Below are 911000 nucleotides of genomic sequence, written 5' to 3' on the forward strand. Positions count from 1 at the left end.
TGCTGGATGATTCGCAGCTGGGGGCGCTGGACGTGCTGGAGGCGCCGCCGGCGGCGCCGCTGCCCGATCTGGCCGACGATCAGGCCGAGCTGCCGCAAGACCTGGCCCTTTATCTGGACGAGGTCGAGCGAAGCATCTTGTTACGCGCGCTGGAGCGCCACCGCTTCAATCGCACGGCCGCCGGTGCGAGCCTGGGCTTGTCGCTGCGTCAGATTCGTTACCGGATGGCACGGCTGGGCATCACCGAGGGCTCGACCTCGGGCGATGGCGAGGGCTCTGACGTCAATTGAGCGCCCACTGAGCGCCGACCGAGGCGCGCTCCGCAAAGCCTTTGTTGGCGCGGCCTGGCGGGCGGTTTTGCGCTGCAGGCCAAGACTGTCGCGGGCCCCGGATTTCAAACCCCGATCAATGCTGGGTGCAGGCGCGATGCGAGCGGCATTGAGGCGGCCCGGCCAGGCTTTTGGCGGCGCGCGGCTAGCGCGTGAAGGGCCGCCGGTCAACCGGGTTCGATATGCGGGTTTGACGCTAGCTGTAGTGCTTGAAGAGCTGGGTAGCCCCAGATATAGTGTTTCTTCATGCTATCCTTCTAGCCTCGGCAAAGCACTGAAATGCCCTATCCCTTCGCAGTCGTCTTGCCCAGCGTGACCGGTACAGCGCCGTGTTCTGCCTGGCTTGCGATGCGGACGATGGCGGGCTCGCCGGCCTGCCCGGTGGGCTCGCGCAGTCGCACAGCCCCAAGCCCCGACGACAGCAGTAACGAACGCAGATCCATGGCCGCCTCTGGCGTGTCGCGGACCTGCCATTTCTGATTCGAACAAGACAGACGAGGAATTATGCAAAGCACAGCAGCCCAGACCCGCTCGGACGCTCCCGCTGCCGCCTCCGCGCCCGCCGCAGCGGCCGGCGCGGCCAAGCAGACCGCTTATCAGGCCTACCAGATCATCCGTCGCAATGGCGCGGTGGTCTCGTTCGAGCCCAGCAAGATCGCGGTGGCCTTGATGAAGGCCTTTCTGGCCGTGCATGGCACCAGCGGCGCGGCCTCGGCCAGCGTGCGCGAGACGGTCGACGGCCTGACCGAGAACGTGGTGCGCGCGCTGCTGCGCTCGCGCCCGAGCGGCGGCACCTTCCACATCGAGGATGTGCAGGACCATGTCGAGCTGGGCCTGATGCGCGGTGGTCACCATGAGGTGGCGCGCGCCTATGTGCTGTATCGCGAGCGCCGCTACCAGGAGCGCGTGGCCAAGGGTGAGGTGGCCCAGGCCGCCGCGCTGGAGTCCGGCCTGACGGTGATCGACAACGGCCAGCGCATTCCGCTGGACCTGGCCCATCTGCAAAGCCTGATCGTCTCGGCCTGCGAAAACCTCGGCGCCGACGTCAAGCCGGAGCCCATCCTGGCCGAGACCAAGCGCAATCTGTATGACGGCGTGCCGATCGACGAGGTCTACAAGGCCTCGATCCTGGCCGCCCGCACCCTGATCGAGAAGGATCCCGGCTACAGCCGCGCTACCGCACGCCTGCTGCTGCACACGATCCGCCGCGAGGTGGTCGGCGGCGAGATCACGCAGGAGCAGATGCAGAGCCGCTATGCCGAGTATTTCCCCGGCTATATCAAGAAGGGCGTCAAGGCCGAGCTGCTGGACGAGAAGCTGGCGCAGTACGACCTGGCCAAGCTGGGCGCGGCGCTGAAGGCCGAGCGCGATCTGCAGTTCGACTACCTGGGCCTGCAGACCCTGTATGACCGCTATTTCCAGCACATCGACGATGTCCGCATCGAGATGCCGCAGGCCTTCTTCATGCGCGTCGCGATGGGCCTGGCCCTCAACGAGATCGACCGCGAGACCCGCGCGATCGAGTTCTACGAAGTGCTGTCGAGCTTTGACTTCATGTCCAGCACGCCGACGTTGTTCAACTCCGGCACGCGTCGCTCGCAGCTGTCGTCCTGCTACCTGACGACGGTGGCCGACGATCTGGACGGCATCTACGAGGCGCTGAAGGAAAACGCGCTGCTGAGCAAGTTTGCCGGCGGCCTGGGCAATGACTGGACCCCGGTGCGCGCTTTGGGCTCGCACATCAAGGGCACGAACGGCAAGTCGCAAGGCGTGGTCCCGTTCCTAAAGGTGGTCAACGACACCGCCGTCGCGGTCAACCAGGGCGGCAAGCGCAAGGGCGCGGTCTGCGCCTATCTGGAGTCCTGGCACCTGGACATCGAGGAGTTCCTGGAGCTGCGCAAGAACACCGGTGACGACCGCCGCCGCACCCACGACATGAACACCGCGAACTGGATCCCCGATCTGTTCATGCGCCGTGTGATGGATGGCGGCGACTGGACCCTGTTCTCGCCGTCGACCTGCCCGGATCTGCACGATCTGTTCGGCACCGCCTTCGAGAAGGCCTATGTCGAGTACGAGGCCAAGGCCGACCGCGGCGAGATCAAGCTGTTCAAGCGCATGCCGGCCAAGGATCTGTGGCGCCGCATGCTGTCGATGCTGTTCGAGACCGGCCATCCCTGGATCACCTTCAAGGACGCCTGCAATGTGCGCTCGCCGCAGCAGCATGTCGGTGTCGTGCACTCGTCGAATCTGTGCACCGAGATCACGCTGAACACGAACGACAGCGAAATCGCCGTCTGCAACCTCGGCTCGGTCAATCTGGTCCAGCACCTGAAGGACGGTGGCATTGATCACGACAAGCTGCGCAAGACGATCTCGACCGCGATGCGCATGCTCGACAACGTGATCGACATCAACTACTACGCGGTCAAGAAGGCGCGCGACTCGAACCTGCGCCACCGTCCGGTGGGCCTAGGCCTGATGGGCTTCCAGGACGCGCTGTACGCGCTGCGCACGCCCTACGCCTCCAACGAGGCGGTCGAGTTTGCCGACCGTTCGATGGAAGCGATCTGCTACTACGCCTACCAGGCCTCCACCGAGCTGGCCGCCGAGCGGGGTCGCTATTCGAGCTATCGCGGCTCGCTGTGGGACCGCGGCATCCTGCCGATCGACTCGCTGGACCTGCTGGCCAAGGAGCGCGGTGGCTATGTCGAGGTGGATCGCAGTTCGACCCTGGACTGGGATGCGCTGCGCGCCAAGATCGCCCAGCACGGCATGCGCAACAGCAACTGCGTGGCGATCGCACCGACCGCGACGATCTCCAACATCATCGGCGTCGACGCCTCGATCGAACCCTGCTTCGGCAATCTGTCGGTCAAGTCCAATCTGTCGGGCGAGTTCACCGTGATCAATGAATCGCTGGTGCGCGACCTGAAGAAGCTGGGCCTGTGGGACGACGTGATGGTGATGGACCTGAAGCACTTCGACGGTTCGCTGCGCCGTATCGACCGCGTGCCGGAAGAGCTGAAGACCTTGTACGCGACCGCCTTCGAGGTCGAGACGCAGTGGCTGGTCGAAGCCGCCGCCCGTCGCCAGAAGTGGATCGACCAGGCCCAGAGCCTGAACATCTATATGGCCGGCGCCTCGGGCAAGAAGCTCGACGAGACCTACAAGCTGGCCTGGCTGCGCGGCCTGAAGACGACCTACTACCTGCGCACGATGAGCGCGTCCTCGGCCGAGAAGAGCACGGTGACCAAGTCGGGCCAGCTCAATTCGGTGTCCTCCGGTGCGACCGCGTCGGTGCTGTCGGCGCCTGTCGCTGCGGCTCCGGCGGCTGTTTCGGTGGAGGCGGAGTTGCCTGCAACCGACATGAAGTTCTGCTCGATCGACAACCCCGATTGCGAGGCCTGCCAGTAAGGTCCTGAAGTGAAACACTGGCATCGCGAAAAGCTCCAACGCCCGCGATGCCAGTGTTCATCGGCTCAAACGCTGATGCATGGGTTTTCCTGCGAAGCAAATCCAGGCCTCAACGACTGACCCCCGAGGGCTTCGATACGCGTCCGATGCGATGCGACACAGCAACGCGCATCGCGTGTTGATGTCAAGAAGTCCTTGGTGTTTGAACACAACACTCTGATAATTCGACACGATAGGAAGTCCACCATGTTGGTTTGGGAAGAAGACCTGAAGCCCTCGAACAGCGTCACCACGAATGCCGCGCCGCGCACTGCGCCGGTCGCGAGCGCAGCAGCCACCGCGTCGCCCGCCACAACGGCCGCCGTGAGCAGCACCCAAACCGTCCCCGCGTCCACCGCAACGGCCCAGGTTCTGGGCAACGGCGCGCGTGTCAAGGCTTCGGACAAGCGCATCATCAATGGTCAGACCGACGTCAACCAGCTGGTTCCCTTCAAGTACAAATGGGCCTGGGAAAAATACCTGGCCACCTGCGCCAATCACTGGATGCCGCAGGAAGTGAATATGTCGCGCGACATCGCCTTGTGGAAGGACCCGAACGGTCTGACCGAGGACGAGCGCCGCATCATCAAGCGCAATCTCGGCTTCTTCGTGACCGCCGATTCGCTGGCCGCCAACAACATCGTGCTGGGCACCTACCGCCACATCACGGCCCCCGAGTGCCGCCAGTTCCTGCTGCGCCAGGCCTTTGAAGAAGCGATCCACACCCACGCCTACCAGTACATCGTCGAGTCGTTGGGCCTGGACGAGAGCGAGATCTTCAACGCCTACAACGAAGTCAAGTCGATCCGCGACAAGGACGAGTTCCTGATCCCCTTCATCGAGGCGATCATGGACCCCAACTTCCACACCGGCACGCCCGAGAACGACCAGACCCTGCTGAAGAGCCTGATCGTCTTCGCCTGCCTGATGGAGGGGCTGTTCTTCTACGTCGGCTTCACCCAGATCCTGGCGATGGGTCGTCAGAACAAGATGACCGGCGCCGCCGAGCAGTACCAGTACATCCTGCGCGACGAGTCCATGCACTGCAACTTCGGCATCGACCTGATCAACCAGCTCAAGGCCGAGAACCCGCATCTGTGGACGGCCGAGTTCAAGGCCGAGATCAAGGCGCTGTTCCTGCATGCCGTCGAGCTCGAGTACCGCTATGCCGAGGACACGATGCCGCGTGGCGTGCTCGGCCTGAATGCCTCGATGTTCAAGGGCTATCTGCGCTATATCGCCAACCGCCGTGCCACCCAGATCGGACTGGAGGAGCTCTTCCCGAACGAAGAGAACCCCTTCCCCTGGATGAGCGAAATGATCGATCTGAAGAAGGAACGCAACTTCTTTGAAACCCGCGTCATCGAATACCAATCCGGTGGCGCATTGTCCTGGGACTGAGCCCGGACACAGGACAAGCCCTGCGGCTTGTCTTGTGCCTGGCGAAGACCCAAGCGCCTGCAAGCGCTTGGGCCGAGCCGGTCAGTGTCTTTTGTAGACGCCGGTCAGTTCCCAGATTGTTGTGAGGTCAAGAGATTCGCGAGACCCAAGACCATGGCCCTAGAAATTTTGGCTGGTGCTCGCAACCCCATTCACCGTACCGGGGCGCTCCTCCTGGGCGACTTCCGGACGATGAATAACTGCGCTGTGGCGGACCGGTCTGCTGCGGGCAGTGCTTTTTCCACTTGATCAAGGAGAACTGAAATGGCAACTGCAAAGAAGGCAACGGCGAAGAAAGCCGCTCCCGCCAAGAAGGCCGCCGCTCCGGCGAAGAAGGCCGCTCCGGCCAAGAAGGCCGCTGCTCCGGCAAAGAAGGCCGCTCCGGCCAAGAAGGCTGCTGCTCCGGCGAAGAAGGCCGCTCCGGCCAAGAAGGCTGCTGCGCCCGCCAAGAAGGCTGCCGCTCCGGCGAAGAAGGCCGCTCCGGCCAAGAAGGCTGCTGCGCCCGCTAAGAAGGCCGCTCCCAAGGCTGCTGCAAAGCCGCCGGCAAAGAAGGCTGCACCGAAGGCCGCTCCTAAGGCTGCTGCCAAGCCGCCTGCCAAGAAGGCCGCACCGAAGGCTGCTCCCAAGGCCGCTGCCAAGCCGCCTGCCAAGAAGGCTGCGCCCAAGGCTGCTCCTAAGGCCGCCGCCAAGCCGCCTGCCAAGAAGGCTGCTGCCGCTGCGCCCAAGGCCGCTGCCAAGCCGCCTGCCAAGAAGGCAGCCAAGAAGCCTGCAGCCAAGAAAGCCGCCACGGCCCCTGCCCCTGCTGCCGCCGCCAAGCCGGCCGCTGCACCCGCCGCCAAGACGGCGCTGAGCCCGCAAGCGGCTTGGCCCTTCCCGACGGGCAGCAAGCCCTAAGAAGCCAGGGCCTTCGGGCCCTCGGCATCAAACCCGGCCTCGGCCGGGTTTTTTTATGCCCGCGTCAGGGCTGCTCAGGGATAGAAGATCTCGACGCTATAGCCGCTGACGCGGTGCCGACCGGTGCTGAAGACGAGTTGCAGCTGCTGCTCGCTGTCGCCTTTCATGCTGAGCTGGCTTAGATTGAAATCTGTGGGCTTGAGCATGCGCCGCGCAACCACGGCGCCGCTGGCATCGGTCAGGCTCAGATCGACCCAGGGCAGGGCCAGCGCATACGCGGCCTTGTTGCGCAGCTGCAGTGCGAGCTTGTAGCTATTGCCCGAGCCGGCCTGTGTCAGCCCGCTGTTCTCGACCGCCAATGCGTCGATGCGCCGCCAGGGCTGCAGCTCGCAGCCGGCCATACCGCACAGCGATTGCAGCAGCGGTGTGCTCGGCGGGTAGAGCGCGGCGATGGCATTGCGGAACTGCAGGCCCAGCTGCAGCAGCAGGACGGCCAGCAGCAGCAGGGCGCTCAGGCCCAGCGCGATGCGCACGCGCGGCTGTTGCCAACGTGCGGTGGACGAGGCCTGGCGCAGAAAGCTGGCCTCGACCGTCTTGTGCTCGGGTGTGTCGTGGGCGGCCACCTCGGCGGCCAGCGCCGCCAGGCGGGCATCGACCAGCACGTCGGGATCCGAGGCCGCCTCGGGGGTGGCCGTCGCGGCCGGCGGCGCCACCTCGGGTTCGGGCAGCGCGGCCGGCTCGGGACTAGACTCGACGCTGCTCGAGTCGTCCCAGAAGGGTTCGCGCCGCTCGGTCTGTTCCGCGGTGCCGACAGCAAAGTGCGGCAGCGGCGCAGCTTCTTCCTCGCGTGCGGTCGGCGCAGGCTCGTCCTCGAACTCGCGCGGCACGACCCAGGTGGTGGCGTCGTGGGGCGGGGCGCTGACGGCCATCGCGTCGACGGCTTCCATCTCGACCACCGGTTCCGGCTCGGGGGCCGGCGCAGGCGAGACAGCAGCGGGCCAGGGTGGCGGCAGCTCGCGGTCGATATCGAACAGCTGCTCGCGGGCATCGAAGACCTCGGCGCAGCGGCCGCAGCGCACCCAGCCTTCGGAGACGCGGAGCTGATCCTGCACCACCCGGAAGATGGTGCCGCAAGCGGTACAACGGGTGGCAAGACTCATGACCGGAATCATGCCATGAGCGCAGGGCTCAAACCCGTTGCGCGCTCATCAGAATCCAGCCTTCTTCACTGTCGCTGACCTCGAGCTTGAGCCAGGGTGCATAGGCCGCCTTCAGCTCATCGGCCTGGCGCTCCAGGATGCCGGCCAGCACCAGATGAGCACCGGGGGCCAGGTGTTGACACAGCAGCGGGGCCAGCAGCTTCAGCGGCGTGGCCAGGATATTGGCCAGCACCAGCGGGTACTCGCCCTGGGCCGCATCGGGCAAGGCCGCGCTGACCGCCACCTGGTTGTCGCGTGCGTTCGAGACGGTGGCCGTCACCGCCGCCGGGTCGATGTCGACCGCGTCGATGTTCGTGGCGCCATAAAGCGCCGCACCGATCGCGAGGATGCCGGAGCCGCAGCCATAGTCCAGCACCCGCGTCCAAGTCGGGGACAGGTCTTGATGCGCGGCGATCCAGCGCAGGCACATGCGGGTGGTCGGATGGGTGCCGGTGCCGAAGGCCAGGCCCGGGTCCAGTCGCATCACCTTGCTGGCCTGGGCGGGTGCCTCATGCCAGGACGGCACGATCCAGAACTCGGGCGTGATCTCCACCGGCGCGAACTGCGACTGCGTCAGCCGCACCCAGTCCTGCTCGACCACCGCCTGGATGGTCTGCACATGGACGTCGCCGGCCCAGTCCTGGCTCAAGAGCAGGGTCGCGGCTTCGGTGGCCTCGGCCTCGCCGGGGAACAAGGCCTTGACCACCGAGCGCTGCCAGCCGCCGCGCGGCGCCGGCATGCCGGGCTCGCCGAACAAGGCCTTCTCGGCATCGGTGTCGGCGTCGGCATCTTCGACCGAGACGGCCAGCGCGTCGAGCTCGACCAGCGCATCGCTGACGGTCTCGACCTCGTCCTCGCCGCAGATCAGCACCAGCTCGTGCAGGTCGGGTGTGCTCATCGCTTGTGCTCGCTCATCCAGCTTTCAAGATAGTGAATGCTGGTGCCGCCTTCCATGAACTTGGCGTCGACCATCAGCTCGCGGTGCAGCGGGATATTGGTCTGGATGCCTTCGACCACGGTCTCCGACAGCGCGATGCGCATACGTGCCAGCGCCTGCTCCCGCGTATCGCCGTGCACGATGATCTTGCCTATCATCGAGTCGTAGTTCGGCGGCACGTAGTAGTTGGTATAGGCATGCGAGTCCACGCGCACGCCGGGACCACCCGGCGGGTGCCACATCGTGATGCGGCCGGGCGAGGGCGTGAACTTGACCGGATCCTCGGCATTGATGCGGCACTCGATCGAGTGGCCGCGCATCGTGATGTTGCGCTGGGTGAAGGGCAGCTTTTCGCCGGCCGCCACCTTGATCTGCATCTGCACGATGTCGACGCCGGTGACCATCTCGGTGACCGGATGCTCGACCTGCACGCGCGTGTTCATCTCGATGAAATAGAACTCGCCGTTCTCGTAGAGGAACTCGAAGGTGCCGGCACCCCGGTAGCCCATCTTGCGGCAGGCGGCCGAGCAGCGGTCGCCGATCTTCTCGATCACGCGGCGCGGGATGCCCGGTGCCGGCGCTTCCTCGATGATCTTCTGATGGCGGCGCTGCATCGAGCAGTCGCGCTCGCCCAGCCAGACCGCGTTCTTGTGGCCGTCGGCCAGCACCTGGATCTCCACATGGCGTGGGTTCTCCAGGAACTTCTCCATATAGACCTGCGGATTGCCGAAGGCCGCACCGGCTTCCGTACGGGTGGTCTGCACCGCATTGACCAGGGCCGCCTCGGTGTGGACCACGCGCATGCCGCGGCCGCCACCACCGCCGGCCGCCTTGATGATGACCGGGTAGCCGATCGCGCGGGCGATCTTGACGATTTCCTTCGGGTCCTCGGGCAAGGCACCCTCGGAGCCGGGCACGCAGGGCACGCCGGCGCGGATCATGGCCTGCTTGGCCGAGACCTTGTCGCCCATCAGGCGGATGTTGTCGGATGTCGGGCCGATGAAGACGAAGCCGCTGCGCTCGACACGCTCGGCAAAGTCGGCGTTTTCGCTGAGGAAGCCGTAGCCGGGGTGGATGGCCTCGGCATCGGTCACCTCGGCGGTGGCGATGATGGCCGGCATGCTCAGATAGCTCTGGGCCGAGGCTGCCGGGCCGATGCAGACGGCCTCATCGGCCAGCTTCACATACTTGGCATCACGGTCGGCCTCGGAATAGACCACCACCGACTTGACACCCAGCTCGCGGCAGGCGCGCTGTATCCGCAGGGCAATCTCCCCGCGGTTGGCGATAAGAATCTTCTTGAACATCGCGAGGCCTTATTCGATGACGAACAAAGGCTGGCCGAATTCCACCGGTTGGCCGTTCTCGACCAGGATCTTGGTGACCGTGCCGCTCTTGTCGGCGTCGATCTCGTTCATGATCTTCATCGCCTCGATGATGCAGATCGGCTCGCCTTCCTTGATCTGCTGGCCGAGTTCGGCAAAGGACTTGGCATTCGGGCTGGAGGCGCGGTAGAAGGTGCCGACCATCGGCGACTTGACGATATGGCCGGTCTCGACCGCCGGTGCCGGTGCGGCGACCGGGGCCGCTGCGACCGCCGGGGCGGCGGGCGCGGCCGCAGCGGGAGCCACGGCGGGGGCGGCCACCAGCGGCGCGGCGACCGAACCGTCGGACTTGACGATGCGCACCTTGCCGTCGGCCTCGGTGATTTCAAGTTCAGAAATATTCGACTCGGACACCAGGTCGATCAGGGTCTTGAGCTTGCGCAGATCCATAAGGCTTCTCCAACAGAGATGATGGTTGTTATGTTTCAGTGTGCGGCCGCCGCTGCGGCACGCCGATGACGGGCCTGATCAGCCCGCCCCCTCCGACTTGCTCTTCAATGCCGTCAGCGCGTACTGCAGGGCCAGGTGATAGCCCTGGGCACCCAGCCCGCAGATCACGCCGTCGGCGAGTGCGGAAAAAAAACTGTGGTGCCGGAAAGGTTCGCGCTTGTGGATGTTCGACAGATGGACTTCAACAAAAGGCAGGCCCACGGCCGCCAGCGCGTCGCGCATGGCCACGCTGGTGTGCGTGTAGGCGGCCGGATTGATGATGATGAAGCGGCAGCCATCGCGGCCCGCTGCCTGGATGCGGTCGACCAAGGCACCCTCGTGGTTGCTTTGGAAGGATTCCAGCTTGGCGCCAGCTTTGGTTGCGATCTCTGCGAGATCGGCATCTATCTGGGCCAAAGTCCGCGAGCCATAAACCCCAGGCTCCCGGCTGCCCAGGAGATTGAGATTGGGTCCGTGAAGTACAAGAATCTGCATCTGCAGCGTGCCTGAGGCATTAGAGCTTGGACACTAGAAGCGATAAAGGCTGGACTTTACGCTTTTTAGGGGCTGTTCAAGACAGCTGCCTAAAAATATATCGCTTGACCTGAGTCCTGGCTTGGGCTTGCCCGCTCAGGGCTGGCTGCGGCCCAGCTCGCGCAATTCTGCCAGATGGGTGGCGCCCAGCTTGCGCCAGTAAGGCTCGCCCTCGGGGCCGAAAGCCACGCTGAAGGGCAGGCCGCCCTGCAGATTGCCCAGTGTGCGGGCCAGCTCGGTGCCGGTCAATCCGGCCAGGCCGATGGTGAAACCGACCGGCAGCTTCTTCAGGAACTCGCGCACCGGCGTCGGGGCATCGACCGCCAGCCCGAGCAGCTGCCAGCCCGGATGCTCGCGGGCGAACTGGTCGAGCTCGGGCATTTCCTTGACGCAGGGCGCGCACCAGGTGGCCCAGAAATTCAGCAGCAGCGGCTTGCCCCGCAGGCTGCTGGCCTGCAGCAGACCCCCCTCGGGGCGCTCGAAGCTCGATGACCAGAAAGTGTTGGCGGCGGCCGAGAGCGGTTCGGGTCGATGGCCGCGCAGCCCATAGCCGACACCCAGCGCCGCGGCGCCCAGGCCGGCGGCGCCGATCAGCAGCCGCCTCTTGTTGATCGAGGTCAAGACGGGTTCTCCTGCAGCAGTTTGCGCAAAGCGCCCAGGTCGCCGCGTTCGCTGCGGCCCTTGGCGTCGGGTTTGAGGGCGCCGCGCACATCATCGAAATCCAGAATGCTCAGCGCTATCGTGACGCTCTCGCCCAGCGCCTGGCAGGGGGCGGCCAGGGTCAGCACATCGATGGGCTGGCCGCGCGGGCCCGTGATCGAGCCGACCTCGTAGTCGACCCGCCAGTTCAGCAGGGCGATCTCGGCCGACTTGCTGTCGTCGCAGAACAGCTGCAGATGGATATTGGAGAGCCGGGTGGCCGTGCCGCGCCAGACCGCACCGCACAGATGGGGCCGGAACTCCGCCAGCCGCTCCATCCACAGCGCCGCCAGCTCGCGCAGCGCGGCCAGCTCGGCCGGTTGCGTGTCGGCGCAGAACAGGGCCAGATAGTCGCGCACCTGCTCCTCGAGCTCGTCATTGCCGGGCAGGGCGGTGCGCTTGGGCAGGCCCAGGGTCTTCAGCGCGCGCTGCTTGGCCGGGCCGTATTCCAGCCCCTCCTCGACCACCAGCCGGGCGGCGGTGGCGGCGATCTCCTGACTCAGACTGCTGTACTCGTCCATGGCTTGCGCCTCAATCGGGCAGTTCGACCGCGCCCATCCGGGCCGCTATCGTCGCAGCTCGCGAAAGCACATAGGGCGAGGCGGGGCGTTTCTCGAAACGCTTGGGCGCCGGCAGCATCACCGCCAGCCGGGCGGCCTGGCCGGCGGACAGCCGGGCCGCATCGACGCGGAAATAGTGGCGCGCGGCGGCCTGGGCGCCGAAAACGCCCTCGCCCCATTCGACATTGTTCAGATAGATGGTCAGGATGCGCTGCTTGCTCAGCAAGCCCTCCAGCATCAGGGTGAGCACCAGCTCCTGGCCTTTGCGCAACAGATCGCGTTCGCCGCTGAGGAACAGATTCTTGGCCAGCTGTTGGGTGATGGTGGAGCCGCCGACGATCTTGAGCTTGGGGGCCGGCCGGCCGCGCTGCTCGGCGCGCTCGACCCGGGCCTCGGCCTTCTGATTGCGCTCCCAGGCCTTTTCCAGCGCATCCCAGTCCACGCCGGCATGCTCGGCAAAGCCGGCATCCTCGCTGGCGATCACCGCGCGGCGCAGGTTCTTGGACAGCTCGGCCTCATCCACCCATTGCTGGCTCCACAGGACCTGCCCCTTCTCGCTGGCCAGGCGCCAGATCTCCGAGCGCTGGAAGCTGGTCGACTGCGGGTCCAGCACATTCATGAGCAGGATGCGGGCGGCGAAGTAGAGCTGCAGGGCCAGCAGGCCCAGCAGCAGCAGGATCAGCAGGCGGCCGAGCTTGCCCATCATGGTGTTGCCGCCAGCTGCGCGCGTAGCGCCGCCAGCACCGGCGCGGTGTCGGGGCGCCGCCCGCGCCAGATCAGAAAGGACTCGCCGGCCTGCTCGACCAGCATACCCAGGCCGTCGCGGCCCTCGAAGCCATGGGCGGCGGCCCAGTCCAGAAAGCCCCGGGCGGCCGGGCCATACATCATGTCCAGCGCCAGCGCGCCGGGCTTGAGCACGGCCGCCGATACCGGCACCGCCGCGCCGCCCAGGCTGGCGCTGGTGCCGTTGATCAACAGGTCGAAGCCCGTACCAAGGTCGTCCAGACCGCTGGCGGCCAGGCGCACGCCGTGCTGCGCAGCCCAGTCGGCATGGCTCTCGATCAGGGCATGGGCCTTGTCGACCGAGCGGTTGGCCAGATGAATCTCGGCTGGGCGCGCCGCGATCAGGCTGCCCAGCACGCCGGCCGAGGCGCCACCGGCGCCCAGCAGCAGCACGCGCTGGCCGGCCAGCGGCCGCGCCGCGTTGTGCTCGATATCGCGCACCAGGCCCAGGCCGTCGCTGTTGTCGCCGAACCAGCCGCCTTGCTCCTCGGTGTCGAAGCGCAGCACATTGACCGCGCCGGCCAGCGCCGCGCGCGGGCTGCGCCGCGCAGCCAGATCATGGGCCTCGAACTTGAAGGGCACGGTCACATTGCAGCCGCGACCGCCGGCCGCAGCAAAGCCGCGCAGGCTGGCTTCGAAGCCGTCCAAGGGGCAGAGCAGGCGTTCATAGACCAGCTGCTCGCCGGTCTGGGCGGCGAACATCGCATGGATGTCCGGCGAGCGGCTGTGGGCCACCGGATTGCCGGCGACCGCATAACGATCAATGGGTGCAGTGCTCATGGTTGGGCAGACAAGGTGGTTTCCAGGCCGTCCTCGCGGGTGAAGCGAAAGCGCGAGGTGATCACCAGCACCTCGGCGCCCTGGCGCATTGCGGCGCTGAAGGGGCCGAAGGGCCCGGCGGCGCGCACGATGGCCACCGCCCGCCGGTCCAGCACCGCGTTGCCGGAGGAGGCGACGATATCCGTCTCGATCACGCGGCCGCGCAAATCGACATGGATGTTCAGCGTCAGCTCGCCATAGAGCTTCTTGCCGCGGTGCTCGGGGAAGTCGCGCGTGCCGCGCGCCTCGATGCGCCGGCGCAGCTGGTCGTAATACTGGGCATAGACGACCTCGCGGGTGGCCGGGCTGATGTAGCGCTTCTTGGGCCGGGCATTCTCGTCATTGACCCGTTTTTCGATCTCGGCGAGCAGCTGGATCAGGCGGCGGCGCTTCTCGGCCTGCTCGATCGCCTCGGGCTTGCTCTGGTCGCGCTGCGGATCGGGCGGCGGCAGCAGGGCCAGCGCGCGCCGCAGCTGGGCCAGCAGCTGTTGCTGCTGCTCCTGCAGCTGGGCGATCTGGGCGCGCTGCAGCTCGGCGCTGTCGCCGCTCTCGGGCTGGCGCGAAGGCGGCAGCGGCGAGGTGGCGCGGCCGAAGTCGGCCTCGCCGCCGCCGGCCAGATTGGCCTGGGCCAGCGCCTGGGCCTTGACCGGGGCCTCGTTGCCGCGGCTGTTGACCAGCACGACCTCCAGCGGCGTGTCGCGGAAGATGCGATCGAAGCCCTCCGGATCGGCGATGCGCAGGGTCAGCAGGCCGGCGTGCAGGCCCACCGACAGCAGCAGCGCCATCTGCAGATTGGAGAGCCGCAGCGCCATCGTCAGGAGCTGCTGGCCTCGGCAGCCTCGCCCTCGGCCGGCGTCAGATCGATGGCCAGGGTCAGCGCGCCGGCGGGTTCTTCGTCCTCGTCCTCGGCTTCGGGCTCGGCTGCGGTCTCGGCCACATCATCGAGGCGGGCCAGCAGATTGGCATGCACGTCCAGCGTCATCTCGTCCAGGCCGGTGATGCGCACCCGCACATGGGCGCCGCGCGGCAGGGCCTCGCAGCCCAGGGTCTTGAAGACCAGGGGCAGATCGTCGGCGCGCACCAGGCCGTCCTTCATCACCGACGCGTTCAGCTCGCTGATGCCTTGCTGCTGCAGATAGCGCAGGGTCCAGAAGCGCTCGATGCCGCTCTGGAAGCCGTTGTAGGCGCTGTAGGCGGCGTCAAAGCCCGAGATGATGGAGAACAGCTGCGCGTCCTTGGGCTTGAACGGGGCCACCAGCGCGGCCGTGCGGCCATGGCGGGCACAGGCAATGATCTGCCACTGATTGACCAGGTCCACATAGCGGCGCAGCGGCGAGGTGGCCCAGGTGTATTGCTTCACGCCCATGCCGGCATGGGGCTGGGCCCGTGTGCCCATGCGTACCTTGACACCCGGGGCCATGCTGGCCTGGCTGCGGTAGATGCCCGGCAAACCCAGCTCGTCGAGCCAGCCACCCCAGGTCGAGTTGGCCAGGATCATCGCCTCGGCGACGATCAGGTCCAGCGCCGAGCCACGCTGCCGGGTCGTGATGCTGACCTGCTCGCTGCCGTCGGGCTCGCGCCCGGTGCTGCTGTCGAGGCGGAAGTTGTAGTCGGGTCGGTTGAAGTTCTCCGGCTTGCCGCGCACCACTTCGCGCTGTGCCTTCAGCACCTTGGCCAGGCGCATGCACAGCGCCAGCTCGGGCGCGAAAGCATAGTCGGCCGGGGCCTCGCCATTCAGCGAGGCCTCGGTGATGATGCCGTCGAGCTTGTCGTGGCGCAGATTGGCCGCGATGGGCACGCGCTCGAGCTTGGTCTCGCTGCGCTTGACCGCCAAGGTCGCCTCGTCGAGCGTGAAGTAGATGGACACCGCCGGGCAGTCGCGCCCTTCGATCAGCGTGTAGGCCTGCACCACCTCGTCGGGCAGCATGGTCAACTTCCAGCCCGGCATATAGACGGTGGACAGGCGCTCGCGCGCGACCTTGTCGACGGCCGAGTCGGGCTGGAAGGCCAGGCCCGGCGCGGCGATATGCACGCCGAAGATCACCTCGCCCGTGCCCAGGCCCTGCACCGACAGCGCATCGTCGATCTCGGTGGTGGCGGAGTCGTCGATCGAGAAGGCTTGCACCGCGGCCAGCGGCAGCTCGTCCTTGATCTCGGGCGCCTGCAGCGCCGGGAAGCCCACGCCCTTGGGGAACTGCTCGAACAGGAAGCGCTTCCAGTGGAACTGGTAGGGGCTGGAGATCGCGCCGGCATCCTTCAGCAGGTCCAGCGGTGCCTTGTGGGCGCGCCGCGTCGCCTCGACCACGGCCTTGTACTCGGGGCCGTTCTTGTCGGGCTTGAACAGGATCTTGTAGATCTGCTCCTTGATCGGCGCCGGGCACTGGCCGGCGGCCAGCTCCTCGGCCCAGGCCTCGATCTGCAGCGCCTGTTGGCGCTTGCGCTCGATGCCCAGCAAGGCGGCCTTGACGATGTCCTCCGGCGCCTTCTTGAACTGGCCCTTGCCGGCGCGGCGGAAATAGTGCGGCGCCTCGAACAGGCGGAACAGCGCCGCCGCCTGGTGGGTGATGCCGGCCTTGGCGTCGAAATAGTCGCGCGCCAGCTCGGCAAAACCGAACTCGGCCTCGGGGGCGAACTCCCAGGCCAGGTCGAGATCGATCTCCTGCGCCAGCCGCTGGCCCTCGGCGATCAGCTCGGCAGGCGCCGGTTTTTCGAACTTCAGCAGCACATTGGCTGACTTCACTTTGACGCGCTTGCCGGACTCCAACTCGATCTGCATCGAGCTATCGGCTTCGGACATCACGCGGCCGGCGAGGAATTTTCCGGCTTCATCGAACAGGGCAAACATGGGGGGATTGTCACCGATGCCGGGGCAGCCACTCGACGCGGGTGCGGCGCACCAGCTCCTGGTAGCTGATCGGCCGGGAGGCCTGCTCGTCGTCGCGGTTGGCCTGCCAATGGGCCCAGGCCTGGCCGGTGTGGCTGTCATACACCAGCTTGAACAGATGGCTGGGCACGCGCACGCCGTTGGGGCCGATGCGCGGGCTGGCGCTGTCGAACACCGGTGCGGTGATCACATAGACATCGCCGGCGGCGCGCTGCACGTACTTGCGCGTGTCCTGCTCGATCTTGGCCCAGGCGCCCGAGTTGTGGCGTATCGCCTGGGGCACCACATTGGCCAGCGAGAAGGACTGCGCCATCGCCGCCTCGGTGGCCATATCGCCGGACGGGGCCAGGTGGCCGCGCGAATAGCCGGAGTGTTTGTAGTCCTCCAGCTCCGCACGCTCGGGCTGCGGCAGCCGGGCATCGGCGAAAAAACGGTCGGACTTCTGGCGCTTGACCCCGCCCAGGGCCTTGCTGTTGAGCCGCTGCGCCACATAGACGGGCGTCTTGCTGTCGCCGCTGTGCAGCACTGCGAAGCCGTCGAAGCAGAGCTCGCGCTGGCGCGGCGTCCGCGGCACCGGGGGCGTCTGCTGCCCGGCAAAAAAGGCCAGGCAGCGGCTGAATGAAGTGGGGAGCTTGGCGAACTCGGCGGCGGGGGAGGCGCTGGCCTGGGCGGCGCAGGCCAGCAGGGCCCAGCACAGGCGGCTGGGCCGATGGAGGAGAAACATCAGGGGGACGGTAGAGAAGAAGCCGCCGAAGGTCGGCGGCGTTGAGGGGAGGGCAGAACGCCGGCCGGGCTTAGACAGTCATCCCGCCCGACACCTCCAGCACCGCGCCATTGACATAGCTGGCCTCGTCACTGGCCAGGAAGGCGTAGACGTTGGCGATTTCCTCGGGCTTGCCCAGGCGCTTGAGCGGCACATGGGCCTGCATCTGCTCGATGACCTTGTCGGGAATGGTCGACAGGATGGGCGTCTCGATGAAGCCCGGCGCCACCGCATTGACCCGCACACCCTTGGGCCCCAGCTCGCGGGCCCAGGTCTTGGTGAAGCCGATCACGCCGAACTTGGCCGCGGCGTAGTTGGTCTGGCCGAAGTTGCCATAGATGCCCACCACCGAGCTGGCGTTCAGGATCACGCCCGAGCCCTGGGCGCACATGGTGTCGGCGACCGCCTGGGCGCAGTGGAAGACGCCGCGCAGATTGACATCGATCACCGCGTCGAACTGGGCCAGCGTCATCTTCTGCAGTCGCGCATCCTTGGTGATGCCGGCGTTGTTGACCAGCACATCGATGCGGCCGAAGGTCTCCAGCACCGAGGCCACCATCAGGTCCACCGAGACACGGTCGGTCACATCGACGATATGGCCCTGGGCCGTGCCGCCGCCGGCCTCGCAGGCCGCGACTGCCGCCGCCACGCCCTCGGGCTTCAGATCGCAGACGATGACGGTGGCCCCCTCGCGGGCGAATTTCAGCGCGGTGGCCAGGCCTATGCCCTGGGCGGCGCCGGTGACGATGGCGATCTTGTTCTGCAGTCTCATAGATGGAGGAAGTGGGTCAGTTCGTGGAGGTAGTCGTCGAAATCGGACAGGCCGTGGTCGCTGCCTTCCAGCAGCTTGATCTGGCAGGCGGCATAGCGCTGATGCATCTCGCGCCAGTCCAGCACCTCGTCGCCCTTGGCGATCACAGCCAGATAGCGCGATGGGTCGGTCAGCGCACCGGGCGCGAGGGCGCGCAGTTCGCCGACGAATTCGGGCTTGAAATAGAAGTGCTGGCTCGGGTCTTGCCAGCAGACCTGGTCGCCCAGGTAGTTCGCCAGATCGCGCGCCGGATCCACAGCCGGATTCAGCAGCACAGCCGGGCAGCCCAGGCGCTGGGCCAGCACCGTGGCATAAAAGCCGCCCAGCGAGCTGCCCATCAAGGCCATGGACTCGCGCGGCCAGCCGGCCACCAGGGCCTCGGCCAGGGCCAGCGCCTCGGCCGGCGAGGGCGGCAGCTGCGGGCAGGCGAACACCAGAATCGGGGCGGTGCTCGGCCACCCAGGCCGCCATGCGCTGGGCCTTGGCCGAGCGCGGCGAGGAGCGAAAGCCATGCAGATAAAGCAGATGGGTGGTGGTCTGGGCTGCGGGCAACATGGCGGCGAAGTCTAGCGATTTGCGCCGCCGCAGCGGTCCGCTGCGCGTCTTTGTGGTCTTTTTGTGCGGTTTTCGCCCGAACTCATGCGATGAAGCACGGTTTCCGACGGCCGGCTGGCGTTCTGCCGCATTGACTGCGGACGGGCGCCAAGAGACAGTTGCCGACTTTCATATTTTTCTCCCTATCAACCCCGCTGGCCGTGGGGGGCCTACCGGCCCCGGCCGGCCGCCAGTGAGTGCCGAATGAGTCTTGCGAAGAAGTCCGTGAATATGCCCGCGCCCATCCGGCGCGAAGGCCTGGGTCTGTCGGCGGTGGCTGCCGCCATCGTCTTGCTGAGCGCTTGTGCCAGCCTTGAGGCTCCGAAGACGGCCGCGCCAGCGCCCGCCGCGAGCAGCCCCGCCCCGGCCGCCGCGCCTAGCTTCCCTGGCGCCGCTGCCAGCGCGCCGGCCAGCGCTGCCGCCGCTGCCAAGCCGCCGGTCGACCCGAGCGCGCCCAAGCCCTTCGCCGAGGTCAGCAAGGGCGCGACCCAGCAGGACGGCCTGTTCCCGATCTGGCGCAAGGACGACAAGGTCTGGATCGAGATCCCGAAGGCGATGCTGAACAAGCCGGTGCTGTTCACCGTCAATATCGCCAACTCGGTCGGCGAGCGCGGCCTCTATGCCAGCCAGATGGGCGCGGACTGGATGGCCGAGTTCCGCCTGGTCGGCAAGCAGGTGCAGCTGATCGCGCTGAACACCAAGTTCCGCGCGGTGGCCGACCAGGGCTCTAAGCGGGCCATCGAGCAGGCCTTCTCGCCCAGCCTGCTGGGCTCGGGCGCGGTGGCCAGCGCCGAGCATCCGGAGCGCAAATCGGTGCTGGTCGATGCCGGCTTCCTGCTCAGCGACATTCCCGGCTATTCGACCCGGCTGGAGATGGCCTACCGCCTGCCCTATGCGATCGACCGCGCGAACTCGTCGATCGAGAGCAGCCGTGCCGAGGCCGCGCTGTCCACCCTGACCGCCCGCATTCACTTCGCGACGCCGCGCATCCCCGCGCCGCCGCTGGTGCCCGCGCCCAGCCCGGTGCCGCCGCCGACGCCGCCCCAGTCCACGCCGGACCCGCGCAGCTTCTTCGTCGACTATGTCTACAGCTTCGCGGCCCTGCCCGAGACGCCGATGGCGCCTCGCCATGCCGACCCGCGCCTGGGTCACTTCATGGAGTCCTTCACCGATCTGGGCGGTGATCTGAAGGCCAACCCGCGCCTGCACTATGTGCAGCGCTGGCGCCTGGAGAAGAAGGATCCGGCCGCCGAGCTGTCCGAGCCGGTCAAGCCGATCACCTTCTGGATGGACAAGAACATCCCGGCCCGATACCGGCCGGCGGTCGAGGCCGGCATTGTTGAATGGAACAAGGCCTTCGAGAAGATCGGCTTCAAGAATGCCGTGCTCGCCAAGCAGCAGCCCGACGATGCCAACTGGGACAATATGGACGCCGGCCATGCGTCGATTCGCTGGTTCGTCGGCGCCGATGTGGGCTTTGCGATCGGCCCCAGCCACACCGACCCGCGCAGCGGCGAGATTCTGGACGCCGACATCGGCATGAGCGATGTGTTCGCGCGCGGCTCGCGCCGCATGATTGTCGAAGACGTCGGCCTGAGCAGCGAACAGCGTCTGGCCCAGCTGAGCCAGGGCTGGCAGGGCCTGCAGGCGGGCGAGGCGCCGGCCCAGTGCCACTATGCGCAGGAGGCCGCCGCCGAGATGAACTTCGCGCTGGACCTGCTCGAAGCGCGCGGCGATATCGCGCCCGACAGCCCCGAGGCCGAGGCCTTTGTGCAGGCGGTGATCAAGGACACCATCATGCATGAGGTGGGTCACACACTGGGCCTGAAGCACAATTTCAAGGCCTCGACGACCATCACCCGCGAGCAGCTCAAGGACAAGGCCCTGACCGAGGCCAAGGGCATCTCCGGCTCGGTGATGGACTACAACGCCTACAACCTCGCGCTCAAGGGCGAGACCCAGGCCGCGTTCAACAACAGCACGCTGGGTGCCTACGACTACTGGGCCATCGAGTACGCCTACAAGCCGATCGCGCCGGAGCAGGAGAAGGCCGAGCTGGCCCGCATCGCGGCGCGCAGCACCGAGCCGGCCCTGGCCTATGCCGACGATGCCGACGCCGGTGGCTTCGGCCCCTATGACGGCCTGGACCCGCTGGCCAACCGCTTCGACCTCGGCGACGACCCGCTGGCCTATTACAAGAAGCGCCTGCAGCTCTCGCAGGAGCTGTGGAGCCGCGTGCAGGACCGCAAGCCCGAGGCCGGTGACGATCCGCTGCGTCAGCGCCGCGCTTTGCTGGCCGGCTTCAACCAGCTCTACCGTGCGGCCGAGCTGGTGGGCAAGTATGTCGGCGGCATGCATGCGCTGCGCGATCTGCCGGGCAGTACCGGCCGCCCGGCTTTCCGGCCGGTCGAGCCGGCCAAGCAGCGCGAGGCCCTGCAGTTCCTGTCCACCGGCCTGTTCAGCGAAAGCAGCTTCCGCTTCCGCCCCGAGCTGCTGGCCAGTTTGACCCTGGACTACAACGAGTGGGAGCGGGGCGTGCCGGTCAACCTGCCGGCCGCGGTCGCCCGCGTGCAGCTGGTGGCGCTGGACCGTCTGCTCAGCGCCAACACCGCGACCCGCCTGCTCGACACCCCGGCCTATCTGGCGCCGGCCCAGCGCAAGAACATGATCTCGCTCAACGAGGTCTATGCCACGGTGCAGGGCTCGGTCTGGAGCGAGCTCAAGAGCGGGGCCGAGATCGACCGGCTGCGCCGCAATCTGCAGCGCGAGCATCTGAAGCGCCTGCAGACCCTGCTGACCCGGGGCTCGGCCAGCCTGCCGCCCGATGCGCTGAGCCTGCTGCGCTACAACGCGACCCGTCTGCAGGCCGAGCTGCGCCAGGCCTCGGGCAATGGCGCGCTGTCGGTCGAGAGCCGTGCGCATCTGGCCGAAAGCCTGGGCAGCCTGACCGAGGCCTTGCGTGCGACGATGACGCGCAGCTGAAGCGCCGCGGCCCGCCCCTCGCAAAAGCCGGCCGCGTGCCGGCTTTTGTTTCTCAGTATTCACGAACGATATTGCTCCAGATGACACGCTGCCCCTATCGACTGTCGGCGCTGCTGCTGGCCCTGCTGCTGAGCAGCGGCGCCAGCCTGGCCCAGACGCCACCGCCCAATGCCGTCCCTGCTGCTGCCGCCAAGCCCTTCGACGAGGTCATCAAGGGCGCCAGCCAGGACGCGGGCCTGTTCCCGCTCTGGCGCAAGGACGACAAGGTCTGGATCGAGGTGCCGAAGGCGGCGCTGAACAAGCCCTTTCTGTTCAGCGTCAATTTTTCCAACTCGGTCGGCGAGCGCGGCCTCTACGCCAGCCAGATGGGCCCGGCCTGGCTGGCCGAGTTCCGCCTGGTCGGCAAGCAGCTGCAGCTGATCGCGCTGAATACCCAGTTCCGTGCGGTCGCCGACCAGGGTTCGCGCCGCGCCATCGAGCAGGCCTTCTCGCCCAGCCTGCTGGGCGCCGGCGCGCTGGCCAGCGCCGAACATCCCGAGCGCAAGTCCCTGCTGATTGACGCGGCCTTCCTGCTGTCCGACATCCCCGGCTACTCGACCAAGCTGGAGGCGGCCTACCGCCTGCCGTTCACGCTGGACCGCGCCAACTCCTTCATCGAGACCGCCCGCGCCGAGGCCACGCTGTCCACGCTGACGGCCCGCATCCATTTCGCGACGCCGCGCATCCCGGCACCGCCGCTGGTGCCCGGCCCGGCCCCGGCCCCGACGCCGCCGCAGGCCACGCCCGATCCGCGCAGCTTCTTCGTCAGCTATGTCTACAGCTTTGCGGCCCTGCCCGAGGAGCCGATGGCGCCGCGCCTGGCCGATCCGCGCCTGGGCCATTTCAGCGACGCCTTCAGCGATCTGGGCGGCGATCTGAAAGCCAACCCTCGGGTCCACTACATCAAGCGCTGGCGGCTGGAGAAGCAGGACGAGGCGGCCGCGCTGTCCGAGCCGGTCAAGCCCATCACCTTCTGGCTGGACAAGAACATCCCGCTGAAATACCGCCCGGTGGTGGCCGAGGCCATCCTGGAGTGGAACAAGGCCTTCGAGAAGATCGGCTTCAAGAACGCGCTGGTGGTCAAGCAGCAGCCCGACGATGCCGACTGGGACAATATGGACGCGGGCCATGCCTCGGTGCGCTGGTTTGTCGGCGCCGACATCGGTTTCAATATCGGCCCCAGCCGCAGTGACCCGCGCAGCGGCGAGATTCTCGACGCCGATATCGGCCTCAGCGATGCGTTCGGTCGCGGCGCGCGGCGCCAGATCGTCGACGACATCGGTCGCCACAGCCACCAGCATGCCGACGGCTCGGTCTGCATGGACGCCGAGTTCAGCGCCGCCGAGGCCGAGTTCGCGCTGGACCTGCTGGAAGCACGCGAGGAGTTCGTGCCCGACAGCCCCGAGGTCGAGGCCTTTGTGCGCAGCACCATCAAGGGCACGATGATGCACGAGGTCGGCCACACCCTCGGGCTCAAGCACAACTTCAAGGCCTCCACCGGCATCAGTGCCGCGCAGCTGCAGGACAAGGCCTTCACCGAGGCCCACAGCATCTCCAACTCGGTGATGGAGTATGTGGCGGTCAATATCGCGCTGAAGGGCGAACCCCAGGCCGGCTTCCACCGCTCGACCCTGGGGCCTTACGATTACTGGGCCATCGAGTACGCCTATAAGCCGCTGCCCAAGGACAGCGAGGCGGCCGAGCTGGCGCGTATCGCCGCGCGCAGCACCGAGCCGGCGCTGGCCTACGGCGACGATGTCGATGCCGGCACCGGCGGTCTCTACGACGGCATGGACCCCAGCGCCAATCGCTTCGACCTCAGCAACGACCCGCTGGCCTATTACAAGAAGCGCCTGAAGCTCTCGCAGGAACTCTGGGCCCGCGTGCAGGACCGCCAGCCCCAGCCCGGCGACGATCCGCTGCGCGCGCGCCGCTCGGTGCTGGCCGGCCTGACCCAGCTGGCCACCGTGGCCGAGCTCAGCGCCAAGTACGTCGGCGGCATGACGGCGCTGCGCGACCTGCCCGGCAGCACCGGTCGGCCCAGCTTCGCGCCGGTCGATCCGGCCAAGCAGCGCGAGGCCTTGCAGTTTCTGGCCAGCGGCATCTTCAGCGCCGACAGCTTCCGCTTCCGGCCCGAGTTCCTGTCCAGCCTGGGCCTGGACTACAACGAACGCGATCTGCGTGGCCTGCCGCTGAGCATCCCGGCCTCGGTCGCGCGGGTGCAGCTGGGGGCGCTGGACCGCCTGCTGGGCGCGCCGACGGCGCAGCGCCTGCTCGATCTGCCGGCCTATGTGGCCGTCGAGCAGCGCCGCGGCCTGATCTCGCTCAGCGAGGTCTATGCGAGCTTGCAGGGCTCGATCTGGAGCGAGCTGAAAAGCGGCGCCGAGATCGACCGGCTGCGCCGCAATCTGCAGCGCGAGCATCTGAAGCGGGTGCAGACCCTGCTGACGCGCGGCTCGGCCAGCCTGCCGCCCGACGCGCTGAGCCTGCTGCGCCATCACGCCACCCGGCTGCAGGCCCAGCTGCGCCAGGCCGCGGGCCGCGGCGGCCTGTCGGTCGAGAGCCGGGCCCATCTGGCCGAGAGCCTGAGCCTGCTGACGCAGGCACTGCGCGCGACGATGACGCGGGCCTGAGCCGGGCCGCGTCTTCAGGCGGTCTTCAGGCGGCCATGCTCCAATCGCGGTGCTCATGAACATCCTGCTGCTCGAAGACGATCTGGACCTGGGGGACGCGGTGCGCCTGGCTTTCGAAGCTGAGGGCTACCGTGTGGTCTGGGTGCGCCGCCTGGCCGACGCGATCGCGGCCCTGGGCGGTGCCCGGCCCGACCTGCTGGTGCTGGATCTGGGTCTGCCCGATGGTGACGGCCATGAGCTGCTGGCCTGGCTGAAGCAGGAGTCGGCGGCCGTGCCCGCCCTGATTCTGAGCGCGCGCGACGGCCTGGATGAGCGTCTGCGCGGCCTGGACGGCGGCGCCGACGACTATCTCGTCAAGCCTTTTGCCTTGCAGGAACTGCTGTCCAGGGTGCGGGCGCTGGCGCGGCGCAGCTATGGCCTGGAGAGCGGGCAGCTGAGCCTGCGCGGCCTGCTGCTGCACGAGGCCTCGATGCGGGCGACGGTCGATGGCCGGCTGCTGGAGCTCTCGCCCAGCGAGTTCCGTCTGCTGGCGGCGCTGCTGAAGCGCGCCGACCGGGTGCTGACCCGGCGCTTCCTGGAAGACCAGGTGCTGGCCGGCAGCGCGGCCGAGAGCAATGTGCTGGATGTGCACATCTCCAGCCTGCGCCGCAAGATCGGCGAGGGCTATATCCGCACGATACGGGGCCTGGGCTATGTGATGGACCGCCAGCCCGTCACCACCCGATGAGGGGCTGGTGGCGCCGGCTGGTCGAGCCCTCGGTGCTGCGTGGCCTGCTGCTGGCGCAGATCGCGCTGGTCAGCCTGGTCTGGCTGGGTCTGGTGCTGCTGGTGGTCAGGGAGAGCCAGCAGGAGACGGCGCTGCGCCAGTCGGTGCCGGCGATGGAGGCCCTGGTGGCCACGGCCGAGGCCTTGGTCGACCAGCCCGAGGCCTTGCACCGGGTGCTGGGCAAGGTCGATGAATGGAACCGCCTGGGCGGCGGCGCGCTGGATGACCCGATGCTGCGCACCGGCATGCTGGTCTGGCGCGGCGCGGCCCGGGTCTTCGCCACCGACGGCCTGCCTGCCTCGCTGTACCAACGCCATCCCGAGGGACTCAAGGAGATCGAGATGGTCGATGGCCGCTGGCAGGTGCTGACCGTGCACTCCGGCAGCGGCAGCGATGTCGCGGTCAGCTTCATCTACCCCCAGGGCATCATGGCCGTGATGGTGGCGCTGAACAGCCGCGGCTATCTGCTGCTGCCGCTGATCGTCAGCCTGCCGCTGCTGGTGTTGCCGGCCTGGCTGTCGGTGCGCTGGGCGCTGCGGCCCTGGCGCCGGCTCAGCGCCGAGGTGGCGCGGCGCGACGAGCAGGAGCTGTCGCCGATCACGCTGCCGGCTCGCGAGCGCGAGCTGCGGCCGCTGCTGGAGGCTATCAACCGGCTGCTCGGACGCCTGCGCGGCGCGCGCACGCGCGAGCGTCAGTTCGTCGCCGATGCCGCCCATGAGCTGCGCACGCCGCTCAGCGCGATGAGTCTGTATGCCGAGTCGATGCAGCGCCTGGCGCTGCCGCCACCGGCCGCGCCGCTGCTGGACGGCATGCTGCGCAGCAGCGCCCGTGCCACGCGCCTGATCAACCAGCTGCTGACCCTGACGCGCAGCGAGGCCGAAGCCCAGGCGCCGGCCCGGCGCCTCGACCTGGCAGTCCTGGTCGGCGAGGTGCTGGCCGAGACGGCCATCCTGGCCGAGGGGCGGCGCGTGCAGCTGGACTGCGAGTTGCCGGAGTCGCTCTGGCTGGACGGCCAGGCCGAGGGCCTGGGCTCGCTGTTCGGCAATCTGATCGAGAACGCGATCAAGTACAGCCCCGAGGGCGGGCGCGTCAGCCTGCGCCTGTGGCGCGAGGCGGGCGAGATCTGCGCGTGCCTCAGCGACCAGGGGCCGGGCATTGCCCCGGCCTGGCGCGAGGCGGTGCTGCACCGCTTCGCGCGCCTGCCCGACCAGAGCCAGGCTGGCAGCGGCCTGGGGCTGGCCATCGTGGCCAGCGTGCTGCAGAGCCATGGCGGCCGGCTGACGCTGGACGATGCGCCGGGCGGCGGGCTGCTGGTGCGGCTGTGGCTGCCGGCGGCGGATTCCGCCCGCGCCTGAGCACCGCGCCGGGTTGCCGGCGCTTAGGCATGAGATCAGCGGCCAGCCCCGGGAGGGGCTGGGCTCAGCATGCCGGCGTCGCCTGTTTCATCTTCATTTCAAGTTCATCCTCCACTTGCAGTGCCCTGTGCAAGTCCTTCTTTTTGAACGAATTTTGCCTGACTGGAAGCTCGAACAACAGAATGTAAGTGCTTGATTTCATTGGGAAAACATCGAGTTTCACCTTGACCGATGGCGACTCGGTGAGTAAAGTGGTGAAAAGTGCAATTTAGTGGGTCGCTGTGGCGAATTTTGTGTTTCAAGGGGCGAGCGCCTTGGCAATGGATGCCAAGGGGCGTTTGGCCGTCCCGACACGCCACCGCGAAGTGCTGCAGGCGCTGTGCGCCGGCCAGCTGACCATCACCAAGCATCCGGAAGGTTGTCTGATGGTGTTCCCACGCCCGGCCTGGGAAAATTTCCGCGACCGCATCGCGGCGCTGCCGATGTCGGCCTCGGGCTGGAAGCGGGTGTTCCTCGGCAATGCCCAGGATGTCGAGATCGATGGCGCGGCCCGCGTGCTGATCTCGCCCGAGCTGCGCGTGGCCGCCGGCCTGCAAAAAGACGTGATGCTGCTGGGCATGGGCAGTCATTTTGAACTCTGGGATGCCCAGGCCTATGCGGCCCATGAGGCGCAGGTGATGCAGTCCGAACTGCCGGACGCCCTCAAGGACTTCAGCTTCTGATGGACACCGCTGCCACCACTCCCGAGTTCTCCCACACCACGGTGCTGCTGCACGAGACCGTCGATGCGGTGCTGACCGCGCCCGACGGCATCTATGTCGATGGCACTTATGGCCGTGGCGGCCACTCGCGCCTGCTGCTGTCCAAGCTCGGGGAGGGCGGGCGGCTGATCGCGATCGATCGCGATCTCGAGGCCATTGCGGCCGCCACCTCGGGCGAGACGCGGGTCGATGACCCGCGTTTTTCCATCTGTCACTCGGCCTTTGCTGAAATGCGGGCGCAGCTCGCGGCGCTGGGCATCGAACAGGTACAGGGCATTCTTTTGGATCTGGGGGTTTCCAGCCCGCAGATCGACAACCCCGAGCGTGGGTTCAGCTTCCGCTTCAGCGGACCGCTGGACATGCGCATGGACACCACCCGCGGCGAAAGTGCCGCGGATTTCCTGGCCCGCGCCGATGAGCGCCAGATTGCGGAGGTCATACGCAACTATGGGGAAGAACGGTTTGCTTCACAGATTGCAAAGGCGCTTGTTGCTCGCCGGGAAAGCGGGAGTGCTGTTCGAAGCACCGACGAGCTTTCCAAGGTCGTGGCTGGCGCGGTCAAAACCCGCGAGCCGGGCCAGGATCCTGCAACGCGCACATTTCAAGCGCTTCGGATTCACGTCAACGCCGAGCTTGAGGAGCTCGAACAAGGGCTGAATGCGGCACTGCGCCTGCTGGCCCCCGGCGGCCGGCTGGCGGTGATCAGCTTCCATTCGCTGGAAGACCGCATCGTCAAGAACTTCATCACCGCGCACAGCAAGGAAGTGTTCGATCGCCGCGCGCCCTTTGCCGAGCCTCAGGCGCTGGCGCTGACGGCGCTGGGCCGCATCAAGCCCAGCGAGACCGAGGTGCGCGCCAACCCGCGTTCGCGCTCGGCCATCCTGCGCGTGGCCGAACGCACCGAGGCGCCGCTGCCCGCCGAGCACCACCGTCACAAGGGTGGCAAGCGATGAGCCGGCTGAACCTGCTGCTGCTCGTGGCCGTGCTGGTCAGCGGCATGCTGCTGGTGCGCAGCGCCTATGACTCGCGCCGCCTGTTCACCGCGCTGGACCGCTCGCAGGCCGAGGCCCGGCGCCTGGAGGCCGACAGCCAGCGCCTGCAGGCCGAGCGCCATGCGCAGGCGACCAATCTGCGTGTCGAGCAGGTGGCCCGCGAGCGCCTGCGCATGCAGACCATCACGCCGGCGCTGACCCAGGTGGTCGAGAGCGGCCGCGCCGCTGCCTCGGGAGTGCAGCGATGAGCTGGTGGCGCCCCGAAGCGGGCCGTGGTGCCGGCGCGCGCGCGCTCAACACCCGCAGCGTCAGCTATTCCAGCAGCCCGCTGCTGGCCTCGAAGACGCCGCCCTGGCGTTCGCGCTTTCTGGTCGCCCTGGTCGGGCTGGGCTTTGTCGGCCTGCTGGGCCGGGCCGTCTATGTGCAGTTCATCGCGGCCGACTTCTATCAGCGCCAGGGCGAGGCCCGCTATGCCCACACGATGGAGCTGCCGGCCAGCCGCGGGCGCATCGTCGACCGCAAGGGCCAGGTGCTGGCCACCAGCGTCGCCGTGCCCTCGGTCTGGGCGATCCCCAAGGAGGTCGACGCCGACCCGGCCAAGCGCCGTGCGCTGGCCAAGATCCTCGGCATCAGTGCCAAGGAGCTGGAGAAGAAGCTTGACCCGACCACCCGCTTCGTCTGGCTCAAGCGCCAGGCCGATGACGACACCGCCGCCCAGATCAAGGCGCTGGCGCTGAAGGGCGTGTTCCAGGACCGCGAGTACAAGCGCAAGTATCCGGAAGGCGAGGCCGCCGCCCATGTGGTGGGATTCACCAATATCGAGGAGCGCGGCCAGGAGGGCATCGAGCTGGCCTTCCAGAAGGACCTGCAGGGTCGTGACGGCTCGCGCTCGGTGGTGCGTGATCGGCTGGGGCGTGTCGTCGAGGACATCGGCGAGAGCCTGCCGGCCGTCAATGGCCGCGACATCGATCTGTCGGTCGACTCCAAGGTGCAGTTCTTCGCCTACCAGCGGGTGCGCGATGCGGTGGCCGAGCACAAGGCCAAGGCCGGCTCGGTGGTGGTGCTGGATGTGCAGACCGGCGAGGTGCTGGCGCTGGCCAACTACCCCAGCTACAACCCCGGCGATCGCAAGAACCTCAGCGGTGCCCAGTTGCGCAACCGCGCGCTGACCGATATCTTCGAGCCCGGCTCGACGATGAAGCCCTTCATCGCCGCGCTGGCGCTGGAGAGTGGCCGGGTACGGCCCGACACCATCATCAATGTCGCACCGCGCAGCGTCAATATCAGCGGCTGGTCGCCGACCGATGCCCATGTCTACGGCGATCTGACGGTGGCCGGCGTGATCCAGAAGTCCAGCAATATCGGCACGGTCAAGATGGCCATGCAGATGCCGGCGCGCGAGATGCACGAGATGTTCACCGCCATCGGCCTGGGCCAGCGTCCGCAGCTGGCCTTCCCCGGCGCGGTGACCGGCAAGCTGCGGCCCTACAAGAGCTGGCGCCCTATTGAACAGGCGACGATGAGCTATGGCTACGGACTGTCGGCCTCGCTGTTCCAGCTCGCGCGCGCCTACACCGTGTTCGCGCGCGATGGCGAGGTGCTGCCGGTCACGATGATCAAGCAGCCCGAGGGCGAGGTGGCCCACGGCATCAAGGTGTTCTCGCCCAAGACTGCGCAGCAGGTGCGCGAGATGCTGCAGCTGGCGGCCGCGCCCGGCGGTACCGCGCCGATGGCCCAGGTCAGCGGCTACAGCGTCGGCGGCAAGTCCGGCACCGCGCACAAGCAGGAAGGCAAGGGCTATACCAACAAGTACCGCTCCTGGTTTGTCGGCATCGCGCCGATCTCCAAGCCCCGTATCGTCGTCGCGGTGATGCTGGACGAGCCCAGCACCGGCGTCTATTTCGGCGGCCGGGTGGCCGGCCCGGTGTTCAGCCAGGTGGTGGCGCAAAGCCTGCGGCTGCTGAATGTGCCGCCTGACCTGGAGGTCAAACCGCAAATCATGGCCAAGCATGAGCTGGCTGTGGACGAGAGTTTTTGATCATGCCCATCACCCGACTCAAATCCCCCGAGGCTGCGGCCCGCTGGCTGCGCGAGTGGACCACCGGCCAGCTGCGCAGCGACAGCCGGCTGGTGGCGCCCGGCGATGCCTTCATCGCCTGGCCCGGATATGCGCAGGACGGCCGCGCCCATGTGCGCGCGGCGCTGGCCGCCGGTGCCGCGACCTGCCTGGTGGAGGCCGAAGGTGTCGAGGCCTTTGATTTCAATGACGCCCGCGTCGCCGCGCTGCCGGGCTTGAAGGCCTGCACCGGCCGCATCGCGGCCGAGTACTTCGAGCATCCCAGCGAGGCCGGCCTGCAGGTGATCGCCAGCACCGGCACCAATGGCAAGACCTCGACCGCCTGGTGGGTGGCCCAGATCCTGGGCGCGCTGGGCCGGCGCTGCGGCGTGGTCGGCACCTTGGGTATCGGCGAGCCGCCGCTGGGCGCAGCGCCGGGCCATATCGTCAACACCGGGCTGACGACGCCCGATCCGGTGCAGCTGCAGGCAGGATTTCGCCGCATGCTGGATGCCGGCTTTGCGGCCTGCGCGATCGAGGCCTCGTCGATCGGGCTCAATGAGCAGCGCCTGGCCGGCACACGCATCGCGGTGGCACTGTTCACCAATTTCACCCAAGACCATCTGGACTACCACGGGTCCATGGCCGCCTATTGGGCCGCCAAGCGCGCGCTGTTCGACTGGCCGGGTCTGCGCGCCGCCGTGCTCAATCTGGACGACCCCAAGGGCGGCGAGCTGGCCGCTGCGCTCACCAACAAGCTCGATGTCTGGACCTATGCGGTCAACGGCCCGGCTCGCTTGTCGGCCCATGGTCTGCATTACCGCGATGGCGGCCTGGCCTTCGAGCTGCATGAAGGCCAGCAGGTGCTGACGGTGCAGACCGGCCTGATCGGCGACTACAACGTCGCCAATCTGCTGGCCGTGATCGCCAGCCTGCGGGCGCTGGGACTGGATCTGGCCGATATCGTCGGCGCCGTACCCCAGATCAGCCCGGTGCCGGGCCGCATGCAGCGGGTCGGCGACGGACTGGGCCGGCCGCAGGCGGTGGTCGACTATGCCCACACGCCCGATGCGCTGGACAAGGCGCTCTCGGCGCTGCGCCCGCTGGCGGCGGCCCGCGGCGGCAAGCTCATCGCGGTGTTCGGCTGCGGCGGCAACCGCGATCCCGGCAAGCGCCCCTTGATGGGGGCGATCGCCGGCCGCCTGGCCGACGCCGTCGTGCTGACCAGCGACAACCCGCGCAAGGAGCCGCCCGCACAGATCCTGGCCCAGATTGCCGAGGGCTTGCGCGGCGTGGCGCACCAGGTCGTCGAGGACCGGCGCGCGGCCATTGCGGCGGCGATTGGCCAAGCCGATGCGCGCGATGTCGTGCTGATCGCCGGCAAGGGCCATGAGGACTACCAGGAGATCGCCGGTGCGCGCCAGCCCTTCTCCGATGTGGCCGAGGCGCAGCAAGCGCAGGCCCGCTGGACCGGAGAACAGCCATGAGCGCAGCCCTGATGACACTGGCCCAGGCCCACCATCTGCTGCAGACGGCGCTGCCGCAGGCTCGGTTGGTCGGTGACGGCCAGATCGAGATCGCCCGTGTGCACAGCGACACCCGCACGCTGCGCGCCGGTGATCTGTTCGTCGCGCTGCGCGGCGAGCGCTTCGATGCGCACGACTTTCTGCCGCAGGCCGCGGCCAGCGGCGCGGTGGCGGTGATCGCCGAGCGCGGCGTGGCCGAGGCCGGCCTGTCCGGCATCGAGGTGCCCGATGCCAAGCAGGCGCTGGGTCTGCTGGCCACGGCCTGGCGCAGCCATTGCCATCTGCCGCTGATCGCGGTGACCGGCAGCAATGGCAAGACCACGGTGACGCAGATGATCGCCAGCATCCTGCGGGCCTGGCTGGGCCCGGCCTCGCTGGCCACCGAAGGCAATTACAACAACGATATCGGCGTGCCGCTGACGCTCTTGCGGCTGCGCCAGGACGATGCCGTCTGGCACCGCGCCGCCGTGGTCGAGCTGGGCATGAACCACCCGGGCGAGATCGCCCCGCTGGCGGCGATGGCCCGACCCACTGTGGCCCTGGTGACCAATGCGCAGCGCGAGCACCAGGAATTTCTGCAGACCGTCGAGGCGGCCGCGCGCGAGAACGGCGCGGCGATCGAGGCCCTGGGTGCGGCCGGTGTCGCGGTGTTTCCGGCCGAAGATGCCTGCGCGCCGATCTGGCACGCGCTGGCCGGCCAGCGCGCCATGCTCAGCTTCGCGCTGCAGGGCCAGGCCGATGTGACCGGCCGTGCAGCCTGGGTGCAGGGTAGCGAGACCCTGGGCGCCGGCCATTGGGCGCTGGAGCTGCACACGCCGGCCGGTGACGCGCCGGTGGCGCTGCGCGTGGCCGGTCTGCACAACGTCCGCAATGCCCTGGCCGCCGCCGCCAGCGCGCTGGCCGCCGGCGCACCGCTGGCCGCCATCGTCCGCGGCCTGGAGAGTTTCGAGCCGGTCAAGGGCCGCTCGCAGCTCAAGAGCCTGAGCCGCCAGCGCGTCACGCTGATCGACGACAGCTACAACGCCAACCCCGACAGCGTGCGCGCCGCCATCGATGTGCTGGCCGATTTGCCGGGCGCCTCCTGGCTGATCCTCGGCGATATGGGCGAGGTCGGCAGCCAGGGGCCGGAGTTTCACCGCGAGGTCGGCGCCTATGCGGCCGAGCGCGGCGTGGCCGCCTTCTGGGCGGCCGGCAGCGCCTGCGCCGACGCGGCCGGCGCCTATGGCGGCGGCGCCCGCCATTTCGACACGACCGAGGCGCTGATCGCGACGCTGGCCGAAGCGCCTCGGGTCAAGAACATTCTCGTCAAGGGTTCACGTTTCATGCAGATGGAAAGAGTCGTCGCCGCCTTGCTGGCACAGGATCAGGAGGGCGCGAACCATGCTGCTTAGCCTGGCCCTATGGCTGCAGGGCCTGTATCCGGACCTGGGCTTTCTGCGCGTGTTCCAGTACCTGACCTTCCGCGCGGTGATGGCGGCGATGACGGCCTTGCTGATCGGCCTGGCCTTCGGCCCCTGGGTGATACGCCGTCTGACCGCAATGAAGATCGGTCAGCCGATCCGCGAGTACGGCGTGCAGCAGCATCTGGTCAAGAGCGGCACGCCGACCATGGGTGGCGTGCTGATACTGATAGGCATCGGGGTCTCGACCCTGTTGTGGTTCGACTGGAGCAACCGTTTCGTCTGGGTTGTGATGCTGGTGACCATGGGCTTTGGTGCGGTGGGCTGGGTCGACGACTGGCGCAAGGTCGTCGACAAGAATCCCGAGGGCATGCGCAGCCGTGAGAAGTTCTTCTGGCAGTCGCTGATCGGTCTGGTGGCCGCCCTTTACCTGGCCTTCAGCGTCTCCGAGACCTCGATCCTGGGTGTGATCGAGCTGTTCGCCCGCTGGGTGCAAAGCGGCTTCTCGACCGAGCTGCCGCCCAAGGCCGATCTGATCGTGCCCTTCTTCAAGACGGTCAGCTACCCGCTGGGCGTGTTCGGCTTCATCGGCCTGTCCTACTTCGTTATCGTCGGCACCAGCAATGCGGTGAACTTCACCGACGGCCTGGACGGCCTGGCCATCATGCCGGTGGTGCTGGTGGGCTCGGCGCTGGGCCTGTTTGCCTACCTGACCGGCTCGAGCATCTACTCGAAGTACCTGCTGCTGCCCTATATCCCCGGCGCTGGCGAGCTCTTGATCTTCTGCGCCGCGATGGCGGGGGCGGGTCTTGCCTTCCTGTGGTTCAACACCCATCCGGCCCAGGTCTTCATGGGCGATGTGGGCGCGCTCTCGCTGGGCGGCGCCCTGGGCACCCTGGCCGTGATCACGCGCCAGGAAATCGTGCTGGGCATCATGGGCGGCGTGTTCGTCGCCGAGGTGCTGTCGGTGATGCTGCAGGTCAGCTGGTTCAAGTACACGAAGAAGAAATTCGGCACCGGCCGGCGCATCTTCAAGATGGCGCCGCTGCACCACCATTTCGAGAAATCGGGCTGGAAGGAGACCCAGGTGGTCGTGCGCTTCTGGATCATCACGATGCTGCTGTGCCTGGTCGGCCTGGCCAGCCTGAAACTGAGGTGATCGCGCGATGAAGCATCTGCAAGGACTCAAGGTACTGGTGCTCGGCCTGGGTGACTCCGGTCTGGCGATGGCTGCCTGGGTCCGGCGCTGCGGCGGCGAAGCGCGAGTCTGGGACTCGCGCGAGGCCCCGCCGCAGCTGGCGGCGCTGCGCGAGCAACTGCCCGAGGTCGAGTTCATCCATGGCGAGCTGCCCGAGTCCGCGCTGAACGGCGTGCAACTGCTGCTGAAGAGCCCGGGCCTGTCGCCGCTGGATGCGCGGCTGCTGCCGCTGCTGACTCTGGCGCAAGGCACCGGTGTGCCGGTGCAGGGCGAGCTGGATCTGTTTGCCCGTGCGCTGGCCGATCTGAAGGCCGAGCGCCGCTACGAGCCGGCCGTGCTGGCCATCACCGGCACCAATGGCAAGACCACGACCACCAGCATGTGCGCCCAGCTGGTCGAGCGCTGCGGCCGTCGTGTCGTGATGGCCGGCAATATCGGCCCCAGCATGCTGACGACTTTGGGCGCGGCGCTGGATCTGGAGCCGGCCGCCGAGCCCGTGCTGCCGCCCGAGCCGACCGAGACGGTTGCTGATGACAGCCCGGATGCGCCGGATGCGCCGGTCGTCGCTGAACAGACGGTGCTGGAGAGCATCGATGCGATGCTCGATGAGGCACCGCTGCCGATCAAGCCGCCGCCGCCCAAGCCGGCCGTCTTTGAACATCTGCCCGAGGTCTGGGTGCTGGAGCTGTCGAGCTTCCAGCTCGACACCGTGCAGGGCTTCGAGCCCACCGCCGCGACGGTGCTGAACCTGACCCAGGACCATCTGGACTGGCATGGCGATATGGCCGCCTACGGCCGCGCCAAGGCCCGCATCTTCGGCACCGAGATCGACAGCCCGACGGTGATGGTGATCAACCGCGACGATGCGCTGGTCGAGGCCATGGTGCCGGCGCCGGTCAAGGTGCAGCAGGGGCGCGGCCGGCCGGCGAGGCTGGTCGCGCGCAAGGTGGTGCGCTTCGGTCTCGATGCGCCGCGCCATCCGGGCGATTTCGGCCTGGTGCAGGAGGCCGGCATGAGCTGGCTGGTGCGCGCCCGCGAGGCCGACGAGACGATCAAGAAGAAAAAGGGCGAGGACGAAGAGGAGCTGTTGATCCAGCGCCTGATGCCGGCCGATGCGCTGCGTGTGCGCGGCCGCCACAACGCCGCCAATGCGCTGGCGGCCCTGGCCCTGGCCAGCGCGGCCGGATGCCCGCTGGCGCCGATGCTGCACGGGCTGCGCGAATATCGCGGCGAGCCGCACCGGGTCGAGCATGTCGGCGCCATCAAGGGCGTGGACTTCTATGACGATTCCAAGGGCACCAATGTCGGCGCCACCGTCGCGGCCATCACCGGCCTGGGTGCGGATCGTGCGCCGGCAAAACTGCTTGTGATCCTCGGCGGCGACGGCAAGGGCCAGGATTTTGGGCCGCTGCGCGAGCCGGTGGCCCGCCATGCGCGCGCCGTGGCCCTGATCGGCCGCGACGGCCCGCAGCTCGCAGCCGCGCTGGAGCACAGCGGCGTGACGATGCAGGCGCATGAGACGCTGGAGGCCGCCACCGCCTGGTGCCTGGCCCAGGCCCTCAGCGGCGACAGCGTGCTCCTGAGCCCGGCCTGTGCCAGCCTCGATATGTTCCGCAACTATGGTCACCGCGCCGAGGTCTTTGTCGCCGCGGTACAGGCCCTGGCCCAGGACGAGGGGCTGTCGCTATGAACGCCGTGCTGCAGAACTGGCGCGAACGCCTGCTGGGCCTGATCCGGCGCGATGCTGGCAAGGGCGGCGAGGTACCGGTGCGCGACTGGGTCAGCGTGTCCTCGGGCCAGCCGACCAAGCTGGCCGGCTTCGACACGACCCTGGCCTGGGTCGTGGTGTGCCTGCTGGCGCTGGGCCTGCTGATGGTGTATTCGGCCTCGATCGCGCTGCCCGACAACCCCAAGTTCAGCCGCTATCTGCCCACCCATTTCCTGGTGCGCCATGTGGTGGCGATCGCGCTGGGCTTGCTGGCGGCGCTCGTGGTGGTGCAGGTGCCGGTGGCCAGCTGGGAGCGCGCCGCGCCCTGGCTGTTTGTCGCGGCCCTGGTGCTGCTGATTGCGGTGCTGATTCCCGGCGTCGGCAAGGGCGTCAACGGCGCGCGCCGCTGGCTGCCACTGGGGCTGATGAACTTCCAGCCTTCCGAGCTGGGCAAGCTGGCGATGGCCATGTATGCGGCCAGCTATATGGTGCGCAAGATGGACGTGAAGGAGAACTTCTTCCGCGCCGTCTGGCCCATGGTGGTGGCGCTGGGCGTGGTCGGCGTGCTGCTGCTGGCCGAGCCGGACATGGGTGCCTTCATGGTGATCGCCGCGATCGCGATGGGCATCCTGTTCCTGGGCGGCGTCAACGGCCGCATGTTCTTCCTGATCGTCGCGGTGCTGGTCGGCGCCTTTGTGCTGATGATCACCTTCAGCGAGTTCCGCCGCGAGCGGATCTTTGCCTATCTCGATCCCTGGAACGAAAAGTACGCCCAGGGCAAGGCCTATCAGCTGACCCATTCGTTGATCGCCTTCGGTCGCGGCGAGCTGTTCGGCCAGGGCCTGGGCTCCAGCGTCGAGAAGCTGCACTACCTGCCCGAGGCCCATACCGACTTCCTGCTGGCTGTGATCGGCGAGGAGCTGGGCCTGGCCGGCGTGATCGTCGTGATCACCGCCTTCTTCTGGATGTCGCGCCGGCTCTTTCACATCGGCCGCCAGGCGATCGCGCTGGATCGCGTGTTCGCCGGCCTCTATGCCCAGGGCATAGGCATCTGGATGGGTGGCCAGGCCTTCATCAATATGGGCGTGAACCTCGGCGCCTTGCCGACCAAGGGCCTGACCCTGCCGCTGATGAGCTTTGGCGGCTCGGCGATCCTGATGAACTGTGTGGCGCTGGCGATTGCGTTGAGAATAGATCTAGAGAACCGGCAGCTGATGCGCGGGGGACGCGCATGAGCACCAAGCACCTGGTCATCATGGCTGCGGGCACCGGTGGTCACATCATCCCGGGCCTGGCCGTCGCCGACGAGATGGCGCGCCGCGGCTGGAGCGTCAGCTGGGTCGGCACCGAGAGCGGCATGGAAAACCAGCTGGTGCCGCCCACCGGTATCCCGCTGGACCGGCTGGCCTTCTCGGGCCTGCGCGGTAAGGGCCTGATGCACACGGTCAAGGGCCTGTTCAAGCTGGTTCAGGCCTTTGTGCAATCGCGCCAGGTCTTCGTCACACGCAGCGCCGATGCGGTGCTGGGCATGGGCGGCTATGTCTGCTTCCCGGGCGGGCTGATGGCCTGGCTGAGCGGCAAGCCGCTGATGCTGATCAATGCCGACGCGGCCATGCTGTTGAGCAACCAGAGCCTGAAGCCATTTGCCCGCCGCATCGGCTTTGGCTTCGACGGCTCGGCCGCCGCATCAACACCCAAGGCCGTGGTCACCGGCAACCCGGTGCGCGCCGAGATCGAGGCGATTGCGCCGCCGGCCGAGCGCTTTGCCGGCCGCAGCGGGCGCTTGCGAGTGCTGGTGGTCGGTGGCTCGCTGGGCGCGCGCGCGATCAATGACTGCATCCCGAAGGCGCTGGCGCTGTGGCCCGAGGACCAGCGCCCCATCGTCACGCACCAGACCGGTCAGGCCAATTTCAGCACCGTGCAGGCGCTCTACCAGGCGGCCGGCGTCGAGGCGAGCCTGCTGCCCTTCATCGACGATATGGCGAGCCAGCTTGCCCAGACCGATCTGATCATCTGCCGCGCTGGCGCGGTGACGGTCAGCGAGCTGTGCGCGGCCGGCGTGCCGGCGCTGCTGGTGCCGCTGGTCGTGGCGACGACCTCGCACCAGCGCGACAACGCTCGCTTCATGGCCCAGCACGGCGCGGCCATCCATCTGCCGCAGGAAGAACTGAACCCGCAGCAGCTGCATGCGCTGCTGCAAGGCATGGAGCGCGAGGCCCTGGTCGCGATGGCCGAGAAGGCCCGCTTGCTGGCGCGCCCCCGTGCGGCCAGCCGCGTGGCCGATGAGATCGAACAGATGGTGGCGGCATGAAGCACGCGTTGAAGCACATTCATTTCGTCGGCATCGGCGGTGCCGGCATGGGCGCGATTGCTGAGCTGCTGCATCAGCTCGGCTACCGGGTCTCGGGCTCGGACCAGAGCGATAGCGCGATGCTGCAGCGCCTCGCCGCCATCGGCGTGCAGGTCCACATCGGCCACGCCGCCGCCCATATCGCCGGCGCCCAAGCCCTGGTGACCTCGACCGCGGTCAAGGCTGACAACCCGGAGGTGATCGCCGCCCGCGCCGCCGGCGTGCCGGTGGTGCACCGAGCGGTGATGCTGGCCGAGCTGATGCGCCGCCAGCAGGGCATCGCGATCGCCGGCACCCATGGCAAGACCACAACCACCTCGCTGCTCACGGCGGTGCTGAGCGCCGCCGGTGTCGATCCCAGCTATGTGATCGGTGGCAAGCTGATGAGCGCCGGCACCAACGCCCAGCTGGGCAGAGGTGACTACATCGTTGTCGAGGCCGATGAGAGCGATGCCTCCTTCCTGCATCTGCTGCCGACCTTGGCCGTCGTCACCAATATCGATGCCGACCATATGGACACCTATGGCCACGACTTCGCGAAGCTGAAGCTGGCCTTTGTCGAGTTCCTGCACCGCATGCCTTTCTATGGCGCGGCCGTGGTCTGCGGCGATGACGAGGGCGTGCGCTCGATACTGCCGATGTTGTCGCGACCGGTGGTCCGCTACGGCTTCGGTGCCGACAATGCGGTGCGGGCGATCGATGTGCAGGCGCTGGACGGCGGCCAGATGCGCTTCACCGTGCAGCGCGAGGGCGCGGCCGATCTGCCGGTGACCCTGAACCTGGCTGGCCGCCACAATGTGCTGAACGCCTTGGCTGCGATTGCGGTGGCCAGCGAGCTGGAGTTGCCCGACGCGCCTGTGCTGGCGGCCCTGGCCGCCTTCGGCGGCGTCGGCCGGCGCTTCGAGCGCTATGGCGAGCTGCGCGCCGCCGATGGTGGCCTGTTCACGCTGATCGACGACTACGGACACCACCCGGTCGAGATGGCGGCCGTGCTGAGCGCGGCACGCGGCGCCTTCCCGGGCCGGCGTCTGGTGCTGGCGTTTCAACCCCATCGCTACACCCGCACGCGCGACTGCTTCGCCGACTTCGTGCGCGTGATCGCGCAGGCCGATGCGGCCCTGCTGACCGAGGTCTATGCGGCCGGCGAGGGCGTGATCGCCGGGGCCGATGGCGCAGCGCTGGCGGCGGCGGCCGGCGCTGACTTTGTGGCCGATGTGCGCGCGCTGCCGCAGGCCATCGCCCAGCAAAGCCGCGACGGCGATGTCGTGATCGTGATGGGCGCCGGCTCGATCGGCGCGGTGCCGGCGCAAACCGTGGAACTGCTGAAATGAATCTGAACATCGATCCCAAGAGCCTGGGCAAGGTCGCCGTGCTGATGGGCGGCACTTCGGCCGAGCGCGAGGTGTCGCTGACCATGTCGGGCCCCGGTGTGCTGGCCGCGCTGCGCTCGCAAGGCGTCGACGCCCACCCCTTCGACCCGGCCGAGCGCGGCTTGCACGAGCTCAAAGCCGAGGGCTTTGCGCGCTGCTTCATCGCGCTGCATGGCCGTGACGGCGAGGACGGCACGGTGCAGGGGGGGCTCGAGATGCTGGCCATCCCCTACACCGGTTCCGGCGTGATGGCCTCGGCCATCGCGATGGACAAGATCACCACCAAGCGGCTGTGGCGCGCCGACGGCCTGCCGACGCCGCGCTGGCTGACGCTGAAAAAGCATGAGCTGACGCGCGAGCGCATCCGCACCGTGCCCGACGAGCTGGGCCTGCCGCTGTTCGTCAAGGCGCCGCACGAGGGTTCCAGCATCGGCCTGAGCAAGGTGATGGGTTATTCGCAGATGCAGGCCGCGGTGGAGCTGTCGGCCCGCTACGACGACGAGCTGCTGTTCGAGGAGTTCATCGACGGCTGGGAGCTGACCTGCCCGGTGCTGGGCGAGGGCGACGCGGCCCAGGCCCTGCCGGTCATACGCATCGAGGCGCCTGAAGGCAATTACGACTACCAGAACAAGTACTTCACCGACGTCACGCAGTACCACATCGGCACGCTGCCCGAGGTCCAGGAGCAGGAGGTCCGCGCGCTGGTGCTGGCGGCCTATCGGTCGCTCGGCTGCCGCGGCTGGGGCCGCGCCGACCTGATGCAGCGCAAGAGCGACGGCAAGGTCTTCCTGCTGGAGATGAACACCTCGCCGGGCATGACCTCGCATTCGCTGGTGCCCAAGTCGGCCCAGGCCGCGGGCATCTCCTACGAACAGCTGTGCCTGTGGCTGCTGGCCCAGGCCCGGCTGGACAGGGCCTGACCCAAGCGCCATGAGCACCGCCGTCCAACCCCTGCTGCCGGCCGACATCCGTCTGATGAATGGCGTGTCGGCTTTGCTGCTGGCCGGTCTGGTGCTGGCGGGTCTGGCCCTGGCCCTGCATCAGCTGGCGCGGCTGCCGATCTTCGGCATCCGGCATATCCAGGTCGAAGGCGATGTGATGCGCAATAGCGTGGCCTCGCTGCGTGCCAATGCGATGCCCCATGTCTCGGGCACCTTCCTGACTCTGAATCTGCAGCAGGCCAGCAGCGCCTTCCAGGCCGTGCCCTGGGTGCGCACGGCGGTGGTGCAGCGCGTCTGGCCGAACCGGCTGCGGGTGCGGCTGGAGGAGCACCGGCCGGCGGCCTACTGGGAAGCCAAGCCCGAGGGTGCCGATGCGCAAAGCGAGGCCAGCGTCGAGCGGGCCCTGGTCAACAGCTTTGGCGAGGTCTTCGAGGCCAATCTGGGCGATGTCGAAGATGAGGACCTGCCGGTGCTGGCGGGTCCGGAGGGCAGTTCGGCGGCGATGCTGGCCATGTGGCAGCAGCTCAATGCGCTGAGCCTGAAGCTGGGCGAGTCGGCCCGGCGCCTGGACCTGTCCGGCCGCGGCTCCTGGCGCCTGACGCTGGAAAAGGGGGCGGTGGTGGAACTGGGCCGCGGCAGCGAGGCCGAGGTGCTGGCCCGCTTCGGCCAGTTTGCCGCCAGCATCACCCAGATCCGCTCACGCTACCAGACCGCCGTGCTGAGCGCCGATCTGCGCCACCACGACGGGTATGCGGTGCGGCTGCAAGGAATATCGACGAGCCCGGGCCCGGCGACGGGCGCGGCCAAGAAACGTTGAGACAAGAAAACATACGCTGAGGGGCATATGGCCAAGGAATACAAGGATTTAGTCGTTGGTTTGGATATCGGCACCGCCAAGATCATGGCGGTGGTGGCCGAGGTGCTGGGCAATGGCGAGCTGCGCATTGCCGGCCTCGGTGTGGCACCCTCGCATGGCCTGAAACGCGGTGTCGTGGTGAATATCGACGCGACCGTGCAATCGATACAGCAGGCCTTGAAAGAGGCCGAGATGATGGCCGACTGCAAGATTTCGCGGGTTTTCACCGGGATTACCGGCAGCCATATCCGCGGCCAGAACTCGACCGGCATGGTGATCGTGCGCGACAAGGAAGTCACGCCGGTCGATGTGGCGCGGGTGGTGGAAACCGCCAAGGCCATCAATATCCCCAACGATCAGCGTCTGTTGCTGGTCGAGCCGCAGGAATTCGTCATCGACGGCCATGAGGTGAAAGAGCCTATTGGTATGAGCGGCGGTCGGCTGGAGGTCAAGGTCCATATCGTGACCGGAGCCCAGAGCGCGGCGGAAAACATCGTCAAATGCGTGCGCCGCTGTGGTTTGGAGGTCGATCAGCTGGTTTTGAATCCGAGCGCCTCCAGTGCGGCCGCGCTGACCTCGGACGAGCGCGATCTGGGCGTGGCCCTGGTCGATATCGGCGCCGGCACCACCGATGTGGCGATCTTCACCGGTGGCTCGATCCGCCATACCGCCGTGATCCCGATTGCCGGCGACCTGATCACCAGCGATATCGCGATGGCGCTGCGCACGCCGACCAAGGATGCCGAGGAGATCAAGGTCGAGCACGGGGTGGCCAAGCAGTTGCTGGCGGACCCGGCGGACCAGGTCGAAGTACCCGGCCTGGGCGACCGCGCGCCCCGCATGCTGTCCAAACAAGCACTTGCCGGGGTTATTGAACCCCGTGTCGAGGAGATTTTCTCGCTGGTCCACCAGGTGATTCGGGAAAGCGGATACGAAGAGTTACTGTCGTCCGGCATTGTTTTGACCGGCGGCTCGGCGGTGATGCCGGGCATGGTCGAGTTGGCCGAGGACATATTCCTGAAACCGGTGCGCCGCGGCAACCCGACCTATAGCGGGGCGCTGTTCGATATGGTTTCGAATCCGCGCTCGGCGACGGTGATGGGCCTGCTCGAAGAGGCGCGGATGTCGCGCACCCGGGGTTTGAAAGCGGCCCAGCAGGCGGGTTCGGTCAAGACCATTATTGGTCGCGCCAAGGATTGGTTTCTGGGTAATTTCTGAACGGGTGGCGCCCCCGGACGGCGTAAGCGGGTCGAAATGTCGGAAAACAACGGCAGCGACTCAAAAAAAGGGGCTTCCCCTGTAGTTTTTAACGATTGGCAACTGCACAATTGCTGAAGGAGGTTTGATATGGCGATCGAGATGATCGAAGAGTTTGACCAAGGCACCCAAATCAAGGTGATTGGCGTGGGTGGTGGCGGCGGCAACGCGGTCGATCACATGATTGCGCAAGGGGTTCAGGGCGTGGAGTTCATCTGCGCCAATACCGATGCGCAGGCCCTCAACCGCTCCAAGGCCGACCAGCTGTTGCAGCTGGGCACCTCCGGTCTGGGCGCCGGCGCCAAGCCCGAGATGGGCCGCGCCGCCGCCGAAGAGGCCGAGGCGCGCATCCGCGACTCGATCCAGGGCGCGAACATGCTCTTCATCACCGCCGGCATGGGCGGTGGCACCGGCACCGGCGCGGCCCCGGTGATTGCCCGCGTCGCCAAGGAAATGGGCATCCTGACCGTCGGCGTCGTGACCAAGCCTTTCGAATTCGAAGGCAACCGCCGCTCCAAGGCGGCCGACTCCGGTCTGGCCGAGCTGGAAGCCAATGTCGATTCGCTGATCGTCGTCTTGAACGACAAGCTGCTCGACGTACTGGGCGACGATGTCACGCAGGACCAGGCGTTCGCGCATGCCAACGATGTACTGAAGAATGCGGTCGGCGGCATCTCGGACATCATCCATATGCCCGGCCTGGTCAACGTCGACTTCGAAGACGTCAAGACCGTGATGAGCGAGCCCGGCAAGGCGATGATGGGCACGGCGGTGGCCAGCGGCCCGGACCGCGCCTCCAAGGCCGCCGAGGCGGCCGTGGCCTGCCCGCTGCTGGAAGGTATCGATCTGTCCGGTGCGCGTGGCGTGCTGGTGCTGATCGCGGCCAACCGCAACACCTTCAAGCTGGCCGAGAGCCGCAATGCGATGAACGCGATCAAGCGTTACGCCGCCGAAGATGCGCACATCATCTACGGCACGGCTTATGACGAAAGCCTGGGCGACCAGCTGCGCGTCACCGTGATCGCCACCGGTCTGACCTCGGCGCGTGCGCGCGTGCAGGCGCCGCTGTCGGTGGTGCAGCCGCAGGTGCAGATGCGCACCGGTACCGACAATCTGCCGGTGCTGAACCAGCAGGTCACGTTGCCCCAGGCCGGTGGCCAGGTCGGCGGCGGCAATGACTTTGCCGGCATGAGCGTGCCCAGCGTCTGGCGCCATGGCCGCACGGCCGCGGCCAAGGTCGAGGCCCTGTCGTCCAACGGCATGGACGAGATCGAGATCCCGGCCTTCCTGCGCAAGCAAGCTGACTGAGCGTCCAGCGGGTCCCTGGTGGCCCGCTTGTCGCAACAGGAAAAAGCCCGTCGGGCGGCGACACCTCCTTCTCGCCGCACGGCGGGCTTTTGTTCGTGCCGGTCTTGATCTTGCTCATGCGGCGGCGGCGCGACAGCGCCGTCCCGTCTGCGGGTGCAAAGCGATAGCCAGCGCTCGGTTCTGCAGGCAGACTCACGGCAGTTGCACGGGGGTGTGACCGCACAGGCTGGATACCCAGATCCAGAAGCAAAAATAATCAGGCGCGTATGGGGCTGTCCTTGATCTCGCATGGGCGCTGGCTGCGCTCTTTGCTGCTGCTGCTGCTGCTGCTGACGCTGTTGAGCGCCGGTGCGCTGCAGGCGCAGCCGCGTGGCGGGCTGCCGGACGCGGGGATGCGCAGCGCCGGCGAGCAGGCCACCGGCGCTCAGCTGGCGGTCTCGCAATGGTCGCGCGCCGATCTCGATGACTGGTGGGCGGCGCTGCGCGCGATGGACGGCAGCACCGGCAATCTGCCGCCGCATCTGCAGCCGCCCAGCGACCCGCGGGCCTGGATGCCGGTGGTGCTGCCCGATGTACGCCAGCGCGAGGCCGGCGGCAGCATGGCCGGGGACCAGCGCTACCAGATGCGCTGGTACCGGCTGCGCTATACCTCGCCGGACGGGCGCTGGCCCACCAGCGTCGCGCTCTACATGCCCAAGCTGGTCAGCCTGGCGGCGGCCGTGCTGGTGCGCACCGAGGACGGCTGGCGGCCGGTGTTCGACAACCAGAGCGGCGCGCGCGAGCAATGGGTGCGGCCGCTGTGGGCGGTGTTTCCGGGTGCCTTCACCGAGCTGCACAAGAACCGGGTGATCGAGGTTGTGGTCGCGACGCCGGTGCTCAAGGACAGTTTCTTCTCGGTCTCCAGCGCCTGGCTGGGCGCACGCGAGGACCTGGAGCCGCTGTACAAGCGCCGCTGGGCGCTGCAGATCGGCGTGCCGCAGGCCACCGGCCTGACCCTGGTGGTGCTGGGCCTGTTTTCGTTCAGCCTGTGGCTGCGCCGCCGCGAGGAGCCGGCCTATCTGCTGTTTGCGATGGCCTCGGTGGCCTGGCTGGTGCGCAATCTGCACTATCACATCGACCTGCCCCGCACCCGTCTGGGCTTCGAATGGTTCTGGTGGTTGACCCATGCCTCGATGTCCTGGGTGATGGCCCTGACCTTTCTGTTTGCGCTGCGCTTCGCGCACCGGCGCTTCCCGCTGTTCGAGCGGCTGCTGGGAGGGTTTGTGCTGCTTAGCAGCGTGCTGACCATGCCTTTGTGGATCGATCTGCTCGACCCGCTGGTGCTGCAGCACATGGTCAATGCGGTGGTCGGCGCGATCGGCACGGCCTTCATTGCGGGCGTGGCCTTGCGCGAGGGCAGCCGCGAGCTGCGCCTGATCGCGCTGTGCCTGGCGGTGGGCCTGGGCCTGGGTGTGCATGATCTGGGTCTGCTGGCCGGCTGGGGCTGGAGCGAACACATCTATCTGATGCCTTTCGCGACGCTGGTGATCGTCGCGAGCTTTCTCTATGCGGTGCAGCGGCGTTACACCGGTGCGCTGGGCCAGGTCGAGCAGGCCAACAGCCTGCTGGCCCAACGTCTGGCCGAGCAGGGCGCGCAGCTGCAGTCGCAGCACGAGCGGCTCAGCGAGTCCGAGCGCCAGCAGGCCTTGCTGCTGGAGCGCCAGCGCCTGATGCAGGACATGCACGACGGTCTGGGCAGCTCCTTGCTGTCGGCCATGGTGGCGGTGGAGCAGGGCAGCATGCAGCAGGACCAGGTGGTCGAGGTGCTGCGCGAATGCGTGGATGATCTGCGCCTGGTGATCGATTCGCTGGAGCCGGTGGGCCACGATCTGGTGTCGCTGCTAGCGACGATGCGCTACCGCCTGGGCAAGCGCTTGCAGGCCGGCGGCCTGATGCTGGACTGGGATGTGCAAGACCTGCCCCCGCTGGACTGGCTGGAGCCGCCCGATGCGCTGCATGTGCTGCGCCTGCTGCAGGAGGCGCTGAACAATGTGCTCAAGCATGCCCGTGCCTCGCGGGTGCGCATCGCGACCCGCGATCTGGGCCACAAGGTCGAAATCCGTGTCGAGGACGACGGCCAGGGCTTCGACCTGGAGACCGCGCAGAAAGGCCGCGGCCTGCGCAGCCAGCAGAAGCGCGCCCACCGGCTGGGCGGCAGCGTCCATGTCGACAGCCGGCCCGGCCACGGCACCCAGCTGAGCCTGCGCCTGCCGGTCAAGCGCAAGCCGGTGCCCGCCCCGTAGCCGGCCCAAAGGCCGGCGGCTGCAGGGCTTCGGGTAATCACCGACAATCGCGCCATGCTCAAGCAACGAACCCTGAAGTCGCTGACCCGCGCCGTCGGCGTCGGCATCCACAGCGGCCAGAAGGTCGAGATGACGCTGCGCCCGGCCGCGCCCGACACCGGCATCGTGTTCCGGCGCGTCGATCTGAACACCCCGGTCGACATCCCGGTTCGCGCCGACACCGTCAGCGATACCCGCATGGCCACCACGGTCAGCCCCGGCGGCGACCCTGGGGCGCCCAAGGTGCAGACCATCGAGCATCTGCTGTCGGCCTGCGCGGGTCTGGGGATCGACAACCTCTATGTCGACATCAGCGCCGACGAGGTGCCCATCCTCGACGGCTCCGCCGCCAGCTATGTCTATCTGCTGCAGAGCGCCGGCATCGAGCTGCAGAACGCGGCGAAGAAGTTTCTGCGCGTCAAGAAGACCGTCGAGGTGCGCCAGGGCGAGGGCAAGCGGCTGATGTGGGCGCGGCTGGAGCCGCACCATGGCTACACGCTGAGCTTCCAGATCGAATTCGACAACCCGGCGGTCGCGGCCACCGGCCAGCACTATGTGTTCGACATGGGCTCGGGCCAGTACAAGCGCGAGATCGCGCGGGCCCGCACCTTCGGCATGACCAGCGATATCGAGACCATGCGCTCGCGCGGCCTGACCCTCGGCGGCTCGATGGACAACGCCATCGTCGTCGACGACTACCGCGTGCTCAATGCCGAGGGTCTGCGCTACGACGACGAGTTCGTCAAGCACAAGATCCTCGACGCGATCGGCGATATGCATGTGGCCGGCTACCCGCTGCTGGCCGCCTACACCTCCTTCAAGGGCGGCCACGCGCTGAACAACAAGCTGCTGCGTGCGCTGCTCGCCGATGCCGAGGCGTTTGATATCGTCAGCTTCGAGGACGAGCGCGAGGCCCCGCAGGGATTCGCGGAGCTGGCGCCGGCCTGGTAGTACAGTCCGCCCCCATGGTGTTCTTCCGCATCCTCGTCGGCCTGCTGCTGCTGGCCGGCATTCTCTGCTTCGCGATGTATGCCGGCACCCGCCAGGTGGTCTGGCGCCAGCGCGGCCTGGTGATCATCAAGTGGACCGTGCTGGCGGCGCTGGGCTTTTTTGCGGTGCTGATACTGCAGCAGGTCTTGCAACTGATTTAGCTAGAGAGCGCGCGCGGTCAGCGCGACCAGGCGCTCGGCCGCCAACTGCACTTTGCGGCGCTGCTGCTCGTCGCGCACCGCCACCCGCTCGGCGATGCGATAGCTCAGCAGCAGCTCCTGGCCGGGCTGCGGACGCAGCTCGATGTCGACGCCGTCCTCGCTGCGCCAGCGCGCGGTGTCGCCGAGCGTCTGGCCATACTTGCTTTGCAGCGCGCCGCGCAGACGCTGCGAGGTCGCGGCGAGCTCCGCCGGCCCCTGGGCCGGAAAGCGGTAGCTCAGCTCGGCCACCTGCAGCAGGCGTGATTGCGCGCCGCGCATATAGCTCACCACCAGCTGTCGTGCGCCGGGCAGCTTGTGACCGACCGCGAAGATATCGCGCTCCCCATCACCGCTGCTGTCCTGCTCGCGCAGGCCCTGGGCGCGCAAGGCCTGGCGCAGCTCGCCGCGCCGCATGCAGAAGACGGCCTGCTCGAACAGCTGCACCCGGGCCTGCTGGCGGCACTGCTGGTCGCCGTCCAGTTGCTCCAGCAGCGCTTTGGCCGCCGCGACACCGCCCTGCTGCGCCCGACCCAGCAGCCGCGCCGCCTCGTCCACGCTCAGCTCGGCCGCACGGCCATCGCCGTTGAGGATATGGATCGCATGGACCAGCTCGCCCAGCGGGTCCTGCAGCCGGGCTGCCTGCTCCGCATGATGGATGCTGGCCGGCGGCGCCGCCGCGCCCTCGCTGCGCATGCCCTCGGCGATGGCCAGGCGCGCATTGGCCCGGCCTGCCAGCTTCGGGCGATCCAGAAAGCTCTTGCAGCCGCGCAGCGCATCGTCGAAACGGCGCTGCCGCATCGGCTGTTCGCAGCCGGCCTCGAACTGTGCTTCCTGGTCGACCTCGGGCTCAACCGAGGCGCCAGCGAGCGGCACATCGACCGGTTTGGGTGCCGAAGCCCTGGCCTGGCTGACCCAGATTGCCGCCGTCGCGCCCGCCGCCAGCAGCGCCAGGCCGATCATCCAGGGCAGCCATCGGCCCTGGGGCCGCAATGCGAGGTCCATCGCTCCTCCGATACATCTGGTTAGGGGGCGAATGGTTGCCGACGCCGGTGACCGGGGCGTGACCGCCATGGGCCGTAAAGCCCATGGGCTGCATGCCGCTGCGGCGTGCGGCGGGTCGGCAGCCCGCCGCCGGCAGTCCGTAGGGCTTGAAGATCTCGGCGATGCGGCCCCGATGGCACAGGGTGCGGATCGCATCGTCAAAGGCCTGTGTCTGCCCGGCGCTGACTCTTGTCGGCACGAAGGCGTAGGCGTAGACCAGGTGCTTGACCACGCTCACCGGCCGCAGCCCAGCCAGGCCGCCGGCGGCGCTCAGCGCTTGTGCCGCCGTCTCGTTGACCAGGGCGAGACCGTCATGGCCATAGCGTCCTGCCGATAGCTTGCGCAGCACGGTGAGCTGGTCGGGTTCGATCTCGACCCGCACATCCGGCTGTCCTGCGCTCAGCTGCCGCAGCGTCGTCATCGCGTCCGAGGGGCCGTAGGCGGCGACGGTGCGTCCGCTCAGTGCCGCCCGCTCGTCCCCGCCGGGCGCTGCACCTCGCCTTGCCACCAGCACATAGCGCGCACGGACCACCTCGGGGCTCAGGTAGAAGGCCGCCCGGCGCGCCGGCGAATCGACCACGGGGAAGAGGCCATCGACCTCGCCTCGCGAGGCCATGCCCAGCGCGCGCCGCCAGGGCAGCACCTCCACTTGGCAGTGCAGGCCGGCTTCGGCGCAGGCCGCATGCAGCAGCTCGACCAGGGGGCCGGCGGGGCGGCCGTCCGGACCGGCGTAGGCGTAAGGCGCAAAGGGTTTGGTGACGAAGTGCAAGGGTGCTGCCAAGCCTGGCGCCGCAAAGGCAAGACCCGCCCCAGCCCAATATGCGAAACGCAGCACCTGATTCATTGCAGCAGCCCCCGGGCAATCAGAAAGTCAGGTCCTTCAGGCAGCGCTGCCTGCGGCTGGCAGCACGGCCGCAGAGGCGACAAGACCCTGGGCGCTGAGCTCGTGCCAGAAGTCGGCCGGCACCGTTTCGTTCAGCGCGGCCCGGTCTTCGGCGATGCGGCCCGGCCGGCTGGCACCGGGAATGACCGCAGCCACGGCCGGATGGGCCAGCGCGAACTGCAGCCCTGCGGCCTTCATGCTGATGCCGTAGCGGTCGGCGATCGCCTTGATGCGGGCGACCTTGGCGAGCAGCTCAGGCTTGGCCGGTGCGTACTCGAAGTTGGGCCCTCCGACCAGCGCACCCGAACTGTAGGGCCCGCCGACGACGATGCTCAGGTCGCGCGCCATGACCTTGGGCATCACGCGCTGCAGCGCGCGCTCATGGTCCAGCAAGGTGTAGCGGCCGGCCAGCAGGAAGCCGTCCGGGCGCGGGCCCTCCAGATCCAGCAGCAGCTCGATCGGCTCCACCCGGTTGACGCCCAGGCCCCAGGCCTTGATCACGCCCTCGTCACGCAGCCGGTCCAGGGTCTTGAAGGCGCCCTGGCGCGCGCTTTCGAACACGCTGAGCCATTCGTCGCCATAGAAGTCCTGCGCGACGTCATGCACCCAGACAATGTCCAGCCGGTCGGTGCGCAGGCGCTGCAAGCTGTCCGCTATCGAGCGCAGCGTGGCGTCGGCCGAATAGTCGTTGACGATCTTGTTCGGGCGGCCATGCTTGAACACATCGCCCTTCTCGCCGAGGTCGCGGGCGCTGACGTCCTCCACCTCGTCCAGGATCAGGCGGCCGACCTTGGTGGCGACGACGTACTCGTCGCGCGGTTTGCCGGCCAGCGCCTCGCCCATGCGCAGCTCGGCCAGGCCGGCGCCGTAGAAGGGCGCGTTGTCGAAGAAGCGGATGCCGTCGTGCCAGGCGGCGTCCACCGTGGCCCGGGCCTCGGCCTCTGGGATGTCGCGGAACATATTGCCCAGCGGCGCGGTGCCGAAACCCAGCTTGCCGGGGAGCAGGTCCTTGATGATGGCCATGGCGATCTCCTGATTCGTTGCGGACGGGGCGGCTCAGGCCGCCTGATGGGTCGTGAACTCGGTATAGCCCTCGGCATCGCCGCCGAAATAGGCCGAGAAGGGGGCATCGAACAGCGGCGCATTCAGGCGCAGGCGGGCCACCAGGTCCGGATTGCCGATGAAGGCGCGACCGAAGGCCACCATATCCGCATGGCCCGAGGCGGTGGCGTCCAGCGCGCGCTGGCGGTCGTAGCCATTGTTGGCGATGTAGGCGCCGCTGCCAAAGGCTGCGCGCAGGGCCGCATTGTCGTAACGAGCGGCGCTGCCGTCCTCGCCATGCATCTGGCCCTCGACCACATGCAGGAAGGCCAGGCCGCGCTCGCCGAGCTGGCGGGCCAGGTAGGCATGGGTCTGCATCGGCGTGCTGTCCAGCGGTGTGTCGCCGATCGCGGTGGACAGCGGCGACAGGCGCAGGCCCACGCGGTCGGGGCCCCAGACGCCGGCCACGGCGTCCACCACCTCGAGAATCAGCCGGGCACGGTTCTCGATCGAGCCGCCGTAGCGGTCGCCGCGCTGGTTGGTGCTGTCGCGCAGGAACTGCTCCAGCAGATAGCCGTTGGCCGCATGCACCTCGACACCGTCGAAGCCGGCGGCCTTGGCGCGGATCGCGGCCTGGCGGTAGTCCTCGACGATGCCGGCGATCTCATCGGTCCGCAGCGCGCGCGGCATCGAGGGCGGCTCGAAGCCCTGCTCCGTGAAGACATTGCCGCCGGCCTGCAGCGCGCTGGGCGCGACCGGGGCGCCGCCGCCTTGCTGCAGGCTCACATGCGACATGCGGCCGACATGCCAGAGCTGCATCACGATCCTGCCGTCGGCGGCGTGGACGGCGTCGGTGACCTGCTTCCAGGCCGCCACCTGCGCGTCGGTGTAGATACCGGGCGTGTAGGCATAGCCGCGGCCCTGGGGCGAGATATTGGTGGCTTCGGTGATCAGCAGGCCGGCCGAGGCGCGCTGGCGGTAGTACTCGACGGCCAGCGGCGAGGGCAGGCCGTCCATGCCGGCGCGTGAACGGGTCAGCGGAGCCATTGCGATGCGGTTCCTGACTTCGATGGCGCCGAGTCGGGCGGGGGAGTAGAGGGCTTCGGAAGACATGGGGATTCCTTTTTGGATGTGCTGCAGATGAAACAGATTTCTTTCGGGTCAGGCAGAGTTTGGGTGTGGCGCCAATATTCATCAAATTTATTGGTTGAATTTCAGATATCACTCTGACAATATGACTGGGTGCGCTACGACCTGAACCTGCTGCCCGTCTTCCTGGCCCTGATGGAGGAGCGCAGCGTGACGCGCGCGGCCGAGCGGTTGGGCATCACGCAGCCGGCGCTGTCGAACGCGCTGACGCGGCTGCGTGCGCTGCTGCTGGACCCGCTGTTCACCCGTGAGCGCTACGGCATGCAGCCGACACCCAAGGCGCTGGAGCTGGCGCCGGTGATCGCGGCCGCGCTGGTGAGCCTGGACGTGGTGATCCTGGGCCAGCAGGAGTTCGACCCGGCGAAGGCGAAGCTGCTGCTGACGATCGCACCCAATAGCTATGTCGAGTTCGTGCTCGTGCCGGCCATCGTGGCGCGCTTGCGCGAGCGGGCACCGGGTGTCAGCCTGCGGCTCACGCCTTACGGCGCGGATCTGGCCGAGACCGGCGTGATCTCCGGTTCAACAGCCCTGGTGCTAGGGCGCATCACCGATCCGCCGGACAACCTGGTCGTGCAGGACCTGATGGACGACGGCCTGTCTTGCATCGTGCGTGCCGATCATCCGCAGGTCGATCAAAAGATCTCGCGCAAGCAGTACGAGCAGCTCAGGCATGTGAACATGTTGCCGCCCGGGCGTTTGCGCGTGGGCCTGTTCCAGGCGCTGGAACGCCAGGGGCTCAGGCGCGAGGTCGCGGTGTCGGTGACGCATTTCCTGGCCATCCCGGAGGTGATCGCCGTGACCGACTATTGCGCGACGCTGCCGAATCTGATCTGCCGCCGCCTGGTCCATGACGCTCGACTGAAGATCCTGCCGACACCGGCCGATCTTGGCCGCTTCCCGGTACAGATGGCCTGGCATGTGCGCTACCGCCAGGACGCGGCGCACCGCTGGTTGCGTGCGCTGATCGCCGAGGTGGCGAGCGAGGTCGGCGCCGCCTGAGTCTGCTCAGCCTTCTGGCAGGCTGCCTGGCGACAGCTTCGTCGCCAGACCATAGAGCGCCAGCAACCCCATCACATGGCCGATCGCGACGCCTGGCTCACCTGCTTCGATGCGCGCGATGGTCTGCACATGCACGCCCAGCCGGGCGGCCGCAGCCGACTGGCCCTCGCCCGCGTTCAGGCGAGCCTGCTTGGCGGCGGCGCCGATGTCCTTGATCGCCTGGAGCGCGTCGCTGTCGATGTCGGCGGAGATTCGTTTGCCTTGGGCCATGGGGGGATTGTCGATCAGCTCTGCCCGGTTCCCGCATCCAGCGCCTGCAGCTGCACCAGCCGCTGATAGATGCCGCCCTCGTGGCGCATCAGCTGCTCGTGCGTGCCGCGCTCGGCCAGGTGGCCGTGGTTCAGCACGATGATCTGGTCGGCCTCGCGGATGGTGGACAGGCGGTGCGCGATCGCCACCACGGTGACCTGGCCGCGCAGCGCTTCCAGGGCCTCGCTGATGACGCGCTCGGTGGCGCTGTCGATGTTCGACGTGGCTTCGTCGAGGAACAGGATGCGCGGTGCGCCGGCCAGCGCGCGGGCCATCGCGATCAGCTGCTTCTGCCCGGTGGAGACGCGGGCGCCGCCCTCGCCCAGCAGGGTGTCATAGCCCTGCGGCAGAGCGGCCAGGAACGCGTCGATGCGGGCGGCCTTGGCGGCGGCGATCAGCTGCTCCTCGCTGATCTTGCGGCCCATCGCGATGTTCTCGCGCGCACTGGCGGCCATCAGATAGGGCTCTTGCGGCACCAGGCCAACGGCGGCGCGGAAGGCATCGTCCGGCAGGCTGGCCAGGCTCAGCCCATCGATCGCGATGCGGCCGCTCTGGGCCGTGTAGAAGCGCAGCAGCAGCGATAGCAGCGTGGACTTGCCGCTGCCGGTGTGGCCGACGACGCCGACAAAGCTGCCGGCCGGGAAGTCCAGGCTCAGGTCGTGCAGCACCGGGTGTGCCGGGTCGTAGCCGAAGCTCAAGTCATCGATGCGGATATGGCCGCGCGCGATCTGCAGGCCAGCCTGAGTCTGCGGCACCGGCTGTGTCTCCTGCAGCAGGGTGCGCACCCGCGCGGCCGCCACCATCGATTGCTGCAGCTGGCCGAACTGCATCGTGATCTGGATCAGCGGCTCGACCACGCGGGCGATATAGGCCAGGAAGGCGTAGAGCAGGCCCACCTCCAGCGCACCCTGGCCCAAGGACACCTGGCGCTGGCCGAAGCCATAGATCAGGGTCACGATCAGCAGCACGTTCAGCAGGTCCAGCGCCGGGCGCAGCAGCCAGGCATTGGCGCGCAACTCGTCCATGCGGGCGCCGAACTGGCGGCTGTTGGTGTCGGCAAAGCGCTCGGCAAAGCGCGGCGCGGCGCCGCTGGCCTGCAGCACCGCCATGCCGGCCATGCTTTCGGCCATATGGGCGTTGATCTCGCTGCGCAGCTGGCGCGAGCGCGCCACCGCGCTGCTGGACAGGCGCTGGTACAGCGTGATGATGATCAGCATGGCCGGCACCAGCATCGCGACGATCAGCATCAGCCGCCAGTCCAGCCAGGCCATCGCGATCATCGAGCCGATCACGACGATGCTGGAGTCCAGCATCACATAGAGCACCTGGCGGTAGAGCTGGTTGACGGCCTCGCTGTCATTGGTGACGCGGCTGACCAACTGGCCGGTGATGGCCTTGTCGAAAAAGGCCATGGGCAGGGCCAGCACATGGGCATAGACCCGCTCGCGCAGCCGCATCACCGAGCGCCGCGCCACACCGGCCATGCGGGTCAGCTGGGCATAGCGTATCCAGCTGGCGGCCCAGCCGCTCAAGAGCAACGCCACCAGCAGGCCGGCCATGGCCATCACATCGAACTGGCGCGGCAGCAGATAGTGGTCGATGAAGTACTTGCCGATGATGGGGCCCAGCGCTTCGAGCCCGGCAGCGATCACCAGCCAGACGAGCCCGCGCAGCAGGGTGGGGCGCTCGCCCTGGGCCGACTCCAGCAACAGGCCCACCGAGGCCCAGGGCTTGGCTTCCTTGCTGTCTTCTTCTTTGACTTCAGGCGGCATCGAGGCTGGCCTCCAGTTGTTGGTAGCGCCATTGCGTCGCGTACCAGCCCTCCAGAGCCAGCAGCTCCGCATGGCTGCCCTGCTCGGTGATGCGTCCCTTACGCAGCACGGCGATCTGATCGGCCTCCATCACCGCGCTGAGCCGGTGGCTGACGATGATCACGCAGCGCTCCGGGCGCTGCTCCCGCAACTCGCGCAAATGATCGAGGATCTGCGTCTCGGTGCCGGTGTCGACCGCCGACAGCGCATCGTCCAGCAGCAGGATGGGCGCGTCGCTGAGCAGGGCGCGGGCGATCGCGACGCGCTGGCGCTGGCCGCCGGACAAGGTCACGCCGCGCTCGCCGACCAGGGTGTCGTAGCCCTGCGGCAGGCGCTGGATATCGCCGTGCACGGCGGCCAGCTCGGCCGCCTGCTCGATCTGTTCGCGGCTCGCGCCGGGCTTGGCTAGCGCGATGTTCTCGGCAATCGAGGCCGAGAACAGGAAAGGCTCCTGCGGCACCCAGGCGATGGACCGGCGCAGCGCGGCCAGCTCGAGCTCGGGCAAGACCCGACCCCCGATCCTGATCTGGCCGCTGCCGGGCTCGAACTGGCGCAGCAGCAGGCGCAGCAGCGTGGACTTGCCGGCCCCGGTCGGGCCGACCAGGCCCAGGGTCTGGCCGGGCTTCAGGCGCAGGCTGACCGCCTCCAGCGCCAGGCGTGGGTTGGCCTCCTCGCTGGGATAGGCGAAGGACAGCTGCTCGAAAGCGATCTCGGCGTTTGTCGGCAGCAGCGCCTGACCCTCGTCGGCCAGGGTCAGCGGCGCCTCCAGCACCGGTGCCAGCCGGTTCCAGGCGGCGCGGCCGCGCTCCAGCAGGGACAGCACCCAGCCGGCCGCGAACATCGGCCAGATCAGCTGGCCCAGATACATCGTGAACGAGGTCAGTTGGCCGATGCTCAGCTCCTGGCGCGCCACCAGAGCGCCGCCCAGGCCCAGCGCGATCACCATCGCGGCGGTCAAGGTCATGCCGACGGCCGGCTCGTAGGCGGCCTCCCAGCGCTGGGCCTGGTAGCTGGCCTCGCCGGCGCTGTCGGCCAGCGCGGCGAACTGGCCCGCATTGCGCCGGGTCAGGCCCAGTGCGCGCAGCGTGCGCACGCTGGCCAGACCCTCCTGGACATGCTGGTTCAGCAGCGAGAAGCGGTCCAGCGAGGATTTCCAGGCATGGTGGACATGGTCGGAGATGCGCCAGAAGGCCAGGGCCATCAGCGGGAAGGGCAAGAGGGCGGCCAGGCCCAGGCGCCAGTCGACGCCCAAGGTCATCATGGCCAGCACCAGGATCAGGGTCAGCGAGCCGTCGAAGGCTGCCAGCAAGGCCTCGCCGGCGGCCATCTCGACCGCGTCAATGTCATTGGTCGCCAGCGCCATCAGATCGCCGCTGCGCTTGGCCTGGAAAAACACCGGGCCTTGCAGGGTCAGTCGCTCGTAGAGCCGGGTGCGCAGCTCGCGGCCGAGCTGGTAGGCGGCGCCGAACAGCGCGATGCGCCAGCCGACCCGGAACAGATAGATCAGCAGGCCGGCCAGCGCCAGCAGGCCCAGCTCGCGCCACAGGCCCTGCTCCAGCAGGCGGCCGGCCACCATGCCGTCAACGACGGCGCCAACCTGGCGCGGGATCCAGACGGTCAGCACCGCGATGGCCGCCAGCATCAGGGCCGAGGCCAGATAGGCGCGCCAGTGCCGGCGCACAAAGCCGGCGATCAGCTGGGTCAGGGTCATGGGAGCCCGGGGTGTCGAGGAGGCTGGATTGTGCCAACAACGGCCGCGGCCCGGATGAGCCGAGTGCCGGCCCCCGGCGTCAGGTCTTGCCTAGGTCGAGGAAGGCCTGGCAAAGCCGGACAGCAGCCACAGCCCGGTAAAGGTCAGCGCACCGTTGATCAGCAACAGTTCCAGCCCCAGCTCGTAGCTGCCGAACAGCGCGCGCTGCTGGCTGTCCAGCAGCCAGCTCAGCAGCGGTGCGGCCACGGCCACCAGCGGCACCCAGCGGTCGCGCACCGAGCGGCGCGTCAGGATGCCGAAGGCGAACAGGCCCAGCAGCGGCCCATAGGTGTAGCCGGCCAGCTTCAGGATCAGGCCGATCATGCTGGGGTTGTTGACCCACTTGAACACCATCACCAGCAGTAGGAACAGCGCGGCAAAGCCCAGATGCACGCGCTTGCGCACGGCCAGGCGCTTGGCCTCGTTCCAGTCCCTGCGGCGCTGCAGGTTCAAGAGGTCGATGCAGAAGCTGGAGGTCAGCGCGGTGATGGCGCCATCGGCGCTGGGGAAGAGCGCCGAGATCAGCGCGATCACGAAGACTAGTTGTACCCAAGCCGGCAGATGGTTCAGCACGACAGATGCGAACAGCGCGTCGCCCCGGGCCGCCAGCCCCGCTTGCGCCGCGAACAGATGCAGCAGGCCGCCGAGGAAGAGGAACAGCAGCACCACGCCCAGCATGATGGTGGCCAGCACCATCACATTCTTCTGCGAGTCGGCCAGGCGCTTGACCGAGATGTTCTTCTGCATCATCTCCTGGTCCATGCCGGTCATCGCGATCGCGATGAAGGCACCGGCCAGTATCTGCTTGCCGAAGAAGAAGCGGCTGTTCGGGTCGGTTTCGAAGACGCGCGACAGTCCGCTCGCGTCCATGCTCACCAGGCTTTGCGCCAGCGACAGGTCCAGGCTTTGCAGCAGATAGGCCACGCAGACGATCAGCCCGCCCAGCATGCACGTGGTCTGTAAGGTGTCGGTCCAGACAATGGTCTTGACCCCGCCCTCGTAGGTGTAGGCCAGGATCATCAACAGGATCACCAGCGCTGTCAGCCAGAACGGCAGGCCGATACGCTCAAGGATGGCGTCCTGCAGGATCTTCACCACCAGGTAGAGGCGGGCGGTGGCACCCAGCGTGCGCGATAGGATGAAGAAGCCGGCGCCGGTGCGGTAGCTTCGCGGCCCCAGGCGCCGGCCCAGATAGTCGTAGATCGAGGTCAGCTGCAGCCGGTAGTACAGCGGCAGCAGCACGAAGGCGATCACCGCATAGCCGATGAACTGGCCCAGCACGATCTGGAAGTAGCTGAAGGCGGTGGCGCCCACGGCGCCGGGCACGCTGATGAAGGTCACACCCGACAGCGAGGTGCCGACCATGCCGAAGGCCACCAGCATCCAGTTGCTGTTACGGTTGCCGATGAAAAAGCTCTGGTTGTCGGCCCGCCGCGAAGTCCACCAGGCCACGCCCAGCAGCAGCGCGAAATAGGCCAGCACAAAGAAAAGCAAAATCAGCGGCGACATCGCAGCGGCAATACCCGGGCACCAAGATGGCGCCGATTATCCGAAGCGTCATGGTTTTGACACATTCCGGTGCGGGACCCACCTATAACCGTGCATCGAATTTGCTGCCGGCCCGCTCGTTTCGTGATCCTGGTGAAAACACCTAGTTTGTTTCATATCGGGACAGAGGGTTTCCGGGCGGCGGTGGAGTTTCGTATAAACCCTAGGAAGCCAAGCCTGGCAGCACGTTTTTCGGGGTTTGCGCAAACGTTTTGGGGCGCATGGCGTGACGCCGCAAATTTTGCCCTTGTTTGCTCCGGGCAGACCCTGTAGGGGCGGCTGTCAAGCCCGCCGCCCTATCGGCTACCCCCGCGTTTACGGTGTCTTCTGCTGTCATATCTTGCCGCTAGCATCACCGCACGCGCTGCTCTCGTCGTCGGCGCGAAAGCGCAGCCAAGCAGCTTGCATCGTCCGCCGGCCGCCTTTGGCGAGGTATTGGCCTTTTCTTCTTGAGTCCTTCCTATTCCCATCATGAAACTCAAACCTCTTATCAGTCTGCTGGCGCTGGCTTTTGCCGCGCCCGGCCTTTACGCCCAGGGCGTCGTGATCAGCCAGGTCTATGGCGGTGGCGGTAATGCCGGCACCACCTTCAAGAATGATTTTGTCGAGTTGTTCAATGCCGGCAAGACCGCGCAGAATCTGTCGACCTGGTCGGTGCAATATGCATCGGCCACCGGCAACTTCAATGCGCCGACCAAGGCCAATATCGGCAATGTGACGCTGGAGCCGGGGCGCTATCTGCTGATCAAGCTGGCGGCAGGCGGAGGCGGCACGCAAGATGTGCCCTTCGATGTCGACGGCGGCAACGTCAATATGAGCGGAACCTCGGGCAAGGTGGCCCTGGTGTCCAGCACCGATGCCCTGGTCTCGAACTTCAGCTCTCCTGCCATCGTTGACCTGGTCGCTTTCGGTTCCGGCGCGCCGGCCGAGGGCTCGCCGATCACCGGCGTGACGGCCACGACGGCGGCCATCCGCAAGGGCAATGGCTGCACCGACACCAATAGCAACAGCGCGGACTTCACCGTGGGCACGCCGCTGCCGCGCACCTTGGCCTCATCGCCAAACGTTTGCGATGGAAGCGGTGGCGGCGAAGACCCCCCGCCGCCGGTCGGCACCCCGGTGGCGATCTACACGATCCAGGGCAGCGGCGTGCAAAGCCCGCTGAAGGACCAGACCGTCAGTACCCGCGGCATCGTGACCCATGTCACCAGCACCGGCTTCTATCTGCAGGACAAGCTCGGCGACGGCAATAACGCGACTTCGGACGGCATCTTTGTCTACACGGCCGCCGCCAACAGCGCACAGATCGGTCAGGAAATCAGCCTGACGGCCAAGGTGTCCGAGTTCATCGCCGGTGCCAGCAGCCCGGCCGCCCAGGCCCGCCCGATCACGCAGCTGATCACGCCGACCGCCATCACGGTGCTCAGCAGCGGCCACGCGATCACGCCGGTCGAGGTCGACCTGACCGCGCTGGGCGACGACGGCCTGGAAGCCTATGAGGGCATGCTGGTGACCTTGGCCGGCCCGGTGATGGTCCAGCAGAACTACTTCCTGGGCCGCTACGGTCAGCTGACCATCGCCGCCGGCGGCCGTCTGCTGAACCCGACCAATGTGCATCGCCCCGGCACGCCTGAGGCACAGGCCCTGTTCACCGCCAACGCGCGCCGCATGCTGCTGCTGGACGACAATCTGTCGCTGCAGAACCCGAACCCGACGCCTTATCTGGCCGCCGACAACACGGTGCGTGCCGGTGACACGGCCGCGTCGCTGACCGGTGTGATCGACTTCGGCCTGGCCACCGCCGCCTCGAACGGCGCGGCGATGTACAAGCTGCAGCCCACCGCGCCGGTGCAGTTCGAACGCAGCAACCCGCGCACCGCCGCGCCCGCTGCCGCGGGCGGCAACTACACGGTGGCCAGCGCCAATGTGCTGAACTACTTCACCACCTTCACCAACGGCCAGACCGCCTCCGGCCAGAGCGGCCAGGGCTGCACGCTGGGCGGTGCCAGCTCGGCCTCCAACTGCCGCGGCGCCAACAACCTGGCCGAGTTCCAGCGTCAGCAGACCAAGCTGGTGGCCTCGCTCAGCGCGATCAATGCCGATGTGGTCGGCCTGATGGAGATCCAGAACAACGGCGACGTCGCGGCCCAGAACCTGGCCGATGCGATCAATGCCAAGCTGGGCTCGGTGGTCTACAAGGTTGTGCCCAAGGGCGCGCTGGACACCGGCACCGACGCGATCCGCGTGGCCATGCTCTACAAGCCGGGCCGCCTGAGCCTGCAGGGCGCGCCGCTGTCCGACACGCATGAGGTCAACAACCGCCCGACCTTTGCCCAGGGCTTCGCGGCACCGAATGGCGAGCGCTTCGCGGTGGCCGTCAACCACCTGAAGTCCAAGGGCAGCTGCCCCTCGGGCGGCATCGATGGCGACCAGGGCGACGGCCAGGGCTGCTGGAATGCCACCCGTGTCGACCAAGCCCAGCGTCTGCGCAGCTTTGTCGGCCAGATCCAGGCGGCAGCCGGCACGCAGGATGTGATCGTGCTGGGCGATATGAATGCCTATGCGCAGGAAGATCCCATCCACGCGCTGACCGGCGATGGCGCTTTCATCGACCAGGTCGGCCGTTTCGACCCGGCTGCCTACAGCTATGTGTTCGACGGCTTTGCCGGCCGCCTGGACCATGGCCTGACGACGGCCTCGATGAACGCCAAGATCGTCTCGGCCAAGCCCTGGGCCATCAACGCCGACGAACCGCTGATCATCGACTACAACCTCGAGTTCAAGCAGCCCGCCTGCGCGACCTGCGGGCCGGACTACTACCAGCCCACAGCCTACAAGTCCTCCGACCATGATCCGGTGGTGCTGGGGCTGAACCTGGTCAAGCAGGTGGCCGGTACGGCCGGGCGCGACACCATTGTCGGCACCGCCGGTGATGACCAGATCGAGGGCGGCGCCGGTGCAGACACGCTGACCGGCGGCGCCGGCCGCGACCAGTTTGTCTACCGCAGCATGCTGGATGCCGGCGACACCGTCACCGACTTCGCCGTCGGTGAGGACGTGCTGGTGCTGAGCCAGCTGCTGCAGGCCAGCGGCATCGTCAGCGCCGATCCGCTGGGTCAGGGCTTTGTGAGCTGCACGATGTCCGGCGCCAATGCCGTCATCGGCATCGACACCGACGGCAGCGCCGGCGCGACCAGGAGCAAGCCGCTGGTTCAGCTCAAGAGCGTGTCCTGCGCCACCCTCAACGCATCCAGCTTCAAGTTCTGAGCCTTCCAAGGAGAATTCCCATGTTCCGCAAAACCCTGACGGCCCTGGCGGCCCTGACACTGGCCTGCGCTGCGCAGGCCGCCACTTACAACTTCAGCGGCGCCTTTGATGCCAACCCCGGCGTCGCGGCGCTGAGCGGCCAGTTCTCGATCGACGATGCCGAGGTCGCCGCCGGCGGCTTCGACGGCAGCTTCGCCCTCACCGCGCTGACGCTGAACTTCATGGGCGACAGCTACACGCTGGGCCAGGCGACCGATCCCTATGTGCAGTTCGAGACGGGCAGCTTGATCGGCCCCAATGCCTTGTTCTCGACGACAGGTGGCGGTGAACTCGCCCTGCAGTCCTTCTTCGGCTTCAGCGGCTTCACCTACTCGATCGGTGGTAGCGACACGCTGGGCAGCCTGAGCATCAGCGCCGTCCCCGAGCCCGGCACCTGGGCGATGAGCCTTGCCGGCCTCGCTGCGCTCGGTGCGATCGCGCGCCGTCGCCGTCAGCAGCAGCAGCAAGCCTGAGGCCACAAGCCTCTTCGCCAGGGGCGGTGCCAAGAGGCACCGCCCTCTTTTTTGATGGCTCAGCGCGACAGCGCCAGCTTCAGCCCGAAGCCGATCAGTACGGTGCCGGCCAGGCGCTCCAGCCATTGGCCGATGCGCGGATTGCTGCGCAGCCGGGCCGCCAGATGCTGGGTCAGCAGCGTGACGACCAGACCATAGGCCAGGGTCAGCAGCGCAATCGTCACGGCCATCGCGCCGAAGGTCACCAGGCCCTGGTGCCGCGCCGGGTCGACGAAGAGCGGGAAGAAGGCCATATAGAACACGATGGCCTTGGGGTTCAGCAGGGTGATCAGCAGGGCCTGCTGGAAGTACTGGCGCGGCCGGATCTGCAGTACCGGCGCGTCGCCCGGCTTGGCGCGCAACATGCGCCAGCCCAGCCAGGCCAGATAGGCCGCGCCCAGCCACTGCACGCCGGCGAACACACGCGGCGAGGCCGCCAGCAAAGCGGCAACGCCGGCCACAGCCAGCCACATCAAGACCTGATCACCGGCGATCACGCCCAGCGTCGCGGCCAGCCCGCCCTTTAAACCGCCCTTGCCGGTGGACGAGATCAGGGCCAGATTGCCCGGGCCTGGAATCATCAGGAAGACGATGATGGCGACGACAAAGGCGCCGTAGTCTGCAATGCCGAACATGGGGACTCCGCGAGAACGAAGCGTGATGCTACGCCACGCCGCCGCTCAATGCCCGTGATCATGGGCATGCGCCGCAGGGCCGCTGCCATGACCGAGTTCGCTGCGGGCCTGGCGCAGCACCTGCCAGCCGCCATGCAGAGCCAGTGTGGCCATCAGGCCGGCAACGGCCAGGTCGGGCCAGGCGCTGCCGGTGCCGAAGACGCCGGCGGCCGCCGCCAGCACGGCCAGATTGCCGATCGCGTCATTGCGCGAGCACAGCCAGACGCTGCGCATATTGGCATCGCCTTCGCGAAAGGCGTAAAGCATCCAGGCCACCGCGACGTTGGCAGCCAGCGCCAGCAGGGCCACCGCCCCCATCGTCGGCGCATCCGGCACCTGGCCATGCCAGACCGCCCAGAGCGCATGGCCCAGCAGATAGAGCCCGAAGCCCATCATGCTGGCGGCCTTCAGCATCGCTGCGCGAGCCCGCCAGGCCAGGGCCGAGGCCAGCACCGCCAGCGACACCGCATAGTTGAGCGCATCGCCGGCGAAGTCGATCGCATCGGCCAGCAGCGACAGCGAGCCGGCGGCAATGCCGGCCGTGATCTCCAGCAGGAACATCGCGGCATTGACCGCCAGTGCGATCCACAGGATCTTGCGGTAGCGGCCCAGATTGAGAATCTGGCTGGCCGGCGGCGTGTCGTGTTCACAGCAATGGGCGGACATCGGGAGGGCTCCAATCAGTCATTTGGTCGATGCCTGCATTGGAAAGCCTGGAGTCGCTACGGTGTCAAGCGAGAGGCGGCAAAGGCCGCTCAATACGTCCGGCTGCCCTTGAACTGCGCGTGCTGGCGGCGCTGCAAGGTGGTGCTGCGGCTCATCGCCTCGAAGGAGACGCGGGCATGGGCATGCATGATGGCTAGGCCCAGCGCGTCGGCGGCGTCCTTGCCGGGTTCGCCGGGCAGGGCCAGCAGGCGCTGCACCATGGCCTGCACCTGTTCCTTCTTCGCATGGCCATGGCCGACGATGGCTTTCTTCATCTGCAGCGCGGTGTACTCGGACACCGGCAGATCGCAGCTGACCAGGGCCGTCAGCGCCGCGCCGCGGGCCTGGCCCAGCAGCAGGGTCGATTGCGGGTTGACGTTGACGAACACGATCTCGACCGCTGCGCACTGCGCCTGGTAGGTGGCCGCAACCTCGCGGATGCCGTCGAACAGGATCTTCAGCCGCGCCGGCAGATCGCCGGTGGCGACCGCGCTGGTCTTGATCGTGCCGCTGGCCACATAGCTCAGGCGCGGGCCGTCGGCGTCGATGACGCCGAAGCCGGTGGTCTGCAGACCTGGGTCGATACCGAGAATGCGCATGTTCAGAGATTGAGCTTGAAGTACCAGCGCACCGAATGGAAGAACACCGGGGCCGCGAAGCACAGCACCGCGATGCGGTCCAGCAGGCCCACCGCGCCGGTGATGGAGCTGCGGTTGCCCCAGTAGACCACGCCGGCGTCGCGCTTGAGCGCCTTCATCACCAGGCCGCCCATGGTGCCGGCGGCCGCCGCGATCACCGCCATCACCAGGGCCTGGCCGGCCTTGAACGGGGTGATCCAGTACAGCAGGGTGCCGGTAACGGCCGCCGCCAGCAGGCCCAGCCACCAGGCCCGCAGCGAGAAGCTGCGGCTGATGCGGCGCGCCAGCGGCCGGCGCCGCAGCGAGCGGCTGGCCACCTCCTGGACGATCTGGCCGACACCGACCACCATCACCAGGAAGAACAGCAGGAAGGCGCCGCGCCCTTCATAGCCCTTGAAGTCCAGCAGCAGCAGGGCAGGCGCATGCGAGAGCCCGTAGACGCAGACCATGATGCCCCACTGGATCTTGGCATTGCGTTCGAGAAAGCGCTGCGGGTCGTCGGCCAGCGCGCTGACCACCGGGATGGCCAGAAAGCCGTAGACCGGGATCAGCACGCTGAACACATCGAAATGCCGGTTGCCGACCAGCGTGTACTGCAGCGGCAGCAGCACGAAGAAGGCCAGGATCAGGCTGCGGTGGTCGGCACGCCGGGTATGCATCAGCGTGATGAACTCGCGCAGCGCCAGAAAGGACAGCACGCCGAACAGCAGGGTGGCGCCGAGCGGCCCCGAGACCCAGGCGGCCCAGAACAGCAGCGAGCCGACCCAGGTGGCGTTCAGGTCGCGGCGGAACTGGCGCCAGTTGTTCTCGGCCGCCTCGCTGCGCGCGGCGCTGCGCAGCGAATAGAGAAACCCCCCGGCGGTGATCAGCACCAGCAAGCCGAACAGAATCAGAAACAGCAGCGCGATCTGGTCCCCGGCGTTCATCAGGCGCAGCGCTTTCATCAAGCACGCTCCTGTGTGGGCCGCTGCGCCAGCACGGCGTCGCGGGCACGGGCCAGGAAGTCGCGCTTGTCCTCTCCGGGCATCAGGTGCAGCGGCTCGCCGAAGGTCACGGTGCACAGAATGGGCACCGGCACGATCTCGCCCTTGGGCATCACGCGCTGGACGTTGTCTATCCAGGTCGGTATCAGCTGCACCTGCGGAAACTGCTGGGCCAGATGGAACAGCCCCGCCTTGAAGGCCTGCGGCTCGCCCTTGCTGGAGCGCGTGCCCTCGGGAAAGATCACCAGCGAGTCGCCGTTGCCCAGCGCCTCGACCAGCGGCTCCAGCGGGTCCTCATCGGGCGTTGTGCGGGTGCGGCTCACATAGATGGCGTTGAACACCGCCGAGGTCAGCCAGGTCTTGAGCTTGCTGGAGGTCCAGTAGTCGCGGGCCGCGATCGGCCGGGTGCCGGCGCGGAGCTCGGCCGGCAGCGCGGCCCAGATCAGCACCCAGTCGAAGTGGCTTTGATGGTTGGCGAAATAGATGCGCTGCTCGGCAGTGGGCGGACAGCCCTTCCAGTGGCCCTGGGCGCCGGTGATCAGGCGCGCCAGGGAGGCCAGCAGCAGGCCCGTCGCTTCGGTCAATGACATGCGGGGATTATCCCCGGCCTCATGTCGACCTCATGCCGGCCTCACGCCGACAGTACTCAGACCGCCGCCAGATCGTGCTGTACCTGAGGCATCGTCGCGCTGCGGCCGCGCATCAGATCGGCCGCCTTCTCGCCGATCACGATGGCCGGTGCATTGGTGTTGCCGCTGATCACCTGGGGCATCACCGAGGCGTCCACCACCCGCAGACCCTCGATGCCGTGCACGCGCAGCTCCGCGTCGACCACCGCCAGCGCATCCTGGCCCATGCGGCAGCTGCCCACCGGGTGGTAGACCGTGTCCACGCGCTGGCGCAGCAAGGCCTCGATCTCGGCATCGCTATCGCCCGTCTGGGCCTCGCGGGTCCAGGCCTCATGGGTCCAGAAGGCCTTCAGGCTGGGTGCGCGCATCAGCGTGCGGGTCAGTCGATAGCCCTCGACCAGCTGCTGCACATCGTCCGGATGCTGCAAAAAAGCCGGGTCGATCAGCGGTGCGGCCAGCGGGTCGGCGCTGGCCAGGCTCAGCGTGCCGCGGCTGTGCGGGCGCAGCAGGCAGACATGGCAGGACAGGCCGTGGCCCAGGCCCAGCTTGCGCGCATGGTCCTGCACCAGGGCGACGACGAAATGCAGCTGCATATTCGGCGCCGGCAGGCCCGGCCGGGTGCTCAGAAAACCGCCGCACTCGGCGAAATTGGTCGTGATCATGCCGCGGCGTTCGCGCCGGTAGCGGGCGATGGATTGGAGCAGGCGCCAGCCGCCCTTGGCCGAGATGCCCACCGTGTCCAGGCTGTCGGAGAGGTAGCCGAACACAAAGTCCGGGTGGTCGTGCAGGTTCCGGCCCACACCCGGCAGATGATGGGCCACCGGCAGGCCCAGGCGCTGCAGCGCCGCGCCATCGCCGATGCCCGAGAGCATCAGCAGCTGGGGTGATTGCAGCGCGCCGGCGCTCAGCACCACTTCGCGTGCAGCGCGCAGCTCGCGCTTGTGGCCGTCCTGCAGGATCTCGACGCCGACCGCGCGCCGGCCCTCCAGCAGCAGGCGCAGCACGCGCACGCCGGTGAGCACCCGCAGATTAGGCCGGCTGCCCAGATGCGGGTGCAGATAGCCGCGCGCGGCGCTCCAGCGCTCGCCTTCGTGCTGGGTCACCTGGTAGACGCCCAGGCCTTCCATCTCGCCGGCATTGAAGTCGTCCAGCACCGGATGGCCGCAGTGGCGGGCGGCTTCCAGCCAGGCCGCATGCAGCGGGCTGTCGCTGCGCAGATCACCGACGCGCAGCGGCCCGGCCTGGCCGTGCCAGGGGGCACCCAGCCGGGTATTGTTCTCGGAGCGGATGAAGTAGGGCAGCAGCTCGTCGAAGCTCCAGCCGGGGTTGCCGGCGGCGGCCCAGGCGTCGTAGTCGCTGCGGTGGCCGCGGATATAGACCATCGCATTGATGGCCGAGGAGCCGCCCAGCACCCGGCCGCGCGGCTGGTAGCCGCGCCGGCCGTTCAGCCCGGCCTGGGGCACGGTCTCGAAAGCCCAGTTGTTGAGCTTGCTGGGGATCTGCAGCACGCCGGCAAACGGCGTCTTGACCACCCAGCTGTCGCCGGCGCCGCCGGCCTCCAGCACGGTGACGCGGCAGGACGGGTCTTCGCTGAGCCGACCGGCCAGCGCGCAGCCGGCCGAGCCGCCGCCGATGATCAGATAGTCGTGTTCGGCTGTCATCGTCGCGCCGCTCATGCGATCTTCTTCAGCAAGCCCAGCAGACGCTCGAACGTCGCGCCATAGGGCGGGTAGAACAGCCGGGTGCCGGCCCAGCGCGGTTGCGTGAACACCGGTTTGAGCGCGCTGAAGGTGTTGAAACCCCAGACGCCGTGATAGGCGCCCTGTCCGCTGGCGCCGACGCCGCCAAAGGGCTGGTCCTCCTGGCCGATATGCCAGATGCAGTCGTTGATGGTGACCCCGCCGGCATGGGTTTCGCGCAGCACCCGCTCACGCGCTGCGGTGTCGCTGCCGAACCAGTACAGCGCCAGCGGTCGCTCGTGGCGCTGCACATGGGTGATCGCGGCGCCGGCATCGTCGCAGCCGACGATGGGCAGCAGCGGGCCGAAGATCTCCTCGCGCATCACCGCCATCTCCTCGTTGACGTCCAGCAGCAGATGCGGCACCAGCTTGCGGCCCTCGGGGGCCTCGTCATGGCTGGGCAGCAGCCGGGCGCCGCGCGCGCGGGCGTCGTCGAGCAGGCCTTGCAGCCGGGCGTGGTGGCGCTCGGTCGCGATGCTGCTGTAGTCGGGGTTGCCGGCAATGCTTGGGTAGAGTCGGCGCATCGCCCGCTGCAGTGCCTGGGCCAGCGGCTCGACCATGGGCTTGGGCGCGAGCACATAGTCCGGCGCGATGCAGGTCTGGCCGGCGTTGAGCAGCTTGCCGAAGGCCAGCCGCTCGGCAACACGCTCCAGATCCGCGCTGGCATCGATGATGACCGGCGACTTGCCGCCCAGCTCCAAGGTCACCGGGGTCAGGTTTTGCGCAGCGGCCTGGGCCACCAGCCGGCCCACGGCGGTGGAGCCGGTGAAGAACAGGTGGTCGAAGGGCAGGGCCGCGAAGACCTTGGCCAGCGCCGCGTCGCCGCAGAGCACCTGCATTTCCTCGGGCGCGAAATGCTCGGCCACGATGCGGGCCATCAGGGCCGAGGTCAGCGGTGTCAGCTCCGACGGCTTGATCAGCACCCGGTTGCCCGCCGCCAGCGCGGCCAGCGCCGGGCTCAACGCCAGCTGATAGGGATAGTTCCAGGGCGCGATCACACCCACCACTCCCAGAGGCTGCGGCATCAGTCGATTGCTGCCAGGCAGGAAATGCAGGGCGGTGGGCATGCGCTTGGACTTCATCCAGCCGCGCAGATGAGCTTTGGCATGCTGGGCCGCCGACTCCACCGTGAACACATCGGCCAGCAGGGTCTCCTGGCGGGCGCGATGGCCGAAATCGCGCGAGATCGCCTCGACCAGCTCGTCCGCATGCCGGCGCGTCATCGCCCGCACGCGCTCGACCCGGTCCAGCCGGGTGGCCAGGCTGGGCATGGGCTCGGCGCGGAAAGCGCTGCGCTGCAACTCCAGGCAGAGCTGCAGGCGCTCGGTGAGGCTGTGGTCCAAAGAGGTCTCCTTGTGTCTTGTGGCACAAGGCTAACCCCCAGGGCCCGCACCGCCAAGCGTGAAGGCCCTGGGATAGAGGCGGGGCTCTACAGAAAAGCCCGTCGCGCTGTCGCCTGCGGGACAGGGGCGGCTAGTTGTGCAGGCCGCGCCGCTCGGTCGCGACGATATCCCAGACGGCCATGAACATGGCCGCGATCAGCGGGCCGATCACGAAGCCGTTCAGCCCGAACACGGCCATGCCGCCCAGCGTGGAGATCAGCACGATGTAGTCGGGCATCTTGGTGTCCTTGCCGACCAGCAGCGGCCGCAGCAGGTTGTCGACCAGGCCGATCACCAGCACGCCATAGGCGATCAGGCCCAGGCCGGCCGCGATATTGCCGGTGGCCAGGAAGTACAGCGCCACCGGCAGCCACACCAGGCCGGCGCCAACGGCCGGCAGCAGCGACAGAAAGGCCATCAGCACGGCCCACAGCACCGGCGCATGCACGTCCAGCACCCAGAAGGCCAGGCCGCCCAAAGCACCCTGCAGCGCGGCCACCGCGATATTGCCCTTGACCGTGGCGCGGATCACGGTGGTGAACTTCTCGCCCAGCATGCGCTTGTAGGTGGCGCGCAGGGGCAGCGCTTCGCGGATGCGGCGCGAGAGCTGCTCGCCGTCGCGCATCACGAAGAACATCAGGTAGAGCATGATGAAGAAGCTGACAACGAAGTCGAAGGTGTCCTGGCCGAAGCCCAGGGCCTTGCTCGCCAGCAGCTGGCTGCCCTGGTTCAGCGCACTGACCAGCTTGTCCTGCAGCAGGTTGAGATTGCCCAGGCCGAAGCGGTCCAGCAGCTGGGTCAGCCAGGCCGGCAGCGCCGCATAGATCTGCTGCACATAGGTCGTGAAGTTGAACTCACCCGACTTGCTCTTCGCATACAGCGCCGTGCCCTCCTGCACCAGCGACAGGGTGATCAGGGCCAGCGGCAGTATCACCAGCAGCAGCACGATGAAGATGGCGCCCAGCGCCGCCAGCGTGCGCCGTCCCTTGGCGGGCTTGAGCAGGCGCCGGTACAGCGGCGCGAACACGATGGCCATCGCCGTGCCCCACAGCACCGCGCCGTAAAAGGGCAGCAGGATCCAGCCAAAGGCCAGGGTCACCAGCACCAGCAGCAGCACAAAGGTCTTGTCGTGCAGGGCGGGGGCGTCATCGGGGGGCAGGGACGGCATCGAAGCTTCCAGGTCGGAAAAGATGGGCGCATGGTAGCGCCGCAGCCGTGAACCGACGGCCGGTTCAGGGCCGCGCCAGCGCCTTCAGCAGCTTGTCATGAATCCCTCCAAAGCCGCCATTGCTCATGCACAGCACATGATCGCCGGGCTTGGCGGCCTGGACCACGGCGGCCACCAGCGCATCGATGTCGGCACAGACCTGGGCCTGCGCGCCCATGGTCGCCAACACTTCCTTGGCGTCCCAGTCGACGCTGCCCTGGTGGCAGAAGCTGATATCGGCCTCTTCCAGCGACCAGGGCAGCTGGGCCTTCATCGTGCCCAGCTTCATCGTGTTGGAGCGCGGCTCGAACACGGCCAGGATGCGCTCGCTGGGCGCGATACGGCGGCGCAGGCCGTTGACCGTGGTGTGGATGGCGGTCGGGTGGTGGGCGAAGTCGTCGTAGACCTTGACGCTGCCTCCTTCAACGAGGGCCTCGCCGCGCAGCTCCAGCCGGCGACGCACGTTCTGGAACGTGGCCAGCGCGGCGGCCGACTGCTCGGGCGGCACCGCCAGATGCTCGGCGGCGGCGATCGCGGCCAGCGCATTGAGCTGGTTGTGCTCGCCGCTCAGCGCCCATTCGACTCTGGCGACCTTCAGGCTGCCGCGCAGCACGTCGAAGGCCTGCGGCTCGCCACGGGCGCGCAGCGCGCCGGGCTCTTCCTTGCGGGCACCGAAGCGCTGCACCTCGCTCCAGCAGCCGCGGCTGAGCACGCGCTTGAGCGCGTCCTCGCGGGCATTGACGACCAGGCGGCCGCTGGCCGGTACGGTGCGCACCAGGTGGTGGAACTGGGTCTCGATCGCGGCCAGGTCGGGGAAGATGTCGGCGTGGTCGTGCTCGAGATTGTTCAGGATCGCGGTGCGCGGCCGGTAGTGGACGAACTTGCTGCGCTTGTCGAAGAAGGCGGTGTCGTACTCGTCGGCTTCGATGACGAAAGGCTTGCCCTTGCCGAGCCGGGCCGAGACGCCGAAATTCAGCGGCACGCCGCCGACCAGGAAGCCCGGCTCCAGCCCGGTCTGCTCAAGAATCCAGGCCAGCATCGCGGTGGTCGTGGTCTTGCCATGGGTGCCGGCCACGGCCAGCACATGGCGGCCCTGCAAGACATGCTCGGCCAGCCATTGCGGGCCCGAGGTGTAGGGCAGTCCGGCGTCGAGGATGGCTTCCATCAGCGGGAAGCGGCCTTCCGACGAGCGCGTCACGACATTGCCGATCACGAAGAGATCGGGTTTGAGCGCCAGCTGATCGGCGCCAAAGCCCTGGATCAGCTCGATGCCCAAGGCCTGCAACTGATCGGACATCGGCGGGTAGACATTGGCATCGCAGCCGGTCACCTTGTGGCCGGCCTCGCGGGCCAGCGCGGCCAGGCCGCCCATGAAGGTGCCGCAGATGCCGAGGATGTGGATATGCATATCAGTTGTCTCTAAACCAGGAGGGCAGGCGGGGCAGGACCTCGTCCAGGGAGCCTAGCACCAGGCACTGCGGGGCGATAGCCGGGTCGGGCTGCTTCAGGTCGGGCACCAGGACCACGCCCATGCCCGCCGTCAGCGCCCCCTGGGCGCCGTAGCTGGAATCCTCGAACACCAGGGTCTTAGCAGGATGGATGCCAAGGCTGCGCGCGGCCAGCTCGAACAGGTCCGGATGCGGCTTGCCGCGCGCCACCTGGTCGCCGCCATGGATGGGGCCGAAGAAGGGGCGGATGCCGGCCGCGTCGAGCCGGTCCAGCACCTTGGCATGGCGGGTCGACGAGGCCACGGCCAGCGGCACGCCCAGACCCTGCAGCCGCTGCAGCAGGGCCAGCGCGCCGGGCTTGAGCTCGAAGCCGCGGTCCTGGAACTGCGCTGCGATCTCGGCATCGACCGCCGCATACACGCGCTCGGCCTCCGCCAGGCTGCCCAGCTTCTCGGTCAGCACGGCCAGGCTGTCCGGCCGGTTGCGGCCGACCGTCAGCAGATAGTCGGCCTCGGTCAGCGAGGACAGGCGCAGCCAGGCATCGCGGATCGGTCGCTCGGAGTCGAGCAGCAGACCGTCCATATCGAAGATCACCGCATCGAAGCGGCGGGCCATGAGCGCCATTTCAGCGCAGGGCGCTGCGGGCGGCGTCCAGCGTGGCCTCGATATCGGCCGCGCTGTGGGCGCCGCTGACGAAGCCGGCTTCATACAGCGCGGGTGCCAGGTAGACGCCGGCATCGAGCATGCCGTGGAAGAAGCGGTTGAAGCGCTCCTTGTCGGTCGTCATCACGGTGGCGTAGTTCTGCGGCAGCTCGGTCATCAGGAAGAAGCCGAACATGCCGCCCTGGCAATCGGCGCTGAAGGGCACACCGTTCTCGCGCGCCACGGCCACCAGGCCATCGACCAGGCTGCGGGTGCGCGCGCTCAGCGCGTCGAAGAAACCGGGCTTCTGGATCTCGCGCAGCGTGGCCAGGCCGCAGGCGGTGGCGACCGGGTTGCCGCTCAAGGTGCCGGCCTGATAGACGCCGCCCAAGGGGGCGAGGTGCTTCATGATGTCGCGGCTGGCACCAAAGGCGGCCAGCGGCATGCCGCCGCCGATGACCTTGCCGAACACGCTGATATCGGGCTTGAAGCCGGGGATCAGACCCGCGTAGTGGCCCTGGGCGCTGGCCAGGCCGACGCGAAAGCCCGTCATCACCTCGTCGAACACCAGCAGCGCGCCATGGGCCGAGCACAGCTCACGCATGCGGGTCATGAACGGGACGCTGGCGCGCACGAAGTTCATATTGCCGGCAATCGGCTCGACGATCACACAGGCCAGCTCGGGCCCGTGCAGCGCGAAGGCCTCTTCGAGCTGGGCGAGGTTGTTGTACTCCAGCACCAGCGTGTGCTGGGCCACCTCGGCCGGCACGCCGGCACTGGTTGGGTGGCCGAAGGTGGCAAGACCCGACCCCGCCTTGACCAGCAGCGCGTCGGTGTGGCCGTGGTAGCAACCCTCGAACTTGATGAACTTGCTGCGGCCGGTGGCGCCGCGCGCCAGCCGGATCGCGCTCATCGTCGCCTCGGTGCCGGAGCTGACCAGGCGCACCTGCTCCATGCTGGGCACCAGCTTCAGGATCTCCTCGGCCAGCTCCAGCTCGCGCTCGGTCGGCGCGCCGAAGGAGAAGCCCTCGCGTGCCGCGCTCAGCACCGCGTCCAGCACGGCCGGGTGGCCGTGGCCCAGGATCATCGGGCCCCAGGAGCCGATGTAGTCGATGTAGCGCTTGCCCTCGGCATCGACGATATAGGCGCCGTCACCGCGCTTGATGAAGCGCGGCGTGCCGCCGACGGCGCGGAAGGCGCGCACCGGCGAGTTGACGCCGCCAGGGATGACGCGCTGCGAGCGCTCGAACAGGTCTTGATTCGTGGTCATGATCGGGAAAGACAGAGTCAATGCAGGCGCTCAGTGCATGCGGCGCGGCGGCCGGCCCGGGGGCTCGTCGGCCACCAGCGGTTCCAGCGGGTCGATCAGGGCTGCCTCGGCGCCGTCCTCGTCCTCGGGCGGCAAGGCCCAGAAGAAGCGGTCCGGCAGCACATTGCCCATGCCGGGTCGGAAGCCGGCATCGAGCGACTGGTCCAGAAAGGACAGGGCCTCGGCCACGGCGCTGTGCACCTCGGCACCGACCGACAGCAGCGCGGCGATGGCGGCCGACAAGGTGTCGCCGGCGCCGATGAAATTGACTTCGAAGCGCTCGAATTTCTCGCCGGTGATCGGGCCCTGGGCATTGGCCAGCACATTGTCGATGAACTGGTTGGGCAGGGTGATGCCGGTCACCAGCACATGCTCGGCGCCATGCTGGCCGGCGGCGACGGCCAGCTCGCGCGGCGAGGCCGGACGGTCGGCATCCCAGTCGGGCAGCAGGAAATCGGTCAGGGTCTTGTGGTTGCCCACCAGCACATGGGTCTGCGGCAGCACCAGCTCGCGGAAGGCATCCAGATAGCTCTGCTGCTGCTCCTCGTCCAGCCAGGAGATCGCGGGCAGATAGGCGACCAGCGGAACATCAGGGTAATCACTGAGGACCTCGGCCACCGCGCTGACACCCTCGGCGCTGCCGAGGAAGCCGACCTTCCAGGCCGTGATCGTGACGTCCTCCAGGATGCTGCGCGCCTGCTCGACCACGGTGTCGCTGTCCAGCACATGCTGGTCGAACACCTCGGCGGTGTCGCGCAGCAGGATGGCGGTAACGACCGGCAGCGCATGCGCGCCCATCGCGGCGATGGTGGCGATGTCGCCGGCCAGGCCGCTGGCCCCGCTGGGCTCGCTGGCGTTAAAGCTCATCACGCAGGCCGGGGCGGGGGATTCTTGCTCTTCGGGGGGCAGGGCGGGGTCGGTGGGGAAGTCTGCTGTGCTCATGGTCAGGAAGGGATGAAAGGTCCTGTTACCAGGGACCCAAACAATGCGTGACTAAGCACCGCTAAGCATCGAAATGGCTGTTGCATCCGTGCCTACTCTGCCCATGGGGGGCAAAGTCGGGCTGGCTACAATCTTCGCATTGTAGTGAGCAAGCGATCCCACCGTGACCGAAGCAAGTACCTGGATGTGCCTGATCTGTGGCTGGATCTATGACGAAGCCACCGGCGATCCGGAGCATGGCATCGCGCCGGGCACCGCGTGGGCCGATGTGGACATGAATTGGACCTGCCCCGAATGCGGCGCTCGCAAAGAAGACTTCGAGATGGTGCGTATCTGATTGATCGACGGCATGGCCTCGCTTTAGGAGAATTCCATTGGACTCGCAGGCACCGGCAGGCATGAGCGCGGGCGTTATCTCCAAGGTGCTGGTCATCGATGACAGCAACACGATACGCCGCAGCGCCGAGATTTTTCTGAAGCAGGCTGGCCACCAGGTGGTGCTGGCGGAAGATGGCTTTGACGCGCTGTCCAAGCTCAGCGACTACCAGCCCGATCTGGTGTTCTGCGACATCCTGATGCCGCGCCTGGATGGCTACCAGACCTGTGCCATTATCAAGCGCAACCCCTTGTTTGCCGGCGTGCCCGTCATCATGCTGTCGAGCAAGGACGGCCTGTTCGACAAGGCGCGGGGCCGCATGGTGGGCTCGCAAGACTATCTGACCAAACCCTTCACCAAGGATCAGCTTTTGCAGGCGGTGCAGCAGCACCGTCGCGCCGGCTGAATCTTCAATCCACAGGGATGCCCTTTAGAGGCAGCGCGAGGAGCACGAGATGCCTATCCAGAAGATATTGCTGGTGGATGATTCCAAGACCGAGTTGCACCATCTCAGCGAGATGCTGCTCAAGCGCGGTTACGAGGTGCGCACCGCCGAGAACGGCGAGGAGGCGATGAAGCGCCTGGCCGAGGAAAAACCCGATCTGATCCTGATGGATGTCGTGATGCCGGGTCAGAACGGCTTCCAGCTGACCCGTGCGATCACCCGCGACGAGCGTTTCGCCGATGTGCCGGTGATCATGTGCACCAGCAAGAATCAGGAGACCGACAAGGTCTGGGGCATGCGCCAGGGCGCGCGTGACTATGTGGTCAAGCCGGTCAAGTCAGAGGAATTGCTGGCCAAGATCAAAGCACTCGGCTGAGCGCGTATGAGCAATAAGCAAGCCCTGCGCGAACTCCAGCAACGCCTCGCGCAGCGCATGCAGGCCGCGCGCGAGCAGCCGCAGCAGGCGAGCTGGCTGGCGGTCGAGTGTGCCGGCACGCCGCTGCTGTTCTCGCTGCTGCAGGCCTCCGAGATCTTCACGCCGGTGCCGCTGCAGACCGTGCCCTATGCCCAGCCCTGGCTGCTGGGCGTGGCCAATCTGCGCGGCGGCCTGCACACGGTGGTCGATCTGGCGGCCTTTCTGGGCCTGCGCGAAGCGGCGGCGGTGACCCGCTCGGAAGGGGCGCGGCTGATCGCGATCAACCCCGATCTGGGCATCAACTGCGCGCTGATGGTCGACCGCCTGCTGGGCCTGCGCGGCGCGATGCAGGCCGAGACGCCCGACGCCGCGACGCCGCGGCCGCGTTTTGCGGGCGCGGTGATGCGCGATCAAGAGGGCCGTCGCTGGCAGGTGATAGACCTGGAAGCGCTGGCCAGACACGAGCAGTTTCTTCGGATTGTGGCCTGAGCGTGTCGCCTGAGCGGCCGCTGTCAACCACCGACTTCACGAGGGTGAGATGAGCTTCCTGGACAAGATCAAGAATCTGGGCAAGACCGAGGACGCCACGTCCGCCGGGTCTTCGCACTCGGCCGCCATGCCTCTGGGCACGCTCAGCGGGCCACTCAGCGAGCCGCCGCGCTCCGAGTCCTCCATCATTTCCGAGGCCGTGCCGACCGAGCTGGCCGGCACCGAGTTCCCCGAGACCAGCAGCGCCTTTGCCAGCACCGTCGCGGCCGAAGGCGGCGCGGCGGCGGCCTTCGCCCCGGCGGCCAAGAGCGGGCGCCAGGCGCTGCTGACGGCCCTGGTGGCTTTCGGCCTGATCGGCACGACGGCCAGCGTCAGCCTGATCCTGGTCAACGCCAACCGCACCTCGGCCCAGGTGCGCGCCACCGGCCAGGCGCTGATGCAGTCGCAGCGCATGGCCAAGTCGGTGTCCTCGGCCCTGGTCGGCAATGCGGCGGCCTTCGGCGAGCTGCGCGAGAGCGTCGGCGTGCTGACTGGCATCGTGCCCCAGCTGCGCGAGGGCGCGCAGGGCCAGGCGGCGGTCCAGCAAGGACTGGACGAGGTTGAGCCGCTGATCACCCGCGCCGACAAGAACGGCAAGGTGGTGCTGGCCCAGGAGAAGGTGCTGACCCAGGTGGGCCAGGCCTTGCGCAGCATCAACCGCCAGAGTTCCGACCTGCTGGAGAGCGCCGAGGCCGTCGCCTCGCTGTCGCTGCAGCAGGGCGCCTCGCTGGGCGAGATCTCGGCCGTGGGCCAGCTGGTGATGCTGACCCAGCGCATCGGCAAGAGCGCCAACGAGTTCCTGACCCAGGAAGGCGTCAGCCCCGAGGCGGTATTCCTGCTCGGCAAGGACTTGAACACCTTCAAGGAAATCACCGAAGGCCTGCTCAAGGGCAACCCCGAGCTGCGCCTGCCCGGCGCGCGCGACCCGGAGCTGCGCGAACGTCTGAACACCCTGCTCAAGCAGTACGAGGACACCCGCACCCAGGCGGCCGCGATTCTGTCGAATCTGCAGGGCCTGGTGTCGGCCCGTGAGGCCCAGTCCAGCATCCTTGCCGACAGCGAGCCGGTGCGCCGCAGCCTGGAGCAGATCGCCGCCGAGCTCGAGGGCGGTGGCGGCATCACCTGGTGGAGCGGCCTGCTGCTGCTGGCCTCGCTGGCCGCGCTGGTGGTCGGTGCGCTCGGTTTCCTGCGGCTTTATGTGTCCGGCCAGGCCCAGCGTGCGGCGATGGCCGAGGCGCAGAAGCGCGAAGCCGAGGCCCAGGAACAGGAAGCCAAGCGCGTCAACGATGCCAACCAGGCGGCGATTTTGCGTTTGATGAACGAGCTGCAGGCGGTGGCCGAGGGCGATCTGACCCAGCAGGCCACTGTGACCGAGGACATCACCGGCGCGATCGCCGACTCGGTGAACTACACGGTGGAAGAGCTGCGCAGCCTGGTCAGCCAGGTGCAGAGCACGGCCGCCCGCGTGACCGACACCACCGGCCAGGTCGACCAGACCTCGACCGAGCTGCTGGCCGCCTCGACCGAACAGCTGCACGAGATCCGCGCCACCGGCGAGGCCGTGCTGCAGATGGCCGGCCGCATCAATGAGGTGAGCGCCCAGGCCCAGCAGACCGCCGAGGTGGCGCGCCAGTCGCGCCAGGCGGCCGAGACCGGCCGCGAGGCGGTGCAGAACAATATCGGCGGCATGAACTCGATCCGCGAGTCCATCCAGGAAACCTCCAAGCGCATCAAGCGCCTGGGCGAAAGCTCGCAGGAGATCGGCGAGATCACCGAGCTGATCTCTGACATTACCGAGCAAACCAATGTGCTGGCGCTGAACGCCGCGATCCAGGCCGCCTCGGCCGGCGAGGCCGGTCGCGGCTTCTCGGTGGTGGCCGAGGAAGTGCAGCGCCTGGCCGAGCGCTCCGGCGACGCGACGCGCCGGATTGCCGCGCTGGTCAAGACGATTCAGACCGACACTCAGGATGCGGTGGCCGCGATGGAGCGTTCCACCGTCGGTGTGGTGCAGGGGACGAAGCTGTCGGATGCGGCCGGCTCGGCACTGGAAGAGATCGACACGGTGTCGCGCCGCCTGGACCAGCTGATCGCGCAGATCTCGACGCAGGCGCTCAGCGAGGCCCGTGCTGCCAACGAGGTGGCCGCCAATATCCAGCACATTTTTGCCGTGACCGAACAGACCGGCGAGGGCACGCGCTCGACCGCCCAGATGGTGCATGAGCTGTCGCGGTCGGCCGAGGCCCTGCGCGCTTCGGTGTCCCGCTTCAAGATTGGTTGAGCGCCTGAGCGCCGCCCCAGCATAGACGACAAGGCAAGCATGGACCTCCCGCGCGATTCCGAGTTTCCGCCCGATCTCAGCCCGCTGGCCTGGGTGCAGGAAGAGCTGCGCCGCTCGCTGGAGTCGGTTCACAAGACGCTGCGCCGTTTCCTGCGCGAGGCCGATGGCCGGGCCTCGGTGCTGGGCATCGACGCGCCGGCCAGCCCGCCGCTGCTGGCGGCCGCCGCCCAGCTGCACCAGGTCGCCGGCGTGCTGGTGCTGGTGGGCCTGCCCGGTGGCGCGACGGTGCTGCGCGCCGCCGAGACGGCGGTGCAGAAGCTGGCCCAGCAGCCGCTGAACATCGATCTGGCGACGGTCGAGATCATCGAGCGCGCCGACTTTGCGCTGCTGTCTTTTGTGGCCCGCCTGCTGGCCGGCAACAAGACCTCCAGCCTGGCGCTGTTCCCGCCTTACCGCGAGCTGCAGACGCTCAACGGCGCCGAGCGCATCCACCCGGCCGATCTGTGGCCGCAGGAGTTCGCCTGGCGCGATCTGCCGGTCGACCCGGTGGCCAAGCCGCTGGCGCCGGAGGCCGTGCGCCGCGCCTTCGAGGCCAGCCTGCTCAAGCAGATGCGCTCACCGCGGCCCGAGCATGCGGGCCTGCTCAGCGATCTGTGCGCCGGATTGGCAGCCGGACTGGCCGGCGCGCAGGCGCGCACCTTGTGGCAGTTGGCGGCGGCCCAGTACCAGGCCCAGGCCCTGGGTCTGCTGAGCCCCGATACCTATGCCAAGCGGCTGGGCTCGCGCCTGTTGTCGCAGCTGCGTGCCGGCGGCGCGGCGGCCTCGCAGCGCCTGGCCCATGACCTGCTGTTCTTCTGCGCCCAGGCGCGCCCCGACCCCGCCGCAGCGCGGCTGATGGCGGTGCGCGAGGTCTATGGCCTGGGCGAGGAGTCCGGCGGCAATTACGAGGACGACTCGCTGGGCCGCATCGACCCGGCCTGGGTCTCGCAGGCGCGCCGGCGTGTCAGCCAGGCCAAGGAAAGCTGGTCCTCGGCGGCCGAGGGTGAGACCCACCGTCTGGCCGGCCTGGACGAACAGTTCGCCGGCCTGAACGAATCGCTGGGCCGACTCTTCCCCAGCGGCGAGGTGCTGGGCGAGACGCTGCAGCGCGCGGTCGTTGCGACGCTGCGCTCGAACCAGCCGCCCAAGCCCGATCTGGCGATGGAAGTGGCCACCGGCCTGCTCTACGTCGAGGCGGCGTTGGACGATGCGGCCTTCGACCAGCCGGAGCAGGCCGAGCGCGTGCGCCGGCTGGCGCAGCGGGTCGAGGCGGTCTCGCATGGCGAACCGCCGGCGCCGCTGGAAGCCTGGATGGAGGATCTGTACCGCCGCGTCTCGGATCGCCAGACCCTGGGCAGCGTCGTGCACGAGTTGCGCGCCAGCCTGTCCGAGGTCGAGCGCCTGGCCGACGAGTACTTCCGCAATCCGAGCCAGCGCCAGGTGCTGATCCCGGTGCCGGGCCAGCTGCAGACCATGCGGGGCGTGCTGACCGTGCTGGGCCTGGACCAGGCGGCCCAGGCCACCGTGCGCATGCGCGACGAGGTCGATGCGCTGGCCAATACCGAGGTCGATCCCGAGCTGGCCGGCCCGCGCGAGCTGTTCGAGCGCCTGGCCAACAATCTGGGCGCGCTGGGATTCATGATCGACATGCTCAGCGTCCAGCCCCAGCTGGCCAAGCGCATGTTCCATTTCGACGAGGCCACCGGCCGGCTCGACGCGGTGATGGGCCGGCGCAGCGATGCGGTGAGCCTGCCGCCGCTGGACAGCGCTGCGGAACCCAGCCTGCTGAGCCAGGTGCAGGCGGCGGCCCAGGCTGCCGCCGATGGCGAGCGTCCGGCCGAGGAGCTGGCGCGCGATCTCGAGCGGCTGTCGCAGCAGGCCCGCGCCGCCGACGAACCGGGCCTGGCCCATGCGGCGCAATCGGCCCAGCGCCTGCTCGACGAGGCCCTGCCGACCCTGCCGCTGCCGCTTGACCCGTCGGCGCAAGACCTGGCCCCGGTGGCGGACGAAGAGCTCGACACCGCGCTGGCCCAGGCCGCGCAATCGCTCAACCAGTTCCTCGAAGCGCATGCGCCGGCCGCCGTGCCGGTCGCCGCGCCGGTCAGCGCGTCACCGCAGCTCGACGAGGACATGCTGCCCATCTTCCTGGAGGAAGCCGAGGAGGTGATCGCCAATGCCCGCGAGGCCTTGGCGCTGCTGGAGCAGGACCACCACGATGTCGAGCAGCTGACCACGGTGCGACGGGCCTTCCACACGCTCAAGGGCAGCTCGCGCATGGTCGGGCTGAACGCCTTCGGCGAAGGTGCCTGGGCCTGCGAACAGCTCTACAACACCCGCATCGGCGAGCAGACCGGCGCCGACCCGGCGCTGCTGGCCTTCACCGCCGAGGCGCTGGACTATCTGGCCGACTGGTGCGAAGCGATCACCAGCCGCCGGCCCGGCCCGCACCAGCCCGACGGGCTGCGCAACAGCGCCGATGCGCTGCGCCTGGAAGGCCGCGTGCTGCCGCTGGATTGGCCGAGCTCGGGGGCGGTGCCGCTGAGCAGCGAGCCCGAGTTGCCGGCCGAGCCGGAGCTGGCTCAGGCTGTCGAGCCGGAACCGGAACCGGGACCGGGACCGGAACCGGAACCGGAACCGGAACCGGAACCGGAACCGGAACCCTTGCCCGAGCAGGAGGCCCTGCCCGTGCCCGAGGTGGTCGCCGACGATGCCGGCTTTGTGCTGGATCTGCTGCCGCCGACCGCGCCGAGCGCCGCGCCGACCATCGAGCTGCCCGAGTTCGAGCTGCGCCTGGATCTGGGCGAGCCCGAGCCCGAGGTCGAGCCGCTGCTGCATTCCGCGGCGGCGCCGCTGCTGGAGCTGGTGCCGCCCCCGGTGCCGCCTGCCCTGCCCGAGCCTATCGAAGAGATCGAGGCGGAGGCAGAAGACAGCGTCAAGGTCATCGGTCCGCTGCGCATCAGCATCACACTGTTCAATATCTTCCTCAACGAGGCCGACGAGCTGTCGCGCCGGCTCTCGACGGTCCTGGCCGAATGGGCGCTGGAGCTGGCCGTGCCGGTGCCGGCCGACGCCGAGGCGCTGGCCCATGCGCTGGCCGGCAATGCGGCCACCGTGGGCTTCGAGGACCTGTCGGCGCTGGCGCGCGCGCTGGAGCATGCGCTGGGCCGCGCCGCCCAGGCGGGCTCCTACGAGGCGCGGGATGCCGAGCTCTTCGTCGGCGCGGCCGACGAGTTGCGGCGCCTGCTGCATCAGTTCGCCGCCGGTTTCCTGAAGACGGTCGAAGGCGATCTGCTGGCGCGTCTGCACGACTATCAGCCGGCACCGGTCGAGCTGGTCGACTCCGGGGTCATGGGCTTGGAGCCGCCGCAGGACTTCGCGGCCCGGGCCGAGCTGGCCGCCAAGGACGCGGCCGGCTTTGTCGGCGGACAGCCCGACGACATCGATGCCGAGCTGTTCCCGATCTTCGAGGAAGAGGCCCAGGATCTGCTGGAGCAGCTGCATGCCAGCCTGCGCGACTGGCTGGCCAGCCCGCAAAGCCGCGCCCGGGCCGATGCCTGCATGCGCTCGCTGCACACCTTCAAGGGCGGCGCGCGCCTGAGCGGCGCGATGGGGCTGGGCGAACAGGCCCACAAGCTGGAGTCCAGCGTCGAGGCCCTGCTGGGCCAGTCCGAATTGGACGGCGGCGATCTGCGTGAGCTGCAGTCGCAGGCCGATGCGCTGGAAGCCAGCTTCGAGCAGCTGCGCCGCCGGCTCAAGCAAGGGCCTGCCGAGGCGCAGGCTCCGGTGCCCGCGCCGGAAGCCGAGCCGGAAGCCGAGCCGGCCGTCGTGGTTCCCGTGGCTGCCGTGGTCGAGGACGATGCCGTGGTGGTGGCCGAGGAGCCGCTGACGCTCGATGCCGGCCCGCAGATCGACTGGTCGCGCTTTGGTCGGGGCCAGCAGGCCGGGGCCGAGGAGGCCGCCGCCGTGTCGGCCCAGCCGCTGGTGCGGGTGCGTGGCGCGCTGCTGGAGCGCATGGCCACCCAGGCCGGCGAGGTCAGCATCCGGCGCGCACGTCTGGAGTCCGAGCTGGCCCAGATGAAGAGCGCGCTGCTCGATCTGGACGACAACCTGGATCGTCTGCGCAGCCAGCTGCGCGAACTGGAGGTGCAGGCCGAGGGCCAGATGGGCTCGCAGCAGGAGGCGGCCAAGCTGGCCGGGCGCGACTTCGATCCGCTCGAGTTCGACCGCTACACCCGCTTCCAGGAATTGACCCGCATGCTGGCGGAGTCGGTCAACGACGTGGCCACCGTGCAGCGCTCCTTGCAGCGCAATGTGCAGCTCGGCGAGGATGAGCTGGCCGGACAGTCGCGGCTGACGCGTGAGCTGCAGGACGATCTGCTGCGCACCCGCATGGTCGAGTTCGATGCCAGCCTGGCCGAACGTCTGCACCGTGTCGTGCGCCAGGCGGCGCGCGATTCGGGCAAACAGGCCACGCTGACCATCGTCGGCGGCCATATCGAACTGGACCGCAGCGTGCTGGAGCGCCTGACCGGTGCCTTCGAGCACCTGCTGCGCAACAGCCTCAGCCACGGCATCGAGACGCCCGAGGCGCGCGTCGCCGCCGGCAAGCCCGAGAGCGGCACGATCACGCTGCGCCTGGCCCAGGAGGGCAACGAGGTGCTGCTGGCCTTCAGCGATGACGGCGCCGGCCTGAACCTCGCGCGCATCCGCGAGCGCGGCGAGATGCTGGGCCTGATCGCCCAAGGGGCCGAGCTGGAAGACAGCGCGCTGATGGAGCTGATCTTCGCGCCGGGCTTCTCGACCGCCAGCGAGGTCACCGAGCTGGCCGGCCGTGGCGTCGGCATGGACGTGGTGCGGGCCGAGGTCAGCACGCTGGGCGGCTATGTCGACATCCATTCGACACCGGGCCAGGGCGCGGGCTTCGATCTGCGCGTGCCGCTGACGACGGCGCTGACCCAGGTGGTGCTGCTGCGCTATGGCGAGCACAAGGTCGCGGTGCCGGCCGCGCTGATGGAATCGGTGCAGCGTCTGCCGCTGGACAAGATCGAGCAGGCCTACGACAGCGCCAGTCTGCAGCACGGCGATACGACGCTGCCCTTCTACTGGCTGGGCGGCCTGATGAAGCACAGCGGCCGCGGCGTGCTGTTGGGCCGAACCCTGCCGGTGATCTTCATCAAGAGCGCGCACCAGCGCCTGGCCCTGCATGTCGACGAGGTGCTGGGCAACCAGGAAGTGGTGATCAAGAACCTCGGCCCGCAGCTCAGCGGCGTGCCGGGCCTGGCCGGCATCAGCCTGCTGGCCTCCGGCGATGTGGCCCTGATCTACAACCCGGTGGCGCTGGCCCATTGGTACGGCCCGGCGGCGCAAAGCCATGCGCAGCAGGCGGCCGTTAGCGCGGCCTCGCCGCTGGACGCTCCCGAGGTGCTGGCGCCGCTGGTGCTGGTGGTGGACGACTCGCTGACCGTGCGTCGCGTCACCCAGCGCCTGCTGGAGCGTGAGGGCTACCGGGTGCAGCTGGCCAAGGACGGCATGGATGCGATGGAAAAACTGTCCGGCGACGAGCTGCCGGCGGTGGTGCTGTCCGACATCGAGATGCCGCGCATGGACGGCTTCGATCTGGTGCGCAATATGCGTGCCGACGCGCGCCTGGCCGGGCTGCCGGTGATCATGATCACCTCGCGCATCGCTCAGAAGCACAAGGATTACGCACAGGAGCTGGGGGTCGACCACTACCTGGGCAAGCCCTATGACGAAGAGCTGCTTTTGGATCTGATAGGCAGATACACTTCGTCGCAAATTGCGGTGACGCAATAGAAGCCGATCCTGGACCAGATCCGGGGCATCATGGAACAAGGCAAGGCGCCCGTCGTGGCGCCTTGTTCGTGTCTAAGTCGGGCGCCATGTCTGAAGTCGTTGAGCATCTTGCCGAGTTGACCGGATTCAGGGATCGTGACGTGATGGACGTGACCCTGGTCTCGGCCCTGCGCGATCTGGTCGAACCGCTGTCGGTGGCGATCTTCCGGCTGGTCGGCGAGGCCGGGCAGGAGCGCTGGCTAACGCGCGCGCGCCTGGTCGGCGACGCGGCGGTGGCCAGCGCCGACTCGGTCTGGGCCGAGCGCCTGCCCAGCGCCCAGTCCCACCCCGACCGGCTGGACTGCATGCACGAGCGCCATGTGCTGCAACGCCGCGAGGGCGAGCACTGGCTGACCCTGTTCCCGATCGCCACCGAGCGCGAGGTGGTCGGGGTGCTGGAGATCGAGTCGCGCGAGAAGCTGAAGAACTCGGATCAGCGCCTGGTCGGCAGCATCCTGCGCATCTATCACAACTTCCAGGGCCTGCTGGACTACAGCGAGCGCGACACGCTGACCGGCCTGCTGAACCGCAAGACTTTTGACGAGAGCTTTCTGAAGGCCGTCGGCAACGGCTCGCCGGCCAGCGCCATCGAGCAGGCCGACGACGGCCGCCGCCACGAGGGCCAGCGCCCCAGCTACTGGCTGGGCGTGATCGACATCGACCATTTCAAGCGCGTCAACGACAACTTCGGCCACCTGATCGGCGACGAGGTGCTGCTGCTGCTGTCGCGCCTGATGCGCAACAGCTTCCGTTTCCACGACCTGCTCTACCGCTTCGGCGGCGAGGAGTTCGTCGTGCTGATGCGCTGCACCGACGAGCTCGACGCGGCCCAGGCCTTCGAGCGCCTGCGCCTGAATACCGAGGCCTACCAGTTTCCGCAGGTCGGCCGCATCACCGTCAGCATCGGCTTCACGCCGGTGCGCCCCGAGGACTCGCCGGCCAGCGCCTTCGAGCGCGCCGACCGCGCCGTCTATCACGCCAAGAGCGCCGGCCGCAACCAGGTGCAAAGCCATGCGGCCCTGCTGGCCATGGGGCTGATGCAGGAGCCGGCCAAGCTCAGCGCGGTCGAGCTGTTCTGAGCCGGCGCCCGAGCAGCGCCGGGTCGCTATGTGCGCCAGCGCACAGTGAGGCGGGCCGCTTGCCCGGATAGTTGCCTTGAGCGCACAGCCAAGGAGCTTCCGATGAGCAAGGCCACCACCCCCGATGCCGGCGCTGTCGTGCGCACGCTGTGCTGCCCCCACTGCCAGGGCTATATCTACCGCGTCCCGCGCCGCCTGCGCGACATCTGGTTCAGCGCCCTGGTCCCGGTGCGGCGCTACGCCTGCCGCTCGATGCACTGCGGCTGGGAGGGCAATCTGCGCCGGCCGTCGGGGCGACAGCGCGGCGGCGAGGCGGACGATCAGCGCAGCTACATCCTCTAGGCGGCGCCGACCGGCGCCAGATAGCGCGCCTCGAACACCTCGCCGGCCAGCGGTCGGCTGAACAGAAAGCCCTGCATCTCGTCGCAGCGCAGCTCGCGCAGCAGCGCCGCCTGGGCCTCGGTCTCGACACCCTCGGCCACCACCTTCAGGCCCAGCGCATGAGCCAGGCCGACGATGGTGGAGACCAGGGCCAGGCCTTGCGACCCGCTGTCGATAGCGGCGACAAAGGACTGGTCGATCTTCAGCGTGTCGACCGGCAGCCGCGCCAGATAGCTCAGCGAGGAGAAGCCGGTGCCGAAGTCGTCGATCGCGATGCTCACGCCCATTGCGCGGATCGCCTGCAGGCAGGCAATGCTGTGCTTGACGTCTTCCATGATCAAGGTCTCGGTGATCTCCAGTTCCAGGCTGGCGGCGGCCTGCGCATCGCCACCGATGGCCTGCCCGATCTCGTCGATGAAGCCGGGGTCGCGCAGCTGCAGCGGCGATACATTGACGGCGACGCGCACCGCCGCCAGCCCCGCCTGGCGCCAGCGCCGGCTGTCCTCCAGGGCCTTGCGCAGGGCCCAGCGTCCCACCTCATGGATCAGCCCGGTCTCCTCCAGCACCGGAATGAAGCGGCCCGGCGGCACCAGGCCCGAGATCGGGTCGTGCCAGCGTATCAAGGCCTCGGCGCCGCTGAGCCGCGCGCCGGCCAGCGCCATCTTGGGCTGGTAGTGCAGCACGAACTGCTGCTGCGTCAGCGCCAGACGCAGCTGGTTCTCCAGGGTCAGTTTGCCGGCGACCGTGGCATTCATGGCCTGCTTGTAGAGCAGGTAGCGGTCGCCGCCGGCCTTGGCCTTCTTCAGCGCGGCCTCGGCATTCTTGAACAGGGTCGCCGCGTCACCACCATCGGCCGGGAACAGCGCCACGCCGACCTTGACCGAGACGCGGAACACCGCGTCATTGAGCCGGAACGGGTGCTCGAGAAAGGCCGCGATGGTCTTCTCCAGCAAGCGAGTCACCTCGCCGTCCGGCTTCACCACCGGCAGCATCGCGGCGAAGTGATCGGCACCGATGCGCGCGAACAGGCCGGCGTCGCCGGCCTTGTGGGTCAGCCAGTCGGCCACCTGGCGCAGCAGCGCATCGCCGGCCGCCCGGCCGAGGCTGTCGTTGATGTTCTTGAATCGTTCCAGATCGACCAGGAACAGCGCCAGCCGGTGGCCGCCGGCGGTGGCGCTGCGCAGATGCTGGGTCACGCGGTCCAGGAACAGGCTGCGGTTGGCCAGGCCGGTCAGCTCGTCGTAGTAGGCCAGATAGTCAAGCCGCTGCTGCTTGCCGATATGGTCGATCGCGAACGCGATGTCGCCGGCCAGCTCGCCCAGCAGGGTCAGCTCCTCGGCATGGAAGAACTCGCTTTCGCTGGCGTATAGCGCCAGCACCCCGACCGGCGCGCCGCGCACGATCAGCGGCAGCACGGCCATCGAGCGCACGCCGGCCTCGATATAGCGCGGGCCCAGCAGCACCTGCGGGTCGTGCTGCGAGTCATTGGCGACGATGGCGCGCTGCTCGCGCAAGCTGCGCGCGATCATGCTGCTGGCCGCGCCCTCGGGCGAGGCCAGCAAGGCCCGTATCGCCGCCAGCAGCGCCGCATCGACGCCGGCCGAGGCCTGCGGCACGATGCTGGCCGAGCCCGGCTCGACGGCGCCGATCAGGGCCATGCGGAAACCGCCTTGCTCGATCGCGATCCGGCAGGCCTGGTCGAACAGCTCCTGGGGCTTGCCGACGCGCACGATCAGCGCATTGATGCCGCTGAGCACCGCATGGACGCGGTTCAGATAGGCAATGCGCTGCTCGGCCAGCTTGCGCGTGCTGATGTCGCGCACCAGGGTCACGATGGTCCAGCCGGCGTCGGTGCGCTGCGCCTCGCGGCGCAGTTCGAGCCAGATCTTGCGGCCGTCGGAGCGGCTGCGCCTGAGCTCGATCGGGGCCTGGCGGCCGCTGCCGCCGATCAACAGGTCATAGCTGTGCTCCAGCGCGGCGCGGCTGATGTCCAGCATCGCCCAGGGCTCGACGGCCAGCAGCTGCTCGCGCGTGAGTTCGCGCAGCCGGCAGGCCGCATCGTTGACATGGACGAAGCGCATGCTGGCACGATCGGTCAGAAAGATCGCGTCCGAGGTGGCATCCATGGCCGCCGCGAAGCGCCGCAGCGTCTCCTCGCTGCGCTTGCGCTCGCTGATGTTCAGATGCATGACCACGGCGCCGCCGGGCTGCACCTCGTCCAGCGGCGTCACCGTCATCAGGAACCAGCGCTGCTCCTGCGGCCCATGGCAGGGGTACTCGATCGCGAAGCGGGCCAGGCCCTGGTGCAGGACCGCGCGGATGCCGGCGGCCACCGGCCGTGCTTCCTCGCAGTGCTGGGCCCGGTCGCAGACCTGCAGATAGTCGGCACCGACACCCCAGCGCGCGCCGTGCGGCGCATTGCCCTCGGCAAAGCGCTGCCAGGCCTTGTTGACCGAGACGATCACGCCGCGGTTGTCCAGCACCGCGATATGGGCGGGCAAGGCATTCAGGATGGCGGCCTGCTTGATGGCCTCGTGCTGGCGCGAATACTCCTGCGAGCTGCGCAGCTGGAAGGGCCGGCCCAGATGATCGGCCACCGCATCGACCTCGCCGGCGGTCAGGTCTTCGAGCCGCTGGCCGACCGCATGCAGGTCTTCGATCAGCTCGCTGATCTCGGCCTGCGGTGCCAGTGCGCGGGGCGGGGTCGGCCTCATGTGGGCTCTTCCGTCAGCCCCAGCGCCAGCAGCACCGGCCGGGTCGGGGTCAGGCTGCCGACGATACGGCGCTGCGGCACCGGCGCCAGCCTGATCAAGGTCGGGGTCAGAAATATGCCGTCCGCCAGCGCCTGCTGCGGCGCGGTGAAGACATCGACCACCTCGATCTCGTGGCGGTCCGGCAGATGCTGGCGGCACAGCGCGGCCAGATTGGCCAGCGCCTGGGCGGAGTTCATCGAATCGCCGGCCACATAGAGTCGGAACTTGAACGGGGTGGGGTGGAGGCTCATGGCGTCGACGGCGTCTGCGCGCTGCTCTCGGCATCGGCGCCGCGCAGGCTGGCCAGGTCGCGGCGCCGCAGCGCCAGCGCCTCGGCCCGGCTGGTGCCGCTGCGGGTCAGCGCCGCGATCTCGTCGCGCTTGGCCTGCAGCTGCAGCTGCAAGGCCTGCAGCCGCTCGGCGAGGACCTGCTCGGCCTGTTCGCCGGCCTTGCGGTCGAGCTGCTCCTTCTCCCAGCGCAGCGTGCCCATCAGCACCTCGCCATGGGCCGTGTAGGCATCGGCCAGGGTCACTCCGGCGCTGCTCAGTATCAGCTCGCGCACCTGGTTGGAATGGGCGCTGCCGCGCGACTTGACGATGGACAGGCTGCGGTTGCGCTCGCCGGCCTGCACCAGGTAGTTCAGGTGGATCCAGGTGTCGGCCAGGGTCGAGATCTGCAGTGGCGAGCCGTCGGCCGGCCGGCTCGAGATCTCGTCGAGCAGGCTGGTGCACAGCAGCGTGATGCCCTCGCCCTTGGCCCAGTCCATCAGCCGGTCGGCGACGCTGTGCGCGGTCAGGTCGGTGCCCGATTTGGCCCAGGTCGAGACCGGATCTATCACCAGGCAGCGGGCACCCTGCGCCTGGGCCAGGGACTTGATGCGCAGCAGATAGGTCTCGGCGCTGCCGCTGATGCTGCGCGACGACACCATCTGCAGGAGTCCGCTTTGCACATGGCGCTCCAGCGCGATGCTCACCGAGGCCAGATTGCGCACCACCTCGGCGCAGTCCGAATCGAAGCTGATGAAGAGGCAGGGTTCGCCGCGCTCGCAGGCCGCCGCCGCGAAGGCGCCGCTCAGCGTCGTCTTGGCGGTACCGGAGAAGCCGGTGATGAGCACGCTGGCGGCGCGGTAGTAGCCGCCGTCCAGCATGGTGTCGAGCCGTGCGAGGCCGCTGGAGACGCGCTCGTGGCTGACCCGCGCATCGGCGCGACGCGGCGTGCGCGCGACGGGCACTTCCAGGCCGGTATGGCCGATCAGGAAGGGCGCCTCGTTTTCATCGAAACCCGAGCCGCGGTACTTCTGCACCCGCAGCGTGCGCTCCGAGACGCCCAGCACGACGCCGTGCCGCAGGATCACGACGCAGTCCAGCATGAACTGCATCAGTACCAGCGGCGCCGAGCCGCGATCCTCGGCCTCGTCGAGCCCGCTCTTCGCCGTGATGATGGCGGTCAGCGCCCGCGCCTGCAGCCATTGCTGCAGACGCTGGACCTCACGCTGGCGTGCCGCCGCATCGGGCAGCAAGGCCAGCAGCACATCGAGCGCGTCGAACACGATGCGCCGCGCCCCCATCGCCTCGGCCCGCTCCTGCAGCACCGCCAGCATGCCGCCGAGGTCGAAGTCGCCCGCGCACTGCTGATCGGGCAGCGGCTGGGCATCGAGGAAGAACAGCCGCTCGGGCGGCAGCGCGTCGAGCCGCCAGGCAAAGCTGCGCGCATTGATCAGCAGGCGTTCGGCCGTCTCCTCGAAGGCGACGAAGATGCCGGGCTCGCCGCAGGCCTGCGCGCCGTGCGACAGGAATTGCAGTCCGAACAGCGTCTTGCCCGAGCCCGGACCACCCAGCAGCAGGGTGGTCCGCCCGGCCGGCAGGCCACCGCCGGTGATGCTGTCGAAGCCGGCGATGCTGGTGGCGACCTTGCCGATCGAAGCCGGGCCGACCGCGGGCGGCGAGCCGCTGCTCAGCTGGGCCACCGCGAGGTCCGCCGGCAGGCCGGGCCCGGCGCGTCGCTGCAGGCCAGTTCCAGGGCCTCGTACCAGGGCCAGTCCAGCACAAAAGGCCAGAGCCGGCGCCGGTCGGGGCCGCCCGCATGCGCGGTGAAGCATTGCGGGTCGTGATGGCGCCGCAGCCTGCGGCCACGAGGGCTCGCTGGCATCAAGTCCGGATTGCTGTTTGTTTTTGCTGACATAAACCACTCCCTGCCGATAGACGGAGCCTGCCTACCGCGCGCTCGCAGCGCGCAGGTAGGCGGGGCGGACCGCATCGTTCGGGGGGCCTGGCAAGCGCTCCCCGATGCCTGCAGCATGGCGCAGCGGCGCCGCGCCGTCCGTGCGCTGGCGAACACGGGACTCGCATCAATGCAGCACCGTGTCGGCATGCGGCGGATACGGGGCGGGCGGCCCCGACTCCCCCGGCATGCCGGCGAGTTGGCTGGCGAAACCGTGGTTGATGTCGCGGTGGTGCGCCTCGTCGGCACGCACCAGCAAGACCACATCGCGCAGCCGCGCATCGGCCGCCATCTGCCAGTAGTGCAGCGCGATCGCCGGTGCCGGCACATTGGGCGTGCGGCCGGCGTCTATCTCTTCCAGGTAGAGCGTGTAGCTGAGCACCGCTTCTTCCTCGAAATACCCGACCACCCGATGCGCGGTGCGCGGCGACAGCAGATAGAGCACAAAGAAGCCAAGATAGAACAGCCATTGCGCCAGCAGGATGGTCCAGCGTTCGAAAGCCGTGGGCTTGGCGATCGCGACGAAGGTCATCAGGTGCATGCGCTCGTTCTCGGCCTCCTCCATCAAGGTGCGTATCCAGCCCTGGTCATCGATCATGCGGCGCAGGCAGCGCAGATGGGTCAGGCTCGCGCCCACCATGCCGGGCACGGCCGCCACCGTCTCGAGCACGATGGCGCGGTGGCCGTAGCGCTTGGCAAAGAAGGTGTCCGCCGCCCAGCGCAAGAGCTTGGTGAAGCCCAGCGCGAGGCGGTCGGAAAAGGCCGTCGGGGCATGGTGGCGGGCGGCCATGGGGCTCAGGCCTGATGGTTGACGAAGAAGGCCCTGACTCAGGCGCGCTGCGCCAGCAGCTCGGTCTTGCGTGCGGCCAGCTGGGCGCCGAGTTCATCCATGTCCAGGTCGGTGGACTTGGCCTTGGGGAACATCTCGCCCTGTTCTTCCTTGACGTGATGCTTGACGAACTCGGACAGCACCTTGATCTTGGCGTCGAACATCTCGCCGTCAGGCTCGATGCCCTCGACCTGGGCGATCAAGGCCTTCAGGCTGGCGTGCTCGACGGTGGCCTCGGGCACCAGCACCTTGTCCTTCAAGGCCTTTTTGACGGCGGGGTAGAAGATTTCCTCCTCGACCTGGGCATGCACGCTGAGCTCGGTGCAGATCTGCGCCACCAGCTGTTTCTTGGTGGCGACCGAACGGCTCTTCTCATAGCTCGCGAACAGCTCGCTGACGCGCTTGTGGTCGGCGCGCAGCAACGCCGTGGCGTCTTGCGCGGTCGGGGCTTCAATGGTTTTCTGGGGGCTGGCAGTTTTCATGGCGATCCTTGCGGGGGGAGGGGACGAACCGGAGGACCCGGTGGGCGAGTCGCCATCTTGTGGCTTGAGGTCGTCGGCGCCCGTCGGGCAAGCGAGCATGCGTTTGTAGGTGCGGGGCTTGTTTGCAGCGTGCGCTGGCCCACATGGCAGGCTTCAGCCCGGCGGGCTGCTGCGGGTAGTGTCGTGCGTGGTGTCGTGCGTGGTGGCGCGCAGGGCGCCGCCCGCTGCGGCCGCCAGTCCGGCAAGCAGCGCACCCGCCAGCAGCAGCGCCAGCAGGCCCAGCGCCGCATAGGCAAAGGTCTGGCGTGTCAGGTCCGAGGCCTGCCGGTTTGCGATCTCGCTGCGCCGCAGCTGCTCGCGGGCCAGGGCATAGGTCTGACCCACCCGCTGCTCGGCCTGCGCACGCGGCAGGCCGGACTGCCGGCTCAGCAACTGGCCGAGGTAGCGCTGGTCGGACGAGGGCAGCACCCCCATTTGCAGCGTGTTGCCAAAGATGCGCCGGATCTCCTCCTGCGTGCTCGCGCTCAAGGCCTGACCGCCGGCCGGCGCGGCGGCGTCGGTGCTGAACAATCGATCAAGCAACTCGCTGCCGTCAGGCTTGAGCGACGCCGGTTCCGGGCGCGCGCCGGTATTCATGGCCGCCAGCAGCGCGAGCGTCAGCAAAAAGGCCATGAGCCAGGCCAGCAGGCCATGGGCCGGGCCGTTGAGAAAGAACTCGTCATGCCGCTGCCGCACCCGTCGGGTCCTCATCCACCCCGCCAGATAGCCGCCGATGCCGGCGGCCAGCAGCGACGTCGTCAGCCCCCAGGCCAGCGTCGTGGCATCGAATTCGGACCGCTTGCCCAGCAGCAGCGGGACCAGGGTCAGCAGCGACAGCGCGGTGGCCGCCGCCGCGCCGGCGATGCTGGCGCTCCAGCACACCGTGCCGGCGCGCGGGCGTGCGGCGGCAGGCGCCGCGAGGTCGACGGGCGATGATGGGCTGGGCATGGGGCATCCGGTGAAGCGATGCAGCGATGCTGGCGCGAGGCCCGCGCGCCGGCCATGAGGCAAACGAGCGAGTCCTTGTAGGAGGCGGCCGCGTCTCGGTGCGCGCCGCTCAGCGGCGGAACTGGCGGGCCACGAAGGCCCAGACCATGCGCGAGGCATCGGGCCCCTGGCCGTCGCCAAAGGGCTGGCTGGCCAGGCCGCCGCTCCAGGCATGGCCGAGCCCGTCCACCTCGACCAGGCTGGCCACGGTCGTCGCGCCGCGCTTGACGTCGGTCACCGTGCTCGGATAGCGCTTGCCGCGTCGCACGCTGCGTGGCTGGGTCACGCGTGCATCCGCGGCCTCGGCCCAGGCCAGCACGGCGGCCCGCCCATTGCTGGGTGCGACCACCGCGTCGCGGCTGCCATGGATGACCAGCAGCGGTGGCCAGGCGCTGGCCGCCGGCGCCGGCAGCGGCTCGGTGGCACGCCGCCCCCGCATCGCGCCCAGCGCCGACAGACCTGAGTGGGCCGTGCCGGGCGGAATGCCCGAGTGCATCACCACGGCCTTGAAGCGCTCCGGATAGCGGCTCGCCAGCAGCGCCGCCATGCTGGCCCCGGCCGACAGTCCGGCCAGCGCGACGCGCTCGCGATCGGCCGGGTAGAGCAGGCAGACCTGGTCGATCGCCTGCAGTATCAGCGCGGCCTCGTTGTAGGCGCGGCCCGAGCGGGTGTCGAACCAGTTCCAGCAGCCCTGGGCATTGGCGAGCCGGTCCTGCTCGGGGTAGATCACCAGAAAGCCCTCGCGCGCGGCGACCCGGTTCATCCGGGTGCTGGCGGCAAAAGCCGGCGCGCTCTGGCCGCAGCCATGCAGCATCACCAGCAGCGGCAGGCGCTCGCCGGGCTTGAGCCGCAAGCCGGGCGGTCGGTAAAGCCAGTAGCGCCGCATGCCGGCCGGGCCCATCACCGCGCCGGCCAGCCAGTCGCCAGCACCGGGCGGGGGCTTGCGGCTGGCCAGCACCGGCTTGATCGCCTTCGCGACGGCCCGGCGGCCGACCCGCAGGTTCGAGCGCGTCAGCGCCGACCAGCTCTGCTGCATCAGCCGGGTCCAGGCGGCGGCGGGCTTGCGTTTGGCCATCGGGGGCGTGTTCCGGAGTGCAGGGCAGGCCACCCTAACAGCTCGGACGGCCGGGCTTTGTGTCATGCCACACACAGGCCCGGGCGAATCTGAAGTCTTCATGAGTTCTTAATCAATCGATTGATTAAACCCCCTTATGATCGCGCCATGTCCAGTTCCGCCCCCTCCCAGCCCGGCACCCGCGAGCGCATGCTTGCCGAGGCCACCCGCATCTTTGCGGACAAGGGCTTCGACAAGGCCAGCACCCGCGAGATCTGCCAGGCCGCCGGTGTCAATATCGGCTCGATCTCCTATTACTTCGGCGACAAGCAGGGCCTGTACCGCGAGGCCCTGGTCCAGCCTATCCTCGATCTGCTGGCCCAGGTGCCGGCCCCTGATGCCGAGGTCCCGCTGCAGGACTGGCTGCGCGGCTTTTACGAGGCCTTGCTGGCGCCGCTGCGCTCCGCTGATGGCAGCGCGGCCCAGCTGATGCGCCTGCTGGGCCGTGAGATGCTCGAGCCCAGCCTGGCTTACGAGCAGCTGTGCGCCCAGCACCTCGGGCCCCAGCATGCGGCGCTGATCGAGATGCTGCGCCAGCGCGTCGGCGCGGCCGAGGCCGATCTGGGCCTGCAGCATCTGGCCCATGCGTTGACGGCCCTGGTGCAGGACTACTGGATGTCGGCCGACTATATGGAGGCGCTGGCTCCCGGCGTCGTCTACGGCCCCGGCGCCTATGAGCGCGTGCTGGCGCGCATGGTGGCCTATGGCTCGGCCCTGGTGGAGCAGGAGCGCCTGCTGCGCCTGAGCCCGCCGCCCCCCTCTACCCACGGAAGAAGCTAGCCCATGAATTCCTCCTTGTTGCACCGGCCCAGGCGGGCCGGTCTGGCGCCGCTGTGCCTGCTCGTTATTGCGCTCGGCGGCTGCGCCGTCGCGGCGGCGCCGCGTGCCGAGCTGCCGGCGCCGCCGGCCTGGCAGGCCGGCTTGCCGGCGCTGTTGCCCCATCAGGGCAGTCCCGAACAGCTGCGCCAGTGGTGGGCGCGCTTCGACGACCCGCTGCTGGCCGAGCTGATCACCCAGGCCCAGGGCGCGAACCCGGGCCTGCAGCAGGCGCTGGCCCGCATCGGCCAGGCGCGCGCCGCCGCCGGCCTCAGCGCCAGCGCGGGGTCGCCGCAGCTGGGCCTGGCCGGCAGCGCCGGCCGGTCCCGCTCGGCCGTGCCCTCGAACGAGCCGGCGCGCGGCCAGGCCAGCCTGGGCCTGGACGCGAGCTGGGAGATCGATCTGTTTGCCCGCGTGCGCCAGCAGGCCCAGGCCGCCGGCGAACGGGCCGCCGCCAGCGAGCTGGACTGGCACCAGGCCCGTGTCAGCCTGGCGGCCGAAGTGGCCCGGCAATACCTGAGCCTGCGCAGCTGCGAGCAGCTGCTGGCCATCGGAGAACGCGAGGCCGAGTCGCTGGGCCAGCTGGCGCTGCTGGCGCGTGACAAGGCCCGAGTCGGCTTCGAGGCGCCGGCCGCCGCCGATCTGCTGGAGGGCGCGGCCGCTGAGGCGCACAGCCGCCGCCTGGCCCAGCGCGCCGACTGTGATCTGGCGGTCAAGGGCCTGGTGGCGCTGACCGCGCTGGACGAGGCGGCGCTGCGCCAGCGCCTGAGCACGGCCACCGCCCGCCTGCCGGCCCCGGCTCTATTTGCGCTGCCGCGCCTGCCGGCCGAGCTGCTGGCCCAGCGCCCCGATCTGGCGGCCTCGGAGCGCCTGGTGCTGGCGGCCTGGGCCGAGCGCGGCGCGGCCGAGGCCGAGCGCTTTCCGCAGCTGCGCCTGAGCGGCTCGCTCAATATCGGCGCGCTGCGCGTGGCCGGCTTGCGCGACGACGGCAGCGGTTGGTCGCTGGGCCCCAGCCTGAGCCTGCCTTTGCTGGACGGCGGCGCGCGCCGCGCCCAGGTCGATGCGGCCCAGGGCCGTTACGAGGAGGCGCTGGCGGCGCATCGCGGAGCGCTGCTGCAGGCGGTGCGCGAGGTCGAGGAGGCGCTGGTGCGGCTGGACTCGGCCCAGGCCCGCGAAAGCCATGTGGCGGCCAGCGTCTCGGCCTACGAGCGCTCGCTGGCCGGCACGCAAGAGCGCTGGCGCCAGGGTCTGGCCAGCGCGGCCGAGCTCGAAGACGCGCGCCGGCTGGCGCTGAATGCCCAGGCCAGCCTGGTGCAGGTGCAGGAACAACGGGTCGCCGCCTGGGTGGCGCTTTACAAGGCCAGCGGTGGTGGCTGGCAGCAAGGGAGTAGCTCATGAACAAGACATTCAACACCGGCCTGCTGGCTGCTGCGCTGCTGATCGCAGCGGGCGCGGCGACAAGCCAGACGGCAGCCAAGGCCAAACCGGCGCTCAGCGTCAATCTGGTCAGCGCCAGCGCGCAGCAATGGGAGCAGGCCGTGCAGGCCGGCGGCACGGTGGCCGCCTGGCAGGAGGCGGTGGTCAGCGCCGAGCTGTCCGGGCTGCGCCTGGCCGAGGTGCGGGCCCAGGTCGGCGACCGGGTGCGGCGCGGCCAGCTGCTGGCCAGCCTGGCCAGCGAGACGGTGCAGGCCGAGCTGGCGCAGAGCCGCGCGGCCGCCGCCGAGGCGCAGGCCCTGCTGGCCGGCGCCCAGGCCGATGCCGAGCGGGTGCGCAGCCTGCAGACCAGCGGCAGCGGCGCGCTGAGCGCTCAGCAGGCCCAGCAATACCTGGTGCAGGAACAGGCGGCCAAGGCCCGCTTCGAGGCCGCCCAGGCCAAGGTGCGCAGCGAGGAACTGCGCCTGGCCCAGACCCGCATCGTCGCGCCCGACGACGGCCTGATCGCTGCCGCGCCGGCCATCGTCGGCGCGGTGGCGCAGCCGGGCCAGGAACTGTTCCGCCTGATCCGCAAGAGCCGGCTCGAGTGGCGTGCCGAGCTGCCCAGCGCCGAGCTGGCCCGGCTCGCGCCGGGCGCCGAGGTCGAGATCGAGCTGCCCGACGGCCAGCGCGCCAGCGGCCGGCTGCGCCTGGTCGGCCCGACCGTCGATGTGCTAAGCCGCAACGGCCTTGCCTATATCGATCTGAGCCCGCACGCCGCTTTGCGCGCCGGCAGCTTTGTACGCGGCCGCATCCTCCTGGGCCGCAGCCCGGCGCTGGCGCTGCCGCAGGCGGCGGTGCAGCTGCGCGACGGCTTTGCCTATGTGTTCAAGGTTGGCGCCGATGGCCGGGTGCAGCAGAGCAAGGTCAGCATCGGGCGCCGCCTGGGCGACAAGATCGAGCTGCTGGCCGGGCTGAAGGCCGGTGAGCGCGTGGTCGCCAGCGGCGTCGGTTTCCTGGCCGACGGCGATCTGGTGCGGGTGGTGGACGGGAGCAAGTCATGATGAATGTCTCGTCCTGGTCGATCCGCAATCCGATTCCGGCCATCCTCCTGTTCATCATGCTGACCCTGCTGGGCTTGGCAGGTTTTCGCTGGATGAAGATCCAGAACTTTCCCGATATCGACCTGCCCACCGTGACGGTCAGCGCGGCGCTGCCCGGGGCCTCGCCGGCCCAGCTGGAATCGCAGGTGGCGCGCAAGATCGAGAACCAGATCGCGACCCTGCAGGGCGTCAAGCACATCTACACCTCGCTGAGCGACGGCATGGCGACGATCACGGCCGAGTTCCGGCTCGAGAAGCCCACGCAGGAGGCACTGGACGATGTGCGCGACGCGGTCTCGCGGGTGCGCTCCGACCTGCCCGGCGAGATGCGCGATCCGGTGGTCTCCAAGCTGGAGCTCTCGGGCACGCCCATCCTGACCTACACGGTGGCATCCAGCCGCATGGACGACGAGGCGCTGTCCTGGTTTGTCGACAACCAGGTGGCCAAGTCCATGCTGGCCGTGCCCGGGGTCGGCGCGGTCGGCCGGGTCGGCGGTGTCAGCCGCGAGGTGAGGGTCGAGCTCGACCCGGCCAAGCTGCAGGCGTTGAACGCCACGGCCGCCGATGTCTCGCGCCAGCTGCGCCAGATCCAGCAGGAGGCCTCGGGCGGGCGTTCCGATATCGGCGGCGCCGAGCAGTCGGTGCGCACCATCGCCACCGTGGCCTCGGCCGAGGAGCTGGCGGCGATGGACATCGCGCTGGCCGATGGCCGGCGCCTGCGCCTGGACCAGCTGGCCAGCGTCAAGGACACGGTGGCCGAGCAGCGCTCGGCGGCCCTGCTGAATGGCAAGCCGGTGGTGGGCTTCGAGATCACCCGCACGCGGGGCGCCGGCGAGGTCGAGGTGGCGCGCGGCGTCGCGACGGCCTTGCAGGCGCTGCGCGCCGAGCACCCGGAGATCGAGATCGTCGAGGCCTTCAACTTCGTCGACCCGGTGCAGGAGAACTATGACGGCTCGATGGTGCTGCTCTACGAGGGCGCCTTCCTGGCCGTGGTCGTCGTGTGGTTCTTTCTGCGCGACTGGCGCGCCACCATCGTCGCCGCGACGGCGCTGCCGCTGTCGGTGGTGCCGACCTTTGCGGCGATGTATTTCCTGGGCTTCACCGTCAACACCGTGACCCTGCTGTCGCTGTCCCTGGTGGTGGGCATCCTGGTCGACGACGCCATCGTCGAGATCGAGAACATCATGCGCCATCTGCGCATGGGCAAGACGCCTTATGAGGCGGCGATGGAGGCGGCTGACGAGATCGGGCTGGCCGTCATCGCGACCACCTTCACGCTGATCGCGGTCTTTCTGCCGACCGCCTTCATGAGCGGCATCGCCGGCAAGTTCTTCGTGCAGTTTGGCTGGACGGCGGCGATCTCGGTGTTCTTCTCGCTGGTGGTGGCGCGCATGCTGACGCCGATGATGGCGGCCTACATCCTGAAGCCGCCCACCGGCGAGCATCACGAGCCGCGCTGGCTGCTGCGCTACACAGGCTGGGCCCGCTGGTGCCTGCAGCACCGCATCAAGACGCTGCTGGCCACACTGGTGTTCACCGCGGGCTCCTTCGGCCTGGCCGGCCTGCTGCCGACCGGCTTTATCCCGCCCGATGACCTGAGCCAGACCCAGGTCACGCTGACCCTGCCGCCGGGCAGCAGCTTTGCGCAGACGGCCGAGCTGGCCGAGCGGGCGCGCCAGATCGTGCAGGCCAACCCCCATGTCAAGCTGATCTACACGGCCATCGGCGGCGGCAGCGCCGGCGCCGATCCCTTCGCGATGGGCTCGGCTTCCAGCATCGGCAAGGCCACGTTGACCCTGAACCTGACCCACCGCGACGAGCGGCCCGGCCTCAGCAAGCAGGCCATCGAGGCCCAGCTGCGCGAGGCGGTCGAGCTGATCCCGGGCGCCCGGGTCAAGGTCGGCTTCGGCGCCTCCAGCGAGAAGTATGTGCTGGTGCTGGCCGGCGAGGATGGCCGCGTGCTGGCCGAGCATGCGCAAACCGTCGAGCGCGAGCTGCGCGGCATTCCCGGCATCGGTGCGGTGACCTCCAGCGCCAGCCTGACCCGGCCCGAGCTGATCGTGCGGCCCGACTTCGCGCGCGCCGCCGACCTGGGCGTCAGCGCCGCCGCCATCGCCGAGACGCTGCGGGTGGCCACGGCCGGCGACTACGAGCAGGAGCTGGCCAAGCTGAACCTGGCGCAGCGCCAGGTGCCGGTGGTGGTCAGGCTGCGCAGCGATGCGCGCGCCGACCTGGGCTATCTGAGCCGCCTGCCGGTGCCGGGCAGCCATGGTCCGGTGCCGCTGGGCAATGTCGCCAGCCTGGCGCTGGACAGCGGCCCCTCGCAGATCGACCGCTATGACCGGCTGCGCAATATCAATATCGAGATCGAGCTGAACGGGCAGGCGCTGGGCGATGTCGAGCGCCAGGCCCTGGCCCTGCCCAGCCTGCAAAGCCTGCCGCCGGGCGTGATCCAGACCACGGTGGGAGACGCCGAGGCGATGGCCGAGCTGTTCGACAGCTTCGGTCTGGCAATGCTGACCGGCGTGCTGTGCATCTACATCGTGCTGGTGCTGCTGTTCAAGGACTTTGTTCAGCCGCTGACCATCCTGGCCGCGCTGGTGCTGTCGATCCCGGGCGCCTTCCTGGCGCTCTACCTGAGCCAGACCGCGCTGTCCATGCCCTCGATGATCGGCCTGATCATGCTGATGGGCATCGCGACGAAGAACTCCATCCTGCTGGTCGACTACGTCATCATCGCGCGCCGCGACCATGGCCTGCCGCGCTTCGAGGCGATTCTCGATGCCTGCCGCAAGCGCGCCCGGCCCATCGTGATGACGACCATCGCGATGGGGGCCGGCATGCTGCCGATCGCGCTGGGCTGGGGGGTGGACCCGAGCTTCCGCGCGCCTATGGCCATCGTCGTGATCGGCGGGCTGATCACCTCAACCTTTCTGAGCCTGCTGGTGATCCCCATCGTCTTTACCTATGTGGACGATGCGGTGCAGCGGCTGCGGCCGCGGCGGGCCAAGGCCTCACAAGCCCTGACTTCCGCCAGGCCCTGAAGCCGGCCCCATACTGGCACGCCAAGGAGAGCTCCCGATGTTGTTTGCTGTCTCACGTCGAATCCTGCTGGCCCTGGCCCTGACAGCGTCTGGCCTGCCGTCGGCCCAGGCCCAGCCACCGGCGCCGGCGCCGGCGATCCCGGGCCAGGACCTGGACTGGCAGGACACCCAGCGCCAGCGCGCCGTGCCGGTGCGGCTGTACTGGCCGGCGCAGGCGGACGGCGCGCCGGTGCCGCTGATCGTGTTCTCGCACGGCATTGGCGGCTCGCGGCGCGGCTACAGCTATCTGGGCCAGTACTGGGCGAGCCAGGGCTATGCCAGCCTGCATGTCCAGCATGTCGGCAGCGACCGCCAGCTCTGGATGGGCAATCCGCTGGGCCTGGTGGGCCGGCTGCAGGACGCGGCCCAGGAGCGCGAGGCGATCCACCGGGCTCGCGATGTCAGCTTCGCGCTGGACCGGCTGCTGCAGGGCGAGTGGGGCGCGCGCATCGATGCGCGGCGCATCGTCGCGGCCGGCCATTCCTACGGCGCCAACACCAGCCTCTTGCTGGCCGGCGCTCGCGTCGAGCGCCAGGGCGCGGTGATGGATCTGCGCGACGAGCGCTTCAAGGCGGCGCTGATCATCTCGGCCCCGCCCTTCTACGGCGAATCCGATCCGTCGGCCATCCTGGCTTCGGTCAACATCCCGACCCTGCACATCACCGCGACCGAGGACGTGATACGCATCCCCGGCTACTACTCCGACGCGCAGGACCGGCTGCGGGTGTTCGACGCCACCGGCAGCGCGACCAAGTCGCTGGTGGTGTTCGAGGGTGGCTCGCACAGCGTCTTCACCGACCGCGACGGCACCGGCGGCCTGACACTGAACCCCAAGCTCAAGACCGCTACCCGCGAGCTGACCCTGGCCTTTCTGAGCCAGGTCTTCGACGGGCAGGGCGAGAGCCTGCTGAGCTGGGGCGAGCGCCACGGCGGCCTGCTGGCGCGCTGGGTACGGCCTGGGGCTAGTAGTACGTCAGTGTCACGCTGAGGGTGTCGGTGTAGGCGCCGGGCGCCGCGCCGAGCTGGCGGCCCGGCAGCCGGCCGTAGACCCAGTGCGTCTGCTGCGGCGCCAGCCCGAGGATGTCCAGCGTGATCGAGCCCGGCATCAGCAGCGTGGCGGCCGTGCCATCGCCCCAGACCGTGCTGCGGGCCGCATCCGTATAGAGGTTGTAACTCAGCTGGTGGGCGCCCAGGCTCATGCGCCGGTTGGCAAAGCTGCCGCCGCCGCCGGCGCTGATCGCGAGGTTGTAGGGAATCAAGAGCCCGGCCACACCGCCGCAGCCGACCTTGATGCTGGCGCTGCTGTCGGTATGGCCATGGGCCAGCGGGTTGTAGCTGCCGAACAGCAGCGGCGTGGTGCTGACGGTGCAGCTGCACAGCACCGGCAGGCACAGGGCCTGGGCCGAGCCGGCGCCGCATGCGGCAGCCAGCAGCAGGACAAGCAGACGCAGCAGTCTCATGGGGTGGCCTTGCATTCAAGAGTGCCCAGCTCGGGCCATTCGATCAGCTCGCGGGGCAGCGTCAGTATCAGGCTGCAGCTGCCGGCGGGCCAGCGCGCGTCGACGCGGCTGCGCTCGGCCAGGCCGCTGACAAAGGCGCGGCCCTCCAGCCCGACCGGGAAGCTGCGTGAGCCGCCCTCGACGCGCAGCTCGCTGCCTGGCGGCAGCGGCCGGCCCTGCGGGTCGATCAAGCGAAAGCTTGCCGCCCGGCTGCGCTGCACCGGGAAGCTGATCAGCGCGGCGCTGCGTGCGGCCGGCGTCAGCCGCACTTCCACCGCGTCGAGCTGGGCATCGAAGGGCAGGTCGGCGGCATCGATGCCGACCCGGTTGCTCTGGTAGCCGCGCAGGCTGCCGATGAAGGCGCGGCCGCTGGCATCGGTGCGGGCCACCGGCTGGTTGTCATGCAGCACGCCGACGCCCGCATAGTCGCCGACCTGCACGATGGCAAAGCCGCCGTCGATGCGGCGGCTGGCGAACAGCTCGCCGTCCATCCAGGCCAGGCCGCCGCTGACGCCGGCGCGCAGCTCCCGGGCCCGGCCCAGCTTGGCCGCGCCGGCGCTGAAGTCGGCCTTGTCGGTCTGCCAAACAGCCTGGGCCAGGCTGCGGCGCTGGTCGCCGGTCTCGGTCAGCAGCTGGTAGCCCAGGCCGCGGCCGAAGGGCGGGTTCTGCTGGACCTGCAGCTGCAGGTTCTGGGTGTCCTGCCTGCCGTTTGGCCCTTCGCTGCGGCTGCGCAGCAGATTGACGCTGGCGCTGCCACGCTCGCCCAGCGCATGGCTCCAGGACAGCGACAGCGCCGTGCTGCCGCCCAGATCGCGCAGTGCCACCAGGCTCAGATAGCCCCAGCCACCGAGGTCGCGGCTGGCGCTCAGAGACAGCAGCCGTGGCCGGGCGGCCTCGCCGCTGCGCCCGCCCTGCTGCAGATAGCTCAGGCCCAGCGAGGTGCCGCCCCAGGCGCTGCCCAGCGCGGCGGCCACGCTCCAGCGGCTGCCCGCTGCGTCGCGGGTATCGCCGGCCTGCGTGAAGCCGGCGCTGGCACGGCGCAGCTGCAGGCTGCCGCTCCAGTCGCGGCCCTGGCGGTCCAGGCCGGCGCCCAGCATCCAGCCGCGATCGGCCTGGCGCTGCCGGCTCAAGCCCAGCGACAGCGTGCCGGTGCCCAGCGCCGGCCACAGCCAGATGCCGGTGGCGCCCAGCGTCTGCTGGGCGCGCATCAGCTCGGCACGCAGCTCGCGGGTGAAGCGCTCGCTGATCCCCTTGCGCTCGGTAAGGCTGGCCAGCACGGCGCCATAGCGGTTGCTGGCCAGGCCATAGTCCTCGCGCAGCCGGCCCAGCTCGATGCTGAAGGCGCGCAGCCCCGGCTTCAGCAGGGCCGGGCTGACGTAGTAGGGCAGGACCACGACCTGCTCGCGCCCCAGCAGATCGCGCACCACGCTGCGGATCTCGCCCTGGCCGGTGACGATGGGCAGCTCGCTGAGGTCGAAGGCGCCGGGCTGCAGCCGGCCCTGCAGGCGCTGGCTGTTGTTGACATAGACATCCAGCGTCGAGGGCAGGGCGGCCTCGCCCTTCAGGCTGGGCAGCGGGAAACTCAGGAAACCGGGCCGCAGCGAGAAGTCCGTGCCCCACTGCAGGCCGCCCAGGCGCAGCGCCCGGCCCCAGGCACCGGGCTGGCTGACCGTGTCGCCAAGGCGCAGCCGCGCCATGCGCTCGGGCTGGTTCAGGGTCCAGCGCGTCTCCAGCCGCAGCAGGTCGCCTTGTTGGCGGTACAGCAGCAGATGGTTCAGGTCGCCCCGCGCGGTCAGCGCGCCGAGCTCGGCCAGGCCATCCAGGCTGCTGCCGCCGCCCTGGCTGCGACGCTGCCAGTACAGATCGTAGTTGGCGAACAGGCCCAGCTGCTGCGGCAGGGTCAGGCGCGGCGCCGCGCTTTCCATGCTGAGCTGCTGGCGCTTGAAGGCCGAGGCCGAGGCCTCGATCACCAGGGTCTGGCTGGCCTCCTCGATATGCCAGCGGGTGTCCGGGCTGGTGTCGGGTCGGCCATCGAGCACCATATGCGGCTCGCCGTCGATCAGGCGCGGCGCCAGCGCCGGCAGCTTCAGATGCAGCGACTCCCAGAGCGGCTGCGGCAGCGCCAGGCCCTCGGCCACGCGCACCGCCCGCAGGGTCTGCGGCTGGGCCACGCCGTTGATGCGCAGGCCCAGCAGCAGGGTCTCGCCGGGGCGCGCGAGCTCGGCCAGGGCCTGGGCCAGCTCGGGGCTGGGCAAGAGACCGCCGGACTGGGCGCCCAGAGGCTCGGTCAGCCCCAGCAGCAGCGGCCACAGCAGGTGGCCGTGCCGGGACTCAGTCCTGCGCCTCATTCAGCGCCACCTGCTGCACGCCCTGCTCGCTGACGACTTCCAGCAGCCGGTGCTTCTGCCCACCCTGCAGACGGAAGCTGCGCTGCTCGCCGGGGAAGATCACGCTGCCGCTGCCCTGCAGCGCCAGCGCCGCGCCGCCCTGCAGGCGCAGCTCGCCGATCTTCAGATGCACATTGCCGGTGTTGCTGACGCTGGCGACCATCTCGCCGGTGGCATCGCGCCGCAGCTGCCACTGCTCCTGGCGCACGATCTTGCTCGGCGCCACATAGACCGGCACCCGCAGCGCCACCAGCACACGCACGCTGCCGCTGACATTGCCGATGTCCGACAGCCGCGGGCTCGGCACCTCGCGCAGCACCATGCGGTAGGTGGCCTCCTGCTGCAGCTCCTGGTTGCGGCGCAGGCCGACGCGCACGATCTGGGTCTGGCCCGGCTGTATCGTGAAGATCGGCGGGTTGACGATGATGTCGCTGGTCGGACCGTCGACATCCTGGCCCTGGACCCGGGTCCAGGCGATCGCATCGGCCTGCATGATGACCGCCTCGCTGCCGTTGTTCTGCACCTGCACGGTGGCGCGGTCATTGAGGCGGTCGAGCTTGACATTGACCGGCATCAGGCTGATGTCGGCGGCATGGGCCAGGCCACTCAGGGCCAGCAGGCAGGCGAGCAGGGCAGTGCGCATGGCGAGGCCTCAGTAAGTGACCGTCACCGTCACGGTGTCGGTGTAGCTGCCGGGCACCACATTGGCCAGCGAGGGCAGGCGGCCGTAGATGGTCAGGCTCTGGGTGCTGCCGGTGCCGGTGCCGCTGTGGGTGCTGCTGGCCGTGCCGTCGCCCCAGACGGTGGAGCGGCCGGCATCCAGATAGAGCTGGTAGCCCAGGCTGTTGGCACCGCTCTTCATCGCGCGGTTCGTGAAATTGGAGGCGCCGCCGGCATTGGCCCCGGCGTTCAGCGACACGGTATAGGGCGTGGTGTTGGTGCACACGACGCTCAGCGTCGAGCTGGCGTCCAGCGGCGTCGCGGTGGCCAGCGGGTCGATGCTGGCGCCGAAGTTCATCGCCGAGCCCGACACCGTGCAGGCGCTGACCACGGTGGCCTGCACCTGGAAGGTGTTGCCGGCGGTGGCGGCGCCGGCCGAACCCGTGCCCAGCAGGGCGGCGGCGAGCAGCAGTGATTTGAGCTTGGCGGAAGACATCATGGCGAACTCCGTAATTGCTGAAGGCGGGGATCAGTGGCAGAAGACCGTCGGGCGCTGCGGCAGCGCCGCGCCATAGGCATGGGCCTCGGCCAGAGTCAGCAGGGCGCGGGCCGAGACCGCGTCGCGCGGGAACAGGGCCATGCCCAGTTCGCTCTGCAGGGCCAGGGCCCCGCCGTCAATCTGAAAAGGCTGGGCCATCAGCGCGCCGATCTGCTGGGCGAAGCTCGCGGCATCGGCGGCCGAGTCGACCCGGGTCAGCAGCAGCGCGAACTGCTCGCTGGCATGGCGGGCCAGCACATCGGCCGGCGTGCAGGACAGGGTCAGCCGCTGTGCGGTCTCGCGCAGCACCGCCTCGACGGCGGCCTCGCCATGGGTCTGGCGCAGCGCGTCCAGGCCCTTGAGCACCAGCACGAAAGCGGCGATCTCGGTGTTCTCGGCGGCCGCCATCTTGATGGCCTGGTCGGCCCGCTCCAGCAGCGCGAGCTGGCTGTACAGGCCGGTCAGTGCATCGCGCAGCAGCAGGGCGGCCGGGGTGCTGGATTCGCCGTCGCGGCGGGCTTCCAGCTGCTCGCCGAGATCGTCGAACAGGGTGTCCAGGCCGCTGGCCTTGTCGTAGAAGCCGTCGGCGCCGGCGGCCGTGCAGGCCTGGCGATAGGCATCGACGGCCTGCGAGGTCAGCACCATCACCTGGCCGCGAAAGCCCTTGCCGCGCAGGGCGGCCAGCACCTGCAGGCCCGAGCCCGAGGCCAGCGACAGGTCCAGCAGCACCATCTCGGGCTGCAGCCACTCGATCAGCGCGATCGCCTCGTCCTGGCGGCTGGCCTCGCCGACGATGCGCGCGCCGGCCATGCTGTCCAGCCGGCGTACCAGCAGGCGGCGGATGGACGGCGAATCTTCAACCAGAAAGATGTTCATGAAAGCCCCTGTTCGATGGCGCTTATCTTCGGTTTTCGCCCGGGCCTTGCGCAGAGGGGCTTGCCGCAAGCCAGGGTGCATGGTTCGCGCAAGCCCGTGTCAGCCGATTGCCTACACGGTCAGGCCGTGCTGCAGGCAGTACTTGGTCAGCTCGGTGTTGTTACGCCAGCCGGCCTTCTCCAGGATGCGGGCGCGGTAAGTGCCGACGGTCTTGACCGACAAGCTCATCGTGTCGGCGATCTCGGCCGGGGTCTTGCCGGCGGCGATCAAGAGCATCACCCGGTGCTCCTGGGTCGAGAGCTGCTCGTGCGGCAGGCTGGCCGGTGCCCGGCCGTCGAGCAAGCCCAGCAGATGGTCGGCCATGGCTGCCGTCACGTAGCGGCCGCCCTGAAGCAGGCGGTGCAGGGCGTTGACCAGGTCGTCGCCGGCGCGGTCCTTGGGCAGGTAGCCGGCCACACCCATCTGCAGCAGCCGCGAGGCATAGGCCGACTCTGCGTTCAGGCTCAGGATCAGCACCGGCACGGCCTTCAGCGCGCGCAGCACGCGGCTGGCGCCCTCGGTGCCGCTGGCGTCGGGCAGCGAGAGGTCGAGCACCACGGCATCGGGCCGTTGAGCCTGGCCCAGGCTCAGGGCCTGCGCCAGGCTGGCCGCCTCGTCTATATGGGCCTGTGGCCACTCGGCCAGGATCAGCTGGCGCACGCCGACCCGCATGATGGGGTGGTCGTCGACGATCAGAAACCTCATGCCTGGGCCTCCGCCGGCAGCGGCAGGTGCACGGCCACCCGGGTGCCGCCGCCGGGCGCCGGGCCGAACTCGAAGCGCCCGCCGGCCAGCGCCGCGCGTTCGCGCATATTGCGCAGGCCCGAGGCATCGGCGCGCACCGAGCCCGGGCCGTTGCCGTTGTCGCGGATCTCCAGCGTGTAGTGCCGGCCCGCCGCCCGGCCGGCGATCTGCAGTCGGCCCGCCTGGGCGTGGCGCAGCACATTGGTGCCGGCCTCCTGCAGGATGCGGAACAGCTGGTTGCGCTGCTCCGGGCCGAGCAGCTGCTCGTCGTCCACCTCGACCTCGACCGCCAGCTCGCCCTGGCGCGCCAGGCCCTTGGCGTAATGGCCGATGGCGGCGGCCAGGCCGAGATCGTCGAGCAGTGGCGGGCGCAGCGCGGCCGAGATCTGGCGCGCGGCGGCGATCGACTCGTCGGTCATCGCCAGCAGCTCGTCGATCAGCTCCTCCTTGGCCGGCGCCAGCTTGCGGCGCAGCGCCAGCACCAGCATCTTGCTGGCGGTGCCGAGCTGGCCGAGCTGGTCGTGCACCTCGCGCGCCAGGCGCGAGCGCTCGGCTTCGATGCTGCGGTCCAGTTCGACGGCAAAGCTCTGGATGCGCGACAGCGCCGCTTGCAGGTCGGCGGTGCGCGCCGCCACCGCGCTCTCCAGATGGGTGTTGGCCTCGCGCAAGGCGGTCTCGGCCCGGTCGCGCTGGCGGCGCTCCAGGACCAAGGCCAGCATCGCGCCGCCTATCAGCAGCACGCCCACCAGCGGAAGCACGGCCGACAGCAGCGCGGTGCGCTGCTGCACCGCCAGATTGCGGCGCTCGGCGTCCTCGATCATGCGGCTCTGGTGCCGCTCCAGCAGGGCCAGCTCAGCGCGGATGTCGTCCATCAGCCGTTTGCCGTTGACATAGGCCGACAGGTCTTTCAGCGCCGCCTCGCCGATCTGCCAGCGCCGCTCCACATTCTTCTCGGCCTGCTCGATGCGCTGGCGGATGAAATCGTCCAGCCGTTCCAGCGTCGGCGCCGTCTCGGCGCTGGGTGGCAGCGCGGCGGTCAGCTGGGTGTAGGCCTGGGCGAGTTCCTGGCGGGCGCTCTCGTAGGGCGCCAGAAACGCCACCTGGCCGGTGATCAGGAAGCCGCGCTGGCCGCTTTCGAGGTCGATCAGCAAGCTGCCGAGCCGGCGCAGCTGCAGCTGGGTCTGCAAGGCCTGCACGCGCTGCGCATTGCCCGCAACCAGCTCGCCGAGGCTGCGATGCTCGCCATAGGCGGTGGCCAGAAAGGCGACACAGCCGGTCAGCAACAGCCCCGCAGCAAGAGGGAACGATGTGAAACGCATGTCCGATCAAGTGGCATTCAACACTTCGGATACACGCGGACGCTGTGTTGACGGTGATGACAGGGACCCGCAGCGCCCACCCTACCCATGACCGGTGCCGGTGGAGCCTCGTTCGGACCCCTGTTGCCGACGCCGTCAGGCGAGGCTATGGGCTGGCATTCAAAAAATCAAGATCAGAAGACCGCCGGTGGCCGGGGCGCCACAGTGCCGGGTCTTGCCTGCCCCGTCCAGTCCGACAGGCTCGCAGCGCAACCGTAGCGCCTTGCCCGGCTGGCCGCGCTGGGTTCGTCAGCGCCCTAGATGCAAGACATTCCGCGACAGCGCGCGGAATTGACAAAGTGAATCTGGCCTTTGCTCAGCAGCAAATCGTTGATCGTTTGCAGACCTGTCCAAAAGCGCTTGCACTCCATTGCTCCTTACTTTAAAGTAAGGAATACCAGGAGATCACGCATGACCACTGCAACCATCACTTCCAAAGGCCAGATCACGATACCCGCTGACGTTCGGCATGCCCTTGCCGTCGATGCTGGGGACCGCGTGGAGTTCGTTCAGATCGAGCCCGGCCAGTACCTGTTCGTGGCTGCGAATCGTTCGGTGACGGAGCTGAAGGGCATGTTCGGCAAGCCATCCAAGGTCGTCTCCATTGAAGACATGAACTTGGCAATCGCTTCCCGCGGAGCATCGGCACGATGATTGGTCTGGATACCAACGTGCTGGTCCGCTACATCATGCAGGACGATGCCAAGCAGGCCGCCAAGGCGACGAAGCTGATTGAAAGCCTCACGGCTCAGGAGCAGGGTTTCATCACCCTGGTGTCGGTGGTGGAGTTGGTGTGGGTGCTGTCGTCGTCCTACGACTTGGCGCGGGGTCAGATCGTCCAAGCGCTCGACGTGATCCTTCGCTCGAAGCAGCTTGTCGTCGACCAGGCCGAGCATGTGGTGCGGGCCCTGCGAGCCTACGGCGCGGGAAGTGCTGACTTCGCAGACTGTCTGATCGAGCGCACGGCGGCGGCCGCCGGCTGCGCAAAGACGATGACCTTTGACGCTGCTGCAGCCAAGACGGCAGGCATGACGTTGGTTCAATAGCAGGGAAAGAGGACGATGCCGACGGAACCTAGATCTGAAACCCGACGCCGGCTACTCGTTCCTGGAGGCCAAGGCGCTGGCGTTTGGTGCACCCTCAGAAACTGGGTGAGAAGGCCGCAGGTGCGACCGGCGCCAGGGTGCCAGGTCTTGCTCAGTCCGGCAGGCTGCGGCTCTTGACCACCGCGTAGCGCGCCAGCGTGCGCTCGCGCGCCTCGTCATGGCGCACCAGCGGCGGCGCATAGTCGGGTGCGGCCAGCGGGCCGGCCAGCCAGGGGGCATGGATCAGCTTGGCCGGCAGCGCGGCGAGCTGGGGCAGGTAGCGCTTGATGAACTTGCCCTCGGCGTCGAACTTCTCGCTTTGCGTGACGGGATTGAAGATGCGGAACCAGGGCTGGGCATCGCAGCCGCTGGAGGCGGCCCATTGCCAACCGCCGTTGTTGGCGGCGAGGTCGAAGTCCAGCAGCTGCTCGGCGAAGTAGCGCTCGCCCCAGCGCCAATCGATGCCGAGGTCTTTGATCAGGAAGCTGGCCGTCACCATGCGCAGGCGGTTGTGCATATAGCCGGTCTGATTGAGCTGCAGCATCGCCGCGTCGACCAGCGGATAGCCGGTCCGCCCCTCGCACCAGGCCCGGAACAGGGCCTCGGCCGCCGGACCCTGCTCCCACTGGATGGCGTCGTACTCGGGCCGGAAGGCGCCGCTCATCGCCTGCGGGTGGTGGTGCATCACCTGGTGATAGAAGTCGCGCCAGATCAGCTCGGACAGCCAGACCTCGGCGCCGCGCTCGCCGGCCTGCGCACGTTGCCAGGCCTCACAGGCCAGGCGCCGGATCGAGACGGTGCCGAAGCGCAGATGCACGCTCAGATAGCTGGGGCCCCTGACGGCGGGGAAGTCGCGGGTCTGGTCGTAGCGAGCGATGCGGTCCAGAAAATCGTCCAGCAAGGCCTCGGCGCGGTCGGCACCGAGATGGGGCGCCAGCCCGGCCGGCTCGAAGCCGATCTCGGCAAGACCTGGCACGCCCTGGGCCAGCGGGCTGGTCGCGAGGGCATCGACGTAGCGCTCGACCGGGTAGGCCCGCAGGTAAAAGGGCGTGAGCTTCCTGAGCCAGGCGTTCTTGTAGGGCGTGAACACGCCATAGGGTTTGCCCTGGGTCGTCAGCAGCTCGCTGCGCTCGAAGACCACATGGTCCTTGAAGCTCTCGAAGCGGCAGCCGAAGCTGGCCAGGCGCTCGGCCACCAGGGCGTCGCGCGCCAGGGCCTGGGGCTCGTCGTCATGGTTGGCGAGCACCGCCTGTACACCCAGCTCGGCGGCCAGCTGCGGCAGCAGCTCGGCAGCGCGGCCATGGCGCACGATCAGCGCGCCGCCGCAGGCGCGCAGCGCCGCATCGAGCTGGCTCAGGGCCTGCAGGATGAACTCGACGCGGCGGTCGGCCCGGGGCAGGGCATCGAGGATCTCGGTATCGAGCACAAAGCAGCAGAACAGCCGACGCGTCGAACGCAGGGCGTGGTAGAGGGCGGCCTGGTCGTCCAGGCGCAAATCGCGCCGGAACCAGAGCAGGGCCTTGTCGTGAAGCTTTTGCATAGAGGAAGTGTCGCCTACGAATAAAATGCCCGGATGTCCAAGCACCAGATGGCCCTCTCCAATCAGTTTCTGATCGCCATGCCTGGCATGGCGGACGACACTTTCGCCGGCGCCGTGGTCTATCTGTGCGAGCACAACGACAAAGGCGCGCTGGGCCTGGTGATCAACAAGCCGATCGCGCTGACCCTGGGCAATCTGTTCGAGAAGGTCGAGCTGAGCCTGGACGACGACGATCTGGCCGCCCGCCCGGTGTTCTTCGGCGGCCCGGTGCAGACCGAGCGCGGCTTTGTGCTGCACGAGCCGCTGGACGCCGCCGGCGGCCACTACAACGCCACGCTGGCCGTGCCCGGTGGGCTGGAAATGACCACCAGCCGCGATGTGCTGGAGGCGCTGTCCAACGGCGCCGGCCCCAAGAAGGTGCTGGTGACCCTGGGCTACAGCGGCTGGGCCGCCGGCCAGCTCGAGGAGGAGATTGGTCGCAACGGCTGGCTGACCGTCAGCGCCACGCCCGAGATCATCTTCGAAACCCCGGTCGAGCTGCGCTACGAGCGGGCGCTGGGCCTGCTAGGGATCGATCCGCGCATGCTCAGCACGGACGCCGGCCACGCATGAGCGGTCCGCTGCAATCGTTATTGGCTTTCGACTACGGCATCAAGCGTCTGGGCGTGGCCACCGGCAGCCGCTTTTCCGGCAATGCCGAGCCGCTCAAGAGCATCCACCTTGAAGGCGATGCCCGCTTCGAGGCGATCGCCAGGCTGATCAAGGAATGGCAGCCCGAGGGCCTGGTGATCGGCGTGCCCTTCCATCCCGATGGCGCCGAGCACGAGATCACGCTGCGGGCGCGCCGCTTCGGCCGCCAGCTGAAGGGGCGCTTTCGCCTGCCGGTCTTCGAGGTCGACGAGCGCTACACCAGCGTCGAGGCCGAAAGCATGGGTGCGCGCGATATCGACTCGGCCGCTGCCGCCCTGATTCTTGAACAGTTCTTTCGTGAGCATCCATGAGCACACTTTTACTTGATGCCGAAGCCCTTTATGCCGACCTGCTGAAAGGCGTGCGGCGCCTGCTGGTGCCCGATGCCGCCCTGGTGGGCATCTGGTCCGGCGGGGCCTGGCTGGCCGAGCGGTTGCAGAAGGATCTGGGCCTGGCAGGCGAGCCCGGCGTGATCTCCAGCTCCTTGCACCGCGACGACTTCGGCTCCAAGGGCATGAGCGCCAGCGCCGACCACACCAAGCTGCCCTTTGATGTCAACGGCCGCCCGGTGCTGCTGATCGACGATGTGCTCTACACCGGCCGCACGACCCGGGCCGTGATCAATGAGCTGTTTGACTTCGGCCGCCCGTCCAGTGTCACGCTGGCGGTGCTGGTGGACCGGGGCGGGCGCGAGCTGCCGATCGAGCCGGCCTTCTCGGCCGCGCGCGTGACGCTGGCGGCCGAGCACAAGCTGCGGCTGGCGCGCGCCGGCGATGGCCGCTTCAGTTTCGATGTGGAATGAGCGAGGGGATGACCAGATGCTGAGTAAACGAAATCCCCAACTGAACAAGCACGGCGAGCTGATCCATCTGCTGTCGATCGAGGGCCTGCCCCAGGCCGTGATCCACCAGATCCTGGACACCGCCGGTACCTTTTTGTCGGTCAACGACCGCGAGGTCAAGAAGGTGCCACTCTTGCGCGGCAAGTCGGTGTTCAATCTGTTCTTCGAGAACAGCACCCGCACCCGCACGACCTTCGAGATCGCGGCCAAGCGATTGTCGGCCGATGTGCTGAACCTGGACATCGCGCGCAGCTCGACGGCCAAGGGCGAGACCCTGCTCGACACGGTCGCCAATCTGTCCGCGATGCATGCCGATATGTTCGTCGTGCGCCACAGCGAGAGCGGCGCACCCTATCTGATCGCCCAGCACTGCGCCCCCCATGTCCATGTGGTCAACGCCGGCGACGGCCGCCACGCCCACCCGACGCAGGGCCTGCTGGACATGTACACGATCCGGCATTTCAAGAAGGACTTCCGCAACCTGACCGTGGCCATCGTCGGCGATATCGTGCATTCGCGCGTGGCCCGCTCCGACATCCATGCGCTGAACATCCTGGGCGTGCCCGAGATCCGCGCGGTCGGCCCCAAGACCCTGGTGCCCGGCGATCTGCGCGAGATGGGCGTGCGGGTCTGCCACGACATGGCCGAGGGCATCAGGGATGCCGACGTCATCATCATGCTGCGCCTGCAGAACGAACGGATGAGCGGCGCGATGCTGCCCAGCGCCGGCGAGTTCTTCAAGAACTTCGGCCTGACGCCGGAGAAGCTGTCGCTGGCCAAGCCCGATGCCATCGTGATGCATCCGGGGCCGATCAACCGCGGCGTCGAGATCGACTCGGCCGTGGCCGACGGCAAGCAGAGCGTGATCCTGCCGCAGGTGACCTTCGGCATCGCGGTGCGCATGGCGGTGATGAGCATTCTGGCTGGGAACGAAGCATGAAGATCCTCATAAGAAACGGTCGATTGATCGACCCGGCCTCGGGCCTGGACCGCATCGGCGATCTGGCGATCGCCTCCGGCCGCATCGTTGCACTGGGCGATGTCAGCGAGTTCGAGGCCCAGCGTGTCATCGACGCGAGCGGCCTGGTGGTGGCCCCCGGCCTGGTGGACCTGGCGGCGCGGCTGCGCGAGCCCGGCCATGAGCATGAGGGCATGCTGGAGAGCGAGCTCAATGCCGCCGCTGCCGGTGGCGTCACCAGCCTGGTCTGCCCGCCCGACACCGATCCGGCGCTGGACGAGCCTGGCTTGGTCGAGATGCTGAAGTTCCGCGCCCGCAAGCTCAGCCTGTGCCGTCTCTTCCCGCTCGGCGCGCTGACCCGCGGCCTGGAGGGCGAGGCGCTGACCGAGATGGCCGAGCTGACCGAGGCCGGCTGCGTCGGCTTCTCGCAAGCTGACCATCCGATACGCAACACGCAGATCCTGCTGCGCGCGCTGCAGTACGCGGCCACCTTCGACTACACGGTCTGGCTGCACCCGCTGGACCCCTGGCTGGCCGGCGGCGTCGCGGCCAGCGGCGCGGTCGCGACCCGGCTGGGCCTGTCCGGCGTGCCGGTGGCGGCCGAGACCGTGGCGCTGCACACCATCTTCGAGCTGGTGCGCGTCACCGGCGCGCGGGTCCATCTGTGCCGCCTCTCCAGCGCCGCCGGCGTCGAGCTGCTGCGCGCGGCCAAGCGCGAAGGGCTGAATGTGACGGCCGATGTGTCGATCAACTCGCTGCATCTGAGCGATGTGGACATCGGCTACTTCAACTCGGCGATGCGGGTCACGCCGCCGCTGCGCCAGGGGCGTGATCGCGACGCGCTGCGCGCCGGCCTGGCCGATGGCACGCTGGACGCGCTGGTGTCCGACCATATGCCGGTCGACGAGGACGAGAAGATGCTGCCCTTCGCCGAGGCCACACCCGGCGCCACCGGGCTGGAGCTGCTTTTGAGCCTGGCGCTGAAATGGGCCGAGGACCTGCAGCTGCCGTTGGCGCGCGCGCTGGCTGTGGTCAGCAACGAGCCGGTGCGGGTGCTGGGCAATGCGCTGGGCTCGCTGTCGGCCAGTGCCGGCCGTCTGGTCGAGGGTGGGGTGGCCGATGTCTGCGTCTTCGATGCGACGGCGCGTTGGGCGGTTGCACCGGATCAGCTGCTGAGCCAGGGCAAGTACACGCCGTTCGCCGCCGACATCACCGGCTTCGAGCTGCCGGGCCGGGTGCGCTATACCCTGGTGGCGGGCCATATCGCCCACGAAGCCAAGACCTCAGCGACCTGAGATGCGAGCCCCCATCGCCGTGTGGCGCTTGTTGCGCCTGAGCCTGCACATCCTGCATGGCCTGGCGCTGATCGCCTTGCGCTTTGATGGTCTGACCAAGCCGCAGCGCCAGCATTACATCCAGTGGTGGTCGCGCAAGACCTTGCGGCTGCTGGGGGTCGAGCTGCAGCTGCGCGGTCAGGGCCGGCCGGGCGCCAAGCTGGTGGTGGCCAACCATGTGTCCTGGCTGGATATCGCCGCCATGCATGCGGTGCTGCCCGAGGCGCGCTTTGTTTCCAAGGCCGAGCTCAAGCACTGGCCCATCGTCGGCATGCTGGTGGTGGGCGTGAACACCCTGTTCATCGAGCGTTCCAGCAAGCGCGATGCCCTGCGCGTCGTGCACCAGACGGCCGAGGCGCTGCAGGCCGGCGACACCGTGGCGGTCTTCCCCGAAGGCACGACCGGCCCCGGCCCCGAGCCCTTGCCATTCCATGCCAATCTGCTGCAGGCGGCCATCGCCACCGAGATGCCGATCCAGCCGGTGGTGCTGCGCTGGCATGAGCCCGGTGAGCGCTTCAGTACGACGGCCCGCTTCGTCGGCGACATGACCCTGGTGCGCAGCCTGTGGAGCGTGGCCAGCGCGCAGGGCCTGGCCATCGAGATCCAGATCCTGAGCGCTCATGGCAGCGCGCATGCCGACCGGCGCGCGCTGGCCGAGCGTCTGCGCGGCGAGATCGCCGACGCCCTGGCTTGATCTGACAGGCCCCCGGCTCGCACGCTGCTGGCCTACAGTCGGGGCATGACGCTTGCATCGCTGCAGATACGCCGGGTCGGCATCGACACCTGGCGCGAGAACGTGGCCTACCTGCACCGCGACTGCCCGGTGGTGCGGGCCGCGGGCTTTCAGGCCTTGTCCAAGGTCGAGGTCCATGCCAACGGACAAGTGATCCTGGCCGTGCTCAATGTGGTCGATGACGAACGCATCGTCAGCAATTGCGAGCTGGGGCTGAGCGAGGACGCCTTCAAGCGCCTGGGCGTGTTTGAAGGCCACAGCGCCAGCATTGCCCATGCCGAGCCGCCGGCCTCGATTGCCGCGCTGCATCGCAAGATCAATGGCGAGCGGCTGGGCCGGCAGGAGCTCGCCGCCATCATCCGCGATGTGGCCTCGGCCCGTTATTCCAAGATCGAGCTGGCGGCCTTCGTGGTGGCGACCAACCAATACGAGCTCGACCGCGAGGAGGTGCTGCATCTGACCGAGGCCATGATCGCGGTGGGCCGCAAGCTCGACTGGCAGCACCAGGTCGGCGCCGGCCTGGTGGTGGACAAGCACTGCATAGGCGGCATTCCCGGCAATCGCACCTCGATGCTGGTCGTGCCCATCGTCGCGGCGCACGGCATGCTGTGCCCCAAGACCAGCTCGCGCGCGATCACCTCGCCGGCCGGCACGGCCGACACCATGGAGGTGCTTGCGACTGTGGAGCTGAGTTTCGAGCGCATGGTCGAGATCGTGCGCCAGACCCGGGCTTGCCTGGCCTGGGGCGGCACGGCCGATCTCTCCCCGGCCGACGACATCCTGATCTCGGTCGAGCGCCCGCTGTCCATCGATTCGCCGGGCCAGATGGTGGCCTCCATCCTCAGCAAGAAAGTCGCGGCCGGTGCCACGCATCTGGTGCTGGACATTCCCGTGGGGCCTAGCGCCAAGGTACGTTCCGCCCCGGAGGCCCAGCGTCTGAAGAAGCTGTTCGAATATGTGGCCGGCCATCTGGGCCTGCAGCTCGATGTGCTGCTGTCCGATGGTCGCCAGCCCATCGGTGCCGGTATCGGCCCGGTGCTGGAGGCGCGCGACGTGATGGCCGTCCTGCAGGGCGAGCCCGGCGCACCGCAGGATCTGCGCCAGAAGGCCTTGCGGCTGGCCGGCCGCATGATCGAGTTCGATCCCGATGTGCGCGGCGGCCAGGGAGAGCGGATCGCCCGGGACATCCTCGATTCAGGCCGCGCGCTGGCCCGCTTCAACGCCCTCATCGATGCCCAGGGTCGGCGTGCCGAGAGGCCCGTCCTGGGCGCACTGACCCATGAGGTGCTGGCCAGTGCGCAGGGTGTCGTGGTCGATTTCGACAATCTGCGCATCGCCCGTATCGCCCGCCTGGCCGGTGCGCCCCAGGCGGCCGGCGCCGGCCTGCTGCTGCTGAAGAAGCTGGGCGATCCGGTGCGCTGCGGCGAGCCGCTCTACCGCATCCATGCCGCGTTCGAGGCCGACCTGGCCTTTGCCCGCGCCCATGCCGACAAGGACCCCGGCTGCCGGGTCGGCGCCCCCGAACAACTGCCGCAGGACTTTGCCGGCGGCTCAATCTTCTCGCTGTGATGACCGATACCCTGCTGCTTGCCTTTGACGATGAACGCGCGCTGGCCGAGGAGCTGGCGCAGGCCCTGGGCATGCCGCTGGACTTTGTGACACGCCATCGTTTTCCGGACGGCGAGTTGCGCCTGGTCCTGCCCAAGCCCTTGCCTGCGCGCGTGATCCTGCTGCGCGGTCTGCAGCAGCCCAATGAAAAACTGGTCGAGCTCCTGATCGCCGCGCCCGCCGCCCGCGAGCTGGGCGCGCAAGCCCTGACCCTGGTCAGCCCCTATCTGGCCTATATGCGCCAGGACATGGAGTTCACGCCCGGCGAGGCGGTCAGCCAGCGCCATATCGCGCGGCTGCTGGCCGCGCAGTTCGACCATGTGCTGACGATAGACCCGCATCTGCACCGCATCGCCAGCCTCGACGAGGTGATGCCGGCGGGGACGGGTCTTGCCCTATCGGCCGCGCCGCTGCTGGGGCGCTGGATCGCCGAGCGGGTGCCCGGTGCGCTGCTGCTCGGCCCCGACGAGGAATCGGGCCAGTGGGTCAGCGAGGCGGCCCGCGCCGGCGGCCTCGATCATGCAGTGGGCCGCAAGGTCCGCCATGGCGACCATGTGGTCAGCCTAGCGCTGCCCCAGGTCGAGGTGCAGGGCCGCGCGGTAGTGCTGCTGGACGATATGGCCTCGACCGGCCGCACCCTGATCGGCGCGGCCCAGGGCCTACTGGCGCGCGGCGCGGCCTCGGTCGATGTGGCGGTGACCCACGCGCTATTCAACGGCGACGCGCTGCCGGCGCTGCAAGCGGTGGGCGTGCGCCATGTCTGGAGCAGCAATAGCGTGCCGCATGCCAGCAATGCCGTCAGCGTGGTGCCGCTGCTGGCTGCGACGCTGCGGCCACTACTGACTCAGGCCTTGCCCTGATTCGCCACCGCCGCAGCGGCCTTGGCGGCCGCCTCGGCGTCGCCCAGGTAGTAGCTCTTGATCGGCTTCAGGTTCGCATCGAGCTCGTAGACCAGCGGGATGCCGTTGGGAATATTCACGCCAACGATCTCGTTGTCGCCGATATTGTCCAAATACTTCACGAGGGCGCGGATGCTGTTGCCATGGGCCGCGATGACTAGGCGTTTACCCGATAGGATCGCCGGCGCAACGCTTTCGTTCCAGAACGGCATCACGCGGGCCACCGTGTCTTTCAGGCATTCGGTCAGCGGCACATCGCCGTCCTTGAGCTTGGCGTAGCGGATATCGCTGCGTTCGCTGCGCGGATCGCTGGCTTCCAGCGCCGGCGGCGGCGTGTCGTAGCTGCGGCGCCAGATCAGCACCTGCTCGTCGCCATACTGCTTGGCCATATCGGCCTTGTTGAGGCCTTGCAGCGCGCCGTAGTGGCGCTCGTTGAGGCGCCACTCGTGCACCACCGGCAGCCAGGTGCGGTCCATCTGGTCCAGGCAGTGCCACAGCGTCCAGACGGCGCGCTTGAGCACCGAGGTGTAGGCGACATCGAAATCCAGCCCGGCCTGCTTGATCAGGCGGCCGGCCTGCTTGGCCTGTTCGACGCCCGTGGGGGTCAGGTCGACATCGGTCCAGCCGGTGAAGCGGTTTTCGAGATTCCAGGTGGATTCGCCATGGCGAATGAGCACGAGCTTGTACATGGACGTGGGTCTTGTTGGATGCAGCCCGTTTTTGGGCTGGCGCGATTCTAAATGCGAGCAAAAGCCGGGCTATTGCCGGCCAGTTGTGATTCAAGACCGGGCGGCGCTGGCCGAAAACCCGGTGATGTGCGGGGCGAACATCGCACGTTTGTGCTGTGTTCGCGCACCGAAAACCAGTTTGTCGTTGAAGGAGATGTTGTGATGATGTTGTCGACCGCTCGATCGAGCCTGTACCGTCTGCTGCCCCTGGTCGCCGCCCTGGCGAGCCTGGGCGCGCAGGCGCAGAGCTCCCAGTCCGCGTTCACGTTCTCGGGCTTTGCCACGCTGGGCGTGGTGGGCACGGACACGAACAAGGCCCACTATGTGCTGCCCGGCCAGGTCCGCGGCGGCGACAAGTCCTTCAGCGGCGAGGTCGACAGCAAGCTGGGCCTGCAGGCCACCGGCCGGCTCAACTCGGTGTTCTCCGGCACCGCCCAGCTGCTGACCAAGCAGAACGGCAAGGGCAGCTTCACGCCCGAGCTGGAGTGGGCTTTCGTCAAGGCCCAGCTGCTGCCGTCGCTGGCGCTGCGCGCCGGCCGCATGGGCGCGCCATTCTTCGCGGTCTCCGATTTCCGCGATGTCGGCTATGCCAATACCTGGCTGCGCCCGCCGCTGGATGTCTACGGCCAGGTGCCGGTCAGCCATTTCGATGGCGTTGACGGGCTGTATCAGACGAATATCGGCTCGGCCACCGTCAGCGCCCAGCTGTTCGCCGGCAGCTCTTCGGCGCATTTCGAGCGCACCAAGCTCAAGTTCAAGGACCTGATGGGCTTCAACACCACGGCCGAGCTGGACGGCGGCATCACGCTGCGCCTGGGCCATGCGGTGGGCAAGATCACGGTCGAAAGCGCCACGCTGGACCAGCTGGTGGCCGGCCTGCGCGGTGTGCCGCTGCCGACGGTCTCCAGCGTTGGTGACCAACTGTCGGCACGCTCCAAGGACGTCAGCTTCACCGGCGTCGGCCTGGCTTTCGACGAGGGCAACTGGCTGTTCAACAGCGAGTACACCTTGCGCCGCACCAAGACCTACATCCCCGACACCACCGGCTGGTACACGACCCTGGGCTACCGGGTCGGCAAGTTCACACCCTATCTGACGCTGTCGCGCCTGAAGGTGGACGACAACAACGTCGACAACACCATTCCGCTGGGCCTGTCGCCCCAGCTCAACGGCTTGAAGGCCCTGGTGGACGCCACGGTCGAAGGCCAGCGCACCGAGCAGAAGACGGTGGCCCTGGGCCTGCGCTGGGACGCGATGCGCAATGTCGCGGTGAAGACCCAGTTCGACCGCATCAGCCCCAAGGGCAGCGGCCTGTTCACCCGTGTCCAGCCCGGCTTCGGCAGCGGCCATGTCAATGTCTACAGCCTGGCTGTGGATGTGGTGTTCTGAGGCGGGGTGCAGTCATGATGAAAAACAAACTTCGTCTCTCCTTGACCGCCTTGGCCCTGAGCGCAGCCGGTCTGGCCCAGGCCCAGGTGGCCGTGATCGTCAACCCGAAGAACGCCACGGCCGCGATGACGGCCGACCAGGTGGCCGGCATCTTTCTCGGCAAGAGCAATACCTTGCCCGGCGGCGCCACCGCTGCGGCGCTGGACCAGCCCGAAAGCGCGGCCGTGCGCGAGCAGTTCTATACCAAGGTGACCGGCAAGCAGGCCGCCCAGGTCAAGGCCGCCTGGTCGCGCCTGGTGTTCTCGGGCAAGGCCACGCCGCCCAAGGAGCTGGCGAGCTCGGCCGAGATCAAGAAGTTCGTCGCCGCCAATGCCGATGCGATCGGCTATATCGAGAAGTCGGCGGTGGACGGCAGCGTCAAGGTCGTGCTGAGCGTTGACTGATTGCTTTGTAGAGGCCGCGGTGCCGAGCCGCTGGAGACAATAACTATGAATGTCCGAACCCGGATCTGGCTGCTGCCAGCGTTTGCCGCCCTGATCTTTGCCGTGGGCATTGCCGTGGTGTGGGCGTTTTCGGCCCGCACCTCGGCGGCCATCGCCGCGGTGGGTCAGACCGACTACCCCTATCTGGACGCCACCACCCAGTTCGCCTCCAATCTGGAGGCACTGGGCGTGACGATACAGAGCGCGGTGGCCGAGGGCGAGAAAAAGCGCCTGGACGAGGCCAACGAACGCGCCGCGACGATGCGCAAGCTGCTCGATGCGATCGCCCGCATCGACGGCAAGGCCGAGATGGGCGCCAAGCTGAAGACCAGCTTCGAGGCCTATTTCGCGGCCTCGGTCGAGACGGCCGAGCTCTTCATGGGCATCAAGCAGGGCGACCAGGCCGGCGCCGTGCCCAAGATGCAGGCGGCCTTGAAGGCCGTCGAGACGGTCGTCGCGCAGGCGCGGGTGGAGGCCAACGAGGGCTTCGAGTCCGGCCTGGCGCGCGCCAATGACGGCGTGTCGGCCAGCCTGATGGCCATCCTGATCAGCGGCTTGGTGGTGGTGCTGGCGCTGGGGGTCGGATCCTGGCTGGTGATAGGCAGCGTGTGGCGCCAGCTCGGCGGCGAACCCGAGTACGCCCGCGATGTGATGCGCATGATGGCCGACGGCGATCTGTCGCAGACCATCGCGGTGGCACCCGGCGCCGAGGCCAGCCTGCTGGCGGCAGTGCGGGCGATGTCGCAGGGCCTCTCGGCCATCGTCGCCAATGTGCGCAGCGGCACCGATTCGATGACGGTGGCCTCGCGCGAGATCGCGGTCGGCAACCATGATCTGTCGCTGCGCACCGAGAAGCAGGCCAGCTCGCTGGAGCAGACCTCCAGCAATATGCAGGACCTGACCGGCACGGTGCGCCAGAGCGCCGAAGCCGCCGCCCAGGCCAATCAGCTGGCCGGCTCGGCCGCAGCGGTGGCGCAAAAGGGCGGCGCGGTGGTGGGCCAGGTGGTCGCGACCATGGACGAGATCAATGCGAGCTCGAAGAAGATCGCCGACATCATCGGCGTGATCGACGGCATCGCCTTCCAGACCAATATCCTGGCGCTGAACGCGGCGGTCGAGGCGGCCCGGGCCGGCGAGCAGGGTCGCGGCTTCGCGGTCGTGGCCGGCGAGGTGCGCTCGCTGGCGCAGCGCAGCGCCGAGGCGGCGCGCGAGATCAAGGGCCTGATCGGCACCTCGGTCGACAAGGTCGAGACCGGTGCTCGCCTGGTGCAGGACGCCGGCAGCACGATGAGCGAGATCGTCGCCAGCGTGCAGCGGGTCTCCGACATCATCGGCGAGATCACCGCCGCCTCCAGCGAGCAGAGCGCCGGCATCGGCCAGGTCAACCAGTCGATCGCCCAGCTCGACCAGATGACCCAGCAAAACGCGGCCCTGGTCGAACAGGCCGCCGCGGCAGCCAGCAGCCTGGAGCAGCAGGCCCAGGCGCTGCAGACGGCGGTATCGACCTTCAAGCTCGGCTGAGGCCTGTGGGGTGGCCGGGTTTTATAATCCGGCCCTTTTCTCCAATCGGACCTGCCCTTGAACTTCCTGCTCGACAACTGGTATTTGGTGCTGGCGGCGCTTGCGTCCGGCGGTTTGCTGCTGTGGCCGAGCCTGGCGCGCAGCGGCGCGGCCATCTCGACGGCCGAGGCCGTGCGCCTGATCAACCGTGAGAAAGCGGTGCTGATCGATGTCAGCGAGCCGGCCGAGTTCGCCGCATCGCATGTCAGCGGTGCCCGCAATATCCCGCTGTCTGCCCTGCAAGAGGGCCACAAGCAACTACCCAGCAACAAGGCCCTGCCTGTGGTGGTGGTGTGCCAGACCGGCGCACGCGCTGCGCGCGCTGCTGGCATGCTGCGCAAGCTGGGCTACGAAAAGGCCCAGCCGCTGGCCGGCGGCGTCAATGCCTGGCGCGAGGCGAATTTGCCTGTCGAGAAGAGTGCCTGAGTCAATCCTATGCAAGCCGTGAAGATGTACACCACCCAGGTCTGCCCCTACTGCGTGCGGGCCAAGAGCCTGCTGAAGCAGCGCGGCGTCGAGCAGATCGAGGAGGTCCGCATCGATACGGACCCGGCGGCGCGCGAGGCGATGATGGCGCTGACCGGCCGGCGCACCGTGCCGCAGATCTTCATCGGCGACACCCATGTCGGCGGATGTGACGATTTGATGGCCCTGGATCAGCGTGGGGGCTTGCAGACGCTCTTGCAAGGCGCCTGAGCGCGGGGGATGGCGGCCGGGTGGCCTGGGCCATAATCCCGCCCTGCTGCCCGTGGCGCTTGGCCGACGGGCTTTTATTTGGAAAGACATCATGGCCGACGAGAGCAACAACACCCCCGTGTTCCAGATCCAGCGCATGTACCTGAAGGACTTGTCGCTGGAGCAGCCGAATTCGCCCCAGATCCTGCTGGACCAGGCCCAACCCCAGGTCGACATCAACCTCGCGCTGTCCGCCGAGCCGGTGGCCGACGGCATCTACGAGGTCTGCGTGACCGCCACCGTGACGACCAAGGTCAATGGCGACAAGACCCTGTTCCTGATCGAGGCCAAGCAGGCCGGCATCTTCGAAATCCGCAATCTGCCGCAAGACCAGGTCGAAGGCATTGTCGGCATCGTCTGCCCGCAGATGATCTATCCCTATCTGCGTGCGGTGGTCTCGGACGTCTGCACCCGCGCCGGCTTCCCGCCGGTGCTGCTGACCGAGGTGAACTTCCAGGCCATGTTCGAAGCCCAACAGGCTCAGCGCGCCGAGCAGGCCGCCACCCCGACGATCAACTGAGACCGTTCTCGGTGATGATGCGCCCCGAGCAGCAGCAGCAGCCGGGGCGTTTTTGCATTTCAGATCCACTGACATGAAGATCACGATATTGGGCGCCGGGGCCTGGGGCACGGCGCTGGCCATCCAGGCTGCCGCGCGCCACGAGGTGCTGCTGTGGGCGCGCGACAGCGCCGCCGTGGCCGAGATGGCCGCGACCCGCCGCAACCAGCGCTACCTGCCCGACACCGTCCTGCCCGACGGCCTGGCGCTGAGCGCCGATCTGGCGGCGGCCATCGCCCATGGTCGCGATGGCCTGCTGATCGTCGCCACACCGATGGCCGGTCTGCGCGAGATGCTGGCCGCGCTGCCCGATGGTGCGGGCGTGCTGTGGCTGTGCAAGGGCTTCGAGGCCGGCACCGGTCTGCTGGGACACCAGATCGCGGCCGCCGTGCAGCCGCGCCTGCGCGTGGGCATCCTGTCGGGTCCCAGCTTTGCGCAGGAGGTCGCGGCCGGCCAGCCCACTGCCCTGGTCGCGGCCAGCGGCGACGCGGCGCTGGCGCAGCTGGCGGTCGATGCCTTTCACAGCGAACGGCTGCGCGTCTACACCTCGGCCGATCCGGTCGGCGTCGAGGTCGGCGGCGCGGTCAAGAACGTGATGGCCATTGCGGTAGGCATTGCCGACGGCCTGGGCCAGCGCGCCGGGGCCGGCAATCTGCTGCCGGGCCTGAACGCCCGCGCCGCGCTGATCACCCGGGGCCTGGCCGAGATGCTGCGCCTGGGGCAGGCGCTGGGCGCACGGACCGAAACCTTTATGGGGCTGTCGGGCATCGGCGATCTGGTGCTGACCGCCACCGGCGATCTGTCGCGCAACCGCCGCGTCGGCCTGCTGCTGGCCGAAGGCCTGGCGCTGCCGCAGATCCTGCAGCAGCTGGGCCATGTGGCCGAGGGCGTCTACAGCGCTCCGACCGTGCTGGCGCGTGCCGCCGCCGCCGGTGTGGACATGCCGATCACCGCTGCGGTCGTGGCCGTGCTGGAGGGGCGTTTGAGCCCGGTCGAGGCGGTCGAGCTGCTGATGGGCCGCGAGGCGCGGCCCGAACACTGAACAGGAATCCACTCATCATGCAACGCCGTCATCTTTTGCAGGCTGCGGCCGCTTCATGGGCCTTGCCGGCGCTGGCCCAGGCCTGGCCCAGCCGCCCGATCAAGCTGGTCGTGCCCTTCCCGGGCGGCAGCTCGCCCGACATCATCGCCCGTGCGATCGCCGAGCCGCTGGCCGCCAGCCTGGGCCAGCCGGTCGTGATTGACAACCGTCCCGGCGCCGGCGGCAATATCGGTACCGGCGCGGTGGCCAAGGCCGAGCCCGATGGCTACACCTTGCTGTTCACGATCCAGGGTCCGCTGGTGACGGCGCCACTGCTGAGCAGCAAGCTGGCCTATGACCCGGTCAAGGAGCTGCAGCCGATAGGCCTGGTTGCGACCAGCCCGAATGTGCTGGTGGTCGACCCCAAGCTGGGCGCCCACACGCTGGCCGATTTCGTGCGTATCGCCAAGGAGCGCAAGGGCCAGCTGAACTACGGCAGCGTCGGCAATGGCAGCGCCGCCCATCTGGCGATGGAGAGCTTCAAGCAGCGCGCCGGCATCGATCTGGTCCATGTGCCGTACCAGGGCTTTCCGCAGGTGGTCAACGCGATCCTGGCTGGCCAGGTGCAGGCCGGCTTCATGGTGCCCGGCATCGCGATGGGCCAGGTGCGGGCCGGCAAGCTGAAGGCGCTGGGAGTCACCAGCCCGGGCCGGGTCGGCTCGCTGCCCGAGCTGCCGACCCTGGCGGAGTCGGGCTATGCCGGCTTCGAGGCGATCTCCTGGCAGGCCATGCTGGCACCGGCCAGGACGCCCGCGGCCATTGTTCAGCGGCTCTCGACCGAGCTGGTGCGCATCATCAGGAGCGACGAGGTGCGCGGCAAGATGCTGAGCCAGTACTTCAGCGCGGCGGCCTCGACGTCGGATGCGCTGGCGGCGCTGATGAGGAGCGAGCGCGGGCGCTGGGGCCAGATGATCAAGGCGGCCGGAGTGGTCGCCGAGTAGTCAGGCCGCGCCTGCGTAGCCGTTCTGCCGCCAGGCCTCGAACACCGCCACCGCGACGCTGTTGCTGAGGTTGAGGCTGCGCTGCTCGGGCCGCATCGGCAGGCGCAGGCGCTGCTCGGGCGCAAAGCTCTCGCGCAGCGCCGGCGCCAGCCCGGCGGTCTCGGAGCCGAACACCAGCCAGTCGCCGGGCTGCCATTGCGCATCGCCGAAATGGCGGCTGCCGCGCGTCGTGAACGCGAACATCCGGGCGGGGTCGGGTCTTGCCTGGTCGAGAAAGGCCTGCCAGTCGGCATGGCGCAGTACCGGCGCGTACTCGTGATAGTCGAGCCCGGCGCGCTGCAGCAGCTTGTCCTCCATCGAGAAGCCCAGCGGCTCGATCAGATGCAGGTGGCAGCCGGTGTTGGCGGCCAGGCGGATGATGTTGCCGGTGTTGGGCGGGATTTCCGGCTGGACCAGGACGATATTGAACATGGGGAGAGCTTGATCAGTTGTCTGCGGTGCGCGCCACCACCCAGGCCTGCACCCGGCTGACCCCGGCCTTGCGCAGCAGCCTGGCCAGCTCGAACAGGGTGGCGCCGGTGGTCATCACATCGTCGACCAGGGCCACATGGCAGCCGCGCAGCTCGCGCATTCGCTTGGGTTCGATCGCGAAGGCATGCTTCACGTTCGCGGCGCGCTGCTCAGGAGGGAGATTGAGCTGATGCGCAGTATCCCTCACGCGCAAGAGCAGATGGGCGTGGCAGACCAGTTTGCGGCGCTTGGCCAGCGCACGGGCCAGCTCGTGGCTCTGGTTGTAGCCGCGCTCGCGCAGGCGTTCGCGCGACAAGGGCACCGGCAGCACACAGTCGGGCTCCTCGGCCTGCGCGCTGGCCAGGGCCTGGTCGAGCCGGTCCAGCAGGGTCTCGCGCAGGTCCAGGGCCTGGTGGAATTTGTAGCGCTGCAGCAGCGCGTCCCAGGGGAAGGCATAGTCCAGCGCCGCGATGCAGCGCGTCAGCGGCGGCGGATGGCGCAGGCAGGCGCCGCATTTGGGTTCGGGGTGGCCGGTCAGCTCGGCCGGCAGCCGCGCCGCGCAGGTCCAGCAGCGTGGCACCGGGCGGGCATAGCGCATCAGGCAGTCGACGCAGACGCGCTGCGCCGACCAGGCCCGGCATACCGCGCATTGGCCGGGGCAGCGCATCAGCACCCGCTCGACCAGCGAGGGTTTGGAAGAGGCCAGGGCGCGGCGGTCCATGGCTCAATATACTGCCGCCCCATGTTCCCGCCCGATGAATCCACCGACGCCCGGCGTCCCGAACGCCAGCAGATCGATGCGCGGGCCCTGGTCCACCACCTGCGCCGCCTGGCGCGTGCCGATGATCCGCCCTGGCTGCACGCCGAGATTTCGCGCCGCATGGCCGAGCGCCTGCCGGTGATCAAGCTGCAGCCCGAGCGCGTCCTGCAGTGGTCGGCTTTTCTCGGGGGCAGTGGTGAGGACCTGCGCCAGGCCTATCCGCAGGCCGCCCAGCTGCTGGTGGAGCCGGTGCCCGCGCTGCGTGAGCGCAGCCTGGCGCAGCACAAGGGCTGGTGGCAGGTCTTGCGCGGCACTGCCAAACCCTCGGTCAGTCTGCCCCAGCAGGCGGGCGAGGGCGTGGCCCAGCTGCTGTGGGCCAATATGTATCTGCATCTGAGCCCGGACCCCGAAGCGCTGCTGAAGCTGTGGCACCGGGCCTTGGCGGTGGACGGCTTTGTGATGTTCTCCTGCCTGGGGCCGGACAGCCTGCGCGAGCTGCGGCCGCTGTACGAGGCCCTGGGCTGGGGTTTGCCGGGGCCGGAATGGATCGATATGCACGATGTCGGCGACATGCTGGTGGGGGCAGGTTTTGCCGATCCGGTGATGGACCAGGAGCGCATCACGCTGACCTGGAGCGAACCTGATCGGCTGCTGGCCGATCTGCGCGCGCTGGGTGGCAATCTGTCGCCGGCGCGCTTTGCCGGGCTGCGCTCGCGGGCCTGGCGCGGCCGGCTGCTGCAAGCCCTGGAGAGTCTGCGCGGGCCGGACGGGCGCCTGCAGCTGAGCCTGGAGCTGGTCTACGGCCATGCGTTCAAACCTGTCCCCAAGCTCAAGATGGCGGCCGAGACCCGGGTTTCCCTGGATCAGATGCGCACGATGGTGCGCGGGGCGGGCAAGGAATCGTGAGTGGGGCTGCGCAGCGACGCGCAAAGACCACAGGGCCGACAGAGGCGTAGGCTAAAATCCGCCGCCGATCAGGTTCCAGCCATATTGGCCCGAGTCCCTTGTTGATTCAGGTCAGTCGTCTTGTGCGACGCGGTGGCGGGCAAGAAGTGATACACCGAAGTTTTGCGCCCGCTGTGCCCCGTATAGGCGTGACCTGGTCTCAGGCGAAGATTGCGAAGGATGTAGCGGCAGCGAACGACAGCGTTCTCTGCCGCTAAGTCCGTGGGTTGAATTTGAACTAGAAGCGACGACCATGACGATGATGAACGCACGAGTGCATCAGCTGGGGCGCCAGATCAGCCAGCTGGCGTTGGCCTCCGGTGCCACGCTGGCCAGCCAGGCGGCCTTGGCGGTGAATGACTTGCCAGGTGGCCCCAAGGTCAACCAGATCAATCTGCACGAGCCGGTCACCAAGATCGCTGCCGAACAGATGTGGTTGCACAACTTCATGCTGGTCATCTGCCTGGTCATCTTCTTCGCCGTGTTCGGCGTGATGTTCTATTCGATCTTCAAGCACCGCAAGTCCAAGGGCGCGGTGTCGGCCAACTTCCACGAGAGCGTCAAGGTCGAGATCGCCTGGACCGTCGTGCCCTTCGTGATCGTAATCCTGATGGCCCTGCCGGCCACCAAGGTGGTCGTCGCGATGAAGGACACCACCAATGCCGACCTGACCATCAAGGCCACCGGCTACCAGTGGAAATGGGGCTATGACTATCTGAAGGGCGAGGGCGAGGGCATCGGCTTCCTGGCCACGCTGGACGCGACGCAGCGCGAGATGTCCGACTCCGGCAAGCCCGAAGCCGTCGACAACTACCTGCTCAAGGTCGACAACCCGCTGGTCGTGCCGGTTAACAAGAAGGTGCGCATCATCACGACGGCCAACGACGTGATCCACGCCTGGATGGTGCCGGCTTTCGGCGTCAAGCAGGATGCGATCCCCGGCTTTGTGCGCGACACCTGGTTCCGCGCCGAGAAGATCGGCGACTACTACGGCCAGTGCGCCGAGCTGTGCGGCAAGGAACACGCCTACATGCCCATCCACGTCAAGGTGGTCTCGGCCGAGGACTACAGCAAGTGGGTGGACGGCGAGAAGAAGAAGCTGGCCGCCAAGGCCGATGATCCGAGCAAGGTCTGGGAGCTGGCGGCCCTGGTGGCGCGCGGCGAGAAGGTCTACAACGCCAACTGCGCGGCCTGCCACAAGGCCGACGGCACCGGCGCCGGCCCGATCAAGCGCCTGGACGCCTCGCCGCTGGTGCTGGATACCGATCATGGCAAGCAGATCGCGGTGCTGCTCAACGGCGCTGCCAACGGCGCGATGCCGGCCTGGAAACAGCTCTCGGACACCGAGATCGCCGCCGTGATCACCTACACCAAGAACAGCTGGACCAACAAGACCGGTCAGATCGTTCAGCCCTCCGAAATCGTGGCGGCTCGCAAGTAAGCCCGGACGTCGAAAAAAGGAAAGCAAGATGAGTGCAGTGCTCGACCATCACGGTCACGACGTTCATGACCATCACGACCACCATGCCCCGACGGGCTGGCGGCGCTGGGTGTTTGCCACCAACCACAAGGACATCGGGACCCTGTACCTGCTGTTCTCGTTCACGATGCTGATGATCGGCGGCCTGCTGGCCCTGGCCATCCGTGCCGAGCTGTTCCAGCCCGGCCTGCAGTTCGTGAACCCCGAGCTGTTCAACCAGTTCACCACGATGCACGGCCTGATCATGGTGTTCGGCGCCATCATGCCGGCCTTCGTCGGCTTCGCGAACTGGATGATCCCGCTGCAGATCGGCGCGTCGGACATGGCCTTCGCGCGCATGAACAACTTCAGCTTCTGGCTGATGATTCCGGCCGCGATCATGCTGGTCGCCAGCTTCTTCATGCCCGGCGGCGCCCCCGCCGCCGGCTGGACGCTGTATGCGCCGCTGACGCTGCAGATGGGCCCGTCTATGGATGCCGGCATCTTCGCGATGCACATCCTCGGCGCCTCGTCCATCATGGGTTCGATCAACATCATCGTCACCATCCTGAACATGCGCGCTCCGGGCATGACCTTGATGAAGATGCCGATGTTCGCCTGGACCTGGCTGATCACCGCCTACCTGCTGATCGCGGTGATGCCCGTGCTGGCCGGCGCGATCACGATGACGCTGACCGACCGTCACTTCGGCACCAGCTTCTTCAATCCGGCCGGCGGCGGCGATCCGATCATGTACCAGCACATCTTCTGGTTCTTCGGTCACCCCGAGGTCTACATCATGATCTTGCCGGCCTTCGGCATCGTCAGCCAGATCGTGCCGGCCTTCGCCCGCAAGCGCCTGTTCGGCTACGCCTCGATGGTGTACGCGACCGCCTCGATCGCGATCCTGTCCTTCATCGTCTGGGCCCACCATATGTTCGCCACCGGCATGCCGGTGACGGGCCAGCTCTTCTTCATGTACGCGACCATGCTGATCGCGGTGCCCACCGGCGTGAAGATCTTCAACTGGCTGGCCACGATGTGGCGCGGTTCGATGACCTTCGAGACCCCGATGCTGTGGGCCGTGGGCTTCATCTTCGTGTTCACGATGGGCGGCTTCACCGGCCTGATCCTGGCGATGGCGCCGATCGACATCCAGGTGCAGGACACCTACTACGTCGTCGCGCACTTCCACTACGTGCTGGTGGCCGGCTCGCTGTTCTCGATGTTCGCCGGCGTCTATTACTGGGGTCCGAAGTGGACCGGTGTGATGTATTCGGAGACCCGCGGCAAGATCCACTTCTGGGGCTCGCTGATCACCTTCAACATCACCTTCTTTCCGATGCACTTCCTGGGTCTGGCCGGCATGCCGCGTCGCTATGCCGACTACTCGATGCAGTACGCCGACTTCAACGCGATTGCCTCGGTCGGTGCCTTCGGCTTCGGCTTCATGCAGGTCTACTTCTTCCTGTTCGTGGTCCTGCCGATGATGCGCGGCAAGGGTGAGAAGGCGCCGCAAAAGCCCTGGGAAGCCGCCGAAGGCCTGGAGTGGGAAGTGCCGTCGCCGGCCCCGTTCCACACCTTCGAGGAGCCGCCCAGGCTCAATGCCAGCGCCACCAAGGTGATTGGCTGAGGACTGAACGATGAACTCGCCTGAGCAACGCAGGAAGAATCTGCGCCTGGCCCTGATCCTGGCCTCGGTGGCGGCGATGTTCGCCATCGGCTTCACGGCCAAGATCCTGATGCTGGGCGCCTGAGATCGCCATGAAAAGCCGCCTCGACATGCTCGCCGCCGCGCTGCGCAGAGACAATCTGCAGTTGGTCGGCAAGCTGAGCCTGGTGGTGGCGCTGATGTTCGGCTTCGGCTACGCGCTGGTGCCGGTCTACAACGCCATCTGCACCGCGCTGGGCATCAATGTGCTGTCGCTCTCGGAGCGTCAGCATGCGCTGCGCGCCGAGGATGTCAAGAACAGCCAGATCGACTACAGCCGCAAGATCACCATCGAGTTCGACGCCAATGCGCGCGGCCCCTGGGACTTCAAGCCGGCCGTCAGGCATCTGGAGGTGCATCCGGGTGAGCTGACCACGGTGATGTACGAGTTCCAGAACATCCAGTCGCGCGCGATGTCGGCGCAGGCGATTCCCAGCTATGCCCCGAAGCAGGCCACGGCCCACTTCAACAAGCTGGAGTGCTTCTGCTTCAACGAGTACACGCTGCAGCCGGGCGAGAAGAAGGCATGGCCGGTGGCCTTCGTGATCGATCCCAAGCTGCCCAAGGACGTCAAGACCATCACCCTGTCCTACACCTTCTTCGAGGTGGCGGGCAAGGGGCAGCAGCAGGCGCTGGTGCAGCCGGAGGCCAAGCTGTGAAAGCCGGTCAGGATCTGAAAGAAGCGGCGGCGCGGCCGGCCTCGTTCCTGCAGACGGTCAAGGCGATTGCCTGGGCCTTCTTCGGTGTGCGGCGCGGCGCCGACTATGAAAAAGATGTGGCCAAGCTCAATCCGGTGCATGTGATCATCGCCGGGGTGATCGGGGCCCTGATGTTTGTGCTGGTGCTGGTGCTGCTGGTCAACTGGGTGATCGGCAGCGGTGTGGCCGGCGCCTGAGAGTCAGCGGAACTGAACAGAGATTAAGTTCGAGGAGAAAAATATGTCGGCAGCGACCACGGCGGGGAAGACCCCCTACTACTTTGTGCCCGGCCCCTCGCGGCATCCGGTCATGGCAGCCATCGGCTTGTTCTTCGTGATCCTGGGCGCGGGCCAGTGGATCAACGGGCATGACTGGGGTGCCTACTCGCTGGGCTTCGGCCTGCTGTGGTGGGCCGTGGTGCTGACGCAGTGGTTCGGCGACGCTATCCGCGAGAGCGAGAGCGGCCTCTACAGCGACCGCATCGATGTCTCCTTCCGCTGGAGCATGGGTTGGTTCATCTTCTCCGAAGTGATGTTCTTCGCCGCCTTCTTCGGCGCGCTGTACTGGGCCCGCATCCAGTCGGTGCCGAGCCTGGGCAGCCTGGAGAATGCGCTGCTGTGGCCTGACTTCAAGGCCCTGTGGCCCAGCGTGGCGGCCGGCATGACGGCATCGCCGGCCGGCATCGTCGAGCCCTTCCAGACCATGGGTCCCTGGCCGCTGCCGACCATCAACACCGCCTTGCTGCTGACCTCGGGCGTGACGCTGACGATCGCTCACCACGCGATGCTGGACGGCAAGCGCGGCAAGACCATCGCCTTCATGTGGGCCACCGTGCTGCTGGGCATCGTCTTCCTGTTCGTGCAGGGCTACGAGTACATGCATGCCTACCGCGACCTGAACCTCAAGCTCAGCTCCGGCGTGTTCGGCTCGACCTTCTTCATGCTGACCGGCTTCCACGGTTTCCATGTGTTCGTCGGCATGCTGATGCTGCTGTTCATCACGCTGCGCCTGCACAAGGGCCACTTCACCAAGGACCGCCACTTCGGTTTCGAGGGCGCGGCCTGGTACTGGCACTTCGTCGACGTCGTGTGGCTGGGCCTGTACGTCGTCGTCTACTGGATGTGATGATGGGCGCGGCCTCGCGCTGAAATGAAAGCGCCGCTAGCAGCGGCGCTTTTTCATTGCTTGCTGGCGTGGCCGTCAGCGTGTCAGCGGCACCCCGGTCGGTTGAATCCAGCCCATGTAGTAGCTCAGCAGAATGAACAGGAACAGCGCCACCGACACGCCCACCCGCACGGCTAGCGCACGTGCCATCCCGCGCGGCTTGCCCCCGCTGTTGCGCAGCATGAAGAGGCCGGCAGCGGCCAGCGCGCCGAGGATGCCGATGAAGGCGAGCAGAAAAACGGTTTTCATGGCTGCTGATTATTCCACCGGGCTGTCCAGCGGGGGGAGGCCATGACGGCGGCCGGCCGTCGCTGGGTCGTGCTGCTGGCCGCCGTGCTGGCGGTGGGCCTGGCCGCGCGCCTGGGTTTCTGGCAGCTGGACCGGGCGGCGCAGAAGCGCGCCTGGCAGGCCGCGCTCGATCAGCGCGGGGCGCTGCCGCCGCTGGCGGCGGCCGAGCTGGCCGTTGCGCCGGCACAGGCCGAGGGCCAGCTGCATCGCCGGGTGTTGCTGCGCGGGCGCTGGCTGGCCGACCGGACGGTATTCCTCGACAACCGGCCCATGAATGGCCGGGTCGGCTTTTATGTGCTGACGCCCTTGCAATTGGAGAACCGGGCCGAGGCCGTGCTGGTGCAGCGCGGCTGGGTGGCGCGCGACGAGCGGCAGCTCGCGCAGGTGCCGGCGTTGCGCAGCAGCGCCGATCCGGTCGAGGTGAGCGGGCGCCTGGCGGCATCGCCATCGAGGGCCTTTGAGCTGCCGGCGCCGGCCAGCGGCGCGATCCGGCAAAATCTGAGCTCCGCTGCCTATGCGCAGGAGATCGGCCGGCCGCTGCTGCCGCTGACGGTCATCCAGCAGGCCGATGCGGCCGATGACGGCCTGCTGCGCGACTGGCCGGTGCCGCAGGCTGGCCTGCAAAAGCACTACGGTTACGCCTTTCAATGGTTTGCGCTCGCTGCGCTGTTCCTGGGTCTTTATGTCTGGTTCCAACTCGTCCGCCCCCGCCTCCGCTCGCCCTGACAGCGAGCCCCTGTCGATGAGCGTGCACAGCCTGCCCGACCCGGGCGCGATGGCCGCCCAGCAGCGCACCCGCGCCGGCCGGCTGAGCATGCTGCTGGTGGTGCTGGCCTGCGCAGCGCCGGTGATCGCGTCCTACTTCAGCTTCTATGTGCTCAAGCTCAGTGGCAAGCCCTACGGCGATCTGATCGAGCCGACGGTCGAGCTGCCGGCCGCGCTGGCGCTGCGCGATCTGGCCGGGCGGCCGGTGGCGGCCGAGTCGCTGAAGGGGCAGTGGCTGCTGACCCTGGTGCAGGACTCGAATTGCGCCAAGGCCTGCGAGGACCGCCTCTATATGCAGCGCCAGCTGCGCGAGATGCTGGGCAAGGAGCGCGACAAGGTCGACAAGCTGCTGCTGATTCCCGATGACGCGCCGCTGCGCCCCGAGCTGCAGCAGGCCTTGGCGGCCGGCGTGCCGGTGACCGTGCTGCGCGCGCCGCGCGAGCAGCTGCAGGCCTGGCTCAAGCCGGCCCAGGGTCAGGTCTTGCAGGATCACTTCTATCTGATCGACCCGATGGGCCGATGGATGCTGCGCTCGCCGGTCGATCCTGTGCCCGGCAAGCTCAAGAACGATCTGAACCGCGTGCTGAAGGCCAACGCAAGCTGGGACAAGCCGGGGCGCTGATGGGGACCGAGCTGATCGATCTGTCGCCTCTGTGGCAGCTGCTGCTGGCCGGTGCCCTGCTGGGCGCAGGCCCGCTGCTGTGGCTGGCGCTGCGCTCCAAGGGCGCGACGCCGCAGCAGCGCCTGCGTGCGCTGACCCTGCTGACCCTGTTCCTGACCTTCGACCTGGTCATCTTCGGCGCCTTCACGCGCCTGAGCGATTCGGGCCTGGGCTGCCCCGATTGGCCGGGCTGCTATGGCAGCGCCAGCCCCCTGGGCGCCAAGGACGAGATCCATGCGGCGCAGACCGCGATGCCGACCGGCCCGGTCACGCATGGCAAGGCCTGGGTCGAGATGATCCACCGCTATCTGGCCAGCGGCGTCGGCTTCCTGATCCTGGTGCTGTGCATCATGAGCTGGCGAGCCAAGAACTTGCAGGTCTCGCCCTGGTGGGCCACGCTGACCCTGGTTTGGGTCTGCATGCAGGGCGCGTTCGGCGCGCTGACCGTGACGATGAAGCTGTTCCCGGCCATCGTGACCCTGCATCTGCTGGGCGGCATGGGCTTGCTGATGCTGCTGGCCTGGCAGGCCCAGGGCTATCAGCACAAGCCGCTGGTGCTGAGCAGCGGCCTGCGGCGCGCGGCCTGGCTGCTGCTGGCACTGTCCATCGCCCAGGTGGCGCTGGGCGGCTGGGTCAGCACCAATTACGCGGTCCTGGCCTGCGACGCCTTCCCGCAATGCCATGCCGGCCAGTGGTGGCCGGCGATGGACTTCGGGCAGGGCTTCACGCTGTGGCGCGAGCTGGGCGTCGGGGCCGACGGCGCCTGGCTGCCCTTTGCCGCCCTGACCGCCATCCATATGGTGCATCGCATCGGCGCGCTGATCGTCTTCGCGGTGCTGGGCCTGCTGGCATGGCGCTTGTGGCGTGGTGGTTCTGCCGATTCACGCCGCTGGTCGCACCGCCTGCTGCTGCTTGCCGTTTGGCAGCTGATCAGCGGGCTGTCGAATGTGGTGCTGGACTGGCCCATCGTCGCGGCCCTGGCCCATACCGGCGGCGCAGCCGCCTTGTTGACACTGCTGAGTTTTATGCTGGCACGCCTGTCTCAGGCGGCCCGACCCTCGCCATGACCCAAGCCTCCTCTTCCGCGCTGCCGGCCTCGCGCTTCCAGCAGTTCTATCAGCTGACCAAGCCCCGCGTCGTGCAGCTGATCGTGTTCTGCGCCGTCATCGGCATGGCGCTGGCCGTGCCCGGCATGCCCAGCAGCGCCCAATGGGGTGTGATGCTGGCGGCCACCGCCGGCATCTGGCTGGTGGCCGGCGCGGCGGCCGCCTTCAACTGCCTGATCGAGGAGCAGATCGACGCCAAGATGAAGCGCACCGCCTGGCGCGCCACTGCCAAGGGACAGCTGAGCCGGGCGCAGACGCTGACGTTCTCGGCCGTGCTGTGTGCGCTGGGCTCGGCCATCCTGTGGTTCTGGGTCAACCCGCTGACGATGTGGCTGACCTTTGCGACCTTTGTTGGCTACGCGGTGATCTACACGGTGATACTGAAGCCGGCGACGCCGCAGAACATCGTGATCGGCGGCGCCTCCGGCGCGATGCCGCCGGTGCTGGGCTGGGCGGCGCTGCGCGGCGAGGTCGGCCCCGAGGCGCTGATGCTGTGCCTGATCATCTTTCTGTGGACCCCGCCGCATTTCTGGGCCTTGGCCCTGTACCGCGCCGAGGACTATGCGAAGGCCGGCCTGCCGATGCTGCCGGTCACCCATGGCGCCGACTACACCAAGCTGCAGGTGGTGCTCTACACCTGGATCCTGCTGGCCGCGACCTTGCTGCCCTTTCTGACCGGCATGAGCGGCTGGATCTATCTGGTGGCGGCCGTCGTGCTGGGCCTGGGCTTCTGTGGCTATGCTTGGAAACTCTGGCGCCACTACTCGGACGAGCTTGCGCGTGCCACCTTCCGCTTCTCGATCTGGCATCTGTCGCTGCTGTTCGCCGCACTGCTGCTGGACCACTACCTGATGCCCCTGCTGTCATGAACAAACGCCATCTCCTGCTCGGTCTCGCCGCCGTCTCTTCGTCCCTGCTGCTGGCCGGCTGCGACCAGCTCGGCTTCGGCAACACCGCCAAGCCGGCCTTCAAGGGCGTGGACCTGACCGGTGCTGAATATGCCCGCCAGCTCAATCTGAGTGATCAGGACGGCCAGCCCCGCACGCTGGGCGACTTCAAGGGCAAGGTGCTGGTGGTGTTCTTCGGCTTCACGCAGTGCCCCGATGTCTGCCCGACCACGATGGCCGAGCTGGCCCAGGTCAAGAAGGCGCTGGGCCCGGACGGCGAGCGGGTGCAGGGCATCTTTGTCACGGTCGATCCGGAGCGCGATACCGCGGCGCTGCTGAAAGCCTATCTGGCCAGCTTCGACCCGAGCTTTGTCGCGCTGCGCGGCAGCGAGGAGCAGACCAAGGCGGTGGCCAAGGAGTTCAAGGTCTATTACGCCAAGGTGCCGGGCAAGACCGAGGGCTCCTACACGATGGACCACACGGCCGCGAGCTTTCTGTTCGATGCGCAAGGCCGGGTGCGGGTGTTCTCGCGCTATGGCTCGGGCGCTCAGGCGCTGACCGATGATCTGAAGCTGCTGCTGGCCGAGAAGGCCTGAATGAAAAAAGCCCCTGCGAGCAGGGGCTTTTTGAAGGGGCGGTGAAGGTGCTCAGGCCGGCTCGGCCAGCGCCTTGCGCATCTTCTTCATCGCCGCGACCTCGATCTGGCGGATGCGCTCGGCCGACACGCCGTACTCGGCCGCCAGCTCGTGCAGGGTCATGCCGCCCGAGCTGTCGTCGTTCACCTTGAGCCAGCGCTCCTCGACGATGCGGCGGCTGCGGTCATCCAGCACCGCCAGCGCGCGGCTGATGCCGTTGCCGGCCAGGTCGTCGCGTGCCTGGGCTTCCAGCACCCGGGTCGGTTCCTGGCTGTCGTCGGCCAGATAGGCGATCGGCGCGAAGCTCTCGCCGTCGTCGTCGGTCTGCGGTTCCAGCGCCACATCGCCGCCCGACAGCCGCGTCTCCATCTCCAGCACTTCCTCGCGCTTGACGTTGAGCTCACGCGCCACATGCTCGAGCTCGGCCTCGGTCAGCGTGTTGCGGTGCGTCTGGCCCTCGGCCGCGTCTTCCTTCAGGCTGTGCTTCATCGAGCGCAGATTGAAGAACAGCTTGCGCTGGGCCTTGGTCGTCGCGACCTTGACCATGCGCCAGTTCTTCAGGATGTACTCGTGGATCTCGGCCTTGATCCAGTGCATGGCATAGCTGACCAGGCGCACGCCCTGCTCGGGGTCGTAGCGCTTGACTGCCTTCATCAGGCCGACATTGCCTTCCTGGATCAGGTCGCCCTGCGGCAAGCCATAGCCGACGTACTGGCGCGAGATCGACACGACCAGACGCAGATGCGACAACACCAGGCGGCCGGCGGACTCCAGGTCGCCGTGCTCGCGCAGGCGGCGCGAGAAGGACAGCTCCTCCTCCGGGGTCAGCATCGGCAGGCGGTTCACGGCCGTGATGTAGGCATCCAGATTGCCCAGCGAGGGCAGCAGAGCCCAGGGGTCACGAACAGCCAGTGCGGTAGGTGTGGTCATTGAATGTCCTCAGCCAAACGGAGCCCATGGCTCCAACGGGGCCAATATTAGCACTCCCCACAAAAGAGTGCTAAACCGCTGGGGTCAATGCTGCAGTTCATATTCATGAACAATCCCCGCGTAAGCGGGTACTAACATGGGGAGCTTGGCCTCAGTCGATCAGGCCGAAATCCGGGCTGCCGACCATGCCTTCGATGTCCAGCAGTATCAGCATGCGTTCGGCCACCTTGCCCAGGCCGGTGACGAAGCGGGTATCGATCGCCGAGCCGACTTCGGGGGCGGCCATGATCTCGTCGGCCTTCAGTTCCAGCACGTCGGAGACCGAGTCGACGACGATGCCGACCACCCGGTTACAGACATTCAGCACGATCACGACCGTGAAGCTGCTGTACTCGGCCGCCTGGCCCAGGCGCAGGCGCAGGTCGACGATGGGCACGATCACGCCGCGCAGATTGACCACGCCCTTGACAAAGGCCGGTGCGTTGGCGACCCGGGTCGGGGCCTCGTAGGAGCGGATTTCCTGGACTTTCAGGATGTCGATGCCGTACTCCTCGGCGCTGATGCGAAAGCTCAGGTACTGGCCGCTGGCGCGTGCGGAGCGGGCGTCGGCGGCGAGCAGGGCGGTGGACGGGGCAGGGGCCAGTGCGTTGGAGCTCATGAGCGGCGGGACCTTGAATACGGTTGGCGGGAAGTTCTTATTTTGCCTGCGGCCCGATGCCGCCCAGCAACTCGTCCAGCAGATCCAGCAACTCGCGCACCTCGACCGGCTTGGTCAGGTAGTGCTGGGCCCCGGCGGCGCGGGTGCGCTCGATATGGTCGGGCAGGGCATTGGCCGACACCGCCACCACCGGCAGCGCCGCGCATTGCGGCGCGGCACGCAAGGCCTGCAGCAGGGCCAGGCCGGTGGTGTCGGGCAGTTGCATGTCCAGCAGCAGCAGATCGGGCGGATCGGCCAGCACGGCGGCCAGGCCGCTGCGGCCATCGGCATGAACCTCCAGCCGGATCTGTCGTCGCTGTGCCAGGATGCCGCGCATCACCTCGACATTGGTGGCGTTGTCCTCGATATAGACCACCCGCCGGGGCTCGGCATACGCGGGTTCGGCGACCGGCGCCGCGCTGGCGCCGATCTCCGGGCCGGCCTCGGTCGCGGCCGGCAGGCGCAGCGCGAAGCGCGAGCCCCGGCCCTCGACGCTGCTGACCGTCAGGGCGCCGCCCATCAGCTCGGCCAGACGTTTGCAGATCACCAGGCCGATGCCCGTGCCCTCGGTGCCGCTGTGCTCGCGGCCCAGGCGATTGAAGGGCTGGAACAGCGCGGCCAGCTGGGCCGGGCTGAGTCCCAGGCCGGTGTCGCTGACGCTGAGCTCGACGCTCAGCGCATCGACCCGCTGCGTGCCGATGGTGATGCTGCCGCCCTCGATGTTGTACTTGACGGCATTGCTGAGCAGATTGGTCAGCACCTGGCGGATTCGGGTCGCGTCACCCAGCGCGTGCAGCGCCTGCGGATCCAGCGCCTTGTGGATGGCAATGCCGCGCTGGCCGGCCGGCTTCTCGATCAGCGCCAGCGCATCGTCGAGCAGCTCGGCCAGGTTCTGGCGCTGCAAATCCAGCTTCATCGAGCCCGACTCGATGCGCGACAGGTCCAGCGTGTCATTGATCATCTCCAGCAGATGCCAGCCGGCCTGCTGGACCTGGGCAGCCCAGCCGCGCTGGCGCTCCGACAGCGGTTGCGTGCGGTCCATCTCCAGCAGCTGGGTGAAGCCCAGCATTGCGTTCAGCGGCGTGCGCAGCTCATGGCTCATGCGTGACAGGAACTCGTTTTTGGCCCGGTTGGCCGCCTCGGCCAACGCGCGGGCATGCTCGAGCTCACGCATCTTCAGCTGGTCGGTAATGTCCTCGACCACGCCGACCAGCCGATAGGGCTCGCCCTTGGCGTCGCGCAGCAGGCTGACCAGCGCGCGGCCATGGACGATGCGGCCGTCCTTGGCCAGATAGCGCTTCTCACGCCGGTACATGCCGATCTTGCCGGCCAGCAGCAGGCGGGCCAGGCGCACGTCTTCGCTGCGGTCGTCCGGATGGGTGATGGCCAGGCTGCGCCGGCTGAGCAGCTCCTCGGCCGTATAGCCCAGCATGCGGCAGATGTGCGGGTTGGCTTCCTGCGGCATGCCGTCGAGGTCGGCAAAGATGATGCCGATCGGCACGTTGTCGAAGATATTGCGGAAGCGTCGTTCGCTCTCGATCAGCGCGCGCGAGGCACGTTCGCGCTCGCCGACCTCGTGTTGCAGCTCGGCCGTGCGCTCCCGTACCAGGTCGGCAATGCGGCGCGCCCGGCCGGTCACGGTCAGCAGCAGCGCCCCCAGCAAGGCGGTGCACAGCAGGCCCACCATCGCGAAGGCCCAGCTGCTGCGGCCCGACTCGCGCGGCCCGCCCTGCGGCGCGTAGATCACGATGTCCCAGTTGCGGCCGGCGAAGCTGACCGGACGCAGCGTGTGCAGCGCCGCGCCGGGCAGGGTTTCGCAGCCGGCCGGGCCGGCCAGGCGCCGGTGCGGGGCGGCCGGATCGGTGTCGACCAGGCAGATCCGCAGATGGGCCGGCATCGTGGTCGAGACGGTCTGCACCAGCAGATCGGGTCGGATGGTGGCGAACACCACGCCGCGGTGTGTCAGCCGGCGCAGCGCCTCGGTGCTGGGCTGGCCCCAGTACAGAGACTGGTAGACCACCACCCCGATCGAGACGCCGCTGTCCTGCGAGAGCTGAAAGCCGGCGGTGGCCGAGGGCAGGGCGGTGCGCTGGGCGCGCTGCAAGGCCAGGCGCGAGGCCGGGATCGAACGGATATTGACACCCAGGGCCGGTGCGTTGCGCGCCAGCGGCTCGATCAGCCGTATCGCCAGCATCGGCTCGTCGGCCGCGGGCTTGAAGTCGCCGGGCCGCTGGCGATCCTTGGCGTGGTAGTCGGGCAGACCGTCGGCCCGGGCCTGCAGGTCGAAGGCCGCGACATCGGCGCGTGCCAGCTCGGCGGCCCAGCCCAGGGCCAGCAGATTGCCGCCGGGCAGCAGGTAGGCGGCGCTGCCGCGCTCGAAATCGGCGCGGCTGATCTGCGGCGCCACCAGCAGCAGCCCATGCATGGCCTCCAGCGCGCCCAGCGGCTCGCGCAGCGCGGTCTCCAGCGCGCTGGCGGCGGCGGCGGCCTCGCGTTCGAAATTGCTGCGCTCGCGGTGGGCGTCCCATTCGCTGACCTTCAGCGTGGCCAGGGCCATCAGCAGGGTCGCGATCAACAGCGGCAGGCCGACGCTGAGCCGGCGCGGCGCCCAGGCGCTGCGCGGCTGCGCCAGCAGGGTCAGGGCCACGGGCGCGCCGATCAGCACACCCACCGTGTCGCCCAGCCACCAGGACGCCCAGTTGGCGCCCAAATCGGCAGGGGCGATGGCGCCGACCAGCAGCAGGGCGGCAGTGCCGCAGCTGGCGCTGACCACGCAGGCCAGGCCGGCGCCGAGCAGATAAAAGCGCGCCAGGTCGCGCGGCTCCGACAGCGTCAGCGGCTGGCTGACCCAGCGCCCGACCAGCCAGGCCCCCGCGAGGGCTTGCAGCGTCGCGCCGGCCCCGGCCACGGCCGGCACCAGCAGGGAGTTCAGGCCGATGTCCTGGCCCAGCCACAGATTGACGCCGAAGGAGCCTAGCCAGATTCCCGGCGCGACCTTGCGGCCCAGGCACAGCACCGCAGCGAGCGCCAGTCCGGCACCGGGGTAGAGCGGCGAAGCGTAGTTCGGAGGGATGGCCAGCTTGACCGTCAGCAGGCCCAGCAGCGCATAGGCCAGGGCCAAAGCCAGGGCCTGCACGGGCCAACTGGTGAGCAGACGATGAGGGCGCGGCATTCGCCCCATCCTAGCCCAGAGCTTGCGGCCGGTGTGGCCGCAATGCCGCTTCTTTGGTTTAGACGTTGAACAGGAAGTTCAGCACATCGCCATCCTTGACGACGTACTCCTTGCCCTCGGCCCGCATCTTGCCGGCGTCCTTTGCGCCCTGCTCGCCCTTGAACTGGATGAAGTCCTCGAAAGCAATCGTCTGGGCGCGGATATAGCCGCGTTCGAAGTCGGTGTGGATCACGCCGGCGGCCTGCGGGCCGGTGTCGCCCTTGTGGATGGTCCAGGCGCGCACTTCCTTGACGCCGGCCGTGAAATAGGTCTGCAGGCCCAGCAGGCTGAAACCGGCGCGTATCAGGCGGTTCAGGCCCGGCTCTTCCTGGCCCATCTCGGCCAGGAACATCGCACGGTCCTCGTCGCTCATCTCCGACAGCTCGGCCTCGGTCTTGGCGCAGATCGCCACCACCGGGCCGTTCTGCGCGGCCGCGTATTCCTTCAGGCGGTCCAGGAAGGGGTTGTTGTCGAAACCGTCCTCGGCCACATTGGCCACAAACATCGCCGGCTTGGCGGTGATCAGGCACAGCGGCTTGAGCAGCACCAGCTCTTCCTTGCTGAAATCGATGGTGCGCACCGGCTTGGCTTCATTGAGCGCGGCCTCGCACTTCTCCAGCACCTTGACCAGCGCGATCGCCTCCTTGTCGCCGGCGCGCGCCACCTTGTTGTAGCGGTGCAGGCTCTTTTCCACCGTGCCCATATCGGCCAGGCAGAGTTCGGTCTGGATCACCTCGATGTCGGAGATCGGGTCGACGCGGCCATTGACGTGGACCACATTGCCGTCCTCGAAGCAGCGCACCACATTGACGATGGCATCGGTCTCGCGGATGTGCGAGAGGAACTTGTTGCCCAGGCCTTCGCCCTTGGAGGCGCCCGCCACCAGGCCGGCGATGTCGACAAACTCGACCACGGCCGGCACCACGCGCTCGGGCTGGACGATCTCGGCCAGCTGCTGCAGGCGCGGGTCGGGCAGCTCCACGATGCCCACATTGGGCTCGATGGTGCAGAAGGGGTAGTTCTCGGCGGCGATGCCGGCCTTGGTCAGGGCGTTGAACAGGGTGGACTTGCCCACATTGGGCAGGCCCACGATGCCGCATTTGAGGCTCATGGGGGAACTTTCGCTGGGGCCGGATGGCAAAACGGGCATTTTAATCGCCCCGGCCGCCGCGCCGGCGCCTCCTACAATGCGCGCCATGGAAAGAGTCGACATCCTGGTGCGTGGTGAGGGCTGTGTAGGCCGGGCTTTGGCGCTGGCGCTGGGCGCCCAGGGGCTGCGCGTGGCCTTGCTCGGGAGTTCCCCGCCGGCCGCGCCGCGTGATGACGATTTGCGCACCTATGCCTTGAATGCCGCCTCGGTGGCCCTGCTGCGCGAGCTCAGGGTCTGGGACGCGCTGCCGCCGGATGCCATCAGCCCGGTCTATGAAATGCAGGTGCAGGGCGATCAGGCGGCCGGCCAGCTGGCGTTCTCGGCCTGGCAGCAGGGCGTGCGCGAGCTGGCCTATATCGTCGATGCCGGTGCGCTGGATCAGCAGCTTGGCGTGGCGGTCGGCTTTGCGCCCCATGTACGGCGCGTGAGCCAGCCGGTGCCGGCCGAGCTGCAGGCCTTGTGCGAGGGGCGCGACTCGGCCGGCCGCGCCGCTTTAGGCGTGCACTTTGACAAGCAGGCCTATGGACACCATGCGATCGCGGCCCGCCTGGTCGCGGACCGGCCGCACCAGGGGGTCGCGCGGCAATGGTTCCGCTCACCCGATGTGCTGGCCCTGCTGCCCTTCGAGCGGCCGGCGCCGGCCCGCTCTTACGGCCTGGTGTGGTCGCTGCCCGAGGCCCATGCGGCCGAATTGCTGGCGGCCAGCGATGCCGAGTTCGAACAAGCCTTGATGGCGGCCACGGCCGGGGAGGCCGGAGCGCTGCGCCTGAGCGGCGCGCGCGCCGCCTGGCCGCTGGCGCTGGCGCGGGCCGAGGCGGTCAGCGGGCCCGGCTGGGTGCTGCTGGGTGACGCCGCCCACCTGGTCCACCCGCTGGCTGGCCAGGGCCTGAATCTGGGCCTGGCCGATGTCACGGCGCTGGCCCGGGTGCTGCGGCAGCGCGAGAGCTGGCGGGCCGTGTCCGACGAGCGCCTGCTGCGCCGCTATGCACGCGAGCGGGCCGCGCCGACCTGGGCCATGGGCGAGCTGACCGATGGCCTGCTGCGCGTTTTTGCCAGCGAGGCCCCGGCCCTGCGCGGACTGCGCAACCAGGGCATGGGCCTGCTGAACCGGCTGCCGCCCGTCAAGCGCTGGCTGACGTCGCGCGCGCTGGGTCTGTGAATCACATTGAATCGAGGATGTCCCGATGCTGAAGATGAAATCGCTGGGCCTGGCCCTGTTGCTGTGTGCGCCGCTGGCCCAGGCCAATGAGGCGGTGATCCGCAAGAACCTGACCGAGCGCCTGCCCAATCTGCCCAAGATCGACGAGGTGCGCGCCGCCGCGTTTCCTGGCCTGTGGGAGATCCGCATCGGCAACGAGATCCGCTACACCGACCCGACCGGCAGCTATCTGATCGAGGGTGAGCTGATCGATGTGAAGTCGCGCCCGGCCCGCAATCTGACCGCCGAACGGGTCGACAAGCTCAACCAGATCGATTTCGCCGCGCTGCCGCTGAAGGACGCGGTGGTCTGGAAGAGCGGCAATGGCAAGCGCCGCATCGCCGTCTTCGCCGATCCGAACTGCGGCTATTGCAAGCGCTTCGAGCGCAGCCTGCAGGACGTCAAGGACATCACCGTCTACACCTTCCTGATTCCCATCCTGGGCGGCGATTCGCCGGACAAGTCGCGCGCGATCTGGTGTGCCAAGGACAGCACCGCGACCTGGATGGCCTGGATGCTGGAGGGCAAGACGCCGCCCAAGCCCGCTGCCAGCTGCGACGACGCCGCCATCGAGCGCAATCTGGCGCTGGCACGCAAGCACCAGGTCAACGGCACGCCGGCCGTGATCTTCGAGGACGGCAGCCGCGCCCCGGGCGCGATCAGCGCCGAGCAGCTGGAGCGCCGCCTGGCGGCCAGCAAGTCCTGACCCTCTTTCCTGACTCTTTCGCCATTTCGGAGCGACGCATGCCTGCTGCCGCGAGCGCCAGCCCCCCCTTGCCCCTGAACCCGCTGGCCCAGCGGCTGGCCTATGCCGGGCTGATCCCCTTTGTGCTGGGCGCCGCCCTGGTCTGGCTGCTGGCCGGCTTCAATGCCGACGCCCATGCTTTCGCGGCGCTGGGGCTGTCGGCCTATGCCGCCGTGATCGTGTCCTTTCTGGGCGGCATTCACTGGGGCCTGGGTTTTAGGCAGCAGATCCCGTCGCCGCAGCCCTTTGTCTGGGGCGTCGTGCCCTCGCTGCTGGCCTGGGTGGCGGTGGTGATGCCGGCCTATGCGGGCCTGGTCGTGCATGGGGTGATGCTGGTGGCCTGCTATCTGGTCGACCGGCGCTGTTACCCGGCCCTGGGCGCCGGTGCCTGGCTGACCTTGCGATTCCGCCTCAGTGCGATCGCCGGCCTGTGCTGCTTCCTGGGTGCTGCGGGCAGCTGAGCGGATGATCAATTACAAGATCGAGATCGCCGATGCCCATGCGCATCTGTTCCAGCTCACGCTGACGATTCCGGCGCCGGCCGAAACGCAGGCGCTGAGCCTGCCGGTCTGGATACCGGGCAGCTATATGGTGCGCGAGTTTTCGCGCCACCTCGGCGGCTTGCAGGCGCGCCAGGGCAGCCGCGCGGTGGCCTTGCGCCAGACCAGCAAATGCAGCTGGGAGGCGCGCTGCAGCGGCCGCGGCGCGCTGGTCGTCAGCTACCAGGTCTATGCCTTCGACAGCTCGGTGCGGGCCGCCTTTCTGGATGCGCAACGGGGCTTCTTCAATGGCGCCAGCCTGTGCCTGCGCGCCCATGGCAAGGAGGCCCAGAGCCACGGCATCGAGCTGGCGGGGCTGCCCGAGGGCTGGCAGGTCGCCACGTCGATGACGGCCACCGGCGCCTCGAGCTATCAGGCGGCCGACTATGACGAGCTGATCGACCATCCCTTCGAGCTGGGGCGCTTCTGGCGCGGCGAGTTCAGCGCTGCCGGCGTGCCGCATCAGCTGGTGGTCAGCGGCGCGCTGCCGGTGTTCGACGGCACACGGCTGCTGGCCGATGCGCAACGCATCTGCGAAGCGCAGATCGCCTTCTGGCACGGTGAGCGGCGCGGCGCCGTGCCGCCGTTCGGGCGCTATGTCTTCCTGCTCAATGCGGTGGACGAGGGCTATGGCGGGCTCGAACATCGCGCCAGCACCGCGCTGGTCGCCGCACGCCGCGATCTGCCGGTGCTGGGGCAGCAGGAAGTCTCGGATGGCTATCTGCGCCTGCTGGGCCTGATCAGCCACGAGTACTTCCACACCTGGAACGTCAAGCGCCTGCGCCCCGACACCTTCGCCAGCTTCGACTACAGCCAGGAGAACTACACCGAGCTGCTGTGGTTCTTCGAGGGCTTCACCTCCTACTACGACGATCTGATGCTGCGCCGCTGCGGCCTGATCGACGAGGCCCGCTATCTGAAGCTGCTCAGCGCCACCATCAGCGCGGTGCTGGCCGTGCCCGGGCGCAAGCAGCAAAGCCTGGCCCAGGCCAGCTTCGATGCCTGGATCCGCTACTACCGCCAGGACGAGAACACGCCCAACTCCACCGTCAGCTATTACGCCAAGGGCGCGCTGCTGGCGCTGGCGCTGGACCTGAGTCTGCGCAGCCAATCCCAGGGGCCGTCCCGCAGCGCCAGTCTCGACGAGGTCTTGCGCCAGCTGTGGCAGCGCAGCGGCGGCGGACCGATCGGCGAGGCCGATATCCTGGCCGTGGTCGCAGAGGCCGGCGGCGCGGCGCTGGCCGAGGAGCTGCGGCAGTGGGTGCATGGCACCGAGGATCTGCCGCTGCCGGCACTGCTGGAGCGCGTCGGGTTGCGCTGGTGCAGCGACAAGGCCAGCCTGGCCCAGCGCCTGGGCCTGCGTGTCAGCGAGACGGACGGCATCCGTGTCAAGCAGGTGCTGCAGGGCTCGGCGGCGCTGGCCGGCGGCCTGGCGGCCGGTGACGAGATCCTGGCCTGCAACAGCTGGCGCTTGCGCAAGCTCGACGAGGCGCTGCAGACCTTGGCGCCCGAGCGCCTGAGCCAGATGGCGCTGCTGGTGGCGCGCGACCAGCGGGTGCTGAGCCTGAACCTGTGTCTGCCGCTGGAGCCTCAGGCCGGGGCGCCGGTGCGGCTGAGCCCGGCCGAGAAGGCCCCGGCGCGCGCTCTCGGCCTGCGCCGGGCATGGCTGGGCGGCTGAAGCGCCGGGGCCTGCTGGCCCTGATCGTGCTGCTGGTGCTGCTGGCGCATGGCTGGCTGGGGCGCACGCTGCAGCTGGGGCCGCCAGGCGAAGCGGCGCCGCCACGGCTGGCGGCGGCTTTTGTCCGCGAACTGGTCGAGCAGGCGCCGCCCAGGCGTCTGGCCGCGCCGGCGCCGATGCCCAGGTTCAGACCCGGGCCGTTGCACACTCGCCCGCTGGCGCCGCTGCCCGAAGTTCCCGTGCTGGAGGAACTGGCAGAGTTGTCGGCGCCGGCCGAGTCGCCTGCAGCAGCAGAGCCCGCGCCGGACGAGCCGGCCGAGCCCGGCCCGGAGTGGCCGCTGTCCACCCAGCTCAGCTACCGCCTGCAAGGCAACTTCCGCGGGCCGCTGGAGGGGGAGGCCCAGGTGCAATGGCTGCGCCAGGGTCGGCGCTACCAAGTGCATCTCGATGTGCTGGTCGGCGCCCGTTTCGCGCCGCTGATCACGCGCCGCATGAGCAGCGACGGCCTGCTGACGCCGCTGGGCATTGCGCCCCAGCGCTATGACGAGGACACGAAGATGCTGCTGCGCGAGGCGCGGCGCAGCGGCATCGCCTTCGAGGGCCAGGTCTTGCGGCTGGCCGATGGCAAGCCGCAGCCGCAGCCGCCTGGCGTCCAGGATGCGGCCAGCCAGTTCGTGCATCTGACCTGGCTGTTCCTGACCGGGCGCGAAACGCTGCGACCGGGCCTGATCGTCGAGATGCCGCTGGCCCTGCCGCGCCGGCTCTACCGCTGGCGCTACGAGGTGATCGGCGAGGAGGAGCTGTACACGCCGATGGGGCCGCTGAGCGCCTGGCATCTGCGGCCGCTGTTCGACCACGGGGAGGGCCGTGTCCAGGACCTGAAGGCCGAGGTCTGGTTGGCGCCGGGCCTGCAGTACCTGCCGGTGCGGCTGCTGATACGCCAGGACGATGGCAGCCATCTCGACCTGATGCTGAAGGCCCCACCGCTGCAGGCCGCACCTGACCCTATAGTTGCGCCCATCGAGCCACAAGACCCACGGAGACCCGAATGACTTATGAATGCATCCTGACCGCAGTGCAGGGCGAGGGCGAACGCAAGACCGGCCTGATCACCCTGAACCGGCCCAAGCAGCTCAATGCGCTGAACGACCAGCTGATGGACGAACTGGGCCAGGCCCTGCTGGCCTTCGATGCCGATGACAGCATCGGCTGCATCGTGCTGACCGGTTCGGAGCGCGCCTTCGCGGCCGGCGCCGACATCCCGACGATGGCCCCGCACAATTTCATGAGCGCCTTCAAGAGCGGCCTGATCTCGAAGAACTGGGAAACCATTCTGCAGGTCAGAAAGCCGGTGATCGCGGCGGTGGCCGGCTTCGCTTTAGGCGGCGGCTGCGAGCTGGCGATGATGTGCGACTTCATCATCGCTGCCGACACGGCCAAGTTCGGTCAGCCCGAGATCAAGCTGGGCATCATTCCCGGCGCTGGCGGCACGCAGCGCCTGCCGCGCGCGGTCGGCAAGAGCAAGGCCATGGACATGCTGCTGACCGCCCGCATGATGGATGCGGCCGAGGCCGAACGCGGCGGCCTGGTGTCGCGCGTCGTCGCGGCGGACAAGCTGCTGGAGGAGGCGCTGGCCGCAGCCGAGCAGATCAACGGCTTCAGCGCGCCCTCGCTGGCCCTGATCAAGGAGCTGGTGAACCTGGCCTACCAGGGCCCGCTGATCGACGGCGTCAACGTGGAGCGCCGCTATTTCCACGCGCTGTTCGGCACCGAGGACCAGCGCGAGGGCATGGACGCCTTCATCAACAAGCGCAAACCGGCGTTCAAGCACCGCTGATCGCACAAACCGACAGCTCAGGGCTAACCCTGTCATGGATTCTTCTTATTTCTTGAACGGTCCATTCATGCTGGCCTAGTTTTTTTACCGAGTGGTGAGTTTTACAGTTGCATCCATGGACACGGCGGATCGACACACAAGGTCGGCGGTGTTCTCCAACAACCGTAAAGGAACTCATCATGAAGAAGCTGACCGCAATTGCCCTGACCCTGTTGACCGCCGGTGCCGCGATGGCCAATGGCCTGAGCCGTGAAGAAGTCGTGGCCGAGCTGGTGCGCGCCCGCAATGCCGGCGAACTGGTCGCCCAGAACAGCGAGAACCCCGATGTCTTCGGCCGCAGCACCATCAACGCGGTTTCGACGACCAGCCGCAGCGCCGTCGTGGCCGAGCTGCAACGCGCTCGCCAGGCTGGTGAGCTCGACGGCCTGAACAGCGAGTCCGGCGTCGCCATCAAGGCCACCGCCTCGACGACGACCCGTGCCCAGGTGCTGGCCGAACTCGAGCGCGCCCGCGCCAGCGGCGAGCTTGACCTGCTGAACAGCAACAACCCCAGCTACGCCCAGCTGATCGCACTGATCCCGGCCAAGTCGGCTGCCCAGCAGCTGGCGGGTCAGCCCAAGAGCGCCCAGTAAGTAAAAAACGGCTTCGGCCAAGACAAAGGCGGCCCGCGCAGTCCGTGTCAAAACGGCTGCGAAGGGCGCCAAGAGCAAAGCGCTCCGAGTTTCTCGGAGCGCTTTTGTTTGGGCGCGCGCGAGGTGTCCATTGGAGCGTATTGCGTGACGGTGGGCTGAACAGCCGAAGCCTTGTGTCGGACCGCAACAAACACTGGCACCGGCATCACATAGCTAGCTTTTGCAACATTTGCTGCCCACCCAGCACCGCCAGTGCCCGTTTGACGTTGTAGGCCAGTGTCGCCAACGCGATCTCCGCGCCGGCCCCCGTCAGGCCTCGCATCAGGAAGCGGGGCTTCTCGAAGATGTGGAACTTCAGGGCCGCAAACGGGTGTTCGACGGTGCAGCGGCGCAGCCTCATCGCCTGGGGTGTAGCGCGCTGGTGGATGCGCTGCAATGCCTCTTCGTAGAGATGGCGACTGAGCGTGCGCCGTGGGGCCTGCGTGCAGCGCGCCTTCATCGCGCAAGCGCCGCAATCGCCGGGCTGCGCTGCATAGATCACGACCTTACCCGCCCGATGCAACTGCTTGCGCTGCAGCAGTTTGTCTGCCGGGCAGACGTAGGCGTCAGCCTGTGCGTCGTAGGTGAAGCGGCCTTGGTCGAACAAGTCCCCCTCGCCCTGGTTGTTGACCGCGCGCTTGACGGGGACATGCACCCGCACGCCTTGATCCTCCAGCGCCTGCGCCTGTTCGCCATTGGCATAGCCCGCATCCGCCACCAGCTTGAGCTCCGTGCCGCCCAGGGTCTGCTGCGCCGATTCGCCCATGCGCTGCAGGCAGCCGTTGTCACCCGCCTGCGCGTTGACCTCGTGGGCCACGATCAGGGCATGCTCGGCGTCGACGGCGGTCTGTACGTTGTAGCCCGGGCCCTTGCCCTTGAGCACTACAGCCTCGGGCTCGGTGCTCACGTAGCGCTGCTTGTCGCTGTCCACCTTCGCCAGCTCGGCCTGCTGTAGCTGCAGCCGCGCCAGCGCCTGGCGCAGCGCCTGAGCGTCCAGCTCCGCCTCGCCTTGCTGCTGGTCGGCCGCCTCCAACTCCTGCAGGTACTGCGCAATGCGCTGCTCCAGCTTGGCCTGCAGTTCGGCCCGCTGGACCTCGTCCAGGATGGCCTTGCCGCTGGCCACGGCCTGGAACTTCGTCCCGTCCACGGCCACCCACTCTCCGCGGATCAGACCGGCTTCGGCGCAAAAGCGCACGAACTCGGCCCCGGCTCGGCGTAGCGGCTGCGCGTTGCAGCGACGGAACTCGGCAATGGTCTTGTGGTCGGGCGTGAGCCGGTGCAGCAGCCACATCAGTTCGATGTTGCGCTGGCACTCCCGCTCCAGACGCCTCGATGAGCGCAACCGATTGAGGTAGCCGTACAGGTACAACATCAGCAGGTCCGCCGGGTCGTACGGCGGGCGGCCTGTGGCCTTGCTGTGGGCTCGAGCAAAACCCAGCGCCTTCAGGTCCAGCCGCGCCACGAACGCCGCGATCACCCGGCACACATGCTCCGGTCCGATCAACTCGTCCAGCGACACCGGAAACAGGCTGCCCTGGTCTCGACTCTGTCCTTGCACGTAGCCCATAAGAACAATGCCCTGCAACTTGCGTTGCAGGGCATTGTCTTCAGGCCTTCAGCTTAGCGTCAGAGTATTGACACGGGCTGCGCGGGCCGCCTTTTGTCGTTCATCTGGCCTGGGTTCAGGCTTCGCGGCGCAGCGCAGGGAAGAGGATGATGTCGCGGATGCTGGGGCTGTCGGTGATCAGCATCATCAGCCGGTCGATGCCAATGCCGCAGCCGCCGGTCGGGGGCATGCCGTACTCGAGCGCTCGGATGAAGTCAGCATCGAAGAACATCGCTTCCTCGTCGCCGGCGTCCTTGTTGGCGACCTGGGCCTGGAAGCGGGCGGCCTGGTCCTCGGCGTCGTTCAGCTCGGAGAAGCCGTTGGCGTATTCGCGGCCGGTGATGAAGAGCTCGAAGCGCTCGGTGATCGCCGGGTTGGTGTCGGAGGCGCGGGCCAGCGGCGAGACCTCGACCGGATAGTCGATGATGAAAGTCGGCTGCCAGAGCTTCTCTTCGACCACGGCTTCGAACATGCCGAACTGCAGTTCGGGCAGCTTCCAGTGCTTGGGGGCTTCCTCGCCGTGTTTCTTCAGCTCGGCGCGCAGCACCTCGGCATCGTCCGCCTGCTCGGCGGTCAAGCCGGCATGGGCGATCAAAGAGTCGCGCACCGAGAGGCGGGCAAAGGGCTCGTCCAGCGCGACCGGCTTGCCGGCATAGCTGATCGCGGCGCTGCCGGTGGCGGCGATGGCGGCATGGCGCAGCACGTTCTCGGTGAAGTCCATCAGATCATGGTGCGTCCAGTAGGCCGCATAGAACTCCATCATCGTGAACTCTGGGTTGTGCCGCACCGAGATGCCTTCGTTGCGGAAATTGCGGTTGATCTCGAACACGCGCTCGAAACCGCCCACCACCAGGCGCTTCAGATACAGCTCGGGCGCGATGCGCAGGAACATCTCCTGGTCCAGCGCGTTGTGATGGGTGATGAAGGGCTTGGCATTGGCGCCGCCGGGGATCGGGTGCAGCATCGGCGTCTCGACCTCCAGGAAGCCGTTGTCCACCATGAAGCTGCGGATCGACGACACCGCCTTGGAGCGGGCGATGAAACGGGTGCGCGCGGCCTCGTCGGTGATCAGGTCGACATAGCGCTGGCGGTACTTCTGTTCCTGGTCGGCCATGCCGTAGAAATCACCAGGAAGCGGTCGCAAGCTCTTGGTCAGCAGGCGCAGCGTCGTGACGCGCACCGACAGCTCGCCGGTCTTGGTCTTGAACAGCGTGCCCTCGGCGCCGATGATGTCGCCCAAATCGAGGTGCTTGAAGTCGGCATAGGCCTCCTCACCGAGTGCGTCCTTGGTGACGAAGAGCTGGATGCGACCGGTGGCGTCCTGCAGCGTGCCGAAGCTGGCCTTGCCCATCACACGCTTGAGCATCAGCCGGCCGGCGACGCTGACGGCCACGGCCTGCGGCTCCAGGGCTTCGTTGTCCAGCTCGCCGTACTGAGCCGAGAGCGGCAGCGCGCGGTGCTGGGGTTTGAAATCGTTGGGAAAGGGGACCGCAGTCTTGGCGCGGATGGCGGCCAGCTTCTCGCGGCGTTCGCTAATCAGCTTGTTTTCGTCGGCAGCGGCGGGCGCGGTATGCGGCGTGGCGGGGGTGTGCTGGGTCATCGTCAACTCGTTGAATTTGCTGCGATTTTAGGGCTTGCGCGGGAGCGCCCCCGTAGAATCCGTGTTTCGCCCGATTCTGGCCTTCCATGCCGCCCAGCCTGCCCATCCTCGACCGCAAGATCCGCTTTGCCCTGGTGGGCTGCGGTCGCATCGCCAAGAACCATATCGAGGCCTTGGCCAAGCATGCGGAGCGCGCCGAGATCGTCGCGGTCTGCGACACCCGGCCCGAGGCGCTACAGGCCGCAGTGGCCGCCACCGGCGCGGCCGGATTCGCGTCGCTGGACGCCTTGCTGGCGAGGTCGGACGCGGACATCGTCGTAGTGGCCACGCCCAGCGGCCTGCATCCGCAGCAGGCCATCGCTGTGGCCCGCGCCGGCCGTCATGTGCTCAGCGAGAAGCCGATGGCCACCAAGTTCGACGAGGGCATGGCGATGGTGCGGGCCTGCCGCGATGCTGGCGTCAAGCTGTTTGTCGTCAAGCAGAACCGGCTCAACGCGACGGTGCAGCTGGTCAAGCAGGCGATCGAGCAAGGCCGCTTTGGCCGCATCTTCCTGAGCACGGTCAATGTGTTCTGGACCCGGCCGCAAAGCTATTACGACGCCGCGCCCTGGCGCGGCCGCTGGGATCTGGACGGCGGCGCGTTCATGAACCAGGCCAGCCACTATGTCGACCTGTTGGACTGGCTGGTCGGCCCGGTCGACAGCGTCCACGCCTACACCGCCACGCTGGACCGCGATATCGAGGCCGAGGACACCGGCGTGATGAGCGTGCGCCTGCGCCATGGCGGCTTGGGCTCGATCAATGTGACGATGCTGACCTACCCGCAGAATCTGGAGGGCTCGATCACCATTCTTGGCGAGAAAGGTTCGGTCAAGATCGGCGGCACGGCGGTCAACAAGATCGAGCATTGGGCCTTCGCCGACCAGCGGCCCGAGGACGAGGCGGTCAAGACCGCGAGCTATGCACTTGGTGACGGGGGCAGCGTCTACGGCCCCGGCCACCCGCTCTACTACGACAACGTCATCAAGACCCTGCGTGGCGAGGCCAGCGCCGAGGTCGACGGTTACGAGGGCTTGCGCTCGCTGGAGATCCTGATCGCGGCCTACCGCTCGGCGCGCGATGGCCAGCGCGTCGGTTTGCCCTTGGTGTTTTGAAGATGGCTTACTGGAAACACGAGTCGGCCATCGTTGACGAGGGCGCACAGCTGGGCGAGGGCAGCAAGGTCTGGCACTTTGCCCATGTGAGCCCCGGCGCACGCATCGGCTCGGGCTGCTCGCTGGGGCAGGGCGTCTATGTCGGCAATGATGTGAGCATCGGCGACAACGTCCGCATCCAGAACAATGTCTCGGTCTATGACGCGGTGACCTTGGAGGACGATGTGTTCTGCGGCCCCAGCATGGTGTTCACCAATGTCTACAACCCGCGTGCCGCAGTCGCGCGCAAGAACGAGTACCGCAAGACGCTGGTCAAGCGCGGCGCAACCTTGGGCGCCAACTGCACCATCGTCTGCGGCGCGACGATAGGCCGCTACGCCTTTGTCGGCGCCGGTGCCGTGGTGCAGAAGGACGTGGCCGATTTCGCGCTGATGGTGGGTGTGCCGGCGCGACGCATCGGTTGGATGAGCCGGCATGGCGAGCGCCTGCGCTTCGACGCGGCCGGTCAGGCTGTCTGCCCCGCAACGGGTGAGCGCTATCGCCTGGCGAGTGATGAACAAACCGTGGAGCTGATCCCTTGAGCCTGCCCTTCATCGACCTGAAAGCCCAGTACGCGGCGCTCAAGACCAGCATCGATGCCCGCATCCAGCGGGTGCTGGACCATGGCCAGTACATCATGGGCCCCGAGGTCAAGGAGCTGGAAGAAAAGCTGGCCGCCTATGTGGGCGTCAAGCACTGCATCACCGTCTCCAGTGGTACCGAGGCCCTCTTGATCGCACTGATGGCGCTGGACCTCAAGCCCGGTGACGAGGTCATCACCACCCCGTTCACCTTTGCCGCGACGGTCGAGGTGATCGCGCTGCTGGGTGCTGTGCCTGTCTATGTGGACATCGAGCCCGACACTTGCAATATCGACGCGCGACTGATCAGGGCGGCGATCACGCCGAGGACGCGGGCCATCATGCCGGTCAGCCTCTATGGCCAGGTTTGCGATATCGACGACATCAAGGCGGCCGCCGCTGGCATCCCGGTGATCGAGGATGCCGCACAGAGCTTTGGCGCGAGCTACAAGGGCCGCAAGAGCTGCGGTCTCAGCACCTTCGGCGCCACCAGCTTCTTCCCCAGCAAGCCGCTGGGTTGCTATGGCGACGGCGGCGCGCTGTTCACTGACGACGACGCCTTGGCGCAGGCCGCGCGGGAGATCCGCGTCCACGGCCAGAGCGCGCGCTACACCCACACCCGGGTGGGGGTCGGCGGCCGCATGGACACCATCCAGTGCGCGGTGGTGCTGGCCAAGCTGGAGCGCTTCGACTGGGAGATCGAACAGCGCCTGAAGATCGGCGCGCGCTACCAGCAGCTGCTGGCCGATCTGCCCGCTGAATTCGGTGTCCAGCGGCTGGCGGTGCGCGATGATCGCGACTGCGTCTGGGCCCAGTTCACGCTGCAGCTCGATAACAGGCCCGAGGTGCAGCGCAAGCTCAGCGAGGCCGGCATTCCGACCGCCATCCATTACCCCAAGCCCCTGCATCGCCAGCCGGCCTATGCCCGGCCCGATCTGCATTTCCCTTGCGCCGAGGCCGCCGCCCAGCGGGTCATCAGTCTGCCGATGAGTGCCGACCTGAGCGAGGCGCAGCAGGATGCGGTGATCGCTGCGCTGCGCCAGGCCTTGACCCACTGACATGCCGCGTGGCTTGCTGAGGTCCACGCTGACTCTGCTTGCGGGCGGCGCCTTGGCGCAGACCCTGCCGCTGCTGCTGGGCCCCTGGCTGACGCGCATCTACTCACCGACCGAGTTTGGCCAGTTTTCCTTGCTGTGGGCCGTGGCCACCAATCTGGCCGTGGTCGGCTGCGCGCGCTATGAGTTCGCGCTGCCACTGGAGCGCGACGAGGGCGGGGCCGCGCGACTGATGGGCTTGTGCGCCCGCGTGCTGCTCGCTGTGACGGCCGTATCGGTGGTGGTCGCCTGGGTGTTGCTGCAATGGCAGGAGCTGGATCTGGCCTGGCTGCTGCCGCTGGCCGTGCTGGCCGGTGGCGCGACGCAATGGCTGACCTTGTGGGCCACGCGGGCGCAGCGCTTCGAGCTGCTGTCGCTGGCGCGCGTGCTGCAGTATGGCGGCGGGGCGCTGTTGCAACTGTTGTTCGGGCTCTTGCAACTCGGCGCCTTAGGGCTGGTGCTGGGGCCTATCGCCGCCGGTCTGGCGACGGCGGTCCTGCTGGCGCGCCCTGCGCCCGCAGGGGGATGGGCGGGGCTCTGGCGCGCAGCGGCGCTGAAGGCCATGGCGGCCAAGCATCGCGCCTTTCCGCTGCTCAACACACCGCATGCCTTTGCCGGCGCCTTGCAGGACAGCCTGGCGCTGCTGATCATTGTCAGCGCCAGCGGCGAGGCGGCGGCCGGCTACTGGGCGCTGGCCTTGCGTTACCTGAAGGCGCCTGCCGGCCTGATCGGCGGGGCCTTGTCTCAGACGCTCTACCCGCGGCTGGTGCAGGCGGGCGACCCGCAGGAGGCGCTGGCCGTGGTCAGGCGCAGCATGGCGGTGCTGATGGCCTTGGCCCTGCCGCTGATGGGTGTGCTGCTGTGGTGGGGGCCTGAGCTGTTCACCTGGTTGTTCGGCGAGCGCTGGGTCGACGCCGGCGCGCTGGCCCAGGCGCTGGCGCCCTATATCGCGCTGCATTTCATTGCCTCGCCGCTGTCGGTGGCCACGATGGCCTGGCGTGCCCAGGCCTGGGCGCTGCGCCTGGCTTTGGTGGGGCAAGTGCTGTTTGTTGTCGGCCTGGCCCTGGGTTTGCATCTGGGCGGCTTGATCGGTGGGGCCTGGGGGGTGTCGGCCGCTATGCTGGCCTACTTCAGCTACTTCTTCTGGGCCCTGGCAAATTGGAAGACCTTCCCCGATGAGAGCCTGGCTTAATCGTTGCCGCCGCGCCCTCTGGCGTGTGCTGTTCTTCCGCATGCTGTTCGGCGAACAGGGCGCGCCGATGAGCCGCATCGCGCCCAGCAGCTGCATCGAGGGCGAGGCAGGCCTGGTGCTGGCCGACCATGTCTTCATCGGCCAGTTCAACTTCATCGACGCGACGGCCGGACTGACGATAGGCGAGGGCGTGCAGATCACGAACTTCGTCAGCATCGTCACGCACAGCTCGCACCGATCGATTCGCTTGCTGGGCCGCAGTTATTCGACGCACCAGGGCCCGATGCCGGGCTATATCAAGGCGCCGATCAGCATCGGCGCCTACAGCTTCATCGGCCCACACAGCCTGATCGAGGCCGGCAGCCGCATCGGGCGCGGCGTGGTGATCTGCGCCTACAGCCAGGTGCGCGGCGAGGTGCCGGACTTTGCCATCATGGCCGGCCAACCGGCGCGCCAGATCGGCGATGTGCGCGAGAGCGACGCCAAGCTGCTGACCTTGCATCCAGAACTCGCCCCGCATTACCAGGCCTGGGCTGGGGAGTTGCCCCAGTGAAGCTGGTGCTGATCGGCGACGGCCAGAGCCCGCATCTGCTCAAGTGGGCGCGGGCGCTGAGCCCCAGCGTGGAGCTGTGGGCTGCGTCTTCGCGCGGCTTCACGCCCGAGTTCGAGGCCTTGCTGCCGGCCGAGCGGCGCCTGGCGCTGCACACCGACCCTGCTCACGGCGGCGGCAATGTCGGGCTGCTGAAGAAACTGCCGATGCTGGGCCAATGGTTGTCCAAGATCGATGCCGACTGGATCAACGCCCACTACCTGACCTCGCACGGCACCCTGGCCTGGGCCGCCAAGCGCGGTTGGCGACTGCGAGCGCACATTGCCGGCTCGGCCTGGGGCAGCGACATCCTGGTCACGCCGCAGCAGAGTTTCGCCTACCGCTGGCTGACGCAGCGGGTGCTGCGCGCCTGCACGGTGTGCAGCTCCGACTCGCAGCACATGACGGCGCGGATGAAGGAGCTCGGGGCACGCGAGGTGATGACTTTTCCCTTCGGCCTGGAGAGCCTGCCCAAGCAGGGCGCGCGCAAGGAGCCCTGGCTGTTTTTTGCCAATCGCGGGCTGGAGCCGATCTACCGACCGGAGCGGGTGATCGCTGCCTTTGCGGCGGTGGCGGCGCAGCGGCCCCAGGCGCGGCTGGTGGTGGCCAATGAGGGCTCGCTGAAGCGTGCGCTTGAGCAGCAGGTGGTCGCGCTTGGGCTGGCTGATCGTGTCGAGTTTGTCGGCCGTCTGGCGGCCAAGGCGCAGGCCGGCTTCTATGCCCGCGCCCGCTGGTATCTGAGTCTGCCGGAGAGTGACTCGGTGGCGGTCTCGGTGCTGGAGGCGATGGCGCATGAATGCGTGCCCATCCTGTCGGATCTGCCGGCCAACCACGAACTGATCGATGCGAGTCGTGGTGTGATCCTGCCGGACGCTGAGATCACGCGGCTGCCCGCCTTGCTGCAAGGCCTGAGGCCCGAGGCCGCCGGCGCAGCCAACCGCGCCTGGGTGGCCCAGCATGGCCTGTTCACGCCCGCCGTCCAGGGTTTTCTGTCCCGTTTAAAAAAAGAAGAGCTCCCCTCTTGAAGCTGCTGCTGATCAATCATTACGCCGGCTCACCGCAACACGGCATGGAATACCGGCCTTTCTACCTGGCGCGCGAATGGGTGCGTGCCGGCCACCAGGTGCTGGTGCTGGCGGCCTCGCACTCCCATGTGCGCAGCACCCAGCCGCAGGCCGGCGGGCAGACGATAGAGGGCGTGCCCTACTGCTGGTACGAGACGCCGGCCTACCAGGGCAATGGCCTGGGGCGGGTGCGCAATATCTTCTCGTTTTGCCGCCAGGTCTGGGCCGATGCCGATGCGCTGGCCGAGGCTTTTCAACCCGACGCAGTGATCGCCTCCAGCACCTACCCAATGGACATCTGGGTGGCGCGCCGCGTGGCCAAGAAGGCGGGTGCCAAGCTCGTGTACGAGGTGCACGATCTGTGGCCGCTGTCGCCGATCGAGCTGTCGGGCATGAGCCCCCGCCACCCCTTCGCGCTGCTGTGCCAGAAGGCCGAGAACGATGCCTACCGTGATGCCGATGTCGTCGTGTCCATGCTGCCCAAGGTGCAGGGCCATATGGCCGATCACGGCCTGGATCTGAAGAAGCTGCACATCGTGCCCAATGGCATCACGCTGGACGAGTGGACCGGTGAGGGCGAAGCGCTCGATCCGCAGTTGGCCGCCCATCTTGCGGTGCAGCGTGCCGCCGGGCGCCTGGTGCTGGGCTATGCCGGCTCGCATGGCCTGCCCAATGCACTGGACGTGCTGCTGGACGCGGCCAAGCTGCTGAAAGGCCAGCCCATCGCCATCGTGATGGTGGGCGGCGGCCATGAAAAGCAGCGCTTGCAGCAGCGCGTGGCCGAGGAGGGCCTGGACAATGTCGCGATGTTCGCGCCCATCCCCAAGCTGCAGATCCCCAGCCTGCTGGCCTTGTTCGACATCGCCTACATCGGCTGGCAGCGCACGCCGATCTATCGCTTCGGCATCGCGCCGAACAAGCTGATGGACTACATGATGGCCCAGCGTCCAGTGCTGCACTCGGTCGAGGCCGGCAACGACCCGGTGGCCGAGGCAGGAGCCGGGCTGACGGTGCCGCCCGAGGACGCGCAGGCGGTGGCCGAGGGCGTGCGGCGCCTGGCTGCGCTACCGGCCGAAGCCCGCGCGGCGATGGGTCGGCGCGGCCGCGAGTTCGTGCTGGCCAACCATACCTACCCGGTCCTGGCGCAACGCTTTGTCGAGGCGCTGGCATGAACAATACAGAGCTGCGACAGCGCGAACTCGACGCCATTGCCGAGCGCTATGCACGGCGCCAGGTGGCGGACCGCTACAGCCTGCTGCGGCCCGAGGTCTGGCAGATGCTGCAGGAGCGCCAGCGCGCGCTGTGGCGCGAGCTGGCGCGGCGCCCCGGCACGCCGGCCGACTGGCGGCTGACCGAGGTGGGCTGCGGTGCCGGCGGCAATCTGCTGGAGATGCTGCGGCTGGGCCTGGCGCCGGAGCATTTGAGCGGGGTGGAGCTGCTGAGCGAGCGCTACGAGGCAGCCCGCCATCTGCTGCCAGCCACCGTGGCCCTGCATCTGGGCGACGCTTCGCAGGCGCCATTGGCGGCCGGCAGCCAGGATCTGGTGCTGCAGTCCACGGTGTTCTCGTCCATCCTGGACGACGGCGTGCAACAGGGCCTGGCGGATGCCATGTGGCGCTGGCTCAAACCGGGCGGTGCGGTGCTCTGGTATGACTTCATCGTCGACAATCCACGCAACCGCGATGTGCGCGGCGTGCCGCTGCGACGCGTGCGCGAGTTGTTCCCGCGAGGGCGTTTGCGTTGGCAGCGGCTCACGCTGGCACCGCCGCTGGCGCGGGCCGTGTGCCGCCTGCACCCCGGCGCTTACCGCGTTTTCAACAGCATTCCTTGGCTGCGCAGCCATGTGCTGGCCGTGATCGAGAAGTCCCATGAGTGAATCCCTGCCTTTTCTGCCTTTTGCCCTGCCCGAGATCGGCGAAGACGAGATCGCCGAAGTGGTCGACACCTTGCGCTCCGGCTGGGTCACGACCGGGCCGAAGGCGCGCCGCTTCGAGCAGGCCTTTGCCGAGTTTCTCGGTGAACCGCAGATCGAGTGCATCGCGGTCAACTCGGCCACCGCCGGCCTGCATCTGGCGTTGGAGGCGCTGGGCATCGGCCCCGGCGACGAGGTCATCACGACCACGCATACCTTCACCGCGACGGCCGAGGTGGTGCGCTATCTGGGCGCCGATGTAGTCTTGGTCGACATCGATCCGAAGACGCTGAACATCGACCCGAAACTGGTCGAGGCCGCGATCACGCCGAAGACCCGCTGCATTATCCCGGTCCACTATGCCGGCCTGGCGGTGGACATGATCGCGATCCTGGACATCGCCCGCAAGCATGGGTTGCGCGTCGTCGAGGATGCGGCGCATGCGCTGCCCACCACCCTGGAGAAGGAGCTGATCGGCACGATGGGCAGCGATGCGACGGTGTTCAGCTTCTATGCCAACAAGACCATGACTACCGGTGAGGGCGGCATGCTGGTGACGCGCAATGCCGAGCTGGCCAAGCGTGCCAGGGTGATGCGCCTGCACGGCATGAACCGCGATGCCTTTGATCGCTTCACCGCCAAGGTGCCGAGCTGGTACTACGAGATCATCGCCCCCGGCTTCAAGTACAACCTGACCGACATCGCCGCAGCGCTGGGTCTGCACCAGCTCAAGCGCATCCCGACCTTCCAGGCGCGGCGCGAGCTGATCGCCCAGGCCTACAACGACGCTTTCGCTGACCTGCCGCTGATCCTGCCGCCCCAGCCCGTCGAGGGCGACACGCACTCCTGGCATCTCTATGTGCTGCGCCTGAGCGAGGAGCTGGAGATGGAGCGCGATGTGTTCATCGAGCGCCTGTATGCCGCCGGCATCGGCTGCAGCGTGCACTACATCCCGCTGCATCTGCACCCCTACTGGCGCGACCGTTACGGCCTGAGGCCCGAGCAGTTCCCGCACTCGCAAAAAGCCTTCGAGCGCATGGTCAGCATTCCGCTCTACACGGCGATGACCGATGCCGACGTGCAGCGGGTGATACGCACCGTGCGCGAAATCGTGCTGGGCTGAGCTGATGGCTGAATCGTGATGCTCAAGCGGCTGGTCGATATCCTGCTGTCCGCGCTGGGCCTGGCCTTGCTGGCGCTGCCGCTGATGGCGATCGCGCTGTGGGTCAAGCTCGACTCTCGTGGGCCGGTGCTGTTCCGCCAGCAACGGGTCGGGCGTTTCGGCCGGCCCTTCATGATCCACAAGTTCCGCACGATGGCTGTGGACGCGCCGGCGCGCGGCCCGCAGATCACCGTCGGCGCCGATCCACGCATCACCCGCGCGGGCCAGGTTCTGCGCCGCACCAAGCTCGACGAACTGCCGCAGCTCTGGGATGTGCTGCGCGGTGCGATGAGCCTGGTCGGGCCGCGGCCCGAGGTGCCCAAGTATGTGGCGCTGTATCCCGACGAGATGCGCGAGCTGCTGCTATCGGTGCGGCCTGGCATCACCGACCTGGCCTCGCTGCAGTACCGTGACGAGAGCGCGGTGCTGGCGGCAGCGGCCGACCCGGAGCGCGCCTATGTCGAGCAGGTGCTGCCGGCCAAGCTTGCGCTCTCCAGCCGCTATGTGCGCGAAGCCACGCTGCTCGGCGATCTGCGCCTGATACTGGCGACCCTGTCTGCGCTGCGGCGCTGAGGTTTGAGAAAGATCCGATGTTCTGGTTGTCACTCGACGGTTTTCTGACCCGCATCCGCCCCTACCGCCAGGGCCTGTCCCTGCTGCTGGATGCGGCCGTGGTCGCGCTGGCCTGGCAGGCCACCTATCTGTTCCGTCTCGGCTTCGAGCGCTGGATCTCGGCGCGGCCGAGCTATGACCATTGGGTACTGCTGGGGCTGGTGATGCTCTATGCAATGGTGCTGTGGGCGTTGCGCGTGCCCAAGGGCATGTGGCGTTTCAGCGGCTTTGGCGAGGTCAAACGCCTGGCCTTGGCCTGCGCGGTGGCTGGCGCGATCGCAGCCGTGATCGTGCTGATGGCCCAGCTGAGCAAGGTGCCGCGCGCGGTGCTGGCCCTGCATCCGGTGTTCTGCCTGATCGGCCTGGCGATGATGCGCCTGGGCTACCGCATGCTCTACGAGCATATGCGCGGCCGCATCAGCGGCAGCTCGGTCGAATCGCACCGAGTGCTGGTGATGGGCGCCGGGCAGGCCGGCCGCATCCTGGTAGCCGGCATCCAGCATCAGGGCTGGGTCGTGGTCGGCTGGCTCGATGACGATGACGCCAAGCGCGACTCGCGCGTGGCCGGCATCCCGGTGCTGGGCAGTCTTGAGGATGTCGGCCGCCTCGCGGCCTTGCACGGCATCACCCACCTGATCGTCGCGATGCCCTCGGCCGCGCCAGACAAGCGCCGCCGTGCGCTGGACTTGGCCGGTGGCACCGGCCTGCATGTGCTGACCGTGCCCAGCAGCGCCGAACTGATGCAGGGCAGCAAGGTCGACCAGCTGCGCGATATCGAGCCCGAGGACTTGCTGGGCCGAGAGCCCGTAGTGCTCGATGAGGGCGGCATCAGCGAGTGCATCAACGGCAAGGTGGTGCTGGTCACCGGTGCCGGCGGCTCGATCGGCTCCGAGCTGTGCCGACAAGTGGCGCGTTACGGCCCCTCGAAGATCGTGCTGTACGAACTCAGCGAGTTCGCGCTGTATACGGTCGAGCAGGAGCTGTCAGAAAAGTTCCCGCACATCCCGCTGGTGCGCCTGGTCGGCGATGTGAAGGATCTGGAGCATCTGCGATACGTCTTCGGCAAGTACAAGCCGCAGATCGTCTTCCATGCGGCGGCGTACAAGCATGTGCCGTTGATGGAGGAAGAGAACGCCTGGGCCTGTCTGCGCAACAACACGCTGGGGACCTATCACGCGACGCTGGCGGCGGCCGAGCATGGCGTCGAGCGCTTTGTGCTGATCAGCACCGACAAGGCTGTCAATCCGACCAATGTGATGGGGGCGACCAAGCGCGCGGCCGAGTTGGTGATCAGCCATATGGCAGGGCAGGGCCATGCCACCAAGTTCATGGCAGTGCGATTTGGCAATGTGCTGGGATCGAGTGGCAGCGTGATCCCGAAGTTCAAAGAGCAGATTGGCAGGGGCGGGCCGGTGACGGTGACGCATCCGGACATCACACGCTACTTCATGACGATTCCGGAGGCGGCGAGGTTGGTGGTGCAGGCGGGGGCGATTGGGGAATCTGGGCAGGTGTTCGTGCTGGACATGGGCGAGCCGGTGAGGATCGTTGATCTGGCACGAGCCATGATCCGCCTTAGCGGCGGGGACGCAAAGGATGTCCGCATCGAGTTCTCCGGACTGCGCCTCGGGGAAAAACTCTACGAGGAACTGCTGCACGGCTCAGACATGGTGCTCCCGACACGCTTCAGCATGATCAGCATCGCCAAACTGGACGATCTAACAAGCACCGAGGGGCTTGATACGTTCTTGCAGCGCGTCGCTAGCCAGAATGAGTCACAGACGGACGATGTTGTCCGAGCTATGCTGGTCGGCTTAGTCCCGGAATTCCAGTCCCGCTAGCCCGTGCGCCATGCGACGTGCGCTGCTCTCTCGGTTCACTTCCTCCAGACCTTGCGGTTCACGAAGTCGGTGTAGCTGATGATGATCCGCAGCACCTTGTCCGAGACATTGGCCGGGGAGTAGTCATTGACCAGCCTCAACAACCGTTCATTACCGCGTGGCTGGCTGTCAAGCACGCGAAGGCCGTCAATTACACGTTCCACATCTAGGCCTACCATCATCACCGCCGCCTCCTCCACACCTTCCGGACGTTCATGAACCTCACGCAGGTTCAATGCCGGGAAGTTCAAAATCGAGGACTCTTCAGTGATCGTTCCGCTATCTGACAGGACGACACGTGCGCGACTCTGCAGATGGATGTAGTCCAGGAAGCCGAAAGGCTTCATGAAATTCACCAAGGGATGGACCACTGCGGCCTCCCCCATCTGTTCAAGACGTTTTCGAGTGCGTGGATGGGTCGAGACAATGACGGGTTCGCCGTAGCGTTCGGCCAGCATATTGAGCACTGTCAGCAATCGAGTCAGGTTCTCGACGGAGTCGACGTTTTCCTCGCGATGCGAGCTGACAACGAAGTACTTGCCGGCGCTCAGCCCCTGGCGTTGCAGGATGTCGGACGCCTCAATGCCATCATGGTAATGCTCGATCACTTCGCGCATGGGACTGCCCGTGCAGATGACCTGATCCGGCGGCAGGTTCTCACGCAGCAGATAGTCCCGTGCGATCTGGCTGTAGGTTAGGTTGATGTCGGACGTATGGTCGACGATCCGGCGATTGATTTCTTCAGGGACGCGGAAGTCAAAGCAGCGATTACCGGCTTCCATGTGGAAGATCGGCACTTTCCGGCGTTTGGCGGCGATCGCAGCCAGGCAGCTGTTGGTATCGCCGAGGATAAGCAAGGCATCCGGACGGGTTTGTTCGATGACCTTGTCAACGTTCATGATGACCTGGGCGATCGTCTCCGCAGCGGACGTGCCGGCCGCTTCAAGAAAGAAGTCGGGCTTGCGGATCCCGAGGTCGCTGAAGAAAACTTCGTTGAGCTCATAGTCGTAGTTCTGGCCCGTGTGCACCAGCAAGTGCTCGCAGAAACGGTCGAGCTTGTCGATCGTGCGGGACAGCCGGATGATCTCCGGCCGTGTGCCGACAACGGTCATCACCTTAAGCACGGACCACCTCCCGCACGATGTCCAGCTGCATCAGCACTTCCTTGACCTGTGCCACATCCAGCCTGCGCGTGTTGTGTGAGGTGTAGTCCTCGATCTTGGAGATTTCTGTTTCGCCCTCGACGAAGTACTTGTCGTAGTTGAGATCGCGAGAGTCCGCAGGAATGCGGTAGTAGCCGCCCAGGTCCTCAGAGCGGGCCATTTCCTCTCGCGAGACGAGTGATTCGTAGAGCTTCTCACCATGGCGGGTGCCGATGACCTTGATCTCCGTATCGGACTTGAGTAGCTCGCGGAGTGCCTGGGCCAGGTCACCCACCGTGGACGCGGGTGCCTTTTGCACGAAGATGTCGCCGGGGCGTGCGTTCTGGAAGGCATAGAGCACCAGGTCAACCGACTCCTCGAGCGACATCAGGAAGCGCGTCATATTGGGGTCGGTCACCGTCAGCGGCTTGCCACTGCGCAACTGCTCAAGGAACAGGGGGATCACAGAGCCGCGCGAAGCCATCACGTTGCCGTACCGCGTGGCGCTGAGGACGGTCTTGCCCGGATCGCACAGGCGAGACTTCGCAATCATGACCTTTTCCATCATTGCCTTGGACATTCCCATCGCATTGATAGGATAAACCGCCTTGTCGGTGCTGAGCACGACACAGCGGCTGACTTCATTGGCGATGGCGGCGCGAATTACGTTCTCCGCACCGATGATGTTGGTGCGCACCGCTTCCATCGGATAGAACTCGCAAGAAGGCACTTGCTTCAGGGCGGCCGCATGGAACACGTAGTCGACCCCACGCAGTGCGTCGTGGATCGAGTCGTAGTCCCGCACATCGCCGATATAGAACTTGACCTTGTCATTCTTCAGCGCGATGCGCATATCTTCCTGCTTCTTTTCGTCGCGACTGAAGATGCGGATCTCCGCGAAATCGGAATCGAGGAAACGCTGCAGCACGGCGTTGCCGAAGCTGCCCGTTCCGCCGGTGATCAGGAGGGTCTTGTCTTTGAACATGGTCTTGGCAGGGTCGGAGAATTGCATCAACCAAACGCACGCATGCGTTGGACGAGTTCGGGCCATTCGGGCGGCTGGTAGCCCGTGGCGGAACGGAAGCGGGAGGAGTCAAGTGAGCGGTCTATCACCAGACGATCATCCGGGGTGATGGGGTTGCTGCGGCCATAGGCCGCTGCGACCAGTGTCAGCAGCGTATGCTTGTCGATCGGTGCTGCGGAGACATGGTAGAGGCCGTGCAGTTCGGGATGAGGCAGCACATGGTCGCGGATGACGCGCGCGAGCTCGACCGTCGGCAGACCAGAGAAGACGGCGCGGGTGAAGCCCTTCACTCCGCCGGTCTGTGACAAAAACCAGCCCACCAGTCCATGGGCGCTGGCGAGTTCGTGGCCGATGATGGAGGTGCGCAGCGTGACGGCGTTAGGGTAGTCCACTTCGCCCATCAGCTTGCTGCGACCATAAAGGTCAGTGGCGTCGGGCGCGTCGGTTTCGAGGTAGCTCCCTCGGGTGCCAGCGAAAACGCAATCGGTGCTCATGTGCACGAGCCGAGCGCCGGCGACCTCGCACAGCCGAGCCAGGCGGTGCGGCAACAGCGCGTTGATGGGGATGGCTGCGAGCGGATCATCCGCTTCAGCGAGCTGTTTGATGAGGCCGACGCAATTGACCACGACTTTGGGACTTGTGACTGCAAATAGACGCGCCAAGCTGTCGGGGTTGTCGACGTCAATGCCCGTGACGATACGGTCGTGCAGCGCGGCCGGCAGGTGCTTGAGCAGTGCGGCGGATCGCGCCGAGCCCCACACGGTGTAGCCCGGGCTCTCGGCGAATACGCGCAGAACCGCATTGCCCAGCATGCCGGACGCACCGATTACGAGGACGGAAGTGTTGTCGTTCATGGTTTGTAGGTCTCTTCTGCGTCGCCTGTCCCGGTGCCGCTTTTGCGACGGAGGACCGCCAGGTCACGGAAGCGACGGACCAGCCGCTCGGCCAGCCGTTCAGGATCGAAGTGTTGTTCGTAGTAGCGGCGGCCCGAATCTCCCATGGCTTGCCTGGCTTCTGGCCCCGCAGCATGCAGGCGCAGTATGCCTTCCGCCAAGGCCTGCGCGTCCTCTGCCGGCGCAGTAACGCCGGCACCCGCCTCCAGGACGACACGCGCCCCCTCGCCGTCGAGCGATGCGACGATGGGACGGCCGGCGGCGAGATACGCCTGGATCTTGCTTGGCACCACCTGCCCGAGGATCTCGCCGCGAGTCAGGCTGACCAACACCGCATCGGCCTGTGACAGGATGCCTGGCATGGCCTGCGGAGGGAAGCGCCCAGCAAGCACTACGTTTTCTATACCGCGGCGTTCAATCTCCTCAGCCAGCCATGGGCCACGGCTGCCGCTGCCCACGAGGACAAAGCGAATGTCCGCATGGGCACGGAGCCGTTCGGCGGCGTCAATGACCGTATCCAGCGCCTGCACCGTACCGAAATTTCCGGCGAAGACCACATTGAATCCGTCCGGCAATACCAGTGCGGGCGCCGTATCCGTGGCGGGCTGAATGAAAGCGAGCTCGCCTGGGTTGGGGTGGTATTCCACCGGGGTGCGGCCGGCCATCGTCTGGATTGCCGGCACAAACGCCTGCGATTGGGCAAGCAGCAGATCGTTGCGACGATAGATCCACCGAACAACAGTCGCCACAACCCCAAGCAGGCGTGGATTTCGGACGAAGCCCGTCACTTCCAGACTCTGTGGCCACAGGTCTTGCACCCAGGTGACCAGCGGCGCGCCCTTGATCCATTTCAAGATGATGCCGGCGATAGCCTGCAAGATGGGGGACGTGCCATAGACGAAGATGACGTCGATGCGCTGCCCACGCAATGACCATGGACCGAGCACCGAGGCCGAAAAAAGGAAGGAAAGGTAGTTGGCCACCAGGCGCTTTGCGCCTCCGCGCCCGCGCGGGCACAACGGCACACGGTGGATTGTGTAGCCCATCGGATGTCGCTCGGTTGTCATGGCGCCGGCGCGATATCCGGGGAAGATGGTTCCTTCCGGATAGTTGGGCTGGCCAGTCAGCACGCGGACCTGGCAACCTGCCCGCTGGAGGGATTCGGCCACCTCGTTGATGCGAAAGGTCTCCGGCCAATAGTGCTGGCTCAGGATCAGAACATTCATGCCAGTCGGACCGTGGTGCCTGCCGTCTTGCGTGGTAACGAGTCACGCAGCAGAGAGTCCTTCTGCTCCGGGTTGGGGTAGCTGATCAACACCGCGCGGTACTGGCCCTTGAAGACGAAGAAGCTGCCCGCGGAGGCCCCTACCACGCCACACGTCTTGATCAGTTCTCCGATGTCCTGGAGCGATCCAGCACCGCCTAGCACCGACATCGGCAACCGTGTGGCCTCGCGTAGCTTGGCGGCCAGCGACAGGTCGTAGCCCTTCATCTGACCATCGCGGTCGATGGAGTTGATGACGATCTCTCCAGCGCCGAGTTTCTCCGCCTGCTGAGCCAACTCAATCGGGGACTTGCCACTGTTCTTGCGGCCATTGTGGGTCCAGACTTCCTGCTTACCGAACAAGCTGGTCTTGACGTCCAGTACCACGACCACGCTCTGGCTGCCTACTTCTTCGGCAATGCGCGAGATCAGAGTAGGGTCCGCAACAGCGGCCGCACTGATCGCGACCTTCTCGACGCCCAGCCCGATGATGCGCTTGGCCTGCTCAACGGTCTGCACACCGCCGCCGTAGCACAGCGGCATGCGGCACTCGGCAGCGAACTGAGCGATCAGCCGGAAATTGGGTTCGCGGCCTTGCACGGTGGCATCGATATCGAGGACGATCAGCTCATCCGCTTCCTTCTCATTGAAGATCTTGACGGCGTTGATGGGGTCGCCAACGTACTTGGGATCCTTGAACTTGACAGTCTTGACCAGGCCATCGTCATGGACCAGCAGGCAGGGAATGATCCGGGGTCGCAACATGTCAGAGCTCCGCGAAATTCTTCAGCAACTGAGCGCCGAAGTGGTGACTCTTCTCGGGGTGGAACTGCACCCCGTGGATGTGTCCGGCGCTGACGGCGCAGCTGAATTCCTTGCCGTAGCTCGAGACCGCAGCCGTGTGATCGGCGTTCGCGCATTCGAAATAGAACGAATGCAGGAAGTAGAAGCGTGCGTCGATGCGCAGTTCGTCGAACAGGGGGTGGTCCGCCTTGGGTTGGACATCGTTCCAACCCATGTGCGGAAGCAAAAGGTCGGGTTGCCCCAGGCTTTTGAAGCCCTTGACCTCTCCGGGGATCCACCCTAGGCCGCTACGATGGCCTTCATCGCTGCGATCAGCAAGCATTTGCATGCCTACGCAGATGCCCAGCACCGGACGCTTCTCGCCGAGCACCATTTCGTCCAGACGGGCGCGCATGCCAGAGCGGTCAAGCTCTTCCATCGCATGGTCGAACGCGCCGACACCGGGCAGTATCAGCTTGGTCGCGTCTTCAAGATCAGCAGCCGTCCTTGCGAGGCCCACCGGCACATTCAGCCGCTTGTACATGTTCTGAAAGGCCAGGATGTTTCCCAGCCCGTAGTCAATGATCTTGATCATCGGATGATGGCCCGCTGGACACCAAGGGCCCGCATGACGCGAGTGCCGAGATCAATGAGCGGCTGGCGCGACTTGTAGTCGCGCCAGCTCTTGTTCGGTCCGTTGTGCAGCGCGCGCAACTCCTCGACGGAAATGTCGAGCTTGGTGGCGATGTACTCGAAGTCCTGGTCGACGGTAGCCGGATCGTAGGCGGGTTTGGCGATCTTCTCCAGCGCCTCGTCGCGTGTCATTTGCTTGGTCAGGATCAGGCTCGAGAAGTGCGCGCGGCGCTTGTCGTAGCCGAACTTGGTAGGCTGCCAATAGCCTTCGTAGAAGCGGGTGAAACGCGATTCATAGTGCTTGTGAGCGTATTTCTGCCAGCCGAACTTGTCGATGAGCAACTGCATCGCATCCTCCTTGATGTACGGCACGGAGTTCAATGGTCGCAGCACTTCCACACCCTTCACGTAGCGGTAGTAGAGCTTGTAGGTGAAGATGTCTGACAGAGGGAAGGTCTTCAGCGGACGGGTGCCGAACTTGGAATGGATGTCCTTGAGTTGGCGCAGGTCGGACGCGTGATAGGCCCACTCCAGCGGTTCGCGGACACATTCCGTCGAGTAGTTGCCGCCGTTCAAGATGTACTTGATCTTGTACTTGGCGGCGAAGTTGTAGAGGGACGCGAAGAACGCGTGATCCTGCGGCGTGTCGAGATGAGGCACCTGCGCCTTGAAATAAGCCAGTTGCAGGTCCTTCATCTCCTGCCAGTTAATCACCTCGGTATGCAGGTGCAGGCCAAGGCCTTCAACGATGCGCTCGATGTTGTGCACCGCCTGCTGTGAGTTCCACCCCGCATCGACATGGAAGATCAGCGGCCTCAGCCCGAATTTTTCCTTGGCAAGGTAGGCGAGGTAGGAGCTGTCTACGCCGCCACTGATGCCCAGCAGGCAGTCGTACTCGCGGCCTTCGCCATCCTTCTTAACCTTGGCGACCATCTGCTCGATCTCGGCTTGGCCGCGTTCGTCCGTGTGCCAGTTGGGCAGGATGTTGTCGTGGTAGTTGTTGCAGTAGTCGCACCAGCCACGGGCATCGAAGGTGATGCCAGCGTCGCTGGTGTCCATGATGCAGTTGGCGCAAATACGATAGTTCTGTTGTGACACGGCGGGCAGTCCCTGGATGAATCAGATGGTCGAGTAGAGGTGGCGGTTGTGTTCGAGCGCGACGGGGTCGGACAGGCGTGCTGCTGCGGCCTGCCGGACCGCCGGCCGCACTGCTGCACGGGCTTCGGGTGGTTGGTCCGCGAGTTCGTCCAGCACAGTCGCGAATGCACCGGTGTCCGCAAGGTCAAGATCCCAGCCGACACCGTCGGCCGCGAGGCCGCGCCACGGCGTGTTCTGGCTGATCAGCACGCGGGTGCCGACGGCGATCGATTCCGCGATGACGTGCCCGTAATTCTCGCCGTGGGACGGGAACAGAAACACGTCGTAGCCGGCCAGGCGCTGGAAGACTTCCTCCGGCGCCACGGGGCCCAGGTATCGGGCCTGGACATGCGGGGGCAGTTGCTTCTGCAGGGTCGCGCACTCGGCCCAGTACAGCGGGTCCTCCTGCGGGCCGATGATGTCGAAGTCCATCGGACGGCGAACGCGCTGCAGGATGCGCAGCGCACCGTCGAGGTTCTTCTCGCGCGTCAGCCGCGACAGGAACACGACGCGCAGTCGTGCCTGCGACGGCGCTTCCGGCGCGAGCGCGGCGGCATCGCGGATCGGCAGGTCGATGGCCGAGCGGACGCGGTCCGCAGGCACTCTCATCGCTTGAACGATGCCCTGCGCCTCGTGCGGACTGGAGGCATGCCACTGCATGCCGCCGCCGTAGAAGCCGGCCCAGCGCGAGAGTTCGATGTAGAGCTTTTTCTTCGGATACTTGATGCGCAGCGGGCCTTCGACGAACTCGCCGCGCGGCGAGATCACGACGCGTTGCGGACGTATGCGATCCAGACGCATCAGCAGCAGTAGCTTGATGGTGAAGACCGGATCGAAGAAGCTGTTCAGGTGCAGGATGTCGTGCGGCGTGCCGTTGACCAGTTCCGCGAGCGCAGATAGGCCGAGTTCTTCAGGCGCGAGGTAACGCACGCGCGACCGACCCATCGGGACCCATTCGCCGCGCGGGACATCTGCATAGGGGACGTCCGAGCCAAGGTCCCGATCGCGGGTGACGATGAGGAACGAGAACTCGTCACCCAGCCATTCGACAGTGTTGAGCACGGTGCGTGCGATGCCGCCCGACATGTATCCGGGGAAGTAGTTGGGGACAAAGATCAGGACGGTTTTCATGAAGTCGGGCGCTCAGGTCGGCGCGAGCGGTTGCTGCTGCGGGGCGGCGGGCACGGCGGGATCGGACGTGAGCGGAGGAGGGAAGGACGGCGCGCGCCGCAGTTCGCAAGCGAAGGCGATCAGCAAGAACAGGTAGATGTGGAACACCGCGCTGTCGGTGGACATTGCCTGGTTGCCGTTCGTGCCCATGTAGAAGAAGAACGAGAAACCCGCCGACATCAGGAACAAGCCCAGCGGGTCTCGGATGCGGCGCGCCTGCAGCACGCCGAACAAGTAGGTGCCGAAATACAGCGCTCCACCAACCAGGCCTAGCTTCATCAGCGTGGCCAGGAAATCGACCTCGTAGCTGAACGGGCGTTCATCGCTGCGGATGTAGGCGGCGACCGTGCCGAACCCGCCTCCGAACACCGGGTTCTCGGCAATCTTGTCCAGCAGCGCCGGGATCTGCGCGTAGCGTTCTGCGGACGAGATGTCGTTGTCGGAGAACTCGAAGCGCTGTTGGATCCAGTCCAGGTTTGCGCTCACGGTCAAGATCAGAACCAACAGCGAGCCCAACACCAGCCGCAGGCGCGGCCTCGGCGGGAGGGTCATCAGTAGCCGGGGCGCGACGAAGATCAGCTGCAACGCGGTGGCAATCACCAGCGCGCGGCGGCCGTCGAGCACCAGCGCCACCACGTACAGCAGCGACAGCAGCAGTTCGCGCCGGCGCTGCGTCTGCGAGAAACGGTACAGCGACAGCGCTAGGCCAAGCATCATAAGGTGGGCGATGTTGGTGTACAGGCCCAGCACGCCGGAGTTGCTGTCGACCTTCCACGACAGGCCTAGACCCTTTAGGAAGGCGTTCACCAGCAGCAGCGAGTCCGTCTCGACCGCGCCGAAGAGCACGAAGAAGCCCACCGCAATCGCGATGCTGAGCACCGCGATCGCGATCGACAGCTGGTCGATCAGCCGGAAGAACGAGCGCTGCAGGTCGTTCTGCTGTATCAGCAGGTAGAGCACCGGCAGCACGCCGATATAGAGCAGGAAGCCGGCGGAGTCGGTGACGATGTACTGGCTCACGTTGCCGTGCACGATCGCGATGCCGGTCCAGCCGACGTAGACAATGAGCAGCGCCGCCCAGATGCCGAGCATGAAGGTGGGCGGCATGCGCAGCCGGCGTTGCACCAGGCCGGCACCGGCCACCAAGGCCGCCAGCACGAATGACACCACCAGCACCGGCGCGATGAACTGCTCCAGCAGCGGGTACAAGCCGAGCGAACCGCAGGCGGCCATGAGCAGCAGTTGTTTCAGCCGCAGCATCGGCCCTGCTGGCGGGCTGGGCAGCTCAGTGAGAGCGGAGGTAGGCATTGATGAGCGGTCCGACGGGCATCTTGCGCCGCAACGTGGCCATCGACGCCGCGACCGCGCGCAGGCGGAACTCGCCCGGGCTCGTGCTCTTGGCGTCGCCGTGATAGATCACCAGGCGCGGGTCGTAAACCACGCGCAGGCCGCGACGGGCGCAGTTGAAAGCGATAAGATCCTCTTCGCCATACATGAACAGGTCTTCGTCGAGTTCGCCGAAAGCGCGCAGGTAGTGCTCGGACAGGAACAGGAAGCAGCCGTGGACCATATAGACATCGGTCAACCCGGCCGCAGTGGTCGCGTCGGCAGTGCTGCGGGTCGGGCGCGGCTTGAACAGCGTGAGCAGAGCCACACTCTTCATCAGCGTCCACAGTTTGCCCAGATGGATCGCAGCGATGTACTGCAGTGTCAGCCGTAGCAGAATCGGATTATCCGAGCCAGGCTCATCGCCGCGCACATATGGACCGACGACGGCGATGCCCGCGTCGCGCGCGGCTAGGCATCGCTCTATCAGGTCTGGCGATTCGACCCGCGTGTCGCTGGTGGCGATGACGACGTTGAGGATGCCCCGCTCGCGCAAAGCGCGGATGCCCACGTTGTTGCCGGCGGAGTACCCGCCGTTGCGACCCGATTGCAGCACGCTCACACGGAGGTGCCCTGCAAAGTGCCGCAGCAGCACATCGAAGGCGCCGTTGGGAGAGGCGTTGTCAACAACGACGACGGGCGCATCACCGGGCAGCGCCAGGATGCTGTCGACGCAGCGCACCGTCTCGTCATGATTGACGTAGTTCAGAACGACAAAGCCAAGGGCGGGGGACATGGATGAAGGCGTCAACGGGAGATGGAGCGGTGGGGGCGCGACTCGGCCGCCACCGTCTCAAGAATCTGCATGTAGCGTTGGCCGAATTCGAGGGTTCGGCGATGAAGCGCGATTCTAGCGGCTGCCTCGGCGGCCTCGTCGATGCCTCCCGGGCGCTCGGCCCAGGCCTGGCGCAGCAACGCGGCCAGTGCTGTCGGGTCTTTCGGATCGAAGTACTTGGCCTGTGGATGCGCTTGCTCGCGATGCACCGCGATGTCTGATGCGATGAGGGCCTTGCCCATCGACTTGGATTCCTCGACGCTGCTGCTCCAGCCCTCAAAGAAGGAGGGGTTGAGCACTGCCACGCTGGCGCGCATCAGTCCCTGTACGTCTGCGTAGTCGATGCTGCCTAGCAGGCGCACGTGGCCGTGCAGATCCTGTTCGTCGAGCAGTCGCAGCGCTTCGGCGGCCAGTGTGTTGCCGTTGGGGTCCTTGATCCAGCCCGTGCAGGCCAGGGTCACGTCCAGGCCTTCACGCTTGAGCTGCGCGACGGCCTCGAAGGCCGTGCGGTGGTTCTTGTGCGCCCAGAACTGGTTGGGCAGCAAGAAGAACCGCTCCGGCAGCCCGTGCTTATCCAGCAATTCCCGGGTGGCTTGCGGGCTGGTCGGCCCCAGATGGAGCTGCGAGACGAAGGGCAGCACATGGGTTCGCGGGGGCTTTGCCTCGCCCATCACTTGGGCAAAGTCCTTGTGGGCGTCCTCACTGCTGACGACGACGGCGTCGCTGTGACGATGCAGTTCGCGCAGTTCGGCGCTGCGGCGATCGACATCAAGGCCGGGGAAAAGGTGCGGCAGGTGCAGGTACTGGAAGTCCGGGATCCACGAAATCAGGCGGAAGCGAGGGCTGAGTCGACCCACCATGGATGGATGTGAGACCACATCTACGCCGTGCTGGCGCAGCACGCGCTCCACAAAGAACTGGGAGCGAAGGCCTCGATAGGCTATTCGATGGAAAAACCAGGGCCAGGTGCCGCGCGTCAAGATGTCGAGCTTGACCACCTCCGCGATGGCGCGGAACTCCGCTTCCAGCTTGGGAGGGAGATCCTTGCCGATGAACAATGTGACGCGAACGTGCTCGGGCTGCACGGCATGCAGGGCATGAAGCAGGTTCCTGAAGTAGTTCAGTCCGCCCGCATAGGCGAGGCCGAAGTCGAACCAGAAACCGACGTGGATCTTGGGCGTGGAGGTAACAGCAACAGGCATCGCGTGCGTCGAGGAGGTCATGGGGCAGTATCTCGGGCCTTGCGCACCCATGCGGCGTAGGTGGCCAGGCCTTCGTCGAGCGCAATGGACGGTTGCCAGCCGGTCGCTCGCATCTGATCGATGGCGGCGAGGTAGAAGCGGGGGTCTCCAGCGCGAATGCTGCCATTGAAGCGGATCTCTGCCGGACTGCCGAGCGCGCGTGCCAGCCGGCCGAGCACGTCGCGAACTGTGACGCGGTCGCCGGTGGCGCCATTGACGATCTCCAGGCGCGCTGCGGCGCCACGCGGTGCGGCCGCTGCGCGCTCTGCGAGGTGGAGTATCAGCGCCGCGGCGTCATCGACATGGATCCAATCTCGCGTCTCGTCACCAGTCCCGAAGAAGGTCTGTGGCGAAGGCCCTGACAGCAGCCGTTCTGACGCATCCCAGAGCAGTTGCCTGCGCAGGCCGGGGCCATAGATGGAGAAGAAGCGCACCGCGACCGCTGGCTGGCCGAAGCAGGTGGCGTGCGCCGCGAGCAGCGTTTCGACCATCTGTTTGTGGAAGCCGTAGGGCGAGACCGGGTTCGGTGTGTCGGTCTCGCACAACGGGCGATCCGGTGCAGCGCCGTATACGGCCGCGCTGGACGGATAGAGCACCACCGCCGACGGCGCGTGCCGGCGCAGATGTTCAAGCAGCACGGCGGTGCTATTGACGGTGCGTTCGTAGGCGTCCAGCGGATGCACCAGCGAGTAAGGTACCGAGCCGTTGCTGGCGCAGTGGACGACGACATCGGGTCGTTCGCCCAGAAGGGTCAACGATTCGGTCGTCAGGCTCGTGGATATCCAACGGTCATATCCGGAGGCTGCCCCATCGGCGACATCCTCCGCACTATGGCCGATCCCCAAGACTCGATAGCCGCCGGCCCTGAAACATTGGGCGACCGCGCGCCCGAGAAAGCCGAGGCCTCCCGTGATCAGGACGCTGCGCGCGGGCGCGGGGGAATGAATGTCGTTCAGCATGGATAGACGCAAGGACGCATGTCCGGACAATGACTAGGTCGAGGCGGACGCGGGGCCAGACCACAGGGCGGAACTTCGGTCCCAGTGGTCGAGGTTGTCGATGCACTTCCGGATTAACCGGTCGCTGTCGCGCATGTAGTCGATCCGCTCGGATTTGATGTAACGCGCCAGCCGGTGCTCGTTGAGCGGCATATCAACCGCCTTGCCGTACAGGTATTTGAGGTTGATAGCGCTCGTCGAGAACATGGGGACCACCTCGCAATGCCGGATCAGGCGGAACCACAGCTCGATGGGCATGCGGGCAAAGCGCTCGTCGTCGATGACGATCATTCGGTGCCGCCCGCGGAGGCGATGCTCAATGGCCTTCAAGGACTGGTAGGTGCTGCGCGGATGCGGCTTGATGTATGTCGTCGAGCCAGAGGGTGAACTCGATTCGATTACCTCGACATAGAAGTCGATTTCCTGCTCCGGCGTCGAAAGGCCTGATGCCGCCAGATTGCTAAGCAAGTACAGGCGGTCGCCGAGCGGCGTGCCTTGGGCGCAAAGTTGAGCGCAGTAGGCGTCCAGGGGCAACAGGCTGGAGGAGAGTGCTTCCACGCAGGCCACCACGTGCTCGCGCGGTGGCACCACCAGGGCCGTGTGATCGAAAAATCGTCCGGAGAGGTCCATCGGCAGCGTCAGCACGGCCTCGTCGAAGCCGACTTTCCGCGGCACGCCGAGTAGCAGCCGCTTGGCGATGGCTCGGCTTCGCTCGACCCATCGCGGGCGTGTCGACGAACGGAACACGTTGCTTTCGGCGCTCTGGCCGACCAGACCGAGCGAGTCCCCGTACGCCCGTTTGATTGCGCCGCTGTACGTGTCCATCAGGAGCGGACTGCCCAGTCCGATCTGGTCTCGCGCCAGATAGATCTCGTTGAAGCGGTCGCTGCCCAGCCGCAGTTGCAGATCTCGCACGTTGCGGCCGTGACGCCGACGCGCAAACGCTTCCATCTCTGCCTGCGTGATGTACACGACACGGGACCAAGCCTTGCCGGCGCTCAATTGCCGCACGGCCGCGGCAATATCGTCCTCGATCTCCGGCGCGGCGAGGAAGTCATAGAGCAGCAGGACGTTCTCGGAATCGTCCCAGCTTTCGCCCGCCGGAATGCCGTGGGTATATGCGATGAGACCTGCCAGATACTGCAGCGGGCCTTGGACGGTTAGCAGTCGCTTCTTCATGCAGATCCGACAGGGGTCAAAGGGGCGGGGGGCATGCGGTCGAGCCTGGCGCACAGCACACGGCTCAAGAGCATGGCGCACACGGACGTGACGAAAGTGGCCAGCAACATCGACTGCGCCGCGGCGACGAGCGGAGAAACCTCGGCCATTGCCGTGAGGCTCTTCCAGACCGCGAAGAACATCGCACCGCCCACGGCGCTGCTCGCCAGATAGACGTCCTGCCGGCCCAGCACGTTCAGCACGTTGCCGAAGGCCGAGAAGGTCATCGCTGCTGCGGCCAGTGAGGTCCAGCGGGCGGCTTCGATGGCTGGCGTATAGGCCGGCAAAAGCGTGTTTACGAAGACCGGGATGGTCAACCAGCAGATCCCGGCGAATACCATGCCAGCCGCGAACATGCCCATGCTCGCGCGCAAGGCTTGCCGCCACAGCGCCATCGCCGAGCGGTGCTCGCCGTAGTTTCTGGACATCTGCGGATAGAGCACCGAGTTGAAAGCGGTGGGCACCATCACTGCCAGCGCCGCGAACTGTGCGGCGATGGCGTAGTAGCCCAGCATTTGCGGCGAATCGGCCAGCACCAGCCGGTCCAGCGTCATGAAGAGCGCCCCCAACTGCCCGAGCAGCCAGATCGGCAGCCCCACGCGTACGAGCTGCCGGAACATCGCGCTGTCCCATTTTGGCCGGACCTTCAGCGGGCGCTGGTAGTACAGCGCCGAACTGCTGATCACCGCGACCAGCGCGACACGCAGGAGCAGGCCCGCGTAACCCAGCACCTGGGCGAGCAGGGCTAGGGGCAGTCCGGCGATGGCGATCAGCGTGGTCCTTCGCGCCAGTGGGCCGAAGGCGCCGGCCGTGCTGTATCCCACGGTCAGGAACTGCAGCGACCAAGAACCCGCCAAGACAACCACAAAGGCCATGGACGTGAGCAACTGGTCCCTCGTCCCTGCGATGGCGAAGTAGCCGATGCCGACGATGCCGAGCGCTATCGTGAGGCCAGTGAGTCCCAGGCACCATGCCAACCCGACCTGTCCCGCGAGCTCCGCCTTCGTGGCGTCGCCGCTGCCGCGGAAGAAAGGGATCTGTCGGTTCATCGCATTGAACACGCCTAGCTGTAGCACCGACGCGTAGCTGATTAACACCGTCATCAGGTTCCACAGGCCGAGCTGGTGCGGCGGCGTCCAGCGCGTGACCATCAGCGTGGCCAGCAGCGTGAGCACGGTCGCGCCCAGGTTGCCGCTGAAGAACGCGATGACCGAGCGCATCTGCAGGCGCGCTGTCTCCTTGTCAGGCATGTCCGTGGTCCGTTTCAGGCGTTGTCGTTGGACCAGGCTCACTCGTGCGCGTTCAGCGCCTTGTAGCCATGACCCTTGACCAGTTCGTCGCGTTGCGCGCTGATCAGGTCTTCGCGGGTCATCTCGCGCACCAGCTCCTCGAAACTGATCTTCGGCGCCCAGTTCAGCTGCTTCTTTGCCTTGCTCGGGTCGCCCAGCAGCGTCTCGACCTCGGCCGGACGGAAATAGCGCGGGTCCACCGCCACCACGACGCGCTCGCCGCCAGGGGCTGCCGCGTCGGCGATGTAAGCCTTCTCGTCGATGCCGCTGCCTTCCCAGCGCAGCGTCATTTCCAACTCCTTGGCGGCCGCATTCACGAAGTCACGCACGCTGTACTGCACACCGGTGGCAATGACGTAATCCTCGGGCTTGTCCTGCTGCAGCATCAGCCACTGCGCCTCGACGTAATCCTTGGCGTGGCCCCAGTCACGCAGTGAATCCATATTGCCCAGGTAAAGGCAATTCTGCAGGCCCAGCTTGATGCGGGCCAAGGCGCGCGTGATCTTGCGCGTCACGAAGGTCTCGCCGCGGATGGGTGACTCGTGGTTGAACAGGATGCCGTTGCACGCGAACATGCCATAGGACTCGCGGTAGTTCACCGTGATCCAGTAGGCATAGAGCTTGGCCACACCGTACGGACTGCGTGGGTAGAAGGGCGTAGTCTCCTTCTGCGGGATCTCTTGCACCAGGCCATACATCTCGGACGTGCTGGCCTGATAGAAGCGGGTCTTCTTCTGCAAGCCCAGCAGTCGAATGGCTTCGAGGATGCGCAGCGGGCCGATGGCATCGGAGTTGGCCGTGTATTCCGGTTCTTCGAAGCTGACATGCACATGCGATTGTGCGGCCAGGTTGTAGATCTCGTCGGGCTGCACCTGCTGGATGATGCGGACCAGGCTGGAGGCGTCGGTCATGTCGCCGTAGTGGAGGAACAGCCGGGTGTTGGGCTCGTGCGGATCCTGGTACAAGTGGTCGATGCGGTCGGTGTTGAACAGCGATGCGCGGCGACGGATGCCGTGGACGATGTAGCCCTTGTCGAGCAGGAATTCCGCCAGGTAGGCACCGTCCTGGCCGGTGATGCCGGTGATGAGAGCGACTTTTTGATTCATGGCTGCGCGTTCGATGTGATGCGTGGAAATGGGACGGGCGGGTTCAGTGGGCGCCGGTGCCGGGCGCGTCGGCCCAGTGCGAAGCCAGCGCCCAGTCGTCGGGGGTATCGATGTCCAGGCTCTCGCGAGCGTCGGCCATCAGGAAAGGAAGGACGCCGGGCCGCATGATCGGGCGGGCGGCGCGTGCGTCCTCGGCGGGGATCACGTAGAGCGCGCCGTTGAGCGCGTAGGCTGGTGTGAGGTCTTGCGAGCGCAGCGCCAGCGGCTCCCAGCCAAGGCTGGGGCGCAACTCGCCGTCTTGCCAGGCGAAGGTCCAGGCCGGGTGCGACGCGGCGGGGCTCACGCTGACGACCGGATGGCGCGTTGGGGTGGCCTGGTCGGCGTAGGTACGCACCGCGCCGCGGATCGACGCGGCACTGCGGAAGGGGCTGGTCGGCTGCAGCAGCAGCACCGCGTCAACCGCGCCGTGCGCTTGTTCGTACCAGGCCAGCGCGTGAGCGATGACGCCGGCGCTGCCGGCGGTGTCGGTCGCCAGTTCGGCCGGGCGCAGCCAGGGCACCATCGCGCCGGCCGTGCGGGCCGTCTGCGCGATCTCCTCGTCATCGGTGCTGACCAGCACGTCGACGCAGACGCTGCTTTCTCGCGCTGCGGCGATCGTCCATTGGATTAGCGGACGGCCGCCAAGGAGCAGCACGTTCTTTCGCGGCAGCCGTTTGCTACCGCCGCGGGCAGGCACGAGGGCGAGCAGGCGCGGCAGACCTGCGGTGAGCTCAGCCATGGAACAGCCCCGCGACGTCGTACTGGGCGCGCTGGAAGTCTTCCATGCGGCCGATGTCCAGCCAGTACTCGTGGACCGGGAACATGTTGACCGGCTGGCCTTGTTCCATTTGCTTCTGCAATAGCGTTGGCATGTCGATTCGCTGGCCGCGCGCGACGCTGTCCAGCACCGACGGCGACAGCACGTAAATGCCGGCGTTGATGAAGTAGCGGTAGGCCGGCTTCTCGACCATCGAAATGATGCGCTGACCGTCGCCCTCAATCACGCCGTAGGGCACGCGGTGCTCGTGCTCGCGCACGCACATCGTGGCAATGCCGTCATGGCTGTCGTGGAAGTCGAGCAGCTTGTTGAAGTCGAGGTTGGTCAGCAGGTCGCCGTTCATCATGAACATCGGCTCGCGGATCGCTTCGCGCGGCAGCAGGCCCAGCGCGCCGCCGGTGCCCAGCGGCTCGTCCTCATGCACATACTGGACCTCGATGTCCCAACGACTGCCGTCGCCGATGTGGTCGCGGATCATCTCGGGCAGGTAATGCGTCGAGATGAAGAAACGGTGGAACCCGGCGCGCACGAAGTTCTCGATGATGATCTCAAGGATGGGCTTGTCGCCCACGTTGAGCAGTGGCTTGGGGCAATTGTCGGTGAGCGGCTGCAGTCGGGTGCCGAAGCCGCCGGCCATCAGGAACACCGCGTTGTCGCGGCGCTTGCCGTGCAGCAGGCCGTGCAGGGTCTCGATGCCGACGACGCGACCCTCGGCATCGACCAGCGGGATCTGCGAGATCTGATGGCGTTCCATCAACTGCAGGACGCGTTCCTTGCTCGAGCCGGCCGGGGCGGTGCGCGGCTGGCGCGCCATCACCTCGGCGATCGGCGCGTCCAAGCCGACCTGACGGATCAGCGCGCGTCGCACGTCGCCGTCGGTGACGGTGCCGAGGATACGGCGCTGTTCGTCGACAACGACGGCGATCTGTAACCCGCCACGGTCGAGTGCGGCGATGGCTTCCTGCAGAGGGACATCGGGGGCGATGAGAACGGATTGCCAGGTGCTCATGACGAAGACAGAATGAAGTTCGGCAGCCGCTTTACGGCCGGGACGGATCGGATGAAGACCGGGCGGAGGTGAGCCGCTTGCCGAGAAGGACCATCGGATGTTCGATCCGGTGATAGACGAGAAGCGAGATGATGACTGTTAGCGCGCTGACCGACGCCAGCACGCCCCAGCCGGCCCACGACCGCGCGAGGTCAGGCGCGAGCAGGTGCAGTGCTTGCCAAACCACCGGATGCAGCAGATAGACCCCGTAGGTCGCGAGGCCTAGGTGCACTAGTGGCGCGCCGACCCACGCCGGCAGTCGCAACGAGGTGCCATACACCGCGAAGACGATGCCGATGCTTGCGGCACTGAAAACCCAGCGATTCAGGCCGGTGACGATGTGAATGGTGTCACCACCCACCGGATAGACGGTGAAGACGGCGAGGCCCACAATCAGCAGCAGCGCGCTGACGAGCAGGCGTCGGGCTTGTCCGGCGTTGAAATACAGGGCGATCCCGGCGGCGTAAAGGAACAGGTTGTTAAACGGATTGATGTAGGTCGCCCATTGGCGGGACAGCGGGATTGCAGGATCCAGCAGCCACTGTGAGAACACCAGCGCTACGCCTGCGGAGGCCAGCACCAGACCATTGCCCCATGCCCGCGACCGCCGGTAGGCAAGCAGCAGCAATGGCGTCAGCGCGTAATAGACCATTTCGTTGCCGATCGACCAGGCGCCGGTGGTCATGTAGGACGACGGGCTGACGAAACCGAACAGCGTAGTGAGATTGAGAGCGATCACCTTGAGGCTGATCGGCTTGCTGCTGGCTAGATTCATGGCCGTCACGGAAAGGACGGTGATCCAGAGCAACGGCCAGATCCGGAAGACCCGGCGGACCATGAAGCGTAGTGTGCTTGACGGGCCCTGGAGGAAGCGGTTGTAGGCGATCGCGATGCTCAGGCCGCTGAGCACAAAGAACATGGATACGCCATAGACGCCGAGCCGCCCCAGCGTCGTCGAGGCGTCCGGCTGAACCAGTTCCCAGAGGGTCAGGTGGTACAGCATGATGGAGAGCGCTAGGAGGCCTCGCAGCCAGTCCAGCGACTCGAAGCGCGTCACGGGGGGCGCGAGCCTTTCTGAGGACGGGGGTGCACCCGCGCCCGACGGGGCCACAGTGATGTCGGTGACGACGGAGCTCATGCCGTTCCTTCTTGACCGGACGACTCGGATGCGCGGGGCGGTAGCCTCCGATGCGGCGCGTGCAGCGAGCCGGCCGCCAGCGCCCGGGCCAGGACCGTGCCGGCGCTGACGATAGCGCTGGCACCGACCGTCACCTGTTGCAGAACCACACAACCGGCGCCGAGGAAGCTACCGGCACCGACGTCGACGCCCCCGCACAGCACCGCGCCTGGCGCGACGTGGACATGGTCGCCGATCCGGCAGTCATGGTCGATGTGGGCACCCGTGTTGACGATGGTGCTCGCGCCGATCGTGACGTCGGCCTGCACGATCACCCCGGCCATGACCTGCGCGCCGTGGCCCAGCCTCGCCGTCGGATCGACCACTGCCCGCGGATGGGCCAGCGCCACGAAGAGGAAGCCCTTCGAGGTCCACTGATCATGAATCGCCTGACGCACCGTGCCATGCGGAACCTGTCCGATGCCATTGAGCAGGCCGACGCGCTTGACGTCGAAGGCGGACAGCGCCTCGTCGTCGCCAAGTACTCGAATGCCGCGCCATGTGGTCGCGCCCTCGCGCGCCAGCGCAGGATCGCAGACACCGACGACGTCACGACCCAGGGCGCGCGCGAGCGACAGCACGACCTTGGCATGGCCACCCGCACCGATCAACACCAGCGGAAGGTTCTTGGCGTGCGTCATGGCTGGTAGAGGTCGCCTTCCGCATAGTCGCGGTTAGCCGCTTGTCCGACCAACTGCCACAGCGTTACCGCCGGAAGACCGAAGCCGCTTCGTGCCGTCGCCAGATCGGCGCGCGTCAAAACCTGGCCGCGTTCCACCGGGCGCGCCAATACCACCTGCTGCCGCGCGGCCTTGCGCGTCTTCCATTCGCTGGGCTGCGGACTCTTGGCCCCTTCGCCCAATGCGACGGCCAGCGTTCGGATGTCGCGCACCATCTGCGCTAGTTCGCCGGGCTCGAGCGAGGCCAGGTGATCCGGCCCGGGCATCGAGCGGTCGAGGGTGAAGTGCTTCTCCACCAGCACTGCACCGCGCGCCACGGCGGCCACCGGGATCAGGATGCCTTCCGTATGGTCCGAATAGCCGACCGGCAGCCCGAATGCATGGGCCAGCGTGTCCATGGCCAGCAGGTTCACCTCGCTCATCGGGGTAGGGTACTGGGAGGTGCAGTGCAGCAGCGTCACACGTCCCTGGAGGGAGCGTCGCCATTCAGCGCGGGTCCAACCCTCCCAAATCTCGTCGAGGTCTGCCGGCTCGCTCTCAGCATTGAAGGCATGGGCGATGACGGCCAGCGCCTGCTCAACCTCCGACAGCGTGGCCATGCCGGTCGACACCACGAGCGGCTTGCGCAGTCGTGCGAAGCGCCAGAGCAGCGGTCCGTTTGTCAGTTCCCCGGAAGGTACCTTGAAGAAAGGCATGTCCAGCCCGGCGAGGAAGTCCAGGCTGTCGAGATCGAAGGCCGTGGACAGGAATTCGATGCCTTCGGCCTTCGCGTGCGCCTTCAGCTCGACGTGCCATTCGCGCGGAAGTTCCAGCTTGCTCAACATGTCCAGCTGGCTCTCGGCCTGGTCCGTCGTCTGCCGTTGATAGTCCGCCTTGGGCGCGCTGGCACGGGCGAGCTTCTTCGCGTCGAAGGTCTGGAACTTCACTGCGTCCGCGCCTGCGGAGGCGGCGGCGCTCACCAGCTGCCGGGCCAGGGCCAGGCTGCCGTTGTGGTTCACGCCCGCTTCCGCGATGACGTAGACTGATTTGTCGTTCATTGGATTTCCTTCAGCAGCATGAAGGCCTCGGCCGCCATGACGCCGCTCTGGCTGCCGCGCAGTTGCGCCAGCGCGCGTAGCGTGACCTCGCTGCGCGGGAATGGGAACGGCCCCAACTCGCTGGCGAAGATGCCCATAATTTCCAGCTTTTTCTCGAGCTGGTCCGTGATGTCGATGAAGAGGTTGGGGCGGAAACCGGGGTCGTCCGGGCGGATCCCGAATTCGGTCTCTGACAGCGTTTCGTAGGCGCGCACTGATCTCACCGACGGATAACGGAAAGTCTTGGCACAGGCTGCTGCAGCGTCGAAAACGGCCGCATGGTCGGTATGAGCGTCGTTGCGGTAGGGCACGTAGAGCATCTGCGCCGCAGTGTCTTTCACGATGCGGCCCAGCGCACCGACTAGGTCGCCTTTGGGCACCGTGTCCAGCGTCATCGTGGGAAAGTTGAGCCGATGGACGCCGACGAAGCCATAGGCCCGCGCCACCGCGTCGATCTCGGCATCGCGCGAGCGCACCCGCTCCTCGCTAAAGCCGTGCGATGTCTTTACCGCCGTGACTATCACCCAATGCACGCGGTCGCCACGCTGGATGTGTCGCAGCACGGTGCCGCCGCAGCCCAGGGTCTCATCATCCGGATGAGGCGCGATGACCAAAACGGCCTGGGGGTCACTGGCAAGCATGAATCGGGTCCTCGGTTTTCTTGATCAGGGCTCGGAAGTCGGTCGACTTGAGCAACTCGGCCGCCTTCGATGCGCTGCGGCCGTCGCCATACGGATTGATCAGACCGGAAAGGATGGCGGTGAACGCCTCGCCACGCACCGTGTCCAGCGCCAATTCGATCGCGGTTCGGTCGCCGTCACAGAAAAGCACGTTCGCGCCGCAGGTGCGTCCGCGCTGGCGTTCGCCGATGTTGATGACGGGAAGCCGCACGCTCGCGGCCTCTAGCAGACCGGCCGACGAGTTGCCGATCATCAGCGACGCATGACGCATGAGATTGACGAAGTTCGCGCGCGAGGTGTTGCCGTAGTAGGTCACCTGATCCAGTTGGCCCAGCTCGCGCAGCGCCTCCACCAGATCGTTGTTGCCGGGGTCCGGGTTCGGCGCGCCCACCATGACGTGATATCCGCGTTCGACCATGGCGTTCACCGCGTCGCGCACGAAGGATGGCGCCCTGGCGCGCTCTTGGTCCACCGGATGGAAGATCAGCACGGCCAGAGGGTGTTCCGCTGCATGCGGCTTGGCCTGCATGTCTTGGAGGACCGCCTCCTTGCTCAGCGGCGGCTCAGATGCAAACTTGTCGAGTGCGACGCTGCCGATGACGACGATCCGCCGGTCGCTTTCACCGAGGCTCAGCAGGCGTCGTCGATGCTCATCGATGCTGACGAAGTGCGCCGTGGACAGCTTCGAGGTGGCATGGCGCACCGGATTGTCTACATGGCCGTCGGCCGCATGATCCCCGCCGAAGAAGTGCACCGTCGGAATATCCAGGAACGCGCCGATCGTGGCGGCGACCAGCACGTCCTCCCGGTCGCCCGCGAAGATCATGAGATCGGGGGCGTAGGCCCTGACCAAGTCGATCGCGCCGTTGAGCAGGTTTGCGGCGGTCTTCAGGCGCGAGGATTTGCTGTCGCCGCTGATGAGGCTTTCCACGTCGCCCAGCAGCGCGAAACCGTCAGCGACGATCAGGTCGACCGTGCGACCGAACTGGGGTGATAGGTGGGCCCCTGACACCAGCAGCCGCAGATCGACTGCTGGATCGTTATGCAGCGCCCGATAGACACCGCTCATCAGGTCGTAGTCCGACCGGATGGAGGTGAGGCCGAGGATGCGCTTCATTGTCCCGCTCAGAACAGATCGGAGATGGCCATCTCGCGATGGATGGCAGCCTGATCGAAGGTGCTGCGCAGGCCGATGCCGCCAAACTGATAGTCGAACTGGCGATTCGGTACGAGGCCCGTGCTGGCTTCGACCAGCATGTTGATCCCGGCGTCTTCAGGCAGGTGGGCGAGCTTGTCCGTGTGTTCCCACCACAGCAGGTCCAGAGCATCGCCGTGGCGCTTGTAGGCCAGCCCGTTCTCGAAGGTGTATGTAGCGCCTGGGCGGGAGAGTCGCCACTCGCGCAGCGCGGGTTGCGTGAGGTCCAGTCCGAGTCGGCCCGCCTTTTCCAACTGGCCGGTTTCCGCCAGCGCCAGCAGCGCTGACTTGTCGACGGTGGCTACATAGTCAGATTCGGGCAATTGCCAGTTCAAGCGCTTGCGGAAGCCCGGCGTCGACTGGGCGTTCGGGAATCCGAATACGAAGTCCACGCCCAGATCCGTGGCAACTGCATAGTTCTCCTGGGCCAGTTGCGTGAAGAGGCCAAACTTGCGGTGGGACTCGGCAACCATCGTGGTCATCGAGATGTAACTGTTCTTGCGTTCGTCGCCGTTGGAAAGCGGCATGGGAACGATCGCGTAGTGGCCCACCAGTTCATCGTTCTCGTAGCAGAGCGTGACGATGGGCTCGCCGTTGGGGTTGCGCTGGTAGGCCCAATCCCAGATCTCCCCCAGCGACCGTTGGCCGAAACTCTTGAAAAAGAGGCGTTCGATCGATTCCCGATGGTGCAAGAGACCGGCCTTGCTGGTGACGCTGGTGATGTTCATGCGCTTACTAGGGTGAAGGAGTGGGTCGGCCTGGGAATGGGGAGTCGCGAAGTCGGCGTCATGCCGGTTCAGGAGTCACGCTGCTGGGCAGGTTGACGACGCGAGCCTCCAGCCATTCGGCATTGTCCAGCGGGCCGCGCAGCGCGTTTGCGTAGAGCGGCAGTCGGGTCATGAGAGCCCAGATCGGACGCGTCATCACGCCGGCCTCGTTCGTCGCCTTCAGCAGCGCTTCGCGCTGCGCGGGGCTCTCGCAGATCACGCCGTTGAGCCAGTAGTTGGAGCGGCAATGTTCCGGCTCGACGATAGGCTGCAGGTCCGTGCTGGCAAAGAACGCGATGTAGCGCTCGGCCAGTGCGCGCTTAGACGCGAGGAATGCCGGCAGTTGCTCCAGCTGCGCGCAGCCCAGCGCCGCGTTCAGATTGGGCAAGCGGTAGTTGTAGCCGACCTCGTCGTGGAAGAACTCGTACGGGTGCGGGATCTTGGCTGTGGTGGTCAGGTGCTTGGCGCGTTTGCCCACGACCTCGTCTGCCAGCACCATGCCGCCGCCGCCGGTGGTCATGATCTTGTTGCCATTGAAGCTCAGCACGCCGATCTCACCGAAGGTACCAGTGTGGCGGCCCTTGTAGTAGCTGCCCAGCGATTCGGCTGCATCCTCGATGAGCACCAGCTTCCATCGCTCGCAGACTGCTATTAGGGCGTCGAGGTCGGCAGGGTGGCCGAAGGTGTGCATCGGTAGACAGGCGCGGATGCGTCGGTGGTCGACGCGCGTGCGGCATACGCCGGCATCGTCGACCAGTGCGTGTTCCTCAAGCCAGGCGTCCAGCGCTGCGGGTGACAGGCCCAGCGTGCGGCGGTCGACATCAACAAACAGTGGTTCAGCGCCGCAGTAGGCAATGGCGTTGCATGTCGCTACGAAGGTCAGCGACTGCGTCACGACCAGGTCGCCCCTTTCGACGCCTGCCAGCACCAACGCGATGTGCAGCGCCGCTGTGCCGTTCATCACCGCGACCGCGCGCGGGCTGCCGGTGAATCCGGCAACGTCCCGCTCGAAGCGGTCGACATACGCACCCACGCTCGAGACGAACGTCGAGTCAATCGTGTCGAGCACCAACTCGCGCTCGCGCCCGCGGAACACCGGGGCGTGCAGCGGTATGAACTCTTTTGTTGCGTACTGCTCTCGGATGAAACCGACCAGGCGATCAAACACGGCAGACCTCAGACGTTGTAGATGTGGGCCTTGTACTTCGCCAGGTTGGCCGGGCGAGTCATCCACTCGATGGTCTGCTGCAGACCGTCGCGGATGTTGAAGCGGGGCTCAAAGCCCGTGAGCTCGCGGATGCGGCTGTTGTCGCACCAGAGACGGAAAACCTCGGATTTCTCTGGCCGGATCCGTTGATCGTCGGTGATGAACTCGACGTCACTGCCCATCAGTTCTTTGATCAGGTTGAGTGTGTCGCCGACAGAGATCTCGAAGTTGGAGCCAATGTTCACGGTCTCGCCGATGGCTTCTTTGCATCGAGCCAGTTCGAGGAAGCCACGGCAGGTATCTGCGACGTAGTTGAAGTCGCGGGTCGGCGTCGTGTCGCCCAGCTTGATCTGCTTCATGCCGGAGGCAATCTGCGTGATGATGGTCGGGATCACGGCGCGGGCCGACTGGCGCGGCCCATAGGTGTTGAACGGTCGCGCAATGGTGAGCGGCAGGTTGAATGCGTTGAAATAGCTCATCGCCATCGCGTCCGCGCCGATCTTTGAGGCGCTGTACGGCGACTGGGGCTGAAGTGGATGCTTCTCGTCAATTGGCACGTAGCGTGCTGTCCCATATACCTCACTGGTGGAGGTATGGATTACGCGCTGCACGCCGTTGTCTAGCGCTGCCTGGCAGATGTTGAGGGTACCCTTGATGTTGGTATCGACGTAGCTGTCGGGCGCCACATAAGAGTAGGGAATTGCAATCAGCGCCGCCAGGTGGAAGATCGTGTCCACGTCTTGCGTGACTTTCCGGCAGAAATGGGGGTCGCGGACATCTCCGCTGATGATCTCGATGTTCTTGGCGCAGTCAACATCGTCCAGCCAGCCCCAGTAGTTAAAGGAGTTGTACTGACTCAAGGCCTTGACCTGTAGGCCTTCACGGACCAGGAGTTCGACCAGATGGGAACCGATGAATCCGTCGGCGCCGGTCACGAGGACACGCTTCATTTTGGAGATGCTTTCAATCAGGACTTCTGGGGCGGGGTGGGGTCTGCCTCGACGGGCTGAGTGCGATTGAGCTCGTCGTGCAATTCGTCGATCGCGCGGCGCAGTACCTCGAATTCAGCTTCCTTGCGCTGCAGAAAGTCTCGGGTTATCCGTGCCTTCTCGACAAGTCCTGCTGGCGTGAGTAGATAGCTATACGCCAGCTTGCGATCGCTGCGCTCGAAATTACGCATCTTCACCAGCCCTTTGCTCAGCAATGCCTGCAGAAGGTAGTGCGTCTTGCCCAAGCTAATGCCCAATCGGCTGGAGAGTGCCCGTTGCGAAATGTGCGGGTCCTGCTCCAAGGCGCGCAACACCATCAAGCGAGCGTCGTCAACATCCGGATCGGGTGGCTCGGTAGGCGCATGGGGGGAGGCGGTTGAGGACATGTGTTCAATGCTTGAACGCTTAGTCTAGCATGCCGATTCCCCCTTGGTAGGCCAGGGCCCCCCTGCCGTCTGTGAAGAATGTGTGGATGGGTTGTTTGCTGCGCAATCAGCGGTTGCTTGATCGCCAAAGATGGCGGCCTGAGATGTGAACGGTCAGCAGCAGTGCAACAATCATCGCTGTCGCCAGCGCGATTGAGGCGCGCTTGGGCTTGCTCTTCCATTCGGGGACAAGCGCCGAATCGACCACCTGAATGTTGTTGTCCTCGAGGCTTTCCTCTAGCCGAGCCGCTTCAAACTGGCGGGCGATCTGCTCGAATAGCGCCTCTTGGTACTTGAACTCGCGGTACTTGCTGACATAGTCCGGACCATGAGTCGGGTTGGACTTCTGTTCCAGCGTTCGCAATTGCGCGCGCAGCGCGCTGGCGGTGGCTGCCAAATGCGTCAGCTCGGGCGATTTGTCGGCGAGAGCGCTCCGCAAGCCGTTCAGCCGCACTTCAGTCGTCGTCAACTCGGCTCTGATGCGAGCGTACTCTTCGGCTGCAGCCTTGGGCTCTGCGTGTAATGCGGCCTGACTGAAGCCGGTGGCTTGCAGCGAGGTTTGTGCCTCGGTCAGGCGGACTTTCGTGCGCTCAAGCTGCTGTTCAAAGAAGGCACGCTTGCGCCGTGCCTCCGTCAGCGACATTGAGGCGGTCATTGTGCGCAACTCGTCAACGTACTGGTTGGCCATCTGGGCGGCGCGCTGCGGATCGAGGTCATCGACCTCAATCGAAATCAGTCCGTCCTTCTTGTTGAAGGCTATCCGGGAGCGGGACTTGAGCACGTCGCGCGCCTCGAAACGGAGTCGCACCTGGTACAGGTCCTGCAGCTTGAATCGGTCGATCAGTTTGTCGGCGACCGTCTGGCTCTGCAACAGCGACACGTACATATCGCCAGAGCCTTTGGCGCCGCCAGCGCCGGCCAGGCTGGCGAGCGATCCCAGCGAGGAATTCAGCGCCGCGGATAGCCCTCCGCCGCCTTGTGGCGGCAGGAAGGTGGTGCGGGCGGTGAACTGTGGCGCCATCAGATAGGTCGCGCCGAGTGCTAGTGCGCCTGCTGCTATCGGTACCAGAATCAGGCGCCGCCAGTGACGGATCAGTTCTCCTAGCAGTTCGGTCAGATCAATGCTGGCAGGGGGCGGGGTTGCGTCCACCAGTGCGCCTTGGGAAGTCGGCTGCGTCATGATTAGTTCTTGATGGTCTTCAGGGCGGCTGCGCCCAGGCCGAATTGATAGAGGATTTGCGTCCACTCCTTGGCCTCTTGTACAAAAGTGGTCTTGTTCAATTCCTCAGGCACAAACACGGTATCGCCGGGTAAGGCGGGTAGGGTGCTCAATGCAGTGTCGAAACTTATCCAGCCTCCGCGAGATTGTCTGGCGCTGACTACGCTGCCATTGGCTCTTAGCACGAAGATGCTGCCGGTGTCAGCGCCGCGTGTTGGGCCTCCAGCCAGCCGAACAATGTCGTCGACGGAGCTTCCATCCTTGAGCAGGTAGCTGCCTCCGTTGAAGACGCTGCCGAACACGCCGACCGTATTGGGGCGTGCGGGAATCAGGAGTCGATCTCCTTCTTCGATAGCTAGATCCGGTAGGGATGTTGCGGCGGCGTCCAGTTGCAACACGATCCGCCCAGTAGGTTTGACAGCGCGCAAGCGTTCGATCAGGCGAATGGACCCGCTGGCTCGCGTGGCTTGTGCTGTTGCCTCGTCGGCCGTCAGGGCTTTTTGGGTCGATCCGCTTCGCGTGAACTCGGTTTCAAGGTCGCGCAGTGCTCGCTCATAGTTCTCTTGTTGTGAAACGCGTACGCTTTCCCGTGTGAATTCGGTGCCGAAGACATAAGCCTGGGGTGTCAGTCCGCCAGCGGCCCTGATTACATCGCTGACACCGCTGCTGGGGGGTAGCACATACTCACCGGGGCGAGCGACTTCTCCCTCGATGCGCACCCGCTTGAATTGCTTGTGCTGCGGCAATGTCGTGTTGACGCTGCTGAAGACGCGCAAGACATCGCCGTTGCTCAGCCGCAGGCTTGATTCGGCAGGCATACCCAGTTCGACGACGCGGCGGTCATTGCGCTCATTCAAGCGCTCTAGCGTGACGCGGGAGCGATCGGCCACCGGGTTGAAGCCACCGGCCATTGCGAGTACATCTGTGATTGTTTCGTTTGGCTTGAGTTCGGCGATCACCGACTTGTTAACACTTCCAAGAATGGCCACTTGGGCGCCGACCGGCCCGATATGCACGACATCCTCGGCTTGCAAGGGGATGTCGGCGGACTTGTTGCCCTTGAGTAGCAGGTCGTACATATCGAACTGCGAGACGGTTTTGTTGGCGCGGCGAAGTTCGATCTGTCGGAAGCTGCCGGCCGCCGAGGGGCCGCCGGCCTTCATCAGCGCGCTGACCAGTGTGGAAAGGCTGCTGACGGTGTAGGCGCCGGGGCGCGGTGTGAAGCCGGTGACGTAGACACGGATGCCGCGCAGGCGGCCCAAGGAGGCGCTGACCTGGAAATTGCGGAAGACCTGGCCGACGCGACTGCTGATCACGCTGTTGAGATCAGCGTAGCGGATGCCGGCGACCAGGATGGGGCCGACGCGTGGGATCACGATGCGCCCACCGCGATCCACCGTAAGGCGCAGGTCGGCGTCCACCGAGCCCCAGATCGACACCTGCAGTTCGTCGCCCACGCCGATCTGGTACTCGGGCGGGATTTGCCGTGAGCTCTCCGAGCCAGGCAAGCTCGATTCGTCTGCGTTGAACTCGTCGCTGGTCTCGTTCATCAACTCGGCACCGAGGCGGTGGATCAGCAGTTCCTTGTCCTCGGGCTCCTGGCTCTGCATCGGCGCAGGGGCGGGCTCCCAGCCAAGCAAACGATTGACGTACAACTCGAACTCGCCTGGCTTATAGCGGCGGGTGCTGCGCTCCTTGAGCGCCGAGTACTGTCGACTCCTGTTGCCTGCATTGCTGTTGTCGCCTTGTGCTCGTGATGTCGTCAGACGTACGGGCCCACCGGCATCGGATGCGTCGTTCCTGTCGTTGAGCACGGCCGTATGGGCTGAGGCCATGGCCAATCCGCCCAGCACAGCGATCAATAGGGCGCGCACTTGCGGCTTGGGGGCGTTCGTTGTGAGCTTCATCGAGTGGGCTGTGGTGGCGCTAGGGGCGCGATCATTCATAAACTGTTTCCGAGGCCAGGGCCAGATGCTGTCAGGCAAGGCCGTCGGCGCGCCATTCTAAGGGTGTCGCATTGGGTGCTCGGGCGGCTTGTGACTGTTGCGCTCTGGTTACACTGCCGCGCATGTCGTATTTATTGATTCCGTTCTTTGTGGCGACCATCGTGACGCTGTTCATCGTCCGGTCGTCGGCCACACATGGGCATATCTCGGCGGACGATGATCTGTCGGGCCCGCAAAAATTTCATGCGCGCCCTGTGCCTCGGATCGGCGGCGTCGGCATCTTTGTCGGCATGGCGGCCTGCGTCGCGGTCATGTGGGCGATGGATCATGCCTATGCCCGTTTGGGTCTGCTGCTGCTGCTGTGCGGCTTGCCTGCCTTTCTTGCCGGCTTGGTCGAGGACCTGACCAAGCGGGTCTCGCCGGCCAAGCGGCTCGCTGCTACCGCCGTGTCGGCGGCCCTGGGGGGCTGGTTGCTGCAGGCTTTGATCACACGCACCGGCCTTCCAGGGCTAGACTGGGTGGTGGCCACGTCTGTCGGCGCAATGATCGTGACGGTTTTCACGGTGGCCGGCGTAGCGAACTCGGTGAACATCATCGATGGCTTCAATGGCCTGTCGTCGATGTGCGTCAGCCTGATGCTTTTGTGCTTTGCCTATGTGGCCTATCAGGTCGGCGATGCCGAGCTGGCGATGTGGGCGCTGGCCGGCGTGGGGGCAGTCCTGGGGTTCTTCGTCTGGAACTACCCGGCCGGGTTGATCTTTCTCGGCGATGGCGGGGCCTATTTCATGGGCTTCTTGCTGGCCGAGTTGGGTATTTTGCTGGTGGCGCGCCATCCCGAGGTGTCGCCGCTGTTTGCCTTGATGGTGTGCATTTATCCGGTATTCGAAACCTTGTTCTCGATCTACCGCCGCCGTGTCCTGCGCGCCACGCCGCCGGGCCTGCCGGACGGCATCCATCTGCACTCCTTGGTCTACCGCCGGCTGATGCGTTGGGCGGTGGGTGTGAAGGATGCCAGTGCGATGACCCGGCGCAACTCGATGACCGCGCCTTATCTGTGGATGCTTTGCGTGGCCTCCCTGGTTCCGGCCCTGTTGTTCTGGGATTCGACGCCGGCGCTCGCGGTGTGCCTGGTGCTTTTCGGCGTGACTTATGTGGGTTTGTACTGGCGCATCGTGCGTTTTCGTACCCCGCGTTGGCTGGTCCTGCGTGGGGAGGGGCGGCGTAAGGCACGGGGGCGTCCTGTGCCCCCTGCCGAGGGCAAACCCGACTGATGATCGCGCATGGCGGATAATCAGGGGATGAATGACACCCAAATCCCCGAAGTTGCTCCCGAACCTATTCCGGCGCGCTTCGACACCCTTCCCCTGGATCCCAAGCTCCTGCGCGCCGTCGCCGACTCCGGCTACACCAGCATGACACCGATCCAGGCCAAGGCGATTCCTATCGTTTTGGAGGGCAGGGACGTGATGGGCGCGGCCCAGACCGGCACCGGCAAGACGGCTGCGTTCTCTATACCTCTGCTGCAGCGCATGCTCAAGCACGAGAACGCCAGCGCTTCGCCAGCCCGCCATCCGGTGCGTGCCCTGGTGCTGGCGCCGACGCGCGAGTTGGCCGACCAGGTGGCCAACAATGTCAAGGCCTACTCCAAGCACACCAATCTGCGTGCGGCGGTGGTGTTCGGCGGCATCGATATGAAGCCGCAAACGCTGCAGCTCAAGGCCGGGGTCGAGGTGTTGATCGCGACGCCTGGGCGTCTGCTGGACCATATCGAGGCCAAGAATTGCGTGCTCAACCAGGTCGAGTATGTGGTGCTGGACGAGGCGGATCGCATGCTGGACATCGGTTTCCTGCCGGATCTGCAGCGCATCCTGAGTTTCCTGCCCAAGACCCGCCAGACCCTGCTGTTCTCAGCCACTTTCTCGCCCGAGATCAAGCGCTTGGCCGAGAGCTATCTGCAGTCGCCGATCCTGGTTGAGGTCGCACGCCCGAATGCGACCGCCACCAATGTCGAGCAGCTGTTTTACAGCGTTGCCGACGAGGACAAGCGCGCGGCGGTGCTGAAGGTGCTGAAGGATCGCGAGATACGCCAGGCCATCGTCTTTGTGAACTCCAAGCTTGGCTGCGCCCGTCTGGCGCGCTCCTTCGAGCGCGACGGGCTGCGCACCAATGCCCTGCATGGTGACAAGTCGCAGGATGAGCGTCTGAAGGCGCTGGACGCGTTCAAGCGTGGCGAGGTCGATGTGCTGGTGTGCACCGATGTCGCGGCGCGTGGTCTGGACATCGCCGACCTGCCGGCGGTGTTCAACTTCGATGTGCCCTTCAATGCCGAGGACTATGTGCACCGCATCGGTCGCACCGGTCGTGCGGGCGCCTCGGGCATTGCGGTGACCCTGGTCAACAAGTCCGATGCCCGCCTGGTGGCCGACATCGAGAAGCTGATCAAGCGCAAGATCGACCTGGACGCGATCGAGCTGGAAGAGGAGCGGCCGCGCCGCCCTGTGCGTACCGAGCGCCCTGAGCGCAGCGAACGCGATGATCGCCCGGCCGCGCCGCGCTCGGACTACGCTGCTGCGCCCCGTCCTGCGCACCGCCCGTCTTCGCGCGATCCCTTCTTCGACAAGCCTTACGAGCCCAGCGCCAGCACCGAATCGCCGTCTTGGGAGAAGACCACGCCCGCTGCGGGCATGGGTAGCGGCAAGGGCTTGTCGCCCTATATCAAGCCGAAGAAGCGGGTCGCCGCGCTGTTTGGCGCCAAGCCGGCACAGTCGGCCACTGCCGACTCCTGAGCCCTCAGCCGGCCAGCAAGGCAAACACGGCCGGTACCTTGTCCGGCAGGCTTTGTGGCTTGGCCCGCCATTGCGCCGCTGTGGCGCTGCGGGTCCAGCCCTGGGCCAGGCTCAAGCCGCAGCTGACTGACAGCCGTGTTTGTGGCTTCAGCTGGGTCAGCAGGGCTTGCAGCAGGGCCTCGTTGCGGTAGGGTGTCTCGATCATCAGCTGTGTTTGCTGCTGACGCAGCGACAGCGCCTCCAGCTCGCGGATCCGCGCGCTGCGCGCTGCCGCGTCGACCGGCAGATAGCCGACGAAGGCGAAACTCTGGCCATTCAGCCCACTGGCCGCCAGCGCCAGCAGCAGCGAACTCGGGCCGCTCAGTGGTACCACCTCAATGCCTTCGGCATGGGCGGCCGCCACCAGATGGGCGCCGGGGTCTGCGATCGCCGGCAGGCCGGCTTCCGAGATCAGGCCGACATCATGGCCGGCGTGTGTTGGCGCCAGCAACTCGCTCCAGGCCTTGCTTTGGTCGCCTGCGGTTTTGCCGGCTGTCTGGCCCTTCGGTGGCCGCGGCAGCTCGGTGATCTGCAGACTCTGCAAGGGCTGAGTCAACGGTGTGACGGCATCCACCCGCTTCAGGAAGGCGCGGGTGGTCTTGGCGTTCTCCGCCGCCCAGTAGCCCAGCCGCGCTGCGATCTGAATGGCATGCAGCGGCAGCACCGCCTGGAGATCGACCTCTGCGTCGGCGACGCCAAAGTCCAGGGTGTTGGGCACCAGATAGAGTTTGCCGCTCATGCCGAGGCTCCGGTCAGCAGCTCGATGCCGGCCTGGCGCAAAAGCCGGCAGGTGCGTATCAAGGGCAGGCCGATCAGGGCTGTCGGGTCGTCGGACTCAATGCTGCTCAGCAGCGCGATGCCCAGGCCCTCGGCCTTGGCGCTGCCGGCGCAGTCATAGGGCTGTTCGGCGCGCAGATAGTTCTCGATCTCCGCTTCGCTGAGTGTGCGAAAGCGCACCCGTACCGGGGCCAGGTCTTGCGCGGCGAAATCCTGCGCGGCGCAGACGACGGCCAGCGCCGTGTGAAAAACCACCTGCTGGCCACTCATGGCCTGCAGCTGATCTCGCGCGCGCTCATGGGTGCCGGGCTTGCCCAGGGCCTGACCGTGCAGATCGGCCACCTGATCGGAGCCGATCACGATGGCCTCAGGGTGCTGTCGGGCCACGGCCTGCGCCTTGGCCAAGGCCAGCCGTGTTGCCAGCGCTGCCGGCGCTTCGCCGGGCAAAGCTGTCTCATCGATGTCGGGGCTGACGACATCAAACGGAATGCGCAGGCGGTGCAGCAATTCCTGGCGATAGGGGGAGCTGGAGCCGAGAATCAGTCGGCGCTCGTGGGTGTCTGGGATGGGCATGCTCGCGATTTTCCCATTGCCGCGCCTCGTACACTTGCGCCATGACTATCCGTTCCAGCTCCAAGCCCGCGCGCGAACTCGATCCGCGCAAACTGGATGTCGCCGCTTTTGCGCGCGACGCCGCCAGCCTGCAGGGGCAATGGCCGGCTGCCGAGCTCATCCGGCTGGCCGATGCCGCCGCGCCCGAGGCGCCGGCCAGCGGCTGGCCGGACGTGCAATGGTCGGCGCGCGGCGAGCAGCGCAAGCCGCGCGGCAGTGAGCCGCAGACCTGGCTGTATCTGGAGGCCTCGGCGAACACGGCGCTGACTTGCCAGCGTTGCTTGCAGCCGGTTCATGAGGCCATCCAGTTCGAGCGTTGGTTCCGCTTCGCGCGTGATGAGAGCGAAGCCGCCAGCCTGGATGCAGAGAGCGAGGAGGATGTGCTGGCATTGCCGCGCAGCCTGGATCTGCGCGAGCTGGTCGAGGATGAGCTCCTGCTGGATTTGCCGCTTGTCCCCCGTCACGAGGTCTGCCCGCAAGCGCTCCCCTTGCCTTCGGATGATGCCGAGCAGGCGGAGCAGGAGGAGCGGCCGAATCCGTTTGCCGTGCTGGCGGCACTGAAGAAGAAGTGATGGCTAAGCAGCGCTTGGGAGAAATCTCTGGTGCGTGCTAGAATCGCGGGCTTTCCCGGTTCAGGGGTCATTTGCGCATGGCAGGGGCCTGTGCTTGGCGCGTGGTGCGCATGACAAGAACGAACCGGGGCATCGGAAGTGAGCGGAAGCTGGGCAGCGGTAAGCAGGCTTGAACAAGTCTGGCCTGCAAGCCTTCCATCACCGCAGCTCTAGGAGAATTTTCATGGCCGTTCAGCAAAACAAGAAGTCGCCTTCCAAGCGTGGCATGCACCGCTCGCACAATGCTCTGGTCAATCCGGGCACCGCGATCGAGCCGACCACCGGCGAAGTGCATCTGCGTCACCACATCAGCCCGACCGGCTTCTATCGTGGCCGCAAGGTCCTGAAGACCAAGGCTGACGCCTAAATCGGCTTGTGCCGCCGGCCCTGAGCCGCGGCGCCCGAACAGGTGATAAGCGCAAAACCCGGCCTGTTTCGTGCAGTGCCGGGTTTTTGTGTTGGTGTGTGGCCTTGTCGTCCCGGGTGCGCCCGCTTGTCCGCAGGCCTGGGCTCGCGTAAGGTCGGCACATTCGCAGCAAGGGCCTGAGGCCTGCTGTCATACCTCCTCCTGCCTCGATGTTCCCAACTGATTCAAGCGCTGGTGCGCCCCTTCGCCTGGCCGTCGACTGCATGGGCGGCGACCATGGCCCTTCGGTGACGCTGCCGGCTTGCCGGGCGTTCCTGGACAAGCATCCCGAGGCCGAGTTGCTGTTGGTCGGGCGCCCCGAGGCGCTGGCCGCTGCCGCGCAATGGCCGCGCTGTCATCTGGTGGCGGCCAGCGAGGTGGTCAGCATGGACGATCCTGTCGAAGTGGCCTTGCGCCGCAAGAAGGATTCGTCGATGCGCGTGGCGATCAACCAGCTCAAGGCCGTTGACGGCGCCGCGCCGCGAGCCCAGGCCTGCGTCTCGGCCGGCAATACCGGCGCCTTGATGGCGGTGGCCCGCTATCTGCTGAAGACGCTGGAGGGCATCGACCGCCCGGCCATCGCCACCGTGATGCCCAACCAGACCGGTCGCTACACAACCGTGCTGGACCTGGGGGCCAATGTCGATTGCACGGCCGATCACCTGCTGCAGTTCGCGGTGATGGGCTCGGCCCTTGTGGCGGCGGTCGAGGGTCGCGAAGAGCCGACCGTGGGCCTGCTCAATATCGGCGAAGAGGTGATCAAGGGCAGCGAGACGATCAAGCGCGCCGGAGAGTTGCTGCGTCAGGCCGATGCCGCTGGCCAGCTGAACTTCTACGGCAATGTCGAAGGCAATGACATCTTCAAGGGCACGACCGATCTGGTGGTCTGCGACGGCTTTGTCGGCAATGTCGCGCTGAAGACGGCCGAGGGTCTGGCGACCATGATCTCGACCATCATCAAGGAAGAGTTTGGCCGCAATTGGCTGACGAAGGCGGCTGCAGTGCTGGCGATGCCGGTGCTCAAGCGCTTCAAGGGCCGCGTCGATCATCGCCGCTTCAACGGCGCGGCGCTGCTGGGCCTGCGCGGCCTGGTGTTCAAGAGCCATGGTTCGGCCGATGCCTACGCCTTCGAGCAGGCCTTGAACCGGGCGTATGATGCCGCCCGCAACCGGTTGTTGGACCGGGTTCATGATCGCATCATCGCCACGCTGCAGGCCATGCCGGCCGCTGCCCAGGGCGATGCAGGAGACAAGGTGGCCGACGCCGCCCAAGCCGCATGACAACTCCCTCATCGAAGCCACGATTTGCCCGCATTCTCGGCACGGGCAGCTATCTGCCCCCGAAGCGTCTGTCCAATGCCGACCTCGCGGCCCAGCTGGCACGCGACGGCATCGAGACCTCCAATGAATGGATTGTCGAGCGCACCGGCATCCATGCGCGGCACTTTGCCGACGACGGTGTGGCGGCCAGCGACCTGGCCCTGCCGGCCGCCCGCGCGGCGCTGGAATCGGCCGGTGTGGCCGCCGACGAGATCGACCTGATCATCGTCGCGACCTCGACGCCGGACATGGTATTCCCGTCCACCGCCGCCCTGTTGCAGCACAAGCTGGGTGTGGCCGGCTGCGCCGCTTTCGATGTGCAGGCCGTCTGCTCGGGCTTTGTCTACGCGCTGACGGTGGCTGATTCGATGATCAAGACTGGCGCTGCCAGCAAGGCCCTGGTCATCGGCGCCGAGGTGTTCTCGCGCATTCTCGATTTCAAGGACCGCACGACCTGTGTGCTGTTTGGTGACGGCGCCGGTGCCGTGGTGCTGGGTGCCAGCGAAGAGCCGGGTATTCTGGCGTCGGAGCTGCACGCCGATGGCCGCCATGCCGGCATCCTGTGCGTGCCGGGCACCGTGGCCGGTGGCCAGGTGCTGGGCGATCCGCTGCTGAAGATGGATGGCCAGGCGGTGTTCAAGCTGGCCGTCGGCGTGCTGGAGAAAGTGGCACGCTCGGTGCTGGAGAAGGCTGGCCGTAGCGAGGCCGATATCGATTGGCTGATCCCGCATCAGGCCAATATCCGCATCATGCAGGGCACGGCCAAGAAGCTGAAGATGCCGCTGGACAAGCTGATCGTCACCGTCGACGAGCACGGCAACACCTCGGCCGCCTCGATTCCGCTGGCGCTCGATGTGGCGGTGCGCAGCGGCAAGGTCAAGCGCGGCGACACCGTGATGCTGGAAGGGGTGGGCGGCGGCTTCACCTGGGGCGCGGTGCTGCTGGATTTCTGACGAGAGAGAAGAAACAAGATTGCTATGAGCGCAAAGTTTGCATTCGTGTTCCCGGGCCAGGGCTCGCAGGCCGTTGGCATGCTGGACGCCTGGGGTGATCATCCTGAGGTGCTGCGCACGCTGGCCGAGGCTTCGGCCGCGCTGGGCGAGGACATCGGCGCCCTGATCAAGGCCGGCCCGAAGGAGCAGTTGGACCTGACGACCAACACCCAGCCGGTGATGCTGACCGCCGGCATCGCCTGCTACCGAGCCTGGATTGCCGAAACCGGCCTGCTGCCCGCTGCGGCCGCCGGGCATTCGCTGGGCGAGTACACCGCCCTGGTGGCCTCCGGTGCTCTGAGTCTGGCCGATGCGCTGCCGCTGGTGCGCTTCCGTGCCCAGGCCATGCAGGAAGCCGTGCCGGTGGGCGTCGGCGCCATGTACGCCATTCTGGGCCTGGACGGCGAGGCCGTGCGCGCCGGCTGCCTGCAGGTGGCGGCCGAGACCGGCGAGGTGATCGAGGCGGTGAACTTCAATGATCCCAAGCAGACGGTGATTGCCGGCAGCAAGGCCGGTGCCGAAAAGGCCGCCGAGGCGCTGAAGGCTCTGGGGGCCAAGCGTGCGCTGCCGCTGCCGGTGTCGGCACCCTTCCACTCCAGCCTGATGAAGCCGGCGGCCGAGCGCCTGCGCGAGCAACTGGCCGCAGTGAATTTCTTGCCCCAAGCCTTCCCGGTGATCAACAACATCGATGTGGCCGTCACCGACAGCGCTGATGCGCTGCGCGATGCGCTGTACCGTCAGGCCTTTGGCCCGGTGCGCTGGGTCGAGGTGGTGCAGGCGCTGAAGGCGCGCGGCCTGAACATCCTCATCGAATGCGGCCCCGGCAAGGTGCTGGCCGGCATGGCCAAGCGCATCGATGCCGACATCACCAGCACCACGGTGCTGGACCCGGCCTCGCTGGCCGAAGCCAAGAACCTGCTGTCCTGAACCCATGAGCGATACCCGACAAACAGCCCTGGTCACCGGCGCCAGCCGCGGCATCGGCCGCGCGATTGCGCTGCATCTGGCGAGCCAAGGCTTCACTGTGATCGGCACGGCCACCAGCGAAGCCGGCGCCGCCGCCATCGGCGAGGCCCTGGCGCCGCTTGGCGGTCGCGGCCTGGTGCTGAACGTCAATGATGCCGCCGCCTGCGAGGCGGCGGTCGATGCCATCGTCAAGACCGATGGTGGCCTGCAGGTGCTGGTCAACAATGCCGGCATCACCCGCGACACCTTGTCCATGCGCATGAAGGACGAGGACTGGGACGCGGTGCTGGACACCAACTTGAAAGCCGTGTTTCGCATGAGCCGCGCGGTGATGCGCACCATGATGAAGCAGCGCTATGGCCGCATCATCAACATCACCTCGGTGGTCGGCGCATCTGGCAATGCCGGCCAGGCCAATTACGCGGCGGCCAAGGCCGGCGTTGCGGGCATGACCCGTTCGCTGGCCCGCGAGCTGGGCAGCCGTGGTATCACCGTCAACTGCGTGGCGCCCGGTTTCATCGCCACCGACATGACCGAAGTCCTGCCCGAGGCCCAGAAAGCCGCGCTGCTGGCGCAGATCCCGGTGGGGCGCCTGGGCGCACCCGAGGAGATCGCCGCCGCCGTCGCATTTCTGGCCTCAGCCCAAGCCGCCTACATTACGGGCAGCGAACTGCATGTCAACGGAGGCATGTTCATGAATTGAGGTGGGTGTTTCAGACACCCACCCACCGGATTTGCCCGGCCGGTGAAGGACCGCTGGACGTGATGTCTTGCCTTGACTTAGGCGCGTCACCCTAGAGGCCTTAGAATCCCGGGCTGTTCCTAGCAAACCCCTCCTGGAGGAGTCATGAGCGATATCGAAGCACGTGTCAAGAAAATCATCGCCGAGCAACTCGGCGTGCCTGAGTCCGATGTGTCCAACGAGAAGGCCTTTGTGGCCGACCTGGGCGCTGACTCGCTCGACACCGTGGAATTGGTGATGGCCCTCGAAGACGAGTTCGGCATCGAAATCCCCGATGAAGAAGCCGAGAAGATCACCACCGTGCAGCTGGCGATCGACTACGCCGTCAAGCACCAGAAGGCCTGAGCCTCGCGCTCCGGCATTTCCTTAACTGATCCCCGTACCGCATGAGCCGTCGTCGTGTCGTTGTTACCGGACTTGGTCTGATCAGCCCCGTGGGCAACACGGTGGCTGAAGGCTGGGCCAATATCCTGGCCGGCCAGTCCGGTGTTGACCGCATCACCCGTTTCGATGCCTCGGCCTTTGCCTGCCAGTTCGCTGGCGAGGTGAAGGGCTTCAATGTCGGAGACTACATCTCCAGCAAGGAAGCGCGGACGATGGACACCTTCATCCATTACGGATTGGCGGCGTCCATCCAGGCGGTGCAGGACGCGGGCCTGCCCACGGGCGATCAGTTGACGGAAGAGCAGGCCGAGCGTATCGGCGTGCTGGTGGGCTCCGGTATCGGTGGCCTGCCGATGATTGAAGAGACCCACGCGGAATTGACGAATCGCGGCCCGCGCCGCATTTCGCCGTTCTTCGTGCCGGCCTCCATCATCAATATGATTTCCGGCCATGTCTCGATCAAGTTCGGCTTCCAAGGCCCGAATCTGGCGATCGTGACGGCCTGCACCACCGGTCTGCACGCCATCGGCGAGGCCGGCCGGCTGATCGAATACGGCGATGCCGATGTGATGATCGCCGGCGGTGCCGAGTCTACCGTGTCGCCACTGGGCGTTGGTGGCTTCGCCGCAGCGCGCGCGCTGTCGACCCGCAACGATGACCCGAAGACCGCGTCCCGCCCCTGGGACAAGGATAGAGACGGCTTTGTGCTGGGCGAGGGCGGCGGTGTGCTGGTGCTCGAAGAGTATGAGCATGCCAAGAAGCGCGGCGCCAAGATCTACTGCGAGCTGGCTGGTTTCGGCATGGGTGCGGATGCGTATCACATGACCGCGCCGAATGTGGATGGCCCCAAGCGCTCGATGCGGGCGGCCCTGCGCAACGCCGGACTCAACCCCGATCAGATCCAGTACATGAATGCTCACGGCACCTCGACGCCGCTGGGTGATGTGAACGAGACGAATGCCATCAAGCTGGCCTTCGGCGATCACGCCAAGCAGATGGTGATCAGCTCGACCAAGTCCATGACCGGCCATCTGCTGGGCGGAGCCGGGGGCATCGAGTCGGTGTTCACCGCGCTGGCCGTGCACAACCAGGTGGCTCCCCCCACCATCAATATCTTCAACCAGGATCCCGAGTGCGACCTGGACTACTGCGCCAATGAGGCGCGGCCGATGAAGATCGACTACGCCGCGAAGAACAACTTCGGCTTCGGCGGCACCAACGGCACGCTGATCTTCAAGCGCGTCTGAGGCCGGGGCCATGCCGGCCCAGCGCCAGGCGAGCGCATTCCAGATCACCATAGGGCCCGATCGGGCCTGGCGAGCGTTGATGGCCGCGCTGGCGGTGCTGGCCGGCGGCGCCTTGCTGGCCGCGCTGATGAGCCAGTCCGGGCTGGGCGTGCCCGTCGTTCCTCGGCTGGGTTGGCTTTTGCTTGGCGCGCTGCTATTGCCCGGCGCCGGCTGGTTGGGCTGGCATTGCAGCCGCACACGGCCCGCGAACTTGCGCTGGGACGCTCAGCAATGGTGGCTTGACGAGACGCCGGTGCGCCCCCGGGTGGTGATCGATCTGGGGGCCTGGCTGCTGCTGCGCCTGACCGTGCGCTCGCGCCTGCCTCGCTACCTGCCGCTGGCGCGCACGAGTTGTGCCGCGCAATGGCCCCAGCTGCGGGCGACCCTCTACTCGGCACGCACCGCCCCGAGTCCCGAGCCATGAGCGAGCCAGATCCCGACCGGCTGCTGGTCGAGCGCGTGCAGCGCGGCGACGTCAAGGCCTTCGAAATGCTGGTGCTCAAGTACCAGCGGCGCATCGAGCGCCTGATCGCGCGCATGGTGCGCGATGTCGATCTGGTGGCCGATATCGCGCAGGAGACTTTCCTGCGCGCCTACCGCGCCCTGCCGGGTTTTCGGGGGGAGAGCGCCTTCTACACCTGGTTGCACCGCATCGCGGTCAATAGTGCGAAGAAGGCCCTGGTCCAGCTCCGGCGTGACCCGCTGCTCAGCGAGGCATCCCTCAAGTCGGGGGATGAGGACGAGGAAACTTTTGCCGTCGACAGCGTACTAAGTGATGGCGCAACGCCCGAGTCGCTGCTGTCCAGCAAGGAGTTGGGCACGGCGGTGAATGCGGCCGTCGATGCGCTGCCGGACGAATTCAGGCAGGCCTTGCTGCTGCGCGAGGTCGAAGGCTTGAGCTATGACGAGATCGCGAGCCTGATGGGCTGCCCGGCGGGCACGGTCAGGTCGCGCATCTACCGGGCCCGCGAGGCGGTCGCTGCGCGCTTGCGGCCGCTGTTGGGCACTCGCGAGGGCGAGCGTTGGTGAAATAAGCTTGAAGATGGAGTGTGCGATGCGAAGTTCCGAACCCCGGCCTGAGAGTCAGCGCCCGCTCGGTCCGGCCCTGTCGGCGCTGGCCGATGGCGAGGCCGATGCCGCCGAGACCAGCGCGCTGCTGCGCGCCTGGCCCGAGCAAGGCCTGCGCGAGCAATGGCAGACCTATCAGTTGATCGGGGACAGCCTGCGCTCGGCCGAGCTGGCGCATGACATCGGCCGTGGCCAGGACCTGCTGGCCCGCTTGCGGCCGCAGCTGCTGGCCGAGCCGCGCATCGTCGCACCGCAGGCCCGGGCGCAGCGCTGGCTGGCGCCCGCCGCCGTGGCCGCCGGCTTCGTTGCATTGGCGGCCGGTCTGACGAACCTGCCGATGTTTCTTCCTGCGCCACCGACCGAGGTGCTGGCGGCCGCGCCGTCCGCCAGGCCAGCGCTGGTGCCGGCACCCGCCCTGTCTTTTGCTCAATCGGCCGGACTTGCCGGCGATGCGCTGCTGATGGAGCCGCTGCCCGAGCCGGCCGTGACTAAAGTCAATGGTCCCGCGCCGCATCCATAGTGGCCTGACCCGAATGGCCTGACAAGAGCTGCCGTCTTGCGGCAAGATCACGAAAACCTCGACCAAGCGACCGAACGGCGCTTGTGTCATCCTCACCCGTCCGAAAGCCCACCCTCCCTCATCATGCAAACAAGCTCTGATCCCCGTCATGCCCTGTCGCGCTGGTCTGCCGCGCTGCTGTCAGCGGTCGTCCTCTCGCTCGGCCTGGGTCTGAGCGTGGCGCCCCGGCAGGCCTCGGCACAGGCGCGTGAGCTGCCCGATTTCGCCGAGCTGGTGGAACGCTCGGCACCTTCGGTGGTCAATATCCGCACCTCGGAGCGCGTGCGCCGGGCGGCCGGCACGCCGGAGATGGATGAGCAGATGCTGGAGTTTCTGCGCCGCTTTGGCATCCCCCTGCCCAATCAGCGTCCCGGCACGCCGCGTGGCGGCGAAGAGGACGAGCAGCCGCAGCGCCGCGGTGTCGGCTCCGGTTTCATTCTCAGCGCCGACGGTCTGGTGATGACCAATGCGCATGTGGTGGATGGTGCCGACGAGGTCTGGGTCACCTTGCCCGACAAACGCGAGTTCAAGGCCAAGCTCATCGGCACCGATGCTCGCACCGATGTCGCGGTGGTCAAGATTGAGGCGGCCGGTCTGCCGGCGGTCAAGATCGGCGATGTGAACCGGCTGCGTGTCGGCGAATGGGTGCTGGCCATAGGCTCGCCCTTTGGCTTTGACAGCACGGTGACGGCCGGCATCGTCAGCGCCAAGGCGCGCGACACCGGCGACTTCCTGCGCTTCATCCAGACCGATGTGGCCATCAATCCGGGCAATTCGGGCGGCCCCTTGCTGAATATGCGCGGCGAGGTGATAGGCATCAACTCGCAGATCTACAGCCGCTCGGGCGGCTTCATGGGCATCTCGTTCGCGATCCCGATCGACGAGGCCATCCGCGTCTCCGATCAGTTGCGCAGCGCGGGCCGGGTGATACGCGGGCGTATCGGCGTGCAGCCCACCGATGTCAGCAAGGAGGTGGCCGAGGCCATCGGCCTGGGCAAGCCGCAGGGTGCGCTGGTGCAGAACATCGTCGAGGACAGCCCGGCCGAGAAGGCTGGGCTGGAGGGCGGCGATGTGATCGTCAAGTTCGACGGCAAGGCGGTCGAGAAGGCCAGCGATCTGCGTCGCGTGGTCGGTGCCACCAAGCCCGGCAGCAAGGTCACGATGCAGGTGTTCCGTCGCGGCGCCTACAAGGATCTCAGCATCACGGTGGCCGAGTTGGAGGATGACAGCCCGCGCCGCGCCGCCGAGCCCAGCGCCAAGCCCACGCCGACCCTGGGGCTGACCGTGGTCGAGCTGACCGAGGCCCAGAAGCGCGAGCTGAAGCTGCGCAACGGCGTGCGCGTCGAGGCGGTCGAGGGAGCGGCGGCGCGTGCCGGTCTGCGTGAGGGCGATCTGATCCTGTCTGTGGACAACACCGAGATCAGCAGCGTCAAGCAGTTCCAGGCGGTGGTCGCCAAGCTGGAGAAGGCCAAGCAGATCACCATGCTGGTGCGTCGGGGCAGCGCGGTCAACTTCGTGCTGGTCAAACCCGGTCGTTAAGCCTGCAGCCGCTGACCCGGCGCCCGACAGCGGCGCCGGGTCTTTCCACTTCGTGGAATTGCAGCAGGGCTTCTTGTGTGGAATTCATGGGTTGGCGCTTGCTAACTTTTCTGGCCTGAGGCTCGATTGCGGGGCTGGTCAGATAGAATCAAGCCTTGTCCGGCGGGCTTTGTGCGCGCCGCACAATGCAAACGGGAGCCGGCTCAAACTATCCCCAGGCCATCCACAGCATCTTGTGGATAAGCTGTTGATAATTTGATGTTGGCGGACCGCAACGGCAGCAAATCCGGGGACGCCGCGGTTTTCAGCCGGGGGCTTTTGGCTACAATGAAAGCCCAACAAGCAGTTGCCATAAGTTTTGTTGGAAGGCGCGTCACCGTTTCGACGTGCCTTTTTTTTATGTCCGGCACGGCCCTCGCGGGCCTTCAAATCGCTTCGCGATATGAGCCTTCCATGCAACGGCTGCGCCGTTGAAGCTTCGGCCGCTCGAGGCCGAGATTGAGTCCATGAACCACATCCGCAATTTCTCCATCATCGCCCACATCGACCACGGCAAGAGCACGCTGGCGGATCGCATCATTCAACGTTGCGGGGGGCTCTCGGACCGGGAGATGGAGGCGCAGGTGCTGGACTCGATGGACATCGAGCGCGAGCGTGGCATCACGATCAAGGCCCAGACCGCGGCGCTGCAGTACACGGCCAAGGACGGCAAGACCTATAACCTGAACCTGATCGACACGCCCGGGCATGTGGACTTCTCCTACGAGGTCAGCCGCTCGCTGTCGGCCTGCGAGGGCGCGCTGCTGGTGGTCGATGCCAGCCAGGGCGTCGAGGCGCAGACGGTGGCCAACTGCTACACCGCGCTGGATCTGGGTGTCGAGGTGGTGCCGGTGCTCAACAAGATGGATCTGCCCAGCGCCGATCCCGACAACGCCAAGGCCGAGATCGAGGATGTGATCGGCATCGACGCGACCGACGCGATTCCCTGCAGCGCCAAGACCGGCATGGGCATCGACGAGATCATCGAGGCGGTGATTGCGCGCATGCCGCCGCCCAAGGGTGTGGTCGAGGCGCCGCTGCGCGCGATGATCATCGACAGCTGGTACGACGCCTATGTGGGCGTCGTGATGCTGGTGCGGGTGGTCGACGGCACGCTCAAGAAGGGCGAGCGCATCCGCATGATGGCGTCGAACGCGGTCTACCCGGCCGAGCACCTGGGCGTGTTCGCGCCCAAGTCGGAGAAGCGCGAGCAGCTCAACGCCGGCGAGGTGGGTTTCGTCATCGCCGGCATCAAGGAGCTGCAGGCGGCCAAGGTGGGCGACACCATCACGCTGGAAAAGAAGCTGCCGAACAATCTCGGCCCGGCCGAGCAGGCCTTGCCCGGCTTCAAGGAGATCCAGCCCCAGGTCTTTGCCGGCCTGTATCCGACCGAGGCCAGCGAGTACGACCAGCTGCGCGACGCGCTGGAGAAGCTCAAGCTCAACGACTCCTCGCTGCGCTACGAGCCCGAGGTCAGCCAGGCGCTGGGCTTTGGTTTCCGCTGCGGCTTCCTGGGCCTGCTGCATATGGAGATCGTGCAGGAGCGGCTGGAGCGCGAGTTCGACCAGGACCTGATCACCACCGCGCCCAGCGTGGTCTACGAGGTGCTGCTCAATGACGGCACGGTGATCGAGGTCGAGAACCCGTCCAAGATGCCTGACCTGGGTCTGCTGCAGGAGATCCGCGAGCCCATCGTCACCGTGCACCTGTACATGCCGCAGGACTATGTCGGCCCGGTGATGACCTTGGCCAACCAGAAGCGCGGCAACCAGATCAATATGGCCTACCACGGCCGCCAGGTCATGCTGACCTACGAGATGCCGCTGGCCGAGATCGTGCTGGACTTCTTCGACAAGCTGAAGTCGGTCTCGCGCGGCTATGCCTCGATGGACTACGAGTTCAAGGAGTACCGCGCCTCCGACGTCGTCAAGGTCGACATCCTGATCAACGGCGACAAGGTCGACGCGCTGTCCATCATCGTGCACCGGGTGCAGAGCCAGTTCCGCGGCCGCGGCGTGGCCGCCAAGATGCGCGAGCACATCCCGCGCCAGATGTATGACGTGGTCATCCAGGCGGCCATAGGCTCCAACATCATCGCCCGCGAGAACATCAAGGCGATGCGCAAGAACGTGCTGGCAAAATGCTACGGCGGCGACATCAGCCGCAAACGCAAGCTGCTCGAAAAGCAGAAGGCCGGCAAGAAGCGCATGAAGCAGATCGGCTCGGTCGAGGTGCCGCAAGAAGCCTTCCTGGCCATTCTCCAAGTTGAAGACTGATTACTTAGAAGCGACCGACGATCAATGAGTGCTCTGACCGGAATTCTCTATGCCGCCCTGATCGCCTATCTGGGCGGCTGGTACACCGGCTACTGGAGTGGCAACTTCGCGCTGCTGCTCTTCATCCTGACCAGCGTGACGATGGCCTATTGGCTGGCCGAGCGCTTTCATTTCCAGCCCGCGCGCGAGCGTGCGGCGGCCCAGTTGCTGGAAGCCGACGCGCAGCGCCGCGAGAAGCTGGCCGGCCAGGGCATCACCCGGGTCGACAGCGATGTGAGCAGCGCACGCGAGGCCGTGCTGCGCCAGCCCTGGTGGCTGGACTGGACCGCCGGCCTGTTCCCGGTGATCCTGATGGTGTTCCTGCTGCGCTCCTTCCTGTTCGAGCCCTTCAAGATCCCGTCCGGCTCGATGGTGCCGACCCTGCTGGTGGGTGACCTGATCCTGGTCAACAAGTTCCATTACGGCGTGCGCCTGCCGGTGCTGAACAAGAAGATCATCGCCAACAACGACGTGAAGCGCGGCGATGTGATGGTGTTCCGCTACCCCGAGGACACCAGCCTGGACTTCATCAAGCGCGTCGCGGCCATCCCCGGCGACGAGGTCAGCTACCTGAACCAGAAGCTCTATATCAACGGCCAGCTGGCCCCGGTTCAGCCCCAGGGCGATTACTACGACGAGGACAGCCTGGCCTATCGCGCGCGCTTCATGGAAAAGCTCGGCGACAAGGAGCACCAGATCCTGGTCGATACCAAGCGCTCGCCGCTGTTCCGGGCCGACCGCCGCGATGGTCCGTTCCCGTTCCAGGACAACTGCAAGTACAGCCCCGAGGGCGTGACTTGCAAGGTGCCGGCCGGCCACTACTACGTGCTGGGCGATAACCGCGACAACTCGCGCGATTCGCGCTTCTGGGGCTTTGTGCCGGACGAAAACATCGTCGGCAAGGCCTTTGTGGTTTGGATGAATTTCGGTAACCTCAAGCGCGTCGGCACCTCGTTCTGAGGCGTCGCGGCCAGAACCACAACGACTAGGGTAGAAGATCGATGCGCCAGCCAGCCACAAGAAATCAGCAACGCGGTATCAGCCTGTTCGGCCTGTTGTTCTGGGGCGTTTTGATCGCTTGCACGGCCGTGGTCGGCATGCGGGTGTTTCCCAGCGTGCTGGAGTACTACACGATACAGGGCGTGATCACCCGCATTGCCAAGGGCAATCCGGCCACCGTGCCGGCGGTGCGCCAGGAGTTCGACCGCATCAAGCAGGTCGAGTACTCGATCGTCAGCATCAGCGGCTCGGACCTGGTGGTCAGCAAGGACAATGACAGGGTGCAGATCAGCTTCTCCTACGAGAAGGAGATCGAGCTGGCCGGCCCCGCCTTCCTGCTGCTGAAGTACCAGGGCCAGTCGAAGTAAGGCAGAGCTCGCGCATGAACCCGACCCACCAGTCATTGCAGCAACGCCTGGGCTACCACTTCGCCGAAGTGGGTCTGCTCGCACGCGCGCTGACGCACCGCAGCTTTGGCGCCGACCATAACGAGCGCCTGGAGTTCCTCGGCGACGCGGTGCTGAGCCTGGCCGTTTCCAGCCTGCTGTACGAGCGTTTTGCCGGTTCAGACGAGGGCGATCTGACCCGCGTGCGCGCGCATCTGGTGCGCGAGGACAGCCTGCACAAGCTGGCCGTCCAGCTGGGCCTGCCGGCGGTGCTCCGCATGTCCGAGGGCGAGGCCAAGGGCGGCGGCGCGCAGCGCCCGTCGATCCTGGCCGATGCGCTGGAAGCGGTGATCGGCGCGGCTTTTGTCGATGGCGGCTACCCGGCCGCGCTGGAGGTGGTGCGTGGCCTGTTTGGCGAGTTGATCGCGAACTCGGGCACCGACAACTGGGGCAAGGACGCGAAGACGGCCTTGCAGGAATGGCTGCAGGCGCGCCGCCTGGCCGTGCCGACCTACCGCATCACCGAAACCCGCGGCCAGGCCCATGCGCAGACCTTCGAGGTCGAGTGCGCCGTGCCCGCGCTGAGCCTGGCCAAGCGTGGCGAAGGGCGTTCGCGCCGCGTCGCCGAACAAGATGCCGCCCGTCGACTGCTCGACGAACTGATTGCCCGCGACAAGCCAGGCTCTGGCTTGCGCGACTAAGGAGCGGCCTCGCGCCGACACCCCATGACCGACAACACCACGCCCCCGGACGATTCCGCGTCCGAGGGCAAGCCGCCTGCCACCGGCTATACGCTCCCGCCGATCCCGGCTGCCGGCTCCGGCGCAACCTCGCTGTCCTCCGATGCCGGCCCCAAGCCCAGCGGCGGCAAGATGCCCGACGGCACGGCTCAGCGCTGCGGCCTGATTGCCATCGTTGGCCGACCCAATGTCGGCAAGTCCACCCTGCTGAATGCGCTGGTGGGACAGAAGGTCAGCATCACCTCCAACAAGGCCCAGACCACGCGCCACCGCATCACCGGCGTGCGCACGGTCGAGGAGGCCCAGTTCGTCTTTGTCGACACGCCCGGTTTCCAGACCAAGCACAATGCCGCGCTGAACCGCAATCTGAACCGCACCGTGCACGGCGTGCTGTCCGATGTGGACCTGGTGCTGTTCGTCGTCGAGGCCGGCCGTTTCGGCCTGGACGATGCCAAGGTGCTGTCCCTGCTGCCCGAGGACAAGCCGGTCGTGCTGATCGCCAACAAGCTTGACGCCGTGCACCGCCGCGCCGAGCTCGCGCCCTGGCTCAAGAGCATGCAGGAGCGCCGCAACTTCAGCGAGTTCATCCCGATCTCGGCCAAGAAGCAAAGCGATGTGCAGCGCCTGTTCAAGATCCTCAAGCCCTATCTGCCCGAGCAGGAGTGGTTCTACGACGAGGATGCGCTGACCGACCGCTCGGAGAAGTTCCTGGCCAGCGAGATCATCCGTGAGAAGCTGTTCCGCCTGACCGGCGACGAGTTGCCTTACACCTCGACCGTGGTGATCGACAAATGGGAAGACGAGGGTGCGCTGCGCCGCATCTCTGCCTCCATCGTCGTCGAGCGCGATGCCCACAAAGGCATGGTGATCGGGCAGGGCGGCGAGCTGCTCAAACGCATCGGCTCCGAATCGCGCCAGGAACTCGAGCACCTGATGGAGGGCCGTGTCTTCCTGGAGCTGTGGGTCAAGGTGCGCTCGGGCTGGGCCGATAGCGAAGAGCATCTGCGCTCCTACGGCTACGAGTAATGCCTCCCCGAGGCCCGCGCGCTCCGGCCGTCCAGCAGGCCTTCGTCCTGCACCACTACGACTGGAGCGAAACCAGCCTGGTGCTGGACCTCTTCACCCGTGAGCAAGGCCGGCTGGCCGTGGTGGCCAAGGGGGCCAAGCGCCCCTATTCGCAGCTGCGCGCCGTGCTGCTGCCCTTTCAGCGCATCCAGGTCAGCCTGTCCAAGCCGGCCAAGGGCACCGAGGGCGCGGCCGAGGTCGTGACCCTGCGCGGCGCGGAATGGGCCGGCGGCGCGACGATGCCGGCCGGCGCGGCATTGTTCTCCGGCTACTACCTCAACGAGCTGCTGCTGAAGCTGCTGGCCCGCCAGGACCCGCATCCGGCGCTGTTCGATGCCTATGCTCAGACCCTGCCGCAACTGCATGCCAGCGAGGATGTGCAGTCGCAGGCCGCTTTGCGGGCCTTCGAGCTGCGCCTGCTGATGGAGCTGGGTCTCTTGCCGGACCTGAGCCTGTCCAGCCTCACGCAGGCGCCATTGGACCTGCAGCGGCACTACATGCTGTCGCCCGAGTCCGGCGTGGTCGCGCCCGCAGCCGATTCGGTGACCTTCACCGGCGCCACCCTGGTCCAGCTGCAGGCAGCGCTGCTGCACGGCAGCATGGCCGCGCTGCAGCAGTCCTGTGCGCCGGTCTTGCCGGCGCTCAAAACCGGGCTGCGCGCCTTGCTTCACTATCATCTGGGCCACAAACCCCTGCGCACGCGACAGGTCATGCTGGACGTGCAGAAACTGCTGGATTGAAGACGATGAACCCTTTGGTTGCTCCCGAATCCTCTTCGCACCACGCTGCGCGCTGCGCGCTGTCGGTCAATGTCAACAAGGTGGCCCTGCTGCGCAACACCCGGCACCTTGGTATTCCAAGCGTCACGCGCGCGGCCGAGCTGTGCCTGCTGGCCGGTGCCCAGGGCATCACGGTGCACCCGCGGCCCGACGGCCGTCATATCCGCACGGCCGATGTGCACGAGCTGGCCGAGCTGCTCAAGACCTGGCCCCAGGCCGAGTACAACATCGAGGGCAATCCGACCCAGAATCTGATGGACTTCGTGCGCGAGCTGCGTCCGCATCAGGTCACCTTCGTGCCCGATAGCGAGGACCAGTTCACCTCTGACCATGGCTGGAACCTGCCGGCCGATATGGCGCGGCTGCGCCCGCTGATCGATGAGTGCAAGAGCCTGGGCGTGCGCGTCAGCCTCTTCATGGATCCGAGTCCCGAGGCCATGCCGTTGGTGGCCGAGCTGGGCGCCGAGCGCATCGAGCTCTATACCGAGACCTATGCCAGCGCCTTTGGCACCGAACGCCAGGCCGCCGTGCTGGCCGGGTTCACGCGCACGGCCGAGGCCGCGCTGGCCGTGGGCCTTGGCATCAACGCGGGCCACGACCTGAGCCGCGACAACCTGACGAGCTTCCTGCGCGCCGTGCCTGGCGTGCAGGAGGTGTCGATCGGCCACGCCCTGATCGCCGATGCGCTGGAATTGGGCTATACCGAAACCGTGCGCGAATACCAACGTGCGATCCAGAAGGCCTACGCCTCCTCATGATTTACGGCATCGGCACCGACATCTGCGACATCCGCCGCATCCGCGACACCCTGGCCCGGCGCGGCGAGCGCTTTGCCGAGAAGGTGCTGGGCCCGCACGAGATGGCAGTGTTCCGTGAGCGCCGCGCCAAGGTCGAGGCGCGCGGGGTGGCCTACCTGGCCACCCGCTTCTCGGCCAAGGAAGCCTTTTCCAAGGCGATCGGCATGGGCATGCGCATGCCGATGACCTGGCGCGCCTGCGAAATCGTCAAGGCGCCAAGCGGCAAGCCCGAGATCCGCCTGCATGGCGAGCTGGCTGCCTGGTTCGAGGCCAAGGGCCTCAAAGCCCATGTGACCGTCACCGACGAGACCGAATACGCGGCCGCCTTTGTGGTTGTCGAAACCAAGGAATGAAGCGCTGAACATGAATGAAATGCATGCTCCCGTGGTGCTGGATGTGGCCGGCCTGGCCCTGGACGCCAACGACCGCCGCCGCCTGGCCCATCCGCTGGTCGGCGGCCTGATCCTGTTTGGCCGCAACTTCGAGAGCCGCGCCCAGCTGACCTCGCTGTGCGCCGAGATCAAGGCCATCCGCCCCGATGTGCTGATCGCGGTCGACCATGAAGGCGGCCGCGTGCAGCGCTTCAAGACCGATGGCTTCACCCAGCTGGCGGCCATGCGCACACTCGGCGAGCTGTGGATGACGGACGCCTTGCGCGCTACCGACGCGGCCACGGCCACCGGCTTTGTGCTGGCCGCCGAGTTGCGCGCCTGTGGCGTCGACTTCAGCTTCACGCCGGTGCTGGACCTCGATTACGGTGAGAGCAGTGTGATCGGCGAGCGCAGCTTCCACCGCGACCCGCGCGTTGTCAGCCTCTTGGCCAAGAGCCTGATGCAAGGCCTGCTGCTGGCCGGCATGAGCAGCTGCGGCAAGCATTTCCCCGGCCATGGTTTCGTGAAGGCCGACAGCCATGTGGCGATTCCCGTGGACAAGCGCAGCCTCAAGGCCATCCTGGCCGAGGACGCGAAGCCCTATGAGTGGTTGGGCCTGAGCCTGTCGGCCGTGATGCCGGCCCATGTGATCTATCCCAAGGTCGATGCGCGTCCGGCCGGCTTCAGCCCGCGCTGGCTGCAAGAGATCCTGCGCGAGCGCCTGGGCTTTGGCGGTGCGATCTTCAGCGACGACCTGGGCATGGCCGGCGCTCGCGTGATCGAAGGCCGCCCGGTCGGCTTCACCGAGGCGGCACTGGCCGCGCTGACGGCCGGCTGCGATCTGGTGCTCTTGTGCAACCAGTCGATTGTGGGCCAGGGTGAGGCCATCGACGAGTTGCTGGACGGGCTGACGGCCGCGCAGGCCCAGGGTCACTGGGCGCCCGAGCCCGATAGCGAATCGCGCCGCCTGGACCTGCTGCCGCAGACCGTGCCGCTGACCTGGGACGAGCTGATGCGCAACCCGCGCTATCTGGCGGCGGTCGAGCGCCTGGCCTGATCCACACCCAGCTCCAATGAAAAACGCCGCCCCGGGGCAACCCGGCGCGGCGTTTCTTTATGTTGGGTGGCCCGCAGGCCACCCTGGCTTTCAGTGCTCGAACGGCAGCTTGGTCTGGCTCAGATCCTTGCGGGTCTCGACCAGCACCAGCGGGCCTTCATCGACCACGACCACCGGCTTGGGTTCGCGCGGCACATGCACCGGCTTGGGCTCGGCGGCGATGGCGGCTTGCACGGCGCGGATCTTGTCGGCGTCGGAGTTCACCCATTGCAGGCCGGCGGTCTCGGCGATGTTCTGCAGATCACCGATGGCCAGCTCGAAAGCGGGCACGACGGGCACTGCCGGAGCAGCGACCGGCGCGGCGACTGCGGCCACAGCGACCGGCGCAGCGACTGGCGCTGCAGCGGGCGCGGCAGCGGTCACGGGCTCGACCGGGGCCGGCGTCGCATCGGCAACAGGCGCGTCGGCCGGCGCTGCGGCCTGCTCATCGGCCGGCAGGTCGTCACGGCGCTCGCGGCGATAACGATCACGGCTGCGACGACGACGGCCTTCGCCACCTTCGACTTCCTCACCGGCGGGCGGCTGGTTGTCAGCCGCCACAGCATCGGCAACGCCTTCGGCCACAGCCTCGGCCACCGGTTCGGCCGGCGTTTCGACGCCCGCGACGTCCTCACCATTGACGCCACGGCTGTCGTCGCGATCGCGACCGCCACGGCGGCGGCGGCGGCGGCCCGGACGCTCGTCATTGCCCGCCTCGTCGCCGGCGGTCTGCTCGGCCACCGGCAGCAGCGCCGCCGCTTGTTCGGGCATGTCCAGGCTGGCTTGCAGCGGCGCCGTGTTCAGCTCCTCGGCCTTCTCGACCACGCGCTCGCCGCGTTCCTGGCGCTCGCCGCGCTCTCCGCGCGGGCGGCGGTTGCCTTCGGCACCCCGTTCGCCACGCTCGCCACGTTCGGCGCGCTCTGGGCGCTCACCACGTTCCGGGCGCTCACCGCGCTCGGGACGCTCTGCACGTTCCGGACGGGTGGCCTCGGCCCCCTCCGCCGGCTTGTCGGCACGCGGCTCGTTGCGGCGGCGGCTGTCGCCACGACTACCTTCACGACCCTCGCGCGGCTCGTTGCGGCCACCGCCTTCGCGCTTGCCCTCACGACCACCTTCGCTCTTGGCGCCACGCTCACCCCGGTCGCCACGATCACCGCCACGGCGACGACCGTCACGGCCCTCGCGGCCACCTTCGCGACCTTCACGCGGCTTGCGCTCGCCGCCCTCGGCGGCGGGCTTGGTCTCGGTCTTGGCCGGCGTCGGTGCCACCGGCTCGGCGCCGCCGAACAGCTTCTTGATCCAGCCGAAGAAACCGCCGCCGGCATCGGCAGCGGCCACCGGGGCCGCTGCCACCGGTGCGGCTGCCTTGACCGGCTCGGGCTTGGGTGCGGCCACCGGGGCGGGCTGCTCGGGCAGGATGCCCTTGATGACCGGCTCCTGCTTGTTCTTCTTGTCGCCAGCGTCGCGGCGGGTGATGCCCACCTCGTCGGTGGCTTCCTCGATCATGGTGTAGCTGGCCTGCAGATTTTCCAGACGGGGGTCGTCGTGGCGCAGGCGCTCCAGCTTGTAGTTGGGTGTGTCGAGGTGCTTGTTGGGCACCAGCAGCACGGTGACGCGCTGCTTCAACTCGATCTTGGTGATCTCGGTACGCTTCTCGTTCAGCAGGAAGGAGGTCACTTCCACCGGCACCTGCACATGCACGGCGGCGGTGTTGTCCTTCATCGACTCTTCCTGGACCATGCGCAGGATCTGCAGCGCACTGGACTCGGTGTCGCGGATGTGGCCGGTGCCATTGCAGCGCGGGCAGGTGATGTGGCTGCCTTCGCTCAGTGCCGGGCGCAGGCGCTGACGCGAGAGTTCCAGCAGGCCGAACTTGCTGATCGAGCTGAACTGCACGCGGGCGCGGTCCTGGCGCAGCGCGTCGCGCAGGCGCTGTTCGACTTCGCGGCGGTTCTTCGACTCTTCCATGTCGATGAAGTCGACCACGATCAGTCCGCCCAGGTCACGCAGGCGCATCTGGCGCGCGATCTCGTCGGCGGCTTCCAGATTGGTGCGGGTGGCGGTTTCCTCGATGTCGCCGCCACGGGTGGCGCGGGCCGAGTTGACGTCCACCGAAACCAGGGCCTCGGTGTGGTCGATCACGATGGCGCCGCCCGAGGGCAGATTGACCGTGCGGCTGAAGGCGGTTTCGATCTGGTGTTCGATCTGGAAACGGCTGAACAGCGGCGCGTCGTCGCGGTAGCGCTTCACGCGATGGCCCTGGTCGGGCATCACGTGGTTCATGAACTGCTGCGCCTGGTCGTACAGGTCGTCGGTGTCGATCAGGATCTCACCGATATCGGCGGTGAAGTAGTCGCGGATCGCGCGGATCACCAGGCTCGATTCCTGGTAGATCAGGAAGGCGCCCTTGCCGCCCTTGGAGGCGTCGTCGATCGCGCTCCACAGCTTGAGCATGTAGTTCAGGTCCCACTGCAGCTCGGCGGCCGAGCGGCCGATGCCGGCGGTGCGGGCGATCAGGCTCATGCCCTTCGGGTACTCGAGCTGGTCGAGGTTTTCCTTCAGCTCTTCGCGGTCTTCGCCCTCGATGCGGCGGCTGACGCCACCGCCGCGCGGGTTGTTGGGCATCAGCACCAGGTAGCGGCCAGCCAGCGAGACAAAGGTGGTCAGCGCCGCGCCCTTGTTGCCGCGCTCTTCCTTCTCGACCTGGACCAACAGCTGGTCGCCTTCGCGGATCGCGTCCTGGATCTTGGCGGCGCGCACATCGGTGCCGTCGCGGAAGTACTGGCGCGAGATTTCCTTGAAGGGCAGGAAACCGTGGCGGTCTTCACCGTAGTCGACGAAGCAGGCTTCGAGCGAAGGCTCGACCCGCGTCACCACGGCCATATAGATATTGCCTTTGCGCTGCTCGCGGCCCTCGATTTCGGTCTCGAAGTCCAGCAGTTTCTGGCCATCAACAATCGCGAGGCGCCGCTCTTCCGGCTGCGTCGCATTGATCAGCATGCGTTTCATGTCGTCACTCCTGGCGCGTTCCTGGTCTTTGGAAGACCTTCAAACGCGCAGCATCATCCACGTCGCCCCTGACCCTGTCAGTGGGCGACTCTTCGATGCACGTACAAACGTGGAGGAACCGAGGAAGGAATCGCCCTGGACTGCTGGTGATCGTGAGCGATCAAACCAGCAGCGTTGGCGCGCGCGTGGCAGCAGGCGGTGCATCACCTCTGGCCCCTGGACGCGCTGATCGCGCGGCCCGGCCACGGCTGCGCAGTCCGGCGGCATGAGGCCGGGGCAGCGCTTGCGAGCGGTGGGGGGTAGGGGAGGTCAGAGGGCTCATCCGCGAGGACTACTGGAACGCTGGCACAAGGTCGTCAGATGCTGGATCGACGGGCCTTGCGCGGTGTAAACCTTGTCTTGTGCCGGCTCTTGCGCCCGAAATCCGGGGGCCTGAGACGGCGTGGTTCTTTCTACGTCTGCGCTTCCACACAGGACTCGAAGCCGCCCCCTCACTTGGGGATGGGGCCCGCTTATTGCCCTGCGCGTTGCATCACCGATTGTTGGCCCGGCTCATCGCCGTGCCACCACGCCCGCGCCATTCGCTGCCGTGCCCGCTAAAATCAGGCAAATCAAACACTTACGGCGCAATTGTGGTTCGGAACATTATAAGGGCTAATAAAGCCAGGCCCGCTGGCAAGCCCGCCACAGCCGCCTCAGCACAAACCAGGAGGCCCGCCCATGGGCCGGCGTCGCGCGGTGAGCGCGTGCCCACTAAGCCGGTCAACACCACGCCGGCCGAGCTGCAGCCGGTCACCGTCGAGCCGGCACCTGCGCCGGCAGTGCGCCGTGTGCTGATCGACGAGAACTCGGCCGGCCAGCGCCTGGACAACTTTCTCTTGCGTGAACTCAAGGGCGTGCCCAAGACCCATGTCTACCGCGTGATCCGCGCCGGCGAGGTGCGGGTCAACAAGGGCCGGGCCCATGCCGACACCCGGCTGGAACTGGGTGACGAAGTACGGGTGCCGCCCGTGCGCCTGCCCGAGCGGGTCACCGCCCCGGTCGACTATGTGCCGGCCAAGGAGTTCCCCGTTGTGTACGAGGACGAGCACCTGATGGCCGTCAACAAGCCGGCCGGTGTCGCGGTGCACGGCGGCTCCGGGGTCAGCTTCGGTGTGATCGAGCAGCTGCGCCGGGCCCGGCCCGAGGCCAAGTTTCTCGAACTGGTGCACCGGCTCGACAAGGAAACCTCGGGCCTGCTGCTGATCGCGAAGAAGCGCAGCGCGCTGACCGCCTTGCAGGACCAGTTCCGCGAACGGGAGACCGGCAAGACCTATGCGGCCCTGGTGATCGGTGAGTGGGCCGACAACAAGAAGGTCATCGATGTGGCGCTGCTGAAGTTCACCGGCAGCGACGGCGAGCGCTGGGTACGGGCGGTCGAGAATTCGCACGACCCGCAGGCCGACCAGGCCAAGCGCTCGATCAGCCTGGTCAAGGTGGCGCGCCGGCTGCCGGGTTACAGCCTGCTTGATGTGACCATCAAGACCGGCCGTACGCACCAGATCCGGGTGCATCTGCAGCATGCTGGCCATCCTATCGTGGGCGACCCGAAATACGGCGACTTCGAGGCCAACCGGCTCATCGCACGCGGCGCGCTGAAGTTCGAGCGCATGTTTTTGCATGCCCAACGGCTGAAGTTCAGCCACCCCGCCAGCGGCGCCGAGATCGAGCTGCTGGCGCCGCTGCCGACCGAGTGTGAGAGGCTGTTGAAAGATCTGAGCCCGCCACGATGAGACCGCAACGTTTTGACCTGATCGCCTTCGACTGGGACGGCACCCTGTTCGACTCCACCGCGTTGATCACCCGCTGCATCCAGGCGGCGGCCGTCGATCTGGGCCTGGAGAGGCCCAGCGATGCCGATGCCAGCTATGTGATCGGCATGGGCTTGCAGGAGGCGCTGGCCCATGCGGTGCCGGGCCTGGCGCCGGCGCGCTACCCGGAGCTGGGCCTGCGCTATCGCCACCATTACTTCGCGGCCCAGCACGAGGTCACGCTGTTCAAGGGCACGCTGGAGATGCTGGCGGCGTTGAAGGCGCGCCATCACTGGCTGACCGTTGCGACCGGCAAAAGCCGCCGTGGCCTGGACGAGGCGCTGAAGGTGGTCGAGCTGCAAGGCCTGTTCGACGGCAGCCGCACCGCCGACGAGACCGCCGGCAAGCCCCATCCGCAGATGCTTCATGAGCTGATGCGCGAGTTCGGCGCTGCGCCAGAGCGCACGCTGATGATCGGTGACACCAGCCATGACCTACAGATGGCGCTGAATGCCGGCACGGCCAGTGTCGGCGTCAGCTACGGCGCCCACGACCACGAGACCTTCGAGGCCTTCAAACCCTTGCACATCGCGCATTCGGTGCCCGATCTGCATGACTGGCTGATCAAGAACGCATGAGCGATAGCCCGACAACCAAGCCCGATCCGCTGCCGCTGTGCAGCTCCGACGAGTTGCAGGAGCGCGGCCGCGCCCACAGCTTCGATGTGCTGCAGTGGCGCGAGCCGGCGCGCGCCTTCGCGCTGCGCTTCGACGGCCAGGTGGTGGCCTATCTGAACCGCTGCGCCCATGTGCCGACCGAGATGGACTGGCAGGAGGGCGAGTTCCTCGATGGCGACAAGCAGTACATCATGTGCTCCATCCATGGCGCGGTCTACGACCCGCTGACCGGCCGCTGCGTGAGCGGCATGTGCGGCCGCATGGGGCTGACCAAGATCGAGGTCGAGGAACGCCAAGGACAGGTCTATTGGTATCCTTCCCGCGACACCAAACCGGCTTTTGACGAGTAAGAGAACGAACACCGCATGAACCCCAACGACGACTTGCCGCAAGCCATCCCCGACCCGATCGGCAGCCCGGCCCGGCCCTCGCAGTCCGGCGCGCCCGCCAGCCAGGAGGCCGTGCTGGCCCAGTTTGCCCGCGACTATCTGCGCGACCGCCGCAGCGAGCGCCGCTGGCGCGTGTTCTTCCGCCTGGCCTGGCTGGCGCTGGTCATCGCAGTGCTGTGGCTGCTGCTGGCGCAGCGCCAGGTCGGCACTGCACCGAACACGCCGCACACCGCCCTGGTAGAGGTGCGCGGCGAGATCGCCGTTGACACCGAGGCCAGTGCCGAGCTGATGCTGTCGGCGCTGAAGAGCGCCTTCGAGGACCAGGGGGCCCAGGCCGTGGTGCTGCGCATCAATTCGCCGGGCGGCAGCCCGGTGCAGGCCGGCATCGTCTATGACGAGATCGTGCGGCTGAAGGCCAAGCATGGCAAGAAGGTCTATGCGGTGGTCGAGGAGATCTGCGCCTCCGGCGCCTACTACATCGCTGCTGCCGCCGACGAGATCTATGTGGACAAGGCCTCGGTGGTCGGCTCCATCGGCGTGCTGATGGACGGCTTCGGCTTCACCGGATTGATGGACAAGCTGGGCGTCGAGCGCCGCCTGATCACGGCCGGCGCCAACAAGGGCATGCTGGACCCGTTCTCGCCCGAGAACGAGGCCCAGCGCGCCTATGCCCAGGCCATGCTGGACCAGATCCATCGCCAGTTCATCAAGATCGTCAAGGACGGCCGCGGCAAGCGTCTGAAGGAAACCCCGGAGACCTTCTCGGGCCTGTTCTGGAACGGCGAGGAGGCCGTCAAGCTGGGCCTCGCCGATCATCTGGGCAGCCTCGACTACGTGGCCCGCGAAGTCATCAAGGCCGAGGAAGTGATCGACTACACGCCGCGCGACAACGTCGCCGAACGCCTGGCCAAGCGCTTCGGCGCCGCGATGGGCGAGGGCGCGGTCAAGGCCTTCCGCTCGCTGGCGCCGATACGCTGAGGATCACCGCCCTCCGCATATTCAACCGTAGCGCTATTCTTGCTGTATCGCATCGGCGATACAATGGCGCATGAAATCAGCGACCATCCCCCCGGTACGCATCGAGCCTCAGTTTCGTGAGGAGATGGAACAGGCGCTCGAAGAGGGCGAAACCATGGCCGCGTTGGTCGAGAAGGCCGTGCGGGGCGAGGTGGCCCGGCGTCGTGAGCACGCGGAGTTTGTTCGCCGCGGTCTGGCTGCGATCAAGCGAACGGTGGACGCTGGCGATGGGATCCCGGCCGACGCCGTCATCGCCAAGCTGCGAGCCAAGGTGGCGCAGGCGCGCAAGAACAGGACGCCGACGACATGACTTATCAGGTCATCTTCAGTCCTGAGGCTGAAGAGGATCTGGAGCGGCTGTTCAGCCACGCTTATGAGCGCGAGCTGAACAGCGCGGCCGGTGATCTGGACATTCCCGAGCGAGCGATTGATGCCATCGAGCAAGCCTGCTCCTTCCTGCAGATCAGTCCCTTCACTTGCAGAAAGGTGGGGGACAGCGCTTTGGTCCGTGAACTGATCATTCCTTTTGGAGCGACCGGGTACGTGGCGATGTTTGAGATCATCGACGCTCGAACCGTTGTCATTGGTGCGGTCCGCCATCAGCGAGAAAGTGACTTCCACTGACTTGGCGCTTCGCGCTCCGGTCTGCGCCGATGCCCGTCTTTATACGATCTTGATACCGCCCACCCCAGCTTCTACGACAAGCTGAGGCCCCAATTCCTAAGCTCTGCACATCTCAACTGAGCGTGTGAGCACAAGATGATGGATTGGGTATTTCTGGGCTTGAGCCTGGCGCTGTTCGGCTTGGCCCTCGGCCTGGCCGCTGCCAGCCACAGGCTGGAGGGCGGCAAGCAATGAGCGGGCTCTATATCGTCAGTGGCCTGGTGGCCGCTGGCTTGTTTGTCTATCTGGTCGTGGCGTTGTTCCGCGCCGAGGAGTTCTGAGATGAATTCCCTGGCATGGATCAATCTGGGCCTGTTCATGGCCTTGCTGCTGCTGGCGGCCTGGCCGCTGGCGCGCTGGCTGCACCGGGTGGCCGAGGGCCGCCTGCCGCGCTGGATGGGCGCGGTCGAGGGGGGGCTGTTCCGCCTGGCCGGCGTCAAGCCGACCGAGGGCATGCACTGGAAGCAGTATGCGATCGCGCTGCTGCTGTTTAACTTCATCGGCGTGCTGGCGGTCTATGCACTGCAGCGCTTTCAGGGGCTGCTGCCGCTGAATCCGCAGGGCATGGCGGCGATCACGCCCGACTCGGCCTTCAACACCGCGATCAGCTTTGTCACCAACACCAACTGGCAGGGCTATGGCGGCGAGTCCGCGATGAGCTATCTGAGCCAGATGCTGGCGCTGACGGTGCAGAACTTCGTCTCGGCCGCCACCGGCATTGCCGTGGTGTTCGCGCTAATCCGCGGCTTCGCCGGCAAGAGCCTGGCCACCATCGGCAACTTCTGGGCCGATCTGAGCCGCATCACGCTGTGGGTGCTGCTGCCGATCAGCTTTGTGCTGGCGATCTTCTTCGTCGGCCAGGGCGTGATCCAGAACTTCGACGCCTACAAGGAGGTGAGCACCGTGGAGGCCACCAGCTACCAGACGCCCAAGCTCGGCGCCGACGGTCAGCCACTGACGGATGCGCAGGGTCAGGTCTTGATGGACGATGTCCAGACCAGCACCCAGACCCTGGCGATGGGCCCGGCCGCCTCGCAGCTGGCGATCAAGATGCTGGGTACCAATGGTGGCGGTTTCTTCAATGCCAATTCGGCTCATCCCTTCGAGAACCCGACCGCGCTGTCCAATCTGGTGCAGATGCTGGCGATCTTCCTGATCCCGGCGGCCTTGTGCTTCATGTTCGGCCGCATTGTGGGCGACACGCGCCAGGGTGTGGCGGTGCTGGCGGCGATGAGCCTGATGTTTGTCGCGGCGGTGTTCGCGGCGACCAGCGCCGAGCAGGGCGGCAACCCGGCGCTGACGGCTCTGGGCGTCGAGGCCGGCGTCGGCAATATGGAGGGCAAGGAGACCCGTTTCGGCATCAATGCCAGCAGCCTGTTTGCGGTAGTCACGACGGCCGCTTCCTGTGGCGCGGTCAATTCGATGCATGACTCGATGACGCCGCTGGGCGGCATGGTGCCGCTGGTGATGATGCAGCTGGGCGAGGTGGTGTTCGGCGGCGTCGGCACTGGACTGTACGGCATGCTGGTGTTCGCGCTGCTGGCCGTCTTCATCGCCGGCCTGATGATTGGCCGCACGCCCGAGTACCTGGGGAAGAAGATCGAGCCGCACGAGATGAAGATGGTGTCCATCGCCATCCTGATCACGCCCATCGTCGTGCTGGTCGGCACCGCCATCGCGGTGCTGGCGACGGCTGGCAGGGCCGGCATCCTGAACCCGGGTGCCCATGGCTTCTCCGAGGTGCTGTATGCACTGACCTCGGCCGCCAACAACAACGGCAGCGCCTTCGCCGGCCTGTCGGCCAACACGCCCTTCTACAACACGCTGCTGGGTGTCGCGATGTGGCTGGGTCGTTTCGGCGTGATTGTGCCGGTGCTGGCGATTGCCGGCAGCCTGGCCGCCAAGAAACGCATCCCGCAGACCAGCGGCTCGATGCCCACGCACGGCCCGCTGTTCATCGTGCTGCTGATCGGCACGGTGCTGCTGGTGGGCTTGCTGAACTATGTCCCTGCACTGGCGCTCGGGCCGATTGCCGAGCATCTGATGCTGTGGGGAGTCTGATCATGACGACACAAGACAACAACAAACTCTCTTTCCTCGACCCCGCCTTGCTGAAGCCGGCCGTCGCGGCCTCCTTTGGCAAGCTGGATCCGCGCACGCAGTGGCGCAACCCGGTGATGTTCGTCGTCTATGTCGGCGCCATCCTGACCAGCGCGCTGTGGCTGGCCAGCCTGAAGGACCCGGCCGTCGCCGGCACCGAGGGATCCGTCTTCATGCTGGCCATCGCGCTGTGGCTGTGGTTCACCGTGCTGTTCGCGAACTTCGCCGAGGCGATGGCCGAGGGCCGCAGCAAGGCGCAGGCCGCGTCGCTGCGCGGCCTGAAGACCAAGACCTGGGCCAAGAAGCTGGAAGAACCCAGGCATGGCGCCAAATGGCATCCGCTGCAGTCCGATGAGTTGCGCAAGGGCGCGGTCGTGCTGGTCGAGGCCGGTGACCTGATCCCGCTGGACGGCGAGGTGATCGAGGGTGTGGCCTCGGTGGACGAGAGTGCGATCACCGGCGAGTCGGCCCCGGTCATCCGCGAGTCGGGCGGCGACTTCTCCTCGGTCACCGGCGGCACCCGCGTGCTGTCCGACTGGCTGGTGGTGCGCATCGCCGTCAATCCCGGTGAGTCCTTCCTCGACCGCATGATCGCGATGGTGGAGGGCGCCAAGCGCCAGAAGACGCCAAACGAGATCGCGCTGACGATTCTGCTGGTGGCGCTGACCCTGGTCTTTCTGGTCGTCAGCGTGACCTTGCTGCCCTACTCGATCTTCAGCGTCGAGGCAGCAGGCGCAGGCACGGTGGTGTCGATCACCGCGCTGATCGCGCTGCTGGTCTGCCTGATCCCGACCACGATCGGTGGCCTGCTGTCGGCCATCGGTGTGGCCGGCATGAGCCGCATGATGCAGGCCAATGTGATCGCGACCTCGGGCCGTGCGGTCGAGGCGGCCGGCGATGTGGATGTGCTGATGCTGGACAAGACCGGCACCATCACCTTGGGCAACCGCCAGGCCAGCCTGTTCGTGCCGGCGCCCGGCGTGACCGAGCAGCAGCTGGCCGACGCGGCCCAGCTGGCCTCGCTGGCCGACGAGACGCCGGAAGGCCGCAGCATCGTGGTGCTGGCCAAGACCCGCTTCAATCTGCGCGAGCGCGAGCTCTCGGGTCTGGATGCGCAGTTCGTGCCCTTCACCGCGCAGACCCGCATGAGCGGCGTCGACCTCGGCTCGCATGCGCAGCAACAGCGCCAGATCCGCAAGGGCGCCGGCGATGCGATCCGCCGCCATGTCGAGGCCCTGGGTGGCAGCTTCCCGAAGGAAGTCAGCCAGGCCATCGATGAGATCGCGCGGCGCGGCAGCACGCCGCTGGTGGTGTCCGACGGTGCCAAGGTGATGGGCGCCGTCGAGCTGAAGGACATCGTCAAGGGCGGCATCAAGGAGCGCTTCGCCGAGCTGCGCCGCATGGGCATCAAGACCGTGATGATCACCGGCGACAACAAGCTGACCGCCGCAGCGATCGCGGCCGAGGCCGGCGTCGACGACTTCCTGGCCGAGGCGACGCCCGAGGCCAAGCTCAAGCTGATCCGCGACTACCAGGGCGAAGGCCGCCTGGTGGCGATGACCGGCGACGGCACCAATGATGCACCCGCGCTGGCCCAGGCCGATGTCGCCGTGGCGATGAACACCGGCACGCAGGCCGCCAAGGAGGCCGGCAATATGGTGGACCTGGACTCCAACCCCACCAAGCTGCTGGAGATCGTCGAGACCGGCAAGCAGCTCTTGATGACGCGCGGCTCGCTGACCACCTTCTCGATTGCCAACGATGTGGCCAAGTACTTCGCCATCATCCCGGCGATGTTTGTCGGCGTCTATCCGCAGCTGGCCGCGCTGAATGTGATGGGCCTGCACAGCCCCAGTTCGGCCATCCTGTCGGCCGTGATCTTCAACGCGCTGATCATCATCGCGCTGATCCCGCTGGCTCTGAAGGGCGTGCCTTACCGCGCCATCGGCGCGGCCGCGCTGCTGCGCCGCAATCTGGCCATCTACGGCCTTGGCGGCCTGATCGTGCCCTTTGTCGGCATCAAGGCCATCGACCTGTTCCTGGTCGCCACCCATCTGATCTAAGGAGCTTGTCATGAAAGCCCATCTTCGCCCCGCCATCGTCAGCTTCGTGCTGCTATCGGCCATCACCGGCCTGCTCTATCCGCTGGCCGTCACCGGCGTCGGCCAATCGCTGTTCCCGAAACAGGCCGCCGGCAGCCTGATCGAGCAAGGGGGCAAGGCCGTCGGCTCCGAGCTGATCGGTCAGAGCTTCACATCGCCCAAGTACTTCTGGGGCCGTCCCTCGGCCACCGGGCCGATGGCCAATAACGCGGCCGGCTCCGGCGGCTCCAACCAGGGCCCGATGAACCCGGCGCTGGCCGATGCCGTCAAGGCCCGCATCGCCGCGCTGCGCGCCGCCGATCCGGGCAACACGGCGGCGGTGCCGGCCGATCTGGTCACGGCCTCGGCCAGCGGCCTGGATCCGCACATCTCGATGGCCGCCGCGCGCTACCAGGCCGCCCGTGTCGCGCGCGAGCGCGGCCTGCCGCTGGCCGAGGTGCAGCGCCTGATCGCGGCCAACACCGAGGGCCGCGACCTGGCCGTGCTGGGCGAGCCGCGCGTCCATGTGCTCAAGCTCAATCTGGCGCTGGACCAGCCGCGCTGATCGCGCCGCAGCCTCTCTGTTTTTGGGCCAGGCTCACCCGGGCCTGGTCGTTTTTTGTTCGAACCATGACCACCATTCTGAAGACGCTCTGCCTAATCCCCACCCTGCTGCTGGCCGTGCAATCCCACGCACAGACCCCGCCGGAGCACACACTGACCGGCAATGTCGGCCTGGTGTCCGACTACCGCTTCCGCGGCATCAGCCAGACCTGGCGCCAGCCCGCCATCCAGGGTGGACTCGACTATGCGCACAGCAGCGGCGCCTATGCCGGGGTTTGGGCCTCCAACGTCTCCGGCAACAGCTATAACAACGGCGCCGGCCTGGAGCTGGACCTGTATGGCGGCTACAAGTTTTCCCTCACACAAGACCTGACCCTGGACCTCGGCGCGCTGGCCTATCTCTACCCCAGCGCCAGGCTGAACAGCGCGCCCGGCGTCGCGACACGCGAGAAGTACGACAACCTCGATGTCTACGTTGGTCTGTCGGCCGGCACCTTCAGCGCCAAGCTCTCGGTGGCCGCCAGCGACTATTTTGGTCTCAACAGCACGACCGCCGGCTATGCCTACTTCAGCAGCCTGCCGGCGCGCGGCGCCTCCAAGGGCAGCAGCTATCTGGATCTGAACTACCGCTTCGATCTGGGCTCGGGTTTCAATCTGGACGCGCATCTGGGTCGCCTGAGCGTTCGCCACTACGGTGAGCTGTCCTATACCGATCTGAAGCTCGGTCTCAGCAAGGAGGTCGGCGGCTTCAATCTGGGCGCGGCCCTGGTGGCGACCGATGCCCAGCGCGACTACTGCCAGGCCGGCAACTCCGCAGGCCAGGATCCGAAGCGTCTGGGCCGGGCCACCCTGGTGCTGAGCGCCGCGCGCACCTTCTGAAGGTGACAATGCCGCGATGCTGATCAACTGCGCCGCCTATCGCGAAGGCCACAAGGTGGCCGACCTGGCCCCCGAGGAGCTGGGGGCCTATCTGGACCAGCCGGACACCTTTGTCTGGGTGGCGCTGCGTGACAGCGATGCCGCCGAGCTGGAGTCCTACCGGCGGCTCTTCAATCTGCACAGCCTGGCGGTCGAGGACGCCAGCCATGGCCACCAGCGCCCCAAGGTCGAGGAGTATGGCGACGACCTGTTTGTCGTCATGCACCTGATCGACTGGGCGCATGCCGGCCCCCGGCTAGGGCGGGCCCTGGCCGCCCCCCGAGGGGTCCAAGCCCTCCTTGGGAGCGGCCCTGCGGACGGCTTGAGCGGCGAGCTGCAGCTCGGCGAGGTGATGGTCTTCGTCGGGCGTAACTATGTGCTGTCGGTGCGCAAGGGCAGCAAGCTGCATTTCCTGGGCGTGCGTGAGCGCTGCGAGCGCGAGCCGGAGCTGCTGCGCCAGGGCCCCAGCTTCGTGCTCTACGCGCTGATGGACGCGGTGGTGGATCGCTATTTCCCCATCGTCGACCTGCTGGAGTCGGAGCTGGAGGAGATCGAGCAGAGCATCTTCACCAGCGGCGCCGCCCGCGACAACATCCAGCGGCTCTATGCCTTGAAGCGCCGCCTGATGCTGCTGCGCCGGGCGGTGGCGCCGATGCTGGAGATGCTGTCCAAGCTGCACGGCGGCCGCACACCGCCGATCTGTGCCAGGTCCGAGGACTACTTCCGTGATGTGGCCGACCATCTGGCGCGCATCCATGGTGCGATCGAGTCGGTGCGCGAGACCATAGGCACGGCCATCCAGGCCAATCTGTCGATGGTGGCCATCGAGGACAGCGATGTGACCAAGCGCCTGGCCGCCTGGGCCGGCATCTTTGCCGCGGCCACCGCCTTTGCCGGCATCTGGGGTATGAACTTCGAGGGGATGCCCGAGCTGAAATGGCAATGGGGCTATCCGGCCGCGCTGGGCCTGATCACCACGGTCTGCGTCGGTCTTTGGTATCGCTTCAAACGGGCAGGGTGGCTATGAGCGACGATCAGCGCCCCGACCCGGACGTGCTGCTGGAGCAGCTGCGCGAAGAGGAAGAGAAAGCCGCGCGCGGCAAGCTGCGCATCTACTTCGGCTCCTCGGCCGGCGTCGGCAAGACCTATGCAATGCTGCAGGCGGCTCGCAAGCTGAGTGCCGAATGGAGGGACGAGGGGCGGGCGCCGCTGATTGGCGTGGTCGAGACCCATGGCCGCAGCGAGACGATGGCGTTGACCGAGGGCCTGGAGATACTGCCGCCGCGCCAGGTCGAGTACCGCGGCAAGACCCTGCCCGAGTTCGATCTCGACGGCGCGCTGGCGAGGCAGCCCGCGCTGATCCTGGTCGACGAGCTGGCCCATAGCAATGTGGCCGGCTCGCGGCATCCGAAGCGCTGGCAGGATGTCGAGGAGCTGCTGGCCCATGGCATCGATGTCTACACGACGCTGAACGTCCAGCATCTGGAGAGCCTCAACGATGTGGTGGGCGGCATCACCGGCGTGCGCGTGCAGGAGACCTTGCCCGATACCTTCTTCGACGCCGCCGACGAGGTCGTGATGGTGGACACGCCGGCCGACGAGCTGTTGGCGCGGCTGAGCGCCGGCAAGGTCTATATGCCGGCCCAGGCTGAGCGCGCGGCCAGGAACTTCTTCCGCAAGGGCAATCTGATGGCCTTGCGCGAGCTGGCGCTGCGCCGCACCGCCGACCGCGTCGAGGATGATGTGCAGGCCTGGCGCAGCAAGCAGTCAATAGCCCAGGTCTGGAAGACCGAGGCCGCCATCCTTTGTGCGATCGGCCCTGAATCCAATGGCTCGGGGGCCGAGCATGTGGTGCGCGGGGCCGCGCGCCTGGCCCAACAGCTCAATGTGTCCTGGCATGCGGTCTACGTCGAGACGCCGGCGCTGCGGCGCCTGCCCGACGCGCAGCGCGAGCGCATTCTGCGGGTGGTGCGCCTGGCCCATGATCTGGGCGCGGTCACTGCCGTCTTGCAGGCGCAAGACCCGGCCCCGGCCCTCGTGAACCATGCCCGCGAGAACAATCTCTCGCAGCTGGTGCTGGGCCGCGCCGCGCCGCGGCCGGCCTGGCGCCGCTTGCTCGGTGGGCCCGGCCTGCACCAGCGCCTCGCGGACAGCGCCAGCGATGTCGACCTGATCGAGGTCGGCCAGCCGGCCACGCCGGCGCCGTTGCCGGCCGCCGTCGACCCCGGCCTGGTCTGGAGCCGGCAATGGCAGCGCTATGCCTTTGCCGCGCTGGCCTGCGTGGGTACCACCGCGCTGGCGCTGCCGCTGCAGCCGGTCTTCGACGAGGCCAATATCGTCATGCTGTTCCTGCTGACGGTGCTGGGGGTCTCGCTGCGCTGGGGGCGCGGCCCCTCAGTGCTGGCCAGCTTTCTGAGCGTCGGCCTGTTCGACTTCTTCTTCATCGCGCCGCATCTGAGCTTCGCGGTCTCGGACGTGCAGTACCTCTTGACGTTTGTCGTGATGCTGGCCGTGGGCCTGATCACCGGCCAGCTGACCGCCCATCTGCGCTACCAGGCCCAGATCGCGGCCGAGCGCGAGGCGCGCTCGCGAGCCCTGTTCGAGCTGACTCGCGAGCTGTCCGGCGCGCTGCAGACCGAGCAGGTGGTGCAGAGTGCGCAGAGCAGCCTGTCGCGCGAGCTGCATGGCCGGGCCTTGGTGCTGGTGCTGGACCTGAAGGATGCCTTGCTGCTGCCCGAGGGCGAGGCCAACCCGCCCGATCTCGGCACCGCGCGCTGGGCCCTGGACCATGGCCAGGCGGCCGGCCTGGCCACTGACACCCTGCCGGGCAGCGCCTGGTTCTATCTGCCGCTGCAGGCGCCGATGCGCGCGCGCGGCGTGCTGGCCTTGCGGCCGCGCGATCTGGCCAGCGTGATGCAGCCGGAGCGCCGCGCCCAGCTCGACACCTATGCCAGCATCATCGGTCAGGCGCTGGAGCGGGTGCATTACGTCGAGGTGGCGCAGGACGCGCTGGTGCATATCGAATCCGAGCGCCTGCGCAACTCGCTGCTGTCGGCGCTGTCGCATGATCTGCGCACGCCGCTGGCCGTGGTCTACGGCCTGGCCGACACGCTGGCGGCCTTGCCCGCCTTGCCCGAGGCCGGCCGCGAGATGGCGCAGGCGCTGCAGCGCGAGTCGCAGCGCATCAACGCGATGGTCAACAACCTGCTGGACATGGCGCGGCTGCAAAGCGGCGCGGTGCAGCTGCGCCTGCAGTGGCAGCCGGTCGAGGAGGTGGTGGGCAGCGCCCTGCAGGCGATGCAGGCCAGCCTGGCCGCGCACCGGGTGCAGACCGAGCTGCCGCCGGGCCTGCCCATGATCAATCTGGATGCGGTGCTGATCGAGCGGGTGCTGTGCAATCTGCTCGAGAATGCGGTCAAGTACACACCCGCCGGCAGCCTGATACGCATCTCGGCCGAGCTGCGCGAGGCCGAATTGTGGCTGCGCGTGGCCGACAACGGCCCCGGTCTGCCGCCCGGCCGCGAGGAGGCGCTGTTCGAGAAATTCGCCCGCGCCAAGAGCGAGAGCAGCACCCCCGGCGTCGGCCTTGGGCTGGCGATCTGCCGTGCCATCATGCAAGCCCATCAAGGCGGCATCCATGCCGAGCCGGTGCCCGGCGGCGGCGCCGCCTTTGTGCTGACCCTGCCGCTGGGCAACCCGCCGCCGCTCCCCGACATCGAAGACCATGAGTGATCCCTCTCCCGTTGCGCTGATCGTCGAGGACGAACCCAGCATCCGCCGTTTCGTGCGCATGGCGCTGGAGGCCGAGGGCTGGCAGGTGCATGAGTGCGAGACCGTGCGCCAGGGCCTCATCGACGCCGGTACGCGCCGGCCCGAGCTGATCGTGCTGGACCTGGGCCTGCCCGATGACGACGGCATCAACTACCTGAAGGATCTGCGGGCCTGGTCCGGTGTGCCGGTGATCGTGCTGAGCGCCCGCGCCAGCGAGGCCGACAAGATCGCCGCGCTCGATGCCGGCGCCGACGACTACCTGACCAAGCCCTTCGGCGTCGGCGAGCTGATGGCGCGGGTGCGGGTGGCGCTGCGGCGCAGCCAGTCGGCCGCAGCGGCGGGCGAGCCGGCGCAGACCGTGTTCCGCTTTGGTGCCGTCGAGGTGGACCTGGCAGCGCGGCGCGTGCTGCGCGGGGGCCAGGCCGTGCACCTGACGCCGATCGAGTACCGGCTGCTGACCCATCTGATCGCCAATGCCGGCAAGGTGCTGACGCACCGCCAGCTGCTGAAAGCGGTCTGGGGTCCCAGCCATGTCGAGGACAACCACTATCTGCGCGTCTATATGGGCCAGCTGCGCCAGAAGCTCGAAGACCAGCCGGCCCAGCCCCGCCATCTGCTGACCGAGACGGCGGTGGGCTATCGGCTGATGCCCTGAATTGACCTGGGCTTGGGATTAGAATGCGAACAATTCGCATTAAACTTCTTTCCCGCCCATGTCCACCCTCCGCCTGCCGGCTGCCCGGCGCAGCCTTGCCCTGTCCACGCTGACGCTTGCCGCCCAGGCCGCGCTGGCCGCTTCGCCCAGCCTGCTCGATACCGTCGTTGTGAGCGGCGAGCGCCAGAAGAGCTTCGCGCCCAGCTCGGTCCAGGTCGGCGCCTTCCGCGACCAGGATCCGCTGGACGTGCCGCTGACGAACAACGTGATGTCGCGCGAGCTGCTCGATGCGCAGGGCGCGCAAGGCCTGTTTGACGCGCTACGCAACACCGCCGGCGTGACCCGCTCCCAGGTCAGCGGCTCGACCTACGACAACCTGTCGATCCGCGGCATCATCGTCGAGAACCGCGGCAACTACCGGCTCAACGGCAGCCTGCCGGTGATCAACCTGATCGACATCCCGCTGGAAAACAAGGAGCAGGTCGAGGTGCTGAAGGGCGCCTCGTCGATGTACTACGGCATGGTGCCGCCCTCGGGCATCGTCAACTTTGTCACCAAGCGCGCCGGCGCCAAGCCCGTTAGCTCGCTGACGACGACGCTCAACGACCATGGTGGCATCAAGGCCCATGTCGATATCGGCCGCCGCTTCGGCGCGGACGACAGCATGGGCATACGCCTGAACGCGGCGGCCGGCAAGGAAGAAAACGGCATTGCCAACTTCAAGGGCGACCGCGGCCTGCTGGCGCTGGCTTATGACTGGCGCGTCTCGCCATCCGCCAACCTGAAGCTGGACCTGGAGCATTACAAGAAGAACGTCAGCGAGCAGGCCGCGATCACCCTGCCTGCTGCTGCGGCCGGCGTCATCAGCCTGCCGCGCGTGCCCGACAACAAGACCAACCTCGCGGCAGACTGGGCCCGCTACGACGCCGAGGCGAGCAACGCCCTGCTGCGCGGCGACATCGCTCTGAACGACAACTGGGTGCTCAGCCTCGAAACCGGCCGAGCCGAAACGAAGCGCGACCGCGTCTACACCACCTTCCAGAACTACAACAATCAGACCGGCGCGGGACGCGCCAATATCTCCGTGCTGAAGGGCCAGGCTTACACCAATACCAATCACCGGCTGGAGGCCATCGGCCGATTCGCCACCGGTGGTCTGCAGCATGAGCTGACCCTGGGCACCAGCTACAACCTGCGCGAGTCCGACGGTTGGCGCAGCGGCGCCGCCCAGGCACCGCAGAACCTGTACGCGCCAATCGCGATCGCGCCGGTCAGCCCGACGCTGACCCAGGCCGGCTATCCCTCGGAGATCCGCGACCAGGGTCTCTACGTCTACGACCGCCTTGCGCTCGGCGAGCAGTGGCAGCTGCTTGCCGGCCTGCGCCGCACCGACTATCGCAGCCAGAGCAATAGCGCCAGCGGCCCCAACAAGCCCTATGCGGTGGACAAGACCACGCCCAATGTCTCGCTGATGTGGAAGCCGACCCCGGCCCTGAGCGTCTACGCCAGCCTGTTGCGCGGCCTGGAGGAGACCGGCACCGCGCCGCTGTCGGCCACCAATGCCGGCGAGATCCTGCCGCCTGCGATCAGCAAGCAAAAGGAGCTGGGCATCAAGGCTCGCGTCGCCAAGAGCCTGCTGTTGCAAGGCGCGCTGTTCGAGATCGAGCGCCCGCAGGCGACGACGATCGCCGGCGTCTACCAGGTCGGGGGTCAGAGTCGCTATCGCGGCCTGGAGTTCTCGGCCAGCGGCGAGATCGGACGCGACTTTGCTGTTGTGGCCTCTGCCGTGCTGCTCGATGCCGAGATTACCCAGGTGCTCAGCAATGCGGCCGAGCTGGGCAAGACGCCGGAGAACACGCCCAAGAACACTTTGAGCCTGTTCGGCGAGTACCGTCTGCCGGCGGTGCCGGGTCTTGCCTTCAATGCCGGCGTCTATCACGTCGGCAAGCGCGCGGTGAACAATCAGAACCAGGCCTGGATCCTGGCCTATGAAGTGTTCTCGCTGGGCGCGCGTTACCAGACCCGCCTGGCCGGCCAGCCCTTCAGCGTTCAGGCCAATCTGGAGAACGCCACCGACAAAGACTACTGGAGCACCGCCGGCAACGGCCTGCTGGGCGTTGGCGCGCCGCGCACGCTGCGCATCACCGCCAAGCTCGACTTCTGATGGCGCTGCTGAAGGCCCGCCGCGTCTGGCTGTGGCTGCACCGCTGGACCGGCCTGACCCTGGGCCTGCTGCTGGCTCTTGCTGCGCTGCTGGGCGCGGCGCTGACGGTGCTGCGCCCGCTGGACCAGGCCCTGCATCCCGAGCTGTTCAGTTCGGCTGCTCAAGGCGACGCCGCGCCGGCCGCGCTGGAGCCGCTGCGCCAGCGCCTGGTGGCCGAGTTCGGTCCCAAGGCGACGATGACACTGCGCCCGCCACGCGAGCCGGGCGAGAGCCTGCGCGTGCTGCTCAAAAGTCCGCAATGGGAGGGCACGCTCTATATCGACCCCAGCACCGGCCGCGAGCAGGGCCGGCGTGGCGAGAACGAGGGTGCGGCCAACTTTGTCTTCGAGCTGCACAGCGCGCTGCTGCTGGGCGACACCGGCAAGGCCATCCTGGCCAGCGTGTCGCTGGCGTATCTGGCCCTCTTGCTGACCGGCCTGCTCCTGTGGTGGCCGATGAACGCCGCGCAGTGGCGTCATGCCTTTGCGCTGAAGCTGGGCAAGGGCGCGACGCGGGCCTTGTTTGATCTGCATCGCCTGGGCGGTGTCGTGCTGGGCCTGCTGATCGTGGTTTCGGTCGCCAGCGGGGCCTGGATGGCCTGGCGACCGCTTGGCGTCTGGGTCAGCAGCCTGGCCGGCGAGGCTCCGGTCAAGCCGCCCAAGGTCGGCAAGGCCGAAGGCTCACCCCTGAGCCTGGATGAGATCGTCGCAGCGGCCCGGGCCTGCTGGCCCGAGGGCATGGTCGGCTATGTGCAGCTGGGGGCGGCGGCAGACCGACCGGTGCGCGTGCGCCTGAAGCTTCCCGATGATCCGCACCCCAACGGCCTGTCCTCGGTCTGGCTGCATCCGGTCGATGGCGCCTTGCTGGCGCAGCAGCGCTGGAACAGTTTGGACCTGGGCGGACGCAGCACCGCCTGGATCTATCCGCTGCACACCGGCACACTGGGCGGCCCGCTGCACGAGGCGGCCACCGGCCTGATAGGCCTGAGCCTGTTCGGCCTGGGTTTCAGCGGCGCCTGGCTGTGGTGGCGCCGGCGCCGCTAGGCAGCCAGGAGAATCCGTGCATGGGATTCAATGAAGTCCATGGCCCTGCCTACGCCGTCTTCCTGTCGGATCTTTGCGCCGATGGCATTTGCGCGCAGGCGCATCTGTGGGTCATCCATCGCGCTCAGTGCTGCGGCCAGTCGCTCGGCGCTCAGCGAGCGCCGGTCTAGCGGCCTTGGACCTGCGCCCAACGCTGCGATGCGGCGGCCCCAGAAGGGCTGGTCGCCGAAGAACGGACAGATCAGGGTCGGCAGACCGGCACGCAAGGCCGCGCCCGTCGTGCCGGCCCCGCCATGATGGAGCGTTGCCGAAACGTGCGCGAACAAGCGGTCATGGGGCGCGCTGGCGATCAGGTGCACATGCGGGGGAATCTCTGTCACTTCGAGGGCGCCGCCGCCGGAGGCCAGCAATCCTCGCTTGCCTGCCAGCGCAAGACCCTCGATGACGGTGCGCGCCAACTTGCCAGCATCGACGCCGGGCATGCTGCCGAAGCCGACGTACACCGGCTTGTCGCCGGCGGCTAGAAACTGTGCCATCGAGGCCGGCATCTGCCAGTCAGCGCCCGAGTCCAAGAACCAATAGCCCGCAACGAGAACCCGCTGTGCATCCCAGTCCTGCGGCACCGGCAGCACATGCCGGCTGTAGGCATAGAGTGTCGCGGCCGCCTCGACCTTGGCCCGTCGCCCGACCAAGCCCAGCGCGGTCTCGCGCCATTGCCCCAGCATTTTGCCGAACAATAGATCGGCACTGCGCATCATCAGCAGATGACTGATGCGGTTCAAGGGGCCCAAGGAGTCGACCGGCAAGAGCGGACTCGCAAACGCGCGAGTGGGCGTGAACCCCGGCAAGGGGGAGGCCAGCAGGGCCGGGATACCCAGCCGCTCAGCGATATGCGGTGCGGCCAAGGACTTGGGGTGGTAGACGATGAGATCCGGGCGGAACGCTCTCGCCACGTCCCATTCCTCGTCTAGCAGGCGTCGCATCAACGGCTTGACCTGTTTGAGCAGCTTGAAGCCCGCACTGAATCCCTGCCCGCCGGCCACCGCTGCCTTGCCCTCCGGTGTGTCGAGCAGCGCCAGGAACTCGCCGGGCAAAGACGCGAAACGAACGCCGTTGGCCTGGACAAGGTCGGCGAACTGCGCCGGTGCCGCCAACTGCAGCTCATGGCCCCGCCGTATCAGACCCTGGGCCAGGGCGAGATAGGGTTGCACATCACCGCGCGTTCCCAGGGTCTGGATGGAGATCCTCAACTGTCAGCCTCCAGGCCTCAGCCTCTTGAACATCCGAACATCATCCATGAACAAGGAATCCGGCGGGAGGGAAGGCGCCAAAACGCTAGCAGGCTCTGGCCAGCGCGTCGGCGCAGGCCTCACCACCCGCCGTGCAGTTGCACCAGGGTCGGGCGGCACAGTCCCGCAGCCCATTCCCGGTAGACGCCGCGCGCCACCCGGTGCAGCTCGGCGGTGCGCTCACGCAGGCCCTGCAGCATCTGCGCCTCGGTCTGCACGGCCGGGCCGTGAGCCAGGGTCAGTTCTTGCCGGGATTCTTCGCACCAGGCGCGCACGCTGGCCTCGGTGACCTCCAGATGGGACTGGAAACCCAGGTGCTTGCCGTGGGCGAAGCCCTTGTTCAGGCAATGCATGCCGAACAGCGTGCGGGCGGCGCCGCGCGGGATCTCGAAGGTGTCGTAGTGCCAGTTGAACAGGCTGGCATGGGTGGCGCCACCAAACATCGCGCGGGCTGCCGGCGTCACGGCCAACCGGGCCCAGCCGATATTGGGCCAGGCATTGCGGTGCACCTGGGCACCCATCGCACGCGCCAGCAGCTGGCCGCCGAAGCAATGGCCCAGCACCGGCACATCGCGGCTCAGAGCCGCCTGCAGCAGCGCCATCTCCTGAGCGATCCAGGGCAGGTCTTCATTGACGCTGTGATTGCTGCCCAGCACCACCAGGCCGCTGTGGTCGCTGGCCCGCAGGGGCAAGTCCTGACCCTGGGCCGGATGGAAGATCTGGAAGGGGATGTCCTGTTGCTGCAGAAAGTCCAGCAGATAACCGGGGCCTTGGCTGGCTTCATGCTGGAGGATGGCGACTGGGCGCATGGGCCGGGCCGGCACCGTGGCCGACCTGTTGTTGCGAGGCCTTCAGTCTCCCGGCCCGCAGCTCAAGAAATCGCCCAGCTTTTGCACTGCAGTGTCAAGACGCCATCAAGACTGCAGCTACCTGATTCAGCGCTTACGGCGCGCTGCGACGAAGCCGATCACGCCCAGGCCGGCCAGCAGCATCGCCATGCTGCCGGGCTCGGGCACGGCCGAGATCGTGCCGGCAAAGGCGGCGTCGTTGATCTGCACCGAGCCGTTCCAGCTCTGCGCGATCACCTGGCCATTGATCACGCCGGAGCCGGCCGTGAACTTGGCCAGCGGCGCGAGGAAGGAGGCGGTGACGCCGCCGCTGAAGCTGACCGTCTGCGCGTCGACCAGATTGAACAGCACGCGGCCACTGTCGAAGCCGGTGTAGCCGTGGTTGCCGAAGTCGACCTTGCTGCCGTGCACATTGATGATCACGGTCGCATTGCTGCCCAGATTGCTGAGCTCCAGGTTCCTGCCGACATCGGCGGCATTCAGGTCGAACACGGCCAGCCCGGCGCCTTGGCCGTTCAGCACCATATTGCCCCAGACATTGGCGACGCTGCCGCTGTTGGCAAAGCCGTCGAGCTGCTGCGAGAAGCTGCTCAGCCGCGCCTGCTCGGCCGCGAAATCGATGCCCAGGTTCACAGTGCTGCCGGCTGCCGCCTTCAGCGGCAGCGGGTTCTGCCACTGCTGCACGCCGGTGGCTGTGCCGCCGTAAGTGATGCTGTCTGCCGTCAGCCAGGCCTTGTTGGCGTTCAGATTGCCGCCCACCCGCACATCGCCGATGAAGCTCGCGCCGCTTTGCGTGCTCAGATTGCCACCGACGACGGTGTCGCCCCAGAGCTGGCCGCCACTGAACTGCAGGTTGCCGCCGACCGCCAGGCCTATGCCTTCGTACAGCGCACCCGAGCCCTTGGTGTTGATCGAGTAGCTGCCCAGCTTGGCATTACCGCCGACCGCGACGCGGCCCTCGACATCGCTGGAGCTGGCGGTGAAGTTGTCGAACACCAGCAGGTTCAGGCCCTTGTCCAGACCCAGCGCATTCGGCGCGGCCTGGGCCAGCGAGGTCGCCAGCAAGGTGGCGGCGAGGGCGGAGAACGGGGTCGAGCGGCGCATGCGTGAGATCCTGTCTTGAAGAGGTGCGCGCATTCTTCTGGCATGAAAGCTCCGCGTAAACCCTGATTCCGGGTGTCGCGGCGCCGTACCGTGCGCTAACTCACGCTTTGCCCGAGAAAGTCCGCCCCCTGGATGCGCGCAGCGCTGCGAGGGGGCGGGCTTGTCTCAGCCGCCGAAGCGGTGCTCGAACTCGATCCAGCCCTGACGGCCGTGCGGGCTGTAGCGGCTCGTCGGGTAGAAGGGCCAGCCGCCGCCCTTGTCCAGCGGCACGCTGCCTGCCACATTGTTGAGGATCAGCGAGAGCTTGCTGTTCTCGTTGAACTCGTAGCCGCCGCTGATATTGAACAAGGCCTTGGGCTTGATCCAGCCTTTGTCGCCATCGGGGATCTTGCCGTTGCGGGTCGCGGTCAGCGTGCTGGACCAGGGGCCGAGGTTCCAACTCAGGCTGGCGACCAGCTTCTCGGGCCAGTCGTCGAAGTCGCGCGTGCCGACCTGGTTGCTGGCGGCGTCGCCGGCGAACTGGCGGTAGACATAGCTTTGCACCTTGGTGTACTTCACGCGGCTCTGGAACTGGCCGAGGCTGACGGTCTGCCAGCTGTAGCGGCCGGCGATGTCGAAGCCGCGGGTGCTTTTCTGCGCTGCATTGATCGGGTTGACCAGGATGTCGCGCACCTCGCCGGGCCGGACCACCGCATTGGCTGGATTGCGGCGCACGCGCCGGATCGCATCCACGCAGGTCGGGCTGCCGATGTCCTTGGCGCCCAGGCGGCAGTCGGCCTCGTCGCGCAGCAAGGTGTCGGAACTCAGATTGGTGACCAGGTCATCGATATGGATCTTCCAGAAGTCCAGCGAGGCATCGAACTGCGTGCTGGGCGACCAGACCAGGCCCAGGCCCTGGCTGCGGCCGTTCTCGGACTTCAAATCCGAGCTGCCATTGCTGATGTAGTTGAAGCCCGGCGAGATATTGCGCAAGCTGCAGGTGGCCAGGGGCTGGCCGCTCAGGCCGCAGGCGTAGTAGTCGGTCGAGGAACTGTAGTAGCCCTTGGACTCGGCGGTGTAGATGTAGTTCATGTCCGGCGCGCGGAAGCTGGTCGCGTGGTTGGCGCGCAGCAGCAGCTCGGCGTTGGGGCGGAACTCCAGCCCGCCCTGGTAGGTGAACTTGTCGTCGCTCTTGCCGGCAAAGCGGTAGTCGTCGTAGCGGCCCGCGACGGTGGCGGTGAGCTGCCGGGTCAGCGGTGCCTGCAGTTCCAGCCCCAGCGCGGTGCGCTGGCGTGTGCCCTTGACCAGGGCCGATGCGGTGGTGTTGTAGAACACGCCCTGACCCAGACGTGGGTCGGCCTCGTTGCTGAAGCCCTGGCTGCCGATCTCCGCCAGCGCGGCCATCTGCACCGGGCCGGCCGGCAGCGTGAACAGCTCGCGATTGACGTTCAGGCTCAGGCCATGGGTCCAGGCCTTGTTATGGCCCTCGCTGCTGCCACTGAGCTTGTTGTACTCGGCCGGCGTCAGCGCGGTGAACAGGCGCTTGGGATCGGGCGCGTAGATCGGCACCCCCTTGGCGTCCACGCCTTGCTGCTTGCCCAGGAAGAACTCGTCGATATTGGCCAGCAGGCGTGGCACCGGCGTCTTGCTGCGGTAGACCGAGGCGTTGTAGCTCAGCTCATAACCCCAGTCGCCGAGCTCGCCGCGCGCGCCGAGGGCCAGATTGCCTGAGCCGTCGCGCCATTCGCGGTTGAAGCGATCAACGCCGCCCAACTCCTCGGGCGCGATGCGCCGGGTCCAGGTCTCCAGATTGCCAGTCACTGCATTGCGGAAGTAGCCGGTGGAGGCGGCCAGCGAGGTCCAGCTGGGGCCGCGCGTGTTGTTCTCGGTGCGGTTCAGGCCCAGCAGCGCTTCGGCGAAGAGCTCGGTCCTGTCATCGAGCTGCCAGCTCAGCAGGCTGGCGGCATTGAGGCTGCGGTTGCCGGTCTGGGTGGTCCAGTAGTTGGCGCCGGCGCGACCGCTGGCGCAGAAGCTGCCGGTCTTGGTGTCCCAGCGCCGGGTGCTGCCGGAGAACAGACCGCCCAGGGCCTCGCAGGTGCCGGCGCTCGGATCGATGTAGTTGCTGCCTGCGTTGCGCCGGCCGAACACGACGGCAGGCGCGGCGCCCTGCAAGGTGCTGTCAGACATGAAGCTGCGCTGGCGCGCCCAGATCGGCTGGCGGCTGCTCAGCTCCAGGCCCCAGATGCCGCTGACCGCGCCGCTGGCCACGTTGCCGGTCAGCTGCAGCCGGGCGTTCTCGCCGCCGCCGTCCTCGGTGCCGCCGGCCTTCAGATTCAGGCGCAGGCCGTCGGTCTGCTTTTTCAGGATGATGTTGACCACACCGGCGATCGCGTCCGAGCCATAGACGGCCGAAGCGCCGCCATGCAGGATCTCGATGCGGTCGATCAGGGCCGAGGGGATGTTGGCCAGGTCGACGAAGTTGACCGAGCCGCTGTAGGCAGTCGGGTAGTCAGCGACGCGGCGACCGTTGATCAGCGTCAGCGTGTGGTTGGGACCCAGGCCGCGCAGGCTGATCGCATTGGCGGCCGGCGTGAAGGTGTTGCCGAAGTCCGCGCCCTGCACGAAGCCGGTGTTCTCGGTCAGCGAGTTGAGGGCGTCGAAGACATTCTTGTAGCCGTGGCGAGACAGGTCCTCGGACTTGATCACGGTGACCGGGTTGGCGCTCTCGGCCTTGGCGCGCAGGATGCGCGAGCCGGTGACCTGAACGGTGGGGGCGGACTGGACGGTGCTGCCGGTGGCGGCGGCGTCCGTGCTGGCTGCCGCAGCCGGCAGGGCATAGGCCAGCGCAATGGCCAGTGCGATCGGCGCGGGCCGGCAAAGTGGAAAGTACGACATGGATTTTTCGGTTGGGGTCAGGTCTTGCCCGCAAGCGTGAGAGCCGGCTTGTGGCCGGTCGGCTTCGGGAGCGAGCTGCGCAGCGTAAGCAAGCCGGCCCGCAGGCCCAAGGAAGAAGCGCGCATATGGTTAAGCGTGTCCGCCGGCCTACAATGCGTTCATGTCTGCACCGGTCTTTGCTACCCGCTTCGCTGCCCAGCGCGCCGCTCTCGCGACGCCGCTGCAGTCGTGCGCCTGCCGAGCACAGGCGGCCGCTGCGCAGCATGCCCAGCCGGCCGCACCCCTCTAAGCCCGGCGATCCGCCACCCCTCATCTTTTCGCGCACCATCGATCGCCGGGCCTCTGCCCAGCGCGTCGGCGCGCGCCGCACTTTCTCAAAGCGGCGTGCTTGCCTTCGATCGGAGTGCCTCATGCACACGCCAAACACCGTCAGGCCCGAGCGCCTGCTCACGGCCCTGGATCACCGCCGCCTCAGCAAGTTGCTCGAGGCTCAGTCCCATGAAACTCTGCAGGCGCTGCTCGATGGCGCCGATCTGGTGGATTCCCGCCAGGTGCCGCCCAATGTGGTCACGATGTACTCGCAGGTGGAGATCGTCGGCGTCCAGACCGGGCGGCGTCACCGCCTGACCCTGTGCTACCCGCATGACGCCGAGCCCAGCGTCGGCTTTGTCTCGGTGCTGTCGCCGGTGGGCACGGGCCTGCTGGGCCTGTCGGTGGGTTCGCTGGCGCGCTGGCAGACACCCAATCGCGACGAGGCTGCGGCCGAGATCGACGCCATCCTGTTCCAGCCCGAAGCCAGCGGCGACTACACGCTCTAGACCGATCCGGCGCCGCACCGCCGTTACCGCCCGCTCGCGCCTTTGGCGAGCGGTTGGCCCCTCGGCATGGCGCCTTCACTCAGGACACCGAGATGCATTGCAAGAGAATTCTGACCCTTTGCGATTTTTCAGCGAGCGGCAACCGTGCGATGGAGCGTGCTGCCTTGCTGGCCGCCGAACAGGCTGCCGAGCTGTGGGTGGTTTGTGCGCCGCTGTCGCGCGAGCACGGCCCGCCCGATGCGCATGATCGCCTGGAGCGCATTGCCCGCCAGTTGGCGCAACGCCATGGCCTGCGGGTGCGCACCGAAATTGACGTACGGCAGCCGGACCCGGTAGCGCTGTCGCACCGTGCCGATCTGCTGGTGCTGGGCTACCGGCGCGAACCCTGGCTGATGTGCTGGCTGTACGGCCACAGTCTGGCACGCATGGCGGACCGCAGCGCTTGTCCGCTGCTGGTGGTCAAGCGCCAGCCGAAGCGCGCGTACCGGCGCCTGATGGTGGCGCTGGACCTGGCTGAGGCCCGGTCCGAACTGCCCGACATCAGCTGCAGCCTGGCACCGCAGGCCCATATCGAGTTGTTCCATGTGCTCGGCAGTTTCAATGAAGTGGCTTTGCGCGGCACCGATTCGCGGCATCCGCTGATCGATGCCTACCGACGCGAGCTGCGCAGCCGTGCTCAGCAGCGCTTGCTGCAGATCAGCGATTCGCTGGATGGCCGTCGCAACCGTGTGCTGGCCACTCTCGGGCGCGGTGATACCGCCAGCCAGCTGCTGGTTCACCAGCAGCGCAGCGGCGCCGAGCTGATGGTGCTGGGCGGGGCCGGGCCGCGCAGCTGGCTGGGCGGGTTGCCCAGCGTGCGCGGGCGTCTGCTGGCCGAAGCCGGCTGCGATCTTTTGCTGATGCCGCCTGGTGGCGGACAAGAAAAAACCGCAGGCCACGCACTAGCGCGGCTGCGGTCTTGGTGTCAGGACCTGGCGAGGTCTTGATCAGGCGTGGCGGCGACGGCGTGCGATGAAGCCCATCGCGGCCAGGCCCGCCAGCATCAGCGCATAGCTCTCGGGCTCGGGTACCGGCGAGGTCGGGATGAAGGGCTCATGGCCGATCTCGAAGGCCTGCGACACCGACTGGCCGATCACCGTGCCTTCGACATGGCCCTGGCCCAAGAAGTTGGCGTTCGGGGCCAGGATGCTGCCCTCGATGAAGGTGTTGACGGCGATATTGCTGGCGTTCTCGAAGTTGAACAGCACACGGCCGCGCAGATCGTCGAACAGGCCCAGGAAGGCGCCGGTGAAACTCACATCGCCGGCATTGCGCACATTGATCACGACCCAGGAATCGGCCGCGACATTGCCGAGTTCCAGCGTGCCTATGCTTTGCTTGCCTTCCCAGTTCAGCTTGGCGTTCAGATCGAAGACCTCGACCACGCCGGAGCGGCCGCTGCCGGTCAGCGTGGTGTCGGACCAAGGGGCGGCGACCGTGCCGGTGGCGGCCTGCTGACCCAGCTGGCCCGCCAGGGCGCCGAGCTGGTTCTTGGCCTGGGCGAAGTCGATCACGCCGGCCTGCTGGCGCAGATCCATGCCCTGGGTCTGGCCGCTGAGCGTGCCGCCATAGACGCCGTAGCCCGGGGCCTTCTCGTACTCGGTGATCGGGCCGACCGTGGCATTGGTGTCTACCGGGGTCTTGGGGCCGTTGAAGATGCCGCCGTTGGCGTTGAAATGGGCGTTGCCACCGACCACCAGGCTGGGGCCGGTCGAGCCGTGGGGCGTGCGATAGCCGATCGAGCCATTGCCGGTGAAGTTGCCGCCGACGGCCAGTCGGCCCTCGACATCGTTCTGGGCCTTCACATCGCCGAAGAAGAAACCGCTGTAGCCCTGGGCCACGCCGAAATCGATGACCGGCAGGGCTTGCGCCGCCTGCACCATCAGACCTGCCATCAGGGTAATAACCAGTTTGATACCAGTCTTGGGGGCTGTTCTCTGCAAGCTCATTCCTCGTCCTCCGCTATGGGTGTTGTGTAGGTTGGCTGCCTTGTGGGCGGGCAACGAGCGGATTCTTCCCTGGGGTTTACCCCAGGTCTACCCCTGACTTAAGTGGTATCTATCTGGTTTGTGATCTATGCACGAGAGATTCAGGCTTCGGTCGGCTTTTCGCTCAGATGGCCCAGCGCTCGCTGCAGGCTGGAGGCGCTGGGTTTGTCGACAAAGACGCAGCGCTTGCCATGGCGCTTGCAATGGTCCTTGACCCGCCAGTAGGCGTCGTGGCTGATGCAGCCGGTTTGGCAGATCACCAGATCGGCGGCGGCCAGGCTGGCGTCCAGCTTGGCGACGGCGTCTTCCTCGCCGCCGTCATGGTGCAGGAAGCGCCCGCCGGTGCGTTCGATCAGCTGGCGGTAGATCGGCACCACGGCCTGGCGGCCGCCGACGCAAAGCACCGCGCGTTCGCTCAGCTCGGGCAGGGCCAGGTCTGACTCGGGGGCTGGCTGCGGGGCGCGCGCCAGATCCAGCATCTGCCGGGTTTCTTCGACGCGGCGGCGCTCGCGCTCGACCTGCTGCTGGGCCGCCAGCAAAGCGCGCTCCAGCTCGTGGATGCGGCCCTGCTGCAGACGGATCTGGTCCGCCTGTTCCTGGCGGTTGCGCAGGCCCGGCACGGCGGCCTCCAGGCGCTGCAAGTCTTCGCGCAGACCGGCCATCGCCGTGTCGCGGCCCAGCAGCTCGCCGCGCAGGCGCAGCTGCTCCGACTGCAGGCGTTCGATCTGGCCTGCGCGCTCGGCCAGCAGCCGGCTGCTGCGCGACTGAGCTTGCGCGAGCTCGCGGCCCAGGATCTGGTTCTCGTCGAGCAGGGCCTCCAGGCGCTGAAGATCGGCGCGGTTGGCGGCGCCGACCTGGTGCTGCAGCATATGGATGTCGCGCAGCACCTGCTCCTGCAGGCCGGCGTCGCAGCGCGCATGGGTCAGCGTCGCCCACAGGCTGCCGGCCACGTCGTTGCTGAGCTGGGCGGCGGCCCACCAGCGCGTCAAGGCCTCGGTGCTCTTGTGCTGGGCGGACTGGCGCAGCGCGATCGCATAGCGCTGGTCCAGCTCGCGCTGCAAGGTCTCGGCCACGGCCGAGCGCGAGCCACATTCATTGATGGCGCCGCAATGTAGGTCGTAGTCGCTGGCGACGGTGCTGCCGCCCAGGCTCTTGTCGATGCGCCGGCGCAGCACCGGCATCGGCAGGCAGACCCCGATCACCGGGCACAGCGCCTGCGACGGCAGCTCCCAGAGGCGGCGCCGGCGTGAGCCGCGGGCCAGCGGCTGGGCGCTGTCATCGACGGGCGCTGGTGTGGGCAGGGCGCCTGCAAGCGTGGGCTCGTCGCCCAGCAGGCGGGAGAAGACATTGGGCTTGTCGCACATCGATGGGTGTCCCGATGACAGTCAGGCGCTTACTTGGTCAGGATCAGCTTGCCCAGCGAGGTCAGGCGCAAACGGTAGAGCTGGCCACCATGCTCGATCTCGACCTCGCGCTCATTGCCCAGCAAGGCCTGGCTGCTGAGCCGTCGCCGGTCCGGCACGCCGGCCGCAGCCGGGGAGGGCAGAACCGGCAGGCCGGGCTCGTGCGCCACAGCGGGGCGCGGCAGGGTTTGGATGGATGGGTTCATACGTTGCATCTTAAATGCGAACTATTCGCAATAGCAATAGGAATGATGGCGTTGGACTGCAAATAGTCAAATTGCGTCTGAGAACGCTTCGTATGCAGAGCGTGAGCTCACGGGTTTGCGCTGCGGGCTTGGCCGTCAGCACGCACAATGCACGCCAGATTCAATAAGAGGAGAGATGCCATGAAAGGCGATGCCAAGGTTCTGGACTATCTGAATGCCCAGCTGAAGAATGAGCTGACCGCGATCAACCAGTATTTCCTGCATGCCCGCATGCTCAAGAGCTGGGGCTACGAGCGCTTGGCCAAGCATGAGTACGAGGAGTCGATCGAGGAGATGAAGCATGCCGATCGCCTGATCGATCGCATCCTGACGATCGAGGGCCTGCCCAATCTGCAGGACCTGGGCAAGCTCTTCATCGGCGAGACCGCCGTCGAGACCCTGCACTGCGATCTGAAGATCGAGGTCGGCTCGCATGGCCTGCTGAAGGAAGCCATCGCCTATTGCGAATCGGTGCGCGACTATGTGTCGCGCGAGCTGCTGGAAGACATCCTCAGCGACACCGAGGAACATATCGACCATCTGGAAACCCAGATCGAACTGGTGGCCCAGGTGGGCGAGCAGAACTGGCTGCAGACCCAGATGACGTCCTGAGCGTTTCTGAGCAATCCCGGCCGCCGGCTGGGGTTATTGATGCGAACATGATTGAGAAGGGTTCGCATTTGCGCTAGAGTTCGGGGCAAGCCGGCGTGGTGCCGGTCCCGACCAGGCCCTAGCGCTCCATGATCGTCTGCCTCTGCCACCGAGTTTCCGACCGCGATATCCGCCGCAGCGTAGACGCAGGCATCCGCAATTTCGATGTCTTGCAGGACGAGACCCGGGTGGCCTCGGCCTGCGGCTGCTGCCATGACTGCGCCCGCGAGGTCTTCGATGCGGCGCTGGCCAAGAGCGGCTGCCCGGGGCTGTGCCATATCGATCAGGCCGAAGCGCAGCCGGTGATGCTGGTTCGCGGCTGAGGCTTGGGCCCGCCGATCAGGATCTACCAGCCGCCGTCCTCGCGGCGGTGGGGCTCGAAACGCAGCAGCAAAAAATCCACCAGCGCCCGCGTCTTGGCCGACAGATGGCTGCGGGTCGGGAATACCGCATAGATATCGGCCGAGGGCAGCGACCAGTCGGCCAGCACCGGCAGCAGCGCGCCCTGGCGCAGCAGCTCGGCCACATCCCATTGCGAGCGCAGCAAGATGCCATGGCCGTCCAGGGCCCAGGCCAGCGTTGATTCGCCGTCATTGCTGCTCAGCGGGCCACGCACCTTGATCGTCTCCTGGCGCGCGCCCTGGCTCATATGCCAGGTGCCGAAGGTCTCGTCGCGCTCGCGCAAAAAGATGCAGGCATGCTGGGCCAGTTCGCGCGGCGTGGCGGGCGTACCCGCACGCTGCAAATAGGCGGGGGCTGCGCACAGCAGACGGCGGTTGTGTGCCAGCAGCCGGGCCGTCAGCCTCGCATCGGGCAGTTCGCCGAAGCGTATCTGCATATCGAAACCCTGCTCGACCAGATTGACCGGCCGATCGCTGAGGTGCAGTTGGGCCTCGACCTCGGGAAACTCGCGCGCAAACACCGATAGTGCCGGCGCGATGTGGCGGCGACCGAAGCCCAGCGTCGCGCTGATGCGCAGCAGGCCCATGGGTGTGGCGCGGCTGCCGGCGACCGTACGCTCCAGCGCATCGAGCTCGGCCAGCACCCGGGCACCGTCAACCAGATAGGTTTCGCCCTCGGGCGTCAGGCTGATGCGTCGCGTGGTCCGATGCAGCAGGCGCACGCCCAAGCGCCGTTCCAGCGCTGCCAGGCGCTTGCTGACGGCCGGCGGCGTGATGCCCAGCTGCTGCGCCGCCGCCGCCAGGCTGCCGTGCCGCATCAGCAGCGAGAAGAAGGCGAGGTCGGAGAAACCGTCCATTGATGAATCTGAAGACTTGAAGAATTGTCGAAACAGACATTATGTGACTTCACTTCATGGATAGCATCAGGGCACAAGATCACATCTGGAGACCGCCGATGAACAAGCGCCATTTCACCCACACCCTGCTTGCCATGATGGGACTGCTGACTCTCAGTGGCGTGCAGGCGCAAAGCTATCCGGAGCGGGCGATCAAGCTGGTGGTGCCCTATGCACCGGGTGGCAGTGCCGACATCGCCGCGCGTCTGATCGCCGATGAGTGGGGCAAGCAGCTGGGCGGCAGCGTCTTCATCGAAAACAAGGGCGGTGCCGGCGGCAATCTGGGCGTCGACCAGGTCGCCAAGTCGGCGGCCGATGGCTACACGGTGGGCCTGCAGACCGTCTCGCTGGCGATCAATCCGGCGCTGACGGCCAAGATGCCTTACGACACCTTGAAGGACCTGGCCCCGATCGGCATGGTGGCGAGCTCCCAGCATGTGCTGGTGGTCAACCCCAAGCTGCCGGCCAAGGACATCAAGGAGTTGCTGGCCGTGCTGAAGGCCCAGCCCGGCAAGCTGACCTACGGCTCGGCCGGCGCGGGCAGCACCTTTCATATGTCGGCCGAGCTGTTCAAGGCGGTATCGGGCCTGCCCATCGTCCACATTCCCTACCGGGGCGGTGGCCCGGCATTGACCGACACGATGGCTGGCAGCGTCGACATGAGCTTTCCGGTGCTCTCGGCCGCGCAGCAGCATGTGCAGGCCGGCAAGCTGCGCGCGCTGGGCGTGACAGGTACCAAGCGCTCGGCCCTGATGCCCTCCGTGCCGACGATTGCCGAGGCCGGGCTGCCGAACTATGCCTTCGAAACCTGGTTCATGGTGTTCGCGCCGGCCGGCACGCCCAAGCCGGTGCTGGACAAGCTCAACAGCACGCTGAACCAAGCGCTCAACAGCCCGGCGGTTCGGGAGCGCATGATCCGCGAAGGCTTCGACCCGCTGCCCGGCACGGCGGCCCAGGCCCGCGCACGGCTGGAGAAGGAAATGCCGCAATGGGCCAAGCTGATCAAGGAGCGCGGCATCACCGCGGATTGAGGTCCTTATGTCCAATGCCCTGTTCCCGGGTTTCGAATCCCGCCTGATCACCGTCGAGGACGGCGTGCAGATCCATGCCCGCCTGGGCGGCGAAGGTCCCCCTTTGCTGCTGTTGCACGGTCACCCGCAGACCCATGCAATCTGGCACAAGGCAGCGCCGGCGCTGGCCCGGCACTTCACCTTGGTGCTGGCCGATCTGCGGGGCTACGGCGATTCGTCCAAGCCGAGCGGGGCGGCTGACCATGCCAACTACAGCAAGCGGGTGATGGCCCGGGATATGGCGACGCTGATGCGCACGCTGGGCCATGAGCGCTTCGCGGTGCTGGCCCACGATCGTGGCGCGCGTGTCGCGCACCGGCTGGCCGCCGACCATGGCGAGCAGGTGCGACGCATGGTGCTGCTGGACATCGCACCGACCCTGGCGATGTACGAGCAGACCGACGAGGCCTTCGCCCGCGCCTACTGGCACTGGTTCTTCCTGATCCAGCCCGCACCGCTGCCCGAACGCCTGATCACGGCCGATCCCGCAGCCTATCTGCGCGATGTGATGGGCGGTCGCAGCGCCGGCATGACGCCGTTCGATCCAGACGCGCTGGCCGAGTACACACGCTGTCTGAGCCTGCCCGGCACCGCGCACGGCCTGTGCGAGGACTACCGCGCCGCTGCCGGCATTGATCTGGCGCATGACCGTGCCGACCGTGACGCTGGCCGCCGATTGGCCATGCCGTTGCTGGCACTCTGGGGTGCGCAGGGCGTGGTGCAGCGCTGCTTCAAGCCGCTCGACGAATGGCGCCGTGTCGCCGACCAGGTCCATGGCGAGGCCTTGCCCTGCGGCCATTACATCCCCGAGGAAGCGCCGGACGCCCTGCTGGCGCGGGCGCTGCCCTTCCTGCTGGAGGCGTGAATCATGGCGAGCACCCTGTATCGCAAGCTGGTCGATTCGCACACGGTGGCGGTGCTCGATGCGCAGAACGTGCTGCTGTTCTGCGACCTGCACCTGATGAACGAATACACCAGCCCCCAGGCCTTTGCCGGCCTGCATGCACAGGGCCGCGAGGTGTTGGTGCCGGGGCAGAACGTCGCGGTGGTCAGCCACATCATCCCTACCCATCCAGACAAGCTGCGCATCATCCGCGACCCGGCATCGGCCTTGCAGGCGGGCAATCTGAAGCGCAACTGCGATCGCCATGCGATCCCGCTGTTCGACACCAATGATGCGCTGCAAGGCATCGAGCATGTGGTCGCGCCCGAGCACGGCATGATCCGCCCCGGCATGGTGGTGATCTGTGGCGACAGCCACACCACCACCTACGGCGCGCTGGGTGCGCTGGGCTTCGGCATCGGCACCTCCGAGGTCGAGCATGTGCTGGCGACCCAGACCCTGGTCTATCGCCTGGCCGAGGACATGCGCATCCGCGTCGACGGCCAATTGCCGACGGGCACGACGGCCAAGGACCTGATCCTCAAGATCATCGGCCGCATCGGTGCCCAGGGCGCGCGCGGCTATGTGGTGGAGTTCTGCGGCACGGCCATCACGGCATTGTCGGTCGAGGCACGCTTCACCTTGTGCAATATGGCCGTGGAAGCCGGTGCGCGCGGCGCGCTGATCGCACCGGACGCGGTGGCGATCGACTATGTGCTGGCCCGGGCTCCGGACATCGTGGGCGTGCAGCGCGACGCCGCGCTGGCGCAGTGGCGCGGCTTGCACAGCGATGCCGAAGCCCTGTTTGCCGTCGAGCACTGTTTCGACGCCAGCGATGTGGTGCCGCATGTCAGCTGGGGCACCAGCCCCGATCAGGTGGTGGCGATCGATGCTCATGTGCCGCATCCCGAGGGCGCGCAGCGGCGCAGCACCGAGCAGGCCTTGCGCTACACGCAGTTGCAGGCCGGCGCGCCGATCGAGGGCACGGCGATCCAGCATGTCTTCATCGGCTCCTGCACCAATGCCCGCATCGAGGACCTGCGGGCCGTCGCCGCGGTCGTGCGCGGCCGCCAGGTGGCGCCGGGCGTACGGGCGATGGTGGTACCGGGCTCGGGCGCGGTGAAGGTCCAGGCCGAGGCCGAGGGCATTGCTGCACTGCTGCAGGCTGCCGGCTTCGAGTGGCGTCAACCCGGTTGCTCGATGTGCCTGGCGATGAACGACGATGTGCTGGCCGAGGGCGTGCGCTGCGCGTCCACCACCAACCGAAATTTCGAGGGCCGCCAGGGGCGCGGCGCCATCACCCATCTGATGAGCCCGGCAATGGCCGCGGCGGCGGCGGTCACTGGTGTCATCACTGATGTGCGCCGACTGGAGAGCCTGCATGTCTGAATCGACAATGATCAGCGGCCGCGCTGCGGCGCTGCGCATCGACAATCTGGACACCGACCAGATCATGCCCAAGCAGTTCCTGCGCGGCATCGACAAAGCGGGCCTGGATCGCGGCCTGCTCTACGACCTGCGCTTCGATGCCCAGGGCCAGCCACGCCAAGACTTTGTGCTGAACCGCCCCGAGCATGCCGGCACCGCCATCCTGCTGGGTGGCGCCAATTTCGGCTGTGGCTCCAGCCGCGAGCATGCGGTCTGGGGGCTGCAGCAGTTCGGCATCCGCGCGGTGATTGCGAGCAGCTTCGGCGAGATCTTCTACTCGAATGCGATGAACAACCGGCTGCTGCTGGTGATGCTGGCCGAGACCGACGTGGCCGCGCTGATGGACGAGGCCGAGGCCGGCCAGGCGCTGAGCATCGACCTCGGCGCGATGCGGGTGCGCGGCTCGGCGGTCGATGCCGGCTTCGAGCTCTCGTCCCGCCACCGCCGCATGTTCGTCGAGGGCCTGGATGTGATCGGGCTGTCGCTGAGCTATCGCGAGCAGATAGACGCCTTTGCGCGCTCACACTGGGCCCGCCAGCCTTGGCTGCAGGATGTGGCGCGCAGGACGCGCGAGCGCCTGGTCTAGCCGCGCGCGTTCTCGGGCCAGAGCCGGTAGAGGGTGCGGCCGCCGGTGGACCTGGCGGCCTGGGCGGGCCGAAAGCCGGCCGGCTCGTACAGCGCCGGCACCCCGGTCCAGATGAAGACCGGCGCGGCGGTGGCTCCCGAGCCGCTGACCGGATAGGCCTCCAGCACCGGCGCGCCCTGACGGAAGGCATGGTCGGCCGCCGCCACGACCATCTGGCGGGCCAGACCCTGGCGGCGCTGGTCGGCCGCGACAAACAAGCAACTGATCGCCCAGGCGGGCAAGGCGTCAATCGGCTTGAGGCTGCGTGTGGTCTCGAAGTAGGCAAAGTCGCTGCGCGGCGCCACCGAGCACCAGGCGACCGGCCGGCCCTGCCAATAGCCCAGCAGGCCCACTGGCAGCCCGCTGCTGCATAGCGTCTTCAGCCGCTCGCGATTGAGCTCGCCCTTGCCGGCCTCGTAGTCGCGGCGCTTGCAGCGCCAGGCCATGCACCAGCAGCCGCCACAGGCGCCGCGCGCGCCGAACAGCGTCTCCAGATCGGCCCAGGGGGCGGCTGCCGCTTCCACGATCTCCAGCCGTGGCAGGGACGGAATCGATGCTGTGCTCATGGGTAGGCTCCAGTCAAGCGAGGCATGCGCTGACCCAAGCGAGAATCGCCGTTCCTGCCATCGGTCAGAACTCGGGAGCGTATCTTGTCCTATTCCAAGTAGGCAGCGGGGCCGGCTCTGACGGCATGTCGAATGGATGCGAGCGGACACTGCGCCGACGGTCTAGAGTGCGGGCATGGATCGACCGGAAGGATGCCGCCATGTTGGAAAGATCGTTGCTGCTGGCCGCCCTGCTTGCATTGCTTGTGCTGCCCACCCAGGCTCAGCCCGAGCATGAGCTGCAAAAGCTGGCCTGGCTGGCCGGCTGCTGGGCGCCCGACGGGGCTGAGCCGGGTTCGGTCGAGCACTGGTTGCCGCTGGCCGGCGATACCTTGCTGGGGCTCAGCCGCACCGTCAAGCGCGGTCGCACCACCGGCCATGAGTTCATGCAGATCCGCCGCAATGCGGCGGGCCGCATCGACTTCATCGCGACCGTGGGCGAGCAAAAGCCGGTGGCCTTCGCGCTGGTCTCGCTCAGCGAGACCGAGGCGCAGTTCGAGAACCCGGCGCATGACTTCCCGCAGCGGGTCGTCTATGCGCTGGAGCAGGGCGTCTTGAAGGCGCGCATCGAGGGGCAGACCCAGGGCCGCAGCAAGCGCATCGACTTCACGATGCGCCGGATCCGCTGCGAGGCCATGCCGGGCTGAGTCCGGTCGCCGCTTCAGGTCTTCAGCAGGCCCTTGGTCTCGATAAAGGCGATCACCTCGTCCAGCCCGGCGCCAGTTTTCAGATTGCTCATCACAAAGGGCCGTGCGCCGCGCATGCGTTCGGTGTCGGCCTTCATCACGTCCAGATTGGCGCCGACATAGGGTGCCAGATCGGTCTTGTTGATGACGAACAGATCGCTCTTGGTGATGCCGGGGCCGCCCTTGCGCGGGATCTTCTCGCCGGCGGCGACGTCGATCACATAGATCGTCAGGTCCGACAGTTCCGGGCTGAAGGTCGCAGCGAGGTTGTCGCCGCCGGACTCGATGAAGACGATGTCGGCATCCGGGTAGAGCTTGAGCATGCGGTCGACCGCCTCGAGATTGATCGAGGCGTCCTCGCGGATCGCGGTATGCGGGCAGCCGCCGGTCTCGACGCCCATGATGCGCTCGGGCTCCAGCGCGCCCGCCACGGTCAGCAGGCGCTGGTCTTCCTTGGTGTAGATGTCGTTGGTGACCACCACCAGGTCGTAGCGCTCGCGCAAACTCTTGCACAGCACCTCGACCAGGGTGGTCTTGCCGGAGCCGACCGGGCCGCCGACGCCGACGCGCAGCGGCGGCAGCTTCTTGCTACGGCCGGGGATGGAATGAAGGGCAGTGCTCATGGTGGGGAGTCGCTGAGTTGGTCAATGGCTGCGGAACATGCAAGCATAGTGCCAGCCGCGCACCTGCGGCGCCGCTCAGACGACAAGGCCGCCCCAAGCGCAGCTCGGGGCGGCCAGCAGGGACTCGCGGGGATCAGGGCTTCTTGGCGGCGGTCGTCGTGTCCGCCTTGGCAGCGGCCTCGGCCTTCACATCGGCCTTCACGTCGGTTTTCACCTCGGCCTTGGTGTCGGCGGCCGCCGGCTTGGCGGCCTTCTTGGCCTTGTGCTTGCCCTCTGCGGCGGGCTTGGCCTCGGCCTTCACCTCGGCCTTCGCGTCCACCTTGGCGGCGACGGCGGGCGCAGTCGTGACCGCCGGTGCCGTGGTTGCAGCAGGTGCCGGTGCGGCGGTCGGAGCGGCCGCGGTTTGAGCCAACGCAACGCCAGCGGCCAAGGACAGCAGCGCGGGGATCAGGGCGGTCTTCAGAGCGTTCATCAGGATGTCTCCAGGGGTGCAAAAGGTAGTGTCTCAACGACGCCTTGGCGTGCATCGTTGACCCTGGAGCGGTGCGTTGCAATGACTTACACCTGTCGCAGCTGCTGGGCGATGGCCTCCGTCAGCGGGCCGCGCGCCTCGCGCCTGTACAGCAGGCCGATGCTGCGGGCCAGCCCGAGCTCGGGCAAGGCGATCACACGCAGGGTCAGGTCTTGCTCCCAGCTGGCGCGGCGCAGCAGCGGCAGCAGGCTGACGCCGACGCGCTGGCGCACCAGCTCGGCCAAGGCTTCGATCGAATTGAGCTCGAGAAACTCCCGCACCGGCACATGCAGGCGGCGCAGCGCGCGCTCCAGCAGAGCGCCGGTGCGCTCGCTGCGGTCAAAGCGCAGAAAGGGCTGCTCGGCCAGCAGCTGGGCGGCGCTGCGGCGCTTGCTGTCGGCATGGGCCAGCAGCACCAGCGGCTCTTCATAGAGTGGGCTCCAGCCCAGCTGCGGCGGCAGCTTGCCGGCGCCGCGCACCAGCACGGCCGCATCGAGCTGGCCGGCCTCCACCATCTCGGCCAGGTCGCCCGATTTGGCCGATACCAGCTTGAGCTCCAGCGCCGCATGCTGCTGTTTCAGCGCTACCACCGCATGGGCCAGCGGCGCCACCGCCGAGACCACCGCGCCGATGCGGTAGGCCCCCGCCATCGGATCGGCGCGCAGGGCCGCGCCGCGCAACTCCTCGTGCAGCTGGGCGTCCAGGGCCAGCATGCGCTCGGCCCAGGGCAGCAAGGCCTGGCCGGCCGCGTTCAGCTGGGCCTTGCGCCCGCTCTGGCCGTCCTGGCCACCCCGGTCGAACAAGACCTGTTTGAACTCCTGCTCCAGATTGCGCATCTGCAGGCTGACGGCCGCCTGGGTCAGCGCGACCTCGGCGGCCGCCGCCGCGAAGGAGCCGCAGCGGGCCACGGCGACAAAGCTCTTCAGGCTGCGCAGGCTGGGCATGGAAAGCACTCCTTGTGATGAAGCCAAGAATTATTAGCTTTTCTTGTCATCTCCGCCGGCACACAATCACTGCGCCCCTAGATGATGGAGTTGCGACGATGAAGTTTCGCCACCTGGCCCTGGCCCTGGGTTTCGGACTGATCAGCCTGAACGCGCTGGCCCAGAGCTATCCCAACCGGTCCATCCGCCTGATCGTGCCCTTTCCGGCCGGCGGTGCCACCGATCTGCTGGCGCGAGCGATCTCGCAAAAGCTCGGCAGCCAGCTGGGCCAGACCGTCTTGGTCGACAACAAGGCCGGTGCTGGCGGCAGCCTGGGCTCGTCCGAAGGCGCCAAGGCCGCGCCCGATGGCTACACCCTGGTGCTGACCACCAGTTCCACCCATGCCATCGGCCCGCATCTGAACCCCAGGCTGCCCTACAAGGTTGACGAGGACTTCACGCCGGTGGCCCATGTGGCCAATGCCGCCAATGTGGTGCTGGTGCCCAACTCGCTGCCGGTCAAGGATGTGCGCGAGCTGATCGCGCTGGTCAAGAGCAAGCCGGGCCAGTACAACTACGCGTCCAGTGGCAACGGCACCATCGTTCACCTGACCAGCGAGGCCTTCAAGACCCAGGCCAATGTCTTCATCACCCATATCCCCTATCGCGGCACCGGGCTGGCGGTGCCGGACCTGGTGGTGGGCAATGTGCATCTGCTGTTCGACTCCATCGTCTCCGGCATGCCGCATGTGAAGGAAGGGCGCTTGAAGGCGCTGGCCGTCACCGGCAAGAGCCGGTCGGCGCTGGCGCCGGAGCTGCCGACGGTGGCCGAGTCGGGCTTGCCCGGTTTCGAGTCCATCACCTGGTTCGGCGTCTACGGCCCCAAGGGCTTGCCGCCGGCCGTGGTGGCCAAACTCAACAGCGAGCTGAACATCGCGATGCAGTCGCCCGAGGTGCGTGAGCGCCTGGCCCGGCTGGGCGCCGAGCCGGTCAGCAATGCCAGCCCGGCCCAGTTCGCCGCGATGGTCAAGGCCGACAGCGAACGCTGGGGCCGACTGATTCGTGAACGCAAGATTTCTGTGGAGTGAATGTGATGACTCATAGCTTTGATTGGAACGGCGGCTATGCCAGCCAGCGCATGCCGGTGTTTGCCCGCAACATCGTCTCGACCTCGCACCCGCTGGCGGCCCAGGCCGGTCTGCGCATCCTGGGGCAGGGGGGCAATGCGGTCGACGCGGCTATTGCGACGGCGGCGGTGATGACCCTGGTCGAGCCCTGCAGCAATGGCCTGGGCTCGGACGCCTTCGCCATCCTCTGGGACGGCAAGAAGCTGCATGGCCTGAATGCCTCGGGCCGCGCGCCGCAGGCCTGGACGCCCGAGTACTTCCGGCGCAAATACGGCGCCGAGGCCAAGAACCTGCCCAAGCGCGGCTGGGACGCCGTGACCGTGCCCGGCGCGGTGGCCGGCTGGGTGGCCTTGAGCGAGCGCTTCGGCAAGCTGCCTTTTGCCGATCTGATGGCGCCTGCGGTCGAGATCGCCGAGCGCGGCTACGCGGTGCCGGTGATCGTGCAGCAGAAGTGGACGCTGGCCGCGGCCGTGCAGGAGCTGACCTCGCAGCCGGGCTTTGCCCAGGCCTTTCTGCCCAAGGGCCGGGCGCCGGCGGTCGGCGAGCTGTTCCAGTTCAAGGACGCGGCGCGCACGCTGCGCCTGATCGGCCAGACCAAGGGCCAGGCCTTCTACCAGGGCGAGGTGGCCGAGGCGATCGCCGCCTTCGCCAAGCAGACCGGCGGCACGATGAGCGTGGCCGATCTGGCCGGCTACAGCCCCGAGTGGGTCGAGCCGATTGCGCAGGACTATGCCGGCCACACCTTGCACGAGATCCCGCCGAACGGCCAGGGCATCGCTGCGCTGATCGCGCTGGGCATCCTGAAGCATCTTGACGTGGCCGCGCACAAGGTCGACAGCGTGGCCTCGCAGCATCTGCAGATCGAGGCGATGAAACTGGCCTTTGCCGATGTCTACAACTATGTGGCCGAGCCCGGCGATATGAAGCTGACGACCGCGCAGATGCTGGACCCGGCCTATCTGGCCGAGCGGGCCAAGCTGATCGATATGGGCCGTGCGCAGGACTTCAAGGCCGGCAACCCGGTCAAGGGCGGCACCATCTACCTGACCACGGCCGACGAGAGCGGCATGATGGTCAGCTTCATCCAGAGCAACTACATGGGTTTCGGCTCGGGCCTGGTCGTGCCGGGCTACGGCGTCTCGCTGCAGAACCGCGGCCATGGTTTCACGCTGGAAGAGGGCCATGCCAACCAGGTGGCGCCGGGCAAGCGCCCCTTCCACACCATCATCCCGGCCTTCCTCACCAAGGACGGCCAGCCGGTGATGAGCTACGGCGTGATGGGCGGAAACATGCAGCCCCAGGGCCATATGCAGACCCTGGTGCGCATGCTGGACTACGGCCAGAACCCGCAGGCCGCCTGCGATGCGCCGCGCTGGCGCTACAACGAGGGCCTGTCGCTGAATGTCGAGTCGGCGATGAATGCCGACACCGTCGACGGCCTGCGCGCGCTGGGCCACCAGATCGCCGACATCAACGACAGCTACCAGGACTTCGGTGCCGGCCAGTTCATCTGGCGCCAGGGCGACCCGGCCGTGGACGGCTATGTGGCGGCCAGCGATCCGCGCCGCGACGGTGCAGCGGTGGGCTTCTGACGGCGCGCAGACCGTTATTTCCGACACTTGGGGTTTGAGGGGAGGGCTGCTACCGTGTGCCGATGAGCACGATGCTGCAGTCTCTCTCCCTCGGTTGGCAGACCGATCTGATCTTCGCGCGCTTCGACGGCCTGGTCATCGAGCGCGCCGATTGCCTGGTGGTGCGCACGCCCACCAACCCGCTGTTCTACTGGGGCAACTGCCTCGTGCTGCCCGAGGCGCCGCGCGACGCCGACCTGGCCCATTGGCTGACTCGCTTTGACGAGGAGGTGGGGCAGCACACACGCGAGTCGGGCCATGTCGCGATCGGTTTCGACACCCGCTCGCCGCAGGCCGCGCTGCCGGGCTGGCTGGCGGCCGGTTTCGAGGTCTTTGGCACCGCGCAACTGAGCCTGAGCGAGCCGCAGCTGCGCGAGCCGGCCAAGACGCTCGCCGGTGCATTCCGCTTTGCCGAGGTCGATCTTGCGGATCCGGCCCAGCGGCGGGCGGCGGTGACCCTGCAATGCGAGTCCAATGACAGCGGTTTCGAGCCGGTCAACTACCGCCAGCACCGTGAGCGCCAGATGGCCCGCTACGCGGCGATGCAGGCGGCCGGCCTGGGTGCCTGGTTCGGCATCTGGCATGGCGGCGAGCTGGTCGCCGACTGCGGTCTGTTCAGGCATGGCGCGCTGGGCCGCTTCCAGCATGTCGGCACGCACCCGGCCTGGCGCCGGCGCGGCCTGTGCAGCGCGCTGATCCAGGGGGTGAGCCGCCACGGCCTGGCCGGCATGGGTTTGCAGCGCCTGGTGATGTGCGCGGATCCGGACGATGTGGCCATCGGCATCTACGAGAATGTCGGCTTCCAGCGCGAGGGCCGCTACTGGGGCGCGCAGCGCCGTCCCGCGAATGATGTGCGATTGGCGTGATTTGTCCCCGGCTTGGGCTTCGTCGGCGCGCCGGCACGGCTTGTCCGCCGTCAAGCCGGCCTGTAGGATGAGAGCCTCAAATAGGCAAGATCCATGACCAAGCTCCTCGACCGCAGCAGACCCCGCACACACCGTGCCGCGGGCGTGCGCGTCCGTGCTGGCGGTCTGCCGTGCGCGTCGGTCTGACCCGCCCCCTCCCTTCCTCTTTTTTTCACTCGTTTTTCTCAGACCTGGCCTCACAAGGGCGAGGTGCTGCCCTCATTGGAGAATCCTATGCAAACCCGGCCCATGTCCTGGTTTGACCAGCTCAGACAAGCCCTGACCCTGCCGCCCGGCGATCTGCTGCGCGACCTGGTCTACCGCCGGCTCTGGACCTCGATCCTGATCAGCTCGCTGGGCGGGCAGATCACGATGCTGGCCCTGCCGCTGACGGCGGCCGTGCTGCTCAACGCCAGCCCCACCCAGATGGGTCTGCTGACGGCGATGGAGATCGCGCCCTTTGTGCTGTTCTCGCTGCCCTCGGGCGTCTGGCTGGACCGGGTGCGCAAGCTGCCGGTCTATGTCTGGGGCGAGACCCTGCTGGCTTTTGTCGTGGCCACCGTGCCGCTGGCGCACTGGATGGGCTGGCTGTCGATGACCTGGCTTTATGTGGTCGGCTTTGTGCTGGGCACGGTTTACACGACGGCCGGCAGCGCCGCGCAAATCGTGCTGACCCAGGTGGTGCCGCGCTCGCGCCTGGTCGAGGCGCATGCGAAGAACGCGCTGGCCTCGTCCGGCGCCGAGGTCGCGGGGCCGGGTTTTGCCGGCGCGCTGATCAAGGTGCTGGGCGCGCCGATGGCGCTGGCGGTGGATGCCGTGCTGGTGCTGATCTCGGCGCTGATACTGCGCGGCATCAAGGTCAACGAGGAACCGGTCAAGGCCAAGAATGCCGACTTCTGGCGCGATCTGAAGGCCGGCGTGCGCTTCGTGCGCAACAAGCGCCTGCTGGTCAGCCTGGCCACCGCCGTGGGCTGCTGGCAGCTGTGCCATAACGCGGCCATCGTCGTGCAGATCCTGTTCGCGACCCGCACCCTGGGCCTGTCGGGCCAGACCGTGGGCCTGTCCTATGTGGCGCTGGGTGCCGGTACCGTGCTGACCAGCGTGATGGGTCACCGCATCAGCCGCCGGCTGGGTCCTGGACCCTGCCTGGTGCTGGGCTTCGCGGTCTGCGGCCTGGGCTGGCTGCTGCTGTCGGTCGCGCCCGCCAATGCCTGGGGCGTGGCGGCCTTTGCCTTCATGCTGTTCACCTTTGGCATCGGCGCGGTGCTGATCTTCATCAACTTCCTGTCCTTGCGCCAGGCGGTGACGCCGGCACCGATGCTGGGCCGCATGACCAGCACGATGCGCTGGCTGATACTGATCCCGGCAGGCCCCGGCGCGCTGCTGGGTGGCTGGCTCGGCGAGCAGTTCGGCCTGCGTTCGGCGCTGGCTTTTGCCGGCTGCGGCGCGCTGCTGCTGGCGCTGCTGGCCTGGCGCCACGCGACCATACGCGAGGTGCGTGAGCTGCCCAAGCCGGACGATGTCGAGGCTGCACTGGGCGCCGAAGCGACACCGGGCGTGGTGCCGGATTTGGTTCCCAACAAGTGAGGGAGTGTGGACATGACAACACCTGACCCGGTGCTGATCCAGGTGCCCGAGCGCCTCCTGACCGAGCGCCTCGTGATTGCAGCGCCGCGTGCCGGCCTGGGCCAGGCGCTGAATGCGGCAGTGTGCGAGTCGCTGGATGACTTGCGCCCCTGGATGCCCTGGGCGCAGACCGCGCCCAGCATCGAGGAGAGCGAGACCGTGCTGCGCCATCAGCTGGCCCGGTTCATCCTGCGCAGCGACCTCGCCTACCAGTTTTATCTGCGCGAGCCCGGCAGCGAGCAGGCCGGCCGCCTGCTGGGCGGTACCGGCCTGCACCGCTTCGACTGGGCGGTGCGGCGCTTCGAGATCGGCTACTGGATACGCACGAGCGCCCAGGGCCGGGGCTATGTCTCGGAAGCGGTGCAGGCGCTGGCCGGCATGGCCTTCGACGAGCTGCGCGCACGCCGGGTCGAGATCCGCATGGACGAGCGCAATCTGCGCAGCCGCGCGGTGGCCGAGCGCTGCGGCTTCGAGTTCGAGGGGGTGCTGCGGCGCGACACCTTGTGCCCGAGCGGGGAGCTGCGCGATACGCGGGTGTATTCGAGGATTGCCTGACGACACCAAGCGCAGTCGTGCGAGCCCTCAGGCGCGCTCGGGATTGAGATTGCGTGCGCCTAGGACCGAGGTCGTTTCGCTCGCCCAGCCGCAGTTGTTGGTGGCCACTTCGTGGATCACGATGTGGGAGATCGGGATGTTGATTGACAGAGCCGGCCTGGTGGGCAGTTTGCGGGTTCGCCACCGAAAGCTTGCAAACTGACTCGAACCATCCGCCTCGGAATCCTGTCCAGGAACAACCCAGCAGGCACTTTTGGTCATCCGTCGTTGCCCACCGGCTGCTCTCGGCGACTTCCGCGACCCAACAGTTTCGGCCATAAGCAGGCACTGCCGAGCGGCCGCTTTGCGACAGTCCAAGGAGTTGGTTTGGTCGGCCGAGCCATGTCGCAGCCAGGCATGCCCACCTCGTAATCAAAGGTGCCCCGCCTCGAATACTGACGACGCAACCGAGGCCGGTGGCCTGCGCCGGCGTGGCGAATTGACCGGTGGCGGAACGGACCCCGTGCTTGGCTCCACTAAGATCAAGAGTCGCCCCCGCCCACCCGCTCGCTTGATGCCCCTCGATTCCTCGGCCCCACCCTCACCCCACCCAGCGCCGCCTGCGGAAACCGTGCTTCGTTTTGGCGATGCGGAACTGCGGCTCGCCTCACGTGAACTGCTGCTGCAAGGCCGCTCCGCACCGCTCGGCGCGCGTGCCTTCGACATCCTGACCGTGCTGGCGCAGCGCCACGGACGCGTGGTGTCGAAGCGGGAACTGATGAGCCTGGTATGGCCGGACACCGTGGTGGAGGAGGCCAATCTGCGGGTCAATATGGTGGCAATCCGCAAGTGCCTAGGCCCGCGGATCATCAGCACGATTCCCGGCCGCGGCTACCAGTTCGCGCAACCGGTACAGCGCGCAGCCGAGCCCCAACCGCAGCGGGGGGCGTCGGCCTCGGGGGAAGCAACGGCGCGACCGGAAAGTCGCCCCCCTGATGTACTGACAAGGCTGATCGGCCGGGACGAACTGCTAAAGCAGGCGCTGTCGCTGATGCAGCGGCAGCGCCTGGTCACGCTGACCGGCATGTCGGGCATTGGCAAGACGCGCCTTGCGCAAGCGCTGCGGCAGGCGCTTTGTGCAGACCCGTCGAGACGCGTGGTCTGGGTCGAGCTCGCGCCCTTGAACAAGGCCGAGTTCGTGGTGAGCAGCATCGCGCGCAGCTGCGGGCTGGAAACCGGTGCCGACGATGAACTGAGGGGGCTGATCGCGGCCCTGAAACCCGAGGCCTTGACGCTGGTGCTCGACAATGCCGAGCACCTGGTGGAAAGCGTTGCCGAGGTGGCGCATGCGCTGCTCGAAGGCTGCAGCGGGCTGCAGTTGCTGGTCACCAGCCAGGCTCGCCTGAAACTGGCGGCTGAAGCGGTACTTCCTCTGGTCCCGTTGCCCGTCGCGCCGGCGGGCACCCCGGCCGAGCAGGCGCAGGCCGCGGCGGCGCAGGCCCTGTTCCTCGCGCGTTGCGAAGCGCTCGGTCGGCGGGTGCCGGCCGACCAGGCCACCTCCGATCAACTGGCCACCCTGTGCCAGCGCCTGGACGGCCTGCCGCTCGCGCTGGAGTATGCGGCCGCCGCGATGCCGGTGCTCGGCTTGCAAGGCATCTTGCAGGCGCTGGACGAGCGCCGCCTGTCGCTGGGCCCGGGCCGCCGCGATGCACCGCAGCGCCATCGCAACCTGCGCGCGCTGCTGCAATGGAGCCATGCACTGCTAGGTCCAAACGAACAGCTGGTGCTTCGCCGGCTCGGCGTGTTCAACGGTGGATTCAGCCTCGAACTCTTTCGCGAAGTCGTCAGCGCCGATTTCGAGGACCCCTGGACGGCGCTGGAGGCCTTGTCGGAACTGATTGACCGTTCGCTGGTTGTGGCCGAAGCGACCGAGCCGCCCCGCTATCGCCTGCTCGAGACAACCCGCGCCTATGCCATGGAGCTGCTTGCGTCGCATGACGAGGCGCACGCGATCAACGCCCGCCGTGCCGAAGCGGTCTGCCGGCGCCAGGAACGGATTCACCATGCGGCGCTCGCGGGTGAGATGCCGACCACCAACGCCGTCGAGCAGTTGCTGGTCGAGATCGACAACACTCAGTCGGCCTGGCAGTGGGCGATGGTCCATGACGCCACGCTGGCCTTGCGGCTGTGTATTCCGCTTTCCTACTTGTTGCGGCAATCGGCCGGTTGGACCGAGAGCAGCCGCTGCTTTGTGCAGACCGCCCGCCATTTCAACGAAAGCCAAGCGCCGGAATTGCGCGCGCATTGGGCCTGCGCGGCCGGCGAACTGATGGCGATGCATGACCGGAGCAGCGCGCGCGAGTGGCTCAGCTTTGCCATCGATCAGTACCGCTCGCTCGACGACCGTCAAGGGCTGTTCCGGGCCATGGCCGCCTGGGCCAACTGGCTGCTGCAAGGACTGCCGGATCCGCCCGTGTGGCAGCAGACCCTCGACGAACTGCGAGCGCTCGATGACGAGGACTGGCCCGATGCCGTGCGCGCTAACGGCGTGGTGCTGGCAGTCAAGCTAGACATGGCGTTGCATGGCAGATCGGCCACGCGCCCGGCACTGGAAAATGCGCTGGCCGTCGCCGCATGCGACCCGCAGACACGCACGCATCTGCTGATTAACGTGATGCAGATGGCGCTGCAGGACGGCTGCGCCGACGAGGTGATCGCGATCGCCGAGCCGCTGTTGCTGGCGCTGCGGCAGGGGCCACGGACTGCCAGCCTGAGCTTTGTGCTGCTTTGCCTGGTGCAAGGCCAGCTGCGCACGGGCCAGGCGGACGAGGCGCGCGGCAGCTTCGGCGAGGGCCTCCCTATTGCTCTTGCGCATGAGCTGCTGTACCTGTGGTGTGATGCATTGGCGGTATGGGCTTGCTCGCTCGGCTCGTTCGAGGACGCGGCCTGGCTCAACGGTTATGCTGACAGCGGCCATCGGGCGCACGGCATCGAACGCAATGAAGCCGAAGCCTGGTTCCGGCGCGAGTCGGAACGCCAGAGCCGCGCGGCGCTGAGCGAGCCGGCTCAGCGCCACGCGTATCGACGCGGCGAGCGCGGCGACGACGCTAGCGCGATGTCGCTGGCCACACGTCTGCTGCAGTGAGCTGAGCAGCCAGGTTCATGGCAAGCGCGGGAAATCCCGATTCCTGCGCTACGGTTGACTCATACCCTGAGAGCAATCAGGCTCAGCCACGCAGCCATGCAGGGCAGAACAAAGATGAACAGCTTGAACTTGGAATCTGGGATCTTGGGGCCGACAACGGCATGGAGCGCAAGCAGCACACCAAGCAGCACGCCCAGGCCGCGTGGCACCACACTCATACCCAGCGAAGCACCCACGATCCAGATCGACGCAGGGATATGAACGCCCATACGAAGCGCCCAGACATTGTCTTCGTTCATGCCGTTGATCGAAGCCACATCGATCAGCGCGTCACCGAAGATCCAGAAGTAGCCGGCCATCTTCACGAACTCAGGAGCCGGAAGGGCTTGCACGACCGGCGCCAAGGCGATGTGATAGACGATGCCGAAGCAATTGCCGAGCCAGAGTCTGCGGCTCTTCTTGGCGGCAAACATGGCAATCCAGCCGAAACAGGACAGTGCTGCAAAGACAGCGGTGAGGTTAGCTTGAGTATTCATGGTAACTAGCCAAAAGTGAATGCGTACGCATGCAGGCCGGCGTCGAGAAACTCGATTTCAAAGAGCCGTTCGCGCGCCGTACCGGACTGGCGCACGAGCTGGTACAGGCGTGGCGCGTCTATGTGACCGACGCCGTCGGCGTCGACGTCACTGCCGTGGCTGAAGCCTGGTGGCTGTCCGTCGATACGAACCCGAAACCGGATCGCCATGCCATCGTGCGAGGTGCCGAGCACAAGGTGCAGATCTCTGGCATGGAAGCGGAAGGCGATGCGGCCTCCGGCCTGAGCGAGTTCGACACGCTCATCGTCAACGCGCCAACTGCCGGCCAGCGTCCACTGGTTGAGGGAAAGCCCGCGCGCCGGGAGGTAAATGTGCGAGCGGCCCCGGCGCAAGGCCCCGTCGGCCGAGACAAAACCTTCCGCCCGTTTAGCGCCGAGATAGGTCTCTGCTGATTCGGGCGGTCGCAATCCAGATGCAGCCTGCGTGCCCTGGCCTTGTGGCGAGACCAGGCCAGTCGGTACATCGCTTCGGCCGGCCTCACGCAGCAACTGCTGAATGATCCGCTCAGCCTCGTCATAGCGACCCTCTCCGACCTTGCGATGGCGGACCTGTCCCTTGGCATCGACAAAAAACAGCGTCGGCCAAGCGTGCGTTCCGAACGCCCGCCAGAGCACCTGGCGACTGTCCACTGCGACTGGGTAAACGATGCCTAGATCCTTTGCCGCACGAGAGACGTTCTGGACATCGCGCTCGAAGTCGAACTCCGGCGTATGCGCACCGATGACGACGAGCCCCAGAGCTTGGTACTTCTGGGCCCAGGCTCGCAGATAAGGCAGCGGGCGCAGGCTGTTGATGCATGAGTAGGTCCAGAAGTCGACCAACACTACCTTGCCCAGCAGGTCGGCCGCTGCGAGCGGCGGTGAGTTGATCCAGGCTATCGCACCCTCCAGGGCCGGCATCCTTGACTTGGGGGCGATAGCAGCAAGCCAGTCGCCGCCGGCGTTGACCCGTTGCGAGTAGGATGACGTGAGCATGCTCCCAAGAGACAGAGCAGCCCAACGTGCAATGCGTCTACGCGGGTATGAGATAGGGAGATTCATATCGCTCAGATTGAATTTCGTGCGGTGCCGGCACGGTCAGGAATTCTCGTCGGGAGTCAGCCCCAGCGCCTTGGCCACACCGGTGCCGTAAGCAGGGTCGGCGCTGGTGCAGTGGTGGATATGACGCAACTGAATCTCCAGCCCCGCGCCGAATATCGAGCGCGCCGTGTTGTCGAACAAGGCTTGCCGCTGGTCGGGCGACATCAATCGAAACAGGGCGCCGGGCTGAGAGAAGTAGTCATCGTCTTCGCGGTGATTCCAGTGATCCGCCGTGCCGCTCAGGCTCAGCGCCGGCTCGCTGAAGTCTGGTTGCTCCGCCCACTCGCCCGCGTCATTGGGTTCGTAGGCAAGCGTGCTGCCGTGGTTGCCGTCGGTGCGCATCGCGCCGTCCCGGTGATAGCTGTGCACCGGGCAACGTGGGGCGTTGATGGGGATGTGCTGGTGATTGACACCCAGCCGATAGCGCTGCGCATCGCCATAGGAGAACAGGCGACCTTGCAGCATCTTGTCGGGTGAGAAGCCGATGCCTGGAACCACGTTGGCGGGGTTGAATGCGGCCTGCTCCACTTCGGCGAAGTAGTTGGCCGGGTTCCGGTTGAGCTCGAGCACGCCGACCTCGATCAAGGGGTAGTCCGCATGGGGCCACACCTTGGTGAGATCGAAGGGGTTGTAGGGCAGTTGGCCGGCGTCAGCCTCGGGCATCACCTGCACGCAGAACTTCCAGCGTGGGAAGTCGCCCCGGTCGATGCTCTCGAGCAGGTCGGCCTGGTGCGTTTCACGGCTGCGACCCGCGGCGGCTTGCGCCTCGGCGTCACTCAGGTTCTTGAGGCCCTGCATCGACAGCCAGTGAAACTTGACCCAGAAGCGCTCATTGTTTGCGTTGATGAGGCTGAAGGTGTGGCTGCCGAACCCATGCATATGGCGGTAGGTGGCCGGTATGCCCCGATCACTCATCACCACCGTGATCTGATGCAGCGCCTCCGGCAGCCGCGTCCAGAAGTCCCAGTTGTTCTTGGCACTGCGAAGGTTGCTGCGCGGGTCACGCTTGACGGCGTGGTTGAGGTCCGGGAACTTGAGCGGGTCGCGCAAGAAGAACACCGGTGTGTTGTTGCCCACCAGGTCCCAGTTGCCCTCCTCGGTGTAGAACTTGATGGCAAAGCCGCGAATGTCGCGCTCGGCGTCTGCCGCGCCGCGCTCACCCGCCACGGTGGAGAAGCGTACAAAGAGGGGGGTCTGCTTGCCGACCTCCGAGAACAACCTGGCCCGCGTGAACCGGGTGATGTCCTGGGTGACGATGAACGTGCCATAGGCGCCTGAGCCCTTGGCATGCATCCGTCGCTCGGGGATCACCTCCCGGTCGAAGTGGGCCAGCTTTTCCAGGAACCAGACGTCCTGAAGCAACTGCGGGCCACGGGGCCCAGCCGTCATGACATTCTGGTTGTGTGCGACCGGGCAGCCGGCGCTGGTCGTCAGCTTCTTGCTCATGTGTACGCTCCTCGTGTCACGCCGATCTCAGCGCGCGGCAGCCGCGACTTCGATCAGTTCGGCAACCGCCTTCGGGTGAGACGTCATCACCACATGCGACGCACCCGGGACGACGACGGTCTTGCGCGAGCCCGCGCGGTCCGCCATGAAGCCGAGCCCTGCGGCGGGAATGTTCAGGTCCGCCGTGCCATAGATGAAGTAGGAGGGGAACTTCTTCCAGGCCGGTTCGCCACTGGCTTCGACAAGGGCGGCTTCGGCGATGGGGCGTTGCCCGGCAGCCATCAGTCGGGCCTCGGGTTCAGCGACGTCGGCCGCGAACTGCTGCCAGAACTTACCTTGGTCGATGTAGAGATCCACGCCACCTGCGGGCAGCGGAACAGGCTTGGCAAGGGCCGCGCCGAGCGTGCCACCGGGGAACTTGCCGGCCAGTTGGCCTGCACTCTCGCCCGTGTCAGGCGCAAAGGCAGCCACGTAGACCAGCGACTTGACCTGCGGCTTGCCAAGCGCAGCGGTAGTGATGACAGCACCGCCGTACGAGTGGCCGACCAGCACCACCGGACCCGGGATGGAGTCGACGACGCTGGCGACGTAGCGCGCATCGCTGGCTACGCTGCGCAGCGGATTGGCGGCCGCAACCACCGGATAGCCGGCCTTCGACAACTGGGTGACGACGCCGTTCCAGCTGGACGAATCAGCGAAAGCGCCGTGCACGAGAACGATGGTGGGTTTGATCGACGGGGTGTTCATGGCTTGAGCCTGTGCGTTGATTTGAATGAGGCCGGCAACGACGCTGGCGGCAACGATGAGGAATTTGAGTTTCATGGGGAGGGTCCGGTAGGGTTTCAGTTCGAGATGAACTCGAACAGGTCGTTGTTCAGACGCTCTTTGTGCGTGTCGGTGATGCCGTGCGGGGCGCCCGAATAGACGATCAGCTTGGCGCCCTTGATCAGCGCAGCCGAGGCCCGTGCGGAAGCATCGATGGGCACGATCTGGTCGTCGTCGCCGTGGATGACGAGGGTGGGCACGTCGAACTTCTTCAGGTCACCGCGGAAGTCGGTCGCCGAGAAAGCGGCAATCGAGTCGTGGGTGTTCTTGTGGCCAGCGACCATGCCCTGGCGCCAGAACGACTGCACGGCACCCGTCGAGAGTTTGGTGCCGGGGCGGTTGTAGCCAAAGAAGGGACCGGAGGCAATGTCGAGGTAGAGCTGCGAGCGGTCGGCCAGGGAAGCCTTGCGCAAACCATCGAACACTTCGATCGGAAGGCCACCCGGGTTGTCCGGCGTCTTGAGCATGAGGGGCGGTACCGCGCTTACCAGCACCGCCTTCTTCACCCGGCTCGTGCCGTGGCGGCCGATGTAACGCGCCACCTCACCGCCGCCCGTCGAGAAGCCGACCAAGGTGGCGTTCTTCAGGTCGAGGGTCTCGATGACAGCCGCCAGGTCGTCGGCATAGTGATCCATGTCATTGCCGTCCCAGGGCTGGCTGGATCGACCGTGCCCGCGGCGGTCATGTGCCACGACGCGAAAGCCCTTGCTGGCCAGGAAGATCATTTGCGATTCCCAGCTGTCCGAGTTCAGCGGCCAGCCGTGGCTGAACACCACCACCGGCCCCGTCTTCGGACCCCAGTCCTTGTAGTAGAGCGCCACTCCATCGCGCGTGGTGATGGTGCTGGCCGTCTTTACGACCTGGCCCTGCGCCGCAGCCGGCCGGGTCTTGGCCGAGGGCGCTGTGCTGCTGGACGATTGAGCTTGGGCACTGCTGTGGATCGTGCCTGCAAGTAGAGCGAGGGCGAGAATCAGTGGCGTGATCTTCATGATGGATTCCTGAGGGTGGAGGTTCAAGAGGCGATGAAGGCCAGCAGGTCGGCGTTCAGCCGGTCCTTGTGGGTGTCGGTCAATCCGTGCGGTGCGCCCTCGTAGACCTTCAGCGTGGCGGAACGCAGGGCCTTGACGGCGAGCCTCGCCGAGGTGGCTATGGGCACGATCTGGTCGTCGTCGCCATGCACCAGCAGCGTCGGCACGGTGACCTGCTGCAGATCGGCGCTGAAGTCGGTCGCCGAGAACGCCGCGATGCACTCATGCGTGCTGCGATGGCTGGCCTGCAGGCCCTGCTCGCAGAAGCGGTCGATCAGGGCCTGGGAAGGGACAGCGCCGGGTCTGTTGAAGCCGAAGAAGGGACCGCTTGCGATGTCCCGATACAGCTGCGCGCGGTTGTCGATCTCGCCCTTGCGCAGGCCGTCGAAGACCTCCAGCGGCACGCCATCCGGGTTGCTCTCGGTACGCAGCATCAGCGGCGGCACCGCGCCCACCAACACCAGCTTGGCGACACGCCGTATGCCGTGGCGGCCGATGTAGCGGACCACCTCGCCGCCACCGGTGGAGAAACCCACCAGCACGACGTTGTGCAGGTCCAGCACCTCCAGCAGGCTCGCCAGGTCATCGGCGTAGGTGTCCATGTCGTTGCCGTCCCAGGTCTGGCTGGATTGGCCGTGGCCACGCCGGTCATGGGCAATCGTGCGGTAGCCCTGGCTCGACAGGAACAGCATCTGCGATTCCCAGCTGTCCGCATTGAGCGGCCAACCGTGGCTGAAGACCACCGGCTGACCGCAGCCCCAGTCCTTGTAGTGAATGCGTGCCCCGTCTCGGGCGGTGAAATGATGATTCATTGGCTTGGCTCCGGCATCATGTTTGCTGTACCGACGAACGCTCGCCGGCTTGGCCATGCCAGTGTCGAAACCTGGCCGCGTTTTCACCAGTTAAGCGATGTAAAACGATGTAGGTCCTGCGTCGTCGCTGGGACGACCAAGGGCGCTTGCAGGAGGTGCCGCAGAGGCTCGTGATCAGGATTCCTAAGAGCAGGGGCGATGTCCCGGCGCGTGGTGTAAGTCCGCAGCCCGGAGAGGCTGAGATGCGCGGGTTACTCAGCGAGCCACTTCGATACGGCGCATCGTTGACGTCCCTCAACTCGATGGGAGACCATCATGGGAACGTCAGCCAACGCCAATCACCGCGAACCCTGAAACAAGGGCAGAATCGTCGGTCAGAAGGCACCGTTCAAGCTCAAGGACATTCGGGCGCTTCGAGTCCGCTTTCAGATGGAGGGCCGGGTGCGCGACTCGCGCTATTCAACCTGGGCATCGACAGCAAACTTCGCGGGTGCGACCTCGTCGCCCTGAAGCTTGGAGATGTCTGTCATGGCGACAAAGTTGCGTCGCGGGCTATCGTGATGCAGCACAAAACCCAGCGCACCGTTTAGTTCGAGATCACCCAGGCCGCACGTGACGCTGTTCAGCAATGGATCAAGACCGCTGGACTGAAGTCCGACGACTTCTTGTTTCCAAGTCGCCTCCACAGATCACCGCATCTCGGCACGCGGCAATACGTCCGGATCCGCGAAAGCTGGGTCGTGGAGCTGGGCCTTGATCCGGCCGACTACGGCACGCATTCGATGCGACGAACCAAGGCGACGCTGATCTATCGGCGGACCAAGAATCTGCGCGCCGTGCAACTGCTACTGGGACATTCCAAGCTGGAGTCAACCGTGAGATACCTCGGCATCGAGGTCGATGATGCCCTTGAGATCTCCGAGCAGACAGAGATCTGATCGATCCAGCTGCCACTCATCCGCCGGGCAATCCCGCTTGGCGGATGAGCCGGCCAGGCGTTGGGTCGCTATCTGAAAGCGAGGCGAACTGAAAAATCCGGCCAAAAAGCAGCCGCACGCTTCGGGCCACCATCGGCAAGTTCAGGCTATAGCGGGCATCGCTGAGCGGTGACTTTGACGACCGCAAGGCATCTGTCCGACCTGGGGCAATCCTGGGACTGTTCAAGGGGCCTACCGATGCTCGGTCGATTCTGCTCAACGGCCCAAGCTACCCGGGAGGATTGCTGATGCGTGGCGCCAGGCACTGCGATGAGAATTGGGCATCTTCCTATACAGGCTCCATGAGCTGGGCATCGGAAGACGGGCTGCAAGACTTACGACGCCGCCAGCCCGGCTCAGGACGCCGGGCTGGAAATCTGAATCTCCTCGTTCTGGACCTGCACCTGCAGACCGAAGCCGGCATGCAGCAGGCGGGCGAAGGCTTCGACATTGGCGGCATCGAACACGCCGCCGATGACGATGCGTGAGGCGGCCTCGTCCTTGATGACCAGCTGCTTGCGGCCGTAGCGGTTGAACTGGCGCGCGGCCTCGGCCAGGCTGACTTCGTTGAAGACCAGCTTGCCCTGCAGCCAACCGAGGCTGGCCGTCAGCTGCTGCGGCGACAGCTTGGTCAGCAGCAGATTGCCGGCGTCGGCCAGCGCGGTGTCCGCGCGGGTCAGCACCGCAGGGCGGTTTTGCTCGGCCTGCACCTGAACCCGGCCTTCGAGCACGGCCACGCGCAGCTTGTCGCCGTCGCGGTAGAGCGAGAACTTGGTGCCCAGCACGGTCACCGTCTGCTTGCCAGCATGGACCACGAAGGGGCGCTTGGCATCGTGGGCGATGTCGAAAAAGGCCTCGCCGCGCTCCAGCCAGACCTGGCGCGCCTGTGGCGTCACCTCGGTGCGCAACTGCGTGGCGGTGTTCAGCGTCAGCTTTGAGCCGTCGGTCAGCGTGACCGACTCACGCTGGCCGCGCTCGGTGGCGTAGTTCTGCGTTTGCGTCGGCTTGCCGAAGTTCAGACCCAGCACCAGGGCCAGCGTCGCCAGGCCCAGACCGGCGGCAGCATGCCGCAGCGGGGGGCGTGCGGCCCAAGCCCAGCCGCGCGGCGCCGGCGGCGGCGTGAAGACCGGTGCGGCGCCCTGCAGCGCGCGCAAGCGGTCGGCGCGCTGCCAGGCCTGGTCCAGGCGCAAAAAGGCGACACGGTGTGCGGTCGCCGCGCTCAACCAGGCCTCCAGCTCGGCCTGGCGCTCGGCAGGCAGGCGGCCACCCTGGCGGTCGCGCTCGGCGATCCAGTCTGCCGCGCTGGCCTCGATGTCATTCAACTCTTTGTTTTTCATTGTGTTTTCCGTCCCTTCCTCAACGGCGCGGCGACGCTGCGCGCAGCGCTGCCCAGCCCCGTTGCCTGCAGCGCCAGCGCCAGGGCGCGCACGCCCTTGGAGACCTGGCGCTCCACCGTGTCCTCTGTGATGCCCATGCGTGAGGCCACCTCGCGCTGCGACAGGCCCTCGATCTTGCGCAGCTCAATCACTTCGCGACAGCGCGCCGGCAGCAGGTTCAGCGCGATCTGCAGCAGCTTGAGCTCGCTGCGCGCGGCCAGGTGGCGCTCCGGGCTCAGCTCGTCCAGCGTCGGCGCCAGCGCATCCATATCGGCATAGGTCTCGATCGAGACGATCTGCGCGCGCCGGGCGCGGTCGATCAGCAGATTGCGCGCCGTGGTCAGCACAAAAGCCTGGGCCGAATCGGGTCGGCCCCGTGCACAGCCGTCATAGACGCGCGCGTAAACCTCCTGACGCAGGTCGGAGATCTCGTCCATATCGCGCCAGTTGCGCCGCAAAAAGCGTTCAAGCATGGCTTCCAGCGGCAGCACTTGGTCCACGAACCAGGCGTTCAACTCTTCAGTGTTCAACACGGCTCCTCATGTCGGCGGAGCTTGCCACGATCCGCAGTGCCCGCCTGCTTCTGATGACGAAGCAGCTGCGGAAATCCGGTACGTGCGGCGCAAAGATTTTTTGCAGGCCGGGTCGGCCTTGGTAGATACCCAGGGTTTTCGCGGATCTCGGTCGCTGCCTCGTCTTGGTTTTGCAGCACAGCCCTTGAGCCGATCCGATATGTCCGCAGCCCTGTCCTCATCGCATAAACCCGATCCCCGCATCGCCGCCCTCGACGCCCTGTTCAATCCCCTGGCCCGCAGCGATGCGCCGGGCCTGGTCGTCGGTGTGGCCCTGCATGGCCGCAGCCTCTACCGGCGCGGCATCGGGCTGGCCAGCGTCGAGCAAGGTGTGGCCAACACGCCCTGGACCCGGATGCGCATCGGGTCGACCAGCAAGCAGTTCACCTGCCTGGCCGCGCTGCTGCTGGCCGAGGAGGGCCGGCTCGACATCGACGCCCCGGTGCGTGCCTACCTGCCCGAGCTGCCGGCATTGCCTGCCCAGGGGCCCGAGCCCAGCCTGCGCCAGCTGATGAACCACAGCAGCGGCTACCGCTGCTACCTCGACCTGGGCTTCATCGCCGAGGGCATGGCCATCAAGCCAGCCGGCGTGGCCTGGCGCGTGCAGCGGCGCCAGCGTGAGGCCAATTTCGCGCCCGGCAGCCAGGTCATTTACTGCAATAGCGGCTACCAGCTGCTCTCAAGAGTGATCGAGGACGTCTCCGGTCTGCCCTTCGAGCAGTTCCTGCAAGAGCGCATCTTCGCGCCGCTGGGTATGGAGGACACGGCCTCGGTGCCCAGCGATTTCGAGCTGCATCCGGGCACGGCCACCCTGCACCTGCCGGCCGCACAAGGCACTGGCTGGCGGCGCGGCATCTTCCCGACCGAGGAGTTGCGCGGCGAGGGCGCGATGGTCTCCAGCATCGACGACATGCTGCGCTGGCTGGCCCATCTGCGCGCGCCGCACAAGCGCGTGGGCAGCGCGGCCAGCTGGCAGCAGATGCTGGCGCCGACGCGGCTGGCCAATGGCCACCACACGCCCTACGGCCTGGGCCTGATGCGGCACGACTACCGCGGCCTGGAAGTGATTCACCATCCGGGTGCCGTGATCGGCGGCGCCAGCCAGATGCTGAGCGTGCCCAGCCAGGCGCTGGACATCATCATCATCGGCAATGGTGCGCCATGCAGCCCGCGCGAGCTGGCGCTGCGCATCGTCGATGCCTTGCTGGCCGATCAAGGGCTGGCCGCCATCGCGCCGCCGGCGGCCGTCGAGCGCTTCGCGCCGATGCTGGGCCGGCGCTATCGCGGCCGCGACACGGGCCTGGTCTTCGGCTTTGCCAGAGCCGGCGACGCGCTCGGCCTGAGCCTGCTGGAGGGTCTGGCCATGCCCTTGCGCGACGAGGGGGTGCAGCTGTGCCAGCCCTTCGAGGAGGGCGGTATCGGCCAATATCTGCTGCCGACCGCGCAACTGGCCGGCGCGGTGCCGCCGCCGCAACTCGATCTGGTCGCGGACGGCCGCAGCGAATGCTGCGAGCTGCTGCCTCAGACGCCTCCGCCGCTGGCCGAGGCCGGCGCGCCGCTGTTGGGCCGCTACCGCTCGGCCGATCTCGATGCCGAGGCCCGCATCGATTTCGACGGCGAGCGGCTGCTGCTGCAGATCCGCGGTGCCTATGGTGGCAACCGCTTCGAGCTGCGGGCCCTCTCGGCCGAGGTGTTCGGCTGCCAGGCGCTCGACGTACCGATGGGCCATGGCGGCAATGCGGTGCTGCGCGTCGCGCCCGCTGGCGGTCCGCCGAGCGGCTCCGTGAGCGGTTTCCGCCTCGACACGCCGCGCACCCGCCAACTGGCGTTTGAACGCTGCGGCGACTGACTGATTCCCCGTTTCTCTTCCTCTTCCCTAGGGATTTCTCCGACATGCTTGTATTGCGCAAACCCTATCTGATCTTCCTCGGTGACGTGAGCTCGGCCGTCGATGCCAAGACCGCCTTCGGCGTGGCCGACTGGTGCCCCGAGGATGTGCTCGGCGAGCTGGCCTATCCCGGGGCCGCCGTCAGCACCGGCAAGCCGGCGATGAGCGTCGCCGAGGCGGCCGCGGCCGGCGCGGGCTCGCTGCTGATCGGCATCGCGCCGGTCGGCGGCAAGCTGCCGGCGCACTGGCTGCCCAGCCTGCTGGAGGCGGTGCGCGCGGGTTTGGACATCGTCAGCGGCCTGCACACGCGGCTGAGCGACATCCCCGAGCTGGCCGCCGCCGCCCAGGCCGCCGGCGTGCAGCTGCAGGATGTGCGCCACGGCGCCTGGCCGCGCGTGACCGGCACCGGACGCAAGCGCAGCGGGCAACGGCTGCTGACCGTCGGCACCGATTGCGCGCTGGGCAAGAAGTACACCGCGCTGGCGCTGGCCCGTGCGCTGCAGGCGCGCGGCGTGCCGGCGAGCTTTCGTGCGACCGGACAGACCGGGGTGATGATCTCGGGCAGCGGCGTGGCCATCGACGCGGTGGTGTCCGACTTCGTCGCCGGCGTGGCCGAGCAGCTCTCGCCCGACAACGAGGCCGAGCACTGGGATGTGATCGAGGGCCAGGGCTCGCTGTTCCACCCGGCCTATGCGGGCGTCACGCTGGGCCTGTTGCATGGCTCGCAGCCCGACGCGCTGGTGCTGTGCCACCACGCCGGTCGGCAGCATATTGCCAGCCTGCCTGACTTCCCGACCCCGCCGCTGGCCGAGGCCATCGAGGCCTATCTGCGCGCCGCACGCCTGACCAATGCGGCGGTGCGCTGCGTCGGCATCAGCATCAATTCGTCCGCGCTCAGCGATGCGGACTGGCTGGCCTACCGCGACCGCGTCGAGGCCGAGCTGGGCCTGCCCGTGGTCGATCCGATGCGCGGCGGTGTCGAGCGCCTGGCCCAAGCCATTCACCCACACAAGGAGTATTCCCATGTCGCTTGATTGCACGCTCACCAGCGAGAGCTGGGCCCTGCAGGAGCCGTTTGAGATTTCGCGCGGCGTGATGACCGAGATTCAGGTGCTGGTCGTGCGCCTGTCCGATCGCGAGGGCCGCAGCGGCTATGGCGAGGCCACCGGCGTGCCCTACAAGGGCGAGACGACGCTGTCTATGGCCGCGCAGATCGAGGCCCTGCGGCCGCGGCTGCATCAGGACCTGTCGACCGAGGCGCTGATGCAGTTGCTGCCGCCCGGTGGCGCGCGCAACGCGCTGGACTGCGCGCTGTGGGATCTGCGCGCCAAGCAGGCCGGCCGTCGCGCCTGGCAACTGGCGGGCCTCACGCACGTGGCGCCGGTGCTGACGGCCTACACCATTGGCCTGGGCAGCGAGGCCGATGTGCGGCGCAAGATCCGCGCGGCGCGGCATCTGCCCCTGCTCAAGCTGAAGGCCGATGCGAGCCGGCATGTCGACATGGTGCGCTTCGCCCGCGAGGAGCATCCGTCCGCCCGCCTGGTCGTCGATGCCAACCAGGCCTGGAGCCGCGAGCTGCTCGAGCGCATCCTGCCCGAGCTGAAGGCCCAGGGTGTCGAGCTGATCGAGCAGCCGGTCGAGCGCGGCACGGATGCCCAGCTCGACGGGCTGGTCTGCGCCATACCGCTGGCCGCCGATGAGTCCTGCGTGGACCGCAGCTCGCTGCCGGCGCTGGTGGGCCGCTACCAATACGTCAACATCAAGCTCGACAAGTCCGGCGGCCTGACCGAAGCGCTGGCCCTGGCCCGCGAGGCCAAGGCGCTGGGTTTCGGGCTGATGGTCGGCAATATGGGCGGCACCTCGCTGGCCATGGCACCGGCCCATCTGATCGCGCAGGACTGCAGCTATGTGGACCTCGACGGCCCGATGCTGATGCAATCCGACCGCGCCCAGGCCATGCACTACGAAGGCGCCCTGCTCGGCGCCGCCGAGCCGGCGCTCTGGGGCTGAGCGGGAGGGGGGCCGAAGCAGGGCCGAGTGGGCGCGCAGGCCGCGCCCACGTCGCAGTGCAAGCCCCGGACAGCGAGGTGGCGCCTGATGACGGCGCCACAGGGCTAGTCTTCAGGACGATAAGCAAGACCTGGCCCCGACTGAGCCGTTTGGTCAAGGCCCCTGCGAAGACGATGTCGGCGCTGTCCGTGTGAGGGGCCGATCCGACGGGCAAGATGCTGTTAGATTTGCTCTCCATGTCCCGACTCCCTGCCGAGTCGCAAGGCCGCGTCAGCCTCACCAACGAGTGTGCTGGTGTAGCGCTGCGGGTCCCATGTCTGCAAACTGCGGCATCGCAGAAGTTGGGCTGGCCGGTGTCACGCAGTCAACTTGATCTTGTCTAGGTGTAACTGGCAATGGACTGGTTCGTAGTCATTCTCATGGCCGGAATGGTTGCTATGTTCTGGAAGTACTTCACCTGGGTGAATCGACGGAACAGGGCGAGACTTCAAATACTGCGCGCAGACGCCGAAGCCCAGTTCAAAGCCCTGGCGGTTGAGTCGACCGATGAGCGCTATCGGTTCTCCGGCGAGACGGCGGTGGTTGTGGATGAGGTCGTGCGAATTGATGGAAGCGACGACCGCATTGACGACGCTTGGCTTATACGGTTCTGCCGAAATCCGAAGGGCGAGTACTTTCAGTTCATCTCCAATTCGTCACGCGGTCCCTACATCAAGCACGTACCGCACAACCTCGCTCGAATCGCGCTGAAGAAGAAGTACGTTCCTCCGAAGCACACCGATGGCTAAACGGTTTCAGGGACTTCTCGCCGCGGTACACCGGCATTGGTTTTCCTTCATCAAGACCTGACCCTCGCCAAAGGCCAAACGAGTGGGGTCACGAGTGGGGTCAAGCCTTGAATCTGAACCTTCAAATTCAAGACCTGACCCCCGCCGTGATGACCCCGCCGCGAGGCCGCTTGTTCTCAGGAGCTGGAAGGAGGGCGCAGCCATGGCTGGTGCGGGAGCACCTAGCCAGCGGCGAAGGCCCATCCGGAAACCAGCAGCGGCTCGAACGACAGCGGCGCGACGTGGGCCCGACATTCGATCGGGTCGGCTCGATCCTGCATGCCCGGTTGAGCACGACACCGACCTGCGCTGGCGTCTCAAAGTGGGACAAGACGTGGTCTGCGAGGGCGGGTCATACCCCAACTACCGCGAGGCAGATGGCCTGCGGACGCGCCCTCCTAGGGTTAGCGATCTCCCTGATCCAGGGGGCGGTGAGCAACATCGAAACCGTTTCTCAGGCAACAGTCGGCTACCACGTCGGGGCGACAGTCTCGACGTAGTTTTAAGCCCGACGGCGCCTGCCGGACGGATTCAATCGCCACATATGGAGAAGAAGCCTGTGACCCGCATCAAAATGAAACGCGCTTTGGCTGCGCTGGCGCTAGGCGCCGGCACGAGCATCTTGGCTCATTCCAGCCCCGTCACTTTCGACGACATCCTGCCTCAGGGTTTTTCCGGCTCGTCGATCGTCAGCGGCGGCGTCACGGTGACATCGTCCGGCGAAGGTTTCTCGAACGTCGATTCGGCCATGGCCTATGGTGCGATCGCGCCCGAGAACAGCACCGGCCAGTTCCTGGCCGCGCTGAACAACGATGCCATCACGCTGGCCCTGGGGGGCGTGCGTTTCCTGGGCCTGGACGCGGCCTTCATCGCACCGGTGCCGATTGCACCGGGTGCTGCCGCCGGCATGCTGCAGATCGCCGCCACGACGACGACCGGGACCATCTTCGAGCAGTTCGATTTCGGCCTGTCCGGCGCCAATGGCGTCTGGAGCTTCTTTTCGATCGACACCGACCTGCTGGGCAGCAGCGCAGTGACCTCGCTGACCCTGACGGCCTGCCTGTATGACGGCCTCGGCGGTTGCATACGCGATGCATCGCTGTCGCAGTTCGGGATCGACAACCTTCGCGTACCCGAGCCCGGCACGATCAGCCTGGTGCTCGCAGCGATCGGCTTGATGACCTTCACCCGCCGTCGTCAATCCGTCTGACCCGTCCACCCATAAGGATCAGTCCATGACCAGATATCACGTCGTGATCGGTTCTGTGCTGGCCGTCGCCGCCTTGTCGGCCGCCGCACAGTCCGCCCCTCGCAAGGGTTACATCGTTGAGCTGGCTGATGCGCCAGCCGCTGCCTATGAAGGCAGCGTCAGCGGCCTGGCGGCCACCCGCCCGGCCGCCGGCGCCAAGCTGAACGTCAATGCCAGCCATGTGGTGGCCTATCTGACCTACCTGAACGGCAAGGCCGGCAACGTGACTGCGGCCGTCCCTGCCGCGACCGTCTATCACCGCTATGGCGTGGCCTTCAACGGCTTCGCGGCCAAGCTCAGCGATGTCGAGCTGCAGAAGCTGCTGGCGACTCCGGGCGTCAAGGCCATCACCGCCGACGAACCGAGCAAGCTCGACACCACCTACACGCCGAGCTATCTGGGCCTGACCGGCCCCAATGGTCTCTGGTCCAAGCTGGACGGCACCGGCCGCGCGCTGAAGGGCGAGGACATCATCATCGGCCATGTCGACACCGGCGTCTGGCCCGAGGATCCGTCGTTCTCGGACAAGGTCGATGCCACCGGCAAGCCGGTGTCTTCGCATCTGCCCGGCACTGTGGTCTATGGCCCGCCGCCGGCCAAGTGGACCGGCACCTGCCAGGCCGGCAGCGGCTTCACCCCCAGCATGTGCAATAACAAGCTGATCGGTGCCCGCTACTTCAACGCCGGCTACAAGAGCTTCAACGGCAACTCGGCGTGGGCCTTCGAGTATCTCGATTCGCCGCGCGATGGCGACGGCCACGGCTCGCACACGCTGGGCACCTCGGGCGGAAATGAGGGCGTCTCGGCCCTGGTCGGCGGCGCCAGCGCCGTCTCTGGCATGTCGGGCATCGCACCGCGTGCCCGCGTCGCTTCGTACAAGGCCTGCTACACCGCCGCTGGTGGCCGGGACGATCCGAACACGGGCTGCTACCCCTCCGACACCCTGGCGGCCGTCAACCAGGCGGTCGCCGACGGGGTCGATGTCATCAACTACTCGATCGGCGGCAGCCGGACGAGCTTTGCCGACGCGCTGCAGACGGCCTTCCGTGCCGCCGCCGCCGCCGGCGTCTATGTGTCGGCGTCGGCAGGCAATTCCAACGTCAATGGCGCCTCGACGGTGGCTCATATCAGCCCCTGGCTGATGACGGTGGGCAATTCGACCCACGACCGCTACACCGAGGCGATCGTGACGCTCGGCGGCGGCGCCACCGCGCAGGGCGCGTCGTTCCAGAGTACCGGCCTGCCGACCCAGTCCCTGGTCTGGTCGCGCAACGCCGGCTTCGGCGCGCCGGCGGCCCAGGGCTCGAACCAGGCGCTGTGCCTCGGCGCTGCCGACGGTGTGGCTGCGCTGCTCGACCCGGCCAAGGTCGGCGGCAAGATCCTGGTCTGCGATCGGGGGGGCAATGTGCTGGTCAACAAGGTGGCCAATGCCAAGGCCGCCGGAGCCGTCGGCGTGATCATCCTGAACACGCCGGCGTCGGCCAACACCACGCCGCTGATCTCGGCCGTGCTGCCCACCGTGCATCTGCCGCTGGCGGCCTTTGCCGCCGTCACCGCCGAGGCCTCGTCGCCCACCGGCACGGCGGCCTTCGGCGCCGGCTTCCAGGTCGCCGGCGTCGTCTCGCCGGTCATGTCGGGGACCTCGTCGCGCGGCCCGAACCTGGCCGACCTGAACATCCTCAAACCCGATATCACCGCCCCGGGAACCGACATCATCGCGGCCTATATGAACCGCGATCTGACGCAGGCCCAGCGCGACGCCGTCGCGGCCGGCACGCTGATTCCTCCGCCCTGGGCCGAGATGATCTCCGGCACCTCGATGGCGAGCCCGCACTCGGCCGGCCTGGGCGCCTTGCTCAAGCAGGCCAATCCGGGCTGGTCGCCGTATGCGATCAAGTCGGCGATCATGACCAGCAGCTTGCAGAACGTGAAGCTGGCCAATGGCGCGATCGACGCCAACCGCTGGGGCTTCGGCGCGGGTCATATCAACCCGAACCAGGCGTTGGCGACCAAGGTCGTGTTCGACCAGACGAACGCCGATCATCTGGCCTATCGCAACGGCGTGTTGAGCGGCACGGCGCTGAACCTGGCCTCGATGACCGCGAGCAACGTCATCGGCATCCAGACCTTCACGCGCCGGCTGACCAACAAGGGCACGTCACCGCGCACCTACACGGCCAGTGCCAACGTGCCGGGCTTCAGCACCGTCGTTACTCCGGCCAACTTCGTGATCGCTCCGGGCGCCACACAGACCTTCACGGTCCAGTTGACGCGCACCACGGCGGCCACGGCCACCTGGGTTTTCGGGGAGGTCATGCTCGCCGGCGACGACGGCATCAACCTGCGCAGCCCGGTGACGGTGCGGCCGCTGACCTTCGTCGGCAGCGCCAGCGTGACCGAGACGCGGCCCGTGGGTACCAAGGTCTTCACGGTGGCAACCGGCTACAACGGAACGTTCAACATCCAGGCCAGCGGCATGGTGGCGGCGACCCGGCTGGCCGGCAATGTGGCGCAGAATCAATCGGTGTGCTTCCCGTTCGCGGTGCCGGCGGGTGCCAAGCAGCTGCGCGCGCAGCTGTTCGACAGCGAGACCGGCGGCGGCGGTGCACGGGATATTGACCTGCGGGTGCTGCGCGCCGGCACGGAGGTCGGTTCCAGCGGGGGCGTCACCTCCGAGGAACTGATCATCCTCAACAACCCGACGGCGGATGCGAACTACCAGGTCTGCGCCGACGGATATAACGCGCCGGTCGCCGGAGCTTCCAACTTCAGGATCAATCTGTGGGTAGTGCCGGCAGTCACGGCGCCGGCCAGCTTGAAGGCCTTCGGCCCGTCCACTGTGACGGCCGGCGGCACCGCTTCGGTGGGTCTGTCGTGGAACGTCGCGGCGGGCAACCGCCACCTCGGCGTGGTCGAGTACCGCGAGACTGCAGCCAGCGCTGTGTTGGGCACGACCACGGTGTTCATCGACGCCAGCGCCGCCGCGCCGGCGCAGGCACCGCTGCTGCGCGCGAAGCCGCTGAACTGACAGCGGCCGGCCCGCTCCGGCGAGCCGGCGTCGCGCAAGGGCCCCACGCGGGGCCCTTTTTCTTTCGTGCTTCCTGCGCAGCGCGGCCGCTCGCTAGGTGCTTCCCGCTTGCACCAAGCGCGCTGGCGACAGCATCTCCGCACTCAGCCCGAAGTCAGCCAGCCGCTGCGGCAGCGCCAATCCCCGCGCCAGGGCCGCGCAGGCTTCGCCCATCGCGGCGCAGGTCTGGATGCCGTAGCCGCCCTGGCCGGCGAGCCAGAAGAAGCCGGGCGCCTGGGTATCGAAACCGCCGACCAGGCCGCCGTCGGCGACGAAGGAGCGCAGCCCGGCCCAGGTGTGGCTGGGCCGGCGGATGGTCAGCGTGGTGGCCTCCTCGATGCGATGGATGGCCAGCGCGATATCGAGCTCCTCGGGCTGTACATCCTGCGGTGCTACCGGGTCGGCATTGGCCGGTGAGCCGAGCAGCAAGCCTGCGTCGGGTTTGAAGTACCAGTCCTCGTCGGCGCCGAACACCAGCGGCCAGGCGTGCGTGTCGATGCCGGCCGGCGGCGCGAACATAAAGGCCGAGCGGCGCCGTGGCTCCAGCCCTATGGGCCGCACGCCGGCCAGGCCGGCGATCACATCGGCCCAGGCACCGGCCGCATTGATCAGCACTGGTGCCTGATAGACGGCCGTGCCGGCCTGCACGCGCCAGTCGGCGCCGTGTCGCTCGATCGCCGAGACCTCGGCATTGCAGACCAGGCTGCCGCCGGCGCGGCGCAGCTCGCGCAGAAAACCCTGGTGCAGCGCATGCACATCCATGTCCACCGCCTCGGGCTCGTGGATCGCACCGAGCAGCCGCTCGCGCCTGAGCACCGGCACCATCGCGCAGGCTTCGTCGGCCGAAAGCCGGTGCGCATTCGGGGTGATTGCGCGCAGCACCTCCCAGTGGCGCTCGTAGGCCTCGCGCTGCGCCTCGGTGGCGACGAAGAGCGCGCCGCGCGGCGTCAGCAGCGGATGCTCGGAATAGCCGGCCGGCGCTTGTTCGAAGAAGCTGCGGCTGGCGCGGGTCAGCGCGCGCACCTGGGTGTTGCCATAGCTCTCCATGAAGAGCGCGGCCGAGCGGCCAGTGGCGTGATAGCCGGGCTGGCTCTCGCGCTCCAGCACGATGGTGCGCGCATGCGGCGCCAGCCAACGTGCTACCGAGGCGCCGGCGATGCCACCGCCGATGACCAGGCAGTCGGCTGAAATGATGTCGGGCTTGTGGCTCATGCGGATATCGGGTCGGTGGCGGCGGTGAAGTCGTGCGGGTCGGCCACGCGGGGCCAGTAATCGAGCTCGCGCACCCGGTAGGGCAGGGCGGCAAAGTCCATGCTGATCGCGCCGGGTGTCGTCACATATAGGATATCCCGGGCCAGCGGCGCGAACTGGGCATGGAAGTGCTGGGTGGACTTGACCACGATCAGGCGCTTGCGCGCCAGATCGATGCCCAGGCCGGTGAAGACCATGGGCGAGAAGGTCTGGCTGCGCACGCTGACCAGCACGATGTCCAGCCCGTTCGCCGCCTGCACCCAGACGCTGGGGCCTAGCGGCGCGATCTCGTCGTTCGAGTTCAGGCCGATCTGCACGTGCTGGTCCAGCACCGCCTTGACGACGACCTCCAGGTCCACCGGCTGACCCGAGGCTGGGCCGCACTTGCCGCCGATGCGCAGCGCGATGCAGGCGCCGACACCGGCATCGCGGCAGAGCTGGATTGCGCCCAGATCCCAGAAGGCGCCGATCGCCACGTCCTGAGCGCCGCGCGCCAGCAAGGCCTGCAGGATGAACGTGCTGTCGCTCATCGCGCCGCCGCCGGCGTTGTCGGCGATGTCGGCAATGACGACCGGGCCGCCCGCTGTCTGCGCGGCGCGGTCCAGCGCCGCGTCAATCTCCAGCATCGGCGTCACGGTCTGCTCGCGCAGCGCCCAGAACTCGCGGCCCAGCTGCTCGGCCATCGCGCTGGCCAGGCGCGCGTCGTCGTCGGTGATGACCCACAGCCGCGCCCCCGACTCGGGCACATCGCCCCAGGGAAAGCCATGGCCGAGCGAGACCGAGAGCACGCCCGGCTGGCGCTCGACCGCCTGCATACGACGCACAAAGCCGGCCATGGGTTCGCGCGTGGTGTGCCACAGGCCTACCATCTTGCAATCGAACATCGCGGTGCTGGGCCGGACCTTGCCGGCCGCCGTGTCCAGCACGATGCGCAGCAGCTCCTCGAGCCGGGGCAGCGCGTCGATATGCGGATATTCCTTGTAGGCGACGATGGCATCGGCCGAGCGCTGCATCAGCACGGTGGTGTGGCAGTGCAGGTCCAGCTCGACTCCGATGGGCACGGCCGGCCCGACGATGGCGCGCACCCGCGCGATCAGATCGCCCTCGCAGTCCTCATAGCCCTCGGCCACCATCGCGCCGTGCAGCACCAGGATCACGCCATCGACCGGCAGGGCCGCCCGCAGATCGCTCAGGATCTCGTCGCGCAGGCCCTCGTAGACCGCGCGCACCGTGCGGCCCAGCGGCTGGGCGAAGGCACTGAGGCTCTCGACCAGCGTATGGCCCTGGTCGGCCAGCAGCCGGCGCAGGTCGGCCATAGGCGCGCCTATGCCTTGCGGATCGCGCCGGCTCCCATCGCCATGGAAGATGCCGTATGCCTCAAAGCCGCCCCAGCCGGTCGGCGCCGCCGCATAGGTATTGGTCTCGGTGGCCAAGAAGGCGCCGAAGATCTTCTTGCTGCTCATGCGGTGTGCTCCTCGCGGATGAAGCGCAGGCGCCGCAGCCGCGGCGCATCCAGGCGCAGGCCGCTGACGCGGCCGGCCGCGCGATCGATATTGATGATGCCGGCGCCGCCCATGCCGGCGAACAACGCATCGGCCGGCATGGCCAGCAGCACGTCCGGCGACAGCGGCTGCAGGCGGTAGGCGCTGTGGCCGTGCCGGCCCTGCAGGCGCACGATGATCTGCAAGGCCTCGCCTTCGCCCTCGATCTCAACGTGAGCGTCGATCTGCAGATCCGGCACGCGGTAGCGGCCGGCCAGGGCCGGCGCCAGTGCAGCGCTGATAGGTGCCACATCGGGCAGGCGCTCGCAGCGCAGCAGATGGCCGCCGTCGTTGAGGGTCAGGATGTCGGGCGCGGTTGTGCCGCCAAGCTCCTCGAGCGCGAAGCCCAGCGGGTTCAGCGCGCTGTCCTCGCAGGGCAGCAGGGCCTCGTTGCCGATCTGGCGCAACGGCATGCCGCGGCTGCCCATCCAATTGAGCGCGAGCTTGCCGCCGGCGTCCTCGAAGCCGAAAACAGCACCGGTCGAGGCCGCGTGATAGCGCTGCCCCAGCAGCGCCGCATGGGCGGCAGCCGGCACAGGGGCGGGCGGCGCGACGAGGGCCTCGCCGAGCAGCGCGTCGATGATCTGAAAGCCCAGCGCCACCGGCGAGATGGGGGCGCCATTGACCATGATCATGATGTCCAGCTGATGGGCCGGCACCGTGATCATCTGCGAGGTGGCACCGAGCACCGCGCCCGCATGATGGATCACCTCGACGCCGCGGTAGTCGTGGCGCATCAGGCCCAGCGCATAGGGCAGACGCATGCCGGTTGACAGCTGCGGCAGCGCAATCATCTGGGCCCAGCTGGCCGCGCTGCCGACCGTCTTCTTCGGGCTGCGCAGATGGGCCAGCCAGCACAGCATGTCGTCAATGGTCGAGACCAGGGAGCCGCTGCCGCGCAGCTCGCCCGGGTAGATGCCGCGCTGCAGCCCGCCGCCAGCGGCCGCCGGCTGGGCCTGGTATTGCATGGCCATGCCGGCTCGGATCTCGAGGTCGCTGGTCAGCGACTCGGTGTCATGCATGCCCAGCGGCGTGAAGATGCGCTCGCGCATGAAGTCCTCGAAGCGCTGGCCGCTCAGGCGCTCGATCACGCGGGCCAGCAGCTGGTAGCCGGTGTTTGAATAGATCATGCGCGTGCCCGGCTCGAAGTTGAGCTCGCGGTTGGGCTCATGCAGCGGCTTGGACCAGTCCGCCTTGGGCAGTATGGCCAGGCCTTGGGCGACGGCGGCCAGGTCCGTGCGCCAACCGCCCGTGTGATGCATCAGCTGGCGCAGGGTCGGTCCGGCCGGGTGCAGCAGCGGCAATTCAGGCAGGTGCCGGTAGACCAGGTCATCGATGTCCAGCAGCCCATCCTCGGCCAGCAGCAGCACGGCCAGGCAGGTGAACTGCTTGCTGGTGGATGCAATGCGCACACGCGTGTGCGGCGACATCGCGACACTTTGCTCGATGCTGGCCAGGCCGACGCCACGGCGGTAGACGGTCCGGCCCGCGCGCGCGATGCCCACAACCAGGCCCGGCGCATCGCTGCGATTGAAGGGCTGCAGCAGGGCGTCGACGGCCGCCAGGCCGGTCGGGGAAGGGGATGAGTCGCTAGAGGTCATGGCGTGATCGCAGTGGAGGGAAGGTGGGTGGGCCTTCTGTAGAGACGAGCGGGCCACTGCTTTCCGGCATGCTGTCTTCTGCGGCCTAGGTGTTTACGCTGGGAACGATGAAATTGCTACCGGAATATGACGAGCGGCCCGTCTTCGTTGGATAGCAGTTCATCGTTTCCAACCAAGGAATTCCAATGAAGAAAAGCGTGCGTGGCCGGACTCTCCGTCATCTGGCCCTGGTGTGTACTCTGGCGATCGCCGCCACGGCCCATGGGCAGAGCCGCGAGTTCGACGTCGCTGCCGGTGATCTGAAGGCCGCCCTCGATGCCTATATCGCGCAGGCCGGCGTGCAACTGCTCTACAAGGTCGACGACATCAAGGGCCTGTCGACCAAGGGTCTGAAGGGCAAGCTCTCGCCCGAGGACGCGCTGGCCCGCCTGCTCGACGGCACGCGGCTGAAGGTGCGGCGCGACGAGAGCGGCGCCATCGTGCTCTACAGCACGCCGCCCGATGAGCCCAAGCCGCGCGCCGATGTGTCGACGCTGGACACGGTCATGGTCAGCGCCTCGCGCCGCCGTGAGCCGGTGCGCGAGGTGCCGCTGAAGGTCGACGTGCTGCAGACCGAGGCGCTGGAGCGCGGCGGTGCGCGCGAGCTGGGCGACTATGTGGCCGGCCAACCCGGCGTCACGCTGACGCATGGCGGCGCTTTTGCTGGCGCCTTGAGCATCCGCGGCCTGGCGACCGCCTCGGTCGGAGCTGCCTCGGTCGGGGTCTATGTTGACGATGTCGCCACCGGCTCCAGCGCGCCCTATGGCCTGGGGGCAGTCACGCCGCTGGACATGGGCCTGCTGGATCTGCACCACATCGAGATCCTGCGCGGACCGCAAGGCACTTTGTACGGCGCCGGCGCGATGGGCGGCCTGATCAAGTACGTGACCAACGAGCCCGATACCGGCGAGTTCTCCGGCAGCGCCAGGCTCGCGCTGAGCTCCACCCAGTACGGCGGCATGGGCCACACGGTCAATGGCGTGGTCAATGTACCGATCAAGCAGGACATGGCGGCCGTGCGCGTCGCGGCCTACAGCACGCGCTTCGGCGGCTATGACGACACCATCGGCGTGGCGGCCGAGAAGAATGTCAACCGCGGCACCACCACCGGCGCGCGCATCTCGGCGCTGCTGACGCCGAGCCGCAACTTGTCGATGCGGCTGACGCTGACCTCGCAGGAGGCCAAGCGCGTCGGCCACGACTACGAGGACCTGAATCTCGTCACCGGGCAGCCGGTGCTGGGCGAGCGCCTGCGCCGGCTCGGCGCCCGTGAGCCCAGCAGCGTGCGCACCGATCTGCTCGGCATGGACATCGAATACAACATGGGCTGGGCCCGGCTCAATGCCATCACCTCGGTGCAGGATGTGAAGCTGCATGGGCAGCAGGATGCCTCCTCGCTGCTGCTGCCCGTGCTGGTCGGCGCCGGCGTCCCGGCCACCTCGGTCTGGGCTGACAGCCGCGGTGAGCAGCACCGGGTCAGCCAGGAGTTCCGGCTGACCTCGAGCGCCTCGCGCGATCTCGAATGGCTGGCCGGTCTCTACATCAACCGCGAGCGCTCCAGCATCGACGGCGGCTTCGGCTATGCGACCGCCAGCGGCCCCGGAACGCTCAATCTCTACCAGACCAGCAAGCCCGCCACCTACCGCGATCTCGCGCTCTACGGCGATGTGACCTGGCATGCCACGCCCGCGCTGGCGCTGACCGGCGGCGTGCGTGTCGGCCGCATGGAGCAGCGCTTTACCAATACTTCCGCAGGCCTGCTGGCCGGCGGTACTTCGACCAATGGCGGCGAGTCCGAGGAGACCGCCACCACCTGGCTGGCCACCGCCGGCTACAAGCTCGACCCGCTGAGCTCGGCCTATCTGCGCGTCGCCAGTGGCTATCGGCCCGGCGGGCCGAACGGCCTGCTGCCGACGACTTCGCCTTCCGTCAAGCCGATGTTCAAGTCCGACTCGCTGTGGAGCTATGAGGCCGGCTACAAGGCCACGTTGCTGGACCGCCGCCTGATGGTCGAGGCCGCCGTCTATGACATCGAGTGGAGCGATATCCAGCAGACGATGAAAGACGGTGTCTTCGGCTTCTTCACCAATGCCGGCAAGGCGCGTATCCGGGGCGCAGAGCTGGGCCTGATCTGGCTGCCCAGCGCGGGCTGGCGGCTCGACGGCTCCCTGTCCCTGATCGATGCCAAGCTGCGCACCGATGCCCAGGGCCTCGGCGGCCGGGCCGGCGATAAGCTGCCCAACACCGCCCGCGTCTCCGCCTCCGTGTCCGCCACGCGCGACTTCGAGCTCGCGGGCCGCCCGGCCTATCTGGGTCTGAATGCCCGCCATGTCGGCGAACGCAATGCCGGATTTCCCGGCAGCACGCTCGCACGCGACTATCTGCTGCCGTCCTACAGCGTGTACGGCCTGCAGGCAGGCATCGACTTCGAGCGCTTCAAGCTCTCCGCCTATGTGCGCAATCTGAGCAACAGCCGCGGCCTGGCGGCGGTCGCCGTCGACTCGGCGATCGCAGGCAAGGCCGTCGTGGTCGAGCCCCGCACCCTCGGCGTTGCCGTCAACGTCCCCTTCTGACCATGGCCCTCTTCACTCAGACCGCCGCAGCCCCGGCGGCTTCCTCCTCGCACGCCCCTGCACCGGCGGCCCGGCGCGCCGGCGCGGCCTCCTGGTACACGCTGGCGGTGCTGCTGATCGCGACCATTCTCGGCTCGATCGACGGCATGCTGGTGACCTTGCTGACCGAGCCGATGCGCGTGAGCCTGTCGCTATCGGACACCCAGATCGGCATGCTCAAGGGCGCCGGTCTGGTGCTGTTCTCCGGGCTGGCGACCTTTCCGCTGGGCTGGCTCGGCGACCGCTTCGACCGCCGCCTCGTGCTGGCCGCCTGCGTGCTGGTCTGGAGCGCGGCGACCGGCCTGCGCGGCACCGCGATGGACTACGGCATGCTGTTCGTCGCGTCGATCGGGCTGGGCGTCGGCGAGGCCGGGCTCGGGCCTCTCACCAACAGCCTGATCCCCGATCTGTTCCCGCGCGCGCAGCGGGTGCTGGCGAACGCGATCTTCGGCATCGCGGCGCTCTTTGGTGGTGCGCTCGGCGCCATCGTGGGTGGCAGCATCGTGCAGGCAATCGAGAAGTCGCACCACCTGCTGCCGGTCGCGCTGCAGGCCTATGAGACCTGGCGCCTGACCTTTTTTGCGATGGCCATCGTCGGTGCGCCGGTGATGCTGCTGGTGCTGACGATACGCAGCGCACGCGGCGCCGCCGCGGTCGGCTATGAGCCGCCTCCGCCGGGCGTCGATGTCACTGCGCAGGCCGGCATCAGCTTTGGCGACTATCTGCGCGCCCATTGGCGCACGCTGGCCTGCCTGGTGACCGCTTCCGGCCTGGCCTCGGTGGGCCTGAGCTCGATCGGCAGCTGGATCCCCATCGTTGCGGCACGCCAGTTCGGCGTTCAGCCGGCGCAGCTGGGGCAGGGCATCGGCGTGGCGGTGATGGTCGGCACGGTGCTGGGCGGCGTGCTGGGCGTCAATGCGATGCGGGTGGCACGGCGCCGCGTGGGCCTGGCCGCACCGGTGCGTGTGATGACGCTGGGCTACGCCGCCGCCGGGCTGATCTCGATTGCGCTGCTGTTTGTGCGCTCGGCCAGTGATGTGTTCGTGCTGCTGGCCATGCTGCTGGTGCCGCTGATCTGCGGCGCGGTGGTGTTGCCCAATGTGCTGCAGGAGGTCGCGCCGGCCCATCTGCGGGCGCGCGTGGTCGGGGTGCTGTCGATAGCCGGCCTGCCCTTTGCGGTGCTGGGGCCGCTGGCCATCGGCATGGTCTCGGATGCCGTCAAGCACATCCCCAATGGCCTGGCCATGGCCATCGTCGCCGCCACGATGACCGGCTGCCTGCTGGGCGCCGCCCTGCTGCGCGCCACCGAACCCGCATTCGTGCGCCTGATCAAGACCGTCAACCCGGGCATCTGAGCCCTCCAGCCATGTCTACTCTCACTAGCGATCCCCTCGCAGCGACCGCCGCGATTGATGCCCTTCTCCAGCCGCTGTGTCGCGGCGACGCGCCCGGCATGGTGGTTGGCATCCACCAGCAAGGCCTGCTGCGCTACCGCCGCGGCTTCGGTCTGGCCAGCCTGGAACAGGGCGTAGCGAACACGCCGCACACCCGCATGCGCCTGGCCTCGACCAGCAAGCATTTCACCGCGCTGGCCATTCTGTTACTGGCCGAGGACGGCCGCCTACAGATCGACGATGCGGTGCAGCAGCATCTGCCCGAGCTGCCCAGGCTCGGCGCCGAAGGCCCGACGCTGCGCCAGCTGATGGCGCATACCGGCGGCTGGCGCGGCCATGATGAGCTCTGGACCTGGGCCAATGGACTGAACCTGCAGCCGACCGGCAGCAGCCTGGCGCTGATGGCGCGGCAAAGCGAGCTCAATTTCGAGCCTGGCACCCGCATGATCTACAGCAATGGCGGCTACCGCCTGCTGGCGCTGACGGTCGAACGTGTCAGCGGGCTGAGCTTTGCCGAGTTCCTGCGCACGCGCATCTTCGAGCCGCTTGGCATGCTGGACAGCGAGTCCATCCCGAGCGTGCTCGATGTGCGAGGCGGCCTGGCGGGGCTGTACATGCCGGTGCCGGGCGCCGCGCCGGATGCGCGCGCGCAATGGACCCGTGCGCTCTACCCGACCGAATTCGAGGGCAGCGGCTCGCTGGTCTCGACGGTGGACGATATGCTGACCTGGCTGGCCCACCTGCGCAGCGAGAAGAAGACGGTCGGCAGCGCGCAGAGCTGGGCGCAGATGCTGGCGCCCAACACCTTGGCTTCGGGCGAGGTCTCGCCCTATGGCTTCGGCCTGGTCTGCCATCCTTACCGGGGCGTCGAGGTCATCCACCACAACGGTGCCATCCTCGGCGGCGGTTCCCAGATGATCACCGTGCCCGCGCATGGCCTGGACATCACGATCATGACCAATGGCCTGGCCGCCGCCCCCGCCGCGATCGCCCTCAAGCTGATCGATCTGCTGCTGGCCGATCAGCTGCTGCAAAGCGCCGAGGCGGCGGTGCCGCGGGTCGCGGCCAGCGCCTTCCCCGGACTGCCCGGCCAGCATTACCACGAGCCCGAGAGCGGCTGCCTGATGCGCTTCGGCGAGGTGGCCGGCATGCTGGGCCTGTCCGTGCATGGCAGCGCGGTGCTGCCGCTGCGCAAACGCGGCGCGAGCAGCGCCTGGCTGGGCGTCATGGACATGGGGACCAGCGCCTTCGAGGTCGAGCTGGCCGGCGCGGATTCCGCGCAGGCCCCCGATACCTTGGAGGTGCGCGACGGCGGCCGGGTGCAGCGCTTCAGGCGTCTGGCCGAGGCCGCGCCCGAGTCGTCCGTGCTGGCGCCGCAGCTGGTGGGCCGCTACCGCAGCGCCGACCTCGATGCCGACGCGCAGATCGCCATCGAGGGCGCGATGCTGACGCTCACCGTGCAAGGCCGGCATGGACAGCTGCGCTTTCGCCTGCAGCCCGTCTCGGAGGATGTGCTGTTCATCGTTCCGACCGACCCGCTGCTGGCCGCGCTCGCCAACAGCAATGTCGTCAACCTCGACCGCGCCGGCGCCCGGGTGGTCGGCCTGCGGATCGACAGCGTCCGCACCCGCCATATGCGCTTCACACGCTTGGACCAGTAAGGAAATCCCGCCACCATGAAGTTCTTCACCGCCTTTCTCGCCACCGAGACCAATACCTTTGCCGCCTCGCCGACCGGCTGGGGCTGCTTCCGGGAGTACGGCATCTTTCGCGGCGATGCCAGCACGCGCGACCCGCAGGGCTTCGGCCTCTACCCGCTGATGCTGCGCCGCTGGCTGGCCGAGCAGGGCCACGAACTGGTCGAAAGCACGACCGCCTTCGCGATGCCGCTGGGCCGCACGGTGCGCGCGGTCTACGAGCGCCTGCGCGACGAGATTCTGGCCGATCTGCAGGCGGCCCATGCGGCGGGGCCGCTGGACGGCGTGATCCTGGTGCTGCACGGCGCGATGGTGGCCGACGGCTATGACGATTGCGAGGGCGATCTGATCGAGCGGGCCCGTGCCATCGTCGGGCCTACCGTGCCCATCGGCGTGGAGCTGGACCTGCACTGCCACTACACCCCGCTGATGCAGCGCTCGGCCGACGTGATCGTGGCCTACAAGGAGTATCCGCACACCGATGCGCTGCCGCGCCTGCGCGAGGTGCTCGACATTGTGCTCAAGGCGGCACAGGGCCTTGTCAAGCCGAGCACGGCCGTGTTCGACTGCAAGATGGTGGGCCTGTGGCACACGACGCGCGAACCCATGGCCGGCTTTGTGCGGCGCATGCAGGCCGTCGAGCAGCAGCCCGGCGTGCTGTCGGTCTCGCTGGGCCATGGCTTCCCCTGGGCCGATGTGGCCGAGGGCGGCGCCAAGCTCTGGGTGACCACCGACAACGATGCGGCGCTGGCGGCCGCACTGGCCGAGGAACTGGGCCGCGAGTTCTGGTCGCTGCGCGAGCAGACCCGCACGCCGAACCTGAGTGTCGGCGACGCGCTGGTGCAGGCGCAGGCAGTGCAGGGCGGTCCCGTGGTGCTGGCCGATGTGGCCGACAACGCCGGCGGCGGCGCGATGAGCGATAGCACATTCATCCTGCGCGAGGTGCTGGCGCAGGGCATAGCCGATGTCGCGATCGGCGGCTTCTGGGATCTGGGCGCGGTGCAGATCTGCAGCGATGCCGGCGTCGGCGCGCACGTGGATCTGCGCCTGGGCGGCAAGGGCGGCCCGGCTTCGGGCGAACCGCTCGATCTGAGCGTGACGGTGATGGCGGTAGTCGAGGACTTCTATCAACCCGGTCTGAATGGCGCCGACGACCGCATGGCGCTCGGGCGCAGCGTCTGGGTCCGGCTCGCTGGGGGCATCGACATCGCGCTGATCAGCAAGCGCAGCCAGGTGCTCGACCCCCAGCTCTTCACCGGCCTGGGCATAGTGCTCGGCAACAAGAAGCTGATCGTCGTCAAATCGGCCCAGCACTTCCATGCGCGCTTCGCGCCGCTGGCCAAGGCGGTCTTCTATGTCAGCACGCCCGGCACGGTGAACACCGACTTCGCCCGCCTGCCCTACCGCGTGCGCAGCCTGGACTACTGGCCGCGGGTGGCCGACCCGCACTGGGTCGCGCCAGCGGCGCAGCCCCCGGGCCGGCTCTACGAGATCGACGGTCTGCGCCTGCATCTGCATCTGAGCGGCCCCGCGCCCACCGACCCGCGCCAGCCCACCATCGTGATCGAATCGGGCGCCGGCACCGTCTCGCCGGTCTACGCGCGCCTGCAGCGCACACTGGCCCGCAAGTACCCGGTCTGCAGCTATGACCGACCGGGCCTGGGCTGGAGCCAACCCGATGCGCAGCCGCTGGACGCCGAGCGCAATGCGCGCCGCCTGAATGCGCTGCTGGCAGCGGCTGGCGTGCGCGGCCCGCTGCTCTTCATCGGCCACTCGCTGGGCGGCCTCTTGATGCGCGTCTACACCGGCCTCTACCCCGAGCAGGTGGCTGGCCTGATGATGCTGGACGCCAGCCACCCGGACCAGTTCGCGCTCTACAACGAGGCGCCCACCGCGCAGATGGCCGCCGAGCGCGCGAAGCGCGTCAAGCTGCGCGCCGGCGGCCCGCCGCCGCCGGAGTTCGCGATGATCGATGCGGTGTGTGCCGATATGCCCGAGGTCGCCGAGCAGGTGAAGTCCACCGTCACGCCCGAGGCGGTGGACGCGATGCTCTACGAGGTGCTGGGCTTGCAGCAGGTCGGGCGCCAGGCGGCGGCCGCACCCGATCTGGGCGATCGCCCGCTGTCAGTGCTGTGGGCGCCCAAGCCGCCGGCGCCGACCGGCATCGAGGGCCTGGACACGGTCTACCAGCGCTGGCCGGGCTATCAGCAGGCGCATGCGGCCTTGTCGACGCGTGGCCGCGTCCGCGAGCTGGCCGGTTCCGAGCACATGAGCATTGCGGTGCTGCCGCCTTTTGTTGCCCAGGTTGCCGAGGAGATCGATGCGCTGATGGCGCAGATCGCGTCGGACCCGGGCCGGCGGATGGAGCGCTGATGGCCGCGCTGCATGAGCTGAGCGCCGAGGCGCAGTGCGCGGCGCTGCAGCGTCGCGAGATCTCTTCCACCGAGCTGGTGGCCCACTACCTGGCGCGCATCGAGCGCCATGGCGCGGCGCTCGGCGCCTTCGTGACTGTGTTCGCCGAGCAGGCGATGGATGCGGCGCGGCGGGCGGACGCGCAAGCACCCTCGGGCCTGCTGCATGGCCTGCCGCTGCCGCTGAAAGATCTGCATCCGACCGCCGGCTTTCCGACCTCGCTGGGCAGCGCGGCAATCGCCGGCTGGGTGCCCGAGCAGGATGGCGGCGTCGTCGGCCGGCTGCGCCAGGCCGGCATCATCCTGATTGGCAAGACCCATGCGCCCGAGTTCGGCCCCTGCTGCTATACCGAGACGCAGCTGGCCTCACCGGCGCTGAGCCCGTATGGCGAAGGACTGTCGGCCAGCGGATCGAGCGGCGGTGCGGCGGCTGCGGTGGCGGCCGGTCTGGCGCCTATGGCCCATGCCAGCGATGGCCTGGGCTCGACGCGCACGCCGGCGTCGAACTGCGGCCTGGTCGGTATCAAGCCCAGCCGCGGTCGCATCCCCTCGGTGCTGCCGGCCTGGTACCAGCTCGGCAGCGAAGGGCCGGTGGCCCGGACGGTCGGCGATGCGGCGCTGTTCCTCGATGCAGTCGGCCCCATCGGCCCCGGCGAGCTGTGGCGCCAGGCGCCCTGGGCAGTCGATGCCCACCGGGTGGCCGCCCGCAACCCGCCGCAAGGCCGCCTGCGCATCGGCTTGCTGACAGACCCCGGCAGCGACGAGGCCACGGTCCATGCCGATTGTTTGCAGGCCTGCGCCGAGGCCGCACAGGCACTGGAGGCGATGGGGCACGAGATCGTGACTGTGCAGCTGCCGCCGGCACTGCGCATCTGGGCCTTGATGGAGCCGCTGTGCGATGTGATCGGCGTGAGCTTGAGCCTGCATGTGCAGGCCCAGGTGAGCGAGGAACGCCGCTCGGCACTGATGCCTTACACGCGCTGGTACATCGAGAACGCCGAGGCGACCACCGGCAAGCGCTATGCCCAGTCGATGATGCGTCTGGCGGCTGCGGCCAGCGCCTGGCTGAAGTGGCAGTCTGGCGCCGATGTGCTGCTCACGCCCACCAGCAGCGCGCCTGCCCTGCCCAGCGGTGCGCTGCGCCTGGATGACGGTCGCGCATCGAGCGAAGCCATGCTGCGCTGGAGCGCCTTCACACCCTGGGCCAATCTCAGCGGCGCGCCCGCCATCAGCCTGCCGGTCCATCAGACGGCATCGGGCCTGCCGGTCGGCGTGCAGCTGATGGCCATGCCCGGCCAGGATGAGCTGTTGCTGGGCCTGGCCGGCGCGCTGGAGCAGGTCTTCGCGTGGCAGCAGCGTCATCCGCAGGTATGGTCGCGCTAGCGAGTGACGGTGATGCAGGCTCGGTTGGGTTTGCTTGCATCGGTACTGAACTCCAGCCTTCGTAGAGCAGAATTTAGTTCAAGTCATGACGCTATCTACGCCAGACGCCTAGCGCGGCGGAAGCAGCGACTTGCTGATTCGGTGAGATGGTGTAGATATGTTGTCAAAAATCGTTGTGATTGCAATGATCTCTGCATAAATTGCTGTCACGAGAAGCAAGCCAGTTTTACCTTGCTCTGCCGGCTCTCAGCCGCCAGTGAACAATAGGGGGGCGGGTGCGCCTCGGTCTGTCAACGCGACGCTCGCAAGTTTTGTAGCCGATCGAAGGTCATAGTTCAGCAGCTTCAAGAATGCACGCTGATTCTTCACCAACCCTTCAACGAGTTGCTGCTCCGCGCTTGTCTCGACCGGCAGCCATTGCGCTGTGACTGTCATCAGACTCAGCTCGACAAGATGAGGCAGGCCCGCGCCACTGATCATCAGCGTCGCGATCATGAGCAGGCGGATGCTGTCTGAACCACTCCACAGCTCAAGTTCTTTTGCGAAGCGCTGCGGCAAATGGCGGTAGAGAGAATCGTCCATGGCGAAGGCGACATCGGGTACATGCTTGATGACGACCTTGTGGCCGAGCCTGGCCGGCGCAATCTCTTTGACCTCGGCGATCAGCAGGAGCAGCCGCTGACGACCGTCTTCACGCCCACCGGCGCAGCCCCACATGTCCCTGCGTCGGGCGATGATCGCGTCCCTGTGCTCGACAGAGAAGGGCTCTGGCACATAGAGCCTGGTCGCCAGAGCTTCGCCGCAGGTGAACATCTGCTCGGCCGCCTGCAGCAACTGGCGACGTACCGCGCCCCAGGAGCGCCGCCCCTCAAAGCCAGGGTGCCAGCGCTTCAGTTCGGCCTGGTCCCACAGGTAATGCAGCAGCCCGCGCAACGAGAGCCGGGTGACCATGCTCGAAGCGGTGCCGGAGGGCGATCTGGACGGGGCAGGCGTGGTTCGTGCTGGGCGCTTGGATAGCGAGAAGCCGACCCTCAAGGTCGTCATGCCGGTGTTGGGGTCCTCCTTGATCGCGCTGCGGAGCAGGTGTTGCAGTCCGGAGATCTCGGCGGGCGCTTCAAAGGAGGTGCAATCCGGCGAATGTCGGCCTCCGGTCTCGGGCATCCGTTTGACGATGTAGCCGTCAGCCAGTCGAGCGACATACATCTCGATGCCTTCGGGACAACAGAGGCATCGGGGCCGTCGCCGCCTGCTGTACGCCTGCGCGATGGCCTCGGCAAAGCCTGGAGAGGAAGGCGTGAGCAGTGTTCCTTCGATGTCCAGGGTGGGCACGCGTTGATCGCTGGCGAAGGCAATCATGGCTGCGCTTACCGGGTACGCGTCGGAGCGACTCGGTCCTGCCCCCGGTTGAAATCGGGTGCCGGAGGAGGGATCTGCATTTTCCGTTCTGCGCTCCTGTCATAGACCTTAATCTTCGGCATGGTGGCGCTGCGAGCCAACTGCTCTGTCGCGGCAGCCAGCACCGCCTGGCGCTTGGCCTGCGGCACCTTCTTTGCGATCAGTACAGCGTCGATGGCGGCGACGACGGCCTTGCGGCCACCGCTCCGAGCCGATGATTTTTCATGGGGGGCCGTGGCGTCGCTGCTGCCGAGATCGCGCGTCGGCTCGATGCGGTTGGTCTGCCTGTCCTCGCGCTCGCGCCTGAGCAACTCCAGATCGGCGGGGTTGGGTTCATAGCCAATGGCTTTCACGCTGCGCATGGTGGCCTCCAGCCAGACCAAGCGCCGGAAGTCCTTGGCGCCTGAGACGCGCAGGCCCTTCCAGTCACGGACCTGTGCCAGGTCCAGCATCGAACGCGCCACAGACGGGCTGTTGCTGTCGGTCGCCAGCAGAAAGGTCGATTCGGTGAATGCGACCCGTGAGCTGTCCCCCCGAAAGCGGTATTCCGTGCTGCCGATCTTCAAGTCGCCGACCATCACCGGCGCATGCTTGACTACGTAGCGCTGCGCCAGCGCACTCTCGATGCGAGCGACCATGGCGGCTGGCTCGGCCTGAGCATCGATCTTCGCAATGGCTTTGGCCGTCGCCTTGTCTGGCGCCTGGGGATTGCTTGCAGCGGGTCCGGCCACTGAGCCTGCGGATCGGTCGGCCAGGTCGGGTATGTCGTCTCGCGTGGTCATCGGATCCGAGGGAAACCTGGGCAAGGCGGGCAGCGGCGCGCCGCGATGCCATTCGCCGTTGATCTTCTGGACCGGCGTGCGCAAGCCGCCTGCGTCGATGGCGGTGAAGCGGCTGGCGCCCAACTGTTCGGCCCTGGCGCTCATCTCGTCGAAGCTTGTCGCACGGTAAGTGACGTCAAAGAAGGGATCGCGAAGCTCGAAGCGCTCGAGGGGTTCGGGATGCGATGCCTGGATTCGCGCCTTGGTAAGCGCCGCACGGTTGGCAGGCTCGACGGTGCCGCCACTATTCGGCTTGGCGCGATGGTTCGAGGAATGGTCTTCGTCCATGATGAACTCTCTCTTATGCTGTTCATCGCGCTGAGAGGGTGGTCGGCGCGGCTGCGGCCAGCGCCACCGGCATGGCGCGGTAGATCTCGATTTCGACGCGACGGTTCAGCGCGCGGCCACTCGCGCTTAGGTTGTCCCCCGCGTGGTCGCCGATGGCTTGATAGGTCGCCCTGATCTGTGTGGGGTTCACGCCCGCCGCCACCAGGTAGTCGCGCACCGCTGCGGCACGAGCCCGCGCAATATTGCTCTCGGCTGGTGTTTCTTTGTGCCCATCGGTGCGACCGCGCAGCAGGATCAGCGGAGCGGATTTCGCCTCTTTGACCAGTTCGCTTGAGATGTTTGGCGGGATGTCGACTCGGGCGCTGCCGTAGTCGAAGCGCACGCTGAAGACGCGGTTGGGCTCGGTCTGCGTCGCCTGCGTCCGCACATCCAGGTCGATCACCGCCTTCTGAAGCGCCGCGATATTGGCCTGAGTGACGGCATGGGCCTCGGCGACGCGCCCGGAGTCTGTGGCCCGCAGGTGCGTGTTCTGGAGATCGTTCTTGCACACTTGCAACTCCACGGCCATGGCCGTGTTCGCGGGTCGCTTGCGTGATTCGTCCACCGAGGGTGGTTTGGGCGGTGCGCTGCAGGATGCCACCAGCACTAGCCAGGGCAGCAAGGGCGTGAGCAGGATCGTTGGTCGCATGGTCGTCTCCCTTCAGAGCTGTGTGAGGTCGGGTGCTCGGTCTGCTTGCGGTTCGGGGCTTGTGATCAGGCCACCGCCCTCTTCGGCCATCGGCTCGATCGTGCCGCCAGTGCTTGACGCCTCGGGCGTTGCCGGGGTGAAGAACTTGATCAGCGCTGCGGCTATTTGCTCAGGCGGCAGATCGAAGTCAGTGGGCAACTGCGAAATGTCGTAAGCCAGTGAATCGATGCCGAGCTTCTCGCCGGGCGCCAGTTCATCGGGCGCATAACGCCAGCGCTGCTGGACCTGGGCGAGGTGGCAGTCCATGTCCATACGAGGCACCTCAGGCGCTGGCCGCAGGCGCTTGCGGAACGCCGCGTCACGGTGGTAGCGGATCTTCTCGCCAAGAATGGGCTTGCAGTCCTCCATGATCACCACCAGGCGCTCGCTTCCCAGCTCCTTGAACTCCTGCGGCAAGAGCAGGGCGCGCCGCTGATCACTGTCGTTGCGGCTGACGGTCGAGCTGCCTTGGCTGTTGAAGGATCTGCTGCGACCCCTGGAGGTTGCCTGTTCGGTGAAGCTGCCCAGCATCTCGCTGTATTCGTTCGCGTCGCGTTGCTCCCGAGGTGCAAACAGGATCTGCAGGCCGTGGTTGGTGGCGAAGGTCCGTGCCTCCTTCTCGCCGTACACCGCGTCGAGCTGGGACATGGCCTGCACCACGCTCAGCAGGCGCAGGTTGTAGCCGGCAAGGAAGGCCGCCGAGTTCGTGATCGCGGACACGCGCCCCATGGCCGTGAACTCGTCGTTGACCAGCAGGCATTGATAGCGAAGCTCTGAGTTGTGCTCCGGCAGTTGCTGGGTGTTGAGGCTGACCAGCTGTGAAAAGAAGAGACACAGCAGGGGTCGCGCGTTGGCCAGGCGATGCGGCGGAATGCGAACATAGACGGACATGCGCTGGCGGCGCACATCCGCCAAGCTGAAGTCGTCGGCACTGGTGGCGGCGTCGACGATGGCGTCCGCGAAGATGGTCAGCGGCGCCACGAAGGTGGCCACGATGCTGGACATGGTGTTGTCGGAGTTGGAGAGCAGGCGCTGCAGGGCATCTCTGCATTCGTCAGACAGGGGCTTCTCCAACTTGCGGCGATGCACCATCAAGGCGGCCAGGTGCTCTCGCAGCGATCGGCCCTTGCCAGAGGATTGCCGCAGCATCTCGCCGATGCTGCGGGGGAGGTCTGGGGTTTCGAGCAGCAGCAGCCCCAGGCCGAGAAACAGATTGCGAGCCTGGTCGTTGAAGAAGGCCTCGGACGAGCTGCCACTGCCGTCGTTCGGAAAAAACACCTGCCCGATGTTCAACAGATCGCCCACCCGGTGCAACTCACTCGTCCGCACCGCCGTCAAGGGGTTCCAGCGGTGGCTGCGCGCGTCGTCATCAAAGGGCGAGAACGCATACACCGGCTGGCTGCAGGCACACCGATAGCCGGCCGTGATCGCGTAGTTCTCGCCCTTGATGTCCAGCACGACGACCGAGTCGGGCCAGTTCAGCAGATTTGGGATGACGACGCCCACGCCCTTGCCACTGCGTGTCGGTGCGGACAGCATCACTGACAGCTGTCCCGGCAAGGAGAGGAACTTGCCATGGTGCCGTCCAACGAGAATGCCCGGCCCCTGCGCGCCGGTCAGACCCGCAAGGCGCACCTCGGCCGCCGTGGCAAACCGGGCACTGCCGTGAAGCGGGCGGCGCTGATGGCTTGCCGCGACCAGTGCCAGCGGCAGAACCACCAACAAGCCGCCTGCGGATACGCCGGCGGCCGCCAGGAGCTTCTTTCGTAGCGGCGGATCGTCGGCGTAGAGCTGCCAGTACTGGACGATGCTGGTGAACCTGGCCTGCGCCGGGTTCGCCTTGGCCAGCAGCAGGAACAGGGCGCCGGACAGGTACAGGGCCGCGCAGCCCAGGACCGCATACGCGGCCAGTGCGAATAGCCCGGCACAGATCTTTCGGCCAGTTGACCAGGCGGAGGAGGGCAGGGCTCCCGGCCTGTTCATGGTGTGGTTCCCGGTCGGTCGCGCTGCCGCGTCAGCCGGCGTGCGCGGGGCTCGTAGTGGATCTCGGAGATGAAGCGTCCCCGCTCGTCCCGGTCGAACTGCACAATGACGTCTATCACCAGGCAGAGCAGCCGTTTGACTTCGTCCATGGTCATGCCACCGCCGGCACCCGACTCGCGGATCATCAGCGCCATCTGTTCGATGGCCAGCGTGCAGCTGCCGGCGTGGACGCTGGTGATGCTGCCGGGGTGGCCCGAGGCGGCCAGACGGACGAACTGGAAGCACTCTTCGCCGCGGACTTCCGCCAGGAAGATGCGGTCCGGTCTCATGCGCAGACAAGCCTCCTCCAGCAGCGATCTGGCCGTCACGCGGGCAGTGCCTTGGTCGCCCTTGCTGTAGAACAGGTGAACGACGTTCGGGTGGTGGGGCAGGGTGAGTTCGGCCGTGTCCTGGATCGTGATCAGGCGCTCCTGCTGGGGGACCTCCTCGATCAGACCTTTCATGAAGGTTGTCTTGCCCGAGCCGGTACGGCCGCTGACGACGATGGTCTGGCGCTTTTGGACGGCGAGCCGCAGGAAGTTGGCGTAGCGATGCGCTTCCTTGAGCTGGATCAGCTCGGCCTCAAAGGGTTGGATCTCGCCGCCGACCGTCTCCGCACAGACCGTGCGTTCGAACAGCCCTTCTTGCTCGAAGGCTTGCAGGCCCTTGATCAGTGATGCCGGCTTGCGCAAGGTGATCGAGACCGTGCCGCGCGGCACGGCCGGCGGGATGACGAACTGCACGCGCTCGCCGGACGGCAGCGTGGCCGACAACAGCGGCCGCTCCTGGTTGATCTGCTGATCGCAGAAGGTGGCCACCGCGGTTGCCAGCGACAGGCAGCGCTCGATCGTCATGTCCGGCGCGGCCACCGACCGCCATCCGTCCGTTCGCTCCACGAGCAGCTCGCCGGGGCGGTTCATACAGATTTCCAGCACGCCCGGCTCGTCCAGCTGTTCGCGTAGCGGGCGCAGAAACTCGACGACCGATGTCGCATCTCCCTGCCATTCGGATGCACCGCCAGCACCCTTGGGCAGAACGTGAGGCTGAAGTTCGGCCATGGCGTCAGGGCCGAGTTGGGCCGGTGGGCTCAAGCGCATAGACGCTGGAGAAGTCGACATCTCGTGCGACATAGATGCCGACGATGCCGCCCTGGTTCTGATAGATCAGCGGCGGGATGTTGATGGTGCTGTCCAGCACCTTCTCGGCCAGCTTGCTGCTGTTGGCCGTGGTGGACGGCAGCACGATGGTGTCGCCCTGGTGGTCCTTGGTCTGCTCTTGAATGATGAGCTTCACCGAGTCGTCAATCAGCGAGAGCAGCATGGCAGCGCCAATCCGTTCGCTCCAGCGCTTGTCGACATGACCGTCGATGCCCGATTCGCCGAGCGGGCCGGTCGCCGGTGAATCGATGTCCACGGTCACGCCGAGCGGCGTGCGCACACGCGTCCACAACACGGGGATGCGCACCATGCCCGGACGCACCGTGGTGACACGGTACTCGCCGTCCAGGTGGGAGCCCCGCTCGATCAGCAGCACGCGGCCGTCGTCGCCGTACACATGGCGCTGAACCATGCACCCGATCATGCCGGAGCTCGCTGTGACCACCCGGCTCTTCAGGGCGCAGGTGAATGAGGTGCCCTTGGGCAAGGTCAAGCTGCGGTGGCCGAGCTGCTTCGCCATCTTCTTCGGCGTCACGGAACCGAGGAGCTGGCCGCCGAACAGACCGGTGGATGGGGGTGATCCGAGTGCTGTTGACGAGGGTGATCCGGACGGTGGCGAGGCCGGCAAGCTGCTTCCGCTCTGGGCCTGGTCGGCTGTTCGGGTCAGGTTGTCCAGGAGGCCTTGAAGCTGCTGCTGATAGCGCTGGAGATTGCGGGATGTGGCCGACAGCGGATCCTGCGGATTGCCCGTGTCGGGGTCTGTCGCATCGCCGTGTCCACGCGCCTCGATCGCAGGCGGCGCGGCGCCCATGGTCGCCACCTTGCTGGGCCGGGTGCTGACGAGGAGTACGGGCGCATCTTCCGGCGAGATCGGCTTGCCGCCGGGCGCAGTCGTTGCGGTCGATCCCGTGCGGCGCACGCCGATCGGCTCGGCCAGTTCATCTTCGGTCGGCACCAGCGCAGGCACTTTCTGCGCTGGCGGGGCTGAGTCCTGCGTCTTCACCGTCCCTGCTGTCGCTGACGCTGCGTTCGCCAAGTCGAGCCTGCGGGGCTCGGTGGTTGCCGCAGCCGGTTTGTCGCGGACCAGTCTGCCGTCGTCCGCGCCGGATTTCGTGGCGCTGGCCGTGCAGCGCTGAATGGCGACGGCCGACGCGATCACTGAGCTGCTGACGAGCAGCACGACCGCCAGGACCCCCTTCCAGGACACCGGCTGCCGCTGCTGGGCCGCGACGTTTGGAAGTCCTGCTTCTCCAGGCAGAGGGGTGAAGGTCCTCCCTTCCGAGCCGGGAGGCTTCGCGGTTCCAGCGTCACCATCGATGCGTGATGATTCTTCGGTCATGGGGCACCTCCGGTGTGATCGGACCGAGGGTCTGCTTGGCCTACCGGCCTCAGCACTCGGCGCAGCCCTGGCACCGTCGTTGCCTGCTCGGGCGGCACGCCATCGAGATCGAAGGCCTCGTTCCAAAGCCCTACGACGGCGGCGCCAGCGCGCAGCATGAGCCGGCGGCTGACCCGGTCGACCACCAGCAGATCGTCCTCCATGCGTGCATTGACGAGCGTCTCGCTGCCGTCGCCCAGCACGTGGAACACCGCCGGAACTTCGCGGTTCCCCGGGAATCTCAGGTAGGTGAAGCGGCCGTCATCGAAAACCAGGATCGGCACGATGTCCTGGGAGTCATCGCCTTCGGCCAGGGCGTATTGGGTGTTCCGCACTGCCGGCTTCGCCTGCAGACGCTCTGACACGAGCTGCTCGGCCGAAGGTCGCTGTGGCAGCGGCAGCAGCGGGACGTTCAGCGTTGGCATGGACCGCTGGCTGGCCGAGGGCGCCACGCGGACAGCAGGGGGCGGCGCCTTGACAACCAGGCGGTAGACCGAAGGCCTCGGGTCCTCGTCAGCAAGTACCAGGAACCGGAAGTTGTGAATGCGCCGGTTGCTGACCACCGCGAGCGTGTTCGCTGCGGCCGCCGTGCTCTTGGGTTTGATGAAGACCGTCCGTCCGCCGGCCTGTGCCGCGATGCACCAGGCCGCTTCCGCCTTGGCGCAGTCACCGCCAAGGCCCGCGCCCACCTCGGAGATGGCCTCATCTGCGTCGAGCACCAGCAGGGTCACGACGCCACGCTTCACCGGTACCGTGACGACGGTATTGGGGTCGTAGACGACCTCGCGAAGGCGGGCATCGGTTCCTTGGGGCGAGGCCCCCTGGGCGGTAGCGGCGCTGCCGAGCAGCAGGCCGCAGAACATCGCCAGGCGCGCAGTCGCCTTCATGGCCGGGCTCCTGCGGTGGCGATCTCGGGATCGGACCGGTAGGCGACGACGACGAAGCCGAAGGGGTTCTCGAGTCGGTCCGCTTCCTTGGCGAGGACGCGAGGCTGGTATTGGAAGACGATGCTGGCGACGTGGCGCGTGCTGACGTCCGGCAGATTGCGGTCCGCGACACGCACCAGCTTGTCATAGGTGACCGTGGCCTCGCCCCTGTTCCCGCTGCGGCCTGCGGCAGACAGTCGGACGCTGACGATATTGATGCGCCAGTCCTCGGCTGCGCCGACCTTCTTCTGCAGGGCAGTCTCACCCTCGAACTGGCGGCTGTAGTCGGCAAACACCGCCGGCACGGCCATGCGGGCGACCTGATCGAAGTCGCGCTGCAGGAACATCCAGTTGTAGCCCTCCCGCGCTCGGACGAAGCGGGCCAGGTTGTGTTTGTCCAGCGCCTCCAGCGCGGGCACGGTTTCGAGGCTCAGCCGCTGCTGGATGGTGGTTTCGCCGGTCAACCGGTCGACCACGATGGGGACCTCGACCACCTGCCGCAGCGGGCCTTGCACAAAGACTGTGGCGATCCCGGTCAGTCCGAGCAGCATCCCGGCGCATGCGACCCACCAGGCGCGTCGCTCAGATGACTCGAGCATCAGCGCGCGGTCAATCTCCCAGGCCGCATTGGCGCTGCTCGATTTCGCTGCTTCATCATCACTGTGTTCAATGAGGTCGGGCAATGCGGCGGCGCGACCTGGCATCAGGAATGCACTCATGACGGGTCCTCTCAAGGCCGCACGGTCGCGCGGCTGGGGCAGGGGTTGAAGTTCAGGGCAGGTAGTCGGCGACCTTCCCTGTGCGGCTCAGCATCTGGTACTGACGCTCTCGCTCGCGCGACCGCGCGATGCGTTCTTCGCCGTCCGACATGCCCTGCAGCATCTGCAGCTGGGACATCTCGTGGGCCAGCAGCGCGTTCTCCGCGCCGATGCGCGCCTGGATCTCCAGCACGGCCTTCTGGTCGTCCGTCGCATTGATCTGGCGCATCAAGGACTGGATCTGGGTGAGCCGACCCGCTGCAGATTTCATCGCGTCTTGCAGCAGGCCCTTCTGTTGGTAGGGCTGGGCCAGCTCGGCCTGGCAGCGTGTTTGCTCGTCACCGCTGCGGTCCAGGCAGTTGTAGGCCATGTGCCGGTCACGCAGCGTCTTGGCCGTGGTGTTGAGGCCGGAGTATCCCGAGGTGCCGACCGCATTGATCAGGGTGTAGGCCTCGGCCGGCACATAGTTGCGCAGCTGCGGGTTGTTGAAGACATCGCCGAGATTGCGGACGCCGCTGATGCTGCTGAGTTGCTCCTGCAACTGAACGATCTGCTGCACCTGGTTGTTGATCGCGGTGATGTCGTTCATCACCTGCTGGATGGTCTGGATCAGATTAGCGGCGTCGATGACCGGGATACCCTGAGCCCGCGCTCGCTGTGAGCTGAGTGCGCTGGCAATGATGCAGACGGCGATGAAAATGCTGTGACGTTTATGCATGGCAATGCTCCTGAACTGGAGGGAGATCACACCTGGCCGCGCATCGCGGCGAGTTTGTAGGCGGCGGTCCGCGCCGTGCCGACTGTTCGGCCTAGGGTGTAGGCAGCGCCGGTGCCGGTGCGGGCAACGCCGCCCTGAGGAATGTTGCCGGCTGGTCCTCTTGTGGACGACCGCGAGCGCAGCCCCGAGACCATCATGATGTTCTGGATCATCTGGACGCCTTGATGCACAGCGGCGCCGCCAGTGAGTGCGGCTGCCAGGCTCGGCGCCTGAAAGCACAGGATGGCCATCAGAATCATCACAATGCAGTACGTCAGGGATTCGGCGACGACGTTGAAGGTCGGGCCGAGGAAGCCGCCTTGATCCTGAATGGTTTCCAGGAGCCTTTCGCCCATGGACGCGCTGAGGCCCAGCGAGAAGAACGCGAACCAGGCGAGCACTACCGCGTTCAGGACCATGGATAGCCAGCTGTCGAAGAAGCGGGCCGTAGGCCGCCAGGCGAGACAGAGGATGAAGAGGGGACCGACCGCCAAGGTGAAGGTGAGGAACACCTTGGCGAGCGTCACGACGAACAGCGCCAGACAGAGAAAGATGACGTTGCCGAAGGCGGTGACGATGGCCGCGAACACCAGGTCGAGGCGCGTGATGCCTGCATCCTTCAGCAGATCGACGACGAGCTGACTGGCGCGCTCGTTGAAGGCGTCAAGAATGGCGTATGGGGTGGAGATCGCGTTTGGATTCGCCGCCCCCGGCAAGAAGGTGGTGGCTACACCGGTCGCGAGCGCATTGGCTGTGTCGACCACATGGCTGATGTAGACGCCGGACTGCAGAGCGAATGCCAGGACCAGGCCGATCTTGAAGACCTTCCAGACGAAGGCCGGGACCGTGTCCGATATCTCGTTGCGCAGCACAGCCCAGCCGAACAGCGCGATCCAGATCGTCATCGCTGACAGTGCGACGGGCGTGATCGCCGACATCAGCGCCGCCGCGACGCTGATGACATATGTGTTCAAGACACTGTCGAATTGCGACCCGACCCAGGCGAACATGATGGTTGCTCACTGAATGACGGTGTTGGGCAACGCGCTGAGGCTGATGCACCTGCTGCCCAGGTCCGGCCGTTCGCATTGCAGCCACAGACCTTTGGACTTCACGATCCAACGCCTGGGCCTCTGCTCGATCCCGTATGTCGAGGCGCGGCAGGTTCCCGGCCGGGCATAGAACTCAGTGCATTCGCGGAGACCATCCTTGGTTTCGAGCATGCGCCAACCACTCGCCGTGCAGGCGGGATTGGTCGCAGGGCAGGGCTTTCCCAGCGTCGCCTTGGGCAGCGGCGGCGTCTCGACCCTGGCCGTGCCATCTGCGTTCAGGCCGACCGCCTCATTGCCCTTGACGAACTGCGCGTAGGCGCAGCTGGCCGCCAGTGCCAGTGCGAGTTCCAGCGCGGTCAGCGCGGCGAGATGCTGAACTGCAGTCATGCTGCTCTCCCGGAATTGCGAAGCCTTCGATCCTGAACTTCCTGCCGGAAAACTGGAAGCCACTGAAACGGATCGTTGCCATGGCGTTCACGCACGGCGTCGAGCAGGGCGACGTTGTCGGTGGTACCCGAGAGCACCGCGATGAAGTCATCCAGGCCGGCAAGGTCCAGCTCGCAGATCGCGCTGGCATGACCTTGCTTCACTAGAAATCGCCGCCCGCCCTGCGCGCTGAGGCCTCGAATGATGTCGAATTCGGCCTCGGTGAGCCCGAAGCCCTCGACATACTCCTCTCGCAAGGCCTCGGGATTGGCCAGAAAGATCTTGGTCACGCTTTGCTCAATCATCGTGCGGCCAATGGGGTGGCGCAGCACATCGGACGGGCTTTGCGTGTCGAAGATGCCTAGGCCGTTCTGCTTGCGGATGGTCTTCTGCTTGTGCTTGGCGAAGTCGCTGAAGATCTCGTGGTCAAGGGCCTTCCAGAACTCGGAGATCACATAGATGAGCCGCTCGCCGCTAACGAGCTCTTCCATCACTTGCAGCAGGTACATCATCACCGGCGTACGGACCTCGGGCAGATCCAGGAACTCGGTGGTGTCGAATCCGATGATCGCCTCCGCCTGCAGGTCGAGAAGCCGGTCGTCGGCTTCGTCGAACACCCAGCCCAGCGCTCCCCCTTCGCACCAGCGGCCCAGCCGCTCGAAGAGACTGTTCTCACCGGACTTGGGCAGGTTCTGTCGAACGGTCGAGAAGCGGCGCAACGGTGCCGGCATCATCGCCACGGCCCGGACCGCAGCGGCAATGGCGTGCTCGTCCGCAGGCAGCAGGGGCAGGGCAGCGCTGGCGATGCAGATGCGCACCAGATGCTCCCAGAACTGAATCCGTGCTGGCGTGGGTTCGCGTTGCAGCGGATTGCAGCCGGTGGGCTTGCCCGCCTCCAGCGTGAAGTAGCGGCCACCCAACGCGCGGATGGCGATCTCGCAGCCCCGGTCCAGATCGAAGAGCACCAGCCGTGGCGCCGGGTCCCATTTGCGCGTGAGCGTCAGCAGAAACATCTCCAGCGTGGTCTTGCCGACACCGGTGGAGCCGATGATCAGCGTGTTGCCTGGCAGCTTCTTGTCCGCCGAGTCTTCGCCCTCCGGGCTGCTGTGCAGGTTCAGATAGAAGGGTTGGCCGGAAGGCGTGCGCAACAGGGCCAGGGCCTCGCCCCAGGGATTGCCGTCGCGCTTGCCGCTGGCGAAGTTGTGCGCGCTGGCCAGCGCTGCGAAGGCGCGTGAGGACAGCTTGGCATCCCGGGGCCGCCATTGCCAGTTGCCGGGCATCTGCGCAAACCAGGCGGCATCGGCCACCAGGTCCACCGCCGACATCTGCAGGCTCGACGCCTCGCCGACGGCGCCGATGGCCTGCGCGGCACGCCGGCCTGCGTCCGCCAGGTCCTCGCCGAACACGACCAGGCTGTAGTGATACTCGCCCATGCAGAACTGGCCATCTCCGAGGTCATTGAGCGCTGTGTCCATCTCGGCGATCTGGCTCGCCACCACATCCTCGCTGGCGATCAGCTGATCCCGCTGCAGCTCCAGGGCCCGCATGGCATCTCGGCGCGGCAGGATCGAGAAGCTCTGCGTCTCGATGAACTCGCTGGTCTCATACAGCAGCGCGTTCAGGATGCCGGGCTCCACCGCATCCGCATACTCCTTGATGTCGATCAGGGCCGCGTAGCGGCGCGTGTCGCCATGCCGGAGTTCGAGCTTGTCGCCGCCAAAGAACAGGCGGACCGTTGGCAAGGTTCGGTAGAGCGGGCCGGCCGCTAAGGGCACCGGGTCCGAGCGCCCGTTGACCAGATAGCCGAGGAACTCGGCCAGCTCGGAGTACGGGCGCCCACCCTGATGCCGGGCGCCAAGCAGCCTGGGGCCGAAGCCTCGCAGCACCCGCGCCACCAGCGCAGACTGCTCTTCCATCACGCGCATGGCCTCGGTCTTGGCCTCGGCAATCGCTATTCGCGAGCGCGGCCTGGCGCGCAGTGCGCGGCCGAGGCGCGAAGAGTTCGGCCGGTAGACCAGCGTCAGGTAGAGCTCATTGCTCATCATCGGCCGCCCGCTCAGCTGCGTCTGAGCGTGCCTGGCCTGGTAGGCCTGGGACAGATCTCGGGCGAAGCCGGGTGCCTGCGGGTCTTGCAGATGATCGGCAACGCGGCGGTGCAGCCGATGGGTCCACACGGCCCATTGGCCGCCGGCGAGGTTGCGCAGCAGGTTGCACAGCGTCTCATGGCGCTCCGCGATCTGGTGTTCGTCCGCGCACTCGAAGGCGATGCCATCGAGGCGCCAGACCCGCAAATAGTCCCCGCCACGTGTGATCACGTCGTGCGGGCTGAGCAGCGAGGAGAAGGGCACGAAGGCGGCGACGGGGTTTTCCGCGCGTGCGCGCGCCCAGTGCCGGGGCTGGGTCTTGCGGCGCCACGGCCAGAGTGGTGCTTCGTTTGTGCTGCTAGACATGCCAAGCATCGCGGGCTCCTCGGTACAGGGTGGGGGTGTAGCTGCGAGCGCGCCAGAAGCCGCGATTGCGGTCGTGCAGGCGCAGCTTCAAGGCGAGGCACGCCTGCCGGAAGCGCTGGTCGTCCTGCGCGGTGACGATGCGCATCCAGAGCCATGCGGGGCCGACGGCCAGCAGGACACCCATCGCGATCCACCAGCTGACCAGGATGCCGCCCCAGACGATCAGCAGCATGCCGGCGCCGAGCAGCAGCACCAGCGGCGTGAGCGGGACGCCCAAGGCCGTGGCCGGCCGCGTGGCGCCCTTGAAGATGGCTTCGCTTTGCATCGCAGTCACCGCCAGGGCTCAGCTGACGATGAAGGCGGCAAACGCGCCGGCGCCACCGATCAGCGTGCCGCCGATCAGGATGTTCGCCACATCCGACAGGCGCGCCGCCTGGAAGATCATCTTGAAGCCGGCCCAGATGATGGCGATGGTGACCACGGCAACGGACACCACCACCAGGATGGCATTGACGTTCATCACGGTGGTGTTTACCTTCTCGAAGCCCTGCGCTGCCGCCAGTTGGCAGCACAGCAGGACGTAGACAGCAAGTGCGGTGCGGGCGCTGGGGCCCATGCTGGTGTGGAAATTCGGGCGCATGAGATCACCTCCCTGCGGTGTTGGGGAACGCGTATCGACGAGTGAGACATCAGCCGGAGGTGATCACGGCGGAGCGCGGGGCATGGCGCGGGCCACACGGCGCACATAGCCGTGGGCGAACCCGGTGACGAAGTTGCCGCTGTAGTAGCAAGACAGCGCCTGTCGCAGTGTGGTCTGCGTTGTTCGCGGCGAGCCATAGGGCTGAGGGACCCGGGCCATGCATTCGGTCAGCACCGTCTGCATAGCGGTCAGGTTGGTGCAGGGCTCGAAGGCCGTGTCGACCGTCAGCTTCAATCGGTCGAAGTTGCCAATGTTGATCTGGCCGAGTCCGACACTGAAGCTCCACCCTTGGGCCCGCAAAGCCCGAGCGGTGGCCAGGGCTTCAGCGCGGCTTCGGGGCTGGCGCACCAGCGCACCGCCGACCACGCCAATGGCCCACGGGTTGAAGGCGCTCTCAACGCTGACCAGCGCGCGTGCCGTGTCGACCTGAAGCTGAGGCGCACAGGCCATGGTCAGCGAGAGGAAGGTGGCGGCATCCATGGTGAACCACGCCTCATCAATTGCTGGGCTCAGCCGGTGGGGCCGGCGGCGGCTGGGTGGCGAGCCAGGCGGCGTAGTCGTCATCGAACTGCGTGTCCCAGCGACCGAGCTGGGCTTTGGCGGCGGGGCTGAACTCGGTCACCGTGTTGCCGTCCATGGCCCACCAGGTGCGGGCGAAGGCCGCGCCATTGATGGTGACGGATACGGCTCCGGTGTAGTTGCAGTAGTAGCGGGGGCCATTCGGGCCATCAACGACCCGTGTGTACTGGGGCGGGCAGTGGCTGGGCGCGCTGGCCCAGGCATGGTCAGCGACGTTGCCGCTGCCGGCCATTGCGCAGGAGGGGAAAGCTCTGCCCCGCGCCAGGTCGCGCAGTAGCTGGGTGATCGTGGGCACGCATTGGGGGATCGCGCGCCAGCTCGGCGCGGCGAGGCAGAGCAAGACTTGGCATCCGTCGACGGATGCGGCAGGGAGACTGGTGCTGAGCAGCGCGGCGGCAGTTGCCAGAGTCGCAGCTGTGCCGTAAGTCCGGGAGGTGAGCGCAGCAACCTCAGGCTTTCTGGCTGGGCTGCGAGGCGCGGAGGTCGGGCAGGCATTCATGGCGGAGCAGGCTGTTGTCGGGACCTTGGGGTTTCGCAGCAGGGCGCGTTGTTGCGTCCTGTGTGGAAACTCTAGGTGCCAAAACGGCCTGCTCACGCGATGAATTTTTACGAAAATTCGTCGCGCTGCTGGATCGCGCCGGAGCGATTCGGTGTGCTCCAGACCCTGAAGGCGACAGGCCTACCGAGCTACACCTAGACAAAATTCTTGATGTGTCGGATGCGTGCAGTTGAGCTTTGCCGGAGTTGGCGGCTTTGCTCTGGGCGCAAGCGTGGCCGGCTTCAAGCCACTCGGGGTCTTGGAAGGGGATAGGTGGGCGTATGACACGCTTCGCGGGAATCAAAAGGACGGATATCCGCTGCAAATGTTGCGTGGGAAAGCTGATCACTTCCTTATCAGCACGCGGCGCCGCTTGCCAGTCGCATTGCATCCCTAGATGTGCCGTCGCGATCAGTCTCGAGCCGACCTGCGTTGCGTTGGTTGACCTTGATTGCGAAGACTCGCCAGAGTTATCGGTGCCGCGAGATGCTGTACTGCAGCCCTTCACGAGCGCCAGCTCCTGGCCGGCTGCGAACATCCGCCTCGGCCGTGGAATCAGATTGGGATCTGACGAGGATCACGAGCCGAACGACCGCTCGCCGTCGTGGCGGCGTACTGGCGCTGCCGGCCAAAACCGGTAACTCGCCAAGGTCGCCTTTTCGGCCGGCGAGACAGCGCAGATGAGTGCCCTTCCACCGATCAGCGCCAATGCTTCCGGCCGATCGCAGGACTCATCTCGCGTTGCATAGCTCGCCAAACCCGCTCAAGGCCCGCACACATCCAGGGCTGCCCGTCTCTAAAAACCCGCCATTGCCTTACATCTCTTGGATTCGGCTCGAAGTGCAAAGACCATGAGACACCGCCACAGGAGAAGCTCCAATCGAACGGCTGCAGTCGATCCTCGCCGGCAACGAGGGGCCGCGCCGGCGCTATGTCCTCTGCGAGGTTCAACCGCTGCTCGGCACGAGCATCGCGTTCTGCCCCGGTGGCTGCTCGATACGGTCGCATGCTCAAATCTTAGGCAAGAATCGTTAACAATAGGTATACAACCAAGTTAGAGCGCAACGAATTCGTCTCTCATGCTATCCAAAGCCATTCTGTTCATCGGCGGAACGATCGCCATGTCGCTTGTCTGGCTCTTTGCAGCAGTATGGCTAGCAGAGGCATGTTGCAACCTAGTAGTGCAGGATGGCCTGCTTGCTTCTGTCTTCTGCGCATTTTTGGTTGGCGCAGCTGCGGTGTCTTGGAAGCTTTTCGTTGCGCCAAACAAGGCGAGGCGAAATGCGCTCTAACCATTCGCTCGAGCCGACTCGCTACGGCAGGCCGCTCCAGGCCCTCATTTCATTCTGGGCCTTACGCAGCCTACCTGCGCTCGCGGTTCAGCTCGGACGTTAGGCCTCACAACCACCCTCTGCGCCAGAGTCCGCGCTGCAACGACTGCCAGTACAAATGGAACAATCAATCACCCTCAACTTGCCCTACGACCTGTCCGAGTCTGAGTGGAGCAAGGTGATGAACGTATACCGACAGATGGACCAATGGATCGAAGGGCAAGAGGTGGCATGCTGGTTCGGACCACTTAACAGTGCTCGGTTCGTTGCGGCCTCAGTTGAGCCAAGCGGTCTGCTCGTATCGGGAAACATTGATCCGTTGCTCTTTCGGGGGTGGATCACAAAGCTTTGCGCAAAGCTGACCGCAGCGCTCGCACGAGAGGTCTACGACGCAGAGGTCTGAGGCTGGCCCAGCCTGAGGACGGACCAAGGGCATGCTAGGTAAACGGCGTTCGCGCCCTTCGATGCGGCGCACAGAGAGGCCGTGACAGTGAGGCCTAACCCCTCGGTCAAGCGGAGCGCCGCCGGCAGGCCACCAAGCCCGCGCGCTGCTGTGGTTTATCCTGCATCGCGCGGGCTTGGCGGCCTGCCGTCGTCGCCCGCTTACCTCGAACGTTGAGCGTCATGAAATCGCTGCTATCGCTCTTTCAGCGCAATGACCAAGCCAGAAGCGATCTGCTTGGATTTGCCTACGTTTCCGCAGAGGAGCCTGCGCAGTTTGCCGGGGTGACTCCTGGGTTAACCGTTGGGACGTTCACAGATAAGCCACCGTGGATCGTTGTCGATCTATCTTTGTCTTCGGTCGTAGTCGCTCGCTGGCCAGGCAAGCTCTGGGAAGTCCAGATTCTTCGTCGAGCCGGCGAACAGCCGAGAGCCGGTGCCACGTATGTTCGAGCTACCGCAGTTCGCATAGAACGTGAACTTCCCTCAGCCACGCTTTTCGGCACAAACGGACACGCCATAGAAGAAGTTCTCTGGAATGCATCTCAACTGACCATTGGACAGCGAGATGTTCTAGCCGAGCGAAGAGATCGGGGCGCCGATGAAGTTTTCTCTGCAGCGTGGAACCGCTGGCTTGCACAAGTCGAACCGAGTAACCCTCATCGCGGTCAAGACCACCGCGATACGCTTGCCGTCTTTGCGGGGAATTCGAGATCCCCAGTTGGCCCGGCTTTCACTGTTCTCCACTCTGTCACTACAAAGCGAGCGAAAGAGCTCGAAGGCGATGCCGCATTTGTAGTTGATGAAGAGGAGCAAATCTTCCAACCCATGTGGGCTTCAGCATTCTCTGCTTTGTTGCACGCATGTATGGGTGTTGGGGCAAGCAACGACATTCTGTCGAATGATGAACGCTCGGTGCTCTTGGCTTGCTATTCAAGCCTCAAACCTGGCAGAGGCCCGCAATGACGCCCAACCCTTCCATCGAGAGGACGTCACAAGGGCTACGCCCTTGCGCCGCCTCTCATGTCAAACGTTGACCACCATGCGCGAGGAAAATGAGATTACCTCCAGGGTCATTGCCTGGTTCGATCAAATCGAATTCACGCCGTACTCAGCGTGGTCCCAGCACTACTTCAACAATCGCGGCGGTGAGACGCATGAAGGACTGGCCTTCTGTGCCCCGCGATCTGAAGTGGCGCATGTCGAACAGTTCATTGCTGCAGCCGTCTTCCGCGTTCTCAACTTCTTCCACTACTCTCGGTCAGAAATTCGCGAAATGCTCGTCGGAGCTGTAGTGCGCTCTGCTGGGGGTGAACTTGAGCACTGCGATGCATGGCGCGGCCTTGCCAACACTCATGTTCAAGGTTCAGTCGACATGTTGGATGCCTTGCGCGCAGCGCATCCGGATCTACAGCCCGAATATGCGATCTTTGACCTGGACGGCTCGATCAACTCGTTTGCGTTCGCCGCCAATCAGAGGAGCTACGTCGCGCTCTACTGGTACACCACTGGTTAAATCTATGCCTGAACAGAATCGGTCTAGCCCTGTGCTGCAGCCGACGCCTAACGGCGTGGCTGAGGTAGTCCGTTGGGCGTCACAGGCATAGGAGAGCCCATGGGCAAAGGTTCGCATTCGGTTGTGATTCCCATAACTGCCGAGCAGGCTCGCAAAGAACACGCTTTAGCCGTGGCGTTGCGCGCAGCCGAAGAAGAAGCTGTGTGTACTCTCCTCGCCAACGAATGCTCACCAGACCAAGTTCAGGCTGTTCTGAGCAACGCGAGCGGCTTTGCTGAAGCAATGACGCAGAAGTATCGCGACCCACATGGACCTCCTGTCGCCTGCAAAGACGGTTGCTCCTGGTGCTGCTATCAGTTCGTTCGCGTGTCGGCCCCGGAAGTCTTTCGAATTGTCCGGTTCATCGAAACAGAACTTTCGCCAGAGGCGCGAACCGAAGTCGTGGATCGCCTGCGCAAACTGGACGGGGCAACGCGTGGGCTTACGCCGAAGGGGCGAGTCAGGATTCCGAAGTCATGTGCGTTCCTGGTGGACGGGCGGTGTTCAATCTATTCCGTTCGTCCACTAGCGTGTGCCGAATTCACGTCCTATGAAGTCAAGGACTGCAAACGAGGCCAACGCCTTGGCTTCAAATCGGGCGGAGTCATACACGAGAAAGCGCGAATGATCGCCTTCAACTCAGTTCAGCAAGGTCTCGCTGACGGATTGCGACGCGCGCTTCCCGAAACAGACACCGCCTGGCTAGAACTCATAGCCGCCGTTGTGCAAGCTATCGATACGCCGCAAGCGGAACAGGTTTGGCTTTCCGGCGGGAAGGTCTTTGCTGGCGCGCACCTGGATACCATGCGCACGTGACGCCCAGCCCTTCCATCTAGGGGACGGCTTACAGCCGGCATCGCCGTCTGTAAGCCGTCCCTCATGTCAAACGTTGAACGGCAGGTTTTGGGCGCCGAATCCAAGCAAGCCTAGGACCGCAACGGGTCGATTCCGTCCGGTCGCGCCGCGTCGGACCGGACATTCGATCTCGGAGTGCCGCACCGGCTGTCAAATGACCGGTCTCGGAGGTGCAGCGGCCATGCGTTCCGATGACCGTCGAACGGCCGCTGATGATTGCAGTGGTCGCTCAGCCTGTTGGTCGCGAGTGACTCTGACCAGCCTGTTCCTGAAGTTCAATGACCTCCGATTCGGGGCGGGGCTGCCGTGCATGATTTATTGCGGCGGGAGGAAACAGCCTACGGCCCAACTGTCTTGCAGCATTCCGCCGGCCGTGCCCGATGCTGACCCGGGCGAGGGCAACGAACTCCTTGGTGGGCAGGACTCAAATGACCTCTCGCGCACGTCCTATTGCGCGTTCGATTGCCTCCACCAGGCTTGCAGCGGATTGGCCGAATGCCGAAGCGCACTTGAGCAGAACGGTTAACGACGGCTGACGCTCTCCTCGTTCGAGCTTGCCGTAGTAGGAGCGATCGACACCCGCAAGAAGTGCCAATGCATCCTGAGCGATGCCTCGCTCGACTCGCCATGCTCGCAACACCGACCCGCAGGCACTGGCTACGACTGGGTCAAATGAGTCGGCGCGTGGAGTCGGGCGGACCGACGGCGTCTTGGGGGAGGAAAAGGCTTTGATCACAAGCCGTAGCTTTTCCGCGAACGTTAGTAGTGGGCCACGGCATATATGCCGTAAACTTACTTGCCGGCATGCCTTTCTTCGCCGGTAGGAGTCAGCGATGCGCAGCTCTCGATCTGAACAAGTCCCGTGGACTGGCAGCCTTCTGCAGATGTGCGCACAGGGCCAAACGACGGGAGTGGACCGGCGGCAAGCAATGCCGCTTTGCAGGCGCTACGTCAGCGCTCATTTCGACGAGCACCCGGTCCAAGTGCTGGCAGCCGATGGAGCCTTGCGCGAGCTGGTGGTGAGCAGGGCAGTGGGAATTCTGACGGATGGTGACTGGGAAGCGCTGGGCGCCTGGCCTGGTGCCGCTGTCGGCCCGGCGTTCTGGCGCGGTGTCTGGGCGGATCTCGATAGCCGGGGTGTCGACAAGATCTCGCTGGTGTGCGCGTCGGATCTTGATGCTCGTGTCCTGTGCCCGGTGGGCAAGGTGCTGACTCCGTTTCGGCGGATTCTGGGTCAGGGGTATGTTTCTGCTGCTTCCGGCGTTGGCGTGCTTCGCGCTGAAGCGCGGCGGGTGGTCCGTGAAGCCTCGGGCGTTCGTGCGGCGCGTCTCGCACTGAAACGCCTGCTGGCTGGTTCCGGGGCGGGCAGGGCTGCCGTGCTGTCACCGGACTGGCCCGAGGTGCTTGATGGGTTCCGGCCGTTCTATGCCCTTCGCCCCCATCGCCGGGCCTTGGTGCGTGCGGGCGACGAGTACCTGGAGCAGTTAGGTTTGCGGTTGAGCCGGGCTGTGGCGCGCCATGGCCCCTTTGTTGATGTCGCGTCTGCGGTGTCGTTCGTGGCCCAGACGCTGGCGTGTGTTGAGCGCCGTCTCAAGGCCTCGGCGCTCGTGCTTCCTGCCTTCCCCGCTCATCCTTCTGGGCCTGTGTCCACCTTTGGGGCCGGCGGCTTCTCGGGCTCTGTTGGAGGGTGCTCGCCATGAGCACGCTCTGGCCGCCGATCTTCGCCAAGATCCGGACCACGCTGATGCGGCGTGGCCGCTCGTCTGACGAGGCTGATGACCTGGTGCAGGAAGCCTGGGTGCGGCTGGCCTGCTACGAGCGAGAGCGGGAGGCGGTGGCCGATCCCGAACCCTTCATGATGCGCATTGCGCTGAACCTGTCGATCGATGCGCACCGCATGCAGGCCCATCACGGCGAGGAGGTGCTGGCGGAGGAAGTCGTGCTGGCCGACACGGCACCGAGCGTGGAAGCGGTGGTGCTGGGCCGTGAGCGGATGGACCGGATGAACGTTTGCCTGGGCCGCATGAACGACAAGACCCGCGACATCTTCCTGGCCCACCGGATTGAAGGGCTGACCTACCAGGAGATCGCCCAGCACCATGGCCTGAGCCTCAGCACCATCGAGAAGTACATCGCCCGGGCCACGCTGCTGGTCGCCACCGGCATGGACGGCTGGTAGGCATGCGCGAGCCGGACGCTCCGGCCGGGCCGGGGCCAGACCCAGCGGGCCGTGGCGCGGTGCCCCCGGCGTTCACGGGCAAAGCCGCCGTGCCCCCGGCGGTCATGGCCGAAGCCGCCGTGTGGATCGCCCGGCTCCATGGCCCCCATCGGTCTTCGGACATGGAACGCGAGTGCCTGGCCTGGCAGGCTCGGTCGGCCGCACACCGCCTGGCCTTCGAGCGCTGCACCGATGCCTGGCAGGAGGTGGCCGGCGTGACACTGAGAGACTATGCGCGCGTCACTGCCACGACTCCAGCAGCGGCCCCTGCAGGCGGGCGCAGGGCAGGGCGGTGGGCGCCGGGACGGTGGACAGTGGCCGCTTCAGCCACCGTGACCGCGTTCGCTCTGACCGGCCTGCTGGTGCTGCAACCCTGGCACGCGGGGGACGTCTATGAGACCGGGGTTGGCGAACAGCGGACGGTGGTGCTTCAGGACGGCAGCCGGCTCACGCTGAACACGGCGACCCGGGTTCGGGTGGCCCTGGGCCAGACCCAGCGCCAGGTGAGCGTGGAGGGCGGCGAGGCGCTGTTCGAGGTGGCCAAGGCTGCGAGCCGGCCCTTTGTCGTGCGTGCGGCCAGCACCGAAGTGGTCGCCACGGGGACTGCCTTCGTGGTCCGCTGGGGTCCTCCAGACAGGGGCAGCAGCCCCGCGCTGGCAGTGACGCTGGTGGAAGGTCAGGTGGTCGTGCGCGGCCCGGTGGGCAGTGCGCTGGCCAGCCCCGTGGTGATGGCGCCCGGGGAGCGCGTGCGGCTGGGCAAGACCAGTGCGGTGTCGTCCGGCGCAGCGCGAGAGGCAAGGCTGCTCAGGCAGCTGGATCGTCCTCGCATGGACCAGCTGCTGGCCTGGAAGCGCGGCGAGGCGATCTTCGACAACGCAACCCTGCTGGAGGCGGTGGCCGAGATGAATCGCTACAGCGCTGTGCCGATCCGGGTGGCCGGGGCGCAGACGCTGGGCCGCCTGCGGGTCAGCGGGGTGTTCAAGACAGGTGACAACGCGAGCTTTGCGCGGGCGCTGGCAAGCTTGCTCGATTTGCATGTCCGGGAGTACCCGGGACGGCTGGAGCTCGCCAGCCGTGTTGCCTTGGCGCTGGAGCCCAAGGACTAGGGCACGACCGCCAGCCAGGCTCGTGGAAACCCCTATCGGAGAACCTCTGAGCTGCTAGACGAGCTCCAGCAAGCCGTAGGCGGCCGCTCGCATTGCGGAGGCCTTGCGGCTCGGACAGTTCAGCCGCCCATTGATGCGCTGAAACCTTGAGTCCACCGATGCCGTGCTCATGCCGGTCAGTCCAGCGATGTCTTTGGATCCTAGGCCTCGCCATGCCATGGCCAGCAGGTCCACGTCGCTCTCTTGGAGTTGGGCAGCCTCGGTGAGACGCTGCCGCAGATGGCTGGTCAACCAGTCATGCAGTTCGGCGGCCAGCGATCTGGCGAGTGTTCGAACCACGCGTGCCTGTGCGCCCTCGAAGGTGCCCGCCTCGCTACTGCCAAGGCAGAGCATTTCGAGTCGATCAACTGCGCGACCGTTTGGAATTGGCACGATGAGGCAGGAGCGGAATCCGTACTGCTGTGCGAGCTTGAGGGCGGCTGCATCTGCCCCGTGTTCGATCCGGATCTGATGGTCGGTGCCGGGCAAGGTGTGCGTGCGCGCGAAGCGGAACCAGGGGTGGTTAAGCAGCGACGGCTGGCTCTCTTGCGCCTGGGCGAAGGCAGGGTGGCAGGCGAAGAGGCTGAAGCAGGAAGGCTCACGCCCGCCTTCGGGGATCGCTGCGGTATAGAGGCTGGCGCTGGCCCCGATCGCGACGGTTGCAAGCATCAGGCGGGCGAGCAACTCCGGCGGGCTCACCGCTGACGGGATCTGGACGATAGCTTCGAGGGCCTGCGCGGCGTAGTGGGGCGTTGCCGCCCGCGCTTGAAGGGTCGTCGGATCTGGATTGATCGAAGACATGGTCGAACTCCCTGTTGATCTGCGCGAAGAAGATCGGGTCCTCGAAGCGGAGCGGATCGGTGGCCGCGCAGGCTTCGAATTGATCGCGGTTCAGGTACAGGACCCAGCACTCCGTCTGCGCGTAGCCTCGGACGTACCGGCTGCGGCATGCAGCGACACCCATCTGCACCTTGACAAACGCGAGGCGCAGGGAGTCGCGGCCGTTGTCGCGCCTGCCTTCGTTCCGCGCTGTGTTGGTGAATTCGGTCGAGTGGATCACGGCATGCTCCTGCGGGCTCATTGGTTGCTGCGCTTGGTCTTGTTGATGCCGAGAGCTCCTGCGCTTGGGCTCAAGGTTCCGAATACCCAACGGCCGACATGGTCGTTGTGTTTCCCGGTCGGATCAATCGGATGCCTGGGATGCGAATGACTGTTCGGTGGGCTCATTCGAGGGCTGCTGCGGTCGGCGCAAGCCCGCGCTTGGGTCGGTCTGGTTGGGCTCTGCGCTCGTAGGTTCGGGAGAGTTTGGTTGCCGTCCTGCGCTTTGGTGCTCGATCCGCACCGGTTCTGCTTCTGAAGCGATCGGGGCCATGACCGGTTCGCGTCGCTGATGAGTAAGGGTGTAAACGTTCGGTCCCATCGTTGCTGATTACATCATTGGGCAGGATGGCTCGCCAGCCGAGGGCAGGCGGCCTAAGATCGGTTGACGGAACCGACATCCGATGCGAGGCCTTTGATGGCATCAGTCAACTGGAAAACCACTTTCTCCCTCGTCAGGGTTGCGCTAATGCGCCGCGGTCGTACGCGCGATGAAGCCGATGATCTGGTGCAAGAGGCCTGGATCAAGCTCGCGTGCTATGAGCAGTCGCACACGGTGGCCAAGCCCGAGGCGTTCCTGATGCGTGCGGCACTGAACCTGTCGATCGATGACTTCCGTGCGCAGCAGCGGCATGGCGAGCATGAGGTGATCGAAGAGACATTGTTGGCGGATACGACGCCGACGGCCGAGGCGAGTTTGCTGGCGCGCGAGCGGATCGCGCGGGTGCATGAGGGCCTGGCCGGACTGGACGCGAGGACCCGGGAGATCTTTCTGGCGCATCGCCTGGACGGTATGAGCTATCTCGAGATCGCGCGCGAGCAGGGGGTCAGTGTCAGCGCGGTGGAGAAGCACATTGCAAAGGCTGCGTTGGCGATTGCAAGATCGATGGTAGGTTGGTACCCATGAAGTCTTCGCCCGTGCCTGAGTCTGGGGAGGGACGCCAGCCGAAAGTGCCACCCCACGTGATGGCCGAGGCCTCAGTTTGGATTGCCCGTCTGCACGGCCCCAGCCGCTCGCCCGAGATGGAGCGCGAGTGCCTGGCGTGGCAGGCGCAGTCAGCCCTTCACCGACAGGCTTTCGAGTGGTGTACCGATGCGTGGGTGGAGGTACGCGGCGTGAGGGTCTCTGACGCTTACCGCAGCGCGGCGGCCATGGGCAAGAGCTCGGGTTTTGAAAGCAGGAAGGGATCCGGAACGAGGCGACCTTGGTGGACGCTGATGTCGGCTGCGGCCGTGCTTATCGTGGGCGCGGCATTCGCATTGCACCATTGGAGGGGTGGCGATGTCTATGAGACCAGGGTCGGGGAACTGCAGTCGGTGATGCTCAACGACGGCACCCGCATGTCCTTGAACACCGAAACAAAATTGCGGGTGGATCTGGGCACCGATCAGCGCACTGTCACCGTGCAAGGTGGAGAGGCCATGTTCGAGGTGGCCAAGGACCCGCATCGGCCCTTCATCGTTCGGGTCGGGGACAGTGAGGTGGTCGCGGTCGGCACGGTGTTCTCCGTGCGGCTGACCGCTGGGGGGGGACATGATGCCCGCGATGCGCTGGCCGTCACACTGATCGAAGGGGAGGTCACGCTCCGTGCGGCTTCGGGCAACGCGCCGAACGGCATCGCGCCGCCGCGGCCCCTGCAGATGCGGCCCGGTGACCGTGTGCGCCTGGTCAAGCCGAGCACCGCATCGGCCGCCGCCGTGCCGCAGGTCGACCGACCCCGTATCGAACAGGTGGTGGCTTGGAAGCGCAGCGAGGTCGTTTTTGAGGATGTTTCGCTTGGCGAGGCCGTGGCAGAGATGAATCGATACAACCGAACGCCGATCGTTTTGCCGGATGACATTGCAATTTCGGGGTTGCGTGTCAGCGGCCTTTATCGCACCGGCGACAGCAGCGGATTCGCCCAAGCCATCGCTGCACTTCACGGCCTCGCCGTGCACGACCGTGGGGGACGGTTGGAACTGGCTGGCCATCACTAGGAAATTCCCCGGCAGAAAAATCTTCGGTAGGTCCGTGTTCTCGTTATTCCAATCGGCAAAACGAGAGAGGCACGCAATGTTCCGAAAACTCTTCAGGCGCACGGGTGATACCAGGGTCAGCCTGTTTGGCGAACGCCAGGACACAAGCCTGTGCAGCCTTCACGACGCCGCGCTCGTCGCGCTGGTGTTCAGCTGCGGGCTGGCCTGTGCCACCGAGCCGGCAGTCGCCACGAAGCACCGCATCGATCAACCGGCGCAGCCACTGGCTGACTCATTGCGGGCCATCGCCCGGCAGACCGGCGTGTCGGTTCTCTTTGATCCGGGCAAAGTCAGCGGACGGATGTCGAAGGCGGTGTCCGGTCAGATGACCGCATCCGAGGCCATCACGCGGGCTCTGGAAGGGTCGGACCTCGTGTTGACGGTCATGGCGGATGGTTCGGTCGTGGTGCGAGCCGCCGTCAGGCCTGTTTCGCCACCCGCATCCAGACCGCTTCCCGCTGCAAGCCTGCAACCAGCTCCCGCTGAGGGCATCGCGCCCACCTTGCTGCTGGCTCAAGCCGGTGGTGTCAGCGGCTCGTCAATGTCGACTGGTGCAACGAACGGCGTCACGACCTCACTGGAGAAGGTCGAGGTCACTGGTTCCAGGCTCAAGCGCATCAGTGCGGATGGGCCGGCGCCTGTGAACGTCTACTCGCGAGAAGATATTGAGCGCAGCGGTCAGCCTTCGCTCGAACGCTTTCTCAGCAGCTTGAATGAGGCCTCGGTCAGTCAGGGGGAGGGGAGTTCGGGGCAGACAACCGGCCAGGGCTCGGTGCAACTGCGCGGGTTGCCGCTTGGATCCACGCTTGTGCTGATCAACGGGCGACGCGTGCAGGCGGTGGGCTCTTCGACCGGCAACTTCTTCAACTTGAACCTGATCCCGATGGCCGCCGTTGAGCGGGTCGAGATCGTGCCGGTCGGCTCATCGGCCGTGTACGGGGGCGATGCGCTGGCGGGCGTCGTGAACATCATCCTTAAAAAGTCGTTGGACGGGATGGTGCTGGATGCGAGCCTAGCGTCGGGCAGGGGCACCGGCGCCGGCAGCCTCTCGTTCGGCACTGGCGGCGGTGATGCGGCAGGCTCATTCCTTCTTCTGGGCTCTGTCAGGAAGACCACGCCATTGACCATGGCCGAACGTGGCTTTTTCAGGGACGCAGACTATCGACGCTTCGGCGGGGTGGATGCGCGTACGCGCTCCTGCACGCCCGGCACGGTCACAAGCACCACGACGGCGAACTTGCCAGGTTTAAGCGCGGCTTTCGCCGGTATCCCTTTATCGACTCCAGGCCAGCCGCTGACAATCTCCAGCTTCGCGGCGACCGCAGGGAAGGCGAATCTGTGCAATTCGCTGGCGAATGGCAATGGATCGGCGCTCGTCCATGGCACCGAGAACGTCGCGCTCCACGCCGCGGCGGATCGTCGCCTTTCCGAGGCGTGGTCGGTGTTCAGTGAGCTCACCTTTGCGAGGGATCAGCTGCGCGCGGAGCAGGCGGGGTTCCTGCTGAGCAATGTGCTCGTGCCGGCGACGAACCCTCACAACCCTTTCGGCGCTCCGGTACGGGTCACCACGCGGCTCGGGCTGGAGAACGGCGCAGAGACTTTCACACGCGACACGGATTTCACGCGGGTGCTCGTAGGTGCCCGAGCTGAAGTGAGCGCAGCTTGGGAGGCCGAGGCGTCTCTGTCGACCACCCGCGACAACGGTGAGAGCTTTTCGAATGCCAGCGCGAATACCGTGGCGCGCGCAGCCGCGCTCGGTGCTTCGACGGCGGCTGCCGCGATCAACCCTTTCACGACGGGTATTGCAGCGTCCGACGCGGTACTGCGGTCGATCTGGCCTGGATCGTTGCGAGAGAACCATGGCCGCAAGGACCAGGTCAACGGCTTCATCCGCGGGTCGCTGCTTGAACTCCCGACTGGCAGCGTCGATCTGATTGCCGGTGCTGAAGCGGCGCGTGATCGCTACCAGACGAAGACGCCTGGCGTCTTCGACATCGCCGCCAGCCGTTCGAACCGCGCCGTGTATGGTGAGTTGCGCGTGCCGCTGTGGCGGTCGGCTGTCGATACTGAGGCACAAGCCGGCGCGGGCCCGGCGTGGGACCGGGCTGCCCTCACCGTCGCGGCGCGTCGTGACCAGTACAGCGACTTCGGTAGCGCAAGCACCTATCAAGCAGGCTTTGAGTTCCGGCCCACGCGAACGACGCTGCTGCGCGCCTCTACGGCCACATCGTTCAAACCGCCGACGCTTCTGCAGACCACAGTCGACGACGTGGGCTACACCAGCGAAGAATTCGCACTGGTCGACCCCAAGCGGGCGAACGCGCCGATTGTCGGCGCCGAGGTTTTGCGTACGACAAATCAGAATTTGAATGCGGAGAAGGGCCGGGCTGTCTCGGTGGGCGCCGTATGGGAGCCCGATTCGGCCGTCGGAACGCGATTCGGGGTGACCGCGTGGCGCGTGAAGATCAATGGGCTGATCTCGCTTCTTTGGCCGCAGACGGCGTTGAACAATGAGGCACTGTTTCCTGGCTTCGTCACCCGAGGTCCTTCGGTCGGAGGTATCCCCGGGCCAATCACTCAGGTCCTCTACTCCGAGGTCAATTACGGCCGGGTCGATACCGCCGGCGCTGATATGGAAGTGGCGCATGCCTGGAAGCAGGCTGGCGGCAAGTGGGTGATGTCGGCCAGTGCGACCCGGACGACCCAGTACGACGTTGTGATCGCGCCAGGTGCACCGGTCGCAGATCGCTTGGGAAGGCGCGCTGTCGACTATTGGGCGCCGAAGTGGAAGGGCCGGGTCTTTGCCGGGCTTGACCGGGGGGCTTGGAGTCTGGGCGTGACCAGCCGCTATCTTGGGGCTTATCGCGACCTGGGGACCAGCGAGCGCCGCCTTGGCAGCTACTGGCTCCATGACCTGTCGGGCTCACTCGATCTGAAGCGTCTGGGGCTGGGCTTGCTCGCATTCAAGGACGCCCGCTTGTCCCTCGCGATTGCGAATGTAGGCGATCGGCTGCCTGAGTTCGTCGAGAGTTCACCGTACTACGACGTGACGCAGGGCGATTGGCGCGGGCGCTATACGAACCTTCGCCTGTCCCTGAGCTGGTAGCGCCTCGGCGGTTCGCCGCTGATTGACCTCTGCTGCTGCTTACCCACTGCGGCTTCGCGCCGAGCCGCCGGTGGACAAACTCCAACCTTTCGAATGACCCCGACCGACCGTCGGGGAACGCTCCATGCTGACTGAACGCCATGTCCACTTGATGTGGGCCGAACTCCGGCTTGCCGCCTTCCAGTTGACCGCGATGGTTGCCTTCTTTTTGACTTGGCCCCTTGCGCCGGCGGTCGCTGCGGTGGGGCCGACGGTCAAGGATGTGATCGAGTTCACCCGGATCATCCAGCCGCTGCGGCACGACGATGACACGCTGCAGACACAGATCTCGCCAGACGGCAGCCGGGCCTTCATCGTGACGCGCCAGGCCGATGTGGTGACCGATATCAACAAGTTCGAGCTGTTGCTGCTCGACATCCGCCCTGAGCGCTTGGCAGCGGGAACGCCTGCTGCACCACGCCGCTTGTTGACGGTGAAGGCGCAGCACGATGAAGACGATGCAAACCCGGCGCTGCGGGAAGCGCGCTGGGTAGACGACAGGACCATCGTGTTGCGTGCCCGGATCGCGGATCAGTTGCCTCAGGCCTACAGGCTCGACGTGCCGACGAAGCGGCTGACGCAGCTCACCTACGCGCCGCTGGGCGTTGCCGCGTTCGATGTGCCCACCGATATGCGTCGCGTGGTCTATGTCTCGCCAGTGCCCAATCCCGCCATCCCGGCCGGCACTCGCAGCATCGTTGCGGGGACCAACTCGTTCTGGAGCGTTCACGGCGATCAGGACAGTTTCAGGACGCAGCAGCGTCGCTACCAGTTCTTTGTCGCTGCCGCCGGATCGCGCGAGCCGGCACGGGCACTGGGCGACGCGTTCGCGGAGAGCAGCAATGGCTTCCCGAACGCGAGCATCTCGCCAGATGGTCGCTGGCTGCTATTGCCAAAGTACGAACCGGATCGACAGATCGCCTGGGGGGCGCAGTATCCGAAGATCGCGGAGGCCACGATCAAGTACGGGCCATCGCTGACCTTGGATCCGTTGGGCTACTACTCGCGCCCCATGAGCTACGTTTCTCGGCGGCATGTGGCGTATCGGCTGTCTGACGGGCGGGAGCGTCCCGTCGTTGACGCACCTGACGATTCGCTGGGTGACAACCAACTGCGCACGGACAGGCTGTGGCAGGACGGCGGGAAGTCGGTCGTCGTCGCGGGGACTTTCTTGCCCGCTCGGGACGGCGATCCCGACAGCAGCGGCTCGTCTCACATCATCGAGTATTGGCCGGACAACGGGCAATGGAAGTCCATCGGTCGGCTCAAGCACCGACTGATGGCGGCACATCCAGTGGCGGGCAAGGCGGGTGCCTTCATCGCGATGGATGGCGAGCAGCGCCGCCGCTTCGAGCGCGGTGCCGACGGAAGCTGGCAGGAGGTGGCGGAAAGCCGGCCGGGCGAGGGGCCGGGAGGGTCTGCCGCAGCGCCATGGCGCTTGCATGTCCAGCAGGCCCTGAATCAGCCGCCTGACATCGTGGCCAAGGGGCCGGGCGGCACATCGGTGCGCCTCACCGAGTTGAACCCGCAGGTCACGCCTTCCTGGGGCACGATGCGCGAGTACGCATGGAAGGATGCCAAAGGGCGGCCCTGGCATGGTGGCTTGATGTTGCCTGCCAACTTCGATCCACGGGCAAGGCATGCCCTCGTGATCCAGACCTATGGTTTTTCTCCGACGCGCTTCTACCGCGACGGGTCCAATCTCTATGACGGATTCACCAGTGGATTTGCAGGCCGTGCCTTCATGCGCGAGAACATTCTGGTGCTTGCGCTGCCTTGGCGCGCGACAAGCGGCGCGCCCACCGACGAGTTTGGCGCCCGCACCGCGTTTGCGGAGGGTGTGCAGGGTGCTATCGACTCGCTCGTCGGTGAGGGGCTGGTGGACCGAGATCGGATCGGCATACTCGGCTGGAGCGCCACGGGCGAGCGGGTACTGAACCTGCTGACTTTCACAGACACGCCGATCCGCGCAGCCACGCTGCTCGATGGCGATGCCAACACGCTCTTCTCGATGTCGATCACCTACTCGGTGATGGATGGCATCCAGGCCAAGAAGGAGCGTGCGAATGAGGGCGGTCCCTATGGAGAAACCCGGGAGCGGTGGATGCGGAACGACCCGTCCCTGCACACGGACTGCATCCGGGCCGCGCTGCGTATCGAGGCCTACGGCCCGGAAGTTCACAACAACTGGGATATCTATGCGCTGTTGCGGCGGCAGTACCGACCGGCCGAGCTGATCATGATTCCTGGTGGTGCGCATGCGCTGTCGCGGCCCAGCGAACGCATGATCTCGTTGCAGGGAAATGTCGACTGGTATCGCTTCTGGTTGAAGGGTGAGAAGCGTGTTGAGGTGCTCATCCCTGGAGAGAGTGCCGCAAGCCTGCAGCGACAGTACGATCGCTGGGACCAGATGGCCACGCTGAAGCGCGCTGCAGATGCCAAGGCGGACAGCATGCAGCCAGCCAGCGGATGTCGATCTGGCATTTCAGGCCGCGGCGCTTGATTGCTGGGCCCGCCACATCGCCGCATAGGCGCCACCGAAGGACAGCAAGCTTGCATGCGTGCCTTGCTCGACGATCTTGCCTCCTGCCAGGACGGCAATAGCGTCAGCTCCCTGAATGACAGACAGTCTGTGGGCAATCGAGATGGTGGTTCGCCCCTCAGAGATCGCGGCGAGATTTCGCATGATCGCCCGTTCCGTGGTGGCGTCCAGCATGGAGGTGGCCTCGTCGAAAACATACACGAGGGGATCTCGCAGAATCGCCCGCGCGATGGCTATGCGTTGGCGCTCGCCACCGGATAGCTTCAGACCACGCTCTCCAATCGCAGTGTCGTAGCCGCGGGGCAGGGTGCAAATGAAGTCATTCAGGCCCGCAAGTCGCGCCGCGTGCTCGATGTCGGGCCTTGTCGCGCCCGAGCGGCCCATGCCGATGTTATCGGCGATGGTGGTGTTGAGCAGCATCACGTCTTGCGGGACGACGGCGATCATTGATCGCAGTGCCGCAAGAGGCAAGGTACCAATGTCGACATCGTCCAGCAGAATGCATCCGGCCTTTGGCTGGCACAGCCGCAGCAGCAGCCGTACCAGCGATGACTTTCCGCAGCCGGTAGCACCCACAATGGCTACCGAGCAGCCTGCTGGCACTTCGAGGTTGAAGTTGTTCAACACTGGCTCTGCGCCGTCAAAGGTCAGCTGCACACTGCGGAAGCTCACGCGAGGGGCTTGGTGCCAGATGGTGTGTGAAGGGGGTGGAGGGTTTTGCGCGTCTGCACCCGAGTCCAGCCCGAGCGGGGCCTTGCCGCTGGCGGCGACGGCAGGCTCTGCCGGCGTTTCAAAGACGTCGATCAGCGGCCGGATGAACGCGAGGCTTTGCGCGACATCGCGCACCGCCGAGCTGAGCATCTCCAGAGGGCGAACCAGTTGAACCATGTAGAGGTTGGCCAGCACAAAGCCGCCAATGCTTAGCGTCCCGTCAAGGACGTGCTTGGTTGTGATCGCAATACAGGCTGCCATCGCCATCGTGAACACGGCCGTGGTCGCCAGCCCCTGGGCAAGGCGCCGGTGTTGCAGGCGACTCCAGCACCGTTCAAGATGTTTCGTGTGCGAACGAAAGCCGTCGAGGGTCCGTTGCTCTGCACCAAAGCATTTGATCGGTTCGTAGTTGATCAGGCCGTCTGCGAGTGTCGAATACGCATTGACGCTCGCCATGGAAACGGCTTGTGCTGCGTTGCTCAGGTCCTTCGTGCGCAGGGTCAGCACCAGAAGGTAGGCGATCGCAGCTGCGGCGAAGATGGCCGTCAAGGCGGGTTGTCCGAGCGAGTGCAGCACGATGAGGACGGTGAGGGTCTCCACCAGCACGGGCGCCACACTGTTGATGAGGCTGAACACCATGACCTGGTAGCCGGAGATCGCCTGCTGAAGACCGTGGACCTGGGCGCCCGTGCGCCTGTTGAGGTGATGTTCGAGCGGCAAGTTCAGGAGATGCTCGAGATAGCGACGGCGTAGTCGCTCGTACAGCCGTTGCTCTGCGGCACTGAGTAGCAAAGGCCGCGCTTCGGAGATGAGCCGACCGATGCACAGGCACAGCAGGTAGGCCAGCGCGAACATCCCGAGTGAAGTCAGGGGCTGGGCAGGCTTGGATGCTGTAGCCGCCGTATCGATCATCCCTTTGAAGGCAAGCGGTGCCACACCAGCTAGGGCACCGCCGCAGACCGCCAGCAAGGTGGTCATTGCCAGTCGCCAGGTCACGGATTGTTCGCGCCCCTCGAAGAGCAGGCGCAGCGCAGCGCAGAGGTCTCGCAAAGGCTGTGTTCTGGGTCTCGGCATGGCATCCGAGTTCTATCCCGGCCAGCGGGCGAGCCACGCTTCTATCGCTGTCAAGGCATGAATCTGGCTGACAGGCCCGGCCAGCGCGGTCGGCCTTCCAGAAAGCAGTTCTTCTGCCTTCCGACGGTCGAGCAAGCCGCGCCGGGCCAGTTGACCGTCCAGCAGCAGACCGCGCACGAGCTCAATATTGGATTGCAGCACCGCCTTGATGTGCTCCTCCATGCCTCCCTTGGACCGGCGATTCGTGATCTGCGGTGGCAGGTCGGACGCGAAGGCACGCCGAGCCAGGGCCCGTCCCTGACCGCCATGAGCCAGCAGGTAGGTCGGCAGGCGCAGGCAGAGTTCGACCAGGGGCTGAGAGAGCAAGGGATTGACCAGCTCCGGTGCCGAATCCTGCTCAAAAGGATCGTAGTACCCGAGCGGGTGCATCAGCGCGAGGGTTTGCATGTACTTGCCTACGGGAAGGCCGTGTGCCTTGCCCACTGCCGGGTGTCCGAAGCGTCGCTTGTCCGCGTCGTCGGCCAGCAGTTCCGCAGTGAGCAGGTCGCCAAAGCCGTTAGATCCGAGTGGCGTCCGATGCAGTCCAAGCCTTTGTCGAAGGGCCTGCGATATGGTGCGCCAGACCGACAGCTTTCCGAGCCGGGCAGCATCCATCGCGGCGGCAGCGAATCCCGTGTCGATCCCCTTGTTGTGCAAGTAGTCTGCCGCCGGCCACCATCGGGGAAACTCGTAGAACACTGCGTCGCCGCCCGCGCCGGTGAACAGGCCCGGGGCGGCGTAGGCTGAAGCCAGTCGAGCATCCATGGCTGCATTCATCCATCCGATGTAGGGAACCGGGTCCGGCATTCGCGCGATGTTGAGGACTCGGTCGATGCGAAAGCCGGGATCGCGCTCACGCTCCACAAGGTCCCGACCGACCCGGGCGGCGGTGAGCCGGGCGTAGTGCCGCTCGTCGCTGTCAGATCCTGGGGAGTGGTAGTTGATGCCGATGACATCCGACGTCGTGCGGCTGGGGGCAAGGCAGCTAAGGACGATCGAGGAGTCGACACCCCCGGACAGTCTCAACAGCAGCGTGTCATAGCAGGAGGCCCATGCGCTGGTACATGATTGAACGGTATCCCGTACGAGCTGCACGGCTTCGGGAACTTTGCAATCGACTGGGGTGCCAGCAATGTGGACGGCACTCCACAGCAGTACTTCCGACCGTCCCTGGATGTCGAGGAGCTGCCCGGGCAGCAATTGCGATACTGCCTTCAGTGTTGTCGCCGTGCCACCCTGAAGTCCGAGCAGAAGCTGTGCCGCCAGCGCATCCCAGTTCACTTGCCAGGGTAGGAGTGGGCCAAGCATCTGCATGGCGTCCTCCAGCCACGAGAAGATGATCGTCACCCCTTGATGCTCAATCAAGAAGCAGGGCAGGGTCCCGCTCGGATCACGGAGTACCGAGGTGTATCCGCATGACGTCTGCAGAAAGGCGACGTAGCGGCCCCAGAAATCCGTCACCAGGCTGCGGCCCCCGCTTTGCCGAATGCTGTTGGATTCGATACTGCTTAGCTTGGCGACCTTGGCGCTGCTCGAAAGGAAGGCGCTACGCCTGAACAGCGCGCCAAGCACAAGGCCGGATTCACCTTCGAGTTGGTAAACGTCGTTTACCCCGGTCTTGGTGCCTGTTGTGTAGATCTCGAGGCCTTTGCGCAGGAGTGCGGCGTCCCAGTGTTCGCGTGTCTGCCAGGCTTTGCCGAGATCTCGGGCCATGGTCGCGCTCGTCGGCTGAGTGTCGTTCCATGCAATGGCGATGTAGCGGAACATGACAGATCTGCCTGGGCTACACGACAAGGATCGGCTGGAACCGGCGGATGTAGTCGTGCTGGTCGTTCAGAACTGTGCAGCCGCATTGCACCCAAGAATGCGCACCGAACGGGCCTGTCTTGACGCCCACCACCCACCGAGGCAACAGCTTGTCGCTGGCGAGGAAGCAGGTGAGTGTCAACGAGTCATGCAGACACTGATCCCTTGCCGAGAAGACGAGCGGTCGCAGCCGGTCGTACACCACGACGCGGCTCTTCATTGCATGCAACGATTCAGATTGGGGAGCCGTCAGTCGGCGCCGTCGCTCGGTGACGGTGTGGACGATCGAATTCAGGGTGCGAAATCTCATCCAACAGGCTGCGATGGCTGCGCTCTTCATGAAGCTGAGGACGGCATGCGCTTCAATGCTCATGCCCACCTCAATATCGCCAAGGTCGATTGACTGTGTGGGGATCTCCACGGTTGCCTCCGAGCGCATGCCCTGTTCTTCCTGCGTCAACAGGCCTTGGGATAAGAGCCGCTGGATTCGTTGGTCGTCGTGGTTGATCGGCGGTTCGGAAGGTGCCGGTTCGACGGGCCAGCCGTTCACCTGAACCGCAAGTGCAGTCGCGGTCTCAGCGCTGACTCCGAGGTAGCGGTTGTGTAAGAGGTCGAGCAGGATGACTTGACCGTCGGACGCGCATGCGCGGACATGCGGGGCAAGGCTGAACTGACGGAAACTGGGAGATGCGGGCATGGACATCTTGCTGGGAAATCTACCGTCGGGTCTTTGAAGGTCTCATCCGAGCTCTTCGTGAATGACGCTGATACGTGCTCGCCAACAGTCGGTCGGTGCCGGCGCATGAACAGGCGAGAGGGCGTTGCCACTAACGGCGGCGGTACGTCGCCTCGCCTGTCTTCCTTAGCGGACCTTGGGCGCGCGCTGATCGATGAACGCGCCGATCGCGCTCAGCTTTCGAACTTGCGCTGGACCAGCGGGTTGTCCTCGGCGTAGACCTCGGCAGGAATGCCCATGGTCAGTTCTTTGGCGTCGCCGAGTTCGACGATTTGCGTTTCCATTGCGGCTTGCGACATCTCATTCATGATGAACTCCTTCAGTTGAGGTTGAGACAGATTCCCTCGGTCAGTTCGACGTCGGGCAGTTGCAAGTTACTGCGCAAGACAGCCTCAGTCGAGAGACCGCCGCGATCTGTTTGCGCGTTCGGTTGGACCTGGACGATGCAGGCAGAGTTGCAAACACTGAGTTCTGCTCGGGCCAATGCGTGACATCAGCGCTCATTTCGTTCGGCGCCATTGGATTGGCGCTCAGCCCGCTGTAGTGCCCGCAGGCGTCGAGCAGCAGACTTTCAGCTTTTTTCAGAATTCGGATGAGTGATTTCGTCGTGGATTCGTCAATGCTCAATGAGCAGTGCGACCACCAGAAGCCAGAGTTCATCCGCTGAAGCACGAACGTGGGCCTTCAGTTGGCAGGCTGCGGTCGGACGGAACTTCTTCTTTCACGCCTGCTTGGCTGCGAAGATCCGTGGTCGCTTGATCAGTGCGCATTTGGACTCGGGCCGGGTCCTTGTGGATTTTGTTCTGTTGCCAACGGAAATCCACGCCATCGCGCGTGTCGATTCAAATGACTCGGTCGAGAGCGTGGCGCGTGCCTTCGGAAACATCACTTCGAGGTGGGTGCGCCGGGCCCACCCGGTTCGCAGCCCGGTCCTCGCGGGCCCTTACCTGGCCGTGTCCATAGACTCAGAAAGCGCGCTTCGCCAGGAGGTACGCATGCTGGCGTGGCGGCCGGTGCTCAAGAGGCTGTGTGCGACTCCGACGCATTACCCGCATGGCGCATTGCGCGTGGCCCTTGGACTTACGGCGGCCGACGGTTTCGACTCACGGCCCATGCTGGGACTGTTCGGGAGCCCAGTATCTGCTGCACGGGCTGCCCTTCGTAAGGACTTGGCAGTCAGTCCCACCGACCAAGACTGGCGTGTCTGGGAACTGACCCGCGGCCTTGCGTTGGCCACTGAGGGCATAGGCACGGAGCCAACGACCGCAAAGTCTGTGGATGGCGCCGCTGCAGCATTGGTCGCAGCCGGCGGAGGGTACGGGATTGAGGGAGCGCTGGACCTGCTTGTGGCCTGGGTGGGGACAAAGATTGAACCCGGGCGGCCGCTTGACCTGTCAGGCAGCTCAACCGCTCAGGCGGCGCGTGGGCGAGCGATTGTCGGATGCCTGGCCGTCTTGCATCGGCTCTGTTCCGCCGCATCGGTTGCCCGGCACTTCGGCCGCTCCAAGGCGACGCTCAGCGAGCAGATGTCTGCTTGTCGATCCCGTCAAACGGACCGGCAGATCCTTGCGACGCCCTTGCATCGAATCTTGGAAGAAGCAGTCGCCCTACTAAGTTCCGCTGACTAGCAAAGCCACATTTCGCTCGAGCCGAACTGAAGGCGTTCTGTTTGACAAGCGACGGCTGGCTGCAACAATTCTTCGGAGATTCGGACGTCGAGTGCTATTGTCCGAACTGAGCAATGTTGGGTTGCTTGTCAATATCACCTGAACAGGAATGCACACGATGGCGAAGCCCTTCTCCCGAATCTTGGACCAAATCGAACGACTGCAAAAGGAAGCTGCAGCGATTCAAACGGGAGTCGTTGACCGGATCCGGAAAGAGATCGCCGAGTACGGTCTGACCCCCGATCAGCTGTTTGGTGCAAGTGGCCAAGGGCGCAAGTCTGCAGCCAAGAAGACTCAGGCCAAAGGCAAGGGCAAGGCGAAGGCACCCAAGTTTGCCGACGGCGCAGGCAATACCTGGGGTGGCATGGGCAAGCGGCCGGACTGGGTCCGTCAAGCCCTGGATGCCGGCAAGGCGCTTGAGGACTTTCTGATCGGCAAACCTGCCAAAGCGGCGCCGGTCAAGAGGGCGGCAAGCAAGAAGCCATCGACCAAGCCTGTACCGGCACGCAAGCCAGTCACCGCCGCTCCGAAGAAAGCTACGCCGGTTGCCACCAAGAAGAAGGTGGCGCCAGCTAAGAAAGTCGCAGCAAAGAAGGTTGCTGCACCGAAGCGCCGTCAAACCAAGGCGGCAAGCTCAGCGACTGAATCCGCAGCGAGCTGAATGCGCTCGGACAGGCCGCTCTGCGGCATGTCCTTCTCATCAAAGCCGAGGCGCAGTCACAGCCATCGCTGTGGCTGCGCCTCGGCTCTGCTCGAACAGCAAGTGCACATATTCCTCAAGCGCGGCGAGTGACTGGCTTGGTCATCGTGTTCAATGCCCTCAGCGTCATGCTGCGGCCTTCGATGACCACGCGCGGCAGCTGAACAAGCTTCTGCCGGGCTGAATCGGATTTGCCGGTGATCACGACGCGCGGCAACTGCTCGATCTTTTGCGGTGCTGCATGGGCCAATAGCGGCGTTGCGATGGTGACGGCGATGGCAGCGACGACTTGGATCAGATTGAAGTTCATGGTGGGTCCTGTTTCCTGAGGCACAGCGGGTTGCCGTGCTGATGGAGTCAGTATCGAAGTCCACCACCCCTCAATCCAGCCTGCTGCGACAGACTGCAGAATCTGCCAGCCGATCCGTCCTGGCAGTCGCCGCGCCGGCCAGGCGACTGGGTTCGGCTCGTTTCTGGCTCGCCTCGACAGTCGCTGTGAGCTGGCTGTCGACGTCACAGACCCCGTACCTGTGCCCCTCACGCTCCTCACCGAGATCGTCGAAACTCTGAAGCAACTTCAAGCAGAGGACGATGATCACTGATCGCTACCGCCGAGCACCGCCCTGGCGCGCTGCCCTTTGGAGCGCCGCCTTGCTTTTGCTCACACTGCCCTGGGTGGCCATGCAGTTCGGCGATGAGGTGAATTGGGACCTTGCCGACTTCGTGTGGTTCGGCGGCATGCTCCTCATTGCCTGTGGCTTATTCGAGTTGGCCGCACGCCTCATCAGCAACCGGCTCTACCTTTGGACGGTCGGCTTGGCCATCGCGCTGTCGTTCTTGCTGGTTTGGGCGGAACTGGCGGTCGGCGTCTTCAGCTGAATGTTGCTCCGTCGTCTGCGCGGCACATCGTTCGCGTCGTCATGGCTGCTGCGCAGCAGCAACCATCGCCACTTTCGCCGCGAGGGCCCCCGCCGGTTGGTCCGGCGTCCGCCCTCATGGCGGTGTTGCGCGCTGTGCTGTGTCGAGCCGTGAATGTGTCAGGCAAACCTCAGCTGCAGCGCCAGCCGCCTCAACTGCCCGGCGAGAACTTGTCCACAGCGTCCGTGATGATGCCGTCCACCCCGTTGCCGATCAGCCACTCGGCCGAGGCGGGATCGTTGACGGTGTAGACCAGGGCCTTCAGCCCGGCCGCATGCAGCTGCTCGACCAGGGCCTGGTTCATCAGCGCATAGTTCGTGATCACGGCGCGGCAATGCAGGCGCAGGGCTTGGTCCAGCCAGCCATCCGACAGCTTGTCCAGCAGCAGGCCGCGCGGCACGTCCGGCGCGGTCTCGAGGGCGCCGGCCAGGGCCTCGGGCTGGAAGGAGCTGAACAGCGGCATCAGGCCTGAGCCGGCCCACAGGCGCAGCACCTCGCGACCGACGACCTGTCCGGTAAGGAGTTCCTGGCCCGGCGTCGGCTTGATCTCGATGTTCAGCGCGAATCGGTTCGCGATGACGTAGCGGGCCAGCGCATCCAGGCTGGGGAGTGGCTCGCCGGCATAGGCTCGGCTGTGCCAGGCACCGGCATCGATGCGGGAGAGCTCGGCCCAGCCGCGTTCACCGGCCACGCCGCGTTCGGGCGTGGTGCGGTTCAGCGTCGCGTCATGGAGCAGGAAGGGGATGCCGTCGGCGCTCAGCTTCACATCGCACTCGAAGGCGCGATAGCCATGCCGTGCACCCTCTCGGAAGGCGGCCAGCGTGTTCTCCGGTGCGAGCTTGCCGGCGCCGCGATGGGCGATCCAGAACGGCATCGGCCAGGAGGCGCTCATGACTCAGCTCCCGACGCGCTTTTGCGTCTGCGCGTCGAACCAGTGCAGCTGCTTGTCGCTGAGCTCCAGCATCAGCATGTCGCCGACCGCCGGCGGCACCAGGGTGCCGTCGATGCGCAGGGTGAACTGCTCGCTGCCCAGCCGTCCATAGACCAGGCGCTCGGCGCCCAGCATCTCGATCATCTCGACCTTCAGGGGCCAGCCGCTGCTGGCATTCCAGTGGTCCAGATGCTCGGGGCGCAGGCCCAGGATCAGCTCGCCATCGCGCGGCGCGGGGGCCGGCAGGGCCAGGGTGATGCCGCCGACCGTGAAGCTGTTGCCCTTGGCCTGGCCCTTCAGCAGATTCATAGGCGGCGAGCCAATGAAGCTGGCGACGAAGGTGGTGGCAGGGCGCTGGTAGACCTCCTCGGGCGTGCCGATCTGCTCCATATGGCCGCCGTTCATCACGATCATGCGCTGGGCCAGGGTCATGGCCTCGACCTGGTCATGGGTCACGAAGAGCGAGGTCACGCCCAGCTCGCGGTGCAGCTTCTGAATCTCCAGACGGGTCTGGGCGCGCAGCTTGGCGTCCAGATTGGATAGCGGCTCGTCGAACAGAAAGACCTGCGGGTTGCGCACGATGGCACGGCCCATCGCGACCCGCTGACGCTGGCCGCCGGACAAGGCGCGAGGCGTGCGGTCCAGCAGATGGCCCAGCTCAAGGATCTTGGCGGCCTTGTCGACGCGGGTCTTGATCTCGGCGATCGGCACCTTCTTGATCTTCAGGCCGTAAGCCATGTTCTCGAACACGCTCATATGAGGGTAGAGCGCGTAGTTCTGGAACACCATCGCGATATCGCGCTCGGCCGGCTCGATGTCGTTGACCACGCGCGGGCCGATGGCGATCTCGCCGCCGGAGATCTCCTCCAGCCCCGCCACCATGCGCAGCAAGGTGCTCTTGCCGCAGCCCGAGGGGCCGACGATGACGATGAACTCGCCGTCCTTGATCTCGGCGTTGACGCCGTGGATGACCTGATTGGCCTTGGGGCCGTGGCCATAACGCTTGACCACATTGCGAAGGGAAATGCTTGCCATCTTGTTTGCTCTATTTTGTTCTCTAGTCAGCTGGGGAGAGCGCTTGCCGCAGCGCGGCGCTACGTCCCGCAAGCGATCATTTTTCGGTGTCCACCAGGCCCTTAACGAACCACTTCTGCATCAGCATCACGACCAGGGCCGGCGGGATCATCGCCAGCAGCGCGGTGGCCATCACGACGTTCCACTCTGTATAGGATTCGCCGGAGACGAGGCGCTTGATGCCCATCACGACCGGGTACATATCCTCCTGCGTGGTGACCAGCAAGGGCCACAGATACTGGTTCCAGCCGTAGATGAACTGGATCACGAAGAGCGCGGCAATGCTGGTGCGTGACAGCGGCAGCAGCACATCCTTGAAGAAGCGCATCGGCCCTGCGCCGTCCATGCGCGCGGCCTCGACCAGCTCATCCGGCACCGTCATGAAGAACTGGCGGAACAAGAAGGTGGCTGTGGCCGACGCGATCAGCGGCACGGTCAGGCCGGCATAGCTGTTGAGCATGCCCAGGTCGGAGACGACTTGGTAGGTTGGACCGATGCGCACCTCGACCGGCAGCATCAACGTCACGAAGATGGCCCAGAAGAAGAACTGCTTGAAGGGGAAGCGGAAGTAGACGATGGCAAAGGCCGACAGCAGCGAAATGGCGATCTTGCCGATGGAGATCACCAAGGCGCTGATCAGGCTGACCTTCAGCATCGGCAAAGCCGCCGGAATCGTGCTGCCGGCGCTGGTCTTGCCGCCGAACAGCGCAAGCTTCCAGGTCTCCAGAGAATGCTCGCCAGGCAGCAGCGAGAGTGGTCGGCTCTGCGCGATCTGCTCGGAGCTTTGTGTTGAAGCTACAAAGGTCAGGTAGACCGGGAAGGCCACGATCAGCACGCCGAGTATCAGCGTCAGATGAGCCAGCAGGGTCAGGGCGGGGCGTTTTTCGACCATCTCAGTACTGCACTTTCTTCTCGACAAAACGGAACTGAAGCACGGTGAGCGCAATCACCACGACCATCAGCACCACCGATTGCGCGGCCGAGCCGCCCAGGTCCATGGCCTTGAAGCCGTCGTAGTAGACCTTGTAGACCAGGATGGACGTGTCTTTGCCGGGGCCACCATGGGTGGTCGCGTCGACGATGGCGAAGGTGTCGAAGAAGGCGTACACAACGTTGATCACCAGCAAGAAGAAGGTGGTCGGCGAGAGCAGCGGGAACACAATGGTCCAGAAGCGCCGGGCCGGGCTGGCGCCGTCAATGGCGGCGGCCTCGATCAGCGATTTCGGGATCGACTGCAGGCCCGCCAGGAAGAACAGGAAGTTATAGGAAATCTGCTTCCAGACCGCAGCGACCACGATCAGCGTCATTGCATGGTTGCCATTGAGCAAGTGGTTCCAGTCCATGCCGGCGGCTTGCAGCATGTAAGAGACCACGCCGATTGACGGCGCGAACATGAACAGCCACAGCACGCCCGCGACCGCCGGCGCCACGGCATAGGGCCAAATCAGCAGCGTCTTGTAGGCCATCGCGCCCTTGATTACGCGATCGGCCATCACGGCCAGCAGGAGCGCGATGGTCAGGCCGCAGACGGCCACCAAGGCGGAGAACAGGGCGGTGATCTTGAACGAGGCCAGATAGCTCTCGTCACTGAAGAGCTGGCGGAAGTTCTGCAGTCCCACCCACTCGGTGGACATGCCGAAGGCATCCTGCTGCTGCAGCGATTGCAGCAGCGCCTGGCCGGCCGGCCAGAAAAAGAACACGGTGATGACGATGACCTGTGGTGCAAGCAGCACCCAGGGCAGCCAACCCGACTTGAAAAGCACGCGTTTTTCTACGGACATGATGTCCCTTCCCAAAAGCATCAACCCGCCGCCCCGGTGTCCCAGGGCGGCGGGTTCTATCGATCATTCAAGCGTGGCGCTCAGCCTTTATTGGCTTTCTGGAAACGCTCCAACTGCTCGTTGCCGCGCTTCACCGCAGCGTCCAGGCCTTCCTTGGCACTCTTCTTACCGCCCCAGACCTGTTCCATTTCCTCGTCGACGATGGTGCGGATCTGCACGAAGTTGCCCAGGCGGATGCCGCGCGACTTGTCGGTGGTCTTGCGGATCATCTGTTCGACCGACACGTCGGTGCCGGGGTTGGCCTTGTAGAAACCGCTCTTCTCGGTCAGGTCGTAGGAGGCCTTGGTCAGCGGCAGGTAGCCGGTGCGCTGATGGCTCTTGGCGGCCTCCTCAGGCCTGGAGAGGAAGGCGAAGAACTGGGCCACGCCCTTGTACTCCTCGGCCTTCTTGCCCGACATCACCCACAGACTGGCGCCACCGATCACGGTGTTCTGCGGTGCTCCGGGCACATCGTGGTAGTAAGGCAGGCTGGAGATGCCGAAGGCGAACTTGGCATTGCGCTTGGTATTGCCGTACAGCGCCGACGAGCCTGTGGTCATCGCGCACTCGCCCGAGACGTAGGTGGCATCGGCCGCATTGCCGCGGCCCTTATAGACGAACAGACCCTGCTTTGCCATATTGGCCAGGTTCTCGATATGGCGTACGTGCAGCGGGGTGTTGAAGGCCAGGCGGGTGTCCAAGCCACCGAAGCCGTTGCCCTTGGTGGCGAACTCGACGTTGTGCCAGGCCGAGAAGCTCTCCAGCTGGGTCCAGCTCTGCCAGCTGGTGGTGAAGGGGCACTTGTGGCCGCTGGCCTTGAGTTTGGCTGCCACCAGTGCCACCTCGGACCATGTCTTGGGCGGGCTGTTGGGGTCGACGCCGGCGGCCTTCAGCGCATCCTTGTTGTAGTGCAGCACGGTGGTCGAGCTGTTGAAGGGGAAGCTCAGCATCTGGCCGTTGGGGGCCGTGTAGTAGCCGGCCACGGCAGGCACATAGGCGCTCGGGTCGAACTTGGCGCCGGCGTTCTTCATCACCTCGCCGACCGGCACGATGGCGCCCTTGCTGGCCATCATCGTGGCCGTGCCGACCTCAAAGACCTGCAGGATGTGCGGTGCATTGCCGGCGCGGAAGGCGGCGATCGCGGCCGTCATCGACTCGTCATAGCTGCCCTTGAAGGTGGGCACGATCTTGTAATCTTTCTGGCTGGCGTTGAAATCCTTGGCCAGGTCATTGACCCAGTCACCCAGGGCGCCGCCCATGGAATGCCACCATTGGACTTCGGTCTGTGCTTGCGCACCGTTGGCAAGGCCGGCGGCCAGCAGCGCGGCGACGAGGTGTTGTGCTTTCATTGTCTTGGATGCTCCGTTATTCGACAGGGCTGGTGTGGATCATCTGGATCACAGCATGAGCCAACAAGCTTATGTGTCAATTGTGACATCCGTGTTGTGACATGGTCGCCGCGTCCGGGCAATAGGGCCCGGCCCGGGTGTGGTGCCCGATGCGCCTGAAGATGGCATCGGCGCCATCATTTGGTGCGCCGCCATTGGCGTGCGCGCCACATCCGCGTCTCCAAGCCGCCCCAAACAGGCCTGTTCGACAAGGGCTCTCGGCCGTGCGCAGGGCGGGCATGTTGCACTGCGGTAGGATCACGGACCCGACGCGAGTGGGGTTGGCTGCCGGTGTCATGCCGGTGTGCGCACCTGATGAGGCTGCCGCCCGCATCCCCGCCAGCAGGTCACAAGCCTGGCGCGTCGATGCAGATCGAACGAGAGATTTCCAGCTTTCGCCGGGTGTTCCGCCTTGACCGGCTGCCCGGCCAACCAAGGGTGCGCAAGCGCCTGGCCGCCATGAATGCACCGCATCCGCTGATGCCTGTCGACCCGACCCACACCGCCGCCGCCGGCCACGAGGACGCCCCGCACGCCGCCCGGCTGCGCGAGATTCCCTACAACTACACCTCCTTCTCCGACCGCGAGATCGTGATCCGTCTGCTGGGCACGCGTGCCTGGGAGCTGCTGAACCGCTTGCGCGAGGAGCGCCGCACCGGCCGCTCGGCCCGCATGCTGTACGAGGTGCTGGGCGATATCTGGGTGGTGCAGCGCAACCCCTATCTGCAGGACGATCTGCTGGACAACCCGAAGCGCCGGGGCCAGTTGATCGAAGCGCTGAACCATCGGCTGCATGAGGTCGAGAAGCGCCGCGATCCGGCCAGCGATCCGCAGCGCGACGCCTCGGTGGGCGAGCTGCTGGCGGCCGCGCGCCGGGCGGTGCAGCATTTTTCCAGCCAGTTCGACGAGGTGGCCGAGCTGCGTCGCCGCGCCACCAAGCTGCTGGGCAAGCGCACCGCCAAGGACAATATCAAGTTCGACGGCTTGTCGCGCGTCTCGCATGTGACCGATGCGACCGACTGGCGGGTCGAGTACCCCTTTGTCGTGCTGACCCCGGATACCGAGGCCGAGATGGCCCATCTGGTCAAGGGCTGCATCGAGCTGGGCCTGACCATCATCCCGCGCGGCGGCGGCACCGGCTATACCGGCGGCGCCGTGCCCCTGGTATGGAACAGCGCGGTCATCAATACCGAGAAGCTTGAAGCGCTGCGCGGCGTCGAGGTGATGGCGCTGCCCGGCGTCGACAAGCCGGTCGCGACGATCTGGAGCGAGGCCGGCGTCGTCACCCAGCGCGTGGCCGACCTGGCCGAGCAGCATGGCTATGTGTTCGCTGTCGATCCCACTTCGGCCGAGGCCAGCTGCGTCGGCGGCAATGTGGCGATGAATGCCGGCGGCAAGAAGGCCGTGCTGTGGGGCACGGCGCTGGACAATCTGGCCAGCTGGCGCATGGTCACGCCCGAGGCGAAGTGGCTGGAGGTCATCCGGCTCAACCACAATCTGGGCAAGATCCATGATGTGGAGACGGCCAGCTTCGAGCTGCGCTATTTCGATGCCAGCGGCAAGAAGCTCGAGCGCACCGAGGTTCTCAACATCCCTGGCCGCACCTTCCGCAAGGAGGGCCTGGGCAAGGACGTTACCGACAAGTTCCTGGCCGGCCTGCCCGGCATCCAGAAAGAGGGCTGCGACGGCCTGATCACCAGCGCCCGCTGGGTCGTGCACAAGATGCCGGCCCATGTGCGCACCGTCTGCCTGGAGTTCTTCGGCAACCCGAAGGACTGCGTGCCCTCCATCGTCGAGATCCGCGACTTCATGTTTGCCGAGGCGCAAAAGCCCGGCGGCGCCATTCTTGCGGGCCTGGAGCATCTGGACGACCGCTATCTGAAGGCGGTGGGTTACGCCACCAAGAGCAAGCGCGGCGGCCTGCCCAAGATGGTGCTGGTCGGCGACATCGTCGGCGAAGACGCCGATGCCGTTGCGCGGGCGACCTCCGAAGTCGTGCGCCTGGCCAATGGCCGCAGCGGCGAGGGCTTTGTCGCGATCAGCGCCGATGCGCGCAAGAAGTTCTGGCTGGACCGCAAGCGCACCGCCGCAATCTCCAAGCACACCAATGCCTTCAAGGTGAACGAGGACGTCGTGATCCCCTTGCCGCGCATGGGCGAGTACACGCTGGGCATCGAGCGCATCAATATCGAGCTCTCGCTGCGCAACAAGCTGGCCCTGGTGGACGAGCTGCAGGCTTTTTTCGAGCGCGGCAATCTGCCGCTGGGCAAGACCGACGATGCCAGCGAGATCCCCAGCGCCGAGCTGCTCGGCGACCGCGTCGCGCAGGCGCTGAGCCTGCTGGCCGAGGTGCGGGCGCAGTGGCAGCAGTGGATGCAGGAGCTGGATATAGCCCGTGGCGAGGAACGCAGCTTCTTCGACCAGCTGCAGGACCACAGCCTGCGGGCCTCGTGGAAGACCCAGATCTTCAAGCCGCTGCAGGACATCTTCAGCGGCGGCGCCTTCGCGCAGATCCTGGACGAATGCAAACGCATCCACAAGGAAGTGCTGCGCGGCCGGGTCTGGGTGGCGCTGCACATGCATGCCGGCGACGGCAATGTGCACACCAATATCCCGGTCAACTCCGACAACTACCAGATGCTGCAGACGGCGCACGAAGCCGTTGCCCGCATCATGAAGCTGGCACGCAGCCTGGACGGCGTGATCTCGGGCGAGCACGGCATCGGCATCACCAAGCTGGAGTTCCTCAGTGACGCGGAGCTGGCGCCCTTTGCCGACTACAAGGCCAGGATCGACCCCGAGGGCCGCTTCAACAAGGGCAAGCTCTTGCGCCTGGGCGGCCCCGAGTCGCTGACCACCTATGCCGATCTGACCAATGCCTACACCCCGAGCTTCGGGCTGATGGGCCATGAGTCGCTGATCATGCAGCAGAGCGATATCGGTGCGATCGCCGACAGCGTCAAGGACTGCCTGCGCTGCGGCAAGTGCAAGCCGGTCTGCGCGACTCATGTGCCGCGCGCCAATCTGCTCTACAGCCCGCGCAACAAGATCCTGGCGACTTCGCTCTTGGTCGAGGCCTTCCTCTACGAGGAGCAGACCCGCCGCGGCGTCTCGATCAAGCACTGGCAGGAGTTCGAGGATGTGGCCGACCATTGCACGGTCTGCCACAAATGCGCGAATCCCTGCCCGGTCAAGATCGACTTCGGCGATGTGACGATGAATATGCGCAATCTCTTGCGCAAGATGGGCCAGAAGAGCTGGCGCCCCGGCAATGCCGCCGCAATGCTGATGCTCAACGCCACCAATCCCGAGACCATCAAGCTGGCCCGCAGCGCGATGGTGGGCGTGGGCTTCAAGGCCCAGCGCCTGGCCCACGACCTGCTGAAGACTTTTGCGAAGAAGCAGACCGCCGCGCCGCGCGCGACCCTGGGTGCCGCGCCGATCAAGGAGCAGGTGATCCACTTCATCAACAAGAAGCTGCCGGGCGGCCTGCCGAAGAAGACCGCGCGGGCGCTGCTGGATATCGAAGACAAGGACTACGTCCCCATCATCCGCAACCCCAAGGCGACGACGGCCGAGACCGAGGCGGTGTTCTATTTCCCGGGCTGCGGCTCGGAGCGCCTGTTCAGCCAGGTGGGCCTGGCGACCCAGGCCATGCTCTGGCATGCCGGGGTGCAGACCGTGCTGCCGCCGGGCTATCTGTGCTGCGGCTACCCGCAGCGCGGCTCGGGCCAGTTCGACAAGGCCGAGAAGATCATCACCGACAACCGGGTGCTGTTCCACCGCGTCGCCAACACGCTGAACTACCTGGACATCAAGACCGTGGTGGTGAGCTGCGGCACCTGCTATGACCAGCTGCAGGGCTACAAGTTCGAGGACATCTTCCCCGGCTGCCGCATCATCGACATCCACGAATACCTGCTGGAGAAGGGCATCACGCTCGACAGCAAGCAGGCCTTCCTGTACCACGACCCCTGCCACAGCCCGATGAAGCTGCAGGACCCGATGAAGACGGTCAAGGCCCTGGTCGGCCCCGAGGTGGTCAAGAGCGAGCGCTGCTGCGGCGAGAGCGGCACGCTGGGCGTGACCCGCCCCGACATCTCGACCCAGATCCGCTTCCGCAAGGAGGATGAGCTGCGCAAGACCGAGACCCAGCTGCGCGAGAGCGGCAAGGTTGCCGCGGCCGAGAACCTGAAGATCCTGACCTCCTGCCCGAGTTGCCTGCAGGGCCTGAGCCGTTATGGCGGCGACCTGCAGAACGGCCTGCTGGAAGCCGACTACATCGTCGTCGAGATGGCCAACCAGATCCTCGGCAAGGACTGGATGCCGGAGTACGTGGCCAAGGCCAACGCCGGCGGCATCGAGCGCGTGTTGGTCTGAACGGGCGGCTGATCAGACGCGAAAACGGCCGACCTGCTGCACCAGCTTGTCGGCCTGCTCCTGCAGGCTCTCGGCGGCGGCCGTGCTCTGCTCCACCAGGGCCGCGTTTTGCTGCGTGCCCTGATCCAGATCGGCCACGGCCGCGTTGATCTGGCCCACGCCGATGGCCTGCTCGCGGGCGGCGGTCGAGATCTCACCGATGATGCCGGCCACGCGCTTGACGCTGCCCAGGATCTCCTGCATCGCCGTGCCGGCCTCGCCGACCAGGCGGGCACCGGACTCGACCTTCTCGCCGCTGCTGCTGATCAGGCTGCGGATCTGCTTGGCCGCCTCGGCGCTGCGCTGCGCCAGCACCCGCACCTCGCTGGCCACCACCGCGAAGCCGCGCCCCTGCTCGCCGGCGCGGGCCGCCTCGACGGCGGCGTTCAGCGCCAGGATATTGGTCTGGAAGGCGATCGAGTCGATGGTGCCGGTGATCTCGGCGATCTGGGCGCTGGCGCCGCGGATCTGCTCCATGGTCTGCACCACCTGCGCCACCACCTGCCCGCCATGCTCGGCCGCCTGGTCGGACGCGCCGACGAACTGATGCGCCTGCTCGGCGGCGGCCGCCGTCTGGCTCATTGAGCCGGACAGCTCTTCCATCGCGCCGGCCGTCTCCTGCAGGCGGCTGGCCGACTGCTCGGTGCGCTGCGACAGATCGCGGCTGCCGGCCGCCACCTCGGCGCTGGCCAGACCGATCTGGTCGCTGGCGCGCGAAACCTCGGCAATCGTGCCCGCGAGCTGCTGGCGCATGGTTTCCACGCCGGTCGCCAGCGCGCCGATATCGTCCCGGCGCGCGACGCCGACCGGCTGGGTCAGATCACCATCGGCAATCGCCTGCACCGCGCCGTTCAGCGCTTCCAGCGGCTGGCCCACCCAGCGGCGCAGCAGCGCGGTGATGCCCAGGCCCAGCACCAGCACGGCCAGCATCATCAGGCCCCACAAGGCCTGCAGCGAGCGGTAGTGCGCGGCCAGCGCGGTCGATTGCGAGGCCTCGGCCACCACCCACCAGCCGGTGCCCTCACTGCGCTGCGCGACCGCGAAAGCGTCGTCGTGCTTGTCGTTGTACAGGGCCGGGGCCTCGCTGAGCAGGCCCTTGGGCGCCTCGGCCAGCGCCTTCAGCAGGCCCTCGGCACCACCCGGTAACAGCTCGGCCAGCTTCTTGCCCTGGGCGCTCGGATGGGCGCGCAGATAGGCGTCGGCGGCCGACTTGGCCGGGTCGATGATGTAGAGGCCGCCGCTCTCGTAGAGCTTCACGGCCTGGGCCATCGCCACCAGTTCCTGCTGCAGGCCGCGCATGTCGAAGCCGACGAAGAGGATGCCGACCACCTGGCCCTGGGCGTCCTTGATGGCCTGGTAGCGCGTCATGAAGGGCACACCGAACAGCGTGGCCGGGCCCACATAGCTGCCGCCGGCCATCATCTTGGCGAAGGCCGGATGCTGGCTGCCCAGCAGGGTGCCCATCGCGCGCGAGCCGTCCTGCTTGGTCAGCGAGGTGGTGACGCGCATGAAGTCCTCGCCCTTGCGCGCGAAGATGGTGGCCACGCCACCGGTCTTGGCGCTGAAGCGATCCACCAGACCCAGCTCGCCAGCCAGGGCCTGGCCCTCGTGCGTCAGCTCGGCCTCGCCCTGCAGCGCGAAGCTGCCGGTCAGCTCGGCGGCCAGCACCGCGTAGAGGCGGTCGGCGGATTGGCGGGCGGTGCGGTCCAGCGCATCGGCCACCCGCGCGACGGCGGCGGCCTCGCTGGCCATGTAGTCGACGCTGCGCTGGCGCGCCTGCTCGGTCAGCAGCCAGGAGATCAGCGTGCAAATGGCGATCAGCAGGGTGGCGATGCCCAGGCAGCTGATCAGCGAGACGCGGCGCGCCACGCTGGCGTAGCCCAGGGTCGATGCACGGGGGTCGGAGTTGTCGATTCTCATGATGCTCTTCGGTGGCGAGCCAGGCATTGCGATGCGCACGCGCGGCTCTCGCTGCAGCCGGGTGGGCTCAGCGGGGTCTATGCATGGGGATCGGTGCTATGCCGCAGAACGAGCCCTGAGGGCGTGCTCGCCTTGTCTATGCGGCTGGCGCTGGTGCTTGGAAGAGAGGCGCGGTCCGCGCCTCGCACTCGCCCGATCGGGCAAGGGCGCAATGTACGGCAATCGCCCCGCCCCGGGGGCGCGGAGCTATCGGAAACCCGGATCTCGTGGCTTGATCTCGATCAATCCGTGAAAAATTTGCAGGCCCGTCGTTCAGTCGGCCGCGAGCTTGCGCTCCCGGATCAGCGCATGCCAGAACTGGGTTTCCTGCTGCACGAAGCGGCCCAGCGCCGGACCGTCGCTGGGGGCCACTTCAAGGCCGAAGTCTTCCAGCCTGGCCTTGACCTCGGGCAGTGCAATGGCCTTCTGCATCTCGGCGGTCAGCCGCTTGACGATAGGCTCGGGCGTGCCCTTGGGTACGAACAATCCCTGCCAGGCCGCCACGTCCACGCCCTTGAGCCCCAGCTCGGCAAAGCTGGGCACCTCGGGCAGTTGCGGCACGCGCTTGGGCGAAAGCACGGCCAGCGCCCTGAGCTTGCCGGCGCGGATATGCGGCAGGCCGGCGGCCGTGTCCAGAATGCCCATGGGCAGCACGCCGGCGATCAGGTCCTGGGTCGAGAAGGCCGTGCCGCGGTAGGGCACATGGACGATGAAGCTGCCGCTGCGCTCCTTCAGCAGCTCCATCGCCAGATGGTGCGGGCTGCCGATGCCCGGCGAGGCATAGCTGTACTTGCCGGGGCTCTTGCGCACCTCGTCCAGCCATTGGCGGGCGCTGCTGAAGCCGGAGTTCGGATTCACCACCAGGATCAGCGGGAAGCGCGCCATGAAGCCCACCGGCGTGAAGTCGCCGGGGGCATAGGGCAGCTTCTTGTACATCGCGCTGTTGAACACCATCGCGCCGTTGTCGCCGGTCAGCAGGGTGTAGCCATCGGCTGGCGCCTTGGCCGCCACATCGGTGCCAATCATGCCGCCGGCGCCGGGCCGGTTCTCGATCACCAGGGTCTGGCCGAGTTGTGCGCCCAGTGCCGGGGCGAGTTGGCGCGCCAAAAAGTCGGAACCGCCGCCGGCCGGGTAGGCCACCACCCAACGTATCGGTTTGCTGGGCCAGGTGTCGGCCTGAGCCGCCGACGGGGCCAGGGCCAAAAAAGCCAGTCCAAACGGGGCAAGGCAGCACAGGCGGCGGGCGATCAGCGAAGCGGGCATCGGCGGTCCTTGGCAGCAGGGGGCAAGTCAGTGCCGCCCATCTTAGAGGGCCACCGTCGGCACTGCGCTGTCAGTTCTCCTGCAGCGCCACGCGATAGCTGCCGTCTTCGTCTTTCGGCGCCACGAAGCTGATCTCGAAACTGTAGAGCTGGCCGTCCGTGGCCTGCTTGGTGCACTGCATGCCGCTGACCGCGCGGCGCACGGCCGTGCGGTAGGCCAGTGGCCCGCCCTGCGACTTGACCTCGGTGGTGTCCTCGCCCTGCAGGCGGAACGAGACGCGCACCGTGGCCTCCTGCTCTTCGAGGTACCAGGACTTTTCCAGTGCGTCTTGCAGCGTGGCGGCGGCGCCCGGGCAGCTGCGGCTGACATCGCGGCGCACCGGTTCGCCTTGCTTGCCGCTGACTTCGACACGCTTGAGCCCCTCGGGTTGAGACTGGGCTTGGGCCAGGCCGGCGAGCAGAACCAGTGCGGTGGCGCTCAGTGTGCGGTACAGGGTCTTGGTCATGGGGATCTCCTTGATCGATGGCTGTCGGTGGGTGCGAAGAACCGGAGCGCTGGCTCCGGAACATGGGCACAGCCTAGGGTTGCCCCTGGGGTCGGACCAAGGTCACCGCGACCAAATGCCAAAGCCGGAGGATGATCGACCGGATTTCGCGACGAACTGATTTCGTCACAAACCCCGCTGCGACGGGCCTTCCGTGCCGGAAGTCATGAAGTCGCGCGGCCGGTTAAAGTGCCCATGCCATGGACATCCACACCGACTGCCCCCTGTGCCGCGACGACGGCGGCTTGCTGATCGCACAAACCCCACTTTGGCGCGTGATCCGCGCCGACGATGCTGCGTTCCCGGCCTTCTATCGCCTGATCTGGCGCGCCCATGTGGCCGAGTTCAGCGATCTCGACGCCGTCGCTCGCTTGGCCTGCATGGAAGCCGTCAACCGCATCGAGAGGCTGCTCAGGCAAGACCTGGCCCCGACCAAGATCAATCTCGCCAGCCTGGGCAATGTCGTGCCCCATCTGCACTGGCATGTGATCGCCCGCTTCGACTGGGACAGCCACTACCCGAACCCGGTCTGGGGCAGCGCTCAGCGCCCCGCCGATGAGGCCCGACTGGCGGTGCTGCGTCAGCGCCTGCCGGCGCTGGACGCGGCCATCGCGGCCGCCGTGACGGCCGCGGACTGAGCCCTCACCAGACCCTGATCGGCTCGGCCGCCACCATCGCGTCACCGGGTTTGCAGGCAAAGGCCTGGGCAAAGGCCGGCAGATTGGACATCGGGCCCAGCACCCGGTACTTGGGCGGCGAGTGCTGGCCGGTGCGCAGCTGGTTGATCAGCAGCTCGTTGCGCATCTTGGTGCGCCAGATCAGCGCGTTGGACAGGAAGAAGCGCTGCTCGGGCGTGTAGCCGTCGACCTTGTCGCGGGCGCCGCTGCGGGCCAGTGCGCGCTGCAGGCCCTCGAAGGCGATCGGCATGCCGGCGATGTCGGAGATGTTCTCGCCCAGCATCTGCTGGCCGTTGATGCGCTGGCCCGGCAGCGGCTCATAGCCGCTGTAGAGCGCGGCCACCTGCGCGGCCCGGGCCTGGTAGGCGGCCGCGTCCTCGGGCGTCCACCAGTCGGCCAGATTGCCGACGCTGTCGTACTGGCGGCCGCGGTCGTCGAAGTGGTGCGTGATCTCGTGGCCGATCACCATGCCGATGCCGCCGTAGTTGACCGCGTCATCGGCCCGGGCGTCGAAGAAGGGCGGCTGCAGGATGCCGGCCGGAAAGATGATCTCGTTGAGCCCGCCGGCAAAGGCGTTGACGATGTGCGGGCTGGTGGTCCAGCGCGAGCGGTCCACCGGCCGGTCCAGATCGGCCAGGCGCTGGGCGCTCTGCCAGGCGCTGGCGCGCAGCGCATTGCCGGCGTAGTCATCGGCCGTCAGTTGCAGACCGGCATAGTCGGGCCAGCGCTCGGGCGCGCCTATCTTCAGGGCCATCGCGTCGAGCTTGGCCAGCGCGCGCTGCTTGGTCGGCGCGCTCATCCAGGCCAGGCCCTCAATGCGGCTGCGCATCGCCGCTTTGATATCGGCCACCAGTTGCAGCGAGCGCGCCTGCGCCTCGGCCGGGAAGGCCTTGGCCACGAACAGCTCGCCCAGGGCCAGTCCCACTGGCGCGCTGCCGGTGCGCCCGCCGATGCTCACGATCACGTCTTCGCTGCGCGGCGCCGGCGCCTTCAGCCCGGCAATGGCGGCGCCGTGATAGGTGAAATGCGCGTCGGCAAAGACCTTGGGCAGTCGCGCCGCGCTGGCGTCCAGCAGGCGCAGGCTCAGATAGCTGCGCCAGACGGCTGGCGCGGCGTCGGTCGCCAGCTCGCCCAGTCGCTGGGCGAACTCGGGCTGGCCCATGATGAAACGCGCCACGCCTTCGGGCCGGCCGGTGTAGGCGGCCAGATAGGCGGCCCAGTCGAAGCCCGGCGCGGCCGCCGCCAGTGCCTTGGCATCGAAGGGGTTGTAGTTGGCGTTCGGTTCGCGCAGCTTGACGCGGGTGCGCGAGGCCTCGGCCAGCCGGGTCTCGAAAGCCATCAGCGCCTCGATATCGGCGGCCTCGGCCGGCAGTCCGGCCGCCGCCAGCAGCGTCTTGGCGTAGCTGCGATAAGCGGTCTGCAGGCGCAGCGAGACCGCATCGCTCTTGAAATAGTCCTCGCGGTCGGGCAGGCCCAGGCCGGCCTGGGCAAAGATCAGCGCATGGCGGCGCGTGTCCTTGGGGTCGTGCCAGACATAGGCGTTCAGCGGTGCCGCCACCTGCACCCGGTTCAGCGCCGCCAGCGCCACCGGCAGATCGGCCGGCCCGCGCAGCGCCGCGATCTGGGCCAGCAGCGGCCGCAAGGCCTTGAGACCGCCGGCCTCGATGGCGGCCAGGTCCATGCCGCTGGCATAGAAGGCCGCCACGACCTTCAGCCCCGGGCTGGTCTGCAGCGCCGGTTTGGCGATCAGCTCGTCCAGGCCTTGCTGCAGGATGGCGTCATTGGCGATGCGCAGATCGATGAAGCTGCCGATGCGCGCGCGGCCGTCGGGCAGCGGCGTGGCGGCGTCCCAGCGGCCGTTCACAAACTCGTAAAAGTCATTGCAGGGGGCAACATCGGGCGACAGATTCTTGAGGTCCAGCGCCTGCGCCGAGGGCAGGGCGAAGGTGCCGGCGATCAGCAGGGCGGCGGCGATTCTTGTCAGGCGTGGCATCGGTTTTGGTGCGATCTTGGATGAGCCGGCCAGCGTAGCGGCAAGCAGCGCGGTCGGCCATCGGGGCCGCCACCGGCGCCCGGGTTTGCCCGCCCTGCAAGGGTTGACAGGTGGGCGATATGCGCCCGTTTGGCGTGCCTACACTGCGCCCACTTTCGCGGGTCGGGTCCGGAACCGGCCTGCGGAAGCCACTGCCGCCGCCGGGCTATCCGCTCGTTCTGGCGGAGATCAGGCTCCCCACCGGGGGCCAGCCAGGGCGTCATGCCGCGCAAGGCCAAGCGCCCGACTTCGGAGAGTTTCATTCATGCACTCACTTCGTCGATTCCGTGCCGGCCGCAAGCCGGTCTTGCTGGCGCTGGCGCTGGCCGCTGCCGGTGCCGCCCAGGCCGGCCAGTCCGCCGCCGAGGCCGATGACCCGGGGCTGCGCGCCGTGCCGAGCAGCGAGACCGACCGCCTGATCATCAAGTACCGCGATGCCAGTGAGGCCGTGCTGGAGCGCGGCCAGTTGGTGGCCCGGGCCCGGGTGCTGGAGGCCGGCACCTTGAGCCAGCGTGTCGAGCGGGCTCGCGGCCTGGTCTCGCAGCGCGGCCTGAAGCTGCAACTGCTGCGCCAGAGCGGCGTCGGCGCCCATGTGATGGGTCTGGACCGCGCCCTGCCGCTGGCCGAGATGCAGGCGCTGGCGGCCCGGCTCAAGGCCGAGGACCCGGACATCGAGTACGCCGAGCCCGACCGCAAGATGTATGCGCTGCTGACGCCCAATGACAGCCAGTACAGCCAGCAATGGGATCTGTTCGAAGCCACCGGCGGCATCCGCGCCCCGGCCGCCTGGGACCTGGCTACCGGCACCGGCGTGGTGGTGGCGGTGATCGACACCGGCATCCGCCCCCATGCCGATCTGTCCGGCCAGACCGTGGCCGGCTACGACATGATCGCCAATGTGCCCACCGCCAATGACGGCGGCGGCCGCGACGCCGACCCCAGCGACCCGGGCGACTGGAGCAGCGCCGGCCAGTGCGGCGCCGGCAGCGGTGCGCGCAACAGCAGCTGGCACGGCACCCATGTGGCCGGCACCATCGCAGCGCGCACCAATAACGCGGCCGGCATTGCCGGCATTGCCTTCAACGCCAAGCTGCAGACGGTGCGGGTGCTGGGCCGCTGCGGCGGCTACACCTCGGACATCGCCGACGGCATCATCTGGGCCTCGGGCGGCAGCGTGCCCGGCGTGCCGGCCAATGCCACGCCGGCCAAGGTGCTGAACCTGTCACTGGGCGGCGGCGGCAGCTGCGACAGCACGACCCAGAGCGCTGTCAACGGGGCCCGCTCGCGCGGCTCGGTGGTGGTGGTGGCGGCCGGCAACTCCAATGCCAATGCCGCCAACTTCAGCCCGGCCAGCTGCTCGGGCGTGGTCACGGTGGCCGCGACCGACCGCTACGGCGCGCGCGCCCCGTACTCCAATTACGGCGCGGTCGTGGCGCTGGCCGCGCCCGGCGGCAACACCGGCGCGGGCACCAGCAACGGCATCCTGTCCACCCTGAACACCGGCACCAGCACGCCGGCCGCCGACAACTACGCCTTCTACCAAGGCACCTCGATGGCCGCCCCCCATGTGGCCGGGGTCGCGGCCCTGATGTTCAGCGCCAAGCCCAGCGCCACGCCCGACCAGATCGCCGCCGCGCTGAAGAGCAGCGCGCGCGCCTTCCCGGGCACTTGCAGCCAGTGCGGCAGCGGCCTGCTCGACGCGCATGCGGCGGTGCTGGCCATCAGCGGCCCCCCGCCGTTGCTGGACGAGGTCGAGCCCAATAACAGCCTGGCCCAGGCCAATGCGGTGGCCGCGCCGCGCAGTCTGCGCGCGGTGCTGTCCAGCAGCACCGACTCGGATTACTTCCGCGTCAGTCTGCCGGCCGGGCGCACACTGTCGGCCAGCCTGCCCATGCCCAATGGCAGCACCGACTACGACCTGCACATCGTCAACAGCGCCGGTACCGTGGTCGCGCGCAGCGAGCGCGATGTCGGCCTGACCGACAGCGCCAGCTACCGCAACGCCGGCAGCACGACGCAGAACTTCTATGTGCGGGTCTACTACTACAGCGGCAGCACCAATGTGAACTACTCGCTGAGCCTGAGCTGGTAAGTCGTCATGGCGCCTTGGTCGGCGCGGTATGTCATGGTTTTGTCATCGTTGGCGGGTCAAGCTCGCGGTTTTGGCATCCACCCAGACGAGGCAGACCGCAATGGCCAAGGATTTCCTGACGATGGAAGACAGCAACCGCAGCGCCAACACCAGCATCCACGAGGTTTCCGACCCGGCCCGCCGCAGCTTGCTGCGCGGCGGCCTGGGTCTGGGCCTCGGCGGCCTGCTGGGCTTGGGCGGCTGCGCCAGCGGCGGGGTCCTGGGAGGCCCGCTGCTGGGTTTCAAGAGCGTGCCGGTGTCGACGGCCGACAGCATCGTCGTGCCCGAGGGCTACAGCGCCCAGGTGATCGCCGCCTGGGGCGAGCCGGTCGGGCTGTCGGGTGAGGACAGCGCTTTTCGCTTCGACGGCAGCAACACGGCGGCCCAGCAGGAAACCCAGCTGGGCATGCACCACGACGGCATCCACTTCTTCGCCCAGGAGGGCTCCAAGTCCGGCCTGCTGGTGATGAACCATGAATACAGCGATGACGGCCTCTTGCACACCGACGGCATGCAGAGCTGGAATGCCCAGAAGGTGCGCAAGGCCCAGGCCGCACACGGCGTCTCGGTGATCGAGGTCCAGCAGCAGCCCAGCGGACGCTGGGAACTGGTGCGGCCTTCGCCCTGGGCGCGCCGCATCACCGCCTACACGCCGATGCAGCTGGCCGGCCCGGCCGCCGGTCATGCGCTGATGAAGACCGCGCAGGACGCCAGCGGCCGCCGCGTGCTGGGCACGCTGAACAACTGCGCCAGCGGCATCACGCCCTGGGGCACCTACCTGACCTGCGAAGAAAACTTCATCAACTACTTCAAGGGTCCGGACGCGCCCGATGCGCACGAGCGCCGCTGGGGCCTGCGCAAGGGCGACCCGGCCGGCTACCGCTGGCACGAGCACGACGAGCGCTTCGACGCGGTCAAGCATCCCAACGAGCCCAACCGTTTCGGCTGGGTGGTCGAGATCGATCCCTTCAACCCCAGCAGCACGCCCATCAAGCGCACCGCGCTGGGCCGCGCGGCGCATGAGGGCGCGACGGTGGCCGTCACCAAGGACGGCCGCGCCGTGGTCTATATGGGCGAGGACGCCCGGTTTGAGTACATCTACAAATTCGTCAGCCGCGACAAGATTCGCCCTGGGGGCTTGGCCGCCAATAGCGAGTTGCTGGACCACGGCACGCTCTACGTTGCTCGCTTCGACGCCGATGGCACGGGCCGCTGGCTGGCGCTGAGCCAGGGCCAGGGCCCGCTGAGTGCCGCTGCCGGCTTCGCCGACCAGGGTGAGGTCGTGATCAAGAGCCGCCAGGCCAGCGATCTGCTGGGCGCCACCAAGATGGACCGGCCCGAGTGGATCGCGGTGGACAAGGAGGGCTATGTCTACTGCACGCTGACCAATAACAGCAACCGTGCCGGCGACAAGCAGCCGGCCGTCGATGCGGCCAATCCGCGCGCCAACAACAGCATGGGCCACATCATCCGCTGGAAGGAGCAGGGCGATTTCGACGCCACGACGCTCGCCTGGAACCATTTCGTGCTGGCCGGCGACCCGGCCAACGAGCGTGCCGAGGCCAAAGGCAATATCAAGGGCGATGCCTTCGGCTGCCCCGACGGCCTGTGGGTCGATGGGCGCGGCGTGCTGTGGATACAGACCGACATGTCCACCTCGGCGATGGGCAAGGGCGATCTTGCCCGGCTGGGCAATAACTGCATGCTGGCCGCCGATCCGCGCAGCGGCGAGGTGCGGCGCTTCCTGACCGGCCCGGCCGGCAGCGAGGTCACTGGCGCGACGATGACGCCCGATGGCCGCACCATGTTCATCAATATCCAGCACCCGGGCGAGAGCCCCAGCGAGCGCAGCGACCCGGCCCAGCCGCGCCGCTTCTCCAACTGGCCCGACCAGCGCCCCGACGGCCGGCCCCGCTCGGCCACCGTGGTGGTGCGCAAGCTCGATGGTGGGGTGATAGGCAGCTGAAGGGCAGGGCTGTTTGGGTTGGGTCCCATTTTGGGACTAAACTCCGGCCATGCGCGTCATCGCTGTCAAGCAGCTGCGGGATTTCTGGCTGCGTCATCCCGATGCCGAGCAGGCGCTGAGGGCTTGGTTCGACGAGGCCAGCAAGGCCCGCTGGCTGACGCCGCAAGATATCAAGCGAGCTTATGCCAGTGCCAGTTTTCTGGCAGGGCGACGCGTCGTGTTCAATATCAGGGGCAATCAGTACCGGCTGGTGGTTGCGGTGGCCTACCGCTATGAGGCGGTCTACATCAAGTTCATCGGCACCCACGCGCAGTACGACGCCATCGATGCCGCCAGCGTCGAGACCGAGTGAAGAGAGAGCGCGCCAGAAAGGCAGACCATGGACATCCGACCCATCCGCACCCCGGCTGACTACGAACAGGCCTTGCGCGCCGTGGCGCCATTCTTCGATGACGAGCCCGACCCGGACAGCGAGGCCGGCGCCTATTTCGAGGTGCTGCTGACCCTGATCCAGGCCTATGAGGCGCGGCATCATGCGATCGAGCCGCCGGACCCGGTCGAGGCCATCAAGTTCCGCATGGAGCAGCAAGGCCTGAGCCCGCGCGACCTGGAGCCGATGATTGGCCGCAGCAACCGGGTCTACGAAGTGCTGAACCGGCGCCGCCCGTTGACCCTGGCGATGATACGGCGCCTGCATGCGGGACTGGGCATCCCGGCCGAAAGCCTGATCCGGGAGTCGGCGCCGGCCTGAGCGACCGAGTTCATGCCGGCTACACTGGCGCCCTCGCTCGCGCAGCAGTCTCACCCATGGCCGGCCTCACCCCCAACTCCCCCACACCCACCGACATCACCGTGCACCAGCAGTCGCGGGTGCTGGAGATCGCTTTCTCCGACGGGGCGCGCTTCTCGATTCCCTTCGAGCTGATGCGCGTCTACAGCCCCTCGGCCGAGGTGATGGGCCATGGCCCGGGCCAGGAAACCCTGCAGACCGGCAAGCGCGAGGTGGGCATCACGGCGCTGGAGCAGGTCGGCCACTACGCGATCCGCCCGCAGTTCAGTGACGGCCATGACAGCGGCCTGTTCTCCTGGGACTATCTCTACCAGCTCGGCGCCGAGCAGGCCCGGCTCTGGGCCGACTACGAGGCCAAGCTGGCCGCTGCCGGCAAGGGTCGCGACGATGCCATGCCGGCCAAGGGCGGCAGCGCCTGTTCGTCGCATTGAGGAATAAGTACCTATGAGCAGCACCCATTTCGGCTTCCAGACCGTCGACGAGCGCGAGAAGGCGAGCCGCGTGCGCGGCGTGTTCGATTCCGTCGCCTCCAAGTACGACGTGATGAACGACCTGATGTCCATGGGCATGCACCGGGCCTGGAAGGCCTACACGGTGGCCGTGGCCAATCTGAAGCCGGGCGAGCGCGTGCTCGACATCGCCGGCGGCACCGGTGATCTGTCGCGCGCCTTCGCCAGGAAGGTCGGCGAGACCGGCATGGTGGTGCACACCGACATCAACGAGGCCATGCTGCGCCAGGGCCGCAACCGCTTGCTCGACGAGGGCTTGGTGCTGCCCACCAATCTCTGCGACGCCGAGAAACTGCCCTACAAGAACGAGAGCTTCGATCTGGTCAGCGTGGCCTTCGGCCTGCGCAATATGACCCACAAGGACCAGGCCCTGGCCGAGATGTGCCGGGTGCTCAAGCCCGGCGGGCGCCTGCTGGTGCTGGAGTTCTCCAAGGTGGCGGCGCCGCTGCAAAAGCCGTATGACTGGTACTCCTTCAAGATCCTGCCCAAGCTGGGCCAGATGATCGCCGGCGACGCCGAGAGCTACCGCTACCTGGCCGAATCGATCCGCATGCACCCGCCCCAGGCCGAACTCAAGGCCATGATGAAGACGGCCGGCTTCGGCCATGTGGACGTGCACAACCTCAGCGCCGGCATCGTCGCGCTGCACGCCGGCATCAAGTGCTGAGCTGGCCCGCTCCGGGCCGCCGACCTTCCTGATATCTGACCCACCCCCCGATCCGCGGGGGTGGCCGGAACTCGGCGTGACTAAATGGATCAGTCATTCAGCCGACCGGTCAACAATATGCCGGAGAGGCCGGAAACACCGGGTTTTCCCGGCGTTTGACAAAACAATGACGAGGGGTTCCCGACGGCTGGACTGCGGTCCGGGAGGGCGCGATCGAACAGGTTTCCTGTAGCAATATGGAACCGGATCACGCCTTAGGGGGGAGTCAATTGTCATTTTGCAAAGTTACACTCGCCGACTGCCACCGGGCGCCATTGTGCGCTGCAACATAGCGCCGTCGGAGAGCCCGGGGTGCACGCTCTCACCCGAGAGCCCAAAAACAGAAAGTCATAGCTATGAATCTGATGAAGCAAGAGCAGCCGCGCGGCCTGAGCGGCATGCGTGCCAGCGCGATTGCCCTGGCAGCGGTGGCGGTCGTGCTGCTGGCCGCCTGCGGCGGCGGTGACAAGAAGGACAAGGCCTCGCAGACGGCGGCCAAGGTCAACAAGGAAGAGATCACCGTTCATCAGATCAACTTCGTGCTGCAGCGCCAGCAAGGCCTGAAGCCCGAGCAGGCTGAGGCCGCCAGCAAGCAGGTGCTGGAGCGCCTGATCGAGCAGGAACTGGCGGTGCAGAAGGCCGAAGACCTGAAGCTCGACCGCGACCCGCGCGTGGTCCAGCAGGTCGAAGCCGCCAAGCGCGAAATCATCGCGCGCGCCTATGTGGAGCGCTTGGGTGAAGGCGCGGCCAAACCCACGGCCGAGGAGGTTTCAAAGTATTACAACGAGAAACCCGCGCTGTTCAAGGAACGCCGTATTTACAGCCTGCAGGAATTGGCCATCGAAGCCAAGCCCGAGCAGATTCCCGAGATTCGCGCCAAATTGCAGGCGGCCAAGAATATGGCCGAGTTTGCCGAGTATCTGAAGGCCAGCGATATTCGATTTGCCGGCAACCAGGCCGTGCGCGCCGCCGAGCAGCTGCCGCTGGCCAGCCTGGACGCCATCGCCCGCATGAAGGACGGCGACTCCGCCGTCACCGCCGCGCCCAACGGCCTGCAGGTGCTGTTCCTGGTCGGCTCGCGCAGCCAGCCGGTCGACGAAGCCCGCGCCCGTCCGGCCATCGAGCAATTCCTCAGCAACCAGCGCAAGTCCGAGCTGGTCGTGAAGGAAATGAAGGCCATGCGCGAAGCGGCCAAGATCGAATATGTCGGCAAGTTCGCCGAAGGCACGCCGCCGGCTGCCGCAGCGCCCGCTGCGGTGACGACGCCCAGCCCCGCCGCGGTCGCCACGCCGGCCGCCCCGGCCGCCAGCGGCCTGGACGCCAACACCATCTCCAAGGGAATGGGTCTCAAATAATGATGCACCGCAGCTCGCCCCAACTTCTCGCCCTCGTCCTGGCCGCCGCCGGCCTGTTCGGCGCCGTCACCCCGGCCTCGGCCCAGACCAGCGCCGCCGCACCCGCTACCGCCACCGCCGAATACCGGCTCGGATCCGGCGATGTGCTGCGCATCAGCGTCTACCAGAACCCCGACCTGACGCTGGAGACCCGCGTCTCCGAGGCCGGTGTGCTGAGCTTCCCGCTGCTGGGCACGATCAAGATCGGTGGCCTCTCGGTCACCCAGGCCGAGAAGCTGATCGCCGACGGCCTGCGCAATGGCAACTTCGTCAAGCAACCTCAGGTCACCATCGTTGTGGTCCAGGTCAAGGGCAACCAGGCCAGCGTGCTGGGCCAGGTCAACCGCCCCGGCCGCTTCCCGATCGAGGTGGCCGATATGCGGCTGACCGATCTGCTGGCCAATGCCGGCGGTGTGGCCGCCAACGGCGCCGAGATCGTGATCCTGAGCGGCACCCGCAACGGCCAGGCCTTCCGTACCGAGATCGATCTACCCGCACTGTTTGCCCCCGGCGGCCGCAGCCAGGACATCCTGGTGCAGAACGGCGATGTGCTGTGGGTCGACCGCGCGCCCATGGTCTACATCTACGGCGAGGTGCAGCGCCCCGGCGCGATGCGCCTGGAACGCGGCATGACGCTGATGCAAAGCCTGGCCACCGGCGGTGGTCTGACCCAGCGCGGCACCGAGAAGGGCATCCGCGTGCACCGCAAGGGCGCCGACGGCAAGGTCCAGATCTTGCAAGCAGCGATGGATGAGGCGCTGAAGGATGGCGACGTCGTGTACGTCAGGGAAAGCCTGTTCTGATCTAGAACCGCGCTGGGCCAGGGGCCGGCGGAATAAGGGAGTTGGGAATGACGTTTGCACAATTTTTGTCGATCTTGCGCGCGCGCAAGTGGGCGGCGCTGTTGGTGTTCAGCTTGGTGGTCGCGACCACGGTGGTGGTGAGCATGCTGCTGCCCAAGCAGTACCTGGGAACCGCCAGCGTGGTGATCGACATCAAGCCCGACCCGGTGTCGGCGACCTTGTTTCCCGGCATGGCCACGCCCGGCTTCATCGCCACGCAGACCGACATCCTGCTGAGCGAGCGCGTCGCGCTGCGTGTCATCCGCGACCTCAAGCTGATGGACAACGCGGCCATCCGCGAGCAATGGCAGACCGAAGCCAAGGGTGAGGGGACCTTCGAGCAGTACCTGATCGAGCTGCTGCAGAAGTACCTGGATGTGAAGCCCAGCCAGCAGAGCAATGTCATCAGCATCGAGTACAGGAGCCCATCTCCGCAGTTCGCCGCCGGCCTGGCCAATGCCTTCGCCCAGGCCTATATCGCCACCACGCTGGAGTTGCGCGCCGACCCGGCCAGGCAGTTCAACAGTTTCTTCCAGGCCCAGACCAAGGACGCCCGCGACTCGCTGGAGCGCGCCCAGCAGCGCCTGTCAGCCTTCCAGCAGGACAAGGGCATCATCGTCTCGCCCGAGCGGCTCGATATCGAGAGCGCTCGCCTCGCGGAGCTGAGCAGCCAGCTGACGCAGTCGCAAAGCATCTCCGCCGAGAGCAGCAGCCGCCAGGCCCAGGCCCGGGGCGACCAGAGCGATCGCCTGCAGGAAGTGCTGAACAACCCGCTGATCAGTGGCCTGAAGGCGGACCTGACGCGCTATGAGGCCAAGCTGCAGGAACTGTCCCAGCGCCTGGGCGACAAGCACCCGCAGGTGCTGGAGGCCCGAGCCAATATTGCCGAGCTGCGCAGCAAGATCGACGTGGAAACGCGCCGTGTGACCAGCGGTGTGTCCGTCAGCAACAGCATCAACAAGTCGCGTGAAGGCCAGCTGAGCGCGGCGCTGAATGCCCAGCGCAGCAAGATGCTGGAGATGAAAGCCGTGCTCGACGAGGGCCAGGTGCTGCAGCGCGAAGTGGAAAACGCGCAGCGCGTGTATGACAACCTGGTCGCGCGCCTGAACCAGTCAGCGCTGGAAGCCCAGAACACCCAGAGCTATGCCAGCGTGCTGACGGTGGCCCAGCCGCCGTCCCAGCACAGCAGCCCCAAGATGCTGCTGAATACGCTGCTGGCGGTCTTCCTCGGGTCGCTGCTGGCCGTTGGCGTCGCGCTGTTGATGGAAATGACCGACCGCCGCGTCCGCAATCCCGAAGATGCGGTTGCCGCGCTGGGCCTGCCGGTGCTGGGTTCCTTGCCGGCCCCCGGTGCCAAGCGCTTCAATCCTGCGCGCCCCGTGGGACTGGGCCTTCCTGGTCAGCAGCGAGCCATCAGCCTGCCGGCTCCTGGCTATCAGACCGGCACCTGACCTGTCGCCCGATCACCGTACCAAGCCGTGCAGAAAGACCGCCCCGTGAACGTCGACACCCAAGATTCCAATATCGCTGACCGCTCGATCGGCAGCATCCTGGCCGATCTGCGCAATCTGTCCGCCGATCAGGTGGAAAAGATCGTGCGCCACCAGCGCGACCACAGCGTGCGCTTTGGCGAGGCCGCCGTGGCGCTGGGCTTTGCCAGCAGCGACGATGTGCTGGTCGCGCTGAGCCAGCAGTTCCACTATCCCTACGCCCCCGAGGAGCGCCGCGAGGCCAGCCCCGAGTTGAAGGCGCTGAACCAGCCCTTCGGCGTGCAGGCCGAAAGCTTCCGGGCCATCCGCAGCCAGCTGATGATGCGGCTGTTCAACGAAGGCCAGGAGCGTCATGCGATCTCGGTGGTGAGCCCCGATTCGGGCGACGGCAAGACCTTCTTCGCCGCCAATCTGGCCGTGGTGCTGGCCCAGCTGGGCGGCCGCACCTTGCTGGTGGATGCCGATATGCGTCATCCGCGCCAGCATGAGGTGTTCGGCCTGGACAACAAGGCCGGTCTGTCCGGCATCCTGAGCGGTCGCGCCGAAGCCAAGGTGATTCAGCAAGTGGCCGGCGTGCCCAGCCTGTTCGTGCTGCCGGTGGGCATCACGCCGCCGAATCCGCTCGAGCTGGTGGAGCGGCCGGCGTTCGGCTTGCTCATCCGCGAACTGTTGAGCAAGTTTGATCATGTGGTGGTCGATACCCCAGCCGCCTGCTACGGCAGCGACGCGGCCGTCATCGCCGCCCGCTGCGGTGCCGCGCTGGTGGTGGCACGCAAGGATCATGGCCGCGTGCCGGCTCTGCAAGACCTGGTGGCCAACCTGGCCGAAACGCCGGCGGTGTTGGCCGGCGTCGTGTTCAACGAGTTCTGAGCCTCACATGACTGCCGCGACCAATCCGCGCGACGCGGCGCCTCCAGCGTCGCGCGGGCGTGAACCTCTTCTGCCCGCCGGGGGCGACCTGGTGGTATTGGGCTTGCTGCTGGCCGGCTTTGCCTTGCTGTATGTGCCGGCCTGGATGGACCTGTCCACCACCGTCTGGGCCACCGACGAGCAGGGCCATGGCCCGATCATCCTGGCGGTGAGTGGCTGGTTGCTGTACCGCCGCCGGCATGATCTGGCCGCCCTGAGCGCGCAACCGGCGGGCTGGCTGGGCTGGCCGCTCTTGCTGTTCAGCTTGCTGCTGTATGCGGTGGGCCGCTCCCAGGATATCGTCACGTTTGCCATCGGTTCGCAGATCGGCATGCTGATGGCCTTGTGTTTGGTGTTCAAAGGTCGCGCGGCACTGCGTTTGCTTTGGTTCCCGCTGTTCTTCATGTTGTTCATGGTGCCGCTGCCCGAGGCCTTGGTGGCGGCAGTGACTGCACCGTTGAAGTCAGCGGTATCGGCAATCGCCAGCTCGATTCTTTACGCCCTTGGCTATCCAGTGGGGCGCTCCGGCGTCATCATGACTGTCGGCCAGTACCAGTTGCTGGTGGCTGATGCCTGCGCCGGTCTGAACAGCATGTTCACGCTGGAAGCCTTGGGGCTGCTGTACATGAACCTCATGGCCTACACCAATCCGGTGCGCAATGTGGCCCTCGCCATCTTGCTGGTGCCTACTGCCTTTGTGGCCAACATCGTGCGCGTGATGATCCTGGTCTTGGTCACCTATCACTTCGGTGATGAGGCCGGCCAGGGCTTTGTACACGGCTTCGCCGGCATGGTGCTGTTCATGGTCGCGCTGGTGCTGATGCTCGGTCTGGACAAAGTTCTCGGACTCTTTCTGCCGGCCCATCGCAAGGAGTCCAAGCGATGACCGCCGCTCGATGGAAGTCCGTGCTGGTTGCTGTTCTGGCGGTGCTGGCGGCGCTGGCCGCCAACGCCTTGCGTCCGACGCAACATTTGGCAGACATGCGGCCGAAGCTGGAACTGGCGCAATTGTTTCCCGGCAGCTTTGCTGGCTGGTCCGAGGACACTCGCGGGCCGGTGCAACTTGTTTCACCCGATCAGCAGGCGGTGCTGAACAAGATCTACAACCAGACTCTGAGCCGGACTTATGTGAACTCGGCCGGTGATCGCGTGATGCTGTCTGTGGCCTATGGCGGTGACCAGTCCGACGGGACACGCGCTCATCGACCGGATGTCTGCTACCCAGCACAGGGTTTTCAAGTGCGCGGTGATCGCACGTCGACGGTGTCTGTGGGCACGCATCAGGTACCCAGCAGGTTGCTCGTGGCCCAGCAGGGTAGTCGTATCGAGCCCATCACCTACTGGATGGTGGTCGGCGAGCGTATCGCGCTCAGTGGTACAGAACAGAAAATGGCTCAGCTGACGTACAGCGCGCGCGGCATCATCCCGGATGGCATGCTGGTGCGGGTGTCGACCATCGACGCAGACACTGAGCGCGCCTATGGTATTCACCGGAAATTCATCGAGGAAATGGCGATGGCTGTTCAGGGCGAGAATCGCGCCCGAGCCTTCGGCAATCCCTCGGGGGCCGGTCGATGACCAAGGATGGGCCGAGCACAACAGCGGTTGCAAAGAAGAGCCTGAGCCACTTCGCGATCGGCAAGGTCTTCTCGGTGCTGATCGGCATTGCGACGCTGCTGCTGTTGGTTCGGTCCCTGAGCCGCGACCACTACGGGGTCTACATCACCTTATTCGCGGCATTCGAGATCCTGCAACTGGCGGCAAGCCCCGGCGCCTATGCGATCGCTTTCCGTTACCTGCCGGAGCTGAGGCCAGCCGGTGGCGGCGTAGGCTTGCAGGCCTTGGTGCATAGGCTCACCGCCTACCGCGTCGCCACCCTTGTGTTGTGCGGCGCGGCGATCTTCATCGCGGCTCCCACGCTGGCCGAACTCGCAGGCCCCGCATACACGACCACGGTCTTGCGCCTGTTTGCCCTGCTTTTGTGCTTTGAAGGCATTGCGCGGTTCATCGATGTGGAGTTCGAGTCGATGCTGCAGCAGGGGCGGGCGCAGGCTTCCGCGCTGCTCAGGAACGGAAGCAAGCTGCTCGGCCTGCTGCTGGTCGGCGGCGCAGGCAGGCATGAGGTGCCGCTGGAACTGTGGCTGAGCATCGAGGTGGCCACCTCTGCCCTCGGCGCTGTAGCGTCCTGCGGGCTGTTGCTGCAGTATGGTGCAAGGCGGGCGCGCGAGTCTGTGGCGCAAACCTTGCATGTGCCGGCCATGGCCCGGCAACTGCGGTTCTCGATTCCCACCTACTTCTCGCAGGTCATCTACCTCCTGACCGGGACGGAGATGGTCAAGCTGCTGGTCAGCCGCCTGCTCGGTACGCAGGCCATCGCCGCCTTCGGCTTCGCCTCGGCACTGTCGGCCACGATCCAGAAGTACCTGCCGAGCTACCTGCTCATTGGCTGGGTCCGCCCGCTGTTCATCTCGGCCAAGACTAGCGGTCGGTCCATGTCGGATTTGGTTCAGCTGGCGGGTACGGTCATCAAGATCAATGTGTTGATGTTGGCGCCGATCACGACCGCGCTGCTGGTTGCCGGCGAACCGTTGATGGCATTGCTGTCGGGCGGACGCATGACCGATGGCATCGCCTACCTGTACTTTTTCGTATTTCTGCTGTTCATCCAATCGATCCGCGCGGTGATTGCGCTGCTAGGTTTCACGATGGAGATCGGTTCCGGTGGGCTTGTTGCGACCCTGGTCTCCGTCGTCGGTATCGGGCTTGGGGTGGCGGGTTATTCGAGCTTTGGCATATGGTCGCTGTGCGGCGGGCTGGTCGTGGCCGAACTGTCATGGGGCGCCGTGATGGTCGGCTATCTGAAAGCCTCTGGCATGGCCTTCCGTTTGCCGCTGCTGAGTCTCTCGAAGTTTGCCCTGGCCATCGTGCTGACGGCTTTAGCGCTACGCGCTGTCGGACTCGCGGATGCGGCCAGTGGCGGCACTCTCGCGCTCTTGGTCGTGCTCGTGGCTTCAGCGGCGGTCTGCCTCGGGGTCTGTGCCGTGTTGCGGCCGTTCGCTGACGGAGAGCGCTCAATGATCAACAAACTCCTGCCGGTGAAGGTGTTCGTGTGGTGAGTTCCAGCTTTAGGTGCAGGTTTGGCGTAGACAGGTCTGCTGGGCAGGTCGGAGGGAATCATGTTGATGAGTAGTGCTGCAGCCTCTGCGGCAACATCGCCCCTCGCTGCCGACAAGGGCATCGTGCCTGTGATCGACGGCGGCTTCTGTGTCGGCTGTGGCGCATGCGCCGTGGCGAGTGAGGGGCGCATCCGCTTTAGCGAGGACGAGACCTACCGGCGCGTGCCCGTGATAGCGCAAGCAAAGCCCGAGGACCTGCAACGCGCCGCCCGAGCATGCCCGTTCTCGCCCACGGCTCTTGATGAGACGGAGATCGCCCGCATCGTGCATGCCGGGGCGACGCATCAGGCTGATGAAGTCGGGCTTTACCTGAGCCTGTCGGCAGGACAGGTGCGCGATGAGGCGACTGTCATGCGCAGCAGTTCGGGCGGTTTGACGACCTGGGTGTTGCAGCGTTTGCTCGAAACTGGCGTCATCGACGGCGTGGTGCATGTCGGCCCGGGCGACGGGGCAGAACTCTTCGAGTACGCCGTGTCTCATACAACGGCGGAGTTGCGCGCCAAGCGCAAGTCGCAGTACTACAACTGCGACTTTTCGGACGTAGTGGCCGGGCTCAAGGGCAACGGCAGGCGCTACGCCTTCGTGGGCGTCCCCTGCTATGTCAAGGCGATGCGCCTGCTGACGCTGAACGATACCCAACTGGCTGCACAGTTCACCTTCTTCGTTGCCCTGATCTGCGGTCACATGAAGACCAAGGCCTTTGCGCAACTGCTGGCCTGGCAATGCGGTATTGCCCCCGAGGAGTTGGCTCGCGTCGATTTCAGAGTCAAGGAGGGCACGTCCCGTTCGGACGACTACCGCTTCGCCGCGTGGCGCAAGGGCAGTACCGAGCCCGTTATCAGGCGCACGCGGGAGCTGTACGGCCACAACTGGGGCCAGGCCATGTTCCAACTGCGGGCCTGCGACCATTGCGACGATATCTTCGGCGAGGCCGCCGATATCTGCCTGGGTGACGCCTGGTTGCCGCGCTACGTGGGTGATCCCAAGGGCACCAACGTGCTGGTCAATCGCCATCCGGTGCTGGAGCAGATCTTGCGTGAAGGTGCGGCCGACGGCGCGATTCAGCTCGACGATTTGTCGCTGGCCGACATCGTGCGCTCGCAGGAGGGGAACTTCAGGCATCGCCGTGACGGCCTGGCCGTCCGCCAGGCGGACGCTGCCAGACGTGGGCAGTGGACGCCACCCAAACGCGGCTTCGTCAGCCTGGCCCAAGTGTCGTTCTATCGGCGCATGATCGTGCGCCTGAGACGCGGGCTCGGCGAGGCCACTCACGGCGCATTCGCTGAGGCGCGCCTCAGCGCCGATCTGTCTATCTTCACTGCCCGCACGCGCCGCTACGTCCGAGCCATGGAATGGATTTACAAGCTGCCCTTGCTGACCCGGCCCGGAGAACTGGCGCGTCGGGTGGCCAGGAAGCTGAGGTTGGTCTGAATGGTTTCGCTTTCTTTCCTCTTTCGTGCTGCGTCGGGGCTGTTTACATCTGCCGGAACGGAGGGCGCTGCGCGGCGCCTCCGCCTCATCAAGCCGCCGATGAACCCTCAGTCAATTGCTTCTAGGAGTCGATAGTTCATGGTTTTCTATCTCGCCGGTCAGACCAGTTTCGGCAATCGCGGCTGCGAGGCCTTGGTGCGCGGCACCATCGACATACTGCGAGCCACAGAGGGCCCGAACGTCAAATTTCTGGTGCCGTCGGTGGATGCTGCGGCTGACATCGCCCAGTGGCCTGACCACGCGGACTATGGTGTGCGCTTCGTTGCTGCCCCGGCGATGCCGTCGAGCCTCAAGTGGTGGTGTTCGTTGATGCAGCGTTTGCCGGGCATGGCCGGCGTGCAACCGCTGCTGCCGCGCTACAGCGCCGCCGTCGAGGCCGATCTGGCGAGTGCCGATGCCGTGCTGATGATTGGTGGTGACATCATTTCGCTGGACTACGGCATTCACTCGCTCTATATGTGGTCCCGCCTGATCGACCGTGCTCGTGCCCTGGGCAAGCCCACTTATCTGTGGGCCGCCTCGGTGGGGCCGTTTGAGGCGAACGGCAACGTCGTCTCCGCCATGCGCTCGCATCTGCGCGGCTACAAGGGCATCACCGTCCGCGAAACCACCTCGGCAGCCTCTTTGGCCAAGGACTATGGTCTGCCCGTCAAGGTGGTTGGCGACCCGGCCTACCGGCTCGCTTCGGTCCAGCCACGCGCAGCGCTGGGCGTTGACATGGAGCGATGCCGCGGTGCCGTGGGCTTCAATGTCAGCCCGCTGATCCGCAAACTCTTCAGCGCACAAGGCGGTGGTCGTTCGCTCGAAGATACGGTGCTCGACTTTCTGCGCTGGCTGATCGATGACCAGGGTCGCAAGATCTGCCTGATCTATCACGTCGACCAGGCGGAAATGCCCGCGAACAGCGACCTGACCTATCTGCGGCAATTGGCCGAACGCTTGAACCGCCCTGATCGCTGCTATGTGCTGCCGCCGGGCCTGAACGCCTGTGAGCTTAAGGGTGTGATCGCCGGGCTGGACTCCCTGGTGGCCGCTCGCACCCATGCCACGGTCGCCGCCTTCTCGCAGGCTGTGCCCACGCTGTCCATCGGCTACAGCCGCAAGGCACGCGGGCTCAACGAAGACCTGTTCGGCTCAATCGACTATCTGGTCGAGACAAAAGATCTCACGCTGGCAAGCATGCAGCAGACCTTCGGTCGAATTCAGCAACAGCGCGCCAGCATCATCGACACGCTGCGCGAAAAGGCCCGTTTGCTGCGTGAAGCGGCGCTCGGCTCGTCAAATATGTTGAGAGGCTGATATGGCAATGGGCATGGTGCGTAGGCGGCCTGCTGGCAACCGGGGGTCGGGTGCAACATTCGGCATCTTGGCCGTCGCCATCGTGCTCGGCATTGCCGGCGGGCTGGCTGCTGCGTTGGGCGCGGTATTGCCCGTCGCCATGCTGTCGGCTTTGCTCATAGGCGTGGCGGTGATTGCCAGCCCCCGCCTTCATATCGTCCTGGCGACTCTTGTTGCTCTGGTGGTCACCGGTGTCTTGGAGTTCTTTGCATCGTTCGGGCAGGCCAACTGGCTCAGTTCCCTCATCGTCGGCAGCATGCTGATCACGGTTGCCGCCCGGATCGCGGGAGGCAAGGCCGCTAAAGAACCCATCAGCTCCCTCGTGCCGCTGGTCGTGCTGTACCTGCTGACACTGCTGTTCTCAAGCGTTGTCAACCAGATTCCCTTTGTCCAAGCGATGGTTGGTGTGCGGAGCTATGTACCGTACATCGGGGTTGCTGCCCTGCTGATTTGGGGTGGATTCAAGCCTGAAAGTGGCCGGCTGCTGTTCAAAATATTTATCGGCATTGCCTTGTTGCAGGTGCCATTTTGTCTTTGGCAGCTCGTGGTGGTCGGTCCTTGGCGGGCGGCGCAAGCAGGGGCTATCGGACGCTCCGATGAGGCCATCGTGGGTACGTTTGGAGGAAATATTCTCACAGGTGGATATACCGGTGAGATGGCGTCGTTTCTGGTGTTGGTGATGGTTTTGATTGCCGCACTGTGTCGAGATCGGCTTATGAGTATGCGGCTCGCGGTGGGTATCGTGGTTTGTCTGCTGATTCCTATTCTTGTGGCGGAAACTAAAGTCACGCTGGTGCTTATACCGGTGCTGTTTGTTGTGGCTTTTCTGACGGACCTGAGACGGAATCCGCGATTTGCGCTTGCTGCTGCAGTGGCGGGATTTTTCGCTTTCTCGATTATTGCTGTCACGTACTACATAAGATACTGGGGTGATGGTGCAGTTGCAGGGCAGCAACTCGGCTACACATTTGATCCTGACTTTATGGTGACGCCGGATCACAGGGGCCGAGTGGGAACGATTATTCATTGGTATCAAATGAATGTTCAGCATGGCAGCTTTGTCGCGGCGCTGATCGGTCATGGCGTTAGTTCATCGATTGAAGGTAGCTTCACTATTGGAATGGGAACGGCGGTTCGGCAATATGGCTTGGGATTGGATGCGCATGCCATGTCGAGATTGCTTTGGGATGGCGGAGTCCTGGCGTTTGCTATTTTCTTGGGTATTTGCTTGCGTACTTTTTGGGTTAGCTGGCGGCTTGCGAATGGCGGTTTGCAGCCTGGGCATGATCGTGCAGCTGCTACATTTTGTGCGGCCGCAGCATTAAGTATGACGCTGATGCTTCCTTATCAAATGTCGGTTCTGGGGGGGAGTGCAATGCAGTTCCTCTTCTGGTTTACGGTTGGCTACACGGAAATGCTTAGGCGGCGCTACCGACAACCCGTGAGTCCGGTCGGGCGACGAGCGGATTTTGCTCGGAAGCGACTCTAATTGGTGATGCTGAACTTTCGGAATAATTCTCGTGCGTCGTGATATTAGTGTTGCTTGCTTTACCGGCGATTCTGGCCTGACGGATTACAGCCTGTCGCTGGCTAGGGAATTGAACAAGACGATCCCGACGGAAGTCGTCACGGGTATTTCCCTGCCGAAGACCTTTGATTCGTTCGGCGTTCCTGTCCGCCGGTTTTTCCGTCGGTCAAGGTGGTATCCGCTGGACATCGTGCGGTTTTTCGCGGCCGTCATCGCCGAGCGGCCTCGGGCGCTGCTGTTTCAGGCCCAGCTGAAGGTGCCCTTGATCGAAGGTCTGATGGTCACGGTATTCCGGTGGCTGGGTATTCGCTGCGTTCTGACGGTTCATGACGTGCTGCCGCACTATCCGCGCCCATGGAGCGCTGCTGAGTTCACCTGGTTCTACCGGCGCTTTGACCGGCTGGTGGTGCACTCCGAGGCGGCGCGCTCGGCGCTGGAGCGCATGGGTGTGCAGCGGCCAATGCTGGTCGTGCCGCATGGGGTCTACGACCTGTTCCGCCTCGCGTCGCCGGACAAGGCCACGGCGCGTCGACGCATTGGCTGGACCGCGCCCGAGGCGGCCTTTGCCGTGCTGTTCTTTGGCCATCTGGAGCCGCGCAAGGGTTTGGTGGAGTTCCTGCAGGCAGCCGAGCAGATGAAGGATCGCGACGATGTGGTGTTCGTCGTCGCGGGGCGCTTTGATGCACGTCACCATCCGGCCGAACTGGCGGCCCTGGTCGAGCGGCTCGGCCGTCTGCCGAACGTGCTGTTGCGCAATGAGCGCATTCCGTTCGAGGAGGTGGAGAACTACTTCTGCGCCTGCGATCTGGTGGCGATGCCTTACCACGAGGGCTCGACCAGCGGCGTGCTGAAACTGGCAATCGCATTCGAGAAGCCGGTGCTGGCTTCGCGGGTGGGCGACTTCCCCGAGCAAGTGCCCGCAGGTGCGGGCGTCTGGGTGGATCCGGGGCCGCAGATGGCCGAGGGCCTGGCGCGCGCCGTGCTTTCTGCCAAGGCAGAGCAGGCCGCGCTGGAGCAGGCGATGCGCGGCGCGGCGGCCGGCTGCGACTGGCGCGACATTGCCGCGAAGTACGCGCACTTCATGCTGGCGCCCAACTGAGATCACGATGCCCCGACTTCTGAACATCAACACCTACCACTACCGTCGCGGCGGCTCCGATGCCGTGTATCTTGAGCACGCGGCGCTGATGGGGGAGCAGGGCTGGGACAACGGCTTCTTCGCGATGCAGCATCCGAAGAACCTGCCCACGCCCTGGTCGCGCTACTTCATCGACGAACTCGAGTTCGGCAATGCCTACTCCACGCTGGACAAGCTGGTGATGGCGTCAAAGGTGATCTATTCGTTCGAGGCTCAGCGCAAGCTGCGCGAGCTGCTGCGAGACTTCCCGGCCGATGTGGCGCACTTGCACTGCATCTACCACCATCACTCGCCCTCCATCCTGCCGGTGCTCAAGCGCGCGGGCGTGCCCGTGGTGATGACGGCGCACGATCTGAAGGTCGCATGCCCGGCCTACAAGATGCTCAACCGCGAAGGGGTGTGCGAGCGCTGCCGCACGGGCTCGGTGCTCAATGTCATCAAGTACCGCTGCATCCGCGACTCGCTGGCGGCCAGCGCCATCGTCGCCGCCGAGAGCGGGCTGCATCGGGCTCTGGGCACCTATCAGAAGCATCTGGATCGGCTGGTCGTGCCGAGCCGCTTCTTCGGGACCAAGATCGTCGAGTGGGGGTTTCCGGCCGACAAGGTGGTCTACATCCCGAACTACGTCGATGCGTCGATGCAGCTGCCGCAGTACGAGCCGGGCGACTACTTTCTGTACTTCGGGCGCCTGGCGCTGGAGAAGGGCGTGGACACGCTGATCCGTGCGGCGGCTGCCGCCGGCGTGACGCTGAAGATTGCAGGCACCGGCCCCGAGGAGGAGTCGCTGCGGGCGCTGGCTGCCAGCGTCGCCGGCGACAGCGGCGCGCGCATCGAGTTCCTGGGCTTCCAGTCGGGCGCAGCGCTGCACGCACTGATCCGGGAGGCGCGCGTGGTCGTGCTGCCCTCGCAGTGGTATGAGAACGCGCCGATGAGCGTGCTGGAGAGCTTTGGCTTTGGCAAGCCGGTGATCGGTGCGGCCATTGGCGGCATTCCGGAGTTGGTGCGCGATGGTGTCACCGGCTGGACTTTCGAGCCCGGCAATGTGCAGGCGCTTGCGGGGCTGCTGTCGCGCGCCGTGGCAATGCCCGCGACAAGGCTGGCCGAGGCGGGCCGGGCCGGCCGGGCGATGGTTGAAACCGAATTCACCAAGGACCGCTATCGGGCGGCCATGCTGGAGTTGTACGCCGACCTCGGCGTGGGGAGTTGATGTTGACGCAACGCAAGACGCTACGGATCCTGGGCACCCGCGGTGTGCCCGCCGCCCATGGGGGTTTTGAGACTTTTGCCGAGTATCTGGCGCTGCATCTGGTGGAGCAAGGCTGGCGTGTGATCGTTTACTGCCAGATTGATGGCAGCGGACCGGTGTATGAGGACCGCTGGGAGGGCGTGGAGCGCGTGAACATCCCGGTCGCGCAGGAAGGGCCCAAGGGCACAATCACCTTCGATTGGCAGGCGACTCAACACGCGTCGCGCTTCAATGACCTGTGCCTGACACTGGGCTACAACACGGCGGTGTTCTGTGCTCTGCTGCGCTTCAAGGGAGTGCCCAACGTCATCAATATGGACGGCATCGAGTGGGCCCGGGCCAAGTGGGGGGGCGTGGCCAAGACCTGGTTCTGGTTGAACGACTGGATGGGCTGCTGGTTGGGCAATCATCTGGTGGCCGATCATCCCGGCATCGCCCGGCACCTGCAGACGCGGGTGAAGGCGGCGAAGATCACGATGATCCCCTATGGCGCGGCCGAGGTGACTTCAGCGCCGCAGGAGCCCGTGCGGGCGCTGGGTCTGGAGCCGGGCCGCTACCTGACCGTGGTCGCGCGCGCCGAGCCGGAGAACTCCATTCTGGAAGTGGTCACCGGGTTCAGTGCAGGCCCGCGTGGCGTGAAACTGGCGGTGCTGGGCAAGTACGACGAAGGCAATGCCTACCACCGGGCGGTCAAGGCGGCCGCCGGACCGGAGGTGGCTTTCCTCGGTGCCATCTACGACAAGACCGTGGTCCAGGCGCTGCGTGCCCACAGCCTGGCCTATGTGCATGGGCATCAGGTGGGCGGCACCAACCCATCGCTGGTGGAGGCGTTGGGCGCGGGCAATGCGGTGATCGCGCACGACAACCAGTTCAATCGCTGGGTGGCGGGGGAAGGCGCGGCATTCTTCAGCGACGCTGGGCAGTTCGGCGATACGTTGGCCGCCCTGCTGGCTGCGCCTGATCGCGTCGCTGCCATGCGCGAAGCCAGCCGAGCGCAGTTCCAGCGGCGGTTCACCTGGCGCCAGGTGCTCAACGAGTACCAGTTGCTGTTGGAGCAATGGCTGCCGAAGCGCTGACCTGCGTCAGTAGGTGAATGCTGGCGGAGGCAGTTGCAGCAGTTCCTCGGCCGTCAGGGCTGGTACGCGCAGCAGCACCGTGGAGTAGTTCCAGTCGGGGGTGGACTGGATGAGCCGTCCCGATCCGGCACCGGGGTTGTATTTGGCCTGCAGATCGGCGAGGCCCGCTCCAACCCAGGGGTAGTAGTCGGCACCTGCGATCACGCCCATGCGAGCCCGGGAACGATCATCGGGAAGCTGGGTGTCGATCGTGACGAGCCGGTGGCGTATCGACACCAGCAGCGCAAGCATGTCTGCGCCATCGTTCGACCACGGCAGTTCGACCTGCTTGGCGCCGCCGTGCACCATGGAGTCCGTCGTCGGAATCGCGACAAATCCGCTGTCATCCTTGGGCATGCGGCCGCCGCTCTTGCGCAAGGAGTCCGTGGCGTTAGGGTGGTAGGCGCCTTGCCAGGCAGGTTGACGCTGAGCCCGTAGCGCTACCCAGCGACGGGTGCTGCGCTGCAGGACCCAGACCTCCAAGCCATCAATCTCGACACCCGTGTTGGTCGCCGGGCTGCCGCGCGCATCGAGATAGACGGTGAACCAGCCCGCCACGGAGCGCCATTCGTCGAAGCGCAGGCCTTGCCGCCACCATTTGGGCAGCGCCCTTCCGTAGGGTTCTGCGCCCATGACGACGAAGGGGCCGACATGCCAGCCGCTCTTGGCTTGCACGCCGTGCAGCGGGAAATCGTGCGGGCGTTGCATGTCCTCGCTGATGCGGCGCATGCGAGCCAGTGGCTCGGATTGCGCCTGCGACAGCAAGGGGCTGCCGAGGCCGGCCAGCAAGGCCCCTGCCGAGCGGGCAAGCCAAGCACGGCGCGATGCGGGGGATGTGAGGGAATCGAACATCGAAAGCAATACCCTGGGTTCAAGTGCGTCCAACTGGGACGTCGCGCGGCAAGCGTCGCGACGGACGGGTCGACCAAGAACGGGTGAGTATGACAGTCCTGTCAGACCTTCATGAAGGCGGGCTGCCCGGAAAAATTGGCGAGCGAGGGCAGCACCTGCATCTGCTCGGAAGCGTTCAGCCCCATCCACGCCGCCATGCTGCCAGCCATCTGGCTGACTGCCATTGTCGGCAGCAGCCTGCCGGAGCCGATGTCATCAGCGGTGCCGAGCGCGGTGCTTGGAAACTGCCCGTACATCGCGCCGCCACGCACGGCGCCGCCCGCCACGAAGTGATGGCTGCCCCAGCCGTGATCGCTGCCGTCGCCGTTGCTCAGCAGGGTGCGACCGAAGTCCGAGGCGGTGAAGAGCGTCACACTGTTCTGCAGGCCCAGGCTGTTCAGCGCAGCCATGAAGTAGTTGATCGATTGCGCGACCTGCGCCATTTGTGTGGGCTGGTCGCGCATCTGGTTGGCGTGAGTGTCGAAACCACCCATCTGCACCATGAACACCTGGCGCTTCATACCCAAAACTTGGTTAGCCGCAATGATCTGCAACACCATGCGCAGCTGGCGAGCCAGGTTCAGCTTGTCCAGCGTGGTGCTGGCCGCATTGACCTGGGCGACGGCGGTGCTGGGGATGGCTGGCACGTTCACACCCGTCAGCGCGCCTTGGAGTGCGGCATTGGCGCTCAAGCCGCGTTGCATCACGCGGGCGTATTCCATCTGTATGCGGTCGCTGCTGGCGGCCGCGTAGGCCCGCTGCAAGGCGCTGCCGGCGCTGGTCGATCCGAACAGGTTGGCGCTGCCGATGGCACTGGCCGACACCGGGCCTTCCACCCCCACCTGGTACTGGCTGACGCTGCTGCCAGACAGGAACACGGCGTTGCCGCTGGCCGACACGGCGGTGAACACCGGATGCGCGTTGGCCGACATCAGGATGTCGCCCATGCGTCCGCCCCAGCCTGAGGGCGCGCCTTCGGGTGCCAGGCTCTGCCAGGTGGAGGCCTGGTCGTTGTGCGAGAACAGCTTGGCAGGCACGCTCACGCCGGCGCTGTACTCGGCCTTGCTGATCGGCCGCACCAACGGTCCTACATTGGCCAGGATGGCGGCCTGACCGGCCTCGTACCAGCTGCGCAGCGGCGTCAGTTCCGTCGGCATTCCGAAACTGCGGCCGCCGGCTTGACCGGTGACCGTGATGCCTTGCAGACGGTCTGCTGCCCAGGCCAACTCGCCGCGAGAACGGACGTACTCAGCGTAGCCTGTGGCGTCGGTGGGGACGACCCAGTTGTGGCTGTCGCTGCCGCCGTTCATATAGAGGCAGACCAAGGCCTTGTAGCCGGATGTGGTGGCCGCATGGCTGCTCTGGCTGGCCAGTGCTGCCATGCCGGCGAGGCCGGTGACCAGGGGCAGGCCATGTTGAGGGATGGCTGCGCTGGCCGCCAAGCCGCCAACAGCGCGAAGAAAGCTGCGGCGCGAGGCGCCCGTATGGATTGATCGTGTCATCGCTGCACCAGGTAGTCGGGTGAGGCCAGCGCCAGGAAGAGGGCGACGCGGGCGCGGTTGAGGTGGCTGGACGCGTCGGCACCGCTCACGCTGATCATGGCGTCCATCAGGTCTTGCTTGAGCGTGCTGCTCATGCTGCCGGCATAAAGCAGCAAGTTCAGGCGGTCGACAACGGTAGCGAGTTTGCCGGCCGCCACCAGGTCGGCCAGCGGTTGCAATTGCGCCACCACATCGCTTTGAGTGCCGACCCAGCCTAAGCCATTGCTGGCCATGCGCTGTGCCAGGTTGACCCATTGCGCGGTGGTGGCTTCATTGACGATCTGCATCGCCGGCGCAGTGACCTTGTCCGTCGCGAGCGCGGTGTTCGGCGGAATATAGCCAGGCCGGAAGTAGCCGAAAACGGAGGAGGCATGAAGGGCGCGCTGGCCCAGTGCGCCGATGTCGCCGTCTATGGCGTACTGGCCGCTTACCGACTGGGCCTGCATGCTGCGCATCCAGTGAGCGACGCGATTCACTGGCTCGCGCAGCTTGCCAACGCTGCCGGCCGGTGGGTTGACTGCCTCGCTGTCCATCAGGATGGCGCGGGCTACGGCACCCAGATCGCCGCGCACGCCTTTGCCGTTGTTGTTGAACACGGCTGCCACGCGTGCCACATACGCAGGGCTTGGATGACTGCTCACCAGGTGCTGGATCAGCTGGCGGCTGATGAAGGGGCCAACGTTCGGATGGTTGAACAGGGCATCCAGCGCCAGCTTCAGGCTGGCTTGGGCGCTGCTGCCGGCGGGGATGACAACGGCCTGCGGCTTGCCGCTGAACAGCCGCTTGTCGCTGCTCGAGTGCTGGCCGGGGTAGGCCTTCATCGGCAGGGTGTCGATGCGCTGGTCGCCGGCGGCGCTGAGCTCGGGGTTGCCGTAGCGGAAAGTGTGCTCGGTGAGTTGACCATCCGGGAAACCCCAGCTCCAACCGGTGAACACCTTCGACATGGCCATCACATCGTCGTTGCTGTAGGTCTCGATGGGCTGGCCGTTAGCGCCTATCCTGGGGCTGCCGTCGGCGTTCAGCTCGTGCAGGCCAATGGTGAACAGCTGCATCACCTCGCGGGCAAAGTTCTCGTCGGGCATGCGGCCCGAAGCGGCACTTTCGGGCCGGTTGCGCATGTGTGACAGGTAGATGCCCATCGCCGGGCTGAGCGCCACCTGCTCCAGGAGGTCGCGGTAATTGCCCAAGGCATGGCGATTGAGTGTGTCGACGTACTGGGCGTAGGCGCGGGCATGGCGTTCAAGATTCGAATCGGCCTGCGAGACCATCAGGATCTGATGCAAGGCGAAGCCCATGCGCCGACGCAGCTGGTCCGGGCTGTTGGCCACAGAGGCCCAGAAACGCTGGCCTACCCAGTTCGACGTGTAGTTGATGCCACCGGGACGGTAGGCGTCTCCCAGGTCGTAACGCGCCTGCACGGCGGCCACCATGTCCGGCACAAAGGGCAGTGCGAGCTGCTCGTTGATCCAGGCGGCTTGGCCGATCTGCACCACGCGTTCCACGTCCGCCAGTGTCGGACCGAAGCTGGCCTGCTGCAGCATGCGCGAGGCGGCATGCTGGGCGGCGCTGCTGGCCGGCGTTGTCGCGGGCATGGTGAAACGCAATGCGCCGTTGGTGTGCATGCCCCCACTGCTGCTGCTGGTGCCCGCACCATCCACCGCAGCTTCGCCGGAACCCGCGTCGAACACCACATTGCTGGCGAAGGGCACCAGCGTCGCGCTGCTTGTCTGCACGTACTGCACGAACAGGTTGCGGTCCATGCCGTTGACCGTGGCGTCGTTGGTGTAGACCACATCGATGCGGCTGCCCGCTGAGAGTCGCGGCACGGCAAAGCGATAGTCGGCCGGGGTGGCGGAACGCACCTCGACGCTGCCGACGATGACGCCGTCCACACGAAGATGCATCATCGCGCCCACGCCGCCTGCCACATTGGCATAGGCGCGCACCGTCACCGTGTCGGTCAGGTTGGCGCTGGGCCAGCTGGCCGACAGATTGCCGGCTGTGTAGCTGACGCCAGCGCTGAGGGGGGTGATGAAGGTGGAGCTGGCGATCAGATAGCTGACGTTGAGCTGGCGCTCGATGCCGCCGACGCTGCCGGGGTTGGCGAAGGTCACGGCGACCTGGCTGCCGGGCTTGAGCACGGTCGTGGGCATGATGAAGTCGGCGGGGGAGGTGCTGGTGACCTCGACGGCGCTGATGGCGACACCGTCGACCCACAGCATCATCAGCGCGCCCACGCCGCCGGCAGGCACGGCGCTGGCGCGCACGGTGACGGTGCTGGTGATGTTGGGCTCGGGCCAGCTGGCGCGCAGAGCGCCGTTGGAGTGCAAGAGGCTGCTGGGTGCGACGATATTGGCACCGTCGAAGGCCGCTGCGCCGCTGCCGAGGTCGTAGCGGTTGCCGGCAGCGCCGGGCAGCCAGACGGTGTTGGCGGTGGTGGCGTAGGCGATGTAGAGGTTGCGATCGACACCGTTGATGATGGTGTCGTTGACGAAGGCAATGTCGAGCTTGCGCCCGGCGCTCATCGGAGGCACGGCGAAGCGGTAGTCGGCATGGGCGGTGGACCTGACCTCGGCAGTGCCCACGAGGATGCCGTCGACCAGCACCTGCATGATGGGGCCGGTGCCACCGGCGAGCGCGCCGCGGGCGCGCACGGTGAGGGTGTCGGTGAGGTTGGGCTCGGGCCAGGCGGCGTTGAGGGTGTTGTTGCTGGCCAGCAGCACGGTCTTGCCGGAGAGGGCATAGGCCAGTTGCAGCTCGCGGCCGTCGGCAGGGTTGGTGTAGATGACCTCGACGCGCTGGCCGGGCTTGATGGGCAGCGTGGGCAGGCTGATGTCGGCCGGGGTGGTGGAGCGCAGCTCCACGGTGCCGATGACGACACCGTCGACCTGCAGCTGCACGATGGGGCCGACGTTGGCGGCCAGGCGGGCACTGGCGCGCAGGGTCAGCGTGTCGCTCATATTGGCCGCAGGCCATCTGCCGCGCAGTGCGCCGTCGGCGGTGAGCAGGTTCTGCGTGGTCTGCTGGACGTTGGCACCGTCGAAGGCGGCCAGGCCGCTGCCGGCATCAAAGGACATGCTGCCGGCGCTGGGCTGCAGCACGGTGGTGCCGGACATCAGGTAGTGCACGCGCAGGCTGCGGGTCTGGCCGTTGACGGTGGCGGCGTTGGCAAAGGCAATATGGACAAGGCTGCCGACGGCCAGCGGCGGGGCGGCGAACACATGGTCGGCGGGCGTGGTGGACGAGACCAGGACCGAGCCGACGACGATGCCGTCGACGCGCGCGACCATCAGCGCGCCGCTGCCGCCGGCACTGGTGGCGCTGGCGCGCACGGTGAGGCGATCCGTGAGGTTGGGCGCGGGCCAGGCCAGGCGCAGCGCGCCGTTGCTGTGGAGGTTGGTGGTGCCGGCGACAACGTTCTGGCCGTCGAAGGCGGCGTTGTCGTTGCCCTTGTCGAGGCTGACGATGGTGGCGGTGGGCAGCACGGCGGTGTCGGCGGTGCTGATCTGCTGCACGTAGAGATTGCGGTCCACGCCGTTGACGGCGGCGTCATTGGTGTAGACCACATCCACCAGGCTGCCGGGCTTGAGCGTGGGCGCGGCCAGGGCGTAGTCGGTGGGCTGGGTGGCGCGTACCTCCACGCTGTCGGTGACCACGCCGTCCACCCGCAGCGACACCATCGCGCCGACGCCGCCGGCCAGGTCCGCATGGGCACGCACCGTCACCGTATCGGTCAGGTTGGCGCTGGGCCAGGCCGCCGACAGCGTGCCGCCGGTGTAGCTGACGCCGGAGGAGGACGGGGTGAGGTAGGTGGAGCCGGCGATGAGGTAGCTGACGTTGAGCTGGCGCTCGATGCCGCCGACGCTGCCGGGGTTGGCGAAGGTCACGGCGACCTGGCTGCCGGGCTTGAGCACGGTCGTGGGCATGATGAAGTCGGCGGGGGAGGTGCTGGTGACCTCGACGGCGCTGATGGCGACACCGTCGACCCACAGCATCATCAGCGCGCCCACGCCGCCGGCAGGCACGGCGCTGGCGCGCACGGTGACGGTGCTGGTGATGTTGGGCTCGGGCCAGCTGGCGCGCAGAGCGCCGTTGGAGTGCAAGAGGCTGCTGGGTGCGACGATATTGGCACCGTCGAAGGCCGCTGCGCCGCTGCCGAGGTCGTAGCGGTTGCCGGCAGCGCCGGGCAGCCAGACGGTGTTGGCGGTGGTGGCGTAGGCGATGTAGAGGTTGCGATCGACACCGTTGATGATGGTGTCGTTGACGAAGGCAATGTCGAGCTTGCGCCCGGCGCTCATCGGAGGCACGGCGAAGCGGTAGTCGGCATGGGCGGTGGACCTGACCTCGGCAGTGCCCACGAGGATGCCGTCGACCAGCACCTGCATGATGGGGCCGGTGCCACCGGCGAGCGCGCCGCGGGCGCGCACGGTGAGGGTGTCGGTGAGGTTGGGCTCGGGCCAGGCGGCGTTGAGGGTGTTGTTGCTGGCCAGCAGCACGGTCTTGCCGGAGAGGGCATAGGCCAGTTGCAGCTCGCGGCCGTCGGCAGGGTTGGTGTAGATGACCTCGACGCGCTGGCCGGGCTTGATGGGCAGCGTGGGCAGGCTGATGTCGGCCGGGGTGGTGGAGCGCAGCTCCACGGTGCCGATGACGACACCGTCGACCTGCAGCTGCACGATGGGGCCGACGTTGGCGGCCAGGCGGGCACTGGCGCGCAGGGTCAGCGTGTCGCTCATATTGGCCGCAGGCCATCTGCCGCGCAGTGCGCCGTCGGCGGTGAGCAGGTTCTGCGTGGTCTGCTGGACGTTGGCACCGTCGAAGGCGGCCAGGCCGCTGCCGGCATCAAAGGACATGCTGCCGGCGCTGGGCTGCAGCACGGTGGTGCCGGACATCAGGTAGTGCACGCGCAGGCTGCGGGTCTGGCCGTTGACGGTGGCGGCGTTGGCAAAGGCAATATGGACAAGGCTGCCGACGGCCAGCGGCGGGGCGGCGAACACATGGTCGGCGGGCGTGGTGGACGAGACCAGGACCGAGCCGACGACGATGCCGTCGACGCGCGCGACCATCAGCGCGCCGCTGCCGCCGGCACTGGTGGCGCTGGCGCGCACGGTGAGGCGATCCGTGAGGTTGGGCGCGGGCCAGGCCAGGCGCAGCGCGCCGTTGCTGTGGAGGTTGGTGGTGCCGGCGACAACGTTCTGGCCGTCGAAGGCGGCGTTGTCGTTGCCCTTGTCGAGGCTGACGATGGTGGCGGTGGGCAGCACGGCGGTGTCGGCGGTGCTGATCTGCTGCACGTAGAGATTGCGGTCCACGCCGTTGACGGCGGCGTCATTGGTGTAGACCACATCCACCAGGCTGCCGGGCTTGAGCGTGGGCGCGGCCAGGGCGTAGTCGGTGGGCTGGGTGGCACGCACCTCCACGCTGTCGGTGACCACGCCGTCCACCCGCAGCGACACCATCGCACCGACGCCTCCGGCCAGGTCCGCATGGGCGCGCACGGTCAGCAGTGTCGGCCCGCTGTCGGACGAGGCGGTCGCAGGCATCGCGAGAACGGGCACGACCGACCTGGCTGCCGCGGCCGTCGTGGCAGCGGGCTTGGCGACCGATGTGGCAGAGGTACTCGTCGGTGTGGATTGCAGCGGCGCTGCGACCGGGCCGGTTCCGGCGTCACCGCCGCCGTTGCTGTAAGCGGCGATCGCCACACAAGCGGCAAAGAGGGCGGCGAGGGAGGCCGTGCGAGTCAGCGAGGTGCTGAGGAGCTGTTGCATCATGGTCGTACTACCCAAGTTGAGACTTGCAGCACCCGTCGTCGTGCGGAAGATCTGTTGAATGCATTTTCGGCAGATGGGGGTTTGCATTCAGTGAGATCAAGCACGCTTAGACGTACCAAGGGGTAAGGCATTGCAACGCCGGTGAATTACTACCGCCGCCGGATGTACCAGGGCAGTGTGACCACACTGCCTCGGCCCTCCAAATAGGGGGCTGCCGTCGGGCATGGGGCCGCTGAGGCGCCGGCTGGGCGAGAATGCCGGGCGCGCTTGGGGCTTTGTCGTGATGGGTCCGCGAGCTGGTCGGTTCGGGTATTGGGAGATTGCGTTGAAAGTTCTTGTCACCGGCGCCGCCGGCTTTATCGGTATGCATGTCAGCCAGCTGCTGCTGGCCCGGGGCGATCAGGTCGTGGGCCTGGACAATCTGAACAACTATTACGACGTGCAACTCAAGCACGATCGGCTGGCGCGGTTGACAGGCAAGCCGGGCTTCGAATTCGTCAAGCTCGATGTGGCCGACCGCGAGGGCATGGCCAAGCTGTTCGCCGAAGGACGCTTCGACCGTGTCGTGCATCTGGCAGCCCAGGCCGGCGTTCGCTACTCGATCGAGAACCCGCACGCCTATATCGACAGCAATATCGTCGGCTTCACCAACATCTTGGAGGGTTGCCGCCACAGCGGTGTGCAGCACCTGGCCTACGCGTCGAGCTCCAGCGTCTATGGCGGCAACACGCTGATGCCGTTTTCGGAGCATCACAGCGTTGACCATCCGGTCAGCTTGTACGCGGCCACCAAGAAGGCCAATGAGCTGATGGCCCACACCTACAGCCACCTGTTCGGCCTGCCGACCACGGGCTTGCGTTTCTTCACGGTCTACGGGCCCTGGGGCCGTCCGGACATGGCGCTGTTCCTGTTCACCAAGGCCATTCTGGAGGGCCGCCCCATCAACGTGTTCAACCACGGCAAGATGGTGCGCGACTTCACCTATATCGACGATATCGCCGAGGGCGTGGTGCGGGTGCTGGACCGGCCGGCGACGGCGGACCCCGAGTACGACGCCGTCAAGAGCGACCCGGCGCGCTCCAATGTGCCGTACCGCGTCTTCAATATCGGCAACCACGCGCCCATCCAGCTGATGGCTTTTGTCGAGGCGATCGAGAAGGCCATCGGCCGCGAGGCGGTGAAGAACTTCATGCCGCTGCAGGACGGCGATGTGCCGGCCACCCATGCCGATGTCGAGGAGCTGGCCGAATGGACCGGTTTCAGGCCGGCGATGCCGGTGCCCGAGGGCGTGGAGCGCTTTGTCGCCTGGTATCGGGACTATTTCAAGGTCTGAGGACCGAAGGGCTGCGGTGCGCAGCCCATCGTTGCTGCTGGGCGGGTCCCCTTCTTGCTTGAGGGGATGTGTGCGCTCGCCGCTTCGGTGAAATGCCGTTACAAACTCGTCGCCGACTCTGGTCGTCGACAGCCGGGAATCGGGGACGATGCGGCTGTCACAGGGATGCGATGGGTTGCATCTAGCATTGATCGATCAGTTTTCAGGGAGTTGATGATGGCAAAAGCAATGATTCTGGCCGCCGGCCAAGGTACGCGGGTGCGGCCGCTGACCAAGCACACACCCAAGCCCATGGTGCCCATCCTGGGCAAGCCGGTGATGGCCTATCTGATCGAGCATCTGGCGCGCTACGACGTCAAGCAGATCATGGTCAACGTGGCCTTCATGCACTGGAAGATCGAGAACTACTTCGGCGACGGTGATCGCTGGGGTGTCGAGCTGGGCTATAGCTACGAAGGCGTTCGCGAGCAGGGCGAGGTGGTGTGCAAGCCGGTCGGCTCGGCCGGCGGCATGCGCAAGATCCAGGACTTCGGTGGTTTCTTCGACGAGACCTTCATCGTGTTGTGCGGCGACGCCATCATCGACCTGGACATTGAGGCCGCGCTGGCCGAGCACAAGGCCAAGGGTGCGATCGCCAGCGTCGTGACCCTGGATGTGCCGCGCTCGGAGACCAAGAACTACGGCATTGTCGTGGCCGACGCCGACGGCCGGGTGACCTCCTTCCAGGAGAAGCCCAAGCCCGAGGAGGCCAAGAGCACCCTGGCCTCCACCGGCATCTACATCTTCGAGCCGGCGGTGCTGGACCTGATACCGCCGGGCCGCGAGTTCGATATCGGCAGCGATCTGTTCCCGCTGCTGGTCGAGAAGGGCCTGCCCTTTTATGCGCAGAACCGGCCCTTCGAGTGGATCGATATCGGCCGGGTGGCGGACTACTGGGCCGTGACGCAGCGGGTGCTGGCCGGCGAGGTGGCGCAGATGCAGGTGCCGGGCCGCGAGGTGCGCCCGCAGGTGTGGGTGGGGCTGAACACCTCGGTGGACTGGGACAAGGTGCAGATCGAGGGGCCGGTGTATATCGGCTCGAACGTGCGCATCGAGGCCGGTGCCAAGGTGGTGGGCCCGACCTGGATAGGTCACGGCTCGCATCTGCGCGGCGGCTGCACGGTGGAGCGCTCGGTGCTGATCGAGCACACCCGCATCGGCGAGGGCATGCTGGTTCAGGAGATGATCATGTCGCCGCAGTACTGCGTGGACCGTAGCGGCCATACCAGCTATGTGGGCGATGAGGTCACACCCTTGCGCTGGGGCGATGCGCGCGCCTGAGCGTTGGTCTGAGTGTTGAAGCGGCGGCCCGCGGGGCCGCTGCCATCGCGCTGACACATGGCCTGGCTACGCTGAGGTGATTCAACACCCCAGCGAGAGCAGGCGCGATGAAGGTCACGACAGTGGGTACCGGCTATGTGGGCCTGGTCACGGGCGCCTGCCTGGCGGAGATGGGCAACCATGTGCTGTGCCTGGATGTGGACGTGGCCAAGATCGCGCGGCTGGAGGCCGGCGAGATTCCCATCCATGAGCCGGGCCTGCTGGAGGTGGTTCGGCGCAATGTGGTGGCTGGGCGGCTGCAGTTCACGACCGATGTGGACCGGGCGGTGCACCACGGCACGATGATGTTTCTGGCGGTCGGCACGCCGCCGGGCGAGGACGGTTCGGCCGATCTGCAGTATGTGCTGGCGGCCGCACGCGCGATCGGCGCGCGCATGACCGATTACAAGGTCATCGTCGACAAGAGCACGGTGCCGGTGGGCACGGCCGACCGGGTCCGCGCGGCGATTGCCGAGGAACTGGCGCGGCGCGGTGTCGAACTGGCGTTCGCGGTGGTATCCAACCCCGAGTTCCTCAAGGAGGGCGCGGCGGTGGAAGACTTCATGCGGCCCGACCGCATCATCATCGGCTCCGACGATGAGCAGGCCACGCTCTTGATGCGCGCCATCTACGCGCCTTTCACCCGCAACCACGACCGCCTGCTGGTGATGGATGTGCGCAGCGCCGAGTTCAGCAAGTACGCGGCCAATGCGATGCTGGCCACCCGCATCAGCTTCATGAACGAGCTGGCCCTGCTGGCCGAGCAGTTGGGCGCGGATATCGAGCTGGTGCGCCGCGGCATCGGCTCCGACCCGCGCATCGGCTACCAGTTTCTCTATGCCGGCGCCGGCTATGGCGGCTCCTGCTTTCCTAAGGATGTGAAGGCCCTGGTGCGCGCGGCCGGCGATGCCGGCATCCCCTTGCGGGTGCTGGCGGCGGTCGAGGCGGCCAATGAGCGGCAGAAGCTGCTGATGGTGGACAAGATCACGGCGCGTTTCGGTGCCGACCTGAGCGGCCGCCATCTGGCGCTGTGGGGCCTGGCCTTCAAGCCCGACACCGACGATATGCGCGAGGCGCCGAGCCTGGTGATCGTGCAGGAGTTGCTGCGGCGCGGTGCCACGGTGGCGGCCTATGACCCGGTGGCCAGGGAAGAGGCCGCCCGGGTCTTGGGCGGGTTGTCGGGCCTGAGTTTCGGCAGCCGGGCCGATGAGGTGCTGGAGGGCGCGGACGCGCTGCTGCTGGTGACCGAGTGGAAGGAGTTCCGCACGCCGGACTTCGAGCGCATCAAGCGCAGCCTGAAGCAGCCAGTGGTGTTCGACGGCCGCAATGTCTGGGAGCCTGCGCTGATGAAGGCGCTGGGCATCGAGCATCACGGCATCGGGCGAGGGACGTTGGCGGCGGCCTGAGGGCCGCGCCACAGCCCTCAGTCGAAATGCTTGGCCTCGGCCAGCAGCGGCGCTTTTGCATCCTTCTCGGCCAGCAGCGGCGCCACGCCGGTGGCGGGCCACTGGATGCCGATGGCCGGATCGTCCCAGCGCACACAACCCTCGGCTTGCGGTGCATAGGTGTCGGTGGTCTTGTAGAGAAAGTCCGCCGTTTCGCTGAGCACCAGAAAGCCATGGGCAAAGCCCGGCGGTATCCACAGCTGCCTGTGGTTCTCGGCCGTCAGCTCCACGCCTTCCCAGCGCCCGAAATTGGGGCTGGACTTGCGCATGTCCACGGCCACATCGAAGACCGCGCCGCTGACCACCCGCACCAGCTTGCCCTGGGCATGGGGCGGCAACTGGTAGTGCAGGCCGCGCAGCACGCCTTGGGCGGAACGTGAGTGGTTGTCCTGCACAAAGCGCACGTCGTAGCCGACCGCCGCGTTGAAGACGGCCTCGTTCCAGCTTTCGGTGAAGAAACCGCGGGCATCGCCGAAGACCTTGGGTTCGATGATCAGGACTTCGGGCAGGGAGGTGGGGGTGATCTTCATCGGGTAGCCGCTCAGAAAGCGCGGTCGTTCAGGAGTTTTTGCAGGTATTGGCCGTAGCCGTTCTTCAAGAGCGGCTTGGCCAGCGCTTCGAGCTGCTCGGCCGTGATCCAGCCGGAGCGGAAGGCGATCTCCTCGGGGCAGGCGACCTTCAGGCCCTGGCGCTTTTCCAGTGTGGCGATGAACTGGCCGGCTTCGAGCAGGCTGTCGTGGGTGCCGGTGTCCAGCCAGGCATAGCCGCGGCCCATGATCTCGACCTGCAACTGGCCCTGTTTCAGGTACTGGGCGTTGACGTCGGTGATCTCGAGCTCGCCGCGCGGGCTGGGCTTGATCGCGGCGGCGATATCGCAGACCTGCTCGTCGTAGAAATACAGGCCGGTGACCGCGTAATTGCTTTTCGGGGCTTTGGGCTTTTCTTCGATGGACAGGGCTTGCTGCTGGGCGTCGAACTCGACCACGCCATAGCGCTCGGGGTCGGTGACATGGTAGGCGAACACGCTGGCGCCGCTGGTCTGCGCGGTGGCGTTGCTCAGCAGGCCCTGAAAGTCATGGCCGTAATAGATGTTGTCGCCCAGCACCAGGGCGCTGGGCGCGCCGTCAATGAAGTCCTTGCCGAGGATGAAGGCCTGGGCCAGGCCATCGGGGCTGGGCTGCACGCAGTAGCTGATGTTCAGTCCCCAGCGGCGGCCGTCGCCCAGCAGGGCCTCGAAGCGCGGTGTGTCCTGTGGCGTGCTGATCAAGAGGATGTCGCGGATGCCGGCCAGCATCAGGGTGGACAGCGGGTAGTAGACCATCGGCTTGTCATAGACCGGCAGCAGCTGCTTGCTCATCGCCAGGGTGGCGGGGTGCAGCCGGGTGCCGGAGCCACCGGCGAGGATGATGCCTTTGCGGTTCTTCATCAGAATTCCCTTCAGAGTATTTCGTGGAGCATGCGCTCGACGCCCTGCTGCCAATGCGGCAAGGCCAGGCCGAAGCGCTGCTGCAGCTTGGCGTTGGCCAGGCGCGAGTTCAACGGGCGCGTGGCCGGGGTCGGGTAGTCGCTCGTGGGAATGGCCAGCACCTGATCGGGCGCCACCTTGATGGGCTTGCCGCGGGCTCGGGCGAACTCGATCACATACTGCGCGTAGGCATGCCAGCTGGTCTCGCCGCTGGCCACCGCGTGATAGGTACCGGCCAGCGCAGGCTGGGCACGGGTTGCGCGAATCATGTGAGCGCTGAGGTCGGCCAGCAGGTCGGCGCCGGTGGGCGCGCCGATCTGGTCGGCAATCACCTTGAGCTGTTCGCGCTCGGCGGCCAGGCGCAGCATGGTCTTGGCGAAGTTGCCGCCACGCGCCGCATAGACCCAGCTGGTGCGCAGGATCAGATGCTGGCAGCCGCTGGCGCGTATGGCCTGTTCGCCATCGAGCTTGGTTCTGCCATAGACGCTCAGCGGCGCGGTCGGGGCGTCTTCGGCGCGGGATTCGCTGCCGCTGCCGTCGAAGACATAGTCGGTGCTGTAATGCAGCAGCAGCGCGCCCAAGGCCTTGGCTTCCAGCGCCAGCCGGGCCGGGGCCAGCATATTGATCTGGCGCGCCAGCTCGGGCTCGCTCTCGGCCTTGTCGACGGCGGTGTAGGCGGCCGCATTGACGATGACCTGCGGCGCCTGGGCGCGCACGGTGGCGGTCAGCGCCTCGATGTCGGCGAGATCGGCACCTTGATGGCGGTCCAGCGCGACCAGCTCACCCAGCGGCGCCAAGGCGCGCTGCAGCTCCCAGCCGACCTGGCCGTTCTTGCCCAGCAGCAGAATCTTCATGCGTGTTATTCCTCAGGCACCGTACTGCTTGGACACCCAGTCGCGGTAGCTGCCGGACTGCACATGCTGGACCCAGTCGGGATGATCCAGATACCACTGGACGGTCTTGCGGATGCCGGTCTCGAAGGTCTCGGCCGGGCGCCAGCCCAGCTCGCGCTCGATCTTGCGGGCGTCGATCGCGTAGCGGCGGTCGTGGCCGGGGCGGTCGGTGACATAAGTGATCAGGCGGGCGTAGGGGCCGGCCGGGTCGGGCCGCAGCTCATCGAGCAGGGCGCAGACCGTCTTGACGATATCGATATTGGCCTTCTCGTTCCAGCCGCCGACGTTGTAGACCTCGCCGGGTTTGCCGCCGGCCAGCACCGCGCGGATCGCGCTGGCATGGTCGGTGACGTAGAGCCAATCGCGGATCTGCTGGCCGTCGCCATAGACAGGCAGCGGCTTGCCGGCCAGCGCATTGACGATCATCAGCGGGATCAGCTTCTCGGGGAAGTGATAGGGGCCGTAGTTATTGCTGCAGTTGGTGGTCAGCACCGGCAGGCCGTAGGTGTGGTGCCAGGCGCGCACCAGATGGTCGCTGGCGGCCTTGCTGGCCGAGTAGGGGCTGTTGGGCTCGTAGGTCTTGGTCTCGGCAAAGGCGGGGTCGTCCTTGGCCAGCGAGCCATAGACCTCGTCGGTCGAGACATGGTGGAAGCGGAAAGCTGCCTTGTCTGCCTCGGGCAGCGGGCTCCAGTAGGCGCGCGCGGCTTCGAGCAAGGTGTAAGTGCCCTCGATATTGGTACGCATGAAAGCGCCAGGGCCGCTGATCGAGCGGTCCACATGGCTCTCGGCGGCGAAATGCACGATGGCGCGCGGGCGGTGCTCGGACAGCAGCTTGTCGATCAGTGCACGGTCGCAGATATCGCCCTGCACAAACACATGGCGGGCGTCGCCCTGCAGGCTGGCCAGGTTCTCCAGATTGCCGGCATAGGTCAGCGCATCGAGGTTGATGATTTTTTCGTCGGACTGGCGCAGCCAGTCCAGCACGAAGTTGCTGCCGATGAAGCCGGCACCGCCGGTGACGAGGAGGGTCATGTCTTGCTCGCTTTGTACTTACTTGCGGCCATAGGTGTCTTCGAAGCGCACGATGTCGTCCTCACCCAGATAGGAGCCGGACTGCACCTCGATGATCTCCAGCGGCAGCTTGCCGGGGTTGGCCAGGCGGTGGGTCTGACCCAGCGGGATATAGGTGCTCTGGTTCTCGGTCAAGAGGATGACCTTGTCGCCGTTGGTGACCTCGGCGGTGCCGGAGACGACGATCCAGTGTTCGGCGCGGTGATGGTGCATCTGCAGGCTCAACGTCGCGCCGGGCTTGACCATGATGCGCTTGACCTGGAAGCGCTCGCCCATATCGATGCTGTCGTACCAGCCCCAGGGGCGGTGGACCTTGCGGTGCAGGGTCTGCTCGCCGCGCTGGCTGGCATCGAGCTGCTGAACGATTTTCTTGACGTCCTGGCTCTTGCTGCGGTCGGCCACCAGCACGGCGTCCGCCGTCTCGACGACGACGATGTCATCAAGTCCGACCACGCTGACCAGCCGGCTGGTGGCGTGCACCAGGGTGTTGCGGCTGTCCTTGACGATGGCGTCGCCGCGGCTGGCATTGCCATCGGCGTCCTTGGCCGTGACCTGCCAGACCGCCTCCCAGGCGCCCAGGTCATTCCAGCCGGCATCGAGCTCGACCATGGCCAGAGGGATATCGCTGCCGGGGCAGCGCTCCATCACCGCATAGTCGACCGATTCGCTGGGCACGGCGGCGAACTCGGCCTTGCCCGGGCGCACGAACTTGTCATCCACCTTGCGGGCCACGAAGGCGGCACGGGTGGCCTCCAGGATGTCGGGGCGGAAACGCTGCAAGGCCTTGAGCCAGGTGCTGGCGCGCAGCACGAACATGCCACTGTTCCAGTAGTAGCCGCCCTCGCGCAGATAGCCCTCGGCGGTGACGAGATCGGGTTTCTCGACGAACTGGGCCACGGTCAGGCCGGCACTCGCCGCCTCGGCGCGGATATAGCCATAGCCGGTCTCGGGCCGGTCCGGTGTGATGCCCAGGATCACGATGGCACCGTCGGCGGCCTGCCGCACGGCCTGCTGCAGCGCGGCGGTAAAGGCCTCGGGCTGAGTGACGGTCTGGTCGGCCGGTGTGACCACCAGCACAGGGTCCGCGCCGCCTTCCATCGCCTGCAAGGCGGCCAAGGTCATGGCTGGCGCGGTATTGCGGCCCATCGGTTCCAGCAGCACGGCGCTGGGCTCGGCCTTGGTCTCGCGCAGCTGATCGAGCACCAGGAAGCGGTGCTCCTCGTTGCCGACGATCAGCGGGCCGGCCAGTGCCAGATCGGGCGCAGCCAGCGCGGCCAGCCGGGTGGCCGCCTGCTGGAACAGGCTGGTATTGCCCTCCAGCACCAGGAATTGCTTGGGGTAACCGGCCCGCGACAGCGGCCACAACCGCGTGCCGCTGCCGCCGGCCATGATGACAGGTTGGACTTGGATCATGCTCATTCTTCGTATCCCTTGGGGTTCATGCTTTGCCAGCGCCAGCTGTCCTCGCACATGCGGTCGAGGTCGTGTTTGGCCTCCCAGCCAAGCAGCTGACGTGCCAGCGTGGGGTCGGCATAGCAGGCGGCCACGTCGCCAGCGCGGCGCGGCACCAGCTTGTAGGGCACGGCTTTCCCGCTGGCCGCCTCGAAGGCGCGCACGACCTCCAGCACGCTGTAGCCGCGGCCGGTGCCCAGATTGGCGGTGATCGAGTCACGGCCGTCGAGCAGGAAGCGCAGCGCCGCAACGTGGCCTTCGGCCAGATCGCTCACATGGATGTAGTCGCGCACGCCGGTGCCGTCGGGCGTGTCGTAGTCGCTGCCAAAGACCTGCAACTCGGCGCGCCGACCCACGGCCACCTGGGTGACATAAGGCATCAGATTGTTCGGGATGCCGCGCGGGTCTTCGCCGATCAGGCCGCTCTCGTGGGCGCCGACCGGGTTGAAGTAGCGCAGCGCGGCGGTCTGCCAGTTTGGCTCGGCCTCACCCAGGTCGCGCAGAATCGTCTCGCCCATCAGCTTGGTGGCGCCGTAGGGGTTGACGGCCGACAGCGGGGCATCCTCGCGCAGCGGCAGCGACTCGGGCGCGCCGTAGACGGTGGCGCTGGAGCTGAAGACGATGCGCTCGCAGCCATGGCGGCGCATGGTCTCGCAGGTATTGACCAGGCCGCCGAGGTTGTTGCGGTAATAGGCCAGCGGCATCGCGGTGGACTCACCGACCGCCTTGAAGGCGGCGAAATGCACGACCGCAGCGGGCTTGTGGCGGGCAAACACCGCCTCCATCGCGGCCGCGTCGCAGACATCGACACGCTCGAATTCGGGCGTGCTGCCGCCAAGCCGGGCCAGCCGCTTCAGCACCTCGGGCGAGCTGTTGGAGAAGTCGTCGACGCCGACCACCTCATGGCCAGCCGCCAGCAGGGCCAGCCAGGTGTGCGAGGCGATATAACCGGTCGCGCCGGTCAGCAGGATTTTTTGGCTCATTGCTGCGATACCTCAGCGCACCATCAGCTGCGCGTAGCAGCCGTAGCTGTTGGCGCTGTACGGGGTGGACAGGGTGGACAGGCCGGTGCGCTTGTCGCGGTTGAGCTGGCAACCCACGGTCGTGCTGCGGTTGACCGCCCAGCGGCCACCCAAGCTCAGCGTGGTGGTCTTGTCGCCGGACTTGACGGTGTTGGTGCCGAATCTGTCGGTCAGGTCACGATCAGAATAGTTGAGCCCCGCGTCGAGAACGATCTTGCCCGTCAGCTCATAGCTGGCGTTGACGCTGGCGGAGGTAGTGATGCGGCTGTAGTCACTGCTGATGCCGCCGATCGAGCCGATGGCGAGGAAGGACGTTTCGTCGCCGCTGTCCCGCATCAGATTGCTGTTGATCAGCAGCTTGGCCGTGGGCTGCCACTTCCAGTTGATGCTGCCGGTACCGCCGGAGAAGTCGCGCGAGGAGGCCTGGCTGGCGTCGCGTTTGCCAAAGCTCAGTCGACCACTCAGGGTGCTGGCCCCGCTGGCCACCCAGGTGCCGGTCAGGTCGATGTCCTTGCGGGTGTAGTCATCGGCCTCAAAACCATTGGCGACCGCCCGGAAGCGCGGGTACTTGCCGTCCGAGTAGCGGCCCGCCACGCCAAGGCTCAGCGCGCCGCTGGGGCGCCAGGTCAGGCCCAGCGAGACGGTGTTCTGGCTGTAGTCATATTGGTTGTACTCGCTGGCCGAGTAGTCGCGCCGGCGGTGCGTCAACGAACCTTCCAGCGACAACAGCGACACCAGACCGTAGCGCACCGAGGCGCGGGCCTGGTCGGTTTGCTCGATGTTCTTCTTGGTGAGGTTCGGCGCCCCGTTGCCGGGGTTGAACTGGGCCAGGCTGCGGTTCGAGTTGACGCTCAGCTGGCCCGACAGCCGCTCTATCGTTTGCCAGTCAACACCTGCATTCAATGCGTAACCGTTGTTACGCAGTGATCTGTTGTTTTCATAGTGATTGGCGCGGATCGAGGCATCGCCGAACAGGCGCTGGCGGCCGATGCGCTGGTCCAGCCCGGCCAGCAAGGTGGCGGTGGTGACGTTGTCGCTATTGCTCGGCTGGCCGGGCGTGCTGCGGTAGATATTCGACACATGGGTCACGCCCAGGGAGGCACCGAGGTAGTAAGGGCTTTGCTGGGCCAGGGCCGGCAGCGCGCACAGCAGGCTGGCCGTCAGCAGGGTATATCGGTGTTGCGCCATATTCATCCAATCCTCTATTTCATTCAGAGCCGCGCGGCGCGCAATCAATAAGCGTGGCGGTCAAAAAGTACCAGGCGCACGGTGCGCACGATGATTTGCAAATCGAGGCCCAGCGACCAATTGCGCAGATATTCGAGGTCATATTCGACCCGGGCTTTCATTTTGTCGATGGTGTCGGTTTCGCCGCGCAGACCATTCACCTGGGCCCAGCCGGTGATACCCGGCTTGACCTTGTGGCGCACCATATAGGCCTTGATCAGCTGGCGGTATTCCTCGTTGTGCGCGACCGCATGCGGGCGCGGCCCGACGATACTCATGCGGCCCTGCAGCACATTGATGAACTGCGGCAACTCGTCCAGCGAGGTGCGCCGGATGAAGGCGCCGAACTTGGTGATGCGCGGGTCGCCCTTGGTGGCCTGCTTGACCACCGCGCCGTTGTCCATGGCCCGCATCGAGCGGAACTTGTAGACGATGATCTCCTCGCCATCGAGGCCGTTGCGGCGCTGTTTGAAGATGATGGGACCGGGGGAGCTCAGCTTCACGCCGATCGCCAGGGCCAGCATGATGGGCGAGATCAGCACCAGGATGAGGCTGGCCAGCACCACATCGCTGATGCGCTTGATCAGCTCATTGGTGCCGGTGAACGGGGTTTCGCAGATACCCACGACCGGCACACCGTTCATATCCTGCAGACGGCCCTGGATGATGGAAATACCGAACACATCGGGCACGAAGAAGAGGGACGCGGTCGTGCCCTGCAACTGCTCCAGCAACTGCACGATGCGCGGCTGCGACCCCAGCGGCAAGGTGATATAGACCTCGCGCACGCCCAGGGCGCGCACCTGCTCGCTGACCTGGGCCAGCGTGCCCAGCAGCCGGTCGCTGGCGTCGGGGTGCAGGCGCTCGTCCTGGCGGTCGTCGAAGTAGCCGAGGAAATCGATGCCGCTGTCGCTGCCGTCACGCAGCGCCCGCGCCACCTTGGCGCCCAGCGGCCCGGCGCCGACGATCACGGCGGAGCGACGTGCCTCGGGGCGTGCGCCCATCCAGCGGCGCAGGCGCCGGCCGATCTCGATGGCCACCATCTGCGCCAGCGGCGTGATGATGGCCCACCACAGCAGCACCTCGTCCTCGAAATAGCCCATCGAGCTGGTGGCATAACCGCACAGCGCCAGAATCGCCAGCAGCATGACCCAGGAGCTCAGCACATCGATGCCGGCGCTGGCCGGATGCTCGGCAAAACGATTGCGGCCCGGAAATGTCAGCGCAAATATCAGCAGGCACAGGGTCAGTGTGGAGCGCAATACCGGTTCGTCGAAGAAGGCGTTGACGAGCAGATAGCTCAGGACAATGATGCCGGGTTCCAGAAAAGCGGCGATCAAGGATTCGACCGATTGCGGCGCGCTATAGAAAGTTCTTTTGTAACTGCGATCCTCGAACATCGTCCTTTTGCTCCTGGGCGTAGGTTTGGGCCTTGCGAAATGCAATACCCGCCAACTCACGCGCCCGCAACCTGCCTCCCATGGTCAGATCACGGACCGCGAATTCTCCCTCAATTCCTGTGACACGCCGCTCGCGCCTCACCCCCCTAACTCGCTGGGTCCGCGCGCCTGCCTACAATCCGAAACATGCTTCAAGACTGGTCCCACCTCTTCGCCCCGGCCGTGCAGGATCGCATCTGCCTGTTGCTCAATCATGTCATCGGGCGCGAGGCGGCCGCGACGGCCCGCCTGGCTCCCCATGCCGGCCGCGCCGTGCTGGTGCATCTGCGGGGCTGGCCGGCGCTGCTGCCGCCGGCTCCCGATCTGGTGCTTAGCATTACTCGTGCCGGCCTGCTGGAGCGGCTTGACGCCGCGCCGGCCGATGCTTTGCGCATCGAGCTCGACGCCTCCAACCCGGCCCTGCTGGCCCTGGGCAGCCTGACCGGCGAGCGGCCCCAGGTCTCGGTGCAGGGCGACGCGGCGCTGGCCGGCGACATCAGCTGGCTGATGGACAACCTGCGCTGGGACATCGAGGACGATCTGGCCCAGCTGGTCGGCGCGATGCCGGCGCATCAGCTGGCTCGCTGGGGCCGCGCGGCGGCTCAGGGGCTGGCGACGCTGGCGCGCGGCGCTGCCGGCCTGATGCCCGGGGGCTCCTCCGGGCGCGGCGGCGCATGAGGTATTTCGCCCGCCTGCTGGTCATCGTCTGGACGGTGCTGCGCTTCGGGCTCGACGAGCTCGCGCTCTCGGGTTTCCGTCAGCGGCGCCTGCGCCTGCTGCGCCGCCTGATCTCGGTGGGCCGCAACTGGGACCAGCCGCGTGGCGTGCGCTTGCGCCTGGCGCTCGAGCATCTGGGGCCCATCTTCGTCAAGTTCGGCCAGGTGCTGTCGACCCGGCGCGATCTGGTGCCGGCCGACATCGTCGCCGAGCTCTCGCGGCTGCAGGACAATGTGCCGCCGTTCCCGGCCGTCGTGTCGCAGGCCCTGGTCGAGAAGGCCTTCGGCAAGCCGGTCGAGCAGCTGTTCAAGAGCTTCGATGCCGAGCCGGTGGCCAGCGCCTCGATCGCGCAGGTGCATTTCGCGGTGCTGCACGACGGCCGCGAGGTCGCGGTCAAGGTCTTGCGGCCCGGCATGCTGGACATCATCGAAGACGATATGGCCCTGCTGCGCACCGTGGCCGGCTGGGTCGAGCGGCTCTCGGCCGACGGCCGGCGCCTGAAGCCGCGCGAGGTGGTGGCCGAGTTCGACACCTATCTGCACGATGAGCTCGATCTGGTGCGCGAGGCCGCCAACGCGGCCCAGCTGCGCCGCAATATGGCCGACCTCAATCTGGTGATGGTGCCGGAGATGCACTGGGAGCTGTGCAGCTCCGAGGTCATCGTGATGGAGCGCATGTCGGGCGTGCCGATCTCGCAGCTCGAGCGCCTGCGCACCGCCGGCATCGACATCAAGAAGCTGGCCCGCGACGGCGTCACGATCTTCTTCACCCAGGTGTTCCGCGACGGCTTCTTCCACGCCGATATGCACCCGGGCAATATCCAGGTCAGCCTCGACGCGGCCACCTTCGGCCGCTATATCGCGCTGGACTTCGGCATCATCGGCACCCTCACCGAGGTCGACAAGGAATACCTGGCGCAGAACTTCATCGCCTTCTTCCGGCGCGACTACAAGCGCGTCGCCGAGCTGCACATCGCCTCGGGCTGGGTGCCGCCCCAGACCCGGGTCGACGAGCTGGAGAGCGCGGTGCGGGCCGTCTGCGAGCCGCATTTCGACCGGCCGCTGAAGGACATCTCGCTGGGCCAGGTGCTGATGCGCCTGTTCCAGACCTCGCGCCGCTTCAATGTCGAGATCCAGCCGCAGTTGGTGCTGCTGCAGAAGACCCTGTTGAACATCGAGGGCCTGGGTCGCCAGCTCGACCCCGATCTGGATCTCTGGGCCACGGCCAAGCCCTTTCTGGAGCGCTGGATGAACGAGCAGGTCGGCTGGCGCGCCTTCGTCAATCAGCTGACCAAGGAGGCGCCGCGCTATGCCCAGCTCTTCCCCGAGCTGCCGCGGCTGTTGCATGACAGCCTGAAGAAGCAGGCCGGCCCGCAGGACAGCCAGCTGCTGCTGGCCCTGCTGCGCGAGCAGCGCCGCACCAACTGGCTGCTGCGTGCGGTGCTCTACACCGGCATCGGCTTCACTTTCGGCCTGGTGCTGGCCCAGATCCTGGTGCGCGGCGGTCTGCTGAGCTGAGTCAGGGCGCCTCAAAAAACGCCGAAAACCGCCGGACAAGCGGGCTTACACCGCTGTTGCCCGGCTCGGCTTTGCGCTTAGGCTGATGCCGTGCTGACGTCTTGCCGCCTTCCCCTCGTCCATGCCTGGCTTGGCGTGGTGCTGTGCTGGCTGTCGCTGGCACCGGCCTGGGCCGGTGCGCTGCAGACCTTGCGTTTCGACCATTGGGGTGCCGAACAGGGCCTGGCCGACGAGGCCGTGGTCAGCGCGCTGCAGGACAGCCGCGGCCTGATGTGGCTGGGCACGACCGACGGCCTGCTGCGCCATGACGGCCGGCGCGCCCGCGTCTTCAGCGCCGACCCGACCGATGCGGCCACGCTGAGCCATGTGCTGGTCTATGCGCTGCTGGAGGCGCCGGCCGGCACCTTGTGGGTGGGCACCGGCGCGGGCCTGGACCAGATCGATCTGGCCACCGACACGCTGCGCCGCCATGCCTTGCCGGCCAGTCTGCCGCCGCAGCAGCGCCGGGTGCAGGCCTTGCTGGCCGGCCGCGAGGGGCGCTTGTGGGTCGCGGCCACCGGCGGTCTGTTCAGTTTCGAGCCGGCCACCGGCCGCTTCACGCCGATGGTGCTGCCACCCGGACCTGGCGGGGCCGCCGAGCCGCTGCGCGCGATGATTGCCGATGGTGAAGAGGGCCTGTGGCTGGCACTGGGCGCGCGGCTGCTGCGGCTCGGGCCGGACGGCCGGCCGCGCCAGCAATGGCCGCTGGTGCCGGCACCCGACGGCACGGCGCCAGCGGTGCGCAGCCTGGCGCTCGACGGCCAGGGTCGGCTCTGGGTCGGCACCCATGCCGGGGTTCAGCTGATCGATGCCCGCAGCGGCGAGGCCAGCGATCTGCCGCGCCGGCTGGGTCTGCCGGGCGACACGATTTACGCGCTGCGGCGTGATGCCGAACAGTCGATCTGGATAGGCTCCGGCAGCCAGGGGCTGTGGCGCTGGCGCGCCGGCGCGCTGGCCGCCGAGCATTTCGGCCATCACGCGGCCATGCCCCGCAGCCTCAGCCACGACGGTGTGGCCTCGATCTACCAGGATCGCAGCGGCGTGCTGTGGGTCGGCACCTGGGGCGGCGGGCTCAATCTGGCCGATCTGGGCAGTGCCGGCTTTCGCAGCTATCTCGCGGTGCCCGGCGAGCCCCGCAGCCTGTCGCACCCGCTGGTGCAGGCGGTGCTGCCCGATGGGGCCTGGCATGCCTGGGTGGGCACCTTCGGTGGCGGCCTGAACCGGCTGCACCTGCCCAGTGGCGCGGTCGAGCGATTGAGCCCCGCGCAGCTGCCGATCACCCATATCAAGGCCTTGCTGCAGCAGCCCGGCAAGGGGCTGTGGGTGGGCGGCGAGGGCGGGCTGTGGTTGCTGGAGCTGCCCGGCCGGCGGGCCCGCCGCATCGAGCTGGGCACCAGCGCGCCGGCCGGCCTGTCGATCAGCGCGATGCTGCTGGATGCCCAGGGCCGGCTCTGGGCCGCCAGCGCGGCCGGTCTGCACCGGCTCTCGCCCGATGGCGGCCTGCGGACTTTCCGCAGCAGCTCGGCGGCCCCGGCGCTCAGCCATGACACGATCGACTGCCTGTTGCAGGACCGCGAGGGCCGGCTGTGGGTAGGCAGCAAGGGCGGGCTGCAGCTCTGGGACGAGCAGCGCGAGGGCTTTGTCCAGCCGCTGCAGGCGGACGCTGAAATGCCGACACCGCAGGAGCTGATGGTGCAAAGCCTGCGCCAGGATGGCGCCGGCCGCCTCTGGCTGGGCACCCAGCTGGGGCTGTATCAGCTGGTCGAGGCCGGTGGCGGGGGCTGGCGCCTGCAGTCCTGGCGCGGCGTGGCCGGCATGCCCAAGGGCTGGGTCAACAATCTGGAGACTGCGGCCGACGGTTCGCTCTGGATGAGCAGCCCGCAGGGCCTGCTGCGGCTCGCGCCCGAGCAGGCCCGGGCGCGGCTCTATCCCTCGCGCAGCGGACGTTTTGACGGCGCCTTCAATTTCGGCGCGTCGGCGCGGGGCGATGACGGCAGCCTGTTCTACGGGGCCCGGGGCCTGCTGCATTTCCATCCCGAGACGTTGCGCGACAACCCGACCGCCCCGGAGGTGCTGCTGTCCGATCTGCGGGTTTTCAATCGCTCGCTGCTGGCCGAGCCGCGACCCGGCGAGGCAGCGCCGCTGCGCCTGCAGACGCCGCTGGCCGAGCTGCGCGAGCTGACGCTGAGCCACCGCGAGGCCATGCTCAGCTTCGAGCTGAGTGCGCTGCATTTCTACCAGCACGGCCTGGCCCGCTATGCCTGGCGGCTCGAAGGCTTCGATCAGGACTGGATCGAGGGCGCGGCGGGCGAGGGTCTGGCCACCTACACGAATCTGGATCCGGGCCGCTACCGCCTGTATGCGAAAGCGGCCAGCCCGGACGGGGTCTGGGGGCCAGAGCGCCTGCTGCTGAGCCTGGAGATGACGCCGCCCTGGTGGCGGCATGCCGGCTTTCGCGTGGGCCTGGTGCTGCTGCTGCTCTCGGTGCTGGCGCTGGCCTGGCGGCTGCGGCTGCGTGCGCTGCGCGCCGCGCAGCTGCGGCTGGAGCGCGAAGTGGCGCAGCGCACCGCCGAGGTGGAGCAGGAAAAGCGCGGCGCCGAGCGAGCCCGCCACAATATCGCGCTGCTCAGCGAGATCGGGCGCCAGATCACCGCTTCGCTGGATGCCGAGGCGATCTCGCAAACGCTGTACCGCCATGTCGAGACGCTGATGGATGCCGGGGCCTTCGGCATCGGCCTGGTGCGTTGGGACGAGCGGCGCATCGACTTCGACTTCGTGATGCAGCGCGGCGAGCGCTTCAAGCCCTATCAGCGCAGCCTCGACGCGGCCGAGCAGCCGGCCACCCAATGCGTGCTGGGTGCACGCGAGCTGCGCATCGGCGATCTCGATCGCGACAACCGCGAACTCGACGCCGTGACGCGCCAGCGTGTCGGCCAGCAGCGGCTGCAGCTGGAAAGCGGGGCCGAGCCGGGGCAGGCGCGTTCGGCCCTGTATGTGCCTATGCTGCTGAAGCAGCAGGTGGTCGGCGTCGTCAGCGTGCTCAGCGAGCGTGCCGATGCCTACACCGAGACCGATCTGGACATGCTGCGCACGCTGGGCGCCTATGCGGCGGTGGCACTGGACAATGCCGAGGCCTACCGGCGCTTGCAGCTGACGCAGACCATGCTGGTGCAGCAGGAGAAGCTGGCGTCGCTGGGCGCGCTGGTGGCCGGCGTGGCCCATGAGCTGAACACGCCCATAGGCAACAGTCTGCTGGTGGCCAGCACGCTGGACGACAACAGCCGCCGCTTTGCCGAGCAGGCCGGCAATGGCACGCTGCGACGCTCCGAGCTGGAGCGCTTTTGCGCCAGCACCCAGGAGTCGGCCGGCCTGCTGGTGCGCAGCCTGGACAGCGCGGCCCGGCTGGTGGCGAGCTTCAAGCAGCTGGCGGTGGACCAGACCTCGGACCAGCGCCGCCGCTTCGAGCTGCGCCGGGTCTGCGAGGAGGTGGCGCTGACCCTGGCCAACCGCCTGCGCCGCGACGAGCACCAACTGCGCCTGGAGGTGCCCGAGGGCCTGGTGATGGACAGCTATCCCGGCCCGCTGGGCCAGGTGCTGAGCAACCTGGTGCTCAATGCGCTGCTGCACGGTTTCGGCGAGCGGCCGGGCGGGCTGATGGTCTTGCAGGCGGAGCTGCAGGCTAGCGCGCAGCTGCGGCTGCGCTTCAGCGACAACGGCGCCGGCATCGCGCCCGAGCATCTGGGCCGGGTTTTCGACCCCTTCTTCACCACCAAGCTGGGCAGCGGCGGCAGCGGCCTGGGCCTGCACATCTGCTACACCATCGTGCACTCGCTGCTGGGCGGGCAGATCAGCGTGCGCAGCGAGGCCGGGCAGGGCTGCTGCTTCGAGCTGCTCTTGCCCCTGGTGGCGCCCAAGTCGGCCGATTGAGGGCTACACTTGCGCGCTTTTTTGTGTTGGTGCTGGCGCGGATCTTGCGCTGGTGTTGGCGGATTGATGTTGTCAACCTGATGGGAGCTCGGCCGTGCTGGTGACCTTTGTCGTTCTCTACATGCTGATCACGATAGGCATCGGCCTGTTTGCCGCGCGCCGCGTGCACAACGCCAAGGACTATCTGGTGGCCGGTCGCAGCCTGCCGCTGTACATGAATGTGGCCACGGTGTTCGCCACCTGGTTCGGCGCCGAGACGGTGCTGGCGGTATCCGCCACCTTTGCGATGGACGGCCTGTCGGGCATCCCCGGCGACCCCTTCGGCGCCTCGGCGGCGCTGTTCCTGGCGGCCCTGCTGTTCGCCCGGCTGTTCTACCGGCTGAACCTGCTGACCATCGGCGACTTCTACAAGAAGCGCTATGGCAAGGGTGTCGAGGTGCTGACCAGCATCGCGATCACGCTGAGCTATCTGGGCTGGACCTCGGCCCAGATGACGGCGCTAGGCCTGGTGATTCATATCCTGTCGGGCGGCGCGATCGAGCTCAACCACGCAATCCTCGGTGGCGCGGCCATCGTGATGGTCTACACGATGTTTGGCGGTATGTGGTCGGTGGCCTTCACCGATCTGTTCCAGACCGTCATCATCATCATCGGCCTGAGCCTGGTGGCCTATATGGTGGGTGATCTGGCCGGCGGCGTCGGCCCGGTGGTCTCGCATGCAATCGAGGCCGGCAAGCTGAACCTGATCCCGCCGGAGGCGGACGGGGCGATGATCTGGGCGATTGCGGCCGGCTTTCTGACCGTGGCCTTCGGCTCGGTGCCCCAGCAGGACGTGTTTCAGCGCATGACCAGCGCCAAGGACGAGAAGACTGCGGTGCGCGGCACCATGATCGGCGCCAGTGTCTACCTGCTGTTTGCCGCCGTACCGATCTACATCGCCTACTCGGCCCTGGTGATGGACCCGAATCTGGCCCAGCTGTTCGGCTCGGAGGACGGCCGCGCGGTGCAGCGCATCCTGCCGGACCTGATCCTCAACAAGATGCCCGTCTGGGTGCAGGTGATGTTCTTCGGCGCCTTGCTGTCGGCCATCTTGTCGACCGCCAGCGGCACCCTGCTGGCACCCACCGCCACCTTCACCGAAAACGTGCTCAAGCCCTTCGCCCCGCATATGAGCGACAGGCAGTTTCTGCTGACCCTGCGCATCGTGCTGGTGACTTTCACGCTGGGCGCGCTGCTGTTCGCGCTGAACTCGCGCTCGACCATGTACGAGATGGTGCAGAACGCCTACAAGGTGACCCTGGTGGCCGCCTTTGTGCCGCTGGTAGCCGGTGCCTTCTGGAAGCGCGCCTCCACCCAGGGCGCGTTCTGTTCCATCCTGCTGGGCCTGTTGTTCTGGATCGGCGCCGAAATGACCGCAGCCGAGGCCATGGTGCCGCCGCAACTGGTGGGTTTTGCCGCCTCGGTGATCGGCATGCTGCTGGGCTCGCTGGCGCCGCAACTGCTCAAGCCCGCCGGCCATTCGATCGAGGCGGCCATCAAGCACGAGCAGGCGCTGGCGCACGGCCACAAGCACTGAGATTTGCCCTGGGATTTCGCGTCTGAATCTCCCGGGGGCCGGCGCCGCTGCGCCGGCCCTTATAATTTCGCGTTTCAAATCAACGGTTTAGACCATGCCTATCTACGCCTACCGCTGCGCCTCCTGCGGTCACGCCAAGGATGTGCTGCAGAAGATGTCTGACGCACCGCTGTCCGTCTGCCCGGCCTGCGGGGCCGAGAGCTTCAGCAAGCAGGTCACGGCGGCCGGATTCCAGCTCAAGGGTTCGGGCTGGTATGCCACCGATTTCAAGGGCGGCGCGGCCGCCCCCGCAGCCGCTGCAGCTGCACCGGCCGCGCCGGCCAGCAGCGAGCCGGCCGCCAGCACGCACACCTGCGGGAGCTCCTGTGCCAGTCACTGAGCCCGGTGCCGGCCCGCGAGGAGTCCTGTGAAGAAGTACATCATCGCCGGCCTGCTGGTCTGGCTGCCGCTGGCCATCACCATCTGGGTGCTGATGTGGGTGCTGGGCATCATCGATGCCGTGTTTGCGGCCTTGCTGAGCGCCTCGCAGGCGCTGCTGCCGCAAAGCCTGCACGCCAGCATCGAGACCCTGCGCCATATCCCGGGCCTGGGTCTGGTGATCCTGGTGACCGCGCTGCTGCTGACCGGCGTGTTCGTGACCAATATCTTCGGCCAGTGGATGTTCCGCCAGTGGCACCGGGTGCTGTCCAACACGCCCATCGTCAAGAGCATCTACAACTCGGTCAAGCAGGTCTCGGACACGCTGTTCTCCAGCAGCGGCAATGCCTTTCGCGAGGCGGTACTGGTGCAGTACCCGCACCAGGGCTCGTGGACGATTGCCTTCGTCACCGGCCGGCCCAGCCATGAGGCGGCCCGGCATTTCGCTGAAGAGCATGTCAGCCTCTATGTGCCGACCACGCCCAACCCGACCTCGGGCTTTTTCCTGATGATGCCGCGCGCCAGCGTGCGGCCGCTGGACATGAGCGTCGACGCCGCCCTCAAGCACATCATCTCGATGGGTGTGGTGCCGCCGTCCGAGCCTGGAGTGGCCCGAAATTGACCGGGCTGAGCACCCCGGCAAGTGCTCAGCCCTGAGGGGCCCGGTCCCTGACCGAGAAACCCCGCCAGCGCCCCCACAAGATATGACCCCCGGCCGCGCCCGACCCAGCGGCCACCCAAGATTTCGGAGAACACCATGCGAACCTGTTATGCCGGCCAAGTCAGCGAGAAGCTGCTCGACCAAACCGTGACCCTGATGGGCTGGGCCCACCGCCGCCGCGACCATGGCGGCGTGATCTTCATCGACCTGCGCGATCGCGAAGGCATCGTGCAGATCGTCTGCGACCCCGATCGCGCCGAGATGTTCAAGATCGCATCCGATGTGCGCAACGAGTTCTGCCTGAAGATCGTCGGCAAGGTGCGCGCGCGCCCGGCCGGCACCGAGAATGCGGCCCTGACCAGCGGCAAGGTCGAGGTGCTGTGCCTGGAGCTGGAAGTGCTGAACCCCTCGGTGACGCCTCCGTTCCAGCTCGACGACGAAAACCTGTCGGAGACGACGCGCCTGACGCATCGCGTGCTGGATCTGCGCCGCCCTTATATGCAGAACAACATGATGCTGCGCTACCGCGTGGCCATGGAGGTGCGCAAGTTCCTCGACGAGCAGGGCTTTGTCGACATCGAGACCCCGATGCTCACCAAGAGCACGCCGGAAGGTGCGCGCGACTATCTGGTGCCTTCGCGCGTGCACGACGGCATGTTCTTCGCGCTGCCGCAGTCGCCCCAGCTGTTCAAGCAGCTGCTGATGGTGGCCGGCTTCGACCGCTACTACCAGATCACCAAGTGCTTCCGCGACGAGGACCTGCGCGCCGATCGCCAGCCCGAGTTCACGCAGATCGATATCGAGACCTCCTTCCTGACCGAAGAAGAGATCCGCGCGATGTTCGAGGGCATGATCCGCCATGTCTTCCGCAAGGCGCTGAACGTCGAGCTGGGCGACTACCCGGTGATGAAGTACTCGGAAGCGATGCACCGCTTCGGCTCGGACAAGCCCGATCTGCGCGTCAAGCTCGAGTTCACCGAGCTGACCGATGTGATGGGCAATGTCGACTTCAAGGTCTTCTCGACCCCGGCCACCACCAAGGGCGGCCGCGTCGTCGCGCTGCGCGTGCCCGGCGGCGCCGCAATGAGCCGCGGCGAGATCGACAGCTACACCGAGTTCGTCAAGATCTACGGTGCCAAGGGCCTTGCCTGGATCAAGGTCAACGAGGTGGCCAAAGGTCGCGAAGGCCTGCAGAGCCCCATCGTCAAGAACCTGCACGACCAGGCGATTGCCGACATCCTGAGCCGCACCGGCGCGCAGGACGGCGACCTGATCTTCTTCGGTGCCGACAAGGCCAAGGTCGTCAATGACGGCATCGGCGCGCTGCGCCTGAAGATCGGCCACAGCGAGTTCGGCAAGAGCACGGGCCTGTTCAACGATGTCTGGGCGCCGCTGTGGGTGGTGGACTTCCCGATGTTCGAGCAGGACGAGGAGGGCGGTCGCTGGAACGCGGTGCACCACCCCTTCACCGCGCCCAAGGACGGCCACGAGGACCTGATGACCACCAGCCCGGGCGAGTGCATCGCCAAGGCCTACGACATGGTGCTCAACGGCTGGGAACTGGGCGGTGGCTCGGTGCGCATCCACAAGGCCGAGGTGCAGAGCAAGGTGTTCAGCGCGCTGAACATCGGCCCCGAGGAAGCGCAGGAGAAGTTCGGCTTCCTGCTGGACGCGCTGCAGTACGGCGCGCCCCCGCACGGCGGCCTGGCCTTCGGTCTGGATCGCATCGTCACGATGATGACCAAGGCCGATTCGATCCGCGACGTGATCGCCTTCCCGAAGACCCAGCGCGCCCAGTGCCTGCTGACCGGCGCACCGAGCCATGTCGACGAGAAGCAGCTGCGCGAGCTGCACATCCGCCTGCGCAATGCCGCTGGCGTGACGCCGGCCTGAAGCCCGAGCCTCGGCGGATGAAGGAGAGAGCGTCCGAGGGCGCTCTTTTTTCGTCCCGGCTATGCTGTGCGCCTCGCATCTGGAAGCAGGCATGAACAAGACCGATCTGGGATCCACACTGGGCTTGGCTGAGAGGGCGCGCTGGGAGCGCATCGTGATGCGCCATCCGGCGCTGGCCCTGCCCAAGCTGCGCGCTGCGATGCGCCAGCGCGACGCCTGCCGCGCCCGCGCCGCCTTGCTGGGCGCGGTCTTCGTGCTCGAACGCTGGGGTCGCGCGGCCGAGTTGCAGGCCGAGCTGCAGCAGGCGCTGCAGCAGGCGCAGGCGCAGCGCGCGCTGGCCGAGGCGGCCGAGCTCAGCGAGGCGCTGGGCCGGCTGCATTACCAGCGTGGTGACTACAGCCAGGCCTGCACCGCCTGGAGCCAGACCCTGGACTGGGCCAGTGATGATGCCCGCAGTGCCTGCCTGGCTCGCATCGGCCTGGCTCATCTTTGCTATGCGCTGGGCGACTGGGCCCGCGGCGGCCGGGTGCTGGATCAGGCCGAACTGCATTACGCGAAACTGCAGCGCGACCCCTATATGCGCGCCAAGATCGCGCTGAACCGCGCCGCGTCGCTACGCGCCACCCAGGGACCGCAGGCGGCGCTGCCCGAGCTCGACGAGGCGCTGACGGCGGCCCGCCGCGCCGGCCATCGGGACTACCGCGCCGAGGCCACCTACCAGCACGCGCGCTGCGCCCGTGACAGCGGCGATCTGGCGCAGGCCCTGAGCCTGGCCCAGCAAGCGCTGAGCCTGGCCCAGGGCTGCGGCTACCGCTGGCTGCAGGCCAATGCGGCGCTGCTGCTGTCCGAGCTGCAGCGCGGTGATGTGGCGCTGGGCTGGGCCGGGCAAGCCCTGACCCTGGCCGAGGCCCTGCAGTCGCGCCCCTTGCAGGCGGCGGCCCACGGGCGGCTGGGCGAGCTGATGCGCGAGCAGGGCGAGCTGGGCCCGAGCTGGCACCATATGCAGCAGCGCCAGCGCCTGGAGTCCAGCCTGCATCAGGGCCAGTTGCCGGCCCAGCTGGAGGCGCTGGCCCGTTTCGATACCGACCCGCTGGGCGCCGATGCCTTGCTGCTGAGCCTGTCCAGCCAGGTCTGGACACTGGTCGGGGCGGCCGATTTCGAGCGCGCCTGGGCGCGGCTGCGGCCGCAGCTGATCGAGGCGCTGGGCCTGCAGCAATTGCAGCTGTGGTGGGAGCGTGATGGCGACGGGCTCTATCACGGCCTGGACGGGGCGCCTGCGAGTCGGCCCCTACAGGCCGGCCTGATGCCCGGCTATCTGGACGCGATGACGCGGGCCGACGAAGCCCTGCAGTGCGGCAGCGCCGAGCAGCATCCTTGGCGTGCCGAGCTGGACGAGGCCCTGGCCGATGCGGCCGGCCGGGCGCGCCTGGAGCTGGGCCTGCGCCTGAACGGCCATGTTGTGGCCTTGCTGTGGCTGCAGCGCGAGGGCGGGGCTGCCTGGTCGCGCGCCGACATCAGCCGCGCCGAGCGTCTGGCCGCGCTGCTGGCACGGCTGCTCGCCTCGCTGGCGCCGGTCGGCAAGGCCCAGCCGCAGCGGCTGGCGCTGGGCGAGCTCGCGACGCTGGCTGGCCATGCCGAGCGCATCAGCGAGCTGCTGGCCGGCGAGGTGATCAACCGCCAGCAACTGCTCGATCTGGCCGGCCAGATCCGCGCCGGCGCGGCACGCATCGAGCGCGCGCTGCGCGAGACCTGAAGAGGCTCAGCGCGAGCGCAGCGGCAGCGGCGCACCGCTCTTGACGCTGCGGATCGCGAAGCTGCTGTTGATGTCCTGCACCACCGGCAGGGCCTGCAGCCGGCGCACGATCAGCTCGTAGTCGCTGAGCTCGCCGACCACGACCTCGAGCAGATAGTCGTGGCTGCCCGAGACCACATGGCAGCTGATCACCTCGGCCATCGCCTGCATCGCAGCCTCGAACTGCTGGACCGCATCCTCGCGGTGGTGCATCAGCCGCACATTGACGAACACCGTGGTCGCCAGCTGCACCGCCTTGCGATCCAGCACCGCGCGGTAGCCTGCGATCAGTCCGCCGTCTTCCAGGCGCTTGAGCCGGCGTGCGCAGGGGCTCTGCGACAGGCCCACCCGCTCGGCCAGCTCGGCAATCGTCAGCCGGCCCTCGCGCTGCAGCAGCTCCAGCAATTGGGTGTCGATACGGTCCATGGCTTGAATCAGTCAATGAATGGCGAATTATTGGCTGAACAAGCCTTCATCGGATCAATACATGGGTGAAATGGGCTGAAGTCGCCAGGGGAGGCGCTCGAAAATTGAGCCTGTTCCCTACCCCTGTTGCTGATGTCTTCTCCTGCGTCCCCGGGCCTGATCGGCTCCCCCTCGACCCCGACCGCCCGCCCCGAGCTGGCCGGCTGGGCCGCGCTGGCCCTGACCCTGCTGATCTGGGCCGGCTTCTTCATCTCGCTGCGTGCCGGCGCGCGGGCTTCGCTGCCGCCGGCCGAGCTGGCCCTGCTGCGTTTCGGTCCGGCCGGCCTGTTGCTGGCGCCGCTACTGTGGCGCCGGCGCGCCCGTTTCGCCGCGCTGCCCGTGCGGCTGTGGCTGCTGATCATTGCCGGCGCCGGCCTACCCTATTTCCTGATCGCCGGCTGGGGCATGCGTCATGCGCCGGTGGCCGACGGCGCCACCTTGATCCCGGGCACCTTGCCGCTGTTCACCGCCTTGCTGGCGGCGGCCCTGCATGGGCGCCAGGCCCTGGCCCGCTGGCCGGCCCTGCTGTGCATCGCGGCCGGCGTCGCGACCATGCTGGCGCTCAAATCCGGCCAGGCCGGCCTGGCCCAGGGCTATGGCCTGTTCCTGCTCGGCAGCCTGATGTGGTCGGCCTACACCCTGGCCCTGCGCGAGGCGCGGCTGGCGCCGCTGGAGGCGGCGGCGCTGATCTCGACGGTGTCGCTGGCCCTGCTGCTGCCCTGGCTGGTCTGGCAGTTGGCACAGGGGCCGCTGCTGCTGCCGACCCTGTCGCACGAACAGCTGCTGCTGCAAGTGCTGCTGCAAAGCGTCGGCGTCGGCCTGGTCTCGACGCTCAGCTATGGCTATGCCGTGGCCCGCCTGGGTGCGCAGCGCAGCGCCAGCATGGGCGCGCTGACGCCGGTGCTGGCCAGCCTGCTGGCCCTGCCGCTGTTTGGTGAGCGGCCCGAGGCGGCCAGCCTGCTGGGCATGGGGCTGATCGTGGCCGGCGTGCTGTGGAGCCAGCGACAGCCGCGCTGAGGAGGGCCCGCCGAGGGGGTCGGCACTCCTCGTACTGCTTCTCCGGCCGGTCCTGAGCGCGGCCCCGCCATTGCTGAACTGGGGGTATGGACGGTCATCGTCGCGCCGATAGGGGCAGCCGATCGTCGACCCAAGCGAGCCGAAGCCTTGACGACCTGCTGCCGCATCGGTGGAAGACACTGCCGCAAGCAACCCGGCATGAAGAACATTGAAGTCTTGATCGACAACGGCGGCGAAATCGCGCTCGGGCAGATCAGCACAGCGTCGTGCGGCGCCTCGACGTCTGACAACCACAGTGCAGTCGCCATGCCGGTCAGACGCGACGGCGAGATGTTGAATGCCTTACTCAAGCGGCTCGACAAGGTCACTGGTCGCCAGTACGAGCACAACGAGACTGTCGAGTAGGTCAGCGGTGACTGATCGATTCCCAGTTACCGTCAAGACGGTTCAATCGGCCGCCTAAGTCCCGGGGATAAAGGTCCGCATAGCGATGTTGTTTGCACTCCAACTCTCAATCGAGCTGCCAGGCTCTTGGCTTTCCTGGTAGCGCTTGCATTGGCTTTCGTAGGGCGTGAGAGAGTAGGGCGCCGCGCCGCCGCTACGCCTGCGGGCCATCGCTGGGACGGTCCAGGCTGATTCACATTGATGCTGCTGCGCCGCCGAGTTTGCGGTGTGCTGGTGCCGCGGCTGCGCTCGGCTTCCATGGCGCCTGTCGGTTGCCGTCTTTCGGCGGGAACGCACAGGATTTCAGCTTCACCGCAGTGTCAATCGAGTGCGAGACATCATCCTTGGCGCAGCGGATTTGAAAGTTTGAGTTTCGTGTGTCTGCCAGCGCACCGACGGCGCGGCTGGGGCTGTGTAGAAAGGGCAGCTAGTGCTGATCGCGCTCTGCGGTCAGGGAATCGAAAGCTCATATGACCCGTCGCCTGCCTGAATTTTCCGTCCGGATCGGATTGTTCGCTGCCCTGCTGTCGGCCTTGCTGGCCGGCTGCGGTGGGAGCGGACTCGATCCGATTTTGGGATCCCCTCAAGCCGGTGTTGCTCCAACGGTCACGGCGACCTCCCCCGCCAACAGCACACCGCCGGTCAGCGGCGTCTTCACCAACACCCTCGTCACCGCCACTTTCAGCAAGACAATGGCGCCCGTCAGCCTGACCAGCAGCAGCTTCAGCGTGTCATGCCCCGGCAGCGCGGCTGCGGTGGCATCCACCGTGAGTTACAACGCCGCCAGCCAGGTCGCCACGCTCACCCCGACCAGCCCACTGCCGGCTAGCACCACCTGCGTGGCAACGATCACAACGGCTGCGATGGACAGCGCGGGCTTCTCCCTGGCCGCCAACTACAGCTGGAGCTTCATCACCGCCGCTGGTGCCGATCTGGTGAGGCCAACGGTGGCGATCACAGTGCCCGCCGCCGGTGCGATCAATGTGGCCAGCAACGCCCGGCTGAGCGCCACCTTCAGCGAGGACATCAATCCGGCCACCATCTCGGCCACCAGCTTCACCCTGGTCAACACCAGCCTGGGCACGACCGTCAGCGGCAGCGTCAGCTACACGGCAGCCAGCCGCACGGCGCTGTTCACGCCGGCAGCAGCCCTGTCCGGCAATACCGTCTACACCGCCACGATTGCCACTGCAGTGACCGACCTGATTGGCAACGCGATGGCGGCCAACTACGTATGGACCTTCACCACCGCTGCGCTGGCCGACACGACGAGGCCGACGGTGTTGCTGACCGTGCCTCTTCCCAACGCGATTGGCGTGCCGAACAACAGCAAGATGACCGCCGTCTTCAGCGAGGACATGAACGCCGAGACGATCAGCGCCACGAGCTTCACCGTCACGAACACCACTTTGTCCACCCCGGTGGCCGGCAGCGTCGTGTATTCGGCTGCGGCTCGCACGGCGACCTTCACCCCGAGCGCCACAACCCTGGCGAGCAGCAGCAGCTTCACCGCAACCATCACCACGGCGGCGATGGATCTGGCGGGCAATGCCTTGGCGGGCAATAGCGCGGTCGTACCGAATGCCGGTAGCCATGTCTGGTCCTTCAGTACCGCCGCAGTCGGGGACAGCATGCCGCCCACGATCACCGCCACAAGCCCGGTGGATGGAAGTACGGGCAACTGCCTGGCCAAGCTCGTCAGCGCCACCTTCAGCGAGGCGATGGACCCGACCACGATCAACGGAACCACAGTCACAGTGACGGATGGCGGCGTCGCCGTGGCTGGCATTGTCAGCTACGACGCAGCGAGCCAAGTGGCCAGCTTCGTGCCGATGGCCGCGGCCGGCTTCGCCGCCAACCGCAGCTTCGTCGTCACTATCGTCGGCGGCAGCACTGGCGTGAAAGACTTGGCCGGTAACGCATTGGCGACCAACCTCATATTCGGTTTCAGCACCGGCAGCCAGCCTTGCAGCGCCAGCGTGAACCTGGGCACTGCAGCCTTGTTTGGCAGCTTCGGCGGCGCGGCGGGCATCACCAACCAGGGTATCAACAGCCTGGTAGGCGGCAATATGGGCACGACAGCGGCCTGCTCGCTGATCACCGGCTTCCACGACGCCAGCAATGTCTATACAGAGACACCACTGAACGTCGGCGCGGTGAACGGTGGCATCTTCTGCGCCCCGCCGGCACCGGGCACGGCCGCGAGCCTGAGTATTGCCCAGCAAGCCCTGGCGGATGCGCAGGCGGCTTACAACACGTTGGCAGCCCTGCCGGCTGGCAGTGATCCGGGCGCTGGCCAGCTCGGCGGGCTCACCTTGGCGTCTGGCGTCTACACCGCCGCCGGGGGCACTTTCGGCATCACCAGCGGCGACCTGACGCTCGATGCACAGGGCGACGCCAATGCGGTCTGGGTCTTCCAGAGCGCTGCGGCCCTGACGGTGGGCTTGCCGGCCACGCCGCGCAGGGTGCTGTTGATCAACGGTGCGCAGGCCAAGAACGTGTTCTGGCAGGTCGGCAGCGCCGCCCGCATTGAGGACCGCAGCACGATGGTCGGCACCATCATCGCGCCGGCCGGCGTGACGATCTCTACCGCCGGCCAGACTGCGCAAACCACGCTCACCGGCCGGGCCATTGGCCTGACGGCCTCGGTCACGATCGTCAACACGACCATCGTCACGCCGTGATCTTGCCCTTGCACCCTACGCAATCGCAGCAACCGATTGGAAATACGCCATGACAAAACACCACTACTTGCGCCTGCTGGGCCTGGCCTGGCTCGGCCCCTTGCTGGTGACGCCGGCTGTCGCTCAGGACGTGCCTGTGTCGCCGTACTTCTATGGCGGGCTGTCGGTCGGCCAGTCACGAGCGAAGATCGATACGGATGGCATCAATGCTTCGCTGCTCGGCGGCGGGCTCACAACCACGGCGATGTCGCGCGATGAGCGCGATTCGGGCTACAAGATTTTCGGGGGCTACCAGTTCAACCGCTACTTCGGGCTCGAGGCGGGCTACTTCAACCTAGGCAAGTTCGGCTTCGTGTCGACCACCGTGCCTGCGGGTAGCCTGAGCGGCCGGATCAAGTTGGATGGACTCAACCTCGATCTTGTGGCGAGCCTGCCGCTTGGCGAGCGCTGGACGGTGCTCGGCCGAGTCGGGGCGCAACATGCCCGTGCCCGCGACACCTTCGTCGGCACCGGTGCCGTGACTGTTTTGAATCCAAGCCCTAGTGAACGCGACACCCAGCTGAAGCTGGGCGCCGGCCTGCAGTACGCGCTGAGCTCGAAAGTGCTGCTACGCGCCGAGGCCGAGCGCTATCGGGTCGGTGACGCAGTCGGTAATCGTGGGGAGATCAACCTCGTGTCATTGAGCCTGGTGTTCCCTCTGGGACGATCGCCGGCACCGGCGCAGCGTACTGCCTACGTGCCACCGCCATATGTCGCGCCCGCGCCCGAACCGATCATGGCGGCAGCACCTGCCGTCGTGCCAGCGCCCTTGCCGCCCCAGCCTCTGCCGCCCGAGCGCCGCCGTGTGAACTTCTCCGCCGACTCCTTGTTCAGCTTCGATAGTGCCGAGATTCTGCCGAAGGGTCGCGCCGCGCTCGATCAACTCGCCAGCGAACTTGTGAGTACGCGCTTCGACTTGGTACTGGTCGAGGGCCACACCGACCGGCTAGGTTCCAACGTCTACAACCAACGCCTTTCCGAGCAAAGGGCGGAAGCTGTGAAGGCTTATCTGATCAGCTCGGGTCGCCTGGACGGTGCAAAGATCTCGGCCAAGGGTCTGGGCGAAACCAGTCCCGCCACGCAGGCCGGCGACTGCAAGGGAACGGCGAGAACCCCGAAGCTGATTGCGTGCCTGCAGCCCGACCGTCGCGTTGTTGTGGAGGTCAGCGGCACGCGGTGACGGGCACACCATGGCTTCACCGCCTGTCGACAAAAGTTGCTCTCGCGTAACGCATATGCTTGTCGGCGAACGACCTGAAGAGGCTGGCCTGCGGTGCGGGCGCCGAGCGTGGCCGGCGTACTGTGGAGCCAGCGCCGGCCGCGCAGGACAGGGCCTCTGATGGGATCAAAGTCCCTCGATCTGCATCGCCGGCCGAGCCTGAACCCGGTCCAGCCATTGCTGCACATGGGCGTGACCGGCGACCGGCGCGCCGATATAGACGCTGTAGCCGATCACCGAGCCGACCAGCAGATCCACCAGCGAATACGCGTCGCCCAGCATCCAGGGCTGGCGCGCCAGCCGCGCGTCCAGCAGGGCCAGCAGCTCATTCAATCCGGCGCGGGCCTCATTGGCATGGGTGCTGCTGCGCAGTGCGTCGTCGCCCATGGTCGCGAGTTGCAGGCGCACCAGCACCGCGCCATAGCTGACATAGGCCCAGGCGCACCAGGACAGGGCCTGCAGCCGCTCGGGCGTGCCGGCTGCCGGCCACAGCCCGCGCTCGACCCCGTAGGTCTCGCCCAGCCATAGCTGGATGGCCAGGGCCTCGAACATCGGTGCGCCGTTCACCGTCAATGTCGGCACCTTGCCATTCGGGTTCAGCGCCAGATAGTCGGGGCGATGCTGCTCGCCGGCCCGGATGTCGATCTTGACCCGCTCATGCGGCAGGCCCAGCTCGGCCAGTGCGCAGGCGACGGGGGTGGCGCTGGACATCGGGTGCCAGTACAAAACGATGGACATGGGGTGCTCTCCTGATCAAGTGGTTTGATGGGCGTCGGCACAGCGCCGACGACTGTGGTCACTGTAGAAGCCATCGCGGACAGATTCGGCCCTCAATCACAGCTACAGTGATCGGATGCTGAGTGCCTCCTCCCGACTGCTACAGCTCCTCTCCCTGTTGCAGGCCCGCCGCCATTGGGCCGGGCCCGAGCTGGCCGAGCGCCTGGCCGTGCATCCACGCACGCTGCGGCGCGACATCGACCGGCTGCGCGAGCTGGGCTATCCGGTGGCGGCCAGCAGCGGTGTGGCCGGCGGCTATGCCTTGCGGCCGGGCCAGGCGATGCCGCCGCTGCTGCTGGACGACGAGGAGGCGCTGGCCGTCGCGATCGCGCTGCGCACGGCCGCCTCGGGCCGGGTCGGCGGCATCGAGGAGCCGGCGCTGCAGGCCATGGTCAAGCTGGAGCAGCTGATGCCGGCACGGCTGCGCCGGCGCGCCGATGCGCTGCGCTCGGCGGTGCAGGCCATGGACTCGGTCGGCCCCAGCGTCGATGCCGGCCTGCTGGCCGATCTGGCCGGCGCCTGCCGCGACCAGCTGGGCCTGGCCTTCGACTATGTCGATGCGAAGGGCGAACCCAGCCGTCGCCAGGTCGAGCCTCAGGGCGTGGTCCACACCGGCAGCCGCTGGTATCTGGTGGCCTGGGACCGGGGGCGCAGCGACTGGCGCACCTTCCGCATCGACCGCATTGCCGGCGCGGCGGCGGTCGGCGCACACTTCGCGCCACGCGCCGGTCCCGAGGGCGGTGATCTGCGCGCCTTTGTCGCGCGCTCCGTGGTGCTCTCGCCCCATGCCGAGCAGGCCCGGGTGATCCTGCATGCACCGCTGGCCCAGATGGCCGCCTGCATTCCTGTCACGGCCGCGCGGCTGGAGGCGATCGACGGCGACGTGCAGCGCTGCCTGCTGCAATGCGGCGCCCATGCGCTCGATTCGTTGGTCTACTGGCTGATCGTGCTGGAGGTCGAGTTCGAGGTGCTGGGGCCTGCGGCGCTGCGCGAGCGGCTGGCGTTGGCGGCCGAACGGATGATGCGCGCCCTGGCCCGAGGGTGATGCCGCTCCGCTATGCTTGCCCCCATGAGCGACAACGCAGCCTTGGCCCGGCCCTACAAGATTCCCGAATCGGTGCTGGTGGTGATTCATACGCCGGACTTGCAGGTACTGATGCTGGAGCGGGCCGACAAGCCCGGCTTCTGGCAGTGCGTGACCGGCTCGCTGGATGCCCCCGACGAGGCGCTGGATGCGACGGCGCGGCGCGAGGTGCGGGAGGAGACCGGGATTGCCGGGGGCGAGCTGCGCGATTGGGGCCTGGTCAATGTCTATGAGATCTACCCGGTCTGGCGGCATCGCTATGCGCCCGGCGTGACCCGCAATACCGAGCATGTGTTCGGCCTGACGGTGCCGGCAGGCACCGCCGTGACGCTGGCGCCGCGCGAGCATCTGCAATACCGCTGGCTGCCCTGGCGCGAAGCGGCGGATCTGTGCTTCTCGCCGTCCAATGCCGAGGCCGTGCTGCAGTTGCCGCGCTTCCTGGCGCAGGGCGGCGCCCGATGATCAAGCCCGCCTTCAAGCACTCGGTCCAGCCGCCGCAGACCAGCATCCTGAGCCCATATCTGCGGGTCGCGACCTACAACATCCACAAGGGCGTGCGCGGCGTCGGGCCGCAAAAGCGGCTGGAGATCCACAACCTGGGCCTGGGGGTCGAGGCGCTGGACGCCGATCTGGTGTTTCTGCAGGAGGTGCGCCACTTCCACCATCGCGAGGCCAAGCAGTTCGAGCGCACCTGGTTCGGCTGGCCCGAGCAGGGCCAGGCCGAGTTCCTGGCGCCCGAGGGCTATGAGGTGGCCTACCGCACCAATGCGGTGACCAGGCATGGCGAGCATGGCAATGCCTTGCTGTCGCGCTGGCCGATCGGCGAGATCGGCCACCACGATGTGTCCGACCACCGCTTCGAGCAGCGCGGCCTCTTGCATGTGCCGGTGCAGTGGCATGGTCTGGAGGTGCATGCGGTGGTCGCGCACCTGGGCCTGATGCATGGCGGGCGGGTGCGCCAGGTGCAGCGCCTGGCCGAGTTCATCGCCAACCATGTGCCGCCCGAGGCGCTGCTGGTGGTGGCCGGCGACTTCAATGACTGGGGCGAGAAGCTCGATGCGCCGATGCGCGAGAGCGGGCTGACGCGCGCGATCTCGCCGGGCCGCAGCCGCCAGGCCACCTTCCCCTCGCGCGTGCCGTTTTTCTCGCTGGACCGCATCTACACCCGCGGCATGCGCTGCGTCTCGACCCAGGTGCCCAAAGGCCCGGCCTGGGCCCGCATGTCCGACCATCTGCCGCTGGTGGCAGAGCTTGAACTGGCGTGAGCAGCTCTGCACCGACCCCGGACACTGCGGAGCCCGATCCGCTGATCAGCTGGCATGCGGTGGCGCTGCCGGAGTTCAGCGGCGGCAATGAGCTGCGCCTGCTGCGCGGCGGCGACGAGCTGTTCCCGGCCCAGATCGCCGCGATCCATGCCGCCACGCACGAGGTCTGGATCGCCACCTACATCTTCCACCACGACAGCGCCGGCGCCGAGCTGGCGGCGGCGCTGCGCGCGGCGGCTGCGCGCAATGTGCGGGTCAGGGTGGTGGTCGACGGCTTCGGTTCCAAGGCCAGCATGCCCTGGCTGCGCGAGCAGCTGGCGGATTCCGGCGTCGCGCTGGCGGTGTTCCGGCCGATCGACCGCTGGTGGCGCTGGCTGCAGCCGGGACAGCTGCGTCGCCTGCATCAAAAGCTCTGCGTGGTCGACGGCGTGCAGGCCTTTGTCGGCGGCATCAACATCATCGATGACCGCATGGACCTCAACCACGGCCCCACCGACGAGCCGCGGCTGGACTATGCGGTCAGCGTCTGCGGCCCGGCGGTGCAGCCGGTGGCGCAGGCGGCGCGGGCGGTCTGGACGCGTGCCTGGCTGGGCCGCGATTTTGGCGAGGAGCTGCGCGCGCTGGTGCGCAGCCCCGAGCCGATCGCGCGGCTGCGCCGCCTGGCCCGGCGCCTGCGCATGCCGCGCAACCGCTACCGCCGCAACAGCCCGCAACAGCAAAAGCGCCGCGAGCAGGAGCTGCCGCCGGTCTGTGCCGCCTTTGTGCTGCGCGACAACCTGCGCCAGCGCCGCACCATCGAGCGCAGCTATATCGATGCGATCCGTGCGGCGCGTGATCAGGTCGATCTGATCACGCCATATTTCTATCCCGGCCACGGCTTCCGGCGCGCGCTGCGCGATGCCGCGCGGCGCGGCGTGCGGGTGCGCCTGCTGCTGCAGGGCAAGCTCGACTACCGCATCGCCGGCATGGCGGCCCAGGCTCTGTATGCCGAGCTACTGGGCCATGGCGTGCAGATCTACGAGTACACGCCGGCCTATCTGCATGCCAAGGTCGGCGTGGTCGACGAGGACTGGGCCACGGTGGGCAGCTCCAATATTGATCCGCTGTCGCTGCTGCTGAATCTGGAGGCCAACGTGGTGGTGCACGACGCGCCGTTCGCACGCAGCGTGGCCGCCGAGTTCGAGGCCGCGCTGGCGGTGTCGCGCCGCGTCGACATGCGCGAGCTCGGTGGCGGGGGGCTGCGCGGCGTGCTGCGCCGCGCCCTGGTGGCCTGGGCCGCCTATGTCTATCTGCGGGTGGCCGGGGCAACAGGACGCTACTAGAGCGCCCTGTTGAGACGCTGCGTCCGATCAGGGCAGCAGCAGCGCCTGCACCGGGAAGCGGTAGTGCGTGAGCTGCGGGTTCAGCACCTTGCTGAAGGGCCGCATGTCCAGGGCCGGCGTGCTGCTGCCGAAACGGGCCAGGAAGCGCCGGGCGCGCTCGGCATCGAAGCCGATGAACATCGAGTGTTCCAGCGTCAGCCCCTCGGCGGCGAAGTCGCGGCCGCGGTGGTGGTCGTACAGCATCACCAGCGCGAAGGCGCCGGCCAGGAAATGACCGCCGGCCAGCGCGCTGAGTTCTCCGTCCACCAGCGCCTGCATGGCCTCGGCCGAGGTGTTGATGCCCGAGACATGCAAGTCCCGGCCGGGACGGCGGCCGGCGGCGCGGGCCGCGTCCAGCGCGCCGAAGGCGATCAGATCGGTGCCGCACCAGATCAGCGCGGTCTCGGGGTGCTTGTGCAGATGGCGCTCGCTGTGCTGGCGGGCCCGCTCGCGCTTCCAGTCGGTCGCCAGCATCGCATCCATCACCACCTCGCTGCGGTGCTCGGCCAGGGCCTTCAGCAGGCCGGCATTGCGGTCGAGCGAGACCGTTGTGATGCGGTCACCGGCCAGGGCCAGCAGGTGCAGGCGGCCGTCGGCGCCGCGTGGCGCGTCGCGCAGTCCCCGCGCGATCAGGGCCTTGGCGGTTAGATAGCCGGCATCCTCGGCGTGGGGTTCCAGACTGCCCAGCAACAGCTCCAGCGGGGCGCGGCGCGGTGCAAAGCGCGCCTGCTCCTGCGGCAGCAGGCCGCTGAAGGCGGCAAAACTCTTGATGCCGGCCGCGCTCAGCACCCGGGCATTGGCCACCAGCGTGGCTTTCTCGTTCACCAACAGCACATAGTCGGGCCGCTGGGCCGCCGGCCGCGCCGTGACCGCGCGCCCCAGGGCCAGCGCACGCTCGGGGTCGCGCTCGGCGAAGTCCTGGCTGAAGCCCATGCCCAGGCTGTCGGCCGCCGCTTGCATGGCCTCGCCGGCTTGGCGCCAGAAGGTTTCGTCGCGGTGGCCGGGGTTGATGAAATAGACCTGCTGGGCCCAGGCAGGCAGGGCCATCGCCAGCAGGCAGGCCAGCAGCGCGGGTCGACGGAGCAGGGCTTTGATCGGCATCAGGCTGGCATTGTGCAACGCCGGCCGATGCCGCCGCCGCGCGGCTACAGCCCCCCGACCTTGACGTCGGCAAAGCCCATCAGCCGCAGCAGCACGTAGCCGATCGCGGCCTCGCCGGCGTCGTCGCCGACGCTGATGATCTGCGCATGGCGCGGCAGGCCAGCCTTGGCCAGCAGGCTCCAGATCTCGTGTGCCGGCTTGGGTTTGCCGCCGGCATCGAGCAGCTGGCCGTAGGGCAGGTGCACGGTCTTGCCCGGCAGCGCCGGGCCGGGCGGCTGTGCGCCCAGGGCCAGATAGACCCGGGGCAGGCCCGGCCCGGCCGCTTCGGCGCCGCGCAGCAGCACCGTACGCGCTGCCGCCTGGTAGGCCACTGGCGCGATGGTCGGGTCCAGCGCCGGTTTCTTCGCACCGACCCGGGTCGGCTCCTTGCTCAGGCTCAGGCCGCGCAGACCCCAGTCATCGACCGAGTCCAGCAGCAGCGAGACCTTGCGCTGGCCCAGCTGCTCCAGCAGCGCGAACACCAGGGCCGAGCGCTTGTTGAGCCCGCCCTCGGAGACGATCACCGCCTCATGCGCCGGGTCGACGCCGGCCGGGCCCAGCAGTGCGGCCAGACGGTCCGGCCGCGCCAGGTCTTGCTGAAAGCGCTCGGCCGGCAGGCTCAGCGCAAAGGGCAGATGGCCCAGCGCATAGGCCTCGGCCGGGCGCACATCGATGATGCTGATCGGGCTGTGGCTGAAGGTGCGCAGCATGGTGTTGCTGAAGCCGTTGAGCCAGTCGGCATCGCGCAGCAGGGCCGGGGCCGCATAGCTCCACAGCGGCAGGCCGCGCGGGTCCTCCAGCCATTCCTTTTGCGAGCCCTGGTAGAGCGCGACGCGCGGATAGCCGAGCAAGAATTTCAGCGCGAAATAGGGCACGCTGGCGGCCACGCCACCACCGCAATAGCTGTACACCTGCTGCTCGCGGCGCACACCCAGATGCGCCATCAAGCCCTCCAGCTCGGCGCGTGGCTTGAAGGTCTTGTCGGGCCGGAAGAAATCGTCGGTCGGTGTCAGCAGCGCATGCGGCACATGGCCGCCGCGGCTGAAGAACTTGGCGCCGCCGTAGTAGTAGGGCGGATCCAGCGCCTCCAGCAGCGCATGGCCGGCCGGGTCGCCGGCGCCAACCAGGAACTCGGGCAGCCGTGCCCGGACGTCCTCGCGCAGCGCGCCCACGCGGACATCGCCGGGCGGCGGCGCGGGCGTGGCCTCGGTGACGACGGCGCCGCCGGCCGCCTTCCAGGCCGCCAGCCCGCCATCCAGCAGGCGCAGCCGTTCGGGCGCGACGCCGTGGCGGTGCAGCTCGTAGAACAGCCAGGTGGCCAGCATCGTGCCGCCCTGGTCATGGATCACGATCAGCTGCTCGCCGGCATGGCGGATGCCCCAGGACCGCATGCGGGCCTGCATCGTCGCGGCGTCCACCTCACGGGCGCCGTAGCTGTAGAAGTCCACGCTGACCGCGCCGGGGATGTGGCCGGCGCCATGCTGGCGGGTCGGCGAGGCGTCGAGCAGCAGCGGCGGCGCGGTGCTGGCCAGCGCCTGGCGCAGCCAGGCGGCATCGACCAGGGGGCCGCTCGCCTGCGCCGCGAGCGAGGTGCAGAGGCTGAAGGCGAGCAGCATCCAGCGTATCAAGAACTTGGCCATGGCAGGGATCCGGTTGCGACGGTCGTGCACTGTGGCCCGCCGCGGTGCGGCCGGCGAGCCGACTGCGACAGGCTGCAGCCGCAGCAGGACAGTCCGCAGCGGCGCCCGACGGACGACGCACCTCGCAGACGCAGCAGACAGGCTCTCAGCCTTGGGCCGCCAGCACCTCGACGCGCAGTTGCTCGGTCAACTCGCGCTTGAGCGCGGCGAACTCGGGTGCGGTCTTGATCGAATAGTGGCGCGGATGCGGAAAGGGCGAGGGCAGGTCGCTCTTGATGCGGCCGGGCCGCGCGCTCATCACGACCACGCGCGAGCCCATGAAGATGGCCTCGTCGATGTCGTGGGTCACGAACAGCACCGTCTTGCGCTCGCGCTCCCAGATGCCCAGCAGCAGCTCCTGCATCAGCTCGCGGGTCTGGTGGTCCAGCGCGCCGAAGGGCTCGTCCATCAGCAGCATGCGCGGCTGGTTGGCCAAGGCCCGGGCCAGCGCGGTGCGCTGCTGCATGCCGCCGGAGAGCTGCTTGGGGTAGTGCTTGTCGAAGCTGGCCAGGCCCACCTGGGCCAGAAAGCCCTGGGCGATCTCGACCGCCTGGGCGCGGGCCATGCCGCGCTCGCGCAGGCCGAAGCAGACATTGTCCAGCACCGTCAGCCAGGGGAATAGCGTGTAGCTCTGGAACACCATGCCGCGGTCGGCGCCGGGGCCGGTGACGGCGTTGCCGTCCAGCAAGACCTGGCCCCCGCTGGGCGCATCCAGCCCGGCGACGATGCGCAGCAAGGTGCTCTTGCCGCAGCCCGAGGGGCCGAGGATGGTGACGAAATCGTTCTCGGCCACGTCCAGATCGGTGGCTTGCAGGGCCACGGTCTGCTGGCCGCCGGCGGTGACGAAGGTGCGCGAGACGCCGCGCACGGACAGGATGGCTGAGTTCATTTGCCGAGCTGTGCCCAGGGGAAGAGCAGCCGGTTCGCGGCCTTGAAGGCGTAGTCGCTGACCAGCCCGATCAGGCCGATCACGATGATGCCGAAGATGATCTGGTCGGTGGCCAGCAGGGCCTGGCTGTCGGTGATCATGTGGCCGATGCCGCTGGAGGCGCCGATCAGCTCGGCCACGATCACATAGGTCCAGGCCCAGCCCAGCACCATGCGCAGGATCTCTGCGATCTCGGGTGCGGCCCCGGGCAGCAGCACGCGCTTGAGCAGGCCGGCGTCCGAGACGCCCAGCGTGTAGGCGGCCTCAACCAGATCGCGCCGGGTATTGCCCACCGTCACCGCAATCATCAGGGTCAGCTGGAAGAAGCTGCCGATGAAGATCACCGCCAGCTTCTGCGCCTCGCCGATGCCCACCCACAGCATCAAGAGCGGGATGAAGGCCGAGGCCGGCAGGTAGCGGGCGAAGGAGACAAAGGGCTCGAAGAAGGCCTCGATGGGCTTGTAGGCCCCCATCAGCACGCCCAGCGGAAGCGCCAGTACGGCCGCGATCACAAAGCCGCCGAGCACCCGCCAGACCGTCATGGCTATGTCGACCGCGAAGCCCATCTCGGTCAGCAGCACATAGCCTGAACGAAGCATGCTCAGCGGGTCGGCCAGAAAGGTCTTCTCGACAAAGCCGCCGAAGGTGGCGAGGGCCCAGACGGCGATGAAGAGCACGAAGAAGGACAGGCCCAGGGCCACGCGGGCTCCGGGCGATACCGCTTGCAATGGACGCATGCTGCGCTTACTGGATGAAGCGCGTGTCGGCCAGCTTGCTCAGGTCCGGGATGGCCTTGATGATGCCCACCTCCAGCAAGAGCTCGGCCGCTTCCTTGCTGAAGGCCGCATGCTCGCCGGCGAAGAACTTCTGGTTGGCCGCCTTGTCCTGCCAGCGCAGATAGGCCTGGCTCTTCTCGAAGGCCTCGCCGGTCTGCTTGACGTCGGCGCCCATGATCTCGAAGCTCTTCTTCGGGTCTTTCTTGATCAGCTCCAGCGCCTCGAAATAGCTGTCCGCCAGGGCCTTGGCCGCCTTGGGGTTTTCGGCCAGGAACTTGGGCGTGCAGCCAAAGGTGTCCATCACCATCGGATAGTCCAAGGTGGTGGCGATGATGGTGCCGGCCTCGGGTTTGGCGCGCACGCCGGAGAGATAGGGCTCGTAAGTCATGCCCGCATCCAGACCGCCGGTGCCGGCGATGAAGGCATTGGCGGCGGCCTGCGGCTCCAGATTGACGACCTTGACGTCCTTGATCGAGACGCCGTTCTTCTTCAGCATCCAGGCCAGGCCGAAATAGGGTGCGGTGCCCGGCGCGCTGGCGGCCACCGTCTTGCCCTTCAGGTCGGCGATCTTGGTGATGCCGGGTTTGACGATCATGCCGTCGGCGCCGTAGCTCTTGTCGAGCTGGAAGATCTGGGTGGTGGCCACGCCATTGGCGTTCCAGACGATCCAGGTCTCGACGGTCGTCGCCGCGCACTGCACATCGCCGGAGGCAATCGCCAGATGGCGGTCCTTCTGCGGGATCTTCTTGATGCTGACGTCCAGGCCGTTCTTCTTGAAGATGCCGGCCTCCTTGGCCAGGGTCAGCGGGGCGAAGCCGGTCCAGCCGGAGATGCCGACGCCCACCTTGGTCTCCTGGGCCTGGGCGGCGGTGGCAAGCGAAGCGGCAAGGGCAAGCAGCGACAGCGTCTTCTTCATGGTCAGCGGTTCTCCGTGGCAGGGGTGTCCATCATGGTGCGTGCCGCTGCGTTTGCGTCCTCGGGATTCACCCGGGGTGGGCGCAAAAAAAGCCGGCACGCGGCCGGCTCTGTCACTCTGCGATTCTGCAGTGTCAGGGCAGCACGACGATGCTGCCTTCCCTTTGCACGAGTCGTGCCAGCTCGCCGGCAAACACCAGCTCGGTCGCACGCTCGATGTCCGGCGCCAGGTAGTGGTCCTCGGGCATCGGCGGGCAGACGCTGCGCACCAGCGCGTGCACCTCTTCCAGCGCGCGCGAGCTCTTCAGCGGGCGCAGGAATTCGATGCCTTGCGAGGCCGCCAGCAGCTCGATGCCGATGATGTGAGCGGTGTTGTCCAGCATGGGGCCTAGGCGGCGGGCGCCAAAGGTGGCCATGGACACATGGTCTTCCTGGTTGGCGCTGGTGGGGATGGAGTCCACGCTGGCCGGGTGGGCCAGGCTCTTGTTCTCGCTGGCCAGCGCGGCGGCGGTCACATGGGCGATCATGAAACCGGAGTTGAGGCCGGCGTTCTCGGTCAGGAAGGGCGGCAGGCGGGAGACGCTGGTGTCGATCAGCATCGCGATGCGGCGCTCGGCGATCGCGCCGACCTCGGCGATCGCGCAGGCCAGCGCATCGGCGGCCAGGGCCACCGGCTCGGCGTGGAAGTTTCCACCCGACACCATGGCGGCGCTGCCGTCCTCATTGGCGAAGACCAGCGGGTTGTCGGTGACCGCGTTCGCTTCGCGCAGCAGCACATCGCGCACATAGCGGGCCTGGTCGAGGCAGGCCCCCATCACCTGGGGCTGGCAGCGCAGGCAGTAGGGGTCCTGCACGCGCTCGTCGCCTTCGCGGTGCGAGGCGCGGATCTCGCTGCCGGCCAGGATCTGGCGGTAGGCCTGGGCGGCCTCGATCTGGCCGGGCTGGCCGCGCACCGCATGGATGCGGGGATCGAAGGGACCATCGCTGCCCCGCGCGGCGTCCAGGCTCAGCGCGCCCGAGACGATGGCCGAGGCATAGACCTTCTCGAAACGCAGCAGCCCTTCCAGCGCCAGCGCGGTCGAGGTCTGGGTGCCGTTGATCAGGGCCAGGCCCTCCTTGGCCTGCAGCACCAGCGGCTTGACGCCGGCCTTCTCGAGTTCGGCCAGCGCCGGGCGGCGCTGGCCATCGACCAGCATCTCACCCTCGCCCATCAGGGCCAGGGTCATGTGCGACAGCGGGGCCAGATCGCCCGAGGCACCGACCGAGCCTTGCGCCGGCACATAGGGCACCAGGCCGGCGTTGAAGGCGTCGAGCAGGCATTGCACGACCTCTTCGCGCACGCCGGAGAAGCCGCGCGCGAGCGACGCTGCCTTGGTGGCCAGCATCAGGCGCACGACCGAGGGTGCCAGCGGCGCGCCGACGCCGACGCAGTGCGAGCGGATCAGATTGCGCTGCAGCGTGGCCAGGTCTTCCTTGCTGATGCGGGTGCTGGCCAGCTTGCCGAAGCCGGTGTTGACGCCGTAGACCGGCGCGTCGCCGGCCGCAGCGGCCTGCACGACAGCAGCGCTGCGGCGGATGATGTCGGCGGCGCTGGCGTGCAGGCTGAGTGTGATGTTGCCGTTGCGGATCGCGCGCAGCTGATCGAGCGTCAGCTCGCCCGGAGTGATTTCCAAGTTCATCTTCTTTTCCTTCTTACTTCGTGAGCATCGGCAGGTTCAGGCCGCGCTCTTGCGCGCATTGCTGGGCGATCTCATAGCCGGCATCGGCATGGCGCATCACGCCGGTGCCGGGGTCGTTGAACAGCACGCGCGCGATGCGCTTGTCGGCCGCCTCGCTGCCGTCGCAGACGATCACGACGCCGCTGTGCTGGCTGTAGCCCATGCCGACCCCGCCGCCATGGTGCAGGCTGACCCAGGTGGCGCCGCCGGCGGTGTTCAGCAGCGCGTTCAGCAGCGGCCAGTCGGAGACGGCGTCCGAGCCGTCCTTCATGCTCTCGGTCTCGCGGTTGGGGCTGGCGACCGAGCCGCTGTCCAGGTGGTCGCGGCCGATCACGATGGGCGCCTTGAGCTCGCCCTTGCGGACCATTTCGTTGAAAGCCAGGCCGGCGATATGGCGCTCGCCCAGGCCCAGCCAGCAGATGCGCGCCGGCAGGCCCTGGAAGGCGATGCGCTCCTTGGCCATGTCCAGCCAGCGGTGCACGCCGGCGTGATGCGGGAACAGTTCCTTGATCTTGGCGTCGGTCTTGTAGATGTCCTCGGGGTCGCCGGACAGCGCCACCCAGCGGAAGGGGCCGCGGCCCTCGCAGAACTGGGGCCGCACATAGGCGGGCACGAAGCCGGGGAAGTCGAAGGCGTTCTTGACGCCCTCATCAAACGCGACCTGGCGGATATTGTTGCCGTAGTCCACGGTCGGGATGCCCATGGCCTGGAACAGCAACATGGCCTTGACATGCTCGGCAGCGCTCTTGGCTGCGGCGGCCTTCAGCTCGGCATGCTGGGCCGGGTCGGCGGCGGCGGCCTTCCACTGCTCGACGCTCCAGCCGGCCGGCAGATAGCCGTTGATCAGGTCATGGGCCGAGGTCTGGTCGGTCACCAGATCGGGCTTGATCGCGGTGCCGGCTTTGCAGCGCTCGGCCAGGGCCGGCAAGATGCGCGCGGCATTGCCCAGCAGCGCAATGGAGACGGCCTTGCCCTCGGCGGTGTACTTGGCGATGCGGGCCAGGGCGTCGTCCAGGTCGCTGGCCTGCTCGTCGACATAGCGGGTCTTCAGGCGGAAGTCGATGCGCGACTGCTGGCACTCGATGGTCAGCGAGCAGGCGCCGGCAAATGTCGCGGCCAAGGGCTGCGCGCCGCCCATGCCGCCCAGGCCGGCGGTCAGGATCCAGCGCCCGACCATGGAGCCGCCGAAATGCTGGCGACCGGCCTCGGCGAAGGTCTCATACGTGCCTTGCACGATGCCCTGGCTGCCGATATAGATCCAGCTGCCGGCCGTCATCTGGCCATACATCATCAGGCCCTTGCGGTCCAGCTCGTTGAAATGCTCCCAGTTGGCCCAGGCCGGCACCAGATTGCTGTTGGCGATCAGCACCCGCGGCGCATCCGGATGGGTCTTGAACACGCCGACCGGCTTGCCCGACTGCACCAGCAGGGTCTCGTCCTCGTCGAGCGCCTTGAGCGACGCCAGGATGGCGTCGAAGCAGTCCCAGTTGCGGGCGGCCTTGCCGATGCCGCCGTAGACCACCAGGGCGTCTGGGTTCTCGGCCACCGCCGGGTCCAGATTGTTCTGCAACATGCGGTAGGCGGCTTCGGTGAGCCAGCTCTTGCAGGCGAGGGTGGTGCCGGTGGGGGCGCGGACGGTGCGGGCTTGCGAGCTCATACGGATCTCCTGGGGCTGGAAGGAATGGCGCGAACTTTAGTTGTCTATACAAGTACAGTCAAGTAGGATGGGCGACATGGCAAGCAGCACAAGCGCACCGGCGCCGCAGTACCTGAAGGTCAAGAATCATTTGCGCGAGCACATCGCGTCCGGCCACTGGGTGGCCGGCGATCTGCTGCCCTCCGAGGCCGAGCTGGTGGCGCAGTTCGGCGTCAGCCGCATGACGGTCAACCGCGCGCTGCGCGAGCTGAGCCAGGAGGGCATGATCGAGCGGGTGCAGGGGGTCGGCACCTTCGTGGCCCAGCTGCACCGCATCTCCAGCACCCTGACGGTGCGCGATGTGCATGACGAGATCGCCGCGCGCGGCCATCGCCACGAGTCGCGCGTGCACCTGCTGGAGCGGCTCAAGGCCACGACCGAACAAGCGGCCGACTTCGGCCTGAAGGCCGGCGCCATGCTGTTCCACAGCGTCATCGTCCATCTGGAGAACGGGGTCGCGATTCAGTGCGAGGACCGGCTGGTGAACCCGGCCTGCGCGCCCGACTATCTGGGCTTGGACTTCGCGACGGTAACGCCGACCCACTATCTGCTGGAAGTGGCGCCGCTGTCCGAGGCTCGGTATACGATTGAATCGACCTTGCCCAGCGAACTGGAAGCCCGGCTGCTGGGCATTGGCAAGCGCGACCCCTGCCTGGTCGTCAAACGCCGCACCTTCAGCCGCGGGCTGACCGTGACGACGGTGCGACTGACCCATCCGGGATCTCGTTACTTGCTCGAGGGGAGTTTTCAGGCATGAGTTGGAGCACGGTTTCCGCACAAGACCTGGCGCCGCAGCGCTGGAAGAACGGGGGCGGCTGGACCCGCGAGCTGCTGGCCTGGCCGCGGCCCGATCAATGGCTGCTGCGCATCAGCGTCGCCGATATAGAGGCCGACGGTCCGTTCTCGGCCTTTCCCGGCGTCGATCGCTGGTTCGGCGTGCTGCAGGGTGGTGGCGTCGAGCTGCTGGGCCGCGCGCTGCGCTGCGGCGATGGGCTGCTGGCCTTCGACGGCGCGCTGGCGCCCGACTGCCGGCTGCTGGACGGCATGACGCGCGATTTCAATCTGATGCACAGGCGCGGCCATGGCCGCGTCGAGGTCGTGCCGGCCGACGGCGCGCTGCTGCCCGAGGGTGTGCATTGGCTGGGCCTGTTCACCGCCTGGGACGGGGTCTTGAGTCACGGGGGCCGTAGCATGAGCTTGGCACCGATGAGCCTGGCCTGGTGCGAGGCGCCGGTCGCGCAGCGCTGCGAGTTCAACAGCCCGACGCCGGGTGCGGCCTGGTGGTTGGTCCTCAGGGCTGAGGGAGAGACAGCATGAGCCGGGTCGTGTGGCGCAATGGCCGGCTGGCCACCATGGCCGGCGATCAGCCCTGGGGCTGGATAGCAGACGGTGCCCTGGTCACCGAGGGTGAGCGGCTGCTGTGGGTCGGCGAGGCCGAGCAGATCCCGGACCTGGACTTCGACGCCGAGCACGATCTCGGCGGTTCGGTCGTGACGCCGGGCCTGATCGATTGCCATACCCATCTGGTTTACGGCGGCCAGCGCGCCCGCGAGTTCGAGCTGCGCCTGCAGGGCGCCAGCTACGAGGAGATCGCGCGGGCCGGCGGCGGCATCCGCTCGACGGTGGCCGCCACCCGCGAGGCTGGCGAGGATGAGCTGCTGGCGCTGGCCCAGCGCCGCCTCGATGCCTTGCTGGCCGAGGGGGTCACGACGATAGAGATCAAGTCCGGCTACGGCCTGAGCCTGGAATCTGAGGCGCGCAGCCTGCGCGTTGCGCGCCGGCTGCGTGGCGCCGATGTGCGCTGCAGCTATCTGGGTGCCCATGCCCTGCCGCCGGAGTTCCAGGGCGGGCAGGACGATTATGTCGAGGCCGTCTGCGACTGGATGGTCAGGCTGCAGCAGGACGGGCTGGTCGATGCGGTCGATGCCTTCTGCGAGGGCATAGGCTTCACCCCCGCACAAACAAGACGTGTCTTCGACACGGCGAGGCGCCTGGGCCTGCCGGTCAAGCTGCATGCCGAGCAGCTCAGCGACCAGGGCGGCACCCAGCTGGCCTGCGAGTACCAGGCTCTGAGCTGCGACCACCTGGAATACCTGAGCCCCGAGGGCGTTGCCGCGCTGGCGGCCAGCGGCACGGTGGCCACGCTGCTGCCTGGCGCCTACTATTTTTTGCGCGAAACCAAGCTGCCGCCGGTGGCGGCGCTGCGCGAGGCCGGCGTGCCTATCGCGATCTCGACCGACCACAACCCCGGCACCTCGCCGACCCTGTCCCTGCTGCTGATGCTGAACATGGCCTGCACCCTGTTCCGCCTGACGCCCGAGGAGGCGCTGCGCGGCGTCACCGTCAACGCCGCCCGAGCCCTGGGTCTGGGCGACCGGGGCCAATTGGTCGCGGGCCAGCGCGCCGATTTCTGTGCCTGGGACATCGCCCATCCCAATGAACTGGCTTACTACTTTGGCCGCAACCCGCTGCGCCGGGCAGTGCGGGCAGGAAAGATACGATGATGAGCAGCAAAGTTTTCACTCTGCAGCGCGGCAGCACACCGCTGCTGATCAGCATGCCCCATGTGGGCACCGCCCTTCCCGAGGACCAGCGCGGACGCTACCAGCCCCGTGCGCTGCAGACCGAGGACACCGACTGGCATCTGGAGCGTCTTTACGGCGGCATTGCCCAGGAGCTGGGCGCTGGTCTGATCGTCCCGCACTACTCGCGCTATCTGATCGATCTGAACCGCCCACCCGAGGACACGCCGATGTATCCGGGGGCATCGAATACCGAGCTGTGCCCGACCCGTTTCTTCAGCGGCGAGCCGCTGTATCTGGACGGCCAGGCCCCCGACGCTGCCGAAAAGCTGCGCCGCCGCGAGACCTACTGGCGGCCTTACCACGAGGCCTTGCAGGCCGAGCTGGACCGGCTCAAGGCGGCCCACGGCTATGCCCTGCTGTTCGATGCGCACAGCATCAAGTCCGAGCTGCCCTGGCTGTTCGAGGGCAGGCTGCCCGATCTGAACCTGGGCACGGCCGAGGGCCGCTCCTGCGACCCTGCCATCACCGCGTCCTTGGGTCAGGTGCTGGCCGGGCAGGGCGACTTCAGCCAGGTGGTCAATGGCCGCTTCAAGGGCGGCTACATCACCCGCCACTACGGCCGACCCGACCTGGCCCAGCATGCGGTGCAGCTGGAGATGTGCTGGCGCTGCTATATGCAGGAACAGCCGCCCTATGTCTATGACGAGGCCGCTGCGGCCGGCGTGCAGCCGCTGCTGCGCCGTCTGCTGCTGCAACTGCTGAGCTGGAAGAAAGCATGAACACCGGTGCCAAGCAGTTCTGGGCACCGCAGGCCTGGCTTGACGGGCGCTGGCAGGGCCAGGTCTTGATGCATGTCAATTCGTCGGGGCACTGGAGTGGTTTCGAAGCCGGTCGTCCGGCGCCGGACGATGCCCTGCGGCTTGACGGCCCGGTGATCCCCAGCCTCGTCGATGCCCACAGCCATGCCTTCCAGCGCGCCTTCGCCGGCCTGGCCGAGCGGCGCGAGGCCGGTGATGATGACTTCTGGAGCTGGCGCGACCGCATGTACGGGCTGGCACTGCGCATCACGCCGGCCCAGCTGCAGGCCATCGCGGCCCAGCTCTATCTGGAACTGCTCAAGGGCGGCTACACCCAGGTCTGCGAGTTCCACTATCTGCAGCACCGCGAGGACGGCAGCGCCTATGGCCCCAACAACGGCGACGAGCTGGCGATGAGCTGGGCGCTGGCCGATGCGGCAGCCCAGGTCGGGCTGGGCCTGACGATGCTGCCGGTGCTGTATGCCCATGCCGGTTTTGCTCAAGCCGAGCTGCGGCCCGACCAGCGCCGCTTCGCCAGCGACGCCGACTGGGTCTGGGCCGCCAGCCGACACCTCAACAGCGCCGGCCGGCCGCTGCTGAATGCCGGCGTGGCCCTGCATTCGCTGCGCGCCGCCCATGCCGAGGACATCCGCCGGCTGCAACAGCTGGTCGGGGATGCGGACCTGCCCATCCATATCCATATCAGCGAGCAGCAGCAGGAGGTGGCCGATTGCCTGGCCGCGACCGGGCAGCGGCCGATGGCCTGGTTGTGCAGCGAGTTCGCGCCCGATGCGCGCTGGCAGCTGGTGCATGCGACCCACAGCCTGCCCGAGGAGATCGATGCGGTGGCGGCCAGCGGCGCCGGTGTCGTGATCTGCCCCGGTACCGAGGGCAATCTGGGCGACGGCCTGTGCGATCTGCCGGGCTGGCTCGCCAGCGGCGCACCGATCAGCCTGGGTTCGGACAGCCACGTGACGCGCGGCTGGGTCGAGGAGCTGCGCTGGCTGGAGTATGGCCAGCGCCTGGGCCTGCGCCAGCGCAATGTGGCCGCGCAGCCGCGCCGCGAGCCCTCGACCGCCGCGCGCCTGTTCGAGGCCTGCCGGCGCGGCAGCGCGGCGCCGGCCGGGCTGGACAGCTGGGGCCTGGTCCCGGGCGCCCGGGCCGACTTCCTGGTGCTGGATGCTCAGGCCTCGGGCCTGCTGGGCCTGCCGGCGGCCAGCCTGCTCGACGGGCTGGTGTTCGCCAGTCAGGAGCGGGCCTGGCAGGACGTCTATGTGGCGGGCCGGCCGCAGCTGCAGCAGGGCCGCCATCCGGCCGAGGAGCGGATCCGGGCCGATTTCGCGGCCTGCATGGCCGAGCTCTGGGGCAAGCCCTGACCCCTCCCCTGAACCCGGGACTTGTTGCGCGGCGGGCCTTTCTTTCCTCAGGGCTCCGCAGTACGCTATTCGCACACCTGTCGTTGGGTGGTCCGGAGGTCCCATGCTGGCTCTGCACCGATTCACGATCCGCGCCCGGCTCTATGCCCTGTCCGCGCTCTCGATGTTGGCGATGCTGGTGATCGGAGGCAGTGGGCTGTGGAGCCTCTCCGAGGCCCGCGATCAGTTCGCCCACTATCAGAACAATGATGTGGCCTCTCTGGTCGTGCTGGCCGAGATCCGCGCCGGGGTCGGCAATCTGCGCCGCTACGAGAAGGACTTGCTGATCAACCTCAGCGACGCTGCGGCGGTGGCTCGCTACAAGAAGGACTGGGACGGCGCCTACGAGCGTGTCACCCAGGGCCTGGCGTCTATCGCCAAGCTCGATATCGCGCCCAAGATCAAGGCCTTGCCACCGCAGATGCTGCAGTCGCTGGAGGGCTATAGAAACGGCTTCCAGGGTATTCATCGCGATGTCGCGGCCGGCGCCTTTGCCGACACCGCGGCGGCCAACAAGGCGACCGAGCCGATCAAGGGGCCGGTGCGCGCGCTCGACAAACAGCTCGGCGAGATGACCGAGCTGATTGAGCAGCATTCGGCCGAGGAGGTGCAGCGCCTGGCGGCGCAGGAGGCGCGTATACGGCTGGCGCTGAACCTGATCATGGCGGTGGCCGTTGCCGTCATCGGCACCTACACCTTCTTCAATATCCGCTCCATCTTGCAGCCGCTGAAGGCGGCCGTATCCAGCGCCGAGCAGATTGCGCGCCATGACCTCAGCGAGCGCATCGATGTAGCCGGCGCCGACGAGACCGCCGCGGTGATGCGCGGCGTGGCGGCGATGCAAGGCTCGCTGAGCTCGGTGGTCAGCGGCGTGCGCAGCGCCACCGACAGCATCGCGACGGCCTCGCGCGAGGTCGCGGTGGGCAGCCAGGACCTGAGCATGCGCACCGAGCAGGCGGCCTCGAATCTGGAGGAGACCGCGTCGGCGATGGAGGAACTGACCGCCAGCGTCACACACAACGCCGACTCGGCCCGCCAGGCCAATCAGCTGGCGTTGAACGCGGCCGAGGTGGCCAAGCGCGGCGGCGCGGTGGTCGGCGAGGTGGTCAGCACCATGGGCCGCATTTCGGCCTCGTCCAGCAAGATCAGCGACATCATCTCGGTGATCGACGGCATCGCCTTCCAGACCAATATCCTGGCCTTGAATGCTGCGGTCGAAGCGGCGCGGGCTGGCGAGCAGGGTCGCGGCTTTGCGGTGGTGGCCGGCGAGGTGCGCACCCTGGCTCAGCGCAGCGCCGAGGCGGCCAAGGAGATCAAGGCCCTGATCACCGCCAGTGGCGAGAACGTCGAGAACGGCGCCCAGCTGGTCGAGCGGGCCGGCCACACGATGCAGGAGATCATGGGAGCGATCGAGCGGGTCAGCGGCATCGTCTCCGAGATCAGCAATGCCACCAGCGAACAAAGTACCGGCATCAACCAGATCGGCCAGGCCATCGCCAATCTCGACCAGATGACGCAGCAGAATGCCGCGCTGGTTGAGGAGTCGGCGGCCGCCGCGCAAAGCCTGCAGATGCAGGCCGACGAGCTGGCACGCTCGGTGTCGGTGTTCAAGCTGGCCTGAGCGGCCACCTCCCGATCAGCCGCTGCAGACCCGGTCGCGGCCGCCGCGCTTGGCGGCATAAAGGGCGCGGTCGGAGCGCTCCTGCAGCAGCCGGGCCTCGGCCGGCGGTTCGCCGGCCGCCAAGCCGATGCTGACGCGCACCCGCAGCCCCGGGACGACCTGCCCCCAGGGGTAGTCGGCGACGGCCTGGCGCAGCCGCTCGCAGATCTCCAGCGCGCGGTCTGGCTGCGTGCCGACCAGGGCGATCACGAACTCCTCGCCCCCGACCCGGGCCAGCAGGTCGGCGCTGCGCACCTTCTGACGCAGCAGCTGAGCCAGTTGCTGCAGCACGCGGTCACCCACGCCGTGGCCGAAGTCGTCATTGACCTGCTTGAAGTGGTCGACATCCAGCATTGCCAGGCTGATGGGTTTGCCGGCCTGGCGAGCCCCTTCAATCAGCAGCGGCAGGGCGAACTCGGCATGGCGCCGGTTGTGCAGACCGGTCAGCACGTCTTCGTGCGCCGCACGATCCAGCGCGGCGGCCTGGTCGCGCAGGCGCAACTGGTCACGCTCGAGCTCGCGGGCACGCTTGCGCTCACGCTGCACGTCCTGCATCGCATGCTCGGCGCGGGCATGGGCCTGCTCGACCTCCTGGCGTATGAGCATCACCTCGGTCTGCAAGGCCATGGTGTCGCGTGCGGTTTGCCGTTCCAGCTCGGTGTGGCGTTCCAGATGGTCTAGCGCAGCGCGGTAGTCGCCGCAGGCCTTGTGGGTTTCATACAGTGAATAGATCAGTCCACGCAGCAGCTTGGGTGGCAGACGGTCGCGCTGGCTATCCATCAAGGTCTGCAACTGCCGCAACGCCGCGTCGATTTGGCCGTTGGCCTTCAGTATCAAGGCTCTCTGCACGGTGGCCTGCAATTTCAGCGCCAGATAGCCATGCTGGCGCGCGAGGGCTTCAAACTCGTCGAGCAGAGGCCGAGCCGCCGAGTACTCTTCGCAGCCCAGCAGTGCTTCGACCAGGTTGGATACCGCCACCGCCACCTGAAAGTGGCTGTCCGAGGCTCGCGCCTGCGCAGTGGCCTGTTCAGAGAGCTTGCGTGCCTGCGTGCGGGCCAGCGCGAGAGCCTCGGCGTCCTGGCGACGATGCGCCTCGGTGCGCCGCGACAGCCAAAAATAGGCCAGGTTGTTGAGGCAGGAGAAGCTCAGTTCGCTATTGCCCTGCGTCAGCGCGATCTCCAGAGCCTGCGCCGTCGTGTCGCAGGCCTGGGCCGGGTTGTCGAGGCTGGAGTAGGCCACACCGATACGGTTCAGCGCCCAGGCCTCGCGCACCGAGTCGGCGCTGCTACGGGCGCAGGCGAGCGCCCGCAGCCCGCATTCCAGTGCGTCGCGGCCCATCAGCAGCTGCGCATAGACAAAGGACAGCGAGGTCAGGGCATCGGCCTGCACGGCCGTGTCACCCAGGTGCTCGGCCAGCGCCACCGCCTCGCTGGCACAGCGGACGCTGGCCTGCAGATTGCCCAGGCGCGGGTAGTCATGGGCCAGTTGGGCCAGCACACGTGCTCTGCCGCGCTGGTGGCTGGCCGGGCACTGCAGCAGCGCTATGCTGAGTCGCTCGGTGGCGGCCTGATAGTCGCCGCGGGCCGATTCGGCCAGGGCGGCGGCCACAGACTCTTCAAATGGCTTGAGACCCATGGTCCGAGCATAGACCAAGCCAGGGCTCAACCGCCGCGCACAAAGTCGCGCAGTTCGGTGGCCATGCGCGCAAGCGAAGGCTGGTGGATGTACATCATGTGACCGGCCTCGAAGTAGCTGACCCGGATCTGGCCCTGCAGCGGCTCGCGCAGGCCCAGATGGGCCAAGGTGTAATCGCCGGCCGCATGCGGGGTGGCCAGGTCGTAATAGCCGCTGGCCACATAGACCCGCATCGCCGGATTGGCATGCAGCGCGCGGCGCAGGCTGTCGCCGACGCTGAGGTATTTGTTCTCGTAGCCCTTCCAGGCCCAGGTCTTCCACAGCGGCGCATGCAGCAGATAGGGCTGGTCGCCGGTCCAGCCCAGGCGCTCGTGCAGCAATCGATTGATGCCGGTGGCATAGGCGCCGATCAGATTGTTCATGCCGGCATCGTCCTCGGGGTGCTCGCCGGCGTCGTCTCGGTCCAGCCCCAGGAAACGGCTGTCCAGCCGGCCCACGGTCTGACCGCGCGCGCGCAGCAGTTCCTTGAAGAAGCGGAACTCGGTGGGGCGCAGGTCGCAGCGCAGCACATACTCGGCGCTCAGGCCGGTGTGCAGCGCCACCTGATCGGCCACATGGGCGCGCTCGGCCGGCGTCAAGCGGCTGCCCTGCATCAGCGCCAGCCAGTAGTCGCCGTTGGCAAAGGCCTCGGCCTCGGCCACGATCTGCTGGAGCGGCTTTTTCTGCTGCGCCGGCCGCAGCGCCTTGTGATACCAGGCGGTGGCGGCATAGGTGGGCAGATACAGCGGGTAGGGCAGCTCGTTGCCGGCGTCGAAACTGAGGGTCTGGAAGTCCAGCGCCAGCGAGACCAGCATCAGTCCGTTCAGATGGACATCATGCTTTTCCTGCAGATGTCGGGCAAGGCCGGCTGCGCGTGTCGTGCCATAGCTTTCGCCGATCAGGTACTTGGGGCTGGCCCAGCGGCCCCAGCGCGTCAGATAGAGGCGGATGAACTCGCCGACCGCATCGAGGTCGCGCTGGTAGTCGTGGAACTCGGCGGCCTTCTGGCCCTCGGCCATGCGCGACAGGCCGGTGCCGACCGGGTCGATGAAGACAAGATCAGACTCCAGCAGGAGGCTGAACTCGTTGTCGACCAGGCCGTAGGGCGGCGCGCCACAGTGGCCCATCTCATCGGTGGGCACGCGCTGCGGGCCGAGGATGCCCAGATGCAGCCAGACGCTGCTGGAGCCCGGCCCGCCATTGAAGCTGAAGCTCAGCGGGCGATGCTCGGGCTTTTCGGGCTTCTTGGGGTTCTTGAGCGTGTAGGCGATGAAGAAGACGCTGGCGCGTGTCTTCTCGCCCTTGTGTTCACCCTCCTTGACCTCGAGCTCGCGCAGCAACAAGGTGCCGCAGGTGGCGCTGTACTCCAGCGTCTTCTTGCCGATGTTGAGCTTGTGCTCGGTCGTCACCAGGCGCTCGACCATCGGAGCGCCTCTGTCCTCGACCTTGATCTCGGCCTTGTCCTCGTTCGTCATCGTGTCGCTCTCCGCGGCTGGTTACAGTGCTGACCATGCACTCTAGCGCCCCTCTTGCCGATCCCTTGTTGCTGGGCGTCGATTTCAGCAGCGCGCCGACCCGGCGCAAACCCATCACCGTCGCACTGGGCCGGCGCCGGGGCCAGGTCTTGCTGCTGGAGCGGCTGGAGGCGCTGGACAGCTTGCCGGCCTTCGGCGAATTCCTGCAGCGGCCCGGCCCCTGGCTGGGGGGCTTCGACTTTCCTTTCGGCCTGCCACGCGAACTGGTGCAGAGCTTGAACTGGCCGCAGCAATGGCCGGCGCTGATCGCGCACTATGCGGCGCTGACGCGCGCCGAGATCCGCGCGCAGTTTGCGGCCTTCTGCGACGCGCGTCCGGCCGGCGCCAAGTTTGCCCACCGCGCCACCGACGGGCCGGCCGGTGCCTCGTCGGCGATGAAGTGGGTCAACCCGCCGGTGGCCTATATGCTTCATGCCGGTGTGCCGCTGCTGCTGGGCGCGGGTGTCCATCTACCGGGCCTTCATCCGGGTGATGCGAAGCGGGTCGCGCTGGAGGCCTATCCGGGCCTGCTGGCGCGCGAGCTGATCGCGCGGCGCTCCTACAAGAGCGATGACAAGGCCAAGCAAAGCGACGAGCGCCTGATCGCGCGCAAGGACCTGCTCGAAGCGCTGGAGCAGGGCCGCAGCCGGCTGGGGCTGCGCCTGAAGCTCAGCCATGCACAGCGTGATGCGCTGGTGGCTGACGCCAGCGGCGACCGGCTCGATGCGGTGCTGTGTCTGATGCAGGCGGCCTGGGCGCAGGACCGTGAGGGCTATGGTCTGCCGACAGCGATCGACCCCTTGGAAGGCTGGATCACCAGCGCCTGAAACAAATTCAAACAAGGCCGGCGCGTGCCGGCGGACAACCGCGCATGCGGCTGCGGCGTTGATGAAGCAACTCACAAAGGGAGCATATTTTGAGTCTTGCAACAATCCTGCGACAGGGCTGGACCGCCTTGGTCCTGATGCTGATGCTGGCCGCCACGGCGAGCGCGCAGCGGGGCCGTGACGACGACGGCGAATACCAGATCCTGCAGGCCCGCTACGGCACGGCGCAGCACCATGTCGACGTCACCCAGCAGCTCAAGCAGCTGGCCCGCCAGGACCGACGCTTCAAGCTGGTCAACGATGTGTTCGGCGTTGATCCCGATCCGGGTCGCCGCAAGACCCTGCGCATCTTTGCACGCGGGCGCGACGGCCAGCAGCGCACCTTCGAGTACGAGGAGTACAGCCATGTGGACGGCTCGCAGTTCACCGGCTGGGGGCGCGGTGACTGGGGCCACGGCGGCTGGTCGGGCGGCTGGGGCGATGGTCCCTCCGGCGGCGGGCGTCCGCATGGGCGTGATGATGACGGCGACTACCAGATCCTGCAGGCCAACTACGGCACCTCGCGCAAGCACATCGATGTCACGCAGCGCTTGAAGGAACTGGCACGCCGCGACCGTAGCTTCCGCATGGGCAACGACACCTTCGGTGCCGACCCCGATCCCGGCCGTATCAAGATGCTGCGCATCTACACCCGGGGCAAGGATGGCCGCAACCGCACCTTCGAATACAAGGAAGGTTCGCTCGTCGACGGCGCGCAATTCACCGGTTGGGGCCGTGGTGACTGGGGCCAGGGCGGTTGGGGTGGCGGCTGGGGCGGTGGCCGGGATGATGGTGATGAGCCACAGGCCGGCGGCGCGCGGCTGCGCATCATCAGTGCCCGCTATGGCTACGGGAGCAATACCGTGGATGTGAGCGACCGCCTGCGCGAGCTGGTCCGGCGCAACCGCCTGGAACTCCGGGTAGACAACAGCCTGGCCGGCAGCGATCCGGTGCCCGGTCGACGCAAGACGTTGACGCTCACCTATGCACCGGAGGGCGGCGATGTTCGGCAGGTGAGGGTGAACGAGCGCGATATGCTCCGCGTGCCTTGAACGCTCCGGGTCCTCTGGGATAATCTCGACATAGAGACAGTTGGAGCCGGCATTGACCCTTGCGAAACCAGCGGATGCGGTGGATCGCATCCTGCAGCAGTGGCGGCGTGAGCGGCCCGATCTGGACGTGGCGCCGATGGGCACGATTGGACGGGTCAAGCGCTGCTCCGCCTTGCTGCAGCAGCGCCTGGATCAGGTGTTCGCCAGCTTTGGCATGAGTGCCTGGGAGTTCGATGTGCTGGCCACGCTCAGGCGGGCCGGCGCGCCCTTCTGTCTGGCGCCGACGGCGCTCTTCCAGCAACTGATGGTCAGCTCGGGCACTATGACCCATCGCATGCAACGGCTCGAAGCGGCGGGCCTGGTGCTGCGCCTGCCCAACCCGGCCGACGCGCGCAGCCTGCTGGTGCAGCTGACGCCCGAAGGCCTGGCCCTGATTGACCGCGCGGTGGCCGCCCATGTGGAAAACGAGCATGCCATCCTGGCGCCGTTGAAGGCCGCCGAGCTGCGCGCGCTGGATGCGGGGCTGGTGGCGCTGCTGGCGGTGCTGGAGCCCTAGCGCGGGCTCATTTCCTCATCAAGGTGCTCTTGCCGTCTGTCCCGCAGGGGCAGGGCAAGCTCACTTTCTCATCAAGGTGCTCTTGCCGTCTGTCCCGCAGGGGCAGGGCAAGCTCACTTTCTCATCAAGGTGCTCTTGCCAAACAGGGACTCGATCAGGTCCACCGCCAACTCGGCGGTCTTGTTGCGCACATCCAGGGCCGGGTTCAACTCCATCACATCGAGCGAGCCCATGCGGCCGGTGTCGGCAATCATCTCCATGCACAGCTGGGCTTCCCGATAGGTCGGGCCGCCGGGCACCGTGGTGCCGACGCCCGGTGCGATCTCGGGGTCCAGGAAGTCCACATCGAAGCTGACATGCAGATGGGTATTGGCATCCAGCGTGGCCAGGGCCAGTTCCATCGTGTGGCGCATGCCCATCTCGTCGATATAGCGCATGTCGAAGACCTCGAGCTCCTGCTCATGGACAAAGCGCTTCTCGCCGGCGTCGACGCTGCGGATGCCGATCTGGCGCACCCACTTCGGGTTGATGGCCGGGACCTGGCCACCGATCTCGATCAGGGCCTGCGGGCCGAAGCCGCACAGGCAGGCCACCGGCATGCCGTGGATATTGCCGCTGGGCGTCAGCGCACTGGTGTTGAAATCGGCATGGGCATCGAGCCACAGCACGCGCAGCTTCTTGCCGGTCTCGCGGCAATGGCGCGCCACCGCGCTGATCGAGCCCAGGCCCAGGCAATGATCACCGCCCAGCAGGATGGGCATGCGGCCCAGCTTCAGCTCGGCATGCACGGCCTCGTGGACCGAGCGGTTCCAGGCGACGACCTCGTTCAGGTGGCGGTAGCCGTCCACCGGCGGCAGCCAGGGATTGGCCGGACCCAGCAGATTGCCGCGGTCCAGCACCTCGACGCCATGACTCTCCAAAGTCGCTCCCAGGCCGGCCACGCGCAAGGCCTCAGGCCCCATGCTGGCGCCGCGCGCGCCGGCGCCGATATCGGTGGGGGCGCCAATCAGGGAGACGGCTCTGAGTGTGGTCATGGTGTGGTTCTTTCAGTGATTTGTGATGTCAGGTGCTGCCGGCCTGGCCCAGTTCGTACTCGCGCGCCAGCAACTCCCAGGCTTCTTCGGCGCTCTCGACAAAGTGGAACAGCTCCTCGTCGCCGGGGCTGATCATGCCGGTCTCGATCAGCAGCTCGAAATTGATCAGCCGGGTCCAGAACTCACGGCCGAACATCAGGATGGGGCGGCGCCGGCACTTGCCGGTCTGGATCAAGGTCATGGTCTCGAACAGCTCGTCGAGCGTGCCGAAACCGCCGGGGAAGCAGACCAGGGCCACCGAGCGCATCAGGAAGTGCATCTTGCGCAGCGCGAAGTAGTGGAACTGGAAGCAGAGCTCGGGCGTGATGTAGGGGTTGGGGCGCTGCTCGTGAGGCAGCACGATGTTCAGGCCTATGCTCTTGCCGCCGGCCTCGTAGGCGCCGCGGTTGCCGGCCTCCATGATGCCGGGGCCGCCGCCGGTCACCACATAGATCGGGTTGGCCCGCTCCATCGAGGCCTTGGTGACGATGTGGGCAAAACGGCGCGCCTCCTCGTAGTAGCGGCTCATGCTGAGCTGCACCTCGGCACGCTTGATCACGGCCTCGTCGCCGCCCAGCTTGGCCTGGGCCAGCGCCGCGCGTGCGGTCTCGTCCGAGGGGATGCGGGCGCTGCCGAACATCACGATGGTGGCCTTGATGCCCAGCTCGTTTTGCACCAGCTCGGGCTTCAGCAGCTCGAGCTGCATGCGGATCGGCCGCATGTCCTCGCGCAACAAGAAGTCGGTGTCGGTGAAGGCCAGGCGGTAGGCGCTCTGCGGGCCGTCATAGTCGCCCAGCGGGGGCGACTGAGCCAGGGCCTTGGCCTCCTCCTTGGCGCTGGGGAAATTGCGGGCGGTGAGCTGATTGCGCTTGTTCATCTGGAAAGCTGCCCGACGGGCAGTCTGGAGAAGGGCGACCAAGCCGCCCGGGGCGCAGCATAGGTCAGGCTGCGAGGAATTTTCTTGCGTACTTTTCTGTCAAAACTGATATTTATTCGGAGATGCTTTGATCTTTTGTGCTGCAGACCGGACAAGCTGGGTCTTTGTGCACAAGTATTTCGCTCCAGTCCATGCTTCGCGCCTCCAGCATCTGCAGGCGCCCGGTCAGGCCGGGCAGCTTCAGCAGCAGCTTCAAGGCTTCGGCCGCCTGCAGGCTGCCGATGATGCCCACCAGCGGCGCGAACACACCCATCGTGGCACAGCGCTGCTCCTCGAAGCTGGCGTCGGGCGGAAAGAGGCAGGCGTAGCAAGGGGCGTCGGCGCTGCGGCTGTCGTAGACGCTGATCTGGGCATCGAAGCCCAGCGCCGCACCCGAGACCAGCGGCCGGTGGTGGGCGACGCAGGCGCGGTTGACGGCCTGGCGGGTAGCGAAGTTGTCGCTGCAGTCCAGCACCACATCGGCGCTCGCGACCAGTTCATCCAGCAGGGCCGCATCGGCGCGCTGCGCCACGGTGCGAACCTGCACCTCGGGATTCAGCGCCGCGATCGCGGCGGCGGCCGATTCGGCCTTGGGTCTGCCGACACGCGCCAGGCTGTGGGCGATCTGGCGCTGCAAATTGGTCAGATCCACCGTATCGTGGTCGACCAGGGTGATCCGGCCAATGCCGGCCGTGCCCAGGTAGAGCGCCGCCGGGGAGCCCAGGCCGCCGGCGCCGATGATCAGCGCATGGCTTTGCAGCAGGGCTTGCTGGCCCTCGATGCCGATCTCGTCCAGCAGGATATGGCGCGAGTAGCGCAACAGCTGTTCGTCGTTCATGCACCAAGCATAGCGCCGACCATGCAAACGGCCCGCTTGTAGCGGGCCGTTTCTTGCAGTGCGGGTCGGGCTCAGTCGATCTTGGCCTCGGCCTTGCGTTCGGTCGCGGTCTTCGAGACGGCCACCGGCTTGCCTTTGAGCTGGTTCAGCGCCTGGAGCAGCGGGAAGTCCTCGGCCGAGCCGAACTCGGGCAGGGGCTTGGGCTGCTCGTTCTTCTTGGCGAACTCGGCCTCGAGCTTCTGGCGCGCTTCCTCGCGGGCCTTCTCGCGCGCCTCATCCTTCTCCTCGGGGCCGTTGTTCAGGTGCTTTTCAAGATCGGCCTCGCGCATGCGCAGCGCGGCGAATACATTGCCTTCGGCGGTTTCGTCCAGCAGCACATCGGGCACGATGCCCTTGGCCTGGATCGAGCGGCCGCTGGGCGTGTAGTAGCGCGCGGTGGTGATCTTCAGCGCGGTTTCCGGGCTCAGCTGGCGCACGGTCTGCACCGAGCCCTTGCCGAAGGTCTGGGCGCCCATCACGACGGCACGCTTGTGGTCCTGCAGTGCGCCGGCGACGATCTCGCTGGCCGAGGCCGAACCTTCGTTGACCAGCACCACCAGGGGCACGGTCTTCAGCGAGGCCGGCAGCTTCTTCAGCGGGTCACTGCCGCCACGGCGCTGGTAGTAATCAGGGTCGGCCTTGAAGTTGGCCTTGGAGTCGGCGATCTGGCCATTGGTGGACACGACATCCACGCCCTTGGGCAGGAAGGCGGCGGAGATGGCCACCGAGGCTTCCAGCAGGCCGCCGGGATCGTTGCGCAGATCGAGCACCAGGCCTTTCAGATTGGGCTCCTGCTTGAGGATCTCATCAAGCTTCTTGACGAAGTCGTCGACCGTGCGATCCTGGAACTGGCTGACGCGCAGCCAGGCATAGCCGGGCTCGATGACCTTGCCGCGCACGCTTTGCACGCGGATTTCCTCGCGGGTGATCGTGACCGGGAAGCTGCGACTCTCCGCCTTGCGGAAGATCATCAGCTGCACCTTGGTATTGGGTTCGCCGCGCATGCGCTTAACGGCCTGGTCGAGCCCGAGGCCCTTGACCGGCGTGTCGTCGATGCGGCTGATCAGGTCGCCGCTCTTCAGACCGGCGCGGAAGGCGGGCGAGCCTTCGATCGGCGAGACGATCTTGACCAGGCCATCTTCCATGCCGATCTCGATGCCGACGCCGACAAAGCGACCGCTGGTGCCTTCGCGGAATTCCTTGAAGCTCTTCTTGTCGAAGAACTGCGAGTGCGGGTCGAGTCCGGAGACCATGCCGGCAATCGCATCGTTGATGAGCTTCTTCTCATCGACCGGCTCGACATAGTCGCTCTTGACCATGCCGAACACCGCTGCGAGCTGCTGCAACTCTTCCAGCGGCAATGGCGACAGGCTGCTGCGGGCGTTGGCCTGCAACTGCATCGTGGTCATTCCGCCCGCCAGGGCGCCCAACGCGACCCAGCCTGCTACTTTAAGTTTGGCACCCATGATGCGGTGTGTCCTATCGGTGAAATACAGCCATTCAGAGCTTGCGCCACAGACTAAGCCAGAAGCGAAGACCTTGCAGCGAGTATAGGGCGCTGCTTGACAGCAAGCCTCGGTAGAGGCCCCCATTTGCTGGGCTATTCGGCGCATTCAAGCGTTCTTTGCGTCGAAATACCGCCGCTTTACACAAGTTTGCGCGGGCCTACTCTGCGGCAACCGGGCTGGGTCTGCCGAAAGTCACAACATGGTCGACATGGGCGCGTATGCCTATCCATTCGCCGACCTGGTGGTCGTGATGCGAGGGCACATGGGCCACCAACTGCTCGCCGCTGGACAGGCGCAGCGTGTAGAGGAACTCGGCGCCGCGAAAGATCTTGCGCTCGATCCGGGCCTTCACCGGCGCATCGTCGTCATGCACGATGTCATCGGCGCGCAGCAGCACCTCGCATTCGCCGCCAGGGTAGGCCGAGGGCAGCGCGCATTCGCCGGCATCGCTGAGATCACCCAGTGCGGTCTGCACCACCGGGTCGGTGCTGCCCTGGACGATGCGGCCGGAAACAAACACGCCATGGCCGATGAAATCGGCGACGAAGCGGGTGGCCGGGCGGTGGTAGACGCTGTAGGACTCGTCCCATTGCTCCAGCCGTCCATGCTGCATCACACCGACGACATCGCCGATGGCGAAGGCCTCGCCTTGGTCATGGGTGACGAACAGCGCCGTGGTGCCGCTGGCGCGCAGGATGCCGCGCAGCTCTTGAGACAGATGTTCACGCAGATCGACGTCGAGGCTGGAGAAGGGTTCGTCGAGCAGCAGCAGACGCGGTGACGGGGCCAGTGCCCGCGCCAGCGCGACACGCTGCTGCTGTCCGCCGGAGAGCTGGTGTGGCGCGCGCTTGGCCGCATGGGCCAGGCCCACCAGGTCCAGCACCTCGGCGATGCGCTGCTGGCGTGGCTCGCGGGCCAGATGGCGCAGGCCGAAGCCGATGTTGTCGGCCACCGAGAGGTGCGGGAACAGCGCGTAGTCCTGGAACACCATGCCGATACGGCGCGCCTCCGGGGCGAGGTGCAGTCCCGTGGCGGCATCGGCCAGCGCCTCGCCGTCGATCAGGATGCGGCCACTGTGCAGACGCTCCAGGCCGGCGATGCTGCGCAGCAGCGAGGTCTTGCCGCATCCCGAGGGGCCTATCAGCACACCGATCTGGCCGCGTGCCAGGCCGAAGGAGACGCCGTCCACCGCCGCCTTGCCGGCGGGCCCGCCGGCGGCGCTGGGATAGCGCAGGCCGACCTGATCAAGTGCGAGAAACATGGACCTATGATACCGGGCTGGAATGCGCATCCGAATGCGCATCGTTCTCGTTTGACCGATATCAAGAGCTGGCCTGCCACGCGTTGGCGTCCGCGCCAACCACCGCATGCTGCGCCTGATCACTGTTGTTTGCCTTTTGTTGGCCGTGCCCGTGCTGGGCATCCTGGGTTCCTGGCTGGCGCTGGATGCGCAGGCCCTGGCCATCCTGCAGCACCAGTTGCAGACCGTGCTGCCCGAGTACGCCTGGGCCTCCTTGCTGCTGTCGGTTTGTGTGGCCATCGGCGTGGCGCTGATCGGTGGCGCCACGGCGGCGGCGGTCAGCCTGTTTGACTTTCCGGGCCGGCGCTTCTTCGAATGGGGTCTGCTGCTGCCGATGGCGATGCCGGCCTATGTGGCCGCCTACGCCTACACCGATGCCTTGCAGTACAGCGGCGCTTTGCAGACCTGGCTGCGCGCGATGACCGGGGCTCAGGGCGCGCTCTGGCCCGATGTGCGCAGCCTGCCCGGTGCCGTGGGCCTGTTCGTGCTGTGTCTCTATCCCTATGTCTACCTGCTGACCCGCACCGCGCTGAGCGAGCGGGGCGTGGCCTTGATGGAGGCGGCGCGCATGCTGGGCGCCGGCACCACGCGCCGGGTGCGCGAGGTCGCGCTGCCGCTGGCCCGACCCGCGCTGGCCGCCGGCATCGCGCTGGCGCTGATGGAGACGCTGGCCGACTATGGCGTCGGCGCCTATTTCGGACTGACCACCCTGACCACCGGTGTCTACAAGGCCTGGCTGGTGATGAATGACAAGACCGCTGCGGCGCAACTGGCCTCAGTGCTGCTGCTGGCGGTGGGCGCCCTGCTGTGGCTGGAGCGGCGCGCTCAGGCCAAGCTGCGTTTTGCCAGCAGCCGCAGCGGCGCGCTGCATGCGGCCGAGGCGCGTCCTTTGCCGCTGCATGGCGGCGCCGCGCTGGCAGCCGTGCTGCTGTGCGCGCTGCCCATCCTGCTGGGCTTTGTCGTGCCGGTGCTGGTGCTTTTGCAACTGCTGTGGCAGGAGGCCCTGCATGCCGAACTGGGGCTGCCGCTGGCGCGCTTTGCGCAGTGGAGTCTGAGCAGCCTGAAGCTGTCGGGTCTGGCCGCCCTGCTGGCGGTACTGCTGGCTCTGGTGCTGGCCTATCTGGGACGGGTGCGCGGCTCGGGCTCGGCCCTGCTGGGCGTGTCGACCCGTATCGTGTCGCTGGGCTATGCTGTGCCCGGCGCAGTGATCGCGATCGGCATCCTGCTGCCGCTGGGCTGGCTGCAGGAGCGCTGGCCGCAGCTGGGCTTGACCAGCCTGATGACCGGCACCATTGCCGGGCTGATGTATGCCTATCTGGTGCGCTTCTCCGGCGTGGCCTTGCAATCGCTGGAGGCCGGCTATGCCCGCATCTCTCCGACCGTGGACGAGACCGCTCGCATGCTGGGCGCCTCGCGCACCCGCATGTTTCTCGAGTTGCATGCCCCCTTGCTGGCGCGCTCGGCCTGGGCCGCAGCACTGCTGGTGTTTGTCGATGTCATGAAGGAGTTGCCGGCCACCCTGGTGCTGCGGCCCTTCAACAGCGACACCTTGGCCGTTGTCGCCTATCAGCTGGCCCGCGATGAGCGCTTGGGCGAGGCCGCGCTGCCTTCGCTGGCCATCGTGCTGGTCGGACTGATCCCGGTGATCATGCTGTCACGGGCGATGCGCAAGCCCTGATTTTTCACGACCTTTCTTTGTCGTTTCTTGCAAGGAATCAGGGTGAGACTGACTTGCATTAGCTTTAACACCGAGAATCGTCATTCAACCTAGGGGGCGCCTGATTTACGCCCCCTGAGTGAGGGGTGTTTGGGCGCTTTTCGCGCGGCGGCTTGCATTGCCATGAAGCGTTTTGTTACCAAGAATGGTGGCAACCCCGGGGGATACAACCCGGTCCGAGACAAGCACCACGGAGACCCGCCATGCCTCAACTGTCGGATTCAGCTTCTCCTGTACTGAGCCGTTTTTGCCGCCCCCTCAACTCGTTACTTGTGTGCGCAGCGCTGTCGGTGTCGGGCGTAGCGTTGGCGGCCCCGAATTTCAGTGGGCCGTCCGTCGGGAAGGTCGCTCAGCCCACCGTCTTCTCCGGCAAGGGTTTTGTCCCCAACGCCCCGTTGACAGTTCTCGTCAAACGGCCGGGCGGCGCAGAGGCCGGCTTCAGCGCGGTGGCGACGCCTGAAGGCGCGCTCAGTTACAGCTTCGTGCCGGCCGCAACAGGCGTGCACGCGCTGACCGTGACGGACAGTGCGGGTCGGTCGCTGGCCAAGGCGGTCCTGAACGCGCTTCCCTGAGCGTCTCGCTGTGGTCCGATCCTTTCGGTAGGCCGCATATCAAGAAGAGCAAGGAGACAGTAATGAAACTGAGGACTTTGCCTCGACTGGCCGCTGCATGCAGCATGGCCATCTTGGTTTGCCTGCCGCTCGCGCTCGCTGCAGCCGAGGCGGGACGCGACGAGATCGTTTTCACCTCCAATCGTTCGGGAGGCTTGTTTCAGCTGTATCGCATGCGGCCAGACGGCACCCAGGCGCATCGGCTGACGCAGGAGCCATTGGAAGCGGGTGAGGTGAGTTGGTCGCCAGACGGCAGCAAAGTGCTGTTCACGGCGAGCCGCGGCCGGGGTGTCGATATTCATGTCGCGGATCTGATCAGCGGGGATGTTCGCAGACTGACCCGAGGTGATGTGCTGAACAGCTCGCCGGTATGGAGTCCCGATGGCCGTTTCATCGCCTTTCGCTCCTTCATGGATAAGAGCGCCAAGCTCTACATCATGAAAGCGGATGGCAGCGATCTCAAGCGTTTGACCGAGTCCGAGGAGGAAGAGGCCGGGCCGGCGTTTTCTCCGGACGGTAAACGGCTGGCCTATGTCGTGTTGAAGCATCCCCGCATGCCGCAGATCAAGGTGCTGGATCTCAGTTCTGGGGTCTCTCGCCTGCTCAGTGCGGAGCCTCCCACCGCCGCCGAGCAAGGCCCGGTCTGGTCTCCGGATGGCAAACGCCTTGCCTATACCGTCAGCAAGAATCGCAGCAACCACATCCATCTGATGCTGCCTGACGGGTCAGACAAGCAAGCGCTGACCAGCGGCAAGGGACGCTACAACGATCCTCAGTGGTCTCCCGATGGTTCGCGGCTCCTGACTTTGGCCCTGCGTGATGGGGCCTCCAGACAGGACATCTACACGATCAAGCTGGACGGCGGCCATGAGCTCCAGCGACTCACCGATGACGGGGCCGAGCATCTGCTGGCGCGTTGGTCCGCAGACGGCCAGCGCATCTTCTTCGTGAAGTTCCTGGCCGGCGGCGGCAAGATTTTCTCGGCCGACAGCGAGGGCCGGCAAGTCCGGCAGTTGTCTCCCGACCAGAGTTACGACACCGGTATCGCCATGTGCTGCAGCCGGCCACGTCTGCAACTGGCAGGCTTGAAGTAAGGACATCAACCCGGCGACAACCAGCCCTACCGGCAAGACATGCCAGATGGAGGTCTTATGACAACCGAGAATCACCTGTCTACACGCCCCGCTTGTGTCTACAAGCTCAGCCTTCTCAGCCTGGCCTTGCTCGGGTTGGATGTGAGCGCCGCCAGCAAGACCTATACCTTGGACGCTGATTTCTCACTCGGCATTCTCGAGAACGTCAACTTTACCGCGCCCAACAGCAACCAACTGCAGCTCAATCTGGTGGGGGTTGGATCCAAGTACATCTTCATTGCCAACCATGATGAGGATTCGGTGTCCAAGTACGACACCGAACTCAACAAGGAGGTTGCGCGCTACAAGACCTATGCGGGACCTTTGGGCAGTGGGGTGGGTGGCAGTCCATCGCGCATTGCCATCGACGTCGATGGCAATGCCTATGTGCTCAATCGCGAACCCGGCTCAGGCCAGCCACCGCTGCTGATCAAGGTTCTTGTCGACACGGCAGTGGACCGCAACAGCAATGGCGTGATCGATACCTCATCGGACCTGAACAACAACGGCGTCATCACGGCGGCCGAGATGAAACCGATGTCGGCCAACACGAATGCGGGTCTGGGCGATGAGCGCGTAGCCTGGGCGCAGCGCATCGGTCCGGCGGGCAATACCTTCGGCCGTGCCTTGTGTATCGCGCCCGATGGCAAGCTGTGGGTCGGTATGTGGGACCAGGCGCGCTACTTCCGGGTCAACCCGGCGGATGGTAGCCAAGCTGCCGTCGTTGGGGGTGTAGGCGGGCAGTACGTCCAACTCAGTGGTTGGAATCCCTATGGCTGCACGGTCGATAAGGCCGGCGTGCTGTGGAGCGCCACACTGGGTTCTGGTGGGCTTGGTCGGGTCGACACCAACACCGGGGCATCCTCGAATTTCCCCAACCCCTTTGGCGCTGACTATGGCATCGCCCAGGGCAATGGCAAGATTTACCAGGCGAATCTGAATGGCAATGCCTGGACTGCCTTCGACCCGACGACCAACACCTTCAGCAAGCCCTCCTCTCTGTTCTATTCGGGTTCCGGTATAGCAGTCGATGGCGCGGGGAATATCTTGTCGACGGATTTCGGGGGCGTCGCCAAGTTCTCGCCTGACGGCAGCCTGCTGTGGCAAAAAGGAGCCCAGCCGGGTGCCTCGACCTCCTACGGCGTGATGGTCGATGGCAATAACGACGTCTGGGTCATGAACATCAGTAGCAACAACGTCTCCAAGTACCGCGGCACGGACGGGGCTTCACTGGGTGTGTTTCCCACCGGCGCATTCCCCTACGTCTACACCGATGGCTCGGGTCTGACCACCAAGAACACCACCAATAACAAGCAGGGCACATGGACCGTGGTCTATGACAGTGGCGCCAGCGCGACGCCCTGGGGCAAGGTGAACTGGACGGACACGGTGCCCAGTGGCGCAGCGGTCGAGGTGGCTACGCGCAGCGCCGATGTGGCCGCATCGCTTGATCTGCAGCCTTATGTGCCGATCAGCAAGAACGCCAATTTCACCGCGAGTGGCCGGTATCTTCAGGTTCGTACCCGGCTGATTGCCAATGACAGCAACGAATCACCGATCCTCTATGACCTGACCATCAATAGCGCCAATCAGAGCTGCGACATCGATCAGAACGGCGCCATCGACATCGCCGATGTCAACGCGATCCGCAGCAGCATCGGGCAGACCCCAGTGGCGGGCGATGCGCGAGACGCCAATGGCGACAACAAGATCACGATCAATGATGTGCGTCTGTGCGTGATGAAGTGCAGCAAGCCGCAGTGCGCGCCCTGATCAGCAGTGTTTCGTTCCACACCGTGAGGTCATTCATGAAAAACAAATTACTCAGTCTGGGGCTTGTCGCTGCCGCCTTGTTCTCGGGCTCGGTGGCGCATGCAGCACCCGTTGTCAGCTTCTCGCCGTCGAGCATGAGCGTGGCCGTTGGCGGACCATATCTCGTGGACGTCAACATCAGTGGCCTGGGCAGCCAGATCGTCTCGGCGTTTGATCTCAATATCAAATACAACCCGGCGATCATCGGCTTCACCGGCTATACGCTGGGCGCCGGACTCGGGGGGCTGTGGGACAGCGTTGACGCGTCGGTGCCGCCGATGGACTTCGGCGTGCAGGCCTTCTCGCTGGAGGGCGACGACGATGTTCTGGCCGGCGACCAGACGGACGACGCCTTCACCTTGATGACGCTGAGTTTCAACGGTCTGAACGACGGTTTCTCGTTCCTGAGCTTTGGTAACAGCCCGGACTTCGAGATCAATCTGGTGGGGCGCCGCGGGGAGAGCCTGACCGATGTCAGCTACGGTCGAGCCTGTATCGCGGTGGGGCAGGGCAGTTGCGCCACGGTACCCGAGCCGCAGTCCTATGCACTGGTGGCACTGGCGCTGGCAGGTGCTTTTGTGCCGGCACTATGGCGCCGGCGCCAGACAGCTGTCTGATCAGGCGCTGTCGCGAGTTGACTCGGGATAGGTTCGGCACCGCGCTGCCGAACCTTCCGAACCCAAGGGGGTTGGTTGATCGGCCGCGTGCATCAACTTGGCGACGATTCCGCCAATCATGCGGCGTAGGCATGCCGCATGAGCGCGGAGGTCGAAACAGATGCGTGCAAGGGCGGCTCATGCATCTTTACTTAAGAAGCGAGACTGGGCGTTCTATGTCTGGTCGGATTGACCTCGGGCATCTCGTTCTCAAGACCCCTGCGATGAGCTCAAACCCTTTTGCATTCGACAAGATTACCCGGCCGGACTGGCCCAAATGCGGTGAACTGATAACGCATTTCATTCATGCCTTTCGACTAGGGGGGTGAGCTCAACTATCCCCCTGAACGCGGGGTGTTTGACGTCGGGTTTCGCCGTTTCGGCAGTTGCCGTCGGAGGCTTCTAGTGAAAGTATTGGCCTCACGCGGCGGGCGCACATCGCCCAGAAAAGCGAAGGAGCCAAACATGTCCCAGTGGATTCCCGGCCTGGTCTCGGGCCTTCTGTGTTTGAGCCTGGGTGCCTCCGCCCAGGCCCAGTCCCCCGCATCAACAACTGCCAGTCTCTCCGGCCCCTCGGTGCTGAAGACCACGGAGCCTGCGGTGCTCAAAGGCCACGGCCTGCCGGCCGGTGCTGCGGTGACGGTTTTCGTTGCGGCGCCAGGTGGACAGACTGCCGGCTACAGCGCTGTTGTGGATGGCAACGGGCAGCTGAGCTATCGCCTCGTCGCTTCCCTGCCCGGCAGCTATCGGGTCACGGTCGCCGACACCGGTGGCCGCGCGCTGGCTCAGGCCACGGTCAACTTTGCTCAGTGAGGCCCGGCCATGAAGCTGCAAGGGTTCATGTCGCTGCTCGCGGTGTTGAGTGCAGGTGTGGCCTCGGCCGCAACAGTGTCGGACGAGTTGCTGGTGATCAGCAGCCGCAATGGGGCGGCCGAGCTCTACCACCTGCGCCAGCAAGGGCAGGATGTGCAGAAGATGCGGGGAGCCCAGCCGTCGGCGGTGTTTGATGCGCGCTGGTCACCCGATGGCCGGCACGTCGCTTATGTCGCAGCTGCCGGGGCTTATGCGCATGTGTTCGTTCACGACATGCTCAGTGGCAGCCATCGACAGCTGACCCAGGGCAATCATCTGAACGACAGCCCGCGCTGGTCGCCCGATGGTCGCCATCTGGTGTTTGTCAGTCACCGGGACGGCAACCAGAACATCTACCGCATGGATGCGGACGGCAAGAACCAGCAGCGCCTGACCGAGTATGCAGAAGACGATGTGGAGCCGGTCTGGTCGCCGGACGGCAAGCGCATCGCCTTCATGCGCAACGAGAACCGACGCGATCTGTGGATCATGAACGCCGACGGCAGTGCTGCACAAAACCTGACGCGTTCGCCAGGCCGGGACGACAGTCAGCCGCAGTTCACGCCCGATGGTCTGCGTGTGCTGTTCACCACCCGACAGAACAGCGTCGCCGAGATCTTCTCGATCGCGCTGGATGGCAGTGACAGGCGTGCACTGACCGACAACAAGGCCTTCAACTCGGCGCCGCGTTTCTCGCCCGACGGCCGTCATCTGGCGTTTCTGAGCAATGCCGGTGGCGAAGGGGTAACTCGCCTATGGGTCATGAATGCCGACGGCACGAAGGCACGCGCGCTGAGCGATTCCCTGCTTGACGATATGTCGCCGGAATGGTCCGTCGACGGGCAGCGCATCTACTTTGCCAGCACGCGTGACGTGCGCACCTCGATCTACAGCGTCTCGCTGCAGGGAGGGGCCGTCGAGCGTCTGACGCACGGCATCGGGCAGGACATGCTGCCCCAGGTGCGCCCGTCAGCTGCTGCGTCCCGCGTCGCCCAGGCTCGTTGAGGTGATGGTGGCAAAGGTCCACTCATTCATTGCGCCATAACAACCATCAGGAGACTGTGATGACACAACAAGTCCGTTTCCCGCAGGCCATGCAAAGCCTGCTTGCGGCCGCCATGCTGCTGCTTCCCCTCGCGCTGTCGGCGGCGACCAAGACTTACACCACCGACACCGACTTTGATCTTGGTGCCCTGGACGGCGTCAACCACGATGCGCCCAACAACAATCAGCTTCAACTCAACCGCATCGGCACCACCTTCCCGGTGCTGTGGATTGCCAATGCCGGCGAGGACACGGTGTCCAAGATCGACACCAACAACAACAAGGAGATCGCACGCTACCGCACAGGTTTCGGCCCTTCGGGCCAGGCCGGCTTCGTCTCGCATCTGGGCAATGCCTACGCCGGACCTGCTCCGTCGCGCACGGCGGTCGACATCCAGGGCAATGCCTATGTGCTGAATCGGCACTTCGACGGCAAGTCGGCCGTGCTGATCAAGATCCTGGCCGAGGGCGGGGTTGATCGCAATGGCAATGGCTCCATCGACACGTCCAGCGACCTGAACAACAACGGCATCATTGCCGGCGCCGAAATCCTGCCGATGGCCGATACCAACGGCAACGGCTATATCGATGCCGCCGAATTGCAGGACGAGCGCATTGCCTGGGCACGCCGCGTACCCGATGGCATTGCTGCCCCCTTCCGCAACGGCGCGCTCGGGCGCTCGCTTTGCATTGCGCCGGACGGCAATCTGTGGGTGGGGCTGTTCAATGACGGCACCTACTACAAGGTGGCATCGTCCGATGGCAGCACCGTCAGCGGCCCGCACAGCATCGGCCTGACGCCTTATGGCTGCCTGGTTGATCGCAACGGCATCCTGTGGAGCGCGGATCTGGGGTCCAGGCTGGGCAAGCTCGATACGAGCAATCCTTCCAGCGTGGCGACCTTCTCATTCGGCATGTCGAACTACGGCATTGCGCTGGGCAATGACCGCGTCTATCTGGCGACCTACAGTGGCGCCAGCGGTCGACCGTTTGCCCGCTTCAACCCCACCACCAACAGCTTCGATGCACCGGCCGCCGCCAGTCACGGGGCCTTGGGCGTGGCCGTGGATGGCAGCGGCAACATCATCGCCGGCAACTACTCCTCGGGCGGCGTGACCAAGTTCGCAGCCGATGGCACCGTGCTATGGCAGCGGCCGGCGCAGGGCGGAACCGGTGAGGTTCGCGGTGTGGCGGTCGACGCGAACAACGATGTCTGGCTGATCCACCGCACCACGGCCAATATCTCCAAGTACCGAGGCAACGACGGCACGCCCTTGGGTGTCTTCCCGATCGGCAACGAGCCCTACACCTACAGCGATGCAGCCGGTTTTGCGGCGCGCAACATCACTAATAACACTGGCACCTGGACGGCGGTGTTCGATGGCGGTGCGGCTGGGACGGCATGGGGCAAGGTCAACTGGGCCGATCTGGTGCCGACCGGTGCATCCATCGGCGTCCAGATCCGCAGCGCGGACTCCGTGGCGGGCTTGTCTTTGCTGGCGTATCAGCCCATCGGGAAGAACGTCCAGTTCGCCGCCATGGGGCGCTACATCCAGATCCAGGCACGGCTCAATGCGAACACCGCTGGCGACTCTCCGGTGCTGTATGACCTGACCGTCAACAGCAATAACTTGAGCTGCGACATCGATCAAAACGGCGCCATCGACATCGTCGATGTCAACGCGATCCGCAGCAGCATCGGGCAGACCCCAGTGGCGGGCGATGCGCGAGACGCCAATGGCGACAACAAGATCACGATCAATGATGTGCGTCTGTGCGTGATGAAGTGCAGCAAGCCGCAGTGCGCGCCCTGATCAGCAGTGTTTCGTTCCACACCGTGAGGTCATTCATGAAAAACAAATTACTCAGTCTGGGGCTTGTCGCTGCCGCCTTGTTCTCGGGCTCGGTGGCGCATGCAGCACCCGTTGTCAGCTTCTCGCCGTCGAGCATGAGCGTGGCCGTTGGCGGACCATATCTCGTGGACGTCAACATCAGTGGCCTGGGCAGCCAGATCGTCTCGGCGTTTGATCTCAATATCAAATACAACCCGGCGATCATCGGCTTCACCGGCTATACGCTGGGCGCCGGACTCGGGGGGCTGTGGGACAGCGTTGACGCGTCGGTGCCGCCGATGGACTTCGGCGTGCAGGCCTTCTCGCTGGAGGGCGACGACGATGTTCTGGCCGGCGACCAGACGGACGACGCCTTCACCTTGATGACGCTGAGTTTCAACGGTCTGAACGACGGTTTCTCGTTCCTGAGCTTTGGTAACAGCCCGGACTTCGAGATCAATCTGGTGGGGCGCCGCGGGGAGAGCCTGACCGATGTCAGCTACGGTCGAGCCTGTATCGCGGTGGGGCAGGGCAGTTGCGCCACGGTGCCCGAGCCGCAGTCCTATGCACTGGTGGCACTGGCGCTGGTGGGTGCTTTTGTGCCGGCACTGTGGCGCCGGCGCCAGACAGCTGTGTCGGTCGCGAGCTGATACAAGCGGATGGAGCTACAGCCTGTGTGACAGGCTGGTTCCGGCGGTAATCGAAAAGTCAACCTAAGCGATTGATTCGCCAGCAGTTTCTATTTCGGTCCGGAAATTGTTCCCCCGCTTGTTCCCCCGGGATTGAGGCGCTGTTTTTGCGTGTCCCGAGGATGTGGGTTCGACTCCGAAAGTTACAAAATAGTCCTGCAAATTCTGCACGGCGAACCTAGGGCATCGTGTGAGCATCGATCTGTGCGGGCGAGGCCCGCTCGGAGTGCCTTTGCGCAGTTCATGCAGATGCCGGTGGCCACCTGGGTGAGCGCTATCCTTGCCGAATGGCTGGGAGCGGGGTGTCGCCGGACAAGCAGATGCCGCCAGCGTTACCCAAACCCGGGTGGACGTTAGCCCGTCTGATATGCAGCCAACCGGCCATGCCTGCTGGTGCTGATTTTTAGCAGAAATCAGCACGCGCCAAGCGCCGAACCCGACGCAAACTTTGCGTCATGGGAACCGCAACTTTCGTCCGCCAGGCACGCGCTAGTGCGCCACGCAGTAGCCGTCACGAGCGGCTGACTATCGACTTCCGTCGGCATGGCCCGGCACTGATTGCCATCGCACGCTCGCGCCGAATGAGTGCGGCTGCGCTCGCCAGAACTGTCCTCGGCGAGTGGCTGGACGCACAGGCTGTTGGCACTTCACCGGTCGGCGTGACGGACACGGCGCAGGCCGCATCGGTAGCGCTGCACAGAGACGCCCCTTTCGCCAAGGTGACCTTGCGCCTGCCCGCCGACCGGGCCGCCAAGCTGGCCCGCGCTGCGCGTGCGGCCGAGTTGTCGCAGGGGATGTATGTCGCGCAGCTCCTGGATACGCGGTCAGGGGAAGATCCTCTGCATGCCAGCCCTAGGGCGCTTGTGTCGTCGCTGGTGCGATCCAACGCCAGGCTGGCGGCCCTGAGCAGCGGGCTGAAGGCCCTGGGGCGTGCGTTGGAACTGTCCTCGTCCCCTGAGGTGGCGGGCCCCAAAGTCCTGGTGGCAAGGCTGACCGCAGAGGTGGGTCAGCACCTGGCCTCGGCCGCGCCCCAGATGGCGGCAATGCCAGCGTCATGGCGTCGGCCAGCTTGCAAGCCAGATGGAGAGTGAACGACATGGCGCCCCCGACCTCATCCTCAGTGATCGATGGTGTGCTGGTGCAATGGGGCGAGCGCTTGTTCTATCCCAGCAATCGCATTGTCAAGGTAGTGCCGCCGCGCTTGAATACCTTGTGGCGTCGCCAGGCTGCCGTGATCCGTCGGCGCATTGAGGCTACCGTGACCCGGCGGGCGCCGCAGGTCATGGTCAAGGTCACCGGTGGTGGGCGTGGCATGGGCGCCATCGCGGCCCACTTCCGCTACATCAGCAAGAACGGACAGCTGGCCTTCGAGGACGAGCGGGGTGTGGTCCGCCGGGACAAGGAAGCGCTGCACGACCTGGCTGAGCAATGGCGATTTGGTGGCTCCCTGATCGAGGAGACCAGCCCGCGCAGAGAAGCCTTCAACCTGATGCTGTCGATGCCACGCGGCACCAATGCACAGATCGTCTTGATGGCCGCACGGGAGTTCGCCCAGATCGAACTAAAGGACCACTTCTATGTAATGGTGCTGCACGAGCACCAGGAGAACCCGCATGTGCATCTGAGCGTGCGGGCCGAGTCCATGAGTGGCAGGCGCCTGAACCCGCGCAAGGCCGATCTGCACCGCTGGCGCGAAACCTTCGCGGAGAGGCTGCGTGGCTATGGCATTGAAGCCGAGGCCACGCGCCAGGCCACGCGAGGGGAGGGGCGCCGCTACGAGCACCTGTGGCAGCGCAAGGCGCGGGAGGAGGGGCGTCTGCGCACTGCCCCGGAGTCGATGAAATCTGGCGAGACCTACCAGAGCAGCCGCATGGGCGCCCTGCGGGCATGGGCTCACATCGTGGGTGCGCTAATGGCCTCAGATCAGCCCAGTGATCGCGAACTAGCGGAGCGCATCACCAGCTTCATTCGGGGCTCGACATTCGCGAGGGCGCACGGCCGAGAAGGGAATCGTGAGGTGCCGGCGCGCGAGCCGGTGCGCGATGTTGAGCCGGTTGTTTCGAGAGATCGCCCAGGCCCCGAGATCGAACGGTAATCGAAGGGCTGGTGTGTCATGGGTATCCAACGGCTTTGGTCGACTACCGCTGTGCAGCGGTTGGGGCCATCGATCGCCGTGGCGGAACACACTTTGCGGGCCAGATGCTGGTCATAGAGCCGCTCATCCCTTGACCGTGGAAGCAGTTGGACTGAACGACGTATCGTCACTACGCTCCTTCGGGATGTACTTTGCTTGATTTAGCAACTCTCGCGCCTAAGAAGGCCTGATGCCATCGGTACAGTTGTGGATGTAAATTCAGACTACGCAGAGGTAGCGTGCATAGCCGTTGGGAGTCGGACATGGATGGCTTCTCTGAGATAGTTGGTTTTCTTGACAAATATTCGCCTGCAAAGCTCGCCAAACTACGCGAGCGCTTTGCGGACCCTGATGTGGATAGGCTACTTAAGGCCGGCGTGGAGTTGGGTCCAGAAATTGAGGGAAAAGGTGTTGATCTGGACATCGTTCGATGTGCAGCAGCTCTTGTCGCAATGGATGTGGTACTTGAGGAGCTTGCACCCATACAAGACAAGGCGATCGCACGCCTCAGGCGAGCCAGGAGAATCGATGCGCTTGGAGCAATTCTCGCGACTGTGGGCTCAGGCACGGCGATTGCAGCGCTTTCTCCGAGTTCAACGTCCACCACCGTTGCATATTGGGCGTCGGTAACGGGACTCATAGGCTCACTGATTGCAGTGGCATCAGAACATCTTCGCGCTCCAATTTTGGGTAGCGCGCGAAGTATCTCTACATTGCTCCTCGAAGTGCAGGATGTGCGGAGTCGATCTACTCAGATTCAGCCACTCCTTCGCTACTTTTCCCAACAGTCACCAGATCTAATTCAACGCCCCACTGCGCAGGAGGCGATCCTAGATGCTCAGAAACTCACTGCGACTACGCGCAGCTTGATAGCGCAGCTCTCATGAGGTCGCGCAAACAGCAGTCGAGCCCTCCATTGATATTGGCTGGGGGGGAGGTAAGGAGATCCTGGCTTGCAGTGGTTGTGGTCCTCGTCACGCTGACGCTGACATCAAGTGCTTTTGCACAAAAGCCGAGGAAACCACTTTTTCCAAAGTACAGCGTAGGCGTGCCACATGAGCAACGCACTCCTGTAACCAGAGAACATGAGAAGAGAACTGAGCTGGAGAAGGCGGAACTCGGTGTCACGCATGTTGAAGGCTTCATCGACGACGTCCGAGCTGACCTAGATCAATTACGTCTTTTTCAGACCGCCCGATTTGAAGGGCCGCTACTGAGTGGAAAACGAGAACTTAGTAGGGAGCCCAATTTCGCGAGGATTGGGGTAACCACGAGCAAGAACCCCGTCAATGGGAAATTGCTAGTGACGTTTTTCCGACTGGGATTCCTCCAGGAGGGGGTGGCCGAGAAGTGGGTTACCCCGCCAATCACGGTTTTTGATGCATACAGATTGGCATTTGAATCACAGGATAGCCATTGGACTCCGCAACAGGTATTGAAGGGGTTCTCCTCGGCCCACCTAGTGCTAGATCAAACACTTCTGGTTAAGACGGCTACCACAGGATGGATCCTGAGTCTTGAGTTGGTGCCACAGGACTTCAGTCGGGTTTCTATCAGATGGCCAAAGTCTTCCGAAGAGAGGGCGTTGCAGCACTGGTATAGCCCGTATAAGTTTGAGTCCGATACCGGCGAGATTTCAATTTTTCTTAGAATTGGGTTTCAAGAATACCCTGGAGTCGGAAAATCTCAACTCTTGGGAGCTCCTCCTCCAACCACTTTCGTCAAAGGCTTTGAGCGACTTCGCGCGTCGGCATTTTCCAAGTCTGACTTGTCCATTGTTCTCTTGGAAGGGGAAGCTCGAACCAAAGAAGAGCTGTTCGCTGCTGCTAAAAATGGAGGCCCAAGTGTTGCGATGGACCTTACGGGGGAGGCAGTCACTAATGAAACTATTGCCGAACTGGAGAGCCGCTTTTCTCTCCGTAAGGGAAAAACGATCGCTGTGATTGGTCATTATGAGCGGGGAGAAGATGCGTTTCATATTCGCTCTCCCTTAGGAGCAACTATAGGAAAAATTCCTAGAACGACGCTGCTTGATTGGGGGAAAAAGTATGACGTGAGCGTACTGCTCATGGGATGTAAGACGACAGATTTTAAAAATCTGACCGGACTGGCTTCAACCGCCACAAACGTCAACTCTCTGAGTGTCGTTAGGGCTCTCGCCACTGCTTCAAATAGCGCGAGAACCTGGTTAGATTTTTTTGCTTCGATGTCGTCGCCAGAAATGCCCATTGTGCTTGGCGTGCAGCCAAGTGAATCTGATTTCGGAACTGCATCTATTGTCAAAAGACTACCCAACGGAAGACTTCGGACCATTGCCGAAGTGAGCTACTACCTCCGCTGCCGTTTGTGGCAGTCATGCTAGGTTTGAAGCCCGCTCGAGCGCTGAGCGACCGCCATTTGGCAATGGCTGCCGCCATTTCTGGTGATTGTGCGGCAGCATAGCTTGGCTACGAACGAATGCCCGTCGAACGCCTGGTAGCGAGTGAAGCGGATGCTTGGACCGTTCGACCCGAGCGACTCAGATCAGCCTATCGCGGTTTGGCCTGATAGCCGACGGCCTCTTGGCCCCAGCCGTTGGTCGATCATCGTGTTTACTTCTGCGGGCTGCCCGTAGCACTACCAGCATGTCGGCAGGTTGTCGAAAGGCATTCGCTTGATGTTGCGATGCTGCGCCCGCAGTCGCCTCCCTTAGAGACGAGGGGGCGAATGCGCTTCTAGCCGTTGCTCCAACTTCTCGATGAAGTCCGGAAGGGCAACACCCATTGCGCTAACCCAGTGGCGTAGCTCAAGCACGTCCAGGCGGCGAACACCGCGTTCGACTCTGCTTATGTGTGTCTGCTCCCACTGAAGTCGGGCAGCCAATGTTGCCTGGGTAATGCCTGCTGCATTGCGATATTCAATCAGCAGCTCGCGAAGCAGTAGTTGGTCTTGGGTGTGAAGGTTCTTTTGCATCGGCCAGCTTGGTGCGGGCTGTACCTTGCTGCCTTTGAAGAAATAGACGAAAATCGTCTAAGTTGCCGCACTCGGTTGCAGAAGCGATCTCGATCGCTCGGTTTCAGGCCCCGCTAAAGGGAGTTCGCCATGAAGAAGCATCTACCTCCGGTCTTCGCACGTATCCGAGATGCCCTGCGGCGGCGAGGCAGCTCGACTCAGGATGCGGAAGACATCGTCCAGGAAGCCTGGGTGCGGCTGGCCCGCTACGAGCGCGAGCAGGTCGTCCAGAACTCGGATGCCTTCCTGATGCAGACCGCGCTGAACCTGGCCATCGATGAGCACCGGGGCCGGGTCACCCACGGCGAGCAGGTGGTGCTCGACGAGGTGATCCTGGTCGACGACTCGCCGCCCGTCGAGGCCGTGGTGCTGGGGCGTGAACGCCTGGCGCGGCTGCACTATTGCTTGGGGCGGTTGACCGAGAAGAGCCGAGACATCTTCCTGGCCCACCGCCTGGACGGTCTGACCTACCGGGAGATCGCCGATCAGCACGGCTTGAGCATCAGCACGGTGGAGAAGCACATCGCCAAGGCTACGATGCAGCTCATCACCGGGATGCAGGACTGGCGAACGTGATTGGCGCAGAGGGGCGGGACGGGCAGCGGGACGGGCAGAAGGAAGGGCAGGGGACCGAGCCCGTCGTGACGCGAGAGATCGCGGCCGAGGCGGCGGTCTGGATCGCCCGGCTGCATGGGCCGGATCGATCGAATCACATGGAACGTGAATGCCGAGCCTGGCAGGCCCGCTCGTCGGCACACCGGCTGGCCTTCGAGCGCGGGACGGATCTGTGGATGGAGGCGGCGGGCGTCGATCGAGCCGCCGTGGCTCGCGCGGCGGCTGCCAGCCGGTCTGAGAGCCAAGGTGGGGAAGGGCAGGGCGCCAGCCCCGCGAATGCCGGCGCAAGGGGATGGGGCTGGCTTCGCCCCTGGTCGCTCACCGCGACGGTCATCGTGGTCGCTGTGCTGATAGGCCAGCCCTGGCGCGACATCGACAGCTATGACACCGGCATCGGCGAGCAACGCTTGATGATCCTAAAGGATGGGACCCGCATGTCGCTGAACACCTCGACCCGGGTGAGCGTAGAACTCGACCGGGCTCAGCGCCGCGTGCGCGTAGAAGGCGGAGAGGCGTTCTTCGAGGTCGCCAAAGATACGAGCCGGCCCTTTGTCGTGCAGGCCGCCGGGACGGAAGTCACGGCCACCGGGACGGCCTTCGTGGTGCGGCTGACACCGTCTGCTGCCGGCGCGAGTGAGGCGCTAGATGTCACGCTGGTCGAGGGTAGGGTGGTGGTGCGCGGCGCGAACGAGGTCGGCGCACCAGCTAAGTCTGCGGACGGCGTCGAGATGACGCCGGGCCAGCGCTTGCGAGTCGCCAGCCGGCCGCGTGGCCAGGCGGCTGGCGCGCTGAAGCCGCAGGTCGACCGACCTCATGTGGACCAGGTGCTGGCCTGGAAACGCGGCGAGGCCGTCTTCGACAATGTGACGCTGCCTCAGGCCGTGGCCGAGATGAATCGCTACAGCGCAATGCCGATCAGTGTGGCTGATGCGGGGGCGCTCGCAAGCCTGCGGGTCAGCGGCGTATTCAAGACGGGTGACAACCTGGGCTTTGCGCGTGCGTTGGCCAAGCTGCACGGCTTGCTGGTCCGAGAACTGCCCAATCGATTGGAACTGGTGCCGGCTTAGCGCCAGCGCAAGAGGCCGGACTGTGTGAAGCGATGGCTTAGCGGTGCTTCTGCTGCGACTTCCTGGTCTTTGCGTAGACCGCCGAGACAAGCATCAGCGGCCAGAAGCCCGCACACATTGCAAACCACAGCAGTGAGTCCGAACCGTCATCATGGGGCCTGGCGGGCAGTCCGCCCAGCACTTCGCGATGGCTGCTGAATGCGAAGGCCAGCACGATCCCGACCGAGAGGTAGATGCTCATGAGTAGGTTGTCCATGCGACCAGTCTAGGATCATGCGCTGCGGTTTGAAATGGCCTGACACCCCCGGATTCGGGGCATCAGGCAGCGCGCAGCGGTAGGACGTCACGCGGCGGGATGTGGATGACCCAACCCCGCTGAATCCAGGAAGGGAAGCGGCCCGTTCCCGTGCCAGCGGATGGGGGCTTTGTGCCTTCATGCTGGCATGAACGCGCCCCCTTGCCGAACAGGCCTGCGGCCAGATCGGCACCGCTGGCACCCGCCACGCCCGAGGCCGGGCCGCCTGGGACCTCAAGCCCTCTTGAACTTCAGCGGGTCCACAGCCAGGCGCTCACCAGGATCAATGTGACCGAGGAGGCCACTGCGGCCGTCATCGCATGCGTCAGCCAGCGCTCCCAGCGTTCCCGGGCACTCTCGCGTTGACTGGCCTGGTATGCCAGGCGGTGCAGCGGTGCGATCAGCTCTTGCAAGGTCGGACGGATCTCGGCACCCATCGCCTTGCGCGCCGCTTCGTGGATCTCCACAACCTGCGTCTGCACCGACTTGCGCGTCATCTCGCGGGTGTGCTGCGCGACGTGGTTCATTGCTACGAGCTTTGCGTGCTCGGTGATTTCATGCATGTGATCTTCGAACTGGCGGAGCTGGTTGGACAACTGGGTGTTCGCATCGATCAGCGACTGCCGGGTGTCTTGCAACTTGGGCACCAGGGCCTCGACCCGTTTCACCACGGCGGCCATCTCGCCGATGGCCTCGATGATCAGCGCCTCGCGGGCGGTGGACGTTCCCATCATGCCCTCCGTCTTGCTGCAGCGGACGTGGCGTCCGAGCGAGGCCGGCGAGAGGCGAACAGGTCCACCTGGTCGCTCGGTGCCTGTTGTCCCAACTCCATGAGTTCCAGCGCAGCGAAGCAGGCGTCAAGCTCCGGGACGACGCCCTGGGCGAGTCGCTGGGTGGCGAGCTTTTGCACGAGCGCCATCTGCTCTGCCGGGCTGCCAGCACTGACGATGGCGGCTTTGTAGTCGGTGGGGTCGGCTGCCAGCTCGATCAAGGAGCAGTCGGTGCCCCGCACCCGCGCATACACCTCGTTATAGGGCAGGCAGGCGGCCAGGCGTGGCTGCACGACACCTGAGGCGGCGCAGTAGGCTAGCAGGGTCTCGAAGACCCGCTCGACCGGCTCGTCTTCCTCCAGCCGGTTGAAGACCAGCCGCAGCCGCTCAGGGGGCACGCCGATGCGGGCCAGCTCCGCCAGCGTCGCAGCGGTGTCCTGCTGCTGCTTGCGGTCGGGCACAGTGGGCACGATGAAGGCGTCGAAGTCGGTGTGGCTGCCGTGGTAGCGGCGCATCACGCCCAACAGTTCCTCGACATTGCTGGCGCCGACATCGACGACCAGGTCGGGCACCGTCAGCAGGGCGTCCTGCAGTTGGGCGAACTCACGGCCCCGGATCGTGATCGAGGGGCTGTCCTGGGCGTTGATGCTCTCGACGGCGATGACCTGGCAGCCAGGGATGCGGGCGGCCAGGAGGTGGCGGGCGACGGTGCTCTTGCCGACGTTGCCCGAGAAGTTGATGACAGCGAGTTTCATGGGATGTCCTTGTGGGGATGCAGCAGGCGGCTGGGGTGGGTGGTGAAGAAGGCTTCGGCGGCGGCGCGGGTGTGCTTGATGAGCGGTGCAGCCGGCTTGCCTTCATCGGGCGGTGGGATCTGAGGAGGTGCGCGTGGGAGCGGGGCGACCTGAGAAGGCCGCAGGGGCGAGGCGGCCGCTGATGGCGAGGGCACCGCGTCGGCGGGCGTCACCGGCGTGCGCTGCTGGGGCACGGGGATCTGGGCAGGGCGTTGGCGCAGCCGGCGCACCTCACGCCGCAGGGCGCTGGTGCTTACCGTGATGCCCACATCGGCCAGCGCTTCCCGGATCGCCTCATAGGTGTAGCCCGCGCTGCGCAGCCGGGCAATGTCGGCGCTGTAGCGGGCGGCTTTGCGGTCGGTGCGACCGGGTGGGCGTTTGGGTTGCAGTTCCACGGCAGGGCCTCGCGGTGGTGGTGCAACAAACTTAGGCGCGGTGGGGGCGCGCTCGCGTGCTGATTTTTGCGATTAATCAGCGGCTTTGCGGCGGCTGTGCGTCCGCTGTGAGGCGGGTCAGCGGCGAAGGCGTCGGCTTTGCGGCGGATGGGCGTCGGGTCCCCGTCGGCTCGGTCGCCTTGCGGGCGCCTAGGGGGCGGCTGTGCGTCGCTTTTGCGGCGGAACATGGGCCTAAATCCGAATCAATGTATTTCGAATGACACCTAGTGCAGGATAGGCGGGGCGCCAGCAACTGGATGCAGAGCGGGGACCGGCCCAGGCACGAAGAGATCTGTTCTGTTAGAGCTACTTGCGTGTCCGCGATGACTTCAATGACGAACTGCGAGGACGAAGGTGTAGCAATGTTGCGGCTGGCGTTGCACCAGCAGCGGCGTGACGATCGAGGCGCGAAGGTCAAGCAATTCTCCGGAATGCTGACCGAGGCGAGCACCTAAGCCGTCACCCCAGTTTGTTCACCTGGCTTGAGCAACCAGGCCGTCCACACGATAGGCCTCGCCCAAGGTGTCTTCCCATTCGGCCCATGTGGACTCGCGCACTTCGAGGCCATCCAGGGAGGCGATTGCATCCTCGTCAGGTGCGGGGTTGAGCTTGGCGCCCAGCTGCAGCAGTAGTGACCCGATCAGACCTCGGATAGGTTGCCCCTCGGTGCCAGCGCCCGGATGGTGCAGATGCATGGCTTCGATCTCGCTGATGTCTTGGATGGCCCAAAGGATCGGCGAAGAGGCTGCCAGTTTTTATCCGACTGGTGGGGGTGTCGGTTCGGGGTGATCCCTCTTTGGGAGGGAGGGGACGGCTTAGACCGCGAACTCTTCCAGCTTCTTCCCGGCGTCAATCTTTGCGGCCAGCCATTTCGGCTTGAGCCCTCGGCCGCTCCATGTGGCGCCTGTCTCGGGATCGCGGTACTTGGCTGCGACCGTAGAGCCGGTCTTCGGACCTTTAACTGTCTTGGCGGTGAGATCCGCGATCGTCAATCCATGTTCAGCCATCACCGAGCGCACCTGCTGGATGGCATTCGCGCGTTCGCTGGATTGGGCAACCGCGATTTGCGCTTCCAGGGCGGCGCGCTGGGCGAGAAGGTCTTGGAGGGAAGAGGTTGGCATATTTTTCAGGTGCCGGAGGCTAGTTTGAATTGCTGCGCACGACGGAACTTGTCATACGATGCTTAGGGGCGGTTACTTCAGAATTTTATTTAAATATACGAGAATCGATTTCAAATTCTCCAAGGTCTCTTTCGAGAGCGCGCTCTTTGCCATTTCATCATTGGCGCACGCTTCGGCTAAATACCAGCCGATCTGTTTCTTGGAGGGGGCGCCTTCTAGACTAAGGTGCGTCTTAATGATGGAGAGCGTTTCGCTGTCCAAGAGTGCCTCCAAGCTTTTGCCTTTGTACTTCGGGTCGATGGTTGCCAATGTGAAGGCTGATTCGGGCTTTAGGTACCAGTCGGAATGATATCTTTCTGCCTCTTTTATTCCTGCTTTATCGTCGTCCAGCAAAATGACGAAACGCTCGCCTCGCCCTAGCATTTGGCTTATCAAGGGGCCAGATGCCCCAGAGCCTACGCCCGGCATAAGTCTGAAGACTGTCTTCAGCTTACTTATTTTCTGAGCCAGCCGGAGCGCGTAGTAGTCGGACACGCCTTCAACAACGGCAAAAGGCTCTTCGCCTATGATCTCCGGTGAAACATACTCGAGCTTCTCTATTACTGGCTGAAAATAGCTCGATCTTGTTGGGTACTTTGAAAGGAAGTCGCGGTACCTAGTTGCCTTTATGTTGGTTGGTTTGGTTGCCAAGCCAAAGCTGTCCGCGGTATCGTAGTCGAGGGCCGCATTTTCAACTATGTATGCTCCACTCAGCCATCGCGGGTCAATCATGTGATGGCTGTGGGTGGAGTATATAACTCGGCTCCCCTCTGAAGCAATTTTGGAAAAGCTTGTTAGTAGTTCCGCCTGTGCTTTTGCATGGAGGTTGGCTGCGGGTTCGTCAAAAATGAAAATGGTAGAGCGCTTCTTGGTTTGTTTAAACGCAGTGAAAAGCAGGAAGGAGAAAAACCAGCGAAAACCGAGGGAGCGTTCGCTTATTGCGTAGCGAGATTCTCCATCAGAGACGTAGAATGAGGCGTAGGGAATGTCGCCTTTCTCGGTGTCAATGTTCCATTCAACGAATATGCTCTTTGCAGAGATCGCTCGCTGAAAAACTCGCTGCCAGCTTCCAAGTACCTCCCTCGTCACCGCATTGGAAATTTTCTGAAAAACCGAGTCAATAGGTGACTTGCTGGGGCTTCCGAAGAAAACTGAGAACCAGTTTGCGGAATTTTGGGACGTTTTGAATTCCGAGATTCTGTTTGAAACATGACGATCAAGATCCAAGCCCTCGTTTAGGCTATCCAGTATGTCCTGGAATACATATCTGTAATGCCTGTTAACCGGCCGCTCGTTTTCATGTTCTTGGAGGTATATCCGACTGGGCATATCAACCAGGAATGTTGGGAAATAGGAGACGTGCGGGAGGCGGTCTTCCAGAAGTTTTACTATCGCTAGCCAGAAGTCTTGATCTTTGTCTTGGTCAGTGGGTCTTTTGTATTCTTTGAACTGGTTGCCCTTTGCTGATTTTGTGAAGAGTTTAAAGCTCCAGTAGTTGGTTGTCTTCTTGAGTGAGCTATCTACAAAGGTGAAATTCTTGGAAACCAAGAACGGTTGCAGAAGTGGTGGCTTATCCACCTGAAGTTTGTTTGATTTTGCGAGTGCCTCAATCTCTTTGATGTCGTTTTCGTCCAGTTGAACCAGTGCGGAAATTTCTATATTGGAAGAAAATGCCGCCTTTTTATGGACTGGTATAAGGCCCGCACCAGATGCCTTTGAGTGCATTCCTTCGAAGAGGCCTGAAACTGATCTGTCCCCACTTACGAAGTGCGAAATTCCCTCAAGAATTGTGGTTTTTCCACTTTCGTTGAGTCCAATCAAGGTTAAGACCGGGCAGTTCGACCTGTCCTCTAGGTCGATATGAACCTCTTCTATCCCCTTGAAGTTCTTTAGGGTGAATTTTTTGAGGGTTGGCATTCGTTTCCCTGGCTTTAATCGTTTGAGTTGGAGTGGCGCTCCCGGTTGGGCGCGCAATCATGCTATCGAGCTTCGGCGTCGGAGGGGTTAACAACTTGCTGTGCGTGTATGCCCTCGGGGCGGCCATTTAGCGCGACGGTCCAGTTGCCCCCATGTTCCTGGCGGAGATGTAGCAGGTCGTAGGTCTTCAACATGCTGATCAAGCCTGAGTGGCCGGACGTTTGAGGGGAGAAGGCCGGGTCAGTGCGACGCAGATACGACCCTAAAGTTCCGACATGAACGCGTCCATCAGGCGTATCTGCCGCCAGCAGCCTCACCGCGCTCACTACTGATTTCGGACGCAGCTTGGGTTTGGGCGTCACTACGGTCTTGGCGGGCGATGGTACGAAATCTGCTGTCTGTGCCGGTTCAGCGGGCGTCCACTCGAAGAACTGATCGCTGGCATTGCGCAGGGCATCAGGCGACTTGGCCTCGCCGACGATGTGCACGGTCGCTCCGCGCTCTCGGAGCTTGCGACAGAGATAAGCGAAGTCAGAGTCGCTTGTGACGAGGCAGAAGGTGTCAGCCCGTTGATCGAAGAGGGCTTCGACGGCGTCAAGCGCTAGGGCAATGTCCGAGGTGTTCTTTCCGGCGGCGTACTGGAACTGAAGGCACGGGGTGAAGGCGAGGCGGACCAGTGCCTCCTGCCACTTGTTCGCCAGCGTGGCGTGATTGCCGTAGCCGCGACGGAGGACTACCCGACCGAACTGAGCCACCATGCGAAGAGCGTATTCAAGAATCTCCGGCGAGGTGTTGTCGCAGTCAACGAGGACCGCGACTCTGGAATCTGTCCCCGAGTCGATTGCCGCCATCTTGTTCTCCCTTATCGGCCCATGATAGGCAGGCCTTGGCAGATGTGGCGGCCCAGAAGGATTAGGAGAAGTACTGACCGGTGATGGTGTCGTGAAAGCCGTCCACCAATCCACCGGAGCCACAGGACAGATCGATCACCAGTACCCCATGAGCTTGGTGGCGGTTAGCAAGGTGGCAGGACCGCTCGCCAACAGGATCGCTGGCAACTTGTTGATGAAGTTGGACGATGAGCCTGGTGATTGGCCCGTCCCGGCTGAAGTGCTTAAGCGGATCAGCGTAATCAGGCGTGGGTGTTTTGCGGCGAGCGGTCTTCATGCGCCTAATTTGCCACCCTTGGAACGTACGTAATGTGGGCGGTGGCTGATCGAAATTTCGACCGTTACCCGAACGCCGCCCAAAGAAAAGGCCCCGACACATCGTTGCATCAGGGTTTCTTGAATGGCTCCTCGACCTGGGCTCGAACCAGGGACCTGCATCTTTGTGCCCCCATTCATTGAGGCCGTTCGGCGAACAGAGAGGCGTAACGAGCTAGGGCTACATCCCTATTCGCATAAATGAAGTCGTAGAACTGTCGGTAGGTCTGGATACTCAGTTCTCCCACTACCTTCAGGTCATCGCTCAAGATCGGAAGCGTCATGGGAAGCAGATGGTCCAGCGAGTATCCGCAATGGGCAACGGTTGGCCCGAGATCAAGAAATGGGGCGTATGCGTCATTGAGCAAGTGCAGTTGCTCGCGCTCTGCATCTCCCCAATGCGACGGTGGGCGCTTGCCACCCATCGGATCCCAGTAGGGGAATAGGCGATCGGCGAAGGGCATGTGCAGCGCGCCGATCGACGCCTTCCATCTGTCAAACAGCAACTGTTGCAGTTGGTCAAACGTAACCAAGTCGACATTGGTCCTTTGAGCGGCTTCGTAAGCGCCGGACTGGAAGCCCGAACTTGAGACGATGTAGCCTCGATGGGCGCCGCAATCGGCGACAACTGTTCGGAATGCGTGGACAGTTTCCTGGCTGACCCGCGACTTCCAAAGCTTGCATTCCACTAGGTAGCGATGCGGTGGCGCTGCGGCGGGGTCTTCGACGAAGACATCAATCTCCTTATTGCCCCGCACTAGCGAGACTTTTACGCCCACTTCGGCTGTGCAACCCATCTCGGCAAACATCTGAGCCACTAGGTTCTGGAGATCTCGCCAATCGGTTGGATCCTGGTCAAAAATTTTCATCGTGTTGGTGCAGGAGGGTGTTCGTAGCTTGGACAGCCTGCCGGAGTATCTGCTACGACCTGCGTCAGTTCACGCCGTCGCTGTCGGAGGCAGAAGCTCTGAGTTGCACGTCATCCGTGCTGAGGCGAGCGGTGGATGCAGCGGAGGGCCGTCCCATAGTCTTCCAGGGGGTCGAGCGAGATCCGCGCTATTGGTTTCACCGTGCGACCTTGTACCAGCGGCTCGCGCCGCTGATTCCGCCCGAGTTGTTGCCAACTCTCCGGGCGGTGATCCCTAGTGATTTGCGTCTGGCTCGTCGGATCGCACGTGATCAGGCGCGTGATCGTGTCGCTGAGGGGCGGTATTCAAGGCATCACTGCGGAGCAACCGCCAGAGACCATGCTTGCCAACTCAGACTTGATGGCGCCAGCGTCGTTGAGATTGCCGGTCGTTTTGGTGTCACTGAGCGCACGGTTCGAAACTGGCTGAACGCCAGCGGAAAAATCGCCCGTCTTAAATAGTGGGCGAAGCCCTCCAGCGGGGCCGCCACGCTGCCAGTGGAGCGGAAGAGTCCAGCCGGTTGATGCCACGAAGTGCTGCATATGGCAGTACATTGGCGGCACACCGTTTACGAGACACCCACCATGTCACGTCTGAAGGACGAAACCCTCTCCATACGCACGTCTTCCGAGATCAAGCAATTGCTGCGCATGGCTGCCGACAGCGAACGGCGGTCCGTTGCGTCCATGATCGAAATTCTTGTACTGGAGTACGCGCGAGCGCATGCGTTGGTGCCAGGCAGGCAGAGTGGACCAACCACAATCAAGTCCACCAAGTCGCTGCATCGCTGAAACCTCGATCCGCGACCAGAAATGAATCTATGACCACTACCGAAAACCAGATTGAGCTGGACTTGATCGCCAAGCTCGGCGACCTCAAGTACAACTACCGTTCCGACATCCGCGACCGCGCTGCGCTAGAGGCCAATTTTCGTGCGAAGTTCGAGGCGCTCAACCGTGTCAACCTGACCGACAGCGAGTTCCAGCGTCTGATCGACAGCGTTATCACTCCCGACGTATACAACGCAGCCCAAACGCTCCGCACCATCAATAGCTTCGAGCGTGACGATGGCACGCCGCTGAACTACACCCTCGTCAATATCCGCGACTGGTGCAAGAACGACTTCGAGGTCGTCAATCAGCTGCGCATGAACACAGACAACAGCCATCACCGCTATGACGTGATGTTGCTCATAAACGGCGTGCCGGTGGTACAGATCGAGCTGAAGGCATTGGCCGTCAGTCCGCGTCGCGCCATGCAGCAGATCGTCGACTACAAGAGCGACCCTGGCAATGGCTACGGTAGGACGCTGCTGTGTTTTGTCCAGCTCTTCATCGTTAGCAATCGCACCGACACCTGGTACTTCGCCAATAACAATGCGCGCCACTTCAGCTTCAACGCCGACGAGCGCTTCCTGCCCGTCTACCAGTTCGCCGGCGAAGACAACAGGAAGATCACGCATTTGGACAGCTTTGCCGAGAAGTTTCTGGCCAAGTGCACCCTGGGTCAGATGGTCAGCCGTTACATGGTTCTGGTCGCCAGCGAGCAAAAACTGCTCATGATGCGGCCCTATCAGATCTACGCCGTCAAAGCCATCGTGGACAGCATCCACCAGAACTGCGGCAACGGCTACATCTGGCACACCACGGGTAGCGGCAAGACGTTAACGTCGTTCAAGGCTTCCACCTTGCTCAAGGACAACCCGGACATCGACAAATGCCTGTTCGTGGTGGACCGCAAAGACCTAGATCGCCAGACCCGCGAGGAGTTCAACCGCTTCCAGGAAGGCTGCGTCGAAGAAAACACCAACACCGAGTCGTTGGTACGTCGCCTGTTGTCGGATGACTATGCCGATAAGGTGATCGTCACCACCATCCAGAAGTTGGGGCTTGCCTTAGATGAAAACAGCAAGCGCAACAAGCAACAGGAAAAGCAGGGGAAAGAGACTTACAAGCAGCGCTTGGAGCCATTGCGCGACCAGCGTGTGGTGTTCATCTTCGACGAGTGCCACCGATCACAGTTTGGCGAGAACCACAAGGCCATCAAGGATTTCTTCCCCAAGGCCCAGTTGTTTGGTTTCACCGGCACGCCGATCTTTGAGAAGAACGCCAGCTCCCAGCAGATTGAGGGCCAGCAGGCCAGCCTCCGCACTACGGATGACCTGTTCCAACGTTGCCTGCATCAGTACACCATCACTCATGCTATTGACGACCGGAACGTTCTCAAGTTCCACATCGACTATTTCAAGCCTGAGGGCAAGAACCCGCCCAAGCCTGGCGAAGGTCTAGCCAAGGCTAAAGTCATCGAAACCATCCTTGCTAAGCACGACTCCGCGACCAATGGGCGCAAGTTCAACGCTGTGATGGCTACCGCCAGCATCAATGACGCCATCGAATACTTCGATGCCTTCAAGACTCTTCAGGCCCAGAAACAGGAAGAAGACGACTCCTACCTTCCATTGAACGTGGCCTGCGTGTTCTCGCCACCGACGTTGGAGTTGGCTAAGGACGGCGACGGCCAAGGCCAGAAGAACGCTGCCGACGTCAAGCAACTGCAGGAAGACCTGCCGCAAGAAAAGCTCGACAACCAGCAAGACCCGGAGGGCAAGAAAGCGGCACTCAAGGCCATCATCGAGGACTACAACGCCCGATACGGTACCAGCCATCGCATCGGTGAGTTCGACCTGTACTACCAAGACGTGCAAAAGCGCATCAAGGACCAGCAATACCCCAACGCCGATCTGCCGCACAACCAGAAGATCGACATCACCCTCGTCGTGGACATGCTGCTCACCGGCTTCGACTCCAAGTACCTGAACACCTTGTACGTGGACAAGAAACTCAAGCACCATGGCTTGATCCAGGCCTTCTCGCGCACCAACCGTGTGCTCAACGATAGCAAGCCGTACGGCAACATTCTCGATTTCCGCCAGCAGCAAGACCCTGTGAACGAGGCCATCACGCTGTTCTCCGGCGAAAAGATCGACAACCCGCGCGAAATCTGGTTGGTGGACCCGGCGCCCAAGGTGATCGACAACCTGCAAACAGCCACTCAGAAGCTGGCCACTTTCATGCATTCTCAGGGCCTAGCTCATGCCCCGGAAGACGTGACCAACCTCAAGGGCGATGCCGCTCGCAGCCAGTTTGTCAACTTGTTCAAGGATGTGCAGCGCCTCAAGACCCAGCTTGATCAGTACACCGACCTAAGCGAAGAACAAAAAACGCAGATCACCCAGATCGTGCCGCCCGACCAGATGCAGGGGTTTAAAGGCGTTTACCTGGAAACGGCAAAGCGGCTGAAGGAGCTGCAGGACAAGCCAGGCGACACGACCCCGTCAGAAGTGCAGCAACTCGATTTCGAGTTTGTACTGTTTGCGTCCGCTGTCATCGACTACGACTACATCATGGGGCTCATTGCCCGTATGACGCAGCAAAAGCCCGGCAAACTCACTATGAACCGCGAGCAACTTATTGGCCTGATCCAGTCCGACGCAAAGTTCATCGACGAGCGCGAGGACATTGCCGAGTACATCCGTGGTCTGCCCGTGGGTGAGGCTTTGGAAGACAAGGAAATCCGTATAGGTTATGAACGCTTCAAGGCCGAGAAGAAGGCCTGTGAGCTCGCCAATATTGCCGCGAAGCACGGGCTGGCTTCCGAGGCGTTGCAAGTCTTTGTGGACGAGATACTGCGCCGACGCATCTTCGATGGCGATGCCTTGACCGAATTGATGGCACCCCTCGGGTTGGGTTGGAAGGCGCGCACGCAAAAGGAACTGGCGCTTGTGGAAGACCTGACGCCAATTTTGCACAAGCTCGCCCAGGGGCGAGAGATCTCCGGCTTAAGCGCTTATGAGCAGTAAGAATATGACCTCGATGAGCGGAAAGCGCAATAAAGAGAATCGGTCGTTGGTGCCGCGGCTGCGGTTCCCCGAGTTTCAGAGCATTGGAGAGTGGAAAGTCGAACCGCTTCGAAAATTTGCTGTGAGGTCCACTGAAAAGAATACCAATGGCGAACACACGCGTGTGCTAACTAATTCCGCCGAGTATGGAGTTGTTGATCAGCGAGACTATTTCGAAAAGGACATTGCCAATCAAGGAAATCTTGAGGGTTATTACATTGTTGAAAAAGGTGACTATGTTTATAACCCCCGCGTCTCAATGACAGCACCAGTTGGGCCGATTTCTAAGAACAACGTTGGTACAGGGGTAATGTCTCCCTTGTATACCGTATTCAGGTTTGCCAACAGCGATAATAATTTTTTTGCTCACTATTTCAAATCGACGCATTGGCATCATTACATGCGTAAGTCGTCGAGCACAGGAGCAAGACATGATCGCATGAGTATTGCGAACGATGTCTTCATGGGCCTGCCTGTACCAGTCACTGCGCCGAAGGAACAAGAAAAAATAACCGATTTCTTGTCGTCTCTTAATGAGCTGATCGCAGCAGAAGTCCAGAGGCTGGACGCACTTAAGGTTCACAAGCAGGGGCTCATACAGCAGCTTTTCCCACAAAAAGGGGAAACCGTACCCTACCTGCGTTTTCCAGAGTTTCGGAAGGCTGGCGCTTGGGCCAAGGTCGCTGCCGGGAAGTTCTTCCTAAATAGAACTGAGCGAGGCAATTCCGCCCTGCCAATTTACTCGGTGACTATGACCGACGGGTTAGTGCCTCGTGCCTCCCTCGATCGTCGAATTGATGATCTTGCGAAGAGCAGCGCGAACAAAGCTGTCCGCAAAGGCGATATTGCCTACAACATGATGCGCATGTGGCAGGGTGCTTTGGGAGTCGCACCTGAAGATTGCATGGTCAGCCCTGCATACATCGTGCTCGAACCTCAAGGCGTGAATCCATACTTCTTCTATTTCCTACTGAAGCTGCCACAAACGCTTCAAGTTCTTACTGCACATTCGAGAGGTTTGACTGAGGACAGACTGCGCCTTTACTACGACGACTTCGCCAAAGTGATGTTGTTGTGTCCCTCTCTTCCAGAGCAGGAGCGAATCGCCGATTGCCTGACCTCCATCGACAAACTGCTCACTATCCAAGGGCAAAAAGTTGAGCGTCTCAAGGCCCATAAGATGGGCTTGATGCAACAGCTTTTCCCAGTGTTGGATGAGGTGCACGCATGACGCTAGGCCAATCTTTCGCCAACCTGCCTACGCTGGCGACGCATCTTCGGAGCGAATTGGAGAACAAGAAAACCATCCTGCTCTACGCCTACAACGGCACAGGCAAGACTCGGCTGTCTATGGCTTTCAAGGACATCGGCAAGGAGGGCGAAGGTAACGATGCGAATCGGGACACTCTCTACTTCAACGCCTTTACCGAAGACCTTTTTCATTGGGACAACGACCTGCAAACCGACAGTGATCGCAGGCTCTTGCTGAACACAGAGTCACGTTTTTTCCAAGGTTTGTTCGAGTTGGAGATGGATAACCGTATTCGCCCGCTATTGCAGCGATATGCGGACTTCGATTTTCGGATCGACGTTGAAAACGGGGCTGTGCGTTTTTGGCCCAAGGGTGCCGCCGACGATGACCCTAACATCAAGGTCTCGCGCGGCGAGGAGAACATATTTGTCTGGTGTTTCTTTTTGGCCGTTGTGCAGTTGGCGATGGATCCGGAAATTGATGCATACCGGTGGGTGAAGTACCTCTACATTGACGATCCGATTTCATCGCTGGACGAGCACAACGCTATCTCGGTGGGCAACCATCTAGCGCAGTTGTTGAACAAGCCGGGCAATCCACTGAAGGTAGTGATTTCGTCGCACCACCCACTGTTCTTCAACGTGATGCACAACGAACTGGATGCACGTAAGTCGAAGAGGGTTTCTGCGTACTTTATATCGCGCTCAAAGGCGGATGGGTCTTACGCGCTCAGGCCAACTGGCGCGACGCCGTTCTTTCATCATGTGGCCGTGTTGACTGAGCTTTACAAGGCTGATCAGTCAGGCGAGCTGTACACCTATCACTTCAACATGCTGCGATCAGTGTTGGAGAAGTCGGCGAGCTTTCATGGGTTTTCGAATTTTTCAGCATGTATCAGCCAAGGTCCCGACGATCCGGACGGCGTTCTGCATGCGCGTCTGATCAACATCATGAGCCATGGCAACTACTCACTATTCGAGCCCCAGCAGATGCTGGAAGAAAACAAGGCTTACTTCCGGCAGATCTTGACCAGCTTTCTGAATCGCTATCCCTATAATCCCGATCTACTTCCGAACGCCGCTGAGGCTGCAGGCACGCCATGACCGACCTCGAAAAACAAAAATTGGGCAAAACCCTTTGGGCCATTGCGGACCAACTGCGCGGCTCCATGAATGCGGACGATTTTCGCGATTACATGCTGGCCTTTCTTTTTCTTCGCTACTTGTCGGACAACTACGAGGCGGCTGCAAAGAAGGAACTCGGGTCGGACTACCCCAAGCAGCTTGATGGTGCCGTGTCCACACCGCTGCAGCTTTGGTACGAGAGCAATCAAGGGGACGTGGCCGAGTTTGAAAAACAGATGCGCCGGAAGGTGCACTATGTGATCGAGCCGCAATTCCTTTGGGACAACATCGCCGAGATGGCGCGCATGCAAGATGCACTGCTTCTGAGCACCCTCCAAAGCGGTTTCAGTTACATCGAAACGGAATCCTTCGCCAGCACTTTCCGAGGCTTGTTCTCGGAAATAAATCTGGCCTCCGACAAGCTCGGCAAGACCTACTCTGAACGGAATGCGCGCCTGTGCAAAATCATTGCAGAGATCGCCAAGGGCTTGACGCAGTTCAGTACCGATAGCGACACCTTGGGTGATGCATACGAATACTTGATCGGCCAGTTTGCTTCGGGTTCGGGCAAGAAGGCGGGTGAGTTCTACACCCCTCAGCGAATCTCAGACATCCTATCGGCCATCGTGATACTCGACAGTCAGGAGCCAACGACAGGCAAGCGCTCCCATCTCGACAGCGTGATGGATCTGGCGTGCGGGTCGGGATCACTGTTGCTCAATGTGCGCCACCGCATGGGGTCAAACGGCATCGGCAAGATCCATGGCCAAGAGAAGAACATCACCACCTACAACCTGGCACGCATGAACATGCTGCTACACGGGGTGAAGGATTCCGAATTCGAAATATTCCATGGCGACACCCTGCTCAACGAGTGGGACATGCTGCGCGAGACCAACCCGGCCAAGACACCGAAATTTGACGCGGTGGTGGCCAACCCGCCCTTCAGTTATCGCTGGGAGCCCTCGGAAGCACTGGGCGAGGATGTGCGCTTCAAGAACCACGGCCTAGCGCCCAAGTCGGCTGCCGACTTCGCCTTCCTGCTGCACGGTTTCCACTTCTTGAAGCAAGACGGCGTGATGGCCATCATCCTTCCGCATGGTGTGCTGTTCCGTGGCGGAGCCGAAGCGCGCATCCGCACCAAGCTGCTCAAGGATGGTCACATCGACACGGTGATCGGTCTGCCCGCCAACCTGTTCTTCTCCACTGGCATTCCTGTCTGCATCCTGGTGTTGAAGAAATGCAAGAAGCCTGACGACGTGCTGTTCATCAATGCCGTTGAATACTTCGAGAAGGGCAAACGACAGAACCAGCTTACCGAGGAACACATCGACAAGATCGTCGACACCTACCAGTTTCGCAAGGAAGAGACGCGCTACTCTCGGAGGGTACGCATGGAAGAAATCGAGAAGCACGATTTCAACCTGAACATCTCGCGCTACGTGAGTACTGCGGTCGGCGAAGACGAGGTTGATTTAAAAGCCGAACACGAGAAACTGATTTCGCTGGATCAAACAATTGAGTCGGCAAGGAAGAAGCACAACGCATTCCTGAAGGAACTCGGCCTCCCGCCTCTGCCTTGACAAATGTGAATTATCGACAAATTTTATTGAAAATCGATAGGGGATTTTTAGTGGCGTCGATGGATTACATTCACTTGCGGCCTTTGAGGTGGGCCTGTGAGAAATAGAAGTGCATTTCAACGAGTTCAGGCAATTTTTAACGGTTACAAATGGCGAATTTCCGACTTCGCATGGCGTCGTTATAGCCACGTGCTGCATTTATTTCGCCTTTTGAGGGCTGATCCGACCTTGCGCACTGAACATGGCCCCAGATTTCTGGAGTTGCAATCACTACTCACTGAGTTTCTTGTTCAGCGCATCGAGGGCGACAAAGATGCAAAGGCCATAGTTGGTCAAATTCTAAACGTCCTTCGAAAATGTGATGAAATAACCTACGAAGAGGAGGGCACAGCAGAGGCGTATGCACTCCTGCACTTTCTCGATAGATTCCATCGGTTTCAATTGATCTTTGACCAACTCCATGCTGCCAGGCTCATGCCTGTGAGAGGAGTTAAACATGTAGACATTCTCGACGTAGGTACAGGCCCTGGGCCATCTATGTTCGCGATATCCGATTTTTTCCGGAAGCATCTACCGAAGTCGTTAGAGTCGTCATCGTCTAATCGCTTCCATAAGGATCATAGATTCTCGATCGATTATGTCGAACGGAGTTCGCAGTTTAGGAACTGGCTCCATCACTTTACTGAATTCGTCAACTACCATTCGCCTAGCGGGCGAAGTTGGCAAGTCCCCTTCCATCATGGAACGTTCTGGGATTTCGAAGCGCTGGAATTTAATCGGCCAGAACAGACTTGGTCTTATGATGAAGAAGGTGATCAAGTTTCCAGTACTAGGGTTAAGAGACATCGATTTGAGGTTGTGGTTTTTAGTAATTTTTTAACAACAAAAGATCAAGCGCGGGCATATGCACGTCAAATAGAGAATTGTGCAAAATATTTGAGAAACAACGGCATCCTAATTGTGGTGGGAGCTAAAGCGTCAAGTCCAAAGTACCGTGCTGTGTATGAGGAGATCTCGAAGATTGTCCTCTCCGGTCGTTACGGCAATCGCCGTCTGCTCGCCAGTTGTGAGCTCGTTGATCTAAAGACGCCCGTCATGAGTTACTCGTGGGCGGACTCTTACGGTACTCGACTCAAGCAGCTGATCTCCACCGTGCATGCGTCCTTGCAAGCGAAACTTGGGGAAGCTCTACCGGCTGAAGTAGACGATTTGTTGAAGAACGCAATGCGGCCCGAGTACTCAAAGCCAATCGAATGGGAGTTGCTTGTGTTCCGGAAACGAGCTCGCCCACGGCACCCGCCGAGTACGCGATTGGCCGGGCATTCCTAAGTTGCTCTTGCCAGCCTTCTAGGCTCCACTGGATGGCGGAATGCCAGTCTTCAGTTGTGGCAGCTTTGTGGCAAAAGCCAAAAACTCTGGCTTTTCTGCAAAGAAAAAAGGCCTGCACTTTCGTGCAAGCCTTTGATTGTCAACAGTTAATGTTGGCTCCTCGACCTGGGCTCGAACCAGGGACCTACGGATTAACAGTTCTATGGGTGGATTCAGAGAGTCCGGGTTTTGATCGCCTGGACTTGGCAGCCCCACCAGTTGTGTAGAGCTACGCGACCAGAGTGATTAGTGATCACTTCGGGTGCTTGCAGAGGGCTACGCCGATCATGATCGCCCACAGCAGCCCAACCAGCCCAAAGTAGCCGGATGCTCGCCAGTACCACTGGCGCTTCAGGTGGTCGTAGAGAGGCGGGAACTGATCGGCATTCTTCGGCTGCTCTCGCCACCATCTGCAAAGAGCTTCCTGCTGATCCTCTGATGCGCGTACACCTACTGCCGCTGCGGCCGCGGTGAGAAGTCCAATGCTCGCTAGGACGAGCATGATCGGTGTACTTTTTTCAGTTAATGAGCTGAATGGAGTAGGCCCCAGAACTGCCCCGGCGCCGGTTAGAAGGAGACCCTGGATCACCAGTGCCCAATGCGTCCGTATGTTGGCCAAGTTGTCCTCATGCTGGAGTTGGCTGACCAGCATTTGGTACTTTTCAACTGCGCTGGGGTCATCCATCGAAGAGCCTCCTGAGAAAATCAGCTTCGCCCCTGAATCTCCAGTATTGCTTTGGCAGGGATGGAAACCTTGGCCCACACAAGACTAGCCCCGCCTGCCGAGGCCTCACGCCTGACATCCAGTACTGGGAGCGATGTCCCTGCTCTTACTAGCCGAACAGGCCCAGAACTAGTAGATGGATTGAATTCTGCAATATCTACCTTGGGCGCGTCCGCGTTGTCAACATACGGAGTGTTCTTTGAGACCATAACCTCTTTGAAATTCTCGACAGCTTTCTCGTTGGGTGCTGGGGCTACGCCTTCTGCCGGCGGCGCCCAAACCCTATCGCTGTTCACGCGCCCTACATAGACCCACCCGACCTCTGCTGAGACGACGGAAGTAGCAGGCGTGGCATTGGCTGTGATCACACTATTCGTGCGTTGAAGTTCAATCTTCTTTGCTTCGAGTTGAACCACCTCTGACTTCAACGCAACGAGTTGCTCGGTGACTGGCACCAACTGCCTTGATGCAAAGACAGTTGCTGCGACGGCAACGAGCGCAACGACAATTTGCACATTGACCAAAAAGGAAGTTTTCATCGTTCCGCACCTCGAAGTCCCATGCGTATAACCATCACTACTATCAAGCCAAGGCCAAGAATTCCACCTCCCTTGGCAATCCCAGCAATAGTCCCGATATCAGCTGCCGTGATAGCACCAGTGCATATGGCATAGAAAGTGCCGAACACAATAATCGGAAGGCATAGACATCCAGTTGATACGACGATCAATCCCTGTATGTGTTTCGGTCCCCAAGCCGTAGCCATTGCCTCTCCCGCCGCTGCTGAGACTGCAGAGGCTAGTAGTAAAGCAGGCTGCTGAGTGTTTCTTCATCCTCACTTTTGCTGAGGACGAAACGAGGTGGCACAGCGTGCGCAAGCCGACTGCCGATGTGGATCTACAGACTGGCAGGTGTATGGCGCACCCATCAGTCTGGATGTCGATCGATGCAAGCCTGCGATCACGCCTTCTTCACGAACTCCGACTTCAGCCCTATGGCGCCGACCCCGTCGATCTTGCAGTCGATGTCGTGGTCGCCGTCGGCCAGGCGGATGTTCTTGACCTTGGTGCCGACCTTGACGACCAGGGACGAGCCCTTGATCTTCAGGTCCTTGATCACGGTGACTGTATGCAGAACCCAGCATTCATGCGGCCAGGAAAGCGAAGGCTCGGCATTACGCCTGTCGATGCTTCTGCTGGATCAGGAAGGCTTTGTTCAACGCTGTGCTGGCCGCTTCGGCATGCTCGGCAGACTCGTAGCTCCTGCTGGCAAACCAGTCGGAAAACGAAATGCCCGAATTTCGAGCCACCCAACCGGCCATGACCAAATCAATCGTCGGCTGGCTGCGATCCGTATGGCCGGTGAGGGTCAGGCAGCGCACAGCCTCGTCGGCGTTTGCAGGTACCTTCAGGTTCTGACGCCAGTTCATGCTGTAGGTGATCTGTTTGATCGCATCCGGCAGGCGACTGCGTTCCCGCTCAGCAGCAAGCGCGGCATCGCGCTCTGCTTTCTCGGCTGCTGCCGCGATGGCCTGCGCCTCTGCCTTGGCCTGCGCCTCGCGCATTACCTCCTCTCGCGCTTGCCAAATGCGCTCGCAGTAGCGGTTCGTGCCGAGGTCTTGTTCTAATATCTTCCTCAATTCCGGAAACATGCTTGCCAGGACGGGATCCAAATCGACTTGCCGGACATATGTCGTTGCGCCCGCACTAAGACTGTCGAACACCTGTTGTCGTCGACTGTCGTAGGCGTATTGCTGATCCGGCCTGATAGCAGGGTTGCAGTGGTCCATCGCCTGATGTAGCAATCCCACCCAGGAGTCGCGTTCCCATGGGAGCGAGCTGTCCATCATGGTTACGAGAGTGCTGTAGTCGAGCGGTGCCGCGCCGGCTTGGCTGGCTCGAACGATCTCGGACAACCGTCGCGCTACGCCTCGATCAGAGACTACATCCTTTCCAAGCTCGAAACGGGATATCACGTGTGCGACTGCGGCCTCGAACTCGCCGTCTGCCCAGACCATCCCATTGGCGGTGACCGGCTTTCTGCCTGCCCAGCGGTGCTCAAGCAGCAATCGCAACTCTCTGAGAGCTGCGTATCTGCTCAGGCCACCGGCCCAAGCTTGACGCCCCTCTGCCTCAGCCTGAGCCTGGCGAGCGCGTTTGCGGCCCTCCTGCGCCTTCGCCAGCGCGTGCGCTGCTGCGGCTTCCTTTCGAGCAACTGCAGCGTCGCGCGCTGCATTGGCCTTGAGTTGAGCTTCGGCCAACATCTGACTGATCCGAGCGTGGTGCAGCCAAGCCTTGCATTGGAGGTCCTCGGCGACGAGCTGGCGAAGCTGAGAAAGGCTCACCTGACCGCCTTGCCCAAATCGCATGACATCGAGTTCAATGCAGGCAACGTCATCGCGCTTGATCAAGTCGAGCTTGGTCAAGGTCACCTTGTGAGTGACCGCCACTTCAACCAGCAATCTGAACTGCCCCAGGATGCTGTGTTCCGCATGCCCCACACAGACGATATCCGGCCGATAGCCATCGAAAAGCACCTCGTCGGCCACATCGGCGATGGACAGCCATGTGGAGGGCACGAACACCTCGACGGTGTGCAACTCGCCGCCATCCTCTGCGGCGCTGACGTTCTGCCTGAACTCGGGGGTTCTCAGACGACCGAGGCTGAGCAGCGCGTCCTTGATCGCCCAATGGATTAGCGATTCGGAGGCCTGCTTCCTGGTCGCGCCGACAGGCAAGCCGAGCTCATCGGGCCTGATGTCGAGCTGCTCCAGGGCTTGATTTCGAGCCTCATCTTCCGCCATGCGGGTCAAGCGCGCATCGTCCTGATGATGGACGATGCGCAGCCACTCCGAGTCCAGTGAGGATCGGGCGACGATCTCTTCCGGTGACATCCACGCAACTTCGGGGTCGTTGACTTGCACTTCAATGACCGCAAAGACGGAGCCGAGTTCGCCGACCTCCTGATGGCCGCGCAGCATCAAAACCACCTGGCGTCCGCTCTCAAGCGTCAGAATTGCCCTGACCGAGCTCACAAGGCGATGTTCGATGATGGCTTCTTTAATCGCTTCTCCGATCTGCTCAACCTCGTACCGCCGTCCGCTCTCGCCAACATACGTCGATGTCCTGCGCGGAGGCGGAATCTCAATCAAGCCGCGCTCCGATAGGAGCTTGAGCGCAGCCAGTTCCGCAACCCGAAACTTGCAACCGGGACCTTGCTGAGCCTTGTGATGGCGGAAGAAAGGGAAGCGCCTGCTGTTTGCATCATTGCCGGCGCTCACGGCTTGCAGGCGCGCATTGCACGCCGGGCAGATACATCCGCAACGGAGTCCTGTCTGCTCACGCCTCAATTTGCCGATATACGTTGGGCGGCCAGACGCAGCATCGACCGCCCAAGCCATACCGCCTGCGGGGCGCTCTCGGACAGGATTTCTTGTTGCGAAGATCATGTGCCTTCCTTGTCAACCTGGTTCGATTTTTCCACCCCGCTAGCTCATGGGATGATCCAGCCGCCTTACGAAGAACCAAAAAATGGCGCGGGAAACGATCGCTGCAATGATCGCAGGCGATGCCTAGTTTTAGGGACTGAACTCTCTGGAAATGCTCGCCTCAATAATCGTGCAAGAAGCGTCATAGATTTGACTGAGTCGATAGCTTGGGTCTCTGGGAAGGGGGCGTGGCAGCGTGGACTTCTACATCGACGAAAGTGGCAGCAGCGGAGACTTGATTCACGCGGCGCATATCTGGGCTTCACCAGCCAGCCGGTGTTCCCGTTGGCTGCGGTGGGCTTCGATGACGTCAAGGTAGTGGGCGATATGGTTGCGGCCCGGATTTCGGCACCCGCGCCGCATGACCACGGGGTGCAGCCGGCCCACCAATACAAAGCGGCCCGAGGGGCCGCCGTGTTCTGGGTGAAGCGTCAGGCCGCTTACTGCTCCTGCGCCAGAGCTAGAAGCGGATGCCGGCGTTTGCGCCTTTCACGCCTGCCGCCTCGGCCAACGCTTGCGCGAAGTTCAGCGCGAGGGCTCCGACACCTACGCCATCAAACAGGGGGTCAAGCTGCTGGGTGATGTTGGGTGCCCTGGCGGCGTGCTGGTTGTGGCTCTAGCCATGTCGGGCTCCTTCGGCTTGCGATTGCTAGAGAAGCTATTGCAACTTCGTCGAAGGGCGGCCTCCGACGAATCGACATGCTGTTTGGCCTACCGGAAACGAAAAAGGCCACCTATGGCGGCCTAAGTCTTTGATTCATATGGTGCGCCCGGTTGGGATCGAACCAACAACCCCTGCCTTCGGAGGGCCGCAGGTGATGTGGAGCGTAGCTTGAGCCTGGATGCCCCGCCTTCTTGTTCACGAAGAGGCGACCCTGAAGTCGATGACCTTCGCACCGATTCGCAACTGGTCCAGGTAGTCCGCCCAGGTTTGCATCAGCGCCTTGCGCTTGGTCATGTACTCGGCGCGATCATAGGCCGAGCCGAGAGGCCCGGATTTGCCATGCGCCAGCTGAGCCTCAATCACATCAGGTTCGATGCCAGCGATGTTCTCCACCATGATGGTGCGGGCCATCGCTCGGAAGCCGTGGGCGGTCATTTCGTCCTTGCTGTAGCCCATGCCGCGCAGGGCGGCATTCACGGTGTTCTCGCTCATCGGCTTGTCGCCGGTGCGAAGGCTCTGGAATACGAAGCGGCCATGGCCGGTCAACGGCTGGATCTCGCGCAACGCGGCCACGGCTTGGGTGGCCAGGGGTACCAGATGCGGCCGGCCGTTGAGCTTGCCCGCCTTGGCGCGTTTCATGGCCTCGGAGGGAATGGTGAGCATGGCACCGTCCAGGTCAATCCATGACCACTCCAGCGACCGGATGTTGCCGGGGCGCTGGAACAGCAGCGCAGACAGCAGCAGTGCGACCTTGGTCGTGGGCTGGCCCTGGTAGTTGGTCATGGCCCGCATCAGCTCGCCGGCCTTGGCAGGGGTCAGCACCGCTGCCATGTGCTTGACGGTGTGGGTCTTGAAGGCCCCGACCAAGTCGCGGGCCGGATTGCCATCGCACTTGCCGGTGCGAATGCCGTACATGAACACCTGCCCGGCGAACTCGCGCAGATCGCGCACCAGCTGGGTGGCGCCGCGAGCTTCGACCCGGCGCAAGGTGTTCAGCAGAATAGGTGCGTTGATGTCGCGCAAGGGCAGGGCGCCGATCCAAGGGAACAGGTCTTTCTCGCAGCAGCGCAGGAACTGCGCGGCGTGGACCTTGCTCCAGTCGCCGGCCTTCTTCTCGTGATATTCCTCGGTCACGGCCTTGAAGGTGGTGGCCGAGGACACGCGCTTGGCGATCACTTCTGCCTTGCGGGCCTGGACAGGATCGGCGCCCGTTTCGCGAGTCTTGCGTGCGGCGTCCCGGCCGTCGCGGGCGGCCTTCAGCGACACCTCGGGATAGCTGCCTAGCGCGAGGCGCTTCTCTTTGTCGCCGAAGCGGTACTTGGCAAACCAGCGCTTGGAGCCGCTCGGTGCGACCTCCAGATACAGGCCACCTGAATCGGTCAGCCGGAGCCGGGTCTTGCCAGTCGGACAGGTGGCGTTTTTGCAAGCTTTATCGGTGAGCATGGGGGAACAAAGTCCTGAGGAGGTGGGGGAACGGTGCTTTGTTCCCCCAGATGTTCCCCCACCCGACCTGAGCTGTAAAGCAACCCCATGAGCTTCGATGGCATGAAAAAATCCTCTAAGTGATTGATTCACATGGAGGCTTGATCGCTTGCAGGACGCTCTGAAACGCTGTCTTGGTCCCTCCGGCGGGAATCGAACCCACATTTGCCGCTTAGGAGGCGGCCGTTCTATCCATTGAACTACGGAGAGCTATTGCCCCGAAGCCGAGGCGGCGCGAATTGTCGCATGAGCCTGAATGCTGGCGCGCCTTGTCTACTCCCACTTCCACTGCCAGATCAGGTCCACCGCGCTCTCCTCGCCGGCCTGGGCGCGCAGGGTGAAGCGGCGTGCAATGCGGTAGATCAGCTGCCAGCTGCCGGTGGTGGCGTTGAGACTGCGCTCGTAGCCGAGGTACCAGCGCCGTGAGATGTTCTTGCCCAGGCGCACGATGGTGCCGCGCGAGTCGTCCTCGCCCTGGCTCAGCGACAGCTCGTCCAACCCCAGGTTCTTGATCAGCTTGCCCGAGGTGCTTTCGCCCTCGCCGCTGAGCAGGGCCAGCGCGGCGCGCTGCAGCAGGGCCGTGTCGGTGCGGCCCAGGCCATCAGGTGCACGGCCCAGCAGCAGCCAGGAGAGCTTGTCGGTGTCGCCCATATCTGGCTCAGAGAAGAGCTTGATGCGCGGATTCAAGGCCGTGCCGGTCAGCGTCACGCCGACCCGGACATCGGTGTTGGGGCGTACCGCCAGCACGTTCAGGCGCGGATTGTCGACCACGCCCGCAAAAGTGATCTCGCCGCGCTCGATGTCCAGGCGCTGGCCATAGGCGTCATAGGTGCCGCCGAAGGTGCGCAGCACGCCGTTCAGCGTCGGCCCCGCGCCCTGGTGTGCCAGCTTCAGCTCACCGCGCAAGCGGGTGTCCAGGCCGCGTCCCTTGATGCGCAGCTGCCGACCCAGATCCAGGGCCAGCTGCAGATCGATCTTTGGCGCGCGCCCGCTGGCTCGCGTGCGCCCGGCTTCGGGCGGAGCGCGGTCGGGGCGCAGTACCTGCACATCGTCGTCGAGGCTGGGCGCATCGCCACGGCTGAAATCGAACAGGCCTTCGTCGACCGTGAAGCGCCCATCGAGGCTGAAGGCGTCGCGATCGATCTTCAAGCTGGCCTGCCCGCTGGCGCTCAGGCGGCGGTCAACCCGGCTCAGCGCGGCAAAGCGTTCGGCCGTCATGTTCAGCGTGAGCTCGGGCTTGTCGCCGAGCAGGGCGCGGCCCTGGGCGCTGAGATTGCCCTCGCCGCCGCGGGCGCTCAGGCGCTCCAGGGTGGCGGTGCTGCCATCGAGCTTCAGCGAGAACTCGCCGTCGCGCACATCAACGCCCAGCAGCGGGTTGCGCAGCGCGATCTGTGCGCCATTGGCCTGGCCGATGATCTCCGGGGCACCGACCTTGCCGGCCAGCTGGACTCCGGCATTGAAGCTACCGCCCAGGCGCCAGCCCGTCGGCACCCAGCTGCCCCAGGTGCTCAGGTTTTCGACATTGGCCTGCAGCACGCCCTCCAGCGGCGCATCCGGCGCCGGCCACAGGGCTTGCGGCGAGGTGCGACTGGTGATGGCACCGCCCAGCACGCCCAGATTGCTGCCGGCCACCGCCTGGGTGAAGTGCCAGACACCGCCGCTGGCCAGCAAGCCCAGGCGCAGCTCGCTCAGGCCCAGGGCCTGGACGCCGCCGGCCTCGTCGGTCACGGTCAGGTCACCGCCAGCACGGCTGAGCGCGATGTCGACCTCGACCTGCGGCGCGCTGCGCACCCGCGCCCGCCCACCCATCACCAGCTTGCCGCCCCAGCCGAACTCGGGCTGCCAGCGCGCCAGCAGCGGCGCCACCGCGAGGGGTTCCAGTTCGAGCTCGGCGCTCAGCTGCGGCTGCCCGCCAGCGTCACGGGCAGCCAGCCATTGAATCTGGCTCCAGCGCAGCCCGGCACCGGCCAGCTCGATGCGGCCCGGTGCCAGATCGGCCTGTTGCAGCGTGATCGATGTGCCCAGCTGCAGGCTCAGCTTGACGTCGCGCGCCGAGACCCAGTCGGGCTGCTCGCTGCGGGTGGGCCGCAGCAGCAGCCGGCTGGCCTGAACCTGCCAGTTGACTGGATCCTTCGCCTGCTGCCAGGCCAGCCAGGGCGAGGCCGAGAGCTGGCCGTTCAGCGCCAGCAGCAGGCTGCCACTGAGGCCCGCGGGGTCGGCGATGGTGGCGGCCCAGGCCGGTGTGGGTGTGTACCCCTGGCCGTCGAGCTTGAGTTGATGGCGCGCCCAGCTGCCCTGCAGATCGAGCTGGGCCTGGCTGAGCAGGCTGCCGTTGAGACTGAGCTGCTTGAGCTGGGCCTGGGCCCGCAGCGGGGCGTCGATGCGGCTGTCGAGCTGCCAATCCAGGGTGGCGCCGTCCAGGCGCAGGCTGTCCAGCCCGGGCAGGTTCTTCAGCTGCAGCGCCTTGATGTCGAGCCGGCCGCTGGTGCTGCCGCCGCCGTCCTTGCCACCTTCCTTGCCGTTGATTGCCAGCGTGCCCTGCAGGCCGCCGCTGAGCTGGGCCTGCGGGGCCCACAGCGTCAGCAAGGGTGTCAGCGCCGCGAGTTTCGGTGCGGCGATCTCGGCGCGGCCCTGTGGCGCGGCGCCGCCCTGAGCGCTCAGACGCAGCCGGTTGTCGGCACTGCTGAGGTCCAGCTGCAGCTCGGGCTTGGCCTTGCCGCTCGCCTGATAGCTGATCTGGCCGTCCAGGCCTACGCCGGCCAGCAGGCTGGGCTGGAGCTGCAGCTTGGCGGTGCCCAGCGGCCAGGCATCGGCGCCCTGACGCAGCTCGGCCTGCAGCGTGGCATCCAGGCTGTGCTGGCCCTTGGCCCAGCCCGAGCCGGCCTCGCCCGCCCAGAGCAGGCGAGGATCGAAGTCCTGGGTGCTGGCGCTGAGCTTGGCGCTCCAGCCCTGCGCGCCGCTGGCAGGCAAGACCTGGCCCTTGATATCCAGGCGCGAGGCGCCCGATTGCAGCAGGGCCTGCTGCAGCTCGATCTGGCGGCCGTCGCTGTTCGCACGCAGCTGCAGCTCGACCGGCCGGCTCAGCTTGGCAGTCTGCTGCCAGTCGCCGCTGAGCCGCCCATCCAGGTCCAGGCTGGGCCGCTCGCCGAGCTGGCCCTTCAGGTCGACGCGGCCGTTCAGGCGCAGGGCCGGCAAGCGGGCATCGAGGGCGGCGCTGCGCAGCTCGCTGACACGGGCCTGCAGCTGCAGGCCCGTGCCCTGGGCGCTGAGCCGGCCGGCCGGCGCGCCGGCACTGCCCAGCTGGGCCTCCAGCACATCGACCTTCAGGCTGCTGAGGTCCTGCAGGCCCTGCAGATGATCGGGGCGGGCCTGTAGATCGAGCTTGAGGCTGTGCACCGGCAGGCGCTGCTGGTCCCAGCGGCCGGCCGCCCCATTGCGCAGCTCGGCCAGCAGATGGGCCGGCTGGTCCCAGGCGCTGGCCTTGAGCCGCGCATGGCCGCTCAGCACGGTGCTCGGCAGGCCGCTGTGCAGGGCCGCGAGGTCGAATTTGTCGGCGTTCAGCTCGGCGGCCTGCAGCGGCCAGCGCGCGAACGGGCGCAGCGCGGCATTCAGCTGCAGCGCCTGGCCGGCGGTCTCGGCGCTGGCCAGCAGCGCCGGTGCATCCAGCGGGCCCTTGAGCGAGGCCTGGGCCTGCCATTGCTCGCCGGAGCGCAGCAGGGCCTGCAAATCCACATTCATCGCAGCGGTGGTCTGCACACTGGCCTGGCCGCTGAGCGAGAGCTTGTCCCAGGCCAGGTGCTGCAGCTCGATGCGATGGCGCTGGCCCTCTTGTTCGGAAAGCCAGACCCCGGCGCGCAGATCGCGCAAGGGCTGCGCGCCTAGCGGCGGTGCGTGCACCTCGTCCACGCGCAGCTCGGCAATTCGCACCGCCAGCGGCAGGGTCAGGTCTTGCGGTGCGGCGCTTGGCTCGGTCGAGGTCGGGCTGTCGGGCCAGCCCAGCGTCAGGCGCCGCGCCTGCAGGCGCTTGATCTCGAGCCGGCCCCACAGCAGCGGTGTGCGCTCCCAGGCCAGGCTCAGGCCTTGCCAGCGCAGGTCCCGCAGCTCGATGCTGAAAGCGGGGCTCTGGTAGCGCAGCCGGCGCGCCGAGAAGTCGCCCAGCAGCGGGCCCTGCGGCGCCTCGATCTGCAGGCCTGGCGCTTGTTGCAGCAGCCAAGCCGTACCGGTCTCGGTCTTGAGCCCCCAGTACAGCGCCAGCGCAGCGGCGGCAGCCAAGGTCGGCAGGGCCAGGCTGGTGGTAAGCAGCAGGCGGCTGCGCTTCTTGCGAGGCAGCGTGGCCGGTGCCGGCGTGCTTTGCTCTTCGCTCATAGCGCGATCCCGACGCTGTTCGGCGAAGCCGCAGTGTCTGACTTCATAGCGCGATACCTACACTGAAATGCAGCCGCCATTTGCGCAGCTCATGGCCGCGCGCGATGTCGATGCGCAGCGGCCCGACCGGGCTGCGCCAGCGCAGGCCGATGCCGTAGCCCAGGGCCGGTTTCAGGTCGCCCCAGCGGTCGGCCGCATTGCCGGCGTCGATGAAGGCTGCGCCCCAGAGGCTGGGCATGGCTTCGCTGATCGGACGGGCAATCTCGGCGCTGGCCGCGAACAGCATCCGGCCGCCAACGCTCTGGTCGCCCTCGGTGGGGCCCAGGCTGCGGTAGGGGTAGCCGCGCACCGAGTCGTCGCCGCCGGCGCGGAACAGCAGCTTGTCGGGCACGCCGACGTCCTGCTTGACGAAGACCTGGCCCACTTCGAGCCGGGTGTTGGCGTACCAGGTCTGGCTGCTGAGCTTGAAGGGCCGGTACCAGGCGGTCTTCAGATTGACCCGGCCGAAGAAGCCGTTGGCGCCGATCGAGCTGTCGGCGCGACCCAGGCCCAGCTGCAGCGAGGCCGTGTGCCCCTCGGTGGGCAGCAGATTGTTGTCGACCCGCCGGCGTGTCCATTGGCCGTTGATCGACAGCGCGCCGGCGCTGACGCTCAGATCGTCGGCGCGCTCGTGCGAGCGCAGCAGCTCGATGTAGTAGAGCCGCTCGTCGCGGGTGGTCTCGCGCAGCCGGCCGAGCCGGGCCGTCAGGCTGGTCTTGATCTCGCCTTCGCTGCGGTCTTCCTCCAGCGCGATCGAGCCCAGATTGCGCTGCATATCGTTCTGCGGGTGCGAGGTCAGCTCCAGCGAGGCGGCGCGCAGATCGCGGCCCAGATCGAGCTTGCTGAGGCTGCGCATCGGCAGACCGAACGGGATCAGGTGCAGGTGCTCGAGCGTGACGCGCTGGCCGGTGTTGGCGTTGTAGCCGATGCCGGTGGTGGCCTGCTGGCGCGGCGCCTCGCGCAGGCGCACCAGCACCGGCGTGGCCTCGGCCTGCTCGGCCTCGGGCTGGATATCGACGCTGGCGCCATCGAAGAGCTGGGTCTGCAGCAGCCGCTCCTGGAAGTCCAGCAGGCCGCGCTCGCTATAGGGCTGGCCCGGGGTGAAGCCGGCCAGGCGCCGCACGGTCTCCTCGTGCTGGTATTTGAGCCCTTCGATGCGCAGCTCGCCGAGGCGGAACAGCGGGCCGCTGTCGAGCTGCAATTCCAGCTCGGCGCTATTGGTTTCGGCATGTACGCGCGCGGCCGTATGGGCCCAGCGCGCCAGCGGGTAGCCGCCGGCGCGGGCGGTGGCCAGGGCTTCGGTCTTGCCCGAGGACCAGCGGCTTTGCAGGAAATAGCGACCCGGGTCGAGATTCCAGTCCTCGCGCAGCTGGGCCCGCAGGCGCTCGGCCAGCGCCTGGGCATCCTCGCCCTGGGGCTCTTGCAGCGCGCCGGCAAAGCTCAGGTCGACCCGGGTCACCTCGGTGCGGGGCCCGGGCGTGACGGTCAGCCGCACGCGCTGCAGGCCGCGCTCGTCGGCTGCCAGGCGCTCGAAGCGGGCCTCGGCGTTGAAATAGCCCTCGGTCTCCAGCAGCGAGCGGGCTTGGGCCGGTGCGGCGGCGGCCAGGCGGTCGAGCTCGATACGGCTCAGACGCTCGTCCTCGCCGATGCGCTGAAAGCGCGCCAGATCCAGGTGCTCCTGCAAGAGGGGGCGCAGCGCCTCGGGCGCCTCGATCTCGAGTTCGTAGGCGATCTTCTGCGGGTCGGCCGCCGGCGCGCCGACCGGCTTGCCGCCATTGAACAGGCCGCTCAGGCTGGCGCAGCCCGACAGCAGCAGACTCGCCAGCGCGATGCCTGTGCGCAGCGTGCCCCCCCTCATTTGCTCAGCAAACGCATGGCGCCTTCCAGCCCGGCCAGCGAGAGCGGAAACATGCGTTGATGCATGATCTGCTGGACCAGCGCGATGCTCTGGCGGTACTGCCAGACGCCTTGCGGCTCGGGATTGATCCAGGCGTACTTCGGGAAGGCATGGGTGAGCCGCTGCAGCCATTCGGCGCCGGGCTCCTCGTTGTTGTACTCGACGCTGCCACCGGCCTGCAGGATCTCGTAGGGGCTCATCGTCGCGTCGCCGATGAAGATCAGCTTGTAGTCCTTGTTGTACTTGCGGATGATGTCCCAGGTCGGGAACTTCTCGGCGAAGCGGCGGCGGTTGTTCTTCCAGACGAAGTCGTAGACGCAGTTGTGGAAGTAATAGAACTCCAGATGCTTGAACTCGGTCTTGGCGGCCGAGAACAGCTCCTCGACCCGGTGCACATGCTCGTCCATCGTGCCGCCGACATCCATCAAGAGCAGCACCTTCACCTTGTTGTGGCGCTCCGGAATCATGCGGATGTCCAGCATGCCGGCGTTGGCCGCGGTCTTGTGGATGGTGTCGTTCAGGTCGAGCTCGAGATCCGAGCCCTCGCGGGCGAAGCGGCGCAGCCGGCGCAGTGCCACCTTGATATTGCGGGTGCCAAGCTCGAGGTTGTCGTCATAGTCCTTGTAGGCGCGCTGCTCCCAGACCTTGACGGCACTCTTGTTGCCGCCCTGGCCACCGATGCGTATGCCTTGCGGGTTGTAGCCGCTGTTGCCGAAGGGGCTGGTGCCGCCGGTGCCTATCCAGCGGTTGCCGCCCTCATGACGTTCCTTTTGCTCCTCGAAGCGCTTCTTGAGCGTCTCCATCAACTCGTCCCAGCCCATCTTCTCGATGGCCGCCTTCTGCTCGGGCGTCAGTTCCAATTCCAGATGCTTGCGCAGCCACTCCAGCGGCACGTCCTTCGTGAAGTCGGTCAGCAGCTCGACGCCCTTGAAATAAGCGGCGAAGGCGCGGTCGAATTTGTCGAACTGGGCCTCGTCCTTGATCAGCGTGGTGCGGGCCAGGTAGTAGAAGTCGTCTATCGTCGGCACGCCGTCGGCGCCGATCACCCCGGCCTTCAGTCCCTCCAGCAGGGTCAGGAACTCCTTGACCGAGACCGGCAGCTTGGCCGCGCGCAGGGTATAGAAGAACTTGATCAGCATGGGCTCGGGTGGGGCAGGTAGGCTCTTGATTATCCACATCCGATGCTGCACCGCAGCCAAGCCTGGTATCCGCTAGCATCGCGCTGACAAGACCGCCGGATCGGAGCGCCATGGCCACCGAAGTAGAGAGCACCTTGCTGGCCCTGTACGAGGCCATCAGTGAGCAGGACGGCATCTGGCAGGGCCGCCATGGCGACTGTCTGCTGAGCAGCAGCTTCCAGCCCATCTACAGCTTCCCGCACCGCCGCCCGGTCGGCTACGAGGCCCTGGTACGGGTGCAGGACGGGCAGGGGCGGCTGCTGTCGCCGGTCAGCCTGTTCGAGCGGGTCGGCAGCTTCGAGGAGCAGGTGCGCCTGGACCGGCTGTGCCGCCTGCTGCATGTGCACAACTTCGTTGCCCAGCAGGCGCAGGACAGCTGGCTGTTCCTGAATGTGCATGCGGCAGTGTTCGTCAACGTCACCGAGCAGGCCGAGATGCTGGCGCGCGCGGTCGAGGTCGTGCACCAGCTGGGCCTGCCGATGCAGCGCCTGGTGTTCGAGGTGACCGAGGACGTGATGTCGCAGGATCACAAGTTCGAGCTGGCCGTCGAGCAGGCGCGCGCCACCGGCTGCCTGCTGGCGCTGGACGATTTCGGCGTCGGCCATTCCAACTTCGACCGCATCTGGCGCATCCGGCCCGAGATCGTCAAGCTCGACCGCAGCTTGCTGACCCGGGCGATGGACTCCAAGCGCATCGCCCGCGTGCTCAGCCAGATGGTGGCCCTGCTGCACGAGTGCGGTGCCCTGGTGCTGCTGGAGGGCGTCGAGACCCAGGACGAGGCGCATCTGGCGCTGGATGCCGATGTCGACCTGGTGCAGGGCTATGCCTTTGGCCATCCCTCACCGCAGCTGCTGAGCAAGGCCGTCAGCGGCGAGGTCGAGAGCGCGTGGGAGCTGTTTGACCAGCGCCATCTGCATCTGCGTCAGGCCGATGAGGAGCGGGTCGCGCCCTTCCGTACCGCGCTGGCCCTGGCCCTGCAGCCCTTGCAGCAGGGCCGGCCGATGGCCGAGGCGTGCGCGGCCTTTTTGCGGCTGGAGCAGGCACAGCTCTGCTATCTGCTGGACGAGCAGGGCCGCGAGCAGGGCGAGCGGGTGGCGCCCACGGGCCGGGTCGAGGTGGCCGACCCGCGCTATGCGCCGCTGGAGCGGGCTGGCGATGCCCGCTGGGCCCGCCGCCCTTATTTCCGCCGCGCCATCGCCTCAATCGGTGAGGTGCAGCTGACCCGCCCCTACCTCAGCCTGCATGGCGCCCGCGTGTGCGTCACCGTCTCGGTGGCCTTCTGGCGCGACGGCCAGCTGCGGGTGCTGTGCGGCGATATCGACTGGGGCCTGGCCGAAGGCGATTGATCAGGCCTTCTTCGTGCGGCTCGGTGCCGGGTCGTGCTTGGCCAGCCAGCCGAAGAACTCGCCATACCAGAGCTTGCTGTTGCGCGGCTTCAGGATCCAGTGGTTCTCGTCGGGGTACCAGAGCAGGCGCGCGTCGACGCCCTTGGCCTTCAGCGTGTTGTAGTAGGCCAGGCCCTGGGCATCGGGCACGCGGTAGTCGAGCGCGCCATGGATCACCAGGGTCGGCGTGGCCATGTGCCTCGCGAAGGCGTGCGGGCTTTGCGAGGCCACCTTGGCGGCATCGTCCCAGTACCAGGCGCCGAGTTCCTTGGCATGCCAGGTGTAGGCGTCGTCGGCGAACATGGCCTGCCAGTCGTAGCAGCCGGCGTGGCAGACATAGGCCTGGTAGCGGCCCGGTTTCACATGACCGTTCATCCAGGCGACCATATAGCCGCCGTAGCTGCCGCCGGTGGCGAAGACGCGCTTCTTGTCGGCCCAGGGCTTTTTGAGTATCCAGTCGGTGCCGGCCTCGACGTCCTGCAGCTCCAGCTCGCCCCAGCGCTGGGTGATCGAGTCGAGGAACTGGTAGCCAAAGCTCGAGGAGCCGTGATAGTTGACGCAGGCCAGCACATAGCCCTGCGAGGCGAAGACCTGGTGGTTCCAGCGGAAGTGCCAGCTGTCGCCGAAGGCCGTGTGCGGGCCGCCGTGGATCAGGTGCATCACCGGGTATTTCTTCTTCGCATCGAAGCCGGGCGGGTAGACCAGCCACATCTGCACATCGTCGCCCTGGGCGCCCTTGTAGACCACCTCCTCGTGGCGGCAGAAGGTGTAGTCGGCCAGCAGCGTGTCGTTGAAGGACTCGATACGGCTGATGACCTGACCCCGGCCCTCCTCATCACCCTCGCTGACGACCACCGACAGGCGCGGCGGATGCTGGACGCTGTCGTGCTGCACGACCAAGGTGCCGGCTTCCAGCGCGAAGGCCGTCGCGTTGCCGCCCTCGAAGAGCTTGAAGGCCTCGCAAGTCTTGACGTCGAAGCGCCAGAGGTGGCGGCGGCCGCGCTCCTCGGCGCCGAACAGAACGCCCAGATCGTCCTCATCCCAGCGCAGCGGCGCGGTGACCTCGTAGTCCCAGTCCTCGGACAGCACGGCCCAATGGCCCTGCGTGTCCAGCACGGCAAGTTGCGAGGGCATGGTGTGCTTCTTGCCTTGGTGGCTGGCCAGAAAGGCCAGGTGCTGGCCGGCGTGGCTGTAGCGCGGCGCCTGCAGATCCCAGTCCTTGTCCTGCAGCAGCGTGCGGATCGCGCCGCTCTTGAGCTCGACTTCTGCCAGCGCGTAGCGGTTGTCTAGGCGTTTCTCGGCGGCGGGGTCGAAGGCGAACACGATGCGCTTGCCGTCCGGTGCGATATCGAAGCAGTTGGCGTCGGGGTCGGCGCGGGTCAGCTCGAGGTCGGTGCCCTCGAACAGGTCGCGGGTCTTGCCGGTGGCCACGTCCATCACATGCAGATGCGCGACCCGGCCCATCGGCACATGATGGTCCCAGTAGCGGTAGACCGCCTCGCTGGTGACGTAGCCAGTCGCCTTGCGCTCCTTGAACTCCTTGTGCGCCTTGGCCTGGGCGGCCGCGCCCTTCAGCCCGGGCCAGACCCAGGAGATGAAGGCGATTCGCTTGCCGTCCGGAAACCACTTGAAGGCCTCGACGCCGGTGGCGACGCTGCCGACGCGCTGGGCCTCGCCGCCGTCTGGCGCGATCAGGTAGAGCTGGGCTTCCTCGTCCTTGCTGCCTTGCTGCTCGCGGCGCGCGATGAAGGCAATCCGGTCGCCCTGCGGGCTCCATTGCGGCTGGCCATCCTTGTCACCGGCACTGGTCAGTGCGCGGGGCGCCCCGCCCAGCGTCGACAGCAGCCACAGGCCGGACTGGGCCTTGTTGCTCTCCATCGAGTAACGGGTCACGGCGGCCACGGCCTGGGCGCCATCGGGCGATAGGCTGGGGGCGCCGACACGCTCGATCTGCCACAGGGCGTCGACGTCGAAAGTCTTCTTGGGGGTTTTCTTCAGCGGGGTTTTGCGAGTTGCCATTGCAGATGGGTTTTGACGGTGGGCCATTCGGTCGCGGTGATGCTGTAGACGGCGGTGTCGCGCAGCGTGCCGTTGCTGGCGCGCATGTGCGAGCGCAGGATGCCGTCGAGCTGGGCGCCCAGACGCTCGATCGCGCGGCGGCTGGCGCTGTTGAAGCGGTGGGTGCGGAACTCGACCGCGATGCAGGCTAGGGTCTCGAAAGCATGCGTCAGCAGCAGCAGCTTGCACTCGGTGTTCAGCGGGCTGCGCTGCACGCTGTTGCCATACCAGGTGGAGCCGATTTCGACGCGGCGGTTCGCGTTGTCGATATTCATGAAGGTGGTCATGCCGACGATGCGCTGGTCGGCATCGAAGACCGTGAAGGGCAGCATGCTCTGCTTGCTTAGCAGATCAAGCCGGCGCCGGATCTCGGCGGCCATGCCTTCGGGTGTCGGGATCGCGGTGTACCAGAGCTGCCAGAGCTCGCCTTCGCGCACGGCGGCCTGCAGGCCGGCCTCGTGCTCGGGGGCCAGCGGTGCCAGCGTGGCGTGGCGGCCGCTCAGCGTGACCGGTGTGCAGATGGCCGTCGTGTCAGTGCTTGCCATTCAGCCTCTCAGTATCAGTTTGCGCGCCAGCCAGCGGCCCAGGCCGCAGCCCACAAGGATCAGCGCCAGGCCGATCAGCTCGGGAACCCCCCAGGCGGTGCTGGCGATGAAGTCGTAGCCCAGCCAGCGGCCGAGCTGCCAGCCGGCCAGCGCGCCGAGCACGAAGCCGATGGCGTCGGCCAGCCCCTGCCGGAAGGCCTTGCCCAGGTCTTGGCCGCTCATCGGTTGTTCCGCTGCATGAAGACCAGCTTCTCGAACAGGGTCAGGTCTTGCTCGTTCTTCAGCAAGGCGCCCACCAGCGGCGGGATCAGCACCTTGTCATCGCCGCTCTTCAGCGCCTCGGTCGGGATGTCCTCGGCCACCAGCAGCTTCAGCCAGTCCAGCAGCTCGCTCGTCGAGGGCTTCTTCTTCAGGCCCGGCAGATTGCGCACATCGAAGAAGGTCTTCATCGCGGCGGCCAGCATCTCGGACTTGATGTCGGGAAAGTGCACGTCGACGATCTTCTGCATCGTCGGCGCATCGGGGAACTTGATGTAGTGGAAAAAGCAGCGGCGCAGAAAAGCGTCGGGCAGCTCCTTCTCGTTGTTGGAGGTGATGAAGACCAGCGGGCGGTGCTTGGCCTTGATCAGCTGGCGCGTCTCGTAGCAGTAGAACTCCATGCGGTCGAGTTCGCGCAGCAGGTCGTTGGGGAACTCGATATCGGCCTTGTCGATCTCGTCGATCAGCAAGGCCACCGGCGCATCGGCCTCGAAGGCCTGCCACAGCACGCCCTTGACGATGTAGTTCTCGATATTGCGGACCTTGTCCGTGCCCTCGATGCCGGAGAGCTGGCTGTCGCGCAGCCGGCTCACCGCGTCATACTCATACAGGCCCTGCTGGGCCTTGGTCGTGCTCTTCACATGCCATTGCAGCAGCGGCAGGTTCAGGGCCTGGGCGACTTCCTCGGCCAGCATGGTCTTGCCGGTGCCGGGTTCGCCCTTGACGAGCAGGGGGCGCTGCAGCGTGATGGCGGCATTGACCGCCAGCATCAGGTCGGCGGTGGCGACGTATTGGTCCGAGCCTTGAAACTTCATGGTGTAGATCAACGACAGATGGGCAGCGGGCCAGTATACGGGCCCCCTATAATCGCGCCCGGTGTCAGATCCAGACCCAGCACTACAACACTCGGGACCATGAAAAAACTGCTGCAGATTTCGCTCGCTTTGGCCGCTACCGTCGGAGCCCTGACCTCGGTGCAGGCGCAGGATGTGGCCGCCGGGCAGAAGAAGGTGGCCATGTGCATCGGCTGCCATGGCATCCCGGGCTACCAGTCCAGCTTCCCCGAGGTGTACAAGGTGCCGATGATCTCGGGCCAGGGCGCCAAGTACATCGCCGCCTCGCTGAGCGCCTATGCCAAGGGCGAGCGCAAGCACCCGACGATGCGCGGCATCGCGCTGAGCCTCACGGAGCAGGACATCGCCGACATCTCGGCCTATTACGAGCAGCATGGCAAGAGCACGACGACCGTGCCCGAGGCGGCCGTGCCGGCCAGCGCCCAGGTCACCGAGCTGCTGAACAAGGGCGCCTGCGCTTCCTGCCACGGTGCGAACTTCAGCAAGCCGATCGACGGCAGCTACCCCAAGATCGCCGGCCAGCATGCCGACTATCTGTATGCCGCGCTGAAGTCCTACCAGGTCGAGGGCAATGCCGTCGTGGGCCGTGGCAACGCCATCATGGCCGGCCAGGTCAAGCAGTTCAGCCACGCCGAGCTGAAGGCCATGTCCAAGTACCTGGCCTCGCTGCCGGGTGAGCTGAAGGTCGTGCCGCAGCCCAAGCTGCGCTGAAGCCTATTTGTTTGATATTCATCAAGCCGCCTCTTGTAGGCGGCTTTTTTATGCCTGTTCGCCGCATGCAGGGGCGCGGTGCGCACGATACTGAGGCTTGTTGCTTTCGCATACGGCTGCGTCATGCTCAAAAAGATCCCGGTCCAGCAGGTAGAACTCGGCATGTTCATCCAGTCGCTGGAGGGGTCCTGGCTCTCCCACCCGTTCTGGAAGACCAAGTTCGTGCTCAATGAGCCGGCCGAATTGGCGGCTTTGCGCGGCAGCGGGGTGCCGGAGGTTTGGATCGATCTCTCCAAGGGGCTGGCGCCGGCTGCGGTCGCGCCTGTCGCGCTCGCGCCCGCCGCTGTGGCGGCCGTCGCCGCTGCGCCCCAGCCTGTGCCGAGCCCGCTGCCGGCCCCCGCGCCCGTCAGCCTTGGCGAGGAGCTCGCGCGCGCCGGCGAGTTGGTGAATCGGTCCCGTCAGGCGGTGATGGACCTGTTCGGCGAGGCGCGCATGGGTCGTGCCATCGATGCCGAGCAATGCCTGCCCCTGGTCGAGGACGTGACCGCCTCGGTGGAGCGCAACCCCTCGGCCCTGATCAGCCTGGCGCGGCTCAAGACCAAGGACAACTACACCTATATGCACTCGGTGGCGGTGTGCGCGCTGATGGTGGCGCTGGCGCGCCAGCTCGGCCTGTCGACCCAGACCGTCCGCGAGGCCGGCCTGGCCGGGCTCTTGCACGATGTCGGCAAGATGATGATGCCGCTGGAGGTGCTGAACAAGCCGGGCCAGCTCAGCGATGCCGAGTTCTCGACCATGCGCACCCACCCGGTGCAGGGCTACCAGGCCCTGAAGGCCGGCGGCGCGGTGCCGCAGTCGACGCTGGACGTCTGCCTGCACCACCACGAGAAGATGGACGGCAGCGGCTATCCCGAGAAGCTGGTCGGCGAGCAGATCAGCCTGATGGCGCGTATGGGGGCGGTCTGCGATGTCTATGACGCGATCACCTCCAACCGCCCCTACAAGACCGCCTGGGACCCGGCCGGCTCGATCCAGCGCATGGCGCAGTGGCAGGGGCATTTCGACCCGGCGGTGTTCCAGGCCTTCGTCAAGAGCATAGGCATCTTCCCGGTCGGCACGCTGGTCAAGCTGCATTCGGGAAGGCTGGCGGTGGTGATCGAGCAGAACCCGGCCAAGCTGGTGGCGCCTGTTGTGCGGGTGTTCTTCTCGACCAAGTCCAAGCTGCCCATCCCGGTGCAGCTGCTGGACCTGGCTGCACCCGGCTGCAGCGACAAGATCCTGGGCCGCGAACTGGCCCAGGACTGGGGCTTCACCCATCTGGCCGAGCTCTGGGCCAAGCCCGCTGTGCGCGGCTGATCCGGGCTAGCCCCATCAGGTGAATCCCAGGGGCGGCGCGCTGCCGCGCCTGCCTACACTCGCGCCACCGTCCGTTCACAGTTGGGAGTTCCCGAATGAAGAGAAAGCCGTTTTTGCTGCTGGGCCTGGTCACCGCCGCCTGTGCACTGAGCGTGCAGGCGCAAACCCTGCGCTGGGCCAGTCAGGGTGATCCGATGACGATGGATCCGCACTCTCAGAACGAGAGCATGACCAATATGATCAACGGACAGGTCTATGAGCGGCTGACCAAACGCGACAAGAATCTGACCATCGGTCCTGGCCTTGCCACCGAATGGACCCAGGTCTCACCGCTGGTCTGGCGCTTCAAACTGCGCCCGGGTGTCAAGTTCCACGACGGTTCCCCCTTCACCGCCGACGACGTGGTGTTCTCTATCAATAGAGCCAAGGAGCTGGTCTCCCAGTTCTCGGTCTATGCGCAGGCGGTGGGCGTGCCGAAGAAGCTTGATGACCTGACCGTGGAGTTCCAACTCGCCAGCTTCAATCCGATCTTCTTGCAGCATCTGGACACTGTGTTCATCATGAGCAAGAGCTGGTCCGAGAAAAACAAGGTGGTCAAGCCGCAGGACTTCAAGAACAAGGAAGAGACCTATGCGGCGCTGAACGCGAACGGTACCGGCCCCTTCATGCTGGTGTCGCGTCAGCCTGCGATCAAGACCAGCTTCAAGCGCAATCCTGCTTGGTGGGGCAACTGGGAGGGCAATGTGCAGGAGATCGTGTTCTCCCAGATATCCAATGACGCGACCCGTTTGGCCGCGCTGGTCTCCGGCGAGATCGACTTCGTGCTCGACCCGGCGCCGCGCGATGTGCCGCGACTGCGCAGCACCCCTGGCGTCAAGATCATCGACGGACCTGAGAACCGCTTGGTCTTCATCAGCATGGACCAGGCGCGCGACAAACTGCTCTATGGCAATGTGCCGGGAGACAAGAACCCGTTCAAGGATCAGCGCGTGCGCAAGGCCTTGTACCAAGCTGTCGACATCGAGACCATGCGTACCAAGCTGATGAATGGCCTGTCGGTGCCCACCGGCGGCCTGACGCCGTCGCCGCTGGGTTCCTACAACGATCCGGTCATCGAGTCCCGCTACCCCTTCGACATCGCTGCGGCCCGCAAGCTGATGGCCGATGCCGGCTATGCCGACGGCTTCGAAGTCACGCTGGATTGCCCGAACAACCGCTACATCAACGACGAAGAGATCTGCATCGCGCTGGCGACGATGTGGGCGCAACTCAAGGTCAAGGTCAAGGTCAACGCGATGCCGCGCTCCCTGTTCTTCCCCAAGGTCGAGAAGATGGATACCAGCATGTATATGTATGGCTGGGGCGGCGCCATCACCGATGCCGAGACGATGATGACTCCGGTACTGCGCAATCGGGGCGAGAAGGGCGTGGGTTACTACAACTACGGCAATGTGCGCAATGACAAGTTCGACCAACTGGCCGGGCAGAGCACCTTGGAAGCCGATCCCAAGAAGCGCGAGCAACTGATCAAGGCTGCACTGGCGGAGCACAAGGAACAGGTTCACATCATTCCTCTGCATCGCCAGGTCATCCCCTGGGCGGCGCGCAGCAATGTGACGGTTGTGCACCGTGCCGACAATTGGTTTGAAGTGCCCTGGGTCACCATTGGTGCCAAGTGAGCCGGCGACTGACACCTTTCAGAACGGCCTGCGGGCCGTTTTTTATTGGCCGCACTTTCCAGCGCTGATGCGGCATTTGTCCCGGTGCGCCCTGGCCATACTCGCCGCATCTTCCTGCCCGAGTTGTCGTTTGCCATGCGCTTGCCCTCTATTGCCGCCCGCTCGCTGAGCCTGATGGCCGCCCTGTGTCTGCTTGCCTGCGGCGGCGGCGGGGGGGCGGACGGCGACAGCGGCACGACACCGGCCGCCGATCTGGTGCTCAGCGGCGTGGCCGCCGTCGGCGCGCCGCTGGGCGGCGCCCGCATCAGCGTGGTCGATGCCAAGGGCGCCAGCGTCGGCTCGGCCGTGGCCCACCCGGTCGAGGGCACCTACCGCCTGACGCTGTCGACCCAGAGCCCGGCGATGCCGCTGCTGCTGCAGGCGCGCGGCATGGACGCGGCCGGCCAGCCGCAGGTGCTGCACGGCACCGTGCAGACCGCTGCCGCGACGATGACGGCCCAGCTGACCCCGCTGAGCGACGCCGCCGTGGCGCTGGCCCTGGGCACCGACCCGCGGCCGGTGTTCGCCAAGGCCGCCGATAACGCGGCCCTGCTGGCCAGCCTGGGCAAGGCTGGCGCTGCCGCCGATTTCCTGAAGACCATCGTTAAGACCCAGCTGACCGAGCTGAAGATCAGCGATGCGGCCGCCCTGAACCTGCTGGGCGATGCCGGCTTCGCGGCCGTCAAGAGCAACAGCCAGGATCTGCTGATCGAGAGCCTGCGCATCAGCCTGGTCACCAACAGCAAGGGCGTCGAGCAGCTGCAGCTGGGCAACAAGCTGCTGATCAATCAGCCGGTCGAGGTGCTGGTTGATCTGGCCACGGCCAAGACCGAGCTGGCCAAGAGCGCCGATGCGGCGCCGGCCAATGCGATCAGCTCCACCCTGAAGGCCACCACCGGCGCCGCCAAGGTGCTGCCCGAGCTGGCCACGCTGGACGAGCTGGGTGCGGCGCTGAACAAGCTGATCGCCCAGGGCGCCAGCGCCGCCACCTTTGCCGCCTCCGAGCTGCTGGTCGGCTACGAAGGTCACAACGGCCGCACGCTCGCCGAGCTCTCGGCGCTGCTGGCCAGTTACGCACAGAAGAACTGGCAGTTCGGTCGATTCCAGCTTATGGGCTGTGCCGACGATGTGGCGGTGACGGCCGGCTGCAACCGGGTGCTGGTGGCCGCGCCGATCAGCGACAGCAGCGGCAGCACGGTCGCGCTGTTCAGCGATGCGCTGAGTCTCACCAAGCCCAAGTGGCTGCTCAAGGGCAATGGCAAGAAGCTGGAGTTCAGCCTGCTGCCGGTCTCCTGGCTGGGTCTGGAGGCCAGCGGCGCGCTGTCCAGCGCCTTGTCCGGTGTTGTGGCGCCGGCCAGCAATCCAAGCCTGGGCGTGCAGCTGCTGCTGCAGGGGCAGGACAGTGCCGGCACGGCGCTGCTCGACAAGGCCACGGTGCAGACCCCCGGCGGCTTCAGCATCCCGCTGGCCTATTGCGGCCAGCGCTGGCTGTGCATCAGCGCGGCCGCCGGCGCGACATCGGCCGTGGCCAGTGGCGCGCTGTCCGACACCTTGCTGCAACCCACCAGCCTGGGCTGGCTGGGTGGCGCCGACACTTTGCGCGCCGCCCGCTACCTGGCCAGCTACACGCTGGCCGGCACGGCCGAGACCCGCAACAGCTGGCTGCGCGCCGAGCTGCCAGCCAGCGTGCCGGCTGCCGCCCGCCATCCGGCCCTGGACGGCGTCAGCGCGAGCGCCCCGCTGAGCGCCGCCGCCCTGGCCAGCGGCCTGGCACTGAACTGGTCGAGCTGGGCCAGCGCCAACCCCGATCTGCGGCTGAGCGGCGTGCGGGCGCTGATCCGCTACAGCGGCAGCGTGACGATCAGCGACTTCACGCCCGCCTTCCCGCCGGCCAGCACGCTGAGCCTGCCGGCGCTGTCGGCCCAGGCCGGCCAGACGCCGCTGGCCTACGAACTCTGGCTCACGGCCCAGGACGGCGCGGGACGACGACTGGTGACGCGGTACACGCTGCAGCCCTGAGCTGCCTGCGCATCCCACCACTCCTAGGGATGGGCCAGGGCAGGGGTCGCACCTAGCCTGACTCACGACACGGCCGAGCCTTTGGCGACCGCCAAGGCCCTAGCGCCTGTCAGTCAGCAATGGAGGTGCAGCATGCCCACCCGTCAACTCATGGTTACGCAGATCAAGTGCCTGGATGACACCAGCGAGGGCGGCAGCGATGCCCCTTATCTGATGGTTTTCATGGGGCATCGCAATGTGCCCGGCGGCAAGCTGATCCGCGTGCGCGATCCCGACTGGGATGGCGCTTTCCTCGCCGGCAAGACGATGAATATGCGACAGATCGTCAACGAGGCCGAGGCCGGCGGCGCCTTTGTCTTCGCCTGGCTGCTGGAAGAGGACTTTGACCCCGACCTCGGCAGCGGCGGCGTCCTGCAGCTGATGATGCAGTCGGTCTGGAACATCTACGGCGGCAGTGCCTGGGCCAATCTGAACAGCGATCAGCTGCGCTCCATCGTCCGACCGAAGCTGACCGATCTGCTCAAGAGCACGCTGTCCAACGATGAGTACCTGGGCTCGCACAGCTTCGTCGTGCCCCTGGTGACCACCGAGACCTCGCTGTCCCCGCTGAGCTACAGCGGCGATGGCGGCAGCTACAAGATCACGTTCACCGTGCGTATCAAGGGGGGCTGAGCCCGCTTGGCGGAGGCTGTGAGATTCGAACTCACGGACGGTTGCCCGTCGACAGTTTTCAAGACTGTTGGGTTAAACCACTCCCCCAAGCCTCCGGTTTCTGCCTTGCGCAGAGCGCGCATTCTAGCCGCTATGCAAGCCCGGCTTCTGGGCCTGTGCGCAGTCCACCTGGATGATCTCCAGCACCCGGCCGGTCTCGACCCGGGCGGCCGTCAGGCGGCCGCCCCAGACGCAGCCGGTGTCCAGCGCCAGCAGGTCGGCTCGCTGCAGCAGACCCAGGGTCGACCAGTGGCCGAAGGCGATGGGCGTGCCGGCGCTGCGCCGGTCGGGCACATCGAACCAGGGCAGGAAGCCCTCGGGGGCGCCATCGGCATCCTTGGTCTTCAGGTCCAGCCGCCCCTGGGCATCGCAAAAGCGCAGCCGGGTCAGCACATTGACGATGAAGCGCCATCGGGCGGTGCCGGCCAGGGACTCGTCCCAGCTCAGCGGCTCATTGCCATACATCTGTTGCAGAAAGTCCTGCAGATCGGGCCCGCGCAGCAGCGCCTCGACCTCGCCTGCCAGGGCCAGCGTCTGCACCGCGTCCCATTGCGGCACGACGCCGGCATGCACCATCAGCCAGCCCTGCTCGTGCCGGGCCAGGCGCTGCTGGCGCAGCCAGTCCAGCAGGGCCTCGCGGTCGGGCGCGTCCAGGATCTCGCTCAGCGTGTCGCTGCGGTGCGGCTTGCGGGTGCCGGCGGCGGCGGCCAGCAGGTGCAGGTCGTGGTTGCCCAGCAGGCAGCGGGCCGCGTCGCCCAGGCCCTGCAGGCGGCGCAGGGTGGCCAGCGAGGCCGGGCCGCGGTTGACGAGGTCGCCCAGCAGATAGAGCCGGTCGCGCGAGGGCGAGAAGTCCAGCGTGGCCAGCAGGCGCTCCAGCGCGTCGCAGCAGCCTTGCAGATCACCGATCAGATAGTTCATACCGGGATTGTGCGGTGGGTTTGTGTCATGGCCTTCTGCTACGCTTGCGCCCCCGAAAGAACCGATGCGCGACCGGGTTTACCCGAGGCTCGCGCTGCCAATGGATACCGCCCTAGTCATTTTTCTGATTCTGCTCAACGGCCTTTTCGCGATGTCGGAAATGGCGCTCACCGCCGCCCGCAAGGCCCGGCTGCAGGTGATGGTGGAAGGCGGGGAGTCCGGTGCCCAGGCGGCGATGGACCTGCACGAGAACCCGACCAAGTTCCTGTCCACGGTGCAGATCGGCATCACCTCGATCGGCGTGCTCAACGGCATCGTCGGCGAGGCCGCGTTCGCCGGCCCGCTGGCGCTCTGGCTGGGCTCGCTGGGCCTGGCCCAGCACATCGCGCAGTACACGGCCACCGGCCTGGTCGTCGTGATACTGACCGTGGCCACCATCATCTTCGGCGAGCTGGTGCCCAAGCGCCTGGGCCAGATGTTTCCGGAGACGGTGGCTCGCCTGGTGGCGCCGCCGATGGATTTTCTGTCCCTGGTGGCGCGACCGCTGGTGGTGTTTCTGAGCTTTGCGACCAATGCGGTGCTGGGCCTGCTGGGCCTGCGCGGCAGGGCGCAGCGCGGCGTTACCGAAGAAGAGATCGCGGCCAGCCTGGAAGAGGGACTGGACGCCGGCGTGATCGAGGAGCAGGAGCACCAGATGGTGCGCAATGTGTTCCGGCTCGATGAGCGCCAGGTCGGCTCGATGATGATTCCGCGCGCCGAGATCGCCTGGCTCAATATCCATGACGAGGCGCCGCAGGTGCTGGCCATCCTGCAAGCCCATGGCTACAGCCGCTACCCGGTCTGCCGCGAAGGGCTCAATGATGTGATCGGCGTGGTCTCGGCCCAGACCCTGCTGCAGCGCGCGCTGTCGGGCCAGCCGCTGAATCTGGGCGACGATCTGGAGGCGCCGATCTTCGTGCCCGAGACCTTGTCGGGCATGGAGCTGCTGGACCATTTCCGCGGCTCGGATGCGCAGTTGGTCTTTGTCGTCGACGAGTACGGCGAGGTCCAGGGCGTGATCTCGGTGCGTGATGTGTTGGAAGCGATCGCGGGCGAGTTTTCGGCGCCCAGCGATGGCGATGCCTGGGCGGTGCAACGCGAGGACGGGAGCTGGCTGATGGACGGCCTGATTCCCAGCCCCGAGCTGAAGGACCGCCTGGACCTGAAGGAACTGCCCGAAGAGGATCGTGGGCGCTACAACACCCTGGCCGGCATGATCATGCTGCTCTTGGGGCGTTTGCCGCGCACGGCCGATGTGGTGGAGTGGAACGCCTGGAGATTCGAGGTCGTGGACCTCGATGGCAAGCGTGTGGACAAGGTGCTGGTCGAACGACTGGCTCAAGATGGAGATGATGAGAAATGAGCAATCCCCCTTTGTACGGCTCGCTGGTGCCGCTGGACCGTGAACAGCACAAGAACCTGCGCCTGCAGGCCGAGCTGCCGACGCTGGAGCGCGTCGCCGGCCTGAACTCGCTGTTCCTGACGGCGGTCGAGTTCGCCGATGCCTGCAAGGAATTCCCTATCGTGTTCGTGCGCGTCGGCGACAGCGCCCAGCAGCCCGCCGAAGGCGCCAAGCCGGCGGTGGCCCCGCTGGCCGTGTTCGGCCTGAAGCCGGGCAGCAATCTGTTCCTGAAGGACGGCCAGTGGACCGGCAACTACCTGCCCGCCTATCTGCGCCGCTACCCCTTCGCGATGGCCCGCATCAACAACAGCGACGACATCGCCGTCTGCTTTGACGAGCAGTGGAAGGGCTTCTCGCAGACCGAGGGTCAGCTGCTGTTCGCCGCCGACGGCCAGCCCACCGAGTTCACCGTCAACGCGAAGAACTTCCTCGAGAGCTTCGAGCGCGAGGCCGAGCGCACCCGCATGGTCTGCGCCCAGCTGCAGGAGTTCGACCTGCTGCAGGACATGCGCTTCGAGGCCACGCTGCCCAATGGCGAGAAGATCGATGTCGACGGCTTCCTGGCCATCAACGAAGACAAGCTCGCGCAGCTGGAAGACGAGAAGGTGTTGCAGCTGCACCGCAGCGGCCTGCTGGGTCTGATCGAGATGCACCGTGTCTCGATGGGCAATATGAGCCGTCTGGCGCAGGCGCACAGCGCCGCTGCCTGAGTCCGCAGACGACGCCGGGGCAAACCCGCTGCGGGTAAGCCCCGGGCTCGCAGCCCCGCCAGCCCTCGTTAGCATCGCTGCAAAGATCCTCAGGATGGGTTGATGTCAGTGCTGGTATTCGAGGGTTTTTTGTCCACGCCGCAGATGCTGGCGCTCTTCGACGAGAGCGCCATCGTGCAGGCCATGATGGACTTCGAGGCGGCGCTGGCGCGCGCCGAGGCCAAGGCCGGCGTGATCCCGCAATCGGCCGCCCAGGCGATTGCCAGCCTGTGCCGGGCCGAGCTCTACGATGTGGCGGGCCTGGTCGCCGCCAGCGGCCGTGCCGGCAGCCTGGCGATACCGCTGGTCAAGAAGCTCACCGAGACGGTGGCCTTGTTCGACCCGGCCGCCGCCGGCTATGTGCACTGGGGCAGCACCAGCCAGGACGTGATCGACACCGCGATGGTCTTGCAGACCCGCCGTGCGCTGCGCCTGATCGACGACGATCTGCTGAGCCTGTGCGGCCATCTGCTGGACCTGGCCGAGGCCGCCGACGCGACGCCGATGCTGGCCCGCACGCTGATGCAGCCGGCCCTGGTCAGCAGCCTGCGCTGCAAGCTCTTGAACTGGCTGATGCCACTGCTGCGATCCGCTGCGGCGCTGCGCGCCCGGGCCGACGAGGCCTTGCTGCTGCAGCTGGGTGGGGCTGCCGGCACGCTGGCCTCGCTGGGCGACAAGGCCGACGCGGTCGCGAGTCAGGTCGCGGCCGAGCTGCGCCTGCGCGTGCCGGAGCAGTGCTGGCACACCCAGCGCGACCGCTGGGTGCGGCTCGGCGCCGAGCTGGGCGTGATGTGCGGCTCGCTCGGCAAGCTGGCGCGCGACTTGTCGCTGCTGGCCCAGGCCGAGGTCGGCGAGATGATGGAGGGCGCGGTCGGTGGTTCGGGCGGCTCCAGCGCGATGCCGCACAAGCGCAATCCGGTGGCCTGCATGCAGGCGCTGGCGGCGGCCCAGCGCGCGCCGCAGCGGGTCGCCGCGCTGCTGGCCTGCATGGGTCAGGAGCATGAGCGCGGCCTGGGCGGCTGGCAGGCCGAGCTGGCCGAGTGGACCGGCCTGCTGCTGAGCAGCCATGGCGCGCTGCAGGCGCTGGCCGGCGCGTTGGCGGGGCTGCGCGTCGAGCCCGAGCGCATGCGGGCCAATATCGAGCGTCTTGACGATCTGGTCGCCGCCGAGGGCCTGGCCCTGCTGCTGGCGCGAGTCTGCGGCAAGGCGCGCGCGCACCAGCTGGTCGAGGGCCTGTCGCAGCAGGTCGTGGCCCAGGGTCGGCCTTTGCGGGCGCTGGCCCAGGGCCTGTGGCAGGGCGATGCCGAGTTCTCGCGTGGCATCAGCGCGGACGAGCTCGATGCGGTGTTCGATGTGCAGGCCGCCGCCCGCCATGCTGACGCCCGTGTGCACAAGGTGCTGCTGACAGCACGCTCACAATGGCAGTCCTTGATGGACCAACCGCTGGCGCCATGACCATGAACGAGTACCCCGACCAACGCGACGACGATTTCGACCGCGGCCTCGTCAATCGCCGCGCGATGCTGGGCGAGGACTGGGTGCAGCGCTCGACCGCCGGCGCCAGCGCCTTCAACGCCGAGTTCCAGGACTTCATCACCCGCTATGCCTGGCACGAGATCTGGGGCCGGCCGGGCCTGGACAAGCCGACCCGGCGCCTGCTGGTGCTGGGCATGACCATGGGCCTGGCGCGCTGGGAGGAGTTCGAGCTGCACTGCCGCGCCGCCGTCCGTGGCGGTGTGCCCATTGCCAAGATCCAGGAGACCCTGCTGCAGGGTGCGATCTACTGCGGCGTGCCAGCGGCCAACACCGCCTTCAAGATCACCGGCGAGATCCTCAAGGCCGAGGGCCTGGCGCCGCTGCCGGCGCCGCTGACGCGCGCGCTGCGCCCGCGCGCGCAGCACACCTTCAGCCAGCCGCAGCTGCATCTGCTGCTGCAGGGCGAGGGCAGCGGCGTGCCCATCGTGTTCGCCCACGCGCTGGGCCTGGATGCTCATCTCTGGGACGGCCTGGCTGCCGCGCTCGGCGGGCAACACCCGACCCTGCGCTACGACCAGCGCGGCCATGGCGAGTCCGCCCGGCCCGCCGGGCCCTATAGCCTTGACGAGCTGGTCGACGATGCCGCGCGGCTGATACGCGAATGGGGGCGCGGGCCGGTCTGCTTTGTCGGCCTGTCGCTGGGCGGCATGGTGGGGCAGGGCCTGGCCCTGAAGCACCCCGAGCTGCTGCGCGGCCTGGTGCTGGCGCACACGACGGCGCAGTATCCCGAAGCCGCGCGCGCCGCCTGGGCCCAGCGCATCGCGGCGGTCGAGGCCGGCGGCATGGCGGCGGTGGCCGGCATGGTCACCGAGCGCTATCTGCATGCCGATTTCCGTGCTGCCGAGCCCGAGACCACGGCCTTGCTGCACAGCCGCTTGCTGGCCCAGGACCCGGCCACCTATATCGCCGCCTGCCAGGCGGTCAGCGGGGTCGACTATCTGGCGGCCTTGGGCGCGGTGCGCTGCCCGACCCTGGTGATCGCCGGCGCGCTGGACCAGGGGGCGACGCCGGCGATGGCCGAGGCCATCGCGCAGCGCGTCCCGGGCGCGCGGCTGGAGGTGCTGGCCGGCGCCTCGCACCTGAGCCCGCTGGAGCAGCCCGAGGCCTTGCTCGCCCTGCTCAAGTCATTTGCCGCCGGGCTATGAGTTTGCCTCCCCCTGGAATCGGGGTTTCCCCCTTGAGTGGGGCTTGCAGTTGTAAGTTTCTTGTGTCAATTGTTTGGGTGACATGTCTTGCCATGTTTCCGGTACTTCCTCACGCTAGACTGCCCCGCAGCGCGTTGGATCAGCAAAGGAAGTCATGCAGCAAGACGGTTTTGCCATGGGTACACAAGAGGGCCTGCAGCAGTTGGTGGGACTGCAAGCACTGAGGTCCGGAGCTCATGGCGGTAGTTTTGCCATGTTCAGGGAACGCGCCACCCACCCCCATGTCAATGGCTTTGCCATTCATGCGGCGCACTCGAGCCATCACCGTGCGCTGGCCGGTCAACTGGTCCAGCAGCGCTATTCGGAGCGCGGCTATCGTGTCCATCAGGCGGTCGGCGCGGCCCATGCGACGCCGGAGCTGCTGACCTTGAGTGCGACCTCGCCCGAGGATGGCACCCTGGGCACGCTGGGCATACGCTATGACTCGGCGCGTGGCCTGAATGCCGATGCGGTGTTTGAGCAGGAGATGAATGCCTTGCGCAGTCAGGGGCGCAGCCTGTGCGAGTTCACCCAGCTGGCGCTGGACGCGCAGGCCGCGTCCAAGCGCGTGCTGGCCGCCTTGTTCCACAGCGCCTATCTGCACGCCTCGCACCTGCGCGGCGCGGAACTGCTGGTGATCGAGGTCAATCCGCGTCATGTGGCCTATTACCGCCGCATGCTGGGTTTCAAAGTTTGCAGCGAGGCGAGGTTGAACCCTCGCGTGCATGCGCCAGCCGTGCTGATGGTGCTGGAGTTTTCCCATATCGCGCAGCAGATCGCCCGCTATGGCGGCCAGCCGGCGCTGGCTACGGTGGCGCGCACCCTCTATCCCTATGCCTTCGACCCGGCCAAGGCGGCCGAGGTGCTGGCGAGCCTGCGCGACGAGGCTCAGCCGCAGATCTGCTGAGCGGGCTCCTCAGGCCGGGATGATGGTCACCGCCGGCCAGCGTTGCGCGTAGCGCTTTTGCGCGACACGCTGGCGGTAGGTTTCGATGCTGACGCGGCGCGGGTTGCGCCGCACCCGCATCGCGAACAATTCCTCCAGGCCGAGCGGGGCGATCACCGTCAGGCCCTCATCGGCCTCCATCCGCACGCCCACCGCCGTCGCGTACTCGGGCCAGGAAGCCACCGCGTCCTCCAATGAGTTGAGAGGCTCCACCGCGTGGCCGAACACCGATTCGAACCACAGGTGGACGCCGGCCTGGTTGGTGACTTCCCAGGGAATGCCCGGCAGGGCCTGTTGCAGGCGGGCCTGCAGTGCCGCGTCGCGGGCCGGGGACAGGTCTTGCGCATCGAAGAACACCAGATCCAGATCGGCCAGCGGCGAGGGTTCGGTGTGGCCGTGCAAGGCATCCCAGACCAGATTGCGCAGCGCCCCGGCGCCTATGCACCAGGGCGGCAGCTCCAGCGCCCGTGCGGCCCGCAGCGCGGCCATCAGCCAGGGGCTGGCGCGCACCAGCGTGCGCAGCGCCTCCTCCTGCGTGCTCATCAGGGCGTCACGGCGCGCCAGCCAAGCTGACGCGACAGCTCCAGCCCGACCCGCTTGAGCGTCTGCGCCAGTGCGCCGTCCAGGCGCAGGTCGAAGCTGCCGCTGGGGCCGATGGCGGTCAGGCTCAGGACCATGCGGCCCTGGTCATCGAACACCGGCGCGGCCAGCGCGCTGACGCCGGCGACGACGCCGTCATGCGAGTGGGCGATGCCCAGCAGCCGGGCCTGGGCCAGATGGTCGTCCAGCGCGGCATCGAAGACGATGGCCGGGTCGGCCGCCAGCACCTGCTCGCGTGGCAGATGGGCGGCGAACAGCCGGCCCGAGGCGGTGCCGGCCAGGCTCATCACCGTGCCGTGGCGCATGCTGATGTGGACCGGGCTGGAGGCCTCGGCCACCCGCACGATGGTCGGCCCGTGATTGCCCCAGACGGCAATCGCCACCGTGTGGCCCAGCAGCAGGGCCAGCTCCTCGATGCGCGGCGTCGCCAGGCGCACCGGGTCGTACTGCTGCAGGCTGATCAGGCCCAGCTGCAGGGCCAGCGGCCCCAGACCGTAGCGACCGCTGCCGGCCTCCTGCTCGACCAGGCCCAGCTTGATGAAGCTGACCAGATAGGGGTGGGCCTTGGCCGGAGGCATCTCGGCCTGGCGGGCCAGATCCTTCAGCGCCAGCGGCCGGCCATGGTGGGCCAGTGCGATCAGCAGCTGGCCGCCGACCTCCACGCTCTGGATGCCACGCGGGCCGCGTTCGGTCGGGTTCGTCTCTGCGTCGCTGGGCTTCACTAGGGTTTCTACCTAAAACAATCAATTAGACATTAACAAACGCGATGACTAAGATCAAGCCGTTGATTCGTTATAGGCGAATGAATTTGTCAAAGATTAAATTCATTCCTAACCTGCCAGCCACCCGAACCGAGCCGCCGCCACCATGAACACCAAGACTTTTGCGTCCCAAGCCGATCTGGAGGTCAAGAAGGTCAGCTTCGACAAGCTGTCCGACCATGCCTGGGCCTACACGGCCGAGGGCGATCCGAACACCGGCATCGTGATCGGCGATGACGCGGTGATGGTGATCGACACCCAGGCCACGCCGGTGATGGCCCAGGACGTGATACGCCGCATCCGCGAGGTCACCGACAAGCCAATCAAGTATGTGCTCTTGAGCCACTACCACGCGGTGCGGGTGCTGGGCGCCAGCGCCTACCAGCCCGAGCACATCATCGCCAGCCAGGACACGTATGACCTGATCGTCGAGCGCGGCGAGCAGGACAAGGCCAGCGAGATCGGCCGCTTCCCGCGGCTGTTCCAGGCGGTCGAGTCGGTGCCGGATGGCATGACCTGGCCCACCATCACCTTCACCGGCAAGATGACGATGTTCCTCGGCAAGCTCGAGGTGCAGATCCTGCAGCTGGGGCGTGGCCATACCAAGGGGGACACGGTGGTCTGGCTGCCGCAGGACAAGGTCTTGTTCTCCGGCGATCTGGTCGAGTTCGATGCCACGCCCTATGCCGGCGATGCCTACTTCAAGGACTGGCCGCAGACCCTGGACAATATTGCCGCGCTCAAGCCCGAGAAGCTGGTGCCCGGCCGCGGCCGCGCGCTGCAGAACCCGGCCGAGGTGGGGGCCGGCCTGTCGGGCACGCGCGCCTTTGTCTCCGAGCTCTACGAGAGCGTCAAGGCCGGGGCCAGCGCCGGCCGCGATCTGAAGACGGTCTATCGCGAGACCTATGAGCGCCTGGCGCCGAAGTACGGCCAATGGGTGATTTTTGCCCATTGCATGCCTTTCGATGTGACCCGTGCCTACGACGAGGCCACCCAGTACCCGGACCCGCGCATCTGGACCGCCGAGCGCGATATCGCGATGTGGCAGGCGCTGGAAGACATCAAGGCCTGAGGGAGAGCCCGCGATGAAGATCGAACGCATCCACCACGTCGCCTACCGCTGCCTGGACGCCAAGACCACGGTGCAGTGGTACGGCCAGCACCTGGGCATGGACTTTGTGCTGGCCATTGCCGAGGACAAGGTGCCGTCCACCAAGGCCGAGGACCCCTATATGCATCTCTTCCTCGATGCCGGTGGCGGCAATGTGCTGGCCTTCTTCGAGCTGCCGACGGCCAAGCCCATGGGCCGCGACGCCAACACGCCGGAATGGGTGCAGCACATCGCCTTCAAGGTCGGCAGCGTGGCCGAGCTGGAGGCCAAGAAGACCGAGCTGGAAGCGGCCGGCATCGAGGTGATCGGTGTCACCGACCACACCCTCTTCAAGAGCATCTACTTCTTCGACCCCAACGGCCACCGCATCGAGCTGGCGGCCGATGTCGGCACGCCGGCCATGTATGCGCAGCTCGATGCCTGCAAATGGCAGATGCTGGAGGAGTGGAGCCAGACCAAGCGTGCGCCCAAGCATGCGGCCTGGATGCATGACAAGGAATTCCAGGCTTCTACGGCGCACTGAGGCCGGCCCATGTTGAAGACCTATACCTTCCCGGTCTACGACTACCGGCAGAGCCCGGCCCAGCGCGAGGGCCAGGTCTTGCGCCATCCGGTGGTCATTATTGGCGCCGGTCCGGTGGGGCTGACGGCCGCGCTGGACTGCGCCGCGCGCGGCATTCCGGTGCTGCTGCTGGACGACAACAACAGCGTCAGCCAGGGCTCGCGCGCGGTCTGCTATGCCAAGCGCTCGCTGGAGATCTGGGACCGCCTGGGCGTCGGCGCCGCGCTGGCCGGGCAGGGCGTGCGCTGGCAGGTTGGCAAGGTGTTCTTCCGCGACGAGCTGGCCTACCAGTTCGATCTGCTGCCTCAGCCGGCCCACCAGATGCCGGCCATGATCAATCTGCAGCAATACCATCTGGAGGAGCGCCTGGTCGCTGCCTGCGAGGCCCAGCCGCTGATCACGCTGGCGTGGAAGCACAGACTGGTGGCCTTGGAACAGGGCGAGGAGGCCGCGACGCTGACGGTGGAGACCCCCGACGGGCAGTTCCAGCTGCAGGCTCAGTGGCTGCTGGCCTGCGACGGTGCCGGCAGCGACACCCGCCGCATGCTGGGCCTGGACTTCGAGGGTCAGGTCTTTCAGGACCGTTTCCTGATCGCCGATGTCATCATGAAGGCGGACTTCCCCACGGAGCGCTGGTTCTGGTTCGACCCCCCGTTCCACCGCGGCCAGTCGGTGTTGCTGCACAAGCAATGCGACGGTGTCTGGCGCATCGACTTCCAGCTCGGCCGCGATGCCGATCCGGCCGAGGAGAAGAAGCCCGAGAAGGTGATCCCGCGCATCCAGGCCATGCTGGGCCCGGATGTCGAGTTCGAGCTGGAATGGGTGTCGGTCTACCAGTTCGCCTGCCGCCGCGCCAAGACCTTCCGCCAGGGCCGGGTGCTGCTGCTCGGCGATGCGGCGCACCAGGTCTCGCCCTTTGGCGCACGCGGCGCCAACAGCGGCGTGCAGGATGCCGACAATCTGGGCTGGAAGCTCAAGGCCGTGCTGGACGGGGCCGCGCCCGAAAGCCTGCTGGACAGCTACCAGATCGAGCGCGCCGCTGCGGCCGACGAGAACATCCTGAACTCGACCCGCTCGACCGACTTCATCAGCCCCAAGAGCCGCGCCTCGCTGCGCCTGCGCAATGCAGTGCTGGAACTGGCCAAGACCGAGGCCTTTGCCCGGCCCCTGGTCAATAGCGGCCGGCTGTCCATGCCCACCCATTACGCCGGCTCGCCGCTGAACACGCCCGACGAGGATGAGTTTGCCGGCCCGCTGCGCCCCGGCAGCCCCTGTCTCGATGCGCCGCTGGGCGAGGGCTGGCTGCTCCATCAGCTGGGCCAGGGCGTTTTCACGCTGCTGAGCTTCGGCCCGGCCGAGCCGGTCAGCGTCGGCGATACCGTGGCCCTGCCCCTGATCGTGCCGGCCGATGGCCTGCTGGCCGAGCGCTATGACGCGCGGCCCGGCAGCGTCTACCTGATACGCCCCGACCAGCATCTGGCCGCACGCTGGCGCCGCTTCGACGCGGCCAAGATCCAAGCCGCGCTGCGGCGTTGTCTGGGAGTGTTGTCCTCATGAGCCAATTGATACGCAGCCCCCATATCGCTGATCCCGACGGCTTCTACGAAGCCTTGATCGAGGCCCAGCGCGATCTGGGTGACGAGCAGGCCGACATGCTGCTGGCCAAGCTGGTGCTGATACTGGCCAACCACGTTGGCGAGCGCGAGGTGCTCGATGAGGCGCTGGCGCTGGCCCGAGCCAACACGCTGGCGGCTTCCTGATTTCCTTCCTTTTCCAAGCGAGTTCTGATCCATGTCTTATGTGTCCCGCCTCTCCCTGCTCCTGAGTCTGGCCGCCGCTGCCGCCACACCGGCTTTTGCCTATCCCGACAAGCCGGTCGAATGGGTCGTGCCCTATCCGGCCGGTGGTGGTGCCGATGTGGTGGCTCGCACGCTGGCCGAAGCCATGGGCAAGACCCTGGGACAGACCCTCATCATCAATAACAAGCCCGGCGCGGCCACCAATATCGGCGCGGACTATGTGGTCAAGTCCAAGGCCGATGGCCAGGTGCTGCTGACCGCCGACACCGCCACCCTGGCGGCCAATCCCTGGCTCTACAGCAAGCTGCCCTACAAGGCCGAGCAAGACCTGGCCCCGATCGGCCTGGTGGCACGATTCCCGATGCTGCTGGTCGTCAATGCCAGCGTGCCGGTGAAGAACTACAAGGAGTTCCTGGCCTGGGCCAAGACCCAGGACGGGCTGAACTACGCGACCCCCGGTGCCGGCAGCCCCCACCATCTGGCCACCGAGCTGCTGCGTGACCGCGCCAAGCTGAACCTGACCCATATTCCCTACCGCGGTGCGGCGCCGGCGGTGCAGGATGTGATCGGCGGCCAGGTGCCTTTCATGTTCGTTGATACTGCGGCCGGCTACCCGCACATCCTCTCGGGCAAGCTGCGCGCGCTGGCCGTGGCCAGCCCGGCCCGCATCAAGACCTTTGCCGAGGTCCCGACCTTTGCCGAACAGGGCCTGCCCGGATTCGAGGCCTATGCCTGGCAGGGCCTGGTCGTGCCGACCGGCACGCCGGCCCCGGTGATCGCAACGCTGAACAAGGCGCTGCAGGAGGCTCTGGCCAGCACCGCCGTGAAGGCGCGCTTCCAGACCCTGGGCCTGGAGGCGCTGGGCGGCACGCCCGAGCAGATGCGCGCCTATTGGAAGCAGGAACTGGCCAAATGGGGACAGGTGATCAAGGCCGCCAATATCAAACTGGACTGATACGCAGATGAGCGAACTCAAGTACCAATCGGGCTTCGGCAACGAACACGCCAGCGAGGCCCGCGCCGGCAGCCTGCCGATCGGGCGCAACAGCCCGCAGCAAGTGGCCCATGGCCTCTATGCCGAGCTGATCTCGGGCACGGCCTTCACCGCGCCGCGCGCCGAGAACCTGAGGACCTGGATGTACCGGCGCCAGCCCTCGGTGGTGGTCGGCGGCTATGCGCCGCTGGACCATGCCTGGCTGAAGACCGGCGCTGCCCAGGGTCAGGTCGTGCCGCCCGATCCGCTGCGCTGGGCGCCCACGCCGGTTCCCGAGACACCGACCGACTTCATCGAGGGCCTGCGCACCTTGGTCGTCAACGGTGATCCCGATGCCCAGTTCGGCATGGCTGCCCACCTGTATCTGGCCAATCACTCGATGGACCGGCGCGCCTTCGTCAATGCCGACGGCGAGTTCCTGATCGTGCCGCAGCAGGGCGGCCTGCGCATCCGCACCGAGCTGGGCCTGCTGGAGCTGCGGCCTGGAGAGATCGCGCTGATCCCGCGCGGCCTGGCTTTCAAGGTCGAGGTGGACGGGCCCTCGCGCGGCTATGTCTGCGAGAACTATGGCGCGGCGCTGCGCCTGCCCGAGCTGGGGCCTATAGGCTCGAACGGGCTGGCCAATCCGCGCGATTTTCTGGCGCCGGTCGCTGACTATGAGGAGGGCGTCGGGGATTACGAGATCGTCAAGAAGTTCGGCGGCCGGCTGTGGACCGCGCGCCAGGACCATACGCCCTTCAACGTGGTCGCCTGGCATGGCAATCTGGCGCCCTACAAGTACGACACGGCCCACTTCATGACGATAGGTTCGATCAGCTTCGATCATCCGGACCCCAGCATCTTCACGGTGCTGACCTCGCCCTCGGACACCGCCGGCTGGGCCAATCTGGACTTCGTGATCTTCCCGCCGCGCTGGATGGTGGCCGAGGACACCTTCCGTCCGCCCTGGTATCACCGCAATGTGATGAGCGAGTTCATGGGTCTGGTGACCGGCCAGTACGATGCCAAGCCCGGCGGTTTCAAGCCGGGCGCGTCCAGCCTGCACAATGCAATGGTGCCGCACGGCCCCGACACCGAGGCCTTCGCCAAGGCCAGCGGCGCGGATCTGAAACCGCACAAACTGGACAACACCCTGGCCTTTATGTTCGAGACCCGCTGGCGTCTGCTGCCGACCGAGTTCGCCATGAAGGGCGGTGCGCTGGACAGCGGCTATGCCGACTGCTGGCGTGATCTCAAAGACAACTTCCCCGCACAAGCATGAGCTCTTCCATCGACCACACCCATGACGCCGCCGCCCAGAGCTGGGTGGCCTCGGCCAACGCCGCCGCCAGCGAATTCCCGATCCAGAACTTGCCCTATGGCCTGTTCCGCCGTGCCGGCACGAACGAGAGCGCCCGCGTCGGCGTCGCGGTCGGCGATCAGATCCTGGACCTGAGGCTGGCCGCCAGCGCCGGGCGCTGGAGCAGCGCGGTCCAGGTACTGCTGCAGCCGCTGGCCGAAGGTGATCTGAATGCTTTCATGGCTCAGCCTGCCGACAAGCGTCTGCTGCTGCGCCATGCCTTGTTCGAGGCGCTGGCCGCCGACAGCAAGCAGCAGGCCGCGCTGACGCCCTGCCTGCTGGCGCAAAGCGCCGCACAGATGGCCGTGCCCTGCCGCATCGGCGACTACACCGACTTCTATACCGGCATCCACCACGCGACCACGGTGGGCAAGCTGTTCCGCCCGGACAACCCGCTGCTGCCCAATTACAAATGGGTGCCCATCGGTTATCACGGCCGCAGCTCCTCGATCGGTGTCTCGGGCCAGCAGGTGCGTCGCCCGCTGGGCCAGTTGATGCCGCCAGGCGCCACCGTGCCGGAGCGTGCGCCCTGCAAGCGGCTAGACTACGAGCTGGAGCTGGGCGTGTTCGTCGCTGGCGGCAATGCGCTGGGTGAGCCCATTCCCATTGAGCAGGCCGACGCGCATCTGTTCGGCCTGACCCTGCTGAACGACTGGTCGGCCCGCGATATGCAGGCCTGGGAATACCAGCCGCTGGGCCCCTTCCTGGCCAAGAACTTCGCGACCACGATCTCGCCCTGGATCGTCACGATGGAGGCACTGGAGCCTTTCCGCTGCACCTTCGCCCATCCGGCCGAGGATCCGCAGCCGCTGCCTTATCTGGACTCGGCGAAGAACCGCGCCGAGGGTGGCTATGCGATCGAGCTGGAGGTCTGGCTGCAGACCGCGCAAATGCGCGAAGCCGGCCAGGCGCCGACCCGGTTGATGCGTTCCAACTTCGGGCAGTCGGCCTACTGGACCCTGGCCCAGATGCTGACGCACCACGCCAGCAATGGCTGCAATCTGCAGCCCGGCGATCTGCTGGGCACCGGCACGCAGAGCGGACCGGCGGCCGAGGAGGGCGGCTCGCTGCTGGAGCTGTCGCAGGGCGGCAAGCAAGCCCTGACCCTGGCCAATGGCGAGACGCGCACCTTCTTGCAGGACGGCGACACCTTGATACTGCGCGGCTACGCACACAAGGAGGGCGCCCGCCGCATCGGCTTCGGCGACTGCGCGGCCACCGTGTTGCCGGCAGTTACTCGGTAACCTGCACGCCCTTCCAGAACGCGACCCGGCCGGCGACCATCTCGGCGCCCGGCTTGGGGTCGGGGTAGTACCAGACCGCATCGGGGTTCAGCTCGCCCTTGACCATCAGCGACAGATAACTGGCCTGGCCCTTCCATGAGCACATGGTCCGGTGGTTGCTGAAGCTGGTGTACTCGCGCTTGAGGGCGCTGTCGGGGAAGTAGTGGTTGCCTTCGACCATCACGGTGTCATCGCTCTCGGCGATCACGGTGTCGTTCCAGATTGCTTTCATCGTCCGTCCATCCTTTGCTCAGTCGGGCGCTTGCAGCCAGTGCAGACTGAACCAGTCGCGCTCGTCGGTCCAGACTGTAGCGGCTTTGAAACCGGCCTTGCCGGCCAGGGCCTGGAAGCCCTCGATGCTGAATTTGTAGGAGTTCTCGGTGTGCAGGGTCTCGCCGGCCTCGAACTCGTAGACGCGGTGCTCCAGCCGCAGCTGCTGGCGGCGGCGGCTTTGCAGATGCATCTCGATGCGCTGCAGCGGCGCGTTGTAGAAGGCGCTGTGCGCAAATCCTTCCGGATCGATCTGTGCGCCCAGTTCCTGGCGCGCGCGCGCCAGGATGTTGAGGTTGAAGGCGGCTGTCACGCCGGCCGCGTCGTTGTAGGCCGCATGCAGCAGGGCCGGCTCCTTGATCAGGTCCACCCCGATCAGCAGCGCGCCGCCGCGCAGCTGCTGGGCCGCCATGCGCAAAAAGTCCAGCGCCTGCTCGGGCGCGAAATTGCCTATGCTCGAGCCCGGAAAAAAGCCGATGCGCCGCCCCTGCGCCGGACGCGCCGGCAGGTCATGCGGACGGGTGAAATCGGCGATCACCGGCTGCAGTGCCAGCGCCGGGAACTCGGCCTGCAGCGTGCGGCAGGCCCCCAGCAGATGCGGGCCCGAGATGTCCACCGGCACAAAGCTGTGCGGCGCGTTCAGATGCGCCAGCAGCAGCCTGACCTTGCGCAGCGCCCCGGCGCCGTACTCGATCAGCTGGGCGCCGGGCCCGATCAGCGCTGCCATCTCGGGGGCGTGGCGCTGCAGCAGGGCCAGCTCGGTGCGGGTCGGGTAGTACTCCGGCAGCTCGCAGATGCGCTCGAACAGCGCCGAGCCGGCTTCGTCGTAGAAGTATTTGGGCGAGATCGTGCGCGGGCGCTGGCGCAGCGCGCGGTGCAGGTCGGGCGCAAAGCCTTCGTCGTCGGCGACCAGTTGCAGCAGGGGCTTCATCGCGGGGCTCCTTGTTGGGGCTCACGCGCCAGGCGCAGGCCGCTGAACTGCCAGCGCGCGGCCGGCGGAAAGAAATTGCGGTAAGTGGCTCGGGCATGGCCCGGCGGCGTCGCCAGGCTGGCCCCGCGCAACACCAGCTGGCCCACCATGAACTTGCCGTTGTACTCGGCGGCCGGCCCGGCCAGCGGCCTGAAGCCGGGGTAGGGGTGGTAGGCCGAGCGGGTCCATTGCCAGGCACAGTCATAGAGCTGGGCCAGGCCGGGCAGGGCGGTGGCCGCCGCCTCCCACTCGAACTCGCTGGGCAGCCGTGCACCCGCCCAGTCGGCATAGGCGGCGGCCTCGTAAAAACTCAGCTGCAGCACCGGAGCCGCCGGGTCCATCGCCCGGGCGCCGCCGAGACCGAAGACGCGGCCATCGGCCAGCCAGTAGGCCGGCGCCTGCCAGTCCTGGGCGCGGGCCAGGGCCCAGCCGTCCGACAGCCAGAGCTCGGGCCGGCGGTAGCCGCCATCGGCGATGAAGTCGGCAAACTCGCCGCAAGTCACCAGCCGGTTGGCGATCTCGAAGGGCTGCAGCAGGGCTTGATGGCGCGGGCCTTCGTTGTCAAAGGAGAAGCCTGTGCCCGGGTGGCCGATCTCGACCACGCCGCCCGGATGGCTCAGCCACTGCAGCGCCGGCGCGGGCGGCAGCTCCGGCAGCTGGCCATAGGCGGGCCACAACGGGTTGCAGGAGAAGGCATGCAGGATGTCGGTCAGCAGCAGCTCCTGATGCTGCTGCTCATGCTGCAGGCCCAGCTCCAGAATGGCGCTGCCGCGGGCCCAGCTGTCGGCGTCGCAGTGGGCGATCCAGTCCAGCACGGCTGCGTCCACATGGGCGCGATAGGCCCGCACCTCGTCCAGCCCGGGCCGGCTCAGCAGGCCGCGTTGCGGGCGCGGATGGCGCGGGCCGAGGGCCTCGTAATAGGAGTTGAAGAGGTAGAGGAATTGCTCGTTGAAGAGCCGGTAGCCGGGCGCCAGCGGCTTGAGCAGCAGAGCCTCGAAAAACCATGTGGTGTGGGCCTGGTGCCATTTGGCCGGGCTGGCATCGGGCATGGATTGCAGCGCCTGGTCCTCGGCGCTCAGTGGCGCGGCCAGGGCCAGTGTGTGGGCGCGTATCGCCGCATAGCGAGCATGGGCCTGCTGACGGGCTGCGGGGCTGACGGGCGAACTTGCTGCGGGCATCGGTGACTCCCTGTCGCGGTCTGCGCAGCGTAGCGCATCACGCCGTCCGAATCTGTCAGCAGCCCTGCCGGTCGACCCACAGGGCTAATCTCGATGGCGACGCAGTTCGCTGGGCATACGATAAGCTCTCATAACGAACATTTGCGGAGACAAGCGTGAGTGGAAAAAAGATGCCCCAAACCGCGCTGCGCGCCCTGCTGGCCTTGGCCGGCGCCCTCGGTGCCTCGCTGGCGCTGGCGCAAGAGGTGACCCTCAAGGTCCACCACTTCTGGCCTCCCGGTGCGATGCCGCCCAGCAAGATTCTGCAGCCCTGGTGCGACAAGATCGCGGCGGACTCGGGTAACAAGATGAAATGCCAGATCTTCCCGGCCATGCAGCTGGGCGGCACGCCGGCCCAGCTGATCGACCAGGCCAAGGACGGCGTGGTCGACATCGCCTTCACCTTGCCGGGTTACACGGCCGGCCGTTTCCCCATCATGGAGGTGTTCGAGCTGCCCTTCATGAACAACTCGGCCGAGGCCGGCGCGCGCGCCGCCTGGGACTTCTACGGCAAGTACGGCGCGAAGGAGTTCCCCGGCATCAAGCCGCTGATGTTCAGCATCCATGACGAGGGCTATCTGCACAGCCGCGACAAGCCCATCAAGACCCTGGCGGATCTGAAGGGCATGAAGCTGCGCGCGCCGACCCGCCAGACCAACAAGCTGCTGGCCTCCCTCGGCGCCACGCCGGTGGGCATGCCGCTGCCGGCGGTGGCCGATGCGGTCAGCAAGGGCACGATCGATGGTTTCGCACTGCCCTGGGAGGTGATCCCCTCGGTCAAGCTGCATGAGATGGTCAAGTACCACACCGAGACCGATGCCTCGCGCCCGGCGCTGTATTCGGCGCTGTTCATCCTGGCGATGAACCAGGCCAGGTACGACAGCCTGCCGGCCGATCTGAAGGCGGTGATCGACCGCAACAGCGGCGCGGCACTGTCGCAGCAGGCCGGCAAGACCTGGGACGAGAGCCAGGCGGTGGGCCGCAAGCCGGCGGTGGAGCGCGGCAACACCTTCTACACGGTGCCGGCCGCCGAGGTGGACCTGTGGATCAAGGCCAGCCATCCGCTGTATGACGACTGGGTGGCCGATATGGACAAGCGCGGCCTGCCCGGCAAGCAGATGCTGAAGGACGCGCAGGACCTGCTGGCCAAGTACAAGAAGTGAGCGGGATGGGGCTGTTGCGGCGCTTGGCCCTGTGGAGCGCGCTGGCCGGTTGCCTGAGCGCCTGCCTGGTGGCGCTGCTGACGGTGGCCAGCATCGTCGGCCGGTCCTGGCTGTCACGGCCGATTCCCGGCGATGTCGAGCTGAGCCAGTTCGGCATCGCGCTGTGCATCGCGCTGTGCCTGCCCTGGTGCCAGCTGCAGCGCGCCAACATCATCGTCGACTTCTTCACGCAGAAGCTGGGCCCGCGCTCGCGCGGCCTGCTGGACGGCATCGGCGCGCTGCTGCTGGCCCTGATGGTGGGCCTGCTGGCCTGGCGCACCGGCGTCGGCGCGCTGGCCGTGCGCGAGGCCGGCGAAACCACGATGATTCTGGACCTGCCGATGTGGATTAGCTATGCGGTGCTGGGGCCAGGTCTTGCGCTGACGGCACTGATCGCGCTGGTGCAGATGGGGCAGGACCTGCTGGGGCGTCAGGGCGAGGGCTCATGAGCGGCGCCGGTCTGGGCGCCAGCATCTTCGCCGCGATGCTGCTGCTGATGGCGCTGCGCGTGCCGATCGCGGCGGCCATGTTCATCCCGGGCGCCGTCGGCTATGCGCTGATGACCAGCGATATGGCCTTGCTGAACACGCTCAAGGGTAGCGCGGTGGCGCGGCTCTCGGTCTATGACCTGTCAGTGATTCCGCTCTTCCTGCTGATGGGCCAGTTCGCGACCCAGGGGGGCTTGAGCCGGGCGCTGTTCAAGGCGGCGGCGGCTTTTGTCGGCCATGTGCGCGGCGGCCTGGGCATGGCGGCCATCCTGTCGGCGGCAGCCTTCGGCGCGGTCTGCGGTTCGGCCGTGGCCACCTCGGCCACCATCACCCAGGTGGCCTATGGCCAGATGAAGGCCCATGGCTATGCCGGACGACTCTCCACCGCGACGCTGGCCACTGGTGGCACCTTGGGCATCCTGATCCCGCCCTCGGTGCCTCTGGTGGTCTATGCCATCCTGACCGAGCAGAACATCGCCAAGCTGTTTGCCGCCGCCACGCTGCCGGGGCTGCTGGCGGCGCTGGGCTATATCGTCGTGATCTGGCTCTACTGCCGGGCCCGGCCCGAGCTGGCCACGCCCAGCGAGCCGCTGCCATGGCGCCAGCGCTGGCAGGCGCTGTGGGGCGTCTGGCCCATCGTCGTGATCTTCGGCCTGGTGTTCGGCGGCATCTATGGCGGGGTGTTCTCGCCGACCGAGGGGGCGGCGGTCGGCGCCGCCGCGACCCTGCTGCTGGGTCTGTTCAAGCGCGAGCTGGGCTGGGCCGGCATCAAGCGCAGCTTCCTCGGCACGGCCGAGACCACGGCCATGGTGTTCATGATCTTCCTGGGCGCCGACATGATGAACGCGGCGCTGGCGCTGACTCAGATGCCGGCCCATCTGGCGGCCTGGGTCGGCCAGCAAGACGTGGCCCCGCTGCTGATCGTGGCCGGCGTGCTGGCCTTCTACATCGTGCTGGGCTGCGTGATGGACGAGCTGTCGATGCTGCTGCTGACGATTCCGGTGATCTTCCCGACCATCATGGGGCTGGATCTGTGGGGGCTGAGCGCCGAGCACAAGGCGATCTGGTTCGGCATCCTGGTGCTGACGACCGTGGGCATAGGCCTGCTGGCGCCGCCGGTGGGCCTGAACGTCTATGTGGTCAACAGCCTGGCGCGCGAGGTGGCTATGAGCGAGACCTACAAGGGCGTGCTGCCCTTCCTGGCTTGGGACGGGCTGCGCCTGGTCTTGCTGCTGTGCTTCCCGGCGATCACGCTGGCGCTGGTGAAACTGCTGTAGCGGTCGCTGCTTTTCAACAAGCCGTCATCTGCGCCGCCTAAGCTGAGCAATTAGCAGCATGCCCGGCCACCCATGTCAGCCCAGCCCTCGGACGATTTCTACGGATCCACCCTGCTGAACCAGGCGCAGGTGCTGGCCCTGGTGCGCACCACCGAGGCCGCCCTGAGCCTGCGCCATGGCGCGCAGTTCTTTGTCTGGACCCAGGGCAGCTTGCAGCAGTTGCTGCCGCATCAGCTGCTGCTGTGCGGTGCCTATCAGCGCAGCCACCGCGAGCTCGGCTTCGAACTCTTCAACAGCAAGCCGCTGCCGGCCGCGCTGGCCACCTTGCTGAGCGAGCGTGGCGCGGCCTTGCCGGCCCAGCTGCAGGCCTTGTGGTTGCGCGGCGGCTGCCGGCCGCTGCGTGTGCAGTTGCCGGCGGACAGCGGCGAGCCGGTCTGCGGCCTGCTGCGCCAGGCCGGCTATGAGCAGTTGCTGGTGCACGGCGTGTCGCGGCCGCAGCGCCCCAGCGAGATCGAGAGCTTCTTCGTGCTGGCGCGCCAAGACGGCGGCTATAGCGAACACCAGCAGGTGCTGCTGCAGCTGCTGATGCCGCATCTGCACAGCAGCTGGCTGCGTGTCCAGTGCGAGATGCCGGAGCCGGCCGCGGGGCCGCAGGCGGGTGTGAGCCTGACCCAGCGCGAGCAGGAGGTGCTGGAAGGCTTGCGCCAGGGCCTGAGCAACCATGACATCGGCTGCAACCTCGCCATCAGCGCGCTGACCGTCAAGAACCATGTGCAGCGCATTCTGCGCAAACTCGGCGCCAGCAACCGCGCCCATGCGGTAGCGCTGGCACTCAAGCCCTGGGATGGCGGTGTCGAAGCCCGTTGATGCGGCGATCGGCGGTGTCTCGCTCGCCTAGACTGCACGCCGGCAGAGGCGCATCGACGCCTCGCTGACCGTCATTGCGAGGGAGTGTGCGATGTGGAAAACGAGGAGGCTGCTCGGCCTGCTGTGCCTGGCCGTGCTGTCGAAGCCGGCTCTGGCGGTGGGGCCGGCCGAGCCCACCATCACCTGGAATCTGTCCGACTGGCCGCCGTTTCATCTGCTGCCCGGCGGCCAGGCGCCGGCGACGGCCGAGCAGCTCGGCGAGGGCCTGATGGACGGTTTTCTGCGCCTGGTGCTGGGCCAGCTGCCGCAGTACCGGCATCGCTTCGTTGTGCTCAACGGCCCGCGCGCCGAGGTCGAGCGCAAGGCCGGCCTGCAGCTGTGCTCGCCGACCTCGATGCGCACGCCCGAGCGGCTGGCGCAGCGCCTGTTCACGCCGGCCCTGCTGGCCGGCCAGCTTCAGCTGGTGCTGCGACGCGAGCGGCTGCAGCAGATTGCGCAAGGGCGCAGCAGCATCTCGCTGCGCGAACTCTCGGCGCGCACCGAGCTGCAGGGGCTGGTGATGAGCCAGCGCCACTACGGCGCCGATCTGGCGCCCTGGCTGAGGCCGGCCCCCGATGGCAATGTGCAGACCATGGTGGCGCCGCGCGCCGGCAATCTGCTGACCATGCTCAGCGCCGGCCGCATGGACTACACGCTGGAATACCCGATGGTGGTTGGCTATCACCAGCTGGGCCAGCCGGCCGAGCTGGTGAGCCTGCCGATCGAGGAACTGGGCGAGTCGCCGGTCGGCTATTTCTCCTGCAATCGCAGCGACTGGGGCAGGGGGGTGATCAAGGACATCGACCGCGCGCTGCGTGCGGTGGCGGCGCGGCCCGAGCAGGTTTTGCCGCTGTACCGGCGCTGGCTCAGCGAGGATCAGTTCGCTCGCGAGGCGCCCGGGCTGCGGCGCTTTCTGGCGCAGCGCGCGCGCGGCGGGCCGCGCATCGAGTAGGCGTCGGCCGGGTTCAGCCGCGCCGCGCCAGGGCTTGCGCCAGTGCGGCCAGGGCCAGCCCCAGCGCGATGCCCAGCGCATCCGCCAGCACATCGCGCCAATCGGCCGAGCGCGGCGGCAGCTGCGATTGCAGCAACTCGATCAGCACGCCATAGCCCAGCAGCGCCAGCGGGCCCCACAGCCAGCGGGAGCGCATGGTGCTGGCGCCCACAAAGGCGCAAAAGCCCAGCGCGCCGAAGGCCAGCAGGTGGTTGAGCTTGTCCCAGCCGCTGTCCAGCGTCGGTGGCGGGGCGGAGGACAAGGCCAGATAGCTGATCACCAGCAGCAGCACGGCCAGCAGGAGCTGCCAGGCACGGCGGTGTTGCGGCGCAATCAGCCAGGCGGCCAAGGCTTGAGACAAGATCAGAACTCCATAAACAAAAAAGCCACCCCCTCTCGGGAGTGGCTTCTTACGTTTTTTTGGTGCCGGAGAGATGAATCGAACACCCGACCTTCTCATTACGAATGAGCTGCTCTACCGACTGAGCTACACCGGCTATCAAGCCCGCTATTCTAGCAGGAACTATTTTGTCGAATCAAGATGGTAGGCGGTGATGCGCTCGACTTCGTTCTTCGAGCCCAACACCACGGCCACCCGCTCATGCAGCTTGCCCGGCTGCAGCTCCATGATGCGCTGGCGCGCATTGGTGGCCGCGCCGCCGGCCTGCTCGACCAGAAAGGCCATCGGATTGGCCTCGTACATCAGGCGCAGCTTGCCGGCCTTGCCCGGCTCGCGCTTGTCCCAGGGGTAGAGGAAGACGCCGCCGCGGGTCAGGATGCGATGCACATCGGCCACCATCGAGGCGATCCAGCGCATATTGAAGTCCTTGGCGCGCGGGCCGGTGGTGCCGGCCAGGCATTCGTCGATATAGCGGGTCACCGGGGCATCCCAGTGGCGCATATTCGACATATTGATCGCGAACTCCTTGGTGTCTTCGGGGATCTTGATGTCGTCGGCGGTCAGCACCCAGGAGCCCTGCTCGCGGTCCAGCGTGAACATCGCGACGCCATCGCCCACCGTCAGCACCAGCGTGGTCTGCGGGCCGTAGACGCAGTAGCCGGCGGCGACCTGGGCCGTGCCGGGCTGCAGGAAGTCTTCCTCGCTGACGCCCTTGGCGCCCTCGGGCTTGGTCAGCACCGAGAAGATCGTGCCGATCGAGACATTGACGTCGATATTGGACGAGCCGTCCAGCGGGTCGAACATCAAGAGGTACTCGCCCTGCGGGAAGCGGTTGGGCACCACGTAGATGCCCTCCATCTCCTCGCTGGCCATGGCCGCCAGATGGCCGCCCCATTCATTGGCCTCGATCAGCACCTCGTTGGCGATGATGTCGAGCTTCTTCTGCACCTCGCCCTGCACGTTTTCCGAGCCGGCCGTGCCCAGCACATCGCCGAGCGCGCCCTTGTTGACGCTGATGGCGATGCGCTTGCAGGCGCGCGCCACCACCTCGATCAGCAGGCGCAGCTCCTGCGGGATGTGGCCGTGCTGGCGCTGTTGTTCGATCAGGTACTGGGTCAGGCTGATGCGACGGGTCATGGGGTCAATCCTTTGCGAGTCTTCAGGAACCGGAGGCCAGTGCGCGCTCGACGATCTCGCGCACATCGTTGGACAGATCGGGTTTGGCCGCGACGCGGGCGATCGCCTCGCGGGCAGCGCTGCGGTAGGGCTCGGCCAGCGCGGTCCAGCGGTCCATGCCGCGCGCCAGGCGGCTGGCGACCTGCGGGTTGATCGCATCGAGCGCCAGCACCTGCTCGGCCCAGAACACATAGCCGGCCGCGTCGGCCCGGTGGAAGGCCGCCGGGTTGAACAGGCACAGCGAGAAGATCAGGCTGCGTGCGCGGTTGGGGTTCTTCAGGCTGAAGTCGGGGTGCTGCAGCAGCTGGCGCACCTTGGCGAAGGTACGGCCGCCGTGCTCGGCGGCGCGGGCCTGGAGCGCAAACCATTTGTCGATCACCAGCGCATCGTCCTTGAACAGCGCGTGGAACTTGGCCAGCGCCGGTTCGGCCAGCTCGGCATGCCCGTTGACCAGGGCGGCCAGCGCGCCCAGGCGGTCGGTCATATTGCCGGCGTCCTTGAAGCGCTGGTAGGCGCGGCCCAGCCAGACGCCGGCATCGGGTCGGCTCTGCGCTTTCGCATCCAGCACCAGCATGGCCAGCGCCAGATTGGCCAGCGCACGCTTGCCCGAGGACACCGGGTCGGGCGTGTAGCCGCCCTTGATCTGGTTGGCCTCAAAGGCCGCGACCCAGTCCTCGCGCAGCGCGGCGGCGAGCTGGATCTGTGCGGCCTCGACGGCGGCATGGATGGCCTGCGGGTCGACCACCTCCAGCTGCTCGGCGATATAGGCCTCGCCCGGCAGGGTCAGGGCCAGCTCCTTGAAGGCGGCGTCGAGCTCGGCGTGGTTCAGCACCGCGCGCATCGCGGCGATGAAGGCCGTGTCCAGCTGCAAGGGCTGGCCGCTGCGCACCGCGCCAAGGATGCGGTTCAACGCCAGGCGCTGGCCGGCCTCCCAGCGGTTGAAGGCATCGGCGTCATGGGTCAGCAGCACCAGCAGTTCGGCGTCGCTCAGACCGTCGTCCAGCAGCACCGGGGCCGAGAAGCCACGCAGCAAAGAGGGCACCGGCTCGACGGCGATGTCCTGGAAGGTGAAACGCTGCTCGGCCTCATCCAGCACCAGCAGCTGCTCGGCCAGGGCGGTACCGTCACGGCCGAGCAGGCCGGTGACGACCGGGATCACCTGCGGGGGCTGGCCCTTGTTGCTCTGGGTCAGCGTCAGCGTGTAAGTTCGCGCCGCAGCGTCGTAGCTGCCGCGGGCTTGCACGCGCGGCGTGCCGGCCTGGCTGTACCAGCGCTTGAACGCGTCCAGCCGGGTGCTCAGCGCCGAGCCCGGGTTGGCATCGGCGATGGCTTGCGCGAAGTCGTCGCAGGTCACGGCCTGGCCGTCATGGCGCTCGAAGTACAGGCTCATGCCCTTCTCGAAGCCGGCCCGGCCGACCAGGGTCTGGTACATGCGCACGACCTCCGAGCCCTTCTCGTAGACCGTCGCGGTGTAGAAATTATTGATCTCCACATAGCTGTCGGGACGCACCGGGTGCGCCATTGCGCCGGAGTCTTCCGGGAACTGCATCGCGCGCAGGCCGCGCACATCCTGGATGCGGCAGACCGCCCGCGCGCTGGGCGTGGCGGCCATGTCCATCGAGAACTCCTGATCGCGGAACACGGTCAGGCCTTCCTTCAGCGAGAGCTGGAACCAGTCGCGGCAGGTGACGCGGTTGCCGGTCCAGTTGTGGAAGTACTCGTGGGCGACGATGGACTCGATGCGGCCGAAGTCGGCATCGGTGGCCGTGGCCGGAGAGGCCAGCAGGGCGCTGGTGTTGAAGATGTTCAGGCCCTTGTTCTCCATCGCGCCCATATTGAAGTCGGACACGCCGACCACCATGAAGCGCTCCAGGTCCAGCGGCAGCTTGAAGCGCGCCTCGTCCCAGACCATGGACGCGATCAGCGAGTTCATCGCATGCTCGGTCTTCTCCAGATCGCCGCGGCGCACATAGACCTGCAGCAGATGGTCCTTGCCGGCGCGGGTGCGCACGCGCTGTTCGCGCGCCACCAGATCGCCCGCCACCAGCGCGAACAGATAGGAAGGCTTGGGGAAGGGGTCATGCCATTTGGCGAAGTGCTTGCCACCGGCGAGATCACCGGCCTCCAGCAGATTGCCGTTGGACAGCAGCACCGGGTACTTGGCCTTGTCGGCGCGCAGCAGCACCGTGTAGACCGCCATCACATCGGGGCGGTCCAGGAAATAACTGATGCGGCGGAAGCCCTCGGCCTCGCACTGCGTGAAGAAGCCACCGCCCGAGGTGTAGAGGCCGCTGAGCGTGGTGTTCTTGTCCGGCGCGCAGCTGTTGCGGATCTCCAGCGCGAAGTCGGCGTCGGGCACGTTGTCGATGATCAGCTCGCCGCCTTCCTGACGGAAGGACACGCTCTCGCCATTGATCAGCACGCGCAGCAGGTTCAGCTCCTCGCCGTGCAGGCGCAGCGGGCCGTGCGGCACGGCGTGGTTGCGCTCCAGCTGCATCTTGCTGGTGACCAGGGTCTTGGCCGGATCGAGGTCGAAGGTCAGATCGACCGTGCGGATCCAGAAGGTCGGCGCCAGATAGTCTTCGCGGCGGATCAAGGTGGCAGAGCCTTCACGCATGGTGCTTGTTCTCAATGTTGTTGTGTGGCCCGGCGCGCGGCGCCGGGTGTCTCGTCGCTCTCAGACGCCTTGCTTCAGGCTCTCGGAGATGAACTGGTCGAGATCGCCGTCCAGCACTTTCTGCGTGGCCGAGGTCTCGTAGTTGGTGCGCAGATCCTTGATGCGGCTCTGGTCCAGCACATAGCTGCGGATCTGGTGGCCCCAGCCCACATCGGTCTTGGTGTCCTCGAGCTTTTGCTGCTCTTCCATGCGCTTGCGCATCTCATGGTCGTACAGGCGCGAGCGCAGGCGCTTCCAGGCGACATCGCGGTTGCTGTGCTGGCTGCGACCGTCCTGACACTGCACGACGATGCCGGTCGGGATGTGGGTCAGGCGCACCGCCGAGTCGGTCTTGTTGATGTGCTGGCCGCCGGCGCCGGAGGCACGGAAGGTGTCGGTGCGCACATCGGCCGGGTTGATGTCGATCTCGATCGAGTCATCGACCTCGGGGTAGACGAACAGCGAGGCAAAGCTGGTGTGGCGGCCGCCCGAGCTGTCGAAGGGGCTCTTGCGCACCAGGCGGTGCACACCGGTCTCGGTGCGCAGCAGGCCGAAGGCGTACTCGCCCTCGACCTTGATCGTGGCGCTCTTGATGCCGGCCACGTCGCCGTCGGTCTGGTCTTCCAGTGTCGTCTTGAAGCCCTTGCGCTCGGCGTACTTCAGGTACTGGCGCAAGAGCATGCCGGCCCAGTCGCAGGCCTCGGTGCCACCGGCGCCGGCCTGGATGTCGATGAAGCAGTTCAGCGGATCGGCCGGGTTGTTGAACATGCGGCGGAATTCCAGCTGCTCGACGATTTCGGCCAGCTTGGCCGCATCGGCCGCTATGCCTTCGAGGCCGGCGAAATCGTCCTCGGCCTTGCTCATCTCGTAGAGCTCGAGGTTGTCGGCCAGATTGCTCGTGAGGTGGTCGATGGTCTGGACCACGTTTTCCAGCGTGCGCTTTTCCTTGCCCAGTTCCTGGGCGCGCTTGGGCTCGTTCCAGACGCTGGGGTTCTCCAGCGCGGCGTTGACCTCGTTCAGCCGCAGTGCTTTGCGGTCGTAGTCAAAGATACCCCCTTAGCGCGTCAGTACGCGCTGTCAGGTCGGCCAGGCTGGCGCCGATGGTGTTGATGCGTTCGATGTCCATGGGATTCCGTGGTTGGGTTGCCGGCGCGGGAGCGCTCGCAAGCGCGCTATTTTTACATGGCCGACCGCACGGGATTTCCCGGTATGCCGAGGCCGCCGCCACCGCTTTGAGGGTTATCGATAGTGGGGCTGCCCCAGGGTGGGGCGTGTTTGTCAGAAATCTGTAAGCGCTGCGGTCGCACAGTGCGGTCAGCGCCCGCGAGACCCACCATGCTTTTGCTGACATCATCCTTAAAGCTGATCGCCGAGATCGCCTTACTGGCGATGGCCGGTCAATGGCTGCTAGGCCTGCTGGCCGGCCAGAAGCGCGAAGGCAATTTCTTCTACCGCTTGCTGCAGGTGCTGACCCAGCCCTTTGTGAAGCTGACCCGAGCGATCAGCCCGCGCGTCGTGCTGGACCGCCACATCCCGCTGGCCGCCTTCCTGCTGATGCTGAGCCTGTGGCTGGTGGTGACGGTGGTCAAGATCAATCTCTGCCTGCAGATCGGAGTGGCGCAATGTCAGTGAACACCCAGCAATCCGGCAAGACCTGGCCCTATCGCCTGCTGAAGCTGCGCGCCATCACCGCCCTGGTGTTCGGTCGCCGTGAGCAGGCCGAGCGGATCTTCGACGAGATGCTGCGGCGTTGGCCGCAGGACAGCTATGCCCTGGCCAGCCGTGCCCATCTGCGCTCGCAGCGCGGCGCGCGCGGCGAGGCGATTGCCGATCTGCAGGCCCTGGTGGCGCTGGCGCCGCAGCGCAGCGCCGGCGACTGGTTCAACCTCGCCTATCTGCTGGAGGCCGAGAGCCGGCTGGAAGAGGCCGAGGCCGCCTTCCGCCAGGCCGTGGTGCTGGATACCAAGCTGGACCGGGCCTGGTATGGCCTGGGCCTGTGCCTGATACGCATGCAACGCTTCGAGGAGGCGCTCGCTGCCCTCAAGCGCAACACCGAACTGCAACCCATGAGCCCTTACGGCTGGTATCAGCTGGCCCGGGTGCATGTGGACCGTCAGGAGCCCGACGAGGCACGGCGCATCATCGCCCACCTCAAGGGCTTCGAGCCCAAGGTCGCCGCGCAACTGGAGCGCGAGACCGGCCTGCTCGCCTGACGGGCGTTCCCACGCAGGCTGCGCGCTGTTGGCGCAGGGGGACGCATCGGTGCCCGGACCGCCGCCAGGCGGGTCGGCCTTGCTTACAACGCGATGGAGACGACAGCGATGCAGTTATCCGAAAGACATCACCAGTACTGGCGAAAGAACCTGCGCATCACCGGGGTTCTGCTGGCGATCTGGTTCGTGGTGACCTTCGTCGTGGGCTTTTACGCCCGCGAACTGAACTTCACCTTTTTTGGCTGGCCGTTCAGCTTCTGGGTTGCATCCCAGGGCGCGCTGATCGTCTACTGCCTGATCATCTGGTACTACGCGCGGACTATGAACCGGCTGGACCAGGAACACGGCGTTGCCGAGGACGAATGACATGGCAGGCTCAACACCCTCAAGCGCAGGCGGCACCTTCAGTGCCAATTCCAACGCTGCTTTCAAAAAGCAGCTCAACAAGGTCTACACCTGGTACACGGGCGGCTTCATCGTCTTCATCATCGCGCTGGCGATCCTGGAGCAGATGGGCCTGCCGCGCCAGTACATCGGTTTCATCTTCCTGATCGCCACCGTGCTGCTGTATGCGGGCATCGGCTTCATGAGCCGCACCTCGGATGCCAGCGAGTACTACGTGGCCGGCCGGCGGGTGCCGGCGATCTACAACGGCATGGCCACCGGCGCCGACTGGATGAGCGCCGCGTCCTTCATCGGCATGGCCGGCACGCTCTACCTGACCGGCTACGGCGGGCTGGCCTTCATCATGGGCTGGACCGGCGGCTACTGCCTGGTGGCGCTGTTCCTGGCGCCCTATCTGCGCAAGTTCGGCCAGTTCACGATTCCCGACTTCCTGGGCGCGCGCTATGAGGGCAATCTGCCGCGCATCCTGGGTGTGGCGGCGGCGATCCTGTGCTCCTTCACCTATGTGGTGGCGCAGATCTACGGCGTGGGCCTGATCACCGCGCGGCTCTCGGGTCTGGCCTTCGAGATCGGGGTCTTCGTCGGCCTGGCCGGCATCCTGGTCTGCTCCTTCCTGGGCGGCATGCGCGCCGTCACCTGGACCCAGGTGGCCCAGTACATCATCCTGATCATTGCCTACCTGATCCCGGTGATCTGGCTGTCGGTCAAGCAGACCAATATCCCGGTGCCGCAGGCCATCTACGGCTACCAGCTGCAGAAGGTCAGCGAAGCCGAGAAGAAGATCAAGGCCGATCCGAAGGAGCAGGAGGTCATCGAGATCTTCAAGGCCCGCGCGGCCGAGTTCGATGCCAAGCTCAAGGATGTGCCGGCCGCGATGGCCGCCGACAAGGCTGCGGCCGAGAGCAAGCTGGCCGCGCTGAAGGCGGCCAATGCCCCGGCGGCCGAGGTCGAGGCGGCGCAAAAGGCGTTGGCGGCCGTGCCGGCCAACGAGGCCGACGCCAAGAAGGCCTGGACGGCCGGCAAGACCGCCAACGAGGCGCGCGCCAAGCCGCTGGCCGGCATGCCGACCCACGGCCAGCAGTTTGCCGGCGATCCGAATGGCGACGAGAAGGCGAAAAAGACCTTCGACGAATCGCGCCGCAACTTCCTGGCCCTGGTGTTCTGCCTGATGGTGGGGACGGCCGCGCTGCCGCACATCCTGATGCGCTACTACACCACGCCCTCGGTCAAGGAGGCGCGCGAGTCGGTGACCTGGAGCCTGTTCTTCATCTTCCTGCTCTACTTCACCGCGCCGGCCCTGGCCGTGCTGGTCAAGTACGAGGTCTTCACCGTGCTGGTGGGCACGCCGTTTGATCAGTTGCCGGCCTGGATCAACAACTGGGCCAAGGTCGACCCGGCCCTGCTGGCGGTGGCCGATATCAACAAGGACGGCATCTTCCAGCTCGGCGAGATGAGAATCGGCGGCGACATCATCGTGCTGGCCACGCCGGAGATCGGTGGCCTGCCCTATGTGATCTCGGGCATGGTCGCGGCCGGCGGTCTGGCGGCGGCGCTGTCCACCGCCGACGGTCTGCTGCTGACCATCGCCAACGCGCTGAGCCACGATGTCTACTACAAGATGATCGACCCGAACGCCTCGACCGCCCGCCGCGTCACCATCTCCAAGGTGCTGCTGCTGGTGGTGGCGCTGGCTGCGGCCTATGTCGCGGCGCAGAAGCCGGCCGACATCCTGTTCCTGGTCTCCGCTGCGTTCTCGTTCGCGGCCGCTGCCTTCTTCCCGGCCCTGGTGCTGGGGGTGTTCTGGAAACGCGCCAACAAATGGGGTGCGTCGCTGGGTATCGCGGCCGGTCTGGGCATCACCTTCTACTACATGGTGACGACCCAGCCCTGGCTGCGCGGCGTGTTCGGCGTGACCTCGCCGATCGAGCTGTGGTGGGGGATCCTGCCGATCTCGGCCGGCCTGTTCGGCGTGCCGCTGGGCTTTGCGGTGATCATCATCGTCAGCCTGCTGACGCCGGCACCGAGCCAGGACACGCAGCGACTGGTCGAGCATGTGCGCTACCCCGACCTGCGTCTGGGCAAGGCCTGATGCTTCTTTGATCAAGTCTTGATCTGAATCGGCCCCGCAGCTTGCTGCGGGGCTTTTTTCATGAATGATCGCTGCATGACTGATGCCTCCCACGTCACGCCGTCCGCCAGTCTGCTGGGTCACTTGCGCAGCGAACTGAGCGCGCATGCCCCGTTTGCCCAGATGGAGCCCGCCCATGTGGAGCGCTTTCTGGCTGCCGCCAGCCAGGCCTACTACGGACCCGGCGAGCTGTTGCTGTCACCCGAGCAGGGGCCGGTCGAGCATCTGCTGTTCGTTCGCCAGGGGGCGGTGACGGCCCAGCGCGGCATCGCCGAGGCCACCGGCGGCTTTCATTTCGAACCGGGCGATTTCTTCCCGGTCGGCGCGCTGATGGGCGCGCGCGCCGTCACCGCCACCTACACCTCGCAGGGCGATACCTTCTGCCTGCTGCTGCCGGCGGCCGAAGTGCATGGACTGGCCCGGGTGAGCGCGCCTTTTGCCGATTTCCTGAACCGCCGCGTCGCGCAGTTTCTGGCGCTATCGCGCCGTGCGCTGCAGGTGGCCTACTCCTCGCAGACTCTGTCCGAGCAGTCGATGGAGACGCCGCTGGCCCAGCTGGCCCGCAAATCACCGACCGGCGTCGCGCCCGAGACCCCGCTGGCGCAGGCCCTCTTGCTGATGCACCAGCAACACATCGGCTCGGTGCTGGTGCTGGACGCCGCCGGCGCGCCGCTGGGCATCCTGACCCGCCACGATGTGCTGGCGCGCATCACCCTGCCGCAGTTGCCGCTGAGCCGGCCGATTTCGGAAGTCATGAGTACGCCGGTGCTGTGCCTGCGCGGCGATGACACGGCCCAGGACGCGGCGCTGCTGATGTCGCGCCACGGCCTGCGCCATGTGCCGGTGCTCGGCGAGGGAGGGGCGGTCGTGGGCATCGTCTCGGAGCGCGATTTGTTCGCGATGCAGCGCCTGTCGCTCAAGCAGGTCAGCACGGCGATACGCAATGCCCAGGATGTGGACACGCTGCGCGTGGTGGCCCAGGACATCCGCCGCTTCGCCCGCAATCTGCTCGGCCAGGGCGTGGCCGCGCGGCAGCTGACCGAGCTGATCTCCCATCTCAATGATGTGCTGACCCAGCGCCTGCTGCAGCTGCTGGCCGAAGCCCATGGGCTGGACATGGGCCGGGCCTGCTGGCTGGCTTTTGGCTCCGAGGGGCGCGGCGAGCAGACCATTGCCACCGACCAGGACAACGGCCTGATATTCGAGAGCAGCGACCCTGCCGCTGACCGGCCGCGCTGGCTGGCGTTTGCGCGGGCGGCCAACGAGGCTCTCGATGCCTGCGGCTACCCGCTGTGCAAGGGCCAGGTCATGGCCAGCAATCCGGCCTGCTGCCTGAGCCCGCAGGAGTGGCTGGAAGCCTTCAGCGCCTGGATGGAACACGGCGCGCCGGAGGATTTGCTGAAGGCCAACATCTATTTCGACTTTCGGCCGATCTGGGGGGAGGCCAGGCTGGCGCGGCCGCTGCGCGCCCTGGTCAGCGACCATGCGGCGCGGCTGCCGCGCTTCATGCGGCAGATGGCCGAGAACGCGCTGCGCAACCGTACCCCGCTGAACTGGCTGGGTGCCGTCGAGGCCCAGCAGATCGGCGGCCGCGAGGGTGTGGACCTGAAGCTCGGCGGCACGGCCCTGTTTGTCGATGTGGCCCGGCTCTACGCGCTGGCCCATGGCGTGGCCGAGACCGGCACCCGGGCCCGTTTCGAGGCCCTGGGACGGGTGCTGCAGGCGCCCGCGCACGAGCGCGAGGGCTGGGTCGGCGCCTTCGAGTTCCTGCAGATGCTCAGGCTGCGGGTGCAGATGGAGGGCAATACCACTCATCCCAACTGGATCGCGCTGGACGAACTCAATGACATCGACCGGCGTGTGCTCAAGGAGAGCTACAAGGTGGCGCGTCGCCTGCAGCAGCGCCTGGAACTGGACTATCTGCGATGAGCGGCTGGTGGCAGCGCCTGACAGGCCGCGGCAGCGTCGATGCACAGCAGCGCTGGGTGGTGCTCGATGTCGAGACCACCGGGCTGGACCTGGAACGCGACCGACTGCTGGCGATCGCGGCCATCGCGGTGGAGCTCAGGCCCGAGCCCCGCATCCTGCTGGGAGATAGTTTCGAGATCCTGCTGCGCCAGGACGAGGCCCGGCCCGTGCCGGCCGACTACAAGGCCAATATCCTGCTGCACGGCATCGGCCTGGCGGCCCAGCGCGGCGGCGTCGAGCCGGCGACGGCGCTGCGGGCCTTCGAGCAGTGGGTCGGCGCGGCGCCGCTGCTGGCCTTCCATGCGGCGTTTGACGAGGGCATGATCCAGCGCGAGATGGGCCGGCTGCTGGGCCGCCGCCTGCCCAACCGCTGGCTGGACCTGGAGCCGGTGGCCGCCGTGTTGCATGCCCAGGGGCGGCGGCGCTCGCTGGACGAGTGGATGGCGCACTTCGGCATTCGCTGCGCACAGCGCCATCAGGCGGCCGCCGACACCCTGGCCACGGCCGAGTTGCTGCTGCGGCTGTGGCCGGCCTTGCGCGAGCGGGGCGAGACCCGCTTCAGCGATCTGCGCCGCATCGCCGGCCAGCGGCGCTGGCTGGCCGCCTGAGCCCTGGGTGCCGACCCCGCCCCACCCCTGTGGCACACTCGCGCGCTTCAAGATTTAGCCTTGGCTTTCGCTGTTTTGGACAAGATCCTGCTTCAAATTGCCGCCGAACTGAAGGTTCGCCCGGCCCAGATCAACGCGGCGGTGGAGCTGCTCGATGGCGGCGCCACCGTGCCCTTTATCGCCCGCTACCGCAAGGAAGTCACCGACGGCCTGGACGACATCCAGCTGCGCGAGCTGGAGTCGCGCCTGGGCTATCTGCGCGAGCTGGAGGACCGCCGCGCCGCCGTGCTCAAGAGCATCGCGGAGCAGGGCAAGCTGACGCCGGAGCTGCAGGCCTCCATCCTGGCCGTGCCGACCAAGCAGGAGCTCGAAGACCTCTACCTGCCCTATAAGCAAAAGCGCCGCACCAAGGGCATGATCGCCCGCGAGGCCGGCCTGGAGCCGCTGGCCGACAAGCTGTTTGCCGACCCGACGCTGGATCCGCAGACCGAGGCGTCGGCCTTCGTCAACGCGGAACTGGGCTTTGCCGATGCTTTCGCCGTGCTGGACGGCGTGCGCGACCTGCTCAGCGAGCGCTGGGCCGAAGACGCCTTGCTGATCGGCAAGCTGCGCGAATGGTTGTGGGCCGAGGGCCTGTTCAAGTCCAAGCTGATGGACGGCAAGGACGAGAACAACCCGGACATCTCCAAGTTCCGCGACTATTTCGACTACGCCGAGCCCATCCGTACCGTGCCCTCGCACCGCGCGCTGGCGGTGTTTCGCGGCCGCACGCAGGAGTTTCTCGATGCCAAGTTGGTGCTGGACGAGGAGATCGTGGCCGGCCAGCCCGGCTTGGCCGAGGGTCGCATCGCCCGCCACCTGGGCTGGAGCCCCGCCGGCCGGGCCGGCGACACCCTGATCCGCAAGACCGTGGCCTGGACCTGGAAGGTCAAGCTCAGCATGAGTCTGGAACGCGATCTGTTCTCGCGCCTGCGCGAGGAGGCCGAGAAGGTGGCGATCAAGGTGTTCGCCGAGAACCTGCGCGATCTGCTCTTGGCCGCACCAGCCGGCAAGCGCGTCGTGATGGGGCTGGACCCGGGCATACGCACCGGCGTCAAGGTGGCCGTGGTGTCGGACACCGGCCGCGTGCTGGACACACATACCGTCTACCCGCACGAGCCACGCAAGGACTGGGAGGGCTCGCTGCACACGCTGGGTCGCCTGGTGGCCACGCACGGCGTCAATCTGATCGCGATCGGCAACGGCACGGCCAGCCGCGAGACCGACAAACTGGCCGCCGACCTGATCAAGCGCATCCAGCAGCTTGCGCCCGGCACCATCATCGAGAAGGTGGTCGTCAGCGAGGCTGGCGCCTCGGTCTACTCGGCCTCCGAGTTCGCCTCCAAGGAGCTGCTGGACCTGGATGTGTCGCTGCGCGGCGCCGTGTCGATCGCGCGCCGCCTGCAGGATCCGCTGGCCGAGTTGGTCAAGATCGATCCGAAGAGCATAGGCGTCGGCCAGTACCAGCACGATGTCAACCAGAGCGAGCTGGCCAAGACCCTGGACGCCGTCGTCGAGGACTGCGTGAACTCGGTGGGTGTGGATCTGAACACCGCTTCGGCACCGCTGCTGGCGCGGGTCTCGGGCCTGTCGGGCACCGTGGCCGCGTCCATCGTGCGCTGGCGCGATGCCAACGGAGCCTTCAAAGATCGCCAGCAGCTGCTGGCCGTCACGGGCCTGGGCCCCAAGACCTTCGAGCAGTCGGCCGGCTTCTTGCGCATCCGCGATGGCGAGAACCCGCTGGACCTGACCGGCGTCCACCCCGAAACCTACCCGGTGGTGCAGAAGATCATGGCGGCGGTGCAGCGCCCGGTGGCCGACATCATGGGCAAGAGTGATGTGATCCGCGCGCTGAAGCCGGAGGCCTTTGCCGACGACAAGTTCGGTGCGATCACGGTCAAGGACATCCTGACCGAGCTGGAGAAACCGGGTCGCGACCCGCGTCCGGACTTCAAGGTGGCGCGCTTCAATGACGGCGTCGAGGACATCAAGGATCTGACCGAGGGCATGGTGCTGGAGGGCACGGTGTCCAATGTCGCGCAGTTCGGCGCCTTCATCGATCTGGGCGTGCACCAGGACGGCCTGGTCCATGTCAGCCAACTGGCCAACAAGTTCGTCAGCGATGCGCGCGAGGTCGTCAAGACCGGCGACATCGTCAAGGTGAGGGTGCTGGAGGTCGACCTGGCCCGCAAGCGCATCTCGCTGACGATGAAGCTCGATGCCGCGCCGGCCCCCCGCGGCGCCGCCAAGGCCGACAACAGCTACCGCCCGGCCGCACGCCATGAGCGCCCGGCCCCTGGCCGCGCACCCGCTGCGGCGCCCAGTGGCGGCAATGCGATGGCCGCAGCCTTTGCCAAGCTGCAGACCAAGCGCTGAACCCACTGACAGGACCGATCGATGCACTCTCTTCGTCATGCCCGCGTGCCGGGTCTTGCCAGCCTTGCGCTTTGTCTCGGCGTGCCGCTGGCGCAGGCGCAGGAGGGCATGCCGGAGAACGGGCCGCCGCGTGCGGCGCCTGCCGAGACCAACCGGCTGGACCGGGTCGAGATCCAGTCGCGCCCGCAGAGTGACACCGATCTGCGCCGCCGCGCGTCGGTGGCCAAGCAGATCTACGGGCGCGAGGAACTGGACAAGTACGGCGATAGCAACCTCTCCGATGTGCTGAAACGCTTGCCTGGCGTCAATGTGCAGGGTGGGGCGCCGCGCATGCGCGGCCTGGGTGCGGGCTACACCCAGATCCTGATCAACGGCGAGCCGGCCCCGCCCGGCTTTTCGATGGACAACCTGAACCCCGCCCAGGTCGAGCGCATCGAGGTCAGCAAGGGGCCGACCGCCGACCAGAGCGCCCAGGCCATCGCCGGCACGATCAACATCATCCTGAAGGACGCGCCGCGCCAGACCCAACGCGATCTGCGTCTGGGCATGGGCTACAACTACGACAAGCCCCGGCCTTCGTTCACCGCCACCTATGGCGAGCGCTTCGGCGATCTGTCCGTCGTGCTGCCGCTTTCGGGCTTCCAGTGGCGCGTCCGCAATGCCAGCGAGGGCGAGCGTGACACGCTGGACGAGAACAAGCAGCGCCTGCATGTCCGCTCGCAAAGCGCCGAGACCGGCTGGGGCCACGGCTTCAACTTCGGCCCGCGCCTGAACTGGAAGCTGGGTGACGACGAGACGCTGGCCTGGCAGAGCTTCATGCAGCGCAACGAGTGGAACAACCAGGGCCGCACCGTCACCGAGGTGCTGGAAGGCAAGGCGCCACCCAGCGTCGACGATAGCTATCTGAACACCGGCTCCTGGCAGATGCTGCGCAGCAATGTGACCTGGGTCAAGCGCTTCGAGGACGGGCAGCGCCTGGAGCTGAAGGCTGGCGGCCAGACCTCGCGGGCGCGCTACACCACCGATGTCGACGGGCTGAACAAGGACGAGGTGCAGACAATCTCGCGCCACACCGACGGCGAGACCAAGGACCGCAGCCTGACGCAAAGCGGCAAGTATTCGCAGAGCCTGGGCGACGCCCATGGCCTGACCGTGGGCTGGGACCTGGAGTTCCGCCGCCGCACCGAGGTGCGCAGCGTCACGCAGAACGGCTTCGACCTGCTGCCCGGCTTCGAGGGCCTGCCCTTCGAGGCCGAGGTCAAGCGCCAGGCCTTCTTCGTGCAGGACGAGTGGGAGATCAACCCACAGTGGTCGACCTACTTTGGCCTGCGCAGCGAGCGCATCGTCACCACCAGCCAGCTCAGCCAGGACGGCATCAGCAGCGATCTGCGCAACAAGAGCGATGTGCTGACCCCGCTCTGGCACTTGAACTACAAGCTTGATCCTAAGGGTCGCGACATGATCCGCGCCAGCCTGACGCGCAGCTACAAGGCGCCCGAGCTGCAGGCGTTGATGGCTCGGCCCACGGTCAACACGACCTACCCGGTCGGCAAACCCAATCCGCAGACCGCCCCGGACCGCATCGGCAACCCCTACCTGAGACCCGAGTTGGCAACCGGCCTGGACATCGCCTACGAGAAATATTTCACCGGTGGCGGGCTCTTCAGCGCCAGCCTGTTCTACCGCCAGATCAAGGACCTGATCCGCAATTCGGTGGCCCTGGAAGATGTCAGCTGGTCCGCAGAGCAGCGCTATGTCTCGCGCCCGATCAACCTGAGCCGGGCTAAGACCGGTGGCCTCGAGCTGGAGCTGAAGGGCCGCGCCGGCGAACTGCTGCCGAGCGTATTCGACCCTTCGCTGAACCTCAATCTGCGTGGTTCGCTGAGCTTTTACCGCTCCAAGGTCGATGATCTGCCGGGACCGGACAACCGGCTGGATTCGCAGCACCCCTATGCGGTCAATCTGGGCTTCGACTACCGGCTGAAGTCGCTGCCGCTGACCGTGGGCGCCGGCCTCGTCTATATGCCGGGCTATGGCACGCAGCAGACCGAGACCCAGCTGCAGGAGGTGTCGCGCTCCCGCACCGTCGACATCTTTGCGCAGTATGTGTTCAGTCCCCAGCTCTCGCTGCGCCTGTCGGCCAATAATGTGTCTCCGCTGGACCCGGTCACCCATGTCTATTTCGAAGACGGTCAGCAGACCTATAACAAGCGCTTCGCGCGCACCTGGTTTGGCGCCAATCTCGAAATGAAGTTCTGACCACAAAGCCCGTCATGCAAGCCCTGCACATCCACGCCGGACCGCGCGCCCGCGCCAGGCTGGCCGAGCGCGGTTTGCGGCCCGGCGATGTGCAGGTGATCCCGGCCGCCGCCGGCGGTCCCAAGGGCCTGATCCTCGGGCCGCTGGACCAGTACATCTTCGGCCCCTGGTTGGGCCAGAGTGCTCAACCGGTGCATCTGCTGGGCGCCTCGATCGGCGCCTGGCGCATGGCGACGGCCTGCCTCGGGGAGCCGCAGACCGAGTTTGATCGCCTGACCGAGGCTTATGTGCAGCAGCGCTACGACAGCCTGCCGGGCCAGCGACCGAGTGCTGCCAGCGTCAGCCGCGGTTTTGCCGCGACGCTCAAGGACTGCTTCGGCGGGCGTGAGGGCCAGGTCTTGAGTCACCCACGCTACCGCCTGCATGTCTTCACCTCGCGCGGCCGCCATATCCTGGGCCGCGAGGGCCGGCTGCGCACGCCGCTGGGCTATGCCGGCGCTTTTGCCGCGAACTTGCTGGCGCGCCGCGCGATGGGCGGCTGGCTGGACCGGGTGGTGTTTTCCGACCCGCGTGCGCCGCTGCCGATGCCGCTGCATGATTTCCGCAGCCATCAGGCTCTGCTTGGCGAGCGCAATCTGCTGCAGGCCATCCTCGCCAGCTGCTCGATCCCGTTCTGGCTGCAGGCGGTGCAGGACATCCCCGGTGGGCCGCCCGGCGCGTACTGGGACGGCGGCATCACCGACTACCACCTGCATCTGAACTATGCGGCCATGGTCGGCGATGGCCTGGTGCTGTATCCGCATTTTCAGCGTCAGGTGGTGCCGGGCTGGCTGGACAAGGGACTCAAACGCCGTCATGGCGCCAGCGCCTTTCTCGACAATGTCGTGCTGCTGGCGCCGAACCCGGCCTGGGTCGCCGGCCTGCCGCGCGCCAAGCTGCCGGACCGCGATGACTTCAAGCACTACGGCGACGATGTGGCCGGCCGCGCCAAGGTCTGGCGGCGGGCCGTGGCCGAGAGCCAGCGTCTGCGCGACGAATTTGCCGCCGCCTGTGCAAAGCCCGAGATCCTGGCGCTGCCGCTTTGATTACAATCGGCCATCCTCAGACAACAAGGGCGAGAAAGGCATCATGGTTATGACACCGCGAACTACGACCACCTCTCAAGGTAAATAGTCGGCCGCGGCTCGTCACGTCTTTCCATCTCTCCCTCAAAAGCGCGGCAGCAGGCCGCGCTTTTTTGTTTTTGCATTCGGAGCATTCCAATGATCTCTATCCAACTTCCCGACGGCTCCAAGCGTGAGTTCCCGCAAGCCGTCACCGTCTTTGATGTGGCGGCCTCGATCGGCGCCGGCCTGGCCAAGGCGGCGCTGGCCGGCAAGGTGGACGGCAAGGTGGTCGACACCAGCTTCCTGATCGAAGCCGATGCCCAGCTGGCCATCATCACCGACAAGGATGCCGACGGCCTGGAGGTGATCCGCCACTCGACCGCCCACCTGCTGGCCTATGCGGTCAAGGAGCTGTTCCCCGAGGCCCAGGTCACGATAGGCCCGGTGATCGAGAACGGTTTCTTCTACGACTTCTCCTACAAGCGCCCGTTCACGCCCGAGGATCTGGTCGCCATCGAGGCCAAGATGAGCGAGCTGGCCAAGAAGGACGAGAAGGTCCAGCGCCGCGTGCTGCCGCGCGACGAGGCCGTGGCCTATTTCAAGGGCATCGGCGAGGACTACAAGGCCGAGATCATCTCCAGCATCCCGGCCGGTGAGGATGTGTCGCTGTACCGCGAAGGCGCGTTCGAGGATCTGTGCCGCGGCCCGCATGTGCCGTCGACCGGCAAGCTCAAGCACTTCAAGCTGATGAAGGTGGCCGGCGCCTACTGGCGCGGCGATCATCGCAACGAGATGCTGCAGCGCATCTACGGCACGGCCTGGGCCAGCAAGGATGATCTGCAGAAGTACCTGCTGATGCTGGAGGAGGCCGAGAAGCGCGACCACCGCAAGCTCGGCAAGGAACTCGACCTGTTCCACATCGACGAGCATGCGCCGGGTGTGGTGTTCTGGCACCCCAAGGGCTGGACGGTCTGGCAAGAAGTCGAGCAGTACATGCGCCGCGTCTATCGTGACAACGGCTACCAGGAGGTCAAAGGCCCGCAGCTGCTAGACAAGACGCTGTGGGAGGCCACGGGCCACTGGGACAAGTACCGCGACAATATGTTCACGACCGAGTCGGAGAAGCGCGACTACGCGCTCAAGCCGATGAACTGCCCCGGCCACATCCTGATCTTCAAGCACGGCATCAAGAGCTACCGCGATCTGCCACTTCGCTTCGGCGAGTTCGGCCAGTGCCACCGCAACGAACCGACCGGTGGCCTGCACGGCATCATGCGCGTGCGCGGTTTCACGCAGGACGACGGCCATATCTTCTGCACCGAGGACCAGATCCTGCAGGAGTGCGTCAACTACACGGTGCTGCTGCAGAAGGTCTACAAGGACTTCGGCTTCACCGACATCATCTACAAGGTGGCGACGCGACCCGAGGCTCGCATCGGCTCGGACGAGGTCTGGGACAAGGCCGAGTTCGCATTGATGGAATCGCTGCGCGCTTCCGGCGTCGAGTTTGTCATCGCCCCGGGCGACGGCGCCTTCTACGGCCCGAAGATCGAGTACACGTTGAAGGATGCGCTGGGCCGCCAGTGGCAGTGCGGCACGATGCAGGTGGACTTCTCGATGCCGGGCCGTCTGGGCGCCGAATACGTGGACGAGCACGGCGAGCGTCGCGAGCCGGTGATGCTGCACCGGGCCATCGTCGGCAGCCTGGAGCGCTTCATTGGCATCCTGATCGAGCAGCATGCCGGCGCCTTGCCGGCCTGGCTGGCGCCGGAGCAGGTGGTGGTGGCCAATATCACCGATGCGCAGGCTGATTACGTCGCCGAAATCGTGAAATCACTGCAAAAACAAGGAGTTAGGGTCAAGGCCGATTTGCGGAACGAGAAAATCACGTATAAAATCCGCGAGCATTCTTTGCAGAAGGTTCCGTTCATCCTCGTCGTTGGCGACAAGGAAAAGGCAAATGGAGCCGTTGCGGTGCGCGCCCGTGGCAACCAAGACCTGGGTGTGATGCCCCTGGAGAGCTTCCTGGAGAAGCTTTCGGGTGATATCACGCAGAAGGTCTAGCTCTGGGCGCGCTTTTGCTTGTGTTTGGGCCTCTATGCCTTGGAGGCCTGTTGAAAGGTATGCACCATCGCTACTTTTGCTGATCGTCGTGCGATTCCCGAGCGTAAGCATCGGCTGAACCGTGAAATCCTGGCTCCCGAAGTCCGCCTGAACGGCCCCGAGAACGAGCCCCTGGGTATCGTGAGCATCATGGAAGCCCTGCGCATGGCGGGCGAGCTGGATGTGGATCTGGTCGAAATTTCCGCGACGGCGACACCCCCGGTGTGCCGCCTGATGGACTACGGCAAGTTCAAGTACATCGAGCAGAAGCGGGCGGCCGAGGCGAAGTCCAAGCAAAAGGTCATCGAGATCAAGGAAGTCAAGTTCCGCCCGGGTACGGACGAAGGCGATTACCAGATCAAGATGCGCAATCTGCGTCGCTTCATCGCCGAAGACGGTGACAAAGGCAAGGTGACCCTGCGCTACCGTGGTCGCGAGATCACGCACCAGGACATCGGCATGCGGCTGCTGGAGCGCATTCGCGACGAGTTGTCGGATGTGGCCGTGGTGGAGAACATGCCCAAGCTGGAAGGCCGGCAGATGATCATGGTGCTTGCACCGAAAAAGCGCTAAAGCGCTTTGCAGTTTCAGCCCGCCGATCTGGTCGTCGGCGGGCTTATTAGTCTCCAGAGGCTGAACAAGTGCAGCGAGGAATCGCTGACGCCCCTGGGACATCTTAGAAGGAGCAATAACATGCCCAAAATGAAGACCAAGAGCAGCGCGAAAAAGCGTTTTCGCGTTCGTCCGGGTGGTACCGTCAAGCGCGGTCAAGCGTTCAAGCGCCACATCCTGACCAAGAAGACCACGAAGAACAAGCGCCACCTGCGTGGCACGACGACCGTGCACGAAACCAACATGGGTCACATCGCTCAGATGCTGCCCTTTGCTGGCCTGTAATTCCACCATTTAACTAAAGGAGATTTAATATGCCTCGCGTTAAACGTGGTGTTACCGCTCGTGCCCGTCACAAGAAGGTCCTGGCTCTGGCCAAGGGCTTCCGTGGTCGCCGTAAGAATGTCTTCCGCATCGCCAAACAGGCGGTGATGAAGGCAGGTCAGTACGCCTACCGTGACCGTCGCGCCAAGAAGCGTGTGTTCCGTGCGCTGTGGATTGCTCGTATCAACGCAGCAAGCCGTGGCCTGGGTCTGACCTACAGCAAGTTCGTGGCCGGCCTGAAGAAGGCCCAGATCGACATCGACCGCAAGGTTCTGGCCGACCTGGCCGTGAACGATCCGGCCGGTTTCGCTTCGATCTTCGCCAAGGTGAAGGCCGCTCTCGCTTAATTGCCAGGGCCGCAGCAATGCGGCCGTGGTGGCCCTGGCGCAAGCCGGGGCGCGACCTTTAGGGGCCGACACCCAGGTGTTCGGCCCTTTTTCATTTCTGATACGAACTCGCCCCGCGATGAACGATCTCGATCAACTGCTACAGAGCGCGCAGGCAGACTTTGCCGCCGCAGCCACGCCCGCCGACTTGGAAAATGCCAAGGCCCGATTTCTGGGCAAGTCCGGTCGCGTGACCGAGCTGATGAAGGGCCTGGCCGCACTGACCATCGACGAGAAGAAGACCCGCGGGGCCGAGATCAACGTCCTCAAGGTTGGTATCGAAGCCGCGCTCAGCGAGCGTCGCCAGGCCCTGGCTGATGCCGAGCTCGAGATCCAGCTGAAGGCCGAGGCTCTGGATGTCAGCCTGCCCGGCCGCCAGCGCGGCACCGGCGGCCTGCATCCGATCACGCGGGCGATGGAGCGGATCGAGGCGATCTTCGGATCGATGGGGTTCGACGTGGCCGACGGCCCCGAGATCGAGAACGACTGGTTCAACTTCACCGCGCTGAACACGCCGGCTGATCACCCGGCCCGCTCGATGCATGACACCTTCTACGTCGAAGGGGGTCATGTCTTGCGCACCCACACCAGCCCGATGCAGATCCGCTATGCGGTCCAGCATGTCAAGCGCCACCAGGCCTTGATAGCCGCGGGTCAGCCGATGCCGGAGATCCGCGTGATCGCGCCGGGCCGCACCTACCGCGTCGACAGCGATGCGACCCATTCGCCGATGTTCCACCAGGTCGAGGGCCTGTGGGTTGGCGAGAACATCTCGTTCAAGGATCTGAAGTCGGTCTATGTGAATTTTCTGCAGCAGTTCTTCGAGACGACGGACATGCAGATCCGTTTCCGCCCCAGCTACTTCCCCTTCACCGAGCCCAGCGCCGAGATCGACATGATGTTCGGCACCGGTCCGCTGAAGGGCCGCTGGCTGGAGGTGTCGGGCTCCGGCCAGGTGCATCCGCAAGTCATTCGCAATATGGGCCTGGACCCGGAGCGCTATATCGGCTTTGCCTTTGGCTCTGGCATCGACCGCCTGGCGATGCTGCGTTATGGCGTCAACGATCTGCGCCTGTTCTTTGATGGCGATCTGCGTTTCTTGTCGCAGTTCAAGTAAGCAGCCGCCCGCCATCCAAGACGAGATCAAACATCATGCAATTCCCTGAATCCTGGCTGCGGTCATTCTGCAACCCCGCGCTGAACACCCAAGAACTGGCCGAGCTGCTGACGATGAGCGGCCTCGAGGTCGAAGAGCTGCGCCCGGTGGCGCCGCCTTTTCACGGCATCGTTGTTGCCGAGATCCTGACTGCCGAGCAGCACCCGAATGCTGACAAGCTGCGCGTCTGTACGGTCAATGCCGGCGGTGCGGAGCCGCTGCAGATCGTCTGCGGCGCGCCGAATGCGCGGGCCGGCATCAAGGTGCCGCTGGCCATGGTCGGCGCCGAGCTGCCCCCGGGCGAAGATGGCAAGCCCTTCGGCATCAAGGTTGGCAAGCTGCGCGGCGTCGAGAGCTTCGGCATGCTGTGCTCGGCTCGCGAACTCAAGCTCAGCGAGGACCATGGCGGCCTGCTGGAGCTGGCCCCCGATGCGCCCATCGGCCAGAACATCCGTGAGCATCTGAAGCTCGACGACACGCTGTTCACCCTGAAGCTGACGCCGAATCTGGCTCACGCGCTGAGCGTCTACGGCATCGCCCGCGAAGTGTCGGCACTGACCGGCGCGCCGCTGCAGGCGCCGGCGTTCACGCCCGCCGAGGTCAAGCACCAGGACAAGCTGCCGGTGCGCATCGAGGCTTCCGATCTGTGCGGGCGTTTCTCGGGCCGCATCGTGCGTGGCGTCAACACCCAGGCGCAAACGCCCGCATGGATGGTGGACCGCCTGGCCCGTTGCGGCCAGCGCTCGGTCTCGCCGCTGGTCGATATCTCGAACTATGTGATGTTCGAGCTGGGTCGCCCCAGCCACATCTTCGACCTCGACAAGATCGATGGCGAACTGGTCGTGCGCTGGGGGCGCCAGGGTGAACAGCTCAAGCTGTTGAACGGCAACACCATCGAAGTCGACGAGAGCGTCGGCGTGATCGCCGACAACAAGGCGGTCGAATCGCTGGCCGGCATCATGGGCGGTGACCACACGGCGGTCTCCGATGACACGAAGAATGTCTATGTCGAAGCCGCCTTCTGGTGGCCCAAGGCGGTGATGGGGCGTTCGCGCCGCTACAACTTCTCGACCGATGCCGGCCACCGCTTCGAGCGTGGCGTGGATCCGGCGCAGACCGTCGAGCACATCGAGCGCATCACCCAGCTGATCCTCGAGGTCTGCGGCGGCGAGGCCGCAGCGATGGACGACCAGATCACGGCGCTGCCTGAACGCAAGCCGGTGACACTGCGGGTGGCGCGCGCCGCCAAGGTGATCGGCATGCCGCTCACGCAGGCGCAATGCGCCGGCGTGTTCAAGCGCCTGGGCCTCGAGTTCGCAGAGGGCGAGGGCACGCTGACCGTGACGCCGCCCAGCTTCCGCTTCGACATCCAGATCGAGGAAGACCTGATCGAGGAAGTGATACGCGTGCTGGGCTATCCGAATCTGCCCGACACGCCGCCGCTGGCGCCGGTGGTCGGCAAGGTGGCCTCGGAATCGCGCCGGGCCGTTCATGCGCTGCGCCACGCCCTGGCCGGCCGCGACTATTACGAGACCATCAATTTCAGCTTCGTCGAGGCGCGCTGGGAGAAGGAGCTGGCCGGCAATGACAGCCCGATCCAGCTGCTGAACCCGATCGCCGCACCGCTGGCCGTGATGCGCTCCAGCCTGATCGGCAGCCTGATCAATGCGCTGCGCTACAACCTGAGCCGCAAGGCGCCGCGGGTGCGCCTGTTCGAGATCGGGCGGGTATTCCTGCGCGACGCCACCGTCGTCGAGAGCGACACGACGATCACCGGTGTTCGCCAGCCGATGCGGGTGGCAGGTCTTGCCTTCGGCCCGGCCGATCAGCCGCAATGGAGTCAGCGTGACCGGGGCATCGATTTCTTCGATGTGAAGGGGGATCTGGAGGCCTTGTTCGCGCCCCGCCAGCTGCGCTTTGTCGCGGCCGAGCATCCCGCGCTGCATCCGGGCCGCAGCGCCCGTGTCGAGCTGGATGGCGAGGACATCGGCGTGATCGGTGAGTTGCATCCGAAATGGCGCCAGGGCTATGAGCTGCCCAGCGCGCCCATCGTGTTCGAGCTGGCACTGGACGCCGTGCTGGCGCGCCGCCTGCCACAAGGCCAGGGCGTGCCGCGTCAACAGTCGGTGCAGCGCGATATCGCGGTCGTGGTCGGTGAGAGCGTCACGCATGAAGCCCTGATGACGACGATTGCCGGTGCCCATGACGGACTGATACGCTCGGCGCGGCTGTTCGACGTCTTCAAGCCGACCCAGGCCGGCGGTGATCTGAAGGAGGGTGAGCGCAGCATGGCCGTCCGTCTGGAGTTGCTGGACGACGAGGCCACCCTGACCGACGAGCGCATCGAGCAGGCGGTGGCTGCCGTGCTCGCGGCGCTGGCTCAGCACCTGGGCGCGCGTTTGCGCGGCTAAGCGAACAAGAAGGCGGGGAGGGTTTTGATGAGCGATGACGACAACAAAAACGAGACCGGGCCGGCGCGCGTGCTGCTGCCCAGCCTGGAAACGCCGACCTTGACCAAGGCCGAGCTGGCCGAACTGCTGTTCGACAAGCTGGGCCTGAACAAGCGCGAGTCCAAGGACATGGTCGAGGCCTTCTTCGACATCATCCATGGTCAGCTGGTGCAGGGGCGGGACGTCAAGCTGTCGGGCTTCGGCAACTTCAATATCCGGCGCAAGGCCTCGCGCCCCGGGCGCAATCCGCGCACCGGCGAGGCGATCCCGATCAAGGCCCGCAATGTCGTCACCTTCCACGCCAGTCACAAACTCAAGGGACTGGTGCAAGGTGATACACCCGGCGAGGATGACTTCGAGTAGAGTCTGACCTCCCGACCTGAAGCCCTTGATTTGAATGGAAAAAGTGCTTCCTTCGATACCTGCCAAACGCTATTTCACCATCGGTGAGGTCAGCGATTTGTGTGGCGTGAAGCCCTATGTGCTGCGTTATTGGGAGCAGGAGTTCACGCAACTCAAGCCCATGAAGCGGCGTGGCAACCGCCGCTACTACCAGCACCATGAGGTGCTGCTGATCCGCCGCATCCGTGACCTGCTCTATGACCAGGGCTTCACGATCTCGGGTGCCCGCAACCAGCTTGCCGACGCGCCGGGTCTGCGCCTTGACGCGCTGCAGGCCTTCCGGGAGGAAGCCGCTGAGGCTGAGCGCCTGGAGGCCGATGAGCTCGACACGCTGCCGTCCTTTGAGGTGAGCGGCGACGAAAAGCTCTCGCTCGAACAGGTGCGTCAAGAATTGCTGTCGATTCGCGAGACATTGCTTGCGTTCTAGTTTTAAATCCGCCTATAATCTGAGGCTCAGTCGGGGCGTAGCGCAGCCTGGTAGCGCACTTGCATGGGGTGCAAGGGGTCGTGAGTTCGAATCCCACCGTCCCGACCAACAAAAAGAAGAGATCGATGGACCGGATGTGAAAGCATCCGGTCCATTTTTCCTTGTGCCTTGCCTTCTTATTCTTAGACGACAGTCCCGGCCAAATCGCGGGCTGCCGTCGGTTAGCATGCCCGCCCATGAATTGGCCTTATGAGTTGCAGATTGGTTGGCGCTATACCCGCGCCGGCCGCGGCGGGCGGCGCAACCGCTTCATCTCCTTCATCTCCGGCGTCTCGATGCTGGGTATTGCCTTGGGGGTGGCGGCGCTGATCATTGTCTTGTCGGTGATGAACGGCTTCCAAAAAGAGGTGCGCGACCGCATGCTGTCGGTGATCGCGCATGTGGAGCTGATGTCCTATTCCGGCGAGGCCCTGGCCGACTGGCAGGCCACCGCCGCGAAGGCGCGCGCGAACCCGGCCGTTGTCGGTGCCGCCCCCTTTGTCGCGGCTCAGGTGCTGATCGCGCGCGGCGAGGACATGCGCGGCGCCATCGTCCGCGGCATCGATCCCGCGCTGGAGGCGACGGTCACGCCGCTGGCGGCTCAGCTCAAGGACGGCCCGCTGTCGCGGCTGAAAGCCGGTGACTGGGGCATCGTGCTGGGCGGCGAGCTGGCGCGCTCGCTCGGTGTGCGCGAGGGCGACAAGATCACACTGGTCGCGCCCAGCGGTCAGGTCACGCCGGCCGGCGTCGTGCCGCGGCTCAAGACCTTCACCCTGGTCGGCACCTTCAATGCCGGCCATTACGAGTACGACAGCGGCCTGGCCCTGATCCATGTGGACGATGCGGCCCGGCTGTTCCGCGTCGGCGGCCCCACCGGCGTGCAGCTGAAGCTGGCCGATGTGCATCAGGCCCGCCAGGTCGGCGACCAACTGGCGCAAAGCCTGGGTCCCGAACTGCGCGTGCGCGACTGGACCCGCGCCAATGCCAACTGGTTCGATGCGGTCCAGGTCGAGAAGCGCTTGATGAGCATCATCCTGACCCTGATCGTCGCGGTCGCGGCCTTCAATCTGGTCTCGACACTGGTGATGACGGTGACCGACAAGCAGGCCGACATCGCGATCTTGCGCACCCTGGGTGCCAGCCCGCGCTCCATCATGGGCATCTTCATGGTGCAGGGCGCAGCCTCGGGCGTGATCGGCACGATCTCGGGCGTGGGCCTGGGTCTGCTGGTGGCCTTCAATATCGATGTGATCGTGCCGGCCATCGAGCGGCTGCTCAATGTCAGCTTCCTGCCCGGCAGCATTTACCTGATCAGCCGCATGCCCAGTGAGCCGCAGAGCGCCGACATCATCCCGATCGCGATCACCTCGCTGATCCTGGCCTTCCTGGCCACCCTCTATCCGAGCTGGCGCGCCAGCCGCGTGCAACCGGCCGAGGCGCTGCGCTATGAGTGATGTTGTTCTGCAAGGCCAGGGCCTGGAGCGGCGCTTCCGCGAGGGCGGGCTGGATGTGAAAGTGCTGTCCGGCGTGGACATCCTGGTCAAACGCGGCCAGACCCTGGCCGTTGTCGGCGCCTCGGGTTCGGGCAAGTCGACCTTGCTGCATCTGCTGGGTGGGCTGGACAAGCCGAGCAGCGGCACGGTCACGCTGATGGGGCAAGACCTGGCACGGCTGGGCGAACCCGCCAAGGGCCAGTGGCGCAACCAGCACCTGGGCTTTGTCTACCAGTTCCATCATCTGCTGCCCGAGTTCAGCGCGCTGGACAATGTGGCCATGCCGCTGCGGATACGGCGCCTGCCGGTCGAGGCCGCGCGCGCGACGGCGGCCGAGATGCTGGCCAAGGTGGGGCTGGGCGCACGGGTCAAGCACCGGCCCGGCGAGCTCTCGGGCGGCGAGCGCCAGCGCGTCGCGATCGCCCGGGCGCTGGTGACCAAGCCGGCCTGCGTGCTGGCCGACGAGCCGACCGGCAACCTGGACCGCGGCACGGCCCAGGCGGTGTTCGAGCTGATGCTTCAGACGGCCCGCGAGCAGGGCACGGCCTTTGTGCTGGTGACCCATGACCAGGGCCTCGCCGCGCAGTGCGAAGCGCGGCTGAGTCTGGTCGGCGGCGAGCTGCAGTAGGATCTCGGGCCCCGTAAAGACAGCCATATGACCACGACCTCGCGCTTCATCCTCAAACTCAGCTGCCCCGATCAGTCCGGCATCGTCCATGCCGTGACCGGCTATCTGCTGGAGCAGGGCGGCAACATCCTCACATCGGCCCAGCATGGCGATGCCGATCACCGCCGCTTCTTCATGCGCATCGAGTTTGAAGCGCCCGGCGAGGTGGGGGCGATGCGCGCGGCTTTCGAGCCGCTGGCGCAGCGCCTGCAGATGGACTGGGAGCTGGTGGCACGCGCGACCAAGACCCGGGTGCTGCTGCTGGTCTCCAAGCTGGGCCATTGCCTGAATGATCTGCTGTTCCGCGTCCAGACCGGCCATCTGCCGATCGAGATTCCGGCCATCGTCTCGAACCATCGCGACTTCTACCAGCTGGCCGCCTCGCACAATATTCCCTTCCATCATTTCCCGCTGCTGAACGCCAGCGAGGAACAGAAGGCGGCCCAAGAGCGCAAGATCCGCGAGGTCGTCGAGGACAACCAGATCGATCTGGTCGTGCTGGCCCGCTATATGCAAATCCTCAGCCCCGAGTTGTGCCAATACCTCAGCGGCCGGGCGATCAATATCCATCACAGCTTCCTGCCCAGCTTCAAGGGCGCCAAGCCCTATCACCAGGCCTATGAGCGCGGCGTCAAGCTGATCGGTGCCACCGCCCACTATGTGACCTCGGACCTGGACGAGGGCCCGATCATCGAGCAGGAGGTGGCCCGCATCGACCACAGCCTGCCGCCCGAGCAGCTGGTGGCGATGGGCCGCGACGTCGAGTGCGTAACCCTGGCGCGCGCGATCCAGTGGCATGCCGAGCACCGGGTGCTGATGAACGGCAACCGGACCGTCGTCTTCCGCTAGCCGCCGATGTGGATAGACAGCCACTGCCACCTGGACGCGCCGGAGTTCGATGCGGACCGCGAGGCGGTGGTGGCACGGGCCCGGGCGGCCGGCGTCGATCAGATCGTGATCCCGGCCGTGGGGGCCTTCGATTTCGAGGCGGCGCGCGAACTGGCCCATGCGCATGGCTATGCCTATGCGCTGGGCATCCATCCGCTGTATGTGATGCGCGCCCAGGAGCAAGACCTGGCCCTGCTGGCCGCCTTGCTGGAGCAGCATCGCGATGATCCGCGTCTGGTGGCGATCGGCGAGATCGGGCTGGATTTCTTTGTGCCGGGTCTCGACGCGGCGCGGCAGGACTTCTTCTACACCGAGCAGCTGAAACTGGCCAGGCGCTTCGCGCTGCCGGTGATACTGCATGTGCGCAAGAGCGCCGATCAGCTGCTGCGCGGCTTGCGCCGCATCGCGGTGCCTGGGGGCATCGCCCATGCCTTCAACGGCAGCGCGCAGCAGGCGCAGAGTTTTGTCGAGCTGGGCTTCAGGCTGGGTTTCGGCGGCACGCTGACCTTTGATCGCTCGCTGCAGATCCGTCGCCTGGCGGCTCAGCTGCCCGAGTCGACCCTGGTGCTTGAGACAGATGCGCCCGACATCCCGCCGCACTGGCTCTACAGGACGGCCGAGGAACGCGCCGCCGGGCTCGCCAGCGCGCGCAACGAGCCGGCCGAGCTGCCCCGCATTGCCGAGAGCCTGGCGGCGCTGCGCGGCTGGACGCTGGCGCAGACCGCCGCCATCACCAGCGCCAATGTGCGCGCGGCCTTGCCGCGGCTGCCGTGAGCGAGGCGCTGCTGCAAGGCCTGGCACCGGTCTGGTCGCCGCAGGCCCGGTTGCTGCTGCTGGGCAGTTTTCCCGGTGTCGCCTCGCTGCAGGCCCAGCAGTACTACGGCCATCCGCGCAACCACTTCTGGCCCATCCTGTCGGCGCTGTGGGGGCTGGATCTGCACGCCCTCGCTTACGACAAGCGCCTGGAGGCAGCGACGGCGCGCGGACTGGCGATCTGGGATGTCTATGCGACCTGCGAGCGCGAGGGCAGCCTGGACAGCGCGATCCGCTCCGCGCAACCCAATGATCTGGCGGGTTCTGGTGGCGCGCATGCCGGCCTTGCAGGCGGTGGCGCACAACGGCGGCGAGTCGGCGCGCAGCATCAAGATCACCGGCGCGCTGGGCCTGCCCGCCTACCGCCTGCCGTCGACCAGCCCGGCCAATGCCTCGTGGTCCTTCGAGCGCAAGCTGCTCGCCTGGCGGGAGGTGTTTGCGCGCCATGGTCTACTTGATAAATGAGCAAGAACAAGGCAAAGAAAACTGATTGGATCCCGGCCACGCTGAGCGAGTACGACGGCGTGCGCTTTCTGCACCTGGACTCGATCTGGGTGCAGGGGGCGATGCGCATTCGCAAGCCCCAGCAGCTGGAGCTGGAGTATGTGCAGCGCATGATGGCCTGGATGCTGTGGCGTGACAGCGAGACCTTGCGCGAGGGCAGGGCGGTGCAGCTGGGACTGGGAGCGGCCGCGATCACGCGCTTTTGCCACAAGGTCTTGCGCATGCCCCACACGACGGCGGTGGAGATCAATCCGACCGTGATCGCGGCTTGCCGCGCCTGGTTTCATCTGCCCGAGGACGAGGCCAGACTGACGGTGCTGAACCAGGACGCGGCGACCTGGGTCGCTGACGCCGCGCATTGGCAGACGGCGGCGGTGCTGAACGTCGATCTCTACGATCACGACGCGGCCTCGCCGGTGCTCGATGACGAGCTCTTTTATGCCAACTGCCGCCAGGTGCTGGCCGAGGGCGGGTTGATGACGGTCAATCTGTTCGGCCGCGACGCCAGCTTTGCGCGCAGCGCCGCCCGCATCGCCAGCGTGTTCGGCAGCGACCAGGTCTGGAGCCTGGCGCCCACCAAGGAGGGCAATACCGTGGTGGTGGCGGCGCGCGGCGTGCAGGTGCCGGACCGCGAGGAACTGGAGCGCCGTGCGGCTAATATCGAGTCGCGGTATGAGCTGCCCGCGCGCAAATGGCTGCGCCTGGTGCGGCCGCTGCCGCTGTCCATCATCAACCAGCTGCGTGCCGAGCCCCAGACATGAGCGTCAAGCCCAAGACTTCCGCGCCCAAGACCGAAGGTCGTCTCGAATGGCGCACCCTGCTGCGCTGGATGATGGAGGATGAGCTGATCGACGCCGAGCAGGTGCAGCGCACCGAGGCGCGTTTCGCGGCCGGCGACAGCTCGCTGCACCCGCTGGTGCGTCTCGGCCATGCCGGCCTGACCCGCATCGCCAATGGCAAGACGCTGGACCCGGAACAGCTGACCGAGTGGCTGGCCGCGCGGGTCAAGCTGCCCTATCTGCGCATAGACCCGCTGAAGGTCGATGTGGGCCGGGTCTCCGACATCATGTCGGTGGGCTATGCCGAAGCCAAGCGCTGCCTGCCGGTGTCGGTCGGGCTGACCGAAGTCACCATCGCCACCTCGGAGCCCTTCGATACCGCCTGGATGGCGCAGATCGAATCGCACACCCGCAAGTCCATCAAGCTGGTGGTGGCCAACCCGCTGGAAATTGCGCGCTTCACGACCGAGTTCTTCACCCTGGCACGCTCGGTGCGCAATGCGGCCAAGGCCGGCGAAGTGACCCAGATTGCCAGCTTCGAGCAACTGGTGGAACTGGGCAAGAACACCAAGCAGCTCGATGCCAACGACCAGGGGGTGGTCCAGGTGGTCGACTGGCTGTGGCAGTACGCCTTTGACCAGCGCGCCAGCGATATCCATCTGGAGCCGCGCCGCGATATGGGCGTGATCCGCTTCCGCATCGACGGCGTGCTGCACACGGTCTATCAGCTACCGCCCTCGGTAATGAGCGCGATGACCTCGCGCATCAAGCTGCTGGGCCGCATGGATGTGGTGGAGCGCCGTCGGCCGCTGGACGGCCGCATCAAGACCCGCAACCCGGCCGGCGACGAGGTGGAAATGCGCCTGTCGACCCTGCCCACCGCCTTCGGTGAGAAGATGGTGATGCGCATCTTCGACCCCGACAACGCGGTCAAGGAGCTCAATCAGCTGGGCTTCTCCGGCCACGATGCCGAGCGCTGGAACAAGCTGGTGGCCCAGCCGCACGGCATCATCCTGGTGACCGGCCCGACCGGCAGCGGCAAGACCACGACGCTGTACTCGACGCTCAAGCGCCTGGCCACCGACGAGGTCAATGTCTGCTCGATCGAGGACCCGATCGAGATGATCGAGCCGGCCTTCAACCAGACCCAGGTGCAGGCCGCGCTGGACCTGGGATTTGCCGAAGGCCTGCGGGCGCTGATGCGGCAGGATCCGGACATCATCATGGTCGGTGAAATCCGCGATCTGGAGACTGCCGAGATGGCCATCCAGGCGGCGCTGACCGGCCATCTGGTGTTTTCGACCCTGCACACCAATGATGCGGCTTCGGCGATCACTCGCCTGACCGATCTGGGCGTGCCGCCCTATCTGATCAGCGCCACCGTGATCGGCGTGCTGGCGCAGCGTCTGGTGCGCACCCTGTGCGACCACTGCAAGGTGCCCGATCCGGCGGTGACGCGCGACACCTTGAACGAGATGCTCAAGCCCTGGCGCATGAATGGCGGTGTCAAGCCCTACAAGCCGGTGGGTTGCCTCGATTGCCGCAATACCGGCTATCGCGGTCGTGCCGGTCTGTATGAACTGCTGACCGTCAGCGAGGCGGTCAAGGCGACCTTACATCCCAGTCCGGACATCTCGGCGCTGCGCCGCCAAGCCATGCAGGAGGGTCTACGCCCGCTGCGACTGGCCGGTGCGATGAAGGTGGCGGAGGGTATGACCACCCTCGAAGAGGTGCTGCGCAGCACGCCGCAGTGGGAGACCTGAGCCCTGCGCTTCTCGCTTCGGCTCCAGGTCTACCGGTAGATACCCGCGAGAGGCTTGTCGCGAGTGCGACGCCCGGCCGGTGTTTACGTGGAAACCACACAGCAGAGCCTGGATAGCCCTGCCTAGAATGCAGCCGGTCTAACAAGCTTGAGAGTAGGTCTGCAATGAAGATCAAGAGTCAAAAAGACTTCTGGTCCGGACTGATGTTCCTCGTCGTCGGCATAGGCTTTGCCTGGGGCGCCACCGAATACAGTTTTGGATCTTCCGCACGTCCCGGCCCTGGTTACTTCCCCTTCGGCCTCGGCGTTCTGCTGGCCATCCTGGGCGGCGCGGTGCTGTTCAAGGCGCTGACGATCGAATCGGAGGGCGGTGACCCGATTGGCGGCGTGGCTTGGAAGCCGCTGCTGATCATCGTCGCTGCGGTGGTGCTGTTCGGCCTGATGCTGCCGCGCCTGGGTGTGGCGATCACGCTGCCGGTGCTGATCGTGTTCTCCGCCATGGCCGGCGACGAGTTCCGCTGGCGCGGCGCCCTGCTCAGCGCGGCGGTGCTGACCGTGGGCAGCTGGTTCATCTTTGTGTGGGGTCTGAACCTGGTTCTGCCGGTCTGGCCCACTATTTTCGGCGGCTGAGGAGTAGCGCATGGACTTGCTGAACAATCTTGCGCTCGGTTTCAGTACCGCACTGACGCTGACGAATCTGGCCTACGCTTTCGGCGGGGCCCTGCTGGGCACCCTGATCGGCGTGTTGCCTGGCCTCGGTCCGGTGGCGACCATCGCCATGTTGCTGCCCTCGATCTACGCGCTGGACGCCACGCCCGCGCTGATCATGCTGGCCGGCATCTACTACGGCGCCCAGTACGGCGGCTCGACAACCGCCATCCTGATCAATGTGCCTGGCGAATCCAGCTCGGTGGTGACCGCGATCGACGGCTACCAGATGGCGCGCAAAGGGCGAGCCGGGGCCGCGTTGGCGGCCGCTGGCCTGGGGTCCTTCTTTGCCGGCTGTGTCGGCACCATCGTGATCGCGGCCTTCGCGCCGCCGCTGACCGAGCTGGCCTTCAAGTTCGGCCCGGCCGAGTATTTCTCGCTGATGGTGCTGGGCCTGATCGGTGCCGTGGTGCTGGCCTCAGGCTCGCTGCTGAAGGCCATCGCGATGATCGTGCTGGGCCTGCTGCTGGGCCAGATCAACACCGATGTGATCTCCGGTGCGCCGCGCTATTCCTTTGACATCCCCGAGCTGACCGACGGTATCAACTTCGTCGTGATCGCGATGGGCGTGTTCGGCTTTGGCGAGATCATCGCCAACCTGGGCAAGCCGGCCGAGCACCGCGAGGTCTTCACCAAGCATGTGAAGGGCTTGTGGCCGACCAAGCAGGACTTCCACGATGCCTGGCCCTCGGTGCTGCGCGGCACGACGCTGGGTTCTATCCTGGGCGTGCTGCCCGGCGGCGGTGCCTTGCTGTCCTCGTTTGCGGCTTACACGCTGGAAAAGAAGATCGTCAAGAACCCCAGCGTGCCTTTCGGCCAGGGGGCGATCCAGGGTGTGGCCGGTCCCGAGGCTGCCAACAATGCCGGCGCGCAGACCTCCTTCATCCCGATGCTGACCCTGGGCATTCCGCCCAATGCGGTGATGGCGCTGATGGTGGGGGCGATGACGATCAAGGGCATCCAGCCCGGCCCGCAGGTGATGACCAGCAACCCCGAGCTGTTCTGGGGCCTGATTGCGTCGATGTGGATCGGCAACCTGATGCTGGTGATCCTGAACCTGCCGCTGATCGGCATCTGGATCAAGCTGCTGACTGTGCCTTACCGCTTCCTGTTCCCGGCCATCGTGACCTTCTGCTGCATTGGCAGCTACACGCTGAACAACAACAGCTTCGATGTCTACATGACGGCCATTTTCGCGGTGATCGGCTATCTGTTCTACAAGCTCAGCTGCGAACCTGCGCCGCTGCTCTTGGGTTTCATCCTCGGCCCGATGATGGAAGAGAACCTGCGCCGCGCACTGCTGCTGTCGCGCGGTGACTGGACGACCTTCATGACCCGTCCGCTGTCCGCCGGTCTGCTGATCGCGGCGGCCTTGATGGTGGTGGTGGTGATGCTGCCGTCGATCAAGAACAAGCGCGAAGAGGCGTTCAAGGAAGAAGACTGATGAAGGGCTGACGCCGCGATGCGGCGTTCGTGACCTGGAACCCGCAACCCGCAAGGTCTGCGGGTTTTTTCTTGATGGCCCCGCCGTGCCGGCATCTGCCAGGGGAGGACCTGCGGAAGGCGCTCGGCCAACACCTGCGGCGCACACCGCAACAGAAAATTGTGACGCCCTACTTGCAAGCCTCAAAAAACCTGTGCTACAGTCGAGGGCTTCGCTGCTAGCAAATTTGTTTGAGACGAAAGTCTGAAGCAAAGCGGGTAGGCGGTGAAGAAAGCAAGATTGCTGAAAACAAAATGTTTGAAAGCACTTGACGAGTTTGAGGAAAACAAGTCATAATCTCGCTTCTGTGCTGATCACTGATCGGTGCCAGACAAGGGAAAGAAGCCCGGTGGGTTTTGAGTAGGTTGTTTGAAGTTCTTTAATAATTCACAGCCGATAAGCGTGGGCGTTTGAAGGTGAGTTTTGATGCTCGGTGACGAGTATCAAGTCTCTTAGACTTTAAACGCTCACGGAAAATAGATTTGAACTATGCAAATGGTTTAAGTCGATTCCGTTGAGTAAATCAAGATCGAACTGTAGAGTTTGATCCTGGCTCAGATTGAACGCTGGCGGCATGCCTTACACATGCAAGTCGAACGGTAACAGGTTAAGCTGACGAGTGGCGAACGGGTGAGTAATATATCGGAACGTGCCCAGTTGTGGGGGATAACTGCTCGAAAGAGCAGCTAATACCGCATACGACCTGAGGGTGAAAGCGGGGGATCGCAAGACCTCGCGCAATTGGAGCGGCCGATATCAGATTAGCTAGTTGGCGGGGTAAAAGCCCACCAAGGCGACGATCTGTAGCTGGTCTGAGAGGACGACCAGCCACACTGGGACTGAGACACGGCCCAGACTCCTACGGGAGGCAGCAGTGGGGAATTTTGGACAATGGACGCAAGTCTGATCCAGCCATGCCGCGTGCGGGAAGAAGGCCTTCGGGTTGTAAACCGCTTTTGTCAGGGAAGAAACGCTCTGGGCTAATACCCTGGGGTAATGACGGTACCTGAAGAATAAGCACCGGCTAACTACGTGCCAGCAGCCGCGGTAATACGTAGGGTGCAAGCGTTAATCGGAATTACTGGGCGTAAAGCGTGCGCAGGCGGTTATGCAAGACAGATGTGAAATCCCCGGGCTCAACCTGGGAACTGCATTTGTGACTGCATGGCTAGAGTACGGTAGAGGGGGATGGAATTCCGCGTGTAGCAGTGAAATGCGTAGATATGCGGAGGAACACCGATGGCGAAGGCAATCCCCTGGACCTGTACTGACGCTCATGCACGAAAGCGTGGGGAGCAAACAGGATTAGATACCCTGGTAGTCCACGCCCTAAACGATGTCAACTGGTTGTTGGGAGGGTTTCTTCTCAGTAACGTAGCTAACGCGTGAAGTTGACCGCCTGGGGAGTACGGCCGCAAGGTTGAAACTCAAAGGAATTGACGGGGACCCGCACAAGCGGTGGATGATGTGGTTTAATTCGATGCAACGCGAAAAACCTTACCTACCCTTGACATGTCTGAGATCCTGAAGAGATTTGGGAGTGCTCGAAAGAGAATCAGAACACAGGTGCTGCATGGCCGTCGTCAGCTCGTGTCGTGAGATGTTGGGTTAAGTCCCGCAACGAGCGCAACCCTTGTCATTAGTTGCTACGAAAGGGCACTCTAATGAGACTGCCGGTGACAAACCGGAGGAAGGTGGGGATGACGTCAGGTCATCATGGCCCTTATGGGTAGGGCTACACACGTCATACAATGGCCGGTACAGAGGGCTGCCAACCCGCGAGGGGGAGCTAATCCCAGAAAACCGGTCGTAGTCCGGATCGTAGTCTGCAACTCGACTGCGTGAAGTCGGAATCGCTAGTAATCGCGGATCAGCTTGCCGCGGTGAATACGTTCCCGGGTCTTGTACACACCGCCCGTCACACCATGGGAGCGGGTTCTGCCAGAAGTAGTTAGCCTAACCGCAAGGAGGGCGATTACCACGGCAGGGTTCGTGACTGGGGTGAAGTCGTAACAAGGTAGCCGTATCGGAAGGTGCGGCTGGATCACCTCCTTTCTAGAAGAGATCGAGCCACGGTTGAGTCACTTGTGACTGAGCATGAGCGAGATCCACATGACTCATTTTTAAGCGCCCACACTTATCGGCTGTAATTCAACTGCAAGAGTGAATAAAGCGTGAGCCTGCCGAGCTGGCCTGGTCAGTGAGAGACGGGGCAAGCGAGACTGAGACGGGCCATGCGAAATAACGCGTGGGTCTGTAGCTCAGTCGGTTAGAGCACCGTCTTGATAAGGCGGGGGTCGCTGGTTCGAATCCAGCCAGACCCACCACGGATTTGAAAAGATCCCGGGGGATTAGCTCAGCTGGGAGAGCACCTGCTTTGCAAGCAGGGGGTCGTCGGTTCGATCCCGTCATCCTCCACCATTCACTCTGAACGATCTGGTTGACAAACCAAAGCATCCAAGTTGCCGCAAGGCGAGGGGGTTGTTGTGGTTTGTCAGTCAATATTGGCTGTTGTTCTTTAACAATTTGTAGAGTCGAATCAGCGCTGCTAGCGGAAAGCGAGATCTCGTAAAGGGGATTGAGCACCGTGCCGCTAGTAGCATTTTGATTGCGTCAACATAGACTTCAACTGAGCAAGAAATTGTTTAGGTATGAAGAACGGCGTAACGCGTGAATACTCAATAACGTATGGACCGATGAAACGGGTCTGTACGAGTTCTTGACCGACAGTGCAGTCAGCGCTGTCAAAGTTATAGGGTCAAGTGACTAAGTGCATGTGGTGGATGCCTAGGCGATTACAGGCGACGAAGGACGTGATAGCCTGCGATAAGCTTCGGGGAGCTGGCAAATTAGCTTTGATCCGGAGATTTCCGAATGGGGAAACCCACCCCGCGAGGGGTAACGCATACTGAATACATAGGTATGCGTGGCGAACCGGGTGAACTGAAACATCTCAGTAGCTCGAGGAAAAGACATCAACCGAGATTCCGAAAGTAGTGGCGAGCGAAATCGGAGTAGCCCTTGCGTTTTAGCAGTTGGCATATCAGAACGGAATGGAAAGTCCGGCCATAGCGGGTGATAGCCCCGTATGAAAAATGTTGATTGTGGAACTAAGCGCAAATAGAGTAGGGCGGGACACGTGAAATCCTGTCTGAATATGGGGGGACCATCCTCCAAGGCTAAATACTCGTAATCGACCGATAGTGAACTAGTACCGTGAGGGAAAGGCGAAAAGAACCCCGGGAGGGGAGTGAAATAGATCCTGAAACCGCATGCATACAAAAAGTAGGAGCCCGCAAGGGTGACTGCGTACCTTTTGTATAATGGGTCAGCGACTTACATTCAGTGGCGAGGTTAACCGAATAGGGAAGCCGTAGAGAAATCGAGTCCGAATAGGGCGAATTAGTCGCTGGGTGTAGACCCGAAACCAAGTGATCTATCCATGGCCAGGATGAAGGTACCGTAACAGGTGCTGGAGGTCCGAACCGACTAATGTTGCAAAATTAGCGGATGAGCTGTGGATAGGGGTGAAAGGCTAAACAAACTTGGAAATAGCTGGTTCTCTCCGAAAACTATTTAGGTAGTGCCTCAAGTATTACCATCGGGGGTAGAGCACTGTTATGGCTAGGGGGTCATGGCGACTTACCAAACCATTGCAAACTCCGAATACCGATGAGTACAGCTTGGGAGACAGAGCACCGGGTGCTAACGTCCGGACTCAAGAGGGAAACAACCCAGACCGCCAGCTAAGGTCCCCAAAATTGGCTAAGTGGGAAACGAAGTGGGAAGGCTAAAACAGTCAGGATGTTGGCTTAGAAGCAGCCATCATTTAAAGAAAGCGTAATAGCTCACTGATCGAGTCGTCCTGCGCGGAAGATGTAACGGGGCTAAGCCAGTTACCGAAGCTGCGGATGTGCAATTTATTGCACGTGGTAGGAGAGCGTTCTGTAAGCCTGTGAAGGTGGGTTGTGAAGCCTGCTGGAGGTATCAGAAGTGCGAATGCTGACATGAGTAGCGTTAAAGGGGGTGAAAAGCCCCCTCGCCGAAAGCGCAAGGTTTCCTACGCAACGTTCATCGGCGTAGGGTGAGTCGGCCCCTAAGGCGAGGCAGAGATGCGTAGCTGATGGGAAACAGGTAAATATTCCTGTACCGATCTGTAATGCGATGTGGGGACGGAGAAGGTTAGCTCAGCCGGGTGTTGGATGTCCCGGTTCAAGCGTGTAGTCGTGCTCTTTAGGCAAATCCGGAGAGCTTAGATGAGGCGTGATAACGAGTCTGCTTGCAGACGAAGTGAGTGATACCCTGCTTCCAGGAAAAGCCACTAAGCTTCAGTTACAGATTGACCGTACCGCAAACCGACACTGGTGCGCGAGATGAGTATTCTAAGGCGCTTGAGAGAACTCTGGAGAAGGAACTCGGCAAATTGACACCGTAACTTCGGAAGAAGGTGTGCCTCTAGTCAGTGAACCATTTACTTGGGGAGCTAAATGAGGCCGCAGAGAATCGGTGGCTGCGACTGTTTATTAAAAACACAGCACTCTGCAAAGACGAAAGTCGACGTATAGGGTGTGACGCCTGCCCGGTGCTGGAAGATTAAATGATGGGGTGCAAGCTCTTGACTGAAGTCCCAGTAAACGGCGGCCGTAACTATAACGGTCCTAAGGTAGCGAAATTCCTTGTCGGGTAAGTTCCGACCTGCACGAATGGCGTAACGATGGCCACACTGTCTCCTCCAGAGACTCAGCGAAGTTGAAATGTTTGTGATGATGCAATCTCCCCGCGGAAAGACGGAAAGACCCCATGAACCTTTACTGTAGCTTTACATTGGACTTTGAACAGATCTGTGTAGGATAGGTGGGAGGCTTTGAAGTAGGGACGCTAGTTTCTATGGAGCCAACGTTGAAATACCACCCTGGTGTGTTTGAGGTTCTAACCTTGTCCCGTTATCCGGGATGGGGACAGTGTATGGTGGGCAGTTTGACTGGGGCGGTCTCCTCCCAAAGTGTAACGGAGGAGTTCGAAGGTACGCTAAATACGGTCGGAAATCGTGTTGATAGTGCATTGGCATAAGCGTGCTTGACTGCGAGACTGACAAGTCGAGCAGGTACGAAAGTAGGACAAAGTGATCCGGTGGTTCTGTATGGAAGGGCCATCGCTCAACGGATAAAAGGTACTCTGGGGATAACAGGCTGATACCGCCCAAGAGTTCATATCGACGGCGGTGTTTGGCACCTCGATGTCGGCTCATCTCATCCTGGGGCTGTAGCCGGTCCCAAGGGTATGGCTGTTCGCCATTTAAAGAGGTACGTGAGCTGGGTTTAAAACGTCGTGAGACAGTTTGGTCCCTATCTTCCGTGGGCGCTGCAAGATTGAGAGAGCCTGCTCCTAGTACGAGAGGACCGGAGTGGACGCACCTCTGGTGTATCGGTTGTCACGCCAGTGGCATCGCCGAGTAGCTAAGTGCGGAAGAGATAACCGCTGAAAGCATCTAAGCGGGAAACTCGTCTCAAGATGAGTCTTGCCGGGGCCTTGAGCCCCCTGAAGGGTCGTTCGAGACCAGGACGTTGATAGGCTGGGTGTGGAAGCGCAGTAATGCGTTAAGCTAACCAGTACTAATTGCCCGTGAGGCTTGACCCTATAACTTTGATTGTGCTTGAGCTTTTAAAAGCTTGGCTGTCAAAGAGAACAGGTTGAGTAAACACAAGTTATGCTGTTCTTCAGAAGTCTGAATTGAACGCAATCAAAATCAAAGCTGATTCGACGCGCAGTACACCAAATCTTGGTATACTGCGCAGCTCTACAAATTGGGCCTGTTGTTCACCAAAGAACAGCAAGCCAACCAGTTAAGCCTGATGACCATAGCGAGTTGGTCCCACTCCTTCCCATCCCGAACAGGACAGTGAAATGACTCAGCGCCGATGATAGTGCGGATTCCCGTGTGAAAGTAGGTCATCGTCAGGCTAATATTCGAGGCGCCCAGTCACCCGACTGGGCGTTTCTATCTGCGTCGGCAGATACAAGCATTGAGTGCAGTGCTTGTATTTGCGGATGCCGCCAGCAAAGTCGGCGCGCTGCGAAGCGAAGCAAATAGGTGTTGACACTAGTAAGAAAAGCGTCAATAATCTCGCTTCTGTGCTGATCACTGATCGGTGCCAGACAAGGGAAAGAAGCCCGGTGGGTTTTGAGTAGATTGTTTGAAGTTCTTTAATAATTCACAGCCGATAAGCGTGGGCGTTTGAAGGTGAGTTTTGATGCTCGGTGACGAGTATCAAGTCTCTTAGACTTTAAACGCTCACGGAAAATAGATTTGAACTATGCAAATGGTTTAAGTCGATTCCGTTGAGTAAATCAAGATCGAACTGTAGAGTTTGATCCTGGCTCAGATTGAACGCTGGCGGCATGCCTTACACATGCAAGTCGAACGGTAACAGGTTAAGCTGACGAGTGGCGAACGGGTGAGTAATATATCGGAACGTGCCCAGTTGTGGGGGATAACTGCTCGAAAGAGCAGCTAATACCGCATACGACCTGAGGGTGAAAGCGGGGGATCGCAAGACCTCGCGCAATTGGAGCGGCCGATATCAGATTAGCTAGTTGGCGGGGTAAAAGCCCACCAAGGCGACGATCTGTAGCTGGTCTGAGAGGACGACCAGCCACACTGGGACTGAGACACGGCCCAGACTCCTACGGGAGGCAGCAGTGGGGAATTTTGGACAATGGACGCAAGTCTGATCCAGCCATGCCGCGTGCGGGAAGAAGGCCTTCGGGTTGTAAACCGCTTTTGTCAGGGAAGAAACGCTCTGGGCTAATACCCTGGGGTAATGACGGTACCTGAAGAATAAGCACCGGCTAACTACGTGCCAGCAGCCGCGGTAATACGTAGGGTGCAAGCGTTAATCGGAATTACTGGGCGTAAAGCGTGCGCAGGCGGTTATGCAAGACAGATGTGAAATCCCCGGGCTCAACCTGGGAACTGCATTTGTGACTGCATGGCTAGAGTACGGTAGAGGGGGATGGAATTCCGCGTGTAGCAGTGAAATGCGTAGATATGCGGAGGAACACCGATGGCGAAGGCAATCCCCTGGACCTGTACTGACGCTCATGCACGAAAGCGTGGGGAGCAAACAGGATTAGATACCCTGGTAGTCCACGCCCTAAACGATGTCAACTGGTTGTTGGGAGGGTTTCTTCTCAGTAACGTAGCTAACGCGTGAAGTTGACCGCCTGGGGAGTACGGCCGCAAGGTTGAAACTCAAAGGAATTGACGGGGACCCGCACAAGCGGTGGATGATGTGGTTTAATTCGATGCAACGCGAAAAACCTTACCTACCCTTGACATGTCTGAGATCCTGAAGAGATTTGGGAGTGCTCGAAAGAGAATCAGAACACAGGTGCTGCATGGCCGTCGTCAGCTCGTGTCGTGAGATGTTGGGTTAAGTCCCGCAACGAGCGCAACCCTTGTCATTAGTTGCTACGAAAGGGCACTCTAATGAGACTGCCGGTGACAAACCGGAGGAAGGTGGGGATGACGTCAGGTCATCATGGCCCTTATGGGTAGGGCTACACACGTCATACAATGGCCGGTACAGAGGGCTGCCAACCCGCGAGGGGGAGCTAATCCCAGAAAACCGGTCGTAGTCCGGATCGTAGTCTGCAACTCGACTGCGTGAAGTCGGAATCGCTAGTAATCGCGGATCAGCTTGCCGCGGTGAATACGTTCCCGGGTCTTGTACACACCGCCCGTCACACCATGGGAGCGGGTTCTGCCAGAAGTAGTTAGCCTAACCGCAAGGAGGGCGATTACCACGGCAGGGTTCGTGACTGGGGTGAAGTCGTAACAAGGTAGCCGTATCGGAAGGTGCGGCTGGATCACCTCCTTTCTAGAAGAGATCGAGCCACGGTTGAGTCACTTGTGACTGAGCATGAGCGAGATCCACATGACTCATTTTTAAGCGCCCACACTTATCGGCTGTAATTCAACTGCAAGAGTGAATAAAGCGTGAGCCTGCCGAGCTGGCCTGGTCAGTGAGAGACGGGGCAAGCGAGACTGAGACGGGCCATGCGAAATAACGCGTGGGTCTGTAGCTCAGTCGGTTAGAGCACCGTCTTGATAAGGCGGGGGTCGCTGGTTCGAATCCAGCCAGACCCACCACGGATTTGAAAAGATCCCGGGGGATTAGCTCAGCTGGGAGAGCACCTGCTTTGCAAGCAGGGGGTCGTCGGTTCGATCCCGTCATCCTCCACCATTCACTCTGAACGATCTGGTTGACAAACCAAAGCATCCAAGTTGCCGCAAGGCGAGGGGGTTGTTGTGGTTTGTCAGTCAATATTGGCTGTTGTTCTTTAACAATTTGTAGAGTCGAATCAGCGCTGCTAGCGGAAAGCGAGATCTCGTAAAGGGGATTGAGCACCGTGCCGCTAGTAGCATTTTGATTGCGTCAACATAGACTTCAACTGAGCAAGAAATTGTTTAGGTATGAAGAACGGCGTAACGCGTGAATACTCAATAACGTATGGACCGATGAAACGGGTCTGTACGAGTTCTTGACCGACAGTGCAGTCAGCGCTGTCAAAGTTATAGGGTCAAGTGACTAAGTGCATGTGGTGGATGCCTAGGCGATTACAGGCGACGAAGGACGTGATAGCCTGCGATAAGCTTCGGGGAGCTGGCAAATTAGCTTTGATCCGGAGATTTCCGAATGGGGAAACCCACCCCGCGAGGGGTAACGCATACTGAATACATAGGTATGCGTGGCGAACCGGGTGAACTGAAACATCTCAGTAGCTCGAGGAAAAGACATCAACCGAGATTCCGAAAGTAGTGGCGAGCGAAATCGGAGTAGCCCTTGCGTTTTAGCAGTTGGCATATCAGAACGGAATGGAAAGTCCGGCCATAGCGGGTGATAGCCCCGTATGAAAAATGTTGATTGTGGAACTAAGCGCAAATAGAGTAGGGCGGGACACGTGAAATCCTGTCTGAATATGGGGGGACCATCCTCCAAGGCTAAATACTCGTAATCGACCGATAGTGAACTAGTACCGTGAGGGAAAGGCGAAAAGAACCCCGGGAGGGGAGTGAAATAGATCCTGAAACCGCATGCATACAAAAAGTAGGAGCCCGCAAGGGTGACTGCGTACCTTTTGTATAATGGGTCAGCGACTTACATTCAGTGGCGAGGTTAACCGAATAGGGAAGCCGTAGAGAAATCGAGTCCGAATAGGGCGAATTAGTCGCTGGGTGTAGACCCGAAACCAAGTGATCTATCCATGGCCAGGATGAAGGTACCGTAACAGGTGCTGGAGGTCCGAACCGACTAATGTTGCAAAATTAGCGGATGAGCTGTGGATAGGGGTGAAAGGCTAAACAAACTTGGAAATAGCTGGTTCTCTCCGAAAACTATTTAGGTAGTGCCTCAAGTATTACCATCGGGGGTAGAGCACTGTTATGGCTAGGGGGTCATGGCGACTTACCAAACCATTGCAAACTCCGAATACCGATGAGTACAGCTTGGGAGACAGAGCACCGGGTGCTAACGTCCGGACTCAAGAGGGAAACAACCCAGACCGCCAGCTAAGGTCCCCAAAATTGGCTAAGTGGGAAACGAAGTGGGAAGGCTAAAACAGTCAGGATGTTGGCTTAGAAGCAGCCATCATTTAAAGAAAGCGTAATAGCTCACTGATCGAGTCGTCCTGCGCGGAAGATGTAACGGGGCTAAGCCAGTTACCGAAGCTGCGGATGTGCAATTTATTGCACGTGGTAGGAGAGCGTTCTGTAAGCCTGTGAAGGTGGGTTGTGAAGCCTGCTGGAGGTATCAGAAGTGCGAATGCTGACATGAGTAGCGTTAAAGGGGGTGAAAAGCCCCCTCGCCGAAAGCGCAAGGTTTCCTACGCAACGTTCATCGGCGTAGGGTGAGTCGGCCCCTAAGGCGAGGCAGAGATGCGTAGCTGATGGGAAACAGGTAAATATTCCTGTACCGATCTGTAATGCGATGTGGGGACGGAGAAGGTTAGCTCAGCCGGGTGTTGGATGTCCCGGTTCAAGCGTGTAGTCGTGCTCTTTAGGCAAATCCGGAGAGCTTAGATGAGGCGTGATAACGAGTCTGCTTGCAGACGAAGTGAGTGATACCCTGCTTCCAGGAAAAGCCACTAAGCTTCAGTTACAGATTGACCGTACCGCAAACCGACACTGGTGCGCGAGATGAGTATTCTAAGGCGCTTGAGAGAACTCTGGAGAAGGAACTCGGCAAATTGACACCGTAACTTCGGAAGAAGGTGTGCCTCTAGTCAGTGAACCATTTACTTGGGGAGCTAAATGAGGCCGCAGAGAATCGGTGGCTGCGACTGTTTATTAAAAACACAGCACTCTGCAAAGACGAAAGTCGACGTATAGGGTGTGACGCCTGCCCGGTGCTGGAAGATTAAATGATGGGGTGCAAGCTCTTGACTGAAGTCCCAGTAAACGGCGGCCGTAACTATAACGGTCCTAAGGTAGCGAAATTCCTTGTCGGGTAAGTTCCGACCTGCACGAATGGCGTAACGATGGCCACACTGTCTCCTCCAGAGACTCAGCGAAGTTGAAATGTTTGTGATGATGCAATCTCCCCGCGGAAAGACGGAAAGACCCCATGAACCTTTACTGTAGCTTTACATTGGACTTTGAACAGATCTGTGTAGGATAGGTGGGAGGCTTTGAAGTAGGGACGCTAGTTTCTATGGAGCCAACGTTGAAATACCACCCTGGTGTGTTTGAGGTTCTAACCTTGTCCCGTTATCCGGGATGGGGACAGTGTATGGTGGGCAGTTTGACTGGGGCGGTCTCCTCCCAAAGTGTAACGGAGGAGTTCGAAGGTACGCTAAATACGGTCGGAAATCGTGTTGATAGTGCATTGGCATAAGCGTGCTTGACTGCGAGACTGACAAGTCGAGCAGGTACGAAAGTAGGACAAAGTGATCCGGTGGTTCTGTATGGAAGGGCCATCGCTCAACGGATAAAAGGTACTCTGGGGATAACAGGCTGATACCGCCCAAGAGTTCATATCGACGGCGGTGTTTGGCACCTCGATGTCGGCTCATCTCATCCTGGGGCTGTAGCCGGTCCCAAGGGTATGGCTGTTCGCCATTTAAAGAGGTACGTGAGCTGGGTTTAAAACGTCGTGAGACAGTTTGGTCCCTATCTTCCGTGGGCGCTGCAAGATTGAGAGAGCCTGCTCCTAGTACGAGAGGACCGGAGTGGACGCACCTCTGGTGTATCGGTTGTCACGCCAGTGGCATCGCCGAGTAGCTAAGTGCGGAAGAGATAACCGCTGAAAGCATCTAAGCGGGAAACTCGTCTCAAGATGAGTCTTGCCGGGGCCTTGAGCCCCCTGAAGGGTCGTTCGAGACCAGGACGTTGATAGGCTGGGTGTGGAAGCGCAGTAATGCGTTAAGCTAACCAGTACTAATTGCCCGTGAGGCTTGACCCTATAACTTTGATTGTGCTTGAGCTTTTAAAAGCTTGGCTGTCAAAGAGAACAGGTTGAGTAAACACAAGTTATGCTGTTCTTCAGAAGTCTGAATTGAACGCAATCAAAATCAAAGCTGATTCGACGCGCAGTACACCAAATCTTGGTATACTGCGCAGCTCTACAAATTGGGCCTGTTGTTCACCAAAGAACAGCAAGCCAACCAGTTAAGCCTGATGACCATAGCGAGTTGGTCCCACTCCTTCCCATCCCGAACAGGACAGTGAAATGACTCAGCGCCGATGATAGTGCGGATTCCCGTGTGAAAGTAGGTCATCGTCAGGCTAATATCCCCAGAAACCCCCGCCTCGCAAGAGGCGGGGGTTTTTGCTTTGGGGGGCTCGCCGGCGCGCTATATTCGCGCTGTCGACATCAACCGAGTCCGAGAGGTGCGAATCATGAGCGCATTGGATTTCCCGGCCTTCTCACGCGCGGACTTGCTCGATGTGCTGCGGCGTGCGCCCAAAGCCGAGTTGCACATGCATATCGAGGGCTCGCTGGAGCCCGATTTGATGTTCAAGCTGGCGCAGCGCAATGGCATCGCCCTGCGCCATGGGAGTGTCGAGGCCTTGCGGGCGGCCTACCGGTTCGAGGATCTGCAGAGCTTTCTCGACATCTACTACGCTGGCGCTGCGGTGCTGCTGACCGAAGCCGATTTCTTCGACATGGCCTGGGCCTATTTCGAACGCGCAGCAGCTGACAACATTGTTCACGCCGAGCTGTTCTTCGATCCTCAGACCCATACATCGCGTGGCGTCAGCATGCAGGATTTGATGCAAGGGCTGCATCGTGCCGGCGTGAAAGCGGGTCAGGAACTCGGGATCAATGTGCAATGGATACTCTGCTTCCTGCGGCACCTCAGCGAAGCCGATGCGCTCGCGACCTTGCGCCAGGCGCTGCCCTACCGTGAGCTGATCAGCGGTGTCGGGCTGGACAGCAGCGAACGTGACAACCCACCGGACAAGTTCATCCGCGTGTTTCAGCAAGCCGCCGAGTTAGGGCTGCATCGCGTCGCTCACGCCGGTGAAGAGGGACCGCCATCCTATATCTGGAGCGCTTTGCGGGATCTGGACGCGGAGCGTCTGGACCATGGCGTGCGTGCCGCCGAGGATGCAGAGCTGATGAGCTATCTGGCCCATGAGCGCGTGCCCTTGACGGTCTGCCCCTTGTCCAATGTGAAGCTGCGAGTGTTCGACAGCCTGGCCGATCACAATCTACCGGCCTTGCTCGACGCTGGCCTGTGCGTGACCATCAACTCCGATGATCCGGCCTATTTCGGCGGGTATCTGAATGACAACCTGCTGCAGACCTTTGAGGCCCTGCCGCAGCTGGGTGTCCATCATGCTTATCAGCTGATCCGCAACAGTTTCGAAGCGAGCTTTATCGACGAGGCGCTGCGGCGGCGCTGGATGGGCGAGCTCGATCGCGCGTTCGGTTTGGCGTCTTGAGCTGCGTCGGCCTGTGCGTGGCCCGCTGCCGCCATTCGGTGGGCGACACACCGGTCTGCCGCTGATAGAAGCGGGTGAAGTAGGCCGCATCGGCAAAACCCAGGCCGTGAGCGATCTGCTTGACGCTCATGCTGGTGTAGGCCAGTTCGCGCTGCGCCTCCAGCAGCACGCGGCCCTGCATCAGGCGTGAGGCCGAACAAGCCAGCACCTGCTGGCAGACCCTGTTGAGCTGCGTGGCACTGATGCCCAGCAGGGCCGCGCAGCTGCCGAGCACGGGCTGCTGCCGGAACTGCTGCTCGATCAGGGCGCGAAAGCGCTGCACATGCTCCAGCGCACGCCCGGCGGGTCGGCGCGAATCGGGCAGCTGGTGCAGCGCGAGCAGGCGTCCGCAATGCAGCAGCAATTGCATCAAGGCCAGGTCGATGCCCAGCGAACGCCAGGCCGCCGTGCCCAGGAACTCTTCGCGCAGATGTCTGGCTGCGCGGGCCAGTGGGGCAGCCGCTGCGGCCGTCAGGCTCAGAACATCGGCCCTGCGCAGCAGCTTCTCCAAGCGCGGTTCCGCGCTCAGCAGCTTGTTGGTGTGCTGGTCCAGCACCGTGATCACCAGGCCCTGCACAGTTGGCTCGAAGCGGAATCCGTGCACGGTACGGGGCGGCAGAATGAAGATGCAGGGTCCCTGGATGCTGCGCTCCACACCGTCCAGACTCAGCTCGCAGCCGCCTTGCTCTATCCAGAACAGCTGGAACAGTGATTCATGCCGATGCGGCCGGATCTCCCAGTCGTGCAGCCGGCTGCGCTCGGCGATCGACTCGCAATGAAGCCAGTCCACATCGAGGGTCAGGTCTTGTTCGCCGTGACGGGTATAGGTGGGCAGGGGCGATTCCACGTCGAGTCAATCCTGTGCTGCTGTGGCCGGTGCTTGCTGGCCGCAAGTATGCGGCCCCGCGCCTCGGTTTTGTCCGCCCCAGCGACGACAATGGTGACCGGTCAGGCCTTGCCCTGGCCACTCACCACTGGAGCCATGATGAAGAGCGTCACTTCTAAAATACGCAGGCTAGCCACGGCCTTGCCCTGTACTTTGTTCGCGCTTGTCCCGCTGCTGGCTGTGCCCGGCGCGGCGGCCGATGCGCCAAAAGTAGGCTTTGTCTACGTCAGCCCCATCGGCGATGCCGGCTGGACCTATCAGCATGAGCAGGGACGCCGCGCGCTCGAGAAGGACTTGGGAATCAAGACCACGGCTGTCGAAGGCGTGGCCGAGGGCGCCGACGCCGAGCGCGTGATGCGCGATCTCGCCACCCAGGGCCATACGCTGATTTTCGCGACCAGCTTCGGCTATCTGGAGCCGGCGCTGCGTGTCGCGGCGGACTTCCCGGCGCTGAAGATCGAGCATGCGGGCGGCTACAAGACGGCCGCCAATCTCAACACCTACAACGCGCGGTTTTATGAAGGCCGCTATCTCGCCGGCCTGCTGGCGGGCAAGAGCAGCCGCAGCGGTGTGGCGGGCTATGTGGCTGGCTTTCCCCTGCCCGAGGTCGTGCAGGGCATCAATGCCTTCACCCTGGGCATGCGGGCCGTCAATCCGAAAGCGCGGGTCGTGGTGATCTGGTTGAACGCCTGGTACGACCCACCGCGTGAACGCGAGGCCGCACTGACGCTGATCAACCAGGGCGCCGATGTGCTGACCAACCACAGCGGTTCGCCCGCCGTGCCCCAGGCGGCCGAGGAGAAGGGCGTCAAGCTGATCGCCTACACCAGCGATATGCGCCGCTTCGCACCGACCGCGCAGCTGGCGGCCGTGACCCATCATTGGGGTGGCTACTACACCAGGGTCACCCAGGCGGTCGGGGCCGGCCGCTGGCAGCCGCAACCGGTCTGGGGCGGCCTCAAGGACGGCATGGTGCAACTCACAGCCGTCCATCCCTCGGTCGACAAGCGCACGCGGGCGCTGCTGGAGCAGCGCCGCCACGACATCGTGCAAGGCCGCTTTCAGCCATTCTCGGGCAGGCTGGTCGACAACGAAGGCCAGGTCCGCCAGGCCAGCGGGGCGATGAGCGACCCAGCCATCGCGACGATGAACTGGTTTGTCGACGGCGTGCAGGGCAAGCTCAGCAAATAGCACGCCTTGGCGACATCGCCTGTCCTAGACTCCCGTGCAATTGCTTGAATTGCATGGCCTGGGAGGGCAGATGAATCGCATTGTGTTGAAGCCGTGGCTGGCGCTGGGCCTGTTGGCGTTTGTATCGATGGCGGCCGAGGCCGCCAGCGTCACGGCGGTCAGTCCGCAGGGTGAGGTGGCCCAGGCCCGTCAGCTGCGGCTGAAGTTCTCGGAGGCTGTGGTCCAGCAGGGCGATCCGCGTTTGCCGGACCCGGCACGGCTGGTCTGCGAAGGCCTGGGCGCCTTGCCCGGCAGCGGCCGCTGGTCCAGCGCCAGCGAATGGTTGTTCGACCTGAACGAGCCGCTGCCGGCAGGCGCGCGCTGCAAGATCCAGCTGCGCGCCGAGTTCAAAACGCTCAGCGGCGAGCTGAGCGGCCCGCGCGAGTTCGGCTTCAACACCGGCGCGCCCAGCATCGTGCAGACCGAGCCCTGGACCGGCAGCCAGATCGAGGAAGAGCAACACTTTCTGCTGCAGCTGACCGGCCCGGTCACCGAGGCCAGCGTGAATCGCCAGGCCTGGTGCGAGGCCGAGGGCATCGGCGAGCGCCTGCCGGTCAAGGTGGTTGGCGGCGCGCCGCGCGAGGCCCTGCTCAAGGCCCGGCGCATTGCGGCCAAGGCAGCGGAGCGCTGGCTGCTGCTGGCCTGCCAGCGACCGCTGCCGCCCGGCGCCAAGGTGCAACTGGTCTGGGGGCCAGGTATTGCCTCGGCGCTGAACTCGCAGCTGCTGACCCGTGCCGAGCAACGCTTCGACTACCGCGTGCGCGAGCCGCTGACGGCCGAGTTCAGCTGCGAGCGCGAGCGTGCCGGTGCGCCCTGCCTGCCGATTCGGCCGCTGTCGCTGCGCTTCTCCGAGCCGGTGCCGCGCGCGCTGGCGATGCAGGCCCGGCTCAAGCCCGCCAGCGGTGCGGCCATTGCGCCGCAGCCCGACAAGGACGACAAATCGCCCGAGACCAGCGAGGTCCGTTTCCCGACCCCGCTGGCAGAGAATGCCAGCTTCACATTGGAGTTGCCCGCCGGACTGAAAGACGCCAGCGGCCGCAGCCTCAGCAATGCGGCCAGCTTTCCGCTCAAGGTCGCCACCGGTGGCGCGCCGCCGATCGCCAAGTTCGCGGCCGCGCCCTTTGGCGTGATCGAACGCGAGGCCGAGGGGCCGGCCCTGCTGCCGATCACGATGCGCCATGTGCAGCAAGACCTGGCCCCGGGGCAGGCGGCCGGCACAACGGCTGGCGCAACGGCCGGCCAGGTCCGCATCAAGCGCCTCACCAGCGACGCCGAGGTGCTGGCCGCCTATTTGCGCGTCAAGCGCTGGCATGAGAACCAACTGCCTGCGCGCGAGCTGGGCCTGCCGTCCTCGCAATGGACCGAGACGCACAGCGAGACCAATAGCCGGGGCCAGACCATCAGTCGCAAGGTTGATCGCTATGTCGCCACCCGCGAGGTCGCGATGCTGGACAAGGATGCCAGCGCCCAGCGTCTGGACCTGCCGGTGCTGGCGCAGGGCGAACGCCCTTTCGAGGTGATCGCACTGCCGATCCGCACGGCCGGCTATCACCTGGTGGAGCTGAGCTCACCGCGCCTGGGCCGGGCCTTGCTCGACAAGGCCGCGCCCATGTATGTGCGCACCGGCGTGCTGGTGACCAATCTGGGCGTGCATTTCAAGTGGGGCCGTGAGAACAGCCTGGTCTGGGTCACCAGCCTGGACCGCGGCCGCCCGGTCGCCGGCGCCGAGGTGGCCGTGAATGACTGCCGTGGCCAGCGCCTGTGGGCGGGCAAGACCGATGAGCAAGGCCTGGCCACAGTGCCGCAGGCGCTGGAGATGCCGCGCGGGCAGCAGCGCTGCGAGGGTGAGTACGGCTTCTTCGTCACGGCCCGCAAGGCCGAGGACATGGCTTTTGTGTTCAGCAACTGGAACCGTGGCATCGAGTCCTGGCGCTTCAATGTACCGACCGCGCGCGGTGCTGTGGCCGATGCCCGTGCCCATACGGTGCTGGACCGCAGCCTGCTGCGTGCCGGAGAAACCGTGTCGATGAAGCATTTCTTCCGCATCGAGACCGGGCTGGGTCTGAGCCTGGCCAAACCCGAGCAACTGCCCACCCGCCTGAAGATCACGCACGAAGGTAGCGGCCAGGAGTTCGTCCAGCCGCTCCAATGGGAGGGCAGCCGCAGCGCGGCCTCCAGCTGGAACATCCCGCCCGCCGCCAAGCTCGGCGTCTACCGGCTGGAGCTGGAGCGCGAGGGCGCGGACAGCAGCCAGCGGCGCCGCTGGCCGGCCGGGGACTTCCGCGTCGAGGAGTTCCGCGTGCCCCTGGTCGAGGCACGTCTGTCTGCGCCGAAAGGTGTGCTGGTGGCGCCTGCGGAGCTGCAGATCGGCGCGCAGCTGAACTATCTCTCGGGCGGTGCCATGGCGGCCACGCCGCTGCGCGTGAGCGCGATGCTGAGGCCGCGTGGCGTCGCGTTCGCGGGCTATGAGGACTTCAACTTCCAGCCGCCCGGCGACCCCTCGCAGCCCGATGCCGACGAGGACGCCGAAGCCTCGGCCCAGCGCGGCGCCAAGCTGGTGGCCGACAAGCTGGCCTTCACGACCGACCGCCAGGGCGCCGCCAGCATCGTGCTGAAGGCCCTGCCCAAGCTGGAGCAGCCCAGTGAGCTGCTGACCGAAGTGAGCTTCAACGACCCCAACGGCGAGTTGCAAACCGCCGCGCAGCTGCTGCCGCTGTGGCCATCCAAGCTGGTGCTGGGCCTGAAAGCGAGCTCCTGGGCCAGCAACCGCGGCAAGGTGGCCTTCAAGGTGCTCGCGCTCGACACGGCCGGCAAGCCGGTCGCGGGCCAGAAAGTCACGGTGCGCGCACGCCTGACGCAGACCATCAGCAGCCGCAAGCGCATGGTCGGCGGCTTCTATGCCTATGACAACCGAAATGAGGTGAAGGACCTGGGCGAGGTCTGCAGCGGCACCAGCGATGCCAAGGGCCTGCTGCAGTGCGAAGCCACACTGGATACGGCCGGTCAGATCGATCTGATCGCCGCCGCCAAGGACGGCGACGGTCGCCCCGCCCAGGCCGCCACCGGCGTCTGGATCACCGGCCAAGGCGAGCTCTGGTTTGCGCAGGACAACGACGACCGCATCGATGTGCTGCCCGAGAAGCGCGCCTACGCCCCCGGCGAGACCGCGCGGCTGCAGGTGCGCATGCCCTTCCGCGAGGCGACGGCCCTGGTGGCCATCGAGCGCGAGGGCATTCTCGACACCCAGGTGGTGCAGCTGCGCGGCGACGATCCGACGGTCGAGGTCAAGATCAGCAAGGCCTGGGCACCCAACGTCTACGTCTCGGTGCTGGCGTTGCGCGGCCGCATCCGCGATGTGCCCTGGTACTCCTTCTTCAGCTGGGGCTGGAAGGCGCCGCGCGACTGGTGGCGCGACTGGCGCGCCAGCCGCGACTACCAGGCGCCCACGGCCATGGTCGATCTGTCCAAGCCGGCCTTCAAGCTCGGCGTCGCCAGCCTGCAGGTGGGCCTGGCCGAGCACCAGCTGCAGGTCGCGGTGACGACCGACAAGCCGCAGTACGGCGTGCGCCAGACCGTGCACGCCCGTATCAAGGTCAGCCAGGACGGCAAGCCCCTGGCCGGTGCCGAGCTGGCCTTTGCCGCTGTGGACGAAGGCCTGCTGGCGCTGCGCCCCAACAGCAGCTGGGATCTGCTGAGCGCGATGCTGCAGCAGCGCAGCTGGGGCGTGGAGACCGCCAGTGCGCAGAGCGAGATCATCGGCCGGCGCCACTATGGCCGCAAGGCCGTGGCGGCCGGCGGTGGCGGCGGGCGTGGTGGCACGCGCGAGCTGTTCGATACCTTGCTGCTATGGCAGCCCCGGGTCCAGCTCGATGCCAAGGGCGAGGCCTTGATCGAAGTGCCGCTGAACGACTCGCTGAGCAGCTTCCGCCTGGTGGCGATTGCCGACGCCGGCGCGCAGAAGTTCGGTAGCGGCGCGGCGACGGTGCGGGTCACGCAGGACCTGCAGCTCCTGTCCGGCCTGCCGCCGCTGGTGCGCGAGGGCGACCAGTTCCAGGCCATGCTGACGGTGCGCAACACCACCGGTCGGGAGATGAAGCTGCGTGCCAGCCTGGCTGGCACGGCCAACAGCGGCGCGGAGGCGATCACGCGCACGCCGCTGGCCCTGCAGCCGCAAGACCTGACCCTCGCGGCCGGCGCCGCGCGCGAGCTGCAGTGGACGGTGACCGTACCCGCCGGTGCTTTCAGCCTGGGCTGGGAGGCTGAGGTGCTGGAGCAGGGCGGCGGCACAGCCCGCGACCGCATGAAGTTCACCCAGGCGGTGGTGCCGGCCGTGCCCGTGCGGGTGTTGCAGGCCAGTCTGGCGCAGCTGGAGGGGCGCTTCAGCCTGCCGGTGGCCGCGCCGGGCGATGCCTTGCCGGCAAGCGGCATCAAGCAGGGCGGTCTCAATATCGCGCTGCAGCCACGCCTGACCGGCGCCCTGCCGGGCCTGCGCCGCTTCTTCGAGAGCTATCCCTACACCTGCCTTGAGCAGCTCGGCTCCAAGGCCTTGGGCCTGCAGGATGACAAGCAGTGGCAGGCGCTGATGGCGCGGCTGCCGACCTATCTGGACGCCGAGGGCCTGGCCAGCTACTTCCCTCCCAGTGCTGACGCGGCGCCGCGTGGCAGTGACCGGCTGACGGCCTATCTGCTGTCGGCCAGCCATGAGGCGGGTCAGGTCTTGCCCGAGCCGGCGCGCACGGCGATGCTGGACGGGCTGACGGCCTTCGTCGAAGGCCGCATCACGCGCCAGACCTGGTCGCCCAAGCCGGATCTGGAGTTGCGCCGGCTGGCCGCGCTGGAGGCCTTGTCGCGCCACGGCCGCGCCCATGCGCGCATGCTGGCCACGGTGGACGCACGCAATGTGTCGACCTGGCCGACCGCCGCGCTGATCGACTGGCTGTTGATTCACCAGCGCCTCAGCGCCGCACCCGAGCGCGACAAGCGCCAGGCCGAGGCCCAGGCGCAGCTGCGCGGCCGCCTCAGCTATGCCGGCAGCACGCTGAAGTTCAGCAACGAGGAAAGCGATGCCTGGTGGTTGATGGACAGCGCGGACGGCAATGCGTCCCGGCTGATCCTGGCTGTGCTCAATGAGCCGGGCTGGAAGGAGGAGCTGCCGCGCCTGCTGCAGGGCGCGCTGGGCCGCCAGCAGCGCGGCGCCTGGTCCACCACCACGGCCAATCTCTGGGGCGTGCTGGCGCTGGAGAAATTCGCCGCACGCTTCGAGGCAAGCAAACCTTCCGGCAAGACAGTGGCCAGCCTGGGCGGCAAGAGCCTGAGCCTGGACTGGGCGTCGCGTGCCGAGGGCGGGGCGCTGCTGCTGCCCTGGCCGGCCGAACCGGCCGCCACGCTGAACGTCGAGCAGCAGGGCAGCGGCAAGCCCTGGATGACGGTGCAAAGCCTGGCCGCGATTCCCTTGAAGGCGGCGCTGAACTCGGGCTACCGCGTCAGCCGCTCGCTGCAGACCGTCGAGCAGAAGACCAAGGGCCAGTGGAGCCGGGGTGATGTCGTGCGGGTGCGGCTGGAGCTGGAGGCCCAGGCCGATATGAGCTGGGTGGTGCTGTCCGACCCGGTACCTGGTGGCGCGACGATTCTCGGCTCGGGCCTGGGCGGACAGTCGGGCATCGCGGTCCAGGGCGAGCGGCGCGAAGGCACGGCCTGGACCGCCTACGAGGAGCGCGGCTTCGAGGCTTGGCGCGGCTATTACGAGTTTCTGCCGCGCGGCAAGCATGTGATCGAGTACACGCTCAGGCTCAATAACGCCGGGCGCTTCCAGCTGCCGCCGACCCGGGTCGAGGCCATGTACGCGCCCGACAGCTTTGGCGAGTTGCCCAATGCCGCGCTGGAGGTCGGACCTTGAAACCGAGCTGGCTGCTCGCAGCGTTGCTGGCCTGCGGCTCGGCGGCCCAGGCCCTGCCCGGCTTTGCCGAGTTTCGCAGCGCGCACAAGGTCTCGGACTATCTCTTGCTGGACCGCCACGGCGAGCCGCTGCAGAGCCTGCGCCTGGACAAGACCCGGCGCGCGCTGCCCTGGGTGCCGCTGGCGCAGATGTCGCCGGCGCTGTTGCAGGCCCTGCTGCTCAGCGAGGACCGGCGCTTCTACGAGCACAGCGGTGTGGACTGGGGCGCGGTGGCCGCCAGCGCCTGGGGCAATCTGTGGAACGAGCGCACGCGTGGCGCCTCGACCCTGACGATGCAGCTGGCCGGGCTGATGGATGCGGACCTGGCCCGGCCGGCTGCGGGCCGCAGCGCGACCCAGAAACTGGGCCAGGCCTTCAGCGCCAAGCGCCTGGAAGCGCGCTGGAGCAAGGCGCAGATTCTCGAGGCCTATCTGAACAGCGCGCCCTTTCGCGGCGAGCTGGTCGGCATCGCGGCGCTGTCGCAAACCCTGTTCGGCAAGCAGCCGGCCGGGCTGGACGCGCAGGAGGGCGCGATCGCCGCCGCCCTGCTGCGCGCGCCGAACGCCAAGCCGGCCGCCGTGGCCCAGCGCGCCTGCGCGGTACTGAAGGAGCAGGGTCTGAGCTGTGCCGGTGTCGAGGGGCAGCTGACGGCCGCGCTGCAACGCCGCGCCGGCATGCCGCTGGGCGAGCAGCTGGCGCCGCACTACGCGCGCCAGGTCTTGCGTGCCGACGGCCCGGCCGCGCAGCGCAGCAGCCTGGACGGCCGCCTGCAGCGACTGGCCGTCGCGACCCTGAAGCGCCAGCTGGCCGAGCTGGGCGGGCGCAATGTCGAGGACGGCGCGGTGCTGGTGCTGGACAACGCCAGCGGCGCGGTGCTGGCCTGGGTCGGTTCCAGCGGCGGCAGCCTGTCGGCAGCGCACGAGCTGGACTTCGTGCTGGCCCGGCGCCAGCCCGGCTCGACCCTGAAGCCCTTTGTCTACCAGCTTGCGCTGGAGAAGCGCCTGATCACCGCCGCCAGCCTGCTGGACGATTCACCGGCCCAGCTCAGCACCGGCCATGGCTTGTATCTGCCGCAGAACTACGACCGCAGTTTTCGCGGCTGGGTCAGCGCCCGCGCGGCGCTGGGCAACAGCCTGAACGTGCCGGCCGTGCGCCTGGGCGCGATGCTGGGCGCCGACGCCCTGTTCGAGCGTCTCAACAGCTGGGGCCTGGCCCTGCCCGAGAGCGGCGGCTATTACGGCGATTCGCTGGCCCTGGGCAGCCCCGATGTGAGCCTGCTGGCCCTGAGCAATGCCTACCGCGCGCTGGCCAATGGCGGGCGCTGGGGCCCGGTGCCCGGCCGCCCTCAGCGCCGCGTCGCCGATGCCGCCAGCGCCTTCATCGTCGCCGACATGCTGGCCGACAACAGCGCGCGGGCGCTGAGCTTCGGCCTGGACAGCGAGCTGGCCACGCGGGGTTTCGCAGCCGTCAAGACCGGCACCAGCAAGGATCTGCGCGACAACTGGTGTGTCGGCTTCAGCGAGCGCTACACGGTGGGCGTCTGGGTCGGCAATGCCGGCGGCGAACCGATGCACGGCGTCAGCGGTATCAGCGGGGCCGCACCGGTCTGGCAGGCGCTGATGGCTTATCTGCACCGCGACCAGCTCTCGAAGCCGCCGGCCGCACCGCCGGGCCTGCTGCGCCAGACCGTGGCCTTCGAGCCCGGCGGCGAGCCCGCCCGCCCGGAGTGGTTTGTGCGCGGCACCGAGCAGGCCCGCATGCGCGCCAGCGCCCAGCAGGCCACCCAGCAGATGGCCGGCATCGCCAACCCGCGCGACGGCGCGATCTATGCGCTGGACCCCGACATCCCGCCGGCCGCGCAGAAGATCCGCTTCGAGGGCGAGTCCGGTGTCTGGGTGCTGGACGGCAAGCGCCTGGGGCGCGGCGCCCGCCTGGCCTGGGCGCCTTGGCCGGGCCGGCATGAGCTGAAGCTGCTGGGCTCGCGGGGTCAGGTCTTGCAGGAGATCAAGTTCGAGGTGCGCGGGGCGACGCTGAAGACCGCCAGCGCCGCGACCGCTCAGCGGTAGAGCGTCTGCGGATAGTCGTTGCGAACGGCCTCGGCGCGCTCGCCACCCAGCGCCTGCCGCACCGGAGTCCAGGTCGCGTCATAGGGCAGCGGGTCGGTCGGGTCCAGGCTGGTATGCGGCCAGTCCGAACCCCAGACCATGCGGGTGTCGAAGAGCGTTGCCACCCGTGTGATCAGCGGCTGCATCGCGACATAGGGTTGCCGGGCATTGAGCCGGTACCAGCCCGAGAGCTTGATCCAGGCGCCACCCCGTGCCAGAGCTTCCAGTGCGGACCAGGCCGGATCGCTGTCGGGTGTGCCGGCCATCAGCCCGGCCAGATGGTCGAGCACAAAGACCAGGCCGGTCTCGGCCTGCAGCCGGGCCAGCTGCGGCAGCTCGGCCCGGTCCACATACCATTGCACATGCCAGCCGCGCTCGCGCAGCCGGGGCGCCAGGCTCAGCAAGGCTTCGGCGGGATCGGCGCTGTGCCCCACCGGCGAGACCCTGTTGAAGCGGATGCCGCGCACGCCGGCGGCGTGCAGCAGGTCCAGCTCGGCATCGCCGACCTCGGGCGCGACGACGGCAATGCCGCGGTGCCTCCCCGGTGCGGCCTGCAGCGCCTGCAGCATCACCGCGTTGTCGCAACCGTAGACGCTGGGCTGCACCAGCACCAGATGGCCGACACCGGCCGGTGCCGCATGGATTTCTATCTCGGCCAGATCGCGGGTGGCGGGGCGGTAGTGCCCCGCGAGTGTGGCCGCCGCGGCCGAGAACACATGGACATGGCAGTCCCAGCCGCCGTCAAGCCTGTTCTTATTCACGGGTGATGCCACGCTCTTTGACCACGCGGCCCCACAAGATTTGCTGCTGCTTCAGGAAGGCCGCAGCCTGCTGATCATTGCCGGCGAAGACATCGCCGCCCAGCGCGCGGATGCGGCCCAGCACCTCGGGGTCGGACTTGGCTTTCTGCAGCGCCGCGATCAAGGTCGCGCGCAGCTCGCTCGGCAGGCCGGCCGGCGCCAGCACCGGGTTCCATTCCAGCACCTCATGACCCTTGACGCCAGCCTCGGCCATCGTCGGCACCTCGGGCAGGCTGCGCGAGCGTACGCTTGCGGTGACCGCCAGTGCGCGCAGCTTGCCCGACTGGATATGACCCAGCGAGGACGCCACATTGGCGAAGAACAACGGCACCTGGCCGCCCATCACATCGGTCAGGGCCGGGCCGCCGCCACGGTAGGGCACATGGATCAGCTTGACCTTGGCCAGGTCCTCGAACAGCGCGCCGGCCAGATGCTGGGCCGAGCCATTGCCCGAGGAGGCATAGGCGATATGGCCCGGCTTGGCGCGCGCCAGACGCAGCACATCGGCCACGCTCTTGGCTTCGAAACTGGGCGTGCAGACCAGCACATTGGGGAACTGCGCGATCAGGCCCAGCGGGGTGAAGGCGGTCGCGGTGTCATACGGCAGCTTGGGGAACAGCGCAGGGTTGACCGCGAAGGACGAGGCGTCGACCAGCAAGCTCGTACCGTCCGCCGTTGCGCGTGCCACCTGGTTGGCGGCAATCGTGCCGCTGGCGCCGGGCTTGTTCTCGACCACAACGGGCTGGCCCAGTGCCTCGGCCAGCTTTGGCGCGATCAGGCGGGCGATGATGTCGGCGCCGCCGCCGGGCGGGTAGCTGACGACCAGGGTCACCGGTTTGCCGCCGGCGATGGCCGCCGCAGCGGGCCTGATGGCCCAGGGGGCCAGCATGGACGCGCCGGCGGCACCGAGCAGCCGGCGGCGGGTCTTGGAAGAGGGGAAGTAGCTCACGGCGGGGCCTTTCGGTCGGGGGTCAGGAGATGGAGACGGTGTAGTGGAAGGCGTGGGCATCGCCGCGCGAGCTGCGCCACTCGATGCAGCGCCCGCTGATGTCGAAGGCCTGGCGCTGCACGATGGCGCAGGGATGAGCCGTGGGCAGCTGCAGGGCTTTCGCATCGGCGGCGCCGAGCTGGCCGAAGCTGATCTGGTCGACCGCGCGGTGCACATGGACGCCGCAGGCCGCCGCCAGATGCGGATAGAGCAGGTCGCCCCAGCCGGCGGTATCGCTGTGCTGCAGCGCCGCGCACAGCGGCAGGGGCAGCCAGATCTCCTCGGCCAGCCGCGGCAGCCCGTCCAGCAGCCGCAGCCGCCGCAGCCGCAGCACCGCATCGCCCGCCGTGAGGCCCAGCATATGGGCGACGGCCGCCGGCGCCGCCAGCGTCTGGCGCGAGACGATGCGGGACTTCGGTGTCTCGGTGCCGTCGCCGAAGCGGAAGAAACGCAGCATCGGCGCGCCGCTCAGGCCGGCGCGCACAAAAGTGCCGCGGCCATGGATGCGTTCGATCAAGCCCTGCTCGACCAGCAGGGCCAGCGCTTGGCGCATCGTGCCCAGCGCGACGCCATGCTGGCCTGCCAGCGTCTGCTCTGCCGGCAGTGCGCTGCCGGGCGGCCATTCGCCCGCCACGATGCGGCTGCGCAGCGCTGCCGCCAGCGCGCCATAGCGGCTCAGGCCGGGTGGCTGCTCGATGGGCGCGGCGGTATGGGCTGGCATGTTGATCTAGTCCTATAGAGGTGTAGATCAATGTAGCGCGTCTCGGCAGGCGCCGTCAAGCGCGAGGCACGCCCACAGGAAAGCGATCATTGCCCGCCCCCGGCGGCGCTGGGCATACTCCCCCACCATCAACAACAGGGGATGCCGGATGCAATGCAATGCGATGCGATGGATGGCCGCCGTCGGCCTGGCCGCTTTGGCCCTGCTGCCGGGGCTGTCCTCGGCCCAGCCCAAGCTGCTGCGCTACGCCAGCGCCTTCGATCCGCAGACCATGGACCCCCATGCGCTGACCCTGCAATACCACTCGCGGGTGGTGACACAGATCTACGAGGGCCTGGTCAACCGCGATCAGCAGTTCCGGCTCGAACCCTCGCTGGCCCTGTCCTGGGCCCCGCTCGATGCCAAGACCTGGCGCTTCAAGCTGCGCCCCGGCGTCAAGTTCCATGATGGCAGCGCCTTCAGCGCCGACGATGTGGTGTTCTCGATCGCGCGAGCGCTGGCGCCGACCTCGCAGCGCGCCGCCCAGCTGCGCGGTGTGCTCGGCGCGCGCAAGGTCGACGCGCTGACGGTCGACTTGCAGCTCTCCGAGCCCGATGCCATCCTGCCCGAGAAGCTCTGGCTGATCGCGATGATGAGCCAGTCCTGGAGCGAGAAGCATCAGGTGACGAAGCCGCAGGACTACAACGCCAAGCAGGAGACCCATGCGGTCCGCCATGCGATGGGCACCGGCCCCTTCATGCTCAAGCAGTACGAGGCCGATGTGCGCACCACCCTGGTCGCCCACCCGGCCTGGTGGGGCCGGGCGACGCAGCAGGGCAATCTGGACGAGGCCCAGTACCAGGTGATCCAGTCCGACGCGACGCGGCTGGCCGCGTTGCGCTCGGGCCAGGTCGACTTCGTCATCGACCCGCCCTTCCAGGACGTGGCCCGGTTGCGCCAGGACCCGGGGCTGAAGCTGCTGGAGACCGCCGATATCGGCACGCAATACCTCGCCTTCGACCAGCACCGCGAAGAACTGGCCGGCAGCAATATCAAGGGGCGCAATCCCTTCAAGGACCTGCGGGTGCGCCGTGCCGTCTACCTGGCCATTGATATGGACCTGATCGCGCGCCAGGTCTTGCGCGGCCAGGCGGTGTCCACCGGCAGCCCCGTCTCCAGCCTGGTCGATGGCTATCTGCCGGCGCTGGAGCGGCGCCCGGCACCTGACCCGGCGGCGGCCCGCGCGCTGCTGAAGGAGGCTGGCTACCCGCAGGGCTTCTCGACCAGCATGGACTGCGTCAACGTCTCCTACCGCCAGGCGGTCTGTCAGGCCATCACCGCGATGCTGGAGAAGGTGGGCATCAAGGCCAACCTGATCGCCTCGCCCAGCAGCCTGTTCTTCCCCAAGTTGAGCCAGGCCACCGGCAGCCTGATCGAATATGGCTGGACGCCCGGCGGCGACGCCTGGAATGTGCTGAACTCGCTGGTGCGCAGCCACGGCCCGTCGGCCGGCGCCTTCAATGCCGGCCGCTACAGCAACAGCCGGCTGGACGCCTTGATCGACGCGATTGCCACCGAGCCCGATCTGGCGCTGCGCCGCCAGCGGGTCGGCGAGGCGCTGAACCTGATGCGCGCCGATCTGCCCCTGCTGCCGCTCTACCGCATCAAGCACAGCTGGGTGATGCGGCCCCAGGTGCAGGCGGCGCAGTGGCCCAATAGCGTGCTGGAGCTGCGCTGGGTCAGAATCGACTGATCCGTCATCCCCAGCCGAGGAGGGCCGCATGTCATCAGTCCCCGTCAGCGACACGCGCCGCCGCGCGCTGAGCCGCCTGGCCCTGCCGGCCGCGCTATCGCTGCTGCCCGGCCTGGCGCGCGCCCAACCGCTGCGCCCGACCCCGGCCCAGACCGAGGGGCCTTTCTACCCAACCGAGCTGCCCGCCGATACCGACTTCGATCTGCTGCGCCAGGGAACGGCCCGCTATGCGCGCGGCCAGGCGGCCTGGCTCGAAGGCCAGGTGCGCGACACCGCGGGGCGGCCGCTGGCCGGCGCCCTGGTCGAGATCTGGCAGTGCGATGCCGACGGCCACTACCGCCATCCGCGTGATGGCGGCCGCGCCGATCCGGCCTTCCAGGCCTTCGGCCGTGTCGCCACCGATGCCGAGGGCCGCTACCGCTTCCGCACGCTGCGCCCGGTGGCCTACGAGGGGCGCACGCCGCATATCCATCTGAAGCTCAAACGCGGCGCGCGAACGCTGCTGACCACCCAGCTCTATGTCGAGGGCGATCCGGGCAATGAGCGCGACTTCCTGTGGCGCAGCCTGCGCGACGCCCGCGACCGCGCGGCGCTGACCCGGCCCTTCGAGGGCGCGGACGGCGGCGAGCTGCGGGCGCAGTTCCCGCTGGTCGTGGCGCTGAGCTGATCAGTCCTCGGCCAGATGGCCGCGCGCGATCGCCTGGGCCTCGTTCTCGAAGATGGCCATCGCGGTCAGCAGGCGCCGAAAGCCCAGCTTGCGGTAGAAGGGCTCCTTGCCCGGCACCGAGTACAGGATGATCTTCTTGTGGCCCTGGGACAGGCGGACCAGGTGCTGCACGATCTCGCGCCCCAGCCCCAGGCCCTGATGGCTGGGCAGCAGCGCGACATCGCAGACATAGGCGCAGTCGACCCCGTCGGCCAGCACCCGGCCGGCGCCAACCAGGCGGCCCTGCTCGCGCACCAGGCAGCGATAGCGGCTGTTGCTGAACGCCGTCTTCAGATCGGCGGCGTTCTTCGTGCCCAGCGGCGCGGCGCGGTACAGCGCCGCCAGTTCTTCCCAGTCCAGCTCGTCGATGTTGTCCGACCATTGCAGTGACACGGCATTTCCTTCTTGGGTATCAGGTCGGCCGCCAGCATAAAGCCTGCTGGTTTCCTGTCCTGTATCAAGCTGCGCCCTGCGCATCGGCCTCACAGTGAGCTCCAGGGGAGGGCGTCGTGCCCATGGCCCCGCAAGGAGAGATGGATGAACACCAATGTCGGCGGCATCGATCGCGTGCTGCGCATCACTCTTGGGCTGGCTCTGATCGGCGCCACGCTCTATGGCGCCATCGGTCCCTGGGGCTGGATCGGCTTGCTGCCGCTGGCCACCGGCCTGGTCCGGATCTGTCCGGCCTATCTGCCTTTCGGCCTGTCGACCTGTGCCCTGAAGAGCGGCAGCGGCAGCAACAACAACAACAAGCGCTGAGGAGCTTGACATGTCCACTGCAGCAAATGGCTACCGCCATCTGACCCAGCATGTCTCCACGCAGCTGGCGGGCTTGAGGCAGAGCACGCCGGGCGTGATGCAGGCCTTCGGCGAGCTGGGTCGTGCGGCCATGGCCGAGGGCACACTGGACAAGAAAACCAAGGAGCTGATCGCGCTGGCCTTGAGCGTGGCGGTGCGCTGCGATCCCTGCATTGGCTATCACACCCAGGCTCTGGTCAAGCTGGGCGCGACGCGCCAGGAGCTCGACGAGACCCTGGGCGTAGCCACCTATATGGGCGGTGGCCCCTCGCTGATGTATGCGGCCAGCGCGATCACCGCCTTCGAGGAATTCAGCGCCAAGGGATAGGCCTGCTCAGGCCGCCAGAGCCTGCGCCTCCAGCTCGGTCTTCAAGCCGGCCGGCAGCTTCAGCTGCTTGGCCAGCTCGTCCAGATAGGCGCGCTCCATGAACGTGGTCTCGTCGACCACCAGCAGGCTGGCCAGATACATCTCGGCGGCCAATTCGGGCGTGGCGGCGGCCTGGGCCACCTCGGCCGGGTCCAGCGGGCGGCGCAGCTCGGCCTCGAACCAATGGCGCAGCGTGGGGTCGGCCTCCAGCCGGTTCAGCTCGGCCTCGACCAGGCCGCGCTCGCGCTCGTCCAGATGGCCGTCGGACTTGGCTGCGGCAATCATCGCTTTCAGCATCGCGCGGCTGTGCTGCTCCTGCTCGGGCGCGGGCAGGCGATCGACGGTGCGCGCCGGAGCGGGTGTGGCCGGCTGACCCGCTGGCTGGCTCTGCTGCGCCTGCCAATTGCTGTAGGCCTTGTAGGCCATCAGGCCCAGCGCTGCGATGCTGCCGTACTTCAAGGCCTTGCCGCCGTAGCTGCGGCCGCGCTTGCTGCCCAGCAGCAGGCCCAGGGCCCCGCCCGCCGCCGCGCCCAGCCCCAGCTGGCCCAGACCTTTGCCGCCGCCACCGAGGCTGCTGCCCAGATTGCCCAGCCCGCCGCCGGCCTTGCCGTCCAGCATCGCCAGACCGGATTTCAGCAGTTGTTCCAATGTCGACTGTGCGCTCATCGCTCGTCCTTGGTGAGTGGAAGAAGAAGTGGCTGGGCTCAGACCAGCAGCGCCACGATGAAGATGCCCACCATCATGAAGGCCAGCACAACCTTGGCCAGCAGCCCGGCCATCAGGCCCAGCCAGGTGGACAGGCCGACCGAGACGGCGCGCTGCTGGTCGCGGCGCGCCAGGTATTCGCCGACGGCGGCGCCGACCAGGGGCATGAAGAGCACGCCGATCAGGCCCATGAACAGGCCCGCGACGGTGCCCAGCGCCGCGCCGACCAGGGCCTGGCGGCTGGCACCGGCGCGCCGCGCGCCCATCAGACCGGCCACATACTCCAGCACCCAGGCCAGCACGGCCAGCAGGCTGATCAGCGTCAGGCTGGGCCAGCCGACATGGGCGAAGTTGTCGATCCAGGCACCCAGCACGATGCCGGCCAGCACCAGGGCCGTGCCGGGCAGGGCCGGCAAGATGGTGCCGGCCAGACCGACGACGATCAACACGACACTCAAGATCCACAACAGGGTGGGACTCACGCTGGCCTGCTACGCAGTGTTTGAATTCCGGCAGTTGGGGGCTTGGCGGCGGATTTCAAGCCGGGGCCAGGTCTTGTCAGCCGCCGCCCAGCGCCCGGTACAGCGCGATGCGGTTGAGCTGCTCGCTCAGTCGCACCGAGACCAGGCCCTGGCGGGCCGTGTAGAGCGAGCGCTGCGCATCGAGCACCTCCAGATAGCTGCTGGCGCCGCGCTGGTAGAGCGTGTCCGACAGCGCGAAGCGGCGCTCATTGGCGGCGGTCAGCGCCTGCTGAGCGTCGAGCTGCTCGGCCAGGCTGCCGCGCTCGGCCAGTGCATCGGCCACCTCGCGGAAGGCGGTCTGCACGGTCTTCTCGTAGCCGGCCACCGCGAGGTCGCGGTCGGCCTCGCTGAGCTGCAGCGCCGCGCGGCGCCGGCCGGCGTCGAAGAGGGGCAGATTGATCTGCGGCACAAAGCTCCAGACCCCGCTGCCGCCGTTGAACAAACCGCCCAGGCTGGCGCTCTGCGTGCCGGCCGAGGCCGTCAGCGAGATGCTGGGGAAGAAGGCGGCGCGGGCCGCGCCGATATCGGCCTCGGCCGCGCGCAGCCGATGCTCGGCGGCGCGCACATCGGGGCGGCGCTGCAAGACCTCCGAGGGCAGGCCCGCCGGCAGCGCCAGCAGCAGGCTGGTCGGCCCCTGCAGGCTGCCCTCGGCCGGCAGCAGCTCGGGCGCCAGCGGGCCACCGACCAGCAGCTCCAGCGCGTTGCGGTCCTGGGCCAGCTGGCTGGTGTAGCGCGCCACCTCGCCACGGGCGCTCTCCACCGTGGCGCGGGCCTGGGCCAGGCCCAGCTCGGAGACGGCGCCCAGCGCCAGCGCGCGCTCGGTCAGGCGCAGCGAGGCCTGCTGGCTTTGCAAGGTCTCGCGGGCCACCTTCAGGCGCTCGGCATCGGCCGCCAGGTTCAGCCAGGCGTTGGCCACCTCGGCGACCAGGCTGATCTGGCTGCTGCGGCGGTTCTCCTCGACCGCGAAGAAGCTTTGCAGCGCGGCCTCGCTCAGATTGCGCAGACGGCCGAAGAAGTCCAGCTCATAGCTGGCCAGGCCCAGGCGCACGCTGTACTGGCCGCTGGCCGGCTCGCCCTGGCGGGTGTTGGCGGCCGTCGCGTTGACGGTCGGCCACTGGCCGGCGCGCTCGATGCGGTAGAGCGCGCGAGCCCGTTCGATATTGAGCACCGCGATGCGCAGATCGCGGTTGTTGGAGAGGCTTTGGTCTATGGTCTGGCGCAGCCGCGGCTCGGTGATGAACTCGCGCCAGTCGATCGCGGCCGAAGCGCCGGTGCCGAGGCTGGGCCAGTCGGGCAGCGGTGGCACGGGGTGCTGCGGCTCGGGCGCCAGGCTGGCGCAGCCGGCCAGCAGCAGGGCCGCCGTCATCAGACTCAGCTGCGCCTTCATGCCTGTGCTCCCTGACGCGCAGCCGCGCGGCGCGCGAAGAAGCCGCGTATCAGCACATAGAAGATGGGCACGAAGAAGATACCCAGCACGGTGGCGCTGGCCATGCCGCCCAGCACGCCAAAGCCGATCGAGCGCTGGCTGCCCGATCCCGCGCCGCTGGCCAGGGCCAGCGGCAGCACGCCGAACATAAAGGCCAGCGAGGTCATCAGAATGGGGCGCAGGCGCTGGCGCGCCGCCTTCAGCGTCGCCTCGATCAGGCCCATGCCCTGCTCCTGCAGCGTCTTCGCGAACTCGACGATCAGGATCGCGTTCTTGGCCGACAGGCCCACGGTGGTCAGCAGCCCGACCTGGAAATAGACGTCATTGCTCTGCCCGCCCAGGGTGCTGGCGATTAGCGCGCCCAGAATGCCCAGCGGCACGACCAGCATCACCGAGAAGGGCACCGACCAGCTCTCGTACAAGGCGGCCAGGCACAGGAACACGAACAGGATGGAGATCGCGTACAGGGCCGGCGCCTGCGAGCCCGACAGCCGCTCCTGGTAGGAACGGCCGGCCCATTCGAAGCCTATGCCCTTGGGCATCTCGGCCATGATCTCCTCGATGATGGCCATCGCGGTGCCGGAGCTGACGCCTGGCGCCGCATCGCCAATCAGCTCGTAGGCCGACATGCCGTTGTAGCGCTTGAGCTGGCGCGGCCCGGACTGCCAGGACGCGCTGGCGAAGGCCGAGAAGGGCACCATCTCGCCGGCGTTGTTGCGCACATACCAGTGCTTGATGCTCTCCGGCTCCATGCGGAACGCGGCGTCGCCCTGGATGTAGACGCGCTTGACACGGCCGCGGTCGATGAAGTCATTGACATAGGCGCCGCCCATCGCGCTGGCCAGGGTGTCGTTGATGCTGGCGGTGGACAGGCCCAGCGCGCCGGCCTTGCGGTCGTCGATCTGGATATTGAACTGCGGCGTGTCGCCCAGATTGTTGTTGCGCACCCGCGAGAGCTCAGGCCGGGCATTGGCCAGCTCCAGGAAGCGGTCGCGCGCCTCGGCCAGCGCCTGGGGCCCGAGGCCGCCGACATCCTGCAGCTGCACCGCGAAGCCGGCGTTCGCACCCAGGCCGCGCACCGCCGGCGGCAGCAGGATGAAGACCTGGGCATCACGCACCTGGGCTTGCAGCTCGCGGCCGAAGCGGCGCGCCAGCTCGGCCGCGCCCTGGCCGGCGCCGGCGCGCAGCGACCAGTCCTTGAGCCGGATGAAGCCCTGGCCGCTGCCCTGGTCGCCGCCCTGGCCGGTGACCAGGTTGTAGAACAGCACATCGTCCTGCTGGGCCAGATAGGCCTCGACGATGTCCATCGAGGCGCGCAGCCTTTCGTTGGTCGCGCCCGGCGGCATGCGCACCTGGATCTGCAAGGTGCCCTGGTCCTCCTCGGGCAGGAAGGAAGTCGGCAGATTACGGTAGAGCAGGGCGGCCGCGCCCAGCAGCAGGGCATAGATCAGCAGGCTGCGCCCGCTGCGCTTGAACAGGCCGGCGACGCCGCTGCGGTAGCGATCGGCATTGCGGTCGAACAGGCGGTTGAAGCCGTCGAAGAAGCGGCCCAGCACAGGGCCGAGCAGGCCGCCCGGGTGATGATGCTCGCCCTTGGCGACCGGCTTCAGCAGGGTCGCGCACAGCGCCGGCGTCAGGGTCACGGCCACCAGCACCGACAGCAGCATCGCCGAGACGATGGTGATCGAGAACTGGCGGTAGATCACGCCGGTCGAGCCACCGAAGAAGGCCATCGGGATGAATACCGCCGACAGCACCAGCGCGATGCCCACCAGCGCGCCGGTGATCTCGCCCATCGACTGGCGGGTCGCCTCCAGCGGGCTCAGGCCTTCCTCGCTCATCAGCCGCTCGACGTTTTCGACCACGACGATGGCGTCGTCGACCAGCAGGCCGATCGCCAGCACCAGGCCGAACATCGTCAAGGTGTTGATCGAGTAGCCGAAGGCCGCCAGGATGCCGAAGGTGCCCAGCAGCACCACCGGCACCGCGATCGCCGGGATCAGCGTCGCGCGCAGGTTCTGCATGAACAGATACATGATGGCCACGACCAGCACCATGGCCTCGATCAGGGTCTCGACGACGCCCTCGATCGAGACCTTGACGAAGGGCGTGGTGTCGAAGCTGACGACCGCCTTGATGCCGCTGGGGAAGAACGGTGCCAGCTCATCGAGCTTCTTGCGCACCGCCTCGGCCGTGCCCAGCGCATTGGCGCCGGTGGCCAGAAAGATCTGCATGCCGGCGGCATTCTGTCCGGCCAGCCGGGCGCGGGTGTTGTAGCTGTCGCTGCCCAGCTCTACCCGGGCCACATCGCCCAGCCGCACCACCGCGCCGTCGCCGCTGGCCTTCAGCACGACATTGCGGAACTGTTCCACCGTCTGCAGCTTGCTGCGCGCCGTGATCGTCGCATTGAGCTGCTGGCCGGGCGGGGCCGGCAGCGCACCGATCTGGCCGGCCGAAACCTCGGTGTTCTGCGCGATCAGCGCGGCGCGAACATCCGAGGGCATCAGCGCGTACTGGTTCAGCTTGCCCGGGTCCAGCCAGACCCGCATCGCATAGCCGGTGCCCTGGATATTGACGTCGCCGACGCCGTCGACCCGGCTGATCACGTCCTGCAGGCTGGAGGCGATGTAGTCGCCCAGATCGGTGGCCGTCAGCCGGCCGTCTTCCGAGATCAGTGACACCACCATCAGCAGATCGGTGCCGGCCTTGGTGACCGAGACGCCGCGGTCCTGCACCGCCTGCGGCAGCTGCGACAGCGCCTGCTGCAGCTTGTTCTGCACCTGCATCTGGGCCACATCGGGATCGGTGCCGGCTTCGAAGCTCAGCTGCACATTGGCCGAGCCGGAGCTGCTGCTGGTCGATTCCATCGACACCAGCCGGTCCAGCCCCTTCAGGCGCTGTTCGATGATCTGGGTGACCGAGTCCTCGATGGTCTGGGCCGAGGCGCCGTTGTAGCTGGCGTTGATGGAGACGCGGGTCGGCGCGATGTCGGGGTATTGTTCCAGCGGCAGCAGGTGGATGGACAGCGCCCCGGCCAGCATGATGACGATGGCGATGACCCAGGCGAAGATGGGCCGGTCGATGAAGAAGCGGGCCATGGCTCAGCGGCCCGACGCCGGGGCCGAGGCCGCCGATGCTGCCTTGCCCGTGCCCCGGGCCGGCTTGCTGCCGGCCGGCACCGGCCGCACCGGCGCGCCGACCTTGGCGTTTTGCAGGCCCTCGACAATGAGCTGGTCGCCGGCCTTCAATCCTGCGGTGACCTGCCAGCGGTTGCCCACCGCGCGGTCCACCGTGACAGCGCGGCGCTCGACCTTGTTGTCAGCGCCCACCACCAGGGCCGAGGCCTCGCCATTGGGCGCACGGGCAATGCCTTGCTGCGGCACCAGAATCGCCTGTTCATTGATACCGGTCTGCAGCAGCGCGCGCACATACATGCCGGGCATCAGCAAGCCCTCGGGATTGGGCACCAGCGCGCGCAGTGTCACCGCGCCGGTGCTGCGGTTGACCGTGACGCCGCTGAACTGCAGGCGGCCGGCATGCGGATAGGTGCTGCCGTCCTCCAGCAGCAGCCGGATCGGTGCCTCGCCGGCCTTGCCTGCGGCCTGCTGGCTGCCGTCGGCCAGCTCGCGCTTCAGGCGCAGCAGCTCGGCGCTGGACTGGACGATGTCGACATAGAGCGGATCGAGCTGCTGAACCGTGGTCAGCGCCTCGGCCTGGTTGGCGGTCAGCAGCGAGCCGGGCGTCACGCTGGAGAGCTCGACACGGCCGGCGATCGGCGCGGTGATGCGGGTGCGCTCGAGATTGATGCGAGCGCTCTGCAGCGTAGCGCGGGCCACGGCCAGTTCGGCCTCGGCCTGCTGCAGCGCGGCCTGGCTGTCGTCGCTGAGCTGCTGGCTCAGGGCGCCGAGCTTGGCCAGCTCGCTATTGCGCTGGGCGGTCACGCGGGCCGAGTTCAGGCTGGCCTCGGCCTTGGCCTGCGTGGCCTGGGCACTGGCGACGGCGGCCTGGTAGCTGGCCGGGTCGATCTGGTAGAGCGGCTGGCCGGCCTTGACCGTCGCCCCTTCCTCGAACAGGCGGCGCTGCAAAAGGCCGCCGACCTGGGGCCGGATCTCGGCGGTCTGGCGGGCGCTGGTGCGCCCCGGCAGCTCGGTGCTGAAGACATGGCGCTGGGCCTGGACCTGGTGCACGCCGACCTGGGGCGGCGGCGCGGTGGTGGCGGGCTTGTCGTTCTTGCCGCAGCCGGCGGCCAGTAACAGGGTGGCGAGGGCTGCGCCGGCGGCGCGAAGCTTGAAGGTCATGAGCGTCCAGCAATAGCGGTTGCGCCGATGATGCACTGCAAATGTGGAGAGAGCTTGAAGACCGCCGTGGCGAGACTGGCATCTCCCGCCGCAGCGCCCCTGAGGCGCTAAGCTTGGCGCTCCCGAGCCGCTTCTCCATGTCCCTGAGCATCACCGCCAAGCTGTTTGCCGCCGTGCTGACGACGGCCGTCGCCGTCGCGATCGCGATGGGCGTGGCCGCGCACATCAATCTGAACCGCGGCTTTCTGGGCTATCTGAACGAGCAGGCGCTGCTGCGCCTGGACCAGGCCGTGCCCAGTGTCGCGGCCGGCTACCGGACCCACGGCAGCTGGGACTTCCTGATCAAGCAGCCCGATCTCTGGCATCGGTTGCTGCGGCCCTTGCCGGGCGATGACGGCACGCGGCCGGCCCAGGGCAAGCCGCCGCCGACCGTCTCCGACCTGACCGGCGCGACGCGCCGCTTCACGCTGTATGACGCCCAGCGCCGGCGCCTGGCCGGCTTTCCCGGGCCGGCCATCAATGCGGTGGAGCGCGCCATCGTGGTCGACGGTGCCACCGTGGGCTGGCTGGCGATGGCGCCGTTCGAGAATGCCAGCTCGGCGGCCGAGCGGCGTTTCGAGGATGGTCAGACCCGCGCCAGCTGGGCCGTGGGCCTGGGCGCCACGCTGATGGCCGCCGCGATCGCGGCCTGGGCCTCGCGCCGGCTGCTGACGCCGGTCAAGCGCGTCGCCGCCGCCACCCACCGGCTGGCGGCCGGCGACTACGAGACCCGGGTCGATGTGCGCTCGCGCGACGAGGTCGGCCAGTTGGCGGCCGACTTCAACCGCCTGGCCCATACGCTGCAGCGCAATGAGCAGATGCGGCGCGAGTTCATGGCCGATGTCTCGCATGAGCTGCGCACGCCGCTGGGCGTGCTGCACGGCGAGCTGGAGGCGCTGGAGGACGGCGTTCGCACGCTGGACCAGGCCTCGCTGCGCTCGCTGCAGGCCGAGGTCGCGACGCTGAACAAGCTGGTCAACGATCTCTACGAGCTCTCGCTGGCCGATGTCGGCGCGCTGGCCTACCGCAAGGCCGATGTCGACCTGGCCGGGCCGCTGCAGCAGACGGCCGGCGCCTTCGGCGAGCGCCTGGCGGCCAGCGGCCTGAAGCTGCAGCTGGAGCTGCCCGAAGCGCCGCTGACGGTGTTTGCCGACGAGCGCCGGCTGCAGCAGCTGTTCAACAATCTGCTGGAGAACAGCTGCCGCTACACCGAGGCCGGTGGCCTGCTGCGCATCGCGGCGCGCGCCGAAGAGGGTCAGGTCTTGATCGATGTGATGGATTCGGCGCCGGGTGTCGGGGCCGAGCATCTGACGCGCATCTTCGACCGCTTCTTCCGTGTCGATCCCTCGCGCAACCGCAACAGCGGCGGCGCCGGCCTGGGCCTGACCATCTGCCGGCGCATCGTCGAAGCCCATGACGGCCGCATCGACGCGAAGCCCTCGCCACTGGGCGGCTTGTGGATGACGATACGCCTGCCGCAGGCCACGGCCGGATGACGGTGATGGACAACAAGCCCTGGCTGCCTGCCGACGCCGCCCGCATCTTGGTGGTCGAGGACGAGCCCAAAATGGCGGCCCTGCTCAGCGACTATCTGCGCGCCGCCGGCCATCTGCCCGAGTGCCTGGCCGACGGCCGCGAGGCGGTGCCGGCCTACCAGGCGCGGCGCCACGATCTGATCCTGCTCGACCTGATGCTGCCGGGCCGCGACGGGCTGGACATCTGCCGCGAACTGCGCACGTTCAGCGATGTGCCCATCGTGATGCTGACTGCGCGGGTCGAGGAGGCGGATCGCCTGCTGGGCCTGGAGCTGGGCGCCGACGACTACATCAGCAAGACCCCGTTCAGCCCGCGCGAGATCGTCGCCCGTGTCAAGGCCATCCTGCGCCGCAGCCGCGTCCGCAGCCATCCCGGCGACGCCGGGCCGGCGGCCGCGCTGCAGATCGACGACGAGGGCTACCGCGCCTGGTTCAAGGGCCGCTCGCTGGACCTGACGCCTATCGAGTTTCGCCTGCTGAAGACCCTGTCCAGCGCGCCGGGCCGGGTGTTCACGCGCGAGCTGCTGCTGGACCGCCTGCATGACGAGCAGCGCGCGGTCACCGACCGCGCGGTCGACAGCCACATCAAGAACCTGCGCCGCAAGCTGGAGCAGGCCGACGCCGAGCCCGACTGCATCCGGGCGATCTACGGCGTCGGCTACCGCTACGACGGTTGAGCGACGGCCGTTGACGGCCGCCGAGCTCAGGCGATCGGCTGGAAGGCATAGCCCTTGCCGCTGGCGGCCATGCGGCCCAGCGCGGGGAAGGGGAAGTGGAAGCCGCCCAGCAGGGCCTGGTTGTCGACAATGCGCTGGAACATCTCGCGGCGCACCTTGCGGGCGGCCTCGGCGTCCATATCGAAGGTGACGGCCCAGTCCGGGTTGCGGGCGAACAGCGCCGGCACATTGGTCAGGTCGGCCACATAGAAGAAGCTCTGGCCGGCGGACTGCAGCTGAAACAGCGTGTGGCCGGGCGTGTGGCCGTAGGCGGCGATCGAGCGTATGCCCGGCGCGACCTCAGCGCCGGCCTCGAAGCGCTGCAGCATCTCGGCGGGCATCTGGGCGAAGGTGCGGCGCACATTGTTGAACGCTCCCTTCATGCCCTCGGGGGCGGCGGCCATCTTGGCATCGTCCATCCAGAAGGCATGCTCGGCGGCCGGCACCAGCACCTTGGCCTTGGGGAAGACGTAGTCACCGGCCTTGTTGCGCAGGCCATTGATATGGTCGCCGTGGTAGTGCGAGATCAGCACCGTGTCGATATCGCCGGGCTGGAAGCCGGCGGCGCGCAGCTGCTCCAGCAGCTTGCCGGTGGTCGGCCCGCCGAATTCGCCCAGGCCGGTGTCCATCAGGATGCGGCGGCCGCCGGCCACGATCAGGAAGGGCGTGTAGGGCACGTCGATGTAGTCGGTGCCCAGGCCTTGCGAGGCCAGCAGGGCGCGCACCTCGGCCAGCGGCGCGTTCTTGACGAACTCTTCGCCCAGCGGGCGGCGGGTCACGCCGTCCAGCAGCGCGATCACCTCGACATCGCCGACCTTGGTCTTCAGAAAGCCGGGATTGGCGATGCTGGGCATGCCGAGGTTCGGCGCGTTCTGGGCCCAGACGGGGATGAACGAGCCGGCGCTGTAGACCGCCGTGGTGGCCAGGCCTGCCCCGAGAAAAGATCGCCGATTCAGCATGAAAACTCTCCAGTCTGGTTGGTGAACGAAACGGTCGCCATGATCGCGGCGGGCCTGGATGCGCGCCCGCTGCCGCGCCTTAAGCAGTGCAAAGCCTGGGGTTATTGGTGGCCGCGGGCGGATCAGGCCAGCTGGCGCGGGCGCACCTGCGGCATCAACCGCTCGATGGCCTCCAGCGGGACGCGCCGCCCGTCGGGCAGCAACTCGGACAGCGCATTCAGGAGCTCGGGGCTGAGTCGCCCGACCACCTGTGGCAGCTCTGCGAAGCGCAGGCCCTGGCGCACGATGAAGGCGATATAGCTGTGGCGCAGGCAGTCTGCCGTGACGGTCTGCGGTCGCGCCAGCTGTGCGTCATGGGCGGCGGCGATGGCTGCAGCCTCGATGGCGGCAGCACCCAGCGGCCAGCCCTCGGGTGTCATGAACAAGGCCTCGTGGCCGGCCGCGCTCGGCGCGTCGGCGGCCGCGCGGCGCTCTTGCGCGAACTGCCGCAGCTGGGTCGGCAGCGGCAGGCTGCGGCCCTGCTCGCCGGGCACATGCAGCAGGTCGGCATCGAGATCAATATGGACCCGCTGCAGCGCGGCCGTCTCGGCGCTGCTGAGGCCGGTCAGCAGCGCGCTGAGCAGGGCGCGCTGCTCGGTCGAGGCATTCTCCAGCAGGCCGGCGACCTCGTGCGGCGCGAGTTCGCGAGGCAGGGGTGTGCTGCCGGCCTCCAGCGCCAGCGGCTGGGCCGCCGCGCTCAGCGTCGGTGGATGCTCGGCGGCGGACAGGCCCATCCAGGGTTGATTCAGCACCACGGTCGGCGAGGCCGCCGGCATCGGTGGCGCGCGGTTGAAGAACTCGACGAACCAGACCGCCAGAAAGCTCAGCAGCAGGGCCGCGCCCAACGCGATGCCGGCGTCGCGGCCGTAGTGCGGCAGCCAGGGCTTGATGGGCAAGGCGGCGGGCTCCAGCACCAGCAGGCGGGGTTGGCGGGCCGTCTGGCTGGCCTGCAGAGCGAGCAATTGCTGCTGCGCCTCCTGCTGCATGCGCTGCAGGCCGTTCAGCTCGGCCGTCATCGACTGCGCGGTCTCGAGCTGGACGTTCAGGGTCTGCACCTGACGCTGGTCGCTGGCCAGTTGCTGGCGCAGGCGTTCGACCATCGCAGCGCTGCTGGACTGCTCTTCGCGCGCCTCGGCCAGCGCGGTCTGCTGCGCCCGCGCGCTCTCGGTCTCGAGCTGCTGTTGCAGATCGGCGATGCGGGTCTTCAGCGCCCGGGCGCCCGGGTCCATCGCCAGGAACTGCGGCGTGAACTGGCGCTCCAGCGCGCGCAGATTCTCCTGCTGCTGCGACAGGCGCTGCTCGATGGCCGCTATGGCGGCGCCGTTGCGACCCAGCGGCAGACGCTGGCCCTCGGCAAGGGCGCGCTCGATCGCCCGCAAGCGGCCGGCCGCGCTGGCCTCGCGCTCGGTGGCGCTGCTCAGTGACTGGTTCAGTCCCTTGAGCCGCGACAGCGTCGGGCTCTCGTCGCGCGCGCCCGAGCTGATCTGGCTGCGCTGCCGGTAGGCCTCCAGCGCCCGCCGTTTTTCTTCGACCCGCTCGCTGATCACACGCAGCGCCTCGCGTGCATCGCTCAGCTGGGCGGCCGACACCGCCTGGCCGATCTGGCCCTGCTCCTCGCGATAGACCTCGACCAAGGTGTTGACCAGGCGCGCCGCCAGCACCGCATCGCCAGCCTGGGCCTGGACCTGCAGCAGTTGCGAGCCGGGCTGCTCGGTGATCGTCAGCATCTCGCGCATCGCGCTCAGCGCCGCCTCGGGCGTGGTCTGCGTGAAGAAGCCCTGCGGCAGCAAGCGGGTCAGTGCTTTCTCCAGCAGCGGGCGGCTGGCGAGCAACTCGCCCTCGCGCAACATCGCCTGCCTGGCGTTGTCGGCCGGTACAGCGGTGGCGGCGGGCGCGCCGGCCGGCGTGATCTGCAGCAGCGCCTGGGCGCGGTAGACCGGCGCGCGCAGCCAGTTGGCGCACTGGCCGATCAGCAGGGCCAGCAGGAACACGCCGAAAAAGACCTTGATGCGGCGGCGCATCGCCGGGCTGCGGCCGTGCAGCTCGGCGCCCGGGCCCAGGCTATAGGTCTGGGCCGGCCCGAACTGTGGCGGGTAGACGCCCGGCGGCGCAGAAGAACGATCAAACATGGGCCGGCCTCCGGTTGGTCGATGGGTTGACTATAGACATAGCACCGCAGCCAAGCGCCGCACGCAGCGGCTACTATTCGTTCAACAGCCTGAAACTGGTTTCAGCTGCTGTTCTCAACATCTCTTACTCACCTGCTATCGCCCATGCCGTCCCGTCCCGCCAAGCCGGCCGCCGCCCAGCCGCCCAGCAGCCGCGCCACGATTGCCGATGTGGCGGCCGCCGCCGGCGTTTCCAAGGCCACGGTCTCGCGCTTTCTGAACCAGGCCGAGCTGCTGACCCGCGACATCGCCGCCAAGGTCGAGGCCGCCATCGCCCAGCTGGGCTACAGCCCCAGCCCGATGGCGCAGGCGCTCAAGCGCGGGCGCTCGCGCCTGATCGGCCTGGTGGTCGCCGATGTCACCAACCCCTTCTCGGTGGCGGTGCTGCGCGGCGCCGAGCGCGCCTGCCAGCAGGCCGGCTATCTGGTGATGCTGTTCAATCTCGGCAATGACGGCTCGCGCGAGCGTGAGGCCATCGAGGCGCTGTCCTCCTACCAGGTCGAGGGCTTCATCCTGAACACGCTGGGCAGCGACCCGCAGGCCCTGGCCGCCGCGGCGCGTCTGCACAAGCCGGTGGTGCTGGTGGACCGGCGTCATGCCGGCATGCAGTCGGACTTTGTCTCGCTGGACAATGCCGGCGCGGTGCAGCTGGCGGCCCAGCATCTGCTGGAGCAGGGCTGGCGCGAGCTGCTCTTTGTCTCCGAGCCCAGTGCCGGCGTCAGCTCGCGGCTGGAGCGGCTGCAGGCCTTCAACAACTTCATCGCCGCCCATGCCGGCCTGGGCAGCGAGGGGCTGGTTGGCAGCGCCTTCGAGAGCCGGGAGGCGCAGGGCGAGGACCTCGACCAGGCCTTGCGTGCGCTGCGCAAGCGTGCCGGCAAGAAGCCTGTGGCCCTGCTGTCCAGCAATGCGGTCGTGACCCTGCGGGTGTCGGCGGCGCTGGCCCGGCTGGGCTGGCGCTTTGGCAGCGATATCGGTTTCATCGGCTTCGATGACACCGCCTGGGCGCCCCATGTGGGCCCGGGCCTGAGCGCGATCGCCCAGCCCACCGACGACCTCGGCCATATCGCCGCGCGCTGCCTGCTGGAGCGGCTCGAAGGCCAGGCACTGCCACCCCGGCAGATCCTGTTGCCCGGCCAGCTCGTGGTGCGCGGCTCCTCCCAAAGGTCTTGAGCGAAGTGTTTGAAATTTACGGGTAAACCCGTGTATTCAGCCTGAAACCGGTTTCATAAACTGCGTTCACGGTGGTGCCGAGCGGGCATGCCACCCCGACAAGAACGACAAGCGAGACAAGCAAGCGTGAACTACGAGTTTCAGTTCGGTGCGGTGTTCGCCGCCTGGCCGCTGCTCTTGCAGGGCACCTGGACGACCATCGAGTTGTCCTTTCTGGCGATGGTGCTGGGTCTGCTTGTCGCGATCGCCTGTGCCTGGGGCAAGACGGCCGGCCCGGCGCCGCTGCGCTTCGCGATCAACAGCTATATCGAGCTGATCCGCAACACCCCCTTCCTGGTCCAGCTGTTTTTCTTCTTCTTCGCACTGCCGGCCCTGGGCCTGCGCTGGAGCGCCCACACGGCGGCACTGACGGCCATGGTCGTCAACCTCGGCGCCTATGCGACCGAGATCATCCGCGCCGGCATCGAGGCGATCCCGAAGGGCCAGATCGAGGCCGGCCTGGCGCTGAATCTGAAGCGCCACGAGATCTTCCGTTTCGTGATCCTGAAGCCGGCGCTGAAGGCCATCTATCCGGCGCTGACCAGCCAGTTCATCCTCTTGATGCTCAGCTCCAGCGTGGTCTCGGTGATCTCGGCCGATGACCTGACCTCGGTGGCCGCGAACCTGCAGTCACAGACCTTCCGCAGCTTCGAGATCTATATCGTCGTCGCGCTGATCTATCTGGCGCTGGCGATGAGCTTCTCGCTGCTGTTCCGGCTGATCTACCGCCGCACGCTCAACTACCCCGACCGCCGCTGAGCGACGAAGGCGGACACCCATCATGCGCACCTTCGGATTTGCCGAGTTCCTATTCATTCTTGAAGCCGCGAAGTGGACCATCGCGCTGTCGCTGATCGCCTTTGCCGGCGGCGCGGTCGGCGGCCTGCTGGTGGCGCTGGGCCGCACGGCCGAGAGCCGCTGGGCGCAGCGCGCCGCCGGCCTCTTCATCCAGATCTTCCAGGGCACGCCGCTGCTGCTGCAGCTGTTCCTGATCTTCTTCGGCGCGCCGGTGATAGGCCTGGACATCAACCCCTGGGTCGCGGCCGGTGCCGCGCTGATACTGAACAGCAGCGCCTTTCTCGGCGAGATCTGGCGTGGCTGCATCCAGGCGATCCCGCGCGGTCAGTGGGAGGCGGCCGAGGCCTTGAGCCTCAGCTATGTGTCGCGCATGCGCGATGTGGTGCTGCCACAGGCCTTCAAGATCGCGTTGCCGCCCACCGTCGGCTATATGGTGCAGATCATCAAGGGCACCTCGCTGGCCGCCATCATCGGCTTCACCGAGCTCACACGCGCCGGCCAGATCATCAATAACGCGACCTTCCAGCCGCTGCTGGTGTTCAGCGTCGTGGCCGCCGTCTACTTCGCGCTGTGCTGGCCGCTGTCGCTGCTGGCGGCCCGCATGGAGCGCCGCCAGGCCCGAGCGCTGGCGCGCTGATTGATTCTTTCGACCCACCCCTGGAGACAAGACCGATGAACAAAGCTATCCAAACCCGCCGCCTCCTGCTGGCCGCTGTTGCGGTGCTGAGCCTGGGCGCCTCGCTGTCGGCCTCGGCCCAGAGCGTCGCCGATGTGAAGAAGAAGGGCGAGCTGACCGTGGGCATGCTGGTGGACTTTCCGCCCTACGGCACGCTCAACAGCGCCAATCAGCCCGACGGCTATGACGCCGATGTCGCCAAGCTGCTGGCCAAGGAGCTCGGGGTCAAGGTCAATATCGTGCCGGTCACCGGCCCGAACCGCATTCCCTTCCTGCTGACCAACAAGGTCGATCTGCTGGTGGCCTCGCTGGCGGTGACGCCGGAGCGCGCCAAGCAGGTGCAGTTCTCCAAGCCCTATGCGGCTGCCACCATCGTGGTCTACGGCAGTACCAAGGCCGCGATCAAGTCGGCCGCCGATCTGAAGAACTTTCGCATCGGCGTGGCCCGCGCCAGCACCCAGGACATCTCGCTGACCGCCGCCGCGCCGGCCGGCACCGAGATCCGTCGCTTCGACGACGACGCCTCGGCGATGCAGGCGCTGATGTCGGGCCAGGTCGACGCGATCGGCTGCTCCACCACGGTGGCCGCCCAGATCGCCCAGCGTGCCGGTGCCGCGTTCGAGAACAAGTTCGTGCTGCGTCAGCAGCAGATGGCCGTCGCGATGCGGCCGGGCCAGGAGGAGTTGCTGAAGACCGTCGACGCCTTCATCGACAAGCACCGCGCCGGCGAGCTGAACACGCTCTACAAGAAGTGGCTGGGTACGGATTTCCCGGCGATGACGGCCAACTGAGCAGCGAGCAGCACCTCATGAGCATCGAGCCCATCATCCGCATCGAAGGCGTCAACAAGTGGTACGGCCAGTTCCAGGTCTTGACCGACATTGATCTGAGCGTGGCGCCGGGTGAGCGCATCGTCGTCTGCGGGCCTTCGGGCTCGGGCAAATCCACGCTGATCCGCTGCATCAACCGGCTGGAGGCGGTGCAGCAGGGCCGCATCACGGTGGACGGGATCGAGCTCACGGCGGGCGGCAAGCAGGTCGAGGCGGTGCGCCAGGAAGTGGGCATGGTGTTCCAGCAGTTCAATCTGTTCCCGCACATGACGGTGCTGCAGAACTGCACGCTGGCACCGATGCGCTCGCGCGGCCTCTCGCAGGCCGAGGCCGAGGAGATCGCGATGAAGTACCTGAAGCGCGTGCGCATCCCCGAGCAGGCGCTGAAGTACCCGAGCCAGCTGTCCGGCGGCCAGCAGCAGCGCGTCGCGATCGCGCGGGCGCTGTGCATGACGCCCAAGATCATGCTGTTCGACGAGCCCACCTCGGCGCTCGATCCCGAGATGGTCAAGGAGGTGCTGGACACGATGATCAGCTTGGCCGAAGACGGCATGACCATGCTGTGCGTCACCCACGAGATGGGCTTTGCGCGCAGCGTGGCGGACCGGGTGATCTTCATGGCCGATGGCAAGATCATCGAGCAGGCCCCGCCCGCCGAGTTCTTCGCCGCGCCCAGGCATGAGAAGACCCGGCAGTTCCTCGGCCAGATCCTGAGCTCGGCGCACTGATGACTGCAGCACCGATACTGATCTCGCTGTCGTCCTTCGGCGCCAGCGAGGTGCTCCGGCACGGCCAGCTGCACTACACGCGGCTGGCCCAGGCGGCCGGTGCCGATGGCGTCGAGGTGCGTGGCGAGCTGCTGGCCAGCGAGGCCGAGCTGCCGGCGCTGGCCGCGACCGGCATGGTCAAGGTATTCTCCAGCCCGACCGGGCTGTGGACCGATGAGGGTCGGCTCGATCTGGCGGCGCTGGAGCAGGGCCTGGCCACGGCACATCAACTCGGCGCCTCCCGGCTGAAGATGGCCATCGGGGGCTTCGCTGGCGCCGACGAACTGCCGGCCCTGCGCGAGCACCTGGCACACGGCGAGATCGAACTGGTGATCGAGAACGACCAGACGCCGTCGGCCGGCACGGTCGTCGCGCTGCAGCGCTTCTTCGCCGCCGCTGACGCGGCGGGACTGGATCTGGGCATGGTCTTCGACATGGGCAACTGGCACTGGCTGGGCGAATGCCCGCAGCAGGCCGCCGCCGCGCTCGGCGCCCGCGTGCGCTATGTGCATTGCAAGGGGGTGCAGCGCGAGCGCTCGCGCTGGATCGCCGTGCCGATGGCCGACTCGGCCGCGCCCTGGCGCGCCGTGTTGCGGGCCTTGCCGCGCGCGCTGCCCTGGGCGATCGAATATCCGCTGCAGGGCGCAGACCTGCAGGCCACCACCCGCAGCGAGCTGGGCTTGCTGCAAGACGCAAGAGAGCAACAAGCATGAGCAGTCTGGATGTGATCACCTTCGGCGAGGCCATGATGATGCTGGTCGCCGACCGGCCGGGGCCGCTGGAACTGGCCGAGACCTTCTCCAAGCGCACCGCCGGTGCCGAGACCAATGTTGCGATCGGCCTGGCCCGGCTGGGTCTGCGGGTCGGCTGGGCCAGCCGCCTGGGCGCCGACTCGATGGCGCGCTATCTGCTGGGTGCGATGCAGGCCGAGGGCATCGATTGCTCCCATGTAGTTTGCGACCCGACCCAGCGTACCGGCTTCCTGATCAAGGGCCGGGTCAGCGACGGCAGCGATCCACCGATTGAGTACCACCGCAAGGGCTCGGCCGCCAGCCTGATAGGCCCCGGCGATATCGACGCCGCCTGGCTCACCTCGGCCCGCCATCTGCATGCCACCGGCGTGTTCCCGGCGCTGAACGCCAACACCTATGCCGCCGCCGAACGCACGCTGGCCCTGATGCGCGCGGCCGGCCGCACAATCTCCTTCGATCCGAATCTGCGGCCCACGCTGTGGTCCAGCCGCGAGGCGATGGTCGCCGGCATCAATGCCTTGGCCGCCAAGGCCGACTGGGTGCTGCCCGGCATCGAGGAGGGCAAGATACTGATGGGCTCGGACGACCCCGTGGCGATCGCGCGCTTCTACCGCGGCCTCGGCGCCAAGCTGGTGATCGTCAAGCTGGGCGCGGATGGCGCCTACTACGACAGCGACACCGCAGGCAGCGGCCATGTGGCCGGCTTCCCGGTCGCAACCGTGGTCGACACGGTCGGCGCCGGCGACGGCTTCGCGGCCGGCGTCATCAGCGCCTTGCTGGCCGGTCGCAGCGTGCCCGAGGCGGTCAAGCGCGGCTGCTGGATCGGCGCGCGTGCGGTGCAGGTGCTGGGTGATACCGAGGGCTTGCCGACCCAGGCCGAACTCGAAGCGGCGGGCCTGTGAGCCGAGTCCTCGTTTTCCGGGAGTTGCCGGTCGACCAGCTGGCGCGCTTGCAGGCGGTCCATGAGGTCACCGTCGCCGACCCGCGCAAGCCGGATCAGCGCGCCGCCTATGACGCGGCGCTGGCCGAGGTCGAGGGACTGATCGGCTCCAGCTTCAAGATCGATATCGCGCAGGCGCCCCGGCTCAAGGTGGTGTCCAGCATCTCGGTAGGCGTCGACAACTACGATCTGGCGGCCTTGAAGGCGCGCGGCATCCTGCTCTGCCACACGCCCGGCGTGCTGACCGAGACCACGGCCGATACGATCTTCGCGCTGATCATGGCCGCGAGCCGCCGTCTGGTGGAATTGGCCCAGCATGTGCGCGAAGGCCACTGGGACAAGAACATCGGTGAGGATCTGTTCGGCTGGGACGTGCACGGCAAGACCTTGGGCGTCCTGGGCTTCGGCCGCATCGGCCAGGCCGTGGCGCGCCGCGCGGCGCTGGGCTTTGGCATGCCGGTGCGCTACTACAGCCGCCGGGCGGTCGAAGTGCCAGGTCTTGAGGGCAAGGCTCAACACGGCAGTCTCGACGAGGTGCTGGCCGGCTCCGACATCATCGCGCTGACCCTGCCGCTGTCCGAGGACACCCGCGGCCTGATCGGCGCGCGCGAGTTCGCGCTGATGAGGCCAGGTGCGATCTTCGTCAATGGCGCGCGCGGAGCCATCGTGCAGGAGGACGCGCTGCTGGCGGCGCTGGACAGCGGCCATCTGCGCGCTGCAGGCCTGGATGTGTTCGCCACCGAGCCGCTGCCGCTGGACTCGCCGCTGCGCAGCCACCCCAAGCTCACGGCGCTGCCCCATATCGGCTCGGCCACGCACGAGACCCGGCACCGCATGGCGGTGCTGGCCACGGACAATCTGCTGGCAGCGCTGGCCGGGCGCACGCCGCCGGCGGTCTACTCCCTGTGAGACCTCAGGGTGCCAGGTCTTGCGCCCACGCCGGATTCAGCAGCGCATACACCTCATGGTCGCGCCACTGGCCGTCTATGAAGAGATAGCGCCGGCTGAGGCCCTCCTGGGCAAAGCCCAGGGCTTGCAGCACGGCGCGGCTGCGCTGGTTCTCGGGACGCACGGCGGCCTGGATGCGGTGCAGGCGGACCTGGGCGCCGAACATCTCGGCGATCACGGCGCGCAGCGCTTCCTGCATCAGGCCCTGGCCCTGGGCCTGCTCGTCGAGGCTGTAGCCGAGGATGGCGTTCTGAAAAGCGCCTCGGGCGACCTGGGACAGATGGACCTGGCCAACGAGCCGGGCCGGGTCCTCGCGCAGGCTGAACCAGTAGCGATAGGCGCTGCCGGCAGCGAAGGCCTGCTCGCCCTGGGCGAGGCGTTCGGCCACCGTCTCGGGTGCGAAGAAGTCGGCCGGGTAGGGCGGGTCCCAGCGTGCGAAATGGGCGGTGTTGCGCTGCTGGTAGTCGCAGACGGCGGCGGTCAGCGCCACCGAGGGCGCGCGCAGCAGCAGGCGCTCGGTGTGTAGCGCGAAGGCGGCCATGCCTTTACTCATGCGGCGGGGCGTAGCGGCGGCGCGAAGCGCAGTGCCATCGCGATGCGGTTCCAGGCATTGATGCCGGCCACGGCGGCGGTCAGAAAGCTCAAGGTGGCGGCGCCGAACTCGGCCAGTGCGCGCTCGTACAGCGCGTCGTCGGCGCCACCCTGGGGCGCCAGGGTCAGCGCTTCGGTCCAGGCCAGCGCGAGGCGCTCGCGCTCGCTATAGACCGGTGCCTCGCGCCAGGTGGCCAGCAGGTCCAGCTTGGCCGCCGGCACTTGCAGATCGCGGGCCACGTTCAGATGGAACTGCAGGCAGAAGGCGCAGCCATTGAGCTGCGACGCGCGGATCTTGATCAGCTCCTGCAGGTCCTTGGGCAGGCCCGAGGCGTTGACGGCCTTGCCCAGCGCGATCAGGGCTTCGCTGACGCCGGGCGTCAGGGCGGCGAATTCGGGACGGTCGATACGGGCTGCGGTCATGGGGTGAGGGCGGTTCAACAAGGATGGCGGGATTATCGGCGGCGGGGCTGGGGCAATTTGTCCAAAGGCAATTTGTCCAATCGCGCGCGGCCGGCATAACCCGAAGAATGGTCCTCTGTTGAGCCAGCGCAAGCCCGCAATCCCGTGGGCTTGCGCGGCCGCAAGGACTTCCATGGATGCTTTCATGCTGGCCCGCATGCAGTTCGCGGCCAATATCACCTTCCACATCCTGTTCCCGACCATCAGCATCGCGCTGGGCTGGGTGCTCCTGTTCTTCCGCTGGCGCTGGCTCAAGAGCGGTGCGCTCGCCTGGCTGACGGCCTACCGTTTCTGGACCAAGGTGTTCGCGCTGACCTTTGCGCTGGGTGTGGTGTCCGGCATCACGATGAGCTTCCAGTTCGGCACCAACTGGCCCGGCTTCATGGAGCGGGCCGGCAATATCGCCGGGCCGCTGCTGGGCTACGAGGTGCTGACGGCCTTCTTCCTCGAAGCCGGTTTCCTGGGCGTGATGCTGTTCGGCCATGGCCGGGTCAGCGAGCGCGTGCACCTGGGCGCCACCTTGATGGTGGCCTTCGGCACCACGCTCAGCGCCTTCTGGATCCTGAGCCTGAACTCCTGGATGCAGACGCCGCAGGGCTTCGAGATCATCAATGGCGAGTTCCATGCGCTGAGCTGGATGGAGGTGATCTTCAATCCCTCATTCCCCTATCGCCTGGCGCACAAGCTGCTGGCCTCGGGCCTGACGGTTGCCTTCATCCTGGCCGGCGTCAGCGCCTGGCAGCTGCTGAAGGGCAAGGTCCAGCCCCATACCGCGCGGGTGCTGCGGGTCGGACTGAGCCTCGCGGCCCTGCTGATCCCGCTGCAGATCCTGGTCGGCGATCTGCATGGCCTGAACACCTTGAAGCACCAACCGGCCAAGATCGCCGCGATGGAGGGCGTCTGGCAGACCGAGCGGGGCGCGCCGCTGCTGCTGTTCGCCTGGCCCAACGAGAAGACCCGCAGCAACGACTTTGCGATTGGCATCCCGAACGGCGCCAGCCTGGTGCTGACCCACCGCGCCGACGGCGAGATCCGCGGCCTGGACGAGTTCAAGGGCGCACATCCGCCGGTGGCGCCGCTGTTCTTCGGCTTTCGCATCATGGTGGGTCTGGGCCTGCTGATGCTGGCGGCCAGCTGGCTGGGACTGTGGCTCTACAAGCGCCGCGGCTGGCAGGCCGAGCGCCTGCCGCGGCCGCTGCTGCGCCTGCTGGTGCTGATGAGTTTTTCCGGCTGGATCGCGACGGTGGCCGGCTGGTATGTGACCGAGATCGGCCGCCAGCCCTTCATCGTCTACGGCCTGCTGCGCACCGCCGAGGTCGTCTCGGCGACGCCGGCGCCTTTGATTGCCGTCACGCTGGCCGGCTATCTGAGCCTGTACCTGGCATTGCTGGTGGCCTATGTGGCGGTGATCAAGACCATGGCCGAGAAGCCGGTCGACGCCACCCTGCCCGGGAAGGGCGCCATCCATCTGAGGACTGCCGCATGAACGCCGATATCTGGATGCCCCTGGTCTTCATGGGCCTGATGGGCCTGGCCCTGCTGATCTATGTGGTGCTGGACGGCTATGACCTGGGCGTGGGCCTCTTGATGGCCGGCGCCCCGGATGCGCACAAGGACCGCATGGTGGCCTCGATAGGCCCGTTCTGGGATGCCAACGAGACCTGGCTGGTGCTGGGCGTGGGCATCCTGCTGATCGCCTTCCCCAAGGCCCATGGCCCGATTCTGCAGGCGCTTTACCTGCCGGTGGCCGTGATGCTCTTGGGCCTGATGCTGCGCGGTGTGGCCTTCGACTTCCGCGTCAAGGTGCAGGCGCAGTGGAAGCCGCTGTGGAACCGCGCCTTCATCGCGGGCTCGCTCTTGGCCTCGCTGGCCCAGGGCTGGATGCTGGGCCGCTATATCAGCGGCTTTGCCGAGGGGCCTGCTTACACGCTGTTTGCCGCCGTGATCGCGCTGGCGCTGTCGGCCGCCTATGCGCTGCTGGGTGCCGGCTGGCTGCTGATGAAGACCGAGGGCGAGTTGCAGGCCCGCGCGCTGCGCAGCGCCAAGCGCGCCTGGCCGGCCGTGGTGCTGGGCCTGGCGCTGATCTCGCTGGCCACGCCCTGGATCAGCCCGACAGTGCGCGCGCGCTGGTTTGCCATGCCCGAGCTGATCGCGCTGCTGCCGATCCCGCTGATCAGCGTCCTGGCCCTGCTGGCCTTGCGGGCGCTGCTGAACTCGCACCGGGTGCTGGGCAAGCTGTGCTGGCTGCCGTTCGCGCTGATGGTGCTGGTGATGCTGCTGGGCTTTTTCGGCCTGGCCTACAGCCTCTATCCCTTCGTGATGATGGACAGGATGACGATCTGGCAGGCGGCCGCCGCGCCGAAGTCGCTGCAATTCATCTTGCTTGGCTGCGCGATCACCGTGCCGGTGATCCTGGCCTACACGGTGTTCGCCTACCGGGTGTTCTGGGGCAAGGCCGGCGATCTGCGTTATGGATGAGGGCTGAGCTCATCCGCCGCTGCCGCAAGTCATGCCGAGCAGATCGCAATTCGTCGCCTGGCGCTGGTGGCGGGGGGCCTGACTTTCGATACTCCCTCCATCGCGAATCTGGCGGTGAAGGGGAGACAATGAACAAGAATGTGGCGTCCACCAACTACCATGCCCTGCTGGCGCCTCTGGTCCTGGTGGCCCTGCTGGCGCCGGCTGCGCCGGTGCAGGCCAGCGAGCTGGTCAAACTGGCGCGGCTGGTCGTCACCGGCAAGCGCCTGGGCCCCGAGCCCACCGCCGCCGAGCGGGCCCGCATTCAGCAACTGCCACCCGTGCTGATCGAGGGTCGGCGCAGCACCGACGGCCTGCAAGTGGCGGCCCAGCCGCGCGGCTTGCCCAAGGCCTTGTGATGCACCAGGGTGGTGTGTTGAGCCCGCTTTCATCCCCACGGCCGGGCGCCGGCGCACCGTCTGCTGGCGCCACCGTCAATCGCTGTGCGCCAGTCGCGCAGGCCCCGCAGCGGCACTGATTTACCCCCTCCCGCGCCGCCGCGTTTGCGCTCACACTGCGCGGCTTTGCGGGCCCCTGGTCTTCCAGGGCGGCAACAAGCCCGCCAGCGATCGAGGACCAGAGATGAGCAGCAAGCAGTGGCGCAAGGGCGTGCCCTTTCATGCCGATGTGGCGCCCTGGGTGCGCCATATGCCCCAGGTCGACGAGTACCGTGAGAACCTGCTGCGCCTGCAAGCCGCCTGGGACAGCCTGGCCCTGCTGGGCCAGATGAGCGGGGCGGCCGCCGATATTGCCCACACCCGGACGGCTTTCGAGTCGCTGACCGCCCGGCTGCTGGACAGCCTGGCGCGGCGTCTGCTGGACAACGCGCGCCAGCGCCTGCAGGGGCAGGCCCAGGTGGCGATCGACATCCTGGTGCGCAATCTGTTCGAGCGCACGGCCGACGTCGGCTTTTTGGCCGCCGATGCGCCCTTGCGCGCGCTGGCCGCCGGCGGTGACGACAAGGCGGTCGAGGCTCGGGCCGCGCTGGAGGCGCGCTTCCGGGCCTATGTGGCCAAGTACTCGGTCTACGACGATATCGTCCTGCTTTCGCCCCAGGGCCTGGTGCTGGCGCGGCTGGACCGCAGCGTCGCGGCCACGCACAGCGCCGACCCGCTGATTGCGCAGGCCCTGCGGCCCGGCGTGCCCTATGTGCAGCGCCATGGCGCCACCGATCTGCTGGACGGGCGCACGGGTCTGATCTTCGCCAGCGCGGTCCGGGGTGAGGAGGGCGAGGCCTGCGGGGTGTTGTGCCTGTCTTTCCGCCTGGCCGACGAGATGCGCGGCGTGTTCGCCCAACTGCTGCCGGCCGGCGAGCGCACGGTGCTGGCCCTGGTCGACGCCCAGGGTCAGGTCTTGCAGAGTTCGGATGCCTGGCAGATCCCGCCCGGCGCCCGGCTGCCGGCCGTGTCGCGGCAGCGCCTGGTGTTCGCCGGGCGCGACTATCTGGCCGTCGCGGCGCCGGCCAATGCCTACGAGGGCTATGCCGGGCCGGGCTGGTCGGCCGTGGCGCTGCTGCCGGTCGAGCAGGCTTTCGATATGGATCAGGCGGCGCAGCCGAGCTCCGGCGACGCGCTGACGGCCGGGCTGGACACCCGCGATCTGTTCGATGCCGAGCTGCACGGCATTCCGCTGGAGGCCTCGCGCATCCAGCGCGATCTGTCGCGCGCGCTGTGGAACGGCAGCCTGCGCAGCCGTGCGCACAGCGAGGCGGCCGGCTTTGCAATCACCTTGCTGGGCGAGGTCGAGCGCACCGGCCAGCGCCTGCGCCTGGTGTTCGAGCAGGCCATCGCCAATCTGCAGCATTCGGCGCTGGCGGCGGTATTCGACAGCGCGGTCTTCCATGCCCGGCTGGCCATCGACATCATGGACCGCAATCTCTACGAGCGCGCCAACGACTGCCGCTGGTGGGCGCTGGACGCCGAGCTGCAGCGGCTGCCGAGCGGCGAGATCACGGTAGCCCAGGCCGGCGAGCGCCTGCGCCATATCAACAGCCTCTACACGGTCTATGCACTGCTGCTGGTGTTTGACGCCGAGGGCCGGGTGCTCACGGTGTCCGACCCCGCCCAGGCCCATCAGCAGGGGCGGCTGCTGGACGCGCCCTGGGTGGCCGCCACCTTGGCGCTGCGCGATCGCGAGCGCTACGCGGTCTCGCCGCACGCGGCCTGCGGGCTCTACGGCCAGCATGGCGAGCGGCCCACCTATGTCTATGCCGCCGCGCTGCCGGCGCCCGACGATGGCAGCCGGGTGCTCGGCGGCATCGCGGTGGTGTTCGATGGCGAGCCGCAGTTCGCTGCGATGCTGCGCGATGCGCGGCCGCCCGGCGCCAGCGCCCTGCTGCTGAGCCGCGATGGCCGTGTCGTGTCCTCGACCGACCCGCGCTGGCCGGTCGGCGGCGGCGGGCCGCTGGCCAGCGCCGATCTGGCGCTAGCCGCCGGCGAGACCCGCCGCTGCGAGTTGGAGATTGACGGCCTGGTGTATGCGGTGGGTATCGCGATGTCGGGCGGCTACCGCGAGTACCGGCGCGGCGCCGCGCCCGGCGAGCAGGATGTGGCGGCGGTGATGCTGATGCCGCTGGGCCAGCGCCTGGCGCCGGCCCCCGGGCTGCCGCCCGCGTTCGAGCCCGAGGCATTCCGGGCCGAGCTCGGCGCTCCGATGCTGGATGTGGCCAGCTTCCTGGTCGACGGCCAGTGGCTGGGCCTGCCGGCCCGGCAGACCTTGGAGGCGCTGGAGCGTCCCCGTCTCACCGGCATGCCGAATGCGCCGGCGGCCCTGCTCGGCATGCTGAGCCATCAGGAACAGATGCTGCCGGTGCTGGATCTGGGGCGCCTGCTCTATGGCCGGCCCAGCGCGGCGAGCGAGGCGCCGGTGCTGGTCTGCCAGCGCGAGGGCGGGCAGCGCCTGGCGCTGTGCGTGCAGGAGCTGGGCCAGGTCTTCAGCATCGCCGCCGAGGCCGCGCGACCCAGCCCGACGCGCGGTGGCCGCGAGCGCCTGCTGCGCGGCGCGGCCGGCGGCCCGATGCTGACCCTGCTCGATGTCGAGGACCTGTGGCGCCAGCTCGCCGGTGGTGAGCTGGCGGGCGGGCTGGCGGGTGGCCTGGACCTGATCGAGGGTTGATCAGCCCCAGCCCGGCGGGTTCGGGTGCAGTCGCGCCATCGCATAGCTGTCGACATAGCGGCCGGCACGCAGTGCGTAGGCGCGCTGGCGGCCCTCGATCTCGAAGCCGAAGCGCTGGTAGAGCTTCAGCGCGCGCTCGTTGTCGACAAAGACGCCCAGCTCGATGCGCAAGACCTGGCCCCAGTTGTCGGCATAGTCGATCAGCGCGGCCATCAAGGCCTTGCCGACGCCGCGCCCCTGGGCCTGCGGGGCGACCGCCAGGCCCAGATGCATCACATGGCGGCGGCGCAGCGCCGGACCGGCCGCGTGCAGGCCGGCGCTGCCGACGACCTCGCCGCCGGTCACGGCCACCAGGGGCAGGTCGGTGCCACCGGGCGTCAGATTGTTCTTCAACCGCTGCTCCCATTGCTCGGTCGAGGCGTGGGGCAGTTGCAGCAGGCCCGGCAGCACCTCGGGGTGACTCATCAGCTGGGCCATGGCGGCGGCGTCGGCGGTCTGGCTGCGTCGTATCGTGATGTCCATGGTTTCCTCCTTGTGGGATGGCAGGGCGAAAAAAAGCCCGCTGGGTCTCAGCGGGCTCGGGGGGGATTCGGTGGGGTGTTAGCGTGGGGGCCTGCCGCTGTACCGGCCCCGGCGCGTATCGTCAAAGACGAAGCGATGCATCTGCTGGGAGCAGATGGCTAGGGTCAGGTGTTGAGGGCGGCAAGGGCGCGACATGGGCCCAGTATGCGGGGCCTGGCGCGACAAGGTCAACTGGGCGCGCGTCGCATCGCGGCGACAATACGGCGATGCCTCGCCTGTCCGCCATCGTCCCGCCCAGCCCCGTCATCGAAGCAGTAGCGCCACGCCCGCGCGGCCAGCCGCAGCCGGCGCTGCGCTATGCGCTGCGGGCCGGGCCCAGCGCGATCGACGGCCTGGGGGTGTTCGCCGAGGAGGCGATCCCGGCGCGGCGCAAGATCGGCGAGATGCGCGGCGAGTCGATCTCGGTGCGCGAGGCGCGCCGCCGCGCCAAGGGGCGCGAGCGCATCCACATCGTCGAGGTGTCGGAAACCCGCGCGGTGGACGCGACCGACTCTCCCGAGCCGATGCGCAATATCAACCATTGCTGCGCGCCCAACGCGGTGCTGCGCATCCGCCAGGGCCGGGTCGAGTTCTATGCGCTGCGCGATATCGAGCCCGGCGAGGAGATCACCTGCCACTACGGCGACAGCCACCACGAGGGGCGGCTGCGCTGCCGCTGCGGCGCGCCGAACTGCAGCGGCAGGCTCTGAGCCGAGCGGTGCTGCTCAGTGCAGCGGTGCTTCCGGTGCCGGGTGCTGCAGCCAGAACAGGCGCAGGTCCTGCACCGAGAACAGCGCATCGTCGATCAGCACGTCCTGGTCCACCTCTTCGCCCTCGTCATAGGCCTCGACGATATAGGCCTCGCGCTGCTCGCCGGCCGGCATCGCGACGGCGGCCACCGACATCAGCATCGCGTCCAGCATCTGGCCGGCCTCGCTGTCGGTGTCGTGCACATACCAGTGCTGCTGGTTGTCTTCCACCGCCTGCATAAAGCCCTCGACCCACATGACACCGGTGGGCGGCAGCTCGGCCAGCTGCTCGGCGCGCAGCACGCCTTGCGACAGCAGCTCGGCCTTGGTGGCCTCGTCGAACTCGGTGATCAGCGGGCTCAGCTGCATCGCGTCGGGCTGCTCGGCCAGCGGCTCGGGCGCCAGGTTCTCGGCGATCTCGTTCCAGCGCTCGTGCAGCGCGTCGGTGAAGGCCTCCAGCTGGTCCTGCGCCTGCAGCGGCTCGGGCCAGTTCTCGCCGAACAAGGCGTCCATGGCCTGCAGCGGCGAGGCGACGACGGGGCCGCAGATCAGCGCCGTCATATAGCCGTCCAAGGTGTCGATCGGCACCGCCTCTTCGTCCTCGCTCGATTGCGCGGCAAGAATATTCAGCAGGGCGGCCAGGCGCTCGGCGTTGTCATGGTCCAGGGTGTCGCTCACAAGCGCCTCCTCAAAAAGCAGAAAAGAACAGGGGCCCCGCGGGGCCCCCGTGTGTGGAATATCGTAGCCGGGATCAGAGCAGGCGTTCGCCGACCCAGGCCTGCACGCCCGCCAGGGCCGCAGGCAGGGCTTTCGCATCGGTGCCGCCGGCCATCGCCAGATCGGGCTTGCCGCCACCCTTGCCGCCGACCTGCAGCGCGACGAAGTTGACCAGGTCGCCGGCCTTGATCCTGGCCGTGCTGTCGGCCGTCACGCCGGCGGCCAGCTGGACCTTGTCGCCGTCGACGGCGGCCAGCACGATGGCGGCGGTCTTCAGCTTGTCCTTGAGCTTGTCCATGGTTTCGCGCAGGGTTTTCGCGTCGGCGCCGGGCAGCAGGGCGGCCAGCACCTTCAGGCCCTTGACGTCCACCGCCTGGGCCAGCAGCTCGTCGCCCTGGGCCGAGGCCAGCTTGCTCTTGGCGGCGGCCAGTTCCTTCTCCAGCGACCGGACCTGGTCCAGCACCGCATGGATGCGTTGCTCCAGCTCGGCGGGCGCCGTCTTCAGGCTGCCGGCGACGGCCTGCACCGTGGCTTCCAGCGACTGCAGATAGGCCAGCGCGTTGTCGCCGGTGACGGCTTCGACGCGGCGCACGCCGGCGGCCACGCCGCCCTCGGCGACGATCTTGAACAGGCCGATATCACCGGTGGCCCTGACATGGGTGCCGCCGCACAGCTCCTTGGAGCTGCCGATGCTCAGCACGCGCACCGTCTCGCCGTACTTCTCGCCGAACAACATCATCGCGCCGCTCTTCTGCGCATCGTCCAGCGCCATGACCTCGGCCTTAGCCCCGGCGTTGGCCAGGATCTCGGCGTTGACGATGGCCTCGACCTTGGCGATCTGCTCGGCCGTCATCGGCGCGTTGTGCGCGAAGTCGAAACGGGTGCGCTCGGCGTTGACCAGCGAGCCCTTCTGCTGCACATGGGCGCCCAGCACCTCGCGCAAGGCCTTGTGCATCAGGTGGGTGGCGCTGTGGTTGCGCACGGTCTTGGCACGAGCCTCGGCGTTGACCTTGGCGACGAACTGGTCGCCGACCTTGATCGCGCCTTCCAGCACGCGGCCATGGTGGCCGAACACATCGGCCTGGATCTTGATCGTGTCCTCGACGGCAAAGCGGCTGCTGTTGTTGCGCAGCTCGCCGGCATCGCCCGCCTGGCCGCCGCTCTCGGCGTAGAAGGGCGTGTGGTCCAGCACGATCACGGCATCGTCGCCGGCCTTGGCTTCCTCGACCGCAATGCCGTCCACATAGACGGCCGTGACCTTGGAGGTTTCACAGACCAGGTGCTCATAGCCATGGAAGGCCGTCGGCGCGCCCTTGTACTCGAGGCCGGCGGCCATCTTGAACTTGCCGGCCGCACGGGCCTGCTCGCGCTGGCGCGTCATCGCGGCGTCGAAACCGGCCTGATCCACCGTGACGCCGCGCTCGCGGCAGACATCGGCGGTCAGGTCGACCGGGAAGCCATAGGTGTCGTGCAGCTTGAAGGCGGTCTCGCCATCGAACACGGTTTCACCCTTGGCCAGCGCGGCCTCGAGGATTTCCATGCCGTTGGCGATGGTCTGGAAGAAGCGCTCCTCTTCCTGCTTCAGCACCTCGGTCACGCGGGCCTGGGCCTGGCGCAGCTCGGGGTAGGCATCGCCCATCTGGTTCACCAGCTCGGCGACGATTCTGTGGAAGAAGGGGGTGCGCGCACCCAGCTTGTAGCCATGGCGGATCGCGCGGCGGGCGATGCGGCGCAGCACATAGCCACGACCCTCGTTGCCGGGGATCACGCCGTCGACGATGGTGAAGGAGCAGGCGCGGATGTGATCGGCGATGACCTTCAGCGAGGCGCTGTCCTTGTCGCAATCACCGGCGCCGGCACCGTCGACGGCGGCCTTGGCGGCGGCCAGCAGGCCGACAAAGGTGTCGATCTCGTAGTTCGAGTGCACATGCTGCAGCACGGCCGCCAGGCGCTCCAGGCCCATGCCGGTGTCGACCGAGGGCTTGGGCAGCTTGTGCATCACACCGTCTTCGGTGCGGTTAAACTGCATGAAGACGTTGTTCCAGATCTCGATATAGCGGTCGCCGTCCTCATCCGGGCTGCCCGGGGGGCCGCCGGCGATCTCGGGGCCGTGGTCGTAGAAGATCTCGGTGCAGGGGCCGCAGGGGCCGGTATCGCCCATCATCCAGAAGTTGTCGGACATATAGCGGCCGCCCTTGTTGTCGCCGATGCGCACAATGCGCTCGGCGGGCACACCCACCACCTTGTTCCAGATCTCGTAGGCCTCGTCGTCCTCGGCATAGACCGTGACCCACAGCTTCTCGGCCGGCAGCATGAACTTGGTCGTCAGCAGCTCCCAGGCGTACTGAATCGCATCGTGCTTAAAGTAGTCGCCGAACGAGAAGTTGCCCAGCATCTCGAAGAAGGTGTGGTGGCGCGCGGTGTAGCCGACGTTGTCCAGGTCGTTGTGCTTGCCGCCGGCACGGATGCACTTCTGGCTGGTGGTCGCGCGGCTGTAAGCCCGCTTGTCGAAGCCCAGGAACACGTCTTTGAACTGGTTCATGCCGGCATTGGTGAACAGCAGCGTCGGGTCATCGCCGGGCACGACCGGGCTGGAGGAGACGATCTGATGCCCTTTGGACTCAAAGAACTTCAGAAAGGTTTGGCGAATCTCAGCTGCTTTCATTCCGGGGCTTTCCTAGCGCACCACCGGCATGAGTCCGGCGGTAAATGCTTGATTTTTCGGGGATTTCGATTATAGGGCGGGCCTCGCCCGGCGGCGCCGCGCCAGCGGTTAGAGTTGCGCCATCACCGCGTCGATGGAGAGATTCAAGATGGACCACGTGTCACCGCTGAGCGCGCTGGACGATGCCAGCCTGCTGAAGACCCAGGCCCTGATCAATGGCGAATGGGTGTCCGGCAAGAGCACCTTCGCCGTCCATGACCCGGCCACCGGTGCCCATCTGGCCGATGTCGCCAATCTGGGCCAGGCCGAGACCGAGGCCGCCATCGCCGCCGCCAACAATGCCTGGGTGGTCTGGCGCGGCAAGACCGCCAAGGAACGCGCCGCCATCCTGATGCGCTGGCAGCAACTGCTGGTCAAGCATGCCGACGACCTGGCCCGCATCATGACGGCCGAGCAGGGCAAGCCGCTGGCCGAGGCCAAGGGCGAGGTGGTGTACGGCGCCAGCTTCATCGACTGGTTCGCCGAGGAGGGCAAGCGCGTCTATGGCGAGACCATCCCGACCACCGACAACAACAAGCGCTACCTGGTGCTGAAGCAATCGATGGGCGTCTGCGCCGCGATCACGCCCTGGAATTTCCCGATCGCGATGATCACCCGCAAGGTTGCGCCGGCCCTGGCCGCCGGCTGCACCGTCATCATCAAGCCGGCCGAGCAGACCCCGCTGTCGGCGCTGGCCGTGGCCGAACTGGCCCAGCGCGCCGGCATGCCCTCGGGCGTGCTGAACGTGCTGACGGCCGATGGCGAGGGCTCGATCGCGATCGGCAAGCTGCTGTGCGAAAGCGATGTGATACGCCACCTCTCCTTCACCGGCTCGACCGAGGTCGGCCGCATCCTGATGCGGCAATGCGCGCCGACGATCAAGAAGCTGTCGCTGGAGCTGGGCGGCAACGCGCCCTTTATCGTCTTCGACGATGCCGATATCGACAGCGCCGTCGAAGGCGCGATGGCCAGCAAGTACCGCAACGCCGGCCAGACCTGCGTCTGCGCGAACCGGCTCTATGTGCAGGAGTCGGTCTACGAACAGTTCGTCGAGAAGCTGGCCGCCAAGGTAGCCGGTATCAAGGTGGGCAACGGCTTCGAGCCCGGCGTCAGCCAGGGCCCGCTGATCGACGACCTGGCTGTGGCCAAGGTCGAGACCCATGTGGCTGATGCGCTGGCGCTGGGCGCTCGCCTGGTGGCCGGCGGCAGGAAGCGGCCCGATCTGGGCGAGCGCTTCTTCGAGCCGACCCTGCTGGCCGATGCCAGCGCGCAGATGCTGTGCTCGCGCGAGGAGACCTTCGGCCCGGTGGCGCCGGTCTTCAAGTTCAAGACCGAGGCCGAGGTCGTGGCCTTGGCCAACAACACCGAGTTCGGCCTGGCCAGCTATTTCTACAGCCGCGATATCGGCCGCATCTTCCGGGTCGGCGAGGCCTTGGAGTACGGCATGGTGGGTGTCAACACCGGCCTGATCTCGGTGGCCGAGGTGCCGTTCGGCGGCGTCAAGCAAAGCGGCCTGGGCCGCGAGGGCTCGCGCCACGGCATCGAGGACTATGTCGAGATGAAGTACCTCTGCCTGGGCGACATCCTGAAGTGATCAGGGACTCGGCGGTTCGTCATTGGCCGCCTTCTTGTGCACGCGCGGCGGTGCCGGCGCGCCGGCATGGGCGGCGGCGTTGGTGGCTTGGCGCAAGAGCGTCTCCGCGTCCTGGGCGCCGCCCGGGTAGAGGCTCAGCCCCACGCGTGCGCCGACGCTCAGCGACTGCCCGGCCAGATGCAGCGGCTTTTGCAGCGCCGCCGCCAGCTTCAGCGCGACGCGTTCGGCATCCTCGGGCTGCTCGGTCGAGGCCAGCAGCACGCCATAGCTGTCGCTGCCCAGGCTGACCACCACATCGCTGGCCCGCACACCGGCGCGCAGCCGCACCGCCAGGCGCCGGCGCAGCACATTGACGCTCTCGCGGCCCAGGCGCTCGCGTACCTTGCTCAGGCCGGAGATGCGCAGCACCAGCAGGGCCATCGGCGAGGGTTCGCGCTGGCGCAGCGCCAGCAGATGGTGGATATGGTCCAGCAGCTGGGCGCGGGTCGGCAGGCCGGTGTCCAGATCGGTGGCATAGGCCTTGCGCGCGCTGCGGTCCAGGCGGTGGCGCTCGATGGCCCAGCGCAGGCTGCGCGCCAGCCCATGCTGCCCCCATTGGGTCTGCAGCACGACATCCTGCACGCCGCGCTGCAGCAGCTCCAGCGCGACCGGCGCCGGGCAGGCGGGGCTCAGCACCAGCACCGCCGTCTCCTGCACCGCATGCGACAGCGCCGCCCAGGCCGTCAGGCCGGCCGCCCGCTCGCTGGGCAGGGCCGCCAGCAGCGCGTCGTGCGGATGCTCGCCCAGCAGCAGGGCCGCTTCCTCCAGGCTGGCGCAGCGCTGCAGCTTGAAGCGCCCCCACTCGGTCGCTCCCAACTCGGCCGCCAGAATGGCCGGACTGTATTCGTCGACCCATAAAACCTTGAAGGCTGTGCTCTGGCTCAAGACCTGGCTCCGCTGCTCTTTATGAATTCCCGCCGACCATTAGACGCGATGGCGCTCGCAGATGCTGCTGGGGATTCCACCGCCGGGATAGACTGGCTTGCAACGCAGGAACGAGATGGCGAGGTGGGGCATGCAGGAGCAAGAGGCGCCGTCACGCTGGCGCCGCAGGCCGCAAGGCGGCTGGTCGGCCCGAGCGCTGGCCATGGGGGTGTTGCTGACCGGGCTGCTGCTGACCCTGGCCGCCACGGCCTGGCTCCGCGCCGAGGAGCGCAGCCAGGCCGGCCGCGAGTTCGAGCTGCTGGGCGAGCGGGTCCAGCGCGAGCTGCAGCGCCGGCTCAATCTGCCCATCTACGGCCTGCATGGCGGGCGCGGCCTGTTTGCCGCCAGCCGCGATGTGCAACTCAATGAGTTTCGTGCCTATGTGGAGTCGCGCCGGATGGTGCGCGAGTTTCCGGGCGTGCGCGGTTTCGGCTTCATCGAGCCGGTCCAGGCCGCGGCGCTGCCGGCGCTGGCGGCCGAGCTGCAGGGCGAGGGTGCGTTCGATTTCGACGTCAAGCGCCTGGGGCCGGTGCAGCCGCACTACATCATCAAATACATCGAGCCCTTGCGCGACAACCGCAATGCCTGGGGCCTGGATCTGGGCAGCGAGGAGGTCCGGCGCGAGGCGATCGAGCGTGCCATCGTCAGCGGCGATTTCGCGCTGACCGGCCGCGTCACGCTGGTGCAGGACGAGCAGCAGACCCCGGGCTTTCTGCTGATGCTGCCGATCTACCGCAAGGGCACCGACCCGCAGACGCCGCAGCAGCGCCGCGACACCTTGCGCGGCCTGGTCTATGCGCCGCTGGTGGCGCGCGAGCTGTTCGCCGATCTGGCCGCGGCCGGCGACGGCCGCCTGGCGCTGCGCATCTATGAGGGCGCGGCGGCGCAGGCGGACCATCTGGTGTTCGGCAGCGGGGTGGCGGGCGAGCCGCGCTTCAGCGCGCTGCGCGCGCTGGAGTTCGGCGGCCGCCGCTTCTGGCTGCGCTTGGACAGCCTGCCCGGTCTGGAGCGTGGCCAGGCTCGCAACGAGCCGGTCTGGGTCGGTGCCGGCGGGCTGCTGCTCAGCGCGGCGCTGGCCGGGGTGGTCTATCTGCTGGCCTCGGGCCGCGCCCGGGCCCAGGCGCTGGCCGAGGCGATGACCGGCGATCTGGAACGGCTGGCCGTCGTCGCGCGGGGCACGACCAATAGCGTGCTGGCCACCGATGCGCAGCTGCGCATCAGCTGGGTCAACGAGGGCTTTGGCCGGGTCACCGGCTACAGCAGCGCCGAGGCGCTGGGCCGCACGCCCGGCGAACTGCTGGGCAGCGGCCTGGCCGATCCGGCCGTGCTGCAGACGCTGGCTCAGGCGGCGGCAGAGGGCCAGGGCTGCCGGGTCGAGATCCTGAACCGGCGCAAGGACGGCAGCCTCTACTGGGTCGACACCGAGGTGCAGCCGGTGCGCGACGAGCAGGGGCGGCTGAGCGGTTTCATCGAGATCGCGCTGGACATTACCGAGCGCAAGCAGGCTGCCCAGGCGCTGGCGCTGGAGCGCGAGCGCCTGGCCAATATCATCGCCGGCACCCATGCCGGCACCTGGGAGCTGGACCTGATCGACGGCGAGCTGCGCATCAACGAGCGCTGGGCCGGCATGCTGGGCCTCACGCGCGAGCAGCTGCAGCCGCTGGGCATGCAGACCTGGTCCGGCCTGGTTCATCCCGAGGACCTGCCCGGCGCCGAGCTGGCCCTGCATGCCCATCTGCAGGGCGACACACCCGACTACCAGGCCGAGTTCCGCATGCGCCACCGCGAGGGCCACTGGGTCTGGGTGCAGTCGCGCGGCCGGGTGATCGCGCGCGCCGCCGACGGCCGGCCGCACTGGATGGCCGGCATGCATATCGATGTCAGCGAGCGCCGCGCGCTGGAGGAATCGACCCAGCGCAGCCATGCCTTGCTGCGCAGCGTGCTGGACAGTCTGCCCTGCGGCCTGAGCGTGTTCGATGCCGAGTTTCGACTGGTGGCTCATAACGAGGCCTTCTTGCGCCTGCTGGATTTCCCGCCCGCGTTCGGCCAGCCTGGCGACACCCGCTTCGAGGACTTCATCCGCTACAACATCGAGCGCGGCGAGTACCAGGCCGAGGCTGATGAGGACCCGTCCGAGCAGCTGGAGCGCATCGTCGCGCGCGCCCGCCAGGGCGGGCCGCACCAGTTCGAACGCATCCGGCCGGACGGCACGACGCTGGAAATCCGCGGCGCGCCCATGCCCGACGGCGGCCTGGTGACCACCTATGTGGATGTCAGCGAGCGCAAGCGCCTGGAGGCCGAGCAGCGCCGCAGCGCCGAGCTGCTCCGCGTGGTGCTGGAGCACCTGCCCTGCGGGCTGACGGTGATCGACCCGCGCGGCCGGCTGTTGCTGCGCAACAGCATGTATGAGCAGCTCTACCAGTTCGGCCCCGGCTTCTTCGACGCCGGCACGGTGACGGTGGAGGACACGGTGCGCTCGCGCTGGCCGCATGGCGACTATGGTGATGTCTCGCTGGAGCAGGCGCTGGCCCAGACCTGGGCCCGCGTCGAGGCGGCGTTGCGCGAGCCGCATTACTGGGAGCGCTGGCGGCGCGATGGCCTGTGCCTGGAGATCCGCAGTGCGCCGGTGCCGGGCCTGGGTTTTGTGTCCACCTATGCCGATGTCAGCGAGCAGCGCCGCGCCGCGCAGGAGCAGGCGCGCACCGTGGCCCTGCTCAATGCGGTGCTGGATTCCAGCACCAAGGTGGGCCTGGTGGCCACCGGCGAGGACCGCGTGATCACGCTGTTCAACCGTGGCGCCGAGCAGATGCTGGGCTGGCCGGCCGAGGATGTGGTCGGGCGCTGCACGGCCGCCGACTTCAGCTCGGCATCGGATCTGATCGAGGCCAGCGAGCGCGTGTTCCGCCAGACCGGCGAGCGTATCGGCGGCTTCGAGGCCCTGGTCCACCCCACCGAGCTGAACCGCGAGATCGAGAGCTGCTATCTGCGCCGTGATGGCCAGCCTATGGAGGCCTTGCGCGTGGTCACCGAGTTGCGCGGCCGCGACGGCAGCCGCTACGGTTATCTGGGCGTGTTCATCGACATCACCGAGCGCAAGCGCCTGCAGGCGCGCCAGCAGGAGGCCCAGGCCGAGGCGCAGCGCGCCACCGAGGTGGCCGAGCAGGCCAGCCTGGCCAAGAGCCAGTTCCTGGCCAATATGAGCCATGAGATCCGCACGCCGATGAATGCGGTGCTGGGGATGCTCAGGTTGCTGCAGCGCACGCCGCTGGACGAGCGCCAGCGCGACTATCTGGGCAAGAGCGAGGGCGCGGCGCGCTCGCTCTTGCGCCTGCTCAACGACATCCTGGACTTCTCCAAGGTCGAGGCCGGCAAACTGGACCTGGACCCGTTTGCCTTCAGCCCCCGGGTGCTGGTCGATGAGCTGGCGGTGATACTGCGGGCCAATATCGGCGACAAGGCACTGGCCCTGGTCTTCGAGCTCGACCCGGCCCTGCCGCCATGGCTGTGGGGTGATGCGCTGCGGCTGCAGCAGGTGCTGATCAATCTGGGCGGCAACGCGGTCAAGTTCACCGAGCGCGGCGAGGTGCGGGTCGCGCTGCGCTGCCGCCAGCTGCTTCGGCAGGGGCAGGGGCAGCAGGTCGAGATCGAATTCGAGGTGCAGGACAGCGGCATCGGCATCGCCGCCGATCAGCAAAGCCATATCTTCAGCGGCTTCAGCCAGGCCGAGGCCTCGACGACGCGGCGCTTTGGCGGCAGCGGGCTGGGCCTGGCGATCAGCCAGCGCCTGGTGCGGCTGATGGGCGGCGAGCTGGGCCTGAACAGCGCGCCGGGACAGGGCAGTCGCTTCTTCTTCACCTTGAGCCTGCCGCTGGCTCAGGCGCCGGCCGCCGTGGACGCCTCGGACGCTCGGCCGGTGCAGCGCCGGCTTGACGGCATGCGGCTGCTGGTGGTCGAGGACAACCCTAACAACCAGCAGATCGCGCAGGAGCTGCTGCAGGACGAGGGCGCCAGTGTCACGCTGGCCGGCAACGGCCGGCTCGCGCTGGACCTGCTGGCGGTCGATCCCCACTGGGACGCAGTGCTGATGGATGTGCAGATGCCGGTCCTGGACGGGCTGAGCGCCACCCGGCTGATCCGCAGCGAGCTGGGCTTGAGCGAGTTGCCCATCATCGCGATGACGGCCAATGCCATGCCCGAGGACCGGCTGGCCTGTCTGGAGGCGGGCATGAATGCCCATGTCGGCAAGCCTTTTGATCTGGACGCGCTGGTTGCCCTGCTGCACGGCGGCACCGCCTGGCGCGCCGCGCCGGCCAGCACCGCGCCGGGCCTGGACCCGCAGGGCGCACTGCAGCGCATGATGGGCAAGACGGCCTTGTACCGGCGCATGCTGCGCTCCTTCAGCGGCCAGGCCGAGGCCCTGCCGGCGCAGCTGCGGGCCCATCTGGTGGATCAGCTGTGGGCCGAGGCGGCAGCTGCGTTGCATGGCTTCAAGGGTCTGGCCGCAACCCTGGGCGCGAACGCGCTGGCGTCACGTGCCGGCGCGCTGGAGCAGGGGCTCAAGAGCGGGGGGGGGCTGATGCCGGCGGCCGTCGCGGCGCTGGAGCAGCAGATCGCTACCGATCTGCAGGCCTTGTCGGACCTGGTCCAGGCACTGGACGAAGCGCCTGCCGTGTCTGCGGGTGCGGCGCCGGTCGATGCATCTCAGCGCCAGCAAGCGCTGGGCCTGCTGGCCCAGCTGCTCGGCCGCTCGGACATGGCGGCGCTCGATGCGCTGGAGCGTCTGCGCCGTGAGCACGGGGCCAGCCTGCCGCCGGAGCACTTCGAGGCGCTGGACGAGGCGATGGCGCAGCTGGACTTCGGCCGCGCTCTGCAATACTGCGAAGCCATGATGTCGGAGACCCATCCATGACCGAGCGAGACAGCCCGGACCCGCACGGCCTGCACCAGTTGCTCGGCCGGCGCCCGCGTCTGCTGCTGGTGGACGACCAACCCATCAATATCCAGGTGCTGCACCAGGTGTTTGCCGCCGATTGCCAGGTGCTGATGGCCACCAGCGGCGCCCAGGCCCTGCAGCTGTGCCGCGAGCAGCTGCCTGATCTGCTGCTGCTCGATGTGCAGATGCCTGAGATGGATGGCTACGAACTATGCCGCCGGCTCAAGGCGGACGAGCTGCTGCGCGATATGCCGGTGATCTTCGTGACCGCCCACCAAGAGGCCGAGGCCGAGACCCGCGGCCTGGAATGCGGGGCGGTGGACTTCATCACCAAGCCCTTCAATCCAGCCGTGGTGCGGGCGCGCGTGCGCACCCATCTGACGCTGAAGCTGCAGTCCGACCTGCTGCGCCAGCTGGCCTTTGTCGACGGGCTGACCGGGCTGCACAACCGGCGTTTCTTCGACGAGCGCCTGGAGGCCGAGTTTCAGCGCGCGCAGCGCAATGCCAGCAGCCTGGCCTTGCTGATGATCGATGTGGACTTCTTCAAGCGCTACAACGACCACTACGGCCATCTGGCCGGCGACGACGCCTTGCGCGGTGTCGCGGTGGCGCTGCGCGGCGCACTCAAGCGTCCCGGCGACCTGCTGTGCCGCTACGGCGGCGAGGAATTCGCGGTGCTGCTGCCCGAGACCGAGATGGAGGGGGCGCTGCGTGTGGCCGAGGCGCTGGAGGCGGCGGTGCGCGGGCTGCGCAGCCCGCATGCGGGCTCCGAGGTGGCCGAGGTCGTCACGATCAGCCTGGGTCTGGTCTGCGGAGTGCCGGGTGCGAGCCACAGCGTCGCCGCGATGCTGCAAGCGGCCGATCGCCAGCTCTACCAGGCCAAGGCCCAGGGCCGCGCACGGGTCAGCGCGGCTGCGCTTCAGGCCGCGATCACATAAGCATCACGGCCCTGTGATTTGGCGCGGTACATCGCGGCGTCGGCCCGCTCCACCAGCGCGGTGGCGCGATCGCCGGGCTCGGCCAACGCCAAGCCCAGGCTGCTGCGCACCGCCAGCTGCAGGCCGCCGTCCAGCTCGAACAGCGGGCGGATCGCGGCGAGGATCTTCTGCGCCAGCGGCTCCAGCTCATGGGCCTGCTGCACATCCTCCAGCAGCACGGTGAACTCATCGCCGGCCAGGCGGGCGACAAAATCGGTCTGCCTGACGCTGGCGCGCAGGCGTCGGCCGAACTCCTTGAGCACCGCATCCCCGACGGCATGGCCGTGCTGATCGTTGATCTTCTTGAAGCCGTCCAGATCCATGAAGCCCAGCGCCAGGCGGGTGCCATGGCGCTGCGCACGCAGCAGGCCCTGGTCTAGCTGCTCGTGGAAATGGCGCCGGTTCGGCAGGCCGGTCAGCGCATCGAAACGGGCCTCCGAGGCCAGCTGGATCTCCAGGTTCTTCATCACCGTCAGATCGCTGGCCAGCACGAAGAATCCCTGCACCGTGCCCTTGTCGCAGCAGTCGGGCACATAGCCGAACTGCAGAAAGCGCGGCTCGCCCGGCTTGGCGCTCCACAGCCCGAACTCGCGCCGCTGCCCGGCCAGCGCGGCCAGCACGTGCTCACGGTGGCTGGCGTACTCGGTGGCGCCCAGCAAGGACTCGAGCGGCCGGCCCAGCACCTGCTCGGCCGGGAGCTGGCCCCAGTCCAGCGCGACGCGGTTGCAGAACTGCAATCGCTGCTCACTGTCCACATAGGCGATCAGGGCCGGCACATTGTCGGTAATGCCGCGCAGCCGCGCCTCGCTGGCGCGCAGTGAGGCCTGCTGCTGCTCCAGCTGCGCGCGCTTGCGGCGCAGCTCGATCAGCACGCCGACCTGGCGGGCCAGCACGGTCAGCGCGCGCCGCTGCGAGTCGGTCAGCTCGCGCGGTTTCGTATCGATCACGCACAGCGCGCCCAGCGCATGGCCCTCGCCGGTGACCAGCGGCGCGCCGGCATAAAAACGCACCCCCAGCTCGCCGGTGACCAGCGGGTTGTTGACGAAGCGTGGGTCCAGCAGCGCGTTGGGCACCTGCATCAGCTCATCGGGTTTCAGGATGGCATGGGTGCAGAAGGACTGCTCGCGCGGTGTCTCGCTGGTGTCCAGCCCGCAGCGGGCCTTGAACCACTGCCGGTTCGCATCGATCAGGCTGATCGCTGCAATCGGCACCTCGCACCACTCCGCCGCCAGGCTCACCAGATCATCGAAGGCCGGATCCCGCGGGCTGTCCAGCAAGGCCAGCGCCTGCAAGTCCTTCAGCCGTTCGAGTTCTTGGGCGGGCAGGGGCAGGGACATGGAAGCGCTCCGCGCGGGTCGGGATGGGAGCGATATTAAGCGGGCTTGAGGAAGCCGCCGTGCTGGAATGCGTGCTTTCTCGCTGAGTGGATTTATTAAAGAATGCTTTAATAGACCGCTTGCTAACTCAAGCTAGCTTTCATACCAGCTCACGATGCGCAGCACAGGCACCTACGCGAGTTCCACCACACTGGGCGAAACCGTCCGGGCCTTTGTGCCGCATGCCCTGCCGCCCAGCGGTCCGGCCTTGGCGGCGGACTCGTGCGCGGCCTTGAATCATGCGGCCGAGCTGGCGCTGGCCCGGCTGTCGGGCGTATCGGGGCTGGTGCCCTCGGTCGACTGGCTGCTTTACAGCGCCATCCGCAAGGAAGCGCTGCTGACCTCCCAGATCGAGGGCACACAGGCCACGCTGACCGATCTGTTCGACGGTGAAGCAGGCTTTGCGGTCAGCAACACCGAAGATGTGGAAGAGGTCACCAACTACCTGCGGGCCTTCAAGCTCGTGCAGGAGAACCTGCGAGCGCGGCGAGGCCTGCCCATCAGCGTGCGCCTGCTGTGCGATGCCCATCGGCTGCTGCTGGACGGCGTGCGCGGCGCCGGCAAGCAGCCGGGAGAGTTGCGCCGATCCCAGAACTGGATCGGCGGCACACGGCCCGGCAATGCCGCCTTCGTGCCGCCACCGCCCGAGCAGGTGAGCGGCTTGCTCGGTGATCTGGAGCGCTTCATCCATGAGTCCGCGCCTACCTTGCCCCCCCTGGTGAGGATCGCTCTGGCCCACGCACAGTTCGAGACCATCCACCCATTTCTGGATGGCAATGGCCGTATTGGCCGTCTGCTGATCGCCGCCTTGCTGGAGCACTGGGCCCTGCTGCCCGAGCCGCTGATGTATGTCAGCGGCTACCTGAAACAGCACCAGGCCGAGTACTACCGCCGTTTGTCGGCTGTGCGCACGGACGGGGATTGGGAGGGCTGGGTGGCTTTCTTCCTGCAGGGGGTGGAGGCCGCTGCCACACAGGCCGAGCGTGGCATTGTGGCGATCGCCAGCCTCGTGGCCGCCGATCGACGCCGCCTGCTCGCATCGCCCAAGGCAGGCCCTGCCAGCTACCGCTTGTTCGAGATGCTGCCGATGATGCCGCGCTTCACCGTCGAGCACGTCCGTCGTCGCCTTGAAACCAGCTTCCCGACGGCCAACGCGGCGGTCCAGGTGCTACAGGGCTTGGGCATCGTGATCGAACTGACCGGCCAGAAGAAGAACCGCAGCTACAGCTATCAGCCCTACATCACGCTGCTGGCACTCTGACGGCGGCCATGCCCTGCATGGTCGGCAGCCTCAGTACTGACTTCGTTCAGGAAACAGTCACTTGCGCAGATGTGGAGCGGGTGATGGGAATCGAACCCACGCTATCTGCTTGGGAAGCAGAAGTTCTACCATTGAACTACACCCGCACTGGCGCGCATTCTAGCGTCTCAATGCATGGGCGGCTGGTTGCTCAGCACCGTCAGCATGACGCCGGTGGTTTGTGCCAGCACCGGTGCATCGGTGACGACCAGGGTTGTGCCTTCATGCAGCATCGGCTGGATCTGGGCCAGGAACTCGGCGGGCAGCTGGGCGGCGGCCAGGGTCTGCGCATCGATGACGCTGCCGGCCGCGTCGGCATGGCCGGGGACGGCCAGGCCGACCCAGCGCAGCGAGGGCTCCGCGGCGTCGCGCAGGGCCACATAGGCGTGGGTGCCGGCCACCTTGGGCAGCGCTGTCGTGGCGATGCGGGAGCGGGCGATCTCGACACCGGCGCGCAGCACCAGCAAGCGGGCATCGGCCAGACTGACGACCAGGGCCAAAGGCGCTTGCGGCTCGGAGGGGCCGGGCATGACGCGATAGGCGTCGCCGGCGGGCAGGCGCGGCTGCGCCAGCGGCTCGCCGGTCTTGGCGTCCAGCGTCGTCAACAAGGGCACCACAGGGCCGGACGGCGGTATGCCCGCGCCCTTGGCGACCACCACCGTCATGCCCATCGGGCTGGCCTCGAATAGCTGCTCGGCAAAGGCCGAGGGCAGGTGCACGCAGCCATGGGACGAGGGGTAGCCCGGCAGCCCGCCGGCATGCAGGGCGATGCCGCCCCAGGTCAGGCGCTGGGTGTAGGGCATGGGCGCGCTGTTGTAGATCGAGGAGCGGTGATGCCTGTCCTTCTGCAGGGTATGGAACACGCCGGTCGGCGTCTCGAAGCCTTTTCTGCCGCTGCTGATGGTGCTGTAGCCGATCAGCAGCGCGTTGCGATAGACATAGGCGAGCTGCGCCTGCAGATCGACGAAGACCAGCACCGGCCCGCTGGGCGCCAGCTGCGGGCTCCAGACCCATTGCCCGTGCGCGAGCTGGTCGGGCGCCAGATCGACGGCCTGGGTCTTGCGTTCGCCCCAGAACGGCACCTCCGCGCCGGCCGCCAGCGCCATGCCCAGCAGCAAGGCGGCGGCGGTGCTGCGCAGCCGGCACCGAGCCGTCGGACGCCTCGGTTCAAGTTTCGGATCGGGTTTCGGTTCAGCAATCATGCACATGCACGCCCTCGGTCGGATCGACCGCTGCGGTCCAGGGCCGGGCCGCGATGGCGGCTCGGGTATCGGCCAGGCCGGCCGCGCGGCGCGCCTCGATGCTGGCGCGGCTGAAGTCCATGTCCTTGGTCTGGTCCTCGCCGGCCAGGCGTGGCGCCAGCAGGCGCAGCACATGCATCTGCGTACCACAGCCCCAGGCCGTCAGCTCGCGCACGGCGGGGCTGCGGCGCTGCTCGGCCGGCAGCTGGCGGCCCAGCTCGCGGATGATGTGGCGCAGGTGGTGGATCTGCTGCTGGCGGGCCAGCGCCGCGTCGATGCGGCTGGCGTACTGGATGTCTTTCTGGCGGTTGCCGACCTCCCAGATGCTCTCGGGCTCGGGACCTTCGGGATTCCAGAGGTGGATGGAGAAGATCGTCGAATCGCGCCGCGGGTTGTCGTCGAGCACGCATTCCAGCGGCGTGTTGGAGTAGATGCCGCCATCCCAGAAGGGCTCATCGTCATCGATGCGCACCGCCGGGAAGGCCGGCGGCAGCGCGCCGGAGGCCATGATGTGGCGGGCATCCAGCGCCTGGTTGCGGCTGTCGAAATAATGCATCTGGCCGCTGCGGGCGCTGACGCAGCCCACCGTCAGCCGGGTCGGCGCGGCTTGCTGCAGGCGCTCGAAGTCCAGCAGCCGGGCCAGGGTCTGCTGCAGCGGCGAGGTGCTGTAGTAGGCGGCGCGCTCCAGCCCGAGCCGGGTCTGCGGGCCGTAAAGGCTGCCGGGGCCGGGCTCGAAGAAGCCCGGGATGCCCCGGCTTACGGTCGCCAGATTGTTCCAGGCCGGCCCCCAGGGCGCCGGCTGGCCGACCAGGTCCCAGAACTCGCACAGACGCTGCAGCCGCAGCTCGGGCGCATTGCCGGCGATCAGCGCGCCGTTGATCGCGCCTATCGAGGTGCCCACCACCCAGTCGGGCTCCAGCCCGGCCTCATGCAAGGCCTCGTAGACGCCCAGCTGATAGGCGCCCAGCGCACCGCCGCCTTGCAGGACCAGCACCAACTGACCAGGAGGGCGGGGGATGCTTGCTGCGCTTGCCGGTTTGCTCATGGGGTGAGGATAGCCGCCGAGATCGCCTTGTCTTGTGCCAAGGTCGCCAGGGTCATTTGCGCAACCATGCGAACGTACCGCCTACCGCAAGTAAGGCGGCCAAGCCCAGCCATGCGATGCCGGGACCTGTCGAACCAAACGTTGCATAGGCCCACGCGTATACCCAGCTCCACTTGCCGGTGAAGGGCGGGCTGTTGGGACTGTCAAGACTGGACAAGCCCATGGCCAAAGCAACCGCACTCATGCCCCACAAGAAGTAAGCACGCTCCTTCAGGGTAGTAGGCTTGCGCCAATGGTCATGATCGGGCTGGCCGCGCCAAAGCTTCATAGCAATTCAACTGAGAGATTGGAGTTGAATTGTGCGGCATGACCTCGGGGCTGGCCTTGATGTGTCGCTTCCATTGCCATCACCGTCATGCGCTGAGCCGCCGCTTCCGCGCAGCTACTCAGCCAACTTCTCCGCCAACGCAACAAGTCCTCGATCACTGCCCGGCGGGCCGAGCAGCGACAGCCCCAGCGGCGCACCGTCGCGCTTGAGCAGGGGCAGGCTCAGCTGCGGCAAGCCGGACAGGCCGGCGATGCACAGCATCTGGATGCTGCGGTTGCGGTAGTCCTCCAGCGTGCTCTCGGCGGCGTTGCGCAGCGGTGCGATGTCCGGCATGGTCGGCATCAGCAGCACGCCGTCGCTGCCCAGCAGGGCGGCCATGTGGGCACGGAAGGCGTCGCGGAAGGCGCGGGCGCCGGCGACCTGGGCATCGCTCACTTGGCGAGACCAGGCAAAGCGCTCGGCCACGCCCGGGCCCAGCGGCGGCGCATAGCGCTCGATCAGCGGGCCATCCACCAGCCAGGCCTCGCGGCCCTGGATGTAGCGGAACTGCCAGTACATGGTCTCCAGGCTGTCCAGCACGACGGCCACCGGCGCGGCCTCGCCCAGCCGGGCCTGGACCTGGGCCGAGGCGCCGGCGGTGGCCTCGGCCACCTCGGTGGACAGCAGGCCCCAGAGCTCGTGCGGCCACAGCAGGCGCGTCGGTGTGGGGGCCATGTCTTGCCCCAGCAGCACATCGGCGACCCGGCTCATCACAGCGGCGTCGCGTGCGAAGAAGCCGCAGGTGTCGAGGCTGGGCGCCAGGTCCAGCGCGCCTTCGAGGCTGATACGGCCGTGGCTGGGGCGCAGGCCGTAGAGGCCGCAGTGGCTGGCCGGCGCGCGCACCGAGCCGCCGGTGTCGGTGCCCAGCGCGAAATCGCACAAGCCGTTCGAGACCGCCGAGGCCGAGCCGGAGGAGGAGCCGCCGCTGATGCGCTCGGGCGCCGCGCCGTTGATCGGTGCGCCGAAATGGGCGTTGTTGCCGTTCATCGAGAAGGCCAACTCGTCGGTGACGGTCTTGCCGACAAAGCGGGCGCCGGCGTCCAGCAGCTTCTGCACGGTGGGCGCGGTGCGGCTCTTGATGCCGGAGCGGGCCAGCACGATGGGGTTGCCGCCGCCGGTCGGGTAGCCGGCCACGTCGAACAGATCCTTGACCGCGAAGGTCAGGCCGGCCAGAGGGCCGGTGGCGGCGTGGGGAACGGGGGCGTCGGGGTAGGGAACGAAAGCGTGGGCCGGGTCGTGAACAGTCGTCATCAGGCGAGCGCGGTGGTGGCGGTTTCGATATGGTGGCAGCGGGCCAGATGGCCGACCGAGAACACCACCGGCTCGGGTTGCAGGCGCCGGCAGGTCTCGTTGGCACGAGCGCAGCGGTCGGCGAAGGCACAGCCGGGCGGCAGATTCGCCAAGTCTGGCGGGCTGCCGGCGATAGTGTCAAGTCTTGCGCGGTCATTGCCAACACGGGCCAGCGCACCATGCGCACGGCTCTTCAGCAGCGCCAGCGTGTAGGGATGGCGCGGCGCACGCATGATCTCGCGCACCGTGCCTTCCTCGACGATGCAGCCGGCATACATCACCGCGATGCGGTCCGCCACCTCGACCGCCGCGCCGATATCGTGGGTGACGAAGAGCACCGACAGGCCCAGCTCGCGCTGCAGCTCGCGCAGCAGCAGCAACACCTGGATCTGCACCGTGGCGTCCAGCGCGGTGGTCGGCTCGTCGGCCAGCAGCAACTGGGGCCGGCAGGCCAGCGCCAGCGCGATCATCGCGCGTTGGCGCATGCCGCCGGACATCTCGTGCGCGTAAGCGTCCAGACGCCGCTCGGGGCTAGGGATGCGCACTCGCTCGAACAGTGCCAGCGCGCGGGCCTGGGCCTCGGCCTCGCCGACGCCGCTCTCATGGCGGCGGATCGCCTCCTTGATCTGCGCGCCCACCGTGTAGACCGGGTCCAGCGCCAGCAGCGGCTCCTGGAAGATCATCGAGGCGACCTTGCCGCGGTAGTCGGCCAGCTCGCGCGCCGACATCGCCAACACATCGCGCCCGCCGACCTGCATCTGGCCCTCGATGCGGCTGCGCTTCTCGGGGTGCAGACGCAGCAGGCTGCGCATCGTGACGCTCTTGCCCGAGCCCGACTCGCCGATCAGCGCCAGCACCTCGCCGCGCTGCAGCTCCAGGCTGACGCCGCTGACCGCTTTCACCGGCTTCTTGCCGCCGGTGAAGGTGACGCTGAGGTTCTTCAGCAGCACCATAGGCTCTTGCTTGCCTGCCTTCATGCGGCGGCCTCCGGATGGCCGCTGCCGCGCTCGTGCATCAGGCAGGCGACGATGTGATCGGTGCCGGCGGCCGTGGGCAAGGGCACACGCTGGGAACAGATGGGCGCGGCCTGGGCGCAGCGCGGATGAAAGCGGCAGCCGCTGGGCGGGTTGATCGGGTTGGGCGGGTCGCCAGCCAGCGGCGCCTCTTCGGTGCGCATGTCCGGGTCCATCGCCGGCATCGAGGACAGCAGGGCTTTGGTGTAGGGATGGGCCGGTGTCTCGAACAAGGCCTCGGAGGGCCCGATCTCGGCCACCTGGCCCAGATACATCACCATCACCCTATCGCTGATGAAGCGCACGACGCCCAGGTCGTGGCTGATGAAGACATAGGTCAGGCCGAACTCGGCCTTCAGGTCCAGCAGCAGGTTCAGCACCTGGGCCTCGACCGATTTGTCCAGCGCCGAGACGGCCTCGTCCAGTATCACCAGGCGCGGCTGCAGCGCCAGCGCACGCGCGATATTGACGCGCTGACGCTGGCCGCCGGACAGCTCATGCGGATAGCGGCCGGCGAAGCGGGCCGGCTCCAGACCGACGCGGGCCAGCAGGTCATGCGAGCGCGCACGCGCCTCGCGCTTGGGCACGCCGTGCACCTGGGGTGCGAAGGCGATCGAGTCCTCGATCGTCAGCCGCGGGTTCAGCGAGGCATAGCTGTCCTGGAACACCATCTGCACCTGGCGGCGGAACTCCTTCAGCGGCAGCGCGCGGCTGCCGACGCTGCGGCCGTCGAAGACCACCTCGCCGGCGCTCGGGTTGATCAGCTGCATCAGCAGCCGTGCGGTCGTGCTCTTGCCGCAGCCCGATTCGCCGACCACGCCCAAGGTCTCGCCCTTGAGCACGCTGAAGTCGACGCCGTCGACCGCACGAACCACGCCGCCGCCGCGGCCCAGCGGATCCTTTTTTAGCGGGAAGTGCTTGCTCAGTCCCTTGATCGTCAACAGCGGCTGGGCCGGGCCGCCGACATCTTCAAGCGGGGAGAAAAGCTCTTCGAGTACCGCACTCATTGCTTGATCTCCATCGCGCTGCGCAAGCCGTCGGACAGCAGGTTGAAGGCGATCGAGGTGATGAAGATCATCACGCCGGGCAGGGCGGCGATCCAGGGCTGGACATAGATGGCAGTGCGCAAGGTGTTCAGCATCAGGCCCCACTCGGGCTCGGGCGGCTTCACGCCCAGGCCCAGGAAGGACAGACCGGAGGCCAGGATCATCGAGACCGCGATCAGGCCAGTGGCGTAGACGAAGATCGGCGACAGCACATTGCCCAGCACATGCACGCGCACGATGGTGAAGGCGCCGGCGCCGGAGGCGCGCGCCGCCTCCACATAGTCGCGCCCACGCACCTGGGTGGTGACGCTCTCGGCCACCCGCACGATCTGCGGGATGAAGACGATGGTCAGCGAGATCAGCGAGTTGGTGATGCCGGCGCCCAGGGCGCCGGACAGCGCGATCGCCAGCAGCACCGAGGGGAAGGCGTAGAACACATCGACCGTGCGCATGATCAACGTGTTGGTCAGCCCGCCCGCATAGCCGGCGACGATGCCGATCACGGTGCCGATCACAAAGGCGAACAGCACAGGCGTCAGGCCCATGAACAGCGACAGCCGGGCGCCGACGATCAGCCGCGACAGCATGTCGCGGCCCAGCTCGTCGCTGCCCAGCGGCAGGCCCTCGGTGCCAATGGGCTTCAGGCGCTTCATCATCGAGGCGGCATAGGGATCGGCAGGCGCTAGCCAGGGGCCGAAGACCGCCAGCGCCAGCAGCGCCAGCACGACCAGGCCGGCACCGACGGCCACCGGATCGCGCAGCAGGCGCGCGAGCACGCCCTGCCAGTAGCCGGGCGAGCGCAGCGGCGCGGGCTCAGCGAGAGGGCTAGTCATCACGGCTGCCATGTCAGGATCTCGCGATGCGGGGGTCGAGCATCGTCTGCATGACATCGACCACCAGATTGAGCAGCACGAAGAACAGCGCCAGCACCAGGATCGTGCCCTGCAGCAGCGGCAGGTCGCGCTGGAAAATGGCGGAGTTCAAGAGAAAGCCGGTGCCGGGCCAGGAGAACACCGTCTCGATCAGGATGGAGCCGCCCAGCAGATAGCCCAACTGCAGGCCCATCACGGCCAGCGCGGTCGGCGCGGCGTTCTTGACCACGTGGCGGAAGATGCCCAGATCGGTCAGGCCCTTGGCGCGCAGGCCGACGACGAACTCCTGCGACAGGATGTCGGCCACCAGGGCCCGCACCGTGCGGGCGATGATGCCCATCGGGATCACCGACATCGTCAGCGCCGGCAGCAGCATGTACTGGAAGTGGGCCCAGTCCCAGGCCCAGGTGCCCGAGCCATCGGGGCCGGCACCGGTCGCGGGCAGCCAGTTCAAGGTGGCGGCGAACACGATCACCATCACCATGCCCAGCCAGTAGTGCGGCACGCTGACGCCCAGCACGCTGAGCATCGATGCCAGCCGGTCCAGCCAGCTGCCGCGGAAGTAGCCGGCGACGAAACCGAAGAAGGCGCCGAGGACGAAGCCGATCAGCGTCGCCAGCACCGCCAGCCGCAGCGTGTTGCCGACCGCCTTGATCACCTCGGCGGCCACCGGCCGGCCGCTGGCGATGCTGGTGCCCAGATCGCCCTGCAGCGCCCGCCAGACCCAGGCAAAGAACTGCTCGGGATAGCTGCGGTTGAAGCCGTAGAGCTCGCGCAGCTGTTCCTGCAGATCGGCCGAGGCGTCCGGCGGCAGGATGGACACCAGCGGATCGCCGGGCGACAGATGCACGAGCATGAAGCACACCAGGGCCACGCCCGCCATGATGGGCAGGGCGTAGACGATGCGCCGCAGCAGGTAGAGCAGCATCGCGTGGCGCTCAGTCGATGCTCATCGGCGCGATGTCGATGAACCAGCTGCGCGGCTGCACGACGCCCTTGACCTTGGCGCTCATCGCTCGCGGGCCGACATCATGGGCGATCCACACAAAGGCGGCGTCCTCGACGATGCGGGCATGCAGCTTGGCCAGCGCGGCGTCGCGGGCCTTGTCGTCGAAGGCGGTGCGGGCGTCGGCGATCAGCTTGTCGACCTCGGCATTGCCGTAATAGCCCCAGTTGTTGGAGACCGGCGGGAAGGTCTTGGTGCTAGAGAAACGCACCATTGCGAAGAAGGGGTCCATCGCGGCGAAGCTGACATTGGTGGCGTGCGCGCCATTGGCCGAGGGGTCCTTGGCGCCCTTGCGCCAGTTGGTGAACAGCGTGTTCCATTCGATCACGTCGAAGTCGACATCGAAAAAGCACTGTTTCAGCGACTGCTGGACGAACTCGTTCATCGGCAGCGGCTGCATCTGGCCCGAGCCCGAGGCCGAGATCTGCACCTTGACCTTGACCGGCTTGGCGGCGGAGAAGCCGGCCTGCGCCATCAGCGCCTGGGCGGCCTTGACGTCGTACTTGATGTCGAACTTCGGATTGCCCCACCAAGGGTGGCCCGGCGGCACCGTGCCCTTGGGGATGGCCATCATGCCGCCCAGAAAGGTCTTCAGGCCCTCGCGGTCGACGCAGAGATTGGCGGCCTGGCGCACGCGCTTGTCCAGCCAGGGCGAGCCCTCGGCGAAGGACAGCTGCCAGGGCCAGACATGGGGCTGGGCATTGCTGTAGATCTTGTGGCCGCGCTGGGTGATCTGGGCCATTGCGTCGGGCGAGGGGGCCTCGATCCAGTCGACCTGGCCCGACAGCAGCGCGGCGGTGCGCGCATTGGCCTCGGGCATAGGCAGCATCACGACCTTGTCGATCTTGGGCACGCGCTTGGCATCCCAGTAGCCCTTGTTCGCCACCATCTCCAGGCGCTCGCGGGCGACGAAGCGGCTCATCTTGAAGGGGCCGGAGCCCGAGGCGTCGGCGGCAAACGCGGTCCAGGCCTGCTTGCTGCGCTCGGCGGCATCGGTCACGCCGGCCGGCACGGCCTTCAGCTTGGCCTCCCAGTGCGCGGGCGAGGCCATGAAGAGATTGGTCAGGTTCAGCGGCAGGAAGGAGTCGGGCTCGCTGGTCGTCAGCTCGACCGTCAGCTCATCGATCTTGCGGGCGCTACGCAGCGTGGGCATGCGCGAGGCGGTGACGCCGACCTGGCTGGCGTCGAAATGCGGCGCGTCCTTGTCCAGCACCTTGCGGACATTCCAGACCACCGCGTCGGCATTGAAGGCCGAGCCGTCATGGAACTTGACGCCCGGGCGCAGCTTGAACACCCATTTGGTCTTGTCCTTGGCGTCGACCGTCCAACTGGTGGCCAGGCCCGGGATCAGTACGCTGGCGGCATCGGCCTTGGACAGGTCCCAGTGGGTCAGCGCGTCATACATCGGGATGCCGGTGAAGCGGTTGCCCTCGAAGCCCTGGTCGGGCTGGCCCAAGGTGCGCGGGATGTCGGCCGCGGTCATTGCGATGCGCAAGGTTTTTTCCTGGGCCAAGGCGCTGCTGGCGAGGGCCAGGGCGGCCAGCGCAAAAACGAGATGGGGACGCTTCATCGGGGCTCCTCGTGGGTTGTTTGCAGGCTCAGACGCAAGTCATGTGCCAGGCGCTGCGCAATCCGCAGTCGACGCTGTCCAGCAGCGGCAGCGCAATTTCCGGCTGCAGCCGCGCGGCCCAGCCGGCCAGCGCCGCACCGCCGACGATGATGCTGGCCACCCCGGGCAGTGCGGCCGCCTGCTGGCAGGCCTCGCGCAGCACGCGGCCGGCCATTTCGGGATCGGCGGCCAGCTCGGCGCCGGTCGGCGCGACGCTGACGATGCCGGCCAGCGGATCGAGCAGATCCAGGCTCCAGGCCAGCCGCCTGAGCATGGGCACCCAGGCGGCGCCGCCGGTGACGATGGCGTAGCGGCCACGTGCGGCGGCCTCACGCATCGAGGCCTCGGCCAATGCACAGACCGGCACGCGGGCGCGCTCGCGCAGCGCCAGCAGCCCCGGGTCACCGAAACAGCCGAGCAGCACCACATTGGGGCTCGCTCCCTCCGATAGTGCGGTGTCGTAGGCGTCCAGCACCGCATGGCTGGCCAGGGCCAGGCCGTACTCGCTGCTGATATAGCGCAGGCCGAAGCGGGCGGTGCGCGTCAACACCTGGCCCCCGATGGGCGTCAGCGGGGCGGCGGCCTGCGCCAGTTGGCGGGTCACCGCCTCGCTGGTGTTGGGGTTGATCAGCAGCAGCAGGCTCATGGCCTTGGCCGCTGCAACTCCTGTGCCCGCCTCGGAGCGTCAGCGTGGCGGCAGGTCGACGAAGGCCGAGGGAGCGAACTCGGCCGCCCCCGCCGGCCGCTGGCCGGCCGCCCAGTCCTGCAGGGCCGCCGCCGACATCGGGCGGGCGAAGAAATAGCCCTGCAGCTCATCGCAGCCCAGCGCCAGCAGCACATCGCGCTGGCCGGCGGTCTCGACGCCCTCAGCCACCACGCTGAGGTCCAGCGCATGGGCCAGCTTGACCACCGCGTCGACCACGGCGCGCGCATCGGCGCTGGTTTCCAGGTCCTGGATGAAGCCGCGGTCGATCTTCAGCTGGCGAGCCGGTAATTGGCGCAGATAGCTGAGGCTGGAGTAGCCGGTGCCGAAGTCGTCGATGGACAGGAACACGCCGATGCGTGACAGACCCTCGAAGGCGGCCTGGGTGGCGCTGATGTCTTCCATCGCCACCGATTCGGTGATCTCGCAGAGCAGGCGCTCCGGCGCGACCCGGTGGCGGCTCAGCGCCTGCTCGATGCGCGCGACCAGGTCGCCCTGGCGCAGCTGGTGGACCGAGAGATTGATCGCGACGCGGATGCGCAGGCCATCCTGCTCCCAGGCCTGCATCTGGCGGCAGGCCTCGTTGATGACCCAGCCACCGAGCTCGTTGATCAGGCCGAAGCGCTCGGCAATCGGGATGAAGACATCGGGCGGGATCATGCCGCGCTCCGGGTGCTGCCAGCGCAGCAAGGCCTCGACGCCGCGCAGCAGGCCGCGCTGGCCGTCGAACTTGGGCTGGTAGTGCAGGCTGATCTGGCCCTCGGCCAGGGCCTGGCGCAGCGCGTGCTGCAGGCTCAGCTGCTCGGCCGCGCCGGCATCCATATGGCTCTCGAACACCGCATAGGTGTTGCCGCCATTGCGTTTGGCCGCATACATCGCGGCGTCGGCATGGCCCATCAGCTTGTCGCCCGGGCCATGCTCGGGGTAGACGGCGATGCCCACCGAGGCCGCCACATGCAGCTTGCGCCCGCCTATCGTGAAGGCCTGGGTCAGCGACTGCACCAGGCGGTGCGCCAGCGCCGCGCTGTCGGCCACGTCGGCCACGTCTTCGAGCAGCAGCACGAACTCGTCGCCGCCCAGCCGCGCCACGGTGTCGCTGTCGCGCGCCACGGCCAGCAGGCGCTGCGCCACCTCCTGCAGCAGCGCGTCGCCGGCGGCGTGGCCATAGGAGTCGTTGACCGGCTTGAAGCCGTCCAGATCGACGAAGAGCACGGCCAGGCGCTTGATCTGGCGGCTGCTGCGCTCACCGCCGCGCTCCAGCATCGCCAGCGCATGGCCGAGCCGGTCCTCGAACAGCAGGCGGTTCGGCAGCCCGGTCAGCGGGTCGAGGAAGGCGCGCTTTTGCAGCTCCTGGTTGGCCGATTGCAGCTGGCTGTTGGCGTCCTGCAGCGAGGCAGCCAGCGCGGCGGTCTTGCCTTGCATGCGCGCGTCCAGGCTGGAGGTCAGCAAGGTCATCGCCAGCAGGGCCAGCGAGGCCAGCATGATCAGCTCGCCGAGCTCGGTGCCGTCCAGCTGGTCGGCGCTGAGGCAGACGCTGCCCTCGGGAAAGCCTGCGGCGGCCATGCCGGTGTAGTGCATGCCGCTGATCGCCAGCCCCATCACCAGCGCGGCCAGGGCCTGGTAGCGCCGGCCATGCTGGGGCTTGACGCCGCGCAGCCAGAAGAAGATCAGCAGGGCCACGGCCGAGGCACCCACCGCGATCGCGGCCGAGGCGGCCACCAGCAGCGGGTTCCAGACGATGCCCGGTGCCATGTCCAGCGCGGCCATGCCGGTGTAGTGCATCGCGCAGATGCCCACGCCCATCACCAGGGCGCCGCCGCCCAGCCGGCCGGCCGTCAGCGAACCCTGGCTGGCCAGGCCCAGCGCCACCGCCGAGGCCGCCACGGCAGCCACCCAGGACAGCAGGGTCAGCAGGCCGGTATAGCCCAGCGCGATCGGCAGCGTGTAGGCCTGCATGCCGATGAAGTGCATGGACCAAATGCCCGAGCCCATTGCGACCGAGCCGCCCAGCCACCAGATGCGGGCGACCGCAGCGTCGGTGCTGCGCACCCGTTTGGCCAGATCCAGGGTCACATAGGACGCGAAGCAGGCGATCAGCACGGAGGCAAGGACGATGCCTGGATCGTAAAGCGGTGTCAGCAAGGGCATGGGGGAGGGGACCGGTGGCGGCCACGCTGGCCGCCTGGTCTGAATATAAGTCAAGGCCGGGACGGTATGGGCGAGTGCCGGTTAGAGTCGCGAGCATGAACAAGCCCGCGCTCACCCCTCCGACCGTTCTGACCCTGGCCTGGCGCCAGCTGTGGCGCGATTGGCGTGCCGGCGAGCTGCGCCTGCTGGTGCTGGCTGTCGCGCTGGCGGTGGCGGCGCTGTGCGCGGTGGGCTTTCTGGCCGACCGGATGGAGCAGGGGCTCAAGCGCGACGCGGCCCAGCTGCTGGGTGGCGACGCAGTGGTCAGCAGCGACCAGGTGACGCCGGCGCCGCTGCGCGAACTGGCCGAACGTCTCGGGCTGGCGCGGGTCGGCACGGTCAGCTTCCCCAGCATGGCGCGGGCGCCGGACGAGCAGGGCGGCGCCAGCCGGCTGGTGGCGGTCAAGGCGGTCGGCGAAGCCTATCCGCTGCGCGGCAAGGTCAGCCTGGCCGACGGCCGCAAGCTCGGCGCGCCGGCGCGCGGCGAGGTCTGGGTCGATGCCGGCGTGCTGGACGCGCTGGGACTGAAGCTCGGTGACCCTTTGCTGCTCGGCGAGTCCCGCCTGAAGCTGGCCGGCGTGATCGCCAACGAGCCCGACCGGGGGGCCGGCTTCCTGAGCTTTGCGCCGCGGGTGATGCTGGCCGAGGCCGATCTGGCCGCCACCGGCCTGGTGCAGCCGGCCAGCCGGCTGAACTACCGCTTCGCGGTGATCGCGCCGGCCGGGCGGGCGGTCGCCGCACGCGAGTTCGAGCAGCAGGCGGCGGCGCTGATCGAGGCCCAGGGCTTGCGCGGCGTGCGCCTGGAGTCACTGGAGGGCGGCCGGCCCGAGATGCGCCAGACCATGGACCGGGCCAGCAAGTTTCTGAATCTGGTGGCGATGCTGTCGGCCCTGCTGGCGGCGGTGGCGGTGGCGCTGGCGGCGCGCGACTTTGCGGCCCGCCATCTGGACGACTGCGCGATGCTGCGGGTGCTGGGCCAGCCGCAGCGCCGCATCGCCTGGGCCTATGGTCTGGAGTTCGGCGTCGTCGGCCTGCTGGCCAGCCTGGTCGGCGTGGCCCTGGGCTTTGCGCTGCACTATGTGTTCGTCAGCCTGCTGGCCGGGCTGATCGCGGTCGATCTGCCGGCCGCCGGCCTGTGGCCGGTGGGCCTGGGCGTCGGGCTGGGCATGAGCCTGCTGCTGGGCTTCGGGCTGCCGCCGGTGCTGCAGCTGGCGGCGGTGCCGGCGCTGCGGGTGATGCGGCGCGATTTGGGCGCTATCAAGGCCGGCTCGCTGCTGGTGCTGGGTGCCGGGGTGCTGGGCTTTGGCGCCATCCTGGTGGCGCTGTCGGGCGATATCAAGCTGGGCCTGATCGCGGCCGGCGGCTTCGCGGCGGCGCTGGCCGTGTTTGCGCTGCTGGCCTGGGGCGCGGTGCTGCTGCTGCGCCGTCTGGTGCCCGGCGCGGGCGCGCCGCGCTGGCTGCTGCTGGCGACCCGCCAGGTGGCGGCGCGGCCGGCCTTCGCGGTGGTGCAGGTCTCGGCGCTGGCGGTGGGTCTGCTGGCGCTGGCCCTGCTGGTGCTGCTGCGCACCGACCTGATCGCCAGCTGGCGTGCGGCCAGCCCGGCCGATGCGCCGAACCGCTTCGTCATCAATATCCAGCCCGATCAGGGCGAGGCCTTCCGGCAGCAGTTGAAGACGGCCGGCGTCAGCGGTTATGACTGGTATCCGATGATCCGCGGCCGGCTGGTGGCGATCAATGGCAAGACGGTGGCACCCAAGCAGTTCAGCGAGGAGCGCTCGCAACGCCTGGTCGAGCGCGAGTTCAATCTGAGCCATGGCGCCGAGCTGCCTACCCACAACCAGCTGGTCGGCGGGCGCTGGACCGCCGACGAGGCCGAGGGCCTGAGCGTCGAGGCCGGCCTGGCCAAGCAGCTGGGGCTCAAGCTTGGCGACAGCCTGAGCTTCGATATCGCCGGCAGCATCGTCAGCGGCCGTATCAGCAGCCTGCGCAAAGTGGACTGGAGCTCGATGCGGGTCAACTTCTTCGTGCTGTTCCCGCGCGCAGCCATGCCCGAACTGCCCAGCACCTATATCGCGGCCTTCCGTGCGCCCCAGGGCGGCGAGCTGGATAGGCAGCTCAGCCATGACTTTCCCAACATCACCAATGTCGATGTCTCGGCCCAGATCCAGCAGGTGCAGCAGGTGCTGGACCAGGTGATACAGGCGGTGCAGTTCCTGTTCGCGTTCACCTTGGCGACCGGCCTGGTGGTGCTGCTCAGCGCGGTCAGCAGCACGCGCGAGTCGCGCATCCGCGAGTTCGGCCTGATGCGGGCGCTGGGCGCCAGCAAGCAGTTGCTGGCCCAGGTGCAACGCGCCGAGTTGCTGGGCGTGGGCGCGCTGGCCGGCGCGCTGGCCGGTCTGGTCGCGCTGGCGCTGGGCAGCCTGCTGGCCCGCTATGTGTTCGAGTTCGACTGGGGTGGCAGCCCCTGGGTGCCGCTGGCCAGCGCCGCGCTGGGCGCGCTGCTGGCCCAGGCGGCCGGCTGGTGGAGCCTGCGCGGCGTGCTGCAGCGGCCGGTGATGGTGACCTTGCGCGAGGCGGACACCAACTGAACGGCCGCTTCAGCGCGGCGTCGGGCTGCCCGGATCAGAAGGTCTCCCAGTCGCTGTCATTGCCCTGCGGCTTGGGCGCCGGCTTCGGCGCGGCGGCCGCCGGGCGAGGGGCCTCGGTCTTGGCAGCCGGCTTGGGCGCGGCGGGCTTGGCGGCCACCGGCCGGTGTGCGGCCGGCGCTGACGCTGGCTTGGGCTTGGACACAGCGGACGCCTGGTAGGCCGGTGCCGCATCGTTATTGGAGAGCCGGAACACCGATACCACCTCGGTCAGCTTGTGGGCCTGGTCCTTCAGGCTCTCGGCCGCCGCCGCCGACTCCTCGACCAGGGCGGCGTTCTGCTGGGTCATCTGGTCCAGGTGGACGACGGCATCATTGACCAGGGCGATGCCGCTGCTCTGCTCGGTCGAGGCGGCAGTGATCTCGCCGATGATGTCGGTGACGCGCTGCACGCTGGAGACGATGTCGTTCATCGAGCTGCCGGCTTCCTGCACCAGGCGGCTGCCGGCCTCGACGCTGTCGACACTGGCGCCGATCAGGCCCTTGATCTCCTTGGCCGCATCGGCGCTGCGCTGGGCCAGCGAGCGCACCTCCGAGGCCACCACCGCGAAGCCGCGGCCCTGCTCGCCGGCGCGGGCCGCCTCGACGGCGGCGTTCAGCGCCAGGATGTTGGTCTGGAAGGCGATGCCGTCGATCACGCCGATGATGTCGCTGATCTTCTTCGAGCTGGTCGTGATCGCGTCCATCGTCGAGACCACCTGGCCGACCACGGTGCCGCCCTTGGCCGCGGCCGAGGAGGCCGAGGAGGCCAGCTGGTTGGCGGTCAGCGCGGCATCGGCGGTCTGGCGCACGGTGGCGGTCAGCTCTTCCATCGACGAGGCGGCCTGTTCCAGATTGGCCGCCGTCTGCTCGGTGCGCTGTGACAGGTCTTGCGCGCCGACTGCGATCTCGCTGGACGCGGTGGTGATGGAATTGCTGGCGGCCCGCACATCGAGCAGGATGTGCTGGATCTTTTCGGCAAAGGTGTTGAAGGAGCCAGCGATGCGGGCGATCTCGTCCTTGCCGGCCACCGGCAGGCGCTGGGTCAGGTCGCCGCCGCCGGCGCTGATCTCGTCGAGCGCGGCGCGCACCTTGTCCAGCCCGCCCAGCATCGCGGTCACCAGACCCGCGACCAGCAGGCCCGCCAGCACCATCACGACAACCAGCGCGATCACCGAGGTGTTGACCAGGGAGCTCAGCGAGGCCAGGGCTTCGCCCTTGTCGGCGGCCGTGACCAGCACCCAGTCGGTCTCGGCGATCGGCGCGGCACGCATCAGCACGGTCTGATCGCCGACCTTGGCCTCGACCCAGCCACTGCCGGACTTGAAACTCTCTTCCAGCGCCTTGGTGTCGAACTGCGGACTCAGTTCGGTGCTGGGCTTCATCGCCAGCGCGGTGTTCGGATGCGCCAGGATCTTGCCTTGACGGGTGATCAGAAAGGCCCAGCCGGCGGGCGTCGGCTTGATCGATTTGATGGTCTCGACGACGCCGTCCAGAAACACATCGGTGGCCACCACGGCGGTATTGCTGCCGCCCTCCTTGACGCCCAGGGCGAAGGTCACGACCAGACGCTTGGTGGCGGCATCGGCATAGGGTTCGGTGATGATGGCGGCGCTGGCCCCGGCCGCCTGCTGATACCAGGGGCGCGAGGTCGGGTCGTAGCCGGGGGGCAGGTCTTGCTTGGTCGAAAACTCGATGCGCTTGTCGGCATGGGCCACATAGGCGGTGTCGAGCCGGCCGGACTTCGCCGCCTGCAAGAGCATCGGCACCGGCTCGGTGGCCTTGGCTACCGGCACCAGGGCAGAGACGATGTCGCGCTGGCTGCGCACCCATTGGGCGATGGCGCCGCCATGGGCCGCCGCCAGCGCATCCAGGCTGGCGTTGACCTGGGCATGGGTGTGCTTGCGCACGATCAGGTAGTCGGCGACGGTGACGATGCTCAGAGTCACCACCACCACCCCGACGCACAGACTGATCAGCTTGGTCTTGATCGAATCAAACATTGTTGTGCTCCTCGAAAAACAAAAAGGGGGCCAGGCCCTGCGGCCCGATCCCCCCTGAATTCGTTCGCCGGCGATCTGCTTCTGCGAGCATGTCCGACGGCATCATGGATCGACTTAGAAGGTCTCCCAGTCACCGTCATCCTTGGCCGCCTTGGGCGGGCTCAGGGCAGCGGCAGGCTTGCTCGATTGAGCCGCCTTGGCCAGCACCTTCTGCGCGACCTGCTTGGAGCCGGGGCTGGCCGGGCTGCTCTTGGCGGGGGCGGGCCTGGCGGCGACCGTGCTCGCTTTCGTGGCGGGGGCGGGCTTGTTGGGCAGCGGCGCGGCGGCCGACTGGCCCGGCGCGACCCGGAACACCGAGACCGCCTCGACCAGGCGATGGGCCTGCTCCTTGAGGCTCTCGGCGGCCGCTGCGGACTGTTCGACCAGCGCGGCGTTCTGCTGCGTCATCTGGTCGAGCTGCACGACCGACTGGTTGACATTCCCGATGCCGTCGCTCTGCTCGGCCGAGGCGGCGGTGATCTCGCCGATGATGTCGGAGACCCGGGCCACGCTGGCGACGATGTCCTGCATCGAGCTGCCGGCCTCCTGCACCAGGCGGCTGCCGACTTCGACCCGGTCGACGCTGGCGCCGATCAGGCCTTTGATCTCCTTGGCGGCCGCCGCCGAACGCTGGGCCAGCGAGCGCACCTCGGCGGCCACAACCGCGAAGCCGCGGCCCTGCTCGCCGGCGCGGGCCGCTTCGACGGCGGCGTTCAAGGCCAGGATATTGGTCTGGAAGGCGATGCCGTCGATCACGCCGATGATGTCGTTGATCTTCTTCGAGCTGGTGTTGATTTCGTCCATCGTCGAGACCACCTGGCTGACCACCTCGCCGCCCTTGGCGGCGGCGCTGGAGGCCGTCGACACCAGCTGGTTGGCGGTGCGGGCCGAATCGGCGGTCTGCTTGACGGTGCCGGTCAGCTCCACCATCGAGGAGGCGGTGATCTGCAGATTCGAGGCGGTCTGCTCGGTGCGCTGGCTCAGGTCCTGGTTGCCGGTGGCGATCTCGGCGCTGGCCGTGCCTATCGAGTCGACCGAGTTGCGCACCGTGCCGATGATGTCGGCCAGGCGCTGGCGCATGCCCTCGGTATCGCGCATCAGCGCGCCGATCTCGTCCTGCCGGTCGCTGCGCACCGGCACGCTCAGATCGCCCTGGGCGATGGCGCGCACGCCCTCGCTGAGCGAGGCCAGCGGCTTGGCGACCCAGTTGCGCATCATCCAGAACAGGCCGAAGCCCAACGCCACTGTGGTGCCACCCAGCATCAACCAGAAGGGCACCAGCGTGGCCCAGTGCGAGGCCATCGCCTCGCCGCGCGAGACCTGGGCGACGACCCACAGCCCGGCCTTGTCGTTCTTGCGAACGACGGCGAAGTTGTCGCTGTGGCCATTGCCCAGCACATCGGGCGAATCGCCCAGGTAGCCGTCCTGGCCGACCTCGCCGAGCTGCTTGATCAGCTCGGGCGCGACCTCGCTGACCAGCTTGCCCTTGGCCGTCGGATGCGAGGCGAAGCGGGCCTGGGCCGGGTCCTTGCCGACGCTGACCATATAGGTGCCGCCGCTGTCGAAGAACTTGGCGTCATTGGCCATCTTGCTCATCGCGGCCTCGAAGGCATCGAGGTCGAAACCGATGAAGAGCAGGCCGACCTGCTTGCCGGCATCGTTCTTGACCGGCTCGTAATAGGTCATATAGGCGCGGCCGAACAGATTGGCGCGGCCCGCATAGGGCTTGCCGGCCGTCAGCGTGGCATAGGCCGGGTGCTGCTTGCCCAGCAGCGTGCCCATCGCGCGCTCTCCCTTGTCGTTCTTCAGCGAGGTGGTGATGCGCAGGAAGTCGTCGCCCTTGGCGGCGAACACCGTGGCGACGCCGCCGCTGGTGGCCGCGAACTTGTCGACCTGGGTGAAGTTGCCATTCAGGGTCGGGCCCCAGTCGCGCAGCTCGCCGGTGGCCTCGTCCAGCGTGAAGCTGGGACCGAACTCCTGGCGGAAGGTGCCGAAGCTGCGCTCCACCAGGGTGCGCGAGGTGTCGTCCATCGCGTGCATGGTGTCGATCAGCGACTGGGTCTTGTCGCCGACCCAGCTGACCACACGTTCATGAGCGACCTTGGTCAGCATCACGCTGACGATCCCGCTGGTGGCCAGCAGGATCACGGAGAGGGAAACGACGCCGACCAGAGAGACGCGGCGTGCGATCGAAGTAATTCCGGTAGCCATATGGGGCAACTCCTTGGACCCAGAGTCCGTCCCTGTCAAAAGAAGGCCCGCTACGCTGGCGGGCCTGGGTGCTGTCAGCCGATCACAGAGTCCATCAGACCCATGTCGGCGCTGCTCATCAGCCCTTCGATGTCCATCAGGATCAGCATGCGGTCGTTGACCGCGCCGATGCCGGTGATGAAGCTGGTGTCGACCGCGCTGGCATTCAGTTCGGGAGCAGGGCGGATGGCGTCGCGGCTCAGCTCCAGCACATCGGACACCGAGTCGACCACCGCACCGACCACGCGGTTGCGCACATTCAGCACGATCACGACGGTGAAGCTGTTGTACTCGGCAGTGGGGCAGCCCAGCTTCAGGCGCAGGTCGACGATGGGCACGATGACGCCGCGCAGATTGACCACGCCCTTGATGAAGTCGGGGGCGTTGGCGATGCGGGTGGGCGGCTCGTAGCTGCGGATTTCCTGCACCTTCAGGATGTCGATGCCGTATTCCTCGCCGCCGAGGCGGAAGGTCAGGTATTCGCCGCTGGCCGGGCCATGGGCTTTGACGGCCAGATTGCCGGCGGATTCACGGCGGACCAGCTGGGTCGTTTCGCTGATGGTTTCCATGGCTTACCTCGTTGTGGTGTGGGCTTGATGATCAAAAGGTGGGCGGGCGATGCCGGCGGGCATCAAAAGGTTTCCCAGTCGCCATCGGCGGCGGCCATCGCGGGCTTGGGGCTGGGCGCCGGCGGCTTGGGCGACGGGCGCGGCGCGGCGGCCGGCTTTGCGGCAGCGGCAGTTCGAGGCGCCGCGATCTTGGCCGGCGCCGGCTTGGCCGGGCTGAACGCCTTGACCGCTGGGGCCGCCGGCGCCAGCATCGCGCTGGCCTGCTTGCTGATGCGGAACTTGTCGACCGCCAGGGCCAGGCGCTCGGCCTGGTCCTTCAGGCTCTCGGCGGCGGCAGCGGATTCCTCCACCAGCGCGGCGTTCTGCTGCGTCATCTGGTCGAGTTGCACCACCGACTGGTTGACCTGGCCGATGCCGTCGCTCTGCTCGGCCGAGGCGGCGGTGATCTCGCCGATGATGTCGGAGACGCGCTGCACGCTGGAGACGATGTCGCTCATCGAGCTGCCGGCTTCCTGCACCAGGCGCGCACCGGTCTCGACCCGCTCGACGCTGGCGCCGATCAGGGTCTTGATCTCGCGGGCGGCCTCGGCACTGCGCTGCGCCAGCGAGCGGACCTCGCCGGCCACGACCGCGAAGCCGCGGCCCTGCTCGCCGGCGCGGGCTGCTTCGACCGCGGCGTTCAAGGCCAGGATATTGGTCTGGAAGGCGATGCCATCGATCACGCCGATGATGTCGCTGATCTTCTTCGAGCTGGTGTTGATCTCGTCCATCGTCGAGACCACCTGGCTGACCACCTGGCCGCCCTTGGCGGCGGCGTTCGAGGCCGAAGACACCAGCTGGTTGGCGGTGCGGGCCGAATCGGCGGTCTGCTTGACGGTGCCGGTCAGCTGCACCATCGACGAGGCGGCCTGCTGAAGATTGGAGGCGGTCTGCTCGGTGCGGCCCGACAGATCCTGGTTGCCGGTGGCGATCTCGACCGAGGCGGTGCGGATGCTGTCGGCCGAGGTGCGCAGCTGGCCCACCAGGTTCTGCAGTGAGGCCTGCATATTCTGCAGCGAGCGCATCAGATGCGAGGCCTCGTCCTGACCCTCGACCACGGCGGCGCTGCTGGTCAGGTCGCCCTTGGCGATCGCTTCGGCCAGCAGTTCGGCCTCGGCCAGCGGCTTGCAGATGCTCTGCATATTCAAGAGGGTCAGCGGCACCACCACGGCGGCGGCCAGGGCCAGCACGACGATGAAGGCGGTCAAGACCTGGCCCTGGGTGGCCTGGGCACGCTGCTGCGTGTCGGTGGCTTCCTGCTGCAGCGCGGCGCGCAGCTCATCGATCTGCTTCTCGGCCAGGGCCACATCGTCCTTGGCGCGGCCCAGCAGCTTGTCGGCCACGGCGGCGTTGTCGTAGCCGCCAGCCTCCAGCTGGGTCAGCACCGGCTGGGCCTTGGTGGCGTAGGCGTCCAGCAGGCTCAGCACCTTGGCCATGCTGGCCTTGTCGCCGGCGCTTTCACCGCTGCGCATGGCCTTGGCGATCTCGGCGATGGACTTGCGCGAGTCGTCCCACTTGGCGCGCATCGCCTTGACGACCTCGGGCTTCTCGTAGTTGATGATCATGTCCTTCTCGAAGCGCCGCATCTCCCCCATGGCGTGAACCAGGCGGGTGACTTGATTGGCTTCGCCGACGGACACTTCGGCGAACTGCTTGGTCTGGTCGCGCATCGAGTTCATGCCAAGCAGACCGACGCTGCCCACGGCCAGCAGCAGCACCAGCACCATGGCGATCGCGCCAATCATGCGGGTGCGTATGCTGAAGCGGCGGAGCATTGCACTCATACTCATTCGGATACCTCTGTAGCTTCGACTTCAGTGACGCGAGCGCCTGACCAGGCTGCCCACATCGAGAATCAGCGCGACGCGGCCGTCGCCCATGATGGTGGCGCCCGAGACATCGGGCACCTTGCGGTAGTTGGCTTCCAGGTTCTTCACGACCACCTGCTGCTGGCCGAGCAACTCGTCCACCAGCATGGCCACGCGGCCCCCCTCGGCTTCCACCACCACCATGATGGAGCTGACATGCTCGAAATCGAAACGTGGAACATTGAAAACCTGCTCCAATTCCACGACCGGCATGTATTCGTCGCGCACCTCGACCACGCGGCCCGAGCCGCCGACGGTCTTGATGGTGTCGGCCTGGACCTGGAAGGATTCGACCACCGAGGCCAGCGGCAGGATGTAGACCTCGTCGCCGACGCCCACACTCATGCCGTCCATGATGGCCAGGGTCAGCGGCAGACGCACCGAGACCTTCATGCCATAGCCCTCGGCCGAGTCGATCTCGACCGTGCCGCCCAGCTGGGTGATATTGCGCTTGACCACGTCCATGCCGACGCCGCGTCCCGAGACATCGGTGACTTGGTCGGCGGTGGAGAAGCCGGGCGCGAAGATCAGGCCCCAGACCTCGGCGTCGCTCATCGAGTCGGGTGCATCGATGCCTTTCTCGCGCGCCTTCTTGATCAGCTTGTCGCGGTTCAGGCCGCGGCCATCGTCGCGCACCTCGATCACGATGGAGCCGCCCTGGTGCGAAGCGACCAGGGTGATCGTGCCCTGCTCGGGCTTGCCCTTGGCGATGCGCTCGGCCGGCAGTTCGATGCCGTGGTCGCAGCTGTTGCGCACCAGATGGGTCAGCGGGTCGGTGATCTTCTCGACCAGGCCTTTGTCCAGCTCGGTGGCTTCGCCCTGCGTGACCAGCTCGACCTTCTTGCCCAGCTTGGCGGCCAGGTCGCGCAGCATGCGCGGGAAGCGGTTGAACACGCCCGACATCGGAATCATGCGGATCGACATCACCGATTCCTGCAGATCCCGGGTGTTGCGTTCCAGATCGGCCAGGCCGGAGGCCAGCTGCTGATACAGGGCCGGGTCCAGCTGGCTGCTGTTCTGCGCCAGCATGGCCTGGGTGATGACCAGCTCGCCGACCAGATTGATCAGCTGGTCGACCTTCTCGACCGAGACGCGCAGCGTGGACTGGTCCATGCCGCCGGCCGGCGGCCGGGCCTCGGTCTTGGCGGCCGGCTTGGCGACCACGGCCTTCGGTGCCTCGGCGGGCAGCTGGGCCTGGGCTTCGAGCTCGGTGCTGCCGCTGGGCAGGCCCGGGGCATCGTCAAAGAAGCCGTAGCCCGGATCCTTGCTCGGCGCCTCGGCCGGCGGCGCGCCGGGCGCGCCCTCGTGGAAGCCGAAGCCCGGGCCCAGCGGCAGCAGCTTGACCTGCTCGCGGGCCACATGGAAGGTGAAGAGATCCAGCAGATCGTTGTCGGTGCTGCCGGTCAGGATCTTGTAGCGGCGCATGCCGTCGGAGGAGACACCGCCGTCCAGCGGCTCTATCGTGCCGAGATCGGTGATTTCCTTGAACAGCTCGACCAGGTTGTCGGCCAGGCTCAGATCGGACAGCGGCCCAACCTGCAGTTCCAGCTCGCGTGCGGTCGGCTTGGCCGGCGCTGCTGCGGCCGGCTTCGGTGCAGGCGCCGGCGCGGCGCTTTGCGCCACCGGAGCCGCCACCTCCTTGCCCTCGACCAGCGCACGGATGCTGGTCAGCAGGTCGGTGGTGTCGACCGCGTCGGCGCCGGAGCCCTGGTGGCGGCCCAGCTGCGCGCGCAGCGCATCGCCGGACTGCAGCAGGATGTCCACCATCGCGGCATTCGGTGCCAGCTCGTGGCGGCGCAGCTTGTCCAGCAGCGTCTCCATCTGGTGGGTCAGCTCGGCCACATCGCCGAAGCCGAAGGTTGCCGCACCACCCTTGATCGAGTGCGCGCAGCGAAAGATCGCGTTCAGCTCTTCATCGTCGGCGGTCTCGATATTCAGGTTCAGCAGCAGCTGTTCCATATTGTCGAGGTTCTCGCCGGCTTCCTCGAAGAAGACCTGGTAGAACTGACTCAGGTCAATGCCGGCACTCAGGCTTGCGCCTTCGGAGGTCATTTCTCCCATGCTTTACTCCTTGTTGTGGCGCCAGGCCTCAGCGAATCACTTTGCCGATCACCTCGATCAGCTTGGCCGGATCAAAAGGCTTGACCAGCCAGCCGGTGGCGCCAGCGGCACGGCCGGCCTGCTTCATCTGGTCGCTGGACTCGGTGGTCAGGATCAGGATGGGGGTGGTTTTGAACTTGGGGTTGTCGCGCAGTTTCTTGGTCAGGCTGATGCCGTCCATGCGCGGCATGTTCTGATCGGTCAGCACCAGATCGAAATCGCGCGAGCTGGACTTTTCCCAGGCATCCTGGCCATCGACCGCCTCAACCACATTGAAACCTGCGTTCTTGAGGGTGAAGGAGACCATCTGGCGCATCGAGGCCGAATCGTCCACAGCAAGAATTGAATGCATCGCTTTCTCTCCGGATAACAAGCTGATATCGGTTGAACTTGAGAACTCTTTAGAACAGTTCGATGGACCCTGCGTCCATTTCGTCCTGAGTCACGGGATTCGGGCGCAGCGGCGCGATCTCGACGACCGCCTCGCCGTCTTCGTCGTCGCCAAAGGTGTCGCGCGCCAGCTGGTCGGCGCAGTTGCGCAGGCGCTGGCTGGTATGGGCGATCAACTGGGTGGCCATGTCCTGGAACTGCAGCGCCGTGATGGCCCCGGCAATATCTTCCATCACATGGTGCAGCGCGCCGCTGTCGGTGCCGGGGTTTTCGGCGGCCTGGCGCAGCAGGGTCTGGACCTGGCTGGAGGCGCTGTAGAAATGGCCGGACAAGGCCTCGCCGGCATCGTCGAGCAGGCGCTGCAGGCGCTCCAGATCGTTGGTCACCGTCATCAGGTGGTCCTGCAGTTCGGCGGCGGCCAGCAAAGGGAGCATGCCCGGCTCTTCATCAGGGGTGGAGTTTTCGTTCATCGGCTTCGTCGCTCCATGCTTGTTATGTGCTGACCTGGCTCAGACGACCGGATGGTCCGGTCATATCCGGGATCTTCGGCATTTCTTGTGGGCATGTCGACAGGACAATCGGCCCGAACTGGGCCTATTTCTTGGAATCGACCCGAATCCAACAAACCTGATGCGGGTTAACGCCGGATTGTGGGCTGGGCGGCGCTGCCGTTCATGGATAGCGGCAGGGCTGCCGTGAGTTGTTGCACATTCTTGGCATACTCCCGCCCCATGACTGTTTCTAGCGCCGAGCGCCGCCTGCGTGTACTCCATGTTGAGGATTCGGAACTCGATCACCAACTGATCGTGGCCCAGTTGCGCCGCGCCGGCCTGGACCTGGAGGTGCACCGGGTCGATACCCTGGCCGAGGTCGCCCAGGCGCTGACCGAAGCCTGGGATGCCATCGTGTCCGACTACAACCTGCCCGGTTTCTCCGGCCTGGTGGTGCTGGACATGCTCAAGGAGAGCAAGCGTCTGATTCCCTTCGTGCTGGTCTCCGGCGAGATCGGCGAAGACACGGCCGTGGCGGCGATGCGCACCGGCGCCTCCGACTATCTGCTGAAGAACAATCTGGCGCGGCTGGCGCCGGCCCTGCTGCACGCCATCGAGGCCAATGACATGCAGTGCGCCCGGCTGGAGGCCGACCGCGAACTGCGCAAGAGCAAGCAGCGCCTGCACGAGCTGGCCGGTCATCTGCAGACCAGCGTCGAGATGGAACGCGCGGCAATCGCGCGCGAGATCCACGACGATGTCGGCGGCTCGCTGACGGCGCTGAAGTTCGACCTGGCCTGGATCGCCCGCCATGCGCAGGATGCGGCGGTGCGCCAGCGCGTGCAGTCGGCGCTGGAGACGGTCAGCTACGCGATCGAGGCCAGCCAGCGCATCATGCACAACCTGCGGCCGGCCATCCTGGAGCAGGGCCTGGTCGCGGCGGTGCAGTGGATGAGCATGCGTTTCGAGCGCCGCACCGGCATCACGACGACCATGCGCACCAGCCATGAGCAGATCCAGCTGCCGGCCGGCGTGCCGCTGGTGGCCTACCGCACCGCGCAGGAAGCCTTGACCAATGTCAGCAAGCATGCAAATGCCAGCCGGGTCGATATCGAGCTGAGCGTCGACTCGGGCGTGCTGACCCTGGAGGTCAGCGACAATGGTCAGGGTGTGGCGCCCGGCGATCTTGCCAAGGCGCGATCATTCGGCATCCGTGGTCTGCATGAACGGGCCGCAACCGTTGGGGGATGGGTCGATTTGAGCAGCAATAGCAGAGGGACCAGCCTGATCCTGTCGGTGCCGCTCGAAGCGCCCGACGACAGCCTGGCCGACGACGAGGCCGGCCGCGCCGCCACCCATGATCCTTCGGCCTGGGGCAGCGCATGATCAAGGTGATTCTGTGTGACGACCATGCGCTGATACGTCGCGGCATCCGCGACACCCTGTCCGATGCGGCCGATATCGAGGTCATCGGCGAGGCCGGCGACTATGGCGAGCTGCGCACGCTGATGCGCCAGCCCGACAAGGACTGCGATGTGCTCGTGCTGGACATCAATATGCCGGGCCGCAGCGGCCTCGATGTGCTGCATGTGCTCAAGGACGAGGGCAACCCGGTGCGGGTGCTGATCGTCTCGATGTATCCGGAAGATCAGTACGCGATCCGCGCGCTGAAGGCCGGCGCCTTCGGCTATGTCAACAAGGGCGGCGACCCGCAGCTGCTGGTGGCGGCGGTGCGCACCGTGGCCCAGGGCCGCAAGTATGTGACGCCCGAGATCGCCCAGATGCTGGTCGAGAGCCTGACCGCGCCGTCCACGGAGCAGGCCCACCAGAAGCTCTCCGACCGCGAGCTGCAGACCCTGGTGATGATTGCCTCGGGCAAACGCCTGTCCGACATCGCCGAGGAGCTGACGCTGAGCCCCAAGACCGTCAGCGTCTACCGCGCCCGCGTGCTGGAAAAGCTGGCCCTGTCGAACAACTCCGAGCTGACGGTCTACGCGATCCGCAACGGTCTGGTCGAGAGCTAAAGCCGGCCGGCAGCGCGCCGATAAAGCGCTGATGGCTGATCAAGAACCGAGCGGCGCGTCGGCTCGGGCGCGGCCGCCCGAGCGCTCGCTGGTGCGCCGCCTGACGGCGCTCAATCTGACGGTGCTGGCCGCGACCCTGCTGCTGACCCTGGGACTGATCGCCGGGCTGTCCTGGCTGGGCGCGCGCGAGCGCCAGGCCCAGGCCGCCGAGCAGGCCGCCCAGCTGCTGGCCCATGGCCTGGCCGCGATGCTGGTGTTCGAAGACCGCGCCGCCGCGGCCGCCGAGCTGGCCGCATTCGCGCGCCGCGCCGAGCTGCTGGAGCTGCAGCTGCTGGACGCGCGGGGCCGGCTGTTCGCGCGCTGGCCGGCCGAGGGCGCCACGCCGGCCGTCGTGCCGGCCTGGACCGGCCGTGTCATCGAGGGCGGCGAAATCCAGGTCCATGCGCCAGTGCTGCAGCAGGGCGAAGCGGTCGGTCATCTGCTGCTGCGCGAGAGCCTGGCCGGCCTGGAGCAGGGCCTGCTGCGGCTGGCCGCGCTGACGGGTGTGCTGGCGCTGCTGGCCATCGTGCTGGCCGCGCGGGTGCTGCGGGCCGTGCAGCGGCGGGCGCTGGCCCCCATCGTCGAGCTGGCCGCGCTGGCCGAACAGGTGGCCCATGACCATGACTATCGCCGGCGCGCGCCGGTGCGGCGCGCCGACGAGGTGGGGCGCCTCAGCGAGCGCTTCAACGAGATGCTCAGCCGCATCGAGGCCGCCCAGCAGGGCCTGAACCAGCGCCTGCGCCAGGAGCAGGCCGCCGGCCAGCAGCTGCAGCAGCTGGCGCATCACGACAGCCTGACCGGCCTGCCCAACCGCCTGGCCTTCGAGCGCGAGCTGGCCGAGCTGATGGACCGGAGCCTGCAGCGCGATGAGCTGATGGCCCTGGTCTTCATCGACCTGGACAACTTCAAGCTCGTCAACGACGGCCATGGCCATGAGGCCGGTGACAGCGTGCTGCGCGAGGTGGCGCGGCGCATGGGCGCGGTGCTGCGCGGCCATGACCGGCTGTGCCGCCTGGGCGGCGACGAGTTCGCGCTGCTGCTGCCCCAATTGCCCGATGCCGCCGCCGCCGAAGCGCTGGCCCAGCGCCTGATCGCCGCGGTGCGCGAGCCGCTGTGGGTGGCCGGCGCGCTGATGCCGGTGGGGGCGACCCTGGGCCTGGCCTTCTGCCCCGGCGACGCCGACACGCCGGCTGCCCTGCTGGCACGCGCCGATGCCGCGATGTATGCGGCCAAGCGGGCCGGCAAGAACTGCTTCAGGCGGGCCGGCCATGCCTAGGGCTCTGAGCGCCATGCTGTGTCTGCTGGCCGCCACCGCTGCGGCCGGTGCCGACGATCCGCCGAGCCTGGAGGAGCTGCTCAAGCAGGGCCTGGACCAGCCCTCGCGCGGGGTCGAAGTCAGCACCGCCTCGCGCTTCGCCCAGAGCGAGGCCCAGGCGCCGGCCGTCACCTATGTGCTGACCGCCCAGGACATTGCCCGGCTCGGTCTGCGCAGCCTGGCCGATGTGCTGCGCAGCCTGCCGGGGCTTTATGTCAGCAGCAACAGCATCTTCAGCTTTGTCTCGGCGCGCGGCCTGGGCCGGGCCGGCGAGTACAACTCGCGCCTGCTGGTGCTGCTGGACGGCATGCGGCTCAATGACAACATCCTCGACGCGGCCCAGGTCGGGCGCGACGCGGCGGTCGATATCGCGCTGATCGAGCGGGTCGAGTTCGCGCCCGGCCCCGGCGCCTCGGTCTATGGCAACAATGCCTTCTTCGGCGTGATCAATATCGTCACCCAGCGTGCCGACCGCTTGCAGGGCCTGCGCCTGGGGTTCAGCCAGGCCTCTAGCTCGGAACGCCAGGCCTCGGTCTCGCTGGGCCGGCGCGGCGACAACGGGGCCGAGGCCTGGGTCGGGCTGTCGAGCTTCGAGCAGGACCGCATGCCCGACGCGGTGTTGTCGCCGCCGCCGGCGCTGGCGGCGCGCCACCGCGCGCTGGACCGCGACCGCGGCAGCCGGCTGCAGGCAGGCTTTTCCTATCGCGGCCTGAACCTGCGCCTGGGCAGCAGCGAGCGGCGTCGCCAGCTGCCGGTGTTCGTGTCACCGCTGCAGCCCGAGCGCCTGGAGCCCTCGCTGGACCTGACCCGCAATCACTTCGCCCAGCTGACCCTGGAGCGTGCCTTGAACGAAGACTGGGAGCTGTATGCCGCACTCGCGCTGCAGCGCGCGCTCTATCGCAACAGCGCGCCCTATGTCGCGGACGAAGACGAAGGCTCGCTGGCACTGTACCGCAATCAGTTCCTCGGCCGCTGGGGCCAGCTGGACCTGCGCCTGGGCTATCAGGGGATCGCCCGACACTTCCTCAGCCTGGGTCTGGAGTACCAGCACGATGCGGCCCAGCAGGTCTGGGCCGGCACCCTGGGCGTGCCGCCCTGGGTGGAACGGGACGGCAGCGACCGGCGCCTGGGCTTGTTCGTGCAGGACGAGTGGCGGCTGGCGCCACGCCACACCCTGGTGCTGGGGCTGCGCCATGACCGCAGCCGCACGGCGGGCGCCAGCCTCAACCCGCGCCTGGCCTGGGTCTGGAGCCCGGCCGCGCAGACCGGGGTCAAGCTGCTGTACGGCAGCGCCTTCCGCGGCGCCAACCGCGTCGAGGCCGGCAATAACGAGGAACTGGGCGCACCGGCCTTGCGTGCCGAGCGGGTGCGCAGCCTGGAGCTGGCCCTGGACCAGGGCCTGAGTGCGCAGTGGCGCTTGCGCGCCTCGCTGCATCTGAGCCGCATCAGCGGTCTGATACGGCTGAGCCCCGAGTTTCCGGTCTACGAGAACAGCGCCCGGCCGCTCAGCCGCGGCATCGAGCTGGGGCTGGAAGGGCGCTGGGCCGGCGGCGGCGAGCTGTCGGCCAGCTTGAGCCTGAACCGGCAGCGCAGCGACGCCGCCACCGATGCGCTCAACACCCAGCCGAGCAGCCTGCTGAAGCTGCAGGCCAGCCAGCCGCTGGGGCCGCTGCGGCTGTCGGCCCAGTGGCTGGCGGCCGGCGCGCGGCGTGTGCTGGATCAGCGCCAGGGGGCTTACGGCATCGTCAATCTGCAGCTGCTGTGGCCCGTCGAGGCGCGCAGCGAGCTGGCACTGGGGCTCTACAACCTGGCCGACAAGCGCTACGCCGAGTTCACCGAGCCCGGCAGCCTGCTGCCGCTGCGCCAGGAGGGTCGGGTCTTGCGCCTGAGTCTGAGCCGGCGCTTCGGGCCATGAGCAAGCTCTGGCTGCCGCTGGCCTGGCTGCTGCTGGCGGCACCGGCCGCCGCGAACGAGCCGGTGCCCGAGGATGCGCGGCTGAAGGCGGCCTTCATCTACCGCTTTGCCCAGTTCACCGGCTGGCCGCCACCGCCGCTGCGCAGCTTCACGCTATGCCTGGCCGGCACGTCGCCGGAGCTGGCGGCGGCGCTGCGCGAGCAGGTGCGCAGGCCCTGGGGCGGGCTGTTGCCGGAACTGGCGCTGCCGGAGCGGCCCGAGCAGGCACGCCACTGCCAATTGCTGGTGCTGGGCGAGCTCGGGCGCGCCGAGCTGCGGCGCTGGATGCTGGCGCTGGAGGCCAGCCCGGTGCTGCTGGTGGCCGACAGCCCCGAGGCCTTTCGCGCGGGCGCCGACATCGGACTGATCCAGGAGCCCAACAGCCTGGCGTTTCGTGTCAACCTCAGCGAAAGCCGGCGCCGTGGTCTGGTGTTGAGCGCGCAAATGCTGAAGCTGGCGCGCGAGGTGCGGTAGTGGCCCCCTAGGCTTAGGGGGAGGTGTCCTGCATCCATCCGGGCCGGGCTGCGTACAGAGCCTGCAGCGCCGGTTCGAGAGCCTCGGGCCGGTGTGTCTGCGCATACGCACAGGAGTTCTTCCATGCCATTCTTCGCTCGTACCGGAGCCGCCTTGCTCGCCTTGAGCGCCGGCGCCGCCCAGGCCGTCACCCTGGTGGGCATCAACAGCCAGAACCAGCTCACCCGCTTCGACACCGCCAATATCGGCGCGGCCGTCAACAAGGACATCAGCGGCCTGGATGCCGGTGATCGCTTCGTCGGCATCGACACGCGGCCCTCGGACGGCAAGATCTATGGCGTGACCTTGTCCAACCGTCTCTACACACTGGACGAGATGACCGGCGCGACCAGCTTTGTCGCCAATCTGAGCAGCGCCGTGGTCCAGGGCAATCTCGCCTATGGCCTGGACTTCAATCCGGTCGCCGATGCCGGCACCGGCGCCTCGCTGCGGCTGATCAGCTCGGCCGGCGGCAATTTCGCCGTCAATGCGCTGACCGGCGCGGTCGGCAATGCCGCCAACACCGTGGCGCCGGGCTATACCGCCGTCGCCTATACCAATTCGATGCCGGGGCAGGCCGGCGCGCCGGCCGGCGGCACCGCGCTGTACTACATCGACAGTGCCAATGACACGCTGGCCTTTGCCTCCTCGGCCTTCAACACGCCCACGATCACGACCATCGGTTCGCTGGGTGTCGATGTGCTGCGGGCCAATGGCTTCGAGATTCTCGGCAACGGCCAGGCCTGGGCGGCGCTGAATGTCGATGCCGGCCCGGCGCTGACCACGGCGCTCTACAGCATCGATCTGAGCACCGGGCAGGCCAGCTTGGCCGGCGCCTACAACGGCACCTTGTCGGGCCTGACGGTCAGCGCGGTGCCCGAGCCGCAGACCTATGCGATGTTGCTGCTGGGCCTGCTGGCGGTCGGTGGGGTGGCGCGCAGGCGGGCGCGCGTCTGAGCCAGTGCCAGGCTCTGGCCGCCTTCAGCCGAAGGCGGCCAGCATGCGTTCCAGCGCCACCATAAAAGGCATCTGCATCAGCGGCAGCGTGGCCAGCATGCCCACCAGGCCGATGCTGACGGTCAGCGGAAAACCGACCGCGAAGACGGTGATCTGCGGCGCGACGCGGGCAATCACGCCCAGTACCAGATTGACGAACATCAGCATCGTGATCAGCGGCAGTGCGATCCACAGGCCGATATGAAAGATCTGCGCGCCCCAGACCTGGGGCTGGGCCACGCGCAGGAAACGGAAGGGCTCGTCGCCGACCGGAAAGGCCGTGAAGCTCTGGATCAGCGCATTGATCAGCAGCAGATGGCCGTTGATCGCGATGAACAGAAAGGCCACCATCGCGCCGAAGAAGCGCGCGCTGGCCGTACCCTGGCTGCCGGTGGCGGGGTCGAAGAAGCCGGCGAAGTTCAGGCCCATCTGCAGGCCCACCAACTCGCCGGCAAATTCCAGCGCCGCGAACACGATGCGCACCGCAAAGCCCAGCGACAGGCCGATCAGCAGCTGCTGGGCGATCAGCATCAGCAGCAGCGGTGGCGAGTCCAGTGGCACCACCGGCATCGGCGGCAGCGAGGGCTGGGCCGCCAGCGAGACGAACAGGGCCAGGCCCACGCGCACCCGCATCGGCACATTGCGCTGGCTGAAGATGGGCATGCCGGCAAACAACGCCAAGGTGCGGATGAAGGGCCACAGCAGCGGCGTCAGCCACTGCAGCAGTTGGGCCTCGGTGAAAGAAAACATCGACGCCGTGTCAGCCGACGACCTGCGGAATCGTCTGCAAGGTGCGCTGGATGTACTCGACCAGGGTGGTCACCATCCAGGGGCCGGCCACCGCCATCACCAGCACGGCGGCGACCACCTTGGGCACAAAGCTCAGGGTCGCCTCGTTGATCTGGGTGGCGGCCTGGAACACGCTGACCAGCACGCCCACCGCCAGCACGGTCAGCAAAATCGGCGCGGCCACCAGCAGCAGCATGTAGAGGCCTTCCTGGCCGAAGGTGAAGACTTGTTGTGCATCCATGGGCTTGTCTCGGGGCTCAGGTCACGAAGGAGGCGGCCAGCGAACCCAGCAGCAGGTTCCAGCCATCGGCCAGCACGAACAGCATCAGCTTGAAGGGCAGGGCCACCAGCACCGGGCTCAGCATCATCATGCCCAGGCTCATCAGCACGCTGGAGACGATCATGTCGATCACCAGAAAGGGAATGAAGATCAGAAAGGCGATCTGGAAGGCCGACTTCAGCTCGCTGGTGACGAAAGCCGGCACCAGCACCTTGAAGGGCACATCCTCGGGCTTGATCTCGCCCTCCAGCTTGGCCAGGCGCGAGAACAGCGCGACATCGGCCTGGCGGGTCTGCTTCAGCATGAATCCGCGCATTGGCACCTCGGCGCGCTGCAGGGCCACGTCGAAGCCTATGGTGCCGGCCGAGTAGGGCTGCCAGGCCTCGGCATAGACCTTGTCCAAGGTGGGACTCATCACGAAAAAGGTCAGGAACAGCGACAGGCCGACGATCACCTGATTCGGCGGTGCCGCCTGGGTACCCAGGGCCTGGCGCATCAGCGATAGCACGATGACGATGCGGGTGAAGCCGGTCATCATCAGCAGCACGGCCGGCAGAAAGCCCAGGGCGGTGAAGAACAGCAGGGTCTGGATGGGCACCGAGTAGCTGCTGCCGCCGGCACCCTGGCCGATGATCAGCGGCAAGGTCGCGGGCGCGCCGCCGGTCTGGGCCAGCGCGCTGGCCGAGACGGCCGACAGGAGAATGAGGGTCAGGCCTTGCCTGAGCCGGGCGAGAGGGCGGGAATCAGGGCGCACGCTGGTCTCCGCTGCCATCTTTCTTGAGCCGCGCCATCAGCATCTGCGCGAACGGGGCTGAGGTGGCCGGGCCTGCCGCACCCTCGGGCTGCGGCGGCAGCACATGCAGGGTGCTGATCTGCTGCGCGGTGACGCCCAGCACCAGCCAGCGGCGATCCTCGCCCTGGCCGACCTCGACCGTCACCAGGCGCTGGCTCGGCGAGAGCTGCAGCACCGCGACGGTGCGCATCTGGCCATGGGTGCCGGCTGCGCCGCCCAGCGGCGTGCGCTTGAGCAGCCACAGCAGGGCCGGTATCAGCGCCAGGATGGCGAAGAACCAGAAGATAGGCAGGAGGTTGTTGCTCATGCCGCCGATTGTGGGCCGGGCCCGGCCCGGTCAATCGCGCTTGGAAGCGGGGCTTTCGGCCCGAGTTCGGGCCTTGGGCGCGGGTTCTGGGGGTCAGGCCTTGCTGAGGCGTCGCATGCGTTCCGAGGGCGTGACGATATCGGTCAGCCGGATGCCGAACTTATCGTTCACCACCACGACCTCGCCCTGGGCGATCAGATAGCCGTTGACCAGCACATCCATCGGCTCGCCGGCCAGCGCGTCGAGTTCGACCACCGAGCCCTGGGCCAGCTGCAGGATATTCTTGATCGGGATGCGGGTGCGCCCCAGCTCCACGGTCAGCTGGACCGGGATGTCCAGAATCATATTGATGTCGCTGCCCGGCATATTGCTGGGCGTCGGCGTGAAGTTCGCGAAGCTGGCCGGCGCCACCTGTTCGGCGGCGGCCTGCACCTCGTCCGCCACTTCGGCCGGCTTGGCTTCGGCCAGCGCGGCGGCCCATTCGGCCGCCATCGCGTCCTGTTCGTCTTGAGAGGGGCTATCAGGTGGCATCGCGGGCTCCCAGCCAACCCGCATCCGGGGCGGTCAGCATCTTGTCTACTTTCAGGGCGTACTTGCCGTTCGAGGTGCCGTAGTGGCAGTCGAACACCGGCACGCCATCGATCTTGGTCTTGATGATGGGGTCCAGGTCCAGCTCGATGAAGTCGCCGGGCTTGAAGGCCAGCAACTGCTCGACGGTGGCCGGGGCATGGCCCAGCTCGGCCACCAGCTCGACCTCGGCCGCCTGGATCTGGTGCTTCAGCAAATTGACCCAGCGCCGGTCGGGCTCGGAGGAGTCGCCCTGCGTGGTGCTGTAGAGCACATCGCGTATCGGCTCCAGCGTCGAGTAGGGAATGCAGAAATAGACGGTGCCGCTGGTCTCGCCGATCTCCAGTGTGAAGGAGGTCGAGACCACGATCTCGCTGGGCGTGGCGATATTGGCGAACTGCGGCTGCATCTCCGAGCGCTGGTAGTCCAGCTCCAGCGGGTAGATGCCCATCCAGGCCTTTTTGTACTCGGCCGTGATGACCTCGACCAGACGCAGGATCACGCGCTGCTCGGTGGCCGAGAAATCGCGGCCCTCGATGCGGGCGTGGAACTTGCCGATGCCGCCGAACAGCGAGTCGATCACCGCGAACACCAGCGTGGGGTCGCAGACGATCAGGCCATTGCCGCGCAGCGGCTTGACGGAGACGATGTTGAAGTTGGTCGGCACCACGATCTCGCGCAAGAAGGCGCTGTACTTCTGCACCTTGATGCCGCCGATCGCGACCTCGGGGCTTTTGCGGATGAAGTTGAACAGGCCGATGCGGATATTGCGGGCGAAACGCTCGTTGATGATTTCCATCGTGGGCATGCGCCCACGCACGATGCGTTCCTGGCTGGCCAGGTTGTAGTCGCGTATGCCGCCGACCTGCTCCTCTTCCGCTTCGAGCTTCTGGCTCTCGCCGGTAATGCCTTGCAGCAGGGCATCGACTTCGTCTTGCGACAGGATTTGCTGATTCATGATGGTGAATCGCTATTGGACGATGAAGCTGGAGAACAGCACATTGCTGATCGGGCTGACGACCGCGCGCTTCTTCTTGCGTTTCTTCGTCGTCGTGCCCTCGTCGTCCTCGTCGTCGATCTCGATGCCCATCGGGCGCAGCGATTCGCGCATGATGTCGCGTGCCAGCTTTTCCTTGCCCTCCAGGGTCAGCAGCTCGACCGAGGTCTTGTGCGACAGCACCATCAGCACATTGCTGCGGATCGCCGGCATATAGAGCTTGAGCTGCTCGGCGAACTTGGCGTCGGCCACTTCCAGCGTGATGCCGATCTGGGCAAAGCGGTCCACTTCCTTGTCGGCCAGATTGACGGTGAAGGGCTCCAGCGGCACGAACACCGGCGGCGTGCCGGGCTTGACCTCGGCGTGATGGGCGGCCGCCGGGGCGGCGGACTCGCCGTCTTCGTCCTCGGCCGGCTTTTTCTTCAGCAGCAGCAGCGCGGCAACACCCACCAAGGCCAGCACCAGCACGGCCACCACGATGATGACGAGCTTCTTCTTGCCCCCGCCTGCGGGGGCCGCATCGCCGGCGGCGGCTGTAGCCATATCAACTCCTTGTCAACGCGGCCCGTGCAGGCCGCCGATAACTCGCATTATTCGGCCATATGGGCCGGGCCAAGCGCCGAAAAGCCAGGTTTTGCCGATCATGTTCACGCCCGCTCAGGCATAAAGGTCCAACACGCCCCGGCTGGCCGTCGTGCGGGCCGGCGTGCTGACGGGCACGGCGCTGTCCTCGGCGCTGGCGCGCACAGCGCTGCGGCCATCACCTGATGGCTGCGCCTGCTCTTCAGGATTGCGGGCCTGCTGGAAGACGCCACCGCCGCTCAAGGTCAGCCCGCTCTCGCGCAAGGCTGCCGCCAGTTCCGGCAGGCTGTTCTCCAGCACTGCACGGGTGTCGGCCTGGTCGCTGTGGAAGGAAATCTGTGCCTGCTGGCCCTCGACGACGATCTGCACCGAGACCGGGCCCATCTCGGCCGGGTTCAGATGCAGCTGGGCCTGCTGCACGCCCTCGGCCGCCAGCAGGCTCAGGCGCGCCGCCATCTCCGGCCCGAAGGCCGGGCTGTGCAGCGGCTGGGCCAGCTCCAGCCTGGCGGCCGGCGCGCTCGCGGCCGAGGGGCCGCTGGCGTCGACGCCGCCCTGGGCCAGCTGGGCCTGGGCGGCATTCATCACGGCCTCGAACGACGGGGCGGCGCTGCCGGCACTCGCCGGCGCGGCCGGCTTGGCGGCGCTGGCCTGCAGGCCCTCGAGCGCGATGCCGGCGGCCGGTGTCGTGTCCCGCATGCTGGCGCCAGCTGTTGCACCGGTGGCTGCGGCAGTTGCTGCGTTGCCGCCGATGTCGGCGAGCTGGGTCTTGCCGCTCTTGGCTGTGGCGGCACCGCTGCGGGCCTCGGTCTTGCCTTCCTCGTTCGCGCCAGCCTTGATGGCCTTGGCGTCTATCGGCAGCGGTGTCAGCGTGGCGGCGAGCGCCGGTTCACCCGGCTGTGCGGTCTTCTGTTCGGTTTCGATCTCGACCGTGGTCTCGGAGGAGGTCGGGCCGTCGATCGTGTTCTTGTCTTCGGCGGCTACCTTGCCGTCCTTGACACCGGCTGTCTCGGGCTTGGCCGCACGCTCGGCGTTGCGGCCGGCCGCGGCCTCGCTGCGCGCCTGGGCACTGCGGGCCTGGCTTTGGCGGGCCAGGGCCTCGCGTTCCTGGCTGTTGGCGCGGTCGGTCTTGGCCTGCGCTTGAGCCTGGGTCGGGCCGGCGTCGGCCTTGGGCGGCGGCGCCGGCTGGCTGGGCTGGGCCTGCTGGGTGGGAGAGGGCCGCACCGGCTCGACCGGCTGGGGCATCGCCGCAGGCTTGGCGCCGCTGCCGCGCAGCAGCTCCGAGAAGCTGGCCGCGACATCGTTGGCCGAGGCCGAGAGCAGGGGGCTGTTGCCGGACGCGGCGGGTGGCTTGCCGCCCAGGCCCAGGAACGGTGTGCTGGTGGAATGAAGGCTGTTCATCGCGGGTCCCCGGTCGCTCAGGCGCTCAGGCGCATCATCGGATTGAAGGCGGCCAGCGCCGCACGGGCGGCCTGCTCGTCGGTGGCCTTCTGATCCTGGCGGTTCAGCATGCGGGCGCGTTCCGCGCCGCGCCGCTCCAGCAGCTTGCGCACCGAGGCCACGCGCATCTCCAGCTCGCGCAGGGTCTCGCGGGCGCGCTCGACGCGCTGCTCGGCGTAGCGGCTGACCGAACCCTGCTGGTCGATCGCCTGGTCCAGGCGCAGACCGAAGTTCTGGTAGCAGCCGACGATGTCGATGGTGGTCTTGCGCGCGAAGGTCTGGGTCCAGCGCTGCTGGTACTCGCTGCGGTACTGGCCCAGCTGGTCGGCTTGGCTGCGCGCGGCCTCGGCCTGGCGCATCAGCGCCTGCAGCTGCGACAAGGCGTCGTCGCGCTCGGCTTCGGCGCGCTCCAGCAGGATGGTGAGGGCTTGGGTGCTCATGAATAGCTCTCCGTATATCGCTTATCGGCCGGTTTCAGGCTTGGTTAACCACTGCTTCGAGCTGGCCCACGCTGGCTTGCAGCTGGGCGGGGCTGTGCATGTCTTGCTGCAGCAGGCGGTTCATATCGGTGTGCAGGCGCACGGCCAGATCGAGCTCATGGTCGTGGCCGGGGGCATAGGCCCCCAGCTGTATCAGATCGCGCGCCTTGTTGTACTTGGCCAGCAGCTGTCGGAATCGCCGTGCGGCCTCCAGATGGGGCTTCTCGGCGACATTGCTCATCACCCGCGAGATCGAACGTTCGATGTCGATGGCCGGGTAGTGGCCGGCCTCGGCCAGCTCGCGGCTCAGCACGATGTGGCCGTCCAGGATGCCGCGCGCCGCGTCGGCAATCGGATCCTGCTGGTCGTCGCCCTCGGACAGCACGGTGTAGAAGGCGGTGATCGAACCCTCGCCCGGCTGGCCGTTGCCGCTGCGCTCGACCAGCTGCGGCAGCTTGGCAAAGCAGGAGGGCGGATAGCCCTTGGTGGCCGGCGGCTCGCCGATGGCCAGCGCGATCTCGCGCTGCGCCATCGCATAGCGCGTCAGCGAGTCCATCAGCAGCAGCACATGCTGGCCTTGGTCGCGGAAATGCTCGGCGATGGCCGTCGCGTAGGTTGCGCCCTGCATGCGCACCAGCGGCGGCGCGTCGGCCGGCGCGGCGACGACGACCGAGCGCTTGATGCCGTCCTCGCCGAGGATGTCCTCTATGAATTCCTTGACCTCGCGGCCGCGCTCGCCGATCAGGCCGACCACGATCACATCGGCCTGGGTGTAGCGCGCCATCATGCCCAAGAGCACCGATTTGCCGACGCCGGTGCCGGCGAACAGGCCCAGGCGCTGGCCGCGGCCCACGGTCAGCATCGCGTTGATCGAGCGCACGCCGGTGTCCAGCGGGGTACGCACCGGGTCGCGGTCCATCGCATTGATCGGGCGGCGAATCATCGGCCGGTCCTGCACCCGCTCCAGTGGGCCCTTGCGATCCAGCGGATGGCCGTGCGAGTCGACCACGCGGCCCAAGAGGCCCTCGCCCATCGGCAGGTGCAGGCCGCGGTCCTCGTCGCGGCGCCAGGGGTGTTGCGGCTTGCCCAGCTTGGGCGCGCTGGGCGGCGACAGGCGCGGCAGCACCATCGCGCCGCTGGACAGGCCCTGCACCTCGTCGGTGGGCATCAGATAGGCGCGGTCGCCCGAGAAGCCGACCACCTCGGCCTTGACCGGCGGGCTGCCGCGGCGCGAGTTGGCCGAGCGCGGCAGATGGATCTCGCAGACCGAGCCGACCGGCACGCGCACGCCGGTCGCTTCCAGCACCATGCCGGCCACGCGCACCAGCTTGCCCTGCGGCTCCAGCGCCACCGGGGTGGCGGCAAAGGACTGCAGATCCTCCAGATAGCGGTTCCAGCGATCGCGACGGCTTTCCTGCAGGTCCTGGCTCATTCCTTGGCCTCCGCTTCGGCGTCTGTCTGGCGACGGTCTTCCCACAGCGTGCTCTGGCCCATCGCGCCGGTCACCTGCAGCCAGCGCGCGGCCAGGGTCGCATCGACGCTGCCGATGTCCGACTCGACCTTGCAGCCGCCGCGCGGCACTTCGGGGTCGGGCAGCACCTGGGCCTCGCGGGCCTTCATTTCCTCTCCGGCCCCTTCCAGCACCAGCGGCAGATCGTCCGGATGGACGCGCACACGCACATGGCGGGCCGACATCTGCAAGGCCTCGACCGCGTCATGTGCGACCTGGGCAATGTGTTCGGGGCGTTGCTGGATCTCGCTGCGCAAGACCTGGCGCGCCAGCTCGACGGCCATTGCCGCCAGCGCCTCGGCCATCTGGTCTTCGAGCGCTCGGAATTCGCCGTCGAAGCTCTTCACCAGCGTGCCCAGCTGGGCACTCATCTGCTGGGCGAAGCTTTTCTTGAAGGCATCCAGCGCGGCCATGCCATCGCGGTAGCCGTCCTGGTAGCCGGACTGGCGGGCCGCATGCAGCAGCTCATCGAGCTGCGGCTCGGGTGCCGGCGGCGGGGCGGGCGCGGCGGCCGGGGCGGGCGGTGGCGCCGGCGCATAGATAGGCGGGCGCCGGGCCTCCGGGCCGCCTTGCAGCGCGTCGGGGTTCCAGGCGGCGAAGCCGGACAGCTCCTCGCGCGGGATGAAGCGGCTGTAGCTGCTGCGGCGCTCCTCGCCGTCGCGGCGTTCGGGCGGCGGCACCTGGCGGGGCGGTTGTCTGGTGGCCATCGCGGGTCAGCCTCAGAGGAACTGGTCGTCGCCGCCGCCGGCCAGCATGATCTGACCCTCGTCGACCAGGCGGCGCACGATCTTGAGCATTTCCTTCTGCTCGCTCTCGACCTCGGAGAGCCGCACCGGGCCGCGCGATTCGAGATCTTCGCGCAGGGTCTCGGCCGCGCGGGTGGACATATTGCGGAAGATCTTCTCGCGCAGCTCGGGCGCCGCGCCCTTGAGCGCCACCACCAGGGATTCGCTCTGCACTTCCTTGAGCACGGCCTGGATGCCCTTGTCGTCGATCTTGTCCAGATCTTCGAAGGTGAACATATTGTCCATGATCTTCTGGGCCAGATCGGCATCGGCCTCGCGGATGTAGTCCAGCACCGAGGCCTCGACCGAGGAGCCCAGCATATTGATGATCTCGGCCGCGGTCTTGACGCCGCCCAGCGAGCTCTTCTTCATGCGCTCGCCGCCGGCCAGCACCTGGCTCATCACCTCGTTGAGGTCCTTCAAAGCCATCGGCTGGATGCCGTCCAGCGTGGCAATGCGCACCAGCACCTCGTTGCGCTGGCGCTCGGTGAAGACGCGCAGCACCGAGCTGGTCTGGTCATAGTCCAGATGGGCCAGTATGGCGGCAATGATCTGCGGATGCTCGTTGCGCAGCAGCTCGGCGACCGAGGCGGCGTCCATCCACTTCAGGCTCTCGATGCTGGAGACATCGCCGCCTTGCAGGATGCGGTCCAGCAGCAGATTGGCCTTGTCGTCGCCCAGTGCCTTGCGCAGCACATTGCGCACGTACTCATCGGTGTCGTTGACCAGGGTGCTCTGGGTCTCGGCAACGGCGTCGAAACGGTCCAGCACCTCCTCGACCTTGCTGCGCGGGATCACCTTGAGCTTGGCGATGGTCTCGCCGAGCTTTTGCACTTCCTTGGGTTGCAGATGCTTGAAGACCTCGGAGGCTTCTTCCTCACCGAGGGACATCAGCAGGATGGCTGCGTCTTCTACGCCTTGATCGTCCATGAGGGTTCTCGTTCGTCAAGTCGTGGCGAGTTCTTCGCCGTTGATCCAGGAGCGCATGATGTTGGCCACCGCCACCGGGTTGTCGCGGGCGAGCTGGCGGGCGCGCTCCAGCTTGTCATTCGAGATCGGGGCTTCCAGGGCCGGCAGGCCGCCCATGCCGGGCAGTTCATGCTGGTCATCGACCATCGCGTTGAGCTGGCCGGCCTCATCGGTCTTGGCTTCGGCCGGGGCTGGGTTGGCGGCGCGGATCGCCGGGCGCACCAGGCCGAACACCGCGATCAGCGCCACCAGCACCAGGGCCAGCGGCACGGCGGCCGTGCGCAGCAGCTCCAGCAGCCAGGGCTGCTTCCACAGCGGCACGTCGACGATCTCGGGCTTGCTGTCCATGAAGGGGGCGCTGACCACCTTGATCGAATCGCCGCGCTCCTGGCTGAAGCCCATGGCCTCGCGCACCAGTTCGTTGAGCTTGGTCAGCTCTTCGGCCGGCACCGGCTGGCTGCTGGTCTTGCCCCTGGCGTCGGTGACCTGGCGGTGGTTGATCACGACGGCGGCGTTCAGGCGCCGCACCGTGCCGGTGGCGTTGCGGGTCACGCGCACGGTCTTGTCGAGTTCGTAGTTGGTGACGGCCTCGCGGCGCGTGCTCTGCTGGCCGTTGCCCGCTCCCTGGGCGGTCTGCAGCGGGGCGGCCTGGCCGTTGATCGGCGCTGTGGCCGGCACCGGCGGCTGGTTGGTGGCCGCGCCCGGCACGCCGGTGGGCAGGGCGGGCGTGGCGTTGATCGATTCCTGGGTCTGGTTGCTGCGCACCGAGGCCTGGGTGTTGGCGCCCTGGTTGGGCTTGTATTCCTCGGCGGTCGATTCGACCTGCGAGAAATCGACATCGGCGGTGATGGTGGCACGCAGGTTTTCGCGGCCCACCACCGGTTCCAGCAGCTCGTAGATGCGCTTGTTGTAGTTCGCCTCGATCTGCTGCTTGTATTGCAGCTGCTGGCTGTCCAGACCCGAGCCGTTGTCGCCGGCGTTGGACAGCAGGGCGCCGGTATGGTCGAGCACGCTGACGGCCTTGGGGCTCAGCTCGGGCACCGAGGCCGAGACCAGGTGGACGATGCCGGCCACCTGGGCGCGGTCCAAGGTGCGGCCGCCGCGCAGCGTCAGCATCACCGAGGCGCTGGGCTTTTGCTGCTCGCGGAAGAAGCCGTTTTGCTGCGGCATCGCCAGATGCACGCGGGCGTCGGCCACATCATTGAGCGCGGTGATGGTGCGGGTCAGCTCGCCTTCGAGAGCGCGCTGGAAGTTCAGTCGTTCATTGAACTGGGTCTGGCCGATCGAGGTCTTGTCCATCAGCTCGAAGCCGACGGTGCTGCCCTTGGGCAGGCCGGCCGAGGCCAGCTTCATGCGCACGTCATAGACCTGGTTGGCCGGCACCAGAATCGTGCCGCCGGGCTCGTGGCGATAAGGCACGTTGAGGGTGGCGAGCTGGGCGATCACCGCACCACCGTCCTTGTCGGACAGGCCGGTGAAGACCGGGCGATAGTCGCCCTGGCCGCTCCACAAGGTCATCGCCAGCACCACGCCGGCCAGCGCCGCCAGGCCCACGCCCAGGCTCAGCTTGCTGCGCATCGGCAGGGCCGCCATGCGGGCCGCGAAGCCCGCCGGCGCGGCCGGCTGCGCCGGTTCGGCCAGGGCGGTGGGAGCGGGTGAGGCGAGGGCGTTGTCCATGGGGTGCTGGGTTCTCTGTGCAGTTCTTCACGGTCCGCCGACAGCTGAACCGTTGCCTGCAATTATTCGGATTTGGCCCCTCAAGAAAGCCGCGAACAGGCCGATGAACCGAGCGCAGTTCCCTCCTTATGAAGGCGCGGGCTTGCGTAGCATTCGCTGCCATGGACCTCAAGCTCAAGCCCTTTGATTTCGCCCAGGCCGCCGCACGCGCCGGCATGGCTGTCAATGGCCAGCCGCTGGCCAAGCCCAAGGCGGTCGGCGGAGCCAGCTTCGGCGACGCGATGGCCCAGGCGATGAAGGGGGTCAGCCAGCAGCAGGCCGAAGCGACGCGGCTGCAGCGCGAGGTCCAGCTGGACAATCCCAATGTCAGCCTGGAAGAGACGATGGTGGCGATGCAGAAGGCCCAGATCGGCTTTCAGGCCACCTTGCAGGTGCGCAACCGCCTGGTCTCGGCCTATTCCGAAGTGATGAATATGCAGGTATGAGGCCGGCGCAGCGCCCGCCCCGGGCTCAGCAGTCGGCAGGCTTGGGCGCGTCGGGTCCGCACAGATGGGCGCGGCCCAGCGCATTGAGCTGGACCTGCAGGCTGTGCTTCTTGCGCGTCTTCAGCTCGATGCTGCCGGCGCGCAGCGCCCGGCCCAGGCCGGGCTGCAATTCCAGCGTATCGGCTCGGCCCAGTTCCACCAGCGGATAGTCTCTGGCCTCGCCGCGGCCGACGCTGCAGGCCGGCGCGCCGCCGCGGCCCTCTTTCTGAGCCTCGCTCTGACAATCGCAGGGCGCGTCGCGGCTGACGCCCCAGCACCAGGCAGGGCCACTGCCACGGCTGCTGACGAAGACGCTGCGCCCGCTGCGCAAGGCCTCCTCGCGCGCGGTGCGCAGATCCAGCGCCAGATGGGCGCCGGCGGCGCGCAGCTGCTGGCGCGCCAGCATGCTGCCGTAGCTGGGCACGGCCACGGCTGCGATGATGCCCAGCACCGCGATCACGATGGCCGCCTCCAGCAGCGTGAAGCCATGACAGCGGCGGTGGACTTGCATGAGGCGCAGCTCAGGGCTTTTTCAGCAGCCGCTGGCGTTTCTGGGTCTGATCGATATAGAGCTGCAGCGCGCGTTCGGCGCCGCTGGGCAGGGTGCCGAAGGCGCAGCCCAGGCGCAGGCCGTGGCTGATGCCCTGGGCGTCGGGGCTGCAGGGGCCGACATGCTGCAGGTGCAGCGTGGTCTCGAAATGGACATCGCCATCGAGTTCGACGCGGGCGGCGTTCAGGCTGAGGCCGGCCTGCAGCGGCGGCACATCGGCCGGCAGCAGCAGGGCCAGGCCGCTGACGCTGAGGTCCAGCACGCGCAGGCGCAGCGCCATCTCGGGCTCATGCGGATGTGGCACCAGCACCCGCGGGTAGCTGTGGCCCAGCGGCTCGACGCGAAAGGCCTGGCGGCGCTGGAAGCGGTAGAGCTCGGCCGGCCAGGGCGCGCGCAAGGTGCTCAGCGCGGCGCCTTGCACCAGCACCAGGGCATCGAGTTCGAACTCGAGCCGGATATTGTCCAGATAGGCCACCGCGACCAGCTCGGCGCTGTCGAGCAGGGCCTGCAGCTGCTGCAGCGGGCCGGGCTCGACCTCGAAGCCCAGGCTGTGGTGCTCGACATCGACGCTGCACAGTTGGGTCAGCAGGCTGGCGCCGGCCGGCGTGCTCAGCTGCAGGCGCACCTGGCGGTCCAGCAAACGGCGCAGCCAGGCCTCGATCTCGGGCCTGGCTGCGATGCGAAAGTCGTCCAGTGGTCGGGTCGTCATGCGAAGCAGGATTCAAGGCCCGCAAGCCTCGGGCTTGTTCAGTGCACCATCTTGCTCTTGCCGCTGAGCACCAGGTCCAGGTCTTCCAGCCAGGGTTCGGCCAGGTGCCGGATCTCGGCATCGTTGAGCAGGATGCGCTGCATGATGCGGGTCTTCAGCTGGCTCTCCTCGGGCGGCAGCTGCTCCTGCGAGGCGGCGCGCTTGAGTTGCGAGATCAGCAGCACGCAAGCGCCTTCGAGCTTGACGACCTGGTCCCAATTGCCCGAGCGGGCGGCCGACAGCATGTCGGCACTGGCTTGCTCAATGGCTTCGTAATAGCTCAGCAGGTGGGTGTTCATGGTGATACCTATCATTCGCGGGCTGTGAGGTGGCGGCGGCTCAGCGGCTGTCGGCCTGGGGGGCGATGGCCAGCCATGCTTCGCGCAGGGGTTCGATGACTTTTCGGCAGTCCTCCAGCGCATCGACATCGGAGTGCAGATTGGCTTCGGTCAGGCGGTGGATCACATAGCCATAGAGGTCGGACAGATCGGCCGCCAGGCTGCCACCTTGCTGCAGGTCCAGCGCGCTCTTCAGGCCCTCGTCGACGATGCGCACCGCGCGCCCGATGGCACGGCACTTCAGCTCGACATTGCCCGAGGCGATCGCACCGCGGGCCTGGGCCATCGCTTCCATCAGACCGTCAAACAGCATCACCACCAGGCGGTGCGGCGAGGCGGCTTCCAGGCCCGTCTGCACGCCGGTCTGGCGGTAGAAGTTGCTCGCCATGGCGTTGTGCGTGCGGGCCGGTTCGAAGAAGGTGGCGATGGCGTTCATGATGTGATGAGGGCCGGTTGGATGCTGCTATGTAGTCCTTATCGGCCATCCCCGGCGCCGACTTGAGCCTCAGGATGTGACAGATTCGCCTTGTTACACCGGGATTGCAGAGCCCAGAACGACGCATGCCCGCGGGCGGCGGGCATGGGCGGGCGGAGCAGGGGGCTCTCAGGAGGATTTGTTCCAGTTCGCGACCTGCTGGTTGATGTAGTTCTGCAGCGAGCTCAGGCCGGCCATGCGGTTGTCCAGCGCCTGGTACTGCTTGTTGAGCCGGTCGGTCAGCCGGGCGATGCGATCCTCGGCCTTGTCCTGGTCTTTCTCGTTGAGCTTGAGCTTCTGGTTCAGGCCCTCGGTGCGGCTGCTCAGCGAGCCCTTGCTGCCGGTCAGCCCGGTCGTGAAATCGGCCAGGCGCTTGGCCATGCCGGTGATATTGGCCGAGGCGTCGCCGGCGAAGAGCTTGGCCAGCTTGCCGGGGTCGGCAATGGCCTTGTCCAGCGCGCCGATGTCCAGCGTGATCGTGCCGTCGGTCGGTGCGTCGGCATCCTTGCTGGTCATGCTGAGGAAATTGAACTGGCCGGCGCCGGTCTCGCGCAGGATGTTGCGCATCTGGTTGCGCAGGTTCAGCACCGTGCTGTCGCCCTGCAGCGCGCCGCCGATCTTGGCCTTCTCGTCGTACTTGGTCTGCTCGACCAGAAAGCTGTTCAGCGCGTTGTAGGCGGTGACGAAGTCCTGCACCACCTTCTTCTGCGCCGCGCCGTCATTGGCGACATTGATCGTGGCCGGCGTCGTCGTCAGCGCCGAGACGGTGAAGCTGACATTCTCGATCGCGCCGCTGAAGGTATTGGATTCGGACACCACATCCAGGCCGTTGACGGTGGCCAGCGCGTTCTTGGCCGCCACCGTTTGCTGCATCGTCGTGTTGCCGCTGTCGGGGCTGTAGCCCAGGGCCCCGAGGCCGGTGGCCAGCGGGGCGTCGGCCAGGTCGGTGGCGCTGATGCGCAGCGCGCTCAGCTCGCCGGTGGTGTCGCTGCGTATCGTCAGGCGCGCGCCGCTGGCATCCTTGACGATGCTGGCGGTGACGCCGGACTTGGCGTCGTTGATGGCCTTGCGCACATCTTCCAGCGTCGTGCCCTCCGCGCTGAACTCGAGGTTGATGGTTTTGGCGCCGTCCTTGGGCGTGAAGCTCGGGTTCGCGGGCGCGGCCTGCTCGGTGTACTTGCCCAGCTCGATCTTCAGCTTGCCGCTGCCCAGTACCGCAGCGCCGGAGGCATAGGCGCCCGAGGCCAGGCTGTGGGCGCTGGCCAGCTGGGTGACGTTGACGCTGTAGTTGCCCGCGCTGGCGCCGGCGCTGGCAGTGGCGGACAGGGCGGTCGGATTGCTGCTGCCGGCCGAGGTCTGGCCCCACAGCGAGGCCTTGGCCATCGCATTGGCGGCCGAGGTCACGCCGGACAGCAGGCTTTGCACCTTGCCATAGGTCGAGATCTGGGTCTGGATGAAGGTGGCCGAGGTCTGCAGGCTCTGCAGCGGTTTCTTCTCCAGCGCGACCAGCTTGTCGATGATTTCGGCGACCGGCAGATTGCTGCCAATGCCTGTCGATGAAATGCCCATGTCCGTATCCTTGGAGCCGTGATCTGTTGTCGGTCCCTTGAGCCAATAACTGAAGGCCCGTTACGTTTGCATGCAACGGGCCTCGCCAGCGGGGAAGGGAGGGCGCTTAGCCTTGCAGCAGCTGCAGCACCTGCTGCGGCAGCTGGTTGGCCTGGGCCACCATCGCGGTGCCGGCCTGCTGCAGGATCTGGGCGCGCGACAGGTTGGCGGTTTCCTGCGCAAAGTCGGCGTCCATGATGCGACCGCGGGCGGCCGACACGTTCTCGCTCTGGATCTGGATATTGGCGACCGCCGTCTCGAAGCGGCTTTGCACCGCGCCGAGCTGGGCGCGCGCGCCATTGACCTGGTCCAGCGCGCTGTCGATCTTCATGATGGCCTTCCACACGCCGACCTCGGTCTCGATGCTCAGGCTGTCGATGCCAATCTCGGGGTTGACCGCCGGCGGCACGATCAGGGCGCCGTCGCCGGCGTCCACACCGGTGGTGGCCGTCGTGAAGCCCGCCAGCGTGACCGCGCCGGGCAGGCCGGTGGTCGAGTCGATGCGGGAGGACATCATCGTGATCTTAAAGGCACCAGCCACGGCCGGGTCTTCCACCAGATAGGCCGAGATGCCGGTGTCGGTGGTCTTGCGGTTGATCGCCTCGATGACCTCGCCCAGGCGCTCCTTCTCGGAGCTGGATGCCGGGATCGTGCCGATATCGATGGGCGTGACGCTGGGCGCCACCGTGATGGTCAGCGGGCCGGGATTGGCGGCGCCGGGGATGGCCGCCAGATTGGTGCCGGTGATCTGCGTGCCATCGAAGGAGGCGGCGGTATTGCCTTCCGCGTACTGGACCGTCGAGATGGCGGCGGTGGTCGTGTTGGCCAGGCTGCCGATCGTGATGCCGTCACCCGAGTTGGCGCCGATCTGGAAAGTCGCGGCGGTGAAGGACCCGTCCAGCAGACGCTTGCCGTTGAACGAGGTCTGCTTGGAGACGCGGTCGATTTCGTCGCGCAGCTGCACCACTTCGGCATGCAGGGCCTTGCGATCGTCCGGACTGTTGGTCGCGTTGGCCGATTGCACGGCCAGCTCGCGCATGCGCTGCAGCATGTCGCCGACCTTGCCGAGCGCGCCCTCACCGGTCTGCGCCAGCGAGATGCCGTCATTGGCATTGCGGGCCGCGACATTGAGGCCGCGCACCTGGGTGTTCATGCGCTCGGCGATCGCCAGACCGGCCGCATCGTCCTTGGCACTGTTAACACGCAGGCCCGAGGACAGGCGCTGCATCGAGGTGGCCAGAGAACTCTGGCTGTTGTTCAGGTTTCGTTGCGCGTTCAGCGAAACGATATTGGTATTGATGGTTTGAGGCATCGCGGCTCTCCTACTGAAATCGATGATTCCGGCTTGGAGCCGGCGTACCTACTCGGTAGCTGCATTCTTCGGCAGAACTTAAATGCCGGAAGACTCGATAAGCAGGGTGTTCGATGCCTTATTCGATGCCGTCAATGAAGAGCCCCGGCGCAGGGCCGGGGCTTGGTTGGAGGACTCAACCGAGCGCTTGCGCGCCCGGTGTCTGGCCGATCAGCGCAGCAGCGACAGCACTTGCTGCGGCAGCTGGTTGGCCTGGGCCACCATTGCCGTGCCGGCCTGCTGCAGGATCTGCGTGCGCGACAGATTGGAGGTTTCCGTCGCGAAGTCGGCGTCCATGATGCGGCCGCGGGCCGCCGAGGTGTTCTCGCTCTGGATCATGATGTTGCCGACCGCGCTCTCGAAGCGGCTCTGCACGGCGCCCAGCTTGGCACGGGCGCTGTTGACCTGGTTCAGCGCGCTGTCGAGCTGCTTCATCGCAACCCAGGAGTCCTTCTCGGTTTCCACCGAGATATCGTCGATGCCGACCTCGTTCTGCTTGGCGGTCTGGGCCATATCGGCCACGGCCATGCCGGTGTCGGCGGCGGTGAAGCCGGCGAAGGTGATGGTCTCGGGCACCGGCGGGGTGGCGGAGTCCAGCTTGGAGCTGACCACTTCCAGGCGCATCGTGCCGTCGGCATTGGCGGTCGCGAAGGCCGAGACGCCGGTGTCGGCCGTCTTGCGGTTGATCGCCTCGATGACCTGGCCGAAACGCTCCTTGCCCGAGCCGGCGGCCTCGATCTTGCCGAGGTCGATCGCGGTGCCGGTGCCGACCTGGATGGTCAGCGTGCCGGCCGCGATCTCGGCGTTGTAGCCGGTCACGACGGCGTCAGTCACGACCACCGCACCGGTGTCGCCAGCGGCCGACAGCGTCGAGTTGTCGCCATAGGTGATGTTGGACAGACCGGCGGTGGTGGTGTCGGTCAGGCTGCCGACCGTGATGTTCTGGCCCGAGTCGGAGCCGACCTGGAAGTTGGCCGAACCGAAGGAGCCGTCGAGCAGCTTGCGGCCGTTGAACGAGGTGTTCTTGGCGACGCGGTCGATTTCATCACGCAGCTGCGTGACTTCGGCCTGCAGGGCCTTGCGGTCATCGGAGCTGTTGGTCGCGTTGGCCGACTGCACGGCCAGTTCACGCATACGCTGCATCATGTCGCCGACCTTGCCCAGCGCGCCTTCAGCGGTCTGGGCCAGCGAGATGCCGTCGTTGGCATTGCGGGCCGCGACGTTCAGGCCGCGGGTCTGGGCGCTCATGCGCTCGGCGATCGCCAGGCCGGCGGCATCGTCCTTGGCGCTGTTGACGCGCAGACCGGACGACAGACGCTGCATCGAGGTGGCCAGCGAGTTTTGCGAAGAGGACAGATTGCGCTGGGCGTTCAGCGAAACCGAGTTGGTGTTGACAGACATTGACATGATCGATCTCCAAAGTGTTACAGGTGCTCCCGGCAGACGCCGGCTCTTGCCTCGGGGCTCGCCATCGGGTGATGGCGCTCCCCGCGTCTGCGGCAAGCCGCAGACTGCGTCCGGCGGCAGCTAGTCGATGAAGACTTGAGAGGTCGTCTGAGTTGATCCACTCAAAATCCACCGGTCGGCTGTTCCGGACCACGGAGCCGAAGCTTCGATTCCGTTGGGATGTTTATCGATCTGGCCTGACAGAACTTTAGGCATGTTTCACACGCTGTTACGTGGGGCAGGCGCTCGCCGGAACAAAACGGTAATTCTTGGTCTGCAGCAGGCTTGTAGGAATTTGCCTGACACGGCCCTGCTCGGAAGAGAGACGCAACGCGCGGATTTGGCCTGATGTTGGGGTCCTGTTCCGGTCTTCACAATCCGTTTCACGTTGGAACCAAACCGAAACAACAGGAGCGCCAGATGAACGCAGACCAAATCCTCGCCGAGATCCGTGAAGCGAATCTGTCCTACCTGATGCTGGCGCAAAGCCTGATCCGTAGCGACCGTGAGCAGGCCCTGTACCGCCTGGGCATCTCGGAAGAGACCGCCACCCTGATCGGCACGCTGAGCCCGGCTCAGATGATGAAGATCGCCTCGGGCAATACCTTGCTGTGCCGCTTCCGCATGGACGACGACATGGTCTGGGGTCTGCTGACCAGCCACGGCAAGACCGCCGCCAACGACCAGGTCTCCCGCCTGCATGCCAGCATCCTGATGGCAGGCCGCCACCAAGAAGCCGCCTGACTGTTGAACCCCGGTCATGCGGGGCCGCTTGGGAGCGGCCCGGCGCTGGCCCCGCGAAATACTGAACACCGATCGAGAGTGACCATCATGCGCCAGAAAAGCATCCTGACCGAAGCCCGCCAGATCGAACGTGCGGTGACCCTGATCAACCTGGGCGCGCGCCTGCAGGTGCTGGAGTCGGAGACCGATCTGAGCTATGAGCGTCTGCTGCGCCTGTACAAGGAAGTCTCGGGCAAGTCGCCGTCCAAGGGCCAGCTGCCGTTCTCGACCGACTGGTTCATGACCTGGCAGCCCAATATCCACGCCTCGCTCTTCCTCAACATCCACGAGTACCTGAACAAGGTCGCCGAGATGGATGAGATCGACACCGTCATCAAGGCCTTCCAGCTCTACCGCGAGCAGACCCAGGCCCAGGGCCTGGAGGAGCAGCTCTCGGTGACGCGCGCCTGGCGCCTGGTGAAGTTCATCGACAACGGCATGCTGACGATGACCAAATGCAGCAAGTGCGGCGGCCACTTCGTGACCCACCCGCACGAGATCGCCCGTCACTATGTCTGCGGCCTGTGCAACCCACCGGCCCGCGCCGGCAAGGGCAAGGCGCAGGGCGGCATCCATATGCATTGAGACCTGTGGTGCCCGCCTCGGCCATGCCTTTCCCTATGGCCGCGCTGCACCGCGCCTGGCCCTTGCCGGCCCTGCTGAGCTGGGGCGGCGCCTGGCTGCTGTTTCTCGCACTGGTTCGCCTCGGCCTGGGGCCGCTGCCCGCCGCGCTGGGGGCAGGTCTTGCCGGCCTGCTGCTGGCGCTGACACAGCCCAGTCGCTGGCGTCGCGTGATGGTGGCGCTGGGCTTTCCTCTTTCTCTATTGATCAGCGGCGCGGCGTCCGGCCTGCCCGCCTGGGCCTGGTTGCTTCCGCTGCTCCTGCTGGCCCTGGCCTATCCGCAGCGGCTCTGGCGCGATGCGCCGCTCTATCCCACGCCGCCGGGCGCCCTGCAAGCCCTGGCCGAGATCGCGCCGCTGCACCCGGGTGCGCGCGTGCTGGACGCCGGTTGCGGCCTGGGTCACGGTCTGCGCGAGCTGCACCGGGTCTACCCGCTGGCCCGCATCGAAGGGGTGGAGTGGAGCGCTTTGCTGGCCCGTCTGGCGGCCTGGCGTTGCCCCTGGGCACGGGTGCGGCGCGGCGATATGTGGGCCGATGACTGGCGCGCCTACGATCTGATCTATCTGTTCCAGCGCCCCGAGTCGATGCCGCAGGCGCTGACCAAGATGCGCGAGCAGCTGCGCCCCGAGGCCTGGCTGGTCAGTCTTGATTTCGAGCTGCCGGCGCTGCCGGCGCGGGCCTGCATCGAGCTGGGCGGGCGGCACCGCTTGTGGGTCTATGCGAGCAGCATCGCTCAAGAGCGCGCCGCCGACGCCGATATGACTGGCAACTGAGGGCCGGGCCGACAAGCTCGAACCCGCCGCAAGCGAATACAAAACGGAATCCATCCATGTTTGTCATCATTGGCTGGGTGCTGGCCATGGCCTGCATCTTCGGGGTCTTCATTGCTCACGGTGGCAATATCGGCGTGGTGCTGAAGGCCCTGCCGTTCGAGATGACGACCATCTTCGGTGCGGCCATCGGCGCGATGCTGGCGACCAATCCGCCCAAGGTCATGAAGGCCACGATGAAGGGCCTGGGTGCCTGCTTCAAGGGCAGCAAGTACACCAAGGCCCGCTATATGGAGCTGCTGGCCCTGCTCTACGACATCCTGCAGAAGGCCCGCAAGGAGGGCCTGATGTCGATCGAGAAGGATGTCGAAGATCCGCACAGCTCGCCGCTGTTCCAGAAATACCCGGTGGTCGGCAACGATCACCATGTGGCCGAGTTCATCACCGACTATCTGCGCATGATGGTTTCGGGCAATCTGAACGCCCATGAGATCGAGTCGCTGATGGACAACGAGATCGACACCCACCATCACGAGGCCTTCATGGCCGTGCAGGCCATCCAGCGCCTGGCCGGCGGCCTGCCGGCTTTCGGCATCGTCGCGGCCGTGCTGGGCGTGGTCAACACCATGGGCTCTGTCGGCCAGCCGCCGGCGGTGCTGGGCGGCATGATCGGCTCGGCCCTGGTCGGCACCTTCCTCGGGATTCTGCTGGCCTATGCCTTTGCCGAGCCGCTGGCCGGTCTGCTGGAGAACAAGGTCGACGAGGACGGCAAGGAGCTGCAGTGCATCAAGACCACCTTGCTGGCCTCGATGCAGGGCTACGCGCCCCAGGTTGCTATCGAATTCGGACGCAAGGTGCTGTACTCTACGGAACGCCCAACCTTTGCCGAACTCGAAGGCCATGTGAAGAAGAAGTGAGGGTAGACGGTCATGGCAGGTGACGCCAAAAAGCTCCAGCCCATCATCATCAAGCGCGTCAAGAAGGGCGGTCACGCCTCGCATGGCGGCGCCTGGAAGATCGCCTACGCCGACTTCGTGACGGCCATGATGGCCTTCTTCCTCCTGATGTGGCTGCTGGGCTCGACCACCGAGGGCGACAAAAAGGGCATCTCCGACTACTTCTCGTCGCCGCTGAAGGTGGCGATGCTGGGCGGCTCGGGCTCGGGGGACTCCTCCCATGTGATACGTGGCGGCGGCCAGGACCTGACGCGCCAGACCGGCCAGGTCAAGGCCGGCGAGGTCGAGGCCCAGCGCCGGGCCGTCAATCTGCGCGCGCTCAAGGAAGAGCAGCGCAAGGCCGAGCGCACCCGGCTGCAGCAGCTCAAGGCCAAGGTCGAGGAGGTGCTGGCCGACAACCCGCGCCTGGCCGCGCTGGGCGGCCAGATCCGCCTGGACATGACCCGCGAAGGCCTGCGCATCCAGATCGTCGACGAGGGCAACCGCCCGATGTTCGACAGCGGCAGCGCGATCGTGAAGCCCTATATGCGTGAACTCCTGCGCGAACTCGGTGAGGTTCTGACCGAAGTGCCGAATCGCCTGACGCTGGAGGGCCATACTGACGCCCAGCCATTTTCTTCCGGGGATCGCGGCTACAGCAACTGGGAGCTTTCCAGCGACCGCGCCAACGCCTCGCGCCGCGAGCTGGTGGCCGGTGGTCTGCCCGAGGCACGCATGCTGAGGGTGCAGGGCCTGGCCTCCAGCAAGCTGCTCGATGCCAAGGACCCCGCCAGCCCCGCGAATCGCCGCATCAGCATCATCGTGATGAACCGTGACGCCGAGGATGCGGTGCTGAAGAATTTGCCCGAGATTGAAGATGAGGAGCCGGTGGCAGCGTCCGAAAACGCGGCGAGCCAGCCCTCAAGTCCTGCCCCCACAAGCCGATAAGACCCTCTAGACCTGCGAGGAAAGCCATGAGCACTGACATGAAATTCTTGGTTGTTGACGATTTCTCCACCATGCGCCGCATCGTGCGCGGGCTGCTGAAGGAGATCGGCTACAACAATTGTGAGGAAGCCGAGGACGGGGTCGAGGCCCTGAACATGCTCAAGCAGGCCAAGTACGACTTTGTTGTCAGCGACATCAATATGCCCAATATGACGGGCTTCGAGCTGCTGAAGGCCATCAAGGAAGATCCGAATCTGAAGCATCTGCCGGTGCTGATGGTGACGGCCGAGGCCCGCAAGGAAGACATCGTGCTGGCCGCCCAGACCGGTGCGGCCGGCTATATCGTCAAGCCCTTCACCAAGGCCACGCTGGAAGAAAAAGTCCAGAAGATCATGCAGAAACTGGCCGCTGCGGCCTGAGGCGGGAGATCACCATGAAGATGGAAGAACTCGCCAAACTGGGCAGTGGCACCGACCCGCTGATGGTCTCGCCCGAGGTGTTCCAGCAGCTCGGCACCATCACCCGGGTGCTGCACGACACCATGCAGCAGCTGGGCGTGATGCCCAAGCTGCAGACCGCCACCGACGGCCTGCCCGATGCGCGCAGCCGCCTGACCTATATCGCCAGCAAGACCGCCGAGGCCGCCAACAAGGTGCTGAACTCGGTCGACCAGGCCAAGGCCGAACATGCCCGCATCACCGAGGCCGCCAATGAAATGGCCAGGGCCATCACGGCCGACCCGGTCAAGGCCGTGGCCAGCGGCGCGGTGTTCAATTTCGTCAAGCAGGTCGAGGCCTCGACCGGCCAGATCGACCAGCACCTGACCGACATCATGATGGCCCAGGACTTCCATGACCTGACCGGCCAGGTGGTCGCCAAGGTCGTGACCCTGGCCAATGATCTGGAAGACAGCTTGGTCAAGCTGCTGGTGCAGGTGGTGCCGCCGGAGCAGCGCGAGAAGGTCGACGCCAGCATCCTGCAAGGCCCGGTCGTGAACCCGGAAGGCCGCACCGATGTGGTGACCAACCAGGGCGAGGTCGACGACTTGCTGGCCAGCCTGGGCTTCTAGTCCGCAGCCGGCCCCCTCCGCCCCGAACCCGCCCGAACCCGCCTTCAGAGGCGGGTTTGTCGTTTCTCGGGGCCGGATCACCGCCGGTTTCCCCCCCTTTATCCGGCTTAAGTTCGCGGCCTTGGCGGCCAACAATGGCGCAGCGCTCATCGGAGCGCCTCATCCGCCATGGCCGACCAAGACGCACAAGACAAGAACTTACCGGCCTCAGCCAAGAAGATCCAGCGATCTCGGGCCGAGGGCCAGGTGCCGCGTTCGCGCGATCTGGGCCATTTCGCCGTCATCCTGACCGGCGGCGCGCTGCTGGCGGCCGGCGGGCCCGAGGGCGTGGCCTGGCTGCAGCAGCTGATGGACTTCAGCCTGCGCTTCGACGCCGAGCTGCTGGCCAAGCCCGGCATGATGACCGAGCGCTTTCTCGACATCGGCCTGCGCGGCCTGCTGCTGAGCCTGGGCGTGGGCCTGCTGCTGAGCCTGGTCGCGGTGCTCAGCAGCGTGGCGCTGGGCGGCTGGAACTTCACGATGAAGGCGGTCGCGCCGAAGTTCTCCAATCTCAATCCGCTCACCGGCATTGCCCGGCTGTTCCAGTGGCAGGGCCTGGGCCAGGCGCTGAAGGCCTGCGCGCTGGCCCTGGTGCTGGCGCTGATCGCCGGCCTGGTGATGAAGAACCGCATCGCCAACTACGTCGGCATCATGTCGGTGCCGCTGCCGGCCGCGCTGGCCTATGCCGGCGATCAGCTGATGGGCGGCCTGGCCTTTCTGGGCCTGGGCCTGGCGCTGTTCGCCGTCATCGATGTGCCGCTGCAGTACCAGCTCTATATGAAGCGGCTGAAGATGTCGCGCGAAGAGGTCAAGCAGGAGTTCAAGGAGCTCGAAGGCAATCAGGAAGTGAAGTCGCGCATGCGCGCCAAGATGCGAGAGATGGCCAAGCGCCGCATGCTGGCCGCCGTGCCGACCGCCGACTTGGTCGTGATGAACCCGACCCACTATGCGGTCGCGCTGAAGTACGAAGAGGGCAGGATGGCCGCCCCCCAGGTGGTGGCCAAGGGCGCCGATCTGCTGGCGATGAAGATCCGCGACCTGGCCAAAGACGCCAAGGTGCCGGTGCTGCAGTCGCCGATGCTGGCCCGCGCCCTCTATGCCCATGCCGAGCTGGACCGCGAGATCCCGGCCGCGCTGTTCGCCGCCGTGGCCCAGGTGCTGGCCTATGTCTACCAGCTGCGCGCGGCCCTGGCCGGGCGCGGCGTGGCACCGGCCCTGCCCGATCCGGTCGTGCCGCCCGAGCTGGACCCCCACAACAAGCCTGCCGCCCAGCGCAGCGGCGCCCCTGAGGACGACGAGCAATGAACGCGCTGATGGCCCGACTGCAAACCCTGCTAGGCCCGCGGGCCGGCATCGTCGCGGCGCTGGGCGCGCCGATGGCGGTGCTGCTGATCCTGTCGATGATGGTGCTGCCGCTGCCGCCCTTCATCCTGGACCTGCTGTTCACCTTCAATATCGCGATGGCCGTGATGGTGATGATGGTGGCCGCCAATATGGTCAAGCCGCTGGACTTCGCGGCCTTTCCGACCGTGCTGCTGCTGACCACCTTGCTGCGCCTGTCGCTGAACGTGGCCTCGACCCGGGTCGTGCTGCTGGAGGGCCATACCGGCCCGGGCGCGGCCGGCAAGGTGATCGAATCCTTCGGCCACTTCCTGATCGGCGGCAACTTCGCGGTCGGCTTGATCGTGTTCGCGATCCTGGTGGTGATCAACTTCATCGTCGTGACCAAGGGCGCGGAGCGCATTGCCGAGGTCGGCGCGCGCTTCACGCTGGATGCGATGCCCGGCAAGCAGATGGCGGTGGACGCCGACCTGAACGCCGGCCTGATCAACGAGGCCGAGGCCAAGCGCCGGCGCGCCGAGCTGGGCGACGAGGCCGACTTCTTCGGCTCGATGGACGGTGCCAGCAAATTCGTGCGCGGCGATGCGATCGCCGGCATCCTGATCCTGTTCATCAACATCATCGGCGGCTTCATCATCGGCGTGGCCCAGCACGGCCTGTCGGCCGGCCAGGCGGCCGATTCCTATGTGCTGCTGGCGGTCGGCGATGCGCTGGTGGCCCAGATCCCGGCGCTGCTGATCTCGGTGGCCGCGGCCATGGTGGTGTCACGGGTCGGCTCGGAGAAGGACATCGGCAGCCAGATCGGCCGCCAGGTCTTCGGCTCGGCCAAGTCGCTGGCGGTCACGGCCGGCGTGATCGGCGCGCTGGGCCTGATCCCCGGCATGCCGCATCTGGTGTTTCTGCTGATCGCCAGCGGCCTGGGCTATCTGGCCTGGTGGCTGCGCACGCGCGATCAGGCCCAGGCCAAGACCGCAGCGGCCGCTGCCGCCAAGCCGGCTGCCTCGGCCGCCGCTGCCGAGCCGAATGCCGAGGCCAGCTGGGACGATCTGGTGCCCATCGACACGCTGGGCCTGGAGGTCGGCTACCGGTTGATCACGCTGGTGGACAAGAACCGCGAGGGCGATCTGCTCAGCCGCATCAAGGGCGTGCGGCGCAAGTTTGCCCAGGATGTGGGCTTTCTGCCGCCGCCGGTGCATATCCGCGACAACCTGGAGCTGCGCCCCAGCCAGTACCGGCTGACCCTGCGCGGCGCCGTGGTCGGCGAGGCCGAGGCCTTCCCGGGCATGTGGCTGGCGATCAACCCGGGGCATGCCAGCCAGAAGCTGATCGGCACCCAGACCACCGATCCGGCCTTCGGCCTGCCGGCCACCTGGATCGAGGACCGCCAGCGCGAAATGGCCCAAATGGCGGGATTTACCGTGGTTGATTGCTCGACCGTGATTGCCACCCATCTTTCACACTTGATGCAAGTCCACGCGGCCAAGCTGCTGGGCCGAGTGGAGACCCAGCAACTGGTGGATCACCTCACCAAGCAAGCCCCGCAACTGATCGAAGACGTGATACCCAAGATGGTCGGCATCTCATCCCTGCAACGAGTCCTCCAGCTGCTGCTGGAGGAGGGCGTGCACATCCGCGATATGCGCTCCATCGTCGAGTCGATCGCCGAGAACGCCGCCACCGTTGCCGACCCGGCCGAGCTGGCCCGCCGCATCCGCACCCATATCGCCCCGGCCATCGTGCAGCAGATCTACGGCCCGGTGAAGGAGCTGGACGTGATCGCGCTGGAGCCCGAGCTGGAGCGCCTGGTCACGCAAGCCCTGAATTCCCCCCACGGCGCCGCGCTGGACCCCGGTGTCGCCGACACCCTGGCCCGCAGCGCCGCCGAGACCGCCCAGGCCCAGGAGGACCGTGGCGTGCCGGCCTGCCTGCTGGTGCCCGACCTGATCCGCGCCCCGATGGCACGCCTGCTGCGCCGCGCCGCGCCGCGCCTGAAGGTGCTGGGCCATAGCGAAATTCCTGAAACTCATTCGATCCGGATCGGTTCGGTCATTGGAGGCACAGCATGAATGTGAAACGCTTCACCGCCCGTTCCGCCCGCGAGGCCATGGCCCTGGTGCGCCAGGCCTTTGGCGATGACGCCGTCGTGCTCTCCAACAAGCCTTGCAAGGAAGGCGTCGAGGTGCTGGCGATGGCCCCCGAGGGCATGTCGCAGATCGAGAAGGTGGCCGCCACGGCACCCAAGGTCAGCGCGCCCAGCCGTGTGCAGGCCCGCCCCAAGGAGGCTCCGCTGAGCGAGCGCGCCGCGCGCCAGGCGCCGGTGCTGTTCGGCGACGCCGGCGTCAATGCCGATGTGCAGGCGCTGGCGATGAGCACGCTGTCCTTCCAGGACTATGTGCGCGAGCGCATGCTCAAGCGCCGCCATGCCGAGCTCAACGGCGGCCGCACCGAACCCAGCATGGACATGATGCCGGCCGAGCCGGAGCTGCCCCCCGAGGGTGTGGCCTCGCTGGTGGCCGCCCGCCAGCAGCGCGCCCAGGCAGCGCTGCAAGCGATGGCGCCGCGCCAGCCCGAGCCCGCGCCGCCGGCCCCGGCCCCGGCCCCGCGTCGCAGCCCGCCGGTGCTGCGCGACGAGATCCGCGTCAGCGCCCCGGCCGTGCCCGATCTGGCGGCCAGCGCCGGCGCCAGCCGCCGCGACCAGCAAGACATGATGAACGAGCTGCGCTCGATGAAGGGCCTGATCGAGGAGCGCTTCGGCGCGCTGGCCTTCATGGAGAAGCTGCAGCGCCAGCCGGCCCAGGCCCGGCTGACGCAGAAGCTGCTGGACGCCGGCTTCTCGCCCGCGCTGACCCGCAAGCTGGTCGAAGGCCTGCCGGCCGACTTCAAGCAGCAGACCGCCGACGAGAGCAGCTGGGCCGCCAATGTGCTGTCGCGCAATCTGCAGACTGACGAGCAGAACCCGGCGCTGGAAGAGCAGGGCGGCGTGTTCGCGCTGATCGGCTCCACCGGTGTCGGCAAGACCACCACCACGGCCAAGATCGCCGCCGCCTTCGCGACCCGCCACGGCGCCGGCCAGTTGGGCCTGATCACCCTGGACGCCTACCGCGTCGGTGCCCACGAGCAGCTGCGCGCCTATGGCCGCATCCTCGGCGTGCCGGTGCACACCGCCCATGACCGCACCTCGCTGGAAGACCTGTTGGAGCTGCTGTCGGGCAAGAAGATGGTGCTGATCGACACGGCCGGCATGGCCCAGCGCGACAGTCGCACCACCGAGCTGCTGGACATGCTGTCGCACCCCAGCCTGCGCAAGATCCTGGTGCTCAACGCCGCCCAGCAGGGCGAGACCATCGAGGACGTGGCCCAGGCCTGGCGCGCCAGCGAGTGCATGGGCGTGGTGCTGTCCAAGATCGACGAGGCCGTCAAGCTGGCCCCGGCGCTGGACACGCTGATACGCCACAAGCTCAAGGTGCTGGGCGTGACCAACGGCCAGCGCGTGCCCGAGGACTGGCACCGCCTGTCGGCCCCGGCCCTGGTGCAGCGCGCGCTGCGCAATGCCGCCGCCCCGGCCTGGCGTGTCGACAGCGCCGATGTGAACCTGATCTTCGCCGGAGGCCCCGCGCTGGCCGCCGCCAATAACGCCCAGGCCGCCCGTCCGGCCGCCTTCGGCGCTTACTGAGCCCCACCCATCATGATGCGCAACTCCTATCGCCACACCGCCCCGCAAGACCAGGCCGACGGCTTGCGCCGCCTGTTCGCGGCCTCGCGCGTGCGCTTCATCCCGGTGCTGAGCAACCCCCATGTGGTCAACGGCGGCGCGCTGCTGGAAGGCCTGTGCGCCGCCTTCGCCGAGCTGGGCCTGCACACGCTGGTGGTCGATGCCGGCGAGCTGTCGCCGCAGCCGGCCGAGCTGGCGGCGGTGGATCTGGCCGCCTGTGTCGAGCGCCTGTCCGATCAGGTCTCCTATCTGGCCGCGCGTGGCCTGCCGCTGCGCCATATCAACGCCCATGGCTCGGCCGCCCAGTTTCTCGAAGCGGTCACCGACGCGGCGCCTTTTGCCGATGTCGTGATCCTGCACGCCAGCGCGGCCGAGCTGGCCCGCATGGTGGCCCAGCGCGAGCTGCGCCCGGTGCTGCTGGCCGATACCGATTCGCAAAGCGTCACCCATGCCTATGCCGGCATGAAGTGGCTGACCCAGCGGGCCGGCCTGATGGTCTACAGCCTGCTGCTGGCCTGCCCGCCGCAGCTGCGTCTGGCCGACCGCATCGCCCAGCAGATCAGCAGCTGCGCCGACGGTTTCCTCGGCGCGGTGCTGCGCGACTGGGCCTGCCTGGACCCGCGCCAGCCGGCCAGCGCGCCGATGGCCCCCGAGCTGCGCCATCTGGCGCGCGAGCTGCTGATGGCCGCGCCGCCCGGCGCCTTGCTGGAATCCGCCGCCGACACCTTGCCGCTGCGGCCGATGCTGCGCGGCGCACGTGCCGCCATGGCCGCCGTTTGAACAGTCGCTGGAGCCAATGATGTACACCGCCAAAGGTCGACTCGATAACTCCTCTCTGATCAAGCAGTACAGCCCGCTGGTGCGGCGGCTGGCGCATCAGATGATTGCCAAGCTGCCGGCCAATGTGGAGCTGGATGACCTGATCCAGGTCGGCCTGATCGGCCTGACCGACGCGCTGAGCCGCTTCGACACCGGCCAGGGCGTGCAGTTCGAAACCTTTGCCACCCAGCGCATCCGCGGCGCCATGCTCGACGAGCTGCGCGGCGGCGACTGGATGAGCCGCGGCACGCGCCGCCAGCAGCGCTCGATCGAGAGCGCCGTCCACAAGCTGGAGCAAAAGCTCGGCCGGGCGCCGCAGGAAAGCGAGATCGCGGTCGAGATGGGCATCAGCCTGCTCGAATACCAGGAGCTGCTCGGCAAGGTGCGCGGCACCCAGCTGGTGTTTCTGGAGGACATGAGCGGCGACGAAGGCGACGAAGACTATCTGGACCGCCATGTCGTCGACGACAGCAACAACCCGGTGGCCCTGCTGCAGGACCACCGCATGCGCGAAGCCCTGGTGGCGGCCATCAAGAACCTGCCCGAGCGCGAGCAGTTCGTGATGAGCATGTACTACGAGCACGACATGAATCTCAAGGAGATCGCGGCCGTGCTCAAGGTCACGGAGTCGCGCGTTTGCCAGCTGCACAGCCAGTCGATCGCCCGTTTGCGCGTTAAGCTGCGCGACTGGTAAGACAAAACGACGCCGCCGCGAGCGGCACCGACGGCAGGCCGCCACACGATGCGGCCGGAGGGGACTCAGCATGTTCGACTGGTTGCGTCGGCACCCCGACGCTGCAATGCCCGAGCCTGGCCCGGTCGCGCCCGGCGCCGGCCTGGAGGTGGTCAAGCGTCTGTCGCGCTCGGTCTCGACCCTGGGCCGCGATGCCGCCGAGGTGCGTGGCGTGCTCGAAGACACCCAGAAGATCGTCGAGGCCCAGGGCCAGGCCATGCAGGCCCTGGCCGGCCAGCTCGGCCAGGTCCAGCAATCCCAGCAAGCCATCGGTGACTCGACCCGGCTGACCCGCGAGGCGGTCGGTCGCGCCCGCAGCGCGCTGGCCGGTGTCGGCGCCGAGGTCGGCGGCATCGTCCAGACCCTGCGCGATGTCTCGGACGCCGCCGGCCAGATCACCCAGATCGCGCTGCAGACCCGTCTCGTCGCCTTCAATGCCTCGGTCGAGGCCAAGCGCGCCGGCGAGGCCGGGCGTGGTTTCGGCGTCGTGGCCGATGCGGTCAAGGACCTGGCGGGCCGGGTCGAGGCGTCCTCCAAGTCCATCATCGGTTCGATCGCGGCGCTCGATGCGCGCATCGACGCCTTCAGCCGCGAGCTGGCCAGCGACGGTGCCCACGCCGGTAAGAGCAGCATCCATGCGGCCTTCGGCGATGTCGAGAAGGATGTCGGCCTGATCTCGAGCTCGGCCGAGCAGAGCCGCCTCACCACGGCCAGCCTGAACGAGCGCGCCGCCGTGCTGGAGGGCGAGGTCAAGCAGGCCGTGGCCGGCCTGAGCAAGGCCTATGCCTGCAGCGAGCGTTTTCTGCGCCTGTCGGAAGAGCTGATCGAGCAGATCGCCGAGTCCGGCGTCGAGGTCGAGGACTCACCGCTGATCCGCGGCGCCCAGCAGGCCGCTGCCGAGATCGCCGCGCTGCTGGAGCAGGCGGTGGCTTCCGGCGCGATCCGCATCGAGCAGCTGTTCGACGAGCACTACCGCCCGATCAACGGCAGCAACCCGCCGCAACACCTGACCCCCTTCACCGAGCTGGCCGACCGCCTGTTCCCGGCGGTGCAGGAGCGACTGCTGAGCCTGAGCGACAAGGTGGTGTATTGCATCGCGGTGGACCGCAACGGCTACGTGGCCACCCACAACAAGAAGTACAACCAGCCGCAGCGCAGTGGCGATGTGGTCTGGAACACCGCCAACAGCCGCTACCGCCGCATCTTCAACGACCGCACCGGCCTGGCCTCCGCCCGCAACCAGCGCCCCTTCCTGCTACAGACCTACCGCCGCGACATGGGTGGCGGCCGCTTCGTCCTCCTCAAGGAAGTCGCCGCACCGATCATGGTGGCCGGGCGGCATTGGGGGGGATTGAGGTTGGCGTTTAATTTCTGAGTTGGAGTTGTGGGGCAGCGGAACGAATTGATGGTCCGCTCTGCAGCGTTAGGAGCCGGTCGCAGTCGGCGCGCGTACGCACGGTGGTCACCACCAAGCCGACATTCATGACGGCAATCGGTGCCGCCATGATCGGCAGAAAGGCGACGGACAGCAGCCGTCCACACACCCGCTCGGCGGTAACGCCTGATCTGCGACCGGTCCTGGTCGGCGCGACGGGCTCGACTCGACCCGTCGCAGCCATCCGCCGCGCATGATTGGGCGCAGCAAAGCTGACCTTCGAGCAGCGAGTCGATGGATGTCGCTGAACGACCCTGAATCGCCAGCTACTGAACAAACCGAATCGCTCAAAGGGAGCCGGAATGGTATTCGCTGAGCAGCACGGCTGGAACCTGCGCAACGTCAATGTGCGCCTCGATGAGCCGCCACAATTCAGGCGGGTCCTCACGGGAGAGCATGTCCAGCGCCGCCGAGGCGATGTCCGCACGATTTCTCCTTTCCATCGAGACGGCCAGGCGGGCGAGATTTGGCAACCAATCCGCGCTCAAGCGTGCAAGCCATAGCACCATGGCCGCACCGGCGTCGCGACGCTCCCAGGAAGGGTATCGGCCGCGCGTTGAGCATCACCTGGCGCTGGCGCCCCCATATCGACCGATGCACGATCGCCAGCACATCACCGGTCTCCGCGAGGCGATCGGATGCGAAGCGGTTTGCCTTGAATGAAGCTAAGCTTTGAGGTCAGAACAGAGGCGAGCCTGGGCTGGTCGAACGCGCTGTTCAGCCAGCATGCCGGGTTGAGTGCTCGGTCTCTCTGGGCCCGCTCGGGGTGGTAAACGGCAACAAGGCGCCTGGCCGCCACGTCAGCGTCAGCGACACGGCGAAGGCTGCTGCAAAGCAGAGGAAGCTCCATAGGAGGGTTCCCATGCCGCCGCCTGCGGTGAACCAGCACAGCGGCAGCGTCGCGGTGATGCAGGTGGAGGCAATCCCGCGGTGCCAACCACGGCGCACAGGCGTGGGCCCCGGTCTTTCTGCTACTGCCTCCCAGTGCCGATCCTGGGACAGTGCAAGCAGCGCGAAGGCGGCCACCAGCAGCAAGCCTGCGGCAAGCATGCACAGTGACTCAAGCATGGCCAGCCTCGATGCGGCGTGCCCCATATACGCCCACGGGGCCGGCGCTCTGTCGCAAGTGGAAGGCGGTGCGAGTTGCTCCGGCCGCGAGCACCATCAGCAGCAGATCCATGCCAGCCACGCTCCATAGACCGTCACCAATCGTGCGGCCCAGGTGATCGCCGGTCGTTGCCCAGTTCAGCAGCACCGCCGCAACGGCCAGCGCCGCGACCAGGGCGGACTGGTCCCGCCAGGCGGCGCGGTCCCTGAATGCCGCGTGCAGCAGCGTGGCGAGCCAGACGGCATAGAAGGCGAGCATCTCCAGCCCCTGCCGCTGTAGTCCGAAGGCCGAGGCTTCCAGCGGCAGCAACCGGTTGGCGCAAAAGAAGGCACAGGTCGCGGCGAGCATGCCTGGCACGCTCGCGACCGTCAGTGCCTCGACCACACGAACGCCGGCCAGGCCCCTCTTGGCGTGGCTGGCGCGGCGCGCCTCCAGCCAGAAAAGGAAGCCGGTGGCGATGAGCACACAGCCTGCGAGGCCGGCAGCGAAATAGAGCCAGCGCAGCGTCCAATGGCGGAACTGCACAAAGTGCATGCCGCTGATGAAGCGCTGCACGGCCATCACAGGCGAGGTCTGCTTGACAGACAGTTCCGCGCCCGTCGTGGCGTCGAAGTGAACGTTGTCCACCAGCATGGTGACGCGGTCGCCTGCGCTGCGGCGCACCTCGACATGGGCATTGGCATCCCCGGGATGCCACACGCGAACGAAGTGGGCCGGCCCGCCGAAGTGCTGCTCTGCGCGCGCGCGCAGTTCATCCAGGGAGACGGCTGGCTGCGTGGCAGGCACATTGGCCTTGGGCCGGCGGAAGCTGCCGTAGGCCTCGGCCTGGAAGGCTTCCTTGGGCTTGGCTTGCTGGCCGAAGGCGCCCCAAGGCGCCGTTGGCCAATAGATGTTCATGAAGATGACGAGCCCCGACAGCGCGATCAGGAAGTGAAACGGTAGGGCCAGCACGCCGCTGAGGTTGTGTGCGTCGAGGCTGGCGCGCTGCAGGTGCTTTCTGGGGCGGAACAGGAAGAAGTCGGCAAAGATCTTGCGGTGGATGACGACGCCCGACACCACCAGCAGCAGCATCGCCATGCCAGCGATGCCGACCAGCCAGTAGCCGAGATCCATCCACTTGAGGTGCAGGTTGTAGTGGAAGGGGAAGATGAAGCCGGTGCCGGCCAGCGTATCGGTGTGGGGCAGCACGGCGCCACTCACGGGATGGAGATAGCGGCGCTCGAAGGTCTCAGCGCCAGGCGAGCGCCAGCGCACTTCGACAACGGGCATGCGGTCGGTGGGCAGGCGGATGAAGTACTGCGTGCTGCCAGCGCCCAGGCGTGCGGCGGTTTCGGCCACCGGGCCGTCAAGGCGGATTGGCAGTTCACCGCTGGGGAGTGGCGCCGCGATGGGCGTGAGGCGCGCGGCCGGATTCATCCAGCGGTCGATCTCACGGTCGAACACGCTGAGCGTGCCCATCCAGAAGATGGCGAACAGCAGGCTGCCGATGACGACGCCGGCCCAGGTGTGCAACCAGGCCATCGACTTGCGGAATGTCGGTTGGTACATCGGAGCTCCTCGGTCAGCTCAGCACATAGAGCGGCAGGCCGCACAGCATGGCGCTGCCGAGCAGGCCGGCCAGCAGACGCGGCAGGCGAACGCTGAAAGCCCAGATCAGCAGCAACAGGTAGGCGATGAACCCCAGCATCATTGCCAGCACGGTGGCCTCGCTGCGGATCATGCCGAGCGCTGCAAGTGCGATACCTGCGAGTGGCACAGCCAGCGCGATGACGGCCCAGCCGCCAGCCACGGCCAGCACGAGGTGCAAGGTGACGAGGGCGCGGTGGCACCAGATGGAGGCCGGGGTCATCGGGGTTTCGCTCAGAACGGCACGGACAGCGATGCCGACAGCGTGCGCGGCATGCCCGGGTAGAGGTTGGTGAAGCCCGCCGCGCTGCTGCCGCCGCCTTCATAGTGGCGGGTGTCGAACAGGTTGCGCAGGTTGAGCTGTACACGGGCACCGGGCAGGCCGGTGCGGAAACGGTAGGCTGCCATCACGTCCACCAGCGTGTGCGCAGGAATGGCGACGAGGTTGTTGGTCGCGACGAACTTGGCGCCGGTGTGGAAGACACCGCCCCCCAGCGACCAGCCGTGACCCAGCTGGTAGGTGCTCCAGAGGCTGGCGGTGTGGCGCGGCGTCCAGGCGGCGGTCTTGCCGACGTTGGCAGCGACGTTGTCGCGGGTGATGACGGAATCGGTGTAGCCGTATCCGGCGCTGACGTTCCAGTCGTGCGTCAGCTGGCCCTGCAGCTCAAACTCAGCGCCCCGCGAGCGCTGCTCCCCGCTGACCTCACTGAACAGCGGGTTCAGCGGTGACGGCGTCGGTACGTTGCTCTTGGTCAGCTCGTAGATCGAGGCGCTGGTGCGCAGCCGGCCGCCCAGCCAGTCGGCCTTGGCGCCGAGCTCCGCCTGCTTGCCACGCGACGGCGGCGCGTAGACGTTGGCCGCAAGCAGCGTGCCGGCGTTTGGCGAGAACGAGCGAGCGAGTGAGGCGTAGATGCTGATGGTCGGCTGCGGCTTGAAGATCACGCCGAGCGTGGGGTCGGTGCTGCGGCCGGTCTGGTCAGGGGTGCCGGGATTGACCTCGCGCGAGCTGGAGCGGCGCACACCTGCCAGCAGGTTCCAGTGGGGCAACAGCTCGATGTAGTCCTGCAGCGCGACGCCGATGTCGCGCACTTCACCAGTGGTGACCGGTCCGTAGCTGAATGTTGCACCAGTGGGCTGCGGGTTCCGCAGCGTCGTAGCAGCGACGGTGCCGACGTTGTTGCTGCTGCCCTCACGGTCATAGCCCGAGCGGTCCAGCGTCAGGGTGATGCGGTGACGCATGCCTGCCAGCTGCAGGTCGCCCTTGAGTTCGGCCTGAAGGGTCTGCACGTTCCACTGCTGGGCGAAGGGGTTGGCGGCGCGGTTGACGACATTGCCCGTGGTGCCGGTCAGGCGGATCTGCTTCACGTCGCGGCGGGTCTTGTTGTCAGAGAAGCCAAGATTGGCCGACCACTGGGCATTGAAGCGATGCTGCAGCTTGGCCGTCAGAAGCTTGTGCCAACCGTCGAAGCGGCCCGCCGCCTCACCATAGAAATTGTCGATGGGGACCGCGTCGGCGCTGTCAGCATTGCGAGGATCGGGCACGGGCAGGCCAGGGTAAATGGCCTGGCTTCGGTCGGTCCATTCAAAGTCGAGGTCCAGCCGGGTGTCCGTCGAGAGCTTGAAGGCCAGCGCGCCGGCGAGGTCGTGCTGGCGCGGTTTGACCGCATTGGTGACGAAGGCCTGCCGTCCGGTGCCGCCGTTCAGCCGGTAAAGCACGGTACGGTCAGCATCGAGCGGGCCGGAAAGGTCAAACCCGGTGTCCCAGCCGTCGCCTTCGCTGACCGACAGCGTGACTTCGCGCCAAGCGGTTTCCAGCGGCCGCTTGGTGACGATGTTCATCAGCGCGCCGGGTTCGACGCGACCATAGTCCAGGCCGGCCGGGCCTTTGATGAGCTCATAGCTTTCGACGTTGCGCTTGGCCGGTTGGCTGAGGTGGACCCAGCGGTAGCCATTGCGCAGGTAGTTGCTGGTCGTGGTCATCCAGAAGCCGCGCGTGTAGACCGACTCGTAGGTGCCGAAATAGTTGGACGGCCGCGCGCTGGCGCTGTTGCGCACCACGTCGCCGATGGTCTGGGCACCCTGCAGCTGGGCTGTTTCGGCCGAGATGACGTTGATGGTCTGCGGCGTGTCCAACACGGCAGCGCCCGAGCGCGTTACCTCAACCTGTGCGGGCGGACGCTCGCCAGCGCTGGCCGCTACGCGAATCTTCACGACTGGCAGGGTGTTGTCCGCCGCGGTGGCGGGCGCCTCGGTTTGTGCGGTCGCCCGCGGGGTGGCCAGCGACAAGGTAGCGATCAAAGCGAGTGCCGCCCGGGCGGACGGCGTGAGGACTGGATGCACTGAGATTCTCTCTAAGGTTGTGGTTATCTGGTGATTCGTGGCCGGCAGGCTTGGCAGCTAAAGATCCGCTTGGGCTGGAGTTGCGACCTCGCGCCGCGGCGAAGGCAAGGAGGACGTTGGAAGCGATGCTGGGCCCCGCCGGGACACCATGAAGCTCCATAGCGCGAGCAATCCCAGCGTCGCGGCGACCCAGCCGGCGAGGAAGGCAAGGACGGAGAACGGCAGTTCGGGGAAGGTCGGATGACCGCTCACGACCGGGCCGAAGCGGCGGGCTTCCGCCAGCCCGCCCTGCACCGTCCACCCCAGCAGCACCAGCGTAGCGAGTGTGGCCGGCCCCACGGCGCGCCAGCGGGCCTTGTCGGCACCGGCCGCAGCGAGGCGCGCGGCATGCAGATAGGCGCCCGTGAGGCAAAGGCCAGACAGCGCGAGCCCGAAAAAGAACCAGAGCAGCTTGGTCGGCAGGCCGGCAAGCGTGCCGAAGTGCAACAGGTCGACAGCCTCGACCCAGCGGCCCGCCAGGCCCTGGTCGCCGGCCTGCCGCGCTTCCACGATGCGGGCGGTCGTCGGCTCGAAGAACAGGGTCGTGGCGCGGTCGCGCACCAGCAGGTCACCGGCCTGGCCGTTGACGTAGACGAGGCCATTACCGGCGCGACCGATTGTGCGTATGTCGAGCGCCGGGGCAGCCGCTTGCGCTGCTTGCACGAAGGTCGCCAAGGGCAGCCGGGGTTCAGCGGGTCCGGAGAAGGCCGGCGGCGGCGGATAGATGAACTTCGCGTCGGCGACGTCGATCAGCAACTGCTCGGCCATGTACCAGATGCCGGTCACCGCAATCAGCAGCACGAACCACAGGCTCCACAGGCCGGCGAGCTTGTGGGCCTCGCTGGTGACGGCGCGGGCGCCGCCCCTCGGATGGAAGCGCAAGAACTTCGTCCACCAGCGCTTGAAGAATACGAGCGGCGTGACAGCCGAGAGCAGCAGCACGACGCCCGCGGCGCCGACGATGTAGATGCCGATGCCGAACTTCAGGAACAGCGACATGTGCAGGCTGCGGAAGAAGCGCTGCACGTTGAAGTAGGTGTTGCCGCCCTGAGGCTGCAAGCTGGCCGGGTCCACATAGGCACGCCACATCGGCGAAGACGGTGTCTTCAGCACCACGTCGACGGCGAAGCCGGCGTGGAGCGGCCAAGCCATCCACAGCAACTTGCCGGCTGGCTGCGCCTGCAGCGCGGCGCGCTCGGCGGCGTCCGGGTCGAAGCTCGCTGCCGGTTCAGCGCGCACGGCCGGAGTGAGCAACCAATCGATCTCGTGAGAGACGGTCGCGAACGTGCCCGTCCAGCAGACGATGAACAGCAGCAGCCCCGTCACCACGCCGGCAAAGCTGTGGACGCGGAACCAGGGTCGGGTGCGCATGGCGCGTCAGTTCCTCAGTGGCGCCAGGCTAGGCGCAGCTCCCAGGAGCGCGGTGCGCGCGGCTGAAAGGTGGAGATGTAGCCGTCGTAGATGCGCTCGTTGGTGAGGTTGCGGCCGATCAGGCGGCCTTCGAAGGCCCCGTACTCATAGACAAGTCCTGCGTCCACCTTGGTGTAGGCCGGCAGTTCGACGTCGGCCGCGGTGAGAGGGCCGGCCGGATCATTGGGAATGCCCGAGGGACGAGCGCTAGCGTGGCTCAGGCCCAGCGTTGCAGACAGGCCGCGCACGCCGAGGTCGACGCGGTTGAACAGGCCGACCGTGTGGCGTGGCGCGCCGGTCAGCTGGTCGCCCACAGGCAACACGTTGTCGCGGGTAATGCTGGCGTCGAGATAGCCGTAGGATGCAATGACGCGCCAGCCGGGCAGCAGCTGGCCCGCAGCTTCCAACTCCAGGCCGCGGCTGCGCTGCCTGCCGACGGTGATGCGGCGCTCCGGGTTGCTCGGATCCGTGGTCAGCACGTTCTCTCGCTGGTATTCGAAGACTGCCACCGTCGTTTGCAGGCGATCGACGGGCTCGCCCTTCCAGCCCAGCTCCATCTGGCGACCATGCTGTGGCTTGAACGCCGCGCCGCCGGCATCAAGACCGAGGTTCGGGCGGAATGAGCGGTTCCAGCTCAAATAGAAGGCGTCGCGCGGTGACGTCTCGTAGATGAGGCCGAGCCGCGGCGACAACTCGGTGTCCGTCTGCGGCTTGGGCGAGGTGCCGCGGTCTCCGCTGGTCGATTCGAGCCGGTCCCAGCGGGCGCCGACCATGGCCTTGAAGCCGCCACCGAGGGTCATCAGGTCCTGCACATAGAGCGCCTCGGTCTTGGCCTTGCTGTCGGAGGCCGGGAAGGGCACGGTCAACGGCCCCTGACGTTCGCCGGGCTGCGGGTTGAAGATGTTGACCGGCGAGAACGGCGCTACGGTGAAGGCGTAGCCAGTTTCCTGCCGGCCGAGCTCCAGACCGACCAGCCATTTGTGGCGGATCGGCCCCGTGCGACCTTCGCCGGATAGCTCGGTTTGCGAGTAGCGCTCGCGCTGGTACTCGTCGACGGCGCGCACGCGACGGCTGAGCACGCCCGTGCTGGCGTTGTAGCTGGTCGGCTGGATCGTGGAGTCGTCGCTGTGCACCTTGTTGGCGTAGACAGCCTGGCGCAGTTGCAGACCGGATGCGAAACGGTGCCGGAGTTCCGCGCGGCCGCTGTAGCGCGTCAGCGAGCCGCCGTCGCCGTCGGGATGCGCGGGGTCGCCGAGTTGAGTGGTGACGGGGATGCGCAGAAAGTCGGGAAAGCGCATGAAGTAAGGCTCGCGGCCCGGTCGGTCGACGTCCTGTGCGATGAGCTCGACATCCAGCGTGGTGGCCGTGCCGACGTCGAACGAGAAGACGGGGCTGAGGAAGCGGCTTCTCTGCGAGGTGTTGTCGACAAAGTTGCCGTCCTGCTCCACTGCGGCGGTGAGGCGATATCGCACGCGCGCCGCTTGGTCGACCGGGCCGGTGCTGTCAAGGGTGAGGTTTCGATAGCCAAAGCTGCCGGCGGCGGCTTCGATCCGGTGCTGGGCTGTCGTCAGCGGTTGCTTGGTGACGATGTTGACCAGTCCCGACAGCGCCCCGCCGCCACCGTAGAGTACGGACGCCGGCCCCTTCAGAAACTCGATGCGCTCGATGTTCACGGCATTCTGCGGGGTGTTGAAGCCGTAGTCGCGGAAGCCGTTGATCGTCGTCGCGTTGCCGGCCGTGTTGAAACCGCGGATGTAGAAGCTGATGCCGTAGGGGTTGCCCTGGACCGCCTCACGGTCGACACCAGCCACATAGTCGGCCACCTCATCCAGCACACGCGGCGCGATGTCACGCAGGGTCGACTCATCAATGACGGAGATGGCCTGGGGAATTTCTTGCACCGCCAGTTCCATGCGACTACCCGCCGTCGCCTTGCGCGAGCGCGTCCCGCTAACCTCCACCCGGGGGGCGGTGTTCACTGCGGCGCGTGAACCGTCCTCAGCAGCAATAGACGGAGCTTCAGCCGCGGTGATCTCTGGGCAGATGGCAGCGAATGCTGCGAGGACGATGAGGTTGCGACTGAAGGCGGCCATGTTTCTGGTTTGTTTCTGCAAAACCAGGAATATAAACGCGAATCATTGCTATTAGCAATACCGATGAGACTTGCTCCCGGCCTGCTGCAAACCACCCACCACCAGATCGGTGAGCAGGCGCTGAGGTTCTTCGGACAGCTTTACGGGGTCGACCGGATGGGCTTGCGCAGCGGATGTCGCTGATGGGTCGGGTTCTGCCCGACGCCCTGGGCAATAGGACTCACTCGCGGGCCACAACCCTGACGAGGCGCTATGAGTGACCGGTCAGGGATGTGCAACGGCCATCGGGCTCGCTCACCTCCGAAAGGCCAGTACCAGACCCGGCTGACGTTCACCTGCCGATCCTGACCAGACGCAATCAGCCTTGAACTGCCGTTGCTACAACGACCGGCGGTTCCGCAGCGGTTGCGGCCTTCCGCGGCAGATCGCCAAGTTCACGGTCATGGACAGGAAGCCGTCATCGGGTTGCGTGGCCTCGTACCGGCAGCGATGACCGCTGCCGGGGGTGGAGCAGCTGTCCAAAAGGCCTGGCTGCCGATCACCGCCTCAAACTTCCGCGAATGTCTGCTGCTCAGAAGGTCGAACAGGTGCTCTCGACCCAGAGGAGCCGCTGGCGCTTTCGTCGTCGATGGCTGCTTCGTGCCCATTGCGGACATTCACCCTCTCGCCTGCGAAAGCCCACAGAACTTGCGAGCGCACGCCTGTGAACGCTCAAGAACAGACGATAGATCCCGATCCCGTTCGTGCTCCCTCGTAGACGCTTGCGAGACGGAGGCTCGCTAACCCCTCAAATGGGGGGAGGCTTTCGTTGTGGCGACAGCTACGCTCCGGCCGCCGCCGGTGCTTGCTAGGCGTTCTGGTGAAGCAAGCACACGGCGCCTTCAATGCCATTCATCCAGGGAGAAGACGTTGCGTAAATTGACGACGAAGACCTTCAAGACGGCCGCGCTGCTAGGCGCATTGACTCTTGTGGGCGCGGCGCATGCCGCTGGCGTGCCGGGCCAAGGTAGCTGGCAAACCACGCTGCAAGCGCGCGACATCGACAAAGATGGCACGACAGATGCCTTCTACGATACCGCCCTCAACATCACCTGGTTGCGTGCCGGTAGCACCAACACCATGAACTGGGGTACGGCCGATGCCTGGGCCAAGCAGGACCGCTTCGGCCTGAGCGGCTGGCGTTTGCCGACGACTGTCGACAAGGGGAGCGACGGCTGCAACTTTAGCTTCCGCGGTGGCACCGATTGCGGCCTCAACCCCGACAGCAGCGTAGCCACCGGCAGTGAGATGGCGCACCTGTTTTTCCAGAGCCTGGGGAACAAGAGCTTCGTCGCACCGGGCACAGGCACCCCCCAAGAGGGCTCGGGCCTGAGCAATACCGGTGATTTCCAGAATCTGCAGGCCTACGACTACTGGTCCGGTACGGAGTACGCGCCGAATTACGATGTCGCGTGGTACTTCAGTACCTACGGCGGCAGCCAGAACCTAGGCGATATGTACAAAGATTTTTATGCCCTGGCTGTACGCCCCGGAGATGTGTCCGCTGCGGTGCCGGAGCCACAAACCTGGGCTTTGACACTGCTGGGCTTGACCGGCGTCCTGTTGGCACGTCGTCGGCGGGCACTTTGACGCTCCGAGCCCTTCGGGTCTTTTGAGGGGTTTGGGGCGACAGGCAAAATCCTCACCTAGATTCTGAGCTGCATTTCTAGCTGAATTGCTTAGTGGAAAACCACTTCGGGGCGGCATTGGGCATTGGAGAGGCACAAGCGTGATCCGTCTGTCGCACCAGAGGGGGAAGTCAGCCGCATGGCGCTTAGCTTAGAACTTGGTTGGCTGAACCTGGCTGCGTTGAAGTCGCCGCAGCTTTTGGATCAGCTTCGTCAAACGCATCCGTTTTCCGGGCTGAAAGCGGACGCTGGCCAATTGACCGCTTGCAGATGAGGATCAGGGCTGCAGGAACTCTGTCGGGGCGACTGCTATGGACAGAAGCGGTCGCCCAGGCACCGGACCGCGAAAGACTGAGATCAGCCTGGTGCTGAGATTCGATGAACTTCGGCTTTGGGCACTTTGCTGACGCCTCCGACGCGCGGGCCGGTGGCCTCAACGGGGCGTGATGCGCCTGTCGCAACGGGCGAGAGCAGTCGTTCGTGCCTGCACGAGTACTCGAGCCGCGTCGAGCGACCGTTTCCGGGAGTGAAGCAGCCGGTGAGAGCCAGCGACCATCAATGACCGGTCGGCGTGGGCGCTGTCGTTTAACCACTGGGCCGCGAATGACTCAGACCAGCCTTGAACCGCCATCCGTACCCCACTCTGACCATCACCTCATGGCGCCACACACGCCTTGTTCTTCCCCGTGTGCTTGGCCTCGTACAGCGCACATCGGCGCAGTCGAGCGCGGCTTTCAGGGTTTCTCCGAGGCGCTATACGACGGGTGGTGTGACCTTTGGCAAGCAGATGAGAGCAGGGTAACTTTGGCGGGCTAGGAAGAAAAAAGAGGGTCGCCTGCCTTGTCGATTTCTGTCCTTCCAGCTTGTCGTCTCATCAGAAGCCGATCAAGGCTTCGTCCTCTAGGAGAAAAACAATGTCGAAGATGATCTATATGAGTCTGCCGGTGAAGGATCTGGCCGCCGCGACCAAGTTCTATCAGGCCATCGGCTGCGAGAAGAATGAACAGTTCAGCGATGACAAGGCGTCCGCGATGGTCTGGTCGGAGGGCCTGACCTTCCAGTTGCTGACGCATGAGCGCTTTGCCGCCTTCGCGACCAAGCCGATTGCCGACGCGCAGAAGACCAGCGGCGTGCTGATCGCCCTGCCGTATGGCAGCCGCGAAGAGGTCGATGGCATCACCGAGGCGGCAGCGGCCGCCGGCGGCAAGGCCGATGTCCGCGAGCGCCAGGACCTGGGCTTCATCTACACCCGTACCTTCGAGGACCTCGATGGCCATGTGTTCGAACCGATGTGGATGAACGTCGAGGCGGCTTGCGAGGCCTGAGCCTGAACTCAAGCCGAGCTGCTGCGCGCCTCGGCTTGATTCAGATGGAGATATCAGAAGCTTCTGTGCGGACCGACTTCGGGTCCACCGTCGCGCCTCACGGCGCCACACACGCCTTGTTCTTCCCCGTGTGCTTGGCCTCATACAGCGCCACATCGGCGCGGTCGAGCGCGGCTTCCAGGGTTTCGCCGGGGCGGTAGGGGGTGACGCCGGCGGAGAAGGTGACGAAGACGTCCTTGCCTTCGTGCATGAAGAGCGCCATCGACAGCGCGCGCTGCAGCCGGGTCAGCACCTGCTGGGCCTCGTCCAGCGGGGTGTTGGGCAGCATCAGCACGAACTCCTCGCCGCCGTAGCGGGCCACCATATCGCCGGGGCGCAGCGAGGCCGAGACGCGCTCGGCCAGTGACTTCAGCGCCATATCGCCGGCGGCGTGGCCCAGCGAGTCGTTGAGCTTCTTGAAGTTGTCGATGTCCAGCAGGGCCAGGGCCAGCTGGCTGGGTTCCTGATCGGACTGGCGCTCCAGCTTGGCCTGCTCGATGCCGAAGGCGGCGATCAGGCCGCGGCGGTTGGCGATCTGGGTCAGCTGGTCGGTCTGCACCTCGTCGGACAGGCGCTTGAGCTCGCTCTCCAGCTCGTTGACCCGCTTGCTGAGACTGCTGGCCTTGTCGTGCTCGGCGCTCAGCCGCGCCTGGGTCTGCTGCACCAGCGACTGCACACTGCGGCTTTCCTCCACCATCTCGCGCACCACGCCGGCCAGGCTTTCCAGGCTGTCGGCCTTCTCGATCACATCGGCATAGCGGCCCACGCTGTGCTGGAAGCGGTCGGTGTGCTCACCCAGCTCGCCGAGCTCGGCCAGCATCTTGTGGATCAGCGACTTCAGCGAATCGCGGGCCCGGCCGCGCTCCTCGCGCAGCGCGCGCTGGCGCTCGCGCGTGCCGCTGAGCATCTCGGCCACCGAGCGCACGCCGCGCGCCGACAAACCCAGCTCCAGGGTGTTGTTCATCGCCTCGCACTGGCCATGGGCCCAGGAGTCGTCCTCGGCCAGCTCCACCAGGCTGGCGCTGAGCTCGCGGCACAGGCCGCCAAGCGCGCCGAACACATGGTGGCGGTGGTCCAGCAGGCGGCGCGCACGCACGCACAAGGCCTCCATCGCTTCGGCGCGCGAGGCATCGGCACCATGGATGCTGAGCTCCAGCTGGGCGGCCTGCAGCTGGCCCAGCAGCTCGCCGATCATCGCGTCATCGGATTCGGGCAGGCGCAGCGCATGCTCGACCGTGCCCTGCAGGCTGCCGCCGATCGCGCCCCAGGCCTGCAGCGCGGCGCTGTTGTTGGCGGCGGGCGCGGCAGGCGCGGGCGCTGCGGCGTCCAGATCGGTGCCGAACTCGCTGTCGGTGAAGAACTGGCTGGGCGTGCCGCCCGGTTCTTCCTCGTCCCCGGCATCGAACTGGGTGTCTATGCTGGCGTCGGCGACATCGGAGTCCCAGCTGCGCACCAGCTGCTGCAGGCGCGCCAGCAGGCGCTGCGGGTCGCTGCGGTTGCTGGCCAGCACGCGCTGCAGCCCGTCCTTCTTGCGCGCCACCGTCCACTGCCGGCCGCCGCGCTCCAGGCCGCGCACCATGCGCTCCATCAGCGCGGCCATGGCCTCGGCCTGGGCGCCGGGCCCCTCGCTTTGCTGCAGCTTCTCGAGCCGGCGCAAGGCCTCGTCCCAGCGCGACTCGCGCAAGAGCTTGTTGATGTCCAGCCGGCTCTGCGCGTCGGCCACGCCGATGGCCATCAGCTTGTTCATCAAGGCCTGGACCCGCTCGGGCAGGGCCTCGGCCGCAGCCGGCGGCGCGGCGCCCGACTCGGCGGCATAGGCGGCCGCGTAGTTCTCCGGCGTCGGTTCCTGCTTGGACAGCGCCAGCCGGTGCAGCGCCGCCTTGGCCACCTGGGCCGGAGGCAGGGTGGCGCTGGCCGCGCGCGGTGGGCTAGGGCGTCGCTCGTCCATGGCGGGCGACTCGCTCAGCGCAGCAGGCCGCCGGTGGGCCGCGCGGCGGCCTGGGCCTCGGCGCCGAACTCGGCGCTGGCCTGGGCGATCCACGGTGCCTTGCGCGGCAGCACGGTCTGGGCCAGCCAGCGCTCCAGATCATCGGGCGGCAGCGGCTTGCTGAACAGAAAGCCCTGCATCACCGAGCAGCCCAGGCGATGCAGCACCTCCATCTGGCGCAGGGTCTCGACGCCCTCGGCGATCACCCGCAGGCCCAGCGAGCGGGCCAGCGCGATGATGGCGGTGACCACGGCCGAGCTCTGCGGCGTGATGCCCAGATCGCGCACAAAGCTGCGGTCGATCTTGACCTCGGAGATCGGCAAGGTGGTCAGATAGGCCAGCGAGGAATAGCCGGTGCCGAAGTCATCGATCGAAATCTCGACGCCGACCTCGTTGAGCCGGTGCAGGGCCGGGATCACGTTCTGCAGATCCTTCATCAGCCCGGTCTCGGTGATCTCCAGCTGGATCGCGCGGTGCGGGATGCCGTAGGCGCTGACGCACTGGTGGATGTGCTCGACCAGGTCCGAGCGCTCGAACAGCCGGTTCGGCAGGTTCACCGCGATCGAGTCCGAGAAGCCGAAATTCAGCTGCCAGACCTTGGCCTGGCGGGCCGCCTCGCGCAGCGCCCATTCGGACAGCGGCACGATCAGCCCGGTCTCCTCGGCCAGCGGGATGAAGTCGCCCGGCGGCACCAGCACATTGCCGCGCTGCCAGCGCATCAGCGCCTCGGCGCCGACCATGCGGGCTGCGCGCACATCGATCTTGGGCTGGTAGTGCAGCACCAGTTCGCCGCGCTCGATGGCCTTGTGCAGCGCGCTCTCCAGCTCCAGGTTCTCGCGGCCGCGGCCCGAGAGCTGGGGCGTGTACAGCGCCGAGGCATTGCGGCCCTGGCTCTTGACCGCATACATCGCGACGTCCGAGTTGCGCAGCAGATCGGCCATCGTCAGGCCGTCGCGCGGGTAGATCGCGATGCCGACGCTGGCGGTGACAAAACATTCCTGGCCGGCGATGAAGATGGGCTCGCGCAAGGCCTCCAGCACCCGCTGCGCAACCCGCTCGGCATCGCGCTCGTCGACCACCTCGGGCAGCAGCGCGACGAACTCGTCGCCGCCCAGGCGGCCGACGGCCTCCAGCGTGCGGTGCGAGCGCCCGCCGACCGACTCCAGCATGCCCTCGATGACCTGGTCGGAGTGCCGCACGCAGCCGCGCAGGCGCCGGCCCACCTCGATCAGCAGCTCGTCGCCGGCGGCGTGTCCGAGGGTGTCGTTGATGACCTTGAAGCGGTCCAGATCGATCAGCAGCAGACCCACCTCATGGCCCATGCGGCGCGCCTGCTCGATCGCGCGTTCGGTGCGCCAGATCAGCTGGCGGCGGTTCGGCAGGCCGGTCAGTGCGTCGAAATTGGCCAGCTGGCGGATCCGGTCCTCGGCCATGCGGCGGTCGGTCACGTCCTGCAGCACGCCGGTATAGCCGCTGGCATTGCCATGCTCGTTGAACTCGGGCTCGGCCTCGATATGGATGACGCGCTGGCGCCCGTCCAGCAGCGTCACCGACAGATCGGTCACCAGCACCGAGTTGTGCGCGATCACATCGCGCAGCAGGTGCAGGAAGAGCTTGCGCTCCTCGCGCGGCACCATGCGCATCGCGCCGATGAAGTCAAGCGCCTCGTGATTGCCCAGGCCGAACACCCGCAGCGCCTCGGCCGCCAGCACAAAGCCGCCCGAGCCGCGGTGCCACTCGAAGCTGCCCATGCGTGCCAGGTCTTGCGCGCGCGCCAGCCGCGCCTTGCTGCGCTCCAGCTCGATGCGGGTGCGGGAGCTGCGCAGGAGATAGCGCAGCCGCCCGGCCAGCAGGCTCCACTGCGGCGACTTGACGAAGAAATCGGTGGCGCCGACCTGGTAGGCGCGGTTGATCGAGGCCTCGTCGTCCAGGCCGGTCAGCATCAGCACCGGGGTCGACTCGAAGCCCGGCATCTCGCGCAGGCGGCGGCAGGTGTCGAAACCGTCGAGCTCGGGCATCATCGCGTCGAGCACGATCACGTCGGGGCTCCACTCGGCCATCATGCGCAGCGCCTGCTCGCCGCCGGTGGCCTCGGTGATGTCAAAGCCGCGCTCGCGCAGAGCGATGGCGGTCAGCAAGAGATTGACCTCGTCGTCGTCCACCAGCAGCACGCGCGGCTGCTCGGGCAGGTCATCATCCAGGTTTTGACTCACGGCATTCATCAAGGGTTCGCCAATAACTCGTTCAAAGCCCCACGCACACGCGCCACTTCATCATGCATGCCGTCCAGCAAGATGTCCAAACCTTCTGTTTGACCGTTGCGCGCCATGGTTTCGATATCGGCACAGAGCTTGGAGAGCTTGAGCGCCCCGAGACTGGCCGAGGATGATTTTAGGGTGTGGGTGACATGGCGCACCGCCGCCAGGTCCAGGCCCTTCTCGGGGTGCGCGCGCGCCTGGCCGAGTTCGGGCAGCAGCCGCTCCAGCGACTTCAGGAAGGCGGCGATGACACGCTCCAGCAGCTTGTTGCCGCCGCCCGGGTCGAGCTCGCGCAGCCGGGCGATGGCCTGCGGGTCGAGGATGGGCGTGGCGGGAGTGGCGGGGCTCTGAGTTGACATGGTGCTTCCATCGCGCGGCATCAGTGGGTCCTTGGGCTCGGTCGGCGCGGCGTCCTGCTGGACCCTATTGTCATTCGGGAGACGACGGACCAGCATGTCCTGCAACTGGCCGAGTCGGAAGGGTTTGGGCAAATAGTCATCAAAACCATGGTGGCGCAGCTTCTGCTCATCGCCCTCGAGCGCATTGGCGGTGACCGCGACCACCGGGGTGGAGGGCGGACTGACGAAAGCGTGATTCTCGCTGGCACCGCGCCGAAACAGGCTCAGCGCCTGCATGCCGTCCATGCCCGGCATGTGGATGTCCATCATCACCAGATCGAATCGCTGTTCGCACAAGGCTTGCAGGCCGCTGGCCGCGTCGGCGCAGACCTGCACCCGGCAGCCCAGCCGGGCCAGCATCTCGGCGCTGACCTGCTGGTTGACCGGGTTGTCCTCGACCACCAGCACCAGCGCGCCGGGCTGGCCGCTGCTGTCCGGCGGCAGCCGCAGCGGCAGGCTCAGCGTGAAGCGCGAGCCCAGGCCGGGGCTGCTGTCGGCCAGCAGCTCGGCCCCCATCAGCCGGGCCAGCTCGGCGGCCATCGCCAGGCCCAGGCCGGTGCCGCCATGCGGGCGGGCCAGGCTGGCATCGGCCTGGGTGAAGGGCTTGAGCATGGCCGGCAGCGCGGCCGCGCTCATGCCGACGCCGGAGTCGCTGACGCTCCAGCACAGCCGCCCGTCCCGCAGCGCCAGACCCAGCCTGACCCAGCCGCTGCCGGTGAACTTGAGCGCGTTGATCAAGAGCTCGTCGAGCACCTGGCGGATCCGGCCGGCATCGCCCAGCACCAGGGCGGGCAGCCCGACCGGCTCTTTCAGGCTGTCGTCCAGGCTCAGCTGCAGACCCTTGGCACTGGCCTGCGCCTCGAAGGGCAGCAGGCAGTCGCGCGCCAGCTGCGCCGGGTCGAAGGGCAGGCTGTCGATGTCGAGCCGGCCGGCCTGGGCGCTGGCGAAGTCCAGCACGCCGTCGACCAGGCGCAGCAGGTCCTGGCCCGAGCGCAGCGCCGCATCGGCATAGACACGCTGGGCCGGCTTGAGTTCGGTGCCCAGCAGCAGCTCGGTCATGCCCAGCATGCCGTTGAGCGGCGTGCGGATCTCGTGGCTCATATTGGCCATGAACTCGCTCTTGGCCAGGCTGGCGGCCTCGGCCTGATCGCGCGCCTGGGCCAGCTCGCGATGGCGCTGGTGCTCGTCGCTGATGTCGGCCAGGATGCCGTAGACCAGGTCCTGGCCGTTGGGGTGGCGCTGCGGGCGGCAGCGCAGCCGCAGCCAGCGCAGGCCCTTGGCCGGATGCTGGATGCGCAGCACCATATCGCTGGCCTCGCCCTGGGCCTGGGCCGGCAGGCGGCGCGCATACAAGGCCCGGTCCTCGGGATGGATGCGCTGCTCGAACAGCCGCGGGCCCTGGCTCAGGTCCACCGTGCTGAGCCCCAAGAGGTCCAGCAGCAGCGGCGAGCTGAAGTGCAGCCGGTCCCAGTCCGGTGTCGTGACGAACAGGCATTCGCTGACGGCCTCGGTGACCTCGCGAAAGCGCGTGTCGCTCTCCTGCAGCGCGCGCTCGAGCTGGCGCTGCTGGCTGCCGTCCTGCAGGCTCAGCACGCCGGCCGGCCGGCGCAGCCCCGACCAGGCGATCAGGCTGCGCTGCAACTGCAGCCAGCGCGGGCCCAGTGGCGTGTTCAGGCGCAGGCCCTCGCGCGGTGCATGGTGGCCGTTCTCCAGCGCGCGCCAGCGCGCGGCCTGGCACAGCTCGGCCAGCGCGGCCGGCAGCGCCTGTGCGGCGGGCCGGCCCAGCACCTGGCCACGGCGCAGCCCCAGCAGGCGCTCGGCCTCGCGATTGATGTGCAGCAGCCGGCCCTGGCCGGTCTCCAGCACCAGCAGGCCGATCGGCAGCTGGTCGGTCAGGGCCTGGACATCGCCCGCTGGCAGCAGCGCGGGCCAGCCCGGTTGGGCGTCGACGTCGTCGGTGTCGGCCTCAAGCAAGCTCATGGTGGGGCGGCGGCGGTTTCATGCTGGCTGTCATTGGTGGCGCGCTGATTGCAGGGCCGGCGCGGGGCAGGGCTCGACGGATCCTGCGTCGGTTATCGACCTCGGACGGGCGGACTTGAGTGTTGTTTGGTGGCGATCTTGCCCCTCGGGCGCCTACATACAATGCAGCGCATGAACAGCCTCAGTGACGCTCGCTCCGCCTCGCGCCGCTGGCCATGGATGGGTGCCGCCGCACTGGCGGCCTTGCTGCTGCTGGCCTGGCTGGCCTGGCCCGATGCGCCCAGCCAGGGCCAGTCCTGGCTGCTGCTCGGTGGCGCGCTGGCGCTGGGCCTGCTGCTGCTCACGGTGGCGGCCCTGGGCTGGCATATCGGGGTGCGGCTGACCCGCCAGCGCCTGGGCGAGGCGCTGCGCGAGGCGCGCAGCCAGGCCCAGCTGCTCTCGCAGCTGCAGAGCGACTGGCAGTGGCAGACCGATGCGCAGCACCATCTGGTGCGCTGGCGCGCGCCGCAGGCGGCGCCGGCCTCCAGCTGGGTGGGCGCGGCCGCGACCGAAACCCTGTGGGAGCGTTTCGTGCTGACCGAAGGCGAGGGCCATGCCAGCCTGCTGCAGCGCCTGCAGGAAGAGGCGCCGTTCAACGATGTCGAGGTCTGCGCGCGGCTGGAGAGCGGCGCGGCCGCGCAGTTCTCGGGCCGCTGGCTCTTGCGGGCCCAGGTCTGCCTGGACGGGCAGGGCCGCTTTGCCGGGCATATCGGCACGGCGCGGCCGCTGAGTTCGCCGCAGAACTCGCCGCGAAGTTCACCGGTACTGCAGGACCAGCAGGCCGCCGGCCTGCTGGCCGCGCCGGCGCCGCGCGAGGTCTTCGACACCGGCTGGATTCAATCGCTGCCGGGCCCGGCCTGGCTGCTGCGCGGACCGGCCGGCCAGAGCCCGCAGCTGGCGGATCTGAATGGTGCGGCGGCGCAGCTGATGGGGCGGCCGGCCGAGCAACTGCGCGGCCAGCCCTGGCTGGCCTGTCTGGACGGTCTGCCGGCCGAAATCCGCGAGACCGCGCTGGCGCCCGGCGCGGCCACCGGCCTGGCCTGCGGGCCCTGGTGGCTGTGCCTGTCGCCGGTGCCAGGTCATGCCGGCATGAGCCTGCTGAGCCTGTGGCCGCAGGGCGCGCTGGACACCGTGCCGGCCACCCTGGCGGTCGAGGCGGCCGAGGTCGCACGGGCCGAGCATGAATCGTTCAGCTACACGGTCTCGCATGATCTGCGTGCGCCCTTGCGGGTGGTCGAGGGCTTCGCCCGCATCCTGAAGGAGGACTACGGCCGCCTGCTGGACCGCATCGGCAACGACCATCTGGACCGCGTGATGGGCGCGGCCACGCGCATGAACAGCATGATCGATGCGTTGCTGTCGCTGACCCAGCTGGCGGCCCAGCCGCTGCAGCGCCAGCCGGTCAATCTGTCGCAGCTGGCTGCGCTGGTGGTCGAGGAGCTGCGCCGGGCGGCGCCGGAGCGCCGCGCGCTGGTGCGCATCCAGCCCGATCTGCTGGTGCAGGGCGATCCGACCCTGCTGCGCATGGTGCTGGAGAACCTGCTCAGCAATGCCTGGAAGTACAGCGGCAAATGTGAGCACACCGAGATCAGCTTCGAGCGCCAGCAGCAGGGCGGCGAGCTGGTCTATATGGTGGCCGACAACGGCGCCGGCTTCGATATGCGTTTCGCCGAGCGCCTGTTCGGCGTGTTCCAGCGCCTGCACAGCGCCAGCGATTTCCAGGGCACCGGCGTCGGCCTGGCCTCGGTGCGCCGCATCGTGCACCGCCATGGCGGCGAGATCTGGGCCGAGTCCGAGGTCGGCCAGGGCGCGCGCTTCTACTTCACGCTGGCGCGGTAAGCGTTCAGCGGCCGGGCAAGGCCAGCAGCTCGACCGCCTCGATCAGGCGCAGCGCCGAATCGGCCAGCGCGCGGCCTTCCGAGTCGGCCAGCTTCTGCAGGCGCACCAGCGCCTCCTGGCGCGACAGCGAGTAGCGGTGCATCAGCACGCCCACCGCCAGCGGCACGACCTGCTCCAGCACCGATTCAAGCGGCAGCAGCGGACGCGGCGGCGCGGCGCTGCGCTCGGGCCGGTTCGCGAATGCGGCCTCGACGGCCGGCACGATCTGATGGATGTCCAGCGGCTTGACCAGATAGGCCACCGCGCCCAGCGCCTTGACCTTGGCCACCGTCTCCTCGTCGGCAAAGGCCGACAGGAACATGAAGGGCAGCTGCAGGTATTCGCGCAGATAGGCGGCGACATCGAAGCCGCTCATGCCTTCCATGCGGATGTCCAGCAGGGCCAGGTCGGGGCGGTGCTCGCGGGCCAGCAGGATGGCGTCGTCACCGTTGTCGGCGTCGATGACCTCGTAGCCGGCCTGCGCCAGGCCATGGGTCAGCGTGGCCAGCACCAGCCGGTCATCGTCGACCACAAGAATCTTGCCCTTCGAACTCACCAGGAAGTCCCCCCGCCCGCGCACCGCGCTGTTTGACGCATTGTCACTCAACTCACAAAGGCGCCATCAGGTTGACACTGGGCGGCAGCAGATCGACCTGACAGACCACCTGATCGCCCGCCTGCTCCAGGCTCAGCTTGGCGCTGCGCCGCGGCAGCAGGGCCCGCACCAGGCCCAGGCCGGACACGCCGCCGGGCACATTGGCCAGCTTGAAGCCCTCGGGCAGGCGGCCTTCGTTGACGATGCGCAGGCTGACCCGCTCGGCCTGGCAGACCAGCGCGCAATGTAGGGCCTGCTGGCTGCCGTGCTTGATCGCATTGCTGAGCAGCTCGTTGAGGGTCAAGGCGATCGGGATGGACTCGGCCTCGGGCAGGGCCCAGCGATGCACCTCCTCGGCCAGCGGCCCTTCGATGCTGAGCGCGATCGTGCGCCCCGACATGCGCTGCACCGAGCCGATGATGGCCTCGACCACCTTGCGCACGCGCAAGGGTCCGGTCGAACCGACCTGCAGGCCGTAGACCTGGGCAATCGCCTGCACCTGGCCGACCGCCTCGCTGATCACGCCGGCCACCTCGGGGCGGCGCGAGGCGATCTGCTGCAGCAGGCCGGCCACGCCTTGCAGATTGTTCTTGATGCGGTGATGCACCTCGCGCACCAGCAGCTCGCGCTGCGCGATCGCGGCGGCCAGACGCGCCTCCTCGGCCGCGCGGTGCTCGGTCACGTCGCTGGCTACCAGCAGCAGCTGCTCGGGCTCGCTGAGGCCACCGGCATCGGCCACATCGGCCAGGTGCAGATAGCGGGCGTCCCAGACGCGCGACTCGCCGCGCAGGCTGATGCGGTACTCGCGCTGCGTCACATCGTCGACGCGCAGCGCCGCCTCCATATCGCTGCGGATGATGGCTCCCTGATCGGCGCCGAACATCATCTCGGGACTGGCGCCGATCAGCTCGGCCTCACTGCGGCCGGCCAGCGCGGCGGCCGCCTGGTTGATCTGCTCGACCGCCAGGGTCTTGGCGTCGTGCAGGCTGATGGCCAGCGGCGCGGCCTCGATGATGCGGCGCAGCGAGACCTGGGCCTGCAGGGTCTGGGCCTCGGCCTGGCGGCGTCGCTCGATGTCCAGCAGCGCATAGGTCAGCTGGCGGCCGCTGTGCTCGGCGCCGGTCACGACCGCATTGCCGACCACCCAGAACTCGCGCCCGTCGCGTGCCTTCAGCCGGCACTCGAAGGTCTCGGCCTGGCCCTCGGTCAGCTCGTCGAGGTAGTGCGTCTGGCGGAAGGGGTGATCGGGGTCAGGGGTTGCCACCATGCTCATCGGCTGTCCGGCGAAGGCGATCAGGTCGCCGCCGAACATGCGCCGCGCCGAGCGGTTCATCCACTCGATCCCGCCGCGGCCGACGGTGACGATGCCCACCAGCACCGAGTCCAGCACCGCGCGCTCGCGCTCGGTCTGCAGCATCAGCGACTGCTGGGCGCGCCAGCGGTCGTCGACGTTGACATAGGTCGCGATCAGACCCTCGTCCGGCGCGCCGGGCCGCATCACCCGCTTGCTGACCTGCATCCACAGGCCCGCGCCGTCGCGCCGGCGCAGGCGCCGCTCGCCGCGCCACTGGCCGCTGCTGGCCAGCGCCTGGCGCATCGCCTGGTTCTGGCGCTCGTAGTCGAATTCGGAGTCGAACAGCTCGCGGTGGTCCAGGCCGTTGAGCTCGCCGATGCGGTAGCCGCTCATGCTGGCCAGCGCCTCGTTGGCGCGGGCGATCTTGCCCTGGCGCAGGATGGCCATGCCGACATCGGACAGGCTGAACATCAGCTCGCGGTCCTGCACCAGGGTTTCCAGCTGGGCCTGCTGGGCCTTGAGCCGGCTGATGTCGCTGATCACGGCCACCGCCTCGTCGGCCGGGCCCTGCACCTTGCGCAGGCTCAGCGACAGCCAGCGGTCCGAACCGACCTGGACGAACTCGGCCTCGAAGCTCTGGCTGGCGTCCAGCGCCGACAGCGCGTCCTGCACCTGCTCGGCCAGGCTGGGCAGGGCCGCGAACAGGCGCGCCACCGGTGTGCCCGGCGCGGTGCCGCTGTCCAGGCCCAGCATCTGCTCGAAGCCGCCATTGCAGCGCAGCAGCTGGGCGCCGCGCAGATAGGCCATGCCGACGCCCGAGCTGTCCATGATGGTGGAGAGCTCGCGCAGCAGCTGTTCGTTGCGTCGCTCGGCTTGCTGCTGGGCCGTCACGTCCAGGGTCACGACCGAGGTGGTGCGCTGACCCGAGGCCAGTTTGCCGGGCTCGACCCGGGTCAGCAGCCAGCGCCGGCCCAGCTCGGGATGGCGCACCGCATAGCGCACCTCGACCCGGTCGCCGGTCTTCAGCGCGCGTTGCAGGCGCTCGAACTCGGGCAGCGAATCGGGCTCGACGATGTCGCGGCCCACGCCCTGCAGGCCGGCCAGGCTGTTGCGCTTGCTGCCTTCGCCGCTGCTGCTGCTGCTGCCGCTGCGCGGGCGCAGCCAGCCGGCGTCCTGCTGGAAGGTGGCCAGGCCGACGCCGGCGGTGTCCATCAAGGCGTCGAGCTGCTGGTGGGCCAGGTCGCGCTCCTGCTCCAGGCTGCGGTCTTCCAGCACCGCCATGAAGCGGCGCTGCGTCTGCGTGGCCGAGCCGCTCAGCGGCCGCAGCCGGCCCTGCATCCAGCGGGTGCGGCCCGAGGGGTCGATCAGCATGGCCTGGGTCTGCAGGGTCTGCTGGGCCTGCAGCAGCTCGGGCAGTGGGCGGCCGGCGCTCCAGGCCAGCAGCTGCTGCAGCGCCGGCGCGGCCTCGTGCAGGCTGGCCGGATTGGCCAGGCTCAGCTCGGCAAAGGCGCTGTTGGTGCGCAGCAGCAGGCCGCTCTCGTCGAACAGCACCATGGGCAGCGGGCTCAGCTCGAACCACTGCTCCATCTCGGTCTGGGCACGCTCGGCCTGCTCGCGGGCGGCCTGCTCGGCGGTGCGGTCCTGCAGCACATTCAGGCTCAGCTCGGGCGCGTCGGCGGCGCTGAGCCGGTGCCGGGTGCAGCGCATCCAGCGCTCGCGGCCGCTGCCGTCTATCAATCGGAATTCGTCGGGCATGGCCACCGCGCGCGCCAGCGAGCGGGCCAGGGCCCGGTTCGGACGCGCCGGGCGCAGGCCGGCGCGCTCGCCCGGCGCCAGCAGCTCGGCCAGCGCCAGGCCCTGCAGGGCCGAGGGCTCGCGGCCGCACAGCTCGGCGAAGGCCGCATTGGCGGCCTGCAGGCGTTGCTGGCCGTCGAGCAGATAGGCCGGGAAGGGCGAGGACCAGAAGATGTGCACCAGCTCGCGGGCCCAGGTCGCGCCGATCTCGGTGCCTGGTGGATCGGCCGCCGGCGCGGCCGCCGCCGGGCGTTTCAGCGCCTTGACCGGTGGACTGAGCGGCACCACGGCCTGCTGCACCCGGGCGTGCAGCAGCCAGCGGGCCGGATCTTCCTCTTCGGCCAGCAAGGCCAGCAGGCTCAGATGGGCGCGGCCGCCGCCGTTCAGGGCCAGGGCCGGGGTCGGCGGAGCGCGCCGGCCCTGCGCCTGGGCCGCGCTGGCCAGCCGCAGCCAGTCGTGCAGACGGCCCCCCAGGCTGGCCTGCAGGCCGTGGCCGATCACGACATCGAGGTGTTGCTGGGCCGGCGTGTTGGCCTCCAGCACGCGCAGCTCGGCGTCCAGCACCAGCACCGGGTCGCTGAGCAGGCCCATCAGGCCGCGCAAGGCGGCCAGGTCCTGGGGCAGGAGCGAGAGCTGGGCGGGCGAGGTGGGCATGGCGCCCGCAGTGTAGCGAGGCCTGCCGCTCACTCCAGCTGGCGGGCCTTGGCCAGCGCGCGCAGCAGCGCGTGATTGATCTCCTCGGCGCCCAGCATCAGCTGCTCGGCGGCGTGGCGGTAGTCGAACACCGACTCGGACTCGATCGCCTGCACCAGATCCAGATAGGGCTTGTAGGGGCCGGTCTGCTCGACCAGGGCCTGGCGCACGCGCTCGGGCACCGGGATCGACTGCAACAGGCGCGAGAAGGGCTGCTTGAGCATATGGTCCAGCAGTGAGAACAGGCCGCAGATGAACATCTCGTCGCGCGCCTCGGCGTCGCCCATGCCCTTGGACAGCTCCTCCAGCAGCAGGCCGCGACGCAGCGCGCCATACATCACCGGGCGCATGCTGTGGTCCTTGCTGGCCGTCGTCAGCAACAGAGCCAGCCAGCGCTTCAGGCGGGCAAAGCCCAGCAGCATGATGGCGTGGCGGAACGAGGACACCTCGACCGGCAGGCCGAAGGCCGCCGAGTTCATATAGCGCAAGAGCTTGAAGGCCAGGCTGGGGTCGCGCTTGAGCGTGGCTTCCATCTTGTCGATGTCCTCGCCCTGGTCGACCTGGCTCATCAGCTGGACGATGACCTGCAGATCGGCCTGGATCTCGGTCTTGGCGCTGCCGGCCGGTGCGTCATAGGCGCCGTCCAGCGGCCAGCCCAGCACGCCGACCGCGCCGCTGGCGAAGCCGGCTTCGACATCCTCGGCGCCGCGCAGGCCCGAGATCAGCTTGGGCAGGGCGCCGACCGGGGCCGGATTGGCGCGCTGGTCCTCCAGATCGAGCGCGACGTACTTGAAGCAGGCCTGCAGCTCGGTGGCCAGCTCGTTGAGCGGCCGGCCCTTGAGCAGCAGGGTGTTGCCGTTTTTCTTCAGCGCCAGCAAGGCCTCGGCGTTGGCCGGGTCGGTGGCCATGAAGGCCGGCAGCTCCAGCATCAGGTTGGCGCTGGGCGGGCTGGCCAGCAGGCCTTGCAAGAGGCTTTCGCTGAGCACGTTCAGCACGGCCGGGCCGCCATCGGCGGGCCAGGCCTCGGCGACTGCGGCGAGCAGCTCGCCGGCATCGAGTCGGGCATCGGGGCGCAGCGGGAAGACGGTCAGCCGGGTCGCGGTGACCATGCGCTGCCGGTCGATCATGGGGGCGTAGCCGAGGGCCAGGCTGCCGAGAATGCTGTGGGAGTTGGTGGTCATCGAGGCTCAGAGATTGAGGTACTGGAACAGCGACATGCGCTGCACCGAGGCATAGGTCTTCAGGGCCGCATCGTAGCCGGCTTGCTGGTTCTGGAAATCGGAAATGCCCTGGATCATGTCCAGGTCCTCGGCGGCCGATTGCTCGGTCTGGTTGTAGAGCTTCAGCGAGCTCATGCGCGACTGGCTGCCGTCCAGATTGTTCAGGCGCTCACCGACTTCGGTGCGCATGTTCTGCATATTGCCGATCACCGAGTCGAGGTCGCGCAGCCGCATCGCATTCGTCTGGGCGATCTGCGTATCGCCGCGCAGCGGCGTGCGCAGCTCGGCGATGGTGCCGTCCAGCACATCGAAGACGCCCAGGCCCACCGTGGACGGCTCGATGCTGAACATATCGCCGTCGGCGGCCTGGCCGGTCAGCGTCACGCTGATGCCGTCGAAGTCTATGGTCTTGCCCGATGCGAAGGGGCCGGTGGCGACGGTCGTGCCATTGGTGATATCCAGCACCGAGTAGGTGGCCGTGGCGCCGCTGCCGCTGACCTGGACCTGGTAGCTCGAACCCGTCAGCAGGGCCGGGTTGCTGACGCGGCCGGCATCGATCCAGCTCTTGGCTGGCGGGTTGGTGGGGTCAATGGTGTTGGGCTGCACGGCAGTGACGAAGCTGCCATTGCCGCTGCGGGCCTGCTCCCAGGCCATGCGGCCGTCGATGCTCATCGCGTACTGTTCCAGATTGCCGCTTTGCACCGAGCCAGGCGTGCCGATGTAAGTCACGCCACCGGGCGCATCGATGAAGGGTGCGCCTTCGGCGCCCTGGCCGGCGAACACGAAACCGCCCGAGCCGTCGGGGCGGTTGGCAATCGACAGCAGCTGGTCGCGCAGCCCGGTGATCTTCTTGGCCAGGCCTTCGCGCTCGGGATCGCTGTAGGTGGCATTGCCGGCGGCCACCATGGCCTCGCGGATCTGCTGCAAGATCTCGTTGGCATCGCCCAGCGCCGATTCGCCCAACGACATATTGTTGCGGCTGGCCTCCAGCGCCCGCTGGTTGGCATCGACCCGCTCGATCGAGGACAGCGCGCGCTCGGCGCGGGCCGCGCCGGTGGGGTCGTCGCTGGCGTACTCGATGCGCTTGCCCGAGGTCAGCTTCTGCTGGCTCTCCTGCATGCTTTGCTGGCGCCGCTGCAGCGTCGAGATGCTGCTGTCGAACATATTGGCGGTACTGACGCGCATGCTGGATTCTCCGAAAGGGACGGCTAGAGGGGGCGGGGCGCGTTTCAGCGCGCCGCGATCCTGAGCAACTCGTCAAAAATGGTCTGGCCGGCCTGCAGCACCTTGGCGGCGGCCTGGTAGCCCTGCTGGTATTGCATCAGCCGCGCGGCTTCCTCATCGAGGTTGACGCCGGCCTGGCTGCTGCGCACCGACTCGGCATTGCTGGCCACGCTGGTGGAGACCTCGGACAGATAGGCCGCGCCCTGCACGCGCGAGCCGATATCGGACATCGCGGTGGCATAGGCGTCGGTCAGCGTCGCGCCGACGCCGTTCTGGCCGCGGCCGATGAAGGCTTCCTTCTGCAGGCCGAGGAAGGCCTGGGCATTGCCGTTGTTGGTGGCGACCGACTTGGTGGGGTCGATATTGACGGTGTCGCCGGCCTTGGGCACACCGTTGAGCGCGAGACGGAAGCCGAAGTCGCCGGCCGGCAGTGGGTAGTTGCCCATCGCCTCGCCCGGATACCAGGTGCCGTTGACGATGGTGCCGTCGTTCATCGTCATCACATAGTCGACGCCCGGCGGCTTGCTCGGGTCCGTGTTGTTGACGCCCTGGAACACGATGGCCACCGGGTACTGGGCCGGCGCGAAATTGCTGTTGGCCACCGACAGCGAGGCGATGGTGGCGGTGCCGGTATTGGCGGTGCCGGTCACGGCGGTGATCGGCGAGGCGGCGGCGATGCCGCTGGGGGCATCGAGTTCGCGCTTCATCGTGACGGCGGCCTGGGCCACCGGCTCCAGCAGGAAGCTGTCGTTCGGGCCCATCGGCGCGCCGCCGGCGGTGATCGTGAAGCCGTACTGCTGCTCAATCTGGGTGTCGCTGAGGCTGACGCTGGTGCCGCCAGGCCGGGTCGTCATCACATACTGGCCGGGCGCGCCACTGGGGTCGGCCTTCAGCACATAGGACTCGGCGCGCAGCAGGGTCGCGTCCTTGATGGTCAGGCTCAGGGTTGACGCGAAGCTGCCGTCCGGATTGCGCGCATTGGTGTTCGAGGGCAGCGCGCGCGGCTGGGCATAGGAGAAGATATTGGAGCCGGCCGTACCGGACAGATCCAGGCCTAGCTTCTGCTGGCCGTTGACGCGCTCGGCCATCGCGACGGCCATCTGGCCGACTAGGTTGCGGGCGTCCTGCAAATCCTTGTTCTGGTATTTCAGCAAGGCGCTCAGCGAGCCGCCGGTCAGGCTGCTCTCATCCAGCACGCGGGCGCCGTTGGCTTCGTCGATGCTCAGCTGCACGCGCGAGCCGTCATAGGGATCGGGCGTCAACGACAGATCCTGGGCCTGCGAGCCCAGCACCAGGCGCTGGCCGCCACCGATGAAGACGCCGACCGTGCCGTCGCTGGAGGGCAGGGTGCTGACCTTGACATACTGGCTCAGCTCGGAGATCAGCTGGTCGCGCTTGTCGAGCAGGTCGTTGGAGGTGTGGCCCGAGCCGTTGGCACGGGCGATCTGGTCATTGGCCGCCGCGATCTGCTTGCTGAGCTGGTTGACGACATCGACATTGGCGCGCAGATCGCTGACCACGCCGGCCTGCAGATCGGCCAGCTGCTGGCCGGTGCTGGCGAAGCGCGAGGCCAGCTCATTGGCCCGGCCCAGCACCACCTGGCGGGCCGACAGATCGGAGGGCCGGCTGGAGACGTCGACCATCGCATTGAGGAACTGGTTGGCCGCCTGGCCCAGACCGCGCTCGCCCGGAGGGAAGAGCTTCTCCAGCTGGATCAGCTGGGTGGCATGAGTGGCGTCCATGAAGGCCACCGACTTGCTGCCGGCCGCTTCCTTGCTGAGGAACTCGTTGTGGGCGCGCGTGACGGTCTGGACATTGACGCCCTTGCCGAAGTAGCCCGAGCCGGTGAACTGGCCCTCGGGCGTGGTCAGCGTGACGCTCTGGCGCGAGTAGCCGGGCGTGTTGGCATTGGCGATGTTCTGGCCAATGGTCTGCAGCGCGGCCTGGTTGGCGAACATGGCGCGCATGCCCAGCGATAACAGTGCGGAGGTTCCCATGGCTTGGCTCTCTTCTTACGCTGGTCTGCGCATCAGGCCAGCGCGCGCTGCACGCGCACGGTGGTGTTGATGACACGGGCCAGCTTGCTGGCGTAGTCGGGATCGGTGGCGTAGCCGGCCTTCTGCAGGCCGCGAGCGAAACCTTCGGCGGTGTCGGCCTTGGCCACCACGTCCTTGTAGCGGGCGTTGGTGCCGATCAGGCGTGCATAGTCCTTGAACGAGTCCTCGTAGCTGTCGTAGGCGCGGAACTTGGCCATCACCTTCTGCGGCTTGCCGTTGATGTACTCGGTAGTTTGCACCTCGGCGACCTTGCCGGTCCAGCCGGCGGTGGCCTTGATGCCGAAGACGTTGAAGGAGGGCGTGCCGTCCTTGCCGGTGATCTCGCGCTTGCCCCAACCCGACTCGTGGGCGGCCTGGGCGATCATGAAGCTGGCCGGGATGCCGGTCTGCTGCTCGGCGGCCTTGGCGGCGTCGTCGTGCTTCTGGATGAAGCCCTGCACATGGGGGGCGATGTTCTTCTTGGCCAGCGCCGGCAGCGGCTGCAGCGGCTTGGCGGGTTCGGCGGCCACGCCCATCTGGCGCTGCAGCTGGCGCGTGATCGCGTCGGTCAGGCCGCCGGGCAGGCCGGTCATCTTGCCGGCGAACTGGGTGTCCAGCATCTCGGTGCCCAGCTGGGTGGCCGAGTTCTCCAGCATGCCGGAGGACAGCGTGGAGGCGCGCATGCTCTTCATGACCTCCTGCATGAACAGCGATTCGAACTGCTTGGCGGTCTCGCGGATGCTGGCCTTGGGGTCGCGCGCGGCGGCCGCGCGCAGCGACTCGATGCTGCGGTTGTCGCTGACCGAGCCGGCGCTGCTGCGGGTGCTCAGGGGTAGAGGATTGAAGGACATCTCAGCGCCCGCCCGGCCGCCCGAAGGGCACTGAACGCCCCCTCAGGGGGCAGAGAACGAAGTGAACGTGGGGGTACAACATTTAAATCACCTCCAGCTCGGCGGTGATCGCGCCGGCGCTCTTCATCGCTTGCAAAATCGCCAGCAGATCCTGGGGCGTGGCGCCCAGCGCGTTCAGCGCTTTCACCACCTCGGACAGCTGGGCCCCGGCCGGCAGCTGAATCAGCGCGCCGGGGGCCTGGTTGATCGCGATATCGGTCTTCTGGGCCACCACGGTCTGGCCGCCCGACAGGGCGTTGGGCTGGCTGATCACCGGGGTCGAGCTGATCGTGACCGACAGATTGCCATGGGCGACCGCACAGGCGGCCAGCGTGACGGCCTGATTCATCACGACCGAACCGGTGCGGGCATTGATGACGACGCGAGCGGCCGGCACGGCCAGATCCAGCGGCAGGTTTTCCATATCGGCCAGGAAGCTGACGCGCTCGTCCGGGTTGCTCGGTGCGCGCACGCGCACGACCCGGCCGTCCAGGGCCTGGGCGGTGCCCGGGCCCTTGGCGCGGTTGATCGCGGCGGCCACCGCGCGGGCGGTGGTGTAGTCGATCGAATTCAGGTCGAGCTGGATGAAGTCGCCGGTCTGCAGCGCGGTTGGCACAGCACGCTCAACCAGCGCGCCGCCCGGGATGCGGCCGGCACTCAGATGATTGATCTGCACCTTGGAGCCGCCGGCCGAGGCGCCGGCGCCGCCGACCACCAGATTGCCCTGGGCTATCGCGTAGACCTGGCCATCGGCGCCGCGCAAGGGCGTCGCGATCAGCGTGCCGCCGCGCAGGCTCTTGGCATTGCCGATCGAGGAGACCGCGATGTCCAGCGGCTGGCCCGGCTGGGCAAAGGCCGGAAGCTGGGTGGTGACCATCACGGCGGCGATATTGCGGGGCTGCATGGTCACGCCCGGCGGCAGCATCACGCCGAACTGCTGCAGCATCGCGGCCAGGCTCTGACCGGTGAAGGGGGCTTGGGTGGTCTGGTCGCCGGTGCCGTCCAGACCGACGACAAGCCCGTAGCCACTCAATGGATTGCTGCGCACGCCGGCCACGGCGGCCACTTCCTTGATGCGGGCCGCCTCGGCCGGGCCGCTCAGCAGCGCAGCCATCAGCAATGGCAGCAGCGCGAGCAGCGGCTTGAAGGGGTTCAGGAGGAGGGTTTGCATGGCGGTCGCATCAAAGACTTATGCGACCGATTCTGGGCAAACTTAAGTCGGTGAAAGGCTTAAAAAGAAGCGTGACAACCAGCCTATTCCGTGCGCTTGATCGGTCGCGCCCCGGCCGCGCTGCTCGATGCGCACATTGGCCACCGCCGCCGAGGACACGCTATTGCCCTGCTGGATGGCGCGCGGGTCGACCTGGCCGGAAAAACGCAGCACGTCGACGTTGTTGTTGACGCCGATCTGCTTCTCGCCGGTGATCATCAGGTGGCCGTTGGGCAGTACGCCGGTGACCACGGCCGTGATGCTGCCGCTGAATTCATTGGTGTTCTGGTTGCTGCCTTTGCCGGCCGAGGTGTTGGCCGAGCTGGCGCCGACCGAGGCGCGACCGAAGGAGCTCGGGCTGACGCCGGGCAGGGCGGTGACGCTGCCGGCCAGGCTGCCGCTCTTGTCCAACGCGCTGCTGGAGCTCTGGCTGGCGCTGATGCGCTCGACGATCTGTATCGTGACCGTGTCGCCGACCAGGCGGGCGCGGTGGTCCTCGAACAGCGGGCGGTAGCTGGCCGACTGGTAGATCGCGCCATTGGCCGCCGCAGCGGGCGGCAGCAGCGGCAGCTGCACCACCGGGGTGCTTTGCAGCTCGACGCGGGGTTGTTGCAGGTTGGCACAACCGCCCAGCAGCACGGCGATGGCCAGCGAAGAGATCGGCGGGATCAATGGCATGCGCATGATGGATCTCCCGGGCCTTAGATTTGGGTGAGCTTTTGCAGCATCTGATCCGAGGTCTGCACCGCCTTGGAGTTCAGCTCGTAGGCGCGCTGGGTCTGGATCATCTGCACCAGCTCCTCCACCACATTGACATTGGAGGTTTCAACAAAACCCTGTTGCAGCGCGCCCAGGCCGTTGGCATTGGGGGCGCCGGCATTGGGCGTGCCGGAGGAGGCGGTTTCGGCGAACAGGTTCTGGCCCTTGGGGTCCAGGCCGGCAGGATTGACGAAATTGGCCACCTGGATCTGCCCCAGGGTTTGCGGCAGCGGATTGCCCGGCACCGTGACGCTGACGGTGCCGTCCTGGCCTATGGTCAGGGTCTGGGCGTTGTTGGGCACGGTGATGCCGGGCAGCACCGTGTAGCCGTTGTTGGTGACGATCTGGCCGTTGGCGTCGAGCTGGAAGCTGCCGTCGCGGGTGTAGTTGGTCGTGCCGTCGGGCATCTGGATCTGGAAGAAGCCGTTGCCCTTGATCGCCAGGTCCAGGTTGTTGCTGGTCTGCTGCAGATTGCCCTGGCTGAAATTGCGCGAGGTGGCCACCGGGCGTACGCCCAGGCCCACCTGCAGGCCGGTCGGCAGCACCGTCTGCTCGGTGGTGTTGGCGCCGGTCTGGCGCAGGTTCTGATAGATCAGATCCTCGAACACCGCATGCGAGCGCTTGAAGCCGTTGGTGGCGACGTTGGAGAGGTTGTGCGAGATGGTGTCCAGCTGCATTTGCTGGGCTTCCATCCCGGTCTTGGCAATCCAGAGTGAGCGGATCATGGCGCGCGTCCTTATTGAGTCGTGCCAAGCAGCTTGGCGGATTGCTGGCCCTGGGTCTGGGCGATCTGCAAGAGCTTCATCTGCTGCTCGAACTGGCGGGCCGCGGCGATCATGCTGACCATGGTCTCGACCGGGCTGACATTGCTGCCCTCCAGCGCGCCGTCTTGCAGCCGGGCATTCGGGTCGGCCGGCAGGTCGCCGTCGGCGGCGCGGAACAGGCCGTCGCTGCCGCGCGTCAGCGGCGCCTCGGGCGTGACCAGCTTGAGCCGGCCGATATTGATCGGGTTGCCGGTCGGCAGCTTGGCGGTGACGGTGCCGTCGCCGCCCACATGGACCTCGCTGTCGGGCGGCACCGTGATGGGCCCGCCGTCGCCGAGCACCTGCAGGCCGTTGCGCAGCACCAGCAGGCCTTCGGCATTGACATCGATGGCGCCGGCCCGGGTGTAGGCCTCGGTGCCGTCTAGGCCCTGCACGGCCAGCCAGGCATTGCCCTGCATCGCCACGTCCAGATTGCGGCCGGTGGTGTTGATGACGCCGGGCTGGTCGCTGTGGCCTATCGTGGTTTCCAGCGCGTAGGCGCGGGTGCTGGCGCCGTCGCCGCGCACCGGCACGGCGCGGAAGGCCTGCAGCTCGGCGCGAAAGCCATTGGTCGAGACATTGGCCAGATTGTTGGCCAGCACATCCTGGCGCTGCATCGACGCCTTCGCGCCGGCCATCGACAGGTAAATCATGCGGTCCATGGTCGGGCCTCAGTCGGGGGGGATCGGGGATTAGCGCAGGTTCACCAGGGTCTGCAGCACCTGGTCCTGGGTCTTGATGGTCTGGGCATTGGCCTGGTAGGTGCGCTGCGCGGTCACCATATTCACCAGCTCGGCGGTCAGGTCCACATTCGACTCCTCCAGCGCGCCGGGCTGCAGCGCGCCCATATTGCCGTCGCCGGGCGTGCCCACCACCGGGTCGCCCGAGGTGTTGGTACGGGCCCAGATATTGCCGCCCAGCGGCTGCAGGCCCTGCATATTGCGGAAGTTGGCCAGCTCCAGCTGGCCGGCCGGCTTGGATTCGCCGTTCGAGTAGCGGGCCGTGACGACGCCGGTTTCCTCGACCACGATGCCGGTCAGCTGGCCCGGCGCATAGCCGTCCTGGGTCAGATCGGTGACGGCGAAGCTGGAGCCGTTCTCGGTGGCGCCCAGCACATCGAAGCGGATCGCCGGACCGGCGGGGTCGAAGGGGATGGGCAGGGTCGGCGCGCCGGCCGAGTTGGTTCCGGCCGGAATGCGCAGATCTAGCAGGGTGCCGGGCGGCGGGAACACCGGGCTGCCGCCGGTCGGCGGGAAGGTCAGCTGGGTGTAGGGCAGCGGCGGCTCGTTCTTGTTGGGCGCGGTGATGTCGGAGCCGTCGGCGGCGACGCTGACCGGCTCGCCATTGGCCGTCACGTAGACGTTCCAGACCGTGTTGCCGCTGGCGTCGGGGTTGTGGGCGCGCTGGTAGTACAGCGTCACCGCGACCGGTTGGCCCTTCTGGTCATAGACGGTCAGCGAGGTGGCGTTGTTGTAGGTGGTCGGGTCCTTGAGCTTGATGCCCAGGCCGTCGACCTTGGAGTTCGGGTCGGCCGGGTCGGACAGGGTGTAGGGCGCGGTCGGCTTGGCGCGCGAGTCCAGGTTGAACTCCATCTTGATATTGGCCGTGGTCTGTGGCTCGATGCCCTTGGTGGGCAGCTGCAGCGGCTGGGCCAGGCCCGGCTGGATCACGCCGGTGCCGTCGGCCGGATAGCCGAGCAGCTTGAGCTTGTCGTTGTTGACGATGAAGCCTTCGCGGTCGACCTTGAACTGGCCGTTGCGGCTGTAGACCACCGGGCTCTTGCCGTCGCTGAGCTGGAAGAAGCCGCCGCCGTTGATCGCCAGGTCCATCGGGTTCTCGGTGATCGAGATATTGCCCTGGGTGAACTGCTGGGCCACAGCCGCCAACTGCACGCCGATGCCCACATTGTTGGCGCCGGCACCGTTGAGCGCGGTGGCATACATATCGGAGAACTCGGCCCGCGAGGACTTGGTGCCATAGGTGTTGGCATTGGCGATGTTGTTGCCGATGACATCGAGGTTCTTGCTCGAGGCATTCAGACCGGAGAGACCTTGTTGGAAGCCCATGATGCTTGTCCTTGAAACTGTGCGGTATCGGTATCGGGAGGGGGCGGTCGTCAGTCGACCATCTTGATCAGGCTGTAGTCGACGATGCCCATGCCTTCGAGCTTGACCTGCAGCTTGGTGCCATTGGTGCTGACGGCGACCACCTTGTCGGTGGCGTAGGGCGTCGAGGCGACCTGGGCCGTGCCGCGGCTTGCGGTGATGCGGAAATTCAGGCTGTCGTAACCCACCGCCTTGTCGGCCGGCCAGCTGAATTTGTGCAGGCCGGCGCTCTGGGCGCCGAGCTCCACCGTGTCGACCACCAGGCCGGCCGGGCTCAGCACCTCGAGCTTGACCTTGTCGGCGGCGCCGGTCAGGTCGTAGGAGCCCTTGCCGGTGGCGACGCCGTCGGCGGATTTGTTGATCACCAGATTGTTGCTGGCCAGCGCCACATCGTGGCCGACCAGGGCCACCGATTGCAGCGCCTGCAGCTGGGTGAACTGCGAGCTCAGGCCCTGGATCGTGGTGTTCAGGCCCTGCACGCCGGTGACCGTCTGGATCTGCGCCATCTGGCTGGTCACCTGGGCATTGTCCATCGGGTTCATCGGGTCCTGGTTCTGCATCTGCGCGACCAGCAGCTTCAGGAAGCGGTCCTGGGTATCGGCCGCGTTCTTGGTGGCCGAGGCGGTGCCGCTGCCACCGTTGAGCTTGTTGAGCGTTGCGACGTCCATCAGGAGTCCTCCCGGCCCGGGCTCAGCCCTGGCCCAGTTGCAAGGTCTTGAGCAGCAGGCTCTTGGCCGTGCTCATCACCTCGATATTGTTTTGATAGGAACGCGAGGCCGAGATCATGTTGACCATCTCTTCCACCGTGTTGACATTGCTGTAGGTCACATAGCCCTCGGCGTCGGCCTTGGGGTGCTTGGGGTCGTGCACGCGCCGGCCCTCGGTCTGGTCTTCGCTGATCTGGGCCACCCGCACGCCGGCGGCGCCGAGGTTCTCGCCGGCACCCATCAGCGCGGTCTGGAACACCACCTGGCGCGCCTTGTAGGCCTGGCCGTCGGGGCCGGCCACGGTGTCGGCATTGGCCAGATTGCTGGCGACGATGTTGAGGCGCTGGCTTTGCGCGCTGACCGCGCTGCCCGAGACGCTGAAGATCTGGAACATCGACATGGGCTTCTCCTGCGGATCAGGCCGCGTTGTGCGACTTCATCGCGTCCATCGTGGTGCGCACGCTGCCATTGATGAAGCGCAGCGTGGCCTCGTACTTCACCGCGTTGTCGGCGAAGTTGGCGCGTTCGCGGTCCATGTCGACCGTGTTGCTGTCCAGATTGGTCTGGGCAGCGGTGGAGTAGAGCTTGTTGCTGTCGGCGCGGGCGCCGGCCAGCGGCGCCATATGACTCTTGCTGGTGGTCGCCATCGCGCCGGGCACCGCGCTGGAGCCGGTCGCTTCGCGCAGCGCCCGCGCAAAGTCCATGTCCCGGGCCTGGTAGCCCGGGGTGTCGGCATTGGCGATATTGCTGGCGAGCTGGCGCTGGCGCTCCGAGCGCAGGCTCAGGGCCTGGGTCTGGAAGTTCAGCGTGTCGGTCAGTCGGTTGATCATGATGGGGACCTCGGTGGCAGTCCGGGCAGTTGAGATGGATTGTGTTGGGCAGGTCGAAAAACATTAGCGGGAATAGAACGGGCTTTGCTGCGCATTTCGACCCTCAGGAGTCGGCGGCTCGGGCCTACAGTCGCTCCATGCTCCAACAAGCCTGCCTTCCCGCTGCCCTCGTGGCCAGCCGCACCCGCGCCCTTGGCGCCGGGCTTGCGCTGTGCCTGGCGGCGACGGGCGGGGCGGCGCAGACGCCGTCCAGCCTGAGCCCCGAGCTGCTGAGCCGGGTCCAGGCGCTGGCGCTGGCCGGTGCCCAGGCCGGCGCGCCGCCCGAGGCGCGCATCGAGGTGCAACTGGGCCAGCTCGACGCGCGGCTGCGGCTGGCGCCCTGCGCCCAGGTCCAGCCCTATCTGCCCAGCGGCATGAAGATGTGGGGACGCAGCCGCATCGGCCTGCGCTGCGTCGATGGCCAGGCGCGCTGGAATGTCAGCCTGCCGGTGCAGGTGCAGGTCTATGCCCGGGTGCTGGTGGCCACCACCGCCTTGCCGGCCGGCACCGTCTTGTCTCAAGCCCAGCTGCAAGTGGCCGACATTGATATAGCTGCCGAGTCCGGCCAGGTCTTCACCGACGCCAGCCTGCTCGACGGGCGCAGCCTGCAACGACCCCTGGTGGTCGGTGAGGCGGTGCGCAGCACGGATCTGAAACAGCGGCGCTGGTTTGCCGCCGGCGAGCGCGTGCAGGTGCTGGCCAGCGGTACCGGCTATGCGATTGCCAGCGAAGGCCAGGCCATGGAGCCGGGCCTGGAAGGCCAGGATGTCAGGATCCGTTTCGAGAATGGCCGTACCGTGACCGGCCGCGCCGTCGGTGAGCGTCGTGTGGAGGTGCTGCTATGAGGCAGGCACAGGGGGGCGTTTGGCCCCGCAGTTTCGCGATAGTCCTAAAGTCCCGCCGGGAAGGGTCGATACACCGAAAAACCTGGACAGCTTCGGGCAATGCCCTGAGCTATGGAGAGCAGCATGAAAATCGGTAACAGCCCAGAAACGATGGCGCCAGTGACGGCCGGGACGGACAGGCCCGCCGGCGCTGACGCCGGCCGCGCCAAGACGGCCGAAGCCGCCGGCGGCAAGACGCCGGAGGCCAGCGCCAAGATCGCCTTGTCTAGCAATGCCAGCGCCTTGCTCGCCGGTGTGTCCGAGGAAGGCAGCTTCGACGCCGAGAAGGTCGGGCGGATTTCCCAGGCCATCACCGAAGGCAAGTTCGGCATCAATGCCGAGGCGGTGGCCGACAAATTGATTGCCAATGCCCAGGAAATGCTGAGCCGAGCGACGCCTCACTGAGCGGTGTCCGGCGCGAGCCGGCGCTGTTTGACTGTTTTTGCTGACCGAATATCAACGCCTTGCGGCGGGTACCGCTATGCACGCCTTGCCCACTTCTGAAATGACGAGCTTGCCAGACGCGGCCTTGGGCCAGGCGCTGGAGCAGCCGCTGCTGGCCGTCGAAGGCTGCCTGAATCTGCTGGGCGAGGCCTTGCTGCGGCGCGACAGCCAGGCGATCGAGCTGCATGCCAGCGCGCTGCACCAGGCCCTGGCCGAGGCGATCGCGATGTTCAGCGAAGCCGCCCGCAGCGGCCAGGTGCCGCCCAATCTGCGTCATCGTCTGGTGCAGGCCGGCGGCCGGGTCGCCGCGCAGCGCGAGTCGCTGGCACGCGCCACCGCCGCACTGGACCGCGCGATCGATGTGCTGATGCCCGGCGAGGCCAGCGGCCTGTACTCGGCGCTGGGCAAGAACGAGCGCAAGTCGCTAGGCGGCGGGTCCTACCAGGCCTGATCCGAGCTCATCCTGTCTACCAAAGCCACCTCAAGAGGTGGCTTTCTTGCGTACGCATTCCAGATAGGCATGGCCATCGGGCGGCAGGCCGCTGCGCTGCGAGGCCCAGATCATCTCGCCCAGGCAGTCCATCGCGGCATGCTGTGCCTCGTGCATCGATTGGCGCTTGGCCGCCAGCAAAGCGATGGCCTGACGGATGCCAGTGGGCTGGTCGATCGACTGCTGCTCGGTGATGGTCAGATGCATCGAGAGATGCAAAAAGGGGTTGGTGCGCCCCTCTTCCACCGTGTAGACGGTGTTGACTGCGGCCTCCTCGTCCGCCAGTTCGGCGTGGTACTCGGGGTGCTCGTCAATCCATTGCGCGGCAATGGCTTCCATCGGGATCAGCGGCGCGCCTTCGCGCAGCTTGCGGTAGGTGGCGCAGAAAAAGCGGCGCACCTCGATTTGGGAGGGGGCAAACATCGCGCTATTGTCGCTGTTCACCCGCATTGCGGTGCGCGGTGGGACGCGGCTACGATGGTTTCCCCGTGATTGCACAGGAGACTTCATGCCCGTGATCCTGGTCGCCAACCCCAAGGGCGGCGTTGGAAAAAGCACGCTGGCCAGCAATATTGCCGGCTACTACGCCCGCCAAGGGCATGCGGTGATGCTGGGCGATGTCGACAGCCAGCAGTCGGCGCGCCAATGGCTGGCCTTGCGGGCGGCGCAGCTGCCGCTCATCCAGAGCTGGGATGTCGAATCCAAGGGCCTGCTTAAGCCGCCCAAGGGCGTCAGCCATGTGGTGCTGGACACGCCGGCCGGCCTGCATGGCAAGAAGCTTGCTTCGCTCTACGCACTGGCCGACAAGCTGCTGATTCCGCTGCAACCCAGTCTTTTTGACATCCAGGCGACATACGGATTCCTGCAGACCCTGCAAGATCTGCGGGCGCAGTCGGGCGGCAAGAGCCCGCAGCTCGCCTTGGTGGGCATGCGCGCGCGTGAAGGTACGCTGTCGGCCCAGCAACTGCAGCAGTTTGTGCAGGGGCTGGCGCTGCCGGTGCTGGGCATGCTGCGCGACACCCAGAACTATGTGCAACTGGCGGCCCGCGGTCTGACCCTGTGGGACGTCGCTCCCAGCCGGGTCGAGCGCGATCTGGCGCAATGGCAGGCGCTGGGAGACTGGCTGGACCACTAGACGATGCGGACTTTCGAACGCCTGGCCGATCTGGCCGGCCTGCAGGGGCAGGAAATCGGCCTGAGCGACTGGATCGAGGTCGACCAGGCCCGGATCCAGCGCTTTGCCGATGCCACCGACGACCAGCAATGGATACATACCGAACCCGCCCGGGCGGCGGCCGGGCCGTTCGGCGGGCTCATTGCCCATGGTTTCCTGACGCTGAGCCTGCTGCCGGCCTTTTTCGACAGCGGTTTTCAGGTGGCGGACAGCCGCATGGGCATCAACTACGGCCTCAACAAGGTGCGTTTTCCGGCGCCGGTGCCGGTGGGCAGCCGCTTGCGGGCGCGTTTCACGCTGCTGTCCTACGAACCCATCGAGGGTGGGGCCCAGCTGGCGGTGCAGGTCAGCGTCGAGGGCGAGGGATTGGCCAAGCCGGTCTGCGTGGCGGAGTCGCTGACGCGACGCTATCGCTGATTTGTCCGCATTGCGAACTGATGCGGCCGCGATATCCCCCATGAGGGTTGTGCCCAAGCCCGGGGCACTTGCCTATGATCCAGCCCCAACACCATGCATACCGCTAAGCATTTCGCCAATTTTGATGAAGGGGCCGAGCATGAAAGTACTGCTCATTGATGATCACCCGCTGATCCTGTCGGCCCTGCAGACCGTCATCGAAGGCCTGGGTGACGATGTCCAGGTGGTCGGAGCCGACAGCGCCGCCGCTGCCCGGTCGACGCTGAAGCAGCAGGATGATTTCGATCTGGTGCTGCTGGACCTGCAACTGGGCGATGCCAGCGGCTTCGATCTGCTGGAGGAATTCCGCGCCGCCTACCCGGCTCTGCCGGTGGTGGTGATCTCGGCCTCGGACCGTGCCAGCGATGTGATCCGTTCGATCGACCAGGGCGCGATGGGTTTTGTGCCCAAGCGCAGCAGCACCGAGATGCTGTCGCAGGCGCTGCGTCTGGTGATGTCGGGTGGCATCTATGTGCCGCCGATGAGCCTGGGCAATGAGGTGTCGTCCGCTCCCGAGCCGGCGCCGGCCCAGCAGCGTATGCAGCAGATCCAGCAGGCCGCCAGCGAGTCGGCCTACCAGACCACCGGCGGGCTTGAAGGCTTGTCGCTGACGCCGCGCCAGACCGATGTGCTGGCCCTGCTGCTGCTGCAAGGCAAGCCCAACAAGATCATCGCCCGCGAGCTGGGCGTCTCGGTCGAAACGATCAAGGACCATGTGGCCGCCGTGCTGAAGGCCCTGGGCGTCAGCTCACGCACCCAGGCGGTGCTGGCGGTGGGGCAGATGATGCAGCGCCAGCCCGAGACTCATTTCTCGACTTGGCGCGCCGCTCAGGCCTGATCGGTCTCGAACAGCGGCTCGGGCAGCGCTTCGGCCACGCTCGGTGAGTAGGCCAGGCGCACATAGATGGGCGCGAAGGCCTCGGCCTGTGTGATCTCCAGCAGGCGCTCGCGCGCCAGCTCCAGCAGCGCGATAAAGGTCACGACCAGCACCTGCGGCCCGCGGCTGACTTCAAACAGCTGCTCGAACTCGACGAAGCGCTGCCCCTGCAGCCGGCGCAGCACGATGCTCATATGCTCGCGCACCGACAGCTGTTCGCGGGTGATGCGGTGGTGCTGGTTCAGCTTGGCGCGCTTGAGGATGTCCAGCCAGGCCTCGCGCAGATCATTGGCCTCGACATCGGGAAAGCGCGGCTGCAGCGACTGTTCGATATGCACCTGCGCACGCAGAAAGTCGCGTCCCAGCACCGGCAGTGCGTCCAACTGGGCGGCGGCCAGCTTGATGCGCTCGTACTCCAGCAGGCGCCGCACCAACTCGGCGCGCGGGTCTTCGGGCTCGGCGCCGTCCTCGGTCTTCTTGGGCGGCAGCAGCATGCGCGACTTGATCTCGATCAGCATCGCCGCCATCAGCAGGTATTCGCTGGCCAGCTCCAGATTGCTCTTGCGCAGCTGGTCGACATAGCTCAGGTACTGGCGCGTCACATCGGCCAGCGGGATGTCGAGGATATTGAAGTTCTGCCGCCTGATCAGATAGAGCAGCAGGTCCAGCGGACCCTGGAAGGCCTCCAGAAACACCTCCAGCGCATCCGGCGGGATGTAGAGGTCCAGCGGCATCTGGAACAGCGGCTCTCCGTAGAGGCGGGCCACGGCGACGCCGTCCACCGTCAGCGGCGGCGCGGCGGCGGCCGGCTCGGCCGGCAGGGGGGGCAGCGGCGTGTCGCTCAAGCCGGCGCTCCTTGACGGGCGGGGTCTTCTCAGTCGCCCTTGGTCTGGTAGACGTAAGGCTGCTGAGCGATCTTGGCGGCGCGGAAATCGGCCTGGGCCTGACGGTCCACCGGCTTGTCCCACAGCAGGGCACGGCCGGCGCGCTGTTCTTGTTCCAGCGTCGGCTTCTTGGCCTTCAGCTCATCGATGAAGCTGCTGACTTCGGACTTGTAAGGCTTCCAGAACAGGGGCATGGCGGGGCGCTATCGGCTGCAAAAAAGGTGATTTTACAGGCCCGCTTGCCGGCAGGCGCCGCGCCAGGCGGTCAAATCGGCATGAATGCCGTCCGGCCCCAGCGCCTCGGCCAGCCCGCCGCGTGCAATCAGGCTGGCCGGCTGCTCGTTGAGGCCGCACAGCACCAGGCGTTGGCCCTGCCGTGCCAGCGTGCGCTGCAGCTGGACCAGCGCGTCCAGCCCCGAGGTGTCGATCGAGATCAGCTGATGCAGGTCCAGCACCAGGGTGTGGCAGCCGGCCGGCAGGGACTCGGCCAGGCCCTCGACCTTGCCGACCGCGCCGAAGAACAGCGCGCCATAGACCCGCATCAGCTGGGTGCCGGCGATCTCGCTGGGCAGTGGCTCGACGCGAAACAGCGTGCTCATCCGGTAGATGAAGAACAGGCAGGCCAGCACCAGGCCGACCTCGACCGCCACCGTCAGATCGAACACCACGGTCAGCACAAAGGTGCCGAGCAGGATGGTGCGATAGGGCAGGCTGAAGCGGCGCAGCCGCGCGAACTCATGCCACTCGCCCATATTCCAGGCCACCACCAGCAGGATGCCGGCCAGCGCCGCCAGCGGCACGTACTCGGCCAGCGGCGCGGCCAGCAGCACGATCAGCAGCAGGGTGGCAGCGTGCACCATGCCGGAGACCGGGCTGTTGCCGCCGGCGCGCACATTGGTGACGGTGCGGGCGATCGTGCCGGTGGCCGGGATGCCGCCGAAAAAGGGCACGACCATATTGGCCACACCCTGGGCCATCAGCTCCTGGTTCGGGTCGTGGCGGGGCAATGCGGTCATATTGTCGGCCACCCGGGCGCACAGCAGCGACTCGATCGCGCCGAGCAGGGCGATCGTCACGGTGGGGATGAAGAGCTGCTTGGCACTGCTCCAGCTGAACTCGGGCAGGGCAAAGCCGGGCAGGCTTTGCGGGATGCCGCCAAAGCGGCTGCCTATGGTCTCCAGCGGCAGACTCAGGCCCTGGGCCAGCAGCGTCGCGCCGACCAGCGCGATCACCGTGCCCGGCAGCTGGGCCATCAGCCGGTGTGTGCGCTGGCGCCAGGGGCCATGGCCGCGCTGCATCTGGTAGGTCTTGGGCCACAGCAGCACCACGCCCATGCAGCCCAGGCCCAGCAGCAGGGCCCAGGGGTTGACGCTGTGCAGATGGCGGCTCAGCGCGGCGAGCTGGCCGAAGAAGTCGGCCGGCATCTGCGCGATGTCCAGGCCCAGCAGATCCTTCAGCTGCGACAGCGCGATCAGCACCGCGATACCGTTGGTGAAGCCGATCACGATGGACACCGGGATGTAGCGCACCAAGACGCCCAGGCGCAGCAGGCCCATCAGCACCAGCAGGCCGCCGGCCAGCACGGTGGCGATCAGCAGATTGGCCAGGCCGTAGCGCTGCACGATGCCGTAGACGATCACGATGAAGGCGCCGGCCGGCCCGCCAATCTGCACATTCGAGCCGCCCAGGGCCGATATGAGAAAGCCCGCGATGATGGCGGTGACCAGGCCCTGCTCGGGCTTGACGCCCGAGGCGATCGCGAAGGCAATGGCCAGCGGCAGCGCGACGATGCCCACCGTGATGCCGGCGCCGAGGTCGGCGATGAAGCGCTGGCGGCTGTAGCCGCGCAGCGCGCTCAGTGCGCGCGGGTGAAAGCGGTGCAGCGGCGGCATCGTGTGATGTCGGCCGCCCGGGGGGTCAGCGCACCCGCATGCCGGGTTGGGCGCCGGGGAAGGGCTCCAGCACAAAGATGCCGGGTTTGGCCTTCTCGTCGGCGTGGCTGGCGGCCAGCACCATGCCTTCGCTGATGCCGAACTTCATCTTGCGCGGGGCCAGGTTGGCGACCATCACGGTCAGCTTGCCTTCGAGATCTTCCGGCTTGTAAGCGCTCTTGATGCCGGAGAAGACATTGCGCAGGCGGCCCTCGCCGACATCCAGCGTCAGGCGCAAGAGCTTGTCCGAACCCTCGACATGCTCGGCCTTGACGATTTTGGCGATGCGCAGATCGACCTTGGTGAAGTCATCGATCTTGATCTCGGGGGCCAGGTCTTCACCGCCGGGCACGACCTTCGGTGCGGCGGGGGGCTCGAACAGGGCTTCCAGCAGCTTGGGGTCGACACGCTGCATCAGGTGTTCGTAGACGCCGATCTGGTGGGCACCGAGCGCGCGGGCGCTGTCGGCGAACTGCATCGGCTCGACACGCAAGAAGGTCTCGACCTTGGCTGCCAGCGCCGGCAGCACCGGCTTCAGATAGATGGTCAGCAGGCGGAAGGCCTCAATGCAGACGCTGCAGACATCCTGCAGCACCGCGTCGGCGCCTTCCTTCTTGGCCAGCTCCCAGGGCTTGTTCTGGTCCACATACTCGTTGACCTTGTCGGCCAGCAGCATGATCTCGCGCAGCGCCTTGCCGAGCTCGCGCTCCTCATAGAGCTCGGCGATGGTGTCGGCATGGGCGCGCAGCGTGTCCAGCAGCGCGCGGCCCTCGACGCCCAGGTCGGCCGACAGCCGCCCATCGAAGCGCTTGGCCAGGAAGCCGGCCGCGCGGCTGGCGATATTGATGTACTTGCCGACCAGATCACTGTTGACGCGGGCGACGAAGTCCTCGGGATTGAAGTCCACATCCTCGACCTTGGCGTTGAGCTTGGCGGCCAGGTAGTAGCGCAGCCATTCGGCATTCAGCCCCAAGCTCAGGTACTTCAGCGGATCCAGGCCGGTGCCGCGGCTCTTGCTCATCTTCTCGCCGTTGTTGACGGTCAGGAAGCCATGCACGTAAACATGGTTCGGGGTCTTGCGGCCGCTGAAATGCAGCATCGCCGGCCAGAACAGCGTGTGGAAATAGGTGATGTCCTTGCCGATGAAATGGATCTGCTCCACCGACTCGTCGGCCATGAAGGCGTCGAAGTCGCGGCCCAGCTTGCCGAAGTAGTTTTTCAGCGAGGCCAGATAGCCGATCGGCGCGTCCAGCCAGACATAGAAATACTTGCCCGGCGCATCGGGAATCTCGATGCCGAAGTAGGGCGCGTCGCGGCTGATGTCCCAATCACCCAGGCCGCCCTTGCCCTCGTCGTCCTTGGTGAACCATTCCTTGATCTTGTTCAGCACCTCGCTCTGCAGGCGCCCCGGGGTCTGGGTCCATTGCTCCAGGAACTCGATGCAGCGCGGATCGCTGAGCTTGAAGAAGTAGTGCTCCGAGCTCTTCATCACCGGCGTTGCGCCGGTCAGCACCGAGAACGGGTTCTTCAGCTCGGTGGGCGTGTAGACCGCGCCGCAGACCTCGCAGGAGTCGCCGTACTGGTCCTTGGCGCCGCACTTCGGGCACTCGCCCTTGATGAAGCGGTCCGGCAGGAACATGGACTTCTCGGGGTCGAAGAACTGCTCGATGGTCTTCACCGAGATCAGCTCATTGGCACGCAAGGCCTTGTAGATTTCCTTGGAGAGCTCGTGGTTCTCCGGGCCATCGGTCGAGTGCCAGTTGTCGAAGCTGATGTGGAAGCCGTCCAGATAGGTCTTGCGGCCCGCCGCGATGTCGGCCACGAACTGCTGCGGCGTCTTACCGGCCTTCTCGGCTGCAATCATGATGGGCGCGCCATGGGCGTCGTCCGCGCCGACGAAATGCACCTCCTGCCCGCGCATGCGCTGGAAGCGCACCCAGATATCGGCCTGGGTGTATTCCATGATGTGGCCAATATGGAAGTTGGCGTTCGCGTAGGGCAGGGCGGTGGTGACGAAGAGCTTGCGGGTCATGGCGGGCGAGTACGGGCAAAAACGGGCAGAGGGAAACAGGGCCGGCGTCGCATGGCGGTCGCCATGCGGGAGCGAGATTTTAGGTGCCGGCGCCGCGCGGCTGGGCGCGGCCTGCGGCCAGTACCAGGTCAGCCCTTGTTGGGCTCGGCGGCGGCCTCGCCGTCGGCCGGGGCTGCCGGGGCATCTGCGCCGCCGGCATCGGGCTCATCCTGGCCGCCTTGAGCACCACCGCTGAGCTTGCGCTGACGCTTTTCTTCGTTCTTGCGTTTCTTTGCCAGCTCGCGTTGCCGTTTTTCGTATGAGTAATTGGGTGTTGCCAAGGCCGACTCCTTCGGTGGCTTGCGACATGCAAGCCCAGTCGCCACTGTAACCGCAGCGCCGATCCCCATCGCACCCGCTACGCCGGGCTCGCGCCGGCCATGTGGATAACTTTGTGGGCAAGCGGGGCTGTTTTCGCTAAGTGCTTGAATTTGCTGGTACTGCCTTGGCGCTGCTGTCGATTGCTGCGGCGCGGCATCGTATGCAAATCAAGCACTTGGCCCGCTTTTCGGCATCGCTTCGGCGGGTGCATGCTGCCGGCATCCGGTCGTCACGCAATCGCAACAATTGGGGATAAGTCAAGGCTTGGCGATTAAATTTCTTGTCTGGTTCGTCTGGAGTGGCGCCTGGCGCAAGATCGTCGCCCTGACTCGCCGTTGCCGACGATTTTCACTTGACCAGTTAGCACCAGAAGCTCAACTCGACATCAAAGATCACGCTTAAGGTCTTGATTTGTAAGGCGTGGTGAAGCTATCCACTTCTTCTGTGGATAACTTTGTGGAGAACATCGGTGCAGCGGCGCTAAACCCTTGATATGCCGCGCTTGCGCTTGGCTTGCCGATTTTTTGAGCAGGCGATACGGCTCTATATGAATCAATGACTTAGCGCGCTTTCGGGGAAACGTGCAGATGCAGTGCAGCATGAGCGCCAGCATCCGGCAGCGACTCGGGAGGTGCTGGCTGTTTGGGGATAAGTCAAGCCCTGATGTTGAAATAGCTCATGCGCTGTCCACCGCTGATGTGGACAAGTTTGTGAACACCGCTTCGATAGCCGGGCTAAGTGCTTGATTTGCCAGTCTTGTTCTTGCTCTGCCTGCTTTTTAAGCAGGCTGCGGGTGCGCCCCGAAAGAGGCCTGCCTCGCCTCCCGCTAAAATCACCGCTTTGCACAAGATAAGCCACTGCTCATGGTCCAGGCACTAGAGGGAAACAACAAAGCCGGCAAACCTGCGTGCAGGGCCCATGAGGTGTTTGAACTCAAGAGCGCGTCACTGAGTCTGCTCACGCTGGTGCTGAAGACGGGCGATCTGACGCAGCTGTCGGCCGAGTTGCGCCAGCGCCTGGGCGGCACGCCCGAGGTGTTCAACCATGACCCGCTGCTGATCGATTTCTCGCAGCTGCCCCAGACCGAGCCCGGCAACGAGCCGGGCCAGGCCCAGCTAAGCCTGGACGCCGAGCCGCCTATCGATCTGCCCGCCCTGCTGGCCTTGCTGCGCGAGTACCGCATGCAGCCGGTGGCCGTGGTCGGCGCCGGCCCGGGCCTGCTGGCGCGCGCCCTCGCTCTGGGGCTGGCCGAGGCCCCGGAGCCAGAGCCGGTGGCGCCGCGCGCCGAAGCGCGGGTCGAGACCGTGGTGCAGGAAGTGGTGCGCGAGGTCGTGCACGAGGTGGTGCGCGAGGTGCCCGGCGATGCGGTCAAGACCCTGGTGATCGACAAGCCGCTGCGCTCCGGTCAGCAGGTCTATGCCAAGGGCGGCGATCTGGTCGTGCTGGCCCTGGTCAACCATGGCGCCGAGGTGATCGCCGACGGTCATATCCATGTCTATGCGCCGCTGCGCGGCAAGGCCATCGCCGGCGCGCGCGGCAACACCGATGCGCGCATCTTCGCCACCAGCATGGAGGCCGAGCTGATCGCGATTGCCGGCATCTACCGCACCACCGAGAACCCGCTGCCCGACACCGTGTTCGCCAAGCCGGCGCAGATCCGGCTGGAGGGCGAGAAGCTGGTGATGGAGCCGCTGAAGCTGTGATGGATGTTGAAAATCTTCCGGGCCAGGCAAGACCTGACCCTTTACTGAAAAGGACTTGAATCGATGAGCAAGATCGTCGTAGTGACTTCCGGCAAGGGTGGGGTCGGCAAGACCACCACCAGCGCCAGCTTTGCAACCGGCCTGGCCCTGCGCGGCTACAAGACGGTGGTGATCGATTTCGACGTGGGCCTGCGCAATCTCGACCTGATCATGGGTTGCGAGCGCCGCGTGGTCTATGACCTGATCAATGTCATCAATGACGAGATCAAGCTGAGCCAGGCCCTGATCAAGGACAAGCAGCTCGACAAGCTCTTCATCCTGGCCGCCTCGCAGACCCGTGACAAGGACGCGCTGAAGCAGGAGGGCGTCGAGCGCGTGCTCGAAGAGCTCAAGGCGATGGAGTTCGACTACATCATCTGCGACTCGCCGGCCGGCATCGAGACTGGCGCGCTGATGGCCATGCACTTCGCCGATGAGGCCCTGGTCGTGACCAATCCCGAGGTCTCCTCGGTGCGCGATTCCGACCGCATCCTGGGCATGCTCAACAGCAAGACCAAGCGCGCGATCGAGGGCAAGGAGCCGATCAAGGAGCATCTGCTGATCACGCGCTACAACCCCAGCCGGGTCGAGGGCGGCCAGATGCTGTCGCTGGAAGACATACACGAGATCCTGCGCACGCCGCTGATCGGCGTGATCCCCGAGTCCGAGGTGGTGCTGCAGGCCTCCAACCAGGGCCTGCCCGCCATCCATATGAAGGGCAGCGAGGTGGCCGAGGCCTATGCCGATGTGGTGGCGCGCTTCCTGGGCGAGGACAAGCCGATGCGCTTCATCGAGGCGGTCAAGCCCGGCTTCTTCAAACGCCTGTTCGGCAGCAAGTGAGGGAGGCCACGATGGGATTCCTGTCCTTCTTCCTCGGTGAGAAAAAGAACACCGCCAGCGTCGCCAAGGAGCGGCTGCAGCTGATCCTGGCGCACGAGCGCAACGGCCGCAGCACCAGCCCCGACTACCTGCCCCAGCTGCAGCGCGAGCTGGTGGCGGTGATCTCGAAGTACGTCTCCATCAACCCGGACGACATCAAGGTGCATATGGAGCGCGAGGGCAACTTCGAGGTGCTCGAAGTCAAGATCGAGCTGCCCGAGCCGAATCGAGCTTGAATCCAGGCCGCCGAAGCGGCCTCAGGCCTGCCGGTGGCGGGCCTGCTCGCGCAGCATGAAGAGGTAGAGGCTCTCGACCTTGGCGCGCGCCCAGGGCGTCTTGCGCAGGAACTTCAGGCTGGAGGCCACGCTGGGATCGCTCTGGAAGCAGCGGATCGCGATGCGCTCACCGAGCTCCTGCCAGCCGAAATAGTCGGCCAGCGCGGTGACGATCATCTCCAGGGTCTTGCCTTGCAGCGGATCCTTGTTGGGCGCGTCACTCATGGTCGAATTGCTGCCAGTTCTTGCCCTTGAACTGGGCGTAGTAGGTCTTGATCTTGCGCATATCGGCCTCGACATCGCCGCTGGGCGTGAATACCGGCCCGAGGCCGCTGAGCTTGCGCGGGTAGTCCATATAAGCCATCACGATGGGCACCTGGGCCTGGTGGGCGATCCAGTAGAAGCCGGTCTTCCAGTAGCGCGTCTTGCTGCGCGTGCCCTCGGGCGGCACGATCAGCTGAACCGGCCCATCGGCCCGGCGCAGCGCCTCGGCCGAGGCGGCCACCAGATTGCTGGACTGCTCGCGGTTCACCGCGATGCCGCCCAGCCAGCGCATCAGGCCGCCGAACGGCCAGCGAAAAATCTGCTGCTTGCCCATCCAGTAGATGTTCAGACGCAGCGCGAACGCCACCATCAGCGTGTAGGGCAGGTCCCAGTTGCTGGTGTGCGGTGCGGCAATCAGCACGCATTTGGGCTGCTCGGCCGGCAGCGCGCCGGCAAGCTTCCAGCCGCGCAGCTTCAGCCATGCCAGAGACAGGGCGCGCAGCGCGGTGTTGACGACAGGCGTGGTGAAGATCGTGCGGTGCATGAGGAGCCGTGATCCCGGCAAAGCCAGCGATTGTCCTACGCCTGTGCACTTTTATTGAGCAGCCTAGCGCAAAGCCTGTGAAATCAATCACTTGGCGCCGGCGTGCGCAGGCTGTGCACGGACTTGTCCACAGTTCGCAGGGACAGTTCAGGCGCGCAGCCGGAAACTGGCCACGGCATCCACCAGCTGCGCGGCCTGGTCCTTCAGGCTCTCGGCCGCCGAGGCCGACTGCTCGACCAGCGCGGCGTTCTGCTGCGTCATCTGGTCCAGCTGATGCACGGCCTGGCCGATCTCGGACAGGGTCAGGGCCTGGTTGGCGCTGGAGCTGGAGATCTCGCCGATGATGTCGGTCACGCGCTTGACGCTGTCGACCACCTCGCGCATGGTGCTGCCGGTTTCGCCGACCAGGCGGCTGCCGCCCTCGACGCGCTCGACCGAGGCCGAGATCAGGGTCTTGATCTCGCGCGCCGCCTGGGCGCTGCGCTGTGCCAGCGCGCGCACCTCGCTGGCCACCACCGCGAAGCCGCGGCCCTGCTCGCCGGCGCGGGCGGCTTCCACCGCCGCGTTCAGCGCCAGGATATTGGTCTGGAAGGCGATGCCGTCGATCACGCCGATGATGTCGGCGATCTTGCTCGACGATTGCTGGATCTCGCTCATCGTGCTGATGACCTGCTCGACCATCGCACCGCCGCGGCCGGCTACGTCCGAGGCTGTCTTGGCCAGGCCGTCGGCCTGGCGCGCCGCCTCGGCATTGAGCTTGACGCCTTCGCCCAGCTGGGCCATCGCGGCGCCGGTCTGCTCCAGGCTGCTGGCGGCCTGCTCGGTGCGGTTGGACAGGTCCAGATTGCCGCTGGCGATCTCGGTGGAGGCCAGCCGTACCTGCTCGGCCGCGCGGCGCACGCCGGTGATGGTCGTCGACAGGCTGCCCTGCATATGGAGTAGCGCGCCATTGAGCTCGGCCAGCTCGTCACGGCCCTCGGCGCGTGTGGTCGCGGTCAGGTCGCCCTCGGCGATGGCCCGGGTCAGGCTCTGCGCCCGGGCCAGCGGCGCGGTCACCGAGCGGGTGATGGCCACCGCCACGCCCAGGCCCAGCAGCACGGCCAGCAGCATCAGGCCGGTCACCAGCTGTCGGGTGGTCTGGGCCTCTGCCTCGGCCTCGCGGCGCGCGGTCTGCAGCACCTCGCGGGTGTAGTCGGCATAGCTGTTGATGGCCGCCAGATAAGTCTCCATCGCCGGGATCAGCTCGGCCGCGACGCGGGCCTGGATGTTCTCACCGGCCTTCTTCAGCTTCATCAGGTCCTCGCGCGAGGCCTGGTATTTCTTGCGCGTCTCGGCGATCACATCGGTCAAACGGTCGGCCTCGGGGGTCTTGCTGATCTTGTCGAGCTCGGCCTGGACCTTGTCGATGCGCTCGGACACTTCCTTGGAGCGACGCGTCAGCGCCTTGACGAAGACCTCGTCATCGACCGCCATCGAGACGATGCGACGCTGGATGCTGCCCTCGCTCATACCGGCCCATTGGCGCGACAGGTCCAGCGCCTGCATATCGACCTCGACCAGGCGCTCGATGCGCTGGTTCAGCATCGCGACCCGCACGATGCCGACGGTGGAGGCCACCATCATCAGCAGGATGACCAGGGCAAAGCCGGCCAGCACGCGGGTGCGCAGGCGCCAATTATTGAGTTTGAGCATGGGAGGGGCAGGGGCGGGGTTTGAATACCGCGATGCTGACCCAGCCGCCGCCGCTTCGATCGGCGGAACAAAGGGTTAACCAGAGGGTAGTCCGGCGCTACAGCGGGGCATCGAACAGATTGACGGTGGCCGGCGCCTCCAGCGTCAGCGCGCTGCGCGCGCAGGCCACACAAGGCAGTATCCAGCCTTCGGCCTTCTCCTCGCGGCTCAGCCCGGGCCATTCGATGCGGTAGTCGATCTGCCCGTCCAGCAGGCGGGCGATGCAGGCCCGGCAGGTGCCGTTGCGGCAGGAATGGGGCATGCGCAGGCCCATCTCCAGCGCGGCCAGCAGCAGGGTTTGTTCGGGCGCGGCATCGAATTGCCAGCCCTGCGGCCGGATCTCGACCGGGAATGCAGCAGTCATGCTGGCATGATGCCTGCTCCCCGACCGTCAGAGCGCCATGAACGAAACCCCGAAGACCTTTTTTGCCACCGAAGCGCGCCGCCATGTGCTGCGCACCTTTGTCACCGGCTTCCTGACCGTGCTGCCGCTGCTGGCCACCTTGGCCCTGATCGGCTGGGTGGGATCGATGCTGCTGAGCTTCATCGGCCCGGACAGCTGGCTGGGTCATGGCATCGGCCTGCTGACCCTGGGTCTGATCGAATCGCAGGGCATGGCCTATCTGCTGGGGCTGGCGCTGGCGATGGGGCTGATCTATCTGCTGGGCCTCGTGGTCGAGACCCAGTTGCAGCGCCGGCTGAAGACCGGCATCGAGGCGCTGATCGCGCGCATCCCGGTCATCAGCACGGTCTACGACCTGCTCAAGCGCATGATAGAGATGCTGTCCAAGCGCGACGAGGCCGGCGTGCGCTCGATGGCGCCGGTGTGGTGCCATTTCGGCGGGGTCAAGCCCGAGGGCGGGGCCCTGGTGCTGGGCCTGCTGTCCAATCCCGAGCCGGTGCTGATCGACGGGGTCGCCTATGTCGCGGTGATCGTGCCGACCGCGCCGGTGCCGGTCGGCGGCGGCCTGCTGTTCCTGCCCACCGAGTGGGTGCGGCCGGCCGAGATCGGCATGGACGGGCTGACCAGCCTCTATGTCTCGATGGGCGTCACCAGCTCCGAGGTGCTGGGCGCGAAGGTAGCGGCCAAGCCCGTGGCCGATGCCTGAGACAATACGGGGCTGTCTCCACAAGAGCCTCCCATGATGCAAGCCCAAGAGTTTTTCGACGCGCTCAACCGCGACTACCTCCAGGTCCACAAGACCAAGGAAGACCTGTTCTGGTCCACCTATATGGCCACCAGCGAGGACCACGCCGGCTTCGCGGCCGCCGAGGCGCGTTACAAGGACTTCATCTCCGACCCGGCGCGGCTCGCCGCAACGCGCACCCATCTGGCCGCCGTGCAGGCCGAGCCGGCCGGGCCCGCGCGCGATGCGCTGTTGCATGGCTTGCAGGGCTGGCTGGCGCTGTTCGAGGCCCATATTGTCGACAAGCCCGAGGGCCAGGCCTTGATGCGCGAGCTGATCGTGGCCGAGGCCGCGCTGTTCGCGCAGAAGAAAGAGCTCGCGCCCACCCATCTGAACGAGCGCGGCGAGCGCGAGGTGGCCACGCTGAGCATGCTGGCGACCAATATGGCCAGCAACCCCAGCGAGGCCGCGCGCCGCAGTTCCTACGAGGCCTATGGCGAGATCGAGCGCTGGGTGCTGGGCAAGGGCTTCCTGGACCTGGTGCGGCTGCGCAACCGCTTCGCGCGCTCGCTCGGCTTTGCCAACTACTTCGAGCTGAAGCTGCGCAAGAACGAGCGCATGACGCCAGCGGCGCTGTTCGCCATCCTTGACGATTTCGTGGCCCGCACGCAGGCCGCCAGCGACCGGGCCCTGGCGGCCCTGGTCGCCGCGCATGGCGAAGCGGCGCTGCGGCCCTGGAACCTGCGCTACTTCAGCGGCGGCGATGTGGCGCGGCGCATGGACGAGTACATGCCCTTCGGCCCGGCACTGCGCCGCTGGGTGCAGAGCTTCCGGCGCCTGGGCATCAGCTATCGCGGCGCCACGATGCAGCTGGACCTGCTGGCGCGCGAGGGCAAGTACCAGAACGGCTTCTGCCATGGCCCGATCCCGGCCTACGTCGACGAGGCGGGACGCTGGGTGGCCGGCCAGATCAATTTCACCGCCGAGGCCAAGCCCGACCAGGTCGGCAGCGGCCTGCGCGCGATCAACACCTTGTTCCACGAAGGCGGCCATGCCGCGCACTTCGCCAATGTGGTGCAGAACTCGCCCTGCTTCTCGCAGGAGTTCGCGCCGACCTCGATGGCCTATGCCGAGACGCAGTCGATGTTCTGCGACAGCCTCCTGAACGACGCCGACTGGCTCAAGCGCTATGCCCGCAATGCCGCCGGCGAGGCCATCCCCGATGCGCTGATCCGCGAGCGCATCGCCAGCCAGCAGCCGATGCGGGCCTTTGATGAGCGCGCGATCGCCGTCGTGCCTTATTTCGAGGCCGCGCTCTATGCGATGGACGATGCGGCGCTGACGGCCGAGGCAGTGCTGGCGCTGGCCCGCGCGACCGAGCTGCGCATCCAGGGCGTGGCCGCCGGCCCGCGGCCGCTGCTGGCGATTCCGCATCTGCTCAACCAGGAATCGGCCGCCTCCTACCAGGGCTATCTGCTGGCCCATATGGCGGTCTACCAGACCCGCGCCCACTTCCTGCGCAAGCATGGTTATCTGGCCGACAACCCGGCCATCGGCCCGGCGCTGGCCGAGCACTACTGGGCGCCCGGCAACAGCATCGACCACGACGCCACGCTGCGCCGCCTGACCGGCGAGGGCTTCTCGGCCCGCTATCTGGCCGAGGCCTGCAACGAGTCGGTTGACGAGGCCTGGGAGCGGGCGCAGCAGGCGATGGCTGCGGCCAGCGCGCGTGGCGAACCGGCGGCCGGCCTGCCGGCACTGGACGCGACGATACGCATCGTTCACGGCGCCGAACTGTTGGCCGACAGCAGCGAGGGTGAGGACGCGATGTGCGAGCGCTTCGAGCGCTGGGTCGGCGAGCACTACGCGAGGCCCGCGCTGCAGTGAACCCGCCGTTGAAGTACCTGGCCGGCTACCCGGCCGAGCTGCAGGCCCAGGTGCAGGGCATGATAGCCGCCGGCAAGCTCGGCGAGTATCTGCAGCGCCGCTATGCCGACACGCACGAGGTGCGCAGCGACAAGGCCTTGTTCGACTACACCCAGGACTTGAAGCAACGCTTCATGCGCAATGCCGAGCCGCTGAACAAGGTCTGCTATGACGCCAAGCTCAAGATCATCCAGCACGCGCTGGGCACCCATACCCGCGCGCAGAACGTGCAGGGCGCCAAGCTGAAGACGCGCCGCGAGATCCGCATCGCCACGCTGTTCCGCGAGGCCCCGGCCGACTTCCTGCGCATGATCGTCGTCCACGAGCTGGCCCATATCAAGGAGCTCGATCACAACAAGGCTTTCTATTCGCTGTGCCAGCATATGGAGCCGAACTACGGGCAGCTGGAGTTTGATCTGCGGCTGTGGTTGACGCAGCAGGAGCTGCCGCAATGATTCTGCTGGCGCCCATGGAGGGCTTGCTTGATCACATGCTCCGCGACGCGCTGACCCGCGTCGGTGGCATCGACCGCTGCGTCTCCGAGTTCATCCGCATCACCGACATGCTGATGCCCAATCGCGTCTTCACCCGCATCGTGCCCGAGCTGCTCAATGGCAGCCGGACCGCCGCCGGTGTGCCGGTGCGGCCGCAACTGCTGGGCTCCGATCCGGTCTGCATGGCCGAGAACGCCGCCAAGCTGGCAGCGCTGGGCCCCGAGGGCATCGATCTGAACTTCGGCTGCCCGGCCAAATGCGTGAACCGCCATCGCGGCGGCGCGGTGCTGCTGGACGAGCCCGAGCTGATCGCCCGTATCGTCGGTGCGGTGCGCCGCGCCGTGCCGGCCCATCTGCCGGTCTCGGCCAAGATGCGACTGGGCTATCTGGACGACTCGAAGACGCTGGATTGCGCGCTGGCCATGGTCGAGTCCGGTGCCGAGGAGCTGGTGATCCATGCCCGCACCAAGGCCGATGGCTACAAGCCGCCGGCCTACTGGGACCGCATCGCGGCGGTGCGTGCCGCGGTCCAGGTGCCGGTGATCGCCAATGGCGAGATCTGGACCGCCGCTGATGCCGAGAATTGCCGCGCCCAGTCGCAGTGCGAGGACTTGATGGTGGGCCGGGGCATGGTGGCCGATCCGGGGCTGGCGCTGGCGATACGCAGCGCTGCAGCGCTGCCGCTGCCCTGGGCTCAGCTGCTGCCGCTGATGGAGGTCTTCTGGGGCCAGGTGCGCCGCCATGTCGAGACCCGCCATCAAGCCGGCCGGCTCAAGCAATGGCTGAACTATCTGAAGCGCCGCTACCCCGAGGCCGAGCAGGCCTACTGGCGGGTGCGCACGATCAACGAGCCCGGGCAGCTGGAGCTAGAGTTCTTCGGCTGGGCGCCGATCAAAGAGGCCGCATGAGATTCGCCCTGCACAAACTGCTGCTGGTCTGGCTGCTGCTGATCACGGCCGCCGCCTGGGCCCAGGATCCGGTCGACACCACCCTGGACAGCGCGCGCACCCAGCTGGAGCAGATCCGCAAGCGACTGGGTGGCGATGTCCGTGACGGCAAGCCGCTGGGCGATGCCGAGCTGGCCGACTTTCGTCGTCAGCTGCTGGCGCTGCAGCAGCGCGCCGAGGCGATTGCCCTGGAGCAGGCGCCGCAGTTCGACAGCGCGCAGGCGCGTCTGGCCGAGCTCGGCCCGGTGCCGGCCGAGGGCAGCGAGGCCGGCGATGTGGCCGAGCAGCGCCGTGCGCTGAAGAAAAGCAGCGAGCTGCTGGACACCCGGATGAAGTTGGCGCGGCTGCTGGCGCTGGAGAGCGAACAGTTGTCCGACGAGGTGGGCGGGCAGCGCCGGGCGCGCTTTCGGGCCGAGCTGTTCGAGCGCACCGACTCGGTCCTGGCGCCGAGTTTTTGGAACGATTTGCGCAGCGGGCTGACGCGCGACACCGCGCGGCTGCAGCAGTTCAAGCAGCGCCTGAGCGACGCAATCGCGGGCAGCTCGGGGGCGCGCTGGCTGGCTCTGGCGGGCATGCTGCTGGCGGCGCTGGCACTGCGTGTCTGGCTGGGCCGCTGGCTGACCGAACTGGCCTCGCAGCGCACGCCGCCGGGCCGCGTGCGGCGCTCGCTTTACGCGGTGCTGCAGACCCTGCTGGCCATGCTGGTGCCAGGTGTGGCCGCCTATGCGCTGGCCTTGGGGCTGAGCGAGAACCTGGCTGACGGCGACCCGCTGCGCCCGCTCTTGGCCAGCAGTGTCGGCGCGGTATGTTTTGCCGCCTATATCGCCGGCCTGGGCCACGCGCTGCTGACGCCGCGTCGGCCCTCCTGGCGCCTGTTGCCGCTGCCCGACTCGGTGGCCTTGGGCCTGCGCTGGTACCCGACCCTGATCGGTGCGGTCACCTTCGTCGGCTGGTTCATGCAGCGCCTGAGCGGCGGCCTGTCGCTGAGCCTGGCCATCGAGGTGGCGGTCAATGGCGCGTATGCGCTGGCCCTGGGTGCGGTGCTGGTGCGCACCGTGCATCGCGGCGAGCAGCTGCGCCGTCGCGCGATGGCCGAAGCCGACGCCGAGCAGGCGACCGATGACGCGCGCCCGACCTGGCTGACGCTGAGCCTGGTGGCTGTCTGGGGCATTCTGGTGCTGGCCTTGCTGGGCATCGTGGTGGGCTATGTCGCGCTGGGCAGCTTCGTCGTGCGCCAGATCACCTGGATTGCGGTGCTGGCGCTGAGTGCCTATCTGCTGAACCTGCTGATCGACGATGCCGCCACCACCTGGCTGATTGACGATGACGAGTTCTTGGGCGAGACCCGGCCCCGGCCCGGCCGCGCGCTGCGCAACCAGGCGGTCGTGCTGGGCTCCGGTGCGCTGCGGCTGACGATCTGGCTGCTGGTGCTGGTGCTGATCCTCGCGCCGTTCGGCGAGAGCCCGGCCGATCTCTTGCAACGCACAGACCAGCTGCGCGAGGGCATCGCCGTCGGGGAGCTGCAGCTCAAGCCCACCGCGTTGCTGCAGTCGCTGCTGGTCTTCCTGCTGGCCTTGCTGGCGCTGCGGGCGCTGAAGTCCTGGCTCAGCGAGCGCTTCCTGCCGACCACCTCGCTGGATGCCGGCATGCGCAGCTCGGTCACCACCTTGCTGAGCTTTCTGGGCACCGTGGTGGCCATCGGTCTGGGGCTGTCTGCCATCGGCCTGGAGCTGGAGAAGGTGGCCTGGATCGCCAGCGCGCTGTCGGTGGGCATAGGCTTCGGCCTGCAGGCCGTGGTGTCGAACTTCGTCTCCGGGTTGATCCTCCTGGCCGAGCGGCCGGTCAAGGTTGGCGATTGGGTCGTGCTGGGCGGACCGGGGCCCGGCTTCGAGGGCGACATCCGCCGCATCAATGTGCGCGCCACCGAGATCCAGATGGGCGACCGTTCCACCGTGATCGTGCCCAACTCCGAGTTCATCACCAAGATCGTGCGCAATGTGACGCATCAGAACCCGGTCGGCCTGGTGCAGATCAAGCTGCCGATGCCGCTGGACTGCGACACCGCCAAGGTCAGCGAGATCCTGCGCCGCGCCTTCGAAGAACACGATGATGTGATGGACACGCCGGCACCCAATGTCCAACTCGACGGCATCGACAAGGGCCAGCTGGTCTTCAACGCCACCGGCTTCGTCGCCTCGCCGCGCCAGAGCTATGGCGTGCGCAGCGCCCTGCTGTTCCGGGTGCTGCAAGACCTGCGCGAGGCCGATGTGCCGCTGTGGCAGGCGCCGAGCCTGGTGCTGCGCGAGGCCCCGCCACCCGAACCCCCGCCTTCCGAACTGCCTCCCAAGCAAGAGCCATGAGCACCTCTTCGAGCAACAGCCGCCTGGTCTATTCCACCGACAGCGGCCGCACCTGCCCCAGCTGCCGGCAGGCCGCCGCCGACTGCCGTTGCAGCAAGACCAAGCCCATCCCCGCCGGTGACGGCATCGTGCGCGTCTCGCGCGAGACCAAGGGCCGCAAGGGCAAGGGCGTGACCCTGATCAAGGGCCTGGCGCTGGACGAGGCCGCGCTGAGCGCGCTGGCCAAGCAGCTCAAGGCCAGCTGCGGCTCCGGCGGCACGGTCAAGGACGGCGTCATCGAGATCCAGGGCGACCATCTGGAGACCGTGATGGCCCGGCTCACGCAGGCCGGCCACAAGGTCAAGAAGGCCGGCGGCTGAGGGCTATCTGCCCCTGAAGATGCGCGCCGCCAGCACGCTGGCCGCCAGCACCAGCAGCGCGCCGGCCATCGCGCTGAGCTGCAGCGATTCGGTGAAGACGGCCCGGGCCGCGCCCAGCAGCTGCTCGCCGGCCTGGCCGCCGTGCTGGCTGGATAGGGCCTCGGCCGCCGCGATGGCGCCGCCCAGCGTGGCCAGGCTGGCCTCGCCCTCGCGGGCCGACAAGCCGGCCGGCAGCGCGCCGGCGAGCTGGGCCCGGTAGTAGAGGCCGCCCAGGCTGCCGAACACCGCCACGCCGAGCGCGGCACTGAACTCCGAAACGGTTTCCGAGATCGCCGAGGCCGCGCCGGCTCGCTCCGGCGGCGCCGAGCTGATGATCATTTCATTGCCTATCGTGAACACCGGTGCCAGCCCCAGGCTCATCACGATGGTGCCCGGTATCAGCCAGAGCAGGCCGCCGCTGGCCAGGCCGACCATGCCGAAGCCCAGCGCCGCGACCACCAAACCCCACACCACCACGGCCACCGGCGGCCAGTGCCGGGCCAGCCGCGGCGCCAGCAGCGAGCCGGCGACGAAGGACAGGGCCCAGGGCAGCGTGGCCAGGCCGGCCTGCAGCGGCGCCAGGCCCAGCACCAGCTGCAGATACTGGGTGATGAAGATATAGACGCCCATCATCGCCAGGCAGGAGAGGCCGTAAGCCGTGATCGCGGCCGAGAAGCGCGGCAGCGCGAACAGCTTCAGGTCCAGCAGCGGATAGCTGAGCCGGCGCTGGCGCCGCACAAAGGCCCAGGCGATGGCCAGCCCGCCCAGCAGCAGCGCGGCCGCCGGCCAGCTGGGGCCATGCTCGGCCGTCCACTTCAGCGCCAGCACCAGGCTCAGCGCGGCCAGCAGCGACTGCGCCGCACTGAGCAGGTCCAGCGGCCCGGCGTCCGGATCGCGATACTCGGGCAGCAGGCTGGGGCCCAGCAGCAGCAGCAACAGCATGACCGGCACCGCGACCAGGAACACCGAGCCCCACCAGAAGAACTGCAGCAGCACGCCGCCGACCAGCGGGCCGATGGCCGCGCCGACCGAGAAGCTGGCGATCCAGATGCCGATCGCGAACTGGCGCTCGTGCGGGTCGTGGAACATATTGCGTATCAGCGACATCGTCGATGGCGCCAAGGTCGCGCCGGCCACGCCCAGCAGGGCCCGCATCGCGATCAGCATCGCGGTGCTGTTCGAGAAGGCCGCGATGATGGAGGCCAGGCCGAAGGCGGCCGCGCCGATCAAGAGCAGCTTGCGCCGGCCGATGCGGTCGCCCAAGGTGCCCATGGTGATCAGAAAGCCCGCCACCATGAAGCCGTAGATGTCGACGATCCACAGCAGCTCGGAGGCCGAGGGTTTGAGCTCGGTGCTCAGCGAGGGCAGGGCCAGATTGAGCACGGTCAGATCCATCGAGTAGACCAGGCAGGGCAGGGCGATCACGGCCAGGCCGGTCCATTCGCGGCGGCCGGCTTTGGGGGGAGCGGTATCGATGGGGTTCATGGCGCTTCTTGTTCGTACACCAGCATCGCGGCGGCCAGGTCTTCCAGCGCGCTGCCGACCGACTTGAACACCGTGCGCTCATTGGCGCTGGTCCGGCCGCTGCGCAGCCGGCACAGCGCGGCCAGGTCGCCGCGTACATCGGTGGCGCCGATGACGCCGCTGGCCAGCGGCTGCAGCAGATCACCGCTCTTGCGCAGCGCCTCGTCGGTGTCCACCCATAGCGAGGCGCCGGCGAAGCAGGCGTCGTCGGCCTCGCGCATGGCCGGGGTGAAGCTGCCGATCAGGTCCAGATGGCTGCCGGGGCGCAGCCATTCGCCGTGTATCAGCGGCTCGGTGGCGAGGGTGGCGCAGCTGACGATGTCGGCCTCGGCCACCGCGCGGGCCAGGTCCGGCACCGCTTCAATGTCGATGCCCGCGCCGAGCTGCCCGGCCAAGGCTGCCGCCGCCTCGGGCCGGCGCGTCCAGACCCGCACCCGCTCGATGCTGGGCAGCACGGCGCGATAGGCCTCGGGCAGCAGTGCGGCCACCCGGCCGGCGCCGACCACCAGCAGGCTGCGCGCATCCGGCCGGGCCAGCCTTGATGCCGCCAGTGCCGAGGCGGCGGCGGTGCGCCGCGAGGTGATCTCGTCGCCAGCCATGCTGGCCAGCGGCCGGCCGGTGCTGGCGTCGTACAGCAGATAGCTGGAGAACAGGCCGGGCAGGCCCAGCGCCGTGTTGCCCGGCGCGATATTGACGGTCTTGATACCCAGGTAGCGGCCCGGCAGCCAGGCCGGCATGATCAGCGTGGTCAGCGAGCCCTGACCCTGCTCACCGGCGATGCTGTGCACATGGCGGGGAGGCACCTCGCAGCCGCTGATGAAGAGGCGCTCCAGCGCGGCGATCAGCGGCGCAAAGGCCAGGGCGCGGCGGGTGGCATGGTCGTCAAAGGTCTGGATCATCATCGTCCTGCGGTTGCCGGCGCATTCTCGCCCCGGCCCCGCCTGAATTTGTCAGCAGCCCGGCCTCAGCGCGAAGCGCCGGGCGCTGGGCGGCACATGGCCCATTCGTCCGGCTCTACACCGCACAGCGCGCCCAGGTCCGCATCGGCGGGCTCGAAGCCCAGGCGCTGCAGCAGGCGCAGCGAGCGGACATTGGGTTTCTTCAGCACGGCCGTCAGCAGTCGCACCCGGTAATGCCCGGCCAGTTCATCGAGCATCAGGCTGACCGCCGCATGGGCCAGGCCACGGCCCCAGAAGCGGCTGGCCATTTCATAGGCGATGGCGGCGCGGCCATCGGAGTAGACGGTGGCCTGCACATAGCCGGCCAGCTCCTCGCTGGGCCGCAGCCGTATCACCCAGTTGAGCCACAGCTGCTGGCCGTCCGCCGACTGCCGACTCTCCAGCCAGGCAAAGCGCTCGCTCAGCCAGGCCAGCGAGCTTGGCGGCGCATTCTCATGCGCGTAGATGGCCGGGTCGCAGAGCAGCGCAAACATCTCGGGCGCATGGGCCCGGACTTGCGGCTCCAGGCGCAGCAGTTCGGTTTCGAGGGTTCGCATCGGCTCAGAACAGCTGCTGACCACGGCCATAGGGGGCCGAGCGGCGCCCCATCACCCAGTCGCCGATCAGGCGGTAATAGCCCTCGGTCACCTGGGTGTAGCGGCGGCTGCCATCGGCAGCCTGCGTGAACTCCCACATGCCGTGGTCGGTGTCGGGGAAGAGATAGAGATGGATGGTCTTACCCTCGCGCTTGAGCCGGCTCAGGCGCTCGCGTGTCACCTCGCCGGGAGCCTCACGGTCGGCCCCGGCCATGATCCACAGCAGCGGCGCCTGCAGCGCACGCAGCTCGCGCATCGCGTCGTAGTGCCAGATCAGGCCCAGATTGTCGTGCAGGGCCGGGCCGAGCCGGCGCAGCGTCGCCTCGTCGCTGGCCAGCAGCGCGCCGGTGAATTCGCCCTTGATCTGGGCCAGCCAGGGCTCCTTCGCATAGCGCCGCTTCAAGGTCGCCAGCCGCTGATAGCCGCTGCTGAAGTGCGAGGCCACCAGCGCCCCGGTGGCCTCGGTCAGCTCGCGCGCCTTGGCCAGCGTGGCCGGGCCATAGCCGGCTTCGCGCAGCTCGGCCATCACCTGGTCGCGGTCCTCCTCCAGCGGCGACAGCATCAGGCCGAAACCCACCACCACATAGTCGGCGCCGCTGCGCCGCGCGGCCAGCGGCGCGACCCAGCCGCCCTGGCTGAAGCCGGCATAGCCGAAGCGGCCATACCGTCCCGCCGCGAGCCGGCGCGCCTCGGCCGCGGCGGCCATCGCGTCCTCGGCCAGCAGCTCGAAGTTCTGCGTGTACTGACCCTCGGAGCTGCCGGTGCCGCGCTTGTCGTAGACGAATACCGACATGCCTTGCGAGGCCAGCAGATAGGGATAGGCCGAGCCTAAAGCGGCCGTCTTCTCCGAGCCATGCACATGGACGGTCAGCGGCGGTCGCGTCGTGGCGGCATCGGGCGGCTCGATCAGCATGCCGGCGAGCTCGCTGCCCTGGCTCTTGAAGCGCAGCGCCGTCTGCCGGTAGTCGATACGCGGCCAGGTCTGCCAGTCCTCGGCGCCGCCGCCGCCGCCACGCACCTGCAACCCCTCGGCCGTGCAGCGCAGCAGCGCGTCCGCCGCACCAACGCCGCCCCTGCGGCCGTCGACAAAGACATAGCGCTGCGCCGTCGCGCCCTGCGGCGTGTCGGTGACGACGACGCGCTCGTGCGTCGCTTCACCATAGATGCCGGCCGGGCAGGCGGCCAGCGCCTTCGTGCTGGATAGGGCGGCGAGGCTGCTCATCAGCAGCAGGGCGGCGGCGGAGGTCGTCATGGCTAAGGCGGTGGTCAATGCGGGAGGCCAGTGTGGCCGGCTCGTGCCGGCCGGTGGGCATCGGTGCGATGAAGTGCGGTGCCCGGTTGATGAACAGCGGGCCTGGCCCTGTCGACCGGCCGGGGCCTCATGTCCGCTGCGCCAGCATGGCCCACAGAAAGCCCTCGCCGAACAGCCCGCTTTCGGCCGGCCGCTGCGGCTTCATCTGGCGCAGCTGGCGGATGCGAAACAATGTGCTGCCGTCCCAGATCTCGCGCAGCGCGGGCTCGCTATAGCCGAGCCCGCCGCCCAGGCTGCGGCGCTCATAGACCTCGGCATCCGACAGGCCACTGCCACCCTCGGGCCGGAAACACACCATGCCGAAGTGCCCGCCCGGCTTCAGGGCTGCGGCGACCAGCTGCAGATAGCTGTCCCGGCGGTGCGGCGGCAGGTGATGGAACAGGCCCGAGTCATAGACCAGGTCGTAGCCACCGGTTGCCAGCGCGAGATCGAAGACCGATGCCTGCTGCAGCCGCAGGCTGACACCGGCTTCGCTTGCGCGCTGCGTGGCCCAGGAAATCGCCGCCTGCGAATAATCGACCGCTGTGACGTCTGCAAAACCCGAGCGCGCCAGCAAGACGGCATTGCGCCCATTGCCGCAACCCAGATCCAGTGCCGTGCCGTGCCGTGCGGCGCGATCAGGCCGTCCGCGAGCCATTCATGCAGACACTCGTCCGGCGCGCTGCCGAAGAAGGGCACCGGCCGGGCCCGGTCGGCGTAGAAGCCGTCCCACCAGGCGCTGTGCCGGTCGGCCAGCAGCGCGTCGAGGGCGGCGAGCTCGGCTGGGGATTGCGGATTCTGAAGGAAGTTCATGGTGTGGCGCTGGGCTTTGACAGGACTTGCAAGAGATCAGCCCGGCTGCTGCGGCATACTCAGCACCACACTCAAGCCCCCATCGCGACGGTTGCTCAGCGCGATGCGCCCGCCGTGGGCCTCGGCGATCTCGCGGGCCAGGGCCAGGCCCAGGCCGGAGCCGCTGCGCTTGGTCGAGTAGAAGGGCAAGAGGGCCTGGCTCAGCACGGTCTCGCTCATGCCGGGGCCGCCATCGGAGACGGTCAGGCGCAAGTCCTGACCCTCGTGGGCAACACCCAGCGTGATGGCCTCGGGCGGGCCGCCGGCCTCGTGGGCGTTCTTCAGCAGGTTGATCAGGGCCTGCTCGATTTGCGCCGCGTCGAAATGGCCGGGGCGCTGCGGCAGCGCACCGTCCAGGCGGAAGCTGTAGTGCGCGCCCAGGCGATCCAGCAGGGTGGCCCAGTCGACCTCGGCGGGCTGCGGCGCCGGCAGCTTGGCGAAGCGGGCATAGCCATCGAGGAACTGGTGCAGATGGCGGGCGCGGTCGCCGATGCTGGCGAACACACCGGGCAGGCGGGCCAGGTGCTCGGTGCCGCCGCGGCGCGCCAGTTCGGCTCCGCTATGGGCCAGCGAGGAGATTGGCGCCAGCGAGTTGTTCAGCTCGTGGCTGATCACCCGTATCACCCGTTTCCAGCTCGCCACCTCCTGGCGCGACAGCTCGCGGGTCATGCGGCGCAGCAGGCGCAGGCGGTGCGGCCGGCCCTGCAGGCGGAACTCGCGCTGCGACAGGTGGAAGCTCTCCTCGGCGCCGTCCAGCTCCAGGCTGAACAGGCCGTCCTGCTGGGTCTGCATGGCCTCGCGCAGCGCGGCCGGCGCCTCGGCCAGCAGCGCGCTGAAGTCCGCGCCCTGGATGCTGCGGCCTTCGGCCAGCAGCTGGCGGGCGGCGATATTGGCATAGACCACGCGCTCGCCGGCATCGCTGAGCACCAGCGCGACGGGGGTGTTCTGCACCACCGTGTCCAGCAGCAGCTCGCGCTGGGCCAGATGCTGGCGCTGCTCGCGCAGCGCGTGGCCCAGTTCCTGGTGCAGGCGCATCAGCGCCTGCATCTCGGCGCTGGCGCCGGGCGCATCGGCGGCGATCGAGCTGCCGAACTCGCCGTCGCGGTAGCTCAGCACCGCGCCCTCGAGCGCTCGCAGCAGGCGCGCCAGCGGCGCGCTGAGCCCATGGGCGATCAACCAGGCCAGCGGCAGCAGCATCAGGCCGGTCAGCGCCAGCGCGGCTGGCGCGCTCAGCGCGGGCTGGCCCAGCAGGGCCAGCAGCTGCGGCAGCGGCCAGACGCTCAGGCCGGCATGCAGGGCCAGCGTGCCCACGCCCGTGGCGACCAGGCCCAGCGTGAGCCGGTTGGCCAGGGTGTTCAGCCGCGTCATTTCAGCCACATCAGGGCGCGTCCATGCCGTAGCGCTCCATGCGCCGGTACAGGGCCTGGCGCGACAGGCCCAGCGCCTGGGCCGCGCGGCTGACCACGCCGCCGGCGCTGTTCAGCGCGGCCTGCACGGCCTCGCGGCTGGGCTCGTCCAGATTGCGGTGCGCCGCGGGCGCCGGTAGGGCCAGCAGCTCCGGCCCTACGGTCTGCCCGTCGGCCAGCAGGGCGGCCCGCTCGATGACATTCTTCAGCTCGCGCACATTGCCGGGCCAGGCATGGGCTAGCAGCGCGGCGCGGGCGCCGTCGCTGAGCGTGGCGCGCCCGGCCAGAAAATGCTCGGCCAGCGGCAGGATGTCATCGCCGCGCTCGGCCAGGGCCGGCAGCGCGATCTCGATGACATTGAGCCGGTAGTACAGATCCTCTCGGAAGCTGCCGGCGCGCACCATCGCGCGCAGATCGGCATTGGTGGCGCTGAGCACGCGCACCTTGACCTCGCGCGTGCGGCTTGATCCGAGGCGCTCGAAGCGGCCGGTCTCGAGCACGCGCAGAAGCTTGACCTGGCCGGCCAGCGGCAGGTTGCCGATCTCGTCGAGAAACAGCGTGCCGCCGTCGGCTGCTTCGAAGCGGCCCTCGCGCGCCCGGGTCGAGCCGGTGAAAGCACCACTCTCGGAGCCGAACAGCTCGGCCTCGATCAGCTCGCCGGGCAGCGCGCCGCAGTTGACCGCGACAAATGGCGCGCCGGTCAGGCCCGAGTTCGCATGCACGATGGCCGCGACCCGCTCCTTGCCGCTGCCATTGGGGCCGGTGATCAGCACCGGCGCCGCCGAGCGGGCCACCTGGCAGGCCAGCTCCAGGCAGCGCAGCATCGCATCGGACGCGAACACCAGGCCGTCGAGCCGGTAGCGCCCGGCCAGCGCCTCGTGCCGGCGGCGCCGCTCACGGCGGCCGCTGTGCAGGGCGCGGCTGCTCTCGGCCAGCTCCAGCAGGTTCTCCACCGTGGCCAAGAGCTTGGCGTCGTCCCAGGGCTTGGCCAGGTAGTCGGCGGCCCCGGCCTTGACCAGGGCCACCGCGCTCTCCAGATGGGTCCAGGCGGTCAGCAATATGACCGGCAGGTCGGGCCGAGCCGCACGCAGCGCCTTGAACAAGACCTGACCCTCGAGCCCGGAGGTGGTGTCGGCCTGGAAATTCATGTCCTGTATCACCAGGTCCACGTCCTCGCGTTCGAGCAGGGCCAGGCCCTGGGCCGGGTCCGGCGCCACCAGCGCGCGGATGTCGTGCAGCGAGAGCAGCAGAGCCAGGGCCTCGCCCACGCCGGGGTGGTCATCGATGATCAAGACGGTTCGCATTGGGGCGGACTTTAATTCAGCCCCCGCATCACCGACATGGGCGGCAGCGCCGCCGCGCGGCGCGCGGGGCCCAGCACGGCCAGCTGACCCAGGGCCCACAGCAGCAGCGCACCGATGGGCAGGTAGAGCAGCGGCAGGCGCGGCAGCTCGTACTGCGTCATCAAGAGCAGATTGATGCCATAGGCCAGCACCATGCCCAGCGTGATGCCTATGCTGGAGAGCAGGAAGTTCTCGGTCTGGAAGTAGCGCAGGATCTGAGTCCGGCTGGCGCCCAAGGCGCGACGCGTGCCTATCATGCGGCTGCGTTGCTGCACCCAGAAGCTGGCCAGACCGACGATGCCGAAGGCCGTCACCACCAGCATGGCCGCGCAGACCGCCAGCAGCAGGCCCACCATGAAGCGGTCCTGGCGGTAGTAGTCGGCGCGCATATCGGCCAGGCTGCGCTGGTTGCGCACGACCCGCTTGGTGCCGACGCTGCCCTTGACCAGGGTATCGACCGCGGTCTTCAGCACCGCGTCGCGCTGCTCGGGGGCGACGCGCAGCACATAGCTGCCGCCGCGGTAGCTGCTGCGTATCGGCAGCATCACCGCGTGCAGGTCCGATTCGTCGCGGCCCCGCAGATAGGGCGAGGGCAACCGCTCCAGCACGCCCACGACGCGCTGCGGCGCATCCGGGCCGTAGAGATAGACCAGTTGCCCCAGCGCCGAGCGACCGGGGAACAACCGCGTGGCCAGGCGCTGGTTGATGATGATGGCCGGCACCTTGGGCTCGGCGTCGTCGCGAAATACCGCCGAGGCATCGGCATACTCGGCCGGCTCGAAGTCGCGGCCCTCGACCAGGCGCAGGCCCAGGGTTTCCAGCCAGCCCTCGCCCGCGTTGTAGGCGCTGACGCTGATGCCGCGTTTGTTGGGATCGGGCGTGGTGCGCAGGCCACTGCCGTAGGAGCTGGCGCCGAAGGGAATCTGGTTGACCAGAACGGCGCTCTTGACGCCGGCCAGGTCGCGCAGCGCGCGCAGATCGCTGCGGGTCTGCACCTCGGCATTGTCGGCGCGCACGACGCCGGCCATGCCGATCACCAGCAGCTCCTGGTCGGCCATGCCGGTGGGCGCGCCGATCAGGTCCAGGCGCTCGTTGATCAGGAACAGCGCGTTGGCGACGATGGCGCAGGTCAGCGCGATCTGCAGCACGATCAGGCCGGCCGCGGTCTTGTGGCGCTTCAGCGTCGAGAGAATCGGCAGGATATCCATCATTGAGCCTTCAGCTGGATTGCGGGAGTGATCTGGCAGGCGCGCCAGGCCGGCAGCAGGCCGGCGATCAGGCTGGCCAGCAGGGCCAGGGCCAGGGTCGTGGCCAGCATGACCGGGTCGAGGCGGGCCAGCTCGGCATGGGCACTGCCGTCCTGGCGCACGGCCCACAGCCCGGCCCAGGTCAGCGCCAGGCCCAGCAGACCGCCGACCAGACCCAGGCTGCCGGCCTCGACCAGGAACTGCGCGAAGATCGCGCGCTTGGACGCCCCCAGCGCGCGCCGCACGCCGATCTCGCCGCTGCGGCGCAGGCATTTGGCCAGCAGCAGGCCGACGGTATTGGTCAGGCAGACCAGCAGGAAACCAAAGGCCAGCCACAGCTGCAGCCGGATGTCGCTGGGCACGGCCTTGCGCACCAGCAGCCAGTCCATCACCGAGAGCAGGCGGGCATTGGCGGGCCGCTCGAAGCGCCCGGCGCTGCGCTGCTGTTCGCTGTAGTGGTTCAGGTGGCTGCGGTAGGCCTCGCGCTGCTCGGCCGTGTCGAGCTGGACCCAGTACTGGACCCAGGCACAGGGGGCGCTCAGCTCGCGCGGGTCGTTGACGCTGCTGTTGCCCCAGCAATTGGTATTGCCCGAGGTGCCGAAGCGCAGCGCCATCGCGGTCTGGAACGGCGCATAGACCTGGGCCGCCTCGCTGTAGGCGCCCAGCGTCAGGTCGAAGAAGTGAGGCGCCGGGCGCCAGCTGTCGAGCACGCCGACGATGGTCAGGTCCTTGTCGCCGATGCGCAGCAGCTTGCCGACGCTCATGCTGCTGCCGAACAGGCGCTCGCTGAGCTCGCGCGAGATCACCGCGACGCGGGCCTGGGCGCTGTCATCGGCGGCGCTCCAGCCCTGGCCCTGCAGAAAGCGCGGCTCGAACATCGCGAAGAAATCGCTGCTGGCCCAGCGCGCGCGCACGTTGAACGGGGTCTGCTCGGGGCGGCCCGAGCCGGCCGGGTCCAGCGCCACATCGCCGCCGCTCATCATCACCTGGTGCACGCCGCGCGCCTCGCGCAGCAGGGCCTCGGCATCGAAGCGGGTCAGCTGCAGGCCGGGCTCTTCGCCGGGTGTGTAGTCGCGCATGCTCTCGGCATCGAGCTGCACATTGAAGAGCCGCGCGCTCTTGTGCGGGATCGGGTCGCCGGCCAGCACGCGGAACACGGTCAAGGTGGTCATGCAGGCGCCGACGCCCAGCGCGATCGCGATCACCATCAGCGCGCTGAGGGCTTTGCTGCGCCTGAAGCTGCGCAGCGCCAGGGAGAGGTAGTAGCTGAACATGGTGTTTTCCTTCACTCCTGCAGCAGCGCGTTGACCGCTGCCAAGTGGGTTTCGTCGATGGCGCCGGCCGCCTGCCGGAGTTGCAGACGGGCCAGCACATACTGGTGGCGGGCCTGGGAGTAAGCGCCCTGGGCGGCGGCCTGGTTCTGGATCGCCAGCAGCAGATCGGTCATGCTGCGGGTGCCCAGCTCCTGGCCGGTCTGGGTGGCGGCCAGGGCCCGGCCGGCGGCCTCGACCGCGCTGCGGGTGCTGTCCAGCTGGGCGGCGCCCAGCTGCACCGCGTCGAACTGCGCCAGCGTCTCGCGCACCACGCGGCGGCGGCGCTGCTCCAGCGCCTCGCGGGCGCCGTCGCGCTGGTAGGCGGCCTGGCGGCGCTGTGCTTCGGTGGCGCCGCCGGCGAACAGCGGCAGGCTCAGGCTCAGGCCCAGCGTGGTGTCGCTTCTGCCCGCACCGGCGCCCGAGCCGGCGCCCGCGGTCGGCGGCCAGTGGCGGCCGCTCTCCAGCGCCAGGCTCAGGGTCGGCAGATGGGCGGCGCGGGCCGCGTCCAGCGCCTGCTCGCTGGCGGACAGGGCCAGTTGCTCGGCGCGCAGCGCCGGGTTGTCGCGCAGCGCCTGCGTCACCCAGGTGTCGCGCTCGGCCGCCTCGGGCGGCAGCGCAGCCAGGTCCTGACTCAGGGGCTTGAGAGAGCCGGTCGGGCTGCCTGTGATCTCGGCCAGGGCTTCGCGGGCGTCGAGCAGGGCCTTGCGCGCGGCCACGGTGTTGGCGCGGGCCAGCGCGTGGTAGGTGCGGGCCTGTTCGATATCGACCTGGGCGCCCAGGCCGGCCGCGAAGCGGGCCTGGGCCTGCTGGACCTGGCGGGCGAAGGCGTCTTCATTGGCCTGCACGGTGGCCAGCGCGTCGCTGGCGCTCAGCACTCCGAAGTAAGCCTGGGCCACCCGCACCAGCAGGGCCTGCCGGGCCGCCTGCAGCAGGGCCTGCTGGCCCTCGTCGCGCGCCTGGGCCGAGCGCAGCCGGGCCATGCGGGAGAAGTCCAGCAGCACCTGGCTGATGCGGTGCTGCAGCTCGCGCGAGCGCTGCTCGCTGCTGCCCGCCAGGCGCTGGTGCTCCTGGGTCCACGCCAGCGTCCATTGCGGCAGCAGCGGCGCGCGCGCCTGGCCGAGCTCCTCGCGGGCGCCGCCGCGCGCGGCCTCGGCGGCGGCCAGCACCGGGTCGCTGGTGCGGGCCTGGGCATAGGCCTGCAGCAGATCCTCGGCCGCCCCGGCAAGACCTGGCAGCAGCGCCAGCATCATCAGCAGTAGCGTTGCTGTCTTAGGCCGCATGACGTTCCAGGGTCGACAGATCGCTCGTGATGTCGACCACCTGGCCGTCGATCACATGCACATTGCGCTGGGCGCGGGCGGCCAGCTGGGGATCGTGGGTGACCATCACGATGGTGGCGCCTTCGCGGTGCAGCTCCTCCAGCAGCTCCATCACGCTGCGCGCCATCTGGCTGTCGAGGTTGCCGGTCGGCTCGTCGGCCAGCAGCAGGCGCGGGCCGCCGGCCAGCGCTCGGGCGATCGCGACGCGCTGCTGCTGGCCGCCCGACAGCTCGGCCGGGTAGTGGCGGGCCCGCGAGGCCAGGCCGACCCGCTCCAGCGAGTCGCGCACCCGCAGGGCCCGCTCGGCGCTGTTGAAGCCGCGGTAGCGCAGCGGCACCTCGATGTTGTCGGCCACATTGAGGTCGCCGATCAGGTTGAAGGCCTGGAAGATGAAGCCGATCTTCTCGTTGCGCAGGCGTGAGCGCTGGGCGTCGCCGAGGCCGCTGACGTCGACGCCGTCGAGCTCGTAGCGGCCGCTGCTGTGCGCTTCCAGCAGGCCGGCAATGGTCAGGAAGGTGGTCTTGCCCGAGCCCGAGGGGCCTGTGACGGCGACGAACTCGCCCTCCTTGACGGTCAGATTGAAGTCGCGCAGCGCATAGGTCTCGACCATTTCGGTGCGGTAGACCTTGGCCAGGCCGGTCATCTTGAGCATTTCTTGTGTCCCTTCAGTTGGCAATCGTCACCCGGTCCGCGCCCTGGAAGGCGTCGGCACCGGCAATCACGACCCGGTCGCCTGCCTTCAGGCCGGCCAGGATCTCGATCTTGTCGAGGCTGCGCGCGCCCAGGCGCACCGCCACCTTCTCGGCCACGCCCTCGCGCAGCACATAGGCATGGGTGCCGCCGGCCTCGTCGGCAAAGCTGCCGCGCGCGACGCCGAGCACCTGCTCGCGCTTGTCCAGCAGCACGCGCACCGACAGGCGCTGGTTCTGGCGCAGCTGCTCCGGCGCCTCGCCGTCAAAGCGCAGCCGCGCCGCGACCTCGCCGTTGACCACCTCGGGCGAGATGCTGTTGACCCGGCCGCGCCAGCTGCGACCATTGCCGCTGATATCGCCGGGCATGCCGATCGCCAGCTCGCGGGCAAAGCTCTCGCCCACCTGCATCTGCAGCTCCAGCGCCGAAAGGTCGACCACGGTCAGCAGCGGCGCGTCGCGCGCCACCTGGGCCCGCTGCGCCACCAGCAGCTGGCCCACCTGGCCGTCCACCGGCGAGCGCAGCTCCAGCTCGGCGAGCTGGCGCCGCAGGTCCTGCACCAGCAGGTTCTGGCGCTCCAGCGCCTGGCGCCTGGCCTGGACATCGAACTTCAGGCTGGCCTCGCTCAGGCCGAGGCCGGACTCGGCCTGGGCCAGCGTGATACGCGCCTTCTCCAGCGCGTCGCGCGCCTGCTCGACCTGCATGCCGGCGGTGGCGCCGGCCTCGAAGGCCTGGGTCTGGCGGGCCAGATGGTTCTGCGCCGTCTGCCGGTCGATCTTGGCGTTCTCCCAGGCGCTTTGCAGCGCGGCGCGCTGCTGGCGGGCCTGGACCTCGGCGCGCAGCAGCTCGGTACGCATCGCGTCGGCATTGCTTTGCTCCTGGGCCAGGCGGGCACTCAGCTCGGGGCTGGCGATGCGGCCGAGCAGCTGGCCGCGCTTGACGCCGTCGCCGGCGCGCACCTCCAGGCTCAGGCTGCCGGCCTGCGGGGCATAGAGCGTCGGGCTGTTGGCCGCGACGACCCGGCCCTCGCCGGCCACATCGCGCACCAGCGGCCCCAAGGTCACGGTGGCCACGGTCAGGCGCGACAGGCTGACCGAGGCCTGGCCGGCGGCCAGGCGCTGCACCGAAGGCCAGACGGCCACGGCCGTCGCCAGGGCGATCAAGGGCAAGGCCAGCATCAGCAGGCGGCGTCGGCCCGAGCGGCTTGGCAGGGGACGGTCTTGGGCGGAGGTGTCGCGGATCATGCCGCTCTTGATTGCAAAGCCCGTGCCTGCCCCCGATGGACGGGAAAATTATTGAAAATCAATGACTTAATGCGCGGGGTGTTGGCCGCTTCGGTGTCCGCGGACAGCTGTCCGGACGGCCGGCGGACAGTCGGGCAGGGGATAATCGGTCGATGAACGCCCCCCAAAACGACAAGCTCTCTTTTGCCCAGCTGCCGCTGAGCCCCGCGATGCAGGCCAATCTGGCCCAGCTCGGCTACACCCAGATGACCCCGATTCAGGCCGCCAGCCTGCCGCTGGCCCTGGCCGGCCAGGACGTGATCGCCCAGGCCCAGACCGGCAGCGGCAAGACCGCCGCCTTCGCGCTGTCGCTGCTGCATCGGCTGGACGCGGCCGACCTGCGCGTGCAGACCCTGGTGCTGTGCCCGACCCGCGAGCTGGCCGATCAGGTGACGCAGGAGATCCGCCGCCTGGCGCGCGCGGCCGACAATATCAAGATCCTGACGTTGTGCGGCGGCTCGCCGATGAAGCCCCAGATGGACAGCCTGGGCTTTGGCTGCCATATCGCGGTGGGCACGCCGGGCCGGGTGATGGACCATCTGGAGCGCGGCAGCCTGAGCCTGGGCAAGCTGAACACCCTGGTGCTCGACGAGGCCGACCGCATGCTGGACATGGGCTTCATCGACGACATCAAGACCATCGCCAAGCAGGCGCCCAAGACCCGCCAGACCCTGCTGTTCTCGGCCACCTATCCGGAAGCCATCGTCGAGCTGAGCCGGCAGTTCATGCGCGAGCCCAAGGAAGTGAAGCTCGGGGCCACCGATGTGACCCGGGCCCCGGCGCAGATCCGCCAGCTGGCCTATGAGGTGGCCGAGAGCGAGCGCCTGCATGCGGTGTCGCTGCTGCTGAACCATTTCCGCCCGGCCAGCACGATCGCCTTCTGCAATACCAAGGCGCAGTGCCGCGACCTGGTCGATGTGCTGCAAGGCCAGGGCTTTGTCGCGATGGCTCTGCACGGCGATCTGGAGCAGCGCGATCGCGACCAGGTGCTGATCCAGTTCGCCAACAAGAGCTGCTCGGTGCTGGTGGCCACTGATGTGGCGGCGCGTGGCCTTGACATTGCCCAGCTGGAATGCGTGATCAATGTCGATACCACGCCCGATGCCGAGGTCCATGTGCACCGCATCGGCCGCACCGGCCGCGCCGGCGCCGAAGGGCTGGCGCTGACCCTGGCCAGCCTGGATGAGATGGGCCGCATCGGCCGCATCGAGCAGATGCTGGGCAAGGAGTCGAGCTGGCAGTCGCTGGATACGCTGACGCCCACGCCCGGCCCTGTGATGCAACCGCCGATGGAGACCCTGCAGATCCTCGGTGGCCGCAAGGACAAGATCCGCCCCGGCGACATCGTCGGCGCGCTGACCGGCGAGGCCGGCTATGCCTTCGAGCAGATTGGCAAGATCAATGTGACCGAGTTCCACAGCTATGTGGCGGTCGAGCGCAGCATCGCCCGCGAGGCGGTCGTGCGCCTGTCCAACGGCAAGCTCAAGGGCCGCAAGGTCAAGGTGCGGCGCATGGCGGACCTGGCCGAGCTGTAAGCGGCGTGAATAGCTGGCGTTTCATCCCCCGATCGCAGGAGTCGGGGCGCTGAAACGAGACCTTTGCACGCGCAGTCCGCGTAGGGCCGCCTAGGCTTGATCCGTGCAACGCCTCAGGAGCCCATCATGGACAGCTCACGCAGCCCCTTCGAACTGCGTTTCCAGTCACTTTTCGACACCGGCAAGGCCTTGGCCTTTCCCTGCGATGAGCGCGGCAATGTGGCGCTGGACCAGCTGAGCCCGCGGGCGCTGACCAACTATCTGTTTGCCCGCACCGTGATCGGGCGGGAGTACGCGACTCCCGCCGTGCTTCTTACTTGCCCCAGCCGTCCCGCAGCCCGGTGACCTTGTTGAAGACCGGCTTGTCGGCTTGGTGGTCGACCGAGTCGGCGATGAAGTAGCCGTGGCGCTCGAACTGGAAGTGGGTGCCGGCCGGCACTGCGGCCAGTGAGGGCTCCAGATAGGCCTGGACGATCTTGCAGCTGTTCGGGTTGATCTCGGTGATGAAGTCGATATCGCCCGCGCCCGGCTGCGGCACGGTGAACAGGCGGTCGTACAGCCGCACCTCGGCCGCAACGGCCTCGTGGGCGCCGACCCAGGTGATCACGCCCTTGACCTTGATCGCATCGGCGCCCGGCGTGCCGCTCTTGGTGTCGGGCACGATGCTGGCCAGCACGGCGGTGATGTTGCCGTCCGCATCCTTCTCGCAGCCCGTGCACTCGACCACATAGCCGTACTTGAGCCGCGTCTTGTTGCCCGGGAACAGGCGGTGGTAGCCCTTGCTGGGCACCTCCATGAAGTCCTCGCGCTCGACCCACAGCTCGGGGCCGAAGCTGAAGTCGCGCTGGCCCAGCTCGGGCAGATGCGGGTGGGCCGGGGCGTGGCAAGGTTCGCGGTGTTCCAGCGAGCCGAAGATCTCGGCGAAGTTGGTCAGCTTCAGCTTGAGCGGCTCCAGCACCACGCTGGCGCGCGCTGCCTTGCCTTCCAGATCGGCGCGCAGATAGCCGTCCAGCACGGAGTAGTCCAGCCAGCTATTGGTCTTGGTGGTGCCGGAGCCGTCCACCATCGCGCGGATGCTCTCGGGCGTGTAGCCGCGTCGGCGCATGCCCACCAGGGTCGGCATGCGCGGGTCGTCCCAGCCGGTCACATGGCCTTCCTCGACCAGCTGGCGCAGCTTGCGCTTGCTTGTGACCACATAGCTGAGGTTCAGGCGGCCGAACTCGTATTGGCGGGGCAGCGGCCGGGCCAAGAGGCCGCCGTCGGCCAGGTGCTCGAGCAGCCAGTCGTAGAAGGGCCGCTGGTCCTCGAACTCCAAGGTGCAGATCGAGTGGGTGATGCGCTCCAGCGCGTCCTCGATCGGGTGGGCGTAGGTGTACATCGGGTAGATGCACCAGGTGTCGCCGGTGTTGTGGTGGGTGGCGCGGCGGATGCGGTACAGCGCCGGGTCGCGCAGATTGATATTGGGCGAGGCCATATCGATCTTGGCGCGTAGCACCATCGCGCCGTCCGGATGCTTGCCGTCGCGCATCTCGCGAAAACGCGCCAGGTTTTCTGCGGGCGAGCGGTCGCGGAAGGGGCTGTTGGTGCCGGGCGTGGTGAAGTCGCCGCGGTTCGCGCGCATCTGCTCCGGCGTCTGCTCATCGACATAGGCGTCGCCGGCCGTGATCAGGTGCTCGGCCGCGCGGTACATGAAGTCAAAGTAATTGCTGGCGTAGAACAGGTGCGAGGTGGTCTTGCCCTCGGACTCGGCATCCCAGCTCCAGCCCAGCCAGGCCACCATCTCCTTGATCGCGTCGACGTATTCCTGCTCTTCCTTCTCCGGGTTGGTGTCGTCGAAGCGCAGATGGCAGATGCCGCCATAGTCGCGCGCCAGACCGAAATTCAGGCAGATGGCCTTGGCATGGCCGACGTGCAGATAGCCGTTGGGCTCGGGCGGGAAGCGGGTGCGGATCTTGGCCGGGTCCAGCGGGCCGGCGCCGTGGTGCTGCGCATCGCCCGGGCTGCCGGCAAAACGGCGCTCACCCTGCATCTGGCCCTGGCCTTCGAGATCGCGCTCGATGATGGCGCGCAGGAAGTTATGGGGTTTCAGAGCTTCGTCGTTCGTCGGCTGGGACATCGGGAGGCAGCGGCTGGCGCTGTCGGGGTTGGTGTGATTGGTTGGCGATTTTATCGGCAGGAAGGAGCGCGATCTGGCGGCGTAACGGCTTCTCGGCGCGGGCGCGCAGCTGCCCGCAGCCCCCGTCGACATCCTGGCCGGCCGAATCGCGCAATTTGGTCAGCACGCCGCGCTGATGCAGGCGCCGGGCGATGTCCCGGGCCTTGTCCCAGCTGGGGCGGGTGAAGGGCAGCTCGGGCACGCTGTTGTAGGGAATCATGTTCAGCAGGCCGAACTTGCCCTTCAGCAGCGCGACGATGCCGTCCAGCTCGTCCTCGCCGTCGTTGATGCCGTCCAGCAGGGTCCACTGGTACTGGATCGGATAGCCGCTGGCGCGGGCATAGGCCTCGCCGGCCTCGACCAGCTGCTGCGGCGTCAGCCGCGGCGCGCGCGGCAGCAGCTGCTCACGCAGCGCGGCTTTGCTGGTGTGCAGGCTCAGCGCCAGCGCCGGCTTGACCGGGCCTTCGAGCAGGCGCTCGAACACGCGCGGGTCGCCGACGGTCGAGAACACCAGGTTCTTGTGGCCGATATTGCCGGCCGTGCCCAGCAGCTCGATCGCCTCGATGACGTTGTCGAGGTTGTGGGCCGGCTCGCCCATGCCCATGAAGACCACCTTCTTGACCGGTCGCAGCGTGCGCGCCAGCGCCACCTGGGCGACGATCTCGCCGCTCGTCACCTGGCGGATTAGGCCGTCGCGCCCGGTCATGCAGAACTGGCAGCCGACCGCGCAGCCGACCTGGGAGGACACACAGAGTCCGTCGCGCGGCAGCAGCACGCTCTCGACCATCTGCCCATCGACGAGATCGACCAGCAGCCGGGCCGAACCGTCCTCGCCGGGGTGGCTGGAGCGCAGCCTGGCCAGGCCCTGCAACTCAGCCATCAGCGCCGGCAGGGCCTCGCGCACCGTCAGCGGCAGGAAGTCCTCGATGGCGCGCCGGCCCTGGTCCAGTGGCAGGGCCTGCACCCAGTGCCGCAGCAGCCGCTGCACATGAGGCGGCTTGGCGCCCAGGGTGTGCAGGCGGTGTTGAATGTCTTGAATGCGCATCGCGAGGATTGCCAGGAAAATCAGTGTTAACCCTGGGATTGGGCTAAGCTGCGCGGCATTGCCGCCGCTGCCCGATTGTCCTCCATGCCTTTGTCTGTCTCTCGTATCCAGAATCCGCTGCTGCTACAGCGCCTGATGTCGGCCGAGGCCGCCGCCGCGCTGATACCGGCCGGTGCCCATGTGGGCATGAGCGGCTTCACCGGTGCCGGCTACCCCAAGGCCGTGCCGCAGGCGCTGGCCGCGCGCATCGCCGCCGAGAACGCGGCCGGGCGGGAGTTCCGCATCGGCCTGTGGACCGGCGCTTCGACCGCGCCCGAGCTCGATGGCGCGCTGGCCAAGGTCAACGGCGTCGAGATGCGCCTGCCCTACCAGTCCGACCCGACCAGCCGCAAGCGCATCAATGCCGGCGAGATGGAGTACACCGACATCCATCTGAGTCATGTGGCCCAGTACGTCTGGTTCGGCTTCTTCGGCAAGCTGGACGTCGCGGTGATCGAGGTGGCCGGCATCCTGCCGGACGGCCGCTTGATCCCGTCCACCTCGGTGGGCAATAACAAGACCTGGCTGGACCAGGCCGACAAGATCATCCTCGAGGTCAACCACCGCCAGCCGGCCGCGCTGGAGGGCATGCACGACATCTATTACGGCACCGAGCGGCCGCCGCACCGGGTGCCGATCCCGCTGACCCAGGTCAGCGACCGCATCGGCGAGCCCTGGTTGCGCTGCGATCTGAGCAAGGTGGTGGCCGTGGTCGAGACCGGGCAGGGCGACCGCAACAGCGTCTTCGCCGAGCCCGATGCGGTCTCGCGCTCGATCGCCGGCCATCTGATCGAGTTCCTGCAGCAGGAGGTCCAGCGCGGGCGGCTGACGCCGGCCCTGCTGCCGCTGCAGTCGGGCGTCGGCAATATCGCCAATGCGGTGCTGGACGGGCTCAACGCGGGGCCGTTCGAGGGACTGACGGCCTATACCGAGGTGCTGCAGGACGGCATGCTGGCAATGCTGCGCTCGGGCAAGCTGAGCTTTGCCTCGGCCACCGCGTTGTCGCTGAGCCCGGCCGCAGCGGCCGAGTTTGAAGCCCATATCGAGTTCTACCGCTCGCGCATCCTCTTGCGTCCGCAGGAGATCAGCAATCACCCCGAGCTGATACGGCGTCTGGGCCTGATCGCGATGAACGCGATGATAGAAGCCGACATCTACGGCAATGTCAACTCCACCCACATCATGGGCAGCAGCATCATGAACGGCATCGGCGGCTCGGGCGACTTTGCCCGCAACGCCTATCTGTCCATCTTTATGACGCCGTCCACCGCCAAGGACGGCGCAATCTCCTGCATCGTGCCCATGGTCTCGCATGTGGACCACACCGAGCACGATGTGCAGATCATCGTCACCGAGCACGGCCTGGCCGATCTGCGCGGCCTGTCGCCCAAGGAGCGGGCGACCCTGGTGATCGAGCGCTGCGCCCATCCCGACTACCGTCCCGCGCTGCGCGACTATGTGGCGCGCGCTCGCGCCGGTGCTCCGGGCCTGCACACACCGCATCTGCTGGATGAGGCCTTTGCCTGGCACACGCGCTATCTGCGCCAGGGCACGATGCGCACCGACGCCCCATGATTGTTCGCGACCGCCCCTCGGGCCTGCGCCTGTTCTTCGTGCTGCGCGGCTCCATCCTGAAGCAGATCCGCGGCCCGCTGCTGGCCAATATCGCGCTGGCGGTGCTGGTGACGGTCACGCACGGCATCTTCTTCGAGCACAAGGTCATCGTCACGACGATCCCGTTCACCTTGATGGGCCTGCCGCTGGCGATCTTCCTGGGCTTTCGCAACAACGCCTGCTACGACCGCTACTGGGAGGCGCGCAAGCTCTGGGGCGACCTGCTGCTGCGCAGCCGCAACCTGGCCCGCCAGGCGCTCAGCCTGATCGATCTGCCGGGTCAGCCGACGCTGGGCCAGCTGGATGATGTGCGGACCCGCTTGATCCTGCGCGCCATCGCCTTTGCCCAGGCGCTGAAGCACCAGCTGCGCGGCACGCAGGACCACGCCGGCGAGGTGCAGGCCTGGCTGCGGCCGGCTGAATGGCAAGCCCTGACCCCGGCGGTCAATAAATCCGCCGCGCTGATGCTGGCCATGGGGGCCGACCTGAAGCAGGCCCGCGAGCAGGGGCTGGTGGACAGCGTGCGGGCGGCCCAACTCGATGCCACGCTGTCGGCGATCACGGCCGCCGGCGCGGCCTGCGAGCGCATCAAGAGCTCGCCGCTGCCTTTTTCCTACAGCCTGCTGCTGCACCGCACCGCCTACCTCTACTGTTTTCTGCTGCCCTTCGGCCTGGTCGACAGCATCGGCCCGATGACGCCCTTCGTCGTCGCCATCGTGGCCTACACCTTCTTCGGCCTGGATGCGCTGGGCGACGAGATCGAGGAACCGTTCGGCCTGCTGTCCAACGACCTGCCGCTGGACGCGATCTGCCGCAGCATCGAGATCGATATGCGCCAGGCCCTGGGCGATACCGCGCCGCCGCCGGCGCTGCAGCCGGTCGATTACTGCTTGATGTGAGCCCCCCGCTTAAAATGCCGCGATGAGCAATTACGCAATAGGACTGCAGCCGCGCTGCTTTGCGCTGGTGCCGGCCGCCGGCGTCGGCGCGCGCTCGGGCGCCGACGGCCCGAAGCAGTATGTGCCGCTGGCGGGGCGGGCGATGATGGCCCATACCTTGGAGGCGCTGGCCAAAGTGTCAGGTCTTGCCGCCACGCTGGTGGTGCTGTCGCCCGAGGATGATCAGTTCGAGGCTGCGGTGCCGGGCTTCGACGGCTGGGTGGCGCGCTGCGGCGGCGCGAGCCGGGCCGAGAGCGTTGCCAACGGTCTGGATGAGCTGCTTGCGCGCGGCGCCCAGGCGCATGACTGGGTGCTGGTGCATGACGCGGCGCGCTGCCTGCTGCGGCCCGAGTGGGTCGAGGCCTTGATCGCGGCCTGTACCGACGACGAGGTCGGAGGCCTGCTGGCGATGCCGCTGGCCGACACTCTGAAGCAGAGCAGCCACGGCCGCGTGATGAACACGGTGGACCGCAGCGCCAAATGGGCCGCGCAGACGCCGCAGATGTTCCGCCTGGGCCTGCTGAAACCGGCGCTGGCCGGCGGCGGCGAGGGCATCACCGATGAGGCCAGTGCCATCGAGGCGCTGGGCCACCAGCCGCTGTTGGTCGAGAGCCCGATGGAGAATTTCAAAGTCACCTGGCCGGCGGATTTCGCCCTGGCCGAACGCCTGTTAAGGACCCGAGCATGACCGTAGAAACCGACGCCGATATCGCCGGCCTGAAGGCCGCCGGCCATGCCGTCTCCAGCGTGCTGAACCGCATGCTCGATGCGATCAAGCCGGGCATCACGACCCGTGAGCTCGACGAGATGGGCGCGCTGTGGCTGGCCGAGTTCGGCGCCAGGTCGGCCCCGGCCACCAGCTACAACTTCCCCGGCGCCACCTGCATCAGCATCAACGAGCAGGCCGCGCACGGCATTCCCGGTGAGCGGGTGATCGCCAAGGGCGATGTCGTCAATATCGATGTCTCGGCCGAGCTGGGCGGCTACTTCGCCGACACCGGCGGCACCCGTGTCGTGCCGCCGACCACGCCGACCAAGACCCAGCTGGTGTTCGCCGCCCGCTATGCGCTGGAGCAGGCGCTGAAGGAGGTGCGCCACGGCGCCAGGCTCAACCGCATCGGCCATGCGATCGAGCGCGTGGCCAAGGCCCACCGCTTCAAGATCATCGAGAACCTGTGCAGCCACGGCGTCGGCCGCTCGCTGCATGAGGAGCCCAAGTACATCCCCGGCTACTTTGACGCCAGCGACACCCGCGTGCTGACCGAGGGCATGGTGATCACGATCGAGCCCTTTCTGTCGACCAAGAGCACGATGGTCGACGAGCAGGCCGATGGCTGGACCCTGTCGGGCATCAAGGGCAATCTGTCGGCCCAGTTCGAGCACACCCTGATCGTGACCCGCGCCGCGCCGCTGGTCGTGACCCGTCACTGACGCTCAGCACACGATGAGAAACGCCCCGCATGCGGGGCGTTTGACTTGCACTCAGCGCAGGCTCAGAACTTGTAGCTCAGGCCCACCGAGAACATATCGGCGTGGGTCTTGACCTTGTTGCTGCCGTACTTGGCCGAGATGCGGTCCCAATCGGCATTCAGCGCGATCTGCTCGGTCAGCGCATAGCTGACGCCGGCGCCGATCAGCGGCTGCATGCTGGATTTCTTGCTCGTGGCACCCGCGTAGGACTTCGCCTGGGTGTAGGCCACGCCCAGACGGCCCTTCAGTGCGAAGGGGCCGGCGTTGTAGGCGGCCACACCGCTGACGCCCAGGCCGCGCAGATTGACCGAGCCGGGCACCAGCACATTGGCCTGGTTCTTCAGGCTGCCGATGCCGCTCTTGATGCCAAAGCCCATCGCCTCGACGCCGAAGGTCTCGTCGAACATATAGCCGCCGAAGATCTTGCCGCCGGTCTTGGCGGTCTTGTCGCACTTGACGCCGGTCTGGCAGCCGATGTCGTACTTGTTGGACAGGCCGAGGCTGGCGCCGGCATACATGCTCGGGCCGGTGTTGCTGGACGACTGGGCCGAGGCGGCGCCGGCGGCCAGCAAGGCGGTGGCTGTGGCGAAGGCGGCGAAAGCATAGCGAACGGGGGATTTCATGGGGCACTACTCCTTGGGTTTGTTCTGCCTGTGACCCGCTGCGGGTTCACGACGGAACGCAGTGTCCTCGGGGCTCCGGGAAACTGCCAGTTGACTCTGGCAAGTGGCATAGTTCGGTCCGCTGTGTGGCGAAAAACGATACTTGTGCCCATGCAAGACCAGGGCGGGGAGGGTGGAGATGAGCAGTCCGGAGCTGTTGTTGCAGGTGCTGCGCAGTGAAATGCGCGCGGCCAATATGACTTATCGCGGCCTGGCCGAGCGGCTCGATCTCAGCGAGTCCAGCATCAAGCGCATGTTCTCGCAAGGCGATATGAGCTTGTCGCGCCTGGCCCAGGTCTGCAAGGTGATCGGCGTGGCGCTGGAGGATGTGTTGCGCCAGGCGGCCGATGCGGCGCCGCAGTCCGACACGCTGACCCTGGCCCAGGAGCGGGCGCTGGTGGCCGATGCCAAGCTGCTGATGGTGGCGACCTGTTGCCTCGGGCATTGGACCCTGGAGCAGATCATCGAGACCTATGCGATCAGCGAGGCCGAGTGCATCGGCTATCTGCTCAAGCTGGACCGGCTCGCGCTGATCGAGCTGAAGCCGCTGAACCGCTACCGGCTGCGCGTCTCGCGCGCGTTCCGCTGGCTGCCCGACGGGCCGGTCCAGCAGCTGATGCGCCAGCATGTGGTCGGCGACTATTTCGCCGGCCGCTTCGACGGGCCCGGAGAGACCATGTTGTGCGTGCACGGCCGGCTGTCCGACCCAAGCGCACAGGAGCTGGTGCAGAAGATCCAGCAGCTGGCCGCCGAGCTGGCGCGCCTGCATCAAGACGACCAGCGCCTGCAGCCGGCGCTGCGCGACGGCTACACCTTGCTGCTGGGGCTGCGCTCCTGGGAGTTCTCGCAGTTCACCGCGATGCGGCGCTGAGCCTGGGGACGCTGGGGCGAGCCGGTGCGCTGTCGGCCTTGCAATGCCAGCTCAGCACGAGCTTGGCGCTGAAGCGGCCCAGCTGCGCTTTCAGACAGGGCAGTTGGCCCGCGCGCTCGGCGCTGCTGCAGGCCATCAGCGTCAGCAAGGCCCCGCTGAGCAGCAGGCCATGGCGGCGGCGCAGCCGCAGTGTGGCCGGCCAGCGGGCGGGGGGGAGGAGCAGCTTGGTCAGTGTCATGGCGGGGCCGAGTGTTGTCGGCCTGACGCCTGAATGCCACAGCGGCAGCCAAGGTGTCGTCTTTTGCTGCCGGCGGTAGCGCCGCCCGAACCCTAGCGGAACACCGGGCCGAGGAAGAGGTAGACCGCGCTGGGGCCTTCGCGGGTATGGCCCAGCGCGAAGTAGAAGGGGCCGAAGCGGGTGTCGACGGCCAGAAAGCCGCTGGCGGCCATCTTCAGGTCGCCGGGGCCGACGATCTGGCCGCGCTGCACGCCCCCACCGGCCTCCAGCGAGAAGCCAGCCCGCACGGCCTGGCCCAGGCCCAGCGGCATCTGGCCGATCCGCTTGGCCATCACCAGCCGGGCCAGCGCGATGTTCTGGCCCTGCAGCGAGGCATCCGGGCTGCCCGACAGGCGCAGAAAACCACCCAGGCTGCGATCGCTGCCATAGCTGCCGTGCGCCAGCTCCAGATAGACATGGCCGGCCCAGGCGCGCCACTGGAAGGCGCTCATCGCCGCCAGGCCCAGCTGCATCGAGCCCCCTTCCACGTCCGAGTGCAGCAGGTCCAGGCGCAGGTCCAGCAGCTGGCCGCGGCTGGGGAAGGCGACCGAGTCCAGGCTGTCGACGCGCAGCTGGCCATAGACGGTGCCAAAGCGCTGGCGCTGCTGGCCCTGCAAGAGATCCTCGGGCACCAGCATGCGCACGCGGTTGCTCAGGCCGCCAAAGCCCAGGCGCACATCGCCCCAGTTGCCCAGGCGCCGGCCCAGCGCCACCTCGTTGCGGCTGCTGCTGTAGGCATAGCGGCCGATGCGCCGGCCCTCCTGGAACAGATCGGCATCGCTGCTCTCGGAGCGCAGGGCGGGCGCGACAAACCAGGGCGAGCCCGCGCCCAGCGGCTGCATCAGCTCGGTGCTCAGCTCGCGGCGCGCGCCCAGGCGCAGCGTGCTGCGCAGCTCGGCGCCCCAGCGGTTGAGCCAGCCGAGGTGGTGCATCGCGACAACGGAAAAGCGGTTGGTGTCATCGAAATTGCTGTAGAGATCCAGGCCCAGGCGCAGGCGGCTGAAGGCCCAGTCGGCCTCGCTGACCCGCAGCGTGATATCGCGCCGCCCCTCGCGCTCGACGCTTTGTGCATCGACGCGCTCGAACTCGCCGCTGCCATAGAGCGCGGTTGCCGCCTGCTCGGCCTGGGCCTGGGTCACCGGTGTGCCCGGCGCCAGGCCCAGCAGATGCTGCAGCTGGCCCTTCAGCGCCGGCACCTGGGTGCGCCGCGTGCCCTCGATGCGCAGCTCGCCCAGCGGCAGCGCGTCGTCGGCCGCCAGCACCGGCGCGGCCTGTTGCAGCCGGGCGCGCCGGTAGTCGGCATAGTCGGCCTCGCTGAGCGCCAGCGCCGCCAGCCGTTCCTGCGTGGCCAGGGTCGAGCGCTCACCGGCCTCCAGCGCCAGCTCGCGGCGGCTGAAGTCCATGAAGCCGATGCCATCAAGCTGGGGGTCGATCAGCACATCGTTGGCCCGCAGCTCTTTCAGCGAGCGCGCGACGTTCTGCTCGGTCAGGATCTGGATCATCTGGTTGGCCACGCCGATGGCGCTGCTCAGCTCGCGCTCCTCCAGCAGCGGCGAGCCGACATTGACCGCGATGATGATGTCGGCGCCCATGCTGCGGGCGATGTCCACGCCCAGATTGCGCACCAGGCCGCCGTCGACCAGGGGCCGGCCCTGGATACGCACCGGGGCGAACACCCCGGGCACCGCCATCGAGGCCCGCAGCGCGAGGAAGAGCGGCGTGTCGGCCATCTGCTGCAGCTCGCCGCTGAGCAGATCGGTGGCCAGCGCGCGAAAGGGCAGGGCCAGGCGGCTGCTGGGCAGCTCGGCACGCGCGCCGGTCACCAGCTGCTCCAGCGCATGCTCCAGCGCGCTATTGCCGGCGGCCGCCGGCGGCAGGCTGGCGCCTTGCAGGCCCACGTTCAGCTCGATGCGCGAGGGCACGGCGAGGTCTTCCTCGCGTCGCGTGAAGCTCAGCGAACGGCGCTGCGGCCGGTCGGCCAGGATGGCATCCCAGTCGGCGCCGTGCACAAAGGCTTCGAGTTCCTCGACGCTGCGGCCCGAGGCATAGGCACCCCCGACCACCGCGCCCATGCTGGTGCCGACGATCAGATCCACCGGCACGCGCAGCCGCTCGAGCGCCCGCAGCACGCCGATATGGGCCATGCCGCGCGCACCGCCGCCGGACAAGACCAGGCCGATGCGCGGCCGTTCGGTCGTTGCAGGTGTGGCCAGGGTCGATACCGGCAACAGCAGCATCAACGCACAGCAGAGCAGAGCCTGGAGGGGCATGGACGTTTGGATTCTTTGTTAGCCGAGGCCGGGGCGCGCGCAAAGCACGCTAAGCTCTCCGTCCTCTTCCTTTGAGAGCCGCCCAAAATGGCCCGCATTATGTTCCGCATCGGTGAAGGCTGGGACACCCACGCCCTCGTCGCCGACCGCCCCTTGATACTCGGCGGCGTCACCATCCCGCACAGCCACGGCCTGCTGGGCCATTCCGACGCCGACGCGCTGGCCCATGCGCTGACCGACGCCTTGCTCGGCGCGGCCGCGCTGGGCGATATCGGCAAGCTTTTCCCCGACACCGCGGCCGAATTCAAGGGCGCCGATTCGATGTTGCTGCTGGCCGAGGCCTACCGCCGCGTGCGCGCGGCCGGCTGGGAGATCGTCAATCTGGACAGCACCATCGTCGCGCAGGCGCCCAAGATGGCGCCGCACATCCCGGCGATGCGGGCTCGCCTGGCCGAGGTGCTGGGCATCGAGATGGACCAGATCAATGTGAAGGCCAAGACGGCCGAGAAGATGGGTCCGGTGGGCGAGGGCCGGGCCATCGAGGCGCGCGCCGTCTGCCTGCTACAGCCTAGTTCGCCCGCTGCAGCCTGATCTGGGTCAGCAGGCCGCCGCCCTGGGCATTGCTCAGCGCCAGCTGGCCGCCGATGCGCTGCAGCGATTTCTCGACGATGGCCAGGCCCAGGCCGGCGCCGGTGGCGGCGGTGCGGGCCGCGTCGCCGCGGAAGAAGGGCGTGGTCAGCCGTGCCAGCTTGTCCGGCGGCACGCCGGGACCGTGGTCGCGCACCTTCAGCAACACCGAGTTGCCCTCCTGCTCGGCGCTGACCTCGACCCAGGCTGCCTCATCGGGACCGTGGCCATAGCGGCGCGCGTTCTCGAAGATGTTCAGCAACACGCGGCCCAGCTCGGTCTCGTCGGCCCAGACCTTCAGCACCGGCGGGATGAAGATGCCGATGCGCAGCTGGGTCGGGTCGCGGAAGGCCTGCGCCTCGCGCTCGACCAGCTCAGCCAGGTTCAGCGGCTGCAGCTGCAGCTCGCTGGGCCGGGCGTAGTCCATGAATTTATTGATGATGGCGTCGAGCTGGTCGATGTCCTGCACCATGTACTGGCGCGCCAGCTCGTCGCTGACGCTCATCTCGGCCTCCAGTCGCAGCCGCGCCAGCGGTGTGCGCAGATCATGCGAGATGCCGGCCAGCATCACGGTGCGGTCCTCCTCCATCTTGGCCAGCTCGCGGGCCATGCGGTTGAAGCCCATATTGACCTCGCGGATCTCGCTGGTGCGGGTGCTCTCATCCAGGCGCGAGTCGTACTCGCCCTCGCGGATGCGGCCGGCCGCGATCGACAGTTCGCGCAGCGGCTGGTTGATCAGCCGCGCGATCGTGGCCGAGCCCAGCACCGTGGCCACCAGCGCGATCACGATCCACCACCAGTTGCTGCTCAGCGTCACCGACAGCGGGGCCGGGCTGGTCTGCAGCCAGTAGCTGTCGCGGTCGATGCTGAAGCGCACCCACAGCCCGTCGTCGCCGTTGACGCTGCGCGCCACCACGGTGTCTATGCCCAGGCGCCCGCGCAGCTCGGCGGCCAGGCGCTTGGCGAAAGGGCTGGTGTCATAGGGCTGCCAGCGGTCGTGCTGCTCGGCCACGCGCACCCGTACCGTCTCGCTGCGCGCGATCGAGCTGATCACCGCGACCCGGTTGATCGCATCGGCATTGGCCAGCGCGGCACGGCTGAGATTGACCAGGCCGGCCAGTTGCTGAGCCGATTCGAGCGCGCGCGGCTCGGCCTCCAGGGCCTTGAAGGTCTGCTGCCAGGCCATCACACCGCCGACCAGCAGCAGGGCCAGCAGCGCAAAAGTGCGCCAGAACAGGTTCAGCGCGAGATGCGGGCGCGACATCGGCGACGCCCGCTCAGCTCACATCATCGGGCACGAAGACATAGCCGACCCCCCAGACGGTCTGGATGTAGCGCGGCTGGGCCGGGTCGGCTTCCAGCAGCTTGCGCAGACGCGAGATCTGAACGTCCAGGCTGCGGTCGAAAGGCTCGAACTCGCGGCCGCGCGCCAGCTGGGCCAGCTTGTCGCGGCTCAGCGGCTGGCGCGGATGGCGCACCAGGGCCTTGAGCATCGAGAACTCGCCGGTGGTCAGCGGCAGGGCCTCGCCATTCTTCGACAGCCGGCGCATCGCCAGATCGAACTCGAAGGGGCCAAAGCTCACCGTCATCGGCTCCTTGGACGGGGCACCGGGCGCCTCCATCGCCGGGCGGCGGCGCAGCACCGCGTTGATGCGGGCCAGCAGCTCGCGCGGGTTGAAGGGCTTGCTCAGATAATCGTCGGCGCCGACCTCGAGGCCGACGATGCGGTCCACTTCCTCGACCTTGGCGGTCAGCATGATGATGGGGGTGTTGTCGTTGGCGGCGCGCAGGCGGCGGCAGATCGACAGGCCGTCCTCGCCGGGCAGCATCAGGTCCAGCACCATCAGGTCCACGGTCTCGCGGGTCAGCTGCTTGTTGAGCGCCTTGCCGTCCTCGGCCAGCAGGACTTCGAAGCCTTCCTGGGTCAGATAACGGCGCAGCAGATCGCGGATGCGCGCGTCATCGTCAACGACCAAAATGCGATTGGGCCGGGTCTGGGCGCTGGTGTTCATGGCCACTCCTGAATTTGTAACAGCGGCATTTTGCAGGGCTTTGGCCCGCTGTTACATCTTTGGCCGCGCGGACTGTGAGCAGATGTTTCCTTGTCAACGGATGGGGGGCACGCACCGCTAAGCTCAGGGTTCACCAACCGATTGAGGGAGATCGATGACACGCAAAACCATGGCCGCACTGGCCTTGATGACCCTGGCGCCCGTGCTGGCCCAGGCCGAGGCGCCGCGCCAGAACGCGCTGAACCTGAGCGCCACCGCAAGCCAGGAAGTGAGCCGTGATGTGCTGGGTGTCAGCTTCACGACCACCAAGGAAGGTACCGACGCTGCCCAGGTGCAGAGTGCGCTGAAGCAGGCGTTGGACGCCGCGCTGGCCGAGGCGCGCAAGATCGCCAAGCCGGGCCAGGTCGAGGTGCAGACCGGCAATTTCGCGCTCTACCCGCGCTATGCGCCCAAGACCGGCCAGATCAACGGCTGGCAGGGCACGGCCGAGCTGCAGGTCGAGGGCAAGGACACGGCGGCGATCGCCCAGCTGAGCGGCCGCATCGCGACGATGAACATCGCCCGGGTCGGCTACAGCCTGTCGCGCGAGGCGCGCGAGAAGGTCGAGGGCGAGGTCGTGGCTCAGGCGATCGCGCGCTACAAGCTGCGCGCGGCCGACTATGCACGCCAGTTCGGCTTCTCCGGCTACCAGATCGGCGAGGTCAGCGTCAACACGGCCGACTCCGGACCGATGCCGATGGCCGCACCCTCGATGATGCGGATGAAGGCCGCCGGCATGGCCGACGAGGCCCTGCCGGTCGAGGCCGGCAAGGCGACCGTCAGCGTCTCGGTCAACGGCGTGGTCGTGATGACCAAATGATGGAGCCCCTCGCTCGACGGGTACGTCGAGCGATCCCCCGAGGGGATGCGGGCCGGCCTGGGGCGGCCCGGCGCTCGGCCCGCTCTGACCGCATGGCTACTGCGCGGTCCAGCCGCCGTCCATGGCCCAGGCCTGGCCGCGCACGTTCGCAGCGGCATCGGAACACATAAAGACGGCCAGTTCGCCCAGTTCCTCCGGGGTGGTGAACTGCAGCGAAGGCTGCTTCTCGGCCAGCAGCCGCTTCTTGGCCTCGTCGATGCTGACGCCATCGGCAGCGGCGCGGGCATCGACCTGCTTTTGCACCAGCGGCGTCAGCACCCAGCCGGGGCAGATCGCGTTGACGGTCACGCCGGTGGTGGCGGTTTCCAGCGCCACGCTCTTCGTGAAGCCGACGATGCCGTGCTTGGCGGCCACATAGGCCGACTTCTGCGCCGAGGCCACCAGGCCGTGGGTGGAGGCGACGTTGATGATGCGGCCCCAGCCCTTGGCCTTCATGCCCGGCAGGGCCAGGCGGGTGGTGTGGAAGGCGGAGCTCAGGTTGATCGCGATGATGGCGTCCCAGCGCTCGACCGGAAACTCCTCGACGGCGGCCACATGCTGGATGCCGGCGTTGTTGACCAGGATGTCGCAGCCCCCGAACTCGGCGTCGATATAGGCCATCATTGCCTCGATCTCGCCGGCCTTGCTCATGTCGGCACCGTGGTACCCGACCTTGACACCGAGTGCGGCCACCTCGGCCTTCGGCCCCTGGGCATCGCCAAAGCCGTTCAGCACGATGTTCACACCCTGGCGCGCCAGGGTCAGCGCGATGCCCAGACCGATGCCGCTGGTGGAGCCGGTGACCAAGGCGGTTTTGCCTTTCAACATGGGGAATTCCTCGGGGGTTGTTAGGATGCCTGCAAAGGATACCGAAACAAATGCCCGAACCGCGCCTGAACCATGTGCAATGCCTGAGCAGCGCCGGCCTGCATCGCATGGCTTACTGGGAATGGGGCGCGCGCGACAACCCCCGTGTGCTGGTCTGCGTCCATGGCCTGAGCCGCCAGGGCCGCGATTTCGATGTGCTGGCCCGCAGCCTGAGCGAGCGCTACCGCGTCATCTGCCCCGATGTGATGGGGCGCGGCGAGTCCGACCGGCGGCCCAACGCGGCGCTCTACCAGGTGCCGGTCTATGTGGCGGATATGGTGACCCTGCTGGCGCGGCTGGATGTGGCCGAGGTCGACTGGGTCGGCACCTCGATGGGCGGCCTGATCGGCCTGGGCCTGGCGGCGCTGCCGGACAGCCCGGTGCGGCGCCTGGTGCTCAATGATGTGGGCCCGGCCATCGAGTATGCGGCGCTGGAGCGCATCGGCAGCTATCTGGGCCAGCGCATGCGCTTTGACAGCCTGGCGCAGGGCGTCGCCCATCTGCGCGAGATTTCGGCCGGCTTCGGGCCGCACAGCGATGACGAGTGGCTGGCGCTGTCGCGGCCGATGTTCCGGCCGGATGCTGAAGGCGACGGCAGCGGCGTGCGCCTGCACTACGACCCGCGCATCGCCGAGCCCTTTGCCGCGTTGACGCCGGCGCTGGCGGCGGCCGGCGAGGCCGCGCTGTGGCAGGCCTATGACGCGCTGCGCTGCCCGACCCTGCTGCTGCGCGGGGCCGAGTCCGATCTCTTGTCGCGCGCGACCGCCCAGGCGATGACGCAGCGCGGCCCCCGTGCGCTCTTGCATGAATTGCCCGGTGTCGGCCATGCGCCGACCCTGGTGGCTGCCGATCAGATCGCCCTGGTGCAGCATTTCCTCAGGTAGTTATGAAGACAGGATTGCCCGCAAGAGCGGAGCAGGCCGCGCCCATCGTCGCGCTGGCCGACACCGGCGAGGGCCAGGCGGCCGTGGTGCGTGCCCGCGCCTTTGCCGAGCCGCTGCTGGCCGGCCAGCCGCTGGACACCGGCGAGGATGCGCTGGCCCATGCCGATGGCGTGGCCGCGATACTGGCCGGCATCGGCGCGGCGCCGGCGATGCAGGCGGCTTCCTATCTGGTCTATGCCGGCGACTATCTGAACAAGCCCGAGGACATCGTCGCCAAGGCCTTTGGCGACAGCTATGCCAGCCTGGTGACGCACACGCGCAAGCTGGTGCAGCTGCAGCGCGCGGCCCGCGAGGCGCAGGGCGCGCTCAAGGGCGAGGAGCAGCGCCAGCAGCAGACCGAGCGGGTGCGCAAGATGCTGCTGGCCTTCTCGCGCGATCTGCGCGTGGTGCTGCTGCGCCTGGCCTCGCGGCTGCAGACCCTGCGCTACTTTGCCGCGACCAAGACCGAGTGCTCGCAGGCCGTGGCGGCCGAGTCGCAGCAGGTGTTTGCGCCGCTGGCCAACCGACTGGGCATCTGGCAGATCAAGTGGGAACTGGAGGACCTGTCCTTCCGCTTTCTGCAGCCCGAGGCCTACAAGGGCCTGGCCCGCGCACTGGACGAGAAGCGCGTCGAGCGCGAGCAGCGCATCGAGGCCGCACGCCTGGCGCTGCAGGCCGATCTGGCGGCCCATGGCCTGCAGGCCGAGGTGCAGGGCCGGCCCAAGCATCTCTACAGCATCTGGAAGAAGATGCAGGGCAAGAGCCTGGAGCTGGACCGGGTCTTCGATCTGCGCGCGCTCCGAGTCATCGTGCCCGATGTCAGCGATTGCTACGCCTGCCTGAGCCTGCTGCACGAGCGCTTTGTGCCGGTGGCCGGCGAGTTCGACGACTACATCGCCAAGCCCAAGCCCAACGGCTATCAAAGCCTGCATACCGTCGTGCTGGGGCCGGACGAGCGGCCGATGGAGGTGCAGATCCGCACGCGCGCGATGCACGAGCATGCCGAACACGGCGTGGCCGCGCACTGGGCCTACAAGGAGGCGGGGGCGCGCGGCTATGCAGGTGTCACGGCGGCTGGCGAGTTCGAGGAACAGGTGGCGGCCGCGCGCAAGGCGGTGCTGCGCCAGCTGCTGGCCTGGGAGCGTGATTTCGTCGAGGGCGATGCGCCCGGCGCGCAGCCGGTGTTCGATGACCGCATCTATGTGTTCACGCCCCAGGCCACCATCGTCGAGCTGGTCAGGGACGCGACGCCGATCGACTTTGCCTATGCGGTCCACACCGATCTGGGCCACCGCTGCCGCGGCGCCAAGATCGATGGCCAGATGGTGCCGCTGAACACCAGGCTGCAAAGCGGGCAGACCGTCGAGATCAGCGCGCTGAAGGAGGGCGGGCCCTCGCTCGACTGGCTCAACCCCGAGCTGGGCTATCTGCAGAGCCAGCGCTCGCGCACCAAGGTGCGGGCCTGGTTCAATGCGCTGGCCCAGGCCCAGACGATTGCCAAGGGGCGTGAGCTGGTCGAGAAGCTGTTGCAGCGCGAGGGCAAGACCGCCACCAAGCTGGAGGATCTGGCCGCGCGCCTGGGCTTCAAGAATGCCGATGCCTTGTTCGAGGTGGTGGGCAAGGACGAGTACTCGCTGCGCAATATCGAGCACCTGCTGCGCCCGCCGGCGCCCGAGCCCGACACCGACGAGATGCTGGTGCAGCGCCGGACCAAGGCGGGCAGCTCGGCACCCAAGGGCGGCGTGCTAGTGGTCGGGGTCGATTCGCTGCTGACCAATCTGGCGCGCTGCTGCCGGCCGGCACCGCCCGATGGCATCGGCGGCTATGTGACGCGCGGCAAGGGCGTGGCCATCCACCGCGCCGACTGCAGCAACTTCCGCCAGATGGCGCAGCGCGCGCCCGAACGCGTGATCGCGGTGGCCTGGGGCGAGACACCCGAGAAGGGCGCGCTCTACCCGGTCGATGTGATCATCGAGTCGAGCGACCGCCAGGGCCTGCTGCGCGATGTGCTGGAGGTGCTGGCCAAGGAGAAGATGAATGTGATCGCGGTCAACACGCAATCCCTGAAGGTGGCCAAGGGCGAGACCGCCTGGATGAGCCTGACCGTCGAGGTAGCCGATTCCGGCCGCCTGGCCCAGGTGCTGCGCAGCGTGGCCCAGGTCAGCGGCGTGCGCAGCGCGCGGAGAAAATAAGCGCGAAATACGGCGAGAGTTTGAAAGACTCAAAAATCCATGCTATAGTGCGAAGCTCTTCAGGCGCGTAGCTCAGTTGGTTAGAGCACCACCTTGACATGGTGGGGGTCGTTGGTTCGAATCCAATCGCGCCTACCAAATTTGGTAGGTACACCCAAGTACAGCAGATCCCGGTAACTCAGCGAGTTATCGGGATTTTTGCTTTGGGCGGCCCGTGGCCGCCGCGTGTCAAATGGCTTAGCGAGCCGCTGTCAGCGGCAGGCCGCGCAAGGCATGGGCCAGCTCGGACGACTGCCAGATCGCGATGCGCTGCTCGGCCGCGAAGGGGCGGGCGTTGTCGCTGAGCGGGGCCAGGCCGATATAGAGCGCGTCTTCTGCCTCGCTGGTCTCGCGCGCCGTCTGCAGCGCACGCAGCACCTCCAGCCCGGTGCGGGCCGACTTCCAGCGCTTGGCGCAGACCAGCATGCGGCGGCCGCCTCTGGTCAGCTCAAAATCGAAGGCCTCGCCCTTGCCGCGCTGCACCGCATAGCCGTCGCGAACAAAAGCCTGCTCCAGCAGCGCCGAGAAGCTCGGCCAGTTCATCGCCATCACCGCCTGCTCGGTCTGCGCGATGCGCGCGGCGCTGGGCAGATGCCACTGGCGGCGCGCAGCCATCACGCTGATCACGACAAAAGGCAGGCCCGACATGGCGCCGACCACCTTCAGCCCATCGGGCAGCAGGGCCGCGCTGAGCAGCCCCAGCACCAGCGCGATCAGCAGGCTGATCCACCAGGACGAGCGCAGCAGGATCGCGAACAGCGAGTTCTTCGCCATCTTCAGTTTCAAATCAATCTCCGTGAACAGTGAGGGCCGCAGTGTCTACCGAATTCCGGCCGTTTGTGTCGCCGGGTGGTATCGGTAGTTGCGCGCTTGCCTGGCGCGGCGGCGCGAACAAAAATCGAGGCATGCGCTTGTTGCTCCTGCTTTGCTTCCTGCCCATGTGGGCGGCCGCCGCCGATGGCCCGTCGATCTCGCGCATCCGCGACACCGGTGTCATCGTGATGGGCTACCGGCCCGCCTCGCTGCCCTTTTCCTATCTTGACACCAATCTGAAGCCGATCGGCTACTCGATCGAGCTGTGCGAGCGGGTGATCGCGGCCGTCAAGCGCGAGTTGAAGCTGCCCGAGCTGGAGGTCAAGCGGGTCGCGGTCAGCTCGGCCACCCGGCTGCCTATGGTGGCCAACGGCATGCTGGACATGGAGTGCGGCATCACGACCAACAATGCCGAGCGCGCGCGCAACCAGGCCTTCTCGGTCACCACCTTCGTCACCGAGACCAAGCTCTTGTCGCGCAGCGTCGACGGGGTGCGCAGCCTGCGCGATCTGCGCGGCAAGCCGGTGGCCTCCACCATAGGCACGACCAGCATCCAGTACCTGCACAGCATCAACGAGCAGGAGGATCTGGGCTTTCGCATCCTGGCCGGGCTCGATGATCCCGAGGCCTTCCATCTGCTGCGCACCGGGCGGGCGCGCGCCTTCATGATGGACGATGTGCTGTTGCGCAGCATGCTGGCCCAGTTGCCCAGCCCGCAGGGCTACGAGGTGTCCGAGCAGGCGCTGACCGTCGAGCCCTATGGCATCGGCCTGAGCCGCCATGACCCGGCCTTCAAGCAGCTGGTCGACAGTGTGCTGATCGGCCTGTACCGCAGCGGCGAGATCTTCGCGATCTACCGGCGCTGGTTCGAGTCGCCGATACCGCCGCTGGGCATCAATCTGCAGCTGCCGATGAGCGCGGCCTTCAAGCGCGTGATCGCGCAGCCAACCGACACGCCCGATCCCGCGCACTACCGCTGATCACCTGAAGGCATCGAGATTGATCGCGTGCCGGTGCAGCTTGTCGTAGAGCGTCTTCTTCGCGATGCCCAGCAGCTCCATCGCGGCCGGCACCTTGCCCTGGGTGCGGCGCAGCGCCTGCTCGATCAAGGTCTTCTCGACCAGGTCCATCTGGCGCGCCAGATTCAGCGCCGGCACCTGCTGCAGCGCGGCACTGCTGTCCAGATCATCGAGCGCCAGCACGAAGCGGTCGGCCGCATTGCGGATCTCGCGCACATTGCCGGGCCAGTCGTGCGCCATCAGTTCGCGCAGTCGCTCGGGCTTGAGCTCGGGCGCCGGGCGCTCGTAGCGGGCGCAGGCCTGGGCGACGAAATGCTGGAACAGCAGCGGGATGTCCTCGCGCCGCTCGCGCAGCGGCGGCAGATGCAGCAGCGCGACATTGAGCCGGTAATAGAGATCGCTGCGGAACTTGTTCTGCTCGCCGAGCTCGCGCAGATCGGCCTTGCTGGCGGCGACGAAGCGCACGTTGATAGGCAGCTCCTCGTTGGAGCCCAGGCGCTCAATGCGGCGCTCCTGCAGCACCCGCAGCAGCTTGATCTGCAGCGCGATCGGCATGGTCTCGATCTCGTCGAGCAGCAGGGTGCCGCCGTTGGCATGCTCGATCTTGCCGATGCGGCGCTTGGCCGCCGAGGTGAACGAGCCCTGCTCATGTCCGAACAGCTCGCTCTCGAACAAGGCCTCGGGCAGGCCGCCGCAGTTGATCGCGACGAAGTTGCGGTCGCGCCGCGCGCTCTGGTCGTGCAGGCAGCGTGCCACCAGCTCCTTGCCGGTGCCGGTCTCGCCCAGAATCATCACATCGGCCGAGGTGCCGGCCAGATTGAGGATCTGGCGACGCAGCTGCTGCATCACGGCCGAGTTGCCCAGCAGCGCGGCCTCGATGCCGCTGGCGCGCTGCAGCTGGGCGCGCAGTTCGTCGGTGGCGCTGCGCAGCAGGCGCAGATCCAGCGCGCGCCGCGCCGTGTCGACCAGGCGCTCGGGCGCGAAGGGCTTCTCGAAGAAGTCGTAGGCGCCGCTGCGCATCGCCTGCACCGCCATCGCGACGTCGCCATGCGCGGTGATCAGGATTACCGGGATGCTGGCATCGGTGGCCAGCACATGGTCGAGCAGGGCGCGACCGTCCATGCCGGGCAGGCGCACATCGGTGATCACGATGATCTGCGCGCCCGGCGCGATATGCGGCAGCGCCTCCTCGGCCGAGCGGCAGGGCGTGACGGCGAGACCCGCCAGCTCCAGGGTCTGCGTCAGGCTGACCCGCACCGGCAGATCGTCCTCGACAAAGACGACGTGATATCCCTCAAACATGTGCTTCCTTTGCTGCATCCCAGGTGTCAACGGCCAGGTCGAACTCGAAGCTCATGCCCTGATCCAGTCTGACGGCGCGCAGCGTGCCGCCGAACTCATGGATGATTTTCGACGAGATCACCAGGCCCAGGCCCAGGCCCTCGCCGGCCGGCTTGGTGGTGAAGAAGGGCTCGAACAGACGCGGCAGCAGGGCCTCGCTGAGCCCGCTGCCGCTGTCGCTGACGCTCACCAGCACGCGCGCGCCGGCGTCGATGGACACCGCGCTGACGCCCAGCTGCCGCCGGGTCTCGTGTGCCATCGCATCCAGCGCATTGCCGAACAGATTGACCAGCACCTGCTCCAGCCGGTTGCCCTCGCAGCGCACCCGCAGCCCGGCCGGCACCTCCAGGCGCAGCTCCACCGCCCCCTCGCGCAGCCGGTGCTCGACCAGCAGCTGCGCATTGCGCACCGCCTGCAGCAGCGAGACCGGCGCGCTCATCAGCTCGGCCTTGCGCGCGAAGCTCTTGAGCTGGCGGGTGATCAGGCCCATGCGCTCGACCATCGCATCGATGGTGCGCAGGTTCTCGGCCACGGCCTCGTGGCGACCGCTCTCCAGCAGCAGCTGGGAGTTGCGAGCCAGCGCGCGCAGCGCGGTCAGCGGCTGGTTCACCTCGTGCGAGATGCCGGCCGACATCTGGCCCAGCGCCGCCAGCTTGCCGGCCTGCACCAGCTCGTCCTCGACCTGCAGGCGCTGGGCGATCTGGCGCTTCAGCTCGGCATTGCTGCCGCGCAGCTCGGTGGTGCGGATGTCGACGATGCGTTCGAGCTGGCCATGCGCCTCCTGCAGCTCGGCCTTGGCCTGGAACAGCTGGCGCAGCGCGCGCCGTCGCGAGGACAGATACAGGGCCAGCATGCCGGCGCAGGCACCGAAGGCCGCGCCGCTCCAGCCGGCGTAACGGGCCTGGCGCCAGACCTCGCTCGGGTCGGACAGCGCGACCATGCGCAGGCCCAGCGGCACCAGCAAACGCTCCTGGGCCAGCAGCTGCGGGCCTTCGATCACGCGCGGCTTGTCCTCCAGCGGCGGCACGCGCACCAGGCTGGAATTGGTGCTGGCCAGCAGGCGACGCGGGATGCCCACGCTGGTCAGCGGTGACTCTGGATAGCGGCCGCTGGCGCGCAAGGCCGCGCGCCGGTCCTCGTCGGCCTGGCCCAGCACGAAGTACTTCCAGTAGGGCACCGAGCTCATGATGACCACGTCCTGCTCATCGGCCACCAGCAGGCGTTCGCCCTGGCTGCGCAGGCCCAGATCCACCCAGGTAGCCTCCAGCGGCGCCAGGCTCAACCGCACCGCGATCACGCCGAGCAGCCGGCCCTGCTGGCGCACCGGATGCAGCAGATAGAAGTCGGTGCCGCGCGTGGCGGCATCGCTGGCAAAGAAGTGGCGCAGATCGGTGGCGATGGCCTCGCGCAGACGGGCCGGCGCGGGGCTGCGGTCGCTGCTGGCCAGCACCTGGCCGGCGGCATCGGCGATGAAGATCTGCATGGTGCCGGCGCGCACATTGATGCGGGCCAGGGCCTGGTCGGCGCGGCGCCGGCGTGACTCGTCCTGCGGCGAGGCGAGCAGGGCCAGCATCTCGTCGTCGATGGCCAGCAGGTCGGGCAGATAGGCGTGGCGACCGAGTTCGGCCTCCAGATTGGTGGCATAGAGTTCCAGCCGCTCATTGGCCAGCGCGGCCAGATGCGCCATGCCGGCGGTCTCGCTGAGGCGCTGGCCCAGCACCAGGCCGAGCAGCATCAGCCCCCCCGTCACGTAGATGAAGAAGCGGGGTCGGCTCAGTCGGCGTGTCAGCCGCTGCCGCAGCGCTGCGAGTTGGAAGCGGTCGATCATGGGGATGCGTAGTGTGCCCAATCTGATGCGCGCCGTCCCGGCCGCGTGCGGGGCTTTCTGGGTGATGCGAAAACCCGCCCGCTGTTTGACTGGCTTGTGTGGATTTCCGCCCTGTTGCTTCCGGCCGGTCGGCGCCACCTGCCGGCCGAGCGGTGTTTCGGGGTGTTTTGAGGGCCGATCCTTCGGTGATTACCCGCAGTTATTCGGAACTGGCATATGGATTGCAATGAAGACCGGGTCGGGCGGCGCTGGTCGCCTCAAAAAAGCAGAGGGTCTTCAATGGAAACTTTTGTACAGCAAATCATCAACGGGCTGGTGCTCGGAAGCATGTATGCGCTGGTGGCCTTGGGCTACACGATGGTGTACGGGATCATCAACCTGATCAATTTCGCGCACGGCGAGGTGTTGATGGTGGGGGCGCTGGTGAGCTGGACGGTGGTGACCTTTTTGGTCGACAGCGGGCTGCCGGGCTGGGCGCTGATGCTGGTGGCGCTGATCTGCGCGGTGATCGTGTGCACGACGCTGAACTTCGTGATCGAGAAGATTGCGTACCGGCCGCTGCGCAATGCGCCGCGGCTGGCACCGCTGATCACGGCCATGGGCGTGAGCCTGCTGCTGCAGACCTTGGCGATGATCATCTGGAAGCCCAACCCCAAGCCCTTCCCGCTGCTGCTGCCGACCACGCCGTTTGATCTGGGCGGGCCGGTGATCACGGTGACGCAGTGCCTGATTCTGGGCAGCACCGTGATGATCCTGGCGGCGCTGCTGTGGCTGGTCAATCACACCAAGCTGGGCCGCGCGATGCGGGCCACCGCCGAGAACCCGCGCGTGGCGGGGCTGATGGGGGTGAAGCCGGACTTCATCATCTCGGCCACCTTCGTGATCGGTGCGGCGCTGGCCGCGGTGGCCGGCCTGATGTGGGCGGCCAACTACGGCACGGTGCAGCACACCATGGGCTTCATGCCCGGGCTGAAGGCCTTCACGGCGGCGGTGCTGGGCGGCATCGGCAACCTGGCAGGCGCCATGGTGGGCGGTGTGCTGCTGGGCCTGATCGAGGCCATCGGGGCGGGCTATCTGGGTGAGCTGACCGGCGGCGTGCTGGGCAGCCACTACGCCGACATCTTCGCCTTCGTGGCGCTGATCCTGGTGCTGACCCTGCGACCCTCGGGCCTGCTGGGCGAGCGCGTGGCCGATCGGGCCTAAGGAGAGACTTTCATGCAAAAGAACAAACTCATCGTCTTCCTGGCGGCGGCCTTGGCCTTGCTGGTGCTGCCGCTGGTGGCCCAGCAGTTCGGCAACGGGCCGGTGCGCATCCTCGACCTGGCGCTGCTGTACGTGCTGCTGGCGCTGGGCCTGAACATCGTGGTGGGCTATGCGGGTCTGCTGGACCTGGGCTATGTGGCCTTTTACGCGGTGGGCGCCTATATGTTCGCGCTGCTGGCCAGCCCGCACCTGAGCGAGAACTTCGAAGCCTTCCGGGCCATGTTCCCCGACGGGCTGCACTCGCCGCTGTGGATCGTGATCCCGCTGGGCGCGGGGCTGGCCGGCTTCTTCGGCGTGATGCTGGGGGCGCCGACCTTGAAGCTGCGCGGCGACTACCTGGCCATCGTGACGCTGGGCTTTGGCGAGATCATCCGCGTGTTCCTGAACAACCTGGAGCACCCGGCCAACATCACCAACGGCCCGCGCGGCATCGGCCAGATCGACTCGATCCGCTTCTTCGGGCTGGACCTGGGCAAGCCCACCGAGCTCTTCGGCTTTGCCATCCCCTCGGTGACGCTGTACTACTACCTGTTCCTGGCCCTGGTGGTGGCCTCGGTGGTGATCTGCTACCGGCTGGAGAACTCGCGCATCGGGCGGGCCTGGATGGCCATCCGCGAAGACGAGATCGCGGCCAAGGCCATGGGCATCAACACCCGCAACCTCAAGCTCCTGGCCTTCGGCATGGGGGCGACCTTCGGCGGCGTGGCCGGCTCGATGTTCGCGTCCTTCCAGGGCTTTGTGAGCCCCGAGTCCTTCAGCCTGCAGGAGTCGGTGATGATCGTGGCGATGGTGGTGCTGGGCGGCATCGGCCACATCCCCGGCGTGATCCTGGGGGCCTTGCTGCTGGCCATGCTGCCCGAGGTGCTGCGCTATGTGGCCGGCCCGCTGCAGGAGATGACCGGCGGGCGGCTGGACGCCTCCATCCTGCGCCAGCTCTTGGTGGCGCTGGCCATGATCAGCGTGATGCTGCTGCGCCCGCGCGGCCTGTGGCCCTCGCCCGAGCACGGCAAGGCCGCGCCCGCGCCCACCGACAAGAAGTAAGAGCAAGGACAGACTCCCATGACTGACACCGTACTGAGCGTCAAAGGCGTCTCCAAGCGCTTCGGCGGGCTGCAAGCCCTCTCCGAAGTGGGCATCGAGATCAAGAAGGGTCAGGTCTACGGCCTGATCGGCCCCAACGGCGCGGGCAAGACCACCTTCTTCAACGTCATCACCGGGCTCTACACCCCCGATGGTGGGACCTTCATGCTCGGCGGCGAGCCCTACACGCCGCAAGCCGTGCACCAGGTGGCCAAGGCCGGCATCGCGCGCACCTTCCAGAACATCCGGCTGTTCGCCGACATGACGGCGCTGGAGAACGTGATGGTGGGCCGCCACATCCGCACCGGCTCGGGCCTGATGGGCGCGATCTTCCGCACCCCCGGCTTCAAGGCCGAGGAAGCCGCCATCGCGCAGCGCGCGCAGGAGCTGCTGGACTATGTGGGCATCGGCAAGTACGCCGAGTTCAAGGCGCGCACGCTGAGCTACGGCGACCAGCGCCGCCTGGAGATCGCGCGCGCCCTGGCCACCGACCCCAAGCTGATCGCGCTGGACGAGCCGGCCGCGGGCATGAACGCCACCGAGAAGGTGGTGCTCAGAGAGCTGATCGACCGCATCCGCAAGGACGGCCGCACCATCCTCTTGATCGAACACGACGTCAAGCTGGTGATGGGCTTGTGCGACCGCGTCACGGTGCTGGACTACGGCAAGCAGATTGCCGAAGGCACGCCGTACGACGTGCAGCGCAACGAGAAGGTGATCGAAGCCTATCTGGGCGCCGGCCACGCGGCCCACTGAACAGGAAACCACAAGATGTCAGACACACAAACCCTGCTCAAGGTCACGAAGCTGAAGGTGGCCTATGGCGGCATCCAGGCCGTCAAGGGCGTGGACTTCGAAGTCAAGAAGGGCGAACTCGTCAGCCTGATCGGCGCCAACGGCGCGGGCAAGACCACCACGCTCAAGGCCGTCACCGGCATCCAGCCGGTGGCCGACGGCGACGTGCTCTACAAAGGCCAGTCCATCAAGGGCCAGGGCGCCTGGGACCTGGTCAAGCAAGGCCTGGTGATGGTGCCCGAAGGGCGCGGCACCTTCACCCGCATGACCATCACCGAGAACCTGCAGATGGGCGCGTACATCAGGAACGACGCCGAGATCCAGAGCGATATGGAGCGCATCTTCGGCATCTTCCCGCGCCTGAAGGAGCGCCGCAACCAGCTCGCCGGCACGATGAGCGGCGGCGAGCAGCAGATGCTGGCGATGGGGCGTGCGCTGATGGCGCGGCCCGAGGTGCTGCTGCTGGACGAGCCCAGCATGGGCTTGAGCCCCATCATGGTGGACAAGATCTTCGAGGTGGTCAACGACATCCACCAGCAGGGCGTGACGGTGCTGCTGGTGGAGCAGAACGCCAGCCGCGCGCTGCAACTGGCCAACCGCGGCTATGTGATGGAGTCCGGCGAGATCACCATGACCGGCGAGGGCAAGACCTTGCTCAATGATCCCAAGGTCAGGGCTGCCTACCTGGGCGAGTGAGAAATTCCGCGGGCTTGTTGCTAGCGTTGCAGCGAAGGCGTCCGCCCGCACGTCGTCGTCTCGCTGCCCATCCAAATCCTGGAGACTGGTTTGATGAAGATTCAAATGAAGCTGGGCCTGCCCTTGGCCGCCGTGATGTTGAGCGGCACCGCGATGTCGCAAGAGCTGGTCGTCAAGATCGGCCATGTCGGCCCGACCAGCGGCGCGATTGCCCACCTGGGCAAGGACAATGAGCTGGGCGCCCGCATGGCCATCGATGATCTGAACGCCAAGGGCGTGACCATCGGCGGCAAGAAGGCCAAGTTCGAACTGCTGGCCGAAGACGATGCTGGCGATCCGAAGCAGGGCACGGCCGCAGCGCAAAAGCTGATGGACTCCAAGGTCAACGGCGTGATCGGCCATCTGAACTCCGGCACCACCATCCCCGCGTCCAAGGTCTATAGCGATGCCGGCGTGCCGCAGATCAGCCCTTCGGCGACCAACCCCAAGTTCACCCGCAACGGCTACAAGACCGCCTTCCGCGTGGTCGCCGATGACGTGCATCTGGGTGGCACGCTGGGCAAGTACTCGGTGCAGCAGCTCAAGGGCAAGTCGATCGCGGTGATCGACGACCGCACGGCCTACGGCCAGGGCGTGGCCGATGAGTTCGAGAAGGGCGTCAAGTCGGCCGGCGGCAAGGTCGTCGGTCGCGAGTTCACCAATGACAAGGCCACGGACTTCACCGCCATCCTGACCTCCCTGAAGGCCAAGAAGCCCGATGTGGTCTTCTTCGGCGGCATGGACGCGGTGGCCGGTCCGATGCTGCGCCAGATGAAGCAGCTGGGCATCAGCGCCAAGTTCGTCGGCGGCGACGGCATCTGCACCGGCGAGCTGCCCAAGCTCTCGGCCGGCACCATGGCCGATGAGCAGGTGGTCTGCGCCGAAGCCGGTGGCGTCGAGGGCGAGTCCAAGAAGTCGCTGGATGACTTCAAGGTCAAGTTCAAGGCCAAGTACAAGGCCGATGTGCAGATCTACGCCCCCTATGTCTACGACGCCGTCAATGTGATGGTCGACGCGATGGTCAAGGCCGGTTCGGCCGAGCCCGCGAAGTACCTGCCGGTGCTGGCCAAGACCGATGGCTACAAGGGCGTGACCGGCACGATCTCGTTTGACAGCAAGGGCGATATCAAGAACGGCGCGCTGACCTTGTTCACCTACAAGTCGGGTTCGCGCCAGCAGATCGCCGTCGTGCGCTGATCGATGTGCCCGGATCTGCCTTGAGCAGATCCAGGCCGGACCCGGCCCGCCAGGGTCGGGTCTTCAGCGCAACGCCTGCGCGATGCCGCGCAACGCCGGCGACTCCTGTGCCCGTATCAGGTAGACCGGGATGGCTTCCAGAAAGCCCCGAAAGCGCCCCTTGCCGACGAAGCGGTCGTAGAAGGGCGATGCGTCCAGCCGCTCGATCACGCGGGGCAGCACGCCGCCGCCCAGATAGATGCCGCCGCGCGCACCCAGGGTCAGGGCCAGATTGCCGGCCATGGATCCGAGAAAGGCGAACAGCAGGTCCAGGGTCTGCGCGGCGCGGGCATCGCTGCCCGCCAATGCCGCCGCGCTGATGCCCGGGGCGTCCAGGCCGGCGGGCACTGCCACGCCGTCCAGCGCGCACAAGGCCTCGTAGACCCAGACCATGCCCAGGCCCGAGACCGCACGCTCGGCCGAGGCATGGCCGAAACGCCGCTGCAGCTGGGCCAGCACCGCAACTTCCAGCTCGGTGACGCCGCACAAGGTGGCATGGCCGCCTTCGCCCTCCAGCGCGCGGTAGCCCTCGCCGCAGGGCAGCAGGCCGGAGACACCGAGTCCGGTGCCGGGGCCGATCAAGGCCATCGCCGCGCCGGGCACCGGCTGGCCGCCGCAGAGCTGCTGCTTCTCGTCCGGCCGCAGCATCGGCAGCGCCATCGCCAGCGCGGCGAAATCGTTCAGCACCAGCAATCGCCGCAGGTCCAAGGTCTCGCGCAATGCTTCGATCGAGAAGGACCAGTGGTGATTGGTCATCTGCACCCGGTCGCCGGTGATGGGATTCGCGATGCCGATCGCACCCTGGGCCGCGCCAGCGTTGCCGCTGTCGCGCAAATAGGTCTCGATGGCCTGCTGCAGGCTGGGATGCTCGGCGCAGCGGTAGGTCTGCACATCCCGCAGCGGCGCGCCGGCAGCCGGCTGCCAGGCGAAACGGGCATGGGTGCCGCCGACATCGGCCAGCAGCCGGGCGTCCGCCGAGTCCGACCGGCCCGTCCTCATGCCACCCGCCTTTCACTGGCGGCGTCGAAGAGATGCGCGGCCTCGGCCGCCCATTGCAGATGCACGGTCTCGCCGACCTGCATGCGCAGATGGCCGGCGACGCGCGAGGTGAGCTTGCCCAGCGCGGTCTCAACCAGCACATAGGTCTCGGGACCGGTCGGCTCGATCATCAGCAGACGGCCGGGCAGGCCCTGGTCGGCCAGCGTGATGTGCTCAGGCCGCAGGCCGTACAGGCATTGCGCGGAGGCCGCTTCAAGCGCGGCGCCCTGCGTCGTGCTCAGCGGCAAGACCTGACCCTGCGCCGCCAGGCCCTTGGCGCTGCGCTCGGCGCCGACGAAGTTCATGGTCGGCGAGCCGATGAACTCGGCGACAAAACGGGTCGCCGGCCGGCTGTAGATCTCCTCGGGCGTGCCGAACTGCTGGACCACGCCTTCCTTCATTACCGCGATGCGGTCGCCCAGGGTCATGGCCTCGACCTGGTCGTGCGTCACATAGACCGTGGTGGTGCGGGTGCGCTGGTGCAAGAGCTTGATCTCGGCGCGCATCTCGATGCGCAGCTTGGCATCGAGATTGGACAGCGGCTCGTCGAACAGAAAGAGCTTGGGGTCGCGCGCCAGCGCCCGGCCCATCGCGACGCGCTGGCGCTGGCCGCCGGACAGCTGGCCCGGCTTGCGGTCCAGCAGATGGCCGATCTGCAGCATCTTCGCGACGCGCTGCACGGTCTGCTCGCGCTGCGCGCGTGGCACCTTGCGCATCTCCAGGCCGAAGGCGATGTTCTGCGCGACATTCATATTCGGGTAGAGCGCATAGCTCTGGAACACCATCGCGATATCGCGGTCCTTGCTGGGCAGGTAGGTGACATCGCGCTCGCCGATGCTGATGCGGCCCGAGCTCGGGTGCTCGAGGCCGGCAATCATCGACAGCAGGGTCGACTTGCCGCAGCCCGAGGGCCCGACCAGTATCAGGAACTCGCCGGCCTCGATCGCGATGTCGATGCCCTTGAGGATCTCGACGCCGCCATAGCTCTTGCGGACCTGGGAAATATTCAGAGCGCCCATAGTCTTTCTCAACCTTTCACGGCGCCGGCCGTCAGCCCGCGCACGAAGTACTTGCCTGCCACGATGTAGATGAACAAGGTCGGCAGCGCGGCGATCATCGCGGCCGCCATGTCGACGTTGTATTCCTTGACCGAGCTCGAGGTGTTGGCCAGATTGTTCAGGCCCACGGTGATGGGCTTGCTGTCGGCCCCGGAGAACACGACGCCGTAGAGGAAGTCGTTCCAGATCGCGGTGAACTGCCAGATCAGCGTGACGACGATGATGGGCGTGGACAGCGGCACGACGATGCGCCAGAAGATCTGCCAGAAGGAGGCACCATCCAGCGTCGCGGCCTTGATCAGCTCGTCGGGCAGGCCGATGTAGTAGTTGCGGAAGAACAGTGTGGTCGACGGGATGCCGGCCAGCACATGGACCAGGATCAGGCCCCAGACCGAGCTGGCGATGCCCAGCCAGCCCAGCACCTGGCTCATCGGCAACAGCACCACCTGCATCGGCATGAAGACGCCGAACAAGAGCAGCGCGAACATCAGCTCGCTGCCGCGAAAGCGCCACTTGGTCAGCACATAGCCGTTCAGCGCGCCCAGCACGGTCGAGATCAGCACGGCCGGCACCACCATCAGCACCGAGTTCATGAAAAAGGGCCGCAGGCCGCCGCAGTCGGTGCCGGTGCAGGCGCTGCGCCAGGCCTTGCTCCAGGCCTCGAAGCTGGGGCTCATCGGCAGCGCCAGCAGGGTGCTGTTGCGGACCTCGTCCATGCTCTTCAGCGAGGTCGACACCATCACGTACAGCGGCGTCAGGAAGAAGGCGGCGAACAGCAGCAGGCTGCCGACCAGCACCAGGCGGTGTAGGGTCAGGGCGGGCGTGCGCATCAGGATTTCCTCCGCAGCTCGGAGTAGAGATAGGGCACGACGATGGCCGCGATCGTGGCCAGCATGATGGTGGCGCTGGCCGCGCCCAGGCCGATCTGGCCGCGCGAGAAGGCCATCGTGTACATGAAGGTGGCGGGCAGGTCGGTGGCGTAGCCGGGGCCGCCGGCGGTCAGCGCCATCACCAGATCGAAACTCTTGATCGCCAGATGGCTGACCACCATCAGGGTCGAGAAGAACACCGGCCGCAGGCTGGGGATCAGGATGCGCCAGTAGATGCGCGGCAGGCTTGCCCCGTCGACCTGGGCGGCCTTGATGATGGCGTCGTCGATGCCGCGCAGGCCGGCCAGGAACAAGGCCATCACGAAGCCGGCCGACTGCCAGATGCCGGCGATGACGACGCAGTAGATCGCCATATCGGGATCGACCAGCCAGCCGAAGCTGAAGCCCTCGAAGCCCCATTGCTGCAGCAGATGCTCCAGCCCGAGGCCGGGGTTCAGGATCCACTTCCAGGCCGTGCCGGTGACGATGAAGGACAGCGCCATCGGGTAGAGGTAGATGGTGCGCAGCAGGCCCTCGGCGCGCACCTTCTGGTCCAGCAGTATGGCCAGCAGCAGGCCCAGGGCCATGCCGCCGCCGATGAAGAGGCCGCCGAACACGCCCAGATTGCGCAGCGCCAGCCACCAGCGCTCGTTCTCGAACAGCGCCTGGTACTGCTCCAGGCCGACGAACTCGTAGTTGGGCAGCAGGCGCGAGGCCGAGACCGAGAAATAGCCGTTCCAGGCCATCAGGCCATAGATGAAGAAGAAGGAGAGGACGAAGGTGGGCGCGACCACCAGCTTGGGAAGCCAGGGGCTGCGCGCGGCCGAGGGGAGGGCTGTCATGCGCGTAAGACCGGTGAACCTAGGGCGGGGAAGCTGGCGCGGACCGGGCCGCGCCAGCGGACTGCGGGCGCGTGGCCTACCTGGTTTTGGCGGCCGCGGCGATCTTGGCCTGCGCCTCCTTGGCCGTCATCTTGTCGCTGTTCCAGAACTGGCTGACCACGTCCTTGATCGCGCCCTCGGCGGCGGCGCCGACGGCCATGCCGTGCGCGATCGAGGGCACCAGACCGCCGGACTTCGCGGTCGAGACGAAGTCGGCCGAGGAGGTCTTGGCACAGTCGTCGAACTTGTCCATCTTCATGTTCAGCCGAACCGGGATCGAGCCCTTGTTCAGATTGAACAGCTCCTGGAACTCGGGCGACATGATGGCCACGGCCAGGTCCCTCTGCGCCTTGATATTGGCCTCGTTCTTCAGCTTGAAGAGCGCGAAGGAGTCGATGTTGAAGGTGAAGGCTTTGGCACTGCCCGGCGTCGTGGTGCAGATGAAGTCCTTGCCCGGCACCTTGCCGGCCGCCACGAACTCGCCCTTGGCCCAGTCGCCCATGATCTGCATGCCGGCCTCGCCCTTGATGACCATCGCGGTGGCCAGGTTCCAGTCGCGGCCCGGGGCGTTCTTGTCGGTGTAGGTCTTGATGCGCTTGAAGGTGCTCAGCACTTTCTCCATGGTCGGGCCGTTCAGCGTGGCCGGGTCCAGTTGCACCAGAGCCTTCTTGTAGAAGTCCACGCCGCCTTCGCCCAGCGCCACGGCTTCGAAGGTGGTGAAGTCCTGCCAGTTCTGCCCGCCATGGGCGACCGGCACGATGCCGGCCTTCTTCAGCGCTTCGGCGGCGACAAAGAACTCATCCCAGTTGCTCGGCAGCTTGGCGCCCGCCTTCTTCAGCGCCTCGGGGTTGGCCCACAGCCAGTTGACGCGGTGCACATTGACGGGCGCGGCGATGTAGTGGCCCTTGTACTTCATGATGTCGGCGACCGGGCCCGGCAGGATCTCGTCCCATTTGCCGGCCTTGGCCACCTCGTCCATAGGGGTCAGCACGCCCTCGCGGGCCCACTCCTGCAGCGACGGGCCCTTGATCTGCGCGGCGGCCGGCGCATTGCCCGAGACCACGCGCGACTTCAGCACCGTCATCGCCGAATCGCCGCCGCCGCCGGCGACCGCGAAGTCCTTCCAGCTGTGGCCCTGGGCCAGCAGCGTGGCCTTCAGCGCGGTGGCCGCCTTGGCCTCGCCGCCGCTGGTCCACCAGTGCAGCACCTCGACCTCGCCGGCCTGGGCGGCGGCGGCGGTGAACAGCAGGGCAGCCATCGCTGCTTGAGTAGGAATGAATTTTTTCATGATGTCTCCTTCAAGGATTTTGCTGGCGTGACATTGGACTTCAGAACCACCACTCGACCTGGGCGCCAAGGCTGTTGCCCGAGGTCTTGTCGTCGAAAGCGGCTTGGCCGGTCACATTGCCGGCGGCCTTGTTCCACTTGGCCATCGTCGCGTAGAGGCGGAACTCGGGGCGGCTGAAGAAGTCCGAACCGACCGACAGGGTCGGCGCGATCGTCAGCTTGGTCAGGCGCGCGGTCTGGCCACCGTCGGGCTTGTACTGCGAGACCCCCAGTTCGCCGACCATCTTGAAGTGGCGCGACAGCGCATAGGAAGCCCGGCCGCCGACCGAGAAGGACTTGGTGCTGATGCCCAGCTTGTTCTTCTCGCGGGCCAGCAGGATCAGGGCCTGGCCGCCGAACGGGCCTTGCTGCCAGTTGATCGACTCGACGATGCGGTAGGACTTGGCCTTGGACCCGGCCGTCAGGTCGCCGAAGTTGGAGTTCAGTCCGGCCGAGCCCTGGGCATACTGCAGCCACAAGCTGTTGTTCAGGCTGCTGCCCAGCAGCTTCTCCTGGTCATGGCGGATGGCCAGGCCGGCGCCCTTGGTGCCGCCGGCGAACTGGCCCTTGGTGACGGTGGCGAAGACATTGAGCTTGCCGCCCGGGTTGCTGTCTATGCCCACCCATTCGATATTGCCGCGATGGCCCGGCAGCACGGCGCTCGCCTCGGTCTTGTAGTAGGCGACGCCCAGCGCGCCGGGACCGACCTTGAAGCCCTTGGCACCGGCGCCGACGCCCACCATCTCGGTGAAATAGGTGTCGACGATGTGGACATCGCCGCGCCGGCCGCGTTCCTTGCCGATCCAGAAGGTGGCCTCCGGGGCGATGTCGAAACCCTTGGCTTCGGCAAACATCTGCGCGATCTTCAGACCGTCGCCATTGGTGTCGGTGGCGGCCGTGTAGTGGTCGGTCATCAGCGTGACCTTGTAGTCGATGCCGTCCTTCTTGAAGCCTTGGCTGAGCTGGAACTCGCCGTAGAAGTCGCATTCATTGCCGAGCCGGTACTTCATGCCCGAGCTGCCGCCGTTCAGGCCGTAGCAGGCGCGCGAGGTGGCGTTGCTGGTCAGCCCGGGGCCGGCGCGGAAGTAGCCGGTCCAGTCGACGGCGAGGCTGTAGCCGCTGGCGCCCAGCAGGGCCAGGGCCAGAGGGAGGCGCTTGAGCGCCCGGGTGTAGTGCTGCGTCATGGTTGCTTGTCTCTGTGTTGTTTGCCCGACGCCGCTCCGGGTGCGTGGCGTTAAGCAAATGTTCATGTTCTTTGCATGCGGAGCGGATATTAATTTCTTGTTAATGTTTCCGTATCCGTGCTTACCATTAGTGCGCAAGGCGACCCATCGGGCGCCGTCTTGGTGCTCGCTGCGCCCTTTGCGGGCGGGGTGCTGGTGGGCGGGAGGGGGAGCGACGCGCTCAGCGGCGCGGCGCGAGCGGCAGCGTGGCGACGACGCGCAGGCCCTGGGGCTGCAGATTGCCCAGGCTCAGCCGGCCGCCATGGCGCTCGACAATTTCCTTGACGATGGCCAGGCCCAGGCCGCAGCCATTGCCCTGCGGGGTGCCGCGGAAGAAGCGCTCGAAGACGCGTGGCTGCAACTCCGCCGCGATGCCGGGGCCGTTGTCCGAGACGGTCAGCTCGACCTCACCGCTCGCCGCCGGGCGGACCAGCACCGTGACCGCTGCGCCGCTGCCGGCGTAGAGCAGGGCGTTGTCGATCAGATTGACCAGGGCCTCGCGCAGCAGCAGTGCGATGCCCATGACCTCCAGCGCCGGCTGCCGCTCATCGGCCTCGTCACCGCCGGCATCGCCATAGCCCAGGTCGATGCCGCGCTGCAGGGCCCGCGGCACCAGTTCGGCCGTCACCTCGCGCGCCAGCCGGCCCAGGTCCAGGCGCTGCAGCGGCTGGCTGGTGAGCGACTCAGGCTCGGTGCGCGCCAGCGCCAGCAACTGATTGACCAGATGGGCGCTGCGGCCGGCACTCTCCTGCACGCGCAGCAGCCGTGTCATCAGCTGGGCCTGGCGGGACGGATCGTTGGCCTCGGTCAGCGCCAGCTCGGTCTGGCTCTTCAGCCCGGCCAGCGGCGTGCGCAACTGATGGGCGGCGTCGCTGATGAAGCGCCGCTGCGCCTGCACATTGTGCTGGACGGCCTCCAGCAACTCGTTGATCGCGCGCGCCAGCGAGCGCAGCTCCTGTGGCGCCGCATCGAGCTCGATCGGCCGGAGGTCATTGGGAGCCCGGCCCTCGACCAGGTTGCGCAGCCGCGTCAGCGGTGCCAGTCCGGCGCTGACGCCGGCCCAGACGATCATGCTCATCAGCACGATCAGGGCCGATAGCGGCAGCACCGTGTCGATCAGCAGCCGCCGCGCCAGCTCCTCGCGGTTGGCACTGGAGCGGGCCACCTGCACCAGCATGGTCTGCTGGTCGTCGGGGTCTTCGCCGAAATGCAGATAGAGCGCGGCCATGCGGATGCGCGAGCGTCGGCTGGCATCCTCGGCGTCGGCGATCTCGCCGTCGTAGAAATAGGCCCGGCCCAGCTGTGGTTTGGCGCTGTCCAGGCGCGGGCCGGGCAGCTTGCGGTTGCCCAGGATGAACTGGCCCGGCGGCGAGCTGACGGTGTAGAGCAGCTTGTCACTGGGATCGGCCTCCAGCACATCCTGGGCGGCGCGCGGAAAGTCGATCAGCAGGCCGTTGCCCATAGGCTTGACCTGGCGCGCCAGCGAGCGCGTGGCCTGCAACAGGCTGGCGTCGACCGCCTCGTTGGCGTAGCGGGCTGCGAGCTTGTAGGTGAACAAGGCGCCCGCCAGCCACAGCACCAGCTGGGGCAGCAGCAGCCACAAGAGCAACTGGCGCTTCAGCGAGCGCGAGCCCAGGCGGTCGGCCAGCCACAGCCTGGGCATGTCAGGGGCGCTCGGCTTCCAGCAGATAGCCCAGGCCACGCACGGTGCGTATCGCGACCTCGGCACCCTCGAGCTTGCGGCGCAGGCGGTGGATATAGACCTCGACCGCGTTGGTGGCGGCCAGAGGCTCAGCGCCACGCTCGGCGCCGCGCTCGCCGGCCCAGGCCTGGTTGATCTCTTCCTTGGTGATGACGCGGCCGTGGTGCGTCAGCAGCAGGTCCAGCAGCGCCCACTCGCGCGGACTGAGTTCCAGCATCTCGCCCCGTACCAGCGCGCAGCGGGTGTCGCGCTGCACGCTCAGCTGGCCCAGATCGCTGCTGGCCTTGTGGCTGCGGCTGCGGCGCAGCAGCGCGCGCAGCCGGGCTTCCAGCTCGGGAAAATCGAAGGGCTTGGTCAGATAGTCATCGGCCCCGGCATTCAGGCCGGCGACGCGGTCATCCAGGCTGTCCAGCGCGGTCAGTATCAGCACCGGCAGCGAGGGGTTGGACAGGCGCAGCTGTTTCAGCACGGTCAGGCCGTCGACCATCGGCAGGCCCAGGTCCAGCACGACGATGTCGAAGACCTGCTTGGCCAGCAGGTACTGCGCCACCGCCCCATTGGGCGCGTGCTCGACCGCGAAGCCGCAGGCACGCATTTGGTCGCACAAGGCATCGGCCAGGATGGCATCGTCTTCGGCCAGTAGCAGGTTCATGAACGGGAGCTTAACAGTCCGGAAAAGCGTCTTGAATGAGGACTTTTCGGGAGGGCGTGCCCGCCGTTGCGCGAGTGCGCACAGTCATGCTGCAGCGCAGGGGAAAACCCCTCCGGACCCAGGGGGAGTGCCTCCTAGAATCGGGCTCAATCAAACAGGTTTGCAGCAAGGAGTTTTCATGGTCACTGCCCGCAGCGGCAAGACAGGCGGCAAGGCGAGCGACAAGGCAGGCGCGGCCGAGACGGAGGCCGAACAGGTGAATGTCCGGGTGCTCAAGAAGTACCCGAACCGGCGCCTGTACGACACCCAGACCAGCAGCTACATCACGCTGGCCGATGTCAAGAAGATGGTGCTGGGCGGCGAGAGTTTCGAGGTGCGCGACGCCAAGACCGGCGAGGACCTGACCCGTTCCATCCTGCTGCAGATCATTCTGGAAGAGGAAACCGGCGGCGTGCCGATGTTCAGCACCTCTTCGCTGGAGCAGATCATCCGCTTCTACGGCCATGCGATGCAGGGCGTGATGGGGGCTTATCTGGAAAAGAATATGCAGACCTTCACCGATCTGCAGGGCAAGTTCGCCGAGCAGAGCAAGGGCCTGGCCTTCAGCCCCGAGCTCTGGACCCAGTTCATGAGCGCGCAGTCGCCGGTGATGCAGAACTTCATGGGCAGCTATATGGAGCAGTCCAAGAACCTGCTCGAGAAGATGCAGGAGCAGATGAGCCAGGCCGGCGCGCTATTCCCCGGCATGCCTGGTTTCCCGCCCAAAAAGCCCTGAGAAACCGCCGCGCTGGCCGCAGCCGGGCGGCATCTGGGACAATCCGGGCATGAGCGATTCCACCGTCCTGAGCCCGTCCCCAGCCATCACGCCCGGCGCGGCCCCCAAAATCGGTTTTGTATCCCTGGGTTGCCCCAAGGCCCTGACCGACTCCGAACTGATACTGACCCAGCTGCGCGCCGAGGGCTACGAAACCTCCAAGACCTTCGCCGGCGCCGATCTGGTGATCGTCAACACCTGCGGCTTCATTGATGACGCCGTCAAGGAAAGCCTGGACACCATCGGCGAGGCCCTGGCCGAGAACGGCAAGGTCATCGTGACCGGTTGCCTGGGCGCCAAGGGCGGCACGGCCAGCAGCGACGCCGGCAGCCTGGTGCGCGAGATCCACCCCAGCGTGCTGGCCGTGACCGGCCCCCATGCGACCCAGGAGGTGATGGACGCGGTGCATACCCATGTGCCCAAGCCGCACGATCCCTTTGTGGACCTGGTGCCCGCCCAGGGCATCAAGCTGACGCCCAAACACTACGCCTATCTGAAGATCAGCGAGGGCTGCAACCACCGCTGCAGCTTCTGCATCATCCCCAGCATGCGCGGCGATCTGGTGTCGCGGCCGATCGGCGATGTGCTCAATGAAGCGCGCGCGCTGTTCGAGGCCGGCGTCAAGGAGCTGCTGGTGATCAGCCAGGACACCAGCGCCTACGGCGTCGACGTCAAGTACCGCATGGGATTCTGGGACGGCAAACCGGTCAAGACCCGCATGTATGACCTGGTGGCCCAGCTGGGCGAGCTGGCCAAGGCCCACGGCGCCTGGGTGCGCCTGCACTATGTCTACCCCTATCCCCATGTCGACGAGATCCTGCCGCTGATGGCCCAGGGTCTGATCCTGCCCTATCTGGACGTGCCGCTGCAGCATGCGCATCCGGACGTGCTCAAGCGCATGAAGCGCCCGGCCAGCGGCGAGAAGAATATGGAGCGCATCCTGCGCTGGCGCGAGACCTGCCCGGACATCGTGATCCGCTCCACCTTCATCGCCGGCTTTCCCGGCGAGACCGAGGACCAGTTCCAGTATCTGCTGGACTTCATGGCCGAGGCCCGCATCGACCGTGCCGGCTGCTTTGCCTATTCGCCCGTCGAAGGCGCGAGCGCCAATGTGCTGGACGGCGCGCTGCCGCAAGCCCTGCGCGAGGAGCGCCGCGCCCGCTTCATGGAAGTGGCCGAGCGCGTCTCGGCCGACAAGCTGCGCTCGCGCATCGGCGCGACGATGCAGGTGCTGGTCGATTCGGCGCCGGCGCTGGGCCGCAAGGGCGGGGTGGGGCGCTCCTACGCCGACGCGCCCGAGATCGACGGCACGGTGCGTCTGCTGCCGCCCGAGAAGGCCAGCAAGACCTTGAAGGTGGGCGAGTTCACGAAGGCGCGCATCGTTGCAGCCGAGGGGCATGACCTGATCGCGATGCCCATCTGATATGGGCAAGAGCAAACGCGCCCTCTCGACCGAGCAGATCCACCACCCCTACCGCGCGCCCGAGGGCTGGGCGGCCATTCCGGTCGGCGTCTACAAGGCCTCGACGGTGTTGTTCAAGAACACCGCCGACCTGCACACCCCGCGCCCGCGCGATGGCCTGAGCTACCGCTACGGCCTGCATGGCACGCCGACCTCGTACACGCTGGCCGCGCGCATCGCCAGCCTGGAGGGGGCGGAGCACTGCCTGCTGGCGCCCAGCGGCCTGGCGGCCGTGACCCTGGTCTCGCTGGGCCTGCTGCGGCCCGGCGACGAGGTGCTGGTGCCCGACAATGTCTACGGCCAGAACCGCTATCTCAGCGAGTCCTTTTTGCCGCAGTTCGGCATCACGCACCGCTTCTACGATCCGCTCGACGCGGCCGGCTTTGCCGAGCTGCTGGGGCCGCAGACCAAACTGGTCTGGCTGGAGGCGGCCGGCTCTATCACCCTGGAGTTCCCCGACCTGGTCGGCCTGCTGCAGGCCTGCAAGGCGCACGGCGTGATCACCGCGCTGGACAATACCTGGGGCTCGGGCGTGGCCTTCAATCCCTTCGAGATCGCGCCCGGCCTCGGTATGGATATCTCAATGCAGGCGCTGACCAAGTACGCCTCGGGTGGTGCCGACATCCTGATGGGCTCGGTCTGCACCCGCGACCGCGCGCTGCACGAGCGGCTCAACTACGCGCACGAACACCTGGGCTATGGCCTGGGGCAGAACGATGTGGAACTGGTGCTGCGCGGCCTGCCGACGCTGGAGCTGCGCTACCGCGCCCAGGATGCGACGACGCGGGCGTTGGCCCAGTGGATGGCGGCCCGGCCCGAGGTGGCCCGGGTGCTGCATCCGGCCTTGCCCGGTTCGCCCGGCCACGAATTCTGGGCCCAGACCAGCAGCGCCGGTGCGGCCTGCCTGTTCTCGGCGGTGTTCATGCCCGAGTACAGCGCGGCCCAGGTCGATGCCTTTGTCGATGCCTTGCAGCTGTTCGGCATCGGCTACTCCTGGGCCGGGCCGATGAGCCTGGCCGTGCCCTACGACATGAGCCGCAGCCGTGCACTGGATCTGCCCTACCAGGCGGGCGTCATCGTGCGTTTTGCGATCGGGCTGGAGGCCGAGGCCGACCTCCGCGCGGACATCGAGCAGGCGCTCTCAGTCCTTCGGGCGTAAGGAAGCCTGCCGCATCAGCTGCCCCTTTTAGCGAAAGTGGCAACGAGCCGCTTCGCGTCTCAGTCCTTCGGCCTCAATGAGGCTTGCCTCATCAGTTGCCCCTTTTCGCGCTCCCAGTCGCGCTTCTTCTCGGTGTCGCGCTTGTCGTGCTCGGCCTTGCCCTTCACCAGCGCGATGTCGGCCTTCACATGGCTGCCCTTGTAGTGCAGGTTCAGCGGCACCAGGGTAAAGCCGCGCTGCTCGACCTTGCCGATCAGGCGCTTGATTTCGTCCTTCTTCATCAAGAGCTTGCGGGTGCGGTCGGCCAGCGGGTTGACGTGGGTGGAGGCGGTGCGCAAGGGATTGATGCGGCAGCCGATCAGGAACAGCTCGCCGTTCTTGATCAGCACATAGCCGTCGGTCAGCTGGACCTGGCCGGCGCGTATGGCCTTGACCTCCCAGCCCTCCAGCACGAGGCCGGCCTCGAACTGTTCGGCGATGTGGTAGTCGTAGCGGGCACGGCGGTTCTCGGCAATGGACATGGGACTCAATCTGGAGGCGTGGCTCGCCAATACAATCCGGCCATTGTATGAAGCATGTCAAAAAGTCAGTCTTGCTCTGGTACTCGCCGCACGAGATGTACGAGTTGGTGACCGGTATTGCCCAGTACCCGGAGTTCCTGCCCTGGTGCGAGAAGGCCGAGCTGCTGGCGCAGGACGCCGACAGCGTCACCGCGCGGCTGTCGCTGGCCTATGCCGGTGTGCACCACGCCTTCACGACCCGCAACCGCCATGAGGCCGACCGCAAGGTCGAAATGGAGTTGGTCGATGGGCCGTTCTCGCTGCTGGACGGCGTCTGGCAGTTCCTGCCGCTGGCCAAGCCGGGCTCGCAGCAGGGCGATGCCCAGGCCTGCAAGATCGAGTTCGAGCTGCGCTATGCCTTCTCCAGCCGGGCGCTGGAGGCCGTGGTCAGCCCCGTGTTCGACCGGGTGGCCAATACCTTTGTCGACCGCTTTGTGCAGCGCGCCGAGGCGGTTTATGGCCCCCGCTGAGCCGCTGCGGGTCGAGCTGGTGTGGAGCCCGGCGGCCGGCGATGTGCGGCACCGCTGGCTGCAGCTGCCGGCGGGCACGAGCGTGGAGCAGGCCTTGCGCGGCTGCGCGGATTTCGCCGACCAGCTGCCGCAACTGGCGAGCTTGCGCATCGGCATCTGGGGGCGTATCAAGCCGCTGGATACCGTCTTGCGCGAGCGCGACCGCATCGAGGTCTATCGCCCGCTGACCGTCGATCCCAAGGAGGCGCGGCGCCTGCGCTACCGCGCGGCCGGCGAGCGCATCGTCTCCCGGCACCGACCGCTGGCTGGCAAGACCAGCCGCTAGGGGTTTGCGGCTCAGCGGCAGTCGCTGCTGACGATGGCGCGGGTGCGCGCCACTTCCTCGGCACGCTGTTTTTCGTCCAGATACACGGTCTCGCCCGCATCAGTGCGGCGCGAGATGCGGATGCCTTCTTCCAGCGCGCGCAGATTGTTGCTGGCGCGCTTGCAGTTCTCGGCGCGCTGCTCGGCGACCTTGCGTTCTTCTTCCTTCTGGCGCTTGAGCTGCTGTTCCTGTTCGGCCTTCTGCTTGGCCTGCTGCTCCAGCTCGGCCTTGCTGAGCGGCGCCGAGGCGGGGCTGGCGGCCGGACGCGGTGCGCTGGCGGGCACATCGGTGGAGCGCACGATCACCTGCTGGCGCTGGCTCGGCGGGCGCTGCAGCACATCTTTTTCGGGAATGCCGGCCGGCGGCGGCAGATCGCTGTACAGCACCTTGCCGGTGGCGTCGCGCCATTTCCACTGCGCCATCGCGCTGCCTGCGATGCCCAGCAGCAGCAGGGCCAGCAGGCTGCGACAGGCGAGGGACTTGCGGGAGGAGGGGGTCATCGACACGGCCTTTGTTGCAACTGCCGCAAAGTGTAGTCCTCAGGGCGGTGACAAGATGTAGCCGAGTCGGCTGGCGTGAGCTTTGTCGCGACTTCCGTATAATGCCGCTTTGCGTCTGGAGCTTCTCTCATGCGCCTGCTTGGTAAAGCGCTCACCTTCGACGATGTGTTGTTGGTGCCTGCCTTCTCCCACGTGTTGCCCCGCGACACCAGTCTTGCCACCCGGCTTTCCCGCAACATCCAGCTGAACCTGCCCTTGGTGTCCGCCGCCATGGACACGGTCACGGAAGCCCGCTTGGCCATCGCCATCGCCCAGGAGGGCGGCATTGGCATCGTGCACAAGAACCTGACGGCCCAGCAACAGGCCATCGAGGTCGCACGGGTCAAGCGCTATGAATCCGGCGTGGTGCGCGAGCCCTTCACGATCACGCCCAGCGCCACCGTGCGCGAGGTGGTCGAGCTGCAGCGTCAGCACGGTGTTTCCGGCTTCCCGGTGCTGGACGGCAAGAAGGTGGTGGGCATCGTCACCGGCCGCGATGTGCGCTTCGAGACCCGCATGGATCTGCCGGTGCGCGAGATGATGACGCCGGCCGAAAAGCTGATCACCGTCAAGGAAGGCGCCTCGCTGGAAGAAGCCAAGGCGCTGATGCACAAGCACAAGCTGGAGCGCGTGGTCGTCGTCAATGACGCCTTCGAGCTGCGCGGCCTGATGACCGTCAAGGACATCACCAAGCAGACCAGCTTCCCGAACGCGGCCCGCGATGCGCAGGGCAAGCTGCGCGTCGGCGCGGCGGTCGGCTTCGGCGACGATACCGAAGAGCGCGTCAAGCTGCTGGTCAAGGCCGGCGTCGATGCGCTGATCGTCGACACCGCGCACGGCCACAGCGCCGGCGTGCTGGAGCGGGTGCGCTGGGTCAAGCAGAATTTCCCTGAGGTCGATGTGATCGGCGGCAATATCGCCACCGGCGCGGCGGCCCTGGCCCTGGTCGAGGCTGGCGCCGACGGCGTCAAGGTCGGCATCGGCCCAGGCTCGATCTGCACCACCCGCATCGTCGCCGGTGTCGGTGTGCCGCAAATCACGGCCATCGACAATGTCGCGACCGCCTTGCGCGGCACCGGCGTGCCGGTGATCGCCGATGGCGGCGTGCGCTTCTCGGGCGATCTGGCCAAGGCGATCGCCGCCGGCGCCGATTGCGTGATGATGGGCGGTGCCTTTGCCGGCACCGAGGAAGCGCCGGGCGACCTGATCCTCTACCAGGGCCGCAGCTACAAGAGCTACCGTGGCATGGGCTCGATGGGCGCGATGGCCAAGGGTTCGGCCGACCGCTATTTCCAGGACACCTCGGCCAACAATCCCAACACCTCCAAGCTGGTGCCCGAAGGCATCGAAGGCCAGGTGCCTTACAAGGGTTCGGTGGTGCAGGTGATCTTCCAGATGGCCGGCGGCCTGAAGGCCTCGATGCACTACTGCGGTTGCGCGACCATCGCCGATATGCAGAACCGGGCCGAGTTCGTCGAGATCACCTCGGCGGGCATGCGCGAGAGCCATGTGCACGATGTGCAGATCACCAAGGAAGCACCGAACTACCGTTCGGAGTAAGCATCCGGTGATGACAAGGATGGGGGCCTGCCAGCCCCCATTTCTTCTTTCTAGGGCGAAGGAGCAGGTGTGAGCGATAGTGCAGTCCAGCAGCGGCCAGCGGCCGGCATGGGCTTCATCATGGTGGCGGTGCTGATCGACATGATCTCGATCGGCCTGATCATCCCGGTGCTGCCGCCGCTGGTGGGCCTGTTTGCCAGCACGCCGTCCGAGCACACGCTGGCCTATCTGGCCGTGACCTTTGCCTTCGGCATCGCCAATTTCTTCGGTTCGCCCATTCTCGGCGCGCTGTCCGACCGCTACGGCCGCCGGCCGGTGATGTTGATCGGCTTCTCCGGCCTGGCGCTGAGCTTCTTCGTCACCGCGATGGCCACGGCCCTGTGGATGCTGGTGGTCGTGCGGTTGTTCAGCGGGGCGATGCAGGCCAATGCGGCGGTGGCCAATGCCTATGTGGCCGATATCAGCGCACCGGAAGAGCGCGCCAAGCGCTTCGGCATGCTGGGCGCGGCCTTTGGCATGGGCTTCATCCTCGGTCCGGTGATGGGCGGGCTGCTGGGCGATATCGATCTGCATCTGCCTTTCTATGTGGCCGGCGGCTTGGCGCTGCTGAACTGGGTCTATGGCTATTTCGTGCTGCCCGAATCGCTGGCGCCCGAGCATCGCCGCGCCTTCGAGTGGAGGAGCGCCAACCCGGTCAGCGCGCTGAAGAAACTCTCCGCGCTCAAAGGTGTTGGCGCGCTGGTCTTTGTGATCGCGCTCAGCGGCCTGGCCCAGCTGGTGCTGCACACCAGCTGGGTGCTCTACACCAGCTTCAAGTTCGGCTGGGGCCCGAAGGACAACGGTCTCTCGCTGTTCGCGGTGGGCGTGATGGCGGTGCTGGTGCAGGGCTTCTTGCTGCCGCATCTGCTGAAGGCCTTTGGCGCCAAGCGTCTGGTCGTGCTGGGCCTGGGGTCCAGCGTGATCACCAACTTCGTCTGGGGTGCGGCGACCGCAGGCTGGATGATGTATGCGGTGATCGCCTTCAATGTGCTGGGCTTCGCCGCCACCGCCAGCATGCAAAGCCTGATCTCCAACGCCGCCGATGCGCGCAACCAGGGCCAGACCATGGGCGCGGTGGCCTCGCTGAACAGCGTGATGGCCGTGCTGGCCCCGGTGCTGGGCTCGGGCCTGATCTATTTCGTCTCCGAACTGCCCCGGGGCGACTGGCGCATCGGCGCACCCTTCTACTTCTGCGCCTTGCTGCAGGCGCTGTCCCTCTTCTTTGCCTGGCGCCATTTCGCCCGCAGCGGCGGCACGGCGGCACCCTTGGCACAAGCTTCTTGATGATTGGATTCCACCATGCATGACAAAGTCCTGATCCTCGACTTCGGCTCCCAGGTCACCCAGCTGATTGCGCGCCGCGTGCGCGAGGCGGCCGTGTATTGCGAGATCCATCCCAATGACGTGTCGGATGAGTTCATCCGCAGCTTCGCGCCCAAGGCCATCATCCTGTCTGGCAGCCATGCCTCGACCTATGAGGACCACGAACTGCGTGCGCCGCAGGCGGTCTGGGATCTGGGCGTGCCGGTGCTGGGCATCTGCTACGGCATGCAGACCATGGCCGTGCAGCTGGGCGGCAAGGTGGAGTGGAGTGATCACCGCGAGTTCGGCTATGCCGAGGTGCGCGCCCACGGCCACACCGCGTTGCTGAAGGACATCGCCGACTTCACGACCGCCGAGGGCCACGGCATGCTCAAGGTCTGGATGAGCCATGGCGACAAGGTCACGGCCCTGCCCGAGGGCTTCAAGCTGCTGGCCTCGACCCCCAGCTGCCCGATCGCCGGCATGGCCAATGAGGAGAAAGGCTATTACGCGGTGCAGTTCCATCCCGAGGTCACGCACACGTTGCAGGGCCAGGCGATGCTGACCCGCTTTGTGCGCGATATCGCCGGCTGCAAGGGCGACTGGATCATGGGCGACTACATCGCCGAGGCCGTGGCCAAGATCCGCGAGCAGGTCGGTGACGAAGAGGTGATTCTGGGCCTGTCCGGCGGGGTCGATTCCTCGGTCGCGGCCGCGCTGATCCATCGCGCCATCGGCGACCAGCTGACCTGCGTCTTCGTCGATCACGGCCTGCTGCGCCTGAACGAGGGCGATATGGTGATGGATATGTTCGCCGGCAAGCTGCATGCCAAGGTCATCCGTGTCGATGCCAGCGACATGTTCCTCGGCCAACTGGCCGGCGTGACCGACCCGGAAAAGAAACGCAAGATCATCGGCGGCCTGTTCGTCGACGTCTTCAAGGCCGAGGCGGCCAAGCTCAAGGCCGGCGATGCCGGCCACAAGGGCGCCACCTTCCTGGCCCAGGGCACGATCTACCCCGATGTGGTCGAGAGCGGCGGCACCAAGACCAAGAAGGCTACGACGATCAAGAGCCACCACAATGTCGGCGGCCTGCCCGAGCAGTTGGGCCTGAAACTCTTGGAGCCGCTGCGCGAGCTGTTCAAGGATGAGGTGCGCGAGCTCGGCGTGGCCCTGGGCCTGCCGCCCGAGATGGTCTACCGCCATCCCTTCCCCGGCCCAGGCCTGGGCGTGCGCATCCTCGGTGAGGTCAAGAAGGACTACGCCGACCTGCTGCGCCGCGCCGATGCGATCTTCATCGAGGAACTGCGCAACACCAAGGACGAAGCCACCGGCAAGACCTGGTACGAGCTGACCAGCCAGGCCTTCACCGTTTTCCTGCCGGTCAAGAGCGTCGGCGTGATGGGTGACGGCCGCACCTATGACTACGTTGTGGCCTTGCGCGCCGTGCAGACCAGCGACTTCATGACCGCCGACTGGGCCGAGCTGCCCTACAGCCTGCTCAAGCGGACCTCGGGCCGCATCATCAACGAGGTGCGTGGCATCAACCGCGTGACCTACGACGTGAGCAGCAAGCCGCCCGCGACCATCGAGTGGGAGTGATGTGTTGCGCAGCCTTGCGCCGAGCCGACGGGATATGACAAGCGCCACTTGAAACCGTTTTTGCTGTCCCTATCTCGGAATCGGGTTGGCTGGTTCGGGCAGCCGCGATCGCCGCTTGATGGCTCCTGCGGTCGGTACCTGATGCGACTTTTCAAACCTTCAGTCCAGACCGCCCGGCATGTCCGGGCGGTTTGCTTCTTGCCCGCAAAATCGGCCTAGACAACAAGGAATGGTTTTGTACCGATGATCCCAAGTCCTACCACGGTGTCCCTGGTTCTCGGCAGCGGCGGCGCGCGCGGCCTGGCTCATATCGGCGTGATCCAGTGGCTTGGCGAGAACGGCTACCGGATCCAGTCCATCTCGGGCGCCTCCATCGGCGCGCTGGTGGGCGGCATCTACGCCGCGCGCAAGCTCGAGGTCTATGCCGAGTGGGTGCTGGCGCTGGAGCGCATCCATGTGCTGCGCCTGCTCGACCCGACCATCGGCCAGCCCGGGCTGTTCAAGGGCGAGCGCATCATCAGCGTGCTGCGCGAGCTGATCGGAGACTGCCCGATCGAGGAGCTGCCGATTGCCTACACGGCGGTCGCGACGGATCTGGGGTCTCGCGAGGAGGTCTGGCTGCGCGAGGGGCAGATGTTCGATGCGATCCGCGCCTCCATCGCGACGCCGCTGGTCTTCACGCCGTTCCGGCACGGCAGCCGCACGCTGCTGGACGGTGCGCTGGTCAATCCGGTGCCGATCGCGCCCACGCTGGACGACGCCACCGATCTGACGGTGGTCGTCGACCTCAGCGGCCCGGCCGAGTCTCGGGTGCTGGCGCCGGCCAGTGCCTCACTGATCGGCGACAACAGCTACAGAAAACGTATTGCGCGCTTCGTCGATGCGCTGCAGCCGGGCCGTGCGAGCGCCGAGCCCCGCCACGGTCTGCTCGACGTGGCCTTTGTGTCCATGCAGGCGATGCAGGACACGATCTCGCAGCTGCGCCTGTCCGCGTATGCGCCCCCCGATGTGATGATCGAGATCCCGCGCAATGCCTGCGGCTTTTTCGAGTTCTGGCGCGCCGAGGAATTGATCGAGCTCGGGCGGGAACGGGCGGCGCAGGCTTTTGCGCGCATCGAAGGGTAGCCGGCGCAACCCTTGTCAGGACTGGCGGCCGAGATGACGTTCCAGGCCATCGAGCCGCAGTTCGAGCCCGAAGGCGAACTCGTCGCTGTAGGCGTAGTCCTTGCCGAGGACCTGCTCGCCAATCATTTCGACCAGATGCGGGTACTTGTCGGCGGGCAGCAACTCCCGGATCCCGGTGACGAAATCCTCTGCGCTTTCGCCGGCGCCGAAGGGCAGGTTCAGCTCGGTCAACACGAAGCCGTAGACATAGGCGTCGATGGCCGAGAAGGCATGCGCGGCCAGCGCGACCGAGAAGCAGTTGCGGCGCAGGCAGGCAAGCACGGTCTCGTGATGCCGCAGCAAGGCCGGCCCGGGAGCCCGGCGGGACTCGATCAGCCCGAGGGCCCAGGGATGCCGAGCCAGCACGCGGCGGGCGGACGCGGCGCGTTCGCTCATCGCCGGCCGCCATGGCTGCTGCGGGTCGGGCAGCTCGATCTGTGCGAAGGCCCAGTTCGCGAGGCCAGTTAGCATCCGCCGCCAAGACTTACGGATGTAAGGTGACGCATGCGAGCAGCTCTTGTTGACCGGTACGGCACACCCGAGGTGCTGCGCATCGCCGATGTTCCCCGGCCCGAACCGGGCGCCGATGAGGTGCTGCTGCGGGTGGTGGCGGCGGCCGTCACCTCGGCCGATGCGCGCATCCGGGCCGCCCGGTTCCCAGCGGGTTTCGGCATCCCCGCGCGCCTGGTCTTCGGTCTGAGGCGGCCGCGGCGCCCGATCCTGGGCAGCGCGTTCTCCGGTGTGATCGAGTCGGTGGGCACGCTGGTCAGCGATTTCGTGCCGGGGGACGAGGTCTGCGCGATGACGGGCATGGCAATGGGCGCGCATGCCGAGTTCCTCGCCTTGGCTGCCCGCAAGCTGGTTCGCAAGCCCGCCGCCGTGAGCCATCAGGATGCGGCCGGCGTGCTGTTCGGCGGCACGACGGCGCTGTACTTTCTGAGCGAGAAGGCGGCGCTGCGCGCGGGGATGTCGGTGCTGGTGAACGGCGCGTCCGGCGCGGTCGGGACCAATGCCGTGCAGCTGGCCCGGCATTGGGGTGCCAAGGTCACCGGTGTATGCAGCGGCGCCAATGCCGAGTTGGTCAGGCGCCTGGGTGCGGACCGGGTGATCGACTACCAAAGGACCGAGCTTTCCGGCGTCGCCGAGCGTTTCGACGTGGTGCTCGACACCGTCGGCAATCTGTCCATGGCCTCGGGTCGGCGCCTGCTGACGCCGCAGGGGCGGCTGCTGCTGGCGGTTGCCGGTCTGGGCGAGACGATACGGGCGCGCGGCAATGTGGCCGCCGGGGCGGCGCCTGAACGGGTGGCGGATGTCGAGCGGCTGCTGCAGCTGGTGGCCGGGACGAGCATAGAGGTGGTGCATGAGCGCAGCTTCGAGTTGGCCGACATCGCGCTGGCCCACCGGCTTGTCGACAGCGGCCGCAAACGGGGCAATGTGCTGGTCTGCCCTGATCCCTCAGCGCACTGAGAAAACATCTTTTCACATCGCGGTATCGAATTGCAGGAAAATCGCGCGCGTCGCTAGGACAAGCGTCGGTTCAGTCCGCCGCCTGCCAGGCCTCATTTGACGACGCGCCCTGCAGCCTGTGCCGGCGGGGCCAACAATTCCAGGACACCGACCCATGAGCACCCAGCAGCCCAACATCATCTACACGCTGACCGACGAGGCCCCGATGCTCGCCACCAGCGCGTTTCTGCCCATCATGCAGGCCTTCGCCGAGCCGGCAGGCATCCGCATCGGCACCAGCGATATCTCGGTGGCGTCGCGCATCCTGGGCGCGTTTCCCGAATTCCTCAGCGAGGCGCAGCGCGTGCCGGACAACCTGGCCGAGCTGGGCAAGCTGACGCTGACACCCGAGGCCAATATCATCAAGCTGCCCAATATCAGCGCCTCGGTGTCGCAGCTGCTGGCCGCGATCAAGGAGCTGCAGGGCAAGGGCTACGCGATTCCTGACTATCCCGAGAATCCCAAGACCGAGGAAGAGAAGGGCATCCGCGCCCGCTATGCCAAGTGCATCGGCAGCGCGGTGAACCCGGTGCTGCGCGAGGGCAATTCCGACCGCCGCGCGCCCAAGGCCGTCAAGGAATACGCCCGCAAGAACCCGCATGCGATGGCCGATTGGAGCCAGGCCTCGCGCTCGCATGTCTCGCACATGCACCACGGCGACTTCTATCACGGCGAAAAGTCCATCACGCTGGACAAGGCCCGCGAAGTCAAGATGGAGCTGATCACCAAGAGCGGCCAGACCCTGGTGCTCAAGCCCAAGGTCGCGCTGCAGGCCGGCGAGATCGTCGACTCGATGTTCATGAGCAAGAAAGCCCTGCTCGAGTTCTATGAGAAGGAAATCGAGGACGCGCACAAGACCGGCGTGATGTTCTCGCTGCACGTCAAGGCCACGATGATGAAGGTCTCGCACCCCATCGTGTTCGGCCACTGCGTGCGCATCTTCTACCGCGAGGCCTTCGAGAAGCACGGCAAGCTGTTCGACGAGCTGGGTGTGAACGTCAACAACGGCATGGTCGATCTCTACAACAAGATCGCCACGCTGCCGAGCGCCAAGCAGGATGAGATCAAGCGCGATCTGCATGCCTGCCACGAGCACCGCCCCGAGCTGGCCATGGTCGATTCGGCCAAGGGCATCACCAACTTCCACTCGCCCAACGACATCATCGTCGACGCCTCGATGCCCGCGATGATCCGCAACGGTGGCAAGATGTGGGGCGCCGACGGCCGCCTGAAGGACGTCAAGGCCGTGATGCCGGAGAGCACCTTCGCCCGCATCTACCAGGAGATGATCAACTTCTGCAAGTGGCACGGCAACTTCGATCCCAAGACCATGGGCACCGTGCCCAATGTCGGCCTGATGGCCCAGCAGGCCGAGGAGTACGGCTCGCATGACAAGACCTTCGAGATCAGCGAAGACGGCGTGGCCAATATCGTCGACCTGGCCACCGGCGAGGTGCTGCTGACACAGAACGTCGAGCAGGGCGACATCTGGCGCATGTGCCAGGTCAAGGACGCGCCGATCCGCGACTGGGTCAAGCTGGCCGTCACCCGCGCCCGCAACTCCGGCATGCCGGCGGTGTTCTGGCTGGACCCCTATCGCCCGCATGAGAACGAGCTGATCAAGAAGGTCAAGCTCTATCTGAAGGACCATGACACCGCGGGCCTGGATATCCAGATCATGAGCCAGGTGCGCGCGATGCGCTACACGCTGGAGCGCGTGATCCGCGGCCTGGACACCATCTCGGTGACCGGCAACATCCTGCGCGACTACCTGACCGACCTGTTCCCCATCATGGAGCTGGGCACCAGCGCCAAGATGCTGTCCATCGTGCCGCTGATGGCCGGCGGCGGCATGTACGAGACCGGTGCCGGTGGTTCGGCGCCCAAGCATGTGCAGCAGCTGGTGGAGGAGAACCATCTGCGCTGGGACTCGCTGGGCGAGTTCCTGGCGCTGGCCGTCAGCCTGGAAGACCTGGGTCTGAAGACCGGCAACGCGCAGGCCAAGATCCTCGCCAAGACCCTGGACACCGCCACCGGCAAGCTGCTGGACAATAACAAGAACCCCAGCCCCAAGACCGGCCAGCTGGACAACCGCGGCAGCCAGTTCTATCTGGCGATGTACTGGGCCCAGGAGCTGGTCGCGCAGACCGAGGACAAGGCCCTGGCCGAGCGCTTCGCGCCGCTGGCCAAGGCCCTGAGCGACAACGAGCAGACCATCGTGGCCGAGCTCGCCGAGGTGCAGGGCAAGCCGGTCGATATCGGTGGTTACTACCAGCCCGATATGCAGAAGCTGGCCGCCGTGATGCGTCCCAGCAAGACCCTCAACGCCGCCCTGGCGACGGTGCGCGGCTGAGCGGAGAAGGCCGGGCCCTCGCGGCCCGGCCGATCTCCCGGTCGGTTCGAACTTCTTTCCTGAGTCCCATGTCCAATATCACCGACCGGCTGTTTTTTGCGATCCGCCCCGATGCGGCCGCCAGCGAGCGCATCGTGGCCCTGCGCAGCCAGCTCTGTGCCGAGCAGGGGCTAACCGGCCCGCTGCAGCCCGCCGAGCAGTTCCTGATCACGCTCCATCATCTGGGTGACTTCGCCCGCTTCCCGCAGGCCCTGGTCGACAAGGCGATGGCGGCGGCCGCATCGCTGGAGGTGCCGGCCTTCGACATCGTGCTGGACCGCGCCCTCAGCCTGAAGCGCCGCGAGCCCAGGCATCTGCCCTGCGTGCTGCAGGCCGGTGAGCCGCTGGGGCCGCTGAAGGCCCTGCACGGGGCGCTGATCAAGGCCTTGAAGGCGGCCGAGCTCTACCGCTACGCCGCCTTCACCCCGCAGCTGACGCTCTTGCACGACAAGATCCCGGTCGAGTCGCAGCCGCTCGGGCCGGTCGGCTGGCGGGTCGGCGAGCTGCTGCTGATCAACACCCGGCTCGCCAGCGGTGAACATCAGCAGCTGGCGAGCTGGCCGCTGAGATAAGTCAGAACCCGGCTCCGCCGATCGGGCCGGTCTTTGTCGGCCTCGGCCGCTCCAGCTCTGGCGCGACTGTAGGCTCGGTGCATGGCACCCGACCACCGGCTCTTCTTCGCGCTCTATCCGGACACCGCGACGGCCTTGCGCATCGCCGCGCTGGCCTCGCGGGTGCGCGCCGAGCTGGGTCTGAAGGGGCGGCCGCAGGATTCGCACCGCTTTCACATCACCTTGCATCATCTGGGCGACTTCGTCGGTCTGCCGCAGCGCGAGCGTGCCGCCGCCGAGGCTGCGGCGGCCAGGCTGCGCTGCGCGCCGTTCGCGCTGCACTTCGACCACCTGCTCAGCTTTGAGCGCAAGAACGCCAGGAACCGCCCGCTGGTGCTGGGCGGCGGTAGCGGGCTGGATGCCGTCAGGCAGCTGCGCCGGCAGCTGGGTGAGGTGCTGGCCCCCGCCGGGCTAGCCAGGCCCGGCAGTTTCACGCCGCATCTGACCCTTCTTTATGACGATGCGCTGGTGCCGCAGCGGCCGATCGAGGCGCTGGGCTGGCGGGCCGACGAGCTGGTGCTGGTCAACAGCCTGATCGGCCAGCATCGCCATGTGCCGCTGGCGCGCTGGCCGCTGCGCGCCTGATCGGCCGCGGCTGGTTCCGAAGCACAATCGCCCTTGCCGCCGGCGGCTGGCGCCGGCCTTGATGTGCAGCAGGAGAGGGTAGCGATGCGTGCAGCCTTGAGCATTCTTGGCCTGGTGGTGGTCATGGCCATCGTGCTGGCCGTGATGAAGAAGCAGGCCACCCAGCTGGCGCCGGCCGCCGCGCCGACGGCAGCCAGTGCGCCGATCAACGCACCGCAGGCGGTGCGCCAGCAGCTGCAGCAGGCGATGGAGCAGGCCGCCTCGCGCGCCTCCGACGCTCAGCCCTGAGCCGGATCGACGATCTCGCGCGCCAGCGCCCGCACCGTCAGCGGCGCGCAGCCCTCGGCCTTGTTGCTGATGGTCACATAGGCGCGCTGGCCGGCGGCCGTGGTGCCGCGCACGACCTTGGCCAGCAGGGCATGGGTGTGCGGATCGGGATCGAGGCGCTGGTCGAAATCGCCGTAGCGCTTTTGCGCGTCCTCGTAGCCGAAGGGGCCGTGGATGCGGTTCAGGTTCCAGCGGCAGACCAGCGGGCCGGGCCACAGCGCGCGCAGCAGCGGCAGCTGCTCCTCGATTGGCGGCAGCTTGGGGTGCAGGCCCAGGCAATAGGTGGCGCCGGCCTCGCGCAGCACGGCGACGAAGTCCGGCGTCAGCCACTGCGGGTCTCTGACCTCGACCGCGATCACGCCATCCGGCGCCGCCGGCCGCAGCGCGGGCAGGGCCTTGAGCATCAGACACAGCCGCTCCAGCAGCTCGGGCATGCGCGCCAGCAGGCTGGGCGGCAGCGGGCTCAGCTGGAACACCAGCGCGCCGATCTTGCCGCCCAGGCCTTCCAGCGCGGGCTGCACGAACTCCTGCACCGCCAGCGCCGGGTTCAGAAAGGCGCTGTTGAGCTGCTTGCCGCGCCCGCTGTCCTCGCTGCGCACCAGCGCATCGGCCACCAGGCTGGGGGCCTTGACGGTGAAGCGAAAGCCGGCCGGCACCTGGTCGGCATAGCGCTGGTACTGGCTGGCCGTCAGCGGTCGGTAGAAGCCGCGGTCGATGCTGACGGCGCGCAGCAGCGGCTGCTGGCTGTAGGCAGCCAGGCCGTGCTTGGACAGCAGGCTGTCCGAGTAGGGCTTGTCCCAGACCAGGCCGGCCCAGCCGGGATAGGTCCAGGAGGAGCTGCCCAGATAGGCCAGCGGCGGCAGCGCGGCCGCCAGCGCCGCCTGCTCTTCATCGATGGGCTGCGGTCGGACCCGTGCGGCGGGCGTCTTCGCGAGCGGCGGCGCCTCGTCCGGAAACAGTGCATCTTGCATGGCCGCGAGGATAGCTGTTGCTACACTGCCCGGCCGCCATGAACACCACCTCTTCCTCCTCCGCTGCCGACGAGTACGCGATGCGCCTGGCGCTGGACCAGGCCCACAACGCCTGGCTGGTCGGCGAGGTGCCGGTGGGCGCGGTCATCATGCGCGCCGGCCAGGTGATCGCGACCGGCTACAACCGCCCGATCACGACGCATGACCCGACCGCCCATGCCGAGATCGTCGCGCTGCGCCATGCCGCGACCCTGCTGGGCAATTACCGCCTGCCCGAGTGCGAGCTCTATGTGACCTTGGAGCCCTGCGCGATGTGCGCGATGGCGATGTTGCATGCGCGGCTCAAGCGTGTCGTGTTCGCCGCGCCCGACCCCAAGACCGGCGTGGCCGGCTCGGTGCTGGACCTGTTTGCCGAAGGCCGGCTGAACCATCACACCTGCATCCAGGGCGGCGTGCTGGCCGAGCCCGCGGCGCAGCTGCTGCGCGAATTTTTTGCTGAGCGGCGCGAGGCGGCGCGCCAGCGCCGTGCCGCGGCTCGGTCTCAGGAACCCGAGGCCATCCCCACCGGCGAGGCCCGCCATCTGGACGACATCCCCCCATGAGCAACACCCTGACTCTTTTCACCCCCGCCGGCGTGCTGGCCCAGGCGCAGCCGCTCAAGCGTGCGGCCAAGCGCCTGGCCAAGCTGGGCTTCGAAGTCAGCATCGACGCCGATGCGCTGGCCAAGCACCAGCGCTTTGCCGGCGATGACGCGACCCGGCTGGCGGCGCTGCACCGCGTGGCCAAGGCGGCGCCCAGCATCGCGATGGCCAGCCGCGGCGGCTACGGCATGACGCGGCTGCTGGACGCGATCGACTGGAAGCTGCTGGCCCATAGCGTCGAACACGGCACGCGCTGGGTCGGTCACAGCGATCTGACGGCCCTGCATCTGGGCCTGCTGGCGCACACCAAGTCGCCCAGCTGGGCCGGCCCGCTGGCCTGCTACGACTTCGGCCGCAGCGCGGAGGAGGGTGGGGTCGATGATGTGACCCAGGACTGCTTTGTCGAGGCCATGGACGGGCTGCTGGAGGCGGTGGGCTTTCGCTGCGAGGCCGGCCACGACGGCTTCGAGGCGCGCGGTGTTTTGTGGGGTGGCAATCTCTGCGTGCTGAGCTCGATGCTGGGCACGCCGCATTTCCCCAAGGTCAAGGGCGGCATCCTGTTTCTCGAAGACGTCAACGAGCACCCCTACCGGGTCGAGCGCATGCTGCTGCAGCTGCAGCAGGCCGGCGTGCTGGACGCGCAGAAGGCCATCATCCTGGGCGAGTTCAGCGACTGGAAGAAGTCGCCGCTGGACCGCGGCTACACGCTGAAGACCGCGATCGAGGCGGTGCGCGCGCGCAGCAAGACGCCGATCTTCACCGGCCTGCCGTTCGGCCATGTGCCGACCAAGGTCAGCCTGCCGGTCGGCGTCAAGGTGGACATGCTGGTGCAGGGCCGCGAGGCCTTGCTGGCCTGGGGTGGCGATCAGCACCAGGGTCATCAGCATCACGAGCACCACCACCATTAAGGCCTGACTTTCGTCATCCCCGGAATATGGGGTGACTGCTGGTATCCCCGGGCCGGGCTTGCGCCGCCGCGACCAGCACAACCGATATGATGCAGGCCTTGCCTCCAGAGCACGCGGTCACGAGCCGCCGGTGCCGGAGGCTCGTTGTTTTTCATTGCCGCCGCACCGACCCTTACGCAGGTGTCGGTCTGCGATGGCCGCTCTGGAGGGGTTTGACATGCATGGGCTTGGACGTGGCCAACAATGGTGCCGCAGCATCTGTCTGGGCCTCAGCGCCGCCGCCGCGCTGCTGCTGGCGGCCTGCAACAACAGCCCCTATCCGCTCGGCGCTGCCGCGGACAACACGCTCTACAACTCCTTCGACGAGCGCTCGCCGCGCTATCTGGACCCGATTGCTTCCTACAGCAATCCGGAGTCGGTCTACACCTACCAGATCTACGAGCCGCTCTACGCCTATCACTACCTGAAGCGGCCTTACGAGCTGGTGCCCAAGACCGCCGAGAAGGTGGTCAAGCCTTATTACCTGGACAAGGACGGCAAGCGTCTGCCCGACGATGCGCCGGCCGAGCAGATCGCGCAAAGCGTCTACGACATCGCGATCAAGAAGGGCATCAAGTACGCGCCGCATCCGGCGCTGGCCACCGATGCCCAGGGCAACTACCTCTATCACAAGCTCAGCCGCGAACAGCTGGGCGACAAGCGCTCGCCCTGGGACTTCGAGGTGCAGGGCACGCGCGAGATGGTGGCCGAGGACTATGTCTACGCGATCAAGCGCCACGCCACGCCGCGCATCGAGGCGCCGATATATGCGATCTTCTCCGAGTATGTGCTGGGGCTGAAGGACTACGGCAAGCGGGTGCGCGAGGAAAACGCCAAGCTGCTCAAGGGCCTGCCCGAGAGCATCCGCGACAAGCCCTTCCTGGACTTCCGCCAATGGCCGCTGGAGGGCGCGCAGGCGCTGGACAGCCACACGCTGCGCGTGCGCATCAAGGGCAAGTACCCGCAGTGGCAGTACTGGATGGCGATGACCTTCATCTCGCCGCTGCCCTGGGAGGCCGATGCCTTCTACGCCCAGCCGGGCATGAGCGAGAACAGCCTGTCGCTGAACCAGTGGCCGGTCGGCACCGGTCCCTTCATGATGACCGAGTATGTGCAGGACCGGCGCCATGTGATGAAGCGCAATCCGAACTATCGCGGTGACATCTATCCCTGCGAGGGCTCGGAGGCCGACCGCAAGGCCGGCCTGCTGGACGACTGCGGCAAGACCATGCCTTTTGTCGACACCATCGTCTCCACCATCATTAAGGAGAAGGTGCCGCGCAAGGAGATGTTCAAGCAGGGCTATCTGGACGTGCCCGAGATCGAGCGGCCCGAATGGGGTGTGGACTTCCAGGTCGATATGGACGACTCCGACGAGGTCAAGGCCGCCTACCAGGCCAAGGGCTTCAAGTTCCCGCTGGTCACCGACATCAACAGCTGGTATCTGGGCTTCAACTGGATGGACCCGGTGGTTGGCAAGGGCGACACACCCGAGCAGCAGCTGAAGAACCGCAAGCTGCGCCAGGCCCTGTCGATCGCGATCGACTGGGAAGAGGGCTATGGCCGCATCTTCCGCACCAAGGGCGGGGTCGCGGCCCACGGGCCGGTGCCGCCGGGCGTGTTCGGCTCGCGTGAGGGCACGGCCGAGGGCTTCAATCCGGTCACCCATCATCTGGTCAATGGCGAGGTCGTGCGCCGCCCGATCGAGGATGCCAAGAAACTGCTGGCCGAGGCCGGCTACCCGGACGGACGCGACGCCAAGACCGGCCGTCCGCTGGTGCTGAACTACGACTACCAGCGCACCACCACGCCCGAGATCAAGGCCGAGCTGGACTGGATGGTCAAGCAGTTCGCCAAGCTGGGTGTGCAGCTGGAGATCCGCGCCACCGATTACAACCAGTTCCAGGACAAGGTTCACAAGGGCAAGCACCAGATCTTCTGGTGGGGCTGGCTGGCCGATTACCCGGACGCCGAGAACTTCCTGTTCCTGCTCTACGGCCCGAACAGCAAGTCCAAGCACGAGGGCGAGAACGCCGCCAACTACGAGAACCCCGAGTACGACCGCCTGTACCGCCGTCTGCAAAGCATCGACGACGGTCCCGAGAAGCAGCAGGTGATCGACCAGATGGTGCGCCTCGTGCGCGAGGACTCACCCTGGGCCTGGGGCTACTGGCCTTATGTGGGTCTGGCCTTCCAGCCCTGGGTCTACAACGGCAAGCCCGGCATCATGATCCGGGATATGGCGCGCTACTACCGCGTCGATGCGCAGCAGCGCGCGGCCCGGCAGGCCGAGTGGAACCGGCCGATCTGGTGGCCGCTGCTGCTGCTGATCGCCGGTGCGGCCGCCATCGTCTGGACCACGCGCCGCAGCTTCCGCGCGCGCGAGCAGGCCACCGCGCGTGGCTATGTCAAACCGCAGACCGTTGCCTGAGGGACCAGCGATGCTGAGCTATATGATCCGCCGTCTCGGCTACGGCCTGCTGATACTGATCGGGGTGAACCTGTTCACCTTCTTCCTGTTCTTCTCGGTCAACACGCCCGACGATATGGCCCGCCTGAACATCGGCGGCAAGCGCGTGAGCCAGGAACAGATCGTCAAGTGGAAAGCCGAGCGTGGCTATGACAAGCCGCTGTACTGGAACGAGGCCGAGGCCGGCGCGCAGAAGCTGACCAAGACGATTCTGTGGGAGCGCTCGGTCTCGCTGATGATGCTGGACTTCGGCCGCTCGGACGCGCGCCAGGCCGTCAATATCGGCCACGAGATCAAGACCCGCATGGGCGTCAGCCTGCAGCTGGCGGTGCCGCTGTTCATCCTGCAGGTGATCGTCAGCACCGCCTTCGCGCTGATGCTGGTGTTCTTCCGCAACACCCGGATCGACTTCTGGGGCGTGGTGCTGTGCGTGCTGATGCTGTCGATCTCCAGCCTGTTCTACATCATCGTCGGCCAGTACTTCTTCTCGCGCCTGCTCAAGCTGGTGCCCATCAACGGCTATGCGCCGGGCCTGGACGCGATCAAGTTCCTGGCCCTGCCGATCGCGCTGTCGCTGCTGGCGCGGCTGGGCGGCGAGGCGCGGCTGTACCGGGCGATGTTCCTGGAGGAGGTCGGCAAGGACTATGTGCGCACCGCGCGGGCCAAGGGCCTGTCCGAGCAGATCGTGCTGTTCCGCCATGTGCTGCGCAATGCGCTGATCCCCATCATCACCAGCGCCGGCGCCTATCTGCCCTATGTCTTCATGGGCAGCCTGGTGTTCGAGAGCTTTTTCGGCATCCCGGGCCTGGGCGCCTTCGTGATCGAGGCCATCACCGGCCAGGACTTCGCCATCGTGCGCACCATGGTCTTCCTCGGCGCGGTGCTCTATATCGCGACCAATGCGCTGATCGACATCGCCTACACCTGGGTCGACCCCCGGGTGCGTCTGGCCTGAACGGATAGATCGCTGACCATCATGGGATTCAAGCTTGTTTTCTTGTGGACCGATGTGGCGCTGTGGGCCTTGTTTGCCGCGCTGCTCGCCTATGTCTTGCGCATCCGCTCGCACCCCACGCTGCGCGCCACCTGGAGCCGCGTGCTGCGCGACCCGGCCGCCGCCTCGGCCGGCCTGGTGATGCTGCTGTTCCTGCTCGTCACGGCGCTGGACAGCGTGCACTTTCGCCGCGCGCTGCCGGCGCAGAACGCACAGGTCTTCTACGACACCCGCACCGAGTCGCTGCTGGACCTGGTGCTGGCGCGCCAGATCGAGATGCGCGAGACCACCTACTCGGCGCCGCTGGCCTATGTCGGCCTGAACAAGGAAAGCGTCACCGACGCGGCCGGCAAGACCACGCGCGACTTTCCGCGCCTGAACTTTGGTGGCGCGCATCTGTCGGACCCGGCGGCCGACTGGGCCGGCGATGTCGGTCGGCGTGCGCTCGGCGGCATGGCCGCCGGCCTGCTGCTGGCCCTGCTGGCGGCCCTGGCCACCGCGGCGGCGCTCGCGCGCGGCCATGGCGGCTTTGCGCGGGCCTGGCGTGATCTGCTGGCTGACCGCACCCATTACCCACTGCGTGCGCTGCTGCTGACCCTGGGCGCGGTGCTGCTGCTGGTCGGCCCGACGGTGGCGCTGATGGGGCACTACCATGTGTTCGGCACCGACCGCACCGGCAACGATGTGCTCTACCAGGCGCTCAAAAGCATACGCACGGCTTTTGTGATCGGCGCGATCTCGACGCTGGCGACCCTGCCGCTGGCCCTGGTGCTGGGCATTCTGGCCGGCTATTTCAAGGGCTGGGTGGATGAGGTAATCCAGTACATCTACACGACCTTGAGTTCGGTGCCCAATGTTCTGCTGATCGCTGCCTGCGTGCTGATGGTGCAGGTCTTTCTGGACAAGAACCCGGAGCTGTTCGAGACCGGCGCCGAGCGCTCGGACCTGAAGATGTTCCTGCTCTGTGTGATCCTGGGCGTGACCGGCTGGGCCGGGTTGTGCCGGCTGGTGCGGGGCGAGACGCTGAAGCTGCGCGAGCTCGACTATGTGCAGGCGGCCACCGCTTTTGGCGTCAGCCATGGCCGCATCATGGCCCGCCACATCGTGCCCAATGTGATGCATCTGGTGCTGATCACCGTGGTGCTGAGCTTCTCCGAGCTGATCCTCTACGAGGCGGTGCTGACCTATGTGGGCGTCGGCGTCGACCCCAGCATGAACAGCTTCGGCGGCATGATCAATCTGGCCCGCTCCGAGATGTCGCGCGACCCGGTGGTGTGGTGGAGCTTTGTGGCCGCCTTCGGCTTCATGGTGACCCTGGTGCTGGCCGCCAATCTGTTCGCCGATGGCGTGCGCGACGCCTTCGATCCGCGTTCGCGCAGCCTGCGTCCGCGTGTGCTGTCTCTTGCGAAGAAGTAAGAAGCCATGTTGAAGATTGAAGATCTGAAGGTGGCGCTGGACGCCGATGCCGGCCTGGTGCGCGCGATCGACGGCATGCGCCTGGCGATCACGCGCGGCCAGACCTTTGCGCTGGTCGGTGAATCGGGTTGCGGCAAGAGCATGACGGCGCTGGCCCTGATGCGCCTGCTGCCCGACAACGGACGCATCACCGCCGGCCGCCTGGACCTGGAAGGCGAGGATGTGTTCGGCCTGCCCGAGGCACAGATGCGCGAGGTGCGCGGCGGGCGCATCGGCATGATTTTCCAGGAGCCCTCGACCAGCCTGAACCCGGTGATGCGGGTCGGGGCCCAGATCGTCGAGGCCATCGAGGCGCACACGCCGCTGCGCGGCGCGGCGGCGCGGGCCAAGGCCATCGACTGGCTCAGGCGCGTCGGCATTCCCGAGCCCGAGCGCCGCATTGACGAGTATCCGTTTCGCCTGTCGGGCGGCCAGAAGCAGCGCGTGATGATCGCGATGACCCTGGCGGCCGAGCCCGACTATCTGATCGCCGACGAGCCGACCACGGCGCTGGATGTGACCATCCAGGCGCAGATCCTCGACCTGCTGAAGGACTTGCAGCGCGAGCGCCAGCTGGGCGTGCTCTTGATCACCCACGACCTGGGGGTGGTGTCGGGCATGGCTCACCAGGTCGCGCTGATGTATGCGGGCCAGATCGTCGAGGTGGCGCCGGCCGAGGAGTTCTTTGCCGCGCCCAAGCATCCCTATGCGCGCTTGCTGCTGCAGGCGCTGCCGGACGCGGCCAAGCGCGGCGAGGCCCTGGCCGCGATTGCCGGCACCGTGCCGCCGCTGTGGATGGCATTCAGCGGCTGCCGCTTCGCGCCGCGCTGCGACCGGGTGATGCCGGCCTGCCACGACCAGGTACCCGAGCTCACGGCGCTGAGCGCCACCCATCAGGTGCGCTGCCGCCTCTATACCCATCCGCAGGAGGCGTTGCCGGTGCCGGCCGTGGCGGCGGCGGTCGCACGGGCCGCAGCGCCGGCCGGCGACCCGGACAAGCCGCTGCTGGAGGTCAGGCATCTGCGGGTGCGCTTTGCCCTGAAGCGCGGCCTGCTGGAGCGCGGCGCGCCGCGCTACTTCAATGCGGTGGACGATGTGTCCTACCGCATCCTGCCGGGTCGCACGCTGGCCCTGGTGGGCGAATCCGGCTGCGGCAAGACCACCTCGGGCAAGGCCATCGTGCAGCTGTTGCGCACCCAGGCCCAGATCGAGGGTCAGGCCTTGCTGAACGGGCAGGATCTGTTCACCCTGCAAGGCGATGCGCTGCGCGAGGCGCGCCGCCAAGTCCAGATCATCTTCCAGGACCCGTTTGCCTCGCTGAACCCGCGCATGCGGGTCTACGAGCTGCTGGAGGAGGGCGTGCAGGCCTTGCGGCCCGATCTCGATGCGGTCGCACGGCGGCGCAATCTGGAGCTGCTGGTTGACCAGGTGGGCCTGCGGCGCGATGCGCTGGAGCGCTTCCCGCACGAGTTCTCCGGCGGCCAGCGCCAGCGCATCGCGATCGCGCGGGCGCTGGCCGTGGAGCCGCGCCTGATCGTCTGCGACGAGCCGACCTCGGCGCTGGACGTGTCGGTGCAGGCGCAGATTCTCAATCTCTTGCGCGATTTGCAGCGCGAGCGCGGCTTGTCCTATCTGTTCATCACCCACAATATCGGCGTCGTCGAGTACATCGCCGACGAGGTGGCGGTGATGCAGTCGGGGCGCATCGTCGAGGCGGGCAGCAGTGCCGAGGTGTTGGGTCGACCGCAAAGCGACTACACCCGGACCCTGCTGGCTGCGGTGCCTCGGGTGCAGGGCCGGGGTGCGGAGGCAGGGGCGCCGGTTTGAATGGGCGCTCAGCACCCTGTTTCACGGGGTTCATGGTGAAAACCCTGAATTCTTAGGTCGGTCCGCCGGCGAAAGTACCAGTAAGATACCACTGTGGGTTCGGCGTTGAAAGTGAAGACCAGAAGACGCCGGAGTTTCAGTGTGTAAGGGCTTGGTCAGCTCGGGTAAGCCCCATGCCGCTTGGCCGGGTCAACTCGTTTATGATCTAGGCCGCTTCATGGTGCGGTGTTATGTAGTTTGACTACAACGCTGTTCCGACTTGAAGAACCGCCCGCGGGCCACAAGCCAGTGGGCATTTTTGTTGAGTGTGGGTTCCCATCGTGCCCCGAGTGATGAGTTGTGATGTCCATTCTGCAGCCAGCAGATGCACCCGAGCCGCAAGCATGTTGCGGCAGCCAGCGAACGGCGCCTGTGTGCCCGCCCTTGGTGTCTGGTGCAGTCTCTCGCACAGCCGGCAAGAACTGCTCCGAGCTCCGGTCTGAGTTGGGGCTCGTAGGTTTCTAGGCAGGCGCTGTGTAGAGCCGAACTCCCCGCATATGTCGATGAAAAAGTTTCGCAGTCTTATGAAGGAGCGCGCATGAACTTTGCGCAGGAGAAGCAAGGGGCGTCCCGCTTTACAGGTATCGGTATCGTGATCGTGATTCACGTGCTGATCATCTGGGCGTTGGCCAGCGGTCTGGCCCGCAAGGCCGTCGAGGCGATCAAGGGTCCGATCGATGTGAAGGTGGTGGAGGAGAAGGTCAAGCCGCCGCCGCCGCCCGAGAAGGTCGTGCCGCCGCCGCCGGACATGAAGGCACCGCCGCCGCCGTTCGTGCCGCCGCCCGAGGTGCAGGTGACGGCGCCGCCGCCGCCCAACGCCATCCAGGCGCCGGTTAGCAACACCCCGCCGCCGACGCGCGAGGTGGCCGCTGCGCCGCCGCCGGCCCCGGCACCGGCGCCCGCACCGGTGGCCAAGCCCGCCAAGATCACGGCCGGCATGGTCTGCACCAAGATGGGCAAGCCCGAGGTGCCGGCCGTCAACTGGAGCGGTGATGCCTTGTTCAAGGTGCTGGCCACGGTCAAGGCCGGTCGCGTCAGCGCGATCGAGGTGACCAGCTCGCAGATGCGCGGTGGCAATGATCGCAAGGTGCAGCGCGCCCTGATCGCCGCCATCACCGACACGCTGCAAAGCACGTACGAATGCCCGGGCGACCATGTGTTCGAGCAGGAGTTCCAGTTCCGCATCGAATAAGCAAGACCCCATTTCTTGGCAACCGGCCCGCTCCGGTGCCTCTCAACCGACAACCGATCTCTCGATCTCTATTGCGTAGGAGTTGACTCCATGATCTCTCGTATCTCCGGCCTGTTCGCCGCAATCGCATTTGCCGCGACCCTGGCTGCATCCCCTCTGGCCGCTCACGCCCAAGCCGCTGACGCCGCCTCCGCACCGGTGGAAACCGCTGCGCCCGCAGCGGTTGACGCTGCCGCCCCGGCCGCTCCCGCCGCCAAGGCCGAGCCGGCCGAGAACCCCTATGGCCTGAAGGCCATGATCGACCACGGCGATGCCGTGTCCAAGGGCGTGCTGCTGCTGCTGGTCATCATGTCCATGGGCAGCTGGTACATCCTGATCACCAAGCTGTGGGACACCCAGAAGCTGGCGACCGAAGCCAAGAGCGTGCGCGTGACCTTCTTCAAGAAGGCCAGCCTGGCCGAAGGCGTCAAGGGCCTGAAGGAAGGCAGCGCATTCCGCTTCATCGCCGAGTCGGCCATCGAGGCCTCCGAGCACCATGAAGGCGCGCTGACCGAGAACATCGACCACAGCAGCTGGGTGACGATGAACGTCGAGCGCGCTGTCGGCGAAGTCAACAGCCGCGTGCAGACCGGCCTGGGCTTCCTGGCCACCGTCGGTTCGACCTCGCCGTTCATCGGCCTGTTCGGCACGGTGTGGGGCATTCTGCAAGCGCTGACCGCCATCGGTGTGGCCGGCCAGGCTTCGATCGACAAGGTCGCCGGCCCGGTGGGTGAAGCGCTGATCATGACCGCCATCGGTCTGGGCGTGGCCGTGCCGGCCGTGCTGGGCTACAACTGGCTGGTCAACCGCAACAAGGCCGTGATGGGCCAGGTGCGTGCCTTCGCTGCCGACCTGCACGGCGTGCTGATGGGCAACCGTTCGGTCGCCAAGCGCTAAGCCGCTTCGACCCGGAGCATTAATCATGGGCATGAACGTCGGATCCTCTTCCGGCGATGACGAAGTGGTCTCGACCATCAACACCACGCCCCTCGTGGACGTGATGTTGGTGCTGTTGATCATCTTCCTCATCACCATTCCGGTGGTGACGCAATCGGTGACCTTGTCTCTGCCCAAAGAGACCAATGTCGTGCGCGTGACCAAGCCGGAAAATATCGAGCTGGCGGTGACCAAGGACGGCGACGTCTACTGGAACACCGCCCTGGTGCCGGACAGCGAAGCGCTGGTGGCACGACTGAAGAAGGTGTCGGTGCTTGACCCGCAGCCCGAAGTGCATATCCGTGGCGACGAGAAGTCGCGCTACGAATCGGTGGGGCGCGTGATGGTGGCCTGCCAGCGCGCGGGCATCGTGAAGATCAGCTTCGTCACCGAGCCTCCGGCGCGCGGTGGTTGAGGCGAGGAGCTAGAGCATGGGAATGAATGTAGGCAGCTCGTCCGGTGGTGACGAACCCGAGGTGATGCTGGACGTCAACACCACGCCGCTGATCGATGTGATGCTGGTGCTGCTGGTGATGCTGATCATCACCATCCCGATCCAGCTGCACTCGGTGAACCTGGACATGCCGGCGGGCAACCCGCCGCCGCCGACCAAGGAGCCGGTGGTGCACGAGGTCTTCATCGACTTCGACGGCACGGTCAGCTGGGACGGCGTGGCGCTGGCCAATCATGCGGCCGTCGAGGCCAAGCTGGCCGAGATCGCAGCGGAGCCGGACCAGTCCGAGATCCACATCAAGCCCAACAAGCTGGTCGAGTACGGCAATGTGGCGGCGGTGATGGCGGCGGCTCAGCGGCTCGGCGTCAAGAAGATGGGCATGGTCGGCAACGAGCAGTTCATCGACTGATGCAGGCATGATCGAACGAACGCGCTGCCCGCAAGGGCGGCGCGTTTTTTTCTTAGGAGAATGCAATGATGAAGTTCAAGACCCTCGCCAGCGTCGCTGTCGGCACCGCGGCCTTTGTGTTCGGCGCCGCGCCGCAGGGCGAGCTGGGTTTCGCCAGTGCAGCGGCCCAGGCCGAGTCGGTGCGCCCCGAGGTGGGCAAGCACCTGAAGGATGCCGGCGCGCTGATCAAGAGCGGCAAGTTCAAGGAAGCGCTGGCCAAGGTGCGTGACGCCGAGGGCGTGTCGGGCCGCACCGCCGCCGAGAACAACGCGATCGAGGGCACGCGCTTCTCGGCCGCGATGGGCGCCAATGATCCCGATTCGATGGCCCGTGCCTTCGAGGTGCTGAAGCCCCGCCTGGCCGCTGCGCAGCAGCTGCAATACATGGAGGCCGTGGCCGGCACCTATCTGCGCGCCAACAATGCGCCGAAGGCGCTGGAGTGGGCCAACAAGTACTTTGCCGCCGGCGGCACGAGCGGCACGGTGAAGACGGTGCAGCAGCAGGCCCAGTTCAAGTCCGGCGATATGACGGCCGTGCTGAAGGATACGCTGGCCGAGGTGCAGGCCGACGAGCGTGCCGGCAAGGCACCGTCGCAGGACAAGCTCAATCTGCTGCTCTACGCGGCACAGAAGAAGAACGACGCCGCCACCGAAGCCCTGGCCACCGAGAAGCTGCTGAACTACTACCCGCGCAAGGAGCTGTGGGCCCAGATCCTCGGCGGCCTGCCGCAGAAGCGGGGCTTCTCGCCGCGCTTCGGCCTGGACGTGTTCCGTCTGAAGCTGGCGACCGGCAATATGCGCGATGCCAACGACTATATGGAGATGGCCCAGCTGGCCGCCCAGGCCGGCTATCCGGAAGAGGGCAAGCAGGTCGTCGAAAAGGGTCTGGCCGCCAATGTGCTGGGTCAGGGCGCCGAAGGTGCGCGCCACAAGCGTCTGCTGGACCTGATGGTCAAGCGCATCGGCGAGGCCAAGGCCGCCCAGGCCAGCGCCGAGCAGGCCGCCGAAGCGGCCAAGGAAGGCGACGCCCTGGTTTCGCTGGGTCTGGCCCAGGTCTTCCGTGGCGAGGCCGCTCATGGCCTGAAGCTGGTCGAGGCCGGCATCGCCAAGGGCAATCTGAAGCGCCCCGACGATGCCAAGCTGTATCAGGGTCTGGCCTTGTTCACGGCCGGTGACATCGCCAAGGCCCAGACCGCCTGGCGCGGCGTCAAGGGCAATGACGGCGCGGCCGAACTGGCACGTCTGTGGACCATCCATTCGCGCAGTGCCAAGAAGTAAGGCCTTGCCCGAAGCATGACAAACGGCCTCCTCGGAGGCCGTTTTCTTTTGCTCGAGCGCGCGGCTTACTTCGGCGCCAGCCGGATCGCGCCGTCCAGGCGTATCACCTCGCCGTTGAGCATCTCGTTGGTGACGATCTGGTGCACCAGCTTGGCATAGTCCTCGGGCGTGCCCAGGCGGGACGGGAAGGGCACGCCGGCGGCCAGCGCGTCCTGCACCTCCTGCGGCATGCCGAACAGCATCGGCGTGCCGAAGATGCCCGGCGCGATGGTCATATTGCGGATGCCGTTGCGCGCCAGATCGCGGGCGATCGGCAGGGTCATGCCGACCACGCCGCCCTTGGAGGCCGCATAGGCCGCCTGGCCGATCTGGCCGTCATAGGCAGCCACCGACGCGGTCGAGATCAGCACGCCGCGCTCGCCGGTGCCCTCGGGCTCGTTCTTGCTCATGGCCTCGGCGGCCAGGCGGATCATGTTGAAGCTGCCGATCAGATTGACGGTCACGACCTTGCTGAACAAGGCCAGCGCATGGGCGCCTTCCTTGCCCACCGTCTTGGCGGCCGGCGCGATGCCAGCGCAGTTGACCAGGCCCATCAGCTTGCCCATCGAAACGGCCTTGGCGACGACCGCCTGGCCATCGGCCTCCTGGCTGACATCGGCCTTGACGAAGGCGCCGTGCAGTTCCTTGGCCAGGGCCTCGCCGCGCTCGACCTGCAGATCGGCGATCACGACCATCGCGCCCTCGCGCGCCAGCATGCGGGCCGTGCCTTCGCCCAGGCCCGACGCGCCGCCGGTCACGATGAATACCTTGCCTGCGATGTCCATAAAGTCTCCTGTTTGGATTACGTTGACGTAAACGTCAATTGTCGATCAAGAAAAAGCCGCTGAACAGCGGCTTTGTCGGATCTGGTTGGCGGCTTCAGCCGAGCGCGGCCAGCGCGCGTGCGGTGATCTCGTCGACCGAGCCCAGGCCTTCGATGCGGCGGTACTGCGGCGCGTTGGCATCGCCCGAGGCGGCCCACTGCGAGTAGTAGTCGACCAGCGGGCGAGTCTGCGCCTGGTAGACGTCCAGGCGCTTCTTGACGGTCTCTTCCTTGTCGTCCTCGCGCAGGATCAGGTCCTCGCCGGTGGCGTCATCCTTGCCCTCGACCTTGGGCGGGTTGAACTTGACGTGATAGGTGCGGCCCGAGGCCACATGGACGCGGCGGCCGCTCATGCGCTCGATGATGGCGCTGTGCGGCACATCGATCTCCAGCACGAAGTCGAGCTTGACGCCGGCGGCCTTCATAGCATCGGCCTGCGGGATGGTGCGCGGGAAGCCGTCGAACAGAAAGCCCTTGGCGCAGTCGGCTTGCGCAATGCGTTCCTTGACCAGACCGATGATGATGTCGTCGCCGACCAGGGCACCCGAATCCATCACCTTCTTGGCGGCCAGCCCCATTTCGGTGCCGGCCTTGACGGCGGCACGCAGCATATCGCCGGTGGAAATCTGCGGGATGCCGAACTTTTGGCAGATGAAAGCGGCTTGGGTGCCTTTGCCAGCGCCGGGGGCGCCAAGAAGAATCAGTCGCACGGGGTCTCCTCGATTTTCAATGGAAAGGGCGGCCTGCCGTGAAGGAAGTCGCCCTTGCAAACTGCGGGCGAGGATAGCATGGCGGGGCCTACGCCCGGCTGACGCGGGCCGCGCTTGTCACGCCCTTGTAACTCAGGCGCCGGCGGCAACCAGGGCGCGCACCCGCGCCAGATCCTCGGGCGTGTCGACACCCGGCCCCGGGCGCTCGGCGCTGATGTGCACCGCGATCCGTTCGCCATGCCAGAGCACGCGCAGCTGCTCCAGCGACTCGATCTGCTCCAGCGGGCTGGCCGCCAGGCCCGGGAAGCGGCGCAAAAAGCCGGCCTGGTAGGCGTACAGGCCGACATGGCGCAGCGCCGAGCCGGGCCTGGGGCCTGCCCCGTCGCGCCAGCAGGGGATCGGCGCGCGCGAGAAGTACAGCGCCGTGCCGCGCGCATCGGTCACCAGCTTGACCACATTCGGGTTGGCGAACTCGGCAGCGTCTTCCAGCGCATGAGCCACGGTGCTCATCACGCAGTCTGCGCGCTCGCGCAGCAGCGCGGCGCAGGCGTCGATCATGGCCGGCGCGATCAGCGGCTCGTCGCCCTGCACATTGACGACCAGATCGCTGCCGTCCAGCCCCAGCTGCTCGCAGGCTTCGGCCAGCCGGTCGCTGCCCGAGGTATGGTCGGCCCGGGTCAGCAGCGCACGCACGCCATGGGCCTGGCAGGCCGCCAGCACCTCGGGCGCGTCGCTTGCGACCACCACCGCTCGGGCCTGCGACAGCGCCGCGCGCTGCGCGACCCGCACAATCATCGGCAGGCCGCCGATATCGGCCAGCGGCTTGTTGGGCAGGCGGGTCGAGGCCAGCCGGGCCGGCACGATGACCGTGAAGCCCTCGCTCATTGCGGCGCGTCCAGCACCCGGGCCTCGCTCTCCAGCATCACCGGGATGCCGTCGCGCACCGGGAAGGCCAGGCGGTCGGCATGGCAGATCAGCTCGCGGTCGCTGCCCCGGCTGCCGTCGCCGCTGCGCTGATGCTCCAGAGGCCCTTTGCAAATCGGGCAGACCAGCATTTCCAGCAATCGGATGTCCATAGCTATCGTTATCTCGGCAGCGCCTGCAAGGCTTGCTGCAGCGCGCGCTCAAAGGAGTCGTCGGGCCTGAAGTCTAGCGCCACCACCCAGACCCGGGTGCGGCCCAGCCGCTCGGGCCGCAGCTTGACCGCGTCCTTCTCGGTCAGCAAGACCTCGACGGTGTCGGCCGGCCAGGGCAGCGTGCTGAAGTCGTGGTGGTCGGGCAGGGGCAGGGGCAGCACATCCAGGCCCTGGGCGCGCAGCATCGTGAAGAAGCGCTCCGGCTGCGCCAGGCCGGCAGCCGCCAGCACCGGGCGGCCGCGCAGGCCTTGCCAGGCCAGCGGATCGGCTGCTGCGCCCTGCCACCAGGCGGCCAGCTCCACCGCGCCGGCCAGCTGGCGCCGCGCCAGATGGCCGGGCAGCGCGGTGCTGGGCGCGCCGGCGTTGTACAGCACCAGGCTGGGCTCGGCGCTCATGGCCCGGCGCTGGCGCAGCGGCCCGGCCGGCAGCAGCCGGCCATTGCCCAGGCCGCGCTCGTCGAACACAAGCACGCTCAAGCGCCTCGGCAGCCGCCAGTGCTGCAGCCCGTCGTCGCTGATCAGCAGGCGCAGCTCGGGCTGCGCGGCCAGCAGCGCGCGCGCGGCGGCCACCCGGTCGCTGCCCACGGCCACCGGCGCGCCGCTGCGCAGATGGATCAGCAGCGGCTCGTCGCCGACCTCGGCAGCGGTGCTGGCGCGATCCACCAGCCGCAGCTCGTCGTTGTCGCGCCCATAGCCGCGCGAGATCACGCCGGCCGCAATGCCCTGGGCCTGCAGCAGCCGCAGCAAGGCCAGCGTCGTGGGGGTCTTGCCGGCTCCGCCGACGATCCAGTTGCCGACCACGATGACCGGCACCGGCAAGGCCTCGGCACGCCGCAGGCCGAGCCGGTAGAGCAGGGCGCGGATCTCGATCAGCAGCCCGTAGATCCAGCCCAGCGGGCGCAAGGCCTGGGCCAGCGGCCCGCCCTCTTGCCAGGCCCGCTGCAGGCGCTCGGCGAGGCTCATCGGGCTACTTCGCGGCGTCGCCCTGGGCGGCAAAGGTCAGGCGGTTGAGTCCGGCGCGGCGGGCCGCATCCATCACGTTGACCACGGCCTGGTGGGCCGCATTGGCATCGGCCGAGATGATGATCATGGTCTCGGGCTGGCCGGCGCTGGCCTGTTGCAGCGCGGCCGCCAGCAGCTCGGGCGTGCGGCCCTCGACGGCCTGGCGGTTGACTGCATAGCGGCCGTCGGCCGAAATGGCGACGATGATCTCGCGCGGCCGCTCCTGCAGCTTGTCGGCATTGGCCGTCGGCAGTGTGACCTGCAGCTCGGTGAAGCGGGAATAGGTGGTCGACAGCATCAGAAAGATCAGGATCACCAGCAGCACATCGATGAAGGCGATCAGATTGATCTCGGGCTCGTCGGCCTTGCGCTGGCGGAATTTCATGGGCCGCTGCGCACCACCGGCTGTGCCGGGCCGGCCTGGGTGAAGCGCGTCAGATGGTTCATGAAGCGTTCGCTGGCCTGCTCCAGCTCCAGCACATAGCCCTCGACCAGGCCACGGAAATAGCGATAGCACATCAGCGAGGGGATCGCGATGATCAGGCCGAAGGCGGTGTTGTAGAGCGCGATCGAGATGCCGTGGGCCAGCTGTGCGGGGTTGGCGCCGCTGGGGCTCTGGCTACCGAAGATCTCTATCATGCCGACCACCGTGCCCAGCAGGCCCAGCAGCGGCGCGGCCGTCGCGATCGTGCCCAGCGTGTTCAGATAGCGCTCGAGCTTGTGGATGGCCGACCGGCCGGCCAGCTCGAAGGTCTGGCGCAGCCTGGCGTCGGGGATGCGCGGATCGGCAATCACCGCGCGCAGCCCGCTGGCCAGCAACTGGCCCAGCACCGAGTTCTCGGCCAGCTTGTTGACGATCTCGGCGCTGGGCAGGTGCTGGTTGGTGACGCTGAGCACCTCATCGAGCAGGGTGGGCGGCGCGATGCGCGCGCTGCGCAGGCTGGTCAGCCGTTCGATGACCAGGGTCAGTGCCACGACGGAGCACAGGAGCAGGGGCCAGATCGGCCAGCCGGCGGCTTGTATGATCGAAAACAAAGGCGCTCCCTCTTGAGAAGACAGGGCCGACCGTCAACCGGCCCGCCGCGATGCGCGCGATTATGGCCCGAAGGCGGGCCGGCTTCGGCAGTCTCGGCGTCAGGTCTTGCCCGCAGATCCAAACAGTCCACTTTCGCTGTGGATAACTTTGTGGGCAAGCCGGCCCGGTGGCCCGCCGAGGCCCGAAAAATCAAGGGCTTGGATAAATTGCTCAATTTTTAGGCATGAAAAAACACTTGAAAAACAAGCGTTTATGCGCGTGTGTCAAATCTGTGACGCGCCGGATAGTCCGCCAGGCCCCATCCGGCGCGGCTGTGGAGTTCTACCCCCGCGCCAGCCTTGGGTTTGCGCATGATTGATGCCCTGCAAGCCGCACCACGCCGCATGGTCTGGGGGGTCGCGGCCCTGCTGCATGCGGTCTCCGATGCCTTGCAGACCCGCTTTGCGGTCTGTGTCGTGCAGGGCGAGATCTCGGGCTTCACGCGGGCGGCCAGCGGGCACTGCTATTTCAGCCTGAAGGACGCCGAGGGGCAGAGCGCGCTGCTGCGCTGTGCGATGTTCCGCCGCGCCACCGCGCTGCTGGACTTCGCGCCCGGCGACGGCCAGCTGGTCGAGCTGCGCGGCCGGCTGACCCTGTATGAGCCGCGCGGCGAGCTGCAGTTTGTCGTCGAGAGCATGCGCCGCGCCGGCGCCGGTGCGCTGTATGAGCAGTTCCTGCGCCTGAAGGCCCAGCTGGAGGCGCTGGGCTTTTTCGCGGCCGACCGCAAGCGCGCGCTGCCGGCCTTCCCGCGCCGCATCGGCGTGATCACCTCGACCGCCGGCGCCGCCCTGCACGATGTGCTGACGGCGCTGCGCCGCCGAGCGCCGCAGGTCGAGGTCATCGTCTACCCGAGCCCGGTGCAGGGCGCCGAGGCGCCGCCGGCCCTGGTGCAGGCCGTGCTGACGGCCAATGCGCGCGCCGAGGTCGATGTGCTGCTGCTGTGCCGTGGCGGCGGCTCGCTGGAAGACTTGTGGGCCTTCAATGACGAGCGGGTGGTGCGGGCGGTGGCCGAGTCGGGCCTGCCGGTGGTCTGCGGCGTCGGCCACGAGACCGATGTGACCCTGTGCGATCTGGCTGCCGACCTGCGCGCCCCCACCCCCACCGCTGCCGCCGAGCTGGCCGCACCGGCCCAGGCTGGCGAGCTGGCCCGGCTGCAGGCGCTGGCGGGCGCGCTGATGCGCCGCATGGACCAGCGCCTGGACGCCGCCGCCCAGCGCCTGGACCGCGCGGCGCTGCGCCTGGCCCGGCCGACCGAGGCCTTGCAGCAGCAGCATCGCCGCCTGGCCCTGCTGGCCCAGCGCTGGGGTCAGGCCTTGCCCCGGACGGTGGAGCGGCAGACCCAGTCGCTGGATCGCCTGCAGGAGCGTCGCGGCCGGGCGGCCGAGACCCTGCTGCAGCGCCATGCCGCGCGGCTGGACAGCCTGCAGGCACGGCTGCAGGCGCTGGACCCCAAGCGCGTGCTGTCGCGCGGCTACGCCTGGCTGGACGACGGCCAGGGGCGGGCGCTGAGCTCGGTGCATCAACTCGAGCCGCAGACCCAGGTGCATGCGGTGCTGGCCGACGGCGAGGCGCAGCTGCAGGTACTCGCCACAAAGCCAAGGGCATAGCCAAGCTGCCTACAATGACGGCCGGACTGAAATCATCCACCCGAACGATTGATTGAAGAGGAGTTGATATGGAACACACCCTGCCCGCCTTGCCCTATGCCAAGGACGCCCTGGCCCCGCACTACAGCGCCGAGACGCTGGAGTTCCACCACGGCAAGCATCACAACGCCTATGTGGTGAACCTGAACAATCTGCAAAAGGGCACCGAGTTCGAGACCAAGACCCTGGAAGAGATCATCAAGACCTCCAGCGGCGGCATCTACAACAACGCGGCCCAGATCTGGAACCACACCTTCTTCTGGAACTGCATGAAGCCCCAGGGCGGTGGTGCACCGAGCGGCGCGCTGGCCGATGCGATCAATGCCAAGTGGGGCAGCCTGGACGCCTTCAAGGAAGCCTTCACGAAGAGCGCGGTCGGCAACTTCGGTTCCGGCTGGACCTGGCTGGTCAAGAAGGCCGATGGTTCGGTGGACATCGTCAACACCGGTGCTGCAGGCACGCCGCTGACCACGGCCGACAAGGCGCTGCTGACCGTCGACGTGTGGGAACATGCCTACTACATTGACTACCGCAATCTGCGTCCCAAGTTCGTCGAGGCCTTCCTGAACCATCTGGTCAACTGGGAATTCGCGCAGGCCAATTACGCCTGAGCGTCACTGCCTTTGCGCATGAGCCGGTCTTGTACCGGCTTTTTTCATGTCCGGGTCAGGTCTTGCCTGTAGGATGGGTTGTCATCGCGAGGGTCGCGGTGTCTCTACAGGGAGATGGCGATGGGACTGTTCAGCAAGATTCTCGACAAGCTCGGTTTCGGCTCGGCTGCAGCCGAGCCGGCCGCCCCGGCCCCCGCCGCGCCGGCAACAGCCCCGGCCGCGCCGGTCGCCCCGGTGGCGATCTCGGCGGTGGATGTGGTGGCCCAGCTCGAAGCGCTGGCCGCCAAGAACCCGGAAAAACTCAACTGGAAGCTCTCCATCGTCGACCTGATGAAGCTGCTGGGCTTGGACAGCAGCCTGGCCGCGCGCAAGGAGCTGGCCACCGAGCTGGCTTGCCCGGCCGACAAGATGGGCGACTCGGCCCAGATGAATATGTGGCTGCACAAGACCGTGCTGCAAAAGCTGGCCGACAACGGCGGCAACATTCCCAAAGAGCTGCTCTGACGGCCAGCCCGGCCCCGGGGCCGGGCTTGGGGCTTACTGCCAGGGCTTGCCCTTGAGCTTGGTGCCGGCCTTGATGCCGCGCTTGGCGAACCAGCCCTGGTTCATCTCCAGCGCATAGCGCACCGGCCTGGCCGAGCAGTGCGAGGCCTCGGACATGGCCTGCATCTCGGCGATATTGACGATGCTGCCGTCATCGGCAACGAAGGCGATCGAGAGCGGCAGCAAGGTGTTCTTCATCCAGAAGCACTGCACGCCGGCTTCCTCGAAGACAAAGAGCATGCCGGCATTGGTGGGCATGCTGGGCCTGTGCATCAGGCCGATGGCGCGCTGCTCCTGAGTCTGGGCCACCTCGGCCTGGATCAGGTGCATGCCCGCGGTCAGCGGGGTGACCGGCAATTGCTGAGGCTTGTCCTGCGCCTGGGCCAGGCCCAGGGCGAGAACCAGTAGGAGAGTTGCGCTTGTCTTGATATAAGTCATGTCGAGGAAGGCCAGTTCTTCCTAGATTATGGGCTGACAAGAGGCACACCCGCCGACCCATGAGCGCATCGACCCTGACCGAATCCCTGCCCGCCGGCTTTGCCCGGCCGGCATCCGGCGTGGAGGTGATCGATCAGCGCGAGGCCCAGGCCGCTTTCACCGAATGGGCCGGCGAGCACAGTGCCACCTCGCAACTGCGGTTGGCCGGCATGCATTGCGCCGCCTGTGCCGGCATCATCGAGCGCGCCTTGCTGGCCGAGCCCGGGGTGCTGAGCGCCGAGGTCCATGCGGCGGCCGAGCGGCTGCAGCTGCGCTGGAATCCGCAGCAGGTGCGGCTGAGCCAGCTGCTGCGCGCGGTGGCCCGGGCCGGCTACGAGGCCCAGCCCGATGTCGCCGCGCCGGCACGGCTGCTGCGCCAGCGCGAGCAGCGCCGCGCGCTGTGGCGTCTGTTCGTCGCCGGCTTTCTGATGATGCAGGTGATGATGCTGGCCTGGCCCATCTATGTGGCCGCGCCCGGCGAGATGAGTGCCGATCTGCAGCGCCTTTTGAACTGGGGCGCCTGGGTGCTGAGTCTGCCGGTGCTGCTGTTTTCGGCCGGCCCCTTCTTCCGCAGCGCCTGGCAGCAGCTGCGCCAGCGCCGCCTGGGCATGGATGTGCCGGTGAGCCTGGGCATTGCCGTGACCTTTGTGGCCAGCAGCGGCGCCACCTTCGATCCCAGCGGGCCGTTCGGCCACGAGGTCTATTTCGACTCGCTGACGATGTTCGTCTGCTTTTTGCTGGCCGGTCGCTGGCTGGAGCTGCGCGCCCGCCACCGCGTCGCCGAGGAGCTGGAACGGGCCACGGCCGGCCTGCCGGACTGGGTCGAGCGCATCGAGCCCGATGGCAGCAGCTGCCGGGTCGGCCCGGCCCAGCTGCGCGTGGGCGATCTGCTGCGTGTCGCGGCCGGCCAGGCCTTTGCCGCCGACGGCCGCATCGAGCAGGGCCGCAGCGAGGCCGATGAGGCGCTGCTGAGCGGCGAGTCGCGGCCGGTGCCCAAGGCGGTGGGCGACGAGGTCGTGGCCGGCAGCCTCAATCTGAGCGGCTCGCTGCTCGTGCGGGTCCTGCGCGTCGGCGCCGACACCCGCTTCGACGCCATCGTGCGCCTGATGCGCAAGGCCTTGACCCAGCGCCCGGCCGAGCTGCGCCTGGCCGATCGGGTGGCCGGCCCGTTTTTATGGACGGTGCTGGCGCTGGCGGCCGGCGCGGCCCTGGTCTGGAGCCAGATCGATCCGCAGCGCGCCGTCTGGGTGGCGGTCTCGGTGCTGATCGTCACCTGCCCTTGCGCGCTATCGCTGGCCGCGCCCTCGGCCTGGCTGGCCGCCGCAGCCGCGCTGGCGCGGCGCGGCATGCTGCTGGCGCGGCTGGACATGCTGGAGCGGCTGGCCCTGGTCGACACCGTGGTGCTGGACAAGACCGGCACCTTGACCGAGGAAGGCATGGCCTTGCTGCAGCGCTGGCCGGCCGAGCCCGGCGCGCTGCTCGCCGAGGCCGCCGCGCTGGCCCAGCATTCCCAACATGTGTTCGCGCGTGCGCTGGTGGCGGCGGCCACTGCGGCGCCGACTGGCTGGCGCGATGTGCAGGAGTTGCCGGGGCGCGGCCTGCAGGCTCTGGACGCCGAGGGGCAGGTGTGGCGCCTCGGCGCGCCCGCCTGGGTGATGGAGGGTCGGGTGGCCGAGGGTCAGGTCTTGCCGAATGACTCAGCCCTGCCCGAGGCCCAGCTGTGCTTCGGCCGGCCCGGCGAGGCTGTGCTGCTGCTGCAGTTCGGCGAGGTCTTGCGCGCCGATGCCCGCGAGGCGGTCGCGCGGCTGCACGCGCAGGGCCTGCAGACCTTGCTGCTGTCTGGCGATGCGCCCGAGCGCGCGGCGGCGATGGCGGCGCGGGCCGGCATCACGGCGGTGCAGGGCGGCGCCAGCCCCGAGGACAAGCTGGCGGCGGTGGCGCGGCTGCAGGCCGAGGGCCGGCGCGTGTTGATGCTGGGCGATGGCATCAACGATGCGCCGGTGCTGGCGCGTGCCGATGTCAGTCTGGCGATGGGGCAGGGCGCGCTGATCGCACGCGCGCAGGCCGATGGCGTGCTGCTGTCGGGCCGGCTGGTCGATGTGGCGCTGGCCCGCGCGCTGGCGCTGCGCACCCGCCGCGTGATCCGGCAGAACCTGGGCTGGGCGGCACTCTACAACGCCATCTGCATTCCGCTGGCACTGGCCGGCCTGCTGCCGCCCTGGGCGGCGGGCCTGGGCATGGCGGCCAGCTCGCTGCTGGTGGTGATGAACGCCTACCGCCTGAAATGCTGACGAGGCAAGCCACGCGATGGACATTCTTTATCTCTTGATCCCGATGTCGGTGCTGCTGGTGCTGGGCATCGTCGGCCTGTTCGGCTGGGCGATCAATAACGGGCAATTGGACGATCTGGAACGCGAAGGCGAACGGATCTTCGAGGGGGAAGCGGCCGGGGTTGATGGCGATCAAGCCTCCCGAGCGCTGGCGGGCAGACAATTTTCTGCATCTGAGGAAGACAGGAGCGAGAAGCATGTCAATGGCTAGTGTTTCGCAGCCGGCCGCGCCGGCGAGGGCTGCCGGATTGCCCCATTACGAAGACGGTGTGGTGCGGGCGTTCGCGCTGGCCGCCGTGCTGTGGGGGGTGGTGGGCATGCTGGTGGGCGTCATCATCGCCGCGCAGCTGGCCTGGCCGGAGCTGAACTTCGGCATCTCATGGCTCAGCTATGGCCGCTTGCGGCCGTTGCACACCAATGCGGTGATCTTTGCCTTCGGCGGCTGCGCGCTGTTCGCGACCGCCTATCACGTGGTGCAGCGCACCGGCCAGACGCGCTTGTTCGCGCCGGGTCTGGCCTGGTTGACCTTCTGGGGCTGGCAACTGGTGATCGTCGCGGCCGCCGTGACCCTGCCGTTGGGCCTGACCAGTGGCAAGGAATATGCGGAGCTGGAATGGCCGATCGACATCCTGATCACCGTGGTCTGGGTCAGCTACGCGGTCGTGTTCTTCGGCACGGTGGGCACGCGCAAGGTGCGCCACATCTATGTGGCGAACTGGTTCTTCGGCGCCTTCATCATCGCGGTGGCCTTGCTGCACCTGGTCAACAGCGCGGCGATACCGGTCAGCTGGACCAAGAGCTACTCGGCTTATGCCGGCGTGCAGGACGCGATGGTGCAGTGGTGGTATGGCCATAACGCGGTGGGCTTCTTCCTGACCGCCGGTTTTCTCGGGATGATGTACTACTACATCCCCAAGCAGGCCGGCCGGCCGGTCTACAGCTACCGCCTGTCCATCGTCCACTTCTGGGCGCTGATCTTCACCTATATGTGGGCGGGCCCGCACCATCTGCACTACACGGCGCTGCCGGACTGGGCGCAGAGCGTGGGCATGGTGTTCTCGCTGGTGCTGCTGGCGCCCAGCTGGGGCGGCATGATCAACGGCATCATGACCCTCAGCGGGGCCTGGCACAAGCTGCGCGATGACCCGATCCTGAAGTTCCTGATCGTCTCGCTGAGCTTTTACGGCATGTCGACCTTCGAGGGTCCGATGATGTCGATCAAGACGGTCAATGCGCTGTCCCACTACACCGACTGGACCGTCGGCCATGTGCACAGCGGCGCTTTGGGCTGGGTCGGTCTGATCTCGATGGGCTCGCTGTACCACCTGATCCCGCGCATGTACGGCCGCACCGAGATGTTCAGCAAGCGCGCGATCGAGCTGCACTTCTGGGTCGCGACCCTGGGCATCGTGCTCTATATCGCCGCGATGTGGATCGCCGGCGTGATGCAGGGCCTGATGTGGCGCGCGGTCAACCCGGACGGCACCCTGGTCTACACCTTTGTCGAGAGCGTCAAGGCCACCTATCCCTTCTATGTGATCCGTCTGCTGGGTGGCCTGCTGTACCTGGGCGGCATGCTGATCATGGCCTGGAATGTGGTGATGACGGTGCGTGCCGGGCGACCCGAACCGGTTCGCATCCCCGCCGTGGTGGCGCATGCCTGAGGGAGCAAACACAATGGCTGACAACAACAAACCCGTCGCCGGTCACGAGAAGATCGAGACCAACAACTTCCTGATGATCGTGCTGGTGCTGCTGACCGTGCTGGTCGGCGGCGTCGTCGAGATCGTGCCGCTGTTCTTCCAGCGCTCGACCACCGAGGCCGCACCGGGACTCAAGCCCTATACCGCGCTGCAGCTGGCCGGCCGCGACATCTATGTGCGCGAGGGCTGCTACAACTGCCACTCGCAGATGATCCGGCCCTTCCGCGCCGAGACGTTGCGCTACGGCCACTACTCGACCGCCGGCGAGTTCGTCTACGACCGGCCGTTCCAGTGGGGCAGCAAGCGCACCGGGCCGGACCTGCACCGCGTGGGTGGCAAGTACAACGACGAGTGGCACCGCATCCACCTGATCAATCCGCGCGATCTGGTACCTGAGTCGAACATGCCGGCCTACCCCTGGCTGGCCACCGCGACGGTCGATCCGGCCGAGATGCCGGGCAAGCTGAAGGCGCTGCGCCTGCTCGGCGCACCGTACAGCGATGCCGAGATTGCCGGCGCGGCCGAGGCTGTCAAGGGCCGCACCGAGATGGACGCCGTGATCGCCTATCTGCAGGTGCTGGGCACCGCCGTCAAGTAAAGGAGAAGGCGCATGGATATCAACACCCTGAGAAGCGCGGTGACCCTGCTGCTGCTGCTGATGTTCCTGGCCATCGTGGCCTGGGTCTACAGCCGAAAGCGCGACCAGCGCACCTTTGACGAGATCGCCGAGCTGCCGCTGCAAGGCGAGATGGGAGAGCCCAATGACAAGTGATTTCTTCTCCAACGGCTGGTCCATCTTCGTGGCCGCGAGCACGATCGCGGGCCTGCTGCTGTGCCTGTTCCTGCTGATCATCGCCAGCCGCCGCAAGGTGATGGCCAATGACAACAGCACCGGCCATGTTTGGGACGAGGACCTGAAGGAGCTCAACAACCCGCTGCCGCGCTGGTGGATGGGCTTGTTCGTGCTGACCGTGCTGTTCTCCGGCATCTATCTGGCCCTCTACCCGGGCCTGGGCAGCGCGGCCGGCACGCTGAAGTGGAGCAGCACCGGCCAGTACGAGGCCGAGCAGGCCAAGGCGCGCACCGCGCTGGCGGCGGTCTACGCCCCGTTCAACGCGATGCCGGTTGAGGAACTGGCCAAGAACGGCCAGGCCATGGGCATCGGCGAGCGCCTGTTCGCCAACAACTGCGCCGGCTGCCATGGCTCCGACGCCAAGGGCAGCAAGGGCTTTCCGAACCTGACCGATGGCGATTGGCTCTATGGCGACAAGCACGAGACCCTGATCGAGACCATCAGCAAGGGCCGCAACGGCGTGATGCCGCCGATGGCGGCGGCGTTGGGCAAGCCCGAGGACGTGCGCAATGTGGCCAACTATGTGCTGAGCCTGTCGGGCAGCGCGCACAACTCGATCGCGGCCCAGTTGGGGCGCAGCAAGTTCGGCGTCTGCGCGGCCTGCCACGGCATGGACGGCAAGGGCAACCAGGCCCTCGGTGCCCCCAATCTGACCGACAAGATCTGGCTGCACGGCTGGGGTGAGGACGCCATCGTCGCCATCATCAACAACGGCAAGAACAATATGATGCCGGCCCATGGCGAGCGGCTCAGCCCCGAGCAGGTCCGCGTGCTCGCCGCCTATGTCTGGGGCCTGTCGCGTTCGTCCACTGCGGTGGCGGCCAAGTAAGCGATCCAGCCACTCATGGATAGCCCTCCGCGCAAGGTCATCCCTCTGGTGGCGGCCGATGATGCCGCCATCGAGATGGTGTCGCTCTATCAGGCCCAGCAGAAGATCTACTCGCGTGCCGTCAGCGGCTGGTTCGCCACCTGGCGCTGGGTGCTGGTGTGGGCGACGCAGCTGTTGTTCTACGGACTGCCCTGGCTGGACTGGGGCAGCCGCCAGGCGGTGCTGTTCGACCTCGAGTCGCGGCGCTTCTACATCCTCGGCCTGGTCCTTTATCCGCAGGACTTCATCTACCTGACCGGGCTGCTGCTGATCTCGGCCTATGCGCTGTTCCTGTTCACTGCGGTGGCGGGGCGGTTGTGGTGCGGCTTCGCTTGCCCGCAGACGGTCTATACCGAGATCTTCATGTGGGTGGAGCAGAAGTTCGAGGGCGACCGCGCCAAGCGCATCAAGCTCGATGCAGCGCCCTGGGGCCCCGAAAAACTGCTGCGCAAGGGCGGCAAGCAGGCGGCCTGGATCGCCATCGGGCTGTGGACCGGCTTCACCTTTGTCGGCTACTTCACGCCGATCAAGATGCTGAGCCAGGAGGTCATGAGCCTGGGCCTGGGTCCCTGGGAATGGTTCTGGATCCTGTTCTACGGTTTTGCGACCTATGGCAATGCCGGCTATATGCGCGAGCAGGTCTGCAAATACATGTGTCCTTATGCGCGCTTCCAGAGCGCGATGTTCGACAAGGACACGCTGATCATCAGCTACGACGCCGAGCGCGGCGAGCCGCGCGGCTCGCGCAGCAAGAAGGCCGATCCGGCCGCGCTGGGCCTGGGCTCGTGCATCGATTGCACCCTGTGCGTGCAGGTCTGCCCGACCGGCATCGACATCCGCAAAGGCCTGCAGTACGAATGCATCGGCTGCGCCGCCTGCATCGATGTCTGCGACAGCGTGATGGACAAGATGAGCTATCCGCGCGGCCTGATCCGCTACGACACCGAGAACGGCCTGTCCCAGCATCTGAGCCGCCGCGAAAGGCTGCTGCGCATCTTCCGGCCACGGGTGCTGATCTACGGCGCGGTGCTCTTGCTGATCACCGCCGGCCTGTTCACCAGCCTGGCGCTGCGCGCGCCCTTCAAGGTCGATGTGGTGCGTGATCGCGGCGCGCTGGCGCGCCTGGTCGACGACGGCTTCATCGAAAACGTCTACCGGCTGCAGATCATGAACACCACCGAGGCCGTGCAGCACTACCGCATCGCGGCCGAGGGCCTGCCCGGGCTGGCCACCGCGCAGCCGGTGCGGCTGGAGGTCGGGCCCGCCGAGGCCCGCTGGGTCTCGGTGGCCTTGCGGGTGCCGCCGCAGAGCGCGGCCCAGGCCGGCAGCGGCGCCCATGAGATCCGTTTCGGCATCGAGCGTGAAGCCGGTGCGGCCGGCCAGGCCGCCTATGCGCTGAGCGAGAAGTCCACCTTTGTCGTGCCGCGCTGAGCGTGGCCGACCACCGTCCCGAAGGAGCAATCGATGAGTGAAACGCAAGCGCAAAGCAGCCAAGTGCAGCGCCCCTGGTGGCGCGAATACATGATGTGGCTGGTGGTCGGCGGGCCCAGCGTCGTCGTCGTCGCGTCCTTCGTGACCCTGGGTCTGGCGATCACCCATCCCGACCCGGTCATCGAGGTGGTGCCGGTCCAGGCCAGCGCCGGCAGTGATGCGGCGCCGAGTTCGGCGCAGACCCCGGCAATGAAGGCCCGCAACCATGCGGCCACCGGGGGGCGCTGATGGACGAGCCCTCACGGCGCTCGCGCCTGGTCATGGCGGCCCTGTGGCCCTCGTTCCTGATGGCGGGGCTGCTGGAGGTGCTGGTCTTCAGCCTGCTTGATCCGGCCGCGCTGGCCGAGGCCAGCACATTGTCCGGCACCAGCATCTACACGCTGGGCTTTCTGGGCTTCTGGATCGTGACCGGGCTGAGTTCGGCCCTGAGCCTATGGCTGGCTGGTTTGCCGCCGGCCACGCAGGACCTGCGCTGAATCAGCAGTTGCTGCTGTTCACCAGGCGCTGCAGCCCGGCCTGGTCGAGGATCTGGATCTGGCGCTGCTTGACGTCCAGCAGACCCTCTTCCTGGAACTTCGAGAAGGTGCGCGACACGGTCTCCAGCTTCAGGCCCAGATAGCTGCCGATCTCCTCGCGCGTCATGCGCAGCACCAGGCTGGAGGCCGAGAAGCCGCGCGCCTGCAGGCGCTGGGTCAGGTTCAGCAGAAAGGCGGCCAGGCGCTCCTCGGCCCGCATGCTGCCCAGCAGCAGCATCACGCCATGGTCGCGCACGATCTCGCGGCTCATGATCTTGTGGAACTGGTGCTGCAGATCGGTGAACTCGCGCGACAGCTCCTCCAACTGATCGTAAGGGATCACGCAGACCTGGGAGTCCTCCAGCGCCACCGCATCGCAGCTGTGGCGGTCATTGCTGATGCCGTCCAGCCCCAGCAGCTCGCCGGCCATCTGGAAGCCGGTGACCTGATCGCGGCCGTCCTCGGAGGACACGCAGGTCTTGAAGAAGCCGGTGCGCACCGCATAGAGCGACTGGAAGGCATCGCCGGAACGGAAAAGAGTGTCGCCGCGCGCGACCTGGCGGCGCGTCGCCACCAGGCTGTCGAGCTGCTCCAGATCGGGCTTGGACAGACCCACCGGCAGGCACAGCTCGCGCAGATTGCAGCTGGAGCAGGCGACCTTGAAGGGCTCGATCTTGATGGCGGGGGCGGTGCTCATGCCGCGCATTATGGTCTGCCCGGGGCAGCCGCTCGCTTCGCCGGTGTCCGGGGTGGGCGCAGAGTGGAGGGGTGTCAGCATGATGTTCCTCAAGGTTGTCGTGATTGTTGTCGGGGCCATGCGCAGCAAGCTTGATGCAGGTCAAATGCCCGCCAGCTAGGCTTGGCACAGTGGCGGACATGCCAAACAGCACCACTGCCACAGCTCTCGGAATCAGCGAAGAATTGCTGCGTCGCTACGACGTGGCCGGCCCGCGCTACACCTCCTACCCGACCGCCGATCGCTTCGTCGAGGCCTTCACGGTGGCCCAGTACGAACAGGCGCTGGCCCAGCGCGCCAGCGGCTCGCTGGTCGGTGGCGGCACGCCGCTGTCGGTCTATGTGCATGTGCCGTTCTGCGAATCGGTCTGCTACTACTGCGCCTGCAACAAGGTCATCACCCGCCACCATGAGCGCGCCGGCGAGTATCTGCAGGCCCTGAACACCGAGATGGACCTGACACTGGCCCATCTGGGCCGTGCGCAGACCGTGTCGCAGCTGCATCTGGGGGGCGGCTCGCCGACCTTTCTGAGCGATGCCGAGCTGAGCCAGCTGATGCTGGACCTGCGCAGCCGCTTCAAGCTGGCGGCCGGCGCCGAGATCTCGATCGAGGTCGACCCGCGCACCGTCACCGAGCAGCGCCTGGCGCATCTGCGCAGCCTGGGCTTCAACCGGCTGAGCTTCGGCGTGCAGGACTTCGACGCCGAGGTGCAGAAGGCGGTGCACCGCATCCAGAGCTTTGACAGCGTGGCCAGCCTGATGAGCCAGGCCCGCGCGCTGGGCTTCGAGTCGACCAATGTCGACCTGATCTACGGCCTGCCGTTGCAGACGCCCGAGTCCTTTGCCCGCACCGTCGCCCAGGTCGCGGCGCTGCGGCCCGACCGCATCGCGCTCTACGGCTATGCCCATCTGCCGCAACGCTTCAAGCCGCAGCGCCGCATCGACATCACCCAGCTGCCGCCGGCCGCCGACAAGCTGCACATGCTCTCGGGGGCGATCAGCGGTTTCATTGCCCAGGGCTACAGCTATATCGGCATGGACCATTTCGCCTTGCCGACCGACTCGCTGGCGGTGGCCAAGCGCCAGGGGCGCTTGCACCGCAATTTCCAGGGCTACAGCACCCAGGCCGACTGCGATCTGATCGGGCTGGGTGTCTCGGCCATTGGCCGGGTCGGTGCCACCTACAGCCAGAACGCCAAGACCCTGCCCGAGTATTACGACGCGCTGCGCCAGGGCCAACTGCCGGTGGTGCGCGGCCTGGCGCTGACGCGCGACGACCTGCTGCGCCGCGCGATGATCATGGCGCTGATGTGCCAGGGCCGGGTCGAGTTCGAGTCGATCGAGCTGGCCCATCTGATCAAGGTGGGCGAGTACTTCCGACCCGAACTGGAGCGGCTGGCCCCGCTGCAGCAGGCCGGCATGGTCACGATCACGCCGGACGCGATCGAGGTGACGGCGCTGGGCTGGTACTTTGTGCGGGCCGTCGCGATGGTGTTCGACCGTTATCTGCAGGCCGATCGCACAAGAGAGCGCTTTTCTAAGATCATCTGAGCATGGATGCAGCGCTTGCCGGCTCGGCCCTGCTGATGGGCCTGGCCGGTTCCCCCCATTGCCTGGCGATGTGCGGCGCGGCCTGCGCCGGCCTGAGCGGCGGCGCGCCGCGCGCGATGGCTTCGTTCCAGTTCGGCCGCTGGCTCAGCTATGCGGCCGGCGGTGCGCTGGCGGCCGCCAGCGTCGGCTGGGCCGCGCAGCTGGGTCAGGCCACCGCGGTGCTGCGGCCGCTGTGGCTGATGGTGCATCTGGCGGCGCTGGGCCTGGGGCTCTATCTGCTGTGGCGCGGGCGCCAGCCGGCCTGGCTGGAAAACCTCGGCCAGCGGGTGTCGCGCGAAACCAGCGTGTCGCTGGCGGGATTGCGGCCCGGCCAGGCGGCGCTGGGCGGGGGGCGACCCACCCGCGCGCTGCTGGGCGGCCTGGGCTGGCTGGCCTGGCCCTGCGGCCTGCTGCAGTCGGCCCTGGTGGTGGCGGCGCTGGCCTCGGGGCCGGCGCAGGGGGCGCTGGTGATGACGGCCTTCGCCGCCGGCTCCGGCCTGGGCCTGGTGCTCGGGCCGGCGCTGTTGCGCCGCCTGTTCGGCGTCGGGGAGGGCGGCCTGGTCTGGGCGATCCGGCTGGCCGGGCTGGGTCTGGCGGCGGCCTCGGTTTTCGCGCTGGGCCATGGGGTCTGGGTGCAGATCGCCGACTGGTGCGGCCGCGCTTTCTGAGCCCAACACTTATATAAGACTTGAGCCCGTCGCCGGACTTGCCGGCATAGAATCGGCGCCTCAGTCGTTTCACCCCCTTGCGCTTTGCGCGGAGCAGACCACACATGTATCAACACATCAAGGTGCCCGAGGGCGGGCAGAAGATCACCGTCAACGCCGACTTCTCCCTGAATGTGCCCGATCAGCCCATCATTCCCTTCATCGAGGGCGATGGCACCGGTTTCGACATCACGCCGGTGATGATCAAGGTGGTCGATGCGGCGGTGGCCAAGGCCTACGGCGGCCAGAAGAAGATCCACTGGATGGAGATCTATGCCGGCGAGAAGGCCACCCAGGTCTACGGCCCCGATGTGTGGCTGCCGGCCGAGACGCTGGAGGTGCTGCGCGAGTATGTGGTCTCGATCAAGGGGCCGCTGACCACGCCGGTCGGCGGCGGCATCCGTTCGCTGAACGTCGCGCTGCGCCAGGAACTGGACCTGTATGTCTGCCTGCGCCCGGTGCAGTATTTCAAGGGCGTGCCCTCGCCGCTGAAGGAGCCCGAGAAGACCCATATGGTGATCTTCCGCGAGAACTCGGAAGACATTTACGCCGGTATCGAGTACGAGGCCGAGAGCGACAAGGCCAAGAAGCTGATCAAGTTCCTGCAGGAGGAAATGGGGGTCAAGAAGATCCGCTTCCCCAATACCTCGGGCATCGGCATCAAGCCGGTCTCCCGCGAGGGCACCGAGCGCCTGGTGCGCAAGGCCATCCAGTACGCCATCGACAATGACAAGCCCAGTGTCACCATCGTGCACAAGGGCAATATCATGAAGTACACCGAGGGTGGCTTCCGTGACTGGGCCTACAGCCTGGCGCAAAAGGAATTCGGCGCCGAGCTGATCGACGGCGGCCCCTGGTGCAAGTTCAAGAGCCCGAAGAGCGGCAAGGACATCACGATCAAGGATTCGATCGCCGATGCCTTCCTGCAGCAGATCCTGCTGCGCCCGGCCGAGTACTCGGTGGTCGCGACGCTGAACCTGAACGGCGACTACATCTCCGACGCGCTGGCCGCCCAGGTCGGCGGCATCGGCATCGCGCCCGGCGCCAATATGTCGGACTCGGTGGCCTGCTTCGAAGCCACCCATGGCACCGCGCCGAAATATGCAGGCAAGGACTATGTGAACCCGGGCAGCGAGATCCTGTCGGCCGAGATGATGCTGCGCCATATGGGCTGGACGGCCGCCGCCGACCTGATCATCAGCGCGCTGGAAAAGGCCATCGCCAGCAAGAAGGTCACCTATGACTTCGCCCGCCTGATGGACGGCGCGACCCAGGTCTCCTGCTCCGGCTTCGGCCAGGTCATGATCGATCAGATGTAAAACCCCCATCCGGCACCTCCCGGTGCCGGATCTGGGCAGTGCCGCATCAGTGCCGCTTCAGGCGGCGCGCAGCGCCTGGCCTTCCGGTATCAGCTCGGCCTCGTCCAGCGGGCGGATGTTCTGTGCTAGTTGGCCCTTGGGGCCTTGCACCAGATCAAAGCTGACCCGGCCACCCTGGCGCAGCGTGCGAAAGCCTTCCATCTGGATGGCCGAAAAATGGGCGAATACATCCTCGCCGCCCGCCTCCGGTTCAAGAAAGCCGAAGCCCTTGGCGTCGTTGAACCATTTCACCGTTCCTACTGCCATAACCGTCTCCACCCCACTGGTTTTTGTACCGGCGGGATTCTCAAAGCGCGGTCCACCGGCTGTCAATTCAGGGCCTGCCCGGGGGGTAGTTGTACGGAGAGGGTGGGGTCGGGCGTTGAAAAGGCGCGCAGCTCGCCCCCATATCCCGGAGTGCTTGTGGAATGCTTGACGGAAGATCCCCTTGCAGCGGCGCGCTCCGGCCCCACTCTATAGAATCAGCCTATGCCCGATCTACCCAACAAGCCCCCCGAACCGCCGGTGAAAACCCCGGGCGTCGGGCCCGGCCGCGACGATGCGGACGGCACCACCACGCTGGAACGGGTGGCGCAGAAAACCGAGCCGCCGCGCCTGTACCAGGTGCTGCTGCTCAATGATGATTTCACGCCCATGGAGTTTGTCGTCATGGTGCTACAAGAGTTTTTTCGCCATGACTTGGATACTGCAACCCAAATCATGCTGAAAATCCACCATGAGGGCCGGGGCGTTTGCGGTGTGTTCACCAAGGACGTGGCGGCCACCAAGGTTGAGTTGGTGCTGGCCGCCGCAAGGCGAGCCGGCCATCCCCTGCAGTGCATTATGGAGGCCGCATGATTGCGCAAGAGCTTGAAGTCAGCCTGCACATGGCGTTTGTCGAAGCGCGTCAGCAGCGTCACGAATTCATCACCGTCGAACACCTGCTGATGGCCTTGCTGGACAACCCGTCTGCGGCCGAGGTGCTGCGGGCCTGTTCGGCCAATATCGATGATTTGCGCAAGAGCCTGGCGCAGTTCATCAAGGAAAACACGCCCACGGTGGGTGGCAGCGAGGAAGTGGACACCCAGCCGACGCTGGGCTTCCAGCGCGTGATCCAGCGCGCCATCATGCATGTGCAGTCCACCGGTAGCGGCAAGAAGGAAGTTACCGGCGCGAATGTGCTGGTCGCGATCTTCGGCGAGAAGGACTCGCACGCCGTCTACTACCTGCACCAGCAGGGCGTGACCCGGCTGGACGTCGTCAACTACATCGCCCATGGCATCAAGAAGAGCGAGCCGCCGGAGCCTCCGAAGGGCCAGGAAGGCAGCGGTGGCGGCGAGAGCGAGCGTGAAGAAGCCGATGCGCAGGGCGGCGGCAAGGGCTCGCCCCTGGAGCAGTTCACGCAAAACCTCAACCAGCTGGCCAAGGACGGCAAGATCGATCCGCTGATCGGCCGCGAGCACGAGGTCGAGCGCGTCGTGCAGATCCTGTGCCGCCGGCGCAAGAACAATCCGCTGCTGGTTGGCGAGGCCGGTGTCGGCAAGACCGCCATTGCCGAGGGCCTGGCCTGGCGCATCACCGAGGGCGACGTGCCCGAGGTGCTGTCCGACAGCGTGGTCTATTCGCTGGACATGGGCGCGCTGCTGGCGGGCACCAAGTACCGCGGCGACTTCGAGCAGCGCCTGAAGGCGGTGCTCAAGCAGCTCAAGGACCAGCCCAATGCGGTGCTCTTCATCGACGAGATCCACACCTTGATCGGTGCTGGTGCGGCCTCGGGCGGTACGCTGGACGCCAGCAATCTGCTCAAGCCCGCCTTGTCCTCCGGCGCGATGAAGTGCATAGGCGCGACCACCTTCAGCGAGTACCGCGGCATCTTCGAGAAGGACGCGGCGCTCTCAAGGCGCTTTCAGAAGGTCGACGTCGTTGAGCCCTCGGTCGAGCAGACTGTCGAGATCCTGAAAGGCCTGAAGTCGCGCTTCGAGGAGCACCACAGCGTCAAGTACGCGCTGGGTGCGCTGCAGGCGGCGGCGGAGCTGTCGGCCAAGTACATCAACGACCGCCATCTGCCGGACAAGGCCATCGATGTGATCGACGAGGCCGGCGCCGCCCAGCGCATCCTGCCCAAGAGCAAGCAGAAGAAGACCATCACCCGCAACGAGGTCGAGGATATCGTCGCCAAGATCGCGCGCATCCCGCCCGCTTCGGTGTCCAGCGATGACCGCGGCAAGCTCAAGAGCCTGGACCGGGACCTCAACAGCGTGGTGTTCGGCCAGGAGCCGGCCATCGATGCGCTGGCGGCCGCGATCAAGATGGCGCGTTCGGGCCTGGGCAAGCCGGACAAGCCGATCGGCAGCTTCCTGTTCAGCGGCCCGACCGGCGTCGGCAAGACCGAGGTCGCCAAGCAGCTCGCCTATATCCTGGGCATCGAGCTGATCCGCTTCGATATGTCCGAATACATGGAGCGCCATGCGGTCAGCCGCCTGATCGGCGCGCCTCCGGGCTATGTCGGTTTCGACCAGGGCGGTCTGCTGACCGAGGCGATCACGAAGAAGCCGCATGCGGTGCTCCTGCTCGACGAGATCGAGAAAGCGCATCCGGATGTCTTCAACGTGCTGCTGCAGGTGATGGACCATGGCTCGCTGACCGACAACAACGGACGCAAGGCCGACTTCCGCAACATCATCATCATCATGACGACCAATGCGGGCGCCGAGACGATGAACAAAGCGAGCATCGGCTTCACCAACTCGCGCGAGCAGGGCGACGAGATGGCCGACATCAAGCGCCTGTTCACGCCCGAGTTCCGCAACCGGCTGGACGCCATCGTGTCCTTCCGGGCCCTGGACGAGGAGATCATCCTGCGCGTGGTCGACAAGTTCCTGCTGCAGCTGGAAAGCCAGTTGCAGGAGAAGAAGGTCGAGGTCACCTTCAGCGATGCGCTGCGCAAGCATCTGGGCAAGAAGGGTTTCGATCCGCTGATGGGCGCGCGGCCGATGCAGCGCCTGATCCAGGACACGATTCGCCGTGCCCTGGCCGACGAGCTGCTGTTCGGCCGCCTGGTCGACGGTGGGCGTCTGGGCGTCGATGTGGACGAGGCGGGCGCGGTGCAGCTGGATATCCAGCCGCTCAAGCGTGCCAGCGACAACAAGCCCAAGGCCGAGCCGGCGACGGCGAGCTGATCAGAAAAGGCCCCTCGGGGCCTTTTTTCATGGTGCCGGGTCTTGCCTGAAGTAGCCGGCCAGTAGCTCATACAGCGCAGGCTGCTCCCACTTCAGCTCGGCGGGGGCCACAAAGAAGGCTTCGGCCGCGACGGCGAAGAACTCCTCCAGACTCTCGGCGCCATAGGGATCGATCAGGGTCGGCGCCTCGGCATCGACCTGCTCGCAAAACCACTGCCACTCGGCTTCGATCACATCGAGCCAGCGTTCGTGTTCAGCCACCGAGCCCAGCGGCGGCACCCCATCGGCGAGGCCGTCGCCCATGTCCAGCACATGGGCGAATTCATGGATGACGACGTTATAGATGCTGTCCGGCGCTGCCGAGGCGGGGTCGTCGCTGTCGACCTCGCTCCAGGCCAGCATCAAGGGACCGCCCTCCATCGCCTCGCCGGCCAGCACCTCCTCGTAGCGGTGGACCACGCCGTCCTCGTCAATGAACTCGCGCTGCGCGACCACCTCGCCGGCATGCATCACGATGCCGACAAAGCCGTCGTAGGCCGCCAGACCCAGGCGCAGCGCCGGCAGGCAGGCCTGGGCCGCGACAGCCAGGGCCACCTCGTCCGTGACCTCGAAGCCGTCGACGCCATGGAATTCCTTGGTGGACAGAAACAGCGAACACAGGCGCCGCAGCTCGGCCAGTTCCTCGCTGGAACGGGCGGCGATGAAGGGGTAGCGCAGCAAGGTCAAGCGCCACAGCGGCTCGGGGATGGCGTAGTCGCGCAGCGTTTGCGCCTCCCGCCTGGCCCGCCAGGCCGACCACAGGCGCCCCAGCATCAGAGCGGGGCGACGCGCCGCAAGCCCTGGGCGTCCAGGCGCAGCACATCGGCGCGCGGGAGTTCGGCCTCCAGGTCCCAGTCGGACAGCACCCAGCGCCTCAGGTCTTCGCCCAGATCATGGACGGCCGGGCGGTGCGTGTGGCCATGCAACAAGACCTGGCACCGGGCCCGCCGCAGCCAGTCGCGGCAGGCGTCGGCATCGAGGTCGGACCAGGTCTGTAGCGTTTGCCGGCGCTTGTTCAGCTCGCTGGCCTCGCGCATCTGGCGCGCGATCGCGCGGCGCTGCGGCAGCGGCTGGGCCAGGAATTCGCGCTGCCAGTCTGTGCCACGCACCTGGGCGCGAAAGCGCTGGTAGTCATGATCGTCCAGGCACAGCGCGTCGCCATGACTCAGCAGCAGGCGCTGGCCGAAGGCCTCGAGTGCGACCGGGTCGGGCAGCAGTTGCAGGCCGGCGTCCTGCGCCATCGCCTCACCAAGCAGAAAGTCGCGGTTGCCGGCCATGAAGAAGAGCCGACGTTTCTGTCCGGCGCGTTGCAACAGGGCCGTGCATTCGGCTTCAAAACCTTCGAAGCGGGCATCGTCGCCGATCCAGACCTCGAAGATATCGCCGAGCAGGAACACCGCCTGTGCCGGCGTGCGCTCCAGGTGCTGCTGCAGAGCCGCCAGCGTCTGCGGCGTGGCGGGCGCCAGATGCAGGTCCGACAGAAAGTCAATCACGCCCCACTCGGGAGGCGCGATCAGGGTCGGGGTGTCGATATCAGGCGATTTCAACCGCGCGCTCGATCACCACATCTTCCAGCGGCACATCGTCATGGAAACCGCTGCGGCCGGTCTTGACCTTCTCGATCGCATCGACGACTTCCTTGCCTTCGATGACCTTGCCGAACACGGCATAGCCCCAGCCCGACGGGGTCTCGGACTTGAAGTTCAGGAAACCGTTATTGGTCGTGTTGATGAAGAACTGGCTGGAAGCCGAATGCGGGGCATTGGTGCGGGCCATGGCCAGCGTGTAATGCTCGTTGGTCAGGCCGTTGTTGGCCTCGTTCTGGATCGTCGCGTCGGTGGCCTTCTGCTTCATGCCGGGTTCCATGCCGCCGCCCTGGATCATGAAGCCCTTGATGACGCGGTGGAACACCGTGCCGTCGTAATGGCCCTTGCGCACATAGCTCAGGAAGTTCTCGACGCTCAGCGGTGCCTTGGCATCGTCGAGTTCGACCTTGATCAGGCCGTGGTTGGTATGCAGTTCAACGATCTTGCTCATTTCTTGGGCTCCACAATGGCCTTGGTGATGATCACGGGTGTCAGAGGCAGGTTTTGATGCATGCCTTGGTTGCCCGTGGGTTTGATGCGAATCTTGTCGACGATGTCCATGCCTTCGACGACCTGGCCGAATACCGCATAGCCCTTGCCGTCGCGCGCGTTGGCGGCGTCCAGGAAGGGGTTGTCGACGACATTGATGAAGAACTGCGCGGTGGCCGAGTTGGGGTCGCCGGTGCGGGCCATGGCCAGCGTGCCGCGCACATTGTTCAGGCCGTTGCCGGCTTCCAGCGGGATCGGCGGACGCGTCGGCTTTTGCTCCATCTTGGGTGTGAAGCCGCCGCCCTGGATCATGAAACCCTCGATCACGCGATGGAAGATCGTGCCGTTGTAATGGCCGGCCTTCACATACTTGATGAAGTTGTCGACCGACTTGGGCGCCTTCTGGGCGTCCAGCTCGATGCGGATATCGCCCTCGGTCGTGCTCAGCTTGACCGTCTGGGCCCAGGCCGGTGCGGCGGCCAGCAGCGCCAGCAGGCCCAGCGCAGGGAGTGAGGAGTGTTTTTGCATGAACATGGTTGCGGGCTGAAAAACGCGAGAGCGCTATTGTTACCCAGGCCGTCAGCGCGCCGGGCTCAAGCGGCTCAGCTTGAGCTTGAGCGCCGCGCCGTCGCCGCTGCCATGTTTGAGCGCCAGTCCATAGGCGCGGGCCGCCATGCGCAGCAGCACGTCGCCCAGATTCTCCTGGGCCTGGGCGTGCTCGGGCTGCAGCCGCACCGCCTGTTCCAGCGCGGCATGGGCCAGGTCCAGCTCGCCCCGGGCGGCATAGAGCACGGCCAGGTTGTTGAACGGGTCGGCCAGGTCGGGGTAGTCCTGGGTCAGGGCCAGCAGCCCAGCTTCCGCCTGGCTGGCCTGGCCGAGTTCCATCTGCATCACGGCCTGGGCAAAGCGCAGCTTGGCATCGTTGGGGTTTAAGGCCAGCGCGGCCTGCACGGTCTGCAGCGCCTGGGTCTTCTGACCTTGCAGCCACAGGGCCTGGGCCGCGTCGAAATCCTGCGCGCCGGCCGGCAGCGCGCACAGCCACGCGCTTGTCAGCAGCGCCGCAAGGCGCAGCCTGTGGGGGCGGAAAAAGAGATGCAAGCTGGCAGCAGGACTGTACATAAGTTCTTGGGCGCTGAGCCCGGGGCCTGGGCGTCGCCGAAGAGCGAGCCGCTATACTGAGCGATTCTACGGGGCCCACCGCTGCGCGCTTGATGCGATCTCGAAGTGCCTGATTTCGAAGTCCCCATCGCAACAGAGCCGTCCGCAGCCCAACCCTGAGCTCGCCATCGATTCACGACCGACGCTGGCAAATCAAGATCCCATGTCCCTGCGCATCTACAACTCGCTGACCCGCAAGGTCGAGCCCTTCAGCCCTATCGATCCCGGCCATGTGCGCATGTATGTGTGCGGCATGACGATTTACGACCTCTGTCATGTCGGCCATGCCCGCATGATGATGGCTTTCGATGTGGTGCAGCGCTGGCTCAAGGCCTCGGGCTTCAAAGTCACCTATGTGCGCAACATCACCGATATCGAGGACAAGATCATCAGGCGTGCGGTCGAGCGGGGCATCAGCATCCGCGAGCTGACCGACGAGATGATTGCCGCGATGCGCCGCGATATCGGCGCGCTGGGCGTCGAGACGCCCACGCATGAGCCGCGTGCCACCGACTATGTGGGCCAGATGCTGGACCTGATCGGTACCTTGGAAAACAAGGGCCTGGCCTACCGCGCCAGCAACGGCGATGTGAACTACGCGGTGCGCAAGTTCCCCGGCTACGGCAAGCTGTCCGGCAAGTCGCTGGACGATTTGCGTGCCGGCGAGCGTGTCGCCGTCGACGACGGCAAGCTCGACCCACTGGATTTCGTGCTCTGGAAGGCCGCCAAGGACAGCGAGCCCGAAGACGCCAAGTACCATGGCCCTTACGGCCCCGGCCGCCCCGGCTGGCATATCGAGTGCTCGGCCATGGCCTGTGCCTTGTTGGGCGAGCATTTCGACATCCATGGCGGCGGGCAGGATCTGCAGTTCCCCCACCACGAGAACGAGATCGCCCAGAGCGAGGGCGCCAGTGGCGGCAAGCCCTTCGTCAATGTCTGGATGCACAACGGCTTCCTGAATGTCGACAACGAGAAGATGTCCAAGAGCCTGGGCAACTTCTTCACGATCCAGGATGTGCTCAAGCGCTACGACGGCGAGACGCTGCGCTACTTCATGCTGCGCACCCATTACCGCAGCCCTTTCAATTTCAGCGATGCCAATCTGGACGATGCGCGCAGCGCACTGCGCCGGCTCTACACGGCGCTGGATGGCCTCGACGTCGAGGCCGGCGAGATTGACTGGACACAGCCGCAGGCGGCCGCCTTCCGGGTCGCGATGGATGATGACTTCAATGCGCCCGGCGCGGTGGCCCAGCTCTTCGAGCTGGCCGCCAGCCTGAACCGCAGCCGCTCGCTGGACGAGGCGCGCCTGCTGAAGAGCCTGGGCGCGGTGCTGGGGATTCTGCAGCAGCCGCCGCGCCAGTACCTGCAGGCTGGCAGCGGCCTGGACGAGGCCGCGATCCAGGCGCAGATCGACGCCCGGGCGGCGGCGAAGGCGGCGCGCAACTTCGCCGAGGCCGACCGCATCCGTCAGGAACTGCTGGCCGCCGGCATTGTCTTGCAGGACTCGCCCCAGGGCACGACGTGGATGAAGGCCTGAGGTGGGACGCGCTGCAGCGGGGGTGACCCCGGACTACTGGGACGAGGCTTGTCGTCATCTGGCCAAGCGTGACCGCGTGATGAAGAAACTCATCCCGCAGTTCGGCGAGGCACGGCTGCAGGTGCGCGGCGATGCGTTCACGACCCTGGCGCGCTCCATCGTCGGCCAGCAGATCTCGGTCAAGTCCGCGCAGGCGGCCTGGGAGAAGTTCGCCGCGCTGATCAGCATGCCGACCGCCCGCGTGATCCAGCCGGCCGCCGTGCTGGCCCTGCCGGTGGCCGATCTGCGCGCGGCCGGCCTGTCGGCCCGCAAGGTCGAGTACCTCAGCGATCTGGCCCAGCACTTCGAGGCGGGCCGTGTGCATGTGCGCCAATGGACGCAGATGGACGACGAAGCCATCATCGAGGAGCTGGTGGCGATCCGTGGCATCAGCCGCTGGACGGCCGAGATGTTCCTGATCTTCCACCTGATGCGGCCCAATGTGATGCCGCTGGACGACCCCGGTCTGCTCAAGGGCATCAGCCAGAACTACTTCAGCGGCGAGCCGGTATCGCGCGCCGAGGGCCGTGAGGTCGGGGAGGCCTGGGCCCCTTACCGCTCGGTAGCCACATGGTACATTTGGCGCAGCCTTGATCCGCTCCCGGTGGAGCCCTGACCCTGGTATCTCGGCCCGTATCTACCGATAGCGGGCCGTCATCTCTGAAAGACCTAAGCAGGATGAGCAAGAAACATTTCCTCGAATTCGAGCAGCCGATCGCCGAGCTCGACACCAAGATTGAAGAGCTGCGCTACGTGCAGAGCGAGTCCGCCGTTGACATCTCCGAAGAGATCGACCGCCTCAGCAAGAAGAGCCAGCAGCTCACCAAGGACATCTACGCCAATGTGGCGCCCTGGCAGGTCTACCAGATCGCCCGGCACCCGCAGCGCCCGCAGACGTTGGACTATTGCGCCGATGTGTTCACCGAGTTCCAGGAACTGCACGGTGATCGCCACTACGCCGACGATGCCGCCATCGTCGGAGGCCTGGCCCGCTTCAACGGCCAGGCCTGCATGGTCATCGGCCACCAGCGTGGCGCCGACTCGAAGGAGCGCACCAAGCGCAACTTCGGCATGCCGCGCCCCGAGGGCTATCGCAAAGCCTTGCGCCTGCTGAAGCTGGCCGAGAAATTCGGTCTGCCGGTCTTTACTTTCATCGACACCATGGGCGCCTATCCCGGCATCGGTGCCGAGGAGCGTGGCCAGTCGGAAGCGATCGGCCGCAATATCTTCGAGATGGCCCAGCTGGAAGTGCCCATCATCGCCACCGTGATCGGCGAGGGTGGCTCTGGCGGCGCGCTGGCCATCGGCGTGGCCGACCAGGTGCTGATGCTGCAGTTCGCCGCCTATTCGGTGATTTCGCCGGAAGGTTGCGCGTCGATTCTCTGGAAGAGCGCCGAACGTGCGGCCGAAGCGGCCGATGCGCTGGGCATCACCGCCCACCGCCTGAAGGCCATGGGCCTGATCGACAAGATCGTCAACGAGCCGGTCGGTGGCGCTCACCGCGACACCAAGGCCATGGCCTCCTATCTGAAGCGTGCGCTGTCCGATGCGCTGCGCCAGGTCAGCGATCTGAAGCCCAAGGAATTGCTGGAGCGCCGTTATGAGCGCCTGCAAGCCTATGGTCGCTTCACCGACACCAAGAGCCGCTGAGCCTCAGTCGCGCCGCTGTGTAGCGGTTGCCTACAGCGGCGGCCGCGATTCCACCGCCTTGCTGCATGCGACGGCCCGTCGGGCCGGCGAACTCGGTCTCGAGGTCGTGGCCCTGCATGTGCATCACGGGCTTAGCGCCCATGCGGACGATTGGCTGGCTCACTGCGAGCGGCAATGCGAGCGCTGGGCCGCCTCGGGGCTGCCCTTGCGCCTGCTGTCGCAGCGTCTGGACGGCGCGCCGGCGGCGGCGCAAAGCGTCGAGGCCTGGGCCCGCGAGGGTCGTTATGCGGCGCTGAGCATGATGGCCCAGGCGGCCGGCGCCGATCTGCTGCTGCTGGCCCAGCATCGCCGTGATCAGGCCGAAACCCTGCTGCTGCAGGCCCTGCGCGGCGCCGGCGTGGCCGGCCTGGCGGCGATGCCGGCGCAGCAATGGCGCGATGGCCTGCTCTGGGCCCGACCCTGGCTGGCGCAGCCGCGCGAGGCCATCGAGGCCTATCTGCACGCCCATGGCCTGGACTACATCGATGACGACAGCAATGGCGACCCTCGCTACGCCCGCAACCGCCTGCGTTTGCAGGTGTGGCCGGGGCTGAGCCAGGCTTTTCCATCCACCGAAGCCAGCCTGGCCCGGACGGCCGAATGGGCGCAACAGGCCTTGGCCTTGCAGCATGAGATGGCCGCTGCGGATCTGGCGCAACTCGTCGGCCCCGAGGGCCTGGACATGGCGGGTCTGCTGGCCCTGTCGCCGGCACGCGCCAGCAATGCCTTGCGGGCCTGGTTGCGCGCCCGGCTCGGCCGACCGGCACCGGCCAGCCTGGTGCAGCGGCTGTTGCACGAGTCGAGCGCAGGGCAGGGGGCCTGGCCTTGCGCCGGCGCTTCGCTGAGGCTGTATCGGTGGCGCCTGCAGTATGTCCCTACGCCGGCTGCGACCGCGGCGCCTGTGGTCGAACTGAATCTGGGGCGGCCCGGTGTCCATCCCGTGCCGGCCTGGCAGGGAGAGTGGATTGTTGAAGCCGTCGAGCGCGGTGGCGTGGCCGCCGCGAGCCTGGCATCGCTGGTGATGCGCCCGCGCGAGGGGGGTGAGCAGTTCCAGCGCCATCCGGCCGGCCTGCCGCGCAGCCTGAAGAAGGCGTTTCAGAGCGCGGCCCTGCCGGCCTGGCAGCGCAATGCTCCCTTGCTCTATGCGGACGAGCAACTGCTGTTCGTGCCCGGGCTGGGCCCGGATGCGCGCTGTCTTGCCCGGCCGGGCGAGCCGCAACTGAGCCTGGACTGGCGTCCTGTGCCTCGCATGTAACGCCCCGGGCGTCGATTGCTGCGGTGCGGCAGCTAGAATCGTGGGCTGCGACCGCGGCGCACCCCTTGCCCGATTCAGGGCCTCGACCCCCGCGTTGAAGAATCCCCATGGCACTGATAGTTCACAAATACGGCGGGACCTCGATGGGGTCCACCGAGCGCATCCGCAATGTGGCCAAGCGCGTCGCCAAATGGGCGCGCGCCGGGCATCAGATGGTGGTCGTGCCCTCGGCGATGAGCGGCGAGACCAACCGCCTGCTGGGCCTGGCCAAGGAGCTGGCGCCGGCCTCGTCCAGCCCCGAGTTGAATCGCGAGCTGGACATGATTGCCGCCACCGGTGAGCAGGTCTCGGTCGGCCTGTTGGCGATCGCGCTGCAGGCCGAGGGCCTGGAAGCTGTCAGCTACACAGGCTGGCAGGTGCCGGTGCAGACCGATTCCTCGCACACCAAGGCCCGCATCGAGAGCATCGATGACGCGCGCGTGCGCGCCGATCTGGCCGCCGGCAAGGTCGTCGTGATCGCCGGCTTCCAGGGCGTTGACGAAGATCAGAACATCACGACCCTGGGTCGTGGCGGCTCCGACACCTCGGCCGTGGCCATCGCCGCTGCGATGAAGGCCGACGAGTGCCTGATCTACACCGATGTGGACGGTGTCTACACCACCGACCCGCGCATCGTGCCCGAGGCGCGCCGCCTGCACACCATCAGCTTCGAAGAGATGCTGGAGATGGCCTCGCTGGGCTCCAAGATCCTGCAGATCCGCTCGGTCGAGTTCGCCGGCAAGTACCGCGTGCCGCTGCGCGTGCTGTCGAGCTTCACGCCCTGGGACATCGATATCAACGAGGAAGCCAAGTCCGGCACCCTGATCAGTTTTGAAGAGGACGAAAAAATGGAACAAGCCGTCGTGTCGGGCATCGCCTTCAACCGTGACGAAGCCAAGGTGACCCTGCTGGGCGTGCCGGACAAGCCCGGCATCGCCTTCCAGATCCTGGGCCCGGTGGCCGAGGCCAATATCGACATCGACGTCATCATCCAGAACGTCTCGCAGGACGGCAAGACCGACTTCAGCTTCACCGTGCACCGCAACGATTACGCGCGCACGATGGAACTGCTGGAGAGCACCGTCGGCCCGGCCACCCAGGCTGCCAAGGTGCTGGGCGACCCGAAGATCTGCAAGGTCTCCATCGTCGGCATAGGCATGCGCTCGCATGTGGGCGTTGCGTCCAAGATGTTCCGCGCACTGAGCGAAGAGGGCATCAATATCCAGATGATCAGCACCAGCGAAATCAAGACCTCGGTCGTGATCGACGAGAAGTACATGGAGCTGGCGGTGCGTGCGCTGCACAAGGCCTTCGACCTGGATCAGGAAATTTCTGCCTGATTTTCCTTGAAGCCTCGAATTCTTCGTATAGAATGCGAGGCTCAGCTGGAGTCGTGACCGAGTGGCCGAAGGTGCTCCCCTGCTAAGGGAGTATGTGGGCAAAACCTGCATCGAGAGTTCGAATCTCTCCGACTCCGCCAAGTGACTGTGTCGTACAGTCCCAAGGCATACCAAGAAACCCCGTAAATCATTGGTTTACGGGGTTTTTCCATTCCAGGACGGTTTCAAGTGCTCCCGCGTACATCGGCTGGATGTGGCGTGCATGCCAGTGCTCTCCGGGACTCTGCACCGTCGCGGCCTCGTTCAGGCGTGCTTTGATCGCCTGCTTCACCATTGCCACATCGACGCCTTGCTCGACTTGCGCACGATCCTTGCGGGCCTGCTCTCGGGCGTCCTTCAGTGACAACTCAGGGTAGCGGCCAAGCACCTTTTCGCGGGCGCGGTTGTTCAAGCGAAACCGCAGGACCCAAGTCGCTTTGCCGTTGCGAGCCGCCGTCGTGCTGGCGACGAAGGTCAGGCCCTCGCCAACGCTTCGATCAATGGCACCGTTGGCAAGGAGCGCTTTCAGTTCTCGGTCGGTGAGAGGTCTTTGTTGCTTGACCATTCCCATTTGCTCCTGTGGAGCTTGTGGAGTCTTTTTTTGGGCCGTCGCTCGCACAGGCGAAAATCCTGAAAACCCCCACAACAAACCCCACAGGACGCGCGCGCTTCGCTGCAAGGTTCTGGGATGGATTGGGACAAAATAAATTACTAATCAACAGGTTACGAGGTGTTTGCGGGAAGTCTTGGACCCCCAAAAACACTATTCAATGTTTTGGACCTGCTCGCGCATCTGCTCGATCGCCACCTTCATCTCGACCGAGACATTGGTCAGCTCCAGCGCGGCGGATTTCGAGCCCAGGGTGTTGGCTTCGCGATGCAACTCCTGTATCAAGAAGTCAAGACGCTTGCCGATCTCGCCGCCTTTTTTCAGCAACCGTGCGATCTCTTCCAGGTGGGCGCGCAGGCGGGCCAATTCCTCGGCCACATCGATGCGGATCGCATAGGCGGCAGCCTCGTTGAGGGCGCGCTCGCGCAGCGCATCCTCGGGGATGCTCTGGCCCGCGCCGGTCGCGACCAGGGCCTCCTGCCAGCGCTCCAGAAAGCGCTGCTGCTGGCGCTGCACGACGGCCGGCACCAGCGGCTCGGCCTGGGTGGCCAGTTCGCGCAGCCGGCCGATGCGCTCCATCAGGATGGCAACCAGCTTCTCGCCCTCGCGCTCGCGTGCCTCGGCAAGACCTGACACGCAGCGGCGTGCGGCCTCCAAGGTGGCCTCGTCCAGTTTTTCGGTGACACCGCCGCCCTTGCACCACTGCATGATCTCGTGCACCGACAGGCCCTGTGCCTTGGGCAGCCAGCCCTGCACGGTGGACTCCAGGCGGGCCAGCCGGTTGAGCTGCTCGGGCTGCGGTTGGGGCCAGGTGTTGTCACCCTCGCGCTGGGTGTTGATGCGCATCTCGACCTTGCCGCGCTTCAAGCCTGCGGTCAGCAGCTCGCGCAGCGCCGGCTCCAGGCCGCGCAAATCCTCGGGCATGCGAAAGCCAAGGTCGAGAAAACGCCCATTGACCGATCGGAGTTCAACCGTCACGCTCGCGCCGGTTTGAGTGCCGGTTTCACTGTGGGAAGAGGGCTGCGAGCTGGCGCTGGCATAACCCGTCATGCTGTAGACTGGCATCTCGCAATCGGTGTAGCAATCAAAACGCGATTATGTCAAAGCCGAAACCGGCGCCCTTGCCTGCGGGTACGGTGGTAGGGGGCTACCAGATCATCAAGAAGCTGGCAGCAGGCGGATTCGGTGTTGTCTATCTGGCCGAAGACCCCGAGCACCACCTCGTTGCCCTGAAGGAATACCTGCCTTCCAGCCTGGCCGAGCGCTCGCCCGGAGAACTGACGCCGCGCGTCAAGCCCGAGAAGCAACCGCTGTACCGACTCGGCTTGCGCAGCTTCTTCGAGGAAGGCCGCTCGCTGGCGCAGATCTCGCATCCCAGCGTGGTCTCGGTGCTGAACTTCCTGCGCGAGAACGAAACCGTCTACATGGTGATGAACTATCTGCAAGGCGACACCTTGCAGGACTTCATCGTCACGGCCCGCGACCTCAAGCGCGACAAGGTGTTCCGCGAGTCAACCATCCGCAGCCTCTACGACGAGATCCTGCGCGGCCTGCGCATCGTCCATCAGCACAAGATGCTGCACCTGGACATCAAGCCGGCCAATATCTTCATCACCAACGACAACAAGGCCGTGCTCTTGGACTTCGGCGCCGCGCGCGAGGTGCTGAGCAAGGAAGGCAATTTCATCCGGCCCATGTACACGCCCGGCTTCGCCGCGCCCGAGATGTACCGCCGCGATGGCTCCTTGGGCCCCTGGACCGACATCTACGCGATCGGTGCCTGCATCTACGCCGGCATGCAGGGCTATCCGCCCAACGATGCGCCGCAGCGCCTGGAGAAGGACCGGCTGGCGCTGAGCCTGTCGCGCCTGCGCAATGTCTATTCCGACAACCTGATCGAGGTGACGGAGTGGTGCATGTCGCTGGACCCCTTGTCGCGGCCGCAAAGCGTGTTCGCGCTGCAAAAGGAACTGGCCCGTGAGACCGAGAGGCGCTACACCAAGCTGAGCTTCAGCGAACGCTTGAAGCTGCAGCTCGAGAATCTCAAGACTGGGGCGAAGGCGTGAAATTCGGCATCTACCAGGTCAGCCGACGCGGTGGCCGGGAGAAGAACGAAGACCGCATGGGTTACTGCTACACCCGCGAGGCCGGGCTGTTCGCGCTGGCCGACGGCATGGGTGGCCACCCCGAGGGTGAGGTGGCCGCGCAGATCACCTTGCAGACCTTGGCGGCGATGTTCCAGCGCGATGCCAAGCCGACCCTGGCCGACCCGGCGCGCTTTCTGCAAGACGCGGTGCTGATCGCGCATCAGACCCTGCTGCGCTACGGCACCGACAAGAACCTGGGCGACACGCCGCGCACCACCGTGGTCGCCTGCGTGCTGCAGGGGGGCTATGTGTTCTGGGCCCATTGCGGCGACTCGCGGCTCTATATGGTGCGCGCCGGCCATCTGATCGCCCGTACCCGCGACCACTCCTATTCCGAGCTGCAGGAGGCGCTGGGCCGCAGCGCGAGCGGGGCCGAGCGCTTCAATCGCAATGTGCTGTTCACCTGCCTGGGCAGCCCGGGCAAGCCGATGGTGGACATCAGCGGGCCGCTGGCGCTGGAGCCGGGGGACAGGCTGCTGCTGTGCTCCGACGGTCTGTGGGGCACGGTGGGCGACCCGGAGCTGGTGTCGCAGCTGGCCGCACTGCCGATTGCCGATGCGGTGCCGGAGCTGGTCGAGCAGGCGCTGCGCAATGGCGGGCCGCGCTGCGACAATGTCACCGCGCTGGCCGTCGAGTGGGAGGGCGAGGATGAGCCCGAGGGCGCCATCTCCACCCAGGACCTCGGCGACGAGGGCTTCGCCTCGACAATACAGGCTGCGGCCGCCGCCCTCCAGGCGCAGGAGCGCAAGAGCGGCGAACTGGACGAGGCCGAGATCGACCGATCGGTGCGCGAGATCAACGAGGCCATAGCCCAGGCCCGGCAGCGCAGCGCCTCCAAGCAAAAGTAGAACCTGAAGGATTTTCGATGAGCAAGATCAACGACGCGCCGCGCTCCGCCGGACGCGCGGCCGATGCGCTGCGCCCCGTGCGCCTGACGCGCCACTACACCCGCTATGCCGAGGGCTCGGTGCTGGTCGAGTTCGGCGAGACCAAGGTGCTGTGCACCGCCTCGGTCGAGGAAAAAGTGCCGCCGCACAAGCGCGGCTCCGGCGAGGGCTGGGTCACCGCCGAGTACGGCATGCTGCCGCGCGCCACCCACACCCGCGGCGACCGCGAGGCCGCGCGCGGCAAGCAAAGCGGCCGCACCCAGGAGATCCAGCGCCTGATCGGCCGCTCGCTGCGCTGCGTGTTCGACCTGAAGCTGCTGGGCGAGCGCACCATCTCGCTGGACTGCGATGTGATCCAGGCCGATGGCGGCACCCGCACCGCCGCGATCACCGGCGCCTATGTGGCCGCCCATGACGCGGTCAGCTGGCTGATCGCCCAGGGCAAGATCAGCGCTTCGCCGATCAAGGATGCGGTGGCGGCGATCTCGGTGGGCATGCTGGAGGGTCGGCCGCTGCTGGACCTCGAGTACACCGAGGATTCGAGCTGCGATACCGATATGAATGTCGTGATGACCGGAGCCGGCGGCTTTGTCGAGCTGCAGGGCACGGCCGAGGGCGTGGCCTTCACCCGCGCCGAGATGAATGCCTTGCTCGACCTTGCCGAGAAGGGCATTCGCGAGCTGCTGGCCGCGCAGAAGGTGGCGCTGTCGGCATGAAGACGATTGTGCTGGCGTCCAACAACGCCAAGAAGCTCGCCGAGCTGCAGGCGCTGTTCGCGCCGTTGGGCGTCGAACTCGTCACGCAGGGCAGCCTCGGCATCCCCGAGGCCGAGGAGCCCTTCGACAGCTTTGTCGAGAACGCGCTGACCAAGGCCCGCCATGCGGCCCAGCTCAGCGGCCTGCCGGCGCTGGCCGACGATTCGGGCCTGGCGGTCGAGGCGCTCGGCGGCGCACCGGGCGTGCTGTCGGCCCGCTATGCGACGCTGTTCGGCCGACCCAAGAGCGATGCCGAGAACAACGCCGTGCTGCTGGAGCAGCTGGCCGGCGTCGAGCAGCGCGCGGCCCGCTTTGTCTGCGCGCTGGTGGCGGTGCGCTCGGCGCAGGATCCCGAGCCGCTGATCGCGATGGGGCGCTGGCAGGGTCAGGTCTTGCCGGCCTTGAGCGGCGAGGGCGGTTTCGGCTATGACCCGCTGCTCTTCATCCCCTCGCTGGGCCGCAGCGTCGCACAGCTCAGCGCGGCGGAGAAGAACGCGCTGAGCCACCGGGCCCTGGCCGCCGCCGATCTGGCGACGCAGATGCGCGAGACCTGGCACCTGGGCTGACGCGATGGCCGATGTGATCAAGCTGATGCGCCCTGGCACCCTGAGCCTGGCCGCCTTGCCGCCGCTGTCGCTCTATGTGCACCTGCCCTGGTGCCTGCGCAAATGCCCTTACTGCGATTTCAACTCGCATGAATGGCAGGGCGGCAAGGAACTGCCGGCCGAGACGGCACGCGAGTACCTGGCGGCCCTGCGCGCCGATCTCGAGGCGGCGCTGCCGCTGATCTGGGGCCGCCCGGTCGTCAGCATCTTCATCGGCGGCGGCACGCCCAGCCTGTTCGCGCCGGAGCAGATTGCCGAGTTGATCTCGGACCTGCGCGCCCGCCTGCCGCTGGAGCCCGGCTGCGAGATCACTTTGGAGGCCAACCCGGGCACCTTCGAGCGTGACCGCTTCAAGGGCTTTCGCGAGGCCGGCGTGACGCGGCTGTCGATCGGCGTGCAGAGCTTTGACGATGCCAAGCTAAAGGCCCTGGGCCGCGTGCACAACGCCGACCAGGCCAAGGCCGCGATTGCCGAGGCGGCCGGCTGCTTCGAGACCTTCAATATCGATCTGATGTATGCGCTGCCGGGCCAGAGCCTGGACGAACTGGCGCTCGAACTCGATACCGCGCTGGCCTATGCGTCACCCCATCTGTCGGTCTATCACCTGACGATAGAGCCGAACACGGTGTTCGCGACGCGGCCGCCCGAGCAGCTGCCCGACCCCGATCTGGCCAGCGAGATGCTGGACCTGATCACCGCACGCACCGGCGCGCTGGGCATGGAGCGCTATGAGGTCTCGGCCTATGCCAAGCCGACGCACCGCTGCGCCCACAACCTGAACTACTGGCAGTTCGGCGACTATCTGGGCATAGGCGCCGGCGCGCACAGCAAGCTGAGCTTCCCGCACCGTGTGTTGCGCCAGGTGCGCTGGCGCGAGCCGGCCGGCTATATGGCCAAGGCCGCCGAGGGCCAGGCGGTGTCGAATGAAAACGAGGTTGGCCGCCGCGAACTGCCCTTCGAGTTCATGCTCAATGCGCTGCGCCTGCGCGAGGGCGTGCCGCTGACGCAGTACCTGGAGCGCACCGGCCTGCCGCCGTCCAGCATCGCCAAGGCGCTGGAGCAGGCGCGTGCCAAGGGCCTTCTCGAAGCCGACCCGGCACGGCTGACGCCGACCGCGCGCGGCTTTGACTTCCTGAGCGATCTGCAGTCGCTGTTTCTCGACGCCTGAGCGCCGCGCCGGTCAAACCCGGTTCAGCGACATGCCCGAGGTGCTGCGCAGACGCTCGATCAGGCGCGGCGCGATCTGCTGCAGCGGCAGCACCTCGTCGGCCGCACCGGCGGCGATGGCCTCGCGCGGCATGCCGAACACCACGCAGGTGGCCTCGTCCTGCACGAAGTTGTAGGAGCCGGCGTCCTTCATGACCTTCATGGCCTTGGCGCCGTCGGCGCCCATGCCGGTCAGCATCACGCCCAGCGCGTTCGGCCCGACCACGCGGGCCGCCGAATGGAACAGCACCTCGACCGAGGGCTTGTGGCGGTTCACCGGCTCACCGTCCTGCACGCGGGCGATGTAGTTGGCGCCCGAGCGCTCGACGCTCAGATGGAAGCCGCCCGGCGCGATATAGCCGTGGCCGGGCAGGATGCGCTCGCCGTCCTGCGCTTCCTTGACGCGGATGCGGCACAGGCCGTCCAGCCGCGCCGCATAGCTCTTGGTGAAGCCCGGCGGCATGTGCTGGGTGATCACGACGGCTGGGCAGTCGGCCGGCAGATTGATCAAGACGTCCTTGGTCGCCTCGGTGCCGCCGGTGGAGGCGCCGATGAAGATGATCTTCTCGGTCGACATGCGGCCCAGGCTGGCCATCGTCACCGGCTTGGCTGGCGCCGCCGGCGCGCCACCGGCCGTCGGCGCGGCGGCGGCCGGTGCCCGACGGATATGGGCCTTGGACGCGATGCGTATCTTGTCGGTGATGTCGTCGGCCAGCTGGCGGATGCCGTCGGCCACACCGATCTTGGGCTTGGCGACAAAGTCCACCGCCCCCAGCTCCAGCGCCTTCATCGTGACCTCGGCGCCGCGCTCGGTCAGCGTCGACACCATCACGACCGGCATCGGCCGCAAGCGCATCAGCCGCTGCAGGAAGTCGAGCCCGTCCATCTTGGGCATCTCGACATCGAGCGTGATGACGTCCGGGTTCAGGTTACGTATCATCTCGCGCGCCACCAGCGGGTCGGCGGCGGCGCCGATGCACTCCATATCGGACTGGCGATTGATGATCTCGGTGAGGATGGAGCGCACCAGCGCCGAATCATCCACCACCACCACTTTGGTCTTGGCCATTTACTTCTCCTCGGGGTCGCGAGCTCAGAACAGATCGACGGAGCCGCCCGTGGCGACCACCGGCTGAGCCTTCTGGGCGGCGGCGCGGTCCTGCTGAACCAGCGCATCGGTATTGGTGGGGGCCAGGCGCTTGACCATGGCCTTGCCGCTGTGCGGCAGGAAGCAGACCTTGCGCGGATAGACGTCCAACACGTCCTTGGAGACGATGGGGATGCGCTCGGTCTTCAGATAGTCGATCACGAAATTGGTGTTGCGCTCGCCGACATTGATGGTGTTCATGCCGGCAATCACCGCGCCGCCGCCAAAGATCTTGGCTTCCATCCGACTCTTGGCCGCACCGCGCTTCATCATCTCGTTGATCAGCAACTCCATCGCGAACGAGCCGTAGCGGCCCGAGTCGCCGGCGCCCTCGGGCAGCATGAAGTGGTTCATGCCGCCAACCATCGCATGCCGGTCCCACAGACAGGCGGCGATGCAGGAGCCCAGCGTGGTCATCACCAGGATGTCTTCGTTGTCGACGAAATACTCGCCGGGCAGGATCTTGACCGCCGCATTCTTGAAGTGGGCGTCGTAGAAGAAGAACGAGGCTTCGCCCTGCTTGCGCGTCTGCGCCTTCAGTTGCGCCACGCGCGCCGCGCCTGCACCGCTGGAGATCACACCGGCGTTGCCGGCTTGGGTCTGGGGCGTGCTCATCATTCTTTATCGGCCAGGGTGGGGAGTTCTTGAGCGGCGCGCGCTCAGACCTTTTCGTAGATCGTCTTGCCGCGCAGCCGGAACAGATCGCGCGACTCGGTGAAATTCTCGGAATGGCCGACGAACAGCAGGCCATGGGGTTTCATGACCCGGTGGATGCGCTCCAGCACCTTGCGCTGCGTGGGCGCGTCGAAATAAATCATCACATTGCGGCAGAACACGATCTGGAAGGGGTCGCCCAGCGACCATTGCTGGTCCATCAGATTCAGGCTGCGGAACTCGATCCATTTCTGCAACTCGGGCTTGACGCGGATGCGGCCCTCGTTGGCACCGGTGCCGCGCATGAAGAAGTTCTTCAGGCGCTGCGGCGACAGGCCGCGGGCGTCGGCGTTGTAGACGCCGCGTCGCGCGGTGTTCAGCACATTGGTGTCGATATCGCTGGCGACGATCTGCACCGAGGCGCTGCTGCCCAGCGCTTCGCTGCAGCTGATCGCGATCGAGTAGGGCTCCTCGCCGGTCGAGGCGGCGCAGCACCAGATGCGCAGCGGCTTGCCGGCCAGTGGCTTCAGATCCTCGGCCAGCGCATGGAAGTGATGGTCTTCGCGGAAAAAGGAGGTCAGGTTGGTGGTCAGGCAGTTGACGAACTCCTGCCATTCCTGGTCCGCCTGCGGGCCGGTGGCCGCCTCCAGCCACTGCAGATAGCTGGCGAAGCTGCGGTGGCCGGTATCGCGCAGCCGGCGCGAGAGCCGGCTGTAGACCATCGCATGCTTGCCGTCATGCAGGCTGATGCCGGCGTGTTTGTAGATCAGCTGGCGCACCCGGTCAAAGTCAGCGCGGCTGAAATTGAACTCATGGTCGATGGCTTCGGTGGATGAGGCGTTATTGGGTGAAGCGGCCATGGTTGTCATTGGTTTTGTGCGCACCGCGCACGCTGGATTGATTTTGCATCCGCCGCCAGTGTCTGTGGTGGCCAGTGCCCAAGATAGTGTGAACAGCCGGGTGAACCCCTCACTATTTCCGCCCCTCTGCGGGATAACCCGCCTGCTAGACTGCCGCCACACCTTCGGGAGCCTCTTGGACTCAAGCCTACACCCCCCTTCGCTGATCAATGCTCGCGATCTGCAGCTGGACCTGGCCTTGCAGCTGCTGCAGCAGGCCGGCGCCTTGCTGCCCGAGGCCGAGCCCTACAGCGCCGCATGGCTGCAAGGCCTGCTGGACGCACTGTGCGATCTCTCCAGCAAGGACGCGCTGACCGGCCTGGTCAACCGTCGCAGCTTCGAGATGTCGCTGTCGCGCGAGGTCGATCGGGTCGCGCGCTCGGGCGAGCCTGCGCTGCTGCTGATGGTGGATATCGATCATTTCAAGGCCGTCAACGACAGTTATGGCCATGTCGCCGGCGATATGGTGATACAGGCGGTGGCGCGCAGCATTGCGCAGACGGTGCGGCCGATGGACACGGTGGCACGGGTCGGCGGCGAGGAGTTCGCCATCATCCTGCCCAACTGTCCCAGCACCTATGGCGCGACGGTGGCCGAGCGGCTGCGCGAACGCGTGGCCGAGCAGAAAGTCGAGGTGGCAACGGGCCAGATGCTGCAGGTCACGGTCAGCCTGGGCGGTGCTTTTGCACCGCAATGGGTGCGCTCTTCGTCCCTGCTGTGGATAGAGCGGGCCGATCGCCAGCTCTACCGCGCCAAGGCCGAAGGCCGCAACCGCGCCTGCCTGGAGCCGCAAACCGACTCCCTGGTCAGTGCCGAGGAAAAAGGCATGTTGTTCGCTGTAACGCAACAGGATAGTGAATGAATACAACAACACCTGCTGCAAACCCGTCCGGCGCCAGGCTGCGCCCGGGTGCCCGCACGCTGGCCGTCACGAGCGGCAAGGGAGGCGTGGGCAAGACATTCGTCACGGCCAATCTGGCCGCCGCGCTGGCCGCCCGCGGCCAGAAGGTGCTGGTGCTGGACGCCGACCTGGGCCTGGCCAATCTGGATGTGGTGCTGAACCTGCACCCCAAGCTGACCCTGCATGATGTCTTCACCGACAAGGCCACGCTGGACCAGGCCATCCTGCCGGCGCCCGGCGGCTTCTCGGTGCTGCTGGCCGGCTCGGGCATGGTCGAGTACTCGCGGCTGACGCCCGAGGTGCGTGACAAGCTCCTCCACATCGTCGAGCTGGTCAAGCCGCGCTTCGACTGGGTGCTGCTGGATACCGGCGCCGGCATTTCGGACGTGGTGCTGTTCGCCGTCTCGCTGGCCAGCGATGTGCTGGTGGTGGCGACGCCCGAGCCGACCTCGCTGACCGACGCCTACGCCACCATCAAGGTGCTGGCCACCCAGCAGGACCGCCGCCATGTGGGCCTGGTCGTCAATCAGGCCTCGCGCGCCGGCGAGGGCAAGATGATTTGCGGCCAGCTGCAGCAGGTGCTGCAACGCTTTGTCGCCGCCATCCCCGGCCAGAGTTTCAAGCTGGAGTTGCAGGGCGAGGTCAGGAACGATGTCTCGGTGCGCCAGGCGGTGCTCAAGCGCCAGCTGCTGCTCGAGCATTTCCCGGGCAGCGAGGCGGCCCAGGGCATCAAGGCGCTGGCGCTGAAACTGCTCGGCTGAGGGCGCGATGGACTCCAGCAACACCCCGGCCACGGCCTTCGCGTGGGTCGGCGGCGAGGCGGCGGTGCGCCGCCTGGTCGACCGCTTCTATGACCTGATGGACCTGGAGCCCGGCTATGCCCAGCTGCGCGCCGCGCATCCGGGCGCCCTGGACAGCGCGCGCGACAAGCTGTTCTGGTTTCTGTGCGGCTGGCTGGGTGGGCCCGACCACTACATCGAGCGCTTCGGTCACCCGCGCCTGCGCGCCCGCCACATGCCCTTCAAGATCGGCATCGCCGAGCGCGACCAATGGGTGGCCTGCATGGCGCAGGCGATGGCCGAGTGCGAGCTCGATCCTGCCTTGCAGCAGCGCCTGACCGAGTCCTTCATGGGCACGGCCGACTGGATGCGCAATATCTGATCAGCCGGCCTGCTGCAGCAGCACCATCAGCGCCCCGCTGCCGCCATCGCTGGCTCGCGCCTGCACAAAGGCCAGCACCTCCTGTTTCTGCACCAGCCAGCGCCTGACCTTGGCCTTCAGCACCGGCTCGCGCCCTGGCGAGCCATTGCCCTTGCCGTGGACGACACGCACGCAGCGCAGGCCGCGCCGCGCGCTCTCGTGCACAAAGCCGCCCAGGGCCTCGCGCGCCTGATCGCGGCGCAGGCCGTGCAGATCGATCTGCGCCTGCAGCGCCCAATGGCCGCGGCGCAGCTTGCGCACCACCTCGGCGCTGATCTCGGGGCGCCGGAACGACAGGGTCTCGTCGGTCTCCAGCAGGGTGTCGACATCGAAATCGTCCGACAGCGCCTGCTGCAGCGCCAGCCGCTCGTCGGCCTCGCGCTGCAGCGGCTCCGGGGCAGGGGGGCGGCGCTCGTGCAGCACCCGCTGCTGCGTCGGCTTGAGCGCGATGACATCGCCGACCGTCAGCTCGAAGATGCGCCGCTCCTGCTCCAGCAGCCGTGCCTGCGCCGCGGCCCGCTCGGCGCGCTCCTCGGCCAGCCGACGCGCCAGCGCCAGCTCTTGCTGCAGGCTTTTGAGATCCTGCAGGCTGCGCAGCGACTTGCCATTCATCACAGCAAGCCCCGCTCGGCCATCGAGATCACCTCAGCGCTGCCCACCACGAAATGGTCCAGCACCCGCATGTCCAGCAGCGCCAGCGCCGACTTCAGCCCCTGGGTCATCAGCTCGTCGGCCCGCGAGGGCTCGGCCACGCCGGAGGGGTGGTTGTGGGCCAGGATCACGGCGGCCGCGCCCAGCTCCAGGCCGCGCTTGACGACCTCGCGCGGGTAGACGCTGGTCTGGGTCAGGCTGCCCCGGAACATCTCCTCCATCGCGATCAGGCGGTGCTGGGCGTCGAGAAACAGCACTGCGAAGACCTCATGGCCCAGGGGCGCGAGCTTGAGTCGCAGGTAGTGCTTGACGGCCTCGGGGGCGTCGAACACCGGCCGCTGCGCCAGTTCCTGCAGCAGCGAACGGCGCGCGATCTCCAGCACGGCAGCAATCTCGGCGCGCTTGGCCGGACCCAGGCCCTTGACGCACGCCAGATCGGCCACGCCGGCATGCAAGAGGCCGCTGAAACCGCCGAAGTCGTCGAGCAGCTGCTGCGCCAGCTGCAGCACCGGCAGGCCCTGGATGCCAGTCCGCAAGAGCAGGGCCAGCAACTCGGCATCGGCCAGCGCCTGGGGGCCGCGCGCGAGCAACTTTTCGCGCGGGCGCGCGTCGGGCGGCAGGTGATTGAGCGGCATGGCAGGCAGGGCGGCGGCGCGGGGCCTTAAAATCCGGCGAGTCTATCGAACAAAGTGCCATGAACCTTATCCAAGCCGGATCCTTTCTGACCCTGCATTACCGACTCGCAGGGCCCGATGGCGGCGACCTGATCAATACCTTTGACGACAAGCCCGCCACCTTGTCGCTGGGGACCGGCGAGCTCGCGCCCGCCATCGAGGCGCGCCTGATCGGCCTGCCCGAAGGCACGCGCACCCAGTTCGAGCTGGCGCCGGGCGAGGCTTTTGGCGAACGCAATCCGGAGCTGCTGCAGCGCATCAAGCGCAGCCTGATGCGCGAGCTCGGCGATCCGGACGAGGCGTACAGCATCGGCGACGTGGTCCAGTTCCCGACGCCCGACGGCCGGGGTGGCTATGGCGGCGTGGTGCGCGAGCTGGGCGAGGACTGGCTGCTGTTCGACTTCAACCACCCGCTGGCCGGCCAGCCGGTGAGCTTCGAAGTCCATGTGATCGGAGTGCTGTGATGAGCCCGATCGAACCCCAAGAAGTCATCCTGGCCGAACCGCGTGGCTTCTGCGCCGGCGTCGACCGGGCCATCGAGATCGTCGAGCGCGCGCTCGTCAAGTTCGGCTCGCCGATCTATGTGCGCCACGAGATCGTGCACAACACCTATGTGGTCAACGACCTGAAGGCGCGCGGCGCGATCTTCATCGAGGACCTGGCCGAGGTGCCGCCCGGCGCCACCCTGGTGTTCAGCGCCCACGGTGTCAGCCAAGCGGTACGCCAGGAGGCAGCCCAGCGCGGCTTCCAGGTCTTTGACGCGACCTGTCCGCTGGTGACCAAGGTCCATGTCGAGGTGGCCAAGCTGCATCGCGAGGGCTATGAGTTCATCATGATCGGCCACAAGGGACACCCCGAGGTCGAGGGCACGATGGGCCAGTTGAGCGACGGCATCTACCTGGTCGAGGAGGTCGGTGACGTGGCCCATGTGCGTGTCAAGGACCCCGCCAAGCTGGCGGTCGTGACCCAGACCACCTTGAGCGTCGACGATGCCGCCGAGATCCTGGCGGCGGTCAAGCGGCACTTTCCGCAGGTGCGCGAGCCCAAGCAGCAGGACATCTGCTACGCCACGCAGAACCGCCAGGATGCCGTCAAGGTGCTGGCGCCCCAGGTCGATGTGGTGATCGTGGTCGGCAGCCCGACCAGCTCCAACAGCAACCGCCTGCGCGAGCTGTCCGAGCGCCTGGGCACGCCCGGCTATATGGTCGATGCGGCCGAGGATCTGCGGCTCGAGTGGCTGGAGGGCCGCTCGCGTGTGGGCCTGACGGCCGGCGCCTCGGCCCCCGATGTGCTGGTGCAGGCGGTGATCACGCGCCTGCGTGCGCTCGGCGCCACCGCGGTGCGCAGCCTGCCCGGGGTCGAGGAGCATGTGCGCTTCCCGCTGCCGCTGGGTCTGGGCGACAAGTCGATGGCCGAGCACAGTTCCTCCCGATCTTGAAGCGGGCGCCTATCGCATGACGCGGCGCCTGCACGAGGCGCCGTTTTGCTTTCATAGAATCGAACGAACACCAAGGACACCCCATGCTGGACATCACCCTGCTGCGCAAAGACCTCGACGCCGTGGTCGCGCGCCTGAACACCCGCAAGAGCCCGCAAGCCTTTCTCGATGTCGAGCGCTATCAGGCGCTGGAGACCTCGCGCCGCAGCGTGCAGATGCGCACCGAGGAACTGCAGGCCCGCCGCAACAGCCTGTCCAAGCAGATCGGCATGCTCAAGGGCAAGGGTGAAGACGCCTCGGCCGTGATGGCCGAGGTCGGCGGTATCGGCGATGAGCTCAAGGCCGGCGCCGAGCGCCTGGACGCGATCCAGCAGGAACTCAACACCATGCTGATGAGCGTGCCCAATCTGCCGCATGAGAGCGTGCCGGTCGGAGCCGACGAGAGCGGCAATGTGGAAGTGCGCCGCTGGGGCACTCCCCGGACCTTCGACTTCGAGCTCAAGGACCATGTGGACCTGGGCGCGGCCCTGGGCCTGGACTTCGAGCTAGGGGCCAAGCTCAGCGGCTCGCGCTTCACCTTCATGCGCGGCAAGGTCGCCAAGCTGCATCGGGCGCTGGCGCAGTTCATGCTGGACACGCAGACCGAGGCACACGGCTACACCGAGTGCTACACGCCTTACATCGTCAACCGCGAGGTGCTGGAAGGCACGGGCCAGCTGCCCAAGTTCAAGGAAGACATGTTCTGGGTGCTGCGTGGCGGCGATGAAGAGGCGGCCGAGCAGTACCTGATCTCGACCTCGGAAATCTCGCTGACCAATACCGTGCGCGAGCAGGTGCTGGATGAGTCCGCGCTGCCGATCAAGCTGACCGCTCACAGCCCCTGCTTCCGTTCGGAAGCGGGCAGCGCCGGCCGTGACACCCGCGGCCTGATCCGCCAGCATCAGTTCGACAAGGTCGAGATGGTGCAGATCACCCATCCTGACAAGAGCTACGAGGCGCTGGAGGAGATGGTCGGCCACGCCGAGGCCATCCTGCAGAAGCTGGGCCTGCCCTATCGCGTGCTGACGCTGTGCACCGGCGATATGGGCTTCGGCTCGACCAAGACCTATGACCTCGAGGTCTGGGTGCCGGCACAGAACACCTACCGCGAGATCAGCTCCTGCTCGAACTGCGAAGGCTTCCAGGCGCGCCGCATGCAGGCCCGCTTCAAGAACGCCCAGGGCAAGAACGAGCTGGTGCACACACTCAATGGCTCCGGTCTGGCGGTCGGCCGCACCCTGGTGGCCGTGCTGGAGAACTATCAGAACGCCGACGGCAGCATCACGGTGCCCGAGGTGTTGCGCCGCTATCTGGGCGGTGCCGAGGTCTTGCGCGGCTGAAAAGCCAGCAAAGACTTGGAAACCGAAAAAAGTCCGCTATACTAGCGGGCTCAACTCGCAGCAAGACAAGCTTGCTGGGACACCAGAATTCGGAGAGGTGGCAGAGTGGTTGAATGTACCTGACTCGAAATCAGGCGGACGGAAACGTCTCGGGGGTTCGAATCCCCCCCTCTCCTCCAGAACAGTGAATCACGACGGTTCACAAAGAAGCAAGGCCCCAAGTAAATCAACGACTTGGGGCCTTTTTTCATGTCACGTTGGATCACGACGGCGCTTTACAGCGCATCGCAAAGCGGGGAACATTCCGGGGAACGTTTCGGCCCGACCGGGGCAAACCGGGGCACAGCCACCGGGACAACCGTGGCGACCGGGACACCATCGTTCCCCGAATGACCGGGACACCGGGACACCGCCATGCCAACGCTGACCGAAGCCGCCTGCAAAAACGCCTCTTGCCCGCCAGACCTGAAGCGCCGAAGGTTGACCGATGGCGGCGGCCTGTACCTGGAGGTGGCCCCCAACGGCAGCAAGCGCTGGTTCTGGAAGTTCTACCCGGACGGCAAGGAGTCGCGCCTGGCGCTGGGCAGCTATCCCGAGGTGACCCTGAAGACTGCGCGGGTGGCCCGGGACGCTGCCCGCATGGCCCGGCAGGCCGGCGTCAACCCCGTCCAGGCTCGCAAGGCCGAGAAGATCGCCAGCAGCACCAGCAACGCGAACACCTTCGAGGCGGTGGCCCGCGAGTTCCACAAGCTCCAGGCCGACACCTGGAGCCCTAGCCATGCGGCGAAGTGGCTGCGCTCCTCGGAGAAGCACCTGTTCCCGCATCTGGGCACGCTGCCACTCGACTCGATCAAGGCGCCGGCGCTGCTGGCCGTGCTGAAGAAGGCCGAGAGCAAGGGCATCCTCAGTACGGCGCAGGACCTGCTGTCGCAGGCTGGCCAGGTGTTCCGCTTCGGTGTGCAGTCCGGGCGCTGCGAGCGCAATCCGGCGGCCGATCTGCGCGGCGCGCTCAAGCCGCACATCGCGGAGAACTTCGCGGCCGTCACCGATCCGGTGAAGGCGGGCGAGCTGCTGCGCGCCATTGATGGCTACACCGGCCAGCCGACCACCCGGGCGGCCCTGCAGCTCTCCGCGCTCATCTTCCAGCGCCCCGGCAACGTGAGGGCGATGGAGTGGGCCTGGATCGATCTGGACGCGGCGCTGCTGACCATCCCGGCGGCGGCGATGAAGCGCACGGCCCATGGCAAGCTCAACGGCCGGCCGCACCTGGTGCCGCTGGCTCGGCAATCGCTGGCGCTGCTGACCGCGCTGAAGCCGCTTACCGGGCATGGGGTGTATGTGTTCCCGTCGGCGCGCACCGGCGAGCGGCCGATGAGCGACGGCACGCTGAACGCGGCCCTGCGGCGCCTGGACTTTTCCGGCGATGAGCATGTGGCCCATGGCTTCCGCGCGATGGCTCGCACGATGATGGCCGAGATCATCCACGGCATTGACCCCGAGGTGGTCGAGGCCCAACTCGCGCACGGCAAGAGCGGCCCCCTGGGCTCAGCCTATGACCGCGCCGAGTACATGGAGCAGCGCAGGCTGATGATGCAGACCTGGGCCGACTACCTGGACCAGCTCAGGGCTGGGGCCAAGGTCCTGGCGTTCAAAGCGGCCTGATCGGTTCACCCAACCCCGGCCCGAGCAGCAGGTGCTGGCTCGCCATGTCCGCATCTTGTCCGCATCGCGTGCGGACAGAACCCGGACAGAACGCCGACAGGCCCGGTCGATCGACATGCCGGCGGCTGATGGCAATAGACCGCAACGCGCCGTGCCTTCTCTTGCGCATCGCCACCCATGGCAGGTTTTGCCCAGATTTACCCGGGGGACGGCTCAGAAATGAGCAGTCCCTTTCTTTTGGCCAAGCTGCGGCTTTGACCGGCTAGCAGCGCGCTAGCGAACTGCAGCCCGTATGCACCGACGCGGAACCCTTGCACAGCAAGAGTTCAACGGCTGCGGCAATGAGCCCATCGATTCCCCTGGGAGCAACCGGTTCACCGACCGGTGCAGAGGTGGCGGCTGGCTATGGATGGGCCTCGCGACCGCAGATCCGTTACCTGTGGGTTACCCATGGGTTGCTCTTTCGCGCCCAATTCATGCAGGTTGCCCCAATCAGCGATGGCGCTGGCCGGCGCGCCGGTACCGTGGAAACCAGCCTGGAAACCTGCGACTGGAAACCACAGGAAAGCACTGGCAACCGTTGGCAATCGCCCCGGTGGATCAGCCCTGTAGCAAGTGCGTCACGCGTGACACCGCAACGATGCGCGGCTTTTGCAAAACTTGCGAAACCCGGCGCGTTATCTGCGATGGGTGGACGGCATAGGTGGCCCTGCAGGAGCGACCTCATTCAGCGGCTGAGGTGGATCTGCTGGACGGCGCGAGGGAGGCCAGCGCCGGGCGACCAGCAGGGCGGGCGGCAGTCTCACAACCGCTCTCAACATTCTTGACGGCGGTTGACGATGGCCCTGCAAAGCGAAGTTAGGCCCTTGGGAGGGCGGCGACAGCCTCCGCTCAGCTTGCGCAGCTCGCCACCACCTCAACAACCCCACAGGCACCCCGCCGAATCTGCCTTGCGGTCCCGGCCGTCTGAGAGGGGGCTAGGGCTGCCAATACCCTGGAGACCGCCAGCTCCGCTGCAATTGTGCGCACCTGCGTACTTTGCGAACTTACTTTTCGTGCGCACAGAACTTTCCCTGCTGGCAATAGGGCGCCCGCCGCTGGGTTTCGACTGTGCTCGGCCGTCTGCGCAAAGTTGCGCTGACGGAACTCGGTCGTCTTACAGCCGTCAGGCGGCCGCAGTGCCTCGCAACCGAAAGCGCTGCTTAGGAGGTTTGGGCAACACCTGCCGAGCACGACGCGCGGCCTCCTTCTCTTGCCATGCGGCGGTGTCCAGGTAGTGGACACGCCGGCAACGGACGACACCTACGCTGCGGACGATTGACAGATGCACCTGATCCTGAATCTCCAAAGGTTCTCCGTCGCTTGTGGACTTCAGGGAGGGGCCATTGGCGGCGTTGGGGTTGTGGCCAACATGGCCAGCGAAGTCAAATATCGAGGGCCACCCGCGTGTGTCGGGCAATGGCTGGCCTGCGGCTGAAACCAGGTTGTGGACCGGCGGGGGCTCATCCGGTCCTAGGTCAATGTCATCGAGTTCGAGATCGTCGGTGCTCATGCTCCAAATGCTAGGAATGAGGCTTTGCCGCACAGCGCCGCGTTTCGTAGCGCCGTGCTCGCCCGGCGACTTGTTGCCCGCCAGCGGCGCTCTCAGACTTTGCTTTACGCCCTGATCCGCCCGCGACCCGCCGGGATGCACATCTACGCCCTGTAAATCGCCTGTCCGACGAGCGTTTTCTCGGTCGAATCCGTATTGGTCCTGTCAAGGTAAATGAGAGGTCTCAGCCCAGGCGCGCGGACGAAGCAAACGCCCGACACCCTTACCAGACCCTTGCCTAAACCTTGGCATTGCGCGCCGAGGTGAACTATGCCGAGGGCGGCAAAACTGTCAGATTTCGCGCCAGCCGAAGGGCCAGCCCATTCTGAAACGTGCGCAGAACCCGTTCGAAAACTGCGCACAAACTCGACCACTTACGCATCTCGAAATCTGGGTGAACTCCAAGGCTGGCGGGACCTGCAGGCCGATTCATTAGCGAAGAATCTGCGTAGGAATTGTTCGGAAACTAGCCGAGCCAATCTGGAGTTCCGCAGCCAGCGCCGTGACAGGAGTGAGCGTGAGTCCTTCCAGTTTGGCTCCAGCGAGGCTGTCATCGCGTGGCGCCCACTCGCCGTGGCGCCCGGGGTCAAGTCGTTCTAAATCAAGTTTCAGCAGCTCGTGGCGTCCAGGGCCACCAGTACCCTTGACGAAGTGGGCAACCATTGAGGCGCGTTTCCATAGGGGCCAAGCAACTGCAGCAGGCTCGGTTTTGTCTGGTGCTGGTCTGGGGTAATCGACTCGAGAGCCCTGCACGTCAACGCGAAAAACCGAGCGAGGCAAAGAACTGCGCCACTGCCGCGTCTTCCTGGGTGTCCTCCTCCCAGGTTTATGTGTGAGGGGCAAGAATCCGTAGCGCGGGCCAGCCGCCATTCGCCCCCGGTGAGCGGCCGGAAGGTGGTCAGGTTCTTGCACTCGGTCCCTACCTCTGGGTCGAGCACCCCGAATGCGCAGCAGTTGGAGCAGGTTCGCTTCATGGTGTCGTGGGGCCGGGTGTTTGCGACATCACAGCCCCGACAGACCTTGCTGCACGGGCATTGCGCCGCCCGGCGAGGCCGGAGGCTTGTTAGGGGGCACCAATGGGCTTGGCGGGGCGCCATTCAAGTCCGCATGGCTCCCGTCGAACTCAAATTCCGCGCACCATTCAGCGGCAAGGTCATCCAGCGCATTGATGCGCGCCATTTCAATCGACAAGTCCGCGTGCTCGTGGTCACTGCACTCGGCCATGAAGACGGCCAGGTGCTTGATGAGCTCGGCCAGGCGCGACAAGCGGCGCTGCAAGGTCGCGATGGTCTTGCTGGCCTGTAGGTCGCCGGTCAGGCCAAAGTGCGCGCAGATGGCCCGCAACTGGTCAGGGTGCAGGACGATGGTCGGGTAATCATCCATCCCTTCGGTCTGCGTGAGCATGATGGATGGGCCTGCCTCCGCGTCATAGGCTTCGGCGGAAACGCCGCAGTGGGCCAACTTGGGAATTCCGGTGATGTTCATGTGCAGGTACTCAGTTGTTGCGTTGGTCGACTTGCGACAGCAGATGGCTTATCTAGAAGGTGTCCGGGAGACGGAGCAGGCGAGGGGGCTATTTGCCGCCGCATAGTTCCGGGAGACGGAGCAGGCAGGGCCTCTCCTGTTCCGCTAGACGGAGCAATAGAGGGTCCTCCTGTTCCGCCAGACGGACAAAGGGGCGCGTTTTTCGTAGACGGCGCCTTGCGGTACGCGCCGCGTTCGAAACCACCCAGCGCGCCGGGGTCGTAGTCGGGATGTCGGTCCAGTGTCTGCCAGGTGATGGCGTACCAGGAGGCCTTGTTTGGCCGGTGCCCCTTGACGGTTTCGAACAGGAAGCCCGCCTCGATCAGCTCCTTCTTTGCCCGGTCGATGACGTCTGCGGATCGCCAGCCACGGGGCTCCAGGTACGCCCGACTGCAGAGGAGTCGCCCGTTGTTGTCCCGGACGAACTGCCTGGCGATCTCCAGCAGCAGCGCTTTGGAAGGGTGCCCCAGCCCGGCATAGGCGGGGCTGTCGACGACCGACCACGGGATTGCCATGAATCCGCCCGGGTCGCGGCCCGACCCCTTCTGCTTGTTGTTGCGGCTTGCCATTGCTCATGACCTGCCGCGGACCGTGAGGCGCGTCAATAGACGCGTGCTGGGGGGCTTGGATTCGGCCCAGACGCGGGCCATGGTTCTGACGCTCATAGCCCTGCGCCTCGGACATTAGTGGACTCCCTGAAGGCGGCATAAAGCGGCCCACTGTTGTTGCGGATCTGATTGACGTGGTCAGCCGTGACGAGGCGCAGAAGGTTCTGTTCGCGGTCATACGACTGCGATTGCACCTGGAATGGTGTGCCGTGGTGCTCGATGATGACTGTCGGCTCTCTACCGCTGGCGCCGCCCATCATGTCGGCGTTCGATACGACCTTGCCCTTCTCACCAGGGATCATGTAGCTCCGGCCGGAGTCGCCCTGGAACATCTCCGGGCGATTGCCTTCGCCGACTCGGTAGAGGCTGCCGGCCGCAACTGGGCCACCGTACTGCCGGCCGCCGCCATAGTTTGCCCCTTTGATCGTCGACATCAACGAGGCCCCTTGCGCAAGGACTGTCGCTGCCGCTGGAATGCCTAGTGGCCAGCCCAACTCCCAGGCCTTGGCCGCGCCTGTGGCGATAGACATGGTTGCCTGGGCGATTGAGAACGCCTTCGATACGGCAAACATCGCCTTGTAGGCGCCAGACTGTTTCCCCGCAAATGTCTTGGTGATGTCAGCGAGGCCCCCGAACAAGTTGCTGTAGTTCGTCAGCTGCTGAGACTGGCGGCCTTGTTCTTCGGCGTTTTGCTTGTCGCGGATCTCCTTGATTTTCGCTGCTGTGTTCTGCTCCAGCGCGAGGCGCTCCTGTGCGTAGAGTTCGGCATTGGCTTGATCAGCCATGTACTTCTGCAGGTTCAGATCAAGCTCGCGCTGCAGTTGGAGCTCAAGACGCGCGATCGGGTCTTCGGCGACGATGTTGTCCATCGCTGATGCCTGTCCCCGCTTCTGTTCGTCGGCAAGCCTCCTTGCGGCTTCCCGCTCTTTTTCGCGGTCGCTTTCCAATATGACAGCTCTGTCCGCCCCCTCCTTCACCAGAAGATCTAGTCGGTCAGCAGCTGCTCTTGCCTGCACAAGCAGATCTGCCTTTGCCGCCTTCTCTCGCGTCAAGTCTCCTGCGGCGAGAAGCGCCGCATTCTTGCGTAGGCCCTCGCGCTCAATCGCATTGACGCGCTCGACACCCTCAAGCGTTGCGGCCTCAAGGCTGGCCAAGTAGCTGGCACTGTCAAACTTGGCGCCTTTCTTCGACGGCGCGTCAGGTGTGGCTGCAAGCGATTCATTTGGCTCCACCAGAGCAGGATTCACCTTGCCGCGCCCCGCTCCGCCGTGCAGGGTGTTCATGGCCTTCTGGATGTCCTCGCGCGCCTTTATCAGGGCATCGCGACGATCGGAAAGCGCATCAAGCTCATCCTTCGGCGTGACTGTCTCGCGTTTGCCGTAGATGCTGCGGATCGAACCATCCTTGATTTGGCGCTCCGTCTTGCTGAGCTGCTTCTCAATGTCTTTCAACTGCTCCGCTAGCTCGCTCCCAGCCTGGCGCGGCCCCTTACGGAGCGCATCCGCTATGCGCTGAGCCGATTTCTCTGAGACCTCTGCGGCTGTCCGCGCAGAGCCAGCAACGCGGTCCCAGTTCAAGGCCAGGAGCGCGAGACCGGTAATGATGATCCCGACCGGTCCGCCGAGAGCAGCCAGGACGGCTGAAAACCCTCTAGCCGCGACCGTCGCCGCTCCCATTCCCGCCGCTGTCCCGTAGGCTTTGGCCGCCGCATCAACGAAAGCCAACACAAGCTTGCCCGAGATTGCGCCAGCCAAGGTCACCACAGCAACCTCTGCCGCATGGATGTATGGCCTCATCCCATCGAAGTACTCGGTCAGTCCGCCTTGCTTCACGCTAGCGGACATCTCCTGAATGGCCTCAGTGGCCATGCGGACCCCGCGAGCGATCGCATCGCCGACGCCGGCCTGCGAGATCTGCAGGTATAGGGCACTCAGCGAGTCCTGCAAGTTGCTGATGTCGCCATCGAGCGTCTTCATGCGCTCGGACATGGCGCCGGCAAAGTTCGTCTCGCCGATCTTGACCAGGTAGTCGGTGATGGCGGCGGCGCTGTTCTGCACCTTCGTGGTCGTGCCCTGGAAGGTCAGCGCCACCTTGTCGCCCTCAACGCGGGCCTTGATGCCGAACTCCTTCAGGCGCTCAAACTCACCGGTGGATGCGTCAGCCACAGCCTCGATCATCTGCATCAGGTCTTTGCCCATTGCAGATGCGGTGTTGCCGAAGCTGGTCATCGCCCGCTCGCTGGGATCAAGGCCGAGCGCCTTGAGCTTGGTGAAGCCCTGGACCGACTGCTCCAGGGTGTAGGGCGTCTGAGCGGCGAACTTGCGCAGCCGTTCGAACGCCGCGCCGGCCTGGTCCGCGCCGCCGGTCATGGTCTTCAGGCTGGCGAACATCACATCGAACTGGCGCTGTGTGTTCACTAGCTTGGACACGAAGCCGTCGATGGCGATTGCCCCGATGGCTGCACTGACTGCGGCGGCCATCTTGGTGAGGCTGAGCTGCACGCCAGTGCCGCGATCGGCAATGCGCTGCAGGCGCTCTTCAACCTTGCGAGACTCGGCGATCAGCGCCTTTGTCTCCATGACTACCTCGTAGTACAGCCGTCCTACTTGTTCAGCCATGGGCACGCTCCTGCTTGTTGAGGTCCAGGGTCCGCATGTCCGGCGCGAAGTGGGGTGCAGCTGAATGCGGCGCTACGTGACGAACGAACTCAGCGACTGCCGGCAGGTCGGGAAGCGCGCATGAGCAGTCCCAGCGGAAGACTAAGAAGGGCGTTTGCCCTTCGACGGCGCGCAGTTGATAGCCAGCCAGCGCTAGCTGCGCGCGCATCGTGGCCAGGCCTTTCGCTGAATCAGTTGAGCTGCAAGGGGTTGACGATGCCAGTGCCGTCGATGTCGAGCACGAGGAGCGTGCTTCCAGAGTCGGCACCAGCGGTGAGGATGATGTCAGCGGGGTAGTGCACTGGGACGCTGATGATGGTTCCTCCGGCGGTCGTGATGAGCAAACGCAGTGCTCGCGGCTCGGCAGATTCGTGGCTGAGTTTGAGCGTCCAAGTCTCGCCGATGGCGATGTCTGGCAGGTCGATGGATTGCCTTTGCATGGCTGCCCTTCTTGAGTGGTGTGGACGGCGGTCGGGTGGGGATTTGTCATGCTTTCCCCTTGACCAGTGTGTACTGACCAATGCGATGGCGGACGCCGGCCTCGGTTTCGGTGACGATCCAGTTCATGATCACGCGATGGCCGGCATTGACCAGCTCCATCTTTCGGGCGCGAACGTCGTAGCAGTCCAGAAACCGGGACCCTTCGAAGGTCGTGACGTAGCCAAGCGTCTGCAGGGCTTCGAGCAGGCGCGTGCGCTGTGCTGCGGCGACCAAACCTGGATTGCGGTCACGGATCGCGTGCAGTGCCGCGATGCGATCCGCTGGGGTATGTTGTGGCGCCGTCATGATTGCGCTCCCAGGGCCTGGATAAAGGCCCGCGCATCGCCGGAACGCACCCGAGTGCAGCGCGCCCCCATCTTGACGAGCGCCAACTCGCCGGCCGCAGCCTTCCGGTAGAGGGTTGAGACGGAGAGTCCAGATGCTGCCGCAAGGGTGCCCATGCGAAGCAGGGCGTCCGGGAGTTGCAGAGCTTCGAGCGGCTGCTGGCGCCGTGTGGATGTGGCGGCCGCGCTCATGCCGCAACTCCCAGTACCCGACGCAGATCGGCGACCGGCCAGGCGAGACGGCCATTGATCCGAATGCATCGGACCGGCCCGTCCTCGTTGCAGGCCCAACCGCGCAAGGTCTGGGGGCGGCGGTTGAGAAAGCGTGCTGCGGTAGCGGTGTCAACCGTGGGTGTGCTGATGAGCTCCAGTGGCTGCGGCAGATCCTCGTTATAGGTGCTCAGCCGCGCCTGAGCATGTATGGGCGTTGCGATTTGCATGTCGAACCATCTTTCCGCCATGAGGCGTGTTGCTGATGGTTCGTCACTGTTGATTCCCGGAGTTCCCTGGCGACGCTCTCAGTTCCCTGGGGAACTGCGGAGTCCAGTCACTAGACGGATATGCCGGCGTCGCGCCGCAGGTCTCCCCATGCGTTTCTTATCGTTTTCAAATCCACGGGCTGGGAGAACGCGCGCACGAAGAGCTTTCCTCGGTGGGCTCCCGTGCCGGTGTCAAATGGTGACTCCGGTGTGCCAGCTTCCTTTTCCAGAGCGGCAAATAGATCCTTCGCCGTAGCGCACCTCCATACTCGCAGTTTGGCGACGATGTACGGTGTGACTGCGTCGCGCCAGGAGGGCTTCCTCGCCCGATCAGCGCTCTGCCGACGGTGCTCAACCGGCGGCGCTGGCTGAGGCTGGACCGACACCAAACGCAAGACAGGCGCAGCATTTGGCTGGCTGCGCGCGGCATGTTCTTCACGGGCTTGCAGCCTAGCAAGCTCGTCCAGCCGCGCCATATGTTGATGGTGGCGCTCAATATGCCCTTGCATGTCGTCAATGTCATGCACCCACACTCGCGCAGGCTCTGGCGCCACCGGGGGCGCGTGTCCGGCAAGGTGAGTAGCGGGGACGCCGAAAGTGGCAGCACGCTTGGAAACCGACTCCAGCCCAACACTGTTTGACGTGGCTTCGGAGATTGGCGATAAGTTGATGAGCATCTTGCCGTCCGGGCCGGTCATCCATGCCCGGCGCTTCTCATTCGCCCGAAGGTCGACCATCTCCTGCATAGCATCTGCCGAGACGGTGTAGTTGATCCGAGAGACCTGCAAGCTCTCCCATTGAGGTTTCGTCATTTCGCACCCCTGAATGCGACCCTGAAGAGATGGCCCCAGCAGGCGGGCAGGGAGCCCGTTCTTCGGTTCGCGGGCCTAGCTGGGGTAGGGGACAGTCTAGCTGTGGGCCGGCACGACCAAGCCGCTAGGGCTTGTCCCGAGCAAGTTCGCGAGCATCCATGCGCGCAAACCAATCCTTGTCCTTGTGGTCGCATCCGAACTCGCCAGCTGTGGCGTTGATGAAGTTCTCGGCATCGTCAGTAATTGCTTGGATGGAGCCGAAGATCTGAGCCAGGACATCCGGATGTCGGTACGCATCCGGGGTCTTCATGTAGGCCAGTGCACATGTAGCCATTGCCCGAATGCCGCCGAAACTGCGCGTGGACATGGTGTCGATTTCGTTCAGCGCACTGCGCATCTTCTCAAGCTGGGAAGCTGCATCTCGTGAAGACGCGGTGAGCGCCGCAGCTGCGCGTTCTTCTTCGAAGTCGATAGCCGGTGGCGTGTCAGCCATGGCGGGGCCAACTGGTCTGCAAACTGTCTTGCTCATATGGTGCCTCCAACGAGTTCGGAGATGGAGTGAGGTTGTCGCGCTGGCGGCCGGCGCGGCCGTTCTTGCTCCGACTGCGCTGTATAGGCTGGCTCCGTGGTCTTGATCGGATCCCAGCCTTCGCTCCGGCTGCCGCCGTCAACCTCGATTGAAAGCAGATCGGCCAGCGCACGCAGAAACCCCTGACGATGCAACGGCGGTGCGTCGGTCACGTGGGTCTGCAGGGTGGCATGGATTAGCGAGACGATGGCCGGGTAGTTCCTGGCGTCCTCAACGTCGCTGCCGCCGGCCTCGACGTGGGCGTCCAGGTCGGCTTCAGTCCTCGCCCTGATAGCCTCCAGCATGTCGATGAAGGCCGACGCGCCAGCGCGTACTTGGCGTTTATGGTCTGTCTGGGTTCTCATGGTCATTCCTGTTCAAGATTGCAGGGCGGGCTTCATGGGGAGACTCATTGCGGCCGTCGGGCGTAAAAGCGCGATGTCAGTTCGCGTTCCGCATCCTCTGAGAGGCGCATCAGAGCCTCGGCCTGCCGTGCAATGTTGGCGGTCAAGAACAAAAGGTCCTTCACGGAGTCCTGGTCACGGAACGATCCCACGTTCACGTCATCGCCAATGAGACACCCGAGTCCTTCCGTCATAGCAGCGAGCTGCCCGACAAGAGCGCATGGGTCACCTACTGTTGTCAGGCTCTGCAACTCTTCATCGGTCAAGTTCGGCGCGGCCCGCTCCATCAGTCCGCTCAGCAGGCCCTTCATGTAGGCTGGGTTGAGGGCGTTGAATCGATGTGCTGACCTGGCATCTGGTGCCGCCTCTGAAGCGCGCCGCGTCGCGGCCTTGCGCTCGTGCTCGAAGTCAGGCTGAGTTGGCACTTCAACAGTTGCGGCGCTGGTACTGGGCACAGCATTGAGGGTAGGGCGGGTGGCAGTGCCGACGGCCGTCCGTTTGACGCGGCCTGTGGTGGTAGCCTTGGCATCAGCTTGCATGGTCTGCTCCTTATCAGCAGGGTTTGTGGGTCAGAAGGCTGGGGCGGTTGGCGCTGCCCTGGCCTTCGTTCTGGTGCCTCACTCGCTGGCTGTTGGCGCAGCCGGCCGCCGTGAGGCGTGGCGTCAATCTTCGGAATCAGCGGCTCCGGGCTTTGCCGGGGCGATGTACTTGGCGTGCAGGGCGGCCAGGTCGAGCATGGCACCGAGGTACGCCGGCACCCAAAGCGGGATCGGCGTCTTCTCGGTCATCCAGCGGCTCGGGGTGTTTGGCGTCACGCCAGTCTTGCGGCAGAAATCCGATTGCTTCCAGCTCAGGGCTAAAAGGGCTTCGGCGAACTGGTCAGGTGTCATGTTGGGCTTGCCTGTTGACTGGCTGCTGGTGTGCTGTCAGTCTAGCAAGTTTGTCTTAATGGGTACAAATAGATTAAATCTATCGCCATTAGTTAACATAACGCCCGTTGTCAGACGCGATTCTTATGCCCATTGATGCAGCCTATCCAGGGGCGTAGTGGCGGAATTTGCGCGTTGCGCCTGTCAGAGCACCGAAGCAAGAGGCCACGCACCGAACACGACTTTGAAAGGAGTCCCGAGGTCTTCCACTTCCGTCATTGTGTGAATGCTGATCTGCTTGGGCTTGCGCAGGCGCAGCGCCGCATAGGTCTTGTTCATTCTGGAGGCGTCGAACTCGAGCGCCTCTCGCCAGTGGATCGGTCTTGTATGGGGGGTGCGGTCTGCTTTCAGCGCGACGCCAAGGTCCAGGTCCCCGAGGACCGGCTTGTCGGTCAAATAGGAGCCAAATATAGCGATGCACCGGACGCAGCACGGGTAAGTCTCCGGCGCTGCATTGACCTTCCTTGCGGCAGCAAGCACCTTCACCAGAAGCGCGTCGGCCGCGGCCCGCGTCAGACCGTCGCCGATCGAGGCAAGGGCAAGCTGGTTTAGTTTCTGTGTACCTTCGAAAAATCCAGGCTGGTCCGACGGAGCGACGTAGCCGGCTAGTTCTAACTCGGATAGGACTGGCCGAGCCTCCCTCGCCGGAGCCCCAAGGGCTCGGCAGAATCTATCTGCGTCGAAGGGGCTATTCCGAACTGTCAATTGCTTGGCGCAGTCAATGAGGATCGCGGGGGCGACGCCGAAGACGAGTTCACCTTGGGGTATGTGCATTGGCGCGAAACCTTGGCTTGTTGCGGGGGCGGAGAAGTTGCCAGTTGCCATCCAGCCTGCGACGCATGATCCTTGCGCGCGTGAAGAAGCATTGCGCTGGCTTGCTGCCTATGGTGCCGTCCTTGCGAAGGGAATAGCCTGACAGATCCCAAGAGGCTCGATACGAGTCACTGACGGAAACGTTGTCGACCAGCAGGGTGGTCCGCCGGCCATCGTCTCGCTCAATATCTAAAACCATGTGGCGCTCAAATCCAAAGCAGCGGAATGCAGCGGCCGCCGCCACGGTCGAGATATGTTCATCTAGTGCGCGTCGGGCGACGTGGTCATCGACTTTCGATCGCCGAAGCAGCAACGCATCCAAAACCTTGTTCTCGTTCGGCGACAGGTGAAACCATCGGTGCATTTCGACATGCTGCGGTCGAGGACGTGACGCGCGTTTTTGGCGCTTCTCGCGGTACGTTGGCTCCTCGGACCAGCGCCGCTGCTCAAACTTTCGTTGTTCTCGCGCGTGCCTAGATCCTTTGGCGGCCCGCCAAAGCTCGAGGCCCTTTTCATTTCGCATCTGCACCCCCTTTTCTCGCGATGGTCACAGCTCGACAAGGCGGACTCTATCGGTGGGTTCCCGCACAAGACGCATCGGGCCTCTCTGAGCACGTCATAGATGCTGTGGATGACCGATGCGGATCGGTAACAGAGGGCCGGTCTGGTTCGTCCAGGCCCACTGGCGGGCGCTAATTGGGGCAAAGCTGGAGGCCTAGGCCCAGGCGGAAGTGGTAGCGTGAGAAAAAATGGGAGAAAACTATGGCGCTGGGCAAATGCCGTGAGTGTGGCAAAGAAGTAAGCAGCGAGGCAAAGGCCTGTCCTCACTGTGGCGTCGCGAAGCCGATACGGAAAAAGGTCGGCGTTTTGGGCTGGATGGCTGTTGCCTTGGTTGGCTTCGCTGTGTTTCGCATAGCCACGCCAAGTGGCGGCGCCATTGAGGCAACTCAAGCGAAGGCGCCGCCCGCCGTCGTCGCACCTCCTCCCGCACCGAAGTTGACCAAGGAGGAGGCGTGCACGATCGGTATTGCCGACGTGATCAAGGAGGCCAAGGACGACTTGGCTGCCAACCGGCCAAACTACGCCGTGAATGTCCTTGAGGCATGTGAAAAGCTGACCAAGGATCCGGCTGCCATTTCCTTGCTAAAGGAAGCTCGGGCGGCAGTCGTTAAAGCTGTGCAGCGCGATAAGCAGATCGCTGCGGCCGAGAGAGCCAGGAAGAAGAAGGAAGGAGTCTCAATTGGAATGTCTGAGCAGGATGTCCGCGACAGCAGTTGGGGGCGCCCCGAGAGCATTAACCGGACGACGAGCGCGTCAGGCACCCGCGAGCAATGGGTATACGGCGGTCGGAACTACCTCTATTTTGAGAACGGCCGCCTGACGTCGATCCAGAACTAGTTCATCCCCGACAGGACGAGGACGCTGATTCCGTTCGCAGTGGTGAGTTCGACCTGCGTTGCTGGTGAGTCGTCACCATTTGCGTGAATGGCTGGCCGGCCTTCTCTTTCGAGTCGGGACCGGGTGGCAAGGCTGGACCTGGTCAGATAGCAGCCCTGAGCACTGAGTCCCTGCTATTGGCTCCGGGAGAGATCCTCGCTTTGACCGGGTATCGCCGGCCGGCCGCCCAGCTAGCTGGGCTTCGTCGCCAGGGCTTCCACCGGGCAAGATGCAACCTTCTGGGCGCCGTGGTGCTGGTGCGTGGGCACTACGTTGTTGTTTGCCGCAGCGAAATCCGGCCGGAAAGGTCGCGAGCCAAGCCGCCCCGGTTGCGGCCTCCGTCCATGCGATCGAAACACGGCGCGAGCGCGTAGCGCCCTAGCCGGGCTCGTGAGGACGTTGTGCCCTGGCGGGCATGGCAACGACGATCAGAACTCGCCCCGAGGGTATCGGCCTACTCGATGCGCGCAGGCAACACCCTTTGTTGCCAATCATGTTGCAGTCGGTTACACCGACAGTCCCAATGCCGCCCTGGGAGGGGTCTATGGTGAGGGTAGAAGCTGCAGAGCGCGTCATACCGACGATGACGTCCGTTGAGTTTGTTCGGAAGTGGGGGCCAGGGACAAAGGCCGACCGCCTCAATGAACGGGCCGGCGCGCAGTCGCACTTCAATGACCTCTGTTCGGTTCTTGGCGTGCCATCACCCACCGACGACGAGGACGAGGGGTATCGCTTTGAGCAAGGATTTCAGGGCGTAGTCGGTCGGCACTTGTACGCGGACGTATGGAAGCGAGGATGCTTCGCTTGGGAATACAAGCGCCCAGGTGAGGATCTGCGACAGGCGTTGCAGCAATTGATGCAGTACGCACTGCCATTGGAAAATCCGCCACTCTTGGTAGTTAGCGATCGTCGGCGCATCGAGATCCACACGCACTTCACTGGCTGGCCGAGCATCAGTCACGAGTTTAGCCATGAGCAACTGCTTGAGCCGAAGGTGACCGCAAGGCTTCGGCAGGTGTTCGTCGAGCCGGAGCAGTTTCGACCGGAGAGAAGCTCGAGGCAACTAACCACCGACTTGGCGGGGCGATTTGCGCAGGTGGCCGCCGGGCTTAGACGCCGAGGCGAAGACTCCTTTAAGGTCGCGCACTTCCTGACCCAGTGCGTCTTCTGCTGCTTTGCCGAGGACATCAAACTGCTGAAGAACTATGAGTTTCGGCAGGTCGTTCAACGCCGCCAAGAACCAGCGCGCTTGCGAAGGATGCTTGCAGAGCTTTTCACGCAGATGCGCACCGGCGGTGACTTCGGCGTTGACGAGATCGCTTGGTTCAATGGAGGCTTGTTTGCTCAGATCGACGTCCCCGCTCTAACGCGGGAGGAGATCGAGACTCTCGGGGAAGCATCAGAAGCCGACTGGCGCGCGATCGATCCGACGATTCTCGGCACGCTATTCGAACGCGGTCTGGATCCGGGCAAAGCCAATCTTGTTGGGGCCCATTTCACGGATCCGGCCACCATCGAGAAGCTGATTGACCCTGTCCTGAGAAGGCCGCTGCTCTCCGAGTGGAGTGCGGTCAGGGAAGAGATCTCCGGCCTCCTAAGCTCGCGGGATTACATGAACGTGCGGGCCCGTGGCGTACCGAGCAAGAACCCAGACTTGCGTCAACGATACGCCGCCTTGCGGTCGCAGGCGAGCCGGGCAGCCAACAAGGCCGAGGCTTTGTTTTTGACCTTCCTGGAACGCCTCAAAAACTACCGCGTGCTTGACCCTGCATGTGGCAGTGGCAACTTCCTCTACTTGGCCTTGCGGGCTCTTAAGGACATTGAACTTCAGGCCAATCTTGATGCCGAGAGGATAGGTCTCGAACGGCAACTGCATTTTCAGACCGGACCTCAGAACGTCCTTGGCATCGAGAAGAACGAGTTCGCCGCTGAACTGGCGAGGGCCACGGTTTGGATTGGCGAGCTTCAATGGATGCGTGATAACGGGTTGACCCCTGATGAGAAGCCTGTCCTCAAGCCGCTCAATCAAATTGAGTGCCGCGATGCTCTCATGGATGCCGACGGGTGCGAGGCGCCATGGCCGCGCGCAGACGTAGTCGTGGGGAACCCGCCCTTCGTTGGCGACAAGAGGATGCGGAGCGAACTCGGCGATGGGTATACCGATTCGCTGCGTGCTGCTTTCAAGGGTCGCGTGCCTGGCGGCGCGGATCTAGTGTGCTACTGGTTCGAGAAGGCGAGGGCGCAAATTCAAGACGGAGGGCTTGAGAGAGCCGGCATGGTCACTACAAATTCCATCCGAGGGGGCAAGAGTCGAACGGTCGTTGACCGGATATGCGAAACAACCCAGATATTCGCTGCGTGGAGTGACGAGGAATGGATCAATGATGGTGCGCAGGTGCGGGTTTCATTGGTGGCATGTGGGGAGTCGCTGCAGACGCCCGAATTGAACGGTCGACCGGTCCAGTCGATCAATGCGGATTTGACGGACGGTCGCGGTGCGGCAAGGCTCGACGTAACTCGCGCTGGTACCTTGACCGAAAACATCGGAACGGCCTTCGTCGGTGGAATGAAGAAGGGCAAGTTCGACATTGATGGCACGGTAGCTCGCGTCTGGCTTGGTCTACCAAATCCGAACGGCCTAAGTAACAGCTTGGTGATCAAGCCTTGGGTCAACGGCCAGGACATTACTCTGCGGCACACAGACAGTTGGATCATTGACTTCAGAACCACTGACGGGCTGGAAGACGCGCGTCTTTTTGAGGCCCCGTTTTCTCACATCGAGCGCACCGTTCGGCCAGCCAGAGCTGGTGTGGCGAACCGCCAAGAGCGCTTGCGTTGGTGGTTGCACGCTCGAATCGCGCCGGATCTTCGTGTCGCCGTGGCTGGCCTATCGCGAGTCCTCGTGACGCCCAGAGTTGCCAAACACCGGCTTTTTGTATGGCTGCCAGCAGGTGCTGTTTTGGACGGTCAGTTGGTGGCGTTTGCGCGTTCCGACGATGCGATGCTCGGCATACTGCATAGTCGCTTCCATGAACTGTGGTCCTTGCGCCTGTGCACATGGATGGGGAAGGGCAATGATCCGCGCTACACCCCGACCACCTGTTTTGATACGTTTCCGTTCCCGAGCCATCTTTCGCCTGCGGCGACCGCCCATCGGCGCCTAGAGATGCTTGCTGGGGGGGAGGCAGTTCCAGCGGGGCTCTGCGGCCAGGATCATCGGACGGCGTCAGCCGTCGCGGTGGCCGCAAAACGACTCGTGGACAACCGCAATTCTTGGCTCAACCCGCCAGAGTGGTGCGACCGGATAGCTGACATCGTGCCGCCGGGAATGGACGAGTCCCCCTACCCGGATCGGGTCGTCGCCAAAGCCGGCTTCGAGAAGGAACTGGCGAAACGCACGTTGACCAACCTTTACAACCTGCGGCCGGCTTGGCTGGTGGCTGCCCATGAAGCCTTGGATGCAGCCGTCGCCGGTGCCTATGGATGGTCGGACTACACGCCGCAAATGCAAGACGAAGAGGTCTTGGCGCGTCTGCTCGGTCTGAACCTGGAGCGTGCCGGCTCGCAGCCGGGGAAGCAAAAGGAGCTTCCGCTACTGGGTGCCGTTGCTGGTGGAGGCGAGGTGTCATTGGCACAGCCTCGCTCCGTTGTGCAGAAGAAGGCGAGGCGAGTGGCCTAGACGCTCAACTGCATCGGCAGGGACTGCTCGAAAAGAACAGCGAGATTCGTTGCAGATTCCACGGCTGATCGGTCCGAACGATTAGTCGGCGATGGTGCAATTGTTCTTCCTGAACAAGTAGGCGCCCGGAGATCGGGCTCGCGCGCCGATTCCACCGTGAGCAACACATTCGACCTTCAAGCCAACCGCACGACCTATGCCGACGTGCGCCGACCCACCGAACAGGAGTGGGAAAAGTGGGCGCTGATGCCCCAACTGCAACTGTGGAAAGCCGTCGCACTCCTGTGCGAGATCGAGCCTTCCTCGCTACCTCCTGAAGGCTTGTGGCGACCAGCGCCTGCAGGTTCGGCGGTCTCGAGCTTCAACGCTCGATTCGAGGTGGCCGTCGAGCATCAGCTGAACGGGTCGCTGCTATGTGCTGCCAGGCCGGGCGGGTTCCGATCAACGCTGGTCGTTCGAGTCGCAGACTTCTCGCGCTGGGCCATCGGCCTGGGTTGGACTATGCCCCGCGAGTTGCAAGCAACGTGGGTCGGGCCAGACTCTTCCGACTCGCCTGCCGACACCGGCAATCGGGCGGGCGGCCCGTGGCCCTGGGGCGCTCATGAGACAGAGCTCCTGCGCTGGTTGGCGGCCGCTGCTCAAAGGTTTTGGGTGAACTACAACCCAGCGGATCACACCACTGCGGTGAATAGCGATGTTGTTGCGGCATGGCTTCGGCAGCAGAAGACTGCGGACGGCAAGCCGATCGCCAAGCGAGTCGCCGAGGCCATGGCGCAGTTGCTGCGTGCCAACGGCCTGCCTACCGGACCACGACGGAAGTAGGTCGCGCCCACTTCCACCCCAGGAAGACGGCAGCAGACTGAATTGTCCGCGCCCATTTCTTGAACGGTGGGCGCGTTGGATCGCGGCTATTTCTCCTGGCGGCAGATTGAGACGATGGAGTCACTTTCACTCTTGAGATGACTCGACATGTCACAGCCAACCCTTTCGAACTACCAGCCAGGCTCGCTCATTCGCCTGGCCCAACTGGTGCCGGCGATCGTGCCGGTCTCACCGGCGACGCTGTGGCGCAAGGTGCGCGCTGGCACCTTCCCTCGCCCGGTCAAGATTTCAAGCCGGGTGACGGCGTGGCGGGCAGATGAAGTCCGTGCCTGGATGGAATCCTGCCGTGGGTGAGGGCGGCCTGTCGATGCCGCCTACCGGCGCAATGAATGTGGGCGGCAACCCAGATGCGGACCGCGAGCCCATGGTGCGCCTGCTGCGCGGTGATGGCGTGGCACTCGAGCCCGTGGAATGGCTGTGGCCGGGCTTTCTGCCGGCCGGGATGCTGACACTGCTGGGCGGTGCGCCTGGCTGTGGAAAGACTACTCTTGCTCTTTCACTGGCAGCCACGGTCACCACGGGTGGTTGCTGGCCGGATGGGGTGCGCAGCGCTGTTGCCGGCGACGTGATCGTTTGGAGCGGTGAGGATCCGCACACGGTCGCTGCCGCAAGACTGGTGGCCTGCGGAGCCGATATGCGTCGCGTGCACTTCGTGGACGGATTGAGCGGACCAGAAGCGCAGGCATTTGACCCTGGCCGTGACATGCCTCGGCTTGCGGCGACTGCCGAGCTCTTGGCCGCGCCACGCCTGCTGATACTCGATCCCATCGTTTCAGCGGTGGCTGGCGATGGTCACAAGAGCAACGAGGTGCGGCGTTCGCTTCAGCCGGTCGTCGCCCTGGGGCAGCGGCTCGGCTGCGCCATCATTGGCATCACGCATTTCAGCAAAGGCACATCCGGCCGCGACCCTGTCGAGCGCATCACCGGCAGCCTGTCATTCGCCGCGCTGGCCAGGCTGGTCCTGGTGGCGGCGAAAGGCCGTACCGACGGCGAGGAGCGGCGCGTGGTCGTCCGTGCAAAGTCCAACATCGGCCCTGATGAGGGCGGCTTCGCCTACGAGTTGGAGCGCGTCGACGTTGCCGAGGGTGTTGCCGGCCAGCGTGCCCGCTGGTTGGAGGCCGTGCACGGGTCCGCGAGAGACATCCTGTCTGCCCTTGAAGACATCGGTGACGAACAGGACGGCCCACGTTCTGACATCGAGACCTTCATCCGAGCTTGCCTGGCAGATGGACCGATCCCCGCCAAGCAGCTCGAGGCAGACGCCCGGGGAGCCGGCTACGAACTGCGCACCGTTCAGAGGGTGGCCAAGAAGCTGGGCGCCTCCTCGCGCAAGGACGGTATGCGCGGCGGCTGGACCTGGCGTCTCGACGATCCGGGCTCCGGCCGCTGACGCGAAGGCGTCGAAGACGACACCCGTCAGTGCTGTCGGCTTCGGCGAGTTCGTGACGCCTTCGCCGACCCGACTCCTCATCCTCTCGATCAATCACGCCGACGGCGTGCGGACTCCCCTGCGCCGCTGGCACAAATACTTATACCCATGGACGACTTTGACGACCTCGAACTGCGCGGGCTGAGCGCTATCGCATCTCACCTGTCCTACATCCGCCTACTCGACCTGGTCCTCGATCAGATCAACGAACTGCTGAACCTCTACCAGCCGCCGAAGACCGGCAAGATCCGCGTCGAGCGGTGGCTGCGCACGAAGGGCGACTACAGTGTGCGCTCGCCCATGGCTGTGAGATGGATCCAGCACCGGATCACCCGCGACTGGCGCGGCGAGGTGGTGTCAACGTTCAAGGTCTCGCGATCAGGAAAGTCGGCCCGGGCCTTTCACGAGCATCACGAGCGCGTGACCGGCTACTTGGGGGCCATGCAATCCGTCCTGAAGTTGCGCACCGAAGCGTTCACGCGCGTCGAGACCTTCCGGCGGGCGATGCTGCTGGCAGAACGCGCGAACCGACCGAAGGTGCTGGCCATCTCGGCCGCGCTGCAGGCGCACCTCGGCGCGGTACCGCAGGAGTTGCGTGCTGTGCTCCGATCGGACGCCAGGCTTGAGGACGAGTAGAGCAACTTGCTCGCAGGCAAAGCCCCCCGATCTCTTAAGCGTGTTACTCGGGGGCTTGGGTAGCTGATCGTATTGGATGGGGCGACAGTCGCGCGAGGGTCGATTGCTGCCGTGGTCCTTGCTCAGCGATTCACTCGATCCAGACGACCTTCGCTGGCGGCTCGCGAGCGTCCATAGGCGTGACGTCTTGCACTGAGAGGCGAAGACTCGATGGCGTCCCCTGTGCGAGCCAGACCTGCAGGTCTCCGTACTGGGCTCTGATGAGCTGCAGCCGCGTGATGAGGTCGTCGAGGTATATGACGCTGGGTTGATTCATCCGGACTTTCTACAGCATCTTCCCGGCCAGATGTTCAGACCAACGGCCGCCGAGCATCGGGCCGCTCAAGTCGCTCAAGACTTGCCCACCGCTTGCCCGTGCATTTGCGCCGGCAATTTGCCCTCAGCCCAGTCGTTGACCGCCCGCAGGTTCACCCACAGGCCGGAGCTGCCCTCAGGCTGGCGTGCGTGGATGTCGCGCAGCCATTTGCCGGCGCGCAGGCGACCGGAGACGGCGTCAGGTGTCTCGCCCGACAGTTCGCAGTATTTGGAGAGGCGGACCCAATGCAGCATGGCTTGTCCCGAGGGGCAGATCTGGACCGGTTGAAGTGACGCCGATGTGGCGCTGGCTCCATTCTCAACCGCCACATGCCTCCGGGTCAGCGGCCCCTCAGATCGCTTGGACCGGCCCATGGGCCGCTGCCAACTGCACGCCGTCAGCCGGGAGCGCGCGGCGGCCTTCGATGACGACGCGCGGCAACTGGGCCACTACCGTTGGCGCTGCGGCCGCGCGCTTGCCGACCACCACCACCCGCTCGAGCTTCACGACCTCGGCCCGCGGCTGGGCGCTGCGCTCAGCCAGCCCCATGCCGATCGAAGCGGCGCTGGCGACGGTCACAAGAGCGAAGACGAGGGCTTTGGCGGTGGTGTTCATGGTGCGTTCCGGTAGGTTGTTGCTGTGTCAGTGATTGCAGTTTCGGCCGCGACTCGCTCGCGGGCCAGCGCTGCGCGACGGAATGCAAGCACGGGCGGCCCAGGTGTTCCTGGCTGGGATAGGCCGGATGGCTCCCCGCTACCAGCTGAGGCAGCCTCCCCCGAAAGAGGGCCAGCCCCGGTGGGATAGGAGGTCAGCATGATCTGAGTCCTGCAACGTGACGAGCCGCCCCCTCAACGCCGCCCTGGTGATGGCCCAGTTCAAGCGAGCCAGCGAGCAGTTGTTCCGCCGCAATCTGGCGCCGCAGTGCTTAGAGCGATAGAGTCGTTGGATGGACTACGTGCTCGACCTGTCCACGCTTGATGGACTGCCGCCAGGTGAACGACGCGATGGCGCTGAGCGTGCTGCACGTGCTGCGTTGGAGCAGCATCTTGGCGGCTCGCCGGGGCACGTGCTATTGGCTCGACTGGACTGCGAGGCTGATGGCGGCGCGCCGGCCGGGCCATTTCTCGACGATCCCGAGCTGACGCCCGCGCAACTGCGATGGGTCCATGCCCGGAATGAGGCTGTCACTGCATCCCTGGCGGTGCTTGCTTCGAGCGAGAGCGATGGCCAGCCCTGGGATCAGTGGTTCGAGCAGTCGGCGCTCCATGTGACAGCCCCCACGCCGCCGGCGCTCGCTGATAGAGAAACCTGGACTTTGGTCTACGCCGATCGCCTGGCGCAGCTGGAATTCAACTTCTGCAACGAGTCTGCCGCAGCCTGGGCCGAACGCGCTTGGCTGTCGCACAGTGCTTCGCATCCGATCTGGGCGGCCGACGAAGAGTTCGCCGAGACGATGTCGACATTGGGCATTGCCCCGCACCCTCTGGGTAAGCACCCGGCCTATTACGAACTGCGCGAACAGCTTCGGCACCTCATGAACTGAGGTGAGATTCGCCACGGGACAAGCGGACAGCCAAGTCGGCCTGTCCAGGCGTAAAAAAGCCCGCTAGGGGCGGGCTTCTGTGGTGAGCGCCCAGGACTAGGCGGCACGCTGGCGCTTCACGGGCGGGGTCTCCACCGCTGCGTCAGCCACTTCACGGCGCTTCGTTTGCGCTGCGCCGGCCAACATTTGCTTCATTTCAGACTCGACCCAACGGCAAATTGCATCGCGCATGAGAGGCTGGTAGCCGATGCCGGTAACTTCAGCCATGTCCTTGTATGCCTGGATGGTGCTGCGAGGCAGACGGATCGAAATTGCTTGGAGGCCGAGTGCCTCTTCAACTGCCGCCTCAAGCGCGGCCGGCGCACGCTTTGCGTGTGCCTTGTCGTTGCCCAGTTGCCCGCCTTTTTCCCAGGCTTCGCTGGTGCCACGAATCAGAGCTTTATTGCTCATGATGTTCTCCGGTGGTGATTGATTCACTTGCCCAATTCTTCGTAGATGCTGATTGCATCTGGCTCTGCGTCATATGCAGATTTCAGGTGGACATTGCCTTCAATGAAAATGAAAATTACCTTGAGTAGTCGATTGCGGTTGGTGGGTGCGATGAACCACAGTGTGGGCGGGTCAGTCTGGTGATCCTCGCGATCATCGATCAAGAACAGCCCGCACTTGTTCTCGAAAGCCTGCTCAACTTCGCGGCGGTTCAGATCGTGTTTTTCTCGTAGCTTTGCAAGTACGGCGGCGGAGATGATCAGTGATCGCATTGCCATATTGTATATACAGTCAAGGCCGCGTGTTCATTAGGGTTTCGGTAAAGAGACGTAGGAATACGCCCCTAATTTTGGTGCTGGGAATTTACACAGGGAAGCGTAGCTGAGCCGCTTTCTTCCTCTGCCCGAGCACCAGCTCGAGGGCGTTGGCAGGCACTTCGCCCTACATCAGCGTGACGCTGCCTACCATGCTCACTGGCGGAGCCTTCTCGGCCGGATCCTTATCGATGGCCGCCATGAAACGCTCGAGCGCGTGGCTCTTCCTGATTTGCATTTGTGTCCCCCTTTTCGTGATGGTCGCTTCTGGGTAAGGGCGGCTCTATCGGGGCGTTCCCGAACCCGACGCCAAGATCCAACGGAAGGGGCCCGTTGTGATGTTGACAGGACGCGGCCGAGGGGCTTCGCGGCGAATGATCTGCGAGCTCGCCGGTCTAAAGGCGCGACCGCGGCGGCAGGCAGCGAAATCGAAACCGGGGAACAAACCGGGGAACGAAAAGAGATTGGAAACAGTCAGAGCAAGCATTCATGAGGGATGCAGCCTATTTTTCGATTCACCCCCTCCTCCAAGATTCACCTGGTGAATCATGCAAAAGCCAACCCACCAGGGTTGGCTTTTTGCTTTGTGGTCGTCCTTGCCGCTGGGACTCCCCCTTTCGAGGGCCCCCTTCAGTCGTATAGGCGTGGAGGGCCGCCGGAACGATAGTCATGCCCACACAGCGGCGGTGGGCGCCGCAAAGGAGCATCACATGCACTTTGAGGAAGTTGACGCGGGAGATTTCCGCATCTACGCCGGCGCGATCGAGCGGCCTCGCACCTTTGGCTATGTCGCCGCCGTCGTGGTGATGCGGGTGCGTGGCCAGGCGCCGCGTCAGGAAGCCTTTCGCGATGAAAACCTGGCCGGCGGCTATGGCTGGGCCTCGCCGTCCGACGCGCTGCGTTTTGCCGTCAACGCCGGACGCGATGTCGTGATGTGTGGCGGCGGCTCGCTGTCCGCCGCGCGGGCCTGATCCAGGCGGTCGGCAAATCCGTCGCTAAGTACCGTCATTCCGTGCTTCGTCGCGTCAAGCCCCGCGCGGGCTTGGTCCGGCACCCGGCGCCCGCTATCGTGTGGGCATGTATGAGGCACATCTTCCCGAGCTAGCCACGCGGCCGACCCTGCCCAGCCAGCGCCAGGCCTGGCTGGGTTTCGTCGCCTACCTGACGCCGTGGCGCCTGGGCCTGGCCTCGGGTGTGGCCTTCATCGCCGCCTTGCTGCTGACGCCGGTCTTCATCACGCCCTTGCCGGTGCTGCTGGGGCGCACGCTCTTCGTCGCCCTGCTGGCCCTGCTGGCCTTCTCGGCGGCGGGGCAATGGCCGCGACGCCTGCCCAGCTGGCTGGCGCGCTGGTTGTTCCAGGTGCTGGTGGTCGGCTTCAGCGTGCCGGTGGCCACCTTGCTGGTC

805 protein-coding genes, 12 tRNA genes, 6 rRNA genes and 8 pseudogenes (2 of these 831 cut by a window edge) are annotated in these 911000 nt (G+C 66.5%); 455 read left to right on the forward strand and 376 right to left on the reverse strand.

What is annotated here, in order from left to right:
- Positions 1 to 290, forward strand: partial view of a sigma-54-dependent transcriptional regulator gene (locus O5M90_RS22830; protein WP_440402361.1) — the 3' end only. It extends 1291 nt beyond the left edge of the window; only the last 290 of its 1581 coding nucleotides appear in the window; its start codon lies beyond the left edge, outside the window; the stop codon is at positions 288 to 290.
- Between the two features lie 323 nt (positions 291 to 613).
- On the opposite strand, the gene O5M90_RS22835 is transcribed toward O5M90_RS22830, so the two are convergent.
- On the reverse strand, positions 614 to 772 hold the full coding sequence (locus O5M90_RS22835) for a hypothetical protein (RefSeq protein ID WP_262971255.1): 159 nt from the start codon (positions 770 to 772) through the stop codon (positions 614 to 616).
- Positions 773 to 833: 61 nt separating this feature from the next.
- Here O5M90_RS22835 and O5M90_RS22840 point away from each other — a divergent pair, with 61 nt between their 5' ends.
- The 3 genes from O5M90_RS22840 (at position 834) to O5M90_RS22850 (ending at position 6119) form a co-directional block, all read left to right on the forward strand.
- On the forward strand, positions 834 to 3746 hold the full coding sequence (locus O5M90_RS22840; protein WP_269837961.1) for a ribonucleoside-diphosphate reductase subunit alpha: 2913 nt from the start codon (positions 834 to 836) through the stop codon (positions 3744 to 3746).
- 246 nt (positions 3747 to 3992) lie between these two features.
- Positions 3993 to 5186 (forward strand): ribonucleotide-diphosphate reductase subunit beta, encoded by a 1194-nt coding sequence (locus tag O5M90_RS22845; protein ID WP_269837960.1) that lies wholly within the window; start codon positions 3993 to 3995, stop codon positions 5184 to 5186.
- 303 nt (positions 5187 to 5489) lie between these two features.
- Positions 5490 to 6119: a histone gene (locus O5M90_RS22850; RefSeq protein ID WP_269837959.1), complete on the forward strand. Its 630-nt coding sequence runs from the start codon at positions 5490 to 5492 to the stop codon at positions 6117 to 6119.
- Positions 6120 to 6193: 74 nt separating this feature from the next.
- On the opposite strand, the gene O5M90_RS22855 is transcribed toward O5M90_RS22850, so the two are convergent.
- The 14 genes and pseudogenes from O5M90_RS22855 to O5M90_RS22920 form a co-directional block, all read right to left on the reverse strand.
- On the reverse strand, positions 6194 to 7279 hold the full coding sequence (locus O5M90_RS22855) for a zinc-ribbon and DUF3426 domain-containing protein (RefSeq protein WP_269837958.1): 1086 nt from the start codon (positions 7277 to 7279) through the stop codon (positions 6194 to 6196).
- A 28-nt stretch (positions 7280 to 7307) separates the two neighbouring features.
- Positions 7308 to 8201 carry a 50S ribosomal protein L11 methyltransferase gene (gene prmA, locus O5M90_RS22860; protein ID WP_269838365.1) on the reverse strand — a complete coding sequence of 298 codons (894 nt, stop codon included), beginning with the start codon at positions 8199 to 8201 and terminating at the stop codon, positions 7308 to 7310.
- Positions 8202 to 8212: 11 nt separating this feature from the next.
- The gene (accC, locus tag O5M90_RS22865) at positions 8213 to 9562 is read right to left on the reverse strand and encodes an acetyl-CoA carboxylase biotin carboxylase subunit (protein WP_269837957.1); all 1350 of its coding nucleotides are present in this window, start codon (positions 9560 to 9562) and stop codon (positions 8213 to 8215) included.
- 9 nt (positions 9563 to 9571) lie between these two features.
- Positions 9572 to 10030, reverse strand: coding sequence for an acetyl-CoA carboxylase biotin carboxyl carrier protein (gene accB, locus O5M90_RS22870; protein ID WP_269837956.1), 459 nt, complete (start codon positions 10028 to 10030; stop codon positions 9572 to 9574).
- Positions 10031 to 10108: 78 nt separating this feature from the next.
- Positions 10109 to 10564 (reverse strand): type II 3-dehydroquinate dehydratase, encoded by a 456-nt coding sequence (aroQ, locus tag O5M90_RS22875; RefSeq protein ID WP_440402362.1) that lies wholly within the window; start codon positions 10562 to 10564, stop codon positions 10109 to 10111.
- Positions 10565 to 10699: 135 nt separating this feature from the next.
- Positions 10700 to 11224, reverse strand: a complete 525-nt coding sequence (locus O5M90_RS22880) for a TlpA family protein disulfide reductase (protein WP_137941580.1) — start codon at positions 11222 to 11224, stop codon at positions 10700 to 10702.
- Entirely contained in the window at positions 11221 to 11823 is a 603-nt protein-coding gene (locus O5M90_RS22885) for a hypothetical protein (protein WP_269837955.1), read from the reverse strand. Before O5M90_RS22885 ends, O5M90_RS22880 begins: the two co-directional genes overlap by 4 nt.
- A gap of 10 nt (positions 11824 to 11833) precedes the next feature.
- A complete protein-coding gene (gene mtgA / locus O5M90_RS22890) occupies positions 11834 to 12568 on the reverse strand; it encodes a monofunctional biosynthetic peptidoglycan transglycosylase (RefSeq protein WP_440402363.1) in 735 nt (244 codons plus the stop codon).
- Positions 12565 to 13425, reverse strand: a complete 861-nt coding sequence (gene aroE, locus O5M90_RS22895; RefSeq protein ID WP_269837954.1) for a shikimate dehydrogenase — start codon at positions 13423 to 13425, stop codon at positions 12565 to 12567. The genes mtgA and aroE overlap by 4 nt, the downstream gene beginning before the upstream one ends.
- Positions 13422 to 14276 (reverse strand): cell envelope integrity protein TolA, encoded by an 855-nt coding sequence (locus O5M90_RS22900; RefSeq protein ID WP_137941584.1) that lies wholly within the window; start codon positions 14274 to 14276, stop codon positions 13422 to 13424. Before O5M90_RS22900 ends, aroE begins: the two co-directional genes overlap by 4 nt.
- A 2-nt stretch (positions 14277 to 14278) precedes the next feature.
- A complete protein-coding gene (locus tag O5M90_RS22905; RefSeq protein ID WP_137941585.1) occupies positions 14279 to 16309 on the reverse strand; it encodes a ribonuclease catalytic domain-containing protein in 2031 nt (676 codons plus the stop codon).
- Between the two features lie 10 nt (positions 16310 to 16319).
- Positions 16320 to 17072: a DNA/RNA non-specific endonuclease gene (locus O5M90_RS22910; protein WP_269837953.1), complete on the reverse strand. Its 753-nt coding sequence runs from the start codon at positions 17070 to 17072 to the stop codon at positions 16320 to 16322.
- Between the two features lie 70 nt (positions 17073 to 17142).
- A complete protein-coding gene (gene fabG / locus O5M90_RS22915) occupies positions 17143 to 17883 on the reverse strand; it encodes a 3-oxoacyl-ACP reductase FabG (RefSeq protein WP_137941587.1) in 741 nt (246 codons plus the stop codon).
- Positions 17880 to 18477 (reverse strand): annotated as a pseudogene (locus O5M90_RS22920) (YqiA/YcfP family alpha/beta fold hydrolase). Before O5M90_RS22920 ends, fabG (O5M90_RS22915) begins: the two are co-directional and overlap by 4 nt.
- 270 nt (positions 18478 to 18747) lie before the next feature.
- On the opposite strand from O5M90_RS22920, the gene O5M90_RS22925 reads away from it, so the two are divergent.
- The 22 genes from O5M90_RS22925 (at position 18748) to O5M90_RS23030 (ending at position 47486) form a co-directional block, all read left to right on the forward strand.
- Positions 18748 to 21498, forward strand: coding sequence for a zinc-dependent metalloprotease (locus O5M90_RS22925; RefSeq protein WP_269837951.1), 2751 nt, complete (start codon positions 18748 to 18750; stop codon positions 21496 to 21498).
- Between the two features lie 80 nt (positions 21499 to 21578).
- Positions 21579 to 24170: a zinc-dependent metalloprotease gene (locus tag O5M90_RS22930; RefSeq protein ID WP_269837950.1), complete on the forward strand. Its 2592-nt coding sequence runs from the start codon at positions 21579 to 21581 to the stop codon at positions 24168 to 24170.
- A 55-nt stretch (positions 24171 to 24225) separates the two neighbouring features.
- Entirely contained in the window at positions 24226 to 24897 is a 672-nt protein-coding gene (locus O5M90_RS22935; RefSeq protein WP_137941591.1) for a response regulator transcription factor, read from the forward strand.
- Entirely contained in the window at positions 24894 to 26291 is a 1398-nt protein-coding gene (locus tag O5M90_RS22940) for a sensor histidine kinase (protein WP_269837949.1), read from the forward strand. Before O5M90_RS22935 ends, O5M90_RS22940 begins: the two co-directional genes overlap by 4 nt.
- Positions 26292 to 26584: 293 nt before the next feature.
- Entirely contained in the window at positions 26585 to 27013 is a 429-nt protein-coding gene (gene mraZ / locus O5M90_RS22945; protein WP_262971241.1) for a division/cell wall cluster transcriptional repressor MraZ, read from the forward strand.
- On the forward strand, positions 27013 to 28005 hold the full coding sequence (rsmH, locus tag O5M90_RS22950) for a 16S rRNA (cytosine(1402)-N(4))-methyltransferase RsmH (RefSeq protein ID WP_137941594.1): 993 nt from the start codon (positions 27013 to 27015) through the stop codon (positions 28003 to 28005). The genes mraZ and rsmH overlap by 1 nt, the downstream gene beginning before the upstream one ends.
- A complete protein-coding gene (gene ftsL / locus O5M90_RS22955; protein ID WP_262971239.1) occupies positions 28002 to 28292 on the forward strand; it encodes a cell division protein FtsL in 291 nt (96 codons plus the stop codon). Before rsmH ends, ftsL begins: the two co-directional genes overlap by 4 nt.
- Positions 28289 to 30082, forward strand: a complete 1794-nt coding sequence (locus tag O5M90_RS22960) for a peptidoglycan D,D-transpeptidase FtsI family protein (protein ID WP_269837948.1) — start codon at positions 28289 to 28291, stop codon at positions 30080 to 30082. The genes ftsL and O5M90_RS22960 overlap by 4 nt, the downstream gene beginning before the upstream one ends.
- A gap of 2 nt (positions 30083 to 30084) precedes the next feature.
- Positions 30085 to 31587 carry a UDP-N-acetylmuramoyl-L-alanyl-D-glutamate--2,6-diaminopimelate ligase gene (locus tag O5M90_RS22965; protein WP_269837947.1) on the forward strand — a complete coding sequence of 501 codons (1503 nt, stop codon included), beginning with the start codon at positions 30085 to 30087 and terminating at the stop codon, positions 31585 to 31587.
- A complete protein-coding gene (locus O5M90_RS22970) occupies positions 31584 to 33017 on the forward strand; it encodes a UDP-N-acetylmuramoyl-tripeptide--D-alanyl-D-alanine ligase (protein WP_269837946.1) in 1434 nt (477 codons plus the stop codon). The genes O5M90_RS22965 and O5M90_RS22970 overlap by 4 nt, the downstream gene beginning before the upstream one ends.
- Complete coding sequence (mraY, locus tag O5M90_RS22975) at positions 33007 to 34185, forward strand: phospho-N-acetylmuramoyl-pentapeptide-transferase (protein WP_137941599.1); 1179 nt, start codon at positions 33007 to 33009, stop codon at positions 34183 to 34185. The genes O5M90_RS22970 and mraY overlap by 11 nt, the downstream gene beginning before the upstream one ends.
- A 7-nt stretch (positions 34186 to 34192) precedes the next feature.
- Positions 34193 to 35914 (forward strand): UDP-N-acetylmuramoyl-L-alanine--D-glutamate ligase, encoded by a 1722-nt coding sequence (murD, locus tag O5M90_RS22980; RefSeq protein ID WP_269837945.1) that lies wholly within the window; start codon positions 34193 to 34195, stop codon positions 35912 to 35914.
- The gene (gene ftsW / locus O5M90_RS22985) at positions 35911 to 37167 is read left to right on the forward strand and encodes a putative lipid II flippase FtsW (RefSeq protein ID WP_269837944.1); all 1257 of its coding nucleotides are present in this window, start codon (positions 35911 to 35913) and stop codon (positions 37165 to 37167) included. The genes murD and ftsW overlap by 4 nt, the downstream gene beginning before the upstream one ends.
- The gene (gene murG / locus O5M90_RS22990; protein ID WP_269837943.1) at positions 37164 to 38243 is read left to right on the forward strand and encodes an undecaprenyldiphospho-muramoylpentapeptide beta-N-acetylglucosaminyltransferase; all 1080 of its coding nucleotides are present in this window, start codon (positions 37164 to 37166) and stop codon (positions 38241 to 38243) included. The genes ftsW and murG overlap by 4 nt, the downstream gene beginning before the upstream one ends.
- The gene (murC, locus tag O5M90_RS22995; RefSeq protein ID WP_269837942.1) at positions 38240 to 39613 is read left to right on the forward strand and encodes a UDP-N-acetylmuramate--L-alanine ligase; all 1374 of its coding nucleotides are present in this window, start codon (positions 38240 to 38242) and stop codon (positions 39611 to 39613) included. The genes murG and murC overlap by 4 nt, the downstream gene beginning before the upstream one ends.
- On the forward strand, positions 39610 to 40572 hold the full coding sequence (locus O5M90_RS23000; RefSeq protein ID WP_440402367.1) for a D-alanine--D-alanine ligase: 963 nt from the start codon (positions 39610 to 39612) through the stop codon (positions 40570 to 40572). The genes murC and O5M90_RS23000 overlap by 4 nt, the downstream gene beginning before the upstream one ends.
- A gap of 10 nt (positions 40573 to 40582) precedes the next feature.
- The gene (locus tag O5M90_RS23005) at positions 40583 to 41410 is read left to right on the forward strand and encodes a cell division protein FtsQ/DivIB (protein ID WP_269837941.1); all 828 of its coding nucleotides are present in this window, start codon (positions 40583 to 40585) and stop codon (positions 41408 to 41410) included.
- Positions 41411 to 41437: 27 nt separating this feature from the next.
- Positions 41438 to 42667 carry a cell division protein FtsA gene (gene ftsA, locus O5M90_RS23010; RefSeq protein WP_137941606.1) on the forward strand — a complete coding sequence of 410 codons (1230 nt, stop codon included), beginning with the start codon at positions 41438 to 41440 and terminating at the stop codon, positions 42665 to 42667.
- A gap of 129 nt (positions 42668 to 42796) precedes the next feature.
- Positions 42797 to 44014: a cell division protein FtsZ gene (ftsZ, locus tag O5M90_RS23015; protein WP_137941607.1), complete on the forward strand. Its 1218-nt coding sequence runs from the start codon at positions 42797 to 42799 to the stop codon at positions 44012 to 44014.
- A 266-nt stretch (positions 44015 to 44280) separates the two neighbouring features.
- Positions 44281 to 46296 carry a sensor histidine kinase gene (locus O5M90_RS23020; protein ID WP_269837940.1) on the forward strand — a complete coding sequence of 672 codons (2016 nt, stop codon included), beginning with the start codon at positions 44281 to 44283 and terminating at the stop codon, positions 46294 to 46296.
- Between the two features lie 54 nt (positions 46297 to 46350).
- Positions 46351 to 47286: a UDP-3-O-acyl-N-acetylglucosamine deacetylase gene (gene lpxC, locus O5M90_RS23025; protein ID WP_269837939.1), complete on the forward strand. Its 936-nt coding sequence runs from the start codon at positions 46351 to 46353 to the stop codon at positions 47284 to 47286.
- 14 nt (positions 47287 to 47300) lie between these two features.
- Positions 47301 to 47486, forward strand: a complete 186-nt coding sequence (locus O5M90_RS23030) for a hypothetical protein (RefSeq protein ID WP_269837938.1) — start codon at positions 47301 to 47303, stop codon at positions 47484 to 47486.
- Between the two features lie 886 nt (positions 47487 to 48372).
- Here the strand turns inward: O5M90_RS23030 and O5M90_RS23035 are convergent.
- From O5M90_RS23035 to O5M90_RS23045, 3 genes are all read right to left on the reverse strand, one after another.
- On the reverse strand, positions 48373 to 49347 hold the full coding sequence (locus O5M90_RS23035; RefSeq protein WP_269837937.1) for a substrate-binding periplasmic protein: 975 nt from the start codon (positions 49345 to 49347) through the stop codon (positions 48373 to 48375).
- A gap of 99 nt (positions 49348 to 49446) precedes the next feature.
- Entirely contained in the window at positions 49447 to 50472 is a 1026-nt protein-coding gene (locus O5M90_RS23040) for an aldo/keto reductase (protein ID WP_137941613.1), read from the reverse strand.
- A gap of 33 nt (positions 50473 to 50505) precedes the next feature.
- Positions 50506 to 51603 carry an alkene reductase gene (locus O5M90_RS23045; RefSeq protein WP_269837935.1) on the reverse strand — a complete coding sequence of 366 codons (1098 nt, stop codon included), beginning with the start codon at positions 51601 to 51603 and terminating at the stop codon, positions 50506 to 50508.
- A gap of 129 nt (positions 51604 to 51732) precedes the next feature.
- On the opposite strand from O5M90_RS23045, the gene O5M90_RS23050 reads away from it, so the two are divergent.
- Positions 51733 to 52638, forward strand: a complete 906-nt coding sequence (locus O5M90_RS23050; protein ID WP_262971226.1) for a LysR family transcriptional regulator — start codon at positions 51733 to 51735, stop codon at positions 52636 to 52638.
- A 6-nt stretch (positions 52639 to 52644) separates the two neighbouring features.
- Here O5M90_RS23050 and O5M90_RS23055 read toward each other — a convergent pair whose 3' ends face one another.
- From O5M90_RS23055 to O5M90_RS23070, 4 genes are all read right to left on the reverse strand, one after another.
- Positions 52645 to 52908 (reverse strand): helix-turn-helix domain-containing protein, encoded by a 264-nt coding sequence (locus O5M90_RS23055; protein ID WP_269837934.1) that lies wholly within the window; start codon positions 52906 to 52908, stop codon positions 52645 to 52647.
- A gap of 14 nt (positions 52909 to 52922) precedes the next feature.
- Positions 52923 to 54719: an ABC transporter ATP-binding protein gene (locus tag O5M90_RS23060; RefSeq protein WP_269837933.1), complete on the reverse strand. Its 1797-nt coding sequence runs from the start codon at positions 54717 to 54719 to the stop codon at positions 52923 to 52925.
- Positions 54709 to 56469, reverse strand: coding sequence for an ABC transporter ATP-binding protein (locus O5M90_RS23065; RefSeq protein WP_440402370.1), 1761 nt, complete (start codon positions 56467 to 56469; stop codon positions 54709 to 54711). The genes O5M90_RS23060 and O5M90_RS23065 overlap by 11 nt, the downstream gene beginning before the upstream one ends.
- 90 nt (positions 56470 to 56559) lie before the next feature.
- Positions 56560 to 58017: a sodium:solute symporter gene (locus O5M90_RS23070; protein WP_269837932.1), complete on the reverse strand. Its 1458-nt coding sequence runs from the start codon at positions 58015 to 58017 to the stop codon at positions 56560 to 56562.
- A gap of 510 nt (positions 58018 to 58527) precedes the next feature.
- On the opposite strand from O5M90_RS23070, the gene O5M90_RS23075 reads away from it, so the two are divergent.
- Positions 58528 to 61323, forward strand: coding sequence for an ExeM/NucH family extracellular endonuclease (locus O5M90_RS23075; protein ID WP_440402371.1), 2796 nt, complete (start codon positions 58528 to 58530; stop codon positions 61321 to 61323).
- A 20-nt stretch (positions 61324 to 61343) separates the two neighbouring features.
- On the forward strand, positions 61344 to 61835 hold the full coding sequence (locus tag O5M90_RS23080; RefSeq protein WP_262971219.1) for a PEP-CTERM sorting domain-containing protein: 492 nt from the start codon (positions 61344 to 61346) through the stop codon (positions 61833 to 61835).
- A 59-nt stretch (positions 61836 to 61894) separates the two neighbouring features.
- On the opposite strand, the gene O5M90_RS23085 is transcribed toward O5M90_RS23080, so the two are convergent.
- The 12 genes from O5M90_RS23085 to thiD form a co-directional block, all read right to left on the reverse strand.
- On the reverse strand, positions 61895 to 62509 hold the full coding sequence (locus O5M90_RS23085; RefSeq protein WP_269837930.1) for a LysE family translocator: 615 nt from the start codon (positions 62507 to 62509) through the stop codon (positions 61895 to 61897).
- 45 nt (positions 62510 to 62554) lie between these two features.
- The gene (locus tag O5M90_RS23090; protein ID WP_137941623.1) at positions 62555 to 63214 is read right to left on the reverse strand and encodes a cation transporter; all 660 of its coding nucleotides are present in this window, start codon (positions 63212 to 63214) and stop codon (positions 62555 to 62557) included.
- An 89-nt stretch (positions 63215 to 63303) separates the two neighbouring features.
- Entirely contained in the window at positions 63304 to 63852 is a 549-nt protein-coding gene (gene ruvC / locus O5M90_RS23095) for a crossover junction endodeoxyribonuclease RuvC (protein WP_137941624.1), read from the reverse strand.
- 2 nt (positions 63853 to 63854) lie between these two features.
- A complete protein-coding gene (locus tag O5M90_RS23100; protein WP_269837929.1) occupies positions 63855 to 64835 on the reverse strand; it encodes a phosphatidate cytidylyltransferase in 981 nt (326 codons plus the stop codon).
- A complete protein-coding gene (locus tag O5M90_RS23105) occupies positions 64835 to 65464 on the reverse strand; it encodes a lysophospholipid acyltransferase family protein (protein ID WP_137941626.1) in 630 nt (209 codons plus the stop codon). The genes O5M90_RS23100 and O5M90_RS23105 overlap by 1 nt, the downstream gene beginning before the upstream one ends.
- Before the next feature lie 56 nt (positions 65465 to 65520).
- The gene (locus tag O5M90_RS23110; RefSeq protein ID WP_269837928.1) at positions 65521 to 67164 is read right to left on the reverse strand and encodes a GMC family oxidoreductase; all 1644 of its coding nucleotides are present in this window, start codon (positions 67162 to 67164) and stop codon (positions 65521 to 65523) included.
- Between the two features lie 11 nt (positions 67165 to 67175).
- A complete protein-coding gene (locus O5M90_RS23115; protein WP_269837927.1) occupies positions 67176 to 68585 on the reverse strand; it encodes a coniferyl aldehyde dehydrogenase in 1410 nt (469 codons plus the stop codon).
- Positions 68586 to 68715: 130 nt separating this feature from the next.
- Complete coding sequence (locus O5M90_RS23120; RefSeq protein WP_137941628.1) at positions 68716 to 69792, reverse strand: AI-2E family transporter; 1077 nt, start codon at positions 69790 to 69792, stop codon at positions 68716 to 68718.
- A gap of 64 nt (positions 69793 to 69856) precedes the next feature.
- On the reverse strand, positions 69857 to 71239 hold the full coding sequence (mpl, locus tag O5M90_RS23125; protein WP_262971213.1) for a UDP-N-acetylmuramate:L-alanyl-gamma-D-glutamyl-meso-diaminopimelate ligase: 1383 nt from the start codon (positions 71237 to 71239) through the stop codon (positions 69857 to 69859).
- 1 nt (position 71240) lies between these two features.
- On the reverse strand, positions 71241 to 71894 hold the full coding sequence (locus O5M90_RS23130; protein WP_262971212.1) for an HAD family hydrolase: 654 nt from the start codon (positions 71892 to 71894) through the stop codon (positions 71241 to 71243).
- A gap of 10 nt (positions 71895 to 71904) precedes the next feature.
- Positions 71905 to 73191 carry a glutamate-1-semialdehyde 2,1-aminomutase gene (gene hemL, locus O5M90_RS23135; RefSeq protein WP_269837926.1) on the reverse strand — a complete coding sequence of 429 codons (1287 nt, stop codon included), beginning with the start codon at positions 73189 to 73191 and terminating at the stop codon, positions 71905 to 71907.
- Positions 73192 to 73221: 30 nt separating this feature from the next.
- A complete protein-coding gene (gene thiD / locus O5M90_RS23140) occupies positions 73222 to 74172 on the reverse strand; it encodes a bifunctional hydroxymethylpyrimidine kinase/phosphomethylpyrimidine kinase (protein WP_262971210.1) in 951 nt (316 codons plus the stop codon).
- A 184-nt stretch (positions 74173 to 74356) separates the two neighbouring features.
- On the opposite strand from thiD, the gene O5M90_RS23145 reads away from it, so the two are divergent.
- From O5M90_RS23145 to O5M90_RS23180, 8 genes are all read left to right on the forward strand, one after another.
- Complete coding sequence (locus tag O5M90_RS23145; RefSeq protein WP_137943183.1) at positions 74357 to 74509, forward strand: rubredoxin; 153 nt, start codon at positions 74357 to 74359, stop codon at positions 74507 to 74509.
- 61 nt (positions 74510 to 74570) lie between these two features.
- Complete coding sequence (locus tag O5M90_RS23150) at positions 74571 to 74954, forward strand: response regulator (RefSeq protein WP_137943168.1); 384 nt, start codon at positions 74571 to 74573, stop codon at positions 74952 to 74954.
- A 49-nt stretch (positions 74955 to 75003) separates the two neighbouring features.
- A complete protein-coding gene (locus O5M90_RS23155; RefSeq protein ID WP_137943167.1) occupies positions 75004 to 75369 on the forward strand; it encodes a response regulator in 366 nt (121 codons plus the stop codon).
- A gap of 6 nt (positions 75370 to 75375) precedes the next feature.
- Positions 75376 to 75897, forward strand: a complete 522-nt coding sequence (locus tag O5M90_RS23160; RefSeq protein WP_137943166.1) for a chemotaxis protein CheW — start codon at positions 75376 to 75378, stop codon at positions 75895 to 75897.
- 49 nt (positions 75898 to 75946) lie between these two features.
- Positions 75947 to 78214: a methyl-accepting chemotaxis protein gene (locus tag O5M90_RS23165; RefSeq protein ID WP_269837925.1), complete on the forward strand. Its 2268-nt coding sequence runs from the start codon at positions 75947 to 75949 to the stop codon at positions 78212 to 78214.
- 39 nt (positions 78215 to 78253) lie between these two features.
- On the forward strand, positions 78254 to 84067 hold the full coding sequence (locus tag O5M90_RS23170; RefSeq protein ID WP_269837924.1) for a hybrid sensor histidine kinase/response regulator: 5814 nt from the start codon (positions 78254 to 78256) through the stop codon (positions 84065 to 84067).
- Positions 84068 to 84153: 86 nt separating this feature from the next.
- Positions 84154 to 85185, forward strand: coding sequence for a GGDEF domain-containing protein (locus O5M90_RS23175; RefSeq protein WP_137943163.1), 1032 nt, complete (start codon positions 84154 to 84156; stop codon positions 85183 to 85185).
- Positions 85186 to 85287: 102 nt separating this feature from the next.
- Entirely contained in the window at positions 85288 to 85527 is a 240-nt protein-coding gene (locus O5M90_RS23180; protein ID WP_137943162.1) for a hypothetical protein, read from the forward strand.
- On the opposite strand, the gene O5M90_RS23185 is transcribed toward O5M90_RS23180, so the two are convergent.
- The 8 genes from O5M90_RS23185 to O5M90_RS23220 form a co-directional block, all read right to left on the reverse strand.
- Complete coding sequence (locus tag O5M90_RS23185) at positions 85524 to 88280, reverse strand: sensor domain-containing protein (RefSeq protein ID WP_269837923.1); 2757 nt, start codon at positions 88278 to 88280, stop codon at positions 85524 to 85526. The two genes, O5M90_RS23180 and O5M90_RS23185, sit on opposite strands and share 4 nt — an antisense overlap.
- Entirely contained in the window at positions 88277 to 88570 is a 294-nt protein-coding gene (locus O5M90_RS23190) for a circadian clock KaiB family protein (RefSeq protein ID WP_269837922.1), read from the reverse strand. The genes O5M90_RS23185 and O5M90_RS23190 overlap by 4 nt, the downstream gene beginning before the upstream one ends.
- Positions 88567 to 90285 carry a circadian clock protein KaiC gene (gene kaiC / locus O5M90_RS23195; RefSeq protein WP_269837921.1) on the reverse strand — a complete coding sequence of 573 codons (1719 nt, stop codon included), beginning with the start codon at positions 90283 to 90285 and terminating at the stop codon, positions 88567 to 88569. The genes O5M90_RS23190 and kaiC overlap by 4 nt, the downstream gene beginning before the upstream one ends.
- Entirely contained in the window at positions 90273 to 90467 is a 195-nt protein-coding gene (locus O5M90_RS23200; RefSeq protein ID WP_171018271.1) for a hypothetical protein, read from the reverse strand. Before O5M90_RS23200 ends, kaiC begins: the two co-directional genes overlap by 13 nt.
- Before the next feature lie 199 nt (positions 90468 to 90666).
- Positions 90667 to 91329: an alternative oxidase gene (locus tag O5M90_RS23205; RefSeq protein WP_269837919.1), complete on the reverse strand. Its 663-nt coding sequence runs from the start codon at positions 91327 to 91329 to the stop codon at positions 90667 to 90669.
- 38 nt (positions 91330 to 91367) lie between these two features.
- Positions 91368 to 91850 (reverse strand): hemerythrin domain-containing protein, encoded by a 483-nt coding sequence (locus O5M90_RS23210; RefSeq protein WP_269837918.1) that lies wholly within the window; start codon positions 91848 to 91850, stop codon positions 91368 to 91370.
- Positions 91851 to 92003: 153 nt separating this feature from the next.
- Positions 92004 to 92837 carry a hypothetical protein gene (locus O5M90_RS23215; protein WP_269837917.1) on the reverse strand — a complete coding sequence of 278 codons (834 nt, stop codon included), beginning with the start codon at positions 92835 to 92837 and terminating at the stop codon, positions 92004 to 92006.
- 109 nt (positions 92838 to 92946) lie between these two features.
- Entirely contained in the window at positions 92947 to 93951 is a 1005-nt protein-coding gene (locus O5M90_RS23220; RefSeq protein WP_262971201.1) for an extracellular catalytic domain type 1 short-chain-length polyhydroxyalkanoate depolymerase, read from the reverse strand.
- 147 nt (positions 93952 to 94098) lie between these two features.
- Between O5M90_RS23220 and O5M90_RS23225 the strand changes: the two genes are divergently transcribed.
- From O5M90_RS23225 to O5M90_RS23245, 5 genes are read left to right on the forward strand one after another with little or no spacing between them, the layout of a single operon-like run.
- Positions 94099 to 94770: a TetR/AcrR family transcriptional regulator gene (locus O5M90_RS23225; RefSeq protein ID WP_269837916.1), complete on the forward strand. Its 672-nt coding sequence runs from the start codon at positions 94099 to 94101 to the stop codon at positions 94768 to 94770.
- A gap of 3 nt (positions 94771 to 94773) precedes the next feature.
- Positions 94774 to 96204, forward strand: a complete 1431-nt coding sequence (locus tag O5M90_RS23230; protein ID WP_269837915.1) for an efflux transporter outer membrane subunit — start codon at positions 94774 to 94776, stop codon at positions 96202 to 96204.
- Positions 96201 to 97283, forward strand: a complete 1083-nt coding sequence (locus tag O5M90_RS23235) for an efflux RND transporter periplasmic adaptor subunit (RefSeq protein WP_269837914.1) — start codon at positions 96201 to 96203, stop codon at positions 97281 to 97283. Before O5M90_RS23230 ends, O5M90_RS23235 begins: the two co-directional genes overlap by 4 nt.
- Entirely contained in the window at positions 97283 to 100366 is a 3084-nt protein-coding gene (locus O5M90_RS23240; protein WP_269838362.1) for an efflux RND transporter permease subunit, read from the forward strand. Before O5M90_RS23235 ends, O5M90_RS23240 begins: the two co-directional genes overlap by 1 nt.
- Positions 100367 to 100403: 37 nt before the next feature.
- The gene (locus O5M90_RS23245) at positions 100404 to 101393 is read left to right on the forward strand and encodes an alpha/beta hydrolase family protein (RefSeq protein ID WP_262971197.1); all 990 of its coding nucleotides are present in this window, start codon (positions 100404 to 100406) and stop codon (positions 101391 to 101393) included.
- Here O5M90_RS23245 and O5M90_RS23250 read toward each other — a convergent pair.
- The 7 genes from O5M90_RS23250 to O5M90_RS23280 all read right to left on the reverse strand — a co-directional run bounded on the left by O5M90_RS23250 (position 101368) and on the right by O5M90_RS23280 (position 108467).
- Complete coding sequence (locus tag O5M90_RS23250) at positions 101368 to 101865, reverse strand: Csu type fimbrial protein (RefSeq protein ID WP_171018270.1); 498 nt, start codon at positions 101863 to 101865, stop codon at positions 101368 to 101370. The genes O5M90_RS23245 and O5M90_RS23250 overlap by 26 nt on opposite strands.
- Positions 101862 to 104252, reverse strand: a complete 2391-nt coding sequence (locus O5M90_RS23255) for a fimbria/pilus outer membrane usher protein (RefSeq protein ID WP_269837913.1) — start codon at positions 104250 to 104252, stop codon at positions 101862 to 101864. The genes O5M90_RS23250 and O5M90_RS23255 overlap by 4 nt, the downstream gene beginning before the upstream one ends.
- Positions 104236 to 104934: a fimbrial biogenesis chaperone gene (locus tag O5M90_RS23260; RefSeq protein ID WP_137943147.1), complete on the reverse strand. Its 699-nt coding sequence runs from the start codon at positions 104932 to 104934 to the stop codon at positions 104236 to 104238. The genes O5M90_RS23255 and O5M90_RS23260 overlap by 17 nt, the downstream gene beginning before the upstream one ends.
- Positions 104935 to 104943: 9 nt before the next feature.
- On the reverse strand, positions 104944 to 105450 hold the full coding sequence (locus O5M90_RS23265) for a Csu type fimbrial protein (RefSeq protein WP_262971195.1): 507 nt from the start codon (positions 105448 to 105450) through the stop codon (positions 104944 to 104946).
- A 30-nt stretch (positions 105451 to 105480) separates the two neighbouring features.
- Complete coding sequence (locus O5M90_RS23270; RefSeq protein ID WP_262971194.1) at positions 105481 to 106365, reverse strand: diguanylate cyclase domain-containing protein; 885 nt, start codon at positions 106363 to 106365, stop codon at positions 105481 to 105483.
- A 111-nt stretch (positions 106366 to 106476) separates the two neighbouring features.
- Positions 106477 to 107109 carry a response regulator gene (locus O5M90_RS23275; RefSeq protein ID WP_262971193.1) on the reverse strand — a complete coding sequence of 211 codons (633 nt, stop codon included), beginning with the start codon at positions 107107 to 107109 and terminating at the stop codon, positions 106477 to 106479.
- Entirely contained in the window at positions 107106 to 108467 is a 1362-nt protein-coding gene (locus O5M90_RS23280) for a CHASE3 domain-containing protein (RefSeq protein WP_137943144.1), read from the reverse strand. The genes O5M90_RS23275 and O5M90_RS23280 overlap by 4 nt, the downstream gene beginning before the upstream one ends.
- A gap of 450 nt (positions 108468 to 108917) precedes the next feature.
- On the opposite strand from O5M90_RS23280, the gene O5M90_RS23285 reads away from it, so the two are divergent.
- Positions 108918 to 109160 (forward strand): AbrB/MazE/SpoVT family DNA-binding domain-containing protein, encoded by a 243-nt coding sequence (locus tag O5M90_RS23285; protein WP_137943143.1) that lies wholly within the window; start codon positions 108918 to 108920, stop codon positions 109158 to 109160.
- Positions 109157 to 109552, forward strand: a complete 396-nt coding sequence (locus O5M90_RS23290; protein ID WP_269837912.1) for a PIN domain-containing protein — start codon at positions 109157 to 109159, stop codon at positions 109550 to 109552. Before O5M90_RS23285 ends, O5M90_RS23290 begins: the two co-directional genes overlap by 4 nt.
- A 151-nt stretch (positions 109553 to 109703) precedes the next feature.
- Here O5M90_RS23290 and O5M90_RS23295 read toward each other — a convergent pair whose 3' ends face one another.
- On the reverse strand, positions 109704 to 111131 hold the full coding sequence (locus O5M90_RS23295) for a cryptochrome/photolyase family protein (RefSeq protein WP_269837911.1): 1428 nt from the start codon (positions 111129 to 111131) through the stop codon (positions 109704 to 109706).
- Positions 111132 to 111164: 33 nt separating this feature from the next.
- Between O5M90_RS23295 and O5M90_RS23300 the strand changes: the two genes are divergently transcribed.
- The 8 genes from O5M90_RS23300 to O5M90_RS23335 are packed head-to-tail and all read left to right on the forward strand — an operon-like array spanning position 111165 to position 118155.
- Positions 111165 to 111743 carry a YqgE/AlgH family protein gene (locus tag O5M90_RS23300; RefSeq protein ID WP_262971190.1) on the forward strand — a complete coding sequence of 193 codons (579 nt, stop codon included), beginning with the start codon at positions 111165 to 111167 and terminating at the stop codon, positions 111741 to 111743.
- Entirely contained in the window at positions 111740 to 112132 is a 393-nt protein-coding gene (ruvX, locus tag O5M90_RS23305; protein WP_269837910.1) for a Holliday junction resolvase RuvX, read from the forward strand. The genes O5M90_RS23300 and ruvX overlap by 4 nt, the downstream gene beginning before the upstream one ends.
- Positions 112129 to 112623: a bifunctional pyr operon transcriptional regulator/uracil phosphoribosyltransferase PyrR gene (gene pyrR, locus O5M90_RS23310; protein WP_269837909.1), complete on the forward strand. Its 495-nt coding sequence runs from the start codon at positions 112129 to 112131 to the stop codon at positions 112621 to 112623. The genes ruvX and pyrR overlap by 4 nt, the downstream gene beginning before the upstream one ends.
- Positions 112624 to 112639: 16 nt before the next feature.
- Positions 112640 to 113602 carry an aspartate carbamoyltransferase catalytic subunit gene (locus O5M90_RS23315; protein WP_262971189.1) on the forward strand — a complete coding sequence of 321 codons (963 nt, stop codon included), beginning with the start codon at positions 112640 to 112642 and terminating at the stop codon, positions 113600 to 113602.
- On the forward strand, positions 113599 to 114915 hold the full coding sequence (locus O5M90_RS23320) for a dihydroorotase (protein WP_269837908.1): 1317 nt from the start codon (positions 113599 to 113601) through the stop codon (positions 114913 to 114915). The genes O5M90_RS23315 and O5M90_RS23320 overlap by 4 nt, the downstream gene beginning before the upstream one ends.
- A gap of 1 nt (position 114916) precedes the next feature.
- Positions 114917 to 115648 carry a lysophospholipid acyltransferase family protein gene (locus O5M90_RS23325; RefSeq protein ID WP_269837907.1) on the forward strand — a complete coding sequence of 244 codons (732 nt, stop codon included), beginning with the start codon at positions 114917 to 114919 and terminating at the stop codon, positions 115646 to 115648.
- 45 nt (positions 115649 to 115693) lie between these two features.
- Positions 115694 to 117256: a thymidine phosphorylase family protein gene (locus tag O5M90_RS23330; RefSeq protein WP_269837906.1), complete on the forward strand. Its 1563-nt coding sequence runs from the start codon at positions 115694 to 115696 to the stop codon at positions 117254 to 117256.
- A complete protein-coding gene (locus tag O5M90_RS23335) occupies positions 117256 to 118155 on the forward strand; it encodes a ribose-phosphate diphosphokinase (RefSeq protein ID WP_269837905.1) in 900 nt (299 codons plus the stop codon). Before O5M90_RS23330 ends, O5M90_RS23335 begins: the two co-directional genes overlap by 1 nt.
- Here the strand turns inward: O5M90_RS23335 and gpmA are convergent.
- Positions 118140 to 118883 (reverse strand): 2,3-diphosphoglycerate-dependent phosphoglycerate mutase, encoded by a 744-nt coding sequence (gene gpmA / locus O5M90_RS23340; RefSeq protein WP_137943133.1) that lies wholly within the window; start codon positions 118881 to 118883, stop codon positions 118140 to 118142. The genes O5M90_RS23335 and gpmA overlap by 16 nt on opposite strands.
- Between gpmA and O5M90_RS23345 the strand changes: the two genes are divergently transcribed.
- The 9 genes from O5M90_RS23345 (at position 118882) to O5M90_RS23385 (ending at position 125669) form a co-directional block, all read left to right on the forward strand.
- Complete coding sequence (locus tag O5M90_RS23345; protein ID WP_269837904.1) at positions 118882 to 119085, forward strand: hypothetical protein; 204 nt, start codon at positions 118882 to 118884, stop codon at positions 119083 to 119085. The two genes, gpmA and O5M90_RS23345, sit on opposite strands and share 2 nt — an antisense overlap.
- On the forward strand, positions 119085 to 120311 hold the full coding sequence (locus O5M90_RS23350; protein WP_171018268.1) for a porin: 1227 nt from the start codon (positions 119085 to 119087) through the stop codon (positions 120309 to 120311). The genes O5M90_RS23345 and O5M90_RS23350 overlap by 1 nt, the downstream gene beginning before the upstream one ends.
- A gap of 17 nt (positions 120312 to 120328) precedes the next feature.
- Positions 120329 to 120754, forward strand: coding sequence for a hypothetical protein (locus O5M90_RS23355; RefSeq protein WP_137943131.1), 426 nt, complete (start codon positions 120329 to 120331; stop codon positions 120752 to 120754).
- Between the two features lie 45 nt (positions 120755 to 120799).
- A complete protein-coding gene (locus O5M90_RS23360; protein ID WP_269837903.1) occupies positions 120800 to 122314 on the forward strand; it encodes a methyl-accepting chemotaxis protein in 1515 nt (504 codons plus the stop codon).
- A gap of 57 nt (positions 122315 to 122371) precedes the next feature.
- The gene (locus tag O5M90_RS23365; RefSeq protein WP_269837902.1) at positions 122372 to 122779 is read left to right on the forward strand and encodes a rhodanese-like domain-containing protein; all 408 of its coding nucleotides are present in this window, start codon (positions 122372 to 122374) and stop codon (positions 122777 to 122779) included.
- A 9-nt stretch (positions 122780 to 122788) separates the two neighbouring features.
- Positions 122789 to 123049, forward strand: coding sequence for a glutaredoxin 3 (gene grxC / locus O5M90_RS23370; RefSeq protein ID WP_137943128.1), 261 nt, complete (start codon positions 122789 to 122791; stop codon positions 123047 to 123049).
- 91 nt (positions 123050 to 123140) lie between these two features.
- Positions 123141 to 123608 carry a protein-export chaperone SecB gene (secB, locus tag O5M90_RS23375; RefSeq protein WP_137943127.1) on the forward strand — a complete coding sequence of 156 codons (468 nt, stop codon included), beginning with the start codon at positions 123141 to 123143 and terminating at the stop codon, positions 123606 to 123608.
- Between the two features lie 73 nt (positions 123609 to 123681).
- Positions 123682 to 124689 carry an NAD(P)H-dependent glycerol-3-phosphate dehydrogenase gene (locus tag O5M90_RS23380; protein ID WP_262971183.1) on the forward strand — a complete coding sequence of 336 codons (1008 nt, stop codon included), beginning with the start codon at positions 123682 to 123684 and terminating at the stop codon, positions 124687 to 124689.
- Between the two features lie 17 nt (positions 124690 to 124706).
- Positions 124707 to 125669: a Bug family tripartite tricarboxylate transporter substrate binding protein gene (locus O5M90_RS23385; RefSeq protein ID WP_269837901.1), complete on the forward strand. Its 963-nt coding sequence runs from the start codon at positions 124707 to 124709 to the stop codon at positions 125667 to 125669.
- Here the strand turns inward: O5M90_RS23385 and trmL are convergent, their stop codons facing one another.
- Complete coding sequence (gene trmL, locus O5M90_RS23390; RefSeq protein ID WP_269837900.1) at positions 125670 to 126140, reverse strand: tRNA (uridine(34)/cytosine(34)/5-carboxymethylaminomethyluridine(34)-2'-O)-methyltransferase TrmL; 471 nt, start codon at positions 126138 to 126140, stop codon at positions 125670 to 125672.
- A gap of 13 nt (positions 126141 to 126153) precedes the next feature.
- Complete coding sequence (locus tag O5M90_RS23395) at positions 126154 to 126900, reverse strand: ComF family protein (RefSeq protein WP_269837899.1); 747 nt, start codon at positions 126898 to 126900, stop codon at positions 126154 to 126156.
- 21 nt (positions 126901 to 126921) lie between these two features.
- On the opposite strand from O5M90_RS23395, the gene O5M90_RS23400 reads away from it, so the two are divergent.
- From O5M90_RS23400 to O5M90_RS23430, 7 genes are all read left to right on the forward strand, one after another.
- Positions 126922 to 127845, forward strand: coding sequence for a biotin synthase (locus O5M90_RS23400; RefSeq protein ID WP_269837898.1), 924 nt, complete (start codon positions 126922 to 126924; stop codon positions 127843 to 127845).
- Positions 127846 to 128146: 301 nt separating this feature from the next.
- The gene (coxB, locus tag O5M90_RS23405) at positions 128147 to 129325 is read left to right on the forward strand and encodes a cytochrome c oxidase subunit II (RefSeq protein WP_440402525.1); all 1179 of its coding nucleotides are present in this window, start codon (positions 128147 to 128149) and stop codon (positions 129323 to 129325) included.
- Between the two features lie 28 nt (positions 129326 to 129353).
- Complete coding sequence (ctaD, locus tag O5M90_RS23410) at positions 129354 to 130976, forward strand: cytochrome c oxidase subunit I (protein ID WP_269837896.1); 1623 nt, start codon at positions 129354 to 129356, stop codon at positions 130974 to 130976.
- 10 nt (positions 130977 to 130986) lie between these two features.
- Positions 130987 to 131100 (forward strand): cytochrome oxidase small assembly protein, encoded by a 114-nt coding sequence (locus O5M90_RS23415; RefSeq protein WP_262971178.1) that lies wholly within the window; start codon positions 130987 to 130989, stop codon positions 131098 to 131100.
- 7 nt (positions 131101 to 131107) lie between these two features.
- Positions 131108 to 131713, forward strand: coding sequence for a cytochrome c oxidase assembly protein (locus tag O5M90_RS23420; RefSeq protein ID WP_269837895.1), 606 nt, complete (start codon positions 131108 to 131110; stop codon positions 131711 to 131713).
- A complete protein-coding gene (locus O5M90_RS23425; RefSeq protein WP_266004327.1) occupies positions 131710 to 131949 on the forward strand; it encodes a DUF2970 domain-containing protein in 240 nt (79 codons plus the stop codon). The genes O5M90_RS23420 and O5M90_RS23425 overlap by 4 nt, the downstream gene beginning before the upstream one ends.
- A 43-nt stretch (positions 131950 to 131992) precedes the next feature.
- The gene (locus tag O5M90_RS23430) at positions 131993 to 132877 is read left to right on the forward strand and encodes a cytochrome c oxidase subunit 3 (RefSeq protein WP_137943120.1); all 885 of its coding nucleotides are present in this window, start codon (positions 131993 to 131995) and stop codon (positions 132875 to 132877) included.
- Between the two features lie 75 nt (positions 132878 to 132952).
- Here O5M90_RS23430 and O5M90_RS23435 read toward each other — a convergent pair whose 3' ends face one another.
- Positions 132953 to 133165, reverse strand: a complete 213-nt coding sequence (locus O5M90_RS23435) for a DUF2909 domain-containing protein (protein ID WP_137943119.1) — start codon at positions 133163 to 133165, stop codon at positions 132953 to 132955.
- Between the two features lie 42 nt (positions 133166 to 133207).
- Between O5M90_RS23435 and O5M90_RS23440 the strand changes: the two genes are divergently transcribed.
- The 5 genes from O5M90_RS23440 to O5M90_RS23460 are packed head-to-tail and all read left to right on the forward strand — an operon-like array spanning position 133208 to position 137219.
- Positions 133208 to 133930, forward strand: a complete 723-nt coding sequence (locus O5M90_RS23440) for an SURF1 family protein (protein ID WP_440402374.1) — start codon at positions 133208 to 133210, stop codon at positions 133928 to 133930.
- A 16-nt stretch (positions 133931 to 133946) separates the two neighbouring features.
- Positions 133947 to 134591 (forward strand): SCO family protein, encoded by a 645-nt coding sequence (locus tag O5M90_RS23445; protein ID WP_262971173.1) that lies wholly within the window; start codon positions 133947 to 133949, stop codon positions 134589 to 134591.
- Positions 134591 to 135697: a COX15/CtaA family protein gene (locus O5M90_RS23450; protein WP_269837893.1), complete on the forward strand. Its 1107-nt coding sequence runs from the start codon at positions 134591 to 134593 to the stop codon at positions 135695 to 135697. The genes O5M90_RS23445 and O5M90_RS23450 overlap by 1 nt, the downstream gene beginning before the upstream one ends.
- The gene (cyoE, locus tag O5M90_RS23455; RefSeq protein ID WP_269837892.1) at positions 135694 to 136605 is read left to right on the forward strand and encodes a heme o synthase; all 912 of its coding nucleotides are present in this window, start codon (positions 135694 to 135696) and stop codon (positions 136603 to 136605) included. Before O5M90_RS23450 ends, cyoE begins: the two co-directional genes overlap by 4 nt.
- Positions 136602 to 137219 (forward strand): SCO family protein, encoded by a 618-nt coding sequence (locus O5M90_RS23460; RefSeq protein ID WP_269837891.1) that lies wholly within the window; start codon positions 136602 to 136604, stop codon positions 137217 to 137219. The genes cyoE and O5M90_RS23460 overlap by 4 nt, the downstream gene beginning before the upstream one ends.
- A gap of 51 nt (positions 137220 to 137270) precedes the next feature.
- Here O5M90_RS23460 and rpoH read toward each other — a convergent pair whose 3' ends face one another.
- The 4 genes from rpoH to ychF all read right to left on the reverse strand — a co-directional run bounded on the left by rpoH (position 137271) and on the right by ychF (position 143207).
- The gene (gene rpoH, locus O5M90_RS23465; protein WP_137943113.1) at positions 137271 to 138188 is read right to left on the reverse strand and encodes an RNA polymerase sigma factor RpoH; all 918 of its coding nucleotides are present in this window, start codon (positions 138186 to 138188) and stop codon (positions 137271 to 137273) included.
- A 151-nt stretch (positions 138189 to 138339) separates the two neighbouring features.
- Entirely contained in the window at positions 138340 to 138846 is a 507-nt protein-coding gene (locus tag O5M90_RS23470; protein ID WP_262971170.1) for a chemotaxis protein CheW, read from the reverse strand.
- A 37-nt stretch (positions 138847 to 138883) separates the two neighbouring features.
- On the reverse strand, positions 138884 to 142057 hold the full coding sequence (locus O5M90_RS23475; RefSeq protein WP_269837890.1) for a CHASE domain-containing protein: 3174 nt from the start codon (positions 142055 to 142057) through the stop codon (positions 138884 to 138886).
- Positions 142058 to 142115: 58 nt separating this feature from the next.
- Positions 142116 to 143207, reverse strand: coding sequence for a redox-regulated ATPase YchF (gene ychF, locus O5M90_RS23480; RefSeq protein ID WP_262971168.1), 1092 nt, complete (start codon positions 143205 to 143207; stop codon positions 142116 to 142118).
- A gap of 85 nt (positions 143208 to 143292) precedes the next feature.
- On the opposite strand from ychF, the gene O5M90_RS23485 reads away from it, so the two are divergent.
- The 7 genes from O5M90_RS23485 to O5M90_RS23515 all read left to right on the forward strand — a co-directional run bounded on the left by O5M90_RS23485 (position 143293) and on the right by O5M90_RS23515 (position 149875).
- Complete coding sequence (locus O5M90_RS23485) at positions 143293 to 144405, forward strand: FAD-dependent monooxygenase (protein ID WP_269837888.1); 1113 nt, start codon at positions 143293 to 143295, stop codon at positions 144403 to 144405.
- Between the two features lie 25 nt (positions 144406 to 144430).
- Entirely contained in the window at positions 144431 to 145150 is a 720-nt protein-coding gene (locus tag O5M90_RS23490; protein ID WP_137943088.1) for a DsbC family protein, read from the forward strand.
- A 38-nt stretch (positions 145151 to 145188) separates the two neighbouring features.
- The gene (locus O5M90_RS23495) at positions 145189 to 145650 is read left to right on the forward strand and encodes a DUF3429 domain-containing protein (protein ID WP_440402375.1); all 462 of its coding nucleotides are present in this window, start codon (positions 145189 to 145191) and stop codon (positions 145648 to 145650) included.
- Positions 145651 to 145654: 4 nt separating this feature from the next.
- Positions 145655 to 147406 (forward strand): M61 family metallopeptidase, encoded by a 1752-nt coding sequence (locus tag O5M90_RS23500; RefSeq protein ID WP_269837886.1) that lies wholly within the window; start codon positions 145655 to 145657, stop codon positions 147404 to 147406.
- Positions 147391 to 148458, forward strand: coding sequence for a DUF3108 domain-containing protein (locus tag O5M90_RS23505; RefSeq protein ID WP_269837884.1), 1068 nt, complete (start codon positions 147391 to 147393; stop codon positions 148456 to 148458). The genes O5M90_RS23500 and O5M90_RS23505 overlap by 16 nt, the downstream gene beginning before the upstream one ends.
- On the forward strand, positions 148455 to 149243 hold the full coding sequence (locus tag O5M90_RS23510) for an enoyl-CoA hydratase (protein ID WP_137943084.1): 789 nt from the start codon (positions 148455 to 148457) through the stop codon (positions 149241 to 149243). The genes O5M90_RS23505 and O5M90_RS23510 overlap by 4 nt, the downstream gene beginning before the upstream one ends.
- Before the next feature lie 179 nt (positions 149244 to 149422).
- Positions 149423 to 149875: a DUF4148 domain-containing protein gene (locus O5M90_RS23515; protein WP_269837883.1), complete on the forward strand. Its 453-nt coding sequence runs from the start codon at positions 149423 to 149425 to the stop codon at positions 149873 to 149875.
- Between the two features lie 205 nt (positions 149876 to 150080).
- Here the strand turns inward: O5M90_RS23515 and O5M90_RS23520 are convergent, their stop codons facing one another.
- Positions 150081 to 151481 (reverse strand): IS1182 family transposase, encoded by a 1401-nt coding sequence (locus O5M90_RS23520; RefSeq protein ID WP_262968893.1) that lies wholly within the window; start codon positions 151479 to 151481, stop codon positions 150081 to 150083.
- A 115-nt stretch (positions 151482 to 151596) separates the two neighbouring features.
- Complete coding sequence (gene lysS / locus O5M90_RS23525; protein WP_269837882.1) at positions 151597 to 153120, reverse strand: lysine--tRNA ligase; 1524 nt, start codon at positions 153118 to 153120, stop codon at positions 151597 to 151599.
- Between the two features lie 86 nt (positions 153121 to 153206).
- On the opposite strand from lysS, the gene O5M90_RS23530 reads away from it, so the two are divergent.
- From O5M90_RS23530 to O5M90_RS23580, 11 genes are read left to right on the forward strand one after another with little or no spacing between them, the layout of a single operon-like run.
- A complete protein-coding gene (locus O5M90_RS23530) occupies positions 153207 to 154274 on the forward strand; it encodes a Gfo/Idh/MocA family protein (protein WP_269837881.1) in 1068 nt (355 codons plus the stop codon).
- 2 nt (positions 154275 to 154276) lie between these two features.
- Positions 154277 to 154855 (forward strand): acyltransferase, encoded by a 579-nt coding sequence (locus O5M90_RS23535; protein WP_269837880.1) that lies wholly within the window; start codon positions 154277 to 154279, stop codon positions 154853 to 154855.
- A 2-nt stretch (positions 154856 to 154857) separates the two neighbouring features.
- Positions 154858 to 155952, forward strand: coding sequence for a DegT/DnrJ/EryC1/StrS family aminotransferase (locus tag O5M90_RS23540; protein WP_269838361.1), 1095 nt, complete (start codon positions 154858 to 154860; stop codon positions 155950 to 155952).
- A gap of 1 nt (position 155953) precedes the next feature.
- Positions 155954 to 157180: a lipopolysaccharide biosynthesis protein gene (locus O5M90_RS23545; protein WP_440402376.1), complete on the forward strand. Its 1227-nt coding sequence runs from the start codon at positions 155954 to 155956 to the stop codon at positions 157178 to 157180.
- Positions 157164 to 157733 carry an acyltransferase gene (locus O5M90_RS23550; RefSeq protein WP_269837878.1) on the forward strand — a complete coding sequence of 190 codons (570 nt, stop codon included), beginning with the start codon at positions 157164 to 157166 and terminating at the stop codon, positions 157731 to 157733. The genes O5M90_RS23545 and O5M90_RS23550 overlap by 17 nt, the downstream gene beginning before the upstream one ends.
- Positions 157730 to 158794, forward strand: a complete 1065-nt coding sequence (locus O5M90_RS23555) for a glycosyltransferase (RefSeq protein WP_440402377.1) — start codon at positions 157730 to 157732, stop codon at positions 158792 to 158794. Before O5M90_RS23550 ends, O5M90_RS23555 begins: the two co-directional genes overlap by 4 nt.
- Positions 158791 to 160005, forward strand: a complete 1215-nt coding sequence (locus tag O5M90_RS23560; protein ID WP_269837877.1) for a glycosyltransferase family 4 protein — start codon at positions 158791 to 158793, stop codon at positions 160003 to 160005. Before O5M90_RS23555 ends, O5M90_RS23560 begins: the two co-directional genes overlap by 4 nt.
- Positions 160002 to 160709 (forward strand): class I SAM-dependent methyltransferase, encoded by a 708-nt coding sequence (locus O5M90_RS23565; protein ID WP_269837876.1) that lies wholly within the window; start codon positions 160002 to 160004, stop codon positions 160707 to 160709. Before O5M90_RS23560 ends, O5M90_RS23565 begins: the two co-directional genes overlap by 4 nt.
- Positions 160702 to 161868 (forward strand): DegT/DnrJ/EryC1/StrS family aminotransferase, encoded by a 1167-nt coding sequence (locus tag O5M90_RS23570; protein WP_269837875.1) that lies wholly within the window; start codon positions 160702 to 160704, stop codon positions 161866 to 161868. Before O5M90_RS23565 ends, O5M90_RS23570 begins: the two co-directional genes overlap by 8 nt.
- Positions 161869 to 161886: 18 nt before the next feature.
- On the forward strand, positions 161887 to 162480 hold the full coding sequence (locus O5M90_RS23575; RefSeq protein ID WP_269838360.1) for a sugar transferase: 594 nt from the start codon (positions 161887 to 161889) through the stop codon (positions 162478 to 162480).
- Positions 162481 to 162497: 17 nt separating this feature from the next.
- On the forward strand, positions 162498 to 164360 hold the full coding sequence (locus O5M90_RS23580; RefSeq protein ID WP_269837874.1) for a polysaccharide biosynthesis protein: 1863 nt from the start codon (positions 162498 to 162500) through the stop codon (positions 164358 to 164360).
- Between the two features lie 35 nt (positions 164361 to 164395).
- Here O5M90_RS23580 and wecB read toward each other — a convergent pair whose 3' ends face one another.
- The 28 genes from wecB to O5M90_RS23720 all read right to left on the reverse strand — a co-directional run bounded on the left by wecB (position 164396) and on the right by O5M90_RS23720 (position 193645).
- On the reverse strand, positions 164396 to 165511 hold the full coding sequence (gene wecB, locus O5M90_RS23585; RefSeq protein ID WP_269838359.1) for a non-hydrolyzing UDP-N-acetylglucosamine 2-epimerase: 1116 nt from the start codon (positions 165509 to 165511) through the stop codon (positions 164396 to 164398).
- Between the two features lie 4 nt (positions 165512 to 165515).
- On the reverse strand, positions 165516 to 166526 hold the full coding sequence (locus O5M90_RS23590; RefSeq protein WP_269837873.1) for a polysaccharide biosynthesis protein: 1011 nt from the start codon (positions 166524 to 166526) through the stop codon (positions 165516 to 165518).
- 26 nt (positions 166527 to 166552) lie between these two features.
- Entirely contained in the window at positions 166553 to 167419 is an 867-nt protein-coding gene (locus O5M90_RS23595; protein ID WP_269837872.1) for a dTDP-4-dehydrorhamnose reductase family protein, read from the reverse strand.
- Complete coding sequence (locus O5M90_RS23600) at positions 167416 to 168684, reverse strand: glycosyltransferase family 4 protein (protein ID WP_269837871.1); 1269 nt, start codon at positions 168682 to 168684, stop codon at positions 167416 to 167418. Before O5M90_RS23600 ends, O5M90_RS23595 begins: the two co-directional genes overlap by 4 nt.
- Positions 168681 to 169487, reverse strand: coding sequence for an AglZ/HisF2 family acetamidino modification protein (locus O5M90_RS23605; RefSeq protein WP_269837870.1), 807 nt, complete (start codon positions 169485 to 169487; stop codon positions 168681 to 168683). The genes O5M90_RS23600 and O5M90_RS23605 overlap by 4 nt, the downstream gene beginning before the upstream one ends.
- A gap of 1 nt (position 169488) precedes the next feature.
- Positions 169489 to 170100 (reverse strand): imidazole glycerol phosphate synthase subunit HisH, encoded by a 612-nt coding sequence (gene hisH / locus O5M90_RS23610; protein WP_269837869.1) that lies wholly within the window; start codon positions 170098 to 170100, stop codon positions 169489 to 169491.
- On the reverse strand, positions 170097 to 171236 hold the full coding sequence (locus O5M90_RS23615; protein WP_269837868.1) for an N-acetyl sugar amidotransferase: 1140 nt from the start codon (positions 171234 to 171236) through the stop codon (positions 170097 to 170099). Before O5M90_RS23615 ends, hisH begins: the two co-directional genes overlap by 4 nt.
- 21 nt (positions 171237 to 171257) lie before the next feature.
- Positions 171258 to 172406: a glycosyltransferase family 4 protein gene (locus tag O5M90_RS23620; RefSeq protein ID WP_269837867.1), complete on the reverse strand. Its 1149-nt coding sequence runs from the start codon at positions 172404 to 172406 to the stop codon at positions 171258 to 171260.
- Between the two features lie 12 nt (positions 172407 to 172418).
- The gene (locus O5M90_RS23625) at positions 172419 to 173705 is read right to left on the reverse strand and encodes an O-antigen ligase family protein (RefSeq protein WP_269837866.1); all 1287 of its coding nucleotides are present in this window, start codon (positions 173703 to 173705) and stop codon (positions 172419 to 172421) included.
- A gap of 25 nt (positions 173706 to 173730) precedes the next feature.
- On the reverse strand, positions 173731 to 174567 hold the full coding sequence (locus O5M90_RS23630; RefSeq protein WP_269837865.1) for a glycosyltransferase: 837 nt from the start codon (positions 174565 to 174567) through the stop codon (positions 173731 to 173733).
- An 11-nt stretch (positions 174568 to 174578) separates the two neighbouring features.
- Complete coding sequence (locus O5M90_RS23635) at positions 174579 to 175829, reverse strand: glycosyltransferase family 4 protein (RefSeq protein ID WP_269837864.1); 1251 nt, start codon at positions 175827 to 175829, stop codon at positions 174579 to 174581.
- Positions 175826 to 176806, reverse strand: a complete 981-nt coding sequence (locus O5M90_RS23640; RefSeq protein ID WP_269837863.1) for an NAD-dependent epimerase/dehydratase family protein — start codon at positions 176804 to 176806, stop codon at positions 175826 to 175828. Before O5M90_RS23640 ends, O5M90_RS23635 begins: the two co-directional genes overlap by 4 nt.
- A 33-nt stretch (positions 176807 to 176839) precedes the next feature.
- Positions 176840 to 178024 carry a polysialyltransferase family glycosyltransferase gene (locus O5M90_RS23645; protein WP_269837862.1) on the reverse strand — a complete coding sequence of 395 codons (1185 nt, stop codon included), beginning with the start codon at positions 178022 to 178024 and terminating at the stop codon, positions 176840 to 176842.
- A complete protein-coding gene (locus O5M90_RS23650; RefSeq protein WP_269837861.1) occupies positions 178021 to 179313 on the reverse strand; it encodes a hypothetical protein in 1293 nt (430 codons plus the stop codon). The genes O5M90_RS23645 and O5M90_RS23650 overlap by 4 nt, the downstream gene beginning before the upstream one ends.
- Positions 179314 to 179351: 38 nt before the next feature.
- On the reverse strand, positions 179352 to 180458 hold the full coding sequence (gmd, locus tag O5M90_RS23655) for a GDP-mannose 4,6-dehydratase (protein WP_269837860.1): 1107 nt from the start codon (positions 180456 to 180458) through the stop codon (positions 179352 to 179354).
- Between the two features lie 43 nt (positions 180459 to 180501).
- Complete coding sequence (locus O5M90_RS23660) at positions 180502 to 181236, reverse strand: acylneuraminate cytidylyltransferase family protein (protein ID WP_269837859.1); 735 nt, start codon at positions 181234 to 181236, stop codon at positions 180502 to 180504.
- Entirely contained in the window at positions 181229 to 182284 is a 1056-nt protein-coding gene (locus tag O5M90_RS23665; protein WP_269837858.1) for a nucleotidyltransferase family protein, read from the reverse strand. Before O5M90_RS23665 ends, O5M90_RS23660 begins: the two co-directional genes overlap by 8 nt.
- Before the next feature lie 31 nt (positions 182285 to 182315).
- Positions 182316 to 183461 carry an acyltransferase family protein gene (locus O5M90_RS23670; RefSeq protein WP_269837857.1) on the reverse strand — a complete coding sequence of 382 codons (1146 nt, stop codon included), beginning with the start codon at positions 183459 to 183461 and terminating at the stop codon, positions 182316 to 182318.
- Positions 183458 to 184141 carry an acetyltransferase gene (locus O5M90_RS23675; protein ID WP_269837856.1) on the reverse strand — a complete coding sequence of 228 codons (684 nt, stop codon included), beginning with the start codon at positions 184139 to 184141 and terminating at the stop codon, positions 183458 to 183460. Before O5M90_RS23675 ends, O5M90_RS23670 begins: the two co-directional genes overlap by 4 nt.
- Complete coding sequence (neuB, locus tag O5M90_RS23680; RefSeq protein ID WP_269837855.1) at positions 184138 to 185217, reverse strand: N-acetylneuraminate synthase; 1080 nt, start codon at positions 185215 to 185217, stop codon at positions 184138 to 184140. The genes O5M90_RS23675 and neuB overlap by 4 nt, the downstream gene beginning before the upstream one ends.
- Complete coding sequence (locus O5M90_RS23685; protein ID WP_269837854.1) at positions 185214 to 185897, reverse strand: PIG-L deacetylase family protein; 684 nt, start codon at positions 185895 to 185897, stop codon at positions 185214 to 185216. Before O5M90_RS23685 ends, neuB begins: the two co-directional genes overlap by 4 nt.
- Entirely contained in the window at positions 185884 to 187053 is a 1170-nt protein-coding gene (gene neuC / locus O5M90_RS23690) for a UDP-N-acetylglucosamine 2-epimerase (protein WP_269837853.1), read from the reverse strand. Before neuC ends, O5M90_RS23685 begins: the two co-directional genes overlap by 14 nt.
- Positions 187054 to 187061: 8 nt before the next feature.
- The gene (locus O5M90_RS23695; protein WP_269837852.1) at positions 187062 to 187859 is read right to left on the reverse strand and encodes a GNAT family N-acetyltransferase; all 798 of its coding nucleotides are present in this window, start codon (positions 187857 to 187859) and stop codon (positions 187062 to 187064) included.
- Positions 187860 to 187917: 58 nt separating this feature from the next.
- Positions 187918 to 189066 carry a LegC family aminotransferase gene (locus tag O5M90_RS23700; protein WP_269837851.1) on the reverse strand — a complete coding sequence of 383 codons (1149 nt, stop codon included), beginning with the start codon at positions 189064 to 189066 and terminating at the stop codon, positions 187918 to 187920.
- 8 nt (positions 189067 to 189074) lie between these two features.
- Complete coding sequence (locus tag O5M90_RS23705; RefSeq protein WP_269837850.1) at positions 189075 to 190055, reverse strand: NAD-dependent 4,6-dehydratase LegB; 981 nt, start codon at positions 190053 to 190055, stop codon at positions 189075 to 189077.
- Positions 190056 to 190072: 17 nt separating this feature from the next.
- Positions 190073 to 190480, reverse strand: coding sequence for a MarR family EPS-associated transcriptional regulator (locus tag O5M90_RS23710; protein ID WP_440402381.1), 408 nt, complete (start codon positions 190478 to 190480; stop codon positions 190073 to 190075).
- Between the two features lie 106 nt (positions 190481 to 190586).
- Positions 190587 to 191699, reverse strand: coding sequence for a Wzz/FepE/Etk N-terminal domain-containing protein (locus O5M90_RS23715; protein ID WP_269837849.1), 1113 nt, complete (start codon positions 191697 to 191699; stop codon positions 190587 to 190589).
- Positions 191700 to 191701: 2 nt separating this feature from the next.
- Positions 191702 to 193645, reverse strand: coding sequence for an SLBB domain-containing protein (locus tag O5M90_RS23720; RefSeq protein WP_269837848.1), 1944 nt, complete (start codon positions 193643 to 193645; stop codon positions 191702 to 191704).
- Positions 193646 to 193806: 161 nt separating this feature from the next.
- Between O5M90_RS23720 and O5M90_RS23725 the strand changes: the two genes are divergently transcribed.
- Positions 193807 to 194955: an MraY family glycosyltransferase gene (locus tag O5M90_RS23725; protein WP_269837847.1), complete on the forward strand. Its 1149-nt coding sequence runs from the start codon at positions 193807 to 193809 to the stop codon at positions 194953 to 194955.
- 27 nt (positions 194956 to 194982) lie between these two features.
- A complete protein-coding gene (locus O5M90_RS23730) occupies positions 194983 to 196470 on the forward strand; it encodes a DEAD/DEAH box helicase (protein WP_269837846.1) in 1488 nt (495 codons plus the stop codon).
- Between the two features lie 4 nt (positions 196471 to 196474).
- Here the strand turns inward: O5M90_RS23730 and O5M90_RS23735 are convergent, their stop codons facing one another.
- Positions 196475 to 197248 carry an SAM-dependent methyltransferase gene (locus O5M90_RS23735; protein ID WP_269837845.1) on the reverse strand — a complete coding sequence of 258 codons (774 nt, stop codon included), beginning with the start codon at positions 197246 to 197248 and terminating at the stop codon, positions 196475 to 196477.
- Positions 197245 to 197859, reverse strand: coding sequence for a Maf family nucleotide pyrophosphatase (locus O5M90_RS23740; protein WP_269837844.1), 615 nt, complete (start codon positions 197857 to 197859; stop codon positions 197245 to 197247). The genes O5M90_RS23735 and O5M90_RS23740 overlap by 4 nt, the downstream gene beginning before the upstream one ends.
- Before the next feature lie 41 nt (positions 197860 to 197900).
- On the opposite strand from O5M90_RS23740, the gene O5M90_RS23745 reads away from it, so the two are divergent.
- From O5M90_RS23745 to nagZ, 21 genes are all read left to right on the forward strand, one after another.
- Positions 197901 to 198470, forward strand: coding sequence for a YceD family protein (locus O5M90_RS23745; protein WP_269837843.1), 570 nt, complete (start codon positions 197901 to 197903; stop codon positions 198468 to 198470).
- A gap of 223 nt (positions 198471 to 198693) precedes the next feature.
- Positions 198694 to 198876 (forward strand): 50S ribosomal protein L32, encoded by a 183-nt coding sequence (rpmF, locus tag O5M90_RS23750; protein ID WP_137943039.1) that lies wholly within the window; start codon positions 198694 to 198696, stop codon positions 198874 to 198876.
- Between the two features lie 209 nt (positions 198877 to 199085).
- Positions 199086 to 200195: a phosphate acyltransferase PlsX gene (plsX, locus tag O5M90_RS23755; protein ID WP_137943038.1), complete on the forward strand. Its 1110-nt coding sequence runs from the start codon at positions 199086 to 199088 to the stop codon at positions 200193 to 200195.
- Positions 200192 to 201187 carry a beta-ketoacyl-ACP synthase III gene (locus O5M90_RS23760; protein ID WP_137943037.1) on the forward strand — a complete coding sequence of 332 codons (996 nt, stop codon included), beginning with the start codon at positions 200192 to 200194 and terminating at the stop codon, positions 201185 to 201187. The genes plsX and O5M90_RS23760 overlap by 4 nt, the downstream gene beginning before the upstream one ends.
- A 24-nt stretch (positions 201188 to 201211) precedes the next feature.
- Positions 201212 to 202153 (forward strand): ACP S-malonyltransferase, encoded by a 942-nt coding sequence (gene fabD, locus O5M90_RS23765; protein WP_269837842.1) that lies wholly within the window; start codon positions 201212 to 201214, stop codon positions 202151 to 202153.
- A 4-nt stretch (positions 202154 to 202157) separates the two neighbouring features.
- A complete protein-coding gene (gene fabG, locus O5M90_RS23770; RefSeq protein ID WP_269837841.1) occupies positions 202158 to 202895 on the forward strand; it encodes a 3-oxoacyl-ACP reductase FabG in 738 nt (245 codons plus the stop codon).
- A 144-nt stretch (positions 202896 to 203039) separates the two neighbouring features.
- Entirely contained in the window at positions 203040 to 203279 is a 240-nt protein-coding gene (gene acpP, locus O5M90_RS23775; protein ID WP_137943034.1) for an acyl carrier protein, read from the forward strand.
- Between the two features lie 41 nt (positions 203280 to 203320).
- Entirely contained in the window at positions 203321 to 204565 is a 1245-nt protein-coding gene (gene fabF, locus O5M90_RS23780; protein WP_269837840.1) for a beta-ketoacyl-ACP synthase II, read from the forward strand.
- 10 nt (positions 204566 to 204575) lie between these two features.
- Positions 204576 to 205028, forward strand: coding sequence for a hypothetical protein (locus O5M90_RS23785; RefSeq protein WP_269837839.1), 453 nt, complete (start codon positions 204576 to 204578; stop codon positions 205026 to 205028).
- Complete coding sequence (rpoE, locus tag O5M90_RS23790) at positions 205025 to 205633, forward strand: RNA polymerase sigma factor RpoE (RefSeq protein ID WP_137943031.1); 609 nt, start codon at positions 205025 to 205027, stop codon at positions 205631 to 205633. Before O5M90_RS23785 ends, rpoE begins: the two co-directional genes overlap by 4 nt.
- Positions 205634 to 205658: 25 nt before the next feature.
- The gene (locus tag O5M90_RS23795) at positions 205659 to 206192 is read left to right on the forward strand and encodes a sigma-E factor negative regulatory protein (RefSeq protein ID WP_269837838.1); all 534 of its coding nucleotides are present in this window, start codon (positions 205659 to 205661) and stop codon (positions 206190 to 206192) included.
- Positions 206193 to 206315: 123 nt separating this feature from the next.
- Positions 206316 to 207770, forward strand: a complete 1455-nt coding sequence (locus tag O5M90_RS23800) for a DegQ family serine endoprotease (protein WP_262971111.1) — start codon at positions 206316 to 206318, stop codon at positions 207768 to 207770.
- A gap of 506 nt (positions 207771 to 208276) precedes the next feature.
- Positions 208277 to 210085, forward strand: a complete 1809-nt coding sequence (lepA, locus tag O5M90_RS23805) for a translation elongation factor 4 (RefSeq protein WP_137943028.1) — start codon at positions 208277 to 208279, stop codon at positions 210083 to 210085.
- Positions 210086 to 210109: 24 nt separating this feature from the next.
- Positions 210110 to 211084 (forward strand): signal peptidase I, encoded by a 975-nt coding sequence (gene lepB / locus O5M90_RS23810; protein WP_269837837.1) that lies wholly within the window; start codon positions 210110 to 210112, stop codon positions 211082 to 211084.
- Positions 211085 to 211125: 41 nt separating this feature from the next.
- A complete protein-coding gene (locus O5M90_RS23815; RefSeq protein ID WP_262971110.1) occupies positions 211126 to 211491 on the forward strand; it encodes a DUF4845 domain-containing protein in 366 nt (121 codons plus the stop codon).
- Positions 211492 to 211505: 14 nt separating this feature from the next.
- Positions 211506 to 212210 carry a ribonuclease III gene (gene rnc / locus O5M90_RS23820; RefSeq protein ID WP_262971109.1) on the forward strand — a complete coding sequence of 235 codons (705 nt, stop codon included), beginning with the start codon at positions 211506 to 211508 and terminating at the stop codon, positions 212208 to 212210.
- Between the two features lie 24 nt (positions 212211 to 212234).
- Positions 212235 to 213275, forward strand: coding sequence for a GTPase Era (gene era / locus O5M90_RS23825; RefSeq protein ID WP_137943025.1), 1041 nt, complete (start codon positions 212235 to 212237; stop codon positions 213273 to 213275).
- The gene (gene recO, locus O5M90_RS23830; protein WP_262971108.1) at positions 213275 to 214054 is read left to right on the forward strand and encodes a DNA repair protein RecO; all 780 of its coding nucleotides are present in this window, start codon (positions 213275 to 213277) and stop codon (positions 214052 to 214054) included. The genes era and recO overlap by 1 nt, the downstream gene beginning before the upstream one ends.
- Before the next feature lie 5 nt (positions 214055 to 214059).
- The gene (locus O5M90_RS23835; RefSeq protein WP_262971107.1) at positions 214060 to 214851 is read left to right on the forward strand and encodes a pyridoxine 5'-phosphate synthase; all 792 of its coding nucleotides are present in this window, start codon (positions 214060 to 214062) and stop codon (positions 214849 to 214851) included.
- A complete protein-coding gene (gene acpS / locus O5M90_RS23840) occupies positions 214848 to 215243 on the forward strand; it encodes a holo-ACP synthase (RefSeq protein ID WP_262971106.1) in 396 nt (131 codons plus the stop codon). The genes O5M90_RS23835 and acpS overlap by 4 nt, the downstream gene beginning before the upstream one ends.
- 10 nt (positions 215244 to 215253) lie before the next feature.
- Complete coding sequence (gene nagZ, locus O5M90_RS23845) at positions 215254 to 216318, forward strand: beta-N-acetylhexosaminidase (RefSeq protein WP_269837836.1); 1065 nt, start codon at positions 215254 to 215256, stop codon at positions 216316 to 216318.
- 90 nt (positions 216319 to 216408) lie between these two features.
- On the opposite strand, the gene O5M90_RS23850 is transcribed toward nagZ, so the two are convergent.
- On the reverse strand, positions 216409 to 219366 hold the full coding sequence (locus O5M90_RS23850; RefSeq protein ID WP_269837835.1) for an Rne/Rng family ribonuclease: 2958 nt from the start codon (positions 219364 to 219366) through the stop codon (positions 216409 to 216411).
- Between the two features lie 821 nt (positions 219367 to 220187).
- Here O5M90_RS23850 and O5M90_RS23855 point away from each other — a divergent pair.
- The 16 genes from O5M90_RS23855 (at position 220188) to O5M90_RS23930 (ending at position 237237) form a co-directional block, all read left to right on the forward strand.
- Entirely contained in the window at positions 220188 to 221138 is a 951-nt protein-coding gene (locus O5M90_RS23855; RefSeq protein WP_332909457.1) for an RluA family pseudouridine synthase, read from the forward strand.
- Positions 221135 to 221794: an HAD family hydrolase gene (locus tag O5M90_RS23860; protein WP_269837834.1), complete on the forward strand. Its 660-nt coding sequence runs from the start codon at positions 221135 to 221137 to the stop codon at positions 221792 to 221794. The genes O5M90_RS23855 and O5M90_RS23860 overlap by 4 nt, the downstream gene beginning before the upstream one ends.
- Positions 221791 to 222183 carry a Rieske (2Fe-2S) protein gene (locus O5M90_RS23865; protein ID WP_137943018.1) on the forward strand — a complete coding sequence of 131 codons (393 nt, stop codon included), beginning with the start codon at positions 221791 to 221793 and terminating at the stop codon, positions 222181 to 222183. Before O5M90_RS23860 ends, O5M90_RS23865 begins: the two co-directional genes overlap by 4 nt.
- Positions 222184 to 222198: 15 nt before the next feature.
- Positions 222199 to 223200, forward strand: coding sequence for a S49 family peptidase (locus tag O5M90_RS23870; RefSeq protein ID WP_269837833.1), 1002 nt, complete (start codon positions 222199 to 222201; stop codon positions 223198 to 223200).
- Positions 223201 to 223270: 70 nt separating this feature from the next.
- Positions 223271 to 223549, forward strand: coding sequence for a YlcI/YnfO family protein (locus O5M90_RS23875; protein WP_269837832.1), 279 nt, complete (start codon positions 223271 to 223273; stop codon positions 223547 to 223549).
- Entirely contained in the window at positions 223546 to 223863 is a 318-nt protein-coding gene (locus O5M90_RS23880) for a type II toxin-antitoxin system RelE/ParE family toxin (RefSeq protein WP_269837831.1), read from the forward strand. Before O5M90_RS23875 ends, O5M90_RS23880 begins: the two co-directional genes overlap by 4 nt.
- A 230-nt stretch (positions 223864 to 224093) precedes the next feature.
- Entirely contained in the window at positions 224094 to 224183 is a 90-nt protein-coding gene (gene kdpF, locus O5M90_RS23885; RefSeq protein WP_137943016.1) for a K(+)-transporting ATPase subunit F, read from the forward strand.
- A 1-nt stretch (position 224184) separates the two neighbouring features.
- Positions 224185 to 225963, forward strand: a complete 1779-nt coding sequence (kdpA, locus tag O5M90_RS23890) for a potassium-transporting ATPase subunit KdpA (RefSeq protein ID WP_440402386.1) — start codon at positions 224185 to 224187, stop codon at positions 225961 to 225963.
- A gap of 2 nt (positions 225964 to 225965) precedes the next feature.
- Entirely contained in the window at positions 225966 to 228065 is a 2100-nt protein-coding gene (gene kdpB, locus O5M90_RS23895) for a potassium-transporting ATPase subunit KdpB (protein ID WP_262971099.1), read from the forward strand.
- A 10-nt stretch (positions 228066 to 228075) separates the two neighbouring features.
- Positions 228076 to 228648: a potassium-transporting ATPase subunit KdpC gene (gene kdpC, locus O5M90_RS23900; RefSeq protein WP_269837829.1), complete on the forward strand. Its 573-nt coding sequence runs from the start codon at positions 228076 to 228078 to the stop codon at positions 228646 to 228648.
- Between the two features lie 65 nt (positions 228649 to 228713).
- The gene (locus O5M90_RS23905) at positions 228714 to 229526 is read left to right on the forward strand and encodes a TorF family putative porin (RefSeq protein WP_269837828.1); all 813 of its coding nucleotides are present in this window, start codon (positions 228714 to 228716) and stop codon (positions 229524 to 229526) included.
- Positions 229527 to 229542: 16 nt separating this feature from the next.
- Complete coding sequence (locus O5M90_RS23910; RefSeq protein WP_269837827.1) at positions 229543 to 230592, forward strand: magnesium and cobalt transport protein CorA; 1050 nt, start codon at positions 229543 to 229545, stop codon at positions 230590 to 230592.
- Entirely contained in the window at positions 230589 to 233297 is a 2709-nt protein-coding gene (locus O5M90_RS23915; RefSeq protein WP_440402387.1) for a DUF4118 domain-containing protein, read from the forward strand. Before O5M90_RS23910 ends, O5M90_RS23915 begins: the two co-directional genes overlap by 4 nt.
- Positions 233290 to 233991 carry a two-component system response regulator KdpE gene (kdpE, locus tag O5M90_RS23920; protein ID WP_262971095.1) on the forward strand — a complete coding sequence of 234 codons (702 nt, stop codon included), beginning with the start codon at positions 233290 to 233292 and terminating at the stop codon, positions 233989 to 233991. Before O5M90_RS23915 ends, kdpE begins: the two co-directional genes overlap by 8 nt.
- A gap of 58 nt (positions 233992 to 234049) precedes the next feature.
- Positions 234050 to 236155: a TonB-dependent siderophore receptor gene (locus O5M90_RS23925; protein ID WP_269837826.1), complete on the forward strand. Its 2106-nt coding sequence runs from the start codon at positions 234050 to 234052 to the stop codon at positions 236153 to 236155.
- Positions 236155 to 237237, forward strand: a complete 1083-nt coding sequence (locus O5M90_RS23930) for a PepSY-associated TM helix domain-containing protein (RefSeq protein ID WP_269837825.1) — start codon at positions 236155 to 236157, stop codon at positions 237235 to 237237. Before O5M90_RS23925 ends, O5M90_RS23930 begins: the two co-directional genes overlap by 1 nt.
- On the opposite strand, the gene O5M90_RS23935 is transcribed toward O5M90_RS23930, so the two are convergent.
- The 4 genes from O5M90_RS23935 to O5M90_RS23950 all read right to left on the reverse strand — a co-directional run bounded on the left by O5M90_RS23935 (position 237234) and on the right by O5M90_RS23950 (position 243352).
- On the reverse strand, positions 237234 to 238487 hold the full coding sequence (locus O5M90_RS23935; protein ID WP_262971092.1) for a glycosyltransferase: 1254 nt from the start codon (positions 238485 to 238487) through the stop codon (positions 237234 to 237236). The genes O5M90_RS23930 and O5M90_RS23935 overlap by 4 nt on opposite strands.
- Positions 238488 to 238606: 119 nt before the next feature.
- Positions 238607 to 239335, reverse strand: coding sequence for a type 1 glutamine amidotransferase (locus O5M90_RS23940; protein ID WP_269837824.1), 729 nt, complete (start codon positions 239333 to 239335; stop codon positions 238607 to 238609).
- Positions 239336 to 239461: 126 nt separating this feature from the next.
- Positions 239462 to 240478, reverse strand: a complete 1017-nt coding sequence (locus O5M90_RS23945; protein ID WP_269837823.1) for a choice-of-anchor A family protein — start codon at positions 240476 to 240478, stop codon at positions 239462 to 239464.
- 165 nt (positions 240479 to 240643) lie between these two features.
- The gene (locus tag O5M90_RS23950; RefSeq protein ID WP_269837822.1) at positions 240644 to 243352 is read right to left on the reverse strand and encodes a TonB-dependent receptor plug domain-containing protein; all 2709 of its coding nucleotides are present in this window, start codon (positions 243350 to 243352) and stop codon (positions 240644 to 240646) included.
- Between the two features lie 410 nt (positions 243353 to 243762).
- On the opposite strand from O5M90_RS23950, the gene O5M90_RS23955 reads away from it, so the two are divergent.
- Both O5M90_RS23955 and O5M90_RS23960 read left to right on the forward strand, forming a co-directional pair.
- A complete protein-coding gene (locus O5M90_RS23955) occupies positions 243763 to 244170 on the forward strand; it encodes a GreA/GreB family elongation factor (RefSeq protein ID WP_269837821.1) in 408 nt (135 codons plus the stop codon).
- A gap of 92 nt (positions 244171 to 244262) precedes the next feature.
- Positions 244263 to 245156, forward strand: a complete 894-nt coding sequence (locus O5M90_RS23960; RefSeq protein ID WP_262971086.1) for a universal stress protein — start codon at positions 244263 to 244265, stop codon at positions 245154 to 245156.
- Here O5M90_RS23960 and O5M90_RS23965 read toward each other — a convergent pair whose 3' ends face one another.
- From O5M90_RS23965 to hemP, 3 genes are all read right to left on the reverse strand, one after another.
- Positions 245157 to 246104, reverse strand: a complete 948-nt coding sequence (locus O5M90_RS23965; protein ID WP_269837820.1) for a collagen-binding domain-containing protein — start codon at positions 246102 to 246104, stop codon at positions 245157 to 245159.
- Between the two features lie 194 nt (positions 246105 to 246298).
- Positions 246299 to 247561: a DUF2325 domain-containing protein gene (locus O5M90_RS23970; protein WP_269837819.1), complete on the reverse strand. Its 1263-nt coding sequence runs from the start codon at positions 247559 to 247561 to the stop codon at positions 246299 to 246301.
- Positions 247562 to 247590: 29 nt separating this feature from the next.
- On the reverse strand, positions 247591 to 247806 hold the full coding sequence (gene hemP, locus O5M90_RS23975) for a hemin uptake protein HemP (protein ID WP_269837818.1): 216 nt from the start codon (positions 247804 to 247806) through the stop codon (positions 247591 to 247593).
- Between the two features lie 180 nt (positions 247807 to 247986).
- On the opposite strand from hemP, the gene bfr reads away from it, so the two are divergent.
- Positions 247987 to 248457: a bacterioferritin gene (bfr, locus tag O5M90_RS23980; protein ID WP_137942997.1), complete on the forward strand. Its 471-nt coding sequence runs from the start codon at positions 247987 to 247989 to the stop codon at positions 248455 to 248457.
- A gap of 128 nt (positions 248458 to 248585) precedes the next feature.
- Positions 248586 to 248819, forward strand: coding sequence for a (2Fe-2S)-binding protein (locus tag O5M90_RS23985; RefSeq protein ID WP_262971083.1), 234 nt, complete (start codon positions 248586 to 248588; stop codon positions 248817 to 248819).
- A 23-nt stretch (positions 248820 to 248842) separates the two neighbouring features.
- On the opposite strand, the gene O5M90_RS23990 is transcribed toward O5M90_RS23985, so the two are convergent.
- Positions 248843 to 249754, reverse strand: a complete 912-nt coding sequence (locus O5M90_RS23990; RefSeq protein ID WP_269837817.1) for a LysR family transcriptional regulator — start codon at positions 249752 to 249754, stop codon at positions 248843 to 248845.
- Between the two features lie 98 nt (positions 249755 to 249852).
- Here O5M90_RS23990 and O5M90_RS23995 point away from each other — a divergent pair, with 98 nt between their 5' ends.
- The 4 genes from O5M90_RS23995 to leuD are packed head-to-tail and all read left to right on the forward strand — an operon-like array spanning position 249853 to position 253760.
- The gene (locus O5M90_RS23995; protein ID WP_440402389.1) at positions 249853 to 250824 is read left to right on the forward strand and encodes a tripartite tricarboxylate transporter substrate binding protein; all 972 of its coding nucleotides are present in this window, start codon (positions 249853 to 249855) and stop codon (positions 250822 to 250824) included.
- A 7-nt stretch (positions 250825 to 250831) separates the two neighbouring features.
- Entirely contained in the window at positions 250832 to 251728 is an 897-nt protein-coding gene (locus O5M90_RS24000; protein ID WP_440402390.1) for an alpha/beta fold hydrolase, read from the forward strand.
- A gap of 3 nt (positions 251729 to 251731) precedes the next feature.
- Positions 251732 to 253135, forward strand: a complete 1404-nt coding sequence (gene leuC / locus O5M90_RS24005; protein WP_269837816.1) for a 3-isopropylmalate dehydratase large subunit — start codon at positions 251732 to 251734, stop codon at positions 253133 to 253135.
- A complete protein-coding gene (gene leuD, locus O5M90_RS24010; protein WP_269837815.1) occupies positions 253128 to 253760 on the forward strand; it encodes a 3-isopropylmalate dehydratase small subunit in 633 nt (210 codons plus the stop codon). The genes leuC and leuD overlap by 8 nt, the downstream gene beginning before the upstream one ends.
- On the opposite strand, the gene O5M90_RS24015 is transcribed toward leuD, so the two are convergent.
- Entirely contained in the window at positions 253757 to 254365 is a 609-nt protein-coding gene (locus O5M90_RS24015) for a GNAT family N-acetyltransferase (RefSeq protein WP_269837814.1), read from the reverse strand. The genes leuD and O5M90_RS24015 overlap by 4 nt on opposite strands.
- Before the next feature lie 200 nt (positions 254366 to 254565).
- Here O5M90_RS24015 and O5M90_RS24020 point away from each other — a divergent pair, with 200 nt between their 5' ends.
- Positions 254566 to 255051 carry a DUF6265 family protein gene (locus O5M90_RS24020; RefSeq protein WP_269837813.1) on the forward strand — a complete coding sequence of 162 codons (486 nt, stop codon included), beginning with the start codon at positions 254566 to 254568 and terminating at the stop codon, positions 255049 to 255051.
- 14 nt (positions 255052 to 255065) lie between these two features.
- Here the strand turns inward: O5M90_RS24020 and ureG are convergent, their stop codons facing one another.
- The 3 genes from ureG to O5M90_RS24035 all read right to left on the reverse strand — a co-directional run bounded on the left by ureG (position 255066) and on the right by O5M90_RS24035 (position 257168).
- Positions 255066 to 255713 (reverse strand): urease accessory protein UreG, encoded by a 648-nt coding sequence (gene ureG / locus O5M90_RS24025; RefSeq protein ID WP_137942988.1) that lies wholly within the window; start codon positions 255711 to 255713, stop codon positions 255066 to 255068.
- Between the two features lie 133 nt (positions 255714 to 255846).
- The gene (locus tag O5M90_RS24030; RefSeq protein ID WP_262971076.1) at positions 255847 to 256185 is read right to left on the reverse strand and encodes a hypothetical protein; all 339 of its coding nucleotides are present in this window, start codon (positions 256183 to 256185) and stop codon (positions 255847 to 255849) included.
- Positions 256186 to 256271: 86 nt separating this feature from the next.
- The gene (locus O5M90_RS24035) at positions 256272 to 257168 is read right to left on the reverse strand and encodes a LysR family transcriptional regulator (RefSeq protein WP_262971075.1); all 897 of its coding nucleotides are present in this window, start codon (positions 257166 to 257168) and stop codon (positions 256272 to 256274) included.
- Positions 257169 to 257266: 98 nt separating this feature from the next.
- On the opposite strand from O5M90_RS24035, the gene O5M90_RS24040 reads away from it, so the two are divergent.
- From O5M90_RS24040 to O5M90_RS24065, 6 genes are all read left to right on the forward strand, one after another.
- A complete protein-coding gene (locus O5M90_RS24040) occupies positions 257267 to 258235 on the forward strand; it encodes a Bug family tripartite tricarboxylate transporter substrate binding protein (protein WP_137942986.1) in 969 nt (322 codons plus the stop codon).
- A gap of 5 nt (positions 258236 to 258240) precedes the next feature.
- Positions 258241 to 259866 (forward strand): gamma-glutamyltransferase family protein, encoded by a 1626-nt coding sequence (locus tag O5M90_RS24045; protein ID WP_269837812.1) that lies wholly within the window; start codon positions 258241 to 258243, stop codon positions 259864 to 259866.
- Positions 259867 to 259937: 71 nt separating this feature from the next.
- Positions 259938 to 260771: a GNAT family N-acetyltransferase gene (locus O5M90_RS24050; RefSeq protein WP_269837811.1), complete on the forward strand. Its 834-nt coding sequence runs from the start codon at positions 259938 to 259940 to the stop codon at positions 260769 to 260771.
- Between the two features lie 273 nt (positions 260772 to 261044).
- Positions 261045 to 262397, forward strand: coding sequence for an MFS transporter (locus O5M90_RS24055; protein WP_269837810.1), 1353 nt, complete (start codon positions 261045 to 261047; stop codon positions 262395 to 262397).
- Positions 262398 to 262409: 12 nt separating this feature from the next.
- Complete coding sequence (locus tag O5M90_RS24060; RefSeq protein ID WP_269837809.1) at positions 262410 to 262991, forward strand: GNAT family N-acetyltransferase; 582 nt, start codon at positions 262410 to 262412, stop codon at positions 262989 to 262991.
- A gap of 553 nt (positions 262992 to 263544) precedes the next feature.
- Positions 263545 to 266115 carry an ATP-binding protein gene (locus tag O5M90_RS24065; protein ID WP_269837808.1) on the forward strand — a complete coding sequence of 857 codons (2571 nt, stop codon included), beginning with the start codon at positions 263545 to 263547 and terminating at the stop codon, positions 266113 to 266115.
- 59 nt (positions 266116 to 266174) lie between these two features.
- Here the strand turns inward: O5M90_RS24065 and O5M90_RS24070 are convergent, their stop codons facing one another.
- The 6 genes from O5M90_RS24070 to O5M90_RS24095 all read right to left on the reverse strand — a co-directional run bounded on the left by O5M90_RS24070 (position 266175) and on the right by O5M90_RS24095 (position 271958).
- Positions 266175 to 266651 (reverse strand): hypothetical protein, encoded by a 477-nt coding sequence (locus tag O5M90_RS24070; RefSeq protein WP_269837807.1) that lies wholly within the window; start codon positions 266649 to 266651, stop codon positions 266175 to 266177.
- A gap of 5 nt (positions 266652 to 266656) precedes the next feature.
- Positions 266657 to 267685 carry a redoxin domain-containing protein gene (locus tag O5M90_RS24075; protein ID WP_269837806.1) on the reverse strand — a complete coding sequence of 343 codons (1029 nt, stop codon included), beginning with the start codon at positions 267683 to 267685 and terminating at the stop codon, positions 266657 to 266659.
- 102 nt (positions 267686 to 267787) lie between these two features.
- On the reverse strand, positions 267788 to 269236 hold the full coding sequence (locus O5M90_RS24080) for a catalase (RefSeq protein WP_262971066.1): 1449 nt from the start codon (positions 269234 to 269236) through the stop codon (positions 267788 to 267790).
- Positions 269237 to 269263: 27 nt separating this feature from the next.
- Positions 269264 to 270058 carry an alpha/beta fold hydrolase gene (locus O5M90_RS24085; RefSeq protein ID WP_269837805.1) on the reverse strand — a complete coding sequence of 265 codons (795 nt, stop codon included), beginning with the start codon at positions 270056 to 270058 and terminating at the stop codon, positions 269264 to 269266.
- 20 nt (positions 270059 to 270078) lie between these two features.
- Complete coding sequence (locus O5M90_RS24090; RefSeq protein ID WP_269837804.1) at positions 270079 to 271050, reverse strand: alpha/beta fold hydrolase; 972 nt, start codon at positions 271048 to 271050, stop codon at positions 270079 to 270081.
- 23 nt (positions 271051 to 271073) lie between these two features.
- Positions 271074 to 271958, reverse strand: a complete 885-nt coding sequence (locus O5M90_RS24095; protein WP_440402392.1) for an alpha/beta fold hydrolase — start codon at positions 271956 to 271958, stop codon at positions 271074 to 271076.
- Positions 271959 to 272267: 309 nt separating this feature from the next.
- Here O5M90_RS24095 and O5M90_RS24100 point away from each other — a divergent pair.
- Positions 272268 to 272839: pseudogene (locus O5M90_RS24100) on the forward strand (tyrosine-type recombinase/integrase).
- A 395-nt stretch (positions 272840 to 273234) separates the two neighbouring features.
- Here O5M90_RS24100 and O5M90_RS24105 read toward each other — a convergent pair.
- The gene (locus tag O5M90_RS24105; protein WP_269837802.1) at positions 273235 to 274215 is read right to left on the reverse strand and encodes a FecR family protein; all 981 of its coding nucleotides are present in this window, start codon (positions 274213 to 274215) and stop codon (positions 273235 to 273237) included.
- Entirely contained in the window at positions 274212 to 274787 is a 576-nt protein-coding gene (locus tag O5M90_RS24110) for an RNA polymerase sigma factor (RefSeq protein ID WP_440402393.1), read from the reverse strand. The genes O5M90_RS24105 and O5M90_RS24110 overlap by 4 nt, the downstream gene beginning before the upstream one ends.
- Positions 274788 to 274986: 199 nt before the next feature.
- On the opposite strand from O5M90_RS24110, the gene O5M90_RS24115 reads away from it, so the two are divergent.
- The 6 genes from O5M90_RS24115 to O5M90_RS24140 all read left to right on the forward strand — a co-directional run bounded on the left by O5M90_RS24115 (position 274987) and on the right by O5M90_RS24140 (position 283828).
- On the forward strand, positions 274987 to 276675 hold the full coding sequence (locus O5M90_RS24115; RefSeq protein WP_269837801.1) for a serine hydrolase domain-containing protein: 1689 nt from the start codon (positions 274987 to 274989) through the stop codon (positions 276673 to 276675).
- A gap of 44 nt (positions 276676 to 276719) precedes the next feature.
- Positions 276720 to 277748: a DUF1611 domain-containing protein gene (locus O5M90_RS24120; protein WP_269837800.1), complete on the forward strand. Its 1029-nt coding sequence runs from the start codon at positions 276720 to 276722 to the stop codon at positions 277746 to 277748.
- Complete coding sequence (gene dgcA / locus O5M90_RS24125) at positions 277738 to 278724, forward strand: N-acetyl-D-Glu racemase DgcA (protein WP_269837799.1); 987 nt, start codon at positions 277738 to 277740, stop codon at positions 278722 to 278724. The genes O5M90_RS24120 and dgcA overlap by 11 nt, the downstream gene beginning before the upstream one ends.
- A 395-nt stretch (positions 278725 to 279119) precedes the next feature.
- Positions 279120 to 279512, forward strand: a complete 393-nt coding sequence (locus O5M90_RS24130; RefSeq protein ID WP_269837798.1) for a hypothetical protein — start codon at positions 279120 to 279122, stop codon at positions 279510 to 279512.
- Between the two features lie 613 nt (positions 279513 to 280125).
- On the forward strand, positions 280126 to 280761 hold the full coding sequence (locus O5M90_RS24135) for an NF038120 family PEP-CTERM protein (RefSeq protein ID WP_269837797.1): 636 nt from the start codon (positions 280126 to 280128) through the stop codon (positions 280759 to 280761).
- 25 nt (positions 280762 to 280786) lie between these two features.
- The gene (locus tag O5M90_RS24140) at positions 280787 to 283828 is read left to right on the forward strand and encodes a S8 family peptidase (protein ID WP_440402396.1); all 3042 of its coding nucleotides are present in this window, start codon (positions 280787 to 280789) and stop codon (positions 283826 to 283828) included.
- A gap of 93 nt (positions 283829 to 283921) precedes the next feature.
- Here the strand turns inward: O5M90_RS24140 and O5M90_RS24145 are convergent, their stop codons facing one another.
- Genes O5M90_RS24145 through O5M90_RS24155 form a run of 3 tightly spaced genes read right to left on the reverse strand, consistent with a single transcriptional unit; the run spans position 283922 to position 288260 of the window.
- A complete protein-coding gene (locus O5M90_RS24145) occupies positions 283922 to 285079 on the reverse strand; it encodes an NAD(P)/FAD-dependent oxidoreductase (RefSeq protein ID WP_269837794.1) in 1158 nt (385 codons plus the stop codon).
- Positions 285076 to 286581 (reverse strand): M81 family metallopeptidase, encoded by a 1506-nt coding sequence (locus O5M90_RS24150; protein WP_269837793.1) that lies wholly within the window; start codon positions 286579 to 286581, stop codon positions 285076 to 285078. Before O5M90_RS24150 ends, O5M90_RS24145 begins: the two co-directional genes overlap by 4 nt.
- Positions 286578 to 288260, reverse strand: a complete 1683-nt coding sequence (locus O5M90_RS24155) for a serine hydrolase domain-containing protein (RefSeq protein WP_269837792.1) — start codon at positions 288258 to 288260, stop codon at positions 286578 to 286580. Before O5M90_RS24155 ends, O5M90_RS24150 begins: the two co-directional genes overlap by 4 nt.
- Positions 288261 to 288445: 185 nt before the next feature.
- On the opposite strand from O5M90_RS24155, the gene O5M90_RS24160 reads away from it, so the two are divergent.
- The 6 genes and pseudogenes from O5M90_RS24160 to O5M90_RS24185 all read left to right on the forward strand — a co-directional run bounded on the left by O5M90_RS24160 (position 288446) and on the right by O5M90_RS24185 (position 297796).
- On the forward strand, positions 288446 to 290872 hold the full coding sequence (locus O5M90_RS24160) for a TonB-dependent receptor domain-containing protein (protein WP_269837791.1): 2427 nt from the start codon (positions 288446 to 288448) through the stop codon (positions 290870 to 290872).
- Positions 290873 to 290874: 2 nt separating this feature from the next.
- The gene (locus O5M90_RS24165) at positions 290875 to 292266 is read left to right on the forward strand and encodes an MFS transporter (RefSeq protein ID WP_269837790.1); all 1392 of its coding nucleotides are present in this window, start codon (positions 290875 to 290877) and stop codon (positions 292264 to 292266) included.
- An 11-nt stretch (positions 292267 to 292277) separates the two neighbouring features.
- On the forward strand, positions 292278 to 293966 hold the full coding sequence (locus O5M90_RS24170; protein ID WP_269837789.1) for a serine hydrolase domain-containing protein: 1689 nt from the start codon (positions 292278 to 292280) through the stop codon (positions 293964 to 293966).
- 15 nt (positions 293967 to 293981) lie between these two features.
- Positions 293982 to 295442: pseudogene (locus tag O5M90_RS24175) on the forward strand (M81 family metallopeptidase); the annotation flags it as partial.
- Positions 295443 to 295565: 123 nt separating this feature from the next.
- Positions 295566 to 296375 (forward strand): annotated as a pseudogene (locus tag O5M90_RS24180) (alpha/beta fold hydrolase); the annotation flags it as partial.
- Entirely contained in the window at positions 296375 to 297796 is a 1422-nt protein-coding gene (locus O5M90_RS24185) for an amidase (protein ID WP_269837787.1), read from the forward strand. The pseudogene O5M90_RS24180 and the gene O5M90_RS24185, both read left to right, overlap by 1 nt.
- A 246-nt stretch (positions 297797 to 298042) precedes the next feature.
- Here O5M90_RS24185 and O5M90_RS24190 read toward each other — a convergent pair whose 3' ends face one another.
- The 16 genes from O5M90_RS24190 to O5M90_RS24265 form a co-directional block, all read right to left on the reverse strand.
- Positions 298043 to 299152 (reverse strand): DUF1173 family protein, encoded by a 1110-nt coding sequence (locus O5M90_RS24190; RefSeq protein ID WP_440402397.1) that lies wholly within the window; start codon positions 299150 to 299152, stop codon positions 298043 to 298045.
- An 8-nt stretch (positions 299153 to 299160) separates the two neighbouring features.
- On the reverse strand, positions 299161 to 300300 hold the full coding sequence (locus tag O5M90_RS24195; protein WP_269837785.1) for an LPD7 domain-containing protein: 1140 nt from the start codon (positions 300298 to 300300) through the stop codon (positions 299161 to 299163).
- A gap of 22 nt (positions 300301 to 300322) precedes the next feature.
- Positions 300323 to 300988 (reverse strand): OmpA family protein, encoded by a 666-nt coding sequence (locus O5M90_RS24200; RefSeq protein ID WP_269837784.1) that lies wholly within the window; start codon positions 300986 to 300988, stop codon positions 300323 to 300325.
- Positions 300989 to 301000: 12 nt separating this feature from the next.
- Entirely contained in the window at positions 301001 to 303010 is a 2010-nt protein-coding gene (locus O5M90_RS24205; RefSeq protein WP_269837783.1) for a type IV secretory system conjugative DNA transfer family protein, read from the reverse strand.
- On the reverse strand, positions 303007 to 304107 hold the full coding sequence (gene virB11 / locus O5M90_RS24210; RefSeq protein ID WP_269837782.1) for a P-type DNA transfer ATPase VirB11: 1101 nt from the start codon (positions 304105 to 304107) through the stop codon (positions 303007 to 303009). Before virB11 ends, O5M90_RS24205 begins: the two co-directional genes overlap by 4 nt.
- Positions 304108 to 304111: 4 nt before the next feature.
- Positions 304112 to 305545 (reverse strand): type IV secretion system protein VirB10, encoded by a 1434-nt coding sequence (virB10, locus tag O5M90_RS24215; protein ID WP_269837781.1) that lies wholly within the window; start codon positions 305543 to 305545, stop codon positions 304112 to 304114.
- On the reverse strand, positions 305542 to 306471 hold the full coding sequence (locus O5M90_RS24220; protein ID WP_269837780.1) for a TrbG/VirB9 family P-type conjugative transfer protein: 930 nt from the start codon (positions 306469 to 306471) through the stop codon (positions 305542 to 305544). Before O5M90_RS24220 ends, virB10 begins: the two co-directional genes overlap by 4 nt.
- Complete coding sequence (locus O5M90_RS24225) at positions 306468 to 307229, reverse strand: virB8 family protein (RefSeq protein WP_269837779.1); 762 nt, start codon at positions 307227 to 307229, stop codon at positions 306468 to 306470. Before O5M90_RS24225 ends, O5M90_RS24220 begins: the two co-directional genes overlap by 4 nt.
- Before the next feature lie 52 nt (positions 307230 to 307281).
- The gene (locus O5M90_RS24230; RefSeq protein WP_262971040.1) at positions 307282 to 307986 is read right to left on the reverse strand and encodes a type IV secretion system protein; all 705 of its coding nucleotides are present in this window, start codon (positions 307984 to 307986) and stop codon (positions 307282 to 307284) included.
- Positions 307987 to 308012: 26 nt separating this feature from the next.
- Complete coding sequence (locus tag O5M90_RS24235) at positions 308013 to 309035, reverse strand: type IV secretion system protein (RefSeq protein ID WP_262971039.1); 1023 nt, start codon at positions 309033 to 309035, stop codon at positions 308013 to 308015.
- Positions 309036 to 309044: 9 nt separating this feature from the next.
- Positions 309045 to 309464 carry a hypothetical protein gene (locus O5M90_RS24240; protein ID WP_262971038.1) on the reverse strand — a complete coding sequence of 140 codons (420 nt, stop codon included), beginning with the start codon at positions 309462 to 309464 and terminating at the stop codon, positions 309045 to 309047.
- Positions 309461 to 311962, reverse strand: a complete 2502-nt coding sequence (locus O5M90_RS24245; RefSeq protein ID WP_262971037.1) for a VirB4 family type IV secretion/conjugal transfer ATPase — start codon at positions 311960 to 311962, stop codon at positions 309461 to 309463. The genes O5M90_RS24240 and O5M90_RS24245 overlap by 4 nt, the downstream gene beginning before the upstream one ends.
- The gene (locus O5M90_RS24250; protein ID WP_262971036.1) at positions 311946 to 312278 is read right to left on the reverse strand and encodes a VirB3 family type IV secretion system protein; all 333 of its coding nucleotides are present in this window, start codon (positions 312276 to 312278) and stop codon (positions 311946 to 311948) included. The genes O5M90_RS24245 and O5M90_RS24250 overlap by 17 nt, the downstream gene beginning before the upstream one ends.
- Before the next feature lie 18 nt (positions 312279 to 312296).
- Positions 312297 to 312593 (reverse strand): TrbC/VirB2 family protein, encoded by a 297-nt coding sequence (locus O5M90_RS24255; protein WP_262971035.1) that lies wholly within the window; start codon positions 312591 to 312593, stop codon positions 312297 to 312299.
- A 63-nt stretch (positions 312594 to 312656) separates the two neighbouring features.
- Entirely contained in the window at positions 312657 to 313133 is a 477-nt protein-coding gene (locus O5M90_RS24260) for a lytic transglycosylase domain-containing protein (RefSeq protein ID WP_262971034.1), read from the reverse strand.
- A gap of 16 nt (positions 313134 to 313149) precedes the next feature.
- Positions 313150 to 313464, reverse strand: a complete 315-nt coding sequence (locus tag O5M90_RS24265) for a hypothetical protein (protein ID WP_440402399.1) — start codon at positions 313462 to 313464, stop codon at positions 313150 to 313152.
- Between the two features lie 2261 nt (positions 313465 to 315725).
- Here O5M90_RS24265 and O5M90_RS24270 point away from each other — a divergent pair.
- From O5M90_RS24270 to O5M90_RS24280, 3 genes are all read left to right on the forward strand, one after another.
- Positions 315726 to 316508 (forward strand): hypothetical protein, encoded by a 783-nt coding sequence (locus O5M90_RS24270; RefSeq protein ID WP_269837778.1) that lies wholly within the window; start codon positions 315726 to 315728, stop codon positions 316506 to 316508.
- A gap of 76 nt (positions 316509 to 316584) precedes the next feature.
- Entirely contained in the window at positions 316585 to 317058 is a 474-nt protein-coding gene (locus tag O5M90_RS24275) for a hypothetical protein (protein ID WP_262971032.1), read from the forward strand.
- 99 nt (positions 317059 to 317157) lie between these two features.
- Positions 317158 to 317913: a YkgJ family cysteine cluster protein gene (locus O5M90_RS24280; RefSeq protein ID WP_262971031.1), complete on the forward strand. Its 756-nt coding sequence runs from the start codon at positions 317158 to 317160 to the stop codon at positions 317911 to 317913.
- A gap of 463 nt (positions 317914 to 318376) precedes the next feature.
- On the opposite strand, the gene O5M90_RS24285 is transcribed toward O5M90_RS24280, so the two are convergent.
- Positions 318377 to 318688, reverse strand: coding sequence for a helix-turn-helix domain-containing protein (locus tag O5M90_RS24285; RefSeq protein ID WP_440402401.1), 312 nt, complete (start codon positions 318686 to 318688; stop codon positions 318377 to 318379).
- 97 nt (positions 318689 to 318785) lie between these two features.
- On the opposite strand from O5M90_RS24285, the gene O5M90_RS24290 reads away from it, so the two are divergent.
- The 4 genes and pseudogenes from O5M90_RS24290 (at position 318786) to O5M90_RS24305 (ending at position 321276) form a co-directional block, all read left to right on the forward strand.
- Positions 318786 to 319652: a transposase gene (locus O5M90_RS24290; RefSeq protein WP_262971030.1), complete on the forward strand. Its 867-nt coding sequence runs from the start codon at positions 318786 to 318788 to the stop codon at positions 319650 to 319652.
- Positions 319649 to 320131, forward strand: a complete 483-nt coding sequence (locus tag O5M90_RS24295) for an RNA polymerase sigma factor (protein ID WP_262970957.1) — start codon at positions 319649 to 319651, stop codon at positions 320129 to 320131. The genes O5M90_RS24290 and O5M90_RS24295 overlap by 4 nt, the downstream gene beginning before the upstream one ends.
- A 104-nt stretch (positions 320132 to 320235) precedes the next feature.
- Positions 320236 to 320346, forward strand: a pseudogene (locus O5M90_RS24300) (DUF4880 domain-containing protein); the annotation flags it as partial.
- 156 nt (positions 320347 to 320502) lie between these two features.
- Positions 320503 to 321276, forward strand: coding sequence for a FecR family protein (locus tag O5M90_RS24305; protein WP_269838356.1), 774 nt, complete (start codon positions 320503 to 320505; stop codon positions 321274 to 321276).
- A gap of 54 nt (positions 321277 to 321330) precedes the next feature.
- Here O5M90_RS24305 and O5M90_RS24310 read toward each other — a convergent pair whose 3' ends face one another.
- The gene (locus O5M90_RS24310) at positions 321331 to 322116 is read right to left on the reverse strand and encodes a helix-turn-helix transcriptional regulator (protein WP_262971028.1); all 786 of its coding nucleotides are present in this window, start codon (positions 322114 to 322116) and stop codon (positions 321331 to 321333) included.
- Between O5M90_RS24310 and O5M90_RS24315 the strand changes: the two genes are divergently transcribed.
- From O5M90_RS24315 to O5M90_RS24335, 5 genes are all read left to right on the forward strand, one after another.
- Positions 322115 to 322525: a hypothetical protein gene (locus O5M90_RS24315; RefSeq protein ID WP_440402402.1), complete on the forward strand. Its 411-nt coding sequence runs from the start codon at positions 322115 to 322117 to the stop codon at positions 322523 to 322525. The two genes, O5M90_RS24310 and O5M90_RS24315, sit on opposite strands and share 2 nt — an antisense overlap.
- 306 nt (positions 322526 to 322831) lie before the next feature.
- A complete protein-coding gene (locus tag O5M90_RS24320) occupies positions 322832 to 323320 on the forward strand; it encodes an RNA polymerase sigma factor (protein ID WP_262971026.1) in 489 nt (162 codons plus the stop codon).
- Entirely contained in the window at positions 323317 to 324390 is a 1074-nt protein-coding gene (locus O5M90_RS24325; protein WP_440402403.1) for a FecR family protein, read from the forward strand. The genes O5M90_RS24320 and O5M90_RS24325 overlap by 4 nt, the downstream gene beginning before the upstream one ends.
- A gap of 76 nt (positions 324391 to 324466) precedes the next feature.
- Positions 324467 to 327535, forward strand: coding sequence for a TonB-dependent receptor domain-containing protein (locus O5M90_RS24330; RefSeq protein WP_440402404.1), 3069 nt, complete (start codon positions 324467 to 324469; stop codon positions 327533 to 327535).
- A 124-nt stretch (positions 327536 to 327659) separates the two neighbouring features.
- A complete protein-coding gene (locus O5M90_RS24335; protein ID WP_269837774.1) occupies positions 327660 to 330077 on the forward strand; it encodes an alpha/beta hydrolase family protein in 2418 nt (805 codons plus the stop codon).
- Here the strand turns inward: O5M90_RS24335 and O5M90_RS24340 are convergent.
- The 4 genes from O5M90_RS24340 to O5M90_RS24355 all read right to left on the reverse strand — a co-directional run bounded on the left by O5M90_RS24340 (position 330060) and on the right by O5M90_RS24355 (position 334790).
- Positions 330060 to 331805, reverse strand: a complete 1746-nt coding sequence (locus tag O5M90_RS24340) for an ATP-binding cassette domain-containing protein (protein ID WP_269837773.1) — start codon at positions 331803 to 331805, stop codon at positions 330060 to 330062. The two genes, O5M90_RS24335 and O5M90_RS24340, sit on opposite strands and share 18 nt — an antisense overlap.
- Before the next feature lie 108 nt (positions 331806 to 331913).
- Positions 331914 to 333707: an asparagine synthase-related protein gene (locus O5M90_RS24345; protein ID WP_269837772.1), complete on the reverse strand. Its 1794-nt coding sequence runs from the start codon at positions 333705 to 333707 to the stop codon at positions 331914 to 331916.
- Positions 333708 to 333723: 16 nt separating this feature from the next.
- Positions 333724 to 334443, reverse strand: coding sequence for a lasso peptide biosynthesis B2 protein (locus tag O5M90_RS24350; RefSeq protein WP_269837771.1), 720 nt, complete (start codon positions 334441 to 334443; stop codon positions 333724 to 333726).
- 212 nt (positions 334444 to 334655) lie between these two features.
- On the reverse strand, positions 334656 to 334790 hold the full coding sequence (locus O5M90_RS24355; RefSeq protein ID WP_262971016.1) for a rubrivinodin family lasso peptide: 135 nt from the start codon (positions 334788 to 334790) through the stop codon (positions 334656 to 334658).
- 1477 nt (positions 334791 to 336267) lie between these two features.
- On the opposite strand from O5M90_RS24355, the gene O5M90_RS24360 reads away from it, so the two are divergent.
- Positions 336268 to 336810: an H-NS histone family protein gene (locus O5M90_RS24360; RefSeq protein WP_269837770.1), complete on the forward strand. Its 543-nt coding sequence runs from the start codon at positions 336268 to 336270 to the stop codon at positions 336808 to 336810.
- 115 nt (positions 336811 to 336925) lie between these two features.
- On the opposite strand, the gene O5M90_RS24365 is transcribed toward O5M90_RS24360, so the two are convergent.
- Complete coding sequence (locus O5M90_RS24365) at positions 336926 to 337159, reverse strand: hypothetical protein (RefSeq protein WP_269837769.1); 234 nt, start codon at positions 337157 to 337159, stop codon at positions 336926 to 336928.
- 281 nt (positions 337160 to 337440) lie between these two features.
- Between O5M90_RS24365 and O5M90_RS24370 the strand changes: the two genes are divergently transcribed.
- Positions 337441 to 337728, forward strand: a complete 288-nt coding sequence (locus O5M90_RS24370; RefSeq protein WP_262971013.1) for a hypothetical protein — start codon at positions 337441 to 337443, stop codon at positions 337726 to 337728.
- Between the two features lie 190 nt (positions 337729 to 337918).
- Here the strand turns inward: O5M90_RS24370 and ugpQ are convergent, their stop codons facing one another.
- The 5 genes from ugpQ to ugpB form a co-directional block, all read right to left on the reverse strand.
- On the reverse strand, positions 337919 to 338659 hold the full coding sequence (gene ugpQ / locus O5M90_RS24375) for a glycerophosphodiester phosphodiesterase (RefSeq protein WP_269837768.1): 741 nt from the start codon (positions 338657 to 338659) through the stop codon (positions 337919 to 337921).
- Between the two features lie 3 nt (positions 338660 to 338662).
- Entirely contained in the window at positions 338663 to 339733 is a 1071-nt protein-coding gene (locus O5M90_RS24380; RefSeq protein WP_137944112.1) for a sn-glycerol-3-phosphate import ATP-binding protein UgpC, read from the reverse strand.
- 76 nt (positions 339734 to 339809) lie between these two features.
- Positions 339810 to 340664, reverse strand: a complete 855-nt coding sequence (gene ugpE / locus O5M90_RS24385) for a sn-glycerol-3-phosphate ABC transporter permease UgpE (protein WP_137944111.1) — start codon at positions 340662 to 340664, stop codon at positions 339810 to 339812.
- Between the two features lies 1 nt (position 340665).
- Positions 340666 to 341553, reverse strand: a complete 888-nt coding sequence (gene ugpA / locus O5M90_RS24390) for a sn-glycerol-3-phosphate ABC transporter permease UgpA (protein WP_262971011.1) — start codon at positions 341551 to 341553, stop codon at positions 340666 to 340668.
- 80 nt (positions 341554 to 341633) lie between these two features.
- Positions 341634 to 342941: a sn-glycerol-3-phosphate ABC transporter substrate-binding protein UgpB gene (gene ugpB, locus O5M90_RS24395; RefSeq protein WP_269837767.1), complete on the reverse strand. Its 1308-nt coding sequence runs from the start codon at positions 342939 to 342941 to the stop codon at positions 341634 to 341636.
- Between the two features lie 498 nt (positions 342942 to 343439).
- Between ugpB and O5M90_RS24400 the strand changes: the two genes are divergently transcribed.
- Entirely contained in the window at positions 343440 to 347360 is a 3921-nt protein-coding gene (locus O5M90_RS24400) for a DUF3683 domain-containing protein (RefSeq protein WP_440402526.1), read from the forward strand.
- A gap of 12 nt (positions 347361 to 347372) precedes the next feature.
- Here the strand turns inward: O5M90_RS24400 and O5M90_RS24405 are convergent, their stop codons facing one another.
- The 3 genes from O5M90_RS24405 to O5M90_RS24415 all read right to left on the reverse strand — a co-directional run bounded on the left by O5M90_RS24405 (position 347373) and on the right by O5M90_RS24415 (position 351126).
- The gene (locus O5M90_RS24405) at positions 347373 to 349319 is read right to left on the reverse strand and encodes a methyl-accepting chemotaxis protein (protein ID WP_269837766.1); all 1947 of its coding nucleotides are present in this window, start codon (positions 349317 to 349319) and stop codon (positions 347373 to 347375) included.
- Between the two features lie 312 nt (positions 349320 to 349631).
- Positions 349632 to 350621 (reverse strand): Bug family tripartite tricarboxylate transporter substrate binding protein, encoded by a 990-nt coding sequence (locus tag O5M90_RS24410; protein ID WP_269837765.1) that lies wholly within the window; start codon positions 350619 to 350621, stop codon positions 349632 to 349634.
- A gap of 70 nt (positions 350622 to 350691) precedes the next feature.
- Positions 350692 to 351126, reverse strand: coding sequence for a hypothetical protein (locus tag O5M90_RS24415; RefSeq protein ID WP_269837764.1), 435 nt, complete (start codon positions 351124 to 351126; stop codon positions 350692 to 350694).
- Between the two features lie 239 nt (positions 351127 to 351365).
- On the opposite strand from O5M90_RS24415, the gene O5M90_RS24420 reads away from it, so the two are divergent.
- Positions 351366 to 351803 (forward strand): HIT family protein, encoded by a 438-nt coding sequence (locus O5M90_RS24420; RefSeq protein ID WP_269837763.1) that lies wholly within the window; start codon positions 351366 to 351368, stop codon positions 351801 to 351803.
- A gap of 4 nt (positions 351804 to 351807) precedes the next feature.
- Here O5M90_RS24420 and O5M90_RS24425 read toward each other — a convergent pair whose 3' ends face one another.
- A complete protein-coding gene (locus O5M90_RS24425; protein ID WP_269837762.1) occupies positions 351808 to 353835 on the reverse strand; it encodes a M13 family metallopeptidase in 2028 nt (675 codons plus the stop codon).
- Between the two features lie 304 nt (positions 353836 to 354139).
- Between O5M90_RS24425 and O5M90_RS24430 the strand changes: the two genes are divergently transcribed.
- From O5M90_RS24430 to O5M90_RS24520, 19 genes are all read left to right on the forward strand, one after another.
- Positions 354140 to 355966 carry a S8 family peptidase gene (locus O5M90_RS24430; RefSeq protein ID WP_269837761.1) on the forward strand — a complete coding sequence of 609 codons (1827 nt, stop codon included), beginning with the start codon at positions 354140 to 354142 and terminating at the stop codon, positions 355964 to 355966.
- A 100-nt stretch (positions 355967 to 356066) separates the two neighbouring features.
- Positions 356067 to 357971 carry a PhoX family protein gene (locus tag O5M90_RS24435; protein WP_269837760.1) on the forward strand — a complete coding sequence of 635 codons (1905 nt, stop codon included), beginning with the start codon at positions 356067 to 356069 and terminating at the stop codon, positions 357969 to 357971.
- 49 nt (positions 357972 to 358020) lie between these two features.
- Positions 358021 to 358323 carry a type II toxin-antitoxin system HigB family toxin gene (locus O5M90_RS24440; protein ID WP_137944100.1) on the forward strand — a complete coding sequence of 101 codons (303 nt, stop codon included), beginning with the start codon at positions 358021 to 358023 and terminating at the stop codon, positions 358321 to 358323.
- A 27-nt stretch (positions 358324 to 358350) separates the two neighbouring features.
- Positions 358351 to 358722 (forward strand): helix-turn-helix domain-containing protein, encoded by a 372-nt coding sequence (locus tag O5M90_RS24445; protein WP_137944099.1) that lies wholly within the window; start codon positions 358351 to 358353, stop codon positions 358720 to 358722.
- A gap of 56 nt (positions 358723 to 358778) precedes the next feature.
- Positions 358779 to 359192: a gamma-butyrobetaine hydroxylase-like domain-containing protein gene (locus tag O5M90_RS24450; RefSeq protein ID WP_137944098.1), complete on the forward strand. Its 414-nt coding sequence runs from the start codon at positions 358779 to 358781 to the stop codon at positions 359190 to 359192.
- A gap of 13 nt (positions 359193 to 359205) precedes the next feature.
- Positions 359206 to 359937 (forward strand): bifunctional demethylmenaquinone methyltransferase/2-methoxy-6-polyprenyl-1,4-benzoquinol methylase UbiE, encoded by a 732-nt coding sequence (ubiE, locus tag O5M90_RS24455; RefSeq protein WP_137944097.1) that lies wholly within the window; start codon positions 359206 to 359208, stop codon positions 359935 to 359937.
- Between the two features lie 395 nt (positions 359938 to 360332).
- A complete protein-coding gene (locus O5M90_RS24460; protein ID WP_440402407.1) occupies positions 360333 to 361331 on the forward strand; it encodes an EpsD family peptidyl-prolyl cis-trans isomerase in 999 nt (332 codons plus the stop codon).
- Positions 361332 to 361333: 2 nt separating this feature from the next.
- Positions 361334 to 362173, forward strand: coding sequence for a polysaccharide export protein EpsE (gene epsE / locus O5M90_RS24465; protein ID WP_269837757.1), 840 nt, complete (start codon positions 361334 to 361336; stop codon positions 362171 to 362173).
- 47 nt (positions 362174 to 362220) lie between these two features.
- Positions 362221 to 363663 carry a chain length determinant protein EpsF gene (gene epsF / locus O5M90_RS24470; protein ID WP_137944095.1) on the forward strand — a complete coding sequence of 481 codons (1443 nt, stop codon included), beginning with the start codon at positions 362221 to 362223 and terminating at the stop codon, positions 363661 to 363663.
- Between the two features lie 45 nt (positions 363664 to 363708).
- A complete protein-coding gene (locus O5M90_RS24475) occupies positions 363709 to 364572 on the forward strand; it encodes a polysaccharide biosynthesis tyrosine autokinase (RefSeq protein ID WP_269837756.1) in 864 nt (287 codons plus the stop codon).
- Positions 364573 to 364579: 7 nt separating this feature from the next.
- Positions 364580 to 365497, forward strand: coding sequence for an exosortase B (xrtB, locus tag O5M90_RS24480; RefSeq protein ID WP_137944093.1), 918 nt, complete (start codon positions 364580 to 364582; stop codon positions 365495 to 365497).
- Positions 365494 to 366189, forward strand: coding sequence for an exosortase-associated protein EpsI, B-type (epsI, locus tag O5M90_RS24485; protein ID WP_269837754.1), 696 nt, complete (start codon positions 365494 to 365496; stop codon positions 366187 to 366189). Before xrtB ends, epsI begins: the two co-directional genes overlap by 4 nt.
- Positions 366186 to 367727: a lipopolysaccharide biosynthesis protein gene (locus O5M90_RS24490; protein ID WP_269837753.1), complete on the forward strand. Its 1542-nt coding sequence runs from the start codon at positions 366186 to 366188 to the stop codon at positions 367725 to 367727. The genes epsI and O5M90_RS24490 overlap by 4 nt, the downstream gene beginning before the upstream one ends.
- Positions 367728 to 367787: 60 nt before the next feature.
- Positions 367788 to 369218 carry a Coenzyme F420 hydrogenase/dehydrogenase, beta subunit C-terminal domain gene (locus O5M90_RS24495; RefSeq protein ID WP_269837751.1) on the forward strand — a complete coding sequence of 477 codons (1431 nt, stop codon included), beginning with the start codon at positions 367788 to 367790 and terminating at the stop codon, positions 369216 to 369218.
- Between the two features lie 138 nt (positions 369219 to 369356).
- The gene (locus O5M90_RS24500) at positions 369357 to 370577 is read left to right on the forward strand and encodes a polysaccharide pyruvyl transferase family protein (RefSeq protein WP_269837750.1); all 1221 of its coding nucleotides are present in this window, start codon (positions 369357 to 369359) and stop codon (positions 370575 to 370577) included.
- Between the two features lie 67 nt (positions 370578 to 370644).
- Positions 370645 to 372105, forward strand: a complete 1461-nt coding sequence (locus tag O5M90_RS24505) for a hypothetical protein (protein ID WP_440402409.1) — start codon at positions 370645 to 370647, stop codon at positions 372103 to 372105.
- 31 nt (positions 372106 to 372136) lie between these two features.
- A complete protein-coding gene (locus O5M90_RS24510; RefSeq protein WP_269837747.1) occupies positions 372137 to 373243 on the forward strand; it encodes a glycosyltransferase in 1107 nt (368 codons plus the stop codon).
- Between the two features lie 7 nt (positions 373244 to 373250).
- Complete coding sequence (locus O5M90_RS24515; protein ID WP_269837746.1) at positions 373251 to 374489, forward strand: glycosyltransferase; 1239 nt, start codon at positions 373251 to 373253, stop codon at positions 374487 to 374489.
- 2 nt (positions 374490 to 374491) lie between these two features.
- Positions 374492 to 375604, forward strand: a complete 1113-nt coding sequence (locus O5M90_RS24520; protein ID WP_440402411.1) for a DUF1972 domain-containing protein — start codon at positions 374492 to 374494, stop codon at positions 375602 to 375604.
- 6 nt (positions 375605 to 375610) lie between these two features.
- Here the strand turns inward: O5M90_RS24520 and O5M90_RS24525 are convergent, their stop codons facing one another.
- From O5M90_RS24525 to O5M90_RS24535, 3 genes are all read right to left on the reverse strand, one after another.
- Complete coding sequence (locus O5M90_RS24525; protein WP_269837744.1) at positions 375611 to 376495, reverse strand: hypothetical protein; 885 nt, start codon at positions 376493 to 376495, stop codon at positions 375611 to 375613.
- Positions 376496 to 376596: 101 nt separating this feature from the next.
- A complete protein-coding gene (locus O5M90_RS24530; protein WP_269837743.1) occupies positions 376597 to 378036 on the reverse strand; it encodes a DUF1501 domain-containing protein in 1440 nt (479 codons plus the stop codon).
- A complete protein-coding gene (locus tag O5M90_RS24535; protein ID WP_440402412.1) occupies positions 378033 to 383612 on the reverse strand; it encodes a DUF1800 family protein in 5580 nt (1859 codons plus the stop codon). The genes O5M90_RS24530 and O5M90_RS24535 overlap by 4 nt, the downstream gene beginning before the upstream one ends.
- Before the next feature lie 553 nt (positions 383613 to 384165).
- Here O5M90_RS24535 and O5M90_RS24540 point away from each other — a divergent pair.
- From O5M90_RS24540 to O5M90_RS24550, 3 genes are all read left to right on the forward strand, one after another.
- Positions 384166 to 385173: an NAD-dependent epimerase gene (locus tag O5M90_RS24540; protein ID WP_137944081.1), complete on the forward strand. Its 1008-nt coding sequence runs from the start codon at positions 384166 to 384168 to the stop codon at positions 385171 to 385173.
- Positions 385174 to 385389: 216 nt separating this feature from the next.
- Positions 385390 to 386493, forward strand: a complete 1104-nt coding sequence (locus tag O5M90_RS24545; RefSeq protein WP_269839066.1) for an NDP-sugar synthase — start codon at positions 385390 to 385392, stop codon at positions 386491 to 386493.
- 107 nt (positions 386494 to 386600) lie between these two features.
- On the forward strand, positions 386601 to 387938 hold the full coding sequence (locus O5M90_RS24550; protein WP_269839065.1) for a UDP-glucose dehydrogenase family protein: 1338 nt from the start codon (positions 386601 to 386603) through the stop codon (positions 387936 to 387938).
- A 17-nt stretch (positions 387939 to 387955) separates the two neighbouring features.
- Here the strand turns inward: O5M90_RS24550 and rfbC are convergent, their stop codons facing one another.
- The 8 genes from rfbC to O5M90_RS24590 are packed head-to-tail and all read right to left on the reverse strand — an operon-like array spanning position 387956 to position 396447.
- Positions 387956 to 388507 carry a dTDP-4-dehydrorhamnose 3,5-epimerase gene (gene rfbC / locus O5M90_RS24555; RefSeq protein WP_269839064.1) on the reverse strand — a complete coding sequence of 184 codons (552 nt, stop codon included), beginning with the start codon at positions 388505 to 388507 and terminating at the stop codon, positions 387956 to 387958.
- Between the two features lie 11 nt (positions 388508 to 388518).
- A complete protein-coding gene (rfbA, locus tag O5M90_RS24560) occupies positions 388519 to 389403 on the reverse strand; it encodes a glucose-1-phosphate thymidylyltransferase RfbA (protein WP_269839063.1) in 885 nt (294 codons plus the stop codon).
- A gap of 11 nt (positions 389404 to 389414) precedes the next feature.
- Positions 389415 to 390296 (reverse strand): dTDP-4-dehydrorhamnose reductase, encoded by an 882-nt coding sequence (rfbD, locus tag O5M90_RS24565; protein WP_269839062.1) that lies wholly within the window; start codon positions 390294 to 390296, stop codon positions 389415 to 389417.
- Between the two features lie 12 nt (positions 390297 to 390308).
- The gene (gene rfbB / locus O5M90_RS24570) at positions 390309 to 391367 is read right to left on the reverse strand and encodes a dTDP-glucose 4,6-dehydratase (protein WP_269839061.1); all 1059 of its coding nucleotides are present in this window, start codon (positions 391365 to 391367) and stop codon (positions 390309 to 390311) included.
- A gap of 18 nt (positions 391368 to 391385) precedes the next feature.
- The gene (locus tag O5M90_RS24575; RefSeq protein WP_269839060.1) at positions 391386 to 392819 is read right to left on the reverse strand and encodes a mannose-1-phosphate guanylyltransferase/mannose-6-phosphate isomerase; all 1434 of its coding nucleotides are present in this window, start codon (positions 392817 to 392819) and stop codon (positions 391386 to 391388) included.
- A gap of 2 nt (positions 392820 to 392821) precedes the next feature.
- Complete coding sequence (gene galE / locus O5M90_RS24580; protein WP_269839059.1) at positions 392822 to 393841, reverse strand: UDP-glucose 4-epimerase GalE; 1020 nt, start codon at positions 393839 to 393841, stop codon at positions 392822 to 392824.
- A 12-nt stretch (positions 393842 to 393853) separates the two neighbouring features.
- Positions 393854 to 395068, reverse strand: coding sequence for a hypothetical protein (locus O5M90_RS24585; protein ID WP_440402415.1), 1215 nt, complete (start codon positions 395066 to 395068; stop codon positions 393854 to 393856).
- A gap of 44 nt (positions 395069 to 395112) precedes the next feature.
- Entirely contained in the window at positions 395113 to 396447 is a 1335-nt protein-coding gene (locus O5M90_RS24590; protein ID WP_332909465.1) for an undecaprenyl-phosphate glucose phosphotransferase, read from the reverse strand.
- 246 nt (positions 396448 to 396693) lie between these two features.
- On the opposite strand from O5M90_RS24590, the gene O5M90_RS24595 reads away from it, so the two are divergent.
- From O5M90_RS24595 to O5M90_RS24630, 8 genes are all read left to right on the forward strand, one after another.
- The gene (locus tag O5M90_RS24595; RefSeq protein ID WP_262970970.1) at positions 396694 to 397224 is read left to right on the forward strand and encodes a hypothetical protein; all 531 of its coding nucleotides are present in this window, start codon (positions 396694 to 396696) and stop codon (positions 397222 to 397224) included.
- Positions 397221 to 398780 carry a ubiquinone biosynthesis regulatory protein kinase UbiB gene (ubiB, locus tag O5M90_RS24600; protein ID WP_269839056.1) on the forward strand — a complete coding sequence of 520 codons (1560 nt, stop codon included), beginning with the start codon at positions 397221 to 397223 and terminating at the stop codon, positions 398778 to 398780. The genes O5M90_RS24595 and ubiB overlap by 4 nt, the downstream gene beginning before the upstream one ends.
- A gap of 90 nt (positions 398781 to 398870) precedes the next feature.
- Positions 398871 to 402746: a two-component regulator propeller domain-containing protein gene (locus O5M90_RS24605; RefSeq protein WP_269839055.1), complete on the forward strand. Its 3876-nt coding sequence runs from the start codon at positions 398871 to 398873 to the stop codon at positions 402744 to 402746.
- A gap of 94 nt (positions 402747 to 402840) precedes the next feature.
- Complete coding sequence (locus O5M90_RS24610) at positions 402841 to 404322, forward strand: sodium:solute symporter family protein (RefSeq protein ID WP_269839054.1); 1482 nt, start codon at positions 402841 to 402843, stop codon at positions 404320 to 404322.
- A 94-nt stretch (positions 404323 to 404416) separates the two neighbouring features.
- On the forward strand, positions 404417 to 404701 hold the full coding sequence (locus tag O5M90_RS24615; RefSeq protein ID WP_272646825.1) for an FmdB family zinc ribbon protein: 285 nt from the start codon (positions 404417 to 404419) through the stop codon (positions 404699 to 404701).
- Between the two features lie 27 nt (positions 404702 to 404728).
- Positions 404729 to 405361 (forward strand): DUF502 domain-containing protein, encoded by a 633-nt coding sequence (locus tag O5M90_RS24620; RefSeq protein WP_262970964.1) that lies wholly within the window; start codon positions 404729 to 404731, stop codon positions 405359 to 405361.
- Between the two features lie 135 nt (positions 405362 to 405496).
- A complete protein-coding gene (gene aspS, locus O5M90_RS24625) occupies positions 405497 to 407293 on the forward strand; it encodes an aspartate--tRNA ligase (RefSeq protein WP_269839052.1) in 1797 nt (598 codons plus the stop codon).
- Between the two features lie 91 nt (positions 407294 to 407384).
- Positions 407385 to 409046, forward strand: a complete 1662-nt coding sequence (locus O5M90_RS24630; RefSeq protein ID WP_269839051.1) for a tetratricopeptide repeat protein — start codon at positions 407385 to 407387, stop codon at positions 409044 to 409046.
- Positions 409047 to 409052: 6 nt separating this feature from the next.
- Here the strand turns inward: O5M90_RS24630 and O5M90_RS24635 are convergent, their stop codons facing one another.
- Complete coding sequence (locus O5M90_RS24635) at positions 409053 to 409511, reverse strand: Lrp/AsnC family transcriptional regulator (RefSeq protein ID WP_269839050.1); 459 nt, start codon at positions 409509 to 409511, stop codon at positions 409053 to 409055.
- 132 nt (positions 409512 to 409643) lie between these two features.
- On the opposite strand from O5M90_RS24635, the gene O5M90_RS24640 reads away from it, so the two are divergent.
- The 4 genes from O5M90_RS24640 (at position 409644) to O5M90_RS24655 (ending at position 414914) form a co-directional block, all read left to right on the forward strand.
- Positions 409644 to 410567, forward strand: coding sequence for a DMT family transporter (locus O5M90_RS24640; protein WP_269839049.1), 924 nt, complete (start codon positions 409644 to 409646; stop codon positions 410565 to 410567).
- 198 nt (positions 410568 to 410765) lie between these two features.
- Positions 410766 to 410972 (forward strand): hypothetical protein, encoded by a 207-nt coding sequence (locus O5M90_RS24645; RefSeq protein ID WP_269839048.1) that lies wholly within the window; start codon positions 410766 to 410768, stop codon positions 410970 to 410972.
- 509 nt (positions 410973 to 411481) lie between these two features.
- Positions 411482 to 413695, forward strand: a complete 2214-nt coding sequence (locus O5M90_RS24650; RefSeq protein ID WP_440402416.1) for an Ig-like domain-containing protein — start codon at positions 411482 to 411484, stop codon at positions 413693 to 413695.
- 49 nt (positions 413696 to 413744) lie between these two features.
- Positions 413745 to 414914: an OmpA family protein gene (locus O5M90_RS24655; protein WP_269839045.1), complete on the forward strand. Its 1170-nt coding sequence runs from the start codon at positions 413745 to 413747 to the stop codon at positions 414912 to 414914.
- A gap of 165 nt (positions 414915 to 415079) precedes the next feature.
- On the opposite strand, the gene O5M90_RS24660 is transcribed toward O5M90_RS24655, so the two are convergent.
- Complete coding sequence (locus tag O5M90_RS24660; RefSeq protein WP_269839044.1) at positions 415080 to 415691, reverse strand: glutathione S-transferase family protein; 612 nt, start codon at positions 415689 to 415691, stop codon at positions 415080 to 415082.
- A 115-nt stretch (positions 415692 to 415806) separates the two neighbouring features.
- Between O5M90_RS24660 and O5M90_RS24665 the strand changes: the two genes are divergently transcribed.
- Genes O5M90_RS24665 through clsB form a run of 4 tightly spaced genes read left to right on the forward strand, consistent with a single transcriptional unit; the run spans position 415807 to position 419401 of the window.
- A complete protein-coding gene (locus tag O5M90_RS24665; protein ID WP_269839043.1) occupies positions 415807 to 416775 on the forward strand; it encodes a helix-turn-helix transcriptional regulator in 969 nt (322 codons plus the stop codon).
- 24 nt (positions 416776 to 416799) lie between these two features.
- On the forward strand, positions 416800 to 417276 hold the full coding sequence (nudB, locus tag O5M90_RS24670; RefSeq protein WP_269839042.1) for a dihydroneopterin triphosphate diphosphatase: 477 nt from the start codon (positions 416800 to 416802) through the stop codon (positions 417274 to 417276).
- Positions 417273 to 418079 carry an endonuclease/exonuclease/phosphatase family protein gene (locus O5M90_RS24675; RefSeq protein WP_137944061.1) on the forward strand — a complete coding sequence of 269 codons (807 nt, stop codon included), beginning with the start codon at positions 417273 to 417275 and terminating at the stop codon, positions 418077 to 418079. The genes nudB and O5M90_RS24675 overlap by 4 nt, the downstream gene beginning before the upstream one ends.
- Entirely contained in the window at positions 418076 to 419401 is a 1326-nt protein-coding gene (clsB, locus tag O5M90_RS24680; protein ID WP_269839041.1) for a cardiolipin synthase ClsB, read from the forward strand. Before O5M90_RS24675 ends, clsB begins: the two co-directional genes overlap by 4 nt.
- A 27-nt stretch (positions 419402 to 419428) precedes the next feature.
- On the opposite strand, the gene O5M90_RS24685 is transcribed toward clsB, so the two are convergent.
- The 7 genes from O5M90_RS24685 to hutU all read right to left on the reverse strand — a co-directional run bounded on the left by O5M90_RS24685 (position 419429) and on the right by hutU (position 428253).
- Positions 419429 to 420541, reverse strand: coding sequence for an ABC transporter substrate-binding protein (locus O5M90_RS24685; RefSeq protein WP_269839040.1), 1113 nt, complete (start codon positions 420539 to 420541; stop codon positions 419429 to 419431).
- A gap of 44 nt (positions 420542 to 420585) precedes the next feature.
- Complete coding sequence (locus O5M90_RS24690; RefSeq protein WP_269839039.1) at positions 420586 to 422220, reverse strand: rhodanese-like domain-containing protein; 1635 nt, start codon at positions 422218 to 422220, stop codon at positions 420586 to 420588.
- Positions 422221 to 422365: 145 nt separating this feature from the next.
- Entirely contained in the window at positions 422366 to 423148 is a 783-nt protein-coding gene (locus O5M90_RS24695) for an ABC transporter ATP-binding protein (RefSeq protein WP_269839038.1), read from the reverse strand.
- Positions 423145 to 423924, reverse strand: a complete 780-nt coding sequence (locus O5M90_RS24700) for an ABC transporter permease (protein WP_262970946.1) — start codon at positions 423922 to 423924, stop codon at positions 423145 to 423147. Before O5M90_RS24700 ends, O5M90_RS24695 begins: the two co-directional genes overlap by 4 nt.
- Positions 423925 to 423931: 7 nt before the next feature.
- Entirely contained in the window at positions 423932 to 424879 is a 948-nt protein-coding gene (locus O5M90_RS24705) for an ABC transporter substrate-binding protein (RefSeq protein WP_269839037.1), read from the reverse strand.
- 133 nt (positions 424880 to 425012) lie between these two features.
- Positions 425013 to 426557: a histidine ammonia-lyase gene (hutH, locus tag O5M90_RS24710; protein ID WP_262970944.1), complete on the reverse strand. Its 1545-nt coding sequence runs from the start codon at positions 426555 to 426557 to the stop codon at positions 425013 to 425015.
- A 13-nt stretch (positions 426558 to 426570) separates the two neighbouring features.
- Positions 426571 to 428253 carry a urocanate hydratase gene (gene hutU, locus O5M90_RS24715; protein WP_269839036.1) on the reverse strand — a complete coding sequence of 561 codons (1683 nt, stop codon included), beginning with the start codon at positions 428251 to 428253 and terminating at the stop codon, positions 426571 to 426573.
- Positions 428254 to 428329: 76 nt separating this feature from the next.
- Between hutU and hutC the strand changes: the two genes are divergently transcribed.
- From hutC to O5M90_RS24745, 6 genes are all read left to right on the forward strand, one after another.
- Positions 428330 to 429049: a histidine utilization repressor gene (gene hutC, locus O5M90_RS24720; RefSeq protein WP_137944053.1), complete on the forward strand. Its 720-nt coding sequence runs from the start codon at positions 428330 to 428332 to the stop codon at positions 429047 to 429049.
- On the forward strand, positions 429046 to 429609 hold the full coding sequence (locus O5M90_RS24725) for a HutD/Ves family protein (protein WP_269839035.1): 564 nt from the start codon (positions 429046 to 429048) through the stop codon (positions 429607 to 429609). The genes hutC and O5M90_RS24725 overlap by 4 nt, the downstream gene beginning before the upstream one ends.
- Complete coding sequence (hutI, locus tag O5M90_RS24730) at positions 429606 to 430796, forward strand: imidazolonepropionase (protein ID WP_440402418.1); 1191 nt, start codon at positions 429606 to 429608, stop codon at positions 430794 to 430796. Before O5M90_RS24725 ends, hutI begins: the two co-directional genes overlap by 4 nt.
- The gene (gene hutG / locus O5M90_RS24735; protein ID WP_440402419.1) at positions 430796 to 431596 is read left to right on the forward strand and encodes an N-formylglutamate deformylase; all 801 of its coding nucleotides are present in this window, start codon (positions 430796 to 430798) and stop codon (positions 431594 to 431596) included. Before hutI ends, hutG begins: the two co-directional genes overlap by 1 nt.
- On the forward strand, positions 431593 to 432990 hold the full coding sequence (gene hutF / locus O5M90_RS24740) for a formimidoylglutamate deiminase (protein ID WP_269839033.1): 1398 nt from the start codon (positions 431593 to 431595) through the stop codon (positions 432988 to 432990). The genes hutG and hutF overlap by 4 nt, the downstream gene beginning before the upstream one ends.
- Before the next feature lie 103 nt (positions 432991 to 433093).
- A complete protein-coding gene (locus tag O5M90_RS24745; protein WP_269839032.1) occupies positions 433094 to 434650 on the forward strand; it encodes a methyl-accepting chemotaxis protein in 1557 nt (518 codons plus the stop codon).
- A gap of 15 nt (positions 434651 to 434665) precedes the next feature.
- On the opposite strand, the gene O5M90_RS24750 is transcribed toward O5M90_RS24745, so the two are convergent.
- Entirely contained in the window at positions 434666 to 436324 is a 1659-nt protein-coding gene (locus O5M90_RS24750) for a GGDEF domain-containing protein (protein WP_269839031.1), read from the reverse strand.
- A gap of 26 nt (positions 436325 to 436350) precedes the next feature.
- Positions 436351 to 437838 carry a S10 family peptidase gene (locus O5M90_RS24755; protein WP_269839030.1) on the reverse strand — a complete coding sequence of 496 codons (1488 nt, stop codon included), beginning with the start codon at positions 437836 to 437838 and terminating at the stop codon, positions 436351 to 436353.
- A gap of 35 nt (positions 437839 to 437873) precedes the next feature.
- On the opposite strand from O5M90_RS24755, the gene O5M90_RS24760 reads away from it, so the two are divergent.
- From O5M90_RS24760 to O5M90_RS24770, 3 genes are all read left to right on the forward strand, one after another.
- The gene (locus O5M90_RS24760) at positions 437874 to 438704 is read left to right on the forward strand and encodes a DUF429 domain-containing protein (RefSeq protein ID WP_440402420.1); all 831 of its coding nucleotides are present in this window, start codon (positions 437874 to 437876) and stop codon (positions 438702 to 438704) included.
- Positions 438705 to 438793: 89 nt separating this feature from the next.
- Positions 438794 to 439795, forward strand: coding sequence for a hypothetical protein (locus O5M90_RS24765; RefSeq protein WP_269839029.1), 1002 nt, complete (start codon positions 438794 to 438796; stop codon positions 439793 to 439795).
- Positions 439796 to 439847: 52 nt separating this feature from the next.
- Positions 439848 to 440351: a MarR family winged helix-turn-helix transcriptional regulator gene (locus O5M90_RS24770; RefSeq protein WP_269839028.1), complete on the forward strand. Its 504-nt coding sequence runs from the start codon at positions 439848 to 439850 to the stop codon at positions 440349 to 440351.
- A gap of 113 nt (positions 440352 to 440464) precedes the next feature.
- On the opposite strand, the gene rocF is transcribed toward O5M90_RS24770, so the two are convergent.
- The 5 genes from rocF to O5M90_RS24795 all read right to left on the reverse strand — a co-directional run bounded on the left by rocF (position 440465) and on the right by O5M90_RS24795 (position 445986).
- Positions 440465 to 441385 (reverse strand): arginase, encoded by a 921-nt coding sequence (gene rocF, locus O5M90_RS24775; RefSeq protein WP_137944043.1) that lies wholly within the window; start codon positions 441383 to 441385, stop codon positions 440465 to 440467.
- 28 nt (positions 441386 to 441413) lie between these two features.
- A complete protein-coding gene (locus O5M90_RS24780) occupies positions 441414 to 442301 on the reverse strand; it encodes a TIGR00730 family Rossman fold protein (protein ID WP_262970934.1) in 888 nt (295 codons plus the stop codon).
- 112 nt (positions 442302 to 442413) lie between these two features.
- Positions 442414 to 443178 (reverse strand): HesA/MoeB/ThiF family protein, encoded by a 765-nt coding sequence (locus tag O5M90_RS24785; RefSeq protein WP_269839027.1) that lies wholly within the window; start codon positions 443176 to 443178, stop codon positions 442414 to 442416.
- 71 nt (positions 443179 to 443249) lie between these two features.
- Entirely contained in the window at positions 443250 to 444683 is a 1434-nt protein-coding gene (locus O5M90_RS24790; RefSeq protein WP_269839026.1) for a S41 family peptidase, read from the reverse strand.
- A gap of 199 nt (positions 444684 to 444882) precedes the next feature.
- Positions 444883 to 445986 carry an ABC transporter ATP-binding protein gene (locus O5M90_RS24795; protein WP_269839025.1) on the reverse strand — a complete coding sequence of 368 codons (1104 nt, stop codon included), beginning with the start codon at positions 445984 to 445986 and terminating at the stop codon, positions 444883 to 444885.
- Between the two features lie 106 nt (positions 445987 to 446092).
- On the opposite strand from O5M90_RS24795, the gene O5M90_RS24800 reads away from it, so the two are divergent.
- From O5M90_RS24800 to O5M90_RS24855, 12 genes are all read left to right on the forward strand, one after another.
- A complete protein-coding gene (locus O5M90_RS24800; protein ID WP_269839024.1) occupies positions 446093 to 447703 on the forward strand; it encodes an ABC transporter permease in 1611 nt (536 codons plus the stop codon).
- Between the two features lie 242 nt (positions 447704 to 447945).
- Positions 447946 to 448314 carry a hypothetical protein gene (locus O5M90_RS24805; protein WP_262970930.1) on the forward strand — a complete coding sequence of 123 codons (369 nt, stop codon included), beginning with the start codon at positions 447946 to 447948 and terminating at the stop codon, positions 448312 to 448314.
- 62 nt (positions 448315 to 448376) lie between these two features.
- Positions 448377 to 449447, forward strand: a complete 1071-nt coding sequence (locus tag O5M90_RS24810) for a TolB family protein (RefSeq protein ID WP_262970929.1) — start codon at positions 448377 to 448379, stop codon at positions 449445 to 449447.
- Between the two features lie 57 nt (positions 449448 to 449504).
- Positions 449505 to 451259 carry a hypothetical protein gene (locus O5M90_RS24815; RefSeq protein ID WP_269839023.1) on the forward strand — a complete coding sequence of 585 codons (1755 nt, stop codon included), beginning with the start codon at positions 449505 to 449507 and terminating at the stop codon, positions 451257 to 451259.
- Positions 451220 to 451915, forward strand: coding sequence for a PEP-CTERM sorting domain-containing protein (locus O5M90_RS24820; protein WP_269839022.1), 696 nt, complete (start codon positions 451220 to 451222; stop codon positions 451913 to 451915). Before O5M90_RS24815 ends, O5M90_RS24820 begins: the two co-directional genes overlap by 40 nt.
- 504 nt (positions 451916 to 452419) lie before the next feature.
- Positions 452420 to 452767: a hypothetical protein gene (locus tag O5M90_RS24825; protein WP_137944037.1), complete on the forward strand. Its 348-nt coding sequence runs from the start codon at positions 452420 to 452422 to the stop codon at positions 452765 to 452767.
- A 9-nt stretch (positions 452768 to 452776) separates the two neighbouring features.
- Entirely contained in the window at positions 452777 to 453811 is a 1035-nt protein-coding gene (locus O5M90_RS24830; protein WP_269839021.1) for a TolB family protein, read from the forward strand.
- A gap of 59 nt (positions 453812 to 453870) precedes the next feature.
- Complete coding sequence (locus O5M90_RS24835; RefSeq protein ID WP_269839020.1) at positions 453871 to 455664, forward strand: hypothetical protein; 1794 nt, start codon at positions 453871 to 453873, stop codon at positions 455662 to 455664.
- Entirely contained in the window at positions 455652 to 456332 is a 681-nt protein-coding gene (locus tag O5M90_RS24840; protein WP_440402422.1) for a PEP-CTERM sorting domain-containing protein, read from the forward strand. The genes O5M90_RS24835 and O5M90_RS24840 overlap by 13 nt, the downstream gene beginning before the upstream one ends.
- A gap of 1135 nt (positions 456333 to 457467) precedes the next feature.
- Positions 457468 to 458466: a relaxase/mobilization nuclease domain-containing protein gene (locus O5M90_RS24845; protein WP_269839018.1), complete on the forward strand. Its 999-nt coding sequence runs from the start codon at positions 457468 to 457470 to the stop codon at positions 458464 to 458466.
- Positions 458467 to 458768: 302 nt separating this feature from the next.
- Entirely contained in the window at positions 458769 to 459392 is a 624-nt protein-coding gene (locus tag O5M90_RS24850; protein ID WP_269839017.1) for a hypothetical protein, read from the forward strand.
- Positions 459393 to 459463: 71 nt separating this feature from the next.
- Positions 459464 to 460867, forward strand: a complete 1404-nt coding sequence (locus tag O5M90_RS24855) for a hypothetical protein (RefSeq protein ID WP_269839016.1) — start codon at positions 459464 to 459466, stop codon at positions 460865 to 460867.
- A gap of 326 nt (positions 460868 to 461193) precedes the next feature.
- Here the strand turns inward: O5M90_RS24855 and O5M90_RS24860 are convergent, their stop codons facing one another.
- The gene (locus O5M90_RS24860; protein ID WP_269839015.1) at positions 461194 to 461457 is read right to left on the reverse strand and encodes a helix-turn-helix domain-containing protein; all 264 of its coding nucleotides are present in this window, start codon (positions 461455 to 461457) and stop codon (positions 461194 to 461196) included.
- A 129-nt stretch (positions 461458 to 461586) separates the two neighbouring features.
- On the opposite strand from O5M90_RS24860, the gene O5M90_RS24865 reads away from it, so the two are divergent.
- Together O5M90_RS24865 and O5M90_RS24870 are read left to right on the forward strand one after the other, a co-directional pair.
- The gene (locus O5M90_RS24865; RefSeq protein WP_269839014.1) at positions 461587 to 462072 is read left to right on the forward strand and encodes an RNA polymerase sigma factor; all 486 of its coding nucleotides are present in this window, start codon (positions 461587 to 461589) and stop codon (positions 462070 to 462072) included.
- Between the two features lie 65 nt (positions 462073 to 462137).
- A complete protein-coding gene (locus O5M90_RS24870) occupies positions 462138 to 463178 on the forward strand; it encodes a FecR family protein (RefSeq protein WP_269839013.1) in 1041 nt (346 codons plus the stop codon).
- A gap of 37 nt (positions 463179 to 463215) precedes the next feature.
- Here O5M90_RS24870 and O5M90_RS24875 read toward each other — a convergent pair whose 3' ends face one another.
- From O5M90_RS24875 to O5M90_RS24920, 10 genes are all read right to left on the reverse strand, one after another.
- On the reverse strand, positions 463216 to 463419 hold the full coding sequence (locus tag O5M90_RS24875) for a hypothetical protein (protein ID WP_269839012.1): 204 nt from the start codon (positions 463417 to 463419) through the stop codon (positions 463216 to 463218).
- A 305-nt stretch (positions 463420 to 463724) separates the two neighbouring features.
- Positions 463725 to 464204 (reverse strand): hypothetical protein, encoded by a 480-nt coding sequence (locus tag O5M90_RS24880; protein WP_269839011.1) that lies wholly within the window; start codon positions 464202 to 464204, stop codon positions 463725 to 463727.
- Positions 464204 to 464998, reverse strand: coding sequence for a StbB family protein (gene stbB / locus O5M90_RS24885; protein WP_269839010.1), 795 nt, complete (start codon positions 464996 to 464998; stop codon positions 464204 to 464206). Before stbB ends, O5M90_RS24880 begins: the two co-directional genes overlap by 1 nt.
- Positions 464995 to 465432: a hypothetical protein gene (locus O5M90_RS24890; protein WP_269839009.1), complete on the reverse strand. Its 438-nt coding sequence runs from the start codon at positions 465430 to 465432 to the stop codon at positions 464995 to 464997. Before O5M90_RS24890 ends, stbB begins: the two co-directional genes overlap by 4 nt.
- Positions 465433 to 465944: 512 nt before the next feature.
- A complete protein-coding gene (locus O5M90_RS24895) occupies positions 465945 to 466166 on the reverse strand; it encodes a hypothetical protein (protein WP_269839008.1) in 222 nt (73 codons plus the stop codon).
- 120 nt (positions 466167 to 466286) lie between these two features.
- Positions 466287 to 466592: an H-NS histone family protein gene (locus O5M90_RS24900; RefSeq protein WP_269839007.1), complete on the reverse strand. Its 306-nt coding sequence runs from the start codon at positions 466590 to 466592 to the stop codon at positions 466287 to 466289.
- 72 nt (positions 466593 to 466664) lie between these two features.
- Entirely contained in the window at positions 466665 to 468548 is a 1884-nt protein-coding gene (locus O5M90_RS24905) for an AAA family ATPase (protein WP_269839006.1), read from the reverse strand.
- Positions 468549 to 468610: 62 nt separating this feature from the next.
- Positions 468611 to 469399, reverse strand: a complete 789-nt coding sequence (locus O5M90_RS24910) for an NYN domain-containing protein (protein WP_269839005.1) — start codon at positions 469397 to 469399, stop codon at positions 468611 to 468613.
- A 61-nt stretch (positions 469400 to 469460) separates the two neighbouring features.
- Entirely contained in the window at positions 469461 to 469715 is a 255-nt protein-coding gene (locus O5M90_RS24915) for a hypothetical protein (protein WP_269839004.1), read from the reverse strand.
- Positions 469716 to 469890: 175 nt separating this feature from the next.
- Entirely contained in the window at positions 469891 to 470622 is a 732-nt protein-coding gene (locus tag O5M90_RS24920) for a restriction endonuclease (protein WP_269839003.1), read from the reverse strand.
- A gap of 266 nt (positions 470623 to 470888) precedes the next feature.
- Here O5M90_RS24920 and O5M90_RS24925 point away from each other — a divergent pair, with 266 nt between their 5' ends.
- The 6 genes from O5M90_RS24925 to O5M90_RS24950 all read left to right on the forward strand — a co-directional run bounded on the left by O5M90_RS24925 (position 470889) and on the right by O5M90_RS24950 (position 478518).
- On the forward strand, positions 470889 to 471122 hold the full coding sequence (locus O5M90_RS24925) for a helix-turn-helix domain-containing protein (protein WP_440402527.1): 234 nt from the start codon (positions 470889 to 470891) through the stop codon (positions 471120 to 471122).
- Positions 471123 to 471245: 123 nt separating this feature from the next.
- Positions 471246 to 471452 carry a hypothetical protein gene (locus O5M90_RS24930; protein WP_269839002.1) on the forward strand — a complete coding sequence of 69 codons (207 nt, stop codon included), beginning with the start codon at positions 471246 to 471248 and terminating at the stop codon, positions 471450 to 471452.
- Positions 471453 to 471481: 29 nt separating this feature from the next.
- On the forward strand, positions 471482 to 474520 hold the full coding sequence (locus O5M90_RS24935) for a type I restriction endonuclease subunit R (protein WP_269839001.1): 3039 nt from the start codon (positions 471482 to 471484) through the stop codon (positions 474518 to 474520).
- Positions 474510 to 475790, forward strand: a complete 1281-nt coding sequence (locus O5M90_RS24940) for a restriction endonuclease subunit S (RefSeq protein ID WP_269839000.1) — start codon at positions 474510 to 474512, stop codon at positions 475788 to 475790. The genes O5M90_RS24935 and O5M90_RS24940 overlap by 11 nt, the downstream gene beginning before the upstream one ends.
- Positions 475787 to 476914, forward strand: a complete 1128-nt coding sequence (locus O5M90_RS24945; RefSeq protein ID WP_269838999.1) for an AAA family ATPase — start codon at positions 475787 to 475789, stop codon at positions 476912 to 476914. Before O5M90_RS24940 ends, O5M90_RS24945 begins: the two co-directional genes overlap by 4 nt.
- The gene (locus O5M90_RS24950; protein ID WP_269838998.1) at positions 476911 to 478518 is read left to right on the forward strand and encodes a type I restriction-modification system subunit M; all 1608 of its coding nucleotides are present in this window, start codon (positions 476911 to 476913) and stop codon (positions 478516 to 478518) included. Before O5M90_RS24945 ends, O5M90_RS24950 begins: the two co-directional genes overlap by 4 nt.
- A gap of 1621 nt (positions 478519 to 480139) precedes the next feature.
- On the opposite strand, the gene O5M90_RS24955 is transcribed toward O5M90_RS24950, so the two are convergent.
- The 9 genes and pseudogenes from O5M90_RS24955 to O5M90_RS24995 all read right to left on the reverse strand — a co-directional run bounded on the left by O5M90_RS24955 (position 480140) and on the right by O5M90_RS24995 (position 493683).
- Positions 480140 to 480571: a hypothetical protein gene (locus O5M90_RS24955; protein WP_269838996.1), complete on the reverse strand. Its 432-nt coding sequence runs from the start codon at positions 480569 to 480571 to the stop codon at positions 480140 to 480142.
- A 20-nt stretch (positions 480572 to 480591) separates the two neighbouring features.
- Positions 480592 to 481149 (reverse strand): hypothetical protein, encoded by a 558-nt coding sequence (locus tag O5M90_RS24960; protein WP_269838995.1) that lies wholly within the window; start codon positions 481147 to 481149, stop codon positions 480592 to 480594.
- A gap of 421 nt (positions 481150 to 481570) precedes the next feature.
- A pseudogene (locus O5M90_RS24965) lies at positions 481571 to 481738 on the reverse strand (alkylphosphonate utilization protein); the annotation flags it as partial.
- A gap of 46 nt (positions 481739 to 481784) precedes the next feature.
- Positions 481785 to 483890 (reverse strand): hypothetical protein, encoded by a 2106-nt coding sequence (locus O5M90_RS24970; RefSeq protein ID WP_269838994.1) that lies wholly within the window; start codon positions 483888 to 483890, stop codon positions 481785 to 481787.
- 1066 nt (positions 483891 to 484956) lie between these two features.
- Positions 484957 to 486204, reverse strand: coding sequence for a tyrosine-type recombinase/integrase (locus O5M90_RS24975; protein ID WP_269838993.1), 1248 nt, complete (start codon positions 486202 to 486204; stop codon positions 484957 to 484959).
- Between the two features lie 174 nt (positions 486205 to 486378).
- Positions 486379 to 486453, reverse strand: a tRNA-Arg gene (locus tag O5M90_RS24980).
- A gap of 63 nt (positions 486454 to 486516) precedes the next feature.
- Complete coding sequence (locus O5M90_RS24985; RefSeq protein ID WP_269838992.1) at positions 486517 to 490608, reverse strand: translocation/assembly module TamB domain-containing protein; 4092 nt, start codon at positions 490606 to 490608, stop codon at positions 486517 to 486519.
- A gap of 43 nt (positions 490609 to 490651) precedes the next feature.
- Positions 490652 to 492505, reverse strand: coding sequence for an autotransporter assembly complex protein TamA (locus O5M90_RS24990; RefSeq protein ID WP_440402426.1), 1854 nt, complete (start codon positions 492503 to 492505; stop codon positions 490652 to 490654).
- A complete protein-coding gene (locus O5M90_RS24995; protein WP_137944031.1) occupies positions 492502 to 493683 on the reverse strand; it encodes a vWA domain-containing protein in 1182 nt (393 codons plus the stop codon). The genes O5M90_RS24990 and O5M90_RS24995 overlap by 4 nt, the downstream gene beginning before the upstream one ends.
- A 110-nt stretch (positions 493684 to 493793) precedes the next feature.
- Between O5M90_RS24995 and O5M90_RS25000 the strand changes: the two genes are divergently transcribed.
- Entirely contained in the window at positions 493794 to 495068 is a 1275-nt protein-coding gene (locus O5M90_RS25000; RefSeq protein WP_269838990.1) for a sensor domain-containing phosphodiesterase, read from the forward strand.
- Here O5M90_RS25000 and O5M90_RS25005 read toward each other — a convergent pair whose 3' ends face one another.
- Genes O5M90_RS25005 through O5M90_RS25020 form a run of 4 tightly spaced genes read right to left on the reverse strand, consistent with a single transcriptional unit; the run spans position 495069 to position 498783 of the window.
- Positions 495069 to 497126 (reverse strand): S9 family peptidase, encoded by a 2058-nt coding sequence (locus O5M90_RS25005; RefSeq protein ID WP_269838989.1) that lies wholly within the window; start codon positions 497124 to 497126, stop codon positions 495069 to 495071. It lies immediately after the preceding gene.
- The gene (locus O5M90_RS25010; RefSeq protein WP_269838988.1) at positions 497102 to 497710 is read right to left on the reverse strand and encodes a GNAT family N-acetyltransferase; all 609 of its coding nucleotides are present in this window, start codon (positions 497708 to 497710) and stop codon (positions 497102 to 497104) included. The genes O5M90_RS25005 and O5M90_RS25010 overlap by 25 nt, the downstream gene beginning before the upstream one ends.
- The gene (locus O5M90_RS25015) at positions 497711 to 497932 is read right to left on the reverse strand and encodes a hypothetical protein (protein WP_269838987.1); all 222 of its coding nucleotides are present in this window, start codon (positions 497930 to 497932) and stop codon (positions 497711 to 497713) included.
- Entirely contained in the window at positions 497929 to 498783 is an 855-nt protein-coding gene (locus O5M90_RS25020) for an AAA family ATPase (RefSeq protein WP_137944026.1), read from the reverse strand. Before O5M90_RS25020 ends, O5M90_RS25015 begins: the two co-directional genes overlap by 4 nt.
- Before the next feature lie 99 nt (positions 498784 to 498882).
- Here O5M90_RS25020 and O5M90_RS25025 point away from each other — a divergent pair, with 99 nt between their 5' ends.
- The 5 genes from O5M90_RS25025 to O5M90_RS25045 all read left to right on the forward strand — a co-directional run bounded on the left by O5M90_RS25025 (position 498883) and on the right by O5M90_RS25045 (position 505298).
- Positions 498883 to 499533: a c-type cytochrome gene (locus O5M90_RS25025; RefSeq protein ID WP_262970915.1), complete on the forward strand. Its 651-nt coding sequence runs from the start codon at positions 498883 to 498885 to the stop codon at positions 499531 to 499533.
- Positions 499534 to 499656: 123 nt separating this feature from the next.
- Positions 499657 to 500889, forward strand: coding sequence for an HD-GYP domain-containing protein (locus O5M90_RS25030; RefSeq protein ID WP_269838986.1), 1233 nt, complete (start codon positions 499657 to 499659; stop codon positions 500887 to 500889).
- A gap of 95 nt (positions 500890 to 500984) precedes the next feature.
- On the forward strand, positions 500985 to 502568 hold the full coding sequence (locus tag O5M90_RS25035) for an ABC transporter substrate-binding protein (RefSeq protein WP_269838985.1): 1584 nt from the start codon (positions 500985 to 500987) through the stop codon (positions 502566 to 502568).
- Between the two features lie 135 nt (positions 502569 to 502703).
- Positions 502704 to 504626: a hypothetical protein gene (locus O5M90_RS25040; RefSeq protein ID WP_440402430.1), complete on the forward strand. Its 1923-nt coding sequence runs from the start codon at positions 502704 to 502706 to the stop codon at positions 504624 to 504626.
- Positions 504627 to 504758: 132 nt separating this feature from the next.
- Positions 504759 to 505298 carry a hypothetical protein gene (locus tag O5M90_RS25045; protein ID WP_137944021.1) on the forward strand — a complete coding sequence of 180 codons (540 nt, stop codon included), beginning with the start codon at positions 504759 to 504761 and terminating at the stop codon, positions 505296 to 505298.
- A gap of 7 nt (positions 505299 to 505305) precedes the next feature.
- Here the strand turns inward: O5M90_RS25045 and O5M90_RS25050 are convergent.
- Together O5M90_RS25050 and O5M90_RS25055 are read right to left on the reverse strand one after the other, a co-directional pair.
- Positions 505306 to 505393, reverse strand: a tRNA-Ser gene (locus O5M90_RS25050).
- Between the two features lie 28 nt (positions 505394 to 505421).
- Positions 505422 to 506255, reverse strand: a complete 834-nt coding sequence (locus O5M90_RS25055; protein ID WP_269838982.1) for a symmetrical bis(5'-nucleosyl)-tetraphosphatase — start codon at positions 506253 to 506255, stop codon at positions 505422 to 505424.
- A gap of 100 nt (positions 506256 to 506355) precedes the next feature.
- Between O5M90_RS25055 and O5M90_RS25060 the strand changes: the two genes are divergently transcribed.
- From O5M90_RS25060 to O5M90_RS25080, 5 genes are all read left to right on the forward strand, one after another.
- Complete coding sequence (locus O5M90_RS25060; RefSeq protein ID WP_137944019.1) at positions 506356 to 507657, forward strand: hemolysin family protein; 1302 nt, start codon at positions 506356 to 506358, stop codon at positions 507655 to 507657.
- Entirely contained in the window at positions 507654 to 508406 is a 753-nt protein-coding gene (locus O5M90_RS25065; RefSeq protein ID WP_137944018.1) for a SapC family protein, read from the forward strand. Before O5M90_RS25060 ends, O5M90_RS25065 begins: the two co-directional genes overlap by 4 nt.
- A gap of 102 nt (positions 508407 to 508508) precedes the next feature.
- Entirely contained in the window at positions 508509 to 509900 is a 1392-nt protein-coding gene (gene pcaB, locus O5M90_RS25070) for a 3-carboxy-cis,cis-muconate cycloisomerase (protein ID WP_269838981.1), read from the forward strand.
- 2 nt (positions 509901 to 509902) lie between these two features.
- Complete coding sequence (gene pcaCD, locus O5M90_RS25075) at positions 509903 to 511126, forward strand: bifunctional 4-carboxymuconolactone decarboxylase/3-oxoadipate enol-lactonase PcaCD (RefSeq protein WP_269838980.1); 1224 nt, start codon at positions 509903 to 509905, stop codon at positions 511124 to 511126.
- A 253-nt stretch (positions 511127 to 511379) separates the two neighbouring features.
- Complete coding sequence (locus O5M90_RS25080; protein ID WP_269838979.1) at positions 511380 to 512072, forward strand: N-acyl amino acid synthase FeeM domain-containing protein; 693 nt, start codon at positions 511380 to 511382, stop codon at positions 512070 to 512072.
- Positions 512073 to 512081: 9 nt separating this feature from the next.
- Here the strand turns inward: O5M90_RS25080 and O5M90_RS25085 are convergent, their stop codons facing one another.
- Both O5M90_RS25085 and O5M90_RS25090 read right to left on the reverse strand, forming a co-directional pair.
- Positions 512082 to 512654 carry a nucleotidyltransferase family protein gene (locus tag O5M90_RS25085; RefSeq protein WP_269838978.1) on the reverse strand — a complete coding sequence of 191 codons (573 nt, stop codon included), beginning with the start codon at positions 512652 to 512654 and terminating at the stop codon, positions 512082 to 512084.
- Entirely contained in the window at positions 512654 to 513433 is a 780-nt protein-coding gene (locus O5M90_RS25090; RefSeq protein WP_269838977.1) for an IclR family transcriptional regulator, read from the reverse strand. The genes O5M90_RS25085 and O5M90_RS25090 overlap by 1 nt, the downstream gene beginning before the upstream one ends.
- Positions 513434 to 513578: 145 nt before the next feature.
- Between O5M90_RS25090 and O5M90_RS25095 the strand changes: the two genes are divergently transcribed.
- Genes O5M90_RS25095 through fahA form a run of 7 tightly spaced genes read left to right on the forward strand, consistent with a single transcriptional unit; the run spans position 513579 to position 520521 of the window.
- Positions 513579 to 514544 (forward strand): MBL fold metallo-hydrolase, encoded by a 966-nt coding sequence (locus tag O5M90_RS25095; protein WP_269838976.1) that lies wholly within the window; start codon positions 513579 to 513581, stop codon positions 514542 to 514544.
- A 13-nt stretch (positions 514545 to 514557) separates the two neighbouring features.
- Complete coding sequence (locus O5M90_RS25100; RefSeq protein WP_269838975.1) at positions 514558 to 515106, forward strand: VOC family protein; 549 nt, start codon at positions 514558 to 514560, stop codon at positions 515104 to 515106.
- Positions 515107 to 515115: 9 nt separating this feature from the next.
- Positions 515116 to 516702, forward strand: coding sequence for an FAD-dependent oxidoreductase (locus tag O5M90_RS25105; protein ID WP_269838974.1), 1587 nt, complete (start codon positions 515116 to 515118; stop codon positions 516700 to 516702).
- Positions 516699 to 516905, forward strand: coding sequence for a DUF2783 domain-containing protein (locus O5M90_RS25110; RefSeq protein ID WP_269838973.1), 207 nt, complete (start codon positions 516699 to 516701; stop codon positions 516903 to 516905). Before O5M90_RS25105 ends, O5M90_RS25110 begins: the two co-directional genes overlap by 4 nt.
- 31 nt (positions 516906 to 516936) lie before the next feature.
- Positions 516937 to 517899, forward strand: a complete 963-nt coding sequence (locus O5M90_RS25115; RefSeq protein WP_269838972.1) for a Bug family tripartite tricarboxylate transporter substrate binding protein — start codon at positions 516937 to 516939, stop codon at positions 517897 to 517899.
- Between the two features lie 7 nt (positions 517900 to 517906).
- Positions 517907 to 519199, forward strand: a complete 1293-nt coding sequence (gene hmgA, locus O5M90_RS25120) for a homogentisate 1,2-dioxygenase (protein WP_269838971.1) — start codon at positions 517907 to 517909, stop codon at positions 519197 to 519199.
- Positions 519196 to 520521 (forward strand): fumarylacetoacetase, encoded by a 1326-nt coding sequence (gene fahA, locus O5M90_RS25125; protein ID WP_269838970.1) that lies wholly within the window; start codon positions 519196 to 519198, stop codon positions 520519 to 520521. The genes hmgA and fahA overlap by 4 nt, the downstream gene beginning before the upstream one ends.
- Here the strand turns inward: fahA and O5M90_RS25130 are convergent.
- The 3 genes from O5M90_RS25130 to egtB are packed head-to-tail and all read right to left on the reverse strand — an operon-like array spanning position 520511 to position 522978.
- Positions 520511 to 520792, reverse strand: coding sequence for a DUF427 domain-containing protein (locus tag O5M90_RS25130; protein ID WP_269838969.1), 282 nt, complete (start codon positions 520790 to 520792; stop codon positions 520511 to 520513). The genes fahA and O5M90_RS25130 overlap by 11 nt on opposite strands.
- An 18-nt stretch (positions 520793 to 520810) precedes the next feature.
- Positions 520811 to 521761, reverse strand: coding sequence for an L-histidine N(alpha)-methyltransferase (gene egtD, locus O5M90_RS25135; RefSeq protein ID WP_440402432.1), 951 nt, complete (start codon positions 521759 to 521761; stop codon positions 520811 to 520813).
- Positions 521758 to 522978: an ergothioneine biosynthesis protein EgtB gene (egtB, locus tag O5M90_RS25140; RefSeq protein WP_269838968.1), complete on the reverse strand. Its 1221-nt coding sequence runs from the start codon at positions 522976 to 522978 to the stop codon at positions 521758 to 521760. Before egtB ends, egtD begins: the two co-directional genes overlap by 4 nt.
- A gap of 170 nt (positions 522979 to 523148) precedes the next feature.
- Here egtB and O5M90_RS25145 point away from each other — a divergent pair, with 170 nt between their 5' ends.
- From O5M90_RS25145 to O5M90_RS25165, 5 genes are all read left to right on the forward strand, one after another.
- Positions 523149 to 524180 (forward strand): TRAP transporter substrate-binding protein, encoded by a 1032-nt coding sequence (locus O5M90_RS25145; protein ID WP_269838967.1) that lies wholly within the window; start codon positions 523149 to 523151, stop codon positions 524178 to 524180.
- Between the two features lie 5 nt (positions 524181 to 524185).
- A complete protein-coding gene (locus O5M90_RS25150; RefSeq protein WP_262972343.1) occupies positions 524186 to 524668 on the forward strand; it encodes a TRAP transporter small permease in 483 nt (160 codons plus the stop codon).
- Positions 524665 to 525984, forward strand: coding sequence for a TRAP transporter large permease (locus O5M90_RS25155; RefSeq protein WP_269838966.1), 1320 nt, complete (start codon positions 524665 to 524667; stop codon positions 525982 to 525984). The genes O5M90_RS25150 and O5M90_RS25155 overlap by 4 nt, the downstream gene beginning before the upstream one ends.
- 72 nt (positions 525985 to 526056) lie before the next feature.
- Entirely contained in the window at positions 526057 to 526851 is a 795-nt protein-coding gene (locus tag O5M90_RS25160) for a helix-turn-helix transcriptional regulator (protein WP_137943992.1), read from the forward strand.
- Positions 526852 to 526942: 91 nt separating this feature from the next.
- Positions 526943 to 527842 carry a TIGR02285 family protein gene (locus tag O5M90_RS25165; protein WP_269838965.1) on the forward strand — a complete coding sequence of 300 codons (900 nt, stop codon included), beginning with the start codon at positions 526943 to 526945 and terminating at the stop codon, positions 527840 to 527842.
- A 13-nt stretch (positions 527843 to 527855) separates the two neighbouring features.
- Here O5M90_RS25165 and O5M90_RS25170 read toward each other — a convergent pair whose 3' ends face one another.
- From O5M90_RS25170 to prfB, 5 genes are all read right to left on the reverse strand, one after another.
- A complete protein-coding gene (locus O5M90_RS25170) occupies positions 527856 to 528242 on the reverse strand; it encodes a VanZ family protein (RefSeq protein WP_269838964.1) in 387 nt (128 codons plus the stop codon).
- 60 nt (positions 528243 to 528302) lie between these two features.
- Positions 528303 to 528378 (reverse strand) — tRNA-Thr (locus O5M90_RS25175).
- Between the two features lie 26 nt (positions 528379 to 528404).
- Positions 528405 to 529418 carry a class 1 fructose-bisphosphatase gene (locus O5M90_RS25180; RefSeq protein ID WP_262970892.1) on the reverse strand — a complete coding sequence of 338 codons (1014 nt, stop codon included), beginning with the start codon at positions 529416 to 529418 and terminating at the stop codon, positions 528405 to 528407.
- A 22-nt stretch (positions 529419 to 529440) separates the two neighbouring features.
- Positions 529441 to 532074 (reverse strand): aminopeptidase N, encoded by a 2634-nt coding sequence (gene pepN / locus O5M90_RS25185; RefSeq protein WP_269838963.1) that lies wholly within the window; start codon positions 532072 to 532074, stop codon positions 529441 to 529443.
- A gap of 60 nt (positions 532075 to 532134) precedes the next feature.
- A protein-coding gene (gene prfB, locus O5M90_RS25190) for a peptide chain release factor 2 (protein ID WP_137943988.1) occupies positions 532135 to 533239 on the reverse strand; the annotation gives its coding sequence in 2 pieces (ribosomal slippage) (positions 532135 to 533157 and positions 533159 to 533239; 1104 coding nt in all).
- Between the two features lie 209 nt (positions 533240 to 533448).
- Between prfB and O5M90_RS25195 the strand changes: the two genes are divergently transcribed.
- The 38 genes and pseudogenes from O5M90_RS25195 (at position 533449) to O5M90_RS25380 (ending at position 575160) form a co-directional block, all read left to right on the forward strand.
- Positions 533449 to 533745, forward strand: coding sequence for a hypothetical protein (locus O5M90_RS25195; RefSeq protein WP_137943987.1), 297 nt, complete (start codon positions 533449 to 533451; stop codon positions 533743 to 533745).
- The gene (locus O5M90_RS25200) at positions 533736 to 534326 is read left to right on the forward strand and encodes a tetratricopeptide repeat protein (protein WP_269838962.1); all 591 of its coding nucleotides are present in this window, start codon (positions 533736 to 533738) and stop codon (positions 534324 to 534326) included. The genes O5M90_RS25195 and O5M90_RS25200 overlap by 10 nt, the downstream gene beginning before the upstream one ends.
- A 108-nt stretch (positions 534327 to 534434) precedes the next feature.
- Positions 534435 to 534692, forward strand: coding sequence for a DUF4212 domain-containing protein (locus O5M90_RS25205; protein ID WP_262970889.1), 258 nt, complete (start codon positions 534435 to 534437; stop codon positions 534690 to 534692).
- A gap of 1 nt (position 534693) precedes the next feature.
- Positions 534694 to 536820 (forward strand): sodium:solute symporter family protein, encoded by a 2127-nt coding sequence (locus tag O5M90_RS25210; RefSeq protein WP_269838961.1) that lies wholly within the window; start codon positions 534694 to 534696, stop codon positions 536818 to 536820.
- A gap of 75 nt (positions 536821 to 536895) precedes the next feature.
- The gene (locus tag O5M90_RS25215; RefSeq protein WP_269838960.1) at positions 536896 to 538788 is read left to right on the forward strand and encodes a DUF294 nucleotidyltransferase-like domain-containing protein; all 1893 of its coding nucleotides are present in this window, start codon (positions 536896 to 536898) and stop codon (positions 538786 to 538788) included.
- Positions 538785 to 539435, forward strand: a complete 651-nt coding sequence (locus O5M90_RS25220; protein ID WP_269838959.1) for a 3'-5' exonuclease — start codon at positions 538785 to 538787, stop codon at positions 539433 to 539435. Before O5M90_RS25215 ends, O5M90_RS25220 begins: the two co-directional genes overlap by 4 nt.
- 75 nt (positions 539436 to 539510) lie before the next feature.
- Positions 539511 to 541850 (forward strand): Tex family protein, encoded by a 2340-nt coding sequence (locus tag O5M90_RS25225; RefSeq protein ID WP_269839068.1) that lies wholly within the window; start codon positions 539511 to 539513, stop codon positions 541848 to 541850.
- 21 nt (positions 541851 to 541871) lie between these two features.
- Positions 541872 to 544109, forward strand: a complete 2238-nt coding sequence (locus O5M90_RS25230) for a TonB-dependent receptor plug domain-containing protein (RefSeq protein ID WP_269838958.1) — start codon at positions 541872 to 541874, stop codon at positions 544107 to 544109.
- A 14-nt stretch (positions 544110 to 544123) separates the two neighbouring features.
- A complete protein-coding gene (locus tag O5M90_RS25235) occupies positions 544124 to 545194 on the forward strand; it encodes a patatin-like phospholipase family protein (RefSeq protein WP_269838957.1) in 1071 nt (356 codons plus the stop codon).
- A gap of 177 nt (positions 545195 to 545371) precedes the next feature.
- The gene (gene thrS, locus O5M90_RS25240) at positions 545372 to 547279 is read left to right on the forward strand and encodes a threonine--tRNA ligase (protein ID WP_269838956.1); all 1908 of its coding nucleotides are present in this window, start codon (positions 545372 to 545374) and stop codon (positions 547277 to 547279) included.
- A 66-nt stretch (positions 547280 to 547345) separates the two neighbouring features.
- Positions 547346 to 547891 carry a translation initiation factor IF-3 gene (gene infC / locus O5M90_RS25245; RefSeq protein WP_266004296.1) on the forward strand — a complete coding sequence of 182 codons (546 nt, stop codon included), beginning with the start codon at positions 547346 to 547348 and terminating at the stop codon, positions 547889 to 547891.
- A gap of 120 nt (positions 547892 to 548011) precedes the next feature.
- Positions 548012 to 548215 (forward strand): 50S ribosomal protein L35, encoded by a 204-nt coding sequence (gene rpmI, locus O5M90_RS25250; RefSeq protein WP_137943977.1) that lies wholly within the window; start codon positions 548012 to 548014, stop codon positions 548213 to 548215.
- Between the two features lie 29 nt (positions 548216 to 548244).
- Positions 548245 to 548601: a 50S ribosomal protein L20 gene (gene rplT, locus O5M90_RS25255; protein ID WP_102766472.1), complete on the forward strand. Its 357-nt coding sequence runs from the start codon at positions 548245 to 548247 to the stop codon at positions 548599 to 548601.
- A 118-nt stretch (positions 548602 to 548719) separates the two neighbouring features.
- Complete coding sequence (gene pheS, locus O5M90_RS25260; protein ID WP_137943976.1) at positions 548720 to 549757, forward strand: phenylalanine--tRNA ligase subunit alpha; 1038 nt, start codon at positions 548720 to 548722, stop codon at positions 549755 to 549757.
- A gap of 35 nt (positions 549758 to 549792) precedes the next feature.
- The gene (gene pheT / locus O5M90_RS25265) at positions 549793 to 552207 is read left to right on the forward strand and encodes a phenylalanine--tRNA ligase subunit beta (RefSeq protein ID WP_269838955.1); all 2415 of its coding nucleotides are present in this window, start codon (positions 549793 to 549795) and stop codon (positions 552205 to 552207) included.
- Positions 552208 to 552234: 27 nt separating this feature from the next.
- Complete coding sequence (locus O5M90_RS25270; protein WP_137943974.1) at positions 552235 to 552609, forward strand: integration host factor subunit alpha; 375 nt, start codon at positions 552235 to 552237, stop codon at positions 552607 to 552609.
- A gap of 34 nt (positions 552610 to 552643) precedes the next feature.
- A complete protein-coding gene (locus tag O5M90_RS25275; protein WP_137943973.1) occupies positions 552644 to 553075 on the forward strand; it encodes a MerR family transcriptional regulator in 432 nt (143 codons plus the stop codon).
- A 31-nt stretch (positions 553076 to 553106) separates the two neighbouring features.
- Positions 553107 to 553183 (forward strand) — tRNA-Pro (locus O5M90_RS25280).
- Between the two features lie 128 nt (positions 553184 to 553311).
- Complete coding sequence (locus O5M90_RS25285; protein ID WP_269838954.1) at positions 553312 to 554568, forward strand: lipoprotein-releasing ABC transporter permease subunit; 1257 nt, start codon at positions 553312 to 553314, stop codon at positions 554566 to 554568.
- Positions 554561 to 555235, forward strand: a complete 675-nt coding sequence (locus O5M90_RS25290; protein WP_137943971.1) for an ABC transporter ATP-binding protein — start codon at positions 554561 to 554563, stop codon at positions 555233 to 555235. Before O5M90_RS25285 ends, O5M90_RS25290 begins: the two co-directional genes overlap by 8 nt.
- A gap of 27 nt (positions 555236 to 555262) precedes the next feature.
- A complete protein-coding gene (purU, locus tag O5M90_RS25295) occupies positions 555263 to 556123 on the forward strand; it encodes a formyltetrahydrofolate deformylase (RefSeq protein ID WP_137943970.1) in 861 nt (286 codons plus the stop codon).
- 6 nt (positions 556124 to 556129) lie between these two features.
- Positions 556130 to 556936, forward strand: coding sequence for a TatD family hydrolase (locus O5M90_RS25300; protein ID WP_269838953.1), 807 nt, complete (start codon positions 556130 to 556132; stop codon positions 556934 to 556936).
- Between the two features lie 8 nt (positions 556937 to 556944).
- A pseudogene (locus O5M90_RS25305) lies at positions 556945 to 557440 on the forward strand (DNA-deoxyinosine glycosylase).
- Positions 557437 to 558240 (forward strand): spermidine synthase, encoded by an 804-nt coding sequence (locus tag O5M90_RS25310; protein WP_269838951.1) that lies wholly within the window; start codon positions 557437 to 557439, stop codon positions 558238 to 558240. The pseudogene O5M90_RS25305 and the gene O5M90_RS25310 overlap by 4 nt, the downstream one beginning before the upstream one ends.
- Positions 558237 to 560021 carry a GspE/PulE family protein gene (locus O5M90_RS25315; RefSeq protein ID WP_269838950.1) on the forward strand — a complete coding sequence of 595 codons (1785 nt, stop codon included), beginning with the start codon at positions 558237 to 558239 and terminating at the stop codon, positions 560019 to 560021. The genes O5M90_RS25310 and O5M90_RS25315 overlap by 4 nt, the downstream gene beginning before the upstream one ends.
- 164 nt (positions 560022 to 560185) lie before the next feature.
- On the forward strand, positions 560186 to 560650 hold the full coding sequence (locus O5M90_RS25320; RefSeq protein ID WP_137943965.1) for a tripartite tricarboxylate transporter TctB family protein: 465 nt from the start codon (positions 560186 to 560188) through the stop codon (positions 560648 to 560650).
- Between the two features lie 10 nt (positions 560651 to 560660).
- A complete protein-coding gene (locus O5M90_RS25325; protein WP_137943964.1) occupies positions 560661 to 562172 on the forward strand; it encodes a tripartite tricarboxylate transporter permease in 1512 nt (503 codons plus the stop codon).
- A gap of 570 nt (positions 562173 to 562742) precedes the next feature.
- A 16S ribosomal RNA gene (locus tag O5M90_RS25330) occupies positions 562743 to 564266 on the forward strand.
- Positions 564267 to 564461: 195 nt separating this feature from the next.
- Positions 564462 to 564538 (forward strand) — tRNA-Ile (locus tag O5M90_RS25335).
- 18 nt (positions 564539 to 564556) lie between these two features.
- Positions 564557 to 564632, forward strand: a tRNA-Ala gene (locus O5M90_RS25340).
- A gap of 335 nt (positions 564633 to 564967) precedes the next feature.
- Positions 564968 to 567848 (forward strand): 23S ribosomal RNA (locus O5M90_RS25345).
- 211 nt (positions 567849 to 568059) lie between these two features.
- A 5S ribosomal RNA gene (gene rrf, locus O5M90_RS25350) occupies positions 568060 to 568172 on the forward strand.
- A 395-nt stretch (positions 568173 to 568567) separates the two neighbouring features.
- Positions 568568 to 570091: ribosomal RNA gene (locus O5M90_RS25355) — 16S ribosomal RNA — on the forward strand.
- Positions 570092 to 570286: 195 nt separating this feature from the next.
- A tRNA-Ile gene (locus tag O5M90_RS25360) sits at positions 570287 to 570363 on the forward strand.
- 18 nt (positions 570364 to 570381) lie between these two features.
- Positions 570382 to 570457, forward strand: a tRNA-Ala gene (locus O5M90_RS25365).
- A 335-nt stretch (positions 570458 to 570792) separates the two neighbouring features.
- Positions 570793 to 573673, forward strand: a 23S ribosomal RNA gene (locus O5M90_RS25370).
- Positions 573674 to 573884: 211 nt separating this feature from the next.
- A 5S ribosomal RNA gene (rrf, locus tag O5M90_RS25375) occupies positions 573885 to 573997 on the forward strand.
- Together the 16S, 23S and 5S rRNA genes with 4 tRNA genes alongside form the textbook arrangement of a ribosomal RNA operon.
- Positions 573998 to 574110: 113 nt before the next feature.
- Positions 574111 to 575160 (forward strand): adenosine deaminase, encoded by a 1050-nt coding sequence (locus tag O5M90_RS25380; RefSeq protein ID WP_269841105.1) that lies wholly within the window; start codon positions 574111 to 574113, stop codon positions 575158 to 575160.
- Here the strand turns inward: O5M90_RS25380 and O5M90_RS25385 are convergent.
- On the reverse strand, positions 575093 to 576046 hold the full coding sequence (locus tag O5M90_RS25385) for a helix-turn-helix domain-containing protein (protein ID WP_269841084.1): 954 nt from the start codon (positions 576044 to 576046) through the stop codon (positions 575093 to 575095). The two genes, O5M90_RS25380 and O5M90_RS25385, sit on opposite strands and share 68 nt — an antisense overlap.
- 135 nt (positions 576047 to 576181) lie before the next feature.
- Here O5M90_RS25385 and O5M90_RS25390 point away from each other — a divergent pair, with 135 nt between their 5' ends.
- The 3 genes from O5M90_RS25390 to pbpC all read left to right on the forward strand — a co-directional run bounded on the left by O5M90_RS25390 (position 576182) and on the right by pbpC (position 585316).
- Positions 576182 to 577276: a BMP family ABC transporter substrate-binding protein gene (locus tag O5M90_RS25390; RefSeq protein ID WP_440402435.1), complete on the forward strand. Its 1095-nt coding sequence runs from the start codon at positions 576182 to 576184 to the stop codon at positions 577274 to 577276.
- Positions 577277 to 577346: 70 nt separating this feature from the next.
- The gene (locus O5M90_RS25395) at positions 577347 to 583211 is read left to right on the forward strand and encodes an alpha-2-macroglobulin family protein (RefSeq protein ID WP_269841082.1); all 5865 of its coding nucleotides are present in this window, start codon (positions 577347 to 577349) and stop codon (positions 583209 to 583211) included.
- Complete coding sequence (gene pbpC / locus O5M90_RS25400) at positions 583208 to 585316, forward strand: penicillin-binding protein 1C (RefSeq protein ID WP_269841081.1); 2109 nt, start codon at positions 583208 to 583210, stop codon at positions 585314 to 585316. The genes O5M90_RS25395 and pbpC overlap by 4 nt, the downstream gene beginning before the upstream one ends.
- Here pbpC and O5M90_RS25405 read toward each other — a convergent pair.
- The 3 genes from O5M90_RS25405 to O5M90_RS25415 all read right to left on the reverse strand — a co-directional run bounded on the left by O5M90_RS25405 (position 585307) and on the right by O5M90_RS25415 (position 587864).
- Positions 585307 to 586116 (reverse strand): amidohydrolase family protein, encoded by an 810-nt coding sequence (locus tag O5M90_RS25405; protein WP_269841080.1) that lies wholly within the window; start codon positions 586114 to 586116, stop codon positions 585307 to 585309. The genes pbpC and O5M90_RS25405 overlap by 10 nt on opposite strands.
- Positions 586109 to 587044, reverse strand: coding sequence for a tripartite tricarboxylate transporter substrate binding protein (locus O5M90_RS25410; RefSeq protein WP_269841104.1), 936 nt, complete (start codon positions 587042 to 587044; stop codon positions 586109 to 586111). The genes O5M90_RS25405 and O5M90_RS25410 overlap by 8 nt, the downstream gene beginning before the upstream one ends.
- An 82-nt stretch (positions 587045 to 587126) precedes the next feature.
- Entirely contained in the window at positions 587127 to 587864 is a 738-nt protein-coding gene (locus tag O5M90_RS25415; RefSeq protein ID WP_269841079.1) for a GntR family transcriptional regulator, read from the reverse strand.
- A gap of 172 nt (positions 587865 to 588036) precedes the next feature.
- On the opposite strand from O5M90_RS25415, the gene O5M90_RS25420 reads away from it, so the two are divergent.
- A complete protein-coding gene (locus O5M90_RS25420) occupies positions 588037 to 589596 on the forward strand; it encodes an ABC transporter substrate-binding protein (protein WP_269841078.1) in 1560 nt (519 codons plus the stop codon).
- A gap of 28 nt (positions 589597 to 589624) precedes the next feature.
- Entirely contained in the window at positions 589625 to 590263 is a 639-nt protein-coding gene (locus O5M90_RS25425) for a protocatechuate 3,4-dioxygenase (protein WP_269841077.1), read from the forward strand.
- Here the strand turns inward: O5M90_RS25425 and O5M90_RS25430 are convergent, their stop codons facing one another.
- A complete protein-coding gene (locus O5M90_RS25430; RefSeq protein WP_269841076.1) occupies positions 590264 to 590695 on the reverse strand; it encodes a GNAT family N-acetyltransferase in 432 nt (143 codons plus the stop codon). It lies immediately after the preceding gene.
- A 144-nt stretch (positions 590696 to 590839) separates the two neighbouring features.
- On the opposite strand from O5M90_RS25430, the gene O5M90_RS25435 reads away from it, so the two are divergent.
- Entirely contained in the window at positions 590840 to 591061 is a 222-nt protein-coding gene (locus tag O5M90_RS25435; protein ID WP_269841075.1) for a YgaP family membrane protein, read from the forward strand.
- A 10-nt stretch (positions 591062 to 591071) separates the two neighbouring features.
- Entirely contained in the window at positions 591072 to 591428 is a 357-nt protein-coding gene (locus tag O5M90_RS25440) for a carboxymuconolactone decarboxylase family protein (RefSeq protein ID WP_269841074.1), read from the forward strand.
- 6 nt (positions 591429 to 591434) lie between these two features.
- Here O5M90_RS25440 and O5M90_RS25445 read toward each other — a convergent pair whose 3' ends face one another.
- From O5M90_RS25445 to O5M90_RS25465, 5 genes are all read right to left on the reverse strand, one after another.
- Entirely contained in the window at positions 591435 to 592133 is a 699-nt protein-coding gene (locus O5M90_RS25445) for a tellurite resistance TerB family protein (protein WP_269841073.1), read from the reverse strand.
- Between the two features lie 38 nt (positions 592134 to 592171).
- Positions 592172 to 592654, reverse strand: coding sequence for a DUF456 domain-containing protein (locus O5M90_RS25450; RefSeq protein WP_269841072.1), 483 nt, complete (start codon positions 592652 to 592654; stop codon positions 592172 to 592174).
- Positions 592655 to 592730: 76 nt separating this feature from the next.
- Positions 592731 to 594080 (reverse strand): efflux transporter outer membrane subunit, encoded by a 1350-nt coding sequence (locus O5M90_RS25455; protein ID WP_269841071.1) that lies wholly within the window; start codon positions 594078 to 594080, stop codon positions 592731 to 592733.
- Positions 594077 to 597217: an efflux RND transporter permease subunit gene (locus tag O5M90_RS25460; RefSeq protein WP_269841070.1), complete on the reverse strand. Its 3141-nt coding sequence runs from the start codon at positions 597215 to 597217 to the stop codon at positions 594077 to 594079. The genes O5M90_RS25455 and O5M90_RS25460 overlap by 4 nt, the downstream gene beginning before the upstream one ends.
- Before the next feature lie 3 nt (positions 597218 to 597220).
- Positions 597221 to 598417 carry an efflux RND transporter periplasmic adaptor subunit gene (locus O5M90_RS25465; protein WP_269841069.1) on the reverse strand — a complete coding sequence of 399 codons (1197 nt, stop codon included), beginning with the start codon at positions 598415 to 598417 and terminating at the stop codon, positions 597221 to 597223.
- Positions 598418 to 598554: 137 nt separating this feature from the next.
- Between O5M90_RS25465 and baeS the strand changes: the two genes are divergently transcribed.
- Both baeS and O5M90_RS25475 read left to right on the forward strand, forming a co-directional pair.
- Positions 598555 to 599952, forward strand: coding sequence for a sensor histidine kinase efflux regulator BaeS (gene baeS, locus O5M90_RS25470; protein WP_269841068.1), 1398 nt, complete (start codon positions 598555 to 598557; stop codon positions 599950 to 599952).
- A 5-nt stretch (positions 599953 to 599957) separates the two neighbouring features.
- Positions 599958 to 600668, forward strand: a complete 711-nt coding sequence (locus O5M90_RS25475; RefSeq protein WP_440402437.1) for a response regulator — start codon at positions 599958 to 599960, stop codon at positions 600666 to 600668.
- 26 nt (positions 600669 to 600694) lie between these two features.
- Here O5M90_RS25475 and O5M90_RS25480 read toward each other — a convergent pair whose 3' ends face one another.
- Both O5M90_RS25480 and O5M90_RS25485 read right to left on the reverse strand, forming a co-directional pair.
- Entirely contained in the window at positions 600695 to 601666 is a 972-nt protein-coding gene (locus O5M90_RS25480) for an MBL fold metallo-hydrolase (RefSeq protein WP_269841066.1), read from the reverse strand.
- Between the two features lie 122 nt (positions 601667 to 601788).
- Positions 601789 to 603834 carry a hypothetical protein gene (locus O5M90_RS25485; protein ID WP_269841065.1) on the reverse strand — a complete coding sequence of 682 codons (2046 nt, stop codon included), beginning with the start codon at positions 603832 to 603834 and terminating at the stop codon, positions 601789 to 601791.
- A 144-nt stretch (positions 603835 to 603978) separates the two neighbouring features.
- On the opposite strand from O5M90_RS25485, the gene O5M90_RS25490 reads away from it, so the two are divergent.
- From O5M90_RS25490 to O5M90_RS25525, 8 genes are all read left to right on the forward strand, one after another.
- On the forward strand, positions 603979 to 605043 hold the full coding sequence (locus O5M90_RS25490; RefSeq protein WP_269841064.1) for a LacI family DNA-binding transcriptional regulator: 1065 nt from the start codon (positions 603979 to 603981) through the stop codon (positions 605041 to 605043).
- 126 nt (positions 605044 to 605169) lie between these two features.
- A complete protein-coding gene (locus O5M90_RS25495) occupies positions 605170 to 605841 on the forward strand; it encodes an amino acid ABC transporter permease (RefSeq protein WP_137943345.1) in 672 nt (223 codons plus the stop codon).
- 22 nt (positions 605842 to 605863) lie between these two features.
- Positions 605864 to 606517 (forward strand): amino acid ABC transporter permease, encoded by a 654-nt coding sequence (locus O5M90_RS25500; protein ID WP_269841063.1) that lies wholly within the window; start codon positions 605864 to 605866, stop codon positions 606515 to 606517.
- Between the two features lie 35 nt (positions 606518 to 606552).
- On the forward strand, positions 606553 to 607347 hold the full coding sequence (locus O5M90_RS25505) for a transporter substrate-binding domain-containing protein (RefSeq protein WP_137943343.1): 795 nt from the start codon (positions 606553 to 606555) through the stop codon (positions 607345 to 607347).
- 17 nt (positions 607348 to 607364) lie between these two features.
- Positions 607365 to 608114, forward strand: a complete 750-nt coding sequence (locus O5M90_RS25510) for an amino acid ABC transporter ATP-binding protein (protein WP_269841062.1) — start codon at positions 607365 to 607367, stop codon at positions 608112 to 608114.
- Positions 608114 to 608866 (forward strand): sugar phosphate isomerase/epimerase family protein, encoded by a 753-nt coding sequence (locus O5M90_RS25515; RefSeq protein ID WP_269841061.1) that lies wholly within the window; start codon positions 608114 to 608116, stop codon positions 608864 to 608866. The genes O5M90_RS25510 and O5M90_RS25515 overlap by 1 nt, the downstream gene beginning before the upstream one ends.
- The gene (locus O5M90_RS25520) at positions 608863 to 609807 is read left to right on the forward strand and encodes a sugar kinase (RefSeq protein ID WP_269841060.1); all 945 of its coding nucleotides are present in this window, start codon (positions 608863 to 608865) and stop codon (positions 609805 to 609807) included. The genes O5M90_RS25515 and O5M90_RS25520 overlap by 4 nt, the downstream gene beginning before the upstream one ends.
- Positions 609804 to 610754: a 2-hydroxyacid dehydrogenase gene (locus O5M90_RS25525; RefSeq protein ID WP_269841059.1), complete on the forward strand. Its 951-nt coding sequence runs from the start codon at positions 609804 to 609806 to the stop codon at positions 610752 to 610754. Before O5M90_RS25520 ends, O5M90_RS25525 begins: the two co-directional genes overlap by 4 nt.
- Before the next feature lie 4 nt (positions 610755 to 610758).
- Here O5M90_RS25525 and O5M90_RS25530 read toward each other — a convergent pair whose 3' ends face one another.
- Positions 610759 to 611346 (reverse strand): GNAT family N-acetyltransferase, encoded by a 588-nt coding sequence (locus O5M90_RS25530; RefSeq protein ID WP_269841058.1) that lies wholly within the window; start codon positions 611344 to 611346, stop codon positions 610759 to 610761.
- Positions 611343 to 611807, reverse strand: coding sequence for a carboxymuconolactone decarboxylase family protein (locus O5M90_RS25535; protein ID WP_269841057.1), 465 nt, complete (start codon positions 611805 to 611807; stop codon positions 611343 to 611345). The genes O5M90_RS25530 and O5M90_RS25535 overlap by 4 nt, the downstream gene beginning before the upstream one ends.
- A gap of 172 nt (positions 611808 to 611979) precedes the next feature.
- Between O5M90_RS25535 and O5M90_RS25540 the strand changes: the two genes are divergently transcribed.
- The 4 genes from O5M90_RS25540 (at position 611980) to O5M90_RS25555 (ending at position 617477) form a co-directional block, all read left to right on the forward strand.
- Complete coding sequence (locus O5M90_RS25540; protein ID WP_269841056.1) at positions 611980 to 613332, forward strand: cytochrome ubiquinol oxidase subunit I; 1353 nt, start codon at positions 611980 to 611982, stop codon at positions 613330 to 613332.
- A complete protein-coding gene (locus tag O5M90_RS25545; RefSeq protein WP_269841055.1) occupies positions 613329 to 614324 on the forward strand; it encodes a cytochrome d ubiquinol oxidase subunit II in 996 nt (331 codons plus the stop codon). Before O5M90_RS25540 ends, O5M90_RS25545 begins: the two co-directional genes overlap by 4 nt.
- 128 nt (positions 614325 to 614452) lie before the next feature.
- Entirely contained in the window at positions 614453 to 614722 is a 270-nt protein-coding gene (locus tag O5M90_RS25550) for a hypothetical protein (RefSeq protein ID WP_269841054.1), read from the forward strand.
- Positions 614723 to 614945: 223 nt separating this feature from the next.
- A complete protein-coding gene (locus O5M90_RS25555) occupies positions 614946 to 617477 on the forward strand; it encodes a chemotaxis protein CheW (protein WP_269841053.1) in 2532 nt (843 codons plus the stop codon).
- On the opposite strand, the gene O5M90_RS25560 is transcribed toward O5M90_RS25555, so the two are convergent.
- Positions 617478 to 617999 carry a GNAT family N-acetyltransferase gene (locus O5M90_RS25560; protein WP_137943332.1) on the reverse strand — a complete coding sequence of 174 codons (522 nt, stop codon included), beginning with the start codon at positions 617997 to 617999 and terminating at the stop codon, positions 617478 to 617480.
- A 266-nt stretch (positions 618000 to 618265) separates the two neighbouring features.
- Between O5M90_RS25560 and O5M90_RS25565 the strand changes: the two genes are divergently transcribed.
- The gene (locus O5M90_RS25565) at positions 618266 to 618748 is read left to right on the forward strand and encodes an SET domain-containing protein (RefSeq protein WP_269841052.1); all 483 of its coding nucleotides are present in this window, start codon (positions 618266 to 618268) and stop codon (positions 618746 to 618748) included.
- Between the two features lie 15 nt (positions 618749 to 618763).
- Here O5M90_RS25565 and O5M90_RS25570 read toward each other — a convergent pair whose 3' ends face one another.
- Together O5M90_RS25570 and alaS are read right to left on the reverse strand one after the other, a co-directional pair.
- Positions 618764 to 619465 carry a UPF0149 family protein gene (locus O5M90_RS25570; protein WP_171018281.1) on the reverse strand — a complete coding sequence of 234 codons (702 nt, stop codon included), beginning with the start codon at positions 619463 to 619465 and terminating at the stop codon, positions 618764 to 618766.
- A gap of 73 nt (positions 619466 to 619538) precedes the next feature.
- The gene (gene alaS / locus O5M90_RS25575; RefSeq protein ID WP_269841051.1) at positions 619539 to 622169 is read right to left on the reverse strand and encodes an alanine--tRNA ligase; all 2631 of its coding nucleotides are present in this window, start codon (positions 622167 to 622169) and stop codon (positions 619539 to 619541) included.
- Between the two features lie 148 nt (positions 622170 to 622317).
- On the opposite strand from alaS, the gene O5M90_RS25580 reads away from it, so the two are divergent.
- The gene (locus tag O5M90_RS25580) at positions 622318 to 623802 is read left to right on the forward strand and encodes an NAD-dependent succinate-semialdehyde dehydrogenase (protein WP_269841050.1); all 1485 of its coding nucleotides are present in this window, start codon (positions 622318 to 622320) and stop codon (positions 623800 to 623802) included.
- Here the strand turns inward: O5M90_RS25580 and O5M90_RS25585 are convergent, their stop codons facing one another.
- A complete protein-coding gene (locus O5M90_RS25585) occupies positions 623803 to 624726 on the reverse strand; it encodes a diguanylate cyclase domain-containing protein (RefSeq protein WP_269841049.1) in 924 nt (307 codons plus the stop codon). It lies immediately after the preceding gene.
- A gap of 130 nt (positions 624727 to 624856) precedes the next feature.
- Between O5M90_RS25585 and O5M90_RS25590 the strand changes: the two genes are divergently transcribed.
- Entirely contained in the window at positions 624857 to 629674 is a 4818-nt protein-coding gene (locus O5M90_RS25590) for a PAS-domain containing protein (protein ID WP_440402438.1), read from the forward strand.
- The gene (locus tag O5M90_RS25595) at positions 629671 to 630636 is read left to right on the forward strand and encodes a diguanylate cyclase (protein WP_269841047.1); all 966 of its coding nucleotides are present in this window, start codon (positions 629671 to 629673) and stop codon (positions 630634 to 630636) included. The genes O5M90_RS25590 and O5M90_RS25595 overlap by 4 nt, the downstream gene beginning before the upstream one ends.
- On the opposite strand, the gene O5M90_RS25600 is transcribed toward O5M90_RS25595, so the two are convergent.
- Positions 630618 to 632012 (reverse strand): diguanylate cyclase domain-containing protein, encoded by a 1395-nt coding sequence (locus tag O5M90_RS25600; RefSeq protein ID WP_269841046.1) that lies wholly within the window; start codon positions 632010 to 632012, stop codon positions 630618 to 630620. The genes O5M90_RS25595 and O5M90_RS25600 overlap by 19 nt on opposite strands.
- A gap of 154 nt (positions 632013 to 632166) precedes the next feature.
- Here O5M90_RS25600 and O5M90_RS25605 point away from each other — a divergent pair, with 154 nt between their 5' ends.
- Positions 632167 to 633312 carry a Fic family protein gene (locus tag O5M90_RS25605; RefSeq protein WP_440402439.1) on the forward strand — a complete coding sequence of 382 codons (1146 nt, stop codon included), beginning with the start codon at positions 632167 to 632169 and terminating at the stop codon, positions 633310 to 633312.
- 72 nt (positions 633313 to 633384) lie between these two features.
- Here the strand turns inward: O5M90_RS25605 and O5M90_RS25610 are convergent.
- The 12 genes and pseudogenes from O5M90_RS25610 to O5M90_RS25665 all read right to left on the reverse strand — a co-directional run bounded on the left by O5M90_RS25610 (position 633385) and on the right by O5M90_RS25665 (position 645691).
- Positions 633385 to 633458 (reverse strand) — tRNA-Gly (locus O5M90_RS25610).
- Positions 633459 to 633479: 21 nt separating this feature from the next.
- Positions 633480 to 634553: a L,D-transpeptidase family protein gene (locus O5M90_RS25615; RefSeq protein WP_269841043.1), complete on the reverse strand. Its 1074-nt coding sequence runs from the start codon at positions 634551 to 634553 to the stop codon at positions 633480 to 633482.
- A complete protein-coding gene (locus tag O5M90_RS25620) occupies positions 634543 to 635637 on the reverse strand; it encodes a patatin-like phospholipase family protein (protein ID WP_269841042.1) in 1095 nt (364 codons plus the stop codon). Before O5M90_RS25620 ends, O5M90_RS25615 begins: the two co-directional genes overlap by 11 nt.
- Positions 635638 to 636079: 442 nt before the next feature.
- Entirely contained in the window at positions 636080 to 637255 is a 1176-nt protein-coding gene (locus O5M90_RS25625) for an amidase (RefSeq protein ID WP_269841041.1), read from the reverse strand.
- Positions 637255 to 637572 carry an oligopeptide/dipeptide ABC transporter ATP-binding protein gene (locus O5M90_RS25630; protein ID WP_440402528.1) on the reverse strand — a complete coding sequence of 106 codons (318 nt, stop codon included), beginning with the start codon at positions 637570 to 637572 and terminating at the stop codon, positions 637255 to 637257. The genes O5M90_RS25625 and O5M90_RS25630 overlap by 1 nt, the downstream gene beginning before the upstream one ends.
- A 123-nt stretch (positions 637573 to 637695) precedes the next feature.
- Positions 637696 to 638271, reverse strand: a pseudogene (locus O5M90_RS25635) (ATP-binding cassette domain-containing protein); the annotation flags it as partial.
- Entirely contained in the window at positions 638268 to 639314 is a 1047-nt protein-coding gene (locus O5M90_RS25640; protein WP_262973901.1) for an ABC transporter ATP-binding protein, read from the reverse strand. The gene O5M90_RS25640 and the pseudogene O5M90_RS25635, both read right to left, overlap by 4 nt.
- Positions 639311 to 640186 carry an ABC transporter permease gene (locus tag O5M90_RS25645; protein ID WP_440402440.1) on the reverse strand — a complete coding sequence of 292 codons (876 nt, stop codon included), beginning with the start codon at positions 640184 to 640186 and terminating at the stop codon, positions 639311 to 639313. The genes O5M90_RS25640 and O5M90_RS25645 overlap by 4 nt, the downstream gene beginning before the upstream one ends.
- 13 nt (positions 640187 to 640199) lie before the next feature.
- Positions 640200 to 641153 (reverse strand): ABC transporter permease, encoded by a 954-nt coding sequence (locus O5M90_RS25650; RefSeq protein ID WP_137943318.1) that lies wholly within the window; start codon positions 641151 to 641153, stop codon positions 640200 to 640202.
- A 10-nt stretch (positions 641154 to 641163) separates the two neighbouring features.
- Entirely contained in the window at positions 641164 to 642801 is a 1638-nt protein-coding gene (locus O5M90_RS25655) for an ABC transporter substrate-binding protein (RefSeq protein ID WP_269841039.1), read from the reverse strand.
- A 28-nt stretch (positions 642802 to 642829) separates the two neighbouring features.
- Positions 642830 to 643486 (reverse strand): aspartate/glutamate racemase family protein, encoded by a 657-nt coding sequence (locus tag O5M90_RS25660; RefSeq protein ID WP_269841038.1) that lies wholly within the window; start codon positions 643484 to 643486, stop codon positions 642830 to 642832.
- 39 nt (positions 643487 to 643525) lie between these two features.
- On the reverse strand, positions 643526 to 645691 hold the full coding sequence (locus tag O5M90_RS25665; RefSeq protein WP_137943315.1) for a putative bifunctional diguanylate cyclase/phosphodiesterase: 2166 nt from the start codon (positions 645689 to 645691) through the stop codon (positions 643526 to 643528).
- 95 nt (positions 645692 to 645786) lie between these two features.
- Here O5M90_RS25665 and O5M90_RS25670 point away from each other — a divergent pair, with 95 nt between their 5' ends.
- Complete coding sequence (locus O5M90_RS25670; protein WP_269841037.1) at positions 645787 to 648318, forward strand: ABC transporter permease; 2532 nt, start codon at positions 645787 to 645789, stop codon at positions 648316 to 648318.
- A gap of 34 nt (positions 648319 to 648352) precedes the next feature.
- Here O5M90_RS25670 and O5M90_RS25675 read toward each other — a convergent pair whose 3' ends face one another.
- The 7 genes from O5M90_RS25675 to O5M90_RS25705 all read right to left on the reverse strand — a co-directional run bounded on the left by O5M90_RS25675 (position 648353) and on the right by O5M90_RS25705 (position 658045).
- Complete coding sequence (locus tag O5M90_RS25675; RefSeq protein WP_269841036.1) at positions 648353 to 650356, reverse strand: methyl-accepting chemotaxis protein; 2004 nt, start codon at positions 650354 to 650356, stop codon at positions 648353 to 648355.
- A gap of 114 nt (positions 650357 to 650470) precedes the next feature.
- A complete protein-coding gene (locus O5M90_RS25680) occupies positions 650471 to 652606 on the reverse strand; it encodes a methyl-accepting chemotaxis protein (protein WP_269841035.1) in 2136 nt (711 codons plus the stop codon).
- Between the two features lie 74 nt (positions 652607 to 652680).
- A complete protein-coding gene (locus tag O5M90_RS25685; RefSeq protein WP_137943312.1) occupies positions 652681 to 653214 on the reverse strand; it encodes a chemotaxis protein CheW in 534 nt (177 codons plus the stop codon).
- A gap of 62 nt (positions 653215 to 653276) precedes the next feature.
- Positions 653277 to 655043, reverse strand: coding sequence for a methyl-accepting chemotaxis protein (locus O5M90_RS25690; protein ID WP_440402441.1), 1767 nt, complete (start codon positions 655041 to 655043; stop codon positions 653277 to 653279).
- 24 nt (positions 655044 to 655067) lie between these two features.
- Positions 655068 to 657182, reverse strand: coding sequence for a chemotaxis protein CheA (locus O5M90_RS25695; RefSeq protein ID WP_269841033.1), 2115 nt, complete (start codon positions 657180 to 657182; stop codon positions 655068 to 655070).
- A gap of 28 nt (positions 657183 to 657210) precedes the next feature.
- Positions 657211 to 657573: a response regulator gene (locus tag O5M90_RS25700; RefSeq protein WP_077038091.1), complete on the reverse strand. Its 363-nt coding sequence runs from the start codon at positions 657571 to 657573 to the stop codon at positions 657211 to 657213.
- Between the two features lie 49 nt (positions 657574 to 657622).
- Complete coding sequence (locus tag O5M90_RS25705) at positions 657623 to 658045, reverse strand: hypothetical protein (RefSeq protein ID WP_269841032.1); 423 nt, start codon at positions 658043 to 658045, stop codon at positions 657623 to 657625.
- 297 nt (positions 658046 to 658342) lie between these two features.
- Here O5M90_RS25705 and O5M90_RS25710 point away from each other — a divergent pair, with 297 nt between their 5' ends.
- The 6 genes from O5M90_RS25710 (at position 658343) to O5M90_RS25735 (ending at position 664903) form a co-directional block, all read left to right on the forward strand.
- Positions 658343 to 659488, forward strand: a complete 1146-nt coding sequence (locus tag O5M90_RS25710) for a hybrid sensor histidine kinase/response regulator (protein ID WP_262973893.1) — start codon at positions 658343 to 658345, stop codon at positions 659486 to 659488.
- Positions 659485 to 660126, forward strand: a complete 642-nt coding sequence (locus tag O5M90_RS25715) for a response regulator (protein ID WP_137943307.1) — start codon at positions 659485 to 659487, stop codon at positions 660124 to 660126. The genes O5M90_RS25710 and O5M90_RS25715 overlap by 4 nt, the downstream gene beginning before the upstream one ends.
- Positions 660127 to 660157: 31 nt before the next feature.
- A complete protein-coding gene (locus O5M90_RS25720) occupies positions 660158 to 661441 on the forward strand; it encodes a sensor domain-containing diguanylate cyclase (protein ID WP_269841031.1) in 1284 nt (427 codons plus the stop codon).
- Positions 661434 to 663395, forward strand: coding sequence for a TonB-dependent receptor plug domain-containing protein (locus O5M90_RS25725; RefSeq protein WP_269841030.1), 1962 nt, complete (start codon positions 661434 to 661436; stop codon positions 663393 to 663395). The genes O5M90_RS25720 and O5M90_RS25725 overlap by 8 nt, the downstream gene beginning before the upstream one ends.
- Positions 663392 to 663907: a YfiR family protein gene (locus tag O5M90_RS25730; protein ID WP_269841029.1), complete on the forward strand. Its 516-nt coding sequence runs from the start codon at positions 663392 to 663394 to the stop codon at positions 663905 to 663907. Before O5M90_RS25725 ends, O5M90_RS25730 begins: the two co-directional genes overlap by 4 nt.
- Positions 663908 to 664030: 123 nt before the next feature.
- A complete protein-coding gene (locus tag O5M90_RS25735) occupies positions 664031 to 664903 on the forward strand; it encodes a DUF4394 domain-containing protein (RefSeq protein WP_269841028.1) in 873 nt (290 codons plus the stop codon).
- Positions 664904 to 664927: 24 nt separating this feature from the next.
- Here O5M90_RS25735 and fliR read toward each other — a convergent pair whose 3' ends face one another.
- From fliR to fliF, 13 genes are all read right to left on the reverse strand, one after another.
- Positions 664928 to 665692 (reverse strand): flagellar biosynthetic protein FliR, encoded by a 765-nt coding sequence (gene fliR / locus O5M90_RS25740; protein ID WP_269841027.1) that lies wholly within the window; start codon positions 665690 to 665692, stop codon positions 664928 to 664930.
- 10 nt (positions 665693 to 665702) lie between these two features.
- The gene (fliQ, locus tag O5M90_RS25745; protein WP_137943304.1) at positions 665703 to 665972 is read right to left on the reverse strand and encodes a flagellar biosynthesis protein FliQ; all 270 of its coding nucleotides are present in this window, start codon (positions 665970 to 665972) and stop codon (positions 665703 to 665705) included.
- A 16-nt stretch (positions 665973 to 665988) separates the two neighbouring features.
- Entirely contained in the window at positions 665989 to 666783 is a 795-nt protein-coding gene (gene fliP / locus O5M90_RS25750) for a flagellar type III secretion system pore protein FliP (RefSeq protein WP_440402442.1), read from the reverse strand.
- Positions 666755 to 667111 carry a FliO/MopB family protein gene (locus O5M90_RS25755; RefSeq protein ID WP_269841026.1) on the reverse strand — a complete coding sequence of 119 codons (357 nt, stop codon included), beginning with the start codon at positions 667109 to 667111 and terminating at the stop codon, positions 666755 to 666757. The genes fliP and O5M90_RS25755 overlap by 29 nt, the downstream gene beginning before the upstream one ends.
- A gap of 93 nt (positions 667112 to 667204) precedes the next feature.
- Entirely contained in the window at positions 667205 to 667642 is a 438-nt protein-coding gene (gene fliN / locus O5M90_RS25760) for a flagellar motor switch protein FliN (RefSeq protein WP_137943301.1), read from the reverse strand.
- Positions 667632 to 668636, reverse strand: a complete 1005-nt coding sequence (gene fliM, locus O5M90_RS25765; RefSeq protein WP_137943300.1) for a flagellar motor switch protein FliM — start codon at positions 668634 to 668636, stop codon at positions 667632 to 667634. The genes fliN and fliM overlap by 11 nt, the downstream gene beginning before the upstream one ends.
- Positions 668637 to 668648: 12 nt before the next feature.
- Positions 668649 to 669218, reverse strand: coding sequence for a flagellar basal body-associated FliL family protein (locus O5M90_RS25770; protein ID WP_137943299.1), 570 nt, complete (start codon positions 669216 to 669218; stop codon positions 668649 to 668651).
- 114 nt (positions 669219 to 669332) lie between these two features.
- The gene (locus O5M90_RS25775; RefSeq protein WP_269841025.1) at positions 669333 to 670655 is read right to left on the reverse strand and encodes a flagellar hook-length control protein FliK; all 1323 of its coding nucleotides are present in this window, start codon (positions 670653 to 670655) and stop codon (positions 669333 to 669335) included.
- 17 nt (positions 670656 to 670672) lie between these two features.
- Positions 670673 to 671134: a flagellar export protein FliJ gene (fliJ, locus tag O5M90_RS25780; RefSeq protein ID WP_137943297.1), complete on the reverse strand. Its 462-nt coding sequence runs from the start codon at positions 671132 to 671134 to the stop codon at positions 670673 to 670675.
- Positions 671135 to 671168: 34 nt separating this feature from the next.
- Positions 671169 to 672605 carry a flagellar protein export ATPase FliI gene (gene fliI / locus O5M90_RS25785; protein WP_269841024.1) on the reverse strand — a complete coding sequence of 479 codons (1437 nt, stop codon included), beginning with the start codon at positions 672603 to 672605 and terminating at the stop codon, positions 671169 to 671171.
- Positions 672602 to 673390, reverse strand: a complete 789-nt coding sequence (locus O5M90_RS25790) for a FliH/SctL family protein (RefSeq protein WP_262973887.1) — start codon at positions 673388 to 673390, stop codon at positions 672602 to 672604. The genes fliI and O5M90_RS25790 overlap by 4 nt, the downstream gene beginning before the upstream one ends.
- A 12-nt stretch (positions 673391 to 673402) precedes the next feature.
- Positions 673403 to 674398 (reverse strand): flagellar motor switch protein FliG, encoded by a 996-nt coding sequence (gene fliG / locus O5M90_RS25795; RefSeq protein ID WP_137943294.1) that lies wholly within the window; start codon positions 674396 to 674398, stop codon positions 673403 to 673405.
- A 15-nt stretch (positions 674399 to 674413) separates the two neighbouring features.
- Positions 674414 to 676114: a flagellar basal-body MS-ring/collar protein FliF gene (gene fliF / locus O5M90_RS25800; protein WP_137943293.1), complete on the reverse strand. Its 1701-nt coding sequence runs from the start codon at positions 676112 to 676114 to the stop codon at positions 674414 to 674416.
- 161 nt (positions 676115 to 676275) lie between these two features.
- On the opposite strand from fliF, the gene fliE reads away from it, so the two are divergent.
- On the forward strand, positions 676276 to 676599 hold the full coding sequence (fliE, locus tag O5M90_RS25805) for a flagellar hook-basal body complex protein FliE (protein ID WP_266007079.1): 324 nt from the start codon (positions 676276 to 676278) through the stop codon (positions 676597 to 676599).
- 25 nt (positions 676600 to 676624) lie between these two features.
- Here the strand turns inward: fliE and O5M90_RS25810 are convergent, their stop codons facing one another.
- From O5M90_RS25810 to O5M90_RS25840, 7 genes are all read right to left on the reverse strand, one after another.
- On the reverse strand, positions 676625 to 677149 hold the full coding sequence (locus O5M90_RS25810; RefSeq protein ID WP_440402443.1) for a GspH/FimT family pseudopilin: 525 nt from the start codon (positions 677147 to 677149) through the stop codon (positions 676625 to 676627).
- 10 nt (positions 677150 to 677159) lie between these two features.
- Entirely contained in the window at positions 677160 to 677897 is a 738-nt protein-coding gene (locus tag O5M90_RS25815) for a flagellar brake protein (protein WP_440402444.1), read from the reverse strand.
- Positions 677898 to 677935: 38 nt separating this feature from the next.
- On the reverse strand, positions 677936 to 678235 hold the full coding sequence (locus tag O5M90_RS25820; RefSeq protein WP_137943291.1) for a flagellar protein FliT: 300 nt from the start codon (positions 678233 to 678235) through the stop codon (positions 677936 to 677938).
- Positions 678236 to 678275: 40 nt separating this feature from the next.
- On the reverse strand, positions 678276 to 678710 hold the full coding sequence (gene fliS / locus O5M90_RS25825) for a flagellar export chaperone FliS (RefSeq protein WP_137943290.1): 435 nt from the start codon (positions 678708 to 678710) through the stop codon (positions 678276 to 678278).
- Between the two features lie 168 nt (positions 678711 to 678878).
- A complete protein-coding gene (gene fliD / locus O5M90_RS25830; RefSeq protein ID WP_137943289.1) occupies positions 678879 to 680318 on the reverse strand; it encodes a flagellar filament capping protein FliD in 1440 nt (479 codons plus the stop codon).
- A 106-nt stretch (positions 680319 to 680424) separates the two neighbouring features.
- Positions 680425 to 681669, reverse strand: coding sequence for a flagellin (locus O5M90_RS25835; RefSeq protein WP_137943288.1), 1245 nt, complete (start codon positions 681667 to 681669; stop codon positions 680425 to 680427).
- 210 nt (positions 681670 to 681879) lie between these two features.
- Positions 681880 to 683115 (reverse strand): flagellin, encoded by a 1236-nt coding sequence (locus tag O5M90_RS25840; protein ID WP_137943287.1) that lies wholly within the window; start codon positions 683113 to 683115, stop codon positions 681880 to 681882.
- A gap of 459 nt (positions 683116 to 683574) precedes the next feature.
- Between O5M90_RS25840 and flhD the strand changes: the two genes are divergently transcribed.
- The 13 genes from flhD to O5M90_RS25905 all read left to right on the forward strand — a co-directional run bounded on the left by flhD (position 683575) and on the right by O5M90_RS25905 (position 696299).
- A complete protein-coding gene (flhD, locus tag O5M90_RS25845; protein WP_137943286.1) occupies positions 683575 to 683898 on the forward strand; it encodes a flagellar transcriptional regulator FlhD in 324 nt (107 codons plus the stop codon).
- Between the two features lie 87 nt (positions 683899 to 683985).
- Positions 683986 to 684522, forward strand: a complete 537-nt coding sequence (flhC, locus tag O5M90_RS25850) for a flagellar transcriptional regulator FlhC (protein ID WP_171018277.1) — start codon at positions 683986 to 683988, stop codon at positions 684520 to 684522.
- 23 nt (positions 684523 to 684545) lie between these two features.
- Positions 684546 to 685331 carry a class I SAM-dependent methyltransferase gene (locus O5M90_RS25855; protein ID WP_440402445.1) on the forward strand — a complete coding sequence of 262 codons (786 nt, stop codon included), beginning with the start codon at positions 684546 to 684548 and terminating at the stop codon, positions 685329 to 685331.
- A gap of 56 nt (positions 685332 to 685387) precedes the next feature.
- Positions 685388 to 686245 carry a flagellar motor stator protein MotA gene (gene motA / locus O5M90_RS25860; RefSeq protein ID WP_262973878.1) on the forward strand — a complete coding sequence of 286 codons (858 nt, stop codon included), beginning with the start codon at positions 685388 to 685390 and terminating at the stop codon, positions 686243 to 686245.
- A gap of 12 nt (positions 686246 to 686257) precedes the next feature.
- A complete protein-coding gene (motB, locus tag O5M90_RS25865; RefSeq protein ID WP_269841020.1) occupies positions 686258 to 687211 on the forward strand; it encodes a flagellar motor protein MotB in 954 nt (317 codons plus the stop codon).
- Between the two features lie 26 nt (positions 687212 to 687237).
- Positions 687238 to 687630, forward strand: a complete 393-nt coding sequence (gene cheY / locus O5M90_RS25870; RefSeq protein WP_137943282.1) for a chemotaxis response regulator CheY — start codon at positions 687238 to 687240, stop codon at positions 687628 to 687630.
- A 14-nt stretch (positions 687631 to 687644) separates the two neighbouring features.
- Positions 687645 to 688280 (forward strand): protein phosphatase CheZ, encoded by a 636-nt coding sequence (locus tag O5M90_RS25875; RefSeq protein ID WP_269841019.1) that lies wholly within the window; start codon positions 687645 to 687647, stop codon positions 688278 to 688280.
- A 168-nt stretch (positions 688281 to 688448) separates the two neighbouring features.
- Positions 688449 to 689624 carry an EscU/YscU/HrcU family type III secretion system export apparatus switch protein gene (locus tag O5M90_RS25880; RefSeq protein ID WP_269841018.1) on the forward strand — a complete coding sequence of 392 codons (1176 nt, stop codon included), beginning with the start codon at positions 688449 to 688451 and terminating at the stop codon, positions 689622 to 689624.
- On the forward strand, positions 689621 to 691726 hold the full coding sequence (flhA, locus tag O5M90_RS25885) for a flagellar biosynthesis protein FlhA (protein ID WP_137943279.1): 2106 nt from the start codon (positions 689621 to 689623) through the stop codon (positions 691724 to 691726). Before O5M90_RS25880 ends, flhA begins: the two co-directional genes overlap by 4 nt.
- Positions 691723 to 693333: a flagellar biosynthesis protein FlhF gene (gene flhF / locus O5M90_RS25890; protein ID WP_269841016.1), complete on the forward strand. Its 1611-nt coding sequence runs from the start codon at positions 691723 to 691725 to the stop codon at positions 693331 to 693333. Before flhA ends, flhF begins: the two co-directional genes overlap by 4 nt.
- Before the next feature lie 12 nt (positions 693334 to 693345).
- The gene (locus O5M90_RS25895) at positions 693346 to 694152 is read left to right on the forward strand and encodes a MinD/ParA family ATP-binding protein (RefSeq protein ID WP_269841015.1); all 807 of its coding nucleotides are present in this window, start codon (positions 693346 to 693348) and stop codon (positions 694150 to 694152) included.
- Positions 694153 to 694171: 19 nt separating this feature from the next.
- Entirely contained in the window at positions 694172 to 694885 is a 714-nt protein-coding gene (locus O5M90_RS25900; protein ID WP_137943276.1) for an RNA polymerase sigma factor FliA, read from the forward strand.
- Positions 694886 to 694955: 70 nt separating this feature from the next.
- Positions 694956 to 696299: a methyl-accepting chemotaxis protein gene (locus O5M90_RS25905; RefSeq protein ID WP_440402447.1), complete on the forward strand. Its 1344-nt coding sequence runs from the start codon at positions 694956 to 694958 to the stop codon at positions 696297 to 696299.
- 347 nt (positions 696300 to 696646) lie between these two features.
- Here the strand turns inward: O5M90_RS25905 and O5M90_RS25910 are convergent, their stop codons facing one another.
- The 7 genes from O5M90_RS25910 to O5M90_RS25940 form a co-directional block, all read right to left on the reverse strand.
- The gene (locus O5M90_RS25910; RefSeq protein WP_269841013.1) at positions 696647 to 696847 is read right to left on the reverse strand and encodes a hypothetical protein; all 201 of its coding nucleotides are present in this window, start codon (positions 696845 to 696847) and stop codon (positions 696647 to 696649) included.
- Positions 696848 to 697076: 229 nt separating this feature from the next.
- Positions 697077 to 697427, reverse strand: coding sequence for a DUF3325 domain-containing protein (locus tag O5M90_RS25915; RefSeq protein ID WP_269841012.1), 351 nt, complete (start codon positions 697425 to 697427; stop codon positions 697077 to 697079).
- Positions 697420 to 699015: a PepSY-associated TM helix domain-containing protein gene (locus O5M90_RS25920; RefSeq protein ID WP_269841011.1), complete on the reverse strand. Its 1596-nt coding sequence runs from the start codon at positions 699013 to 699015 to the stop codon at positions 697420 to 697422. Before O5M90_RS25920 ends, O5M90_RS25915 begins: the two co-directional genes overlap by 8 nt.
- Before the next feature lie 13 nt (positions 699016 to 699028).
- Positions 699029 to 699316: a hypothetical protein gene (locus O5M90_RS25925; RefSeq protein WP_269841010.1), complete on the reverse strand. Its 288-nt coding sequence runs from the start codon at positions 699314 to 699316 to the stop codon at positions 699029 to 699031.
- A gap of 11 nt (positions 699317 to 699327) precedes the next feature.
- Positions 699328 to 701379 (reverse strand): TonB-dependent receptor, encoded by a 2052-nt coding sequence (locus O5M90_RS25930; RefSeq protein ID WP_269841009.1) that lies wholly within the window; start codon positions 701377 to 701379, stop codon positions 699328 to 699330.
- 111 nt (positions 701380 to 701490) lie between these two features.
- Positions 701491 to 702843 (reverse strand): PepSY-associated TM helix domain-containing protein, encoded by a 1353-nt coding sequence (locus O5M90_RS25935; RefSeq protein WP_269841008.1) that lies wholly within the window; start codon positions 702841 to 702843, stop codon positions 701491 to 701493.
- 14 nt (positions 702844 to 702857) lie between these two features.
- Positions 702858 to 704975 (reverse strand): TonB-dependent siderophore receptor, encoded by a 2118-nt coding sequence (locus O5M90_RS25940; protein WP_269841007.1) that lies wholly within the window; start codon positions 704973 to 704975, stop codon positions 702858 to 702860.
- Positions 704976 to 705884: 909 nt separating this feature from the next.
- On the opposite strand from O5M90_RS25940, the gene O5M90_RS25945 reads away from it, so the two are divergent.
- Both O5M90_RS25945 and O5M90_RS25950 read left to right on the forward strand, forming a co-directional pair.
- Positions 705885 to 706604, forward strand: a complete 720-nt coding sequence (locus O5M90_RS25945) for a DUF1566 domain-containing protein (protein WP_262968546.1) — start codon at positions 705885 to 705887, stop codon at positions 706602 to 706604.
- 952 nt (positions 706605 to 707556) lie between these two features.
- The gene (locus tag O5M90_RS25950) at positions 707557 to 707967 is read left to right on the forward strand and encodes a VOC family protein (protein WP_269841006.1); all 411 of its coding nucleotides are present in this window, start codon (positions 707557 to 707559) and stop codon (positions 707965 to 707967) included.
- 97 nt (positions 707968 to 708064) lie between these two features.
- Here O5M90_RS25950 and O5M90_RS25955 read toward each other — a convergent pair whose 3' ends face one another.
- Genes O5M90_RS25955 through O5M90_RS25965 form a run of 3 tightly spaced genes read right to left on the reverse strand, consistent with a single transcriptional unit; the run spans position 708065 to position 714629 of the window.
- On the reverse strand, positions 708065 to 709954 hold the full coding sequence (locus tag O5M90_RS25955) for a GGDEF domain-containing protein (protein ID WP_269841005.1): 1890 nt from the start codon (positions 709952 to 709954) through the stop codon (positions 708065 to 708067).
- A gap of 14 nt (positions 709955 to 709968) precedes the next feature.
- On the reverse strand, positions 709969 to 712215 hold the full coding sequence (locus O5M90_RS25960; protein WP_137943270.1) for an EAL domain-containing protein: 2247 nt from the start codon (positions 712213 to 712215) through the stop codon (positions 709969 to 709971).
- Positions 712215 to 714629, reverse strand: a complete 2415-nt coding sequence (locus O5M90_RS25965) for a PAS domain-containing hybrid sensor histidine kinase/response regulator (protein WP_269841004.1) — start codon at positions 714627 to 714629, stop codon at positions 712215 to 712217. The genes O5M90_RS25960 and O5M90_RS25965 overlap by 1 nt, the downstream gene beginning before the upstream one ends.
- Positions 714630 to 714800: 171 nt before the next feature.
- Between O5M90_RS25965 and O5M90_RS25970 the strand changes: the two genes are divergently transcribed.
- Positions 714801 to 716507 carry a sensor histidine kinase gene (locus O5M90_RS25970; RefSeq protein ID WP_269841003.1) on the forward strand — a complete coding sequence of 569 codons (1707 nt, stop codon included), beginning with the start codon at positions 714801 to 714803 and terminating at the stop codon, positions 716505 to 716507.
- A gap of 4 nt (positions 716508 to 716511) precedes the next feature.
- Here the strand turns inward: O5M90_RS25970 and O5M90_RS25975 are convergent, their stop codons facing one another.
- From O5M90_RS25975 to flgB, 14 genes are all read right to left on the reverse strand, one after another.
- Positions 716512 to 717102: an ANTAR domain-containing response regulator gene (locus O5M90_RS25975; protein WP_137943267.1), complete on the reverse strand. Its 591-nt coding sequence runs from the start codon at positions 717100 to 717102 to the stop codon at positions 716512 to 716514.
- Positions 717103 to 717154: 52 nt separating this feature from the next.
- The gene (locus tag O5M90_RS25980; protein WP_269841002.1) at positions 717155 to 720883 is read right to left on the reverse strand and encodes a PAS domain S-box protein; all 3729 of its coding nucleotides are present in this window, start codon (positions 720881 to 720883) and stop codon (positions 717155 to 717157) included.
- 29 nt (positions 720884 to 720912) lie between these two features.
- Entirely contained in the window at positions 720913 to 722103 is a 1191-nt protein-coding gene (locus O5M90_RS25985) for an EAL and HDOD domain-containing protein (protein ID WP_137943265.1), read from the reverse strand.
- A 6-nt stretch (positions 722104 to 722109) separates the two neighbouring features.
- The gene (flgL, locus tag O5M90_RS25990; protein ID WP_262973864.1) at positions 722110 to 723327 is read right to left on the reverse strand and encodes a flagellar hook-associated protein FlgL; all 1218 of its coding nucleotides are present in this window, start codon (positions 723325 to 723327) and stop codon (positions 722110 to 722112) included.
- A gap of 44 nt (positions 723328 to 723371) precedes the next feature.
- Positions 723372 to 725363 carry a flagellar hook-associated protein FlgK gene (flgK, locus tag O5M90_RS25995; protein WP_137943263.1) on the reverse strand — a complete coding sequence of 664 codons (1992 nt, stop codon included), beginning with the start codon at positions 725361 to 725363 and terminating at the stop codon, positions 723372 to 723374.
- Positions 725364 to 725395: 32 nt separating this feature from the next.
- Complete coding sequence (gene flgJ, locus O5M90_RS26000; RefSeq protein WP_137943262.1) at positions 725396 to 726253, reverse strand: flagellar assembly peptidoglycan hydrolase FlgJ; 858 nt, start codon at positions 726251 to 726253, stop codon at positions 725396 to 725398.
- Between the two features lie 82 nt (positions 726254 to 726335).
- Entirely contained in the window at positions 726336 to 727463 is a 1128-nt protein-coding gene (locus O5M90_RS26005) for a flagellar basal body P-ring protein FlgI (protein WP_440402454.1), read from the reverse strand.
- 42 nt (positions 727464 to 727505) lie between these two features.
- On the reverse strand, positions 727506 to 728186 hold the full coding sequence (locus O5M90_RS26010; RefSeq protein ID WP_269841001.1) for a flagellar basal body L-ring protein FlgH: 681 nt from the start codon (positions 728184 to 728186) through the stop codon (positions 727506 to 727508).
- 17 nt (positions 728187 to 728203) lie between these two features.
- Positions 728204 to 728986 (reverse strand): flagellar basal-body rod protein FlgG, encoded by a 783-nt coding sequence (flgG, locus tag O5M90_RS26015; protein ID WP_137943259.1) that lies wholly within the window; start codon positions 728984 to 728986, stop codon positions 728204 to 728206.
- Positions 728987 to 728997: 11 nt separating this feature from the next.
- Positions 728998 to 729726, reverse strand: coding sequence for a flagellar basal-body rod protein FlgF (gene flgF / locus O5M90_RS26020; protein ID WP_137943258.1), 729 nt, complete (start codon positions 729724 to 729726; stop codon positions 728998 to 729000).
- A gap of 30 nt (positions 729727 to 729756) precedes the next feature.
- On the reverse strand, positions 729757 to 731130 hold the full coding sequence (gene flgE / locus O5M90_RS26025) for a flagellar hook protein FlgE (protein ID WP_269841000.1): 1374 nt from the start codon (positions 731128 to 731130) through the stop codon (positions 729757 to 729759).
- Between the two features lie 50 nt (positions 731131 to 731180).
- Positions 731181 to 731837, reverse strand: a complete 657-nt coding sequence (locus O5M90_RS26030; RefSeq protein ID WP_262973860.1) for a flagellar hook assembly protein FlgD — start codon at positions 731835 to 731837, stop codon at positions 731181 to 731183.
- A 22-nt stretch (positions 731838 to 731859) separates the two neighbouring features.
- A complete protein-coding gene (flgC, locus tag O5M90_RS26035; protein WP_137943255.1) occupies positions 731860 to 732276 on the reverse strand; it encodes a flagellar basal body rod protein FlgC in 417 nt (138 codons plus the stop codon).
- A 16-nt stretch (positions 732277 to 732292) separates the two neighbouring features.
- Positions 732293 to 732706, reverse strand: coding sequence for a flagellar basal body rod protein FlgB (gene flgB / locus O5M90_RS26040; protein ID WP_269840999.1), 414 nt, complete (start codon positions 732704 to 732706; stop codon positions 732293 to 732295).
- 170 nt (positions 732707 to 732876) lie between these two features.
- Here flgB and flgA point away from each other — a divergent pair, with 170 nt between their 5' ends.
- From flgA to O5M90_RS26055, 3 genes are all read left to right on the forward strand, one after another.
- The gene (gene flgA / locus O5M90_RS26045) at positions 732877 to 733590 is read left to right on the forward strand and encodes a flagellar basal body P-ring formation chaperone FlgA (RefSeq protein WP_269840998.1); all 714 of its coding nucleotides are present in this window, start codon (positions 732877 to 732879) and stop codon (positions 733588 to 733590) included.
- 111 nt (positions 733591 to 733701) lie between these two features.
- Entirely contained in the window at positions 733702 to 734034 is a 333-nt protein-coding gene (gene flgM / locus O5M90_RS26050) for a flagellar biosynthesis anti-sigma factor FlgM (RefSeq protein WP_269840997.1), read from the forward strand.
- 100 nt (positions 734035 to 734134) lie between these two features.
- Positions 734135 to 734524 (forward strand): hypothetical protein, encoded by a 390-nt coding sequence (locus O5M90_RS26055; RefSeq protein WP_137943252.1) that lies wholly within the window; start codon positions 734135 to 734137, stop codon positions 734522 to 734524.
- Between the two features lie 30 nt (positions 734525 to 734554).
- On the opposite strand, the gene O5M90_RS26060 is transcribed toward O5M90_RS26055, so the two are convergent.
- Positions 734555 to 734986 (reverse strand): DUF1841 family protein, encoded by a 432-nt coding sequence (locus O5M90_RS26060; protein ID WP_269840996.1) that lies wholly within the window; start codon positions 734984 to 734986, stop codon positions 734555 to 734557.
- Positions 734987 to 735071: 85 nt separating this feature from the next.
- On the opposite strand from O5M90_RS26060, the gene O5M90_RS26065 reads away from it, so the two are divergent.
- The 3 genes from O5M90_RS26065 to O5M90_RS26075 all read left to right on the forward strand — a co-directional run bounded on the left by O5M90_RS26065 (position 735072) and on the right by O5M90_RS26075 (position 737031).
- Positions 735072 to 735698 carry a ParA family protein gene (locus O5M90_RS26065; RefSeq protein WP_269840995.1) on the forward strand — a complete coding sequence of 209 codons (627 nt, stop codon included), beginning with the start codon at positions 735072 to 735074 and terminating at the stop codon, positions 735696 to 735698.
- 3 nt (positions 735699 to 735701) lie between these two features.
- Complete coding sequence (locus O5M90_RS26070; protein WP_269840994.1) at positions 735702 to 736154, forward strand: MaoC family dehydratase; 453 nt, start codon at positions 735702 to 735704, stop codon at positions 736152 to 736154.
- Between the two features lie 139 nt (positions 736155 to 736293).
- The gene (locus tag O5M90_RS26075) at positions 736294 to 737031 is read left to right on the forward strand and encodes a response regulator (protein ID WP_269840993.1); all 738 of its coding nucleotides are present in this window, start codon (positions 736294 to 736296) and stop codon (positions 737029 to 737031) included.
- On the opposite strand, the gene O5M90_RS26080 is transcribed toward O5M90_RS26075, so the two are convergent.
- The 5 genes from O5M90_RS26080 to O5M90_RS26100 all read right to left on the reverse strand — a co-directional run bounded on the left by O5M90_RS26080 (position 737022) and on the right by O5M90_RS26100 (position 742237).
- Positions 737022 to 737915: a segregation and condensation protein A gene (locus tag O5M90_RS26080; protein ID WP_440402460.1), complete on the reverse strand. Its 894-nt coding sequence runs from the start codon at positions 737913 to 737915 to the stop codon at positions 737022 to 737024. The two genes, O5M90_RS26075 and O5M90_RS26080, sit on opposite strands and share 10 nt — an antisense overlap.
- A 29-nt stretch (positions 737916 to 737944) precedes the next feature.
- Positions 737945 to 738148, reverse strand: coding sequence for a DUF3460 family protein (locus O5M90_RS26085; RefSeq protein ID WP_137943247.1), 204 nt, complete (start codon positions 738146 to 738148; stop codon positions 737945 to 737947).
- Positions 738149 to 738181: 33 nt separating this feature from the next.
- Positions 738182 to 739846, reverse strand: a complete 1665-nt coding sequence (locus tag O5M90_RS26090; RefSeq protein WP_269840992.1) for a SulP family inorganic anion transporter — start codon at positions 739844 to 739846, stop codon at positions 738182 to 738184.
- Between the two features lie 25 nt (positions 739847 to 739871).
- Positions 739872 to 741917, reverse strand: coding sequence for a methionine--tRNA ligase (gene metG, locus O5M90_RS26095; protein WP_269840991.1), 2046 nt, complete (start codon positions 741915 to 741917; stop codon positions 739872 to 739874).
- Between the two features lie 128 nt (positions 741918 to 742045).
- Positions 742046 to 742237 (reverse strand): hypothetical protein, encoded by a 192-nt coding sequence (locus tag O5M90_RS26100; protein ID WP_137943369.1) that lies wholly within the window; start codon positions 742235 to 742237, stop codon positions 742046 to 742048.
- A 903-nt stretch (positions 742238 to 743140) separates the two neighbouring features.
- On the opposite strand from O5M90_RS26100, the gene minC reads away from it, so the two are divergent.
- The 3 genes from minC to minE all read left to right on the forward strand — a co-directional run bounded on the left by minC (position 743141) and on the right by minE (position 745134).
- Positions 743141 to 743980 carry a septum site-determining protein MinC gene (minC, locus tag O5M90_RS26105; RefSeq protein ID WP_440402463.1) on the forward strand — a complete coding sequence of 280 codons (840 nt, stop codon included), beginning with the start codon at positions 743141 to 743143 and terminating at the stop codon, positions 743978 to 743980.
- 63 nt (positions 743981 to 744043) lie between these two features.
- Complete coding sequence (gene minD, locus O5M90_RS26110) at positions 744044 to 744859, forward strand: septum site-determining protein MinD (protein ID WP_137943243.1); 816 nt, start codon at positions 744044 to 744046, stop codon at positions 744857 to 744859.
- Positions 744860 to 744870: 11 nt separating this feature from the next.
- Positions 744871 to 745134 carry a cell division topological specificity factor MinE gene (gene minE, locus O5M90_RS26115; protein WP_137943242.1) on the forward strand — a complete coding sequence of 88 codons (264 nt, stop codon included), beginning with the start codon at positions 744871 to 744873 and terminating at the stop codon, positions 745132 to 745134.
- Between the two features lie 21 nt (positions 745135 to 745155).
- Here the strand turns inward: minE and O5M90_RS26120 are convergent, their stop codons facing one another.
- The 4 genes from O5M90_RS26120 to O5M90_RS26135 all read right to left on the reverse strand — a co-directional run bounded on the left by O5M90_RS26120 (position 745156) and on the right by O5M90_RS26135 (position 748076).
- Positions 745156 to 745398 carry a VF530 family DNA-binding protein gene (locus O5M90_RS26120; RefSeq protein ID WP_137943241.1) on the reverse strand — a complete coding sequence of 81 codons (243 nt, stop codon included), beginning with the start codon at positions 745396 to 745398 and terminating at the stop codon, positions 745156 to 745158.
- Positions 745391 to 745981, reverse strand: a complete 591-nt coding sequence (locus O5M90_RS26125; RefSeq protein ID WP_269840990.1) for a lysophospholipid acyltransferase family protein — start codon at positions 745979 to 745981, stop codon at positions 745391 to 745393. The genes O5M90_RS26120 and O5M90_RS26125 overlap by 8 nt, the downstream gene beginning before the upstream one ends.
- Positions 745982 to 746128: 147 nt before the next feature.
- Positions 746129 to 747673 carry a methyl-accepting chemotaxis protein gene (locus tag O5M90_RS26130; RefSeq protein WP_137943239.1) on the reverse strand — a complete coding sequence of 515 codons (1545 nt, stop codon included), beginning with the start codon at positions 747671 to 747673 and terminating at the stop codon, positions 746129 to 746131.
- Positions 747674 to 747770: 97 nt separating this feature from the next.
- A complete protein-coding gene (locus tag O5M90_RS26135; protein ID WP_137943238.1) occupies positions 747771 to 748076 on the reverse strand; it encodes a 2Fe-2S iron-sulfur cluster-binding protein in 306 nt (101 codons plus the stop codon).
- A gap of 37 nt (positions 748077 to 748113) precedes the next feature.
- Here O5M90_RS26135 and O5M90_RS26140 point away from each other — a divergent pair, with 37 nt between their 5' ends.
- From O5M90_RS26140 to O5M90_RS26165, 6 genes are read left to right on the forward strand one after another with little or no spacing between them, the layout of a single operon-like run.
- Positions 748114 to 748821: a DUF502 domain-containing protein gene (locus O5M90_RS26140; protein ID WP_137943237.1), complete on the forward strand. Its 708-nt coding sequence runs from the start codon at positions 748114 to 748116 to the stop codon at positions 748819 to 748821.
- 33 nt (positions 748822 to 748854) lie between these two features.
- A complete protein-coding gene (locus O5M90_RS26145) occupies positions 748855 to 750726 on the forward strand; it encodes a M3 family metallopeptidase (protein WP_269840989.1) in 1872 nt (623 codons plus the stop codon).
- Complete coding sequence (locus O5M90_RS26150) at positions 750723 to 751220, forward strand: M48 metallopeptidase family protein (RefSeq protein ID WP_269840988.1); 498 nt, start codon at positions 750723 to 750725, stop codon at positions 751218 to 751220. Before O5M90_RS26145 ends, O5M90_RS26150 begins: the two co-directional genes overlap by 4 nt.
- The gene (locus tag O5M90_RS26155; protein WP_269840987.1) at positions 751217 to 752167 is read left to right on the forward strand and encodes a tRNA dihydrouridine synthase; all 951 of its coding nucleotides are present in this window, start codon (positions 751217 to 751219) and stop codon (positions 752165 to 752167) included. The genes O5M90_RS26150 and O5M90_RS26155 overlap by 4 nt, the downstream gene beginning before the upstream one ends.
- Entirely contained in the window at positions 752164 to 754566 is a 2403-nt protein-coding gene (locus tag O5M90_RS26160; RefSeq protein ID WP_269840986.1) for a DUF3772 domain-containing protein, read from the forward strand. Before O5M90_RS26155 ends, O5M90_RS26160 begins: the two co-directional genes overlap by 4 nt.
- Positions 754563 to 754925, forward strand: a complete 363-nt coding sequence (locus O5M90_RS26165; RefSeq protein ID WP_262973846.1) for a translation initiation factor Sui1 — start codon at positions 754563 to 754565, stop codon at positions 754923 to 754925. Before O5M90_RS26160 ends, O5M90_RS26165 begins: the two co-directional genes overlap by 4 nt.
- 3 nt (positions 754926 to 754928) lie before the next feature.
- On the opposite strand, the gene O5M90_RS26170 is transcribed toward O5M90_RS26165, so the two are convergent.
- The 12 genes from O5M90_RS26170 to O5M90_RS26225 form a co-directional block, all read right to left on the reverse strand.
- On the reverse strand, positions 754929 to 756449 hold the full coding sequence (locus O5M90_RS26170; protein ID WP_269840985.1) for an MFS transporter: 1521 nt from the start codon (positions 756447 to 756449) through the stop codon (positions 754929 to 754931).
- On the reverse strand, positions 756446 to 757384 hold the full coding sequence (locus O5M90_RS26175; RefSeq protein ID WP_269841100.1) for an ornithine cyclodeaminase family protein: 939 nt from the start codon (positions 757382 to 757384) through the stop codon (positions 756446 to 756448). The genes O5M90_RS26170 and O5M90_RS26175 overlap by 4 nt, the downstream gene beginning before the upstream one ends.
- A gap of 68 nt (positions 757385 to 757452) precedes the next feature.
- The gene (locus O5M90_RS26180) at positions 757453 to 757983 is read right to left on the reverse strand and encodes a GNAT family N-acetyltransferase (protein ID WP_269840984.1); all 531 of its coding nucleotides are present in this window, start codon (positions 757981 to 757983) and stop codon (positions 757453 to 757455) included.
- 4 nt (positions 757984 to 757987) lie between these two features.
- Entirely contained in the window at positions 757988 to 759274 is a 1287-nt protein-coding gene (locus O5M90_RS26185; protein ID WP_269840983.1) for an alpha/beta hydrolase family protein, read from the reverse strand.
- A 127-nt stretch (positions 759275 to 759401) separates the two neighbouring features.
- The gene (locus O5M90_RS26190) at positions 759402 to 759971 is read right to left on the reverse strand and encodes a class I SAM-dependent methyltransferase (protein WP_269840982.1); all 570 of its coding nucleotides are present in this window, start codon (positions 759969 to 759971) and stop codon (positions 759402 to 759404) included.
- 191 nt (positions 759972 to 760162) lie between these two features.
- Positions 760163 to 761533 (reverse strand): sensor histidine kinase, encoded by a 1371-nt coding sequence (locus tag O5M90_RS26195; protein ID WP_269840981.1) that lies wholly within the window; start codon positions 761531 to 761533, stop codon positions 760163 to 760165.
- Between the two features lie 10 nt (positions 761534 to 761543).
- Entirely contained in the window at positions 761544 to 762875 is a 1332-nt protein-coding gene (locus O5M90_RS26200; RefSeq protein ID WP_440402466.1) for a sigma-54-dependent transcriptional regulator, read from the reverse strand.
- Between the two features lie 11 nt (positions 762876 to 762886).
- Positions 762887 to 764122 carry an ABC transporter permease gene (locus O5M90_RS26205; RefSeq protein ID WP_269840979.1) on the reverse strand — a complete coding sequence of 412 codons (1236 nt, stop codon included), beginning with the start codon at positions 764120 to 764122 and terminating at the stop codon, positions 762887 to 762889.
- Positions 764122 to 765435 (reverse strand): ABC transporter permease, encoded by a 1314-nt coding sequence (locus O5M90_RS26210; RefSeq protein ID WP_269840978.1) that lies wholly within the window; start codon positions 765433 to 765435, stop codon positions 764122 to 764124. Before O5M90_RS26210 ends, O5M90_RS26205 begins: the two co-directional genes overlap by 1 nt.
- A gap of 11 nt (positions 765436 to 765446) precedes the next feature.
- A complete protein-coding gene (locus O5M90_RS26215) occupies positions 765447 to 766754 on the reverse strand; it encodes a TolC family outer membrane protein (protein WP_269840977.1) in 1308 nt (435 codons plus the stop codon).
- Positions 766744 to 767445, reverse strand: coding sequence for an ABC transporter ATP-binding protein (locus tag O5M90_RS26220; RefSeq protein ID WP_269840976.1), 702 nt, complete (start codon positions 767443 to 767445; stop codon positions 766744 to 766746). The genes O5M90_RS26215 and O5M90_RS26220 overlap by 11 nt, the downstream gene beginning before the upstream one ends.
- A gap of 13 nt (positions 767446 to 767458) precedes the next feature.
- Complete coding sequence (locus tag O5M90_RS26225; protein WP_269840975.1) at positions 767459 to 768727, reverse strand: efflux RND transporter periplasmic adaptor subunit; 1269 nt, start codon at positions 768725 to 768727, stop codon at positions 767459 to 767461.
- Between the two features lie 152 nt (positions 768728 to 768879).
- Between O5M90_RS26225 and dbpA the strand changes: the two genes are divergently transcribed.
- Together dbpA and O5M90_RS26235 are read left to right on the forward strand one after the other, a co-directional pair.
- On the forward strand, positions 768880 to 770301 hold the full coding sequence (gene dbpA / locus O5M90_RS26230) for an ATP-dependent RNA helicase DbpA (RefSeq protein ID WP_262973832.1): 1422 nt from the start codon (positions 768880 to 768882) through the stop codon (positions 770299 to 770301).
- A 126-nt stretch (positions 770302 to 770427) separates the two neighbouring features.
- Positions 770428 to 770646: a hypothetical protein gene (locus O5M90_RS26235; protein WP_269840974.1), complete on the forward strand. Its 219-nt coding sequence runs from the start codon at positions 770428 to 770430 to the stop codon at positions 770644 to 770646.
- On the opposite strand, the gene O5M90_RS26240 is transcribed toward O5M90_RS26235, so the two are convergent.
- A complete protein-coding gene (locus O5M90_RS26240; protein ID WP_269840973.1) occupies positions 770615 to 772417 on the reverse strand; it encodes a glutamine--tRNA ligase/YqeY domain fusion protein in 1803 nt (600 codons plus the stop codon). The two genes, O5M90_RS26235 and O5M90_RS26240, sit on opposite strands and share 32 nt — an antisense overlap.
- Positions 772377 to 773501, reverse strand: coding sequence for an RNA methyltransferase (locus tag O5M90_RS26245; RefSeq protein WP_269840972.1), 1125 nt, complete (start codon positions 773499 to 773501; stop codon positions 772377 to 772379). Before O5M90_RS26245 ends, O5M90_RS26240 begins: the two co-directional genes overlap by 41 nt.
- An 84-nt stretch (positions 773502 to 773585) precedes the next feature.
- Here O5M90_RS26245 and O5M90_RS26250 point away from each other — a divergent pair, with 84 nt between their 5' ends.
- From O5M90_RS26250 to map, 4 genes are read left to right on the forward strand one after another with little or no spacing between them, the layout of a single operon-like run.
- Positions 773586 to 775115: an acetyl-CoA hydrolase/transferase family protein gene (locus O5M90_RS26250; RefSeq protein ID WP_137943214.1), complete on the forward strand. Its 1530-nt coding sequence runs from the start codon at positions 773586 to 773588 to the stop codon at positions 775113 to 775115.
- Positions 775112 to 776053, forward strand: a complete 942-nt coding sequence (locus O5M90_RS26255) for a bestrophin family protein (RefSeq protein WP_269840971.1) — start codon at positions 775112 to 775114, stop codon at positions 776051 to 776053. The genes O5M90_RS26250 and O5M90_RS26255 overlap by 4 nt, the downstream gene beginning before the upstream one ends.
- Positions 776054 to 776075: 22 nt before the next feature.
- Complete coding sequence (gene ispD, locus O5M90_RS26260; RefSeq protein WP_269840970.1) at positions 776076 to 776780, forward strand: 2-C-methyl-D-erythritol 4-phosphate cytidylyltransferase; 705 nt, start codon at positions 776076 to 776078, stop codon at positions 776778 to 776780.
- Positions 776777 to 777523 (forward strand): type I methionyl aminopeptidase, encoded by a 747-nt coding sequence (gene map / locus O5M90_RS26265; RefSeq protein WP_269840969.1) that lies wholly within the window; start codon positions 776777 to 776779, stop codon positions 777521 to 777523. The genes ispD and map overlap by 4 nt, the downstream gene beginning before the upstream one ends.
- A gap of 62 nt (positions 777524 to 777585) precedes the next feature.
- Here map and O5M90_RS26270 read toward each other — a convergent pair whose 3' ends face one another.
- Entirely contained in the window at positions 777586 to 778185 is a 600-nt protein-coding gene (locus tag O5M90_RS26270; RefSeq protein ID WP_137943210.1) for a porin family protein, read from the reverse strand.
- A gap of 178 nt (positions 778186 to 778363) precedes the next feature.
- On the opposite strand from O5M90_RS26270, the gene O5M90_RS26275 reads away from it, so the two are divergent.
- Positions 778364 to 779095, forward strand: a complete 732-nt coding sequence (locus O5M90_RS26275; protein WP_269840968.1) for a helix-turn-helix domain-containing protein — start codon at positions 778364 to 778366, stop codon at positions 779093 to 779095.
- On the opposite strand, the gene O5M90_RS26280 is transcribed toward O5M90_RS26275, so the two are convergent.
- Together O5M90_RS26280 and O5M90_RS26285 are read right to left on the reverse strand one after the other, a co-directional pair.
- Entirely contained in the window at positions 779076 to 779333 is a 258-nt protein-coding gene (locus O5M90_RS26280; RefSeq protein ID WP_440402467.1) for a hypothetical protein, read from the reverse strand. The two genes, O5M90_RS26275 and O5M90_RS26280, sit on opposite strands and share 20 nt — an antisense overlap.
- A gap of 92 nt (positions 779334 to 779425) precedes the next feature.
- Positions 779426 to 781642 carry a patatin-like phospholipase family protein gene (locus O5M90_RS26285; RefSeq protein WP_269840966.1) on the reverse strand — a complete coding sequence of 739 codons (2217 nt, stop codon included), beginning with the start codon at positions 781640 to 781642 and terminating at the stop codon, positions 779426 to 779428.
- An 87-nt stretch (positions 781643 to 781729) separates the two neighbouring features.
- Here O5M90_RS26285 and ispF point away from each other — a divergent pair, with 87 nt between their 5' ends.
- On the forward strand, positions 781730 to 782233 hold the full coding sequence (gene ispF, locus O5M90_RS26290) for a 2-C-methyl-D-erythritol 2,4-cyclodiphosphate synthase (protein WP_269840965.1): 504 nt from the start codon (positions 781730 to 781732) through the stop codon (positions 782231 to 782233).
- Here ispF and O5M90_RS26295 read toward each other — a convergent pair.
- Positions 782211 to 783533, reverse strand: coding sequence for an ATP-binding protein (locus O5M90_RS26295; protein WP_269840964.1), 1323 nt, complete (start codon positions 783531 to 783533; stop codon positions 782211 to 782213). The genes ispF and O5M90_RS26295 overlap by 23 nt on opposite strands.
- A gap of 13 nt (positions 783534 to 783546) precedes the next feature.
- Positions 783547 to 784281 carry an osmolarity response regulator transcription factor OmpR gene (gene ompR / locus O5M90_RS26300; RefSeq protein WP_137943204.1) on the reverse strand — a complete coding sequence of 245 codons (735 nt, stop codon included), beginning with the start codon at positions 784279 to 784281 and terminating at the stop codon, positions 783547 to 783549.
- Between the two features lie 154 nt (positions 784282 to 784435).
- Between ompR and O5M90_RS26305 the strand changes: the two genes are divergently transcribed.
- Positions 784436 to 785140, forward strand: coding sequence for an SIMPL domain-containing protein (locus O5M90_RS26305; RefSeq protein ID WP_269840963.1), 705 nt, complete (start codon positions 784436 to 784438; stop codon positions 785138 to 785140).
- Between the two features lie 96 nt (positions 785141 to 785236).
- Here O5M90_RS26305 and O5M90_RS26310 read toward each other — a convergent pair whose 3' ends face one another.
- Entirely contained in the window at positions 785237 to 786007 is a 771-nt protein-coding gene (locus O5M90_RS26310; protein ID WP_137943202.1) for a 3-hydroxybutyrate dehydrogenase, read from the reverse strand.
- A 50-nt stretch (positions 786008 to 786057) separates the two neighbouring features.
- On the opposite strand from O5M90_RS26310, the gene O5M90_RS26315 reads away from it, so the two are divergent.
- From O5M90_RS26315 to O5M90_RS26325, 3 genes are all read left to right on the forward strand, one after another.
- Positions 786058 to 786930, forward strand: coding sequence for an alpha/beta fold hydrolase (locus tag O5M90_RS26315; protein WP_262973820.1), 873 nt, complete (start codon positions 786058 to 786060; stop codon positions 786928 to 786930).
- A gap of 2 nt (positions 786931 to 786932) precedes the next feature.
- A complete protein-coding gene (locus O5M90_RS26320) occupies positions 786933 to 789161 on the forward strand; it encodes a RelA/SpoT family protein (protein ID WP_269840962.1) in 2229 nt (742 codons plus the stop codon).
- A gap of 61 nt (positions 789162 to 789222) precedes the next feature.
- A tRNA-Val gene (locus O5M90_RS26325) sits at positions 789223 to 789299 on the forward strand.
- Positions 789300 to 789398: 99 nt separating this feature from the next.
- On the opposite strand, the gene O5M90_RS26330 is transcribed toward O5M90_RS26325, so the two are convergent.
- Positions 789399 to 789986: a restriction endonuclease gene (locus O5M90_RS26330; RefSeq protein ID WP_262973818.1), complete on the reverse strand. Its 588-nt coding sequence runs from the start codon at positions 789984 to 789986 to the stop codon at positions 789399 to 789401.
- Positions 789987 to 790105: 119 nt separating this feature from the next.
- Between O5M90_RS26330 and O5M90_RS26335 the strand changes: the two genes are divergently transcribed.
- Positions 790106 to 790993 (forward strand): amino acid ABC transporter substrate-binding protein, encoded by an 888-nt coding sequence (locus tag O5M90_RS26335; protein WP_137943188.1) that lies wholly within the window; start codon positions 790106 to 790108, stop codon positions 790991 to 790993.
- Here the strand turns inward: O5M90_RS26335 and O5M90_RS26340 are convergent, their stop codons facing one another.
- Positions 790994 to 792334, reverse strand: coding sequence for a sigma-54-dependent transcriptional regulator (locus O5M90_RS26340; RefSeq protein WP_269840961.1), 1341 nt, complete (start codon positions 792332 to 792334; stop codon positions 790994 to 790996). It abuts the gene before it with no gap.
- Positions 792327 to 794201 (reverse strand): sensor histidine kinase, encoded by a 1875-nt coding sequence (locus O5M90_RS26345; protein ID WP_440402468.1) that lies wholly within the window; start codon positions 794199 to 794201, stop codon positions 792327 to 792329. Before O5M90_RS26345 ends, O5M90_RS26340 begins: the two co-directional genes overlap by 8 nt.
- 279 nt (positions 794202 to 794480) lie before the next feature.
- On the opposite strand from O5M90_RS26345, the gene O5M90_RS26350 reads away from it, so the two are divergent.
- From O5M90_RS26350 to O5M90_RS26370, 5 genes are all read left to right on the forward strand, one after another.
- Complete coding sequence (locus O5M90_RS26350) at positions 794481 to 795404, forward strand: branched-chain amino acid ABC transporter permease (RefSeq protein ID WP_137943185.1); 924 nt, start codon at positions 794481 to 794483, stop codon at positions 795402 to 795404.
- 12 nt (positions 795405 to 795416) lie between these two features.
- Complete coding sequence (locus O5M90_RS26355; protein ID WP_262968503.1) at positions 795417 to 796505, forward strand: branched-chain amino acid ABC transporter permease; 1089 nt, start codon at positions 795417 to 795419, stop codon at positions 796503 to 796505.
- Between the two features lie 18 nt (positions 796506 to 796523).
- Positions 796524 to 797300, forward strand: coding sequence for an ABC transporter ATP-binding protein (locus O5M90_RS26360; protein WP_269840685.1), 777 nt, complete (start codon positions 796524 to 796526; stop codon positions 797298 to 797300).
- A gap of 15 nt (positions 797301 to 797315) precedes the next feature.
- Positions 797316 to 798035: an ABC transporter ATP-binding protein gene (locus O5M90_RS26365; RefSeq protein ID WP_171018496.1), complete on the forward strand. Its 720-nt coding sequence runs from the start codon at positions 797316 to 797318 to the stop codon at positions 798033 to 798035.
- 135 nt (positions 798036 to 798170) lie between these two features.
- Complete coding sequence (locus tag O5M90_RS26370) at positions 798171 to 799271, forward strand: branched-chain amino acid ABC transporter substrate-binding protein (protein ID WP_440402529.1); 1101 nt, start codon at positions 798171 to 798173, stop codon at positions 799269 to 799271.
- A gap of 63 nt (positions 799272 to 799334) precedes the next feature.
- Here the strand turns inward: O5M90_RS26370 and glk are convergent, their stop codons facing one another.
- The 8 genes from glk to O5M90_RS26410 all read right to left on the reverse strand — a co-directional run bounded on the left by glk (position 799335) and on the right by O5M90_RS26410 (position 808059).
- Positions 799335 to 800309, reverse strand: coding sequence for a glucokinase (glk, locus tag O5M90_RS26375; protein WP_269840959.1), 975 nt, complete (start codon positions 800307 to 800309; stop codon positions 799335 to 799337).
- On the reverse strand, positions 800306 to 801367 hold the full coding sequence (locus tag O5M90_RS26380; RefSeq protein WP_269840958.1) for an ABC transporter ATP-binding protein: 1062 nt from the start codon (positions 801365 to 801367) through the stop codon (positions 800306 to 800308). The genes glk and O5M90_RS26380 overlap by 4 nt, the downstream gene beginning before the upstream one ends.
- 8 nt (positions 801368 to 801375) lie before the next feature.
- Positions 801376 to 802236, reverse strand: coding sequence for a carbohydrate ABC transporter permease (locus tag O5M90_RS26385; protein ID WP_269840957.1), 861 nt, complete (start codon positions 802234 to 802236; stop codon positions 801376 to 801378).
- Positions 802236 to 803117 carry a carbohydrate ABC transporter permease gene (locus tag O5M90_RS26390; protein ID WP_269840956.1) on the reverse strand — a complete coding sequence of 294 codons (882 nt, stop codon included), beginning with the start codon at positions 803115 to 803117 and terminating at the stop codon, positions 802236 to 802238. Before O5M90_RS26390 ends, O5M90_RS26385 begins: the two co-directional genes overlap by 1 nt.
- A gap of 76 nt (positions 803118 to 803193) precedes the next feature.
- Positions 803194 to 804444, reverse strand: coding sequence for an ABC transporter substrate-binding protein (locus O5M90_RS26395; RefSeq protein ID WP_269840955.1), 1251 nt, complete (start codon positions 804442 to 804444; stop codon positions 803194 to 803196).
- Positions 804445 to 804484: 40 nt separating this feature from the next.
- On the reverse strand, positions 804485 to 805666 hold the full coding sequence (locus tag O5M90_RS26400) for a maltoporin (RefSeq protein ID WP_269840954.1): 1182 nt from the start codon (positions 805664 to 805666) through the stop codon (positions 804485 to 804487).
- A 220-nt stretch (positions 805667 to 805886) separates the two neighbouring features.
- Positions 805887 to 807368 carry a sensor histidine kinase gene (locus tag O5M90_RS26405; RefSeq protein ID WP_269840953.1) on the reverse strand — a complete coding sequence of 494 codons (1482 nt, stop codon included), beginning with the start codon at positions 807366 to 807368 and terminating at the stop codon, positions 805887 to 805889.
- 1 nt (position 807369) lies between these two features.
- Positions 807370 to 808059 carry a response regulator transcription factor gene (locus tag O5M90_RS26410; protein WP_269840952.1) on the reverse strand — a complete coding sequence of 230 codons (690 nt, stop codon included), beginning with the start codon at positions 808057 to 808059 and terminating at the stop codon, positions 807370 to 807372.
- A 178-nt stretch (positions 808060 to 808237) separates the two neighbouring features.
- On the opposite strand from O5M90_RS26410, the gene phaR reads away from it, so the two are divergent.
- The 3 genes from phaR to O5M90_RS26425 are packed head-to-tail and all read left to right on the forward strand — an operon-like array spanning position 808238 to position 811494.
- Positions 808238 to 808834: a polyhydroxyalkanoate synthesis repressor PhaR gene (gene phaR / locus O5M90_RS26415; RefSeq protein ID WP_269840950.1), complete on the forward strand. Its 597-nt coding sequence runs from the start codon at positions 808238 to 808240 to the stop codon at positions 808832 to 808834.
- A gap of 49 nt (positions 808835 to 808883) precedes the next feature.
- Positions 808884 to 810296, forward strand: a complete 1413-nt coding sequence (gene rimO, locus O5M90_RS26420) for a 30S ribosomal protein S12 methylthiotransferase RimO (protein WP_137942188.1) — start codon at positions 808884 to 808886, stop codon at positions 810294 to 810296.
- Between the two features lies 1 nt (position 810297).
- Positions 810298 to 811494: a PLP-dependent transferase gene (locus O5M90_RS26425; RefSeq protein WP_269840949.1), complete on the forward strand. Its 1197-nt coding sequence runs from the start codon at positions 810298 to 810300 to the stop codon at positions 811492 to 811494.
- Between the two features lie 59 nt (positions 811495 to 811553).
- Here the strand turns inward: O5M90_RS26425 and smpB are convergent, their stop codons facing one another.
- Positions 811554 to 812015 carry an SsrA-binding protein SmpB gene (gene smpB, locus O5M90_RS26430; protein WP_137942190.1) on the reverse strand — a complete coding sequence of 154 codons (462 nt, stop codon included), beginning with the start codon at positions 812013 to 812015 and terminating at the stop codon, positions 811554 to 811556.
- A 47-nt stretch (positions 812016 to 812062) separates the two neighbouring features.
- Here smpB and O5M90_RS26435 point away from each other — a divergent pair, with 47 nt between their 5' ends.
- Together O5M90_RS26435 and O5M90_RS26440 are read left to right on the forward strand one after the other, a co-directional pair.
- Positions 812063 to 812524 carry a type II toxin-antitoxin system RatA family toxin gene (locus O5M90_RS26435; protein ID WP_137942191.1) on the forward strand — a complete coding sequence of 154 codons (462 nt, stop codon included), beginning with the start codon at positions 812063 to 812065 and terminating at the stop codon, positions 812522 to 812524.
- On the forward strand, positions 812511 to 812849 hold the full coding sequence (locus O5M90_RS26440; RefSeq protein WP_269840948.1) for an RnfH family protein: 339 nt from the start codon (positions 812511 to 812513) through the stop codon (positions 812847 to 812849). The genes O5M90_RS26435 and O5M90_RS26440 overlap by 14 nt, the downstream gene beginning before the upstream one ends.
- An 11-nt stretch (positions 812850 to 812860) precedes the next feature.
- Here O5M90_RS26440 and O5M90_RS26445 read toward each other — a convergent pair whose 3' ends face one another.
- Positions 812861 to 813388 (reverse strand): DUF4124 domain-containing protein, encoded by a 528-nt coding sequence (locus tag O5M90_RS26445; protein WP_269840947.1) that lies wholly within the window; start codon positions 813386 to 813388, stop codon positions 812861 to 812863.
- A 129-nt stretch (positions 813389 to 813517) separates the two neighbouring features.
- Here O5M90_RS26445 and guaB point away from each other — a divergent pair, with 129 nt between their 5' ends.
- The 4 genes from guaB to O5M90_RS26465 all read left to right on the forward strand — a co-directional run bounded on the left by guaB (position 813518) and on the right by O5M90_RS26465 (position 819055).
- Complete coding sequence (gene guaB / locus O5M90_RS26450) at positions 813518 to 814987, forward strand: IMP dehydrogenase (protein WP_137942194.1); 1470 nt, start codon at positions 813518 to 813520, stop codon at positions 814985 to 814987.
- 69 nt (positions 814988 to 815056) lie between these two features.
- Complete coding sequence (locus O5M90_RS26455; protein WP_269840945.1) at positions 815057 to 816310, forward strand: MFS transporter; 1254 nt, start codon at positions 815057 to 815059, stop codon at positions 816308 to 816310.
- Positions 816311 to 816325: 15 nt separating this feature from the next.
- Positions 816326 to 817930, forward strand: a complete 1605-nt coding sequence (guaA, locus tag O5M90_RS26460) for a glutamine-hydrolyzing GMP synthase (RefSeq protein ID WP_269840944.1) — start codon at positions 816326 to 816328, stop codon at positions 817928 to 817930.
- A 243-nt stretch (positions 817931 to 818173) separates the two neighbouring features.
- Positions 818174 to 819055 (forward strand): patatin-like phospholipase family protein, encoded by an 882-nt coding sequence (locus tag O5M90_RS26465; RefSeq protein ID WP_440402469.1) that lies wholly within the window; start codon positions 818174 to 818176, stop codon positions 819053 to 819055.
- A 15-nt stretch (positions 819056 to 819070) separates the two neighbouring features.
- On the opposite strand, the gene O5M90_RS26470 is transcribed toward O5M90_RS26465, so the two are convergent.
- Positions 819071 to 819565 (reverse strand): TetR/AcrR family transcriptional regulator C-terminal domain-containing protein, encoded by a 495-nt coding sequence (locus tag O5M90_RS26470; protein ID WP_269840942.1) that lies wholly within the window; start codon positions 819563 to 819565, stop codon positions 819071 to 819073.
- 33 nt (positions 819566 to 819598) lie between these two features.
- Between O5M90_RS26470 and O5M90_RS26475 the strand changes: the two genes are divergently transcribed.
- From O5M90_RS26475 to O5M90_RS26495, 5 genes are all read left to right on the forward strand, one after another.
- Complete coding sequence (locus tag O5M90_RS26475; protein WP_269840941.1) at positions 819599 to 820561, forward strand: NAD(P)-dependent alcohol dehydrogenase; 963 nt, start codon at positions 819599 to 819601, stop codon at positions 820559 to 820561.
- Between the two features lie 154 nt (positions 820562 to 820715).
- Entirely contained in the window at positions 820716 to 822953 is a 2238-nt protein-coding gene (locus tag O5M90_RS26480) for an NADP-dependent isocitrate dehydrogenase (RefSeq protein ID WP_269840940.1), read from the forward strand.
- 68 nt (positions 822954 to 823021) lie between these two features.
- Positions 823022 to 823564, forward strand: coding sequence for a 2'-5' RNA ligase family protein (locus tag O5M90_RS26485; RefSeq protein WP_269840939.1), 543 nt, complete (start codon positions 823022 to 823024; stop codon positions 823562 to 823564).
- An 81-nt stretch (positions 823565 to 823645) separates the two neighbouring features.
- On the forward strand, positions 823646 to 824188 hold the full coding sequence (locus O5M90_RS26490; protein WP_269840938.1) for a 2'-5' RNA ligase family protein: 543 nt from the start codon (positions 823646 to 823648) through the stop codon (positions 824186 to 824188).
- An 84-nt stretch (positions 824189 to 824272) separates the two neighbouring features.
- On the forward strand, positions 824273 to 824476 hold the full coding sequence (locus O5M90_RS26495; RefSeq protein ID WP_137942202.1) for a hypothetical protein: 204 nt from the start codon (positions 824273 to 824275) through the stop codon (positions 824474 to 824476).
- Here the strand turns inward: O5M90_RS26495 and O5M90_RS26500 are convergent.
- Positions 824467 to 825486, reverse strand: a complete 1020-nt coding sequence (locus O5M90_RS26500; RefSeq protein WP_269840937.1) for a DUF72 domain-containing protein — start codon at positions 825484 to 825486, stop codon at positions 824467 to 824469. The genes O5M90_RS26495 and O5M90_RS26500 overlap by 10 nt on opposite strands.
- A 38-nt stretch (positions 825487 to 825524) precedes the next feature.
- On the opposite strand from O5M90_RS26500, the gene tadA reads away from it, so the two are divergent.
- The 11 genes from tadA (at position 825525) to O5M90_RS26555 (ending at position 838205) form a co-directional block, all read left to right on the forward strand.
- Positions 825525 to 826088 carry a tRNA adenosine(34) deaminase TadA gene (gene tadA / locus O5M90_RS26505; RefSeq protein ID WP_440402470.1) on the forward strand — a complete coding sequence of 188 codons (564 nt, stop codon included), beginning with the start codon at positions 825525 to 825527 and terminating at the stop codon, positions 826086 to 826088.
- Positions 826085 to 827035 carry an LD-carboxypeptidase gene (locus O5M90_RS26510; protein ID WP_137942205.1) on the forward strand — a complete coding sequence of 317 codons (951 nt, stop codon included), beginning with the start codon at positions 826085 to 826087 and terminating at the stop codon, positions 827033 to 827035. The genes tadA and O5M90_RS26510 overlap by 4 nt, the downstream gene beginning before the upstream one ends.
- Before the next feature lie 217 nt (positions 827036 to 827252).
- Positions 827253 to 829505: an ABC transporter substrate-binding protein gene (locus tag O5M90_RS26515; RefSeq protein ID WP_269840935.1), complete on the forward strand. Its 2253-nt coding sequence runs from the start codon at positions 827253 to 827255 to the stop codon at positions 829503 to 829505.
- A gap of 10 nt (positions 829506 to 829515) precedes the next feature.
- The gene (locus tag O5M90_RS26520) at positions 829516 to 830499 is read left to right on the forward strand and encodes an ABC transporter permease (RefSeq protein WP_269840934.1); all 984 of its coding nucleotides are present in this window, start codon (positions 829516 to 829518) and stop codon (positions 830497 to 830499) included.
- Positions 830500 to 830520: 21 nt separating this feature from the next.
- Complete coding sequence (locus tag O5M90_RS26525; RefSeq protein ID WP_269840933.1) at positions 830521 to 831954, forward strand: ABC transporter permease; 1434 nt, start codon at positions 830521 to 830523, stop codon at positions 831952 to 831954.
- 6 nt (positions 831955 to 831960) lie between these two features.
- Positions 831961 to 833820: an ABC transporter ATP-binding protein gene (locus tag O5M90_RS26530; protein WP_269840932.1), complete on the forward strand. Its 1860-nt coding sequence runs from the start codon at positions 831961 to 831963 to the stop codon at positions 833818 to 833820.
- Positions 833821 to 834397: 577 nt separating this feature from the next.
- Positions 834398 to 835051 carry a hypothetical protein gene (locus tag O5M90_RS26535; protein WP_137942209.1) on the forward strand — a complete coding sequence of 218 codons (654 nt, stop codon included), beginning with the start codon at positions 834398 to 834400 and terminating at the stop codon, positions 835049 to 835051.
- Positions 835052 to 835141: 90 nt separating this feature from the next.
- A complete protein-coding gene (locus O5M90_RS26540; RefSeq protein WP_137942210.1) occupies positions 835142 to 835987 on the forward strand; it encodes a MotA/TolQ/ExbB proton channel family protein in 846 nt (281 codons plus the stop codon).
- A gap of 25 nt (positions 835988 to 836012) precedes the next feature.
- On the forward strand, positions 836013 to 836441 hold the full coding sequence (locus O5M90_RS26545; RefSeq protein WP_137942211.1) for an ExbD/TolR family protein: 429 nt from the start codon (positions 836013 to 836015) through the stop codon (positions 836439 to 836441).
- A gap of 16 nt (positions 836442 to 836457) precedes the next feature.
- Positions 836458 to 836889, forward strand: coding sequence for an ExbD/TolR family protein (locus O5M90_RS26550; RefSeq protein ID WP_137942212.1), 432 nt, complete (start codon positions 836458 to 836460; stop codon positions 836887 to 836889).
- A gap of 65 nt (positions 836890 to 836954) precedes the next feature.
- A complete protein-coding gene (locus O5M90_RS26555; protein ID WP_440402471.1) occupies positions 836955 to 838205 on the forward strand; it encodes a hypothetical protein in 1251 nt (416 codons plus the stop codon).
- 65 nt (positions 838206 to 838270) lie between these two features.
- Here the strand turns inward: O5M90_RS26555 and O5M90_RS26560 are convergent, their stop codons facing one another.
- The 7 genes from O5M90_RS26560 to O5M90_RS26590 all read right to left on the reverse strand — a co-directional run bounded on the left by O5M90_RS26560 (position 838271) and on the right by O5M90_RS26590 (position 842949).
- Positions 838271 to 839029, reverse strand: a complete 759-nt coding sequence (locus O5M90_RS26560; protein WP_269840930.1) for a 3-hydroxyacyl-CoA dehydrogenase — start codon at positions 839027 to 839029, stop codon at positions 838271 to 838273.
- Between the two features lie 94 nt (positions 839030 to 839123).
- Positions 839124 to 839777, reverse strand: a complete 654-nt coding sequence (adk, locus tag O5M90_RS26565; protein WP_137942215.1) for an adenylate kinase — start codon at positions 839775 to 839777, stop codon at positions 839124 to 839126.
- A gap of 132 nt (positions 839778 to 839909) precedes the next feature.
- Positions 839910 to 840662 (reverse strand): 3-deoxy-manno-octulosonate cytidylyltransferase, encoded by a 753-nt coding sequence (kdsB, locus tag O5M90_RS26570; RefSeq protein WP_269840929.1) that lies wholly within the window; start codon positions 840660 to 840662, stop codon positions 839910 to 839912.
- Entirely contained in the window at positions 840659 to 840853 is a 195-nt protein-coding gene (locus tag O5M90_RS26575) for a Trm112 family protein (protein ID WP_137942217.1), read from the reverse strand. The genes kdsB and O5M90_RS26575 overlap by 4 nt, the downstream gene beginning before the upstream one ends.
- 8 nt (positions 840854 to 840861) lie before the next feature.
- Positions 840862 to 841875, reverse strand: coding sequence for a tetraacyldisaccharide 4'-kinase (gene lpxK, locus O5M90_RS26580; protein WP_269840928.1), 1014 nt, complete (start codon positions 841873 to 841875; stop codon positions 840862 to 840864).
- Positions 841876 to 841879: 4 nt separating this feature from the next.
- Positions 841880 to 842299: an ExbD/TolR family protein gene (locus O5M90_RS26585; protein ID WP_262968466.1), complete on the reverse strand. Its 420-nt coding sequence runs from the start codon at positions 842297 to 842299 to the stop codon at positions 841880 to 841882.
- Positions 842296 to 842949 carry a MotA/TolQ/ExbB proton channel family protein gene (locus tag O5M90_RS26590; protein ID WP_269840927.1) on the reverse strand — a complete coding sequence of 218 codons (654 nt, stop codon included), beginning with the start codon at positions 842947 to 842949 and terminating at the stop codon, positions 842296 to 842298. The genes O5M90_RS26585 and O5M90_RS26590 overlap by 4 nt, the downstream gene beginning before the upstream one ends.
- A gap of 351 nt (positions 842950 to 843300) precedes the next feature.
- Here O5M90_RS26590 and xseA point away from each other — a divergent pair, with 351 nt between their 5' ends.
- The 3 genes from xseA to O5M90_RS26605 all read left to right on the forward strand — a co-directional run bounded on the left by xseA (position 843301) and on the right by O5M90_RS26605 (position 845750).
- On the forward strand, positions 843301 to 844596 hold the full coding sequence (xseA, locus tag O5M90_RS26595; protein WP_269840926.1) for an exodeoxyribonuclease VII large subunit: 1296 nt from the start codon (positions 843301 to 843303) through the stop codon (positions 844594 to 844596).
- 68 nt (positions 844597 to 844664) lie between these two features.
- Positions 844665 to 845246 carry a superoxide dismutase gene (locus tag O5M90_RS26600; RefSeq protein WP_137942222.1) on the forward strand — a complete coding sequence of 194 codons (582 nt, stop codon included), beginning with the start codon at positions 844665 to 844667 and terminating at the stop codon, positions 845244 to 845246.
- 120 nt (positions 845247 to 845366) lie between these two features.
- Positions 845367 to 845750 (forward strand): DUF3597 domain-containing protein, encoded by a 384-nt coding sequence (locus O5M90_RS26605; RefSeq protein WP_262968462.1) that lies wholly within the window; start codon positions 845367 to 845369, stop codon positions 845748 to 845750.
- Between the two features lie 33 nt (positions 845751 to 845783).
- Here O5M90_RS26605 and O5M90_RS26610 read toward each other — a convergent pair whose 3' ends face one another.
- Positions 845784 to 846227 (reverse strand): DUF192 domain-containing protein, encoded by a 444-nt coding sequence (locus O5M90_RS26610; protein ID WP_137942224.1) that lies wholly within the window; start codon positions 846225 to 846227, stop codon positions 845784 to 845786.
- 59 nt (positions 846228 to 846286) lie between these two features.
- Here O5M90_RS26610 and O5M90_RS26615 point away from each other — a divergent pair, with 59 nt between their 5' ends.
- From O5M90_RS26615 to O5M90_RS26655, 9 genes are read left to right on the forward strand one after another with little or no spacing between them, the layout of a single operon-like run.
- Positions 846287 to 848557 carry a heavy metal translocating P-type ATPase gene (locus O5M90_RS26615; protein WP_269840925.1) on the forward strand — a complete coding sequence of 757 codons (2271 nt, stop codon included), beginning with the start codon at positions 846287 to 846289 and terminating at the stop codon, positions 848555 to 848557.
- Between the two features lie 16 nt (positions 848558 to 848573).
- Entirely contained in the window at positions 848574 to 848807 is a 234-nt protein-coding gene (gene ccoS, locus O5M90_RS26620; protein ID WP_137942226.1) for a cbb3-type cytochrome oxidase assembly protein CcoS, read from the forward strand.
- On the forward strand, positions 848800 to 850260 hold the full coding sequence (gene ccoN / locus O5M90_RS26625) for a cytochrome-c oxidase, cbb3-type subunit I (protein WP_137942227.1): 1461 nt from the start codon (positions 848800 to 848802) through the stop codon (positions 850258 to 850260). Before ccoS ends, ccoN begins: the two co-directional genes overlap by 8 nt.
- Positions 850261 to 850273: 13 nt before the next feature.
- Entirely contained in the window at positions 850274 to 850897 is a 624-nt protein-coding gene (ccoO, locus tag O5M90_RS26630) for a cytochrome-c oxidase, cbb3-type subunit II (RefSeq protein ID WP_137942228.1), read from the forward strand.
- Positions 850898 to 850909: 12 nt separating this feature from the next.
- Complete coding sequence (locus tag O5M90_RS26635) at positions 850910 to 851071, forward strand: cbb3-type cytochrome oxidase subunit 3 (protein WP_137942229.1); 162 nt, start codon at positions 850910 to 850912, stop codon at positions 851069 to 851071.
- Positions 851061 to 851981, forward strand: coding sequence for a cytochrome-c oxidase, cbb3-type subunit III (gene ccoP, locus O5M90_RS26640; protein ID WP_137942230.1), 921 nt, complete (start codon positions 851061 to 851063; stop codon positions 851979 to 851981). The genes O5M90_RS26635 and ccoP overlap by 11 nt, the downstream gene beginning before the upstream one ends.
- 15 nt (positions 851982 to 851996) lie before the next feature.
- On the forward strand, positions 851997 to 853451 hold the full coding sequence (gene ccoG, locus O5M90_RS26645) for a cytochrome c oxidase accessory protein CcoG (RefSeq protein ID WP_269840924.1): 1455 nt from the start codon (positions 851997 to 851999) through the stop codon (positions 853449 to 853451).
- Between the two features lie 33 nt (positions 853452 to 853484).
- Positions 853485 to 853739 carry a hypothetical protein gene (locus O5M90_RS26650; protein WP_137942232.1) on the forward strand — a complete coding sequence of 85 codons (255 nt, stop codon included), beginning with the start codon at positions 853485 to 853487 and terminating at the stop codon, positions 853737 to 853739.
- A complete protein-coding gene (locus O5M90_RS26655) occupies positions 853739 to 853987 on the forward strand; it encodes a hypothetical protein (protein WP_137942233.1) in 249 nt (82 codons plus the stop codon). The genes O5M90_RS26650 and O5M90_RS26655 overlap by 1 nt, the downstream gene beginning before the upstream one ends.
- 1 nt (position 853988) lies before the next feature.
- On the opposite strand, the gene fnr is transcribed toward O5M90_RS26655, so the two are convergent.
- The gene (gene fnr / locus O5M90_RS26660) at positions 853989 to 854723 is read right to left on the reverse strand and encodes a fumarate/nitrate reduction transcriptional regulator Fnr (protein ID WP_269840923.1); all 735 of its coding nucleotides are present in this window, start codon (positions 854721 to 854723) and stop codon (positions 853989 to 853991) included.
- Between the two features lie 179 nt (positions 854724 to 854902).
- Here fnr and hemN point away from each other — a divergent pair, with 179 nt between their 5' ends.
- The 3 genes from hemN to icd all read left to right on the forward strand — a co-directional run bounded on the left by hemN (position 854903) and on the right by icd (position 858377).
- The gene (gene hemN, locus O5M90_RS26665; protein WP_171018191.1) at positions 854903 to 856312 is read left to right on the forward strand and encodes an oxygen-independent coproporphyrinogen III oxidase; all 1410 of its coding nucleotides are present in this window, start codon (positions 854903 to 854905) and stop codon (positions 856310 to 856312) included.
- A 2-nt stretch (positions 856313 to 856314) separates the two neighbouring features.
- Positions 856315 to 857019 carry a sulfite exporter TauE/SafE family protein gene (locus tag O5M90_RS26670; protein WP_137942236.1) on the forward strand — a complete coding sequence of 235 codons (705 nt, stop codon included), beginning with the start codon at positions 856315 to 856317 and terminating at the stop codon, positions 857017 to 857019.
- 104 nt (positions 857020 to 857123) lie between these two features.
- The gene (icd, locus tag O5M90_RS26675; protein WP_137942237.1) at positions 857124 to 858377 is read left to right on the forward strand and encodes an NADP-dependent isocitrate dehydrogenase; all 1254 of its coding nucleotides are present in this window, start codon (positions 857124 to 857126) and stop codon (positions 858375 to 858377) included.
- Positions 858378 to 858434: 57 nt separating this feature from the next.
- On the opposite strand, the gene O5M90_RS26680 is transcribed toward icd, so the two are convergent.
- Positions 858435 to 858683 carry a cold-shock protein gene (locus O5M90_RS26680; protein ID WP_137942238.1) on the reverse strand — a complete coding sequence of 83 codons (249 nt, stop codon included), beginning with the start codon at positions 858681 to 858683 and terminating at the stop codon, positions 858435 to 858437.
- Positions 858684 to 858905: 222 nt separating this feature from the next.
- Here O5M90_RS26680 and clpS point away from each other — a divergent pair, with 222 nt between their 5' ends.
- Both clpS and clpA read left to right on the forward strand, forming a co-directional pair.
- Positions 858906 to 859274, forward strand: coding sequence for an ATP-dependent Clp protease adapter ClpS (gene clpS / locus O5M90_RS26685; RefSeq protein ID WP_137942239.1), 369 nt, complete (start codon positions 858906 to 858908; stop codon positions 859272 to 859274).
- The gene (gene clpA / locus O5M90_RS26690; protein WP_137942240.1) at positions 859271 to 861595 is read left to right on the forward strand and encodes an ATP-dependent Clp protease ATP-binding subunit ClpA; all 2325 of its coding nucleotides are present in this window, start codon (positions 859271 to 859273) and stop codon (positions 861593 to 861595) included. The genes clpS and clpA overlap by 4 nt, the downstream gene beginning before the upstream one ends.
- A 27-nt stretch (positions 861596 to 861622) precedes the next feature.
- Here the strand turns inward: clpA and O5M90_RS26695 are convergent, their stop codons facing one another.
- The 5 genes from O5M90_RS26695 to O5M90_RS26715 are packed head-to-tail and all read right to left on the reverse strand — an operon-like array spanning position 861623 to position 864807.
- Positions 861623 to 862408, reverse strand: a complete 786-nt coding sequence (locus tag O5M90_RS26695) for a zinc-dependent peptidase (RefSeq protein WP_269840921.1) — start codon at positions 862406 to 862408, stop codon at positions 861623 to 861625.
- Positions 862408 to 863181 carry a UDP-2,3-diacylglucosamine diphosphatase gene (locus O5M90_RS26700; RefSeq protein WP_269840920.1) on the reverse strand — a complete coding sequence of 258 codons (774 nt, stop codon included), beginning with the start codon at positions 863179 to 863181 and terminating at the stop codon, positions 862408 to 862410. Before O5M90_RS26700 ends, O5M90_RS26695 begins: the two co-directional genes overlap by 1 nt.
- The gene (locus O5M90_RS26705; protein ID WP_262968509.1) at positions 863168 to 863662 is read right to left on the reverse strand and encodes a peptidylprolyl isomerase; all 495 of its coding nucleotides are present in this window, start codon (positions 863660 to 863662) and stop codon (positions 863168 to 863170) included. Before O5M90_RS26705 ends, O5M90_RS26700 begins: the two co-directional genes overlap by 14 nt.
- A 5-nt stretch (positions 863663 to 863667) precedes the next feature.
- Entirely contained in the window at positions 863668 to 864237 is a 570-nt protein-coding gene (locus O5M90_RS26710) for a peptidylprolyl isomerase (RefSeq protein WP_440402472.1), read from the reverse strand.
- Positions 864238 to 864288: 51 nt separating this feature from the next.
- Positions 864289 to 864807: a tetratricopeptide repeat protein gene (locus O5M90_RS26715; protein WP_269840919.1), complete on the reverse strand. Its 519-nt coding sequence runs from the start codon at positions 864805 to 864807 to the stop codon at positions 864289 to 864291.
- A gap of 223 nt (positions 864808 to 865030) precedes the next feature.
- Between O5M90_RS26715 and cysS the strand changes: the two genes are divergently transcribed.
- From cysS to O5M90_RS26745, 6 genes are all read left to right on the forward strand, one after another.
- Entirely contained in the window at positions 865031 to 866407 is a 1377-nt protein-coding gene (gene cysS, locus O5M90_RS26720; RefSeq protein ID WP_269840918.1) for a cysteine--tRNA ligase, read from the forward strand.
- A gap of 1 nt (position 866408) precedes the next feature.
- Positions 866409 to 867062, forward strand: coding sequence for a DNA-3-methyladenine glycosylase family protein (locus O5M90_RS26725; RefSeq protein ID WP_269840917.1), 654 nt, complete (start codon positions 866409 to 866411; stop codon positions 867060 to 867062).
- Positions 867063 to 867124: 62 nt separating this feature from the next.
- The gene (locus O5M90_RS26730) at positions 867125 to 868096 is read left to right on the forward strand and encodes an acetyl-CoA carboxylase carboxyltransferase subunit alpha (RefSeq protein ID WP_137942245.1); all 972 of its coding nucleotides are present in this window, start codon (positions 867125 to 867127) and stop codon (positions 868094 to 868096) included.
- Positions 868065 to 869390 (forward strand): tRNA lysidine(34) synthetase TilS, encoded by a 1326-nt coding sequence (gene tilS / locus O5M90_RS26735; RefSeq protein WP_440402530.1) that lies wholly within the window; start codon positions 868065 to 868067, stop codon positions 869388 to 869390. The genes O5M90_RS26730 and tilS overlap by 32 nt, the downstream gene beginning before the upstream one ends.
- 107 nt (positions 869391 to 869497) lie before the next feature.
- Positions 869498 to 870769 carry an aspartate kinase gene (locus tag O5M90_RS26740; RefSeq protein WP_137942247.1) on the forward strand — a complete coding sequence of 424 codons (1272 nt, stop codon included), beginning with the start codon at positions 869498 to 869500 and terminating at the stop codon, positions 870767 to 870769.
- 47 nt (positions 870770 to 870816) lie between these two features.
- Positions 870817 to 870909 (forward strand) — tRNA-Ser (locus O5M90_RS26745).
- Positions 870910 to 870956: 47 nt separating this feature from the next.
- Here O5M90_RS26745 and O5M90_RS26750 read toward each other — a convergent pair.
- Positions 870957 to 871373, reverse strand: a complete 417-nt coding sequence (locus tag O5M90_RS26750) for an Arm DNA-binding domain-containing protein (protein ID WP_269840915.1) — start codon at positions 871371 to 871373, stop codon at positions 870957 to 870959.
- 198 nt (positions 871374 to 871571) lie between these two features.
- Positions 871572 to 872483: a YicC/YloC family endoribonuclease gene (locus O5M90_RS26755; RefSeq protein ID WP_262967961.1), complete on the reverse strand. Its 912-nt coding sequence runs from the start codon at positions 872481 to 872483 to the stop codon at positions 871572 to 871574.
- 32 nt (positions 872484 to 872515) lie between these two features.
- Here O5M90_RS26755 and O5M90_RS26760 point away from each other — a divergent pair, with 32 nt between their 5' ends.
- From O5M90_RS26760 to hemW, 5 genes are read left to right on the forward strand one after another with little or no spacing between them, the layout of a single operon-like run.
- Positions 872516 to 873484, forward strand: a complete 969-nt coding sequence (locus tag O5M90_RS26760) for a serine/threonine protein kinase (RefSeq protein WP_137942250.1) — start codon at positions 872516 to 872518, stop codon at positions 873482 to 873484.
- Positions 873481 to 874413: a PP2C family protein-serine/threonine phosphatase gene (locus O5M90_RS26765; protein ID WP_269840913.1), complete on the forward strand. Its 933-nt coding sequence runs from the start codon at positions 873481 to 873483 to the stop codon at positions 874411 to 874413. Before O5M90_RS26760 ends, O5M90_RS26765 begins: the two co-directional genes overlap by 4 nt.
- 17 nt (positions 874414 to 874430) lie before the next feature.
- Positions 874431 to 875168: a ribonuclease PH gene (gene rph, locus O5M90_RS26770; RefSeq protein WP_269840912.1), complete on the forward strand. Its 738-nt coding sequence runs from the start codon at positions 874431 to 874433 to the stop codon at positions 875166 to 875168.
- Positions 875165 to 875773: an RdgB/HAM1 family non-canonical purine NTP pyrophosphatase gene (gene rdgB / locus O5M90_RS26775; protein ID WP_137942253.1), complete on the forward strand. Its 609-nt coding sequence runs from the start codon at positions 875165 to 875167 to the stop codon at positions 875771 to 875773. Before rph ends, rdgB begins: the two co-directional genes overlap by 4 nt.
- Before the next feature lie 4 nt (positions 875774 to 875777).
- Positions 875778 to 876980 (forward strand): radical SAM family heme chaperone HemW, encoded by a 1203-nt coding sequence (hemW, locus tag O5M90_RS26780; RefSeq protein WP_269840911.1) that lies wholly within the window; start codon positions 875778 to 875780, stop codon positions 876978 to 876980.
- A gap of 12 nt (positions 876981 to 876992) precedes the next feature.
- On the opposite strand, the gene O5M90_RS26785 is transcribed toward hemW, so the two are convergent.
- From O5M90_RS26785 to O5M90_RS26795, 3 genes are read right to left on the reverse strand one after another with little or no spacing between them, the layout of a single operon-like run.
- Positions 876993 to 878087 (reverse strand): protein-glutamate methylesterase/protein-glutamine glutaminase, encoded by a 1095-nt coding sequence (locus O5M90_RS26785; RefSeq protein ID WP_137942255.1) that lies wholly within the window; start codon positions 878085 to 878087, stop codon positions 876993 to 876995.
- 24 nt (positions 878088 to 878111) lie between these two features.
- The gene (cheD, locus tag O5M90_RS26790; RefSeq protein WP_262967966.1) at positions 878112 to 878780 is read right to left on the reverse strand and encodes a chemoreceptor glutamine deamidase CheD; all 669 of its coding nucleotides are present in this window, start codon (positions 878778 to 878780) and stop codon (positions 878112 to 878114) included.
- 44 nt (positions 878781 to 878824) lie between these two features.
- Entirely contained in the window at positions 878825 to 879679 is an 855-nt protein-coding gene (locus O5M90_RS26795) for a CheR family methyltransferase (RefSeq protein ID WP_440402473.1), read from the reverse strand.
- Between the two features lie 175 nt (positions 879680 to 879854).
- On the opposite strand from O5M90_RS26795, the gene O5M90_RS26800 reads away from it, so the two are divergent.
- Genes O5M90_RS26800 through O5M90_RS26810 form a run of 3 tightly spaced genes read left to right on the forward strand, consistent with a single transcriptional unit; the run spans position 879855 to position 881780 of the window.
- Positions 879855 to 880580 carry a GGDEF domain-containing protein gene (locus O5M90_RS26800; RefSeq protein WP_440402474.1) on the forward strand — a complete coding sequence of 242 codons (726 nt, stop codon included), beginning with the start codon at positions 879855 to 879857 and terminating at the stop codon, positions 880578 to 880580.
- Complete coding sequence (locus O5M90_RS26805; protein ID WP_137942259.1) at positions 880577 to 881380, forward strand: MinD/ParA family protein; 804 nt, start codon at positions 880577 to 880579, stop codon at positions 881378 to 881380. The genes O5M90_RS26800 and O5M90_RS26805 overlap by 4 nt, the downstream gene beginning before the upstream one ends.
- A 7-nt stretch (positions 881381 to 881387) precedes the next feature.
- Positions 881388 to 881780, forward strand: a complete 393-nt coding sequence (locus O5M90_RS26810; protein WP_269840910.1) for a group II truncated hemoglobin — start codon at positions 881388 to 881390, stop codon at positions 881778 to 881780.
- Here the strand turns inward: O5M90_RS26810 and O5M90_RS26815 are convergent, their stop codons facing one another.
- Together O5M90_RS26815 and radC are read right to left on the reverse strand one after the other, a co-directional pair.
- A complete protein-coding gene (locus tag O5M90_RS26815; protein WP_440402475.1) occupies positions 881781 to 882431 on the reverse strand; it encodes a Smr/MutS family protein in 651 nt (216 codons plus the stop codon).
- Positions 882431 to 883105 carry a RadC family protein gene (gene radC / locus O5M90_RS26820; protein ID WP_269840909.1) on the reverse strand — a complete coding sequence of 225 codons (675 nt, stop codon included), beginning with the start codon at positions 883103 to 883105 and terminating at the stop codon, positions 882431 to 882433. Before radC ends, O5M90_RS26815 begins: the two co-directional genes overlap by 1 nt.
- Positions 883106 to 883164: 59 nt before the next feature.
- Between radC and O5M90_RS26825 the strand changes: the two genes are divergently transcribed.
- From O5M90_RS26825 to O5M90_RS26845, 5 genes are all read left to right on the forward strand, one after another.
- Positions 883165 to 883608, forward strand: coding sequence for an FKBP-type peptidyl-prolyl cis-trans isomerase (locus O5M90_RS26825; protein WP_269840908.1), 444 nt, complete (start codon positions 883165 to 883167; stop codon positions 883606 to 883608).
- On the forward strand, positions 883608 to 884582 hold the full coding sequence (gene ispH / locus O5M90_RS26830; protein ID WP_269840907.1) for a 4-hydroxy-3-methylbut-2-enyl diphosphate reductase: 975 nt from the start codon (positions 883608 to 883610) through the stop codon (positions 884580 to 884582). The genes O5M90_RS26825 and ispH overlap by 1 nt, the downstream gene beginning before the upstream one ends.
- A gap of 83 nt (positions 884583 to 884665) precedes the next feature.
- Complete coding sequence (gene serS / locus O5M90_RS26835) at positions 884666 to 885961, forward strand: serine--tRNA ligase (protein WP_269840906.1); 1296 nt, start codon at positions 884666 to 884668, stop codon at positions 885959 to 885961.
- Positions 885962 to 886052: 91 nt separating this feature from the next.
- A tRNA-Ser gene (locus O5M90_RS26840) sits at positions 886053 to 886140 on the forward strand.
- Positions 886141 to 886375: 235 nt separating this feature from the next.
- Positions 886376 to 887623, forward strand: a complete 1248-nt coding sequence (locus O5M90_RS26845; RefSeq protein ID WP_269840905.1) for a tyrosine-type recombinase/integrase — start codon at positions 886376 to 886378, stop codon at positions 887621 to 887623.
- 1165 nt (positions 887624 to 888788) lie between these two features.
- Here the strand turns inward: O5M90_RS26845 and O5M90_RS26850 are convergent.
- From O5M90_RS26850 to O5M90_RS26915, 14 genes are all read right to left on the reverse strand, one after another.
- On the reverse strand, positions 888789 to 889175 hold the full coding sequence (locus tag O5M90_RS26850; protein WP_269840904.1) for a hypothetical protein: 387 nt from the start codon (positions 889173 to 889175) through the stop codon (positions 888789 to 888791).
- A 1041-nt stretch (positions 889176 to 890216) separates the two neighbouring features.
- Positions 890217 to 890699, reverse strand: coding sequence for a hypothetical protein (locus O5M90_RS26855; RefSeq protein WP_269840903.1), 483 nt, complete (start codon positions 890697 to 890699; stop codon positions 890217 to 890219).
- A 700-nt stretch (positions 890700 to 891399) separates the two neighbouring features.
- A complete protein-coding gene (locus O5M90_RS26860) occupies positions 891400 to 893964 on the reverse strand; it encodes a tape measure protein (protein ID WP_269840902.1) in 2565 nt (854 codons plus the stop codon).
- Positions 893965 to 894194: 230 nt separating this feature from the next.
- Positions 894195 to 894443 carry a hypothetical protein gene (locus O5M90_RS26865; RefSeq protein WP_269840901.1) on the reverse strand — a complete coding sequence of 83 codons (249 nt, stop codon included), beginning with the start codon at positions 894441 to 894443 and terminating at the stop codon, positions 894195 to 894197.
- 46 nt (positions 894444 to 894489) lie between these two features.
- The gene (locus O5M90_RS26870) at positions 894490 to 894789 is read right to left on the reverse strand and encodes a helix-turn-helix domain-containing protein (protein WP_269840900.1); all 300 of its coding nucleotides are present in this window, start codon (positions 894787 to 894789) and stop codon (positions 894490 to 894492) included.
- Positions 894786 to 895019, reverse strand: a complete 234-nt coding sequence (locus tag O5M90_RS26875; protein ID WP_269840899.1) for a helix-turn-helix transcriptional regulator — start codon at positions 895017 to 895019, stop codon at positions 894786 to 894788. Before O5M90_RS26875 ends, O5M90_RS26870 begins: the two co-directional genes overlap by 4 nt.
- Positions 895016 to 895267, reverse strand: coding sequence for a hypothetical protein (locus O5M90_RS26880; protein WP_269840898.1), 252 nt, complete (start codon positions 895265 to 895267; stop codon positions 895016 to 895018). The genes O5M90_RS26875 and O5M90_RS26880 overlap by 4 nt, the downstream gene beginning before the upstream one ends.
- Positions 895268 to 895377: 110 nt before the next feature.
- Complete coding sequence (locus tag O5M90_RS26885; RefSeq protein WP_269840897.1) at positions 895378 to 896118, reverse strand: hypothetical protein; 741 nt, start codon at positions 896116 to 896118, stop codon at positions 895378 to 895380.
- A 124-nt stretch (positions 896119 to 896242) separates the two neighbouring features.
- A complete protein-coding gene (locus O5M90_RS26890) occupies positions 896243 to 896647 on the reverse strand; it encodes a hypothetical protein (RefSeq protein ID WP_269840896.1) in 405 nt (134 codons plus the stop codon).
- Positions 896644 to 897051, reverse strand: coding sequence for a hypothetical protein (locus O5M90_RS26895; RefSeq protein ID WP_269840895.1), 408 nt, complete (start codon positions 897049 to 897051; stop codon positions 896644 to 896646). The genes O5M90_RS26890 and O5M90_RS26895 overlap by 4 nt, the downstream gene beginning before the upstream one ends.
- Positions 897052 to 897095: 44 nt before the next feature.
- Positions 897096 to 897629, reverse strand: a complete 534-nt coding sequence (locus tag O5M90_RS26900) for a hypothetical protein (RefSeq protein WP_269840894.1) — start codon at positions 897627 to 897629, stop codon at positions 897096 to 897098.
- Positions 897630 to 897752: 123 nt separating this feature from the next.
- A complete protein-coding gene (locus O5M90_RS26905; protein WP_269840893.1) occupies positions 897753 to 897980 on the reverse strand; it encodes a hypothetical protein in 228 nt (75 codons plus the stop codon).
- A 183-nt stretch (positions 897981 to 898163) separates the two neighbouring features.
- On the reverse strand, positions 898164 to 898793 hold the full coding sequence (locus O5M90_RS26910) for a hypothetical protein (protein WP_269840892.1): 630 nt from the start codon (positions 898791 to 898793) through the stop codon (positions 898164 to 898166).
- Positions 898774 to 899355: a hypothetical protein gene (locus O5M90_RS26915; protein ID WP_269840891.1), complete on the reverse strand. Its 582-nt coding sequence runs from the start codon at positions 899353 to 899355 to the stop codon at positions 898774 to 898776. Before O5M90_RS26915 ends, O5M90_RS26910 begins: the two co-directional genes overlap by 20 nt.
- 239 nt (positions 899356 to 899594) lie before the next feature.
- Between O5M90_RS26915 and O5M90_RS26920 the strand changes: the two genes are divergently transcribed.
- From O5M90_RS26920 to O5M90_RS26945, 6 genes are all read left to right on the forward strand, one after another.
- Positions 899595 to 900230, forward strand: a complete 636-nt coding sequence (locus O5M90_RS26920) for a zinc-ribbon domain-containing protein (RefSeq protein ID WP_269840890.1) — start codon at positions 899595 to 899597, stop codon at positions 900228 to 900230.
- A 583-nt stretch (positions 900231 to 900813) separates the two neighbouring features.
- Positions 900814 to 903948 carry a class I SAM-dependent DNA methyltransferase gene (locus O5M90_RS26925; RefSeq protein ID WP_440402476.1) on the forward strand — a complete coding sequence of 1045 codons (3135 nt, stop codon included), beginning with the start codon at positions 900814 to 900816 and terminating at the stop codon, positions 903946 to 903948.
- Between the two features lie 156 nt (positions 903949 to 904104).
- Entirely contained in the window at positions 904105 to 904770 is a 666-nt protein-coding gene (locus tag O5M90_RS26930) for a hypothetical protein (protein ID WP_440402477.1), read from the forward strand.
- 147 nt (positions 904771 to 904917) lie between these two features.
- Entirely contained in the window at positions 904918 to 905124 is a 207-nt protein-coding gene (locus O5M90_RS26935; RefSeq protein ID WP_269840886.1) for a helix-turn-helix transcriptional regulator, read from the forward strand.
- Between the two features lie 70 nt (positions 905125 to 905194).
- The gene (locus tag O5M90_RS26940) at positions 905195 to 906220 is read left to right on the forward strand and encodes an AAA family ATPase (RefSeq protein WP_440402478.1); all 1026 of its coding nucleotides are present in this window, start codon (positions 905195 to 905197) and stop codon (positions 906218 to 906220) included.
- Positions 906221 to 906367: 147 nt separating this feature from the next.
- Positions 906368 to 906895 carry a hypothetical protein gene (locus tag O5M90_RS26945; RefSeq protein WP_269840884.1) on the forward strand — a complete coding sequence of 176 codons (528 nt, stop codon included), beginning with the start codon at positions 906368 to 906370 and terminating at the stop codon, positions 906893 to 906895.
- Between the two features lie 390 nt (positions 906896 to 907285).
- Here O5M90_RS26945 and O5M90_RS26950 read toward each other — a convergent pair whose 3' ends face one another.
- Together O5M90_RS26950 and O5M90_RS26955 are read right to left on the reverse strand one after the other, a co-directional pair.
- Positions 907286 to 907504: an excisionase gene (locus O5M90_RS26950; protein WP_269840883.1), complete on the reverse strand. Its 219-nt coding sequence runs from the start codon at positions 907502 to 907504 to the stop codon at positions 907286 to 907288.
- 97 nt (positions 907505 to 907601) lie between these two features.
- Positions 907602 to 907865: a hypothetical protein gene (locus O5M90_RS26955; protein WP_269840882.1), complete on the reverse strand. Its 264-nt coding sequence runs from the start codon at positions 907863 to 907865 to the stop codon at positions 907602 to 907604.
- A 331-nt stretch (positions 907866 to 908196) separates the two neighbouring features.
- Here O5M90_RS26955 and O5M90_RS26960 point away from each other — a divergent pair, with 331 nt between their 5' ends.
- Positions 908197 to 908793, forward strand: coding sequence for a hypothetical protein (locus O5M90_RS26960; protein ID WP_269840881.1), 597 nt, complete (start codon positions 908197 to 908199; stop codon positions 908791 to 908793).
- A 96-nt stretch (positions 908794 to 908889) separates the two neighbouring features.
- On the opposite strand, the gene O5M90_RS26965 is transcribed toward O5M90_RS26960, so the two are convergent.
- Both O5M90_RS26965 and O5M90_RS26970 read right to left on the reverse strand, forming a co-directional pair.
- Positions 908890 to 909243, reverse strand: coding sequence for a hypothetical protein (locus O5M90_RS26965; RefSeq protein ID WP_269840880.1), 354 nt, complete (start codon positions 909241 to 909243; stop codon positions 908890 to 908892).
- 23 nt (positions 909244 to 909266) lie between these two features.
- Complete coding sequence (locus O5M90_RS26970; RefSeq protein WP_269840879.1) at positions 909267 to 909554, reverse strand: ADP-ribosyl-(dinitrogen reductase) hydrolase; 288 nt, start codon at positions 909552 to 909554, stop codon at positions 909267 to 909269.
- Positions 909555 to 910306: 752 nt separating this feature from the next.
- Here O5M90_RS26970 and O5M90_RS26975 point away from each other — a divergent pair.
- Positions 910307 to 910567 carry a hypothetical protein gene (locus O5M90_RS26975; protein WP_137942266.1) on the forward strand — a complete coding sequence of 87 codons (261 nt, stop codon included), beginning with the start codon at positions 910307 to 910309 and terminating at the stop codon, positions 910565 to 910567.
- 106 nt (positions 910568 to 910673) lie between these two features.
- Positions 910674 to 911000: the start of a sensor histidine kinase gene (locus O5M90_RS26980; protein ID WP_269840878.1), read on the forward strand. The gene runs 780 nt beyond the window's last position; the window shows 327 of its 1107 coding nt (coding positions 1-327); its start codon is at positions 910674 to 910676; the stop codon falls past the right edge of the window.

Origin of the sequence: Paucibacter sp. M5-1, from assembly GCF_027498415.2 — a bacterium.
Lineage (GTDB): Bacteria > Pseudomonadota > Gammaproteobacteria > Burkholderiales > Burkholderiaceae_C > Roseateles_E.

Bases quoted from the DNA above. Each gene is read 5' to 3' on its own strand.
- O5M90_RS22835 (WP_262971255.1), bottom strand. From the start codon at position 772: ATGGATCTGCGTTCGTTACTGCTGTCGTCGGGGCTTGGGGCTGTGCGA.
- O5M90_RS22840 (WP_269837961.1), top strand. From the start codon at position 834: ATGCAAAGCACAGCAGCCCAGACCCGCTCGGACGCTCCCGCTGCCGCC.
- O5M90_RS22845 (WP_269837960.1), top strand. From the start codon at position 3,993: ATGTTGGTTTGGGAAGAAGACCTGAAGCCCTCGAACAGCGTCACCACG.
- O5M90_RS22850 (WP_269837959.1), top strand. From the start codon at position 5,490: ATGGCAACTGCAAAGAAGGCAACGGCGAAGAAAGCCGCTCCCGCCAAG.
- O5M90_RS22855 (WP_269837958.1), bottom strand. From the start codon at position 7,279: ATGAGTCTTGCCACCCGTTGTACCGCTTGCGGCACCATCTTCCGGGTG.
- accC (WP_269837957.1), bottom strand. From the start codon at position 9,562: ATGTTCAAGAAGATTCTTATCGCCAACCGCGGGGAGATTGCCCTGCGG.
- accB (WP_269837956.1), bottom strand. From the start codon at position 10,030: ATGGATCTGCGCAAGCTCAAGACCCTGATCGACCTGGTGTCCGAGTCG.
- aroQ (WP_440402362.1), bottom strand. From the start codon at position 10,564: ATGCAGATTCTTGTACTTCACGGACCCAATCTCAATCTCCTGGGCAGC.
- O5M90_RS22885 (WP_269837955.1), bottom strand. From the start codon at position 11,823: ATGGACGAGTACAGCAGTCTGAGTCAGGAGATCGCCGCCACCGCCGCC.
- mtgA (WP_440402363.1), bottom strand. From the start codon at position 12,568: ATGATGGGCAAGCTCGGCCGCCTGCTGATCCTGCTGCTGCTGGGCCTG.
- aroE (WP_269837954.1), bottom strand. From the start codon at position 13,425: ATGAGCACTGCACCCATTGATCGTTATGCGGTCGCCGGCAATCCGGTG.
- O5M90_RS22900 (WP_137941584.1), bottom strand. From the start codon at position 14,276: ATGGCGCTGCGGCTCTCCAATCTGCAGATGGCGCTGCTGCTGTCGGTG.
- O5M90_RS22905 (WP_137941585.1), bottom strand. From the start codon at position 16,309: ATGTTTGCCCTGTTCGATGAAGCCGGAAAATTCCTCGCCGGCCGCGTG.
- O5M90_RS22910 (WP_269837953.1), bottom strand. From the start codon at position 17,072: ATGTTTCTCCTCCATCGGCCCAGCCGCCTGTGCTGGGCCCTGCTGGCC.
- fabG (WP_137941587.1), bottom strand. From the start codon at position 17,883: ATGAGACTGCAGAACAAGATCGCCATCGTCACCGGCGCCGCCCAGGGC.
- O5M90_RS22925 (WP_269837951.1), top strand. From the start codon at position 18,748: ATGCCCGCGCCCATCCGGCGCGAAGGCCTGGGTCTGTCGGCGGTGGCT.
- O5M90_RS22930 (WP_269837950.1), top strand. From the start codon at position 21,579: ATGACACGCTGCCCCTATCGACTGTCGGCGCTGCTGCTGGCCCTGCTG.
- O5M90_RS22935 (WP_137941591.1), top strand. From the start codon at position 24,226: ATGAACATCCTGCTGCTCGAAGACGATCTGGACCTGGGGGACGCGGTG.
- O5M90_RS22940 (WP_269837949.1), top strand. From the start codon at position 24,894: ATGAGGGGCTGGTGGCGCCGGCTGGTCGAGCCCTCGGTGCTGCGTGGC.
- rsmH (WP_137941594.1), top strand. From the start codon at position 27,013: ATGGACACCGCTGCCACCACTCCCGAGTTCTCCCACACCACGGTGCTG.
- ftsL (WP_262971239.1), top strand. From the start codon at position 28,002: ATGAGCCGGCTGAACCTGCTGCTGCTCGTGGCCGTGCTGGTCAGCGGC.
- O5M90_RS22960 (WP_269837948.1), top strand. From the start codon at position 28,289: ATGAGCTGGTGGCGCCCCGAAGCGGGCCGTGGTGCCGGCGCGCGCGCG.
- O5M90_RS22965 (WP_269837947.1), top strand. From the start codon at position 30,085: ATGCCCATCACCCGACTCAAATCCCCCGAGGCTGCGGCCCGCTGGCTG.
- O5M90_RS22970 (WP_269837946.1), top strand. From the start codon at position 31,584: ATGAGCGCAGCCCTGATGACACTGGCCCAGGCCCACCATCTGCTGCAG.
- mraY (WP_137941599.1), top strand. From the start codon at position 33,007: ATGCTGCTTAGCCTGGCCCTATGGCTGCAGGGCCTGTATCCGGACCTG.
- murD (WP_269837945.1), top strand. From the start codon at position 34,193: ATGAAGCATCTGCAAGGACTCAAGGTACTGGTGCTCGGCCTGGGTGAC.
- ftsW (WP_269837944.1), top strand. From the start codon at position 35,911: ATGAACGCCGTGCTGCAGAACTGGCGCGAACGCCTGCTGGGCCTGATC.
- murG (WP_269837943.1), top strand. From the start codon at position 37,164: ATGAGCACCAAGCACCTGGTCATCATGGCTGCGGGCACCGGTGGTCAC.
- murC (WP_269837942.1), top strand. From the start codon at position 38,240: ATGAAGCACGCGTTGAAGCACATTCATTTCGTCGGCATCGGCGGTGCC.
- O5M90_RS23000 (WP_440402367.1), top strand. From the start codon at position 39,610: ATGAATCTGAACATCGATCCCAAGAGCCTGGGCAAGGTCGCCGTGCTG.
- O5M90_RS23005 (WP_269837941.1), top strand. From the start codon at position 40,583: ATGAGCACCGCCGTCCAACCCCTGCTGCCGGCCGACATCCGTCTGATG.
- ftsA (WP_137941606.1), top strand. From the start codon at position 41,438: ATGGCCAAGGAATACAAGGATTTAGTCGTTGGTTTGGATATCGGCACC.
- ftsZ (WP_137941607.1), top strand. From the start codon at position 42,797: ATGGCGATCGAGATGATCGAAGAGTTTGACCAAGGCACCCAAATCAAG.
- O5M90_RS23020 (WP_269837940.1), top strand. From the start codon at position 44,281: ATGGGGCTGTCCTTGATCTCGCATGGGCGCTGGCTGCGCTCTTTGCTG.
- lpxC (WP_269837939.1), top strand. From the start codon at position 46,351: ATGCTCAAGCAACGAACCCTGAAGTCGCTGACCCGCGCCGTCGGCGTC.
- O5M90_RS23030 (WP_269837938.1), top strand. From the start codon at position 47,301: ATGGTGTTCTTCCGCATCCTCGTCGGCCTGCTGCTGCTGGCCGGCATT.
- O5M90_RS23040 (WP_137941613.1), bottom strand. From the start codon at position 50,472: ATGGCCATCATCAAGGACCTGCTCCCCGGCAAGCTGGGTTTCGGCACC.
- O5M90_RS23045 (WP_269837935.1), bottom strand. From the start codon at position 51,603: ATGTCTTCCGAAGCCCTCTACTCCCCCGCCCGACTCGGCGCCATCGAA.
- O5M90_RS23055 (WP_269837934.1), bottom strand. From the start codon at position 52,908: ATGGCCCAAGGCAAACGAATCTCCGCCGACATCGACAGCGACGCGCTC.
- O5M90_RS23060 (WP_269837933.1), bottom strand. From the start codon at position 54,719: ATGCCGCCTGAAGTCAAAGAAGAAGACAGCAAGGAAGCCAAGCCCTGG.
- O5M90_RS23065 (WP_440402370.1), bottom strand. From the start codon at position 56,469: ATGACCCTGACCCAGCTGATCGCCGGCTTTGTGCGCCGGCACTGGCGC.
- O5M90_RS23070 (WP_269837932.1), bottom strand. From the start codon at position 58,017: ATGTCGCCGCTGATTTTGCTTTTCTTTGTGCTGGCCTATTTCGCGCTG.
- O5M90_RS23075 (WP_440402371.1), top strand. From the start codon at position 58,528: ATGAAACTCAAACCTCTTATCAGTCTGCTGGCGCTGGCTTTTGCCGCG.
- O5M90_RS23080 (WP_262971219.1), top strand. From the start codon at position 61,344: ATGTTCCGCAAAACCCTGACGGCCCTGGCGGCCCTGACACTGGCCTGC.
- O5M90_RS23085 (WP_269837930.1), bottom strand. From the start codon at position 62,509: ATGTTCGGCATTGCAGACTACGGCGCCTTTGTCGTCGCCATCATCGTC.
- O5M90_RS23090 (WP_137941623.1), bottom strand. From the start codon at position 63,214: ATGTCCGCCCATTGCTGTGAACACGACACGCCGCCGGCCAGCCAGATT.
- ruvC (WP_137941624.1), bottom strand. From the start codon at position 63,852: ATGCGCATTCTCGGTATCGACCCAGGTCTGCAGACCACCGGCTTCGGC.
- O5M90_RS23100 (WP_269837929.1), bottom strand. From the start codon at position 64,835: ATGAAAGCGCTGCGCCTGATGAACGCCGGGGACCAGATCGCGCTGCTG.
- O5M90_RS23105 (WP_137941626.1), bottom strand. From the start codon at position 65,464: ATGTCATTGACCGAAGCGACGGGCCTGCTGCTGGCCTCCCTGGCGCGC.
- O5M90_RS23110 (WP_269837928.1), bottom strand. From the start codon at position 67,164: ATGACAGCCGAACACGACTATCTGATCATCGGCGGCGGCTCGGCCGGC.
- O5M90_RS23120 (WP_137941628.1), bottom strand. From the start codon at position 69,792: ATGCCGTCCCTGCCCCCCGATGACGCCCCCGCCCTGCACGACAAGACC.
- mpl (WP_262971213.1), bottom strand. From the start codon at position 71,239: ATGCATATCCACATCCTCGGCATCTGCGGCACCTTCATGGGCGGCCTG.
- O5M90_RS23130 (WP_262971212.1), bottom strand. From the start codon at position 71,894: ATGGCCCGCCGCTTCGATGCGGTGATCTTCGATATGGACGGTCTGCTG.
- hemL (WP_269837926.1), bottom strand. From the start codon at position 73,191: ATGACCACGAATCAAGACCTGTTCGAGCGCTCGCAGCGCGTCATCCCT.
- thiD (WP_262971210.1), bottom strand. From the start codon at position 74,172: ATGAGCACAGCAGACTTCCCCACCGACCCCGCCCTGCCCCCCGAAGAG.
- O5M90_RS23145 (WP_137943183.1), top strand. From the start codon at position 74,357: ATGTGCCTGATCTGTGGCTGGATCTATGACGAAGCCACCGGCGATCCG.
- O5M90_RS23150 (WP_137943168.1), top strand. From the start codon at position 74,571: ATGAGCGCGGGCGTTATCTCCAAGGTGCTGGTCATCGATGACAGCAAC.
- O5M90_RS23155 (WP_137943167.1), top strand. From the start codon at position 75,004: ATGCCTATCCAGAAGATATTGCTGGTGGATGATTCCAAGACCGAGTTG.
- O5M90_RS23160 (WP_137943166.1), top strand. From the start codon at position 75,376: ATGAGCAATAAGCAAGCCCTGCGCGAACTCCAGCAACGCCTCGCGCAG.
- O5M90_RS23165 (WP_269837925.1), top strand. From the start codon at position 75,947: ATGAGCTTCCTGGACAAGATCAAGAATCTGGGCAAGACCGAGGACGCC.
- O5M90_RS23170 (WP_269837924.1), top strand. From the start codon at position 78,254: ATGGACCTCCCGCGCGATTCCGAGTTTCCGCCCGATCTCAGCCCGCTG.
- O5M90_RS23175 (WP_137943163.1), top strand. From the start codon at position 84,154: ATGTCTGAAGTCGTTGAGCATCTTGCCGAGTTGACCGGATTCAGGGAT.
- O5M90_RS23180 (WP_137943162.1), top strand. From the start codon at position 85,288: ATGAGCAAGGCCACCACCCCCGATGCCGGCGCTGTCGTGCGCACGCTG.
- O5M90_RS23185 (WP_269837923.1), bottom strand. From the start codon at position 88,280: ATGAGGCCGACCCCGCCCCGCGCACTGGCACCGCAGGCCGAGATCAGC.
- O5M90_RS23190 (WP_269837922.1), bottom strand. From the start codon at position 88,570: ATGAGCCTCCACCCCACCCCGTTCAAGTTCCGACTCTATGTGGCCGGC.
- O5M90_RS23200 (WP_171018271.1), bottom strand. From the start codon at position 90,467: ATGCCAGCGAGCCCTCGTGGCCGCAGGCTGCGGCGCCATCACGACCCG.
- O5M90_RS23205 (WP_269837919.1), bottom strand. From the start codon at position 91,329: ATGGCCGCCCGCCACCATGCCCCGACGGCCTTTTCCGACCGCCTCGCG.
- O5M90_RS23210 (WP_269837918.1), bottom strand. From the start codon at position 91,850: ATGAAAACTGCCAGCCCCCAGAAAACCATTGAAGCCCCGACCGCGCAA.
- O5M90_RS23215 (WP_269837917.1), bottom strand. From the start codon at position 92,837: ATGCCCAGCCCATCATCGCCCGTCGACCTCGCGGCGCCTGCCGCCGCA.
- O5M90_RS23220 (WP_262971201.1), bottom strand. From the start codon at position 93,951: ATGGCCAAACGCAAGCCCGCCGCCGCCTGGACCCGGCTGATGCAGCAG.
- O5M90_RS23225 (WP_269837916.1), top strand. From the start codon at position 94,099: ATGTCCAGTTCCGCCCCCTCCCAGCCCGGCACCCGCGAGCGCATGCTT.
- O5M90_RS23230 (WP_269837915.1), top strand. From the start codon at position 94,774: ATGAATTCCTCCTTGTTGCACCGGCCCAGGCGGGCCGGTCTGGCGCCG.
- O5M90_RS23235 (WP_269837914.1), top strand. From the start codon at position 96,201: ATGAACAAGACATTCAACACCGGCCTGCTGGCTGCTGCGCTGCTGATC.
- O5M90_RS23240 (WP_269838362.1), top strand. From the start codon at position 97,283: ATGAATGTCTCGTCCTGGTCGATCCGCAATCCGATTCCGGCCATCCTC.
- O5M90_RS23245 (WP_262971197.1), top strand. From the start codon at position 100,404: ATGTTGTTTGCTGTCTCACGTCGAATCCTGCTGGCCCTGGCCCTGACA.
- O5M90_RS23250 (WP_171018270.1), bottom strand. From the start codon at position 101,865: ATGAGACTGCTGCGTCTGCTTGTCCTGCTGCTGGCTGCCGCATGCGGC.
- O5M90_RS23255 (WP_269837913.1), bottom strand. From the start codon at position 104,252: ATGAGGCGCAGGACTGAGTCCCGGCACGGCCACCTGCTGTGGCCGCTG.
- O5M90_RS23260 (WP_137943147.1), bottom strand. From the start codon at position 104,934: ATGCGCACTGCCCTGCTCGCCTGCCTGCTGGCCCTGAGTGGCCTGGCC.
- O5M90_RS23265 (WP_262971195.1), bottom strand. From the start codon at position 105,450: ATGATGTCTTCCGCCAAGCTCAAATCACTGCTGCTCGCCGCCGCCCTG.
- O5M90_RS23270 (WP_262971194.1), bottom strand. From the start codon at position 106,365: ATGAACATCTTTCTGGTTGAAGATTCGCCGTCCATCCGCCGCCTGCTG.
- O5M90_RS23275 (WP_262971193.1), bottom strand. From the start codon at position 107,109: ATGAGGTTTCTGATCGTCGACGACCACCCCATCATGCGGGTCGGCGTG.
- O5M90_RS23280 (WP_137943144.1), bottom strand. From the start codon at position 108,467: ATGCGTTTCACATCGTTCCCTCTTGCTGCGGGGCTGTTGCTGACCGGC.
- O5M90_RS23285 (WP_137943143.1), top strand. From the start codon at position 108,918: ATGACCACTGCAACCATCACTTCCAAAGGCCAGATCACGATACCCGCT.
- O5M90_RS23290 (WP_269837912.1), top strand. From the start codon at position 109,157: ATGATTGGTCTGGATACCAACGTGCTGGTCCGCTACATCATGCAGGAC.
- O5M90_RS23295 (WP_269837911.1), bottom strand. From the start codon at position 111,131: ATGCAAAAGCTTCACGACAAGGCCCTGCTCTGGTTCCGGCGCGATTTG.
- O5M90_RS23300 (WP_262971190.1), top strand. From the start codon at position 111,165: ATGTCCAAGCACCAGATGGCCCTCTCCAATCAGTTTCTGATCGCCATG.
- ruvX (WP_269837910.1), top strand. From the start codon at position 111,740: ATGAGCGGTCCGCTGCAATCGTTATTGGCTTTCGACTACGGCATCAAG.
- pyrR (WP_269837909.1), top strand. From the start codon at position 112,129: ATGAGCACACTTTTACTTGATGCCGAAGCCCTTTATGCCGACCTGCTG.
- O5M90_RS23315 (WP_262971189.1), top strand. From the start codon at position 112,640: ATGCTGAGTAAACGAAATCCCCAACTGAACAAGCACGGCGAGCTGATC.
- O5M90_RS23320 (WP_269837908.1), top strand. From the start codon at position 113,599: ATGAAGATCCTCATAAGAAACGGTCGATTGATCGACCCGGCCTCGGGC.
- O5M90_RS23325 (WP_269837907.1), top strand. From the start codon at position 114,917: ATGCGAGCCCCCATCGCCGTGTGGCGCTTGTTGCGCCTGAGCCTGCAC.
- O5M90_RS23330 (WP_269837906.1), top strand. From the start codon at position 115,694: ATGACGCTTGCATCGCTGCAGATACGCCGGGTCGGCATCGACACCTGG.
- O5M90_RS23335 (WP_269837905.1), top strand. From the start codon at position 117,256: ATGACCGATACCCTGCTGCTTGCCTTTGACGATGAACGCGCGCTGGCC.
- O5M90_RS23345 (WP_269837904.1), top strand. From the start codon at position 118,882: ATGGACGTGGGTCTTGTTGGATGCAGCCCGTTTTTGGGCTGGCGCGAT.
- gpmA (WP_137943133.1), bottom strand. From the start codon at position 118,883: ATGTACAAGCTCGTGCTCATTCGCCATGGCGAATCCACCTGGAATCTC.
- O5M90_RS23350 (WP_171018268.1), top strand. From the start codon at position 119,085: ATGATGTTGTCGACCGCTCGATCGAGCCTGTACCGTCTGCTGCCCCTG.
- O5M90_RS23355 (WP_137943131.1), top strand. From the start codon at position 120,329: ATGAAAAACAAACTTCGTCTCTCCTTGACCGCCTTGGCCCTGAGCGCA.
- O5M90_RS23360 (WP_269837903.1), top strand. From the start codon at position 120,800: ATGAATGTCCGAACCCGGATCTGGCTGCTGCCAGCGTTTGCCGCCCTG.
- grxC (WP_137943128.1), top strand. From the start codon at position 122,789: ATGCAAGCCGTGAAGATGTACACCACCCAGGTCTGCCCCTACTGCGTG.
- secB (WP_137943127.1), top strand. From the start codon at position 123,141: ATGGCCGACGAGAGCAACAACACCCCCGTGTTCCAGATCCAGCGCATG.
- O5M90_RS23380 (WP_262971183.1), top strand. From the start codon at position 123,682: ATGAAGATCACGATATTGGGCGCCGGGGCCTGGGGCACGGCGCTGGCC.
- O5M90_RS23385 (WP_269837901.1), top strand. From the start codon at position 124,707: ATGCAACGCCGTCATCTTTTGCAGGCTGCGGCCGCTTCATGGGCCTTG.
- trmL (WP_269837900.1), bottom strand. From the start codon at position 126,140: ATGTTCAATATCGTCCTGGTCCAGCCGGAAATCCCGCCCAACACCGGC.
- O5M90_RS23395 (WP_269837899.1), bottom strand. From the start codon at position 126,900: ATGGACCGCCGCGCCCTGGCCTCTTCCAAACCCTCGCTGGTCGAGCGG.
- O5M90_RS23400 (WP_269837898.1), top strand. From the start codon at position 126,922: ATGTTCCCGCCCGATGAATCCACCGACGCCCGGCGTCCCGAACGCCAG.
- coxB (WP_440402525.1), top strand. From the start codon at position 128,147: ATGAACGCACGAGTGCATCAGCTGGGGCGCCAGATCAGCCAGCTGGCG.
- ctaD (WP_269837896.1), top strand. From the start codon at position 129,354: ATGAGTGCAGTGCTCGACCATCACGGTCACGACGTTCATGACCATCAC.
- O5M90_RS23415 (WP_262971178.1), top strand. From the start codon at position 130,987: ATGAACTCGCCTGAGCAACGCAGGAAGAATCTGCGCCTGGCCCTGATC.
- O5M90_RS23420 (WP_269837895.1), top strand. From the start codon at position 131,108: ATGAAAAGCCGCCTCGACATGCTCGCCGCCGCGCTGCGCAGAGACAAT.
- O5M90_RS23430 (WP_137943120.1), top strand. From the start codon at position 131,993: ATGTCGGCAGCGACCACGGCGGGGAAGACCCCCTACTACTTTGTGCCC.
- O5M90_RS23435 (WP_137943119.1), bottom strand. From the start codon at position 133,165: ATGAAAACCGTTTTTCTGCTCGCCTTCATCGGCATCCTCGGCGCGCTG.
- O5M90_RS23440 (WP_440402374.1), top strand. From the start codon at position 133,208: ATGACGGCGGCCGGCCGTCGCTGGGTCGTGCTGCTGGCCGCCGTGCTG.
- O5M90_RS23445 (WP_262971173.1), top strand. From the start codon at position 133,947: ATGAGCGTGCACAGCCTGCCCGACCCGGGCGCGATGGCCGCCCAGCAG.
- O5M90_RS23450 (WP_269837893.1), top strand. From the start codon at position 134,591: ATGGGGACCGAGCTGATCGATCTGTCGCCTCTGTGGCAGCTGCTGCTG.
- cyoE (WP_269837892.1), top strand. From the start codon at position 135,694: ATGACCCAAGCCTCCTCTTCCGCGCTGCCGGCCTCGCGCTTCCAGCAG.
- O5M90_RS23460 (WP_269837891.1), top strand. From the start codon at position 136,602: ATGAACAAACGCCATCTCCTGCTCGGTCTCGCCGCCGTCTCTTCGTCC.
- rpoH (WP_137943113.1), bottom strand. From the start codon at position 138,188: ATGACCACACCTACCGCACTGGCTGTTCGTGACCCCTGGGCTCTGCTG.
- O5M90_RS23470 (WP_262971170.1), bottom strand. From the start codon at position 138,846: ATGAGCTCCAACGCACTGGCCCCTGCCCCGTCCACCGCCCTGCTCGCC.
- O5M90_RS23475 (WP_269837890.1), bottom strand. From the start codon at position 142,057: ATGCCGCGCCCTCATCGTCTGCTCACCAGTTGGCCCGTGCAGGCCCTG.
- ychF (WP_262971168.1), bottom strand. From the start codon at position 143,207: ATGAGCCTCAAATGCGGCATCGTGGGCCTGCCCAATGTGGGCAAGTCC.
- O5M90_RS23485 (WP_269837888.1), top strand. From the start codon at position 143,293: ATGGAAAGAGTCGACATCCTGGTGCGTGGTGAGGGCTGTGTAGGCCGG.
- O5M90_RS23490 (WP_137943088.1), top strand. From the start codon at position 144,431: ATGCTGAAGATGAAATCGCTGGGCCTGGCCCTGTTGCTGTGTGCGCCG.
- O5M90_RS23495 (WP_440402375.1), top strand. From the start codon at position 145,189: ATGCCTGCTGCCGCGAGCGCCAGCCCCCCCTTGCCCCTGAACCCGCTG.
- O5M90_RS23500 (WP_269837886.1), top strand. From the start codon at position 145,655: ATGATCAATTACAAGATCGAGATCGCCGATGCCCATGCGCATCTGTTC.
- O5M90_RS23505 (WP_269837884.1), top strand. From the start codon at position 147,391: ATGGCTGGGCGGCTGAAGCGCCGGGGCCTGCTGGCCCTGATCGTGCTG.
- O5M90_RS23510 (WP_137943084.1), top strand. From the start codon at position 148,455: ATGACTTATGAATGCATCCTGACCGCAGTGCAGGGCGAGGGCGAACGC.
- O5M90_RS23515 (WP_269837883.1), top strand. From the start codon at position 149,423: ATGAAGAAGCTGACCGCAATTGCCCTGACCCTGTTGACCGCCGGTGCC.
- O5M90_RS23520 (WP_262968893.1), bottom strand. From the start codon at position 151,481: ATGGGCTACGTGCAAGGACAGAGTCGAGACCAGGGCAGCCTGTTTCCG.
- lysS (WP_269837882.1), bottom strand. From the start codon at position 153,120: ATGACCCAGCACACCCCCGCCACGCCGCATACCGCGCCCGCCGCTGCC.
- O5M90_RS23530 (WP_269837881.1), top strand. From the start codon at position 153,207: ATGCCGCCCAGCCTGCCCATCCTCGACCGCAAGATCCGCTTTGCCCTG.
- O5M90_RS23535 (WP_269837880.1), top strand. From the start codon at position 154,277: ATGGCTTACTGGAAACACGAGTCGGCCATCGTTGACGAGGGCGCACAG.
- O5M90_RS23545 (WP_440402376.1), top strand. From the start codon at position 155,954: ATGCCGCGTGGCTTGCTGAGGTCCACGCTGACTCTGCTTGCGGGCGGC.
- O5M90_RS23550 (WP_269837878.1), top strand. From the start codon at position 157,164: ATGAGAGCCTGGCTTAATCGTTGCCGCCGCGCCCTCTGGCGTGTGCTG.
- O5M90_RS23565 (WP_269837876.1), top strand. From the start codon at position 160,002: ATGAACAATACAGAGCTGCGACAGCGCGAACTCGACGCCATTGCCGAG.
- O5M90_RS23570 (WP_269837875.1), top strand. From the start codon at position 160,702: ATGAGTGAATCCCTGCCTTTTCTGCCTTTTGCCCTGCCCGAGATCGGC.
- O5M90_RS23575 (WP_269838360.1), top strand. From the start codon at position 161,887: ATGCTCAAGCGGCTGGTCGATATCCTGCTGTCCGCGCTGGGCCTGGCC.
- O5M90_RS23580 (WP_269837874.1), top strand. From the start codon at position 162,498: ATGTTCTGGTTGTCACTCGACGGTTTTCTGACCCGCATCCGCCCCTAC.
- wecB (WP_269838359.1), bottom strand. From the start codon at position 165,511: ATGACCGTTGTCGGCACACGGCCGGAGATCATCCGGCTGTCCCGCACG.
- O5M90_RS23590 (WP_269837873.1), bottom strand. From the start codon at position 166,526: ATGTTCAAAGACAAGACCCTCCTGATCACCGGCGGAACGGGCAGCTTC.
- O5M90_RS23595 (WP_269837872.1), bottom strand. From the start codon at position 167,419: ATGAACGACAACACTTCCGTCCTCGTAATCGGTGCGTCCGGCATGCTG.
- O5M90_RS23600 (WP_269837871.1), bottom strand. From the start codon at position 168,684: ATGAATGTTCTGATCCTGAGCCAGCACTATTGGCCGGAGACCTTTCGC.
- O5M90_RS23605 (WP_269837870.1), bottom strand. From the start codon at position 169,487: ATGTTGCGACCCCGGATCATTCCCTGCCTGCTGGTCCATGACGATGGC.
- hisH (WP_269837869.1), bottom strand. From the start codon at position 170,100: ATGATCAAGATCATTGACTACGGGCTGGGAAACATCCTGGCCTTTCAG.
- O5M90_RS23620 (WP_269837867.1), bottom strand. From the start codon at position 172,406: ATGAAAACCGTCCTGATCTTTGTCCCCAACTACTTCCCCGGATACATG.
- O5M90_RS23625 (WP_269837866.1), bottom strand. From the start codon at position 173,705: ATGCTGCGGCTGAAACAACTGCTGCTCATGGCCGCCTGCGGTTCGCTC.
- O5M90_RS23630 (WP_269837865.1), bottom strand. From the start codon at position 174,567: ATGTCCCCCGCCCTTGGCTTTGTCGTTCTGAACTACGTCAATCATGAC.
- O5M90_RS23635 (WP_269837864.1), bottom strand. From the start codon at position 175,829: ATGACCTCCTCGACGCACGCGATGCCTGTTGCTGTTACCTCCACGCCC.
- O5M90_RS23640 (WP_269837863.1), bottom strand. From the start codon at position 176,806: ATGCTGAACGACATTCATTCCCCCGCGCCCGCGCGCAGCGTCCTGATC.
- O5M90_RS23645 (WP_269837862.1), bottom strand. From the start codon at position 178,024: ATGAAGAAGCGACTGCTAACCGTCCAAGGCCCGCTGCAGTATCTGGCA.
- O5M90_RS23650 (WP_269837861.1), bottom strand. From the start codon at position 179,313: ATGCCTGACAAGGAGACAGCGCGCCTGCAGATGCGCTCGGTCATCGCG.
- gmd (WP_269837860.1), bottom strand. From the start codon at position 180,458: ATGAATCAAAAAGTCGCTCTCATCACCGGCATCACCGGCCAGGACGGT.
- O5M90_RS23660 (WP_269837859.1), bottom strand. From the start codon at position 181,236: ATGGCTGAGCTCACCGCAGGTCTGCCGCGCCTGCTCGCCCTCGTGCCT.
- O5M90_RS23665 (WP_269837858.1), bottom strand. From the start codon at position 182,284: ATGAGCACCTGGCAATCCGTTCTCATCGCCCCCGATGTCCCTCTGCAG.
- O5M90_RS23670 (WP_269837857.1), bottom strand. From the start codon at position 183,461: ATGAGCTCCGTCGTCACCGACATCACTGTGGCCCCGTCGGGCGCGGGT.
- O5M90_RS23675 (WP_269837856.1), bottom strand. From the start codon at position 184,141: ATGACGCACGCCAAGAACCTTCCGCTGGTGTTGATCGGTGCGGGTGGC.
- neuB (WP_269837855.1), bottom strand. From the start codon at position 185,217: ATGAACGACAAATCAGTCTACGTCATCGCGGAAGCGGGCGTGAACCAC.
- O5M90_RS23685 (WP_269837854.1), bottom strand. From the start codon at position 185,897: ATGCTTGCCAGTGACCCCCAGGCCGTTTTGGTCATCGCGCCTCATCCG.
- neuC (WP_269837853.1), bottom strand. From the start codon at position 187,053: ATGAAGCGCATCCTCGGCCTCACCTCCATCCGGTCGGACTACGACCTG.
- O5M90_RS23695 (WP_269837852.1), bottom strand. From the start codon at position 187,859: ATGAACATCACCAGCGTCACCAGCAAGGCCGGTCTCTTGCACCATCGG.
- O5M90_RS23705 (WP_269837850.1), bottom strand. From the start codon at position 190,055: ATGAAGCGTGTCCTCGTGACCGGCGCCGACGGATTCATCGGTTCCCAT.
- O5M90_RS23710 (WP_440402381.1), bottom strand. From the start codon at position 190,480: ATGTCCTCAACCGCCTCCCCCCATGCGCCTACCGAGCCACCCGATCCG.
- O5M90_RS23715 (WP_269837849.1), bottom strand. From the start codon at position 191,699: ATGACGCAGCCGACTTCCCAAGGCGCACTGGTGGACGCAACCCCGCCC.
- O5M90_RS23720 (WP_269837848.1), bottom strand. From the start codon at position 193,645: ATGAAGCTCACAACGAACGCCCCCAAGCCGCAAGTGCGCGCCCTATTG.
- O5M90_RS23725 (WP_269837847.1), top strand. From the start codon at position 193,807: ATGTCGTATTTATTGATTCCGTTCTTTGTGGCGACCATCGTGACGCTG.
- O5M90_RS23730 (WP_269837846.1), top strand. From the start codon at position 194,983: ATGAATGACACCCAAATCCCCGAAGTTGCTCCCGAACCTATTCCGGCG.
- O5M90_RS23735 (WP_269837845.1), bottom strand. From the start codon at position 197,248: ATGAGCGGCAAACTCTATCTGGTGCCCAACACCCTGGACTTTGGCGTC.
- O5M90_RS23740 (WP_269837844.1), bottom strand. From the start codon at position 197,859: ATGCCCATCCCAGACACCCACGAGCGCCGACTGATTCTCGGCTCCAGC.
- O5M90_RS23745 (WP_269837843.1), top strand. From the start codon at position 197,901: ATGACTATCCGTTCCAGCTCCAAGCCCGCGCGCGAACTCGATCCGCGC.
- rpmF (WP_137943039.1), top strand. From the start codon at position 198,694: ATGGCCGTTCAGCAAAACAAGAAGTCGCCTTCCAAGCGTGGCATGCAC.
- plsX (WP_137943038.1), top strand. From the start codon at position 199,086: ATGTTCCCAACTGATTCAAGCGCTGGTGCGCCCCTTCGCCTGGCCGTC.
- O5M90_RS23760 (WP_137943037.1), top strand. From the start codon at position 200,192: ATGACAACTCCCTCATCGAAGCCACGATTTGCCCGCATTCTCGGCACG.
- fabD (WP_269837842.1), top strand. From the start codon at position 201,212: ATGAGCGCAAAGTTTGCATTCGTGTTCCCGGGCCAGGGCTCGCAGGCC.
- fabG (WP_269837841.1), top strand. From the start codon at position 202,158: ATGAGCGATACCCGACAAACAGCCCTGGTCACCGGCGCCAGCCGCGGC.
- acpP (WP_137943034.1), top strand. From the start codon at position 203,040: ATGAGCGATATCGAAGCACGTGTCAAGAAAATCATCGCCGAGCAACTC.
- fabF (WP_269837840.1), top strand. From the start codon at position 203,321: ATGAGCCGTCGTCGTGTCGTTGTTACCGGACTTGGTCTGATCAGCCCC.
- O5M90_RS23785 (WP_269837839.1), top strand. From the start codon at position 204,576: ATGCCGGCCCAGCGCCAGGCGAGCGCATTCCAGATCACCATAGGGCCC.
- rpoE (WP_137943031.1), top strand. From the start codon at position 205,025: ATGAGCGAGCCAGATCCCGACCGGCTGCTGGTCGAGCGCGTGCAGCGC.
- O5M90_RS23795 (WP_269837838.1), top strand. From the start codon at position 205,659: ATGCGAAGTTCCGAACCCCGGCCTGAGAGTCAGCGCCCGCTCGGTCCG.
- O5M90_RS23800 (WP_262971111.1), top strand. From the start codon at position 206,316: ATGCAAACAAGCTCTGATCCCCGTCATGCCCTGTCGCGCTGGTCTGCC.
- lepA (WP_137943028.1), top strand. From the start codon at position 208,277: ATGAACCACATCCGCAATTTCTCCATCATCGCCCACATCGACCACGGC.
- lepB (WP_269837837.1), top strand. From the start codon at position 210,110: ATGAGTGCTCTGACCGGAATTCTCTATGCCGCCCTGATCGCCTATCTG.
- O5M90_RS23815 (WP_262971110.1), top strand. From the start codon at position 211,126: ATGCGCCAGCCAGCCACAAGAAATCAGCAACGCGGTATCAGCCTGTTC.
- rnc (WP_262971109.1), top strand. From the start codon at position 211,506: ATGAACCCGACCCACCAGTCATTGCAGCAACGCCTGGGCTACCACTTC.
- era (WP_137943025.1), top strand. From the start codon at position 212,235: ATGACCGACAACACCACGCCCCCGGACGATTCCGCGTCCGAGGGCAAG.
- recO (WP_262971108.1), top strand. From the start codon at position 213,275: ATGCCTCCCCGAGGCCCGCGCGCTCCGGCCGTCCAGCAGGCCTTCGTC.
- O5M90_RS23835 (WP_262971107.1), top strand. From the start codon at position 214,060: ATGAACCCTTTGGTTGCTCCCGAATCCTCTTCGCACCACGCTGCGCGC.
- acpS (WP_262971106.1), top strand. From the start codon at position 214,848: ATGATTTACGGCATCGGCACCGACATCTGCGACATCCGCCGCATCCGC.
- nagZ (WP_269837836.1), top strand. From the start codon at position 215,254: ATGAATGAAATGCATGCTCCCGTGGTGCTGGATGTGGCCGGCCTGGCC.
- O5M90_RS23850 (WP_269837835.1), bottom strand. From the start codon at position 219,366: ATGAAACGCATGCTGATCAATGCGACGCAGCCGGAAGAGCGGCGCCTC.
- O5M90_RS23860 (WP_269837834.1), top strand. From the start codon at position 221,135: ATGAGACCGCAACGTTTTGACCTGATCGCCTTCGACTGGGACGGCACC.
- O5M90_RS23865 (WP_137943018.1), top strand. From the start codon at position 221,791: ATGAGCGATAGCCCGACAACCAAGCCCGATCCGCTGCCGCTGTGCAGC.
- O5M90_RS23870 (WP_269837833.1), top strand. From the start codon at position 222,199: ATGAACCCCAACGACGACTTGCCGCAAGCCATCCCCGACCCGATCGGC.
- O5M90_RS23875 (WP_269837832.1), top strand. From the start codon at position 223,271: ATGAAATCAGCGACCATCCCCCCGGTACGCATCGAGCCTCAGTTTCGT.
- O5M90_RS23880 (WP_269837831.1), top strand. From the start codon at position 223,546: ATGACTTATCAGGTCATCTTCAGTCCTGAGGCTGAAGAGGATCTGGAG.
- kdpF (WP_137943016.1), top strand. From the start codon at position 224,094: ATGAGCGGGCTCTATATCGTCAGTGGCCTGGTGGCCGCTGGCTTGTTT.
- kdpA (WP_440402386.1), top strand. From the start codon at position 224,185: ATGAATTCCCTGGCATGGATCAATCTGGGCCTGTTCATGGCCTTGCTG.
- kdpB (WP_262971099.1), top strand. From the start codon at position 225,966: ATGACGACACAAGACAACAACAAACTCTCTTTCCTCGACCCCGCCTTG.
- kdpC (WP_269837829.1), top strand. From the start codon at position 228,076: ATGAAAGCCCATCTTCGCCCCGCCATCGTCAGCTTCGTGCTGCTATCG.
- O5M90_RS23905 (WP_269837828.1), top strand. From the start codon at position 228,714: ATGACCACCATTCTGAAGACGCTCTGCCTAATCCCCACCCTGCTGCTG.
- O5M90_RS23910 (WP_269837827.1), top strand. From the start codon at position 229,543: ATGCTGATCAACTGCGCCGCCTATCGCGAAGGCCACAAGGTGGCCGAC.
- O5M90_RS23915 (WP_440402387.1), top strand. From the start codon at position 230,589: ATGAGCGACGATCAGCGCCCCGACCCGGACGTGCTGCTGGAGCAGCTG.
- kdpE (WP_262971095.1), top strand. From the start codon at position 233,290: ATGAGTGATCCCTCTCCCGTTGCGCTGATCGTCGAGGACGAACCCAGC.
- O5M90_RS23925 (WP_269837826.1), top strand. From the start codon at position 234,050: ATGTCCACCCTCCGCCTGCCGGCTGCCCGGCGCAGCCTTGCCCTGTCC.
- O5M90_RS23930 (WP_269837825.1), top strand. From the start codon at position 236,155: ATGGCGCTGCTGAAGGCCCGCCGCGTCTGGCTGTGGCTGCACCGCTGG.
- O5M90_RS23940 (WP_269837824.1), bottom strand. From the start codon at position 239,335: ATGCGCCCAGTCGCCATCCTCCAGCATGAAGCCAGCCAAGGCCCCGGT.
- O5M90_RS23945 (WP_269837823.1), bottom strand. From the start codon at position 240,478: ATGCGCCGCTCGACCCCGTTCTCCGCCCTCGCCGCCACCTTGCTGGCG.
- O5M90_RS23950 (WP_269837822.1), bottom strand. From the start codon at position 243,352: ATGTCGTACTTTCCACTTTGCCGGCCCGCGCCGATCGCACTGGCCATT.
- O5M90_RS23955 (WP_269837821.1), top strand. From the start codon at position 243,763: ATGCACACGCCAAACACCGTCAGGCCCGAGCGCCTGCTCACGGCCCTG.
- O5M90_RS23960 (WP_262971086.1), top strand. From the start codon at position 244,263: ATGCATTGCAAGAGAATTCTGACCCTTTGCGATTTTTCAGCGAGCGGC.
- O5M90_RS23965 (WP_269837820.1), bottom strand. From the start codon at position 246,104: ATGGCAGGTCTGATGGTGCAGGCGGCGCAAGCCCTGCCGGTCATCGAT.
- O5M90_RS23970 (WP_269837819.1), bottom strand. From the start codon at position 247,561: ATGTGCGACAAGCCCAATGTCTTCTCCCGCCTGCTGGGCGACGAGCCC.
- hemP (WP_269837818.1), bottom strand. From the start codon at position 247,806: ATGAACCCATCCATCCAAACCCTGCCGCGCCCCGCTGTGGCGCACGAG.
- bfr (WP_137942997.1), top strand. From the start codon at position 247,987: ATGAAAGGCGATGCCAAGGTTCTGGACTATCTGAATGCCCAGCTGAAG.
- O5M90_RS23985 (WP_262971083.1), top strand. From the start codon at position 248,586: ATGATCGTCTGCCTCTGCCACCGAGTTTCCGACCGCGATATCCGCCGC.
- O5M90_RS23990 (WP_269837817.1), bottom strand. From the start codon at position 249,754: ATGGACGGTTTCTCCGACCTCGCCTTCTTCTCGCTGCTGATGCGGCAC.
- O5M90_RS23995 (WP_440402389.1), top strand. From the start codon at position 249,853: ATGAACAAGCGCCATTTCACCCACACCCTGCTTGCCATGATGGGACTG.
- O5M90_RS24000 (WP_440402390.1), top strand. From the start codon at position 250,832: ATGTCCAATGCCCTGTTCCCGGGTTTCGAATCCCGCCTGATCACCGTC.
- leuC (WP_269837816.1), top strand. From the start codon at position 251,732: ATGGCGAGCACCCTGTATCGCAAGCTGGTCGATTCGCACACGGTGGCG.
- leuD (WP_269837815.1), top strand. From the start codon at position 253,128: ATGTCTGAATCGACAATGATCAGCGGCCGCGCTGCGGCGCTGCGCATC.
- O5M90_RS24015 (WP_269837814.1), bottom strand. From the start codon at position 254,365: ATGAGCACAGCATCGATTCCGTCCCTGCCACGGCTGGAGATCGTGGAA.
- O5M90_RS24020 (WP_269837813.1), top strand. From the start codon at position 254,566: ATGTTGGAAAGATCGTTGCTGCTGGCCGCCCTGCTTGCATTGCTTGTG.
- ureG (WP_137942988.1), bottom strand. From the start codon at position 255,713: ATGAGCACTGCCCTTCATTCCATCCCCGGCCGTAGCAAGAAGCTGCCG.
- O5M90_RS24030 (WP_262971076.1), bottom strand. From the start codon at position 256,185: ATGAACGCTCTGAAGACCGCCCTGATCCCCGCGCTGCTGTCCTTGGCC.
- O5M90_RS24035 (WP_262971075.1), bottom strand. From the start codon at position 257,168: ATGCCCAGCCTGCGCAGCCTGAAGAGCTTTGTCGCCGTGGCCCGCTGC.
- O5M90_RS24040 (WP_137942986.1), top strand. From the start codon at position 257,267: ATGAAGTTTCGCCACCTGGCCCTGGCCCTGGGTTTCGGACTGATCAGC.
- O5M90_RS24045 (WP_269837812.1), top strand. From the start codon at position 258,241: ATGACTCATAGCTTTGATTGGAACGGCGGCTATGCCAGCCAGCGCATG.
- O5M90_RS24050 (WP_269837811.1), top strand. From the start codon at position 259,938: ATGCTGCAGTCTCTCTCCCTCGGTTGGCAGACCGATCTGATCTTCGCG.
- O5M90_RS24055 (WP_269837810.1), top strand. From the start codon at position 261,045: ATGCAAACCCGGCCCATGTCCTGGTTTGACCAGCTCAGACAAGCCCTG.
- O5M90_RS24060 (WP_269837809.1), top strand. From the start codon at position 262,410: ATGACAACACCTGACCCGGTGCTGATCCAGGTGCCCGAGCGCCTCCTG.
- O5M90_RS24065 (WP_269837808.1), top strand. From the start codon at position 263,545: ATGCCCCTCGATTCCTCGGCCCCACCCTCACCCCACCCAGCGCCGCCT.
- O5M90_RS24070 (WP_269837807.1), bottom strand. From the start codon at position 266,651: ATGAATACTCAAGCTAACCTCACCGCTGTCTTTGCAGCACTGTCCTGT.
- O5M90_RS24075 (WP_269837806.1), bottom strand. From the start codon at position 267,685: ATGCTCACGTCATCCTACTCGCAACGGGTCAACGCCGGCGGCGACTGG.
- O5M90_RS24080 (WP_262971066.1), bottom strand. From the start codon at position 269,236: ATGAGCAAGAAGCTGACGACCAGCGCCGGCTGCCCGGTCGCACACAAC.
- O5M90_RS24085 (WP_269837805.1), bottom strand. From the start codon at position 270,058: ATGAAACTCAAATTCCTCATCGTTGCCGCCAGCGTCGTTGCCGGCCTC.
- O5M90_RS24090 (WP_269837804.1), bottom strand. From the start codon at position 271,050: ATGAAGATCACGCCACTGATTCTCGCCCTCGCTCTACTTGCAGGCACG.
- O5M90_RS24095 (WP_440402392.1), bottom strand. From the start codon at position 271,958: ATGGCCAAGCCGGCGAGCGTTCGTCGGTACAGCAAACATGATGCCGGA.
- O5M90_RS24105 (WP_269837802.1), bottom strand. From the start codon at position 274,215: ATGAAAAACAAAGAGTTGAATGACATCGAGGCCAGCGCGGCAGACTGG.
- O5M90_RS24115 (WP_269837801.1), top strand. From the start codon at position 274,987: ATGTCCGCAGCCCTGTCCTCATCGCATAAACCCGATCCCCGCATCGCC.
- O5M90_RS24120 (WP_269837800.1), top strand. From the start codon at position 276,720: ATGCTTGTATTGCGCAAACCCTATCTGATCTTCCTCGGTGACGTGAGC.
- dgcA (WP_269837799.1), top strand. From the start codon at position 277,738: ATGTCGCTTGATTGCACGCTCACCAGCGAGAGCTGGGCCCTGCAGGAG.
- O5M90_RS24130 (WP_269837798.1), top strand. From the start codon at position 279,120: ATGGACTGGTTCGTAGTCATTCTCATGGCCGGAATGGTTGCTATGTTC.
- O5M90_RS24135 (WP_269837797.1), top strand. From the start codon at position 280,126: ATGAAACGCGCTTTGGCTGCGCTGGCGCTAGGCGCCGGCACGAGCATC.
- O5M90_RS24140 (WP_440402396.1), top strand. From the start codon at position 280,787: ATGACCAGATATCACGTCGTGATCGGTTCTGTGCTGGCCGTCGCCGCC.
- O5M90_RS24145 (WP_269837794.1), bottom strand. From the start codon at position 285,079: ATGAGCCACAAGCCCGACATCATTTCAGCCGACTGCCTGGTCATCGGC.
- O5M90_RS24150 (WP_269837793.1), bottom strand. From the start codon at position 286,581: ATGAGCAGCAAGAAGATCTTCGGCGCCTTCTTGGCCACCGAGACCAAT.
- O5M90_RS24155 (WP_269837792.1), bottom strand. From the start codon at position 288,260: ATGACCTCTAGCGACTCATCCCCTTCCCCGACCGGCCTGGCGGCCGTC.
- O5M90_RS24160 (WP_269837791.1), top strand. From the start codon at position 288,446: ATGAAGAAAAGCGTGCGTGGCCGGACTCTCCGTCATCTGGCCCTGGTG.
- O5M90_RS24165 (WP_269837790.1), top strand. From the start codon at position 290,875: ATGGCCCTCTTCACTCAGACCGCCGCAGCCCCGGCGGCTTCCTCCTCG.
- O5M90_RS24170 (WP_269837789.1), top strand. From the start codon at position 292,278: ATGTCTACTCTCACTAGCGATCCCCTCGCAGCGACCGCCGCGATTGAT.
- O5M90_RS24185 (WP_269837787.1), top strand. From the start codon at position 296,375: ATGGCCGCGCTGCATGAGCTGAGCGCCGAGGCGCAGTGCGCGGCGCTG.
- O5M90_RS24190 (WP_440402397.1), bottom strand. From the start codon at position 299,152: ATGATTGCCTTCGCCAGCGATCAACGCGTGCCCACCCTGGACATCGAA.
- O5M90_RS24195 (WP_269837785.1), bottom strand. From the start codon at position 300,300: ATGGACGAAGACCATTCCTCGAACCATCGCGCCAAGCCGAATAGTGGC.
- O5M90_RS24200 (WP_269837784.1), bottom strand. From the start codon at position 300,988: ATGCGACCAACGATCCTGCTCACGCCCTTGCTGCCCTGGCTAGTGCTG.
- O5M90_RS24205 (WP_269837783.1), bottom strand. From the start codon at position 303,010: ATGAACAGGCCGGGAGCCCTGCCCTCCTCCGCCTGGTCAACTGGCCGA.
- virB11 (WP_269837782.1), bottom strand. From the start codon at position 304,107: ATGGCCGAACTTCAGCCTCACGTTCTGCCCAAGGGTGCTGGCGGTGCA.
- virB10 (WP_269837781.1), bottom strand. From the start codon at position 305,545: ATGACCGAAGAATCATCACGCATCGATGGTGACGCTGGAACCGCGAAG.
- O5M90_RS24220 (WP_269837780.1), bottom strand. From the start codon at position 306,471: ATGAAGGCGACTGCGCGCCTGGCGATGTTCTGCGGCCTGCTGCTCGGC.
- O5M90_RS24225 (WP_269837779.1), bottom strand. From the start codon at position 307,229: ATGAGTGCATTCCTGATGCCAGGTCGCGCCGCCGCATTGCCCGACCTC.
- O5M90_RS24230 (WP_262971040.1), bottom strand. From the start codon at position 307,986: ATGCATAAACGTCACAGCATTTTCATCGCCGTCTGCATCATTGCCAGC.
- O5M90_RS24235 (WP_262971039.1), bottom strand. From the start codon at position 309,035: ATGTTCGCCTGGGTCGGGTCGCAATTCGACAGTGTCTTGAACACATAT.
- O5M90_RS24240 (WP_262971038.1), bottom strand. From the start codon at position 309,464: ATGACTGCAGTTCAGCATCTCGCCGCGCTGACCGCGCTGGAACTCGCA.
- O5M90_RS24245 (WP_262971037.1), bottom strand. From the start codon at position 311,962: ATGCTTGGCATGTCTAGCAGCACAAACGAAGCACCACTCTGGCCGTGG.
- O5M90_RS24250 (WP_262971036.1), bottom strand. From the start codon at position 312,278: ATGCAAAGCGAAGCCATCTTCAAGGGCGCCACGCGGCCGGCCACGGCC.
- O5M90_RS24255 (WP_262971035.1), bottom strand. From the start codon at position 312,593: ATGCGCCCGAATTTCCACACCAGCATGGGCCCCAGCGCCCGCACCGCA.
- O5M90_RS24260 (WP_262971034.1), bottom strand. From the start codon at position 313,133: ATGGATGCCGCCACCTTCCTCTCGCTGACCATGGCCTGTGCGCCTCAG.
- O5M90_RS24265 (WP_440402399.1), bottom strand. From the start codon at position 313,464: ATGGCCGGCAGCGGCAACGTCGCTGACCATGCCTGGGCCAGCGCGCCC.
- O5M90_RS24270 (WP_269837778.1), top strand. From the start codon at position 315,726: ATGAAATCGCTGCTATCGCTCTTTCAGCGCAATGACCAAGCCAGAAGC.
- O5M90_RS24275 (WP_262971032.1), top strand. From the start codon at position 316,585: ATGCGCGAGGAAAATGAGATTACCTCCAGGGTCATTGCCTGGTTCGAT.
- O5M90_RS24280 (WP_262971031.1), top strand. From the start codon at position 317,158: ATGGGCAAAGGTTCGCATTCGGTTGTGATTCCCATAACTGCCGAGCAG.
- O5M90_RS24290 (WP_262971030.1), top strand. From the start codon at position 318,786: ATGCGCAGCTCTCGATCTGAACAAGTCCCGTGGACTGGCAGCCTTCTG.
- O5M90_RS24295 (WP_262970957.1), top strand. From the start codon at position 319,649: ATGAGCACGCTCTGGCCGCCGATCTTCGCCAAGATCCGGACCACGCTG.
- O5M90_RS24315 (WP_440402402.1), top strand. From the start codon at position 322,115: ATGGTCGAACTCCCTGTTGATCTGCGCGAAGAAGATCGGGTCCTCGAA.
- O5M90_RS24310 (WP_262971028.1), bottom strand. From the start codon at position 322,116: ATGTCTTCGATCAATCCAGATCCGACGACCCTTCAAGCGCGGGCGGCA.
- O5M90_RS24320 (WP_262971026.1), top strand. From the start codon at position 322,832: ATGGCATCAGTCAACTGGAAAACCACTTTCTCCCTCGTCAGGGTTGCG.
- O5M90_RS24325 (WP_440402403.1), top strand. From the start codon at position 323,317: ATGAAGTCTTCGCCCGTGCCTGAGTCTGGGGAGGGACGCCAGCCGAAA.
- O5M90_RS24330 (WP_440402404.1), top strand. From the start codon at position 324,467: ATGTTCCGAAAACTCTTCAGGCGCACGGGTGATACCAGGGTCAGCCTG.
- O5M90_RS24335 (WP_269837774.1), top strand. From the start codon at position 327,660: ATGCTGACTGAACGCCATGTCCACTTGATGTGGGCCGAACTCCGGCTT.
- O5M90_RS24340 (WP_269837773.1), bottom strand. From the start codon at position 331,805: ATGACCACCTTGCTGGCGGTCTGCGGCGGTGCCCTAGCTGGTGTGGCA.
- O5M90_RS24345 (WP_269837772.1), bottom strand. From the start codon at position 333,707: ATGTTCCGCTACATCGCCATTGCATGGAACGACACTCAGCCGACGAGC.
- O5M90_RS24350 (WP_269837771.1), bottom strand. From the start codon at position 334,443: ATGCCCGCATCTCCCAGTTTCCGTCAGTTCAGCCTTGCCCCGCATGTC.
- O5M90_RS24355 (WP_262971016.1), bottom strand. From the start codon at position 334,790: ATGAATGAGATGTCGCAAGCCGCAATGGAAACGCAAATCGTCGAACTC.
- O5M90_RS24360 (WP_269837770.1), top strand. From the start codon at position 336,268: ATGGCGAAGCCCTTCTCCCGAATCTTGGACCAAATCGAACGACTGCAA.
- O5M90_RS24365 (WP_269837769.1), bottom strand. From the start codon at position 337,159: ATGAACTTCAATCTGATCCAAGTCGTCGCTGCCATCGCCGTCACCATC.
- O5M90_RS24370 (WP_262971013.1), top strand. From the start codon at position 337,441: ATGATCACTGATCGCTACCGCCGAGCACCGCCCTGGCGCGCTGCCCTT.
- ugpQ (WP_269837768.1), bottom strand. From the start codon at position 338,659: ATGAGCGCCTCCTGGCCGATGCCGTTCTGGATCGCCCATCGCGGCGCC.
- O5M90_RS24380 (WP_137944112.1), bottom strand. From the start codon at position 339,733: ATGGCAAGCATTTCCCTTCGCAATGTGGTCAAGCGTTATGGCCACGGC.
- ugpE (WP_137944111.1), bottom strand. From the start codon at position 340,664: ATGGTCGAAAAACGCCCCGCCCTGACCCTGCTGGCTCATCTGACGCTG.
- ugpA (WP_262971011.1), bottom strand. From the start codon at position 341,553: ATGTCCGTAGAAAAACGCGTGCTTTTCAAGTCGGGTTGGCTGCCCTGG.
- ugpB (WP_269837767.1), bottom strand. From the start codon at position 342,941: ATGAAAGCACAACACCTCGTCGCCGCGCTGCTGGCCGCCGGCCTTGCC.
- O5M90_RS24400 (WP_440402526.1), top strand. From the start codon at position 343,440: ATGAATGCACCGCATCCGCTGATGCCTGTCGACCCGACCCACACCGCC.
- O5M90_RS24405 (WP_269837766.1), bottom strand. From the start codon at position 349,319: ATGAGAATCGACAACTCCGACCCCCGTGCATCGACCCTGGGCTACGCC.
- O5M90_RS24410 (WP_269837765.1), bottom strand. From the start codon at position 350,621: ATGCCCGCTTCGCTGATCGCCCGCCGCCTGTGCTGCCTTGCCCCGTTT.
- O5M90_RS24415 (WP_269837764.1), bottom strand. From the start codon at position 351,126: ATGACCAAGACCCTGTACCGCACACTGAGCGCCACCGCACTGGTTCTG.
- O5M90_RS24420 (WP_269837763.1), top strand. From the start codon at position 351,366: ATGGACATCCACACCGACTGCCCCCTGTGCCGCGACGACGGCGGCTTG.
- O5M90_RS24425 (WP_269837762.1), bottom strand. From the start codon at position 353,835: ATGCCACGCCTGACAAGAATCGCCGCCGCCCTGCTGATCGCCGGCACC.
- O5M90_RS24430 (WP_269837761.1), top strand. From the start codon at position 354,140: ATGCACTCACTTCGTCGATTCCGTGCCGGCCGCAAGCCGGTCTTGCTG.
- O5M90_RS24435 (WP_269837760.1), top strand. From the start codon at position 356,067: ATGGCCAAGGATTTCCTGACGATGGAAGACAGCAACCGCAGCGCCAAC.
- O5M90_RS24440 (WP_137944100.1), top strand. From the start codon at position 358,021: ATGCGCGTCATCGCTGTCAAGCAGCTGCGGGATTTCTGGCTGCGTCAT.
- O5M90_RS24445 (WP_137944099.1), top strand. From the start codon at position 358,351: ATGGACATCCGACCCATCCGCACCCCGGCTGACTACGAACAGGCCTTG.
- O5M90_RS24450 (WP_137944098.1), top strand. From the start codon at position 358,779: ATGGCCGGCCTCACCCCCAACTCCCCCACACCCACCGACATCACCGTG.
- ubiE (WP_137944097.1), top strand. From the start codon at position 359,206: ATGAGCAGCACCCATTTCGGCTTCCAGACCGTCGACGAGCGCGAGAAG.
- O5M90_RS24460 (WP_440402407.1), top strand. From the start codon at position 360,333: ATGAATCTGATGAAGCAAGAGCAGCCGCGCGGCCTGAGCGGCATGCGT.
- epsE (WP_269837757.1), top strand. From the start codon at position 361,334: ATGCACCGCAGCTCGCCCCAACTTCTCGCCCTCGTCCTGGCCGCCGCC.
- epsF (WP_137944095.1), top strand. From the start codon at position 362,221: ATGACGTTTGCACAATTTTTGTCGATCTTGCGCGCGCGCAAGTGGGCG.
- xrtB (WP_137944093.1), top strand. From the start codon at position 364,580: ATGACTGCCGCGACCAATCCGCGCGACGCGGCGCCTCCAGCGTCGCGC.
- epsI (WP_269837754.1), top strand. From the start codon at position 365,494: ATGACCGCCGCTCGATGGAAGTCCGTGCTGGTTGCTGTTCTGGCGGTG.
- O5M90_RS24490 (WP_269837753.1), top strand. From the start codon at position 366,186: ATGACCAAGGATGGGCCGAGCACAACAGCGGTTGCAAAGAAGAGCCTG.
- O5M90_RS24495 (WP_269837751.1), top strand. From the start codon at position 367,788: ATGTTGATGAGTAGTGCTGCAGCCTCTGCGGCAACATCGCCCCTCGCT.
- O5M90_RS24500 (WP_269837750.1), top strand. From the start codon at position 369,357: ATGGTTTTCTATCTCGCCGGTCAGACCAGTTTCGGCAATCGCGGCTGC.
- O5M90_RS24515 (WP_269837746.1), top strand. From the start codon at position 373,251: ATGCCCCGACTTCTGAACATCAACACCTACCACTACCGTCGCGGCGGC.
- O5M90_RS24525 (WP_269837744.1), bottom strand. From the start codon at position 376,495: ATGTTCGATTCCCTCACATCCCCCGCATCGCGCCGTGCTTGGCTTGCC.
- O5M90_RS24530 (WP_269837743.1), bottom strand. From the start codon at position 378,036: ATGACACGATCAATCCATACGGGCGCCTCGCGCCGCAGCTTTCTTCGC.
- O5M90_RS24535 (WP_440402412.1), bottom strand. From the start codon at position 383,612: ATGCCTGCGACCGCCTCGTCCGACAGCGGGCCGACACTGCTGACCGTG.
- O5M90_RS24545 (WP_269839066.1), top strand. From the start codon at position 385,390: ATGGCAAAAGCAATGATTCTGGCCGCCGGCCAAGGTACGCGGGTGCGG.
- O5M90_RS24550 (WP_269839065.1), top strand. From the start codon at position 386,601: ATGAAGGTCACGACAGTGGGTACCGGCTATGTGGGCCTGGTCACGGGC.
- rfbC (WP_269839064.1), bottom strand. From the start codon at position 388,507: ATGAAGATCACCCCCACCTCCCTGCCCGAAGTCCTGATCATCGAACCC.
- rfbA (WP_269839063.1), bottom strand. From the start codon at position 389,403: ATGAAGAACCGCAAAGGCATCATCCTCGCCGGTGGCTCCGGCACCCGG.
- rfbD (WP_269839062.1), bottom strand. From the start codon at position 390,296: ATGAAGATTCTGCTGCTGGGCAAGAACGGCCAGGTCGGCTGGGAGCTG.
- rfbB (WP_269839061.1), bottom strand. From the start codon at position 391,367: ATGACCCTCCTCGTCACCGGCGGTGCCGGCTTCATCGGCAGCAACTTC.
- O5M90_RS24575 (WP_269839060.1), bottom strand. From the start codon at position 392,819: ATGATCCAAGTCCAACCTGTCATCATGGCCGGCGGCAGCGGCACGCGG.
- galE (WP_269839059.1), bottom strand. From the start codon at position 393,841: ATGAGCCAAAAAATCCTGCTGACCGGCGCGACCGGTTATATCGCCTCG.
- O5M90_RS24585 (WP_440402415.1), bottom strand. From the start codon at position 395,068: ATGGCGCAACACCGATATACCCTGCTGACGGCCAGCCTGCTGTGCGCG.
- O5M90_RS24595 (WP_262970970.1), top strand. From the start codon at position 396,694: ATGCTTCAAGACTGGTCCCACCTCTTCGCCCCGGCCGTGCAGGATCGC.
- ubiB (WP_269839056.1), top strand. From the start codon at position 397,221: ATGAGGTATTTCGCCCGCCTGCTGGTCATCGTCTGGACGGTGCTGCGC.
- O5M90_RS24615 (WP_272646825.1), top strand. From the start codon at position 404,417: ATGCCTATCTACGCCTACCGCTGCGCCTCCTGCGGTCACGCCAAGGAT.
- aspS (WP_269839052.1), top strand. From the start codon at position 405,497: ATGCGAACCTGTTATGCCGGCCAAGTCAGCGAGAAGCTGCTCGACCAA.
- O5M90_RS24630 (WP_269839051.1), top strand. From the start codon at position 407,385: ATGAACAAGACCGATCTGGGATCCACACTGGGCTTGGCTGAGAGGGCG.
- O5M90_RS24635 (WP_269839050.1), bottom strand. From the start codon at position 409,511: ATGGACCGTATCGACACCCAATTGCTGGAGCTGCTGCAGCGCGAGGGC.
- O5M90_RS24640 (WP_269839049.1), top strand. From the start codon at position 409,644: ATGTCTTCTCCTGCGTCCCCGGGCCTGATCGGCTCCCCCTCGACCCCG.
- O5M90_RS24645 (WP_269839048.1), top strand. From the start codon at position 410,766: ATGAAGAACATTGAAGTCTTGATCGACAACGGCGGCGAAATCGCGCTC.
- O5M90_RS24650 (WP_440402416.1), top strand. From the start codon at position 411,482: ATGACCCGTCGCCTGCCTGAATTTTCCGTCCGGATCGGATTGTTCGCT.
- O5M90_RS24655 (WP_269839045.1), top strand. From the start codon at position 413,745: ATGACAAAACACCACTACTTGCGCCTGCTGGGCCTGGCCTGGCTCGGC.
- O5M90_RS24660 (WP_269839044.1), bottom strand. From the start codon at position 415,691: ATGTCCATCGTTTTGTACTGGCACCCGATGTCCAGCGCCACCCCCGTC.
- O5M90_RS24665 (WP_269839043.1), top strand. From the start codon at position 415,807: ATGCTGAGTGCCTCCTCCCGACTGCTACAGCTCCTCTCCCTGTTGCAG.
- nudB (WP_269839042.1), top strand. From the start codon at position 416,800: ATGAGCGACAACGCAGCCTTGGCCCGGCCCTACAAGATTCCCGAATCG.
- O5M90_RS24675 (WP_137944061.1), top strand. From the start codon at position 417,273: ATGATCAAGCCCGCCTTCAAGCACTCGGTCCAGCCGCCGCAGACCAGC.
- O5M90_RS24685 (WP_269839040.1), bottom strand. From the start codon at position 420,541: ATGCCGATCAAAGCCCTGCTCCGTCGACCCGCGCTGCTGGCCTGCCTG.
- O5M90_RS24690 (WP_269839039.1), bottom strand. From the start codon at position 422,220: ATGGCCAAGTTCTTGATACGCTGGATGCTGCTCGCCTTCAGCCTCTGC.
- O5M90_RS24695 (WP_269839038.1), bottom strand. From the start codon at position 423,148: ATGAACTCAGCCATCCTGTCCGTGCGCGGCGTCTCGCGCACCTTCGTC.
- O5M90_RS24700 (WP_262970946.1), bottom strand. From the start codon at position 423,924: ATGCGTCCATTGCAAGCGGTATCGCCCGGAGCCCGCGTGGCCCTGGGC.
- O5M90_RS24705 (WP_269839037.1), bottom strand. From the start codon at position 424,879: ATGAAGAAGACGCTGTCGCTGCTTGCCCTTGCCGCTTCGCTTGCCACC.
- hutH (WP_262970944.1), bottom strand. From the start codon at position 426,557: ATGAACTTGGAAATCACTCCGGGCGAGCTGACGCTCGATCAGCTGCGC.
- hutU (WP_269839036.1), bottom strand. From the start codon at position 428,253: ATGAGCTCGCAAGCCCGCACCGTCCGCGCCCCCACCGGCACCACCCTC.
- hutC (WP_137944053.1), top strand. From the start codon at position 428,330: ATGGCAAGCAGCACAAGCGCACCGGCGCCGCAGTACCTGAAGGTCAAG.
- O5M90_RS24725 (WP_269839035.1), top strand. From the start codon at position 429,046: ATGAGTTGGAGCACGGTTTCCGCACAAGACCTGGCGCCGCAGCGCTGG.
- hutI (WP_440402418.1), top strand. From the start codon at position 429,606: ATGAGCCGGGTCGTGTGGCGCAATGGCCGGCTGGCCACCATGGCCGGC.
- hutG (WP_440402419.1), top strand. From the start codon at position 430,796: ATGAGCAGCAAAGTTTTCACTCTGCAGCGCGGCAGCACACCGCTGCTG.
- hutF (WP_269839033.1), top strand. From the start codon at position 431,593: ATGAACACCGGTGCCAAGCAGTTCTGGGCACCGCAGGCCTGGCTTGAC.
- O5M90_RS24745 (WP_269839032.1), top strand. From the start codon at position 433,094: ATGCTGGCTCTGCACCGATTCACGATCCGCGCCCGGCTCTATGCCCTG.
- O5M90_RS24750 (WP_269839031.1), bottom strand. From the start codon at position 436,324: ATGGGTCTCAAGCCATTTGAAGAGTCTGTGGCCGCCGCCCTGGCCGAA.
- O5M90_RS24755 (WP_269839030.1), bottom strand. From the start codon at position 437,838: ATGACGAACGAGGACAAGGCCGAGATCAAGGTCGAGGACAGAGGCGCT.
- O5M90_RS24760 (WP_440402420.1), top strand. From the start codon at position 437,874: ATGCACTCTAGCGCCCCTCTTGCCGATCCCTTGTTGCTGGGCGTCGAT.
- rocF (WP_137944043.1), bottom strand. From the start codon at position 441,385: ATGACCACACTCAGAGCCGTCTCCCTGATTGGCGCCCCCACCGATATC.
- O5M90_RS24780 (WP_262970934.1), bottom strand. From the start codon at position 442,301: ATGAACAAGCGCAATCAGCTCACCGCCCGCAATTTCCCCAGCGCCAAG.
- O5M90_RS24785 (WP_269839027.1), bottom strand. From the start codon at position 443,178: ATGAACGACGAACAGCTGTTGCGCTACTCGCGCCATATCCTGCTGGAC.
- O5M90_RS24790 (WP_269839026.1), bottom strand. From the start codon at position 444,683: ATGGGTGCCAAACTTAAAGTAGCAGGCTGGGTCGCGTTGGGCGCCCTG.
- O5M90_RS24795 (WP_269839025.1), bottom strand. From the start codon at position 445,986: ATGTTTCTCGCACTTGATCAGGTCGGCCTGCGCTATCCCAGCGCCGCC.
- O5M90_RS24800 (WP_269839024.1), top strand. From the start codon at position 446,093: ATGCTGCGCCTGATCACTGTTGTTTGCCTTTTGTTGGCCGTGCCCGTG.
- O5M90_RS24805 (WP_262970930.1), top strand. From the start codon at position 447,946: ATGCCTCAACTGTCGGATTCAGCTTCTCCTGTACTGAGCCGTTTTTGC.
- O5M90_RS24810 (WP_262970929.1), top strand. From the start codon at position 448,377: ATGAAACTGAGGACTTTGCCTCGACTGGCCGCTGCATGCAGCATGGCC.
- O5M90_RS24815 (WP_269839023.1), top strand. From the start codon at position 449,505: ATGACAACCGAGAATCACCTGTCTACACGCCCCGCTTGTGTCTACAAG.
- O5M90_RS24825 (WP_137944037.1), top strand. From the start codon at position 452,420: ATGTCCCAGTGGATTCCCGGCCTGGTCTCGGGCCTTCTGTGTTTGAGC.
- O5M90_RS24830 (WP_269839021.1), top strand. From the start codon at position 452,777: ATGAAGCTGCAAGGGTTCATGTCGCTGCTCGCGGTGTTGAGTGCAGGT.
- O5M90_RS24835 (WP_269839020.1), top strand. From the start codon at position 453,871: ATGACACAACAAGTCCGTTTCCCGCAGGCCATGCAAAGCCTGCTTGCG.
- O5M90_RS24845 (WP_269839018.1), top strand. From the start codon at position 457,468: ATGGCGCCCCCGACCTCATCCTCAGTGATCGATGGTGTGCTGGTGCAA.
- O5M90_RS24850 (WP_269839017.1), top strand. From the start codon at position 458,769: ATGGATGGCTTCTCTGAGATAGTTGGTTTTCTTGACAAATATTCGCCT.
- O5M90_RS24860 (WP_269839015.1), bottom strand. From the start codon at position 461,457: ATGCAAAAGAACCTTCACACCCAAGACCAACTACTGCTTCGCGAGCTG.
- O5M90_RS24865 (WP_269839014.1), top strand. From the start codon at position 461,587: ATGAAGAAGCATCTACCTCCGGTCTTCGCACGTATCCGAGATGCCCTG.
- O5M90_RS24875 (WP_269839012.1), bottom strand. From the start codon at position 463,419: ATGAGCATCTACCTCTCGGTCGGGATCGTGCTGGCCTTCGCATTCAGC.
- O5M90_RS24880 (WP_269839011.1), bottom strand. From the start codon at position 464,204: ATGGGAACGTCCACCGCCCGCGAGGCGCTGATCATCGAGGCCATCGGC.
- stbB (WP_269839010.1), bottom strand. From the start codon at position 464,998: ATGAAACTCGCTGTCATCAACTTCTCGGGCAACGTCGGCAAGAGCACC.
- O5M90_RS24895 (WP_269839008.1), bottom strand. From the start codon at position 466,166: ATGCATCTGCACCATCCGGGCGCTGGCACCGAGGGGCAACCTATCCGA.
- O5M90_RS24900 (WP_269839007.1), bottom strand. From the start codon at position 466,592: ATGCCAACCTCTTCCCTCCAAGACCTTCTCGCCCAGCGCGCCGCCCTG.
- O5M90_RS24905 (WP_269839006.1), bottom strand. From the start codon at position 468,548: ATGCCAACCCTCAAAAAATTCACCCTAAAGAACTTCAAGGGGATAGAA.
- O5M90_RS24910 (WP_269839005.1), bottom strand. From the start codon at position 469,399: ATGGCGGCAATCGACTCGGGGACAGATTCCAGAGTCGCGGTCCTCGTT.
- O5M90_RS24915 (WP_269839004.1), bottom strand. From the start codon at position 469,715: ATGAAGACCGCTCGCCGCAAAACACCCACGCCTGATTACGCTGATCCG.
- O5M90_RS24920 (WP_269839003.1), bottom strand. From the start codon at position 470,622: ATGAAAATTTTTGACCAGGATCCAACCGATTGGCGAGATCTCCAGAAC.
- O5M90_RS24930 (WP_269839002.1), top strand. From the start codon at position 471,246: ATGTCACGTCTGAAGGACGAAACCCTCTCCATACGCACGTCTTCCGAG.
- O5M90_RS24935 (WP_269839001.1), top strand. From the start codon at position 471,482: ATGACCACTACCGAAAACCAGATTGAGCTGGACTTGATCGCCAAGCTC.
- O5M90_RS24940 (WP_269839000.1), top strand. From the start codon at position 474,510: ATGAGCAGTAAGAATATGACCTCGATGAGCGGAAAGCGCAATAAAGAG.
- O5M90_RS24945 (WP_269838999.1), top strand. From the start codon at position 475,787: ATGACGCTAGGCCAATCTTTCGCCAACCTGCCTACGCTGGCGACGCAT.
- O5M90_RS24950 (WP_269838998.1), top strand. From the start codon at position 476,911: ATGACCGACCTCGAAAAACAAAAATTGGGCAAAACCCTTTGGGCCATT.
- O5M90_RS24955 (WP_269838996.1), bottom strand. From the start codon at position 480,571: ATGGATGACCCCAGCGCAGTTGAAAAGTACCAAATGCTGGTCAGCCAA.
- O5M90_RS24960 (WP_269838995.1), bottom strand. From the start codon at position 481,149: ATGAAAACTTCCTTTTTGGTCAATGTGCAAATTGTCGTTGCGCTCGTT.
- O5M90_RS24975 (WP_269838993.1), bottom strand. From the start codon at position 486,204: ATGCTCACCGATAAAGCTTGCAAAAACGCCACCTGTCCGACTGGCAAG.
- O5M90_RS24985 (WP_269838992.1), bottom strand. From the start codon at position 490,608: ATGAGCGAAGAGCAAAGCACGCCGGCACCGGCCACGCTGCCTCGCAAG.
- O5M90_RS24990 (WP_440402426.1), bottom strand. From the start codon at position 492,505: ATGAGGGGGGGCACGCTGCGCACAGGCATCGCGCTGGCGAGTCTGCTG.
- O5M90_RS24995 (WP_137944031.1), bottom strand. From the start codon at position 493,683: ATGCTGATCAAGTTCTTCTATACCCTGCGCGCGGCCAAGCTGCCGGTC.
- O5M90_RS25000 (WP_269838990.1), top strand. From the start codon at position 493,794: ATGGCCACCGAAGTAGAGAGCACCTTGCTGGCCCTGTACGAGGCCATC.
- O5M90_RS25005 (WP_269838989.1), bottom strand. From the start codon at position 497,126: ATGGCAACTCGCAAAACCCCGCTGAAGAAAACCCCCAAGAAGACTTTC.
- O5M90_RS25010 (WP_269838988.1), bottom strand. From the start codon at position 497,710: ATGGCAAGCACTGACACGACGGCCATCTGCACACCGGTCACGCTGAGC.
- O5M90_RS25015 (WP_269838987.1), bottom strand. From the start codon at position 497,932: ATGAGCGGCCAAGACCTGGGCAAGGCCTTCCGGCAGGGGCTGGCCGAC.
- O5M90_RS25020 (WP_137944026.1), bottom strand. From the start codon at position 498,783: ATGAAGTTTCAAGGCTCGGACCAATACGTCGCCACCGCCGACCTGATG.
- O5M90_RS25025 (WP_262970915.1), top strand. From the start codon at position 498,883: ATGAAAAAACTGCTGCAGATTTCGCTCGCTTTGGCCGCTACCGTCGGA.
- O5M90_RS25030 (WP_269838986.1), top strand. From the start codon at position 499,657: ATGCTCAAAAAGATCCCGGTCCAGCAGGTAGAACTCGGCATGTTCATC.
- O5M90_RS25035 (WP_269838985.1), top strand. From the start codon at position 500,985: ATGAAGAGAAAGCCGTTTTTGCTGCTGGGCCTGGTCACCGCCGCCTGT.
- O5M90_RS25040 (WP_440402430.1), top strand. From the start codon at position 502,704: ATGCGCTTGCCCTCTATTGCCGCCCGCTCGCTGAGCCTGATGGCCGCC.
- O5M90_RS25045 (WP_137944021.1), top strand. From the start codon at position 504,759: ATGCCCACCCGTCAACTCATGGTTACGCAGATCAAGTGCCTGGATGAC.
- O5M90_RS25055 (WP_269838982.1), bottom strand. From the start codon at position 506,255: ATGAACTATCTGATCGGTGATCTGCAAGGCTGCTGCGACGCGCTGGAG.
- O5M90_RS25060 (WP_137944019.1), top strand. From the start codon at position 506,356: ATGGATACCGCCCTAGTCATTTTTCTGATTCTGCTCAACGGCCTTTTC.
- O5M90_RS25065 (WP_137944018.1), top strand. From the start codon at position 507,654: ATGAGCAATCCCCCTTTGTACGGCTCGCTGGTGCCGCTGGACCGTGAA.
- pcaB (WP_269838981.1), top strand. From the start codon at position 508,509: ATGTCAGTGCTGGTATTCGAGGGTTTTTTGTCCACGCCGCAGATGCTG.
- pcaCD (WP_269838980.1), top strand. From the start codon at position 509,903: ATGAACGAGTACCCCGACCAACGCGACGACGATTTCGACCGCGGCCTC.
- O5M90_RS25080 (WP_269838979.1), top strand. From the start codon at position 511,380: ATGTTCAGGGAACGCGCCACCCACCCCCATGTCAATGGCTTTGCCATT.
- O5M90_RS25085 (WP_269838978.1), bottom strand. From the start codon at position 512,654: ATGAGCACGCAGGAGGAGGCGCTGCGCACGCTGGTGCGCGCCAGCCCC.
- O5M90_RS25095 (WP_269838976.1), top strand. From the start codon at position 513,579: ATGAACACCAAGACTTTTGCGTCCCAAGCCGATCTGGAGGTCAAGAAG.
- O5M90_RS25100 (WP_269838975.1), top strand. From the start codon at position 514,558: ATGAAGATCGAACGCATCCACCACGTCGCCTACCGCTGCCTGGACGCC.
- O5M90_RS25105 (WP_269838974.1), top strand. From the start codon at position 515,116: ATGTTGAAGACCTATACCTTCCCGGTCTACGACTACCGGCAGAGCCCG.
- O5M90_RS25110 (WP_269838973.1), top strand. From the start codon at position 516,699: ATGAGCCAATTGATACGCAGCCCCCATATCGCTGATCCCGACGGCTTC.
- O5M90_RS25115 (WP_269838972.1), top strand. From the start codon at position 516,937: ATGTCTTATGTGTCCCGCCTCTCCCTGCTCCTGAGTCTGGCCGCCGCT.
- hmgA (WP_269838971.1), top strand. From the start codon at position 517,907: ATGAGCGAACTCAAGTACCAATCGGGCTTCGGCAACGAACACGCCAGC.
- fahA (WP_269838970.1), top strand. From the start codon at position 519,196: ATGAGCTCTTCCATCGACCACACCCATGACGCCGCCGCCCAGAGCTGG.
- O5M90_RS25130 (WP_269838969.1), bottom strand. From the start codon at position 520,792: ATGAAAGCAATCTGGAACGACACCGTGATCGCCGAGAGCGATGACACC.
- egtD (WP_440402432.1), bottom strand. From the start codon at position 521,761: ATGAAGCCCCTGCTGCAACTGGTCGCCGACGACGAAGGCTTTGCGCCC.
- egtB (WP_269838968.1), bottom strand. From the start codon at position 522,978: ATGCCCGCAGCAAGTTCGCCCGTCAGCCCCGCAGCCCGTCAGCAGGCC.
- O5M90_RS25145 (WP_269838967.1), top strand. From the start codon at position 523,149: ATGCCCCAAACCGCGCTGCGCGCCCTGCTGGCCTTGGCCGGCGCCCTC.
- O5M90_RS25150 (WP_262972343.1), top strand. From the start codon at position 524,186: ATGGGGCTGTTGCGGCGCTTGGCCCTGTGGAGCGCGCTGGCCGGTTGC.
- O5M90_RS25155 (WP_269838966.1), top strand. From the start codon at position 524,665: ATGAGCGGCGCCGGTCTGGGCGCCAGCATCTTCGCCGCGATGCTGCTG.
- O5M90_RS25160 (WP_137943992.1), top strand. From the start codon at position 526,057: ATGTCAGCCCAGCCCTCGGACGATTTCTACGGATCCACCCTGCTGAAC.
- O5M90_RS25165 (WP_269838965.1), top strand. From the start codon at position 526,943: ATGTGGAAAACGAGGAGGCTGCTCGGCCTGCTGTGCCTGGCCGTGCTG.
- O5M90_RS25180 (WP_262970892.1), bottom strand. From the start codon at position 529,418: ATGACCCGTCGCATCAGCCTGACCCAGTACCTGATCGAACAACAGCGC.
- pepN (WP_269838963.1), bottom strand. From the start codon at position 532,074: ATGCGTGAAGGCTCTGCCACCTTGATCCGCCGCGAAGACTATCTGGCG.
- O5M90_RS25195 (WP_137943987.1), top strand. From the start codon at position 533,449: ATGCTTTTGCTGACATCATCCTTAAAGCTGATCGCCGAGATCGCCTTA.
- O5M90_RS25200 (WP_269838962.1), top strand. From the start codon at position 533,736: ATGTCAGTGAACACCCAGCAATCCGGCAAGACCTGGCCCTATCGCCTG.
- O5M90_RS25205 (WP_262970889.1), top strand. From the start codon at position 534,435: ATGCAGTTATCCGAAAGACATCACCAGTACTGGCGAAAGAACCTGCGC.
- O5M90_RS25210 (WP_269838961.1), top strand. From the start codon at position 534,694: ATGGCAGGCTCAACACCCTCAAGCGCAGGCGGCACCTTCAGTGCCAAT.
- O5M90_RS25215 (WP_269838960.1), top strand. From the start codon at position 536,896: ATGACTGATGCCTCCCACGTCACGCCGTCCGCCAGTCTGCTGGGTCAC.
- O5M90_RS25220 (WP_269838959.1), top strand. From the start codon at position 538,785: ATGAGCGGCTGGTGGCAGCGCCTGACAGGCCGCGGCAGCGTCGATGCA.
- O5M90_RS25230 (WP_269838958.1), top strand. From the start codon at position 541,872: ATGCACTCTCTTCGTCATGCCCGCGTGCCGGGTCTTGCCAGCCTTGCG.
- O5M90_RS25235 (WP_269838957.1), top strand. From the start codon at position 544,124: ATGCAAGCCCTGCACATCCACGCCGGACCGCGCGCCCGCGCCAGGCTG.
- thrS (WP_269838956.1), top strand. From the start codon at position 545,372: ATGATCTCTATCCAACTTCCCGACGGCTCCAAGCGTGAGTTCCCGCAA.
- rpmI (WP_137943977.1), top strand. From the start codon at position 548,012: ATGCCCAAAATGAAGACCAAGAGCAGCGCGAAAAAGCGTTTTCGCGTT.
- rplT (WP_102766472.1), top strand. From the start codon at position 548,245: ATGCCTCGCGTTAAACGTGGTGTTACCGCTCGTGCCCGTCACAAGAAG.
- pheS (WP_137943976.1), top strand. From the start codon at position 548,720: ATGAACGATCTCGATCAACTGCTACAGAGCGCGCAGGCAGACTTTGCC.
- pheT (WP_269838955.1), top strand. From the start codon at position 549,793: ATGCAATTCCCTGAATCCTGGCTGCGGTCATTCTGCAACCCCGCGCTG.
- O5M90_RS25270 (WP_137943974.1), top strand. From the start codon at position 552,235: ATGAGCGATGACGACAACAAAAACGAGACCGGGCCGGCGCGCGTGCTG.
- O5M90_RS25275 (WP_137943973.1), top strand. From the start codon at position 552,644: ATGGAAAAAGTGCTTCCTTCGATACCTGCCAAACGCTATTTCACCATC.
- O5M90_RS25285 (WP_269838954.1), top strand. From the start codon at position 553,312: ATGAATTGGCCTTATGAGTTGCAGATTGGTTGGCGCTATACCCGCGCC.
- O5M90_RS25290 (WP_137943971.1), top strand. From the start codon at position 554,561: ATGAGTGATGTTGTTCTGCAAGGCCAGGGCCTGGAGCGGCGCTTCCGC.
- purU (WP_137943970.1), top strand. From the start codon at position 555,263: ATGACCACGACCTCGCGCTTCATCCTCAAACTCAGCTGCCCCGATCAG.
- O5M90_RS25300 (WP_269838953.1), top strand. From the start codon at position 556,130: ATGTGGATAGACAGCCACTGCCACCTGGACGCGCCGGAGTTCGATGCG.
- O5M90_RS25310 (WP_269838951.1), top strand. From the start codon at position 557,437: ATGAGCAAGAACAAGGCAAAGAAAACTGATTGGATCCCGGCCACGCTG.
- O5M90_RS25315 (WP_269838950.1), top strand. From the start codon at position 558,237: ATGAGCGTCAAGCCCAAGACTTCCGCGCCCAAGACCGAAGGTCGTCTC.
- O5M90_RS25320 (WP_137943965.1), top strand. From the start codon at position 560,186: ATGAAGATCAAGAGTCAAAAAGACTTCTGGTCCGGACTGATGTTCCTC.
- O5M90_RS25325 (WP_137943964.1), top strand. From the start codon at position 560,661: ATGGACTTGCTGAACAATCTTGCGCTCGGTTTCAGTACCGCACTGACG.
- O5M90_RS25380 (WP_269841105.1), top strand. From the start codon at position 574,111: ATGAGCGCATTGGATTTCCCGGCCTTCTCACGCGCGGACTTGCTCGAT.
- O5M90_RS25390 (WP_440402435.1), top strand. From the start codon at position 576,182: ATGATGAAGAGCGTCACTTCTAAAATACGCAGGCTAGCCACGGCCTTG.
- O5M90_RS25395 (WP_269841082.1), top strand. From the start codon at position 577,347: ATGAATCGCATTGTGTTGAAGCCGTGGCTGGCGCTGGGCCTGTTGGCG.
- O5M90_RS25410 (WP_269841104.1), bottom strand. From the start codon at position 587,044: ATGCTGGCCCCCTGGGCCATCAGGCCCGCTGCGGCGGCCATCGCCGGC.
- O5M90_RS25415 (WP_269841079.1), bottom strand. From the start codon at position 587,864: ATGCCAGCCCATACCGCCGCGCCCATCGAGCAGCCACCCGGCCTGAGC.
- O5M90_RS25420 (WP_269841078.1), top strand. From the start codon at position 588,037: ATGGCCGCCGTCGGCCTGGCCGCTTTGGCCCTGCTGCCGGGGCTGTCC.
- O5M90_RS25425 (WP_269841077.1), top strand. From the start codon at position 589,625: ATGTCATCAGTCCCCGTCAGCGACACGCGCCGCCGCGCGCTGAGCCGC.
- O5M90_RS25435 (WP_269841075.1), top strand. From the start codon at position 590,840: ATGAACACCAATGTCGGCGGCATCGATCGCGTGCTGCGCATCACTCTT.
- O5M90_RS25440 (WP_269841074.1), top strand. From the start codon at position 591,072: ATGTCCACTGCAGCAAATGGCTACCGCCATCTGACCCAGCATGTCTCC.
- O5M90_RS25445 (WP_269841073.1), bottom strand. From the start codon at position 592,133: ATGAGCGCACAGTCGACATTGGAACAACTGCTGAAATCCGGTCTGGCG.
- O5M90_RS25455 (WP_269841071.1), bottom strand. From the start codon at position 594,080: ATGAAGGCGCAGCTGAGTCTGATGACGGCGGCCCTGCTGCTGGCCGGC.
- O5M90_RS25460 (WP_269841070.1), bottom strand. From the start codon at position 597,217: ATGGCCCGCTTCTTCATCGACCGGCCCATCTTCGCCTGGGTCATCGCC.
- O5M90_RS25465 (WP_269841069.1), bottom strand. From the start codon at position 598,417: ATGACCTTCAAGCTTCGCGCCGCCGGCGCAGCCCTCGCCACCCTGTTA.
- baeS (WP_269841068.1), top strand. From the start codon at position 598,555: ATGTCCCTGAGCATCACCGCCAAGCTGTTTGCCGCCGTGCTGACGACG.
- O5M90_RS25475 (WP_440402437.1), top strand. From the start codon at position 599,958: ATGGACAACAAGCCCTGGCTGCCTGCCGACGCCGCCCGCATCTTGGTG.
- O5M90_RS25480 (WP_269841066.1), bottom strand. From the start codon at position 601,666: ATGCTGAATCGGCGATCTTTTCTCGGGGCAGGCCTGGCCACCACGGCG.
- O5M90_RS25485 (WP_269841065.1), bottom strand. From the start codon at position 603,834: ATGTTTGATCGTTCTTCTGCGCCGCCGGGCGTCTACCCGCCACAGTTC.
- O5M90_RS25490 (WP_269841064.1), top strand. From the start codon at position 603,979: ATGCCGTCCCGTCCCGCCAAGCCGGCCGCCGCCCAGCCGCCCAGCAGC.
- O5M90_RS25500 (WP_269841063.1), top strand. From the start codon at position 605,864: ATGCGCACCTTCGGATTTGCCGAGTTCCTATTCATTCTTGAAGCCGCG.
- O5M90_RS25505 (WP_137943343.1), top strand. From the start codon at position 606,553: ATGAACAAAGCTATCCAAACCCGCCGCCTCCTGCTGGCCGCTGTTGCG.
- O5M90_RS25510 (WP_269841062.1), top strand. From the start codon at position 607,365: ATGAGCATCGAGCCCATCATCCGCATCGAAGGCGTCAACAAGTGGTAC.
- O5M90_RS25515 (WP_269841061.1), top strand. From the start codon at position 608,114: ATGACTGCAGCACCGATACTGATCTCGCTGTCGTCCTTCGGCGCCAGC.
- O5M90_RS25520 (WP_269841060.1), top strand. From the start codon at position 608,863: ATGAGCAGTCTGGATGTGATCACCTTCGGCGAGGCCATGATGATGCTG.
- O5M90_RS25530 (WP_269841058.1), bottom strand. From the start codon at position 611,346: ATGAGTAAAGGCATGGCCGCCTTCGCGCTACACACCGAGCGCCTGCTG.
- O5M90_RS25535 (WP_269841057.1), bottom strand. From the start codon at position 611,807: ATGACCGCAGCCCGTATCGACCGTCCCGAATTCGCCGCCCTGACGCCC.
- O5M90_RS25540 (WP_269841056.1), top strand. From the start codon at position 611,980: ATGGATGCTTTCATGCTGGCCCGCATGCAGTTCGCGGCCAATATCACC.
- O5M90_RS25545 (WP_269841055.1), top strand. From the start codon at position 613,329: ATGAACGCCGATATCTGGATGCCCCTGGTCTTCATGGGCCTGATGGGC.
- O5M90_RS25550 (WP_269841054.1), top strand. From the start codon at position 614,453: ATGAACAAGAATGTGGCGTCCACCAACTACCATGCCCTGCTGGCGCCT.
- O5M90_RS25555 (WP_269841053.1), top strand. From the start codon at position 614,946: ATGAGCAGCAAGCAGTGGCGCAAGGGCGTGCCCTTTCATGCCGATGTG.
- O5M90_RS25560 (WP_137943332.1), bottom strand. From the start codon at position 617,999: ATGGACATCACGATACGACGCAGCCAGACCGCCGACGCCGCCGCCATG.
- O5M90_RS25565 (WP_269841052.1), top strand. From the start codon at position 618,266: ATGCCTCGCCTGTCCGCCATCGTCCCGCCCAGCCCCGTCATCGAAGCA.
- alaS (WP_269841051.1), bottom strand. From the start codon at position 622,169: ATGAAAGCAGCTGAGATTCGCCAAACCTTTCTGAAGTTCTTTGAGTCC.
- O5M90_RS25580 (WP_269841050.1), top strand. From the start codon at position 622,318: ATGGACCACGTGTCACCGCTGAGCGCGCTGGACGATGCCAGCCTGCTG.
- O5M90_RS25590 (WP_440402438.1), top strand. From the start codon at position 624,857: ATGCAGGAGCAAGAGGCGCCGTCACGCTGGCGCCGCAGGCCGCAAGGC.
- O5M90_RS25595 (WP_269841047.1), top strand. From the start codon at position 629,671: ATGACCGAGCGAGACAGCCCGGACCCGCACGGCCTGCACCAGTTGCTC.
- O5M90_RS25600 (WP_269841046.1), bottom strand. From the start codon at position 632,012: ATGTCCCTGCCCCTGCCCGCCCAAGAACTCGAACGGCTGAAGGACTTG.
- O5M90_RS25605 (WP_440402439.1), top strand. From the start codon at position 632,167: ATGCGCAGCACAGGCACCTACGCGAGTTCCACCACACTGGGCGAAACC.
- O5M90_RS25615 (WP_269841043.1), bottom strand. From the start codon at position 634,553: ATGATTGCTGAACCGAAACCCGATCCGAAACTTGAACCGAGGCGTCCG.
- O5M90_RS25620 (WP_269841042.1), bottom strand. From the start codon at position 635,637: ATGAGCAAACCGGCAAGCGCAGCAAGCATCCCCCGCCCTCCTGGTCAG.
- O5M90_RS25625 (WP_269841041.1), bottom strand. From the start codon at position 637,255: ATGACGACTGTTCACGACCCGGCCCACGCTTTCGTTCCCTACCCCGAC.
- O5M90_RS25630 (WP_440402528.1), bottom strand. From the start codon at position 637,572: ATGTATGCCGGCTGCATCGTCGAGGAAGGCACGGTGCGCGAGATCATG.
- O5M90_RS25640 (WP_262973901.1), bottom strand. From the start codon at position 639,314: ATGAGTGCGGTACTCGAAGAGCTTTTCTCCCCGCTTGAAGATGTCGGC.
- O5M90_RS25645 (WP_440402440.1), bottom strand. From the start codon at position 640,186: ATGACTAGCCCTCTCGCTGAGCCCGCGCCGCTGCGCTCGCCCGGCTAC.
- O5M90_RS25650 (WP_137943318.1), bottom strand. From the start codon at position 641,153: ATGCTGCTCTACCTGCTGCGGCGCATCGTCTACGCCCTGCCCATCATG.
- O5M90_RS25655 (WP_269841039.1), bottom strand. From the start codon at position 642,801: ATGAAGCGTCCCCATCTCGTTTTTGCGCTGGCCGCCCTGGCCCTCGCC.
- O5M90_RS25660 (WP_269841038.1), bottom strand. From the start codon at position 643,486: ATGAGCCTGCTGCTGCTGATCAACCCCAACACCAGCGAGGCGGTGACC.
- O5M90_RS25665 (WP_137943315.1), bottom strand. From the start codon at position 645,691: ATGCCCTTGCTGACACCGCTTTACGATCCAGGCATCGTCCTTGCCTCC.
- O5M90_RS25670 (WP_269841037.1), top strand. From the start codon at position 645,787: ATGAACAAGCCCGCGCTCACCCCTCCGACCGTTCTGACCCTGGCCTGG.
- O5M90_RS25675 (WP_269841036.1), bottom strand. From the start codon at position 650,356: ATGTTTGATTCGATCAAGACCAAGCTGATCAGTCTGTGCGTCGGGGTG.
- O5M90_RS25680 (WP_269841035.1), bottom strand. From the start codon at position 652,606: ATGGCTACCGGAATTACTTCGATCGCACGCCGCGTCTCTCTGGTCGGC.
- O5M90_RS25685 (WP_137943312.1), bottom strand. From the start codon at position 653,214: ATGGAAACCATCAGCGAAACGACCCAGCTGGTCCGCCGTGAATCCGCC.
- O5M90_RS25690 (WP_440402441.1), bottom strand. From the start codon at position 655,043: ATGAGTATGAGTGCAATGCTCCGCCGCTTCAGCATACGCACCCGCATG.
- O5M90_RS25695 (WP_269841033.1), bottom strand. From the start codon at position 657,182: ATGGGAGAAATGACCTCCGAAGGCGCAAGCCTGAGTGCCGGCATTGAC.
- O5M90_RS25700 (WP_077038091.1), bottom strand. From the start codon at position 657,573: ATGCATTCAATTCTTGCTGTGGACGATTCGGCCTCGATGCGCCAGATG.
- O5M90_RS25705 (WP_269841032.1), bottom strand. From the start codon at position 658,045: ATGCTCCCTTTGCTGGCCGCCGCCGAACTGCAGGACCACCTGATGACG.
- O5M90_RS25710 (WP_262973893.1), top strand. From the start codon at position 658,343: ATGACTGTTTCTAGCGCCGAGCGCCGCCTGCGTGTACTCCATGTTGAG.
- O5M90_RS25715 (WP_137943307.1), top strand. From the start codon at position 659,485: ATGATCAAGGTGATTCTGTGTGACGACCATGCGCTGATACGTCGCGGC.
- O5M90_RS25720 (WP_269841031.1), top strand. From the start codon at position 660,158: ATGGCTGATCAAGAACCGAGCGGCGCGTCGGCTCGGGCGCGGCCGCCC.
- O5M90_RS25725 (WP_269841030.1), top strand. From the start codon at position 661,434: ATGCCTAGGGCTCTGAGCGCCATGCTGTGTCTGCTGGCCGCCACCGCT.
- O5M90_RS25730 (WP_269841029.1), top strand. From the start codon at position 663,392: ATGAGCAAGCTCTGGCTGCCGCTGGCCTGGCTGCTGCTGGCGGCACCG.
- O5M90_RS25735 (WP_269841028.1), top strand. From the start codon at position 664,031: ATGCCATTCTTCGCTCGTACCGGAGCCGCCTTGCTCGCCTTGAGCGCC.
- fliR (WP_269841027.1), bottom strand. From the start codon at position 665,692: ATGTTTTCTTTCACCGAGGCCCAACTGCTGCAGTGGCTGACGCCGCTG.
- fliQ (WP_137943304.1), bottom strand. From the start codon at position 665,972: ATGGATGCACAACAAGTCTTCACCTTCGGCCAGGAAGGCCTCTACATG.
- fliP (WP_440402442.1), bottom strand. From the start codon at position 666,783: ATGGCAGCGGAGACCAGCGTGCGCCCTGATTCCCGCCCTCTCGCCCGG.
- O5M90_RS25755 (WP_269841026.1), bottom strand. From the start codon at position 667,111: ATGAGCAACAACCTCCTGCCTATCTTCTGGTTCTTCGCCATCCTGGCG.
- fliN (WP_137943301.1), bottom strand. From the start codon at position 667,642: ATGCCACCTGATAGCCCCTCTCAAGACGAACAGGACGCGATGGCGGCC.
- fliM (WP_137943300.1), bottom strand. From the start codon at position 668,636: ATGAATCAGCAAATCCTGTCGCAAGACGAAGTCGATGCCCTGCTGCAA.
- O5M90_RS25770 (WP_137943299.1), bottom strand. From the start codon at position 669,218: ATGGCTACAGCCGCCGCCGGCGATGCGGCCCCCGCAGGCGGGGGCAAG.
- O5M90_RS25775 (WP_269841025.1), bottom strand. From the start codon at position 670,655: ATGAACAGCCTTCATTCCACCAGCACACCGTTCCTGGGCCTGGGCGGC.
- fliJ (WP_137943297.1), bottom strand. From the start codon at position 671,134: ATGAGCACCCAAGCCCTCACCATCCTGCTGGAGCGCGCCGAAGCCGAG.
- fliI (WP_269841024.1), bottom strand. From the start codon at position 672,605: ATGAGCCAGGACCTGCAGGAAAGCCGTCGCGATCGCTGGAACCGCTAT.
- O5M90_RS25790 (WP_262973887.1), bottom strand. From the start codon at position 673,390: ATGGCCACCAGACAACCGCCCCGCCAGGTGCCGCCGCCCGAACGCCGC.
- fliG (WP_137943294.1), bottom strand. From the start codon at position 674,398: ATGGACGATCAAGGCGTAGAAGACGCAGCCATCCTGCTGATGTCCCTC.
- fliF (WP_137943293.1), bottom strand. From the start codon at position 676,114: ATGGACAACGCCCTCGCCTCACCCGCTCCCACCGCCCTGGCCGAACCG.
- fliE (WP_266007079.1), top strand. From the start codon at position 676,276: ATGGACCTCAAGCTCAAGCCCTTTGATTTCGCCCAGGCCGCCGCACGC.
- O5M90_RS25810 (WP_440402443.1), bottom strand. From the start codon at position 677,149: ATGCAAGTCCACCGCCGCTGTCATGGCTTCACGCTGCTGGAGGCGGCC.
- O5M90_RS25815 (WP_440402444.1), bottom strand. From the start codon at position 677,897: ATGACGACCCGACCACTGGACGACTTTCGCATCGCAGCCAGGCCCGAG.
- O5M90_RS25820 (WP_137943291.1), bottom strand. From the start codon at position 678,235: ATGAACACCCACCTGCTGAGCTATTACGAAGCCATTGAGCAAGCCAGT.
- fliS (WP_137943290.1), bottom strand. From the start codon at position 678,710: ATGAACGCCATCGCCACCTTCTTCGAACCGGCCCGCACGCACAACGCC.
- fliD (WP_137943289.1), bottom strand. From the start codon at position 680,318: ATGGGCATTTCATCGACAGGCATTGGCAGCAATCTGCCGGTCGCCGAA.
- O5M90_RS25835 (WP_137943288.1), bottom strand. From the start codon at position 681,669: ATGCCTCAAACCATCAATACCAATATCGTTTCGCTGAACGCGCAACGA.
- O5M90_RS25840 (WP_137943287.1), bottom strand. From the start codon at position 683,115: ATGTCAATGTCTGTCAACACCAACTCGGTTTCGCTGAACGCCCAGCGC.
- flhD (WP_137943286.1), top strand. From the start codon at position 683,575: ATGAACGCAGACCAAATCCTCGCCGAGATCCGTGAAGCGAATCTGTCC.
- flhC (WP_171018277.1), top strand. From the start codon at position 683,986: ATGCGCCAGAAAAGCATCCTGACCGAAGCCCGCCAGATCGAACGTGCG.
- O5M90_RS25855 (WP_440402445.1), top strand. From the start codon at position 684,546: ATGCCTTTCCCTATGGCCGCGCTGCACCGCGCCTGGCCCTTGCCGGCC.
- motA (WP_262973878.1), top strand. From the start codon at position 685,388: ATGTTTGTCATCATTGGCTGGGTGCTGGCCATGGCCTGCATCTTCGGG.
- motB (WP_269841020.1), top strand. From the start codon at position 686,258: ATGGCAGGTGACGCCAAAAAGCTCCAGCCCATCATCATCAAGCGCGTC.
- cheY (WP_137943282.1), top strand. From the start codon at position 687,238: ATGAGCACTGACATGAAATTCTTGGTTGTTGACGATTTCTCCACCATG.
- O5M90_RS25875 (WP_269841019.1), top strand. From the start codon at position 687,645: ATGAAGATGGAAGAACTCGCCAAACTGGGCAGTGGCACCGACCCGCTG.
- O5M90_RS25880 (WP_269841018.1), top strand. From the start codon at position 688,449: ATGGCCGACCAAGACGCACAAGACAAGAACTTACCGGCCTCAGCCAAG.
- flhA (WP_137943279.1), top strand. From the start codon at position 689,621: ATGAACGCGCTGATGGCCCGACTGCAAACCCTGCTAGGCCCGCGGGCC.
- flhF (WP_269841016.1), top strand. From the start codon at position 691,723: ATGAATGTGAAACGCTTCACCGCCCGTTCCGCCCGCGAGGCCATGGCC.
- O5M90_RS25895 (WP_269841015.1), top strand. From the start codon at position 693,346: ATGATGCGCAACTCCTATCGCCACACCGCCCCGCAAGACCAGGCCGAC.
- O5M90_RS25900 (WP_137943276.1), top strand. From the start codon at position 694,172: ATGTACACCGCCAAAGGTCGACTCGATAACTCCTCTCTGATCAAGCAG.
- O5M90_RS25905 (WP_440402447.1), top strand. From the start codon at position 694,956: ATGTTCGACTGGTTGCGTCGGCACCCCGACGCTGCAATGCCCGAGCCT.
- O5M90_RS25915 (WP_269841012.1), bottom strand. From the start codon at position 697,427: ATGCTTGAGTCACTGTGCATGCTTGCCGCAGGCTTGCTGCTGGTGGCC.
- O5M90_RS25920 (WP_269841011.1), bottom strand. From the start codon at position 699,015: ATGTACCAACCGACATTCCGCAAGTCGATGGCCTGGTTGCACACCTGG.
- O5M90_RS25925 (WP_269841010.1), bottom strand. From the start codon at position 699,316: ATGACCCCGGCCTCCATCTGGTGCCACCGCGCCCTCGTCACCTTGCAC.
- O5M90_RS25935 (WP_269841008.1), bottom strand. From the start codon at position 702,843: ATGCGCACCCGACCCTGGTTCCGCGTCCACAGCTTTGCCGGCGTGGTG.
- O5M90_RS25940 (WP_269841007.1), bottom strand. From the start codon at position 704,975: ATGGCCGCCTTCAGTCGCAACCTCATCGTCCTCGCAGCATTCGCTGCC.
- O5M90_RS25950 (WP_269841006.1), top strand. From the start codon at position 707,557: ATGTCGAAGATGATCTATATGAGTCTGCCGGTGAAGGATCTGGCCGCC.
- O5M90_RS25955 (WP_269841005.1), bottom strand. From the start codon at position 709,954: ATGGACGAGCGACGCCCTAGCCCACCGCGCGCGGCCAGCGCCACCCTG.
- O5M90_RS25960 (WP_137943270.1), bottom strand. From the start codon at position 712,215: ATGAATGCCGTGAGTCAAAACCTGGATGATGACCTGCCCGAGCAGCCG.
- O5M90_RS25965 (WP_269841004.1), bottom strand. From the start codon at position 714,629: ATGAGCTTGCTTGAGGCCGACACCGACGACGTCGACGCCCAACCGGGC.
- O5M90_RS25970 (WP_269841003.1), top strand. From the start codon at position 714,801: ATGAACAGCCTCAGTGACGCTCGCTCCGCCTCGCGCCGCTGGCCATGG.
- O5M90_RS25980 (WP_269841002.1), bottom strand. From the start codon at position 720,883: ATGCCCACCTCGCCCGCCCAGCTCTCGCTCCTGCCCCAGGACCTGGCC.
- O5M90_RS25985 (WP_137943265.1), bottom strand. From the start codon at position 722,103: ATGACCACCAACTCCCACAGCATTCTCGGCAGCCTGGCCCTCGGCTAC.
- flgL (WP_262973864.1), bottom strand. From the start codon at position 723,327: ATGCGCGTCAGTACCGCCAATATGTTCGACAGCAGCATCTCGACGCTG.
- flgK (WP_137943263.1), bottom strand. From the start codon at position 725,363: ATGGGAACCTCCGCACTGTTATCGCTGGGCATGCGCGCCATGTTCGCC.
- flgJ (WP_137943262.1), bottom strand. From the start codon at position 726,253: ATGTCCTTCAATCCTCTACCCCTGAGCACCCGCAGCAGCGCCGGCTCG.
- O5M90_RS26005 (WP_440402454.1), bottom strand. From the start codon at position 727,463: ATGCAAACCCTCCTCCTGAACCCCTTCAAGCCGCTGCTCGCGCTGCTG.
- O5M90_RS26010 (WP_269841001.1), bottom strand. From the start codon at position 728,186: ATGCGCATGCCATTGATCCCGCCGATCTCTTCGCTGGCCATCGCCGTG.
- flgG (WP_137943259.1), bottom strand. From the start codon at position 728,986: ATGATCCGCTCACTCTGGATTGCCAAGACCGGGATGGAAGCCCAGCAA.
- flgF (WP_137943258.1), bottom strand. From the start codon at position 729,726: ATGGACCGCATGATTTACCTGTCGATGGCCGGCGCGAAGGCGTCGATG.
- flgE (WP_269841000.1), bottom strand. From the start codon at position 731,130: ATGGGCTTCCAACAAGGTCTCTCCGGTCTGAATGCCTCGAGCAAGAAC.
- O5M90_RS26030 (WP_262973860.1), bottom strand. From the start codon at position 731,837: ATGGACGTCGCAACGCTCAACAAGCTCAACGGTGGCAGCGGCACCGCC.
- flgC (WP_137943255.1), bottom strand. From the start codon at position 732,276: ATGTCGATGTTCCAGATCTTCAGCGTCTCGGGCAGCGCGGTCAGCGCG.
- flgB (WP_269840999.1), bottom strand. From the start codon at position 732,706: ATGATCAACCGACTGACCGACACGCTGAACTTCCAGACCCAGGCCCTG.
- flgM (WP_269840997.1), top strand. From the start codon at position 733,702: ATGGAGAGCAGCATGAAAATCGGTAACAGCCCAGAAACGATGGCGCCA.
- O5M90_RS26055 (WP_137943252.1), top strand. From the start codon at position 734,135: ATGACGAGCTTGCCAGACGCGGCCTTGGGCCAGGCGCTGGAGCAGCCG.
- O5M90_RS26060 (WP_269840996.1), bottom strand. From the start codon at position 734,986: ATGTTTGCCCCCTCCCAAATCGAGGTGCGCCGCTTTTTCTGCGCCACC.
- O5M90_RS26065 (WP_269840995.1), top strand. From the start codon at position 735,072: ATGCCCGTGATCCTGGTCGCCAACCCCAAGGGCGGCGTTGGAAAAAGC.
- O5M90_RS26070 (WP_269840994.1), top strand. From the start codon at position 735,702: ATGCGGACTTTCGAACGCCTGGCCGATCTGGCCGGCCTGCAGGGGCAG.
- O5M90_RS26075 (WP_269840993.1), top strand. From the start codon at position 736,294: ATGAAAGTACTGCTCATTGATGATCACCCGCTGATCCTGTCGGCCCTG.
- O5M90_RS26085 (WP_137943247.1), bottom strand. From the start codon at position 738,148: ATGCCCCTGTTCTGGAAGCCTTACAAGTCCGAAGTCAGCAGCTTCATC.
- O5M90_RS26090 (WP_269840992.1), bottom strand. From the start codon at position 739,846: ATGCCGCCGCTGCACCGCTTTCACCCGCGCGCACTGAGCGCGCTGCGC.
- metG (WP_269840991.1), bottom strand. From the start codon at position 741,917: ATGACCCGCAAGCTCTTCGTCACCACCGCCCTGCCCTACGCGAACGCC.
- minC (WP_440402463.1), top strand. From the start codon at position 743,141: ATGGTCCAGGCACTAGAGGGAAACAACAAAGCCGGCAAACCTGCGTGC.
- minD (WP_137943243.1), top strand. From the start codon at position 744,044: ATGAGCAAGATCGTCGTAGTGACTTCCGGCAAGGGTGGGGTCGGCAAG.
- minE (WP_137943242.1), top strand. From the start codon at position 744,871: ATGGGATTCCTGTCCTTCTTCCTCGGTGAGAAAAAGAACACCGCCAGC.
- O5M90_RS26120 (WP_137943241.1), bottom strand. From the start codon at position 745,398: ATGAGTGACGCGCCCAACAAGGATCCGCTGCAAGGCAAGACCCTGGAG.
- O5M90_RS26125 (WP_269840990.1), bottom strand. From the start codon at position 745,981: ATGCACCGCACGATCTTCACCACGCCTGTCGTCAACACCGCGCTGCGC.
- O5M90_RS26130 (WP_137943239.1), bottom strand. From the start codon at position 747,673: ATGCTCAAACTCAATAATTGGCGCCTGCGCACCCGCGTGCTGGCCGGC.
- O5M90_RS26135 (WP_137943238.1), bottom strand. From the start codon at position 748,076: ATGACTGCTGCATTCCCGGTCGAGATCCGGCCGCAGGGCTGGCAATTC.
- O5M90_RS26140 (WP_137943237.1), top strand. From the start codon at position 748,114: ATGAACGAAACCCCGAAGACCTTTTTTGCCACCGAAGCGCGCCGCCAT.
- O5M90_RS26145 (WP_269840989.1), top strand. From the start codon at position 748,855: ATGATGCAAGCCCAAGAGTTTTTCGACGCGCTCAACCGCGACTACCTC.
- O5M90_RS26155 (WP_269840987.1), top strand. From the start codon at position 751,217: ATGATTCTGCTGGCGCCCATGGAGGGCTTGCTTGATCACATGCTCCGC.
- O5M90_RS26160 (WP_269840986.1), top strand. From the start codon at position 752,164: ATGAGATTCGCCCTGCACAAACTGCTGCTGGTCTGGCTGCTGCTGATC.
- O5M90_RS26165 (WP_262973846.1), top strand. From the start codon at position 754,563: ATGAGCACCTCTTCGAGCAACAGCCGCCTGGTCTATTCCACCGACAGC.
- O5M90_RS26170 (WP_269840985.1), bottom strand. From the start codon at position 756,449: ATGAACCCCATCGATACCGCTCCCCCCAAAGCCGGCCGCCGCGAATGG.
- O5M90_RS26180 (WP_269840984.1), bottom strand. From the start codon at position 757,983: ATGCGAACCCTCGAAACCGAACTGCTGCGCCTGGAGCCGCAAGTCCGG.
- O5M90_RS26185 (WP_269840983.1), bottom strand. From the start codon at position 759,274: ATGACGACCTCCGCCGCCGCCCTGCTGCTGATGAGCAGCCTCGCCGCC.
- O5M90_RS26190 (WP_269840982.1), bottom strand. From the start codon at position 759,971: ATGGCTCGCGGACGGCCTGATCGCGCCGCACGGCACGGCACGGCACTG.
- O5M90_RS26195 (WP_269840981.1), bottom strand. From the start codon at position 761,533: ATGACGCGGCTGAACACCCTGGCCAACCGGCTCACGCTGGGCCTGGTC.
- O5M90_RS26200 (WP_440402466.1), bottom strand. From the start codon at position 762,875: ATGCGAACCGTCTTGATCATCGATGACCACCCCGGCGTGGGCGAGGCC.
- O5M90_RS26205 (WP_269840979.1), bottom strand. From the start codon at position 764,122: ATGGATATCCTGCCGATTCTCTCGACGCTGAAGCGCCACAAGACCGCG.
- O5M90_RS26210 (WP_269840978.1), bottom strand. From the start codon at position 765,435: ATGTTCAGCTACTACCTCTCCCTGGCGCTGCGCAGCTTCAGGCGCAGC.
- O5M90_RS26215 (WP_269840977.1), bottom strand. From the start codon at position 766,754: ATGCGGCCTAAGACAGCAACGCTACTGCTGATGATGCTGGCGCTGCTG.
- O5M90_RS26220 (WP_269840976.1), bottom strand. From the start codon at position 767,445: ATGCTCAAGATGACCGGCCTGGCCAAGGTCTACCGCACCGAAATGGTC.
- O5M90_RS26225 (WP_269840975.1), bottom strand. From the start codon at position 768,727: ATGATCCGCGACACCTCCGCCCAAGACCGTCCCCTGCCAAGCCGCTCG.
- dbpA (WP_262973832.1), top strand. From the start codon at position 768,880: ATGAACGCCCCCCAAAACGACAAGCTCTCTTTTGCCCAGCTGCCGCTG.
- O5M90_RS26235 (WP_269840974.1), top strand. From the start codon at position 770,428: ATGGACAGCTCACGCAGCCCCTTCGAACTGCGTTTCCAGTCACTTTTC.
- O5M90_RS26240 (WP_269840973.1), bottom strand. From the start codon at position 772,417: ATGTCCCAGCCGACGAACGACGAAGCTCTGAAACCCCATAACTTCCTG.
- O5M90_RS26245 (WP_269840972.1), bottom strand. From the start codon at position 773,501: ATGCGCATTCAAGACATTCAACACCGCCTGCACACCCTGGGCGCCAAG.
- O5M90_RS26250 (WP_137943214.1), top strand. From the start codon at position 773,586: ATGCCTTTGTCTGTCTCTCGTATCCAGAATCCGCTGCTGCTACAGCGC.
- O5M90_RS26255 (WP_269840971.1), top strand. From the start codon at position 775,112: ATGATTGTTCGCGACCGCCCCTCGGGCCTGCGCCTGTTCTTCGTGCTG.
- ispD (WP_269840970.1), top strand. From the start codon at position 776,076: ATGAGCAATTACGCAATAGGACTGCAGCCGCGCTGCTTTGCGCTGGTG.
- map (WP_269840969.1), top strand. From the start codon at position 776,777: ATGACCGTAGAAACCGACGCCGATATCGCCGGCCTGAAGGCCGCCGGC.
- O5M90_RS26270 (WP_137943210.1), bottom strand. From the start codon at position 778,185: ATGAAATCCCCCGTTCGCTATGCTTTCGCCGCCTTCGCCACAGCCACC.
- O5M90_RS26275 (WP_269840968.1), top strand. From the start codon at position 778,364: ATGAGCAGTCCGGAGCTGTTGTTGCAGGTGCTGCGCAGTGAAATGCGC.
- O5M90_RS26280 (WP_440402467.1), bottom strand. From the start codon at position 779,333: ATGACACTGACCAAGCTGCTCCTCCCCCCCGCCCGCTGGCCGGCCACA.
- O5M90_RS26285 (WP_269840966.1), bottom strand. From the start codon at position 781,642: ATGCCCCTCCAGGCTCTGCTCTGCTGTGCGTTGATGCTGCTGTTGCCG.
- ispF (WP_269840965.1), top strand. From the start codon at position 781,730: ATGGCCCGCATTATGTTCCGCATCGGTGAAGGCTGGGACACCCACGCC.
- O5M90_RS26295 (WP_269840964.1), bottom strand. From the start codon at position 783,533: ATGTCGCGCCCGCATCTCGCGCTGAACCTGTTCTGGCGCACTTTTGCG.
- ompR (WP_137943204.1), bottom strand. From the start codon at position 784,281: ATGAACACCAGCGCCCAGACCCGGCCCAATCGCATTTTGGTCGTTGAC.
- O5M90_RS26305 (WP_269840963.1), top strand. From the start codon at position 784,436: ATGACACGCAAAACCATGGCCGCACTGGCCTTGATGACCCTGGCGCCC.
- O5M90_RS26310 (WP_137943202.1), bottom strand. From the start codon at position 786,007: ATGTTGAAAGGCAAAACCGCCTTGGTCACCGGCTCCACCAGCGGCATC.
- O5M90_RS26315 (WP_262973820.1), top strand. From the start codon at position 786,058: ATGCCCGAACCGCGCCTGAACCATGTGCAATGCCTGAGCAGCGCCGGC.
- O5M90_RS26320 (WP_269840962.1), top strand. From the start codon at position 786,933: ATGAAGACAGGATTGCCCGCAAGAGCGGAGCAGGCCGCGCCCATCGTC.
- O5M90_RS26335 (WP_137943188.1), top strand. From the start codon at position 790,106: ATGCGCTTGTTGCTCCTGCTTTGCTTCCTGCCCATGTGGGCGGCCGCC.
- O5M90_RS26340 (WP_269840961.1), bottom strand. From the start codon at position 792,334: ATGTTTGAGGGATATCACGTCGTCTTTGTCGAGGACGATCTGCCGGTG.
- O5M90_RS26345 (WP_440402468.1), bottom strand. From the start codon at position 794,201: ATGATCGACCGCTTCCAACTCGCAGCGCTGCGGCAGCGGCTGACACGC.
- O5M90_RS26350 (WP_137943185.1), top strand. From the start codon at position 794,481: ATGGAAACTTTTGTACAGCAAATCATCAACGGGCTGGTGCTCGGAAGC.
- O5M90_RS26355 (WP_262968503.1), top strand. From the start codon at position 795,417: ATGCAAAAGAACAAACTCATCGTCTTCCTGGCGGCGGCCTTGGCCTTG.
- O5M90_RS26360 (WP_269840685.1), top strand. From the start codon at position 796,524: ATGACTGACACCGTACTGAGCGTCAAAGGCGTCTCCAAGCGCTTCGGC.
- O5M90_RS26365 (WP_171018496.1), top strand. From the start codon at position 797,316: ATGTCAGACACACAAACCCTGCTCAAGGTCACGAAGCTGAAGGTGGCC.
- O5M90_RS26370 (WP_440402529.1), top strand. From the start codon at position 798,171: ATGTTGAGCGGCACCGCGATGTCGCAAGAGCTGGTCGTCAAGATCGGC.
- glk (WP_269840959.1), bottom strand. From the start codon at position 800,309: ATGAGGACGGGCCGGTCGGACTCGGCGGACGCCCGGCTGCTGGCCGAT.
- O5M90_RS26380 (WP_269840958.1), bottom strand. From the start codon at position 801,367: ATGGGCGCTCTGAATATTTCCCAGGTCCGCAAGAGCTATGGCGGCGTC.
- O5M90_RS26385 (WP_269840957.1), bottom strand. From the start codon at position 802,236: ATGCGCACGCCCGCCCTGACCCTACACCGCCTGGTGCTGGTCGGCAGC.
- O5M90_RS26390 (WP_269840956.1), bottom strand. From the start codon at position 803,117: ATGACAGCCCTCCCCTCGGCCGCGCGCAGCCCCTGGCTTCCCAAGCTG.
- O5M90_RS26395 (WP_269840955.1), bottom strand. From the start codon at position 804,444: ATGAAAAAATTCATTCCTACTCAAGCAGCGATGGCTGCCCTGCTGTTC.
- O5M90_RS26400 (WP_269840954.1), bottom strand. From the start codon at position 805,666: ATGACGCAGCACTACACCCGGGCGCTCAAGCGCCTCCCTCTGGCCCTG.
- O5M90_RS26405 (WP_269840953.1), bottom strand. From the start codon at position 807,368: ATGCCCAGGCTGTGGCTGGCCGACCGCCTGGGCTCGCGCTCGCTGAAG.
- O5M90_RS26410 (WP_269840952.1), bottom strand. From the start codon at position 808,059: ATGAACCTGCTACTGGCCGAAGACGATGCCATCCTGGCCGATGCCTTG.
- phaR (WP_269840950.1), top strand. From the start codon at position 808,238: ATGGTCACTGCCCGCAGCGGCAAGACAGGCGGCAAGGCGAGCGACAAG.
- rimO (WP_137942188.1), top strand. From the start codon at position 808,884: ATGAGCGATTCCACCGTCCTGAGCCCGTCCCCAGCCATCACGCCCGGC.
- O5M90_RS26425 (WP_269840949.1), top strand. From the start codon at position 810,298: ATGGGCAAGAGCAAACGCGCCCTCTCGACCGAGCAGATCCACCACCCC.
- smpB (WP_137942190.1), bottom strand. From the start codon at position 812,015: ATGTCCATTGCCGAGAACCGCCGTGCCCGCTACGACTACCACATCGCC.
- O5M90_RS26435 (WP_137942191.1), top strand. From the start codon at position 812,063: ATGAAGCATGTCAAAAAGTCAGTCTTGCTCTGGTACTCGCCGCACGAG.
- O5M90_RS26440 (WP_269840948.1), top strand. From the start codon at position 812,511: ATGGCCCCCGCTGAGCCGCTGCGGGTCGAGCTGGTGTGGAGCCCGGCG.
- O5M90_RS26445 (WP_269840947.1), bottom strand. From the start codon at position 813,388: ATGACCCCCTCCTCCCGCAAGTCCCTCGCCTGTCGCAGCCTGCTGGCC.
- guaB (WP_137942194.1), top strand. From the start codon at position 813,518: ATGCGCCTGCTTGGTAAAGCGCTCACCTTCGACGATGTGTTGTTGGTG.
- guaA (WP_269840944.1), top strand. From the start codon at position 816,326: ATGCATGACAAAGTCCTGATCCTCGACTTCGGCTCCCAGGTCACCCAG.
- O5M90_RS26465 (WP_440402469.1), top strand. From the start codon at position 818,174: ATGATCCCAAGTCCTACCACGGTGTCCCTGGTTCTCGGCAGCGGCGGC.
- O5M90_RS26470 (WP_269840942.1), bottom strand. From the start codon at position 819,565: ATGCTAACTGGCCTCGCGAACTGGGCCTTCGCACAGATCGAGCTGCCC.
- O5M90_RS26475 (WP_269840941.1), top strand. From the start codon at position 819,599: ATGCGAGCAGCTCTTGTTGACCGGTACGGCACACCCGAGGTGCTGCGC.
- O5M90_RS26480 (WP_269840940.1), top strand. From the start codon at position 820,716: ATGAGCACCCAGCAGCCCAACATCATCTACACGCTGACCGACGAGGCC.
- O5M90_RS26485 (WP_269840939.1), top strand. From the start codon at position 823,022: ATGTCCAATATCACCGACCGGCTGTTTTTTGCGATCCGCCCCGATGCG.
- O5M90_RS26490 (WP_269840938.1), top strand. From the start codon at position 823,646: ATGGCACCCGACCACCGGCTCTTCTTCGCGCTCTATCCGGACACCGCG.
- O5M90_RS26495 (WP_137942202.1), top strand. From the start codon at position 824,273: ATGCGTGCAGCCTTGAGCATTCTTGGCCTGGTGGTGGTCATGGCCATC.
- O5M90_RS26500 (WP_269840937.1), bottom strand. From the start codon at position 825,486: ATGCAAGATGCACTGTTTCCGGACGAGGCGCCGCCGCTCGCGAAGACG.
- tadA (WP_440402470.1), top strand. From the start codon at position 825,525: ATGAACACCACCTCTTCCTCCTCCGCTGCCGACGAGTACGCGATGCGC.
- O5M90_RS26510 (WP_137942205.1), top strand. From the start codon at position 826,085: ATGAGCAACACCCTGACTCTTTTCACCCCCGCCGGCGTGCTGGCCCAG.
- O5M90_RS26515 (WP_269840935.1), top strand. From the start codon at position 827,253: ATGCATGGGCTTGGACGTGGCCAACAATGGTGCCGCAGCATCTGTCTG.
- O5M90_RS26520 (WP_269840934.1), top strand. From the start codon at position 829,516: ATGCTGAGCTATATGATCCGCCGTCTCGGCTACGGCCTGCTGATACTG.
- O5M90_RS26525 (WP_269840933.1), top strand. From the start codon at position 830,521: ATGGGATTCAAGCTTGTTTTCTTGTGGACCGATGTGGCGCTGTGGGCC.
- O5M90_RS26530 (WP_269840932.1), top strand. From the start codon at position 831,961: ATGTTGAAGATTGAAGATCTGAAGGTGGCGCTGGACGCCGATGCCGGC.
- O5M90_RS26535 (WP_137942209.1), top strand. From the start codon at position 834,398: ATGAACTTTGCGCAGGAGAAGCAAGGGGCGTCCCGCTTTACAGGTATC.
- O5M90_RS26540 (WP_137942210.1), top strand. From the start codon at position 835,142: ATGATCTCTCGTATCTCCGGCCTGTTCGCCGCAATCGCATTTGCCGCG.
- O5M90_RS26545 (WP_137942211.1), top strand. From the start codon at position 836,013: ATGGGCATGAACGTCGGATCCTCTTCCGGCGATGACGAAGTGGTCTCG.
- O5M90_RS26550 (WP_137942212.1), top strand. From the start codon at position 836,458: ATGGGAATGAATGTAGGCAGCTCGTCCGGTGGTGACGAACCCGAGGTG.
- O5M90_RS26555 (WP_440402471.1), top strand. From the start codon at position 836,955: ATGATGAAGTTCAAGACCCTCGCCAGCGTCGCTGTCGGCACCGCGGCC.
- O5M90_RS26560 (WP_269840930.1), bottom strand. From the start codon at position 839,029: ATGGACATCGCAGGCAAGGTATTCATCGTGACCGGCGGCGCGTCGGGC.
- kdsB (WP_269840929.1), bottom strand. From the start codon at position 840,662: ATGAGCGAGGGCTTCACGGTCATCGTGCCGGCCCGGCTGGCCTCGACC.
- O5M90_RS26575 (WP_137942217.1), bottom strand. From the start codon at position 840,853: ATGGACATCCGATTGCTGGAAATGCTGGTCTGCCCGATTTGCAAAGGG.
- lpxK (WP_269840928.1), bottom strand. From the start codon at position 841,875: ATGAGCCTCGCCGAGCGCCTGCAGCGGGCCTGGCAAGAGGGCGGGCCG.
- O5M90_RS26585 (WP_262968466.1), bottom strand. From the start codon at position 842,299: ATGAAATTCCGCCAGCGCAAGGCCGACGAGCCCGAGATCAATCTGATC.
- xseA (WP_269840926.1), top strand. From the start codon at position 843,301: ATGATTGATGCCCTGCAAGCCGCACCACGCCGCATGGTCTGGGGGGTC.
- O5M90_RS26600 (WP_137942222.1), top strand. From the start codon at position 844,665: ATGGAACACACCCTGCCCGCCTTGCCCTATGCCAAGGACGCCCTGGCC.
- O5M90_RS26605 (WP_262968462.1), top strand. From the start codon at position 845,367: ATGGGACTGTTCAGCAAGATTCTCGACAAGCTCGGTTTCGGCTCGGCT.
- O5M90_RS26610 (WP_137942224.1), bottom strand. From the start codon at position 846,227: ATGACTTATATCAAGACAAGCGCAACTCTCCTACTGGTTCTCGCCCTG.
- O5M90_RS26615 (WP_269840925.1), top strand. From the start codon at position 846,287: ATGAGCGCATCGACCCTGACCGAATCCCTGCCCGCCGGCTTTGCCCGG.
- ccoS (WP_137942226.1), top strand. From the start codon at position 848,574: ATGGACATTCTTTATCTCTTGATCCCGATGTCGGTGCTGCTGGTGCTG.
- ccoN (WP_137942227.1), top strand. From the start codon at position 848,800: ATGGCTAGTGTTTCGCAGCCGGCCGCGCCGGCGAGGGCTGCCGGATTG.
- ccoO (WP_137942228.1), top strand. From the start codon at position 850,274: ATGGCTGACAACAACAAACCCGTCGCCGGTCACGAGAAGATCGAGACC.
- O5M90_RS26635 (WP_137942229.1), top strand. From the start codon at position 850,910: ATGGATATCAACACCCTGAGAAGCGCGGTGACCCTGCTGCTGCTGCTG.
- ccoP (WP_137942230.1), top strand. From the start codon at position 851,061: ATGACAAGTGATTTCTTCTCCAACGGCTGGTCCATCTTCGTGGCCGCG.
- ccoG (WP_269840924.1), top strand. From the start codon at position 851,997: ATGGATAGCCCTCCGCGCAAGGTCATCCCTCTGGTGGCGGCCGATGAT.
- O5M90_RS26650 (WP_137942232.1), top strand. From the start codon at position 853,485: ATGAGTGAAACGCAAGCGCAAAGCAGCCAAGTGCAGCGCCCCTGGTGG.
- O5M90_RS26655 (WP_137942233.1), top strand. From the start codon at position 853,739: ATGGACGAGCCCTCACGGCGCTCGCGCCTGGTCATGGCGGCCCTGTGG.
- fnr (WP_269840923.1), bottom strand. From the start codon at position 854,723: ATGAGCACCGCCCCCGCCATCAAGATCGAGCCCTTCAAGGTCGCCTGC.
- hemN (WP_171018191.1), top strand. From the start codon at position 854,903: ATGCCAAACAGCACCACTGCCACAGCTCTCGGAATCAGCGAAGAATTG.
- O5M90_RS26670 (WP_137942236.1), top strand. From the start codon at position 856,315: ATGGATGCAGCGCTTGCCGGCTCGGCCCTGCTGATGGGCCTGGCCGGT.
- icd (WP_137942237.1), top strand. From the start codon at position 857,124: ATGTATCAACACATCAAGGTGCCCGAGGGCGGGCAGAAGATCACCGTC.
- O5M90_RS26680 (WP_137942238.1), bottom strand. From the start codon at position 858,683: ATGGCAGTAGGAACGGTGAAATGGTTCAACGACGCCAAGGGCTTCGGC.
- clpS (WP_137942239.1), top strand. From the start codon at position 858,906: ATGCCCGATCTACCCAACAAGCCCCCCGAACCGCCGGTGAAAACCCCG.
- clpA (WP_137942240.1), top strand. From the start codon at position 859,271: ATGATTGCGCAAGAGCTTGAAGTCAGCCTGCACATGGCGTTTGTCGAA.
- O5M90_RS26695 (WP_269840921.1), bottom strand. From the start codon at position 862,408: ATGCTGGGGCGCCTGTGGTCGGCCTGGCGGGCCAGGCGGGAGGCGCAA.
- O5M90_RS26710 (WP_440402472.1), bottom strand. From the start codon at position 864,237: ATGCAAAAACACTCCTCACTCCCTGCGCTGGGCCTGCTGGCGCTGCTG.
- cysS (WP_269840918.1), top strand. From the start codon at position 865,031: ATGTCCCTGCGCATCTACAACTCGCTGACCCGCAAGGTCGAGCCCTTC.
- O5M90_RS26730 (WP_137942245.1), top strand. From the start codon at position 867,125: ATGAGCAAGAAACATTTCCTCGAATTCGAGCAGCCGATCGCCGAGCTC.
- tilS (WP_440402530.1), top strand. From the start codon at position 868,065: ATGGTCGCTTCACCGACACCAAGAGCCGCTGAGCCTCAGTCGCGCCGC.
- O5M90_RS26740 (WP_137942247.1), top strand. From the start codon at position 869,498: ATGGCACTGATAGTTCACAAATACGGCGGGACCTCGATGGGGTCCACC.
- O5M90_RS26750 (WP_269840915.1), bottom strand. From the start codon at position 871,373: ATGGTCAAGCAACAAAGACCTCTCACCGACCGAGAACTGAAAGCGCTC.
- O5M90_RS26755 (WP_262967961.1), bottom strand. From the start codon at position 872,483: ATGCCAGTCTACAGCATGACGGGTTATGCCAGCGCCAGCTCGCAGCCC.
- O5M90_RS26760 (WP_137942250.1), top strand. From the start codon at position 872,516: ATGTCAAAGCCGAAACCGGCGCCCTTGCCTGCGGGTACGGTGGTAGGG.
- rph (WP_269840912.1), top strand. From the start codon at position 874,431: ATGAGCAAGATCAACGACGCGCCGCGCTCCGCCGGACGCGCGGCCGAT.
- rdgB (WP_137942253.1), top strand. From the start codon at position 875,165: ATGAAGACGATTGTGCTGGCGTCCAACAACGCCAAGAAGCTCGCCGAG.
- hemW (WP_269840911.1), top strand. From the start codon at position 875,778: ATGGCCGATGTGATCAAGCTGATGCGCCCTGGCACCCTGAGCCTGGCC.
- O5M90_RS26785 (WP_137942255.1), bottom strand. From the start codon at position 878,087: ATGGCCAAGACCAAAGTGGTGGTGGTGGATGATTCGGCGCTGGTGCGC.
- cheD (WP_262967966.1), bottom strand. From the start codon at position 878,780: ATGAGCACGCCCCAGACCCAAGCCGGCAACGCCGGTGTGATCTCCAGC.
- O5M90_RS26795 (WP_440402473.1), bottom strand. From the start codon at position 879,679: ATGGCCGCTTCACCCAATAACGCCTCATCCACCGAAGCCATCGACCAT.
- O5M90_RS26805 (WP_137942259.1), top strand. From the start codon at position 880,577: ATGAATACAACAACACCTGCTGCAAACCCGTCCGGCGCCAGGCTGCGC.
- O5M90_RS26810 (WP_269840910.1), top strand. From the start codon at position 881,388: ATGGACTCCAGCAACACCCCGGCCACGGCCTTCGCGTGGGTCGGCGGC.
- O5M90_RS26815 (WP_440402475.1), bottom strand. From the start codon at position 882,431: ATGAATGGCAAGTCGCTGCGCAGCCTGCAGGATCTCAAAAGCCTGCAG.
- radC (WP_269840909.1), bottom strand. From the start codon at position 883,105: ATGCCGCTCAATCACCTGCCGCCCGACGCGCGCCCGCGCGAAAAGTTG.
- O5M90_RS26825 (WP_269840908.1), top strand. From the start codon at position 883,165: ATGAACCTTATCCAAGCCGGATCCTTTCTGACCCTGCATTACCGACTC.
- ispH (WP_269840907.1), top strand. From the start codon at position 883,608: ATGAGCCCGATCGAACCCCAAGAAGTCATCCTGGCCGAACCGCGTGGC.
- serS (WP_269840906.1), top strand. From the start codon at position 884,666: ATGCTGGACATCACCCTGCTGCGCAAAGACCTCGACGCCGTGGTCGCG.
- O5M90_RS26845 (WP_269840905.1), top strand. From the start codon at position 886,376: ATGCCAACGCTGACCGAAGCCGCCTGCAAAAACGCCTCTTGCCCGCCA.
- O5M90_RS26850 (WP_269840904.1), bottom strand. From the start codon at position 889,175: ATGAGCACCGACGATCTCGAACTCGATGACATTGACCTAGGACCGGAT.
- O5M90_RS26855 (WP_269840903.1), bottom strand. From the start codon at position 890,699: ATGAACATCACCGGAATTCCCAAGTTGGCCCACTGCGGCGTTTCCGCC.
- O5M90_RS26860 (WP_269840902.1), bottom strand. From the start codon at position 893,964: ATGGCTGAACAAGTAGGACGGCTGTACTACGAGGTAGTCATGGAGACA.
- O5M90_RS26865 (WP_269840901.1), bottom strand. From the start codon at position 894,443: ATGCAAAGGCAATCCATCGACCTGCCAGACATCGCCATCGGCGAGACT.
- O5M90_RS26870 (WP_269840900.1), bottom strand. From the start codon at position 894,789: ATGACGGCGCCACAACATACCCCAGCGGATCGCATCGCGGCACTGCAC.
- O5M90_RS26875 (WP_269840899.1), bottom strand. From the start codon at position 895,019: ATGAGCGCGGCCGCCACATCCACACGGCGCCAGCAGCCGCTCGAAGCT.
- O5M90_RS26880 (WP_269840898.1), bottom strand. From the start codon at position 895,267: ATGCAAATCGCAACGCCCATACATGCTCAGGCGCGGCTGAGCACCTAT.
- O5M90_RS26885 (WP_269840897.1), bottom strand. From the start codon at position 896,118: ATGACGAAACCTCAATGGGAGAGCTTGCAGGTCTCTCGGATCAACTAC.
- O5M90_RS26890 (WP_269840896.1), bottom strand. From the start codon at position 896,647: ATGAGCAAGACAGTTTGCAGACCAGTTGGCCCCGCCATGGCTGACACG.
- O5M90_RS26895 (WP_269840895.1), bottom strand. From the start codon at position 897,051: ATGAGAACCCAGACAGACCATAAACGCCAAGTACGCGCTGGCGCGTCG.
- O5M90_RS26900 (WP_269840894.1), bottom strand. From the start codon at position 897,629: ATGCAAGCTGATGCCAAGGCTACCACCACAGGCCGCGTCAAACGGACG.
- O5M90_RS26905 (WP_269840893.1), bottom strand. From the start codon at position 897,980: ATGACACCTGACCAGTTCGCCGAAGCCCTTTTAGCCCTGAGCTGGAAG.
- O5M90_RS26910 (WP_269840892.1), bottom strand. From the start codon at position 898,793: ATGCACATACCCCAAGGTGAACTCGTCTTCGGCGTCGCCCCCGCGATC.
- O5M90_RS26915 (WP_269840891.1), bottom strand. From the start codon at position 899,355: ATGCGAAATGAAAAGGGCCTCGAGCTTTGGCGGGCCGCCAAAGGATCT.
- O5M90_RS26920 (WP_269840890.1), top strand. From the start codon at position 899,595: ATGGCGCTGGGCAAATGCCGTGAGTGTGGCAAAGAAGTAAGCAGCGAG.
- O5M90_RS26925 (WP_440402476.1), top strand. From the start codon at position 900,814: ATGGTGAGGGTAGAAGCTGCAGAGCGCGTCATACCGACGATGACGTCC.
- O5M90_RS26935 (WP_269840886.1), top strand. From the start codon at position 904,918: ATGTCACAGCCAACCCTTTCGAACTACCAGCCAGGCTCGCTCATTCGC.
- O5M90_RS26940 (WP_440402478.1), top strand. From the start codon at position 905,195: ATGGTGCGCCTGCTGCGCGGTGATGGCGTGGCACTCGAGCCCGTGGAA.
- O5M90_RS26945 (WP_269840884.1), top strand. From the start codon at position 906,368: ATGGACGACTTTGACGACCTCGAACTGCGCGGGCTGAGCGCTATCGCA.
- O5M90_RS26950 (WP_269840883.1), bottom strand. From the start codon at position 907,504: ATGCTGCATTGGGTCCGCCTCTCCAAATACTGCGAACTGTCGGGCGAG.
- O5M90_RS26955 (WP_269840882.1), bottom strand. From the start codon at position 907,865: ATGAACACCACCGCCAAAGCCCTCGTCTTCGCTCTTGTGACCGTCGCC.
- O5M90_RS26960 (WP_269840881.1), top strand. From the start codon at position 908,197: ATGGACTACGTGCTCGACCTGTCCACGCTTGATGGACTGCCGCCAGGT.
- O5M90_RS26965 (WP_269840880.1), bottom strand. From the start codon at position 909,243: ATGAGCAATAAAGCTCTGATTCGTGGCACCAGCGAAGCCTGGGAAAAA.
- O5M90_RS26970 (WP_269840879.1), bottom strand. From the start codon at position 909,554: ATGCGATCACTGATCATCTCCGCCGCCGTACTTGCAAAGCTACGAGAA.
- O5M90_RS26975 (WP_137942266.1), top strand. From the start codon at position 910,307: ATGCACTTTGAGGAAGTTGACGCGGGAGATTTCCGCATCTACGCCGGC.